The 917056-nt window shown below is 67.1% G+C and carries 822 protein-coding genes, 13 tRNA genes, 3 rRNA genes, 5 pseudogenes and 4 riboswitches (2 of these 847 only partly in view); of the genes and pseudogenes, 410 read left to right on the forward strand and 433 right to left on the reverse strand.

Translation table 11 applies throughout. The annotated features are described in order from the left end of the window. The 6 genes from FBY21_RS14440 to pmbA all read right to left on the reverse strand — a co-directional run. Positions 1-330, reverse strand: partial view of a ZIP family metal transporter gene (locus tag FBY21_RS14440; protein ID WP_409563797.1) — the beginning only. It extends 603 nt beyond the left edge of the window; only the first 330 of its 933 coding nucleotides appear in the window; its start codon is at positions 328-330; its stop codon lies beyond the left edge, outside the window. After that, positions 330-941, reverse strand: coding sequence for a superoxide dismutase (locus FBY21_RS14445; protein ID WP_142011894.1), 612 nt, complete (start codon positions 939-941; stop codon positions 330-332). The genes FBY21_RS14440 and FBY21_RS14445 overlap by 1 nt, the downstream gene beginning before the upstream one ends. Positions 942-957: 16 nt before the next feature. Next, positions 958-1395, reverse strand: a complete 438-nt coding sequence (locus FBY21_RS14450) for a hypothetical protein (protein ID WP_107329469.1) — start codon at positions 1393-1395, stop codon at positions 958-960. A gap of 50 nt (positions 1396-1445) precedes the next feature. Further along, positions 1446-2822: a class II fumarate hydratase gene (locus FBY21_RS14455; RefSeq protein WP_044409750.1), complete on the reverse strand. Its 1377-nt coding sequence runs from the start codon at positions 2820-2822 to the stop codon at positions 1446-1448. Next, positions 2815-3210, reverse strand: a complete 396-nt coding sequence (locus tag FBY21_RS14460; protein ID WP_044409753.1) for a hypothetical protein — start codon at positions 3208-3210, stop codon at positions 2815-2817. The genes FBY21_RS14455 and FBY21_RS14460 overlap by 8 nt, the downstream gene beginning before the upstream one ends. A gap of 188 nt (positions 3211-3398) precedes the next feature. Beyond that, positions 3399-4745 carry a metalloprotease PmbA gene (gene pmbA, locus FBY21_RS14465; protein ID WP_142011896.1) on the reverse strand — a complete coding sequence of 449 codons (1347 nt, stop codon included), beginning with the start codon at positions 4743-4745 and terminating at the stop codon, positions 3399-3401. Positions 4746-4887: 142 nt separating this feature from the next. Here pmbA and yjgA point away from each other — a divergent pair, with 142 nt between their 5' ends. After that, complete coding sequence (yjgA, locus tag FBY21_RS14470) at positions 4888-5409, forward strand: ribosome biogenesis factor YjgA (protein ID WP_044409758.1); 522 nt, start codon at positions 4888-4890, stop codon at positions 5407-5409. A 62-nt stretch (positions 5410-5471) separates the two neighbouring features. Here yjgA and tldD read toward each other — a convergent pair whose 3' ends face one another. Genes tldD through mreB form a run of 8 tightly spaced genes read right to left on the reverse strand, consistent with a single transcriptional unit; the run spans position 5472 to position 16337 of the window. Beyond that, the gene (gene tldD / locus FBY21_RS14475) at positions 5472-6914 is read right to left on the reverse strand and encodes a metalloprotease TldD (protein ID WP_044409760.1); all 1443 of its coding nucleotides are present in this window, start codon (positions 6912-6914) and stop codon (positions 5472-5474) included. Positions 6915-6916: 2 nt separating this feature from the next. Beyond that, entirely contained in the window at positions 6917-7765 is an 849-nt protein-coding gene (locus FBY21_RS14480) for a carbon-nitrogen hydrolase family protein (protein WP_044409763.1), read from the reverse strand. A gap of 40 nt (positions 7766-7805) precedes the next feature. After that, positions 7806-11633 carry a YhdP family protein gene (locus FBY21_RS14485; protein WP_142011899.1) on the reverse strand — a complete coding sequence of 1276 codons (3828 nt, stop codon included), beginning with the start codon at positions 11631-11633 and terminating at the stop codon, positions 7806-7808. Positions 11634-11646: 13 nt separating this feature from the next. Beyond that, complete coding sequence (gene rng / locus FBY21_RS14490) at positions 11647-13104, reverse strand: ribonuclease G (protein ID WP_044409769.1); 1458 nt, start codon at positions 13102-13104, stop codon at positions 11647-11649. Positions 13105-13113: 9 nt separating this feature from the next. Beyond that, positions 13114-13707, reverse strand: coding sequence for a Maf family protein (locus FBY21_RS14495; RefSeq protein ID WP_142011901.1), 594 nt, complete (start codon positions 13705-13707; stop codon positions 13114-13116). 48 nt (positions 13708-13755) lie between these two features. Continuing rightward, a complete protein-coding gene (gene mreD, locus FBY21_RS14500) occupies positions 13756-14244 on the reverse strand; it encodes a rod shape-determining protein MreD (RefSeq protein WP_044409775.1) in 489 nt (162 codons plus the stop codon). Continuing rightward, positions 14244-15266 carry a rod shape-determining protein MreC gene (gene mreC, locus FBY21_RS14505; protein WP_142011903.1) on the reverse strand — a complete coding sequence of 341 codons (1023 nt, stop codon included), beginning with the start codon at positions 15264-15266 and terminating at the stop codon, positions 14244-14246. The genes mreD and mreC overlap by 1 nt, the downstream gene beginning before the upstream one ends. Positions 15267-15299: 33 nt before the next feature. Next, positions 15300-16337 (reverse strand): rod shape-determining protein MreB, encoded by a 1038-nt coding sequence (gene mreB / locus FBY21_RS14510; protein WP_021217765.1) that lies wholly within the window; start codon positions 16335-16337, stop codon positions 15300-15302. Positions 16338-16559: 222 nt separating this feature from the next. Here mreB and gatC point away from each other — a divergent pair, with 222 nt between their 5' ends. The 5 genes from gatC to FBY21_RS14535 all read left to right on the forward strand — a co-directional run bounded on the left by gatC (position 16560) and on the right by FBY21_RS14535 (position 20704). Beyond that, positions 16560-16847, forward strand: a complete 288-nt coding sequence (gene gatC / locus FBY21_RS14515) for an Asp-tRNA(Asn)/Glu-tRNA(Gln) amidotransferase subunit GatC (RefSeq protein ID WP_074971634.1) — start codon at positions 16560-16562, stop codon at positions 16845-16847. 15 nt (positions 16848-16862) lie between these two features. Beyond that, positions 16863-18314, forward strand: coding sequence for an Asp-tRNA(Asn)/Glu-tRNA(Gln) amidotransferase subunit GatA (gatA, locus tag FBY21_RS14520; protein WP_142011905.1), 1452 nt, complete (start codon positions 16863-16865; stop codon positions 18312-18314). A gap of 11 nt (positions 18315-18325) precedes the next feature. Beyond that, positions 18326-19771 carry an Asp-tRNA(Asn)/Glu-tRNA(Gln) amidotransferase subunit GatB gene (gatB, locus tag FBY21_RS14525; protein ID WP_074971636.1) on the forward strand — a complete coding sequence of 482 codons (1446 nt, stop codon included), beginning with the start codon at positions 18326-18328 and terminating at the stop codon, positions 19769-19771. Positions 19772-19914: 143 nt separating this feature from the next. Next, a complete protein-coding gene (locus FBY21_RS14530) occupies positions 19915-20304 on the forward strand; it encodes a septal ring lytic transglycosylase RlpA family protein (protein ID WP_142011908.1) in 390 nt (129 codons plus the stop codon). Between the two features lie 13 nt (positions 20305-20317). Beyond that, positions 20318-20704, forward strand: coding sequence for a carboxymuconolactone decarboxylase family protein (locus FBY21_RS14535; protein WP_142011909.1), 387 nt, complete (start codon positions 20318-20320; stop codon positions 20702-20704). Between the two features lie 343 nt (positions 20705-21047). On the opposite strand, the gene FBY21_RS14540 is transcribed toward FBY21_RS14535, so the two are convergent. The 9 genes from FBY21_RS14540 to FBY21_RS14580 all read right to left on the reverse strand — a co-directional run bounded on the left by FBY21_RS14540 (position 21048) and on the right by FBY21_RS14580 (position 34455). Next, positions 21048-21842 (reverse strand): YfaP family protein, encoded by a 795-nt coding sequence (locus tag FBY21_RS14540; protein ID WP_044409798.1) that lies wholly within the window; start codon positions 21840-21842, stop codon positions 21048-21050. 5 nt (positions 21843-21847) lie between these two features. Continuing rightward, positions 21848-23503 carry a DUF2300 domain-containing protein gene (locus FBY21_RS14545; RefSeq protein ID WP_253543734.1) on the reverse strand — a complete coding sequence of 552 codons (1656 nt, stop codon included), beginning with the start codon at positions 23501-23503 and terminating at the stop codon, positions 21848-21850. A 2-nt stretch (positions 23504-23505) separates the two neighbouring features. Continuing rightward, positions 23506-28086 (reverse strand): alpha-2-macroglobulin family protein, encoded by a 4581-nt coding sequence (locus FBY21_RS14550; RefSeq protein ID WP_142011912.1) that lies wholly within the window; start codon positions 28084-28086, stop codon positions 23506-23508. Beyond that, a complete protein-coding gene (locus FBY21_RS14555) occupies positions 28083-28721 on the reverse strand; it encodes a DUF1175 domain-containing protein (protein ID WP_107329472.1) in 639 nt (212 codons plus the stop codon). Before FBY21_RS14555 ends, FBY21_RS14550 begins: the two co-directional genes overlap by 4 nt. Beyond that, the gene (locus tag FBY21_RS14560) at positions 28721-30409 is read right to left on the reverse strand and encodes a DUF2138 domain-containing protein (protein WP_044409849.1); all 1689 of its coding nucleotides are present in this window, start codon (positions 30407-30409) and stop codon (positions 28721-28723) included. The genes FBY21_RS14555 and FBY21_RS14560 overlap by 1 nt, the downstream gene beginning before the upstream one ends. A gap of 35 nt (positions 30410-30444) precedes the next feature. After that, positions 30445-31236, reverse strand: a complete 792-nt coding sequence (locus tag FBY21_RS14565) for a YfaP family protein (protein WP_074971640.1) — start codon at positions 31234-31236, stop codon at positions 30445-30447. Positions 31237-31373: 137 nt separating this feature from the next. Beyond that, the gene (locus FBY21_RS14570) at positions 31374-32315 is read right to left on the reverse strand and encodes an AEC family transporter (RefSeq protein ID WP_142011914.1); all 942 of its coding nucleotides are present in this window, start codon (positions 32313-32315) and stop codon (positions 31374-31376) included. Positions 32316-32615: 300 nt separating this feature from the next. Beyond that, positions 32616-33176 carry a response regulator transcription factor gene (locus tag FBY21_RS14575; protein WP_044409812.1) on the reverse strand — a complete coding sequence of 187 codons (561 nt, stop codon included), beginning with the start codon at positions 33174-33176 and terminating at the stop codon, positions 32616-32618. 22 nt (positions 33177-33198) lie between these two features. Continuing rightward, a complete protein-coding gene (locus FBY21_RS14580; RefSeq protein ID WP_044409815.1) occupies positions 33199-34455 on the reverse strand; it encodes an ATP-binding protein in 1257 nt (418 codons plus the stop codon). A gap of 261 nt (positions 34456-34716) precedes the next feature. Here FBY21_RS14580 and FBY21_RS14585 point away from each other — a divergent pair, with 261 nt between their 5' ends. The 3 genes from FBY21_RS14585 (at position 34717) to FBY21_RS14595 (ending at position 38962) form a co-directional block, all read left to right on the forward strand. Beyond that, positions 34717-35433, forward strand: a complete 717-nt coding sequence (locus tag FBY21_RS14585; RefSeq protein WP_044409818.1) for an SIMPL domain-containing protein — start codon at positions 34717-34719, stop codon at positions 35431-35433. Positions 35434-35647: 214 nt separating this feature from the next. Then, positions 35648-37249 (forward strand): ABC transporter substrate-binding protein, encoded by a 1602-nt coding sequence (locus tag FBY21_RS14590; protein ID WP_142011916.1) that lies wholly within the window; start codon positions 35648-35650, stop codon positions 37247-37249. Between the two features lie 120 nt (positions 37250-37369). After that, entirely contained in the window at positions 37370-38962 is a 1593-nt protein-coding gene (locus FBY21_RS14595; RefSeq protein ID WP_142011919.1) for an ABC transporter substrate-binding protein, read from the forward strand. Positions 38963-38986: 24 nt separating this feature from the next. Here FBY21_RS14595 and FBY21_RS14600 read toward each other — a convergent pair whose 3' ends face one another. Together FBY21_RS14600 and FBY21_RS14605 are read right to left on the reverse strand one after the other, a co-directional pair. Next, positions 38987-39427, reverse strand: a complete 441-nt coding sequence (locus tag FBY21_RS14600) for an N-acetyltransferase (protein WP_142011921.1) — start codon at positions 39425-39427, stop codon at positions 38987-38989. 188 nt (positions 39428-39615) lie between these two features. Further along, the gene (locus tag FBY21_RS14605; RefSeq protein ID WP_142011923.1) at positions 39616-40830 is read right to left on the reverse strand and encodes a M24 family metallopeptidase; all 1215 of its coding nucleotides are present in this window, start codon (positions 40828-40830) and stop codon (positions 39616-39618) included. A gap of 330 nt (positions 40831-41160) precedes the next feature. Here FBY21_RS14605 and FBY21_RS14610 point away from each other — a divergent pair, with 330 nt between their 5' ends. The 8 genes from FBY21_RS14610 (at position 41161) to FBY21_RS14645 (ending at position 50872) form a co-directional block, all read left to right on the forward strand. Beyond that, positions 41161-41724, forward strand: coding sequence for a helix-turn-helix domain-containing protein (locus FBY21_RS14610; protein ID WP_044406946.1), 564 nt, complete (start codon positions 41161-41163; stop codon positions 41722-41724). 263 nt (positions 41725-41987) lie between these two features. Next, positions 41988-43589 (forward strand): ABC transporter substrate-binding protein, encoded by a 1602-nt coding sequence (locus FBY21_RS14615; protein WP_142011926.1) that lies wholly within the window; start codon positions 41988-41990, stop codon positions 43587-43589. Between the two features lie 221 nt (positions 43590-43810). Next, the gene (locus FBY21_RS14620; RefSeq protein WP_044406941.1) at positions 43811-45250 is read left to right on the forward strand and encodes an OprD family outer membrane porin; all 1440 of its coding nucleotides are present in this window, start codon (positions 43811-43813) and stop codon (positions 45248-45250) included. A 44-nt stretch (positions 45251-45294) separates the two neighbouring features. After that, a complete protein-coding gene (locus FBY21_RS14625) occupies positions 45295-46887 on the forward strand; it encodes an ABC transporter substrate-binding protein (protein ID WP_232104254.1) in 1593 nt (530 codons plus the stop codon). 106 nt (positions 46888-46993) lie between these two features. Next, positions 46994-48004: an ABC transporter permease subunit gene (locus tag FBY21_RS14630; RefSeq protein WP_142011929.1), complete on the forward strand. Its 1011-nt coding sequence runs from the start codon at positions 46994-46996 to the stop codon at positions 48002-48004. A gap of 10 nt (positions 48005-48014) precedes the next feature. Then, positions 48015-48920 carry an ABC transporter permease subunit gene (locus tag FBY21_RS14635; RefSeq protein ID WP_044406932.1) on the forward strand — a complete coding sequence of 302 codons (906 nt, stop codon included), beginning with the start codon at positions 48015-48017 and terminating at the stop codon, positions 48918-48920. Positions 48921-48929: 9 nt separating this feature from the next. Then, positions 48930-49901, forward strand: a complete 972-nt coding sequence (locus FBY21_RS14640) for an ABC transporter ATP-binding protein (protein ID WP_044406929.1) — start codon at positions 48930-48932, stop codon at positions 49899-49901. After that, positions 49901-50872, forward strand: coding sequence for a peptide ABC transporter ATP-binding protein (locus FBY21_RS14645; protein WP_142011932.1), 972 nt, complete (start codon positions 49901-49903; stop codon positions 50870-50872). Before FBY21_RS14640 ends, FBY21_RS14645 begins: the two co-directional genes overlap by 1 nt. A gap of 425 nt (positions 50873-51297) precedes the next feature. On the opposite strand, the gene FBY21_RS14650 is transcribed toward FBY21_RS14645, so the two are convergent. The 9 genes from FBY21_RS14650 to FBY21_RS14690 form a co-directional block, all read right to left on the reverse strand. Next, on the reverse strand, positions 51298-52227 hold the full coding sequence (locus FBY21_RS14650) for a biotin-dependent carboxyltransferase family protein (protein WP_142011935.1): 930 nt from the start codon (positions 52225-52227) through the stop codon (positions 51298-51300). Beyond that, a complete protein-coding gene (pxpB, locus tag FBY21_RS14655; protein WP_142011937.1) occupies positions 52224-52901 on the reverse strand; it encodes a 5-oxoprolinase subunit PxpB in 678 nt (225 codons plus the stop codon). The genes FBY21_RS14650 and pxpB overlap by 4 nt, the downstream gene beginning before the upstream one ends. Continuing rightward, positions 52898-53644: a 5-oxoprolinase subunit PxpA gene (locus tag FBY21_RS14660; protein ID WP_044406919.1), complete on the reverse strand. Its 747-nt coding sequence runs from the start codon at positions 53642-53644 to the stop codon at positions 52898-52900. Before FBY21_RS14660 ends, pxpB begins: the two co-directional genes overlap by 4 nt. Positions 53645-53777: 133 nt before the next feature. After that, positions 53778-56342, reverse strand: coding sequence for a PepSY domain-containing protein (locus FBY21_RS14665; protein WP_142011939.1), 2565 nt, complete (start codon positions 56340-56342; stop codon positions 53778-53780). A gap of 182 nt (positions 56343-56524) precedes the next feature. Beyond that, positions 56525-58732: a TonB-dependent receptor gene (locus FBY21_RS14670; protein WP_142011941.1), complete on the reverse strand. Its 2208-nt coding sequence runs from the start codon at positions 58730-58732 to the stop codon at positions 56525-56527. Between the two features lie 230 nt (positions 58733-58962). Beyond that, on the reverse strand, positions 58963-60069 hold the full coding sequence (locus FBY21_RS14675) for an alpha-hydroxy acid oxidase (RefSeq protein ID WP_142011943.1): 1107 nt from the start codon (positions 60067-60069) through the stop codon (positions 58963-58965). A 17-nt stretch (positions 60070-60086) separates the two neighbouring features. Continuing rightward, entirely contained in the window at positions 60087-60767 is a 681-nt protein-coding gene (locus tag FBY21_RS14680; RefSeq protein ID WP_142011945.1) for a Fe2+-dependent dioxygenase, read from the reverse strand. A gap of 128 nt (positions 60768-60895) precedes the next feature. Beyond that, the gene (locus tag FBY21_RS14685; protein WP_142011947.1) at positions 60896-63157 is read right to left on the reverse strand and encodes a TonB-dependent receptor; all 2262 of its coding nucleotides are present in this window, start codon (positions 63155-63157) and stop codon (positions 60896-60898) included. Positions 63158-63318: 161 nt separating this feature from the next. Next, complete coding sequence (locus tag FBY21_RS14690; RefSeq protein ID WP_069559804.1) at positions 63319-64482, reverse strand: type III PLP-dependent enzyme; 1164 nt, start codon at positions 64480-64482, stop codon at positions 63319-63321. Positions 64483-64917: 435 nt separating this feature from the next. On the opposite strand from FBY21_RS14690, the gene FBY21_RS14695 reads away from it, so the two are divergent. From FBY21_RS14695 to FBY21_RS14705, 3 genes are all read left to right on the forward strand, one after another. Next, positions 64918-66192, forward strand: a complete 1275-nt coding sequence (locus tag FBY21_RS14695) for a cation:proton antiporter (RefSeq protein WP_044406899.1) — start codon at positions 64918-64920, stop codon at positions 66190-66192. Positions 66193-66297: 105 nt separating this feature from the next. Continuing rightward, positions 66298-67881, forward strand: coding sequence for a peptide chain release factor 3 (locus FBY21_RS14700; protein ID WP_142011949.1), 1584 nt, complete (start codon positions 66298-66300; stop codon positions 67879-67881). 83 nt (positions 67882-67964) lie between these two features. Then, positions 67965-68753, forward strand: coding sequence for a TatD family hydrolase (locus FBY21_RS14705; protein ID WP_142011952.1), 789 nt, complete (start codon positions 67965-67967; stop codon positions 68751-68753). A 78-nt stretch (positions 68754-68831) separates the two neighbouring features. Here the strand turns inward: FBY21_RS14705 and FBY21_RS30295 are convergent, their stop codons facing one another. The 5 genes and pseudogenes from FBY21_RS30295 to FBY21_RS14725 all read right to left on the reverse strand — a co-directional run bounded on the left by FBY21_RS30295 (position 68832) and on the right by FBY21_RS14725 (position 74914). Further along, complete coding sequence (locus tag FBY21_RS30295; protein ID WP_373874392.1) at positions 68832-69545, reverse strand: methyl-accepting chemotaxis protein; 714 nt, start codon at positions 69543-69545, stop codon at positions 68832-68834. A gap of 144 nt (positions 69546-69689) precedes the next feature. Further along, positions 69690-70829: pseudogene (locus FBY21_RS30300) on the reverse strand (HAMP domain-containing protein); the annotation flags it as partial. Between the two features lie 283 nt (positions 70830-71112). Further along, the gene (ampE, locus tag FBY21_RS14715; RefSeq protein WP_142011958.1) at positions 71113-71949 is read right to left on the reverse strand and encodes a regulatory signaling modulator protein AmpE; all 837 of its coding nucleotides are present in this window, start codon (positions 71947-71949) and stop codon (positions 71113-71115) included. Beyond that, a complete protein-coding gene (gene ampD / locus FBY21_RS14720) occupies positions 71946-72509 on the reverse strand; it encodes a 1,6-anhydro-N-acetylmuramyl-L-alanine amidase AmpD (protein ID WP_074971659.1) in 564 nt (187 codons plus the stop codon). The genes ampE and ampD overlap by 4 nt, the downstream gene beginning before the upstream one ends. A 107-nt stretch (positions 72510-72616) precedes the next feature. Beyond that, positions 72617-74914 carry a DUF1631 domain-containing protein gene (locus FBY21_RS14725; protein ID WP_142011960.1) on the reverse strand — a complete coding sequence of 766 codons (2298 nt, stop codon included), beginning with the start codon at positions 74912-74914 and terminating at the stop codon, positions 72617-72619. Positions 74915-75229: 315 nt separating this feature from the next. On the opposite strand from FBY21_RS14725, the gene nadC reads away from it, so the two are divergent. After that, complete coding sequence (nadC, locus tag FBY21_RS14730; protein WP_142011963.1) at positions 75230-76078, forward strand: carboxylating nicotinate-nucleotide diphosphorylase; 849 nt, start codon at positions 75230-75232, stop codon at positions 76076-76078. A gap of 54 nt (positions 76079-76132) precedes the next feature. Here the strand turns inward: nadC and FBY21_RS14735 are convergent. Beyond that, a tRNA-Thr gene (locus tag FBY21_RS14735) sits at positions 76133-76208 on the reverse strand. Between the two features lie 44 nt (positions 76209-76252). Continuing rightward, on the reverse strand, positions 76253-77965 hold the full coding sequence (locus FBY21_RS14740; protein WP_142011966.1) for a PglL family O-oligosaccharyltransferase: 1713 nt from the start codon (positions 77963-77965) through the stop codon (positions 76253-76255). A 153-nt stretch (positions 77966-78118) separates the two neighbouring features. Here FBY21_RS14740 and FBY21_RS14745 point away from each other — a divergent pair, with 153 nt between their 5' ends. From FBY21_RS14745 to yacG, 6 genes are all read left to right on the forward strand, one after another. After that, positions 78119-78544, forward strand: a complete 426-nt coding sequence (locus FBY21_RS14745; RefSeq protein ID WP_142011968.1) for a pilin — start codon at positions 78119-78121, stop codon at positions 78542-78544. Positions 78545-78641: 97 nt separating this feature from the next. Beyond that, entirely contained in the window at positions 78642-80345 is a 1704-nt protein-coding gene (pilB, locus tag FBY21_RS14750) for a type IV-A pilus assembly ATPase PilB (protein ID WP_142011970.1), read from the forward strand. A 3-nt stretch (positions 80346-80348) separates the two neighbouring features. Next, positions 80349-81569 carry a type II secretion system F family protein gene (locus FBY21_RS14755; protein WP_142011973.1) on the forward strand — a complete coding sequence of 407 codons (1221 nt, stop codon included), beginning with the start codon at positions 80349-80351 and terminating at the stop codon, positions 81567-81569. Beyond that, positions 81570-82442, forward strand: a complete 873-nt coding sequence (locus tag FBY21_RS14760; RefSeq protein ID WP_142011975.1) for a prepilin peptidase — start codon at positions 81570-81572, stop codon at positions 82440-82442. Beyond that, positions 82439-83050, forward strand: a complete 612-nt coding sequence (gene coaE, locus FBY21_RS14765; RefSeq protein ID WP_142011977.1) for a dephospho-CoA kinase — start codon at positions 82439-82441, stop codon at positions 83048-83050. The genes FBY21_RS14760 and coaE overlap by 4 nt, the downstream gene beginning before the upstream one ends. Then, a complete protein-coding gene (yacG, locus tag FBY21_RS14770; protein WP_142011979.1) occupies positions 83047-83244 on the forward strand; it encodes a DNA gyrase inhibitor YacG in 198 nt (65 codons plus the stop codon). Before coaE ends, yacG begins: the two co-directional genes overlap by 4 nt. Before the next feature lie 12 nt (positions 83245-83256). Here the strand turns inward: yacG and FBY21_RS14775 are convergent, their stop codons facing one another. The 4 genes from FBY21_RS14775 to FBY21_RS14790 all read right to left on the reverse strand — a co-directional run bounded on the left by FBY21_RS14775 (position 83257) and on the right by FBY21_RS14790 (position 85164). After that, positions 83257-83472, reverse strand: coding sequence for a hypothetical protein (locus FBY21_RS14775; protein ID WP_142011980.1), 216 nt, complete (start codon positions 83470-83472; stop codon positions 83257-83259). Positions 83473-83582: 110 nt separating this feature from the next. Beyond that, the gene (locus FBY21_RS14780) at positions 83583-84269 is read right to left on the reverse strand and encodes an energy-coupling factor ABC transporter permease (protein WP_142011982.1); all 687 of its coding nucleotides are present in this window, start codon (positions 84267-84269) and stop codon (positions 83583-83585) included. Then, positions 84266-84742, reverse strand: coding sequence for a hypothetical protein (locus FBY21_RS14785; RefSeq protein ID WP_052807598.1), 477 nt, complete (start codon positions 84740-84742; stop codon positions 84266-84268). Before FBY21_RS14785 ends, FBY21_RS14780 begins: the two co-directional genes overlap by 4 nt. Next, entirely contained in the window at positions 84739-85164 is a 426-nt protein-coding gene (locus FBY21_RS14790; RefSeq protein ID WP_107331796.1) for a GNAT family N-acetyltransferase, read from the reverse strand. Before FBY21_RS14790 ends, FBY21_RS14785 begins: the two co-directional genes overlap by 4 nt. Before the next feature lie 119 nt (positions 85165-85283). Here FBY21_RS14790 and FBY21_RS14795 point away from each other — a divergent pair, with 119 nt between their 5' ends. From FBY21_RS14795 to FBY21_RS14850, 12 genes are all read left to right on the forward strand, one after another. Next, the gene (locus tag FBY21_RS14795; RefSeq protein ID WP_044406964.1) at positions 85284-85910 is read left to right on the forward strand and encodes a DUF1780 domain-containing protein; all 627 of its coding nucleotides are present in this window, start codon (positions 85284-85286) and stop codon (positions 85908-85910) included. 79 nt (positions 85911-85989) lie between these two features. Beyond that, positions 85990-86163, forward strand: coding sequence for a DUF3094 family protein (locus FBY21_RS14800; protein WP_044406847.1), 174 nt, complete (start codon positions 85990-85992; stop codon positions 86161-86163). A 63-nt stretch (positions 86164-86226) separates the two neighbouring features. After that, positions 86227-87528, forward strand: coding sequence for an NAD(P)/FAD-dependent oxidoreductase (locus tag FBY21_RS14805; RefSeq protein WP_044406844.1), 1302 nt, complete (start codon positions 86227-86229; stop codon positions 87526-87528). Positions 87529-87776: 248 nt separating this feature from the next. Continuing rightward, complete coding sequence (locus FBY21_RS14810) at positions 87777-88790, forward strand: LysR family transcriptional regulator (RefSeq protein WP_082078230.1); 1014 nt, start codon at positions 87777-87779, stop codon at positions 88788-88790. Then, on the forward strand, positions 88787-89539 hold the full coding sequence (locus FBY21_RS14815) for a 2OG-Fe(II) oxygenase (protein WP_142011985.1): 753 nt from the start codon (positions 88787-88789) through the stop codon (positions 89537-89539). The genes FBY21_RS14810 and FBY21_RS14815 overlap by 4 nt, the downstream gene beginning before the upstream one ends. Positions 89540-89548: 9 nt before the next feature. Beyond that, positions 89549-90196 (forward strand): DNA oxidative demethylase AlkB, encoded by a 648-nt coding sequence (gene alkB, locus FBY21_RS14820; protein WP_142011987.1) that lies wholly within the window; start codon positions 89549-89551, stop codon positions 90194-90196. A gap of 30 nt (positions 90197-90226) precedes the next feature. Continuing rightward, positions 90227-90457 carry a hypothetical protein gene (locus tag FBY21_RS14825; RefSeq protein ID WP_044406836.1) on the forward strand — a complete coding sequence of 77 codons (231 nt, stop codon included), beginning with the start codon at positions 90227-90229 and terminating at the stop codon, positions 90455-90457. Positions 90458-90501: 44 nt separating this feature from the next. After that, positions 90502-91053, forward strand: coding sequence for a methylated-DNA--[protein]-cysteine S-methyltransferase (locus tag FBY21_RS14830; RefSeq protein WP_142011989.1), 552 nt, complete (start codon positions 90502-90504; stop codon positions 91051-91053). A gap of 2 nt (positions 91054-91055) precedes the next feature. Beyond that, positions 91056-91691, forward strand: a complete 636-nt coding sequence (locus FBY21_RS14835) for a DNA-3-methyladenine glycosylase family protein (protein WP_107331219.1) — start codon at positions 91056-91058, stop codon at positions 91689-91691. An 82-nt stretch (positions 91692-91773) separates the two neighbouring features. Next, entirely contained in the window at positions 91774-92895 is a 1122-nt protein-coding gene (gene ada, locus FBY21_RS14840; RefSeq protein WP_044406829.1) for a bifunctional DNA-binding transcriptional regulator/O6-methylguanine-DNA methyltransferase Ada, read from the forward strand. Continuing rightward, complete coding sequence (locus tag FBY21_RS14845; protein WP_142011992.1) at positions 92871-93527, forward strand: 2OG-Fe(II) oxygenase; 657 nt, start codon at positions 92871-92873, stop codon at positions 93525-93527. The genes ada and FBY21_RS14845 overlap by 25 nt, the downstream gene beginning before the upstream one ends. Further along, on the forward strand, positions 93517-93807 hold the full coding sequence (locus FBY21_RS14850) for an Ada metal-binding domain-containing protein (RefSeq protein ID WP_142011995.1): 291 nt from the start codon (positions 93517-93519) through the stop codon (positions 93805-93807). The genes FBY21_RS14845 and FBY21_RS14850 overlap by 11 nt, the downstream gene beginning before the upstream one ends. 302 nt (positions 93808-94109) lie before the next feature. On the opposite strand, the gene FBY21_RS14855 is transcribed toward FBY21_RS14850, so the two are convergent. The 13 genes from FBY21_RS14855 to FBY21_RS14915 form a co-directional block, all read right to left on the reverse strand. After that, the gene (locus FBY21_RS14855; protein ID WP_142011997.1) at positions 94110-95360 is read right to left on the reverse strand and encodes an acyltransferase family protein; all 1251 of its coding nucleotides are present in this window, start codon (positions 95358-95360) and stop codon (positions 94110-94112) included. Positions 95361-95387: 27 nt separating this feature from the next. Then, entirely contained in the window at positions 95388-96134 is a 747-nt protein-coding gene (locus tag FBY21_RS14860) for an SDR family NAD(P)-dependent oxidoreductase (protein ID WP_142011999.1), read from the reverse strand. A 56-nt stretch (positions 96135-96190) separates the two neighbouring features. Next, on the reverse strand, positions 96191-97903 hold the full coding sequence (locus FBY21_RS14865; RefSeq protein ID WP_142012001.1) for a GMC family oxidoreductase: 1713 nt from the start codon (positions 97901-97903) through the stop codon (positions 96191-96193). A 67-nt stretch (positions 97904-97970) separates the two neighbouring features. Further along, positions 97971-98735: an SDR family oxidoreductase gene (locus tag FBY21_RS14870; RefSeq protein WP_142012003.1), complete on the reverse strand. Its 765-nt coding sequence runs from the start codon at positions 98733-98735 to the stop codon at positions 97971-97973. A gap of 34 nt (positions 98736-98769) precedes the next feature. After that, positions 98770-99498, reverse strand: a complete 729-nt coding sequence (locus tag FBY21_RS14875) for a cupin domain-containing protein (protein WP_044403762.1) — start codon at positions 99496-99498, stop codon at positions 98770-98772. Between the two features lie 30 nt (positions 99499-99528). Continuing rightward, positions 99529-101253 (reverse strand): FAD-dependent monooxygenase, encoded by a 1725-nt coding sequence (locus FBY21_RS14880; protein WP_142012006.1) that lies wholly within the window; start codon positions 101251-101253, stop codon positions 99529-99531. A gap of 19 nt (positions 101254-101272) precedes the next feature. Beyond that, a complete protein-coding gene (locus FBY21_RS14885) occupies positions 101273-101986 on the reverse strand; it encodes a methyltransferase (RefSeq protein ID WP_052807553.1) in 714 nt (237 codons plus the stop codon). A 26-nt stretch (positions 101987-102012) separates the two neighbouring features. After that, a complete protein-coding gene (locus FBY21_RS14890) occupies positions 102013-104457 on the reverse strand; it encodes an AMP-binding protein (RefSeq protein WP_142012008.1) in 2445 nt (814 codons plus the stop codon). 47 nt (positions 104458-104504) lie between these two features. Beyond that, a complete protein-coding gene (locus tag FBY21_RS14895) occupies positions 104505-105302 on the reverse strand; it encodes a class I fructose-bisphosphate aldolase (RefSeq protein WP_044403758.1) in 798 nt (265 codons plus the stop codon). 8 nt (positions 105303-105310) lie between these two features. Next, positions 105311-106636, reverse strand: coding sequence for a 3-dehydroquinate synthase II (locus tag FBY21_RS14900; RefSeq protein ID WP_083422472.1), 1326 nt, complete (start codon positions 106634-106636; stop codon positions 105311-105313). Between the two features lie 604 nt (positions 106637-107240). Beyond that, positions 107241-107316 (reverse strand) — tRNA-Lys (locus tag FBY21_RS14905). Positions 107317-107327: 11 nt separating this feature from the next. Beyond that, a tRNA-Pro gene (locus tag FBY21_RS14910) sits at positions 107328-107404 on the reverse strand. Between the two features lie 10 nt (positions 107405-107414). Then, positions 107415-107490 (reverse strand) — tRNA-Asn (locus tag FBY21_RS14915). A gap of 202 nt (positions 107491-107692) precedes the next feature. Between FBY21_RS14915 and FBY21_RS14920 the strand changes: the two genes are divergently transcribed. Further along, entirely contained in the window at positions 107693-109990 is a 2298-nt protein-coding gene (locus FBY21_RS14920) for a DUF1631 domain-containing protein (RefSeq protein WP_142012010.1), read from the forward strand. A 9-nt stretch (positions 109991-109999) separates the two neighbouring features. Next, positions 110000-110332 (forward strand): PilZ domain-containing protein, encoded by a 333-nt coding sequence (locus tag FBY21_RS14925; RefSeq protein ID WP_069559840.1) that lies wholly within the window; start codon positions 110000-110002, stop codon positions 110330-110332. An 88-nt stretch (positions 110333-110420) separates the two neighbouring features. On the opposite strand, the gene FBY21_RS14930 is transcribed toward FBY21_RS14925, so the two are convergent. From FBY21_RS14930 to FBY21_RS14965, 8 genes are all read right to left on the reverse strand, one after another. Next, positions 110421-110873 (reverse strand): type IV pilin protein, encoded by a 453-nt coding sequence (locus FBY21_RS14930; protein ID WP_142012013.1) that lies wholly within the window; start codon positions 110871-110873, stop codon positions 110421-110423. After that, a complete protein-coding gene (locus tag FBY21_RS14935) occupies positions 110873-115144 on the reverse strand; it encodes a PilC/PilY family type IV pilus protein (RefSeq protein ID WP_142012015.1) in 4272 nt (1423 codons plus the stop codon). The genes FBY21_RS14930 and FBY21_RS14935 overlap by 1 nt, the downstream gene beginning before the upstream one ends. A 16-nt stretch (positions 115145-115160) precedes the next feature. After that, the gene (locus tag FBY21_RS14940; RefSeq protein ID WP_142012018.1) at positions 115161-115502 is read right to left on the reverse strand and encodes a hypothetical protein; all 342 of its coding nucleotides are present in this window, start codon (positions 115500-115502) and stop codon (positions 115161-115163) included. A gap of 13 nt (positions 115503-115515) precedes the next feature. Continuing rightward, positions 115516-116061 carry a PilX N-terminal domain-containing pilus assembly protein gene (locus FBY21_RS14945; RefSeq protein WP_142012020.1) on the reverse strand — a complete coding sequence of 182 codons (546 nt, stop codon included), beginning with the start codon at positions 116059-116061 and terminating at the stop codon, positions 115516-115518. 12 nt (positions 116062-116073) lie between these two features. Further along, positions 116074-116877 (reverse strand): PilW family protein, encoded by an 804-nt coding sequence (locus tag FBY21_RS14950; protein ID WP_142012023.1) that lies wholly within the window; start codon positions 116875-116877, stop codon positions 116074-116076. Continuing rightward, positions 116874-117449 (reverse strand): type IV pilus modification protein PilV, encoded by a 576-nt coding sequence (gene pilV, locus FBY21_RS14955; RefSeq protein ID WP_142012026.1) that lies wholly within the window; start codon positions 117447-117449, stop codon positions 116874-116876. The genes FBY21_RS14950 and pilV overlap by 4 nt, the downstream gene beginning before the upstream one ends. Continuing rightward, positions 117436-117951: a GspH/FimT family pseudopilin gene (locus tag FBY21_RS14960; RefSeq protein WP_142012029.1), complete on the reverse strand. Its 516-nt coding sequence runs from the start codon at positions 117949-117951 to the stop codon at positions 117436-117438. Before FBY21_RS14960 ends, pilV begins: the two co-directional genes overlap by 14 nt. Positions 117952-118062: 111 nt before the next feature. Next, positions 118063-118590: a GspH/FimT family pseudopilin gene (locus FBY21_RS14965; RefSeq protein WP_142012031.1), complete on the reverse strand. Its 528-nt coding sequence runs from the start codon at positions 118588-118590 to the stop codon at positions 118063-118065. A 28-nt stretch (positions 118591-118618) separates the two neighbouring features. Here FBY21_RS14965 and thiO point away from each other — a divergent pair, with 28 nt between their 5' ends. Further along, positions 118619-119704 carry a glycine oxidase ThiO gene (gene thiO / locus FBY21_RS14970; protein ID WP_142012033.1) on the forward strand — a complete coding sequence of 362 codons (1086 nt, stop codon included), beginning with the start codon at positions 118619-118621 and terminating at the stop codon, positions 119702-119704. A gap of 12 nt (positions 119705-119716) precedes the next feature. Here thiO and FBY21_RS14975 read toward each other — a convergent pair whose 3' ends face one another. From FBY21_RS14975 to FBY21_RS14990, 4 genes are all read right to left on the reverse strand, one after another. Then, on the reverse strand, positions 119717-121057 hold the full coding sequence (locus FBY21_RS14975) for a sigma-54-dependent transcriptional regulator (RefSeq protein WP_142012036.1): 1341 nt from the start codon (positions 121055-121057) through the stop codon (positions 119717-119719). Positions 121058-121059: 2 nt separating this feature from the next. After that, positions 121060-122655 (reverse strand): ATP-binding protein, encoded by a 1596-nt coding sequence (locus FBY21_RS14980; protein ID WP_142012038.1) that lies wholly within the window; start codon positions 122653-122655, stop codon positions 121060-121062. Then, the gene (locus tag FBY21_RS14985; RefSeq protein ID WP_044410363.1) at positions 122642-122878 is read right to left on the reverse strand and encodes a PP0621 family protein; all 237 of its coding nucleotides are present in this window, start codon (positions 122876-122878) and stop codon (positions 122642-122644) included. The genes FBY21_RS14980 and FBY21_RS14985 overlap by 14 nt, the downstream gene beginning before the upstream one ends. A gap of 146 nt (positions 122879-123024) precedes the next feature. Further along, positions 123025-124023, reverse strand: coding sequence for an outer membrane protein assembly factor BamD (locus tag FBY21_RS14990; RefSeq protein WP_142012041.1), 999 nt, complete (start codon positions 124021-124023; stop codon positions 123025-123027). A gap of 147 nt (positions 124024-124170) precedes the next feature. Between FBY21_RS14990 and rluD the strand changes: the two genes are divergently transcribed. From rluD to clpB, 3 genes are all read left to right on the forward strand, one after another. Further along, positions 124171-125142, forward strand: coding sequence for a 23S rRNA pseudouridine(1911/1915/1917) synthase RluD (rluD, locus tag FBY21_RS14995; protein ID WP_044410847.1), 972 nt, complete (start codon positions 124171-124173; stop codon positions 125140-125142). Beyond that, positions 125142-125867 carry a peptidoglycan editing factor PgeF gene (gene pgeF, locus FBY21_RS15000; RefSeq protein ID WP_142012043.1) on the forward strand — a complete coding sequence of 242 codons (726 nt, stop codon included), beginning with the start codon at positions 125142-125144 and terminating at the stop codon, positions 125865-125867. Before rluD ends, pgeF begins: the two co-directional genes overlap by 1 nt. A 132-nt stretch (positions 125868-125999) precedes the next feature. Beyond that, entirely contained in the window at positions 126000-128564 is a 2565-nt protein-coding gene (clpB, locus tag FBY21_RS15005) for an ATP-dependent chaperone ClpB (RefSeq protein WP_074972995.1), read from the forward strand. A 99-nt stretch (positions 128565-128663) separates the two neighbouring features. Here the strand turns inward: clpB and ispH are convergent, their stop codons facing one another. The 6 genes from ispH to murJ all read right to left on the reverse strand — a co-directional run bounded on the left by ispH (position 128664) and on the right by murJ (position 136031). Further along, the gene (gene ispH / locus FBY21_RS15010) at positions 128664-129608 is read right to left on the reverse strand and encodes a 4-hydroxy-3-methylbut-2-enyl diphosphate reductase (protein ID WP_142012046.1); all 945 of its coding nucleotides are present in this window, start codon (positions 129606-129608) and stop codon (positions 128664-128666) included. 49 nt (positions 129609-129657) lie between these two features. Beyond that, positions 129658-130110, reverse strand: coding sequence for a peptidylprolyl isomerase (locus FBY21_RS15015; protein ID WP_142012049.1), 453 nt, complete (start codon positions 130108-130110; stop codon positions 129658-129660). Continuing rightward, positions 130103-130609 (reverse strand): signal peptidase II, encoded by a 507-nt coding sequence (lspA, locus tag FBY21_RS15020; RefSeq protein WP_074972991.1) that lies wholly within the window; start codon positions 130607-130609, stop codon positions 130103-130105. The genes FBY21_RS15015 and lspA overlap by 8 nt, the downstream gene beginning before the upstream one ends. Then, a complete protein-coding gene (gene ileS, locus FBY21_RS15025) occupies positions 130602-133433 on the reverse strand; it encodes an isoleucine--tRNA ligase (RefSeq protein ID WP_107329356.1) in 2832 nt (943 codons plus the stop codon). Before ileS ends, lspA begins: the two co-directional genes overlap by 8 nt. A 15-nt stretch (positions 133434-133448) precedes the next feature. Next, a complete protein-coding gene (gene ribF / locus FBY21_RS15030; RefSeq protein WP_044410386.1) occupies positions 133449-134387 on the reverse strand; it encodes a bifunctional riboflavin kinase/FAD synthetase in 939 nt (312 codons plus the stop codon). A 105-nt stretch (positions 134388-134492) separates the two neighbouring features. Then, positions 134493-136031, reverse strand: a complete 1539-nt coding sequence (gene murJ, locus FBY21_RS15035) for a murein biosynthesis integral membrane protein MurJ (protein WP_142012051.1) — start codon at positions 136029-136031, stop codon at positions 134493-134495. Between the two features lie 233 nt (positions 136032-136264). Between murJ and rpsT the strand changes: the two genes are divergently transcribed. Next, positions 136265-136540, forward strand: a complete 276-nt coding sequence (rpsT, locus tag FBY21_RS15040) for a 30S ribosomal protein S20 (protein ID WP_028629627.1) — start codon at positions 136265-136267, stop codon at positions 136538-136540. Between the two features lie 115 nt (positions 136541-136655). On the opposite strand, the gene FBY21_RS15045 is transcribed toward rpsT, so the two are convergent. From FBY21_RS15045 to rplU, 5 genes are all read right to left on the reverse strand, one after another. Then, entirely contained in the window at positions 136656-137120 is a 465-nt protein-coding gene (locus FBY21_RS15045) for a CreA family protein (protein ID WP_044410397.1), read from the reverse strand. Between the two features lie 12 nt (positions 137121-137132). After that, positions 137133-138251 (reverse strand): glutamate 5-kinase, encoded by a 1119-nt coding sequence (proB, locus tag FBY21_RS15050; protein ID WP_044410399.1) that lies wholly within the window; start codon positions 138249-138251, stop codon positions 137133-137135. Between the two features lie 83 nt (positions 138252-138334). Then, complete coding sequence (gene cgtA / locus FBY21_RS15055; RefSeq protein WP_142012054.1) at positions 138335-139555, reverse strand: Obg family GTPase CgtA; 1221 nt, start codon at positions 139553-139555, stop codon at positions 138335-138337. Positions 139556-139692: 137 nt separating this feature from the next. Continuing rightward, positions 139693-139950: a 50S ribosomal protein L27 gene (rpmA, locus tag FBY21_RS15060; RefSeq protein ID WP_044410405.1), complete on the reverse strand. Its 258-nt coding sequence runs from the start codon at positions 139948-139950 to the stop codon at positions 139693-139695. Positions 139951-139974: 24 nt separating this feature from the next. Then, the gene (gene rplU / locus FBY21_RS15065) at positions 139975-140286 is read right to left on the reverse strand and encodes a 50S ribosomal protein L21 (protein WP_044410409.1); all 312 of its coding nucleotides are present in this window, start codon (positions 140284-140286) and stop codon (positions 139975-139977) included. A gap of 244 nt (positions 140287-140530) precedes the next feature. Here rplU and FBY21_RS15070 point away from each other — a divergent pair, with 244 nt between their 5' ends. After that, entirely contained in the window at positions 140531-141499 is a 969-nt protein-coding gene (locus tag FBY21_RS15070; RefSeq protein WP_074972986.1) for a polyprenyl synthetase family protein, read from the forward strand. A gap of 147 nt (positions 141500-141646) precedes the next feature. Then, positions 141647-141895 (forward strand): hypothetical protein, encoded by a 249-nt coding sequence (locus tag FBY21_RS15075; RefSeq protein WP_044410414.1) that lies wholly within the window; start codon positions 141647-141649, stop codon positions 141893-141895. Between the two features lie 136 nt (positions 141896-142031). On the opposite strand, the gene FBY21_RS15080 is transcribed toward FBY21_RS15075, so the two are convergent. The 4 genes from FBY21_RS15080 to FBY21_RS15095 form a co-directional block, all read right to left on the reverse strand. Further along, on the reverse strand, positions 142032-142649 hold the full coding sequence (locus tag FBY21_RS15080; RefSeq protein ID WP_044410417.1) for an FKBP-type peptidyl-prolyl cis-trans isomerase: 618 nt from the start codon (positions 142647-142649) through the stop codon (positions 142032-142034). A gap of 122 nt (positions 142650-142771) precedes the next feature. Next, positions 142772-143266, reverse strand: a complete 495-nt coding sequence (locus FBY21_RS15085; RefSeq protein ID WP_044410420.1) for a TIGR00645 family protein — start codon at positions 143264-143266, stop codon at positions 142772-142774. Positions 143267-143447: 181 nt separating this feature from the next. Further along, positions 143448-143789, reverse strand: a complete 342-nt coding sequence (locus FBY21_RS15090) for a hypothetical protein (RefSeq protein ID WP_044410422.1) — start codon at positions 143787-143789, stop codon at positions 143448-143450. Between the two features lie 208 nt (positions 143790-143997). Beyond that, a complete protein-coding gene (locus FBY21_RS15095) occupies positions 143998-146511 on the reverse strand; it encodes a Lon protease family protein (RefSeq protein WP_142012056.1) in 2514 nt (837 codons plus the stop codon). Between the two features lie 189 nt (positions 146512-146700). Between FBY21_RS15095 and FBY21_RS15100 the strand changes: the two genes are divergently transcribed. Next, positions 146701-148554 carry a DUF4105 domain-containing protein gene (locus FBY21_RS15100; protein ID WP_142012058.1) on the forward strand — a complete coding sequence of 618 codons (1854 nt, stop codon included), beginning with the start codon at positions 146701-146703 and terminating at the stop codon, positions 148552-148554. On the opposite strand, the gene FBY21_RS15105 is transcribed toward FBY21_RS15100, so the two are convergent. The 3 genes from FBY21_RS15105 to rtcR all read right to left on the reverse strand — a co-directional run bounded on the left by FBY21_RS15105 (position 148548) and on the right by rtcR (position 151779). Next, the gene (locus tag FBY21_RS15105; protein WP_142012060.1) at positions 148548-149492 is read right to left on the reverse strand and encodes an SMI1/KNR4 family protein; all 945 of its coding nucleotides are present in this window, start codon (positions 149490-149492) and stop codon (positions 148548-148550) included. The two genes, FBY21_RS15100 and FBY21_RS15105, sit on opposite strands and share 7 nt — an antisense overlap. Beyond that, the gene (locus tag FBY21_RS15110; RefSeq protein WP_142012062.1) at positions 149489-150070 is read right to left on the reverse strand and encodes an NADAR family protein; all 582 of its coding nucleotides are present in this window, start codon (positions 150068-150070) and stop codon (positions 149489-149491) included. The genes FBY21_RS15105 and FBY21_RS15110 overlap by 4 nt, the downstream gene beginning before the upstream one ends. Before the next feature lie 107 nt (positions 150071-150177). Next, a complete protein-coding gene (gene rtcR, locus FBY21_RS15115) occupies positions 150178-151779 on the reverse strand; it encodes an RNA repair transcriptional activator RtcR (RefSeq protein ID WP_142012064.1) in 1602 nt (533 codons plus the stop codon). A gap of 265 nt (positions 151780-152044) precedes the next feature. On the opposite strand from rtcR, the gene FBY21_RS15120 reads away from it, so the two are divergent. The 8 genes from FBY21_RS15120 (at position 152045) to FBY21_RS15155 (ending at position 161045) form a co-directional block, all read left to right on the forward strand. Next, on the forward strand, positions 152045-153595 hold the full coding sequence (locus FBY21_RS15120) for a TROVE domain-containing protein (RefSeq protein ID WP_142012066.1): 1551 nt from the start codon (positions 152045-152047) through the stop codon (positions 153593-153595). Positions 153596-154413: 818 nt separating this feature from the next. Continuing rightward, positions 154414-155637, forward strand: coding sequence for an RtcB family protein (locus tag FBY21_RS15125; protein WP_142012068.1), 1224 nt, complete (start codon positions 154414-154416; stop codon positions 155635-155637). Positions 155638-155691: 54 nt separating this feature from the next. After that, positions 155692-156270 (forward strand): hypothetical protein, encoded by a 579-nt coding sequence (locus tag FBY21_RS15130; RefSeq protein WP_074972973.1) that lies wholly within the window; start codon positions 155692-155694, stop codon positions 156268-156270. A gap of 21 nt (positions 156271-156291) precedes the next feature. Then, on the forward strand, positions 156292-157089 hold the full coding sequence (locus FBY21_RS15135) for a nucleotidyltransferase domain-containing protein (RefSeq protein WP_142012070.1): 798 nt from the start codon (positions 156292-156294) through the stop codon (positions 157087-157089). Between the two features lie 29 nt (positions 157090-157118). Continuing rightward, positions 157119-158030 (forward strand): hypothetical protein, encoded by a 912-nt coding sequence (locus tag FBY21_RS15140; RefSeq protein ID WP_142012073.1) that lies wholly within the window; start codon positions 157119-157121, stop codon positions 158028-158030. 44 nt (positions 158031-158074) lie between these two features. Next, a complete protein-coding gene (locus FBY21_RS15145; RefSeq protein WP_074972967.1) occupies positions 158075-159454 on the forward strand; it encodes a hypothetical protein in 1380 nt (459 codons plus the stop codon). Between the two features lie 88 nt (positions 159455-159542). Next, positions 159543-160568, forward strand: coding sequence for an RNA 3'-terminal phosphate cyclase (gene rtcA, locus FBY21_RS15150; RefSeq protein WP_142012075.1), 1026 nt, complete (start codon positions 159543-159545; stop codon positions 160566-160568). 102 nt (positions 160569-160670) lie between these two features. Beyond that, positions 160671-161045 (forward strand): hypothetical protein, encoded by a 375-nt coding sequence (locus tag FBY21_RS15155; RefSeq protein WP_044410453.1) that lies wholly within the window; start codon positions 160671-160673, stop codon positions 161043-161045. Positions 161046-161164: 119 nt separating this feature from the next. Here the strand turns inward: FBY21_RS15155 and gdhA are convergent, their stop codons facing one another. Next, on the reverse strand, positions 161165-162499 hold the full coding sequence (gene gdhA, locus FBY21_RS15160) for an NADP-specific glutamate dehydrogenase (RefSeq protein ID WP_044410853.1): 1335 nt from the start codon (positions 162497-162499) through the stop codon (positions 161165-161167). Between the two features lie 403 nt (positions 162500-162902). On the opposite strand from gdhA, the gene FBY21_RS15165 reads away from it, so the two are divergent. Further along, positions 162903-163538 (forward strand): hypothetical protein, encoded by a 636-nt coding sequence (locus FBY21_RS15165; RefSeq protein WP_142012077.1) that lies wholly within the window; start codon positions 162903-162905, stop codon positions 163536-163538. Positions 163539-163595: 57 nt separating this feature from the next. On the opposite strand, the gene ettA is transcribed toward FBY21_RS15165, so the two are convergent. Further along, positions 163596-165263, reverse strand: coding sequence for an energy-dependent translational throttle protein EttA (ettA, locus tag FBY21_RS15170; protein ID WP_044410459.1), 1668 nt, complete (start codon positions 165261-165263; stop codon positions 163596-163598). Positions 165264-165594: 331 nt separating this feature from the next. Here ettA and FBY21_RS15175 point away from each other — a divergent pair, with 331 nt between their 5' ends. The 8 genes from FBY21_RS15175 to glyA (FBY21_RS15210) all read left to right on the forward strand — a co-directional run bounded on the left by FBY21_RS15175 (position 165595) and on the right by glyA (FBY21_RS15210) (position 179130). Then, positions 165595-166134 (forward strand): fimbrial protein, encoded by a 540-nt coding sequence (locus FBY21_RS15175; protein WP_142012079.1) that lies wholly within the window; start codon positions 165595-165597, stop codon positions 166132-166134. A gap of 62 nt (positions 166135-166196) precedes the next feature. Continuing rightward, the gene (locus FBY21_RS15180; RefSeq protein WP_142012081.1) at positions 166197-166907 is read left to right on the forward strand and encodes a molecular chaperone; all 711 of its coding nucleotides are present in this window, start codon (positions 166197-166199) and stop codon (positions 166905-166907) included. 66 nt (positions 166908-166973) lie between these two features. Then, the gene (locus FBY21_RS15185) at positions 166974-169388 is read left to right on the forward strand and encodes a fimbria/pilus outer membrane usher protein (protein WP_160158603.1); all 2415 of its coding nucleotides are present in this window, start codon (positions 166974-166976) and stop codon (positions 169386-169388) included. Positions 169389-169401: 13 nt separating this feature from the next. Further along, positions 169402-170397 (forward strand): fimbrial protein, encoded by a 996-nt coding sequence (locus FBY21_RS15190; RefSeq protein ID WP_142012086.1) that lies wholly within the window; start codon positions 169402-169404, stop codon positions 170395-170397. Between the two features lie 7 nt (positions 170398-170404). Beyond that, entirely contained in the window at positions 170405-171367 is a 963-nt protein-coding gene (locus tag FBY21_RS15195) for an AraC family transcriptional regulator ligand-binding domain-containing protein (RefSeq protein ID WP_160158604.1), read from the forward strand. Between the two features lie 403 nt (positions 171368-171770). Then, positions 171771-175772: an EAL domain-containing protein gene (locus FBY21_RS15200; protein WP_409563818.1), complete on the forward strand. Its 4002-nt coding sequence runs from the start codon at positions 171771-171773 to the stop codon at positions 175770-175772. A gap of 123 nt (positions 175773-175895) precedes the next feature. Beyond that, the gene (locus FBY21_RS15205) at positions 175896-177776 is read left to right on the forward strand and encodes a hypothetical protein (RefSeq protein ID WP_142012090.1); all 1881 of its coding nucleotides are present in this window, start codon (positions 175896-175898) and stop codon (positions 177774-177776) included. 100 nt (positions 177777-177876) lie between these two features. Then, a complete protein-coding gene (glyA, locus tag FBY21_RS15210) occupies positions 177877-179130 on the forward strand; it encodes a serine hydroxymethyltransferase (protein WP_107328847.1) in 1254 nt (417 codons plus the stop codon). 233 nt (positions 179131-179363) lie between these two features. Here the strand turns inward: glyA (FBY21_RS15210) and FBY21_RS15215 are convergent, their stop codons facing one another. The 7 genes from FBY21_RS15215 to FBY21_RS15245 all read right to left on the reverse strand — a co-directional run bounded on the left by FBY21_RS15215 (position 179364) and on the right by FBY21_RS15245 (position 187475). After that, positions 179364-181754, reverse strand: coding sequence for a TonB-dependent receptor (locus FBY21_RS15215; protein WP_142012093.1), 2391 nt, complete (start codon positions 181752-181754; stop codon positions 179364-179366). 64 nt (positions 181755-181818) lie between these two features. Next, complete coding sequence (locus FBY21_RS15220; RefSeq protein WP_142012095.1) at positions 181819-182754, reverse strand: DUF4880 domain-containing protein; 936 nt, start codon at positions 182752-182754, stop codon at positions 181819-181821. Next, the gene (locus tag FBY21_RS15225) at positions 182751-183266 is read right to left on the reverse strand and encodes a sigma-70 family RNA polymerase sigma factor (RefSeq protein WP_044410482.1); all 516 of its coding nucleotides are present in this window, start codon (positions 183264-183266) and stop codon (positions 182751-182753) included. Before FBY21_RS15225 ends, FBY21_RS15220 begins: the two co-directional genes overlap by 4 nt. An 82-nt stretch (positions 183267-183348) precedes the next feature. Then, complete coding sequence (gene yjiA / locus FBY21_RS15230) at positions 183349-184320, reverse strand: GTPase (protein ID WP_142012097.1); 972 nt, start codon at positions 184318-184320, stop codon at positions 183349-183351. A 91-nt stretch (positions 184321-184411) separates the two neighbouring features. Next, positions 184412-184615: a YbdD/YjiX family protein gene (locus FBY21_RS15235; protein ID WP_044410488.1), complete on the reverse strand. Its 204-nt coding sequence runs from the start codon at positions 184613-184615 to the stop codon at positions 184412-184414. Positions 184616-184628: 13 nt separating this feature from the next. Beyond that, on the reverse strand, positions 184629-186695 hold the full coding sequence (locus tag FBY21_RS15240; RefSeq protein ID WP_044410490.1) for a carbon starvation CstA family protein: 2067 nt from the start codon (positions 186693-186695) through the stop codon (positions 184629-184631). A 273-nt stretch (positions 186696-186968) separates the two neighbouring features. Beyond that, positions 186969-187475 carry a DUF3015 domain-containing protein gene (locus tag FBY21_RS15245; protein WP_044410492.1) on the reverse strand — a complete coding sequence of 169 codons (507 nt, stop codon included), beginning with the start codon at positions 187473-187475 and terminating at the stop codon, positions 186969-186971. 210 nt (positions 187476-187685) lie between these two features. Between FBY21_RS15245 and FBY21_RS15250 the strand changes: the two genes are divergently transcribed. Genes FBY21_RS15250 through FBY21_RS15260 form a run of 3 tightly spaced genes read left to right on the forward strand, consistent with a single transcriptional unit; the run spans position 187686 to position 191485 of the window. Further along, entirely contained in the window at positions 187686-188900 is a 1215-nt protein-coding gene (locus tag FBY21_RS15250; RefSeq protein WP_142012100.1) for a DUF3142 domain-containing protein, read from the forward strand. After that, a complete protein-coding gene (locus FBY21_RS15255; protein WP_142012102.1) occupies positions 188887-191061 on the forward strand; it encodes a hypothetical protein in 2175 nt (724 codons plus the stop codon). Before FBY21_RS15250 ends, FBY21_RS15255 begins: the two co-directional genes overlap by 14 nt. Positions 191062-191116: 55 nt before the next feature. Continuing rightward, on the forward strand, positions 191117-191485 hold the full coding sequence (locus FBY21_RS15260; RefSeq protein ID WP_142012104.1) for a PilZ domain-containing protein: 369 nt from the start codon (positions 191117-191119) through the stop codon (positions 191483-191485). A gap of 3 nt (positions 191486-191488) precedes the next feature. On the opposite strand, the gene radA is transcribed toward FBY21_RS15260, so the two are convergent. The 3 genes from radA to FBY21_RS15275 form a co-directional block, all read right to left on the reverse strand. After that, on the reverse strand, positions 191489-192856 hold the full coding sequence (radA, locus tag FBY21_RS15265; protein ID WP_044410504.1) for a DNA repair protein RadA: 1368 nt from the start codon (positions 192854-192856) through the stop codon (positions 191489-191491). A 42-nt stretch (positions 192857-192898) separates the two neighbouring features. Further along, positions 192899-193171 (reverse strand): hypothetical protein, encoded by a 273-nt coding sequence (locus FBY21_RS15270; protein ID WP_044410508.1) that lies wholly within the window; start codon positions 193169-193171, stop codon positions 192899-192901. A 67-nt stretch (positions 193172-193238) separates the two neighbouring features. Then, complete coding sequence (locus FBY21_RS15275) at positions 193239-193487, reverse strand: YdcH family protein (protein WP_044410511.1); 249 nt, start codon at positions 193485-193487, stop codon at positions 193239-193241. Positions 193488-193650: 163 nt separating this feature from the next. Here FBY21_RS15275 and FBY21_RS15280 point away from each other — a divergent pair, with 163 nt between their 5' ends. Further along, positions 193651-193938 (forward strand): DUF1272 domain-containing protein, encoded by a 288-nt coding sequence (locus FBY21_RS15280; protein ID WP_074972942.1) that lies wholly within the window; start codon positions 193651-193653, stop codon positions 193936-193938. A gap of 65 nt (positions 193939-194003) precedes the next feature. Next, positions 194004-194420: a large-conductance mechanosensitive channel protein MscL gene (gene mscL / locus FBY21_RS15285; protein WP_044410517.1), complete on the forward strand. Its 417-nt coding sequence runs from the start codon at positions 194004-194006 to the stop codon at positions 194418-194420. A 55-nt stretch (positions 194421-194475) separates the two neighbouring features. On the opposite strand, the gene FBY21_RS15290 is transcribed toward mscL, so the two are convergent. From FBY21_RS15290 to FBY21_RS15300, 3 genes are all read right to left on the reverse strand, one after another. Then, positions 194476-196050, reverse strand: coding sequence for a TerC family protein (locus FBY21_RS15290; RefSeq protein WP_142012107.1), 1575 nt, complete (start codon positions 196048-196050; stop codon positions 194476-194478). 226 nt (positions 196051-196276) lie between these two features. Further along, complete coding sequence (locus FBY21_RS15295) at positions 196277-196813, reverse strand: DUF934 domain-containing protein (RefSeq protein WP_142012110.1); 537 nt, start codon at positions 196811-196813, stop codon at positions 196277-196279. Then, a complete protein-coding gene (locus tag FBY21_RS15300; protein WP_142012112.1) occupies positions 196810-198480 on the reverse strand; it encodes a nitrite/sulfite reductase in 1671 nt (556 codons plus the stop codon). The genes FBY21_RS15295 and FBY21_RS15300 overlap by 4 nt, the downstream gene beginning before the upstream one ends. Here FBY21_RS15300 and FBY21_RS29430 point away from each other — a divergent pair. The 4 genes from FBY21_RS29430 to fabV all read left to right on the forward strand — a co-directional run bounded on the left by FBY21_RS29430 (position 198479) and on the right by fabV (position 201797). Further along, on the forward strand, positions 198479-198637 hold the full coding sequence (locus FBY21_RS29430; RefSeq protein WP_160158605.1) for a hypothetical protein: 159 nt from the start codon (positions 198479-198481) through the stop codon (positions 198635-198637). The genes FBY21_RS15300 and FBY21_RS29430 overlap by 2 nt on opposite strands. A gap of 110 nt (positions 198638-198747) precedes the next feature. Continuing rightward, positions 198748-200172, forward strand: coding sequence for a cytochrome-c oxidase, cbb3-type subunit I (gene ccoN, locus FBY21_RS15305; RefSeq protein ID WP_044410529.1), 1425 nt, complete (start codon positions 198748-198750; stop codon positions 200170-200172). Between the two features lie 10 nt (positions 200173-200182). Further along, a complete protein-coding gene (locus FBY21_RS15310) occupies positions 200183-200425 on the forward strand; it encodes a cytochrome Cbb oxidase CcoQ (protein WP_107328859.1) in 243 nt (80 codons plus the stop codon). A gap of 175 nt (positions 200426-200600) precedes the next feature. Continuing rightward, positions 200601-201797: an enoyl-ACP reductase FabV gene (gene fabV / locus FBY21_RS15315; protein ID WP_142012114.1), complete on the forward strand. Its 1197-nt coding sequence runs from the start codon at positions 200601-200603 to the stop codon at positions 201795-201797. A 119-nt stretch (positions 201798-201916) separates the two neighbouring features. On the opposite strand, the gene FBY21_RS15320 is transcribed toward fabV, so the two are convergent. Together FBY21_RS15320 and FBY21_RS15325 are read right to left on the reverse strand one after the other, a co-directional pair. After that, the gene (locus FBY21_RS15320; RefSeq protein WP_142012117.1) at positions 201917-202693 is read right to left on the reverse strand and encodes a ferredoxin--NADP reductase; all 777 of its coding nucleotides are present in this window, start codon (positions 202691-202693) and stop codon (positions 201917-201919) included. A gap of 105 nt (positions 202694-202798) precedes the next feature. Further along, entirely contained in the window at positions 202799-203791 is a 993-nt protein-coding gene (locus tag FBY21_RS15325; RefSeq protein ID WP_142012119.1) for a TRAP transporter substrate-binding protein, read from the reverse strand. A gap of 297 nt (positions 203792-204088) precedes the next feature. Between FBY21_RS15325 and FBY21_RS15330 the strand changes: the two genes are divergently transcribed. After that, positions 204089-205213 carry a methyltransferase gene (locus FBY21_RS15330; RefSeq protein ID WP_142012121.1) on the forward strand — a complete coding sequence of 375 codons (1125 nt, stop codon included), beginning with the start codon at positions 204089-204091 and terminating at the stop codon, positions 205211-205213. Positions 205214-205566: 353 nt separating this feature from the next. Here FBY21_RS15330 and FBY21_RS15335 read toward each other — a convergent pair whose 3' ends face one another. The 8 genes from FBY21_RS15335 to FBY21_RS15370 all read right to left on the reverse strand — a co-directional run bounded on the left by FBY21_RS15335 (position 205567) and on the right by FBY21_RS15370 (position 214744). After that, entirely contained in the window at positions 205567-205713 is a 147-nt protein-coding gene (locus tag FBY21_RS15335; RefSeq protein WP_069559907.1) for a DUF2474 domain-containing protein, read from the reverse strand. Between the two features lie 17 nt (positions 205714-205730). After that, positions 205731-206738 (reverse strand): cytochrome d ubiquinol oxidase subunit II, encoded by a 1008-nt coding sequence (cydB, locus tag FBY21_RS15340; RefSeq protein ID WP_142012123.1) that lies wholly within the window; start codon positions 206736-206738, stop codon positions 205731-205733. 2 nt (positions 206739-206740) lie between these two features. Beyond that, positions 206741-208183, reverse strand: coding sequence for a cytochrome ubiquinol oxidase subunit I (locus tag FBY21_RS15345; protein WP_142012125.1), 1443 nt, complete (start codon positions 208181-208183; stop codon positions 206741-206743). 285 nt (positions 208184-208468) lie between these two features. After that, complete coding sequence (locus FBY21_RS15350; RefSeq protein WP_142012128.1) at positions 208469-209041, reverse strand: NTP transferase domain-containing protein; 573 nt, start codon at positions 209039-209041, stop codon at positions 208469-208471. Between the two features lie 128 nt (positions 209042-209169). Beyond that, positions 209170-210141, reverse strand: coding sequence for an XdhC family protein (locus tag FBY21_RS15355; protein ID WP_142012130.1), 972 nt, complete (start codon positions 210139-210141; stop codon positions 209170-209172). 13 nt (positions 210142-210154) lie between these two features. Next, positions 210155-211378 carry a cytochrome c gene (locus FBY21_RS15360; protein ID WP_069559912.1) on the reverse strand — a complete coding sequence of 408 codons (1224 nt, stop codon included), beginning with the start codon at positions 211376-211378 and terminating at the stop codon, positions 210155-210157. Positions 211379-211380: 2 nt separating this feature from the next. Next, positions 211381-211920 (reverse strand): (2Fe-2S)-binding protein, encoded by a 540-nt coding sequence (locus tag FBY21_RS15365; protein WP_044410561.1) that lies wholly within the window; start codon positions 211918-211920, stop codon positions 211381-211383. After that, positions 211913-214744, reverse strand: a complete 2832-nt coding sequence (locus FBY21_RS15370; RefSeq protein ID WP_142012132.1) for a xanthine dehydrogenase family protein molybdopterin-binding subunit — start codon at positions 214742-214744, stop codon at positions 211913-211915. The genes FBY21_RS15365 and FBY21_RS15370 overlap by 8 nt, the downstream gene beginning before the upstream one ends. 326 nt (positions 214745-215070) lie before the next feature. Here FBY21_RS15370 and FBY21_RS15375 point away from each other — a divergent pair, with 326 nt between their 5' ends. The 4 genes from FBY21_RS15375 (at position 215071) to trmA (ending at position 219257) form a co-directional block, all read left to right on the forward strand. After that, entirely contained in the window at positions 215071-216279 is a 1209-nt protein-coding gene (locus FBY21_RS15375) for an MFS transporter (protein WP_142012134.1), read from the forward strand. Between the two features lie 225 nt (positions 216280-216504). Next, positions 216505-217797 (forward strand): NCS2 family permease, encoded by a 1293-nt coding sequence (locus FBY21_RS15380; protein WP_142012136.1) that lies wholly within the window; start codon positions 216505-216507, stop codon positions 217795-217797. A gap of 171 nt (positions 217798-217968) precedes the next feature. Continuing rightward, positions 217969-218109: an SEC-C metal-binding domain-containing protein gene (locus tag FBY21_RS30305; RefSeq protein WP_366519979.1), complete on the forward strand. Its 141-nt coding sequence runs from the start codon at positions 217969-217971 to the stop codon at positions 218107-218109. Between the two features lie 53 nt (positions 218110-218162). Further along, positions 218163-219257 carry a tRNA (uridine(54)-C5)-methyltransferase TrmA gene (gene trmA, locus FBY21_RS15390; RefSeq protein ID WP_142012139.1) on the forward strand — a complete coding sequence of 365 codons (1095 nt, stop codon included), beginning with the start codon at positions 218163-218165 and terminating at the stop codon, positions 219255-219257. A 68-nt stretch (positions 219258-219325) separates the two neighbouring features. On the opposite strand, the gene ilvA is transcribed toward trmA, so the two are convergent. The 4 genes from ilvA to FBY21_RS15410 all read right to left on the reverse strand — a co-directional run bounded on the left by ilvA (position 219326) and on the right by FBY21_RS15410 (position 222897). Then, positions 219326-220840, reverse strand: coding sequence for a threonine ammonia-lyase, biosynthetic (gene ilvA, locus FBY21_RS15395; RefSeq protein ID WP_142016482.1), 1515 nt, complete (start codon positions 220838-220840; stop codon positions 219326-219328). A gap of 8 nt (positions 220841-220848) precedes the next feature. Continuing rightward, positions 220849-221265: a YybH family protein gene (locus FBY21_RS15400; RefSeq protein WP_044410586.1), complete on the reverse strand. Its 417-nt coding sequence runs from the start codon at positions 221263-221265 to the stop codon at positions 220849-220851. Positions 221266-221466: 201 nt separating this feature from the next. Then, complete coding sequence (locus tag FBY21_RS15405) at positions 221467-222288, reverse strand: HDOD domain-containing protein (protein ID WP_044410589.1); 822 nt, start codon at positions 222286-222288, stop codon at positions 221467-221469. A 93-nt stretch (positions 222289-222381) separates the two neighbouring features. Continuing rightward, on the reverse strand, positions 222382-222897 hold the full coding sequence (locus tag FBY21_RS15410) for a DUF4345 domain-containing protein (RefSeq protein WP_142012141.1): 516 nt from the start codon (positions 222895-222897) through the stop codon (positions 222382-222384). A gap of 137 nt (positions 222898-223034) precedes the next feature. Here FBY21_RS15410 and FBY21_RS15415 point away from each other — a divergent pair, with 137 nt between their 5' ends. The 4 genes from FBY21_RS15415 (at position 223035) to FBY21_RS15430 (ending at position 225974) form a co-directional block, all read left to right on the forward strand. Beyond that, on the forward strand, positions 223035-223454 hold the full coding sequence (locus FBY21_RS15415; protein WP_142012143.1) for a DUF4136 domain-containing protein: 420 nt from the start codon (positions 223035-223037) through the stop codon (positions 223452-223454). An 82-nt stretch (positions 223455-223536) separates the two neighbouring features. After that, the gene (locus tag FBY21_RS15420; protein ID WP_069563630.1) at positions 223537-223971 is read left to right on the forward strand and encodes a DUF411 domain-containing protein; all 435 of its coding nucleotides are present in this window, start codon (positions 223537-223539) and stop codon (positions 223969-223971) included. 224 nt (positions 223972-224195) lie between these two features. After that, complete coding sequence (locus FBY21_RS15425) at positions 224196-225053, forward strand: PhzF family phenazine biosynthesis protein (protein ID WP_142012145.1); 858 nt, start codon at positions 224196-224198, stop codon at positions 225051-225053. Positions 225054-225119: 66 nt separating this feature from the next. Then, positions 225120-225974, forward strand: a complete 855-nt coding sequence (locus FBY21_RS15430; RefSeq protein WP_142012148.1) for a neutral zinc metallopeptidase — start codon at positions 225120-225122, stop codon at positions 225972-225974. Positions 225975-225980: 6 nt separating this feature from the next. Here the strand turns inward: FBY21_RS15430 and FBY21_RS15435 are convergent, their stop codons facing one another. The 3 genes from FBY21_RS15435 to FBY21_RS15445 all read right to left on the reverse strand — a co-directional run bounded on the left by FBY21_RS15435 (position 225981) and on the right by FBY21_RS15445 (position 228237). Next, complete coding sequence (locus FBY21_RS15435; RefSeq protein ID WP_269082612.1) at positions 225981-226610, reverse strand: HAD family hydrolase; 630 nt, start codon at positions 226608-226610, stop codon at positions 225981-225983. After that, entirely contained in the window at positions 226607-227476 is an 870-nt protein-coding gene (tesB, locus tag FBY21_RS15440) for an acyl-CoA thioesterase II (RefSeq protein WP_074973104.1), read from the reverse strand. Before tesB ends, FBY21_RS15435 begins: the two co-directional genes overlap by 4 nt. A gap of 200 nt (positions 227477-227676) precedes the next feature. Continuing rightward, positions 227677-228237, reverse strand: coding sequence for a GNAT family N-acetyltransferase (locus FBY21_RS15445; protein WP_142012150.1), 561 nt, complete (start codon positions 228235-228237; stop codon positions 227677-227679). Positions 228238-228302: 65 nt separating this feature from the next. Here FBY21_RS15445 and FBY21_RS15450 point away from each other — a divergent pair, with 65 nt between their 5' ends. The 13 genes from FBY21_RS15450 to FBY21_RS15510 all read left to right on the forward strand — a co-directional run bounded on the left by FBY21_RS15450 (position 228303) and on the right by FBY21_RS15510 (position 242478). Continuing rightward, positions 228303-229223, forward strand: coding sequence for a histone deacetylase (locus FBY21_RS15450; protein WP_044410613.1), 921 nt, complete (start codon positions 228303-228305; stop codon positions 229221-229223). Between the two features lie 94 nt (positions 229224-229317). Beyond that, positions 229318-229836: a zinc-ribbon domain and TM2 domain-containing protein gene (locus FBY21_RS29960; protein ID WP_142012152.1), complete on the forward strand. Its 519-nt coding sequence runs from the start codon at positions 229318-229320 to the stop codon at positions 229834-229836. Between the two features lie 159 nt (positions 229837-229995). Further along, positions 229996-232128 (forward strand): type VI secretion system tip protein TssI/VgrG, encoded by a 2133-nt coding sequence (gene tssI / locus FBY21_RS15460; protein ID WP_142012154.1) that lies wholly within the window; start codon positions 229996-229998, stop codon positions 232126-232128. 35 nt (positions 232129-232163) lie between these two features. Next, positions 232164-234986 (forward strand): glycoside hydrolase family 19 protein, encoded by a 2823-nt coding sequence (locus FBY21_RS15465; RefSeq protein ID WP_142012157.1) that lies wholly within the window; start codon positions 232164-232166, stop codon positions 234984-234986. Continuing rightward, positions 234986-235924 (forward strand): tetratricopeptide repeat protein, encoded by a 939-nt coding sequence (locus FBY21_RS15470; protein WP_142012159.1) that lies wholly within the window; start codon positions 234986-234988, stop codon positions 235922-235924. The genes FBY21_RS15465 and FBY21_RS15470 overlap by 1 nt, the downstream gene beginning before the upstream one ends. A gap of 150 nt (positions 235925-236074) precedes the next feature. After that, on the forward strand, positions 236075-236548 hold the full coding sequence (locus tag FBY21_RS15475; RefSeq protein WP_142012161.1) for a hypothetical protein: 474 nt from the start codon (positions 236075-236077) through the stop codon (positions 236546-236548). A gap of 186 nt (positions 236549-236734) precedes the next feature. Continuing rightward, a complete protein-coding gene (locus FBY21_RS15480; RefSeq protein ID WP_142012163.1) occupies positions 236735-237391 on the forward strand; it encodes a lysozyme inhibitor LprI family protein in 657 nt (218 codons plus the stop codon). Between the two features lie 53 nt (positions 237392-237444). Then, the gene (locus tag FBY21_RS15485) at positions 237445-238383 is read left to right on the forward strand and encodes a bacterial transcriptional activator domain-containing protein (protein WP_142012165.1); all 939 of its coding nucleotides are present in this window, start codon (positions 237445-237447) and stop codon (positions 238381-238383) included. Further along, the gene (locus FBY21_RS15490) at positions 238380-238910 is read left to right on the forward strand and encodes a hypothetical protein (RefSeq protein ID WP_142012167.1); all 531 of its coding nucleotides are present in this window, start codon (positions 238380-238382) and stop codon (positions 238908-238910) included. The genes FBY21_RS15485 and FBY21_RS15490 overlap by 4 nt, the downstream gene beginning before the upstream one ends. 77 nt (positions 238911-238987) lie before the next feature. Continuing rightward, positions 238988-240223, forward strand: coding sequence for a TIGR03862 family flavoprotein (locus tag FBY21_RS15495; protein ID WP_142012169.1), 1236 nt, complete (start codon positions 238988-238990; stop codon positions 240221-240223). 65 nt (positions 240224-240288) lie between these two features. Beyond that, positions 240289-240900 carry a GNAT family N-acetyltransferase gene (locus tag FBY21_RS15500; RefSeq protein ID WP_142012171.1) on the forward strand — a complete coding sequence of 204 codons (612 nt, stop codon included), beginning with the start codon at positions 240289-240291 and terminating at the stop codon, positions 240898-240900. Positions 240901-240999: 99 nt separating this feature from the next. After that, positions 241000-242007, forward strand: a complete 1008-nt coding sequence (locus tag FBY21_RS15505; RefSeq protein ID WP_044410626.1) for a response regulator — start codon at positions 241000-241002, stop codon at positions 242005-242007. A 3-nt stretch (positions 242008-242010) separates the two neighbouring features. Beyond that, positions 242011-242478, forward strand: a complete 468-nt coding sequence (locus FBY21_RS15510; protein ID WP_142012173.1) for a PAS domain-containing protein — start codon at positions 242011-242013, stop codon at positions 242476-242478. Positions 242479-243051: 573 nt separating this feature from the next. On the opposite strand, the gene FBY21_RS15515 is transcribed toward FBY21_RS15510, so the two are convergent. Together FBY21_RS15515 and yedA are read right to left on the reverse strand one after the other, a co-directional pair. Further along, a complete protein-coding gene (locus tag FBY21_RS15515) occupies positions 243052-244368 on the reverse strand; it encodes a DEAD/DEAH box helicase (protein ID WP_069560754.1) in 1317 nt (438 codons plus the stop codon). A gap of 89 nt (positions 244369-244457) precedes the next feature. Further along, entirely contained in the window at positions 244458-245354 is an 897-nt protein-coding gene (yedA, locus tag FBY21_RS15520; RefSeq protein ID WP_142012175.1) for a drug/metabolite exporter YedA, read from the reverse strand. A gap of 157 nt (positions 245355-245511) precedes the next feature. Here yedA and FBY21_RS15525 point away from each other — a divergent pair, with 157 nt between their 5' ends. Continuing rightward, positions 245512-246030, forward strand: coding sequence for an Lrp/AsnC family transcriptional regulator (locus FBY21_RS15525; protein WP_044410636.1), 519 nt, complete (start codon positions 245512-245514; stop codon positions 246028-246030). On the opposite strand, the gene FBY21_RS15530 is transcribed toward FBY21_RS15525, so the two are convergent. After that, positions 245994-246467, reverse strand: coding sequence for an NYN domain-containing protein (locus FBY21_RS15530; RefSeq protein ID WP_142012178.1), 474 nt, complete (start codon positions 246465-246467; stop codon positions 245994-245996). The genes FBY21_RS15525 and FBY21_RS15530 overlap by 37 nt on opposite strands. A gap of 155 nt (positions 246468-246622) precedes the next feature. On the opposite strand from FBY21_RS15530, the gene FBY21_RS15535 reads away from it, so the two are divergent. From FBY21_RS15535 to FBY21_RS15550, 4 genes are all read left to right on the forward strand, one after another. Continuing rightward, positions 246623-247177, forward strand: coding sequence for a cysteine hydrolase family protein (locus FBY21_RS15535; protein WP_142012180.1), 555 nt, complete (start codon positions 246623-246625; stop codon positions 247175-247177). Next, positions 247174-247689: a metal-dependent hydrolase gene (locus tag FBY21_RS15540; protein ID WP_142012183.1), complete on the forward strand. Its 516-nt coding sequence runs from the start codon at positions 247174-247176 to the stop codon at positions 247687-247689. The genes FBY21_RS15535 and FBY21_RS15540 overlap by 4 nt, the downstream gene beginning before the upstream one ends. Before the next feature lie 58 nt (positions 247690-247747). Beyond that, positions 247748-248410, forward strand: a complete 663-nt coding sequence (locus FBY21_RS15545; RefSeq protein ID WP_044410644.1) for a membrane protein — start codon at positions 247748-247750, stop codon at positions 248408-248410. A gap of 126 nt (positions 248411-248536) precedes the next feature. After that, positions 248537-248956: a VOC family protein gene (locus FBY21_RS15550; RefSeq protein WP_044410647.1), complete on the forward strand. Its 420-nt coding sequence runs from the start codon at positions 248537-248539 to the stop codon at positions 248954-248956. Between the two features lie 4 nt (positions 248957-248960). Here the strand turns inward: FBY21_RS15550 and FBY21_RS15555 are convergent, their stop codons facing one another. Further along, a complete protein-coding gene (locus FBY21_RS15555) occupies positions 248961-249722 on the reverse strand; it encodes a substrate-binding periplasmic protein (protein WP_409563798.1) in 762 nt (253 codons plus the stop codon). A 213-nt stretch (positions 249723-249935) separates the two neighbouring features. On the opposite strand from FBY21_RS15555, the gene FBY21_RS15560 reads away from it, so the two are divergent. After that, the gene (locus FBY21_RS15560) at positions 249936-250979 is read left to right on the forward strand and encodes an endonuclease/exonuclease/phosphatase family protein (RefSeq protein ID WP_142012185.1); all 1044 of its coding nucleotides are present in this window, start codon (positions 249936-249938) and stop codon (positions 250977-250979) included. On the opposite strand, the gene hrpB is transcribed toward FBY21_RS15560, so the two are convergent. Then, positions 250980-253496 carry an ATP-dependent helicase HrpB gene (gene hrpB / locus FBY21_RS15565; protein ID WP_142012187.1) on the reverse strand — a complete coding sequence of 839 codons (2517 nt, stop codon included), beginning with the start codon at positions 253494-253496 and terminating at the stop codon, positions 250980-250982. Between the two features lie 129 nt (positions 253497-253625). Between hrpB and FBY21_RS15570 the strand changes: the two genes are divergently transcribed. The 6 genes from FBY21_RS15570 (at position 253626) to FBY21_RS15595 (ending at position 257145) form a co-directional block, all read left to right on the forward strand. Next, on the forward strand, positions 253626-254045 hold the full coding sequence (locus FBY21_RS15570; protein ID WP_044410656.1) for a hypothetical protein: 420 nt from the start codon (positions 253626-253628) through the stop codon (positions 254043-254045). A gap of 1 nt (position 254046) precedes the next feature. Then, positions 254047-254550 (forward strand): DinB family protein, encoded by a 504-nt coding sequence (locus FBY21_RS15575; protein ID WP_142012189.1) that lies wholly within the window; start codon positions 254047-254049, stop codon positions 254548-254550. Then, a complete protein-coding gene (locus FBY21_RS15580) occupies positions 254547-255434 on the forward strand; it encodes a cation diffusion facilitator family transporter (protein ID WP_142012192.1) in 888 nt (295 codons plus the stop codon). The genes FBY21_RS15575 and FBY21_RS15580 overlap by 4 nt, the downstream gene beginning before the upstream one ends. Before the next feature lie 365 nt (positions 255435-255799). Further along, complete coding sequence (locus FBY21_RS15585) at positions 255800-256279, forward strand: Lrp/AsnC family transcriptional regulator (RefSeq protein WP_044410664.1); 480 nt, start codon at positions 255800-255802, stop codon at positions 256277-256279. A 191-nt stretch (positions 256280-256470) separates the two neighbouring features. Then, the gene (locus tag FBY21_RS15590) at positions 256471-256674 is read left to right on the forward strand and encodes a DUF2788 domain-containing protein (protein ID WP_021221994.1); all 204 of its coding nucleotides are present in this window, start codon (positions 256471-256473) and stop codon (positions 256672-256674) included. Between the two features lie 78 nt (positions 256675-256752). Further along, positions 256753-257145 (forward strand): globin, encoded by a 393-nt coding sequence (locus FBY21_RS15595; RefSeq protein WP_044410677.1) that lies wholly within the window; start codon positions 256753-256755, stop codon positions 257143-257145. Positions 257146-257177: 32 nt separating this feature from the next. On the opposite strand, the gene FBY21_RS15600 is transcribed toward FBY21_RS15595, so the two are convergent. Then, the gene (locus FBY21_RS15600) at positions 257178-257747 is read right to left on the reverse strand and encodes a pseudouridine synthase (protein ID WP_160482285.1); all 570 of its coding nucleotides are present in this window, start codon (positions 257745-257747) and stop codon (positions 257178-257180) included. A 145-nt stretch (positions 257748-257892) separates the two neighbouring features. Here FBY21_RS15600 and FBY21_RS15605 point away from each other — a divergent pair, with 145 nt between their 5' ends. Beyond that, positions 257893-258975: an MBL fold metallo-hydrolase gene (locus FBY21_RS15605; protein ID WP_044410682.1), complete on the forward strand. Its 1083-nt coding sequence runs from the start codon at positions 257893-257895 to the stop codon at positions 258973-258975. Between the two features lie 66 nt (positions 258976-259041). On the opposite strand, the gene FBY21_RS15610 is transcribed toward FBY21_RS15605, so the two are convergent. Further along, positions 259042-259851, reverse strand: coding sequence for a hypothetical protein (locus FBY21_RS15610; RefSeq protein WP_074973130.1), 810 nt, complete (start codon positions 259849-259851; stop codon positions 259042-259044). Positions 259852-259998: 147 nt separating this feature from the next. Next, positions 259999-261471, reverse strand: coding sequence for an AMP nucleosidase (gene amn, locus FBY21_RS15615; RefSeq protein ID WP_044410687.1), 1473 nt, complete (start codon positions 261469-261471; stop codon positions 259999-260001). A 125-nt stretch (positions 261472-261596) separates the two neighbouring features. Between amn and FBY21_RS15620 the strand changes: the two genes are divergently transcribed. The 3 genes from FBY21_RS15620 to FBY21_RS15625 all read left to right on the forward strand — a co-directional run bounded on the left by FBY21_RS15620 (position 261597) and on the right by FBY21_RS15625 (position 263852). Beyond that, positions 261597-262325, forward strand: coding sequence for a hypothetical protein (locus FBY21_RS15620; RefSeq protein ID WP_142012195.1), 729 nt, complete (start codon positions 261597-261599; stop codon positions 262323-262325). Positions 262326-262438: 113 nt separating this feature from the next. Beyond that, positions 262439-262582 carry a hypothetical protein gene (locus FBY21_RS29435; RefSeq protein WP_160158606.1) on the forward strand — a complete coding sequence of 48 codons (144 nt, stop codon included), beginning with the start codon at positions 262439-262441 and terminating at the stop codon, positions 262580-262582. 118 nt (positions 262583-262700) lie between these two features. Beyond that, positions 262701-263852 (forward strand): MFS transporter, encoded by a 1152-nt coding sequence (locus FBY21_RS15625; protein ID WP_142012197.1) that lies wholly within the window; start codon positions 262701-262703, stop codon positions 263850-263852. A 149-nt stretch (positions 263853-264001) separates the two neighbouring features. Here FBY21_RS15625 and FBY21_RS15630 read toward each other — a convergent pair whose 3' ends face one another. The 3 genes from FBY21_RS15630 to FBY21_RS15640 form a co-directional block, all read right to left on the reverse strand. Continuing rightward, a complete protein-coding gene (locus FBY21_RS15630) occupies positions 264002-265651 on the reverse strand; it encodes an acyl-CoA dehydrogenase family protein (RefSeq protein ID WP_142012199.1) in 1650 nt (549 codons plus the stop codon). Further along, entirely contained in the window at positions 265648-266298 is a 651-nt protein-coding gene (locus FBY21_RS15635) for a TetR/AcrR family transcriptional regulator (protein ID WP_142012202.1), read from the reverse strand. Before FBY21_RS15635 ends, FBY21_RS15630 begins: the two co-directional genes overlap by 4 nt. A gap of 105 nt (positions 266299-266403) precedes the next feature. After that, on the reverse strand, positions 266404-268794 hold the full coding sequence (locus tag FBY21_RS15640; protein WP_142012204.1) for a hybrid sensor histidine kinase/response regulator: 2391 nt from the start codon (positions 268792-268794) through the stop codon (positions 266404-266406). Between the two features lie 265 nt (positions 268795-269059). On the opposite strand from FBY21_RS15640, the gene FBY21_RS15645 reads away from it, so the two are divergent. The 4 genes from FBY21_RS15645 to FBY21_RS15660 all read left to right on the forward strand — a co-directional run bounded on the left by FBY21_RS15645 (position 269060) and on the right by FBY21_RS15660 (position 272528). Beyond that, complete coding sequence (locus FBY21_RS15645) at positions 269060-269857, forward strand: hydroxymethylpyrimidine/phosphomethylpyrimidine kinase (RefSeq protein ID WP_142012206.1); 798 nt, start codon at positions 269060-269062, stop codon at positions 269855-269857. Further along, positions 269854-270483 (forward strand): thiamine phosphate synthase, encoded by a 630-nt coding sequence (gene thiE / locus FBY21_RS15650; protein ID WP_074973157.1) that lies wholly within the window; start codon positions 269854-269856, stop codon positions 270481-270483. The genes FBY21_RS15645 and thiE overlap by 4 nt, the downstream gene beginning before the upstream one ends. A 32-nt stretch (positions 270484-270515) precedes the next feature. Continuing rightward, on the forward strand, positions 270516-271805 hold the full coding sequence (gene hemL / locus FBY21_RS15655) for a glutamate-1-semialdehyde 2,1-aminomutase (protein ID WP_142012209.1): 1290 nt from the start codon (positions 270516-270518) through the stop codon (positions 271803-271805). Between the two features lie 174 nt (positions 271806-271979). Further along, positions 271980-272528, forward strand: coding sequence for a tetratricopeptide repeat protein (locus FBY21_RS15660; protein WP_044410710.1), 549 nt, complete (start codon positions 271980-271982; stop codon positions 272526-272528). A 12-nt stretch (positions 272529-272540) separates the two neighbouring features. On the opposite strand, the gene FBY21_RS15665 is transcribed toward FBY21_RS15660, so the two are convergent. Beyond that, the gene (locus tag FBY21_RS15665) at positions 272541-272873 is read right to left on the reverse strand and encodes a DUF1820 family protein (protein ID WP_044410713.1); all 333 of its coding nucleotides are present in this window, start codon (positions 272871-272873) and stop codon (positions 272541-272543) included. Between the two features lie 128 nt (positions 272874-273001). Here FBY21_RS15665 and miaB point away from each other — a divergent pair, with 128 nt between their 5' ends. The 5 genes from miaB to lnt all read left to right on the forward strand — a co-directional run bounded on the left by miaB (position 273002) and on the right by lnt (position 278373). Beyond that, on the forward strand, positions 273002-274342 hold the full coding sequence (gene miaB / locus FBY21_RS15670) for a tRNA (N6-isopentenyl adenosine(37)-C2)-methylthiotransferase MiaB (protein ID WP_044410879.1): 1341 nt from the start codon (positions 273002-273004) through the stop codon (positions 274340-274342). Between the two features lie 87 nt (positions 274343-274429). Then, a complete protein-coding gene (locus FBY21_RS15675; RefSeq protein ID WP_044410715.1) occupies positions 274430-275449 on the forward strand; it encodes a PhoH family protein in 1020 nt (339 codons plus the stop codon). Further along, complete coding sequence (gene ybeY, locus FBY21_RS15680) at positions 275442-275900, forward strand: rRNA maturation RNase YbeY (RefSeq protein WP_044410718.1); 459 nt, start codon at positions 275442-275444, stop codon at positions 275898-275900. The genes FBY21_RS15675 and ybeY overlap by 8 nt, the downstream gene beginning before the upstream one ends. A gap of 19 nt (positions 275901-275919) precedes the next feature. Beyond that, the gene (locus tag FBY21_RS15685) at positions 275920-276759 is read left to right on the forward strand and encodes an HlyC/CorC family transporter (RefSeq protein ID WP_044410721.1); all 840 of its coding nucleotides are present in this window, start codon (positions 275920-275922) and stop codon (positions 276757-276759) included. A 93-nt stretch (positions 276760-276852) separates the two neighbouring features. Next, positions 276853-278373 (forward strand): apolipoprotein N-acyltransferase, encoded by a 1521-nt coding sequence (gene lnt, locus FBY21_RS15690; RefSeq protein ID WP_142012211.1) that lies wholly within the window; start codon positions 276853-276855, stop codon positions 278371-278373. A gap of 6 nt (positions 278374-278379) precedes the next feature. On the opposite strand, the gene FBY21_RS15695 is transcribed toward lnt, so the two are convergent. Both FBY21_RS15695 and FBY21_RS15700 read right to left on the reverse strand, forming a co-directional pair. Next, entirely contained in the window at positions 278380-279162 is a 783-nt protein-coding gene (locus tag FBY21_RS15695; protein WP_142012213.1) for a YdcF family protein, read from the reverse strand. A 24-nt stretch (positions 279163-279186) separates the two neighbouring features. Next, positions 279187-279627 (reverse strand): hypothetical protein, encoded by a 441-nt coding sequence (locus FBY21_RS15700; protein ID WP_044410729.1) that lies wholly within the window; start codon positions 279625-279627, stop codon positions 279187-279189. Positions 279628-279858: 231 nt separating this feature from the next. On the opposite strand from FBY21_RS15700, the gene leuS reads away from it, so the two are divergent. The 6 genes from leuS to lipA all read left to right on the forward strand — a co-directional run bounded on the left by leuS (position 279859) and on the right by lipA (position 287016). Then, complete coding sequence (leuS, locus tag FBY21_RS15705) at positions 279859-282480, forward strand: leucine--tRNA ligase (protein ID WP_142012215.1); 2622 nt, start codon at positions 279859-279861, stop codon at positions 282478-282480. A 55-nt stretch (positions 282481-282535) separates the two neighbouring features. Next, positions 282536-283147: an LPS assembly lipoprotein LptE gene (gene lptE / locus FBY21_RS15710; protein ID WP_044410736.1), complete on the forward strand. Its 612-nt coding sequence runs from the start codon at positions 282536-282538 to the stop codon at positions 283145-283147. A gap of 46 nt (positions 283148-283193) precedes the next feature. Continuing rightward, complete coding sequence (gene holA, locus FBY21_RS15715) at positions 283194-284231, forward strand: DNA polymerase III subunit delta (RefSeq protein ID WP_074973171.1); 1038 nt, start codon at positions 283194-283196, stop codon at positions 284229-284231. A gap of 75 nt (positions 284232-284306) precedes the next feature. Continuing rightward, on the forward strand, positions 284307-284459 hold the full coding sequence (gene arfA, locus FBY21_RS15720; protein WP_044410741.1) for an alternative ribosome rescue factor ArfA: 153 nt from the start codon (positions 284307-284309) through the stop codon (positions 284457-284459). A 57-nt stretch (positions 284460-284516) separates the two neighbouring features. Further along, positions 284517-285839, forward strand: coding sequence for a lytic murein transglycosylase (locus FBY21_RS15725; RefSeq protein ID WP_142012217.1), 1323 nt, complete (start codon positions 284517-284519; stop codon positions 285837-285839). Positions 285840-285963: 124 nt separating this feature from the next. Further along, positions 285964-287016 carry a lipoyl synthase gene (lipA, locus tag FBY21_RS15730; protein WP_044410747.1) on the forward strand — a complete coding sequence of 351 codons (1053 nt, stop codon included), beginning with the start codon at positions 285964-285966 and terminating at the stop codon, positions 287014-287016. Positions 287017-287085: 69 nt separating this feature from the next. Here the strand turns inward: lipA and lipB are convergent, their stop codons facing one another. From lipB to FBY21_RS15785, 11 genes are all read right to left on the reverse strand, one after another. Then, positions 287086-287709 (reverse strand): lipoyl(octanoyl) transferase LipB, encoded by a 624-nt coding sequence (lipB, locus tag FBY21_RS15735; RefSeq protein WP_083265565.1) that lies wholly within the window; start codon positions 287707-287709, stop codon positions 287086-287088. Then, entirely contained in the window at positions 287709-287987 is a 279-nt protein-coding gene (locus FBY21_RS15740; protein ID WP_142012219.1) for a DUF493 domain-containing protein, read from the reverse strand. The genes lipB and FBY21_RS15740 overlap by 1 nt, the downstream gene beginning before the upstream one ends. Positions 287988-288076: 89 nt before the next feature. Beyond that, positions 288077-289240, reverse strand: a complete 1164-nt coding sequence (locus tag FBY21_RS15745; RefSeq protein WP_074973179.1) for a D-alanyl-D-alanine carboxypeptidase family protein — start codon at positions 289238-289240, stop codon at positions 288077-288079. A gap of 96 nt (positions 289241-289336) precedes the next feature. Beyond that, complete coding sequence (locus tag FBY21_RS15750) at positions 289337-290347, reverse strand: septal ring lytic transglycosylase RlpA family protein (RefSeq protein ID WP_044410755.1); 1011 nt, start codon at positions 290345-290347, stop codon at positions 289337-289339. A 3-nt stretch (positions 290348-290350) separates the two neighbouring features. After that, positions 290351-291361: a lytic murein transglycosylase B gene (gene mltB, locus FBY21_RS15755; RefSeq protein ID WP_044410758.1), complete on the reverse strand. Its 1011-nt coding sequence runs from the start codon at positions 291359-291361 to the stop codon at positions 290351-290353. Between the two features lie 14 nt (positions 291362-291375). Beyond that, complete coding sequence (rodA, locus tag FBY21_RS15760; RefSeq protein WP_172435039.1) at positions 291376-292479, reverse strand: rod shape-determining protein RodA; 1104 nt, start codon at positions 292477-292479, stop codon at positions 291376-291378. Positions 292480-292517: 38 nt separating this feature from the next. Further along, positions 292518-294419 (reverse strand): penicillin-binding protein 2, encoded by a 1902-nt coding sequence (gene mrdA / locus FBY21_RS15765; protein WP_074973181.1) that lies wholly within the window; start codon positions 294417-294419, stop codon positions 292518-292520. Between the two features lie 9 nt (positions 294420-294428). Continuing rightward, positions 294429-294896 carry a 23S rRNA (pseudouridine(1915)-N(3))-methyltransferase RlmH gene (rlmH, locus tag FBY21_RS15770; protein ID WP_044410767.1) on the reverse strand — a complete coding sequence of 156 codons (468 nt, stop codon included), beginning with the start codon at positions 294894-294896 and terminating at the stop codon, positions 294429-294431. 12 nt (positions 294897-294908) lie between these two features. Further along, complete coding sequence (gene rsfS / locus FBY21_RS15775) at positions 294909-295262, reverse strand: ribosome silencing factor (RefSeq protein WP_044410769.1); 354 nt, start codon at positions 295260-295262, stop codon at positions 294909-294911. Between the two features lie 22 nt (positions 295263-295284). Continuing rightward, positions 295285-295929: a nicotinate-nucleotide adenylyltransferase gene (nadD, locus tag FBY21_RS15780; RefSeq protein ID WP_142012221.1), complete on the reverse strand. Its 645-nt coding sequence runs from the start codon at positions 295927-295929 to the stop codon at positions 295285-295287. After that, positions 295929-297194: a glutamate-5-semialdehyde dehydrogenase gene (locus FBY21_RS15785; RefSeq protein WP_142012223.1), complete on the reverse strand. Its 1266-nt coding sequence runs from the start codon at positions 297192-297194 to the stop codon at positions 295929-295931. Before FBY21_RS15785 ends, nadD begins: the two co-directional genes overlap by 1 nt. A gap of 302 nt (positions 297195-297496) precedes the next feature. Here FBY21_RS15785 and FBY21_RS15790 point away from each other — a divergent pair, with 302 nt between their 5' ends. Beyond that, positions 297497-298720, forward strand: a complete 1224-nt coding sequence (locus FBY21_RS15790; RefSeq protein ID WP_142012225.1) for an alpha/beta fold hydrolase — start codon at positions 297497-297499, stop codon at positions 298718-298720. A gap of 18 nt (positions 298721-298738) precedes the next feature. Here FBY21_RS15790 and FBY21_RS15795 read toward each other — a convergent pair whose 3' ends face one another. Beyond that, on the reverse strand, positions 298739-299599 hold the full coding sequence (locus FBY21_RS15795; protein WP_142012227.1) for a class I SAM-dependent methyltransferase: 861 nt from the start codon (positions 299597-299599) through the stop codon (positions 298739-298741). A gap of 113 nt (positions 299600-299712) precedes the next feature. Between FBY21_RS15795 and FBY21_RS15800 the strand changes: the two genes are divergently transcribed. Beyond that, positions 299713-300423, forward strand: a complete 711-nt coding sequence (locus tag FBY21_RS15800) for a DNA-3-methyladenine glycosylase (RefSeq protein WP_142012229.1) — start codon at positions 299713-299715, stop codon at positions 300421-300423. Next, positions 300420-301739, forward strand: a complete 1320-nt coding sequence (locus tag FBY21_RS15805; RefSeq protein ID WP_142012231.1) for a bifunctional DedA family/phosphatase PAP2 family protein — start codon at positions 300420-300422, stop codon at positions 301737-301739. Before FBY21_RS15800 ends, FBY21_RS15805 begins: the two co-directional genes overlap by 4 nt. 41 nt (positions 301740-301780) lie before the next feature. Here FBY21_RS15805 and FBY21_RS15810 read toward each other — a convergent pair whose 3' ends face one another. Genes FBY21_RS15810 through FBY21_RS15820 form a run of 3 tightly spaced genes read right to left on the reverse strand, consistent with a single transcriptional unit; the run spans position 301781 to position 303460 of the window. Then, positions 301781-302374, reverse strand: a complete 594-nt coding sequence (locus FBY21_RS15810) for an LON peptidase substrate-binding domain-containing protein (protein ID WP_142012233.1) — start codon at positions 302372-302374, stop codon at positions 301781-301783. Between the two features lie 10 nt (positions 302375-302384). Further along, on the reverse strand, positions 302385-303095 hold the full coding sequence (locus tag FBY21_RS15815) for an LrgB family protein (RefSeq protein WP_107330774.1): 711 nt from the start codon (positions 303093-303095) through the stop codon (positions 302385-302387). A gap of 2 nt (positions 303096-303097) precedes the next feature. After that, positions 303098-303460, reverse strand: a complete 363-nt coding sequence (locus FBY21_RS15820; RefSeq protein ID WP_107330766.1) for a CidA/LrgA family protein — start codon at positions 303458-303460, stop codon at positions 303098-303100. A gap of 233 nt (positions 303461-303693) precedes the next feature. On the opposite strand from FBY21_RS15820, the gene FBY21_RS15825 reads away from it, so the two are divergent. The 7 genes from FBY21_RS15825 (at position 303694) to FBY21_RS15855 (ending at position 309082) form a co-directional block, all read left to right on the forward strand. Then, a complete protein-coding gene (locus FBY21_RS15825) occupies positions 303694-304149 on the forward strand; it encodes a MaoC family dehydratase (protein WP_142012235.1) in 456 nt (151 codons plus the stop codon). A 119-nt stretch (positions 304150-304268) separates the two neighbouring features. Then, positions 304269-304481, forward strand: a complete 213-nt coding sequence (locus tag FBY21_RS15830; RefSeq protein ID WP_074973197.1) for a TM2 domain-containing protein — start codon at positions 304269-304271, stop codon at positions 304479-304481. An 85-nt stretch (positions 304482-304566) separates the two neighbouring features. Next, positions 304567-306291, forward strand: coding sequence for a C13 family peptidase (locus tag FBY21_RS15835; RefSeq protein WP_142012237.1), 1725 nt, complete (start codon positions 304567-304569; stop codon positions 306289-306291). A gap of 32 nt (positions 306292-306323) precedes the next feature. Beyond that, a complete protein-coding gene (locus tag FBY21_RS15840) occupies positions 306324-306965 on the forward strand; it encodes an oxidoreductase (protein ID WP_044410799.1) in 642 nt (213 codons plus the stop codon). 91 nt (positions 306966-307056) lie between these two features. Continuing rightward, positions 307057-307668: a class I SAM-dependent methyltransferase gene (locus FBY21_RS15845; RefSeq protein ID WP_142012239.1), complete on the forward strand. Its 612-nt coding sequence runs from the start codon at positions 307057-307059 to the stop codon at positions 307666-307668. Between the two features lie 57 nt (positions 307669-307725). After that, on the forward strand, positions 307726-308592 hold the full coding sequence (locus tag FBY21_RS15850) for an MBL fold metallo-hydrolase (RefSeq protein ID WP_142012240.1): 867 nt from the start codon (positions 307726-307728) through the stop codon (positions 308590-308592). A gap of 22 nt (positions 308593-308614) precedes the next feature. Next, positions 308615-309082: a YbaK/EbsC family protein gene (locus FBY21_RS15855; protein ID WP_142012242.1), complete on the forward strand. Its 468-nt coding sequence runs from the start codon at positions 308615-308617 to the stop codon at positions 309080-309082. A 70-nt stretch (positions 309083-309152) separates the two neighbouring features. Here FBY21_RS15855 and FBY21_RS15860 read toward each other — a convergent pair whose 3' ends face one another. The 14 genes from FBY21_RS15860 to FBY21_RS15995 form a co-directional block, all read right to left on the reverse strand. Next, complete coding sequence (locus FBY21_RS15860; RefSeq protein WP_074973208.1) at positions 309153-309440, reverse strand: YceK/YidQ family lipoprotein; 288 nt, start codon at positions 309438-309440, stop codon at positions 309153-309155. After that, positions 309433-310062: a flavin prenyltransferase UbiX gene (gene ubiX / locus FBY21_RS15865; protein ID WP_044410813.1), complete on the reverse strand. Its 630-nt coding sequence runs from the start codon at positions 310060-310062 to the stop codon at positions 309433-309435. Before ubiX ends, FBY21_RS15860 begins: the two co-directional genes overlap by 8 nt. 1 nt (position 310063) lies before the next feature. Beyond that, on the reverse strand, positions 310064-311416 hold the full coding sequence (gene mpl, locus FBY21_RS15870; RefSeq protein WP_142012244.1) for a UDP-N-acetylmuramate:L-alanyl-gamma-D-glutamyl-meso-diaminopimelate ligase: 1353 nt from the start codon (positions 311414-311416) through the stop codon (positions 310064-310066). A 178-nt stretch (positions 311417-311594) separates the two neighbouring features. Beyond that, entirely contained in the window at positions 311595-317504 is a 5910-nt protein-coding gene (locus tag FBY21_RS29440) for a calcium-binding protein (RefSeq protein WP_301308345.1), read from the reverse strand. Between the two features lie 104 nt (positions 317505-317608). Next, positions 317609-318826, reverse strand: coding sequence for a glycosyltransferase family 4 protein (locus tag FBY21_RS15950; protein WP_142012246.1), 1218 nt, complete (start codon positions 318824-318826; stop codon positions 317609-317611). A 512-nt stretch (positions 318827-319338) separates the two neighbouring features. Beyond that, a complete protein-coding gene (locus tag FBY21_RS15955) occupies positions 319339-319611 on the reverse strand; it encodes a hypothetical protein (protein WP_142012248.1) in 273 nt (90 codons plus the stop codon). Between the two features lie 257 nt (positions 319612-319868). Then, positions 319869-320315, reverse strand: a complete 447-nt coding sequence (locus FBY21_RS15960; RefSeq protein ID WP_142012250.1) for a hypothetical protein — start codon at positions 320313-320315, stop codon at positions 319869-319871. Continuing rightward, on the reverse strand, positions 320284-321135 hold the full coding sequence (locus tag FBY21_RS15965; protein WP_142012253.1) for a hypothetical protein: 852 nt from the start codon (positions 321133-321135) through the stop codon (positions 320284-320286). The genes FBY21_RS15960 and FBY21_RS15965 overlap by 32 nt, the downstream gene beginning before the upstream one ends. A 139-nt stretch (positions 321136-321274) precedes the next feature. After that, positions 321275-321721, reverse strand: a complete 447-nt coding sequence (locus tag FBY21_RS15970; protein ID WP_142012255.1) for a hypothetical protein — start codon at positions 321719-321721, stop codon at positions 321275-321277. Next, positions 321690-321965, reverse strand: coding sequence for a hypothetical protein (locus FBY21_RS15975; RefSeq protein ID WP_142012257.1), 276 nt, complete (start codon positions 321963-321965; stop codon positions 321690-321692). The genes FBY21_RS15970 and FBY21_RS15975 overlap by 32 nt, the downstream gene beginning before the upstream one ends. Beyond that, entirely contained in the window at positions 321962-322591 is a 630-nt protein-coding gene (locus tag FBY21_RS15980) for a hypothetical protein (RefSeq protein WP_160158608.1), read from the reverse strand. The genes FBY21_RS15975 and FBY21_RS15980 overlap by 4 nt, the downstream gene beginning before the upstream one ends. 480 nt (positions 322592-323071) lie before the next feature. Beyond that, a complete protein-coding gene (locus FBY21_RS15985; protein ID WP_142012262.1) occupies positions 323072-323446 on the reverse strand; it encodes a hypothetical protein in 375 nt (124 codons plus the stop codon). Positions 323447-323493: 47 nt separating this feature from the next. Beyond that, the gene (locus FBY21_RS15990) at positions 323494-323769 is read right to left on the reverse strand and encodes a hypothetical protein (RefSeq protein ID WP_142012265.1); all 276 of its coding nucleotides are present in this window, start codon (positions 323767-323769) and stop codon (positions 323494-323496) included. 136 nt (positions 323770-323905) lie between these two features. Further along, positions 323906-324781, reverse strand: a complete 876-nt coding sequence (locus tag FBY21_RS15995) for a LysR substrate-binding domain-containing protein (RefSeq protein WP_142012268.1) — start codon at positions 324779-324781, stop codon at positions 323906-323908. A 120-nt stretch (positions 324782-324901) separates the two neighbouring features. Here FBY21_RS15995 and FBY21_RS16000 point away from each other — a divergent pair, with 120 nt between their 5' ends. From FBY21_RS16000 to phnX, 3 genes are all read left to right on the forward strand, one after another. Continuing rightward, a complete protein-coding gene (locus FBY21_RS16000; RefSeq protein WP_142012270.1) occupies positions 324902-326071 on the forward strand; it encodes a 2-aminoethylphosphonate--pyruvate transaminase in 1170 nt (389 codons plus the stop codon). A 188-nt stretch (positions 326072-326259) separates the two neighbouring features. Further along, a complete protein-coding gene (locus FBY21_RS16005; protein ID WP_074973216.1) occupies positions 326260-327585 on the forward strand; it encodes an MFS transporter in 1326 nt (441 codons plus the stop codon). Between the two features lie 19 nt (positions 327586-327604). Continuing rightward, the gene (gene phnX, locus FBY21_RS16010; protein WP_142012272.1) at positions 327605-328432 is read left to right on the forward strand and encodes a phosphonoacetaldehyde hydrolase; all 828 of its coding nucleotides are present in this window, start codon (positions 327605-327607) and stop codon (positions 328430-328432) included. Between the two features lie 184 nt (positions 328433-328616). On the opposite strand, the gene FBY21_RS16015 is transcribed toward phnX, so the two are convergent. Next, the gene (locus FBY21_RS16015) at positions 328617-330521 is read right to left on the reverse strand and encodes a sigma-54-dependent Fis family transcriptional regulator (protein ID WP_142012274.1); all 1905 of its coding nucleotides are present in this window, start codon (positions 330519-330521) and stop codon (positions 328617-328619) included. 323 nt (positions 330522-330844) lie between these two features. Between FBY21_RS16015 and FBY21_RS16020 the strand changes: the two genes are divergently transcribed. Beyond that, on the forward strand, positions 330845-332365 hold the full coding sequence (locus FBY21_RS16020) for an aldehyde dehydrogenase family protein (protein WP_107329478.1): 1521 nt from the start codon (positions 330845-330847) through the stop codon (positions 332363-332365). Positions 332366-332753: 388 nt separating this feature from the next. On the opposite strand, the gene FBY21_RS16025 is transcribed toward FBY21_RS16020, so the two are convergent. Further along, positions 332754-333806: an AraC family transcriptional regulator gene (locus tag FBY21_RS16025; protein ID WP_044402356.1), complete on the reverse strand. Its 1053-nt coding sequence runs from the start codon at positions 333804-333806 to the stop codon at positions 332754-332756. Between the two features lie 354 nt (positions 333807-334160). Here FBY21_RS16025 and eat point away from each other — a divergent pair, with 354 nt between their 5' ends. From eat to FBY21_RS16060, 7 genes are all read left to right on the forward strand, one after another. Continuing rightward, on the forward strand, positions 334161-335528 hold the full coding sequence (gene eat / locus FBY21_RS16030; protein WP_142012277.1) for an ethanolamine permease: 1368 nt from the start codon (positions 334161-334163) through the stop codon (positions 335526-335528). A 49-nt stretch (positions 335529-335577) separates the two neighbouring features. Further along, a complete protein-coding gene (locus FBY21_RS16035) occupies positions 335578-336972 on the forward strand; it encodes an ethanolamine ammonia-lyase subunit EutB (protein ID WP_142012280.1) in 1395 nt (464 codons plus the stop codon). Positions 336973-336983: 11 nt separating this feature from the next. Then, positions 336984-337802, forward strand: a complete 819-nt coding sequence (gene eutC, locus FBY21_RS16040) for an ethanolamine ammonia-lyase subunit EutC (RefSeq protein WP_044402366.1) — start codon at positions 336984-336986, stop codon at positions 337800-337802. 81 nt (positions 337803-337883) lie between these two features. Continuing rightward, a complete protein-coding gene (locus FBY21_RS16045; RefSeq protein WP_142012282.1) occupies positions 337884-339089 on the forward strand; it encodes a two-component system sensor histidine kinase NtrB in 1206 nt (401 codons plus the stop codon). A 93-nt stretch (positions 339090-339182) separates the two neighbouring features. Next, on the forward strand, positions 339183-340616 hold the full coding sequence (locus FBY21_RS16050; protein ID WP_142012284.1) for an ATPase domain-containing protein: 1434 nt from the start codon (positions 339183-339185) through the stop codon (positions 340614-340616). A gap of 25 nt (positions 340617-340641) precedes the next feature. After that, a complete protein-coding gene (locus FBY21_RS16055; RefSeq protein WP_044402374.1) occupies positions 340642-341019 on the forward strand; it encodes a response regulator in 378 nt (125 codons plus the stop codon). Positions 341020-341095: 76 nt separating this feature from the next. Continuing rightward, entirely contained in the window at positions 341096-341563 is a 468-nt protein-coding gene (locus FBY21_RS16060; protein WP_044402377.1) for a hypothetical protein, read from the forward strand. A 711-nt stretch (positions 341564-342274) separates the two neighbouring features. On the opposite strand, the gene FBY21_RS16065 is transcribed toward FBY21_RS16060, so the two are convergent. After that, positions 342275-344233, reverse strand: coding sequence for a DEAD/DEAH box helicase (locus tag FBY21_RS16065; protein ID WP_142012287.1), 1959 nt, complete (start codon positions 344231-344233; stop codon positions 342275-342277). Positions 344234-344459: 226 nt separating this feature from the next. Between FBY21_RS16065 and FBY21_RS16070 the strand changes: the two genes are divergently transcribed. Further along, positions 344460-344921 (forward strand): hypothetical protein, encoded by a 462-nt coding sequence (locus FBY21_RS16070; protein ID WP_142012290.1) that lies wholly within the window; start codon positions 344460-344462, stop codon positions 344919-344921. Positions 344922-344942: 21 nt separating this feature from the next. Here the strand turns inward: FBY21_RS16070 and FBY21_RS16075 are convergent, their stop codons facing one another. The 4 genes from FBY21_RS16075 to FBY21_RS16090 form a co-directional block, all read right to left on the reverse strand. Continuing rightward, on the reverse strand, positions 344943-345710 hold the full coding sequence (locus tag FBY21_RS16075) for an alpha/beta hydrolase (RefSeq protein WP_142012292.1): 768 nt from the start codon (positions 345708-345710) through the stop codon (positions 344943-344945). Positions 345711-345818: 108 nt separating this feature from the next. Further along, on the reverse strand, positions 345819-347960 hold the full coding sequence (locus tag FBY21_RS16080) for a TonB-dependent copper receptor (protein WP_142012295.1): 2142 nt from the start codon (positions 347958-347960) through the stop codon (positions 345819-345821). A gap of 103 nt (positions 347961-348063) precedes the next feature. Next, positions 348064-348438, reverse strand: coding sequence for a DUF2946 family protein (locus tag FBY21_RS16085; protein WP_044402391.1), 375 nt, complete (start codon positions 348436-348438; stop codon positions 348064-348066). 92 nt (positions 348439-348530) lie between these two features. Next, entirely contained in the window at positions 348531-350663 is a 2133-nt protein-coding gene (locus FBY21_RS16090; RefSeq protein WP_253543739.1) for an acetyl-CoA hydrolase/transferase C-terminal domain-containing protein, read from the reverse strand. Positions 350664-350851: 188 nt separating this feature from the next. Between FBY21_RS16090 and FBY21_RS16095 the strand changes: the two genes are divergently transcribed. Continuing rightward, positions 350852-351304 (forward strand): GNAT family N-acetyltransferase, encoded by a 453-nt coding sequence (locus FBY21_RS16095; protein ID WP_044402397.1) that lies wholly within the window; start codon positions 350852-350854, stop codon positions 351302-351304. Between the two features lie 9 nt (positions 351305-351313). Here the strand turns inward: FBY21_RS16095 and FBY21_RS16100 are convergent, their stop codons facing one another. After that, entirely contained in the window at positions 351314-352903 is a 1590-nt protein-coding gene (locus FBY21_RS16100) for a protein kinase (protein ID WP_142012299.1), read from the reverse strand. 153 nt (positions 352904-353056) lie between these two features. Here FBY21_RS16100 and FBY21_RS16105 point away from each other — a divergent pair, with 153 nt between their 5' ends. From FBY21_RS16105 to FBY21_RS16130, 6 genes are all read left to right on the forward strand, one after another. Further along, entirely contained in the window at positions 353057-353716 is a 660-nt protein-coding gene (locus FBY21_RS16105) for a DedA family protein (RefSeq protein WP_142012302.1), read from the forward strand. A 10-nt stretch (positions 353717-353726) separates the two neighbouring features. Further along, entirely contained in the window at positions 353727-354545 is an 819-nt protein-coding gene (locus FBY21_RS16110; RefSeq protein WP_074972879.1) for a zinc-dependent peptidase, read from the forward strand. Positions 354546-354622: 77 nt separating this feature from the next. Further along, complete coding sequence (gene ppa, locus FBY21_RS16115; RefSeq protein WP_044402408.1) at positions 354623-355150, forward strand: inorganic diphosphatase; 528 nt, start codon at positions 354623-354625, stop codon at positions 355148-355150. 298 nt (positions 355151-355448) lie between these two features. After that, entirely contained in the window at positions 355449-355862 is a 414-nt protein-coding gene (locus FBY21_RS16120; protein WP_174244731.1) for a DUF4398 domain-containing protein, read from the forward strand. A gap of 48 nt (positions 355863-355910) precedes the next feature. After that, positions 355911-356696 carry an OmpA family protein gene (locus tag FBY21_RS16125; RefSeq protein ID WP_142012307.1) on the forward strand — a complete coding sequence of 262 codons (786 nt, stop codon included), beginning with the start codon at positions 355911-355913 and terminating at the stop codon, positions 356694-356696. Between the two features lie 183 nt (positions 356697-356879). Next, positions 356880-358064: an NAD(P)/FAD-dependent oxidoreductase gene (locus FBY21_RS16130; protein ID WP_069563120.1), complete on the forward strand. Its 1185-nt coding sequence runs from the start codon at positions 356880-356882 to the stop codon at positions 358062-358064. 18 nt (positions 358065-358082) lie between these two features. Here the strand turns inward: FBY21_RS16130 and cobF are convergent, their stop codons facing one another. After that, positions 358083-358847 (reverse strand): precorrin-6A synthase (deacetylating), encoded by a 765-nt coding sequence (gene cobF, locus FBY21_RS16135; RefSeq protein ID WP_044402414.1) that lies wholly within the window; start codon positions 358845-358847, stop codon positions 358083-358085. A 392-nt stretch (positions 358848-359239) separates the two neighbouring features. Here cobF and FBY21_RS16140 point away from each other — a divergent pair, with 392 nt between their 5' ends. Then, the gene (locus FBY21_RS16140) at positions 359240-361441 is read left to right on the forward strand and encodes an OsmC domain/YcaO domain-containing protein (RefSeq protein ID WP_142012309.1); all 2202 of its coding nucleotides are present in this window, start codon (positions 359240-359242) and stop codon (positions 361439-361441) included. 33 nt (positions 361442-361474) lie between these two features. On the opposite strand, the gene FBY21_RS16145 is transcribed toward FBY21_RS16140, so the two are convergent. Together FBY21_RS16145 and FBY21_RS16150 are read right to left on the reverse strand one after the other, a co-directional pair. Beyond that, positions 361475-362116 carry a DUF1109 domain-containing protein gene (locus FBY21_RS16145; protein ID WP_107330130.1) on the reverse strand — a complete coding sequence of 214 codons (642 nt, stop codon included), beginning with the start codon at positions 362114-362116 and terminating at the stop codon, positions 361475-361477. After that, positions 362103-362693: a sigma-70 family RNA polymerase sigma factor gene (locus tag FBY21_RS16150; protein ID WP_044402425.1), complete on the reverse strand. Its 591-nt coding sequence runs from the start codon at positions 362691-362693 to the stop codon at positions 362103-362105. Before FBY21_RS16150 ends, FBY21_RS16145 begins: the two co-directional genes overlap by 14 nt. Positions 362694-362978: 285 nt before the next feature. Between FBY21_RS16150 and FBY21_RS16155 the strand changes: the two genes are divergently transcribed. From FBY21_RS16155 to FBY21_RS16170, 4 genes are read left to right on the forward strand one after another with little or no spacing between them, the layout of a single operon-like run. Then, on the forward strand, positions 362979-363260 hold the full coding sequence (locus FBY21_RS16155) for a DUF2282 domain-containing protein (protein WP_142012312.1): 282 nt from the start codon (positions 362979-362981) through the stop codon (positions 363258-363260). Between the two features lie 14 nt (positions 363261-363274). After that, on the forward strand, positions 363275-364108 hold the full coding sequence (locus FBY21_RS16160; RefSeq protein WP_142012314.1) for a DUF692 domain-containing protein: 834 nt from the start codon (positions 363275-363277) through the stop codon (positions 364106-364108). Continuing rightward, positions 364105-364848, forward strand: a complete 744-nt coding sequence (locus FBY21_RS16165) for a DNA-binding domain-containing protein (RefSeq protein WP_142012316.1) — start codon at positions 364105-364107, stop codon at positions 364846-364848. The genes FBY21_RS16160 and FBY21_RS16165 overlap by 4 nt, the downstream gene beginning before the upstream one ends. Before the next feature lie 12 nt (positions 364849-364860). Further along, positions 364861-365313, forward strand: coding sequence for a DoxX family protein (locus FBY21_RS16170; protein WP_074972864.1), 453 nt, complete (start codon positions 364861-364863; stop codon positions 365311-365313). A 7-nt stretch (positions 365314-365320) separates the two neighbouring features. On the opposite strand, the gene FBY21_RS16175 is transcribed toward FBY21_RS16170, so the two are convergent. After that, positions 365321-365554, reverse strand: a complete 234-nt coding sequence (locus FBY21_RS16175) for a metal-sensing transcriptional repressor (RefSeq protein WP_044402440.1) — start codon at positions 365552-365554, stop codon at positions 365321-365323. A gap of 318 nt (positions 365555-365872) precedes the next feature. Here FBY21_RS16175 and FBY21_RS16180 point away from each other — a divergent pair, with 318 nt between their 5' ends. The 13 genes from FBY21_RS16180 to FBY21_RS16240 all read left to right on the forward strand — a co-directional run bounded on the left by FBY21_RS16180 (position 365873) and on the right by FBY21_RS16240 (position 379231). Continuing rightward, complete coding sequence (locus FBY21_RS16180; RefSeq protein ID WP_142012318.1) at positions 365873-367486, forward strand: methyl-accepting chemotaxis protein; 1614 nt, start codon at positions 365873-365875, stop codon at positions 367484-367486. A gap of 273 nt (positions 367487-367759) precedes the next feature. Continuing rightward, positions 367760-368821, forward strand: coding sequence for an HD-GYP domain-containing protein (locus FBY21_RS16185; RefSeq protein ID WP_142012320.1), 1062 nt, complete (start codon positions 367760-367762; stop codon positions 368819-368821). 108 nt (positions 368822-368929) lie between these two features. Continuing rightward, a complete protein-coding gene (locus tag FBY21_RS16190) occupies positions 368930-369181 on the forward strand; it encodes a DUF2790 domain-containing protein (RefSeq protein ID WP_044402449.1) in 252 nt (83 codons plus the stop codon). A gap of 59 nt (positions 369182-369240) precedes the next feature. Beyond that, positions 369241-369999: a sulfite exporter TauE/SafE family protein gene (locus FBY21_RS16195; protein WP_107331775.1), complete on the forward strand. Its 759-nt coding sequence runs from the start codon at positions 369241-369243 to the stop codon at positions 369997-369999. Between the two features lie 534 nt (positions 370000-370533). Further along, the gene (locus tag FBY21_RS16200) at positions 370534-370776 is read left to right on the forward strand and encodes an exodeoxyribonuclease VII small subunit (protein WP_044402455.1); all 243 of its coding nucleotides are present in this window, start codon (positions 370534-370536) and stop codon (positions 370774-370776) included. Continuing rightward, the gene (gene ispA, locus FBY21_RS16205; protein ID WP_074972856.1) at positions 370773-371660 is read left to right on the forward strand and encodes a (2E,6E)-farnesyl diphosphate synthase; all 888 of its coding nucleotides are present in this window, start codon (positions 370773-370775) and stop codon (positions 371658-371660) included. Before FBY21_RS16200 ends, ispA begins: the two co-directional genes overlap by 4 nt. 225 nt (positions 371661-371885) lie before the next feature. After that, positions 371886-372632 (forward strand): AraC family transcriptional regulator, encoded by a 747-nt coding sequence (locus FBY21_RS16210; RefSeq protein ID WP_044402460.1) that lies wholly within the window; start codon positions 371886-371888, stop codon positions 372630-372632. Positions 372633-372807: 175 nt separating this feature from the next. Further along, positions 372808-373878 carry an ABC transporter ATP-binding protein gene (locus tag FBY21_RS16215; protein ID WP_142012323.1) on the forward strand — a complete coding sequence of 357 codons (1071 nt, stop codon included), beginning with the start codon at positions 372808-372810 and terminating at the stop codon, positions 373876-373878. Continuing rightward, entirely contained in the window at positions 373875-375506 is a 1632-nt protein-coding gene (locus FBY21_RS16220) for an ABC transporter permease (protein ID WP_142012325.1), read from the forward strand. The genes FBY21_RS16215 and FBY21_RS16220 overlap by 4 nt, the downstream gene beginning before the upstream one ends. A 20-nt stretch (positions 375507-375526) precedes the next feature. Further along, the gene (locus FBY21_RS16225) at positions 375527-376519 is read left to right on the forward strand and encodes an extracellular solute-binding protein (protein WP_142012327.1); all 993 of its coding nucleotides are present in this window, start codon (positions 375527-375529) and stop codon (positions 376517-376519) included. A 13-nt stretch (positions 376520-376532) separates the two neighbouring features. Next, positions 376533-377318: an inositol monophosphatase family protein gene (locus FBY21_RS16230; RefSeq protein ID WP_142012330.1), complete on the forward strand. Its 786-nt coding sequence runs from the start codon at positions 376533-376535 to the stop codon at positions 377316-377318. A gap of 29 nt (positions 377319-377347) precedes the next feature. After that, entirely contained in the window at positions 377348-378715 is a 1368-nt protein-coding gene (locus FBY21_RS16235; RefSeq protein WP_142012332.1) for an OprD family porin, read from the forward strand. A gap of 129 nt (positions 378716-378844) precedes the next feature. After that, positions 378845-379231 carry a hypothetical protein gene (locus FBY21_RS16240; RefSeq protein ID WP_052807525.1) on the forward strand — a complete coding sequence of 129 codons (387 nt, stop codon included), beginning with the start codon at positions 378845-378847 and terminating at the stop codon, positions 379229-379231. 4 nt (positions 379232-379235) lie between these two features. Here FBY21_RS16240 and FBY21_RS16245 read toward each other — a convergent pair whose 3' ends face one another. Further along, the gene (locus FBY21_RS16245) at positions 379236-380141 is read right to left on the reverse strand and encodes a phosphatase PAP2 family protein (RefSeq protein WP_142012335.1); all 906 of its coding nucleotides are present in this window, start codon (positions 380139-380141) and stop codon (positions 379236-379238) included. A 26-nt stretch (positions 380142-380167) separates the two neighbouring features. After that, positions 380168-381115 carry a LysR family transcriptional regulator gene (locus FBY21_RS16250; protein ID WP_142012337.1) on the reverse strand — a complete coding sequence of 316 codons (948 nt, stop codon included), beginning with the start codon at positions 381113-381115 and terminating at the stop codon, positions 380168-380170. 190 nt (positions 381116-381305) lie between these two features. Between FBY21_RS16250 and FBY21_RS16255 the strand changes: the two genes are divergently transcribed. The 4 genes from FBY21_RS16255 (at position 381306) to FBY21_RS16270 (ending at position 390572) form a co-directional block, all read left to right on the forward strand. After that, on the forward strand, positions 381306-382997 hold the full coding sequence (locus FBY21_RS16255; RefSeq protein ID WP_142012339.1) for an AMP-binding protein: 1692 nt from the start codon (positions 381306-381308) through the stop codon (positions 382995-382997). Continuing rightward, positions 382994-386263 carry a carboxyl transferase domain-containing protein gene (locus FBY21_RS16260; RefSeq protein ID WP_142012341.1) on the forward strand — a complete coding sequence of 1090 codons (3270 nt, stop codon included), beginning with the start codon at positions 382994-382996 and terminating at the stop codon, positions 386261-386263. The genes FBY21_RS16255 and FBY21_RS16260 overlap by 4 nt, the downstream gene beginning before the upstream one ends. A 253-nt stretch (positions 386264-386516) precedes the next feature. After that, complete coding sequence (gene dxs, locus FBY21_RS16265) at positions 386517-388439, forward strand: 1-deoxy-D-xylulose-5-phosphate synthase (RefSeq protein ID WP_044402481.1); 1923 nt, start codon at positions 386517-386519, stop codon at positions 388437-388439. A gap of 165 nt (positions 388440-388604) precedes the next feature. After that, entirely contained in the window at positions 388605-390572 is a 1968-nt protein-coding gene (locus tag FBY21_RS16270) for a TonB-dependent receptor plug domain-containing protein (RefSeq protein WP_142012343.1), read from the forward strand. Positions 390573-390584: 12 nt separating this feature from the next. On the opposite strand, the gene FBY21_RS16275 is transcribed toward FBY21_RS16270, so the two are convergent. From FBY21_RS16275 to nrdR, 13 genes are all read right to left on the reverse strand, one after another. Then, the gene (locus tag FBY21_RS16275; RefSeq protein WP_142012346.1) at positions 390585-391391 is read right to left on the reverse strand and encodes a cobalamin-binding protein; all 807 of its coding nucleotides are present in this window, start codon (positions 391389-391391) and stop codon (positions 390585-390587) included. Continuing rightward, the gene (locus FBY21_RS16280; RefSeq protein WP_044402486.1) at positions 391391-391810 is read right to left on the reverse strand and encodes a hypothetical protein; all 420 of its coding nucleotides are present in this window, start codon (positions 391808-391810) and stop codon (positions 391391-391393) included. The genes FBY21_RS16275 and FBY21_RS16280 overlap by 1 nt, the downstream gene beginning before the upstream one ends. Continuing rightward, complete coding sequence (ribA, locus tag FBY21_RS16285; protein ID WP_044402489.1) at positions 391807-392421, reverse strand: GTP cyclohydrolase II; 615 nt, start codon at positions 392419-392421, stop codon at positions 391807-391809. Before ribA ends, FBY21_RS16280 begins: the two co-directional genes overlap by 4 nt. 120 nt (positions 392422-392541) lie before the next feature. Continuing rightward, positions 392542-393219: a TIGR02281 family clan AA aspartic protease gene (locus tag FBY21_RS16290; protein ID WP_044402492.1), complete on the reverse strand. Its 678-nt coding sequence runs from the start codon at positions 393217-393219 to the stop codon at positions 392542-392544. Then, entirely contained in the window at positions 393206-393961 is a 756-nt protein-coding gene (locus tag FBY21_RS16295; protein ID WP_142012348.1) for a transporter substrate-binding domain-containing protein, read from the reverse strand. Before FBY21_RS16295 ends, FBY21_RS16290 begins: the two co-directional genes overlap by 14 nt. Before the next feature lie 19 nt (positions 393962-393980). After that, on the reverse strand, positions 393981-394496 hold the full coding sequence (locus tag FBY21_RS16300; RefSeq protein ID WP_044402499.1) for a phosphatidylglycerophosphatase A: 516 nt from the start codon (positions 394494-394496) through the stop codon (positions 393981-393983). Continuing rightward, positions 394489-395457 carry a thiamine-phosphate kinase gene (thiL, locus tag FBY21_RS16305; RefSeq protein ID WP_142012350.1) on the reverse strand — a complete coding sequence of 323 codons (969 nt, stop codon included), beginning with the start codon at positions 395455-395457 and terminating at the stop codon, positions 394489-394491. The genes FBY21_RS16300 and thiL overlap by 8 nt, the downstream gene beginning before the upstream one ends. A 13-nt stretch (positions 395458-395470) precedes the next feature. Further along, complete coding sequence (gene nusB / locus FBY21_RS16310; RefSeq protein WP_044402506.1) at positions 395471-395959, reverse strand: transcription antitermination factor NusB; 489 nt, start codon at positions 395957-395959, stop codon at positions 395471-395473. Continuing rightward, positions 395956-396432, reverse strand: a complete 477-nt coding sequence (gene ribE, locus FBY21_RS16315; protein ID WP_044402509.1) for a 6,7-dimethyl-8-ribityllumazine synthase — start codon at positions 396430-396432, stop codon at positions 395956-395958. The genes nusB and ribE overlap by 4 nt, the downstream gene beginning before the upstream one ends. A gap of 62 nt (positions 396433-396494) precedes the next feature. Continuing rightward, entirely contained in the window at positions 396495-397589 is a 1095-nt protein-coding gene (ribBA, locus tag FBY21_RS16320) for a bifunctional 3,4-dihydroxy-2-butanone-4-phosphate synthase/GTP cyclohydrolase II (protein WP_074972816.1), read from the reverse strand. A 150-nt stretch (positions 397590-397739) separates the two neighbouring features. After that, positions 397740-398414: a riboflavin synthase gene (locus FBY21_RS16330; protein ID WP_142012353.1), complete on the reverse strand. Its 675-nt coding sequence runs from the start codon at positions 398412-398414 to the stop codon at positions 397740-397742. Between the two features lie 183 nt (positions 398415-398597). Next, a riboswitch (FMN riboswitch) is annotated at positions 398598-398754 on the reverse strand. 85 nt (positions 398755-398839) lie between these two features. Next, positions 398840-399964 (reverse strand): bifunctional diaminohydroxyphosphoribosylaminopyrimidine deaminase/5-amino-6-(5-phosphoribosylamino)uracil reductase RibD, encoded by a 1125-nt coding sequence (gene ribD, locus FBY21_RS16335; RefSeq protein WP_044402519.1) that lies wholly within the window; start codon positions 399962-399964, stop codon positions 398840-398842. Positions 399965-399967: 3 nt separating this feature from the next. Then, positions 399968-400432 carry a transcriptional regulator NrdR gene (nrdR, locus tag FBY21_RS16340; protein WP_044402522.1) on the reverse strand — a complete coding sequence of 155 codons (465 nt, stop codon included), beginning with the start codon at positions 400430-400432 and terminating at the stop codon, positions 399968-399970. Between the two features lie 128 nt (positions 400433-400560). On the opposite strand from nrdR, the gene FBY21_RS16345 reads away from it, so the two are divergent. From FBY21_RS16345 to trxA, 3 genes are all read left to right on the forward strand, one after another. Further along, complete coding sequence (locus tag FBY21_RS16345) at positions 400561-400992, forward strand: YbaY family lipoprotein (RefSeq protein ID WP_232060794.1); 432 nt, start codon at positions 400561-400563, stop codon at positions 400990-400992. Next, positions 400989-401642 carry a class I SAM-dependent methyltransferase gene (locus tag FBY21_RS16350; RefSeq protein ID WP_142012355.1) on the forward strand — a complete coding sequence of 218 codons (654 nt, stop codon included), beginning with the start codon at positions 400989-400991 and terminating at the stop codon, positions 401640-401642. The genes FBY21_RS16345 and FBY21_RS16350 overlap by 4 nt, the downstream gene beginning before the upstream one ends. A gap of 101 nt (positions 401643-401743) precedes the next feature. Then, positions 401744-402613, forward strand: coding sequence for a thioredoxin (gene trxA, locus FBY21_RS16355; RefSeq protein ID WP_074972812.1), 870 nt, complete (start codon positions 401744-401746; stop codon positions 402611-402613). A gap of 49 nt (positions 402614-402662) precedes the next feature. Here the strand turns inward: trxA and FBY21_RS16360 are convergent, their stop codons facing one another. Then, positions 402663-403016: a hypothetical protein gene (locus FBY21_RS16360; protein ID WP_074972810.1), complete on the reverse strand. Its 354-nt coding sequence runs from the start codon at positions 403014-403016 to the stop codon at positions 402663-402665. 104 nt (positions 403017-403120) lie between these two features. Between FBY21_RS16360 and FBY21_RS16365 the strand changes: the two genes are divergently transcribed. The 5 genes from FBY21_RS16365 to FBY21_RS16385 all read left to right on the forward strand — a co-directional run bounded on the left by FBY21_RS16365 (position 403121) and on the right by FBY21_RS16385 (position 407236). Next, positions 403121-403717: a DUF2796 domain-containing protein gene (locus FBY21_RS16365; RefSeq protein ID WP_142012356.1), complete on the forward strand. Its 597-nt coding sequence runs from the start codon at positions 403121-403123 to the stop codon at positions 403715-403717. Positions 403718-403757: 40 nt separating this feature from the next. Beyond that, positions 403758-404465 carry an ABC transporter ATP-binding protein gene (locus FBY21_RS16370; protein ID WP_142012359.1) on the forward strand — a complete coding sequence of 236 codons (708 nt, stop codon included), beginning with the start codon at positions 403758-403760 and terminating at the stop codon, positions 404463-404465. Between the two features lies 1 nt (position 404466). Beyond that, entirely contained in the window at positions 404467-405729 is a 1263-nt protein-coding gene (locus FBY21_RS16375) for an ABC transporter permease (RefSeq protein ID WP_142012361.1), read from the forward strand. Between the two features lie 7 nt (positions 405730-405736). Beyond that, positions 405737-406258, forward strand: coding sequence for a DUF3299 domain-containing protein (locus tag FBY21_RS16380; protein WP_044402546.1), 522 nt, complete (start codon positions 405737-405739; stop codon positions 406256-406258). 285 nt (positions 406259-406543) lie between these two features. Then, positions 406544-407236 carry an OmpW/AlkL family protein gene (locus FBY21_RS16385; protein WP_142012364.1) on the forward strand — a complete coding sequence of 231 codons (693 nt, stop codon included), beginning with the start codon at positions 406544-406546 and terminating at the stop codon, positions 407234-407236. A gap of 134 nt (positions 407237-407370) precedes the next feature. Here the strand turns inward: FBY21_RS16385 and FBY21_RS16390 are convergent, their stop codons facing one another. The 4 genes from FBY21_RS16390 to FBY21_RS16405 form a co-directional block, all read right to left on the reverse strand. Beyond that, complete coding sequence (locus FBY21_RS16390) at positions 407371-408297, reverse strand: NAD-dependent epimerase/dehydratase family protein (RefSeq protein ID WP_142012366.1); 927 nt, start codon at positions 408295-408297, stop codon at positions 407371-407373. Continuing rightward, a complete protein-coding gene (locus tag FBY21_RS16395; RefSeq protein ID WP_142012368.1) occupies positions 408290-409174 on the reverse strand; it encodes a sugar nucleotide-binding protein in 885 nt (294 codons plus the stop codon). Before FBY21_RS16395 ends, FBY21_RS16390 begins: the two co-directional genes overlap by 8 nt. Positions 409175-409385: 211 nt before the next feature. Beyond that, a complete protein-coding gene (cobM, locus tag FBY21_RS16400) occupies positions 409386-410138 on the reverse strand; it encodes a precorrin-4 C(11)-methyltransferase (RefSeq protein WP_107331008.1) in 753 nt (250 codons plus the stop codon). Further along, a complete protein-coding gene (locus tag FBY21_RS16405) occupies positions 410135-410575 on the reverse strand; it encodes a cobalamin biosynthesis protein (protein WP_174244732.1) in 441 nt (146 codons plus the stop codon). The genes cobM and FBY21_RS16405 overlap by 4 nt, the downstream gene beginning before the upstream one ends. A 98-nt stretch (positions 410576-410673) precedes the next feature. Further along, a riboswitch (cobalamin riboswitch) is annotated at positions 410674-410868 on the forward strand. 90 nt (positions 410869-410958) lie between these two features. Here FBY21_RS16405 and cobW point away from each other — a divergent pair. Beyond that, positions 410959-412011, forward strand: coding sequence for a cobalamin biosynthesis protein CobW (gene cobW, locus FBY21_RS16410; protein WP_074972792.1), 1053 nt, complete (start codon positions 410959-410961; stop codon positions 412009-412011). Positions 412012-412071: 60 nt separating this feature from the next. Continuing rightward, on the forward strand, positions 412072-415806 hold the full coding sequence (gene cobN / locus FBY21_RS16415; RefSeq protein WP_142012370.1) for a cobaltochelatase subunit CobN: 3735 nt from the start codon (positions 412072-412074) through the stop codon (positions 415804-415806). A 4-nt stretch (positions 415807-415810) separates the two neighbouring features. Here the strand turns inward: cobN and FBY21_RS16420 are convergent, their stop codons facing one another. After that, positions 415811-416710, reverse strand: coding sequence for a YihY/virulence factor BrkB family protein (locus FBY21_RS16420; protein WP_142012372.1), 900 nt, complete (start codon positions 416708-416710; stop codon positions 415811-415813). Between the two features lie 233 nt (positions 416711-416943). Between FBY21_RS16420 and FBY21_RS16425 the strand changes: the two genes are divergently transcribed. Beyond that, the gene (locus tag FBY21_RS16425; protein ID WP_373467116.1) at positions 416944-417420 is read left to right on the forward strand and encodes an LEA type 2 family protein; all 477 of its coding nucleotides are present in this window, start codon (positions 416944-416946) and stop codon (positions 417418-417420) included. Between the two features lie 103 nt (positions 417421-417523). Here the strand turns inward: FBY21_RS16425 and cysC are convergent, their stop codons facing one another. Together cysC and FBY21_RS16435 are read right to left on the reverse strand one after the other, a co-directional pair. Beyond that, complete coding sequence (cysC, locus tag FBY21_RS16430) at positions 417524-418132, reverse strand: adenylyl-sulfate kinase (RefSeq protein ID WP_044402573.1); 609 nt, start codon at positions 418130-418132, stop codon at positions 417524-417526. Then, on the reverse strand, positions 418119-418829 hold the full coding sequence (locus FBY21_RS16435) for a sulfotransferase family 2 domain-containing protein (RefSeq protein ID WP_142012374.1): 711 nt from the start codon (positions 418827-418829) through the stop codon (positions 418119-418121). The genes cysC and FBY21_RS16435 overlap by 14 nt, the downstream gene beginning before the upstream one ends. A gap of 383 nt (positions 418830-419212) precedes the next feature. Between FBY21_RS16435 and FBY21_RS16440 the strand changes: the two genes are divergently transcribed. Continuing rightward, entirely contained in the window at positions 419213-419554 is a 342-nt protein-coding gene (locus tag FBY21_RS16440) for a zinc ribbon domain-containing protein YjdM (RefSeq protein WP_044402578.1), read from the forward strand. A 51-nt stretch (positions 419555-419605) separates the two neighbouring features. Here FBY21_RS16440 and FBY21_RS16445 read toward each other — a convergent pair whose 3' ends face one another. Next, positions 419606-420700, reverse strand: a complete 1095-nt coding sequence (locus tag FBY21_RS16445) for a 3-deoxy-7-phosphoheptulonate synthase (RefSeq protein WP_142012376.1) — start codon at positions 420698-420700, stop codon at positions 419606-419608. A gap of 513 nt (positions 420701-421213) precedes the next feature. On the opposite strand from FBY21_RS16445, the gene FBY21_RS16450 reads away from it, so the two are divergent. The 3 genes from FBY21_RS16450 (at position 421214) to FBY21_RS16460 (ending at position 424533) form a co-directional block, all read left to right on the forward strand. Further along, the gene (locus FBY21_RS16450) at positions 421214-422221 is read left to right on the forward strand and encodes an ATP-binding protein (RefSeq protein ID WP_142012378.1); all 1008 of its coding nucleotides are present in this window, start codon (positions 421214-421216) and stop codon (positions 422219-422221) included. Then, the gene (locus tag FBY21_RS16455) at positions 422146-422874 is read left to right on the forward strand and encodes a vWA domain-containing protein (protein WP_142012380.1); all 729 of its coding nucleotides are present in this window, start codon (positions 422146-422148) and stop codon (positions 422872-422874) included. Before FBY21_RS16450 ends, FBY21_RS16455 begins: the two co-directional genes overlap by 76 nt. A gap of 516 nt (positions 422875-423390) precedes the next feature. Beyond that, positions 423391-424533 carry an MFS transporter gene (locus tag FBY21_RS16460; RefSeq protein ID WP_142012382.1) on the forward strand — a complete coding sequence of 381 codons (1143 nt, stop codon included), beginning with the start codon at positions 423391-423393 and terminating at the stop codon, positions 424531-424533. Positions 424534-424538: 5 nt separating this feature from the next. Here the strand turns inward: FBY21_RS16460 and FBY21_RS16465 are convergent, their stop codons facing one another. From FBY21_RS16465 to cbiE, 4 genes are all read right to left on the reverse strand, one after another. Next, entirely contained in the window at positions 424539-424949 is a 411-nt protein-coding gene (locus FBY21_RS16465) for a hypothetical protein (protein ID WP_142012384.1), read from the reverse strand. A 62-nt stretch (positions 424950-425011) separates the two neighbouring features. After that, a complete protein-coding gene (locus FBY21_RS16470) occupies positions 425012-425719 on the reverse strand; it encodes a (2Fe-2S) ferredoxin domain-containing protein (RefSeq protein WP_142012386.1) in 708 nt (235 codons plus the stop codon). Beyond that, positions 425716-426447 (reverse strand): cobalt-precorrin-6A reductase, encoded by a 732-nt coding sequence (locus tag FBY21_RS16475; protein ID WP_142012388.1) that lies wholly within the window; start codon positions 426445-426447, stop codon positions 425716-425718. Before FBY21_RS16475 ends, FBY21_RS16470 begins: the two co-directional genes overlap by 4 nt. After that, a complete protein-coding gene (cbiE, locus tag FBY21_RS16480) occupies positions 426444-427646 on the reverse strand; it encodes a precorrin-6y C5,15-methyltransferase (decarboxylating) subunit CbiE (RefSeq protein ID WP_142012392.1) in 1203 nt (400 codons plus the stop codon). The genes FBY21_RS16475 and cbiE overlap by 4 nt, the downstream gene beginning before the upstream one ends. An 80-nt stretch (positions 427647-427726) precedes the next feature. After that, a riboswitch (cobalamin riboswitch) is annotated at positions 427727-427932 on the forward strand. A gap of 87 nt (positions 427933-428019) precedes the next feature. Here cbiE and cobG point away from each other — a divergent pair. From cobG to cobJ, 4 genes are read left to right on the forward strand one after another with little or no spacing between them, the layout of a single operon-like run. After that, positions 428020-429333, forward strand: a complete 1314-nt coding sequence (gene cobG / locus FBY21_RS16485) for a precorrin-3B synthase (RefSeq protein WP_142012395.1) — start codon at positions 428020-428022, stop codon at positions 429331-429333. Then, entirely contained in the window at positions 429330-429956 is a 627-nt protein-coding gene (locus FBY21_RS16490) for a precorrin-8X methylmutase (protein ID WP_044411259.1), read from the forward strand. The genes cobG and FBY21_RS16490 overlap by 4 nt, the downstream gene beginning before the upstream one ends. Continuing rightward, positions 429956-430702: a precorrin-2 C(20)-methyltransferase gene (locus FBY21_RS16495; protein WP_074972764.1), complete on the forward strand. Its 747-nt coding sequence runs from the start codon at positions 429956-429958 to the stop codon at positions 430700-430702. The genes FBY21_RS16490 and FBY21_RS16495 overlap by 1 nt, the downstream gene beginning before the upstream one ends. Next, on the forward strand, positions 430702-432348 hold the full coding sequence (gene cobJ, locus FBY21_RS16500) for a precorrin-3B C(17)-methyltransferase (protein WP_142012398.1): 1647 nt from the start codon (positions 430702-430704) through the stop codon (positions 432346-432348). The genes FBY21_RS16495 and cobJ overlap by 1 nt, the downstream gene beginning before the upstream one ends. A 498-nt stretch (positions 432349-432846) precedes the next feature. Here cobJ and FBY21_RS16505 read toward each other — a convergent pair whose 3' ends face one another. Beyond that, positions 432847-433851 (reverse strand): AraC family transcriptional regulator, encoded by a 1005-nt coding sequence (locus FBY21_RS16505; RefSeq protein ID WP_044411304.1) that lies wholly within the window; start codon positions 433849-433851, stop codon positions 432847-432849. A 183-nt stretch (positions 433852-434034) separates the two neighbouring features. Here FBY21_RS16505 and FBY21_RS16510 point away from each other — a divergent pair, with 183 nt between their 5' ends. The 8 genes from FBY21_RS16510 to FBY21_RS16545 all read left to right on the forward strand — a co-directional run bounded on the left by FBY21_RS16510 (position 434035) and on the right by FBY21_RS16545 (position 438675). Continuing rightward, the gene (locus tag FBY21_RS16510) at positions 434035-434892 is read left to right on the forward strand and encodes a MaoC family dehydratase (RefSeq protein WP_142012401.1); all 858 of its coding nucleotides are present in this window, start codon (positions 434035-434037) and stop codon (positions 434890-434892) included. Between the two features lie 78 nt (positions 434893-434970). Beyond that, on the forward strand, positions 434971-435276 hold the full coding sequence (locus FBY21_RS16515; RefSeq protein ID WP_142012403.1) for a nucleotide pyrophosphohydrolase: 306 nt from the start codon (positions 434971-434973) through the stop codon (positions 435274-435276). Further along, positions 435273-436025, forward strand: coding sequence for a methyltransferase domain-containing protein (locus tag FBY21_RS16520; RefSeq protein ID WP_044411246.1), 753 nt, complete (start codon positions 435273-435275; stop codon positions 436023-436025). The genes FBY21_RS16515 and FBY21_RS16520 overlap by 4 nt, the downstream gene beginning before the upstream one ends. A 50-nt stretch (positions 436026-436075) precedes the next feature. After that, on the forward strand, positions 436076-436675 hold the full coding sequence (locus FBY21_RS16525) for a DUF4136 domain-containing protein (protein WP_142012405.1): 600 nt from the start codon (positions 436076-436078) through the stop codon (positions 436673-436675). A gap of 95 nt (positions 436676-436770) precedes the next feature. Next, complete coding sequence (locus FBY21_RS16530; protein ID WP_142012407.1) at positions 436771-437331, forward strand: DUF4136 domain-containing protein; 561 nt, start codon at positions 436771-436773, stop codon at positions 437329-437331. Between the two features lie 8 nt (positions 437332-437339). After that, positions 437340-437834, forward strand: a complete 495-nt coding sequence (locus FBY21_RS16535) for a GNAT family N-acetyltransferase (RefSeq protein WP_142012410.1) — start codon at positions 437340-437342, stop codon at positions 437832-437834. Further along, positions 437831-438331, forward strand: a complete 501-nt coding sequence (locus FBY21_RS16540) for a GNAT family N-acetyltransferase (protein WP_142012412.1) — start codon at positions 437831-437833, stop codon at positions 438329-438331. Before FBY21_RS16535 ends, FBY21_RS16540 begins: the two co-directional genes overlap by 4 nt. Before the next feature lie 50 nt (positions 438332-438381). Next, the gene (locus FBY21_RS16545; RefSeq protein WP_142012415.1) at positions 438382-438675 is read left to right on the forward strand and encodes a hypothetical protein; all 294 of its coding nucleotides are present in this window, start codon (positions 438382-438384) and stop codon (positions 438673-438675) included. Positions 438676-438761: 86 nt separating this feature from the next. On the opposite strand, the gene FBY21_RS16550 is transcribed toward FBY21_RS16545, so the two are convergent. The 4 genes and pseudogenes from FBY21_RS16550 to FBY21_RS16565 all read right to left on the reverse strand — a co-directional run. Beyond that, entirely contained in the window at positions 438762-439028 is a 267-nt protein-coding gene (locus FBY21_RS16550; protein ID WP_142012417.1) for a hypothetical protein, read from the reverse strand. After that, positions 439025-439276: a hypothetical protein gene (locus tag FBY21_RS16555; RefSeq protein ID WP_044411235.1), complete on the reverse strand. Its 252-nt coding sequence runs from the start codon at positions 439274-439276 to the stop codon at positions 439025-439027. The genes FBY21_RS16550 and FBY21_RS16555 overlap by 4 nt, the downstream gene beginning before the upstream one ends. 461 nt (positions 439277-439737) lie before the next feature. Then, positions 439738-439833, reverse strand: a tRNA-Sec gene (locus tag FBY21_RS16560). 8 nt (positions 439834-439841) lie between these two features. After that, a pseudogene (locus FBY21_RS16565) lies at positions 439842-440447 on the reverse strand (tyrosine-type recombinase/integrase); the annotation flags it as partial. A 672-nt stretch (positions 440448-441119) separates the two neighbouring features. Here FBY21_RS16565 and FBY21_RS29970 point away from each other — a divergent pair. Beyond that, positions 441120-441869 carry an ATP-binding protein gene (locus FBY21_RS29970; RefSeq protein ID WP_253543907.1) on the forward strand — a complete coding sequence of 250 codons (750 nt, stop codon included), beginning with the start codon at positions 441120-441122 and terminating at the stop codon, positions 441867-441869. Between the two features lie 3 nt (positions 441870-441872). Beyond that, positions 441873-444122: a S8 family serine peptidase gene (locus tag FBY21_RS16575; protein ID WP_142012420.1), complete on the forward strand. Its 2250-nt coding sequence runs from the start codon at positions 441873-441875 to the stop codon at positions 444120-444122. A gap of 255 nt (positions 444123-444377) precedes the next feature. Here FBY21_RS16575 and FBY21_RS16580 read toward each other — a convergent pair whose 3' ends face one another. Continuing rightward, complete coding sequence (locus tag FBY21_RS16580) at positions 444378-445520, reverse strand: hypothetical protein (protein ID WP_142012422.1); 1143 nt, start codon at positions 445518-445520, stop codon at positions 444378-444380. A gap of 337 nt (positions 445521-445857) precedes the next feature. Further along, positions 445858-445937, reverse strand: a tRNA-Sec gene (locus tag FBY21_RS29445). 315 nt (positions 445938-446252) lie between these two features. Between FBY21_RS29445 and FBY21_RS16585 the strand changes: the two genes are divergently transcribed. Next, positions 446253-446744, forward strand: coding sequence for a DUF4124 domain-containing protein (locus FBY21_RS16585; RefSeq protein ID WP_142012424.1), 492 nt, complete (start codon positions 446253-446255; stop codon positions 446742-446744). Positions 446745-447502: 758 nt separating this feature from the next. Beyond that, positions 447503-447865, forward strand: a complete 363-nt coding sequence (locus FBY21_RS16595; RefSeq protein ID WP_142012429.1) for a hypothetical protein — start codon at positions 447503-447505, stop codon at positions 447863-447865. A 51-nt stretch (positions 447866-447916) separates the two neighbouring features. Here FBY21_RS16595 and FBY21_RS16600 read toward each other — a convergent pair whose 3' ends face one another. The 7 genes from FBY21_RS16600 to fdnG form a co-directional block, all read right to left on the reverse strand. Continuing rightward, positions 447917-448348 (reverse strand): hypothetical protein, encoded by a 432-nt coding sequence (locus FBY21_RS16600; RefSeq protein ID WP_142012431.1) that lies wholly within the window; start codon positions 448346-448348, stop codon positions 447917-447919. 114 nt (positions 448349-448462) lie between these two features. Further along, positions 448463-450373, reverse strand: coding sequence for a selenocysteine-specific translation elongation factor (selB, locus tag FBY21_RS16605; protein WP_142012434.1), 1911 nt, complete (start codon positions 450371-450373; stop codon positions 448463-448465). Continuing rightward, positions 450370-451776, reverse strand: a complete 1407-nt coding sequence (gene selA, locus FBY21_RS16610) for an L-seryl-tRNA(Sec) selenium transferase (RefSeq protein WP_142012437.1) — start codon at positions 451774-451776, stop codon at positions 450370-450372. The genes selB and selA overlap by 4 nt, the downstream gene beginning before the upstream one ends. 167 nt (positions 451777-451943) lie before the next feature. Beyond that, positions 451944-452873, reverse strand: a complete 930-nt coding sequence (gene fdhE / locus FBY21_RS16615; RefSeq protein ID WP_107330944.1) for a formate dehydrogenase accessory protein FdhE — start codon at positions 452871-452873, stop codon at positions 451944-451946. 36 nt (positions 452874-452909) lie between these two features. Continuing rightward, a complete protein-coding gene (locus tag FBY21_RS16620) occupies positions 452910-453539 on the reverse strand; it encodes a formate dehydrogenase subunit gamma (RefSeq protein WP_142012440.1) in 630 nt (209 codons plus the stop codon). A gap of 75 nt (positions 453540-453614) precedes the next feature. Then, positions 453615-454541 carry a formate dehydrogenase subunit beta gene (gene fdxH, locus FBY21_RS16625; RefSeq protein WP_044411222.1) on the reverse strand — a complete coding sequence of 309 codons (927 nt, stop codon included), beginning with the start codon at positions 454539-454541 and terminating at the stop codon, positions 453615-453617. Positions 454542-454551: 10 nt separating this feature from the next. Then, entirely contained in the window at positions 454552-457626 is a 3075-nt protein-coding gene (fdnG, locus tag FBY21_RS16630) for a formate dehydrogenase-N subunit alpha (protein WP_142012442.1), read from the reverse strand. A 199-nt stretch (positions 457627-457825) separates the two neighbouring features. On the opposite strand from fdnG, the gene FBY21_RS16635 reads away from it, so the two are divergent. Next, on the forward strand, positions 457826-459835 hold the full coding sequence (locus FBY21_RS16635; RefSeq protein WP_142012445.1) for an NADPH-dependent 2,4-dienoyl-CoA reductase: 2010 nt from the start codon (positions 457826-457828) through the stop codon (positions 459833-459835). A gap of 409 nt (positions 459836-460244) precedes the next feature. Here the strand turns inward: FBY21_RS16635 and FBY21_RS16640 are convergent, their stop codons facing one another. Beyond that, the gene (locus FBY21_RS16640; protein ID WP_044411213.1) at positions 460245-461144 is read right to left on the reverse strand and encodes a LysR family transcriptional regulator; all 900 of its coding nucleotides are present in this window, start codon (positions 461142-461144) and stop codon (positions 460245-460247) included. A 106-nt stretch (positions 461145-461250) separates the two neighbouring features. On the opposite strand from FBY21_RS16640, the gene FBY21_RS16645 reads away from it, so the two are divergent. The 3 genes from FBY21_RS16645 (at position 461251) to FBY21_RS16655 (ending at position 463866) form a co-directional block, all read left to right on the forward strand. Next, positions 461251-462135, forward strand: a complete 885-nt coding sequence (locus tag FBY21_RS16645; protein ID WP_142012447.1) for an MBL fold metallo-hydrolase — start codon at positions 461251-461253, stop codon at positions 462133-462135. A gap of 64 nt (positions 462136-462199) precedes the next feature. Then, positions 462200-462646 (forward strand): DMT family transporter, encoded by a 447-nt coding sequence (locus tag FBY21_RS16650; RefSeq protein ID WP_044411209.1) that lies wholly within the window; start codon positions 462200-462202, stop codon positions 462644-462646. A gap of 98 nt (positions 462647-462744) precedes the next feature. Then, complete coding sequence (locus tag FBY21_RS16655) at positions 462745-463866, forward strand: GGDEF domain-containing protein (RefSeq protein ID WP_142012449.1); 1122 nt, start codon at positions 462745-462747, stop codon at positions 463864-463866. Positions 463867-463887: 21 nt separating this feature from the next. Here the strand turns inward: FBY21_RS16655 and FBY21_RS30310 are convergent, their stop codons facing one another. The 4 genes and pseudogenes from FBY21_RS30310 to FBY21_RS16670 all read right to left on the reverse strand — a co-directional run bounded on the left by FBY21_RS30310 (position 463888) and on the right by FBY21_RS16670 (position 473461). Further along, on the reverse strand, positions 463888-464625 hold the full coding sequence (locus FBY21_RS30310) for a methyl-accepting chemotaxis protein (protein ID WP_371321026.1): 738 nt from the start codon (positions 464623-464625) through the stop codon (positions 463888-463890). A 126-nt stretch (positions 464626-464751) separates the two neighbouring features. Beyond that, positions 464752-465819: pseudogene (locus FBY21_RS30315) on the reverse strand (cache domain-containing protein); the annotation flags it as partial. A gap of 270 nt (positions 465820-466089) precedes the next feature. Continuing rightward, on the reverse strand, positions 466090-468408 hold the full coding sequence (gene pbpC / locus FBY21_RS16665; RefSeq protein ID WP_409563819.1) for a peptidoglycan glycosyltransferase PbpC: 2319 nt from the start codon (positions 468406-468408) through the stop codon (positions 466090-466092). A 136-nt stretch (positions 468409-468544) separates the two neighbouring features. Beyond that, positions 468545-473461: an alpha-2-macroglobulin family protein gene (locus FBY21_RS16670; RefSeq protein WP_142012454.1), complete on the reverse strand. Its 4917-nt coding sequence runs from the start codon at positions 473459-473461 to the stop codon at positions 468545-468547. Between the two features lie 210 nt (positions 473462-473671). Here FBY21_RS16670 and FBY21_RS16675 point away from each other — a divergent pair, with 210 nt between their 5' ends. Beyond that, complete coding sequence (locus FBY21_RS16675) at positions 473672-475051, forward strand: MATE family efflux transporter (RefSeq protein WP_074972717.1); 1380 nt, start codon at positions 473672-473674, stop codon at positions 475049-475051. An 11-nt stretch (positions 475052-475062) separates the two neighbouring features. Further along, positions 475063-475518 (forward strand): DUF2214 family protein, encoded by a 456-nt coding sequence (locus FBY21_RS16680; RefSeq protein WP_044411196.1) that lies wholly within the window; start codon positions 475063-475065, stop codon positions 475516-475518. 4 nt (positions 475519-475522) lie between these two features. Here the strand turns inward: FBY21_RS16680 and FBY21_RS16685 are convergent, their stop codons facing one another. Genes FBY21_RS16685 through FBY21_RS16695 form a run of 3 tightly spaced genes read right to left on the reverse strand, consistent with a single transcriptional unit; the run spans position 475523 to position 477021 of the window. Next, positions 475523-475954: a carboxymuconolactone decarboxylase family protein gene (locus FBY21_RS16685; RefSeq protein ID WP_044411193.1), complete on the reverse strand. Its 432-nt coding sequence runs from the start codon at positions 475952-475954 to the stop codon at positions 475523-475525. Then, on the reverse strand, positions 475951-476565 hold the full coding sequence (locus tag FBY21_RS16690; RefSeq protein WP_142012457.1) for an FMN-dependent NADH-azoreductase: 615 nt from the start codon (positions 476563-476565) through the stop codon (positions 475951-475953). The genes FBY21_RS16685 and FBY21_RS16690 overlap by 4 nt, the downstream gene beginning before the upstream one ends. A 12-nt stretch (positions 476566-476577) precedes the next feature. After that, positions 476578-477021 (reverse strand): GNAT family N-acetyltransferase, encoded by a 444-nt coding sequence (locus FBY21_RS16695; protein WP_142012459.1) that lies wholly within the window; start codon positions 477019-477021, stop codon positions 476578-476580. A gap of 87 nt (positions 477022-477108) precedes the next feature. Between FBY21_RS16695 and FBY21_RS16700 the strand changes: the two genes are divergently transcribed. After that, positions 477109-478521 (forward strand): PLP-dependent aminotransferase family protein, encoded by a 1413-nt coding sequence (locus FBY21_RS16700; RefSeq protein WP_142012462.1) that lies wholly within the window; start codon positions 477109-477111, stop codon positions 478519-478521. Positions 478522-479378: 857 nt separating this feature from the next. Here the strand turns inward: FBY21_RS16700 and speA are convergent. The 4 genes from speA to FBY21_RS16720 all read right to left on the reverse strand — a co-directional run bounded on the left by speA (position 479379) and on the right by FBY21_RS16720 (position 483996). Continuing rightward, positions 479379-481292 carry an arginine decarboxylase gene (gene speA, locus FBY21_RS16705; protein ID WP_044411180.1) on the reverse strand — a complete coding sequence of 638 codons (1914 nt, stop codon included), beginning with the start codon at positions 481290-481292 and terminating at the stop codon, positions 479379-479381. A gap of 131 nt (positions 481293-481423) precedes the next feature. After that, positions 481424-481795, reverse strand: coding sequence for a translation initiation factor Sui1 (locus tag FBY21_RS16710; protein ID WP_069562441.1), 372 nt, complete (start codon positions 481793-481795; stop codon positions 481424-481426). A 609-nt stretch (positions 481796-482404) separates the two neighbouring features. Beyond that, on the reverse strand, positions 482405-482929 hold the full coding sequence (gene yfcD / locus FBY21_RS16715) for an NUDIX hydrolase YfcD (RefSeq protein ID WP_044411174.1): 525 nt from the start codon (positions 482927-482929) through the stop codon (positions 482405-482407). Next, on the reverse strand, positions 482929-483996 hold the full coding sequence (locus FBY21_RS16720; protein ID WP_142012464.1) for a DUF2333 family protein: 1068 nt from the start codon (positions 483994-483996) through the stop codon (positions 482929-482931). The genes yfcD and FBY21_RS16720 overlap by 1 nt, the downstream gene beginning before the upstream one ends. Before the next feature lie 305 nt (positions 483997-484301). Between FBY21_RS16720 and FBY21_RS16725 the strand changes: the two genes are divergently transcribed. From FBY21_RS16725 to ureC, 26 genes are all read left to right on the forward strand, one after another. Further along, positions 484302-485915: a diguanylate cyclase gene (locus FBY21_RS16725; RefSeq protein ID WP_142012466.1), complete on the forward strand. Its 1614-nt coding sequence runs from the start codon at positions 484302-484304 to the stop codon at positions 485913-485915. 1478 nt (positions 485916-487393) lie between these two features. Next, on the forward strand, positions 487394-487981 hold the full coding sequence (locus FBY21_RS30320; RefSeq protein ID WP_371321028.1) for a methyl-accepting chemotaxis protein: 588 nt from the start codon (positions 487394-487396) through the stop codon (positions 487979-487981). A 177-nt stretch (positions 487982-488158) separates the two neighbouring features. Beyond that, on the forward strand, positions 488159-489931 hold the full coding sequence (dsbD, locus tag FBY21_RS16735; protein ID WP_142012471.1) for a protein-disulfide reductase DsbD: 1773 nt from the start codon (positions 488159-488161) through the stop codon (positions 489929-489931). A 115-nt stretch (positions 489932-490046) separates the two neighbouring features. Beyond that, complete coding sequence (gene aroQ / locus FBY21_RS16740) at positions 490047-490490, forward strand: type II 3-dehydroquinate dehydratase (RefSeq protein WP_044411161.1); 444 nt, start codon at positions 490047-490049, stop codon at positions 490488-490490. 25 nt (positions 490491-490515) lie between these two features. Beyond that, positions 490516-490986 (forward strand): acetyl-CoA carboxylase biotin carboxyl carrier protein, encoded by a 471-nt coding sequence (gene accB / locus FBY21_RS16745; RefSeq protein WP_044411158.1) that lies wholly within the window; start codon positions 490516-490518, stop codon positions 490984-490986. Between the two features lie 17 nt (positions 490987-491003). Beyond that, entirely contained in the window at positions 491004-492347 is a 1344-nt protein-coding gene (gene accC, locus FBY21_RS16750) for an acetyl-CoA carboxylase biotin carboxylase subunit (RefSeq protein WP_044411155.1), read from the forward strand. A 72-nt stretch (positions 492348-492419) separates the two neighbouring features. Continuing rightward, positions 492420-493283 carry an EI24 domain-containing protein gene (locus FBY21_RS16755; protein ID WP_160158609.1) on the forward strand — a complete coding sequence of 288 codons (864 nt, stop codon included), beginning with the start codon at positions 492420-492422 and terminating at the stop codon, positions 493281-493283. Between the two features lie 34 nt (positions 493284-493317). After that, the gene (gene prmA / locus FBY21_RS16760) at positions 493318-494196 is read left to right on the forward strand and encodes a 50S ribosomal protein L11 methyltransferase (RefSeq protein ID WP_142012475.1); all 879 of its coding nucleotides are present in this window, start codon (positions 493318-493320) and stop codon (positions 494194-494196) included. 83 nt (positions 494197-494279) lie between these two features. Continuing rightward, entirely contained in the window at positions 494280-495680 is a 1401-nt protein-coding gene (locus FBY21_RS16765) for a DUF3426 domain-containing protein (RefSeq protein WP_142012478.1), read from the forward strand. A 169-nt stretch (positions 495681-495849) separates the two neighbouring features. Continuing rightward, complete coding sequence (dusB, locus tag FBY21_RS16770; RefSeq protein ID WP_044411146.1) at positions 495850-496845, forward strand: tRNA dihydrouridine synthase DusB; 996 nt, start codon at positions 495850-495852, stop codon at positions 496843-496845. Further along, complete coding sequence (gene fis / locus FBY21_RS16775) at positions 496842-497162, forward strand: DNA-binding transcriptional regulator Fis (protein ID WP_044411145.1); 321 nt, start codon at positions 496842-496844, stop codon at positions 497160-497162. The genes dusB and fis overlap by 4 nt, the downstream gene beginning before the upstream one ends. A gap of 87 nt (positions 497163-497249) precedes the next feature. Next, complete coding sequence (gene purH, locus FBY21_RS16780) at positions 497250-498857, forward strand: bifunctional phosphoribosylaminoimidazolecarboxamide formyltransferase/IMP cyclohydrolase (protein ID WP_142012480.1); 1608 nt, start codon at positions 497250-497252, stop codon at positions 498855-498857. A gap of 133 nt (positions 498858-498990) precedes the next feature. Beyond that, the gene (gene purD / locus FBY21_RS16785) at positions 498991-500280 is read left to right on the forward strand and encodes a phosphoribosylamine--glycine ligase (RefSeq protein WP_069565380.1); all 1290 of its coding nucleotides are present in this window, start codon (positions 498991-498993) and stop codon (positions 500278-500280) included. A gap of 117 nt (positions 500281-500397) precedes the next feature. Further along, positions 500398-503187, forward strand: coding sequence for a hybrid sensor histidine kinase/response regulator (locus FBY21_RS16790; protein WP_142012482.1), 2790 nt, complete (start codon positions 500398-500400; stop codon positions 503185-503187). A gap of 374 nt (positions 503188-503561) precedes the next feature. Beyond that, complete coding sequence (locus FBY21_RS16795) at positions 503562-504158, forward strand: MarC family protein (RefSeq protein WP_044411137.1); 597 nt, start codon at positions 503562-503564, stop codon at positions 504156-504158. 230 nt (positions 504159-504388) lie between these two features. Further along, positions 504389-505657 carry an urea ABC transporter substrate-binding protein gene (gene urtA / locus FBY21_RS16800; protein ID WP_044411134.1) on the forward strand — a complete coding sequence of 423 codons (1269 nt, stop codon included), beginning with the start codon at positions 504389-504391 and terminating at the stop codon, positions 505655-505657. Positions 505658-505775: 118 nt separating this feature from the next. After that, positions 505776-507341, forward strand: coding sequence for an urea ABC transporter permease subunit UrtB (urtB, locus tag FBY21_RS16805; protein WP_142012485.1), 1566 nt, complete (start codon positions 505776-505778; stop codon positions 507339-507341). Continuing rightward, entirely contained in the window at positions 507341-508417 is a 1077-nt protein-coding gene (urtC, locus tag FBY21_RS16810) for an urea ABC transporter permease subunit UrtC (RefSeq protein WP_044411128.1), read from the forward strand. The genes urtB and urtC overlap by 1 nt, the downstream gene beginning before the upstream one ends. After that, a complete protein-coding gene (gene urtD / locus FBY21_RS16815) occupies positions 508417-509271 on the forward strand; it encodes an urea ABC transporter ATP-binding protein UrtD (protein WP_074973797.1) in 855 nt (284 codons plus the stop codon). The genes urtC and urtD overlap by 1 nt, the downstream gene beginning before the upstream one ends. A gap of 64 nt (positions 509272-509335) precedes the next feature. Beyond that, positions 509336-510034 carry an urea ABC transporter ATP-binding subunit UrtE gene (urtE, locus tag FBY21_RS16820; protein WP_142012487.1) on the forward strand — a complete coding sequence of 233 codons (699 nt, stop codon included), beginning with the start codon at positions 509336-509338 and terminating at the stop codon, positions 510032-510034. Between the two features lie 107 nt (positions 510035-510141). Then, positions 510142-510975: an urease accessory protein UreD gene (locus tag FBY21_RS16825; RefSeq protein ID WP_142012489.1), complete on the forward strand. Its 834-nt coding sequence runs from the start codon at positions 510142-510144 to the stop codon at positions 510973-510975. 1 nt (position 510976) lies between these two features. Next, on the forward strand, positions 510977-511279 hold the full coding sequence (locus FBY21_RS16830) for an urease subunit gamma (protein ID WP_044411119.1): 303 nt from the start codon (positions 510977-510979) through the stop codon (positions 511277-511279). 7 nt (positions 511280-511286) lie between these two features. Next, positions 511287-511796 (forward strand): GNAT family N-acetyltransferase, encoded by a 510-nt coding sequence (locus tag FBY21_RS16835; protein WP_142012491.1) that lies wholly within the window; start codon positions 511287-511289, stop codon positions 511794-511796. Beyond that, a complete protein-coding gene (locus FBY21_RS16840) occupies positions 511793-512326 on the forward strand; it encodes a GNAT family N-acetyltransferase (protein ID WP_142012493.1) in 534 nt (177 codons plus the stop codon). The genes FBY21_RS16835 and FBY21_RS16840 overlap by 4 nt, the downstream gene beginning before the upstream one ends. 2 nt (positions 512327-512328) lie before the next feature. Next, entirely contained in the window at positions 512329-512634 is a 306-nt protein-coding gene (locus tag FBY21_RS16845) for an urease subunit beta (protein ID WP_044411111.1), read from the forward strand. 18 nt (positions 512635-512652) lie between these two features. After that, positions 512653-514353: an urease subunit alpha gene (ureC, locus tag FBY21_RS16850; RefSeq protein WP_107330836.1), complete on the forward strand. Its 1701-nt coding sequence runs from the start codon at positions 512653-512655 to the stop codon at positions 514351-514353. Positions 514354-514372: 19 nt separating this feature from the next. Here the strand turns inward: ureC and FBY21_RS16855 are convergent, their stop codons facing one another. From FBY21_RS16855 to FBY21_RS16865, 3 genes are all read right to left on the reverse strand, one after another. Next, entirely contained in the window at positions 514373-515584 is a 1212-nt protein-coding gene (locus FBY21_RS16855; RefSeq protein WP_074973785.1) for a two-component system response regulator, read from the reverse strand. Between the two features lie 12 nt (positions 515585-515596). Next, positions 515597-519088 (reverse strand): response regulator, encoded by a 3492-nt coding sequence (locus tag FBY21_RS16860; protein WP_142012495.1) that lies wholly within the window; start codon positions 519086-519088, stop codon positions 515597-515599. A gap of 63 nt (positions 519089-519151) precedes the next feature. Further along, complete coding sequence (locus tag FBY21_RS16865) at positions 519152-519943, reverse strand: AraC family transcriptional regulator (RefSeq protein WP_142012497.1); 792 nt, start codon at positions 519941-519943, stop codon at positions 519152-519154. Between the two features lie 83 nt (positions 519944-520026). Between FBY21_RS16865 and FBY21_RS16870 the strand changes: the two genes are divergently transcribed. Then, entirely contained in the window at positions 520027-521031 is a 1005-nt protein-coding gene (locus FBY21_RS16870) for a bile acid:sodium symporter family protein (RefSeq protein ID WP_142012499.1), read from the forward strand. A 16-nt stretch (positions 521032-521047) separates the two neighbouring features. On the opposite strand, the gene FBY21_RS16875 is transcribed toward FBY21_RS16870, so the two are convergent. Beyond that, positions 521048-522403: a 3-oxoacyl-ACP reductase gene (locus FBY21_RS16875; protein ID WP_142012501.1), complete on the reverse strand. Its 1356-nt coding sequence runs from the start codon at positions 522401-522403 to the stop codon at positions 521048-521050. A 178-nt stretch (positions 522404-522581) separates the two neighbouring features. Here FBY21_RS16875 and FBY21_RS16880 point away from each other — a divergent pair, with 178 nt between their 5' ends. From FBY21_RS16880 to FBY21_RS16900, 5 genes are all read left to right on the forward strand, one after another. Then, positions 522582-523859, forward strand: a complete 1278-nt coding sequence (locus FBY21_RS16880) for an acetyl-CoA C-acetyltransferase (protein ID WP_044411084.1) — start codon at positions 522582-522584, stop codon at positions 523857-523859. Between the two features lie 216 nt (positions 523860-524075). After that, a complete protein-coding gene (locus tag FBY21_RS16885) occupies positions 524076-524573 on the forward strand; it encodes a sigma-70 family RNA polymerase sigma factor (RefSeq protein WP_142012503.1) in 498 nt (165 codons plus the stop codon). Beyond that, positions 524570-525523 carry a FecR domain-containing protein gene (locus tag FBY21_RS16890; protein ID WP_142012505.1) on the forward strand — a complete coding sequence of 318 codons (954 nt, stop codon included), beginning with the start codon at positions 524570-524572 and terminating at the stop codon, positions 525521-525523. Before FBY21_RS16885 ends, FBY21_RS16890 begins: the two co-directional genes overlap by 4 nt. A 106-nt stretch (positions 525524-525629) precedes the next feature. Next, on the forward strand, positions 525630-528044 hold the full coding sequence (locus FBY21_RS16895) for a TonB-dependent siderophore receptor (RefSeq protein WP_142012507.1): 2415 nt from the start codon (positions 525630-525632) through the stop codon (positions 528042-528044). 79 nt (positions 528045-528123) lie between these two features. Beyond that, positions 528124-529335 (forward strand): PepSY-associated TM helix domain-containing protein, encoded by a 1212-nt coding sequence (locus FBY21_RS16900; RefSeq protein ID WP_142012509.1) that lies wholly within the window; start codon positions 528124-528126, stop codon positions 529333-529335. Here FBY21_RS16900 and FBY21_RS29450 read toward each other — a convergent pair. The 3 genes from FBY21_RS29450 to FBY21_RS16915 all read right to left on the reverse strand — a co-directional run bounded on the left by FBY21_RS29450 (position 529323) and on the right by FBY21_RS16915 (position 532800). Then, entirely contained in the window at positions 529323-530654 is a 1332-nt protein-coding gene (locus tag FBY21_RS29450) for a hypothetical protein (RefSeq protein ID WP_160158610.1), read from the reverse strand. The genes FBY21_RS16900 and FBY21_RS29450 overlap by 13 nt on opposite strands. Positions 530655-530901: 247 nt before the next feature. Beyond that, positions 530902-531396, reverse strand: coding sequence for a single-stranded DNA-binding protein (locus tag FBY21_RS16910; protein WP_044411072.1), 495 nt, complete (start codon positions 531394-531396; stop codon positions 530902-530904). Between the two features lie 9 nt (positions 531397-531405). Continuing rightward, a complete protein-coding gene (locus tag FBY21_RS16915) occupies positions 531406-532800 on the reverse strand; it encodes an MFS transporter (protein ID WP_044411068.1) in 1395 nt (464 codons plus the stop codon). Positions 532801-533009: 209 nt separating this feature from the next. On the opposite strand from FBY21_RS16915, the gene uvrA reads away from it, so the two are divergent. After that, entirely contained in the window at positions 533010-535844 is a 2835-nt protein-coding gene (uvrA, locus tag FBY21_RS16920; protein WP_044411066.1) for an excinuclease ABC subunit UvrA, read from the forward strand. 46 nt (positions 535845-535890) lie between these two features. Here uvrA and katG read toward each other — a convergent pair whose 3' ends face one another. From katG to tyrS, 55 genes are all read right to left on the reverse strand, one after another. Continuing rightward, a complete protein-coding gene (gene katG / locus FBY21_RS16925; RefSeq protein WP_142012511.1) occupies positions 535891-538113 on the reverse strand; it encodes a catalase/peroxidase HPI in 2223 nt (740 codons plus the stop codon). A gap of 177 nt (positions 538114-538290) precedes the next feature. Then, on the reverse strand, positions 538291-538680 hold the full coding sequence (gene rplQ, locus FBY21_RS16930) for a 50S ribosomal protein L17 (protein WP_016490551.1): 390 nt from the start codon (positions 538678-538680) through the stop codon (positions 538291-538293). A 44-nt stretch (positions 538681-538724) separates the two neighbouring features. Then, positions 538725-539726, reverse strand: coding sequence for a DNA-directed RNA polymerase subunit alpha (locus FBY21_RS16935; RefSeq protein ID WP_044411060.1), 1002 nt, complete (start codon positions 539724-539726; stop codon positions 538725-538727). 22 nt (positions 539727-539748) lie between these two features. Next, a complete protein-coding gene (gene rpsD, locus FBY21_RS16940) occupies positions 539749-540369 on the reverse strand; it encodes a 30S ribosomal protein S4 (RefSeq protein ID WP_044411057.1) in 621 nt (206 codons plus the stop codon). Between the two features lie 16 nt (positions 540370-540385). After that, positions 540386-540775 (reverse strand): 30S ribosomal protein S11, encoded by a 390-nt coding sequence (gene rpsK, locus FBY21_RS16945; protein WP_003093689.1) that lies wholly within the window; start codon positions 540773-540775, stop codon positions 540386-540388. 32 nt (positions 540776-540807) lie between these two features. After that, on the reverse strand, positions 540808-541164 hold the full coding sequence (gene rpsM / locus FBY21_RS16950; protein WP_044411054.1) for a 30S ribosomal protein S13: 357 nt from the start codon (positions 541162-541164) through the stop codon (positions 540808-540810). 134 nt (positions 541165-541298) lie between these two features. Continuing rightward, entirely contained in the window at positions 541299-541415 is a 117-nt protein-coding gene (gene rpmJ, locus FBY21_RS16955; RefSeq protein WP_003093693.1) for a 50S ribosomal protein L36, read from the reverse strand. Between the two features lie 30 nt (positions 541416-541445). Further along, on the reverse strand, positions 541446-542774 hold the full coding sequence (gene secY, locus FBY21_RS16960) for a preprotein translocase subunit SecY (RefSeq protein WP_044411046.1): 1329 nt from the start codon (positions 542772-542774) through the stop codon (positions 541446-541448). Then, positions 542775-543209: a 50S ribosomal protein L15 gene (rplO, locus tag FBY21_RS16965; protein ID WP_069562476.1), complete on the reverse strand. Its 435-nt coding sequence runs from the start codon at positions 543207-543209 to the stop codon at positions 542775-542777. A 3-nt stretch (positions 543210-543212) separates the two neighbouring features. Beyond that, positions 543213-543389: a 50S ribosomal protein L30 gene (rpmD, locus tag FBY21_RS16970; RefSeq protein WP_036991154.1), complete on the reverse strand. Its 177-nt coding sequence runs from the start codon at positions 543387-543389 to the stop codon at positions 543213-543215. A 2-nt stretch (positions 543390-543391) separates the two neighbouring features. Next, entirely contained in the window at positions 543392-543892 is a 501-nt protein-coding gene (rpsE, locus tag FBY21_RS16975) for a 30S ribosomal protein S5 (RefSeq protein ID WP_044411025.1), read from the reverse strand. A 3-nt stretch (positions 543893-543895) separates the two neighbouring features. Then, a complete protein-coding gene (rplR, locus tag FBY21_RS16980) occupies positions 543896-544246 on the reverse strand; it encodes a 50S ribosomal protein L18 (RefSeq protein WP_044411023.1) in 351 nt (116 codons plus the stop codon). Between the two features lie 10 nt (positions 544247-544256). Further along, a complete protein-coding gene (gene rplF, locus FBY21_RS16985; RefSeq protein ID WP_044411021.1) occupies positions 544257-544790 on the reverse strand; it encodes a 50S ribosomal protein L6 in 534 nt (177 codons plus the stop codon). Positions 544791-544802: 12 nt separating this feature from the next. Next, positions 544803-545195, reverse strand: coding sequence for a 30S ribosomal protein S8 (gene rpsH, locus FBY21_RS16990; protein WP_069565396.1), 393 nt, complete (start codon positions 545193-545195; stop codon positions 544803-544805). 187 nt (positions 545196-545382) lie between these two features. After that, positions 545383-545688, reverse strand: coding sequence for a 30S ribosomal protein S14 (rpsN, locus tag FBY21_RS16995; protein ID WP_044411017.1), 306 nt, complete (start codon positions 545686-545688; stop codon positions 545383-545385). Between the two features lie 13 nt (positions 545689-545701). After that, positions 545702-546241, reverse strand: coding sequence for a 50S ribosomal protein L5 (gene rplE / locus FBY21_RS17000; RefSeq protein ID WP_044411014.1), 540 nt, complete (start codon positions 546239-546241; stop codon positions 545702-545704). Positions 546242-546260: 19 nt separating this feature from the next. Further along, the gene (rplX, locus tag FBY21_RS17005) at positions 546261-546575 is read right to left on the reverse strand and encodes a 50S ribosomal protein L24 (protein ID WP_069562478.1); all 315 of its coding nucleotides are present in this window, start codon (positions 546573-546575) and stop codon (positions 546261-546263) included. A gap of 12 nt (positions 546576-546587) precedes the next feature. Next, on the reverse strand, positions 546588-546956 hold the full coding sequence (gene rplN / locus FBY21_RS17010) for a 50S ribosomal protein L14 (protein ID WP_003448734.1): 369 nt from the start codon (positions 546954-546956) through the stop codon (positions 546588-546590). Between the two features lie 22 nt (positions 546957-546978). Then, on the reverse strand, positions 546979-547245 hold the full coding sequence (rpsQ, locus tag FBY21_RS17015; protein ID WP_044411009.1) for a 30S ribosomal protein S17: 267 nt from the start codon (positions 547243-547245) through the stop codon (positions 546979-546981). Positions 547246-547247: 2 nt separating this feature from the next. Then, positions 547248-547439: a 50S ribosomal protein L29 gene (rpmC, locus tag FBY21_RS17020; RefSeq protein WP_044411006.1), complete on the reverse strand. Its 192-nt coding sequence runs from the start codon at positions 547437-547439 to the stop codon at positions 547248-547250. Beyond that, positions 547439-547852 (reverse strand): 50S ribosomal protein L16, encoded by a 414-nt coding sequence (rplP, locus tag FBY21_RS17025; protein ID WP_044411003.1) that lies wholly within the window; start codon positions 547850-547852, stop codon positions 547439-547441. The genes rpmC and rplP overlap by 1 nt, the downstream gene beginning before the upstream one ends. A gap of 12 nt (positions 547853-547864) precedes the next feature. Beyond that, on the reverse strand, positions 547865-548551 hold the full coding sequence (rpsC, locus tag FBY21_RS17030; protein WP_044411000.1) for a 30S ribosomal protein S3: 687 nt from the start codon (positions 548549-548551) through the stop codon (positions 547865-547867). A 13-nt stretch (positions 548552-548564) separates the two neighbouring features. Continuing rightward, positions 548565-548897, reverse strand: coding sequence for a 50S ribosomal protein L22 (gene rplV, locus FBY21_RS17035; protein WP_044410997.1), 333 nt, complete (start codon positions 548895-548897; stop codon positions 548565-548567). Positions 548898-548910: 13 nt separating this feature from the next. After that, positions 548911-549186 carry a 30S ribosomal protein S19 gene (gene rpsS / locus FBY21_RS17040; RefSeq protein ID WP_027590504.1) on the reverse strand — a complete coding sequence of 92 codons (276 nt, stop codon included), beginning with the start codon at positions 549184-549186 and terminating at the stop codon, positions 548911-548913. Positions 549187-549200: 14 nt separating this feature from the next. After that, complete coding sequence (gene rplB / locus FBY21_RS17045; RefSeq protein WP_142012513.1) at positions 549201-550022, reverse strand: 50S ribosomal protein L2; 822 nt, start codon at positions 550020-550022, stop codon at positions 549201-549203. A gap of 11 nt (positions 550023-550033) precedes the next feature. Next, a complete protein-coding gene (gene rplW / locus FBY21_RS17050; RefSeq protein WP_044410970.1) occupies positions 550034-550333 on the reverse strand; it encodes a 50S ribosomal protein L23 in 300 nt (99 codons plus the stop codon). Continuing rightward, on the reverse strand, positions 550330-550932 hold the full coding sequence (rplD, locus tag FBY21_RS17055; protein ID WP_044410967.1) for a 50S ribosomal protein L4: 603 nt from the start codon (positions 550930-550932) through the stop codon (positions 550330-550332). Before rplD ends, rplW begins: the two co-directional genes overlap by 4 nt. Positions 550933-550946: 14 nt before the next feature. Beyond that, positions 550947-551582 (reverse strand): 50S ribosomal protein L3, encoded by a 636-nt coding sequence (gene rplC / locus FBY21_RS17060; RefSeq protein WP_044410965.1) that lies wholly within the window; start codon positions 551580-551582, stop codon positions 550947-550949. Between the two features lie 85 nt (positions 551583-551667). Further along, complete coding sequence (rpsJ, locus tag FBY21_RS17065; RefSeq protein WP_003243886.1) at positions 551668-551979, reverse strand: 30S ribosomal protein S10; 312 nt, start codon at positions 551977-551979, stop codon at positions 551668-551670. A 158-nt stretch (positions 551980-552137) separates the two neighbouring features. Beyond that, positions 552138-553331, reverse strand: coding sequence for an elongation factor Tu (tuf, locus tag FBY21_RS17070; protein ID WP_044410941.1), 1194 nt, complete (start codon positions 553329-553331; stop codon positions 552138-552140). 30 nt (positions 553332-553361) lie between these two features. Next, a complete protein-coding gene (fusA, locus tag FBY21_RS17075) occupies positions 553362-555497 on the reverse strand; it encodes an elongation factor G (RefSeq protein WP_074974281.1) in 2136 nt (711 codons plus the stop codon). A gap of 30 nt (positions 555498-555527) precedes the next feature. Then, on the reverse strand, positions 555528-555998 hold the full coding sequence (gene rpsG / locus FBY21_RS17080; RefSeq protein WP_044410935.1) for a 30S ribosomal protein S7: 471 nt from the start codon (positions 555996-555998) through the stop codon (positions 555528-555530). 109 nt (positions 555999-556107) lie between these two features. Beyond that, positions 556108-556479, reverse strand: coding sequence for a 30S ribosomal protein S12 (rpsL, locus tag FBY21_RS17085; protein WP_044410932.1), 372 nt, complete (start codon positions 556477-556479; stop codon positions 556108-556110). A gap of 158 nt (positions 556480-556637) precedes the next feature. Continuing rightward, the gene (gene rpoC, locus FBY21_RS17090) at positions 556638-560843 is read right to left on the reverse strand and encodes a DNA-directed RNA polymerase subunit beta' (protein ID WP_044410930.1); all 4206 of its coding nucleotides are present in this window, start codon (positions 560841-560843) and stop codon (positions 556638-556640) included. Between the two features lie 67 nt (positions 560844-560910). Beyond that, positions 560911-564984 (reverse strand): DNA-directed RNA polymerase subunit beta, encoded by a 4074-nt coding sequence (gene rpoB / locus FBY21_RS17095; RefSeq protein ID WP_044410928.1) that lies wholly within the window; start codon positions 564982-564984, stop codon positions 560911-560913. A 221-nt stretch (positions 564985-565205) separates the two neighbouring features. Continuing rightward, complete coding sequence (gene rplL, locus FBY21_RS17100) at positions 565206-565574, reverse strand: 50S ribosomal protein L7/L12 (RefSeq protein ID WP_069563578.1); 369 nt, start codon at positions 565572-565574, stop codon at positions 565206-565208. 81 nt (positions 565575-565655) lie between these two features. Next, positions 565656-566156, reverse strand: a complete 501-nt coding sequence (gene rplJ, locus FBY21_RS17105) for a 50S ribosomal protein L10 (protein ID WP_044410923.1) — start codon at positions 566154-566156, stop codon at positions 565656-565658. A gap of 212 nt (positions 566157-566368) precedes the next feature. Beyond that, complete coding sequence (gene rplA / locus FBY21_RS17110; RefSeq protein WP_044410921.1) at positions 566369-567064, reverse strand: 50S ribosomal protein L1; 696 nt, start codon at positions 567062-567064, stop codon at positions 566369-566371. Next, entirely contained in the window at positions 567065-567496 is a 432-nt protein-coding gene (gene rplK / locus FBY21_RS17115; RefSeq protein WP_044410918.1) for a 50S ribosomal protein L11, read from the reverse strand. Between the two features lie 115 nt (positions 567497-567611). After that, a complete protein-coding gene (nusG, locus tag FBY21_RS17120) occupies positions 567612-568145 on the reverse strand; it encodes a transcription termination/antitermination protein NusG (RefSeq protein WP_044410915.1) in 534 nt (177 codons plus the stop codon). Positions 568146-568155: 10 nt separating this feature from the next. Continuing rightward, a complete protein-coding gene (secE, locus tag FBY21_RS17125; protein WP_142012515.1) occupies positions 568156-568524 on the reverse strand; it encodes a preprotein translocase subunit SecE in 369 nt (122 codons plus the stop codon). 48 nt (positions 568525-568572) lie between these two features. Next, a tRNA-Trp gene (locus FBY21_RS17130) sits at positions 568573-568648 on the reverse strand. Positions 568649-568701: 53 nt separating this feature from the next. Beyond that, the gene (gene tuf / locus FBY21_RS17135) at positions 568702-569895 is read right to left on the reverse strand and encodes an elongation factor Tu (RefSeq protein WP_044410941.1); all 1194 of its coding nucleotides are present in this window, start codon (positions 569893-569895) and stop codon (positions 568702-568704) included. A gap of 84 nt (positions 569896-569979) precedes the next feature. Further along, positions 569980-570055 (reverse strand) — tRNA-Thr (locus FBY21_RS17140). A 26-nt stretch (positions 570056-570081) separates the two neighbouring features. Beyond that, a tRNA-Gly gene (locus FBY21_RS17145) sits at positions 570082-570155 on the reverse strand. Between the two features lie 25 nt (positions 570156-570180). Next, positions 570181-570265, reverse strand: a tRNA-Tyr gene (locus tag FBY21_RS17150). A gap of 142 nt (positions 570266-570407) precedes the next feature. Then, positions 570408-571088: an SPOR domain-containing protein gene (locus tag FBY21_RS17155; RefSeq protein WP_074974299.1), complete on the reverse strand. Its 681-nt coding sequence runs from the start codon at positions 571086-571088 to the stop codon at positions 570408-570410. Positions 571089-571096: 8 nt separating this feature from the next. Continuing rightward, positions 571097-571846, reverse strand: coding sequence for a type III pantothenate kinase (locus FBY21_RS17160; protein WP_074974301.1), 750 nt, complete (start codon positions 571844-571846; stop codon positions 571097-571099). Then, a complete protein-coding gene (birA, locus tag FBY21_RS17165; RefSeq protein WP_074974303.1) occupies positions 571830-572780 on the reverse strand; it encodes a bifunctional biotin--[acetyl-CoA-carboxylase] ligase/biotin operon repressor BirA in 951 nt (316 codons plus the stop codon). Before birA ends, FBY21_RS17160 begins: the two co-directional genes overlap by 17 nt. 178 nt (positions 572781-572958) lie before the next feature. Further along, positions 572959-573074, reverse strand: a 5S ribosomal RNA gene (gene rrf, locus FBY21_RS17170). 122 nt (positions 573075-573196) lie between these two features. Next, a 23S ribosomal RNA gene (locus FBY21_RS17175) occupies positions 573197-576088 on the reverse strand. Between the two features lie 224 nt (positions 576089-576312). Next, positions 576313-576388: transfer RNA gene (locus FBY21_RS17180), tRNA-Ala, on the reverse strand. Positions 576389-576414: 26 nt separating this feature from the next. Next, positions 576415-576491, reverse strand: a tRNA-Ile gene (locus FBY21_RS17185). Positions 576492-576584: 93 nt separating this feature from the next. After that, a 16S ribosomal RNA gene (locus FBY21_RS17190) occupies positions 576585-578120 on the reverse strand. Together the 16S, 23S and 5S rRNA genes with 2 tRNA genes alongside form the textbook arrangement of a ribosomal RNA operon. 516 nt (positions 578121-578636) lie before the next feature. Then, a complete protein-coding gene (tyrS, locus tag FBY21_RS17200; RefSeq protein ID WP_142012517.1) occupies positions 578637-579836 on the reverse strand; it encodes a tyrosine--tRNA ligase in 1200 nt (399 codons plus the stop codon). 179 nt (positions 579837-580015) lie between these two features. Here tyrS and FBY21_RS17205 point away from each other — a divergent pair, with 179 nt between their 5' ends. Together FBY21_RS17205 and FBY21_RS17210 are read left to right on the forward strand one after the other, a co-directional pair. Further along, positions 580016-581461 (forward strand): peptidoglycan DD-metalloendopeptidase family protein, encoded by a 1446-nt coding sequence (locus FBY21_RS17205; protein WP_142012520.1) that lies wholly within the window; start codon positions 580016-580018, stop codon positions 581459-581461. 4 nt (positions 581462-581465) lie between these two features. Further along, positions 581466-582557 (forward strand): anhydro-N-acetylmuramic acid kinase, encoded by a 1092-nt coding sequence (locus FBY21_RS17210; RefSeq protein WP_142012522.1) that lies wholly within the window; start codon positions 581466-581468, stop codon positions 582555-582557. Between the two features lie 47 nt (positions 582558-582604). On the opposite strand, the gene erpA is transcribed toward FBY21_RS17210, so the two are convergent. The 3 genes from erpA to FBY21_RS17225 form a co-directional block, all read right to left on the reverse strand. Further along, a complete protein-coding gene (erpA, locus tag FBY21_RS17215; RefSeq protein WP_044405735.1) occupies positions 582605-582955 on the reverse strand; it encodes an iron-sulfur cluster insertion protein ErpA in 351 nt (116 codons plus the stop codon). Positions 582956-583036: 81 nt separating this feature from the next. Continuing rightward, positions 583037-583450, reverse strand: a complete 414-nt coding sequence (locus tag FBY21_RS17220) for a polymer-forming cytoskeletal protein (RefSeq protein ID WP_044405734.1) — start codon at positions 583448-583450, stop codon at positions 583037-583039. A gap of 4 nt (positions 583451-583454) precedes the next feature. After that, a complete protein-coding gene (locus FBY21_RS17225) occupies positions 583455-584180 on the reverse strand; it encodes a DUF6776 family protein (protein ID WP_253543743.1) in 726 nt (241 codons plus the stop codon). A 188-nt stretch (positions 584181-584368) separates the two neighbouring features. Here FBY21_RS17225 and hemJ point away from each other — a divergent pair, with 188 nt between their 5' ends. The 5 genes from hemJ to FBY21_RS17250 all read left to right on the forward strand — a co-directional run bounded on the left by hemJ (position 584369) and on the right by FBY21_RS17250 (position 589089). Next, positions 584369-584794: a protoporphyrinogen oxidase HemJ gene (hemJ, locus tag FBY21_RS17230; protein ID WP_107330073.1), complete on the forward strand. Its 426-nt coding sequence runs from the start codon at positions 584369-584371 to the stop codon at positions 584792-584794. Between the two features lie 22 nt (positions 584795-584816). Continuing rightward, positions 584817-585779, forward strand: coding sequence for an NAD(P)H-dependent flavin oxidoreductase (locus tag FBY21_RS17235; RefSeq protein ID WP_142012525.1), 963 nt, complete (start codon positions 584817-584819; stop codon positions 585777-585779). Continuing rightward, complete coding sequence (locus tag FBY21_RS17240) at positions 585776-587035, forward strand: alanine racemase (RefSeq protein ID WP_142012527.1); 1260 nt, start codon at positions 585776-585778, stop codon at positions 587033-587035. Before FBY21_RS17235 ends, FBY21_RS17240 begins: the two co-directional genes overlap by 4 nt. 97 nt (positions 587036-587132) lie before the next feature. Further along, positions 587133-588248, forward strand: coding sequence for a DUF805 domain-containing protein (locus tag FBY21_RS17245; RefSeq protein WP_142012529.1), 1116 nt, complete (start codon positions 587133-587135; stop codon positions 588246-588248). 52 nt (positions 588249-588300) lie between these two features. Continuing rightward, entirely contained in the window at positions 588301-589089 is a 789-nt protein-coding gene (locus FBY21_RS17250) for an SDR family NAD(P)-dependent oxidoreductase (RefSeq protein ID WP_074967506.1), read from the forward strand. A 10-nt stretch (positions 589090-589099) separates the two neighbouring features. Here FBY21_RS17250 and FBY21_RS17255 read toward each other — a convergent pair whose 3' ends face one another. Then, a complete protein-coding gene (locus FBY21_RS17255; RefSeq protein WP_142012531.1) occupies positions 589100-590581 on the reverse strand; it encodes an AAA family ATPase in 1482 nt (493 codons plus the stop codon). A gap of 89 nt (positions 590582-590670) precedes the next feature. Here FBY21_RS17255 and FBY21_RS17260 point away from each other — a divergent pair, with 89 nt between their 5' ends. Both FBY21_RS17260 and coq7 read left to right on the forward strand, forming a co-directional pair. Next, a complete protein-coding gene (locus FBY21_RS17260) occupies positions 590671-591009 on the forward strand; it encodes a histidine triad nucleotide-binding protein (RefSeq protein WP_142012533.1) in 339 nt (112 codons plus the stop codon). 104 nt (positions 591010-591113) lie between these two features. Then, positions 591114-591761: a 2-polyprenyl-3-methyl-6-methoxy-1,4-benzoquinone monooxygenase gene (gene coq7 / locus FBY21_RS17265; protein WP_044405720.1), complete on the forward strand. Its 648-nt coding sequence runs from the start codon at positions 591114-591116 to the stop codon at positions 591759-591761. Positions 591762-591828: 67 nt separating this feature from the next. Here the strand turns inward: coq7 and speD are convergent, their stop codons facing one another. After that, positions 591829-592623 (reverse strand): adenosylmethionine decarboxylase, encoded by a 795-nt coding sequence (gene speD, locus FBY21_RS17270; protein WP_044405718.1) that lies wholly within the window; start codon positions 592621-592623, stop codon positions 591829-591831. Positions 592624-592848: 225 nt separating this feature from the next. Further along, positions 592849-593271, reverse strand: coding sequence for an OsmC family protein (locus FBY21_RS17275; protein ID WP_074967502.1), 423 nt, complete (start codon positions 593269-593271; stop codon positions 592849-592851). A gap of 242 nt (positions 593272-593513) precedes the next feature. On the opposite strand from FBY21_RS17275, the gene crp reads away from it, so the two are divergent. Then, on the forward strand, positions 593514-594158 hold the full coding sequence (gene crp, locus FBY21_RS17280; protein WP_044405715.1) for a cAMP-activated global transcriptional regulator CRP: 645 nt from the start codon (positions 593514-593516) through the stop codon (positions 594156-594158). A 53-nt stretch (positions 594159-594211) separates the two neighbouring features. Here crp and trpC read toward each other — a convergent pair whose 3' ends face one another. From trpC to rpe, 6 genes are all read right to left on the reverse strand, one after another. Beyond that, entirely contained in the window at positions 594212-595048 is an 837-nt protein-coding gene (gene trpC, locus FBY21_RS17285; RefSeq protein WP_044405713.1) for an indole-3-glycerol phosphate synthase TrpC, read from the reverse strand. Beyond that, on the reverse strand, positions 595045-596094 hold the full coding sequence (trpD, locus tag FBY21_RS17290; RefSeq protein WP_044405711.1) for an anthranilate phosphoribosyltransferase: 1050 nt from the start codon (positions 596092-596094) through the stop codon (positions 595045-595047). The genes trpC and trpD overlap by 4 nt, the downstream gene beginning before the upstream one ends. Position 596095: 1 nt before the next feature. After that, positions 596096-596689 carry an aminodeoxychorismate/anthranilate synthase component II gene (locus tag FBY21_RS17295; protein WP_069562499.1) on the reverse strand — a complete coding sequence of 198 codons (594 nt, stop codon included), beginning with the start codon at positions 596687-596689 and terminating at the stop codon, positions 596096-596098. A gap of 10 nt (positions 596690-596699) precedes the next feature. Beyond that, on the reverse strand, positions 596700-598187 hold the full coding sequence (gene trpE, locus FBY21_RS17300; protein ID WP_142012535.1) for an anthranilate synthase component I: 1488 nt from the start codon (positions 598185-598187) through the stop codon (positions 596700-596702). Between the two features lie 91 nt (positions 598188-598278). After that, positions 598279-599121 (reverse strand): phosphoglycolate phosphatase, encoded by an 843-nt coding sequence (locus tag FBY21_RS17305; RefSeq protein WP_044405707.1) that lies wholly within the window; start codon positions 599119-599121, stop codon positions 598279-598281. Beyond that, positions 599121-599789 carry a ribulose-phosphate 3-epimerase gene (gene rpe / locus FBY21_RS17310; protein ID WP_044405705.1) on the reverse strand — a complete coding sequence of 223 codons (669 nt, stop codon included), beginning with the start codon at positions 599787-599789 and terminating at the stop codon, positions 599121-599123. Before rpe ends, FBY21_RS17305 begins: the two co-directional genes overlap by 1 nt. A 109-nt stretch (positions 599790-599898) precedes the next feature. On the opposite strand from rpe, the gene FBY21_RS17315 reads away from it, so the two are divergent. After that, positions 599899-600285 carry a hypothetical protein gene (locus tag FBY21_RS17315; protein WP_044405703.1) on the forward strand — a complete coding sequence of 129 codons (387 nt, stop codon included), beginning with the start codon at positions 599899-599901 and terminating at the stop codon, positions 600283-600285. Between the two features lie 83 nt (positions 600286-600368). Here FBY21_RS17315 and FBY21_RS17320 read toward each other — a convergent pair whose 3' ends face one another. The 6 genes from FBY21_RS17320 to FBY21_RS17345 form a co-directional block, all read right to left on the reverse strand. Next, positions 600369-601196, reverse strand: a complete 828-nt coding sequence (locus tag FBY21_RS17320) for an ABC transporter permease (RefSeq protein ID WP_044405701.1) — start codon at positions 601194-601196, stop codon at positions 600369-600371. 11 nt (positions 601197-601207) lie between these two features. Next, the gene (locus FBY21_RS17325) at positions 601208-602440 is read right to left on the reverse strand and encodes an ABC transporter permease (RefSeq protein WP_074967494.1); all 1233 of its coding nucleotides are present in this window, start codon (positions 602438-602440) and stop codon (positions 601208-601210) included. Between the two features lie 69 nt (positions 602441-602509). Further along, complete coding sequence (locus tag FBY21_RS17330; protein ID WP_044405698.1) at positions 602510-603541, reverse strand: ABC transporter substrate-binding protein; 1032 nt, start codon at positions 603539-603541, stop codon at positions 602510-602512. A 54-nt stretch (positions 603542-603595) separates the two neighbouring features. Further along, positions 603596-604708 (reverse strand): ABC transporter ATP-binding protein, encoded by a 1113-nt coding sequence (locus FBY21_RS17335; protein ID WP_044405697.1) that lies wholly within the window; start codon positions 604706-604708, stop codon positions 603596-603598. Between the two features lie 197 nt (positions 604709-604905). Beyond that, a complete protein-coding gene (locus FBY21_RS17340) occupies positions 604906-605535 on the reverse strand; it encodes a response regulator transcription factor (RefSeq protein WP_044405695.1) in 630 nt (209 codons plus the stop codon). Next, a complete protein-coding gene (locus FBY21_RS17345) occupies positions 605532-607934 on the reverse strand; it encodes a PAS domain S-box protein (RefSeq protein WP_142012537.1) in 2403 nt (800 codons plus the stop codon). Before FBY21_RS17345 ends, FBY21_RS17340 begins: the two co-directional genes overlap by 4 nt. Positions 607935-608071: 137 nt before the next feature. On the opposite strand from FBY21_RS17345, the gene FBY21_RS17350 reads away from it, so the two are divergent. Continuing rightward, the gene (locus FBY21_RS17350; RefSeq protein WP_142012538.1) at positions 608072-609172 is read left to right on the forward strand and encodes an alpha/beta hydrolase family protein; all 1101 of its coding nucleotides are present in this window, start codon (positions 608072-608074) and stop codon (positions 609170-609172) included. Here the strand turns inward: FBY21_RS17350 and FBY21_RS17355 are convergent, their stop codons facing one another. Genes FBY21_RS17355 through FBY21_RS17365 form a run of 3 tightly spaced genes read right to left on the reverse strand, consistent with a single transcriptional unit; the run spans position 609173 to position 611626 of the window. Beyond that, positions 609173-609931: a TerB family tellurite resistance protein gene (locus tag FBY21_RS17355; protein WP_142012540.1), complete on the reverse strand. Its 759-nt coding sequence runs from the start codon at positions 609929-609931 to the stop codon at positions 609173-609175. A 1-nt stretch (position 609932) separates the two neighbouring features. Then, a complete protein-coding gene (murU, locus tag FBY21_RS17360; protein WP_142012543.1) occupies positions 609933-610604 on the reverse strand; it encodes an N-acetylmuramate alpha-1-phosphate uridylyltransferase MurU in 672 nt (223 codons plus the stop codon). Next, complete coding sequence (locus FBY21_RS17365) at positions 610601-611626, reverse strand: aminoglycoside phosphotransferase family protein (protein WP_142012545.1); 1026 nt, start codon at positions 611624-611626, stop codon at positions 610601-610603. The genes murU and FBY21_RS17365 overlap by 4 nt, the downstream gene beginning before the upstream one ends. A gap of 127 nt (positions 611627-611753) precedes the next feature. On the opposite strand from FBY21_RS17365, the gene FBY21_RS17370 reads away from it, so the two are divergent. The 15 genes from FBY21_RS17370 to FBY21_RS17440 all read left to right on the forward strand — a co-directional run bounded on the left by FBY21_RS17370 (position 611754) and on the right by FBY21_RS17440 (position 628843). Beyond that, a complete protein-coding gene (locus tag FBY21_RS17370) occupies positions 611754-614537 on the forward strand; it encodes an LPS-assembly protein LptD (protein WP_142012547.1) in 2784 nt (927 codons plus the stop codon). Next, entirely contained in the window at positions 614518-615810 is a 1293-nt protein-coding gene (gene surA, locus FBY21_RS17375) for a peptidylprolyl isomerase SurA (RefSeq protein ID WP_160479485.1), read from the forward strand. Before FBY21_RS17370 ends, surA begins: the two co-directional genes overlap by 20 nt. Positions 615811-615878: 68 nt before the next feature. Further along, positions 615879-616877 carry a 4-hydroxythreonine-4-phosphate dehydrogenase PdxA gene (gene pdxA, locus FBY21_RS17380; RefSeq protein ID WP_142012550.1) on the forward strand — a complete coding sequence of 333 codons (999 nt, stop codon included), beginning with the start codon at positions 615879-615881 and terminating at the stop codon, positions 616875-616877. A 144-nt stretch (positions 616878-617021) separates the two neighbouring features. Continuing rightward, the gene (gene rsmA, locus FBY21_RS17385; RefSeq protein ID WP_142012552.1) at positions 617022-617825 is read left to right on the forward strand and encodes a 16S rRNA (adenine(1518)-N(6)/adenine(1519)-N(6))-dimethyltransferase RsmA; all 804 of its coding nucleotides are present in this window, start codon (positions 617022-617024) and stop codon (positions 617823-617825) included. A 39-nt stretch (positions 617826-617864) separates the two neighbouring features. Continuing rightward, positions 617865-618245 carry a Co2+/Mg2+ efflux protein ApaG gene (gene apaG, locus FBY21_RS17390; protein WP_044405679.1) on the forward strand — a complete coding sequence of 127 codons (381 nt, stop codon included), beginning with the start codon at positions 617865-617867 and terminating at the stop codon, positions 618243-618245. 8 nt (positions 618246-618253) lie between these two features. Continuing rightward, the gene (locus FBY21_RS17395; protein WP_044405678.1) at positions 618254-619081 is read left to right on the forward strand and encodes a symmetrical bis(5'-nucleosyl)-tetraphosphatase; all 828 of its coding nucleotides are present in this window, start codon (positions 618254-618256) and stop codon (positions 619079-619081) included. Beyond that, positions 619074-619403, forward strand: coding sequence for a thiosulfate sulfurtransferase GlpE (gene glpE, locus FBY21_RS17400; protein ID WP_142012554.1), 330 nt, complete (start codon positions 619074-619076; stop codon positions 619401-619403). The genes FBY21_RS17395 and glpE overlap by 8 nt, the downstream gene beginning before the upstream one ends. Positions 619404-619677: 274 nt before the next feature. Beyond that, positions 619678-621600 carry a PrkA family serine protein kinase gene (locus FBY21_RS17405; RefSeq protein ID WP_044405674.1) on the forward strand — a complete coding sequence of 641 codons (1923 nt, stop codon included), beginning with the start codon at positions 619678-619680 and terminating at the stop codon, positions 621598-621600. A 92-nt stretch (positions 621601-621692) separates the two neighbouring features. Continuing rightward, a complete protein-coding gene (locus tag FBY21_RS17410) occupies positions 621693-622964 on the forward strand; it encodes a YeaH/YhbH family protein (RefSeq protein ID WP_044405672.1) in 1272 nt (423 codons plus the stop codon). 10 nt (positions 622965-622974) lie between these two features. After that, positions 622975-624540, forward strand: a complete 1566-nt coding sequence (locus FBY21_RS17415; protein ID WP_044405670.1) for a SpoVR family protein — start codon at positions 622975-622977, stop codon at positions 624538-624540. Between the two features lie 61 nt (positions 624541-624601). Further along, positions 624602-625186 (forward strand): DUF4136 domain-containing protein, encoded by a 585-nt coding sequence (locus FBY21_RS17420; RefSeq protein WP_142012557.1) that lies wholly within the window; start codon positions 624602-624604, stop codon positions 625184-625186. After that, the gene (locus FBY21_RS17425) at positions 625152-626393 is read left to right on the forward strand and encodes a multifunctional CCA addition/repair protein (protein ID WP_142012560.1); all 1242 of its coding nucleotides are present in this window, start codon (positions 625152-625154) and stop codon (positions 626391-626393) included. The genes FBY21_RS17420 and FBY21_RS17425 overlap by 35 nt, the downstream gene beginning before the upstream one ends. A gap of 129 nt (positions 626394-626522) precedes the next feature. Then, positions 626523-627071: a YfiR family protein gene (locus FBY21_RS17430; protein ID WP_253543745.1), complete on the forward strand. Its 549-nt coding sequence runs from the start codon at positions 626523-626525 to the stop codon at positions 627069-627071. Beyond that, complete coding sequence (locus FBY21_RS17435) at positions 627068-628312, forward strand: diguanylate cyclase domain-containing protein (RefSeq protein ID WP_142012565.1); 1245 nt, start codon at positions 627068-627070, stop codon at positions 628310-628312. Before FBY21_RS17430 ends, FBY21_RS17435 begins: the two co-directional genes overlap by 4 nt. 36 nt (positions 628313-628348) lie before the next feature. Further along, positions 628349-628843 (forward strand): OmpA family protein, encoded by a 495-nt coding sequence (locus FBY21_RS17440; protein WP_107329510.1) that lies wholly within the window; start codon positions 628349-628351, stop codon positions 628841-628843. Between the two features lie 3 nt (positions 628844-628846). Here the strand turns inward: FBY21_RS17440 and folK are convergent, their stop codons facing one another. Both folK and folB read right to left on the reverse strand, forming a co-directional pair. Further along, the gene (folK, locus tag FBY21_RS17445) at positions 628847-629386 is read right to left on the reverse strand and encodes a 2-amino-4-hydroxy-6-hydroxymethyldihydropteridine diphosphokinase (protein WP_142012567.1); all 540 of its coding nucleotides are present in this window, start codon (positions 629384-629386) and stop codon (positions 628847-628849) included. Continuing rightward, complete coding sequence (gene folB / locus FBY21_RS17450) at positions 629377-629730, reverse strand: dihydroneopterin aldolase (protein WP_044405660.1); 354 nt, start codon at positions 629728-629730, stop codon at positions 629377-629379. The genes folK and folB overlap by 10 nt, the downstream gene beginning before the upstream one ends. A gap of 52 nt (positions 629731-629782) precedes the next feature. Between folB and plsY the strand changes: the two genes are divergently transcribed. After that, entirely contained in the window at positions 629783-630352 is a 570-nt protein-coding gene (gene plsY / locus FBY21_RS17455) for a glycerol-3-phosphate 1-O-acyltransferase PlsY (RefSeq protein WP_044405658.1), read from the forward strand. Positions 630353-630393: 41 nt separating this feature from the next. Here the strand turns inward: plsY and tsaD are convergent, their stop codons facing one another. Continuing rightward, positions 630394-631419, reverse strand: coding sequence for a tRNA (adenosine(37)-N6)-threonylcarbamoyltransferase complex transferase subunit TsaD (tsaD, locus tag FBY21_RS17460; protein WP_074967460.1), 1026 nt, complete (start codon positions 631417-631419; stop codon positions 630394-630396). A 204-nt stretch (positions 631420-631623) separates the two neighbouring features. Between tsaD and rpsU the strand changes: the two genes are divergently transcribed. The 6 genes from rpsU to FBY21_RS17490 all read left to right on the forward strand — a co-directional run bounded on the left by rpsU (position 631624) and on the right by FBY21_RS17490 (position 640753). Further along, positions 631624-631839 carry a 30S ribosomal protein S21 gene (rpsU, locus tag FBY21_RS17465; protein ID WP_003085057.1) on the forward strand — a complete coding sequence of 72 codons (216 nt, stop codon included), beginning with the start codon at positions 631624-631626 and terminating at the stop codon, positions 631837-631839. Positions 631840-632032: 193 nt separating this feature from the next. After that, positions 632033-633982, forward strand: a complete 1950-nt coding sequence (gene dnaG, locus FBY21_RS17470; protein WP_107329513.1) for a DNA primase — start codon at positions 632033-632035, stop codon at positions 633980-633982. Positions 633983-634049: 67 nt separating this feature from the next. Further along, on the forward strand, positions 634050-635903 hold the full coding sequence (rpoD, locus tag FBY21_RS17475; RefSeq protein ID WP_044405638.1) for an RNA polymerase sigma factor RpoD: 1854 nt from the start codon (positions 634050-634052) through the stop codon (positions 635901-635903). Positions 635904-636006: 103 nt separating this feature from the next. Further along, entirely contained in the window at positions 636007-639741 is a 3735-nt protein-coding gene (locus FBY21_RS17480) for a bifunctional diguanylate cyclase/phosphodiesterase (RefSeq protein WP_142012569.1), read from the forward strand. A 16-nt stretch (positions 639742-639757) separates the two neighbouring features. Further along, a tRNA-Ile gene (locus tag FBY21_RS17485) sits at positions 639758-639834 on the forward strand. 148 nt (positions 639835-639982) lie between these two features. After that, a complete protein-coding gene (locus tag FBY21_RS17490) occupies positions 639983-640753 on the forward strand; it encodes a nuclease-related domain-containing protein (RefSeq protein ID WP_142012572.1) in 771 nt (256 codons plus the stop codon). Between the two features lie 41 nt (positions 640754-640794). On the opposite strand, the gene FBY21_RS17495 is transcribed toward FBY21_RS17490, so the two are convergent. Genes FBY21_RS17495 through FBY21_RS17505 form a run of 3 tightly spaced genes read right to left on the reverse strand, consistent with a single transcriptional unit; the run spans position 640795 to position 642492 of the window. Then, positions 640795-641169 (reverse strand): hypothetical protein, encoded by a 375-nt coding sequence (locus FBY21_RS17495; RefSeq protein WP_236692411.1) that lies wholly within the window; start codon positions 641167-641169, stop codon positions 640795-640797. Then, on the reverse strand, positions 641154-641939 hold the full coding sequence (locus FBY21_RS17500) for a hypothetical protein (protein WP_142012574.1): 786 nt from the start codon (positions 641937-641939) through the stop codon (positions 641154-641156). The genes FBY21_RS17495 and FBY21_RS17500 overlap by 16 nt, the downstream gene beginning before the upstream one ends. Further along, positions 641923-642492 (reverse strand): PAAR domain-containing protein, encoded by a 570-nt coding sequence (locus FBY21_RS17505; RefSeq protein ID WP_142012576.1) that lies wholly within the window; start codon positions 642490-642492, stop codon positions 641923-641925. Before FBY21_RS17505 ends, FBY21_RS17500 begins: the two co-directional genes overlap by 17 nt. A 557-nt stretch (positions 642493-643049) precedes the next feature. Here FBY21_RS17505 and FBY21_RS17510 point away from each other — a divergent pair. Next, on the forward strand, positions 643050-643520 hold the full coding sequence (locus FBY21_RS17510; RefSeq protein ID WP_044405628.1) for a Bro-N domain-containing protein: 471 nt from the start codon (positions 643050-643052) through the stop codon (positions 643518-643520). An 86-nt stretch (positions 643521-643606) separates the two neighbouring features. Here FBY21_RS17510 and FBY21_RS17515 read toward each other — a convergent pair whose 3' ends face one another. Next, positions 643607-643765 (reverse strand): YqaE/Pmp3 family membrane protein, encoded by a 159-nt coding sequence (locus FBY21_RS17515; RefSeq protein WP_003084988.1) that lies wholly within the window; start codon positions 643763-643765, stop codon positions 643607-643609. Between the two features lie 128 nt (positions 643766-643893). Here FBY21_RS17515 and FBY21_RS17520 point away from each other — a divergent pair, with 128 nt between their 5' ends. The 3 genes from FBY21_RS17520 (at position 643894) to FBY21_RS17530 (ending at position 648932) form a co-directional block, all read left to right on the forward strand. Further along, a complete protein-coding gene (locus tag FBY21_RS17520; RefSeq protein WP_142012579.1) occupies positions 643894-645354 on the forward strand; it encodes a sigma-54 interaction domain-containing protein in 1461 nt (486 codons plus the stop codon). Positions 645355-645847: 493 nt separating this feature from the next. Next, complete coding sequence (locus tag FBY21_RS17525; RefSeq protein ID WP_142012581.1) at positions 645848-647233, forward strand: GntP family permease; 1386 nt, start codon at positions 645848-645850, stop codon at positions 647231-647233. Positions 647234-647369: 136 nt separating this feature from the next. Then, entirely contained in the window at positions 647370-648932 is a 1563-nt protein-coding gene (locus FBY21_RS17530; RefSeq protein ID WP_142012584.1) for an acyl CoA:acetate/3-ketoacid CoA transferase, read from the forward strand. Between the two features lie 551 nt (positions 648933-649483). Here the strand turns inward: FBY21_RS17530 and speB are convergent. Beyond that, positions 649484-650446: an agmatinase gene (speB, locus tag FBY21_RS17535; RefSeq protein WP_142012586.1), complete on the reverse strand. Its 963-nt coding sequence runs from the start codon at positions 650444-650446 to the stop codon at positions 649484-649486. 43 nt (positions 650447-650489) lie between these two features. After that, positions 650490-651572 (reverse strand): polyamine ABC transporter substrate-binding protein, encoded by a 1083-nt coding sequence (locus tag FBY21_RS17540; RefSeq protein ID WP_142012589.1) that lies wholly within the window; start codon positions 651570-651572, stop codon positions 650490-650492. A 110-nt stretch (positions 651573-651682) separates the two neighbouring features. Here FBY21_RS17540 and FBY21_RS17545 point away from each other — a divergent pair, with 110 nt between their 5' ends. Then, positions 651683-652591, forward strand: coding sequence for a LysR family transcriptional regulator (locus FBY21_RS17545; RefSeq protein ID WP_142012591.1), 909 nt, complete (start codon positions 651683-651685; stop codon positions 652589-652591). Between the two features lie 146 nt (positions 652592-652737). On the opposite strand, the gene FBY21_RS17550 is transcribed toward FBY21_RS17545, so the two are convergent. From FBY21_RS17550 to FBY21_RS17560, 3 genes are read right to left on the reverse strand one after another with little or no spacing between them, the layout of a single operon-like run. Next, entirely contained in the window at positions 652738-654087 is a 1350-nt protein-coding gene (locus FBY21_RS17550; protein WP_174244733.1) for a glutamine synthetase family protein, read from the reverse strand. A gap of 51 nt (positions 654088-654138) precedes the next feature. Further along, complete coding sequence (locus FBY21_RS17555; protein ID WP_044412049.1) at positions 654139-654696, reverse strand: helix-turn-helix domain-containing protein; 558 nt, start codon at positions 654694-654696, stop codon at positions 654139-654141. 43 nt (positions 654697-654739) lie between these two features. Beyond that, the gene (locus FBY21_RS17560; RefSeq protein WP_142012593.1) at positions 654740-656029 is read right to left on the reverse strand and encodes an NAD(P)/FAD-dependent oxidoreductase; all 1290 of its coding nucleotides are present in this window, start codon (positions 656027-656029) and stop codon (positions 654740-654742) included. A gap of 203 nt (positions 656030-656232) precedes the next feature. Between FBY21_RS17560 and FBY21_RS17565 the strand changes: the two genes are divergently transcribed. Further along, the gene (locus tag FBY21_RS17565; protein ID WP_074967403.1) at positions 656233-656769 is read left to right on the forward strand and encodes a tetratricopeptide repeat protein; all 537 of its coding nucleotides are present in this window, start codon (positions 656233-656235) and stop codon (positions 656767-656769) included. 2 nt (positions 656770-656771) lie between these two features. Continuing rightward, on the forward strand, positions 656772-657089 hold the full coding sequence (locus FBY21_RS17570; RefSeq protein ID WP_107331140.1) for a DUF2388 domain-containing protein: 318 nt from the start codon (positions 656772-656774) through the stop codon (positions 657087-657089). 58 nt (positions 657090-657147) lie between these two features. Here FBY21_RS17570 and FBY21_RS17575 read toward each other — a convergent pair whose 3' ends face one another. Both FBY21_RS17575 and FBY21_RS17580 read right to left on the reverse strand, forming a co-directional pair. Further along, positions 657148-658119 (reverse strand): fimbrial protein, encoded by a 972-nt coding sequence (locus FBY21_RS17575; RefSeq protein WP_142012595.1) that lies wholly within the window; start codon positions 658117-658119, stop codon positions 657148-657150. 122 nt (positions 658120-658241) lie between these two features. Next, positions 658242-659213, reverse strand: a complete 972-nt coding sequence (locus tag FBY21_RS17580; RefSeq protein ID WP_142012597.1) for a fimbrial protein — start codon at positions 659211-659213, stop codon at positions 658242-658244. A gap of 307 nt (positions 659214-659520) precedes the next feature. Here FBY21_RS17580 and FBY21_RS17585 point away from each other — a divergent pair, with 307 nt between their 5' ends. Further along, entirely contained in the window at positions 659521-660495 is a 975-nt protein-coding gene (locus tag FBY21_RS17585; protein ID WP_160158611.1) for a fimbrial protein, read from the forward strand. A 91-nt stretch (positions 660496-660586) separates the two neighbouring features. Here the strand turns inward: FBY21_RS17585 and FBY21_RS17590 are convergent, their stop codons facing one another. After that, on the reverse strand, positions 660587-661576 hold the full coding sequence (locus FBY21_RS17590) for a fimbrial protein (protein ID WP_160158612.1): 990 nt from the start codon (positions 661574-661576) through the stop codon (positions 660587-660589). 168 nt (positions 661577-661744) lie between these two features. Here FBY21_RS17590 and FBY21_RS17595 point away from each other — a divergent pair, with 168 nt between their 5' ends. Then, entirely contained in the window at positions 661745-662218 is a 474-nt protein-coding gene (locus FBY21_RS17595) for an Lrp/AsnC family transcriptional regulator (protein ID WP_044412011.1), read from the forward strand. 4 nt (positions 662219-662222) lie between these two features. Here the strand turns inward: FBY21_RS17595 and FBY21_RS17600 are convergent, their stop codons facing one another. Beyond that, complete coding sequence (locus FBY21_RS17600; RefSeq protein WP_142012604.1) at positions 662223-663248, reverse strand: fimbrial protein; 1026 nt, start codon at positions 663246-663248, stop codon at positions 662223-662225. Positions 663249-663543: 295 nt separating this feature from the next. On the opposite strand from FBY21_RS17600, the gene FBY21_RS17605 reads away from it, so the two are divergent. Together FBY21_RS17605 and FBY21_RS17610 are read left to right on the forward strand one after the other, a co-directional pair. After that, positions 663544-665226 (forward strand): flavin monoamine oxidase family protein, encoded by a 1683-nt coding sequence (locus FBY21_RS17605; protein ID WP_142012607.1) that lies wholly within the window; start codon positions 663544-663546, stop codon positions 665224-665226. A gap of 12 nt (positions 665227-665238) precedes the next feature. After that, positions 665239-666033 carry a carbon-nitrogen hydrolase family protein gene (locus FBY21_RS17610; protein ID WP_142012609.1) on the forward strand — a complete coding sequence of 265 codons (795 nt, stop codon included), beginning with the start codon at positions 665239-665241 and terminating at the stop codon, positions 666031-666033. A gap of 347 nt (positions 666034-666380) precedes the next feature. On the opposite strand, the gene FBY21_RS17615 is transcribed toward FBY21_RS17610, so the two are convergent. Genes FBY21_RS17615 through FBY21_RS17630 form a run of 4 tightly spaced genes read right to left on the reverse strand, consistent with a single transcriptional unit; the run spans position 666381 to position 669210 of the window. Further along, the gene (locus FBY21_RS17615; RefSeq protein ID WP_142012611.1) at positions 666381-667085 is read right to left on the reverse strand and encodes a type 1 glutamine amidotransferase; all 705 of its coding nucleotides are present in this window, start codon (positions 667083-667085) and stop codon (positions 666381-666383) included. Position 667086: 1 nt separating this feature from the next. Next, the gene (locus FBY21_RS17620; protein WP_142012613.1) at positions 667087-668283 is read right to left on the reverse strand and encodes an acetylornithine transaminase; all 1197 of its coding nucleotides are present in this window, start codon (positions 668281-668283) and stop codon (positions 667087-667089) included. After that, positions 668276-668515 (reverse strand): hypothetical protein, encoded by a 240-nt coding sequence (locus FBY21_RS17625; RefSeq protein WP_044411998.1) that lies wholly within the window; start codon positions 668513-668515, stop codon positions 668276-668278. Before FBY21_RS17625 ends, FBY21_RS17620 begins: the two co-directional genes overlap by 8 nt. After that, positions 668512-669210 (reverse strand): MOSC domain-containing protein, encoded by a 699-nt coding sequence (locus FBY21_RS17630; RefSeq protein ID WP_044411995.1) that lies wholly within the window; start codon positions 669208-669210, stop codon positions 668512-668514. Before FBY21_RS17630 ends, FBY21_RS17625 begins: the two co-directional genes overlap by 4 nt. 103 nt (positions 669211-669313) lie before the next feature. On the opposite strand from FBY21_RS17630, the gene FBY21_RS17635 reads away from it, so the two are divergent. Continuing rightward, positions 669314-670213, forward strand: coding sequence for a LysR family transcriptional regulator (locus FBY21_RS17635; protein WP_044411992.1), 900 nt, complete (start codon positions 669314-669316; stop codon positions 670211-670213). A 376-nt stretch (positions 670214-670589) separates the two neighbouring features. Further along, positions 670590-671246: an endonuclease I family protein gene (locus FBY21_RS17640; protein WP_142012615.1), complete on the forward strand. Its 657-nt coding sequence runs from the start codon at positions 670590-670592 to the stop codon at positions 671244-671246. A 53-nt stretch (positions 671247-671299) separates the two neighbouring features. Here the strand turns inward: FBY21_RS17640 and FBY21_RS17645 are convergent, their stop codons facing one another. Beyond that, on the reverse strand, positions 671300-671818 hold the full coding sequence (locus FBY21_RS17645; protein WP_044411986.1) for an Hcp family type VI secretion system effector: 519 nt from the start codon (positions 671816-671818) through the stop codon (positions 671300-671302). A 457-nt stretch (positions 671819-672275) separates the two neighbouring features. Between FBY21_RS17645 and tssA the strand changes: the two genes are divergently transcribed. The 17 genes from tssA to FBY21_RS17730 all read left to right on the forward strand — a co-directional run bounded on the left by tssA (position 672276) and on the right by FBY21_RS17730 (position 692855). Next, the gene (tssA, locus tag FBY21_RS17650) at positions 672276-673832 is read left to right on the forward strand and encodes a type VI secretion system protein TssA (protein WP_142012618.1); all 1557 of its coding nucleotides are present in this window, start codon (positions 672276-672278) and stop codon (positions 673830-673832) included. Positions 673833-673864: 32 nt separating this feature from the next. Next, positions 673865-674365: a type VI secretion system contractile sheath small subunit gene (gene tssB / locus FBY21_RS17655; RefSeq protein WP_142012621.1), complete on the forward strand. Its 501-nt coding sequence runs from the start codon at positions 673865-673867 to the stop codon at positions 674363-674365. A 30-nt stretch (positions 674366-674395) separates the two neighbouring features. After that, positions 674396-675871, forward strand: coding sequence for a type VI secretion system contractile sheath large subunit (gene tssC, locus FBY21_RS17660; RefSeq protein ID WP_044411975.1), 1476 nt, complete (start codon positions 674396-674398; stop codon positions 675869-675871). A 10-nt stretch (positions 675872-675881) separates the two neighbouring features. After that, entirely contained in the window at positions 675882-676289 is a 408-nt protein-coding gene (gene tssE / locus FBY21_RS17665; protein ID WP_107329749.1) for a type VI secretion system baseplate subunit TssE, read from the forward strand. Positions 676290-676300: 11 nt separating this feature from the next. After that, positions 676301-676573, forward strand: coding sequence for a PAAR domain-containing protein (locus FBY21_RS17670; protein ID WP_044412074.1), 273 nt, complete (start codon positions 676301-676303; stop codon positions 676571-676573). Between the two features lie 62 nt (positions 676574-676635). Beyond that, positions 676636-678423, forward strand: a complete 1788-nt coding sequence (tssF, locus tag FBY21_RS17675) for a type VI secretion system baseplate subunit TssF (RefSeq protein WP_142012624.1) — start codon at positions 676636-676638, stop codon at positions 678421-678423. After that, complete coding sequence (gene tssG / locus FBY21_RS17680; protein ID WP_142012627.1) at positions 678387-679403, forward strand: type VI secretion system baseplate subunit TssG; 1017 nt, start codon at positions 678387-678389, stop codon at positions 679401-679403. The genes tssF and tssG overlap by 37 nt, the downstream gene beginning before the upstream one ends. Positions 679404-679417: 14 nt before the next feature. Continuing rightward, the gene (tssH, locus tag FBY21_RS17685; RefSeq protein ID WP_142012630.1) at positions 679418-682012 is read left to right on the forward strand and encodes a type VI secretion system ATPase TssH; all 2595 of its coding nucleotides are present in this window, start codon (positions 679418-679420) and stop codon (positions 682010-682012) included. A 10-nt stretch (positions 682013-682022) separates the two neighbouring features. Then, positions 682023-683534, forward strand: coding sequence for a sigma-54 interaction domain-containing protein (locus tag FBY21_RS17690; RefSeq protein ID WP_142012632.1), 1512 nt, complete (start codon positions 682023-682025; stop codon positions 683532-683534). A 56-nt stretch (positions 683535-683590) separates the two neighbouring features. Next, positions 683591-683728 carry a hypothetical protein gene (locus FBY21_RS17695; protein ID WP_044411960.1) on the forward strand — a complete coding sequence of 46 codons (138 nt, stop codon included), beginning with the start codon at positions 683591-683593 and terminating at the stop codon, positions 683726-683728. Positions 683729-683748: 20 nt separating this feature from the next. Then, a complete protein-coding gene (gene tagH, locus FBY21_RS17700) occupies positions 683749-684936 on the forward strand; it encodes a type VI secretion system-associated FHA domain protein TagH (RefSeq protein ID WP_142012634.1) in 1188 nt (395 codons plus the stop codon). A 5-nt stretch (positions 684937-684941) separates the two neighbouring features. Further along, a complete protein-coding gene (tssJ, locus tag FBY21_RS17705; RefSeq protein WP_044411955.1) occupies positions 684942-685427 on the forward strand; it encodes a type VI secretion system lipoprotein TssJ in 486 nt (161 codons plus the stop codon). Between the two features lies 1 nt (position 685428). Further along, the gene (gene tssK / locus FBY21_RS17710) at positions 685429-686760 is read left to right on the forward strand and encodes a type VI secretion system baseplate subunit TssK (protein WP_107329649.1); all 1332 of its coding nucleotides are present in this window, start codon (positions 685429-685431) and stop codon (positions 686758-686760) included. 4 nt (positions 686761-686764) lie between these two features. Continuing rightward, entirely contained in the window at positions 686765-687634 is an 870-nt protein-coding gene (gene icmH, locus FBY21_RS17715; RefSeq protein WP_044411949.1) for a type IVB secretion system protein IcmH/DotU, read from the forward strand. A 15-nt stretch (positions 687635-687649) separates the two neighbouring features. Next, positions 687650-691165 (forward strand): type VI secretion system membrane subunit TssM, encoded by a 3516-nt coding sequence (gene tssM, locus FBY21_RS17720; RefSeq protein ID WP_142012636.1) that lies wholly within the window; start codon positions 687650-687652, stop codon positions 691163-691165. After that, positions 691162-691887, forward strand: coding sequence for a PP2C family protein-serine/threonine phosphatase (locus FBY21_RS17725; RefSeq protein WP_253543913.1), 726 nt, complete (start codon positions 691162-691164; stop codon positions 691885-691887). Before tssM ends, FBY21_RS17725 begins: the two co-directional genes overlap by 4 nt. Beyond that, on the forward strand, positions 691884-692855 hold the full coding sequence (locus FBY21_RS17730) for a serine/threonine-protein kinase (RefSeq protein WP_142012640.1): 972 nt from the start codon (positions 691884-691886) through the stop codon (positions 692853-692855). The genes FBY21_RS17725 and FBY21_RS17730 overlap by 4 nt, the downstream gene beginning before the upstream one ends. Before the next feature lie 42 nt (positions 692856-692897). Here the strand turns inward: FBY21_RS17730 and FBY21_RS17735 are convergent, their stop codons facing one another. From FBY21_RS17735 to FBY21_RS17815, 16 genes are all read right to left on the reverse strand, one after another. After that, positions 692898-694676, reverse strand: a complete 1779-nt coding sequence (locus FBY21_RS17735; RefSeq protein ID WP_142012642.1) for an acyl-CoA dehydrogenase C-terminal domain-containing protein — start codon at positions 694674-694676, stop codon at positions 692898-692900. Positions 694677-694865: 189 nt separating this feature from the next. After that, positions 694866-696659 (reverse strand): acyl-CoA dehydrogenase C-terminal domain-containing protein, encoded by a 1794-nt coding sequence (locus tag FBY21_RS17740; protein ID WP_142012644.1) that lies wholly within the window; start codon positions 696657-696659, stop codon positions 694866-694868. 113 nt (positions 696660-696772) lie between these two features. After that, positions 696773-698065, reverse strand: coding sequence for a sensor domain-containing diguanylate cyclase (locus FBY21_RS17745; RefSeq protein WP_232060786.1), 1293 nt, complete (start codon positions 698063-698065; stop codon positions 696773-696775). A 148-nt stretch (positions 698066-698213) separates the two neighbouring features. Next, positions 698214-700019 carry a phenylacyl-CoA dehydrogenase gene (locus tag FBY21_RS17750; protein WP_044411932.1) on the reverse strand — a complete coding sequence of 602 codons (1806 nt, stop codon included), beginning with the start codon at positions 700017-700019 and terminating at the stop codon, positions 698214-698216. 161 nt (positions 700020-700180) lie between these two features. Further along, positions 700181-700825, reverse strand: coding sequence for a putative metalloprotease CJM1_0395 family protein (locus FBY21_RS17755; RefSeq protein ID WP_142012647.1), 645 nt, complete (start codon positions 700823-700825; stop codon positions 700181-700183). A 60-nt stretch (positions 700826-700885) separates the two neighbouring features. Beyond that, positions 700886-701167, reverse strand: coding sequence for a hypothetical protein (locus FBY21_RS17760; RefSeq protein WP_142012649.1), 282 nt, complete (start codon positions 701165-701167; stop codon positions 700886-700888). 90 nt (positions 701168-701257) lie between these two features. Next, positions 701258-701947, reverse strand: coding sequence for a dethiobiotin synthase (gene bioD, locus FBY21_RS17765; protein WP_142012651.1), 690 nt, complete (start codon positions 701945-701947; stop codon positions 701258-701260). Next, on the reverse strand, positions 701948-702757 hold the full coding sequence (gene bioC / locus FBY21_RS17770; protein ID WP_142012653.1) for a malonyl-ACP O-methyltransferase BioC: 810 nt from the start codon (positions 702755-702757) through the stop codon (positions 701948-701950). Next, positions 702750-703475 carry an alpha/beta fold hydrolase gene (locus tag FBY21_RS17775; protein ID WP_142012655.1) on the reverse strand — a complete coding sequence of 242 codons (726 nt, stop codon included), beginning with the start codon at positions 703473-703475 and terminating at the stop codon, positions 702750-702752. Before FBY21_RS17775 ends, bioC begins: the two co-directional genes overlap by 8 nt. Then, positions 703468-704649, reverse strand: a complete 1182-nt coding sequence (bioF, locus tag FBY21_RS17780) for an 8-amino-7-oxononanoate synthase (protein ID WP_142012657.1) — start codon at positions 704647-704649, stop codon at positions 703468-703470. Before bioF ends, FBY21_RS17775 begins: the two co-directional genes overlap by 8 nt. A gap of 98 nt (positions 704650-704747) precedes the next feature. Further along, entirely contained in the window at positions 704748-705806 is a 1059-nt protein-coding gene (gene bioB / locus FBY21_RS17785) for a biotin synthase BioB (RefSeq protein WP_142012659.1), read from the reverse strand. A 213-nt stretch (positions 705807-706019) separates the two neighbouring features. Continuing rightward, positions 706020-706994 carry a biotin-dependent carboxyltransferase family protein gene (locus FBY21_RS17795; RefSeq protein WP_142012664.1) on the reverse strand — a complete coding sequence of 325 codons (975 nt, stop codon included), beginning with the start codon at positions 706992-706994 and terminating at the stop codon, positions 706020-706022. Further along, positions 706987-707865, reverse strand: a complete 879-nt coding sequence (locus tag FBY21_RS17800; protein WP_142012666.1) for a 5-oxoprolinase subunit B family protein — start codon at positions 707863-707865, stop codon at positions 706987-706989. Before FBY21_RS17800 ends, FBY21_RS17795 begins: the two co-directional genes overlap by 8 nt. Continuing rightward, positions 707855-709252 carry an acetyl-CoA carboxylase biotin carboxylase subunit gene (locus tag FBY21_RS17805; RefSeq protein WP_142012668.1) on the reverse strand — a complete coding sequence of 466 codons (1398 nt, stop codon included), beginning with the start codon at positions 709250-709252 and terminating at the stop codon, positions 707855-707857. Before FBY21_RS17805 ends, FBY21_RS17800 begins: the two co-directional genes overlap by 11 nt. 12 nt (positions 709253-709264) lie before the next feature. Beyond that, positions 709265-709513 (reverse strand): acetyl-CoA carboxylase, encoded by a 249-nt coding sequence (locus FBY21_RS17810; RefSeq protein WP_142012670.1) that lies wholly within the window; start codon positions 709511-709513, stop codon positions 709265-709267. A 46-nt stretch (positions 709514-709559) separates the two neighbouring features. After that, positions 709560-710318 carry a 5-oxoprolinase subunit PxpA gene (locus FBY21_RS17815; protein WP_044411897.1) on the reverse strand — a complete coding sequence of 253 codons (759 nt, stop codon included), beginning with the start codon at positions 710316-710318 and terminating at the stop codon, positions 709560-709562. 122 nt (positions 710319-710440) lie between these two features. On the opposite strand from FBY21_RS17815, the gene FBY21_RS17820 reads away from it, so the two are divergent. The 5 genes from FBY21_RS17820 (at position 710441) to FBY21_RS17840 (ending at position 714322) form a co-directional block, all read left to right on the forward strand. Beyond that, positions 710441-711358 (forward strand): LysR family transcriptional regulator, encoded by a 918-nt coding sequence (locus FBY21_RS17820; protein ID WP_044411895.1) that lies wholly within the window; start codon positions 710441-710443, stop codon positions 711356-711358. A 54-nt stretch (positions 711359-711412) separates the two neighbouring features. Further along, positions 711413-711706 carry a hypothetical protein gene (locus FBY21_RS17825; RefSeq protein WP_142012672.1) on the forward strand — a complete coding sequence of 98 codons (294 nt, stop codon included), beginning with the start codon at positions 711413-711415 and terminating at the stop codon, positions 711704-711706. A 15-nt stretch (positions 711707-711721) separates the two neighbouring features. Further along, a complete protein-coding gene (locus FBY21_RS17830; protein WP_142012674.1) occupies positions 711722-712450 on the forward strand; it encodes a ComF family protein in 729 nt (242 codons plus the stop codon). A 66-nt stretch (positions 712451-712516) separates the two neighbouring features. Further along, positions 712517-713281, forward strand: coding sequence for a TOBE domain-containing protein (locus FBY21_RS17835; RefSeq protein ID WP_142012677.1), 765 nt, complete (start codon positions 712517-712519; stop codon positions 713279-713281). 66 nt (positions 713282-713347) lie between these two features. Beyond that, positions 713348-714322: a serine/threonine protein kinase gene (locus FBY21_RS17840; RefSeq protein WP_142012679.1), complete on the forward strand. Its 975-nt coding sequence runs from the start codon at positions 713348-713350 to the stop codon at positions 714320-714322. A 5-nt stretch (positions 714323-714327) separates the two neighbouring features. Here the strand turns inward: FBY21_RS17840 and FBY21_RS17845 are convergent, their stop codons facing one another. Continuing rightward, positions 714328-714915, reverse strand: a complete 588-nt coding sequence (locus FBY21_RS17845; RefSeq protein ID WP_044411886.1) for an SMI1/KNR4 family protein — start codon at positions 714913-714915, stop codon at positions 714328-714330. Between the two features lie 172 nt (positions 714916-715087). On the opposite strand from FBY21_RS17845, the gene rarD reads away from it, so the two are divergent. Beyond that, positions 715088-715978 carry an EamA family transporter RarD gene (gene rarD, locus FBY21_RS17850; RefSeq protein WP_044411883.1) on the forward strand — a complete coding sequence of 297 codons (891 nt, stop codon included), beginning with the start codon at positions 715088-715090 and terminating at the stop codon, positions 715976-715978. A 213-nt stretch (positions 715979-716191) separates the two neighbouring features. Here the strand turns inward: rarD and FBY21_RS17855 are convergent, their stop codons facing one another. Together FBY21_RS17855 and FBY21_RS17860 are read right to left on the reverse strand one after the other, a co-directional pair. Next, positions 716192-716710, reverse strand: coding sequence for a glycine cleavage system protein R (locus FBY21_RS17855; RefSeq protein ID WP_044411880.1), 519 nt, complete (start codon positions 716708-716710; stop codon positions 716192-716194). Between the two features lie 25 nt (positions 716711-716735). Then, positions 716736-717188, reverse strand: coding sequence for a GNAT family N-acetyltransferase (locus FBY21_RS17860; protein WP_074967354.1), 453 nt, complete (start codon positions 717186-717188; stop codon positions 716736-716738). Between the two features lie 315 nt (positions 717189-717503). On the opposite strand from FBY21_RS17860, the gene FBY21_RS17870 reads away from it, so the two are divergent. Then, positions 717504-719681 (forward strand): malate synthase G, encoded by a 2178-nt coding sequence (locus FBY21_RS17870; protein ID WP_044411876.1) that lies wholly within the window; start codon positions 717504-717506, stop codon positions 719679-719681. A gap of 320 nt (positions 719682-720001) precedes the next feature. Further along, positions 720002-721525, forward strand: coding sequence for an NCS1 family nucleobase:cation symporter-1 (locus FBY21_RS17875; RefSeq protein ID WP_142012682.1), 1524 nt, complete (start codon positions 720002-720004; stop codon positions 721523-721525). 25 nt (positions 721526-721550) lie between these two features. Here the strand turns inward: FBY21_RS17875 and FBY21_RS17880 are convergent, their stop codons facing one another. Further along, positions 721551-722066 (reverse strand): response regulator, encoded by a 516-nt coding sequence (locus FBY21_RS17880; protein WP_142012684.1) that lies wholly within the window; start codon positions 722064-722066, stop codon positions 721551-721553. 192 nt (positions 722067-722258) lie between these two features. Here FBY21_RS17880 and FBY21_RS17885 point away from each other — a divergent pair, with 192 nt between their 5' ends. The 8 genes from FBY21_RS17885 to FBY21_RS17915 all read left to right on the forward strand — a co-directional run bounded on the left by FBY21_RS17885 (position 722259) and on the right by FBY21_RS17915 (position 731395). Further along, positions 722259-724196 (forward strand): putative nucleotidyltransferase substrate binding domain-containing protein, encoded by a 1938-nt coding sequence (locus tag FBY21_RS17885; RefSeq protein ID WP_142012686.1) that lies wholly within the window; start codon positions 722259-722261, stop codon positions 724194-724196. Then, positions 724193-724900 (forward strand): PolC-type DNA polymerase III, encoded by a 708-nt coding sequence (locus FBY21_RS17890; RefSeq protein ID WP_044411866.1) that lies wholly within the window; start codon positions 724193-724195, stop codon positions 724898-724900. The genes FBY21_RS17885 and FBY21_RS17890 overlap by 4 nt, the downstream gene beginning before the upstream one ends. Positions 724901-724965: 65 nt before the next feature. Beyond that, positions 724966-725511 carry an RNA polymerase sigma factor gene (locus FBY21_RS17895; RefSeq protein WP_301308356.1) on the forward strand — a complete coding sequence of 182 codons (546 nt, stop codon included), beginning with the start codon at positions 724966-724968 and terminating at the stop codon, positions 725509-725511. Next, the gene (locus FBY21_RS17900; protein ID WP_142012688.1) at positions 725508-726476 is read left to right on the forward strand and encodes a FecR domain-containing protein; all 969 of its coding nucleotides are present in this window, start codon (positions 725508-725510) and stop codon (positions 726474-726476) included. The genes FBY21_RS17895 and FBY21_RS17900 overlap by 4 nt, the downstream gene beginning before the upstream one ends. A 125-nt stretch (positions 726477-726601) precedes the next feature. After that, the gene (locus FBY21_RS17905) at positions 726602-729028 is read left to right on the forward strand and encodes a TonB-dependent siderophore receptor (protein WP_142012690.1); all 2427 of its coding nucleotides are present in this window, start codon (positions 726602-726604) and stop codon (positions 729026-729028) included. A gap of 67 nt (positions 729029-729095) precedes the next feature. Then, on the forward strand, positions 729096-730217 hold the full coding sequence (locus tag FBY21_RS17910; RefSeq protein ID WP_142012693.1) for a PepSY-associated TM helix domain-containing protein: 1122 nt from the start codon (positions 729096-729098) through the stop codon (positions 730215-730217). Then, the gene (locus FBY21_RS29595; RefSeq protein WP_174244734.1) at positions 730214-730378 is read left to right on the forward strand and encodes a hypothetical protein; all 165 of its coding nucleotides are present in this window, start codon (positions 730214-730216) and stop codon (positions 730376-730378) included. The genes FBY21_RS17910 and FBY21_RS29595 overlap by 4 nt, the downstream gene beginning before the upstream one ends. 66 nt (positions 730379-730444) lie before the next feature. Then, positions 730445-731395 carry a lyase gene (locus FBY21_RS17915; RefSeq protein ID WP_142012695.1) on the forward strand — a complete coding sequence of 317 codons (951 nt, stop codon included), beginning with the start codon at positions 730445-730447 and terminating at the stop codon, positions 731393-731395. A 326-nt stretch (positions 731396-731721) separates the two neighbouring features. On the opposite strand, the gene FBY21_RS17920 is transcribed toward FBY21_RS17915, so the two are convergent. From FBY21_RS17920 to FBY21_RS17955, 9 genes are all read right to left on the reverse strand, one after another. Continuing rightward, on the reverse strand, positions 731722-733824 hold the full coding sequence (locus FBY21_RS17920) for a TonB-dependent receptor (protein ID WP_142012697.1): 2103 nt from the start codon (positions 733822-733824) through the stop codon (positions 731722-731724). 105 nt (positions 733825-733929) lie between these two features. After that, positions 733930-734088: a hypothetical protein gene (locus FBY21_RS29455; RefSeq protein ID WP_160158613.1), complete on the reverse strand. Its 159-nt coding sequence runs from the start codon at positions 734086-734088 to the stop codon at positions 733930-733932. Continuing rightward, positions 734072-734413 (reverse strand): hypothetical protein, encoded by a 342-nt coding sequence (locus FBY21_RS17925; protein WP_044409104.1) that lies wholly within the window; start codon positions 734411-734413, stop codon positions 734072-734074. The genes FBY21_RS29455 and FBY21_RS17925 overlap by 17 nt, the downstream gene beginning before the upstream one ends. A gap of 66 nt (positions 734414-734479) precedes the next feature. Continuing rightward, on the reverse strand, positions 734480-735853 hold the full coding sequence (gene creD, locus FBY21_RS17930) for a cell envelope integrity protein CreD (RefSeq protein WP_142012699.1): 1374 nt from the start codon (positions 735851-735853) through the stop codon (positions 734480-734482). A 190-nt stretch (positions 735854-736043) separates the two neighbouring features. Beyond that, positions 736044-736481, reverse strand: coding sequence for a CBS domain-containing protein (locus tag FBY21_RS17935; protein ID WP_044409110.1), 438 nt, complete (start codon positions 736479-736481; stop codon positions 736044-736046). 331 nt (positions 736482-736812) lie between these two features. Beyond that, a complete protein-coding gene (creC, locus tag FBY21_RS17940) occupies positions 736813-738237 on the reverse strand; it encodes a two-component system sensor histidine kinase CreC (protein ID WP_142012701.1) in 1425 nt (474 codons plus the stop codon). Positions 738238-738263: 26 nt separating this feature from the next. Continuing rightward, positions 738264-738956, reverse strand: a complete 693-nt coding sequence (creB, locus tag FBY21_RS17945) for a two-component system response regulator CreB (protein WP_142012703.1) — start codon at positions 738954-738956, stop codon at positions 738264-738266. Positions 738957-739035: 79 nt separating this feature from the next. Next, complete coding sequence (locus FBY21_RS17950) at positions 739036-739554, reverse strand: ATP-dependent zinc protease (RefSeq protein ID WP_044409122.1); 519 nt, start codon at positions 739552-739554, stop codon at positions 739036-739038. Positions 739555-739665: 111 nt separating this feature from the next. Beyond that, complete coding sequence (locus FBY21_RS17955) at positions 739666-740880, reverse strand: HD-GYP domain-containing protein (protein ID WP_301308483.1); 1215 nt, start codon at positions 740878-740880, stop codon at positions 739666-739668. A 217-nt stretch (positions 740881-741097) separates the two neighbouring features. On the opposite strand from FBY21_RS17955, the gene FBY21_RS17960 reads away from it, so the two are divergent. Together FBY21_RS17960 and betT are read left to right on the forward strand one after the other, a co-directional pair. Then, positions 741098-741991, forward strand: a complete 894-nt coding sequence (locus FBY21_RS17960; protein ID WP_142012704.1) for an acyltransferase — start codon at positions 741098-741100, stop codon at positions 741989-741991. A 311-nt stretch (positions 741992-742302) separates the two neighbouring features. Beyond that, on the forward strand, positions 742303-744264 hold the full coding sequence (gene betT, locus FBY21_RS17965; protein WP_222119543.1) for a choline BCCT transporter BetT: 1962 nt from the start codon (positions 742303-742305) through the stop codon (positions 744262-744264). A gap of 128 nt (positions 744265-744392) precedes the next feature. Here the strand turns inward: betT and fdhA are convergent, their stop codons facing one another. From fdhA to glyA (FBY21_RS18000), 7 genes are all read right to left on the reverse strand, one after another. Then, positions 744393-745592 carry a formaldehyde dehydrogenase, glutathione-independent gene (gene fdhA / locus FBY21_RS17970; protein ID WP_044409128.1) on the reverse strand — a complete coding sequence of 400 codons (1200 nt, stop codon included), beginning with the start codon at positions 745590-745592 and terminating at the stop codon, positions 744393-744395. Between the two features lie 187 nt (positions 745593-745779). Further along, entirely contained in the window at positions 745780-746637 is an 858-nt protein-coding gene (purU, locus tag FBY21_RS17975; RefSeq protein WP_044409131.1) for a formyltetrahydrofolate deformylase, read from the reverse strand. A gap of 111 nt (positions 746638-746748) precedes the next feature. Further along, entirely contained in the window at positions 746749-747378 is a 630-nt protein-coding gene (locus FBY21_RS17980; RefSeq protein ID WP_044409134.1) for a sarcosine oxidase subunit gamma, read from the reverse strand. Next, positions 747371-750391, reverse strand: coding sequence for a sarcosine oxidase subunit alpha (locus tag FBY21_RS17985; RefSeq protein WP_142012708.1), 3021 nt, complete (start codon positions 750389-750391; stop codon positions 747371-747373). Before FBY21_RS17985 ends, FBY21_RS17980 begins: the two co-directional genes overlap by 8 nt. Continuing rightward, entirely contained in the window at positions 750388-750714 is a 327-nt protein-coding gene (locus FBY21_RS17990; RefSeq protein ID WP_044409140.1) for a sarcosine oxidase subunit delta, read from the reverse strand. The genes FBY21_RS17985 and FBY21_RS17990 overlap by 4 nt, the downstream gene beginning before the upstream one ends. 11 nt (positions 750715-750725) lie before the next feature. Further along, on the reverse strand, positions 750726-751976 hold the full coding sequence (locus FBY21_RS17995) for a sarcosine oxidase subunit beta family protein (protein ID WP_074967323.1): 1251 nt from the start codon (positions 751974-751976) through the stop codon (positions 750726-750728). Between the two features lie 15 nt (positions 751977-751991). Continuing rightward, positions 751992-753245 (reverse strand): serine hydroxymethyltransferase, encoded by a 1254-nt coding sequence (gene glyA / locus FBY21_RS18000; RefSeq protein WP_069559108.1) that lies wholly within the window; start codon positions 753243-753245, stop codon positions 751992-751994. A gap of 728 nt (positions 753246-753973) precedes the next feature. Here glyA (FBY21_RS18000) and FBY21_RS18005 point away from each other — a divergent pair. Beyond that, a complete protein-coding gene (locus tag FBY21_RS18005; protein WP_142012711.1) occupies positions 753974-754279 on the forward strand; it encodes an NIPSNAP family protein in 306 nt (101 codons plus the stop codon). A 182-nt stretch (positions 754280-754461) separates the two neighbouring features. Here the strand turns inward: FBY21_RS18005 and FBY21_RS18010 are convergent, their stop codons facing one another. After that, a complete protein-coding gene (locus FBY21_RS18010) occupies positions 754462-754761 on the reverse strand; it encodes a hypothetical protein (protein ID WP_044409151.1) in 300 nt (99 codons plus the stop codon). Between the two features lie 215 nt (positions 754762-754976). Between FBY21_RS18010 and FBY21_RS18015 the strand changes: the two genes are divergently transcribed. Further along, a complete protein-coding gene (locus FBY21_RS18015) occupies positions 754977-756020 on the forward strand; it encodes a low specificity L-threonine aldolase (RefSeq protein WP_044409155.1) in 1044 nt (347 codons plus the stop codon). A 717-nt stretch (positions 756021-756737) separates the two neighbouring features. Here FBY21_RS18015 and gbcB read toward each other — a convergent pair. Beyond that, entirely contained in the window at positions 756738-757838 is a 1101-nt protein-coding gene (gene gbcB, locus FBY21_RS18020) for a glycine-betaine demethylase subunit GbcB (protein ID WP_142012713.1), read from the reverse strand. A 360-nt stretch (positions 757839-758198) separates the two neighbouring features. Between gbcB and gbcA the strand changes: the two genes are divergently transcribed. Together gbcA and FBY21_RS18030 are read left to right on the forward strand one after the other, a co-directional pair. After that, on the forward strand, positions 758199-759491 hold the full coding sequence (gene gbcA, locus FBY21_RS18025) for a glycine-betaine demethylase subunit GbcA (RefSeq protein WP_044409161.1): 1293 nt from the start codon (positions 758199-758201) through the stop codon (positions 759489-759491). Between the two features lie 552 nt (positions 759492-760043). Next, entirely contained in the window at positions 760044-760355 is a 312-nt protein-coding gene (locus FBY21_RS18030; protein WP_107329715.1) for a hypothetical protein, read from the forward strand. 79 nt (positions 760356-760434) lie between these two features. On the opposite strand, the gene FBY21_RS18035 is transcribed toward FBY21_RS18030, so the two are convergent. The 4 genes from FBY21_RS18035 to FBY21_RS18050 all read right to left on the reverse strand — a co-directional run bounded on the left by FBY21_RS18035 (position 760435) and on the right by FBY21_RS18050 (position 765396). After that, positions 760435-762957, reverse strand: a complete 2523-nt coding sequence (locus FBY21_RS18035) for a fimbria/pilus outer membrane usher protein (protein ID WP_253543747.1) — start codon at positions 762955-762957, stop codon at positions 760435-760437. Between the two features lie 205 nt (positions 762958-763162). Then, positions 763163-763846, reverse strand: a complete 684-nt coding sequence (locus FBY21_RS18040; protein WP_244165657.1) for a fimbria/pilus periplasmic chaperone — start codon at positions 763844-763846, stop codon at positions 763163-763165. A gap of 102 nt (positions 763847-763948) precedes the next feature. Then, on the reverse strand, positions 763949-764476 hold the full coding sequence (locus FBY21_RS18045) for a fimbrial protein (RefSeq protein WP_074967315.1): 528 nt from the start codon (positions 764474-764476) through the stop codon (positions 763949-763951). A 287-nt stretch (positions 764477-764763) separates the two neighbouring features. Beyond that, a complete protein-coding gene (locus FBY21_RS18050) occupies positions 764764-765396 on the reverse strand; it encodes a response regulator transcription factor (protein WP_142012718.1) in 633 nt (210 codons plus the stop codon). A gap of 164 nt (positions 765397-765560) precedes the next feature. Here FBY21_RS18050 and FBY21_RS18055 point away from each other — a divergent pair, with 164 nt between their 5' ends. Then, positions 765561-766751, forward strand: coding sequence for an EAL domain-containing protein (locus FBY21_RS18055; protein WP_074967311.1), 1191 nt, complete (start codon positions 765561-765563; stop codon positions 766749-766751). Here FBY21_RS18055 and FBY21_RS18060 read toward each other — a convergent pair. Then, positions 766745-770377 (reverse strand): transporter substrate-binding domain-containing protein, encoded by a 3633-nt coding sequence (locus FBY21_RS18060; protein WP_253543749.1) that lies wholly within the window; start codon positions 770375-770377, stop codon positions 766745-766747. The genes FBY21_RS18055 and FBY21_RS18060 overlap by 7 nt on opposite strands. Before the next feature lie 450 nt (positions 770378-770827). Between FBY21_RS18060 and FBY21_RS18065 the strand changes: the two genes are divergently transcribed. Further along, positions 770828-771460 carry a response regulator transcription factor gene (locus FBY21_RS18065; RefSeq protein WP_044409178.1) on the forward strand — a complete coding sequence of 211 codons (633 nt, stop codon included), beginning with the start codon at positions 770828-770830 and terminating at the stop codon, positions 771458-771460. A gap of 46 nt (positions 771461-771506) precedes the next feature. Here FBY21_RS18065 and FBY21_RS18070 read toward each other — a convergent pair whose 3' ends face one another. From FBY21_RS18070 to choX, 4 genes are all read right to left on the reverse strand, one after another. After that, positions 771507-771980 carry a thioesterase family protein gene (locus FBY21_RS18070; RefSeq protein ID WP_142012721.1) on the reverse strand — a complete coding sequence of 158 codons (474 nt, stop codon included), beginning with the start codon at positions 771978-771980 and terminating at the stop codon, positions 771507-771509. A 34-nt stretch (positions 771981-772014) separates the two neighbouring features. Continuing rightward, on the reverse strand, positions 772015-772980 hold the full coding sequence (locus FBY21_RS18075) for an L-carnitine dehydrogenase (RefSeq protein ID WP_142012723.1): 966 nt from the start codon (positions 772978-772980) through the stop codon (positions 772015-772017). 79 nt (positions 772981-773059) lie between these two features. Continuing rightward, positions 773060-773947 carry a 3-keto-5-aminohexanoate cleavage protein gene (locus FBY21_RS18080; RefSeq protein ID WP_044409188.1) on the reverse strand — a complete coding sequence of 296 codons (888 nt, stop codon included), beginning with the start codon at positions 773945-773947 and terminating at the stop codon, positions 773060-773062. Positions 773948-774019: 72 nt separating this feature from the next. Further along, a complete protein-coding gene (gene choX / locus FBY21_RS18085; protein WP_044409191.1) occupies positions 774020-774955 on the reverse strand; it encodes a choline ABC transporter substrate-binding protein in 936 nt (311 codons plus the stop codon). A 255-nt stretch (positions 774956-775210) separates the two neighbouring features. On the opposite strand from choX, the gene FBY21_RS18090 reads away from it, so the two are divergent. After that, positions 775211-776167 carry a GlxA family transcriptional regulator gene (locus FBY21_RS18090; RefSeq protein WP_142012726.1) on the forward strand — a complete coding sequence of 319 codons (957 nt, stop codon included), beginning with the start codon at positions 775211-775213 and terminating at the stop codon, positions 776165-776167. A 355-nt stretch (positions 776168-776522) separates the two neighbouring features. Here the strand turns inward: FBY21_RS18090 and FBY21_RS18095 are convergent, their stop codons facing one another. The 4 genes from FBY21_RS18095 to FBY21_RS18110 are packed head-to-tail and all read right to left on the reverse strand — an operon-like array spanning position 776523 to position 781646. Beyond that, positions 776523-776744: a formate dehydrogenase subunit delta gene (locus FBY21_RS18095; RefSeq protein WP_044409197.1), complete on the reverse strand. Its 222-nt coding sequence runs from the start codon at positions 776742-776744 to the stop codon at positions 776523-776525. Further along, on the reverse strand, positions 776741-779617 hold the full coding sequence (gene fdhF / locus FBY21_RS18100) for a formate dehydrogenase subunit alpha (protein ID WP_142012729.1): 2877 nt from the start codon (positions 779615-779617) through the stop codon (positions 776741-776743). The genes FBY21_RS18095 and fdhF overlap by 4 nt, the downstream gene beginning before the upstream one ends. Then, on the reverse strand, positions 779614-781170 hold the full coding sequence (locus tag FBY21_RS18105; RefSeq protein ID WP_142012732.1) for an NADH-ubiquinone oxidoreductase-F iron-sulfur binding region domain-containing protein: 1557 nt from the start codon (positions 781168-781170) through the stop codon (positions 779614-779616). The genes fdhF and FBY21_RS18105 overlap by 4 nt, the downstream gene beginning before the upstream one ends. Then, positions 781164-781646, reverse strand: coding sequence for a formate dehydrogenase subunit gamma (locus tag FBY21_RS18110; RefSeq protein WP_044409202.1), 483 nt, complete (start codon positions 781644-781646; stop codon positions 781164-781166). The genes FBY21_RS18105 and FBY21_RS18110 overlap by 7 nt, the downstream gene beginning before the upstream one ends. 454 nt (positions 781647-782100) lie before the next feature. Here FBY21_RS18110 and FBY21_RS18115 point away from each other — a divergent pair, with 454 nt between their 5' ends. The 7 genes from FBY21_RS18115 (at position 782101) to FBY21_RS18145 (ending at position 790186) form a co-directional block, all read left to right on the forward strand. Then, a complete protein-coding gene (locus tag FBY21_RS18115; RefSeq protein ID WP_044409203.1) occupies positions 782101-783078 on the forward strand; it encodes a dipeptidase in 978 nt (325 codons plus the stop codon). A gap of 140 nt (positions 783079-783218) precedes the next feature. Next, on the forward strand, positions 783219-783749 hold the full coding sequence (locus tag FBY21_RS18120; protein WP_044409204.1) for a DUF5943 domain-containing protein: 531 nt from the start codon (positions 783219-783221) through the stop codon (positions 783747-783749). 15 nt (positions 783750-783764) lie between these two features. Then, positions 783765-785825, forward strand: a complete 2061-nt coding sequence (gene dgcA / locus FBY21_RS18125) for a dimethylglycine demethylation protein DgcA (RefSeq protein ID WP_044409207.1) — start codon at positions 783765-783767, stop codon at positions 785823-785825. Positions 785826-785917: 92 nt separating this feature from the next. Next, positions 785918-787876 (forward strand): dimethylglycine demethylation protein DgcB, encoded by a 1959-nt coding sequence (gene dgcB / locus FBY21_RS18130; RefSeq protein ID WP_142012734.1) that lies wholly within the window; start codon positions 785918-785920, stop codon positions 787874-787876. Positions 787877-787913: 37 nt separating this feature from the next. Beyond that, a complete protein-coding gene (locus FBY21_RS18135) occupies positions 787914-789146 on the forward strand; it encodes an electron transfer flavoprotein subunit alpha/FixB family protein (protein ID WP_074967291.1) in 1233 nt (410 codons plus the stop codon). Then, a complete protein-coding gene (locus FBY21_RS18140; protein ID WP_044409216.1) occupies positions 789136-789915 on the forward strand; it encodes an electron transfer flavoprotein subunit beta in 780 nt (259 codons plus the stop codon). The genes FBY21_RS18135 and FBY21_RS18140 overlap by 11 nt, the downstream gene beginning before the upstream one ends. A 25-nt stretch (positions 789916-789940) precedes the next feature. Continuing rightward, entirely contained in the window at positions 789941-790186 is a 246-nt protein-coding gene (locus FBY21_RS18145; protein ID WP_044409219.1) for a hypothetical protein, read from the forward strand. 939 nt (positions 790187-791125) lie between these two features. Here the strand turns inward: FBY21_RS18145 and FBY21_RS18150 are convergent. Then, positions 791126-792220, reverse strand: coding sequence for a GlxA family transcriptional regulator (locus tag FBY21_RS18150; protein ID WP_044409222.1), 1095 nt, complete (start codon positions 792218-792220; stop codon positions 791126-791128). 418 nt (positions 792221-792638) lie between these two features. After that, positions 792639-794015 carry an L-serine ammonia-lyase gene (locus FBY21_RS18155; RefSeq protein WP_142012735.1) on the reverse strand — a complete coding sequence of 459 codons (1377 nt, stop codon included), beginning with the start codon at positions 794013-794015 and terminating at the stop codon, positions 792639-792641. 267 nt (positions 794016-794282) lie between these two features. Here FBY21_RS18155 and FBY21_RS18160 point away from each other — a divergent pair, with 267 nt between their 5' ends. The 6 genes from FBY21_RS18160 (at position 794283) to betI (ending at position 800752) form a co-directional block, all read left to right on the forward strand. After that, on the forward strand, positions 794283-795221 hold the full coding sequence (locus FBY21_RS18160; RefSeq protein ID WP_142012736.1) for a choline ABC transporter substrate-binding protein: 939 nt from the start codon (positions 794283-794285) through the stop codon (positions 795219-795221). A 669-nt stretch (positions 795222-795890) separates the two neighbouring features. Further along, the gene (locus tag FBY21_RS18165; protein ID WP_044409231.1) at positions 795891-797087 is read left to right on the forward strand and encodes a glycine betaine/L-proline ABC transporter ATP-binding protein; all 1197 of its coding nucleotides are present in this window, start codon (positions 795891-795893) and stop codon (positions 797085-797087) included. Between the two features lies 1 nt (position 797088). Then, the gene (locus FBY21_RS18170; RefSeq protein WP_074967285.1) at positions 797089-797985 is read left to right on the forward strand and encodes an ABC transporter permease; all 897 of its coding nucleotides are present in this window, start codon (positions 797089-797091) and stop codon (positions 797983-797985) included. Between the two features lie 35 nt (positions 797986-798020). Beyond that, entirely contained in the window at positions 798021-798965 is a 945-nt protein-coding gene (locus tag FBY21_RS18175; protein WP_074967283.1) for a choline ABC transporter substrate-binding protein, read from the forward strand. A 121-nt stretch (positions 798966-799086) separates the two neighbouring features. Next, positions 799087-799944, forward strand: a complete 858-nt coding sequence (locus FBY21_RS18180; RefSeq protein WP_044409239.1) for a glycine betaine ABC transporter substrate-binding protein — start codon at positions 799087-799089, stop codon at positions 799942-799944. Between the two features lie 217 nt (positions 799945-800161). Next, positions 800162-800752, forward strand: coding sequence for a transcriptional regulator BetI (betI, locus tag FBY21_RS18185; RefSeq protein WP_044409242.1), 591 nt, complete (start codon positions 800162-800164; stop codon positions 800750-800752). A gap of 91 nt (positions 800753-800843) precedes the next feature. Here betI and FBY21_RS18190 read toward each other — a convergent pair whose 3' ends face one another. Beyond that, a complete protein-coding gene (locus FBY21_RS18190) occupies positions 800844-802379 on the reverse strand; it encodes a BCCT family transporter (RefSeq protein WP_044409272.1) in 1536 nt (511 codons plus the stop codon). 363 nt (positions 802380-802742) lie between these two features. On the opposite strand from FBY21_RS18190, the gene betB reads away from it, so the two are divergent. Both betB and betA read left to right on the forward strand, forming a co-directional pair. Beyond that, positions 802743-804215, forward strand: coding sequence for a betaine-aldehyde dehydrogenase (gene betB / locus FBY21_RS18195; protein ID WP_044409245.1), 1473 nt, complete (start codon positions 802743-802745; stop codon positions 804213-804215). A 101-nt stretch (positions 804216-804316) separates the two neighbouring features. Next, positions 804317-806002: a choline dehydrogenase gene (betA, locus tag FBY21_RS18200; protein WP_142012737.1), complete on the forward strand. Its 1686-nt coding sequence runs from the start codon at positions 804317-804319 to the stop codon at positions 806000-806002. A 34-nt stretch (positions 806003-806036) separates the two neighbouring features. Here betA and torT read toward each other — a convergent pair whose 3' ends face one another. After that, complete coding sequence (gene torT, locus FBY21_RS18205) at positions 806037-807068, reverse strand: TMAO reductase system periplasmic protein TorT (protein WP_142012738.1); 1032 nt, start codon at positions 807066-807068, stop codon at positions 806037-806039. A gap of 123 nt (positions 807069-807191) precedes the next feature. Here torT and mdtD point away from each other — a divergent pair, with 123 nt between their 5' ends. The 3 genes from mdtD (at position 807192) to FBY21_RS18220 (ending at position 811379) form a co-directional block, all read left to right on the forward strand. Then, a complete protein-coding gene (gene mdtD, locus FBY21_RS18210) occupies positions 807192-808604 on the forward strand; it encodes a multidrug transporter subunit MdtD (RefSeq protein ID WP_074967279.1) in 1413 nt (470 codons plus the stop codon). Positions 808605-808670: 66 nt separating this feature from the next. Continuing rightward, complete coding sequence (gene dbpA / locus FBY21_RS18215) at positions 808671-810071, forward strand: ATP-dependent RNA helicase DbpA (RefSeq protein WP_301308360.1); 1401 nt, start codon at positions 808671-808673, stop codon at positions 810069-810071. 75 nt (positions 810072-810146) lie between these two features. Next, entirely contained in the window at positions 810147-811379 is a 1233-nt protein-coding gene (locus FBY21_RS18220; protein ID WP_074967277.1) for a diguanylate cyclase domain-containing protein, read from the forward strand. Between the two features lie 30 nt (positions 811380-811409). Here the strand turns inward: FBY21_RS18220 and FBY21_RS18225 are convergent, their stop codons facing one another. Beyond that, positions 811410-812144: a substrate-binding periplasmic protein gene (locus FBY21_RS18225; RefSeq protein ID WP_142012740.1), complete on the reverse strand. Its 735-nt coding sequence runs from the start codon at positions 812142-812144 to the stop codon at positions 811410-811412. A gap of 239 nt (positions 812145-812383) precedes the next feature. On the opposite strand from FBY21_RS18225, the gene yccS reads away from it, so the two are divergent. Beyond that, on the forward strand, positions 812384-814576 hold the full coding sequence (gene yccS / locus FBY21_RS18230; protein WP_142012742.1) for a YccS family putative transporter: 2193 nt from the start codon (positions 812384-812386) through the stop codon (positions 814574-814576). Between the two features lie 163 nt (positions 814577-814739). Next, the gene (locus tag FBY21_RS18235) at positions 814740-815189 is read left to right on the forward strand and encodes an REP-associated tyrosine transposase (protein WP_142012745.1); all 450 of its coding nucleotides are present in this window, start codon (positions 814740-814742) and stop codon (positions 815187-815189) included. Between the two features lie 54 nt (positions 815190-815243). On the opposite strand, the gene FBY21_RS18240 is transcribed toward FBY21_RS18235, so the two are convergent. Continuing rightward, on the reverse strand, positions 815244-816689 hold the full coding sequence (locus FBY21_RS18240; protein WP_142012748.1) for a PLP-dependent aminotransferase family protein: 1446 nt from the start codon (positions 816687-816689) through the stop codon (positions 815244-815246). A gap of 179 nt (positions 816690-816868) precedes the next feature. On the opposite strand from FBY21_RS18240, the gene FBY21_RS18245 reads away from it, so the two are divergent. Next, positions 816869-817099, forward strand: a complete 231-nt coding sequence (locus tag FBY21_RS18245) for a DUF1127 domain-containing protein (protein ID WP_142012750.1) — start codon at positions 816869-816871, stop codon at positions 817097-817099. 4 nt (positions 817100-817103) lie between these two features. Here FBY21_RS18245 and FBY21_RS30325 read toward each other — a convergent pair. The 4 genes and pseudogenes from FBY21_RS30325 to FBY21_RS18265 form a co-directional block, all read right to left on the reverse strand. After that, positions 817104-817634: pseudogene (locus tag FBY21_RS30325) on the reverse strand (methyl-accepting chemotaxis protein); the annotation flags it as partial. Between the two features lie 1617 nt (positions 817635-819251). Then, positions 819252-820112, reverse strand: coding sequence for an HDOD domain-containing protein (locus tag FBY21_RS18255; RefSeq protein WP_142012757.1), 861 nt, complete (start codon positions 820110-820112; stop codon positions 819252-819254). A gap of 70 nt (positions 820113-820182) precedes the next feature. Beyond that, positions 820183-820938, reverse strand: coding sequence for a substrate-binding periplasmic protein (locus FBY21_RS18260; RefSeq protein ID WP_142012760.1), 756 nt, complete (start codon positions 820936-820938; stop codon positions 820183-820185). Between the two features lie 192 nt (positions 820939-821130). Beyond that, entirely contained in the window at positions 821131-821631 is a 501-nt protein-coding gene (locus FBY21_RS18265) for a M48 family metallopeptidase (protein WP_107329248.1), read from the reverse strand. Positions 821632-821697: 66 nt separating this feature from the next. Between FBY21_RS18265 and FBY21_RS18270 the strand changes: the two genes are divergently transcribed. Both FBY21_RS18270 and FBY21_RS18275 read left to right on the forward strand, forming a co-directional pair. Continuing rightward, a complete protein-coding gene (locus FBY21_RS18270; RefSeq protein ID WP_142012763.1) occupies positions 821698-821901 on the forward strand; it encodes a hypothetical protein in 204 nt (67 codons plus the stop codon). A 272-nt stretch (positions 821902-822173) separates the two neighbouring features. Further along, positions 822174-822857, forward strand: a complete 684-nt coding sequence (locus FBY21_RS18275; protein ID WP_142012766.1) for a polysaccharide lyase family 7 protein — start codon at positions 822174-822176, stop codon at positions 822855-822857. A gap of 69 nt (positions 822858-822926) precedes the next feature. On the opposite strand, the gene fba is transcribed toward FBY21_RS18275, so the two are convergent. The 6 genes from fba to FBY21_RS18310 form a co-directional block, all read right to left on the reverse strand. After that, complete coding sequence (gene fba, locus FBY21_RS18280; protein ID WP_044403502.1) at positions 822927-823991, reverse strand: class II fructose-bisphosphate aldolase; 1065 nt, start codon at positions 823989-823991, stop codon at positions 822927-822929. Positions 823992-824114: 123 nt separating this feature from the next. Next, the gene (locus FBY21_RS18285) at positions 824115-824432 is read right to left on the reverse strand and encodes an MliC family protein (protein ID WP_142012768.1); all 318 of its coding nucleotides are present in this window, start codon (positions 824430-824432) and stop codon (positions 824115-824117) included. A gap of 296 nt (positions 824433-824728) precedes the next feature. Further along, positions 824729-825892, reverse strand: coding sequence for a phosphoglycerate kinase (locus FBY21_RS18295; protein ID WP_142012773.1), 1164 nt, complete (start codon positions 825890-825892; stop codon positions 824729-824731). A gap of 27 nt (positions 825893-825919) precedes the next feature. Further along, entirely contained in the window at positions 825920-826969 is a 1050-nt protein-coding gene (epd, locus tag FBY21_RS18300; RefSeq protein WP_044403510.1) for an erythrose-4-phosphate dehydrogenase, read from the reverse strand. 68 nt (positions 826970-827037) lie between these two features. Further along, on the reverse strand, positions 827038-829038 hold the full coding sequence (gene tkt / locus FBY21_RS18305; protein WP_074967246.1) for a transketolase: 2001 nt from the start codon (positions 829036-829038) through the stop codon (positions 827038-827040). A 107-nt stretch (positions 829039-829145) separates the two neighbouring features. Then, positions 829146-830264: a TDT family transporter gene (locus FBY21_RS18310; protein ID WP_142012775.1), complete on the reverse strand. Its 1119-nt coding sequence runs from the start codon at positions 830262-830264 to the stop codon at positions 829146-829148. A 105-nt stretch (positions 830265-830369) separates the two neighbouring features. On the opposite strand from FBY21_RS18310, the gene FBY21_RS18315 reads away from it, so the two are divergent. The 4 genes from FBY21_RS18315 to ligB all read left to right on the forward strand — a co-directional run bounded on the left by FBY21_RS18315 (position 830370) and on the right by ligB (position 835410). Beyond that, positions 830370-831281 carry a LysR family transcriptional regulator gene (locus FBY21_RS18315; protein WP_142012777.1) on the forward strand — a complete coding sequence of 304 codons (912 nt, stop codon included), beginning with the start codon at positions 830370-830372 and terminating at the stop codon, positions 831279-831281. Between the two features lie 45 nt (positions 831282-831326). Next, positions 831327-832328 carry an ArsR/SmtB family transcription factor gene (locus tag FBY21_RS18320; protein WP_142012780.1) on the forward strand — a complete coding sequence of 334 codons (1002 nt, stop codon included), beginning with the start codon at positions 831327-831329 and terminating at the stop codon, positions 832326-832328. Between the two features lie 16 nt (positions 832329-832344). Then, positions 832345-833535 carry a methionine adenosyltransferase gene (metK, locus tag FBY21_RS18325; protein WP_044403519.1) on the forward strand — a complete coding sequence of 397 codons (1191 nt, stop codon included), beginning with the start codon at positions 832345-832347 and terminating at the stop codon, positions 833533-833535. A 183-nt stretch (positions 833536-833718) separates the two neighbouring features. Further along, the gene (ligB, locus tag FBY21_RS18330) at positions 833719-835410 is read left to right on the forward strand and encodes an NAD-dependent DNA ligase LigB (protein ID WP_142012782.1); all 1692 of its coding nucleotides are present in this window, start codon (positions 833719-833721) and stop codon (positions 835408-835410) included. Here the strand turns inward: ligB and FBY21_RS18335 are convergent. The 3 genes from FBY21_RS18335 to FBY21_RS18345 all read right to left on the reverse strand — a co-directional run bounded on the left by FBY21_RS18335 (position 835404) and on the right by FBY21_RS18345 (position 836851). Beyond that, on the reverse strand, positions 835404-835856 hold the full coding sequence (locus FBY21_RS18335) for a c-type cytochrome (protein ID WP_044403523.1): 453 nt from the start codon (positions 835854-835856) through the stop codon (positions 835404-835406). The genes ligB and FBY21_RS18335 overlap by 7 nt on opposite strands. Positions 835857-835972: 116 nt before the next feature. Further along, on the reverse strand, positions 835973-836359 hold the full coding sequence (locus FBY21_RS18340) for an MAPEG family protein (RefSeq protein WP_074967231.1): 387 nt from the start codon (positions 836357-836359) through the stop codon (positions 835973-835975). 102 nt (positions 836360-836461) lie between these two features. Further along, complete coding sequence (locus tag FBY21_RS18345) at positions 836462-836851, reverse strand: acyl-CoA thioesterase (RefSeq protein WP_069559169.1); 390 nt, start codon at positions 836849-836851, stop codon at positions 836462-836464. Positions 836852-837022: 171 nt separating this feature from the next. After that, positions 837023-837116, forward strand: a riboswitch (S-adenosyl-L-homocysteine riboswitch). A 21-nt stretch (positions 837117-837137) separates the two neighbouring features. Between FBY21_RS18345 and ahcY the strand changes: the two genes are divergently transcribed. The 5 genes from ahcY (at position 837138) to FBY21_RS18370 (ending at position 844706) form a co-directional block, all read left to right on the forward strand. Then, positions 837138-838547, forward strand: a complete 1410-nt coding sequence (gene ahcY, locus FBY21_RS18350; protein ID WP_142012784.1) for an adenosylhomocysteinase — start codon at positions 837138-837140, stop codon at positions 838545-838547. Between the two features lie 63 nt (positions 838548-838610). After that, positions 838611-839456, forward strand: coding sequence for a methylenetetrahydrofolate reductase [NAD(P)H] (gene metF, locus FBY21_RS18355; protein ID WP_074967227.1), 846 nt, complete (start codon positions 838611-838613; stop codon positions 839454-839456). A gap of 199 nt (positions 839457-839655) precedes the next feature. Beyond that, a complete protein-coding gene (locus tag FBY21_RS18360; RefSeq protein WP_142012786.1) occupies positions 839656-841854 on the forward strand; it encodes a hypothetical protein in 2199 nt (732 codons plus the stop codon). Next, complete coding sequence (locus FBY21_RS18365) at positions 841854-842579, forward strand: DUF3142 domain-containing protein (RefSeq protein ID WP_074967222.1); 726 nt, start codon at positions 841854-841856, stop codon at positions 842577-842579. Before FBY21_RS18360 ends, FBY21_RS18365 begins: the two co-directional genes overlap by 1 nt. Positions 842580-842828: 249 nt before the next feature. Then, a complete protein-coding gene (locus FBY21_RS18370) occupies positions 842829-844706 on the forward strand; it encodes a DEAD/DEAH box helicase (RefSeq protein WP_142012789.1) in 1878 nt (625 codons plus the stop codon). A 126-nt stretch (positions 844707-844832) separates the two neighbouring features. On the opposite strand, the gene FBY21_RS18375 is transcribed toward FBY21_RS18370, so the two are convergent. The 3 genes and pseudogenes from FBY21_RS18375 to FBY21_RS18385 form a co-directional block, all read right to left on the reverse strand. Next, positions 844833-845408: a YceI family protein gene (locus FBY21_RS18375; protein WP_044403540.1), complete on the reverse strand. Its 576-nt coding sequence runs from the start codon at positions 845406-845408 to the stop codon at positions 844833-844835. 28 nt (positions 845409-845436) lie between these two features. Then, complete coding sequence (locus FBY21_RS18380) at positions 845437-845991, reverse strand: cytochrome b (protein ID WP_074967218.1); 555 nt, start codon at positions 845989-845991, stop codon at positions 845437-845439. A gap of 203 nt (positions 845992-846194) precedes the next feature. Then, a pseudogene (locus FBY21_RS18385) lies at positions 846195-847670 on the reverse strand (flavin monoamine oxidase family protein); the annotation flags it as partial. Positions 847671-847830: 160 nt separating this feature from the next. Here FBY21_RS18385 and FBY21_RS18390 point away from each other — a divergent pair. Both FBY21_RS18390 and FBY21_RS18395 read left to right on the forward strand, forming a co-directional pair. After that, entirely contained in the window at positions 847831-849237 is a 1407-nt protein-coding gene (locus tag FBY21_RS18390; protein WP_142012793.1) for an adenosylmethionine--8-amino-7-oxononanoate transaminase, read from the forward strand. A 68-nt stretch (positions 849238-849305) separates the two neighbouring features. Continuing rightward, the gene (locus tag FBY21_RS18395) at positions 849306-850025 is read left to right on the forward strand and encodes a 16S rRNA (uracil(1498)-N(3))-methyltransferase (RefSeq protein ID WP_044403548.1); all 720 of its coding nucleotides are present in this window, start codon (positions 849306-849308) and stop codon (positions 850023-850025) included. Positions 850026-850055: 30 nt separating this feature from the next. On the opposite strand, the gene FBY21_RS18400 is transcribed toward FBY21_RS18395, so the two are convergent. The 8 genes from FBY21_RS18400 to pilG all read right to left on the reverse strand — a co-directional run bounded on the left by FBY21_RS18400 (position 850056) and on the right by pilG (position 864053). Continuing rightward, complete coding sequence (locus FBY21_RS18400) at positions 850056-850526, reverse strand: chemotaxis protein CheW (protein WP_044403550.1); 471 nt, start codon at positions 850524-850526, stop codon at positions 850056-850058. 41 nt (positions 850527-850567) lie between these two features. After that, a complete protein-coding gene (locus FBY21_RS18405) occupies positions 850568-851587 on the reverse strand; it encodes a chemotaxis protein CheB (RefSeq protein ID WP_142012795.1) in 1020 nt (339 codons plus the stop codon). Beyond that, positions 851580-859481 carry an Hpt domain-containing protein gene (locus tag FBY21_RS18410; protein ID WP_142012797.1) on the reverse strand — a complete coding sequence of 2634 codons (7902 nt, stop codon included), beginning with the start codon at positions 859479-859481 and terminating at the stop codon, positions 851580-851582. The genes FBY21_RS18405 and FBY21_RS18410 overlap by 8 nt, the downstream gene beginning before the upstream one ends. Positions 859482-859490: 9 nt before the next feature. Then, positions 859491-860351, reverse strand: coding sequence for a CheR family methyltransferase (locus FBY21_RS18415; protein ID WP_107329858.1), 861 nt, complete (start codon positions 860349-860351; stop codon positions 859491-859493). A 62-nt stretch (positions 860352-860413) separates the two neighbouring features. Beyond that, positions 860414-862459, reverse strand: coding sequence for a methyl-accepting chemotaxis protein (locus tag FBY21_RS18420; RefSeq protein ID WP_044403555.1), 2046 nt, complete (start codon positions 862457-862459; stop codon positions 860414-860416). 193 nt (positions 862460-862652) lie between these two features. After that, positions 862653-863189 (reverse strand): chemotaxis protein CheW, encoded by a 537-nt coding sequence (locus tag FBY21_RS18425; protein ID WP_142012799.1) that lies wholly within the window; start codon positions 863187-863189, stop codon positions 862653-862655. 43 nt (positions 863190-863232) lie between these two features. After that, positions 863233-863598, reverse strand: coding sequence for a twitching motility response regulator PilH (gene pilH, locus FBY21_RS18430; protein ID WP_003458790.1), 366 nt, complete (start codon positions 863596-863598; stop codon positions 863233-863235). Between the two features lie 47 nt (positions 863599-863645). Further along, on the reverse strand, positions 863646-864053 hold the full coding sequence (gene pilG / locus FBY21_RS18435; RefSeq protein WP_021218373.1) for a twitching motility response regulator PilG: 408 nt from the start codon (positions 864051-864053) through the stop codon (positions 863646-863648). Between the two features lie 266 nt (positions 864054-864319). Here pilG and gshB point away from each other — a divergent pair, with 266 nt between their 5' ends. The 7 genes from gshB to FBY21_RS18470 all read left to right on the forward strand — a co-directional run bounded on the left by gshB (position 864320) and on the right by FBY21_RS18470 (position 870154). Continuing rightward, positions 864320-865291 carry a glutathione synthase gene (gene gshB / locus FBY21_RS18440; protein ID WP_142012802.1) on the forward strand — a complete coding sequence of 324 codons (972 nt, stop codon included), beginning with the start codon at positions 864320-864322 and terminating at the stop codon, positions 865289-865291. 87 nt (positions 865292-865378) lie between these two features. Beyond that, positions 865379-866272 (forward strand): energy transducer TonB, encoded by an 894-nt coding sequence (locus FBY21_RS18445; protein ID WP_074967208.1) that lies wholly within the window; start codon positions 865379-865381, stop codon positions 866270-866272. A gap of 46 nt (positions 866273-866318) precedes the next feature. Then, positions 866319-866888 carry a YqgE/AlgH family protein gene (locus tag FBY21_RS18450; RefSeq protein ID WP_142012805.1) on the forward strand — a complete coding sequence of 190 codons (570 nt, stop codon included), beginning with the start codon at positions 866319-866321 and terminating at the stop codon, positions 866886-866888. Further along, positions 866888-867331, forward strand: coding sequence for a Holliday junction resolvase RuvX (gene ruvX / locus FBY21_RS18455; protein ID WP_044403573.1), 444 nt, complete (start codon positions 866888-866890; stop codon positions 867329-867331). Before FBY21_RS18450 ends, ruvX begins: the two co-directional genes overlap by 1 nt. Before the next feature lie 12 nt (positions 867332-867343). Continuing rightward, on the forward strand, positions 867344-867853 hold the full coding sequence (gene pyrR / locus FBY21_RS18460) for a bifunctional pyr operon transcriptional regulator/uracil phosphoribosyltransferase PyrR (RefSeq protein WP_044403576.1): 510 nt from the start codon (positions 867344-867346) through the stop codon (positions 867851-867853). Positions 867854-867878: 25 nt separating this feature from the next. After that, positions 867879-868883 carry an aspartate carbamoyltransferase catalytic subunit gene (locus tag FBY21_RS18465; RefSeq protein WP_044403578.1) on the forward strand — a complete coding sequence of 335 codons (1005 nt, stop codon included), beginning with the start codon at positions 867879-867881 and terminating at the stop codon, positions 868881-868883. After that, entirely contained in the window at positions 868883-870154 is a 1272-nt protein-coding gene (locus tag FBY21_RS18470; RefSeq protein WP_142012807.1) for a dihydroorotase, read from the forward strand. Before FBY21_RS18465 ends, FBY21_RS18470 begins: the two co-directional genes overlap by 1 nt. 58 nt (positions 870155-870212) lie before the next feature. Here FBY21_RS18470 and FBY21_RS18475 read toward each other — a convergent pair whose 3' ends face one another. Next, positions 870213-870608, reverse strand: coding sequence for an NINE protein (locus FBY21_RS18475; protein ID WP_142012809.1), 396 nt, complete (start codon positions 870606-870608; stop codon positions 870213-870215). Positions 870609-870714: 106 nt separating this feature from the next. Here FBY21_RS18475 and FBY21_RS18480 point away from each other — a divergent pair, with 106 nt between their 5' ends. Beyond that, positions 870715-871926 (forward strand): putative DNA modification/repair radical SAM protein, encoded by a 1212-nt coding sequence (locus tag FBY21_RS18480; RefSeq protein ID WP_044403585.1) that lies wholly within the window; start codon positions 870715-870717, stop codon positions 871924-871926. Then, the gene (locus tag FBY21_RS30085) at positions 871926-873371 is read left to right on the forward strand and encodes a TIGR03915 family putative DNA repair protein (protein ID WP_142012812.1); all 1446 of its coding nucleotides are present in this window, start codon (positions 871926-871928) and stop codon (positions 873369-873371) included. Before FBY21_RS18480 ends, FBY21_RS30085 begins: the two co-directional genes overlap by 1 nt. Here the strand turns inward: FBY21_RS30085 and FBY21_RS18490 are convergent. Next, positions 873313-874458 carry a PilT/PilU family type 4a pilus ATPase gene (locus FBY21_RS18490; RefSeq protein ID WP_044403589.1) on the reverse strand — a complete coding sequence of 382 codons (1146 nt, stop codon included), beginning with the start codon at positions 874456-874458 and terminating at the stop codon, positions 873313-873315. The two genes, FBY21_RS30085 and FBY21_RS18490, sit on opposite strands and share 59 nt — an antisense overlap. A gap of 108 nt (positions 874459-874566) precedes the next feature. Further along, positions 874567-875601, reverse strand: coding sequence for a type IV pilus twitching motility protein PilT (gene pilT, locus FBY21_RS18495; protein WP_142012818.1), 1035 nt, complete (start codon positions 875599-875601; stop codon positions 874567-874569). Positions 875602-875669: 68 nt separating this feature from the next. Here pilT and FBY21_RS18500 point away from each other — a divergent pair, with 68 nt between their 5' ends. The 12 genes from FBY21_RS18500 to FBY21_RS18555 all read left to right on the forward strand — a co-directional run bounded on the left by FBY21_RS18500 (position 875670) and on the right by FBY21_RS18555 (position 885952). Then, positions 875670-876362: a YggS family pyridoxal phosphate-dependent enzyme gene (locus FBY21_RS18500; protein WP_142012820.1), complete on the forward strand. Its 693-nt coding sequence runs from the start codon at positions 875670-875672 to the stop codon at positions 876360-876362. A 17-nt stretch (positions 876363-876379) separates the two neighbouring features. Further along, positions 876380-877198: a pyrroline-5-carboxylate reductase gene (gene proC / locus FBY21_RS18505; RefSeq protein ID WP_142012822.1), complete on the forward strand. Its 819-nt coding sequence runs from the start codon at positions 876380-876382 to the stop codon at positions 877196-877198. 2 nt (positions 877199-877200) lie between these two features. Continuing rightward, positions 877201-878388 carry a hypothetical protein gene (locus FBY21_RS18510; RefSeq protein WP_142012825.1) on the forward strand — a complete coding sequence of 396 codons (1188 nt, stop codon included), beginning with the start codon at positions 877201-877203 and terminating at the stop codon, positions 878386-878388. A gap of 91 nt (positions 878389-878479) precedes the next feature. After that, complete coding sequence (locus FBY21_RS18515) at positions 878480-879073, forward strand: YggT family protein (protein ID WP_074967194.1); 594 nt, start codon at positions 878480-878482, stop codon at positions 879071-879073. Beyond that, a complete protein-coding gene (locus FBY21_RS18520; RefSeq protein ID WP_142012827.1) occupies positions 879073-879369 on the forward strand; it encodes a DUF167 domain-containing protein in 297 nt (98 codons plus the stop codon). Before FBY21_RS18515 ends, FBY21_RS18520 begins: the two co-directional genes overlap by 1 nt. A gap of 172 nt (positions 879370-879541) precedes the next feature. After that, entirely contained in the window at positions 879542-881512 is a 1971-nt protein-coding gene (locus tag FBY21_RS18525; protein WP_044403599.1) for a dynamin-like GTPase family protein, read from the forward strand. A 95-nt stretch (positions 881513-881607) separates the two neighbouring features. Further along, entirely contained in the window at positions 881608-882747 is a 1140-nt protein-coding gene (locus FBY21_RS18530; protein ID WP_142012830.1) for a homoserine O-acetyltransferase, read from the forward strand. Between the two features lie 15 nt (positions 882748-882762). After that, positions 882763-883383, forward strand: a complete 621-nt coding sequence (gene metW, locus FBY21_RS18535; protein ID WP_044403603.1) for a methionine biosynthesis protein MetW — start codon at positions 882763-882765, stop codon at positions 883381-883383. Positions 883384-883400: 17 nt separating this feature from the next. Next, on the forward strand, positions 883401-883820 hold the full coding sequence (locus FBY21_RS18540) for a DUF4426 domain-containing protein (protein ID WP_142012832.1): 420 nt from the start codon (positions 883401-883403) through the stop codon (positions 883818-883820). After that, positions 883817-884410, forward strand: coding sequence for an RdgB/HAM1 family non-canonical purine NTP pyrophosphatase (rdgB, locus tag FBY21_RS18545; RefSeq protein WP_142012834.1), 594 nt, complete (start codon positions 883817-883819; stop codon positions 884408-884410). Before FBY21_RS18540 ends, rdgB begins: the two co-directional genes overlap by 4 nt. Then, complete coding sequence (hemW, locus tag FBY21_RS18550) at positions 884407-885612, forward strand: radical SAM family heme chaperone HemW (RefSeq protein ID WP_142012837.1); 1206 nt, start codon at positions 884407-884409, stop codon at positions 885610-885612. The genes rdgB and hemW overlap by 4 nt, the downstream gene beginning before the upstream one ends. Positions 885613-885628: 16 nt before the next feature. Then, positions 885629-885952, forward strand: a complete 324-nt coding sequence (locus tag FBY21_RS18555; protein WP_044403610.1) for a DUF3392 domain-containing protein — start codon at positions 885629-885631, stop codon at positions 885950-885952. Between the two features lie 444 nt (positions 885953-886396). Here the strand turns inward: FBY21_RS18555 and FBY21_RS18560 are convergent, their stop codons facing one another. The 5 genes from FBY21_RS18560 to FBY21_RS18580 all read right to left on the reverse strand — a co-directional run bounded on the left by FBY21_RS18560 (position 886397) and on the right by FBY21_RS18580 (position 890159). Further along, complete coding sequence (locus FBY21_RS18560) at positions 886397-887740, reverse strand: DUF1329 domain-containing protein (RefSeq protein ID WP_142012839.1); 1344 nt, start codon at positions 887738-887740, stop codon at positions 886397-886399. A gap of 189 nt (positions 887741-887929) precedes the next feature. After that, entirely contained in the window at positions 887930-888646 is a 717-nt protein-coding gene (trmB, locus tag FBY21_RS18565; RefSeq protein ID WP_142012841.1) for a tRNA (guanosine(46)-N7)-methyltransferase TrmB, read from the reverse strand. Between the two features lie 8 nt (positions 888647-888654). Beyond that, positions 888655-889449 (reverse strand): thiazole synthase, encoded by a 795-nt coding sequence (locus FBY21_RS18570; protein WP_044403617.1) that lies wholly within the window; start codon positions 889447-889449, stop codon positions 888655-888657. A 19-nt stretch (positions 889450-889468) separates the two neighbouring features. After that, entirely contained in the window at positions 889469-889669 is a 201-nt protein-coding gene (gene thiS / locus FBY21_RS18575; protein WP_044403619.1) for a sulfur carrier protein ThiS, read from the reverse strand. A gap of 112 nt (positions 889670-889781) precedes the next feature. Continuing rightward, positions 889782-890159, reverse strand: coding sequence for a DUF423 domain-containing protein (locus FBY21_RS18580; protein WP_074967184.1), 378 nt, complete (start codon positions 890157-890159; stop codon positions 889782-889784). A 35-nt stretch (positions 890160-890194) separates the two neighbouring features. On the opposite strand from FBY21_RS18580, the gene mtgA reads away from it, so the two are divergent. Beyond that, positions 890195-890938, forward strand: a complete 744-nt coding sequence (gene mtgA / locus FBY21_RS18585; RefSeq protein ID WP_233473389.1) for a monofunctional biosynthetic peptidoglycan transglycosylase — start codon at positions 890195-890197, stop codon at positions 890936-890938. Here the strand turns inward: mtgA and FBY21_RS18590 are convergent, their stop codons facing one another. The 5 genes from FBY21_RS18590 to ftsY form a co-directional block, all read right to left on the reverse strand. Beyond that, positions 890939-891544 carry a hypothetical protein gene (locus FBY21_RS18590; RefSeq protein WP_142012846.1) on the reverse strand — a complete coding sequence of 202 codons (606 nt, stop codon included), beginning with the start codon at positions 891542-891544 and terminating at the stop codon, positions 890939-890941. It abuts the gene before it with no gap. A gap of 61 nt (positions 891545-891605) precedes the next feature. Further along, entirely contained in the window at positions 891606-892460 is an 855-nt protein-coding gene (gene rpoH / locus FBY21_RS18595; RefSeq protein ID WP_107330245.1) for an RNA polymerase sigma factor RpoH, read from the reverse strand. Between the two features lie 114 nt (positions 892461-892574). Beyond that, the gene (ftsX, locus tag FBY21_RS18600; RefSeq protein ID WP_142012848.1) at positions 892575-893594 is read right to left on the reverse strand and encodes a permease-like cell division protein FtsX; all 1020 of its coding nucleotides are present in this window, start codon (positions 893592-893594) and stop codon (positions 892575-892577) included. Next, positions 893594-894262 (reverse strand): cell division ATP-binding protein FtsE, encoded by a 669-nt coding sequence (ftsE, locus tag FBY21_RS18605; RefSeq protein ID WP_044403625.1) that lies wholly within the window; start codon positions 894260-894262, stop codon positions 893594-893596. Before ftsE ends, ftsX begins: the two co-directional genes overlap by 1 nt. Then, positions 894259-895722 (reverse strand): signal recognition particle-docking protein FtsY, encoded by a 1464-nt coding sequence (gene ftsY, locus FBY21_RS18610; protein WP_142012850.1) that lies wholly within the window; start codon positions 895720-895722, stop codon positions 894259-894261. The genes ftsE and ftsY overlap by 4 nt, the downstream gene beginning before the upstream one ends. Before the next feature lie 141 nt (positions 895723-895863). On the opposite strand from ftsY, the gene FBY21_RS18615 reads away from it, so the two are divergent. The 4 genes from FBY21_RS18615 to FBY21_RS18630 are packed head-to-tail and all read left to right on the forward strand — an operon-like array spanning position 895864 to position 900269. Continuing rightward, positions 895864-897219 carry a M16 family metallopeptidase gene (locus tag FBY21_RS18615; protein WP_142012852.1) on the forward strand — a complete coding sequence of 452 codons (1356 nt, stop codon included), beginning with the start codon at positions 895864-895866 and terminating at the stop codon, positions 897217-897219. Continuing rightward, positions 897212-898693, forward strand: coding sequence for a M16 family metallopeptidase (locus tag FBY21_RS18620; RefSeq protein WP_142012854.1), 1482 nt, complete (start codon positions 897212-897214; stop codon positions 898691-898693). Before FBY21_RS18615 ends, FBY21_RS18620 begins: the two co-directional genes overlap by 8 nt. Next, positions 898693-899289: a 16S rRNA (guanine(966)-N(2))-methyltransferase RsmD gene (gene rsmD / locus FBY21_RS18625; protein WP_074967175.1), complete on the forward strand. Its 597-nt coding sequence runs from the start codon at positions 898693-898695 to the stop codon at positions 899287-899289. The genes FBY21_RS18620 and rsmD overlap by 1 nt, the downstream gene beginning before the upstream one ends. Further along, positions 899286-900269 (forward strand): hydrolase, encoded by a 984-nt coding sequence (locus FBY21_RS18630; protein WP_142012856.1) that lies wholly within the window; start codon positions 899286-899288, stop codon positions 900267-900269. The genes rsmD and FBY21_RS18630 overlap by 4 nt, the downstream gene beginning before the upstream one ends. Before the next feature lie 21 nt (positions 900270-900290). Here the strand turns inward: FBY21_RS18630 and FBY21_RS18635 are convergent, their stop codons facing one another. Beyond that, positions 900291-900962, reverse strand: coding sequence for a TetR/AcrR family transcriptional regulator (locus tag FBY21_RS18635; protein WP_044403631.1), 672 nt, complete (start codon positions 900960-900962; stop codon positions 900291-900293). Between the two features lie 201 nt (positions 900963-901163). Between FBY21_RS18635 and FBY21_RS18640 the strand changes: the two genes are divergently transcribed. The 6 genes from FBY21_RS18640 (at position 901164) to ggt (ending at position 907537) form a co-directional block, all read left to right on the forward strand. Further along, positions 901164-902594, forward strand: coding sequence for a coniferyl aldehyde dehydrogenase (locus tag FBY21_RS18640; RefSeq protein WP_044403632.1), 1431 nt, complete (start codon positions 901164-901166; stop codon positions 902592-902594). 33 nt (positions 902595-902627) lie between these two features. After that, positions 902628-903173 (forward strand): twin-arginine translocation pathway signal protein, encoded by a 546-nt coding sequence (locus tag FBY21_RS18645; RefSeq protein ID WP_142012859.1) that lies wholly within the window; start codon positions 902628-902630, stop codon positions 903171-903173. Between the two features lie 70 nt (positions 903174-903243). Further along, a complete protein-coding gene (locus FBY21_RS18650; protein ID WP_044403634.1) occupies positions 903244-904839 on the forward strand; it encodes a GMC family oxidoreductase in 1596 nt (531 codons plus the stop codon). A 131-nt stretch (positions 904840-904970) separates the two neighbouring features. After that, positions 904971-905450: a pantetheine-phosphate adenylyltransferase gene (coaD, locus tag FBY21_RS18655; protein WP_044403635.1), complete on the forward strand. Its 480-nt coding sequence runs from the start codon at positions 904971-904973 to the stop codon at positions 905448-905450. Between the two features lie 102 nt (positions 905451-905552). Next, positions 905553-905804 (forward strand): YfhL family 4Fe-4S dicluster ferredoxin, encoded by a 252-nt coding sequence (locus FBY21_RS18660; protein WP_044403636.1) that lies wholly within the window; start codon positions 905553-905555, stop codon positions 905802-905804. A gap of 5 nt (positions 905805-905809) precedes the next feature. Beyond that, positions 905810-907537 (forward strand): gamma-glutamyltransferase, encoded by a 1728-nt coding sequence (gene ggt / locus FBY21_RS18665; protein WP_142012862.1) that lies wholly within the window; start codon positions 905810-905812, stop codon positions 907535-907537. On the opposite strand, the gene FBY21_RS18670 is transcribed toward ggt, so the two are convergent. The 5 genes from FBY21_RS18670 to FBY21_RS18690 form a co-directional block, all read right to left on the reverse strand. After that, positions 907521-909359 carry a Na/Pi cotransporter family protein gene (locus tag FBY21_RS18670; protein ID WP_142012864.1) on the reverse strand — a complete coding sequence of 613 codons (1839 nt, stop codon included), beginning with the start codon at positions 909357-909359 and terminating at the stop codon, positions 907521-907523. The genes ggt and FBY21_RS18670 overlap by 17 nt on opposite strands. Positions 909360-909475: 116 nt before the next feature. After that, positions 909476-909817, reverse strand: a complete 342-nt coding sequence (locus FBY21_RS18675; protein WP_074967162.1) for a multidrug transporter — start codon at positions 909815-909817, stop codon at positions 909476-909478. Between the two features lie 81 nt (positions 909818-909898). Further along, entirely contained in the window at positions 909899-910477 is a 579-nt protein-coding gene (locus FBY21_RS18680; protein ID WP_044403642.1) for a lysophospholipid acyltransferase family protein, read from the reverse strand. A gap of 47 nt (positions 910478-910524) precedes the next feature. Then, positions 910525-911337, reverse strand: a complete 813-nt coding sequence (gene mutM, locus FBY21_RS18685; protein WP_074967157.1) for a bifunctional DNA-formamidopyrimidine glycosylase/DNA-(apurinic or apyrimidinic site) lyase — start codon at positions 911335-911337, stop codon at positions 910525-910527. Between the two features lie 30 nt (positions 911338-911367). Beyond that, positions 911368-912180: an HDOD domain-containing protein gene (locus FBY21_RS18690; RefSeq protein ID WP_167368444.1), complete on the reverse strand. Its 813-nt coding sequence runs from the start codon at positions 912178-912180 to the stop codon at positions 911368-911370. A 193-nt stretch (positions 912181-912373) separates the two neighbouring features. Here FBY21_RS18690 and FBY21_RS18695 point away from each other — a divergent pair, with 193 nt between their 5' ends. The 5 genes from FBY21_RS18695 to FBY21_RS18715 form a co-directional block, all read left to right on the forward strand. Beyond that, the gene (locus tag FBY21_RS18695) at positions 912374-912913 is read left to right on the forward strand and encodes a type 1 glutamine amidotransferase domain-containing protein (protein WP_142012867.1); all 540 of its coding nucleotides are present in this window, start codon (positions 912374-912376) and stop codon (positions 912911-912913) included. A 74-nt stretch (positions 912914-912987) separates the two neighbouring features. Further along, positions 912988-914184, forward strand: coding sequence for a class I SAM-dependent rRNA methyltransferase (locus FBY21_RS18700; RefSeq protein WP_044403647.1), 1197 nt, complete (start codon positions 912988-912990; stop codon positions 914182-914184). A 361-nt stretch (positions 914185-914545) separates the two neighbouring features. Next, the gene (gene ilvD, locus FBY21_RS18705) at positions 914546-916387 is read left to right on the forward strand and encodes a dihydroxy-acid dehydratase (RefSeq protein WP_142012869.1); all 1842 of its coding nucleotides are present in this window, start codon (positions 914546-914548) and stop codon (positions 916385-916387) included. Between the two features lie 82 nt (positions 916388-916469). Then, positions 916470-916811: a hypothetical protein gene (locus FBY21_RS18710; protein ID WP_139233540.1), complete on the forward strand. Its 342-nt coding sequence runs from the start codon at positions 916470-916472 to the stop codon at positions 916809-916811. 213 nt (positions 916812-917024) lie between these two features. Further along, positions 917025-917056: the 5' portion of a uracil-xanthine permease family protein gene (locus tag FBY21_RS18715; RefSeq protein ID WP_142012871.1), read on the forward strand. 1348 nt of this gene lie beyond the right edge of the window; the window shows 32 of its 1380 coding nt (coding positions 1-32); it begins with the start codon at positions 917025-917027; its stop codon lies off the right edge, out of view.

The following is a 917056-nucleotide window of genomic DNA, read 5'->3' on the forward strand; positions in this document are numbered from 1 at the left end:
CAGCGAGAACACCGTCGCTGCCAACATCACGCCGGCCCCGAAACCAAGCAGGGCATTGGACGCTCGTGCCGACAGACGGCCCAGGCACAGCACCGGCAAGGTGCCGACGGCCGTGCCCAAGGCGCAGAGGCTCCCGGCCATCAGCGCATGCCAGAGATGCGGCTCCAGCACCCGCTCGGTGGCCAGCAGCGCCCGCCACCCCAGCAGCAGCGCCCCGATCAGCACCAGTGCGATGCCCAGCACCTGCCGCAGCGACAAACCGCTGGGCAGGCCTGCCCCCACCAGCCGTCGTCGACGGGCCGGGGACGCCATACGCAAGGGCGCCGCCATCAGGCCAGCACCTCTCGGTAGCGCCGCTCCACCTCGGCCCAATCCACCACGTTGTAGAACGCCCCGATGTATTCCGGTCGGCGGTTCTGATAGCGCAGGTAATAGGCGTGCTCCCACACGTCCAGCCCCAGCACCGGCGTGTTCCCGTGCATCAGCGGACTGTCCTGGTTACCGGTGCTCTCCACCACCAGGCGTCGTTCGGGCGTCACCGACAGCCATGCCCAGCCACTGCCGAAGCGCTTCAGCGCGGCCTGGGTAAAGGCCTCCCTGAAGGCAGCGAAACCACCCAGCTCCGCTTCGATGGCCGTACGCAGGGTTCCACCGGGCTCACCGCCACCTGACGGCGACATCACGGTCCAGAACAGGCTGTGGTTCGCATGCCCACCCCCGTTGTTGATCACCGCCACGCGCAAGGCTTCGGGCAGCTCATCGAGGCGACGCAGCACCTGCTCCACCGGCAGATGCCCGAGGGCGTTGCCCTCCAGCGCCGCGTTCAGGTTGTTCACATAGGCCTGGTGGTGCTTGCTGTGGTGGATCTCCATGGTGGCCGCATCGATGTGCGGTTCCAGCGAGTCGTAGGCATAAGGCAAGGCAGGCAAGACGTAAGGCATGGAGGGTGTTCCTCTCTCAGTGGTAATGGCGGCTCATGGCGGGCGCTCGACGGGCGACGGGAGCGCTGCGGTCCAGCAAGCGGTCGGTGCGCGGGTAGGTGCCGTGGTCCTGAATGAACTGCATCAGCGTGGCGTAGGTCCGCCCACTGTGGCGCTGCGCCATCTCCCGCAGGTCCTGCGGCTGGCGAGCGTCATACACCAGCTGCAGCAGGCGCTCGTGGCAGGCGCAGAGGTACTCGGCGGTCTCCTCCGGCTGCTCCAGCATCAGGTGCAGGTCACCCAGGTTGTGGTACGACACCACCAGTGCGGACACCGCCTCGGCCGGTTCCGGCCAACGCTCCAGCAGCATCTGCGCCTGGGCCAGCGCACGCAGGTAAAGCTCACGCGCCTCGATCCAGTCCCCGTCGTGGAAGCAGCGGTTGCCCGCCGTGATGATGCGTTTCCAATATTCCATGCGACACCTCCAGAACAGGGGCGCCACCGGAGTAGCGCCCGGTGGAGCGGCTAGAGGCCGCCCTCGGTGAGTTTCTCGGGGTTGAGCAACTGCTCCAGCTCGGCCCGAGACAGTGCGGTGTGCTCCTCGGCCACATCGATCACCGGGCGTCCCTCGCGGTAGGCCTGCTTGGCGATTTCCGCCGCCTTCAGGTAGCCGATGATGGGGTTGAGCGCCGTCACCAGGATGGGGTTGCGCGACAGCGCTTCCTGCAGCTTCGGCTGGTTGACGGTGAAGCTCGCCACGGCGCGGTCCGCCAGCAGTCGGCTGCTGGTGGTGAGCACCTGCAGGCTGCCGAGCAGGTTGTGGGCCACCAGCGGCAGCATCACGTTCAGCTCGAAGTTGCCGGACTGCCCCGCCAGGGTGATGGCGGCGTCGTTGCCGATCACCTGGGCGGCCACCATCGCCGTCGCTTCCGGAATCACCGGGTTGACCTTGCCCGGCATGATCGAAGAGCCCGGCTGCAGGGCCTCCAGCTCGATCTCCGCCAGCCCCGCCAGCGGCCCCGAGTTCATCCAGCGCAGGTCGTTGGCGATCTTCATCAGCGACACCGCCACCGTCTTCAGTTGTCCGGACAGGGCCACGGCGGTGTCCTGGGAACCGATCAGGGCGAAGAAGTTGCTGCCAGGGGCGAAGCGCAGGCCGGTCAAGGTATTCAACTCATCGCAGAAGCGCTCGGCGAAACGCGGATGGGCGTTGATCCCGGTGCCTACTGCCGTGCCGCCCTGGGCCAGTTGCTGCAGGCTCGGCAGCAGTGCACGCAGGTGCTCGATGTTGCTTTGCACCTGCTGCGCCCAGCCATCGAGTACCTGGCTCATGCGCACCGGCATGGCATCCATCAGGTGGGTACGCCCGGTCTTCACATAAGGGCGGACCGCCAGGGACTTCTCGCACAGCACCTGCAGCAGGTGGCCCAGCGCCGGCAGCAGGCCTTCGGTGAGTTCGATGGCCGCGCTGATATGGATGCTGGAGGGGATCACGTCATTGCTACTCTGCCCGCAGTTCACGTGGTCGTTGGGGCTGACCGGCTCGCCGAGCAGGCGCCCGGCCAAGGTGGCGATCACCTCGTTGGCGTTCATGTTGGAGCTGGTGCCGGAGCCGGTCTGGAACACATCCACCGGGAAGTGCGCCATGAAGTCCGTAGCCAGCAGCTCCTGGCAGGCCCCCACGATGGCATCGCCCATGGCCGGGCTGATCTGCTCCAGTTCCACGTTGGCGCGGGCCGCCGCCGCCTTGGCCAGGATCAGGGCGCGGATGAAGGGCGCCGGCATCCGCAGGCCGGACACCGGGAAGTTGTTCACCGCCCGCTGGGTCTGGGCGCCATAGAGGGCATGAGCGGGCACGGCCAGCTCGCCCATGCTGTCGCGTTCGATTCGGGTGTCAGTCACGCTGGGCTCCTTCTTCGGGATCGTGGTAGCGGAGGGACGGCGCCAGGTTCAGGGTCGCCAGGCGCCATTGCAGCGCGCGAAGGCGGCGCTGCAGGGCAGAGCTGCGCGCGTGGTGGCGCAGCTCCTGCAGGGGGAGGTAGGCGTAGTCCAGGCACTGCGCCCGCCAGTGGGCCGGGAGCGCACGGTCTTCCGCGCTGCGCAGCAGCAGGTCGAGGCAGGCCTCGAAGATGCGCCAGGGCGAGGCGCCTTGGCGCTCGGCCAGTTGCCGGGCCTCGTTCAGGTAGCGCACTAGCAGGCGCGGCTCGTCCGGACACAGCGCGCAGCGGATGCGCAAGCCGGTCGAGCGCCAGCGGGCGGTAGCCGGGTTTTCCTCGCGGCAGGATTGCATGGCAAGCCTCTAACGAAAATCATTCACGAATGAGAATAATAATATTTAGAGATAATTGCCAAGCGCCGTTGTGCAGGTCCGCTCGCCAGCCGGGGGCTGCACTTCGATGAAAACGCTTGAAAAAGCTAGAAAAGAAACGAAAACGCGCCCATTGGGCGCGTTCTCAGGAGCGGAGCATGTGGAGGCGATCAGCTGCCAGCAACAGTCATCCGCTCGATCAACACCGAGCCAGTACGGATGTTGCCGCGCATCTCCAGGTCGGAGCCCACAGCGAGGATCTGGCGGAACATGTCCTTCAGGTTGCCGGCGATGGTCACTTCCTGCACCGGGAACTGGATCTCGCCATTCTCCACCCAGTAGCCGGCCGCACCACGGGAATAGTCGCCGGTCACCATGTTCAGCCCCTGCCCCATCAGCTCCGTCACCAACAGGCCACGCCCCATGCGGCGCAGCAGCGCCTTCTGGTCTTCCGGGCCGTGGCTGACGAACAGGTTGTGCACGCCGCCGGCATTGGCCGTGCTCGGCAGGCCGAGCTTGCGCCCGGAATAGGTGCCCAGCACATAGGACACCAGGTCGCCCTTCTCCACGAATGGCTTGGCGTAGGTGGCCAGGCCATCGTTGTCGAACGCCGCGCTGGCCATGGCGCGCGGGATGTGCGGGCGCTCATCGATGCTCAGCCACTCGGGGAACAGGCGCTGGCCCAGCGCGCCCTCCAGGAAGGAAGACTTGCGGTACAGGTTGCCGCCGGAAATGGCCGACAGGAAGCTGCCGAACAGCCCCGTGGCCAGCTCAGCCGCGAACAGCACCGGCACCTCGCAGGTGGGCACTGCCCGGGCCCCCAGGCGGCTGACGGTGCGCTCGGCGGCGCGGCGACCGATGCTCGCCGGGTCCGCCAGCTGGGTGCCGATGCGGTTCACGTCATACCAGTAGTCACGCTGCATCTGGCCTTCGCTGCCGCCGATCATCACGCAGCTCAGGCTGTGGCGGGTGCTGGCGTAGCCCCCGACGAAGCCATGGCTGTTGCCGTACACGCGGCAGGCCTGGTGGGTGCTGAGGGTGGTGCCGTCGGCATTGGTGATGCGCGCATCGGCATCGAAGGCCGCCGCTTCACAGGTGAGCGCCAGCTCCACCGCCTGCTCCGGGCTGATAGCCCAGGGGTGGTAGAGGTCCAGCTCCGGCAAGTCACGGGCCATCAGGGCCGGGTCGGCCAGCCCCGCGCAGTCGTCTTCCGAGGCGTGCTTGGCAATCGCCAGGGCCGCCGCCACGGTCTCGCGAATGGCCTCTTCGCCGCTGGCCGAGGTGCTCGCCGAGCCCTTGCGCTGCCCTACATAAAGGGTGATGCCGAAGCCCTGGTCACGGTTGAACTCCACCGTCTCCACCTCGCGCTGGCGCACCGTGGTGGACAGCCCCTGCTCCATCGACACTGCCACCTCGCAGGCCGTTGCGCCCTGGCGGGCGGCCTCGGCGATGATGCGCTCTACCTGCGCCTGCAGCTCCGGAAGGGCCTGCGGGCCAACACCTTGTACGTCACTCATAGCCACTCCGATTTCTCAAACCCGTTTCGACGGGGCGGGCGCCGCGCGCCCTGCCCCACCCGCCGCGAACGCGGCGCCAGCCGGGACGGACAATCCCCCTCCGACTGGTTATCATGGCGGCGTTTTCCACTGGACCACCCCCATGCCTGAATATCTCGACGACGACTTCTCCGGAGAGAAGAGCAAGTCCCAGGTCAAACGCGAGCTGCAGGCCCTGCAGGACCTGGGCGAACGCCTGACCACCCTCAAGCCCGACATGCAGGACAAGCTCCCGCTCACCGATGCGCTGCGCAAGGCCCTGGTCGAGGCGCCCAAGCACAAGGCCCACATCGCCCGCAAACGCCACCTGCAGTACATCGGCAAGCTGATGCGCGAGCAGGATGTCGAGGCCATCGTCGCCATGGTGGACCAGGTCGACAACACCACCCGCGAATACAACGAGCGCTTCCACAGCCTCGAGCGCTGGCGTGATCGCCTGATCGCCGGCGACGACGAAACCCTCGAAGCCTTCGTGGCCGACTACCCGGACACCGACCGCCAGCACCTGCGCGGCCTGATCCGCCATGCCCAGCACGAAGCGGCCCGCAACAAACCGCCCGCCGCCGCACGCAAGGTCTTCAAGTACATCCGCGAACTGGACGAAATCCAGCGCGGCCTGCGCTGAAGACCGCCACGGGCCAGCACCCCGGCCACGCCGGGGCCAACGGCCCGTAGCACCGCGCCACATCAGGCGCCGGTGCCTCCCACGGTGATCGCATCGATCTTCAGCGTCGGCTGACCGACGCCCACGGGCACCGACTGCCCGTCCTTGCCACACGTCCCTACTCCACTGTCCAGTGCCAGGTCGTTGCCCACCATGGACACCCGGCTCATCGCCTCCGGCCCGTTGCCGATCAGCGTCGCACCCTTCACCGGCGCGGTGATCTTGCCGTTCTCGATCAGGTACGCCTCGCTGGTGGAGAACACGAACTTGCCGCTGGTGATGTCCACCTGGCCACCGCCGAGGTTGGCGCAGTAGATACCGCGCTGGACCGAGGCGATGATCTCCTCCGGGTCGCTCTCCCCCGCCAGCATGTAAGTGTTGGTCATGCGTGGCATCGGCAGGTGCGCGTAGGACTCGCGACGGCCGTTGCCGGTGGGCGCCACGCCCATCAGCCGCGCATTGAGCTTGTCCTGCATGTAGCCCTTGAGCACGCCGTTCTCGATCAGCGTGGTGCACTGGGTCGGGGTGCCTTCGTCGTCCACGCTCAGCGAACCGCGGCGACCGGCCAGGGTGCCGTCATCGACGATGGTGCACAGGCTGGAGGCGACCTTCTCGCCGATGCGGCCGCTGTAGGCCGAACTGCCCTTGCGGTTGAAATCGCCTTCCAGGCCGTGGCCCACCGCCTCGTGCAGCAGCACGCCGGACCAGCCGGCGCCCATCACCACCGGCAGCGTGCCGGCCGGGGCAGGCACCGCTTCCAGGTTCACCAGCGCCTGGCGCAGCGCCTCGCGGGCGTAGCCCATGGCGCGGTCTTCCTGGAGGAAGTAGCGGTAGTCGGTCCGCCCGCCGCCGCCGTGGCCACCGCGTTCGCGGCGACCGTTCTGCTCGACGATCACACTGACGTTGAAACGCACCAGCGGGCGCACATCACTGCCCAGGCTGCCGTCGCTGGCGGCCACCAGCACGTGCTCCCAGACCCCGGCCATGCTCACGGTGACCTGCTTGATGCGCGGGTCGAGCGCGCGGGTGGCCTGGTCGATGCGCTGCAGCAGCGCGACCTTCTCGGCACGACTGATCACGTCCAGCGGGCTGTCCGGCGCATAGAGCCGGGCCACCTCGGGGCTGGCGAAGGCCTGCACGCGTCCCTGCTGCCCGGCCCGGGCGATGGACCGGGCCGCACGGGCCGCCTGGCTCAGTGCCTCGGGGGTGATGGCGTTGCTGTAGGCGAAGCCGGTCTTCTCGCCGGACTGGGCACGCACGCCCACGCCCTGGTCGAGGTGGAAGCTGCCGTCCTTGACGATGCCGTCCTCCAGCACCCAGGACTCGGAAACCAGCCCGTGGAAATACAGGTCGGCGGCATCGATGCCCGGACCGGCCACCTCGCCGAGGACGCCCTGCAGCTGCTCGATGGCAAGGCCGCCCGGCGCCAGCAGGCGGTCACTGACGGATAACAACATCTGGCTCATAGCTACTCCGTAATCACCGGCGCGGGTTCGGCCGGCGTCTTGAATCGTCTGTGTGCCGTCACCGGCATTCGTTGGCGGATCGCCCGCTGCTCCTCGGCATCACGCCGGGCCAGCAGTACCGCCTCACCCTTTCCGGCCTCGGCCAGGACACGCCCCCATGGATCGACGATAGACGAATGCCCATGGGTTTCCCGCGGCCCCGGATGAACGCCGCCCTGCCCGGCCGCCAGCAGGTAGCACTGGGTCTCGATGGCGCGGGCGCGTACCAGCACCTCCCAATGCGCCGCACCGGTCACCGCCGTGAATGCCGATGGCGCGGTGATCAACTCGGCCCCGGCCTCGCGCAATGCGCCGTACAGCTCGGGGAAGCGCAGGTCATAGCAGACCGTCAGCCCCAGGCGCCCCACCGGCGTATCGGCCAGCACCACATGGTCGCCGAAGGCGTAGTCGTCGGACTCGCGATAGCGCCCCCGGGCATCGGCCACATCCACGTCGAACAGGTGGATCTTGTCGTAGCGCGCGACCCGCTCGCCGTGCTCATCCACCAACAGCGAGCAGGCGTTGGGCTTGGCGTCCGGGCGGCCTTCGGGTGGCAGGGGCAAGGTGCCGGCCACGATCCATAACCTGAGGTCGCGGGCGGTCTGTTTCAACCAAGGCAGGATCGGCCCTTCGCCACGGGCCTCGGCCTGCCCCAGCCGAGCCAGGTCGCGCCGGCCCATGGCGGCGAAGTTCTCCGGCAGCACGGCCAGGCGCGCGCCCTGCCCTGCCGCGTCGGCCAGCAGGCGCCGAGCGGCGTCGAGGTTGGCCAGGACGTCGTCCTGGCTGGTCATCTGGATTACCGCGAACTCCATGGCGTCCTCCGGCGTACGACAACGGCCATGCAACGGCCCGTCATGAATCGGGTTTCTCGAACGGCTTGTCGAAGGTGAACTTCGGGTCCTGCAGGGGGCCGCGCACCTTGTATTGCACGCTAGCGAAGCGGGCGACCCGGTCCCCCAGCAGCTTGTCCACCACGAACAGCGCACCGCCAATGGCCGGGGCGCCGACGATCAGTGCGGCGAGCGGCAGGTTGTTAGTCACCGGCAGGGTCACCAGCAGCTTGGCGTCGATGCTCTCGTGGGCCATGTCCAGGGTGCCATTGAGCTCCAGCCCGCTGGAGGGCCCTTCGAGCACGATGGGCTTGCGGGTCACGAAGACCCCGTCGGTGCCCTCCAGCACGCCCTTCACCCGGTCGTAGGCCAGGCCCTTGCCCAGCAGGTCGGAGAAGTCCAGGCGCAGGCGGCGGCCGATGGAGTTGAAGTTGAGCAGGCCGAACACCCGCAAGGCCTGGGCACTGCCGTCGGCCTCGACGAACTGGCCCTTGCGCAATGCCGCATCGAGGGAACCGTTGAAGCGTTTCAGGCTGACCCAGGCCGGCGAGCCGGGCCAGCGTCCGTCCACGTCCAGGCGGAAGCGCTCGCTGGTGGCGGTGGGGGCGTACTTCCAGGCCAGCAGCACATCGGCGAGGTTCTTGCCCGCCAGGCGCCCCTTGTACCAGGTGCTGCTGGCACCCGCGCTGCCTTCCCAGCCGAGGGCGCCGTCGATGTGCAGCCCCTTGAGGTCCAGCGACAGCTCGCTGAACTGGGTGCCGCTGGCCACCGGACGCGCCTTGAAGGACCAGGCGCCCAGCGGCTCGTCGCCCAGCTGGACCTGGGCAATCCGCACGTCCAGCGCGGGCAGGGAATGGGGGTCGTGATCCTTGAGCGGGTCAGGGCCGGGCGTGTCGTCCCTGTCGTCGTCCGCCGGCTTGGGGAGGCGCAGGCGCGCCAGGTCCAGCGCCACCGGCGCGCCCTGGGCGTCCGGGAGGCTGATGGTGCCCTGCAGCAGGTTGCTGTCCAGGTCCACCTTCCAGGCCGCATCGCCCCGTTGCAGGCCAACGCGGAAGTCCTGCAGCTCCAGCCCCATGCCGCTGAACCGGCCGATGCGCAGATCAGCGCTTTGCAGCAGGCCGACGGCATTGCCGGCATCCTTCTCGGCGTAACGCTGGCGCACGGCCTGCCAGGCGGCCAGGTCGAGGTCATCCAGCACGCCCCGCACACGCACGCCACGAGCGGTTGGCAGCACGGCACGCCCGGAGCCGAGCATCAGCTCGCCACGGGCGCCGGAAAAATCGTTGGCCGGGGCCGCCAGCGCCAGGTCGGCAAGGTCGCCGTACTGGAACCAGTAGCGTCGCTCGGCGCCGTCCAGGGTCATGCGCCACTGGCTGTCGCGCACGGCCTCGGCGGGCTTGCCAAAGGGCGCCGGCAGGTCGATGGCCACGCCCTTGAGGGTCGAGCCCACTTTCAGCTGGCTGTCCTTGCCGTCCAGCAGCAGGTCGAGCCGATAGGGCACGGCACCGCTGACCGGCAGCGGACGATTGACGCCGAGCCAGGCGGTCAGGTCCTTCAGCGCCACCACGCCGTTGGCCTGGATGCGGCTGCGCGCCTGGCCGTTGCGGCCTTCGGCGGTGGCACGGGCGGCAACGTCGCGGCCGAAGACCCGGGCGCGGATGTCCTTGCTGCTCAGGCCGCTGGCCGTGTCGTAGCGGAAAGCGCCGTTCAGGGCGCTGAGTTCGAGGCTGGGAGTGGCGAAGCGCAGGCGCGCGTCCTGGGTGGCGAGGTCGACCACCACACGCGGCTCCCCGCCGGCCTTCGCCAGGGGGATGTCCAGGTCCAGGTTGCCATCCAGGGTGCCTTCGCCCTGCCAACCGGCCATCACCTGTGCGGCGGGGGTCGGCGCCTGCTGGAGGATCTTCAGCCCGTCGGCGAAGCTGCTGTCGAGCCTGGCGGTGAGCTTCAGGTGGGGCACCTTGCCGCTGTCCACGTGGGGCACGTCGGCGCGGGCATCAGTGACCTGGCTGTCGAGGATGCGTCCGCTGGGCACCCGAACCCGCACGCCGGTGTGCTCGACGAACACGTCGCCCCGTGCGTCGGTCAGGGCCGGCCAGCCGGGCTGGTAGTCGAGCTGGGCGTCACGCACCTTGAAGAACAGGCTGATGGAGCGCGCCTCCGGCGGCGAGGCGTGCAACAGGGAACCCTGGTACTGGAAGAAGCCCTCGTCGATGCCGCCGCCCTTGATCGAGCGCTTGAGCCACTCCGCCAGCTCCGGGCTAAGGCCGGAGGACAGCGTCGGCAGGTACTTATCGGTGAAGCGCGCGTCGCCCTGGCTGAGGCCGACGCGCAGGTCCATGTAGTCCTCGCCGGCCGGGTCGCGCAGCAGGCGGATGAGGAAGTCACCGGCGATGTGACCCTCCTCGCCCTCCACCCGCAGGTAGGGAGCGACCAGGGTGAAGGCCTGCTCATCCAGCGCCCAGGTCAGCCGGGCGTGGGCTTCGCGGTAATGCCAGGGCTTGGGGAACAGGTGGTCGAGGTGCAGGGCGAAGTCATCGGCGTCCAGGCGCAGTTCGCCGCCGGCCAGGTTGCCGGTCAGGCTACCGCTGACGTTCTCCGCCGCTGGCGCGCCGTGCACGGCGCCGAAGCTCAGGCGCTCCAGGTTGGTGCTGTAGGCCAGGCGCTGGCCGAGGGGGGCATCCGGTCGCCAGATCGCCTGCACATTGCGCAGGGCACCCTTGGGATCGAGGCCATCCACCAGTTCCCGTGCCAGGTCGTTGAGGGGCGCAAGCCCCTTGACCAGGGGGACCAGGGGTTGCAGGTCGATGCGGTCGGCACGCACACGCCATTCCCGCGCGCCCTCGCTTCCAGCCTCTTCGGCCAGCAGGTGCACGCCGCCCCAGCGCTGCTCGCCCACGGTCATGGACAGCGAGTCCAGCTGCAGGCGCATGCCGGCTTCGGTACGGTCGAAATAGGCATCCACCGCGAGGTCCTGGAGGGTCACCGGGGCCTGGTCGCGACGGCTGCCTTTCAGTTCACCGACACGCAACCGGCTCACCGCGCGGCGCAGTTCGCCACGGGACCACTCCGCCCACAGCTCACCGCCACCCAGCACCTTGCTCAGGCGCCAATCGTTGGCGATCGACTTGGGCAACCAGCGGGCCCAGTCGGCCTGGGGCAGGCTCAGGTAGGCATGGGCTTCGCTGGCCAGCCAGTCCTCGGGGTCCAGTCGGGTGTCAAGGCGCAGGCTCAGCGGCTGCCCGTCGGCCAGCACCAGCCGCCCCTCCAGTTGCTGGGACGATGCGCTGCCGGAGAGTGCCGCCTCGACATAGGTGAAGGTGACCGGCTTCTGTTGCCAGGGCTGAACGGTGACCTGGCTGTTGACCAGCGCAAACCGGCCCACGGACTGGAAGCCCTGGATCAGTTGGGCGGGGCGCAGCGCGGGGGAATCGGGACGGGACGGGACGCCCGCGACGGCCCAATGGCCGCTTTCGTCCTGCACCACCTGCAGGTTCAGGCCGTCGAGTTCGATGCTGGCCAGCTTCGGCGCGCGCTGCAGGAGGCTGCCGAGCACGTCCGGCACCAGCCGGACCTGATCCAGCCGCAACACCTCGTCGCCCTGGCCGATGACCACGTCACGGGCCACCACCACGGGCGCAAAGCCCTGCCAGCTGCCTTCCAGGGCACCGATCTCGACATCCTGGCCCAAGGCATCGCTGGCGCGGGTGCGCAGGTCGTCGCGGTACTCCGCCACCATCGGCACCAGTTGCCGACCGAGGCTGACATAGAGCGCAGCCAACACCAGCCCCAGTGCACAGAGGGCCAGGAGGGTTCTCAGGAGGGTGACCAGCAGCAGACCCTGGCGCGCCATTCAGCGGGGGCCCTCAGAGCAGGACGACATCGTACTGCTCCTGGGAATACATGGCCTCGACCTGGAACTTGATGGTGCGTCCGATGAAGGCCTCCAGGTCGGCGACGTTGCCGGACTCCTCGTCCAGCAGGCGGTCCACCACCTTCTGATTGGCCAGCACCCGGTAGCCCTCGGCCTGGTAGGCGCGGGCCTCGCGGAGGATTTCGCGGAAGATCTCGTAGCAGATGGTTTCCGGCGTCTTCAGCATGCCGCGCCCCTGGCAGCTCGGGCAGGGCTCGCAGAGGTTCTGCATGAGGCTTTCGCGGGTGCGCTTGCGGGTCATCTGCACCAGGCCGAGCTCGGTGATGCCGATGATGTTGGTCTTGGCGTGGTCGCGCTCCAGCTGCTTCTCCAGGGTCCGCAGGACCTGGCGCTGGTGCTCCTCGTCTTCCATGTCGATGAAGTCGATGATGATGATCCCGCCGAGGTTGCGCAGGCGCAGCTGACGGGCAATGGCGGTGGCGGCCTCGAGGTTGGTCTTGAAGATGGTCTCTTCCAGGGTCCGGTGGCCGACGAAGGCGCCGGTGTTCACGTCGATGGTGGTCATCGCCTCGGTGGGGTCGATGATCAGGTAGCCGCCAGACTTCAGCAGCACCTTGCGCTCCAGGGCCTTCTGGATCTCGTCCTCGACGCCGTACAGGTCGAAGATCGGCCGTTCGCCGGGGTAGTGCTCCAGGCGGTCGGCGATCTCGGGCATCAGTTCGTCGACGAACTGGGTGACCTTCTGGAAGGTCTCGCGGGAGTCGATGCGGATCTTCTCGATACGCGGATTCACCAGGTCACGCAGGGTGCGCAGGGCCAGGCTCAGGTCCTCGTAGATCACCGAGGGGGTGGAGGCGGTCTGCATCTGCCCGGAGATCTGCTCCCACAGGCGACGCAGGTAGCGGATGTCCACCAGGATGTCTTCGCGACGGGCACCATCGGCGGCCGTGCGCAGGATGAAGCCGCCGACCTCCTCGATGCCCTCGGCGGCGACGCAATCGGCCACCACCTGCTTGAGGCGCTCGCGCTCGGCTTCGTCCTCGATCTTCAGGGAGATGCCCACGTGGGCCGTGCGCGGCATGTACACCAGGTAGCGCGAGGGGATCGACAGCTGGGTGGTCAGGCGCGCGCCCTTGGTGCCGATGGGGTCCTTGGTGACCTGCACCACCAGGCTCTGCCCTTCATGCACCAGCGCGGTGATGTTCTCCACCGCGCTGCCTTCACGGGTGGAGATTTCCGAGGCGTGGATGAAGGCGGCGCGGTCCAGGCCGATGTCGACGAACGCCGCCTGCATGCCCGGCAGCACGCGCACCACCTTGCCCTTGTAGATGTTGCCGACGATGCCGCGACGCTGGGTCCGCTCGACGTGCACTTCCTGCAGCACGCCGTTTTCCACCACCGCCACGCGCGATTCCATCGGCGTGATATTGATCAGGATTTCTTCGCTCATGCTGAAAACCTACCTGAGGCGCTGCCAACAAGGAATGCCGAACTGCCCGAGTAGTTCCGCCGTTTCCAGCAACGGTAGCCCGACCACGGCGGAATAGCTGCCCTGCAGATCGGCGACGAAGACCGCGCCCAGGCCCTGGATGGCATAGCCGCCGGCCTTGTCGGTGGGCTCGCCGCTGGCCCAGTAGGCCTCGCGCTCGGCCGGGGAAATGTCACGGAAGCGCACCCGGCTGGTCACCAGGCGGGAGACGCAGCGGGAGCCATCGGCCAGGGCCACGGCGGTGAGCACCTGGTGTTCGCGCCCGGAGAGCGCGGCCAGCATGGCCAGGGCGTCGTCACGGTCCAGGGGCTTGCCGAGGATGCGACCGTCCAGCACCACGGCGGTGTCGGCACCCAGTACGCAGTGGCCGTCGCTCGCAGCGCCCAGCGCTGCCAGGCCGGCAGCAGCCTTTTCCCGTGCCAGGCGCTCGACGTAGGCCGGCGCGGACTCGCCAGGCAGCGGGGTTTCATCGATGGGGGCGCCCAGGGGCTGGAAGGGTACGCCGATCTGCGCCAGCAGTTCGCGGCGGCGGGGCGATCCGGAGGCCAGGTGGAGCGTGGCCATGCAGACTTCTCCATGTCGAGAAGACCCCGCGGCATGGCCGCAAGGCGATCAGTGGACGTTGAGGCGCCGACTCAGGCCGCGCATGGCGGCGAAGACCCAGGGCCAGAGCAGCCCGCTCACCAGGGCGGGCAGGAGGAACAAGAGGGTCGGCGGGCGGTTGCCGGTGAGGGCGTTGAGCCAGAGCTGCACCAGTTGCGCCAGGCCGAAGACCACCATCAGCACCAGGCTCTGTTGCCACATGGGGAACATGCGCAGGCGCTGGTGCAGATTGAGCACGAGGAAGGTGACCAGGGCCAGCACCAGGGCGTTCTGCCCCAGCAGCGAGCCGTAGAGCACGTCCTGGGCGATGCCGACGATCCAGGCGGTGGTCATGCCCACGCGCTGGGGCAGCGCCAGGGTCCAGTAGGTCAGCAGCAGGGCGGGCCACAGCGGGCGACCGACCTCCATGAAGCTGGGCATCGGCGCGACGCTGAGCAGCAGGGAGACCAGCAGGCTGAAGCCGATCACCCAGCCATTGCGGGGGCGCGCAGTGGCCATCAGTGGTTGCCTCGGGAAGCGGGAGCCGCCTGGGCCGGCGCAGCGGGCGCAGCGGGCGCGGCTGCAGGCGCCGGGGATGCAGCAGGCGTCGCAGCCGGTGCCGGCTGTGCAGCGCCCTGGGGCTGGGCGGCCTTGCTGGCGGCCTCGCGGTCGGCGGCTTCCTGGGCCTCGGCAGCGGCGTTGGCACGCTCCTCGGGGCTCCGGGTGTCAGTGAATACCAGCAGCACGTAGCGGCTGCGGTTGAGGGCGGCGGTGGGCACCGCGCGGACGATGGCGAAGGGCTGGCCGGAGTCGTGGATGACTTCCTTCACGGTGGCCACCGGGTAGCCCGCCGGGAAGCGCTGGCCCATGCCGGAACTCACCAGCAGGTCGCCTTCCTTGATGTCGGCAGTATCGGCCACATGGCGCAGTTCCAGGCGCTCCGGGTTGCCGGTGCCGCTGGCGATGGCGCGCAGGCCGTTGCGGTTCACCTGCACCGGGATGCTGTGGGTGGTGTCGGTGAGCAGCAGCACGCGGGAGGTGTAGGGCATGACTTCCACCACCTGCCCCATCAGGCCACGGGCGTCGAGCACCGGCTGACCGAGGAACACGCCATCCTTCTCGCCCTTGTCGATGAGGATGCGGTGGGTGAAGGGGTTGGGGTCGACGCCGATCAGCTCGCCCACCAGCACCTTCTCGTCCACCAGGGCGGACGAGTTGAGCAGTTCGCGCAGGCGCACGTTCTGCTCGGTGAGGGCCGCCAGCTTCTGCAGCCGGCGCTGCATCAGCAGGGCCTCGGCCTTGAGCTTCTCGTTCTCGGCGATGAGCACGCTGCGGCTGGTGAACTGGTCGCTGATGCCGTCCCACACGCGCACGGGCAGGTCCGCCAGCCAGTAGAAGGGCGTGAGGACCGATCCCAGCTGGCTGCGAACGGGCTTGAGGGTCTCGAAGCGGGCGTCCACCACCATCAGGGCAGCGGACAGCACGGCGAACGCCAGCAGGCGCACGCCGAGCGAGGGTCCCTTGGCGAATAGCGGTTTGATGGGCCGCTCCTAAGGCGAATGGGCTCTCCGACCTTACTCGGTGGAGAGCAGGTCCATCGCGTGGCGATCCATCATTTCCAGGGCACGGCCGCCGCCACGGGCCACGCAGGTCAGCGGGTCCTCGGCGACGATCACCGGCAGGCCGGTTTCCTGGGAGAGCAGCTTGTCCAGGTCACGCAGCAGGGCGCCACCGCCGGTGAGCACCAGGCCACGCTCGGCGATGTCGGACGCCAGTTCCGGCGGGGATTGCTCCAGCGCGCTCTTCACCGCCTGGACGATGGTCGCCAGGGATTCCTGCAGCGCTTCGAGCACTTCGTTGGAGTTCAGGGTGAAGCTGCGCGGTACACCTTCGGCCAGGTTGCGGCCACGGACGTCGATCTCGCGGACCTCGCCACCGGGGAAGGCGGTGCCGATTTCCTGCTTGATGCGCTCGGCGGTGGATTCGCCGATCAGGCTGCCGTAGTTGCGGCGCACGTAGGTGACGATGGACTCGTCGAAACGGTCGCCGCCCACGCGTACGGATTCGGCATAGACCACGCCGTTCAGGGAGATCAGGGCGATCTCGGTGGTGCCGCCGCCGATGTCGACGACCATGGAACCACGGGCTTCCTCGACCGGCAGGCCGGCACCGATGGCCGCAGCCATGGGTTCTTCGATGAGGAACACTTCGCGGGCACCGGCGCCCAGGGCGGATTCACGGATGGCACGGCGCTCGACCTGGGTCGACTTGCACGGTACGCAGATCAGCACACGAGGGCTGGGCTGCAGGAAGCTGTTCTCGTGAACCTTGTTGATGAAGTACTGCAGCATCTTCTCGCAGACGCTGAAGTCAGCGATCACGCCGTCTTTCATCGGGCGGATGGCGGAAATATTGCCGGGAGTACGACCGAGCATGCGCTTGGCTTCGGTACCGACAGCCACGACGCTCTTCTGGTTGCCGTGGTTGCGGATCGCGACCACGGACGGCTCGTTCAGGACGATGCCGCGTTCGCGCACATAGATAAGGGTATTGGCAGTGCCCAGGTCGATCGACAGATCACTGGAAAACATGCCACGCAGTTTCTTGAACATGGGAGAGGGACCCTAGGCAACGCGTGGGTAAAAAAGTGCGGCAAACTCTAACAACGGCAGGGATTTTGGGCAAGGCAGGCGTTGTGCTAAATTGCCGGTTTTTCTGGGCCTCCGGGCCCATCATCGCGGCCTTTGACCGCCCGTTCGCGGTACCGTTCCCGACCCTCCTCCCACCCGGTCGGATGCCCCCGGCGGCCACCGCATTTTCAGTTGGAGAACCCGATGGCGCTTGAACGCTCCGACGTGGAAAAGATCGCCCACCTGGCCCGTCTGGGCCTGAACGAAGGCGATATCCCGCGTACCACCGAGACCCTGAACAACATCCTCGGCCTGATCGATGCGATGCAGGCCGTGGACACCGACGGCGTCGAGCCGCTGGCCCACCCCCTCGAAGCCACCCAGCGCCTGCGCGCTGACGAGGTGACCGAGGAGAACCACCGCGACGCCTACCAGGCCATCGCACCGGCCGTCGAGAACGGCCTCTACCTCGTCCCCAAAGTCATCGACTAAGGAAAGGGTTACCCCATGCATCAATTGACCCTGGCCGAGATCGCCCGCGCGCTGGCCGCCAAGGAATTCTCCTCCGAGGAGCTGAGCAGCGCCCTGCTGGCGCGCATCCAGACCCTCGACCCGCAGCTCAACAGCTTCATCACCATCACCGCCGACCAGGCCCTGGAACAGGCGCGTGCCGCCGACGCCCGTCGCGCCGCCGGCGAGAACGGCGCCCTGCTCGGTGCGCCGATCGCCCACAAGGACCTGTTCTGCACCCTCGATGTGCGCACCAGCTGCGGCTCGAAGATGCTCGACAACTTCAAGGCGCCCTATGACGCCACCGTGGTCGCGAAGCTCAAGGCCGCCGGCGCCGTCACCCTCGGCAAGCTGAACATGGACGAGTTCGCCATGGGCTCCGCCAACGAATCCAGCCACTACGGCCCGGTGAAGAACCCCTGGGCGCTGGACCGCGTGCCCGGCGGCTCCTCCGGTGGCTCCGCCGCCGCCGTCGCCGCGCGCCTGGTGCCCGCCGCCACCGGCACCGACACCGGCGGCTCGATCCGCCAGCCCGCCGCCTTCACCAACCTCACCGGCATCAAGCCCACCTACGGCCGCGTCTCGCGCTGGGGCATGGTGGCCTACGCCTCCAGCCTCGACCAGGGCGGCCCGCTGGCCCGCACCGCCGAGGACTGCGCCCTGATGCTCGGCGCCATCGCCGGCTTCGACCCGAAGGACAGCACCTGCGTCGACGCCCCGGTGGACGACTACCTCGCCGCCCTCGCCCAGCCCCTGGCCGGCCTGCGCATCGGCCTGCCGAAGGAGTACTTCGGTGCCGGCCTCGACGCACGCATCGGCGCGGCCGTGATGGCCGTGGTGGAAGAGCTGAAGAAGCTCGGCGCCACCGTCAAGGACATCTCGCTGCCCAACATGCAGCACGCCATCCCGGCCTACTACGTCATCGCCCCGGCCGAGGCCAGCTCCAACCTGTCGCGCTTCGACGGCGTGCGCTTCGGCCACCGCTGCGAAGACCCCAAGGACCTGATGGACCTGTACAAGCGCTCCCGCGCCGAAGGCTTCGGCAGCGAAGTGAAGCGCCGCATCATGGTCGGCACCTACGCCCTGTCCGCCGGCTACTACGACGCCTACTACCTCAAGGCCCAGAAGATCCGCCGCCTGATCAAGAACGACTTCGTCGCGGCCTTCGCCGATGTCGACGTCATCCTCGGCCCGACCACGCCCAACCCGGCCTGGAAACTGGGCGCGAAGAACAACGACCCCGTCGCCGAGTACCTGGAAGACATCTACACCATCACCGCCAACCTCGCCGGCCTGCCGGGGCTGTCCATGCCCGCCGGCTTCGTCGACGGCCTGCCGGTGGGCGTGCAGCTGCTTGCGCCCTACTTCCAGGAAGGCCGCCTGCTCAACGTGGCCCACCAGTACCAGCAGGTCACCGACTGGCACAAACAGGCCCCGGCCGGATTCTGAGGACGACACACATGCAATGGGAAACCGTGATCGGGCTGGAAATCCACGCACAGCTCAGCACCCAATCGAAGATCTTCTCCGCCAGCGCCACCACCTTCGGCGCCGAGCCCAACACCCAGGCCAGCCTGGTTGACCTGGGCATGCCCGGCACCCTGCCGGTGCTCAACGCGGAAGCCGTGCGCATGGCGCTCAAGTTCGGCCTGGCCATCGACGCCGAGATCGGCGCGCGCAACGTCTTCGCCCGCAAGAACTACTTCTACCCGGACCTGCCCAAGGGCTACCAGACCAGCCAGATGGACCTGCCCATCGTCGGCAAGGGCCACCTGGACATCACCCTGGAAGACGGCACAGTCAAGCGCATCGGCATCACCCGCGCGCACCTGGAAGAGGACGCCGGCAAGAGCCTGCACGAAGACTTCCACGGCATGAGCGGCATCGACCTGAACCGCGCCGGCACCCCGCTGCTGGAGATCGTCTCCGAGCCGGAGATGCGCAGCGCCAAGGAAGCCGTCGCCTACGCCAAGGCCATCCACGCCCTGGTGCGCTACCTCGGCATCTGCGACGGCAACATGGCCGAAGGCTCGCTGCGCTGCGACTGCAACGTCTCGGTGCGCCCCAAGGGCCAGGCCGAGTTCGGCACCCGCCGCGAGATCAAGAACGTCAACTCGTTCAAGTTCATCGAGCGCGCCATCAACGCCGAGATCGCCTGGCAGATCGACGAGCTGGAATCCGGCCGCAAGATCGTCCAGGAAACCGTGCTCTACGACGTGGCAGCCAACGAAACCCGCTCCATGCGCAGCAAGGAAGAAGCCAACGACTACCGCTACTTCCCCTGCCCCGACCTGCTGCCGGTGGTGATCGAGCAGAGCTTCCTCGACGAAGTGCGCGCCCAGCTGCCGGAGCTGCCGGTGCAGAAGCGCGAGCGTTTCGAAAGCCAGTTCGGCCTCTCCGCCTACGACGCCAGCGTGCTCTCCGCCAGCCGCGAGATGGCCGACTACTTCGAGGCCGTGCAGCGCACCTGCGGCGACGCCAAGCTGGCCGCCAACTGGGTAATGGGCGAGCTCTCCAGCCTGCTCAACAAGGACGGCCTGGAGATCGAGCAATCGCCGGTTTCCGCCGAGCACCTGGGCGGCATGATCCTGCGCATCAAGGACAACACCATCTCCGGCAAGATCGCCAAGATGGTCTTCGAAGCCATGGCCGCCGGTGAAGGCAGCGCCGACGCGATCATCGAGAAGAAGGGCCTCAAGCAGGTCACTGATTCCGGTGCCATCGAAGCCATGCTCGACGAAGTCCTCGCCGCCAACGCCGAGCAGGTCGAGCAGTACCGCGCCAGCGACGAAGCCAAGCGCGGCAAGATGTTCGGCTTCTTCGTCGGCCAGGCCATGAAAGCCTCCAAAGGCAAGGCCAACCCGGGGCAAGTGAACGAACTGCTGAAGAAGAAACTCGAAGGGTGAGCCGGACTGGCCAACCCATGGGTTGGCCCGGCGAACGACCGGCCACGGAGGGCCGGAACGGGATTCCCGGTTGACCCGGCGCAGCGTCAGGAAGCCCGACGCTGCGCACAAGCACCGGTCAACCGCTTCCTGGAGACGTCCTGATGTGGCGATCCCTCAGCTCACTTCCGCTGTTGGCCGGCCTGGCCCTGCTGGCCGGCTGCAGCACCCCCGACTTCTTTTCCGGTGAAACCGGCGGCACCTACCGTGAGGACGGCGAAGCCTCGTACTACGGCGCACGCCACCACGGCAAGCGCACCGCCAGCGGCGAGCGCTTCGACCAGAACGCTCTGACCGCCGCCCACCGCACCCTGCCCTTCGGCACCCGGGTGAAAGTCACCAACCTCAACAACGACCGCAGCGTCGTGGTGCGCATCAATGATCGCGGCCCCCATGTGCGCGGCCGCCTCATCGACCTCTCGCGCCGCGCCGCCGAAGCGCTGGACATGCTGCGCAGCGGCGTGGCCCCGGTGCGGCTGGAATCCCTCGACTGACTGGAGAATCACCATGAGCGAAGCACGCAAACCCGGCGTCCAGGTCCGCCGCGAAGTGATGGGCGACGCCTTCGTCGACCGCGCCCTGGGCAATGCCACCGAATTCACCCAGCCCCTGCAGGACTTCGTCAACGAACACGCCTGGGGCGGCGTGTGGAACCGCGAAGGGCTCGACCGCAAGACCCGCAGCCTCATCACCCTCGCCGCCCTCACCGCCCTGAAGTGCCCCCAGGAGCTGAAAGGCCACGTGCGCGGGGCCTTGAACAATGGCTGCAGCGTGGAGGAAATCCGCGAAGCGCTGCTGCACTGCGCGGTGTACGCCGGCGTACCGGCCGCCATCGACGCCTTCCGCGCCGCCCAGGAAGTGGTCGACGCCTGGCAGGCCAACCCGCAGGGCTGACGCCCGCCGGCGCCAAAACGGTGGGTGGGAAAAGCGTAGGGGGGATGGTGCTGTTCACCAAAGGAGCTGTCAGCGGCTTCGATGGTGGGCTGAAGCGGAACGCCGCCCGGCCCACCCTTCGGTTCCCGCGAGGGCTGACAGATCTTGAGGGAGAGCGACCGATAAGCCTCAGCCGCCGGCACGCCTTCACCCGTAGGATGTGGTGAGCCCGCGAACCGCATCAAACCCCGCTCACCAGGCCAACGTCGTGCGCACCGCTCGGCGCTCATACGACGCGTAGGGCGGTTCGCGCACCATCGATCCACCGCCCCAGCATGCGCCGAGGCTCAGCCCAAAGAACCGATCAGGGGTAGCTGAAGCTCTTCACCAGGGTGAGTTCGCCCGGCTGGCGCATGGGCACGATGAAGTTTTCCTGCTTCTCGCTCGGTGTGCCTTCCTCGGTGATGACCGTCACCTGGGCGGTGATCAGCGGCTGGGCAGGGCCTTCGGTGCCGTCGTCGCTGCCGTAGTAACCGCCGCCGTAGTAGTTCACGTACACCAGGTACTGCCCCTTGAGCGGGGTCGGGCTGGCGATCATTTCCGGGCCGTAGCCGGTGGTCACGTCCACGTCCAGCGCCGTGCCGTTGGGCGCGCTGCGGTCGCCGTACCAGATGTGGGCGCCGTCCGGCGTCACCAGGTGCAGGTCCAGGTCGGTGTTGTCGGCATCCCAGGAGAGCACCACGCGCATGCGTGCCGGTACGCCGCCCTTGGCCCGGCTGTAGAACTGCACGCGGTGGGATTGCTTGCCGTCCGGGCTGCGCACTTCGACGCTGTTGCTGCCGGAGGGGAACACGAAGGGCCGCTGGAAACTGCCGTCCTCGTCCACCTTCAGCGGCATGCTCACGCCGTTGACCACCAGGGTGCCGGGGCCGCTGGCCGCCTTCGGCATGCCGGTGATCGCACCCTTGATCAGCGCGGTATCGGCCTGGTCCGACGCGGTGTTGACCGAGGAGGCCGGGTAGTTGACCTCCTGCATGAAGTGCTCGCCCGAGCCGGCGCCTTCGCGCCAGCCACCGCGCGGCGTGTCGAGTCGCACCTCGGCGCTGGCGAGCAGCGGCGTCAGGGCCAGGAACAGGGAAGCAAGGGAGGCGCAGCGCATGGGGATCATTCCAGTAGCAGTTGGCGGGCGAGCCGCTCGACGTAGGCTTCGTCCTGGCCGTTGGGGTGGGCTTCGAAGGCCAGGTGCAGGTATTCGTGGGTCAGGTCGAGGCGGTCCTGCAGGGAAAACAGGCCGCGCACGAAGATGCGCCGCCGCTCGCGGTCGACATGGGGTCGACCGGAGGCCAGGCGGCACACCGAGAACTGCGGGATTTCAGCGTAGCCCGGCTCGGCATCCAGCACCGGGCGCCACTCGCGACGCTGGCGGCGCAGCCAGTCCTCGGCGTTGGGCAGGGCCTGGCAGGCTGCCACGGGCTTGTCCCAGCGGCTGAGGCTGGCGCGGGGGAAGGCACGGGCGAGGATGCTGTCGTAGCGCACGCCCTCCTTGGCCTCCGTCACGGCCTGCTGCCAGGACAGGCGATCCGGGCCGGCGCGCTCGCTGTGGTAGGTCACCGTGCTGCCGGCCAGCACCAGGTCGGCAGTCCAGGCGGCGATGGTGCGACTGGCAGCGGAAGCCGGGCGGGGGGCAACCCGCTGGCTGGAACTGCTGTCGTCGATGACCAGGCACTCGCCACGGCGCACGGCGTTCTGCACCAGGTAGGTCCGCACTGCCACGGCCAGGGCCTTGGCGGCCTCGACGGGTTCGGGTGCCGCCTCGCGGTCGAGCACGCGGGCCACGTAGTCCTCGCGCTCCAGGTGAGCGGTCAGCGCCAGGCCATCGTCACGGCGTTCCAGGAAGAGCTCGCCCTGGCTTTCGATGTCCAGGCGGTTGCCGTTCTCGAACAGCACCTGGTAGCGCCCGCGCAGGGCACCGGGCGCCACAGGCGTGGACTGGCCGGCGAGGCTCACCTCGCGCAGCGGATAGCGGCTGAACAGGCGCACCTCCACGCAGCTGCCCGGCTCGCGGGGCCAGCTCACCGGCAACGTGCGTTCGAGCACCTCGGCGTACTGCCCGAGAACGCGCTGGCTGGTGCCGGGGCCGCCGGCCCAGACCGGCGTGCCGTCGTTCAGCCAGCCGGCGAAGCCGCCCTGGCGGGCCTGGGGATCGGCGTCGGCGAGCCAGCTCCAGGTCTTCACCCGCAGGCGCGCGCCCAGGGTGGCGAGCACGCCGGCATCACGGGCCTGGAGCGGCACGTCGAGCAGCACGCGGCGGGCCTCGTCCTGGGCCGGCAGGGTCTGCAGCTGGGCCAGCAGGTCAGCCACCGGGACCCGCGCCTCGGGCTTCAGCGCATCGAGGCGTTGCAGCCAGGCCGGGGCACTGCGTGCCTGCCAGTAGCGGGACCAGTCATCCGGGGTCACGCCGAGGCGTGCCGGGTCGAAATACAGGCCGCAGGATTTCACCAGGGCCTGGTCACGGTCGATGCGTTCGCCGGGGTTGCAGCAATACACCTCGTCACGGTCGTGGCCGAGGCACTGGTAGCCAGGGTCCGGCTGTTGCCGGTCCACCAGGTAGGCATAGACGAAGAGTTTCCACAGGCTGCCCAGGGGCGCCTGGCGCTCGGCGGGCAAGGGACCGCGCGCCAACACGCGGCTGCGGTCCAGTTCGAGCAGTTCGTTACCGGCCGGGGTACGCCAAGCCAGGGCGAGGGGCGCCTCGGCGGCCCCCACCGGGAGGGCCGCCAGCGCCAGCAGCGCAGCGGCCACGCGCAGGCCCCTGGTCAATCTCAATCGACCTTGATCTGTCCCAGCGCCGGTTCGCTCTCCAGCGCCTGCTCCTGCGGCGCGTAGAGGCGGACGTAGCGCGCCGGCGGCAGCTGGAACTCGCCTTTCTGCGAGAAGCGCACCAGGTGACGCAGCACCAGGGCACCTTCCAGGCGATCCACCGGGACGGCGTAGACCATCTGCCCCGGCTCGTTGCGGGCCTTCTCCAGGGCGGAGGCTTCCTCGCCTTCCAGGCCGGAAACCTGGATGCCCCAGGTGGTGCGCTCGACATCGGCACCGGGCGGCAGCGGCACTTCCAGCAGGCCGTAGCGCAGGGCGCGGCCGGCCTGGGCGTTCAGCACCACTTCGTCCAGGTAGAGGGCGTCGCTGGAGATGTCACCGGGCTTGGCCTCTTCGGCCTTGAAGGTGAAGGGCTCGCTGCCCGGCACCAGGCGCAGCAGGCGGCGGCTGATCTCCACCGGCAGTGCGGCACCCGCGCCGGCAGCCTGGGCGCTCTGGTAATCCAGGCGCACGTCCACCGGGTGGGCCAGGTCGGTCGGCAGGTCGAGGGTGGCGGGCACGCCCTGGCCATGCCACTGCCAGTAGCGTTCGCCGCTGTCACCTTCGCGGGCCTGCCAGTCGCCTTGCGGGGCGATGGCCAGGTCCGGGCCGGCCTTGTCCAGGCTGCGCTGCAGCCAGGTCAGGGCCAGGGCGCGCTCGACGGTGGACTGCCCCGGCGCCAGGCGCTTGAGCAGGGCGGCCGCACGCACCGGGTCGGCCCCATTGAGGTACAGGCCGAGGGCTTCGGCGAAGGGCTGCTGGCTGGCGGACAGGCGCTCGCGGGCGGCACCCAGCTGGGCGTCCAGTGCAGCCGGCACGCGGACTTGCAGCTGACGGGCAAGACCGGCGGTGAGCACGCGGGCAGCCGCCAGGCCGAGGGACGACTCCGGTGCGGCCATCACCAGGCTGGCGCGGCCGTCGTCCACCTCGGGCACGTCCTCGCCGTCACCGGCGGCGGCCAGGTCGGCCATCAGGCCTTCCATCAGGGTGTTCACCGGCAGGCCCATGTCGCGGGCGAAGGCCAGCACCAGGGCACGCTGCAGCAGCGGGGTGTTGGGGGCCTGGGCGGCGTAGGTGTCCAGCACGCGCTGCCAGTGGTCCGGCGGCAGCTGAACCTCCAGGGCACGGCTGGTGTACCAGTCGGCGTAGTAGGCGTAGGCGGTGAGGAAGGCGTCGGCATCGGCCTCGTCGCCCCACCAGGTGAAGACCGCTTCCGGGCCGGCCATCTGCACCAGGCGCAGGCGACCGGTCTGCATGACCAGGCGCAGGCGATCACTCACGCGGCGCTCGCCCTGGGCCAGGGTCGGGTAGGCCGCGGCCAGCGGCAGCAGGCGGCTGGCGGTCTGCTCGACGCCGCCATAGGGGTAGGCGAGCAGGTCGTCGAGGGCGCCACGGAACAGGGCCTGGCCGTTGTCGTCCTGGCGCAGGCGGATGGCGCTGGCGTCGGCCGGCAGGCCCAGCTCGGTCTTGCCGGCGTAGGCCACCAGGCTCTTGCTCTGGGCACTCGGCCAACCGTCGGCGGCCAGGTGCAGGGCCACGTCGAGGGCATCGACGGCCTGGCCGTCACGCACCAGTTCGGCGTGGAAGTCCCCTTCGGCCACGGCCGGAACCGTCAGCGGCAGGTAGTTGATGCCCTTGGCCAGTTCCACCGTGGTGCGCTGTTCCTGGCCGGCGTAACGGGTCACCAGCTCGGCCTTGGAACCGGATTCGCCCTGGTTGAAGGCGAACAGGCCGAGGGTCGGGCGGTCGCCCTTGCGGAAGCTGGTGGGGCCGCTCCACTTGAGGTACAGCGGCTTCTCGGAGCGCACGAACTGGCGCTTCTGGCCCACCTGGCCATCGGCGTTCATGGCCCGCGCGGTGATGCGCCAGCGGGTCAGGGAGTCCGGCACGCGGAAGCTGAAGCGCACCTTGCCGTTGGCGTCGGTGACCAGGTCCGGCTGCCAGGCAGCGGTGTCCACGTCCTCGCGGCGCGGACGCTCCAGCACCTTCACGCCACGGTCGCTGCGGTTGGCGCGGCCGGGCGCGGTGGCGCTGCCGGGCAGGGCCAGGTCGTAGGCGATGAACGAGAGGCTGGCGCTGGTGCGCACGTTGTTGCGGCGCGGGTGGTAGAAGAACTGGTCGATGCCCGGGGCGATCTCCGGCTGCAGTGCGTAGATCATCTCGTCCACCACGCTGACGGTGAGGCGCGAGGCGGTGGGCTTGCCTTCGTAGCGGGTGGTCAGCTCGACGGTGACGGTGTCACCCGGGCGGGCCACTTCCTTGTCGGCCACCACCTCGATGTCGATCTGCGGCGTGGCCACCTTGATGCCGGCGTTCTGGAAGCTGTAGTCGCCGCCACGGGTGTACAGCGCGGAGAAGGTGATGTTGGGCGAGAAGGTCTTGCCCACCGGGATACGCGCGCGGTACTGGGTGTCGGAGAGGCGCTCCAGCTTCAGCCAGTCGCCGCCCTTGGACAGCAGTGCGGTGGCCTCCACCTTGTCGCGCTCCAGGGTCAGCAGGGCATCGCTCACCGGCTCGGGGAAGGTGATCAGCGCCAGGGCTTCCTCGCCGGCCTTGTACTCGGCCTTGTCGAGGACAATCTCGATGGTGCCGGCCACGGACTTCACGCCGTCGCCGCTGACCGAGTGGCCGGTGGCGCCGAGGATCAGGCCCTTGTCGTCCTTCAGGGTGATGCTGTAGGTGCCGGGACGCTCGAACTTCAGGTCGAAGCCGTCGCTGCCGCCGGCCAGGGTGCCACCCTGGGTGCTCTGGTCTTCCAGGCGGACCCAGTCGTAGCGGGCCGGCTTGAGGTCGCTCGGGCGCTCGCTGCGGAAGCTGAAGTGCACCGACTCACCGGCGCTGCTGAAGCGCTGCGGCGCGGTGAGGGCGTAGCGGGCGGCGCCGCGTTCGATGAGGATCTCCTTGCTGGTGCGCACGCGGTAGGCGGCGCCGTCGCTGGCGAACACGGTGAGCAGGTAGCGGCTGGGTTTCTCGGCGGCCGGCAGGTTGAGTTCGGCACGGCCCTGGGCGTCGGTGGTGAGCTCGGTGCTCTCCAGCTCCACCGGGAACTGCCCGAGGTACTGCAGCTCGTTGTCGATCATCGACAGCTGCTGAGCGCGCAGGCTCAGTTGCAGGCGGGCGTTGGCCACCGGCTTGCCGTCCGGGTAGAGCAGTACCAATGCGCCCTTCACCGGCTCGCCGGTGCGGAAGTCCGGCTTGGCCAGGTCCAGCGACACTTCGAAGTGCGGCTTGATGTACTCGGCCACGCGGAAGGCGCTGCTGTAGATCTGGTCGCGGTAGCGGAAGCGCAGTTCATAGCCACCGGCCACGGCGTTGCGCGGCAGCTGGAAGCGACCCTGGGTGCCGGACTGGCCGTCCAGCGCCAGGTCCAGGGTCTGCAGCTCGGTGCCGTTGGCGTCGAGCACGCTGAGCTTCAGCGGCGCGGCGGTGGGGGCGACCGAGTCGCGGGCGTTCTTGAATTCGCGGCCGACGATCTTCACCTCGACCCAATCGCCCGGGCGGTACAGCGGGCGGTCGGTGAAGGCGTAGAGCTTGGTGTCGTAGATCTCGCTGTCGTAATAGAAGTTCTCGGAGACGAACACGCCGCCCTCGGCGTCCTCGCCCAGCACGTAGGAGCGCTCGGGGCTGCCGTGGCCGAGGCGCAGCAGGCCCTGGGCGTCGGTGGTGCCGCTGGTCATCACGCCCAGGCCGTCGCTCCACAGCACCTTGGCATCGGCCACGGGCGTGCCTTCGTGCTTGCGGGCGGTCCACACCAGCAGCTCGTTGCCGGCGATCTTGCTCACGGCCACGGTGTTGGAGACGAACACCACGGTGGTGGCGCGGTACTTGCCGACGATGGCTTCGGTCAGGTACAGGCCGGGCTTGAGCTTGCCGAGGGGGATGTAGACGTTGCCCGGCTGGGTGCTGGTGAACTGGCTGGAAGATCCGGCCAGCTCGACGCCCTTCGGCGGCTCGATGGGCTTGGCCTGCCACAGCGGGTAACGGAACTGCGCCACCATCGGCATGCCCTTGAGCGGCGCGTATTGCACCTGCGGGGTGAACTCGGTGGGCTGGCGGATGGCCTCGCCCATGCTCAGTTCGGGGGCTTCTTCGGTGACCTGCTTGCGCGACTCGTAGGAGAAGGCCCGCTGCATCACCCGACGCGACTTGCGGTACCAGTTGTCCCAGAGGTAGGCCAGGGTGTTGGAGAGGCCCTCGCCCTTGAAGTCGCCCTCGGTGCTCACGCGGTGCAGGTTCTTCTGCCGCTTGAGGAAGTCGAGGGGGTTCTCGATGCGGTACACGCGGATATCGACGCCGCCGTACTCCTCCATCCGGTAGCGACGGTAGTCGCGGCCCGGAGCCTCCAGGCGCACCTGGGCCACTTCATCGGTGGCGAAGCTGCTGTCGGAGAGCAGGAAGAAGGACTCGCCCGCCATGGGCGTGTAGCCGCTGGCCGGTACCTCGTCCTCGGCCTGGGTGAGCGCCGGCAGGGCCAGGGGCAGTACCAGCGCCATGAGCGCGGCAGCGGACAGGCGCGCCGCACGGCGCAGGGGGCTGGCGTTCATCGGGCGAGGAAGTTCAGTCGATAGATGCCGATAAAGTTGGGGTTGGATTCGTCGGGGATCCATCGGGTGTCCTTCCATTTCATGAGTTGTTGCAGGCTGACGGAGCGCATGCCGTTATCGGTCGGGGTGCTGGTGCCGGTGTGGTAGGCGATTTCCCGCCCCATCCAGATCATCAGGTGCTGGTCATCACCCTGGTCGAAGAAGATCAGGTCGCCGGGACGGGCCTGGTTGAGGTCGCGGCCGGCGAACCGGCTGTTGTGCTGAATGAGTTTGATGGCGTTGACGTAGGGGCCGACCTTGCCACCGCCCTGCTGCCAGTTCTGTGCGAGCTGGCGCTGGGCGTCGCTCAGTTCCAGCTCCGGCGGCAGGTAGCGGTTGGACAGGCCATTGGCACGCAGCCACTTGGCGTCGTGGACCTTGAGCGCCTCGTTGGCGGCGAAGCGCACCAGGCCGGCGCAATCCTGCTGGTGCCAGCGCGGGCTCGGGCCCTGGCGCAACTGCTCCTGGGCGATGCGCACGAACCAGGCGCGGAACACCTGGGACTGCTCGGGGTCGAGCCCCACCGTTTCGTCGGCGCGCAGCACCAGGCTCCACGCCATCAGCAGCGCGGCCAGCCCGAACGGCAGGCGACGGATCACAGGGAGCGCCATTCCAGGGGCAGCCATTCCCACGGGTCGCTGGCCTGGGTGTCGGCCGGCAGTGCCAGGGCGTACTTGCCGTGGCCACCGAGGGCCCGCAGCTTGGGCAGCAGGTGGGCTTCGGCGGCGTTGCGGAACACCGGTTCGTCGTTGCTCGGCAGGCTGTCGAGGGTTTCCCGCTCCAGCAGCTTGGCCAGGCCTTCGGGGGCCAGGTAGGCCGGCACCAGGGCGTCCTTGGGCAGGGTCTCGCCCAGGGGCGGGAAGCGCTTGTCGAGGGTATCCAGGCCCTTGGTCACCAGCTTGTCGTCCAGGGAGAACAGCAGGGTGTCGCCATGGCGCGCCAGGCTCACGTGGAAGTAGCCACGGGAGGCCAGGGCATCGGGGTTGGCGCTCTGGGATGCAGGGTACTGGCCGAAGTTGGAACCGACGTCGCGGGCCCAGATGCGGGCGGCGCCACGGGTCTGGCTCTCCAGCGGGAAGCGGCCGCCTTCGGCATAGGGTTCGAAGGCACCGATCACCGAGCCGAACAGGCCTTCGATGGCCGGGTCCATCTGGCCGGAGGCCGCCTCGTCGAGGTGGGCCACCAGCAGCGGCGAGTGCAGGCGGGAGTCGGCGTACCAGCACAGGCCGGCGGTGGTGCCGAGGCGCTTGCCGAGCTGTTCGGTGACCTCCTTGCCGGCACCGACGCGGTCCAGCAGGCGGGCATTCACGCCCGGTGCCACGGGCAGCGCGACACAGGCGCTGGCGCCCATGGGCATGGCCTGCCACACGGGTTTGAAGTCGAACTTGGCCTGGTCGTCCACCTCGTTGAGGGCGACGTAGCTGCGCCAGCCCTTGTCGTCCATCTCGAAGCGCAGGCCGGCGAAGCTGGGCAGGAAGCGCTGGTAGCCGAAGGCGAGGAATTCGCCGCCCAGGGCGATACGCTGCTGTTCCTGGCCACGGGCCTTGAGGCCGAAGCGCTCGGGGAAGGGATCGTCGCCGGCCATCAGGCCTTCGACCGTCTCGGTCTCGGCGCGGGCCAGCTTGCCGGATTCGTCCAGCAGCATGCCGGGGCTGGAGAGCACCAGCAGCTTGTCGCCATGACTGGCCAGCAGCACCGAACGCTCGCCCAGGTAGCGCAGGCTGTAGAGCGGCACGCTGTCGCCGTCCACCCGCAGCTCGCCCACCTGGCTCAGCTGGGTGTCGTCCAGGGCGGCGTGGGCCAGGGGCTCCAGCACGCGGGCCAGGCCGCCGCGCTGCAGGGTCACCAGCACGTGCTTGAGCTTGCCGTCGGCACCCCGCCAGGCCGCGACTTCAGCCGGCTGGTCGAGCAGTTCGTCGATCAGCGAGTCCTGCAGCTTGAGGTCGTGCTCGTAGATGATGCGACGCAGGCTGCCGGCCAGGCCGAGGCGGTCGGCGTTGTCCTGGTAGTAGAAGACGAAGTCCTCGGTGAGGGTGTCGCGCAGCAGCGGCACCGCGAGGATGTCCTTGGGCAGGCGGCTGAGGGAGGCGCTTTCGATCAGGGCGTCAGGGCGCTTGAGGTCCAGCCCCAGGGCGCTCTGTTCCGCCAGGTCGCGCGGCTCCTGCTTGTCGCAGCCCCCCAGCAGGCCGGCGGCCGCCAGCGGCAGCAGCAGGCCGAGGGCCAGAGCGCGCGGGTGACGCGCCAGGGCAGTGCGGGCGCTTTCAGGAGTGGTGTTCTGGTTCATGGTGAAAAACCCCGGTTCATCCACGCGGCGGGACATCAGAAGTTGAAGGATTTGACGAGCACCAGCTCACCGATGGCCCGCAAGGGCACGACGAAGGACTCACGCTTCTCGTTCACGGTGTTCTCGTTGAACACCAGGCTGATCTGCGACGTGATGACCTCGTTCTGGTTGCTGCCGGCTTCGAAGTTGTAGCCATTGGCGCCGTAGTTGCCCCAGTAGTTCACGTACACCAGGTAGGTGCCGTGCAGGGGCGCGGCCATGGTGAACATTTCCGGGCCGGGGCCGTCGACGCTGTCGGTGTCCAGGCCGCCGCCGTTGCTCATCACCGGGTCGGCCCAGAAGGCGTGCTGGCCGTCGGGGGTGACGATGTGCAGGTCGAGTTCGGCCTTGGGATCGTCCCAGCCGAGCACCACGCGCAGGCGCGCCGGGGTGCGGCCGGTGTTGGCTTCGTAGAACTGCACGCGCTTGAGCGACTTGCCGTCGCCAGACACCACTTCGACGCTGTTGGAGCCGGCACCGAACGCGTACGGGCGGACGAAACGTCCGGCGTCATCGGTGTAGAGCGGCAGTGGGTTGCCGTTGACCACCAGGCGGTGCGGCGGGCGGACGTGGCCGATGTTGGCCAGGCGTCCTTCGATGAGGGTGCGGTTGCGCTGTGCGCCCCGGTCGATGGGCGGCGTCGGGTAGGCAACCGCCGGGTTTTCGCTGCGATCGAGCAGGCCGGCGTAGCGCCAGCCAGCACTGGGGCCCTCCAGCGTCGCGGACGGCTCGGCCGCCCAGACAAGGGGGGCCAGGAGCAGCAGGCTGAGCAGCGAAACGGCGCGCATGTTTAATCCGTTAATGGCGCAAAGGCCGCGATGCTAGCCCTCCCCACGCCAAGACGCAACGCGCGGGACCGAGGAGTCGGAAGCGCCTCACATTTTGATACAGCTTGCCCAAGGCCCCGCAGACCGGGGCACCGGGCCTAGATCAGGCCCAGCAGCTGCAGGCTCAGCAGGCCGATGTTGGTGGTCACCACGGCGGCCAGGGTGGTGATGACGATGATGGAGGCAGCCAGCGCATGGTTGCCGTTCACCGCCCGCGCCATGACGAAGCTGGCGGCAGCCGTGGGGCTGCCGAAGTAGAGGAAGAGGATCGCCAGCTCGGCCTGGCGGAACCCCAGGGCCCAGGCACCGGCGGTGGCCAGCAGCGGCAGCCAGACCATCTTCATCAGGCTGGAGCTGATGGCCAGGCGGCCGCTCTCGCGCAGGGACGCCAGCGACAGGGTGCCGCCGATGCAGATCAGCGCCAGCGGCAGGGTCATCTGGGCGAAGTACTCGCCGGAGGTGATCAGCCAGGCCGGCAGTGGCAGTTGCAGGTAGGCCACGGGGATGGCGGCGAGCACGCCGATGATCAGCGGATTCTTCAGCACGCCCTTGATCAGGCTCCAGGGATCGGCGCGCATGCCCGGTGCGTAGACCGTCAGCACGATGGAGGACAGGGTGTTGTAGCAGAGGATCACCACGCCTCCGAGCAGCCCGCCCACCGACAGGCCGTAGTCGCCGTACATGCTGGTGGCCAGGGCGAGGCCGATGATGCCGTTGTTTCCACGGAACGCACCCTGGGTGTAGATGCCCCGATCCGCCTCCGGGCAGCGCCAGAGGGCCCAGAGCCAGGCCAGGCCGAAGCAGCCCAGGGTGGCCACGACGAAGTAGGCGATGAGCGCGGGCTGCAGGGCAGTGCTCAGGTCCGCCTTGACGATGCCGAGGAACAGCAGGGTCGGCATGGTGCCGCGGAAGACCAGGCTGGAGGCGGTGTCGATGAAAGGGGCGTCGATCCAGCCCAGGCGGCGCAGCAACACGCCGAGGAACAGCATGGAGAACACCGGGGCGGTGATGCCGAGGATCTGCTGGACGACGGAGAACATGACGGGCCTGGGCGGGATTGGTTAGGCGGCTAAGAATACCAAGGCCCGGCCACCAGTGGCTTTCAGGACGCTTTCAGGGAAGAAAAACCGGAGGGTCCTGAGCGACCCTTGGCTTGAGGGGGGAAGCCTGATCGCGGATGAACCCGTGCCTGTGGGGTGGCGGCGCTGCGCGCCGCTTGGCGACTGAAGTCGCCCCTGCAGGTGCGGTGCCGTAGGCGTAGCCCGGACTTCAATTCGGGACTGGTCGCCCACTCCGCTCCCGGGCTGAAGCCCGGGCTACGGAGCGCGCCGCGTACGGCCTCAGCGACGGACCGGGCGCTTCTGCAGCTTGCGCTGCAGGGTACGGCGGTGCATGCCCAGGGCGCGAGCGGTGGCGGAGATGTTGCCATCGTGCTCGGCCAGCACGCGCTGGATGTGCTCCCACTGCAGGCGGTCCACCGACATGGGGTTCTCCGGCACCAGGCTTTCCACGTCGGCCTGCTGGGACAGCAGCGCGGTCAGCACGTCGTCGGCGTCGGCCGGCTTGCACAGGTAGTTGGTGGCGCCGCGTTTGATGGCCTCCACAGCGGTGGCGATGCTGGAGTAGCCGGTGAGGATGACCACCCGCATGTCCGGGTCCAGCTCCAGCAGCTTGGGCAGCAGCACCAGGCCGGAGTCGCCTTCCATCTTCAGGTCCAGCACGGCGTAGTCCGGCAGGTCGTCCTTGGCCAGGGCCAGGCCCTCGTCGGCCGAGCCGGCCACCGACACGCGCAGGCCCCGGCGGCTCATGGCGCGGGCCATGACGCGGGTAAAGGTGGCGTCGTCGTCCACCAGCAGCAGGTGGGGCTGTTCTTCGCCGTCGATCAGGGGTTCTTCGCTCATGTCGAGTCCTCTCGTGGTGGGCTCAGGCGACACCGTGGCTGCGGGGTAGGCGCAGCTCGGTGAGGGTACCGCCCTCTTCGTGGTTGTACAGCTTCACCGTGCCACCGGCGCGCGTCACGCTGGCCTGGCTGAGGAACAGGCCGAGGCCGAATCCCTTGCCCTTGGTGGTGAAGAAGGGCCGGCCGAGTTGCTCGGCGATGGCCAGGGGAACGCCGGCGCCCTGGTCGCGGATGCTCAGCACCATCCATTGATGGTCCCAGTCCAGGCGAATGTCGAGTTTCTCCGGACAGGCGTCGGCAGCGTTGTTCAGCAGGTTCAGCAGGGCCTGGGTCAGGTCGGCCGGCGGGCGCAGGCGCGGCGCCAGGCCAACGCCCAGGCACTGGTAGCGGTAGGTGGCTTCCGGGCGCATCAGGTGCCAGCGGTTGAGGGTCGCCTCCAGCCACTCCACGGCGGTCTGGTCCACCACGGCCTGACGGCGGTCCGCCTCGGCGGCGCGCACCAGTTGCTGCAGGGTTTCCTTGCACAGCTTCACCTGCTCCTGCAGCAACGCCAGGTCATCCTGCAGGGCCGGCTTGTCGCCGTACTCCTGGCGCAGCTCCTTGAGCAGCACGCTCATGGTCGCCAGCGGGGTGCCCAGCTCGTGAGCGGCGCCGGCGGCCTGGGTGGCCACGGCCAGCAGCTGCTGGTCACGCATGCTTTCCTCGCGGCGCACGGCGCGCAGCTGGTCCTGGCGGCGCAGCTCCTCGGTCATGCGGGCGGCGAAGAAGGTGATCAGTGCCGCTGCCAGGGCAAAGCTCAGCCACATGCCGTAGATCAGCATCGCCTCGCGCTGCTCCACCGGCATCTCCAGCGGGTGGAACCACACCAGCAGCAGGGTGTACGCCGCCAGCGCCAGCCCCGCCAACACCAGGGTGTAGACCCAGGGCAAGGTGGCGGCGGCGATGGTCAGCGGCACCAGGTAATAGGAAACGAAGGGGTTGGTGGAGCCGCCCGAGTAATAGAGCAGCACGCTGTGGATGACCAGGTCGCAGGCCAGCTGCACCGAATACTCCAGCTCGGTGACCGGCCACGGGCCGCGCAGGCGCAGGGTGGTGCTCACACAGAGCACCAGCGACACCGCCAGGGTCACCGACAGCTCCAGCCAGGGCAGTTCCAGCAATTGCGCGCGGTAGGCAAGGCCCACCGAACCGGCCTGGGCGGCCAGTACGAGCACACGGATGAGGGTCAGACGCAGGAGGTTCTGCCGGCTGGCGGACAGGTGGTGTAAGGGTTCGAGCATGGGCACTCCAAGAATTCGGCGGAGTATAACCAAGGCGCCTGGCGCACCGCTGATATGCGTCAACTCGCCGCATCGTTGCGCGGCGTTGGCTCATGGACAGCGCGACTGCGCAGCCTGCGTGCCAGAGCGGCTGGAAAGGCGGGCCCGTGATCGAACGAAAAAAAATCCTGCGGTCTTAACCCGGACCGCACGGAACGCCCGTCTACCCTGTTGACTGCCGCAAACCGCGCGCACACCCACTGCCTCTCACAAGGAGCCGACATGCAAGCCATCACCCGCCTCTCCGCCGCCCTCGCCCTGGCCACCGCCGCCTTCGCCAGCCTCCCGGCCATGGCCGACGAGGCGCGCTACAACCAGGTGGCCCTGCGTGCCGAGGTCAGCCAGGACGTGGCCCATGACCTGATGCACGTCACCCTGTTCAGCGAATCCGAGAACAGCGACCCGGCCAAACTGGCCGCCGAGATCACCCGCACCCTCAACGCCGCCGTCGAGAAGGCCCGCGCCACCAAGGGCATCACCGTCAGCCTCGGCAGCCGCAACAGCTACCCGGTCTACGACGACAAGGGCCAGAAGATCACCCGCTGGCGCGAGCGCGCCGAAGTGCGCCTGGAAAGCGCCGACTTCGCCGCCCTGTCCCAGCTCAGCGCCGACCTGATGGGCAGCCTGAAGATGGCCGGCATGGACTTCAGCATCGCCGACGCCACCCGCAAGAAGAACGAAGACGCCCTGCTGAAGGATGCCGTCGACGCCTTCAAGGCCCGCGCCCAACTGGCGACCCAGGCCCTGGGCGGCTCCGGCTACAAGCTGGTGAGCCTCAACCTCAACAGCGACGGTTTCCAGCCGCGCCCGATGATGGCCATGCGCGCCGCCAAGGCCAGCATGATGATGGCCGAAGACGCCCCGGCACCGGAGATCGAAGCCGGCACCAGCCGCGTCAACGTCACCGCCGATGGCGTCATCGAGGTGCAGATGCCCTGACACGGGGCCAGGGCCACCCGCACGAACGGGTGGCCCCAGGCTGCGAACGGTCGCGAACTTGCAGAATTGCGACACCGCCTTACAGCATCGTCACAGCTTCTACACTCATGTCCCACCATGGCTTGCCTCGGGCATGTGCCATGCATAGTTTCGGGCGAGGCGCCTTACGAGGGCGCCCCTCACGATGAAGAACACAACAAGACATGAGGTCAAAATGCGTAAAAACGCCGTCATCCAAGCGATTCTCGCCGCCGGGCTGATCGCCGGCGCACCGCTGGCCAGCGCCGCCGGTAACCTGGTGTTCTGCTCCGAAGGCAGCCCCGCCGGCTTCGACCCCGGCCAGTACACCACCGGCACCGACTTCGACGCCGCCGCCGAGACCGTCTTCAACCGCCTGACCCAGTTCGAACGGGGCGGCACCGCCGTCATCCCCGGCCTGGCGGAGAAGTGGGACGTCTCCCCCGACGCCCTCACCTACACCTTCCACCTGCGCCCGGGCGTGAAGTTCCACACCACCGAGTACTTCAAGCCCACCCGCACCTTCAACGCCGACGACGTGCTGTTCACCTTCCAGCGCATGCTCGACAAGGAGCACCCGTTCCGTAAGGCCTACCCCACCGAATTCCCCTACTTCACCGACATGGGCATGGACGCCAACATCGCCAAGGTCGAGAAGCTGGACGACATGACCGTCAAGTTCACCCTCAACCAGGTGGACGCCGCCTTCATCCAGAACCTCGCCATGAGCTTCGCCTCCATCCAGTCCGCCGAATACGCCGACCAGCTGCTCAAGCAGGGCAAGGCCGCCGACCTCAACCAGAAGCCCATCGGCACCGGCCCGTTCGTGTTCAAGCGCTACCAGAAGGACGCGCAGATCCGCTTCGCCGGCAACAAGGACTACTGGAAGCCCGAGGACGTGAAGATCGACAACCTGATCTTCGCCATCAACACCGACGCCTCCGTGCGCATGCAGAAGCTCAAGGCCGGCGAGTGCCAGATCACCCTCTTCCCCCGCCCCGCCGACCTCGAGGCGCTGAAGAAGGACACCAACCTCAACATGCCGTCCCAGCCGGGCTTCAACCTCGGCTACATCGCTTACAACGTCACCCACAAGCCCTTCGACAAACTCGAAGTGCGCCAGGCGCTGGACATGGCGGTGAACAAGAAGGCCATCATCGACGCCGTCTACCAGGGCGCCGGCCAGCTCGCCGTCAACGGCATGCCGCCGACCCAGTGGTCCTACGACGAGACCATCAAGGACGCCGGCTACAACCCCGACAAGGCCAAGGAACTGCTCAAGGCCGCCGGGGTGGCCGAAGGCACCGAGATCACCCTCTGGGCCATGCCCGTGCAGCGCCCCTACAACCCCAACGCCAAGCTGATGGCCGAAATGCTGCAGGCCGACTGGGCCAAGGTCGGCATCAAGGCGCGCATCGTCACCTACGAATGGGGCGAGTACATCAAGCGCGCCAAGGGCGGCGAGCACGACGCCATGCTGATCGGCTGGAGCGGCGACAACGGCGACCCGGACAACTGGCTCGGCACCCTCTATGGCTGCGACGCCATCGACGGCAACAACTTCTCCAAGTGGTGCAACACCGACTACGACAAGCTGGTCAAGCAGGCCAAGGCCAACCCCGACCAGGCCCAGCGCACCGAGCTGTACAAGCAGGCCCAGCACATCCTCAAGGACCAGGTGCCGATCACCCCGATCGCCCACTCCACGGTCTACCAGCCGATGCGCAAGAACGTGCAGGACTTCAAGATCAGCCCGTTCGCCCTCAACTCGTTCTACGGCGTGAGCGTCGGCAAGTAACCCGGCAGGCGGGGCACCACGCCCCGCCCTCCCGGCACCAGGCGCCCGCACCAGGGCGCCCTCCCCCACCCGCCACCGCAGGCACGCATTCGCGGCAGGCCATCACGCCAAGGACGCCCGATGCACCCACGCCTGCTGCCCTTCCTGCTCCTGCTGCCCCTCTGGACCCAGGCCGCCCCCAGCCTGGTGGTCTGCACCGAGGCCGCCCCGGAAGGCTTCGACATCGTCCAGTACACCGCCGCCAACACCGCCGACGCCAGCGCCGAAACCCTCTTCGACCGCCTCGTGCAGTTCGCCCCCGGCAGCACCCGCATCGAACCCGCGCTGGCCGAACGCTGGACGCTTTCCGATGACGGCCTCAGCTACGAATTCACCCTGCGCCAGGGCGTCAAGTTCCACACCACGGCCTGGTTCACCCCCACCCGCGACTTCAATACCGACGACGTGCTCTGGAGCTTCCAGCGCCAGCTCGACCCCAGGCACCCCTGGCACGACCGCTCGCCCCGGGGCTTTCCCTATGCCGAATCCATGGCCCTGGGGCAGTTGATCGAGCGCATCGAAAAGCTCGACGACCACCGCGTCCGCTTCGTCCTGCGCCACCCCGAAGCGCCCTTCCTCGCCGACCTCGCCATGGGCTTCGCCTCCATCTACTCCGCCGAATACGCCGACCGCCTGCTCGCCGCCGGCACGCCCGAGGCCCTCAACAGCCGCCCCATCGGCACCGGCCCCTTCGTCTTCCAGCGTTACGAGAAGGACGCCCAGGTGCGCTTCACTGCCCACCCCGACTACTGGGGCGGCCGCCCCGCCATCGACCGGCTGCTGCTGGCCATCACCCCCGACCCCAACGTGCGGGTGCAGAAGCTCAAGGCCAACGACTGCCAGGTGGCCATCTACCCGCGCCCTACCGACATCCCGGTACTGCGCCAGGAGCCGGAGCTGAACGTGCTGGAGATGGACGCCCTGCTGGTCGCCTACGTCGGCCTCAACACCCGCCACCCACCGCTGGACGACGTGCGCGTGCGCCAGGCCATCAACCTCGCCTTCGACCGCGACGCCTACCTGCGCGCCCAGTTCGGCGAAGGCAACGCCACCCTCGCCGCCGCCCCCTATCCGCCCAGCGTGCTCGGCTACGACCCCGCCCTCAAACCCTGGGCCCACGATCCCGCGCGCGCCCGCCAGCTGCTGGCCGAGGCCGGGCATGCCGACGGCTTCCACCTCTCCATCTGGACCCGCCCCGGCGGTGGCCCCACCAACCCCAACCCCGGCATCGGCGCGCAGATGCTCCAGGCAGACCTCGCCGCCGTCGGCATCCAGGCCGACATCCGCGTCTTCGAATGGGGGGAACTGATCAAACGCGCCAAGAACGGCGAGCACGACCTGGTGTTCATGGGCTGGGTCGGCGACAACGGCGACCCGGACAACTTCCTCGGCCCCAACCTCTCCTGCGCCGCCGCCAGCTCCGGCGAAAACCTCGCCGGCTGGTGCGACCCCACCTTCGACGCCCTGATCCGCCAGGCCCGCGCCGAACGCGACGACACCCAACGCGCCGCCCTCTACCGCCAGGCCCTGGGCATCTTCCACCAGCAAGCCCCCTGGATCCCCCTCGCCCACCCCCGGCAATTCGCCGTCGTGCGCAAGGGCGTCAGCGGCTACCAGCTCAACCCGCTGGGGTCGAACAACTTTGCGCGGGTGAGGTTGGAGGGGAGGGAATAACCTGCAGCTCGAATGGGTGCATCTTTATCCCGCCCCCAACTCACCCAACCAACGCAAGGTCAGTTCCGGCTGCCCCGTCGCAGCATCCCGCGCTTCGGCGACGACTTCGAAACCAGCCGAACGGTAGAAACCCACCGCCTTGACGTTGGTGCGGTAGACGTTCAGTTCCAGTGAGTGATGCCGCGCCTTGGCGCTGTCCAGCAGGCGACGGCCGAGTCCGCTGCGCTGGTGGTCGGGGTGGATGAAGAGTGCGGCCAGGTGGTGCTCGACCCGAGACAGGAAGCCACGCACCTGCCCGTTCTCTTCCACGACCCAGTTTTCCGCGGCGGGCAGGTAGTGGTTGAGCATGGCGTCCCGCTGGCTGTGCCAGAAGGCTTCGGGGATGAAGTCATGGGCCTGGAGGGAGGCCTCCAGCCAGATGCCCACCAGGTCGGCGTACTCGTCGGGGCGGGCAAGGCGGATCATGTGCAGTCCTGTGCGGGGGGTCATGTTCGAAGCCGGCGATTATAGGCGCCGGCGGACGTCGGCCTGCTGGAGCGCGCCGCCCCCCCCTCCCTCGGCGGTAACCGGGAAAGAGGTGATGTGGCGCGGTGATCCGCTTCAGCCGCAGCAGCTTCGAGGACCTATCCCCTTGGGACACGCCACTGCCGGGCTCAGGCCACCCCGAACGGGTCGTCGATGGAGTGGCTCGGCTGGGTGAACCAGCGCGGGCCGTCTTCGGCCATGTAGAAGTGGTCTTCCAGGCGGATGCCGAACTCGCCGGGCACGCAGATCATCGGTTCGTTGCTGAAGCACATGCCCGGCGACAGGGGCGTGGCGTCGCCGCGTACCAGGTAGGGGCCTTCGTGGATCTCCACGCCGATGCCGTGCCCGGTGCGGTGCGGCAGGCCGGGGAGCTGGTAGTCCGGGCCGAGGCCGTCAGCTTCCAGGGAGCGCCGGGCGGCGGCATCCACCGCTTCGCAGGGGGCGCCCAGGCGGGCGGCGTCGAAGGCGGCCAGCTGGGCGCGCTTCTCGGCGTCCCACAGGGCGCGCTGGCGCGGGCTGGGGGTGCCGAAGACGTAGCTGCGGGTGATGTCCGAGAGGTAGCCGTGCAGGCGGCAGCCGGTGTCGATCAGCACCATGTCGCCGTCCCGCAATGGCCGGGGCTGCGCCACGCCGTGGGGGAAGGCGCTGTCGGCACCGAACAGGACGATGCAGAAATACGAGCCGCTGGCCCCGACGCGGCGGTGGGCCTGGTGGATGAAGGCCTCCACCTCGGCCGGGGTGATGCCCTCGCGGAGGATACTGGCGGCGGCCTTGTGCACGGCCAGGGTCATGTCCTTGGCGCGCTGCATCAGGGCGATCTCGGCGGTGGACTTGCGGGCCCGGCAGTGCTGGGTGACGCGGCCGCCGTCGATGAAGCGGTAGCGCGGCGACTCATTGCGCAGGCCGTCGAACATGAAGAACGGCAGGCTCGGGCACAGCGCCACGCGGGCGTCGTCGGCCAGGCCCAGGGCGGCCAGGCGATCCAGCAGCAGGCGGTAGGGGGACTCGTGCTCCTGCCAGGTGCGGATGGCGCCCGGCACCACCTGGAAGCCGCGCACGGTGCCTTCCTCGAAGGCCGGGGCGAGGTATTCCAGCTCGCCCACGGCCGGCAGCAGCGCGCCCACCAGGCGTTCGCTGGGGTGCCACTGCACGCCGGTGAAGTAGCGCAGGTTGGCCCCGGCATGGAGGTACAACGCGCCGATGCCCTGCTCGACCATGAAGCGCTGGGCACGGGCGATGCGTGCGTGGTACTCCGCCGCCTCGATGGGCCGCGCGCCGGCGGTCATGTCGTGCAACTGGGCGAGCGCCGCCTCTGGCGTGCTGCCGCCTACACCCCTGGTCATCCCGTGGTCCTCGCTTGTCTGACAATCCGGCGGCGGAATTTAAGGGAGGCTGAACGAGGCGGTCAAAGGATTTTTTAAGTGTGACTTAATTTTATGACCACCGATGCACGACGCGCGCGCCATTCGACCTTTCGCTGACAGCTTCCCGACAGCTTCAGCCACTATGCTGCGCAGGCCCGGCGACACGATCGCCCGGCAGCTCCACCCTTCCCTTGCGCGGTACCGTGCCCACCGCCGGCCACAAGCCGGTGGCCCGGGCGCTTGCGCCGGGACTGCCGCCCGCCGCACCGCTCGGTATACTGGCCGCCTCCCGTCACCAGAGCACCTGCCATGTCCGTCGACCGCATCGGAGAACGCCTGCGCCGCTACCGGCGTGCCGCGAAGAAGACCCTCAACCAGGTCGCCGCCGAATCGGGGCTCACCGCCAGCTTTCTCTCCCAGGCCGAACGCAACCTGACGGGCGTGTCCATCTCCTCCCTGGCCAACATCGCCAAGTCCCTCGGCGTGCCGATGAACGCGCTGTTCGACCAGCCGCCGCAGCCCCAGCCCGACTCCCACCAGAACGAGCGCGTGCGCTACACCATCGAGGGCCAGCCGCTGGCCTACGAGCGCCTGTCCACCTCCTTCCCCGGCAACCTGCTCAACGCGGTGAAGATGAACATGCCGGTGGGCTACCAGTCGGAGCTGATCGCCCACGAGGGCTCGGAGTTCGCCTATGTGCTCTCCGGGCAGATCGTCTACACCATCGACGGCCGCCAGTACCCGCTCGCCGCCGGCGACTCGGTGCACTTCGACGCCGGCAAGACCCACTGCCTGGCCAACGTCGGCGAAAACGTGGCCGAGGTGCTGACCGTCACCACCATGCCGCTGTTCGACGACCGCAACGCCTCCTGATCCCTCGCAATTGCCTCGATGCGACGCTCGGTGACGCCTGAATGTAAGTCTTGCTTAATTTCTGTTGACCACTTTTTCAGCATGACTTAATTTCGGCCACGCTTTGGCGTTGGGCAAGGAGCCCCGGCCAGAGCGCTCACCGCTGCACAGGGCCGGCCACCTGACCCCGGGACCGGAACGCAGCGGGTTGTACCGAGCACGTGCCCGGTCCATAAGGCCGCGAGCCCGTGACGCCCTCAGAAAAAGAACAATCGAGGTCCCGCATGCCCAAGAACACCCTCGTCCAGGCCCTGCTCGCTGCCGGCCTGCTCCTCGGCACTTCCTTCGCCTCCGCCGCCAGCAACCTGGTGTTCTGTTCTGAAGGCAGCCCCGCCGGCTTCGACCCCGGCCAATACACCACCGGCACCGACTTCGACGCCACGGCGGAAACCCTCTTCAACCGCCTGGTGCAGTTCGAACGCGGCAGCACCCGCGCCGGGCCGGCGCTGGCCGAGTCCTGGGACGTTTCCGAAGACGGCCTGACCTACACCTTCCACCTGCGCCCGGGCGTGAAGTTCCACACCACCGAGTACTTCAAGCCCAGCCGCGAGTTCAGCGCCGACGACGTGCTGTTCACCTTCCAGCGCATGCTCGACAGGAACCACCCGTTCCGTAAGGCCTACCCCAGCGAGTTCCCCTACTTCACCGACATGGGCCTGGACAAGAACATCGCCAAGCTCGAGAAGCTGGACGACCACACCGTCAGGTTCACCCTCAACCAGGTGGACGCCGCCTTCATCCAGAACCTGGCCATGCCCTTCGCCGCCGTGCACTCGGCCGAGTACGCCGACCAGCTGCTCAAGGCCGGCACGCCGCAGCTGCTCAACCAGAAGCCCATCGGCACCGGCCCGTTCGTGTTCAAGCGCTACCAGAAGGACGCGCAGATCCGTTTCACCGGCAACAAGGACTACTGGAAGCCCGAGGACGTGAAGATCGACAACCTGATCTTCGCCATCAACACCGACGCCTCCGTGCGCGCCCAGAAGCTCAAGGCCGGCGAATGCCAGGTCACCCTCAACCCGCGCCCGGCCGACATCGCGGGCCTCAAGCAGGACCCGCGCCTGCAGGTGCCCTCGCAGCCCGGCTTCAACCTCGGCTACATCGCCTACAACGTCACCCACCCGCCGTTCGACAAGGTGGAGGTGCGCCAGGCGCTGGACATGGCGGTGAACAAGCCGGCCATCATCGAGGCCGTCTACCAGGGCGCCGGCCAGCTCGCAGTCAACGCCATGCCGCCGACCCAGTGGTCCTACGACGAGACCATCAAGGGCAGCGAGTACAACCCCGAGAAGGCCAAGGAACTGCTCAAGGCCGCCGGCATCGCCGAAGGCACCGAAATCACCCTCTGGGCCATGCCCGTGCAGCGCCCCTACAACCCCAACGCGCGGCTGATGGCCGAGATGATCCAGGCCGACTGGGCCAAGGTCGGCGTCAAGGCGCGCATCGTCACCTACGAGTGGGGCGAGTACATCAAGCGCGCCCACGCCGGCGAGCACGACGCCATGCTGTTCGGCTGGACCGGCGACAACGGGGACCCGGACAACTGGCTCGGCACCCTCTACGGCTGCGACTCGGTCAACGGCAACAACGTCTCCAAGTGGTGCGACGCCGACTACGACAAGCTGGTCAAGCAGGCCAAGGCCAGCACCGACCAGGCCCAGCGCACCGAGCTGTACAAACAGGCCCAGCAGCGCCTGCACGACCAGGTGCCGATCAGCCCCATCGCCCACTCCACCGTCTACCAGCCCATGAGCCGGAGCGTGGAGGGCTTCCGCATCAGCCCGTTCTCCACCAACTCCTTCTACGGCGTGGCCAACGCCCCGTGAGCACAGGGGCCTGGCGGCTGCCCCCGCCAGGCCCCGGTCTTCCGTGACCCACCTCTCCATCCGCCGCAGAGCGGAGGAGACCTTTTTTCATACCTGCCCCAACGAGTCCGCAAGGAAGCTGCGCTTGCGTGCGACGTCACCGGCTTGCCCGGTGACGACGGCAGTCCGCGCCAGCGCTCCTTGCTTCAAAGCGAAGCAATAACAACAAAGGAGCGAACGACATGAAGAAAGACCATTCCCGAGCGACCCTGGCCCTGGCCCTGCTGGCCGCCACCGGCGCGGCAGGGGCCGAGGAACAGCCCATGCCACCGGTGCCGGAGAACCCCAGCTACGCCGCCCAGGTGCAGAACATCCCGGCGGTGGACAAGCCGGTGAAGGGCCAGGCCGGCGCCACCGGGTTCATCGAGGGGCAGAGCCTGACCCTCAGCACGCGCAACTTCGCCGCCCGCGAGCAGATGAAGGACAGCTTCGGCTTCACCATCCCCAAGGATGACGGCCCACAGCGAACCCACAGCCGCCGCGCCTGGGTGCAAGGCACCCAGCTCAAGTACAGCTCCGGCTACACCCAGGGCACCATCGGCTTCGGCCTCGATGTCGCCGCGTTCAACGCCATCAACCTGGAACGCGGCAAGGGCCGCATCGGCGGTGGCGGCAACCGTACCCTGGCCGACAGCAACGGCCACGGCGTGGAGGAGTGGTCCAAGCTGGGCATCGCCAACGTGCGCCTGCGCGTCTCCAACACCGAGCTGAAGGCCGGCCGCTTCCAGGTGGACACCCCGGTATTCAGCTACTTCGACAACCGCGCCCTGCCCTCCAGCTTCACCGGCTACGCCATCACCAGCGAAGAGCTGGACAACCTGGCCCTGCAGGCCGGCAGCTTCCGCCGCGTCAGCCCGCGTACCGGCTCGGGCGACGAAGCCTTCACCACCGAGTACGGCACCCGCGAAGTGAAGGGCGAGCACATGCATTACCTGGGCGGCAACTACAAGCCGCTGGAGAGCCTGGAGATCGCCGCCTACGGTGGCCGCTTCGAAGACATCTGGGACCAGTACTACCTGGGCATCACCCACACCCTGGGGGACCGCGAAAACCTCTCCCTGCGCACCGCGCTGAACGGCTACCGCACCCGCGACACCGGCTCGCGCAAGGCCGGCTACATCGACAACAACGCCTGGAGCCTGGCATTCACCCTCGCCCACCAGGCCCACGCGCTGACCCTGGCCTGGCAGCAGATCGACGGCGACGAGTACTTCGACTACGTCCACGAAACGGCGGCCATCTACCTGGCCAACTCCCTGCTCTCGGACTACAACGGCCCCAACGAGAAGTCCGCGCAGATCCGCTACGAGACCGACTGGAGCTACTTCGGCGTCCCCGGCCTGTCCACCACCGCCTGGTACGCCAAGGGCTGGGACATCGACGGCACCCACTACGACGGCGATCGCAACGGCGCCTACGGCAACTACGTCGAAGTGCGCGGCATGGACGGCGAACGCCACCACGAGTACGGGCTGATGGCGGCCTACAAGGTGCAAAGCGGGGCCATCAAGGACAGCACCTTCAAGGTCACCTACATGTCCCACAAGGCCAGCAAGCAGCAGATCGACGGCAGCGTGAACGAACTGCGCGTGGTCAGCACTTTCCCCTTCGACCTGCTCTAGATTGAGACGGGCGCCGCCCAGCGGCGCCCCACAAGGAGACTCACATGCGCATGACGCTCCGTACCCTGCCCCTGCTGGTGGCCCTAGCCGCCGGCGCCCCGCTGGCCCAGGCGGCCAATCTGGTGGTCTGCACCGAAGCCGCGCCGGAAGGCTTCGACATCGTCCAGTACACCGGCGCGGTGACCGCCGACGCCTCCGCCGAAACGGTGTTCAGCCGCCTGGTGGCCTTCAAGCCCGGCACCACCGAGCTGGAACCGGCCCTGGCGGAACGCTGGGACATCAGCCCCGACGGCACCGTCTACACCTTCCACCTGCGCCCGGGGGTGAAGTTCCACACCACCGACTACTTCACCCCCACCCGCACCCTGAATGCGGACGACGTGCTCTGGAGCTTCCAGCGCGCCCTCGATCCCAAGCACCCCTGGCATGAGTCGGCCCAGCGCGGCTACGCCTACTTCGACGCCATGGGCATGCGCGAGCTGATCAAGTCCGTGGAGAAGGTCGACGACCTCACCGTGCGCTTCACCCTCAGCCGCCCCGAGGCGCCCTTCCTCGCCGACATGGCCATGGGCTTCGCCTCCATCTATTCCGCCGAGTACGGCGACCAGCTGCTCAAGGCCGGCAAGACCAACCAGCTCAACCAGCAGCCCATCGGCACCGGCCCCTTCGTCTTCAGCCGCTACGCCAAGGACGCCCAGGTGCGCTACAAGGCCAACCCGGACTACTTCCGCGGCAAGCCGCCGATCGACAACCTGGTGTTCGCTATCACCCTCGACCCCAACGTGCGCCTGCAGAAGGTGCGCGCCGGCGAGTGCCAGATCGCCCTCTACCCCAAGCCGGAAGACGTGCCCGGCGTGCGCAGCAACCCCAACCTGGCGGTGGACGAGATCGACGCGCTGCTGACCACCTACGTCGCCATCAACACCCAGCACAAGCCGCTGGACGACGCCCGCGTGCGCCAGGCAATCAACCTCGCTGTGGACAAGCAGGCGATGATCCAGGCCGTGTTCGGCGCCGGCAACGCCAGCGTCGCGGTCAACCCCTACCCGCCGACCCTGCTGGGCTACAACCACCAGGTGCAGGACTGGGCGCACGACCCGGAGAAGGCCCGTGCCCTGCTGGCCGAAGCCGGGGTGAAGGACCTGAAGATCACCCTGTTCATCCGCAATGGCACCTCATCCACAATCCCCAACCCGGCGCTGGCGGCACAGATGATGCAGGCGGACCTGGCCAAGGCCGGCATCCAGATGACCATCCGCTCCCTGGAGTGGGGCGAACTGCTCAAGCGTTCCAAGGGCGGCGAGCACGACATGGTGCTGCTGGGCTGGGCCGGCGACAACGGCGACCCGGACAACTTCCTCGGCCCCAACCTGTCCTGCGCGGCAGCCGAGTCGGGGGAGAACCAGGCGCGCTGGTGCAACCCCGAGTTCGAAGCCCTGATCCAGAAGGCCCGCAGCGTCAGCGAACCTGCCGAGCGGGCGAAGCTCTATGAACAGGCCCAGGTGGTTTTCCACCGCGAAGCCCCGTGGATTACGCTGGCGCACCCTAAGCTGTTCAACGTGCGCCGCAGCAACGTCGAGGGCTATGTGATCAGCCCGCTGACCAACAACCACTTCGCCACCACCCGGGTGAAGTAACGGCGCCGTCGCGGCACCCGCTGCCGCGACACCCGACAACAAGAACGACGCCCGCCCACCGTTACCCACGGAAGCGGGCGTGATACCTGAGGAGTCAATCACCGAGATGCTCAGTTTCATTGCTCGCCGACTGGGGCTGCTGATCCCCACCTTCTTCGGCGTCACCCTGCTGACCTTCGCGCTGATCCGCCTGATTCCAGGCGACCCGGTGGAAGTGATGATGGGCGAACGTCGCGTCGATCCCGAAATGCACGCCCAGGCCATGATCCGCCTGGGGCTCGACAAGCCCCTGTACGAGCAGTACCTCACCTACATCGGCAAGCTGGCCCAGGGTGACCTGGGCGAGTCGCTGCGCACCCGCGAGAGCGTCTGGCACGAGTTCCTCACGCTGTTCCCCGCCACCCTGGAACTGGCACTGGCCGCCCTGCTGTTCGCCGGCACCCTCGGCCTGCTGGCCGGCGTGCTGGCGGCCCTGCGACGCGGTTCGCTGTTCGACCACGGGGTGATGGGCATCTCCCTCACCGGCTACTCCATGCCGATCTTCTGGTGGGGCCTGCTGCTGATCATGTTCTTCTCGGTCTGGCTGGGCTGGACACCGGTCTCCGGGCGCATCGACCTGCTCTACGACATCGAGCCGAAGACCGGCTTCATGCTCATCGACACCCTGCTTTCCGACGAGGAAGGCGCCTTCGTCGACGCCCTCAAGCACCTCATCCTGCCGGCCATCGTACTGGGCACCATCCCCCTGGCGGTGATCGCCCGCATGACCCGCTCGGCGATGCTCGAAGTGCTGCGCGAGGACTACATCCGCACCGCCCGCGCCAAGGGCCTGTCGCCGACCCGCGTGGTGTTCGTGCACGGCCTGCGCAACGCGCTGATCCCGGTGCTCACCGTGTTCGGCCTGCAGGTGGGCACCCTGCTGGCGGGCGCCGTGCTCACCGAAACCATCTTCTCCTGGCCGGGCATCGGCAAATGGCTCATCGAGTCCATCGGCGCGCGGGACTACCCCGTGGTGCAGAACGGCATCCTGCTGATCGCCTGCCTGGTCATCCTGGTCAACTTCGTGGTGGACATCCTCTATGGCCTCGCCAATCCCCGCATCCGTCATCAACGTTGAGGAGCCGACCATGACCATCGCCCAGCCCCCGGTCGAGCCGGCCCTGCTCTACCCCTCGCCGCTGAAGGAGTTCTGGCAGAGCTTCTGCCACAACAAGGGCGCCGTCGGCGGCCTGGCCTTCATGATCCTGATCATCGTCTGCGCGCTGTTCGCCCCCTGGATCGCCCCCTACGACCCCAGCGAGCAGTTCCGCGACGCCATGCTGACCCCGCCGGCCTGGCTGGACGGCGGCCAGTGGCGCTTCGTGCTCGGCACCGACGAACTGGGCCGCGACCTGCTCTCGCGGCTGATCCACGGCGCCCGGCTGTCGCTGCTGATCGGCGTGGCCTCGGTGCTGATGTCGCTGATCCCGGGGATCTTCCTGGGCCTTCTGGCGGGCTTCTTCCCGCGCCTGATGGGCCCCTCGATCATGCGCCTGATGGACATCATGCTGGCCCTGCCCTCCCTGCTGCTGGCGGTGGCCATCGTCGCCATCCTCGGCCCAGGGCTGATCAACACCGTGATCGCCATCGCCGTGGTCTCGCTGCCCTCCTACGTGCGCCTGACCCGCGCCGCCGTGATGGTGGAGCTGAACCGCGACTACGTCACCGCCTCGCGCCTGGCCGGCGCCGGGCTGCTGCGGCTGATGTTCGTCACCGTGCTGCCCAACTGCATGGCCCCGCTGATCGTGCAGGCCACCCTGAGCTTCTCCTCGGCGATCCTCGACGCCGCCGCCCTGGGCTTCCTCGGCCTCGGCGTCCAGCCACCCACCCCCGAGTGGGGCACCATGCTGGCCTCGGCCCGCGACTACATCGAGCGCGCCTGGTGGGTCGTCTCCCTCCCCGGCCTGACCATCCTGCTCAGCGTGCTGGCCATCAACCTGATGGGTGACGGCCTGCGCGACGCACTCGACCCCAAACTGAAGAACGCCGCCTGAGGAGCCCCCATGAGCCTTCTGGATATCAAGAACCTCTGCGTCCGCTTCGGCGACCTCAGCGCCGTGCCCGTGGTGGACGGCCTCGACCTGCAGGTGAACGCCGGTGAAGTGCTGGCCATCGTCGGCGAGTCCGGCTCCGGCAAGTCGGTGACCATGATGGCCCTGATGGGCCTGATCGACGCCCCCGGCTGGATCACCGCCGACCAGATGCAGTTCGACGGCACCGACATGCTGCGCCTCAAGGGCCGGCAGCGCCGGCACATCGTCGGCAAGGACCTGTCGATGGTCTTCCAGGATCCGATGACCGCCCTCAACCCCAGCTACACCGTGGGCTTCCAGATCGAGGAAGTGCTGCGCCAGCACCTCGGCCTCAAGGGCCGCGCCGCCCGCCAGCGGGCCCGCGAACTGCTGGAGCGGGTGGAGATCCCCGGCGCCGAAAGCCGCCTCGACGCCTACCCGCACCAGCTCTCCGGGGGCATGAGCCAGCGCGTGGCCATCGCCATGGCCATCGCCGCCGAGCCCAAGCTGCTGATCGCTGACGAACCCACCACCGCCCTGGACGTGACCATCCAGGCGCAGATCATGGACCTGCTGCTGAACCTGCAGCGCGAGCAGGGCATGGGCCTGGTGCTGATCACCCACGACCTGGCGGTGGTCGCCGAGACCGCCAACCGCGTCTGCGTGATGTACGCCGGCCAGGCCGTGGAGGTGGGCAGCGTGCCGCGCCTGTTCGACGCCCCGGCGCACCCCTACACCGAGGCGCTGCTCAAGGCCATTCCCGAACACAGCGTCGGCAAGCCGCGCCTGGAGACCCTGCGCGGCATCGTCCCCGGCCGCTACGACCGGCCCCAGGGCTGCCTGCTGTCGCCGCGCTGCCCCTACGCCCAGGCCAGCTGCAAGGAACGCCGCCCCAGCCTCGACGCCTACGAACACGGCGCCGTGCGCTGCTACTTCCCGCTCAATTTCGACGAGGTGGCCTGATGAGTGCCGTCCTGACCGCCCGTGACCTGACCCGTCACTACTCCGTGTCCCGTGGCCTGTTCAAGGGCCACGCCACCGTGCGCGCCCTCAACGGCGTGTCGTTCCAGCTCGACGCCGGCAAGACCCTGGCCGTGGTCGGCGAATCCGGTTGCGGCAAGTCCACCCTGGCCCGCGCCCTGACCCTCATCGAGGAGCCCAGCTCCGGCTCCCTGCAGATCGCCGGGCGCGAAGTGGCCGGCGCCAACAGCGAGGACCGCAAGCAGCTGCGCCGCGACGTGCAGATGGTGTTCCAGAACCCCTACGCCTCCCTCAACCCCCGGCAGAAGATCGGCGACCAGCTGGCCGAGCCGCTGGTGATCAACACCGGACTCTCCAGCGCCGAACGCCGCGAGCAGGTGCAGGCGATGATGCAGCAGGTGGGCCTGCGCCCCGAGCACTACCAGCGCTACCCGCACATGTTCTCCGGCGGCCAGCGCCAGCGCATCGCCCTGGCCCGGGCGATGATGCTCAACCCCAAGGTGCTGGTGGCGGACGAACCCACCTCGGCGCTGGACGTGTCCATCCAGGCCCAGGTGCTCAACCTGTTCATGGACCTGCAAGAGCGCTTCAACACCGGCTACGTGTTCATCTCCCACAACCTCGCCGTGGTGCGCCACGTGGCCGACGACGTGCTGGTGATGTACCTCGGCCGCCCGGCGGAGATGGGGCCGAAGGAGCTGATCTACGAGCGCCCGCTGCACCCCTACACCCGCGCCCTGCTCTCGGCGACCCCGGCGATCCACCCGGACCCGGCCAAACCGAAGATCAAGATCGTCGGCGAGCTGCCCAACCCGCTGGACCCGCCCCCCGGCTGCGCCTTCCACAAGCGCTGCCCCCACGCCACCGAGCGCTGCCGCAGCGAAGTCCCCGAACTGCGCCTGCTCGACGCCCGCCAGGTGGCCTGCCACCACGCCGAGAGCATCGCCCTCTAGCACAAGCCTTGTAGCCCGGGCTTCAGCCCGGGACTCCCCTCCCCGGACTGAAGTCCGGGCTACGGCTACGAATCGGTGCTCAACGGGTACGACTGCGGCAACCGTAGGATGGGCTGAGCTGTGCGAAGCCTATCGTCACCTGGGCGAGCCGGGATTGATGCGGTTCGCCGAGCTCACCGCATCCTACGGGCGGCGCCCGGCGCAGGAGGTGTGGACGGTGGGCTGAAGCACAGCCTACGGCTCTGCTATGGCTTTTCTGTGGGAGCGGTTTCAACCGCGAGTCCCGGTGCCAAGCCAATCGCGAATGAATTCGCTCCCACGCGGAGGGTGGTCGGTGCGGAGGGTGGATGACGCTCTTTCCATACACCAGCGGTGTTGCCGGTAGCTCCGATGGTGGGCTGAAGCGGAACGCCGCCCGGCCCACACTACGGCTTTGCGGGTTCGAAGAAGCGGCGGAACTGGCGCAGGTCGGCCTGGGCGGTGGGGATATCCACAGGCTCGAAGCGCAGCGTCTGGTGGGCGCTGCATTGGGCCAGGCGGTCGCAGTCGCGGGGGTGGAGCCAGCCGAGGATGGGGTAGCCGCCCATGGTCTGGTGGTCGGCCTGGAGGATGATCGGTTGCCCGTCCGGCGGCACCTGCACGGTGCCGCGCAACACGCCGAGGGACCACTGGCGCTTGGGCGGGCTCAGCGGCTCGCCCTTGAGGCGGGCACCCATGCGGTCGGATTGCGGGCTGAGCTGCCAGGGCTGGGCGAAGAAGGCCTGCACGTCGGAGGGCGCGAACAGCGCGGCGTCACCGCCCAGCATCACCCGCAACGGGCGTTCGGCGCGGTAGTCCGGCTGCCAGGGCCAGGGGACGCTGGCGCCACGGGCGAACTGCCCGCCCCCGCCCGGCAACAGGTCGCCGTCAGCCAGGCGCGCGCCGCGGCCGTCCAGCCCGCCCAGGCCTTCGCGGGCCTGGCAGGCGACGCTGCCCAGCACCGGCTCGACGCGAAAGCCACCGGCAATGGCCAGGTAGGCGCGCTGGCCGCTGCGGGCGAAGCCGAGCTGGAGGCGCTGCCCGGCGCGCATGCGGAAGCGCGACCAGTTCGGCCGCGCCACGCCGTCCAGCTGGATGGGCAGCTCCGCCCCACAGAGGGCCAGCCAGGTGTCGCCGAGGCTTTCCAGCTCGACGCCGCCCAAGGCGATCTCCAGCAGCGGCGCCGTCGGGGCGTTTTCCAGCAAGCGGTTGGCCCAGGCAGCGGCATGACGGTCCATGGGGCCCGAGGGGGACACGCCCAGGTGCTGCCAGCCGTGCCGGCCGCCGTCCTGCAGCAGGCTCAGCGGCCCGGCCTTGATGACGCGCAGGCCGCTCATGGCGCCACGCACTCGCGGCGGTAAGTGGCTTCGTCGATGGGCTCGAAGCGCACCCGATCCCCCAGCGCCAGCGGGCAAGGCGGCGCCTGAGTAGGGTCGAACAGGCGCTGCGGACACAGGCCCAGCAGGTGCCAGCCGCCCGGGGAGGCCTGTGGATAAATGGCCGTCTGCCGTTCGGCGATGGCCAGGCTGCCAGCGGGAACCTGGGTGCGTGGGGTGGCCCTACGCGGCAGGGCGAGCCGGGCGTCGAGTCCGCCCAGGTAGGCAAAGCCGGGGGCGAACCCGATGGCGCCGACGCGGTATTCCACCGCGCAGTGCAGGTCGATCACCTGGCCGGGGCGCAGCCCGCAGGCCTCCGCCACCGCGCCCAGGTCCTCGCCGCCGTACCAGACCGGCAGGCGGTGCAAACGCCCCTGTTCGTCAGGCGACGGGGCAGACTGCCACTGCTCCAGCAACGGCGCCAGGTCGGCGGCCAGCCGGGCGGGGTCGGTCAGCAGCAGGTCGTAGTGCAGCAGCAAGGTGGTCCAGCCCGGCACCAGCTCGCGGAGCTGCGGGCCGAGCCGCTGGCGGACGGCCTCGGCAAGCAGGGCGATGCGCAGCGGCAGGTGGTCGTCCGGGGTGTCGGCCAGCACCAGCAGCACGGCTTCGGCGCCGACCGGCTCAAGGCGGATCATGAGGCGTCCAGATGGGCTCGCAGGCGCCGCAGCACCGCCAGGGATTCGGGGTTGTCGCCATGTACGCAGAGGCTGTCGGCCACCAGTTGCAGCGGCTTGCCGTCGATGTCGGGGAAGGACTCGCCCCGGGCGATGGCCACCGCCTGGTCGATGATCTGCTCGGGGTCGCGGTGCACCGCGTCGGGCAGGCGCCGGGGGGCAAGCTGGCCGTCGGAGAGGTAGGCGCGGTCGGCAAAGGCTTCGAACATCAGCGGCACGTCAGCGGCATCGGCCAGTTGCAGCTCGCGGCGGTTGTCGGCCAGGGCCAGCACCATCAGCGGCAGGCCCTTGCGGTAGCTGGCGCAGGCGTCGAGCACCGCTTCGAGCAGGGCGTCGTTGCGCACCAGGTCGTTGTACAGGGCACCGTGGGGCTTGACGTAGGCGACCTGGGTGCCGGCGGCGCGGCAGAAGGCGTCCAGCGCGCCGATCTGGTACAGCACCACGGCGCGCACCTCCTCGGGGGACAGCTCCATGCGCCGCCGCCCGAAGCCCACCAGGTCCGGGTAGGCCGGGTGGGCGCCGATGGTGACGCCATGGTCCACCGCCAGTTCGACGGTGTTGAGCATGGTAAGGGGGTCGGAGGCGTGGAAACCGCAGGCCAGGTTGGCCTGGTCCACCAGGGGCATGGCGTGTTCGTCGTCGCCCAGGGTCCAGGCGCCGAAGCTTTCGCCCATGTCGCAGTTCAGCAGGATTCGATTTTTCATCGCGTGATTATGGCGACAGAGTGCGCCCCACGCGAGGTGGCGTTTGTGCAGTTATCCACAGCAGAGCGCCGTAGCCCGGACTTCAGCCCGGGGTTCCGCTGCCCGGGCACGGGCAGCGGAACCGGCCTGGCGATCAGTACACGTCGCGGCGATAGCGCCCTTCGCTGGCCAGGCGCTCCAGGCCCTCGTCGCCGAGGACCTCGCGCAGCACGGCATCCACGCCGCCGGCCATGCCCTCCAGGCTGCCGCAGATGTAGAACACGGCACCCGCTTCGACCCAGGCGCGCACCTCGTCGGCGGCCTCGCGCAGGCGGTCCTGCACGTAGACCTTCTGTGCCTGGTCACGGGAGAAGGCCAGGTCCAGGCGCTCCAGTTCACCCCGCGCGAGCCAGCCTTCGATCTCTTCGCGGCAGTAGAAGTCGTGGGCCTGGTTGCGCTCGCCGAACAGCAGCCAGTTACGGCGACGGCCCGCGCGGATGGAGGCCTGCAGCAGGCTGCGCAGGCCGGCCAGGCCGGTGCCGTTGCCGATGAATATGGCCGGCGTGTCGGCTTCGGCCAGGTGGAAGCGGGCGTTGCGGCGCAGGCGCAGCGGCACCCGGGCGCCCACCGGCAGGTAGTGGGTGAGCCAGCCAGAGGCGATGCCGAGGGCGCCGTCGGCGCGGCTTTCCTGGCGCACGATCAGCTCCAGGGTGCCGTTGGCCGGCAACGAGGCGATGGAGTACTGGCGCTGGGCGAGCGGTACCAGGGCATCCACCAGGGCCTGGGCGTGCAGCCCGACCAGGTGTTCGAAGCTGTCCGGCAGCACGCGCCCTTCCAGTGCCTGGCGCAGCGGCAGGGTGCGGCCGTCGAGCTGCACCGCCGCTTCGCCGTCCAGGCCATGGCGAGCCAGCCAGGCAGCCACCACCGGCTCGCCCTGGCAGGGCAGGATGTCCACCAGGTCGCCCGCGTCCCACTGGGCCGCAGCCCCTGTCGGTGCGCTCAGGCTCAGGCGCCAGGCGGAGGCGCCCTGGCTGCCGGGGTTGAGGTGCTCGCGGGCGCTCAGGGTCCAGGTCTCGAAGGGCGCCTCTTCCCAGGTGGGCACCACGTCGCTGCCGGAGAGCGTCGCCAGGTGCCGCTGCCAGGCCTGGATGGCCTGGCCGTCGCCGTTGTCCACCTCGACGGTGTCGAACAGGGTCAGTGCGCCCTGGTTGGCGAGCCAGTCCTGCAGGCGGTGGGCGAAGCCGCAGAAGTGCTGGTACTGGCGATCCCCCAGGGCCAGCACGGCGTAACGCAGCTCGCCCAGGGCTGAAGCCTGGCCGAGCACGCGGCGCTCGAAGCCACGGGCGCTGTCGGGGGCCTCGCCGTCACCGAAGGTGCTGACCACGAACAGGGCATTGCGGGCCTGGGCCAGTTGCCCGGCATCCAGCTCGCCCAGGGACTGCACGCGCACCGGCACGCCGGCGGCCTGCAGTTGGCCGGCGGTCTGCCAGGCCAGTTGTTCGGCGAAGCCGCTCTGGCTGGCGAACCCCACCAGCCAGGCGTCGGCCCCGCCCTGCCCGCCCAGGTCGCCACGGGCGGCCCGTACCGCGCGCTTCTTGCGGCGGCGGTCGAGGTAGAGCAGCCAGCCGGTGATGAAGAACAGGGGCATGGCCAGGCTCGCCAGCATCATCAGGATGCGCCCCGGCAGGCCGAAGTACTCGCCCACGTGCAGGGCATAGACGCTGGTGAGCAACTGGGCTTTGAAGCTCTTCTCGGTGTAGCGCTCCACCCGGCTGACGGCGCCGGTGGCCGGGTCGAGGGTGATCTGGTTGAGGGCACGCGGGTGGGCGGCGTCCTTGAGCAGGAAGAAGACGGTGGCCGGCTGGCCGCCCACCGGGGGCAGGCGCAGGTTGTAGGCGCTCAGCTCCGGGCCGGCGGCGTCGCGGATGCTCGCCCACACGGCGTCGTAGTCCACCACCAGCGGCGGGCCGGCGGGGGCCTGCATGCCGCCGGGGCGGCCACGGCCTTCGCCCCGGCGCTCGCCCGGCTTGCCCTGCTCCCCGGCGGGGGCATCGGCCAGCAGGCGGTTGAGGCCTTCGCGGTACCACTCGTAGGACCAGAACAGGCCGGTCAGCGCGGCCAGGAGGTACAGCAGCAGGCACCAGGTGCCGGCCACGGCGTGCAGGTCCCAGTTGAAGCTGCGGCCCTTGCGCGACCAGTCCAGGGTCAGCCAGGCGCGCCAGCTCGCGGCCTGGCGCGGCCAGCGCAGATAGAGGCCGGAGAGGCAGAAGAAGATGAGGGCCAGGGTGCTGGCGGCGGTGATCTGCTTGCCGGTCTCGCCCATGGCGAGGAAGCGGTGCAGTTGCAGCATCAGGCCGAAGAAGGCCTCACCTGCGGGTTCGCCCAGCAGCTCGCCGGTGTAGGGGTCGAACCAGCGCATGGGCCCACGGCGTTCGCCCGGTGGCGGGGTGAAGAAGACCCGTGCGGCCTCGCTGCCTTCGGTACGCACCCAGAGGCCGGCGACCGTCTTGCCTGCAGCGGCTTCGATGCGGCTGACCAGCTCGGCGGGGGGCAACACACCGCCCTCGCGCACCTCCACCTGGAGGGTGTCGCGGTTGAACAGCTCGAGGATCTCCTCCTGGAAGCTGTAGGCCGCTCCGGTGACGCCCATGAGGGACAGCACCAGGCCCGCACTGATGCCGAGCAGCCAGTGCAGCTGGAACAGGATCTTCTTGAACACGTGTCAGTCCTCGGGAGCGGGCCGGGCGGCCCGCCGTATCGCTGGATCGGAACGGCAACCATGCCGGATCGCGGCGATTCTATTTGAGAACCTGACGCATTAGATCGCGATTCCGAAGTTTTACCTTTTATTTACAGCCAGGCCGCGAGCCGCTCTAGGACGCGGCTCACGACCAATCACCATCAGAACGAGTAGGTGGCGGAGAGAATCGCCGAGCGGGCGTCGCCGTATTCGATGGCGGACGAGCGGGCGTTGGTGCCGTTCTGCTGGCGCACGCGCTCCACGTAGTCCTTGTCGAACAGGTTGTTGACGTTCAGCTGCAGGTCGAGGTTCTCGTTGACCTTGTAGCCGAGCATGGCGTTGTGCACCCAGTAGGCATCCAGCTTGGCGGTGGTGCTGGAGCTGACGTTGCGCTCGCTGACGTAGCGGGCGCCGTAGCCCAGGGTCCAGCCGGCAGGCAGCTCGTAGGTGGTCCACAGGTTCAGCGAACGCGGCGGGGTGTTGCCCAGCGCCTGGCCTTCACGGGCGATGCCGGCGGCGGTGTCGGCGGCCTTGAGGGTCTCGCTGTCGAGGAAGGTGTAGTTGGCGAAGACGTCCCAGCGCTCGCTGATGTGGCCGGTCACGCCCAGTTCGACACCCTGCACGCGCTGCTTGCCGGCCAGTTGGGTGGAGCCGTCGGCCATGGTTTCGCGGGCGTTGGTCTTGTCGACGCGGAACAGCGCGCCGTCCAGTTCGAGGCGGCCGGCCAGCAGTTCCCACTTGGTGCCCAGCTCCCAGGTCTCGTTCTTCTCCGGGTCCAGGTTCTCGGTCAGGGCGCTCAGGCCGCCACCGCTGGAGGCGATGCTCTCGGCACTCGGGTTGAAGGAGTTGCCCCAGGCAACGTAGAAGCGGCCGTTCTCCACCGGTTTGTAGACCAGGCCGGCACGGCTGCTGAGCTTCTTGTCGTTGGAGGAGAAGCTGCCGGTCTGCGCCTTGGCGCCGGAGAAGGTCTTGCTCTTGCCGTCGAACCAGTCGTAGCGCAGGCCCATGTTCAGGTCCCACTGCTCGTTCAGGGCGATGGTGTCGAAGACGTACACCGCCTTGTTGTCCAGCGTGTTCTCGGTGTAGCCGGTGGTGGCCTTGGCGACCGGACCGCTCCAGTAGCCGGGCGGGTTGGAAACGCCGAAGCCGGTGTTCGGATACGGAGCAGCAGCGGTGCCCAGGCCGTGGTTGTAGGTCTTGAGTGCGTACTCCTCGCGGGAGATTTCCGCGCCGGTGACGATCTCGTGGTGCAGGCCGCCTGTGTCGGCACTGATGCGCAGGTTGGTCTGGTTGATCCACAGCTCGGTGGTGGCGTCGCGGCCGTAGGCCTGCGGGCCGGCGGGCTTGTAGTTGCCGGCGGGTACGCCAGTCAGGTTGACGTGGGAGGCGGACACCACGGTGTCGCGGTCCACGCGGCTGTAGCGGGTCAGGTTCTGCAGGCGCAGGTTTTCGTTGAAGTCGTGTTCGAGGTTGGCGGTGAACGCGTTCTGCTCGATTTCTTCCTTGTCCAGATTCTTCCAGCCGAAGTAGTCGTTGCGGTCGACGCCGGCCAGCTTCTTGCCGTCCAGGGCCGGTACGCCGTAGTCGGGCAGGTTGTCGTCGGTCTGGTGGAAGGCGCTGAGGGTCAGGCGGGTGGCGTCGCTGAAGCCCAGGCGCAGGGACGGGGCGACACCCCAGCGCTCGCGGTCGATCTGGTCGCGGCCGGGGACGTCGTTCTCGTGGGCCATCAGGTTCAGGCGGAAGGCGCTGTCGGTGCCGACCTCTTCCAGCGGCTGGTTGGTGTCCAGGGTCAGGCGGTGGTAGTTGTCGGTGCCCAGACCCGCGCCGATGCGGGTGAAGGCGCGGCCCATGGGCTGCTTGCTGATGAGGTTGATGCTGCCGCCGGTGGTGCCGGCGCCGCCGAACACCGAGTTCGGGCCCTTGATGACCTCGACCTGCTCGATGTTGAAGGTGTCGGTGCGGCTGGTCTGGGCGCTGTCGCGCAGGCCGTCGATCTGGATGTTGCTGTTGGCGGAGAAGCCACGGATGTTGATGCTGTCACCGGAGCCGCCACCGCCCTCGCCGGCGTTGAAGGTGATGCCGGAAACGTTGGAGAGCACCTGGCGCAGGCTCAGGGCCTGCTGCTCCTGGATGATCTCCTTGGGGACGACGGTAACGGTCTGCGGGGTGTCCAGCAGCGGTGCGGTGTACTTGGCGGAGGCCGACTCGGTGACCTTGTAGGTCTTCTCGGCCTTGCCGTCGACGTTGACGGTGCCGAGTTCGAGTTTGTTCGAGTCCGCCGCCAGGGCGAGGCCGCTGGCCGAGGCGGAAACCAGGCCGATGGCGGAAGCCAGCAGTGCGCGTTGCGGCAGGCCGTTCTTGTTGCTCATAAGAATCACTCCCCAGTGAAGATGGGGCGCGATTCTATTTGCGAATGTTTATCAGTAAATATTTACCCACTCATCTTTACACAATCTTTACAAAACTCGGAAAAACCCTACAGAGAGAATCAAGCATCGAACATTGCTAAAAACCGGCACAAGAAGAATCGAACGTGCGCGTTCCACGCCGATCCGCCTGGGGCGTCCAGCCATGAACGGGCAACGGTGCCGTGCGAATGTCAGGGATTTGGCCAGAGCCGCGAAGGGTCGATGGCGGCCAGGTGGGTGCAGCCGGTGAGTGCCATGGTCACCTCCAGCTCGGTGCGCAGCAGGTGCAGCACGTGGGCGACGCCGGATGCCCCGGCCGTGGCCAGGGCCTGGACGTAGGGGCGCCCCACCATGACCGCACGGGCGCCCAAGGCCAGGGCCTTGAACACGTCGCTGCCGCGCCGCACGCCGCCGTCGAGGATCAGCGGCACGCGCCCGGATACGGCGTCGGCGATGGCCGGCAGTACGTCCAGCGTCGCCGGCAGGCCGTCGAGGGTGCGTCCGCCATGGTTGGACACGACGATGCCGGCCACGCCCTGCTCCACCGCGCGCACGGCATCGAGGGGGTTCATCACGCCCTTCACCCACACCGGCAGGTGCGTCAGGGATTGCAGCCATTCCAGGTCACGCCAGGTGGGCGCATGCTGCAGCAGGGCGCTGCCGAACAGCGGGCTGGCGCCGGGCTGGGCCACGCTGGGGGGCAATGTGCACATCCCCCGCAGGTTCACCGCCTCGATGCCCTCGGGCAGTTGGAAGCCGGCGCGCTGCTCGCGGTTGCGCAGGCCGTTCACCGGGGCGTCCACGGTGACCATCAGGCCGCGGTAGCCGGCGGCTTCGGCGCGCCGCACCAGCTCGCGGGTGAAGTCGCGGTCCGGCTGGATGTAGAGCTGGAACCAGAGGGGCGCCTGGGCGGCCTGGGCGATGGCTTCGAGGCTGACGCTGGCCTGGGTGCTGACCACCAGGGCGGCGCCCATGGCCGAGGCGCCGAGGGCGCTGGCCAGTTCGCCGTCCGGGTGGGCCAGGCGCTGGAAGGCCACCGGGGCGAGCAGGATGGGGTAGTCCAGCGTCAGGTCGCCGAGCTGCACGCGGGTGTCGCCGCTGCCCAGGTCTTCCAGCACGCGGTTAAGCAGGCGCACGCGGCGGAACGCGGCGAGGTTGTCGGCCAGGGTCTGCTCGTCCGCCGCGCCGCCGCTGAGGTAGGCCCAGGCGGCGGGGCTCATGCGTTCACGGGCGAAGGCCTCGTAGTCGCCGACGGCGGCGATTTCGGCGGGAATCCGCGGCAACGGCGGCAGGCTCATGGGGCGTTCCTCAGGTCTCAGGTGGTCGACCAGTGCCGCAACAGGTTGTGGTAGACGCCGGAGAGCTGCACCAGCGCAGGGTGCTCGGGCACGCTCTGGCCGAGCTGCTGGATGGCACCGTCCAGCTCCAGCAGCATGGCGCGCTGGTTGTCCTCGCGCACCAGGCTCTGGATCCAGAAGAAGGCGGCCAGCCGCGCGCCACGGGTGACCGGTTCGACGCGGTGCAGGCTGCTGCCGGGGTAGAGCACCAGGTGGCCGGCGGGCAGCTTGACCCGGTGGCTGCCGTAGGTGTCTTCCACCACCAGTTCGCCGCCCTCGTAGTCGTCCGGGTCGCAGAAGAACAGGGTGGCGGACAGGTCGCTGCGCACCCGGTGGTGGGTGCCGGGGACGTTGAAGATGGCGTTGTCGATGTGGTTGCCGTAGGTGCCGCCGCCGCTGTAGCGGTTGAAGCGTGGCGGCAGCACCTTGAGTGGCAGGGCGGCGGCGATGAACTGCGGGTGGCTGCCGAGGCGGTCGACGATGAAGTCGCCGATCTGCTGCGCGAGGGGGTCGTCCGGGGCCAGTTGCTGGTTGTCCTTGCTGCGCACGGCCATGTGCCCGGCGGTGCTGCGTCCGTCCACCCAGGCGGCGCGCTCCAGGGCTTCGCGGCACTGGCGCACTTCGTCGGCGGTGAGGACGTCGGGGATATGGAACATCACGCGGGCTACCCTCCCGGGCCGAACAAAGGCTGCTGATAAGCGTTCGCAAATGAGGCGCTCATCTTACTCGCCTGCCGGCAGCCAAGGAACCGGGACAAAGCGCCGCGCCCGCAGGCGCGGCGGGGCCGTCAGAACGACAGGGTGGCGTTGAGGGTGGCGGCGCGGGCGTCGCCGTACTCGATGGCGGAGGAGCGGGCGCCGGTGCTGCCTGTGCCCTGCTGGGTGCCGAGCTGGGTGCGGACGCGCTCGACGTACTGGCGGTCGAACAGGTTGTCCAGGTTCAGCTGCAGGTCGAAGGAGTCGCTGACCCGGTAGCCGAGCATGGCGCTGTGGACCCAGTAGGCAGCGAGCTTGACGCCGTCGTCGCTGGCGGTGAGGTTGCGCTGGCTGACGTAGCGCGCACCGTAGCCGACGCGCCAGCCACCGTCGAAGTCGTAGGTGGACCAGAGGTTGAACGACTGCGGCGGGGTGTTGGCCAGGGCCTGACCCTTGGCCGAAACGCCGACGCGCTCGTTGACAGCCTTGAGGGTCTCGCTGTCCATGAAGGTGAAGGTGCTGAACACCTTCCAGCGCTCGTTGAGTTCGCCGGTCAGCCCCAGCTCCAGCCCCTGCACACGTTGGTTGCCGGCGAGGATGGTGGTGCCGTCGGTGAGCTGGGTGCGGGCGTTGAGCTTCTCGACGCGGAACAGCGCGGCGTCCAGCTGCAGACGCCGCTCCAGCAGTTCCCACTTGGTGCCCAGCTCCCAGGTGCGGTTCTTCTCCGGGTCCAGCTTCTCGGTGGCGGCGCTGAGGCCGGCGCCGCTGGTGGCGATGTTCTCCGCACTGGGGTTGAAGGAGGTGCCGTAGGCCAGGTAGAAGCGCCCGTTCTCCACCGGTTTGTAGACCAGCCCGGCGCGGCCGCTGAGGTGCTCGTCGCTGGAGCGGTTGTCGGTGGCCACCCAGGTGCCTTTGGTGAGGCTGTTGTTGCGGGCGTCGCCGTCGAGCCAGTCGTAGCGCAGGCCGAGGTTGAGGTCCCACTGCGGGGTCAGGGCCAGGGTGTCGAAGGCGTACAGGGCGCGGTCGTACAGGCGGGTGGCTAGGTAGCCGGAGTTGCTTCGCTGGGCCGGCCCGCTCCAGTAGCCGGGCGGATCAGCCAGAGGGTAGCCCTCGTCGGGGAACTTCAGGCCGTAGTCATAGGTGGTGCGGTGGTAGGTCTCGCGGGAGAACTCCGCGCCGGTCACCAGGGTGTGGCCGATGCCGAGGGTGTCGAACTCGGCGGTGAGGTTGGTCTGGTTGATCCACATGCGGCTGGTGACGTCGCGGCCGTAGGCCTGGGGGCCGGCGGGCAGGTACTGGCCGGGGGCGAGGACGGGGCCCGGCGCACCACTACCGCGGCGGCGGTCGAGGTTGATGTGGGCGGCGGAGATCACCGTGTCGCGCTCCACCTCGCTGTAGCGGGTGAGGTTCTGCAGGCTCAGCTGGTCATTGAAGCGGTGCTCCAGGCGCACGGTGAAGGCGTCGCTGTCGATGCGCTCGCGGTCGAGGTTGCGCCAGCCGAAGTAGGCGTTGCGCTTGACCCCGGCCACGCGTTTGCCGTCGAAGGCCGGGACCCCGTAGTCCGGGTCGTTGTCGTCGCGCTGGTGGAAGTAGCTCAGCGTCAGGCTGGTGTCCTCGCCCAGGCCCAGCAGCAGCGAGGGGGCGATGCCCCAGCGCTCGCGTTCCAGGCGCTTGCGGCCGGGGATCTCGTCGTCGTGGGCCATGAGGTTGAGGCGGAAGGCGCTGCCGCTGCCCAGCTCCTGCAGGGGCTGGTTGGTGTCCAGGGTGAGGCGCCGGTAGTGGTCGCTGCCCAGGCCCAGGCCGAGCCGGCTGAAGGCTTCGAAGCCCGGCTGCTTGCTGATCTGGTTGACGCTGCCGCCGGTGGTGCCGGCGCCGCCGAACACCGAGTTGGGGCCCTTGATGACCTCCACCTGCTCGATGTTGAAGGTGTCGGTGCGGTTGTTCTGGGCGCTGTCGCGCAGGCCGTCGATCTGCAGGTTGGTGCTGGCGGAGAAGCCACGGATGTTGAGGTTGTCCCCCGAGCCGCCACCGCCCTCCCCGGCGTTGAAGGTGATGCCGGAGACGTTGGAGAGCACCTCGCGCAGGCTCAGGGCCTGCTGGTCGCGCATCACCTCGGCGGGCACCACGGTGATGGTCTGGGGGGTGTCGAGCAGGGGCACGGCGTTCTTCGCCGAGGCGGAGCGCTCGGTGCGGTAGCCGTCGCTGCGCCGCTCTTCGACGTGCAGCGTCTCCAGTTCCAGGCTGGCATTGCTGCGCGGTGGCTCGGCGGCGACGAGGGGGCCGGCGGCCAGGCCGATGCCGACGGCGAGCAGGGTGCGTGGGCCCGGTTGCGGGCGCAGGGCAAGGCGTTTCATGGAAGGTCCTCCCGGTGGTGAGGGGAGGCAACCTATTTGATAAGGATTCTCATGAACATCCGTTAAAGCACGCTTGGGAAATGCCCTTGCGGCAAACGGATTCCACCTACACGAAAACGACAAAGCCCGCCGTGAAGGCGGGCTTTGCCAGGGTGAAGCCCTTACAGGTAGTAGGACTTCAGCGGCGGGAAGCCGTTGAATTCCACCGCACTGTAGCTGGTGGTGTAGGCACCGGTGGAGAGCCAGTAGAGGCGATCACCGCTGGCCAGGTTCAGCGGCAGGCCGTACTTGTAGTTCTCGTACATGATGTCGGCGCTGTCGCAGGTGGGGCCGGCGATCACCACTTCCTCCATTTCGCCTTTCTTCTCGGTCCAGATGGGGAACTTGATGGATTCGTCCATGGTTTCGATCAGGCCGGAGAACTTGCCCACGTCGGTGTAGACCCAGCGCTCGACGGCGGTGCGGGACTTGCGCGCCACCAGCACCACTTCGCTGACGAGGATGCCGGCGTTGGCGATCAGGGAGCGGCCCGGCTCGAGGATGATCTCCGGCAGTTCGTCGCCGAAGTCTTCCTTGAGGAAGCGGGTGATCTCCTCCGCATAGGTCTCCAGGCTGTTGGTGCGCTGGATGTAGTTGGCCGGGAAGCCGCCGCCCATGTTGATCATCTTCAGGGTGATGCCGTCCTCTTCCTTCAGGCGTTCGAAGATCACCTTGACCTTGGCGATGGCGGCGTCCCAGACGTCGATGTCGCGCTGCTGGCTGCCGACGTGGAAGGACACGCCATAGGGGTCCAGGCCCAGTTGCTTGGCGAGGATCAGCAGGTCCAGTGCCATGTCCGGGTTGCAGCCGAACTTGCGCGACAGCGGCCAGTCGGCGGAGGTGGAACCCTCGGTGAGGATGCGCACGTAGACCTTGGCGCCGGGGGCGGCCTTGGCGATGTTGCGCAGGTCGGCCTCGGAGTCGGTGGCGAACAGGCGCACGCCCTTCTCGTAGAAGTAGCGGATGTCGCGGGCTTTCTTGATGGTGTTGCCGTAGCTGATGCGCTCCGGGCCGACGCCGGTCTTCATCACCTTGTCCAGCTCATAGATGGAGGCGATGTCGAAGTTGGAGCCCTTCTCGCGCAGCAGCTCGGTGATTTCGGTGGCCGGGTTGGCCTTCACCGCGTAGTAGATCTTGGCGAAGGGGAAGCAGCTGACCAGCTGGTCGTAGGAGTCGGCGATGGTCTGCTTGTCGATCACCACGAAGGGGGTCTCGTGCTGATCGGCAAAGGCCTTCATGCGCTGGAAAGTGGCGGGTGCGAAATAGTCTTCGACCTTGATCGACATGCTAGGGACTCCAAATGGCTGAACGGTTCTGAAAAGGTGGAGTGGTTTCGTGACATACGAAACCGCGAACGCCTGACAGTTTCCCCACTTTGGTTCGCCTACTTCCCAAGGCATGTCGCCGAGCATCACCGGTACCGGGCAAGGGCGCCGGTAACCTCTCGTCGTCAGTACTTGAGCCGGATGGATCGTTTCCAGCATGGACGTTCGGGCGCGCACTTTAGGACTGCATGTCCTACATGGCAACCAGAAAATGCCGCCGTTTCGCATCCGATTGTCGCTTGCGTGGTTGATTGTTTTTTATCCTCAACGAAGCGTCCGGAATGCTGCACAAAACCGCGTTCTTGAGCCCCTTCACGGATTTTGCGTTGGCCTGGCGGAACGCGTTCCGTATCCTTCCCGACTTCCCCCATGGACAGGCCCACACGAAGGAGTCGCATGCTCGATCTCGCCGCCAGCTTCATCGTCTTCACCACCTTCATCACCTACCTCAACTACCGCTTCACCCGGCTGCCGCCGACCATCGGCATCATGGCCACGGCGCTGCTGTTCTCGGCCATCGCAATCGGCCTGTCCGAGCTGGGCTACCCGATCCTCCACGAGGAGTCCCGCGAGCTGCTGCGGCGCATCGACTTCTCCTCGGTGCTGATGACCTGGTTCCTCCCCGCGCTGCTGTTCGCCGGTGCGCTGCACGTGGACCTGCGCGACCTGCACAGCTACAAGTGGCCCATCGGCCTGCTGGCCACCGCCGGGGTGCTGGTGTCCACCCTCGCGGTGGCGCTGCTGGCGTACTACAGCTTCGGGCTATTCGGCTGGCACGTGGACTTCATCTATTGCCTGCTGTTCGGTGCGCTGATCTCCCCCACCGACCCCATCGCGGTGCTGGGCATCCTCAAGTCGGCCGGGGCGCCGAAGCCGCTGGCGACCACCATCGTCGGCGAGTCGCTGTTCAACGACGGTACGGCGGTGGTGGTGTTCGCCATCCTGCTGAGCGTGCTGAACCTGGGCGAGGCGCCCACGGTGGCCGGCGTGGCCGGGATGTTCCTGCACGAGGCAGTGGGCGGCGTGCTGTTCGGCGCGGCCCTGGGCTATGGGGTGTTCCTGATGATGCGCAGCATCGACCAGTACCAGGTGGAGGTGATGCTGACCCTGGCGCTGGTGATCGGTGGCGCGGCGCTGGCCAACCACCTGCACGTGTCGGCGCCGCTGGCGATGGTGGTGGCGGGCCTGATCATCGGCAACCACGGCCGCACCCTGGCCATGTCGGACGAGACCCGCCGCTACCTGGACAAGTTCTGGGAGCTGATCGACGAGATCCTCAACGCCCTGCTGTTCGCGCTGATCGGCCTGGAGCTGCTGTTGCTGCCGCTGAGCTGGCTGCACGTGGCGGCGGCCATGGCCCTGGGCGCGTCGGTGCAGCTGTCGCGCCTGCTGACCCTGGCACCGGCCATCGTCCTGCTGCGGCAGAAGGCCCTGGGCCGTCGCCAGGTGCCCCGTGGCGCGATCCGCATCCTCACCTGGTGCGGCCTGCGCGGCGGTGTGTCGGTGGCCCTGGCGCTGTCGCTGCCGCCGGGCGAGGAGCGCGACCTGCTGCTGACCCTGACCTACATCGTGGTGCTGGTGTCGATCCTGGTACAGGGCCTGTCGATCGGCTCGCTGGTGCGCTGGATCTACCCCGGCCAGGCGCCACGCGGCGAGCAAGGCGAACACTAGCCCTGCACACCGGATCGCCGGCCTCTACTGAAGCCGGCGATCCGCTATAATCCCGCGCTTTTCCGGGCTCCCTGCCCGCCCTCGTTTCTAGCCAGGCAAGCACCCATGACCATCCAGGCCGCCGAAGTCGCCAAACGCCGCACCTTCGCCATCATTTCCCACCCGGACGCCGGTAAGACCACCATCACCGAGAAGCTGCTGCTGATGGGCAAGGCGATTGCCGTCGCCGGCACCGTGAAGTCGCGAAAGTCCGACCGTCACGCCACCTCCGACTGGATGGAGATGGAGAAGCAGCGCGGCATCTCCATCACCACCTCGGTGATGCAGTTCCCCTACCGCGAGCACATGATCAACCTGCTCGACACTCCCGGCCACGAAGACTTCTCCGAAGACACCTACCGCACCCTGACCGCGGTGGACTCGGCGCTGATGGTCCTCGACGGCGGCAAGGGCGTCGAGCCGCGCACCATCGCGCTGATGGAAGTCTGCCGCCTGCGCGACACGCCCATCGTCAGCTTCATCAACAAGCTGGACCGCGACATCCGCGACCCCATCGAGCTGCTCGACGAGATCGAGGCGGTGCTGAAGATCAAGGCCGCGCCCATCACCTGGCCGATCGGCTGCTACAAGGACTTCAAGGGCGTGTACCACCTGGCCGAGGACAAGATCATCGTCTACGTGCCGGGCCACGGTCATGAGCGCATCGAGACCAAGGTCATCGAGAAGCTGGACTCCGACGAGGCCCGCGCGCACCTGGGCGACCTCTACGACAACTTCCTCGAAGAGCTGGAGCTGGTGCAGGGCGCCTGCCACGTCTTCGAGAAGGACGCCTTCCTCAAGGGCGAGATGACCCCGGTGTTCTTCGGCACCGCGCTGGGCAACTTCGGTGTCGACCAGGTGCTCGACTGCATCGTCGACTGGGCACCCAAGCCGCTGCCCCGCGCCACCCACGAGCGCAACGTCGAACCCACCGAAGAGAAGTTCTCCGGCTTCGTGTTCAAGATCCAGGCGAACATGGACCCGAAACACCGCGACCGCATCGCCTTCATGCGCATCTGCTCGGGCAAGTACGAGAAGGGCATGAAGATGCGCCACGTGCGCCTGGGCAAGGACGTGAAGATCGCCGACGCGCTGACCTTCTTCTCCAGCGAGCGCGAGCAGCTGGAAGAGGCCTTCGCCGGCGACATCATCGGCCTGCACAACCACGGCACCATCCAGATCGGCGACACCTTCACCGAAGGCGAGGCCCTGGGCTTCACCGGCATCCCGCACTTCGCCCCGGAGCTGTTCCGCCGCGTGCGCCTGAAGGACCCGCTGAAGTCCAAGCAGCTGCGCCAGGGCCTGCAGGAGCTGGCCGAGGAAGGCGCCACCCAGGTGTTCTTCCCCGAGCGCAACAACGACATCATCCTTGGCGCCGTCGGCGTGCTGCAGTTCGACGTGGTCGCCAGCCGCCTGAAGGAGGAATACAAGGTCGAGTGCGCCTACGAGGCGATCAACGTCTGGTCCGCACGATGGATCGAGTGCAAGGACGAGAAGAAGCTCAAGGAGTTCCAGGACAAGGCCTTCGAGAACCTCGCCGTGGACGGCGGCGGCCACCTCACCTACCTGGCGCCTACCCGCGTGAACCTCAGCCTGATGGAAGAACGCTGGCCGGACGTGAAATTCCGCGCCACCCGCGAACACCACTGACTCGCCCCCTCGGCACGGAGGCGCCGCCCGCTGGCGGCGCCTCTGGGCTAGGCTGACAGCCAGCCCCCAGGCAGCCGACCGCCATGCTGATCGATACCCACACCCACCTGGACTTCCCCGAGTTCGATGCCGACCGCCCGGCCGTGCTGCAGCGCGCCCGTGCGCTGGGTGTGGAGCGTCAGGTGTTGATGGGGGTGTTCGAGGCCAACTGGGCGCGCATCTGGCACCTGGCCGAGACCGAACCGGACCTGTACGCCGCCTTCGGCCTTCACCCCATCTACCTCGCCGACCACCGCCCCGAGCACCTGGCGGCCCTGCGCCAGCGCCTGGAAGCCCTGGCCGGCCACCCGAAGCTGTGTGCGGTGGGCGAGATCGGCCTCGACTACTTCCTCCCCGAACTCGACCGCGACGCCCAGCAGGCGCTGTTCGAGGCGCAGCTGGCGTTGGCCGTCGACCTGCAACTGCCAGCCCTGCTGCACGTGCGCCGCAGCCACGCGGCGGTGATTGCAACCCTCAAGCGCATCCGCCCTGCCCGGGGCGGCATCGTCCACGCCTTCGCCGGCAGCTACGAGGAAGCCCGCGAATACCTGAAGCTGGGCTTCCGCCTGGGCTTGGGCGGCGCCCCCACCTGGCCCCAGGCCAACCGCCTGCGTAAGGTGGTGCCGCGCCTGCCCCTGGACGCCATCGTGCTGGAGACCGATGCGCCGGACATGGCGCCCGCCATGCATCCGCACCAGCGCAACAGCCCGGAATACCTGCCGGCCATCTGCGCCAACCTCGCCGAACTGGTGGGGCTGACGCCGGATGCCCTGGCGGCGGCCAGCAGCCGGAATGCCTGCGAGCTGTTCGGCTGGGCGCCGTTCCCGGGCTGAAGCCCGGGCTACGACCTATCCCCTAGGCCAACAAACGAAAAGCCCGCCGATTGGCGGGCTTTTGCTTGCGGCTAACGATCAGACGCGGAACGCGCCGATCAGCTGCTTGAGCTGCGCGACCAGGTCGGACAGCTGACGGCTGGCCTGTTCGGTCTGGCTGGCCCCTTGGGCGGTGCGTTCGCCGGCGCTGTTGATCTCGACGATGTTCTGGTCGATGTCGTGGGCGACGGCGGTCTGCTGCTCGGCAGCCGCGGCGATCTGCTGGTTCTGGTCGACGATCATCCCCACGGCGCCAAGGATGTTCTCCAGCGCCTGCTGCACGCGGCCGGACTGGTTGACGGTGCCGCCGGCCATCTGGTGGCTGGTGTTCATCGCCTTCACGGCCGCGCCGACACCGCCCTGCAGGCGGGCGATCATCTGTTCGATCTCCTCGGTGGACTGCTGGGTGCGCTTGGCGAGGGTGCGCACCTCGTCGGCCACCACGGCAAAGCCGCGCCCCTGCTCGCCGGCACGGGCGGCTTCGATGGCGGCGTTGAGGGCCAGCAGGTTGGTCTGCTCGGCGATGCCCTTGATCACTTCCAGCACCCGGCTGATGGAGGCGCTGTCGGACGCCAGCTGGTTGATGACATTCACCGACTGCTCGATCTCGTGGGCCAGGCGTTCGATGCTGCCCAGCTGGGATTCCACCAGGCTGCGGCCATTGACGGTCTCTTCGTTGACGCTGTGGGCGCTGCCGACGGCGGCCGCCGCGCTGCGCGCCACTTCCTGGGCGGTGGCGGACATCTGGTTCATGGCGGTGGCGACCTGCTCGATCTGGCTGCGCTGCCCGGCGACGGCGAGGTTGCTCTCCTCGGACACCTGCTGGACGCGGCCGGCCTGGCGCTCGACCTCCGAGACGGTCTGCCCGACCAGCTGGATCAGGTCATGGATCTTGGCCACGGTGCCGTTGAACACCTGCCCCAGCTCGCCCAGTTCGTCGCGGCTTTCGGCCTGGAAGCTGACGGTCATGTCGCCAGCGGCCACCTGGTCGAGCACCTTGCCCAGGCGCTTGAGGGTGGTGCGGGTGGAGACGTAGAAACCGCTGTAGAGGTAGACGATGGCGAGGAAGACACCCACCAGCGCCACCACCAGCAGGATGGTCTGGACACGCTTCTCGCCGAGGCGCTTGTCCAGGTCGCTGCGCAGGAACTCCAGGGCGGCGTCGTTCAGCGCGTAGGTCTTGTCCATCAGCGCGCTGACCTGGTCGTAGAAGGTGGCCCAAGGCGTGTCGAGGGTATCGGCCATGATCACCTGGTCCTCGAAGAGGGTGGCGGCCTCCTTGAGGGTGGCACGGCTGGCATCGGCCTGCTGGCTGAGGGCGGCCTGGGCGCGCGGGTTGCCGCTGAGGGCGTCCTGCAGCTTGAGGCCGTACTCGCTGCCGAGCTTCTCCAGGTCCAGCAGCAGGTCGTCGAGCTTGGTGCTGGCGGCGGAGTTGAGGAAGCCCTGGCCCAGGGAATAGGAACCGATGGCACGCCCCTGGCTGATGCCGGCGGTGACATCGGGGGTGACGCTGGTGATCAGCTCGGCCACCTGGCGCACATCGCGCTGGCTGTCCTGGCTGAGGCCGGCCTGGCTGGCGACCAGCTTGATGAAGACCTGGGCATTGCCGAGGAGCTTCTCGATCATCGCGCTCTTGCTCTGCAGGGAGGTTTCCTTCTGCGCGGCCTGGAGGGCGTTGAGCATTTCGTCGCGCTTGGTGTTGAACTCGGTGACCTGCTCGGCGTCGGTGGTGACCGGCTGAAGCGCCTTGAGGGCCGCGAGCACGTCCTGTTCCACGCGGGTGACGCGGCTGTCGAGGTCGCCCGCCTGGCCGGACTGGCCGATCAGGGAGTTGATCAGCACCAGGTCGTTGAGGCTTTCCAGGTTGCGCCGCAGGCCCTGGCTGGCGTGCAGCAGGTCCAGACTCTGCAGTTCGTTGCGGGTGCTGACGAACTGCTCGTAGGACTCGCGAACGAGGAAGTAGTTGGTGACGATCATCGGCAGGAAGAAAAGCACGCTGATCAGACTGAACTTCATGCCGAAGCTGAGGCGATTCATCAGCGCGATGGCCGGATACAGCAGAGTCTTCACACGACGTCTCCTGGCTTGCTTATTTATTGTTATGCGGCGTCTTGGACGGAATCAGGATGGCACGGTGACAGCATGCCGTCCCCTATCGCCCGACCTGCGGCAGACCGATCAGGGCGTCCTATGCCCGGCGATAAAAGTGACGGATATCACAAAAGACCCTCACTCGACGCAGGCCCTGTGTACCTGATATCGGCGAGGGTTTCTGTAACTTAAGGTTAAGAACGGCTACAGATCAACGCGAAAGGCGCCGTCAGAAGAACAGCGTCCACAGGGCGAAACCCGCGTACCAGAGCACGGCGGAACGGACCAGCAGGTGCCACAGGGCGTCCAGGCTGGCCACGCCCTCCTCGCCCGCGCTGGACTCGGGCAGCTCGCCGGCAGCACGCCCGGCGATCACCACGAAACGCTCGGCGGACATCTCCCAGTTGAGCAACTCGTGCAGCAGCACGCGGCTGACGGCGACGAAGTTGCCCACCAGGGAGAAGCTGGCCGCCAGCACCCGCACCGGTACCCAGTCGAAGGCATGCCGCACCTGGCGGGCCTGCTCGCGGATGGCGGGGGACGCGGCGCGCTCCTCGGCCAGGGCCAGCAGGCGGTAGGCCAGGGCCGCCACCGGGCCCAGCAGGAAGTACCAGAAGATCACCGCGAAGAAGCTCTGGTAGGCCTGCCAGACCAGATACTCCTGCACCCGCATCAGCAGGTCGTCGCCCTCCTCCACCCGCAGGCCCAGATCGCGCTCGGCGACATGCAGGGCACCCTGGGTATCGCCCCGGCGCCAGGCGTCGCGGAAGGAGCCGAGGTCGGCCTGGACATCGCCACGGCCAAGGGCGAAGACCACCACCAGCAGGTGCACCGGCAGGGCCAGCCAGCCATAGGCCAGGGGCTGCAGCAGGGTCAGCAGCAGGGCCAGCGCCACCAGCGGCAGCACCACCCAGATCCCCAGCGCCAGCCAGGGCCGCCCCGCCAGGGGGCGGCTGGCGGCGGCGCCATCCAGCTGCCGCAGCCAGGCACTGTCCCGTTGCAGGCGCTGGCGCCAGTTGGAGAGTTTCTCGATCCACAGCACCAGCAGCAGTACCAGGAAGCTCATGGGGTCATCTCCTTATGCAGCAGGCTGGCGCGCAACCGCGCCCAGTCGAAAGCGGGCCCTGGGTCTGTCTTGCGCACGGGGGCGATGTCGCTGTGGCCGCAGACCCGCTCGGGGGTTATGGCGGGGTAGGCACGTAGCAAACCACGGGCCAGGCGGCCCAGGGCGTCGTACTGGGCATCGCTGTAGGGCAGGTCGTCGGTGCCCTCCAGTTCGATGCCCAGGGAAAAGTCGTTGCAGTTCTCGCGACCTTCGAAAGAGGACTTGCCGGCGTGCCAGGCGCGGTCGAGGCAGGAGACGAACTGGGTCACCCGGCCGTCGCGCTCGATGAGGAAGTGTGCGGACACCTGCATGTCGGCGATGCCGGCGAAGTAGGGATGCTCGTCGGCGTCCAGGCGGTTCTGGAAGAACTCCACCACCTTGCCAGTGCCGAACTGGCCCGGGGGCAGGCTGATGTTGTGAATGACCAGCAGGGAGATCTCCCCGTGCGGACGGGCATTGAAGTTGGGCGAGGGGCAGTGGCGGGCGTCTTCACACCAGCCGGTGGCGATGTCCGGTTGCATGGCGGCTCCTTGATCCGCCGACACTCTAGAGCAGCCTGCTGCCCGGGCCAAGGCCCGGAAACGCAGACGCCCGGCCGGGGCCGGGCGTCCTGGGTGAAGCGCCTGGATCAGGCGCCCTTGAGCTTGCGCAGGTTGCCGATCACCGATTCCAGGGCCCGGTCGAACAGCAGGGCGTCGTCCAGCAGGCGGATGGCGCCACGGCGGAACTCCACGGCCAGGCCCATGCGGGTCTTCTCCAGCACCTTCATGCCGGTGCGGTTGACGAAGATGTACTTGCCGGTGGGCTTGATGATCGCCGCCAGCTTGCAGCGGACCTTGTGGTCCTCGTCTTCCTGGAACTCGACCCAACTGCCGACACGCAGGTTGTCCACCTGGTCCAGGGCCTCGTCGCCCTCGGGCAGCGAGGCTTCCGGCTCGGGCGCGCGGCTTTCGCCGGGCGCCAGCAGGATGATCTCTTCCACCACCTCGACCATGGCCGGCGCTTCTGCAGCGGCTTCCAGCTCCAGTTCGGGCAGGTCCACGACCAGGGCGGCATCTGCGGCTATCGGCGCATCGGGTTCGGCGACGTCGGCCACCACCGGCTCCGGCTCGGGGCGTTTGAAGCGCTGGAAGGCCTGGACATGCAGGGATTCCAGCTGGCTGAAGAATTCGCTGGTGGAGAACGGGTCGAAGGCGGCGCTGGTCAGCCCTTCGCGCAGCGACTTGAGCAGGCCGGGCACCAGTTCCAGCAGGCGCATGCGGGCCTCGGGCGCCTCGTGGGGCTCCACGCTCCAGATCAGGTCGTCCATGGTGGCCAGGGTGGCGCGCCACTCTTCGGACTCGGCACCGTGCTTGAGGCAGGTGAGCAGCATCACCTTGCTCCAGGCTTCCTGCAGCAGGCGCACCACCACTTCGGGCAGGGTACGGCCCAGCAGGCGCTCGTTGAGGGCCTGCTCCACCTGCTGGCGAGCCAGCTCGGCCTTGGCGCGGCCTTCTTCGGCGTCACGGGTGCGCTGTTCCAGCAACTCGCTGCGGCGGCGCTCGTCGCCGGTATAGGCGAGGAAGTCGGACAGCAGGTCGGAGAAGATGCCCGGATCGTCGACGAAATCGTTCAGCAGGCGCAGCACCACCTGTTCGATGCGCTGGTAGAGCACGTCGCGCTGGAGGTCGTCCTGCTCGCTCCAGCCCATGGCGGCCGAGGCGATCTCGTTGAGCAGGCGGCGCGCTGGGTGGCTGCCGCGGCTGAAGAAGGTCTTGTCCAGCACGGCGACCTTGAGCATCGGGATCTGCAGGCGGCCGATGAGGGCCTTGAGCGAATCCGGCAGGGAGCGGTCGTCGAGGATGAATTCGAAGAGCATCGACACCAGGTTGATGACGTCGTCATCCACCTGACCGACTACACGGGAACGGCCGCTCTTGGCGCTGGCGCGGGTGAGCAGGCTGTCCAGCTGGAAGCGGACGTCGATGTCGTCCACTTTCTGTACGGACAGGTGCTGCTGCAGGTGCGACAGCAGGCGCATGAGGTCGTTGCTGGTGATGGGCACGGCATCGGCCGGCACCTCACGGCGGGGCAGCCCGCTGCCACGCACTTCGGAGAGCAGGGCCTGCAGGGCGCCGAAGACTTCCTGGACCTCTTCGCTGGCCATGTCGGCGACGACACCGGCGGCATCCCCGCCAGCAACGGCGGAACGCGCAGTGCCCGGGGCGCGGCCTTGGGGACGGCGGGCCGGGGGCGCAGACTTCAGCTCCGGCAGCACGCCGGCGGTGATCAGCAACTGGTTGGCTTCCGCGTAGAGCTGGTCCAGTTCAGTCAGCACGTACTTGTCGAACAGCTTGAAGATGATCAGCTTGACCTTGATCTCCACGCCCAGGCTGCGGCAGGCGTCGAGGAAGGCCTCGCACAGGGCGCGCGGGCCGAGCGGGTTGGTACGGTCGTCGATCTTCTTGCTGACGAGGGTATTGATGCGGGTGGTGAGGTGGCCGAGGGCCACAGCGTCACGGCTCATCACCTTGGACACCATGGTGTCCTGGGCGACGGACTCTTCGAGGTCGTCGTTCTGGACCAGGCTCAGGCTCTCGAACGACACCGCGTCGAGCTGCGGCGCGCGGCCGATCTCGTACTGGTTGAGGTTGGAGAAAGTCTCGAAGACCTTTTGCAGGAAGCCACGCTCGATGCTCTTGCGCTTGAGGCGCAGGTCGCGCATGGCTTCGAAGAATGCATTCTGCTCGGCGTTGCTGGTCGCGCGGTCGGCCATCTGGAAGAGGGTGTCGTCCGCGTTGTCGAACAGCGCCTGCAGCGCTTGCTTGAGCTGTTGTGCAGCCTTGTCGCGCACCTGGATGAGTGCCACGGGCAGCCTTCCTACCGGCGAAGTTGGCGTTTGCTCGGAGGCGCCCTTGAGAGGCACCACGTTCGCGTCGGTCTGCATAGCGAGTCTCCCGCAGCCGACCACCTGGGACAGGGGATTCGGACTGCTCAGCTACGTTGAAGGATCACTTCAACGTCAAGCCTCTGGCGTCAAATAGAGAAATTCAGACTCATTATAGGGATACTCGTTCCGCAACCAAGGGGACACTTCCTGCAGTTATGACGCATGTCACACAGAACCCAACCCTTGTAGGCACGCGGCTGACAGCCGGTGCCGTTCTGAATATCTAGCAGAAAGCCAGCGACCGTTACCACCGCCGCTGCACCGGCGGTCCGCCGGCCTCTATAATCGCGCCATCTCGCAGCGGAGCCTCCCATGCCCAACCTGACCCTTGCCGACCTGAGCGCGGAAATCGAAGCCAACGTACGGCGCGCACTGACCGAGGACATCGGCAGCGGCGACATCACCGCCCAGCTCATCCCCGAGGAACGCCTCGCCCATGCCACGGTGATCACCCGCGAAGCCGCTGTGATTGCTGGGACCGCGTGGGTCGACGCGGTATTCCGCCAACTCGACCCTCGCGTGGCCGTGCACTGGCAGGTGGCGGACGGTGATCGCGTCCAGCCCAACCAGCCCCTCTTCCACCTGGAAGGCCCGGCGCGGGCACTGCTCAGTGGTGAGCGCAGTGCGCTGAACTTCCTCCAATGCCTCTCCGGCGTCGCCACCCGCGTCGCTCACTATGTGGAGCTGGTGAAAGGCACCTCGGTGAAGCTGCTGGATACCCGCAAGACCCTGCCCGGCCTGCGCCTTGCGCAGAAGTACGCCGTCACCTGCGGCGGCGGGCATAACCATCGGATCGGCCTGTACGACGCGTTCCTGATCAAGGAAAACCACATCGCCGCCTGCGGCGGAATCACCCAGGCCATCAACGCCGCCCACCACATCGCCCCCGGCAAGCCGGTTGAAGTGGAGGTGGAAAACCTGGACGAACTGCAACAGGCGCTGGATGCCGGTGCCGACATCATCATGCTGGACGAGCTGAGCCTCGACGACATGCGCACCGCCGTCACCCTGACCGCCGGCCGCGCCAAGCTGGAAGCCTCCGGCGGCATCAACGACACCACCCTGCGCACCATCGCCGAGACGGGAGTCGACTACATCTCCATCGGCACCCTGACCAAGGATGTCCGGGCGGTGGACCTGTCCATGCGGCTCAGCCTCTAAGGGCCAACCGCCAGAAAGCAAAAAGCCCCGCGATCGCGGGGCTTTTTGTTGAGCTGGTGCCGGAAACAGGAATCGAACCTGCGACCTTCGCGTTACGAGTGCGCTGCTCTACCTACTGAGCTATCCCGGCGGCGGGGCGGAATTTAGCATTCAGACGCAAAGCAGGCAACTTGCTCATTTTTGGAAGAGAACAGAGAAATCCACTTCAGGGAAGGCTGCTTTCGCTTCATCAAGCGAGTTGTACATGAAAGCTTCAATACCTGAGCTTCCATAATACACCCGACTGTCTTGCACAGTTCTCTTTCCTGCATCTACATCCCCAGTAGCAACTTGCAGAATAGCCAGTCGGGCCATAAGCGGAGGGTATGGCACATAGCGCTGAAATCTTTCTAGAACTTCCCGCTCCTGGATCGCTGTCTTTTTAGAAACCTGAAAATTGGCAAAATAAACGATGTAGCCCGTCGACTCCATCAAAGGGTCTTTCATCATGGCACTCATGAAGTTGTACTCCTCAATCTTCACTGGCGCGCGAACGAGATACTGGATGAATGACCAATAAAACCGCTCTACCAAAGGCACATAAACGGCAACCATCACAAACAGCACAAAGCCAAGAACGGCGGAAAAAAGCTTGCTCAGACGTAGCTTCAACGTTACTCCCGGACTAGGCAGACTTCCCATCAGCAGAAGGTTGAGAACCAGGAAGGTCATTATCCAAAGAGGAAACTCGAAGAGGCTATAGATTGCAAATATCAGAAGAACCGAAATCGGCAGTAGGTTCTGTTCCCATTTCAGGGCGCGCCAGGCCGAAAAGCAGAAGAACGCACCAAACGCCAGACACCAAATACCACCCAGCACACCCAACTCAACCAGCAACTGCAAAAACACGTTATGACTGTGCGTGAACAGACCAGCACCTGAACTTACACCCTCAGCGACATGCTCTGTAAATGCAGCATGCGAGTAGTTGCCAATCCCGACGCCAAACCAAGGATTTTCCTTCCAGACGTCAAATGCGATTTTCCATTCCGTCAGTCGCGCCGGACTGTCGATTCCGCGCTGCCCGATGGCCTGCATACGGCCATCCAGAACTCCTTCCGGTACAAACTGAGCCAACCACTGGAGCAGCCCAGGCATAGCCGGCATCAGCACAAGCGTAGAAAGCAGGCCACAAGTCAGCACGATGCAGTACCGCCCCCGCGCCTGCCCTCTCAACCACAAAAGAACCACAAGGCAAAACCACCCCAACAAGGCTGACCTTGATCCGGACATCAGAAGTCCACAGATACAGAGCACCATACCAACGGCCAGAGCAAGCGTATTGATGGCACGCCGATGGTACAGCCATGCTCCGGACAGCCCCCCCATCAGACAGAGAAATCCGAAGTAGTTACTCTGCCCGATGAGGCCAATCATTCGCTCCGACTGAACCTTGGGCACCAAAGCGTCGAATCCACTCCACAGAAGACCGAAATGCCGGAGCCCCCCCATGACAGCTCCGAACACTGCACAAACAAACAACACCCAGGCCAGCCGATCAGCAGTACGCCAATCGGACCAATCCAGTTGCTCGCCCACGATCAAAGCCAGCGCCCCAATGAACCAATAGAGAAGGTAGGCAAGCTTCCCAGATGCGAAAGTGGCTGGCTGAATCAATGCAGAGGCCAGAAACAGTCCACCCAAGGCGAGCCACAGGGCGGAACCCAGGGAGAACCGGTACTCACGATGACACCACATCAGCCAAGCCGCTCCGGCCACAACGGAGCATGCAGCGATGAGTTCTTCGATGTAGTTGAGCAAAGGGAAAAGGTGAAGCGGATTGCTGAAGGAGATCGCAAGCATCACCAGAACAAAGGAGAAAACTCGCAGAACGTTTGGCCTAGGCATTCTTGGCAACTCATTGACGTTTTTTGTCAGCTTTTACCCCACCTCCTCCCGGCACCGCCCTACAGAGTGCGACACAAAAAGTTGGCAAGACTCTTGCTTGAGAGCATGTCAGCTGCCAACGCAGTCGTAAACATCTACCTCGGAGAAACACGAATGAAAGCTCAAAAAGGCTTCACCCTGATCGAACTGATGATCGTTGTCGCCATCATCGGCATCCTGGCTGCCATCGCCATCCCGGCCTACCGCAACTACATCGCTCGTGCCGAAGCCAATACCGGCCTGCAGGCCATTGCTCCGCTGAAAACCGCTGTCGAGGACGGCTTTGCGCGTGGCCTGGCGGGCGCCTCGGTATCCAGCCTCGGCCTTCTGGGCACCAGCATTAGCGCCAGCCCCCTGGGTAGCATTGCTGCCGACTTCGAGGATGACGGCTCCGGCACCCTGACCTTCACCTTCAACGGCCAAGCCAGCCCGATTCTTCGCAGCCCTTCTGCGGTTCATACTCTCCAACGTAATACAGATGGTACCTGGACCTGCGCCTCCACCGCTCCGGTAGATTTCCGTCCCCGCGGCTGCAACTGATCATTGATCAGTTCAAACAAGGCACCTTCGGGTGCCTTGTTTGTTTATGCTTGTATGATTCTGAAGCCCTTCACACTTGCCAAACGGACGATGCTTGATGAGTGACTCAATTTCCCTCACCGGCCTGGCTCGCCAGATTGTGATTGCCAACCTGCTCGACGAGAAAAATGCCCAACAGGCTCAGCAGCAGGCCCTGCGCAACAAGATGTCGCTGGTGACGTACATCGTCCAGAACAAGCTGGTCAAGAGCCGCCCGTTAGCAGAAATTGCGGCTGAACAGTTCGGCGTTGCGTTCCTTGATCTGAGTGCTGTTGACAAGGAGTCGCAACCTAAGGATCTGATCAGCGAAAAGCTGATCCGCCAGCACCGTGTCCTTCCTCTATGGCGCAGAGGCAATAAACTTTTTATCGGCGTCTCGGATCCGACCAACCATCAAGCTGTTACCGATGTGCAATTCAGTACCGGTCTCACCACCGAAGCCATCCTGGTGGAAGACGACAAACTCGGCGAAGCCATTGAGAAATTCTTCGACTCTGCAAATAGCGGTATGGAGGACCTCGGCGATGTCGACCTCGATGGCGTGGACATCGAAAGTGTCGACGAAGACAAGGATGACAAGGGAACAGGCGCTGAAGCTGACGATGCGCCCGTCGTGCGGTTCGTCAACAAGATGCTGCTGGACGCCATCAAGGGCGGCTCGTCCGACCTGCACTTCGAGCCTTATGAGAAGGCTTACCGCGTCCGTTTCCGTACCGATGGCGTACTGCATGAAGTCGCCCGGCCGCCGATTCAGTTGGCCAGTCGCATCTCCGCACGCCTCAAGGTGATGGCGTCCCTGGATATCTCCGAGCGTCGCAAACCGCAGGACGGCCGGATCAAGATGAAGATATCCAAAACCAAGGCCATCGACTTTCGCGTCAACACCTTGCCCACGCTGTGGGGTGAGAAGATCGTTATGCGAATCCTGGACCCCTCCAGCGCCCAGATGGGCATCGACGCACTGGGGTATGAGGAGTCGCAGAAAGAGCTCTACCTCAATGCCTTGAAGCAACCACAAGGCATGATTCTGGTGACCGGCCCAACTGGATCCGGTAAAACCGTGTCTCTCTATACCGGCCTGAACATTCTCAACACAGTCGACATCAACATCTCGACAGCCGAAGACCCCGTCGAAATCAACCTGGAAGGTATCAACCAAGTCAACGTAAACCCACGACAGGGCATGGACTTCTCGCAAGCCCTTCGTGCCTTCCTCCGCCAGGACCCCGACGTGATCATGGTGGGTGAGATCCGAGACCTAGAGACGGCGGAAATCGCGATCAAGGCTGCACAAACCGGCCATATGGTGATGTCAACCCTCCACACCAACAGTGCTGCCGAAACACTGACGCGTTTGCGCAACATGGGGGTTCCAGCCTTTAACATTGCTACGGCAGTCAACCTGATCATCGCCCAGCGCCTCGCGCGCAAGCTGTGCGGTGTATGCAAGAAGGAAGTGGAGGTCCCACGCGACACACTCCTCAAGGAAGGCTTTCCGGAAGAAAAAATCGGCACCTTCAAACTCTATGGCCCCGTCGGTTGCGATAGCTGCAAAGGCGGCTACAAGGGAAGGGTGGGTATTTATGAAGTGGTTAAAAACACCCCGGCCCTGCAACGCATTATCATGGAGGAAGGCAACTCCATCGATATCGCGGCTCAGATGCGAAAAGATGGCTTCAACGACCTGCGCACGTCAGGCCTCTTGAAAGCCATTCAAGGCGTGACGAGTCTCGAGGAAGTCAACCGCGTCACCAAGGATTAACCAATGGCGGAAAAAGCTTTAAAAACCAGCCTATTCAGCTGGGAAGGCACCGACAAGAAAGGCGCTAAGGTCAAAGGGGACATGAGCGGTATCAACCCATCCTTGGTGAAGGCACAGTTGCGCAAGCAGGGGATCAATCCGACCAAAGTCAAGAAGAAAGGTGCCTCGCTGTTTGGCCAAGGCAAGAAAATCAAGCCGCTTGATATTGCGCTTTTTACCCGTCAAATGGCGACAATGATGAAAGCAGGCGTTCCCCTGCTTCAGAGTTTTGACATCATTGGCGAGGGTGTCGACAACCAGAACATGCGCAAACTGGTTGAAGAGGTCAAGCAAGAGGTTGCAGCAGGAAATAGCTTTGCGAACTCTCTGAGAAAAAAGCCTCTTTATTTCGACGAGCTGTACTGCAACCTCGTAGATTCCGGAGAGCAATCTGGGGCATTAGAAAGTCTTTTGGATCGAGTGGCCACGTACAAGGAAAAGACCGAGTCCCTGAAGGCTAAAATTAAGAAGGCGATGACATACCCCATCGCAGTCGTCATTGTTGCCTTAATCGTTTCTGCCATCTTACTTATTAAGGTTGTGCCTCAATTTCAAGCCGTTTTTGCAGGTTTCGGAGCTGAGCTGCCAGCCTTCACAATGATGGTTATCCATCTTTCCGAGTTCCTTCAAACTTGGTGGTTCGTGGTCTTAATTGCCATTTTCGGAACATCCTTCAGCATTCGTGAACTGCACAGGCGCTCCAAGAAATTTAGAGACGGCGTCGACAGAGGGGTACTCAAGCTCCCCATCGTGGGCGACATCCTCTACAAGTCCGCCGTAGCACGCTATGCCCGTACTCTGTCCACCACTTTCGCAGCAGGTGTGCCTTTGGTGGAAGCGCTTGACTCGGTCTCCGGTGCAACCGGCAACGTGGTCTTCAAAGAGGCGGTGAACAAGATCAAGCAGGACGTTTCCACCGGCATGCAGCTCAACTTCTCGATGCGGACCACCGGTGTGTTCCCAGCGATGGCCATCCAGATGACTTCGATCGGTGAAGAGTCTGGCGCGCTGGATACCATGCTCGACAAGGTCGCCTCGTTCTATGAGGAAGAAGTGGACAATGCTGTCGATAACCTGACGACGCTGATGGAGCCCCTGATCATGGCAGTTCTGGGCGTACTGGTCGGCGGCCTGATCATCGCGATGTACCTCCCCATCTTCCAGCTCGGCTCGGTAGTAGGCTAAGTGACCGTTCTCGACTTCCTGGCCGGCAACTTGCCGGCCTTTGTTTCCTGCGTATTCCTCCTCGGTCTCTTGGTCGGCAGTTTCCTCAACGTGGTCATTTACCGCTTGCCGGTGATGATGTTCCGCGACTGGAAGATCCAGGCCCGCGAGGCTCTGGAGTTGCCGCCGGAGCCGCCGGGCGAGACGTTCAACCTGGTTCTGCCGAACTCCCGCTGCCCCCATTGCCAGCACGAGATCAAGGCCTGGGAGAACATCCCGGTGGTGAGCTGGCTGGCCCTGGGCGGCAAGTGTTCGTCGTGCAAGGCACCGATCAAGAAGCGCTACCCGCTGGTGGAACTGGCCTGCGGGCTGCTTTCCGCCTACGTCGCCTGGCACTTCGGCTTCACCTGGCAGGCGGGCGCCTTCCTGGTGCTGACCTGGGGTTTGCTGGCGATGAGCATGATCGACATCGACCACCAGCTGCTCCCCGACTCCCTGGTGCTGCCGCTGCTCTGGCTCGGGCTGATCGTCAACAGCCAGGGGCTGTTCACCGGGCTGGAGGATGCCCTCTGGGGCGCGGTAGGCGGCTACCTGAGCCTGTGGAGCGTGTACTGGGTGTTCAAGCTGGTGACCGGCAAGGAAGGCATGGGCTATGGCGACTTCAAGCTGCTGGCCATGCTCGGCGCCTGGGGTGGCTGGCAGGTGCTGCCACTGACCATCCTGCTGTCGTCTCTGGTCGGCGCGGTACTGGGGATCATCATCCTCAAGCTGCGCGATGCCGACAGCGGCACGCCCATTCCCTTCGGCCCCTACCTGGCAATTGCCGGCTGGATCGCATTGCTCTGGGGTGATCAAATAACCGGGACCTATCTGCAGTTCGCCGGTTTCAAATGACCACACCCTGGATTCTTGGCCTCACAGGCGGCATCGGCAGCGGCAAGAGTGCCGCTGCCGCTCACTTCAACGCCCTGGGCGTCCACATGGTGGATGCCGATCACGCCGCCCGCTGGGTGGTGGAGCCCGGCCGCCCTGCCCTGGCTCGCATCGCCGAGCATTTCGGCGAAGGCGTCCTCCTGGCCGACGGGCAGCTCGACCGCGCCGCCCTGCGCCAGCACATCTTCCAGCACCCGGAGGAACGCCGCTGGCTGGAAAACCTGCTGCATCCGCTGATCAACCAGGAGATCGCCAGCAACCTGGCCGAGGCCAAGTCCCCCTACGCCATCCTGGTTTCGCCGCTGCTCATCGAGTCCGGGCAGCACCGCATGACCCAGCGCGTGCTGGTGGTGGACGTCCCCGAGGCCCTGCAAGTGCAGCGCACCATGGCCCGTGATGGCGTCTCCGAGGAACAGGTCCAGGCCATCCTCAAGGCCCAGACCGACCGGGACAAGCGCCTGGCTGCCGCCCACGACGTGCTGCTGAATGACCGGGACCTGGCCTGGATGCGCACCGAAGTCGAACGACTGCACGCCTTCTATCTGACACTGCGAGGAGGCCAGCCATGAGCCAACCCATGACCGTTGAATGCCCCACCTGCGGAGCGCCCGTCGAATGGGGCCCGCACAGCCCCAACCGGCCCTTCTGCTCCCACCGCTGCAAGCTGATCGACCTGGGCGCCTGGGCCGCCGAAGAGCACGCCATCCCCGGTGACAACCTTGAGGACGAACTGTTCTCCGGTGACCTCCCTGACCGTCACTGATCCCATGCGCCCTCAGGGGCGCATGAAGGCGTAGTCCCGCCCGTCATCCAGGTTGTCCGCCAGGAACATCAGCTCCGCCGCCAGGTCCTCCTGCGAGCGCACGCCCTTGCTGCGCTCCACCACCGCACTCAGCAGCGCCCGCAAGGCCAGCGCCTCGTCGAAGCCCTTGCCACCGCCCTGCTCCAGCACCTGCGCCAGCGCGGCGCGCGCCCAATCGTGAACACCCATGGTTGCATCCTCGTTCGAAGTGACCGGGGGATCATCCGCGCGCGCCAGGTCGCCCGACCTTGATCGGCGTCAATCGGTGCCGATCATCGGGGCAGTGAATCCAGCGCCATTCAGCTCCTGTCGTCGTCCTTCCAGGGCGCCTGCAGGTAGCGCGTGCGGTTGAAGGTTTCCAGCCACTCGGGGCAGAACACCACCAGCGCCGTCACCGCCGTACCGTTGATGAAGGCCTCCGGGAACATCACCAGCCACAGGTAGCCGACGAAGTCCTCCAGCCAGGGCGGCATCGGGAAGATGCCATCGATGAACAGCAGCCCCAGCCCCACCAAGGTGCAGAGCAGAGCCGCCAGCGCCGCGGGAAAGAACCCGCAGCAGAAGATGTAGACGAACAGGTTGCGCGGCTGGAAGTGTTCCACCCACTTCGCGCACAGCTCCGTCACCAGCACCGGCAACAGCACCAGCAGCGCCCCGTTGATGCCCATCGCCGCAACGTCCTGGCGCCCCAGCGCCAGCAAACCGAGCTGTGCAACGAGACCACCCAGCACCGCCAGGGGCCAGTCCAGCAGCAGCGTCACCGCCGTCATGCCGATGAAGTGGTAGGAGACCCCGGAATCGAAGTCACGCCGCACCATCCACAACAGGAACAGCGCCAGCACCGTGCCGAACAGCAGGTGCTGGCGCCGGAAGTCGCTGAACAACTCCAGCCACGGCGCGCGCATCACCGCCCAGGCCAGGGCCGGGACGTAGATCGCCCAGCCCAGCCCCAGGCTGGTGTCGGACAGCAGCTCGGCGGCGATCACGGCGCCGGCGGCACCGCGTCCAGCGCCGCGCGCAGCGACTCGGCCGACGCGAAGGCCTTCTGCCCCTGCAGCACGCCGTCACGCAGGGTCAGCACCAGCACCTGGCCCTCGGGGGCCTCGTAGCGCGGCGCCACGCGGGACTCGCGGTCCAGCAGCACGCGGTAGTTGTAGTCCTGCATCGCCGGCACGGCGAACAGCTTGGAAATCACCGACGGCATGCGGCTGATGTCCGCCACGAACACCGCATGGCGCTGTTCGAGGAAGTCCTTCGGCTTGCCGTCCAGAGCCGCCTTCACCAGCTTCGCCCCATCCATGTCGCGCGCCACCAGCAGCAGCCCCAGCTGGTTGTCCAGGCTGTAGGGTTTCTCGTACTGGTCCAGCAGGGTCCAGGGCGCCAGGCGCTCACCCTGTTCCAGCGCCTGCGCACCACCGGCCAGCAGAGCCAGCAGCAGCGCCAAAGAGAGCCGTTTCATCGTGTCACTCCGTTCGTGGAAAAAACCGCGATATCCCCGCGCCGGGACCAGTCCGCCTGGGCGGACCAGAACGCCAGCGCCTCGGGCGCGTCCCGCAGGACGAATACATGGGACTTGCCGATGCCCTCGGCCGCCAGCCGCTGCAGCACCGCGTCCAGCAACCGCCGCGCCAGGCCCTGCCCGCGCAGCGGCACATCCACCACCAGGTGCTGCAGGTAGCCGCGGCGGCCGTCATGCCCGGCCATCAGCGAGGCCACCACCTGGCCCTCGCGCTCCACCAGCAGACTGAGCCCCGGGTTTCGCGCCAGGTAGGCGCAGAACGGCGCATGAGCATCGTCCTCGCGCAGGCGCAGCCCCGGCGTACGCTGCCAGAGGGCGATCAGTTGGGCGTGGTCATCAGGGGTGACAGGGCGAAGGTGCATGGCGGGCATCCGGCAAACGCAGCAGAGTCTATACCAAGGCGCCGGCCGCCACATCGCATCGCAATGCCACACCTGGCGGCGGCTTGCAGCCGACCGCCCTCGCCCCCTACTCTCCGGCCATGGACGAATCCGACTACCTGCGCCTGCTCACCCGCCAGGCCGAGCAGGCCAATGAATTCCTCTCCAACGCGCGCAAGTGGGAGCGCGAACGCTGGGTCTGCCAGCGCCTGCTGCAGGCGCTCAACCAGCCCTATCGGCTGGAAGACTTCAGCACCGGCGCCGAGCCCCCCGACGTGGAGTTCCGCGAGGCCAACTTCGAGGTCTTCTTCGTGCTCGACGAAGGTCGCCGCCTCAACGACGAGTGGCGCGCCGAACTGGAGCGCCGCCGCAGCGCATCCTCCCTCAGCCAATTGCTGCGCCGGGAGACGCGCCCCAAGCGCATCGCCATGAAGGAGCTGCAGGCGACGCTCGCCCCCACGCTGCGCAAGAAGGCCCACAACTACCGCGAACGCGGCCTGGACCCGGCCGAGCTCGACCTGCTCGCCTTCGTCAGCCTCAAGCGCGTGCGCCCCGACTTCAACAGCCCGTTCCCGCCGCCGACCGAATTCCTCCTGCAGGGCTGGCGCTCGCTGTCCGTGGTGGGCCCCACCTACGCTCGTGTGCTTTTCGCCCAGCCGGGTGCCCCGGAGTTCCTCCGTGCCAACCTCGGGCGGACCGTGCTCTTCGACCTTGGCATCGGCCTGTGACCGCTCACGCAAACGCGCATTGAGCGCCGCCGGAAGGCACGTCTAGAATGCACGTCATATTTCCCCGTCGAGGCACGCCATGCCCAGCCGCCTGACACCCGACGACCAGCAGAAGGTCGAGCAGTACCTGAGCCTCCCCCAGCACCAGGTCGAACGCCAGCCGTTCAAGCCCTGGCGGCTCCTGCTCATCCTCCTGGCACTCGTCATCGGCCTGGGCCTGCTCAGCCGCCTCCTCGCGCGACTCGTCCTGTGAGCCGCGCCAAGCGCCACGAAGGCGCCCACGAAAAGAATTTTTATAGCCTTGTGAGAAATCCCCATGACCCATCGCATCGTGATCGTCGGCGGCGGCGCCGGCGGCCTGGAGCTTGCCACCCGCCTGGGTAGAACCCTCGGCAAACGCGGCCAGGCGAAGATCATCCTGGCCGACGCCAACCTCACCCACATCTGGAAACCGCTGCTGCACGAAGTCGCGGCGGGCTCGCTCAACTCCACCGAGAACGAGCTGAACTACGTCGCCCAGGCCAAATGGAACCACTTCGAGTTCCAGCTCGGCCGCATGAGCGGGCTGGACCGCAGCCGCAAGGCCATCCAGCTGGCTGCCACCCTCGACGAGGAAGGCCGCGAACTGGTGCCCGCCCGCGAGGTGGCCTACGACACCCTGGTGATCGCCGTCGGCAGCACCACCAACGACTTCGGCACCGAGGGCGCCGCGCGCCACTGCATCTTCCTCGACACCCGCGAGCAGGCCGAGCGCTTCCACCGGCAGATGCTCAGCCACTACCTGCGCGCTCACGCCCGCGACGGTGACGACGACCAGATCAGCGTCGCCATCGTCGGCGCCGGTGCCACCGGCGTCGAACTGGCCGCCGAACTGCACCACGCCGCCCACGAACTGGCGGCCTACGGCCTGGACAGCATCCAGCCGGAGAACATGCGCATCACCCTGATCGAAGCCGGCCCGCGGGTACTGCCCGCCCTGCCCGAGCGCATCAGCGCCCCGGTGCACCGCACCCTGGAAGGGCTCGGCGTGCGCGTCATGACCGGCGCCGCCGTCAAGGAAGTCACCGCCGACGGCCTGCTCACCGCCCAGGGCGAGAAGATCCCCGCCAGCCTCAAGGTCTGGGCCGCCGGCATCCGCGCCCCGGCCTTCCTCAAGGACCTCGACGGCCTGGAGAGCAACCGCATCAACCAGCTGGTGGTGACCCCCACCCTGCAGACCACCCGGGATGCCGACATCTTCGCCTTCGGCGACTGCGCCGCCTGCCCCCTGGGCGACGGCAGTGAGCGCAACGTCCCGCCCCGCGCCCAGGCCGCGCACCAGCAGGCCTCCCTGCTGGTGAAATCGCTCAAGGCGCGGATCGCCGGCCAGCACACCTTGCCCGAGTACCGCTACCAGGACTACGGCTCGCTGATCTCCCTTTCCAGCTTCAGCGCCGTCGGCAACCTGATGGGCAACCTCATGGGCAGCGTGAAGCTGGAAGGCTGGCTGGCGCGGATGTTCTACATCTCCCTCTACCGCATGCACCAGATGGCCCTGTACGGCGCCTTCCGCACCTTCCTGCTGATGCTCAGCGACCGCATCGGCCGTAGCACCGACCCCCGCCTCAAGCTGCACTAGAAAGAAGCCGGCCGGGCGCTCTAGGCCCGGCCATCCGGCCCGCAAATTCAAGCGCAAGAAACGGAGTGCCAACGCCCCACTGTCCCCCGATAGTGGGCGCGTCGGCCCGTGCGCCCCGCGCAACGGCCACCCGGGGCCCAGGCATGGCCTGGCCCGGCGTGCCCCCTCATTCGCAGTAACCCGGGAGAACGCCCCGCACCCAGCCCTGAAGAACGCAGAGTCGATGACAGACAGGAGACGAAACACACATGGAGCTACGTCATCTTCGCTATTTTCTCGCCGTGGCCGAGGAACTGAACTTCACCCGCGCCGCCGCCCGCCTCCACATCGAGCAATCCCCGCTGTCCCGGGCCATCAAGGAACTGGAGTCCGAGCTCGGCATCCAGCTGTTCGAGCGCAACCCCCGGGGTGTGCAGCTCACCTGGGCCGGCAGCGTGTTCCTCGATAACGCCAAGCGCATCTTCGCCGCCCTCGAACAGGCCCGCATGGACATGCGCGGCGTCGCCCTCGGCTTTCGCGGCACCCTGCGCATCGCCGTGTCCGACGGCATCGCCCCGAATCGCCTGGCCGACCTGCTCGCCCGCTGCCGGCAGGAGGAGCCGGAACTGGGCATCCGCCTGTTCGAGGTCAGCTACGCCCAGCAGGTGAAAGGCCTGCTGGAACACCACTACGACCTCGGCTTCGCCCGCATCGACGCTGCCGGCAGCGGCCTGCAGGCCCAGCCCGTCTGGAGCGACCCACTGGTCGCCGCCCTACCGGCCCGCCACCCGCTGCTCTCGCACCGGCGCATCCCGCTGCAGGAGCTGGTCCGCCACCCGCTCATCCTCAGCCACAGCGAAGTCCACGAAGGGCAGTTCCAGCAGATCAGCCGGCTGCTCCGGGCCCACCTCAGCGAAGACGAAGCCGCCCGCCTCGACATCGCCGAGCAGTACATCTCCCGCGAGACCATGCAGGCCCTGGTCGCCGCCGGCTATGGCGTCGCCCTGGTGAGCGGCACCGAGCGCAGCGACCTGGCCGGCAGCGAGATCGTAACCCGCGCCCTGTCGCTGCCCGACTCCGAACTCACCACCTACCTGCTGCGCCCGGCAGGCGAACCCAGCGCCCACCTCTCGCGCTTCCTCGAACGGGTCGCGCAGACCTGCCGACGCACCGAAGAGCCCAGCCCACAAGGCCTGTTCGACAGCCTGCGGCCCCTGGCACCGCTCACCCGCCTGCGCCCCATGGGCCTGCCCCAGGCCCACGGCAGCCTGTCCGTATCATGAGTGCCGTGCTCTCGTGCCCGGCGGCGCCGGACCTCACCCCCACCGCCCTCCTCGACCGGCTCGATGCCCTGGACTGGCCCCAACTGGAAGCGCAGCTGGACCGCCACGGCCACGCCTGCATCGAGCAGCTGCTGGACGCCGACACCTGCGCCCACCTGGCCGCGCTCTACCCGGACGCACGCACCTTCCGCTCGCGCATCGTCATGGCCCGGCACAGCTTCGGCCAGGGCGAGTACAAGTACTTCGCCTACCCCCTGCCCGCCCTGCTCACGACCCTGCGCCACCGGCTGTTCCCGCCGCTGGCACGGATCGCCAACCGCTGGCAGGCCCGCCTCGGCCTGGAGACGCGCTACCCCGAGACCCTGGATGCCTTCCTCATGCGCTGCCACCGGGCCGGGCAGACACGCCCCACCCCGCTGCTGCTGCGCTACGGAGCGGGCGACTACAACCGCCTGCACCAGGATCTCTACGGCGAGCACAACTTCCCGCTGCAGATCGCCGTCCTGCTCTCCGAGCCCGGGCGCGACTTCACCGGCGGCGAGTTCGTCCTCACCGAGCACCTGGCCGGCACCCAGCGAGCCGACGTGGTGCCCCTGCGCCAGGGCGACGCGGTGATCTTCCCGGTGGACCTGCGCCCCGTACCCGGCAAGCGCAGCGGCTTCCGCCGCGCCGCCATGCGCCACGGTGTCAGCCTGGTGCGCAGCGGCCAGCGCCACACCCTTGGGCTGATCTTCCATGACGCCACCTGAGGAGCGCCCATGACCCCCGACCTCTTCGCCACCCACGCCGGCGGCCAGCGCGAAGCCATGGCCGAGCAGGCCGTGATCCTGCGCGGCTTCGCCCTGGACCAGGCCGACGAACTGCTGCGGCAGATCCTCCAGCTGCAGGCCCAGGCGCCGTTCCGCCACATGCTCACCCCCGGCGGCTTCCGCATGTCCGTCGCGCTGACCAACTGCGGCGCCCTGGGCTGGACCACCGACCGCCGCGGCTACCGCTACAGCGCCACCGACCCGGACAGCGGCGCCCCCTGGCCGGCCATGCCGGAACGCTTCCGCCAACTGGCCCGCCAGGCGGCCGAAGCCGCCGGCTTCCCGGGTTTCGACGCCGACGCCTGCCTGCTCAACCGCTACCAGCCCGGCGCCCGCCTGAGCCTGCACCAGGACCGCAACGAACGCGGCTTCGACGCCCCCGTGGTGTCCGTCTCCCTCGGCATGAGCGCCACCTTCCTGTTCGGCGGGCAGCGCCGCAACGACCCGGTCCGGCGCTTCCTCCTGCACCACGGCGACGTGGCCGTGTGGGGTGGCCAGGACCGCCTGCGTTTTCACGGCGTGGCCCCGCTCAAAGGGCCGCCGCACCCGAGCCTGGGCGAGCAGCGCCTGAACTTCACCTTCCGCCGCGCCGGCTGACGCCGCCGTGCCAGCCACGAGAGCCCCTTCGTGCCCGACCTCACCGACATTCCCGCCGCAGCGGCCGCCCACCTCGGCGAACCGCCAGCGGCCCACGACGCGGCGGAACAGGCCAAGCGCCAGGTGCTGGATGCCTTCCAGGCCATGGTGGATGCCCGCCAGGCCTGGTGGCGCACCCACGAAACGGGGCGGACCGAACTGCACCTCGCCAGCGGCGAGGTCTACCTCCTGCAACGTCACGGCGTGGTCCGGCTGCGCTGAACCCCGCCACAAGGAACACCGTCCATGACAAGGAGAACCACCCCATGAACCTGTTGCTGAGCGCCCTCGAGTCCCAGCTGGGCACCCTGCTGGTGGTCACCGACGCCGAACAGCGCATCCGCGCCCTCGGCTTCGGCGACTACCGCCTGGCGCTGCTACGCAACCTGCGCCAGCGCTTCGGTGACTACCGCCTGCAGGACGTCCCGCTGCCGCGCGAGATCGCCGACGCCCTGCGCGGCTACTTCCAGGGCGACCTGGGCGCCATCGACCGCCTGGTGCTGGAGCCCGACGGCACGCCCTTCCAGCGCAAGGTCTGGGACGCCCTGGGGCAGATCCCGCCCGGCAGCACCCGCAGCTACGGCGAAGTCGCCCGCCAGCTGGGACTGAACGACCCACGCGCCGCCATTGAGGTAGGTGCCGCCAACGCCGCCAACCCCATCGCCGTGCTGATTCCCTGCCACCGCGTGGTGGCCAGCAACGGCGAGCTGCGCGGCTACGCCTGGGGCCTGGAGCGCAAGCACTGGCTGCTGGAGCACGAGCGCGCCCTGCGGCCCCTCGCCGCCACGCCGCGCACCGCCAGCCTGCCGGGGTTCTGAGCATGGCGCTGACGCTGACCCCGCCGGCCTTCACCGATGCCAGCCGCTTCCTCGCCGCCCAGGACGCCGACTGGGCGCGGCACATCGACGCCATCGGCCCCTGCCGGCACCAGCCCCACCCCCAGCGCGAACCCTACGAGGCCCTGGTTCGCGCCGTGGCCTACCAGCAGCTGCATGCCCGCGCGGGCGACGCCATCCTCGCCCGGCTGCTGGCGCTGTACCCCGGCGGGCGCTTCCCCACCCCGAGTGAACTGCTGGCCACCGAACCCGAGCGGCTGCGCGCCTGCGGCTTCTCCGCCCGCAAGCTGCAGACCCTGCTGGGCATTGCCCAGGCCACCGTCGACGGCCAGGTGCCCGGCCGCGACGAAGCCCTCACCCTGGATGACGACGCCCTGCTGGCGCGCCTCACGCCCCTGCACGGCGTCGGGCGCTGGACGGTGGAGATGTTCCTCATCTATACCCTTGAGCGCCGCGACATCCTCCCCGCCGACGACTTCGGCGTGCGCGAGGGCTACCGCCGCCTCAAGGGCCTGGACGAGGCCCCCAGCGCCGCCCGCATGCGCCAGCTCGGCCAGGCCTGGAGCCCCTGGCGCACCGTCGCCGCCTGGTACCTGTGGAGGATGCCGCCCACAGCGTGAATTCGATCGCAAGAACCGGAGTTCTCACCGCCACCAACCCCGTTAACCTGCAACCGTCAACAGGCCCTTTTGGATGAATGCCATGAGCAGGACCCTTCCCACCGCCCCGCGCTACCTCACGGATGACCAGCGCTGGGCCGCCGTCCAGGCACGCGACCCGGCCGCCGACGGCCAGTTCGTCTACGCCGTGCGAACCACAGGCGTGTACTGCCGCCCCAGCTCCTCCGCGCGCCTGCCCAATCGCCGCAACGTCGAATTCTTCGACACCCCCGAGGCCGCCGAAGCCGCCGGCTACCGCGCCAGCCGCCGCCAGGCCGGCGACCGCACCGCTGCCGCCGCCCACCGCACCGCCGTGATCGCCGAGGCCTGCCGCGCCATCGAGGCCGCCGACTCGCCGCCCAACCTGCACCAGTTGGCGGAATGCGCCGGCATGAGCCCCTCGCACTTCCACCGGCTGTTCAAGACCGAGACCGGGCTCACCCCCAAGGCCTACGCCTCGGCCTACCGCGCCCAGCGCCTGCGCCGGGAGCTGAGCGAACAGGGCACCACGGTGACCGACGCCATCTACGGCGCCGGCTTCAACTCCAACAGCCGCTTCTACGAAACCGCCGACCAGTTGCTGGGCATGCGCGCCAGCGACTACCGCGACGGCGGCACCGGTGCCTCCATCCACTTCGCCGTCGGCCAGTGCTCCCTCGGCTCCATCCTGGTTGCCCAGAGCCAGCGGGGTGTCTGCGCCATCCTCCTGGGCGACGACCCGGACGCCCTGGTCCGCGACCTGCAGGACCAGTTCCCCAAGGCCCAGCTGGTGGGCGGCGATGCCGACTTCGAACGCCTAGTGGCCCAGGTGGTGGGCTTCGTCGAAGCCCCGTCCCTGGGCCTCGACCTGCCGCTGGACGTGCGCGGCACCGCCTTCCAGCAACGGGTCTGGCAGGCCCTGCGGGAAATCCCGCCAGGGGCCACCGCCAGCTACACCGAGATCGCCGAACGCATCGGCGCGCCCAAGGCCGTACGGGCCGTGGCCCAGGCCTGTGGCGCCAACCACATCGCCGTGGCCATCCCCTGCCACCGCGTGGTGCGCCGCAACGGCGACCTCTCCGGCTACCGCTGGGGCGTCGAGCGCAAGCGCGAACTGCTGCAACGTGAAAGCCAGCCCAGCCACCCGACGAGCACAGCGCCATGCCTGAAACAGCCTGCGCTCTGAACCTGCCCGAGGACTGGGCCGCCATCGCCCAGGCCCTGGACGAACACGGCCACGCGCCCCTGCCCGGCCTGCTCGACCCGGAGGCCGCGCGGCGGCTGGGGGAACGCCTGGCCCAGGGCCCGCGAGAGCGCCTGGAAACCCTCGGCCTGGGCCAGGGCGAAGGCGTGCGCGCCGGCCTGCCCCACGGCCACTGGGACAGCTTCCACGCCCCGCTCGCCGCCATCGCCAACCGCTGGTGCCAGGCGTTCGGCCAGCCCGAACAGCACGCTGCCCACGGCCAGGTGCACTGCGCCCACCTGACACGCCTCGGCCCTGAGGACTTCATGACCCTGCACCCGGGCGACGACAACCCGGCGCTGCTGCCGGTGCGGCTGTTGGTGCTGCTCTCCGACCCGCAGGACTTCAGCGGCGGCGAGCTGGTACTCACCGAGCAACGGCCGCGCATGCAGTCGCGCCCCTGGGTGGTGCCCCTGGCCCGTGGCGACGGCGTGCTGCTGTGCAACCAGCGCCGCCCCGTGCGCAACAACCAGGGGCAGCTCTACGGCGCCCAGCTGCGCCACGGCATCGGCCGGGTGCGCAGCGGCGTGCGGGTCGGCCTGGAAGTGAGCTTCCAGGGCCGTCATGACGGCTGAAGCGGGCGAACCCAAGGCCTGGCGCCTGATCGGCGCCGACGGCCGCCCCTGCCTCAGCCCGGTGCCCGGCACCCTCGGCGGGCACCGCCGCAACCGCCTCTACGGCCGCCTGGATTGCCGCAGCGCCCTGCTGGCTCTGGCGCGCGGCGGCTACGTGGCACAGCGGGTGTTCTTCCTCGACGAAGCCACCGCCTTGAGCGCCGGCTACCGGCCCTGCGCCGTGTGCATGCCCGAGCGCTACCGGGCGTGGAAAGCCGGCGAGCTGTCGCCTCTCCCGTAGGTGGGCTTCAGTTCGTAGCCCGGGCTTCAGCCCGGGGAGCACAGGCACAGAACCCGGACTGAAGTCCGGGCTACGGAGCCAGCCTGAACAGCCGTCGCGAGCAGAGCTCGCTCCTACAAGGATGCGCAGGCGGGCGGGGCCTCCCCCGTAGGGTGGGCTTCAGCCCACCAATGGCCACCGTTCGTAGCCCGGGCTTCAGCCCGGGGAGCACGGGCGCAGAACCCGGACTGAAGTCCGGGCTACGGAGGCAGCCTGAACAGCCGTTCGCGGGCAGCGCTCGCTCCTAGACAAACGCGTGGGGCTCAGGGCGTCGGGGTGGGTGCCAGGGCCTGGGGCGTGGCGGCTTCGGCGGTGTGGCTGCGTTCGGCGATGCGCTTGCCCAGGGCGATCATCGGTCGCTCCACGGTGCGGTGGATCAGCTCGGTGGCGCCGAACACCAGCACCAGCATCAGCGCCGTGTACTGCGGCCAGAGCGCGTCGGTGATGGCGATGCCTTCGCTGCGGGTGTAGCGGTGCATCAGCTCCAGGGTCAGGAAGAACATCGGGATGTGCACCAGGTACAGGGTGTAGGAGCGCTTGCCCAGGTAGTCCAGCAGCACCTGCAGCGGCTGCGGGAACACCAGCAGGCCGCCCTCGCACGCCGCCATGAACACCAGCGCCAGGGACAGTGCGCAGACCACCGGCACCGCCAGCACGTTGCCGAAGCCGATGGCGGTGACGCTGGCCAGCACCAGCGCCAGCACCGTGGCCAGCAGCGCGCCGGCGTAGCGATGGCGGCCGGCCCGCACGCGCAGGGCGGCGAACCAGGGCTGGGTGCTGGCCAGGTACAGCAGGCAGCCGTAGATCAGCCCGTCGCAACGGGTCTGGGTGAAAAAGAACACCTTCATCGGGTCGGACAGGCTGAAGGGCCGCAGCACCAGGCTCACCAGCAGCAGTGTGCCCAGCAGCGCCAGCACCCGCGCGCGGGTGCTCTTCAGCAGGATCAGGAACAGCGGGTAGAACAGGTAGAACTGCTCCTCCACCGACAGGCTCCAGTACGGCGCCAGCGGCACCCCGCCGGCGATCTTGTTGTCCGGCAACCAGAAGTTGAACGTGTAGGTGAAGATGCCCAGCGCCGCCTGGGCGTTGTACACCGGCGGGGCGAAGTACTGGCCCTGGTTGAGGAACAGGCTGCAGGCCATCACCAGCGCCACCACCATCCAGGCCACCGGCAGGATGCGGAACACCCGGCGCACGTAGAACGCCTTGATGCAGGCCGCCCGCTGCACGCCGCTGCGCAGCCCGTCCAGTTGCTCCAGCAGGGTGCGCGAGATGATGTAGCCGGAGATGACGAAGAACAGGTCGACCCCGCCCCAGGCGTTGCCGAACAGGTCCGCCACCGACTCGGGCCTGGGGTAATGCATGGTGAAGGTCCAGGGGTAGAACACCTGGTACAGGTGGACGTAGAAGGTCAGCAGCACGGCGATGGCACGCAGGCGGTCGAGTTCGAGGTTCCTCGACGGGCCACCCTCGCCGGCAAGGCCGGCGGCGGGCACTTCGGTCTTCATGTTCATGGGTCTACCCCCGGAGGTGGCTGGCGGTCAGAGCTTGGTGCCACCGTCGACGCTGAGGATGTCGCCGGTGATCCAGCGCGAGGCGTCGGAGGCCAGGAACAGCGCGACATCGGCAATGTCCTCGGGCTGTGCGATGCGCTTCAGGGCCTGGATGCCGAGCACGAAGTCCCGCCCCTCGTCGCTGCGCACGAAGCTGGACATCTCGGTGTCCACCACCCCCGGGGCCAGGCCGTTGACGCGGATGCCGCGCCCGCCGAGGGCCTGGGCGAAGTGCAGCACCAGCGTGTCCAGGGCGCCCTTGGTGGCGGCGTAGGCGGGGATCTCGCCCACCGCCGAGCGCGCCCCGAGGGACGACACCATCACCACGCTGCTGCCCTCCCCCATCAGCGGCAGCAGTTGCTGCACGAGGAAGAACGGCGCCCGCACGTTGACCGCGAACAGCCGGTCGAAGTCCTCCACGCGGGTGTCCTCCAGGCGGGCCGTCTGGGCAATGCCGGCGCAGGCCACCAGCACGTCGAGCCGGCGCACCCGCTCGCCCACCTCGGCAGCGAGGATGCGCGGCCCGTCGACGCTGGCCAGGTCCGCCACCAGCACGTCGGCGCGGCCGCCCCGGTCGCGGATCTCGGCGGCCACGGCGCGGGCCTCGTCCACGCCCCGGTTGCAATGCACCAGCACATGGGCGCCGGCGGCCCCCAGGGCCAGGGCGGTGGCCTTGCCGATGCCACGGGAGGCCCCGGTGACCAGGGCGGTCTTGGAAAGCAGGGAATGCTGCATGGTGGTTCTCCTGGATTCAGTTCAGGGAGCGGCGCTCCGCGGGATGGGGTGAGGGTTCAGGCGGTTTCAGCGAGGCGCTGGCCGTGACGCTGCTCGGCCACCAGCACCCGCGCCGCCAGTTGCGCCACGGTGAGCACCGAGGCATGGATGTTCACCGTCGGCATTTCGGGGATGACCGAGGCGTCCACCACCCGCAGGCCGGACACGCCCCAGACCCGGAAGCGCCCGTCCACCACGCTGCTGCGCGGGTCGCGCCCGGCGCTGCAGGTGCCGGTGTAGTGCAGGCCGGGCCCGCCGTTGCGGGCGATGAAGGCGAGCTTCTGCGCCGGGGTGTCCAGCGGGTCGCTGGGGTAGAGCCCGCCGAAGTAGTCGGTGACCCCGGCGCCGATGGCCAGGCCACGGTCCAGGGCGGCGAGCATGATGTCGCGGTCGATGGCCTCGCCCAGGTAGTTGGGGTCGATCAGCAGGGACTGGCGCGGGTCGGTGCCGGCCAGGCGCACCCGCCCCCGGCTGCGCGGCTTGGCCAGGAAGGGGATGACGGTGTAGGAGCTGCCGCTGGGCAGGGGCACCGGGCCGAAGGGGTACTGCATGCCGGCCACCTGGATGTCCGGCGCCTGCTGGCCACTGCCATGGTGGTAGTAGCTCATGGTCGCCACGCCGTTGGAGACCTGCGGGGGGATGGCCAGGCGCGAACGGTACTGCAGGCTGAGCAGCAGGTGGTCCTGCAGGTTCTGCCCCACGGCCGGCAGGTGCAGCCGCACCGGGATGCCCTGTTCGCGCAGGGCCTGCTGCGGGCCGATGCCGGAGAGCATGAGCAGCTTGGGCGACTCGCAGGTGCCGGCGCAGAGGATCGTTTCGCGGCGCGCGCGGATCGACACCAGGCGGTTGTCCACCAGCACCCGCACACCCTCGCAGCGCGAGCCCCGGAGGATCAGGTTGGTGATCAGCGCCTCGCTCAGCACGCTGAGGTTGGGCCGGGCCAGTGCCGGCACCAGGAAGGCCTGGGCCGGCCCAACCCGGTAGCCGTCGGCGGTGGCGTTGACCTCGGTGATGCCGGCGCCTTCCAGCGGCAGCCCGTCGTTGAGGGTCTGCACGCCGAGACCGGTGGCGCTGCTGGCCGCCAGGTAGGCGGCAGTCAGCGGGTGCTCCCCGGCGAAGCGCCCGAGGCGGATGCGCGGTGCGCCCTGGCCGGCGGGACTGCCCACGGGCTGCACCATGTCCAGGTAGGCCCGGTGCAGCGCCTCCACCGTCCAGGGGGCGCCGACCAGCTGCTGCCAGCGCTGCAGGTCGCGGGGGTCGCCGCGCAACCAGATCATCGCGTTGATGCTGCCGGAACCGCCGACGATGCGCCCGGCCGCCAGGCTCTGGGCACGCTGGTCCAGCTGCGGCTGCGGGGTGCTGGTGCGGGCCCAGTCGGTGTCGCTGCCGAGGTTCTGCAGCCACAGCGCGACTTCGCGCACCTTGGGTTGGTCGATGCGGTGGCTGCCGGCCTCCAGCAGCAGCACCGAGGCGCCGGTGGCGGAGAGCCGGTCGGCCAGCAGGCAACCGGCGGACCCGGCGCCGACGATGATGTAGTCGTAGTCCCGGCGGTGGTTGGGGCGGCCTTGTCCAGCGGCGGCCAGGGCGGCAGCGGGCAGCAGCCCCATGCCGGCGGCACCGGCCCCCAGGGCCAGCAGGCGGGTGAGGAAGTCCCGCCGCCCGGAGGCGCCGAAACCGGCCGTCGCTTCGCCCTCGCCCGCAACGCCGGGCATGTCGTTGTGCGTCTTCATGTCGATGCGGATTCCATTCGCGGTGGGGACGGGCGCCGCGATGGCGGCGCCCGGGTCGGCCGAGGCCTCAGGTGCGGGTGATGGTCACGCCGCCTTCCACGAACAGCGTGGTGCCGGTGACGAAGCTGGAGGCATCGGAGGCGAGGTACAGCGCCGATTGGGCGATTTCCTCCGGGTGGGCCATGCGCTTGAGGGCGTGGATGCTCTCGACGAAGGCCTTCTGCTCCGCCGTGGAGGCGGCGGCGCGGCCCATCTCGGTGTCGGTGCCGCCGGGCAGCAGCACGTTGACCCGCAACCCCTGGGCGCCGTATTCGGCGGCCAGGGTGCGGGTCAGGCCCACCAGGCCGGCCTTGCTGGCGGCGTAGGCGGCCATGCCGGGGAAGCCGACGCTGTGGCCGACGAAGGAGGAGGTGAAGATCAGCGAGCTGCCGGGACGCTTGAGCAGTTCGGGGATCTGGTGGCGGGCGCTGAGGAAGGCGCTGGTGAGGTTGGTGTCGAGGGTGTCGTGCCAGCCCTCCAGGCTGATGTCGGTCACGCTGCCCAGGGCGCCCATGCTGCCGGCGTTGTTGAAGGCGATGTCCAGGCCGCCGAACTGGCCCACGGCCAGGGCCACGGCCTCGCGGGCGCAGGCTTCTTCCTTGACGTCGCCCACCAGGGCCAGGGCCTTGCCGCCCAGGGCGTGGATCTCGCCCAGCAGGCGGTCCAGGCAGTCGGCACGGCGGGCCACGGCCACCACCTTGGCGCCTTGGGCCGCGAAGAGCTTGGCGGTTTCATAGCCGATGCCGGAGCTGGCACCGGTGACGATCGCGGTCTTGTTCGCCAGAGTTTTCATGCGTTCACCTTTTCTTCCATGTCGTGTTGAGGGATCAGTCCCGTTTGCCGGACTCGAAGAGCCGGATCAGTCCGTCCAGGTTCTTGCCGAAGGGCGGCTCGCCCTCCTCCACCGTCTCGGCGTACTGCCAGAAGTCGGTGCTGAACATCATTCCGTAGTCGCGTGCTTCGCTGACGGCCTTGAGCTGGACGATGGGGTTGTTGCGGGCACCGCGCACGCCGGGGAGGATCGGCCGGGCGATGGATTCGAAGTAGTCCTTGAGGGTCACTTCGGGGGTGTCGGGGGTCCATACCAGCCACATCATCACGGTCTTGTCGGTGATGTTGACGAAGCCGTGGATGTGGTTGCGCCGGCCGAACACCATGGCGCCCTTCTTCATCGGGATCATGCGGATGGTGTCGCGCCCGGACACGTCCGGCGGGTTGTCCAGGTCGGTGTAGGTGCGGGTGCCCATGAACATCACCACGCCGCCGTCGGGGGCGTAGAACCACTCGTCGGTGCGGGTGTGCACATGCAGCGGCGGGCCGGAGCCCGGGGGGATCTCCACCTTGGCCATGAGGTAGCGGCCACGGGTGGTCTCGCCGGTCTTCACGAAGCGGATGGAGGCCCCTTCGGGCTCGCCGTTGACCACCTGCGGGTTGGGGTCGTCCTCGATCAGGGCGAAGGCCGCCGCGTTCTCCTGGGCGTCGTCCGCGTACTCGGATTCCAGCCCGCTCGCCTCAAGGGCCGGTTCCCGGATTCGTTCACTTGCCAATGCACTCATGTCGCCTCCTTGATGCCATCAGGTTGTCGATCAGCCCACTGCACTGAATACGCAGCCCAGCACCGGGCCGGGGGCCTGGATGCCCGCCACGCCCTGCCCGACGAGGCGGTCCAGCAACGCGCCGGCATCCTCCGGCAGGGCGTCACCGCGCCAGCCGATGTGCTGGTCGGGCCGGACCAGCAGCAGCTGCACTGCGTAGAAGGTGAAGGCGGTGGCCGGCAGGTCGACCACCTCCAGGGGAATGCCACGGACCCGTGCCGCTTCCACCAGGCGCGTGGCCTCGGGGGCCTGCGGGCCGTTGCGCAAGAGGGTGAAGCCGACGCCCAGCCGGTCGAACACCGAGCACCGGCCGGTGCTGCCGTCGGCGATCCACAGGTGCGGCAGGCGCCCGCCCGGCAAGGTGCTGGGACGGTAGAGCAGCGGGTCGTCCTCGGGGGGCATGCCGTCGTCCGGCCAGAGGATCGGCGAGCCGTCGTAGCGGGCGCCCAGCTCGACGCCGAGGGAGGCGAACTGCCCACGGAACTGCTGCAGCGCCTCGCCCAGGCGCGCCCGCGCCTGCTGGCCGGCGGGCCCCGGGTCCTCGACCTCGGCGGGCACGTCCACCTGGCCGACGCGCTGGGTGAGGCGGCGGGCGGCGTGGGTGTTGCGCAGGGTGACCGGGCGGCGCTCCAGCTCGTAGGTGGCCAGGAGCCCGTCGCCGGCCCAGCCCTGCACGGCGGCGGCGAGCTTCCAGGCGAGGTTGGCGGCGCCGTCGATGCCGGTGTTCATGCCGAAGCCGCCGGTGGGCGAGAACAGGTGGGTGGCGTCGCCGGCCAGCAGCACCCGGCGGTCGGCGAAGCGCTCGGCCACCAGGGCCAGGCCGCCGTGCCAGACGGCATGGGCCAGCACGCTGACCTCGACGGGCTCGCCGATGCCCCGCTGGATGGCGCGGATCACCGCGTCGTCCTGGGGCATCTCGTCGTGGCTGCGGGCCTGGGTCATGAGCAGGAACTCGTCGGCGCCGTCCAGGCTGATCAGCAGCATGCGCCCTTCCGGGGCGACGACGTTGTACATCCAGGCCTTGCGGTCCGGCAGCAGGCGCCGGTGCAGGTCGGGGATGCGCACGTGGCTGGAGAACATGCGCCCGCTGAGGAAGCCGCCGGTGCTGCCGTCCGGGCCGATGTAGCCGATGCCCAGGCGACGCCGGACGAAGCTGTGGCCGCCGTCGCAGCCCACCAGGTAGTCGGCGCGCCAGTGCTCGTCGGCAGCCTGCCCGGCGCTGTCGACGGCATGCAGGCTGACGCCGTCGGCGTCCTGCTGGAAGTCGTCGACCCGCCAGCCGAAACGCAGCTGGATGCCGGGGCGGGTGCGCAGGTGGTCCAGCAGGAAGCGCTCGACGTACATCTGGTTGGCCCGCAGCAGGGGCTCGGGCACCTGGTCGGTGTCCGGCGCCTGGCGGGCCGCCTGCAGGCGCTCGCGCTCGGCGGGCATGTCCAGGCGCGCCAGCTCCCAGCCGTTGAGGCGGGTGAAGTAGGCGACGTCCCGGGGGTGGTCGGCGGGCAGGCCGAGCCGGCGGATGCCGTCGGACAACCCGAGCCGCCGGTAGTGCTCCATGGTGCGGGCGTTGTGGGTGTTGCCCTTGGGGTGCCAGCGGGTGGTGCGCTCGCTGTTGAACAGCACCACCGGCACGCCGTGACGGTCCAGGAACAGGGCGAGCATCATCCCCACCGGGCCGCCACCGACGATGGCCACCGGGGCCTTGAGGGTGTCGTGCATGGCGATCGCTCCCGTGGGCTCAGGCCCCGGCCGGTGCGTGGGCACCCGGCAGGAGCTGGAGGATGTCGTAGCGCGGCGCGCCGTCGCCCTGGCCGCTGACCGAGGCGATCACCCGCGACGCGTAGCCATGCTCGCGCAGCAGGGCCTCCAGGGCCTGGCCGTCGCCCTGGCTGCTGAAGCCCATCAGCAGCATGCCGCCGAGGGCGAGGTGGCGCGGCGCTTCGTCGAGGAAGCGCCGGTGCGCGGCGTACCCCGGGTCGCAGAAGGCCAGCATGATGGCGGCGTCGAACACATGGTCGGCTTCGACGAAGACGAAGTTGGAGTTCCAGAAGATGACGTCGAAGCGCTCGCCCTCCTCCAGCACGTCGAACAGGTCGCCCTGGCGGATGGACATGCGCGCGGCGACGCCGTGCCGGTTGGCGTTGGCGCGGGTGTTGGCGACGGCATCGGCGCTGATATCGCTGGCCACCACCACGGCGCAGCCTTCGAGGGCGGCGGTGACGGCGGTGACGCCGGCCCCGCAGCCGATCTCCAGGAAGCGCCCGCCCCGGGGATAGGGCAGGTGGCGGGTGAAGATGCCGGTGGACTGGAAGTGGGTGGGCGGGAATACGCCGTCCTGGACGACGAAGCGGCGCCCCATGCATTCGTATTCGTCCTGCTGGTCGGCCTGGGCGGCGGCGAGCCGCTGGCGCACCGAGGCGAGGGCGTCGGGTTGGAAGGTGGCCTGGGTCATGGTTCGGTCCTTGTTCGTGGGCGCGCTCAGCGCTCGGTTCCGGTGGAGGCCAGCGGGCGTTCGGATTCCCCGGCCTGGCGCTGCAGGTGCAGCAGGGCCTGTTCGTGCTGGCCGGCCAGCAGGGTCTCGGCGAGGCCGCGCAGGCGGCGCTTGAGAACCTTGCCGGTGGCGCCGACGGGGAGGAACGCGAGGTCGCTGGCCACGGCCACGGCCAGCTCGCCGTCCGCCAGGGTCACGCCCCGGCGGGCGGCGGCCTGGTGCAGGGCGGGCAGGACGCGGGCGGCCAGGGTGGCGGCCTGGTCCAGCGCCTGCCGTTCGGGCAGGACGATGGCGAGCACGCGGGTGCCCTCGGCATGAGCGGGGTCGACGCCGACCACGGTGACGTCGCAGACGCCTTCCACCTGCTGCGCGGCCTCTTCCAGCTGCAGGGTGTAGAGGGCACCGCCGGTGGCTTCGATGACGTCCACGGCGCGGTCGATCTGGAAGAACTCGCCGTCACGGCAGTAGGCGACGTCGCCGGTGAGGAAGTAGCCGCCACGCCAGGCTTCGACGGTCTTCTGCGGCTGCTTCCAGTAGCCGGAGGTGACGGTGGGCGAGCGCACGGCCAGCAGGCCGACTTCGCCGGGCTTCACCTCTTCGCCGCTGCGGGGGTCGAGGACCTTGGCCACGGCGATGTCCACCGGGCGGCCTATGGAGCGCTGGTCGGCCAGGGATTCGCGGGTGGATTCGCTGCGGAACAGGGCCATGCCCAGTTCGGAGCTGCCGAAGGCGTCGATGAAGCGCGACTGCGGGGCGCCGTCGAGGATGGCGCGCACGTGGCTCTGGTGGGAGGCGTCGCCCATGGCGAACCAGCGGCGCACGCCGGGGAATTCGCCGGGGTGGATGCCGCCGTCCACCAGCAGCACGTAGCTGCGCGGGAAGGCGACCACGGTGGTGGGCTGGAAGTAGCGGATGGCTTCGCGCAGGGCCTGGCCGTCCTGGGTGCCCAGCACGTAGGTGGGGATGCCGTGGAGGATGGCCGTCTCCAGGTGGCTGATGGCCGCCGAGTGGGACTGCGGCAGGGCGGTCAGCAGGCGCTCGTCGGGGCCTTCGGCGAAGCGGCCGATACGGGCGCGCTTGCCCATGAAGAACTGCCGGTGCTCGAAGCGCACGGCCTTGGGCAGGCCGGTGGTGCCGGAGGTGTGGCTGAGCATGACCAGGGTCGAGTCCTCGGGCTCCAGCGGCCACCAGGCGGGCAGCTGCGGGTCCGGGTCGAGGCGCGACAGGCTGACGTCGAGCACGGCCTGGGGCGCCTGGTTGCGCCACTGGCGGACGAAGGCGCTGGTGGCCAGGGTGGCGCTGTCGGTGACCAGGCGCTCGAAGCCGTTCTCGGCCATGTAGGCGAGGCCGAACTCGGCGGGCATGGCCGGGTTCATCAGGGAGATGGCGGCGCCGAGGCTGGTGAGGGCGAGGTAGTGGAGCATGGGCATGAGCCCGTCCTCGACGCTGACGGCCACTACGTCACCCGGCTTGACGCCCTGTTGCAGGTACCAGTCGGCCAGGGCCATGCGGTGGCGCTGCAGGTCGTTGAGGCCGAGGGCGCTGACCGGGGCGCCCTGCAGGAGGTGCAGCGGCCGGTCGAGGAACAGGAACGGCTGGTCGGCGGTGGTGCTCAGGGCCAGGCAGCGGTCGAGGAAGTTGGCGCTGCCGAGGCTGGCGTCGGCGCGCAGGGCCTGGAGGGCGTCGGGGCTGGTGAGGGTGCCCTGGGCCTGGCCGGTGCCGCTGCCCTGCCCGACCAGTTCGGCGAGCATGTTCATGCGCAGGTGGACCATTTCTTCGCCGATGGCGATGACCCGGCTGCGCAGGTAGGGCCGCTCGCCGAGCATGCGGTCGATGATGTCGCGCATGACGATGGCGTGCTGCTCGTCCTCTTCGATGTGCAGGACGAAGAAGTGCTCGGCCTCGGCCGGGGCGTTGTGGCTGCGCAGGGCGTCGAGCACCGGGCCGTAGATCAGCGGGACGATGGCTTCGGCGCCGAGGCAGAGTGCGGCCAGGCCGTCCAGCGGGTCGCTGCTGCGGCAGTGGCGGAACATGGCGTCGATGAGCTGGCGGGTGCCGTCCAGCAGCGGGCGGCTGCGCGGGGCGGCGGCCATCAGGTCCATGGAGCGGCGATACAGCTCGGCGTGGGAGATGTCGACGCTGTCGCCGCCGGAGAGCTCTTCGGTGAGGTTGTGGGACAGGGCCTTGAACTCGCCCTGGTCGGCCAGGCTGCCCATGAGGGCGCACAGGTAGCGGGTGAAGTACTGGGAGTAGTAGTGGTGCTGGATGAGGAAGTGGCGCAGCTGGTCGAGGCTGACCGCGCCGTTGCGGCAGGCCACGAGGAAGGGGTTGGCCCTGAGCTGGCCGAGCAGGCCCTCGGGGAAGAGGTCCGTCCAGAGGGGGGACAGCACGTAGTCGTTGCGGCCGTCGGCGCGCATGTCGAGGTGTTCCATTGACCTTCTCCTGGACGGCCGCGGGGCGGCCGTCGGTTGAGTTCCATTCACACGGCGCGGCTGAGGTATTCCGTTTCGCCCCGGATGCAGTCCGCCAGGCGGCGCAGCAGGTCGAGGGGGCGGGGGTGCTGGAAGACGTTGCGGCCGACGCAGAGCCCGGCGGCGCCACTGGCGAGCATGGCGCGGGTCATGGCCAGCAGCCGTTCGTCCTCGGTGCGCTCGCCGCCGGCGAAGAAGATGCGGATGTCGCGGCAGTGGGTCTCCACCAGTTCGGTGCATTCGACGCTGGTTTCCGGCAGGGCCAGCTTGACGGCGTCGGAGCCGAGTTCGGCGACCACCCGCACCAGGTGGCTGAGGCGCCGCTGGCGCTCCTGGGCGGTGAGCCCGCGCACCTTGTCGTAGAGCATGGTGAGGATGGGCAGGCCGGCGGCGTGGGCGGCGTCGGTCATGGCGCCGAGCTGGGCGACGTTGTGCTGGAAGTTGTCCTCGGTGAAGTTGACCTGCAGGGACACCGCGTCTGCCCCCAGCTCCAGCGCGGCGTCGACGCTGGCGACGGGGATCTTGGTGTCGGGCTCGGGGGCGATGCTGGCCATGCCGTTGAGGTGGAGGATGATGCCGGTGGCCGGGTGCAACATGTCCCGCAGGATGAGCCGCTCGATCAGGCCCTTGTGGGCAATGATGGCGCTGATGTGGTCGCTGCCGATCCACTTCTCGAAGTCGGCGGTCTGGGTCATGCCGGCAATCGGTCCAAGGGTCAGGCCGTGGTCGATGGGGACGATCAGGCCGCGGCGCGAGGCCGGGAACAACAGCCGCCGTTCTCGGAGAACTCTGCTGATGTAGCTCATGGCGCCCTCTATTTCTCGATGATCGATTCGTTGATCTTGATGCCGACGTGGCGCCCGGGCTCGGTGACGTAGCCGAGGACCTTGTCGCCGGGCTTGAGCTCGGAAATGTTCAGGGGCTTGGCGGCGTCGGAGAAGATGCGCACGTGCCAGTCGTCCTGCATGAGGACGTTGACCCGCTCCTTGCCGGGGAACTCCACTTCGATCAGGCGCAGCGGGCGCTGCTCGATCTTCATCCGGCCGACGGCGGCGCGGCGCACGCGCCCCTTGGAGTTGACGATCATGATCGGCGAGCCGGCCTTGAGCTCGCTCATGTAGTCGGTGCGGTTGTCGGTGTTGAACACGTAGGAGTGCACGGCGCCGGCGTTGACGCGGAACGGCCGCAGTTCCATGTAGGGCAGGAAGTAGACCTCGGGGCAGCAGAGCACGCCGCCCTGGGAGGTGCTGCCGACCAGCATGCCTTCGTCGGGCTCGAACAGGGTGGCGGCGTCGATGCAGGCACGGTAGCCCATGCCGACGGGGCGGCTGTCGATGACGGTGCCGACCTGGATGTTGAGGTTGGCGTAGCTCTGCGCCTGGGACATGCGGGCGAGGAATTCGCTCATCACGCCGTGGTCACGGGGGGAGAAGATCACCCCTTCGGCGCCGTATTCCATTACGCCGTAGGAGACGATGGCGTCGTCGACGTCGGTGGGCGCCTTGATCTCCTTCATCAGCACGGTGGAGGTGGGCTGCAGCGAAGCGATCACCAGCTCCAGGGGGATGTTGGTGGGGTCGCGGAAGAGGATCCACAGGTAGTTGAAGCGCAGCCCCTGGTCGATGGCGCCGAGCAGGCTGTCGCGGTCGTCCACGTAGCTGGTGAAGCAGGTGAGCAGGCCATCCTGGCCCAGTTCGGCCAGGGCCTCGGCGTCGTTCAGGGCGACGGAGCGGTTACGGGCGGCGGCGCCCTTCTTGAAGGCTTCGAAGTCCGCGCCTTCGCGGAAGGCCTTGAGCTCGGCGGCGTTGCGCAGGCGCAGCACCACGTGCATGCGCGCCGGCACGGCGGGGAGCAGTTCGGCGAGGTTGTCCATATAGAGGACGATGCCGGTGTACAGCGAGTTGATGACGCGGACGAAGATGCCGTCGTCGGGGCGCTTGCTGGCCAGCTGGGCGCTGTCGAACCAGACCAGCTGGCTGTCGTTGGCGGTGCGCTTGGATTCACCGGCCTTGCGGATGTTGGCGAGCCTGACCGAGCTCCGCCTGGAAATGGTTTCTGGCGTTTCGAAGTCCTGCGGGACAGCTACTTCCTTGGCGATCTGGACGTCCTTGCCCTTCACCCCGGCGCTTGTGTTGCTCATGTTCCCTCTCCTGGCTGCGTGCCCTTGGTGAAACGTGGTCATGTAGAGGGCATCCGGATACCCGCTTGCGTACTGCTCTACATTCGCAACCTCTACGGGGATCCCTATCCCGTCGGGCCGCCCAGCCTTCCCCTTCGGCCAGCCGCGGGGCGGCCGATGGGGTCGGATTGCAGGGGGCGGGCCCGGCACGCCCGGCCGGGTGGTGGTAGTGGTGTCCCGGGCCGTTCTGACGTGGGGCGGAGTCTTTCCCAGCCCCTGGGACGAGGAAAGACCATGTGCATGACAGGGCATTCGCGGTGGATAAGGCGGGGGAATCAGACCCGACAGGTCCGACTCCAGACCTGAACGGATGCAGCGGAAGACGGGCAGGCGAAACGGCGTTCGACGGAACGCACCAGACAGACGATGTCGGCCAGCAGACCTGAAAAGAATGGGTAACTGCGACAACCGGACGCAGGCAGGCGACGGAGGCAGCAGGAAGGAAGTCGCGGAAGGTCTGGTCGATGACCCGGCGCGCCGGATCGAACGAGCAGAAACGAAAAAGCCCACCTGTTCAGGTGGGCTTCTCGTCGTCGACCAGGAGATACCTGGGCGATCGTCTATATGGTGGGTCGTGTAGGATTCGAACCTACGACCAATTGGTTAAAAGCCAACTGCTCTACCGACTGAGCTAACGACCCGAAATTTGGATTGGTCGGGGTAGAGAGATTCGAACTCCCGACATCCTGCTCCCAAAGCAGGCGCGCTACCGGACTGCGCTATACCCCGTTTTGGAAGTTGGCTCCGCGACCTGGACTCGAACCAGGGACCCAATGATTAACAGTCATTTGCTCTACCGACTGAGCTATCGCGGAACTTCACATTTCCAATCTCTGCGGCTTCGTCTTTCAGATTGCTGCTGCAGAGGCGCGCCATTTTACGTATGGCGAATCGGCTGTCAACCCCTTAAAAGCGATTTTATTCAGTGCTTTGCAGTTGATGCGCCCGCTGCTATATCTGTGCCTCATCCGACACAACGCAGGACGCGCCGGCCGCAAGGCCCAGGCGACAGGGCCCATGAGCCGCCAAGATACACCGCCTCCTCCCCGCCCGGTCGCCACGCTGGCCAACCGTGGTATCCAACCGCGCTTCGGCGATCTCGTGCTGGGCTGTCGCAAGCTGGTGATGAACCACCTTGCCGAGCACCTGACCGGCGTCTTCGCCCAGGTCGACGACACCCTCTTCGAATGCGCGGAAAAAGCCGAGAACAATCAGGTGCAGACGCTGTTCTTCGACAGCATGCGCGAGATCCGTCGCCAGCGACCGCACATCGAACGCCTCTACCACCAGCGCATCGCCCAGCAGTTCGGTGACTTCATGGAGGGCCGCGAGCCCGAGGCGAAGGTCACCCAGCTGGATGCCGACCACCTGGAACTGATCCAGAACGAGGTCTACGAAGAGAGCCTGCTGGTCACCAACATGGTCAGCCGGGTCAAGGCGCGTTGTGCCCAGCCACTGTTCGCGCTGGACCAGCGCCTGGCCCTGCTCAACAACGGTCGCAAGCTCGGTGAGGACAGCAACCCCTTCGGCCCCCAGGCCATCGCCCAGGCATTCCGCGATGCGCTGCAGAACATGCCGTTTCCCCTGCGCATCAAGACCATCCTTTATATGCTCTTCGACCAGCAGGTGATGCAGGGGCTGGATGGCCTGTACGACGGGCTCAACAAGCGCCTGATCGATGCCGGCGTGTTGCCCAACCTCAAGTACACCGCGCAACGCCAGGCAGCCCCTGCCAAGCCGCAGCCCCGTGAGCCGGCTCCGCGCCAGGATGCCCCCGCGCCCGCCGCCTCCGGCCCGGTGGCGCCGCCGGCCGATCTTTCGGCACCGCCGCCCCAGGAGCCTGGTGCGCTGTACAGCGGCCTGTCGGCATTGCTGGAGGAGCATCGCCGGCTCAACCAGGAAGCCGGGGTCGCCTTCACCGGCACACCCAGCATCGTCAGCTATGCCCCCCAGGGCGCAACGCGGACCTACAGCGCAGCCGACCTGCTGGAAGCGCTCAATCGCTTGCAGCAACAGTCTGCCCACGACCTGGCCTCACGCCTGCAGCAGCCCCAGCGGGTCGAGGGCCTGAAGGCGGACCTGCACCAGCAACTGGAAAGCCACAGCGCGCAGCCGGGCCAACATAAGGTGGCCGAGCAGGAAGCGGACGTGATCGATCTGGTCGGCATGCTGTTCGACTTCATCCTCGACGACGACAGCCTGCCGGACACCTGCAAGACCGCCCTCTCCCACCTGCACACGCCCTACTTGAAGGTGGCGCTGCAGGACAAGGCGCTGTTCACCCAGCATCACCACCCGGCCCGCCGCCTGCTCAACACCATGGCCCAGGCCGGTGCGCTGTACGGCGGTGAAAGCGAGGAGAAGGGGCTGCTGGCGAAGATGCAGTGGGTGGTGGAACGGGTGATCCACGGCTTTGCCGGCGATCTCCAGCTGTTCGACTCCCTGCAGGACGAGTTCAACGAATACGTCGCCACGCTGCGCCACAAGGTCGAACTGCGTGAGCGCCGCGCGGTGGAGGCAGCCAAGGGCCGCGACCGCCTGCTGGAAGCCCGTCAGCGCTCGGTGGACGCCATCGCGCGCCTCCTCGAAGGCCGTGAGCTGCCGAAGATCATCCGCCACTTCCTGGAGCAGACCTGGAGCGACGTGCTGGTGTTCGTGCTGCTGCGCCACGGCGACGCCGGGGAGGAATGGCGACGCGCCTGCGAGGTGGCCGACCAACTGGCCTGGAGCGGCACCCCGCTCGATGCCCGAGGGCGCGAGCGCCTCCAGGGGCTGCGGGTCGGGATGCTGGAAGACCTGCGCAAGGGGCTGGAGCTGCTCGGTGGCTACCACGAGGACGGCATCCGCCGCCTGTTGCAGGACCTGGTGGCCTGCCAGCACGCCGTGCAAGGCAAGCAGCCGCAGGTCGCGGCACAGCTCAACCCGGAACTGCCGAAAAGCCCGCTCAGCGAAATGCTGGGTGAAGACGCCAACCTTGCGGAACGTCGGCCCGCCACCCTTTCACCCCGCGCACTGGCGCTGGTCAAGGAGCTGGAAAGCCTGGAGTTCAACACCTGGTTCGAGTTCGTCGAGAACGGCCAGAGCCGCACGCTGAAGCTCTCCTGGTACAGCCCGACGACCCGCAACTACATGTTCGTCGACCACAGCGGCCAGCGCGTGGCGATCAAGCCGATCACCCAGCTGGCACAGGACATGGAGCGCGGCAACGCACGCATCGTCGCCCCCGAACACAACGTACCGCTGATGGACCGGGCGCTGGGCGCCATCTACCGGGTCCTGCAGCGCTTCACCGGCCGCAGCCCGCGAGCCAACTGAGGAGCCACCATGGAAGACCGCCGTCATCACAGTCGCCACAACGCGGGCATCCAGGTGGAGGTCTACGACCTGCATTCCGGCAACCGCCTGGGCCGCGTGGTGGACCTCTCCCTGGATGGCTTCATGCTGTTCAGCGAAGCGCCGCTGGCCACCGACTCCGTCTGGGAATGCCGCCTGGTCCCCGCCGAACCCGTGGACGGCATCACCGAAGTCCGCCTCGGCGCCGACTGCCTCTGGAGCCGCCCCGGCGCGGACGGCCAGCACGCCTGGGCGGGGTTCCACATCATCGACCTGGCGGAGGATCAGGCCAGGGCGTTGGAGGTGGTGTTAGGACGGATCTGACCATTCGCACCAAAACCTCACAGCAGCAAAAAGCCCCGTTTCATGAGCAGTCGAGGACTGCGCACGAAGCGGGGCTTTTTTACAGGCCTTACCAGCAGCTGGCTACGGTCGCGCCGGCACCCGAAACGCCTTTGACGCCCCGGCTATCCAGGGTGAGGTTGCCGCAACTGTCAGCCGCTTGCCCCCCCTGGGGCTGGGCAGTCAGGATCACGCAGCGGGCGATGGTCGTACCCGCACAGGCGCCGGCGTTGATGCTGTAGCGCTTGCTTTCGGAAATCACCGCCGCCCCCTGGGCTATTGCAGCGCCAGTAGAGTCACGGAAGGCCAGGCCATTGGTGCCCAGGTTGTTGGTGTAGGTCTGGTTCTGGGAATAGAAGCGCTCCTGGGCCTGCATGATCTGCATCATCGTGGCCTGGCCGTCACTGCGGCCAGTCCGCATCACATAACGCTGGTAGTTCGGGTAGGCGATCGCGGCAATGATGCCGATGATCGCCACCACGATCAGCAATTCGACCAGGGTGAATCCCTTGGCTCTGGTCATCAGTTCTCTCTCCAGTAGAGGCCTTGGATGGCTTTGTTGGTCTCGCAGATTTCAGCACCATCCACGCAACCCTTGTTGCTCGGATCGACCAGGCAGTTCTCCGCACCACACAGCAGCCCGACCGACTTGTCGTCACGCAGGATAGTCGCGGGCTTCGACGGAATACCACCATGGGCCAGGTCAAAGCTGCGCTTGGCCGTCTTGGTGCCATTGACGGTCTCGGTGAAGACGGCACTCGCATCCACCAGGTTGAGCGCATAGAAGCGACCGCGGCCAACGTCCGGACCGCAGGTGGTGACCTGCTGGCCGCTGGGGCGGAAGGTGGTGAACAGGACGGAGCCAGCGAAGCTCACCGAACTGGACAGCACTTTCTCGCCACTGGGGAAGCGGATAAACCAGCCGCTGCTCTGGGCAAGCAGGGTCGGGTTGGGGGTGTAGCTGTCACCGGGGGTGAGCTGTGCATACAGGGCGTTGATCTCGGCACGTTTGGTCGGGATACCGGTGGCGGCTGCTGCCCGAGCTTGTTCGATCAGGTAGTTGTAGGCCTCGAACTGGGTCAACGGCGGCGTGGTATCCGCCGCGGTGGCCGCAGCAAGCTGGGTTGCATTGAGCACGTTGGAAGCCGTGTTGTAGGCGCGGTTGGCCAGTGCTTGCAGATCCGCCTGCAAACTGGAGGCCTGGCCGGCCAGGGTGACCCGCTCGGCTTCCAGAGTGGTGAGCAGGTTGGACTGGGTGACCAGCGGCGAGCTCACAGCCTCCAGGCTGGTTTGGGTCTGCGCCTCGTTGGCAGCCAGCAAGTCGCTGCTGGTGGTCCCGGCAGGCGCTGCTGGCAAACCGCTTGGCAGCAGGCTATTGAGCGCATTCTTGGCCGAGGTCAGATCCGCCAGCTTGCTGGTAGCGTCAGCAGTGTTGCCTTGGTTGTAGGCGTCGACGATGGCAGCCTGCAGCCCGGCGATCTGGTTGATCTTGTCGTTGATTGCAGAAAGATTCTGGATCAGGCCGTCACGTACCCCAAAGGCCGCCGAGTTTTCATAGTTGCTATTCAGCGTGGCCAGATCCGACTCCAACGTGGTGGTATCCGATCCTGCCGCCTTGGCGGCGGTGATCTGGTTCTGCTTGGCCAGGATTGCGCTGTACTGGCTGCTCAGGGACGAGTCGTTCAAAGCGGCAGTGATTCTGGCTTGCAGGGTGCCGATATTGCCTGCCGTGGTGCTGTTCAGCTCCGAAGCCTTGAACGAACTGGCATCAGGACTCGTCGCATTCAGGCCATTCAGCTGCGACAACGCAGACTGAGCAGCCACGACCAGGCTGTGAGACTGGGTCTGGCTGCCAGACTCCGTCGCATGCGCAACGACATAGGGGTCGTTGCGCAGAATGGTGTCGATGGCGGCCTGCTTCTGATTGATGGAGTTGTTGACGCCGACCAGGGTGTTCAACTTGTCCGTGTAACCAATGCTGGCCTGGTAGCTCGCCAGATTGGCCCGTGCGGTAGCCTCATTGGCATTGAGCGTGTCGATTTCGGCCCGCTTGGTGTTGATCTGGTTCTGGATGCTCTGGGCCTGGGCACTGGTCAGGTTCACGCTGCTGACGTCGACCAGGTTGCTCTCGGTGATGGAGGTGTAGCTCGTCGGTGCGGCATAGACGTTCTTGTCGCGAATGACATAGAAGCGATCCAGCGCTGCTTCGCTGAGCGGGTGGCCGCGATAACCCGAGCCGATGGAAATAGTGAAGTAGGTGTCCCCGCCACGCTCCTTGATCAAGGCGACGTCGGGCTGGTTGTAGAAGCGACGGTTGTTGCTGGCGTCGGTTCCACCCAGGGCAGCCACACGCCCCCCGGTGGCGAAGTCGCTGGCCCCGCCGTTACCCGACTTGATGTCGAAGCGGAAGATCTGGCCACGGGTGTCTGCAGTGAAGATGGTGTCGATCAGGCCATCGCCCCCAATATCGATCAGCGCCGGATCACCGGGCATGCTGTTGGTCATGGTGGACAGCGTCAGGTTGGCATCGCTGTCCCCCGTGGGGCCGGCCATCCACAGTTTCTGTCCGGTATCCGCATCCACGACGTAAAGCGCGTTGCCAGAGCTGTCGCTTTTCGGGTTGTCCGGAATCGCATCGTTGTCCTGGGTGGTGTCATAACCCCCGGTGAAGATCAGTACTTCCTTGGTTTGGCCGTTCCACTTGACCTTAGCGTACTTGGGCGTGGACCAGGTCTGGCCCAGTCGGGTGAAACCGGTACTGCCACCCGAACCGCCACGAATCACCCATTTCAGCTTGGGCTGGATGGTTGAGGTATTGCCCTGGGTACCGGGAGACATGTCCAGGGCATAGTAGTTACGCCCACCACGCCCCATACCGGCGTATAGAACCACGGTGGAGGCGTTACGGATCTGGGTGGTGGGGTTCACGTTTCCGTACGTCACCTTCAGGTCGAATTGACCATCGATGCCGTACTTCTTGTTGGCGCTGCCCTTGGGATCGTCGTAGTACGCCTTCAGGTTCGGCAACAACTCCTTCGGAATGAAGGAGAACAACTCATTACCAGTGCTGGGGTCGATGGCGCCGATGAAGCCCTCGTTGGTGCCGTAGAACAGCACGAGACTGTCTTGCGCCGTGCCGTTGGCAATGCGCTCGATGCTCTCATCACTGGCATAGGCCACTACTTTCGGGGCGTTGTGCAATACGTCGCCGATCTGCGCCCTGACGGAGCTGTCCGCCGGGTCAGTACCCCGGGCCCAGGTCAGCAGGTTGGTCTTGTAGGCGTCTGCCATGCTGGCATCACCCAGCATCGTCTTGGTCAGGGAGGTGTTGCTGGTGGACAACAGATGGGCGCTGCCCGTCAGGTTGACCGAACCTGTGCTTCCCGGATCACGGTTGCTGCCGGTGTAGGTGTAGAGGTTGCGGGCACTTGGGTTGGTCAAACGACTTGCGGCGCCACCCAGCGAAGCGTTCTTGCCGTCAACCACGTTGGAGGGCGTCCAGTAACTCTGTGCGCTGTCCAGGAAGAAACCGGTGGACGTATCCACGGCACTACGCCCATTGGCATCGGTTACCACGAGATTGCCGCTGGCATCCGAAGTTGCCTTGTACTTCTTCACGTTACCCAGCCAGCGAGCCCCTTGGGCCGGGCGGAACAGGGCGTAGTAAAGGTCATTACGGTAACCGAAGTTGCTGTATGCACTGACGGATACGGTGGGGGTGGTGAAAGTTGTGTTGTCAGCAAGGATGTCCACCAGGATAGAGCGCAGCGATGTGACCAGCCCCGAGGTGTCGTTGGTGGTGAAGAACTTGCCCTGGCCCAAGGTGGCCGTGTCATCCAGCAGACGGGTATCGCTGATGCTGCCGAAGCCCACGGTGTAGGTGGAGATCGTCTGCTTGCCGGTAACGGACGCCGGCCCGTTGTCATTGTTCGCCAGCCATTCCGCAAGGCCAGGCATCCAGCAACCCGCATTTGCCTCGCCGTCAGTGGGATAGCCACGGTTGCAGGAGGTGTAGATGCTGTTGGGCGTACCGGTACGCACCAAGGAGGCAATTGCAGAGTTACTGCTGCTGTCCCCGTTGGGCAGGCCGTCAGTCAGAACGATGATGCTCGACTTCTGGCAGGAGTTCTGGATGGGGGAATTGTAGGTAGAGCCAGAATAGGACGCCCGATCACTGTTCCACGGAGAAACGAACGCGGCCCCTTTCCAGTCCTCGATGTAACCAGTCGATTGCCGGCCGTAAATGATGGAGCCGCCACGCAAGTATTGCGCAGCCTCGTGATAAGCCTCCAGAAGAGGAGTGGCGCCACTTGCGTAGTAGCTATTCAGTTGGGTCTTGAAGCTATTGGCAACGGTGCCGGCCTGCTGAACCGGAACGTTGACGAACCCGCCTTCATTGTTGGCGCTGAAACGAACCAAACCAATGTTCGAATCGTTGGAAAGTGCAAGCTCGTCCACCAACTGTCCAACGACTTGCTTGACGACCTGGATACGCGTGAGCTGTCCGTTGTTGACCCGATTGGTACGCGCCTCAGTACTGGTGCACCAATCACGAGGAATACCGTTGGAGGAGTAGTCAAGAGGCACCAGAGACCGGCAGTTGGTCCCCGGAACCCCACTCTGCATGGAACCCGAGGTGTCGATCACGAACATGATGTTGGGACGGACACGCTGGTCCGCAGGGAGATCGCGGGTGGTGTAGATCTCGGTGTCATCGGCCAGCGCTGTGTTAAGGGACAGTGCCAGGTAGGTGAACGCGGAGGCGCCAAGGGCCAGCTTTCTGGTAACGCTCATGGGTCTATCCTCGGCGTCAGTTCAGGAACAATTCGGTAACGGTAGGCAAACCGGTCGGGGTGTAGAACACCGAGCCTTGCCAATCGATCTTCAAACCCAGGTGAGTGAAATCGGTGGGTTCACCGCGCAGGTACACCTTGGTCTGGTCGTTCACCTCAAGGCGTTGCGGAGCGCAGGTCTGGCAAGCGGTAGTGAGCACATACCCCCTGACGGGTTCGCCAGCCTTGCTGGTCAGACTGACAATCAGCGTGGCACTTTCGATGTACTTCGGCGGCGTTTCGTCGACGTCCTCTGCAACCCCATGCAAGGCAAAGCCGGAAACGAAAAGCGCCAGTAAGAATGGGATCAAACGGTTCATATGCTGGCCTCGTTCACTTGAGGTTGAAGAAGACCAGGCCTTGTGCCTGATCGGAAAGAGCACCGCCAAATCGGGTGGTCGCCTTGATCTCGTACTGCTGGCAGGTGTAGTTGCCGAAGGAGTACCCCTTGCCGAAACTCGCACAGTCCAGTTGGCCGACACTGCGGATGGTGTTGGTCTGGGAGTTGTCGCTGTTGCTCGATGTAGGTAAGGGAACGATCGAGGTCAGGGAAATAGGTCTCCTCAGGGAGGGGAAACGAGACAGCGAACTGACCCAGTTGGGATCGTTCTCGTTCGCTGATGTGGCAGCAGTGCTGTTTGTGGCAGACATCAGCGGCTGACGGTTCGCCACCACACTCAAACTGAGCATTTGAGAACGAATCTCGGTCTGGCTTTGCTGGTATGCGGTATTGCGAAACTGGTTGCTGCTGGCCATGCGTTCGTCATTGGTAGCGAAGCGAACTGCGGTGATGCCTGCCGCAGTCAGCACGACAAGAAAGACCAACGCGACGATCAAGGTGGCGCCTGCCTGGCGTTGCAGCGGTCGAAGGGACTGCATATAAGCGGCTTCCTAGAGATTCTTGAACTGAACGGTGGTGGTGAACACCTGGCGGGCACGACCGTCGTTGGAGGAAAACGGGGCGGCATCCAGCAAGTAGTAGTTCCGCTGGACGGGGGCCGGGTTCAGGACATCAACCGAATTGGCCAGTACGGCGATACGAACGGAGACGACCCTGCCCCAGTTGCTGACGCGATCCGCCGAGACGTACTGATTCACGCTCTGGGAATTGCCACCGGTATCGATGCCATAGAGCACCTGAAGAGAATCAATGCCATCAATAAGGCGCTGCCCGGCACTGAGGGCCGCGTTGGTGGTCCGATTGAAAGACTTGCATCCCAATGCAGCCGTCGGATTATTTGCGTCCGCCGGAATGATGTAGAAGGCATTGACCACCAGATTGTTATCAGGCACCACCGCACCGGCGCAATCGCGCTTGGCACCATCGATGACCGGGGGTTCGAAGGTGAACCCCACCACATCGGCGGCGCTACCGCTGCCGTTCACAGCGCATGGATTGTTGCCGGTGTTACCGACACCACAGACCGTTCTTTCCACCGGGAAAGGACGGCTCAATGTAGAGCCAGGAGAGGTGTATCCAGCCTGGCGAGCGCTCTGGGTAATGAACTCAAGGGCAAACCGCCCGTTCTCCTGCAATTTCGCCATGGCATCGTTGGTGGCGAATGTCTGCTTGCTGGAGATAAAGACTTGGATGATGCCCAGCAGCAGGATCAGTCCAAGGGTCAGGCCAATCATCAACTCGACCAGGCTCAGGCCGCGTTGCCGCTGAAAGGTAATGACGAAATGCTTGCTCATCGTTGCACCTGCGCACTGCTGGTCAGGTTTTCCCCGGCCGCGTTCTTGCTGGCCTTGCTTTGCCAAGTCGCCGTGATACTCAGCTGGGTTCCAGATGCGACAACGGCGAGGGGTTGCGTGCCGCTGGCTGCCAGGCCCAGGAAGTCACGACTGGTGTAGCGCCCTGACGCTGCCGTCGCGTTGGCACCGTATGCGGTGGTTCCGCTGTAGGAGCACTGGGCCTCCCAGCGGTCATAAGCCGCCATCTGGGCAGCGGTGCAATTGGTCCCATTCACCTTGGCGCCCGTAATGGGGTCGTAGTAGTCACTGCAACGCTGGGCAGGCAGGTTGGAACAGTTGGGGGCGGTGGTGTAGTCGCTGGTACCGGCCTCCTGGTTCGCACGGATACGCTCCGCCAGGTCCTGTACGACCCAGGTCGCCTGGGTTCGCTGGTTGCTGTCCCCGGAGCTCTGCAGTGCGCTGAGCTGAAGTGCCGCAAAACCGAGCAGGCCGACGGCGAAGATCAGAAGGGCAATCAGCACCTCGATCAACGAGATCCCCGCCTGTGTGGAAACGTTATCAACAGGACGCATCGCGGTTCACCTTCTTGATCGAAGCCTTGCCCATGGCATTGAGAGAGACACAGCGTGCGCTGCCGTCATTGTCCTGCAGGCGCTCCGAGGTCACCTTGAACGACTGGGCGCTGATCCCTGAGAGCAGCGTCCCATCACGCCGGAAAGTCAGCTTGTTGGTGGACTGCAGATAAGGTGCATTGAGCGTGACATCCGTCGCCCCCTGGAAGGTGCGTATGACCTCGGCGCCTGTGCAGTCATTGATGGTGGCAGGCCCTATGCACCAGCCATCCGTCCACCCGTCCTCGCTGTTGGTCATGGGCAGCACCACCACATTGGCGTTGAGCTTGGTCGCTTCGATACGGGCCACAGCCAGGGCATTCATGAGTTCGCTGGCCTGCCCGGACACCCGCTGCCGGACAATGAACCCGCCCATGGCGGGCAGGGCGATTGAAGCAACGATCCCCATAATGAGGATGGTCACCAGAAGCTCGATAAGACTGAATCCGCGTATACGTTCCATGGGTACTTCCTCTGCGCAGGCTGTAAGCTAGCGAGCCGAAACTCCAACCTCAAACAGCATGGGATGGCCGGCGTGGAGGAGCGTACGAGCGGCTGTCGTACAGAGATGCGGCTATTCGCCGCCGTGCTTCATGCGCACCCGACCTTGGCGATTGATGATAATCCGTCGCTCGATTCGAGATGTTGATGCACTTACTAGAAACGTGCCGTTAGTGGTTGATGTCAGGCCACTTCCATTGAAATGAACCGCTCGCTTGTTACCCGCACCACCCCAACGGAGGTCGATGCCTGGCGGCACATCCAGTATCGAAATCAGATGATCAGGAGACGACAGCGCCCGGCGCGCGCCGTCATCGAAGAACGTGCTCAGGACGCCGTTCCAGTTACGTGTGCATCGCCCCTGGGTATCGAGCGGACATAGCGTCACGCGGCGTCCTTCGGTAAGCGCCAGGTGGCGAGCCTGATGAGCAGCATGAGCAAGGTCGCGACTGAAGCCCACCACGCGATTTCCCATCATCCAGGACAGACAGTTGGGCAGGAACATCACGATGATGATCGATAGCACTGCAAGAGAAACCAGTTGGGAAGCCAAGCCCATTCCACGATTCTTACGTTCCATTTGTCCTTGCTCCAGTTCCATGGAGTGACTCAGTAGTCAGGAGGTCTTCGTGTCGGTCCTTGTTGTAGGCGGAGGGGTCATCGGGCTTCTCACTGCCCTGGAGCTGGCCAGTGCCAGCGAAGTCACGCTCGTCGAGCGTTCGAACGTGGGACGCGAGGCCTCCTGGGCCGGAGGCGGAATTGTATCCCCCCTCTATCCCTGGCGTTACAGCGCTGGGGTGACGGCCTTGGCTCATTGGTCGCAGGATTTCTACCCAGGCCTTGGAGAGAAACTGCTGAAGGCCACCGACCTGGATCCGGAGGTGCACACCACCGGCTTGTACTGGCTGGATCTGGATGACGAGGCCGAGGCCCTGGAGTGGGCACGACGTGAAGGGCGTCCACTTCACGCAGTGGACATGGCTTCCGTGCACCGGCAGGTGCCGCCCCTGGGAGCAGGGTTCGAACGGGCCATCCACATGCCTGGGGTGGCCAACATCCGCAACCCGCGCCTCGCGCAGTCACTGCGTGCTGCGCTTCTGGCGCTTCCCAACGTCACGCTCCATGAGCAGGCGGGAATCGACAGTTTCATCGTCGAAGGGGAGAAGGTGGTCGGCGTCAGGATCGGCCATGAAGAACTCCGCGCCGACCGCGTGGTGCTCTGTGCGGGCGCCTGGAGCGGCGAGCTGCTCGCAACGCTAGGCCTCTCGCTGCCGGTCGAGCCGGTCAAGGGGCAGATGATTCTCTACAAGTGCGAGCCGGGCTTCCTGCCCAGCATGGTGCTGGCCAAGGGGCGCTATGCCATCCCGCGCCGGGATGGCCACATCCTCGTGGGCAGCACCCTGGAGCATGAGGGTTTCGACAAGACGCCTACCGACGTGGCGCGGGAGAGTCTCCAGGCTTCTGCGGAGGAGCTGATTCCTGCGCTGGCGAAACAGCCCATCGTCGGGCACTGGGCGGGATTGCGGCCGGGCTCGCCCGATGGCATCCCGTTCATCGGACCGGTGCCGGGGTTCGAGGGACTCTGGCTCAACTGCGGTCACTACCGCAACGGGCTGGTTCTTGCGCCGGCCTCCTGCCGGCTGTTGGCGGACCTCATGCTGGGGGGCGAGCCGATTGTCGACCCCACCCCCTACGCGCCCAGCGCTCGCCTTTGACCTGTCTGGGGATCAGTCGATCCCCAGCTTCTTCAGCCTGTAACGCATGGAACGAAAGGTCAGCCCAAGGCGCTGGGCTGCTGCCGTGCGGTTCCAACGGGTCTCTTCCAGGGCCTGCATGATCAGCTTGCGCTCGATCTCCTCGAGATAGTCCTCGAGGTTGTCGATCTTGGCGAGGTCCGCCTCGCCGCCCTCTGCCGCGCCAGCAGCCTCGGTGAAGCGCAGGTCATGGGGCTGGATCTGGTCGTTCTCGCACAGGGTGTAGGCCCGCTCGAGCATGTTCTCCAGCTCGCGCACGTTGCCGGGGAAGCGGTAGGTCTTGAGCTTCTCCAGCGCATCACGGGTAAGGGTCGCGGCCGGCAGCGAGCAGGCTTCGGCCAGGCGTTTGAGCATCACGTCCGCCAGGCGGGGAATGTCTTCGCGGCGCTCACGCAACGGCGGCACCCCCAGTTCGATCACGTTGAGCCGGTAGAACAGGTCCTGGCGGAATCGCCCGGCAGCCACCTCGGCAGCCAGGTCCTTGTGAGTGGCACTGAGGATGCGCACGTCCACCACCACTTCCTGCTGGCCACCAACGGCACGTACCGCCTTCTCCTGGATGGCCCGCAGCAGCTTGACCTGCATGGGCAGCGGCAGGTCGGCCACTTCGTCGAGGAACAGGGTGCCACCGTGGGCGGCCTGGAACAGGCCCTGCTTGTCCTCGATGGCACCGGTAAAGCTGCCTTTCTTGTGGCCGAAGAACTCGCTCTCCATCAGCTCCGACGGAATGGCACCGCAGTTCACCGGCACGAAGGGGTGACTGGCGCGCGGCCCTTGCTCGTGGATGAGTCGTGCGACCAGCTCCTTGCCGCTGCCCGACTCGCCGCTGATGTAGACGGGCGCCTGGCTGCGAGCAAGCTTCTGTATCTGGTTGCGCAGCGCCCGCATGGGGGGCGATTCGCCCAGCAAGCGGCTGTCGACGCTGGCCTCTTCGTCCGATTCGCCGCTGCGCAGACGCAGGGCAGTCGCCACCAGTTCGCGCAGGCGGCCGAGGTCCACCGGCTTGGTCAGGAAGTCGAAGGCACCGGCCTTGAGGGCATTGATGGCGGTGTCCAGGCTGCCGTAGGCCGTGATCATGGCCACCGGCACCTGGGGGTACCGCTGCTGGATGTACTGCACCAGCTCCTGCCCGGTGCCATCGGGCAAGCGCATGTCCGTGAGGCAGAGGTCGAACGGTTCGCGGGCCAGCCACTCGCGGGCCTCCTTGACGTTGCGGGCGCTGCGGGTGTCCAGCTTCATCCGGCCGAGGGTGATCTCCAGCAGTTCGCGGATATCGGGCTCGTCGTCGACGATCAGGGCTCTCTGTCGGGTCATGGTCAACTCAGTTTTCGCGGATGGGCGAAGGTGATGCGGAAACAGCTGCCGCCGCCTTCGCGGGGTCGATAGTCAAGGCGGGCCTGGTTGCTCTCGCACAGCTCGCGGGAGATGTACAGACCGAGCCCGGTGCCCTTGTTCTCCGTGGTGTGGAAGGGCTCGAACAGGTGATGGAGCTGCTCCTCGGCGACGCCGGGGCCATCGTCCATCACTTCCAGTATGGGCAGGTCGCTCTCGGCGTCACGGAAGAGCTTCAGCCAGACCTGCCCCTGGCGATTTTTCTGAGCGCTGTAGCGCAGGCCGTTCTGCACCAGGTTGGTCAGCACCTGGGTGAGCTGGTGGGGGTCCATGCGGGTCTGGATGCTGCCCGGGTTGGTCTCCAAGTGAAGGGTCTGCCCCACCGGTGAGGCGCTGCGGAACTCGCTTGCAAATCGGTGCAGCCAGTACTTGAGGTCCAGCAGTTGGGGTTCCGACTGGCGGCGCCGCGACAGTTGCAGGACGTTTTCGATGACGAGGTTCATCCGCCGGGAATGATCCTGGATGATCTGCGCCAGGCGGCGGTCGGGGCCCTCCAGCTCTTCGGACTCCTGCAACAGCTGGGCGGCATGGCTGATGGCGCCCAGGGGATTGCGGATCTCATGGGCGATACCGGCGGTCAGCCGCCCCAGGGAGGCCAGCTTCAGCTGCTGCGCCTGCTGGGCGATCTGCGAGATGTCTTCGAGGAAGACCAGCGTATCCAGCTGCTCACCGCGCTGCAGCTGGACGAAGCTGGGCTGCAGCACCGTGCCGTCGGGTACCGGCTGCAGGCTCTGGGGACGCAGGGTCGGGTTGTCCCACCACTGCTCCAGTCGCTTGAGCAGCTCCGGGCAGTGCGGCCCGAGGGGGCGCCCCGCCAGCCCGTCGTGCCCCAGCATCGCCTGGGCGGCCTGGTTGGCCAGCAACACCCGGTGACGGCTGTCCAGCACCAGAATGCCGGTGCGCATGCGCTGCAGGATGAGCGCGTTGAGCGCTTCCAGATTGGCCACGTCGGCAGCACGCTGCTCGGCCAGGGTCTCGCTCAACTGCAGGCGCCGGCTGATGCCCTGCACGAACAGGGCGCCTGCAAAGCACAGGGCTCCGAGCGCGCCGGCCTGCACGTACTGGTTGGCCGCTTCCGGGCGCGACAAGCTCAGGTAGAAGGTCAGGTAGATCATCCCGATGGCGGCGACGGCGGCGATCAGCAGCCCGATACGCCCGCGCAGCAGGATGTTGGCAATGGCCACCGCAACGATGATCAGGTTGCCGATGCCGCTGGGCGAACCGCCTGCTGCATAGAAGATGCAGGACAGCAGGATGACGTCCACCAGCGCCAGGCTGAACACCTGCAGCATGTGCTGGGGGCGGCGCACCATCAGCGCAATGAGGATGTTCAGCAGCAGGTAGAACCAGCTGGCATTGCGGAACAGCTGGACACGGGCCAGGTTCAGCAGCTCGCTGTCCAGCTCACTGGAAATCAGCCCGACCAGCGCCAGGCCGATCAGCAGGCGGTACAGGTTGTAAAGGCGGAAGATCCGTCGGATCTGATTGCTCGCCAGGGAGGGCGACTCAGTGCTCGCCACTGGCCTTGCCTTGTTCGAGGTGGGCCTGGCTGCAGTACCAGCGCTGGGCACTGGGCAGGGCTTCGGCCTGGGGAACGTGGACGCCACACTGGGCGCAGCGAACCATGGGGCTGGCGGCCGGCTCGGAGGGCGGAGCCTCCTGGCGGGGCGGGCGGGCCTTCATGCGGCGCCATACCCATACGGCAGCAAAAATGACGGCAATCCAGAAGATCAGGCGCAACATGCGTCGAACTCGAGTGTCCGGGGAAAGGCCAGCAGTTTAAGCCAAGGCGTTTCCCCACGCCCAGCAGCTAAAGGCAGTGCTGTGCACTGTGTCCTCGCCGGCATGAAAAAAGAGGCCCGCAGGCCTCTTTTTACTGTCCATCCGCCTCAGTCGAAGAGGCCGAAGGTCATGTAGCTGAACCAGGAGCGCTTCTTGCCGCCGGTATCGCCACCAGCCGAGGCGCTCTCGGGCTGGAGCTCGTCCGGGATTTCTTCCCTGGCATCTTCGTACTGCTTGATCACGTCCTGGTTGGCGCGGGTCTGGCCCGGGGGCAGCGGCGCTTCGCTCTCGATCAGACCGAGGGTGGCCTTGGCCAGCCAGCTGCGGTTATCGGCTTCGTCCTCGCGGGGCACGAACTGGCCATCGACCAGACTCGGGTGCTCGGGGTAGTTCAGCTTCAGGGTTTCCAGGCTGGTCGCGGCCAGGTCATCCAGACCCAGGCGCTGGTAGGACTCCACCATCACGGCCAGGCCATCACCCACGGCGGGAGTGCCCTGGAAGTTCTCCACCACGTAGCGACCGCGGTTGCCGGCGGCGACATAGGCCTGGCGGGTCAGGTAGTAGTGGGCAACGTGGATTTCGTAGGCGGCCAGCAGGTTACGCAGGTAGACCATGCGCTGCTTGGCGTCCGGCGCGTAGCGGCTGTGGGGGTAGCGGCTGGTCAGCTGGGCGAACTCGTTGTAGGAGTCGCGGGCGGCACCCGGGTCACGCTTGGTCATGTCCAGCGGCAGGAAGCGCGCCAGCAGGCCACGATCCTGCTCGAAGGAGGCCAGGCCCTTCAGGTAGTAGGCGTAGTCGACGTTGGCGTGCTGCGGGTGCAGGCGGATGAAACGCTCGGCGGCCGACTTGGCGGCCTCCGGCTCGACGTTCTTGTAGTAGGCGTAGATCAGCTCGAGCTGGGCCTGCTCGGCGTAGCGCCCGAAGGGGTAGCGGGACTCGAGGGCCTTGAGCTTGGCGACGGCGCTGGAATAGCTCTTGTTATCCAGGTCGGACTGAGCCTGCTGGTACAGCTCGGACTCGCTCAGGTTCTCGTCGACCACTTCTTTGGAGGAACACGCGGCGGTGAGGGCGAGAATGGCGATCAGCAGCAGGTGTTTCACTTGCATGGTGGCTTGCGTCCCTGTGACGGTCCGCTGTCTTGGGCGGAGCCGTCCTGTTATGATGGGCGCCCTGGGCTTTCCCAGGACAAAGACGCCGTATTTAACCACAAGCGCGTGGCCGAAACCAAAGGCTGCGCCCCGCCGTTTTCGAGCATGTCCCCGACCAACAAACAGGCCATCCAACTGAGTGCCGAGGTGCCGTCCGATTTGGGCGGGCAACGCCTGGACCAGGTTGCCGCACAACTCTTCGACGAACACTCCCGCTCCCGCCTGTCCGCCTGGATCAAGGAAGGGCGACTCACCGTGGACGGCCAGGTGCTCCGCCCCCGCGACACCGTCTATGGCGGTTCCGTGCTGGCGCTCGATGCCGAACTGGAGTCCCAGGGCGAGTGGGTGGCGCAGGACATCGAGCTGAACATCGTCTACGAGGACGACCACCTGCTGGTGCTGGACAAGCCCGCCGGCCTGGTGGTGCACCCGGCGGCCGGCCACATGGACGGCACCCTGCTCAACGCCCTGCTGCACCATGCCCCCGACCTGGCCAACGTGCCCCGGGCCGGCATCGTGCATCGCCTCGACAAGGACACCACCGGCCTGATGGTGGTGGCCAAGACCCTCGAAGCCCACACCAAGCTGGTCGCCCAGTTGCAGGCCCGGACCGTCAGCCGCATCTACGAAGCCATCGTCGTCGGCGTGATCACCGCAGGTGGCAAGGTCGACGCGCCCATCGGCCGCAGCTCCCAGCAGCGCCAGCGCATGGGCGTGGTGGCCGGTGGCAAGCAGGCAGTCAGCCACTACCGCGTGCTGGAACGGTTCCGTTCCCACACCCACACCCGGGTCAAGCTGGAGACCGGCCGCACCCACCAGATCCGCGTGCACATGGCCTACATCAACCACCCACTGGTAGGTGACCCGGTGTACGGCGGCCGCTTCCGCATTCCGCCGGCAGCGAGCCCGACCCTGGTACAGACGCTGAAAGAATTTCCCCGCCAGGCGCTGCATGCCCGCTTCCTGGAACTCGACCACCCGGAAACCGGTGATCGCATGAAGTGGGAATCCCCGCTGCCCGATGACTTCGTCTGGCTGCTGACCCTGCTGCGGCAGGACAACGAGTCCTTCGTCTGATGACGGGCTGGCTCACGCCCGACTGGCCCGCTCCCGCGCGGGTCAGGGCCTGCGTGACCACCCGCGCCGACGGCGTCAGCCTTCCGCCCTACGACAGCTTCAACCTCGGTGACCACGTCGACGACGACCCCGCCGCCGTCGCCAGCAACCGCCTCAAGCTCACGACCACCCTCGGCTGCCAGCCCGCCTGGCTCAGCCAGGTACACGGCATCCGCGTGGTCGAAGCCGATCCCACCCGCGTAGAGACGGCAGACGCCAGCTGGAGCTGGACCCCCGGCATCGCCAGCCTGGTGATGACCGCCGACTGCCTGCCTGCGCTCTTCTGCAACCGCGACGGCACCCGTGTCGCAGCCGCTCATGCAGGCTGGCGCGGCCTGGCAAACGGTGTACTGGAAGCCACGCTGGATGCCCTGGCCACACCGACGGACCAGATCCTGGTCTGGCTCGGACCGGCCATCGGCCCGGACGCCTTCGAAGTCGGCCCGGAGGTCCGCGACGCCTTCATCGCCCAGCACGCCGAAGCAGACGCCGCCTTCCGCCCCAGCGCGAACGCCGGCCGCTACCTGGCGGACATCTACGCCCTCGCCCGCATCCGCCTCGCCGCCCGTGGCATCACTGCGGTTTATGGCGGCGGTTTCTGCACCGTCAGCGACCCGCGCTTCTACTCCTACCGCCGTGCCTCCCGCACCGGGCGCTTCGCGAGCCTCGTCTGGCTGGCCGATTGAGCCGCTGACCTGCATCAAGGCCGGGCACCTTGAATCGCCCAGAATCGTCCTTATCTACACTGCATCCCGGCGAGCTCATCGTCTTCGGGGCGCTCATCGCCCCAGCCCGCCCCTTAGAGGAAGGACTGCCCCATGCGCATAGATCGACTGACCAGCAAACTCCAACTGGCGCTGTCCGACGCCCAATCCCAGGCCGTCGGCCACGACCACTCGGCCATCGAGCCGCTGCACCTCATGCTCGCCCTGCTCGACCAGCAGGGCGGCTCCATCAAACCTCTGCTCATGCAGGTGGGCTTCGACATCGCCGCCCTGCGGGCGGGCCTGACCAAGGAACTCGACGGCCTGCCGAAGATCCAGAACCCCACCGGAGACGTGAACCTGTCCCAGGACCTCGCCCGCCTGCTCAACCAGGCCGACCGCCTGGCTCAGCAGAAAGGCGACCAGTTCATCTCCAGCGAACTGGTGGTGCTGGCCGCGATGGACGAAAACACCCGCCTGGGCAAGCTGCTGCTCGGCCAGGGCGTCACCCGCAAGGCCCTGGAGAACGCCATTGCCAACCTGCGCGGCGGCCAGGCCGTGAACGACCCCAACGTCGAGGAAGCCCGCCAGGCCCTGGACAAGTACACCGTCGACCTCACCAAGCGCGCCGAAGACGGCAAGCTCGACCCGGTGATCGGCCGTGACGACGAGATCCGCCGCACCATCCAGGTCCTGCAGCGCCGCACCAAGAACAACCCCGTGCTGATCGGCGAGCCCGGCGTCGGCAAGACCGCCATCGCCGAAGGCCTGGCCCAGCGCATCATCAACGGCGAAGTACCCGACGGCCTGAAGGACAAGCGCCTGCTGGCCCTGGACATGGGCGCCCTGATCGCCGGCGCCAAGTTCCGTGGCGAGTTCGAAGAGCGCCTCAAGGCCGTGCTCAATGAACTGTCCAAGCAGGAAGGCCGCGTCATCCTCTTCATCGACGAGCTGCACACCATGGTCGGCGCCGGCAAGGCCGAAGGCGCCATGGACGCCGGCAACATGCTCAAGCCGGCCCTGGCCCGTGGCGAACTGCACTGCGTTGGCGCCACCACCCTGGACGAGTACCGCCAGTACATCGAGAAGGACGCAGCCCTGGAGCGCCGCTTCCAGAAAGTCCTGGTGGACGAGCCCAGCGAGGAAGACACCATCGCCATCCTCCGTGGCCTGAAGGAGCGCTACGAGGTGCACCACGGCGTGACCATCACCGACGGCGCCATCATCGCCGCCGCCAAGCTCTCGCACCGCTACATCACCGACCGCCAGCTGCCGGACAAGGCCATCGACCTGATCGACGAAGCCGCCAGCCGCATCCGCATGGAGATCGACTCCAAGCCCGAAGCCCTCGACCGCCTGGACCGCCGCCTGATCCAGCTGAAGATCGAGCGCGAGGCCATGAAGAAGGAAGAGGACGAGGCCGCCATCAAGCGCCTGGCCAAGCTGGAGGACGACATCCTCAAGCTGGAACGCGAATACGCCGACCTGGAGGAAATCTGGAAATCGGAGAAAGCCGAAGTCCAGGGGTCCGCCCAGATCCAGCAGAAGATCGAACAGGCCCGCACCGAGCTGGAAGCCGCCCGCCGCAAGGGCGACCTGAACCGCATGGCCGAACTGCAGTACGGCATCATCCCCGACCTGGAGCGCAGCCTGCAGATGGTCGACCAGCACGGCAAGCCGGAGAACCAGCTGCTGCGCAACAAGGTGACCGACGAGGAGATCGCCGAGGTCGTCTCCAAGTGGACCGGCATCCCGGTGGCCAAGATGCTCGAAGGCGAGCGCGACAAGCTGCTGCGCATGGAAGACGAGCTGCATAAGCGCGTCATCGGCCAGCATGAAGCCGTGGTCGCCGTGGCCAACGCTGTGCGTCGTTCCCGCGCCGGCCTGGCCGACCCGAACCGCCCCAGCGGCTCCTTCCTGTTCCTCGGCCCGACGGGCGTCGGCAAGACCGAGCTGTGCAAGGCCCTGGCCGAGTTCCTCTTCGACACCGAAGAGGCGCTGGTGCGCATCGACATGTCCGAGTTCATGGAGAAACACTCCGTGGCCCGCCTCATCGGAGCCCCTCCGGGCTACGTCGGGTACGAAGAAGGCGGCTACCTGACCGAAGCCGTGCGTCGCAAGCCCTACTCCGTCGTGCTGATGGATGAAGTGGAGAAGGCCCACCCGGACGTCTTCAACATCCTCCTGCAGGTGCTGGAGGACGGCCGCCTGACCGACAGCCACGGCCGCACCGTCGACTTCCGCAACACCGTGGTGGTGATGACCTCCAACCTCGGCTCCGCGCAGATCCAGGAGCTGGTGGGCGACCGTGAGGCCCAGCGCGCGGCGGTGATGGATGCCGTCAGCAGCCACTTCCGCCCCGAGTTCATCAACCGGATCGACGAAGTGGTGGTGTTCGAGCCCCTGGGCCGCGACCAGATCGGCGGCATCGCCAGCATCCAGCTGCAACGCCTGCGCAAACGCCTGGCCGAACGCGACCTGAGCCTGGAGCTGAGCCCGGAAGCCCTCGACAAGCTGATTGCCGTTGGCTACGACCCGGTCTACGGCGCCCGCCCGCTCAAGCGCGCCATCCAGCGCTGGATCGAAAACCCGCTGGCCCAGCAGATCCTCGCCGGCCAGTTCGCCCCGGGCGTCGCCATCCACGCTCGGGTCGAGGGGGAGGAGATCGTCTTCGACTGATCCATCGCACCCTCCATGCCGCCCATCCCTGATGGGCGGCATTTTTCATGGGCAATGAAAACGGGGGCCGAAGCCCCCGTTTTTATTTACTGCCGTAGCTCAGATCGCCTTGACCCGCAGCTCCTTGGGCATCGAGAAGGTGACGTTTTCCGGCCGCCCGTCCAGCTCAAGCGCTACCTCGGCGCCCCACTCGCGCAGTTGCTGGATCACGCCCTGCACCAGCACCTCGGGGGCAGAGGCGCCGGCGGTGATGCCGACCCGTTGCACACCGGCGAACCAGCCCTGCTGCAGGTCTTCGGCGCCGTCGATCAGGTAGGCCGGGGTGCCGATGCGCTCGGCGAGTTCGCGCAGGCGGTTGGAGTTGGAGCTGTTGGGGCTGCCCACCACCAGCACCACATCGCTTTCGTCAGCCAGTTGCTTCACCGCATCCTGGCGGTTCTGGGTGGCGTAGCAGATGTCGTCCTTGCGCGGCCCGCCGATGGAAGGGAAGCGTGCCCGCAGGGCATCGATCACGCGGCTGGTGTCGTCCATGGAAAGAGTCGTCTGGGTGACGAAGGACAAGGCCTCGGGGTTGCGAACCACCAGGCGCTCCACGTCATCCTCGTTCTCCACCAGGTAGATCGCGCCGCCATTGACGGTGTCGTACTGGCCCATGGTGCCCTCCACTTCCGGGTGACCGGCGTGGCCGATCAGCACGCACTCACGGCCGTCACGGCTGTAGCGGGCCACCTCCATGTGTACCTTGGTCACCAGCGGACAGGTGGCGTCGAACACCTTGAGGCCACGGAGCTCGGCCTCCTGGCGCACGGCCTGGGACACGCCGTGGGCGCTGAAGATGACGATGACGTTGTCCGGCACCTGGTCCAGCTCTTCGACGAACACGGCGCCACGGGCGCGCAGGTCTTCGACGACGAACTTGTTGTGCACCACTTCGTGGCGGACGTAGATCGGCGGGCCGAACACTTCCAGCGCACGGTTGACGATCTCGATGGCACGGTCCACGCCGGCACAGAACCCACGGGGGTTGGCGAGTTTGATCTGCATGCTTGTTACCTCCAGGCCTGCCGGCCGCCCTCCCCTGCCGGGAAACGGATCAGAGCGGGCGAACCGCCAGGATTTCCACCTCGAAGCGCAGCGTCTTGCCAGCCAGCGGGTGGTTGAAGTCGATGGTCACGCGGTCAGCGTCGAAGGCCTTCACGACACCGGGCAACTCGGCGTTGGCGGCGTCGTTGAAGATGATCAGCAGGCCTTCGGACAGTTCCATGTCCTGGAACTGGCCACGGGGCATGACCTGGACGTTCTGCTCGTTCGGCTGGCCGAAACCCTGCTCGGGACTGATGGGCAGTTCGCGGCGGTCGCCGGCCTTGAGGCCGAACAGCGCGTTCTCGAAGCCCGGCAGCAGGTTGCCGTCGCCGACCTTGAAGGTGGCCGGCTGCTTGCCGAAGGTGCTGTCGACCACGTCGCCGTTCTCCAGCTTGATGGCGAAGTTCAGCGTCACTTCACGGTCCGGGCCGATGTGCAGCTCGGTGGCGAGGGACTCAGTCATGGGCGGCTTCTCCGGACTTCTTCGTCTTGAACATATCCAGCGCCAGCATGATGGCGCCGAGGGTGATCGCGGTGTCGGCCAGGTTGAACGCCGGGAAATACCAGCGGTCCTGCCAGTGCACCAGGAGGAAGTCGACCACGTGGCCCAGCACCACGCGGTCGTACAGGTTGCCCAACGCGCCGCCGAGCACGGCGGCCAGGGCGATGGCCAGCCAGGTTTCGTCGGCCTTCAGGCGCTTGAGCCAGACCACCAGCACGCCGCTCACCACGATGGCGATGAGCGCGAACAACCAGCGCTGCCAGCCCGAGCTGTCCGCCAGGAAGCTGAAGGCAGCGCCGGTGTTGTAGACGTGGGTCCAGTCGAACCAGCCGGGGATCACCGTGATGCGAGTGTGCTTGGGGATCAGGTCCAGCACTGCCCACTTGGTGCCCTGGTCCAGCAGGAACACCAGGACGCTCAGCAGCAGCCAGCCCAGCCGACCGAAACGGGCCTCAGGCATGGTGGCGAACCTCGCCGGCGCCTTCGATGTTCTCCACGCAACGGCCGCACAGCTCCGGGTGTGCCGCGTGGGTGCCGACGTCCGCACGGTGGTGCCAGCAACGGCCGCACTTGGCGTGTTCGGACTTGAGGATGCGCAGCTTCAGGCCCGGCACCTCGGTGGCCACGGCCTGCTCCGGCGCCTCGCCCGCCGGGCGGACTTCAGCGGTGGAGGTGATGAGCACGAAGCGCAGCTCGTTGCCCAGCCGGGCCAGGTCGGCCTGCAGGGCGTCGTCGCCGAACAGGGTGACTTCGGCCTGCAGGTTGCCACCGATGGCCTTGGCCGAACGCAGGGCTTCCAGCTCCTTGTTGACCGCCCCTTTGACCGCCATGACGCGGGTCCAGTAGGCCGCATCCAGGGCGAACCCTTCCGGCAGGCGGGCCAGGCCTTCGTACCAGGTGTTCAGCATGACCGACTCATTGCGCTCGCCCGGCAGGTACTGCCAGATCTCCTCGGCGGTGAAGGCCAGGATCGGCGCGATCCAGCGCACCAGCGCCTCGGTGATGTGGAACAGCGCGGTCTGGCAGGAACGACGGGCCACGCTGTCGGCACGGGTGGTGTACTGACGGTCCTTGATGATGTCGAGGTAGAAACCGCCCAGCTCCTGCACGCAGAAGTTGTGCAGCTTCGAGTAGACGTTCCAGAAGCGGTACTCGCCATACGCCTCGAGGATCTCGTCCTGCAGGCGCGCAGCGGCGTCCAGCGCCCAGCGGTCGAGGTCGAGCATCTGCTCCGGCGGCAGCAGGTCGCGGGCCGGGTCGAAGCCGTTGAGGTTGGCCAGCATGAAGCGCGCGGTGTTGCGGATACGCCGGTAGGCGTCGGCGCTGCGCTGCAGGATCTGGTCGGAAACGGCCATCTCGCCCGAGTAGTCGGTGGCCGCAACCCACAGGCGCAGAATGTCGGCGCCCAGGGTGTTGTTGATCTTCTGCGGCGCCACGGTGTTGCCCAGGGACTTGGACATCTTGTGGCCGCGCTCGTCCACGGTGAAGCCGTGGGTCAGCAGGCCCTTGTAGGGCGCATGGCCGTCGATGGCACTGCCGGTCAGCAACGAGGAATGGAACCAGCCACGGTGCTGGTCGGAGCCTTCCAGGTAGAGGTCCGCACGCGGACCGCTGGCGTGGCCTTGCGGGTGCGAACCACGCAGCACGTGCCAGTGGGTGGTGCCGGAATCGAACCAGACGTCCAGGGTGTCGAGGATCTTCTCGTAGTCACCGGCCTCGTCGCCCAGCAGCTCGGCCGGCTCCAGCTTGAACCAGGCCTCGATGCCCTGCTGCTCGACGCGCTTGGCCACTTCCTCCATCAGCTCGACGGTGCGCGGGTGCAGCTCGCCGGTGGCCTTGTGCAGGAAGAACGGGATCGGCACGCCCCAGTTGCGCTGGCGCGAGATGCACCAGTCGGGACGGCCGGCGATCATGCTGTGCAGGCGCGCCTGGCCCCAGGCCGGGGTGAACTGGGTCTGCTCGATGGCCGCCAGGGCACGCTCGCGGAGGGTGCCGCCCTGATTGGGCTGCTTGTCCATGCCGACGAACCACTGGGCCGTGGCGCGGTAGATCAGCGGTGTCTTGTGGCGCCAGCAGTGCATGTAGCTGTGCTTGATCGCCTCGTGCTTGAGCAGCGCGCCCACTTCTTCCAGCTTGGCGACGATGGCCGGGTTGGCCTTCCAGATGAACTGGCCACCGAAGAACGGCAGGTCGGCCACATACACGCCATTGCTCTGCACCGGGCTGAGGATGTCGTCATTGCTCATGCCGTAGTTCTTGCAGGAGCGGAAGTCGTCCTCGCCATAGGCCGGCGCGGAGTGCACCACGCCCGTGCCGGCACCCAGCTCGACGTACTCGGCCAGGTAGACCGGGGAGAAGCGCTCGTAGAACGGATGGCGGAAGCGAATGTGCTCCAGCGCCTCGCCCTTGGCGGTGGCGATCACCTGGCCTTCAAGGCCGTAGCGAGCCAGGCAGGACTCCACCAGTTCAGTCGCCAGCACCAGCAGGCGAGCGCCGGTGTCCACCAGGGCGTACTCGAATTCGGGGTGGACGTTCAGCGCCTGGTTGGCCGGGATGGTCCAGGGGGTGGTGGTCCAGATCACGATGGCGGCCGGCTTGGGCAGGCTGGCCAGGCCGAAGGCGGCAGCCAGCTTGTCGGCGTCTTCCACCGGGAAGGCAACGTCGATGGCGTCGGACTGCTTGTCCTTGTACTCCACCTCGGCCTCGGCCAGGGCCGAACCGCAGTCGAAGCACCAGTTGACCGGCTTCAGCCCCTTGAACACGAAGCCGCCCTTGACCATCTCGGCCAGGGCGCGGATCTCGCCGGCTTCGTTGGCGAAGTTCATGGTCTTGTAGGGGTTGTCCCAGTCACCCAGCACACCCAGGCGGATGAAGTCGGCCTTCTGCAGCTCGATCTGCTCGGCGGCGTAGGTGCGGCACAGCTCGCGGACCTTGTCCGCCGGCAGGTTCTTGCCGTGGGTGGTCTCCACCTTGTGCTCGATGGGCAGGCCATGGCAGTCCCAGCCCGGCACGTAGGGCGCGTCGTAGCCGGAGAGGGTCTTGGAGCGGACGATGATGTCCTTGAGGATCTTGTTCAGCGCGTGGCCGATGTGGATCTCGCCGTTCGCGTAGGGCGGGCCGTCGTGGAGGATGAACGTGGGGCGGCCCTCACCGATCTGGCGCAGCTTCTGATAGAGCCCAATGGAGTCCCAGCGCTGCAGGGTCTCCGGCTCACGCTGGGGAAGACCGGCCTTCATCGGAAATGCCGTTTCCGGCAGGTTGAGGGTCGCTTTGTAATCGGTCATGTCAGTCCAGGCTCATCATTGAAGGTGGGCGCCCTGCCAGTAGGCACGGGCTGCGGCGACGTCCGCGTCGATCGCCGACTTGAGGGCCTCCAGGGAGGCGAATCGCTGCTCTTCGCGCAGCTTGCGGTGGAAGGTGACGCTGATACGCCGGTCGTAGAGGTTCGCGGCGAAATCCAGCAGGTGCACTTCCAGGTGAGCGTTGCCATCCCCTTTCACGGTGGGGCGCACGCCGATGTTGGCGACACCGGGCCGGCGCTGGCCATCCAGCTCCACGCTGACCAGGAAGACCCCGGAGAGCGGTACGCGGCGTCGCTTGAGTTGCACGTTGGCAGTCGGCGTGCCGAGCTGCCGGGCCAGCTTCTGGCCATGCAGGACACGGCCGGTGATGCTGAAGGGCCGCCCGAGCAGGTGCTCGGCCAGCGGGAAGTCGGCGGCGGCCAGGGCCTCGCGGACACGGGTGCTGCTGACCCGCATGCCATCCAGTTCGACGGTGGCGGCGGCTTCGACGGTGAAGCCCTCGGCCTCCCCGGCGGCCTGGAGGAAGGCGAAATCACCGGCGCGATCACAGCCGAAGCGGAAGTCGTCACCGATCTCCAGGTGATGCACGCCCAGCCCTTCCACCAGCACCGCATGGACGAACTCGGCAGCGGACAGCTCGCGCAAGCGCCGGTTGAACGCCAGGCACAGGACGAAATCCACGCCCTCGCCGGCCAGCAGCTCGAGCTTGTCGCGCAGGCGCGTCAGGCGGACGGGGGCGGTATCGGGGCCGAAGAACTCGCGGGGCTGGGGCTCGAAGATCACCACGCAGCTGGGTACGCCCAGCTCGGCCGCGCGTTCGCGCAGGCGCTTGAGAATGGCCTGGTGACCCCGGTGGACGCCGTCGAAATTGCCGATGGTGGCAACGCAGCCCCCGGATCGGGGCCGCAGGTTATGAAGACCTCGGACCAGCTGCATAGCACACGTCTTGTTCACAAAGTGGCCGATTATACGCACAGCCGCGCCATCACAACAGGCACGTCTGACGTGTCGCAAAGCCGCTCTCCGGAGGGCACGGGCCCGCTATCGGACAGCCCGTCGGGCGAAGTGGCGGAGGCGGAAACCCAGCGCTGCCAGGGTGGCGAAATAACTGCCCGCCCCGGCGACCACCAGCAGCATCAGCCGCGCCAGACGCTCGGGCATGCCACCGCTGTCCCAGGCCGGCAGCCAGGCAGCGCCCAGCACCAGGACCGCCCCCATCACCGCAACCGCTACCAGCAGCTTGAGCAGGAACACACCCCAGCCCGGCTGGGGCAGGAAAAGACGCTGCCGGCGCAATTGCCAGAACAGCAACGCTGCATTGAGGCAGGCCGCCAGCCCGATGGCCAGGGCCAGGCCGGCATGCTGCAAGGGCCCGATCAGCACCAGGTTGAGCAACTGGGTCACCACCAGGGTCAGCAGGGCGATACGTACCGGGGTGCGGATGTTCTGCCGGGCATAGAAGCCGGGCGCCAGGACCTTCACCAGGATGATCCCGAGCAGACCGACGGCGTAGGCGATCAGCGCGCGCTGGGTCATCAGCGCGTCATGGGCGGTGAACTTGCCGTACTGGAACAGCGACACCGTCAGCGGCTCGGCGAGCAGCGCCAACGCCAGGGCGCAGGGCAGCACCAGCAGGAAGCACAGGCGCAGCCCCCAATCCAGCAGCTCGGAGTAGGCCGTGCGGTCGTCATTGGCGTAGGTCTTGGCCAGCGACGGCAGCAGGATGGTGCCGAGCGCCACGCCAAGCACGCCGGAGGGCAGCTCCATCAGGCGGTCGGCGTAGTACATCCAGGACACCGAGCCGGCTACCAGGAAGGACGCGAAGATGGTGTTGATGATCAGCGAGATCTGGCTCACCGAGACCCCGAAGATGGCCGGCCCCATCTGCTTCAGCACCCGCCAGACGCCGGTATCGCGCAGGTTCAGGCGCGGCAGCACGAGCATGCCGATGCGCTTGAGCGCCGGCAGCTGGAACAGCAACTGGGCCAGCCCGCCCGCCAGGGTCGCCCAGGCCAGCGCCATCACCGGCGGATGGAAATAAGGCGTGAGGAACACCGCAAAGACGATCATCGCCACGTTCAGCAGCGTCGGCACGAAGGCCGGCACCGCAAAGCGGTTCCAGGTGTTCAGCACCGCGCCCGCCAGTGACGACAGCGAGATCAGGAAGATATAGGGAAAGGTGACCCGCAACAGGTCGGTGGTCAGCTCGAACTTCTCCTGGGTGTCGGTGAAGCCGGGAGCGGTGGCATAGATCACCCAGGGCGCCGCAAGAATGCCCAGCGCCGTGACCAGCGCCAGCGCCAGGGTCAGCAACCCGGCCACGTAGGCGATGAAGGTTCGGGTCGCCTCCTCGCCCTGCTGGCTCTTGTACTCCGCCAGGATCGGGACGAAGGCCTGGGAGAACGCCCCCTCGGCGAAGATCCGCCGCAGCAGGTTGGGCAGCTTGAAGGCGACGAAGAAGGCATCCGTGGCCATGCCGGCACCGAAGGCACGCGCCACGATGGTGTCGCGAACGAAGCCCAGTACCCGCGACAGCATGGTGATGGAGCTGACGGCGGCCAGCGACTTGAGCAGATTCATGACGTAAAAGCTTGCATCCCAGGAGGCCGAAGGAAAGAATGCGCGACCGCAGAAGCCGACGCCCGGGCAGCCCCGGAGCGCGCGAGTGTAGAGCTGCGCAGCGAAGAAATCACGCTGCACGCTCGTCGCCCGCCACGGCAAGGGCACTCAACCGCCCTTGACATCGCCACAGTGCATCGGCATGATTCGCGGCCTTATTTGTTCGTATCCCCCAGTTTCCGAGGAGCTTGACGGTGGCCAATACACCTTCTGCCAAAAAACGCGCGAAACAGGCTGAGAAGCGTCGTAGCCATAACGCCAGCCTGCGCTCCATGGTCCGTACCTACATCAAAAACGTAGTCAAGGCGCTCGACGCCAAGGACCTGCCCAAGGCCCAAGCAGCCTACACCGCTGCTGTACCGGTCATCGACCGCATGGCCGACAAAGGCATCATCCACAAGAACAAGGCCGCTCGTCACAAGAGCCGCCTGAACGCGCACATCAAGGCGCTGGGCCAGGCTGCTGCCTAAGCCCGTTCTTGTACGAAAAACCGGCCTGATGGCCGGTTTTTTATTGCCCGCGATTTGGCACTGCACATCCGCCAGACAATAAAAAGCCCGGCGAACCGGGCTTTCCATCGTTGACTCAGGGCTTGTTCGGCCAGGGCATGATCGGAATGGCCGTCACCGCATTCTGCGGACTGCCCTCGATGATCCGGTCGCTGTAGACCAGATAGACGAGCGTATTGCGCTTGCGATCGAAGAAGCGCACCACCTGCATGGTCTTGAACACCAGCGAGGTGCGCTCCTTGAACACTTCCTCGCCATCCTTCAGCTCAGCCGTGAAACGCACCGGCCCCACCTGCCGACAGGCAATGGAAGCCTCTGCGCGATCCTCGGCCAGACCCAGGCCACCTTTCACACCACCGGTCTTGGCTCGCGACAGGTAGCAGGTCACCCCTTCCACCTTGGGATCGTCGAACGCCTCGATGACGATCTTGTCATTGGGCCCCAGCCACTTGAACACCGTGGAGACCGAGCCGATCTCCTCGGCCGCCACCAGCAACGGCATCGCGGCCACGGCCGCCAGCAATCCCTTCAGAAGCCTCATGACACCTCCTCGTCAGACCAGGACCAGGTTGTCCCGATGCACCAGTTCGGGCTCACCGACATAGCCCAGCAGCTTCTCCACCATCTCGGACGACTGCCCAATGATCTTCTGCGCTTCCAGAGCGCTGTAGTTCACCAGGCCACGCGCCACCTCGCCCCCCTCGGGGTCGACACAGACCACCATCTCACCCCGACGGAAGCTGCCCTGCACCGCCTTCACACCCACCGGCAGCAGGCTCTTGTGATCGGCACGCAGCGCCTTCACCGCCCCCGCATCCAGCACCAGGGTGCCGCGGGTCTGCAGGTGGCCGGCCAGCCACTGCTTGCGGGCGGCCAGCATGCCGCGCTCGGGCGCCAGGAGCGTACCCAGGCGTTCGCCGCTCTTCAGGCGATCCAGCACGCGCTCGATACGGCCACCAACGATGATCGTGTGCGCCCCGGAGCGCGCCGCCAGGCGTGCTGCACGCAGCTTGGTCTGCATGCCACCGCGCCCCAGCGCACCACCGGTGCCACCCGCCACGGCGTCCAGCGCCGGATCATCGGCACGCGCTTCGAAAATCAGCTGGGCATCGGGGTTGTGGCGCGGATCGGCATCGAACATGCCATCGCGGTCGGTGAGGATGACCAGCAGGTCCGCCTCCACCAGGTTGGCCACCAGGGCCGCCAGGGTGTCGTTGTCACCGAAGCGGATCTCATCGGTGACAACCGTGTCGTTCTCGTTGATGACGGGAATCACGCCCAGGTCGACCAGCGCACGCAGGGTGCTGCGCGCATTGAGGTAGCGCTTGCGGTCGGAAAGGTCGTCGTGAGTCAGGAGGATCTGGGCGGTACCACGACCGTGCTCGGCAAAACTGGATTCCCAGGCCTGCACCAGCCCCATCTGCCCGACGGCAGCCGCAGCCTGCAGCTCGTGCATGGCCTTCGGGCGGGTGTTCCAGCCCAACCGGCTCATACCCGCCGCCACCGCACCGGACGACACCAGCACCAGTTCGACGCCCGCATTGCGCAGCGCCACCATCTGCTCCACCCACACCGCCATGGCATCGCGATCGAGGCCACGTCCATCAGCGGTCAGCAAAGCACTGCCGATCTTCACCACCCAGCGCTGCGCGCCAGTCACCTTGTCCCGCATATCTTCCAACCTTAGCTAGAAAGCCGTGCGGCCCATGGCGCACAGCCTATGGCGATCATCCGGTGCGCCCGAAGGCGCGGTCATCAGGGAACGTAGAAGATCTCCGGCCCGTCGCCGTCGTCCTCGTCATCAAAGAAATCATCGTCGTCGCCAGCCTCGTCGGCACTCTTCAGACCGGCACGGCGCAGCGCACGGCGATCATCCAGGGCCTGCAGGCGAGCACGCGCTTCGTCCTCGATGCGCTGATCCAGCTCGGCGAGCGACTCGGCGTAGGTCGGATCCTCTTCCATGCGCAGGGTCCGCTCGTCGAGGTAACGCATGATCTCCTGGGAAAGTGCCTCGGTCCCCTCGCGCTCCAGGGCGGAGATGACGAATACAGGCCCTTCCCAACCGAGGCGCTGGATCACCTCTTTCATGCGCGCTTCGCGCTCTTCATCCAGCAGCTGGTCGGCCTTGTTCAGCACCAGCCAGCGATCACGCTCGGTCAGCGCCGGACTGAAGCGCCCCAGCTCCTCGACGATGGTCGCAGCCGCCTCGGCCGGATCGCTCTCGTCCAGCGGCGCCATGTCGACGATGTGCAGCAGCAGGCGCGTACGCGCCAGGTGCTTGAGGAAGCGAATCCCCAGGCCAGCCCCCTCGGCAGCGCCCTCGATCAACCCGGGGATGTCGGCCACGACGAAGCTCTTGAAGCGCCCGACGCTGACCACACCCAGGTTCGGCACCAGGGTGGTGAAGGGGTAATCCGCCACTTTCGGCTTGGCGGCCGACACCGCACGGATGAACGTGCTCTTGCCCGCATTCGGCAGCCCCAACAGACCGACGTCAGCCAGCACCTTCAGCTCCAGCTTGAGGTCGCGGGACTCGCCCGGCTTGCCCTTGGTGGTCTGGCGCGGCGCGCGGTTGGTACTGGACTTGAAGCGGGTATTCCCCAACCCGTGCCAACCACCCTGGGCCACCAGCAGGCGCTGACCGGGCACGGTCAGGTCACCGATGATTTCCTGGGTACCGGCATCGATCACCGTGGTGCCGACCGGCACCGGCAGGACAAGGTCTTCACCCTTGCGGCCGGTGCAGTCCTTGCTGCCGCCGTTCTCGCCACGCTGGGCATCGAAACGACGGGTATAGCGGTAATCCACCAGGGTGTTGAGGTTCGGATCGGCTTCCATGTACACGGAACCGCCGTCGCCACCATCACCACCGTTGGGGCCGCCTTTCTCAATGAATTTTTCGCGACGGAAACTCATCAGGCCATTGCCGCCGTCGCCTGCTTTTACAAAGATCGAAACTTCATCGACGAATTTCATCAGGAAGCCTCCCGCCACGGTGGCGGGCCAATTAAAAAGGAACACAAGGATACAGGGAGCCGGCGCTACGCGCAGTTTCCGCTGTCAGAAACAAAAAAGCCCCGTCGCGAGACAGGGCTTTTGCAGCGAGATCGCGATTAGGCCGCGACGACGCTCACGTACTTGCGACCGAAGGCGCCTTTGACCTCGAACTTCACAACGCCGTCCACTTTCGCGAACAGGGTGTGGTCCTTGCCCAGGCCAACGCCGACGCCGGCGTGGAACTTGGTGCCGCGCTGACGAACGATGATGTTGCCGGCCTTGATGACCTGGCCGCCGTACAGTTTCACGCCAAGGCGTTTACTTTCTGAGTCGCGACCGTTGCGGGTAGAACCGCCAGCTTTTTTGTGTGCCATGAGTCAAATCCTCCAAAAAGGAAATTAGGCCTGGATGCCGGTGATCTTGATTTCAGTGAACCACTGGCGGTGGCCCTGACGCTTCATGTGGTGCTTACGACGACGGAACTTGATGATGCGAACCTTGTCGTGACGGCCTTGAGAGACCACTTCGGCAACCACTTTGGCGCCATCGACAACCGGAGCGCCGATTTTCACGTCGTCGCCATTGCCGATCAGCAGAACGCGATCGAAAGTCACGGATTCGCCAGTGGCGACTTCCAGCTTCTCGATCTTCAGGAATTCACCTTCAGCGACTTTGTACTGCTTGCCGCCGGTAACGATAACTGCGTACATGGATTTTCTCCGTTAAACCTGCTCACCCGACGCTTTATAGAAAGAGGAATGGGTCGGCATGGCTGCATGGGGCCGGAACTGGAACCCGTGCAATTGCGTAAGGCAGGGAAATGCCCAAGGAAGTTCAGGGGCCGCGATTGTACGCAAGCCGCAAAAGCCGCGCAAGCACCGGCGGGGCTTGCCTTGACAGCCCCCTACCCGCCCCCTAGCATGCCGCGCATTCTCAAAGGAGCACCCCTCGCTGATGCAACCCCAGGCCTTCTACCGCGTGGTGGCGGACGATTTTACCGCAGTCGACGACATCATCCGTCGGCAACTCACCTCCCGCGTACCCCTGGTCGAGAAAATCGGCGACTACATCGTCTCCGCCGGCGGCAAGCGCCTGCGCCCGCTGCTGGTCCTGCTCAGCGGCAATGCCCTCGGGTTCGGCGGCGACCAGCTGCGCCTGCTGGCCGCCACCATCGAATTCCTGCACACCTCCACCCTGCTGCACGACGACGTCGTCGATGCATCGGGCCTGCGTCGCGGCCGCTCCACCGCCAATGCCCTGTGGGGCAACGCGCCGAGCGTGCTGGTGGGCGACTTCCTCTACGCACGCTCCTTCGAAATGATGGTCGAGCTGGGCTCCATGCCGGTGATGCGCATCATTTCCCAGGCCACCCGTGTCATCGCCGAAGGTGAAGTGCTGCAGCTGTCGAAGATCCGCGACGCCAGCACCACCGAAGAGACCTATATGGAAGTCATCCGCGGCAAGACCGCGATGCTCTTCGAGGCCTCCACCCACAGTGCCGCCGTACTCGCCGGCGCCAGCGAAGCCCAGGCCGAAGCCCTGCGGACCTTCGGTGACTACCTGGGCATCGCCTTCCAACTGGTGGACGACCTGCTCGATTACCGTGGCGACGCCGCCACCCTCGGCAAGAACGTCGGTGACGACCTCGCCGAAGGCAAGCCGACCCTGCCGCTGATCGTCACCATGCGTGACGGCAGCCCCGAGCAGGCCGCACTGGTCCGCAAGGCCATCCAGCAAGGCGGCAGCCAGGACCTGGAAGGCATCCGTGAAGCCGTGGAAGCCGCCGGCGCCCTCGACTACACCGCCCGCCTTGCCCGCGACTATGCCGAGCGCGCCATCGCCTGCCTGGACGCCCTGCCGCCCAGCGAGCACCGCGACGCCATGATCGAGCTGACGCAGTTCGCCGTCGCCCGCACACACTGAGCCAAAAGGCTCACCGGGAAGCCCGCCTCACATGGCGGGCTTTTTCATGTCCGCAGGAAACGGCTGGCGACGAAAGGCACCGATAGACCCTTGCTATTTTGATAATAGGAATTATTCTCATCTCACAGCTTTTCAAGGAGATGAGCCATGACCTACCTGATCGATGCCTGGCTGGATCGCCCCCACCCCTACCTGCGCATCCTCCACCGTGAAACCGGGGAAATCTGCGCCGTGCTGGAAGAAGAAGCCCTCGACGAACTGCGTGACCAGGGCGACCTCGACCTCGCCGGGCTGAACTCCAGCGAGCCGCTGGTGCTCAAGGAACTGGTGCGCAACCTCTTCCTGTTCTGCTACGCGCGGGCCTTGAGGCCGCAACAGGACGCCCACCTGGCATGACGGAGATCCGGGTGGTGCAGGACGCGCCACCCGCAAGCGGGCGCCCCGGGGCACCCGTCTGCAAACGGGGCCGACAAGGCCCCGCAGGTGCCCGGGCGGGCCAGGACGGCCAGCCCGGGCATCGCTCTTTGCGGGATCAGAGGATCGCCAGCAGCTCCACGTCGAACACCAGCACGCTGTGGGGCGGGATGCTGCCCACACCCTGCGCGCCATAGGCCAGCTCGCTGGGCACGTGCAGGCGCCACTTGCTGCCGGCATTCATCAGTTGCAGGGCCTCGACCCAGCCCGGGATCACGCCACCCACCGGGAACTCGGCCGGCTCGCCACGGTTGTAGGAGCTGTCGAACACGGTGCCGTCGATCAGCGTGCCGTGGTAGTGGGTGCGCACGGTGTCCTCGGCCGACGGCTTGGCGCCCTCACCTGCCACCAGCACCTCGAACTGCAGGCCGGACGGCAGCACGGTCACGCCTTCGCGCTTGGCGTTCTCTGCCAGGTAGGCGCGGCCTTCGCCAGCCGCCGCTTCAGCCTTGGCCTGGGCCTGGGCCTGCATGCGCTCGCGGATGACCCGGAACGCCGCGTTCAGGTCAGCCGCGTCGACACGGCTTTCCTGGCCGGCAAAGGCGTCGCGCAGGCCGGCGACCACCGCATCGATGCTCACGCCGGGCGGAGGGTTGTCACGGATCTGGTCACCCAGCTGGCGGCCAATGCCGTAGCTGACGCGGGATTCATCACTGGAAAGATCGAGTTCGGACATGGCCGGGCTCCGCACAGGGAAAAAAGGTCGGCCAGACTAGCACAGCCCCCCGCACCGCCCTACCCCGGAAACGAAACCGCCCGCCGGCCTGGAAGGCGGGCGGGCGGCCGTTGCAGCAAGGTTCAGTGGCTGCTCTTGCTCATCTTGTCCAGGTAGCCCATGGCGAACGCCGAGACCACGAAGGTCATGTGCACCACCACGTACCAGAGGATCTTGTCGTTATCGATGTTCTGCGCATCCATGAAGACCCGCAGCAGGTGGATGGACGAGATCGCCACGATGGACGCCGCCACCTTCATCTTCAGCGAACCGGAGTCCATCTTGCCCAGCCAGCTGAGCTTCTCCTTGTTCTCGTCGATGTCCAGTTGCGACACGAAGTTCTCGTAGCCGGAGAACATCACCATCACCAGCAGGCCGCCCACCAGGGACATGTCGATCAGCGAGAGCAGCACCAGGATCAGCTCACCCTCGGTCTTCTCGAAGACGTGGGGAATGACGTGGTAGATCTCCTGGAAGAACTTCAGCGCCAGCGCCAGCAGCGCCAGGGACAGGCCGAAGTAGATGGGCGCCAGCAGCCAGCGCGCCGCGTACATCGAGTTTTCCAAAAAGCGTTCCATGGAGCCTCGCAGCAGGGGTGGAAATGGCGGCGAGTATAGCGAGCACTTTCCTACAGAAAAACAGAATGAAACGCCCGGAAATATCCCCGAAAGCTGTGGATAACCCTGTGCATGAGCACTGCAAGGATCGCTGCCGCCGCCTGCGCCTGCGGCGTTGCAACGGATGCTCGAAAAACCGCCATCAACTGTCCGGGCGTGACAGGCAATTCCCCAGCGTGCGCCCTCGCGTCTGGTTCAGGCGACGCAGCTCCGCCTGCTGGTGCAAGCGCCAGGTCATGGGTTCCTCGCAGGGGCAGTAGCCCAGCTCGCCCAGGCAATCCGCGATGCTCGCCATCACCGACTCGGCGACGAAAGGCCCATGAAACGGGCCCTGGGCGCGAATGGCGGACGGTTGGGTGCCAGAAATGCCGGCCGCACAGATGAGGGTCCACAGACCGTTGTCACCGGCCAGCGGCAGGATCACGCATTCGATACGGGTGACCAGCCCCAGGCATTGACGGGTAAGGCAGAGGGTGCGGGACATGACGACATTCCTCGCGTGGACCTGGCGCCCAGCCTACACCCCGAAAACCTGGGAAAGCGAGGAATTCTTATCCACGCCTTCTGTGGATAACCCTGTGGAATGAATGTCGGCAAAACCGCCGAAGCGCCGCCCCGCCTGTGCTGCGGGGCCTTGCTCGAAGCCTGACCAGCCGCGCCCTCCCTGGCACGGCGTCAAACCGTCTGTCAGATCATTCCGACGCCTTGCCAGCGTCGGCCGCAGGTGCCTTCCGGGTGGGTGCCTTGCGCTTCGGCTTGGCGGGCTCCGGCGCCTTCTCGGCAGCGACGGCAGCAGCAACAGCCTCCGCGTCCTTGGCGGGGGCCTTCTCCTCTTCCTCCATGCCCATCTCGGCGATCTCCCGCAGGCGGGCCACCACGCGTGCATTGATGCTGCCCGCCGGGAAGCGGCCCTTCTCGTCCGGCGCGCCGGCCGGCTCGCCCACCAGCAGGCTCAGGGCCTCGTCGGCCTGGCGCACGGCGTAGACATGGAACTGGCCCTTGCGCACGGCCTGCACCACCCGCTCGTCGAGCATCAGGTTGGTGACGTTGGCGTGGGGAATGATCACCCCCTGCTCACCCGTCAGCCCCCGGGCCTCGCACAGGCGGAAGAAGCCTTCGATCTTCTCGTTCACCCCGCCCACGGCCTGCACCTCGCCGAACTGGTTGATCGAACCGGTGATGGCGAAGCACTGCTTAAGCGGCGTGCGCGACAGCGCCGAGATCAGCGTGCAGGCCTCGCCCAGGGAGGCGCTGTCGCCGTCCACATAGCCGTAGGACTGCTCCAGCGCGATGCTCGCGGAAATCTCCAGGGGAAACTCCTGGGCATAGCGGCTGCCCAGGTAGCCGGTGAGGATCATCACCCCCTTGGAGTGGATCGGCTGGCCCAGGTTGACCTCGCGCTCGATGTCGACGATGCCCGAACCACCCGGGTAGACGGTGGCGGAGATCCGTGCCGGCACGCCGAACGCCGAGTCCCCCACCTCCAGCACGGTGAGGCCGTTGCACTTGCCCACGGCCGCGCCCTCGGTGTCGATCAGGATGGTGCCGGCCAGCATGTCGTCGAGGATGCGCGCCGACACCCGGCCGGTGCGCGTGGCCTTGGCCTTCAGCGCCCGCTCCACGTGTTCGGCGTTGGTCACCGGCTCACCGGCCAGCTGACGCAGGAAGTCCGCCTCGCTGTGCAGCTGGAACAGGTCGCCGATCTTCGCCGACAGCCGCCGCTGGTTCTCCGCCAGGCGCACGCTGTAGGTCGCCAGGCGCGCAACGGCATCCGCACCGAGCGGCGCCATGCCTTCCTCGGTGGTGCGGGTCTTCAGTAACTGGGCGAACTGTTCCAGGGTCTCCTCGTTGAAGTCGATCTCTTCATCGAAGTCCACCAGCACCCGGAACATCTCCTGGAAGTCCGGGTCCAGGTCCTGCAGCGTGTAATACAACTGGCGCGACCCGATGATCACCACCTTCACCTGCAGCGGAATCACCTGGGGCGTCAGGGTCACGGTGGCCAGGCGGCCCAGCTCGGCCAGCGGCGACTCCATCTTCAGCTGGCGCGAATGCAGCGCGCGCTTCAGCGCATCCCAGACGAAGGGCTCGCTGAGCATCTTCTCCGCCTCCAGCACCAGGAACCCGCCGTTGGCGCGGTGCAGTGCACCCGGGCGCAGCTGGCGATAGCTGGTGTAGAGCGCGCCCTGGTCGGTGCCGTACTCGATGCGGCCGAACAGGTTGTCGTAGGTCGGGTGCGGCTCGAACACCACCGGCGCCCCGCTGCCATCGGGGTGCCCCACCACCAGGCTGGGGCAGTACTGCTCCTCCAGCATCTCGCGGCGCTGCACGTCCGGCTTGTCGTCCAGCAACTGGTCGACCACGGTCTTCAGCAGGTTCACCTGCATCGCCTGCAGATAAGCCACCACACCGGCGTTCTCCGCGTACTTCTCCGAGAGCGGCGCCAAGAGCGGCTGCAGCGCCTGGGTGATGGTCTCCTCGTTGAGCTGGCGCAGCTGGTTGCTCGACTCGCGCTTCCATTGCGGCAGGCTGGCCAGTTCCTCGTTGAGGCGCTCCTCCAGCAGCGCGATGTCATCGTGGAAGCGCTCGCGCTCGGCTTCCGGCAACTGGGCGAAGTCCGCCTCGTCCAGCGCCTTGCCGTCCTTCATCGGGGTGAAGGCGATGTTCGATGCATCGCGGTACAGCGCCACGTCCTTCTCCAGGGCCAGGCGCTCGATCACGTCCAGCGCGCGGTCGTAGCGCTGGTTGAAGCCGCGGTCGATGGCGCTCTTCTTCTGCTGGAAGGTGGGCGTCTCGAACACCGCCGGGAAGGTGGCCAGCAGGTTATCCACAAGCTGGCCGATGTCGGCGATGAAGGCGTTCGCCTCGCCCGGCGGCAGGCGCAGCGCACGGGGCTCGCGGGGCTCGTCGAAATGGTTGACGTAGACCCAGTCCTCCGGGGTCGCCAGGCGCTTGCCCTCGGCCTTGAGGTAGCGCTGCACGAAGGAGAAGCGGCCGGTGCCCGGCTCGCCCATGACATAGACGTTGTAGCCGGCGCGGGGCATCGCCACGCCGAATTGCAGGGCCTCCACCGCGCGCTCCTGGCCGAGCACACCACGGAAGGGCTCGAGGTCGTCGGTGGTGGTGAAGGAGAACTGGCCGGCGTCGAAGCAGCGGGTGAGCGCCTCAGGAGCCAGGCGGAGGGAAGCAGCGAATGGAGCGGGCATCGGGAATCCTTGTGGGCGACGCGGGAGATGGCCGCATTCTGGCGCTCGCCGGAAGCGCGTGGCAAGGCGTTCCGCGTGTGGCGGCGAGCCCCGTCACGGCTTGCGAAAATCCCTCGCCTGACCTTGCTTGACACCCGCCCCGCCCTTCCCGAAAGCTCGCCCCCTTCCCCAGGCAAAGCGAGCCGCCCGTTGAAACGGATCCTCCTTCTCCCGCTGCTGCTCACCTGCAATGCCCTGCTGGCCGCCACGCCCATCCCCGTGGAGACACTGCAGCGCCTGGCCAACGACCCCTACTGGATCGCCCTCGGCCACTACGAACGCGGCAAGCTCGGCGGCTGGCGCAGCTACGTCGACGACGGGCGCTTCTTCCTCTCGCCTGACGGCGCACACAGCCCGGAAGCGGAACTCGGCGTCACCGTCCAGGCGCTGTACCAGGACCCGGCCCTCGGCGACCGCCACCCCCAGTGCGCCTACCCCGCCCGCACCCGCTGGCTGCGCGAACAGCTGGACCTGCGCGACCTGCCCACACCGGCGTGCAGCGAATACCGCCAGTGGTTCCAGGACATCAACCCCCACAGCACCGTGCTGGTGTTCCCGGCGGCCTACCTCAACAGCCCCTCCTCGATGTTCGGCCACACCCTGCTGCGCATCGACCAGAGCGATGTGGACGAGAACAACACCGCCCTGCTCAGCTACGCGCTCAACTTCGGTGCCTTCATCGAAGGCGCCGACAACAGCATCCTCTACGCCTGGAAGGGCCTGATGGGCGGCTACCCCGGGCTCTTCGCCCTGGTCCCCTACCGCGACAAGCTCAAGGAATACAGCCGCCTGGAGAACCGCGACCTGTGGGAGTACCGGCTCAACCTCAGCCCCGAGGAGACCGGGCGCATGGTCGAGCACGTCTGGGAACTGAAGCAGGTGCGCTTCGACTACTTCTTCTTCGACGAGAACTGCTCCTACCGCCTGCTGGAGCTGCTGGAGATCGCCCGCCCCGGCACCGAGCTGACCGAGCAGTTCCCCCTCACCGCCATCCCCACCGACACCGTGCGCGCGGTGAAGAACGCCGGGCTGGTGGACCGCATCGACTTCCGCCCCTCCCGCGAGCGGGAACTGGCCGCCCGTGCCGAACCGCTGGAGCCCGTGGAACAGCAGTGGGCCCTGCGCCTGGCCGACGACGCCTCGCTGCTGCAGGCCCCCGAGTTCCAGGCCCTGCCGGCCCCGCGCCGGGCACTGGTGCAGGATGCCGCCTTCCGCCTGGACCGCTACCGCAGCGCCGGCGAAGAGCGCGACAAGGACCGCGCACGGCGTGGCTTCCAGCTGCTGCAGGCGATCAACCGCAACCCGCCGCCCGCCCTCGACGTGGAACGCCCGGCACTGCCCGAGGACGGCCACGACTCGCGCACCTGGCAACTGGGCCTGGGCAGCCGCGAAGACCGCGCCTACGCCGAGTACGGCCTGCGCATGGCCTACCACGACCTGCAGGACAACCTGGCGGGCTTCCCCCTCGGAGCCCAGATCGAAATCCTCCAGCTCAAGCTGCGCCAGTACGAGGAAAACCACTGGCAACTGCAGCAGCTGGACTTCGCCACCATCCGCTCGCTGACACCCCGCACCGCCCTGCTGCAGCCCTGGTCCTGGCAGGTCGCCGGCGGCCTGGAGCGGGTGCCCGGCAAGGACGGCGACGAAACCCTGGTGAGCCACCTCAACGGCGGCGCCGGGGCCACCTGGCAACTGGGGGACGACGCGCTCTACTACGCACTGGCCACGGCCCGCGTCGAACATAACCCGGACTTCGCCGCCTTCGTCGCCGGCGCGGGCGGCTTCGACACCGGCCTGCTCTGGCACAACCGCCTCGGCACCCTCAGCCTGGAAGCCGCCGGGGACTACTTCCACAACGGCGAAGTGCGCCGCCGGCTGTCACTGGCCCAGCAGTGGGAACTGAGCCAGCAACTGGGCCTGCGCCTGTCGGCAGAGCGCTCGTTCAGCCACCTCGCCGGGGACGACAACCAGGTGATGCTGCAACTGCGCTGGTACCACTACTGAGCGTCCTCGCGCTGGCGCTCCGCGATGCCGCGCGCGGCGAACCAGGCCTGGGCCGCGTCCTGCTTGAGCAGGCGGGCGTATACCGGCCCGTTCACCCCGCCGCGGATCAGTTGGCCAAGCTCAACACCTGACGCCTCCAGCCGCTCCAGCAGCGCCGTGTCGTCGGCCTCCACCGCCCGCTCCAGGGCCAGGCGCTGCAGGTCGGGTCGTGCAGCGATGGAGCCAGCGTCCAGTGCCGCCTGCCAATCCAGCACCAGGGCGCCCAGGCAGGCCTTCACCCGCTCGGCCAGGGCCTGGTCGGCAGCATCGCCTTCCTCCAGCGGGATCAGCGCCTCCAGCAGCTCCAGGCCGGAACCGTCGGCATCCTCCGCCAGCGGGTCGCGCTCGTAGGCCAGCTGGGCGAACAGCCCCTCCAGGTCATCGGCCACCCGGGCGAAGGCGTCCTCGTGCAGGCGCATCGCCCAGGCCGGCGGCAAGCCCTGGCTCCAGGCGTAGACGCGGCCGAAGTAATCCCCGGGCTCGACGCAGACATACAGCCGCTCCAGGTACTCGAAGCCGCCGATGGGCAGGAAGTCCAGCCGCCCGTCCCACTCGCGGCCCTCCTCCTCGGCGATCTGCCGGGCCCACTCCTGCTCGTGCTCCAGCCAGCCCCAGAGGTCGTTGTAGCCATCGCTGCCGGGGTAGAACAGCTCCCGCAGCGAATAGGGATGGATGTGGCCCTGGTAATCCACCCGCAGGTCGTAATCCAGCACGCCGCCATAGGCGACGCGCCACAACCGTACCAGGACCGGCGGCAGCGGGCGGCCGACGCGGCGCTCCACCTCGGCCAACTGCTCGTCGGTGACGGGCGGCTGCGCCTGGTGGATCAGCCGCCCGCCGAACAGCGCCAGGCCATGCCGGGCCAGGCGCTGGAGGTCTTCCGCGCTGAAGGCGTTCATTCGCACACCTCCTGCATCGGCTGCGCCACCGCCAGGCACTCGCGCACCGCCATCAACGCAAAGCCCAGCAGGTTGAGCCCACGCCAGGTGGCCGGGGTACGGGCCGCCGCATCCGCCTCGGCCAGGCCGATGCCCCACACCGGGTCCACCGGGCTGGCTTCCACCAGCACCCGACCGGCCGTGGCCAGCAGCACCCGGCGCAGCTCGGCGTTCTGCTCGAACTTGGCCTGGTTGCCTGCCACCACCAGGTCGAAGCGGGCGACCAGCCAACGGGCCTCATCGAACCCGCGCACCTCCCGCCCGACGGCCTTGGCATCGGCCGGCGTGCGCGCCGCGAGCACGGCCTTCAGTGCACGTTCATCGCCGAACAGGCGTGCCTTGCCGGCCATCATCCAGTGCTCCGCCGTGGCATAGCGGACGCCCTCCAGCACGAAGGGCGACTTGAACCACTGGCTGAAGCAGGCCTTGCCCAACGGCGCGCCCGGTGCCGAGGTGTGGCCCCAGAAGTAGAGGTAATCGAAGGTGTCTCCGGCGGCGCTGCGCTCGCGCAACTGCTCGACGGACAGGGGAAGGCTCATGGGCGGTCCTTGCATGGCGGGTGAAAAAGGCCGACAGGATAGCCGAGCACGCCGGTACCGGCTGTGCCCGGATCGGCACGCTCACCGTGAGCCCGCGCCTTCGAGTCCTACCGCGCCAGGTCCTTCCACTCCAGGCCGAACTTGCCCAGGTACTTGCGCAACCGGTCCGCGTCATTGGGTTGCGCCTTGGCCTGGCGCGACACGTCGTAGAGCAGCCGCCCGGCCTCGGACAGGCTGCTCGCCTCGCGGCACACCGCCACCACCGCCGCCAGTTGCAGGCGGTCGAAGCGGTCCAGCTCGGTCAGGCGCTCGCCCAGCAGCGCCGCCAGCCCGTCATCCGGGCCAGACTCGTTGCCCCAGGCACGGCGCAGCCGGTCGATCTCCTCCTGCACCAGCGCCTCGTCGATGCGGCCGCTGTCGGCCAGGGTCGCCATGCGCGTGATGGACGCCGACAGCTCGCGGAAGTTGCCGCTCCAGCGCGCTTCGGCGGAACAGGCGAACGCCAGGTAGCAACGCCGCGCCTCCAGGTTGAAGCGCACCAGGCGCCCCTGGTCGCGGGCGTGGCGCTCAAGCTCGAAGTCGATATTCGGCTCGATGTCCTCGCGGCGCCCCGCCAGGCCCGGCAGCTCGAAGGTCCAGAGGTTGATGCGGGCGAACAGGTCCTCGCGGAACAGCCCCTCGGCCACTCGCGTGCGCAGGTCGCGGTGGGTGCCGGCGATCAGCAGGAAGTCGCTCTCCACCTCGCGGTCGGCGCCCATGGGGAAGAAGCGCTTCTCCTCGATGGCCTTGAGCAGCATGGCCTGCTCGTCCAGGCCCAGCTCGCCGATCTCGTCGAGGAACAGCATGCCGCCGTCCGCCGCCCGCAGCAGGCCGTCACGGGCGCTCTGCGCGCCGGTGAAGGCGCCCTTGAGGTGACCGAACAGCGCCGACATGGCACCGTCGCCGCGCAGGGTGGCGCAGTTCACCTCGACGAAGCGCCCCGCCACCTGGTGCCTGGCCCGCTTGAGTTCGTACACCCGCCGCGCCAGGAAGGACTTGCCCGCACCGGTGGGGCCGATCAGCAGCATCGGCGCCCGCGAACGCACTGCCACCCGCTCGATCTGCTCGATGCTGCGGTTGAACGCCGGGTTGCGCGTGGCGATGCCCGACTTCAGCAGCTCCAGCCCTTCCAGCTGTTCGCGCTGGAAGCGCGAGGCGATGCGGTCATAGCGGGACAGGTCGAGGTCGATCAGCGAATGGGTGCCGATGGCGTGGCGATCCTCCTCACGGCGCCGGCCCGGCGAGGTCTGCACCAGCCGCGCCGGCAGATAGCGTGCCTCGGTGAGCAGGAACCAGCAGATCTGCGCCACGTGGGTGCCGGTGGTGATGTGCACCAGGTAGTCCTCGTGCTCGGTATCGAAGCGGTAGGCACTGACGAAGTCATGCAGCGCGCCATACACCTCCTCGAAGTCCCAGGGGTTGCGCAGCGGCATCTCGTGCAGGCGCACTTCGGTCTGCGGCGACACCTGCTCCACGTCGCCCTTGATGCGCTGGGACAGGCCCAGGTCGCGGGCATCGCTGCCGTGGATCAGTTCCAGCCGGTCCACCAGCAGGTCCGGCTGCTGGCACAGGCCCACAGTGGGGCGCCATTTGTTCCAGCGGTCGGCGCCCTTGCCCATGCGGTCCAGGGTCGCGCCAACGAAGCCGATGGCAACGGTCTTGCGGCTCATGTTCATTCCTCCGCCACGGCACTTGCCGCTGGCGACTCGAAGACGATTGAAAGAGCGGCAGTTTATCTAAAAAGATAAATTCGTATATCCAGGAATAGGAAAATCATGCAGCAGTCGGCTTGAGATTCTGTACCCGAAAATCTCGAATAAAAATAAAACCCTTAAATATCAATTACTTGAAAAATATTCTCGGCACGAAAAACGAAGTTGGCACGCGCCTCGCTATATCCCTGTCAACGAAAGGACAACAGAGCGAGACGCCACGATGGCCAACACCGCCTTCTTCAACACCCAGGCAGCCAGCCTGCCGCAGGTGGATACGTACAACCGCAGCAAGGCCGGTGCCTACGCCCTGCAACCGAAGCACAAGCTGGCCCAGCTGGCGATGACCGGTTGCCTGAACCAGACCTTCTACGCCGACGCCCCCGAGCAACTGGCCGAGGTGCTGGCCCTGGTGGCCCAGCTGGACGCGGCCTTCGTGGCCAAGACCGCCGTGTACGCCCGCCGTGCCGGCCACATGAAGGACATGCCGGCTCTGCTGGTGGCCGCCCTGGCGGCGCAACGCTCCTCCCTGCTGCCGGCGGTTTTCGGCCAGGTGGTGGACAACGGCAAGATGCTGCGCAACGTCGTGCAGATCCTGCGCAGCGGCGTGACCGGTCGCAAATCGCTCGGTACGCAGCCCAAGCGCCTGGTGCAGGCGTGGCTGAACAGCGCCAGCGAGCGCCAGCTGCTGCAGGCCGCGATCGGCAACCAGCCGTCCCTGGCGGACGTGCTGAAGATGGTCCACCCGAAACCGAGCGAAGCCTGGCGCGAAGCCTTCTTCGCCTGGGTACTCGGCAAGCCGGCGGATGCCGACGCGCTGCCGCCGCTGACCCGCGCCCTGCTGGCCTTCCGCAGCGGCGCCAGCGACGAGCTGCCGGACGTGCCCTTCCAGTTGCTGGGCGACCGTCAGCTGAGCGCCGCGCAATGGCTGGAACAGGCACAGCGCATGGGCTGGCAGGCCCTGCGGATGAACCTCAACACCCTGGCGCGCCACGGTGTGTTCCAGTTGCCCGGCGCGGCCTACACGGTTGCCGCGCGGCTGGCGGACCGGGAAGCGGTGGCCAAGTCACGGGTCTACCCGTACCAGTTGCTGACCGCCTACACGATGGCCGGCAGCGACGTACCGGGACCGGTGCGCGAGGCGCTGCAGGACGCCCTGGAACTGTCGCTGGCCAACGTGCCGGCACTGGCAGGCAACGTGGTGGTGTGCCCGGACGTGTCCGGCTCCATGCAGAGCCCGGCCACCGGCTACCGCCAGGGCGCCACCAGCACGGTGCGCTGCATCGACGTGGCGGCCCTGATGGCGGCGGCGGTGCTGCGCAAGCAGCCGGCGGCGCGGGTGATGCCGTTCGAGAACCAGGTGGTGGACGTGCGCCTCAACCCGCGTGACAGCGTGATGAGCAACGCGCAGAAGCTGGCCTCGATCGGCGGTGGTGGCACCAACTGTTCGGCACCGCTGGCGCAGTTGGTGAAGGAGAAGGCCAAGGTGGACACGCTGATCCTGGTTTCGGACAACGAATCCTGGATCGACGCCAAGCGGCGCGGCGCCACCGAAACCATGCTCCAGTGGCAGCAACTGAAGCGGCTGAACCCGAAGGCGAAGATGGTCTGCATCGACATCCAGCCCTACGGCACCACCCAGGCGCAGGAGCAGCAGGACATCCTCAACGTCGGCGGTTTCGGCGATGCGGTATTCGATGTGATCGCCCAGTTCGCCAGTGGCGAATACGGTGCGCGGCACTGGGTCGAGCTGATCGAGGCGACCGAGCTGTAGCGATACGGAGTAATCAAGGGCCCCGCAATGGGGCGGGGCCCGCAATGCGTTGAAGCGCGAGACGGCGAATGCAGCCGGGACTCCATCACCGATGTCCCTGCACACTCTTGTCACCGTAACGCGCGGCACGAATGCAGGTGGCTGTACATCGGTTGAGCCGGTTCGATTCCGGCCCGCGGCAACGCGGAACAGTCACCTTCCCTTGTCGTGCCACCTTGAGTTTTGCGACGAATGCCGGTGGAACTACACCCTCCAACGGTCGAGATGCGGGTTCGAATCCCGTCGGCTCCAATACTGCGGGGCCGTAGTTCAACGGTAGAACACGAAAACGTTTCACCACCTTTTGTCGTCGCACCTGTTTCACAACGGCCCGCAAGGGCGCCTCAAAAACGTAGGCGAGGCCGCCAGCGCAAGGCAAAAACAGGCGAAAAAGCGCAGTTTACGCAGTGTAAATGAGCATTTTGATCGGACTCGCGCACGAGCCTGTTTTTAACGCCGCGATGGCAACGCAGGTAGTTTTTGAGGTGCCCGCAAGGGCTGGCAGCGAATGCAATGGGCACTACATGTGTCGCGGGTTCGAGCCCCGCCCCGGCAACGGGTAGCTCAGCGGGTAGAGCAATTCATGTCCACATCCCTTGTCGCTGCACCTCGGCCGCGCAGGCGGCCAACCGAATTTGCCCGGCGAATGCCGGTGGAACTACAGGACGTCGTGGTTGCGGGTTCGACTCCCGCCGGCTCTCCAGGGCCGTAGCTCAATTGGATAGAGCGCGATGCCGTTTCACCCGACTTGTCGCCGTTTTGAAAGGAAAGAAGGAACCATGGAAAAGCACTACAACCTGCTGGAAGTCGCCAACGGCAAACCGATCAAACTCTGGACCCAGGGCGTACCGGTGGAGGAGGACGCGCGCAAGCAGCTGATCAACACCGCGAAGATGCCCTTCATCTTCAAGCACCTGGCCGTGATGCCGGACGTGCACCTGGGCAAGGGGTCGACCATCGGCAGCGTGATCCCCACCGTCGGCGCCATCATCCCGGCAGCCGTGGGCGTGGACATCGGTTGCGGAATGATCGCCGCGCGCACCTCGCTGACCGCCTCCGACCTGCCGGACAACCTGGCGGGCCTGCGCAGCGCCATCGAGAAGGCCGTGCCCCACGGGCGCAGCGTGTCCCGCGGTGGCCGAGACAAGGGCGCCTGGGAAGACGTGCCGGAGCTGGCGGACCACGCCTGGTCGGCCCTGGCCGGGCGCTTCAAGGTGATCACCGACAAGTACCCGCGCCTGGAGAAGACCAACAACCGCAAGCACCTGGGAACCCTGGGAACCGGCAACCACTTCATCGAGGTCTGCCTGGACGAGGCCCAGCGCGTCTGGTTCATGCTCCACAGCGGATCGCGTGGTGTGGGTAACGCCATCGGCAGCCTGTTCATCGAACTGGCCCAGGCCGATATGCGCCAGCACATCGCCAACCTGCCGGACCGCGACCTGGCCTACTTCGAAGAAGGCAGCCAGCACTTCGACGACTACGTGGAGGCCGTGGGCTGGGCCCAGGACTTCGCCAAGCAGAACCGCGCACTGATGATGCACGCCGTGATCGCGGCGGCGCGTACGGTGATCAAGAAACCCTTCGAGGCCAACCTGGAAGCGGTGAACTGCCACCACAACTACGTGCAGAAGGAGCAGCACTTCGGCCAGGAAGTCCTGGTGACCCGCAAGGGTGCGGTATCGGCGCAGAAGGGCCAGCTGGGCATCATCCCGGGCTCCATGGGCGCGCGCAGCTTCATCGTGCGCGGCCTGGGTAACGAGGAGGCGTTCTGCTCCTGCAGCCACGGCGCCGGCCGCACCATGAGCCGTACCAAGGCGAAGAAACTGTTCACCGTGGACGACCAGATCCGCGCCACCGCCCATGTGGAATGCCGCAAGGACGAGGACGTGATCGACGAGATCCCCATGGCCTACAAGGACATCGACGCCGTGATGCACGCCCAGCGCGAGCTGGTGGAAGTGGTGCATACCCTGCGTCAGGTCGTGTGCGTAAAAGGATGAAAAACGATCGGCGTTGCCCCGCCAACGCCTTTCGACCCTGAGGGAGAGCGGCTGATGCTGCAGAAACTGGAAAACCGCCGGGTCACCGAATTGCGGGCCCGACTCGACGAAGCCGGCAGCGTCTTCGATTTCGTTGTACTGAGCCTGGATGCCACCGCCCGCCCCGGCGAGGCTGAGCACCGCGATGCGCTGCGGGTGCTGTTCGAAGACATTCATGCACGCGCTCAGGAATGGCACTGCAAGCTGGTGGAACAGCACCCGCAGTACGCCGCCTACCAGCCTTTGGACATACGCCCCGACCTGACGCAGGCCCGCCCACAAGCCCTGGACATCGCTCGTATAGAGGAACTGGCCCGTGACGACGGGCCGCTGTACCGGGCCCTGATCGACCCGCCCCATGGCAGCACGCTGCAGGTGGCGGACTTCCGCGAATGGCGTGAGGCCCTGCGCCTGCACGCCGATGAGGGGATGCAGGTGCTGGACTGGGTCGGCAATGCCGACCACGAGCCCCAGCGCAGCACCTGGAGCCGCTACTTCGATGACGGCAAGGAATGGTGGGGCATCTGGTGCCTCACCCTGTACAACCCAAGACGACGAACACTCAGCGCGCTGGCCGCCAGCACCACCGACTGAAGCAGTAAGGGAACAAACGCAATGACCAGCGACCACCGCCATCCCCTCCCCGCCGCCATGCGCGAGCGGGTGCTGGAGGAACTGCAACGGGTCGAGCGCGAGCGCAACGTCACCGTGCTCTACGCCTGCGAATCCGGCAGCCGCGCCTGGGGCTTCGCCTCCAGCGACAGCGACTACGACGTGCGCTTCGTCTACGTCGAGCAGCCCGACTGGTACCTGCAGGTACGCGAGCCGCGGGACGTGATCGAGCGCCCGCTGGACGACGAGCTGGATGTGAGCGGCTGGGAGCTGCGCAAGGCCCTGCGCCTGCTACGCAACTCCAACCCCACGCTGCTGGAGTGGCTCGACTCGCCCCTGGTCTACCGACAGGACGACGCCGCCACCGCGCGCCTGCGCGAACTGGCCGAAGCCTTCTGGTCGCCCCGGGCCGTGCGCCACCACTACCTGTCCATGGCCAAGAAGAACTTCCGCGGCTACCTGCAAGGCGAAGAGGTGCGTTTCAAGAAGTACCTCTACGTCCTGCGCCCGCTGTTGGCGGTACGCTGGCTCGACCAAGGCCGTGGCCGCCCGCCGATGCCCTTCGAGGACCTGCTGGTGACCCTGGACGACCCGGCGCTGTTGGCGGAAATCGACGAGCTGCTGCAGCTCAAGCGTGCCGCCACCGAAGCCACCCACGGCCCGCGCCGCGAGGGGCTGCACGCCTTCATCGAGGCCCAGCTGGCCAGCGCCGGCGAAGCCCCGCAACTGCCGCGCGGCCAGGGGGACGACGCCCTGCTGGATGAATTCATGCGTCACTGCGTGCACACCCACGCCACCTGAGGCCATCGCATCAATGGAGAACAGCTGAAATGGACTTCAAACCCTTCACCGGCCTGCTGCTCCTGAGCCTGGCCAGCGGCCTCGCCGCCCATGAGCGCCAGGTGCTGGACACCCTGCCCCTGGACTCGGCGACAGCCTACGAGCTGTCACTGCCCGCCTGCACCACCGCGCCCTGCCCGTTCGAGCTGCGCCTGTTGAAAGACGGCCGCCCATACGGCACCACGGTGGCGCTGCACTGGGCAGCGACAGCGGCTCCAGCCAGCCAGGCAGCGCCCGATCCCCTGTACGGCGCCGGCACGCCCCTGGGGGCTGGCGCGGCGCCCAGGGTGTGGATAACCGGCGAGGAAGAGGGGCAGGTCAGCGCGGCCGCTCGCCTGCTGCGGCTGGCGGATGGCACACCCGCGTTGCTGGTCAGCCAGATGGGCGGCTTCGAGCACCCCAAGCGCCATCACGCCCTGTACCTCGCCACGCCTCAGGGCCCACACCTGGCTTGGTCCCACGACGAAGCCCCGGGGCCGAACCAGAGCTGGGTGCTGGCACCCACGGGCGACAGCCCTGTGCTGCTGGTGCATGAGCATGCCGCCACGCTGAACGCAGCGGACCGCCTGGAGACGCGCCGCCTGACCTGGCACCCGGACCGCACCGTCTTCACCGAGTCGACGACACCGCCCTCGCCGGCCCTGCGCGCCGTGGTCGCCGAACGCCACCCCAGCGCCATGGCCGCCCAGGCCGCCCGGGACCAGCAGGAAGGCTGCCTGGCAACCTATGCGGTCATCGATACCGGCGCATCGGGAGCTGCCCGCTACGCCTTGGTACAGGTGGCGGAAAGCGACGCCGAAGCCCGGGCGGAAACCACACGCCTGCACGCGTGCGCAGCGACCCTGCGCCCGGAGACCGTGCCACTGGCACAGCTATCGACCACGCCCGCAACGACGCAGTAAGCCGGCGGGAGGCGGATGGGCCATTCCCGTCCAAGGAGCATCCAATGAACACCACGCAATGGCTCGCCCATTGGCGGGACCAGCTACGCGTAAGACAGGCCGCAGGCGAGTACACCGACTGGCTGCGCTACCGGCTGGACGAGGCCGAAACCGTGCTGGCCAATGGGACCGTCATCACGGCCCGCGAATTGCCGCTGCAACGCAACGGCTTCATCCGCGAGGGCGTGCTGCGTCGCCAGCTGGAGCGCGAGGATGAAACCGCCCTCGCCTACTGCCTCGTCTGCCTGAACGACCCGGTGGCGAGCCTGCGCGAACTGGCCAGGGCCGAACTGGAGCACCGGCAACCCAACGCCACGGCCGAAAGCCTGCTGGACAACCTCGACCTGCTGCTGGACCTGCAGCGCAAGCAGCGCGCCGACCACAGCGTGGCCCTGGAGCGCATCCGCGCGCGCCTGCGCGAGCCCGCCCTGCGAGGCAGCGTGCGGGCGGCATTGCCAGGCCTGCGCGGCCAGGAAGCCCGCTTCGTCTTCGACGCCCTGGCAAACGAAGAACAGCCGGATACCGAGCTGATCGACAAGGCCCTGAAGCACCCCGATCCGGCACTGCGTGCCCGGGTCATGGACAGGCTGGGTCGCCTGCCGGCGGAGTCCGCCGCACCGCTCTGGCGGCTGGCCCTCTCGGACCGCAACGGCCGCCTGCGCGCCAGGGCGCTGTACGCGCTGATAAAGGCCGAGCCCAATGCACCGGAACTGCACGGCTGGCTGGAAACAGCCCTGCTGGACGTCTCGCCATCGGTCCGCGACCTGGCCCGCTGGGCCGCGCCGCGCCACGGTGTCGATGCGGCGGCCGTGGTACGCCGGGCGCTGGTGCTGGTCCCGGTGGACAGGGCGCGCTGGCACGGCGTGCTCGGCCAGGCCGCCGAGCTGCGCCTGGAGGAGGCCGTGCCCCTGGCCCGCCAGGCGCTCGCCTCGCCCTTGCCCTCGGTCCGCCGCAAGGGCTTGCAGGTGCTGGTGGAGCAGGTTCCGGAGCAGGCCGGCGATGCCTGCCTCGCCTTGCTGGCTGACAACGCGCCGGGTGTGGTCGTCGAAGCGCTGCAGGGCCTGGAGCGCCTGTGCCATCCAGCGTTCGAACCCGCACTCCGGGCCGCGATGACACGCCTTGCCGCAACCGACATGGCGGGCAGCCTTCGCCTCAGCCGGATACTCCCCACCCACGCCCAGCTGGAGGCACTGCTGGACGGGCTCTGCGAGGCGCCGCAAGCATCACGCGAACCCTGGTTGCAGGCGCTCCGCGCGTGGCGCCACAGGCAGAAAAGACTCGTCAACTGGACCAGCACGACCCACCTCAAGGCACGGCTGGAGAGCCTGCGTGGCCAGCAGCTGATGCCGGAGGAAGAGCTCTCGGCGCTGATAAGGGCGCTGTGAGCAGGCAAACGACGTACAACTCGCAACCCATTGCACCATTGGCCTGGCCAGAGCGCCGGGCACGAACAACTGATTGGAACACCGAACCATGAACACGGATTTTCTCGAACTCGACGGCGCCATCGGCGGTGGCCAGATCCTGCGCAGCGCGCTGAGCCTGTCGATGATCACCGGCCGCCCGATGCGCATCCGCAACATCCGCAAGCAGCGCGGTCGTCCGGGCCTGTTGCGCCAGCACCTGACGGCGGTCCAGGCCGCAGCACAGATTTGTGGCGCACGCACCCAGGGGGCCGAATTGGGCTCGATGGAGCTGACCTTCATTCCCGGCGCGATTCGCGGGGGCGACTACCGCTTCGCCATCGGCAGTGCGGGCAGCTGCACCCTGGTGCTGCAGACCCTGCTGCCGGCCCTGCTGTTCGCCGACAGCCCGGCTCGCCTGTGGATAAGCGGTGGCACCCACAACCCGCTGGCCCCGCCAGCGGACTTCATCGAGCATGCCTGGCTACCCCTGCTGCGCCGCATGGGCGCCCAGGTGGAGATGAAGCTGTTGCGCCACGGCTTCATGCCCGCCGGTGGGGGTGAGGTGACGCTGCAGGTGCAGCCGGGCGAGCTGCGCACGCTGGTGCTGCCGGCACGCGGCGAGGTACGCGAGCAGGAAGCCACGGCCGTGCTGGCCAACATCCCGCACCACGTCGGTGAGCGCGAGCTGCGCCAGGTGGCGATGCGCCTGGGCTGGCCGGAGGAGGCGCTGAAACGCGCCTACCTCGCACCCGGCATGGGACCGGGCAATGCCTTGCTGCTGAAGGTGGGCTGCGAGGCGGTGACCGAGCTGTTCTGCGCCCTGGGCCAGACGCGCCTGTCGGCCGAACGGGTGGCGGACCTGGCGATCCGCCCGCTGCAGGCCTGGCTCGCCAGCGGAGCGGCCACCTCGGAATACCTGGCCGACCAGCTGCTGCTGCCGATGGCCCTGGCCGGCGGCGGGCAGTTCAGCACCTGCGTGCTGAGCGACCATCTGACCAGCAACATCGAGGTGATCCAGCAATTCCTGCCCGTGCGTTGTCTGATCCAGAGCGAGCGGGAAGACTTCCACAACGTCACGCTCACGGCGTCTTGACGAAAAGACGACATCCCGCTGCCGAGAATGGGCGCGCGGACCCGGTCCGCGCCCCGACCATCCGGCGAATGCGCCCGCCCTATCGGCGCATGGGAGCTCACCATGGCGTGCATGCGCGCCACCCTGCCTGTCCTGCTCTGCGCGGCCCTGCTTCTCGCCGGCTGCGAGACCACCCATGACTACCTGGTTGCCCAGGGTTATCCACCGGCGTTCGCCGACGGTTACCAGGACGGCTGCAGCAGCGGCCGCCAAGCCGCCGGGGCGATCACCGGTGAGTTCCGCAAGGACGTGCCCCGCTACCTGCGCGACCGCACCTATGCCGAGGGCTGGGGCGACGGTTTCGAGCAGTGCAAGGAGCAGATGCGCAGCCAGGAGTTGCGGGAGTTCCGCGAGCAGGTGACGCGCGACCGCGATGACGAGTGGAAGCGGGACAAGGACCGCGCGGCCGCACGCGCCCTGGGCGGGCACAGCGATTGAGTGCGAGCCCCATGTGCGGGTTGGACGGTCCGTTGCAGCGAACAGCCCTTGCCGTCAGGGCGACATGAAAAGGGCAGCCGATTGGCTGCCCTTGTTCGTCCGGGTGCGGATGGGTCGTGTCAGACCAGCCCCTGCGCCAGCATGGCGTCGGCCACTTTGACGAAGCCGGCGATGTTGGCGCCCTTCACGTAGTTGATCCGGCCGTTTTCCTCGCCGTAGTGGACGCAGGCGTGGTGGATGTTCTGCATGATGCCGTGCAGGCGCTGGTCCACTTCGCCGGCGGTCCAGTGCAGGCGCATGGCGTTCTGGCTCATCTCCAGGCCGCTGGTGGCGACGCCGCCGGCGTTGGAGGCCTTGCCCGGGGCGAAGAGGATGCCGGCCTCGAGGAAGGCATCCACCGCTTCGAGGGTGGAGGGCATGTTGGCACCCTCGGCCACGCAGATGCAGCCGTTGGCGAGCAGGGTGCGGGCGTCTTCGGCGTCCAGTTCGTTCTGGGTGGCGCAGGGCAGCGCGATGTCGCAGGCCAGCTTCCACGGCCGCTCGCCGGGCAGGAAGCGCAAACCGGCGCCCTGCAGGGACTCCAGGCGCCCACGGCGCTCGTTCTTCAGCTCCATCAGCTCATCCCACTGCTCGGGGGTCAGGCCGTCTTCGATGAACAGGGTGCCGCCGGAGTCGGACAGGGAAATCACCTTGCCACCCAGTTCCATGACCTTCTGTGCGGCGTACTGCGCCACATTGCCGGACCCGGAGATGGCCACACGCGCGCCGTCGAAGCCACGGCCCTGGCCCTTGAGCATTTCCTGAGCGAAGTAGACGCAGCCGTAGCCGGTAGCTTCGGGGCGCACCAGGCTGCCGCCGTAGGCCAGGCCCTTGCCGGTGAACACCGAGGTGAACTCGTTGGAGAGGCGCTTGTACTGGCCGAACAGGTAGCCGATCTCGCGGGCGCCGACGCCGATGTCGCCGGCGGGTACGTCCAGGTCCGCTCCGATGTGGCGGTAGAGCTCGCTCATGAACGACTGGCAGAAGCGCATCACTTCGGCGTCGCTCTTGCCCTTGGGATTGAAGTCCGAACCGCCCTTGCCGCCGCCCATGGGCAGGGAGGTGAGGGAGTTCTTGAACACCTGCTCGAAGGCCAGGAACTTCAACACGCCGAGGTTGACCGAGGGGTGGAAGCGCAGGCCGCCCTTGTAGGGGCCGATGGCGCTGCTCATCTGCACGCGGAAGCCACGGTTGACCTGTGCCTGGCCTTTGTCGTCGACCCAGGGTACGCGGAACAGGATGGCGCGCTCGGGCTCGACCAGGCGCTCCAGCAGGCCGTCGCGCAGGTAACGGGGGTTGGCTTCGAGGAAGGGCCAGAGGCTTCGCAGGACCTCTTCCACCGCCTGGTGGAATTCGGGCTGGTGGGGGTCGCGTTGCTTGAGCCGTTGCAGGAACAGGTCCAGGGAAGGAGTCATGATGCTCACCAGTATTTTTCTTTTGTGGACAATCGGTAGCGCGAGACTCTAGCAAGCGATCCAGCACATAAACAGGGCAAAATGACGCATTGATGAAACTTTTTGGTGCATTTGCTGTAAATCCCCACCGTCACACGCCATAAACCTACGCTCCGAACGCTCTGTTCCGGCAGATACCCGTGCCACCGGATTCTTGCGTTTTTGCACTTTTTTCGAGCGCTTCAAGCACCAGAAAGTGACGTTTTCACGGCACCGGGAAACCGGCTCGGCGTTCCACTGCCGTCGTGTCGTCAGCGGCCGTCATGATTGGATACAACTGATCCTTCCCGACAGACGGAACGGCACTCCGGCGCTCCAGTCATAGCGATGTGCCATATCGGCACCCACTCAGGAGCACCTGTTCATGTCCAGCTTGCCCAAGCGTTCTGTCCGCCCCTTCACCGCTTCCCTGGCCGCCCTGGTCCTGGCGGGTCTTGCCGGGGCGGCTCAGGCGGGCATCGAGGTCGGCAGTTCGTCCAGCAGCTACAGCAACCTGGTTACGGTCGATCGCAACCCGGCCAGTGGCACAACGCTGAAGGAATCCCGTATCAGCATTGACACCCTCGAGAAGATGCAGGAGCAGTTGAAGAGAACCCAGGAAACCCTGGAGAAGCTGACCCGGCAGGTCAGCGACCAGGCCAGCACCATCAGCACCCTGAACCGCCAACTGGAAGAGGTGAAGCGCACCACCGGCTCGTCGGACCTGTCCAACGTCCAGCGCGACCTGGACAGCCAGAAGGGGCGGATCGATCAGCTCCAGCGCAGCCTGGAGGACGCCAAGCGTGGCAGTTCGTCGTCCAGCGATGTCTCCAGCCTCAAGCGCGAGCTGGAGAGCCAGGACAACCGCATCGACCAGCTGCAGCGTGGCCTGGAGGATGCCAAGCGCAACAGCTCCTCCTCCAGCGACCTGTCCGGCCTCAAGCGTGAGGTGGACAGCCAGGACAGCCGCATCGATCAGCTGCAACGCAGCCTGGAAGACCTGAGCCGCAAGGTGAAGTAAGCGCCCCCGGAATGAAAAACGGAGCCCGAGGGCTCCGTTTTTCGTGGTGCTGCCGGCTTACTGGGCCAGCTTCTTGTAGCGCACGCGGTGCGGCTGGGCAGCCGCCTCGCCGAGGCGCTTCTTGCGGTCCGCTTCGAACTCGGTGTAGTTGCCTTCGAAGAAGGTCACCTTGCCGTCGTCCTCGTAGGACAGGATGTGGGTGGCGATACGGTCCAGGAACCAGCGATCGTGGGAGATCACGATGGCGGCGCCGGGGAAGTCCAGCAGCGCCTCTTCCAGGGCGCGCAGGGTTTCCACGTCGAGGTCGTTGGACGGTTCGTCGAGCAGCAGCACGTTGCCGCCCTGCTTCAGGGTCAGGGCCAGGTGCAGGCGACCGCGCTCACCACCGGAGAGGTCCTTGACGAACTTCTGCTGGTCGGCGCCCTTGAAGTTGAAGCGACCGACGTAGCTGCGGGACGGGACTTCGTAGTTGCCGATCTTGATCTGCTCGAAGCCATCGGAAACCTGCTGCCACACGGTCTTGCTGCCGTCCAGGCTGTCGCGGCTCTGGTCGACGCTGGCGATCTGCACGGTCTCGCCGATCTCGATGCGGCCGGAATCCGGCTGCTCCTTGCCGGTGAGCATGCGGAACAGGGTGGACTTGCCCGCTCCGTTGCCGCCGATCACGCCGACGATGGCGCCTTTCGGGATGCTCAGGGACAGGTCGTCGATCAGCACGCGATCGCCGTAGCCCTTGGTGACGTTGTGCAGCTCGATGACCTTGTCGCCCAGGCGCGGACCGGCCGGGATGTAGATCTCGTTGGTCTCGCTGCGCTTCTGGAATTCCTGGGACTGCATTTCCTCGAAGCGCTGCAGACGGGCCTTGGACTTGGCCTGACGCCCCTTGGCGCCCTGGCGCACCCACTCCAGTTCGGCCTTCATGGCCTTGGCGTGGGAGGCTTCCTGCTTGGCTTCCTGGGCCAGGCGGTTGGCCTTGGATTCCAGCCAGCCGGAGTAGTTGCCCTCGAAGGGGATGCCGTGGCCACGGTCCAGTTCGAGGATCCAGCCGGCGACGTTGTCGAGGAAGTAACGGTCGTGGGTGATGGCCACCACGGTGCCGGGGAAGTCGTGGAGGAAGTGCTCCAGCCAGGCGACGGAGTCGGCGTCCAGGTGGTTGGTGGGTTCGTCGAGCAGCAGCATGTCGGGGGCCGACAGCAGCAGGCGGCAGAGCGCCACGCGGCGCTTCTCGCCACCGGACAGGTGCTCGATCTTCGCGTCCCACGGCGGCAGGCGCAGGGCGTCCGCGGCCACTTCCAGCTGGCGCTCCAGGTTGTGGCCGTCGGCGGCCTGGAGGATGGCCTCCAGCTTGGCCTGCTCGGCGGCCAGGGCGTCGAAGTCGGCATCCGGCTCGGCATAGGCGGCGTAGACCTCGTCCAGGCGGGCCTGGGCCTGCTTGATCTCGCCGACCGCCTCTTCGACGATCTCGCGGACCGTCTTGCTGGCGTCGAGCTGCGGTTCCTGGGGCAGGTAGCCGACCTTGATGCCCGGCATCGGGCGGGCTTCGCCGTCGATCTCGGTGTCGACGCCGGCCATGATGCGCAGCAGGGTGGATTTACCCGCGCCGTTCAGGCCGAGCACGCCGATCTTGGCGCCGGGGAAGAAGGACAGCGAGATGTCCTTGAGGATTTCACGCTTAGGGGGCACGACCTTGCTGACCCGATGCATGGTGTAGACGTACTGAGCCAAACTGTTTGACCTCGCTGAACGTGTGGAATCGGGCCAATGGCTTGCGTGGCAAGCCATTGGCCGCAGACGAAATGAATAGGAAAGTGCGTCAGCTTATTAGCTCCCCTGGGGTTGTGCAAACGCCGCACGCGCACGTCCGCCACGTATCGCCTCGACCGCCTTCGCTTGCCGATATGTCCAAGGTGATAGCCGAATTCCCCAAACGCCATCTCACCCACCTACGCGATGGCGGCCAGCGTCCCACAGGGCACGCTTTCTACCATGTTGCGCACCTGCCCCGCGGCCTCCCAGGCCACGGGGCAGGTCTCTCCTAACACTCAAGGAATGCAACATGATCAGGAAACTCGTGACCTCCGCCGCCGTCCTGGCGCTCTCTGCCTCCAGCCTGTCCGCCTACGCATACAGCGACGCCGACGGCGCTGAGATTCACTTCACCGGGAAGATCCTGGAGAAAACCTGCACCGTGGCAGTGAACGGCGTCCCGACCCCGGGCGCGGCCACCGTGACCCTGCCGGACACCCAGGCCGCCCTGCTGCGTATCGCAGGCCAGACCGCTGGCGATACCCCGTTCGTCATCAGCCTCAAGGACTGCAAGACCAACGCCAGCTCGGCAGATGTGCTGTTTACCTCGGCCTACCTGGATGGCGACCAGTTGAGCAATATCGCCTCCACGGGCGCAGCGACCAACGTCGCTCTGGAGCTGACTGACAATAACGGCACTCCGGTCGACCTGAGCGGCCAGATCCCGACCATCATGAGCCTCAACGCCGGCCAGGGCAGTGCCACCTACAAGGTGCGCTACTACGCCAAGGACGTCGTCGAGCCGGGCGCCGTCGAGGCCACCGCTCTCTACGTAATCGGCTATCCGTGACGCACAGGAAGGCAGGCGCAACGCCTGCCTTTCCTACCTTCCGTGAAGTGCTTCGAGTCCACATGAAACGCATCCACATCTGGCTGGGCATGCTCGCCATGCTCGCACCTGCTTTCGCCCAGGCCGGCATTGTCATCACCGGCACCCGCGTGATCTACCCCGGCGAACAACGCGAGATCACCGTCCAGCTCACCAACAACGGCGATGTACCCGCGCTGACCCAAGCCTGGATCGACCAGAGCCCGAACATCGAGAACGCCGCCAAGGCCCGCAGCCCCTTCCTGCTCACGCCACCCGTGGCCCGGGTCAACCCCGGCAAGGGACAGAGCCTGCGCATCCGCCTGATCGAGCAAAGCCTGCCTCAGGACCGCGAATCACTGTTCTGGCTGAACGTGCTTGAACTGCCACCCAAGCCGGCGGAGGGCACCGCCACCAACAAGCTGCAAATGGCCTTTGCCAGCCGTCTCAAGCTGTTCTATCGCCCCAAGGGCCTGGGATCCCTTGAGTCCGGAATCCAGAACCTGCAATGGAAGGTGCAAGGCGATGAACTGGTATGCACCAACCGCGGCGCGTTCCACATCACCTTCGTCGACATCCGCCTGGGTGGGCAGGAGGTCACACTGAACAAGGGCTCGGCAATGGTCGCCCCTCAGGACACCTTGCGCCTGCCACTGAAGCAACGGGTACCCGGCTCCGCTGACACCTCCATCGACTTCAAGGTCATCAACGACTTCGGAGCAGACGCCACCCATACCGCCCGCCTGTCGCCCTGACGCTCGATGTGCCACGCCCCGCAGCGGTCCTGCCGCTGCCTGCCACCTGCAGTGCTGCTCGGGGGCATGCTGGCTCTGACAAGCCAAGGCCACACCGATGAGCGCGTCATCTTCGACGACTCCTTCCTGCCCCCCGAGGCCCGCAACTTCGACCTCAGCCAATTCGAAGACGAAGCCCCAGTCGTGCCAGGGCACTACACGGTGGACATCCGCCTGAACGAACGGATAGCCCTGCGGCGCGAGATCGAAGTGACGACCGATACGCGAGGATCCTTTCCCTGCCTGCAGCCGGATCTGCTCCAGCTCATCGGCACTGACCCTGCCCACCTGCGCTCCATCGAGCCCGATACCTGCGGCCGCCTGGAAGACCAGGTGGACGGCGCCCAGGCGCGCTTCGACATGGCCGAGCTGGTGCTGGAGCTGCAGATCCCCCAGTTCGCCTTGCGCCGCAACGCCTATGACTATGTGGACCGGACCCTGTGGGACGCAGGCGTGACCGCCGCCATTCTCGGCTACAACCTCAACGCCAGCCGCCAGGAACAGACGGGCAGCCGCAGCGACAACCTGTTTCTCAGCCTGGACGGCGGCCTCAACCTGGGCCGCTGGCGCCTGCGCCACCAGGGCTCCCAGACCTGGCAGAGCGATGTTTCCAGCGCCTATCGCAATGCCGCCACCTACCTGCAGCACGACCTGGACGACTGGGGCAGCCAGGTGGAGGTCGGCGAAGTCAACAGCAGCGGTCAACTGCTCCCCGGCGTACCGCTGACCGGCGTCCATTTGCGCAGCGATGCCAGCATGCTGCCTTACTCCCAGCGCAACTTCGCTCCGGTGTTCCGTGGTGTCGCCCGAACCCAGGCACGCATCCAGGTCTGGCAGGGCACCACCCTGCTGAAGGAGCTGAACGTCGCCCCTGGTCCCTTCGAACTGGATGACCTCACGCCCCCCGGACGCGGTGGTGATCTGGAGGTACGGGTCCTCGAAGCAGACGGCAGCGAGCAACGCTTCACCCTGCCCTACAGCCCTGCCGTCGAACTGCTGAGGCCCGGCCAGGTGCGCTTCAGCCTGGCTGCAGGCCGCCTGCGTGATGCCACGCTCAAGCGCCAGCCAATGGTGATCGATGGCGTTTTCAGACGTGGTGTTAGCAATCACACCACCGCCTACCTGGGAGGCCAGGCCAGCCCCGACTACACCGCACTCATGATCGGGGCGGCACTCAACACGCCAGTGGGCGCGCTCGCAGCCGACCTTACCCGCAGCCAGGCACACATCCACGGCCAGGACGAAACGGGCAACAGCCTGGGCCTGGCCTTCTCCCGCAGTTGGCCAACCGGAGGCCCCGCCATGGCCCTGGAACTGCGCCATGCTCCAACACCGGGCTACCAATCGCTGGCCAGTGCAGCCCGTCGCCAGGACCAACCCACCCCGCTCAAGGCGAACACCCGACCAGCCGGCTTGCGCGACAGGGCCAGCGCCACCCTGACCCTCGACGTCACCCAGGATGCACAGCTCAACGCCGGGCTGCTGCTGCAACGCGACTGGCAAACCCCAGGCTGGGCGCGGCAGTACCAGGTCGGCTATACCCATCGTTTCCGTCGTTTCAGCCTCAGCCTGGACACGGTCCGCGCGCGCGACGCCCAGGGCCAACCCGACGGCCAGACGCGGCTGAGCCTCAATATCCCGCTGGGTGCCCGCTTCGGCGGCAGCCAAAGCCTCTCCGCTGCCTTCACCCGGCGCCGCGATGGCACCCACGACGAACGCCTGTCCCTGCGGGGCAGCGCAGGTGAGTCCCGCCAACTGGCCTACACCCTGACCACCAGCCGCAATAGCCAGAGCTCGACTGCGAGCAGCCTCGGCGGAAGCTATCAATCCTCACGGGCTCTGCTGAGCGGCGCACTGAGCCAGGGCGACGGCTACCGCACCACCGCCCTCGGCCTCAACGGCAGCCTGCTGGCCCACCCGGAAGGCATCACCCTGACGCCCATGCAGGGCGACACCTTCGCCGTGCTGGTGGCCCCTGGCGGAGCCGGCGCCCGGGTCGCGCAGCAGCCTGGCCTGGCCCTGGACAGTCAAGGCCAGGCCGTGGTCGCCGGGCTTCAGCCCTACCAGATGAATGAACTGATCCTCGACCCCGCCGGTGCCGCCGACAGCGTCGAGTTCGAAGAAACAGAGCAACGCATCGCCCCCCGGAGTGGCGCGGTGGTGCTGGTGAAGTTTCCCACCCGTTCCGGCAGCGTCCTGCTGGCTCGCGGCCTGCTGCCCGATGGCGAACCCCTGCCCTTCGGCACCAGCCTGCAGGACGAACAGGGACAAGCCCTGGGCGTGGTTGGCCAGGGTGGGCTGATCTACCTGCGCCTGAAAGACGAGCCCGGCGCTCTGCGGGCCAACTGGGGCCCTGGGGCAGACCAGCACTGCACCCTTCCGGTACCACAACCGCTGCCTGCCGCCGACGAACCACCCCGCGACCTCACCTGCCACCCCTGACCCGGAGCCGATCATGCCGAACCTGTCTCCCCCTGCCCTGACCGCCTGGTTCTCCCTGTTGCTCATCGGCCTGCTGCCGCTCGTAGCCGTGGCCGACTGCCCGGCCCCCGCGGCAGCCAGCCGCCAGGTGCCATTTGGCGCGCCCGCCATCAGTCAACCACCCGCTGCACCGATCGGCACCATCCTCTATGAACAATGGTTGCCGGTGCCCCAGATGGCTGACGACGGCAGCGGCCAGCCCCTGACCCTGGCCCTCACCCCGCGCCCCGCCCAGGCCCTCTGGCAGGACGCCCGCTCGGCCGAGTCACCGGTGTACCAGACCAACCTGCCCGGCGTCGGCGTGCGCTACAGCGCCCCCGACGGCGGTGCCCTGGCCACCGCGCGGGGCTCGGCCGTGATCCTGCAACTGGTGAAGACCGAGCCGACCCTGCAACCCGGCACGCTGGCCGGTGACCAGTTACCGGCCCTGGCGCTCTACTGCGGCCACAGCGAACTGGGGCGCACCGAGCTGAGCGGCAGCCTCAACCTCGTCAGCAGCACCTGCATGGCAACCGACGTCGACGTGCCCCTCGGCACGTTCCCCGCCAGCGCCCTGGCCCAGCCGGGCGATGCCACACCCTGGGTCGACTTCGCCGTGCGGCTGGTCAACTGCCCCCCGTTCCATGGCACCCGTCGACTCTTCGACGGCCAGGCCGGCTGGCAGCAGAACGACATCGGCATCGCCCTGCGCCCCAGCGACGGTGCTGTGGACGCCGCCCGAGGCCTGATGCGCCTGAGCCCCGGCCCCGACAGCGCCCAGGGCGTGGCCATCGAGGTGCGCCAGCGTTTCGAAGGGCAGGCGGGACCCGCGCCTCTGGACAATCGGGTGGTACGAGGCGTGCTGGCATTGACGGACACCCCCGGGCAGTCGTACGCCTTTCCCTACAGCGCGCGTTATCTAAGGCTGAACGAACCGTTCAACGCCGGTCTAGCCAACGGCGCGTTAGTGTTCACCCTCATCTATTACTGACATGCCGATGACCGACACGACCCAGGGGCGGGTGATCGCCGCCAGCCTGCTGCTGGGCTGCCACCACCTGCTTCCCCCCCTCGCCCAGGCACTCGGCCATGGCCCGGATGCCTTGCTGCCGGGCTCGCACTGGCCACTGGACGACTTCCTCCACCTCCTGCAGCACGCTGACGAGGGCCCCCTCCCTCAGATCGGCCTGCACCAGGGCACCCGGCTGGACCTGGGCGCGCTAGGCCCCTACGGCCTGGCAGTGCAGAGCGCCAGCACCTTCGGCGACGCACTGATGTGTGCCCAGCGCCACCTGGCCTGGCTGGTCACCCCCGCCCGGCTCGACCTTCGGCTCGATGCCCAGGTTCTGCTGGTCGACTTCCGCCTGCTGCCCGGTGGAGCGGCCAACACTCGGCAGTTCGACGAACTCATCCTGGCCCTGCTGGCCAATGCCCTGGCCCCGCTGACCCTGCCCCCGACCCACGCCCTGCAGCTTGAACTGGCCCACCCCGCTCCGGACGACGAGCAGCTCCACCGTCAGGCCTTCGCCTGCCCGATCGCCTTCGAGCGCCTGCACAACCGCCTGCACGTCCCCCGCGAAGCCCTCGAACGACCGTTGCGCACTGCCCAGCCCGCCCTGCACCAGCACCTGCTGGCCTACCTGGAGCACCCTCCGCATCCCGCCCCGCTGGCCCCCGACATCCCCCAGGACGAGGACGAGCGCTGGGAATGGGTCAAGTACCAGCTGCGCACCCGCGGCCACAGCCTGGCCGAGGTGGCCCGCCGACTGGGCGTCTCCAGCGCGGCGGTGAAGAACGCCAAGCGCCAGCCCTATCCCCGGGTCGAACGGGCCATCGCTGCGCTCCTGGAACTGGCGCCGGCACAGCTCTGGCCGGAACGCCGGCACCCCACCTTGGGAACAACCGGCCCGTCCATTGCGTCCAACGTCCGAACGACGGTAGCGCGCGACGAAGAGGACTGATCGGGGCCCCGTTCGCACGCCAGCCGAGGACATTTCCCGCCGTGGCGCGCCAGTGATTGCGGCCCGCCGGACGCTCGTCGGCTGTGCTGGCACTTTGCCGCAACCCCAGGCATGCTAGCCCGCTTTCCCCAGACAACCCCGACCAGCCCGTTCGGCCTTCGCGCCGATGGATCAGGATTGCCCCGTGCCCGACATGTCGCCCGCCCTCACCCACCGCGCGCCCGGAGAGCCCCAGGGGCCCGCCCTGCAGCGCTCGGTCAAGGGCCTGCTCGGGGTGCTGGTGGTGATCATGATCGGGCTGCTGTTCTGGCAACTGCTGCAGGAGTACCACCGCCTGCAGACCGATCAGCGCCAGTACGACCGCACGCTCGCCGTGCAGCTGGCGCGCCAGCTGGAAGGCACCATGGAGCAGGAGGCCGAGGCCGGACTTGCCCTGCTGCAGTACAGCGGCCGCGAGATCAGCGAACCGGCCCTGCTCGACAGCCTCCACGTGCTCTATCCGCAGATGCGCAGCATCGCCCGGGTCTCGCCCCGGGGCGGCGTGCTCGACGACAGCGACCCCGCCAGCGACGACAGCCTCTACATCGCCGCCCTGGCCCAGCGCAGCGCCGGCCAGCCCTACCATTTCGCCTTCACCGCCGAGGCCGGCGGCCGCGTCTACCTGATGCTCCACGACGGCCAGGGGCGCAGTTGGGTGCTGCGCCTCGATGCCTCCACGTTGCAGGCCTGGCTGCGTGAACGCGGCCTGAGCTGCGGCTGGCTGCTGGAAGACCGGCTCAACCAGCGCGTACTGATCCACGGCGGCACCGAAGCGGACCCGAGCAAACCCACCGGCGTGCCCCTCACCGCCGAAGAGCAGGCCCAGACCCTCGCCCAGCTGCCCCTGGCCAACAGCGACTGGCAACTGCGTGCCCTGTACAACGAGCGCCAGGCCCGCGCAACGATGTTGCCCGGCCTGATCGGCAAGCTCGCCCTGTTCTCCGTCTGCGCCGCCATGGCCCTGCTGGCGCTGTTCGTCCTGCAACGCGAGCAACGCAGCCTGAAGGCCCTCAACGACGCCTCGCGGCGCTCCCTGCGCCAGGCCGCCAGCGCCCTCGGGGTGATCGAAGAGCGCGTGGTGGTGACCTGGACCGACGGCCTGGTGTGCTACCTCAACGCCCAGGCCGAAGCCATGTTCGGCCTCAGCAGCGAGGACGCCCAGCAGGTCCACCTGCTGGCCCTGCTACCCAACCTCGACCCGCTGCTGCTGCACACCATCCACTACAGCCAGGACCTCGGTCCCGACCTGGTGCAGGTCAGCGTCGGCACCGTGCAGCGGCTGTTCACCGTGACCCGCAGCGACCTCAACGACGGCGCCAAGCTCATCGGCTACGTCTGGGTCCTGCGTGACGTCACCGAGGAGCAGCAAGCCCTGCGGGTACTCCAGGAAACCCGTCGGCGCTACCAGGAAATCTTCGAAGGCACCGGCGTCGCCCTCTGCGTGCTCGACCTCGCCAGCCTGCGCGAGCACCTGCTGCACAACGGCATCCGCGACACCCAGGCCCTGGAGCACTGGCTGCAGGACCACCCCGAGCGCCACCTGCCACTGCAACAGCGCCTGCGGGTCACCGAGGTCAACCAGTTCGCCCTGCGCCTGCTGGGCGCACGCAACGCCGACCAGGTCTGGCAGCTGATCATCGGCGACCGCCCGCTGCGCCCCGGCGGCATGCGCATGCAGCTCATCGCCGCCGTGCTCGGCACCCAGCAGCAGCTGGAGCTGGAAACCCGCATCGTCACGCCCCAGGGCGTGGAACGGCACCTCTGGGTGGTGCTGCGCATGCCCGAGATGATCCAGGACCTGCACGCCGTCACCCTCAGCATGAGCGACATCACCAGCCGCAAGCGCATGGAGCTGTCGCTGATCGAGCGCGAGCGCTTCTGGTCCGACGTGGTGCTGGCGGTGCCCGACACCCTCTACGTGCACGACATCGGCGCACGCCGGGTCATGCTCAGCAACAACCGCCTCGGCCAGCAGCTCGGCTACAGCCGCCGCGAACTGCGCGAGATGGGCGAGCACTTCTGGGAGCAGATCCTCCACCCCGACGACCAGGAACAGTACGCCCGCATGCGCAGCCTGCAGCAGGTGGTCAGCGACGGGCAGCTGCTGCAATGCCTGCTGCGCTGGCGCCACCGCGACGGCAGCTGGCACTGGTTCGACATCCGCGAGCAGGCCCTGACCCGCGACGACCAGGGCCGGGTCAGCCGGCTGATCGGTGTGGCCAAGGACATCACCGAACAGATCGAAGCCAGCGAGCAGATGCGCGACAGCGAGCGGCGCTACCGCCTGCTGGCCGAGAGCATCAGCGATGTCATCTTCACCAGTGACCGCGAACTGAAGCTCAACTACATCAGCCCCTCGGTGCAGCCGGTGCTGGGCCTTAGCCCTGAATGGGTGATCGACCACGGCTTCAACGGCACCGTGGCCAACCCGCGCCAGCTCGCCTCGCTGTTCGTGCTGATGGACAAGGTCAACCACGCCCTGGGCGACCCCCAGCGCCTGGCGGAACTGCGCAGCCAGCTGCCGCCGCAGCTGTTCCTGTTCGACTGCCTGCGCGCCGATGGCCGCAAGATCCCGGTGGAGCTGCGCATCATGCTCATGTGGGACGAGCACGGCCGCTTCGAGGGCCTGCTCGGCGTCGGCCGCGACATCAGCCAGCAGCGCCGCGCCGAGAAGGACCTGCGCATGGCGGCCACGGTGTTCGAGCACTCCACCTCGGCCATCCTGGTCACCGACCCGGCCGGCTACATCGTCCAGGTCAACGAAGCCTTCACCCGCATCACCGGCTACCAGTCCGCCGAGATGCTCGACCAGCTGCCCTCGATGCTCACCGCCGACCGCCAGCAGGCCACCCATCTGGACTACATCCTGCGCCAGCTCAACCAGCGCGGCAGCTGGGAGGGCGAGATCTGGCTCAAGCGCCGCGCCGGCGACCACTACCCCGCCTGGGTCGGCATCACCGCCGTGCACGACGAGGAAGGCGACCTGGTCAGCTACGTGTGCTTCTTCAGTGACATCAGCGAGCGCAAGGCCAGCGAGCAACGCATCCACCGCCTCGCCTACTACGACGCCCTCACCCAGCTGCCCAACCGCACCCTGTTCCAGGAGCGCCTGCACACCGCCCTGCAGCACGCCGAGCGGCGCGAGGAATGGGTGGTGCTGATGTTCCTCGACCTGGACCGCTTCAAGCCGATCAACGACTCCCTCGGCCATGCCGCCGGTGACCGCATGCTCAAGGACGTGGCCGTACGCCTGGCCGATTGCGTGGGTGACGACGACACCGTGGCGCGCATGGGCGGCGACGAGTTCACCCTGCTGCTGTCGCCCTGCACCGGGCGCGAAACGGCCCTGAACCGGGCCATCACCGTCGCCGAGCAGATCCTCTCGCGCCTGGCCCGGCCCTTCGTGCTGGAAGGCCGCGAATTCTTCGTCACCGCCAGCATCGGCATCGCCCTCGGCCCGCAGGACGGCCACGAGCCGAGCCAGCTGATGAAGAACGCCGACACCGCCATGTACCACGCCAAGGAACGCGGCAAGAACAACTTCCAGTTCTACCAGGCCGAGATGAACGCCCGCGCCCTGGAGCGCCTGGAGCTGGAGAGCGACCTGCGCCACGCCCTGGAACAGCGCGAGTTCGTCCTCTACTACCAGCCGCAGTTCTCCGGCGACGGCAAGCGCCTGACAGGCGTCGAGGCCCTGCTGCGCTGGCGCCATCCCGAGCGCGGCCTGGTGCCGCCCGGCGAGTTCATCCCCGTGCTGGAAGAGCTGGGCCTGGTGGTGGAAGTCGGCGACTGGGTCCTGCGCGAGGCCTGCCGCCAACTGCGTGCCTGGCACCAGCGCAAGATGCGCCTGCCCAAGGTCTCGGTGAACATCTCCGCCCGCCAGTTCGCCGACGGCCAACTGGTCCAGCGCATCTCCGGCATCCTCGCCGAGAGCGGCCTGCCGCCCGCCTGCCTGGAGCTGGAACTGACCGAGAGCATCCTCATGCGCGACGTGGCCGAGGCCATGGAGATCCTCGCCAACCTCAAGCGCCTTGGCCTGTGTATCGCGGTGGATGACTTCGGCACCGGCTACTCCTCGCTCAACTACCTCAAGCGCTTCCCCATCGATGTGCTGAAGATCGACCGCAGCTTCGTCGACGGCCTGCCCGACGGCGAGCGCGACGCGCAGATCGCCCGCGCCATCATCGCCATGTCCCACAGCCTCAACCTCGCGGTGATCGCCGAAGGGGTCGAGACCCACGCCCAGCTTGACTTCCTGCGCGAGCACGGCTGCGACGAAGTGCAGGGCTTCCTCTTCGGCCGGCCGATGCCCGCCGACCAGCTGGAAGCCCAGTTCGGCGGCGCCGCGCTGTTCATGCTCAGCTGAGCCTGCGATTCGTGACCTGCGGCCGGGCCCCGGCCGCCCGCCTGCCGTAAGATCGCGCCACCCGCACCGCCACCGTCATACCTCGCGCCATCGACCGGCACACGACACGACAAGGAGCCCCGCATGTCCTGGTGGAAACGCTTCCTCCGCACCCCGCACGCCACACCCGCCACCGACAGCGACCACGACGTGCCCGAGTCGCCCGAGGCCACCGGCGGCAGCATCGAATTGCGCCAGGGCACCGCCGAGTACGAGCACTTCATCACCCTCGCCGAACTGGAGCAGGGCAACCTCGTCCACGGCGCCGAGCACCTGGCGGAGCTGCTGCGCTACGCCCCCGGCAATCCCGAATGGCTGGCCCTGGCCGAGCAGTACCGGGCCCGCGTCGGCCGCCCGGCCGACGCCGAGCTGCTGCCCATCGGTGAGCAGCGCTACTACGCCAGCGAAGCCCTGCGCAGCTGGCTCATGGCCCGCGAAGAGCGCCTGCCGGAGGCCGTCGACCTGCTGCTGCAGGTGATCGACGTCGCCCCGGGCACCGACTACCTCAACGCCTGGGCACTCGGCTGGCTGGAGCCGGCCGGCGCCCTGGAGCGACTGGACCCGGCGCTGCAGATGCGCCTGTTCTCCCGGGTCATCCAGGCCACCCCGGAGGCTCGTGAGGCCAGCGTCCGCCAGCTCACCGCCGCGCGCCGCTGGGCCGCCCTCGCCGGACGGGTGACGCCCTCTCCGGACCTGGCCGCGCAGTGGCCCATGCTGAACATCGGCCTGCTGCGCCGCGCCGCCTGCTTCGAGCAGGCCCTGGCGCTGGCCGACCCGGCCCGAGCCGAGCAGGACTGGCACCTGGCCGTCGCCCGAGGGCTGCTGCTGCGCCAGCAAGGGCGGGCCGCCGAGGCCGACATCGCCTTCAGCCTGGCGGTGCGCCAGCAGCCCGAGGAAATCAGCGCCTACCTGGAGGCCGGCGACACCTGGCTGGAGCAACAGGGCTGGGCCCAGGCCAGCGGCTGGTACGAACAGGTACTGGCCCGCCAGCCCGAGCATGACTGGGCGCAGCCCTCGCTGGACTACTGCCAATGGCGGGCCAGAGGTGACGACGCCCGCTTGCAGCGGGTGATCGACGCCGCCCGGGCCGGCAACGAGCGCGCCTACCAGCTGTGGTTCCTCGCCGCCGGTGCCCCGCCGGAGCCGAGTGACGCCAGCGCCAACGTGCTGCGGCAGATCCGCGAAAAGCTGCTGGAGGGGGCCTTTTCCGGTTCGGCCAACGACCGCATCAGCCTGCGCACCTCCTCCCTGGAGGCGCCCAGCAACACCCTGGCCATCGCCCTAGAACTGGCTGCCCACGGCCTCACCGGCTGCACGGTGGAGGTCACCACCGAGGCCATCGCCCACCCCGATCCGCGCCAGCCGCTGGGCCCGGTGGACCACCTGCTGTGGCGCTACGAAGGCGACCAGCCCAGGCCCGCCCTGCCGCCGCCCGGCGAGCGGGTCAGCGCCCTGATCGCCGGCCTGGCCGCGCAACCCTACGCCCGTAGCAACTGGGCCCAGGCCAGCCATGTGGCCGCCGGCCTGGGCGAGGACGAGGCCCCGCAGGTGCTGGCGTGCCTGGTGCACCCGCCGGCGGTGCCCGACCGCTCGACCCCCGCGCTGGTCTGGCTGACCCGCGTGCAGACCGCCGCCGCCCAGGTCCTCGCCCAGCTCGACGGCGGATGGGAGGGCTCGCGTCGCCGCGCCCTGCTGCTCAGTGCCCTGTTCGGCCCCACCGACTGGACCACGGTGGCCGCCATCCGCGCGCTCACCACCCTGGCCCAGGAGGAACCCGCCCACGCCCTGGCGATCCACATCGCCTTCGAGCAACTGGAGCGCCAGCGCCCCGATGCCGGCTACTGCTGCTGGCTGGAGCCGCTCTACGAATGCTGGCAGCAGCTGCCGCTGCTGGCCGACCACGAACGCGAAGCCCTGCAAGGAAAGCTCGCCGAGCTGCACGGCGCAGAAGAGGAATCCGCGTGAGCGCCACTTGTCTGTCGCATGACCGACCTTCATGTGTCAGCCAGCGACCTATGGGTTAGAATGCGCGCCTTTCCACGTACCGATCCCTGAGAGGACCGCCATGTTCAGCCGTGATTTGACCCTCGCCCGCTACGATGCCGAACTCTTCGCCGCGATGGAGCAGGAAGCCCAGCGCCAGGAAGAGCACATCGAACTCATCGCCTCGGAGAACTACACCAGCCCGGCGGTGATGGAAGCCCAGGGTAGCGTGCTGACCAACAAGTACGCCGAGGGTTACCCGGGCAAGCGCTACTACGGCGGTTGCGAGTACGTCGACGTGGTCGAGCAGCTTGCGATTGACAGAGCCAAGGAGCTGTTCGGCGCCGACTACGCCAACGTCCAGCCCCACGCCGGTTCCCAGGCCAACGCCGCCGTCTACCTGGCCCTGCTGTCGGCCGGCGACACCATCCTCGGCATGAGCCTGGCCCACGGCGGCCACCTCACCCACGGCGCCTCCGTCTCCTCCTCCGGCAAGCTGTACAACGCCGTGCAGTACGGCATCACCGACGCCGGCCTGATCGACTACGACGAAGTCGAGCGCCTGGCCGTCGAGCACAAGCCGAAGATGATCGTCGCCGGCTTCTCCGCCTACTCCCAGGTGCTGGACTTCGCCCGCTTCCGCGCCATCGCTGACAAGGTCGGTGCCTACCTGTTCGTCGACATGGCCCACGTGGCCGGCCTGGTCGCCGCCGGTGTGTACCCGAACCCGGTGCCGTTCGCCGACGTGGTCACCACCACCACCCACAAGACCCTGCGCGGCCCGCGCGGCGGCCTGATCCTCGCTCGCAAGAACGAAGAGATCGAGAAGAAGCTGAACTCCGCCGTCTTCCCCGGCGCCCAGGGTGGCCCGCTGGAACACGTGATCGCCGCCAAGGCCGTGTGCTTCAAGGAAGCCCTGCAGCCCGAGTTCAAGGCCTACCAGCAGCAGGTCCTGAAGAACGCCCAGACCATGGCCGGCGTGTTCATCGAACGCGGCTTCGACGTGGTCTCCGGTGGCACCCAGAACCACCTGTTCCTGCTGTCGCTGATCAAGCAGGACATCACCGGTAAGGACGCCGACGCCGCCCTGGGTCGCGCCTTCATCACCGTGAACAAGAACAGCGTGCCCAACGACCCGCGCTCCCCCTTCGTCACCTCCGGCCTGCGCATCGGCACCCCCGCCGTGACCACCCGTGGTTTCAAGGAAGCCGAGTGCCGCGAACTGGCCGGCTGGATCTGCGACATCCTGGAGAACATGGGCGACGAGTCCGTGGTCGACCGCGTGCGCGAGCAGGTCAAGGCCATCTGCGCCAAGTTCCCGGTGTACGGCAACTGATTGCCTGAACGGTGAACGAGAAAGCCCGGCACCTGCCGGGCTTTTTTGTGCCTGTCGTACACGCCCAGGGGCCGCTACGCAGCCCTTGGCGAATGAATTCGCCCCTACAGGCACGGGGCTTTTCGGGGCGTAGGGTGGATGGCGCTTTTTCCATCCACCGAGGTGTTGCCGGCAGCTCCAATGGTGGGCTGAAGCCCACCCTACACTCCCGGTAGTCAGCCCGGGAACGCTCCTCAGAAACCGAACGTCGCCGACATCAGCCAGGTACGCGGCGTGGAGAGGGTCAAGCCGGTGGCGGTGCCGTCGGGGACATTGGCGGAGGCCCAGTAGGCCTTGTCCATGACGTTCTCCACGCTGGCGCGCAGGGTGACGTCCGTCTCGCCGACGCTGAAGGCATAGCGCGCGCCCAGGTCATAGCGCTGCCAGGCATCGGCCTTCTGGGTGTTGGCCTGGTCGAGGTACTGGGCGCCGGTGTGGATGGCCCGGGCGGACAGGGTCAGCCCCTGGACCTGGGGCAGGTCCCATTCGAACCCCAGGTTGGCATTGAGGATCGGCGCCCCGACCGCGCGGTTGCCGTCGTTGGTGCCATTGGCGGTGCGGGTCAGTTCGGCGTCCAGCAGCATCGCGCCGCCGAGGATGCGCACGCCCTCCAGCGGCTCGCCGAACAGGTTCAGCTCCACGCCCTGGTTGCGCTGTTCGCCGTCGGGCCGCAGGAAGCCGTTCTCGGTGTAGTAGGCCGGCTTTTCGATGCGGAAGACGCTGAGGGTGCTGGTCAGGTTGCCCATGTCGTACTTGATGCCGGCCTCCACCTGCTTGCTGCGGTAGGGGGCGAACACCTGGCCGGCGTTGTTGGCGGTCTCCGGCGCGGTCTGGCCCTGGGTCAGGCCTTCCATGTAGTTGGCGTAGAGCGACAGGGACTCGGTGGTGCGCCAGACCACGCCCAGGGCCGGCGAGGTGGCGCGTTCGTCGTAGCGCTGGTCGGGCTCGCCGGGTTCGGAGCTGTGCACTTCCACCCGCTGCAGGCGCGCACCGAGGGTCAGCAACACCTGGTCGTCGGCGAAGCCGAGGGTGTCGGCCAGGGCCAGGCTGCTGAGCACGCTCTCGGTGTGGGTGGGGTTGTCCGGGGCGGTGGGCGTGCCCGGCACCGGCAGGGTCACCGGGTTGTACAGGTTGCTGACGCCGTTGGCGTAGCGCGCGCCACTGTTGTCGAAGGTCATATCGTAGCGGTTGAGGCTGGCGTTCAGGGTATGGCTGACCGGGCCGGTGGCAAACCAGTGACGCAGGCCGACGGTGGCGGTGCGCACGTCCTCCTCGCGCTGGAAGGCGCGGGGGCTGACCACGAAGCGCCCGGCGTCGTTGGTGACCTGCACGGCATGGCGGAGGAAGTCGTAGTCGCCCTTGCGCGCGCCGACGGCGGCATAGAGCAGGGTGGAGTCCCCCAGGTCATACTCGCCACGCAGGGCACCGAAGGTGTCCTTGGCGCGGGAGTAGGTCCAGGGCTGGGCGAAGTTGTCGTGGATGTCCTTCGGGTCGGGCACCTTGACCCCGGCGTTCAGGCCGACCCGCTCCATGGGGCCGTCCACGTCACGGGTCTGCCGCCCGATATCGAGGGACAGGCGCACGCGCTCGGCACGCAGGTCGAGCCCGAGCACGGCGGAGTCGCGGTCCAGGTGCTGGTGGTCCCATTCGGTGTCGCCGGACTGTTTCACGCCGTTGAAGCGCAGGCCGAAGCGCTGGTCCTCGCCGAAGCGCCGGCCGATGTCCACGTGACCGCCCAGTTGCCCGGTGGAGGCCTGCATGGCGGTGAATTCGGTGACCGGGTCGGCCCCGGCGCGCTTGGGCTCGATGTTGATCGAGCCACCGACGCTGCCGTTGGGCGCCAGCCCGCCGAGCAGGGCGCCCGGGCCCTTGAGCACGTCCACCCGCTCGACCATCTCCATATCGATGGAATAGGTGGGCAGCACGCCGTACAGGCCGCCGAAGGCGACATCGCTGTTGTAGAGGCTGTAGCCACGGATGGAGAACTGCTCGAAGCGCCCCGCCGAGGGGTTGGTGCTGCGCACCGAGGGGTCGCTGGCGACCAGGTCGGCCAGGGTGCGGGCCTGCTGGTTCTTCACCATCTCGCTGGTGTAGGAGGTCTGGCTCAGGGGCGTTTCCAGGAAGTCCCGCTCGCCCAGCAGCCCGAGGCTGCCGCGGCGCGACACCTGCCCGCCGGCGTAGGCATCGCCACCCATCCCGACGCCTTCGCCGGTGACGGCGATGGTCGGCAGCTCCTCGGCCCCCTCGGCACGCGGCGGCAGGCGTTGCAGGGTGTAGCCCCCCTCCCCGGCCGGCAGCAGCATCAGCCCCGAGCCCCGCAGCAGGGCATCGAAGCCTTCGTCGATGCCGTATTCACCCTGCAGCCCGGGGCTGTCGAGCCCATCCACCAGGGCGGGGTCCACGGACAGGCTCACGCCGGCCTGGCCGGCGAAACGGGTCAGGGCACTGGCCAGGCTGCCCGCAGGCACCTGGTAGCTGCGCCGGGCGCCGTCATCGGCCCAGGCGCTGGGCAGGCCGAGGGCCAGGAGAAGGCTGGCCCGCAGCAGGTGCCGGGCCAGGGGGAAGGATGGGGAACGGGAGGTCATGGAAGGCTCTCTTTTTCGTGTTGTCTTCTGGGATGACAAGCGACGCGAAAAAAAGGGACAGCCTTCACCCGACATGGGTACGCGGCACCAGGGAGACCCAGTAGCGCGTGCGGTAATGCACCTCCAGCGGCAGGGTGGCGGCGAGCAGTGCGAGCACGCGGTCGGTGTCGTCGAGGCGGAAGGTGCCGGTCACCGGCAGCGCCTCCAGCGCCGCGTCCCAGCGCAGCAGGCCGGGGCGGTAGCGATCCAGCTCGCGCAGCACGGTGCCGAGGGGGCGGTTCTCGACGATCAGCACCCCCTGGCGCCAGTCGGGCTGCTCGGGGTCGAAGCGCGTCACCGGCGTGGTGCCTGTCGGGAGCAGGCCGGCACGCTGGCCCGCAGACAGCGCCACTACCTGCCCGGTCGCAGGGTGTAGGCGAACCGTGCCCGCTTCCACCGACACCAGGCAGCCCGCCTCCAGTTGCCGCACGCAGAAGCGCGCAGCGTCGGTCAGCAGGCGGCCTTCGGCCCGCTCGACCCGCAGCGGGCCGGGGGTTTCCACGGCGATCTCGCCGGCCACCAGCTCGATGACGCCGGGGCCGAGGTTGACCGCGCTGGCGGTGTTCAGGTGCAGGCGGCCCCCACCGGGCAGGTCGATATCGCGACGCTCACCGGTGGCGGTGCGCAGGTCCGCGCGCCAACTGGCCACGGGCGCCTGGCGGTAGGCCAGCCAGGCTGCCGGGGCGAGGGTGGCGAGGCCCAGCACCTGCTTGAGCGCACGGCGCCGGCCGAGGTCGGCGCGGTCCAGGCTGGCCAGGGCCAGGGGCGCGGGCAACCCGGCGAAGCGCTGGCGCAGCGCCTCGGCCCGTTGCCAGGCAGCCTCGTGGGCCTCGCTGAGGGCGCGCCAGTGCTGCAGCGCAGCCGCTTGCTCCGGGCCCAGCCCGCCGGCGTCCCGGAGCACCAGCCATTGCGCGGCCTCGCGGGCGATGCGCCGCGCCGGTTCCGCAGCGTGGGCGCTCACAGCTCCACCAGCAGGCAGTGCTCGTAGGCACGCGCCATGTAGCGCTTCACCGTGCGCTCGGACACCGCCAGGCGCTCGGCGATACGGGCATAGTCCAGCCCTTCGAGCTGCGACCAGAGGAAGGCCCGGCGTACCGCCAGGGGCAGGCCGTCCAGCAGTTCGTCGAGGGCGTGCAGGGTTTCCAGCACCAGCCAGCGCTGCTCCGGCGACGGCACCTCGGCCTCGGGCAGGCAGGCCAGGGCGTCCAGGTAGGCCTGTTCGAGGCTGCGGCGCTTGTGGTGGTTGATCAGCAGGCGGCGACCGATGGTGAGCAGGTAGGCGCGTGGCTCGGCCAGGGTCGGCAAGGTGCGCTGCTGGTGGGCCGCCAGCACGCGGACGAAGGTGTCCTGGGTCAGGTCGGCGGCATCCCAGGCGTTGCCCAGGCGGCGCCGCAGCCAGCCTTCGAGCCAGCTGCGGTGCTCACGGTAGAGCGAACCGGGGGTGTCGCCGGGTGCCGCTACGGCATCGGTCATACGGGGCACGCCGAAAGAGGAAAAGAATCAAATGCGAGTGATTCTATTTACTTTCAAGCGGCATTCCAATCACCGATGACGCTCAGTGGGCGGCGGCTTCGAATCCGGCGCGGATCTCGTCTTCCGGGAGGTTGTCACCGATGAAGACCATCACGCTCTCGCGCGGCTCGTCCGCCTCCCATTCGCGGTCCCAGTCGAAGCCGTACAGGCGCAGTACGCCCTGGAACACCAGGCGACGGGCTTCGCCGGCCACCGCGAGCACGCCCTTGTAGCGCAGCAGGGCGTTGCCGTGGCGCTCCAGCAGCCCCTCCATGAAGGCGCTGAGGCGCTCCATGTCCAGCGGCTTGTCGCTCTTGAGCACCAGGGTGCCGATGCGGTCCGGGGTGGCGGCCGGGCGCACGGGGCGCAAGGTCAGCACGGGGCCGATGTCGGCGTTGAGGTTGAAGCCGCGCACGTCCAGCAGTTCGGCCAGGTCGATGCGACCGTGATCGACGACGCGCACCGGCGCCCGGCGGTTGATCCGCGAGAGACGCTGGCTGAGACCTTCGAAGTGCGCCTCGTCCACCAGGTCGCGCTTGCTCACCAGGATGCGGTCGGCGAACCCCACCTGGGCCTGGGCGATGGGTTCGGCCAGGTGGCGCTCGGCATTCACGGCGTCCACCAGGGTGATGATGCCGTCCAGCACGTAGCGCTCGCAGAGGGCTTCATCGGCGAAGAAGGTCTGCGCCACGGGCGCCGGGTCGGCCAGGCCGGTGCACTCGATCACCAGGCGGTCGAAGGCCAGTTCGCCGGCGTCCAGGCGCTCCAGCAGGAGGAACAGGGCCTTTTCCAGCTCGACGTGGATGGAGCAGCAGACGCAGCCGTTGGCCAGGGTCATCACCTGCACCGGCTCGTCACCCAGCAGTTGGCCGTCGATGGGGGTCTCGCTGAATTCGTTCTCGATCACCGCGATCTTCAGGCCGTGCTCGGCCTTGAGGATGTGCTTCAGGAGCGTGGTCTTGCCGGCACCGAGAAAGCCGGTGAGCACGGTGACGGGGATGGGTGTTGGGTACATCGCGATCTCCAAAAACACGCGCCACGGCTAAGCGTGGCGCGGTTGTACCTCGATCTGCCTCGCCAAGCACAGCAGCCTGGCGGAGCAGGTTTCAACAGCAGCGGATGGGCCGCCCCTTCCCGCCCCCGTAACGGGCTTCCTGGCGCTCCCGGAAGAACGCCTCGTAGCTCATCACCGGCTGGTCCGGGTGCTTGTTGCGCATGTGCTCGACGTAGGTGTCGTAGTCGGGCATGCCCACCAGCATCCGGGCGGCCTGCCCGAGGTACTTACCCATGCGGCTCAGGTCATTGAACATGCGCGTTCACTCCTCAGGCGTCCGGGATCGGCTGGAACGGCGTTTCCTTGTCGCTGCGCTCGGGCTTGCTCCAGGCGGCACGGCCGACCTTGAAGGCATAGAACAGCACGCTGAGCACCACGAACAGGAACAGCACGGTCAGGGTGGCGTTGGTGTAGGCGTTGAAGATGACGTGCTGCATCTGCGCCATGTCCTTGGCCGGAGCCAGCACCTGGCCGGCGGCGGCGGCGTCGCTGTACTTCTTGGCCAGGGCCAGGAAGCCGACGGCGGGGTTCGGGTCCAGCAGCTTGATCAGGCCGGCGGTGGTGGTGCAGATCAGCAGCCAGGTGGCCGGGATCAGCGTCACCCACACGTAGCGCTGGCGCTTCATCTTGATCAGCACCACGCAGCCCAGCATCAGGGCGATGCCGGCGAGCATCTGGTTGGAGATGCCGAACAGCGGCCACAGGGTGTTGATGCCGCCCAGCGGGTCGATCACGCCCTGGTACAGCAGCCAGCCCCAGAGGGCCACGCAACCGGCGGTGGCAAGCACGTTGGCGAACCAGGAGTCGGTCTTCTTCAGCGCCGGGACGAAGTTGCCCAGCAGGTCCTGCAGCATGAAGCGCCCGGCACGGGTGCCGGCGTCCACGGCGGTGAGGATGAACAGCGCCTCGAAGAGGATCGCGAAGTGGTACCAGAACGCCATGGTGTTCTCGCCCGGCAGCACCTGGTGGAGGATCTGCGCGATGCCCACGGCCAGGGTCGGCGCACCACCGGCACGGGCCAGGATGGTGTGCTCGCCGATGTCACGGGCGGTGGCTTCCAGCTGCTCGGGGGTGATGGTGAAGCCCCAGCTGCTGACGGTGGCCGCCACGGCGGCGACGTCGGTGCCGACCACGGCCGGCGGGCTGTTCATGGCGAAGTACACGCCCGGCTCGATCACCGAGGCAGCGACCATGGCCATGATGGCGACGAAGGACTCCATCAGCATGCCGCCGTAGCCGATGTAACGGGCGTGGGTCTCGCTGGCCAGCAGCTTGGGCGTGGTGCCGGAGCTGATCAGCGCGTGGAAGCCGGACACCGCACCACAGGCGATGGTGATGAACAGGAAGGGGAACAGGTTGCCCTTCCACACCGGGCCGGTGCCGTCGATGAACTGGGTCAGGGCCGGCATCTTCAGCATCGGCATGGTCACCAGGATGCCGATGGCCAGGGCGATGATGGTGCCGATCTTGAGGAAGGTGGACAGGTAGTCGCGCGGGGCGAGGATCAGCCACACCGGCAGCACGGCGGCGACGAAGCCATAGCCGATCAGCATCCAGGTGATCTGGATCCCGGTGAAGGTGAACGCCGGCCCCCAGACCGGGTCCGCGGCGACCTGGCCGCCCAGCCAGATGGAGGCCAGCAGCAGGACAACGCCGATCAGCGAGATCTCACCGATGCGGCCCGGGCGGATGTAGCGCATGTACACGCCCATGAACACCGCGATGGGGATGGTCGCCATCACCGTGAACATGCCCCAGGGGCTCTCGGCCAGTGCCTTCACCACGATCAGCGAGAGCACCGCGAGGATGATGATCATGATCAGGAAGGCGCCGAACAGCGCGATGGTGCCGGGCACCTGGCCCATTTCCTCGCGCACCAGCTCACCCAGGGAGCGGCCGTTACGGCGGGTGGAGATGAACAGGACCATGAAGTCCTGCACCGCGCCGGCCAGCACCACCCCGGCGATCAGCCAGAGCGTGCCGGGCAGGTAGCCCATCTGTGCGGCGAGCACCGGGCCCACCAGCGGGCCGGCGCCGGCGATGGCGGCGAAGTGGTGGCCGAAGAGGATGTGCTTGTTGGTCGGGACGTAGTCCAGGCCGTCGTTGTTGATCAGCGCCGGAGTGGCGCGGGTCGGATCGAGCTGCATCACCTTGCTGGCGATGAACAGGCTGTAGTAGCGGTAGGCGATCAGGTAGAGCGCCACGGCTGCCACCACGATCCACAAGGCGTTGATGGCCTCGCCGCGGCGCAACGCGACCACGCCCAAGGCACTGGCGCCGATGACGGCCAGCACTGCCCAGGGCAGGTGGCGCGCGACGCTGTTGTTATTGTTCATAGGAGACTCCCAATGGATGGACAGACGAGCTGCCGCACAAGCTTAGCCCCATCCTTCCCGATTGAGGTCTAGACATTGGTCTAGAGCCTTCCGACAACCGCGCCGGAAGACACCTTCGATGAATTTCCTTCCTCACGCAGAAAATCGCAGGAAGGGTCTGAGGACACCCGCAACGCCGCCCGCCACGCCGGCACGCGCCGCGCATGCCCCCTCACGTATCCCGCAGGCATGAAAAAGCCGGGCATCGCCCGGCTTCTTCGTTGCACCTGCCGATCAGGCCGGTTGCTTGGCGTAGCGCGCCAGCTGCTGGTCGCGGCTCATCACGTCGAGGGTGTTGGCCAGCACCTGCTCGCCGGTCACGTCGGGGGCGGAGAAGATCTGCGCGAAGTTCTCCTGGGTGATCTTGGCGAAGTGGGCACGGTCGGCCTTCTCCACGCCCAGCAGGGTGGCGTAGGCATCCAGCGCCTCGCCCTGGCCCTGGGCCATGTCCTCGGCGATGTTGTCGAGCATGCCGTTCATGGCCAGCATCGAGCGGCCGCCGTAGCCCAGCTTGACGCTGGTGTCGCACCCGTTGGTCCCGGAGGTCATGCCGAAGGTGGCGTTGCCCGAGGTGCCGTTGGTGGTGGTGGCGAGGAAGTGGGGGGCCATGCCGCGCTGCCCTTCGAAGAGCATGTTGCCCCAGCCGCATCCGTTGCCGCCGGCAGCATCGGCATGAGCCGCCACGCTGCCAACACAGAGCAATCCCGCAATCAGACCTTTGACCAGCAGTCGGTTGTCCATTAGCTGCACTCCACAGGTAATCAGAAGGTGAATAGCTCATGCAGCTTTGGTGACAGGAAAGCGGCTGTCAAACCGAACGGCCAACCATCCGGCGAGCGGTCGCCGGGGATGTGAACGGGTTGGCGGGCGCCCCTTGCCGGCGCTGGGGATTGGGAGTCTAATCCGCCGCGACCGGGCCAGCAGGCCCGCCTGCCCCATCGATGACCGTCCATGACCGGCCCCCTCCGCCGCAGGATCGCGGCACTCTTCGCAGCCTTGCTGATGCTGGCCGCCTGCCGGGACGGGCACTCGCCGCCGCTCGACCAGCAGCTCTACGTCTGGCAACGCCAATGGACCCCGGCTCACGCCGAGGCCCTGCGCGCCAGCCACGCCACCTTCTCCACCCTGCGCGTACTGGCACTCCAGGCCCACCCGGGCGCCGGCTGGTCGCGGGCCCGCATCGACACCGACCTGCTGCGCCAGGACGGCCGCCCCTGGGTCGCCGTGGTGCGCCTGGACGGCCAGTTGCCGCAACTGGACAGCCAGCGCGCACGGGACGAGATCGGCAGCCTGCTGGCGGACTGGCAACGCACCGGGCTCACCCCGGTGGCCGTGGAAATCGACCACGACTGCGCCAGCGCGCGCCTGGCGGACTACGCCCGCTTCCTCAGTGAGCTGCGCGCCAGCTTGCCCACCGGCATGCAGCTCGGCATCACCGCCCTGCCCGCCTGGCTGTCGAGCCCCCGCCTGCCGGACGTGCTCGCCCAGGTCGACGGCAGCGTCCTCCAGGTGCACGGTGTCAGCGCGCCGGAAAAGGGCCTGTTCGACGAGCGCCAGGCCCTGGAATGGGCGCGCCGCTGGGATGCCGTCAGCCCCACGCCCTTCCTCCTCGCCCTGCCCGCCTACGGCGCCGGCCTGATCCGCTCCGACGACGGCGTTCAGGTGGAGAGCGAAGCACCGCTGCCCATCGCCGGGGCGCGCCAGGAATGGATGGCCGATCCCCAGCAGGTCGCCGGGCTCGTCGCCCAGTTGCGCCGCGACCCGCCCACACACCTGGCGGGCCTGATCTGGTTCCGCCTGCCCCTGCCCGGGGATCGCCGCGCCTGGCCGCTGGCGACGCTGATGGCGGTGGCCCGGGGCGAAGCACTGGCGGCCGACCTGCGCCTGGACGTGCGACGCCCGGACAACGACCCCCAGCTCAACGAACTGACCCTGGCCAACCTCGGCAATGCCCCGGCAGCGCTGCCCGCTCGCCTGCAACTGGCCGCCCATGACTGCTTCGCCCATGACGCCCTGCCGGGCTATCGCCTCGTCACGGACGACGCCGGCCTGCGCCTGGAACGCGAGGCCGGCCCCACCCTCTACCTGCAAGCGGGCCAGCGCCGAGCGCTGGGCTGGGCCCGCTGCCATGCACCTGCTCAAGGAGGACTCCATGCACAACCCTGATCGGCCCCTCGCCCGCCTGGCCCTGGCCATCGCCCTGGCCCTGCCGCTGGCCAACCAGGCCCTGGCCTGCGGGCCCGACTTCAGCCTGACCCTGCTGGACAACCGCGCCCGCACCCTGACCGAGATGCCGGAGAACAACTTCGTCTTCGAAGCCACCCACCTGGCCCCGCCCATCGCCGGGCTCAAACCGGTGAGCCAGGCCACCCTGGTGATCTATTGGGAGGCGGACAACGAGAACTACGTGCGCCAGCGGGAGTGGGTGGAGCGGGACGAACTGGGACGCGACGTCGCCCAGCGCGTCGAGCAGTTGCGTGCCCTGGATGACCCCGCCCAGGTGGAAGCCCAGGCCGGCGACCTGCCAGAAGAGCAGCGTCTCTACATCGCCGGCGCCGTGGCCTTCCGCCGGGACGGGGAAGAGGCCAGCGGCTACTTCCGCCGCCTGCTCGCCCTGCCCGCCGACCAACGCCGGGCCCGCAGCACCTGGGCGGCCTATTCCCTGGGGCGCGCACAGGCGGAAATGAGCCGCGACCTGCCCGCTTCCGACGACGTGACCACCGATGTCGAGGCCGAGCAGCGCCGGCAGGCCCACGCCCAGGCCGCCCGCGAGGCCTTCCAGCTGACCCGCCAACTGGTCCTGGACGGTTTCCCCGACCCGCTGGAACTGGCCGCCGCCAGCCTCGGGGAAGAGGCCCGCGTGGCCAAGGACGCCGGCGACTGGGGCCAGGCCATCCGCTTCTATTCCAACCAGGCGGCGCTGAACTCCAGCGTCGGCATCAGTTCCCTCAAGTTCCTCTCCAGCGAACTGGCGCAGATGCCGGTGGATCAGTTGCGCCCGCTGCTGGAGGTTCCGGAGGTCCAGCAGTTGCTGACCATCCGCCTGCTGACCCGAATCGGCTGGGACTACGAGGGCCAGACCGAGGCCGAGAAGCCCCTCGTCCAGCTGTTGCTGTCGCTGGACGAACCGGCCCTGCCCAATGCCGATCGCCTCGCCACCCTGGCCTACCAGAGCGGCCAGTACGACACGGCCCGGCGTCTGCTGGAAAAGGCCGGCGACTCGGGCCTCGCCTGGTGGATCCGCGCCAAGGTGGCACTGCACGACGGCGACATCACTACGGCCACCCAGGCCTATGCCAAGGCCTCCCAGGCCTTCCCCGAGGACGAGAGCTGGGCCTACCGGCGCGACGACGACGGCTACCTGGAAACGGTGAAGCCCCACTGCCGGGTCGACGGCGAGCGCGCCGTACTCGCGCTTAAGCGCGGCGACTACCTGGACGCCTTGGACATGCTCTACCGCAGCGGCGAGATCTACTGGGAGGACACCGCCACCCTCGCCGAACGGGTGCTCACCGCAGATGAGCTGAAGGGATTCGTCGACGCCAAGGTGCCAGCGCCCAATCCGCAGGACCAAGCCCAAGGCGACGCCTACCTGCCTCGCCCGATTGCCACCCTGCTGCGGGAGCTGCTGGGTCGTCGCCTGATGCGCGAAGGGCGCTACGACGAGGCACCGGCCTACTTCGCCACCGAGGAGCTGCGCACCATCGCCCGCGAGTACGCCCGGGCACGCCGGGAGGCGGAGAGCCGCTGGACCGACATCGGCCAGGCCGAGGCCTACTACACCGCCGCCGTCCTGGCACGCTGGCGCGGCATGGAGCTGCTGGGCTACGAGATGTCACCGGACTTCAAGGTCTACGAAGGCAACTACTACCAGCTCCAGGTGGAACGACAGGACCCGGCCGGCTGGCTGAGCGAAGACGAAGCCAGGCGCCAGAACAGCGCACTGGCCGAGCCCAACCGCCGCTTCCACTACCGCTGGGTGGCGGCGGACCTGGCCGAACGCGCCGCCGACCGGCTGCCGCACACCAGCCAGGCCTTCGCCGCTGCACTGTGTCAAGCCAGCGGGTGGCTGGAGTACCGCGATATGGACAGCGCCCGGCGCATTTACCGCCGCTACGTGGAGAACGGTCCGTTCGTAGAGTGGGCCGGCAACTTCGGCAAGACGTGTGAAGATCCGGATTTCGAGCGGGCCAAACCCCGCCAATGGGAAGAGCGCTGGAGCGCCATCACCGCCCTGGCGCCGTCCCGACGCCATGCCGCCTATGGCTTCGGTGCACTGCTGGTAGCCGGCGGCCTGCTGCTGGCCTGGCGTCGTCGCCGGGGATGAGCGGGTAATCTAGCCCTTGTCTATAGTGATCCAAACTGCCCAGGAGTCTTGAGCGATGAGCCAGAAAGAACACGAACGACGGCGCTTCCACCGGGTCGCGTTCGACGCCGTGACCGAACTGATCCAGGGCGAGCGCCAATGGCAGGCCGAGCTGCAGGACATCTCCCTGAAAGGCCTGCTGCTGAGCCGCCCGAATAATTGGAACGGGGACGGGGACCAGCCCTTCCAGGCGGTCATCCACCTGTCCCGGGATGCCCTGGTGCGCATGGACGTGGTCCTCACCCGGATCCACGACGATCAGCTGGGCTTCGTCTGCCAGCACATCGACCTGGACTCCATCGCCCACCTGCGCCGGCTGATGGAGCTGAACCTGGGCGACGAGACGCTGCTGGAGCGCGACCTCGCCGCCCTCGTGGAGGCTTGAGCGCTACTCGAACAGCGCGTCGAGCGCCTGCTCCAGGCGCGTCACTGCGATGACCCGCAAGCCGGGGGGCGCCTCCTTCGGGGCGTTCCCCTTGGGCACGATGGCCCGCTTGAAGCCATGCTTGCCCGCCTCCTTCAGGCGCTCCTGCCCGCTGGGCACCGGGCGCACCTCGCCAGACAGACCCACCTCGCCGAACACCAGCAGATCATGCTCCAGCGGCCGGTTGCGCAGGCTCGACATGATGGCGGCGATCAGCGCCAGGTCGGAGGCCGTCTCCAGCACCTTCACCCCGCCCACCACGTTGAGGAACACATCCTGGTCGTGGGTGGGGATGCCGCCGTGGCGGTGCAGCACCGCCAGCAGCATGGCCAGGCGGTTCGGGTCCAGGCCCAGGGTGACCCGGCGCGGGTTGGCCAGGTGGCTGGTGTCCACCAGCGCCTGCACCTCCACCAGCATCGGCCGCGAGCCTTCCCAGGTGGCCATCACCACGCTGCCGGGCACCGCTTCCTGGGCGCGGGTGAGGAAAATCGCCGAGGGGTTGGAGACCTCCTTCAGGCCGCGATCGGTCATGCCGAACACGCCCAGCTCGTTCACCGCGCCGAAGCGGTTCTTCACCGCCCGCAGCAGGCGCAGGCGGCCGTCGGACTCGCCCTCGAAATAAAGCACCGTGTCGACCATGTGCTCCAGCACGCGGGGGCCTGCCAGGGCGCCCTCCTTGGTCACGTGGCCCACCAGGAAGATCGCCGTGCCGCTCTGCTTGGCGTAGCGCACCAGCAGCGCGGCGCTCTCGCGCACCTGGGCCACGCCGCCGGGGGCGGACTGCAGCTGCTCGGTGAAGATGGTCTGGATGGAGTCGATCACCATCACCTTGGGCTTCTCCACCCGCGCGGTGGCGATGATGCTTTCGATGCAGGTCTCGGTCATCACCTTGAGCTTGTCCTCGGGCAGCCCGAGGCGACGGGCGCGCATGGCGACCTGCTGCTGGGATTCCTCACCGGTGACGTAGAGCGCGGGGAAGCGGGTGGCGATGTTGCAGAGGGTCTGCAGGAGGATGGTGGACTTGCCGATGCCGGGGTCACCGCCGATCAGCACCACCGAACCGTCGACCAGGCCGCCGCCGAGCACCCGGTCCAGTTCGGCCGATGCGGTGGAGAAGCGCGGCATCTCCTCGACGCTGACCTCGGCCAGGGTCTTGATCTGCGCCTGGCCGCCGGCCCAGCCGGCGCGCCCGCTGGAGGACGAGGCGGCAGCCCCTTCCACCACGGTTTCCACCAGGGTGTTCCAGGCCCCGCAATCGGCACACTGGCCAGCCCATTTGGGAAAGGTCGAGCCGCACTCGGTGCAGCCGTACATGCGCTTGGCCTTGGCCATCAGCGGACTCCGTCAGAAAAACGAAGCCCGCATGATAGCGGATCACCCCTTGCAGGCGCGCCCGCAGCCGCAGCAGCCTTCCTTGCGTGGCAGGCGAGCCAGGTCCTGGGCCAGGCCTTCGCGGCGCATCTGCAGGGCCTGCAGGCTGGAGCCGTCCAGCGGCTCGGTGCCGGCCTGGACGCGGGCGATGCGCTTGTCCAGCAGGTCCAGCTGCTGGCGCAGGCGGTCACGTCGTTCCTCGGCTCGGCGCGCCTCGTACTGGGCCTTGCGGTCGGATTCGGGGGTGGCGCTCGGAAGGGTGTCGTAGGCCGTCATGGCGAGTGCTCCGAAGGGGAAAGGCGGCCAGCCTAGCCAGCCGCCCCGGGCACCGCGTTGACGCCGGTCAACCGCCCTGATGGGCCCTGAGCAGCTGGGCGATCTCGTCCTTCAGGGCGACCCGCTTCATCTTCAGGCTGTGCAGTTGCAGGTCATCCAGGGCATGCCGGCCGTCCTCCACTTCGTAGATGCGCGTGTCGAGGTGGTGGTACTCGGCGGCCAGGCGGGCAAAGTGCACGTTGTGCTGGAGAAGTTCGTGCATCGTGGCGTGATCATCAGGGAATTCGCGTTCCAGGGCGTGGTGTTCGAGAGGCATGGCAAGGCTCCTTGCAAGACCGAAGCAGCAGCTAGAGGCTAGACCAGCCTGGGCGACCGGACAGCCACCTGTTTCATCCGCTTTACAGTGAACGCTCGTGACTGGGCGCCGCCTGGCGGGCGCACTAGGATGAGCGGTCGCCCCCCCCCCCAGGAGAGCCCCGATGCTCGAGCTGCGCCCCACCTGCGAAGCCTGCGCCCGCGCCCTGCCGCCCGCCAGCACCGAAGCCCGCATCTGCTCCTTCGAATGCACCTTCTGCGCCGACTGCGTGGAGCGGCTGCACAACGTCTGCCCCAACTGCGGCGGCGGCTTCTACCCGCGCCCGGTGCGCCCGAAGGTGCTGCTGGGGCGCTACCCGGCAGCCGGCGTGCGGGTGCAGAAGCGCCCCGATCCCCAGGTACACGAGGACTTCTGCCGGCTCTACCGCTACACCGAACCGCAACACCGGTAGGATGGCGCTGTCAGAACACTCGGTTACACTTTCAGCCCATCAGTCCAATCCCCGGGGGAAATCGCATGAGCTTGCTGTCGGAATTCAAGGCCTTCGCGGTCAAGGGCAACGTGGTCGACATGGCCGTGGGCATCATCATCGGCGCTGCATTCGGCAAGATCGTGTCCTCCTTCGTCGGCGACGTGGTCATGCCGCCGGTGGGGCTGCTGGTCGGGGGCGTGGACTTCTCCGACCTGGCCATCACCCTCAAGGCCGCCGAGGGCAACGCCCCGGCCGTGGTCCTGGCCTATGGCAAGTTCATCCAGACGGTGCTCGACTTCGTGATCGTGGCCTTCGCCATCTTCATGGGGGTCAAGGTGATCAACAAGCTCAAGCGCGAGGAAGCCGCCGCCCCCGAAGTACCGCCGGCCCCCACCAAGGACCAGGAGCTGCTCAGCGAGATCCGCGACCTGCTCAAGGCCCAGCAGAAACAGCAGCCCTGAGCGGCAGGTGAATGAAAGAACGGCGCCCGAGGGCGCCGTTCTTCATGGGGCAGGCTCAGCCTGAGCGCCGCGGGTGACCGGGCGGCGGCTCCAGCAGCAGCCGGTTGACCCGACGCTCCTTCACCTCGATCACCTGCAGGCGCCAGCCTTCCACCTCCAGCGCGTCGCCCACCACCGGCAGGCGGTCCAGCAGGCTCATGGCCAGGCCGGCAACCGTCTGGTAGCCCTCCTGGGCACGGGGCGGGAAGCCCAGGCGCTCGTTCAGCAGGCTCAGGTTCACTGCGCCGCTGACCTTCCAGCCCGTGTCCACGGGCTCGATGTCCAGGCCGTCCACCTCGCTGGCGTCCGGCAGTTCGCCGGCGATGGATTCGAGGATGTCGGTCATGGTCAGCAGGCCCTCGAAGCCGCCGAATTCGTTGACCACGAAGGCCACGTGGGTCGAAGCCTTGCGCATCTCCTCCAGGGCACTGAGCACCGAGGCGCTCTCCGGCAGGTTGGGCGGGATGCGCAGCAAGGGCTCGATCTCCGGCGCCTGGCCCTGCAGCAGCGTACGCAGCAGTTCCTTCTTGTGCACGTAGCCCAGGGGCTCGTCCACGTCGGCGTCACGGACCACCACCAGGCGCGAATAGGGCGAGCGCAGCAGCGCGTCGTACACCGTCTCGCGGCTGTCGGCCAGGTCGATGCGCTCCACCTCCACGCGGTTGGTCATCAGGGTGCGGATGGGGCGCTCGGCCAGGCCGAGCACGCCGCTGATCATCACCCGCTCGCGGCGGTCGAAAGGCACCTGGCCGCGGCCGTTGTCCTTCACCAGGTCGGCGATCTCCTCGCCCACCTCGTCGGCCTCCACGCCACGGCCACCCAGCAGGCGCAGCACCGCGTGGGCGGTCCGCTCGCGCAGGCCGCCGGCTTCCTCCTGGCGGCGGCGACGGCGCCAGCGAACCGTCTGGTTGGCCAGCTCGATGAGGATCGAGAAGCCGATGGCCGCGTACAGGTAGCCCTTGGGAATGTGGAAGCCCAGGCCTTCGGCGGTGAGGCTGAAGCCGATCATCATCAGGAAGCCCAGGCACAGCATGATCACCGTGGGGTGGGCGTTGACGAAGGCGGTCAGCGGCTTGCTGGCGACGATCATCAGGCCGATGGAGATCACCACCGCGATCATCATCACTTCCAGGTGCTCCACCATGCCGACGGCGGTGATCACCGCGTCCAGGGAGAACACCGCGTCGAGCACCACGATCTGCGCCACCACCGGCCAGAACAGGGCATAGGTGCGGCTGCCGGTGCTCGGCTGGGCATGGCCCTCGATGCGCTCGTGCAGCTCCATGGTGGCCTTGAACAGCAGGAACACACCGCCGAACAGCATGATCAGGTCACGGCCCGAGAAGGCGTGGCCGAAGACCTCGAACAGCGGCTCGGTCAGCGTCACCAGCCAGGAGATGCTGGCCAGCAGGCCCAGGCGCATCAGCAGCGCCAGCGACAGGCCGATCAGGCGCGCGCGGTCACGTTGGTGGGGCGGCAGCTTGTCCGCGAGGATGGCGATGAACACCAGGTTGTCGATGCCCAGCACGATCTCCAGCACCACCAGGGTGAGAAGGCCCAGCCAGGCCGTGGGGTCGGCAATCCACTCCATGTCAGCCCTCCTCGCCGCAACGACGGGCAGCCGCCATCCGGCACGCCGAAGGGGCGCGGAACGGGAGGCTGAAGGGATTCACGGCAGGGTGCCGGGGAACGGGAAGGCGCGAGGCGCCGGAGAGGGAGGGGGCCGGGGGAGGCCGGGTACTGTCGCTGTCCATTGGGGTCCGATCAGAAAAAACGGACGTGCATCGTAGGACAGAACGCGGCCTTCCCCCGAGCCGTCAATTTTTACCAATCGTGACATCGGCCTCGCGGCGCCGGAACAGCGGGCGCGGCTCGATCACCGAGCGGCCGTAGAGCACGCTGAGCCCGGCCAGCCCCTTGAGGGCGTCCTCGGCGGACTTATCGGCACGCACCGCAAAGGCGTCGAAGCCGCACTGGCGCATGTGCGCCAGCTGGTCCCGCAGCACGTCCCCCACGGCGCGCAACTCGCCGGCCCAGCCGAGCCGGCTGCGCAGCAGGTAGGCCTGGCTGTAGCCCCGGCCATCGCGAAAGCTGGGGAAGTCCACGGCGATCAGCGGCAGGCTGTAGAGGCAGTCCCGCAGGGCTTCCACGTCGTCGTCCGGCTGCAACAGCAGCGCATCCTCGCTGACGCGTTTGCCCGCCAGCACGGCGGCGTCCTGCCGGGCTTGCCAGAGCGCCAGCGGCAGGATCAGCGGCCCGCCGTCCGGCAGCGCCTCGTCCGGGCGCACCAGGGTCCAGGGGTCGTCCTCGACCAGGCCGGGCACGCCCTGGCGCAGGCGGATCAGGTTGTTCATGCCGGTTCCTCCTCACGGGTGTAGACCCGTGCCTTGAACGGCTCCAGGCCGATGCGGCCGAGGGTGTCGACGAAGCGCTCGTCGCCCTCGCGGTGCGCCAGGTAGGTGTCGGCGATGTGCTCAATCACCTGGGGCACTTCGGCCGCGCTGAAGGACGGGCCGATCACCCGTCCCAGCGCCGCCGACATGCCCTGGGCGCCGCCGAGGGTCACCTGGTACCACTCGCTGCCGCCCTTGTCGACGCCGAGGATGCCGATGTTGCCGATGTGGTGGTGGCCGCAGGCATTCATGCAGCCGGAGATGTTCAGGCTCAGTTCGCCAAGGGCCTCCAGCCGTGCCGGGTCGCGGAAGCGCGCCTGGATCGCCTGGGCGATGGGGATCGACTTGGCATTGGCCAGGGCGCAGTAGTCGCCGCCGGGGCAGGCGATGATGTCAGTCAGCAGGCCGACGTTGGGGGTCGCCAGGCCCGCCTCGCAGGCGGCCAGCCAGAGGGCGTGCAGGTCGCGCTTGGGCACGTCCGGCAGCACCAGGTTCTGCTCGTGGGCAATGCGGATCTCGCCGAAGCCGAAGCGCTCGGCCCACTCCGCCACCGCCTCCATCTGCGCGTCGGTCACGTCACCCGGCGGGGCCTCGGGACCGGGCTTGGTGGAGATCACCACCGACGCATAGCCGGGCACCTTGTGCGGTTGCAGGTTGCGGGCGCACCAGCGGGCGAAGGCCGGGTCCTCGGCCAGGCGCCGGCCATGTTCCAGGTCGGCGGCGTCGAGGGTGGCGTAGGCCGGCGTGGTGAAGGAGGCCGCCACGCGGGTGTACTCCGCCTCGGTCAGCTGGGCCGGGCCGTCGCGCAGGTGCTCCCATTCGGCCTCCACCTCGCGGGCGAAAGCCTCGATGCCCAGGGCCTTGACCAGGATCTTGATGCGCGCCTTGTACTTGTTGTCGCGGCGGCCGTGGCGGTTGTAGACCCGCAGCACCGCCTCGACATAGGACAGCAGGTGGCGCCAGTGCAGCCCCTCGCGGATCACCTGGGCGAGGATCGGCGTACGCCCGAGCCCGCCGCCCACCAGCACCTTGAGGCGCATCTCGCCGTCCCCGTCGCGGTACAGGTAGAGGCCGATGTCGTGCATCTGCACGGCCGCGCGGTCCTCCTCGGCGGCGCAGAGGGCGATCTTGAACTTGCGTGGCAGGAAGAGGAATTCCGGGTTCACCGTGGACCACTGGCGGAGGATCTCGGCCAGCGGGCGCGGGTCCAGCAGCTCGTCGGCTGCCACCCCGGCGAAGGCCTCGGTGGTGATGTTGCGCACGCAGTTGCCGGAGGTCTGGATGGCGTGCATGTCGACATCGGCGAGGCGTTCGAGGATGTCCGGCACCCGCTCCAGATCGATCCAGTTGAACTGGATGTTCTGCCGGGTGGTGAAGTGGCCGTAGCCCCGGTCGTACTCCCGGGCGATGAGGGCCAGGGTGCGCAGCTGGTCCGACGACAGCGTGCCGTAGGGGATGGCCACCCGCAGCATGTAGGCGTGCTTCTGCAGGTACAGGCCGTTCTGCAGGCGCAGGGGCAGGAACTCTTCCTCGCTCAGCTCGCCGCTCAGCCGCCGCGCCACCTGGTCACGGAACTGCGCGACGCGTTCGCGGACCAGGGCGCGATCGTAGTCGTCGTATCGGTACATGGGGATCCTCATCGGGCCGCCGGAGGCGGCAATCGTCCGGGTAGCCACTATGGCGAGCCACCCGGCGCAGAAACAGAATCAGATCGAAGCAGAAATCCGATATCAGATGACCCAGGCCGCCCCTGGTGTCGCCTGGGAGCAGATGGTGCTCATCTGATCTCCTAAAAGCAGCCAAAACTGAGGCTGTTTCGTCCCGTCCCGCCTTCCTAGAGTGGCGCCCCGGTCGGCAGTGCCGGCCAGCCATTCCCACTCCTGAAGGTTTTCCGCATGAAGACTGCAGAAATCGAACCCGCCTACGACTACCGGGTGGTGCGTCAGTTCGCGCTGATGACGGTGGTCTGGGGCATCGTCGGCATGGGCCTGGGGGTGTTCATCGCCGCCCAGCTGGTCTGGCCGTCCCTGAACCTCGACCTGCCCTGGACCAGCTTCGGCCGCCTGCGGCCGCTGCACACCAACCTGGTGATCTTCGCCTTCGGCGGCAGCGCGCTGTTCGCCACCAGCTACTACACCGTGCAGCGCACCTGCCAGGCGCGGCTGTTCGGCGGCAGCCTCGCCGCCTTCACCTTCTGGGGCTGGCAGGCCCTGGTGATCTGCCTGCTGGTGACCCTGCCGCAGGGCCTGACCACCACCAAGGAATACGCCGAGGTGGAATTTGCCGGGGCGGTGTGGATGGGCATCGTCTGGGTCGCCTACGCGGTGGTGTTCTTCGGCACCGTGATGAAGCGCCAGACCAAGCACATCTACGTCGGCAACTGGTTCTTCGGGGCCTTCATCCTGGTCACGGCGATGCTGCACATCGTCAACCACGTCGCCATCCCGGTGAGCTGGTTCAAGTCCTACCCGGTCTACTCCGGGGCCACCGACGCCATGGTCCAGTGGTGGTACGGGCACAACGCCGTGGGCTTCTTCCTGACCACCGGCTTCCTCGGGATGATGTACTACTTCATCCCCAAGCAGGCCGGGCGCCCGGTCTACTCCTACCGCCTGTCCATCGTGCACTTCTGGGCGCTGATCACCCTGTACATCTGGGCCGGTCCGCACCACCTGCACTACACCGCGCTGCCGGACTGGGCGCAGTCCCTGGGCATGGTGATGTCCCTGGTGCTGCTGGCCCCCAGCTGGGGCGGCATGATCAACGGCATGATGACCCTGTCGGGTGCCTGGCATAAGCTGCGCGACGACCCCATCCTGCGCTTCCTCGTGGTGTCCCTGGCCTTCTACGGCATGAGCACCTTCGAAGGCCCGATGATGGCCATCAAGACCGTCAACGCCCTCTCCCACTACACCGACTGGACCATCGGCCACGTGCACGCCGGCGCCCTCGGCTGGGTGGCGATGATCTCCATCGGCTCGCTCTACCACCTGATCCCGCGCCTCTACGGCCGCGAGCGGATGCACAGCACCGGGCTGATCAACGCGCACTTCTGGCTGGCCACCATCGGCACCGTGCTCTACATCGCCTCCATGTGGGTCAACGGCATCACCCAGGGCCTGATGTGGCGGGCGGTGAACGACGATGGCACCCTCACCTACTCCTTCGTCGAGGCGCTGGAGGCCAGCCACCCCGGCTTCATCGTGCGCTTCGTCGGTGGCCTGTTCTTCCTCAGCGGCATGCTGCTGATGGCCTGGAACACCTGGCACACCGTGCGCACCACCGACCGTGCGACGGCCCCGGCCGGCGCCACGGCCTGAGGAGCGGAGCATGGATGCCGAAACCCTGAACGTGCTGTTCGGCCTGGGCACGGTGGCCTTCTTCTTCGTCGCCGTGCAGCTCAGCCTCGGGCGCAGCCAGCGCCAGCTGGACGAGGCCACCATGCTGCCGTTCGCCGACGACGAGCCCGTGGCCCGGCGCATGGAGCGCGCCACCGGGCGCAGCAGCACCGGCTGCAGCTGCCCGGGCCGCTGCGACGGCAGCTGCGCCACCCGCACCGACCTGGAGGCCTGAGGGCCTCAACGAGCGCGCCGGGGCGGCCCTCTCTCCCGTCCCGGTCATGCCGGGTGGGCCGGCTTTTGCCGACTCACCCGGCTGCCGCTGGCCACAACCGAGGTGTCTTATCTACGATGCGCGACGTCTCCCGCTTCTGAATGTGCTGTTACCGCATCTAGCAACCGAGGTTTCCATGATCATCAAACCGCGCGTGCGTGGCTTCATCTGCGTCACTACCCATCCGGCCGGCTGCGAGGCCAACGTCAAGGAACAGATCCGCTACGTCGAGTCCAAGAGCCCCGTGGCCAACGGCCCGAAGAAGGTGCTGGTCATCGGTTCGTCCACCGGCTACGGCCTGGCCGCACGCATCACCGCCGCCTTCGGCGCGGGCGCCGACACCCTGGGCGTGTTCTTCGAGCGTCCGGGCAGCGAGACCAAGGCCGGCACCGCCGGCTGGTACAACTCCGCCGCCTTCGAGAAAGCCGCCCAGGCCAAGGGCCTGTACGCGCGCAGCATCAACGGCGACGCGTTCTCCGATGAGGTGAAGCGCGTCACCATCGAGACCATCAAGCAGGACCTGGGCCAGGTCGACCTGGTGGTCTACAGCCTGGCCGCCCCGCGCCGCACCCATCCCAAGACCGGCGAAGTCTTCAACTCCGTGCTCAAGCCGGTCGGCAAGACCGTCAACTTCCGTGGCCTGGACACCGACAAGGAAGTGATCAAGGAAAGCGTGATGGAGCCGGCCACCGAGGCCGAGATCGCCCACACCGTGGCGGTCATGGGCGGTGAAGACTGGCAGATGTGGATCGACGCCCTGCAGGAAGCCGGCGTGCTGGCCGACGGTGCCAAGACCACCGCCTTCACCTACCTGGGCGAAGAGATCACCCACGACCTGTACTGGAACGGCTCCATCGGCGCCGCCAAGAAGGACCTGGACCAGAAGGTCCTCGGCATCCGCGAGAAACTCGCCGCCACCGGTGGCGACGCCCGCGTCTCGGTGCTGAAGGCCGTGGTCACCCAGGCCAGCTCGGCCATCCCGATGATGCCGCTGTACCTGTCGCTGCTGTTCAAGGTGATGAAGGAAAAGGGCACCCACGAAGGCTGCATCGAACAGGTCGACGGCCTGTTCCGCGAGAGCCTCTACGGCACCGAGCCGCACCTGGACGCCGACGGCCGCCTGCGAGCCGACTACAAGGAACTGCAACCGGACGTGCAGGACACCGTGAAGGACCTGTGGAACAAGGTGACCAACGAGAACCTGTACCAGCTGACCGACTTCACCGGCTACAAGACCGAGTTCCTGCGCCTGTTCGGCTTCGAGATCGACGGCGTGGACTACGAGCAGGACGTGAACCCGGACGTGCAGATCCCCAACCTGATCCAGCTCTGACCGGCTTCACCGCTCCACCCACCGGCGCCCCAGGGCGCCGGTTTTCGTTTGGACGAGACAGGAAGCCCCCACAAACCCCGGTAATCCGCTGGGTTCCGAAGTGATAAGCGACACACCCCCTACCAGTAATTCTCCACTGCCACCTGCCCCGGCCGCCGGCTGAGCGACAGGTTCATCCCCCTCGCCTTCAACACCGCCCGGGTGTCCTCGATCATCTGCGGGTTGCCGCAGAGCATCACCCGCGAATGCTCCGGCGCCAGCGCCAGCCCGGCTGCGCGCTCCAGTTCGCCGTTCTCGATCAGGGTGGTGATGCGCCCACCCAAGGCGCCCGGGTGGGCCTCGCGGGTGACCACGGGCAGGTAGAGGAACTTCTCGGCCACGCCTTCCAGGTACTCCAGCCCCGCCAGGCCGTGGATCAGCGGCTGGTAGGCCAGCTCCGCCGCGTGGCGCACGCTGTACACCAGCACGATGCGCTCGAAGCGCTGCCACACCTCCAGGTCCTGCAGGATCGACAGGAACGGCGCCACGCCGGTGCCGGTGGCCAGCAGCCAGAGATCGCGGCCGTCGACGAAGCGGTCGAGGGTGAGGAAGCCGAAGGCCTGCTTGTCGACCAGCAGGGTGTCGCCCACCGCCAGCCGGCTCAGCTCGGAGGTGAACTCGCCGCCGGGCACGACGATGGAGAAGAAGTCGAGGAACTCGTCATGGGGCGCCGAGACCATCGAATAGGCCCGCCACACCGTGCTGCCATCGGCCTTGGTCACGCCCAGGCGGGCGAACTGGCCGGCGCGGAAGCGAAAGCCCGGGTCACGGGTGGTGCGCAGGGTGAACAGGTTCGGGGTGAGGGGCCGGACCTCACGGAGGGTCTGGCGGGTGAACTTCTCGTCGCTGGCGGACATGGCACGGCTCCGGGTCGGATACCGCACCAGTCTCGCGCAAAGCAGGCCCGGCAAACACCCGCGGGCCATGTGGCTATCCGCCGGAAGGCGGACAGCCGGGGGGCATCAGCGCTTGCGGTTGACGGTCTGCGCGGCGCGCAGCACGTCGGCGCCGATCTCGGCCTCGTACTTCTTCCACACCGGCATCATCACCTGGCGCCAGGCCTCGCGCTCTTCGGGGGTGAGGGTGATGACCTTGGCCTTGCCGGCGGCGATCACCTTCTCGCGGTCCTTCTCGTTCATCGCCTCGGCTTCCTTGTTCACCTGGGCGGTGACCTCGTCGATGATCGCTTCCAGCTCGGTGCGGGTCTCGTAGGGGATGCTGATCCAGAACTTGTGGTTGGTGATCAGCATGTAGCTGATCGAACCATGGCCGGTCTCGATCACGTAGGGCTGCACGGTGTCGATCTTCTGGGTCGCCACGTTCGACCAGGGGCCTTCGGTGCCCTGGATGGTGCCGGCCTGCAGGGCCTTGAAGGCCTCGGCGAAGGGCATCTTCACGGTGGTGGCACCGAGCTGGGCGAACTGGGACTCCAGCACCGAGGAGGGCTGGATACGGAAGGCCAGGCCCTTGGCGTCCTCTGGCTTGTGCAGTTCGCGGCTGGCGGTCATCACCTTCATGCCGTTGTTCCAGTAGCCCAGGCCGTAGATGCCGTCCTTGGACATGGAGCGCAGCAGCTCGCGGCTCTTCTCACGCTTCTGGAAGCGCTTCACCGCCTCCAGATCGTCGAACAGGTACGGCAGGTCGAACACCTGCAGCTGCTTGGTGTAGGCCTCGAACTTGGACAGCGACGGCGCCAGCATCTGCACCTCGCCCTTCTTCAGCGCCTCGATCTCGTTGGCATCGCCGAAGAGGGTGGAGTTCGGGTAGACCTCGACCTTCACCTTGCCGGCCAGGCGCTCTTCCACCAGCTTCTTGAACAGCAGGGCGCCCTTGCCCTTGGGGGTGTCCTCGGCCACCACGTGGGAGAACTTGATCAGCACCGGCTCGTCGGCCAGCACCGCATTGGAAAAGACGAACAGCGAGGCGAAGACCGCCCCCAGCAGAGACCTGTACATGCAAGCACCTATGCAAATGGAAACGGCGAAGCCCGCGCAGGAAGGCGCGAGCCCCGTCCGGATTCGATGTGTGGTTCGGTGGTCGACCCGCCCCCAACCAGCGGATTCGCACCGTCAAACGGCGTACCAGGTCGTTCAGGGCAGAGAAAAGCCCGAGGCCTGGTTATTATTGGTGCCGCCTTGGCGCACGGGGCCCGTCCGGACCCGCCGCAGCGGAAGCGCGGAATTCTAGTGATATCGGGGCAATAGACAAGCGCCGGTTTCCCCAACCACCTCTCAGTTTCAGCAGATTCTTTCATGGCCCTCCTGGTAACCCCTTTCGCCCAGCTCGACCTTGTCCGCGTGCCCGACCAGCAGGGCGAGCCGTTGCAGGCCTTCGACGCCGCTGACGAGTACCTGCTCAACCACCTCCATGCCCAGGCGCCGTCACCCGACACCCGCGTCCTGGTCCTCAACGACAGTTTCGGCGCCCTCGCCGCCAGCCTCGCTCCGCACCTGCAGGTCACCAGCAGCGGTGACTCGCACCTGGGCTTCCTCGGCCTCTCGCGCAACCTCGCACGCAATGGCCTGGAGGGCGCCCCGGTGCGCTTCGTGCCGGCCAGCGAACCGCTCACCGGGCCGTTCGACCGGGTGCTGATCCGCGTGCCCAAGACCCTCGCCCTGCTGGAGGAACAGCTCATCCGCCTGCACGGCCAACTGGCCCCCGGCGCCCAGGTGGTGGCCGCCGGCATGGTCAAGCACCTGCCCCACGCCGCCGGCGACCTGCTGGCGAAGTACATCGGACCGATGCAGCCCTCTCTGGCAGTTAAGAAGGCGCGCCTGCTGATCGCCACGCCGGAAGCGAAGCCGTTCGTCGCCTCGCCCTACCCGACCCGCTATCGGCTGGACGAACCGCGCGTGGAACTGCTGAACCACGCCAACGTGTTCTGCCGCGACGGGCTGGACATCGGCACCCGCGCCTTCCTCCCGCACCTGCCGCGCGGCCTGGCCCGCGTGCGAGCCGCCGACCTCGGCTGCGGCAACGGCATCCTCGGCATCGCCTACGCCCTGGCCAACCCCGAGGCCGAGCTGACGCTGGTGGACGAGTCCTACATGGCCGTGCAATCGGCCCGGGAAAACTGGCAGGCGGCCCTCGGCGAACGCCCGGCGGACATCCGCGCCGGCGACGGGCTGGCCGAGCAGCCGGCGGACTCACTGGACCTGGTGCTGTGCAACCCGCCGTTCCACCAGCAGCAGGTGGTGGGCGACTTCCTCGCCTGGCGGATGTTCGTGCAGGCGCGCAACGCGCTGGTGACGGGGGGCGAGCTGTGGATCGTCGGCAACCGCCACCTGGGCTACCACGCCAAGCTCAAGCGGCTGTTCCGGGGCGTCGAACAGGTCGCCGCCACGCCGAAGTTCGTGATCCTCAAAGCCAGCAAGTAAGGGGGCGGGACAGGGTGCGCACGGATTGATGGGCATCGCTGCGCTCAGCGCCATCCTACGGGGGCGTAGCCTGGCGAACGACATGAGCACACACGACGCAGCACCCAACCGTAGCCCGGACTTCAGTCCGGGAATGCTCGGCACCGCGCCCGGGCTAAAGCCGTAGGGTGGATCGCGCTCCATCGATCCACCACCCCGCCGCGCCGAGCCCCGCACGATGGATACCAAAAGCGGCATCCACCGTGCGCCAGACGAAACTCCACAGCCTGGCGCACGACATGAAGCGCACACGACGCAGCGCCGACCGTAGCCCGGACTTCAGTCCGGGAATGCTCGGCGCCGCGCCGGGCTGCTCAGTGGGTGCTGAGCCCTGCTGCCGTCATCACCATGCGCAGCAGGTAGGCCACTACGCCGAGGGCCAGGACGCTGAGGGCCCAGATGCCCACCAGCCAGCCCAGGCGTTGCCACAGGGGCTTCTTCGGGGTGTCGTCGAGGTTCATGGTCGCTCTCCTGTCCATCAGTGGTAGCCCTGGTCCGGGGTGACCTTGCCGCGGAACACGTAGTAGCTCCACGCCGTGTACACGAGGATGAACGGGATGATGAACAGCGCCCCCACCAGCGCGAAGCCCTGGCTCTGCGGCGGCGCCGCGGCGTCCCAGATGCTCACCGCCGGCGGGATCACGTTCGGCCACAGGCTGATGCCCAGGCCGCTGTAGCCGAGGAAGATCAGCACCAGCGTGAGCACGAACGGCAGGTGGTGGGCGTTGTTCGCCACCGCCCGCAGCAGCGCCCAGGTGCACACCAGCACCAGGATCGGCACCGGCAGGAACCAGAACAGGTTGGGCAGGCTGAACCAGCGCTGGGCGATGGCCTCGTGGGCCAGCGGCGTCCACACGCTGACGATGCCGGTGGTGCCCAGCATCACCAGCACCAGCGGCCGCGCCAGGTCATGCATCTGCTGCTGCAGGCGTCCCTCGGTCTTCATGATCAGCCAGGTGCAGCCCAGCAGCGCATAGGCGGCGATCAGCCCCAGTCCACAGAACAGCGGGAAGGGCGCCAGCCAGTCCAGGGAGCCGCCGGCATAGGCGCGGTTCACCACCGGCAGGCCCTCGATGTAGGCGCCCAGGGCCACGCCCTGGAAGAAGGTGGCGGCAATGGAACCGCCGATGAAGGCCTTGTCCCACAGGTGGCGCTTGGCGGGCTTGGCCTTGAAGCGGAACTCGAAGGCCACGCCGCGGAACACCAGCCCGATGAGCATGAACATCAGCGGCAGGTACAGCGCCGAGAGCACCACCGAATAGGCCAGCGGGAAGGCCGCGAACAGCCCCGCCCCGCCCAGCACCAGCCAGGTCTCGTTGCCGTCCCACACCGGCGCCACGGTGTTCATCATCACGTCGCGCTCGGTGTCGTCCTTGACGAAGGGGAAGAGGATGCCGATGCCGAGGTCGAAGCCGTCCATCACCACGTACATCATCACGCCGAAGATGATGATCACGGCCCAGATCAGAGAAAGGTCGATACCCATGTTCAATTCCTCGTACCCAGCGCATCGCCGCTGGTGTCATCGTCCGCCGATTCGTCGGCCGCCGAGAGGGGCCGCGCCGGGGTGCGTTGCTGGCCGGGACCGCCGGTGCCCTGCTCCTTGCCCTCGTCGGTGACCGGGCCCTTGCGCACCAGGCGCATCAGGTAGGCGAAGCCGGCGCCGAAGACGGCGAAGTAGACCACCACGAACATCACCAGGGTCAGGCTCAGTTGGGCCACGCTGTGGTGGGACACCGCCTCGCTGGTGCGCATCAGCCCGTAGACCACCCAGGGCTGGCGGCCCATCTCGGTGGTGAACCAGCCGGCGAGGATGGCGATCAGCCCGGAGGGGCCCATCCACAGGCAGAAGTAGAGGAACGGCCGGGAGCTGAACAGCCCGCCGCGCCAGCGCAGCCACAGGCTCCAGACACCGGCGAGGATCATCGCCAGGCCCAGGGCCACCATGATGCGGAAGGACCAGAACACCACGGTGGAGTTCGGCCGGTCTTCCTTGGGGAACTCCTTCAGCGCCGGCACCTGCTTGTCCAGGCTGTGGGTCAGGATCAGGCTGCCGAGGTAGGGGATTTCCACCTTGAAGCGGGTTTCCTCGCGCTCCATGTCCGGCCAGCCGAAGAGGATCAGCGGGGTCGCCTCACCGTGGCTGTTGTCCCAGTGGCCTTCCATCGCGGCGATCTTCGCCGGCTGGTGCTTGAGGGTGTTGAGGCCGTGCAGGTCGCCGATGAAGGCCTGCACAGGCGCCACGATCAGCGCCATCCACATGGCCATCGAGAGCATCTTGCGGATCGCCGGGTTGTCCCGGCCGCGCAGCAGGTGCCAGGCCGCAGAGGCGCCGACGAAGAACGCCGTGGCGAGGAAGGCGGCGGTGGCCATGTGCATCAGGCGGTAGGGGAAGGACGGGTTGAACACCACAGCGAACCAGTCGGTGGGGATCACCCGGCCGTCGACGATCTCGAAGCCCTGGGGCGTCTGCATCCAGCTGTTGGAGGCGAGGATCCAGAAGGTGGAGATCAGCGTGCCGATGGCCACCATCACCGTGGAGAAGAAGTGCAGGCCCGGGCCGACACGGTTCCAGCCGAACAGCATCACGCCGAGGAAGCCGGCCTCCAGGAAGAAGGCGGTGAGCACCTCATAGGCCAGCAGCGGCCCGGTCACCGAGCCGGCGAAGTCGGAGAACGCACTCCAATTGGTGCCGAACTGATAGGCCATTACCAGGCCGGACACCACGCCCATGCCGAAGTTGACGGCGAATATCTTCGACCAGAAGTGGTACAGGTCGCGGTAGACCTCCTGCCGTGTCTTCAGCCACAGGCCTTCCAGTACGGCGAGGTAGCTCGCCAGGCCAATGGTGATGGCCGGGAAGATGATGTGGAAGGACACGGTGAAGGCGAACTGCATTCGGGCAAGATCGAGAGCCTCCAAACCGAACATGACGATTCCTCTAATCAGGTTGAAACAGGCACGGGCCAGCGGGTTCCATCGCACTTGGAACCGCGCCAGGTCGTAATTGTTCTTATGGAATCGCAGGCGGGCGGGGGGCGGGCCGGACAGCCCAATACCATTTCCGCCCACGACTTATTGATGCGGATCAATGCGCTTGAAGATTAACCAAGCGTAGCGCAGGGGTTGCTGTGGTTCGTTGCCGCGCGACAGGCTGCCGCGCGACCGAACGCCGCAGCACGCACGGCGCGGCGCCGTCCTTGAGCGGCTGCATGGCTAGTCGGAACGGAGGGCGTCGGGGTGGTCCACGTCGCGCAGCACGCCGGGGTCGTCCAGCGCCAGCGCCACACAGGCATCCGGGTGGGCCTGCAGCACCGGGCGGGCGCCCTGGTCGCCGCCCAGGCCCTGCAGTTCCGCCCAGAAGTCCCGTCCGAACAGCACCGGGTGGCCCCGTTCGCCCTGGTAGCGGGGAAACACGATGCGCCCGGGCGCCGCCTGAGCTTGCAGCGCCCGCAGGCTGGCCTCGGTGACCCAGGGCATGTCCCCCAGCAGCACCGCCAGCGCCTCGGCGGGGTGACCGGCCAGGGCGCGTGCGCCGGCCGCCAGGCTGTGGCCCATGCCCCGGTTCGCGTCCTGGCAACGGATGATCCGCACCCCGTCGGGCACGCCCAGGCGGGCCGGGTCGTCCTCGGGCCGCAGCACCAGGTGCACCTCGTCGAACACCGCCTCCGCCCGCGCCAGGCTGGCAGCCAGCAGGGTGCGACCGTCCCCCAGCGCAGCCTGGCGCTTGTCGCTGCCGAAGCGGGTGCCGAAACCGGCAGCGAGGATCAGGGCGACGACAGGGGGCATGGGAAAACTCCTGTAGGGGCGAATTCATTCGCCAGGGACCGCGCAGCGGTCCTCGTGACAGCTACCAGGTGGAGCAGCCCGTCAGGCTGCTGGGCGAATGAATTCGCCCCTACATCAGGAACAACAGATCACACCCGCTCGCGGGCAACCCCGCTGCGCACGCGGACGATGTCCGCCATCACCGCCAGGGCGATTTCCGCCGGGGTCTTGCTGCCGAGGTTGAGGCCGATGGGGGCGATGATCCGGGCGATCTCCGCCTCCGACAGCCCGCCCACCCGGCGCAGACGCTCCAGGCGCTTGGCGCTGGTGGCCATGGAGCCCATCACGCCGATGTAGAAGGCCTCGGTGCGCACCGCCTCGATCATCGCCAGGTCGTCGATCTTCGGGTCGTGGGTCAGCGCCACCACCGCCGTGTCGGCGTGGCAGCCGCCCAGGCGGATGTATTCCGAGGGCAGCTCGCGGCGGATCTCCACACCCGGCAGTTCGACGCCCTGCAGCGCCTCCTCGCGGGGGTCGCAGAGCACCACCTCGAAGCCCAGGCTCAGGCCGAACTCGGCGCACACCTGAGCCACGCTGGAGTAGCCCGCCAGCAGCAGGCGCAGGGCCGCGCCGACGCGCAGCTGTACCCGCTCGGCCTCGCGCAGCACCCGGGGGCCCTGGTCGCGGTCCGGCAGCAGGCGGCGCGTGCCGTCGCCCAGGGCCACCTCGCGGATCAGTCGGCGCTGGCCGGCCAGGGCGCCTTCCAGCTCGCGCAGGTGCGCCTGGGCCTCGCAGTCCGCCGGCAGGCGCTCCACCAGCACGTCGAGGATGCCGCCGCAGGGCAGGCGGATGGACGCGTGGGTGTCGCTGCCGTCGCCGTAGCGCACCACCTGCACCGGTCGCTCGAAGACGCCGGCGGCCAGGCGTTCGAGGAAGTCATCCTCCACGCAGCCGCCGGACAGCGAGCCGATCCAGTGGCCGTCGGCGGTGGCCGCCAGCAGCGAACCCGGCGCGCGGGGCGCCGAGCCGTAGGTGGCGAGCACGGTGCACAGCCACACCGTGCGCCCGGAAACCGACCATTCCAGGGCCTTGCGCACGACCAGCAGATCGAGGTGTTGCATCGACGGGGACCTATCAGTGGGTGGGCACGTCCGCGCGCAGGGCTTTCACCTGCTCCAGGGTCAGCTCGTCATCGAGCCCGCCCCAGGTCTGGCGCAGGTAGTTGAGCAGGTCGCGCAGGCGCGGGTCGTCGAGTTTATCGCTGAAACCGGGCATCGGCTGCATCCGCTCGAAGCCGGTGAACTGCTGCTCGCGGATGCCGTCGTCGATCACCCGCAGCAGGTTGCGCGAGTCGGCCTGGCGCAGGGTGGTGTTGCCGGCCATGGCCACCGCCACGTGGGGGATGCCCTGCCCTTCGGCGCCGTGGCAACCGGCGCAGACGTTCAGGTAGTCCTGCCGACCGGCCTGGGCGCTGGGGCTCAGCTCCGCCAGCGGGCGGGTGGCGATCACCGCCGGGGCGGGTGGCTGGTCGCCCATGAGGAACACCGCCATGGCCTTGTGATCCACCTCCGGCAGGTACTGCAGGCTGTGGTGCAGCACCGGGTACATCTCGTTGAACACCGTGCCCTGGGCGCTGACGCCGTGGCGCAGGAAGGTGGCCAGGTCCTCGGTGCTCCAGCCACGCGCAGCCATGTCATCGGCCTTGAGGCTCGGCGCCAGGTAGCCGAGGATCACCCCGCCCTCCAGGCGCTGTTCCTGCTGCAGGGCACCCAGGGCGTTGCGCGGGGTGTGGCACTCGCCGCAGTGGCCGAGCACATCCACCAGGTACTGGCCACGCTTCCACTGCTCGCTCTTGCCGTCCGCCGGCTCCAGCTGCACGCGGTTCTTGTAGAGCATGTTCCAGAAGGACAGGCCGAAGCGCAGGTTGAAGGGGAAGGCCAGCTCGGTCTTCGGGCTCGGCCGGGCGATCGGCTCCAGGCTCATCAGGTAGGCGTAGAGGGCGTCGGAGTCCTCGCGGCTGATGAGGTGGTAGGAGGTGTAGGGCATCGCCGGGTAGAGCTTGGTGCCGTCGGGCTTCTCGCCCTCGGTCAGGGCACGGAAGAAGTCGTCGGCGCTGTAGCGACCGATGCCGTGTTCCTTGTCCGGGGTGATGTTGGTGCCGTAGATGGTGCCGAACGGCGAGGCCAGCGGCAGCCCGCCGGCGTAGGGCGCGCCGCCCTCGATGCTGTGGCAGGCCACGCAGTCGGCAGCCCGGGCGACGTAGCGCCCGTGCTCGATCTGCGCCGCGTCCCGGGGGGCGTCGGCGGCGCTGGCCAGCAGCGGCAGGGTCAGGCCCGCCGCGATCATCAGTGCTTTCATGCTCAGCCTTCCTTCACCAGTCCGAGGTCTTCCAGCACTTCCGCTGCGGCTTCGTAGTAGCGCACGTAGCCGGTGCAGCGGCAGATGTGGCTGCCCAGGGCCTGCTCGATGGCGTCTTCCACCTGGCTGCGGGGGATGGGCTGGCGCTGGGCCTTCTCCACCAGCACGGTGGCGGCGTTGACGTAGCCGGGGGTGCAGTAGCTGCACTGGAAGGCGAAGCGGTCGACGAACTTCTGCTGCACCGGGTTCAGCTCGCTCACGGCGCCCTGGGCGTCTCGGCGGGCGTGGCCCTCGATGGTGCGCACGCGCTTGCCGGCGAAGTAGTGGGCGCCGGTGATGCAGGTGCGCACTTCCTCGCTGGTGCCGTCCGGGTTGTCGAGGATCACCACGCAGGCGTGGCAGATACCCTGGCCGCAACCCAGGCGCGAGCCGGTGAGGTTCAGGTGTTCGTGGAGGTAGTCGATCATCGGCAGGTCGTCCGCCACGTCATGGGGACCGACGGCCTGGCCGTTGACGGTCATGCTCAGCGCGCGATCAGCCATGGAGGGCCTCCTTGATGCGGGCGGGGTTCAGGGGAAGGTCACGCAGGCGCTTGCCGGTGGCATGGGCGACGGCGTTCACGATGGCGCCGACCACCGGGATCATCACCACCTCGGCGATGCCCTTGGCCGGGTCGCTCGGCGACAGCGGCGGGAGGATCTCGGCGCTCTGGTTCCACACGGCGCAATCCTTGGCGCGCGGCAGCACGTAGCGGTTGAAGTTCCAGGTGCCCTCGCCGGGGCCGCCCTCGTAGCGGGGCATCTCCTCCAGCAGGGCGTGGCCGATGCCCATGGCGATGCCGCCTTCGAGCTGGCCATGGACCAGCTCGGGCACGATCACCCGGCCGCACTCCAGCCAGGAGTGGTGGCTGAGCACGCGGACCTCGCCGCTGCCCTTGTTCACCTTGACCTCCACCAGGGTGGCCACGGGGCTGTAGTAGGTGACCATGGCGTTGTTCAGCTGGGTCGGCGGGTATTCCACGCGGGTGCGGTCCAGCAGGTGGTAGCCGTCGCGGCTCATGCGCGCACGGGTGGCCGCCGGGGCGCCGTCGCCGTACTTAACGGCCAGGGCGTCCAGGGGCAGGGTGTCGCGGTTGCCGTTGATCTCGAACTCCGCCTCGGCCCAGGCCCAGCGGTTGAAGCCGTGGACGCTGACGCCGGTGACCAGGCCCAGTTCGTGGGCCTTGTGCGCCAGCAGCTCGAAGGGGATCGGCGGCAGGCCGTTGGCGGTCAGCTTGCCCTCCACCCAGTGGGCGTCCTCGCGGCGCACCACGTAGGGGTTGGCCAGGCCGCCGTACTCGCCACGGCCCCAGATGGCCAGGGCCGCCGGCCACAGGCCGTGGTTGAACAGCACGCGCGCGGCTTCGCGGGTGGCGTGGCCGGAGTAGTAGGAGGAGTTGGTGGCCGAGGACGGCGAAGCCAGCTTGCCGACCCAGCGCGGGTTCTTCAGGGCGGCGTCCTGCTCGGCCTGGCTGATCAGGTAGGGGTTGCCGCTGGTGGTGAGGCCCAGCTCCGGCCACTCGGTGACGCCGGTGCGGATCTCGTCGGCCGGGTGGCCGAGGTAGTCGGCCACCAGCAGGGCCTGGGAGGTGGCGGTGCCGGTGCCCATGTCGATGGCGATCTGGCGCAGGAACACTCGCCCTTCGGCATTGAACTCCAGGCTGGCCATGGGCGCTTCCGCCCCGGTGCCGAAGTCCTTCTGGCAGATGGCGAAGCCGATGCCGTAGAGGTTGTCCGGGTCCTTGGCCTCTTCCTCGCGCTTGCGCGCATCACGCTGCTTCCACAACTCGTGCTGGGCGGCCTTGTCGAGGATCTCGTCGAGGCGCAGGGCCCCGGCGGGAATGGCGCCCTGGGTGTTCTTCATGCCCGACTTGAAGACGTTGCGGCGGCGCAGCTCGATGGCGTCTACACCCAGGCGCTCGGCCACCTCGTCCACCATCATCTCGGTGGCGGCCATGGTCTGCAGGGTGCCGTAGCCCCGCACCGAGCCGGCCTCCACGCCACGGGAGTGGTAGGCGGTGGCGGCCAGGTCGCTCTGCGGCATGTAGTAGATGGACTGCGCCGCCGTGGCGCCGACTGCGGCCACCGAGGGGCTGTAGTTGATGCGGCCGCCGCCGTCGACGTCCATGTGGGCGCGGAAGATCTGGAACGACAGGTCGTCCTTCTTCACCGCCAGCTGGTAGTGCATGTCGAAGGGGTGGCGCTTGATCCCGCTCTGGAACTGCTCGTAGCGGTCGTTGGCCAGGCGTACCGGTACGCCTTCACCGTAGATCGCGGCCAGGGCGGCGTAGAACACGAAGATGTTGTTGTCCTTGGTGCCGTAGCCGACGGTGTAGCCGGGGTGCATGTTCAGCTTGCGCACCTTGAAGCGCGACGGCGCCAGCATGTGGGCGGTCTGCTCGGCGGCCTCGAACGGGCACTGGGTGGCAACCACGAAGTGCAGGGTGCCGGTGGCCGCGTCGTACCAGCCGTTGCCGTTGTCGGCTTCCAGGGCCGCCGGCTCGATGGACTGGGTGGTGTAGCGCTCGTCGAAGACCAGCCAGCCTTCCGGCGGCGCGCCCAGGGTCTGTTCCATCTGCTGGGCGTGGAACAGGCCCTGCTGGGTCAGGTCGCCGTTGATGTCCGCCTGCTGGCTCCAGGTCGGTTTGCGCTGGCGGATGATGGGGAACAGCATGCTGTCCTTCAGGCTGGAGAAGCGATCCACCTCGTAGGGCGTGTCGCCGCCGACGCGGACGAAGCGGAAGCTGCCGTAGGGGTCGCGCTCGAACAGCGGGGCCTGGGCGCCGTAGCGCACCACCTTGTCGTTGTAGCGCAGCAGGTTCTTGGCCCGGCGGAAGCGCTCGAAGTCATTCCAGATCAGCAGGGCCACCGGGTGGCCGATGAACATCGGCACCTGGCCTTCCGGCAGCAGCGGGTCCGGGCTGTGGCCTTCGGGGAAGGCAATGCCGTCACGGGCGAGGTCGGCGGCGGTCACCACGCGGTCCGGCTGCAGGCCGGCGTCGAGCATGGACAGGTCGAGCCCGGCGTAGAGGTGGTCGGCGCGGGTGGCCTTGATCAGCATCGCGTGGCCCTGCTGGCGCGGCCAGCCGGGCATGTCCTGGGCGCGGATGTCGCGGGCGAACACTTTCGCCCCGCAGGCCTTGGACACGCCGTCGATGCGGGCGCGGGCCTGGCCGTTGGGGGTGAACCAGGGTTGCGGCGAGGCGGTGACACGGTCTTCGAACAAGGCAGCGAAGGCCGGGCTGCCCAGCGGGGCGAGCGTGACGCCGATACCGGCGATGACGCTGCCCTGCAGGAAGGCGCGGCGGGAAAAATCACGGTTGGACATGCCCATTCCTCGGGGTCTCGGTCAGGCCGGCCCCTTTTCTTTGTGCGTGAAAATCCGTCGGCCCCGTCACGCGGGGCCGAACCAGGGAAAGGTCGAGGGTATTGACTCGGGGGTCAGATTCTATCCATCTGTCCCGCCGATACAAGGAAAAATTGTCCACGCGGTCAGAAAGATTTCGCCCTCGCAAGAGTCATCGCGTCGCACCCGGGCCGCGCCGTCCGTCAGCGCATTCGTGGCAGGCCCCTGGCGTTCGCTGCGGACCATTCACCGGCGGGCCTGCCGGTGCTAGTCTGCGCGTCCGATAGCTTCCTAAGCATTTTCCCGCCATGCCCCAACCCCTGCTCCTGCGCCATCACCGCCCCTTCCTGGCGTTCTGGCTGGCCCGCGTGTGCACCGCCAGCGGCTTCCAGATGCTCACCGTGGCCATCGGCTGGCACCTCTACGCCCTGACCGGCAGCGTGCTGGACCTGGGCCTGGTGGGGTTGGTGGAGTTCCTCCCGCGGGTGCTGTTCATGCTCCACACCGGCCACGTGGCGGACCGCTACGACCGCCGCCGGGTGGCCGCGCTGTGCCAGGTGCTGCAGGGGCTGGTGGCGGTGGCGCTGGTGTTCGGCAGCGCCACCGACAACGTCAGCCGCGAGATGATCTTCGTCCTCGCCTTCGCCCTCGGCGCCGCGCGGGCCTTCGAGATGCCGGCGACCCAGGCCCTGCTGCCCAACGTGGTGCCCGCCGACCTCTTCCCCCGGGCGGTGGCCGCCGCGGCATCGGCCATGCAGGCGGCGACCATCGTCGCCCCCGCCCTCGGCGGCCTGCTCTACGCCCTGGGCAGCCTCTGGGTGTACGGCCCGGTGGCGGTGCTCTACGCCATCGCCTGCGTGCTGGTGCTGGGCCTGGCCAGCAGCCAGCAGGTGCTGAACAAGGAGCGCGCCTCCCTGGAGTCGCTGCTGGCGGGCATCCGTTTCATCCGCAGCCGGCCGGACATCCTCGGCGCCATCTCCCTGGACCTCTTCGCCGTGCTGCTGGGCGGCGCCACGGCGCTGCTGCCGGTGTTCGCCAAGGACATCCTGCTCACCGGCCCCTGGGGCCTGGGCCTGCTGCGTTCGGCGCCGGCCGTGGGGGCGCTGGCGATGTCCTTCTGGCTGGCGCGCTTCCCCATCGAGCGCAACGTGGGGCGGATCATGTTCACCTCGGTGGGGGTGTTCGGTGTCGCCACCATCGCCTTCGGGCTTTCCACCTCCTTCTGGTTCTCCCTGGCCGTGCTGGCGGTACTCGGCGCGGCGGACATGATCAGCATGGTGATCCGTGGGGCCTTCGTGCAGCTGCACACCCCGGACGAGATGCGCGGCCGGGTCAGCGCGGTGAACGGCCTGTTCATCGGCGCCTCCAACCAGCTCGGCGAGTTCGAGTCCGGCGTCACCGCCGCCTGGTTCGGCACCGTGCCGGCGGTGGTCATGGGCGGGGTCGGCACCCTGCTGGTCACCGGCCTGTGGATCAGGCTGTTCCCCACCCTGGCCAAGCGCGACCGCCTGCACTGAGGACCAGCGCCCGGCGGGTCCGGAGATGACCGGCGGTCCGTCCGCAGAGGCCTGCTCCGGCGCCGGGCGAGCTGATATGATGCGCGCCTTTTTTTCCGGGCTGGCGGCCCGGTTCGGTTGCGACGAACGGCCAGGCCGGTCGCCGTGCCCGCCGATCCGCAGGGGCTGTGCTTGACTGCATGCAGTCCGGACCAACACGACGCGAAGACGTCACGGGGAGCACACATGCTGGAGAGACTGTTCCAACTCAAGGCGCACGGCACCAACGTGCGCACCGAGGTCCTCGCGGGCCTGACCACCTTCCTGACGATGGCCTACATCCTCTTCGTCAACCCCGACATCCTCGGCGAGACCGGCATGGACAAGGGCGCGGTGTTCGTCGCCACCTGCCTGGCGGCGGCCATCGGCTCCACCATCATGGGCCTGATCGCCAACTACCCCATCGCCCTCGCCCCGGGCATGGGCCTGAACGCTTTCTTCACCTACACCGTGGTGCTGCACATGGGCCACACCTGGCAGGTGGCCCTGGGCGCGGTGTTCATCTCGGCGTGCATGTTCTTCGTGCTGTCGATCTTCCGAATCCGCGAATGGATCATCAACAGCATCCCGCTGGAGCTGCGCTCGGCCATCGCCGCCGGCATCGGCCTGTTCCTGGCGCTGATCGCCCTGCAAAAGGCCGGCATCGTCGCCTCCCACCCGGTGACCATGCTGACCCTGGGCGACCTGGCCAAGCCCGAGCCGGTGCTGGCCGTTCTCGGCTTCTTCCTGATCGTCGCCCTGGAGGCGCGCAAGGTGACCGGCGCGGTGCTGATCGGCATCCTCGCGGTGACCGTGGCCGGCATCGTCATGGGCGTGTCGAAATTCGGCGGTGTGGTGTCCATGCCGCCCTCCCTGGCGCCCACCTTCCTGCAACTGGACATCAAGGGCGCGCTGGAGATCGGCCTGGTCAGCGTGATCTTCGCCTTCCTCTTCGTCGACCTGTTCGACAACTCCGGCACCCTCATCGCCGTGGCCAAGAAGGCCGGCCTGATGCGTGCCGACGGCCACATGCCGAAGATGGGCCGCGCGCTGATCGCCGACTCCACCGCCGCCATGGGCGGCTCGCTGCTGGGCACCTCCACCACCACCAGCTACATCGAGTCCGCCGCCGGCGTCAGTGCCGGTGGCCGCACCGGCCTCACCGCCATCGTGGTCGCCATCCTGTTCCTGCTGGCACTGTTCCTCTCCCCGCTGGCCGGCAGCGTGCCCGCCTTCGCCACCGCCCCGGCGCTGTTCTTCGTCGCCGTGCTGATGGCCTCGGGCCTGGCCGAGATCGACTGGAACGACCTGACCACCGCCGCCCCGGTGCTGATCACCGCCCTGGCGATGCCCTTCACCTACTCCATCGCCGACGGCATCGCCTTCGGCTTCATCGCCTGGGCCGCCATCAAGGCCCTGGCCGGCCGCTTCAACGAGCTGAGCCCGGCGCTGGTGATCCTGGCGGTGCTGTTCGTGATCAAGATGGGCTTCTTCCACTGAGGAAGCACCCGGAGGCGGCCCGCCGGGCATGATCGGGCCGCACGACGCACGGGAGGTGCACCATGCAACACCACGACCAACAGGTGACGATTCGAGGTCACCAGCAAGCGTAGGAAGGGCTTCCCCTCGGAAACCCGCGTGAGAAAAGGCTACCGGACCATCGGCGACAAGGTGCTTGCCGAAAAGCTTGGACGCAACGACTTGTGTCCCTGCGGTTCACGGAGGTTGTTTCAAGCGCTGTTGCCTGAAACAGGGCTGCTTTCGATGGCGCCAACCGTAACGACTACTTCCGCTAGGCGAACACGCCTTTGAGCCAGGCGGGCCATCCTCGGATGGCCCGCCCCGATCCCCAGAGTGAATGCCCCATGAGCCGCCCGCAGTTCGACCCGTCCACCTATGCCGCCCAGCTTGCCGAGAAGACCGAGCGCCTGAAGGCCCTGCTGGCGCCCTTCGATGCGCCGGAACCGACGGTGTTCGACTCCCCCCGCGAGTACTACCGCCTGCGCGCCGAGTTCCGCCTGTGGCGCGAGACCGGTGGCGAGACCCGCCACTACGCGATGTTCGAGGCCGGCGACAAGTTCACCCCGGTGCTGATCGAGGACTTCCCCATCGCCAGCCGCCGCATCAACGAGCTGATGCCGCGCCTGAAGGCTGGCTGGCAGGCGAGCCAGGTGCTGTCGTTCAAGCTGTTCCAGGTGGAGTTCCTCACCACCCTGTCGGGCGATGCGCTGATCACCCTCTGCTACCACCGCCCCCTGGACGATGCCTGGAAGGCCGAGGCAGAGACGCTCGCCGCCGACCTGGGCGTGAGCCTGGTGGGCCGCTCCAAGGGCAAGCGCATCGTCATCGGCCGCGACTATGTGGAAGAGGAGCTGACCGTCGCCGGTCGCGTCTTCCGCTACCGCCAGCCTGAAGGCGCCTTTACCCAGCCCAACGGCGAGGTGTGCCAGAAGATGCTGGCCTGGGCCTTCGAGGCCATGGGCGAGCGCCAGGACGACCTGCTGGAGCTGTACTGCGGCAACGGCAACTTCACCCTGCCCCTGGCCACCCGCGCCCGCAAGGTGCTGGCCACCGAGATCAGCAAAACCTCGGTCAACGCCGCCCTGGCCAACCTCGCCGACAACGGCGTGGACAACGTGACCCTGGTGCGCCTCTCCGCCGAGGAGCTGACCGAGGCCCTCAATGAAGTGCGGCCCTTCCGCCGCCTGGCCGGCATCGACCTCAAGGGCTACGCGTTCGGCACCGTGTTCGTCGACCCGCCCCGCGCCGGCATGGACCCGGACACCTGCGAGCTGACCCGCCGCTTCGAGCGCATCCTCTACATCTCCTGCAACCCGGAGACCCTGGCCGCCAACATCGCCCAGCTGCACGACACCCACCGCATCGAGCGCTGCGCCCTGTTCGACCAGTTCCCCTACACCCACCACATGGAATCCGGCGTGCTGCTGGTGCGCCGCTGAGACCGAAGCGCCAAGCGGTGGGCTGAAGCGGAACGCCGCCCGGCCCACCCTGCGGTGCGGGTCGAGCGTCAGCGGGCAAACAGGCGGTAGGCGGGGTTGTCGCTTTCGTCCCACCAGGGGTAGCCGATGGCATCCAGGGCGGCGGGCAGTTTGTGCATCTGTTCCTCCGGCACCTGCAACCCCGCCAGCACGCGGCCGTCGGCGGCGCCGTGGTTGCGGTAGTGGAACAGGCTGATGTTCCAGCGCCCGCCCAGCTTGTCGAGGAAGTTGAACAACGCCCCGGGGCGCTCGGGGAATTCGAAGCGCAGCAGGCGCTCGTCCTGCGCGCCCACGGCGCGGCCGCCGACCATGTGACGGATGTGCAGCTTGGCCAGTTCGTTGTCGGTCAGGTCCAGCACAGGGAAGCCCTGCTGCCGCAGCCCTTCCACCAGTGCCTGGCGCGGGTCGTTGAGCGGGTGGGTCTGCACGCCGACGAACAACCGGGCCTGGTCGCCGTCGTCGTAGCGGTAGCTGAATTCGGTGATCTGCCGCTTGCCCAGCGCTTCGCAGAAGGCGCGGAAGCTGCCCGGCCGCTCGGGGATGGTGACGGCGATGATCGCCTCGCGCTGCTCGCCCAGCTCCGCACGCTCGGCTACGTGGCGCAGGCGGTCGAAGTTGACGTTGGCGCCGGAGTCGATGGCCACCAGCACCTGCCCCGTCACGCCCTCGCGCTCGACGTAGCGCTTGATCCCGGCCACGGCCAGGGCGCCGGAGGGTTCGGTGATGGAGCGGGTGTCGTCGTAGATGTCCTTGATCGCCGCGCAGATCTCGTCGGTGCTGACGGTGATCACCTCGTCCACGTACTCGCGGCACACCTCGAAGTTGTGCGCGCCGATCTGCGCCACGGCCACGCCGTCGGCGAACAGCCCCACCTGCTCCAGCACCACCCGCTCGCCCGCCGCCAGAGCGGCCTGCAGGCAGTTGGAATCGTCCGGTTCGACACCGATCACCTTCACCTCGGGCCGCAGGTACTTCACGTAGGCGGCGATGCCGGCGATCAGCCCGCCACCGCCCACCGGCACGAAGATGGCGTCGAGCTGGCCGGGCTGCTGGCGCAGGATCTCCATGGCCACGGTGCCTTGCCCGGCGATCACCTCGGGGTCGTCGTAGGGCGGGATGAAGGTCAGCCCCTCGGCCTGCACGCGCGTCCAGGCATGGGCCAGGGCCTCCGGGAAGGCATCGCCGTGCAGCACCACCTTGCCGCCCCGGGCCAGCACGCCCTGGACCTTCAGTTCCGGCGTGGTGCGCGGCATGACGATGGTGGCCTCGATGCCCAGCTCGCGGGCCGCCAGGGCCAGGCCCTGGGCGTGATTGCCGGCGGAGGCGGCGATCACCCCGCGCGCCCGGGCCTCCAGCTCCAGCTGGACGAGGCGGTTGTAGGCGCCACGGATCTTGAAGGAGTAGACCGGCTGCAGGTCCTCGCGCTTGAGCAGCACCCGGTTGCCGAGCCGCTCGGCAAGGCGCGGGGCGGGTTGCAGGGGCGTCTCGATGGCGACGTCGTAGACCGGCGCGCGGAGGATCTTCTGCACGTAGTGCTTGAGCAGGGCCTCGCTCATGGGGTCACCTCCGGCGCGGTGCCGTCCAGCAGGGCGGTGCCGTAGGAGTTGTCCACCGCACAGCGCCAGGCGCCGTCCGGCTCCTTGCGGAACACGTAGGTGGCCTTGCGCTCGACGAAGGAGAGGAAGCCATCGGTGGCCCGCCACTGGATGCGCGCGCGGCCCAGCACCAGCGCCGTGTCCGTGGTCTCCATCACCTGCAGGTCGCGCTGGGTCACCCAGAGGCTGTGCTGGAAGTGCGCGGCGATGCCGTCGAAGGCCTGGCGGATGCGCTCGCGCCCCTGGACCTCCAGCCCCGGCCGCACCACCAGCACGGCGTCGTCGGTGTAGAAGTCCATCAGCGCATCGAAGCGCCCGCTGTTGATCAGGTGGTCGGCCCGTTGCACGGCCTCGACGAGGGGGGAAGGGTTCATGCTGTCTCCTGGCTTGGCTGGGACCCTGGAGACAGAAAGAAGAAACCCGCCTCTAGGGCGGGTTTCCGGTCGATGATCGCTAACCCGCCATGATCGGAATGGCGGTAATAATCTGCTGGCGCGGCATCGAGGTGTTCGGGTTCATGGGGTCGGAAACTATTCCAGCCGCCCCCACGGCGTCAAGCACCGGCATGCGTGTGTTCACCCCAGCAGTTCGGCGAACGCCTTGTCCGCCTCCAGCACGGCCGGCAACGCGTTGAACAGCGCCACCAGGTCCACCCCCTCCATCAACGGTCCGTCCAGCGATGCGCGCGCCTCGTCGGTGGCGCCGCCATGGGCCTGCAGGGCTTCGCTGACCAGCACCGCCTGGGCCAGCACGCGCGACAGCTGGGCCTCCGCCGGGGCCTGCATGGGGCGGGCCTGGTAGGCGATGGCCTGCTGGATCACCACCGGCAGTTGCCAGCGGCGCGCCAGCTCGGCACCGACCTCGGGGTAGCCGAAGCCCAGTTGCAGCGTCTCGTTGGCGGCCCGCCCGGTAGCGCCGCCCTTGCCGCTGTTGAAGCGCTCGGCGAATTCCGGCGCACCGGTCTGGATCAGCAGTTCGCCGATGTCATGCATCATCCCGCAGGTGAAGGCGGTGTCCGGGTCGAGCCCGCGCTGCTTGGCCAGCAGGCGGCTGATGCTGGCCACCTGGAAGCTGTGCAGCCAGAAGCCCTTGAGGTCGAAGCTGGTGGGTGCCTTGAAGGCGCCGGTGACGGCCGAGGCCATGACCAGGGTGCGCAGGGTGTTGAAGCCCAGGCGCATGGCCGCGTCCTCGACGCTGGTCGACTCGCGGGCGCCGCGAAACCGGGCGGAGTTGGCCAGGCGCAGCACCTTGGCGGCGATCACCGGGTCCAGCTGGATGTTGCGCGCCACGGCGTCGAGGCTGGACGTGGGGTTGTCGAATTGCTGGATCAGGTCCTGCGCCACCTTGGGGATGCTGGGCAGGGTGTGGAGCTGGGCGAACAGCGTTTCTATATCCATGGGAGCACCTCACTCATCGGCGTGTAAGCCAAAGGATAGGCACTTTTCCGTGACCTGCCCGGCGAACCGGAAAAGCCGCCCGGGAGGCTCTGTTCAGCGCTCTCCAGGCGCGCCGGGCGCTATTTCCGGGAGCCCCTGCGCCGGTGTGTCGCGGCCTTCGCCCCGGCGCGGCGGCGGCACCGGGTCGTCGTCCAGATCGCCGTTCGTCGGCAAGTCCGCCAGCGGTGGCCGGGCGAGGCGCGACAGGGCGAACGCCGCCAGCAGGGCGCTGGCGAGCTTGTAGGCCAGGCCGTTGAAATCGAACGCAGGCAGCGCCGCATCGTCCAGCCACAACGCCCCCAGGCGCGCCAGGGCCAGGCAGCCCTGCATCAGCACCAGCAGCACCAATGCGGCGCGCACCCGCTCGCGTTCGCGCAATGCCCACAGCAGGAACAGCGCCAGGCCGATCTGCAGGCCGCCGTAGTAGACGCGCACGTTGCTCACCGAGGCCGTCTCCATCAGCAGCATGCCGTTGAGGTTGGCCATCTCGTAGGGACGGAACCAGTACGCCAGCCCGAAGCCGGCGAATACCAGCACCTGGATCACCAGGATCACGCGGGCCAGCCGCATCGCCTTGTCCTCTTGCGGTAACGGAATGAGCAACAGACCCGGCCCCCGCCGAATCGTTCGGCCAACCCATCGGACGGTGCCGGGCCAGACGGGCCGGGACTAGGCTGCGGACAGTCCAGCCACCCGAGGAGACACCCATGCTGCCCCCGCGCCAGAGCCTGCCGTTGCTCGCCATGCTGCTCGGGGCCAGCCTCGCCCCCACGGCAGAAGGCAGTGACGACACGCCCCCGGCGGCAGCCCCGGCGACCTTCAGCGTGCGCGGCAGCCTGGCCCCGGAACAGGCCGCCTTCGGCCAGCGCCTGGACAACGCCGTGCACAAGGCCATGGATGCCAAGGGCTACCGCTACCGCGAGCAGGAAGGCGACCTGGCGCTGTGCTACGGCCTGCCGGGACCGCAGGAGGGTGAAGGCTTCAGCCTGCGGGTGTTCGACGGCTTCGACGAGCGGCTGCTCTACGAGGCCCGCGCAGGCCAGCCCCTGGACAACCTGGCGCAGACCGACCTGGACCAGGCCATCGCCCTGCTGCTGCAGGACTTCCCCCTCCGACGCGTGGGCTGAACGGCACATCCGGTAACAGCCTTGGCGCGCGCCACGGCCCGCATGGCGCTAAGCTCCGCCGATTTCCGCCAGGACAACTCCCATGCGCCTCTACCTGCTCCCCCTGCTCGTTGCCCCGCTGTTCGCCCAGGCCGCCGATCCGGTCACCCTGGACGTCTACCGCGACCCCAACTGCGGCTGCTGCAAGGCCTGGATCAGCCACCTGCGTGACAACGGCCTGCAGGTCAACGACCACGTGGAAAACGACATGGCCGCGGTCAAGGAGCGCCTCGGCGTGCCCCACCGCCTGGGCTCGTGCCACACCGGCGTGATCGACGGCAAGTTCGTCGAGGGCCACGTGCCCGCCCGCGACGTGCTGCGCCTGCGCGAGCGCGCCGACCTGATCGGCGCTGCCGTGCCCGGCATGCCCATCGGCTCCCCTGGCATGGAGATGGGCGACCGCCAGGACGCCTACCAGGTGGTCGGCCTCGACAGCCAGGGCCGCGAGAGCGTGCTGGCGGAATATCCGGCACACTGATCGCCACTTATCCACAATGGCGGCCCCTCTATAAGGCGCCTCTAAAAACGTAGGCGAGGCCGTCAGCGCAAGGCAAAAACAGGCGAAAAAGCGCAGTTTACGTGTGGTAAATGAGCATTTTGATCGGACTCGCGCACGAGCCTGTTTTTAACGCCGCGATGACAACGCAGGTAGTTTTTAGAAGTGTCCTTGGAGCGGCCGTCTGCACTTCAGGAGCAGGAAAAATGGATTACTGGCAGGTCGATGTATTCGCCGAACGGGTGCTGGCCGGCAATGGGCTGGCGGTGTTCGCCGACGCGAGGGGGCTTTCCGGCGAGGCGATGCAGGCACTGACCCGGGAGCTGCGGCAGTTCGAGTCGATCTTCCTCGCGCCCGGTGCCGAGGCCGACCTGTTCTCCGCGCGCATCTTCACCCTGGAAGAAGAGCTGCCCTTCGCCGGTCACCCGCTCCTCGGCGCCGCCGCCCTGCTCCACCACCTGCATGCCCGCACCGACAGCGCCACCTGGCGCCTGCGCCTGGGCGAACGCGACGTGCCGCTGACGACCCGCCGCCAGGCCGGCGGCGGCTACCACGCGGAGATGGACCAGGGCCCGGCCCGGTTCGGCCAGGAACTGGACGCGACGGCCGCCGACGCCTTCGCCGCTGCCTTCAGCAGCCAGTGGGATCGCCGCCATCCGCCCCGGGTGGTCAGCACCGGCCTGCCCTACCTGCTGCTGCCGGTGACCGCCGCCGGCCTCGCCAACGCCCGCCAGCAGCGCCTGCTGGACGACGACCTGGCAGCCATCGGCGCGGCCTTCGTGTTCCTCATCGACGTGGACGCTCGCGAAGGCCGCACCTGGGACCCGGCCGGCCTGGTGGAAGACATCGCCACCGGCAGCGCCGCCGGCCCGGTCGCCGCCTGGCTGGTGGAGCGCGGCCTGGCGCCTCGGGGCGAGCCCTTCGCCCTCGCCCAGGGGCGCTTCCTGCAGCGCCCCAGCCGCCTGGAGGTTCGCGTCGAGGCCGACGGCCACGTGCATGTCGGCGGCGGCGTGCACCTGCTGGCCCGCGCCACCCTGCTGCCGGCTCCCGAAACGCTGGCCTGACGACCGACCTGGCGTTCACGGCGCCGGGCGACAAGACTTGGCCGTTTGACGGCAGCGGAGGCAACGATGCGTTGGCAGCGCGCAAGACGCAGCGACAACCTGGTGGACGCCCGCCGCAGTGGCCTGCCCGGCAAGGGCCTGGGCCTCGGCGGGCTGGCCCTGGTGGTGGTGGTCGGCCTGCTGCTGGGGGAAGACCCGCTGACCATCCTCGACCAGGTGGCGCGCCAGGCCTCGGTGGCCACCGCGCCGCCCCACAGCGGTGCACCGGTGGGCGACGAGCAGGAGGTGGAGTTCGTCCGCGCCGTGCTCGGCGACACCGAGGACACCTGGCAGGCGCTGTTCCAGCAGGCCGGACGCAGCTACCCGGAGCCGCGTCTGGTGCTGTTCAGCGGCGCGGTGGAGTCCGCCTGCGGCCACGCCAGTTCGGCGGTGGGCCCGTTCTATTGCCCCGGTGATCGCCAGGTGTACCTGGACCTGGATTTCTTCCGCGAGATGAGCCAGCGCTTCTCCGCCGCCGGCGACTTCGCCCAGGCCTACGTCATCGCCCACGAGGTGGGCCACCACGTGCAGACCGTGCTGGGCCTGACCGCCCGCCTCGACGAGGCGCGCCGCCGGGGCGCACGGCTGGAAGGCGCGAACGGCCTGCTGGTACGCCAGGAACTGCAAGCCGACTGCCTGGCCGGGGTCTGGGCGCACCACGCGCAGAAGCGCCTGCAATGGCTGGAGCCGGGTGATGTCGAGGAAGCCCTCAACGCCGCCAGCGCCATCGGCGACGACCGCCTGCAACGCCAGGCGCGGGGCCAGGTCCGCCCCGATGCCTTCACCCACGGCACTTCGGAGCAGCGGGTGCGCTGGTTCACGGCCGGTTTCGAGAGCGGCCAGGTGAAGCGCTGCGACACCTTCGCGGCACAGCGCCTCTAGGCCTGATCAGCGCGCGGGAAGCGCCTCGGCCCGCAACAGGTCGAGCATCGCCACGCAATCGGGCAGGTGCCAGTCGGCCAGTTCCGGCCAGGGGTTCTCCGGCAGGTTGACCAGCACCGTGGCGGCACCGGCCGCACGGCCGCAGTCCAGGTCGAAGCGGTAGTCCCCCACCATCACCAGTTCCTCCGGCGCCACCGTCCACTGCTCGGCCAGGTGCAGCAACCCGCCCGGGTGGGGCTTGGGCGGTGCCTCGTCGCGGCCGAGGATGTCGGCGTGGGCGAAGCAGTCATCCAGGCCGATGGCCTGCAGGGTCAGCAGCGCCAGCTCACGGGCATTGCGGGTGAGGATGCCCAGGCGCACGCCCTGCTCGTGCAGGGCCCGCACCAGCGGGACCGCGCCGGTGGCCGGGCGCGAGGCCAGGGCCAGTTCGCGCTCGTGCTCCAGCAGCCAGGCGTGCTTGGCGCGGGACTCGGCCTCCGGCAGGGCAGCCAGGTGATGGAGGATGTCGTCCTCCGGGGGGATGTCCAGCGCCCGGCGGATGGCGGCGAAGTCATGCACGGCCACCGTCAGGGTGCCGTCCATGTCGAACACCCAGTGCCGGTAGCTGGCCAGCGGCCGCGCCTGGCGGGCGTTCACTTCCAGTCCTCGCGCAGGCGGGTCAGGCCTTCCTGGGCCACCGAGGCCACCAGCTGCCCGGCGCGGTTGAAGATGCTGCCACGGGAGAACCCGCGGGAATTGCCGGACCAGGGGCTGTCCATGGCGTAGAGCAGCCAGTCGTCGGCGCGCAGGTCGCGGTGGAACCACAGCGCGTGGTCGAGGCTGGCCACCTGCATGAACTTCTGCCACACCGAAACCCCGTGGGGCAGCATGGCGGTGGTCAGCAGGCCGAAGTCCGAGGCATAGGCGAGGATGTACTTGTGCAGTGCGGCGATGTCCGGCAGAGAGCCATCGGCGCGGAACCAGACGTGCTTGACCGGCTCGCCGGGCTTGGGGTCGTAGGGGTTGTTGGCGCTGACCGGGCGGATCTCGATGGGCTTGGCGCAGAGGAACTTGTCACGCACCCGCTCGGAGAGCAGGTGGGCATTGCGCTTGGTCAGCTCCAGCTCGCTCGGCAGGTTCTCCGGGCCCGGTACGTCGGGCATGGTGATCTGGTGCTCGAAGCCGCCCTCGTCCTGCTGGAAGGACGCGCTGCAGGTGAAGATCTGCTGGCCCTTCTGGATCGCCGTGACCCGGCGGGTGCTGAAGCTGCCGCCGTCGCGCACCCGCTCCACCGAGTAGACCACCGGCAGGCTAGCGTCGCCGGGGCGCAGGAAGTAGCCATGCAGCGAGTGCACATGGCGCTCCGGCTCCACCGTCTGGCTCGCCGCCGACAGCGACTGGCCCAGCACCTGGCCGCCGAACAGCTGGCGGAAGCCGAGGTCCTGGCTGACGCCACGGAACAGGTTCTCCTCGATGGATTCGAGGCTCAGCAGGGCGACCAGTTCGTCGAGCACCTGGGTCATGGGGTTCTCCTCAGCAAGGCACGCCGCCGCATCGGCCGTGCGGCGGTCTTCATCGTTCGGGGTGGGCCGAGCAGCGCGGCCGGGGGCAAATGATAAAGGTTCGGCCGCTCCGGGTTGAGGGAAAACATCGGGGATGTTCACGCCATTTCAGCGGGTGCCCCGTGCAAGGTCCAAAGAGGCGACCGGCGGCACGCCCGTCCTCAGCGTCGCGCCGCCCAATCCGCCTGGCCGATGCGGTACAGCACGTGGCGCCTCAGGGGGTGACCCTCCGGCAGGCGCGGGTGCTCGAAGTCCCCCGCCTCGTCGCGGCGCATGCCCAGCCGCTGCATGAGCGTCCAGGACGGCTGGTTGGCCGGCACGGTGAAGGCCACCACCTCCTCCAGCCCCAGGGTGGCGAAGGCGAAGTCCAGCACCGCGCCTGCGGCCTCGCCGGCCAGCCCCTGGCCCCAGAAGCGCGGCAGCAGGCGCCAGCCGATCTCCACCGCCGGGGTGAAGGGCGCCTCGAAGCCCACGTGCAGCAACGCCAGCATGCCGACGAAGGCGCCATCGCTGCGCTGCTCCACCACCCAGTGGCCGAAGCCGTGGGCCTCGACGTGCTCGCCCAGGCGCGCGGCCAGGGCGTCGCTTTCCGTGCGGTCCAGGCAGGCGGGGAAATGGCGCATCACTGCCGGATCGGCGTTCAGTGCGGCAAAGGACGGGGCGTCATCGTCGCGCCAGGGGCGCAGGCGCAGCCGGGGTGTCAGCAACTCGGGGGCGGGCATGGGCTTTCTCGGGCCGGGGCAAAGGCGCCTATCATACGGCCGCGCCTCGCCACGAGAACCCGCCGATGGACCTGCCGCTGGTCTACCACGACGACTACAGCCCGCCCTTCCCGCCGGAACACCGCTTTCCCATGGAGAAGTTCCGCCTGCTGTACCAGCACCTGGTGGCCAGCGGCATCGCCACCGACGCCACCCTGCACCGCCCGGCCCTGTGCCCGCCGGAGGTGCTGGCCCTGGCCCATTGCCCGGACTACATCGCCCGCTACCTGCAGGGCGAGTTGGCCCGGGAGGACCAGCGCCGCCTCGGCCTGCCCTGGAGCGAAGCCCTGGCCCGGCGCACCGTGCGCGCGGTGGGCGGCTCGCTGCTGGCGGCGGAGCTGGCCCTGGAACATGGCCTGGCCTGCCACCTGGCCGGCGGCACCCACCACGCCCACTACGACTTCCCCTCAGGCTTCTGCATCTTCAACGACCTGGCGGTGATCAGCCGCTACCTGCTGGAGGCCGGGCGGGTCGGCCGGGTGCTGATCTTCGACTGCGACGTGCATCAGGGCGACGGCACCGCCCGCATCCTGGCCGACACCCCGGAGGCCATCACCGTCTCGCTGCACTGCGAAAAGAACTTCCCCGCACGCAAGGCCGAGAGCGACTGGGACATCCCCCTGCCCATGGGCCTGGCCGACGACGGCTACCTGCAGGTGGTGGACGACGCGCTGAACTACCTGCTGCCGCTCTACCAGCCGGACCTGGTGATCTACGACGCCGGCGTCGACGTGCACAAGGACGACGCCCTGGGCTACCTCCAGCTCACCGACGCGGGCCTGGCCCGGCGCGACGAAGCGGTGATGCGCCACTGCCTGGGCCGCGACATCCCGGTGGTGGGGGTGATCGGCGGCGGCTACGACAAGGACCGCGCCGCCCTCGCCCGCCGCCACGGCATCCTGCACCACAGCGCCGCGCGGGTGTGGCGGAGCGAGGGCCTCGCATAGGGTCCCGGGCACCCGTCCGGGTGGCCATGGCCATGTGCTAGCAGCCGTTCTGGGCCAGTGCTAGAGTCGCCCTCCCTAACACAAGGACGTCCTCATGGAAGCCCAGCCCTACCAGGCGCCCAGCGCCAACCTCGAAGTGGAAAGCGTGTTCTGCCGCAACTGTGGTACCGCCATCGCCTCGACTGCACCCACCTGCCCACACTGCAACGCCGACCAGAACCTGAACGGCAAGAGCAAGATCAGCGCTGGCGTCCTCGCCCTGCTCCTCGGCGGCCTGGGCTTCCATCGCTTCTACCTCGGCCAGTGGTGGGGCCTGTTCTACATGCTGTTCTGGGGCACCGGCATCCCGAGCCTGATCTCGTTGATCGAAGCCTTCGTGTTCTTCTGCACCAGTGACCGGACCTGGAACGCCAAATACGGGCACACCAAAGGCAGTGCCTGGCTGGTCGGCCTGGCCGGCGGCTTCGTGATGATCTTCCTGGTCGGCATCCTCGCCGCCATCGCCATCCCGGCCTACCAGCAGTACGTCCAGCGGGCCAAGGCCGCCCAGGCCGCACGCCTCGAACAGCAACACGCCCAACCCCAGGCCGAACCGCAGTTGCAGCAGCGCTAAGCCACCAGGCGCCACCCACAGCGTGGGGATTAGCGCCTGTGTGAGCGCCAACAACGCGTTGGCTCGTTTTCCCGCGTGACTATCGGAAGCGCCTGATGGAATCGCCCTTGCCCAACCCGGCAGGCTCCGTCCTCCCAGTTCCAATGGACGGAGCCCCGCATGTTCAACCCCGCCAACCAGGCGCACTTCAGCCTCGATATCGAAGGCGCCAACCCTGACTTCAAGGTCCTCGCCTTCACCGGCCACGAAGCCCTCAACCAGCCCTTCCGTTTCGACATCGAACTGGTCAGCGAGCACAGCCGCCTCGACCTCGAAAGCCTCCTGCACAAACCCGCCTTCCTCGCCTTCACCCCCGACGGGCGCGGCGTGCACGGGCAGGTCTTCGGCATCGCCGTCGGCGAGATCGGCAACCGCCTCACCCACTACCACCTGACCCTCGTACCGCGCCTCGCCTACCTCGCCCTGCGCCACAACCAGCGCATCTTCCAGCACCTGAGCGTCCCGCAGATCATCAGCCAGGTCCTCGAAGACCACGGCATCCTCGCCGACACCTACCGCTTCCGCCTCGGCCCCAAGGCACCGCCACCGCGCGACTACTGCACCCAGTACGACGAAAGCGACCTGCACTTCATCAGCCGCCTCTGCGAAGAAGAGGGCCTGCACTTCCACTTCGAGCACCAGAGCGACAGCCACCTGCTGGTCTTCGGCGAAGACGCCAGCGCCTTCCCCAAGCTCGGCCGCCCCGTCGCCTACCTCGCCAACACCGGCCAGGTCGCCGACGAACCCGTCATCAAACGCTTCGGCCTGCGGATGGAAGCCCGCACCCTGCGGGTCACCCGCCGCGACTACTTCTTCGAAAAGCCCAGGCTGCTGATGGAAGCCGCCCACAAGCCCCAGGACGACCTCCCTCAACCCGACCTCGAAGACTACGACTACCCCGGCCGCTTCACCGAACGCGACCGCGGCCGCCGCCTCGCCCGCCAGGCCCAGGAACGCCACCGCCGCGACTACCGCCTCGCCGACGGCGACAGTGACGAACCGCGCCTGATCAGCGGCCACCTCCTCAGTCTCACCGACCACCCCAAGCCCGAGTGGAACGACCTCTGGCTGATCACCGCCCTCCACCACGAAGGCAAGCAGCCCCAGGTGCTGGAAGAGTTCGCCTCCATCGACGGCATGGTGAAAAGCGCCAAGGACACCTTGCGCAACCTGGCCAGCAACGCCGCCAGCAAAGCCCTCGGCGTCTCACTGCCCGGCATCAGCGAACCTGCCTCGCCAGACAGCGACTTCAAACAGGGCTACCGCAACCGCTTCCAGGCCATCCCCTGGGACGTCCCTGCCCGCCCCGACCTCAAGCATCCCAAGCCCCGAGTCCTCGGCAGCCAGACTGCCGTCGTCACCGGCCCAAAGGTCGAAGAAATCCACTGCGACCGCCACGGCCGCATCAAGGTCCAGTTCCACTGGGACCGTGAAGGCCAGGCCGACGAGCACACCAGCTGCTGGCTCCGCGTTGCCAGCAGCTGGGCCGGCAACGCCTACGGCGCCATCGCCATCCCCCGCATCGGCATGGAAGTGCTGGTCACCTTCCTCGAAGGCGACCCCGACCAACCTTTGGTCACCGGCTGCCTCTACCACGGCGTCCACCAACCGCCCTACGAACTCCCCGCCCACAAGACCCGCACCCTGCTCAAGACCTACAGCAGCCCCGGCGGCGGGGGCTACAACGAACTGCGCATCGAAGACCGCAAGGGCCAGGAACAGATCTACATCCACGCCCAGCGGGACTGGGACGAAAACATCGAACACGACCAGAAGATCCGCGTCGGGAACCAGCGCCACGACCGGGTGGAAGGCAGCGTCTACAGCGAATTCCTCGGTGAGCAGCACCACACCCTGCACAAGGACCGCAAGACGGAACTGAAGCTGGATGACCACCTCACCGTGGGCAACGAGCAGCACATCCGCATCGGCAGCAACCGGCTCGTGGAGGCCGGGCAGGAAATCCACCTCAAGGCCGGGCAGAAGCTGGTGATCGAAGCCGGCATGGAACTGACCCTCCAGGCCGGCGGCAGCTTCATCAAGCTCGACCCCGGCGGCATCACCGTCAGCGGCCCGCTGGCCAAGCTCAACGCCGGTGGGGTGCCGGGCAAGGGCTCGGGTATCGGCATCAAGCCGCCGGTGCTGCCGGGCAAGGCGGATCGAGCCAAGGCAGGCGATGAACTGGAGAAAGCCCTGCAGAACACACCCACAGAGCCCCAGCAGCCAAAACGGATGTTCAACTTCTCGAGCTGAGCGCTCAGGACGCAATGACTCAAGGACCGGTAGACATGAGCGACACAACGAAGGTCAAGAACTGGAGTTTTCCCTTCAAGCCCAAGGCAGGGAAACTCGATCCCATCCAGCACCTGACGGCAATGGCCCAGGCAAGTGGCGGCTACTACCCGGTCGGCGCGAACGGCCAGTGGCACGGTGGGGTTCACTTCGATGGCGAGACCGAAGCGGTATTCGATCAATCCCAGGTGTGCTGCATCGCCGACGGCGAAGTGATCGCCTACCGGATCGACACGCGCCACCTCGAAAGCCAGTACTTCACCTCCGCTGGCGCATCCTTCAATGCGGTCTTTTCCCGAAGCTTCGTGCTGGTCAAGCATCACCTGGAAGCGCCGGCAAAACCGACAGCAGCCGGCACGGCCCCCGAACCGCCGCCGTCCCTGACCTTCTTCAGCCTCTACATGCACCTGCTGAACTGGGAGGGCTACACCGGCACAAACGCCCCAAACCCTCCAGCCTTCATGGGGGAAACCCTCTACAAGGTGAAGGCGGACAAGGCCACGGACCCTGTAAAGGGGCTGCGCATCAGGGCCGAGCCACGCACCGGCCGGGTCGTCGCGCTGATCCCCAAAGGCAGCAAGGTCAGGGTCGGCGACGCCCACCCCATCCACAGTGGGTGGTACAGGCTCCTGGCGGTCGTGGAAGGCCGCACCCTGCCCGCCGTGGCGATCACGGAGAACATGTGGGTCTTCCCCGGGGAGATGGAGCAGACAGCCGAGGCCGGCATCTTCCTGGTCGGCGAGCGGGCCAACGACCAGGAGCCCACCTTGGCGCCGGAAAAAGGGCTCAACGTACGCAAGAACGGCAACGGCCGCCGTGATGACCCCATCGTCGGCGTACTGCCCCTGGGTGCGACATTCCGCCTGGAGTCCTCCACGGGAACCTACTGCAAGCTGAAAGAGATCGTGGATGGCAAGGACATAGCCCCCCTCTCGCCCGACAGCGCAGGGAACATCCAGGGCTTCGTGCATCTCGGCTCGCTTGAAAGCACGCGCTCGGCGCCCGAGCCGAACAAGGTGTACGCCCTGCCGACGCCCCACCCGATCAAGGCTGGCGAACTGATCGGGCACCTGGGCCACTACCAAAACGAAAACGACCGAAGTCCACAACGGCTGCTGCACCTGGAAGTGTTCAGCTGCGAAGACGTCCCTGCCTTCATCGCCAAAAGCCAAGCCTGGGCTGCCGGCCTTCCCGATGAGCAGAAGACCTTGCTCAAGGTCCACAAGAACGCGAGCAAACTCATCCCACACCGCGACGACATCAACGCCAGCAATCCCCCGAAGATCAGCGACGCAGGAACGACCATAGGCGTCGACCTGATCATCCCGCAGAGCCTGCTGGACGGACTCCCAGCCGACAGCAAGCTGCAAGAGAACACCACCTTACCCAGCAGTGCCACGCCCACAACGACCCGTTGGTGGCGGCTGGACAACCTGCTCGCCGACAACAACGGCAACCCCATCAGTGGCTGGCTGGCCGAGCAGGACCTCATCACCACCCGCCACAGCCCCTGGGAGTGGGAGGGCTACGACTTCATCCAGGAAACCGGCAGTCCCGTTGGCAAAGCCACCTACTTCTACGAAGCCTGGCGCCGTCTTACCAACGAGGAAAGCGCCAACTACCGCGCCCTGGTCAGCCAGGAAGACCAGGGCCCGATCAAAGCGCGCCTGTACGACATCATTCGCCCCGGCGGCGCCAAGGGCCTGCTGACCGCCCAGGAAATAGGCCCCGCTCTGGCAAAACCCTGGAACGCCCAATCCATCGCACAACTGGTGACTCACTATGAAAGCGAGTGGTACTGGAAACCCGATAAATGGGACGAACTGGATCCCCTGATGGGGCATCTCCCGGGTATTGATCCGAATCTCAATTGGGCAAGTGAGAAGGAACGCATCAAGGAACTTTGTTGGTGGGCCACGTTAGCGGGCAAGCATGGGATTAGTGAGGATGGGAAGGCGTGGCATTTTCATGCTTTGGCTTTACTAACCAGCCACTCCAACAGTAGTTGCAAATGTAAAAATAAATTAACAAAAGCACAACTTCGCGCAATCTCTCCTCAAGCATCTACAACTAACATCAACCTCTATATTGATCCGATCAATGAGATGTTTGAGGTATTTAAATTTGACCATTGCATAAGCCGAGCTCATGCACTTGCACAAATATTACACGAAAGTGGAAATATGAATTTTTTGACCGAAGGGCTTAACCCAGGCTCACCGTTACCGGCCTATCACCCGTACATCGGAAGGGGATTACTGCAAATAACAGGAGAGACAAATTATCGCGAATACGGAAATTATATAGGCGAAAACTTTATCGGCCACCCTCACTATTTGAAAATGGCCCAAGCACCGCATTGCGTACTTTCAACTGGATGGTTCTGGAGTGAATTCAGGAAGCTTCATAGATTCTCAGACAAAGATGATTTTATTTATCTAACCTACCTAATTAATGGTGGATTTAATGGCTACAACCATAGACTTTCGCTAGTTAACTCAGCAATTGATGAGCTTAAAATACACAACTGCACAAAATTAAACATAAGCGGCTCCTACAAACTAGAAGATAGCGAAGCATACAATAAAGCAAAGCCTTCTTTCGCATGGGGGCTTTGGAGCGACCCTGGATCAAGCACTGCTGGAAAGACCAAAGATAAAATCCAGGCAATTCTTGGCTACTCAAGATATATAGAAATATACAACACTACGCAAAGTGTAAGAGATGACACAACCACTAAATATTACAGTCCCACACGAAGAGCACTGCAGGCAAAAGAGCACGCTGAACAACGCATAGAAATCTTGAGAAATCAATAATGTACAAATTTATAACCACATCTATATTTTCCATTTTAGCAACTCACGCAATAGCAAAAACCTGCACTTACGACTTCAACCAAGACACCATATGCGACTCTTACACCATAACTCCCTTAGAGAAGCATGACGGAAAAAACTTACTAAAAATATCACTAGGAAATGGCAAAGAAATCTCTGGTGTATTTGACATGATATCCGCCGGAATAGCTCCCGGCTACTTTCCAGGAGAGATAGTAATTCCATTAGATTTCTATTCACCAAAGGCCATAGAGCAAAGAACCTATACATTTCGCTGGCACAATCAGTTAGATAACTGGATTCTTATCAAAGAGTCATCTTGGGATGAGCCTTATCGAGATGAAACTTATGCACTGAAGCAAGTACCAATCCCTAAAGAAAAGAAATTCCCTACCAATTTTCACGTTCAGCGCATTCAGTGTTGTGTTTTGCTGTCGGACTTCAAAGAAAAAGCCCCCACCTATCAAGCACAGGGCAAACAACAACAGGCGGCAGCGATAGATGAAGACATAGCACTCTTAAAAAAAGCACTAACCTTAGAAAAAAAAGACTCCTTATTCTACAAGACAGCATCAAAAACAGACGAAGACAACAGAAAACCCATCCCACCGGATTTTGTCTACGAACTAAGTACCACCCTGAAAACTCAAAACGTAGAGCTCCTGAACAATTACGCCTTTTACATGCAAGAAGCCGGCAACACTGTACTCTCGACAATGCTTTTGGAAAAAATCCACCAAAAATTCCCTGATCGAATAGTCACCAAAATAAATCTTGCTGATGGCTATTGGGAGTTAGACATGAAAGACACCGCATGCCACTTCTATCACGAATACATAGAAGACATGGAGAACACTGGAAGATCAGAAAAAATCCCCCTACGCGCAAAAAGAAGAGCTGACTGCAAAACTAAATAAGCTACAACTTTTTAAAGTTCAGATTAATGCATTACCTCAACATCCTACATGAGACCTAGAATGCTCCGACTCTTACTCCTCCCTATATCATTTATTTTTTCAACAGAAGCACTTTCAGATACCGTCTTATGTAAGTACAGGAACAACATAGTGCATGGACCATTCAAAAACCAACTTAATAACGATTCAGAGATATATTTCTCCGATTCCAAAATCCCAAACGAACCTATTTATCTCATTACCTCAAAAATGAAATTTGGAAAATGCGAAAAAGAAACAATTATCGACAGATACTATATAGCTGGCTCCCCACCATCAGTTGAGACACTATTCTTCCATAACATACACAATAAGAAAAACGCCATTACAATTATATCGTGGGAAATTAATAGTCGCGGGATTGGGACATATGGAAAGCTCTACCAGATTTTTGCCTATAAAAAGACCAAATCCGGACTTATCGCAAACAAAGAAATAGAGTTAAACCCAAACATGAGCGGCCTAGATGGCTATCAAGAAGGAGAGCAGACCTATTTCAAACTAAAGACAGCAGGAGACATCAAAAAATACCTTGACCAACACCTAAACCAACCTATCGAACCTCCCACACAAGAGAATTTTTAAATAGTTCCCCTCATAGAAAAGCCAATTATTTCCAAACCAAAGATAGCACTTCTACATCCATCCCCTACTAAATCACAAGGCGACAATGTTTTTCACACTAAAAAACTCATTATCCTCATTGACTATTTGAGCAAATAATTCAGCACGACAAATGAGGCAAATGAAAGGCAATTTCCTTTGAAGACCATGAAAACTGTACATAATGAAGATAGCCATGTGAAAAAATTATTGCCACTTGCAATAATCGCCTCTATTTACTGCAGCAATGCGCACTCAACTGTGCCTGAATTCTGCAACAGCATTACCACTCGTGACATCAACAGTTGCTCTGATTTTCTTCTAAGAGAGTCTGACAAAAAGCTCAATGAAAAATACAAACAACTATTAGCTTCAATACCTGAGAAATCCAAAGCAATCCTAATAAAATCACAAAGACTCTGGATTTCATATAGAGACAAAACCTGCCAAGTGTATCAACCAGACTCGGAGGGAAAATATCCTGATGGCAGTCACGCAGGAAACGAAGCTTATGCAGAAAAGAAAAACTGCGAAACAGACATTACTGATAGCCGAACAATTGAACTTGAGACACTACTCAACCACGGAATAAATCACGCTTATAAAAAATTCAAAAAATATACAATACAAAACAACCAAAGCCTCGACGAAGAAAAACTGAAAGAAGAAATAATCAGAAGAGCAGAAAAGAACAGCTATTGGAAAAAATACGCAGACGTCAACTGCACACTAAGCAGAGCTTTGTACGACGAGGAGACGTCTAACTGCCTTTCCAGGCTTGCTTTTTTTGACCAGCCAACGCCAGATCAAAAACACGAAAATTGAAAAACCCTAGAATAAAAGCTGAATATTTTTGCAAAAAGAAAAACTACCCATCAATGAAAGCCATTAATCGCAGAGTGATTTTTTTATCGATAAGCCTATCACCGCTTTTTTCCTACGCCGAAAAATTGCCAGAAATCACCTGTTCTCCCAATGGAGACTGTACATTCTCTGCAGAACGCCATTTCTGCCCGCCCAACTTACTTAGCAATATCCGTCTAGACCTGGACTCGAATACTTATCTAGTCATGTGCGAGTGCAACTGCACTTCACAAGATAACCATGGCTGGATTGCTCGAAGAAGCAGCACTCAGTTTTACATACAGGAAGTGCTAGCCAGCAAAATAATTAGACGCTCGGATATCATTGCGTTCAACAACCAGATACCCGATCTGTTCGGCCCCACGCCACTGTGCGAAACGTTGGACGCTGCAACAGATTTAGTAATCCTAGATAAAATACCGAGCCCCGGCCTCAATCCTTCCCCTCCATATTGTTACCGAGCAAGCAGACTGAACGCTGAACTGGTTAATTGTCACTCAGCGTCTTGCAACGAAGTCAGAAAAAAACTGGATGCCTTGGATACAGATTCTGAACAGGTGATTCTGCAAGCTTTCCTAGATCAAACCAAAACGCTCGCAGCAACGCCCGATGGATTAAAAGACTTCCCCAGATCAGCATTTATACGCGCACGAATTGAACAGAAGAGCCTGAAGGCAAATCAGCAAATACTCAACGACATTGCCTACTACTGGCAACAGGCGGGCTACCACCGAGAAGCCATTTGGTTACTGGAAAAAATATTGGAAACAGAGCCCAACCGTACAGTAGCGCATCTTAATTTAGCGGATTCCCTATGGAGCGAGGGCAATAGCACGAAAGCAAAAGAGCACTATCTGATTTATATACAATCCATGAGAGCCCGTAAAAAAGACAGCCTCATTCCAGCTCGCGCATTCAATAGATCACAGGACACGCTTAAATCCAGCCCATGAACATCAAATTTCATTTTCTTATCACCCTCTTTTTAGCTGCTGCCTTCCTAAACAATGCAGCTCACGGAGAGATCCTCCCTGCCACTAAGGCAGCCTGTCCAAATGGGGAAAAAGTATATTTTTCGTGCAAAACGAAACGATCGAAACTGATCAGTCTTTGTGGCAAGGAGATCAATAATAGAATCTCGTCACTCACATACTATTTCGGCAATCTCGACACGCCAGAACTGACCATCAGCGCTTCTTCGAAACGTCATTTCGAGCCTTTTTGGTTCAATCACTATTTCCGAAGCGGAGTCGACTACGCCAGAATTAATTTCATAAGAGGTGATTACCGCTATGAGATTTACAGCAGCTATAACATGGAAGAAACTCCGGAAGTACGATCAGGCATTACCGTATCCTCACAATCAAAACCTGACAAAACAACACACATTGAGTGCGTTAAAGATATAACCATCAATCTCACCCCCTTGTTTCAAGTATTGAACTGTGACGAAGAAAACGCGCTGGGCTGTTCGAACTAGCCCCTGACATCCCTCCCCAACGCCCCAGCCATCACTCCTGCTAGAATGCGCGCCACTCCAATCAGCCCCTGCCTTTCATGACCCAGCCCCTCCCCTGCGTCGCCGTTGTCGGCGGCGGCCCTGCCGGCCTGATGGCCGCTGAAGTCCTGGCCCGTGCCGGTGTACGTGTCGATCTCTACGACGCCATGCCGTCGGTGGGGCGCAAGTTCCTGTTGGCCGGTGTTGGCGGGATGAACATCACCCACTCCGAGCCGCTGGCCCCCTTCCTGGGGCGTTATGGTGAGCGGCGGGGCGAGGTGGCCGCCCTGCTGGAAGGGTTCGATGCCGAGGCGTTGCGGGGGTGGATCCATGGCCTGGGGATCGACACCTTCGTCGGGACGTCCGGGCGGGTGTTCCCCACGGACATGAAGGCCGCACCGCTGCTGCGGGCCTGGCTCAAGCGCCTGCGCGAGCTGGGGGTGCAGGTCCACACGCGGCACCGCTGGCTCGGCTGGGCCGAGGGCGGTGCGCTGCGCCTGGCCACGCCGGACGGGGAAGTCCACGTCGAGGCCAGCGCCTGCCTGCTGGCCCTGGGCGGCGGCAGCTGGGCACGGCTGGGTTCGGACGGGGCCTGGGTGCCGCTGCTGGAAGCCCGTGGCGTGCCGGTGCGGCGCCTGCAGCCGAGCAATTGTGGTTTCGAGGTGGCGGGCTGGAGCGCGCTGCTGAAGGAGAAGTTCGCCGGCGCGCCGATCAAGCCGGTGGCCATGGCCCTGGACGACACGCCGCCGCGCCAGGGCGAATTCGTGCTCACCGAGCAGGGCGTCGAGGGCAGCCTGGTCTATGCCCTGTCTGCCGCGATCCGCGAGCGCATCAACCGGGATGGCCAGGCCACGGTGTACCTCGACCTGCTGCCCAACCAGCCTGTGGAAAAAGTCCGCGCCGCCCTCGCCCGCCCCCGGGGTTCACGCTCCATGGCCAAGCACCTGCACAGCCAGCTGGGCCTGGACGGCGCCCGTGCCAGCCTGCTGCGGGAACTGTCCAGCCAGGCGGATTTCCAGGACCCGGCGCGCCTGGCCGCCGTGATCAAGCGCCTGCCCCTCACCCTGGTGCGCCCGCGCCCGCTGGACGAGGCCATCAGCTCCGCCGGCGGCGTGCCGTTCGAGGCGCTGACCGAGGGCCTGATGCTGAAGGACCTGCCCGGGGTCTTCTGCGCCGGGGAGATGCTCGACTGGGAGGCCCCCACCGGCGGCTACCTGCTCACCGCCTGCTTCGCCAGCGGCCGGCGTGCTGGCCTGGGCATGCTGGACTGGCTGGGGATCGACGCCCCGGCGTGACGGCCACTTGGAAAACGGAACCATCGTGCTAGATTTCGCCTCTCCCCCGCGCAGTCGAAGTCACCATGCCGTTGATCTTCCGCCCCGCCGTCGCCGCTGATGCCCCCGCCATCGCCCCGCTGGTCTACCGCTCGGGCCCGGCCGCCTTCGACTACGCCTTCAGCCACGGCAAGCGCCACGCGCTCGACTTCCTGCGCTGGACGCTGGCCCGCCCGGCCGGCGAGTTCGGCCATGACCTGCACTGGGTCGGCGAGCTGGACGGGCGCATCGTCGCCACCGGCGCGGCCTTCAGCGGCGCCCGCAACCTCGCCAACAGCCTGGCGGCGCTGAGCCAGATCCTCGGCTTCTACCACCTGGGCGCCCTGGCGGTGATCCGCCGGGGCCTGCAGCTGGAGCAGGTGATCCAGCCACCACCGCGCGACGCCTGCTACCTCGCCCACCTGGGCGTGGCCGACGACCTCACTGGCCAGGGCATCGGCCGCCAGCTGATCGACCACCTGCTGCACCTGGGCCGCCTGGAGGGCTACCACCGCGCGGCGCTGGACGTTTCCGCCGCCAATCCCCGCGCTCAGGCGCTGTACGAGCGCCTGGGCTTTCGGGTGATGCTGGAGCGCCCGTCCGGCGTGCCCGGCATCGCTGCCCACCGCTTCATGGTGCGCCCCCTCGACGCGCGCTGAAGAACACCCCACAGAGAAGGTGCAAGACGGCTTCCGGGGCGCTCCTCACAGCGTCTATGCTTGCTTTCACCTCCCAGCAGTCCACGGCGGAACCGCTCAGTGATCCCCCTTCTCGTCTGCGACGACTCGATGATGGCGCGCAAGCAATTGATCCGCGCGCTGCCCCCGGAATGGCCGGTGTCCATCACCCAGGCCAACCACGGGGAAGAAGCCATGGCCGCGATCCGCCAGGGCCTCGGCCTGGTGGTGCTGCTCGACCTGACGATGCCGGTGATGGACGGCTACCAGGTACTCGCCCAGCTCCGCGCGGAGGGCCTCAAGGCCCGCGTGGTGGTGGTGTCCGGCGACATCCAGGACGAAGCCCAGCGGCGGGTGATGGAACTCGGCGCGCTGGCCTTCATCAAGAAGCCCGCCGACCCCGACGAACTGCGCGCCACCCTGTTGCGCCTGGGGCTGATGCGCCCGCCGGCCGACGACGCCCCGCCGGTGGACCTGCCGCCCCGCGAAGAGCTGTCGCTGAAGGTCAACTTCCGCGACGCCCTGCGCGAGGTGACCAACGTCGCCATGGGCCGCGCCGCCGCGCTGCTGGCCAAGGTGCTCGGGGTGTTCGTGCAGTTGCCGGTGCCCAACGTGAACATCTTCGAAGTCAGCGAACTGCACATGACCCTGGCCGATGCCCAGCGCGGCGAGCGGCTGAGCGCGGTGTGCCAGGGCTTCATCGGCGACGCCATCGCCGGCGAGGCGCTGCTGCTGTTCCACGACTCGGAGATCGCCGACATGGCGCGCCTGCTGCGCTGGCAGCCGGCCGACGACAACGAGACCTCGGAGATGCTGCTGGACCTCGCCAGCATCCTCATCGGCGCCTGCCTGGCGGGCATCGCCGAGCAGATCGACGTGCGCTTCTCCCAGGGCCACCCGCAGCTGCTGGGCCAGCACGCCTCCATCGAGCGGCTGATCCAGCTCAACCGCAGCCGCTGGAAGAAGACCCTGGCGGTGGAGATCAGCTACAGCCTGGAGGGCCACGACATCCACTTCGACCTGCTGGTGCTGTTCACCGAAGAGGCCATCCCGCGCCTCACCCACAAGATCCGCTACCTGATGGACTGACCCATGCCGGCACAGATCGATATCAAGGAAATCCACTGGCTGCTGGACATCGTCCAATGCATCGACGTCGGCGTGGTGGTGGTGGACCGCCAGTACCGCGTCGAGGTGTGGAACAGCTTCATGGAAAACCACTCCGGCCTCGGCCCCGACGAGGTCCACGGCAAGCCGCTGTTCGAGCTGTTCGCCGAGATCGACGAGACCTGGCTGCGGCGCAAGGTGGACAGCGTGGTGCAACTGGGCACCCGGGCCTTCAGCCTGTGGGAACAACGCCCGTACCTGATGCGCTTCGACAACTACCAGCCGATCACCGGCGAGGAAGCCTTCATGTACCAGAACGTCACCCTGCTCCCCCTGGGGGGCGCCAACGGCCAGGTGGACCACCTGTGCATCGTCATCTACGACGTCACCGAAGTGGCCCGCTACAAGCTGCAGGCGGCTGCCCTGCGTGCCAGCAAGGGCGGCGAGGCCTGAGCCCGACTATTCACAGAACCTGTGGATAACCTTGTGGACAGCGGGTGGATGCCGAGCCCGGCCCCAGCAGGGGCCGGCCCCCGCCTAAACTGATCATTTTTCGTACAAATCCGAAACCGCGGAATCGCCTGCCGGCTAACAGATCAACCGGCTCCAGGCAAGCCTGCAGCTGCCCACAAAAACTGTGGAGGAGCCTGTGGACAACTCGTAGAGAACTGCCTGCAAGCCCCATGAATACTGGCATTCAAGCCAGCGAGCAGAATTCGTACAGCCCACGTAAAAGGGAAATTTCCCAGGGGATTGTCGACGAACCGGCGCCTGCCATCAGACGCGGGAAAAGGCAATACCCGCCGTCGCGTTTCAAGGCCGCGAACTAGAGCGGCGGGATGCCGCAGGGGGTGTTTTCTGCCCCCATTTCCTGTGGAACGGATTGTGGATAACTCGTGGAAAGGCTAGGCGGAGCCAGGCACGGCGGGGGCTGGAGCGGGTTGATCGGTTATTGAGCAGCGCGCTCAAATTCCAATTGGCGATAACGCAATACCCCGGCGAACCGGGGTACTACGCCGAAGCGGTTCAGCCCTTCTTGCCACGGGAGAAGCCGGGGCTCTTGCGCACCGCCTTGACCTTGGGCTTCTCGCTGTCGATCCAGTTGCCCAGGCGCGCGGGCTTGCCACCGGCCGCCGGCTCCTTGGGCTTCTTGGGTTTCTTCGGCTTCTTCAGGATGGCGCCGCTGGCGTCGGTGACCGGCACCCGGTGGTCCGGCTCGAACCCTGGCTCCTCGCGGCGCTCCAGGGTCTGGCGGATCAGCACCTCGATGGCCGAGAGCAGCTCCACCTCGTCGGCGCACACCAGCGACACCGCCTCACCGGTGGCCCCGGCACGCCCGGTACGGCCGATGCGATGGACGTAGTCCTCGGCGACGATGGGCAGGTCCAGGTTCACCACCTGGGGCAGGTCGTGGATATCCAGGCCACGGGCCGCCACGTCGGTGGCCACCAGCACGTCCACCTCCCCGGCCTTGAACCGCTCCAGGGCCCGCAGGCGCGAGGGCTGGGGCTTGTCGCCGTGGATCGAATCGGCGGCGATGCCGCGCGCGTGCAGCACCTCCACCAGTTGGTCGACGCCCTTGCGGGTCTTGGCGAACACCAGCACCTGGCGCCAGCGGTGCTGCTCCAGCAGGTGCAGGAAGAGTTCGGTCTTGCGCTTCTTGTCCACCGGCACCAGCCACTGGCGCACGCTGCGGGCTGCTGCGTTGCGCGGGCTGACCTCGATGCTCAGCGGGTCGCGCAGCAGGTGGCGGGCCATCTGGCGGATGGCGTCGGAGAAGGTGGCGGAGAACAGCAGGGTCTGCCGGCGGCGCGGCAGGGCGACGAAGAGTTCGTCCAGCTCACGGGCGAAGCCCAGGTCGAGCATGCGGTCGGCCTCGTCCAGCACCAGCGCCTGCAGCTGGCTGAACTTCACCGCGTTCTGCCGGTACAGGTCGAGCAGGCGGCCCGGGGTGGCCACCAGCAGGTCGATGCCCTTGCGCAGCTTCATCATCTGCGGGTTGATGCTGACCCCGCCGTACACCGCGTAGGTGCGCAGGGGCAGGTGCTGGCCGTAGGCCTGGAGGCTCTGGTGGACCTGCTCGGCCAGCTCGCGGGTGGGCACCAGCACCAGGGCGCGCACCGAGTTGGCCGCCACCTGGGGGCCTTCCTGGGTGAGCTTCTGCAGCAGCGGCAAGGCGAAGCCGGCGGTCTTGCCGGTGCCGGTCTGGGCCGCGGCCATCAGGTCGCGCCCCTTGAGCACGGCGGGTATCGCCTCGGCCTGGACCGGTGAAGGGGTCTGGTAGCCGAGCCCGTCGAGGGCGCGCAGCAGGGGTTCGATCAGGCCAAGGGATGCAAAGGTCATGGAAAACAGCCGGCAGGATGGAAAGCCGACATTCTAGGGCCTTGCGGCCTCGCCGGCACGCTGGGCTGGCGCCCGGCGTGCCGCAGCACTCAGGCCCGGGCGCTGGCGCGGGACGGACGCCACTGGGGCAGACCGATGAGCACCACCGCGCTGATGATCACCAGCATCGCCAGCCCCTCCTCGGCGCCGATATGCTCGCCGGCGAAGCTCACCCCCAGCAGCACCGCCACCACCGGGTTGACGTAGGCGTAGCTGGTGGCCGCGGCCGGGCGCACGTGCTTGAGCAGGTAGAGGTAGGCGCTGAAGGCAATGATCGAGCCGAACACCACCAGGTAGGCCAGTGCTCCCCAGCCGGCCGGCGTGGGCAGGCTGGTCATGCGCTCGCCGCTCAGCGCGCTGCCCAGCAACAGGGCGACGCCACCGGCGAGCATCTCCACCGCGCTGGCCATGGGGCCGGCGGGCAGCGGCAGTTGCTTGCTCCACATCGAGCCGAAAGACCAGCTGGCCGCCGCAAAGAGGATCAGCGCCGCCCCCAGGGGGCTCGCCTGCAGGTTGGAGCCCAGGTTGAGCAGGGCAATGCCCACCAGGCCCAGGGCGATGCCGGCCCATTCCAGGCCACTGGTGCGCTGGCCCCAGATCAGCCCGAACACCTGGGCGAACAGCGGCACCGTCGCCACCGCCAACGCCGCCACACCGGAGGCCACGCCCAGGTGCTCGGCCAGGGTCACGCCACCGTTGCCACAGCTCAGCAGCAGCACACCGATCACCGCGCCGGCCTTCCACTCGCGCCGGCTCGGCATCGGCGCACCGCGCCAGCGCAGCCAGGCGAACAGCAGCCCGCCGGCGATGACGAAGCGCACGCCGGCCATCAGCAGCGGCGGCCAGGACTCCACGCCAATGCGGATGGCCAGGTAGGTGGAGCCCCAGATGACGTAGAGGGCGAAGAAGGAGGCGATCAGCAACAGCGGCGATGCGCGCGAAGACATGGCAGGACTCGTCGTTCCGATGACAGGGTCGCCTATTCTATGCAAGGCTCTAGCGCCCCAATAAGAAGACAAACCTTCTTGTATGGGGTATGAACCTTTGAAAAAAAGGCAATTGCGTCTATCGGCCTTGTTTTCCACAGAAGCACCCGGAGCCCCCATGGACAAGTACGACCGCCTGCTGCTCGCCGCCCTGATGGAGAACGGCCGCGCCACCTTCGCCGAGCTGGGCCGGCGGGTGAACCTCTCCGCCCCCGCCGTCGCGGACCGGGTGGCCAAGCTGGAAAGCGCCGGGGTGATCACCGGCTACCACGCCTCGGTGGACCTGGCGAAGGTCGGCCTGCCCATCGAGTGCGTCATCGAACTGCGCCTGACCGACCACGAATCCAAGCGCACCCTCGAAGCCCTGGCACGCATCCCGCAGATCGCCCTGTGCCACCGCATCACCGGGGATGCCTGCGTGCTGATGAAGGCTGCCGTGGCCTCGATGCCGGAGCTGCAGGACCTGCTCGACCACCTCAGCCAGTACGGCGCCAGCAAGACCTCGCTGATCCTCTCCACCCCGTTCGAGCAGCGCATCCCCGCGCCCCTGCAGGTGCAGGCCCCGCGTGCCGAACCGACCCGGCGCAAGGCGGCGGAGGCTCAGCGCAGCAGCAAGTCGCCGTCGATCGGCACGTAGTGGCTGGCGGCGCGCACCAGTGACTGCGCGGTGAGGCCGGGCACGCCATAGGCGACGGCCTCCAGGCCACGGTTGCGGACGCGCTCCAGCAACAGGTCGAAGTCGCCATCGCCGGAGGCGAGCACGATGCAGTCCGCCCTGTCGCAGGCGTCCAGCACATCGATGGTGATGCCCACGTCCCAGTCGCCCTTGGCCGAGCCGTCGGCACGCTGGATGAAGGGCTTGAGGCGGACCTGGAAGCCCAGGTTGCGGAGGATCTGCTGGAACTGCCGCTGGCGCGGGTCGCCACGGTCGATGGCGTAGGCGGTGGCCTCCACCAGGCAGCCCTGCTCCGACAGGCTGCGCCACAGGGCGCCGTAGTTGAAGTGGCAGCCGTAGACGTGGCGCACCGTGTAGTAGAGGTTCTGCACATCGGCGAACAGGGCGATCTTCTTCACGGGGAACCTCGGTGAACAGCGGCAAGGGCGGCAGTATGCCAGCCCCCGGCGCCCTCGCGCCTGCCGAGTTGGCCCCAGCCTGTGCACCGGGGGCTGACGGCGCCCATAGGCGCGGGCAGAATCGCCCCTCTCGCCACGCAACGGACGGCACACCCATGCACACCCCGGCAGCCCTGCTCATCATCGACCAGCAACGCGGTATCCGGCGGGTCGCCACGCCCCGCAACCACCCTGAAGCCGAAGCCCGCATGGCCGAACTCCTGGCCCTGTGGCGCCAACGCGGCTGGCCGCTGGTGCACATCCGCCACATCTCCCGCGACCCGGCCTCGGTGTTCGCTCCCGGCCAGGACGGCGCGCGCTTCCAGGACGCCTTCGAGCCCCGCGCGGACGAAGCCGTGCTGGAAAAGAACGTCACCGATGCGTTTAGCCACAGCCAGCTGGAACGCTGGCTGCACGTGCGCGGGCTGCGCGCGGTGGTGGTGGTCGGCGTCGCCAGCGAGAACTCGGTGGAAGCCACGGCCCGCAGCGCCAGTTGCCTGGGCTTCGCCGCCACGGTGGTCAGCGACGCCTGCTACACCTTCGCCAAGCCCGACTGGTCCGGCCGGCCGCGCACCGCCGAAGAGGTGCACGACATGGCCATGGCCAACCTCGCCGGGGAGTACGGCCGGGTGCTGGACTGCGCCACCCTGCTGGCGGAGCTGGGCGCATGATCGTCGCCCACCTGCCTACCGGCTACCTGCTGGGCGTGGCCCTGGAGCGCCTGCGCCCTCTCGCCTGCAGCCCCCGCCTGTGGCTGGGCACCGCCCTGCTGGGGGCCTTCGCCCCCGACCTGGACATGCTCTATTTCCACCTGGTGGACGGCGGCCAACAGCATCACCACCGCTACTGGAGCCACTGGCCGGTGGTCTGGTTCAGCCTGCTGGCGCTGGCGGTGCTCGCCTGGAGCCGCGCCCCTCAGGCTCGCTGGCCAGCCCTGGCGGTGCTGTTCAGCCTCAACGGCTGCGTGCACCTGATGCTGGACAGCGTGGTGGGCGACATCTGGTGGCTGGCGCCGTGGGTCGACCAGCCCTTCGCCCTGGCCACCGTGACAGCACGCTACTCGCCCTGGTGGCTGAACTTCATCCTCCACCCGTCCTTCCTCCTGGAGCTGGGGTTGCTGGCGAGCGCCCTCTGGCTGGCCTGGCGACGACGGCGCCAAAGCAGCGTGCCAGCGCGTTTTTGAGACGTTGCCGGGCATCGTCTAGAGTTCGTTTACAGCCCTGAATTATTGGCGCCCGTCGATGAATCCCCTCCTCCTGCTGCGCGACTCCTGCTACTTCTTCAGCCGGCATGCCAGCCAGATCGCCTTGCTCTGCCTGCCGTTCATCCTGCTTGAGGCGCTGGTCCAGCAACTGGCCGCGCTGTGGTTCGAAGGCCCGACACCGGCGGCGGCGCAGCTGCTGATCCGGCTGTTCTTCTACCCGATGTACACCGGTGCGCTGATCCTCTTCGTCGACAGCCGCAGCAGCGGCCTGCGCCTGCGCCGCCAGCAGCTCTGGGCCATGGCCCTGTGGCGCTGGCCAGGCTACGCGGTGCTGGCGGCCTTCACCACGTTGCTGGTGATGCTCGGGTTGTCGCTGATGATCCTGCCGGGGCTGTGGATCATGAGCCGTCTGGCCTTTGCCGAACTGCTGCTGGTGATCAACGGCCTCGCCCCCATGGAGGCCATGAAGGAGAGCTACCGCATGACCGGCGGCCACTTCGTCACCGTCTTCTGCTGCCTGCTGCTGGCAGTGGGGCCGATGTGGGGCTTCGAGTGGTGGGTCGGCGCACAGCTCGGCGAACACCCCGATCCCCTCGGCAGCCTGCTGGCCGACTGCCTCGACGCGGGCCTGCAGCTGTTCGCCAGCGTGCTGATGTACCGGCTGTTCAGCCTTCTGGCAGAGCCGGCAGCGGAACGCTGAACCCCGTTCGCAGGCCGTTGAAAAGCGCGCCGGTACAAAGCGGGAACGGCCGCAGAGAGCGTTTCGACGCCGTTGGCTTTTCAACCGCCTGCTAGGCTCGGTGGGTCCCCTGAAGGAGAACCCGCCATGGAAAGCAACCCGAGCATCCTTTCCCACGTATCCCTGGGCAGCAACGATTTCGACCGTGCCGTCGCCTTCTACGACCGGGTGCTGGCCACCCTCGGCTGCCGCCGTGTCGTCGAGCACCCTGGGGCGGTGGCCTACGGCCGCGAGTACCCGGAGTTCTGGATACAACGCCCCTACAACGGCGCCCCGGCCAGCGTCGGCAACGGCACCCACATCGGCTTCTTCGCCCCGGACCGTGAATCGGTGGACGCCTTCTACCAGGCCGCCGTCGCCGCCGGTGCCCGCCCCGACGGCGCGCCGGGCCCGCGCGAGGAATACGGCGCGCCCTACTACGGCTGCTTCGTCCGCGACCTGGACGGGCACAAGGTGGAAGCGACGTTCTGGGACCTCAGCCAGGACTTCGAACTGGTGGTGGATTGAGCCTTCACTCCCGGGGCGGCTGGTAGCGCATCGCCGCCCGCTGTATCCAGCCCTCTGCCTGCATCTGCTCCAGTGCCTTGGCAATGCGCTGGCGCTCCGCCGTCAATGGCCGCTGGCGGGAAAAGCCGATGTAGAGCTCGGTGCGTGCCTCGGGCTGGTAGGCGGTGCGCAGGATGCGCCCGGCCAGGTGCGGGTCACGCAGTTCGTAGTCCACCTGGCAATCGGTGCCGATCACCACCTGCAGGCGCCCGAGGGCAAGCATCTGCAGCAGCTGCGCCTCGTTGTTCACGCCGAACTTGGCCAGGTTCCGGTCCGAGTCGAAGGGCTCGAAGTAGGCGGACTCCAGCACGAAACCGATGGTGGGGCCCTTGAGGTCCGCGTAGTGGCGGATGCGCGGCGCCACCTCCGGCGAGGCATACAGGCGCGGCGCGCAGGCGTAGTAAGGCTGGGCCAGGTAGTCGATGTAGCGCTCACGCTCCGGGGTACGCGCCAGCCCGGTCATCAGGTCGGCGGTGCCACCCTGCAGCGCCGCCAGGCCCCGGGCCCAGGGCGCACGCTGCACCTCGAAGTGCAGCCCGGTGCGCCGCTCGAGTTCTGCCAGCAGGTCCATGTCCAGGCCGGTGATGCGCCCGTTCTCCCCTTCGATGCGAAAAGGCGGCCAGTAATCGGTCATCACCCGCAACGGCGGCGGCTCGTCGGCCAGCAGCGGGCCGGCCAGCAACAGGGCCAGGCTCATGGCGAGGAAGGGTGAAACGAACTTGCGCATGCCGGCTCCCGGGAACGAACGCAGCGGCAAAGCCTGCAATTCCCTTGCCGTTCGGCTCGGCCTCGAATGCTGGAGGATAACCTCCGGCCGGCCCGATCGGCCGCTGCACAGCGGCCTGGGCACCCTGAAGCATAGCCGCTGGCCTTCGCTTCGCTGGGCCGCCGGACGGGCCTCGGGTATGCTGCCCCGCTCATGCCCAGCCAGCCCGGACCGATGCCCACCCTCCTGCGCCGTCTCCTGCTCTGCCTGCTGGTCGTCAGCGTCGGCCTGGCGGCGCTGGCCTATGTACTGACCTGGCACCCCGCCCCGCGCGAGGCATTGCCGGTGGCCTGCAGCGCCGACACCCCGCCGCTGCGACAGGGCCAGGCCGTGAAGGTGATGACCTGGAACCTCCAGGCCCTGGCCGGCACCCGCCTCACCTTCGCCCACGACCTCACCGACCGCGACGACGCCACCCACCACCTGACACCCGCCGACCTGGCCTACAGCCTGGACGAGGCGGTGCGGGTGATCCGCGACGAGCAGGCCGACGTGGTGCTGCTGCAGGAGCTGCAGGACGGCGCCCGCGCCAGCGCCTACCAGGACCAGGCCGCCCTGCTCGCCGAGCGCCTCGCCGACCTCTACCCCTGCAGCACACGGACCTTCTACTGGAAGGCCGCCTTCGTGCCCGACCCCGCCGTGCTGGGCAGCGTCGGCACCCAGCTGGTCATGCTCAGCCGGGTTCGCCTGGACGCCGCGGAGCGGCTGCAACTGCCCGAGGCCGGCGGCCTGTTCGGGCCCAAGGCAGCGCTGCTGCTGGGCCACGTGGCGGTCCAGGGCGGCGGCCGCCTGGCGTTGCTCACCACCCACCTGGACGACGGCCAGGGCGACGCCACGCGGCCGGACCGGCAGGTGGCCATGGTTCGTAGCGTGCTGGATGAGCTGGAGAACCGGCAGCAGCCCTGGGTACTGGGCGGCGACCTCAACCAGGCGCCACCGCCGGCGGTACGTCGACAGGGCGAGCGCGATGCACTGGAGCCGCTGTGGAACCGCTACCCGCTGGTGCCGTCGCGCCAGGCCAGCCAGGCCGACAGCGACGGGCAGTGGTCGACCCGCTTCCCGCAGCCGGACGGCGGCAGCGGCGAAACCCTCGACTACCTGCTGCACAGCCCGCGCCTGGCATTGCTGGATGCGCGGGTGCGCAACGCGGACACCCGGCGCATCGCCGATCACCTGCCGCTGGTGCTGCGGGTGCTGCTGCCACCCGCCGCGCCCTGATCAGCGCCGGGGCTTGGCGCGCGCGGTCGGCTCGGCCACCAGCGGGTCGTCAGGCCAGTAGTGCTTGGGGTAGCGCCCCTTGAGGTCCTTCTTCACATCCGCGTAGGTGGTGCGCCAGAAGCTCGCCAGGTCCTGGGTGACCTGCACCGGGCGGTGCGCCGGGGACAGCAGGTGCAGCTTCACCACCTGGCGGCCACCGGCAATGCGCGGGGTGTCGGCCAGGCCGAACAGCTCCTGCAGGCGCACGGCAAGCACCGGCGGCTCCTCGTTGTAGTCCAGGCGGATCGACGAGCCCGAGGGCACCGCCAGGGTGCGCGGGGCCAGTTCGTCCAGGCGCTGGGGCAAGGGCCAGGGCAGCAGGCCGGTGAGGATGCCGGCCAGGTCCAGGTTGGCGAAGTGGGCCAGGCGGTTGACCTTGCCCAGCCAGGGGCCGAGCCAGTCGTCCAGGCTCGCCAGCAAGGCGGCATCGCTGACATCCGGCCAGTCGCTGCTGCCACGCTCGGCCAGGTCCAGCCGGCGCAACAGGGCGATGCGCGCCTGCCATTGGCGCAGCTCCGGGGTCCAGGGCAGCAGCTCCAGGCCCTTGCGCCGCACCAGGGCCACCAGGGCGCGGGTGCGGGCGGCTTCGTCCAGCCCGGCCAGGGGCTCGCGGGCCAGCACCAGTTCGCCGACCCGGCGCTGGCGTTCGGCGCGCATCACACCCTCGCGTTCGTCCCAGTCCAGCACGTCCAGGGTGCCGACCTGTTCGGCCAGCGGCCCCTCGAACAGCGCCGGGTCCAGCTCGGCGGCCAGGTAGATGCGCTCCTCCCGCTGACCCTGGCGGCTGCCGAGGTCGGCGATCACCAGCCAGGGGCACTTCATCAGCGCATCGGGTTCGGTGAACAGCGCCGCGCGGCCATTGGCCAGGCGGTATTCACCCCCGCCCGCGCGCCGCTGCTGGGCCACGCGGTCGGGGTAGGCGAAGGCCAGCAGGCAGCCCAGCCAGCGCGGATGATCGGGATCGGCCACGGCCTCGGCGGGCTGCCCGCGCAGGTAGCTGCGGAACTGCCGGGCCAGCTGCCGGGCACGTTGCACGCCGCCCCGGGCGCCACGTGCAGCCGGGCTTTCGCCGGCCAGCAGGGCCAGGCGGCTGTGCAGGTCGGCGCCGCCGCCACGGAGGATGTCGCGCTCCCCCAGCAACGCCGCCACGTCGCACGCCAGCGCGCCCAGACCGAGGGCCTGGCCGCGCAGCAGCAGGTGGGCGATGCGCGGGTGGGCCGGCAGCTCGGCCATGGCCTGGCCGTGGCGGGTCAGGCTGCCCTGCCCGTCCAGGGCACCCAGCCGCTGCAACAGGTCGCGGCCCTGGGCGTAGGCCGCCGCCGGCGGCAGGTCGAGCCAGGCCAGCTCGCCAGGCTCCACGCCCCAGCGCGCCAGTTGCAGGGCCAGGCCGGTGAGGTCGGCCTGGAGGATTTCCGCAGTGCCGTAGGCCGGCAGCTGGTCGTGCTGGGTCTCCGACCACAGCCGGTAGCACACGCCGGGCTCCAGGCGGCCGGCACGGCCGGCGCGCTGAATGGCGGAGGCGCGGGCGATGCGCTGGGTGTCGAGGCGGGTCATGCCGCTGGCCGGGTCGAAACGCGGCACCCGTTCCAGGCCGGCGTCCACCACCACGCGCACGCCGTCGATGGTCAGGCTGGTCTCGGCGATGTTGGTGGCCAGCACCACCTTGCGCGTGCCGGCCGGCGCCGGCTCGATGGCGGCGCGCTGTGCGGCCAGGTCCAGCTCGCCGTGCAGCGGGCAGAGGAGGATGTCGTCACGCCCGGCCAGGGCCTCGCCGAGCTGCTCGGCCACCCGGCGGATCTCGCCCTGCCCGGGGAGGAACACCAGCAGGCTGCCGGGCTCGTCGGCCAGGGCCTGCAGCACGGTCTGCACCACCCGGGGCTCCAGGTGCTCGCCCGGCTGGCTGGCGCGCCCCCAGCGCACCTCCACCGGGTGCATGCGGCCCTCGCTGCGCACCACCGGGGCGTCGTCGAGCAGCCGCGACAGGCGCTCGCCCTCCAGGGTGGCGGACATCAGCAGCACCTTCAGCGGCTCATCGCGCAGCAGCGCGCGGCCGTTGAGAGTCAGCGCCAGGGCCAGGTCGGCATCCAGGCTGCGCTCATGGAATTCGTCGAAGATCACCAGGCCGACGCCCTCCAGCGCCGGGTCGTCCTGTAGGCGCCGGGCGAGGATGCCTTCGGTCACCACCTCGATGCGGGTGCGCGGGCCGACCTTCGACTCCAGGCGGATGCGGTAGCCCACCCGCTCGCCGACGCCCTCGCCCAGCTCGGCGGCCAGGCGCTCGGCGGCGGCGCGGGCGGCCAGCCGGCGCGGCTCCAGCATGAGGATGGTCTGCCCGGCGAGCCAGGGCTCGTCCAGCAGGGCAAGGGGGACGCGGGTGGTCTTGCCCGCGCCGGGCGGGGCTTCGAGCACCGCCTCGTGGCGACCGGCCAATGCCTCGCGCAGGGCGGGCAGTACGGCATCGATGGGGAGTGGATTCATGGGGGCTCCAACGCAGGGCGGCGATTATAGCGGCGAACCGCCAGCCCTTTCGTGTGGTCTCAGGTGTGCTTCAGGTTTTGCCCCGAACGCCTTGGTATAGTGACGCCATTTTTCTGCATGGAGCCGTATATGCGCCTGAAAACCCGCCTGATCGGCGGCGCCGTCGCCGCCGCGCTGCTGACCCAGTTGACCGCCTGCGGCACGCTGTTCTTCCCGGATCGCCGTGGCCAGATCGAAGGCAAGATCGACCCGGTGGTGGCCGCGCTGAACGCCATCGGTGTGCTGTTCTACGTGATCCCCGGCCTGATCGCCTTCGGCGTGGACTTCGCCACCGGCGCCATCTACCTGCCGGGAAACGAGACCGCCCACGTCGCCCCCGAGCGCCTGCGCGAGGCCATCGGCAGCGACGGCCAGGTCGACAACGCCCGCCTGAAGGCGATCATCGAGCAGGACACCGGCCGCAACCTGCCGCTGGACGACCCGCGCCTGATCCGCCACGCCGGCAGCCTGGAACAGCTGGCCGCCTACGGCCTGGCCCCGGCGGCCTGACATGCGCGCCCTCGCCAGCCACCACGACCGGCTCCTGGCCTACCACGGGTGGGCCAACCGGCGTCTGCTGGCGAGCCTGGAGGGCCTCGACGAGGCCCGCTACCGCGCGGATTGCGGGCTGTTCTTCGGCTCCATCCACACCACCCTGAACCACATCGCCGTGGCCGACCGCATCTGGTTCGCCCGGGTGCTGCACCTGCCACGCCCGTTCGAGCGCCTGGATGCCGAGGCCGCGCCGGACCGCGCCGGGCTGGCCGCCGTGCTGGCCGAAGGCGTGGGCCTGTGGCGGGCCTGGCTGGTGGGGCAGGACGACAACGGCCTGCTGGCGCCCCTGGAGTACCGCAACCAGGCCGGCGAGCGCTTCCAGCGCAGCCACACCGAGATCCTCGCCCACCTGGTCAACCACGGGACCCACCACCGGGGCCAGGTCACCGCCGCCATGAGCGCCCTCGGCCTGGAAACCCCGGTCCTGGACCTCCTCTACTACACGCCGAAGCAGCCATGACCACACCGGAACACCACGCCCGCCTGCTGCGCCAGGTCACCGCAGCCTCCCTATCGGTCGCCCTCACCCTGGTGCTGGCCAAGGCCGTGGCCTGGTGGCTGAGCGGCTCGGTCAGCCTGCTGGCCGGCCTGACCGATTCGATGCTGGACAGCGCCGCCTCCTTCCTCAACCTGCTGGCGGTGCGTTTCGCCCTGAAGCCGGCGGACGACGATCACCACTACGGCCACGGCAAGGCGGAATCCCTGGCGGGCCTGGCCCAGGCGCTGTTCATCGCTGCCAGCGCCGTGCTGGTGGGTGTGCAGGCGGTGGAGCAGATCCGCGACCCGCAGCCCCTCGGCGCCCAGGCGCTGGGCATCGCGGTGATGCTGCTGTCGCTGGTGCTGACCATTGCGCTGCTGGCCTTCCAGCGGCACGTCATCCGCATCACCCACTCCACCGCCGTGCGCGCCGACTCCCTGCACTACCGCTCGGACCTGCTGCTCAACAGCAGCATCCTGCTGGCGCTGGTGCTCACCAGCCTGGGCTGGGACCAGGTGGACGGGGTGTTCGGCCTGGGCATCGCCGCCTACATCCTGTGGAGCGCCATCGGCATCGCCCGGGAATCCATCGGCGTGCTGATGGACCAGGAGATCGACCCCGACGTGGGCGAGCACATGCACCAGCTGGCCTGTGGCGTGCCCGGCGTGCTCGGCGCCCATGACCTGCGCACCCGCGTCTCCGGCCACCACTGGTACGTGCAGCTGCACCTGGAGCTGCCCGGCGAGATGCCGCTGTCCGAAGCCCACGCGCTGTGCGTGCAGGTGGAGGACGCCATCCGCGACGCCTACCCGCGCGCCGACGTGCTGGTCCACGCCGACCCCATCGAGGTGGTCCAGGGCCACTAGACGGCCTCGCTGCACCAGCGGCCCATCTCCATCCCCAAACTGCAGGCATAAAAAAAGGAGGCCCGTTCCATGGGCCTCCTCTCGGGGTAATTCGTCCTGTGCTGGCGATTGTGTCGCTGCTTTCGTCGCCTGCCTGGTTGGGCAGTGCGGACCCGGGGGCCTGCTCGAACCGGTGGGTTCGGCGGCGCCGACGCACCTGATTGGGCGGGTCGGTTGGACATGTGTCCGGGCCGTGAAACTGGAGAGAATCTTACGTCGGGCAGCGCGACAGAGGATTGCGAAGATTGCTGACTTAACTATCATCTGCGCAACGATTCACCAAAATCAGCAGACAATCAGCAATCAAAAATAAAACGGCGCCTGAAATGGAAAAACTCGATCGCTACGACCTGAAGATCCTCGCCGAATTGCAGCGCGACGCCCGCATCTCCAACCAGGAGCTGGCCGAGCGCATCGGCCTGTCACCCTCGCCCTGCTCGCGCCGGGTGAAGCAGCTGGAGGACGACGGCTACATCATCCGCCAGGTCGCCCTGCTGGACCGCAAGAAGCTCGGCCTGAGCCTGACCGCCTACGTGCTGATCGGCATGGACCGCCACACCCCGGAGCGCTTCGAGCACTTCCAGTCGGTGATCCGCCAGTGCCCCGAGGTGCTGGAGTGCTGCCTGGTGACCGGCATGGAGGCGGACTACCAGCTCAAGGTGGTGGTGCCGGACATGGACCACTACCAGCAGTTCCTGCTGGGCCAGCTCACCCGCATCGAAGGCGTCACCAGCGTGCGCTCCAGCTTCGTGCTCAACCAGGTGCTGAGCAGCACCGAGCTGCCCCTGGGGCATCTGCGCAATTGAACCAATGAGTGGCAGCGCGCAGGGGCGGGCATCGCGTATAATGCGCCCCGCCTTTGCTGTGCCCCGCGTGGTTTCGCCCATAAGAGCCTGCCGGCTCGCATAACTACTAACCGCATCCCTCGCCCTCCACGGCATCCGAGCCTGGTCGTTCGCGACCGGGCCTGAATCGTTTCGCTGTACGAGGTTGACCAATGAGCCCCGAAAAATTTGAAGAATGGATGATGACGGCGATGATCGCCGGCCTGGTGCTGTTCATGGCGTTCATCGTCTGGGACCTGGCCAAGAAGTCCAAGGCCGGCCGTTTCGGCACCTTCATCCTGTTCCTCGCCCTCGGCCTCGGCGTGCTCGGCTTCGTGATCAAGTCGCTGGTGATCGGCGGCCTCGAAGGTATGTAGCCAACCTCACCCGATCCGTCCGGACCGCCTGATGGCGGGGGCTCGGGCGGTTTCGCTCACCGTTGCCCAGGAGAACACATGAACGCTACCGATCGCGTCATGCAGAGCTATGGACGCTGCTGTGCCAGTTCCGGTTTTTTCGACACCTTCTACAAGCTGTTCCTCGCCAGCTCGCCGATGATCCGCGCGAAGTTTGCCAATACCGACATGGCCGCGCAGAAGCACCTGCTGCGCCACGGCATCCTCAACCTGGTGATGTATGCCCGCGGCATGCCGGACACCAAGCTGCGCGCCCTGGGCGCCAGCCACTCGCGGGAAGGCTTCGACATCCGCCCCGAGTACTACGACCTCTGGGTCGACGCCCTGCTGAGCACCATCAGCGAGCACGACAAGCAGGCCGATGACGGCGTGCGCGCCGCCTGGCGCGAAGTGCTCACCAAGGGCATCAACGTCATCAAGTCCCACTACTGATCCACGGACGGCCCGCCGCGCTGCGGCGGGTGTCAGTCCAGCCGCGCCGGCACCTCGCGCCACTGCCCCGGCTCCAGCCCATCGAGGCCGAAGGGGCCGATGCGCACCCGCACCAGGCGCAGGGTCGGCAGGCCCACCGCCGCAGTCATCCGCCGCACCTGGCGGTTGCGCCCCTCGCGGATCACCAGCTCCAGCCAGGCCGTCGGCACGCTCTTGCGAAAGCGCACCGGCGGGTTGCGCGGCCACAGCGCCGGCTCCTCGATCAGCCGGGCCTCGGCCGGCAGCGTCGGCCCATCGTTCAGCTCCACCCCGTTGCGCAGGCGTTCCAGCTGCGCCGCGTCGGGCGTGCCCTCCACCTGCACCCAGTAGGTCTTCGCGAGCTTGTGCTTCGGGTCGGCGATGCGCGCCTGCAGGCGGCCATCGTTGGTCAGCAGCAGCAGCCCCTCGCTGTCACGGTCCAGGCGCCCGGCAGGGTAGATGCCGGGCTGGTCGATGAAGTCCTTCAGGGTCGCCCGGCCCTGGTCGTCGCTGAACTGGGTGAGCACGTCGAACGGCTTGTTCAGCAGCACCAGGCGCGGCTCCACCGGCGGCGCCTTGGCCACCCGGCGCGGAGCGGCCTGAGGGCGACGGGAAGCAGGGCGGGAAGGACGGGGCGGGCGCGACATGCCTGGTTACCAGCGGATATGGACAGGGGAGCGGAGGCGCATGCTAGGTTGTGCCCCTCCCCGCCGCAAGAGTATGGACACCATGCCCCGCGCGTTGCGCCCCACCTGGCTGATCAGCCTCATGACCCTCGCCGGTTGTGCCGGCACGCCCTACCAGGGCCCCGTCAGCGATCATTTCGACGGCCAGCGTTTCCAGAACATCGAGCCCAAGCCGCACAAAGACTTCTGGTCCTTCATGCGCTGGCAGCTCAACCGCGAGAAGAGCCCCGACTGGGTCGAGCAGCCCACCCCGGCCTTCACCCCCGAGGTTCCCACCCGCGTCGAAGGCGACGAACTGCGCGTCACCTACATCAACCACGCCACGCTGCTGATCCAGCATCGCGGGTTGAACATCCTCACCGACCCGGTGTGGTCCGAGCGGGTCAGCCCCCTCAGCTTCATCGGCCCGCGCCGGCACCAGGCGCCCGGCCTGTCCATGGACCAGCTGCCGCCCATCGACCTGATCCTGGTCAGCCACAACCACTACGACCACCTCGACCTGGATACCCTGCGCAGCCTCGCCGAGCGCTTCCCCCTGGCCCGCGTGGTCACGGGCCTGGGCAACGGCCCGCTGATCCGCGAGACCGGCTTCGCCCGCGTCGACGAGATCGACTGGTGGCAGGCCCTGCCCCTGGGCGACGGGCTGACCCTCAACGGCGTGCCGGTGCAGCACTGGTCGGCGCGCACCCGCAGCGACACCAACCGCACCCTGTGGCTCGGCTTCGTGCTGGAGTCCCCGGACGGCCCGCTGCTGTTCCCCGGCGACACCGGGCTGGGGCCGGAATTCCGCCTCATCCACCAGCGTTTCGGGCCGCTGCGCTTCGCCGCCCTGCCCATCGGTGCCTACGCACCACGCTGGTTCATGCGCGACAACCACATGAACCCGGACGACGCCGTGCAGGCCCACAAGCAGCTGGATTCCCAGCACAGCCTGGCCATCCACTTCGGCACCTTCCAGCTCACCGACGAAGGGCAGTTCGACCCGCCCCGCGAGCTGGCCAAGGCCCTCGACTACTGGCAGGTCGACCCGGATCGCTTCCGCGTCCCCAGCCCCGGCTACCAGTGGCAGGTGCCCACCCTGGACCGCCTCGGCGCGGCTGACCTGGTCCAGGCCAGCGGCCTCTGAGCCACACCCCTGCACCATGAAAAAGGGCCGCATCATGCGGCCCTTTTGCTTGCAACACGCCCAGCCTCAGGCCAAGGCAGCCGGCTCCGCCCGGGTGGCGGACGGAATCTGGCGAAGCCAGCGTGAAACCGCCCACTCCCCCGCGATGAAGGCCAGGAGCAGGCCGAGCTGCAACAGCAGCGCGATGTAGAACGGCTTGAATACATGGCCGACCTGGCGCTTCAGCAGGTCCAGCAGGAACTCGGCCTGGAACAGTTGCTCCACGCGCGCATCGAGCACCCCGGCCAGCACCCGCTTGTCGAGCCCGCTGTAGCTCGCCGCCTCGCTCACCGCCATCTGGCCCACGGCCTTGCCGATCAGGCTCGCCCGCAGGCGATCGAGCAGGTCCAGGGCCAGGCGCTCGGCCAGCGACGCCTCGGCACGGGCATCGGCTTCCTCCTGCTGCTCGCTGCGCAGGTACTCCAGCGCCAGTTGATTGAGCGCGGCTTGCACACTGGACCCGCGCAGGGCCTGCAACTGGCGCTCGTCCTGGGCTGCCACGTAGGCCTGGAAGTCCTGCCAGGTGTCATCGGCCAGCCGCTGCAGCGCCGGCGTGTAGCTGTCCAGGTGCCGGTTGATCTGCTGCTGCCCGCTGTACAGCAGCCCGCCCTGGAAGCCCAGCACGCCCCCGACCAGCGGAAGCAGCAGGAAGTACAGTTTGAGCGTCCAGTGGTGCCAGCGCTTGCTACGGGCCAGCCAACCGCCGCGATGCAGCAGGATGGCCAGCACCAGGCCGGCGATCGTGCCCAGCAACAGCGCACCGCTGATCCAGGCGAACAGGCTGAGGAAACTGAAGGGCTCCCAGAATGCTGCGAGCAAGTGTTGGGCCTGTTCCATCGGTGTCACCTCGTTCGTCCTTGGGGGCCGCAGCTTAAATCGAAACCCGAGCACGCGACTGGCGAGCCGTTCACTGAAGAGCGTCCGACTTTTCAGTCCAGGCAGAAAAAGGGCCGCATCATGCGGCCCTGTGTCATCAGGAGCGACTCAGCGGAACGGCGGCTCGTCGAAGCTGCGCAGCTTGCGCGAGTGCAGCGAGGTGAGCTGGTTGCGCAGCAGGTCCAGCGCGGCGATGCCGATGCGCAGGTGCTGGCTGACCGCGCGCTGGTAGAAGGCGCTGGCCGAGCCGGGCAGCTTGATCTCGCTGTGCAGCGGCTTGTCGGACACGCACAGCAACGTCCCGTAGGGCACCCGCAGGCGATAGCCCTGGGCGGCGATGGTGCCGCTCTCCATGTCCACCGCCACCGCCCGCGACAGGTTGATCAGCGGGCGCTCCTGGGCCCAGCGCAGCTCCCAGTTGCGGTCGTCGTAGGTCAGCACCGTGCCGGTGCGCAGGCGCCGCTTGAGGTCCTCGCCACGCTCGCCGGTGACCAGCGCCGCCGCGTCCTGCAGGGCCTGCTGCACCTCGGCCAGGGCCGGCAGCGGGATGTGCGGCGGCAGCACCCGGTCCAGGATGCCGTCGCGACGCATGTAGGCGTGGGCCAGCACGTAGTCGCCGATGGTCTGCGACTGCCGCAGCCCGCCGCAGTGGCCGATCATCAGCCAGCAGTGCGGGCGCAGCACCGCCAGGTGGTCGGTGATGTTCTTCGCGTTGGACGGGCCGACGCCGATGTTCACCAGCGTCACCCCGTGGCCGTCGTTGGCGATCAGGTGGTAGGCCGGCATCTGGTAGCGGTGCCACACCACGCTGTCGATCACCGCCTGCACCGTCGCCTCGTCCATGTCCCGGTCCACCCGCACGTTGCCGGGCAGCACCATGCTGACGAAGCGCGGGTCCTCGCGCAGCTGGGTCACCCCGTGCTGGATGAACTGGTCGACGTAGCGGTGGTAGTTGGTCAGCAGGATCCACGGCTGCACATGGCGCCAGTCGCTGCCGGTGTAATGCACCAGCCGGCGCAGGGAGAAGTCCACCCGCGCCGCATCGAACAGCGCCAGGGGCAGCTCCTCGGCGCTCTCCCAGTCGTACAGCCCGTCGGCCACGCCATCGGTGGCGGCGGACAGGTCCGTGCTGGGGAACACCCGCGCCAGCGCCGCGGCGGTCACATCGGTGCCGGCCAGTTCGTCACCGCTTTCCACCACATAGGGATAGGGGATATTCCGCTGGCTCATGCCCACCTCCACCTGCACGGTGAAGTCGCTCATCAGCGGGCGCAGCTGCTCCAGCAGGTATTTGCGGAAGGCATCGGGGTGGGTGACGGTGACGCTGTAGGTGCCCGGCACCTGGATCTTCGCGTAGGCGCGCACCGTGGACGGCACCTCGCCCTGGCAGCGGTAGGTGACCCGCAGCTCGGGGTAGCGGAACAGCGCACGCTGCTCGGCGCTCGGCTCGGTGCGGGACTTGAGAAAGAGCTTGAGGGCCTGGCTGAGGGCCGTGGTGGCCCGCTGATGCAGGGCGGTCAGGCGGTCGACCGCCTCTTCGGCGGTGTGGACAACGAGAAACTCGACGGAATCCTGGGTCACGAGGTGTGCATCCTGTCTGGGCGTACAGGGGGCTATCTTGCGCCCATCGCCCTCCGGCGGCCAAGCCGAGCAGCGCGTACCGCTGCGTCTATGCTTGCCCGACCGCCCCCGCGAGGCCCGCCGCCATGCACCGCCTGACCAGCCTGCTGTTCGCCGTCGCCACCAGCACCCCACTGTTCGCCGGCGAGCTGGATGGCCGCTTCCAGGCCGACCTGGCGGGCGCCAACACGGTGCTCGACCTGCAGCAACAGGGCCAGGTCGTCACCGGCCGCTATTCCGAGAACGGCACCCTGCAACTGGACCTGCGCGGCCAGTACGACGGCCAGGTGCTCAACGCCGAGATCGTCCTGCCGCAAACCAACCAGGTGATCGCCACCCTCGCCGCCACCTACGGCAATGACCAGCTCAACGCCCGCCTCGCCGCCCGCGACCCGGTCAGCGGCCAGGTGCTGGAGCGCCAGGCGCTGTTCCAGCGCAGCCCCTCACACGCCATAGGCGCCGCCCGCACCAGCGCCGGCACCCTGGACCCGGCACTGGTCGGCACCTGGGTCCACGAAGACATCATCAACAGCGGTGGCGCCAGCTTCGCCTCCTTCAACACCGTGCTCACCCTGCACCTCGCCCCCGACGGCCGCGTCGAGCAATGGAGCCGCTCCGTCGGCGGCGGCTCCGATTGGAGCTACGACAGCGACGGCACCCTCCAGTACGCCGGCCAATGGCAGACCGCCGACGGCATCCTCCTGGTCCGCCCCGACGGCAGCACCGACTACCAGCCCGCCACCCGCTACCGCTTCAGCGACCCCTACCTGGTGACCGAAGACCAGGGCGGCCGGAAGATCTGGCAGCGGCGGTAGGGCTGGGGATGTTCCCTACGGTAGGGAAGCTCGCCGTGCGGGCCGCTCGATTGACCCTTTTCCTGCCCCCGCATAGACTGCGCGCCCCGCATTATCCACCGAAGACCGCTGCGATGTTCACGCCCCTGCACCCGGCCCTTGTTGCCCAGCCCGATCCGGCGCTGGCGGCCAATGCCTGGCCGCGTGATGCCCTGCTGAAGCGCCGCCGCAGCGTGCTGTTCGCCTTCACCTTCTCGCCTCCCGCCCTCCCCGTCTGAACCCTGCGCTGTCGCGCGGCGTTCCCCTCGTTCATTCCCGGCATGCGTCCGTGCGCGTGTCGTTCTGTCGTTGATCCATGGCCAGGCCCGGGCCGGTTACCTGCGGGCGGGAGTCGAAATGAACCATCGTGTGTTGCTACTGGTGCTGATCTTCGCCGTGTCGGTGGTCGGGCTGAGCATGGGGGCGACGCTGCCCCTGGTGTCGCTGCGGCTGATGGAGGCCGGTGCGTCGAGCCTGGAGATCGGGGTGCTGAGTGCGATGCCGGCGGCGGGGATGATCCTGGCTGCCTTTCTGGTGGCGCCGCTGTGCCGGCGCCTGTCGGGACGTGGGTTGTACCTCGGCTGCTTCGTGCTCTGCGCCCTGGCGGTGGCGGCGCTGGAGCTGCCGGCCTCCACGCCCCTGCTGGTGGCAGCGCGGCTGCTGCTGGGGGTGGCGATGGGAGTGGTGGTGATCCTCGGGGAATCCTGGGTCAACGTGCTGTGCGACGAGGCCAGGCGGGGCCAGGTGGTGGCCTTCTACGCCGCCTGCTTCACCGGCTGCCAGTTGGGCGGACCGGCGCTGATCGGCCTGCTCGGGGCGCAGAGCCCCTGGCTGGTGGCGCTGGTGGTGCTGGCCAACCTGCTGGCCCTGGCGGCCGTGGCCCGGGGGCTGCCGGGCGGCTGGGGCCAGGCCGCCGAGGATGAGGTGCGCACCTTTTCCCTGGCGGGCTTCCTGCGGGTGGCGCCGGCGCTGTGCACGGGGGTGCTGTTCTTCGCCTTCTTCGATGCGGTGGTGCTGTCGCTGTTCCCGGTCTACGCCAGCGCCCATGGCTATGCGGTGGGCATCGCGGCGCTGATGGTGACGGTGATCCTGGCCGGCGACATGGTTTGCCAGGTGCCGCTGGGCTGGCTGTCGGACCGCACCGAGCGCGGCCGCCTGCATCTGGTCTGCGGGGTGGCGGCGCTGGGCATCGGCATGGCGCTGCCCTGGCTGATCACCCGGCCCACGCTGCTGTGGCCGGCGCTGGTGTTGCTGGGGGCGGTGGCGGGGGGCGTCTACACCCTGGCGCTGGTGCGCATCGGCGAGCGCTTCATCGGGCAGGACCTGGTCACGGCCAACGCCTGCGTGGGCATGTTGTGGGGCATCGGCAGCCTGGTGGGGCCGCTGCTGAGCGGTGCGCTGATGGGCACCGGCCCCAACGGCCTGCCCCTGGCGCTGAGCCTGGCGGCAGCGCTGTTCGTGGCCACGGCGCTGACCGGCCAACGCCGGCTGGCGGAGCGGGCGGCCTAGGGCCGCGCAGTGGGGCCTGGCCGCTCCGATTTGGGGTGAGTTCGTCCCCACACCCGTGGGGAACACTCTTCCCGTAACCCGCTGATCCCAGAGGGAAAAGCCGGCAGCGGAAAATCTACCGGCTGTTTTCCCCTGTTGCCAGGGTGGCGTCAGGCCAGGTGCGGGGTGCTGCGGGCGACCAGGGCTTCGACGTCGATGCCGCGCGGGAGGGTGCCGTAGACCCGGCCGCTACCGCCGAGGCGGCTGGCGATGAAGGCGTCGGAGACGGTGGCGTTGCCGGCCTCCAGCAGGAGCTTGGCCTGGAGGGCGACGGCGACGTCTTCGGTGAGCTGGCGGGCGCGGTACTGGATGTCGGCGGTGTCGTGGAAGGCGGCCTTGAGGTTGTTGATCTGCGCGGCAAGGCGGGCGTCGCCGTGGCCGTCGCCCAGCTCGCTGAACAGGGCGTCGAGCACGCCGGGCTCCTTGGACAGGGCGCGGAGGACGTCCAGGCACTGGACGTTGCCGGAGCCTTCCCAGATGGAGTTGACCGGGGCTTCGCGGTACAGGCGCGGGAGGATGGTCTCTTCGACGTAGCCGGCGCCGCCCATGCATTCGCTGGCCTCGTAGACCATTTCGGGGGCGCGCTTGCAGATCCAGTACTTGCCGACGGCGGTGACCAGGCGGGCGAAGCGGTCTTCCTGCTCGTCGTGCAGGTTGTCGAGGGCGCGGCCCATGCGCAGGCTGAGGGCCAGGGCGGCTTCGCTCTCCAGGGCAAGGTCGGCGAGGACGTTCTGCATCAGCGGCTGGTCGGCCAGGACCTTGCCGCCGACCTTGCGGTGGGCGCAGTGGTGGGCGGCCTGGGTGAGCGCCTGGCGCATGAGGGAACTGGAGCCGACCATGCAGTCGAAGCGGGTCATGGCGACCATTTCGATGATGGTGGGCACGCCGCGCCCTTCCTCGCCGACCATCCAGGCCAGGGCGCCGCGGTATTCCACTTCGCTGGAGGCGTTGGCCCAGTTGCCCAGCTTGTTCTTCAGACGCTGGACGTAGAAGGCATTGCGGCTGCCGTCCGGGCGATGGCGCGGCAGGAGGAAGCAGGAGAGGCCCTTGTCGGTGTAGGCGAGGGTGAGGAAGGCGTCGCACATGGGCGCGGAGCAGAACCACTTGTGCCCCACCAGCTCGTAGGCTTCCCCCGGGCCGCCGAGGCCGATGGGGTGGGCGCGGGTGGTGTTGGCGCGGACGTCGGTGCCGCCCTGCTTCTCGGTCATGGCCATGCCGATGGTGACGCCGGGCTTCTGCTCCATGGGCACGTTGCGCGGGTCGTATTCGGTGGCGAGGATCTTCGGCAGCCAGCGCTCGGCGAGGTTGGGCTGCAGGCGGATAGCGGGCACGGCGGCGAAGGTCATGGTCAGCGGGCAGCCGCTGGCGGCCTCGGCCTGGCTGTGCAGGTAGGTGAGGCCGGCGCGGGCGACATGGGCGCCGGCGCGCGGGTCCTGCCAGGGCAGCGAGGTGAGGCCGTGTTCGACGGCGGTGCGCATCAGATCGTGGTAGGCCGGGTGGAATTCCACCAGGTCGACGCGATGGCCGTAGCGGTCATGACTCTTGAACACCGGCTTGTGTTCGTTGGCGAGGAAGCCCGCCTGCATCAGCGGGCCACCGGCCAGGGCGCCGTAGACGTCGAGGCGTGACTCGGCCCAGCCGGCGCCGTAGCGGCGGGTCCATTCCTGCAGGGGCAGGTCGAGGCGGTAGAGGTTGGCGCCGTCGAGGGTGGGCACTTGGTTGAACACGTCGTGGGTTTCGGCGTACTGGGACTGGCTCATGGAATCCTCCTAGCAGGCGGGTGCGCACCAACGGCACGCAGGCAGAAGATGACGAGGTGCCGGCAGACCGCTTCGAGTTCGCTGCGCGACTGGTCGGCATCACGGGCGGCGCGGGCGGCTGGCGAGAGCGGCCCGACCAGGGATTCGGAGATGGCGCCCACCAGGCAGGCGGCGACCAGGGCGGGGGCTTCGACCTGGAATTCGCCGCTGGCGATGCCGGCTTCGAGCAGTTCGATGAAGCGCTCGGCGTAGGCCTCGCGGAAGCGCAGGCGCTGCTCGTCCACTTCCGGCTCCACCGGTTCGGCGATCAGGGCGAAGGCCAGTTGGCGGCTGTGCCAGGCGCGTTCGGCGAAGCGTTGCAGGCCGCTGGCAAGGCGCTCGGTGGCACTGCCGGGGCCGCGCAGGTGCTCGCTGAGCACGTCCACTTCGACCTGGCTGGCGCGGGCGAAGACTTCGGCGGCCAGCTCGCCCTTGTTGCGGAAGTGGCGGTAGAGGCTGCCGGTGGCGATGCCGACGTCGTCGGCCAGGGCCTGCATGGTGAGGACGGCGAAGCCGCCTTCGGCGACCCGCGCCAGGGCGCAGTCGAGGATGCGCTGGCGCAGGGCCTGGTCGCGGTCGATTCGTTGGGCGGTGACGCGGTAGGACATGGTCTGAATCCTGATTCACTGGCAGCGAGTGAATCAGGATTCAGACTTTGGATGAAAGCGGGGAACCCGACGATGAAGGCGGCATTCCGGCCGGCGGGTGACCGATCAGACCGGGTGTTCGCCGGCGCGGCAGAGCACCCAGTCGTGCAGCAGGGTGCGCAGCTCTTCGAACTTCACCGGTTTGGAGAGGTAGTCGCTCATGCCCGCTGCCAGGCAGCGTTCGCGGTCGCCGCTGTGGCTGTGGGCGGTGACGGCGAGCACCGGCAATTCGGCGCATTCGGGCAGGCTGCGCAGGGCGCGGCAGGTGGCGAAGCCGTCCATGACCGGCATCTGGCAGTCGAGCAGGACGCCGTCGATGTGCTCGCGGCGCAGCAGTTCGAGGGCTTCGGCGCCGTTGTCGGCGGTGCGCACGCGGTAGCCCAGCTTGAGCAGCATGCCGCGGGTCACCAGCTGGTTGATGGTGTTGTCCTCCACCACCAGCACGGTGCATTGCTCGGGGCGGCGCTGGGCCTGGGCGACGGCGCGACGCACCGGGGCGGCCTCGCGCTGGGCGGGGCGGGTCAGGGTGAGGGCCAGCTGGAAGCGACTGCCCTGACCGGGCTCGGAGCTGTGGGTGAGCTGACCGCCGAGCAGTTCGACCAGTTGCCGCGCCAGGGCCAGGCCGATACCGAGGCCGCCGTAGGCGCGGGTCATGGAGCCGTCGAGCTGGCGGAAACCGCTGTAGAGGCTGCCATCGGGCGGGGTGGAGAAGCCGATGCCGGTGTCTTCCACGGCCACCAGCAGGCGCAGAGGGCCGCCGGGCTCCTGGCCGTGGCCGGCGACCCGCAGCACGACGCCGCCCCGGGCGGTGAACTTGACGGCGTTGTCCAGCAGGTGGCCGAGGATCTGCCCGAGCTTGCCGGCGTCGCCTTCGAGGGTGTCAGGCAGGCTTTCGTCCAGTTCCAGGGCGAAGGCCAGGCCCTTTTCCTCGGCGCGCGGGGCGTACTGGGCGCGCAGGCTGTCGAACAGGCCGCGCAGGCTGAAGGTCTCGCGACGCGGGTAGAGCTTGCCGGCCTGCAGCTCGGTCATGGCGAGGATGTCGTTGACCAGCCGCATCATGTCCCTGGCGGAGCTGGCGGCGGTCTTCTGGTACTGCTCCAGCTCGACGTCGAGCGGGAGGGTCTGCATCAGTTCGAGGGAGCCGATCACACCGTTCATGGGGGTGCGCAGCTCGTGGGTGACGGTGGCGAGGAATTCGTCCTTGAGGCGGTTGCTGTCGGCCAGCTCGCGGTTCAGGGCCTCCAGCTTGCGCCCGGACTCCTGGAGGATGCGGGTGCGCTCCTCCTTCATGGCGTTGATGCGGTCGGCCAGGGCGAGGGACAGCAGGCCCACCTCCAGCGCGGAGCCGATCTGGCTGGCGTACATGGTGATGAAGAGGTTGGGCAGGTAGCCGAGCACCATGAGGGTGTTGATCACCCCGCCGGCGAGGAAGGCGCTCCAGGCGAAGATGAAGTAACGCGCCACGCGCATGCCGCGCAGCCAGGCGAGGATGCCGGCGGCGAAGATGACCACGGTGAAGACCAGGGCCAGGATGGTGGCCAGGCGCAGGGCGACGGCGTAGCTGGCGACCAGGGACAGGACCATGACCAGCACGCCGACGGCCATCAGCACCAGCAGGCTGCGGTCGATCCAGGGGCTGTGGTCGGCGGTGTGCAGGAAGCTGCGGGCGAACTGGCAGCCGAACAGCCCGGCCGAGCCGATCAGGAACGGGGTGGAGGCGTTGGCCCACCAGGGGTTGTCGGGCCAGAAGTACTGGATGCCGGCGCCGTTGACAGAGATCTGGTACAGGCCGAACGAGGCGATATAGAGGATGTAGTAGAGGTAGCTGGTGTCGCGGACGCTGAGGTAGATGAAGAGGTTGTAGATGAGCATCACCAGCAGCACGCCGTAGATGATGCCGAGCACGTACACGCGCCCGGGCTGCTCCTCCATGTAGGCCTGGGGCGACCAGAGGGTGAGCGGCACCTGGATCGAGCCCTGGCTGTTGACCCGCAGGTACAGGCGCTGGGGTTGGTTGGGCTGCAGGTTGAGGTTGAACAGGTAGTTGTTCTGCCTGATCTCGCGGCTGGCGAAGGGCAAGGCATCGCCGGTGCGCTGGGCGAGCCGGTAGCCGCCCTCGCTGTCGGGCAGGTAGAACTCGATGTGGTCCAGCGGCGGGTAGGCCAGCTCCAGCAGCCAGGGCTGCTGGCCGCCGAGGTCGCGTGGGCGGTAGCTGAGGTCGAGCCGGATCCAGAACACCGAGCGCGAATAGCCGGCGTTGAGCACGGGCTTGTCGCTGCGGCGGAAGCTGCGATCCAGCGCGGGGGAGGTGATGTCGGCGAGGGTGGCATCGCCACGGACGTCTTCGAAGACGTCCATGTGCAGCCCGAGGGGCAGCTGGCGGGTGTGCTCGTCGAACTCCACGCCGAACACGGCGGTGGAGAGGAAAAGGGACAGGAAAAGGAGAACGTGACGCATGAAGCCCCGCAAAGGCCGTCGCACGCCTCGGGAAGTCCCTTTCCTTCCCGGAGCCGAAGCGTCACGCAGGGCCTGGTTGTTCGAATGCGCACACTCTAGCACAGCCTCGGGGCACCATAGGAGGCACTCTGCCATCTCGCGTAAACCGCTCTGGGATGGGCATTACAGGCCCATCCCGCCAGGCTGTTCGGCGCTTTTCGACGGATGGCGGGCACCCTGCCCGGCGGGCCGACCCGACGGCGGAAAGGTGGTAAGCTCGCGCACCATGAAAACGACCCCCTCTCGCCCTATCGTCCTCTGTCTTTCCGGCCACGACCCCAGCGGCGGCGCCGGTCTGCAGGCGGACATCGAAGCCCTGATCGCCCAAGGCTGCCACGCGGCTCCCGCCGTGACCGCCCTGACCGTCCAGGACACCGTCAACGTTTCCGACTTCCGCGTGCTCGACCGCGAATGGGTGCTGGCCCAGGCCCGTGCGGTGATCGCCGACCTGCCGGTCTCCGCCGTCAAGCTGGGCATGCTCGGCTCGGTGGAGATGGTGGAGACCGTGCTGGAGATCATGCAGGGCCTGCCGGGTGTGCCGCTGGTCTGCGACCCGGTGCTGCGTGCCGGCGGCGGCGGTGCACTGGGCAAGGACGAAGTGGGCTACGCGATGCGCGAGCGCCTGCTGCCGGTGGCGCTCATCGCCACGCCGAACCTGCCGGAAGCGCGCATCCTCGCCGAACTCCCCGAAGGCACGGCCGACGAATGCGCCGAGAAGCTGCTGCCTTTCTGCCGCAACCTGCTGATCACCGGTGGCCACGGCGACGAGGCCGAGGTCCACAACCGCCTCTACACCGAGGATAGCGAACGCCACACCTTCACCTGCCAGCGCCTGCCCGGCAGCTACCACGGCTCCGGCTGCACCCTGGCCAGCACCCTGGCCGGTCGCCTGGCCCTGGGCGAAGCCCTGCCCAGCGCGGTGCGCTCGGCACTGGACTACACCTGGCGCACCCTGCGTGACGCCGAGCAACCGGGCCACGGTCAGTTCGTGCCCCGCCGCCTGCCGCTGGACTTCTGCTCATGAAGCTGCGCGGCCTCTACGCCATCACCGACAGCCAGTTGCTCGCCGATGGCCGGCTGCTGCCCTACGTGGAGGCGGCCCTGAAGGGCGGCGCCCGTTTGCTGCAGTACCGCGACAAGTCCTCCGACGAGGCTCGCCGCCTGCGGGAGGCGGAGGCGCTGCGCGAGCTGTGCACCCGCTACGGCGCGCAGTTGCTGATCAACGACGACGCCGAGCTGGCTGCCCGCCTGGGCGTGGGCGTGCACCTGGGCCAGACCGATGGCTCCATCGCGGCAGCGCGCGCCCTGCTGGGCCGTCACGCGGTCATCGGTGCCACCTGCCATGCACGCCTGGACCTGGCCGAGTCGGCCCTGGCCGAAGGCGCCAGCTACGTGGCCTTCGGTCGCTTCTTCAACTCCCAGACCAAACCCGGTGCGCCGGCCGCCACGGTGGAGCTGCTGGACGAGGCGCGCCAGCGCTTCCAGCAGCCCATCGTTGCCATCGGCGGCGTCACCCTGGACACCGCTCCGGCGCTGATCGCCCGTGGCGCGAGCATGGTGGCGGTGATCCACGCCCTGTTCGCCGCCGACGGCCCCGCCGAGGTGGAACGCCGCGCGCGCGCCTTCAGTGCGCTGTTCGCTCCGGCCTGAGCCCTTTCAACCGCTTGCATAGAGAGTTCGACATGTCCCGTTCCGAAACCCTGTTCGCCAACGCCCAGAAACACATCCCCGGCGGCGTCAACTCGCCGGTCCGCGCCTTCCGGAGCGTCGGCGGCACGCCGCTGTTCTTCAAGCATGCGGAAGGCGCCTACGTGACGGACGAGGACGACAAGCGCTACGTGGACTACGTCGGCTCCTGGGGCCCGATGATCCTCGGCCACGGCCACCCGGACGTGCTCGACGCGGTGCGCAACCAGCTGCAGCACGGCCTCTCCTACGGCGCACCCACCGCCATGGAAACCGAGATGGCCGACCTGGTCTGCTCCCTGGTGCCGTCCATGGAGATGGTGCGCATGGTCAGCTCCGGCACCGAGGCGACCATGAGTGCCATCCGCCTGGCCCGCGGCTTCACCGGTCGCGACGCGATCATCAAGTTCGAAGGCTGCTACCACGGTCACTCCGACAGCCTGCTGGTCAAGGCCGGCTCCGGCCTGCTGACCCAGGGCGTGCCCAGCTCGGCCGGCGTGCCGGCGGACTTCGCCAAGCACACCCTGACCCTGCCCTTCAACGACATCGGCGCGGTGGAGAAGACGCTCGGTGAAGTCGGCCAGAGCGTGGCCTGCATCATCGTCGAGCCGGTCGCCGGCAACATGAACTGCGTACCGCCGGCGCCCGGCTTCCTCGAAGGCCTGCGCCGCCTGTGCGACCAGCACGGCGTGGTGCTGATCTTCGACGAAGTGATGACCGGCTTCCGCGTCGCCCTGGGTGGCGCACAGGCCCACTACGGCGTGACCCCGGACCTCTCCACCTTCGGCAAGATCGTCGGCGGCGGCATGCCGGTGGGCTGCTTCGGTGGCAAGCGCGAGATCATGTCCTGCATCGCCCCGCTGGGCCCGGTCTACCAGGCCGGCACCCTGTCCGGTAACCCGCTGGCCATGGCCGCCGGCCTGACCACCCTGAAGCTGATCAGCCGCCCGGGCTTCCACGCCGAGCTGACCGACTACACCACCCGCATGCTCGACGGCCTGCAGCAGCGCGCCGACGCCGCCGGCATTCCCTTCGTGACCACCCAGGCGGGCGGCATGTTCGGCCTGTACTTCAGCGGCGCCGACGACATCGTCACCTTCGACGATGTAATGGCCAGCGACGTCGAGCGCTTCAAGCGCTTCTTCCACCTGATGCTGGACGGCGGCGTCTACCTCGCCCCCAGCGCCTTCGAGGCCGGCTTCACCTCCATCGCCCACGGCGACAAGGAACTGGCCATCACCCTGGACGCTGCCGAACGCGCCTTCACCGAGCTGAAAAAGGGCTGATCCGTTACGCCATCCCTACACCCGGGCGTGCAGGCCATCGGCCTCGCCGCTCGGGTGCGGGAAAAGCGTGCAAAGACTTTGTAAGTAGCGCCCTGCTTATTTCATAATGTGACGGTCGGCGCGTTTCGCCGACCGGGCGGGAGCCCGCTCTGCTTTCCGAGGCGCTGTGATCTGATGAACCGCACCGGCCGCATCCTGACATTGGGCAGCCTGTTGCTCCTTTCTCCCCTGCTGGCCGAAGCCGGCGGCAACTCGCTGCTGATCCCGGCGTCCGGCCGCTGCAACCTCAACACACGCCCCGAAGACCTCCAGGAAGCCCTCTCCAACTGCCAGCAGGCCGCCAAGGCCGGCGACACCGGCGCGCAATACGAGCTGGGCGAGTTCTACTACGACGGCAAGCGCGCCCCGCGCGACCTGCAGCAAGCCCTCAACTGGTTCGAGCAGGCCTCGCTGAAAGGCAACGCCCAGGCGCAATTCCGCCTGGGCAACATGTTCTTCCGGGGTGAAGGCGTGCCGGCCAGCAACGTGCAGGCCTACATCGTGCTGAAGATGGCGGCGGTGAACGGCTCGGACGAGGCGATGGACTCGGCGGACGTGGTGGCCGGGCAGATGCGCGCCGACGAGCTGGAGATCGCCACCCAGGTGCTGGGGCAGATCTTCCGCAACTACCTCATCGAACTGCAGACCGCCGACGGCGGATCGCCCTTCGCCCCCCTGCCCTGAATACCGCGCTGCCTAGCTGCGCTTGTCCGGCATGGGCGGCATGGGGAACGGCATGACGTTGCCCGTGCCCTTGGCCTCGCTGATCTTCGCCGTCCCCAGGCGTTCCACCTCGTCGATGCGGATGATCGCGTGCATCGGCACGAAGCTACGCACCACGCCCTCGAACTGCGCCTTGAGCTTCTCCTCGCTGGGGTCCACCACCAACTGGTTGCGCTCACCGAAGACCAGTTCCTCGATCTCCAGGAACCCCCACAGCTCGCTCTGGAAGATCTGCCGGGCGTAGATCTCGTAGACCTGGCCCTGGTTGAGGAAGATCACCTTGAAGATCGGTTCGTGCTTGCTCATGTAAAGGTCGGTACGGCAGGAAAATGAGGGCGCGAAGCATAGCACGGCGACCGGTCGCACCACCCTAGGAACGCGGGCAGGCCGCGACTATAATGCGCGGTTCTTCGAACCACCCGACCCTGACCTGCATGGCCAAGAAGCTCTATATCGAAACCCACGGCTGCCAGATGAACGAGTACGACTCCTCGCGCATGGCCGACCTGCTGGGCGAACACCAGGCGCTGGAAATGACCGAACGTGCCGAGGAGGCCGACGTCATCCTGCTCAACACCTGCTCCATCCGCGAGAAGGCGCAGGAGAAGGTGTTCTCGCAACTCGGTCGCTGGCGGGAGCTGAAACGCCAGAACCCGGAGCTGGTGATCGGCGTCGGTGGCTGCGTGGCCAGCCAGGAAGGCGCCGCCATCCGTGAGCGCGCGCCCTACGTCGACGTGGTCTTCGGCCCGCAGACCCTGCACCGCCTGCCGGAGATGATCGACGCCGCGCGCACCACCCGCGCGCCCCAGGTGGACATCAGCTTCCCCGAGATCGAGAAGTTCGACCGCCTGCCCGAGCCCCGCGTCGACGGCCCCAGCGCCTTCGTCTCGGTGATGGAAGGCTGCAGCAAGTACTGCACCTTCTGCGTGGTGCCCTACACCCGGGGCGAGGAAGTCAGCCGGCCCTTCGACGACGTGCTGGCCGAGGTGATCCACCTGGCCGAGAACGGCGTGCGCGAGGTCACCCTGCTGGGCCAGAACGTCAACGGCTACCGCGGCCAGACCCACGACGGGCGCATCGCCGACTTCGCCGAGCTGATCCGAGTGGTGGCCGCCGTCGACGGCATCGATCGCATCCGCTACACCACCTCCCACCCGCTGGAGTTCTCCGACGCGCTGATCCAGGCCCACGCCGAAGTGCCGGAGCTGGTGAAGTTCGTCCACCTGCCGGTGCAGGCCGGTTCGGACCGCATCCTCGCGGCGATGAAGCGCAACCACACCGCGCTGGAATACAAGTCGCGCATCCGCAAGCTCAAGGCAGCGGTACCGGACATCTGCATCAGCTCCGACTTCATCGTCGGTTTCCCCGGCGAGACCGACAAGGACTTCGAAGCCACCATGAAACTGGTGGAAGACGTCGGCTTCGACTTCTCCTTCTCCTTCGTCTACAGCTCTCGCCCCGGCACCCCGGCCGCCGACCTGCCCGACGACACCCCGGAAGAAGTGAAGAAGCAGCGCCTGCAGATCCTCCAGGCCCGCATCCACCAGCAGGGCTTCGAGAACAGCCGCCGCATGGTCGGCACCGTCCAGCGCATCCTGGTGAGCGACTTCTCCAAGAAGGACCCGGGCATGCTCCAGGGCCGCACCGAGAACAACCGCATCGTCAACTTCCGCAGCGCCAACCCGCGCCTGATCGGCCAGTTCGTCGACGTGCACATCGACGACGCCCTGCCCCACTCCCTGCGCGGCACGCTGATCGAGGACACCCTGCACTGAAATCCCGGTGCCCGTGCTTCCGCAGCCGGGCACCTGGGTTTATGCTCCATCTCCTGACCTGCCAACGGCGACCAAGAACCCACGACATTGAACGCACCCCTGGATTTGCACCGCTTCACCCTGGAGCCCTTCGAAGCACGTCGATTCGCCAACCTCTGTGGCCAGTTCGACGAACACCTGCGGCTGATCGAACAGCGCATGGCCATCGAGATCCGTAACCGCGGCAACCAGTTCGAGCTGGTGGGCGACCCCCAGCGCACCCAGGCCACCGAGCACCTGCTGCGCCGCCTCTACCGTGAGACCGAAGCCACCGAGCTGTCCCCGGACATGGTCCACCTGTTCCTCCGGGAAACCGGCATGGACGAGCTGGCCAACCCCAAGATGGAAGCCAGCGTCGCCCTGCGCACCCGCAAGGGCATGATCCGTCCGCGCGGCATCAACCAGCAGCGCTACGTGAAGTCCATCCTCGACCACGACATCAACTTCGGCATCGGCCCGGCCGGTACCGGCAAGACCTACCTGGCCGTCGCCTGCGCCGTGGACGCCCTGGAGCGCGAGCAGGTGCGCCGCATCCTGCTGGTACGCCCGGCGGTGGAAGCCGGCGAGAAGCTGGGCTTCCTCCCCGGCGACCTGACCCAGAAGATCGACCCCTACCTGCGCCCGCTCTACGACGCCCTCTACGAGATGCTCGGCTTCGAGCAGGTGGCCAAGCTGATCGAAAAGCAGGTGATCGAGGTCGCCCCGCTGGCCTACATGCGTGGCCGCACCCTTAACAACAGCTTCATCATTCTCGACGAGAGTCAGAACACCACCGTCGAGCAGATGAAGATGTTCCTGACCCGTATCGGCTTCGGCTCCACGGCCGTCATCACCGGCGACATCACCCAGGTCGACCTGCCCCGGGGCACCCGCTCCGGCCTGGCCCACGTGATCGACGTGCTGCGTGACGTGCCCGGCATCGCCTTCACCCACTTCAAGTCCCACGACGTGGTCCGCCACCCGCTGGTGCAGCGCATCGTCGAAGCCTACGACCGCTACGACAACCGCGCCCAGGCCAAGCCGCGTCCTGCCGACAACGATCCGGGTGCGATCAATCCCGATGCTTGAACTCGACCTGCAACTGGCCAGCGAGGCCAGTGACCTGCCCGGCGAAGCCGACTTCCGCCGCTGGTGCACCCTGGCCCTGCGCCAGCGCCAGGGCGACTCCGAGCTGACCATCCGTCTGGTGGACGAGCCCGAGGGCCGCGAGCTGAACCGCACCTGGCGGCACAAGGACTACGCCACCAACGTGCTGTCCTTCCCCGCCGACGTGCCCGAGGAGTTCCTCGACATCCCACTGCTGGGCGACCTGGTGATCTGCGCCCCGGTGGTGGCCCGCGAGGCCGCCGAGCAGGGCAAGGCCCTCGACGCCCACTGGGCGCACCTGGTGATTCACGGCTGCCTGCACCTCCTGGGTTACGACCACATCGAGGACGAGGAAGCCGAAGAAATGGAAGCGCTGGAACGGGAGTTGCTGGCCGAACTCGGCCACCCCGACCCGTACCGCGACGACGAGTGAGAAACCCGAGCAAGGACATATGAGCGAAGATCGATCGAGCAACGGGCACAGGTCCTGGCTGGAAAAGCTGACCCAGGCCTTTGCCCATGAGCCGAAAAGCCGCCAGGAGCTGCTGGAGCTGCTGCGCGAAGCCCACCAGAACAAACTGCTGGACAGCGAGGCGCTGTCCATCGTCGAGGGCGCCATCCAGGTGGCTGACCTGCAGGTGCGCGACATCATGGTGCCGCGCTCGCAGATGATCAGCATCAAGGCCACCCAGACACCCCGCGAGTTCCTCCCCGCCATCATCGACGCCGCGCACTCGCGCTACCCGGTGATCGGCGAAGGCCTGGACGACGTCATGGGCATCCTCCTGGCCAAGGACCTGCTGCCGCTGATCCTCCAGGACCCCGAGCGCCCCTTCAACATCAAGGAGCTGCTGCGCCCGGCCACCTTCGTGCCCGAGTCCAAGCGCCTCAACGTGCTGCTCCGCGAGTTCCGCGCCAACCACAACCACATGGCCGTGGTCATCGACGAATACGGCGGCGTGGCGGGCCTGGTGACCATCGAGGACGTGCTCGAGCAGATCGTCGGCGACATCGAGGATGAGCACGACGTCGAGGAAGACAGCTACATCAAGCCGCTGCCCAGCGGCGACTTCATCGTCAAGGCGCTGACCCCGGTGGATGCCTTCAACAGCTTCTTCGAAACCGACTTCTCCGAAGACGAGTTCGATACCATCGGTGGCCTGGTCATGGGCGCCTTCGGGCACCTGCCCAAGCGCAACGAGACCACCGAGATCGGCGGCTTCCGCTTCCGCGTGCTCAACGCCGACAGCCGCCGCCTGCACCTGCTGCGCCTCAGCCCGATCAACCGCTGACCGCCACCACGCCCGTCGCTTCCCGGCGCGGGCGTGGCCCGGCTAGACTGCGCGGCGTTCCGGGCCCTCCACTGCCCCGCCCAAGGATTGCGCATGAACTGGATCACCCGCCCCGGCTGGCCGGGCAACCTGCTGGCCCTGGCTGCCGGCGCCCTCACCCCGCTGGCCATGGCGCCCTTCGACTACTGGCCGCTGTCGCTGCTGTCCCTCGCCCTGTTCTACCTCGGCCTGCGCGGGCTCGGCCCCAAGGCCGCCTTCGGCCGGGGCTGGTGCTACGGCTTCGGCCTGTTCATCGCCGGCACCAGCTGGATCTACGTCAGCATCCATGACTACGGCGGCGCCTCGGCGCCGCTGGCGGCACTGCTCACCGGCGGCTTCAGCGCCGGCGTGGCCTTGTTCTTCGCCATTCCCGCCGCGCTCTGGGCACGCTGGTTCCGCCGCAACGAGGCCCCGCTGGCCGACGCCCTGGCCTTCGCCGCGCTGTGGCTGGCCCAGGAGGCCTTCCGTGGCTGGTTCCTCACCGGTTTCCCCTGGCTCTACGCCGGCTACAGCCAGCTGGACGGCCCCCTGGCGGGCCTGGCCCCGCTCGGCGGTGTCTGGCTGGTGTCGTTCGCCCTCGCCCTGAGCGCTGCCCTGCTGGTCAACCTGGTGCGCCTGCGCCGGGCCCCGGCCTTCCTGGTGGCCGCCCTGGGTCTGCTGGCGGCCCCCTGGATCACCGGGCTGGCCCTCAAGGACCACGCCTGGACCCGACCGCTGGGCGAGAAGCTCGACGTGGTCGCCCTGCAGGGCAATGTGGAGCAGAACCTGAAATGGGACCCGGCGCAGCTGGAAGCCCAGCTGGCGCTCTACCGCGACATGACCCTGGCGGCGCGCCGCACCGACCTGATCATCTGGCCGGAAACCGCCGTACCGGTACTGAAGGAACACGCCGAAGGCTTCCTCTCCGTCATGGGCCGCGTCGCCCACGACCGCCAGGCCGCACTGATCACCGGTGTGCCGATCCGCCAGGCCAACGAGCGGGGCGAGAAGCGCTACTACAACGGCATCACCGTGGTCGGCGACGGCCAGGGCACCTACCTCAAGCAGCAACTGGTGCCGTTCGGCGAATACGTTCCGCTGCAGGATGTGCTGCGCGGGCTGATCGCCTTCTTCGACCTGCCCATGTCCGACTTCGCCCGCGGCCCCGCCGACCAGCAGCCGCTGCTGGCCAAGGGCTACAGGATCGCGCCGTACATCTGCTACGAAGTGGTCTACCCCGAGTTCGCCGCCAGCCTGGCCGCCCAGAGCGACCTGCTGCTGACCGTGTCCAACGACACCTGGTTCGGCACCTCCATCGGACCGCTGCAGCACCTGCAGATGGCGCAGATGCGGGCGCTGGAGGCCGGACGCTGGATGATCCGCGCCACCAACAACGGCGTCACCGTGCTGATCGACCCCTTCGGCCGCATCGAAACCGCCATCCCGCAGTTCGAGAAGGCCTCGCTCTACGGCCAGGTGGAGCCCATGCAGGGCCTCACCCCGTACCTGAAATGGCGCTCCTGGCCGCTGGCCATTCTGTGTGGCCTGTTGTTCGGCTGGGCCCTGCTGGCCAGCCGCATCGCCAAGACCGTCTGACCCGACTCACTCGCTGGCAACCGCTCCCGGGCGGTATGCCAGCGGGTAGGCCAACAGGCCCAGCGCCTCGTTGAGCAACATCCCGCTGTGCCATACCGCTACCGTCTCCGGCAGCCAACCGCCGAACGGCCGTGAATTGGGCGAGGAGAGGAACGACGACGGCGCCGTGATCACCTCCAGCCCCGCCTGCTCGAAGCACCAGCGTGCGCGCTGCATGTGGAAGCCCTGGGTCACCAGCACCACCCGCTCGACGCCTTCGGCCTTGAGGATGCGCGCCGACTCCACGGCGTTCTCCCAGGTGGTCCGGCTCGCCTCTTCCCGCCAGCGCACCGGCACGCCCAGGTCACGCTCGAACGACTCGGCCATGATCGCCGCCTCGCTGGGCGGCTGGCCGTAGTGGAACCCGCCAGTGACCAACACCGGTAGCTGGGTGGCCTTGGCGATCCGCGCGGCGTAGCGCATGCGCTCCATGGCCAGCAGGCTGGGCTGGTCGCCGTCCCAGGCGGGGTCATCGCGAACCCGCCCGGCACCCAGCACGACGATGGCCTGGGCGCGCCCGGGCAGTTCGGCCCAGCGCGCCTCCTGCAAGGGCGGTTCGGTTTCCAGCCAGCCGGCCAGGGTTTCCACCGTCACCGGCAGGCTCATCGTCCACAGGCCACCGAACCCCATCAGGAAACAGACGAACGCCAGGCGGGGGCGACGCGCACGCCACCACCAGGCCATCAACAGCAGGACCAAAAGGATGCCCGGCGGCATCAGCAGTTGTTTGAACAGATAGCGAATCGGCATCGGCACCTCCAGGGTGCGCGAAGCCTATCGGGGATTGCCGGCGCGGAAAAGCTGGGACCCGCAGGTACCGCAGGCCTGGACACCCTGGCCACGTTGCCAGTTGGCCGGCGCGCCACAGAGGGCACAGAGCAGTTGCTGCCGACGCTTGAACAGCGGACGGGCCGCGCGGGCGGGCGGAGCGCTCTTGGGATTGCGCACGGGCTTCGCCGCACGAGTAGGTTGCTGCTCGATGAGGGCAAGTTCCTCGGCTGCCGCGTGCCAGCCGCGCAACCAGTTCAGGTCCTTGTCGAGATAAGCCCGGATCAACGCCAGCTCGGCGGGGCTCAGCCCCTTGAGCTCCAGTTCGCTCGGGTGTTCGTTGCGCAGGCGCTCAGCCGTGTCCGCCTCGTCCAGCGCCAGGGCCAGACGATGCAGCAGACGCTCATAGAGCCCACCCGCCGTTTCTGCTCGCCTCGTCTCCACCATGCAGCACCTCGATACACACTGCAGCGCCCTCATGAAGCAGAAGCTTAGCGGTCACCAGGGCCCCCGCAGGATGGCCGCGACAAACGGCGGCGGGGCGCGGCCCGCGCGCAATCAGGGTTTCCCTCTGCCAATGGCGCTCATGTATGCTACGGCGCTTGAATTTACGTTTCGCACGCGGTTCAGCGCCCTTCGCGGCCCCGATCCGATGCCCATTTATCAGCGCAAGTAGCCATGCACGAAAACTACCAGCCCCGTGATATCGAAGCCGCCGCGCAGGCCCATTGGGACGCGCACAAATCCTTTGAAGTGAGCGAACAGGCCGGCAAGGACACCTTCTATTGCCTGTCCATGTTCCCCTACCCGAGCGGCAAGCTACACATGGGGCACGTGCGCAACTACACCATCGGCGACGTGATTGCCCGCTACCACCGCATGCAGGGCAAGAACGTGCTGCAGCCCATGGGCTGGGACGCCTTCGGCATGCCGGCGGAAAACGCCGCCATGAAGAACAACGTCGCCCCGGCCAAGTGGACCTACGAGAACATCGCCTACATGAAGGCCCAGCTGAAGAGCCTGGGCCTGGCGATTGACTGGTCCCGCGAGGTCACCACCTGCAAGCCGGACTACTACCGCTGGGAACAGTGGCTGTTCACACGCCTGTTCGAGAAGGGCGTGATCTACCGCAAGAACGGCACCGTAAACTGGGACCCGGTGGACCAGACCGTGCTGGCCAACGAGCAGGTCATCGACGGCCGTGGCTGGCGTTCGGGCGCGCTGATCGAGAAGCGCGAAATCCCGATGTACTACTTCAAGATCACCGCCTACGCCGAAGAGCTGCTCAGCAGCCTCGACGACCTGCCGGGCTGGCCCGAGCAGGTCAAGACCATGCAGCGCAACTGGATCGGCAAGTCCCGCGGGATGGAAGTCAGCTTCCCCTATGACGCCGCCAGCATCGGCCGGGACGGCGCGCTGAAGGTCTTCACCACCCGCCCCGACACCCTGATGGGCGCCACCTACGTGGCCGTGGCCGCCGAGCACCCGCTGGCCGCCATCGCCCTGACCAAGCTGCCGGCCGACAAGGCCGCCGAGCTGCAGGCCTTCATCGACGAGTGCAAGCGCGGCGGCGTCGCCGAAGCCGACATCGCCACCCAGGAGAAGAAAGGCCTGGCCACCCCGCTGTTCGTCGAGCACCCGCTGACCGGCGAGAAGCTCCCGGTATGGGTCGCCAACTACGTGCTGATGAACTACGGCGAAGGCGCCGTGATGGCCGTCCCGGCCCACGACGAGCGCGACTTCGCCTTCGCCGCCAAGTACAACCTGCCGGTCAAGCCGGTGGTGCGCACCAGCGCCGGTGACGAGACCCCCGCCCCCTGGCAGGACGCCTACGGCGAGCACGGCCAGCTGATCAACTCCGGCGCATTCGACGGCCTGGACTTCCAGGGTGCCTTCGACGCCATCGAAGTGGCCCTGCAGAAGAAGGGCCTCGGCCAGTCGCGCACCCAGTTCCGCCTGCGCGACTGGGGCATCAGCCGCCAGCGCTACTGGGGCTGCCCGATCCCGATCATCCATTGCCCGAGCTGCGGCGACGTGCCGGTCCCCGAGGACCAGCTCCCCGTCGTGCTGCCCGAAGACGTGGTGCCGGACGGCGCCGGCAGCCCGCTGGCGAAGATGCCCGAGTTCTACGAATGCACCTGCCCGAAATGCGGCACGGCGGCCAAGCGCGAAACCGACACCATGGACACCTTCGTGGAAAGCTCCTGGTATTTCGCCCGCTACGCCTCGCCAACCTATGACAAGGGCATGGTCGATCCGGCTGCCGCCAACCACTGGCTACCAGTGGACCAGTACATCGGCGGCATCGAGCATGCCATCCTGCACCTGCTCTACGCGCGCTTCTTCCACAAGCTGATGCGTGACGAAGGCCTGGTCAGCTCCGACGAGCCGTTCAAGAACCTGCTGACCCAGGGCATGGTGGTCGCCGAGACCTACTACCGCACCGCCTCCAACGGCGGCAAGGACTGGTTCAACCCGGCCGACGTCGAAGTCGAGCGTGACGCCAAGGCCAAGGTCATCGGCGCGCGCCTGAAGACCGACGGCCTGCCGGTGGAAATCGGCGGCACCGAGAAGATGTCCAAGTCGAAGAACAACGGCGTGGACCCGCAGGCCATGATCGACGCCTACGGCGCCGACACCTGCCGCCTGTTCATGATGTTCGCCTCGCCGCCGGACATGAGCCTGGAATGGTCCGACGCCGGCGTCGAAGGCGCCAGCCGCTTCCTGCGCCGCGTCTGGCGCCTGGCCCAGGCCCACGTCAACGCCGGTCTGCCGGCTGCGCTGGACACCGCCGCCCTCTCCGACGCCCAGAAGGACGTGCGCCGCGCCATCCACCTGGCCATCAAGCAGGCCAGCCAGGATGTCGGCCAGCACCACAAGTTCAACACCGCCATCGCCGCCGTGATGACCCTGATGAACGTGCTGGAGAAAGCGCCCCAGGCCGACGCCCAGGACCGCGCCCTGCTCCAGGAAGGCCTGGAGACCGTGGCCCTGCTGCTGGCCCCGATCACCCCGCACATCTGCCACGAACTCTGGCGCGAACTGGGCCATGCGGACGCCGTCATCGACGCCGCCTGGCCGAAGGTCGACGAGAGCGCGCTGGTGCAGGACACCCTGCAACTGGTGGTGCAGGTCAACGGCAAGCTCCGTGGCCAGATCGAGGTGGCGGCCGACGCCAGCCGCGAGACCGTCGAGGCAATCGCCCGCGCCAACGAGAACGTGCTGCGCTTCACCGAAGGCCTGACCATCCGCAAGGTGATCGTGGTCCCGGGCAAGCTGGTCAACATTGTCGCCAACTGACTTCACACCGGGGCTGCCGCGCAGCCCCGGCGATTCGCCAAGGGGAAAACCAACGATGAAGAAACGGAATCTGCTGGTCCTGGGCCTGACGCTGACACTCGGCGCCTGCGGCTTCCAGCTGCGCGGCACCGGCGACACCCAGTTCGCCCTCAAGGAAGTGGACGTCACCGCCCGCAACTCCTACGGCGAAACCGTCAAGCAACTGCGCCAGTTGCTCAAGCACAGCCACGTCAAGGTACATGCCGGTGCGCCCTACCGCATCGTCCTGACCCGCGAACAGGAAGAAAGCCGTTCCGCCAGCTACAGCGGCAACTCGCGCACCTCCGAATACCAGCTGAGCAACACCCTGGACTACGAGATCCGTGGCGGCCAGAAAGACCTGCTGCTGCTGCAGGACCGCGTCGACGTACAGCGCTACTACACCCACGACAGCAACAACCTGATCGCCTCCGACCAGGAATCCGCGCAACTGCGCCAGGAAATGCGCCGCGACCTGATCCAGCAAGTGGCCATGCGCCTGCAGCTGATCACCCCTGAGCAGCTGGACACGCTGCAGGCCCAGGCGGAAGCCAAGGCCCAGGCCGAAGCAGAAGCACTGGAAGCCGCCCGTCGCGCGGAAGAAGCGCAGCAGCCGCAGCAATCCCCGCTGCAACTGCCCATCAAGTAAGTGCCCCGCCCGGTTGCGCGATCGCGCCGCCGGGCAGCCCTCCCCCATGAAGCTCAACGCCGCCCAGCTCAGCAAGCACCTGCAAGGCAACCTCGCCCCCGTCTATGTCGTCAGCGGTGACGAACCCCTGCTCTGCCAGGAAGCCTGCGACGCCATCCGCAGCGCCTGCCGCGCCCGCGACTTCAGCGAGCGCCAGGTGTTCAACGCCGAGAACAACTTCGACTGGGGCCTGCTGCTGGAGGCCGGAGCCAGCCTGTCGCTGTTCGCCGAGCGCCGCCTGATCGAGCTGCGCCTGCCCTCCGGCAAGCCCGGCGACAAGGGCGCAGCAGCCCTGATGGAATACCTGGCCCGACCGCCGGAAGACACCGTCCTGCTGGTCAGCCTGCCCAAGCTGGATGGCAGCACGCAGAAGACCAAATGGGCCAAGGCCCTGATCGACGGCGCGGACGCCCAGTTCATCCAGATCTGGCCGGTGGACGCCCACCAGCTGCCCCAGTGGATCCGCCAGCGCATGGCCCAGGCCGGCCTGGCCGCGAGCCAGGAAGCGGTGGACCTGATCGCCGCCCGGGTGGAAGGCAACCTGCTGGCCGCCGCCCAGGAGATCGAAAAGCTCAAGCTGCTCGCCGAAGGTGCCCAGGTGGATGCCGCCACGGTCCAGGCGGCCGTTGCCGACAGCGCCCGTTTCGATGTCTTCGGCCTGATCGACGCCGCACTCAACGGCGAACCCGCGCACACCCTGCGCACCCTCGAAGGCCTGCGGGGCGAAGGGGTGGAAACCCCGGTGATCCTCTGGGCCCTCGCCCGTGAGCTGCGCCAGCTGGCCGGCATCGCCCAGCAGTACGCCCAGGGCGTCCCGCTGGAGAAAGCCTTCGCCTCGGCCCGCCCCCCAATCTGGGACAAGCGCCGCCCCCTGGTCAGCCGTGCCCTGCAGCGCCACCCGGCCTCGCGCTGGAACCAGCTGCTCAGCGATGCCCAGCGCATCGATGCGCAGATCAAGGGTCAGGCACCCGGCGATCCGTGGATCGGCCTGGCACACCTGGCCCTCAGCCTCGCCGGCCAGCGCCTGCCCATCCCCGCCGCCTGACACTGGACATCGCCCACACGCGGGCGCAAGATGCGCGCGCCTGCAACCCCGCAGGCGCCCAGTGGAGAACCGGCCATGGCCAAGCAACGCAAGAAACCCAACAAGGCGAAGAGCATCGTCGCCCAGCCCCTGTTCCGCAGCCGCCAGGAACAGCCACTGAAAGGCAAAGGCAGCTACCGCAGAGAAGCCTCCCGTAACTGGGAGGCTTCTTCGCTTCTGGCCGCCTGAAAACCCGGCATCCGTGCTAAGGTCGCGGCTTGTTTGGCCTGCCGTCGAGACCTATCCATGTTCCGCGCACCAGCCCCCGGCCCCATGCTCCGCAGCCTGGCCGTGGCTTCCACCCTCGCAGCCCTGAGCGCCTGCGCCGAAACACCCACTGCCACCGCGCCCGCCCCGCAGCCCAATACCGCCACGACCACCACCGTGCTGGCCACGCCCGGCCCGTCGAGCACCACCGCAACCCCGTCCCCGGTGATCGCACAGCCCAGCGAGAGCTTCGAACAATGGCGTGACCGTTTCCGCCAGGAAGCCCTGGCTGCCGGCATCCGCGCCACCATCCTCGACCAGGCCTTCGTCGGCGTCACCCCCGACCCGAGCGTGGTGGCCGCCGACCAGAGCCAGCCCGAGTTCACCCGCCCCGTCTGGGAATACCTCGACGGCGCACTGTCGCCCTACCGCGTGCGCAAGGGCCAGGGCCTGCTGAAACAGCACGCCACCCTGCTCAGTGCCATCGAAAGCCGCTACGGCGTCGACCGCCAGGCCCTGGTGGCGGTGTGGGGCATGGAGAGCAGCTTCGGCCAGTTCATGGGCGACAAGTCGGTGATCCGCTCCCTCGCCACCCTGGCGTATGAAGGACGTCGCCCGGCCTTCGCCCACGAACAGCTGATCGCCGCCCTCGGCATCATCCAGCACGGCGACATCCAGCCCGCCGGCATGCGCGGCTCCTGGGCCGGCGCCATGGGCCAGACCCAGTTCATCCCCACCACCTACAACAGCCACGCCGTGGACTTCGACGGCGACGGTCGCCGCGACATCTGGAACTCCACCGCCGACGCCCTGGCCTCCACCGCCCACTACCTCAAGGCCTCCGGCTGGCAGATGGGCAAACCCTGGGGCGCCGAGGTGCGACTGCCGGCCGGCTTCGACTACGCCCAGGCCGACGCGGACATCCGCAAGACGGTCGGTGAGTGGCGCCAGCTCGGGGTCCAGGTGCCCCTGGCACCGGGCCTCGACCAGGACCGCGCCTCGCTGCTGGTGCCCGCCGGCCATCGCGGCCCGGCCTTCCTGGTGCTGGACAACTTCCGCGCCATCCTGCGCTACAACAACTCCTCCTCCTACGCCCTGGCCGTAGGCCTGCTGGCCCAGCGTTTCGACGGCGCGGGGCAGATCGCCGGCGCCTGGCCGAAGGAGGACCGCCCCCTCAGCCGCACCGAGCGCATCGAGCTTCAGGAAGCCCTTGCCAGCAGCGGCTACAGCCCGGGTAGCGCCGACGGCATCATCGGCGCCAACACCCGCAAGGCCATCCGCGGCTACCAGCAGCGCCTGGGCTGGCCCGCCGACGGCTACCCCACGCCAGCCCTGCTGCTGCAACTGCGCAACGGCCACTGACACCCTTCTGTCGCCGGGCCCGAGCGGCCCGGCGGCTGCCAGACCGGCGCCGCCTTTGTGGTAGAATCCGCCACCCTCCTTGCCCCCTGCGGCAGCCTGATCAGCCTCTAGCGGAGCCCGTCCGATGTCCGATACCAGCCCGTCCAAACCCGTCGCCAGTGGCGAGAAGTTCCGTACGGCCCAGGGGATCACCGCAATCAAGGACGGCCAGAAGCGCCGCAACTCCGCCGAGCCCCAGGTGTTCGAACCCAAGCCCAAGTGGCTGCGGGTCAAGGCACCCGGTGGCAGCCGCTTCGAGGCGGTCAAGCGCAACGTCGGCGAACACCGCCTGAGCACCGTGTGCCAGGAATCCCACTGCCCGAACATGGGCGAATGCTGGTCCAACGGCACCGCCACCATCATGCTGATGGGCTCGGTGTGCACCCGTGCCTGCCGCTTCTGCGCCGTGGACACCGGCAACCCCAACGGCTGGCTGGACCTGGAAGAGCCGCAGAACACCGCCAAATCCGTCGAGCTGATGGCCTTGCGCTACATCGTGCTGACCTCGGTGGACCGCGATGACCTCGACGACGGCGGCGCCAGCCACTACGCCGCCTGCGTGCGCGCCATCAAGGAGCGCACCCCCCAGGTGGTGGTCGAGGCGCTGACGCCGGACTTCGACGGCGACCTGCCGTCCATCGAACGCGTGGTGGATTCGGGGCTGGAAGTGTTCGCCCAGAACGTCGAGACGGTGAAGCGCCTCACCCACATCGTCCGTGACCCCCGCGCCGGCTACGAGAAGACCCTCGACGTGCTGGCCCACGCCAAGCGCCATCGCCCGTCGGTCCTGACCAAGACCAGCCTGATGCTGGGCCTGGGCGAGACCGATGAGGAAATCATCGAGACCATGGACGACCTGCGCGCCATCGGTGTCGACATCCTCACCCTCGGCCAGTACCTGCAGCCGACCCGCAACCACCTGCCGGTGCAGCGCTGGGTCAGCCCGGAAGAGTTCAACCGCTTCCGCGACATCGGCCTGGAGAAGGGCTTCATGGAGGTCGCCGCCGGCCCGCTGGTGCGCTCCAGCTACCGCGCCGACCGGGTATTCGAGAAGAACAACCTGGGCCTCGCGGCGCCGGTACCGGTTCCCGGCCAGTCCACCGACGAGAGCCTGATCCCGGCCCTCAACCTGAACTGATCCGCGCTCAGTAAAAAGCCCCCGTCGGTGCAGGCCGGCGGGGGCTTTTTCATGTCAGCGGCAATGAGGTCAGCCTGCGTAGCCGAGCCGGACACGCAGGGCCTGCTCCAGGCGCTCCGCCACCTCATCGAGGGGCGCGGGCTGCGCCAGCAGGTCCTTCAGCTGGACCATCTTCAGCCCGGCATAGCCACAGGGGTTGATGCGCCAGAAGGGCGACATGTCCATGTCGACGTTCAGCGCCAGGCCATGGAAGGAACAGCCACGGCTGACCCGCAGACCCAGCGAGGCGATCTTGTCGCCGTTCACGTAGACGCCCGGCGCGTCGGCCTTGGGGGCCGCCTCGATGCCGTAGGTGGCCAGCACGTCCACCAGGCTCTGCTCCATGGCGGTGACCAGCTCACGCACACCGAGGCCGAGGCGGCGCAGGTCCAGCATCAGGTAGGCCACCAGCTGGCCGGGGCCGTGGTAGGTCACCTGGCCACCCCGGTCCACCTGGATCACCGGGATGTCCCCCGGTGCCAGCAGGTGCTCGGCCTTGCCGGCCTGGCCCTGGGTGAACACCTGGGGGTGCTGCAGCAGCCAGATCTCGTCGGGCGTCTGCTCATTACGCTCTGCCGTCAGGCGGCGCATCGCCTCGAAGGTGGGCAGGTACTCGACCAGCCCGAGGCGACGCACGATCAGCTCGGGCGCCACTACAGCACCATGTGCACGCGGCCGGTGGCGCGCAGGTCGACGTGGATCGCCTGCAGCTGGTCGACGCTGGTGGCGGTGATCAGCACCTGCACGGAGAGGAAGCGACCGTTGCGGCTGTCGCGGGCCACCAGGGTGTTGACGTCGAGGTCGGGGGCGTGGCGCTGGATCACTTCGATCACCAGGTCGGCGAAGCCTTCACCGGCATCGCCGATCACCTTGATCGGGTAGCGCTCGCAGGGGAATTCGATTTTCGGGGCTTGTACGTCGGTATCGGTCATGGCGGCGGCGGACCCGTAGTCCGCGAGGCGGAAGCCCCGTCTCCGGGCGGAGTACGGGGCTTCGGCACTGGGTCAGTGGTGGGATCGGCTCAGTTGAACAGGCCGAAGAAGAACAGGCGGATGCTATCCCACAGGCGGCGGAAGAAACCACCCTCCTCGACAGCTTCCAGGGCAACCAGGTCGGCGCTGTGCACCACCTTGTCGTCCAGCTTCACTTCGACCTTGCCGATCACGTCACCCTGCTTGATCGGAGCGACCAGTTGGGGCGACAGGGTCATGGCGGCCTGCAGCTTCTGCAGTTGGCCCTTCGGCAGGGTCATGGTCAGGTCGTTGGCCAGGCCGGCCTTCACTTCGCGGGCGGTGCCCTTCCAGACCTGGGCTTTGGCCAGCTCGGTGCCCTTCTGGTAGAAGGTCTTGGTCTCGAAGAAGCGGAAGCCGTAGGTCAGCAGCTTCTGGGTCTCGGCGGCGCGGGCCTGCTCGCTGTTGGTGCCGAACACCACGGCGATCAGGCGCTGGTTGTCACGCACGGCGGAGGCCACCAGGCAGTAGCCGGCCTCGTCGGTGTGGCCGGTCTTCAGGCCGTCGACGGTCTTGTCACGCCACAGCAGCAGGTTGCGGTTGGGCTGCTTGATGTTGTTCCAGAAGAACTCCTTCTGGGAGTAGATGGCGTAGTGGGCCGGGTCCTCGTAGATGATCGCGCGGGCCAGCAGGGCCATGTCGTGGGCCGAGGAGAAGTGCTCGGGGTTGGGCAGGCCGGTGGCGTTCATGAAGTGGCTGTTCTTCATGCCCAGCTTTTCCGCCGTGGTGTTCATCATGTCGGCGAAGGCGTCTTCGCTGCCGGCGATGTGCTCGGCCACCGCGACACTGGCGTCGTTGCCGGACTGGATGATGATGCCGTGCAGCAGGTCGCTCAGGGCCACCTGGGTGTTGACCTTGACGAACATGCGGGAGCCGCCAGTGCGCCAGGCGTGCTCGCTGATGGTGACCGGGTCGTTCTCGCCGATCTGGCCCTTGCGGATCTCCAGGGTGGCGATGTAGGCGGTCATCAGCTTGGTCAGGCTGGCGGGCGGCAGGCGCTCGTCACCGTTGTTCTCCACCAGCACCTGGCCGCTCTGCGCGTCCATCAGCACATAGGACTTGGCAGCCAGTTGCGGGGGGGCGGGAAGGATCTGCTCGGCGGCCTGCGACACCGGCATGGCGATGAGCAGAGCGGCTGGCAGTAGGAGGCGTTTCGCGAAGCTGATGATGTTCATCCGTCTCTCTGAATTGGTTGAAGGTGAAACAGTCCCTTGCGGGAAGAAGGAGGGCGACCCCGGAACCGCGCACTGCTCCGGGTCCGCCATCCGGCGTCAGTCCGGTTTGACCAGGGTCGGCTGACCCAGGTTCGCCAGCCTGATGCTGTCCTGGAGCTGCTGGGCTTCACCCTGGGTGTCGATCGGCCCCAGGCGCACCCGATGCAAGATCTGCTGGTTGCGGGCCACCGAGCTGATGAACACCGGGGCAGCCACCATCGAGCTGAGCTTGTCCTTCAGGAGTTCCGCAGCGTCCGGATTGGCGAAGGCGCCAACCTGGAGATACAGGCCAGAGGCTCCGAGTGAAGCGTTTTTTTTTGAGTCGATCTGCACCGGCAGCACGGCAGCGGCATGCTGCTCCGGTGGCGGGGTGTACTGCTCGACCGTGGAGGCGGCCACGATGGGCGCCTGGGCGGCAGGCGCCGGCTGGGGCTTGGCCACCTGCTGCGGCTGGGCCAGCACCATGGGCACCGGACGCCCCTGGGCAGCCCACCACTCATGGGGGTCGATGCCCTCGACCTTCACCCGCGCAGTGCCGACCTCGGCATAACCGAGCTTCTTCGCCGCGGCGAAGGACAGGTCGATGATGCGGTCGGAGTAGAACGGCCCGCGGTCGTTGACCCGCAGAATCACGCTGCGGCCGTTCTCCAGGTTGGTCACGCGGACGTAGCTGGGCAGCGGCAGGGTCTTGTGGGCGGCGGTCATGCCGTAGAGGTCATAGGCCTCGCCGTTGGCGGTGGCCTGCCCGTGGAACTTGGTGCCGTACCAGGAGGCGGTGCCCACGGCCTGGTAGCGGCGGGCGTCGGCCATCGGGTAATAGGTCTTGCCCATCACGGTGTAGGGGTTGGCCTTGATGCTGCCGTAGTGGGGCATCGGCACCGCGTCGGGGATGCGCGAGACATCCACGTCCCACCAGGGCGCGCCGTCCCTGTGCGGGCGGGAGTAGTCACCGGGGCCGGAGATCTGGCCGCCCGGCTGGGTGTACTGGGGGCTGCGGCTGCTGGAACAGCTGGCCAGCAACAGGGCCAGGGTGCCGTAGGTGGCAATTCGGATCGGAAGAGACCGCATGAATTAACGCCCGCCCCGCGCTTTGACCAGGGATTCGGAAAGCTGATGCACCGCCATGGCATACATCGCGCTGCGATTGTAGCGGGTGATCACGTAGAAGTTGGGAAGCCCCATCCAGTACTCCAGGCCATCGGCGCCGTCGAGCTTGAACGCAGTGACCGCGAGATCATCGCGCAAGGCATCGCCGCTTGCCCAGCCCAGGGCACGCAGTTCACCCACGCTTTTCGTCGGTTCCAGGCCTTCGCTCAGGCCCTGTTCGGCCTGCTCGCCACGCACCTGGGCGCGGCTGACCACCTGTGCACCGGCGACCCAGCCATGGCGCTTGAAGTAGCTGGCGACGCTACCGATGGCGTCCACCGGGTTGCCCCAGATGTCGATGTGGCCGTCGCCGTCGAAATCCACGGCATAGGCACGGAAGCTGCTCGGCATGAACTGCGGCAGGCCCATGGCGCCGGCGTAGGAGCCTTTCACGCTGAGCGGATCGATCTGCTCTTCACGGGCCAGCAGCAGAAACTCCTTGAGCTGCTTGCGGAAGAAGTCCGCGCGCGGCGGGTAGTCGAAGCCCAGGGTGGACAGCGCATCCATCACCCGGTAGCTGCCGGTATTACCGCCATAGAAGGTCTCGACACCGATGATGGCGACGATCACCTGGGCCGGCACGCCGTACTCCTGCTCCGCACGGGCCAGAGCCTCGGCGTGCTGGTTCCAGAACGCCACGCCCTTCTGGATGCGGGCATCGGTGATGAAGATCGGCCGGTATTCCTTCCACGGCTTGACCCGCTCGGCCGGGCGCGAGATCGCATCGAGGATGGCCTGCTTGCGCTGCACCTCGCGGAACAGGGCGACCAGTTGCTCCCCGGCGAAGCCGTAGTCGCGGGTCATCTCCGATACGAACTCGGCGACCTGCGGGCTGCCGTCGTAATCCCCTGCCGATGCCGGGCCGGCGAGGCCCAGCAGGCCTGCCAGGCCGATTCCGGCGGCGCCTTGCACCATCCAGCTACGCAGTACGTTCAATGCTTCCACTCGTTTCAAACCTGGGCGATCCATTTGCGATGGGTATGGACCGCCATCAAAATCCCGAAGCCCGACAGCAGCGTCACCAGGTGGGTGCCACCGTAGCTGATGAAGGGAAGGGGTACCCCCACGACCGGCAGCAGACCGCTGACCATGCCGATGTTGACGAATACGTAGACGAAGAAGGTCATGGTCAGGCTGCCCGCCAGCAGCTTGCCGAACAGCGTCTGGGCCTGGGCGGTGATGACCAGCCCGCGCCCGATCAGCAGCAGGTAGACCAGCAACAGGATGCAGATGCCCACGAGCCCGAACTCTTCGCCGAGGACGGCAATGATAAAGTCCGTGTGGCTTTCGGGCAAAAAATCCAGGTGCGACTGGGTGCCCAGCAGCCAGCCCTTGCCGAACACCCCGCCGGACCCGATGGCCGCCTTGGACTGGATGATGTTCCAGCCCGTGCCCAGCGGGTCGCTCTCGGGGTCGAGGAAGGTCAGCACGCGCTGCTTCTGGTAGTCGTGCATCACGAAGTACCACATGCCCACCGCCACCGGGACCACCGCCGCCACCGCGCCGAGGATCCAGCGCCACTGCAGGCCGGCCATGAACAGCACGAAAGCCCCCGAGGCCAGGATCAGCAGCGCCGTGCCCAGGTCCGGCTGGCGCACCACCAGCACGAAGGGCACGGCGATCAGCGCCAGGCTGACCACGATGTGCTTGAGCTTGGGCGGCAAGGTCCGCTTGGACAGGTACCAGGCGATCATCGCCGGCATCAGGATCTTCATGAACTCCGCCGGCTGGAAGCGGATCACCCCGGGGATATTGATCCAGCGGGTCGCGCCCATCGCGTTGTGGCCCATCACGTCCACCGCCACCAGCAGCAACACGCCGCCGGCATAGCCCAGAGGCACCCAACGGGCGAGGAAGCGTGGCTCGAACTGGGCGATGGCGCACATGGCCGCCAGGCCGATGCCGAAGGACGAGGCCTGCTTCATCAGCAGGTCCCAGTGCTTGCCGCTGGCGGAATAGAGGACGAACAGGCTGCCCACAGCCAGCAACAGCAACAGCAGCAGCAACTGGCCGTCGATGTGCAGGCGCTGCAGCAGGCTGGCCCGGCGGCGCATCACGTCTTCGTTGGACAGGGTGCGGTCGAAGTTGCTGTTCATCGGCGAACACTCGCATCAGCGGTCGCAGGCGCGCCTGCGGGACGGAATTCAGGCTTGAGCTGGCCATCCGGGCCGAGCAGCCAGGCGTCCATCACCTGCTTGACCACCGGCGCCGCCACCCCGGAACCGGACTCGCCGTTCTCCACCATCACCGCCACGGCGATCCTGGGGTCGTCAGCGGGGGCGAAGCCGATGAACAGCGCGTGGTCGCGGTGGCGCTCCTGGACCTTCGAGCGGTCGTACTTCTCGCCCTGCTTGATGGCCACCACCTGCGCGGTCCCGGACTTGCCGGCGATGCGGTAGACCGAGGTGTCGCCCACCTTGCGTGCCGTACCCCGTGCGCCGTGCACCACCTGCTCCATGCCGGAACGTGCGTAGTCCCAGTACTTCGGGTCGCGCAGGGTGATGTCGGGCATCGGGTTCTCGTCCACCGGCAGCTCGCCGCCGATGCTCTTGGCCAAATGCGGGCGGATCCACTTGCCACGGCTGGCCATCAGTGCGGTGGCCTGGGCCAGCTGCAACGGTGTGGCCTGCATGTAACCCTGGCCGATGCCGAGGATCAGCGTCTCCCCCGGGAACCAGGCCTGGCGATAGCGCGAACGCTTCCAGTCGCGGGAGGGCATCAGGCCCGGCGTTTCCTCGAACATGTCCAGCGCCACCTTCTGGCCGAAGCCGAAGCGGCTCATGGACTTGTGCAGGCGATCGATGCCCATCTTGTGGGCAAGGTCGTAGAAGTAGGTGTCGTTGGACCGCATGATCGCGGTCTCCAGGTTCACCCAGCCGTCACCGGAGCGGTTCCAGTTGCGGTACTTGTGGTCGTAGTTGGGCAGTTGGTAATAGCCCGGGTCGAACACCCGCGAATCCGGCGTCACCACCCCGGCTTCGAGGCCGGACACCGCCACCATCGGCTTGACCGTCGAACCCGGCGGGTAGAGCCCGCGCAGCACGCGGTTGTACAGCGGCCGGTCGATGGAGTCGCGCAGCTCGGCGTACTGCTTGAAGCTGATGCCGGTGACGAAGGGGTTCGGGTCGAAGCTCGGCTGACTGACCATGGCCAGCACGTCGCCGCTGGACGGCTCGATGGCCACGATGGCGCCACGGCGCCCACCCAGGGCGTTCTCCGCCGCTTCCTGCAGGTGTGCGTCGAGGGTCAGCACCAGGTCCTTGCCGGGCTTCGGATCGGTGCGCTTGAGCACCCGCAGCACACGGCCACGGGCGTTGGTCTCGACTTCCTCGTAACCCACCTCGCCGTGCAGCGTGTCTTCGTAGAAGCGCTCGATGCCAGTCTTGCCGATGTGGTGGGTGCCGCTGTAGTTGATCGGGTCGAGCTCCTTGAGCTCCTTCTCGTTGATCCGCCCGACGTAGCCCACCGAGTGGGCGAAGTGCGCACCCTGCGGGTAGTGGCGCACCAGTTGGGCCGCCACCTCCACGCCGGGCAGGCGGAACTGGTTCACCGCGATGCGGGCGATCTGCTCTTCGGTCAGCTCGAACAGCACCGGCACCGGTTCGAAGGGGCGCCGGCCCTGTTTCATGCGCTTCTCGAACAGCGCCCGGTCGTCCGGCGTCAGCTCCAGCACCTCGACGATCACGTCCAGCACGCTCTTCCAGTCGCCGGCGCGCTCGCGGGTCACGGTCAGGCTGAAGCTGGGGCGGTTGTCGGCGATGATCAGGCCGTTGCGGTCGAAGATCAGCCCCCGCGTCGGCGGGATCGGCTGCACGTGCACCCGGTTATTTTCCGACAGCGTGGAGTGGTACTCGTACTGGATCACCTGCAGGTAATACAGGCGGGCGATCAGCGTGCAGGTCAGCAGCAGCACCGCAACGGCGCCCACCACGACGCGCCGACGCACCAGGCGGGCATCCTTCTCGTGGTCCTTCAGGCGGATCGGTTGCGGCATCGGTACGGCTTACTTGTGATAGGGGTGCCCGGAGAGCACGGTCCAGGCGCGGTAGATCTGCTCGCCCACCAGGATCCGCACCAGCGGGTGCGGCAAGGTCAGCGGCGACAGCGACCAGCGCTGCTCGCTGCGCGCGCAAACCTCAGGTGCCAACCCCTCGGGGCCGCCCACCATGAGGTTCACGGTGCGCGCATCGAGGCGCCAGCGGTCGAGCTCGGCAGCCAGTTGCTCGGTGCTCCAGGCGCGCCCTTCGACTTCCAGGGTGACGATGCGTTCCCCAGGCTGGACCTTGGCCAGCATCGCCTCGCCTTCCTGGCGGATCATCCGCGCCACGTCGGCATTCTTGCCGCGCGTGGTCAGGGGGATCTCCACCAGGTCGAGGGACAGCTCGGACGGCAGGCGCTTGGCGTACTCGTTCCAGCCCTCCTCCACCCAGCGGGGCATGCGTGAGCCGACGGCGATCAGACGCAGACGCAAGGCGGTGCTCCGTTATTCCTGGGGATGCTGGGCGCGGCTCTGCTCGGCGCCCTGCCACAGGCGCTCCAGGTCGTAGAACTGGCGGGTGGCGACCTGCATCACGTGCACGACCACATCCCCCAGGTCCAGCAGGGCCCACTCGCCGCCGTCCAGGCCTTCGCTGCCCAGGGCGCGCACGCCGTTTTCCTTGACCTTCTCCAGCACGTTCTCCGCCAGGGACTTGACGTGGCGGCTGGAGGAGCCGCTGGCGATCACCATGAAGTCGGTGACGCTGGTCTTGCCGCGTACATCGATGGTGGTGATGTCCTGGGCCTTCATGTCTTCAAGCGCCGCGAGGGCGATCTTGACCAGTTCTTCGTTTTGCATCGGTTCAATTACCTCGGATGAATCAGTTCGCCGCACGGTACAGGCCGTGCGCGTGGATATAGGCCAGCACCGCGTCGGGCACAAGGAAGCGCACCGAGCGCCCTGCGGCCAGCAACTGGCGGACCTGCGTGGCGGAAACCGCCAGCGGGGACTGCCAGACGAATGAAATCTGCCCGCCAGGCCCGCTCAGGCCCAGGGGATCGGCCACACTGCGCGCCGCCAGCAGGTCGCGCAGCTCCTCGGGCGGTTCGGCGTCCGCATCCGGCCGCTGCAGCACCAAGATGTGGCAGTGGTTCAGCAACTCTTCCCAGCGGTGCCAACCCGGCAGGCCGCAGAAGGCGTCCCAGCCGAGCATCAGGAACAGCTGGTCGGACTCGCCCACTTCGGCGCGCAGCGACTCCAGGGTGTCGATGGTCCAGGACGGCCGCTCGCGGCGCAGTTCGCGGTCGTCCACCCGCAGCGGCGGCAGGTCGGCCACCGCCAGCTCCACCATCGCCAGCCGGTCGGCCGCCGACACCTGCGGTGCCTCGCGGTGCGGCGGGCGGGCGCTGGGGATCAGGCGCAGCTGGTCGAACGCCATCAGCTCGGCCACCTCGAGGGCGCCCCGCAGATGGCCGATGTGGACCGGGTCGAAGGTGCCGCCGAAGAGGCCGATACGCTGGCTCATCAGGTGCGGATGTGCCCGTCGCCGAAGACCACGTACTTCTCGCTGGTCAGCCCTTCCAGGCCGACCGGGCCGCGTGCGTGCAGCTTGTCGGTGGAAATGCCGATCTCCGCGCCCAGGCCGTACTCGAAGCCGTCGGCGAAGCGGGTGGAGGCATTCACCATCACCGAGGCGGAATCCACCTCGGTGAGGAAGCGCCGCGCATCACTGAAGTTCTCGGTGATGATCGCGTCGGTGTGTTGCGAGCCGTAGGTGTTGATGTGCTCGATGGCCTGCTCCAGCCCATCGACGATACGGATGGACAGGATCGGCGCGTTGTACTCGGTGCGCCAGTCGTCCTCGGTCGCCTCCAGCAAGTCGCTGCCCAGCAGCGCGCGGGTGGCCGCGTCGCCACGCAGCTCGACGCCCTTGTCGCGGTAGATGGCGGCAAGCGGCGGCAGCACGCGCTCGGCGATGCTGCGGTGCACCAGCAGGGTCTCCATGGTGTTGCAGGGCGCGTAGCGCTGGGTCTTGGCGTTGTCCGCCACGCGGATGGCCTTGTCGATGTCGGCGGCGACGTCGATGTAGACGTGGCAGATGCCGTCCAGGTGCTTGATCACCGGCACCTTGGCGTCGCGGCTGATGCGCTCGATCAGGCCCTTGCCGCCACGGGGGACGATCACGTCCACGTACTCCGGCATGCTGATCAGCGCGCCCACGGCGGCGCGGTCGGTGGTTTCCACCACCTGCACCAGCTCGGCGGGCAGGCCGGCGTCCGCCAGGCCCTGCTGGATGCAGCGGGCGATGGCCTGGTTGGAATGGATGGCCTCGGAACCGCCGCGCAGGATGGTGGCGTTGCCCGACTTCAGGCACAGGCTGGCCGCGTCGATGGTCACGTTCGGGCGCGACTCGTAGATGATGCCGATCACACCCAGCGGCACGCGCATCTTGCCCACCTGGATGCCGGAAGGCAGGTAGCGCATGTCGCGGATCTCGCCGATCGGGTCCGGCAGCCCGGCCACCTGGCGCAGGCCCTCGATCATGTCGTCGATGCGTACCGGGGTGAGCGCCAGGCGGTCCAGCATGGCTGGCTCCAGGCCGTTGGCCCGGCCATTGGCCAGGTCCAGCTCGTTGGCAGCGGACAGCTCCGCACGGGCGGCGTCCAGGGCATCGGCGGCGGCCAGCAGGGCGCGGTTCTTCTGCGCGGTGCTGGCACGGGCGGCCACGCGCGAGGCGGCGCGCGCGGCGCGGCCCAGGCGGGTCATGTAATCGAGAACGGACTCGGTCATGGTCTCGGCGTCTGGCGGTTGGGAAAAGTGGGCGATTATAGCCCGCGCGCGTCCCCGCCGCCCAGCGGCGCCGGGCGGATGGTAGACAGCCCGTTCCGGCGCTCCGGCGAACCCCACCCGAACGCCCAGGCCACGCAGGCCGGGGCGAGACGGTGACACCCGGCCACACCGCACCCCACCGAACCCGCCCGAAGGATGGGTAAACAAAATCGTCACCGGTGTTTACCTTCAAAGCGTGCCACCGCGCCCCGAACCGCGGCGAGAACAACAACAACAAGGCGCCCGAGCGCCGGAGAATCGCCATGCATTACCGCACCGGTTACCACGCCGACCAGCTCGGCACGCCCCCGTCCGTCCTCGAAACAGGGCCCTGGCGCCTGCATTACCAGGCCTGGTCCCGCAACGCCCACGACACCCGCCCTCCCGTCCTGATGCTGGGAGGTGCGTTCCAGAGCTTCCGCTCCTTCGCCGCCGAGGTGGAGGAACTGCTGGAGCACCACCCCGTGATCCTCCTCGACCTGCCCGGCCAGGGCGGCAACCTGCAACTGGCCCCGGAACTGGGGCTGGAGGCGCTGGCCGACCTGATCGCCGACTTCGCCGAGGCCCTCGCGCTACCGTCGCTGATGCCCATCGGCCTGTCCTACGGCTCGGCCCTGGCAGCGCTGTTCGCCAGCCGCCATCCCCAGCGCTGCGCACGCCTGCTGCTGGCGGGCGTGACCACCTTCGGCCGCCCCGGCGCCCGCGCCCTGCTGGAGGAGAGCCTGTGCCTGCTGGAAGAAGAGCGCCTGGCGGAATTCGCCCAGGGTTCGCTGACCGGCCTGATCAACCCGCTGCGGCTGGAACGCACCGGCATCAGCCCCGGCTTTCGCAAGGCCATGCTGCGCCAGCTGCAACGCCTGACCGGCGCCGAGCGCGAGCGCTATCGGCAGAACAGCCGCCGCCTGCTGGACTTCGCCGGGTTCACGCACTACCCCAGCTGCCCGACCCTGGTGCTGGCCGGCGAGTTCGACCACTTCACCCAGCCCTGGGAACACGCCGCCTTCGCCGCCGCCTGCACCCAGGCCGACTGCGCGCTGATCCACGACGGCGACCACCTCGCCCAGTTCGAGCGACGCGACGCCTGCGCCCAGCTGTACCGCCCCTTCTTCCTCGACCAGGCGCTGCCAGCCGCGCCCATCGGCGTGACCCGTCTGGCCCGCAGCCGCCTCAATGAGGTGGAGCGCCGCCAGGAGCCCCGGCTCGCGCCGGCCCAGCGTGCCGGGCGGCTGCACCACGCCGAGCTGGGCAGCCTCGCGGTGGAGGTTCAGGAGCTGGGCTTCTTCGGTGCCCGCCTGCAGGCCGCATTCCCGACGGGGTTGCCGGTGCGGGGCTGGCAACTGGCGATGGAGGGCCTGCCAGTGCTGGACCTGCTGCCCCTGCGCCAGGCCGGTGACGCACTGTCCCTGGTGTTCACCCACATGGACGCCGCCGCCAGCACCGCCCTTGCCGAGCACGTTCGCCCGGCGCAACTGGCGGCCGCCGCCTGACGGGCAGGCCACCGGGGCTCAGGCCCCGGTGCGGGCCTCCACCACCCGCACCAGGGCGGGCCAGCGCCCGGGTGGCAAACCGAGTCCAGCCCCTTGTTCAGCCGGGTCCAGCACCGAGACCCGGTCGAAACCGCAGGCGGAAAAACCCTCGACGATGGCGTCGGCACTGCGGTAGTGCAGCGGGTAGTGCCCACGCGTGAGCCGCCCCACCAGCCCGACGCCCCAGCGCACCTGGCGGTAGCGCGGGTGCTCGCGCAGGTCCGGGTAGAGGTCGGTGAGGTAGGTGGCGCGGGGGAAGCGGCGCATCTGCTCGGCCAGGCGCCGCCAGAAGCCCTCGATCACCGGCAACTGGAAGTAGTTCACCAGCCCCTCGGTGATCACCACCACCGGCAGCCCGGTATCCAGCCCGGAGAACAGCGCCTCCAGCCCCTGGGCGCCCTCCCCGGCGAGGATGTCCACCGCACGCACCTGGTGACGGCTGTTCAGCCAGCCTTCGGCATGCAGCAGCAGGCGCTTGCGCGCGGCCATCGGCGGCAGGTCCGCCTCCAGGTAGCGCAACTGCGGATGGCGCAGGCAGAAGCGCCGCCCCCGGGGCGACAGCCCGCAGGCGATCTCCACCACCTGCACCACGCCCTCGTCGCGGATCGCCTGCTCCAGGCGCGCGTCGATCAACAGGTGGCGCTGCAGCAGGAACTGCTCGATGTCCAGCCCGAACAGCGCTCGCGCGCCCCAGGCGATGGGGCTGAGCGCGCCGTGGACCCAGCGCCCGAACGCCGTGGCGAAGGGCGCCTCGGCCAGGCGATGGCGGTACCAGACGTAGCCGGTGTAATGGGCACTGGGGGTGATGTGGGCACTGTCGGCGCGAACGGCTCGGGGCATGGCGGGCTCTTATTGTTTTTCTGGGTGTGTTCCCGCCCCGCCGTTCAGCTTCGATCAAGCGGGGCTTCCGTATAATCGCCAGCCTATTCCGAGCCATAGCCCACCAACAGCCCATGCCCGACGATCCCACCCTAAGTTTGCCCTGGCCCGGCGCCCGCCCCCTGGCGGACGGGTTCTTCGACCGCGATGCCCAACTGCTGGCCCGCGAGCTGCTGGGCAAGGTCATCCGCCACCGCGTCAACGGGCGCTGGCTCTCGGCCCGCATCATCGAGACCGAAGCCTATTACCTGGCCGAAAAAGGCAGCCACGCCTCCCTCGGCTACACCGAGAAGCGCCGGGCACTGTTCCTCGATGGCGGCCACATCTACATGTATTACGCCCGGGGTGGCGACTCGCTGAACTTCAGCGCCCAGGGGCCCGGCAACGCGGTGCTGATCAAATCCGCCTACCCCTGGGTGGATGCCGTGTCCGGCCCCGAGGCCCTGGCCGTGATGCAGGCCAACAACCACGATGCCCAGGGTCGCCCGCGCCCGCCCGAGCGCCTCTGCAACGGCCAGACGCTGCTGTGCAAAGCGCTGGGGCTGAAGGTGCCGGACTGGGACGCGCAACGCTTCGACCCCGCCCGGCTGTTCGTCGACGACACCGGCGCACGCCCCACCGCCATCATCCAGACCACCCGCCTCGGCATCCCCAGCGGCCGCGACGAGCACCTGCCCTACCGCTTCGTCGACGCCGACTACGCCCGCCACTGCACGCGCAACCCGTTGCGCCGGGGGCAGGTCGAAGGCGAGCACTACCACCTGATCGAAGGAACGCCCGCATGACCGAATGGCTGCACGCCATCACCGACTGGCTCAGCGCCAACCCGCAATGGTTGGGCCTGGCCATCTTCACCATCGCCTGCGTCGAATGCCTGGCCATCGCCGGTATCATCGTGCCCGGCACCGTGCTGCTGTTCGCCGTGGCGGCCCTGGCCGGCAGCGGCGCCCTGGGCCTGGGCGAGACGCTGCTGCTGGGCTACCTCGGCGGCCTGCTGGGGGACGCACTCTCCTATGGGCTGGGGCGGCGCTTCCACCAGAACATCCGCCGGCTGCCCGGGTTGCGCCACCACCCCGAGTGGCTGGCCGGGGCCGAGACCTACTTCCAGCGCTACGGCGTGGCCAGCCTGCTGGTGGGGCGCTTCATCGGCCCGCTACGGCCCATGCTGCCTATGGTGGCCGGCATGCTGGACATGCCGCTGCTGCGCTTCATCGCCGTCAGCCTGGTGGCGGCGGCCGGCTGGTCCGTGGCCTACCTGCTGCCCGGCTGGGCTGCCGGGGCGGCCTTCCGCCTGCCGTTGCCGGAAGGGTTCTGGAGCGAGGCCGCCGTGGTGGTGGTCGCGGTGCTGGTGATGATTGGCCTGATCGTCCAGGGCAGCCTGCGGCACAAGCGCTGGGCCACCTCGCTCGCCGCCGGCCTGAGCCTGGTGCTGCTGGTGGCGCTGTTCTTCGGCTGGTCGTCGCTGCATGACTTCGACCAGGGCCTGATGGCGCTGGTGCAGGAACAACGCCAGGCCACCCTCGACAGCCTGGCGGTGCTGGTGACGCGTCTGGGCGATTTCCGCACCCAGTTCTTCGCCGGCGCGCTGATCACCGGGCTGCTGCTCCTGGCCCGGCAATGGCGCCACGCGCTGTTCGCCGGCGGCACGCTGATCACCACCGCCCTGGCCAACGGCGCCCTCAAGCACCTGTTCGCCCGCGCCCGACCGGACGTACTGGCCGAACCGCTGAGCAGCTTCAGCTTCCCCAGCGGCCACAGCTCCGCCGCCTTCGCCTTCTTCCTGGTGCTGGGGGTGCTGGCAGGCCGTGGCCAACCGCCGCGCCTGCGCCTGACCTGGATGGCGCTGGCCTGCCTGCCGGCTGCCAGCATCGCGCTGTCGCGGGTCTACCTCGGGGTGCACTGGCCGACCGACATCATCGCCGGCGCCCTGCTGGCCAGCTGCGTGTGTGCCGGTTGGCTGGCACTGATCCAGCGCCAGGCCTCGCTGCCGGCGATGAGCCCACGGGTCTGGTGGCTGTTGCTGCCGGCCGCGCTGGCCCTGCTTGGCGGCTTCGCCACCTGGGCGCTGCCGGAGGCCTTCAGCCTGTATCGCTACAAATAGGAAGGCGCCTGGGCGTGGCGGAAGGACCACGCCCGGCGTGATCAGGCGATGACGTCGCCCTGCAGGCGGTTCAGCAGCGCCTGCAGGTGATCGAGCCGCGCATCCGGGCTGCCCAGGGCCAGCAGCTCCAGCTTCTCGTCGAGGGAGAAGGGCAGCAGGTAGGCCAACTGGTTGGCCAGCTCCTGCTGGCCGTGGGCCAGGCCGCCCATGCCCAGCCCTTTCACCAGCGGGTGCTCGGCCAGGGCATTGAGCAGCGCGGCCAGGTCGGCATGCTCCGGCAGCAGCGGCCGGTCGGCATCGTCGTCGTCCAGCCAGGCGATATCCCCCAGGGTGAGCTGGTCGGCCTGCACACGCGTACCTTCGACCGTGAAGCGCCGGCCGCCCTCGACCCGGATGCCCAGCAGCCCGTTGGGCAGTTGCTGCCAGTCACGGATCAGCGCCTCGCACCCCAGGGGCGCAATGCGCTGGGCGGCGCTGCCGACCTCCTCGCCTTCGAGGATGCCCACCACGCCAAAGCCGGTGCCCTGCTTCATGCAGCGCCCGATCATGTCCAGGTAGCGCGCCTCGAACAGCTGCAGGTCGAGCATGCAGCCGGGAAACAACACGGTATTCAGCGGAAACAGCGGCAGTTCCATCCCTCGTCCCTCACACGATCATCGCCACGGCCAACGGCAGCAGCACCGCCGTCGCCACCCCCATCAGGCTCATCGCCAGCGCCGCGAAGGCGCCGCACTCCTCGCCCTCCTGCAGCGCGCGGGCCGTGCCCACCGCATGGGCGGTGATGCCCAGCGCCATGCCTTGCGCAGCCGGGTGGTGAACGCCGATGCGGCGCAGCATCTCCGGACCGAGCATGGCCCCGATCACCCCGGTGATGAGCACGAACACTGCCGCCAGCGCCGCCACGCCGCCGATCTGCTCGGCCACCAGCATGGCGATGGGCGAGGTGACCGACTTGGGTGCCATGGTCATCAGCACCATGTGCTCGGCACCGAACGCCCAGGCCAGGCCGACGCCCATCGCGGTGGCCACCAGCCCGCCGAGGGCCAGGGTCAGCAACGTCGGCCAGAACAGCTGGCGAATGCGCTTGAGGTTGAGGAACAGCGGCACCGCCAGCGCCACCGTAGCGGGGCCCAGCAGCAGGTTGAGCAGCGTGGTGCTCTGGCGGTACTCGTCATAACCGATGCCCAGCGGCACCAGCACCGCGATCACCAGTGCCATCGACACCAGCACCGGCTGCAGGAACATCAGCCGGGAGCGCTCGTACAACGAGCTGGCCAACTGGTAGGCGGCGAGGGTCAGGCCCACGCCGAACAGCGGGTGGTGAGCCACGGCCTGCCAGGCCGATTGCCATGCCAGGCTCATGCCTTGCCCTCCCCGCCGCCGCGGCGGTCGATCAGCCGCTGCATCAGCCAGCCCACGAACAGCAACGAGAAGAACACCGACAGCCCCAGCGCACCGACCACCGCCCAGGCGTCCTCCCAGATCGCCCGCGCGTAGACCATCACCCCCACCGCCGGCGGCACCAGCAGCAGCGGCAGGTAGCGCAGCAGGGCGCCGGACGCCACCGTCAGCGGCTCCCCGACCTCGCCCCGGACGACGAGGAACACGAACAGCAGCACCAGCCCGATGATGGGCCCGGGCAGCATGTGCAGGAACAGGGCGTTCAGCCCGGTGCCGAGCAACTGGAACAGCACCAGCCAGGTCAAGCCACGCAGCAGCATGAGGGGTCTCCAGACAGTCTTCCGTCCCTGCTCCGTCTCCACAGGCCCGTCGCAGACGGGCCGGAGCCAGGGTGGGCCATTATAGGCACGCCTGCCCCGCCCGCTATAACCCGCCATTCGCAGGGGCCATGCCGGCTTGACCGGGCCCCGGGCCCGTGCTGATCTACGCCAACGCGCCGGGCGAGCCAGCCCGCCACAAGAAGAAGAAAAAAACCGTCCACGGAGGATGAAGCATGCCGTTCGTACCTGTTGCAGAACTGAAAAGCTACATTGGCAAGGACCTGGGTCACTCCGAGTGGCTGACCATCGACCAGGAACGCATCAACCAGTTCGCCGAATGCACCGGCGACCACCAGTTCATCCATGTCGACCCGGAAAAGGCCAAGCACACCCCCTTCGGCACCACCATCGCCCACGGTTTCCTCAGCCTGTCGCTGATCCCGGTGCTGTCGGAAAAGCTGCTGGTGCTGCCCGAAGGCCTGAAGATGGGCATCAACTACGGTCTGGACAGCGTCCGCTTCATCCAGCCGGTGCCGGTGAACTCGCGGGTGCGCCTGGCCCTCACCGTGCTCGACGTCACCGAGAAGAACCCCGGCCAGTGGCTGATCAAGGCCCGCGCCACCCTCGAGATCGAAGGCCAGGCCAAGCCGGCCTACGTCGCCGAGTCCCTCAGCCTCTGCTTCGTCTGATGCCCCCGGCGCCGCTGCGAAAGCAGCCGGCGCCTCTCGCCCCGAGCGTCTCGTCTCGCTAGAATGCCGCCCGCCCCGCCCTGGGGACTCCCAACCGACTCGTCAACAAGGACAGTTCCATGACCGAAAAGCGCATCCTGCCCGCCTTCCTGCTCTGCTTCTTCCTCGGCACCTTCGGCGCCCACCGCTTCTACGTCGGCAAGATCGGCACCGCCATCCTGCAGATCGTCACCCTCGGCGGCCTGGGCATCTGGACCCTGATCGACTTCATCATGATCATCGTCGGCGCTTTCACCGACAAACAGGGCAACAAGATCACCCAGTGGACCTGACCGGTCTCGCACGTCCGCTACAAAAGCCCGCTCACGCGGGCTTTTTTACGCCACACTAGGGCAGCCATTCAGCCAGGGACTGCCGATGAAAGCCCTTCTTCCCCTCAGCCTTGCCGTGTTGCTCGCTGCCTGCGGCGAAGGCGAGCCCATCACCCCGCCCGACGCCCGACTGCCCGATGGCGCCCGCTACCGGGGCGAGGTAGTCGACGGTCTGCTGCAAGGCCCCGGCCGCCTCGACTACACCAACGGCACCTGGTTCGAAGGCCGCTTCAAGGACGGCCAGGCCAATGGCCAGGGTCGCTGGCATGGCCCGGAAGGCGTGGAGTACGAAGGCGAGTTCCGCGACGGCCTGTTCGACGGCAAGGGCCGCATGACCTACCGCGACGGCACCGTCTACGAAGGCAGCTTCAAGGGCAACCGCTTCGACGGCGAAGGCCGCCTCGCAAGGGGCGAGATGGTCTACCAGGGCGGCTTCCGCAACGACCAGTACCACGGCCTCGGCACCCTGCGCATGCCCGACGGCAGCGAGCACCAGGGCCGTTTCCGCAACGGCCAGCCCGACGGCCCCGGCGTGCTCACCGACAGCGAAGGCAACCGCTTCAGTGGCACCTTCAAGCAGGGCCAGCTGAACGGTGAAGGCGACTACCGGGGCAGCGACGGCGACCGCTACAGCGGCGGCTTCGCCAGCAACCGCTTCAACGGCAAGGGCCGCTACCAGAATGCCGAAGGCGCGGTGTGGAGCGGCGAGTTCCGCAACGGCGCACTGACCGGCAAGGGCGAATACAAGGGGGCAGACGGCGAGCACTACCAGGGCGCCTTCCGCACCTGGCGCTACCACGGTCAGGGCGACCTGCGCCTGGCCGACGGCAGCCACTACGTCGGCGGTTTCGCCAACGGCCGCTACGCCGGCGACGGCACCCTCACCCTGACCAGTGGCGAGCAGGAGCGCGGCACCTGGCGCAACGGCCGCCGCGTACGGGATGCCGCTGGCCAGGCACTGCCCGATCCACTGGAGGTCGGCCTGCTGCAACAGGGGCGCCTGCTGGACGAAGCCCTCGCCGCCGTCCCGCCGTCCACACCGGCCCCCGAGCTGTACAGCCTGAGCCTGGGCGGCGATGGCCGCCAGAGCGTGTTCCTGCGGGAAGCCGACTACGCCGCCAACCTGATGAGCGACCGCTTCGCCGCCCGTGGCCACATCACCCTGGTGAACCACCGCGACCACATGGCCGACCGCCCCCTGGCCACCCGCGAGAGCCTCGCCCGCGCCGTTGAGACCCTGGCCAAGCGCACCGGCCCGGAAGACCTGGTGTTCATCTACCTCACCAGCCACGGCTCCGCCGACCACCAACTCGCCCTGGAGCAACCCGGCCTGCAACTGTCCGACCTCGCCGCCGCCGACCTGGCCACCCTCCTCGCCCCGCTGCGTGACCATCACAAGGTGCTGGTGATCTCCGCCTGCTATTCCGGCGGCTTCATCCCCGCCCTGAAGGACGACAAGACCCTGGTGATGACCGCCGCCCGTGCCGATCGCGTGTCCTTCGGCTGCTCCGACGACAACGACTTCACCTACTTCGGCCGCGCCCTGCTGGCCGACGCCCTGAACCAGACCGACGACCTCGAGCGCGCCTTCAAGCTCGCCCGGGAGGAAGTCGCCAAATGGGAGAAGGAGGACGACTTCGAACCCTCCGAACCGCAGATCTGGGCCCCCAAGGCCGTGCTCGCCCACTGGAAGCGCCTGCGCGCCAACCAGGCCCTGCAGGCACTGGCCGACAAGCCGGCGGACGGGGCCAAAACCTCGGCCAGCCACTAAGCTGTACCTGTGTCAGCGGAGAGACAGCCACCATGCACCTGACGCCCCAGCACATCCTGCTCGCCGGCGCCACCGGCCTCACCGGCGAGCACCTGCTCGACCGCCTGCTCAACGAGCGCACCGTCGAACGCGTGCTCGCCCCCTCGCGCCGCCCGCTCGCCGCCCACCCGCGCCTGGAAAACCCGGTGGGCGAGCTGGCCGACCTGCTGCCCCAGCTCGGCGGCCCCGTCGACACCGCCTTCTGCTGCCTGGGCAGCACCATCCGCCAGGCCGGCTCCCAGGAGGCCTTCCGCGCCATCGACCTCGACCTAGTGGTGGCCGTCGGCCGCCGCGCCCGGGAGCTGGGGGCACGGCACTACCTGGTCATCAGCGCCCTCGGCGCGGACCGCGGCTCCTCGGTCTTCTACAACCGCGTCAAGGGCGAGATGGAAGACGCCCTGCGCGACCAGGGTTGGCCGCAACTCACCCTTGCCCGCCCCTCCCTGCTGCTCGGCCCGCGCCAGGAATTCCGCCTCGGCGAACGCCTCGCCGCCCCGCTGATGCGCCTGATCCCCGGCAAGTACCGGGGCATCGAAGCCTGCACCCTGGCCCGCGCACTCTGGCGCCTGGCCCTGGAGACCGGCGAAGGCACCCGCGTGGTGGAATCGGACGAACTGCGCCGCCTGGGCCGCTGAAGCGCCCCAGGCCTTGGCCGGAACGCCCGCGACACCCAACCGACCGCGCCTGTAGGGTGGACAGCTCCGCAGCCCCAGGAAGGGAACGCCCATGCAGTTCTACGACCGCCACATCCTGCCGCGCCTGATCGACTACGCCTGCGGCATGGGCCACGTCATGAAGACCCGCTCCCAGGTGGTGCCCAACGCCGAGGGCGAGGTGCTGGAGATCGGCATCGGCACCGGCCTCAACCTCGCCCTCTACGACCCGCAGCGGGTCAGCCGGGTAACCGGCGTCGACCCCGCCGCGCAGATGCAGGCCCTGGCCCGGCAGCGCGCCGACGCCATCGCCATCCCGGTGGAGACCATCGCCCTGGAACTGGGCGAGATCCGCGCCGATGACGGCCGCTTCGACAGCATCGTCTGCACCTTCACCCTCTGCACCATCCCCGACGCCGTCGCCGCCCTGCGGGAAATGCGCCGCGTGCTCAAGCCCGGCGGCCGCCTGCATTTCGCCGAGCACGGCCTGGCCCCGGACCCCGGCGTGGTGCGCTGGCAGCAACGCCTCACCCCGCTGTGGAAACCGCTGGCCGGGGGCTGCCATCTGGACCGCGACATCCCCTGCCTGATCGAGGCCGGCGGCTTCCGAATCGGCGAGCTGAACACCCGCTACCTGCCCGGCCCGCGCCCCATGACCTTCGTCTACAGCGGCTGGGCGGATTGACCGGCGCCCCGACATTCGGGTTAGCCTTGCCCGCTCCGCCCGCAGACAGGGACCGACATGCGCACCCTCACCACCCTCACCGGCAACAGCCAGAAACTCGACGGCGGCGCCATGTTCGGCAACGCCCCGCGCGCCCTCTGGGAACGCTGGATGGCCCCGGATGCCCTCAACCGCATCGACCTCGGTTGCCGCGCCCTGCTGGTGCGTGAAGGCGAACGCAACGTGCTGGTGGAAACCGGCATCGGCGCCTTCTTCTCCCCGGATCTGAAGCAGCGCTACGGCGTGCAGGAGAGCCACCACGTGCTGCTCGACAGCCTGGCGGCCGTCGGCCTCGGCCATGCCGACATCGACGTGGTGCTGCTCACCCACCTGCACTTCGACCACGCCGGCGGCCTGCTCGCCCCCTGGGAAGACGGCCAGCCGCTGCGCCTGCTGTTCCCCAATGCCCGCTTCATCACCGGCCGCCGCCAGTGGCAGCGCGCCTGCACGCCCCACGCCCGCGACCGCGCCTCCTACATTCCCGAACTGCTGGAGTTGCTGCAGGCCAGCGAGCGGCTGGAGCTGCTGGAAGACGGCGAACAGAGCACCACCCTCGGCGCCGACTGGCGCTTCCACTGGAGCGATGGCCACACCCCCGGCCAGCTCCTGCCGGAAGTGCAGATGCCTGACGGCCCGGTGGTGTTCAGCGGTGACCTGATCCCCGGCGCCCCCTGGGTCCACCTGCCCATCACCATGGGCTACGACCGCTTCCCCGAGGGCCTGATCGAAGAGAAGGAAGCCCTGCTGGCCGACCTCCTGGCCCGCAATGGCCGCCTGGTCTTCACCCACGACCCGGCCGTCGCCATCGGCCGGGTGACCCGCGACGCCAAGGGTCGCTACGGGCTCGCCGACAGCCTGCCCGACGTCCGCGACCTGGCGTGCTGACCTACGACCAAGGACCGATCCCATGAGCCTGGAATCCGTGCGCGCCTTCTTCGCCAGCAAGGCACCGGACATCGCCATCATCGAACTCGAAACCAGCACCGCCACCGTCGCCCTGGCCGCCGAGGCCCACGGCGTCGAGCCCGGCCGTATCGCCAAGACCCTGGCGTTCCGCGTCGGCGAGGATGCCGTGCTGGTGGTGGCCCGTGGCGATGCCCGCATCGACAACCGCAAGTTCAAGGAAACCTTCGGCGCCAAGGCGCGGATGCTCGACGCCGAAACCGTGGAGGCCCTCACCAGCCACCCGGTGGGCGGCGTCTGCCCCTTCGGCCTGGCCACCCCGCTGCCGGTCTACTGCGACCGCTCGCTGCAAGCCTTCGAAGAGGTCGTCCCCGCCGCCGGCGCCATCCACAGCGCCGTGCGCATCACCCCCGAACGCCTGGCCGACCTCGTCGCCGCCCAATGGGTGGACGTGTGCCAGGAACTGGCCTGAGCCTCGGCTCACGCTCGCGCCAGACAATGACGTAGCCCGGGCTTCAGCCCGGGAGCACGCCCCCGCCCAATCAGTTGCCGCCGCGGATCCCCAGCCCTATCCCCAGCTCCGCCGCCACGGAAAGCGGCAGCAGCAGGGTATCCAGCAACGCGCTGGCGGGCAGGTCGACGGCCGGGTAGGCCGGAGGTTCGGTGCCGAAACGGTCGATGGGGCAACAACCGTCATGGAGGGCGTACCAATCGAGCCGGGTGCCGGAGTAGATGATCGGCGCGCCGGGCTTGGCGGCGTTGAGGGTAGTGACGCTGGCGCAGCCCGGCAGGGCCAGCGCCAGCAACAGCGCGAGTGCGCCTTTATTCATCGCTCACCCGGTGGTGCTCGCCCCAGCGCGGCAGCATGTCCTGGGGGATGTCCAGCAGGTTGAGGATGCGCGCGACCACGAAGTCCACCAGGTCATCGAGGGTCTGCGGCTGGTGGTAGAAGCCCGGCGACGCCGGGAGGATCACCGCGCCGAGGTTGGACAGCTTGAGCATGTTCTCCAGGTGGATGCTGGAGTACGGCGCCTCGCGGGGGACCAGGATCAGTTGGCGGCGCTCCTTCAGGGCCACATCGGCCGCCCGCTCGATCAGGTTGTTGCAGGCCCCGGTGGCGATGGCCGAGAGCGTGCCGGTGGAACAGGGCACCACCACCATCGCCGCCGGTGCGCCGGAACCGGAGGCCACCGGGGCCATCCAGTCCTCCTTGCCGTACACACGGATCTGCCCCGGCGTGGCGCCGGTGTACTCGTTGAGGAACGCCTGCATCGCCTGGGGCTTGGCCGGCAGGGTGACGTCGGTTTCCGTCGCCATCACCAGCTGCGCGGCCTTGGAGATGAGGAAATGCACCTCGCGATCCTCCCGCACCAGGCAGTCCAGCAGGCGCAGGCCGTACTGGGCTCCGGAGGCGCCGGTCATCGCCAGGGTGACGCGTTCAGGGCCGCTCATGTCAGCCCTCCAGCGCCTGGGCCAGCTTGCCATGCAGGCCGCCGAAGCCACCGTTGCTCATGATCACCACCTGGGTGCCCGGCACCGCGAGGGCCTTCACGCCCTCGATGATGGCCTCCAGCGAATCGCACACCCGGGTCGGCACGCTGGAGCCGGCCACCGTGGCGGCGAGGTCCCAGCCGAGGTTCGGCGGCGCGTACCAGAACACCTGGTCGGCCAGCTTCACCGAGTCGGGCAGCCCGTCGCGGTGGGCGCCCAGCTTCATGGAGTTGGAGCGCGGCTCGATCACCGCGATCACCGGAGCATTGCCCACGCGCTTGCGCAGGCCGTCCAGGGTGGTGGCAATGGCGGTGGGGTGGTGGGCGAAGTCGTCGTAGACGGTCACGCCCCTGACCTCGGCCACCTTCTCCATGCGTCGCTTGACGCTCTGGAAGGCCGACAGCGCCGCCACGCCCAGCTCCGGCACCACGCCCACATGGCGGGCCGCAGCCAGGGTCGCCAGGGCGTTGGCCACGTTGTGCTGGCCGGTGAGGCTCCAGTCCACCGTGCCAGCGACCTGCCCCTCGAACAGCACCTCGAAGCGCGAGCCGTCCTCGCTGAGCAGGCGCGCCTGCCACTGGCCGCCCTCGCCGGTGGTCTGCACCGGAGTCCAGCAGCCCATGCCCAGCACCCGCACCAGGGCGCTTTCGGCAGTGGGGTGGATGATCAGCCCCTCGCCGGGGATGGTCCGCACCAGGTGATGGAACTGCCGCTCGATGGCCGCCAGGTCCGGGAAGATGTCCGCATGGTCGAACTCGAGATTGTTGAGGATCGCGGTGCGCGGGCGGTAGTGGACGAACTTCGAGCGCTTGTCGAAGAAGGCGCTGTCGTACTCGTCCGCCTCCACCACGAAGAACGGCGTGCCGCCCAGGCGCGCGGAGACGCCGAAGTTCTGCGGCACCCCGCCGATGAGGAAGCCCGGGCTCATGCCCGCGTGTTCCAGCACCCAGGCCAGCATGCTGGTGGTGGTGGTCTTGCCGTGGGTACCGGCCACCGCCATCACCCAACGCCCCTGCAGCACATGGTCCGCCAGCCATTGCGGGCCGGAGACGTAGGGCAGCCCATTGTTCAGCACATGCTCCACCGCCGGGTTGCCGCGGGACAGCGCGTTGCCGATCACCACCAGGTCCGGCGCCGGCTCCAGGTGAGCCGGGTCATAGCCCTGCATCAGCTCGATGCCCTGGGCCTCCAGCTGGGTACTCATGGGGGGATAGACGTTCGCATCGGAGCCGGTGACGCGGTGGCCCAGCTCCTTGGCCAGCACCGCCAGCGAACCCATGAAGGTGCCGCAGATGCCGAGGATGTGGATATGCATGGATGACCTCTGGAAACGGGCCGCCGGGGCCCGGGAAAACTTGGCGCAGGTTAGCACAGGGGCCCGTGCCGGGCCTGATCCCACGCCGCATGTAGAGCATCGGCCAGCGGATTCATTCACCACCCCGGAACGAAAAAGCCCCGCGGTTGGCGGGGCTCCTCGTCACGCGCTCAGGGGATCACTGCCAGTTGGCGGCGATCACCAGGTTCAGCTCCTCGCGCTGGGCCGCCGTGAGGTTGCCCTCGCCGCCCGGCGGTACGCCGAACGCGGCCATGGCATCCACCAGGCTCTGCACCTGGCTGTCCAGCAGCGTCTTGCCGTCGGCCGACTTGAACTGGTCGAGGTGGTAGGCGCTGCCGCTGTACCAACTGGAGACGGTTACCTGCTCCGAGCCGCCGAGCACGCTCACTTCCAGACCGTTACCGTTCTGGCGGAACCAGAGCGCCTCTACCGGGATGTTCTCGCCGAACAGCAGGGTGTCCACACTGCCGACACCCGCATCGTAGTTGCTGATAAGGTCACGACCGTCACCCCGACCAAACAGGTAGGTGTCGGAGCCGGCGTCGCCTCTGAGCACGTCATCCCCGGCACCGCCCTGCAGCAGGTCGTCGTCACCGCCGCCATAGAGCATGTCGTTGCCCTGTCCGCCAAGCAGGGTGTCGTTGCCCCAGCCTCCATACAAGCTGTCGTTGCCCAGCCCACCCGAGAGCAGGTCGCTGACTGGAAAGCCGATCCGCTCGTCATTGCCATCACCGCCGGTCAGGAACGACTCACGCAGTTGCTGATGGGTCAGGATGCTGCCGTCAGCGAAGCGTATTTCTTCGACCACATGGGTGTCATAGCGGAAATAGTGAACCACCGTGATGCTGTCGGTGGAGCCCTTGAGCTTGAGGTACAGATGGCCATCGGCATGGGTGGCAACGATGTCGTCAGGCGTAATTCCCGCACCGAAGACAATGGCATCGCAGCTACCCGTGGCCACGTCCACGTCAGCAATGGTGTCCTGCCCCCAACCACGCTCGAACAGGTAGACATCATCTCCCTGGCCACCCTGCAGGTTGTCGTTGCCCTGCCCGCCATCGAGGGTGTCATTGCCATTGCCGGCGCTCAGCGAATCGTTGCCCAAGCCACCCACCAGCATGTCGTCGAAGCTGTAGCCCGCCAGGAAGTCATTACCATCGCCCCCCAACATCGCCTGGGCACGCAGTTGGTCTGACGACCAAACCGTACCGTCGGCAAAACGCACCTCGTCCACGACGTTCAGACGGTTCCAATCTCCCTGATGCACGTTCAGCAAGATGATCACGTCGCTGCTGTCCTTGAGGCTCAACAACAGGTCGGAGCCTGACCTGCGCACGACGATATCGCTGGCCGCGATGCCTGCACCGAATTCGATGACATCGTGCTTGCCGGCACTCGAGTCGAAGTTGGACAGGGTGTCGCGTCCCCAACCTCGTTCGAATACGTAAGTGTCGCTTCCGGCATCACCACTGAGCGTATCGTTGCCGGCTCCACCGATCAGACGATCAGACCCACCTCCACCCCTGATGACGTTGGCAGCCTCATTGCCGATGACCAGGTTATCCAGCCCGTTACCCGTACCGCTGATCGCGGCGCTGCCGGTGAGAACAAGGTTCTCCACATTGGCACCCAGGGCCAGTGTCACGCTGGACTCGATGGTGTCGATCCCCGCATTCGCAGCCTCGATCACCACGTCGCCCAACGAGTCCACCTGGTAGACATCGTTGCCGACACCACCATCCAGGGTGTCGTCACCCAGGCCGCCGATCAGGCGATCATCTCCGGCACCGCCGTACAACCGGTCGTGACCGGCTCCGCCGTCGAGCACATCGTTGCCGGCAAAGCCCTGCAACTCATCCTGTCCGTCTTCCCCGGCAAGACTGTCGTCGATGGAATAGCCCAGGAGCGTGTCATTGCCGGACGTGCCCTTCAGCAGGCTGCTGCGGATTGCATCGCCAGTCAGGACGACACCATTGCCGAAGCGGACCTCCTCAATGGACCCCGGCCCCTTGCCGTCACCCTGGAAAAAGCCGGCAACGGTGAGAGTCTCTGGTGTGTAGCTGCGTTCGAATACCAGATCATCGCCGAGCCGGCGGAAGCTGATGTCCGCGGGAGTGAAGCCTACGAACTCAATGACATCGCGCTTGCCGATGCCATCGTCCTGGTTGTGGATAACGTCCTGCCCCCAGTAGACATTGAACACATAGGTGTCATTTCCCGAGCCACCGATGAGGGTGTCATTGCCCTGCCCACCGTTGAGGCGATCGTCACCCGCCTCCCCACGCAGCAGGTTGTTACCCTCACTGCCAAGGATGTCGTTGTTCAGCGCGTTGCCGATGCCCTCGACTGCCGGCCCGGCAAGGACGAGGTTCTCCAGGTGGTCGCCCAGGGTCCAGGAGACCCGAGCCTCGACCGTATCGATCCCCTCGTTCAGGGCCTCGATGACGCTGTCTCCGGCATCTACCCGATAGTGGTCATCACCCGCGCCGCCAATCAGGGTGTCAACGCCGGTAGAGCCATCAAGCCGGTCATGGCCGGCGTCACCGTAGAGCAGGTCGTCACCATCGCCCCCCTCAAGAGTGTCGTTGCCAAAGCTTCCATGCAGAGTGTCTTTGCCGCTTCCCCCTGCCAGAAGGTCGGCGCCAATACCTCCATCGAGCAGGTCGTCACCGCTGCCGCCAAAGAGCATATCGTTACCATCATTCCCTTCGATGCTGTCGTTGCCTTCCTCTCCGTGGATGTCGTCAGCACTGGCATAACCAATGAGCGTGTCGTTGCCGCTGGTGCCTTGCAGCACCATCGACTTGATGTTCGACAGGCTCCAGCGGGTGCCGCTGGCAAAGCGGATTTCATCCACCGCGTAAGAGCTGATGCCGTCGCTGTTGAAGTAGTTGGTGATGGTGATCCGGTCAGTCGTACCGATGAGCGACAGCACCAGGTTGTTGCCCGTCCGGGTCGCCCGGATGTCACTGGGGAGGATGCCCGCCGCGAACTCGATGGCGTCCAGGCCATTGGAGCCCGCTTCGAAGTTGACGATCGTGTCCGTCCCCCAGCCCCTGGCGAAGCGGTAGACGTCATTGCCGGCGCCGCCTTCCAGGGTGTCATTGCCGCCTTCGCCGCTGAGGGTGTCGTTGCCGGCATTGCCCCTGAGGTAGTTGGCGCCCTGGTTGCCGGTGATCAGGTTGCTGGCACTGTTACCGGTTCCATTGAGGTTGGCGCTGCCGGTCAGGCGCAGGTTCTCGAGGTTGACCCGCAAGGGCGAGGTGATGCTGATGCTGGATTCAAGGGTATCGATGCCCTGGTTCGGGCTCTCCTGGATCACGTCGCCCAGGGAGTCGACCACGTAGGTGTCGTTACCCAGCCCGCCTATCAGCGTGTCATTGCCGGTACCGCCATCCAGCAGGTCATTGCCGCTGCCACCGATCAACAGGTCATTGCCGTCGGCGCCATAGAGGGTGTCGTGGCCCAGTCCGCCATCGAGGGTATCAGCCGTGTTGAAGCCATTGATGAGGTCGTTGCCATCGCTCCCCTGCAATACCAGATTGCGCACCTGGGTGATCGTCCAGACATCCCCATTGGCAAAGCGGATTTCCTCGATGGCATTGGCGCCCACGCCGTTGCCGGTGAAGTACCCCACCACGCGCAGGCTGTCCGCGGTGCCTTTGAGGCTCAGGAGCAGGTCGTCACCCTGGTGTATCAATTGGAGGTCACCCGGCAGGATGTCGGCAGCGAACTGGATGCTGTCGAAGCCATCGCCATAGTCGGTGACCACGTCCTGACCCCAGCCGCGGCTGAAGAAGTAGACGTCATCACCCTTGCCACCGCTGAGCTGGTCGTTGCCGGCGCCGCCGTCGAGACGGTCATTGCCGTCACGTCCCTCGAGCTTGTTGTTGCCCACATTACCGGTCAGCTCGTTGTTCAACTCGTTACCGAAGCCCTCGATGTTCGCCGAACCGGTGAGCACCAGGTTCTCGATCGCCGCCCCCAGGCCATGGCTGACGCTGCTGCGCACCGTGTCCACGCCAGCTCCACTGGCTTCATGGATCGATACGGAAGCCTGGTTGACGACATAGGTGTCGTTGCCGGCCCCACCTTCCAACCGGTCGAAGCCTTCGCCACCGTCCAGCCAATCATCGCCATCGCCACCCAGCAGGCTGTCGTCGCCTGCGCCGCCGTAGAGGCTGTCGTTACCGGCCCCGCCCTCAAGAGTGTCCTTGCCGTCCAGCCCGTACAGGCGGTCGTTGCCGGCTACACCCTTGAGGCGGTTGTTGCCGCTGTTGCCGGTCAGTTCGTTGTCCAACTCGTTGCCATAGCCGTGGACATCGGCACTGCCGGTCAGTACCAGATTCTCCAGCGCATACCCCAGCACATGGGTCACGCTGCTGCGCACGGTGTCGATACCACCTCCAGCGACTTCGAGGATGGCGCTGTAGCCTTCGCCCAGCACATAGGTGTCGCTGCCCTGGCCGCCCGAGAGCCGGTTGTAGCCCTGGCCGTCGTCCAGCCAGTCGTCGCCATCGCCCCCCTCAAGGGTGTCATCACCTGCGCCGCCATACAGGGTGTCGTTACCGGCTCCGCCGATAAGCAGGTCGTTGCCACCGCGGCCGTCCAGCAGGTCATCCCCCTGGCCACCGTCGAGGGTGTCGGAGAAGTCACTGCCCATCAGCGTATCGTTGCCGGTGGTGCCGCCGCCGAGCATCTGCAGGACCTGGAGCGGTCGCAGGACCTGGTCGGCGAAGCGAATCTCCTCGATGGCCTCGGCCGCGAAAACGTCCGGATTGAAGTAGCTGCGGACGATGATCTGGTCGCTGCTGCCGCGGCGCGACAGGATCAGGTCATTGCCTGCACGGCTGAACATGACGTCGCTTGCGGCCACATCGAGCTCGATGGCGTCGAAGCCGCCCTCCAGGACAGGCAACTCGTCGATGAGGACCTGCCCCCAACTGCCGGTAATCCGATAGGTGTCGTTCCCCGTGCCGCCGACCAGGGTGTCGAACCCCTGGCTGCCTTCGAGGGTGTCGTTGCCGGCACCGCCCAGCAGCAGGTCATTCCCGCCACCGCCATTGAGCAGGTCATCCCCCTGGCCACCGTCGAGGGTATCGTCGAGCGGGGTGCCTATCAGGTTGTCGTTGCCGGAGGTACCGTTGCGCAGCATCTCCAGCACCTGCAACGGCCGCCAGAGCTGGTCGGAGAAACGAATCTCCTCGACGGCCTCGGGTCCGAAGACATCGTCGTTGAAGTAATTGCTCAGGGTGATCCGGTCGCTGCTGCCCTGGCGCAGCAGGATCAGGTCGTTGCCGACGCGATTGACCCGCACGTCGGTCGAGGCCACGTCGTAGAGTTCGAGCACATCGAAGCCACCGGCCAGCGAGACGGGTTCGTCGATGACCACCTGCCCCCATGGTCCGGTAAGCCGGTAGGTGTCGTTGCCCAGCCCACCCATAAGGGTGTCGAACCCCAGGCTGCCTTCCAGGGTGTCGTCGCCATCTCCGCCCAGCAGCAGGTCATCACCCGCACCACCGTTCAGCAGGTCGTTGCCGTCCCGGCCCTCTATCGTGTCGGCACCGGCGGTGCCCATCAGCGTGTCAGCGCCGGGGCTGCCCACCACCTGCGCCCCCTGGGGTTCCAGCCTCTGCATCACACTCGAAGGCGTCCACAGGGTGCCATCGGGAAAGCGGATCTCGAAGACGTCCGGGGAGCCTGGCTGGGCTGAGTAGAAGTAGTTGCGCAGGATCACCTGGTCACGCCCGGTCGCCAGCGTCAGCACCAGATCGCCGTTCACCTGGCGGCAAGTGACGTCCGCAGGCTGCACACCCGGCTCGAATGCGAGGACGCTCCGTCCCCAATCACCGCCACCGTCCTCGATCACGTCCCGCCCGCTGCCGAAACCGAATCGATAGACGTCATCCCCCGCGCCCCCGACCAGGGTGTCATTGCCCAGGCCACCGGTCAGGGTGTCGTTACCGCCCCCGCCCACCAACCGGTCGTCCCCGCCCAATCCGTCGATCCGATCGCTGTCGTCACTGCCGATCAGCGTGTCGTTACCCTGTGTTCCCTGCATTTCCATAGCTGCTCCTTTGATGGTCACCATGACCGAACAGGCCCGCACCCGGCGTCATGGCATGGCCAGCGACAGGTACGGGGTGAAAAGACTGTGGGGCTTGGCCCCTCCTAGGCGCCGACAACGGCGGAGGTGAGCCCGAGAGCCTCCAGATACCCGGCGATCCCCGTCTGGGTGGAATAGCCGGCGGCAGTCGCCCGGGCTTGCTGGCGCAGGGCCTGGAAGCGTTCGGGCTCGGACAGCGCCTGCACGACACGCTCGGTGATGGCCCCGGTGTCGAAGAAGTCCACCAGCCGCCCATTGCGCCCGTCCTCGATCACCTCGCGCACTGGCGCGGTGTCCGACGCCACCACCAGGCAGCCGCTGGCCATCGCCTCCAGCAAGGACCACGACAGCACGAAGGGGTAGGTCAGGTAGAGGTGCACGGCAGACACCTGCAGCACCTGCTTGTAGGTGCCGTAGGGCACCTTGCCGAGGAAGTGCACGCGCGCCGGGTCGATGGGGTTTTCCGCCAGCAGCTTGCTGCGCCAGTTGGCGGCATCCTTCGGCCGGCTGCCGTAGCTGACCTCATCCCCACCCACCACCACCACCTGGCACCCCGGGTGCGCGGCGAGGATGCGCGGCAGCGCCCGCATGAAGCTGTGGAAGCCCCGGTAGGGCTCCAGGTTACGCGCCACATAGGTGAGGATCGGCTGCCCGGCCCTCAGCACCTGCCCATCGGGCAATGCCAGGGTGGCCTCCGGGTCCGGGCCCAAACCGGCCGTGTCGATGCCCTCGTGGATCACCCGCATTCCGTCACGGTAGGCCGCCGGGTGCAAGCTGCGCTGCCACCGGGTGGGCGTGATGGCGAGGTCGCAGTTCTCCAGATTCAGCAGGTGCAGCGCATTGCGACTGCGGATGCTCGCCGCCCCGTGGGTGTCGAGGGGGAACTCCGGGTCGAAGCCCGCGTCAGCCCCCTGGGCCCGGTAGTAGTACTCGCAGAAGTGGATCAGCCGCGCCGACGGGAACGCCTCCCGCACATACAGGCTCTCGCCCCAACCGGGGTGGGCGACGACCACATCCGGCCGGTAGCCCTTGGCTTTCAGGTCCAGCAACAGGCGCAGCACCTGCTGCCCATGCAGCACGCCATCCTCGAAGCTGCGCACGTAGGGGTGCGTCTGCGCACTCGCCTTGCGATGGGGCTTGTAGCGCAACAACCGCACCCCCGGCAGCCCCGGCGCCTGCTCGCGACCGATGGCCAGGACCTCGACATCGTCCCGCCTCGCCAGGTGGGCGGCGAGGTGACGGAACTGCCCCGGGAAATTCTGGTGAATGAACAACACACGCATCCTGCTGCAACTCCTTCTGCAGTGCCTCCCTCGCTGCCGCTCGCGGTCTTGCCATCACGAGCCGGCCAGAAATCATGGCATTGCGCCAGGTGCGAAGGATGAACCCGGACGGGGAGCAAGGAAAGCGGGTCGCGTGATGCGGTGCACGAATGGGGGAGCGATAGTGCGATGGCGGAGTGATGGGCTGAAAAGCACTCCTCTCCGGGCGAGCAGCAGGTGATCGAAGAGTGCTCTTTCAGGCAACTGAGCGTTGCCGAGATCCGTTAGATAATAAGGCGTCGAAGCCCTGGGGCTCCTAATTACACGTAAAAAATTGAAGAGCACATAAAAGCTTATCCTTATGACCGGCAAGAATCAGAAACTCAACCATGAAGGCTTAATGTCTAGCTTTACTAACAAGAGCACTCATCATGGATTTCCAATAAAACCCAAAAATCAGTGCAACTGACAAGGCATTAGACATTCCTTTGACCTACCCCTCTACCAGAAACCTATGCAGCAAGAACAGGGAACTATTTGACTCCTCCCACACCATCAAAGGATATATATTTAATTTTCCCGAAATCCTCAAAAAAGGATATTACTCCTATTTCGATGGGAATTATTTTCGGGTTTCGAGAGGTTAATATTTTCCTCACAACCGCCTCCCCGACTTTATCTTTTCGCTCGTCAAGCAGGGTCAAACTGATCCCGACGCCAGGTGTGCGTGAGAGTGGCGCGCACACCATTAGCACCCAGGAATTAAATACAAAAAGCACTTCCTCTACTGCAGCGAACTCTTTCATTATTGGTCTTTCTTTTCAGCTCTTCTAGCCCAGCAAGTCACTTCAGCCTGCAATGAAAATTTCTTTTCGCCCCATCTAAACATGCGGCTATGCCTATTCATAAAATCACGAACATGCCCTTCACAGACGGCACCAAGGATGGCTTGAAGTAGCCCAGTATTTCTAGCCGACTTCAGTACCAAGAGCTGAAACAGTGAACCTGCTAACAGCACAAACCCATCAATTCACAATCTCTATCACTGCGCCCCGCTGTGTGCCTACACAGGCACACGCGGTCGCTCATCGGCCTTGGCCAACATCCAGGCTGCCAGCACGCTTTCGTCCTGGATCGAACAGTGAGCCGGAACCAGGGCTCGCTCTTCGTACCAGTCGTCTTCATCCAGCGACAGCACTTGAATCACTCCACCTTCGTCGTCATGCAACACCATGATCGCGGGCTCCAAGCTCGCTGCCTGCAGCGGCTCCAGAATCTGCCGCATTTCATCCGGATCAAAATTCACGTCCCACGACATCAGCAGCGCATCGGGCCGAGGAGACTCTATTTCTTCAGGCAGCGCAATAAACTCCAAGGCAGCATAAAGCGGCTGCCACTCGGGCGGCTCATCCTCGACAAATACCGACTTGTCGGTGCTCAGGTTCAAGCGAAGCCGATCCAGCAACAATGCTGGCAGTTCAGTCAGCAAAATACGAAATTTTATCTCCATCGAGCCTTATCCTTTTCTCTTCGGGGATTGAGTAGTAGACAGCATCCAGATACTCAAGAAGTGCGGGCGTGAATTCGCGATTAACATACTGCCTAAAGAAAAATTTAAACGCCTCATCCGAATAACCACCCGCATCAACAGCAGCACTTCCAAACAACATACTTATTGATCCTTCAGATATCACTTCCATATATTTTTTGCGCCGCTCCAAAATCGCAGAGCACAAAGAATCAAACCTGGAAAAGAATCGAGGAAACAAGCAATTATTTCCATTCCCCTCATAGCACACTTTTGAAAAAAAGCCTGAGAACATTCTTACAAATGAACCCCCTTCCAACGCAAGGCTGTAGCCGCCCTCTGAAAGAACATCATCAGCGGCCTCAATAAAAAAGCCGATTTTTCTCATAAAAGTTAGCGAAGCAGATGACGAGCCATCTATATAAGTAATAGCACAATCACTCATATTAACAATTAATGAGCACTCGTATCGACGCAAAATCGTTTTATAGAAATCCAAATCCAAACAGGGCGCAGCTAGGCATATATAGACTGCCAACATTTCACTCAAGTCATTCTGGCGATACCCTCCAAATTCGTCCTCACACTCTAGGAACGGCTCATAAGACTCTAGCTCTCCATCAAAGACCAATCGTTTTAATGCGCGCGTAAAATTCTTACCACGTTCTCCAAAGACATCTTCCTCCATCAACTCCTTGTAGAGGCGCTTTCTTTCATCAGTTTTAAGCTCAGCATCTTCCGAATAAACCCGAACGAAAGATCTAGTCATCCTTACACCCTCTATATTCAGCCAACTGTTCATCTACATACCCTGCTCCCACCAACAAACCCTGCCGCTTGGCAAAAGCAATCAGTCGCAGGCTGACCGCCTCGGCAGAGGGAGTCGACGGGTTCGAGAGGGCAGGCGGCAGACATCGCAGATCACTGCGCCCGCTGTATACCTACGCAGGCATACGCGTTCGCTCATCGGCCCTGGCCAACATCCAGGCGGCCAGCGCGCTTTCATCCTGGATCGAACAGTGAGCCGGAACCAGAGCCCGTTCTTCGTACCAGTCGTCTTCATCCAGCGACAGCACTTGTATCACTCCACCTTCGTCGTCATGCAACACCATGATCGCGGGTTCCAAGTTCGCTGCCTGCAGCGGCTCCAGAATCTGCCGCATTTCATCCGGATCAAAATTCACGTCCCACGACATCAGCAGCGCATCGGGGCGAGGAGATTCCATATCTTCAGGCAGCGCAATGAACTCCAGAGCAGCATAAAGCGGCTGCCACTCGGGCGGCTCATCCTCGACAAATACCGACTTGTCGGTGCTCAGGTTCAAGCGAAGCCGATCCAGCAACAATGCTGGCAGTTCAATCAGCAAAATACGAAATTTTATCTCCATCGAGCCTTATCCTTTTCTCTTCGGGGATTGAGTAGTAGACAGCATCCAGATACTCAAGAAGTGCGGGTGTGTACTCTCTTGAAAAATAGCCCTTTAAAAATAAAATAAATTGCTCATCTGCATAAGCAGCATAGCTTACAGGTGCACTACCAAATAGCTTTGGAAGCAACTTCCTTGCGCATAACTCAAAACCTTTTGCTGACTTCTCCAAAACAACCATAAAAACCGAATCAATTTTCTTCAAAAATCGAGGAAAAAGGGAGTTATGACTTGACCCCTCGTAACACACCCTGGAAAAAAACCACCAAACAAATTATAGTATACAGCACCACTTTCTTCGAAACTCCCACCTCCCTCCGAAAAAACATCGGCAGCAGCTGAGATCAAAACTTCAACCCGCTCGAGCAGATCAGCAGAAACAGGAGAACCGTCAATATATGAGACTGCAGCAATTGATATATCCAAGATAATATCTTTAGCATAAAGGCGCAGAATTTTTTTATAGAATTCCACATCCGGCAATGGAGCAGCCAAACATAGATATACAGCCATCATATATCCCAAATCATTCTCGCGCCGCCCCAAAAATGCATTCGGATCAACTATAGAAATATCATATGCTTCCAACTCGCCTTCAAATACCAAACGTTTCAAAGCACGCGCAAAGCCCTTGCCACGCTCGCCAAAAACATCTTCCTCCATCAACTCCTTGTAGAGGCGCTTTCTTTCTTCAGTTTTAAGCTCGACATCTTCCGAATAAACCCGAAAAAAAACTCTAGTCATCCTCACCCCTATATATTCAGCCAACTGTTCATCTACATACCCTGTTCCCACCAACAAACCCTGCCGCTTGGCAAAAGCAACCGACACAGGCTAGCAGCCGTTGGCCAGCTTCTCGCCTCGCCAGGTGGGCGGCGAGGTGACGGAACTGCCCTGGGAAATTCTGGTGAATGAACAACACACGCATCCTGCTGCAACTCCTTCTGCAGTGCTTCCCTCGCTGCCGCTCGCAGTCTTGCCACCACGAGCCGGCCGGAAATCATGGCATTGCGCCAGGTGCGAAGGATGAACCGGGACGGGGAGCAAGGAAAGCGGGCCGCGTGATGCGGTGCACGAATGGGGGAGCGATAGTGCGATTGCAGAGAGCAGTACAGCAAAGAGCAGCAACAAGTGGACTCGGAGGTAGCAGGGGAACAGCCCTTTCTCATGAAAAAAAGCGAAACACTTACGACAGTCTCAAGTTTTCCCATCCAGACGACTGCACATGGAGTTAAAAATATTAGCCACCACTATCAGTCTCTCACCGAGACAAACCCAGCCAAAAAATACCTTGGACTTATACCGCACACCTCATACCCCTCGCCTCCCAAAATAAGCATACTGATCCTCATCAGGCCAAAACGCATCATATGCTTTAATTACCGTGAGCAATGCCACACGCCGAGGATCCAAGCTTGCCTTGTAAATTAAAATTGCGTGATCTCTTACCTCCTCCCACCTGAGTTCGCGCATACAAAAAGCAATCAACTCAAGCGGAACAGTATTTTCAGTGATTCCCCGATTCAGAATTTCTGCAATCTCCCGCCTTGATCCCTCATACCGCTTTAAAAAAACGAGAGCATTCACCAACGTATGCTCATAGGACACCTCAAGCTCCTCGTTGTAGGCTTGCTCAGACTTTTCGCAGAGTTTGTAAAATTCGCGTTGTAGCTCATCAATTTCCATTCACTTCTCACACATAATTTTATTGAAAAAAATATTCTTATCACCACTTAAAGGCGTATTCGCCTAATAAAAATCTCAGCCACTTCAGCCATATCCATGCTCCCCTCACTCGAGAGAATGCTCCAACTCCGCGTCAATTTATAACTTTCTATTCGCTTGCGAATTTCTTCTTTAACCCACAAAGGAAGCGCATCAAAGTCCCTCTGCCCACCATACTTCGCAATGAAGCAGATAAAATCACCCGCAGTCTCAGCTTCTCCAAAAGCGCCGTCATGATAAAGTCTCAACCCTTCAGCAATCAAATCATCTATCTTGTAACTCATATTCACTCACCTTTTTTCACAGACACCAAAACTAAGCACTTTAAACTCACGCCCATCACTTACCCCTTATAGAGACTGCCAATCAGAACTCTTGAACTCGGGAAATATCGATAACACTTTAATACGTATTGACCAATCAAAATGCCTCCAGAATACCCACCCCCTCCAAAAACGCCCCAATCACCCGCCTCGCCCCCTGCTCCTTCAGGCACACCAGCGTTTCCGTCATGCGCGATTCGAAGTCGAGGATAGGCAGGACACGCACGCCGCGCCCGGCGCCGAGTTCGGCGGCGGAGACGATGCCGACGCCGAGCCCGGCCATGACCATCTCGAACACCGCCTCGCGGCCTTCCACTTCGATGGCAGGGAGGACCTCCAGGCCGGCGCGGTGCATTTCGTCCTCCAGCATCTGCCGGGTCATGGAGCCTTCCTCCCGCAGCACCAGCGGGGTGCGGTGGAGGTCGGCCAGGTGCAGGGACTCGCGGTGGGCCCAGGGGTGGCTGTCGGCGACGAAGGCCACCAGGGGGCCGCTGCTGAGGACGTGGCTGATCAACCGCTCGTCGTCCACCGGGCGGCCGAGCACGGCGAAGTCGGCCTGGTAGTCGAACAGCCGGCGCAGGGATTCGTCACTGTTGCCCGTCACCAGCCGCACGCGGATGCCGGGGTAGCGCTCGCAGAAGCGCGCCAGGTGCGGCAGCAGGTGCATGGGCGCGTCCACCGCCAGGGTGAGGCTGCCGCTCTCCAGGGCGCGGGAGCTGGTGAGCAGCTCCAGTGCCTCGCGCTCGGCGGCGAACAGGCGCTGTGTGATGGCCAGCAGTTGCCCGCCCAGTTCGGTCAATTGCACCGAGCGCTTGTTGCGGTTGAACAGCAGCACGCCGAAGCGCTCCTCCAGCTTGCGCACCTGGTCGGACACCGCCGGCTGGCTGAGGAACAACTGCTCCGCCGCACGGGTGAAATTGCCGTGCACGGCCACGGCATGGAAGGCCTTGAGTTGGGCCTGGGAAACCGACATGTCACCCCCGATAAATAAGCTCAGCTTCTGAGTGAAATACCATAAATCGATTTCAGTTATCGCATTGAAACGGGTCTCATCCCCTCCAGCACCGCCACCCCGCATCCGCTGGAGACGACCATGACCCACGCCGAATTCCCCACTGCCCATGCCCCGCTGGCCGCTCCGGCGCTGGGCGAACCCTACCTGCTGACACCCGGCCCGCTGACCACCTCCCGCGCCACCAAGGAGGCCATGCTGCAAGACTGGGGCTCCTGGGATGCCGACTTCAACCGCGTCACCGCCGAGGTGCGCCAGCAGCTCCTGGCGATGGCCGGCGTGCACGACGACCGCTACGCCTGCGTGCCGCTGCAGGGCAGTGGCACCTTCGCCGTCGAGGCCGCCCTGGCCACCGCCATCCCCCGTGACGGCAAGGCCCTGGTGCTGATGAACGGTGCCTACGGCCAGCGTGCCGGCAAGATCCTCGACTACCTCGGCCGCGCCCACATCAGCCTGGACAAGGGCGACTACCTGCCGCCCCAGCCGGAGGAGGTGGATGCCCTGCTGCGCGACCACCCGGACGTCACCAGCGTGTTCCTGGTCCATTGCGAGACCAGCTCCGGCATCCTCAACCCCCTGGCCGAGATCGCCGCCGTGGTGCGTCGCCACGGCAAGGTGCTGATCGTCGATGCCATGAGCTCGTTCGGCGCCGTGCCGCTCACGGTGCAGGCGGTGGACTTCGACGTGCTGGTGTCCTCAGCCAACAAGTGCATCGAAGGCATTCCCGGCTTCGGCTTCGTGATCATCCGCCGCAGCCTGCTGGAGGCCTCCGCCGGGCGCGCCCACTCCCTGAGCCTCGACCTGCTGGAGCAGTGGCGCTACATGGAGCGCACCGGCCAGTGGCGCTTCACCCCGCCCACCCACAGTGTGGTGGCGTTCCGTGCCGCACTGGCCCAGCACGCGGCGGAAGGCGGCGTGGCCGGGCGCCTGGCGCGCTACACCCGCAACCGCGACGTGCTGGTGGCCGGCATGCGCCAGATGGGCTTCCGCACGCTGCTGGAGGACCGCTGGCTGTCGCCGATCATCACCACCTTCTTCAGCCCCGATCATCCCCGCTTCGCCTTCAAGCGCTTCTACGACGAACTCAAGGCCCGCCACTTCGTCATCTACCCCGGCAAGCTCACCGAGGCGGAGAGCTTCCGCATCGGCTGCATCGGCCAGATCGACGAGGCCATCGTCCGCCAGTTGCTGGCCGCCATCGCCGACAGCCTCGCCGCCATGCAGGTCACCCTCCCCGGCCAGGCGGCCTGAACCCCACCGGCCGCGCCCCGGCGCGGCCCACTGCCGGCCACGCCGGCGAGGAGTTGCCTAGCGCACAGCCCACCCACGCCTGACGCCCCGACCGCTGCCCTTCTGACCAGGCCGGGCGTTTAGACAGCCAGGACACACCACAAGAACAACAACCTCTCCTCATGCACTGTCCACAGGGGTCAGAACCCATGCACACCTCACCCGGCTCCACCGCCCGCGGCTGGCAATCGCTGCACCGCTGGCGGGTCCAGATCTTCCTCATCACCTGGCTGGCCTACGCCGCCTTCTACTTCACCCGCAAGGCCTTCTCGGTGGCCAAGCTCGGCATCGCCGAGGACCCGACCTTCGAGCTGGACAAGGCCGCCATGGCCAACCTCGATGCGCTCTACCTCGGCGCCTACGCCGTGGGCCAGTTCACCTGGGGGCTGTTCGCCGACCGCTTCGGGCCACGGGTCGTGGTCTTCGGCGGCCTGCTGATCTCGGCCCTGGCGGCCCTGGCCATGGGCACCTTCGCCACCCTGCCGATCTTCGTCAGCTGCATGCTCGTCCAGGGCCTGGCGCAGTCCACCGGCTGGTCGGGGCTGTGCAAGAACATCGGCAGCTTCTTCGCCACCCAGGAGCGCGGCCGAGTGCTGGGCTACTGGAGCACCTGCTACGCCTTCGGCGGCCTGGTGGCCACGCCCTTCGCCGGCTGGTGGGCCTACGAGGTGTTCCACGACTGGCGCGCGGCGTTCGTCTCCTGCGCACTGGTGGTGCTGGGCGTGGCCGTGCTGTTCTGGCTGCTGCAGCGCAACCGCCCGGAGGACGTCGGCCTGCCACCGCTGGAAAGCGCAGCGGCCGCCGACCCGACCGCCGTGCGCCCCGGGCACTGGCGGGTGCTGCGCAAGGTGCTGGCCAACCGCCCGGTGCTGGCCCTGGGCCTGGCCTACTTCCTGCTCAAGCCGGCGCGCTACGCGATCCTCCTGTGGGGCCCGGTGATCGTCTACGAACGCATGCCGGCCATCGGCAAGGTGGCCTCCGCCATCGTCCCCACGGCGTTCGAAGTGGCCGGGCTGGTGGGGCCGATCCTCATCGGCATCGCCTCGGACAAGCTCTTCGGCGCCCGCCGCATGCCCGCCTGCGTGTTCAGCCTGGCGGCCCTCACCCTGTGCCTCGCGCTGTTCGTGCCGGCCATGCAGAGCGGCAGCCTGTACCTGGTGGTGGGCCTGCTGTTCCTCATGGGCATGACCCTCTACGGCCCGGACTCGATGATCAGCAGCTCCGCCGCCGTCGACTTCGGCACCCAGGAAGCGGCCGGCACCGCCGCTGGCTTCGTCAACGGCTGCGGCTCGGTGGGCGCCATCCTCGGCGGCCTGCTGCCGGGCTACTTCGACACCACCACCGTGTTCCTCGCCTTCACCTTCGCCGCCCTGCTGGCCAGCCTGCTGCTGGTGCCGTTCTGGAACAGCCGGCCGCAACCCGAAACACCCCCTGCCATACCGCTCCCAGGCGGCCTGGCCAACGCCCGAACCTGAACCCCGACGGAGAATCGCCATGAACTACCAACACCCCACCCGCCTGCAGGCCGCCGTACTCGACTGGGCCGGCACCGTGGTCGACTTCGGCTCCTTCGCCCCGACGCAGATCTTCGTCGAAGCCTTCGCCGAGTTCGGCGTCGCCGTCTCCCTGGAAGAAGCCCGTGGCCCGATGGGCATGGGCAAGTGGGACCACATCCGCACCCTCTGCAACCTGCCCGCCATCGCCGAACGCTATCGCGCCGCCTTCGGCCGGCTGCCGACCGACGACGACGTCACGGCCATCTACGAACGCTTCATGCCGCTGCAGATCGAGAAGATCGGCGTCCACTCGGCGCTCATCCCCGGCGCCCTGGAGGCCATCGCCGCGCTGCGCCAACGCGGCCTGAAGATCGGCTCCTGCTCCGGCTACCCCAAGGCGGTGATGGACAAGGTGGTGGAGCTGGCCCGGGGCAACGGCTACATCGCCGACCACGTGGTGGCCACCGACGAAGTGCCCAACGGCCGCCCGCACCCGGCCCAGGCCCTTGCCAACGTCATCGCCCTCGGCATCGAGGACGTGGCCGCCTGCGTGAAGGTGGACGACACCTGGCCGGGCATCCTCGAAGGCCGCCGGGCCGGCATGTGGACGGTGGCCCTCACCTGCTCCGGCAATGCCCTGGGCCTGACCTGGGACCAGTTCAAGGCCCTCTCGCCCACGGAACTGGAGCGGGCACGCCAGCGCATCGGCCAGCTCTTCGAAGGTGCCCGCCCGCACTACCTGATCGACACCATCACCGACCTGCCGAAGGTGATCGACGCCATCAACGCTCGGCTGGCACGGGGGGAAATGCCACAGGCCGTTTGAAGCCCTGTCGAGGCACCCGTAGGGGCGGCCCTCGCAGAGACGCCCCCGGCGGCATCACCTGGTGGATGAACAGCGCGTCATCCCCCTGCCACCAGGTGACCCCGGTAATGAACGAACCCGCCAATCGGCGGGTTCTTCACGTGCGGGAGGTTCCCGGGCTGAAGCCCGGGCTACGCAGGCCGTGTCACAGGCTGCGGGTCTCGATGGCGTGCTTGCGCAGCTTGCGGTACAGCGTGTTGCGGCTGATGCCCAGTTGCTCGGCGGTACGGGTCATGTGCCAGCGCTGGCTTTCCAGCGCGCCCAGCAGGGCGGCGCGCTCGGCATCGTCCAGCGGGTTGGCCGGCGTTTCGGCCCGCGTCACCGGTGCAGCCTGCTCGCGGATGTCCCGGGGCAGGTCGGCCAGGCGGATCACCCCGTCCTCGCACAACGCCACCAGGGTGCGCAGCACGTTGCGCAACTGGCGCACGTTGCCCGGCCAGGGATGCGCCAGCAGGGCCTGGCGGGCGGCATCGTCGAGGCGCACCACCTGGCCGCGCGCCTCCTCCCGAAGCAGGTGCTCCAGCAGCGGTTCCCGGTCGCTGCGTTCGCGCAGCGGCGGCAGGTCGATGACCAGGCCATTGAGTCGGTAGTACAGGTCCTCACGGAAGTCGCCGGCCTGCACACGGGCCTCCAGGGCACGGTGGGTGGCGCTGATGATGCGCACGTCCACCGCCTGGGCCTCGCCGCCGATGGGCACCACCTGACGCTCCTCCAGCACCCGCAGCAGGCGGGTCTGCAAGGCCAGGGGCATGTCGCCGATCTCGTCGAGGAACAGCGTGCCGCCGTCGGCCTGCTGCAGCTTGCCGCGCATGCCTTCCTTGCGGGCGCCGGTGAAGCTGCCGCCGCGATAGCCGAACAGCTCGCTCTCGATCAGGGATTCCGGGATCGCCGCGCAGTTCAGCGCGATGAAGGGTCGCTCGGCCCGCGAGCTGGCCCGGTGCACGGCCTTGGCGAAGGCCTCCTTGCCGGAGCCGGTCTCGCCGTTGACCAGCAACGGCACATCCCGCTCGTAGACCTTCACGGCCCGGCGGAAATCCGCCTGCAGCGCCGCATCCCCCAGGCACAGGCCCGGTGCCGCCGGGCGCTCCACCACCAGCGGCGCCACCGGCATCGGCCGGGGCGCCTGGCCGCGCAGCGCCGCATGCAGCACCCGGCCGTTGCGTGCCCGCAGCGGCCAGCTGGCATTGGGTTGGGGCTGGGCGCGGGCCAGCAGGTCGTCCAGGCGGCAGTCGAAGCAGGCCTCCACCGTGGTGCCCAGCAAGCGCTCGCGGCTGCTGTCCAGCAGGTTGATGGCGCCCTGGTTCACCGCGCGGATGCGCCCCTCAGCGTCGAAGGCCATCAGCCCTTCGCTGAACAGGCCGACGTACTCGGCCTGCAGGTGGAAGCGCAGCAGCCACTCGCCCTCGAAGCGGCGCAGGAAGTAGCAGCTCTCGATCATCTTCGCCGAGAGATTGACCAGCGCCATGGTGTGGAACTGGCTCTGGCGGGACATGGCACGCCGCGCCGAGGAGACGTCGAGCACCGCCAGCAGCTCGCCATGGGGGTCGAACACCGGGCTCGCCGAGCAGGTCAGCCCGGTGTGCAGGCTGCGGAAGTGCTCGTCCTGGTGGATGGTCAGCGCCTGGCGCTCCACCAGGCAGGTGCCGATGCCGTTGGTGCCCTCGCGGGCCTCGCTCCAGTCGGCGCCCAGCCACAGGCCGGCCTGCTCGAAAGCGTTGCGCTCGGCCGCGGCCGTCACACAGTTGAGGATCACCCCACGGGCATCGGTCAGCAGCACCGCGTGGCCGGTGCCGGAGAGCTGGTGATAGAGGCTGTTCATCTCGCCGTTGGCGATCTCCAGCACCTGCTGCATGCGCTCGCGGCATTCCAGCATCCGCGCGTGCTCCAGCACGGCGGGCGGGCGCGGCAGGGCCGGGTCCAGGTTGTAGTCCTCCAGGCAACGCAGCCAGGAGCGGGCGATGGAAGGGTCGGCAGCGGGCCCGCTCGACTGGGCCTTGCCCTGCGCCAGGGTCAGCACTTGCTGAGCATGGCGGCTCAGGTGGTCGTGCATGTCTTGTTGTTCTCCGCAGCGGGGGTCCGGGAGGCAGCCCGGCGCCCAGGACGGGCACCCACGTCGCCGCAGCATCCTCCAGCGCCACGCCCTTTGCAACGCCCGGATGACCCATGGGTCATCAGGCTGTGCCAGATGCGTGACAAACTGTCACCCGGCCTGTACCAGCCCTGCCACAGCCACACCGACGCGATATCCCCGGCAATGGCCGCAGGCCACGCCGGCCGGGGCTTGCGCTGGCCTGGCCCGCCCCTTGCTCTATGCTGCTCACAGCGCTTCGGCGCGTCCTCCACCAACAAGCACAAGAGCCAAGGAGATAGACCATGCGTTACGCACAACCCGGCACCCCCGGCGCCGTCGTTTCCTTCAAGGACCGCTACGGCAACTACATCGGCGGCGAATTCGTGCCCCCGGTCAAAGGCCAGTACTTCACCAACACCTCCCCGGTGAACGGCCAGCCCATCGCCGAATTCCCCCGCTCCACCGCCGAAGACATCGACAAGGCCCTCGACGCCGCCCACGCCGCCGCCGACGCCTGGGGTCGCACCTCCGTGCAGGACCGCTCCAACATCCTGCTGAAGATCGCCGACCGCATCGAACAGAACCTCGAAGTCCTCGCCGTCACCGAAACCTGGGACAACGGCAAGGCCGTGCGCGAAACCCTCAACGCCGACATCCCGCTCGCCGCCGACCACTTCCGCTACTTCGCCGGCTGCATCCGCGCCCAGGAAGGCGGCGCCGCCGAAATCAACGACGGCACCGTCGCCTACCACATCCACGAACCCCTCGGCGTGGTCGGCCAGATCATCCCCTGGAACTTCCCGCTGCTCATGGCCGCCTGGAAGCTCGCCCCGGCCCTCGCCGCCGGCAACTGCATCGTCCTCAAGCCCGCCGAACAGACCCCGCTGGGCATCACCGTACTCATGGAACTGATCGGCGACCTGCTGCCGCCCGGCGTACTCAACGTCGTCCAGGGCTTCGGCAAGGAAGCCGGCGAAGCGCTCGCCACCAGCAAGCGCATCGCCAAGATCGCCTTCACCGGCTCCACCCCCGTCGGCTCGCACATCCTCAAGTGCGCCGCCGAGAACATCATCCCCAGCACCGTCGAACTGGGTGGCAAGAGCCCCAACATCTACTTCGAAGACATCATGCAGGCCGAACCGGCCTTCATCGAAAAGGCCGCCGAAGGCCTGGTCCTCGCCTTCTTCAACCAGGGCGAAGTCTGCACCTGCCCCTCCCGCGCCCTGGTGCAGGAATCCATCTACCCCGCCTTCATGGCCGAAGTGATGAAGAAGGTGAAAGCCATCAAGCGCGGCGACCCCTTGGACACCGACACCATGGTCGGCGCCCAGGCCTCCCAGCAGCAGTACGAGAAGATTCTCAGCTACCTCGACATCGCCCAGCAGGAAGGCGCCGAAGTGCTCACCGGCGGCGCCGCCGAGAAGCTCGAAGGCAGCCTCGCCACCGGCTACTACATCCAGCCGACCCTGCTCAAAGGCCACAACAAGATGCGCGTCTTCCAGGAAGAGATCTTCGGCCCGGTGGTCGGCGTCACCACCTTCAAGGACGAAGCCGAAGCCCTCGCCATCGCCAACGACACCGAGTTCGGCCTCGGCGCCGGCCTCTGGACCCGCGACATCAACCGCGCCTGGCGCATGGGGCGCGGCATCAAGGCCGGCCGCGTCTGGACCAACTGCTACCACCTGTACCCGGCCCACGCCGCCTTCGGTGGCTACAAGAAGTCCGGCGTCGGCCGCGAAACCCACAAGATGATGCTCGACCACTACCAGCAGACCAAGAACCTCCTGGTCAGCTACGACATCAACCCCCTGGGCTTCTTCTGACCCCACCCGCTCCACGAAAAACGCGGCCTCGGCCGCGTTTTTTCGTTTCAGCCAGCCCCCACACGCACCGGGTCGCGGCGACAAACGTAGGATGGGCTGAGCTGTGCGAAGCCCATCATTGCGGGGCCAGGGCACGGGGTGATGCGGTTCGCCGAGCTCACCGCATCCTACGGATGCGACTGTGCGTGCATCGATCCACCGCCGGAGCCGTGCCGTGGGAGCGGTTTCAACCGCGAAGAGCCTCGCGAATGAACTCGCTCCCACGGGGGCTGCCCGTGGGTTGGCGCGCTCCTCGTAGGGTGGGCTTCAGCCCACGCTGGTTACCGCTGGTGGGCTGAAGCGGAACGCCGCCCGGCCCACCCTACAGAGCGGCGTGGTACGCGAGGACCTAGCGCTCTTCCCCTCGCCATTGCCGGGGGCTGACGCCGAACCAGCGGCGGAAGGCGCGGGAGAAGGCGCTGGTCTCGGAGTAGCCCAGCAGCGGGGCGAGTTCGGAGATGGGGCGTTGGCGGCGGCGCAGGTAGTGCAGCGCCAGTTCGCGGCGGGTGCGCTCCACCACCTGGCTGAAGCACAGCCCCTGCTCCCGCAGGCGACGCTGCAGGCCGGCGGGGGTCATTTCCAGGCGTTCGGCGATGCGTTCGAGGCAGGGCTCGCCTTCGGACAGGGCCAGGCGCACCTGGGTGCCCAGTTCCTCCAGCAGGCTGGGGGCATTGGCGCCGGCGCCCAGGCGGTGGATCACGTCCTGGAAGAGGAACAGCAGGTTTGGGTCGCGCTCCGGCATCGGCTTGCCCTGCACGTCCCCCTTGGGCACCAGCATGAAGTTGCACGGCCGGCCGAACTGCACCGGCGCGCCGAAGGCGTCGCCATGCTCGTGCCATTCCTCCGGCCGCTCATGCTCGAAGGCCACCGCACGCGGCGCCCACTGCGGGCCCAGCACGTGGCGCAGCAGGTTCAGCGCCATGCCCAGCGTCAGCTCGGCATCCTGCCGGCGGTCGAGGATGGCGCCATGGCGCACCTGGTAGTCGAAGCGGTAGCACTCGCCGCAGTCCACCAGGCGGATCAGCGTGCTGTGCTGGTGATAGGGGAAGGCCCCGGCGAAGTTCTTCAGCGCCTCCTCCAGGGTGTCCGAGAACAGCCCGACATACCCCAGCAACCCCAGGTCCCGCGGCTGGAACTGCTGCCCGTAGCGCAACCCGAAGTTGTCGCAGCCCGACTGCCGGGCGGCCTCCTCCAGCACGTCGCAGTAGTTGGGCAGCGCCAGGCTCAGGGTCGGGTGGCGCAGTTGCTCGGGGTCGATCCCGGCCCGGCCGAACACCAGGTCCAGGTCGCCGCCCTGGCGGGTGATGAACTGGTCGAGGCCACTGGCCGCCGCCGACAGCACGCCGACGTTGCTCGCGGGGGGCATCTGCAGGCTGGCGGATGAAAGCAGGGGCTGGCTCATCACGGGGTACCGGGTTCTTTAATTGATCACCCGTTCAAGCAAAAGCCATGCCTCGTCCACGGCCGCCGAAGGGGGCTTGCCGGAGGCACCGTGGCCAGGGCTTCGCACCCTCCCTGTGCAGGCTGGAGGCCGCGCGCACCGGGCCGGAGCACGCTTTTCATGGGGCGATGGGTAACACCCCAGCGACTTGACCGCAGAGGCGCCACCGCGCTTCCCACGGTCAAGTCCTGGGGCCGGTCGGTGGCTACCATCGACCCATCCCCCAATGGACTGTGCGGGTGTTTGCGCGCCGAGCGTCGCCGAGGACAGGCGGTTTCCAACAACAACAAAGCCCGCGAGGGCTGAGGAGTCCCGATGAGCACGACACAACTCAAACCCACGCTCGGCACCCTGCACCTCTGGGGTATCGCCGTGGGCCTGGTGATTTCCGGCGAGTACTTCGGCTGGAGCTATGGCTGGGGCACCGCCGGTACCCTGGGCTTCCTGGTGACGGCGCTGATGGTCGCCACCATGTACACCTGCTTCATCTTCAGCTTCACCGAACTGACCACCGCCATCCCCCACGCGGGCGGCCCCTTCGCCTACAGTCGCCGCGCCTTCGGCGAGAAAGGCGGGCTGATCGCCGGCATCGCCACCCTCATCGAATTCGTCTTCGCCCCGCCGGCCATCGCCATGGCCATCGGTGCCTACCTCAACGTGCAGTTCCCCGACCTGGACCCGAAGCACGCCGCCGTGGGGGCCTACTTCGTGTTCATGACCCTGAACATCCTCGGCGTCAGCATCGCCGCCACCTTCGAGCTGGTGGTCACCGTGCTGGCCGTGGCCGAGCTGCTGGTGTTCATGGGCGTGGTCGCGCCGGGCTTCAGCTTCTCCAACTTCGTGCTCAACGGCTGGGCCGGCAGCAATGAGTTCAGCCTCGGTGCCTTCTCCGGCATCTTCGCGGCCATCCCCTTCGCCATCTGGTTCTTCCTCGCCATCGAGGGCGCGGCCATGGCCGCCGAGGAAGCCAAGGACCCGAAACGCACCATCCCGCGCGCCTACATCGCCGGCATCCTGACCCTGGTGTTCCTCGCCATCGGCGTGATGATCATGGCCGGCGGCGTGGGTGACTGGCGCGAGCTGTCCAACATCAACGACCCGCTGCCCCAGGCCATGAAGGCCGTGGTCGGCAACAACTCCACCTGGATGCACATGCTGGTGTGGATCGGCCTGTTCGGCCTGGTGGCCAGCTTCCACGGCATCATCCTCGGCTACTCCCGCCAGTTCTTCGCCCTGGCCCGCGCCGGCTACCTGCCCCGTGGCCTGGCCAAGCTGTCGCGCTTCCAGACCCCGCACCGCGCCATCATCGCCGGCGGCGTGGTGGGCATCGCCGCGATCTACAGCGACGGCCTGGTGAACCTGCAGGGCATGACCCTGACCGCCGCGATGATCACCATGAGCGTGTTCGGCGCCATCGTCATGTACATCATCAGCATGCTCAGCCTGTTCAAGCTGCGCCGCAGCGAACCGAACCTGGAGCGCACCTTCCGCGCCCCCGGCTACCCGGTCGTCCCCGCCATCGCCCTGGTGCTGGCCGTGGTCTGCCTGGTCGCCATGGCCTGGTTCAACACCACCATCGGGCTAATCTTCCTGGGGTTCATGGCCGCAGGCTTCGTCTGGTTCCAGTTCACCGCGCACCACCGCGCCAGTGCACCGGAAGACGCCCTGCTCAGCCGCGTGTGACGACAATGCCCCGCCCAGCCAACCGGGCGGGGCCCGGATGGAGATCGAGATGGCAAGCTACTCCCACAGTGTCGGCGGCCAGACCTGGCGCTTCGACAGCCTTCGCGAGGTGATGGCCAAGGCCAGCCCGGCCCGCTCCGGCGACTGCCTGGCGGGCGTCGCCGCCAGCAGCGACGCCGAGCGCGTGGCGGCGCAGATGACCCTGGCCGAGGTGCCGCTCAAGCGTTTCCTCGACGAGGCGCTGATCCCCTACGAGCAGGACGAGGTCACCCGGCTGATCCTCGACACCCACGACCGGGCCGCCTTCGCCCCGGTCAGCCACCTCACCGTGGGCGACTTCCGCGACTGGCTGCTGGGCGAGTCCGCCGACGAGGCGGCCCTGCGCAACCTGGCGCGGGGCCTGACCCCGGAGATGGCCGCCGCCGTGTCGAAGATCATGCGCGTGCAGGACCTGGTGCTGGTGGCGCAGAAGATCCGTGTGGTCACCCGCTTCCGCAACACCATGGGCCTGCGCGGCCGACTCTCCACCCGCCTGCAACCGAACCACCCCACCGACGACCCCGCCGGCATCGCCGCGAGCATCCTCGACGGCCTGCTCTACGGCAACGGCGACGCCATGATCGGCATCAATCCGGCCACCGACAGCATCGCCTCCATCAGCGCCCTGCTGGAGATGCTCGACGCCATCATCCAGCGCTACGAGATCCCCACCCAGGCCTGCGTGCTGACCCACGTCACCACCTCCATCCAGGCCATCGAGAAGGGCGTGCCGCTGGACCTGGTGTTCCAGTCCATCGCCGGCACCGAAGCGGCCAACAGCAGCTTCGGCATCAGCCTGGAGGTACTCCGCGAGGGCTACGAAGCCGGGCTGTCGCAGAAGCGCGGCACCCTCGGCAACAACCTCATGTACTTCGAGACCGGCCAGGGCAGCGCCCTCTCGGCCAACGCCCACCACGGCGTCGACCAGCAGACCTGCGAGACCCGCGCCTACGCCGTGGCCCGCCACTTCGACCCGTTCCTGGTCAACACCGTGGTCGGCTTCATCGGCCCGGAATACCTCTACAACGGCAAGCAGATCATCCGCGCCGGCCTGGAGGACCACTTCTGCGGCAAGCTGCTCGGCGTGCCCATGGGCTGCGACATCTGCTACACCAACCACGCCGAAGCCGACCAGGACGACATGGACATGCTGCTGACCCTGCTCGGGGTCGCCGGCATCAACTTCATCATGGGCATCCCCGGCTCCGACGACGTGATGCTCAACTACCAGACCACCTCCTTCCACGACGCCCTCTACGCCCGCCAGAGCCTGGGCCTCAAGCCCGCCCCCGAGTTCGAGGCCTGGCTGGAGCGCATGGGCATCGCCAGCCAGCAGGACGGCCGCGTGCGCCTCGGCGAGCAGCTGCCGCCGGCCTTCCGCCACGCCCTGGGGAAAATCGCCTGAGGAGAGGCCCGATGACCGACCCGAAACGCCCCGCCACCGCCAACCCCTGGCAGGCCCTGCGCGCCCTCACCCCGGCGCGCATCGCCCTCGGGCGCGCCGGCACCAGCCTGCCCACCCAGGCCCAGCTGGACTTCCAGTTCGCCCACGCCCAGGCCCGCGACGCCGTGCACCTGCCGCTGGACACCCCGGCCCTGGCCGCCGAGCTGGAGGGTCTCGGCCACGCCAGCCTGCGCCTGCACAGCGCCGCCGCCGACCGTCACACCTACCTGCAACGCCCGGACCTCGGCCGGCGCCTGGACGCCGCCTCCGCCGAGCGCCTGCGCGAACACGCCGCGAATCATCCCGAGGGCTACGACCTGGCCGTGGTGGTGGCCGACGGCCTCTCCGCCCTCGCCGTGCAGCGCCATACCCTGCCCTTCCTGCGGCGCTTCCTCGACCAGGCCGCCAGCGAGAACTGGCACCTCGCCCCCATCACCCTGGTGGAACAGGGCCGCGTCGCCGTGGCCGACGAAGTGGGCGAGCTGCTCAAGGCGCGCATGGTGGTGATCCTCATCGGCGAGCGGCCTGGCCTCAGCTCGCCGGACAGCCTCGGCCTGTACTTCACCTGGGCGCCCCGTGTCGGCCTCACCGACGCCAGCCGCAACTGCATCTCCAACGTGCGCCTGGAGGGCCTCTCCTACGGGCTGGCCGCCCACCGCCTGCTGCACCTGATGCGCGAGGCCTGCCGCCGCCAGCTCTCCGGGGTGAACCTCAAGGACGACTCCGACGTGCCGGTGCTGGACGGCCCCGAAGGCGGCCCGCGCGGCAACTTCCTGCTGGGCGGCGACTGACACCGGCCCGGCGCCCGGGCCGGAACACCGGCCCGTGGCAGCGGTCTGACACTGCACCGCCCTTACACGAGCCTGGTGCCCATGGAGCCTTCCCCATCGCCCAACGCCGGCGATCCCGCTGACCACGACTACGCACGCCTGGTGGACGCCGTCACCGACTGCGCCCTCTGCCTGCTGACCCCCGACGGCGTGCTGCGCAGCTGGAACCGTGGCGCCCAGCAGGTGCTCGGCCACCCCCCCGGCGACGCGCTGGGCCGCCCCCTGGCGGACCTGTTCACCGACGAGGACCGCGAGGCCGACGTGCCGGCGCGCTGGCTGGAGGCCGCCCGGGCCGACGGCCACGCCCGCGAGGAAGGCTGGATGCGCCGCCACGACGGCTCGCCGATCTGGGCCGAGCGGGTGCTCGACCTCATCCCCACCGCGCACGGCGCCCCGCTCGGCCTGGCGCTGCAGGTCCGCGACCTCAGCGAGCGCCACGCCCGCGACCTGCTGCAGGACGAACAGCGCATGCAGCTGTTCCACGCCCAGAAGCTGGAGGCCCTCGGCCAGCTCAGCGGCGGCCTGGCGCAGGACTTCAACGAACTGCTCACCATCATCCTCAGCGCCTCCGCCCTGGCCGGGCGCAGCACCGACGAAACCCGCCGCAAGGAACTGCTCGGCCACATCCACGAGGCCGGCCTGCGCGGCCGCCACCTGACCCAGCACCTGCAGGCCTTTGCCGGGCGCCGCGAACAGCAGGTGCAGGTGCTGCAGCTCGAAGGGCTGCTGCACACCGCGCAGATGTTCTTCACCCAGGCCCTGCCCCGGCACCTGACCCTGGAACTGCAGGTGCGCCCGCCCCTGCACCCGGTGGAGGTGGATTTCGGCCAGCTGGAAATGAGCCTGCTCAACCTGGTGTTCAACGCCCGCGACGCCATGCCCCCGGGCGAGGGCACCATCGTCCTGCGGGCCGAGAACCGCTACCTGGACGGCAGCTGGGACGACCTCGTCGGCAGCTTCGTGCGCATCAGCGTCAGCGACGAGGGCAGCGGCATTCCCGAGGCCCTCCTGCCGCGCATCTTCGAGCCCTTCTTCACCACCAAGCCCCTCGGTGAAGGCACCGGCCTGGGCCTCAGCCAGGCCTGGGGCTTCGCCCGCCAGCAAGGCGGCGGCCTGCGCGTGGAAAGCCAGCCCGGCCAGGGCGCCATCCTCGCCCTCTACCTGCCGGCCTGGACAAGCGAAGCGAAAACGCAGCGGAACTTGCCCGAGACCAATGACTCTATCGCTGGCAGGCGCCCCGGCGCGTAGAATCCCCCTTCCACCCGCCAAGGCGGGCACGCGAGCCAGCTTCACCGGTTCGCCATTCAGAACCAGCGAAACAGCAAAGAAGCAGGCCAGAACTTGGAACAGCTAGAACGCCTCCACAGTGGGATCGAGGGGCTGGACGCCCTGTTGAAGGGCGGCCTGGTGGCCGGCGCGTCCTACATCGTCCAGGGCCGTCCCGGCTCGGGCAAGACCATCCTCGCCAACCAGATCGGCTTCAACCACGCGCGCAACGGCGGCCGTGTGCTGGTGGCCACCCTCCTGGCGGAAACCCACGAGCGCCTGTTCCAGTTCCTCTCCACCCTGAGCTTCTTCGACGCCTCCAAGGTCGGTGACGAGATCCAGTTCGTCAGCGCCTTCGACACCCTGGAGAACGAAGGCCTCGACGAAGTGGTGCGCCTGCTGCGCCGCGAGATCAGCCGGCAGAAAGCCACGGTGATGATCGTCGACGGCGTGCTCAATGCCCGCTCCAAGGCGGACACGCCGATGGACACCAAGAAATTCATCTCCGAGCTGCAGGGCCACGCCGCCTTCGCCGGCTGCACCGTGCTCTTCCTCACCAGCGCCCGCCTCGACGACGGCAGCCCCGAGCACACCATGGTCGACGGCGTCATCGAACTGGGCGAGGAGCTGGTGGGCAACCGCTCGGTGCGCCGCATCCACCTGCGCAAGACCCGTGGCAGCGGTTCCCTGTCCGGCCTGCACGAGTGCGAGATCACCGAGAACGGCCTGGTGGTCTACCCGCGCCTGGAATCCCTCTACAGCCGCCCCACCCTGCCCGAGGACGCCACGCCCCGGCGCATCGCCAGCGGCACGCCGGACCTGGACGCACTGATCGAAGGCGGCCTGCCCGTCGGCTCGGTGACCCTCGCCATGGGCCCTGCCGGCGTCGGCAAGACCTGCCTCGGCCTGGGCTTCCTCGGCCAGGCCAGTGCCGACGAGCCGGCCCTGCACTTCGGCTTCTACGAATCCCCCGCGCGCCTGCGCCTCAAGGCCCGCGCCCTGGGCTTCGACCTGGAGGCGCTGGAGAAGGCCGGCGTCCTGCACCTGGCCTGGCAACCGCCCACCGAAGGCCTGCTCGACGCCCTCGGCGGCCACCTGATCGCCGAGGTGCAGCGCCTGGGCATCAAGCGCCTGTTCATCGACAGCTTCGGCGGCATGGCCCGGGTGGCCAGCAGCCAGGCGCGATTGGTGGAATTCTTCGGCGCCCTGCTGGGCCAGCTGCGGGCGATGGGCGTGACCATCGTCGCCACCTGGGAGATGCGCGACCTCTACAGCGCCGACATCAACGCCCCGGCACCCGAGCTGTCGAGCATCGTGGACAACCTTCTGTTGATGCGGTTCGTGGAAGTGAATGCTGAACTCAAGCGCTCACTGGCCATTCTGAAGATGAGGGACAGCGGGTATGACCCCGCCCTGCTGGAGCTGCAATTCACCTCGAGCGGAATGCGTCTGGACAAGAACTTCCGCCAGGTGACCTCCGTACTCTCCGGCAACGCGACACGCGTCTGATGGGCGCACAACCGGCCAACCGCTGATGACAACGATCCTGGTAGTCGACGACGAGTATCTGATTGCCGACATCCTCGCCTACGCACTGGAGGACGAGGGCTACATGGTGGTCAAGGCCGGCAACGGCCGCAAAGGCCTGGACGTGCTCGACCGCGAGCGCCCGTCCCTGGTGATCACCGACTTCATGATGCCGGTGATGGACGGCCTGGAATTCGCCCGCGCCATCCGCGAGCGCCCCCAGTACGCCGAGCTGCCGGTCATCCTCATGAGCGGCGCCCAGGGCAACATCGGCCGCCAGCATGGCGACCTGTTCGCCGCCGTGTTCGACAAGCCCTTCGACATCCACGCCGTGCTGGCCAAGGTGGCCGAGCTGATCGGCCCGGGCGAGCCCAGCCACGGCTGACCGCCACGCCGCGATTGCCAGCGTCGCCCGCCTCCCGGAAACTGCGCGCTTTCCCAGTTTCCAGCGGAGACCCGCCGTGTCCACATCCCCCGAACTCGCCAGCGACCCGTCCTGGCTCGCCCGCTGCCAGGCCGCCGCCCTCGACCCGCAGGCCCGCTTCGCCGCCCGCCAGGCCGTGCTCGACGATGCCGCCGCGCTGGACGCCACCCTCTACCGTGCCGACGAGGAGGACGAAGACGCCGAGGAAGAAGACCTGGGCGACGCCCGCGTGCTGATCGAAGGCCCCTTCGTCATCCCCGCCGACTGGAGCGAAGCCGACCGCGAGGCCTACTTCGACGGCAGCGACCCGGCCCTGTTCGTCCAGGCCCGCATCGAATGCCTGGCCCCCGCTTCCAGCCGCCAGCACTTCACCCCCGAACCCGGCGACCAGGTCGCCCTCACCCGCCCGGACGGCCTCGTGGAGATGTACTTCCTCTACGAAGCCTTCGAAGACGACCACGGCCACCACTGCGTACTGATCCGCGACGAAGACGCGCTGTTCTGACCCCGCCGCCTCCGGGAACGCCCGGCGCCTCCCTGGACCAGCGATGGGCTTCGCACAGCTCAGCCCATCCTACGGACGGCGGGCCCGTAGGATGCGGTGAGCTCGGCGAACCGCATCGATCCATGGCAGGGATGAAGCCCAGGCTACGGCCTGAACCGTAGGGTGGGCTTCAGCCCACCATCGAAGCTGACAACACCACCCCACGCAGCGCCCATCCCCCGTGCCCCGCACCTGAACGTAGCCCGGGCTTCAGCCCGGGACCACGGTGCATCCCTGGTCCAACGATGGGCTTCGCACAGCTCAGCCCATCCTACGGACGGCGGGCCCGTAGGATGCGGTGAGCTCGGCGAACCGCATCGATTCATGGCAGGGATGAAGCCCAGGCTACGGCCTGAACCGTAGGGTGGGCTTCAGCCCACCATCGAAGCCGCCGACACCACCCCGCGCAGCGCCCATCCCCCGTGGGAGCGGTTTCAACCGCGAAGGCCTCGCACCTGGACGTAGCCCGGGCTTCAGCCCGGGACCACGGCGCATCCCTGGACCAGCGATGGGCTTCGCACAGCTCAGCCCATCCTACGGACGGAGCCGGCCGTAGGATGCGGTGAGCTCAGCGAACCGCATCGATTCAAGGCGGGGATGAAGCCCAGGCTACGACCTGAACCGTAGGGTGGGCTTCAGCCCACCAGCAGAGCCACCATCAGGCTCACCCGCTCAGAGATCCGGCGCGCGGGCGGCCAGCACGGCGGTGGCGCCCTGGGGGCGGCGGCAGTACCAGATCACCCGGCTCACGCCACGGGTGATGGCAACGTAGGCCAGGCGCAGGTTCTCGTCGCGCATGGCCTGGTCGTAGCTGTTGCGGAAGTAGCCGCTGTGGGCGTACAGCGCGTTGCGCAGGGGGTGGGATTCCGGCGGCTGGCAGTCGTCGACGATCACCGCCACCTCCGCCTGCAAGCCCTTGGCCCGGTGGATGGTCAGGGCCTTCACCGGCAACCCCGGTTCCAGCGCCGTCTGCACTGTGCGCAGGGTGTCGTTGCGCCGGCTGAGCAGCAGCACCGGCGTGCGCTCGGCGCGCTCCAGGCCGGCCACATGGGCGCACTGGGCCTGCAGCTCGGCCACCAGCGCCGGCAGGCCGCCGGGCAGTTCGAAGCCCTGCACCAGCCGCACGCCATGGTCACCCGGCCGGGCCTCGCGCACGGCGCGGCAGGTCTTGTCCTGCTTGAAGGCCACGCCGCCCAGCACCGCCTCGCCGTCGCGCACTACGCCGTCGATGGAGCGGTAGTTGGTCTCCAGGCGCAGCACCGCGCTCTTCTTGCCGCGGCCCTTGGCGAAGTGGCGGTCGAAGTCCATGAACAGCTCCGGCGAGCTGCCGCGCCAGCCGTAGATGGACTGCCAGTCGTCACCGATGGCCATCAGGCTCGGGGTTTCCCCGGCCTGCGCCAGGCGCTCGTGGGCGGCCCGCAGCCAGCGGACGATCTGCGGGGAGATGTCCTGGAACTCGTCGATCAGCAGGTGGGTCAGCGGCACCAGCGCGGGCAGCTTCAGCCCGCCCTTTTCCAGCCGCTCGGTGAGTTCGCAGAACGCCATGTTGAAGGTGGCCAGCCCGCGCTGGCGCAACAGCGCCTGGAAGCGCGCCCAGAAGGGTTGCAGCGCGCGGATGAACTGCTGGTCCCGCTGGGGGCAGGCCAGGGCGTCCGGCTGCAATGCATCCACCCGCAACCCCAGGCTCTCGATGAACCCGGCCTGCACGTGGAACGCCTCCGGCAGGGCCATCGGCCCCAGCTCGCCGGCCAGGCGCAGGGGGCCTTCCGGGGTCTTCGACAGCACCGCATCGGGCTCCAGGCCCAGCAGGGCGTGGACCGCCGTGCGGAAGCCGACGTCCTCGGCGTAGCAGGCGTGGTAGGCCTCCTGCAGCAGGCGCTGCTGGGCCGGCTTCAGGCGGCCGGCGGCCAGGGGGTTGTCCGGCTCGTCGCCGGCATCGCGGCTGTCCAGTTGCTCGAACCAGGCGCTCACGCCCATTTCGCTCTTGGCCAGCACGCCCATGGCCGAATGGAAGGTGCGCACGCACTGGCGCGCCTGGGCCGCGTCGAAGGGCACCTGCCAGAACGCCAGCACCCGCATCAGTTGCTCACGCAGTTGGGCGCAGGAGGCGTTGGTGAAGGAGATGACGGTGAGCTTGGCCGGGTCGATGCCCAGGTGGGCCAGCAGGTAGACCACCCGCAGCAACAGGGTGGTGGACTTGCCCGAGCCGGCGCCGGCGAAGATGCGCGTCAGCGGCCCACGGGCGAGGATCATCGCCCACTGCTCGTCGGACGGCGCCGCCACTACCCCCGCCGCAACGGCTTCGGCCACGCGCGCGCGCATCGCCTCTTCGGCCCCCTTGCGCCGGGGCAACGCGGCGGCGCGGTAGACGCTCGGGCCCTCGACGGCCGTGCGGGCCCCGCCAGGTTCCTTGGGGGCGGACTTGCGGGCGGTGGTGCGGCCCTTGCCTTCGCTGGCCTTCTTGTTGCGCCCGCGCGGGCGCGCCTTCTTCTGCTGCGCCTGGGCACGGGCCAGGGCCTGGGCGGCTTCGGCGGCCTCGCGTTCGGCACGCAGGTAGGCGGTGGTGCGCGGGAAGCAGCGCACCAGGGTTCCGGAGATCAACGCGGTGTAGCGCTTGACGGCAGACAGCATCCAGCAGGTCCATCGGCAGTGAAACAGGGCGGCGATGATACGGGCTCCCGGGGCCGGCGTCAGTTGCTGGCCCCTGGCCAACCCGGCAAGGCCTTGCCCGGAGCCGGCAAGCCGACGCCGCTCCGACCGGTACGGGATATGCGCCAACCCTTGCCACGCCTGGCTTGCAGCCACCTGGCCCGCTTTATGCTGAACGCCGGTGTCCGCAGATTCGGGGAATCCACCCATGACCCTCATCAACAACAACTCGCCGCTGGCCGGCTACCTCGCCTCGCTGGCCGGCAACAAGGCCGGCAACAGCGGCACGTCCGGCACCACCGACAAGCCGCAGACGCCCTCCGACCCCATTGCCGACCTGCGCAAGCTCGCCGCCAACCTGGTGGCCCAGGGCTGCGGCGGCCTGATGAATGCCATGGCCGGCGACACCGGCAACGTCATCACCAACGCCACCCAGGCCAGCCAGGCCGGGCTCAATGGCAGCGGCGGCGCCAAGCTGCAGTTGCCCGACGTTTCCAGCCTCGACCGCGACGACGCCGCCAAGCTGCTCACCCAGGTGCAGAAGCTGCTGGATAAGAACCTGGGCGGCGGCCTGTCCTTCGTCGGGGTGAACGGCAACCAGCAGACCCAGTCCCTGGAAACCTACCGCGACTGGCTGCAGGCCAAGGGCGGCATCAGCGTCTACGCCTGAGCCGCCTCCACCGGCCCCTTCTCAGCGCAGGGCCTCCTGCAGCAGTGCCCAGTAGCGCGGGTGCAGGCTGATGTCGTTGTGCCCCACGCCCTCCAGCGGCTCCAGCCGCGCCACACCGGGGGCGAAGTGCCGGGCGAGGCGTTCGCCGTGGGCCGGGGGAATCACCCGGTCCTGCCCTGCCACCAACAGCAGGCTCGGCGTCCGCAAAGTACCGACCCGGTCCACCGAGCGGTAGCGATCCTTCAGCAGCCAGCCCACCGGCACCCAGGGGAAGCGCTCCGCCGCCACCGCCTCGATGCTGTCGTAGGGCGTGACCAGCACCAGCCGCCTCACTGGCCGGGCGCTGGCCACCTGCACGGCGACCCCGGAGCCGAGGCTGCGCCCCACCACATCCACTTGCGGGTGCGCGGCCTGCACCTGGTCGAACAGGGCCAGGGCGTCGCGCACGATCAGCGCTTCGGAGGGTTCGCCGGCGCTGCCGCCGTAGCCCGGGTAGTGCATCAGGTACAACGCGCGGTCGGGGAAGGCCTGGCGCAGTTCGGGGAGGTTGAGGGAAACATCCTCGGCATTGCCGCCGAAGTACAGCAGCGCCCGGGGCCCGTCGTGGGCCTGCACCGTGACCTGCAGCGGCCCCTCGGGGCGGGTGAGTTCGAGGGTGCTGCCCGGCGCGTCGAGGGTGCGCGGCTGGGGCACGTAGAGCAGCTGGCGCTGGAACAGGTAGAGCCCGGCGCAGAGCAGCAGGTAGAGGGCGACCAGCAGGGTCGCGAGGGTGATCAGAAAGCGGGTCATGGCAGCTCCTGGCAACGCCCTGCGAGGGCACCTCCAACGATTCAGAGGTGCCCTGGAGGCGCCGCCCGATCTTTCCACAGGGCCGCCAGGCCCGCTATCGACCGGTGATCAGAAGCTGAAGTCGACCTTGGTCCACAGGGTGCGACCCGGCTCGTTGATCGCCTCGGGGTCGGCGGGGAAGCCGAACCCGGCGTCGCCGGCGCGGTTGAGGTGCTCGGAGTAGGCCTTGTCGAAGAGGTTGTCGACCCCGGCGCTGACCTTGAGGTTGGACGTCAGGCGGTAGGCGCCGTTGAGGGAGAACACGCCGAAGCCGCCGCTCTTGTCGAAGTCCTGGCCGACCACGTTGCCCTGCTTCTCCGCCACGCGGTTCTGCGCGGCCACCACGCGCCACAGGGCACCGGCACTCCAGGCGTCCTGCTCGTAGGTGAGCCCCAGGCGTGCCTCCAGCGGCGGCATCTGCGGCAGCGCGCGGCCATCGGAGCTGTTCTTGCCCCAGGCGTAGGCCAGGGTGCCGTCCACCTTCCAGTTGTCGTCCAGGCGGTAGGCCGCGCCCAGCTCGCCGCCCATGATGCGCGCGTCGATGTTATCGGCGCGGGAGGTGGCACCCATCATCCCCGGGGTGTAGGTGAACAGGATGTAGTCGCGCACCTGGCCGATGTAGCCGGAGGCCCAGGCTTCCAGGTCGCCGTCGTTGTACTGCACGCCGAAGTCGAGCTGGGTGGTCTTCTCCGGCTTCACGCCGTCGAAGGCGTTGACCGAGCCGGCCGGGCCGCTGCCGGGGGAGTACAGCTCCCAGTAGTCGGGGAAGCGCTGCACGTGGCCGAGGCCGGCGTAGAGGGTGGCCGGGGCATCCGCCAGGTCGTACTCGTAGCGCATGAAGCCGCTGGGCAGGGTGTCGGAGCGGGTCTTGCCGTAGGTGGGGTTGGCCATGTTCATGCGGCCCACGGTGGCGCGGTCGTCGAGGGCCTGGGCGTGGTCCAGGCGGGCGCCGGTGATCACCCGGTTGCGGTCGGCGGCGTACCAGGTCAGCTCGCCGAAGGCGCCGTAGTTGTGCATCAGCGCATCACGCACGCGGGGGAACTGGTCGGCGTCGGTGAACTGGCCGCTCATCATCGAATAGCGCGAAGCGCGCTTGCGATGCTCGCTGCGCATGGCGTCGAGGCCGGCCACCAGTTCCACCTCGCTCCACTTGAAGGTGGCGGCGACCCGCCCGCCGAGGGTGCGGCGGTCCACCTGGGAGGCCATCGGCATGGGCATGGAGCTGGAGGGGTTGGGGCTGCGCAGGCGGAAGTTGTCCATCACGTGGTCGGCGTAGTTGTAGTAGACCTGCGCCTCCAGCTTGTCGAGCACGCCGCCCAGGTTGCTGCGCTCGAAGCGCAGGCCAAGGCTTTCCCGCAGGAACTGGCTGCCGTCCATGCCGCGCCCGGCGTAGCGGGCCTCGCCGTTGCCACGGCCGGCGGTCAGCTCCACCAGGGTGTCTTCGTCGGGGGTCCAGCCCAGGGCCACGTCGCCGTTCCACTTGCGCCAGCGCGAGGGCACGGTGTCGCCGTTGCCATCCTCGTAGTCGTCGGACTGGGACTGGTTGCCGGTGAAGCGCAGGTAGCCCAGCTCGCTGCCCACGGCGCCGTCCAGCACCTTGTCGAAGCGGCCGTTGGAGGCGGCCAGCACGCTGGCGTGGACGCGGCTGCCCAGCTCGCCGAAGCGCTCCGGCTCACGGTCGAAGAGCACGGTGCCGGCGGAGGCGCCGGGGCCCCAGAGCACGGTCTGCGGGCCCTTGATGACGGTGAGGCGGTCGAAGGTTTCCGGCGAGATGTAGGAGCTGGGGGCGTCCATGCGGCCCGGGCAGGCGCCGAGCATCTGGCCGCCGTTGGTGAGCAGGTTGAGGCGCGAGCCGAACATGCCGCGCAGCACCGGGTCGCCGTTGGTGCCACCGTTGCGCACGGCGGCGAAGCCGGGAATGGTCTTCAGGTAATCCGCGCCGTCGCTGGCGGGGATGGGCTGGCGGGCGTCCTTCGGGTCGGCCACCACGGTCAGCGGCGAGCTCTGCTGCACGGCGGTGACGACCGTGGGCTGCAGCTCCTGGGTGTCGCTGTCCTTGGCGGCGGGCTTGGCGTGGACGTGCTCGGCCGCCTGCAGGCCGCTGCACAGGGCCAGGCCGGCTGCGAGGGCGAAGGCCTGGCGCCAGCGCAGCTGGCTGCGGTCGAGGGTGAAGGGGGTGCGGCAATCGGTGGAACGGGCAGAAAGGGACATCGTGATTTTCCGGATCAGGTGGATCAGGCCGCGCCGGACGGATGCACGGGCGGCAGGACGCGACGGCCACGCGCAAGCGGGCCGCAGGGGACGAGCCGGAAACTCAGGGGGAGGCGCGGGGGTTGGCCGAGGGCCAGCGTTCTCGCGGCGGAGCCGTACAGCGGCGCTCGCGAACCGGGCGCGGGACCGCGCGCTGGCGCTGCAGCCAGTACAGGCCGAGGAAGAAGATGACGCCAAGGGTGATGGCCGAGCCCATCGGGCAGTTGAAGCCGGCACCGGCGAGCCGCGACAGCTCGCCCGGCAGGTCGCCGAAGCCCGGCCCCGATTCGCCATGGGCGGAACAGAAGGCGCCGCCGAGGCCGCTCAGCTCCAGCCCCATCGCCTGCCCGTGGTGGACGCTGCAGGCGAGCGCGTTGAGCAGGACGCAGGCGTAGAGCATCCAGGCGATCAACGAGCGGGAGGAAGGGGTCGGTTTCATGGGCGGCGACTCTAGCACCGAAGCCCCGGATCACGGAACGCGGGCCTTGTGGCGCATTGCCGCACGGTCCTGCCAGAACCTTTCCCGCTGATTCAGCCGGGCGCGGTGGCCTTCAGACCGGCCAGCAACAGGCGCTGGAAGGCCTGCTCGCGCAGGCCTTCGGGGCTCTCCAGGCCCATGCGTCGGAGGTGTTCGACACAGACCTCGGCCGAGGCGACCTCGAACAGCGCACTCATGCCCAGGTCGAGGGCATCCTCCAGACGCAGCCGGGCGCCGAGCCAGCGCAGGGCCCGCAGCAGGTCCTGCTCCACGGGGGTGAAGTCGCAGCCCAGCGGGTACTCCGCGAACAGCCGCGGGTGATCGGCCTGTACCCTGTGCAGGCGCCAGGGCGTGTTGCCGCGACAGGCCGGGTCGAGCACGAAATCCGACGGCAGCTTGCCGGCCGCCTTGGCCTGGGCCATCAGCTCGTCCTGGAAACGTGCGTCGCTGATGCGCAGCAGGGCTTCCACCACCTCGGCATCGTTGCGCCCGCGCAGGTCGGCGATGCCGTATTCGGTGACGACGATGTCCCGCAGGTGGCGCGGGATGGTGGTGTGGCCGTAGTCCCAGAGGATGTTGGAATGGGCCTCGCCGCCCGACTCGCGCCAGCTGCGCAGCATCAGGATGGAGCGGGCGCCGTCCAGCTCATGGGCCTGGGCGACGAAGTCGTACTGCCCGCCGACGCCACTGAGCACGCGGCCATCCTCCAGTTGGTCGGCGGCGCTGGCCCCCAGCAGCGTCACGCAGAAGCAGCTGTTGATGAAGCGCGCGTCACGCCGCTGCTGGCGCTTGAGGGCTTCGTCGCCGAGCAGGCGGTTGACGTAGCCGATGCCGGTCATGGCGATGCGCGCCCGGCCGGCGTCGTCCAGTGCGGCCAGGCGCCGGTAGAAATCGCGGGGCCCGAGGAAGAAGCCGCCGTGGATGCACACGCCACCACGGGCGCTTCCCAGGTGCCCCACCAGGGCGGCGCGGGTCGCCGGTGCCTCGATATCCGCCGGCAACCGGCGGCCGTCGGGCAGTTGCAGGTGCTCGCCGTCGAGGGCCAGGCGGCTGTCGAGCAGGCCGTGACCCTGGGCCCAGCCCAGGGTGTCGGCGTCCAGGCGCGGCGGCAGGGCGGCCAGCAGCGCCTCGGGGTCGACCACGCGCCCCTCGGCGTCCAGCACGCCGGCGTCCGCCAGGCGCTGCAGGTGCAGGTCCGGGTAGGCGCGGCGCCCGAGGATGCCGGCTTCCAGCAGGTCCAGCAGCCCGGGCAGGACCATTTCACTGTTGGCATAGAGGCCCTGGTGGAACGGCGCCAGGCCGCCCTCGCGGTCGATCAGCCCGTCCCAGCGTCCCGGCACGTCCAGGGCGTCGAGCACCGCCCGGTAGGCGGTGTTGTCCCGGTGCCGGGCCAGCAGCGCAGCGGTGAGGGCGTCGGCCATGGCGCCGATGCCCACCTGCAGGGTGCCGCCGTCACGCACCAGGGTGCTGGCGTGCAGGCCGATGGCGTGGTCCTGGGCGCTGACGGGCATGTTCGGGGTGGAGAACAGCGGGGTGCGCTCGGTCTCGTCCAGCACCAGGTCGAAGGTCGCCGCCGGCACCTCGGCGTCCCCCGGCATGTAGGGCAGCGCCTCGTGCACCTGGGCCACACAGAGCACGGTCTCGCCGCGCTGGCGACGGGCGTCGAGGTCGGGCAGCAGGTCGAGGGTGATGTCCGGGTTGCAGCTGAGGCTGAACGTCCCCGGCCGCGCGGGATCGCGCGCCACCAGCTGGGCCAGCAGGTTGAGCCGCTTGCGCGCCAGGTCCCGCGCGACATGGCTGTAGTTGAGGCTGACGTAGTGCTGCTGGGCGCGGGGGTTGTCCAGCTGGCTGGCGGGCTGCAGGTAGAACTCCTCGATGCGGATGTGCGCCGGCAAGGTGCCCTGTTCGAGGTCGGCCAGGTAGTCCAGCTCGGGGCAATCCCCCAGCACCCGCTCGAAGAACGGCTCGGCGAAGCGCCGCTCCAGCTCCCCGGACGGCCGGGGCCGGGCCAGGGACAGCGCGGTGTAGAGCGTCAGCGAACGCTCGGGCATGGCCTTGATGCGCTGGTACAGGGCGTTGACGAAGCGCACCGGCTTGCCCAGCCCAAGGGGAATGCCCAGGCGGATGGGCCCGTCGATGCGCGCCAGCACCTCATCCACCACCTGTTCCAGGGATCGCTCTGCCACGGGGAACTCCTTGCATCGGCTCGTCCCGGGGTTGGACCGGCAGCGGGTGCGTTTCGATCCCCCTACGTGGCGCAGCCGGCCGCTTTGCCGCGATTGCGCGGCGGACAAACTTTGAGGCAGCATCGGGACGGTGCTGGCATGGCACCTGCATTCCGTTCCCGTATCCCTACCGACGCCGAGGTCTTCCCATGCGCATCGTCCAAGCCACCCTGGAGCATCTGGACCTGCTGAGCCCGATGTTCGTGAAGTACCGCGAGTTCTACGGCGAGCTGCCCTTCCCGGACTCCTCGCGCAAGTTCCTGGAGACCCGCCTCAAGCGCAAGGAATCGGTCATCTACCTGGCCCTGGCCGATGACGAGGACAAGCTGCTGGGCTTCTGCCAGCTCTACCCGAGCTTCTCTTCGCTGTCGCTCAAGCGCGTGTGGATCCTCAACGACATCTATGTCGCCGAGGACGCCCGTCGCCAGCTGGTGGCCGACCGCCTGCTGCAAACCGCGAAGAAGATGGCCAAGGAAACCAACGCCGTGCGCCTGCGGGTGTCCACCAGCGTCGGCAACGAAGTGGCACAGAAGGTCTACGAGTCCATCGGCTTCCGCGAGGACAGCCAGTTCAAGAACTACATCCTGCCCATCGGTGACTGAGCCCGCTCCTCACAGGCCCAGCCCCCACCACAACCCGATCACCACCGGCACCGCCAGCAACCCCGCCAGCGCCAGGCGCACCTTGCGCCCGTCGCGCGGCGTGGGGGCCTGGCGCGCGGCCTGCAGGGCCCGTTCCAGGGCCAGCTGGAACTCGGAAAGCGCCTCGAAGCGCGCCCGCGCCTGGGGCGCCAGGGCCCGCGCCAGCACACCGTCCCAGCCCTCCGGCAGCCCGGCGCGAAAGCTCGCCAGCGGCACGTAGCGGCTGGCCTGCCCGCCCTCGGGGCGCGCCACTTCGGGCCATTGCCCGCTGAGCATCCAGTAGCACAGCGCGGCCAGGGCGAACTGGTCGGCCGAGCCGTCCGCCGCCCGCCCATGGCGCAACTCCGGGGCCAGGGGCACGGCCTGGGCCGGGACCGATTGGCGCTGCACGCCGGGGAGGATCGCGGCGAACTCCGGCAACAGCAGCACCCGGCCGTCGTCCCCCACCAGGATCTGCCGGGGGTTCAGCCACAGCCCCTGCATGCCGCGCCGCTGCAAGGCCCGCACCGCTTCGATCAGCTGGCACAGCAGGGCGACCAGGGTCGCAGGCGGCAACGGCCCCTGGCTGCCGATCCAGTCCGCCAGGCTGCGCACGCCGGCCGGGGGCGGCTCGAACAGGAGAAAGGCATGCCGGCGCGGCCGGTGGGGCGACAGCACCTGGGGCAGGCTGGCCACCGGGCTGCGCCGCAGCACCCACTCGCGCTGCCAGAAGGCTTCGTCGGCCGGGCCTTCGGCCAGCCACAGCAGGGCCTCGCGCCCGATGTCGTCCCGGGCGCGGAACAGCCGGCCGGGCGGCCCGTAGGCGCAGGCGGCCTGGAGCGTCCAGCCGTCCACCTGCAGGCCGGGCGCGGCATCCACCACCGCCGGCCAGCTGTTGCCCGGGGTGGGCGCCGGCAACTGGTCGGCGGCACCGGGCAGCAGCACGGCCGCCGCACCAGGGGCCGCCAGCAGCGGTTCGAGCACCTCCCCCAGGCGCCCAGGGGCGAGTTCGGCGCAATCGGCCTGGAAGCGCTGCAGGTCGGCCACCTGCAGCAAGGGCTGCGGTGCCAGCAACAACGGCTCGCCCATGCGCAGCGGCAGGCTGTGCTGCACCACCGCCAGCTCGGGCTGGGCGCCCAGTCCGCCCTCGTGGCCGGGCAGTTGCTCCAGCACGCCGCGATGCACCCGCGCCAGGCCCACGGCACCGGCCTGGAGGAAATGCAGCTGGCCGTCCTGCGCCAGCACCAGGCCGGCGCTCAGCTCGGGCAGGCGTGCGCCGGCCTGGCCGTGCTTGTAGAGCCGCAGGTTGAGCGCCGCCAGCACCTGGCGGGCGGCCTGCACTTCGCTCCAGCCCTCCGGGGTGCAGGCGTAGTCGGCGAACAGGGCGTCCAGGTGGTGCTCCAGCACCTGCACCACATCGGGGCACTGGCGGGCCCAGAGCAGCACCAGCATCAGCGACGGCGGCCGCCCCCGATGCCCGGCCACCCAGGCCGCCCGGGCGCGGGCGGCCTGCTGGGGCAGGTCCGGCCCGTGGCCTTGGGCCAGGCTCAGGGCGGGGTGTTCCAGCAGCTGCAGCGCCATGGGCGGGCCTCCATTGGTGGAAAACAATGGAAACAGTTGCAGCCTTCATGCCGGAAAACCCACGACGGAAGCTCGCCGCTTCTCCGTACCTTGCCCCTATAATGCCGCTCGCCCGGCCACCGGCCGCCTCCGTTTTCCCGTTCAAGGCGCCCCATGGAATTCAACCCGATCGACCTGGTCCTGCACCTGGACCAGTACCTGAACCTGCTGGTCACCAACTACGGCACCTGGATCTACGCCATCCTCTTCCTGGTCATCTTCTGCGAGACGGGCCTGGTGGTGACGCCCTTCCTGCCGGGCGACTCCCTGCTGTTCATCGCCGGCGCGGTGTGCGCCAACGGCGCCATGGACCCGGTCCTGCTGGCGCTGCTGCTGATGAGCGCCGCCATCCTCGGCGACAGCACCAACTACCTGATCGGCCGCACCACGGGCGAGCGCCTGTTCAGCCGGCCGAACTCGAAGATCTTCCGCCGCGACTACCTGGAGCGCACCCACGAGTTCTACGACCGCCACGGCGGCAAGACCGTGACCCTGGCGCGCTTCCTGCCCATCGTGCGCACCTTCGCCCCCTTCGTCGCCGGCGTCGGGCGCATGCCCTACGGCCGCTTCGTGGCCTTCAGCGTCGCCGGCAGCATCCTCTGGGTCGGCGGCCTGGTCACCCTGGGCTACTTCTTCGGCAACGTGCCCTTCATCAAGCAGAACCTCTCGCTGCTGGTGATCGGCATCATCCTGCTGTCGCTGCTGCCGATGATCATCGGCTTCCTGCACCGTCGCCTGCGCCCGGCCGAAGCCGGCGACGCCCCGCACAGCTGACCGCCACCCCATGGGCTTCTTCCGCGACTGGCGGCGCCGCCGCATCCTGGCCCGCCACCCGGTGGACGACGCCCTCTGGGCCGAGGTGCGCCAGGCGCTGCCGATCCTCGATGGCCTGGACGCGGAGGAAGACGCCCGGCTACGCGAACGCAGCGTGCTGTTCCTCGCCGAGAAGCACCTGAGCCTGCTGGGCGACCTGCAGCTCGACGCCCGCGAGCGCCTGCTGCTGGCGGCCCAGGCCCAGCTGCCGCTGCTGCACCTGGAAGAACTGGGCTGGTACCAGGGCTTCCACGAGCTGGTGATCTACCCCGACGACTTCGTCAGCCCCCAGCGCCACCGCGACAGCGCCGGCGTGGTTCACGAATGGGACGACGAGCGCAGCGGTGAAGCCTGGCACCAGGGGCCGGTGGTCCTGGCCTGGCCGGGCATCCAGGCCAGCGGCGGTTGGGAAGGCTACAACCTGGTGATCCACGAGCTGGCCCACAAGCTGGACATGCTCAACGGCGACGCCAACGGCCTGCCGCCGCTGCACCGCGACATGCGCCAGTCGGACTGGGCCGAGGCGATGCAGAGCGTCTACGACGAACTCAACGCCCGCCTGGACGAAGACGAGAACGCCGAGCTGCCCATCGACCCCTACGCCGCCGAAGACCCGGCGGAGTTCTTCGCCGTCACCAGCGAATACTTCTTCACCGCCCCCGACCTGCTGCAGGCCGCCTACCCCGGGGTCTACGCGCAATTGCGGCTGTTCTACCGGCAAGACCCGGGCGCCCGACTGGCCCGCCTCCAGGCCGAGGATCCGGCCTACCGGGACACGACCAACGGATGAGCACGGCGGCGTAGCAACGCCCCCTGAATGTGCATATAATCCGCCCACTTTTTTTGGCCCATTCCAGGGAGTCGACCATGAGCTACAGCAAGATCCCGGCTGGTAAAGACCTGCCGAACGACATCTACGTCGCGATCGAAATCCCGGCCAACCATGCGCCGATCAAATACGAAATCGACAAGGACAGCGATTGCCTGTTCGTCGACCGCTTCATGGCCACCCCGATGTTCTACCCGGCCAACTACGGCTACATCCCCAACACCCTGGCTGACGATGGCGACCCGCTGGACGTGCTGGTCGTGACCCCCTACCCGGTCGCGCCGGGCTCCGTCATCCGCGCCCGTCCGGTCGGCGTCCTGCACATGACCGACGAAGCCGGCGGCGACGCCAAGCTGCTCGCCGTTCCCCACGACAAGCTGTCCCAGCTGTACGTGGACGTGAAGGAATACACCGACCTGCCGGCCCTGCTGCTGGAGCAGATCAAGCACTTCTTCGAGAACTACAAGGACCTCGAAAAAGGCAAGTGGGTGAAGGTTGAAGGCTGGGGCAACGCCGACGCCGCCCGCGCAGAAATCACTAAAGCGGTTGCGGCTTACCAGAAGTAAGCCCCGACCTCTCAAGGAAAGCCGGCCACAAGCCGGCTTTTTTATTGCCCGCCGTTTTGCCCGCCCTCCATCAACCTGCCCCCTTCCAACACGCCCTGACGCCACATCCGCCTTTTCAGGCATTCCTTATCGAACACAAGCAATAAATCTCTATAAAAGGAGTCGCCCGTCGGCGTCCTCTAGGTCGCGGGCAGCGACCACCGCCCGCCAAAGCTGACCTGGATGGCCTGTCCCCTTGGCCCCACGATGCAAAGCGAGGCGGTGGTCACCGATACCGTCATCGATAGGAGTTCCCAAAATGGAGTCAGCTGCCATGAAACTCAGGCCTAAGCACACCCCAAGCACTCGCAAGCACGGGGCGACACGGGTTGCTCTGGTGCTGGGTTGCGGCCTCGCACTTTCGGGCTGCGCCGGCAACCCTCCCAGTGAGCAGTACGCCGTGGCGCAATCGGCGGTGAACGCCGCCACCAGCGCCGGCGGTACCGAGTTCGCCGCTGTCGAGATGAAGTCGGCCCGGGACAAACTCAAGCAAGCTGAGTTTGCAATGTACGAAAAGCAGTATGCGCAAGCTCGGAGCCTTGCCGAACAGGCCGAGTGGGACGCACGGGTGGCCGAGCGCAAGGCACAGACGGCCAAGGCCAAGCGGGCCGTACAAGACGCCCGCCAAGGCATCCAGCAGTTGCGTGAGGAAGGTCTGCGAAACGCCCAGTAGAGGAGCGATTTCAGTTCCAGTCACTCACGGATAAACAAGGAAAATGCCATGCATAAACACCTAACGATTCCTGCACTTCTGGCGCTCAGCGTGGGCCTGGCAGCCTGCTCCCACCAGCCCAACGCCAACCTGGAGAACGCCCGGAGCAAATTCACGGCACTGCAAACCGATCCGCAAGCCAGCAAGCTCGCAGCCCTGGAAACCAAGGATGCTCAGGAGTGGCTGAGCAAGGCCGAGAAAGCCTACCTGGCCAAGGAAAACGAAGCGACGGTCGACCAACTGGCCTACCTGGCTAATCGCCGTACGGAGTTGGCAATACAAACCATTGAGCTTCGCCACGCCGAGACGGAACTGAAGAATGCATCGACCGAACGCGCCCGCGCCCTGTTGGAGGCGCGTGATGCACAGATCCGGAAGCTGCAGGAAAGCTTGCAGGGCAAGAAAACCGAGCGCGGAACCCTGATCACCTTCGGCGACGTGCTTTTCGACTTCAACCAAGCCGAACTCAAGGCCAGCGCCTTCAACAACATCAACCAACTCGCGCGCTTCCTCCAGGACAACCCGGAGCGTCAGGTCATCGTCGAGGGCTACACCGACAGCGTGGGGTCCGCGGCCTATAACCAGACGCTCTCCGAACGCCGGGCCATTGCGGTACGCAGAGCACTGCTGCGCGCTGGCGTCGCACCTTCAAGGGTCGTTGCCCAAGGCTATGGCAAGGAATACCCGATTGCCGATAACCGCAGCGACGCGGGCCGTGCGCAGAACCGTCGCGTGGAGGTGACCATCTCCGACGATAGCCGCCCAGTTGCACCACGCTCATCTACTGGCGCCTGATCCTCAAGCACCATGAAGGAGCCCGCCTGATGGCGGGCTTTTTCATTTACGGCGGGCCAGCCCTTGCGACGCGTCTCTTCACCGAACGGTCATAGTCCTTCCACAAGGCCGCGGCCCCCCGCATGGATCGGGTAAGATGCGCCGCTTTCCGCCGCCAGACGCCACGCTCACGAGGTCCTCACCGTGCTATCCCCCCAGGTCATCATCATTGGCGCCGGTGCCGCCGGGCTGATGTGCGCCATGAGCGCCGCCGCGCGCGGACGCCGCGTACTGCTGCTGGACCACGCCAACAAGGCCGGGAAGAAGATCCTCATGTCCGGGGGCGGCCGCTGCAATTTCACCAACCTGTATTGCGAGCCGGCGAACTTCCTCTCCCACAACCCGCACTTCTGCAAGTCCGCCCTGGCACGCTTCACCCAATGGGACTTCATCGCCCTGGTGGCCAAGCACGGCGTGCCCTACCACGAGAAAAAGCTCGGCCAACTGTTCTGCGACCACAAGTCCAGCGACATCCTCGGCCTGCTGCTGGAGGAGTGCGAGCAGGCGGGCGTGGACCTGCGCCTGAACACCTCGGTCAGCGAGATCAGCCGCCACGAAGGGGGCTATCGCCTGGAGACCAGCCAGGGCCCCGCCCAGTGCGAATCCCTGGTCATCGCCACCGGCGGGCTGTCCATCCCCACCCTGGGCGCCACCGGCTTCGGTTACCAGGTGGCCCGCCAGTTCGGCCATACGGTGCTGCCCACCCGCGCCGGGCTGGTGCCGTTCACCGTCACCGATCCGCAGTTGAAGGCGCTGTGCGAGGCCCTGTCCGGCACCTCGGTGGAAGACTGCCGGGTCAGCTGCAACGGGCAGAGCTTCGTCGAGAACATCCTCTTCACCCACCGCGGGCTCAGCGGGCCGGCGATCCTGCAGATCTCCTCCTACTGGCAGCCCGGCGATGTCGTCAGCATCGACCTGCTGCCCGCCCTCGACCTGCCGACCTGGCTGGCCGAGCAGCAGCGCGAGCGGCCCAACAGCGAGTTGAAGACGCTGCTGGCCGAGCTGTTCACCAAGAAGATGGCCGGGCTGCTGGCCGAGCAGTGGTTCACCTCCAAACCGATGAAGCAGTACAGCCCCGGCGAGCTGAAGGCCATCGCCGAGCGCCTGGGCAACTGGCAGCTGGTGCCGGCAGGCACCGAGGGCTACCGCACGGCGGAGGTCACCCTGGGTGGGGTGGACACCCGCGAGGTGTCATCCAAGACCCTGGAATCGCTGAAGTCCCCCGGGCTCTACTTCGTCGGCGAGGTGCTGGACGTCAGCGGCCACCTGGGCGGCTTCAACTTCCAGTGGGCCTGGGCCTCCGGCTACGCCGCCGCGCAGTACGTGTAGGGCCGCGCGAGCGGGGCGTCACGCGTCGCCTTCGCCCCCGCGCCGCAGCAGGTAGGTGTCCATGATCCAGCCGTTGGCCTCACGCGCCGCCTGGCGCACCCGGGCGATGTCCTCGGCCACGTCCTTGAGCTTGCCGGCTACCAGTATCTCGTCCGGCGTGCCGACGTAGGCCCCCCAGTAGATGTCGAGGTCCGGCGCGTTCAGGCGCCGGTAGGTGTCCTCGGCATCGAGCATCACCACCACGCTGTCGGCATGCGCCGGGAAGCCCTCGGCCAGGCGCCGCCCGGTGGTGATTTCAATGGTCCCGCCGATGCGGTTCAGCGGCACCTTGTGGCGAGCGGCCAGCGCCTGGACGCTGCTGATGCCGGGGATGACCTCGTATTCGAAGGCATGCCGGCCGTCCCGCAGGATGGCCTCGAGGATGCGGATGGTGCTGTCGTACAGGGCCGGATCGCCCCAGACCAGGAAGGCCCCGCATTCGTCCTCACCGAGGTCGCCGATCAGGCGCTCGAACACCTGCTGCTTGGCCAGGTTCAGGTCCTTGACCGCCACGCCGTAGTCGCCGCCGCGTTCGCGCTCCGGGCTGCCCGCCTCGACGAAGCGGTAGTCGCGGTCCTTGATGTAGCGCTCGCAGATTTCCCGGCGCAGGTGGATGAGTTTTTCCTTGCTGATGCCCTTGTCCAGGATGAAGAAGACGTCAGCCTGGTTGAGCGCGTTGATGGCCTGGATGGTGATGTATTCGGGGTTGCCGGCACCGATGCCGATGATCAACAGCTTCTTCATGGAGAGACCCTCACGCGTTCGCAGGGCCGACATGTTGATGGCAAAGCCCCGGCGAGTGAAGGATTTTCACCGCCCCAATTCATCGCCGCAGCTTCGCCGCCAGGCGCCCCTTGCCAGCCGCCGGCCGTCGCCGCAGCGGCCTGCCGCGTGCCTACCGGGCAGCCACGCCTGGGCACTGGCGGCCAATTCCCCTATCCTTCCCGCCGGCGAACCCACTGCGGCATCGGCTACCGGTCAGCGGACCGGTCCCTGGCGCGCCCGCCCTCCTCGCTCCCGTCACGTCCCCCGAGTGTCTGCCTGCACGCCCTGGCCAGGGCCATGCGGATGACCGACGGGCGCCCCCGGAGTCGCCTCCTTCACCGTTCCACCCTTTCTTACGCTGGTGCCCCTGCATGGAAATCAAGGTCAACTTTCTCGACAACCTCCGCCTCGAAGCCAAGTTCGACGACTTCACGGTGATCGCCGACCAGCCGATCCGCTACAAGGGCGACGGCTCGGCGCCGGGGCCGTTCGACTACTTCCTGGCCTCCTCGGCCCTGTGCGCGGCGTACTTCGTCAAGCTGTACTGCCAGACCCGCGATATCCCCACCGACAACATCCGCCTGTCGCAGAACAACATCGTCGACCCGGAGAACCGCTACGCGCAGATCTTCAAGATCCAGGTGGAGCTGCCGGCCGACATCTCCGAGAAGGACCGCCTGGGCATCCTCCGCTCCATCGACCGCTGCACGGTGAAGAAGGTGGTGCAGCAGGGCCCCGAGTTCATCATCGAAGAGGTGGAGAACCTCGACGCCGACGCCCAGGCGCTGCTGATCCCCACCAGTAGCGGCCAGCGCACCTGCATCCCCGGCAAGGACCTGCCGCTGGAAGAGACCATCGCCAACCTATCCGGCCTGCTCGCCGGGCTGGGCATGAAGATTGAGATCGCCTCCTGGCGCAACATCGTGCCCAACGTCTGGTCGCTGCACATCCGCGACGCCAGCTCGCCGATGTGCTTCACCAACGGCAAGGGCTCGACCAAGGAAAGCGCCCTGGCCTCGGCCCTGGGCGAGTTCATCGAGCGGCTGAACTGCAACTTCTTCTACAACGACCAGTTCTGGGGCGAGGACATCGCCAACGCCGACTTCGTCCACTACCCGAACGAACGCTGGTTCAAGCCCGGCCCGAAGGACGCCCTGCCGGCCGAGATCCTCGACGCGCACTGCCTGGCGATCTACAACCCGGACGGCGAGCTGCGCGGCTCGCACCTGTACGACACCAACTCCGGCAACACCGCGCGCGGCATCTGCTCCCTGCCCTTCGTGCGCCAGTCCGACGGCGAGACGGTGTACTTCCCGTCCAACCTGATCGAGAACCTCTACCTCAGCAACGGCATGAGCGCCGGCAACACCCTGGCCGAAGCCCAGGTGCAGTGCCTGTCGGAGATCTTCGAGCGGGCGGTCAAGCGCGAGATCCTCGAAGGCGAGCTGGCCCTGCCGGACGTGCCCCAAGCCGTGCTGGCCAAGTACCCCGGCATCCTCGCCGGCATCCAGGGCCTGGAGGAGCAGGGCTTCCCCGTGCTGGTCAAGGACGCCTCCCTGGGCGGTGAATTCCCGGTGATGTGCGTGACCCTGATGAACCCGCGCACCGGCGGCGTGTTCGCCTCCTTCGGCGCCCACCCGCGCTTCGAAGTGGCGCTGGAGCGCAGCCTCACCGAGCTGCTCCAGGGGCGCAGCTTCGAGGGCCTCAACGACCTGCCGCAGCCGACCTTCGAAAGCCACGCACTGACCGAGCCGAACAACTTCGTCGAGCACTTCATCGACTCCAGCGGCGTGGTGTCCTGGCGCTTCTTCAGCGCCAAGGCCGACTTCGAATTCGTCGAGTGGGACTTCTCCAGCCAGGGCGAGGACAGCAACGCCGAGGAGGCCGCCACCCTGTTCGGCATCCTCGAAGACATGGGCAAGGAGGTGTACATGGCGGTCTACGACGACCTCGGCGCCAACGCCTGCCGCATCCTCGTGCCCGGCTACTCGGAGATCTACCCGGTGGAGGACCTGGTCTGGGACAACACCAACAAGGCCCTGCTGTTCCGCGCCGACATCCTCAACCTGCACCGCCTGGGCGACCGCGAGCTGAAATCGCTGCTGCGCAACCTGGAGAACACCGAGGTCGACGACTACACCGACATCACCACGCTGATCGGCATCGAGTTCGACGACAACACCGTGTGGGGCCAGCTGACCGTGCTGGAGCTGAAGCTGCTGATCCACCTGGCGCTGAAGAAATTCGAAGACGCCAAGGAGCTGGTGGAAGCCTTCCTCCAGTACAACGACAACACCGTCGAGCGCGGCCTGTTCTACCAGGCCCTGAACGCGGCGCTGGAAGTGACCCTGGACGACGACCTGGACATGGGCGACTACGAGACCAACTTCCGCCGCATGTTCGGCAACGAGCGCATGGACGCGGTGCTGGGCTCCCTGGACGGCAGCGTGCGCTTCCACGGCCTGACCCCCACCAGCCTGAAACTGGAAGGGCTGGACCGCCACCAGCGCCTGATCGACAGCTACAAGAAGCTGCACGCCGCGCGGGCCCGCGCAGCCGCTGCGCGGGGCTGAGCCCCTGGCGGGCGCCTCTTCCCCGGAGGCGCCCTACCAGCGCAACAGACGGGGGCCGAGCACGGCCCCCAGCACGGTGGGCAGCAGCATGCCCAGCAGGTACCAGACACCCCAGAACGGCACGCCCATCTCCGGGCAGTGCAGGCTGTAGGCCAGCGCCGACGTAGCGCCCGCCAGCAGGCCGGCGGCCGCGCCGGCCTGGCCCAGGCGCACCGGCGCCAGGCCCCGCAGGGCCCAGGTGATGGCCGCCAGGGTGGGCACCGCCAGCAGGCCGATGTTCAACGCGCAGGTGCGCCAGGTGCGGCCCAGCACCAGTTCGGGCCGGGCCTCGGCGGGCACGCCGGCCAGCGCCACGGCACCGCCGACCCACACCAGCACCACCGGCAGGGCCAGCAGGCCCCAGGCCACCCCGCCCTTCACCCCCGGCCGCGCCAGGCGGCTGCACAGCCACAACGCCAGCAGCGCCAGGCTGCCCGGCAGCGCCAGCTTGGCCCAGAACAGCGGAGTGCCGGCCACCTGCGCCAGGTCCGGGCGTACGCCGTACAGGCTGGCCATCAGCAGCAGTGCACCAAGGGCCCCGCCCAGCAGGGCCAGGCCGATGCGCCGCGCCAGGGCGCCGGTGTCGACGCCCGGGTCAGCGGTGGCCAGGAGGCTGATCAGGTCATCGGTCTTCATCGTTCTGCGTTCCTCGAATCAGGGCCGCCAGGGCCTTCAGGCCCCGGTGGATGTTCACCTTCACGGCGGAGCTGGACTGCCCGGTAAGGCGCGCAGTCTCCTCCACCGACAGGCCGTCCAGCTTGACGTGGACGATGGGCAGGCGCTGCCGATCGGGCAGTTGCCCGAGCAGCCGCCCCAGGTCCCGTCGTGCCTCGGCGGGCTCGCCATCCTCCACGGCCAGCAGCGTCTGCTCGCTGTCTTCCAGCGGGTCCTGCAGGGCCTCGCGGCGGGCGAACCCACGGAAGTGGTCCGCCAGCTTGTAGCGGGCGATGGCGTAGACCCAGGCCGTCAGCGGCTGGTCGGCGCGGTAGGTGTGGCGGGCGTTGTGCACCGCCAGCAGCACCTCCTGCAGCAGGTCCTCCACATCGGTCGGGCGGCTGGCCAGGCGATGGCGGAGAAAACCCCGCAGGTAACCACCCAGTGCCGTGAGAAAGCCCCGGTAGGCCGCCGCATCGCCGGCCATGCCGCGCAGCAGCAAGCCCTGAAGCTCGGCTTCGCGCTGGTCCAGGGTGGCCTGAGGGTCAGTTCGTGACATGGGCGGGTCGGGTTACACCGGGGGTCGGGAAACGGGGTTCGGGGCGACGAACGGCAGGCAAGGGTCCGTCGTGGCGGCGGTTTTTAATACGTTAGGAGGCGCCAGGGCAAATCTCCACACCCGCGCATGCGCACGCCCGCAGGCGCTCCAGGGCCCAGCCAGTGCGGTGTTGGCAAGCGTGCAAAAAAATTTCGAACCCCCTGTAACCGTTTCCGCAAGACCGACGAACTCTCTCACGAGCCGGCGACGCAGCGTCGCGGCCATCCCACCTTTCGGAGAGATTCCATGAAAACCATCGCCCTCACCACCGCCGCCCTCGCCCTGGCCTCCCTCGCCGGTGCCGCCTTCGCCGACGACATGAGCGCCAAGCCCGCCGGGGCCATGGAGAAATGCTACGGCGTGGCCATGGCCGGCCAGAACGACTGCAAGGCCGGCGCCGGCACCAGCTGCGCCGGCACTTCGAAGAAGGACTACCAGGGCGACGCCTGGAAGAACGTTCCCGCCGGCACCTGCACCTCGATCAAGACGCCCCACGGCATGGGCTCGCTGACCCCGATCAAGGGCTGAGTGGAGCGCCGACCATGTCCGTCACCCACCGCCTGGGCGCCGGCCTGGGCCTGAAGCCGGCGCACTTCGCCGAGGCCCTGGCCTGCGAGGCCGAGGGGCTCTGGTACGAGGTGCACCCGGAGAACTACATGGTCGGCGGGCCACGCCTGGCCTGGCTGGAGCGGGTGGCCGAACGCCACCCGCTGTCGCTGCACGGGGTGTCGCTGTCCCTGGCAGCCGATGCCCCGCCGGACCCGGCGCACCTGGCACGCCTGCGCGAACTGGCCGACCGGGTGCGGCCGGTGCTGGTGTCCGAGCACCTGGCCTGGTCCGCCTGGCGCGGCCAGTACCACCCCGACCTGCTGCCCTTCCCCCGTACCCTTGAGGCGCTCACGCGCATCGCCGACAACATCCAGCGCACCCAGGACGCCCTGGGCCGCCCCATTGCCGTGGAAAACCCCAGCCACTACCTGCGCCTGGACGGCCACGCCTTCGACGAGATCGACTTCCTCGCCGAGCTGAGCCGGCGCACCGGCTGCGGCCTGCTGCTGGACCTGAACAACGTCCACGTCAGCGCCCACAACCTCGGCTTCGACCCGCTCGCCTACCTGGACCGCTTCCCCGCCGAGGCCGTGGTGGAACTGCACCTGGCCGGCTACAGCGAGGACGCCAACGGCCCGTTGCTGATCGACAGCCACGACGCCCCGATCGACGACGCCGTGTGGGCCCTGCACGCCCACCTGGTGCAACGCATCGGCCCGCGCCCGACGCTGATCGAACGGGACGACAACCTGCCGGCCTTCGCCGAACTGCTGGCCGAACGGGCACGCGCCCAGGCCCAGCTGCAACGTGCGCGGGAGGCGGCATGAAGCTCGCCGAGTTCCAGGACGCCTTCGTCGACGCGCTCTACCAACGCCCCCACCCCGGCCTGGAAGCGCTCAGCGCCCAGCCGGCGTTCGCCGTCTACCGCAACACCGTGATCAAGGGCTGCGTGGATGCCCTGTGCGACAACTTCCCCGCCGTCCAGCGCCTGGTGGGCGAAGCCTGGATGCGCGCCGCCGCCGCCCACTTCGCCGAGCAGCATCCCCCGCAGGACGCGCGCCTGGTGCACTACGGCGCCGGCTTCGCCGACTTCCTCGACAGCCTGCCGGCCACCCGCGAGCTGCCCTACCTGGCCCCGGTGGCGCGCCTGGAATGGCTCTGGCTGGAGGCCTTCACCGCGCCGCTGGAACCGGCATTGACCCTGACCGGGCTGGCCGGCCACGACCCGGCAGGGCTCGACGCCCTGTGCCTGCGCCCCCGGGCCGGCGCGCGCTGGTGCTGGTTCGACGAGCAGCCGATCCACACCCTCTGGCACTGCAGCCGCGAAGGCCTGCCGCTGCCCGAACCCCTGCCGTGGCACGGTGAAGGCGCACTGCTGGTGGCCTCGCCCGAAGGCGTGCACAGCCAGGTGCTGGGCCCCGGCGGCTGCACCTTCCTCGATGCCTGCGCCGCCGGACTGCCCCTGGGCGAAGCCGCCGCCCAGGCCCTGGCCCGCGAACCCGCGCTGGACTTCACCGAACTGCTGGGCCGGCTGATGGCCCTTGGCACCTTCTCCCCCCTCGATTGAAACGGAGCCCCCATGGCCATCACCCTCCCCGCCCGACCGTCACGCTGGAACCGCCTGGCCGACGGCCTGCAACGCCTGCTGCCGGATGCCCTTCTCTATCTGCTGGTGCGCGTGGGGATCGCCTCGGTCTTCTTCCTCTCCGGCCGCACCAAGGTGGAAGGGCTGCTGAGCATCACCCCCGGCACCTACGAGCTGTTCCGCAGCGAGTACGCCCTGCCGCTGCTGCCGCCGGAGCTGGCGGCGCACCTGGCCACCTACGCCGAGCACCTGTTCCCGCTGCTGCTGGTGCTGGGCCTGGCCACGCGCCTGTCGGCCCTGGCCCTGCTGGGCATGACCCTGGTGATCGAGGTGTTCGTCTACCCGGACGCCTGGTCCACCCACCTGTCGTGGGCGGCCCTGCTGCTGGTGCTGGTGGGACGTGGCGCTGGCGCCTGGTCCCTGGACCGGCGCCTGGGCCTGCGTTGAAAGGGCGTCAGGTGTACTTGGTGAAGATGGCGCGGACCCGCGCCAGGGTGGCCTCGGCATCCTGGCCGGATTCGGCGAAGGCCTCCTCCAGCAGGCAGGCCAGCATCTCCTGGTAGGCCTTGTCGAGTGCCTTGCGGGCGGCACTGAACTGCACCGCGATGGTTTCGCATTCCTCGCCCCGGCGGATCATCGCCTGCAGGCCACGGACCTGCCCCTCGACACGGGCGAGACGGTTGAGCATGGCTTCCTGGGGCGTGGTGTCTCGCTTTCGGCTCACGGTGGGTGTCCATCAGGGCTGGCAGGGGGTATCACGGCCACCGAAGCGGCGGACGTGGGGCCGATGTTAGCGCCGCCCAGGCTCGGCAACCAGCACCCTGCGTACGCCATTCGGCGGACAACTCCCTCGCAATACGGCCTCTTCCACGGCCCATACCCAGGCGGGTATGAGAATCAGTCCCGGACACGCTCGCCCCTCGGATTCGCCAGACACGGAAACCTCGGCTTAAGTGTCTAGAGCAACCGCCGATAGCCCGGTAGTCCACCGACGGGGAGTCCAGTCATGTCCATTCGCAGTTACCGCGTTTCCACCCGGATCGGCGCCGGTTTCGCCGCCCTCGTCCTCCTCCTGCTGGCGGTGGGAGCCGGCTCGCTGTGGCAGATGGGGCACATGGATTCAAAATCCGAGGAAGTCCAGAGCAACTGGCTGCCCAGCATCATCGCCCTGGAAGACGTGGGCATGAGCGCCATGCAGATGCGCAACGCCACCCTGCGGGCCTACATCGACTACAACCCGCAGACCCGCCAGCGCGTCATGGACGAACGCAACACGCTGGCCGGCAAGGAAGAGACCTACCGCCCGCTGATCTCCAGCTCGGAGGAGAAAGCCACCTACGAGCGCTTCGCCGCCGCCCGCCAGGCTTACCAGGACACCCAGACGAAGATCTTCGAGATGCTCGACGCCGGGCAGAAGGACCAGGCCCTGCAGCTGGTGAATGGGGTGCTTAACCAGCACGGCGGGAAGATGACCGAGGCCCTGCAGGCGCTGGTGCAGATCAACAAGCAGGGGGCGAGTACCGCCGCCGATGCCAGCGGCGCGGCTTACCACGAGGCTAAATTCCTGGTGCTGGTGATCCTCGGCGGCGCCCTGGGACTGGCCATCGTGCTGGCGGTGGTGCTCTCGCGCAGCGTGGTGCGCCCGCTGGCCCAGGCGGTGGGCGTCGCCCAGACCGTGGCCGCCGGCGACCTGACCCGGCCGATCCCCATCGAGGGCCGCGACGAAGCCACCCAACTGATGGAAGCCCTGCGCGCCATGCAGGACAGCCTGCGCCGCACCATCAGCCACATCACCGACTCCTCAGCCCAGCTCGCCTCGGCCTCCGAGGAGCTGCATGCAGTGACCGAGGACTCCACCCGTGGCCTGCAGCAGCAGAACCACGAGATCGAACAAGCCGCCACCGCCTGCAACGAGATGAGCGCCGCCGTGGACGGCGTCGCCCACAACGCCTCCATCACCCTCGACGCCTCGCGCCAGGCCGACACCGCCGCCCATGAAGGCAGCCGGCAGATGACCGACACCGTCCAGGCCATCAGCGCCCTGGCCAACGAGGTGAACACCAGCGCCGAACGGGTCGGCAGCCTCGCGCGGCAGATGCAGGAGGTGGGCAAGGTGCTGGACGTGATCCGCTCCATCGCCGAGCAGACCAACCTGCTGGCCCTCAACGCCGCCATCGAGGCCGCCCGTGCCGGCGAGCAGGGCCGTGGCTTCGCCGTGGTGGCCGACGAGGTGCGCCTGCTGGCCCAACGCACCCAGGAATCCACCCTGGAGATCGAGCAGATGGTCGGCCGCCTGCAGCAGGAAGCCACCAGCTCCGTACAGACCATGCAGGACAGCTCCGAACTGGCCCGCGACACTGCCCAGCTGGCCGAGCGCGCCAACCAGAGCCTGCAGGAAATCTCCCGCACCATCGCCGCCATCAACGAACAGAACGTGATGATCGCCAGCGCCGCCGAAGAGCAGGCCGCCGTGGCCCGCGAGGTGGACCGCAGCCTGGTCAATATCCGCGACCTCTCCGCCCAGACCGCCGCCGGCGCCCAGCAGACCAGCGCCTCCAGCCAGGACCTGTCGCGCCTGGCCGTCGACCTCAACCGGGTGGTGTCCTCGTTCCGCCTCTAGCAACCGCGCCATTCGTCGGAAACCTCCTACGCCCCGGCCCGCCCAACAGCAGCCGGGGAGCACGTCCTTTCACCGCAACCACGCGCAACATGCCATCAAAGAGCCATTAATCAGCCTCTGCAAAGCGAAACGGTGACCGGATGGCCGTGGATTTTCCGCCTATACCTTCTGTACCGCTGGCCCGGGCGCGACCAAGGTCTACCTGACCGCCCTGCGAGCCGGCGGGATGATCAGCAGGCGAAGCCCCGATTCGAAGGGCCGTGGAGCAACCTGATGTTTTCCGAGATCCCCTCCGATGCACGGGTCGTCATCGTCGACGATGTGGCCCACAACCTGAAGTTGCTGGAGTGCAGCCTGAAGGCCTTCAAGCTGCGCAACGTCGTGTGCTTTTCCGACTCCGCGGAGGCGCTGAACTGGCTGCAGCGCGAATCCTGGGACCTGCTCCTGCTGGACCTGGACATGCCCCAGCCCGACGGTTTCGCCATCCTCGAGGCCCTGGCCAACCGCGACCGGGCACGGACTCCGGTGATCATCCTCACCGCCCTCAACGACCCGGAGAACCGCCGCCGTGGCCTGGAACTGGGGGCCAACGACTACGTCACCAAGCCCCTGGACCTGCCCGAGCTGCTGCTGCGCATCCGCAACTGCCTGCACCTGGCACAGGCCACCGAGTGCCTGCAGCACCTCAACGAGCACCTCGAACAGGAGGTGCGCGAGCGCACCGAGCAGTTGAACGAAAGCTACCGCGCCGCCATACGCGGGCTCAGCCGGGCCGCCAGCTACCGCGACGACGAGACCGGCGAGCACATCCTGCGCATCGGCCGCTCCGCCGCCCTGCTGGCCCGCACGATCGGCATGTCGGAAACCTGGTGCGAAACCATCCGCCTCGCCGCCCCCATGCACGACCTGGGCAAGATCGGCATCCCCGACCACATCCTGCGCAAACCCGGCCCCCTCACCGACGAAGAGCGCCGGACCATGATGAAACACCCCGACATCGGCTACGCCATCCTCCACGAGGAGCGCGGCACGCTGCTGATCGACATGGCCGCCGAGATCGCCTACGGCCACCACGAGAAGTGGGACGGCAGCGGCTACCCGCGCGGGCTGGCCGGGGAGGACATCCCCCTGGCGGCACGGATCGTCGCCGTCTGCGACGTCTACGATGCCCTGCGCTCCCCACGCCCCTACAAGCAGGCCTGGGACCTGGAGCGCGCCCAGGCCCACATCCTCGAGCAATCCGGACGGCACTTCGAACCGCGCCTGGTGGAGGCCATGCGCGCCTGCTTCGACCAGATCGAAGCCGAACGCCAGCAGGAGCAGATCCGCCTCTGACCGCCGCGATTGTTGCGCCCTGCGGAAAAGCCCTTCCTCCGCCAACGGCTTTTTCCGCAGCGGCGCGCGGGTTCTCATAGTGGCCTGTTCCACAGCCTGGAGACCCCCATGCGCACCCAACCCACCTTCCTTATCGGCGCCCTGCTCGCCGGCCTCGCCACCAGTGCCCTCGCCGCACCGCCGAAGCCCGTGCCGTACACCTACGGCATGGACCTGGACGTCGCCAAGGTGCTCAGCATCGAGGAGCCCCACCCGCTCACCTGCCAACTGGTGGAAGCGACCATGACCTACCTCGACACCCACGGGCAGACCCGCGCCGTCACCTACACCAAGCAGTCCGACGCCTGCCTCGCCGAGTGACCTTGCGCTTTGCCCCGGGCCGCCCAGGTGCGTAAGCTCGCGCCTTTTTGCGGGGCTCCATGACGCTTGCCGACTGCTTCCTCCTGCTGCTCGCCGGTTTCGCCGCCGGCGGCATGAACGCCCTGGCCGGGGGCGGCACCTTCTTCTCCTTCCCCGCCCTAATGGCCACCGGCCTGCCGCCGGTCACCGCCAATGCCACCAACGCCGTCGCCCTCTGGCCCGCCAGCCTGGCCGCCAGCTGGGCCGCCCGCGAGCAGTTGCGTCCGCTGGGTCGCTACGTGATCCCCCTGGTGCTGCTCTCGGTGCTGGGGGGCGTGGCCGGTGGGCTGCTCCTGCTGGCCGGCGGCGATGCGGTGTTCCGCCGGCTCATCCCCTGGCTGCTGGCCGCCGCCACCCTGCTGTTTGCCGCCAGCCCCTGGCTGAGCCGCTGGGTGAACCGCCACCGCAGCGCCGACAGCCTGCCGCCCCACGGCCTCGGCGGCGGCCTGGCCCACGCCCTGGTAGCCGTCTACGGCGGCTACTTCGGCGCCGGCATGGGCATCCTGCAACTGGCGGCCTTCTCCATCGAAGGGCACCCCCTGCTGCGCGCCAACGCCCTGAAGAACCTGCTCTCCAGCACCATCTACAGCACCGCCGTGGTCACCTTCGTCCTCGCCGGCCGGGTCAGCTGGGCCGAACTGGCCGTCCTGCTGGCCGCCGCCAGCGCAGGCGGCTACGCCGGCGGCGCCCTGGCCAAACGCCTGCCCACCGCCTGGCTGCGCGCCTGGGTCATCGCCGTCGGCACCGGGATGACCGCCTACTACTTCCTCAATCCTTGAAAACCGGCGTTGCGTGACCGCTGAGCCGAGTAGGCGATGCCCCTCAGATCGTGCACGACGCGCACACGGTGATCGTCCCAGGCAATAGAAGGTGGGGCAGGGAAACGGCCCCTTCAGGAGGCCGAGCGCAGTCGTTGCGCAGGGGGACGAGCGGCATGGATGCCGCGAGAGGCGCGCCAGGCCATGGATGGCCCATCGCGCCGGCCCCCGTAGCGGCGACGGAGCGAGGGAAGTCCCGCGCAGCGGGACCCGGATGGCGGGGCGAGCCTTTTTGGTTTCTTTTTTGTGGGCGGCATTCCGACGATTGAAAAAAGAAACTCGCCAGGCAAGGCGAAACAGGCGACATCAGCAAAGCTCGATAACCAACCTGGCGTTGAGACACCGCTTTCGGGCAGCGCCATGGTGAAGGTACCGGCACCTACCACAACACCGTCCCTAAGCCACGAAACCACCCCGCTACGACCACCGTCGATTGCCCGCAAGGCCGCGCCTCTGCTAGTGTCCGCCCGTTCTGAAATCCCCCGAGACCCCTCCATGGCCCGCAAGAAAGCCACCCCCGACTTCGAACAGTCACTCGCCGACCTGCAAGCGCTGGTCGAACGCCTGGAAAGCGGCGAACTCTCGCTCGAAGACTCGCTGAGCGCCTTCGAGCAGGGCATCCGCCTGACCCGGGAATGCCAGGGCGCCCTGAGCCAGGCCGAACAGAAGGTGCAGATGCTGCTGGAGCGCGACGGCGAGCTGGAGGAAGCCCCCTTCGACGCGGACGAGCCGGCATGATCGCCGCCTACCAGGCCCGCTGCCAGGCGCGCGTCGACGCCGCCCTGGAAACCCTCTTCGACGCCCCCTCCAACGAGCTGGACCGCCTCTACCAGGCCATGCGCTACAGCGTCACCAACGGCGGCAAGCGCGTCCGCCCGCTGCTGGTCTACGCCGCCTGCGAAGCCCTTGGCGGCAACCTCGACCAGGCCGACGGCGCCGCCTGCGCGGTGGAGCTGATCCACGCCTACTCCCTGGTGCACGACGACCTGCCGGCCATGGACGACGACGACCTGCGCCGGGGCAAGCCCACCACCCACAAGGCCTTCGACGAAGCCTGCGCCATCCTCGCCGGCGACGGCCTGCAGGCGCTGGCCTTCGAAGTGCTGGCCGACCGCCGCCGCAACCCGCAGGACGGCGACACCCGCCTGACCATGATCACCGCCCTGGCCCGGGCCTCCGGCCCCGCCGGCATGGTCGGCGGCCAGGCCATCGACCTCGGCTCCGTGGGTATCCGCCTCGACCAGGCCGCCCTGGAGACCATGCACCGGCACAAGACCGGCGCCCTCATCGAAGCCAGCGTGCGCCTCGGCGCCCTGGCCAGCGGCCGCGCCGACGACACCCTGCTGCGTGCCCTGCAGGTCTATGCCCGCGCCGTGGGCCTGGCCTTCCAGGTGCAGGACGACATCCTCGACGTGGAAAGCGACACCGCCACCCTCGGCAAGACCCAGGGCAAGGACCAGGCTGCCGACAAGCCCACCTACCCCGCCCTGCTCGGCCTCGACGCCGCCAAGGACTATGCCCTGGAGCTGCGCGACCAGGCCCTGCACGCCCTGCGCCCCCTGGGCGAGGCCGCCGAGCCGCTGCGCGCCCTGGCCCGCTACATCGTCGAACGCCGCAGCTGACCCGGCGCCCCGCACGCACGGTGCGGGACCTGGCCTGGCAGGAAATGGCGACTGACCAACCGGTCACCTTCCCCCTCGTGAATACGCAATTGCGCGCCCCTCCCCGGGGCGCCCGGCCTCTGGCGCCCGCCGAACGGGCCGGGCTAGGTTCACAGCCCAAGGCCGCCCGGGACCGGCGGCCGACGGGCCGAACCCTCCCGACAGCCAGCCTCCGGCGTATGCACGATGCAGCTCGAATGCCTTTCACACGCCCCGGACCTGCCCAGCCTGCTGCGCTGCCTGGAGCAGGTCGCGCCGCTGCTGGACGCGATGCCGGACGTGGTGTTCTTCGTCAAGGACCTGGACGCCCGCTACGTGCTGGTCAACCAGACCCTCGCCCAGCGCTGCGGCTTCAGGGACAAGGCGCCGCTGCTGGGGCGCACCGCCGAGGACGTGTTCCCGCGCCGCTTCGGCCACCTCTACACCGAGCAGGACCGCCAGGTGCTGGAAGCCGGCGACCAGCTCAGCGACCAGCTGGAACTGCACCTCTACCCCGGCCGCAAGCCCGGCTGGTGCCTGACCCACAAGCTGCCCCTGCGCGACCCGGCGCAGCGGGTCATCGGCATGGCCGGCATCTCCTACGACCTGCAGGCGCCGCAGTCCAGCCACCCGGCCTTCCAGCGCCTGGCGGCGGTGGACGCCCACATCCGCGAGCATTTCGCCGAGCCCATCAGCCTCGATGAACTCACCGCCATCGCCGGGCTCTCCGCCTCCCAGCTCGGCCGCCTGTGCAAGCGCATCTTCCAGCTCAGCCCCCGGCAGATGATCCACAAGGCGCGCCTGGGCGCCGCCACCCAGCTGCTGGCCGGCGAGCTGCCCATCACCGAGATCGCCTACCGCTGCGGCTATGCCGACCACAGCGCCTTCAGCCGCCAGTTCAAGGCCCTCACCGGGCTCTCCCCGAGCCAGTACCGCGAGCGCTGCCGCGCCTGAGGCCGGTCGCCCGGCTGTGCCGAACCGCGCACCGCAACCGGGCGAATCGATCAAGCCACCCGCCCGCGCCCCGTTCACAGTAGGCCCATCCACGGGGTGCAACGACACCCCGGGGCGGCCCGCCCAGGCACCGCCCCCGCGCCAACAAGAACAAACACGCGAACGGAGAAATGCGATGTCATCCATCAGCATCAGCCAGCTGGACGTCAGCTACGGCAGCGGGATCAAGGTCATCGACGGCCTCGACCTGCACATCCCCGACGGCAGCTTCTTCACCCTGCTCGGCCCCAGCGGCTGCGGCAAGACCACCCTGCTGCGGGTGATCGCCGGCTTCATCCGCCCCAGCGGCGGGCGCCTGGCCTTCGGCGACGTCGACATGACCCAGGTCCCCGCCCACCGCCGGGGCATCGGCATGGTCTTCCAGGACTACGCCCTGTTCCCCGACAAGACCGTGTTCGACAACGTCGCCTACGGCCTGCGTGCCCGCCGGACCGACGCGGCGACCCTGCGCCGCAAGGTGAGCGAGTACCTGGAACGGGTCGGCATGAGCGGCTTCGCCGAGCGCCACCCCGCCGCCCTCTCCGGCGGCCAGCGGCAGCGGGTGGCCCTGGCCCGCGCCCTGGCCATCGAGCCCGAGGTGCTGCTGATGGACGAGCCGCTGTCCAACCTCGACGCCCAGCTGCGCCTGCAGATCCGCGCCGCCATCGCCGACCTGCAGCGGGAGATCGGCATCACCACCGTCTTCGTCACCCACGACCAGGAAGAGGCCCTGGCCCTCTCCGACTGCATCGCCCTGATGCGCAAGGGCCGTATCGAGCAACTGGGCAGCCCCCAGGCCATCTACCAGTCCCCCGCCAGCACCTACGCCGCCGACTTCATCGGCTCGGCCAACCTGCTGGCCGCACGGGTGCTGGAACAGGCCGGCGACGACGGCATCCGCGTGCTGGTGGCCGGCCAACCGCTGCAGGCCCGCGCCGAGGCTGCGCTGCCCGAGCCCGTGGTGCACCTGGTGGCACGGCCGGAAAGCATCCGCCTGGGCCCCGCCGGGCAGAGCCTCGGCAACTGCCTGGCCGGCCAGGTGCGGCGCAAGCAGTACCTGGGCAACCGCACCAGCTACCGCATCGAGCTGGCGGACGCCCAGCAGCTCAACGTCGACCGCTTCGGCACCGACGGCGACGGCTTCCACGAAGGCCAGCCGGTGAGCCTGGAGTTCGACCCCGCACAGCTCCGGGTGGTGGCCCAATGAACCGGCGCCTGCCCTCCCCCTGGCTGCTCCTCGCCCTGTTCGCCCTGGGGCTGCTGCTGGTGTTCCTGCTCTGGCCCCTGGCCAACCTGCTGCACGGCAGCGTGGCCGGTGCCGGCGGCAGTGGCTGGGCCCAGTTGCTGGACGAGCCGCGCTACCTGCGCGCCCTCGGCAACACCCTGCTGCTGGGCGCCCTGGTGACGGGCTGCGCCAGCGTGCTCGGGGTCTCCCTGGCCTATGTCACCGCGCGCTTCGACTTCCCCGGCAAGGCGCTGGTGGCGGTGCTGCCGGTGTGCACCCTGGTGGTCCCGGAGGTGATCGTCAGCCAGACCTGGCTGATGATCCTCGGCAACAACGGCCTGCTCACCCGCGCCCTGGAGGACCACCTCGGCCTCGCCCTGCCCAGCTTCTACGGCTGGCCCGGCCTGGTGCTGGTGATGAGCCTGGTCTACTACACCTACATCTACCTCGGCACCCTGGCCGCCATCCGCGGCTTCGACGCCCAGCTGGAAGAAGCCGCCCAGAGCCTCGGCGTGCCGCCGGCCAAGGCGCGCCTGCAGGTGATGCTGCCGGTGGTGCTGCCCGCCGTGCTGGCCTCCGGGCTGCTGGTGTACACCCTGGTGGTGGGCAACTTCGCCATCGCCACCCTGCTGGGCGGCAAGGTGCAGTTGCTCTCGGTGCTCACCTACCTCAGCTTCGTCTCCGAGATGGGCACCAACGCCGGCCTGCAGAGCGCCCTGGCCACCCTGTCCATCGCCATCGTCGCCGGGGTGCTGTTCTTCCAGCGCTGGCTGGTGGGGCGCAAGCGCTACGAGATCGTCCAGGGCCGCAGCGCCCCGGCTAAGCGCCTGCGTGGGGTACGCGGCGCGCTGCTGGGCGCGGCCACGGCGCTGTTCATCCTGCTCTCCTCGCTGCCGCTGCTGACGGTGCTGGCCAGCGCCTTCACCCGCTCGCGGGGGCCGGTGATGCACTGGGGCAGCTTCTCCCTGGAGAACCTGGAGCGGGTCCTGCTGCGCAGCCCGGAACCCATCCTCAACACCCTGGCCTACGGCGCCCTGGCGACCCTGGTGGGCATCCTGCTCAGCGTGGTCATCAGCTACCTGGTGATCAAGAAGAAGAACCTGCTCACCCCGGCCATCGACTACCTCGCCATGCTGCCCCTGGCCATGTCCGGCACGGTGCTCGGCATCGGCCTGGTGATGACCTTCAACAGCGGCCCGCTGGCGCTCAGCGGCACGGCGGCGATCATCGTCGTCGCCTTCGTCATCCGCCGCTTCCCCTTCGGCGTGCGCAGCGCCTCGGCCACCCTCTACAACATCCCCGACTCCATCGAGGAGGCCTCCATCAGCCTCGGCGTGCCGCCGCTGCGCTCCTTCTTCAAGGTGGTGCTGCCGCTGATGGCGCCCGCCGTCGCCGCCGCGGCGGTGCTCACCTGGACCACCATCGTCGCCGAGCTGAGCGCCTCGCTGGTGGTGTACTCGGCCGGCCGCGAGACCATCACCATCCAGGTCTTCCGCCTGGTGGAAACCGGCCTCCAGGGCCAGGCGGCGGCCTACGGGCTGGTGCTGGTTCTGCTCACCCTCGTCCCGGTGGTCATCGCCACCCGGGTGTTCCGCATCAAGGTCTTCTGAACCGCAAGGAAGGACTCGCCATGAACGCCACCTGGAAGCACCGGCTGCCCGCCCTGCTGGCCGCCCTCGCCCTCAACCTGCTGCAATCCGCCCTCGCCCGCGAGCAGGCGGTGCTCTACACCACCAACAACGACTCGGCGGTGCAGGCCCTGCTGGACAGCGGCCAGCGCCTCGACCCGGGCCTGAAGATCGGCGTGGTCAACGGCTCCAGCGCCGCCCTGCTCAAGCGCATCGAGGCCGAGGGCCAGGCGGCTCGGGCCGACGTGTTCTGGAGTTCCCAGCCCAACACCCTGGGCGCCTTCACCGCGCTCTACGCGCCCTACCGCTCGCCCCAGGCCCAGGCCATCCCCGAGGCGCACCAGCACCCGCAGCAGCTGTGGAGCACCGCAAACATCCAGGTGGTGGTGATGATGGTGAACCGCAAGCAGCTCGGCGGGCTCAAGGAGCCCACCCAATGGCGCGACCTGCTGGACCCGGCCTGGAAGGGGCGGATCATCGTCGGCGACCCCACCGCCACCTCCACCGCCTACACCGCGCTCTGGGGCCTGCGCCAGCTGCTGGGCGAGGAGGACTTCCGCCGCCTGGCCGCCAACCTGGTGGTCTCGCGCAACTCCAGCGCCGTGCTCAACCAGGTGGCCCAGGGCGAATACGCCGTCGGCCTGACCTTCGAGGGCAACGCCTACGCCTATGTCGCCGGCGGCCAGCGGGAGATCCGCCTGGTCTACCCCGCCGACGGCACCTTCGTCACCGAAGAGGCCCTGGTACTGGTGAAGAACGGCCCCAACCCCGAGGCCGGCAAGCGCCTCTACGACCTGCTGCTGAGCCGCGACACCCAGATCACCCTGCTGGAGCAGGCCTACCGCCGGCCGAGCCGCAGCGACATCGAGGTCAGCGCCCATGTCGAGCTGCCGGAGCTGAAGGACATCGCCGTCTTCCCCACCGACGAGCAGGCCGCCATCGCCGGCCGCGACGCCTTCCTCAGCGCCTGGAAAGGCCTCGACAAAGCCCTCTGACACGGAGCCGGACATGACCGCCCACCACCGCGCCACCGCCGAACACCTGGCCGACCTCGCCCGCACCCGCCTGCAGGCCCACTGGCAGACCGCCCTGCAGGACAGCCAGCCCTTCGAGGACAAGGACGACGCCAGCCCCGTCACCGCCATCGACCGCGCCATCGAGCGCGAACTGCGCGAGGCCATCGCCCGCCACACGCCCAGCTTCGGCGTGGTGGGCGAGGAGTACCCCGACCACCAGCGCGACGCCGAATACAGCTGGGTGCTCGACCCCATCGACGGCACCAAGGCCTTCATCGCCGGGGTCCCGGTGTACGGCACGCTGATCGCCCTGTGCCGTGACGGGCGTCCGGTGCTGGGGGTGGTCGACCTGCCCATCGCCGGCCTGCGCTGGGTCGGTGTGGAAGGCCAGCCCACCCGGCTCAACGGCCAGCCGGTGCGCACCCGCCCCTGCACCGAGCTGGCCCGCGCGCTGCTGGCCAGCAGCAACCCGGAAAGCCTGCCGGACACCCACCTGGCAGCCTTCGCCCGGCTGCGTGACGCCACCCGCTGGCGCCTCTACGGCGCCGCCTGCAGCGCCTACGCCAACCTCGCCCGGGGGCGCATCGACCTGGTGGCCGACGGCGGCGGCATGGCGCCGGTGGACTACTGCGCCCTGGTGCCGGTCATCGAAGGCGCCGGCGGGGTGATCAGCGACTGGCAGGGCCGCCCGCTCGGCCTTGGCTCCGGCAGCAGCGTGCTGGCCGCCGGCGATCCCCAGTTGCACCGCCAGGCTCTGGAGCGCCTGCACCAGGCCTGAACCGCCCGAGGTCACAAGGAGGACACGCCATGACCGCCATCCATTTCCGCCTTCCCCTCGCCCTGTCGCTGGCCCTCGCCATGGGCGTGGCCGAGGCGGACGGCTTCATCGACGACAGCCACGCCACCCTGGCGCTGCGCAACTTCTACTTCAACCAGGACAACCGCGACGGCCACGCCGGCCAGACCGAGGAATGGGGCCAGGGCCTGCGCCTGGACTACCAGTCCGGCTACACCGAAGGCACGGTCGGCGTCGGCCTCGACGCCATCGGCCTGCTCGGCCTTCGCCTGGACGGCGGTGGCCGCGCCGGCAAGGCCGACCAGGCCCGCACCCCCAGCGCGCTGTTTCCCCTGGAGCACGATGGCCGCGCCCGCGACGAATTCAGCAGCCTCGGGCTCACCGCCAAGCTGCGGGTCGGCGCCGGCGAGGCGCGGGTCGGCACCCTGATCCCGCGCCTGCCGGTGATCAAGGCCAACGACGGACGCCTGCTCCCGCAGACCTTCGAAGGCGCCCAGCTGACGGTGCGCGAGTTCGACGACCTCACCCTGCTGGCCGGTCGCCTGCGCCAGGCCAAGGGGCGCGCCCAGAGCCACCGCGACGACCTCTCCATCAACGGCGCCAACAGCCCGCGCAAGCCCGGTAACGCCGTCAGCGCGGCACCGGCCCGCCACAGCGACGCCTTCGACTTCCTCGGCCTGGATTACCAGGTCAGCGAGCAACTGCAGGTGCAGTACTACCTGGGCCAGCTGGAGGACTTCTATCGCCAGCACTTCGTCGGCCTCAACCACGAGCAGGCGCTGCCCCTGGGCACGCTGAAGACCGACCTGCGCCACTTCGACACCCGCGCCACGGGCCGCAACGCCAGCCACAGCGGCCGCGCCGAGGGCTACACCGCCGCCGGCTACTACGGCCCCGGCAACGGCGAGAGCGGCGCACACCGGGGCCGGGTGGACAACCGCGCCTGGAGCGCCCTGTTCAGCTGGAGCCTCGGCGCCCACACCCTCGGCGCCGGCTACCAGCGCCTGACCGGCGACAGCCACTTCATCCAGCCCAACCAGGGCAACGGCAGCGACGTCTACCTGATCACCGACCGCCAGCTGAACAGCTTCGCCCGCGCCGGCGAACGCACCTGGCTGGCCCAGTACGGGCTGGACTTCGGCACCTGGGGGCTGCCGGAGCTGACCAGCAACGTCGCCTACCTCAAGGGCAGCGGCATCCGCTCCGAACGCGGGCACCTGCAGGAGTGGGAACGGGACTTCACCCTGGCCTACGTGGTGCAGGCCGGACCGGCCAAGGGCCTGGGCATCACCTGGCGCAACGCCAGCCTGCGCAGCCAGGCGAGCACCGACGTCGACCAGAACCGGGTCTTCCTCACCTACAGCCTGGCGTTGTTCTGACGGGCGCTTGAAATGCCCTGACGGCCAGGCGGTGGAGGGCATGGCATCGCCTGGCCGTACAGGTCTTTCAGAAACGTCCGAGGCACCCGGACTGCTAACGTCCCCGGACCCACGCACCGGGAGGCCCCCATGAAAGCGATCCCCATCCAGGCCGTGCTCGACGGCATCCCCAAACCCCATCCCTTCGCGCCGGCCTGTGCCGAGCTGCAGCCGGTCGCGCCCTTCCAGCCTGGCCCGGCCACGGTGCAGCTAGGCCACCTGGACGGCGAAGGCCCGTGGCAGCGCCACCCCGAGGGCGATGCGCTGCTGCAGGTGCTGGAAGGTGAAATGGAGATCAGCCTGCTGGCGGTGATCGGGCTGGTGCGCGAGCCCCTGCCGGCGGGCTCGCTCTATGTGGTCCCGCGCGGGCTCTGGTACCGCCTGGAGGCGAAGGCAGCGTCGATCCTGGCGGTACTGCCGGAGAAGGGCGAGAGCGAGCGCTCGGCCTACCCGCTGCGGGTGGAACGCAGCGCCTGAGGGCTCAGGCGGCGCGGGGCAAGGCGTCGACCGGCACCTCGTCCCGTGCCGGCGCAGGGGCCAGCAGGCCCAGGCGCACCAGCACCCAGGGCGCCAGCACCGCGACGAAGGTGCCGATGGCCAGGCCACGGAAGGCCTGCCAGGCTGGGCCCTCCAGGTGCAGCGCCAGCCCCGTGTGCTTCAACCCCCACTGCAGGCCGATGAAGGCCAGCGCACCCAGCACCGCCGCCGTCACCCGTCGCCACAGCGGCACCGCCACGCTGAACCCCACGCGCCGGTAGCCGATGATCACCACCAGCATCAGCCCTGCCAGCAACGGTACGTAGCTCGGCGGCTGGCCGCGCCAGGTGAGCGCGAAGGCCGCCGACACCGCCACCACCAGCGCCAGGTGGGCCAGGGCCGGGCCCTCGCGCCAGAAGCGCCAGCGCCTGGCCAGGGCGAACAGGCCGAGGGTCGCCAGGCCCAGGGCGCTGCCGCCGAGCAGGTCCTCGATGTCGTGGGCGCCCAGGTACAGGCGGCTGAACAGGATGCCCGTCACCAGCACGCAGGCCAGCCCCCAGAACCACAGGCGGCGCACTTCCAGCGCCAGCCAGAACCACAACACCACCGACAGCTGCGCGTGGCCGCTGGGCAGGCCGAAGCTCTCGCCCACCTCGTGGTCCATGCGCAGGGCGATGTCCGGGCGCGGGTCCTGCCAGTAGTCCTTGAGCCAGGCGTTGAGCAGCGCGGTCACCGCCACCAGCACCAGCAGGCGGAAGAACACCGTGCGCTGCCAGGCCCAGTAGCCCAGCGGCAGGAAGAAGAGGATGAACTTCTCGTAGCCCAGCAGGGTGAAGAAGCGCATCAGCGGTGTCAGTGCGTCGCTGCGCAGGGGCAGCACCCAGTCCAGGCTGTGCAGCAGCTCGTTCATGGCGAGTCCTTTCCGGAGGAAGGCGCCTACTGATACGCGAGGACCTGCGGAGCGGCAAGCCCCTCGCCGAGCTGGGCCAGCAAGCGCTCGCGCAGCCAGCGGTTGCCCGGCTCGCCGGCCGCCTGTTCGTGCCAGTACAGGTTCAGCGTCACCGGCGGCAGGGGCAGCGGCATCGGCAGTTCCCGCAGCGGGGCGATGCGCGTCAGCATCGGGCAGTAGGCGGCGGCCACGGTCAGCAGCCCGTCGCTGCCGGCGGCCAGTTGCGCGGCGGTGAGGTAGTGCTGGCAGCGCTGCACCACGTGGCGCGAGAGGCCGAGGCTGTCCAGGGCCAGGTCCTCCACCGAGATGCTGCGCCGCCGCGAGGTGACGGCGATGTGCCGCGCCGCCAGGTAGCGCTCGGCGTCCAGTTCGCCGACGAAGGCCGGGCCGGCCAGCACCCGCAGCGGCTCCCGCAGCAACTGGCACTGGCGCAGCTCGGCATCCGCCGGGCGTGCCACCTCCACGGCCAGGTCGATGTGCCCGGCGGCCATCTCCAGCTTCAGCTCGCCCCAGCGCACGCTGGTGCTGCGCACGCCGACCCGGGGCAGGTGCGGGCGCAGGGCGGCAACGATGGGCGGCAGCAGCAACGGCTCCAGCTGCTCGGGCATGTTGAGGATGAAGGTGCGCGAGTCCCGCGTCGGGTCGAACTGCTGCAGCCGGTCCACCCCGCCCTGCAGCAGCGCCAGGGCCTCGCTCACCACCGGGGCCAGGCGCAGGGCCACCGGGGTGGGGGCCACGCCGCGCCCCTCGCGGATGAACAGCGGGTCCCCCAGTTGCTCGCGCAGGCGCGCCAGGGCGTGGCTGATGGCCGACTGGCTGAGGTGCAGCACCGCCGCCGCGCGGGTCAGGTTGCGTTCGCGGTGGATCACGTCGAAGACGCGGAACAGGTTCAGATCAACACGGCCAAGGGCTGGCCATTCATGTTCCTTATTCATGGTTGCGCCTCCACGCTCACGGAGGGTGCCCGCCCCTCTGCACCGGTCATGCACGGCACCCTAGCGCCACCCTGGCCAACCATGCAGCAGATTCATGATCGTGAATGAACAACCATCAGTTCCCACGCCCCTGGGGGCTGCCTAGGATGCCCGGACCCCGCACCACAAGAACAAACCCTAGCGAGGCCCCATGAACGAACACGCCTACCTGCAGGCGCTCGCCGAGCGCCGCAAGCTCGCCTGGCCCCAGGGCCTGCCCCGTACGCCCCAGTACCCGCTGGGGGAACGCCCGCTCACCGACTACCTGCGCGAATGGGCGCGGCGCCAGCCCGAGGCCGCCGCCGTGCACTTCTACGGCCACCGCCTGGGCTGGGCGGAACTGGACCGCCTGAGCGACCGCTTCGCCGCCCTGCTGGTGGAGCGCGGCGTGGTGCCGGGGGACCGGGTCGCGGTGTTCCTGCCCAACTGCCCGCAGCTGCACATCGCCTTCTGGGGCATCCTCAAGTGCGGCGCGCTCTATGCGCCGGTCAGCCCGCTGTCCAAGGGGCTGGAGCTGGCCTACCAGCTCAACGACAGCGGCGCCGCCGTGCTGCTGTGCTTCGACCAGCTGCTGCCGGTGGTGCGCACGGTGCAGGCGCAGACCTCGGTGCGCCTGCTGATCGCCACCAGCCTCGGCGAACTACGCCCGGCCACGCCGAGCCTGCCGCTGCCCGACCTGCTGCTGGCGCCCAAGGCCAGCGCCGAGGACTGCCTGGACTTCTACCCCGCCCTGGCCGCCTGCCAGGCGCCGACGCCCAGCCACCAGCCGCGCCTGGAGGACGCCGCCGCGCTGAACTACACCGGCGGCACCACCGGCCTGCCCAAGGGCTGCATCCACACCCACGGCGACATGCTCTACACCTGCGCCAGCTTCGTGCCGGTGGCCCTCGGGCTGGATCCGCAGTCGGTGATGCTCAACTTCCTCCCCGAGTTCTGGATCGCCGGGGAGAACGCCGGCCTGCTGTTCCCGGTCTACGCCGGCTGCGCCCTGGTGCTGCTGGCCCGCTGGGATGCGGAAGCCTTCATGGCCGCCGTGCAGCACTACCGCGTCAGCCACTGCGGCCTGCTGGTGGACAGCGCCGCCGAGGTGCTGGACCACCCCCGCGTCGGCGACTTCGACTTCGCCAGCCTGCGCCGGGTCGGTGCCATCTCCTTCGTCAAGAAACTCACCCGCGACTACCGCGCGCGCTGGCGCCAGCTCACCGGCTGCACCCTCTACGAATTCGCCTTCGGCATGACCGAGACCCACACCTGCGACACCTTCACCTACGGCCTGCAGGACGGCGACTTCGACCTCAGCCAGGCACCCACCTTCGTCGGCCTGCCGGTGCCGGGCACCGAATTCAAGGTCTGCGATTTCGACAGCGGCGCCCTGCTGCCCCTGGGCCGCGAAGGCGAGCTGTGCCTGCGCTCGCCCTCGCTGCTCAAGGGCTACTGGCAGCGCCCGGAGGCCAGCACCGAGGTGCTGCGCGACGGCTGGCTGCACACCGGCGACCTGGGGGTGATCGATGAACGCGGCTTCATCCGCTACCTGGGCCGGCGCAAGGAGATGCTCAAGGTCAACGGCATGAGCGTGTTCCCCAGCGAGCTGGAGGCGCTGCTCGGCCAGCACCCGGCCGTGCTGGCCAGCGCCGTGCTGGGCCGCCCTCACGAGCAGCGCGGGCAGCAGCCGGTGGCCTTCATCGTGCTCAAACCGGGTGCCGAGGAGACGCCGGAAAGCCTGGTCGCCTGGTGCCAGGACGCCATGGCCGTCTACAAAGTACCGGAGGTGCGGCTGCTGCCGGCGATGCCGATGACCGCCACCGGGAAGATCAAGAAGAACGAACTGGAAGCCTTGCTGTGAACCGACCCTTCGCACGCCTGCTGATCGCCAACCGTGGCGAGATCGCCATCCGCATCGCCCGCGCCGCCGCCGAGCTGGGCATCGACAGCGTCGCCGTCCACGCCGAGGACGACCACGCGGCCCTGCACACCCGCAAGGCCGACCGCGCCGTGGCCCTCGCCGGCCAGGGCCCGGCGGCCTACCTGGACATCGCCCAGCTGGTGGCCATCGCCCGCCGCGAGGGCTGCGACGCCCTGCACCCCGGCTACGGCTTCCTCAGCGAGAACGCCGAGCTGGCGCGCCAGTGCGAGGCCGCCGGCATCCGCTTCGTCGGCCCGGCGCCCGAGGCCCTCGACCTGTTCGGCGACAAGGCCCGCGCCCGCGCCCTGGCCGAGCGCTGCGGCGTGCCCCTGGCCGCCGGCACCAACCGCCCCACCTCACTGGAGGAGGCCCGCGTCTTCCTCGCCAGCCACGGCCCGCTGATGCTCAAGGCCCTGGCCGGCGGCGGCGGGCGTGGTATGCGCCCGGTGCATAGGGCGGAGGAGCTGGACGAGGCCTACGCCCGCTGCCAGTCCGAAGCCCGCGCCGCCTTCGGCCGTGACGACCTCTACGTCGAACGGCTGATCGAAGGCGCCCGGCACATCGAGGTGCAGGTGCTGGGCGACGGCGAGCGCGTCAGCCACCTGTGGGAGCGCGATTGCAGCCTGCAACGGCGCCAGCAGAAGCTGGTGGAGATCGCCCCCGCCGTCGACCTCGCCCCGGCCCTGCGCCAGGGGATGCTCGACGCCGCCCTGCGCCTGGCCGGCGAAACGGGCTACCGGGGCCTGGGCACCTTCGAGTTCCTGGTGGACCCGGCCCGGGGCGACTTCGTGTTCATGGAGGCCAACCCGCGCATCCAGGTGGAGCACACCATCACCGAGGCCATCACCGGCGTCGACCTGGTCCAGGCCCAGCTGCACCTGGCGGCCGGCGCCCGCCTGGAGGACCTCGGCCTGGACGAGCCGGTGGCCCCGCGCGGGGTCGCCGTGCAGTTGCGGGTGAACCTGGAGACCCAGCTCGCCGACGGCAGCACACGCCCTGCCGGTGGCACCATCAGTGCCTACGAGCCGCCCAGCGGCCCCGGCCTGCGGGTGGACGGCCACGGCTACGCCGGCTGCACCACCAACCCGCGCTACGACGCGCTGCTGGCCAAGCTGATCGTTCAGGCCGATGACCTGCCCGCCGCTCTGCGCCGGGCCTACCGCGCCCTCTGCGAATTCCGCCTGGAGGGCGTGGCGAGCAACCTGCACCTGCTGCAGAACCTGCTGCGCCGCCCCGAACTGGCGGCGCCGGTGGACACCCGCTTCCTCGAACGCCACCTGCCCGAGCTGCTGGCGCCCCAGCCCAGCGCCCACCCGCACCTGTTCGTCAGCAGCGCAGCCCCGCAGGTCGAACCGGCCGGCGGCATCGACGCCCCGCCCGGCTGCCTGCCGCTGCTGGCCCCCAGCCAGGGCGTGCTGGTGAGCCTGGACGTGGCCGAAGGCGACAGCGTGGCCCTGGGCCAGCCGGTGGCGGTGCTGGAGGCGATGAAGATGGAGTTCGTGGTCAAGGCCAGCCACAGCGGCCGCGTCCGCGCCCTGGCGGTGCAGCCCGGCGACAGCCTGTTCGAAGGCGCGCCGCTGCTCTACCTGGAGCCTGCGGAGGTGGACGGCGAGGCAGTGGCCAGCGAAGAAAGCCTGGACCTGGCGCACATCCGCGCCGACCTCGCGGAAGTGCTCGAACGCCACGCCATCACCCGTGACGAACGCCGCCCGCAGGCGGTGGCCAAGCGCCGCAAGACCGGCCAGCGCACCACCCGCGAGAACCTCGACGACCTGCTCGACGCCGGCAGCTTCATCGAATACGGCGCCCTCGCCCTGGCCGCCCAGCGCCGGCGCCGCAGCCTGGAGGAGCTGATCGAGCAGAGCCCGGCCGACGGCCTGGTGGCCGGCATCGGCACGGTCAACGCCGACGCCTTCGGCGCCGAGGCCGCCCGTTGCATGACCATCGCCTACGACTACACGGTGTTCGCCGGCACCCAGGGGGTGATGAACCACAAGAAGACCGACCGCATGCTCGGCCTCGCCGAACAGTGGCGCCTGCCCCTGGTGCTGTTCGCCGAGGGCGGCGGCGGCCGGCCGGGAGACTCGGACTTCGTCGGCGTCGCCGGGCTGGACTGCCACACCTTCGTCGCCATGGCCCGGCTCTCCGGCCAGGTGCCGCTGGTGGGCGTCGTCTCCGGTCGCTGCTTCGCCGGCAACGCGGCCCTGCTGGGCTGCTGCGACGTGATCATCGCCACCCGCAACGCCAGCATCGGCATGGCCGGCCCGGCGATGATCGAGGGCGGCGGCCTGGGTCGCTACAGCGCCGAGGAGGTCGGCCCGACCGCCGTGCAGGCGCCCAACGGGGTGATCGACATCCTGGTGGAGGACGAGGCCGAAGCGGTGGCCGCCGCCAAGCGCTACCTGTCCTACTTCCAGGGTCGCCTGGCGGACTGGCGCTGCGCCGACCAGCGTGCACTGCGCCACGCCATCCCGGAGAACCGCCTGCGGGTCTATGACATCCGCGCGTTGATCGAGACCCTGGCCGATGCGGACTCGGTGCTGGAACTGCGCCGCGCCTTCGCGCCGGGGCTGATCACCGCCTTCATCCGCATCGAGGGGCGCCCCTTCGGGCTGATCGCCAACAACCCCGCCCACCTCGGCGGCGCCATCGACGCCCAGGCCGGCGACAAGGCCGCGCGCTTCATGCAGCTGTGCAACGCCTTCGGCCTGCCGCTGCTGTCGCTGTGCGACACCCCCGGCTTCATGGTCGGCCCGGAGTCGGAGAAGCAGGCCACAGTACGCCACGTCTCGCGCATGTTCGTCGCCGCCGCCGCGCTGGAGGTGCCGGTGTTCACCGTGGTGCTGCGCAAGGGCTACGGCCTGGGTGCCCAGGCCATGGCGGCCGGCAGCTTCCATTCGCCGCTGTTCACCGTCGCCTGGCCCAGCGGCGAGTTCGGCGCCATGGGGCTGGAGGGCGCGGTGCGCCTGGGCTACGCCAAGGAGCTGGCCGCCGTGGAGGATGCCGGGGAGCGCGAGCGGCTGTTCCGCAAGATGGTCGACAAGGCCTACCAGAACGGCAAGGCGATCAACATGGCCAGCTTCCTGGAGATCGACGCCGTCATCGACCCGGAGCAGACCCGCGCCTGGCTCCTGCGCGGCCTCAACGCCACCGCGCCTTCCGCCACACCGGAAGGCCGCAAACGGTCGTTCGTGGACACCTGGTAGGCCGCCTTCGCGAGCAGAGCTCGCTCCTGCGCAGTAGCGCCGTTTGTCAGCGCTGTAGGGGTGGGCTTCAGCCCTCGCTGTCTGCCGTTGGTGGGCTGAAGCCCACCCTACAAGGCTGTGCCCCGGTATCGAATCGAGGGCCTGTGGTGGGTGACGCTGCCGGGTCGCCCGGGCATCCGACGCCATGTCTTGGGCAGGCAAAGCGGCATCAGGTAAACTGCCGCATCTTTTTGCACCCATAACGATTAGCCTGATGCCCACGACGTTCCATGAGATTCCCCGCGAGCGCCCGCTCACGCCCCTGCTCGACCGCGCGGAGACGCCGGACGCGCTGCGTCGGCTGGGCGAGGCCGAGCTGGAAACCCTGGCCGACGAACTGCGCCAGTACCTGCTCTATACCGTCGGCCGGACCGGCGGGCATTTCGGCGCGGGGCTGGGGGTGGTCGAACTGACCATCGCCCTGCACTACGTCTACGACACGCCCGACGACCGGCTGGTCTGGGACGTGGGCCACCAGGCCTACCCCCACAAGATCCTCACCGGTCGCCGCGAGCGCATGGGCACGCTGCGTCAGAAGGACGGCATCGCCGCCTTCCCGCGCCGCTCGGAGAGCGAGTACGACACCTTCGGCGTCGGCCACTCCAGCACCTCCATCAGCGCGGCCCTGGGCATGGCCATCGCCGCCCGCATGCAGGGCTCGGGGCGCAAGTCCATCGCCGTGATCGGCGACGGCGCACTGACCGCCGGCATGGCCTTCGAGGCGCTGAACCATGCCTCGGACGTGCAGGCCGACATGCTGGTGATCCTCAACGACAACGACATGTCGATCTCCCACAACGTCGGCGGGCTGTCCAACTACCTGGCCAAGATCCTCTCCAGCCGTACCTACGCGAGCATGCGCGAGGGCAGCAAGAAGGTGCTCTCGCGCCTGCCCGGCGCCTGGGAGATCGCCCGCCGCACCGAGGAATACGCCAAGGGCATGCTGGTCCCCGGCACGCTGTTCGAGGAGCTGGGCTGGAACTACATCGGCCCCATCGACGGCCACGACCTGCCCACCCTGGTGGCCACCCTGCGCAACATGCGCGACCTCAAGGGCCCGCAGTTCCTCCACGTGGTGACCAAGAAAGGCAAGGGCTTCGCCCCGGCCGAGCTGGACCCCATCGGCTACCACGCCATCACCAAGCTGGAGCCGCTGGACGCTCCGGCAGCGCCGAAGAAGCCGTCCGGGCCGAAGTACTCCAACGTCTTCGGCCAGTGGCTGTGCGACATGGCGTCACAGGACCCGCGCCTGGTGGGCATCACCCCGGCGATGAAGGAAGGCTCGGACCTGGTGGCCTTCGCCGAGCGCTTCCCGGAGCGCTACTTCGACGTCGCCATCGCCGAGCAGCACGCCGTGACCCTGGCGGCCGGCATGGCCTGCGATGGCGTGAAGCCGGTGGTGGCGATCTACTCCACCTTCCTCCAGCGCGGTTATGACCAGCTGGTGCACGACGTGGCGGTGCAGAACCTCGACGTGCTGTTCGCCATCGACCGCGCCGGCCTGGTGGGCGAAGACGGCCCGACCCACGCCGGCAGCTTCGACCTGTCCTACCTGCGCTGCATCCCCGGCATGCTGGTGATGACCCCGAGCGACGAGAACGAACTGCGCCTGCTGCTGACCACCGGTTACCACTTCCAGGGCCCGGCAGCGGTGCGCTACCCCCGTGGCAGCGGCCCCAACGCGGTAATCGAGCCGGAACTGGCGCCAGTGCCGATCGGCCAGGCGGTGGTTCGTCGTCGCGGCAGCGGTGTTGCCCTGCTGGCCTTCGGCGTGCAACTGGCCGAAGCCCTGCAGGTGGGCGAGCGCCTGGACGCCACGGTGGTGGACATGCGCTTCGTCAAACCCCTGGACGAAGCGCTGCTGCGTGAACTGGCCGGCAGCCATGGGCTGCTGGTGACCATCGAGGAGAACAGCGTGATGGGCGGCGCAGGTGCTGCCGTCAGCGAGTTCCTCGCCCACGAGAACCTGCAGGTGCCGGTGCTGCACCTGGGCCTACCGGACTACTACGTGGAACACGCCAAGCCGGCGCAGATGCTGGCCGAGTGCGGCCTGGACGAGGCGGGCATCGAAGCCGCCGTGCGCCAGCGCCTGGCCTTGCTGGACCCGCAGGCCCCTTCGAAGGCCGCGGGGCTGTAACCCGGAGCCGGGCTGCGCCGCTGGCGGCGCGCCCGGGCCGGTGCTTCACGTGTACGTGTGTGGCGGAGGGCCCCTCCGTCAAGCGCAGGCGGCGCTCCCTGCCGTGCAGTCCGGCTCTTGCCCGGCCCTCCTCGAAAGTCATTCGGATCTTTTGAGGAGTCATCCATGCTGCGTTCCCCCTTGGCCCTGGCCATTGTCCTGCTCCCCTGCGCCACACCGGCGGAGGAGATCGCCCCGGAAAGCCTCGACGCCCTGAAGAGTCCCTACCTGGTAGGCACCTCGGGGCGCAGTCTGGAGCCCCGCTCCCAGGCCACGGCGGCCACCAGCGTCTTCACCCGCGCCGACATCGCCCGGCTCAAGGTCAAGAGCCTGCCCGACCTGCTGGCACGCGTGCCGGGCATGTCGGTGCAGCAGACCGGCGGCCGTGGCAGCCCTACGGCGCTGTACCTGCGCGGCACCAACCCCAGCCAGGTGCTGGTGCTGCTCGACGGCATGCGCATCGGCCAGCTGAGCAACGGTCTGGCGCGCCTGCAGTACCTGAACATGCAGCAGGTGGAGCGGGTGGAAGTGACCCGGGGCGCACGCTCCAGCCTGTACGGCGGCAATGCCATGGGCGGAGTGATCCAGGTCTTCACACGGCGTGGCAAGGCGGGCCTCGACCCGCGCTTCGACTTCAGCCTGGGGGACGGCGATGACAGCGAGAACAGCCTCGGCCTGGCCGGTGGCGACGCGAACACCCGCTATGACCTGGGCATGAGCCTGGTGGAGCTGCGCCAGGACCGCAGCGACGACCGCGACGGTGCCAACACGGACAAGGACGCCTACCGCAACCGAGGGTTGAACCTGAGCCTGGAGCACCGCTTCGCCGAGACCTGGCGCGCCGGGCTGAACCTGCTGGACCAGCGCGGCAAGAGCGAGCTGGACGGCGACAGCGGCGCCTTTCCCGACCAGCCCCGGGACCGCTTCGCCCTCAGCAGCACCTCGGCCTTCCTCCAGGTGGACCCGAGCCCACTCTGGAGCAGCCGCCTGGAGGCTGGCCACAGCGAAGACAAGAGCCGTGTCGACACCGTCTACAACTACTTCACCACCTTCGAGGAATACGCCAGCTACCGGGACTCGCTGCTCTGGCAGAACACCCTGCACCTGGACGCCGCCAACCAGCTGCTGCTGGGCGCCGAATGGACCGAGGAACGCCTGCGCGCCAACGTGCCGCTGGAGGAGCGCGAGCGCCGCAACCAGGCCTGGTTCGTCCAGCACCGCTACCGCGCAGCCCCCTTCGGCACCGAACTGGGCCTGCGCCATGATCAGGACCGCCAGTTCGGCAACGAGGACAGCCTCAACGCTGCCCTGGACATCGACCTGCCCGCCCAGACGCAACTGGTGCTGAGCTACGCCGAGGGTTTCCGCACGCCCACCTTCCTCGAGCTCTACGTACCGAAGGAATTCTTCCCCAGCGGCAACCCGGACCTGCAACCCGAGCGCTCGCGCACCTGGGAAGCCCAGCTGCGCGGCAACCACCTGGGCACCGACTGGTCCCTGGGGGTGTACCGCACCAATATCCGGGACCTGATCACCGATGTGGAAACCTTCGACCCCGACTACGTGCGCACCTGGCGCAACGTCGGCCGCGCGCGGATCAACGGGCTGGACATCAGCCTGTCCCGCGAACTGCTCGGCTGGACCACCCGCCTTTCCGCCGGTTTCGTCGACCCGCGCGACCGCGAGACCGGGCACACCCTGCCGGGACGTTCGCGGCGCAACCTGGCGCTGGACATGGACCGCCGCTTCGGCGAGTACAGCTTCGGTTTCAGTTGGCTAGGGGTGTCCAGCCGCTACCAGGACGCCGACAACACCGTGCACAGCCCCGGCTACGGCCGCCTCGACATCCGCGCCGGCTGGGACCTGCTGGAAGGGCTGAAGGTGGAAACGCGGGTGGAGAACCTGGGGGATAACCGCTACCTGGAGAAGCGCTACGCCGACCAGTCCGGTTTCTCCAGCTCGCCCTACGGCGACGCCCTGCCCTACGAAAACAACGACGTCTACATCGACGATCCGACCTACGAGGCACGCGGCGGCTACCGGGATGCCGGGCGGCGGGTGGTGGTCAGCCTGAAGTGGTCACCGCAGTTCTGACGAACGCGGCCATCAGCGCGCCTGGGCCAGGCGTTCGCACAGCGCGCGGGTGGCCCCGAGCATCTGGAAGCTGGGGCGTTCCAGGCCCCGGTCGGGCACGGCCCAGACCTGGCCGGCGGTCACCGCCGGCAGTTGTGGCCAGGCCTGCCAGGCGGCGGCCTGGGCCGGCTCGCTGACCAGGATGACGCGGGGCTGGCGCTGCAATACGGCCTCGATACCGACCTGGGGCGCGGGCAGGTCGAGGTCGGCGAACAGGTTGCGCGCACCGCACAGGGCCAGGGCGTCGCTGACGATCTGCCGACCGCCCAGGGTGTACAGCGGGTGGTCCCAGACCTGGTAGAACACCGGCAGCGGCGGCTCACGGTGGTAGCGCTGGCGCAGCTCGGCCAGGCCGTCGCGGAAGCGCCGGGCCAGGGCCTGGCCTTCGGCGCTGTGGCCGACCCGGGGGCCGATCTGCTCGAAGACGCCCGCCAGCTCGTCCAGCCGACGCGGCTCGATCACCAGCAAGGGGATACCAAGCTGCTCCAGGCGCTGCTGCATGGGCGCGCCGACGCTGTCGGGCCAGAGCAGGATGAGGTCGGGCGCCAGGGCCACCACGCGCTCAAGCTGCACCTGGCCGTAGTGGCCGACGCTGGGCAGCGCGGCCAGGGCCGCCGGGCGCTCGCCGCCGTCGAGGACGCCCACCAGGCGGTCCTCGGCATGCAGTTCGAGCATGATTTCGCTGAGGGAGGGGGCCAGGCTGACCACCCGCCGTGCGCCGTCATCGGCCAGCGCCGGCAGCACCAGGCCCAGCAGCAGGAGGCCGAGCAGGCGGTGCATCAGGCCAGTTGGCGGGGAATGCGGTAGAGCGACAGCACCACGGCGCTGCTCAGGGCCAGCAGCACCAGGGCCACGGCATTGAGCCCGGCGAACACGGCGACGGCACCGACCCAGGCGGGCAGGCCGGCGCCCAGCAGGGCGACGCGGCGCACCCGGCGCAGCTCGATCCAGGCTTCGCGCTCGTGGTCGCCGTCCAGTGCCTTTTCGGTGGCGATCAGGGCGCGCTTGTAGCCCCGGAACAGCGGCAGGCTGATGAACATGGAGATCAGCGCGGCGACGAACAGGGGCATTTCCAGGGCGGGAAACACCGGGTCGCCGGAGCCGAACAGCAGGTTGACCAGGAACAGCGGGCCCAGGGCGGCGCCCAGGTGTGCCCACCATTCGAGGGCCAGCAGGCGGCGGACCTGGCTGCGGGTCATAGCTCGACTTCGCCCTGGTGCAGGCTGCCCAGCATGTGGCCGAGCTTGCCGGCCTTGGTGGCCAGGTACTTCTGGTTGTGCGGGTTGAGGCCGGTCTGCAGCGGCACGCGCTCGGCGACGCGGATGCCGAAGCCTTCCAGGGCCTTCACCTTGCGCGGGTTATTGGTCATCAGCTTGATGCTGCTGATGCCCAGGTGTTCGAGCATCGGCAGGCAGAAGGCGTACTCGCGCTGGTCGGCGCCGAAGCCCAGGCGCTCGTTGGCTTCGACGGTGTCGGCACCGCCGTCCTGCAGCTCGTAGGCGCGGATCTTGTTCAACAGGCCGATGCCACGGCCTTCCTGGCGCAGGTACAGCAGCACGCCACGGCCGGCTTCGGCGATGGCGCGCAGGGCGGCCTCGAGCTGGAAGCCGCAGTCGCAACGCAGGCTGAACAGGGCATCGCCGGTCAGGCACTCGGAGTGCAGGCGCCCCAGCACGGGCTGGCCGTCGGCGATGTCGCCCATGGTCAGGGCGACGTGTTCCTTGCCGCTTTCCTCGTCGAGGAAGCCGTGCATGGTGAACAGGCCAAAGGGCGTGGGCAGTTGGGAGGCGGCGACGAAAACGACGGACACCACGGTTCTCCTGGGATTGCGAAAGGCCGGCATTGTATCAGCAGCGTCTGCCGGCCCGTCAGACTGAATAGTTGGGGATAAGGATCGAAAGGCTTGGACGGTGGGCTCCGCTCGCAGGCCCTAGAACTTGGACTCCAGGCGCAGCACGCCCTGGTCCTCGCGCCAGCGCACCTGGTTGAGGAAGCTCATGCCCAGCAGCACGTCCACCGGGGCGTCGCCCTCGACCACCGCGCCTTCGACGCCGAGCACTTCCAGCGGGCCGACCTTGACCCGGTCGAAGCGCACCCGCCAGGCACGCACGTTGCCGCCGGCGGTGCTGGCGGTCATCGGTTTGCCCTCGACGCGGTAGTCGAGGCCGAGCATGCGCGCCTGGTTCTCGTTCATCGCCACGCTGGTGGCGCCGGTGTCCACCATGAACTGCACCGGGTGGCCGTTGATGGAGCCGGCCACCATGTAGTGCCCGTTGTTGCCCCGGGCGATGCTCATCTGCGCCTTGCGTGGGGCGGATGCGGCGGCATCGGTGCTGCCCGGGGGCGGGGCGGCGCTGTTGTATTCGCGGCTGAGGGCGTAGGGCCGCTCGACGCCGTCGATGCGCAGGACCGCGCCCTTGCTGTCGGCGCTGACCACCTGCACGCCACCGGGGCCGGTCTGGCCGACCCGCACCAGCTTGCGCTGGCCGTCGACGCTGATCACCGCCGCGTTGGGGAACAGCCCCACCACCTGCACCACGGGCTCGGCCCAGGCGCTGGTACAGGCCATCAGCAACAGGCCGAGACAGGACAGCTCAAGGCGACGCATGGGGCTTCTCCGGTGGGTCGAAGGGATAGGGCTGCTTCCAGCGGGCGTACAACGGGCGCAGCTCGCCGCTCTGCACCAGGCGCGTCATGCGCTCGTCGAACAGGGCGGCGAACTCGCGACCGCGTTCGGTGGCGGCGAAGCCGACGTAGAGCGGGAGCGGGGTCAGGAAGGTGACCTGGTAACGCTCCGGATGCGCCGTCTGGGCGAGCACGTCGTCGATCTCGGTGCGGGCATCGATGTAGTAGTCCGCATGGTCCAGGTCGAGCATGGAGAGGATACCGCCCCGGCGCTGGATTTCTTCGAAGTGCTTCAGGTTTGGCAACTGGTGCTGGTAGTCGTAGCCGCGGATCCACACCAGGCGGTAGCGGCCGAGGGTCTGCAGGCTGGGGGCGGGCGCGCCGGCCTTGCCGAGGGCGCTGATCTGGTCGGCGTCGTAGTGCCAGCGGGGGTAGACGGCACCGGCGATCTCGTCGCGGTAGGCGCCCATCCAGGCATCGGCCTCGTGGCGCTGCACCAGCCCCACGGAGCGGGTATAGGGGACGCTGCGGATCTTCAGGCGAACGCCCACGGGTTCGTAGACCTTGCGCAGGATGTCCCAGCCCAGGCCGCTGCCGTCGGCGTTGGTGTGGCCGGCCCAGACCTCGGAGGCGATGACGATCTCCGCCACCGGCGGGTGGCCGTCCGCCGCCCAGGCGGGTGAAACCAGCAGTAGCGACAGCATGCCGAGCAACCTGCGGAGCATCGTCCCGTCTCCCTTCAGATCAGATGCCTGCCAGGCCGACGCCCCAGATGATCAGTTGCATGGCCAGCCAGGCGAAGACGCCGGCCAGCACGTCGTCGAGCATGATGCCGACGCCGCCATGCACGTGGCGATCGATCCAGCGGATCGGCCAGGGCTTGAGGATGTCCATGACCCTGAACACCACGAAGCCTAGCAGCAGCCACTGCCAGCCTTCGGGCACCAGCCAGAGGGTGATCCACATGCCGACCATTTCGTCCCAGACGATGCCTTCGTGGTCGTGCACGCGCAGGTCGTCGGCGACCTTGCCGCACAGCCAGAAGCCGAACAGCATGGTCAGCCCGAGCATCAGCCAGTAGCCCCAGTCAGGCAGCATCTGCCACAGCGGGATGAACGGCAGGGCCACCAGCGAGCCCCAGGTGCCGGGGGCCTTGGGCAGGGTGCCGGAGCCGAAACCGAAGGCGAGGAAGTGCCAGGGGTTGCGCCAGACCGAGTGCGGGACCGGCTGGGCCGGCGCTTGTTGCGGATGATCAGTCACCGTGACTCCCGAAATGTTGGTAACCCTGGGCCGGCTGCGGTCGCTCGCGGCCGTCGGCATCCAGCAGGTGGACACCGTGGCCGGCTTCGACACGGCCGATCACGGCCAGTGCCGGCCAGGCGGCCTGCACGGCGTCGAGCTGGTGCGGCGGCAGGGTGAACGCCAGGCGGTAATCGTCACCGCCGGACAGGGCCAGGCCCAGGGCCTGGTCGTGGGGGTAGAGCGCTTGCAGGGCCGGGGACAGCGGGACACGCCCGGCTTCCAGCCACAGGGCCACGCCGGAGGCGGCGGCGATGTGCCCGCAGTCGGCCAGCAGGCCATCGGACACGTCCAGCGCGGCGCTGGCACGGCCACGCAGGGCCAGCCCGAGGGCAAACTGCGGCGGCGGGGCCCAGTAATGATCCAGCAGGGTGGCGGCCTCGGCGCCTTCATCCGACCGCTGGCCGAGCACCAGCGGCAGGGCACCGGCGGCATCGCCCAGGCTGCCGCCCACGCAGAGCAGGTCGCCGGGACGGGCACCGGAACGCCGCAGAGCGGCACCGGCCGGCAGACGACCGAACACGGTGAGGGTCAGGCTCAAGGGGCCACGGGTGGTGTCGCCACCCACCAGGGCCAGGCCGCAACGGCGGGCCATGGCGTCGAGGCCGGCGGCCAGCTGTTGCAGCCAGTCGGCATCGGCGGCGGGCAGGGTCAGGGCCAGGGTGAAGCCCAGGGGCGCGGCGCCCATGGCGGCCAGGTCGCTGGCGGACACGGCAAGGGCGCGCTGGCCCAGCAGGAAGGGATCGCACACCCGGGGAAAGTGGACGCCGGCCACCAGGGTGTCGGTGGACACGGCCAGTTGCTCGCCCGGTGCGGGCTGCAGCAAGGCGCAATCGTCGCCGATGCCGAGGGCGATGCCTTCGCCACCCGCCGCACAGGCGGCGGAGGCGAAGTAGCGACGGATCAGCTCGAACTCACCCATCCGTGGCGGGGGCTCAGCGCTTGCCGCCACGAACCTCGGCGGCGCGCAGGCGGGGCGCCAGCTTGTCGAGGACGCCGTTGACGAACTTGTGCCCGTCGGTGGCACCGAAGACCTTGGCCAGCTCGATGCCTTCGTTGATGACCACGCGGTACGGCACGTCGACGCGGTTCATCAGCTCGTAGGTGGAGAGGCGCAGGATGGCCAGCTCGACCGGGTCGACCTCTTCCAGGGGGCGATCCAGGCAGGGCAGGAAGGCCTCGTCGATCTCGGTCTTCTGGCGCGGTACGCCGTGGAGGATCTCGTGGAAGTAGGCACCGTCCACCTGGCTGAAATCGTTGTCGACGCGGAACTGCGCTTCGATCTCGTTCAGGGGCTGGCCGGCGATGTGCCAGGAGTAGAGCGCCTGCATGGCCAGGCTGCGGGCCTGGCGACGCGTGGCGATCTTGCCCTTGGCGGGCTTCTTCGGCGCCTCGGGGGCGTCGTTGTCGCTGTTGAAACTCACTTGGCCTCCAAGGCCGCCAGCAGGCTGACCATTTCGAGGGCGGAGAGTGCGGCTTCGGCGCCTTTGTTGCCGGCCTTGGTGCCGGAACGCTCGATGGCCTGCTCGATGGAGTCGACGGTCAGGACGCCGAAGGCGACCGGTACGCCGAATTCCATGGACACCTGGGCCAGGCCCTTGGTGCACTCACCGGCGACGTATTCGAAGTGCGGGGTGCCGCCACGGATGACGGCGCCCAGGGCGATGATGGCGGCGAACTCGCCACGCTGGGCGACCTTCTGGGTGACCAGGGGGATCTCGAAGGCACCGGGGGCACGGATGATGGTGATGTCGTCCTCGGACACGCCATGGCGGACCAGGGCGTCTACGGCGCCACTTACCAGGCTTTCCACGACAAAGCTGTTGAAGCGGCCGACCACCAGGGCATAGCGGCCTTTGGGGGCGATGAAGGTACCTTCGATGGTCTTCAGGGGCATGGGCGGGTTCTCGTCAATTAAAGAGCGAAGGCCCCGGCCGTTCACGGCCAGGGCCCTTCGGGTCATTCAGCGGGCAGGTATTCTACAACTTCCAGGTCGAAACCGGATATCGCGTTGAACTTCATCGGCGAACTCATCAGGCGCATCTTGCGCACCCCGAGGTCGCGGAGAATCTGCGAGCCGGCACCGACGGTGCTGTAGGTGGAGGGCGTGGTGACCTTGGTCTCGGTGCCCAGCTGGCGCTCCAGATGCGCCAGCAGCTGCGGGCCGGTCAGCGGGTTGCCCAGCAGCAGCACCACGCCGCTGCCGGAGGCGGCCACTTCCTTCATCGCCGCGCGCAGGCTCCAGCGACCGGACTGGTTGACCATGAACAGGTCGCGCAGCGGATCCATGTTGTGCACGCGCACCAGGGTCGGCTCTTCCGGGCTGATCTCGCCCAGGGTCAGCGCCATGTGCACGTCGCCTTCCACGGCATCGCGGTAGGTCACCAGGTTGAAGTGCCCCAGTTCGCTGTCCAGCGGCTGTTCGGCGATGCGCTCGACGGTGCGCTCGTGGATCAGGCGGTAGTGAATGAGGTCAGCGATGGTGCCGATCTTGATCCCGTGCTCGGCGGCGAAGGCCTCCAGCTCGGGGCGGCGGGCCATGGTGCCGTCGTCGTTCATGATCTCGCAGATCACTCCGGACGCCTCGAAGCCGGCCATGCGCGCCAGGTCGCAGGCTGCCTCGGTGTGGCCGGCACGGGCCAGCACGCCGCCGGGCTGGGCCATCAGCGGGAAGATGTGGCCGGGGCTGACGATGTCCTCGGCCTTGGCGCCCTTGGCGGCGGCCACCTGCACGGTGCGCGCGCGGTCGGCGGCGGAGATGCCGGTGGTGACGCCTTCGGCCGCCTCGATGGAGACGGTGAACTTGGTGCCGAAGCCGGAGCCGTTGCGCGGCGCCATCAGCGGCAGTTTGAGCAGTTCGCAGCGCTCGCGGGTCATCGGCATGCAGATCAGGCCACGGGCGAAGCGCGCCATGAAGTTGATGTGCTCGGCCTGCACGCACTCGGAGGCCATGATAAGGTCGCCTTCGTTCTCGCGGTCCTCGTCATCCATGAGGATGACCATCTTGCCCTGGCGGATGTCTTCGATCAGTTCGTCAACGGTATTGAGAGCCATGGGCCCTCCTTAATGAATTCAGCGGTTGAGGGGCATCTCTAAAAACTACCTGCGTTGTCATCGCGGCGTTAAAAACAGGCTCAAAATGCTCATTTACCGCACGTAAACTGCGCTTTTTCGCCTGTTTTTGCCTTGCGCTGACGGCCTCGCCTACGTTTTTAGATGCGCCCCGAGGTAGCCGTGTTCGGCGAGGAAACCTTCGGTGATGCCGGACGCCTGGGGCTCGGCGGCCTTGTCGCCCAGCAGCAGGCGCTCCAGGTAGCGGGCCAGCAGGTCCACTTCCAGGTTCACCCGGCGGCCGGGCCGGTAATCCACCATGATGGTTTCCGCCAGGGTGTGCGGGACGATGGTCAGCTCGAACTCGGCGCCATTGACCGCGTTCACCGTCAGGCTGGTGCCGTCGACGGTGATCGACCCCTTCAGGGCGATGTACTTGGCCAGTTCACGCGGCGAGCGGATCCTGAATTGGACGGCGCGGGCGTTGTCTTCCCGGGCGATCACTTCCCCGATGCCGTCGACGTGGCCGCTGACCAGGTGGCCGCCAAGGCGGCTGGTGGGGGTCAGGGCCTTTTCCAGGTTCACCGGGCTGCCCGGCTTGAGGTCGTCGAAGGCGGTGCGCGCCAGGGTCTCGCGGCTGACGTCGGCCCAGAAGCCGTTGCCAGGCAGTTCCACGGCGGTGAGGCAGACACCGTTGACGGCGATGCTGTCGCCGAGCTTGACGTCGCCCAGGTCCAGCTTGCCGGTCTCCACCAGGACCCGGACGTCACCGCCCTTGGGGGTGATGGCGCGAATGGTGCCGATGGCTTCGATTATGCCGGTGAACATGGAGCCTCCCGAGTCATGGAGCGGCCGCCATGGGCAGCCTGGGCGAGGACCGGCACGCGAACGGCCAGGGCCGCGCGGTTCGGTCGAAGGGGGTTGAGCATGTCGATCTCCTGTTTGGTGAGAAACAGGGCTCTGGATCGAATGGGACTTCGCGGACGCGCGAACGCGCACCCAGGCGGGCAATCCCGTTCTCTCTTCATCCGGACTGTGACCGTCGGCCCCGGGATCACACCGGGTCTGCTGACCTTCCCCTCGCCGTGGCGACCGGGAAGCGCTCGCGGGCTATGCGCGTGGCGCAATTACCGCCGGTGGGGACTTCCACCCCGCCCTGAGAACGTTTCGGCCTTCCATTCCAGAAGGCCGAGCGCGTTTTTAACACAGGGCGCGGCCTGCTCCAAGCCAGTCGTTTCGATGGAAATGATCAGCTATCGAGCAACCGGAGGCAGCGGCACAGCGATGATGCGCCAGTCGTCACCGACAGCACGCACGTCAGTGATCTTCAGCTGCGGCGCCTCGGCCATCCGCGCCAGGGGCCAGTCCAGCAGGGGACGGGCGCTGGAGCCGAGCAGGCGACCGGCCATGAAGATCTGGAATTCATCCACCAGGCCCGCCCGGGCGAAGGCACCGGCCAGGCGCGGCCCGGCCTCCACCAGCACCTCGTTGGCCCCGCGCGAGCCCAGTTCCAGCAGCAGACGACGCAGGTCGACATGGCCGTTGCTGCTCGGCACGGCCAGCAGTTCGTGGCCCTCCTCCTGGAAGCGATCCCGCGCCGAGGCCACGGCGCAGGTGGCCACCAGGGCCTTGCCAGCCTGGTAGAAGGGCGCGGAGAGCGGCACCCGCAGGCGGCCGTCCACCAGCACGCGCAGCGGCGGGCGGGTCACGGCCAGGGCGGTCAGTTCGGCGTTCAGGCCCAGCTCGTCGGGGCGCACGGTCAGGCGGGCGCCGTCGGTGAGCACGGTGTCGGCACCGGTCAGCACCACGCTGGCCCGCGCCCGCAGGCGCTGCACGGCGGCACGGGCGGCCGGGCCGGTGATCCACTGGCTTTCGCCACTGGCCATGGCGGTGCGGCCGTCCAGGCTCATGGCGAGCTTGACGCGGACGAAGGGCAACCCGGTTTCCATGCGCTTGATGAAGCCGGCATTGAGCGCGCGCGCCTCGCTCTCCAGCACCCCGGACTGCACGGCGATGCCGGCGTCCATCAGGCGCAGCAGGCCACGGCCGGCCACCTGGGGATTGGGGTCCTGCATGGCGGCGACCACCCGGGCGACGCCGGCGTTCACCAGCGCATCGGCGCAGGGCGGGGTCCGCCCGTGGTGGCTGCACGGCTCCAGGGTCACGTAGGCGGTGGCCCCCCGGGCGCGCTCACCGGCCTGGCGCAGGGCGTGCACTTCGGCGTGGGGCTCGCCGGCGCGGGCGTGCCAGCCTTCGCCGACCACCTGGCCGTCACGGACGATCACGCAGCCGACGCGGGGATTGGGGTGGGTCGAATAGAGGCCCTTGCGAGCCAGTTCCAGCGCACGGGCCATGAAGGCCTGGTCGGATGCGGTCATGCCTTAGTCTTTGGAGGGCTCACGGGCCAGCCGCTCGATTTCCTCGCGGAACTCGTTGAGGTCCTGGAAGCGGCGATAGACCGAAGCGAAGCGGATGTAGGCCACCTCGTCGAGCTTCTGCAGCTCGACCATCACCAGCTCGCCCAGCACCCGCGACTTCACCTCGCGCTCGCCGGTGGCGCGCAGCTTGTGCTTGATGTGGGCGATGGCCTCTTCGAGACGCTCGATGCTCACCGGGCGTTTCTCCAGCGCCCGCTGCATGCCGGCACGGAGCTTGTCCTCGTCGAAGGGCTGGCGGCTGCCGTCCTGCTTGATCAGGCGTGGCATCACCAGTTCGGCGGTCTCGAAGGTGGTGAAGCGCTCCTCGCAGGCCAGGCACTCACGGCGACGGCGGACCTGATCGCCTTCCGCGACCAGTCGCGAGTCGATCACCTTGGTGTCATGGGCGCCGCAGAAGGGACAGTGCATGGCAGGGAGGGGGCTATGGCGGAAAAGAAGGCCACATGGTAGAGCGCATCTCCCTGGCAAGACAAGCAACCGGGGTTTGAGCTATAAGGCCGCGCACACCGCCTGTACCCCCTTGGCCAGGAGTCATGATGCGTCCGCTCTACATCCTTTCCCTCGCCGCCCTGCTGGCCGCCTGCGCCGGCGAGCCGCCCGCCGAACCTGCACCGGCGAAACCGGTCGCCAAGCCCGCTGCCGAGCAGCCGTTGCCCGCTTACATGCGCGCGCTGGACGGCCAGTTGCTGGGCGCCCCCGCCGGCAGCGACGTGGAGCTGGCCTTGCTGGCGGTGGACACCCGCGACCGCCCGCTGCGCCTGCTCGGCAGCCTCCGCCTCGATGGCACCGGCACGGCCCTGCCCTTCCGCCTGACCTTCAACCCCGAGGCCTTCCCCCGGGACCTGCGGGTGGAATTGCGCGCCCGGGTCAGCCAGTCCGGCCAGTTGATCCAGCGCCTCGCCCCACGGCGCATCCCGGCGGCGGAAAGCCAGTCCCTGGGCGCCCTGCAGCTGGAGACCGTGCCATGACGCCGCCCTCGACACTGCAGGCCCCGCTCGCTCAACTGCTGGGCGATGCCCAATTGCACGCCGAGACGCTGCCGGGCACCGACCTGCGCCTCTGGCTGATCGACGCCGACAACATGGACCGCGCCTTCGACGCCGACGAGACCCGGCGCATCCTCGAAGAGCCGCCCTACTGGTGCTTCTGCTGGGCCAGCGGCCTGGCCCTGGCGCGCTGGTTCGCCGAGCAGCCCCACTGGGTCGCCGGCAAGCGCGTGCTGGACTTCGGCGCCGGCTCCGGCGTGGCGGCCATCGCCGCCGCCAAGGCCGGCGCGGCGGAAGTGGTGGCCTGCGACCTCGACCCGCTGGCCCTGGAGGCCTGCCGCGCCAATGCCGCACTGAACGGCGTGACGCTCGGCTACAGCGCCGACTTCTTCGCCGAGGCCGATCGCTTCGACTTGGTGGTGGTGGCCGACGTGCTCTACGACCGCGCCAACCTGCCGCTGCTGGACCACTTCCTCAGCCGGGGCCGCGAGGCGCTGGTGGCCGACTCCCGCGTGCGCAACTTCGCCCACCCGCTGTACCGCCGTCTGGCCATGCTGGAAGCCTGCACCTGGCCGGACCTGGCCGAGCCCGAGCAGTTCCGCCACGTGAGCCTGTACCACGCCGCCCGCTGAACCGCCGGATGCGCCACGCCGCTCGCCCCCACCCGGTAGGCGCGCGGCGTTAGCGGCCGTATGATTCGCCCACTCTCTTCCCTGCGCTTACGGAATCCACGATGAGCGACACGCCCTACATCTTCGACGCCACCGCCCTCGACTTCGACCAGTCGGTGATCCAGAACTCCTTCCACAAGCCCGTGCTGGTGGATTTCTGGGCCGAGTGGTGTGCCCCCTGCAAAGCCCTCATGCCGCTGCTGGCACAGATCGCCGAGTCCTACCGGGGCGAGCTGCTGCTGGCCAAGGTCAACTGCGACGTCGAGCAGGACATCGTCATGCGCTTCGGCATCCGCAGCCTGCCCACCGTGGTGCTGTTCAAGGACGGCCAGCCGGTGGACGGCTTTGCCGGTGCCCAGCCGGAGTCCCAGATCCGCGCCATGCTCGCCCCCCACGTTGCCGAACCGGCACCGGAAGCCGCCGACCCGATGGAAGCGGCCCAGGCCCTGTTCGACGACGGCCGCATCGGTGATGCCGAGGCCGTGCTCAAGCAACTGCTGGGCGAAGACAACAGCAACGCCCCGGCGCTGATCCTCTACGCCCGCTGCCTCGCCGAGCGCGGCGAGCTGGGTGAAGCCCAACTGGTGCTGGATGCGGTCAAGGGCGACGAGCACAAGCAGGCCCTGGCCGGCGCCCGCGCCCAGCTGGCCTTCCTGCGCCAGGTGAACGACCTGCCCGAGGCCGCCACCCTGAAGAGCCGCCTGGCCCAGGACGCGGGCGACGACGAAGCCAGCTACCAGTTGGCCATCCACCAGTTGGCCCGCCAGCAGTACGAACCGGCCCTGGATGCCCTGCTGCGGCTGTTCGTGCGCAACCGCAACTACGGCGAAGGCCTGCCCCACAAGACCCTGCTGCAGGTGTTCGACCTGCTGGGCAACGACCACCCGCTGGTCACCACCTACCGCCGCAAGCTGTACCAGGCGATCTACTGATCGCCCTGCCAGGCCGCCCCATCAGGGCGGCCTGGCCGCCTCTCCCGCCTCAGCCCTTCCAGACATACACCGGCGCGTCCGCCCCGGCTTCCAGCTGCACCTGCTCGCAATGGCGCAGGCGCACCAGCAGGCGCTTGCCGGCTGCTGCGCTGCCCGCCAGGGCCTCCAGGTCGGCCAGCAGGCGCGGGCCCTCCAGACGGCCGGCCTCGCGCAGCAGCCCCAGGGCGGCCTCCCAGCGTGGGTCCGCCTGCCGGGAAGGGGCGGCTGCCGGTGGCGCAACCGGCTCGGGCGATGCTGCCGGGGCAACGTGCAATTGAGCGCCCAGGCGCTGCCAGTCCTCCTCGTCCATTTCCACCGTCAGGTCCACCGGCCAATCACCGATCCGTCCGCGAATGCGCAGCATGCAAGGTTCCTCGATAAACGACGCGCCATGCTCTCACGCCTCTGGAAGCCGGCCCACAGTTGTTATAACGTAACGCCGCTTTTCACCCGCATCTGGAGACTCCCATGCGCCGCCTGCTGCTCGCCCTGCCCTTCGCACTGCTCCCCCTGGCCTTCTCCGTCCAGGCCCATGAACACGACGATCACGACCACGAAGGCCACGGCAGCCTGGGTGCCCACGAGCACGGCGTGGCCCGCCTCAACGCCGCCCTGGACGGCAGCACCCTGGAGCTGGAACTGGAAAGCCCGGCCATGAACCTGGTGGGCTTCGAGCACGAGGCCCGCAGCGATGCCGACAAGGCCGCCGTGGCCAAGGCCCGCGCCGAGTTGGAAAAGCCCCTGGCCCTGTTCGCCCTCCCCGAAGCCGCCGGTTGCAAGGTGTCCGAGCAGGAACTGGAAAGCCCGCTGTTCGGCAACGCCCCGGAAGAGGCCCACGAGCCTGAGCACAAGCACGAGGACGGCGATGAGCACCACCACGAACACAGCGAGATCCACGCGCGCTACCACCTGGAATGCGCAACGCCGGCCAAGCTGACCGGGCTGGACCTCAAGGGCCTGTTCACGCGCTTCCCCGCCACCCAGAAAATTCAGGTACAACTGATCGGCCCGAAGGGCCAGCAGGGCGCCGAACTGACCCCCGCAGCCCCCTCCCTGAGCTTCTGATCCCCCGATGAGCCGGCCGGGGCAACCCGGCCGTCCGTACATGAGCCAGACACTGATCGACATCACCGACCTGGGATTCGCCTGGCCCGGCCAGGCCGAGTTGCTGGACATCCCCGCCTTCACCCTCAACAGCGGTGAAACCCTCTTCCTCAAAGGCCCCAGCGGCAGCGGCAAGACCACCCTGCTGGGCCTGCTGGGCGGCGTCCAGGCGCCCGGGCGCGGGCATGTCCGCCTGCTCGGCCAGGACCTCGGCGCCCTCTCCTCCGGGGCTCGCGACCGCTTCCGGGTGGACCACACCGGCTACATCTTCCAGCAGTTCAACCTGCTGCCGTTCCTCTCGGTGCGCGAGAACGTCGAGCTGCCCTGCCGCTTCTCCCGCCTGCGCGCCCAGCGTGCCAGCCAACGCTACGGCAGCGTGTCGGCCGCCGCCGTGACCCTGCTCGGCCACCTCGGCCTCGGCGAGGCCCTGCTGGAGCGCCGCGCCGACGCCCTGTCGATCGGCCAGCAGCAGCGGGTCGCCGCCGCCCGCGCGCTGATCGGCCAGCCGGAGCTGCTGATCGCCGACGAGCCCACCTCGGCCCTGGACGCCGATGCCCGCGAGAGCTTCCTGCGCCTGCTCTTCGACGAATGCCGCGACGCCGGCACCAGCCTGCTCTTCGTCAGCCATGACCAGAGCCTGGCCCCCCTCTTCGACCGCAGCCTCTCGCTGCTGGACCTGAACCGCGCAGCCCGCCCGCTGGAGGCCTGAGATGCACTTGCTACGCCTGGCCCTGGCGAGCCTCGCCAACCGCCGCTTCACCGCCCTGCTCACGGTCTTCGCCATCGCCCTCTCGGTCTGCCTGCTGCTGGCGGTGGAGCGGGTACGCACGGAAGCCCGCGCCAGCTTCGCCAGCACCATCAGCGGCACCGACCTGATCGTCGGCGCCCGCTCCGGGTCGGTGAACCTGCTGCTCTACTCGGTGTTCCGCATCGGCAACGCCACCAACAACATCCGCTGGGAGAGCTTCGAAGCCATCGCCCAGGACAAGCGGGTGAAATGGGCCATCCCGATCTCCCTCGGCGACTCCCACAAGGGCTACCGGGTGATGGGCACCAGCGAGGCCTACTTCGAGCACTACCACTACGGTCGCGCCCAGCCGCTGAAGCTGGCCGAAGGCAAGCCCTTCGCCGACCTGTTCGACGTGGTGCTCGGCGCCGAAGTGGCCGAGGCGCTGAAGTACAAGCTGGGCGATCACATCGTGCTGGCCCACGGCGTCAGCACCGTCAGCCTGGTGCAGCACGACGACAAGCCGTTCACCGTGGTCGGCATCCTCGAACGCACCGGCACCCCGGTGGACCGCACCCTGCACATCTCCCTGGCCGGCATGGAAGCGCTGCACGTGGACTGGCAGAACGGCGTGCCCGCGCGCGGTACCGGCAAGGTCAGCGCCGACCAGGCCCGGGCCATGGACCTGCAGCCCAAGGCCATCACCGCCTTCCTGCTGGGGCTCAACAGCAAGATCGCCACCTTCGCCCTGCAGCGGCAGATCAACGAATACCGGGGCGAGCCGCTGCTGGCGGTGCTCCCCGGCGTCGCCCTGCAGGAGCTGTGGAGCCTGATGGGCACGGCCGAGAAGGCGCTGTTCGTGGTCTCGCTGTTCGTGGTGCTCACCGGGCTGATCGGCATGCTCACCGCCATCCTCACCAGCCTCAACGAACGCCGCCGGGAAATGGCCATCCTCCGCTCCGTGGGCGCGCGCCCCTGGCACATCGGCAGCCTGCTGGTTCTGGAGGCCTTCGCCCTGGCCGTGGCCGGTGCGGTACTCGGGCTCGGCCTGCTGTACCTCGGCATCGCCGTCAGCCAGGGCTACGTGCAGGCCAACTACGGCCTCTACCTGCCCCTGGCGCTGCCCTCCAACTATGAGTGGACACTGCTGGGCGGTATCCTGGCCGCCGCCCTGCTGATGGGCAGCGTGCCGGCCTGGCGCGCCTATCGACAATCCCTGGCCGACGGCCTCTCCATCCGCCTGTGAGCTGCGAATGAAACGTGCCCTGCTGACCCTGCCGGCCCTCCTGCTGCTGGCCACCACCGCCCTCTGGGCGGGGGATGTGCGTGAACTGACCTGGTCGGAGATGATCCCCGCCGACGCCCCGCCGCCTCCGCCGCCCGCCCCGATCCACGACCTGTCGCAGCTGGCCGACTCCCTGGCCAGCGAGTCCGGCCCGGCGGCCACCCAGCAATCCCCGGCCGCCCCGGTGGTCAAGGAACTGGACGGCCAGGAGGTGAAACTGCCCGGCTACATCGTCCCGCTGGACGTCACCGAGGAAGGCCGCGTGACCGAGTTCCTGCTGGTGCCCTACTTCGGCGCCTGCATCCACGTCCCGCCGCCGCCGTCCAACCAGATCGTCCACGTCACCACCGAACTGGGCGTGCTGATGGATGCGCTCTACCAGCCGTTCTGGATCGAAGGCCCGCTGCAGGTGAAAGCCTCCACCAGCGAACTGGCCGAAGCCGGCTACCAGATGGAAGCCAGCAAGATCTATCCGTACGAATCCCAGTGAAAACGGCGGGGGCTAACAGGCCGCTGAAGACGTTGGCGAGGCCGCCGATGCAAGGCGAAAGCGGCCGAAAAAGCGCAGTTTACGTGGTGTAAATGAGCATTTTGATCGGACTCGCGCACGAGGGTGCCTTCAACGCCGCAGCGGCAACGCAGCCCGTTTTTCAGTGGCCTGTTTAGCAAGCCTGCTAACGAATCCGCATCGGTATTGAGCTAGATCAAGGCGAATGGGGGGCCGGTTCCCTGAAACTGCGCCACAGCCAACACAGCTCAAGACCTGGAGCCCTCCATGAAAAAGTCGTTCCTCGCTGCCTCTCTTCTCGCACTGGCCGTGGCTGCACCCATGGCCCAGGCCCACCAGGCCGGTGACATCCTGATCCGCGCCGGCGCCATCACCGTCAACCCGGAAGCCGATTCCTCCAGCGTGAAGGTGGATCGCGGCGGCCTGGCCGGCACCGACCTGGGCGGCAAGGCCACCATGAGCAGCGACACCCAGCTCGGCCTGAACTTCGCCTACATGCTGACCGACAACCTGGCCATCGAACTGCTGGCGGCCACCCCGTTCGAGCACGACGTGAAGATCAAGGGCACCGTCCTCGACGCCGCCAACGGCAAGCTGGGTACCCTGAAGCACCTGCCGCCGACCCTGAGCCTGGTGTACTACCCGCTGGATCCGAAGTCCGCCTTCCAGCCCTACGTGGGCGGTGGCATCAACTACACCTGGATCTATGACGAGCACGTCGGCAGCCAGGCAACCGCCGCCGGCTTCGACAACTTCAACGTGAAGAACTCCTGGGGCCTGGCCTGGCAGGTCGGTGCCGACTACATGCTGACCGACAACGTCATGCTGAACGCCCAGGTCCGCTACATCGACATCGACACCCGCGCCTACGTGGACAACAACGCCCTGGGCGTGCGTGCCAAGGTCAACGTCGACGTCGACCCGTGGGTCTACATGGTCGGCCTGGGCTACAAGTTCTAAGCCCTGCTGCACAGAACAAAGGCGCCTTCGGGCGCCTTTTTCGTTTGGGCTGCTGCGGTCCCGGGGTGAAGCCCTAGGGTGAAAGCGAGCGGAAAGAAGAAAGGCGCCCGGAGGCGCCTTTCTCATGGAGCGGCTCAGCGGCCGAGCAGTTCGGCCAGGCCCTTGGCCAGGGGCGTCGGCTCGGGGAAGTCGAAGCGTGCCAGCAGGCGCTGGTTGTCGGCCAGGGAGTGGCGGATGTCCCCCGCACGCCCGGGCGCATGGCGGATCTCCGGCAGGCCACCCACCACCTCGCCGATGGCCGCCAGCAGTTGGTTCAGGCTGGTGGACTGGCGCAGGCCGACGTTCACCGCCCCCACCTCCACAGCCGGCATCTCCAGCGCCTCGGCCAGCACCTGCACCAGGTCGCCGACGTAGAGGAAGTCACGGGTCTGCTCGCCATCGCCAAAGACGGTGATGGGCGAACCGGCCAGCGCCCGCTCGGTGAAGATGCTGATCACCCCCGAGTAGGGCGACGACGGGTCCTGGCGCGGGCCGTAGATGTTGAAGAAGCGGAAGATCGCCGGCTCCAGGCCGTGCTCGCGCCGGTAGAAATCCAGGTAGTGCTCGCTGGCCAGCTTGTCCGACGCGTAGGGCGTCAGTGGCGCCTTGGCGGTGTCTTCGTCGATGGCCTGGCCTTCGCCGTTCTGGCCGTAGACCGCCGCGCTGGAAGCGAACAGCACGCGCTTCACCCCGTAGGTGCGCATGGCTTCGCAGACGTTCAGGGTGCCGATGAAGTTGGCCTGGTGGGTCGCCACCGGGTCATCCACCGAAGCCTGCACCGAGGCCACGGCGGCCAGGTGCGCAACCGCCTTGCAGCCAGCCATGGCACGCGCGACCACCGCCGCATCGGCCACGTCGCCCTCGATCAGCTCCAGGCGCGGGTTGTCCAGTGCCAGGTTGCCGGGCTTGCCGGTGGAGAGGTTGTCCAGCACGCGCACGGCGTGCCCGCGGGCCAGCAACTGGTCCGCCAGGTGCGAACCGATGAAGCCGGCGCCGCCGGTGATGAGGATGGGATCAGCCATGTCGGTAGTAGCGGTCCAGCAGGGCCGGCAGGGCCGCACGCCAGGCGCGCGGCTTGATGCCGAAGGTGTGGAAGATCTTCTTGCAGGCCAGCACGGCGTGCTGCGGTTCGTCCGCCGCGTCAGGGCGGGCCGCGTGGGCCTGCGGGGTGATGTCCTGCACCTTCAGCGGGTGCAGGGCGCGTGCCTCGGTGAGCACCGCCTGGCCCAGGGCCAGGGTGGTGGTCGCTTCGTGGGCGCCGTAGTGGTAGGTGCCCCACAGCGGCGCGGCACAGTCCAGCTGCTTGAGCACCGCCAGCATGACCCGCGCGGCATCGTCGGCCGGGGTCGGGTTGCCACGGCGGTCGTCCGCCAGGTAGATCTCGTCGTCACGCTCGGCGCGGACCAGGAAGCGGCCCAGGGTGCCTTCGCGGCTGTCGTCCAGCAGCCAGCCGAAGCGCAGCAGCACGTGGCGCGGGCACAGGGCGCGAACGCTCTGTTCGATGCGCCAGAGGGACTGGCCACGCAGGCTCAGGGGAATGGTCTCGTCCTTCTCGCTGTAGGCCGTGGCGCGGGCGCCATCGAAGACCCGGTAGCTGGAAGGCTGCAGCAGCACGATGTTGTGGTGCTGGCACAGCTCGGCGAGGCGCTCCACCGACCGCTCCTGGGCCGCGAAGCGCTCAGCGCTCACGTCTTCGGCCTGGAACCAGTCGAAGTAGTAGGCGAGGTTCACCACCGCGTCGGGGCGGGTGTCGTCGAGCAACTGCGTCAGGCTGGCGGCGTCCCAACCCTGCTCGGGCGGGCGCGGGGCGAGGAACCCCACATCATCCTCGGCACCCAGGCGAATCAGCGCCTGTCCAAGGGCATTGCCACCGCCCAGCAGCATCAAGCGCATTCGCATAAGGAGTCAGGTCGCTCAAGGCCGAAGTCATACGGACGGGCCGGCCAAAGGCCGGAAAGGCTGCATTCTGCGGGTTTCACAGCGGTACGTCACTACAGGCCCGCCGAAAAGCCCGGGCGGATCGGGGCGAGCAAGGCGAACGCTGGCGAAAAAGCCGGCATCCGGCAGGCAAAACCCGGCAATATGCAGCGATCCTCCCGCGACCGGGCCGTCACTCGCCCGGCCGGTACAGGTGCGCATGCCCGGCGCGGTACAGCGACGAGTCGGCAAAGCCCTCGGCCGCCAGCACCTCCCCCACCAGGATCAGCGCCGTCCGGCGGAAGCCCACGGCCCGCACCTTCTCGGCGATGTCGGCGAGGGTGCCGGTGACCTGGGCCTGGTCCGGCCAGCTGGCGCGGTGGATCACCGCCACCGGGCAGGCCGGCCCGTAGTGCGGCAGCAGTTCGGCGACGATCTCCTCGATCCGGCTCACCCCCAGGTGGATCGCCAGGGTCGCCCGGTGACGGGCCAGGTCCCCCAGGGACTCGCCCTCGGGCATCCGCGTCTTGCTGGCGTGGCGGGTGAGGATCAGCGTCTGCGACACCTCCGGCAGCGTCAGCTCGCAGCCCAGCAGGGCCGCGCAGGCCGCCGTGGCGGTGACGCCCGGTACGATCTCGTAGGGAATGCCGCGCTCGCGCAGGTGGCGGATCTGCTCGCCGATGGCGCCGTAAAGCGACGGATCACCCGAATGCACCCGCGCCACGTCCTGGCCCCGGGCATGGGCCTCGGCCAGCAGCGCAACGATCTGCTCCAGGTGCAGCTCGGCGGTGTTCACCACCTGCTGCGCCTGGTGCCCCTCCAGCACCGCCTCCGGCACCAGCGAACCGGCATAGAGGATCACCGGGCAGCGGCGGATCAGCCGCTGCCCCTTCACCGTGATGAGTTCCGGATCGCCCGGACCGGCGCCAATGAAATAGACCGTCATGGCCGTTCAGCCTCCAGGTGGATGCAGGCCAGCGCACAGGTCGCGCGGGCACTGCGACGTTTGTCGAGCAGCAGGTGCGAAGGCCCCTGCCCCAGCCGATCGGCCAGCGCCAGGGCCGCTGCCTCGGCCACCCCCGCACTGCCGGCCAGGGCGCGGACCCGCTCGGACGGCTGGCTCAGGCGCGCCTCCAGGGCGTTCAGCGCCTCGGGGGAAACGCCCTGCAACGGCAGGTTGCGCGCCGCCGCCAGCGCCTGCAGGCCCGGCTCCAGGGCGCGGTCCTCGCGGGTCGCCAACGCCGCCAGGCACGCCGGCGGCACCCCGGCCTCGGCCAGGCAGGCATCCAGCAAGGCCCCCAGCTCCGCCGTCGTGCAGCCCTGGCGGCAGCCGAAACCGGCCACCAGCGAAGGCGGCGTCAGGGAAGGAGCAGCGGGGTTCATGGCGTGGCAGGCGACCGGGCGGGAAAAATCCGCGCAAGGACAGCACGGGCCCGACGAGGCGTCAACCAACGCGATTGACCGCCGCCCGGGCCCTGCGTAGCCTTCCGTCCTTTCGAGGTTCTCCAGCGAGCGCTGGAGCTAAGAGGGAACGTGGTCCAAGCCACGGCTGCCCCCGCAACTGTAAGCAGCTGATGCCCTGTCCACAGCCACTGCCCACGGGCGGGAAGGCGGACCCGGCGGCGCCCCGCGCCAGGCTGCGAGCCAGGAGACCTGCCTCGGCGAATTTCCAGACAACCGGGCGGGGTGATCCGGTGGCGAATACCTCCAGCGGGCCCGGCCCGCTGCATTCGTCATGCCCGCCACAGAGCACCTGAGAGGCGCGCATGAAAACCCTGGCCAAGCTCCCCGTCACCATCGTCACCGGCTTCCTCGGTGCCGGTAAGACCACCCTCCTCCGCCACATGCTGGACAACGCCCAGGGTCGCCGCATCGCGGTGATCGTCAACGAATTCGGCGAGCTGGGCATCGACGGCGACATCCTCAAGCAATGCAGCATCGGCTGCAGCGAGGAAGAGGCCGTGGGCCGCGTCTTCGAACTGGCCAACGGCTGCCTGTGCTGCACCGTGCAGGAAGAGTTCTTCCCGGTCATGCGCGAGTTGGTGGCGCGCCGTGGCGACCTCGACCAGATCCTCATCGAGACCTCCGGCCTGGCCCTGCCCAAGCCCCTGGTGCAGGCCTTCCAGTGGCCCGAGATCCGCAATGCCTGCACCGTGGACGCGGTGATCACCGTGGTGGACAGCCCCGCCGTGGCCGCCGGCACCTTCGCCGCCTTCCCCGACCAGGTGGACGAGCAGCGCAAGCAGGACCCGAACCTCGACCACGAATCGCCCCTGCACGAACTCTTCGAAGACCAGCTGGCCAGCGCCGACCTGGTGATCCTCAACAAGACCGACCTGCTGGATGCCGACGCCCTGGCCGCCGTGCGCGCCGAAGTCAGCGAAGAGCTGCCGCCGGCGGTGAAGGTGGTCGAGGCCGCCTCCGGCAAGCTGCCGCTGGACGTGCTGCTGGGCCTGAACGCCGAAGCCGAGCTGCACATCGACAGCCGCCCCACCCACCACGACCACGAAGAACACGAGGACCACGACCACGACGAGTTCGACTCCTTCCACGTCGACCTCCCGGAAGTGGACGAGCGCGCCCTGCTCGCGGCCCTCGGCCAGTTGGTGGAGCGCCACGCCATCCTGCGCATCAAGGGCTTCGTCGCCGTCACCGGCAAGCCCATGCGCCTGCTGGTGCAGGGCGTCGGCAAGCGCTTCGACAAGCACTTCGACCGCGCCTGGCGCAGCGACGAGCCCCGCGCCACCCGCCTGGTGGTGATCGGCCAGGAGCTGGACCAGGCCACCATCGCCAACGAACTGCGCACCGCCCTGGCGTAACCGCCGAACCGGCGCCTCTCCCCCGGGAGAGGGCCGCTCCACCGAGCCGAGGCCCGAGCCATGCACCTGTTGCGCACCCAGCCCGGCGGCTTCGTCCCCGACGACGGCATCGCCCACCTGGCCCAGACGCCTGCCGAGCTGGTCATCCTCTGCAGCGGCGACTCGCACCTGGCGCTGCTGGCCGAAGCCGCCCGCACGTTGCCGGAGGACTACCCGAGCCTGCGCCTGGCCAACCCGATGCAGCTGCAGAACCACGCCTCGGTGGACCTCTACGTCGACGAGGTGCTGCAGCATGCCAAGGTCATCCTCATCTCCGTACACGGCGGCGTCGGCTACTGGCGCTACGGCATCGAGCAACTGGTGGCGCTGGCCGAGCGCGGCGCCACGCTGATCCTGGTGCCCGGCGACGACCGCCCCGACCCTGAGCTGGCACGGCTCTGCAGCGTTCCCGCAGAGGATGCCGAGCGCTGCTGGCACTACCTGCGCCAGGGCGGGCTGGACAACGCCCGGCAGCTGTTCGCCTGCCTCGCCAGCCGCTGCCTGCGCCACGCGATGCCCTGGGAGGAACCCAGGGCGCTGCCCCGCGTCGCGGTCTACCACCCGCGCCAGCCCAACGCCGGGCTCGCCCACTGGCGCGCCGACTGGCAACCCGAGCAGCCGGTGGTGGCGCTGGTGTTCTACCGCACCCACCTGCAGGCAGCGAACACCGGCTTCCTCGACACCTTCTGCGAACGCCTCGCCGCCCAGGGCCTCAACCCCCTGCCCATCGCCGTGGCCAGCCTCAAGGAGGCCGCCTGCCTGGCCACCCTCGAAGACTGGCTGGACGAGGCCGGCGTCGAGCTGATCATCAACACCACCGGCTTCGCCCAGTCCTCGCCGGAGGCCCCCAGCCTGCGCCCGTTCCGCCGCGACGTACCGGTGTTCCAGGCCATCTGCAGCCTGGACAACCAGCCCCAGTGGGAGGCCAACGCCCAGGGCCTGGGCCCCCGTGACCTGGCCATGCACGTCGCCCTGCCGGAACTGGACGGCCGCCTCATCACCCGCGCCATCAGCTTCAAGGGCCTGGCCTGGCGCAGCGAGCGCAGCCAGAGCGACGTGGTCTGCTACCTGCCCCATGTCGAGCGCATGGATTTCGTCGCCGAACTGGCGCGGCGCTGGCTGCTGCTGGCGCGCAAGGCCAACGCCGACAAGCGCGTGGCGCTGATCCTCGCCAACTACCCCACCCGTGACGGCCGCATCGGCAACGGTGTGGGCCTGGACACCCCGGCCGGCGCGCTGAACATCCTCCGCGCCCTGGAGGCCCGGGGTTACCCCGTGGCCGGCCTGCCGGAGAGCGGCACCGCCCTTATCCACAGCCTGCTGGGCGGCGTCAGCAACGACCTCGACAGCCTCGACGCCCGCCCCTGCGCCCAGAGCCTGGCCCTGGACGACTACCTCGCCTGCTTCGCCCGCCTCCCCGAAGCCAACCAGCGGGCGGTGACGGAGCGCTGGGGCGAGCCGCAACAGGACCCGATGTTCCGCAACGGACGGATGATGATCGCCGGCCTGCGCTTCGGCCTCGCCTTCGTCGGCATCCAGCCGGCACGGGGCTACCAGCTGGACCCGGCGGCCATCTACCACGACCCATCGCTGGTGCCGCCCCACGGCTACCTGGCGTTCTACTTCTGGCTGCGCGAGGTGTTCGGCGCCGATGCGCTGGTGCATGTCGGCAAGCACGGCAACCTCGAGTGGCTGCCCGGCAAGGGCGTCGGCCTGTCCGCCGAATGCTGGCCGGACGCGGTGATGGGGCCGCTGCCGAACATCTACCCCTTCATCGTCAACGACCCCGGCGAAGGCGCCCAGGCCAAGCGCCGCGCCCAGGCGGTGATCATCGACCACCTGATGCCGCCGCTGACCCGCGCCGAAACCTACGGCCCGCTGCGCGACCTGGAACGCCTGGCCGACGAGTACTACGACGCCTCCCTGCTCGACCCGCGTCGGGCCGTGCAGCTGCGCGGCGAAATTCTCGAACTGGTCAGGGCCACCGCCCTCGACCGCGAGCTGGGCCTCAGCCTCAACGACGACGCCGACAGCTGGCTGCCGCAGCTGGACGCCTACCTCTGCGACCTCAAGGAATCGCAGATCCGCGACGGCCTGCACGTGTTCGGCGAATCCCCCGTGGCGGGCCTGCGCGACGACACCCTGCTGTCCCTGGTGCGCATCCCCCGTGCCGACGGCAAGGGCGGCAACGCCAGCCTGCTGCGCGCCCTCGCCCGCGACCTGGCGCTCGACCGCGACCCGCTCGACCTGGCCTGGGCCGAACCCTGGGAGGGGCCACGCCCCGCCGTGCTCCAGGGCGTCGACGACGCGCCCTGGCGCAGTAACGGCGACACCCGCGAGCGCCTGGAACTGCTGGCCCGCCAGTTGATCGCCAACCCGGCCGCCGAAGCCATCGGCCCCGCCAGCGACGCGGTTATCCACAACCTGCGGCAGGTGATCGCCCCCGCCCTGGACGCCTGCGGCGCAGCGGAAATCGGCGGCGTGCTGGCCGCCCTCGACGGGCGCTTCGTGCCCCCCGGCCCCAGCGGCGCCCCCAGCCGCGGGCGCCTCGACGTGCTGCCCACCGGGCGCAACTTCTTCACCGTGGACGTGCGCAACCTCCCCACGCCCACCGCCTGGCGCCTGGGCTTCCAGTCCGCCAGCCTGCTGCTGGAGCGCCACCTGCAGGACGAAGGCGACCACCTGCGCCAGCTCGGCCTGTCCGTCTGGGGCACCGCCACCATGCGCACCGGCGGCGACGACATCGCCCAGGCCATGGCCCTGCTGGGCGTACGCCCGGTGTGGCAGGCCGGCAGCCAGCGCGTGGAGGACTTCGAGATCCTCCCGCTGTCGCTGCTGGACCGCCCGCGCGTGGACGTGACGCTGCGGGTCTCGGGCTTCTTCCGCGACGCCTTCGCCAACCTCATCCGCCTGTTCGACGCGGCCGTGCAGGCCGTCGCCGAGCTGGACGAGCCCGACGACCTCAACCCCCTCGCCGCCCGCGTGCGCCAGGATCGCGCCCGCCTGGAAGGCGAAGGCCTGCCTGCCGAGGCCGCGCGCCGCGAAGCCGGCTGGCGGGTGTTCGGCGCCCAGCCCGGTGCCTACGGCGCGGGCGTGCAAGGGGTGATCGAGGCCCGCACCTGGGAAACCCGCACCGACCTGGCCGAGGCCTACCTCAACTGGGGCGGCTACGCCTACGGGGCCAGCGATGCCGGCACCCCCGCCCGGCAACGCTTCGGCGAGCGCCTGGAAGGGCTGCAGGCGGTGCTGCAGAACCAGGACAACCGCGAACACGACATCCTCGACTCCAACGACTACTACCAGTTCCAGGGCGGCATGCTCGCCACCGCCGAAACCCTGCGCGGCCAGACGGTCGCCAGCTACCACGGCGACCACAGCCAGCCGGACCTGCCGCGCATCCGCACCCTGCGGGAGGAATTGGGCCGGGTGGTGCGCGCCCGCGCCGCCAACCCCAAGTGGATCGCCGGCATGAAGCGCCACGGCTACAAGGGCGCCTTCGAACTGGCCGCGACGGTGGACTACCTGTTCGCCTTCGACGCCACCACCCAACTGGTGGACGACCACCAGTACGCCCTGCTGGCCGACGCCTACCTGCTGGATGCCGACACCCGCGCCTTCCTCCAGCAGCACAACCCCGAGTCCCTGCGTGACATCACCGAACGCCTGCTGGAAGCCCAGCAACGCGGCCTGTGGGAAGAACCGGGGGATTACCGCGAGGCCCTCGAAGACCTGCTGCTGGACATCGAGGAACAGTGAGGGCTCAGCCCTGCGCCACGCTGCCGTCTTCCCCCGGCCGGCGTTCGCCGGGGTTCTTGCCCTCGCGGGAGTGGTGTTCGATCACCGCGTTCAGCTCCGCCCCCAGCAGCAGCACCGCCGCCGACAGGTAGAGGTACAGCAGGAGGATGATGATGGCGCCGATGCTGCCGTACATGGCGTTGTAGGTGGCGAAGTGCTGGGCGTAGTAGCTGAAGCCGAACGAGGCCAGCAGCCAGGCCAGCACCGCCAGCACCGAGCCGGGGGTGATGAAGCGGAACTCCTGCTTCACGTCCGGCAGCAGGTAATAGAGGGTCGCCACCACCGCCATCATCAGCAGGATCGCGGCCGGAATGCGCAGCCAGTTCCACAGGATCACCACCGCCTCCTCGATGCCCACCCGCTGCGCCAGCCAGCCCATGGCCTGCGGCCCGGTGATCATCAAGCCCGCCGCCGCCAGCAGGAAGGCCGCCACGCCCAGGGTGTAGAGGACCGAGAGCGGAATGCGCTTCCAGGCCGGGCGGCTCTCCACCACGTCGTAGACCCGGTTCATCGCATCCATGCTCGAACGCACCGCCGACGAGGCGGACCACAGCGCCACCACCGCACCCAGGGAGAACAGCCCGGGCTTCTGCGTCTGCAACTGCTCGATGGCCGGGCGCACCAGGTCCATCGCCTCCACCGGGAGCACCAGCGCCGCCTGGGTCTGCAACCAGTCGAAGAAGGTCGGCAGGTGCAGGAAACCGATCAGCGCGATCAGCAACAGCAGGAACGGGAACAGGGAAAAGAACATCTGGAAGGCCAGCGCCGAGGCATAGGTCGGCAGTTCATCGTCGATGAACTCGTTGACGGTGCTGACCAGCAGGGTGCGCCCTTTGACGCCCTTCAGGCCCAGGTAGCGGATCATGGCTCGGCTCGCTCTAGTTCCTTGGCAAGGCAATGGACGGCGCAGCGGAGGCAGGAGTTCAGGGGGATTTTCCGACCGGCGGTCAGCCCGCCGCCGCCGCGCCTGGGCCGCGGCATCCCGGCGGGTCGCAGCGTTGCGCCGCGCTGCGCTTTGCGGCCGGCGGGGAATGATCGGCGCCACGACCGGTCTGTACACACAGCTCCCGTTGTCGATGGACCGCCCCGATGCACACGATTCGCCACCCCCTCCACGCGTTGCTCTGCACCCTGCTCCTGCTGGCGCTCTCGGGCTGCGCCAACCTGGCCCCACGGGACCCGGTGCGCATCGACCTGGTGGGCATGGAGCCGGTCCCCGGCCAGGGGCTGGAGATGCGCTTCGTGGTGAAGCTGCGGGTGCAGAACCCCAACGACACGCCCATCCGCTACAACGGCATCGCCCTGGACCTGGACATCAACGACCAGCCGCTGGCCAGCGGCGTCTCCGACCAGGCCGGGGAAATCCCCCGCTTCAGCGAAACCGTGGTGAGCGTGCCGGTGACCATCTCGGCGTTCTCCGCCCTGCGCCAGGCCTGGGGCGCCACCAGCAGCCGCAACACCCGCGCGGGCATTCCCTACAGCGTGCGCGGCAAGCTCGGCGGCGGGTTCTGGGGCACCGTGCGCTTCAACGACAGCGGCGTGCTGAACCTGGCCGAACCGGTGCAGGTGTATTGAGCGGTTGGGTAGCTGGAAGCACAGGCGGGGCGAGACGGAACGACGCCCCATGGAGCGAGATGGCGGGCGAGGCCGAACGGCCCCGCCAGGAGCGACCGAGCGCCTAACGCCCCAGCGCCAGGTCCACCAGTAGCTCCAGCGCCTGCGGCACCTCCACCTCCTCGGTGTCGATCACGCATTCGGCGTCCAGCGGCGGCTCGTAGGGGCTGTCGAGCCCGGTGAAGTTGCGGATGCGTCCTTCCTGCGCGGCCTTGTACAGGCCCTTCGGGTCGCGCCGGGCGCAGGCCTCGAAGGAAGTGCTGACGTACACGCAGTGGAACTCGCCCAGCTGGAACAGCGCCCGCGCCGCCTCGCGGTCGGCGCGGAACGGCGAGATGGCGGAGACGATCACCACCAGCCCGGCATCCACCATCAGCCGGGCCACCTCGGCGATGCGGCGGATGTTCTCGCGGCGCGAGGCATCGTCCATGCCCAGGTCACGGCAGAGCCCGTTGCGCACGTTGTCGCCGTCCAGCACGAAGGTGTGCAGGCCACGGGCGTTCAGCTCCATCTCCAGGGCGTTGGCCAGGGTCGACTTGCCGGCACCGGAAAGGCCGGTCAGCCAGATGCAGCAGGGGCGCTGGTGCTTGATCGCAGCGCGCGCGGACTTGGACAGGGCCAGGTTGTAGGGGCGGATCCACGCCGGCACGGCGGAGGAGTCAGGACTGGGCATAGCCAAGCATCTCGTAGTCGCGTTGATAGGCCCGTCGCACCAGGCGGCGGGTTCGAGCGGTACAGAACTGCCTCACCGGCGCCGCCTGGCGCTCGCATGAGACGTTGGCGCGGGGCAGGTCGGCCTGGACCCCGAGCCGCTGGCAGAGACGGTGGAAATCATGCGCCATGTTTTCCTGGCGGCCAATGAAATCCACGGCCAGTTGCCCGAGCGAATCGACCAGGAAATCGGTCTGCGGCGCAAAGTGTAGCTGGCGGTGGAGATTGTCCGGGTGCAGCCAGCGGGCGACGAACTCGTCGAAGTCGCGAAAGCTCCGCACCAGGCGCTGGGCCTCGGCATCACGGGTCGACAGCGGGTTGCCCCGCAGGAAGGCATAGGCCGAATAGGCCCGCTCCAGCGGATCGCGCACGAAGGTGAACTTGAAGCTTTCGGCGTACTGCGCCGGGAACTGCCGCTCGTACCAGTACAGCGGCAGGTGGCCGGGGTACCAGCCCTCGAACAGGCTGAGGCAGACACTGCTGCCGGCGCACTTGGGCACGTGGATGAACAGGCAGGCGCGCTGCTGGAACGGCTCGGGAAACGCGAGGTTGGCCGACATCGCCTTGTTCACGGCCTGGCGGTCCACCACCGAGAGGCGGTCCAGCAGGAAGCGCCGTTGCGCCTTGGGCAGGAGTTTCCAGAGGAAGCGTTGCAGCATCGGGTGGTCCTGGTAGTGCGGAGCCTCACGGCCCGGTGAGACACCTCTAAAAACTACCTGCGTTGTCATCGCGGCGTTAAAAACAGCCTCAAAATGCTCATTTACGCCACGTAAACTGCGTTTTTTCGCCTGTTTTTGCCTTGCGCTGACGGCCTCGCCTACGTTTTTAGAAGTGCTCTGTGATTGAGGTGGCCACATCCCTGTACGCAAGAGCAGTCATGCTCCCTGCGAAAACCTTATCAACCGCGATGCCACGGCTTATGCCCAGTTGGTAAAGAGTGTCAGCAAACCGATACAAAGCCCGGCCCGCACAGCCACCGCCAATCCGAGGCTAAAACCCTATACACTATGCGGCCTTTTTCGTGCCACACAGCGAGTACCCCGTGAGCAACCTGCCACCCTGCCCCAAGTGCAATTCCGAATACACCTACGAAGACGGCGCGCTGCTGATCTGCCCCGAATGCGCCCACGAGTGGTCCGCCGAGGCTGGCGAAGCCGCCGCTGAAGAAGGCCGCGTGATCAAGGATTCGGTCGGCAACGTGCTGCAGGACGGCGACACCATCACCGTGATCAAGGACCTGAAGGTCAAGGGTTCGTCCCTGGTGGTGAAAGTGGGCACCAAGGTGAAGGGCATCCGCCTGGTGGACGGCGACCACGACATCGATTGCAAGATCGACGGCATCGGCGCCATGAAGCTCAAGTCGGAGTTCGTGCGCAAGGTCTGACCCCCGCACCTCCGCGTCACGGGCGCACCCTCGCGGTGCGCCCGGCTCGTTTCAACCGCGCAGGCGCGCGGCCGCCTCCAGCAGCATCCGCTGCGTCCCCTCCCAGCCCAGGCAGCCATCGGTGATGGACACGCCGTAGCGCAGCTCGCACGACAGCGACTGGGCACCGTCGAACAGGTGACTCTCGATCATCACCCCGCGCAGGGCACTCTGGCCGGCCAGGCGCTGGTCGATCACGTCCGTCAGCACCGCCGGCTGGCGCAGCGGGTCCTTGCCACTGTTGGCGTGGCTGCAGTCGACCAGGATGCGCGGCGCGATCCCCAGTTTCTCCAGCCCTTCGCGGGCCGCCTGCACGCTGGCGGCATCATGGTTCGGGCCTTTGTGGCCACCGCGCAGCACCAGGTGGGTGTCCGGGTTGCCGGCGGTTTCCACCAGCGCCGGGCGGCCCTGGGCATCGAGGCCGAAGTGCTGGTGGGCGTGGGCCGCCGAGCGCATGGCATCGGTGGCGATGCCGAGGCTGCCGTCGGTGCCGTTCTTGAAGCCCACCGGCAGGTCCAGGCCGCTGACCATCTCGCGGTGGATCTGCGACTCGCTGGTGCGCGCGCCGATGGCCGCCCAGCTCAGGGCGTCGTCCAGGTAGCCGGCCACCAGCGGCTGCAGCAGCTCGGTGGCCACCGGCAGGCCGAGCCCGGCGATTTCCAGCATCAGCCGGCGGCTCAGGGTCAGGCCCTCGGCCATGTCGCCGCTGCCGTCCAGGTGCGGGTCGTACACCAGGCCCTTCCAGCCGACGGTGGTGCGCGGCTTCTCGACGTAGGCGCGCATCACCAGCAGCAACTGGTCGCTCACCAGCGGGGCCAGGGCCGCCAGGCGGCGGGCGTAGTCCAGGGCGGCCTCCGGGTCGTGGATCGAGCAGGGGCCGACCACCACCAGCAGGCGCGGGTCCTCGCCATCCAGCACGGCGCGCACGGCTTCGCGCTGGGCCTGGATCTGGCGGGCCAGCTCGACGGACAGCGGCAAGCGGCGGCGCAGCTCGGCGGGGGTGGGCAGGGGGCGGGTGGTGCGGGAGGACGATGATGCCGGAGCATCCAGGGCAACGACGTGCAAGGACTGGGCGGCGGTGGACAGGGCGGAAACGGACGAATTCATGGCTGGGTTCCTCGGCCGGCGCGGCAGGTCCGCGCGCGGCGCACTAACTGGGTGTTCGACTTGTCGGTGTGGGGGTGCGGGTGGAGCGGCTAAATCGCCAGTCGGTGCGGTAATAGCGATAGGTGCGGTAGCTGATCATGGTGCGATCCTCGGTAACGTCGTGGTGGTCTTGTGGACCGTCGGAAAACAAAAACCCCCGGTCGGGTTGCCGACCGGGGGTTTCGTGGAGCTTTGGCGGCGACCCTGCTGGAGTGGGCCGCCTGATGGGTATCAGGTCAGCCCGTAGCTAAACCAATACCCGTAGAAATAGCCGGTCGCAGCGGCCACACGCACACCCGCCACGGCCAGGGCCGGAGCAGCGATGAGCGAAGTGGACGGACGGTGCGACATGACGATCTCCAAAGCGAATGCTGGCTAACCTACTGCATCCCGAGGCGCCGTTCAATCACGGATTTCTATCGGCTGCATCGGCCTTTCGCTACCATGCGCGGCATGTCTGAGCAGGAACCCACCATGTCCGAACCTGGCCACTATCCCCTCAGCGCCGTGGTCGGCGCCGACGCGTTGAAGCTCGCGCTCTACCTCGCCGCCATCGACCCCGCCATCGGCGGCGTGCTGATCGAAGGCCCGCGCGGCATGGCCAAGTCCACCCTGGCCCGGGGCATCGCCGACCTGCTGCCGCGCGGCATCTTCGTCACCCTGCCCCTGGGCGCCAGCGAGGACCGCATCGTCGGCACCCTGGACCTGGACGCCGCCCTCGGCGAAGGCCGCGCGCGCTTCTCCCCCGGCCTGCTGGCCCGCGCCCACGAGGGCGTGCTCTACGTGGACGAAGTGAACCTGCTGCCGGACCACCTGGTGGACCTGCTGCTGGACGTCGCCGCCAGCGGCACCAACCGTGTCGAGCGGGACGGCCTGTCCCACGCCCACCCGGCGCGCTTCGTGCTGATCGGCACCATGAACCCCGAAGAAGGCGAACTGCGCCCGCAACTGCTGGACCGCTTCGGCCTCAAGGTCAGCCTCGACCACGCCCCGGCTCCGGCCGAACGCGCCGAGATCATCCGCCGTCGCCTGGCCTTCGACGCCGACCCCGCCGCCTTCATCGCCCGCTGGAATGCTGACCAGCAGGCCCTGGCCCGCCGCTGCCAGCACGCCCGCGAACGCCTCGCCGCCATCCCGCTGGACGACCACGCCCTGGACGCCATCGCCCAGCGCTGCTTCGACGCCGGCGTCGACGGCCTGCGCGCCGACCTGGTCTGGCTGCGCGCCGCCCGCGCCCACGCCGCCTGGCGCGGCGCGACCGCCATCGCCCCCGAGGACATCGACGCCGTGGAGCACTTCGCCCTCGCCCACCGTCGCCGCCACGCACCGCCGCCGGCCGCACAGCCACCCCGCGAAGCGCCTGCCCAGACACCTCGCCCCCAGCAGGACGCCAGCGGCGAAGGCCAATGGGGCGAACTGCCCGCCCAACCCATGCCCACCGGGGAACGCAGGGCCCTGCCCGCCTGGCCAAAAAAGCCCTGAGCACCCGCCCGCGCCACGCCAAGGGGACGGGTGCCAAGCCCCGGCCAGGGCGCCTCGGCCAAGGCCGCAGCGGCGCCCGCAGTCCCGGCCAAGGGGGCGCCATCGCCTGGCTGCCGACCCTGCTGCGTGGCCGCCCGCGCCGGGCCGAAGACCTCGTCCGTACACCCCGCAGCCGCGCAGCGGAACAGCTCTGGCTGGTGATCGTCGACGCCTCCGCCTCCACCCGCCGCCACGGCGCCCTGTCCCGTGCCAAGGGGCTGCTGGCCCAGCTCTTCGATGACGCCTACAAGGCACGCGCACGCCTCGCCGTGCTCGCCGCCAGCGGTCGCCAGGCCCAGTGGCATTGGCAGGGCCGCAAGGCCGACGCCCGCCTGCAACCCTGGCTGCAGGGCCTCGGAGCCGGCGGCGGCACGCCCCTGCCCGACGCCCTGGCCCAGGCCGCGCGCTGGCTGTCCACGCGCCAGCGGCAACGGCCCGGCGAAGAGCAGCGCGTGCTGATCCTCACCGATGGCCGCCTCAAGGACCTGCCAGCCCTGCAGCCCCTGGGCTGCACCACCCTGCTGGTGGACATCGAGTCCGGCCCCATCCGCCTCGGCCGCGCCCGCCAGCTCGCCACCCTCCTCGAAGCCGAGTACCAGGCGCTGGCGGATTGAACCGTCAGGGGTACACGGATTGAGACACCGCCCGTAGGGTGGGCTTCAGCCCACCAGCTCGTAGCCCGGGACCGGGGCTATCCCCAAGGCTGCGTGCCTGGAACTGGTGGATGGAAAGAACGCCATCCACCCTACGCGAGCCCCCAGCCCCGTAGGGTGGATGGCGCTCCACCGATCCACCTTTCGTTGCACGGACCTCCTCCCGGGACCGGGGTTACACCCAAGGCCACGTGCCCGAAATTGGTGGATGGAAAGAGCGCCATCCACCCTACGCACCCTCACGCCCCGTAGGGTGGATCGCGCTTCATCGATCCACCTTTCGTTGCACAGGACTCATCCCGGGACCGGCGTTATCCCCAAGGTCGCGCGCCTGGAATGGGTGGATGGAAGAGCACCATGCACCCAACGCGAGGCCCCCTCACGACCACACCACCTCGTCCATCAACCGCCTGGTGGAGCCACAAGGCGCGCGCGCCCGTGTTAGGGTCCACCCCTTTTTCCCCTTCGGAAGCGCCCATGACCCACGCCGTGCACTGTGCCGACAGCCCTGTCACCCGACTGGCCACGCGCCTGGCGTTCTTCGTCTCCGGTTTCGGTATGGCCTGTTGGGCGCCGCTGGTGCCCTATGCGAAGGCGCGCCTGGACATCGGCGAGGCGGTGCTGGGGCTGTTGCTGCTGTGCCTGGGGGCCGGCTCGATGCTGTCGATGCCGGTGGCCGGTGTGCTGGCGGGGCGGATCGGGGCGCGCCCGGTGATCCTGGTGGGCGGGGTGGGGCTGTGCTGCGCCATGCCGCTGTTGGCCGGCGCGGATTCCAGCCTGCTGCTGGCCCTCGCGCTGGCGCTGTTCGGCGCCTCCCTGGGCGCCATGGACGTGGCGATGAACATCCACGCCGTGGAGGTGGCGAACGATGCACCGGTGCCGCTGATGTCGGGCTTCCACGGCCTGTTCAGCCTCGGTGGCTTCGTCGGTTCCCTGGGCATGACCGGCCTGCTGGCGGCCGGCCTGGCACCGCTGCCGGCGATCCTCGTCGCCCTGCTGGTGGTGATCGCCGGCCTCGCCCTCGCCGCCCCGCGCCTGTTGCGCACCCGCTCGGGCGGCAGCGGGCCGCTGTTCGTGGTGCCACGCGGGCTGGTCCTGCTGCTGGGGGCGCTGACCTTCGCCATGTTCCTGGCCGAAGGCGCGCTGCTGGACTGGGGCGCCATCCTGCTGGTGGAGACGCGCCAGTTCGACCCGGCCAAGGCCGGGATCGGCTACGCGCTGTTCTCGTTGGCGATGCTCAGCGGCCGGCTCACCGGGGACCGGGTGATCGCCCGGCTGGGGGAATACCGCGTGCTGGTGGGCGGCGGCCTGCTGGCCACGGCCGGCTTCGCGCTGATGCTGCTGGCGCCGCACACCGTCCTGGCGCTGGCGGGCTTCCTGCTGGTGGGGCTGGGCGCGGCCAATATCGTGCCGGTGCTGTTCAGCGCTGCCGGTCGCCAGGGCACCATGCCGGCCAATCTCGCCGTGGCGGCGGTGACCACCGTGGGCTACGCCGGCGTGCTCGCCGGGCCGGCACTGGTGGGCTTCGTCGCCCAGGGGCTGGGGCTGGTGACGGCCTTCGTGATCCTCGGGGTGCTGATGCTCTCGGCCCCGCTGACGGCGCGCTGGTTCGTGCGCTGACCCGTTCAGCGGTCAGCAGAGTTGTATCTCTCGCAAGCCGGCGCGGTGAGCGCCAGCAAGCGTTGGTTGTAGCGTTTGGCGAAATCCCGGGCCGGCTGCTGGAGTTCAGCCATTTCCTCGGTACAAACCACGTCCGAGGTGCCCGGCACGACTCGGGTGGGAAACGGCCCCAGGCACTCAAGTGTCGCCGGGGACAGCCCCGGAAGCGTCCCCGTGTAACCGAGGACGAGCATGAATTCGATACGCCCCGCACGGGCTGCTTCCAGCGCCAGCGCCTCGGGCGACTGTTTCAGCAAGGCATTCAACGCGGCGGTCTCTTCACGCTGCGGCGGGCAATCCGGATCAGGATCAGCCTGAGCCTGAACGAGGACGACAGTGGACAAGGCAAGACCCCAGGCAAAAGCCGACCGGCTCATCACAGCTCCATGCAGGCTGGGCATCCCGGCCCGGCATCTGTCCGTTTAGCGAAGAGCAACGCTCACCCCTTCATCAACAATTCCGGCACCGCCCGCTCTTCGACGATGCGCGCCTGCACCCAGCGCAGCACCTGCTCTTCGCTCTCCAGGCGGTACCACTCGCCTTCCGGGTAGAGGCTGGCGGTGGGGCCGAGGTCGCAGGGGTATTGGCACTGGGTACGGGTGATGTGCACGCCGCCTGCGCATTCCAGCTTGCCGGCGACCTTGAGGGTCTCCCGCAGCTTTTTCCACAGCGGCAGCGCGCCCCGGCGGGTGCAGCGCGGGCCGTTGCACAGCAGCAGGCGCCGGGCATGGGGCGGAATGCAGGACCAGGCGTGGCTCTCCGGCAACGCCGGCACCTCGGCGCAGGCCAGGTGCAGTTCGGTACGCGCCACCAGGGCGCAGGCGGCGCCGGCCGGGTCGCTGTCGTACTGGCCCAGCAGGCTGGCGATGAACAGCTGCTCCGGCGCCGGGTACTGGCCGAGTTCGCTGCGCAGCCAGTCCAGGTGCGGCGGCGTGCTCTGCGGATCGAGGTCGATCACCAGCAGCGGGCGCGGGCTGGCCTGTACGGCCTCGCGCAGGGCGTCGAGGCCGGTGCCGGTATCGATCACATCGGCCAATGCAGCCTCGCCCCGCAGGGCGACCAGTTGGCGGCGGAACAGCTCAGCGAAGGCGCCCTCGGCGAGGTCGGGCCCGGCGAACAGCACGCGGGCGTAAACGGTGGCGGTCATGGTGTGTCCAGGTAGGGGCCGAGGGCCTGCCAGAGGGCCTCGACCGAGTCGAATTCGCGGGTCACCGGCGGCAATGCCGGGCGCTTGAGGATGAGCACCGGCAGGCCACGCTCGCGGGCCACCTGCAGCTTGGGCTCGGTGGATTGGCTGCCGCTGTTCTTGCTGATCAGTACGTCGGTGCCGAGGCGCTCGAACAGCGCACGCTCCTCGTCCAGGTGGAACGGCCCGCGCGAGCCGATCACCTCGAAGCGCTCGCCGGGGGCCTGCCCCTGCAGGCAGCGCACCGTCCAGTGCTGGTGCTCGGGCACGCTGTGCAGGTGCTCCAGCGGCTCGCGGCCGAGGGTGAAGAAGGGCCGGCGGAACGGCGCCAGCGCGGCCATCAGGCCGGCCCAGTCGTCCACCTCGCGCCAATCGTCACCGGGGCCGGCCTGCCAGCCGGCGCGGCGCAGCGCCCAGCAGGGCACCCCGGCCAGTTCGGCGGCGCGGGCGGCGTTGTGGCTGATCTGCGCGGCATAGGGGTGAGTGGCGTCCAGCAGCAGGTCGATGCCTTCCTCGCGTAGGTACTGCGCCAGCCCGTCCGCCCCGCCGAAGCCGCCCACGCGCACCTGGCAGGCCAGGTCCTGGGGCACCTTGCCGAGGCCGGCGAGGCTGTAGACATGGGCGGGGCCGAGGCGACGGGCCAGGGCCAGGGCCTCGGTCACGCCGCCCAGCAGCAGGAGGCGGCTCATGGCTTGAATGCTTCCAGCAGGGTGATGGGCAGGGCCGAGCGCCAGGTGTCGAAGTCCCCCAGCGGCTGGGCCTGGGCGACGGCAATGCGGGTCAGGCTGCCGCCGTGCTCGGCGCGGAAGGCCACCAGGGTCGCCTCGCTCTGCAGGGTCACGGCGTTGGCCACCAGGCGACCGCCCGGCTTGAGCCGCGCCCAGCACTGCGCCAGCACGCCGGGGTCGGTGACGCCGCCGCCGATGAAGATGGCATCCGGCACCGGCAGGCCCTCCAGCGCGGCCGGGGCTTCGCCGGCCACCAGTTGCAGGCCGGGCACGCCGAGGGCGTCGCGGTTGTGCTGGATGTGCGCCTGGCGCCCGGCGTTGGCCTCGATGGCCAGGGCGCGGCACGCCGGATGGGCGCGCATCCACTCGATGCCGATGGAACCGCAGCCGGCGCCCACATCCCACAGCAGCTCGCCGGGGCGCGGCGCCAGGCGGGCCAAGGTGACGGCACGGACATCACGCTTGGTGAGCTGGCCGTCGTGGCGATAGGCGTCGTCGGGCAGGCCGCAGGTGACCGGCAGCGCGCGGGTGCCGGGGTCGGCCGCCACCTCCACCGCCACCAGGTTGAGGTCGGCCACCGCCACGTCGCTCCAGGCGTTGGCCAGGCCGTCGAGCCGGCGCTCCAGGGGGCCGCCCAGGTGCTCCAGCACGGTGAGGCGACTGGCGCCGAAGCCTCCCTCGGCCAGCAGGGCCGCCAGGGCCGCTGGGGTGTGGCCATCGTTGCTCAGCACCAGCAGCCGCGCGCCGGGGTGCAGGTGGCCGTTGAGCACCGCCAGGGGCCGCGCCACGGTGGACAGCAGCGTCACCTCCTGCAGCGGCCAGCCCAGCCGTGCCGCCGCCAGGGCAGCGGACGAAGGCGCCGGCAGCACCTGCATCTCCTCGGCCGGCACCTGCCGCGCCAGGCTGGCGCCCACGCCGAACAGCATCGGATCGCCACTGGCCAGCACGCACAGGGCCGTGCCCCGCCGCGCCAGCACCGGCTCCAAGGAGAAGGGGCTCGGCCAGGGCGTGCGCACGGCACGGATGCAGCGCGGCAGCAGCGCCAACTGACGCGGCGCCCCCACCACTTCAGTGGCCCCCAGCAGCGCATGGCGCGCCGCCTTGCCGAGGCCCGCATAGCCGTCCTCACCGATACCCACAACCGTCAGCCAGGGCTGCATGGAAACTCCCGTCTCTAGCGAGGTGTCAGCTGCTTGCCGTTCCGACAGGCAGCCTTTTCCTCATGTCGCGCAAAGCGGGCATAATAGCGTCCTTCATTGGTTGCCGGCCCCTACAAGGCGCTGGCCAGTGCCCATCCGGACACTGAGGGAACACGGTCGCACCGTGGCTGCCCCCGCAACTGTAAGCAGCGAGTCCACGCACCCTGGCCACTGAGCAGCGCTCGGGAAGGCCGCGGAGGATGACGACCTGCCAGCCAGGAGACCTGCCGGTGAAACCAGTCGCGTGTGAGCGCATCGGGCGGGGTGTATCGATGCAAACGTGTCCCTGGGCTAGGGATATTCCGGTCGCCGCGACGCCAACCAGGGTGACCCGTTGAAACAGGCCGAATCCGCTGCCGCCACCGTCCGCCCCTCGGCCTGCCCGGGGCTGCTGCGCATCGTGCAATCCGGCGATGGCGGCATCTGCCGCATCAAGCTGCCCTGCGGCCGCCTGCAGGCCCGCCAGGCCCGCGCCGTGGCCGCTGCCGCCCGGCAGTACGCCAGCGGCGTGATCGAGGCCACCAACCGCGCCAACCTGCAGATCCGCGGGGTAAGGATCGGTGCCGAAGCGGCGCTGATCGACGCACTGCTGGCCGCCGACCTGGGCGCCCCCTCGCCAGGTGCCGACGACGTGCGCAACCTGATGGTCAGCCCGCTGCTGGGCCTGGCGCCTGACCACGAGACGACCGCCGCCCTGGCCGATCGCCTGCTGGCCCTGCTGCAGGACACCCCGCGCTTCCACGCCCTGTCGCCCAAGTTCGCCCTGCTGCTGGACGGCGGCGAAGCCCTGGCCATGCTGGAGCACCCCCACGACCTCTGGCTCTGCGCCCTCGGGCAGCAGGCCGACGCCCTCTTCGCCTTCGGCCTGGCCGGGTGCCCGCCGCAACAGGCGTACGACGCCCCCGCCCTGGGCGCCGTGCCCGCCGCCCAGGTGCCGGCCCTGGTGGAGGCGCTGCTGCAGCTGTTCCTCGACCGCGCCCGCCCCGAGCAGACGCGCATGCGCCACCTGCTGGCCGACCTCGGCCCCGCCGCCCTGCTGGCGGAGCTGGAAGCCCGCCTCGGCGCGCCCCTGCATGCCGTGCCGGACTGGCGCCGCGACACCGCCGGCGCCCTCGGCCACCTGGGCGCCGTGGCTGGCCGCCATGCCGGCGCCGCCGCCCCCCTCGGCCGGCTCGATGCCGAACAACTCATGGCCCTGGCCGACCTGGCGGACCAGCAGAGCGGCGGCCACCTGCGCCTCACCCCCTGGCAATCGGTGCTGCTGCCGGCCCCCCGCGACCTCGACGGCACCCTCGCCGCCCTCGCCGCCCTGGGTCTGGTCACCAACCCCGACGCGCCCCTGGCCCGGCTCATCGCCTGCACCGGCTCCAGCGGCTGCCCACGCAGCCTGGCCGACACCAAGGCCGACGCCCTGGCCCTGGCGCCGCACCTGCCGCCCCGGGTGCAGCTGCACCTGACCGGCTGCCCGCGCTCCTGCGCCGCCGCCCACGTCGCGCCCTTTACCCTGCTGGCCCGCGAACCGGGCCGCTACGACCTCTACCAGCGCGCCCGCAGCGGCTTCGGCCTGCTGCTGGCGAGCGACCTCGACCTCGAACAGGCCAGCGCCCGACTGGCCGCCACTCCTGACAGCTGGAGCTCCACCGAATGATCGATTACATCCGCGATGGTCAGGAGATCTATCGCCATTCCTTCTCCATCATCCGCGCCGAGGCGGACCTCAGCGCCATCCCGCCGGACCTGGAGAAGCTCGCCGTGCGCGTCATCCACGCCTGCGGCATGGTCGACGTGGTGCAGGACCTGGCCTTCTCCCCCGGAGCAGGTGCCGCCGGCCGCGCCGCCCTGGCCGCTGGCGCGCCGATCCTCTGCGATGCGCGCATGGTGGCCGAAGGCATCACCCGCGCCCGCCTGCCAGCCAACAACCCGGTCATCTGCACCCTCAACGACCCCGGCGTGCCGGAGCTGGCCCGCGAACTGGGTAACACCCGCTCGGCAGTGGCCCTGGAGCACTGGCGCGCGCACCTGGAAGGCAGCGTGGTGGTGATCGGCAACGCCCCCACCGCGCTGTTCTACCTGCTGGAGATGCTCGACGCCGGCGCCCCGAAACCGGCGCTGATCCTCGGCTTCCCGGTGGGCTTCGTCGGCGCGGCCGAGTCCAAGGACATGCTCGCCGCCGACAGCCGCGGCGTGCCCTACGTGGTGGTGCGCGGCCGTCGCGGCGGCAGCGCCATGGCCGCCGCCGCCGTCAACGCCCTGGCCACGGAGGTGGAGTGATGAGCGGCAAGGGACGGCTGATCGGCCTCGGCGTGGGCCCGGGCGATCCGGAACTGATCACGCTCAAGGCCCTGCGCCTGCTGCAATCGGCCCAGGTGGTGGGCTACTTCGTCGCCAAGGCCAAGGCCAATCGCGGCGAGGGCGGCAACGCCTTCGGCATCATCGAGCAGCACCTGGCGGACGCCCAGGTGCGCATGCCGCTGGTGTACCCGGTGACCACCGAGAAGCTGGAGCCGCCGCTGTCCTATGAAACGGTGATCAGCGACTTCTACGACACCGCCGCCCAGCAGGTGGCCGAACACCTCGACGCCGGCCGCGACGTGGCGGTGATCTGCGAAGGCGACCCGTTCTTCTACGGCTCCTACATGTACCTGCACGACCGCCTGGCCGACCGCTACGAGGTGGAGGTGGTGCCCGGCGTCTGCTCCATGCTCGGCAGCGCCGCCGTGCTCGGCCTGCCGCTGGTGTACCGCAACCAGAGCCTCTCGGTGCTCTCCGGGGTGCTCCCCGAGGCTGAACTCAAGGCCCGCCTGGCCACCGCCGAAGCCGCTGTGGTGATGAAACTCGGGCGCAACTTCGACAAGGTGCGCCGCGTGCTGGGCGAGCTGGGCCTGGCCGACCGCGCCCATTACGTCGAACGCGCCACCATGGCCAACCAGCGCATCGTGGCCCTGGACGAGGTGGACCCGATGGCCTCGCCGTACTTCTCGATGATCCTGGTCCCCGGCCAGAAATGGAGGGGCTGATGAACGCCCCCGCCATCGTCCTCCTCGGCAACGGCGGCCTGGCCGTCGCCCGTCGACTCCAGACGCTTTATCCACAGGCCCGGGTGCTCGGCCTCGCCGGCCGCGTCGACGGTGCCGACGAGCGCTACAGCGAGTTCGGCGAGACCCTGCGCGAGCTGTACCGCAACGACACCCCGATCATCGCCCTGTGCGCCGCCGGCATCGTCATCCGCACCCTCGCACCGCTGCTCGCCCACAAGGGCGCCGAACCGCCGGTGCTGGTCCTGGCCGAAGACGGCAGCGCCGTGGTGCCGCTGCTCGGCGGCCTGGGCGGGGTCAACAGCCTGGCCCGCGAGATCGCCGCCTGGCTGGACGTGGCCCCGGCCATCACCACCAGTGGCGAACTGCGCTTCGGCACCTGCCTGCTGGACCCGCCGGAGGGCTACGCCCTGGCCGACCTGGAACAGGGCAAGCGCTTCGTCGCCGACCTGCTCGGCGGCCAGACGCTGCACGTGGCCGGCGAGGCGCCCTGGCTGGAAGCCGTCGCCCTGCCCCGCGACAGCGCCGCCAAGCTGACCCTGCACATCACCCCCGAACAACGCCCCGCCGCCCGCGACGAACTGCTGATCCACCCCCGCGTGCTGGTGCTGCGCGTGGAGGGCGAGGCCTCGGCCGAGTCCATCCGCCAGGCCCTCGCCACGGCCGGCCTGGCCCCCCAGGCCCTGGCCTGCCTGGTGGCCGACCCGGCGCGCATGAGCGACGCCGGGCTGGCCGCCACGGCCGCCGAACTGGGCGTGCCGCTGCGCTTCGCCCGTGATGACGCCGACCTGCCCGCGCCGGTCGCCCGTCTCGGCGCGCTGCAGCTGTACCGCGCCGACGCGCCCCTGGACCCGACCCGCATCGGCCAGGCCCGGGGCCGGCTGACGGTGATCGGCCTCGGCCCCGGAGACCCGGCCTTCATGACCCCCGCCACCCGCCAGGCCCTCGACGAAGCCCAGGACCTGCTGGGCTACGAAACCTACATCCGCATGGCCGGCCCGCTGCGCGCCGACCAGGTGGCCCACTGCACCGACAACCGCGAAGAGCTGCAACGCGCCCGCCACGCCTTCGAGCTGGCCGCCAGCGGGCGCCGGGTGGTGGTGGTGTCGTCCGGTGATCCGGGCGTGTTCGCCATGGCCGCCGCCGTGCTGGAAGCCCTCGACGAATCCCGCGACCCGGCCTGGCAACAGGTGGACCTGCAGATCCAGCCGGGCGTCTCCGCCGCCCTGGCCACCGCAGCCAAGGCCGGTGCGCCGCTCGGCCACGACTTCTGCCTGATCTCGCTCTCGGACAACCTCAAGCCCTGGGACGTGATCGAACGGCGCCTCGACCACGCCGGCGCCGCCGACTTCGCCATGGCCTTCTACAACCCCATCTCCAAGGCCCGCCCCTGGCAACTGGCCCGCGCCCTGGAGATCGTCCGCCAGCACCGCACGCCCGAGACTCTGGTAGTGCTCGGCCGCGACATCGGCCGCCCGGCGGAGAAGCTCACCGTGACGACCCTCGGCGACCTCACCCCCGACCAGGTGGACATGCGCACCCTGGTGATCATCGGCTCCTCCCTCACCCGCCGCATCCCCCGCCCCGACGGCCACGAATGGGTCTACACCCCGCGCTGGTATCGCTGAGCCTCGTCCTTCGGGATAACCACAGTTCCCGGGCTGAAGCCCGGGCTACAGCGGTGGATCGATAGTCACCGGATGGCATCGCGGGCGGGGCTTGGATTGATGCGGTTCGCATAGCTCACCGCATCCTACGGACTCATACCGTTCCGCCGTCGAGACGGTGGATCGATGGAGCGCGATCCACCCGGCGCAGGCTCGCGTAGGGGGGATGACGCTCCTTTCATCCACCAACTCCCGGCGCCCAGGCCTGGGGATAACCCATTAGATCGGCGCTCACCAGATGGCGCCGAGGCCCCGTAGGATGGGCTGAGCTGTGCGAAGCCCATCATCCCAAGGTGGGTATGAATTGATGCGGTTCGCATAGCTCACCGCATCCTACGGACTCACTCCGTTCCGGCGTTGAGACGGTGGAGCGCGATCCACCCGGCGCAAGCTCGTGTAGGGGGGATGACGCTCTTTTCATCCACCAAGTCCAGGCACACGGCCTTGGGAGTGGGCGGGTCAGGCGTCAGCCTGGGGGCGGCCTCGGCGGCGGAATTCAACGGGGGTTTCGCCGACCCAGCGTTTGAAGGCGCGGTAGAAGGTGCTGGGTTCGGAGAAGCCGGTGCGTTCGACGATCACCTCGATGCGTTCGTCGGTCTTGAGCAGCAGTTCCTTGGCCAGGCGGCAGCGGTAGTCGGTGACCAGGTCGTTGAAGCGCACGCCGGCCATGGCCAGGCGTTCGCGCAGGCGGCGGGCGGGCATGTTGAGGCGGGCAGCGACCTGTTCCAGGGTGGCGCCGCCGTCCACCAGCAGTTCGCCGATCAGCTCACGCACCTTGCGCACCAGGTCCAGCCGCTCCACTTCCGCCAGTTGCCGACGGGCCAGGGACTCGTGCATGCGCAGCAGTTCCGGTGCGGCATGGCGCGAGGCCTTGTCCAGCACGGCGGCGTCGAACACCAGCGCGTAGCGCTCGGCACCCAGGCGTGCCGGGCAGCCGTAGACCGCCTGGTAGCGCTCGGCCGGCGCGCCCTCGGCGTGCATCAGCAGCACCTCGCGGGGGATGAAGTCACCTTCGGTCAGCGCATGGAACAGGCGGATCACCGCCCCGGCGAGCATCTCCGGGAAGTGCCGGTTGCTGCCGATGCTCTGGCCCAGGGACAGCACGGCGCGGTCGCCGTCCACTTCCAGGCGGGCATTGAGGGTGTCGGAGAGCAGGCGCACGTAGCGCAGGGCGTGGCGCAGGCCATCGCCGAAGGTTTCGCTGGAGAGGAAGAGGTATTCCAGCAGCAGGCCGTGGAAGGCCGGCAGGTGGCCGGCCAGGTAAAGGCCGACATGCTCCTCCCCGCACTCTTCCGCCGCGGCCCGCCAGAACTGGGCCTGGGCAGCATGGGGGAAGCGTCCGGCGGGCAGGCCGCCGGCTGGCAGGCCGAGCCGCCCCAACACCTTGTCAGGGTCGGCGCCGCTGGCGCGCAGGGCGTCGATCACCGCGCGCATCAGCGCCACGTCGTCGGTCAGGTCACGCATCATTTTCCGAATTCTTGTCATGCGAGGCGGGGGCCATCTTATGCAGCTTTTTACCGTGCGCTCAAGGCGCGCTTGAGCCGCCCGGACGGATTGACTGCCCTGCCAGGACGCCATGCGGCGCGGCCAATGTGCCGCCGGACGGGGCGGCTAAGCTGCATCGCGTTCGCAACGAGGAGATCGCCCATGGCCACCGACTGGCTCGACCTGCCCACCCTCCCGGCCCTGCCCGGCCTGTTCCTGCGTGCCGCCCTGCGCCGTGGTGCCAGCGGGCGCACCCTGCCCGACCTCGGCCTGCGCACTCAGGTGGAGGTGGATGCCCGCCACCTGGCGCGCTACCGCCAGGTCTGCGGCTTTGGCGACAACGGCCGGTTGCCGGCCACCTACCCGCACATCCTCGCCTTCCCGCTGCAGATGCAACTGCTGACCGACAAGCGCTTCCCCTTCCCGCTGCTCGGCCTGGTGCACCTGGAGAACCGCATCCGCGTACTGCGCACCCTCGGCGGCCTCGGGCCGTTCCGCGTCAGCGTCGCCGTGCAGGACCTGCGCCCCCACGACAAAGGCGCCACCTTCAGCCTCATCACCCGCCTGGAGGACCAGCTCGGCCTGCTCTGGGAGGGCGACAGCCGCATCCTCTACCGGGGCCTGCGCCTGGACGGCGCCCCCGCCCCCCGCGAGGAGGTCGACGCCCTGCCACTGACCGAGCTGGACCACTGGCGCGCCGCCAAGGACATCGGCCGGCGCTACGCCCGCGTCGCCGGCGACTACAACCCCATCCACCTCAGCGCCCCCAGCGCCAAGCTGTTCGGCTTCCCCCGCGCCATCGCCCACGGCCTGTGGAACAAGGCGCGCACCCTGGCCGCCCTCGGCACCCACCTGCCGGATGCCGGCTACGAAGTGGAGGTGCGCTTCCAGAAGCCCGTCCTGCTGCCTGCCGAGGTGCGCCTGCTGGCCAGCGTCGCCGGCGCCAGCGGCCAGTTCGCCCTGCGCGGCAAGGACGACCTGCCGCACATGGCCGGCAGCTGGGCGCCGCTGGCCGACTAGCGCCAGCACCGCCCCCTGCGCGGCGCTTGCACCCCGCCGCCCCCGGCACCAAGCTATGCGGCCTCCCAGGAGAGCCGCATGAACCTCGACGCCATTACCCGCCGCCTGCACGCCATTCGTGACCACAACGACTGGCGCCCATTCCACAGCCCCAAGAACCTGGCCATGGCCGCCAGCGTGGAGATGGCCGAGCTGGTGGAAATCTTCCAGTGGCTGACGGAAGACCAGTCCCGCCAGCTCGACGCCGACACCCTCCACCACGCCGGCCAGGAAGTGGGCGACGTGATCCTCTACCTGCTGCTGATGTGCAGCGAGCTGGGCATCGACATGAACCAGGCCGTGCTGGACAAGCTGGCCGACAGCGAACGGCGCTTCCTGCCATGACCGACGACCGCCATTTCGACGCCCTCGCCGCGCGCTTCGCGGAGAAGATCTACGGCGGCGCCAAGGGCGCCATCCGCCTCGCCGTGCTCCAGGCCGACCTCGGCGAAGCCCTGCCCGAACGCCCCCTGCGGGTGCTCGACGTTGGCGCCGGGCTCGGCCACATGAGCCTCTGGCTGGCCCAGCGCGGCCACCAGGTGACCCTCGCCGAACCGGCCGAACCGATGCTCGACGGCGCCCGCGAGCGCTTCGCCGAAGCCGGCTGCCAGGCCACCTTCATCCAGGCCCCCTGGCAGGCCCTGCCAGAGCAGCTCGACGGCCGCTTCGACCTGGTCATCTGCCACGCCGTGCTCGAATGGCTCGCCGAGCCCCACGCCATCCTCCCGGCCCTGCACGCCCTCACCGCCCCAGAGGGCTGGCTGTCCCTGGCGTTCTACAACCGCGACGCGCTCATCTACCGCAACCTGCTCAAGGGGCATTTCCGCAAGCTGCGGCGCAACCGCTTCGCCGGCGAAGGCCAGAGCCTCACCCCCCAGCGCCCGCTGGACCCGCGCGAGCTGGCCGCGCAACTCGGCACGCACTGGCGTGTCCAAGCGCAGAGCGGCATCCGCGTGTTCCACGACTACATGCCCAGCGAGTTCCAGGCCCGTGCCGAACTGGCCGACCTGCTGGAAATGGAACTGGCCCACCGGCGTCACCCGGCCTTCGCCGGCCTGGGGCGCTATCTACACTGGATCTGCCGCCCGCTATGAGCAGCGCCCCGGAAACGGGGCACCCAGAACCCGCCTCGACGGAGGCCACCATGCACCGCGCCACCCTCATCGCCAGCCTGCTGGTGCTCAGCGCCTGCCAGAGCCCCAACCCCTACCAGGCCCAGTCCCTGCCCATGCCGCCGGCGCCGCCCGGCGCCGCCACCCACTTCGACCGCAGCGCCTACCCCGCCGCCCCGCGCGACTTCGGCCGCTACCGCAGCTGGAGCTGGCAGGACGGCCGCCTGCCCGCCGGCAACACCTGGGTCACCCCCGAGCAGATGGCCGAGATCGTCAACGCCGGGCTCGACCAGCGCGGCCTGCGCCAGGCCCACGACCCGGCCGGCGCCGACCTGCGGGTGAGCGCCAGCCTGCGCTTCGAGAAACGCCTGCGCCAATACGAAGACCGCAGCGGCGTCTACTACGGCAACGACCCCTGGGGCGACCGCTACGGCGGCTGGGCCAGCGCCCCGCTGGTGCGCACCTACGAGGTGCAGGTAGCGGTGGTCTACCTGGAATTCCGCGACGCCCGCGACGGCCAGGTGGTGTGGACCGGCAGCGCCGAAACCGACGCCAGCGGCGAGCGCAGCGACCGCAACCAGGCCCTGCGCGAGGCCACCGCCGAAGCCCTCGGCGAGTACCCCCCGCGCTGAAACGAACCCCCGACAGCGTGCAAAACCTTGACCCAGACCCTTGCCGGCCACCCCGGCATGGGATTGGATAGGCCCCCCGGCCCAGGAGACCCACCATGATCCGCCGCCTGTTCCTGCTCGCCTCCGTCCTGCTGCTGGCCGCCTGCCAGAGCGTGGAGATCGACCGCGACTACGACCGCACCCGCGACTTCGGCGCCTACCGCAGCTGGGCCTGGAAAGAGCCCGCCCTGCAGTACCGCCCCGACGACCCGCGCCTGAAGAGCGACCTCACCGAACAGCGCCTGCGCGACGCCCTCACCCAGCAGCTCGACCAGCGCGGCCTGCGCCCCGCCGCACCCGGCGCCCGCGCCGACCTCTTGGTGCAGAGCTGGCTGATCGTCGACGATCGCCAGCAGCAGGTCAGCACCAACTACGGCGGCTACTGGGGCGGCAACTGGGGCAACTACTGGGGCGGCCCCGGCATGACCGAAACCCGCACCTACGACTACCAGGTGGGCACCCTGCAGGTGGACCTCTACGACAGCAAGGACGGCAAGCTCGTCTGGCGCGGCAGCGCCGCCCAGATCCTCCCCGCCACCCCACCCAGCCCCGCCGAGCGCGAAGCTGCCATCCGCGACACCATCGGCCGCATCCTCGACCACTACCCGCCCCGATGAGTCCCTCCATGTCCGTACTCAGCCACCGCCCCGTGGGCGCGGATGACCTCGCCGAGGTCGTCCGCTTCCCCCGCGACGCCGACGAACTCTTCTTCGCCTACCCCCGCGCCACCTGGCCCTTCAGCGTCGAGCAACTGGCCGACGCCATCGCCCAGCGCCAGGGCAGCACCGTCGCCCTGCTGGACGGGCGCATCGCCGGCTTCGCCAACTTCTACCAATGGGAACCAGGCGCCTACTGCGCCCTCGGCAACATGCTCGTGGCCGACTGGGCCCGTGGCCAGGGCGTGGCGCAGTACCTCATCGGCGTGATGGAACAGCAGGCCCGCGCCGGCTACGACGCCAAGCTGATGAAAATCTCCTGCTTCAACGCCAACACCGGCGGCCTGCTGCTCTACACCCGCCTCGGCTACCAGCCCCGCGCCATCGTCGAGCGCCAGGCACCGGGCGGCCAGCGCGTGGCCCTGGTGCAGATGGAGAAACCCCTGGTAGATAGCGCTTCATGACCCTTCGCCTCGCCCATCCCGCCGACCTGCCCGCCCTGGGCGACATCGAACGGCTCGCCGCCGAACGCTTCAGCACCACCCACCTGCCTGCGCACCTGCGCGGCCACACGCTGCCGCGCGACGTGCTCCAGCGCGGGCTCGACGCCGGGTTGCTGTGGGTGGTGGAACACGCCGGGCACGCCGTCGGCTTCCTGCTGGCCGAGCGTGAAGGCCAGGGGCTGCACATCGCCGAAGTCAGCGTGCACCTCGACCACGGCGGCCAGGGCCACGGCCGCGCCCTGCTGGAGGCCGCCGCCGAACGCGCCCGCACCGAAGGGTTGCCCTGCCTCACCCTCACCACCTTCGCTGACGTGCCCTGGAACCGCCCCTTCTACGAACGCGTGGGCTTTCAGGTACTGGCCGAAGCCGCCTGCGACAGCGCCCTCGCCGCGCACCTTGCCGCCGAGCGTGAAGCCGGCCTCAGCGGGCGCGTGGCCATGCGGCGGGTTGTTGGCTGAGGTCGGGGCCGTCGATAAACTGCGCCGGATATTTTCTGGACGGACCCACCATGCTCGAATGGACCACCCTCACAGCCCGCCAACGCGGCACCGCACTGATCGTGCTGCTGATGCCGCTCAGCCTGCTGCTCACCCAGCCCTTCAACGCACAGGCCCTGCTCGAAACCGCTGCCATATGCAGCCTGTTCGCCGGGCTCGCCCTCACCCCGCAAGTCGTGCGCGGCCGGCTTCTGCAAAGCCTGCGGGATGGCCAGCGGTTGCCCGCGCCCAGCCTTGGGCTGTTTGCAGGGGCTTTGGTGCTGATGGTGCTGGCGCGTCTGGTTGGGATGGTGGGCGCGTCGTAAGGCCGGAAGCGGCTTGCTGCTCGCAATGCCCCTAGGCGCCTTGCCGATCAGCGAGTGCTGCGGGTGTCACCCGCAGAACTGGAAAATCAGCGCTGGCACCTAGCCTTATCCCCAGCCAGCTGCAGCAGACGGCGGAACTGTTCGATGGCCTTGTGGATATCGTCCCGGGTGTCGCCGTCCCAGTCCTCCACCGCATCCAATTCCAAGCGCAAGGCGTAGAGGCGCTGCTCGATCTCCAGCCGCTCATCCGGCCCGCACTCGCTCGCGATGGCGTCCCAGCGTTCGGCCGGTGTCGACACCCAGGGCGGCAGGTCGCCACGGGCGGCTTCGATCAGGTGGGTGAGGCGGCTCATGCGTCCGGCGGGGGGGCGTCGATGGGGCTGGTCTGGCCGGCCTCGGGCAGCACCTCCCCGGTCAGCAGCCACCAGCGGAACTGTGGATAAAACCGACTCAATTTCTCCAGCTCATCTGCGCCGAAACGTGCCTTGCCGCGCTTGATGCTCTGCCAGCGCACGTATTCCTTGCTGTTGACCTCGGCGAGGTCTTTCAAACTGGTTATCTCGAGCAGATGAAGCGCTCGATCAGCCATCCCTTCAGCCATGGAATCACACCAATATGGACCATTGCCATAAATCAAAATCTGTGGATAATGCAGCGATGGAAATAGTCCATATGCCGCATCGCCTGGAACGGCCGGAATACTGAAGGAACCCTCCTAGAACTGGAAGGGTTACTCCTGCACGGCTAGGAATCCGAGCGGCGCTATGGAGTACCTAATGGACCCGCTTGAAAGGAGATTGAGCATGGCTGACTTCACGTTCGATACCGCCTGCGCGCTGATGGGCCGCACCGCCTGGATAGAACTGAACTGGCCCGACGTCCCGGAGCCCACCTTCACCTGCGTGCATATCGTCGGCGTGGTGATGGCGATGGAGGGCGTCTACGACGCCCCGCACTTCCTCACCTTCCAATACAACGGCTCGCAGATGTTCCCGGAAGAACTCTTCTGGTCGGACATCCGCGCATTGCATCCGGTAAGGACAGTGAAGAAGGGAGGGAAAGTGGCGGAAGGCAGTGGGAGTCGAACCCACCCAGGAACGGCTGCCGTCCCCCACCGGGTTTGAAGCCCGGCCACGCCACCGGGCGTGCTTGCCTTCCATATTGATCTATAAGGCTTTTTCCGTACCTTCCTGCTCAGCAAGCGGGGAGGTGTCGAAGAACTGTCGAAAATCTCTGGTGGGGCCGTATTCCAAAACATCCTGGAAGTGGCCTGGCGCCAGGTGCGCATACCGCATGGTCATCGACAACGAGGAATGCCCCAGGATCTTCTGCAACGATAGGATGTTCCCCCCGTTTGCCATGAAATGCGAAGCGAAGGTGTGACGCAGTACGTGCGCCTTCTGACCAGCAGGCAGCTTTAGACCGGCCTTCTCCACCGCTTCATCGAAACTGTTTCGACAGTTGGTGAATAGACCATGCTGCGCGAAGTGGTCAAGGATGCGGGTTTCCAGCTCGTGGGTGATCGGAATTGATCTACGACGCTTCGACTAGGTTTCCACGAAGTGGACTGCCCCACCTTTCACCCTGGACGGGACAAGCCCTTGTGCCTCTCCCCAGCGACAACCTGTAGCCAGGCAGATCGTGGATATCAGCTCGACATGGACGTGCTGCATGGAGCGAAGCGTGGTGAACAAGGTATTCAGCTGATCGTGATCGAGGTAGGCCAGCTCCCGTTCCTGGAGCTTCATAGGCTTCACCGTGGCCAGAGGGTTCGGGATGGGTTGACCACTACAACTCCAGCGACAAGCCGAGAAAAAAAGATTCGAGCAGGAAAAACGCTTCGAGTCAGCGCAATGTCAGTTTTGGTGGCACCAGCACAGCCAGCATCCGACCGAGCGAACCGCGCAAAAAAAGGCGGAGACGTGCGGCAGCTAGCCAAGCCAAGCCGACAGAAACCAAACAAGGAACATGCAAAAAAAAGAAAAGCCTTTACACATTTAGCATTTCTCTTGACAAAGACAGACCGATCCATGACATTTCATCGAAATACAGCTCTCTCAAGGAGAGCGTTTTCGTTTGAGGTGACCATGCAAGTCGAGTACGCAGACATCATTGCTCTCATAGAAGCATCATTAGAGGCCAATTACTCTGATGTCCGCAGTGTTAGTAACAGAATCGCAAAGACTGTTAGCCAACAGGATGTAGAAGCCGCCAAACAGATCAAATCGATATTACGACGCAAAGGGGTTCCATTAAGAAGCTCTGGATACATGGAAAGCCTTCCTGTAGACCCCAAATCAAGAATGCCACTTCTTGAGGAGCATCAATGGCCTGTAAGCCCTCTATTCTTGAACCAAGAAGCCAAAGAAATATTCGAGACGTATATCACTGACGTAGTCAATCTTGATCGCTTATTAAGAAATGGACTTGGCGGCCGAATGAACATGCTTCTTTCCGGCCCACCGGGAACAGGAAAAACACTAATAGCCGGACATCTAGCCGCACAGCTAAATAGACCACTATACGTAGTAAGACTGGATTCCGTGATCTCATCATTACTTGGAGATACCGCCAAGAACCTCAGACAGATATTCGAGTTTGTACCCGCTAAAAACGGCGTCCTTTTTCTAGACGAAGTAGATGCCGTTGCAAAGCTTAGAGACGACAAACACGAAATCGGCGAATTAAAAAGAGTTGTTAACACCCTAATTCAAGGACTTGACTCACTGGATGATCACACCATTGTGATTGCCGCTACAAATCACTCAGGCTTGCTTGACCCCGCTATCTGGAGACGATTTCCGTACAAAATACGATTTGAACTCCCGGACACGAGCATTCGCAAGAACTTGTGGGATCATTTCCTATTCCAAGACAAAGGAGAGGAGGAAGTAACAACGCTATTGGCAAAGCTTTCCGAAGGCCTAACAGGGGCAGACATCGAAAGCATCTCAATTGCAGCAAGAAGAAAATCTGTGCTCAGCGAGTCGCCAATAAACTTAGGATCGGTCATTAAGGCCGTTACCTCCAGCACTTCAGGAAATACCAGCATGCCAACCAATAGCGAAATTGGCAGCAGCGACAAAAAAGAAATAGCCCACTTACTCCATAACAAACACAGCGTCAGCAAAGTAGAAATATCAAAACTACTAAACATCAGCAGGCAAACAATTGCCAGCTACTTAAAGGAATAAGAAATGGCAAAGGGCAACGAGGGCAAACCCGTACTAAACCCAGTACTAACCTACCTGAAGACTCCATCCCCTAGAACGGTCCCCGGGGGTGGAAAGAATGAAAAGAGTATCATTTATTCGAGACTCACAACTCAAAGAAGCAAGCTTTCAAAGCAGCTGCTTGGCTTCTCCGGAAAAAGTCAAAAAATTAGGACGCACAATAATAAAATCCATCTCGTCGCCAGGATGTTCCCGGATTCACATGCTTCCTCCTGGACACCTAAAGATATCTTCAGGGTTGAGTACGGCTGCCAAATAATTGCCCCCGCCTTCGATGGCTACTTAATTGAAGTAGACACAAATGCCTTCGAAACCATTGCAACAAAAATATCAAAATCAAACAGCATAGTAGATAAAGTTGACATATCCCGCATAGAGTCGATCAACATCTTTGACTCCATAGAAACGCTAAGAAATAGATCAACATCTGAAATATGGCCTCAACAAAGCAATGACGAAGCTGCCGACTTCAACTTGTGGCTTCTGCCGTTTAGAGATGAAAAAGCAAGATATTCAGTAAAAAATGATATCCTCAAGTTGTTCCATGATGGTGACATCACTCTTGGCGATGACGACTTTCCAAATCCTTTCGGTGCAAAAGGAGAAATAACAGACAGAAGTAAGCAGCGGCTTCTTAGGACTCTTGAAAAATATACAAAGACGGGTATTGCATCATTTTCGGCAAAAATTAAAACTCCGGACGACCTGAGTCGCATTGCCGCTTCTGGAACCACATATCGCATCGAGCCTGTATCGACAATATGCTCCAACTCAACCCCGCCAGGAGATGGAAAAGAGCCTTCTATCCCTACAGAAAAAATTGACGAACTACCAATTGTAGTGATTATTGACGGTGGCAGAAGCGCCAAGAGTTATGAGCCCCTTGAAGTATGGTCCGCCCCACCGCTGGTAGATGATTTCTCCGCAAACAGAGTCCACGGAAATCAGATAACATCGCTTGTTTGCCATGGACACGAATGGAACAATAATCTTGCCCTGCCCGAACTAGCCTGCCGCTTCATTACGGCACAAGCGATAACCAAAGATGGAATAAAAAAACAACCCTCGCAGGATCAATTCATTGAATACCTAGAGGACGTTGCTCAGCGGACGAAGGAAAATACCAGGGTCTGGAACCTGTCTTTCAACGAGATAAAGCCATCTACAAGCCTCAATGAAGTCAGTTCCCTTGGCCACAAGATAAATAAAATCGCAAGGAAACACGGCCTACTTCCGATTATCTCCATCGGCAACAAGAATAAAAGCGGAAACACTCTATTGTGCCCGCCGGCAGACTGCGAAGCGGCATTAACTGTAGGTGGCAGAAAAGCAAGCCCAACAGGTGAGCCGAGTAGTAGTTGCAATGTAAGTTTGAAAGGCCCTGGCCCTGTAGGTATGAAAAAACCTGACCTATCGTGGTTTTCCAGCCTAAGAATGATCGGTGGAGTTACTAACACCGGAACAAGTTATAGTGCGGCGCTAATTTCGTCACTTGCCGCTCACACATTCATCAATCTTAAAAAACCGACCCCAGATTTGGTTAGGGCGCTCCTAATCAACAGCTCTGAACGTCAGGCCCATTGCAATGAGCTAGGCTGGGGGACACCATGGGCACCCGACCAGCTTCCATGGACATGCAAAGAAGGAACCGTGACCTTAGCATGGACGTCAAAATTAAGACCTGGCTTCGCCTACTACTGGAATGAAATTCCTATCCCTAAAGAAATGATCAAAAATGGCAAATTGTATGGAGCTGCCTCTTTAACCGCCATAATAAACCCAATAGTATCTGAACTGGGCGGATCTAATTACTTCGCCACAAGATTACAAGTTGCCCTTCAAGGCACAGCAGCAAATGGAAGTACAGTAAACCTGCTCGGCTCAATGAAAGAATCAAAAGAGAAAGAAGAAACTGCGAGAAGCGAGCTGGCAAAATGGAGTCCAATTAGAAGACATGCAGCTTCATTTTCAGGAAGGACTATTGACCTGTCATCCATGAGGCTGCATGCACGAGTTTACACTCGCGACCTTTACCAATTCGGCTTAGAAAGTCACCACGAACTAGACGAGCAAGAAATTTCCTTTGTCCTAACCTTTGAAGGTGCGGAAGAAGGCTCTGATATTTACAACTCTATGGCTAACCGTTTAGGAGCTGAAGTCGAAAGCGCAGTTATCGAAGAAAACATCTTGGTAGATTCCGACGCAACCTCCTAAACCGTGTCGAAATCGATGGCCAAGGAAGGCCAGCATTGACTAGGACGGCTAGCGACAGGAACTCCGCAAAACAGGGGACAGATTTATTTACACTACTCCACTTAGAGTATGAAATTAATCCGCCCCCATTTCTGCTGCACCATTAGAACAGACACTTAGGAAGGAGAGAAAAACCAAACAACCCGCCCCACTATTAAACACCACGCCCCCAGACCAAAGGATCAGGGGCCTCTTGATAGAAAACCTAACCCTCTATCAATAGACGGTATACCCTGTCATTTTCTTCCAAAGTTCTTTTCGATCAAGAACCTCCCCCTTATAAACAACCTCTCCAAAAGTATCATCAACAATTCTACGGCGCCCCTCGATACTTCCCGAATAGATATGGACATGAATTCCTTTTTCCTGGGGGCGATTTGCGGTCCATACAACAGCAGGAGTAGATGACCAAATCTCAAACTCCTTGCCTTCATAATCGTCTAAATTGATTGACCTATCTGGAACTACGTAGGTATTACTATTGTTGAATTGATCATGAAGCGGCTTCAATGGAGTCGACACAATCTTTCCATCACTCCAGACACTATCATTACCGCAATTCCCACAGAAATGCTTCGCATGGGGCGTAGTCGCAAAACTACCCAAATCCAAGTGCGGATATCCACATCTCTTGCAAGTAATACAAGACATCTCCCTACCATCCTCTAAGGAGCTAACAAACTCGAAAGCTGCTGGCGGGGTAACTTGTATCTGAGTAATATCCTGACTAGCAAAAAGGCCGAGATCCTGGTTGTAGGAGCATACGATCGCATCAAAATCCCGATCAATTTCCTTACGACCATTCCCAGCAAAGCGCTTATGAACATGAATTTTTGGTGCTCTAGGAACGATTGACTGCGAGGAAATCGCAGGTGGCAGTGAACACCAAACTCCTATCTCTTCGAAATCGTTAAAGTCAACAACCAAGGGATCAACCACATAGCTCATCTCCATAGCGTGACTACTACAGGTAACTTCCCCAGACTGAGGTATTGCAGCTATATCAGCCTTTGTCCCCCAGTGCATCTGATGGGTCTTACAGTACCATCTCCGCGCCCCATTCCTAAATTTCCCACACGGAACTATATGACAAGGAAGAATAGCATCTGAACCCGTCTTTCCGTCAAAGCTACCAAAGACCTCTTCTGAACTTACTGCGATATTCCCAATCGTTCGCCCAGGTGCCCAGCAAACGGCCGAAGCAATAGAGTAATGCTCAACCGGTTGCTCCAGGTCATCTTCATCAGAATATTTACGAATAAAGTTCTTTTTGGCCATTCCCGTACCAGGGTTTGACCATTCACATTCCCAGACCTCTACCCGCCCTGTTTCACGATTCAACCTTCTGGAATAAAACATAATACTTCCTAACAACCATCTCGAAAAAAGCGCACAAAAAAGCCAGACAAACCTTACAACGCTCTGACCAGCCCCAGCAGTCGCAACACGAAATAAAAACAACTTATCAATTGCCAACCACTAATTGACCAATAATAGACACAGGCACGACATTTGGTTACCAAAATCGCCCTTCGACTTCGCCCTCCCCTACATCGCGATGTCGCGCCTAGTCGTCAGGCAGAACCAGCTGCCGCGAAGCTAACAGTTTAAAGAAGCTGTCGAAAAAGTGTCGAAACCACAAACCAGCGAAGCCCAGCATAGGTCACTCAAGCTTTGGCCCAGGCGGCAGAACGGCTGGCGTTGACCAGCATTCACCATCAGTGAGCACGCGATGAAACGGGTTTGAAGCCCGGCCACGCCACCGGGCGTGATTGCCTTCCTTGTTGATCTGTAGGGCTTTCGCGTCAGCTCCGTTGCGACCTCACGTGGTGTCTACGAAGCGTCGATAGTTCGACGACCGCTAGCGCGTCCGCCTATGCCCTAGAGCGCGGCGAGCATATCGCATGATCGTCTTGATTTTCCAACCACCTGCACTCGGCCTGGGATGTCTGCTTTTGGGCCGGAAAGAACAGCCGTTTAGAGTAGGGGACAATAAGCCTGTCCTCTTTTCGGGCACACAGTGATGAGTATTTGCCGATTGCAACTCTGATACGCTCGCACCGTGCCGCTCCCGACAAAAAGGATTTCGTCATGCCGAACGCCGTTCGTTGCGTTAGTTTTTTCCTGTCGCTGTCCCTGTGCAGTCTGCTGCCCCTGGCCCACGCCGATATGTACAAATGCAAAAATGCCCAGGGATCGGTGACCTTTTCCGGCACGCCCTGCGCGGTCGATGCAACGAAAATCGCCTCACCCACCGCCACAAACGTTTCCTCATCAGCACCATCCAGCACGGCCCCAACGTCATCCTCCACCCTGGTCGGCAAATGGCGAACCGGCTATGGCATGACCTACGACTTCAAAGCCGACGGTAGCCTTCGCAGCGACGAAGTGCACCGCGACTTCAGCATATGGCGCACAGGCCGCTGGAAGCTGGCCGGAAAGCACCTAGTAATGACGTTCACCAAGATCGGCGGGGCGATTAGAAATGACTCTTTCAATGGCGAAGAGGCCGGCGATATCGAGTGGGAAGACGAGATGCGGATATTCCGTATGAATCACGACACATACATTAGAGTTAATTAAGGTTCCGGATGATAGCGGGTATTAGCCAATCTATGGCAGATAAATAAATTTTCCGCCTTTTCTGTTTTTCTCGACAGGCAGCAACCGGCCAAAAGCCGCCACTCAGGGCTTCTGTTCCCCATCGCGTAGTAATCCCTTGAGCGATTCCTGTATGGAGCCGAACCTTGTCTAGCACCCAGCCTGAACGTTAATGTGCAATCCGGCCGAAACGCCGGCAAAGGCTCTTGCCAAGTTGGAGCACAACTCTAGTTTCGGCGGGCGCAGAAAGTACATCCTAGGGCTATCAGCGCCGCCTGCAAGAAAATTTTATTCACCAATTGGGCCGTTTTCACCAATTGATGTCTTTTTATAGTTAGAACTCACAGGAGATTCTCTTGCGGTACGGAATCATCGAAATCAACCAGTCAAACCTGGACCACCATCATCTGTACCTTTCCAGCATCTATGATCTTTTTCCTGCCGACTCTATCGGTGGTGGATCTGATGCTGATCAAGCGCCACAGCTTTTGGAGGTTCACTCAGGCATCGGTGATCCTGTTGCTACGGACATCGCCGGGGACAAGAAGATTTTTAGGCGCCGGGCTTGGGTACGTGAGTTCTTCGCAGTCCATCAACTCAAGCCTGGAGACAGAGTTGTCGTGGAGCGCACGGGGCCGTATCGATTTCACGTGTACCCACTTAGGCCAGGTGAGTTCTAACAATTAATTCAAGCCGAACCCGCTGCGCGGATCGGATTAACTGAAACATTAGGGTTACATATGAAATTAATCATCGCTGCGCTTTTGGTAATGGTGAGTAAACTCGCCTATGCAGGCTACGACCTCCATATTACAAAAAAAGATTTTTGGGCTGACGAAAGCGGCCCGTGCATAAGCCGCGAAGAATGGAGCAACTACGTAAAAACGGATAATGAAATTCAGCGTGACGATAAAAATTCATTAGATGACTTCCTAGTTTCTCTGGAGCTTGAGAAATTTCCCATTTGGTACAACCCTGAGCTTTGCGAGATTTACACCAAAGACCCATCCGAAAACGCCATCAATAAACTCGTAAAGATATCTAAAATTCTCGGCGCAAAAGTTCAAGGCGATGACGGTGAAATCTACCCACTCAAGCCCTAGCTGGCGGTATAAACCGAGCGTTACTACCTTATTAACTTTCCCAAGCGCTACCTACCGAAGCAGCCATGCGTTGAGCACATGAAAGCCCACCGCATGACCACCCCCCAGAACCCCCGTCACCAAATAGAACGGCCAGCCATACAGCAGAAACCGCGCCGTATGCCCACTGAACAACGGCTGCCCCTCCAACGCGCCACCCGCCGCCAGGGCATCCGGGGCGTTGCTGAGCAGTACGACGGCCAGCCCAAGCCCCGCGCCCCAGCAGAACCCCTCCCACGCCGCACGGCGTAGCCCACCCCGGCCGGCCAGGATGGCGCGGGCCTGGCGGGTGCCCAGTGCCCACACGGCGATGGAAACGGGCAGCAGCCAGCAGGCGGAGAACAGCAGCGCGGCCTGTGCGTCAGGGGCGGCTGCCAGGGCGATGGCGCTCCAGCCGAACAGGAACAGGGCCGCATCCACGGCCCCGACGATCCAGGGTTTCATCCTTTGGCTCCTTCACCGGGCGGGGCGACGTCGTCGCCCATCAGGCCGCCAGTGTGCCCGGCGCGGTGCGTCCTACAGGCCTTGCCGGCCGGGGCGCTCGCGGTGCGCCGGGGGCTAGGGGGTGAGCAGGGCCAGGGCGGAGTCTTCGCGGATCTTGCGTTCGTCGCCGATGCGGCGGGTGTAGCCGATGCGGTCGAAGTGCTCCAGCAGCTGGATGCTGCGCTTGCGGCCGAGGCCGATGCGGTCGCGCCAGTGGGCGGCCTTGATGGTGCCGTGGGCGGCCTGCAGCTGGCGGGCGTGCTGGGCGAGTTCGCGCAGGGTGGCGTCGGGGTAGAAGAGGTCTTTCACCACCTGGTGCAGGTGCCCGAGGCGGGCGAGCTTGCGTTGCAGCAGGCGCATGGCGCTTTCGTCCACGTTCAGTTCGCGGGCCAGGTCGCGGACCCATGGCGGGTCGTAGCGGCCGGCCTCCAGCAGCGGCCAGATACGCTGGCGCAGGGCTTCGTCGGCGTCGTTGAGCTGTACGCGGTGGCCGGGCAGGTGCAGCCAGGGGCCGCTGGACTGGACGGCCTCGCGCACCATGAGCTGTTCCAGCAGGGCGATGAAGACCGGGCGCTCCAGTTCCGACAGGGCATAGCGGCGCAGGCGGTCGCGGTCGGGGCCGAGTTCGTCGGGCTGCTCGGCGTGGAAGCGCGCGAGGCCGTCCAGCAGGCGGTTTTCCAGGGCCTGCCAGCGGGCGCGGGTGAACAGCCGGGGGCCGAGGCGGGTGTCGATCTGCAGGGTGTCGGGCGGCAGCTGCCAGCCGCTGCGGGGGCGGTTGAACTGGCGTTCGAGCAGTTGTGGGTAGAGGCCGTTGTCGGCGGCGTCGAGCAGGGCCGGCAGTGCCTGTTCCAGGCTTGCGCTGCGCAGGGCCTGGAGCTGGGCGAGGCGTTCGGTGCTGCGGCGGTTGCGCGCGGGGGCGAAGGGGTCGAGGACGCGGCCGCCGCCGAGGGTGCGCTGGGCGGACTGGTCGCGCAGCACCAGCCGGTCGCCGTGCACGGCGTGGGCGGGGGCGTTGAGCAGCACCTGGGCGAAGGCCTGCTGGCCGGGGGCGAGGCTGTTGCCTTGCAGCAGGGCGACGCGGCCGGTGACGTCCTGGGCGCCGAGGTGGACGTGCACCGGCGTCCAGTGGGCGAGCGGATGGGGCTCGCCGGGCAGCAGGTGCAGGTCGATGTCGAGGCGGGTGGTGGGCGCGGCGAGGGCCGGCGCCAGCAGCCAGTCGCCCCGGTGCAGGTCGTCGACGGCGAGGCGCTCGCCGGCAAGGTTGATGGCGACCCGCTGGCCGGCGCGGGCGCTCTCCACCTGCTGGTTGCGGCTGTGCAGGCCACGCACCCGCAGCAGGCGCCCGGAGGGGCTGAGCACCAGTTCGTCGCCGATGCGCACCTGCCCGGCGAAGGCGGTGCCGGTGGCGACCACGCCGGCGCCGGAGACGCTGAAGGCGCGGTCGATGGGCAGGCGGAAGAAGCCGTCGTCGCGGCGGGTGGCGGCCAGCAGGGACTCGCCCAGCAGGGCCTGGCGCAGGGCGTCGATGCCCTGGCCGCCGAGGCTGTCCACCGGGAACACCGGGGCGCCGGCAAAGGGGCCGGGGGTCAGCAGGGCGGCGATTTCGGTGCGGACCTGGGCGATGCGCGCGGGCTCGACGCGGTCGATCTTGGTGAGGGCCACCAGGGCGCGGCGGATGCCGAGCAATTCGACGATGGCGAGGTGCTCGCGGGTTTGCGGCATGACGCCGTCGTCGGCGGCCACCACCAGCAGCAACAGGTCGATGCCGCAGGCGCCGGCGAGCATGTTGTGGACGAAGCGTTCGTGGCCGGGCACGTCGATGAAGGCGGTGCTCTGGCCGTCGCCGAGGTCGGCGTGGAGGTAGCCGAGGTCGATGGTGATGCCGCGCTCGCGCTCGGCGGGCCGGCGGTCGCCCTGCTGGCCGGTAAGGGCGGTGAGCAGGGCGGTCTTGCCGTGGTCGATGTGGCCGGCGGTTCCGACGATCACGGCAGGGCTCCGTCGAGGTGGGGCAGTTGGGCGAGGAAGGCGGGCTCGTCGTCGAGCTGGCGCAGGTCGAGCCAGAGGGCGTCGTCGTCGAGGCGGCCGATCACCGGGATGGGCAGGGTGCGCAGGCTTTCCTCCAGTTGCCGCAGGGCGCGGCCGCGCAGGCGCTTGGGCTGCTGCGGGCGCAGGCAGAGGGCGGCGCTGGGCAGGCGGGCGACGGGCTGGGCGCCGCTGCCGATCATGCCCAGGGCGGGCTCGACGCTGACCTGCCAGGTGGCGCCGAGCTGGGTGGCCAGGGGCGCGGCGAGGCGCTGGGCCTGGGCGAGGATGTCGGGCTGCGGCCGGCTGAGCAGGCGCAGGGTGGTGAGGCGTTCGGCGAGGCGCTCGGGGTCGCGGTAGAGGGCGAGCACGGCTTCCAGCGCGGCGAGGGTGAGCTTGTCTACCCGCAGGGCGCGCTTGAGGGGGTTCTTCTTGATGCGGCCGATGAGTTCCTTGCTGCCGAGGATGAGCCCGGCCTGGGGGCCGCCGAGGAGCTTGTCGCCGCTGAAGGTGACGATGTCGGCGCCGTCGCGCAGGGCTTCCTGCACGGTGGGTTCCTTGGGCAGGCCCCAGCGGGTGAGGTCCACCAGGGTGCCGCTGCCGAGGTCTTCCAGCAGGGGCAGCCCGTGGGCGTGGGCGATGCGCGCGAGGTCGGGGGTGGCGACGCTGGCGGTGAAGCCCTGGACGCTGTAGTTGCTGGTGTGCACGCGCATGAGCAGGCCGGTGCGGGCGCTGATGACGGCCTCGTAGTCCTTGGCGTGGGTGCGGTTGGTGGTGCCCACCTCGACGAGCTTCACACCGGCGCGGGCCATGATGTCGGGGATGCGAAAGGCGCCGCCGATCTCGATCAGTTCGCCCCGGCTGATGACCCCTTCCTTGCGTGCGCCGAGGCTGTTGAGGGCGAGCAGCACGGCGGCGGCGTTGTTGTTGACCACGGTGACGGCCTCGGCGCCGGTCAGCTCGCGGATGAGGCCGGTGATGAGGTCGTCGCGGTCGCCACGCTTGCCGCTGGCGAGGTCGAATTCGAGGTTGAGCGGGTAGCGGGCGGCCAGGGTGATGGCTTCGATGGCCTCCTCGGGCAGCAGGGCGCGGCCGAGGTTGGTGTGCAGCACGGTGCCGGTGAGGTTGAACACCCGGCGCACGCGGCTGGCGTGCCAGGCGGCGAGGCGTTCGCCGGCACGGCCGGCGAGCACGGCTTCGCTGAGTTCGATGGCGGCGAGCTGGCCCTGGCGTGCGGGCTCGCGCAGTTCGTCGAGCAGGTCGCGCAGGGTTTTCAACAGGGGCTCGCGGCCGTAGCGCTGCTGCAGCGGCGTGCAGGCGGGGCTGCGCAGCAGGCGGTCGACGGAGGGTAGACGAGGGGCTGACATGGGGGATTCCTTGAGCGGCGTCCGGGTTAGCGCGTGCGGGTTCGGTAGCGCGGTTGGCAAGGGATTGCGCTGGGGCAATGCCTGATTCGAGCGCGTCCCGCCATCGTCATCGCGTACCCTCCCGTGGCCGGCCGAGTCCATTGGGGTTGGTTGCTGAGTCTAGGTGCTCATTCGCTCCCAGGCGCGAGCAACAGGTTCGGCGCACGTCGCAGATACCCCTCCTCCGCCAGGCGCAGGTCGAGGTCGAGGCTGGCGAGGTCGTCGGCCTGGGCGTCGGCGTGGCTGTCGTGCTCCAGGTAGCAGTGCTTGAGGTAGCCCTGGCAGCTGGGGCAGGTCTCGGCGCGCAGGGGAGCCTTGTCGGCCGGGCGGTCGTCGCGTTCGACGCTGAGGTAGGCCAGGCGCTTGCTCTCCTGGCAGTGGCTGCACTTGACCCGCACGTAGTGCCATTCGCAGCTGCACAGGGAGCAGCTGAGGTAGCGCAGGCCGTTGTGCTGGCCGAGGTGGCGGACCATGCCGGCCACGGGCGGGGAGCCGCAGGCGGGGCAGACCACCTTGGCTTCGCCGTCCTGCACGCTGCCCTCGGGCAGTGCCAGCAGCCAGTGGCTGAAGGCGACCTGCAGGGCGCCCCCGAGGAAGGGGACGACGGCGGGCGGCAGCAGGTCGAACTGGCCGCTGAGCAGGCTGATGCCCCAGGCCTTGCGCTGGCCGGCGTCGGCCTGGCGCAGCTGCTGGAGGGCGGCGGCGACGGCGGGGTTGCCGGGGGCCGGCAGTTGGTCCAGCAGGGCATCCACGGCGGCCAGCCAGCCGTCGGCGCGCACCAGGGTTTCGAAGGGCAGCGGCGGCATGCGGTGCTCGCGGCTGCGGGCGACGGCTTCCGGTGCGGGGCCGGGCAGCGCGGGCGGGTTGTCGAGCACGCGCTGCTGGGCCTCGCAGAGGTCGGCGATCAGCAGCAGGTAGGCGGCCAGCGGGTGGCCGTCGGCGAGCTGGCGCAGGCGTTCGGCGCGGGTGGCGAAGAGGTCGCGCTGCGGCAGGTGGAGGAAGGGCGGGATGTTCGCCGCTGCGGCGATCTGTTCCGGTTCGAGCAATTGGCCTGACACGCAGGACTCCTTGTGAAGGTGCTGGATGGGGCGAGGTCAGTGCTTGCCGTCGCCCTTCTCGATGGATTTGAACCAGGCGCCATGGTGCTTGCGCGCCCAGCCCCGGCTGACCCAGCCGTGGAGCATGGCGCCGATGGAGCCTTTGACCCAGATGCCGGCGTAGATGTGCACGAGGATGCTGAGGATCAGCACCCAGGCGGCGAAGGCGTGCAGCAGGGCGGCGAGGCGGATCAGGTCGATGCCGAAGAAGTGGCTGAAGTACTGGCGCCAGATGACGATGCCGGTGAGCAGCAGGGTGATCATGGAGGCCAGCAGGACCCAGAAGAGGATCTTCTGCCCGGCGTTGTAGCGGCCGACTTCGGGGAGCCGGTCCTCACGGTTGTTGATGACGTCCTTCATCTGCCGCAGCCATTGGCCGTCGCCCTTCTCCCAGCGGTTGTGGTGGGCGAAACGCAGGGCCAGGACGCTGAAGAACAGGAACATCGCCACGCCCATGAAGGGGTGCAGGATGCGCGTCCAGGGGCCGCCGCCGAACAGGTGGGTGAGCCAGAACAGCGAGGGGTGGAACAGGGCCAGGCCGGAAAGCCCGGCGAGGAAGAACAGGATGGCCACCGCCCAGTGGTTGCTGCGCTCGGAGGCGGTGTAGCGCTGGATGTCTTTGTTCATGTCGTACTCCGTAACCCGGGGGCGCGTCCCTGCGCCCCTGACCGGCCCTCGCCCGCTGGGCGAGGGGGTTGTCTGTCAACGCGGCGCCCTGGGGTCGAACTCGTGGACCGAGGGGTCGACCTTGTGCACCGCCGGCTCGCTGGGGGGCGTTTCGTCCTCTTCCACGCGGTTGGGGCCGACCCGCACGTAGTGGAAGAAGCCGAACAGCGCCACCGCGCCCATGGCCAGCAGGCCGAGGGGCTTGGTGATGCCCTTCCACAACCCGACCAGCGGGCTGATGGCAGGCGCCTCGGGCAGGCCGGCGTAGAGCGCGGGCTTGTCGGCGTGGTGCAGCACGTACATGACGTGGGTGCCGCCGACGCCCTGCGGGTCGTACAGCCCGGCGTTGTCGTAGCCGCGCGACTTGAGGTCGACGATGCGCTCGGCGGCGTGCTCCTTCATGGCCTCCTTGGTGCCGAAGACGATGGCCCCGGTGGGGCAGGTCTTCACGCAGGCCGGTTCCAGCCCGACGGACACGCGGTCGGAACACAGGGTGCACTTGTACGCCTTGTGGTCCTTCTGCGAGATGCGCGGGATGTTGAAGGGGCAGCCGGTGACGCAGTAGCCGCAGCCGATGCACTTGTCCTGGTTGAAGTCGACGATGCCGTTGGCGTACTGGATGATCGCGCCGGGGCTCGGGCAGGCTGCGAGGCAGCCGGGTTCGGCGCAGTGCATGCAGCCGTCCTTGCGGATCAGCCACTCCAGCTTGTTCTCCTCGGGCTCGTGCTCGGTGAAGCGCATGACCGTCCAGGAGTCGGCCGTCAGGTCCATGGGGTTGTCGTACACCCCGTGGTTGTGGCCGACCTCGTCGCGCAGGTCGTTCCATTCGGAGCAGGCGACCTGGCAGGCCTTGCAGCCGATGCACTTGGACACGTCGATCAGCTTGGCCACCTCGCCCAGTTGCCGTACGGACGGGCTGGGCGTGGTGGTGGCGGAGCGGGCAATGATGTCTTGTGAGGCCATGGCGCTGCTCCTATGCCTTTTCCAGCTTGACCAGGAACGACTTGAACTCCGGCGTCTGGGTGTTTCCATCCCCGACGAAGGGCGTCAGCGTGTTGGTCAGGTAGCCGTTGCGCGCCACGCCGGAGAAGCCCCAGTGCAGCGGGATGCCGATCTGGTGGACGGTCTTGCCGTCCACCTCGAGCGGGCGGATGCGCTTGGTGACCACGGCCACCGCCTTGATGTAGCCCCGCTGGGACGACACCTTGACCCGCTCGCCGGCAACGATGCCCAGCTCCCGCGCCAGCGCTTCGCCGATCTCGACGAACTGCTCGGGCTGGGCGATGGCGTTCAGCCGGCAGTGCTTGGTCCAGAAGTGGAAGTGCTCGGTGAGGCGGTAGGTGGTCGCCGCATAGGGGAACTCGTCGGCGGTGCCGAGCATCTCGCGGTCCCCCGGGAACAGGCGGGCGGCGGGGTTGCTGGTGACCTTGCGGTTCTCCGGGTGCAGCGGGTTGCGGCCGATGGGCGTCTCGAACGGCTCGTAGTGCTCGGGGAAGGGCCCTTCGTTCATCTTGTCGAGGGCGAAGAATCGCGCTACGCCCTCGGGGTTCATGATGAACGGGTTCATGCCCTGCTCCGGCGGCACGTCGGGCTTGTAGTCGGGCACGTCGGTGCCGCCCCAGGCCTTGCCGTTCCACCACACCAGGCGCTTCTTCTTCGGGTCCCAGGGTTGCCCGTTGGGGTCGGCCGAGGCGCGGTTGTAGAGGATGCGCCGGTTGGCCGGCCAGGCCCAGGCCCAGCCGAGGGTCTGGCCCATGGCGTAGGGGTCGGCGTTGTCGCGGCGGGCCATCTGGTTGCCGGCGGCGGTCCAGCAGCCGGCGAAGATCCAGCAGCCGCTGGCGGTGCTGCCGTCGTCACGCAGCAGGGCGAAGCCGGGCAGTTGCTCGCCGGCCTTGAGCAGCGGTGCGCCCGTGGCCGGGTCGTTGAGGTCGGCCAGGGCCTTGCCGTTGAACTCGCGGGCGATCTCGTCCGGGGCCGGCTCGTCGGGGCGCAGGTAGTTCCAGTCCAGCCCCAGGATGGGGTCGGGGAAGGCGCCGCCGTCGCGGGTGTAGGCCGCGCGCAGGCGGTGGAACAGTGCGCCCATGATGGCGATGTCGGTGCGGCATTGGCCCGGCGGCTCGGCGCCTTTCCAGTGCCACTGCAGCCAGCGCCCGCTGTTGACCAGGGAGCCGTCCTCTTCGGCGAAGCAGGTGGTGGGCAGGCGGAACACGGTGGTCTGGATGCTGGCGGTGTCGACGTCGTTGTACTCGCCGGCGTTGCGCCAGAACTCGGACGTCTCGGTGGCCAGCGGGTCCATCACTACGAGGTACTTCAGCTTGGCCAGGCTCTCCACCACCTTGCCCTTGTTGGGGAACGAGGCGATGGGGTTGAAGCCCTGGCAGAAGTAGCCGTTGACCTTGCCCTGGTGCATCAGGTCGAAGTAGCGCAGCACGTCGTAGGCCGGCACGTCGAGCTTGGGCAGCCAGTCGTAGCACCAGTTGTTCTCGGCGGTGGCGGACTTGCCGAACCAGGCCTTCATCAGGCTGACGTGGAACTTGCCGTAGTTCTGCCAGTAGGACAGCTGCCCCGGCCGCGCGGGCTTGGCGGCGCGCTTGGCGATGTAGGCGGCGTAGTCCTGCTCGGCGTCGCCGGCCAGGGTCAGGTAGCCCGGCAGGGAGTTGGAAAGCAGCCCCAGGTCGGTCAGGCCCTGGATGTTGGAGTGGCCGCGCAGGGCGTTCATCCCGCCACCGGGCATGCCGATGTTGCCCAGCAGCAGCTGCACCATGGCGCCGGTGCGGATGATCTGCGAGCCCACCGAGTGCTGCGTCCAGCCGAGGGCGTACATGATGGTCATGACCTTGCCGGGCGCGGAGGTCTCGGCGATCTGGCTCCAGACCTTCTGCAACTGCTCGGGCGGGGTGCCGCAGGTTCGGCTGACCACCTCGGGCGTGTAGCGGCTGTAGTGCTTCTTCATCAGCTGGAACACGCAGCGCGGGTCTTCCAGCGTCGGGTCGACGCGGGCGTAGCCGTCCTCGCCCTTGGCGTAGCTCCAGGCGGATTTGTCCGGGTAGGCGCGCTTGGCCTCGTCGTAGCCGTTGAACAGGCCGTCTTCGAAGCTGAAGCCTTCGTTCACGATGAACGACGCATCGGTGTAGTGCCGGACGTACTCGTGCTGGATCTGGTTGGTGGTGATCAGGTAGTTGATCAGCCCCCCCAGGAACGCGATGTCGGTCCCGGTACGGATGGGTGCGTAGTAGTCGGCCACGGAAGCCGAGCGCGTGAAACGCGGGTCGACCACGATCAGCCGGGCCTTGTTGTGGGCCTTCGCTTCGGTCACCCATTTGAAGCCACAGGGGTGGGCTTCGGCAGCGTTGCCGCCCATGATCAGCACCAGATCGGCATTCTTGATGTCGGTCCAGTGGTTGGTCATGGCGCCACGGCCAAACGTCGGGGCAAGACCTGCCACCGTCGGGCCATGTCAGACACGTGCTTGGTTATCGAACCCCAGCATGCCCAGTGAACGCACCACCTTGTGGGTGATGTAGCCGGCTTCGTTGCTTGATGCCGACGCGGCGAGGAAACCGGTGGTGAGCCAGCGGTTGACCGTCTGTCCGGCGTCGTTCCTGGCCACGAAGTGGGCATCGCGGTCCGCTTTCATCAGCTGGGCGATGCGGTCGAGCGCCTCGTCCCATTCGATGCGCTTCCACTCGCTGGAGCCGGCTTCGCGGACCTCGGGGTACTTCAGGCGGTTGGGGCTGTGGACGAAGTCCAGCAGGCCGGCGCCTTTCGGGCAGAGGGTGCCGCGGTTGACCGGGTGGTCCGCGTCGCCCTCGATGTGGATGATGTTCTGCGCCACGTTCTTCGACGCATCGCCCTGGCTGTACATGATCAGGCCGCAGCCGACCGAGCAGTAGGGGCAGGTGTTACGGGTTTCGACGGTTCGCGCCAGCTTGAAATGGCGCACCTGGTCGGCGAAGGCGACCGGGGGTGCCATCCCCAGCGCCGCCAGGCTCGATCCTCCAAGGCCTACACCGCAGACCTTGAAGAACTGTCGACGGTTCATGTCCATCGTGGGTTCTCCTGCATCAGGCAAGGGAGTCGCTCTTCGGCGACTCTTCAGCCCCGGAAGCTTAGTCAAGCGAACCGCTCCGCGCATGGATCCAGAGCAATGGTTTGACCGAAATGCCCGAGCGGCACGTCAACCGGGCCGTTATCCCGCCGGGCGCAACTTCCTATGGTGAAGGCCCTTCTCCCCGCCCCGGTCCGCCATGAACACAGCCTATCCCCACCTGCTCTCGCCCCTGCACGTCGGCCCGCTGCACCTGCGCAACCGCGTGGTGATGGGCTCCATGCACACCGGCCTGGAAGACCGCCTGCGGGACTTCGACAAGCTGGCGGCCTACTACCGGGAGCGGGCGCGGGGTGGCGTCGGGCTGATCATCACCGGCGGCTTCGCGCCCAACCGGGAAGGCTGGCTGCTGCCCTTCGGCAGCAGCCTGACCCGCGGCCTGGAAGTGCCGGCCCACCGTCGCCTGACCCAGGCGGTGCACACCGAGGGCGGGCGCATCCTGCTGCAGATCCTGCATGCCGGGCGCTACGGCTATCACCCGCTGGTGGTGTCGGCCTCGCCGCTGAAGTCCCCCATCAGCTGGTTCGCCCCGCGCGAGCTGAGCGAGCGGGGCATCGAGCGCACCCTGCGGGCCTTCGTGCGCTGCGCGAGGCTGGCCAAGGCGGCGGCCTACGACGGGGTGGAGATCATGGGCAGCGAGGGCTACCTGCTGAACCAGTTCCTCTGCCCGCGCACCAACCAGCGCCGCGACCGCTGGGGCGGCTCGCTGGAAAACCGCATGCGCCTAGCGGTGGAGATCGTCCGGCGCATCCGCCGCATGGCCGGGGACGGCTTCGCCATCGGCTTCCGCCTGTCGCTGCTGGACCTGGTGGAGGGCGGCAACACCGCCGAAGAGGTGCAGCAGATCGCCCTGGCGCTGCAGGAGGCCGGCATCGACCTGCTCAACACCGGCATCGGCTGGCACGAATCGCGGGTGCCCACCATCGTCACTTCGGTACCGCGCGGGGCCTTTGCCGAGGTCAGCGCACGGCTGCGGCGCGTGCTGCGGGTGCCGGTGGTGGCCAGCAACCGCATCAACACCCCGGAACTGGCCGAGGCGCTGATCGCCGACGGCCAGGCGGACCTGGTGTCCATGGCCCGGCCGCTGCTGGCCGACCCGCAGTTCGTCGCCAAGGCGGCGGCGGGCCGGCCCGAGGCGATCAACACCTGCATCGCCTGCAACCAGGCCTGCCTGGACCACGCCTTCGCCAACCGCCGCGCCAGTTGCCTGGTCAACCCACGGGCCGGTTTCGAGACCGAGCTGCGCTACCGCCGCACCCGCCAGCCCAAGCGCATCGCCGTGGTCGGTGCCGGGCCGGCGGGGCTTTCCGCCGCCTGCGTGGCCGCCGAGCGCGGGCACCGGGTGACGCTGTTCGAGGCGGCGGCCGAGATCGGTGGGCAGTTCAACCTGGCCCGGCGTATCCCCGGCAAGGCGGAGTTCGACGAGACGCTGCGCTACTTCCGCACCCGCCTGGCGGAGCTGGGGGTGGAGCTGGTGCTGAACCGCCGCATCGGCCCCGGCGAGCTGAGCGGCCATTACGACGAGGTGGTGGTGGCCACCGGGGTGCGCCCCCGCGCACTGGCGTTGCCGGGCGGCGAACACCCCAAGGTGCTCAGCTACGCCGAGGTGCTGCTGGGCGCGCCGGTGGGCGAACGGGTGGCGCTGGTGGGGGCCGGTGGCATCGGCTTCGACCTGGCGGCCTTCCTGCTGCAGCCGCACACGCCGGACCCGGCGCGCTGGCGTGCCGAGTGGGGCATCGACCTGCAAGGCTCCACGCCCGGCGGGCTGGTTCCGCCGCTCGCCCTGCAGCCGCAGCGGGAGCTGTGGCTGCTGCAACGCAAGCCGGCGCCCCTCGGTCGGGGGCTGGGCAAGACCAGCGGCTGGATCCACCGCGCCCACCTGCAACGCCTGGGCGCGCGGATGCTGGGCGGGGTGGACTACCTGCGCGTCGACAACGACGGCCTGCACATCCGCCACGACGGACGCGAGCAGGTGCTGCCTGTGGATAACGTGGTGATCTGCGCCGGCCAGGAACCCGTGCGCGACCTGCACCCGGTGCAGGGCTCCGACCACCTGCGCCTGCACCTCATCGGCGGCGCCCGCCGCGCCGGCGAACTCGACGCCAAGCGCGCCATCCGCGAAGGCGCCGAGCTGGCGGCGCGGTTGTGAGGGGCTTCGAGATTCTCGGCGGCGCGGATAGACGCCGGTGGGCTGAAGCGGAACGCCGCCCGGCCCACCCTACGACCGATGCCTGAAGCTGTTTGGCTGCACCCTGTGGGAGCACTTTCAACATCGATGCGGTTCGCCGAGCTCACCGCATCCTACGATTCCGCCCCGTCCGTAGGATGGGCTGAGCTGTGCGAAGCCCATCGGGATGGCGTGCGGGATCGATCCACCAACGCCACGCTAATGGGCCGCTGAAGACCTCGGCCTCTCACATCCCTGACGGATCGATGCGGTTCGCCGAGCTCACCGCATCCTACGGTGCCGCTCCATCCGTAGGATGGGCTGAGCTGTGCGAAGCCCATCGTGACGGGCTCCGGGTGAGGGACTTCGAGATTCCTGAAGCCGCTGGGCTTCACGCATCCCAGTCGGTGTCGTCCTGCAGGCGTTCGGCGAGGTGGTCGAGGAGCAGGCGCAGGGCGTGGGGCATCTGCCGGCGGCTGCCGTAGAGGGCGTAGATGCCGAGCACCTGGGGTTCGTGGTCGGGCAGCAGCTGCACCAGGTCGCCGCTGCGCACCAGGGCGGCCACCGAGTAGCGCGGTTGCAGGCTGATGCCCTGCCCCGCCAGGGTGGCCTCCAGCAGCACCATGGATTCGTTGGCGCTGAGCCGGCCGCTGACCGGAACGGCGCTGGGCTCGCCGTCGCGGAAGAAGGTCCACAGGCTGCGACCGAAGTAGGAATAGGTCAGGCAGTCATGGCGCACCAGGTCCTCGGGGGTACGCGGCAGGCCGTGGCGGGCGACGTAGGCTGGGGTGGCGCAGACCACCGAGCGGCAGGTGCCGAGGCGCCGGGCGATGAGGTTGGGGTCGAGCTGGTTGGTGATGCGCAGGGCCAGGTCGATGCGTTCCTCGATCAGGTTGACCGCCTGGCTGTTCACCAGCAGGTCGATGCCCACGGCCGGATACTGCTGCTGGAAGCGGCCGATCTCGTGCACCAGCCAGGCCTGGGCGAAGGACTGGCTGCAGGTGACCCGCAGGCGGCCGCTGGGCGCCTCGCGGTGGTCACGCCCGAGGCTCTGCATGGACTCGGCCAGGGCGCAGACCTCCCGGCACTGCGGCAGCATCTGCTCGCCGGTGCCGGTCAGGCTCAGGCGCCGGGTGCTGCGGTGCAGCAGGCGCGCGCCGGCCCACTCCTCCAGCGCGGCGAGGTAGCGCGAGATCATCGCCCGCGACATGTCCAGGGCATCGGCGGCGGCGGTCTGGCTGCCCCGCTCCACCACTTCGACGAAGACCCGCATGGCAGTGATCCGATCCATGTCTATGCTCGCTATGTGCAACAAAGAAGCGCGGATTATGGCGTTTTTTGCCGTCTATCACGCAACTATCCTGCACGCCGTCACCCACTCACCGAGGTAGCCCACCATGGCCCCGTTCGCTCTCATCCGCCGCCTGCTGGCCGGCGCCCTGCTCAGCGCCGCCGCCGGCAGCGCCCTGGCCCAGCAACCCCTGGAACTGCAGGTCTACAACCCCGGCGAGCAGGCCGTGTTCCCGGTCAGCTCCTCCCTGCTGCTGGGCGAGAAGGACGCCCTGCTGGTGGACGCGCAGTTCTCCAGCCACCAGGCCGATGACCTGGTCAAGCGCATCCAGGCCAGCGGCCGCCGCCTGACCACCATCTTCATCAGCCACGGCGACCCGGACTTCTACTTCGGCCTGGACACCCTGCTGCGCGCCTTCCCGGACGCCAAGGTGCTGGCCACCCCGCAGACCATCGCCCACATCCAGGCCACCAAGGACCTGAAGCTGGCCCACTGGGGCCCGATCCTCAAGGACGGCGCGCCGCGCAACCTGGTGGTGCCGCAGCCGCTGCAGGGCGACAGCCTGACCCTGGAAGGCGAGCGCATCCGCGTGATCGGCCTGGACGGTCCGGACCCGAGCCACACCAGCCTCTGGGTGCCGTCCCTGCGCACCGTGCTGGGTGGCGTACTGGTCAGCGGCAACATGCACGTATGGACCGCCGACTCGCAGACCGTCGAATCCCGCCGCAACTGGGTCGGCGCGCTGGACGCCCTGGAAGCGCTGCAACCGCAACGCGTGGTCCCCGGCCACTACCTGGGCGAACCGGCCAAGGGCCTGGGCGACCTGCAGTTCACCCGTGACTACCTCAAGGCCCTGGAGCAGGAGCTGCCCCGCACCAAGGACGCCAAGGCCCTGGTGGCCGCGATGAAGAAGCGCTACCCCGACCTGCACGGCGTGGAAGACCTGGAACTGAGCGCCAAGGTGCTCAAGGGCGAGATGCAGTGGCCCTGATCTGAGACAGCGACCGGGGGGCGGCGGCATAATCGCCGCCCCCTTCGTTTCAGGAGATTCCCCCATGCCCAATGCCTGGTGGCTGCTTGCCCTGCCCTTCGTCGCCGGTTCCTTCCTCCCGCTCCAGGCGGGCATCAATGGCCAGTTGGCCAGGCAGGTCTCCAGCGTCATGAGCGCGGCGCTGATCTCCTTCCTGGTGGGCACGGTGGCGCTGTTCATCGTCGCCGCCGCGCAACGCGAACTGCCCAGTTTCACCGCGCTCAAGGGCCTCACCTGGTGGCACTGGAGCGGCGGCCTGCTGGGGGCCGTGTTCATCGCCACCGCCGCTTTCGCCGGGCCACGCATCGGCGCGCTGCTGTTCATGGTGCTGGTGCTCGCCGGGCAACTGAGCATGGCCCTGGCGCTCGACCACTTCGGCTGGGCCGGTTACCGCGAGGCGCCCATCAGCGTCGGCAAGCTGGCCGGCCTGGGCCTGATCATCGCCGGCGTGTGGATGATCCGCCGCGGCTGACCGGCCGTCAGACAAAGGTCGGCCAGGACAGTGGCCAGTTGATGTCAATGCGGAACCGGGTAAGCTCTGCCCACCAGCCGTATTTGTGATCACAACGCATGACTGACACAGAGCTGCCCCACCAGCCGGAGACCTTCCCGCTCTGGCGCGAGATCCAGGACACCCGCACCCGAACCCGCCTTGGCGGCCTCTACTACCTGCTGGCCTGGACCATTGCCTGGGCCTTCAGCGCCGCCCCCGGCGAGCACCTGCTGCTGGGCCTGGGCGGCACCCTGCTGTTCGGCGCCCTGCTGGTGGCGCGCCTCCGTCACTGCCCGGGCGCGGCCGCCAGCCAGGCGCAGCTCAAGCGCTGGCTGGACACCCACTGGGGGCTGATCCTGCTCACCTGCCTGGCCTGGGGCCTGGCCCACGCCTACATGATCCTCACGCCCGACTACCGGGACGCCCGCATCATCGGCACCCTCAGCACCGTCGCCTTCGGCACCGCCATGGCCTTCAACTTCGCCATGCGCCGGGCCTGGGCCATCCTCGCCTTGATGCTGCTGTACCTGCCGGGCCTGGCCGCCATGCTGCTTTCCCCCGAGCGGCTCACCGCCGAGCTGGTGACCCTGGCCTTCTACCTCAGCTACCTGCTGCTGGCCCTCAACCGCAGCCACCGCGAGTACCAGGGCACCCTGAACCTGGAGATGGAGCTGCTGCTGCAGCGCCAGCGCCTGGACGCCCTCAGCCGCACCGACGGGCTGACCCTGCTGGGCAACCGCCACCAGTTCAACAACCTGTTCCCGGCCATGGTCGCCCACGCCGCCCGCGAGGGCTCGCCGCTGTCGCTGGTGCTGCTGGACATCGACTTCTTCAAGCGCATCAACGACGAGTACGGCCACGCCGCCGGCGACCGCTGCCTGGAGCAGTTCGCCGAGCGCATGCGCCAGGTGTTCCGCCGTGACAGCGACGCCCTGCTGCGCCTGGGTGGCGAGGAATTCGGCGTGCTGATGCCCGGCACCACGCGGGAGCAGGCCGTGCAACTGGGCGAGAGCTTCCGCAGCGCCCTGGCCCGCGAGGGCCTGACCTATGACGGGCACACCCTGCCGATGACCACCAGCCTGGGCGTCGGCTGCTTCGACCCGCAGCACGACGCCAGTGCCGAGGCCTTCTTCAAGCGCGTGGACGATGCCCTGTACCGCGCCAAGAGCCACGGCCGCGACCGGGTGGAGACCGCCTAGGCCGCCACCCGCCGCCCCGCCTCAGAGGCGGAAGCGCCCCATCTGTCCGGCCAGGTCGTCGGCCAGCCGGCTGAGTGCCTGGCACTCCTCGCGGCAGCCGCGCACCTCGCCGGCGGTGGCACCGGCCAGGTCGGCGATGCCCTGCACGTTGCGGTTGATCTCCTCGGTGACCGAGGACTGCTCTTCGGTGGCGGCCGCCACCTGATGGTTCATGTCGCTGATGGCCTCCACCTGGTCGGTGATCGCCGACAGCGACTGGCCGGTGCGCTGGCTGGCCTCGACGCCGGTTCCGGTGGCCGATTGCCCGGCGCGCATGGAGCTGACGGCCGTTTCCGCACCGCTCTTCAGGCGCTGGATCATCTGCTGGATTTCGTCGGTGGAGGCCTGGGTGCGGCTGGCCAGGGTGCGCACCTCGTCGGCCACCACGGCGAAGCCGCGGCCCATTTCGCCGGCCCGCGCCGCTTCGATGGCGGCGTTCAGTGCCAGCAGGTTGGTCTGCTCGGAAATGCCACGGATCACCGCCAGCACCTGGTCGATGGACGCCACCTGCTCGGCCAGCTCGGTGACCGCCGTGGCCGCCTCGCCGATCTCCCCGGACATGCGCTCGATGTGGCGGATGGAATCCCCCACCACCTGGCGCGCCTGCACCGCTTCGTCCCGCGCCTTCTGCGAGCTGAGCGCGGCGCTGCCCGCGTTGCGGGCGATCTCCTGCACGGTCAGGCCCATCTCGTGCACCGCCGTGGCCACCATGTCGGTCATCTCCTGCTGGCGGCCGGCGCGCTGGGCGGTGTTCTCCACCACGGTGGTCACCTGGCCGACCGCGTCGCGCAGGCTGCGGCTGGTGCCGAGCACGTCGGCGATCAGCCCGCGCTGGCTCTCCAGGAAGCGGTTGAAGCCTCGCGCCAGGTCGCCCAGCTCGTCGGCGCGGCTGTCGTCCAGGCGCCGGGTCAGGTCGCCACCGCCACCGCCGATCTCCACCAGCGCCGCCGTCACCTGGCGGATCGGCCGCACCAGCCCACGGGCCAGCAGCACCACCAGCAACAGCGAGAGCAGCGCCACGCCGATGCCCACCAGACAGGTGGTGATCAGCGCCTGGCGCGCCTCGGCGTAGATCTCGCCCTCGGGCACCTCGCTCACCAGCACCCAGTCCACCGACTGCAGCGGCTGGGCCAGCGCCAGGAAGGGCTGGCCGTCACGCTCGAAGCGCACCGCCTGGCCCTGGCCACCCAGCAGCGCGCGGGCGGCGTCACCGCTGGTCAGGTCGGCCAGGGTGCGGCTGTCGTTGTAGTCCGACTGCGGGTGGATCTTCACCTTGCCGTCGGCGCTGACCAGGTACACCCGCCCGCTCTTGCCGAAGCGGAAGTCGCGGATCATCGCCGACATCGCCCCCAGGCCGTAGCCCAGGCCCGCCACCCCCAGGGTGCGGCCGCCGGCACTGACCCGCTGGTTGATGAACAGCGTCGGCTGGCGGGTGCTCTTGTCCACGTCGATGTCCAGCGAGCGCGGCTTGCCGCCATCGAGGAAGCCGTAGAACCAGGCGTTCTCCGCCGGCCCCCGGGTCAGGGTGCGGTCCAGGCCCTTGCCGGTGTAGTAGTGCCCGCTGTCCTGGCTGACCAGGAAGGTGACCAGGGCGTTGTGCTGCGCCTGCACGCCGGCCAGGTAGCGCACGAAGTCCGCCTGGCGTGCCGGGTCCTCGCCGGCGCCGAGCCAGTCGTGGACCAGGCTGTTGTCCGCCAGGGAGCGCGCCGCCGTCAGCGGCTCGGCCAGCACCCGCTCCAGGTCGTTGCGGATGGCCAGGGTGCTCTTGGGCAACGCCTCGCCCACCAGGTAGCGGTCGCTCAGGCGGAAGACCACCGCCGAGTAGAGGCCGACCACGATGAGGATGCTCACCAGCAGGGCCGCGCCCATGCTGAGGATCAACTGCCATTGGATACTGCGTTGCCAGAGGCGCATGGGCCTGTCTCCTGGGACTGTGTGGCTGAAAGGCACGCGACCGCCCTGCCCCGCCGGCACACGCCGGCGAGCCGCCACGATCCGGGGCGGGCAGGTGGGGCTCCTGGGGAGGGGCGAGGCGTTCGGACGTGCCTGTCCGGTTACGGGCCCGACCGCGCGCGAATGCACGGGGGCCGGGCGGGACGGCGGATTGTATACATGAAGCCGGACAATCCGGCAGCCCGCCCACACTGTTTTCTCGACCGCGGGGTCAAGTTGCTTGAGCGGTGGCTAGTCGATCACCCGGAACTCCAGACGAGCGGTCGCCCCGGCCTCGTCCAGCAGGCTCAGCTGATGGCGCCCCACGTCACCGGGCCATGCGTCCAGGGCGCCGTCCGGGCTGCTCTCGCCCAGGGGCGCGCCGTCGAGGAACCACCAGCGCCGGCCACTGCCCCCCAGGCTCGACAGGCGCACCCGCAGCGGGCCCGCGCTGGCCGCCGGGCGGCGCACCTGCTCGCCTTCGCGCAGGCCGACGATGGACAGCGGTGCGGCGCCGGGCAGCAGCACCGGCGGGCACGTCGGCGAGGGCGGCGGCAGGCGCCCGGCCAGGCGTTCGCGCCGGGGCAGCCAGGGTTCCAGCGGGGCGGGCCACAGCGCCACCTCGCGAGGCTGGGCGCCGGGGCAGCCCGGCGCGGTGCGCCGGCCCTGGGCGTCCACCCACCAGGTCTGGCGCAGGCCCAGGCCCAGCGGCTGGTCGGCCGCCAGCAGGGTCGGCGGGGTGGTGCCGTCGAGGGTCCAGGCCAGGCGCGGCCGGCGGCAGTTGGGGTCGTCCCGGGCCAGGGGCTGGCCGAGGGGCCAGCAGATCGCCGCGATGCCCACCGAGTCCGGGCGTGGGTCCGCCGGGGGCAGCACGCCGCGCTGGGCGTCGCGGTTGAGCAGCACATCGTGCACCTGCATCAGCAGCGGCGCCGCCGAGGCCAGGCCGAACTGGCCCGGCACCGGGGTGCCGTCGGGGCGGCCGATCCACACGCCCACCAGGTAGCGTGGCCCCACGCCCATGGCCCAGGCATCGCGGAAGCCGTAGCTGGTGCCGGTCTTCAGGGCCAGCAGCGGGCCCAGCGGCGCCGGGGCCTGGGGGTCCAGGTCCGGGCGGGACTGGCCGGCGAGGATGCGCCGCACGATCCACGCCGCTCCGGGAGACAGCAGGCGCCGCTCGCGCAGCCCCTCGTCCGGCTGCAGGCGGGGCGGGGCGGCACGGCCCTGGCGGGCCAGGGCGGCGTAGGCGCCTACCAGGTCCTCCAGCCGCGCCCCGGCGCCGCCCAGCACCAGCGCCAGGTTCGGCTCGGCGCCGGCCGGCAGCACCAGGGGCAGGCCGGCGCTGCGCAGCTCACCGGCGAAGCGCTTCGGCCCGTAGGCCTCCAGCAGCTGCACGGCCGGCAGGTTGAGGGAGGTGGCCAGGGCTTCGCTGGCCGCCACCGGCCCGCTGAAGCCGGAGGAGAAGTTGCCGGGGCGGTAGTCGCCGTAGCGGCGCGGCACGTCCTGCAGCAGCGATTCGGAATGGATCAGCCCGGCGTCCAGGGCCAGGCCATAGAGGAACGGTTTGAGGGTGGAGCCGGGGGAACGCAGCGAGGTGACCATGTCGACGTGGCCGAAGCGGCGGGCGTCGTCCAGCTCCACCGACCCCAGGTAGGCGCGCACCGCCATGCTCGGGTGCTCCACCACCAGGATCGCCGCCGAGGTGCGCTCCGGCAGCTTCGCCCGCCAGCCCAGCAGCAGGCTTTCCAGCCGCCGCTGCAGGGCGGCGTCGACGGTGGTGCGGATCAGCGGCGGGCTGCCCGGCCGGTTCAGCCGCCGCGCCAGCAGCGGCGCCAGGTTCGGTTCCTGGCGCGGCGCCAGCAGCACCGGCTCCTGCAGGGCTTCGTCCACCACCGCCTGGGGCCACACGCCGTACTCGGCGAGGCGCTTGAGCACCTTGTCCCGCGCGGCGGTGGCGCGCTCGGGGTGGCGGTCCGGGCGCAAGCGGCTGGGCGCCTGGGGCAGCACCGCGAGCAAGGCGGCCTCGGCGCGGGTCAGCTGCGACGGCGGTTTGCCGAGGTAGGCCCAGCTGGCCGCCGCGACCCCCTGCAGGGTGCCGCCGAAGGGTGCGCGGTCCAGGTAGAGGGTGAGGATCTGCGTCTTGGACAGGTGCCATTCCAACTGCAGGGTGCGCCACAGCTGGCGCAGCTTGCCGGTGAAGGTCCGCGGGTGGGGGTCGAGCAGCCGCGCCACCTGCATCGACAGGGTGCTTCCGCCGGAGAGCACCCGGCCGCCGCTGAGGTTCTGCCAGGCGGCGCGCCCCAGGGCCAGCGGGTTGACCCCGGGGTGGCGGTAGAACCAGCGGTCCTCGTAGGTGAGCAGCGCCTCCAGGTAATAGGGCGAGACCTGCTCCGGGGTCACCGGGTAGCGCCACACGCCGTCGGCGTCGGCAAAGCGCCACAGCGGGGTGCCGTCCTCGGCCAGCACCACCCGCGCGCGGTCGTCGGCCGGGAGTGGCAGCGGGAACAAGCGGTCGGCCAGCCACAGCAGTGCCAGCAGCAGGAGCGGCACGCTGATCCAGCGGCGCCGCGCCAGGCGGCGGGCGCCACGGTGGCAGGTGAAAAGCAACGACACGAACGGCACTCCAGGCAGCATCGGACAACGGCCGGCCCCGCCACCGCAGGGGGTGGGGCCGGCCTTCAGGGCATCGCCAAGACCGGGGGCGAGGCCATCAGCGGTCGTGGATCACCATCACCTCCGGCGCATCCCCCAGGGCCTGCCATTGCGGCCGGTACATGGACTCCACCTGGGGTGGCGGCACGCGGTAGGTGCCGGGGGTCACGGCGCGGGCCAGGTAGAGCAGGTGCGTGGTGTCGTAGCCGCTGACGTCCACGGCGGCCACGTAGCGGTCGTCGCGGAACTCCTGGTGCTTGATGGCCGCCCCCTGCATGGACTCCTGCAGGCCGCGCACTTCCTGGCTGGCGTCCTGCAGGCTGGCGGCGCTGTGGGCCAGGTTCTGGTTCTCCGGCTCCAGGCCGGCGGGCAGCAGGTCCACCACCAGGGCGTCGGGGGTGCGCTCGCGGGCCTGCACGCTGAGGTGCACCAGCACCAGCTGGCCGCTGCGCAGGTCGCGGATGTCCACGGGCTTGCCCTCCAGGCCCAGGTAGTCGCGCTGGATCGAGAGGTTCTCGCCGCCCGCCTTCGGTGCCTCCGTCGGGTAGCCGGACAGGGTCAGGCGCTGGTACAGCGGCGCCGGGCTGCGGCTGGTGAGGGTCAGCGGTTCGGCCAGGGCCTGCTCGTCGAAGCGCAGGTTGGCGTGGTCGCGGTCCAGGGTGCGAGCCTGCCCGGCGATGTCCAGGCTGGCCTGCCAGTCCGGCTCGGGCTTGCCGATCAGGTGGCGGCCGGCGAGGAACAGCGCGTTGCGCTCCTGGGTCGACAGCCAGTCACGGCCGGCCAGGCGATCCGACAGCGGGAACAGGCGGGCGTCGACCTGATCCGGCGCCAGGCCGCTTTCCTCCAGCAGGGCGAGGATCAGCGCCTCGTCCCGCAGGGTGCTGCCGTAGTCGGCGTACCAGCCATCGCCACGCACGGCCTGGGCCGCCAGCCCGGCCTCCAGCGCCTGGTCGGCGCGGGGCTGGTCGCCCATGGCCTTGAGGGCCACGGCCAGTTGCACCAGGGCCAGGCCCGAGCGCGATTCGGCACGCCGCTCGAACAGGCTGCGCAGGGCACCGAGGGGTGCCTGCTGGGTGCGGGCCAGCACGTAGCCGGCGTAGGCCTGCACGGCGAAGCGGCTGTAGTCGCTGTTGTCGGTGTAGTTCACGTCGATCTGGTTGCGGTCCTGCAGGTAGCGCAGCAGGCGCTCGTTGGCCTTGGCGAGGGCGGCGGCGGGCACGTCGAAGCCCTGCTCGCGGGCGCGCTGGAGGAAGTCGGTGACGTAGGCGGTCAGCCAGGGTTCCTCGTCGCTCTCGTTGCTCCACAGGCCGAAGCTGCCGTTGAAGCGCTGGATGCCCAGCAGGCGCCCGATGCCGATGGCGATGGCCTTGCGCCGCTGCTCGTCGGGCTCGTCCTCCAGGCCCAGGCGCTGGCGGGTGGCGGCGTCGAGGTAGAGCGAGGCGTAGAGCCCGCTGGTGGTCTGCTCGGCGCAGCCATAGGGGTAGGCGCGCAGGGCGCGGATGTGCTCGGCGATGTTCAGCGGCGGGCGCGCGGACACCGACAGCCGGGCCTCGCGGCCGATGGTTTCGAAGGCCGCCAGGGTGCCGGCGGGCAGGCTCCAGCTGTCGCCCTTGAGCACCGCGCGGAAGCTGCGGGTCTGCGCCGGCCAGGCCGGGCGGATGCCCAGGGTCCAGTCACGGGTCAGCGGTGCCAGGGCCTCGCCGGGCAGGGCCAGGCCGTTGACCGTGACGCGGATGCTGCCCTGGCCGAAGCCACTGAGGGCGCGCACCGGCACCCGCAGGGTGGTGCGCTGGCCGTCGGCCAGTTGCAGCGGGGTGGTCTGCCCGGCGGGGGCCTCGGCGAGGCGCAGCAGGCCGTCGGCCTCCAGCTTCACGTCGAGGGCCTGGGGCTGGCCGGAGAGGTTGGTCAGGTCGAGGGCGACGCTGGTCTCGTCACCGCCGGCGAGGAAGCGCGGAGCGGCCAGTTCGGCCACCAGCGGCGCGGCCACCACGGTCTTGCCTTCGGCCATGCCGTAGCGTTCGTCGGTCCACACCTGGGCCATCAGCCGCAGCTCGCCATTGAAGTCGGGGATGTCCAGGCTGACGTCGCCCTCCCCCTGCTCGTCGAGGGTCACCGGCACGCTCTGCAGGGCCACCAGGCGCACCTTGCTCGGCGGGCGCTTGCCACCGGCGGCGAGGCCGGCGTCACCGCCGAAGGCCAGGGAGGCGAGGCGCCCCTGGCCGGCTTCGATCAGTTGGCCGTACACGTCCAACTGGTCGGCGCCGTAGGCCTTGCGGCCGAACAGCGCGGCGAAGGGGTCGGGGGTGGCGTAGTCGGTGATGCTGAGGATGCCGGCGTCCACCGCCGCCACCAGCACATGGGCCTGGCGCGCCGGGGTGCCGTCGGCGTTCTTCGCTTGCACGTGCACGGCCAGGGGCTGGTTGGGGCGCATCTTCTCGGCGGCGCGCAGGGTCAGCGCCAGCTTGCGCGGGGCGCGCTCCAGGGGCAGGTGCAGCAGGCCGACGGCGCGCTTGGGCGTGACCCGCTCCTTGCGCTCGCCGGGGCGCACCACCAGGGCGCTGACGTAGAGGTCATGACGGGCCCATTCGCGGCCCACTGGGACCTCGAAGGTGCGGCCTTCGGCGGGCACGTCGATGTTCTGCCACCACAGCGGGCCGTCGGCGGACTCCACCAGCAGGTAGCCGCTGCCGGCCGCTGGCGGGGTGACGCTGATGCGTGCCACGTCGCCTTCGCTGTAGGCGGGCTTGTCCAGTGCCAGCTTGACCTGGTCGGGGCGCACGGCGCCGCCCTCGGTGTTGTCCTGCCAGCGGTAGCCGGCCCAGAAGCGCAGGCTGCTGACCATCCCGGTCTGCGGGTCTTCCACCTCGACCCGGTAGGGGCCCCACTGCACGGGGAAGCTGACGCGGGTGGTGCCGTTGGCGGCGACGTCCACCAGGCGTTCGTCGCTGATGAGGAATTTCTCGTTGTAGTGGTAGTTCCAGCCGCCGTCGTCGTCGTAGCTCCAGTAGTAGTCGCGGCGCTCGCGCACCAGGCGCACCTTGACGCCCTGGGCAGCCAGCTTGTTGCCCTCGGGGTCGGCGATCAGCAGTTCCACCTCGGCCATGCCGTTCATGTCCACCTGGTCGTCGGTGAACACGCCGCGCAGGCCGGGCAGGCGGGCGGCGGGCCACACCGGTTGCTCCAGGCGCCGGGTGACAGGGCGGCCGCCGGACTCCAGCAGGCTGGCCTGCAGGGTCAGCGACAGCGGCGAGCGGGCGCTGGCCCAGCGGCTTTCCAGCTCCAGGGCGCCCTTGCCGGCTTCGTCGAGCTTGACCTCGTCCAGCTCCACGTCCTGGCTCAGCTCCTCTTCGGTCACCGAGCCGAACTGGTAGCCGGGCAGTGCCTTCACCGCTTCGCGCAGCGGCCGTACGTAGAGCTGGCCGGTGAGGCGGTTGCCGGCGGCCGGGGCGCCGTAGAGGTAGCGCCCCTGCACCTGGAAGCGGGCGACGTCGCCGGGTTCCAGGGGCGTGTCGCTGCCCTTGATCTCCAGGGCCATGCGTTCGGGGAGGAAGTCCTCCACCTGGAATTCGTAGAGCTGCTTGTGGCCGTTGCCGAGGTCGATCAGCAATTGCCAGCGGCCGGTGGGGGCGTCCCCCGAAAGGGCCAGCTGGTGCTGGTAGAGGCCGTTGGCGTCGGGGCTCCAGACGAAGCTCTGGCTGACCTGGTCGTCCGGGCGGCGCACTTCGACGTTCACCGGCTGGGGCGCCAGGGCGTGGCCGTCGCGGTCTCGCAGCAGGGCGTTGAGCAGCACGGTCTCGCCGGGGCGGTAGAGGTCACGCGGGCCGAAGACGAAGAACTGCAGTGGTTGCTGGGCCGGGCCGGCGATGTCGAACTCGGACAGGTCCAGGGCCGGCGTGTCCAGGCGCAGCAGGCTGATCTGGTCGCCCTGGTGGCCCACCAGCACGCGGCCCTTGTCGGTCAGCGGCAGTTGCAGGTGGCCCTTGTCGTCGGTCTTGCCCTCGGCCAGCACGGTGCCTTCGGGGTCGAGCAGCTGCAGGTTCACCTCGGCCTGGGGCTTGCCGCCCTCCAGAGCCTGGGCGAAGACATCCAGGCGGCCGCCGAAGCGGTGGGCGGAGAGGCCGATGTCGCTCAGGGTGAACAGCGTGGCGGGGTTGCTGTAGCTGTAGCGGCCGGCGCGGCGCATCACCGCCAGGTACACGCCGGCCGGTTTCAGCGGCTCGATGCCGGCGATGGGCAGCAGCAGGTTCTCGCGGGTGTTGGGCGCGGGCTTGAGGTCGAAACGCCCGGAGTAGACCAGGTCGGCAGTGCGCAGCAGGGCGTCGCTGTCCCAGTAGCTCATCTGGCTGCGGCGGCCCCAGCGGGCAAGCAGCTTGGGCAGCTCGGCGGGGCGCACGCGGAAGAAGTCGACGTCCACGGCGTCGACGTTGAGGGCGATCACCGGCAGGCCTTCGGCAAGGCGGCTGGGCAGCAGCGAGCCCTGGCTGGCGAAGCCCACCGAGGGCTGCAGGTCGCGGGTGCGCAGCTGGCTGACGCTGGCGCTGGCCAGGCGGGCGTCGTTCACCCCGCGCAAGCCGGCGTCGATGGTCAGCTCCAGGTCACGCTTGGGCTGCAGGTGGCGCAGGCGCAGCTCCATGAGGTTGTCGTCCAGCTCCCAGGCGCCATCCACCTTGCCGCTGGCCTTGTCCACCAGGTGCAGGCGCTCGGCGAAGGGCTGCTCCGGGTCCAGCGGCACGGAGAAGGTCACCGACAGGGCGCTGGCGCCGTCGAGCTGGACTTCGGAGATGTCCACCACCTTCAGCTCGCGGCCGGCGTAGCGCTTGGCCAGCGCCGCGGTGTCCACCGGCGCGCGGGGCGCCTGGACCTGGGCAGCGGGTTCGGCGGCGGCCTTCTCGGCGGTGTGTTCGGGGGTGGAGGAATCGCAGGCGGCAAGCAGCCCCAGCGAGAGGGCCAGTAACAATCCTTTGTACGACGACATGGTGACTCCGGGGCGGGACGCGCGGTTGCGCGCGCGGCAACTATAGACGAGCCGTGATGCCAGTAAAGTCGCCGCCTTCACGCTTTGGACGGCATGAATGTTCCGCTTGGGTCTGCTCTCAATCCACGCAGGCAGTTTCTGGAGGCGCCCTCCAGTCGACGCCCCACGCACTTGCACCGCTATACTGCGCTGCCCTTGCGGAGCCCGAGAATGAGCCCGATTCGCGACGCCTGGCGGCACCGCCCCACCCACCGACGGGTGTGGGGTCTGGCCGCACCGATGATCCTCTCCAACGTTTCCGTGCCCCTGGTGGCGCTGGTGGACAGCACCGTGGTGGGCCACCTGCCCCATGCCCACCAGCTGGGCGCCGTGGCGGTGGGCAGCATGCTCTACACGCTGATGATCGGCGTGCTCGGTTTCCTGCGCATGGGCACCACCGGCTTCGCTGCCCAGGCCGCCGGACGGGCCGATGGCGGTGCGCTGCGCCAGGTGCTGCTGCAGGGCCTGCTGCTGGCCGGGGTCCTGGCGCTGGGCCTGGGGCTGCTGGCCCTGCCCTTCGGGCACCTGGCCCTGGGGCTGATGGCGCCCTCGGCGGAGCTGGACCAGCTGACCCGCGAATTCTTCCACCTGCGCCTGCTGGGGTTGCCGGCAGCCCTGGCCAACTACGCGCTGGTGGGCTGGTTCCTCGGCACCCAGAACGCCCGGGCACCGCTGGCGATCCTGCTGGGGACCAACCTGGCGAACATCGCCCTGGCGCTGTGGTTCGTGCTCGGCCTGGACTGGGGCGTGGCCGGCGCGGCCAAGGCGGCGGTGACGGCCGAGTGGTTCGGCGCCCTGATCGGCCTGGCGCTGACCCGGGGCGCGCTGCGGCGCCACCCGGGGCGCATCGTGGCGGGTGCCTTGCGCCGCTGGGCCAGCTGGCGGCCGCTGCTGGCGGTGAACCGCGACATCTTCATCCGCTCCCTGGCGCTGCAGCTGGTGTTCTTCCTGCTCACGGTGCAGGGCGCGCGGCTGGGCGATGCCACGGTGGCGGCCAACGCGCTGCTGCTCAACGGCCTGCTGGTGACCGCCTATGCGCTGGACGGCCTGGCCCACGCGGTGGAGGCCCTGTGCGGCCACGCCATCGGCGCCGGCAACCGCGCGGAGCTGCGCCGGGCCCTGGTGGTAGCGGGGGGCTGGTCGCTGATCGCCAGCCTGGGCTTTGCGCTGTTCTTCCTGCTCGGCGGCGGGCTGTTCATCGACCTGCAGAGCGACATCGCCGAGGTGCGCGCGGTGGCCCACCGCTACCTGCCCTACCTGGCGCTGCTGCCACTGGTGGCGGTGTGGAGCTACCTGCTGGACGGCCTGTTCATCGGCGCCACCCGCGCCCGCGAGATGCGCAACGCGATGCTGCTGGCGGTGCTGCTGAGCCTGCCGCTGGGGCTGGCCCTGGCGGGCCTGGGCAACCACGGGCTGTGGCTGGCCTTCCTGGGCTTCATGGCGCTGCGCGGCCTCAGCCTGGCGGGCCTGGCCTGGCGCCTGCAGCGGCGCGATGCCTGGTTCGCCGGGGCGCCTGCGCCCTCGAACGCTTCCCCCTCCCCTGCACCCTGAAGGAGCCTGCCATGGCCGACGCGATCGCTGCCTACCTGCATTACCTGTCGATCTTCCTGCTGTTCGCGCTGCTGGTGCTGGAGCACCGCCTGTTCAAGCTGCCGCTGGACCTGGACCGGGCCCGCAGCCTGATGCGCATCGACATCGCCTACGGCATCACCGCCAGCCTGGTGCTGGCCACGGGGCTGGCGCGGGTGCTGTGGTTCGGCAAGGGCAGCGCCTACTACCTGCACAACAGCCTGTTCCACGCCAAGGTCGGGCTGTTCGTGCTGGTGGCGCTGCTCTCCACCTTCCCCACGGTGGTGTTCCTCGGCTGGCGCAACAGCGTCAAGGCCGGCCAGGTGCCGGTGCTGTCGCCACGCACCGGCAAGCTGCTGGTGATCACCCTGCGCGCCGAGCTGACCCTGCTGCTGGTGCTGCCGCTGCTGGGCGCGCTGATGGCGCGGGGCTTCGGGGTGATCGGCTGAGCCCTTACAGGCGCATCCCCACGGCCAGCCGGTTGAAGGCGTTCATCAGGGCGCAGACGAAGCTGAGGTCGCTGATCTCGGTGTCGCTGAAATGCGCCTTGAGCGGCTCGTAGGCCGAGTCGGGGGCGCCGCTGCCTTCCAGCCGGGTCAGCGACTCGGCCCATTCCAGCGCGGCACGCTCGCGCTCGCTGTACAACCCGCTCACCCGCCAGCCGGCCAGGGCATCCAGGCGCGCCTGCTGCTCGCCGCCGGCGCGCAGGGCGCGGCTGTGCATCTCCAGGCAGAAGGCGCAGCCGTTGATCTGCGAGATGCGCAGGTACACCAGTTCGATCAGGGCGTTGCCCAGGGGGCTGTCCTGCAGGGCGTTCTTGGCGCTGAGCAGGCTTTGGTAGACACGGGGGGACAGTTCGCTGAACGGCAGTCTGAGTGCACTCATGGGAAAACTCCGATGGGGTTGAAGTAGGGGTGGGTGTCCAGCCGGGCGCGGATCTGCTGCTCGGCCTGGGCGACGGCTTCGGGGCCCTGGGCGAGCCCCTGGAGGTGGAAGAATTCGACGTGGTGCAGGCCGATCACCCCGAGGATGTGGCGCAGGTAGGGGGTGAGGAAGTCGGCCTGGCTGGCCCGCGCACCCAGGTAGGTGCCGCCGGAGCTGATGACCACGAAACAGGGCCGGTCTTCCAGCAGCCCATCCTTGGTGCCGTTGCGCAGGGTGAAGGTGCGCTGGATGCGCACCACGTAGTCAAGCCAGAGCTTGAGGCAGGCCGGCACCATGTAGTTGTGCATGGGGGTGGCGATCAGCAGGTGGTCGGCGGCCTCCACTTCACGCACCAGGGTTTCCGATACGGCGAAGGCGGGGTCGTCCTTCGCGGCGCGGGTCATCAGGGCGCGGGCGTAGTCACCGGTCAGCGGCGGCAGCGGTTCGGCCACCAGGTCACGCAGCTGCAGGTCGCTGCGCGGTTGCAGGCGCTCGGCCATCTCGCGGGCCAGGCGGCCGCCGAGGGAGGCTTCGCCGTTGGGGCTGCAGTCGATGAGCAGGGTTCGGGGCATGGGGTCCTCCGGTCAGGTGAGAAAACGGCTGAAGTGCAGGCCGGTGGCGAGCAGGCCCTGGCGGAAGTAGAAACGCTGGGCGAGGGCGTTGGCCAGGGCGGTGTCCAGCACCAGCTTGGCGCACCCGTCGGCGCGCGCCAGCCGCTCCACCTCCGCCAGCAACGCGGCGCCGACGCCCTGGCTGCGGGCGCCTTCGGCGGTGACCAGGTCGTCGACGTAGACGAAGCGGTCGTGGATCAGGTTGTCCAGGGTGCGGTAGCCGGCCAGCCCGAGCAGGCGGCCGTCCTGGCTGGCGGCCAGCAGCCGGTAGCCCTGCTGGCGCTGCCGGGCGACACGCTGGACGAAGGCCTCGGCGTCGACCAGGCGCGGGCGCAACTGGTGCATCAGGCCAAAGGCCGCGCGCAGAGCGGGTTCGTCCGCTTCGAGGTGGTGCAACTGCAGGGAGGCGTCGCTCATGGGGGCTGTCCGGTGAGTGGTTGGGCGCTACTCTAGGGCGCCCATGTCCCAGCCTACAGAGCCAAGATTCGAGGAAATGACCAGGCCATGACCACCCGCCCGTCGCTGGACCGTACCCTCGACACGCCGCTGTTCCTGCAGCTCTACCAACGCCTGCGCGAAGCCATCGAGCAGGGCCGCCTGGCGCCGGGGGCGCGGCTGCCCTCGCTGCGGGCCCTGGCCAGCGAGCTGAACCTGGCGCGGGGCACGGTGGAGGCGGCGTACCAGATGCTGATCGGCGAGGGCTATGCGGAGGCCCACGGCCCGGCCGGCACGCGGGTGTCGCCGCGCCTGGGCGGCAGCCTGCCGGAACGCCCGGCCACACCGGGGCCGGCCCGCACGGCGGCGCCAGCCGAGGCGCCCCGGCTGGAGCCGTTCCAGCTCGGCCTGCCGGCCCTGGACGCCTTCCCCCGCAAGCTGTGGACGCGCCTGGTGCAACGCCACCTGCGGGCCCTGGCCGGCCCGGCGATGATGACGCCCGACCCGGTGGGCCACCGTCCGCTGCGGGAAAGCCTGGCGGCGTACCTGGGGGTGTCCCGGGGGATCCGCTGCTCGCCCGAGCAGGTGTTCATCACCACCAGCCACCTCGCCAGCCTGGCGCTGGTGCAGCGCACGCTGATGCGCCCGGGGGACCGCATCTGGCTGGAGGACCCGGGCTATCACCACGCCCGCGAGATGCTCGCGGCGCTGCCACTGGACTGTGTGCCGGTGCCGGTGGACGGAGAGGGGCTGGTGGTGGAGGCCGGTTGCCGGCGGGCAGCCGACGCGCGCTTCGCCCTGGTCACGCCGACCCACCAGAGCCCCACCGGGGTGGCGCTGTCCCTGCCCCGCCGCCTGGCACTGCTGGACTGGGCGCGCCGGGCCGAGGCCTGGATCATCGAGGACGACTACGACAGCGAGTACCGCTACCACGGCCGCCCGCTGCCGGCGCTGAAGAGCCTGGACGAAGCCGGCCGGGTGCTCTACGCCGGGACCCTGAGCAAGGTGCTCTACCCCGGCCTGCGCATGGCCTACCTGGTGGTACCGGCGGCGCAGGTGGAGGCTTTCCGCCAGAGTGCGCGGCTGTTCCCCAGCGGCTGCCCGGAGCTGATGCAGGCGGCCCTGGCGGACTTCATCGAGCAGGGGCATTTCGCCCGCCACCTCAAGCGCATGCGCAGCCTCTACGCCGAGCGCCGCGCCCACACGCGGGAGGCGCTGCTGGCCGCGTTTGGCGAGGGCCTGCGGATCGACCAGCAGGCCGGCGGCATGCACCTGCTGGCCTACCTGGCGGACGGCCAGGACGACACCGCCATCGCCCAGCGCGCCCGCCAGGCGGGGCTGGCGGTGGTGCCGCTGTCGCGCTGGCGCCTGGAGAGCCGGGGCGCACCGGGGCTGGCGCTGGGCTTCACCAACATCGCCACCCCCGACGAGGCCCGGCACCTGGCCCAGCGGTTGCGGGCCGCCGTCGAAGCGACCGGGTAAACACCCAAACGCAGGGTGGGCTTCAGCCCACCGCTTCTGCCCCAAGCCCGTGCCAAACGGTGGATCGGCGCTCACCGGATGGCGCCAAGGCACCCGTAGGATGGGCTGAGCTGTGCGAAGCCCATCATCCCGGGCGGGGCTTGGATTGATGCGGTTCGCTGAGCTCACCGCATCCTACGGACTCACACCGTTCCGGCGACGAGACGGTGTGTCGGTGAAGTGCGATACAACCACCAATTACTGGCACCCAGATCCTGGGAATAACACCCGGAACCTGCGCAACAGAAGGTGGATCGGCGTTCACCGGATGGCGCCATGGCACCCGTAGGATGGGCTGAGCTGTGCGAAGCCCATCATCGCGGGTTGGGCGTGGATTGATGCGGTTCGCCGAGCTCACCGCATCCTACGGACTCACACCGTTCCGGCGACGAGACGGTGGGTCGGTGAAGTGCGATACAACCACCAATACCGGCACCCAGATCCTGGGGATAACACGCGAAACCTGCGCAACAGAAGGTGGATCGGCGCTAGCCGGATGGCGCCATGGCACCCGTAGGATGGGCTGAGCTGTGCGAAGCCCATCATCGCGGGCTGGCCGTGGATTGATGCGGTTCGCCGAGCTCACCGCATCCTACGGACTCACATCGTTCCGGCGCGCGATACGCCCTACGGGGGGGCGGGAGTGGAGGTTCGCGTAGGGGGGATGACGCTCTTTTCATCCACCGATTCCTGGCGCATGGGCCCTGGGGATAAATCCGCTCCCGGGCTGAAGTCCGGGCTTACGTTGGCTTCGTCCTGGCTGGCGGCGGAATGAAAAAGCCCCGGCATGGGCCGGGGCTTTTCGGGGCGCGGGGCGATCAGGACGAGAGGTAGGAGGAGCGGGTCAGGCCCAGGCGCAGGGCGTCCACGTAGTGGGTGCGCTCGCGAGGGCTGAGCTTGGCGCTGGCCACCTTGTCGCGGTAGAGGGCCATCAGCTCCTCGGGGGACAGGTGCACGTAGCGCAGCATGTCCTCGATGGTGTCGTGGGTCTCGATGCCGGCGTGGTACACGCTGCCGTCTTCGCGCTGGTAGACGTTCACCGAGTCGGTGTCGCCGAACAGGTTGTGCATGTCGCCGAGGATCTCCTGGTAGGCACCCACCAGGAACACGCCCAGGAGGTAGTCCTCGCCTTCGCGCACGTCGTGCACCGGCATGCTGGTCTCGATGCTCTGCTCGTCGACGTACTGCTTGATCTTGCCGTCGGAGTCGCAGGTCAGGTCCTGCAGCACGGCGCGGCGCAGGGGCTCTTCGTCGAGGCGCTGCAGCGGGATGATCGGCAGCACCTGGCCGATGGCCCAGGTGTCCGGCAGGCTCTGGAACACGGAGAAGTTGCAGATGTACTTCTCGGCCAGCTTGTCGTTCAGCTCATCGAGCACCTGACGGTGGGAGCGCTGGCGGGCCTTGAGCTGGTTGTGCAGGCGGCGGCAGATGGCGAAGTAGGTCTGCTCGGCCAGGGCCTTCTGCGCCAGGGTCAGCTTGCCTTCGGCGTACTGCGCGGCGGCGTCGCCGATGTAGTGGGTGGCGCGCCAGTAGGTCTCGGTGACCATCTCGGTGTCGGTCGGGCCGAGCAGGTCGAGCAGCCAGCGGACGATCTCGGGCTGCTCCTCGCTGTCGTCCACCACCGGTACGGCGTCGTTGTGGCGCTCGACGTCGGTGACCTGCATGACCAGCACGGCGTGGTGCGCGGTCATGGCGCGGCCGCTCTCGGAGAAGATGTGCGGGTGCGGCAGGCCCTGGGCGTCACAGAACTCCTTGAGCATGCCCACCACCACGCCGGCGTAGTCGTCCATGTCGTAGTTGATGGAGCTGGCGTTGCGCGAGTGGGTGCCGTCGTAGTCCACGCCCAGGCCGCCGCCGACGTCGATGTGGTCCACCGGCAGGCCGAGGCTGCGCAGTTCGGCGTAGTAGCGGATGGCTTCCTTGAAGCCGTGCTGGTAGTCGGCCAGGTTGGCGATCTGCGAGCCCATGTGGAAGTGCAGCAGGCGCACGCCCTGGTCGAGGCCGGCCTTGCGGAAACGCTCGACCACCGACAGCAGCTGGGCGGCGGAGAGGCCGAACTTGGACTTCTCGCCGCCGGTGTCGGCCCACTTGGAGGAGGCCAGGGACGACAGGCGCACGCGCAGGCCGACCTGGGGCGCGACCTTCAGCTCGGCGGCGGCTTCGATGACGAACTCCACCTCCGATTCCTTCTCGATGACGATGAAGACGTTGTGGCCGAGCTTCTGGCCCATCAGCGCCAGGCGGATGAACTCGCGGTCCTTGTAGCCGTTGCAGACGATGGTGCCGCCCTTGGGAGCGAGCGCCAGCACGGCCATCAGCTCGGGCTTGGAGCCGGCTTCCAGGCCGATGGAGACGTTCTGGGTGGCGATGATGTTCTCCACCACCGCTTCCTGCTGGTTGACCTTGATGGGGTACAGGGCGGTGTAGCGGTTCTGGTACTCCAGCCGCGCGATGTTGGCGTCGAAGGCGCCGGTGAGCTGGCGCACGCGCGACTGGAGGATGCCGGGGAAGCGCACCAGCAGCGGCAGGGACAGGCCCGCTTCGCGCAGGTTGCCGACCAGGTCGTGCAGGTCCACCGGTTCGCTGGACGGGCCGCTGGGACGCACGTCGACGCGCCCGGCCTCGTTGATGGCGAAGAAACCGGCACCCCAGTGGCGGATCCCGTAGACACTGCGGCTGTCCGCTACGGTCCAGCGGCTGCCATCGTCCTTGCGCGTGCGTCGTGCAGACATCGTGTTCCCCCTGTGGGATGAAAAGGGCCGAACCCGCCGGGACGTACCGGGCAGGCGTGGGCAGGTTAAAGCGGTCGTATGACGTTGGAGTGTTGACCGTGGCGATGACGGTCAGTTTAGAAAGCCGTGGCTCAGCCGCCGGATTTCTTGGCCTTGAAGCCGCGCTTGGCGAGCTCGTCGAGCAGCAGGTCCACGTGGTCGCCCTGGATCTCGATCACGCCGTCCTTGAGGGCACCGCCGGTGCCACATCGGCGCTTGAGCGCGCTGGCCAGTTCCTTCAGCTCGTCGCCGGCCAGCGGCACGCCGCTGACGGTGGTGACGGTCTTGCCACCCCGGCCCTTGGTTTCGCGGCGAACGCGCGCGATGCCGTCGCCGGCGGGCACGGTGGCTTGCTTGCAGGTGCAGGCGTCGATGGGCTGGGCGCAGTCCGGGCAGTGCCGGCCGCTGTCGGTGGAGTACACCAGGCCGCCGAGGGCGGCAAAGGACGAAGCTTTCTTGACCACCGGCTTTCCTCGTAGGGGTCAGGATAGCGACTGGTCGGCGGGGGGCCGACCGCGAAGCCCCACTCTGGCAGGGGCAGCGCAGCCCCGGCCGGGAAGCCGGGGTTGAAAGGCGGCGCAATTTAGCAGCATTCGCGGCGAATGCTAAGTGCGAATTTGCGCCATTGATCGTCAGATTGGCGACCCTGTTCGGCATCGTGCACGAAAGGGTCCGGGATATTGCACAAACCCGCGCCGGGCGGGGGTTTCAACCACGTCCCTAAGGAAGAAAGCAGCAGACTCTGCGCGCACACTGAAACAGAACAGGGCTCGAATGCCAAGGCAGGGACAACGCCCCTTCAGGAGGCCGAGTGGAATCGTCGTGGAAGGGGTTGAGCGACATGGATGTCGCGAGAGCGCTGCCGGGCCATGGATGGCCCGTCAGCGCGGGCCCCTGGAACGGCGATGTAGCGAGGGGACCCGACGCAGTCGGGCCGGATGCAGGGGCAAGTTTTTTGGTTCCTTTTCAACGATTGGAAAAGGGACTCGCCTGGGAAGGCGAAACAGAAAACACCCGCAAAACTCGCTAAGCAGCTGGGCTCTGATGCCCGCAGCAAGGAACGCCTTGCACCTCTATAGCGACGCCAGATAAAGACGCAACGCCTTGAGCGAGTCCGGGCAGCAGTTCTCCAGCGCCTGGGCCTCGTCGAGGCTCATGAAGCGCGCTTCCATCACCTCCTCCGGCTGCAGCCGCAGAGGCGCGTCGGACACGGCGGAGAACACCGCGCCCCAGAGGCGGTTGCCCGGCTCGTCGAAGTAGAAGCGCCCATGCTCGCGCAGGGGCACGCCGGCGATGCCGAGCTCTTCCTCCAGCTCACGGGCGGCGGAGAGGGCGTAGTCCTCCCCTTCCTGGACCATGCCGCCGGCGGCGACGTCCCAGTAGCCCGGGTACAGCGCCTTGCTCAGGGTGCGGCGATGCACGCAGAGCTGGCCGGCGCTGTTGAACAGGAGGATGAAGGTGCCACGGGAAACCAGCCCGCGCTCGCGCAGCTCGGCCCGGGGCAGGCCGCCGAGGAGGCGGTCCTGCTCGTCGACCCAGGCCACCCGCTCGGCGTCGGAGGCGGCACGGTGGGCCGCCTCGCGCGGGTCGAGGGCCATCAGCCCTGCTCCAGCAACTGGCGCAGGTCGATCACGGCGGCGTTGGCGCGGGAGATGTAGTTGGCCATCACCAGCGAGTGGTTGGCGAGTACGCCGTAGCCGCTGCCGTTGAGCACCATGGGGCTCCACAGGGGCTCCTGGGCGGCCTCCAGCTCGCGGATGATCTGCCGCACGCTGATGGTGGCGTTCTTCTTGGCCAGTACGTCGGCGAAGTCCACTTCGATGGCACGCAGGATGTGGGACAGCGCCCAGGCCTGGCCACGGGCTTCATAGAAGACGTTGTCGATCTGCAGCCAGGGCGTCTCGACGATCTCCTCGCTGACCTTGGGCACCACGCCTTCCTGGCCGTCCTGGGCCTTCACGTCGGTGTTCAGGCGGACCCGGCCGACGCTGGCGGACAGGCGCTGGGACAGCGAGCCCAGGCGGGTGGCGACGTCACCCAGCCAGTTGTTGAGGTTGTCGGCGCGGGTATAGAACTGGGCGCCGGGCTGGCTCGGGTCGGAGAGCCGGGCCAGGTAGCGGTCCAGGGCGCGGATGCCTTCCTGGTATTCGGCCTCGGAGGCCGGCAGGGCCCAGCTCTTGTTGTCGAAGTTGAAGCGCGGCTCGGCGCGGGACAGGTTGGCGTCCTCGGTGGACTGCGACTGGGAGCGGGCGAAGTCCTTGCGCAGGGCGCGGGTCAGGTCGCGGACCTGTACCAGCACGCCGTATTCCCAGCTGGGCATGTTGTCCAGCCAGAGGCCGGGCGGGGCCAGGTCGTTGGAGAGGTAGCCGCCGGGCTTGTCCAGCAGGGTCTGGGCGACCTGCTTGAGGGTCTCGACCGTGGTGTAGCCGGTGACCAGCTTGCGCTGGGCGCGCTCGGCCGCCGCCTGGGCGTTCTGCTGCACGGGGAACAGCTCGGGTTCCTGGCTCCAGTACCAGCCCACCACCCCCGCTCCCACCAGGTAGACGCCGAGCAGGGCGCCGAGGGCGCGGCTGACCCAGATGCCTCCCAGGTAGCTGCGGACATCGTCCACCGAATCATCGACGCGATCTCGTGCCTGGCCCGCACGCTTCTTCCAGTCCAGCATGGCTATGTCCTTCACTCATCCGTTCGGCAAGTTTCGACAGCGCCCTTGCGCAAGGGTGCCGCCGGCCTCGCACTATAAGTGAAGCGAGCGGCCTTGCCAGCGCCCAATGGCCAAACCAAGAGTGGGCCGGTGACAAGGTGTTGAGACGATGCGCACATTCGCGCTGTGACCCAGTGGCACTCCCGGAGAAAAGGTTGGCGCCAAGGGATCGGCGGTACTGGCACGACTGCAACGAGGTGCTAGCATAGCGCCACCATCCAGGTCGGATTTCGTCCAGAAAACGACCAGAAGCCCAGAAGCCCGTCATGACCGAACCCGAAGATCCGAGCCGCGATCGCCTGAAGACCTATTTCGCCCAACGGGTGATCCACCAGGCGCGCCATCTTCTGGAGGTCTGGCAGCGGCTGCAGCGCAGCGAGTGGCGGGAGTCCGACCTCACCGAGCTGACCGAGGCCAACACCCTCCTGCAGCGTTATGCCCAGCGCTTTGAACAGCCCGAGCACAGCCAGTTGGCCCAGAGCATCGAAGCCTGCCTGGTGGGCATCCAGGCCAACCGTGGGCGCCTGTCCAGCGAACTGATCACCGAGCTGAGCCAGCTGATGCAGCGCCTGTCGCGCACCGGGCTGCGCCATGGCGACCAGCTCGAACAGACCTTCCTGCCGCCCCTGCGCAAGCCGGTCTACCTGGCCCTGCAGGACGGTGAGCGCGCCGCACGCCTGGCCCAGCAGATGGAGTTCTTCGGCCTCTCGGCGCAGACCTGCGACAACGCCAACGCCTTCCGCGCGGCCATGGCCGAGCGACACCCGTCGGCCATCGTCATGGAAGTGGATTTCGCCGGCACCGGCATGGGCCTGGAGCTGGCACTCGAAGCGCAGAAGGGCCTGGAGCACAAGCTGCCGGTGCTGTTCTTCAGCCACGACGACACCGACACCCCGACCCGCCTGGCCGCCGTGCGCGCCGGGGGGCAGGAGTTCTACACCGGCACGCTGGACGCCTCCAGCCTGCTGGAACGCATCGAGACCCTGACCCGCACCGCCCACTACGAGCCCTACCGGGTGCTGGTGGTGGACGACTCCCGCGCCCAGGCAATGCACACCGAGATGACCCTGAACAGCGCCGGCATCGTCACCCGCGCCATCACCGAGCCGGTGCAGGCGATGGCAGCCCTGGCGGAGTTCCAGCCGGACCTGATCATCCTCGACATGTACATGCCCGAGTGCCTGGGCACCGAGCTGGCCAAGGTGATCCGCCAGAACGAGCGCTACGTCAGCGTGCCGATCATATACCTGTCGGCCGAGGACGACCTGGACAAGCAGCTGGACGCGATGAGCGAGGGCGGCGACGACTTCCTCACCAAGCCGATCAAGCCGCGCCACCTGATCGCCACTGTGCGCACCCGCGCCAAGCGCGCCCGCAGCCTGAAGGCGCGGATGGTGCGCGACAGCCTCACCGGGCTGTTCAACCACACCCACACCCTGCAGCTGCTGGAGGACGCCCGTTCCCGCGCACGCCGCGATGGCCGGCCGCTGTGCTTCGCGATGCTCGACATCGACCACTTCAAGAAGGTCAACGACACCTACGGCCACCCCATGGGCGACCGGGTGATCAAGAGCCTCGCGCTGTTCCTCAAGCAGCGCCTGCGCAAGAGCGACCACATCGGCCGCTACGGCGGCGAAGAATTCGCCGTGGTGCTGCCGGACACCGACCTGGAAGCCGCCCAGCGGGTGCTGGACGAGATCCGCCAGCGCTTCGCCGAGATCCGCTACCCGGCCCAGCCCCACGACCTGTCCTGCACCTTCAGCTGCGGCATCGCCGAGCTGAGCGATGACATCGACAGCAACACCCTCTCCAAGCGCGCCGACGAGGCGCTCTACCAGGCCAAGCGCAGCGGCCGCAACCGCGTCGAGCTGTTCCGCTGAGCCGTCCCGCAGCGTGACGCAGGTCACGCTGTCATCAAGCTGCAATCGAATCGAAATATCGTCGGGGTCCGCCGTCCTGTTCGTTGTAGGTCGAGGCCCCCATGCGCCTGAAGCAGCTCACCAACCTCAATACCCTTCTTCTCGTCACCGTGTGCCTGGCCCTGGGCGCCACGCTGTGGTGGTCCCAGCGCGCGCTGGAACGCCCCTACCAGGTGATGGAGCTGTACCTGGACCTGGCGCAGCGCGTGCAGCGGGACGTCAGCGACAACATCGAGGCCTACCTCGCCAGCGGTGATGCCCTGCGCCACAGCGCCGCCACCCAGGGCCTGGACGAACTGGACCAGCGCCTGCAGCAGTTGCCGCCGGAGCTGGCCAGCACCCTGCGCGGCGGCATCGACCCGCTGCGCGCCTTCGCGGCCGACCAGCTCCTGGCCGCCGGCAAGCTGGCCGGTGATCCGCAGGGCCTGCTGATCCAGGCTGAGCGCGAGCTGGACGGGGCACTGGAACAACTGGCGCGCTACGCCGACGCCGGCGACCCGGCCCACGCGGCGGACTACCGGGCGCCGCTGCTGGCGGCCTCCCAGCACCTGACACGCCTGGCCCACGCCCGCGCCAAGCTGGTGGAAAGCGGCCGTGACGAACTGGCGGCCGACGTGGAACGCGAACTGGCCGCCCTCGGCCAGGAATCCGCCCGCCTCGATGCCCTGCCCCTGCTGGGCGTGGCCGAGCAGAGCCAGTCCGCCTCCGACGACTTCGCGGCGATGATGGGCCTGGCCGACCAGGGCGAGCAGAAGGCCGCCGAGGACCGTGGCGTCGCCCTCAAACGCGAGCTGTCCAGCCTGGTTGGCCGCTACCCGGCCGAACTGCAGCGCACCCGCCAGCTGATCGCCAACCGCGCCGAACTGGCCAAGGCCACCCGCGCCCGCCTCGACGACCTGCGCCAGGCCCTGACTGCCCTGGAGCCCCTGGTGCGCGCCGAGCACGGCCGCATCCAGGGCGAGGTGCGGCTGATGCAGGGGCTGATGATCGGCCTGATCCTGCTCATCGCCCTGGCGGTGGACCGCATCCAGCGCAACCTCACCCGGGTGCTCGGGCGCCTGATGCAGGCGCTGTCCCACTGGGCCTCCGGGGACTTCAGCCAGCCCATCCACCTGGATTCACGCATCGACGACCTGCGCGGTATCGAGGGCTCCCTGGCGCGCCTGCGGGCCTACCTGGGCGACCTGGTGGGCACCATCCGCCACCACGCCGAACAGGTGCTGAGCAGCAGCCACACCCTGGCCGGCCTCAACGGCGGCCTGCACGACGGCGCCGAACGCCAGGCGGTGGGCACCGGGCAGATCCGCGATGCCTTGGGCGAACTGGAGGCCACCATCCAGCAGGTGGCCGGTGACGCGGCCCACGCCGCCGACGCCAGCCACGCGGCCGGCCGTGCGGTGGAACAGGGCCAGCGCATCATCGGCCAGAGCCTGACCGGCATGCGCACGCTGGTGGGCGAGGTGCAGAACAACGCCAGCGCCATCGAGCGCCTGGCCCAGGAGTCGGCCACCATCGAGAGCGTGCTGACGGTGATCCGCGGCATCGCCGAGCAGACCAACCTGCTGGCGCTGAACGCGGCCATCGAAGCGGCCCGCGCCGGCGAGCAGGGGCGCGGCTTCGCGGTGGTCGCCGACGAGGTGCGCACCCTGGCGCAACGCACCGCCGGCGCCACCGGGGAGATCCAGGAACTCATCGGCCGCCTGCAGACCGCCGCCCACCAGTCGGTGCAGGGCATGCGCGCCCAGGTGGAGCACGCCGAGGCCACCGCCACACGCGCCGCTGCGGCAGACGGGGCGCTGGACGAGATCGTCGACGCCATCCGCACCATCGCCAGCACCGCCGGGCAGATCGCCGAGGCCACCGCCAACCAGAGCGGCGCGGTGAGCGAGATCCGGGGCTACAGCGAGCAGATCCACCAGCAGGGCGACGACAACCTGCGCCACATCGGCCGCAGCCGCGACCAGGCGGAGCAGCTGCTGCAGCTGGGCGGCGAGCTGAACCAGGCGGTGCAGGCCTTCCGCGTCTAGCAGGCCATCGAAACCCGCCGGCCTGCGGCGACGTGTCGCGCCCCAGGCGCAGGCGGCGCGCCCAAGGGGACGGCGCATGACCTTTCGGCGCGATGAGAAAGCCGCTTACAGGATCGGCCTGCCGGGCGCGGACCGGCTCCGTTATCATGCCCGGCACCTTTGCCTGCCGAGTGTCCCATGCGTCGTCTGCTGACCCTCATCCTGCTACTGGCCACCCTGCCCGCCGTCGCCGGGCTGCTGGACGGCCGCCCCAGCGCCACCCTGGGCGCCCCGCTGAACAACAGCCAGGACTTCCTCCCGGTGCGCGAGGCCTTCCGCCTCAGCCTGGTGGAAAGTTCACCCACGGCGATCAAGCTGCGCTTCACCAACGCCGAGGGCTACTACCTCTACAAGCACCGCTTCCAGTTCCGCACCGAGCCGGCCGATGTCGGCCTGGGCGCGGCGCAACTGCCGGCGGGCAAGCACAAGACCGACGACTACTTCGGCGACGTGGAGGTGTACTACGAAGTCCTCGACGTCGACCTGCCGCTGAACAACCCGCAACAGCGCCCCTTCAAGCTGCTGGTGACCTACCAGGGCTGTGCCGACAAGGGCCTGTGCTACCCGCCGGAAACCGAGACGCTGCAGATCGGCGCCGCGTCTGCCGCCGCGCCGGACGGTGCGGTGCCGAGCGACGGGCTGGGCTGGAGCTGGCACGAGCTGGCGCTGTTCTTCCTCGCCGGGCTGGGCCTGACCTTCACCCCCTGCGTGCTGCCGATGCTGCCGATCCTCTCCGGCGTGGTGCTGCGCGGGCAGGTGGGCGGCGGCCGGGGCCTGGTGCTGTCGCTGGCCTACGTGCTGCCGATGGCGGCCTGCTTCGCCGTGCTGGGCGCGCTGATGGGCGTGTTCGGCGCTGAGCTGAACCTGCAGGCGCGCCTGCAATCGGCCTGGGTGCTGGTGCCCTTCGCGGCCTTCTTCGCGGCATTCGCCCTGGCCATGTTCGGCCTGTATGAACTGCGCCTGCCGGGCTTCCTCGCCGGCCCGCTGGACCGCCTGGCCGGCAGCACCCAGGGCGGTTCGATCTGGGGTGCGGCGGCGCTGGGGGTGCTCTCCAGCCTGCTGGTCTCGCCTTGCGTCTCCGCACCGCTGGCGGGCGCCCTGCTCTATATCAGTGCCAGCGGCGATGCCCTGGGCGGCGGCCTGAAACTGTTCCTGCTGGGCCTCGGCATGGGCACCCCGCTGGTGCTCTTCGCGGTGGGCGGCGGCGCGCTGCTGCCGCGCTCCGGCCCGTGGATGGTGGCGGTGCGCAATGCCTTCGGCGTGCTGCTGCTGGCGGTGTCGGTGTGGCTGCTGGAGCGCGTGCTGCCGGGCTCGCTGAGCCTGGCCCTGTGGGGCCTGCTGGCTGCCGGGGTGGCGCTGTTCCTCGGTACCCTGGAGTTCGGCCCCAAATCCCCGCGCCAGCGCCTGGCGCAACTCGCCGGGCTGGTGCTGCTGGTCTACGCCGGCGCCACCTGGGTCGGCGCGCTCAAGGGCGAGGCCGATCCGCTGCGCCCGCTGGGCCGTGCCGGCGTGGCCGGCGCTCCCCAGGCCACGGCAGCCGCCGGTGCCTGGATCACCGTGAAGACGCCGGCCGAGCTTGAGGCCGCCCAGGCCGCCGCCAAGGCCGCCGGGCAACCGCTGCTGCTGGACTGGTACGCGGACTGGTGCATCAGTTGCAAGGTGATCGAGCGCGAGGTGCTCACCGCGCCGGAGGTCACCGCGCAGCTGGGCCGCTACCGCCTGGTGCGCTTCGACATGACCGAGAGCACCGCCGAGCAGCGCGCCCTGCTGGACCGCTACAAGCTGTTCGGCCCGCCGGCCCTGCTGTTCTTCGGGGCGAACGGTGACGAATGGGCCGATCTGCGTGTCGTAGGAGAGATCCACGCCGCCGCGTTCGCCGACCACCTGGCCCGCGCCGGCTCGCGTCAATAAGCGGAACTTCATAAATCTGCCGCAATCTGCGGGCATCGTGTCGACTACTGGCGACACAGGGACAGTCACGACTATCCTTCACGGTCCCGCCTGGCCCCAATAAGGAAGACAGCCCATGGCCACCTTGCTCGTCCTGCACGGTCCCAACCTCAACCTGCTGGGGACCCGCGAGCCCGACAAGTACGGCGCCACCACCCTGGCCGAGATCAACCAGGACCTGGAGCGCCGCGCCCGCGAAGCCGGGCACCACCTAATGCACCTGCAGAGCAACGCCGAGTACGAACTGATCGAGCGGATCCACGCTGCGCGCAACGAGGGCGTGGACTTCATCCTGATCAATCCGGCCGCTTTCACGCATACAAGTGTCGCGCTACGTGACGCGATGCTCGCAGTGAGCATCCCATTCATCGAAGTGCACCTGTCCAACGTGCACAAACGAGAACCTTTCCGCCATCACTCCTACTTCTCCGACGTAGCCGTGGGAGTGATCTGCGGTCTGGGCGCCACCGGCTACCGCCTGGCCCTGGACGCGGCACTGGAACACCTTGAACGCCCCTGACCTCACCCTTGGGAGTTGATGATTAATGGATATCCGTAAAGTCAAGAAACTGATCGAACTGCTGGAAGAGTCCGGGATCGACGAGCTGGAGATCCGCGAGGGCGAAGAGTCCGTGCGCATCAGCCGTCACAGCAACAAGGCCATGGCCGCCCAGCCGGTCTACGCCGCTGCCCCGGCTCCGGTCGCCGCGCCCGTTGCCGCCGCACCGGCTGCTGCCCCGGCTCCGGCAGCCGACGCTGCCCCGGCTGCTGCGAAGCTGAACGGCCACGTGGTCCGCTCGCCGATGGTCGGCACCTTCTACCGCGCCGCCTCCCCCACCTCGGCCAACTTCGCCGAAGTCGGCCAGACCGTTAAGAAAGGCGACATCCTCTGCATCGTCGAAGCGATGAAGATGATGAACCACATCGAAGCCGAAGCCAGTGGCGTGATCGAATCCATCCTCGTGGAAAACGGTCAGCCGGTTGAGTACGACCAGCCGCTGTTCACCATCGTCTGAACCGCGGAGAGCCTGTGATGCTGGAAAAAGTCCTGATCGCCAACCGTGGCGAGATCGCCCTGCGCATCCTGCGCGCCTGCAAGGAGCTGGGCATCAAGACGGTAGCGGTGCACTCCACGGCCGACCGCGAGCTGATGCACCTGTCCCTGGCTGACGAGACCGTCTGCATCGGCCCGGCACCCGCCGCCCAGTCCTACCTGAACATCCCGGCCATCATCAGTGCCGCCGAAGTGACCGGCGCCACCGCGATCCACCCGGGCTACGGCTTCCTCGCCGAGAACGCCGACTTCGCCGAGCAGGTGGAGAACTCCGGCTTCGCCTTCATCGGCCCGAAAGCCGACACCATCCGCCTGATGGGCGACAAGGTGTCCGCCAAGGACGCCATGAAGAAGGCCGGCGTACCGACCGTGCCGGGCTCCGACGGCCCGCTGCCGGAAGACGAAGCGACCGCCCTGGCGATCGCCGAGGACGTCGGCTATCCGGTGATCATCAAGGCCGCTGGTGGCGGCGGTGGTCGCGGCATGCGCGTGGTGCACAGCGCCGACGAGCTGATCAAGTCGGCCAAGCTGACCCGCACCGAAGCCGGTGCCGCGTTCGGCAACTCCATGGTCTACCTGGAGAAGTTCCTCACCAACCCGCGCCACGTGGAAGTGCAGGTACTCTCCGACGGCCAGGGCAACGCCATCCACCTGGGTGACCGCGACTGCTCCCTGCAGCGCCGCCACCAGAAGGTGCTGGAAGAAGCCCCCGCCCCCGGCATCGACGAGAAGGCCCGCGCCGAAGTGCTGGCCCGCTGCGTCCAGGCCTGCATCGAGATCGGCTACCGCGGTGCCGGTACCTTCGAGTTCCTCTACGAGAACGGCCGCTTCTACTTCATCGAGATGAACACCCGCGTCCAGGTGGAGCACCCGGTCACCGAGATGGTCACCGGCGTCGACATCGTCAAGGAGATGCTCAGCATCGCCGCAGGCAACAAGCTCTCGATCAAGCAGGAAGACGTGGTCATCCGTGGCCATGCCCTGGAGTGCCGCATCAACGCCGAAGACCCGGACAACTTCATGCCCTCCCCGGGCAAGGTGAAGTACTTCCACGCCCCGGGTGGCAACGGCGTGCGCGTCGATTCGCACCTGTACAGCGGCTACTCGGTACCGCCGAACTACGACTCGCTGATCGGCAAGCTGATCACCTACGGCAAGGACCGCGACGAGGCCATGGCGCGCATGCGCAATGCCCTCGACGAGATCGTGGTGGACGGGATCAAGACCAACGTCCCGCTGCACCGCGACCTCACCCGCGACAAGGGTTTCTGCAAAGGGGGCGTGAACATTCACTACCTCGAGCACAAACTGGGCAAGAAGTAAGCCTGGTGAACCCCGAAGGGCCGCATAATGCGGCCCTTCTTCATTTCCGCCACGCAAAGGAATGCCCCGCCCGTGAAAGCAAGATTCAAGTCCATCGGCCGGGCCTTTCTGGAGGCCTTCATCTGCCTGGGGCTGGCCCTGCGCTCCAGCCTGCGGCCGGGCATCCTCATCGGCTCGTCGGGCCTCTGCCTGCTGATGACCAGCTTCTGGGGCTGGCTGTTCTATATCCACTTCGAGTTCATCGCCAAGGCCGCCGGGCTGATCGCCTCCTTCGTGATCATGGGCGCTGCCGCCCTCGGGTTGCTCCCAAGCGTCAGCGGCGGCCCGGCGACCATCAGCGCCATGGCCAACATCGCCCCGGCCCTGGCCTTGATGGCGGTCTACGCCGCACTGTTGGCAGTGGCCATCGTGGTCGTGCTCTACGCCGGCGCCGTGGTGCTCAGCATCCGCCTCAGCCTGCGCTGGGTGCTGATGGGGCGCCTGAAGACCCGTACCCGCAGCCACTACCCCAGCCAGCTCCAGCGCCAACCCGCCGCCACCGACCTGCTGCGCGCCGGCCGCTACCACCTCGGCCCCTGGCTGGGCCTCGGCATCGGCATCGGAATCGGCCCGCTGCTCTGCCTGCTGATCCCCGTGGTCAACGGCGTCCTGATGCTGATGCTGCTGGCTTACCTGAACGTGCGCTTCCTGGTGCCCGACGCCCTCGCCGGACTGGCCAGTGGCGCCGAACAGATGCGCGTGGTGCGGGCCCAGCGCGGCGCCCTCATCGCCTTCGGCCTGCTGATCCTCATGCTGGCGGTGGTTCCCGTGCTCAATCTGCTGCTCCCGGCCCTGCTCGGCAGCGGCGTCTGCCACCTCGCCTACCGCGGCCTCGACCGCCTGGACGCCGCGGCTGGCACGGCACCCGAGCCTCAAGTAAGCTTGCCCGCCCCGTAAGAGCCCCTTCTCCACGCCGCATCGAGGTTTCGCCATGCCCTGGTTACAAGTCCGTCTCGCCATCACCCCGGATCAGGCGGAAACCTATGAAGACGCCCTGCTGGAAGTCGGCGCCGTCTCGGTGACCTTCATGGACGCCGAAGACCAGCCGATCTTCGAGCCCGACCTCGGCACCACCCCGCTCTGGTCCCACACCCACCTGCTGGCCCTGTTCGAGGCCGACACCGACGAGACGGCGCTGGTGGCGCACCTCGAACTACTCACCGGCGGCGCCCTGCCGCAGCACCAGATCGAGCGCATCGAAGACCAGGACTGGGAGCGCAGCTGGATGGACAACTTCCAGCCCATGCGCTTCGGCCGCCGCCTGTGGATCGTCCCGAGCTGGCACGACGCCCCCGAGCCGGACGCGGTGAACCTGCTGCTGGACCCGGGCCTGGCCTTCGGCACCGGCACCCACCCGACCACCGCGCTGTGCCTGGAATGGCTCGACGGCCAGGAACTGGGCGGCTGCGACCTGATCGACTTCGGCTGCGGCTCCGGCATCCTCGCCATCGCCGGCCTGCTGCTGGGCGCGCGCCAGGCGGTGGGCACCGACATCGACCCGCAAGCCCTGGAGGCCTCCCGCGACAACGCCTCGCGCAACGGCATCGACCCGGCCCTGTTCCCCGTCTACCTGCCCGGCGACATGCCGCAACAGCCGGCCGACGTGGTGGTGGCCAACATCCTCGCCGGCCCGCTGGTGTCCCTGGCGCCGCAGATCACTGCGCTGGTCAAGGCCGGCGGCCGCCTGGCACTGTCGGGCATCCTCGCCGAGCAGGCCGAGGAGGTCCGCGCGGCCTATGCCGACGCCTTCGAGCTGGACCCGACCGCCGAGAAGGACGGTTGGGTGCGCATCAGCGGCGTTCGTCGCTGAGGCCCGCAAAGGATGCACAGCAGGAATGCGCCAGCGACGTGGCGAGTTGGTAGACTAGCGCGTCGTTTTGCCCGGACCGCCGCATGACCGATAGCTTCGTCACCCAGTGCCCCCATTGCCAGACCAGCTTCCGCGTGACCCGCGCCCAGCTGGCGGCGGCCCATGGCGCGGTGCGCTGCGGCGCGTGCCTGCATGTGTTCAACGCGGCCAAGCAACTGCTGGGGAGCCTGGCGGCGAAGGAAGCCTCGGCCCCGACGACGACCGCCCCGGCTGCAGCCACGCCACCCGCTCGCCCGGCTGCTCCGAGCGCGACGCCACCCACCCCCCGGGCTCCGGCTCCGGCTCCGGCTCCGGCTCCGAGCGTGCCCAGCGTCGCCACCGTGCTCAAGCCCCAGGCTGCCGCAACGCCGGCCCCCAGCGGCAAGAGCGGCGACAAGAACACCCTGTGGATCCACGACGACCTGGACCTGGACAGCCTCGACCTCGACGAGGAACTGGCCAAGCTGGAGCAGGAAGAACTCAAGCTCTCCCGCGAATTCATGGCCCTGCAGGCCGCCCCCAAGCCGGGCGAACAGCTGCTTGGCCAGCGTGACGATCCCGAACAACGCTACGACGAACGCTGGGCCGAAGCCCTGCTGCACGCCGAGCAACGCCCCACCGCCTCCGCCCCCCAGGCACCCGTGCCGCCGCCGCGCCCGGCCGAGCCGGAGCGCCGCGAACCTGCGCTCAACCTGGCCGCTGTCGAGGAAGAGGACGACCCGCTGCCGAGCATCGGCTCGGCCCGCGACGACGAGCCCGATGACGAACCGGATCTCCCCGCCCCCGGCCGCACCGCCGCGCAGGAACAGGACGAGGACGACGTTGACGAACCGCTGGACGACGCGCCGACCGAGCCCGTCGTGACCCGCAGCCCGCCGCGCAACGAACCGAGCCTGCGCGACAAGGGCCTGCTGGACCTGGACGACGAGCCCCTGCAACTGGAATGGCAAGCCCCGCGCAAACCCTGGGGCCGCTGGATCGGCTGGGGCCTGCTGAACCTGATCGGCGGCCTCGCCCTGGGCTTCCAGTACGTCTGGTACCACTTCGACGAACTGGCCCGCACCGACCAGTACCGCCCCTGGTTCGAGCAGCTCTGCCCCGAGATCGGCTGCCGCCTGCCTTCCAAGGTCGACGTCAACCTGATCAAGAGCAGCAACCTGGTGGTGCGCAGCCACCCGGACTTCACCGGCGCCCTGGTGGTGGATGCGATCATCTACAACCGCGCGGCCTTCTCCCAGCCCTTCCCGCTGCTGGAACTGCGCTTCGCCGACATCAACGGGCAACTGCTCGCCAACCGTCGCTTCAAGCCCGGCGAATACCTTGGCGGGGAGCTGGCCGGGCAGACGGAAATGCCGCCGCAGACGCCGATCCACATCTCGCTGGACATCCTTGACCCCGGTGCCAAGGCGGTCAATTACAGCCTGAGCTTCCACTCCCCGGAATAGCCTGACAGGCCCGCCGGACGCCGCTCCAGGGCCTTGCCAGAACCCCTGGCGATAAGCTCGGCACTGTTCAGAATTTGTTCAAAACAACCTTTATCCGGTCATCGAGAGCGGGTATGATGCCCACCCTTTTTCGTAGACCAAGATCCGGCCCCACAGGCAGGGAAGACCCATGTCGGCGGTACGCATCGGCCCGTATGCCCTACCCAACCAGGTGATACTCGCCCCCATGGCGGGCGTGACCGACCGTCCGTTTCGTCTGCTTTGCCGTCGCCTGGGTGCCGGCTTGGTAGTCTCCGAGATGGTCACCAGCGACGTGCGCCTGTGGAACAGCCGCAAGTCCCGGTTGCGCCTGCTTCATGAAGGCGACCCGGAGCCCCGTTCGGTGCAGATCGCCGGCGGCGACCCGGAGATGCTGGCCGAGGCGGCCAGGGCCAATGTGGCGCTCGGAGCCCAGATCATCGACATCAACATGGGCTGTCCGGCGAAGAAGGTCTGCAACAAGGCGGCCGGTTCCGCGCTGATGAAGGATGAAGCCCTGGTGGCACGCATCCTCGACGCCGTGGTGAAGGCCGTCGATGTCCCGGTCACGCTGAAGATCCGCACCGGCTGGGACCGCGACAACAAGAACGGCATCGCCGTGGCGAGGATCGCCGAAGAGTCGGGTATCCAGGCACTGGCCGTTCACGGTCGCACCCGGGCCGACCTGTACACCGGCGAAGCCGAGTACGACACCATCGCTGCGATCAAGCAGTCGGTGTCGATCCCGGTCTTTGCCAACGGCGACATCGACTCGCCACAGAAAGCCAGACAGGTCCTCGACGCCACCGGTGCCGATGCCCTGCTGATCGGTCGAGCGGCCCAGGGGCGACCCTGGATCTTCCGCGAGATCACGCACTACCTGGCCACCGGCGAACTGCTGGCGGTGCCGGGGCTTGAAGAGGTGGAACAGATCCTGCTGGAGCACCTTGCCGCACTGCACGCCTTCTATGGCGAAGTGATGGGCGTACGCATCGCCCGCAAGCATGTCGGCTGGTATCTCGCAACCCTGCCGGGCGCCAGGGAGTTTCGCGCCCAGTTCAATCGTTTGGAGTCCACGGACGCGCAGTGCGCCAGCGTTCGGCAATTTTTCGCCGAGCGTCACAACGAAGGGGATAAGGCCGCATGACGACGATGACCGAGAATTTTTTTGATGGGGCAACACCCGTGAGCGACAACGCCAACCTGAAACAGCACCTGACCACACCGACCGCCGAGGGCCAGACCCTGCGCGGCAGCGTCGAGAAGGCACTGCACAACTACTTCGCCCACCTGGAGGGCGCGACGGTCACGGACGTCTACAACCTGGTGCTCTCCGAAGTGGAGGCCCCGCTGCTGGAAACCGTGATGAACTACGTCAAGGGCAACCAGACCAAAGCCTCCGAGATGCTCGGCCTCAACCGGGGCACGCTGCGCAAGAAGCTCAAGCAGTACGACCTCCTGTAAGCACGTATTCGATAAAGAAAGGGCGGCCCCCGAGAACATCAAAGGCCGCCCTTTTTTACTGATTCCCCTGCTCCGATGGACATCGACATGACCGACCAGACCACCCGCCTCCCCGTTCGCCGCGCCCTGATCAGCGTTTCCGACAAGACCGGCATTCTCGAGTTCGCCCGTGAACTGGCTGCCCTGGGCGTGGAGATCCTCTCCACCGGCGGCACCTACAAGCTGCTCAAGGACAACGGCGTCGCCGCCGTGGAAGTCGCCGACTACACCGGCTTCCCGGAAATGATGGACGGCCGCGTGAAGACCCTGCACCCGAAGATCCACGGCGGCATCCTCGGTCGCCGCAACCTGGACGGCGCGGTCATGGAGCAGCACGGCATCAAGCCGATCGACCTGGTGGCGGTCAACCTCTACCCCTTCGAGGCCACCGTCGCCAAGGCTGACTGCGACCTGCCCACCGCCATCGAGAACATCGACATCGGCGGCCCGACCATGGTCCGCAGCGCCGCGAAGAACCACAAGGACGTCGCCATCGTGGTCAACGCCAGCGACTACGCCGGCATCGTCGAATCCCTCAAGGCCGGCGGCCTGACCTACGCCCAGCGCTTCGACCTGGCCCTCAAGGCCTTCGAGCACACCAGCGCCTACGACGGCATGATCGCCAACTACCTGGGCACCATCGACCAGGCCCGCGACACCCTGTCCACCGAAGACCGCAGCGCCTTCCCGCGCACCTTCAACAGCCAGTTCGTCAAGGCCCAGGAAATGCGCTACGGCGAGAACCCGCACCAGAGCGCGGCGTTCTACGTGGAAGCGAAGAAGGGCGAGGCCAGCGTCTCCACCGCCGTCCAGCTGCAGGGCAAGGAACTGTCCTTCAACAACGTGGCCGACACCGACGCCGCCCTGGAATGCGTGAAGAGCTTCGTCAAGCCGGCCTGCGTCATCGTCAAGCACGCCAACCCCTGCGGCGTCGCCGTGGTCCCGGAAGACGAAGGCGGCATCCGCAAAGCCTACGACCTGGCCTACGCCACCGACACCGAATCCGCCTTCGGCGGCATCATCGCCTTCAACCGCGAGCTGGACGGCGAAACCGCCAAGGCCATCGTCGAGCGCCAGTTCGTCGAAGTGATCATCGCCCCGAAAATCTCCGCCGCCGCCCGTGACGTGGTGGCCGCCAAGGCCAACGTACGCCTGCTGGAGTGCGGCGAGTGGCCGGCCGAGCGCGCCCCGGGCTGGGACTTCAAGCGCGTCAACGGCGGCCTGCTGGTGCAGAGCCGCGACATCGGCATGATCAAGGCGGAAGACCTGAAGATAGTCACCCAGCGCGCCCCGAGCGAGCAGGAGATCCACGACCTGATCTTCGCCTGGAAAGTGGCCAAGTTCGTCAAATCCAACGCCATCGTCTACGCCAAGAACCGCCAGACCGTCGGCGTCGGCGCCGGCCAGATGAGCCGCGTCAACTCCGCCCGCATCGCCGCCATCAAGGCCGAGCATGCCGGTCTCGAGGTCAAGGGCGCAGTCATGGCCTCCGACGCCTTCTTCCCCTTCCGCGACGGCATCGACAACGCCGCCAAGGCCGGCATCACCGCCGTCATCCAGCCGGGTGGCTCCATGCGTGACAACGAAGTCATCGCCGCCGCCGACGAGGCCGGCATTGCGATGGTGTTCACCGGCATGCGCCACTTCAGACACTAACGGTCGCACTCGGGCAGGTACTCGCCTGCCCGATCGCACCCTCGACTTTCGTGTCTGAACGCTTTTGTAGGGTGGATGACGCTCTTCTCATCCACCATCGGGGCCCCTGGCCCGCCTCCTCGAGGAAAACGCAATGAACGTATTGATCATCGGCAGCGGCGGTCGTGAACACGCCCTGGCCTGGAAAGTGGCCCAGGACCCGCGCGTCGCCAAGGTCTTCGTCGCCCCGGGCAACGCCGGCACCGCCACCGAAGCCAAGTGCGAGAACGTCGCCATCGACGTGCTGGCCATCGAGCAACTGGCCGACTTCGCCGCTGCCAACGTGCAGCTGACCATCGTCGGCCCCGAGGCCCCGCTGGTGAAAGGCGTGGTCGACCTGTTCCGCGCCCGTGGCCTGGCCATCTTCGGCCCCACCGCCGGCGCCGCCCAGCTGGAAGGCTCCAAGGCCTTCACCAAGGATTTCCTCGCCCGCCACAAGATCCCCACCGCCGACTACCAGAACTTCACCGAAGTCGAGCCGGCCCTGGCCTACCTGCGCGAGAAGGGTGCCCCCATCGTGGTCAAGGCCGACGGCCTGGCCGCCGGCAAGGGCGTGATCGTCGCCATGACCCTGGCCGAAGCCGAGGACGCCGTGCGTGACATGCTCTCCGGCAACGCCTTCGGCGACGCCGGTGCCCGCGTGGTGATCGAAGAGTTCCTCGACGGCGAGGAAGCCAGCTTCATCGTCATGGTCGACGGCCAGAACGTGCTGCCCATGGCCACCAGCCAGGACCACAAGCGCGTCGGCGACGCCGACACCGGCCCCAATACCGGCGGCATGGGTGCCTACTCCCCCGCCCCGGTGGTCACCCCCGCCGTGCACCAGCGCGTGATGGACGAGGTGATCTACCCCACCGTTCGCGGCATGGCCGAGGAAGGCAACGTCTACACCGGCTTCCTCTACGCCGGCCTGATGATCGACAAGAGCGGCGCGCCCAAGGTCATCGAGTTCAACTGCCGCTTCGGCGACCCGGAAACCCAGCCCATCATGGTGCGCCTGGAAAGCTCCCTGGTCCTGCTGGTCGAGGCCGCCCTGGCCAAGGCCCTGGACAAGGTGGAAGCCACCTGGGACCCGCGCCCCACTGTGGGCGTGGTCCTCGCCGCCGGCGGCTACCCGGGCGACTACGCCAAGGGTGACGTCATCGAAGGCCTGGCCGATGCCGCCGCCCTCGACGGCAAGGTGTTCCACGCCGGCACCGCCCTCAAGGACGGCCAGGTGGTCACCGCCGGCGGCCGCGTGCTCTGCGCCACCGCCATCGGCGCCAGCGTGTCCGACGCCCAGCAGCAGGCCTACCGCCTGGCGGAGAAGATCCGCTGGAACGGCTGCTTCTACCGCAAGGACATCGGCTACCGCGCCATCGCCCGCGAACGCGGCGAAGGCTGAAGGTAGGTAAAGTTCCGGTAAAACCTCGCAAAGGCGGCCCAAGTGGCCGCCTTTGTCATATTCCGCCGGCTGGGCCTTGGCTATAATCCGGCCACTCATTCATGAAGGGACCTCGCCGTGCGCCGGCTCAGGAATGCCATAGGACTTTGCGTCAGCCTGCTGCTGACCCTGCTGTGCCTGCATCCCCTGCACGCCGCAGAGGCGCCGCGCTGGAGCGCCCTGCTCGACCCCACCGCCAGCCTCCAGCTGGACGACGTCCGCGCCCAGCAATCCATCGCCCAGTTCACCCCCGTCGACCTCGACCGCCTCTACACCCCCGGCGGCGAGAGCGCCCTCTGGCTGCACTACCCGCTGCCGGCCGGCCAGCACGAACGGCTGCTGAGGGTCTTCGCCCCCTACCTCTCCTACCTCGACCTGTACGTGGTGCAGGACGGCGAGGTGATCGACCACATCCGCACCGGCAGCCGCCTGCCCTACGCCGAGCGACCGCTGCCCAGCCGCGACTTCCTGCTGCCGCTGCCCCAGCGCAGCGAGCCCCTGGACCTCTACCTGCGGCTCTCCTCCGAGCACGCCCTGCGCCCCACCATCAGCCTGCAGAGCGCCGCGCTGATGGCCGCCGACGACAGCCGCCCGCTGCTCTTCGGCCTGCTGCTGGGCAGCCTGGTGATGCTGGTGCTGCACAACGTCCTGCGCTTCGCTTACGCCCGCGCCGCCTGCAGCCTGTGGCTGGCCGCCACCCAGCTGTGCATCATCGCCACCGCCCTGGCGCTGCTGGGCATCAGCAGCCCCTGGCTGGACTTCTGGCCCGGCGCCCAGTCGCAGCTGGCCAACCTCTCCATGCTGGCCGCCATGGTCTGCGCTCTGGCCTTCACCGGCAGCTTCTTCCGCCGCGTCTGCCCCGACACCCCGCTCAACGGCCTGCTGCTCAGCGAAGCCGTGGTGATCGGCATCACCGGCCTGCTCCTGCTGGTGGCCACCGACCTGCAGTTCAACCAGCTGGTCTACGGCATGGGCGCCGTCACCGGGCTCAGCATCTTCGGCGTGGCGGTGCACCACTGGCGGTCCGGCTACCGCCCGGCGCGCCTGTTCACCCTGGCGCTGCTGGTGTTCTGCGTGGCGTTCCTCGGCTCGCTACCGGCGCTGTTCGGCTACTGGGCCGTGCGGTCGGAGTGGCTGGCCTTCGGCCTGCTCAGCGTCACCAGCGTCAGCGGCGTGCTGATGAGCATGGCCATGAGCGAGCGCCAGCGGCGCATCCTCCTCGACGACTTCGTGGTCAGCCGCGAACTGGCCGCCAGCTCTGCCGAACTCAAGGCCAAGGGCGAGTTCCTGGCCAAGATCAGCCACGAGATCCGCACCCCCATGAACGGCGTGCTGGGCATGACCGAGCTGCTGCTGGGCACCCCGCTGTCGGCCAAGCAGCGCGACTACGTGCAGACCATCCACAGCTCCGGCAACGAGCTGCTCACCCTGATCAACGAGATCCTCGACATCTCCAAGCTGGAGTCCGGGCAGATCGAACTGGACGACGTGCAGTTCGACCTCAACGCCCTGATCGACGACTGCCTGGACATCTTCCGCGCCAAGGCCGAGCAGCAGAAGGTCGAGCTCATCAGCTTCATGCAGCCCCAGGTGCCGCGCGTGGTGGGCGGCGACCCGACGCGCCTGCGCCAGGTGCTGCTGAGCCTGCTGGACAACGCCTTCAAGCAGACCGACGAAGGCGAGATCCTGCTGGTGGTGGCCCTGGACACCAGCGGCGCCGAACCGCGCCTGCGCATCGCCGTGCAGGACAGCGGCCGCCCCCTGGAAGCCGGCGAGCGCGATGCCCTGCTCAACGCCGAGCTGCACAGCAAGGACTTCCTCTCCGCCACCAAGCTCGGCGGCCGCCTCGGCCTGATCATCGCCCGCCAGCTGGTGCGCCTGATGCACGGCGACTTCGGCATCCAGAGCGGCGGCAACCAGGGCAGCACCCTGTGGCTGACCCTGCCCCTGGACGCCCAGCGCCTGGAACAGCCCGCCTCCGACCTCGACGGCCCGCTGCAAGGCGCGCGGCTGCTGGTGGTGGACGACAACGACACCTGCCGCAAGGTGCTCGTGCAGCAATGCAGCGCCTGGGGCCTGCAGGTCAGCGCCGTGCCGTCCGGCAAGGAAGCCCTGGCCCTGCTGCGCACCAAGGCCCACCTGCGCGAATACTTCGACGTGGTTCTGCTGGACCAGGACATGCCCGGCATGACCGGCATGCAGCTGGCCGCCAAGATCAAGGAAGACCCGAGCCTCAACCACGACATCCTGATCATCATGCTCACCGGCATCAGCAACGCGCCGAGCAAGATCATCGCCCGCAACGCCGGCATCAAGCGCATCCTCGCCAAGCCGGTGGCCGGCTACACCCTCAAGACCACCCTGGCCGACGAACTGGTCCAGCGCGCCGCCGGCGGCGCCGCCACCCTCCCCGGCTCCCAGGTCAGCTCGCCGCTCAACGTCCCCGGCGACTTCCGCATCCTCGTCGCCGAGGACAACAGCATCTCCACCAAGGTCATCCGCGGCATGCTGAGCAAGCTCAACCTGCAGCCGGACACCGCCAGCAATGGCGAGGAAGCCCTCAGCGCCATGAAGGAGCGCCAGTACGACCTGGTGCTGATGGACTGCGAGATGCCGGTGCTCGACGGCTTCTCCGCCACCGAAATGCTCCGTGACTGGGAGCGCGACGCCCAGCGCCCGCGCACCCCGGTGGTCGCCCTCACCGCGCACATCCTCAACGAGCACAAGGAGCGCGCACGCCAGGCCGGCATGGACGGCCACATGGCCAAGCCGGTGGAGCTGTCCCAGCTGCGCGAACTCATCGAGCACTGGGCCGCCGAGAAGGAACTGCGCCGCCTGCGCGAACCGGGCAGCGCCCTGCATTCCTGACTCGCTCGTAGCCCGGGCTTCAGCCCGGGATTCCGATCACGAATGAAATCGCCCCCACAGGCCTCACGCCCGCACGAACATGACCACTGCGTGGATGACGCTCTTTTCATCCACCAGACGGGGGCGGGCATGGCATGCCGATGTACCTGGCTCCGGGAGAGCGGTGGGCTGAAGCCCACCCTACGCCCGCCCTACGGCCACCCCGCACCTGCCCCGCGCCACGTCCGGCACCCACGCCGTGCTGACACGACGCGCCCCCCACATCCGGCGGCGTGCCGGCGTATGATTGCCCCTCGCCAGGGCGACCCGGATCAACGGGTGCGGCCCCCGGCGGCTCCTACACTCACACCACCGTTTCCTCGCGAGCCCGTCCGATGCTCTCCACGATGTTCAGCCTGTACCTGAAGATGCTGGTGCTCTACAGCCCCTTCTTCGTCCTCTCCTGCTTCATCGGCCTCACCCGGGGCTACACGGTGAAGGAGCGCAAGAAGCTCGCCTGGAAGGTCGCCCTCGGCACCCTGGTGGCCAGCGCCCTGCTCTACCTGTTCGGCCAGGCCATCTTCAACGTCTTCGGCATCACCATCGACGCCTTCCGCATCGGTGCCGGCGCCGTGCTGTTCATCTCCGCCCTCGGCATGGCCCAGGGCAAGCCGGCGGTGCAGGCCGACAACGTCCAGCAGGACGTCACCATCGTGCCGCTGACCATCCCCCTCACCGTCGGCCCCGGCACCATCGGCGCCATGCTGGTGATGGGCGCCGGCCACGTGCACTGGAACGACAAGTTCACCGCCCTCGCCGCCATCGCCCTCGCCAGCGTCACCGTCGGCGTGGTGCTCTACCTCTCCAACCGCATCGAACGCATCCTCGGCGAGCAGGGCCTGCAGATCGTCAGCCGCCTGATGGGCCTGTTCGTCTGCGCCCTCGCCGCCCAGATCATCTTCACCGGGGTGAAGAACTACCTCGCGCCCTGAAACCGTGCAGGGCCATACCTGACCGAGTGCCCAGGTTGGCGGCGCGCACCGCAATGAGGCGCGCCGACTCCCGGGTCACCCCCTTCAAAACCAACAAAATCCTTCCAGAACAACCGCTTGCCGCTCTTGGCACGGATGCTGCCATTGGACTGACAGCAGTACAGATGACCGTACTCATGTCCCCAAATCGGTCCCATCCCTGTTCCCATGAACAGCCAAGGAGGCTTTACATGAAGCGCCGTCCGTTCCTGAAGTCCACCCTCGCCGCCAGCGCACTGGTGCTCACCGGCCTGTTCCCCTTCACCCTCCAGGCCGCCGAGACCATCAAGGTCGGCATCCTGCACTCGCTGTCCGGCACCATGGCCATCTCCGAGACCTCGCTCAAGGACATGGCGCTGATGACCATCGATGAAATCAACGCCAAGGGCGGGGTGAACGGCAAGAAGCTCGAACCGGTGGTGGTGGACCCCGCCTCCAACTGGCCGCTGTTCGCCGAGAAGGCCCGCCAGCTGCTGACCAAGGACAAGGTCGACGTGGTCTTCGGCTGCTGGACCTCGGTATCGCGCAAGTCCGTGCTGCCGGTGTTCGAGGAGCTCAACGGCCTGCTCTTCTACCCGGTGCAGTACGAAGGCGAAGAACTCTCGCCCAACGTCTTCTACACCGGCGCCGCGCCCAACCAGCAGGCCATCCCGGCGGTGGAATACCTGATGAGCGAAGACGGCGGCAGCGCCAAGCGCTTCTTCCTGCTGGGCACCGACTACGTCTACCCGCGCACCACCAACAAGATCCTGCGCGCCTTCCTGCACAGCAAGGGCGTCGCCGACAAGGACATCGAAGAGGTCTACACCCCCTTCGGCCACAGCGACTACCAGACCATCGTCGCCAACATCAAGAAGTTCTCCGCCGGCGGCAAGACCGCGGTGATCTCCACCGTCAACGGCGACTCCAACGTGCCCTTCTACAAGGAGCTGGCCAACCAGGGCCTGGCCGCCACCGACGTGCCGGTGGTCGCCTTCTCCGTGGGCGAGGAAGAACTGCGCGGCATCGACACCAAGCCGCTGGTGGGCCACCTGGCCGCCTGGAACTACTTCGAATCGGTGGATAACCCGGTCAACGCCAAGTTCGTCGAGCAGTGGAAGGCCTACGCCAAGGCCAAGAACCTGCCCAACTACCAGACCGCCGTGACCAACGACCCCATGGAAGCCACCTACGTCGGCATCCACATGTGGGCCCAGGCGGTCGAGAAGGCCGGCACCACCGACGTCGACAAGGTCCGCGAGGCCCTCGCCGGGCAGACCTTCGCCGCCCCCTCCGGCTACACCCTGACCATGGACAAGACCAACCACCACCTGCACAAGCCGGTGATGATCGGCGAGATCCAGGACGACGGTCAGTTCTCCGTGGTCTGGCAGACCGAAGGCCCCCTGCGCGCCCAGCCCTGGAGCCCCTTCATCCCCGGCAACGACAAGAAGCCGGACTACGCGGTGAAGAGCAACTGACCGACTCCCCTCTCCCCTGCGGAGAGGGGCCAGGGAGCGGTGACGCCGCGCGCCGCCGCTTCCCATCCCTCTCCCTTCCCCGGGAGAGGGGGCTCACGGTGCCACCAAGGAAGCCTCCATGCCTGCCCTCTACCGGATCCTGCTCGCCCTGGCCCTGCTGCTGCCCCTGGCCGCGCGGGCCGGCGATGCCAACGACTTCGCCGCCGCCAACCCCACGCAACAGGCCCGGCTGCTCGAACGCTGGGCCGCCGAGCCCGACGCCGCCCGCCAGCCCCTGCTGGACGCCCTGCAGCAGGGCCGCTTCGCCATCGACGCCAAGCAGGCGTTCGTCGAGCGCGAAGGCGCCTGGCAGGCCCTCGAAGGTGACGCCGCACCCGCCGGCACGCCGAAGAAGCTGCGCCTGAACAACCGCCTGCGCGGCCTGCTGATCACCGCCCAGGCCAGCCACCAGTTGCTCGCCAGCGACCCGGCCCTGCGCCTGGCCGGCGCCCGCGAACTGCAGAAGAGCGCCAAGCCCGCGCAGCTCGCCCTGCTCAATGCCCGCGTGGTGGCCGAAGCGGACGGCGCCGTGCGCGACGCCCTGTCCCTGGCCCTGGCCAACCTGCAACTGGTCGACCCCGACCCGGCGGTGCGCCTGAACGCCGTGCGCCTGCTGGGCGAGACCGGCGACCCGCTGGCCCGCACCCGCCTCGAAGCGCTGCTCGACCCGTCGGTGGAAACCGACGCCAGCGTGCGCACCGCCGCCGAGACCAGCCTGGCCCAGGTCAAGCGCCGGCTGATGCTGGGCGAAGTGCTTGGCCAGGCCTTCGGCGGCTTGTCCCTGGGCTCCATCCTGCTGCTGGCCGCCCTGGGCCTGGCCATCACCTTCGGCCTGCTCGGGGTGATCAACATGGCCCACGGCGAAATGCTCATGCTCGGCGCCTACACCACCTACGTGGTGCAGCTCGCCTTCCAGCGCCTGGCCCCCGACCTGCTCGCCCTCTACCCCCTGGTGGCCCTGCCGGTGGCCTTCTGCGTCACCGCCGCCATCGGCATGGCCCTGGAGCGCACGGTGATCCGCCACCTCTACGGCCGCCCGCTGGAAACCCTGCTGGCCACCTGGGGCATCAGCCTGATCCTCATCCAGCTGGTGCGCGTGGTGTTCGGTGCGCAGAACGTCGAAGTGGCCAACCCGGCCTGGCTCTCCGGCGGCATCCAGGTTTTGCCCAACCTGGTGCTGCCGTACAACCGCATCGTCATCATCGGCTTCGCCCTGTTCGTGGTGGCGCTGACCTGGCTGCTGCTCAACCGCACGCGCCTGGGCCTCAACGTCCGCGCCGTCACCCAGAACCGCAACATGGCCGCCTGCTGCGGCGTGCCCACCGGCCGCGTGGACATGCTCGCCTTCGGCCTCGGCTCCGGCATCGCCGGGCTCGGCGGCGTGGCCCTGTCCCAGGTCGGCAACGTCGGCCCGGAGCTGGGCCAGGGCTACATCATCGACTCCTTCCTGGTGGTGGTGCTCGGCGGCGTCGGCCAACTGGCCGGCAGCGTCATGGCCGCCTTCGGCCTGGGGGTGGCGAACAAGATCCTCGAACCGCAGATCGGCGCCGTGCTGGGCAAGATCCTCATCCTCGCGCTGATCATTCTCTTCATCCAGAAGCGGCCCCAGGGCCTCTTCGCCCTGAAAGGACGGGTGATCGACTGATGAACCAGCCCCTGACCCTCACCGCCGCGCAAAAGGCCGGCCCGAAAGTCACCCTCGGTGTCGGCGCCCTGGTGCTAGCCGTGCTGATCGCCCTGCCGCTGCTGCACCTGCTGCCGGCCGACAGCCCGCTGCAGGTCTCGGCCTACACCCTGACCCTGGTGGGCAAGATCCTCTGCTACGCCATCGTCGCCCTGGCCCTGGACCTGGTCTGGGGCTACGCCGGGCTGCTGTCCCTCGGCCACGGGCTGTTCTTCGCCCTCGGCGGCTACGCCATGGGCATGTACCTGATGCGCCAGAGCGCCGGCGACGGCCTGCCGGCCTTCATGAGCTTCCTCGCCTGGAACGAACTGCCCTGGTACTGGGCCGGCACCTCCAGCTTCCTCTGGGCCCTGTGCCTGGTGGTGCTCGCCCCCGGCCTGCTGGCCCTGGTGTTCGGCTTCTTCGCCTTCCGCTCGCGGATCAAGGGCGTGTACTTCTCGATCATGACCCAGGCCCTGACCTTCGCCGGCATGCTGCTGTTCTTCCGCAACGAGACCGGCTTCGGCGGCAACAACGGCTTCACCGGCTTCACCCGTATCCTCGGCTTCGACATCACCGCCCCCGGCACCCGCGCCGTGCTCTTCCTCGCCACCGTCGCCCTGCTGGTGGCCAGCCTGCTGCTGGGCTGGCGCCTGGCCCGGAGCAAGTTCGGCCGGGTGCTCACCGCCCTGCGCGACGCCGAGAACCGGCTGATGTTCTGCGGCTACGACCCGCGCGGCTACAAGCTGTTCATCTGGGTACTGTCGGCCGTGCTCTGCGGCCTGGCCGGCGCGCTGTACGTGCCCCAGGTGGGCATCATCAACCCCAGCGAAATGTCCCCCACCAACTCCATCGAGGCCGCCGTCTGGGTCGCCCTCGGCGGGCGCGGCTCGCTCATCGGCCCGCTGCTGGGCGCTGGGCTGGTCAACGGCATGAAGAGCTGGTTCACCGTGGCCTTCCCCGAGTACTGGCTGTTCTTCCTCGGCGCGCTGTTCATCCTCGTCACCCTGTACCTGCCCAAGGGCGTGATCGGCCTGCTGAAGAAGGAGGACAAGTGATGCGCGCCACCCCGGACTTCATGCTCGAACCCATCCTCGACCCCAACCGCGACGCCGGCAGCGGCCGCGATGCCCTGGGCCTCGGCCAGGCCGCCGGGCAGGGCCTGAACACCCGCCACGGCACCATCCTCACCCTGGAGGACATCAGCGTCAGCTTCGACGGCTTCAAGGCCCTGCGCGACCTCAACCTGTACATCGGCGTCGGCGAGCTGCGCTGCATCATCGGCCCCAACGGCGCCGGCAAGACCACCCTGATGGACGTCATCACCGGCAAGACCCGCCCCGACACCGGCCAGGCCTGGTTTGGCGAAACCCTCGACCTCACCCGCATGAGCGAGGTCGAGATCGCCCAGGCCGGCATCGGCCGCAAGTTCCAGAAGCCCACGGTGTTCGAAGCCCTCAGCGTGTTCGAGAACCTGGAGCTGGCGCAGAAGACCGACAAGTCGGTGTGGGCCAGCCTGCGCGCCCGCCTCACCGGCGAGCAGCAGGACCGCATCGACGAAGTGCTCGCCACCATCCGCCTGGACAGCGCGCGCCAGCGCCCCGCCGGCCTGCTCTCCCACGGTCAGAAGCAGTTCCTGGAGATCGGCATGCTGCTGATGCAGGACCCGCAGCTACTGCTGCTCGACGAACCGGTGGCGGGCATGACCGACGCCGAGACCGAGTTCACCGCCGAGCTGTTCAAGGGCCTCGCGCGCAAGCACTCGCTGATGGTGGTGGAGCACGACATGGGCTTCGTCGGCACCATCGCCGACCACGTCACCGTGCTCCACCAGGGCCACGTCCTGGCCGAAGGCTCCCTCGCCCAGGTCCAGGCCAACGAACAGGTGATCGAGGTGTACCTCGGCCGCTGAGGAACGAACCCCAGGGTGGATGACGCCTTTCCCATCCACCCTGCGCACAGACAAGGACATCGACATGCTGAAAGTCGACCAGCTCCACCAGTACTACGGCGGCAGCCACATCCTCCGCGGCCTCTCCTTCGAAGCCCGGATCGGCGAAGTCACCTGCCTGCTCGGGCGCAACGGCGTGGGCAAGACCACCCTGCTGAAATGCCTCATGGGCCTGATCCCCGCCAGGGAAGGCACGGTGAACTGGGAGGGCCGCGCCATCACCGGGCTCAAGCCGCACCAGCGCGTACACGCCGGCATCGCCTACGTGCCCCAGGGCCGCGAGATCTTCGGCCGCCTCAGCGTGGAGGAAAACCTGCTGATGGGCCTCTCCCGCTTCAGCGCCCGTGACGCCAAGGCCGTGCCCGAATCCATCTACGAACTCTTCCCCGTCCTGCGGGAGATGAAACACCGCCGGGGCGGCGACCTCTCCGGCGGCCAGCAACAGCAACTGGCCATCGGCCGCGCCCTGGCCAGCCAGCCGCGCCTCCTGATCCTCGACGAGCCCACCGAAGGCATCCAGCCCTCGGTGATCAAGGAGATCGGCGCCGTGATCCGCACGCTGGCCGAACGCGGCGACATGGCCATCCTGCTGGTGGAGCAGTTCTACGACTTCGCCGCCGAACTGGCCGACCAGTACCTGGTGATGAGCCGGGGCGAAGTCATCCAGCAGGGGCGCGGGGAACACATGGAGGCCGAAGGGGTGAGGGGGTTGGTGGCCATCTGAAAAGCCCGCTCGCCGATCAGCGCGGCCCCCCACCTGCACCGAATCAGTTCAGGGCACGCCTCTTGCTTGCCCACTCGGTCAACTATTCCGAGAAACGCCACCGCCCCATGAACCTGCCTGCCACCCCGTTCACGCCGAGCTGGCCCGCCGAACTGGAGCTGGCTTACGCCCGCCAGGGGGAACGCACCATTCCGGTGCTGCGCCGCCACCTCGGCCCCCTGAGGGTGCAAAAGCACCTGCACGCCGAAGGCCCCGGGGTCTGCCAGCACATCATCGTTCACCCGCCCGGCGGCATCGCCGGGGGCGACCGGCTGGACATCCGCGCCCGGGCCGGCGAGGCCAGCTGGGTGCAGCTCACCAGCCCCGGCGCGGCCAAGTGGTACCGCGCCACCGCCCCGGCCCGCCAGGACCTGCAGCTCACCGTCGAGCCCGGCGCGACCCTGGAATGGCTGCCCCAGGAGACCATCCTCTACGCCGGCGCCCAGGCCGACCTGCACAGCCGCATCGACCTGCACGGCGATGCCCGTCTGCTTTACTGGGACATCGTGGCCCTCGGCCGCCCCGCGGCGGGCGAGCGCTTCGTCGACGGCCACTACCAGGCCGCCCTCGACATCCGCCGCGACGGGCACCTGCTGTGGCACGAGCGGCAACGGGTGGAAGGCGGTGACGGCCTGCTCGATTCCCCCATCGGACTCGCCGGTTTCCCGGTGTTCGCCACCCTGATCGCCACCGGCGAGATCGCCCCCGAGCTGCTGGAGCGTTGCCGCGAGCAACCGTGCGGCGGGCGCGGCGACCTCACCCAGTTGCCCGGCCTGGTGCTGGCCCGCTGCCTGGCCCCCGAGGCCCTGCAGGCCCGTGCCTGGCTCATCGAACTCTGGCGCCTGTTGCGCCCTGCCTTGCTCGGCCGCGAGGCCAAGCCCCCGCGAATCTGGAGTACCTGAGATGGACCTGTCGCCCCGCGAGAAAGACAAGCTGCTGATCTTCACCGCCGGCCTGGTGGCCGAGCGGCGCCTGGCCCGTGGCCTGAAGCTCAACTACCCGGAAGCCATGGCCTTCATTTCCGCCGCCCTGCTGGAAGGCGCGCGCGACGGCCAGACCGTGGCCCAGCTGATGCACTACGGCACCACGCTGCTGACCCGCGAACAGGTCATGGAAGGCGTGCCGGAGATGATCCCGGAGATCCAGATCGAAGCCACCTTCCCCGACGGCACCAAGCTGGTGACCGTCCACCAGCCCATCGCCTGAGGTCGCCATGCCCTACGTCATCCACGACGCGCGGGACGCCGACCTGCCCGGCATCCTCGCCATCTACAACGACGCCGTGGCCCACACCACGGCGATCTGGAACGAAACCCAGGTGGACCTGGCCAACCGCCAGGCCTGGCTGGCCGAGCGCCGTGCCGCCGGCTTCCCGGTGCTGGCGGCGGTATCCCCCGCCGGCGAGGTGCTCGGCTACGCCACCTACGGCACCTGGCGCAGCATCGAAGGCTTCCGCCACACCGTGGAGCACTCGGTCTACGTGCGCGAGGGCCTGCGCGGCCAGGGCATCGGCCGGCACCTGCTGGAAACCCTGGTGCACCGCGCCCAGGAGGCCGGGCTGCACGTGATGGTGGCGGCCATCGAGACGCAGAACAGCGCCTCCATCCACCTGCACCAGCGCCTCGGCTTCGTCGTCACCGGGCAGATGCCCCAGGTGGGGCGCAAGTTCGGCCGCTGGCTGGACCTGACCTTCATGCAGCGCCAGCTGGACGAAACCCCGTGACGTCGGCCCTGCAGATCGACCGGCTCGACGCCGCCGGCCTGGCCCGGCACCGCCCGGCGCTGGTGGCCCTGCTGCTGGACAGCGTCGGCCACGGCGCCTCGGTGGGCTTCCTCGCCGACCTGGATGCCGACGCAGCCGGGGCCTACTTCGACCAGGTGCAGCAGGCCCTGGCCGAAGGCGCGCAGTGGCTGTGGATCGCACAGCGCCAGGGCCGGCTGCTCGGCAGCGTGCAGCTCGGCCTGTGCCAGAAGCCCAACGGGCTGAACCGCGCCGAGGTGCAGAAGCTGCTGGTGCTCAGCACCGCCCGCCGCCAGGGCATCGCCCAGGCACTGATGCAGCACCTGGAGGCCGAGGCCCTGGCAGCCCGGCGCGGCCTGCTGTACCTGGACACCGAAGCCGGCAGCGACGCCGAGGCCCTCTACCGACGCCTTGGCTACACCTGCATCGGCGGCCTGCCCGACTACGCCTGCGGCCCGGACGGGACCTACCGGGCCAACGCCATCTACTACAAGACGCTCTTCGAGGCCTGACCATGATTCCCGGCGAATACCAGATCCAGGACGGCGAGATCGAACTCAATGCCGGCCGCCGCACCCTCACCCTCTCCGTGGCCAACACCGGCGACCGGCCGATCCAGGTCGGCTCGCACTTCCACTTCTTCGAAACCAACGACGCCCTAGCCTTCGACCGCGCCAGCGCCCGTGGCATGCGCCTGAACATCCCCGCCGGCACCGCCGTGCGCTTCGAGCCGGGCCAGAGCCGCGAGGTGGAGCTGGTGGACCTGGCCGGCGCGCGCCGGGTGTTCGGCTTCGCCGGGCGCGTCATGGGCGACCTTTAAACAACAGGAAGAACGCAGATGAAGATCAGCAGACAGGCCTACGCCGACATGTTCGGCCCCACGGTCGGCGACAGGGTGCGCCTGGCCGACACCGACCTGTGGATCGAGGTCGAGAAAGACTTCACCACCTACGGCGAGGAAGTGAAGTTCGGCGGCGGCAAGGTGATCCGCGACGGCATGGGCCAGGGTCAGCTGCTGGCTGCCGAGGTGGTCGACACGCTGATCACCAACGCGCTGATCATCGACCACTGGGGCATCGTCAAGGCCGACGTGGGTTTGAAGGACGGGCGCATCGCAGCCATCGGCAAGGCCGGCAATCCGGACATCCAGCCCGACGTCACCATCGCCATCGGCGCCAGCACCGAGGTGATCGCCGGCGAGGGCATGATCCTCACCGCCGGCGGCATCGACACCCACATCCACTTCATCTGCCCGCAGCAGATCGAAGAGGCGCTCATGAGCGGCGTCACCACCATGATCGGCGGCGGCACCGGGCCGGCCACCGGCACCAACGCCACCACCTGCACCTCCGGCCCCTGGCACATGGCGCGCATGCTCCAGGCCGCCGACGCCTTCCCGATGAACATCGGCTTCACCGGCAAGGGCAACGCCTCGCTGCCCGAGCCGCTGATCGAACAGGTGAAGGCCGGCGCCATCGGCCTCAAGCTGCACGAGGACTGGGGCACCACCCCGGCGGCCATCGACAACTGCCTGAGCGTCGCCGACCAGTACGACGTGCAGGTGGCCATCCACACCGACACCCTCAACGAGTCGGGCTTCGTCGAGACCACCCTGGGCGCCTTCAAGGGCCGCACCATCCACACCTACCACACTGAAGGCGCCGGCGGCGGCCACGCCCCGGACATCATCAAGGCCTGCGGTTTCTCCAACGTGCTGCCCAGCTCCACCAACCCGACCCGGCCCTTCACCCGCAACACCATCGACGAACACCTGGACATGCTCATGGTCTGCCACCACCTGGACCCGAGCATCGCCGAGGACGTGGCCTTCGCCGAAAGCCGCATCCGCCGGGAGACCATCGCCGCCGAGGACATCCTCCACGACCTCGGCGCCTTCAGCATGATCAGCTCCGACAGCCAGGCCATGGGCCGCGTCGGCGAGGTCATCACGCGCACCTGGCAGACCGCCGACAAGATGAAGAAGCAGCGCGGCGCGCTGCCCGGCGACGGCCCCGGCAACGACAACTTCCGCGCCAAGCGCTACATCGCCAAATACACCATCAACCCGGCCATCACCCACGGCATCAGCCACGAAGTGGGCTCGGTGGAAGTGGGCAAGTGGGCCGACCTGGTGCTCTGGCGCCCGGCCTTCTTCGGCGTCAAGCCGACCCTGATCCTCAAGGGCGGGGCCATCGCCGCGAGCCTGATGGGCGACGCCAACGCCTCCATCCCCACCCCGCAACCGGTGCACTACCGGCCGATGTTCGCCAGCTACGCCGGCAGCCGCCATGCCACCAGCATCACCTTCATCAGCCAGGCCGCCTTCGAGGCGGGCGTGCCCGCCCAGCTGGGGCTGCAGAAGAAGATCGGCGTGGTGAAGGGCTGCCGCAGCGTGCAGAAGCAGGACCTGATTCACAACGACTACACCCCGACCATCGAGGTGGACCCGCAGAACTACCAGGTGAAGGCCGACGGCCAGTTGCTCTGGTGCGAACCGGCCGAGGTGCTGCCGATGGCGCAGCGCTACTTCCTGTTCTGAGCGGCACCGGCCGGCGGGCTCAGGCGTCCACCGGCGGCGTCTGCTCCTCGGGCAGGGTCAGCTCGATGGTTTCCGCCAGGGAGTTTTCCAGGCGCTGCAGCTCGCCTTCCAGGGCCGCCTCGTCGTCGCCGTAGCGCTCGGCGATGCGGGCGAAGCCGTCGGCCACTTCGAGGAAGGCCATCACCACCAGCGGGTCGAAGTGGCTGCCGCTGGCGGCGCTGATCCGCTGGATCGCCTCATCGCCGCCCACCCGGGGGCGGTACGGGTGCGGTGCGGTCAGTTCGTCATAGTGGTCCGCCACCGCCATCAGCCGCGCCGCCAGGGGGATCTGCTCGCCCCGCAGGCCGTCGGGGTAGCCGTCGCCGTCCCAGCGCTCGTGGTGGGACTGGATGATCTGCCGGGCGTAGCACAGGAAGCCCTCGCCCTCGCCGCCCGCCAGGCGCCGGTCGGCCCGTTCCAGGGCTTCGCGGCCCAGGCGCGTGTGGCTCTGCATCAGCCGCAGGTCGTCGCCCTCCAGCGCACCGGGGTTGAGCAGGACGCGGTCCGGCAGGGCCACCTTGCCGATGTCGTGCAGCTGCGCCGACTTGGCCATCAGCGCCACCTTGTCCGGGGTCAGTTCGTCGGCCAAGGCCGGTTGCTGCCGGGCCAGGGCATTGCCCAGCAGGCGCATGTACAGCTCGATGCGCACCAGGTGGTTGCCGGCGGGGTTGTCGCGCAGGTCGGCCAGGTTCGCCAGGGCCTCGATGGTGGCCTCGTGCAGGTGGCTGATCTCGCGGGTGCGGCGGCGCACTTCCAGCTCCAGGTACTCGCTCTTGTCCCGCAGGAAGTCGGCGTTGGCCTTGAGCTGCAGCTGGGCCTGGATGCGCGCGAGGACGATGGGCGGGCTGATGGGCTTGGTGATGTAGTCCACCGCGCCGAGGTCGAAGCCGCGCTGCTCGTCCGCTGCCTCGCCCCGGGCGGTGAGGAACACCACCGGGATGTCGCGGGTGGCCGGGTCGGCCTTGAGCCGGGCGCAGACTTCGTAGCCGTCCATCTGCGGCATCATCACGTCCAGCAGGATCAGGTCCGGCGGCTGCCGGCCGCCGGCGATGCGCAGGGCCTTCTCGCCGTTGCCGGCGACCTTGACCCGGTAGCGGTCCATCAGCAGCTCGCTCATGAGCTCCAGGTTGTCGGGCGTGTCGTCCACCACCAGCACCACTTCACGCTCCGGTCTGTCCAGCATCCCGGTCATCACGGCACCTCGTCATAACGTGATTTCGCGCTGGTCGGCCAGCGCGCGCAGCGCTTGGTGCGCTGTCTCGAAGTCATAGGCCCGCACGGCCGATTCCAGGGCCCCGTAGCCTTCATTAAAGGCGCTGCGCAGCATTCCGGCCTGCTCGTCGAGCAGCCGCGCGGCCCGTGGGTCGTCCTCCTCCAGCAGGCGGGCGAGCTGGCGGCAGGTGCGCGCCAGCGCGGCGCTGTCGTCGACGGCTGCCGGGGGCGGCGCAGCGGCCTCGCGCTGCTGGGCCTCGATGGCTCCGACCAGCGCCAGCAGTGGCGGTTCCAGCTCGGTCAGCAGCTGTTCGATGCGCTCCGGCTCCGCCGCATCGGCCAGGGCCTGTTCGAGGGTGGCGGCCTGGACCTTGAGCCCATGGGCCCCGAGGCTGCCGGCCAGGCCGCGCAGGTCGTGGGCCTGGCGTTCGGCCTGGCTGCGCTGGCCGCTGGTCAGGGCTGCACGCATACGCTGGCTCCAGTCGCGCTGGCCCTCGGCGAAGCGCACCAGGAGCCGGCGGTAGGCGTCCTCGCGGCCGAGGGCGCGGCGTATCCCGTCGGCGATGTCGACCCCCGGCAGGTGCCAGGCCGGCAGCGGTGGCGCCACGGGGGGCGCGGCGGCCGGGCGGGGGCCGAGCCAGCGCGACAGGGTGCCCCACAGTTCGCGGGGCTCGATGGGCTTGGCGATGTGGTCGTTCATGCCGGCCGCCAGGCAGCGCTCGCGGTCGTCGGCCAGGGCGTTGGCGGTCATGGCGATGATCGGCAGGCGGGCGAAGCGACCTTCCTGGCGCAGCCGGCGGGTGGCCTCCAGGCCGTCGAGCACCGGCATCTGCATGTCCATCAGCACCAGCGCGTAGTGGCCGTCGGGCTGCCAGCGCAGGCGGTCGAGGGCGTCGAGGCCGTTCTCCGCCAGGTCCACCTGGAGGTTGGCCATCTCCAGCAGCTCGCCGGCCACCTCGCGGTTGAGCGGGTGGTCCTCCACCAGCAGCACGCGCTGGCCGTCGAACTGCGGCATGTGGGTCGCCTCGCTGCGCGGCGCGGCGGCCTGGCGCTGCAGCTGGCAGGCGTGGATGGCATGCAGCAGGCGCGGCAGGGTGAGGGGCTTTTCCAGGTACTGGTCGATGACGTCGACGCTGGGCTCGCCCTCCCCTGTCGTACTGGCGAGCAGCACCCACGGTGTCTTGCCCAGGGGCAGGGCCGCCAGGCGCCGGGCGGTCTCCAGGCCGTCGAGCCCAGGCATATGGCGGTCGAGTATCACCAGGCTGAACGGGTTACCCTGGGCATCGGCCTCCTGCAGGCGGGCCAGGGCGGCTTCGCCGTCGCCACAGTGCTCGGCCCGCAGCGCCAGGCTGGCCAGCAGGTCGCTGGCGGCGCGCCGGGCGCTGGGGTTGTCGTCCACCACCAGGGCACGCAGGCCGAGCAGGTCGGGGCGCAGCAGGTCCGGCTGGGGCTGTTCGGGGGCGATGGGCAGCAGCAGACGGCACCAGAACAGGCTGCCCTCGCCGGGCTGGCTGTCCACGCCCACATCACCGCCCATGGCTTCGGCCAGGCGCCGGCAGATGGCCAGGCCGAGGCCGGAGCCGCCGTAGCGCCGCGTGGTGGAGGTGTCGGCCTGCTGGAAGGACTCGAACAGCCGCGCCTGCTGGGCGGCGTCCAGGCCGATGCCGGTGTCGCGTACCGAGAGCTGCAGCAGCCAGCCGCCGTCGCGCGGCTCACCGCGCACGGCCACCTCCACTTCGCCGCGCTCGGTGAACTTGACCGCGTTGTTGGCGAAGTTGATCAGGATCTGGCCGATGCGCAGCGGGTCGCCCACCAGGTGCCGGGGCACCTGCGGGTCGATGCGGAAGATGAGTTCCAGCCCCTTGTCAGCCGCCCGTTCGCCCACCAGGGCAGCGAGGTTTTCCAGCACCAGGGTGAGGTCGAAGTCGATCTGCTCCACCTCCAGCTTGCCGGCCTCGATGCGGGAGAAGTCGAGGATGTCGTTGATCAGCCCCATCAGGTGCTGGCTGGCCTGGCGGATCTTCTCCAGGTAGTCGCGCTGGCGCGGTTCGGGGCCGGCACGCAGGGCCAGGTGGGTCATGCCGACGATGGCGTTCATCGGCGTGCGGATCTCGTGGCTCATGTTGGCGAGGAAGTCCGCCTTCAGCCGCGCGGCCTCTTCGGCCAGTTCCTTGGCGCGCTCCAGGGCCTCTTCGCTCTGCTTGCGCGCGGTGACGTCGCGGCTCACGCCCACCAGCCCCAGCAGGTGCCCGTCTTCATCGTCGAAGGTGGCGCGCACGGTGGCGTAGAGCAGCTTGCGGCCGTCGCGCTGGAGCACCCAGTCCTCGCTTTCCATGGGCCGGCTCATGGCCAGCGCGGCCTGGTCCTGGATCAGCCGCAGGCGGGCACGTTCGGTGGGCAGCAGCTCGGCATCGGTGTGCCCCACCAGGCCGTCGAGGTCCTGGCCGATCAGTTCGGCGAAAGCCTGGTTGGCGCCGAGGTAGCGGCCGCCGGTGTCCTTGAACCAGATCGGGTCGGGGATGGCGTCCACCAGCGCCTGCAGGGTGCTGCGCTGGCGCTGGGCCTCGGCTTCGGCGCGCTGGCGTTCCACCACCTGCACCGCCAGGCGGCGGTTCCACACCAGCACGAAGGTCACCAGCACCAGCACGGCGAGCCCGTAGGGCCAGCCCAGGGCCAGCAGCTCGCGCCAGTCCACGCTGTCGGCGGGGGGCAGCCAGCGCGCCAGGATGGCCTCGCGCTCGCTGTTGGTGACGCTGGCCAGGGCATGGTTGAGCAGCTCGGCGAGCATCGCCTGCTCGCGGAGCACGGCGAAGTGCAGGGCGCTGCCGGCCAGGCCGGGGTCGCCGCTGACCTCCAGGTTGCTGAGGTTGAGCCGGTGGATCAGGTAGCCGGCCGCCATCATGTTGCCGACGTAGGCATCGGCCCGGCCGGAGGAGAGTGCCCGCAGGGCGGCCTCGGTGTCGCTCGTCTCCACCAGTTGCAGGTCGCGGCTGCGCTGGCGCAGGCGGTCCTCCATGGCGTAGCCGCGTTCCACGGCCACGCGGCGCCCGGCCAGTTCCTCCAGGCTGCGGTAGGGCGTTTCGCGGCGGGAGTAGATCAGGCTGGTGGTGGTCAGGTAGGGGTCGCTGAAGGCCATCCAGCGCTCCCGCTCCGGGGTCTTGGCCGCCGACGGCACCACGTCCACCTCGCCCCGGCGCAGGGCCTCGCGGGCCTGGGGCCAGTCGTCGAAGTAGACCGGTTCCACGCCGAGCCCGAGGCGCTCGCCGAGCAGGCGCAGGAAGTCGGCGCTGATGCCCTGGTAGCTGCCGTCCTCGCCCATCAGGTCGAACGGTGGCCAGCCCTTGCGCTCCAGGCCCACGCGGATGCGCCCGTGCTCCTGCAGCCAGCGGGCTTCGGCGGTGGAGAACTCCAGCGGTTCGGCGGCCTGGCAGATGCTGCTCCCCAGCAGCAGGAGCAGCACCAGCCGGCCGAGCAGTCGCAGCATGATCGGTCCCTGTATCGCGGTCTTGACCGCTTCAGCTTAGCCACCCGGCGGGCGCCGGGCGGCTCAGCGGAACAGTTCGCCGGGGGTGACGCCGAATAGCCCGCGAAAGGCGGCGATGAACGCCGAGGGGGATTCATAGCCGCTGGCCAGGGCCACTTCGGTGACGCTGGCGCCGCCCTCCAGCGGCTGCAGCGCGGCGAGCAGGCGCAGGCGCTGGCGCCACTGGCGGAAGCTCAGGCCGGTCTCCCGCAGGAAGGCGCGGCTCAGGGTCTTCTCCGAGGTGTTGAGCCGGGCCGCCCAGTCCCCCAGGCCGAGGGCCAGGTCGGGCTGCGCCGCCAGTTCGTCGCAGAGCACCCGCAGGCGGCCGTCGGCCGGCATCGGCAGGGAGAAGCCGGCCTCGGGCAGGGCCCGCAGTTGGTCCAGCAGCACCGCCACCAGGCGCGCCTCGGCGCTGTCGCCCTCGGGGTACTCCACCGGCAGCAGGCAGAAGGCCTTGATCAGTTCGCGGGCCAGCGGCGTCACTTCCAGCACGCGGCACCGCTCCGGCGCCCAGGCGCAGGCATCGCGGCGCACGTAGAGGCTGCGCATCTCGGCGTGCATGGAGCTGACCACCTCGTGCTCCAGCCCGGCCGGCACCCACACGGCCCAGTGCGGCGGGGCGAAGAAACTGCCGTCGGCGGTGTGCACGCCGAGCACGCCGCTGATGGCGTAGGAGAACTGCACCCAGTCGTGGCGGTGGCGCGGCGTCCAGGAGCCGGCGCGCAGGCTCTCGGCACGGGCGTAGAGCGGGCGCGGCAGGGCATCGAGGGTGGGGATCAGCCGGGCGGGGCCGCGCTGCTGTCCGTTTGTCGACATGGATTGATCCTTTGTCGTTAGACGGTCGGATTCTGCCCCCGCTACCCTGCCGCCTCAATCCCCCGCTGCCCCGGAGGCCCCCGATGTCCGCTCTCAAACCCCTCAAGCGCCTGGTCACCGACTGGTTCCTCGGCGGCATGCTGCTGGCCGTGGCGCTGGCCTGGCTGTTCCCCAACGTGGGCCGCCACGGCGGCGTGCTGCACGCGGAGAACCTGATCAACGCCGGGGTGTTCCTGGTGTTCTTCCTGCACGGCATCAACCTCTCCACCGAGCAGATCCGCAAGGGGCTGGGCAACTGGCGCCTGCACCTGATGGTGCAGCTGTTCACCTTCGCGGCCTTTCCGCTGCTGTGGCTGGCGGCGGACCGCCTGCTGGGCACCCACCTGCCAACGGCGCTGATGCTGGGCTTCTTCTACCTGTGCGCGCTGCCCTCGACCATTTCCTCGTCGGTGGCGCTGACCGGCAGCGCCGGCGGCAACGTGCCGGCGGCGATCCTCAACGCCAGCCTGTCGAGCCTGCTGGGGGTGTTCATCACGCCCTGGCTGGTGAGCCTGGTGGCCGATGCCAACGGCGGCATGGACCTGGGCAAGACGCTGCTGGACCTGAGCCTGCTGCTGCTCCTGCCGCTGGTGCTGGGCCAGGGGCTGCGCCCGCTGTGGGGGCGCTTCTTCGCCCGCTACAAGCGCTACACCTCGGTGTTCGACAAGCTGGTGATCCTGCTGCTGGTGTTCGCCTCGTTCAGCGATTCGGTGGCCGCCGGCATCTGGCAGCAGCAGGGGCCGGAGACCCTGGCCATCGCCTTCGTCGGCAGTGCGCTGGTGCTGGCGCTGATGCTCTGGTCCACCACCCGCGCGGCGCGGGCGATGGATTTCAGCCATGAGGACGAGATTGCGGCAGTGTTCTGCGCCACCAAGAAATCCCTCGCCGCCGGCGCGCCGATGGCGGGGATCATCTTCGGCGCCAACCCCGCGCTGGGGCTGATCCTGCTGCCGATCATGCTGTACCACCAGATGCAGCTTATCGTCTGCTCGGTGATGGCCGAGCGCTACGCCCAGCGGGGCGCGGCGCTGGCGGCACAGGCGGCCTGAAGCGGCCGCCGGCGGGTCAGGCGCCCAGCAGGCTCTGCCCGCAGACCCGCATCACCTGGCCGGTGAGGCCACCGGAGCTGGGCTGGGCGAACCAGGCCACGGCTTCGGCCACGTCCTGGGGCAGGCCGCCCTGGCTCATGGAGTTCATGCGCCGGCCGGCTTCGCGGATGGTCAGCGGGATGGCGGCGGTCATCTGGGTTTCGATGAAGCCGGGCGCCACGGCGTTGATGGTGATGCCGCGCTTGGCCAGCGCCGGGGCCCAGGCCTGGGCCAGGCCGATGACGCCGGCCTTGCTCACCGCGTAGTTGCTCTGCCCGAGGTTGCCGGCGATGCCGCTGATGGAGGCGATCAGCACCACGCGGCCGTTGTCGTGCAGCTTGCCAGCGTCCAGCAGGGCCTGGGTCAGCACCTGGGGGGCCTTGAGGTTGACGTTGATCACCGAGTCCCAGAAGGCTTCGCTCATCTTCGCCAGGGTCTTGTCACGGGTGATGCCGGCGTTGTGCACGACGATGTCCAGCCCGTCGGGCAGCGCCTCCACCAGGCGCGCGGGGGCGTCCTCGGCGCAGATGTCCAGGGCCACCGCGCGGCCGCCTAGGCGGGCGGCCAGGGCTTCGAGGGCATCCTTGGCCTGGGGCACGTCCAGCAACACCACCTCCGCACCGTCCCGGGCGAGGGTCTCGGCGATGGCCGCGCCGATGCCCCGCGAGGCCCCGGTGACCAGCGCGCGCTGGCCGCCGAGGGGACGGCTCCAGTCCTTGACCTGGGCGCTGCTGGCGGCGAGCCGCAGCACCTGGGCCGAGACGTAGGCGCTTTTGGGCGAGAGGAAGAAGCGCAGCGCGCCTTCGAGCTGGTCCTCGGCGCCCTTGCCGACGTACACCAGCTGCACACTGCCGCCCCGGCGGATCTCCTTGCCCAGGGAGCGGGTGAAGCCCTCCAGGGAGCGCTGCACGCTGGCGGCGATCGGGTCCTTGAGGCTTTCCGGCGGGCGCCCCAGCAGCACCACGCGCGGGCATTTGCCCAGGCCCTTGAAGGTGGGCTGGAAGAAGTTGCGCAGCTCGATCAGCTGCTCGAAGCGGGTCAGCCCGCTGGCGTCGAACACCAGGGCCTTGAGCTTGGGCCCGTGCTCGGCGGTCCAGCGCGGCAGGCCGAAGCGGCCTTCCTCGGCGGCGAAGGACTGGTCGGTGAGTTTGTTCAGCACGGCGCTGGCGGCGTCGGCCAGGGCCCCCTCGCCGCCCAGCAGCAGGGCACCGTCCACCGGCCGCACGCGCCCTGCGGTCCAGCGCTCCAGGCGCAGCGGCGCGGGCAGGCCGAGGGCGCCGACCAGGCGTCGGCCGGTGGTGGAGTTGGCGAAGGCGAGATAACGGTCGGACATGGGGGCAGGCTCCTGCACGCATAAGAAGTGGGGCCACTCTACGCAGACAGCGCCGGCCCGCAATTGACCGCGTTGCCCGCCGCGCCGGCAAGGCGGCCAATGCGAGGGATGGCCTGGCGGCTAGTCTTGTGCCCACCTGCTGCACCCCGCATCCATTTCCCCAGGCAAGGAGTCACCCATGACCCAGCTGCGCCGGGTCGCCATCGTCGGCGGCAACCGCATTCCGTTCGCCCGTTCCAACACGGTGTACGCCACCGCCACCAACCAGCAGATGCTGACCAGCGCGCTGGAAGGCCTGGTGGAGCGCTACAACCTGCACGGCGAGCGCATCGGCGAATTCGTCGCCGGGGCGGTGCTCAAGCACTCCCGGGACTTCAACCTGGCCCGCGAATGCGTGCTCGGCTCGCGCCTGGCGCCGGAAACCAGCGCCTACGACCTCCAGCAGGCCTGCGGCACCGGCCTGGAAGCGGCCATCCTGGTGGCCAACAAGATCGCCCTGGGGCAGATCGAGAGCGGCATCGCCGGTGGCGTGGACACCACCTCCGACGCCCCCATCGGTGTGCACGAGGAGCTGCGCAAGATCCTCCTGGAGGCCAACCGCGGCAAGACCACCGCCGACAAGATCAAGACCCTGCTCAAGGTGCGCCCGCGCCACCTGGCGCCGCACATCCCGCGTAACGGCGAACCGCGCACGGGGCTGTCCATGGGCGAGTCCTGCGAGCTGATGGCGCAGACCTGGGCCATCCCCCGCGACGAGCAGGACAAGCTCGCCGTGGCCAGCCACCAGAAGCTGGCGGCGGCCTATGCCGAGGGCTGGCACAACGACCTGATGACCCCCTTCCTCGGCCTGACCCGCGACCAGAACCTGCGGGCGGACATCAACCTGGAGAAGCTCGGCACCCTGAAGACGGTGTTCGAGCGCGGCCCGCGCGGCACCCTCACCGCCGCCAACTCCACCCCGCTGACCGACGGCGCCTCGGTGGTGCTGCTGGCCAGCGAGGAGTGGGCCAAGGCACGCGGCCTGCCGATCCTCGCCTACTTCAAGGACGGCGAAGCCGCCGCGGTGGACTTCGTCAGCGGCAAGGAAGGCCTGCTGATGGCCCCGGTCTACGCGGTGCCGCGCCTGCTGGCACGCAACGGGCTGACCCTGCAGGACTTCGACTACTACGAGATCCACGAGGCCTTCGCCGCCCAGGTGCTGTGCACCCTCAAGGCCTGGGAAGACGCCGAGTACTGCAAGACCCGCCTCGGCCTGGAGCAGCCGCTGGGCGCCATCGACCGCAGCAAGATGAACGTCAAGGGCAGCTCCCTGGCCGCCGGCCATCCCTTCGCGGCGACCGGTGGTCGCATCGTCGCCAACCTCGCCAAGCTGCTGGACGCGGCGGGCCAGGGCCGCGGGCTGATTTCCATCTGCGCGGCGGGCGGTCAGGGTGTGACTGCAATCCTGGAGAAGTAATCCAATACCCGTGGCCGCAAGTCATCGCGGCCACGCGATGTAAGCAACTCCGTGATTTAGGGCGGCCCTGCGTGCAGGGCCGCCCTTTTTTTTCATTCGCGCGCCAGCGCCACCAGGCGCACCTCAACGCCCCCAAGGGCGGGTTATTGCCAAAACCCCTCGCCGCCGAGAAAATGCGATCAATTTTCATTTGATACTGCTTCTCGCGGTGACCCCATGGCCTCTTCCCTTTCGATCCAGGCGCTGTACAGCGAGCACCACGGCTGGCTGAAGGCCTGGCTGCGCAGCAAGCTGGGCAACGCGGCGGATGCCGCCGACCTGGCGCAGGACACCTTCCTGCGCCTGCTGGGCAAGGGCGAGGCACTGGAGCTGCACACCCCGCGCGCCTTCCTGCGCACCGTGGCCCGTGGGCTGGTGATCGATCACTGGCGTCGCGAGGAGCTGGAGCGGGCCTACCGCGAGGCCCTGGCCCAGGTGCCGGAGGCCGAGGCGCCCTCCCCCGAGACCCGCGAACTGGTCCTGGAGCTGCTGGAGCAGATCGCGACGCTGCTGGACCGCCTCAAGCCCAAGGTCCGCACGGCCTTCCTGCTGGCCCAGTGCGAGGGGCTGAGCCACCGCGAGGTGGCCGAGCGCATGGGCATCTCCCTGCGCTCGGTGGAGCGCTACGTGGCCGATGCGCTGTTCCATTGCTACCAACTGCGGTTCGCCGAATGACCCCGCGTCCCGCTCAACCCGACGAGCAGGTGGTGCGCCAGGCCATCGCCTGGATGCTGCGCCTGCGCGGCCAGCCCGACACCGGCGCGCTGCAGGCCTGCGAGCACTGGCGCAACCAGCACGCCAGCCACGAACTGGCCTGGCAGCGGGTGCAGCAGCTGGACCAGGAACTGGGCGTCGGCCTGCGCGCCCTGCCGCAGTCGCGCCAGGTGCTGGAAGACGCCCGTGCCGGCCTGCGCCGGCGCCAGGCGCTGAAGCTGCTGTCCGGGGCGGCCGTGGGGGGCGCGGCGCTCTGGCTGAGCCGCGACCTGGCGCCCTGGGAGCGCCTGACTGCGGACCTGGCCACCGCCACGGGCGAACGCCACGGCCAGCGCCTGGCCGATGGCAGCCGCCTGTTGCTGAACACCGACTCGGCGGTGGACCTGCGCATGACGGCGGGCCAGCGCCAGGTGCACCTGCGCCGGGGCGAGATCCTGCTGGAGGCAGCGCCCCAGGCCGAACCGTTGCACCTGCGCAGCGCACAGGGCTGGCTGCGTACCCGGGCTGCGCGCTTCGTCGCCCGGCTGGACGCAGGAGCGCTGCGCCTCTGCGTGCTGGGCGGCGAGGTGGAGGTGCTCAGCGGCACCGGGGGCCGCACGGTGGGGGCTGGGCGCACCGTCGAAGTCCGTGCCGGCGAGGTCCGCGAGCTGCCGCCACCGGCCATGGAACCGGGGGCCTGGGCGGATGGGCTGATCGTCACCCGCGATGTGCGGCTGGGGGATTTCGTCGCCGAGGTGGCCCGCTACCGCCCCGGCCGCCTGGCCTGCAGCGAGGCCGTGGCCGACCTGCGGCTGTCCGGGGTGTACCGGCTGGACGACACCGAGCGGCTGCTGGCACTGCTGCCACAGACGCTGCCCGTGCAGCTGCGCTACCGGACCCGCTGGTGGGTGACGGTGGAGGCGCGGGCCTGAGCGGATCAGCCGCCCGATGATCCCTGCGAATTTTTTTGGCGGGTTTTCCGGCGAAGCCCGGCAATGGGAATAACACCCATTCACCTTGCCAATCACGGACCCTGCCATGCGCGCCTCCCGCCCTTCCCGCCTTGCCCTTGCCGTTCGCGGCGCCCTGATCGCCGCCGCCCTCGCCACGCCCCTGCTGCCCGCCAGCGCCTCGGCGCAAACCGCCCAGGCCAGTGCCAGCCAGGGCTATGCGATTCCCGCCGGCCCGCTGGCCGAGGCGCTGAACCGCTTCGCCCGCGAGGCGGGCATCAGCCTGTCGGCGACGCCGGAGCAGACCCAGGGCCTGAACAGCGCGGGGCTGTCGGGCTACTTCGCGGTGGAAGAAGGGCTCGCCCGCCTGCTGCAAGGCACGCCGCTGCAGGCCGAGCCCCTGGGGGATGGCCGCTTCGTGCTGCGCGAGGCGCCCTCGGATGCGGCGCTGGAACTGGGCAGCACCCAGGTGTTCGCGCTGGGCAATGCCCTGGGCAGCGCCGAGGGCTACCAGGCCACCCACAGCCATGTGGCGACCAAGACCAGCAAGCCGCTGCTGGAAACCGTGCAGAGCGTGTCGGTGGTGACCCGCGAGCAGATCGACGACCAGGGCTCGAAGACCGTGCAGCAGGCGGTGCGCTACACCCCCGGGATCTTCACCGGCCAGGTGGGCGCCTCGAACCGCTACGACTACATCGTGATGCGCGGCTTCGCCGACAACAGCGTGGACAACGTCTTCCTCGACGGCCTGAAGACCATGGGCGACAGCGGCACCTTCAGCTCGCTGCAGGTGGACCCGTACTTCCTCGAACGCATCGACGTGCTCAAGGGCCCGTCGTCCGTGCTCTACGGCCGCAGCCTGCCGGGCGGCCTGGTGGCGCTGACCAGCAAGAAGCCGCTCTACACGCCCTACCACCAGGTGCAGGCCTCGGTGGGCAACATGAACCAGAAGAGCCTGGGCTTCGATTTCAGCGGCCCGCTGGACGAGGAGCAGCACATCGCCTACCGCGTGGTGGGCCTGGGCAAGGGCAGCGACACCCAGTTCGACCACGCCCGCGAGGAGCGCTACGCCATCGCGCCGTCCCTCTCCATCGACTTCAGCGAGGACACCTCACTGACCCTCCTGGGCTACCTGCAGCACGACCCCAACGGCGGCTACCACAGTGGCGTGCCGGCCGACGGGGCGCTGCATCCCCACAACGGCCAGCGCATCGACCGCGACTTCTTCGACGGCGAGCCGGGGCTGGACGACTTCGACCGCACCCAGCGGATGGCTGGCTACCAGCTGGAGCACCGTTTCAACGACGTCTGGAGCGCGCGGCAGAACCTGCGGGTGCTGGACGCCAGCGTGGACCTGTCGCAGGTCTACGGCTACCAGTGGACGGCACCGACGGCCAACACCCTGACCCGCTACTACTCCGGCGCCAGCGAGAAGCTGCGGGCCTACATCGTCGACAACATGCTGCAGGCCGAATTCGACACCGGCAGCGCGCGCCACATCCTGCTCACCGGCCTCGACTACCAGAATCGCAAGACGCGCGTGGACTGGACCTCGGCCAGCGTCTCGCCGCTGGATGCGTTCAACCCCGCCTACGGCAACGCGACGCTGGGCACCCTGTACCCGGACGACCACACCCGCCGCCTGGAGCAGACCGGCCTGTACGTGCAGGACCTGATCGACCTGGACCGCTGGCGCTTCTCCCTGGGCATGCGCCAGGACTGGGTGTCGGTCTCCGACGAGAACCGCACCAGCGGGACCAGGAGCGAAGCCGACTGGCGCCGCTTCACCGGCCGCGCGGGGGTGCTGTACCTGTTCGACAACGGCGTGGCGCCCTTCGTCAGCTACTCCGAGTCGTTCAACCCCAACGCCTATTCCGATGCCAGCGGCAAGCCGCTGGAGCCCACCGAGGGCACCCAGTGGGAGGCCGGGGTGAAGTTCCAGCCGCCGGGCAGCAACAGCCTGTACACCGCCTCGCTGTTCCACATCGTCCAGCAGAACGTGGCGTCGAAGCTGCCGCAGTACAGCTATTACGAGTCGGTGGGCGAGGTGCGCTCCCAGGGCCTGGAGCTGGAGGCCAATGCCCAGCTGAGCGAACGCCTGCGCCTGCTGGCCAGCTACACCTACACCGACATCACCTACACCCAGGCACTGGACGGTTCCCGGGGCAACACGCCGAACCAGGCGCCGAAGCACATGGCTTCGATCTGGGGTGAGTACCGCTTCGATGCCGGCGCGCTGGACGGCCTGCGCACCGGGCTGGGGGCACGTTACGTGGGCCGCAGCTGGGCAGACCGCGCCAACACGCTGCACGTGCCGTCCTACACGCTGGTGGATGCGCTGATCGGCTTCGACCTGGGCAAGGTGGGCCTGCCCGGGATGGACCTGGCGCTGAACGCCAACAACCTGCTGGACGAGGACTACGTGGCCTCGTGCTACAGCCTGGACTTCTGCTACTTCGGCGAGCAGCGCAACGTCACCGCCACCCTCAGCTACCAGTTCTGACCGGCGCCTGGACGAGGCTGCCCCGGCGTCGGGGCGGCCTCGTCCATGTGCGCGACAGACTTGCCACAGGAACGCGCCCATGCGCCCCCTTATCGTCCTGCTGCACCGCTACCTCGGCCTGGCCACGGCGCTGTTCCTCGCCCTCGCCGGGCTCACCGGCAGCGTGCTGGCCTTCCAGCACGAGATCGACGAATGGCTGAACCCGGCCTTCTACCACGCGCCCGCACGGGGGCCGCTGCTGTCACCGGGCGAGCTGGTGCAGCGCATCGAGCAGGCCGAGCCGCGCCTGCAGGTCTGGTACATGGAGGTGCCGGACGAAGCCGGCCACTCGGCGCTGATGGCGGCGGTGCCCCGTACCGACCCGGCCACCGGTGCGCCCTACGACCTGCACCACCGGGTGATCTACCTGGACCCGGTGAGCGGCGCCGAGCTGGGCATGCGCCAGTGGGGCACCTGCTGCCTGCAGGCGCAGAACCTCATCCCCTTCCTGCTGGATTTCCACTACACCCTGGCGCTGCCGGGCAACTGGGGGCTGATGCTGATGGGGCTGGTGGCGATCCTCTGGGTGTTCGACTGCTTCGCCGGCGCCTGGCTGACCCTGCCCCGTGGACGGCCCTTCCTGAAGAAATGGTGGACGGCCTGGACGCTGAAGCGCGGCGCCGGACGCTACCGACGCACCCTCGACCAGCACCGCGCCGGCGGGCTCTGGCTGTGGCTGCTGCTCCTGCCGGTGGCGGTGAGCAGCGTGGCGATGAACCTGCCGGAGCCGGTGTTCAAGCCGGTGGTGTCGCTGTTCTCCGAGGCGCCGCCGAGCACCTACCAGCAGCGCAGCCAGATGCCCCGCGAGGCACTGGGGGAGACGCGCCTGGACTACCAGCAGGTGTACCGGCTGGCGCAGGCGGAAGGCGCGCGGCAGGGCATCGAGGGGAGCATCGGCGAGCTGTACTACAGCGTCGAGTACAACTTCTTCGGGGCAGGGTTCGGCGGTCACGACGCCAACCCGCTGGAGAAGTCATGGCTGTTCTTCGATGGGGCCGACGGCCGCCTGATCGGCGCGGAGGTCGCCGGGCGCGGCACGCCGGGTGAACGCTTCTACCGGCTGCAGGCACCGATCCACGGTGGGCGCATCGCGGGGTTGCCGGGGCGCATCGTGATCGCGCTGCTGGGGCTGGCCATCGCCGGGCTGAGCGTCACCGGCGTGGTCATCTGGTGGCGCAAGCGGCAGGCCCGGCGCGCCAGTGCGGCCCGCGCCCGCGAGGGGCGGCGAGCCGCTTTCGGTCAGAACTTGTAGCTCAGGCCGAGGGAAGTGCTTTCGTTGTTCTTGTCACGACCGGGCAGGTTGGAGTCCTTGTCCTTGTGCTCGTAGCTGACGGTCATCACCAGGTCCTTGGTGAGCTTGTGACCGAGGGTGACGACGTGCTTGGTCTCGTCCTCTTCCTTGCCGGAGGGGTCGTGCTTGAAGTCGGTGTGACGGCGGCTGTAGGCGACGCTGGCGAAGCTGTCCCAGGGCAGCTTGCGGGCGTAGCTGATCTTCCAGCCTTCCTGCTCCTTGTCCTTGTTGCGCTTGTCGTTGTCTTCCACCTTGGGCGAGTAGCTGAGGTCGAAGCTGTCCTTGCCGGTGGGCTTGAAGCGGGTGCCGACCTTGAAGGTGTCGACTTCGATATCCAGCGGGCTGTCGTTCTCCAGGCCACGGTTCTCGTAGTTGTAGCGGGTGTACAGCTCCAGCACGCGGTTCAGCTTGTGACTGGCGCCCAGGGACCAGATGGTGCTGGAGAGGTCGTACTGGTGGTCCTTGTAGAGCTGCAGGTAGGTGACGGCGGCGTTGATCTTCAGGCGCCAGGCCGGGATGACGAAGGTGGGGCCGGTGGAGACCGCCCAGGTCTGCCGGTTGAGCTCGTCGCGGTCGTCCTGGCGGGCCTGGGCGATGTTGGCGCCGAGGTTCCAGCGGCTGCCACGGTCGTCGAAGCCGTAGCCGTAGCGCAGGCTGCCGGCTGCCTGCCAGCGGTTGTCGTGGACGGTGGACTTGGGCTTGGCGACCGGGGTGGGCGCGGTGTCGTCGTCTTCGTCTTCGCCGTCGTCGGCCAGGTCGTCTTCGTCCAGGTCGATGTCGTCGAGCAGGTCGTCGAGGCTGTCGTCGTCCTCGAAGGCCATATCGTCCATGTCCTCGTCGTCCTCGTCATCGAACGAGGGGTCCTGGGTCATGCCGGCACTGGCGTTGGCGGTGTCGGTGTCATGCACCCGGGCCACGGCGACGCGGCCGCCGAAGGTGTGGGTCTTGAGCTTCTTGGCGATGCGCTTGGCCAGCTTGGCGCCTTCCTTGGCCTCCGCGGAGTCGGGGGCGTCCTGCTTGAGCCGCGCCAGCTCGGCCTTGGCGGCCGGGTAGTCGAGGGCGTCGGCATAGACCTTGGCCAGGGCCAGGCGCGCGCGGGGGTGGCTGGCGCTCAGGCTCGGGTCGGCGAGGATGGCGCGGTACTGCTCGGCGGCACTGCCGAGCAGGCCCCAGCGGGCACTGCTTTCCGCGTCACGGGCGAGGGTCTGGTAGGGGCTGGCGATGCTGCACAGGGGCAGGCCGGCCAGAAGCAGAACGGCGGTCAGTCCGTTGAGTTTCATGGTGGGTTCCGGGAGGGCGGTCGATGGAATGGTGGGCAAGCCTATAGAGGCGGTTTGCCAGCGTCCAGAGCCCGGCCTGAATGTGATTTTGCATTCACAAAGTCCCGTCCCACGCGGGCTGCAGGCCTCTCCAAAAGACGACGAACGACTGTGGATAACCGCTTCGGCAGGCGCCGCTTTTCATCCTCCTGAAACGAAAAAGGCGCAGCCTGGGGGCTGCGCCTTTGTCTGTGCCGGACGGCTCGACTCAGAACGGGATGTCGTCGTCGAAGCTGTCGTAGTCCGGGGCCGGCTGGGCGGCCGGTTGCGGAGCCGGGCGGGACTCGCGCGGGGCGGACTGTTGCGGCTCGCGCTGCGGACGCGGGGCGCGCGGGGCGGAATCGCCATCGCTGCCGGGACGACCGCCGAGCAGTTGCATCTGGCCGTTGATGTCCACGACGATTTCGGTGGTGTAGCGGTCCTGGCCGTCCTGACCCTGCCACTTGCGGGTGCGCAGGCTGCCTTCGACGTAGACCTGGGAACCCTTGCGCAGGTATTCGCCGGCGATCTCGGCGAGGCGGCCGAAGAACACCACGCGGTGCCACTCGGTGCGCTCCTGCTGCTGGCCGGTCTGCTTGTCCTTCCAGCTCTCGCTGGTGGCCAGGGTGATGTTGGTCACGGCGTTGCCGTTGGGCATGTAGCGGACTTCAGGGTCGCCGCCGACGTTGCCGACCAGAATGACTTTGTTAACCCCACGGGCCATAACGTTCTCCTAGGCTTCAGCACGTTCGGGCGCCGGCTTGATCAGGCGCTCCAGGGACGTGCGGTCCAGTTTTTCGGTATCCACTTTGATATAGATGGCGGCTTCTTCGACCACCACCACGGCATCCGCCACTCCGGGCAAAGCCAGCAAACGCGGGACCAGCGTCGCATCGCCGAGGGCCGCTGCATCGAGCGGCTGGCGCAGGCTGGTCACGTACGGAGGTTCGCGCATAGTAACAGCAATGGCGACCCAAATCGCACAGAGCGCCGCACATCCGATGAACACGACGGACAGGCCGCCATGCTGGAACAACCAGCCGCCGAGGATGCCGCCGAGTGCGGCGCCGAGGAACTGGCTGGTGGAGTAGACGCCCATGGCGGTGCCCTTGCCGCCGGCCGGGGCGACCTTGCTGATCAGCGAGGGCAGCGAGGCCTCCAGCAGGTTGAAGGCGGTGAAGAAGACGATGGTGCCGATGACCAGGGCGCTCAGGGTGTCGCCGAAGGCCCAGAAGAACAGTTCGCAGGCGGCCAGCACGCTGACGGCGCCGATCAGCACGCGCTTCATCTGGCGCTTCTTCTCGGCGTAGATGATGAACGGGACCATGCCGAAGAACCCCACCAGCAGCGCGGTGAGGTAGACCCACCAGTGCTGCTCCTTGGGCAGGCCGGCCTTCTCCACCAGCGCCAGCGGCAGAGCGACGAAGCTGGCCATGAGCACGGCGTGCAGGGCGAGGATGCCGAAGTCCAGGCGCAGCAGGTCGGGGTGCCTGAGGGTCGGCAGCAACGCCTGGCGGGCCACGCCGGATTCGCGGTGCTGCAGCGGCGAGGCGGCGCGGGGGACGAACAGGGCGATGATCAGGATGCCGACCAGGGCCATGGCAGCGGTGATCCAGAACAGCCCGGCCAGGCCGAAGGCGCGGGTGACCAGGGGGCCGACCACCATGGCGACGGCGAAGGAGACGCCGATGCTCATGCCGATCATGGCCATGGCCTTGGTGCGGTGCTGCTCGCGCGTGAGGTCGGAGAGCAGCGCCATGACCGCAGCGGAGATGGCCCCGGCCCCCTGCAGGACGCGCCCCGCGATGACGCCCCAGATGGAGTCGGCGTTGGCCGCCAGCACGGCACCGGCGGCGAAGATCAGCAGGCCGATGTAGATCACCGGCAGGCGGCCGATGCGGTCGGAGACGATGCCGAAGGGGATCTGCAGCACCGCCTGGGTCAGGCCGTAGGCGCCGATGGCCAGGCCGATCAGCGCCGGGGTGGCGCCGGCCAGGTCCTGGCCGTAGGTGGCCAGGACCGGCAATACCATGAACATGCCGAGCATGCGGAAGGCGAACACCAGCGCCAGGCCACCGGCGGCGCGGGTCTCGCGACCGCTCATGCGTTCGGAATGGGGATCGTGCATAGATGCCTCGTGACAGGAAGTGCGGGAATGCGTCATGCCCCGCGTCGGGCGCTGGCACCCGGTCCCCGGGTGCGCGGCTGCTGCCTGCGCCGGAAAAATGCGGCGCATTCTAGCAGTCCCGGCCCGTCAGGACACTGCCGTGCCGCTTTGCCGCGCCCCTGGGGGCACCCGTATACTCGGGCGTTTTCCGCTCGCCATGCGAGGCCGCTGTGGACCAGATACTCATCCGTGGGGCACGTACCCACAACCTGAAGAACGTCGACCTCACCCTCCCCCGCGACAAGCTCATCGTGATCACCGGGCTGTCCGGTTCGGGCAAGTCGTCCCTGGCGTTCGACACGCTCTACGCCGAGGGCCAGCGGCGCTATGTGGAATCGCTGTCGGCCTATGCCCGACAGTTCCTGTCGATGATGGAAAAGCCCGATGTGGACACCATCGAGGGGCTGTCGCCGGCCATCTCCATCGAGCAGAAATCCACCAGCCACAACCCCCGTTCCACGGTGGGCACCATCACCGAGATCTACGACTACCTGCGCCTGCTCTACGCCCGCGCCGGTACGCCGCGCTGCCCGGACCACGATGTGCCGCTGGAGGCGCAGACCGTGAGCCAGATGGTCGACCAGGTGCTGGCCATGCCCGAGGGCCGCAAGCTGATGCTGCTGGCGCCGGTGATCCGCGAGCGCAAGGGCGAGCACCTGGCGGTGTTCGACGAACTGCGCGCCCAGGGCTTCGTCCGCGCACGGGTCAACGGCCGCCTCTACGAGCTGGACGAGCTGCCCAAGCTGGACAAGCAGAAGAAGCACTCCATCGATGTGGTGGTGGACCGCTTCAAGGTGCGCGGCGATCTGCAGCAGCGCCTGGCGGAATCCTTCGAGACGGCGATCAACCTCGCCGACGGCATTGCGCTGGTGGCGCCGATGGACGACGAGCCGGGCGAGGAGATCATCTTCTCCGCGCGCTTCGCGTGCCCCCATTGCGGCCACTCCATCAGTGAGCTGGAACCCAAGCTGTTCTCCTTCAACAACCCGGCCGGTGCCTGCCCCACCTGCGATGGCCTGGGGGTGAAGCAGTTCTTCGATGCCAAGCGCCTGGTCAACGGCGAGCTGACCCTGGCCGAAGGCGCGATCCGCGGCTGGGACCGGCGCAACGTCTATTACTTCCAGATGCTCGGCTCCCTGGCCGCGCACTATGGCTTCAGCCTGGAGGAGCCGTTCGACGACCTGGCGCCGGAGCACCAGAGGGTGATCCTGCAGGGAAGCGGCCGCGAGGACGTGGACTTCCGCTACCTCAACGACCGTGGCGACATCGTCAAGCGCTCCCACCCCTTCGAGGGCATCGTCCCGAACCTGGAGCGGCGCTACCGCGAGACCGAATCCAACACCGTGCGCGAGGAGCTGGCGAAGTTCCTCAGTACCCAGCCCTGCCCGGATTGCCGGGGCACCCGCCTGCGCCGCGAGGCACGCCATGTGTGGGTCGGCGAGAAGACGCTGCCGGCAGTGACCGGCCTGCCGGTGGGCGAGGCCTCGGACTACTTCGGCGTGCTGGAGCTGCCGGGGCGCAAGGGTGAGATCGCGGCGAAGATCCTCAAGGAGATCCGCGAGCGCCTGCAGTTCCTGGTGAACGTCGGCCTGGACTACCTGACCCTGGACCGCAGCGCCGACACCCTCTCCGGTGGCGAGGCCCAGCGCATCCGCCTGGCCAGCCAGATCGGTGCCGGCCTGGTGGGGGTGATGTACATCCTCGACGAACCGTCCATCGGCCTGCACCAGCGTGACAACGAGCGCCTGCTGGCCACCCTCACCCACCTGCGCAACCTGGGCAACACGGTGATCGTGGTCGAGCACGACGAGGACGCCATCCGCCTGGCCGACTATGTGGTGGACATCGGCCCGGGTGCCGGCGTGCATGGCGGCCGGATCGTCGCCGAAGGCACGCCGGACGAGGTGATGGCCCACCCGGATTCGCTCACCGGCAAGTACCTGTCGGGTCGGGTGAAGATCGAGGTGCCGGCCACCCGCACGCCCCGCGACAAGAAGAAGTCGCTGAAGCTCAAGGGCGCGCGCGGCAACAACCTGCGCAACGTCGACCTGGAGATCCCGGTCGGCCTGCTGACCTGCATCACCGGCGTGTCCGGTTCGGGCAAGTCGACGCTGATCAACAACACCCTGTTCCCCATCACCGCGACGGCGCTGAACGGCGCCACCACCCTGGAGGCAGCCCCCCACGACAGCTTTGACGGGCTGCAGCACCTGGACAAGGTGGTGGACATCGACCAGAGCCCCATCGGCCGTACGCCGCGTTCCAACCCGGCGACCTACACCGGGCTGTTCACGCCGATCCGTGAACTGTTCGCCGGCGTGCCGGAGTCCCGCTCGCGGGGCTACGGGCCGGGGCGCTTCTCCTTCAACGTGAAGGGCGGCCGCTGCGAGGCCTGCCAGGGCGACGGCGTGATCAAGGTGGAGATGCACTTCCTGCCGGACATCTACGTGCCGTGCGACGTGTGCAAGGGCAAGCGCTACAACCGCGAAACCCTGGAGGTGAAGTACAAGGGCCGCAGCATCACCGAGGTGCTGGACATGACCATCGAGGAGGCGCGCCAGTTCTTCGATGCCGTGCCGGCCATCGCCCGCAAGCTGCAGACGCTGATGGACGTGGGCCTCTCGTACATCCGCCTGGGGCAGTCGGCGACCACCCTTTCCGGCGGTGAGGCACAGCGGGTGAAGCTGTCCCGCGAGCTGTCCAAGCGCGACACCGGCAAGACGCTGTACATCCTCGACGAGCCCACCACGGGCCTGCACTTCGCCGACATCCAGCAGCTGCTGGACGTGCTGCACCGGCTGCGGGACCACGGCAACACGGTGGTGGTCATCGAGCACAACCTGGACGTGATCAAGACCGCCGACTGGCTGGTGGACCTGGGCCCGGAAGGCGGCTCCAAGGGCGGCCAGATCATCGCCACCGGTACGCCAGAGGAGGTGGCGGCGATGCCGCAGTCCCACACGGGACACTTCCTCAAGCCGTTGCTGGAGCGCGACCGCGCCTGATACGAAAAAGCCCCGCAGATGCGGGGCTTTTTCGTGGAGCGGTAGATCAGGCCAGGTCGAAGCGGTCGAGGTTCATCACCTTGGTCCAGGCGGCAACGAAGTCCTGGGTGAACTTCGCCTGGGCGTCGGCGCTGGCGTAGACCTCGGCGATGGCGCGCAGCTGCGAGTTGGAACCGAACACCAGGTCGACGCGGGTGGCGGTCCACTTCAGGGCGCCGCTGCTGCGGTCACGGCCTTCGAACAGCTCGGCGGCTTCGCTGGTGGGCTTCCACGCCGTCCCCATGTCCAGCAGGTTGGCGAAGAAGTCGTTGCTGAGCGTGCCGGGGCGCTGGGTCAGTACGCCGTGTGCGGTCTGCCCGACGTTGGCCCCCAGTACCCGCAGGCCGCCGACCAGTACGGTCATTTCCGGTGCGGTGAGGGTCAGCAACTGGGCACGGTCCACCAGCATCTCCTCGGCGGTTACGGTGAAACGCGCCTTCTGGTAGTTGCGGAAGCCGTCGGCCAGGGGTTCCAACACAGCGAAGGACTCGACGTCGGTCTGTTCCTGGGAGGCGTCCATGCGGCCCGGGGTGAAGGGCACTTCCAGGGCCTGCCCGGCGGCCTTGGCAGCCTGCTCGATGCCCACGCCACCGGCGAGGACGATCAGGTCGGCCAGGGAGACCTTCTTGCCACCGGCTTGCGAGCGGTTGAAGTCGGCCTGGATGCCTTCCAGCACGCCGAGAACACGAGCCAGTTGCGCGGGCTGGTTGGCTTCCCAGTCCTTCTGCGGTGCCAGACGGATGCGGGCACCGTTGGCGCCGCCGCGCATGTCGGAACCGCGGTAGGTGGAAGCCGAGGCCCAAGCGGTGGACACCAGTTCGCTGACCGAGAGGCCGGAGGCCTGGATGCGTGCCTTGAGCCGGGCGATGTCCTGCGCGTCCACCAGCGGGTGGTCGACGGCCGGGATCGGGTCTTGCCAGATCAGCTCTTCAGCCGGGACTTCCGGGCCGAGGTAGCGGGCACGCGGGCCCATGTCGCGGTGGGTGAGCTTGAACCAGGCGCGGGCGAAGGCGTCGGCGAAGGCCTGCGGATCCGCCAGGAAGCGGCGGGAGATCTTCTCGTAGGCCGGGTCCAGGCGCAGCGACAGGTCGGTGGTCAGCATGGTCGGGCGGTGCATCTTCGACGGGTCGTGTGCATCCGGGATGACCGCATCAGCGCCCTTGGCCACCCACTGGTGGGCACCGGCGGGGCTCTTGGTCAGTTCCCAGTCGTACTTGAACAGGTTCTCGAAGAAGTAGTGGCTCCACTGGGCCGGGGTCTGGGTCCAGGTGACTTCGAGGCCACTGGTGATGGTGTCCGAGCCCTTGCCGCTGCCGAAACTGCTGTGCCAACCGAGGCCCTGGGCTTCGATGCTGGCGGTTTCCGGGTCAGCCCCCACATGGGCGGCGTCGCCGGCACCGTGGGTCTTGCCGAAGGTGTGGCCGCCGGCGATGAGGGCGACGGTTTCCTCGTCGTCCATGGCCATGCGGGCGAAGGTTTCGCGGATGTCACGGGCTGCGGCGATCGGGTCGGGGTTGCCGTCCGGGCCTTCCGGGTTCACGTAGATCAGCCCCATCTGCACGGCAGCCAGCGGGTTCTCCAGGTCGCGGTCACCGCTGTAGCGGCTGTTGGGTTTCTCGCTGGTGGCCAACCACTCGCGCTCGGAACCCCAGTAGATGTCCTCTTCCGGCTCCCAGATATCGCGGCGGCCGCCGGCGAAACCGAAGGTCTTGAAGCCCATGGACTCCAGGGCGACGTTGCCGGTCAGGATCATCAGGTCGGCCCAGGAGATCTTCTGGCCGTATTTCTGCTTGATCGGCCACAGCAGGCGGCGGGCCTTGTCGAGGTTGACGTTGTCCGGCCAGCTGTTGAGCGGGGCGAAACGCTGGTTGCCGGTGCCCGCACCGCCACGGCCGTCTGCCGTGCGGTAGGTGCCGGCGCTGTGCCAGGCCATGCGGATGAACAGCGGACCGTAGTGGCCGAAGTCGGCGGGCCACCAGTCCTGGGAATCGGTCATGAGGGCGTGGAGGTCACGCTTGAGGGCCTGCAGGTCGAGGCTCTTGAAGGCTTCGGCGTAGTCGAAGCCGCTGTCCAGGGGATCGGACAGGCTGGAGTGCTGGTGCAGGATCTTCAGGTTAAGCTGGTTAGGCCACCAGTCGCGGTTGGACGTACCACCGCCGGCGGAATGCTGCGCACCGCCACCGGAAAAGGGGCACTTGGCTTGGGCGGGAGTCGTGGGCTTCTGGCTCATCTGTGATCGCTCCTTATCAGGTCGTCACCGGCCCGTGCCGGCGATGGAGGAAAGATTAGAATGCCATCAGCAAGAGAACCAATTTATTAACCGTAACAAAACAATAGAAAATAACTCTTACAAGATCGCGGGCATAAAAAAACCGGGCACTAGGCCCGGTTTCTTCGCAGCGACCGATTACTCGGCAGCGGCTTCGACTTCACCAGCGACCGGACGGTCAACCAGTTCGACGTACGCCATGGGGGCGTTGTCGCCAGCGCGGAAGCCGCACTTCAGGATGCGCAGGTAGCCGCCCTGACGGTTGGCGTAGCGCTTGCCCAGATCGTTGAACAGTTTGCCAACGATGGCTTTCGAACGAGTACGGTCGAAGGCCAGACGACGGTTGGCAACGCTGTCTTCCTTGGCCAGGGTGATCAGCGGCTCGGCAACGCGACGCAGTTCCTTGGCTTTGGGCAGGGTGGTTTTGATCAGTTCGTGCTCGAACAGCGATACCGCCATGTTCTGGAACATGGCCTTGCGGTGAGCGCTGGTGCGGCTGAGGTGACGGCCACTTTTACGATGACGCATGGTTCAATTCCTTACCAAACTAAGACGTTCGGTGATTACGACGATCAGGCAGTCGCCTTGTCGTCCTTCTTAAGACTTGCCGGCGGCCAGTTGTCGAGGCGCATGCCGAGGGACAGACCACGGGAGGCCAGGACGTCCTTGATCTCGGTCAGGGACTTCTTGCCCAGGTTCGGAGTCTTGAGCAGCTCTACTTCGGTACGCTGAATCAGGTCGCCGATGTAGTAGATGTTCTCCGCCTTCAGGCAGTTGGCCGAACGCACGGTCAGCTCAAGGTCGTCGACGGGGCGCAGGAGGATCGGATCGATCTCGTCTTCCTGTTCCACGACCACGGGCTCGCTGTCACCTTTGAGGTCCACGAACGCTGCCAGCTGCTGTTGCAGGATGGTAGCGGCGCGACGGATAGCCTCTTCGGGATCCAGGGTGCCGTTGGTTTCCAAGTCGATGACCAGCTTGTCCAGGTTGGTGCGCTGCTCGACACGGGCGTTTTCCACGACGTACGCAACGCGACGGACCGGGCTGAAGGAAGCGTCGAGCTGGAGACGGCCAATGCTACGGCTCTCGTCTTCGTCGCTCTGGCGCGCGTCAGCGGGTTCGTACCCACGGCCGCGAGCCACTTTCAGCTTCATGTTCAGCGAGCCGTTGTCCGCCAGGTTGGCGATGACGTGGTCACCGTTGACGATCTCGACATCATGATCCAGCTGAATATCGGCAGCAGTGACAACGCCCGGGCCTTTCTTGACCAGGTTCAGCGTTACTTCGTCACGGCCGTGCAGTTTGACAGCCAGACCTTTCAGGTTGAGCAGGATTTCAATGACGTCTTCCTGAACACCTTCGATGGCGCTGTACTCATGGAGTACGCCGTCGATTTCGGCCTCGACTACTGCACAGCCAGGCATGGAGGACAACAGGATGCGACGCAGCGCGTTGCCCAGGGTATGGCCGAAGCCACGCTCGAGAGGCTCGAGCGTGATCTTGGCGCGGGTCGTGCTGACCGCTTGCACATCGATGTGGCGAGGGGTCAGGAACTCATTTACCGAACTCTGCATGGATGCACCTATTTTCTAGCCCTTACTTGGAGTAGAGCTCGACAATCAGGTTTTCGTTGATGTCGGCGGACAGATCAGTACGAGCCGGAACGCTTTTGAACACGCCCGACTTCTTGTCGGCGTCGACTTCAACCCACTCAACGCGACCGCGCTGAGCGCACAGCTCAAGGGCTTGAGCAATGCGAAGCTGGTTCTTGGACTTCTCGCGAACAGCGACTACGTCACCAGCCTTGACCTGATAGGAGGGGATGTTGACGGTCTGGCCGTTCACGCTGATGGCCTTGTGGGAAACCAGCTGACGGGACTCGGAACGGGTAGCGCCGAAGCCCATACGGTAGACGACGTTGTCCAGACGGCACTCGAGGAGTTGCAGCAGGTTCTCGCCGGTAGCGCCCTTGCGACGGGCAGCTTCCTTGTAGTAACCGCTGAACTGACGCTCCAGTACACCGTAGATACGACGGACCTTCTGCTTCTCGCGCAGCTGGGTGCCGTAGTCGGACAGACGGCCACGACGGGCACCGTGCTGACCAGGAGCGGATTCGATGTTGCACTTAGACTCGAGGGCACGAGCGCCGCTCTTCAGGAAGAGGTCAGTGCCTTCACGACGGGACAGTTTGCATTTGGGACCAATGTAACGAGCCATTTCTCACTGTCTCCTATTACACGCGACGCTTCTTCGGCGGACGGCACCCGTTGTGCGGGATCGGCGTCACGTCGGTGATGCTGGCAATCTTGTAGCCGCAGGCGTTCAGAGCACGCACAGCGGACTCGCGACCCGGACCGGGACCCTTGACGTTGACGTCGAGGTTCTTCAGACCGTATTCCAGAGCAGCCTGACCGGCACGCTCGGCAGCCACCTGGGCAGCGAACGGGGTGCTCTTACGGGAGCCACGGAAACCGGAACCACCGGAGGTCGCCCAGGACAGAGCGTTGCCCTGACGGTCGGTGATGGTCACGATGGTGTTGTTGAAAGAAGCGTGGATATGGGCGATCCCATCAACCACTGTCTTCTTGACTTTCTTACGGGGACGAGCAGCAGGCTTAGCCATGACTTAATTCCTGTCGATTCGCGGGCGCAAAATTACTTGCGGATCGGCTTACGCGGGCCCTTGCGGGTGCGCGCGTTGGTCTTGGTGCGTTGGCCATGAACAGGCAGACCACGACGGTGACGCAGGCCGCGGTAGCAACCCAGGTCCATCAGACGCTTGATGTTCATGTTGATCTCGCGGCGCAGGTCACCCTCGGTGGTGAGCTTGGCCACTTCGCCACGCAGCTGTTCGAGCTGCTCGTCGGTCAGATCCTTGATTTTCACCGACGGGTTGACGCCGGTGGCCGCACAGATGTTCTGCGCGGTGGTGCGACCAACACCGTAGATGTAGGTCAGCGAGATAACAGTGTGCTTGTTATCTGGAATGTTGACGCCTGCAATACGGGCCATTCAATGAAAACTCCAGTTGACAGCTATCGGTGCCCCGGAAGCCAAGAAATAGGGCGCGCGATATTAGCGCTGTAATAACGAATAATCAACCCGGCAGCACACTAGCTGCCGGGCTCACGACGCGTGAATCACACTCAGCCTTGGCGCTGTTTGTGACGCGGCTCCGCGCTGCAGATCACGCGAACGATACCGTCGCGGCGAATGATCTTGCAGTTACGGCACAGCTTCTTCACCGATGCACGAACTTTCATCAGTAACTCCTAGAACCTTACGGCACTGCGTCAGCGGAGCATTCCGCCGCCGTAGCCCTTCAGGTTGGCTTTCTTCATGAGGGATTCATACTGGTGCGAAACGAGGTGCGACTGTACTTGGGCCATAAAGTCCATCACAACCACGACCACGATCAGCAACGAGGTCCCGCCAAGGTAGAACGGAACGTTTGCCGCAACCACAAGGAACTGGGGAAGCAGGCAGACAGCCGTCATGTACAGGGCACCGAACATGGTCAGACGAGTCAGAACGCCATCGATGTAGCGCGCAGACTGCTCACCAGGACGAATACCCGGGATAAAGGCACCGGACTTCTTCAGGTTCTCCGCCACGTCTTTCGGGTTGAACATCAGCGCTGTGTAGAAGAAGCAGAAGAAAACGATCCCTGCACTAAACAGCAGAATGTTCAACGGCTGACCAGGAGCGATCGCCTGCGAGAGGTCCTGCAGCCAGCCCATTTTCTCGGACTGACCGAACCATGCGCCCAGCGAGGCCGGGAACAGCAGGATACTGCTGGCGAAAATGGCCGGGATCACGCCCGCCATGTTCACCTTCAGCGGCAGGTGGCTGTTCTGCGCAGCAAAAACCTTGCGGCCCTGCTGACGCTTGGCATAGTGCACCGCGATGCGGCGCTGACCACGCTCGATGAACACCACAAAACCGATGATCGCAACAGCCAGGAGGCCGATGGCGATCAGGGCGAAGATGTTGATATCGCCCTGACGAGCAGACTCGAAAGACTGCCCAATCGCTCTCGGCAGACCGGCAACGATGCCCGCGAAGATAAGCATCGAGATACCGTTGCCGACACCGCGCTCGGTGATCTGCTCGCCCAGCCACATCATGAACAGTGCACCCGCCACGAAGGTGGTGACTGCCACGAAGTGGAAGCCGAAATCAGTCGAGAAAGCGACGCCCTGACTGGCCAGACCAACAGCCATGCCGATGGCCTGAACCAGCGCTAGGGCTACGGTGCCATAGCGGGTGTACTGGCTGATCTTGCGACGGCCAGCTTCACCTTCCTTCTTCAACTGCTCCAGCTGCGGGCTGATAGCGGTCATGAGCTGCATGATGATCGAAGCCGAGATGTACGGCATGATCCCCAGTGCAAAAATGCTCATGCGCTCCAGCGCGCCGCCGGAAAACATGTTGAACAGGCTAAGAATGGTCCCCTCGTTCTGCCGGAACAGTTCGGCCAGCCGGTCCGGGTTGATACCGGGCACTGGGATGTGCGCGCCGATCCGATAGACGATGATCGCCAGGAACAGGAAACGCAGTCGAGCCCAGAGCTCGGACAATCCGCCATTGCTGAGCGCGGAGAGAGCACCTTGCTTAGCCATTTAGTCCTCGAACTTACCGCCAGCTGCTTCGATGGCCGCACGCGCACCTTTGGTGGCGGCGATGCCCTTCAGGGTGACCGCGCGAGCAACTTCGCCGGACAGCATGACTTTTACACGCTGCACGTTCTGGTTGATCACGTTGGCATCCTTCAGCGCTTGCAGAGTGACGACATCGCCTTCCACCTTGGCCAGCTCGGAGGTGCGCACTTCTGCGCGATCCATGGCTTTCAGGGAAACGAAGCCGAACTTCGGCAGGCGGCGGTGCAGGGGCTGTTGACCACCCTCGAAGCCGGGAGCGATGGTACCACCGGAGCGAGAGGTCTGACCTTTGTGACCACGGCCACCGGTCTTGCCCAGACCGCTACCGATGCCACGGCCCGGACGGTGCTTCTCGCGACGGGCACCCGGCGCGGAACGCAGATCGTTCAGTTTCATGGATTAACCCTCGACACGCAGAAGGTAGTAAGCCTTGTTGATCATGCCGCGGTTTTCAGGAGTGTCCTGAACCTCTACGGTGTGACCGATACGACGCAGGCCAAGGCCCTTGACGCAGGCTTTGTGGTTGGCCAGACGGCCATTCACGCTCTTGACCAGCGTAACTTTTACAGTAGCCATGATCAGAGAATCTCCTCGACGCTCTTGCCACGCTTGGCTGCAACAGCTTCAGGGGACTGCATGTTCTTCAGGCCCTTGAAGGTGGCATAAACCACGTTCACCGGATTGGTAGAGCCGTAGCACTTGGCCAGGACGTTCTGGACACCTGCCACCTCCAGGACAGCGCGCATGGCGCCGCCGGCGATGATCCCGGTACCTTCGGAAGCCGGCTGCATGAACACCTTGGAGGCGCCGTGAGCGGACTTGATGGGGTACTGCAGGGTGGTGCCATCCAGTTCGACCTGGATCATGTTGCGACGGGCAGCTTCCATGGCCTTCTGGATTGCAGCAGGCACTTCGCGGGACTTGCCGCGACCGAAACCGACGCGACCCTTACCATCACCCACCACGGTCAGCGCGGTGAAGGTGAAGATACGGCCACCCTTTACGGTCTTGGCAACGCGGTTAACCTGAACCAGCTTCTCGATGTAACCTTCGTCGCGCTTTTGCTCGTTGTTCGCCATAACTTAGAACTCCAGCCCGCCTTCACGAGCAGCATCGGCCAGCGCCTTGACGCGACCGTGGTACTTGAAGCCAGAACGATCGAACGCTACCTGGGTAACACCAGCGGCTTTCGCGCGCTCGGCAACCAGCTGGCCGACTTTCTTGGCCGCGTCAACGTTGCCGGTGGCACCGCTACGCAGTTCTTTGTCCAGAGTCGAGGCGCTGGCCAGGACCTTGGCGCCGTCGGCCGAAATGACCTGGGCGTAGATGTGCTGGGAAGAGCGGTATACGCAGAGGCGTACGGCTTCCAGCTCGCGCATTTTCAGGCGTGCCTTGCGAGCGCGACGCAGACGAGTTTCTTTCTTTACGCTCATTTGCTATGCCCTACTTCTTCTTAGCTTCTTTACGACGCACGACTTCATCGGCGTAACGTACACCCTTGCCTTTGTAAGGCTCCGGCGGACGGAAGTCGCGGATCTCGGCGGCCACCTGACCAACCAGCTGCTTGTCGATACCCTTGATCAGGATGTCGGTTTGGCTGGGGGTTTCAGCGGTTACGCCTTGCGGAAGCTCGTAGTCAACCGGATGGGAGAAGCCGAGAGCCAGGGACAGCACTTGGCCTTTGGCCTGAGCCTTGTAGCCGACGCCGACCAGCTGGAGCTTGCGCTCGAAGCCCTGGCTGACGCCTACGACCATGTTGTTCACCAGCGCACGGGTGGTACCGGCCATGGCCTTGTTCTGCTGGTCGCCGTTGCGAGCGGCAAAGCGAAGCTCGCCGTTTTCCTGCAGGATTTCCACGGACGGATGTACTTTCAGCTCAAGAGTGCCCTTGGCGCCCTTGACGGAAAGTTGCTGACCAGCCAGCTTGATTTCAACGCCAGCGGGCAGCTTTACGGGGTTCTTAGCAACGCGAGACATGCTTCAACCCCCTTAGAACACAGTGCAAAGCACTTCGCCACCAACGCCAGCGGCGCGAGCAGCACGATCAGTCATCACACCTTTGTTGGTGGACACGATCGAAACGCCCAGACCGCCACGAACCTTCGGCAGCTGATCGACGGACTTGTACTGGCGCAGGCCAGGACGACTTACGCGCTTCAGCTCTTCAATGACCGGACGGCCTTCGAAGTACTTCAGCTCGATGGACAGCAGAGGCTTAACATCGCTGCTGACCTGGTATCCCGTGATGTAACCTTCGTTCTTCAGAACGTTGGCTACCGCCACCTTCAGCTTGGAGGACGGCATGCTTACGACAGACTTTTCAGCCATCTGGGCATTACGGATACGAGTTAGCATGTCCGCTAACGGGTCCTGCATACTCATGGGCTAGTTGCTCCTAAATACAAAAGAATAGCCTTGCGGCTAGAGTCACCTGCGAGCTCCAGGCACAAGAAGGCCTGAATCGGGCGAGCCGAATATTCTAGAGAGACCCTAGAAACGAATCAAGCCCCTTGCGGGGCTTGATTCGGCACATCCATGAAAGGCCGACGACTGGCGTCGACCTTCGACATCACCAGCTGGCTTTGACCAGACCGGGAACGTCACCACGCATGGCGGCTTCACGCAGCTTGTTACGGGACAGCCCGAACTTGCGGTAAACGCCGTGCGGACGGCCAGTGATGCGGCAGCGGTTACGCAGGCGCGATGCGCTGGCGTCACGCGGCTGCTTCTGCAGGGCTACCTGGGCTTCCCAACGCGCTTCCGGAGTGGAGTTCGGGTTGGCAATGATAGCTTTGAGCTCAGCACGCTTCTTGGCGTACTTGGCGACCGTCAGCTGACGCTTCAGCTCGCGGTTCTTCATGCTCTGTTTGGCCATATTCCTGCTCCAATCAGTTGCGGAAGGGGAAGTTGAAAGCGCGCAGCAGAGCGCGACCTTCATCATCATTGCGGGCGGTGGTGGTCAGGGTGATGTCCAGACCACGCAGCGCATCGATCTTGTCGTAATCGATTTCCGGGAAGATGATCTGCTCTTTCACACCCATGCTGTAGTTGCCGCGACCATCGAAGGACTTGGCATTCAGGCCGCGGAAGTCACGAACGCGCGGCAGGGAGATGGAGAGCAGGCGATCCAGGAACTCGTACATACGATCGCGGCGCAGCGTCACCTTGACACCGATCGGCCAACCCTCGCGAACCTTGAAGCCGGCAATGGACTTGCGGGCGTAGGTCACGACGGCCTTCTGACCGGTGATCTTTTCCAGGTCGGCTACTGCGTTCTCGATGACTTTCTTGTCACCGATAGCTTCGCCGAGACCCATGTTCAGGGTGATCTTGGTAACACGCGGAACTTCCATCACGTTAGCCAGCTTCAGCTCTTCTTTCAGCTTGGGCGCGATTTGCTTCCGGTAAATCTCTTTCAGTCGTGCCATGGTGTTCTACCTATGATTCTCAAGCGCCAACCGGCTTCTGGGTGGACTTGAAGACACGAATTTTTTTGCCGTCTTCGATCTTGAAGCCAACGCGGTCAGCCTTGTTGGTTTCGCTATTGAAGATGGCGACGTTGGAGACGTGCAGGGGCGCCTCCTTCTCGACGATACCGCCCTGGATGCCGGACATCGGGTTCGGCTTGGTGTGGCGCTTCACCAGGTTGATCCCACCGACGACCAGACGGTCGTCAGCGAGAACCTTGAGCACCTTGCCACGCTTGCCCTTGTCTTTGCCGGCGATGACGATGATCTCGTCGTCACGACGAATCTTTTGCATGACGGCTTCTCCTTACAGCACTTCAGGGGCGAGCGAGACGATCTTCATGAACTTCTCGGAACGAAGCTCACGGGTCACAGGCCCGAAGATGCGGGTACCGATCGGCTCTTGCTTGTTGTTCAGCAGAACAGCAGCGTTGCCGTCGAAGCGGATGATGGAGCCATCAGGACGGCGAACACCGTGCTTGGTGCGGACCACGACAGCAGTCATCACCTGGCCTTTCTTGACCTTGCCACGGGGAATCGCTTCCTTGACGGTGACCTTGATGATATCGCCGATACCGGCATAGCGACGGTGCGAACCACCCAGGACCTTGATGCACATAACGCGACGAGCACCGCTGTTGTCAGCGACGTCGAGCATGGATTGAGTCTGAATCATATCTTTCTCCGACCCTTAGTCCTTAGACTTCCACGGCACGTTCGACGATTTCCACCAGCGCCCAGGACTTGGTCTTGGCCAGCGGACGGGTCTCACGGATGGTGACCTTGTCGCCGATACGGCACTGGTTGGTTTCGTCGTGAGCGTGCAGCTTGGTCGAGCGCTTCACGTATTTACCGTAGATCGGGTGCTTTACACGGCGCTCGATCAGGACGGTGATGGTTTTGTCCATCTTGTCGCTGACGACGCGGCCGGTCAGCGTGCGGACGGTTTTCTGAGCTTCAGCCATGATCACTTACCTGCCTGCTGGTTCAGCACAGTCTTGACGCGAGCGATGTCGCGCTTCACTTGCGAGAGCAGGTGAGACTGCCCCAACTGGCCAGTTGCCTTCTGCATACGCAGGTTGAACTGGTCGCGCAGCAGACCGAGCAGTTGCTCGTTCAGCTGCTCTGCGGTTTTTTCACGAAGTTCATTCGCTTTCATCACATCACCGTCCGCTTAACAAAGGAGGTGGCGAGCGGCAGCTTTGCAGCAGCCAGGGCGAAGGCCTCACGCGCCAGCTCTTCGGAAACACCCTCGATCTCGTAGAGCACTTTGCCCGGCTGGATCTGGGCTACCCAGTACTCGACGCCCCCCTTACCTTTACCCATACGAACTTCGAGGGGCTTCTTGGTGACAGGTTTGTCGGGGAATACACGGATCCAGATCTTGCCACCACGCTTCACGTGACGGGTCAGGGCACGACGTGCCGCTTCGATCTGGCGAGCGGTGAGACGACCGCGAGAAACCGCCTTCAGGGCGAACTCGCCGAAGCTGACCTTGCTACCGCGGTGAGCCAGACCACGGTTGTGGCCGGTCATCTGCTTGCGGAATTTTGTACGCTTGGGTTGCAGCATTTTGCGTACTCCTTACTTAGCAGCTTTTTTACGAGGAGCGGGCGCTACGGGCTTCAGCTCTTCCTGGCGGCCACCAATGACCTCACCCTTGAAGATCCAAACCTTCACACCGATCACACCGTAAGTGGTGTGAGCCTCGTAGGTTGCGTAATCAATGTCGGCGCGCAGGGTGTGCAGGGGCACACGGCCTTCGCGGTACCACTCGGTACGCGCGATCTCGGCACCGCCGAGACGACCACTGACCTGGATCTTGATGCCTTTGGCACCAAGACGCATGGCGTTCTGTACCGCACGCTTCATGGCGCGACGGAACATAACGCGACGCTCGAGCTGCTGAGCAACGCTCTGAGCAACCAGCATACCGTCGAGTTCCGGCTTGCGGATCTCTTCGATGTTGATGTGCACAGGCACACCCATTTGCTTGGTCAGGTCCTGGCGCAGCTTCTCGACATCCTCACCTTTCTTGCCGATCACGATGCCGGGACGAGCGGTGTGGATGGTGATGCGTGCGGTTTGAGCCGGACGATGGATATCGATACGGCTTACGGACGCGCTTTTTAGTTTGTCTTGGAGGTACTCACGGACCTTCAGATCGGCAAACAGATAGTCGGCATAAGTGCGCTTATCTGCGTACCAGACGGAGGTGTGCTCCTTGACGATTCCCAGGCGAATGCCAGTGGGATGTACTTTCTGACCCATCTGATCGACTCCGTTACTTGTCCGCAACCTTGACAGTGATATGGCAAGACCGCTTGACGATGCGATCAGCGCGGCCCTTGGCACGCGGCATGATGCGCTTCAGCGAACGCCCTTCGTTAACGAAAACGGTGGAGACCTTGAGGTCATCCACATCAGCGCCTTCGTTGTGCTCGGCGTTGGCAACGGCCGACTCCAGCACTTTCTTCATGATTTCAGCGGCTTTCTTGCTGCTGAAGGACAGCAGGTTGAGCGCCTCGCCCACCTTCTTCCCGCGGATCTGGTCGGCGACCAAGCGGGCTTTCTGGGCGGAGATTCGAGCGCCCGACAGCTTAGCGGCTACTTCCATCTTTCCTTACCCCTTAACGCTTGGCCTTTTTGTCCGCAGCATGCCCGCGATAGGTGCGGGTAGCGGCGAACTCGCCCAGTTTGTGGCCGACCATGTCTTCGTTCACGAGAACGGGGACATGCTGGCGACCGTTGTGTACAGCGATGGTCAGACCGACCATCTGCGGCAGAACGATGGAACGACGCGACCAGGTCTTGACCGGTTTGCGATCGTTCTTTTCCACCGCCACTTCGACCTTCTTCAACAGGTGAAGATCGATAAAGGGACCTTTTTTCAGAGAACGCGGCACAGTCGTATCCTCGATTATTTACGGCGACGGACAATCATGTTGTCAGTGCGTTTGTTCGCGCGAGTCTTCGCACCCTTGGTCGGGAAGCCCCACGGCGAAACCGGATGACGACCACCAGAAGTACGACCTTCACCACCACCATGCGGGTGGTCGACCGGGTTCATGGCAACACCACGAACGGTCGGACGAACGCCACGCCAGCGCTTGGCACCAGCCTTGCCCAGCGAACGCAGGCTGTGCTCGGAGTTCGAGACTTCGCCCAGGGTCGCACGGCACTCGGCCAGAATCTTGCGCATTTCGCCGGAGCGGAGACGCAGGGTTACATAGGCACCTTCACGGGCAACCAGCTGAGCAGAAGCACCAGCGGAACGCACCAGTTGAGCACCTTTCCCCGGCTTCAGCTCTACACCGTGAACGGTGCTACCAACCGGGATATTGCGCAGCTGCAGGGTGTTGCCAACCTTGATCGGTGCATGAGCACCGGAGATCAGCTGATCACCCGCCACAATGCCCTTGGGAGCGATGATGTAGCGACGCTCGCCGTCGGCGTACTTCAGCAGAGCGATGTGCGCAGTACGGTTCGGATCGTATTCGATACGCTCTACAACGGCAGGGATACCGTCCTTGTTGCGACGGAAGTCGACCAGGCGGTAATGCTGCTTGTGACCACCACCAATGTGGCGAGTGGTGATGCGGCCGTTGTTGTTACGACCACCGGACTTGGACTTCTTCTCAACCAGCGGAGCATAGGGAGCACCCTTGTGCAGATCCTGGTTGACGACCTTGACCACGAAACGGCGGCCAGCGGAAGTCGGTTTGCATTTAACGATTGCCATGATGCACCCCTTTACTCAGCGCTGCTGGCGAAATCGAGATCTTGGCCAGGCTGGAGAGCGATATACGCTTTCTTCCAGTCATTGCGCTTGCCCAGACCACGAACGGTGCGCTTGGTCTTGCCCTTTACGTTCAGGGTGTTGACTGCGGCGACCTTCACGCTGAACAGGCTCTCTACGGCCTTCTTGATTTCCAGCTTGGTTGCATCGGAAGCAACCTTGAAGACGAATTGGCTCTTGCCATCTGCCAGAACGGTAGCCTTCTCGGAGATGTGCGGGCCAACCAGCACTTTGAATACGCGTTCCTGGTTCATGCCAGCAGCTCCTCGAATTTCTTGATGGCCGACACGGTGACCAGCACCTTGTCATAGGCGATCAGGCTTACCGGATCGGAACCCTGGACATCACGCACATCGACGTGAGGCAGGTTGCGAGCGGCAAGGTACAGGTTCTGGTCGACGTCATCGGAGATGATCAGCACATCGCTCAGACCCAGACCATTCAGCTTGCCCAGCAGGGCTTTGGTCTTCGGCGCTTCAACAGCGAACTCAGGCACTACAACCAGACGATCCTGACGAACCAGCTCGGAGAGAATGGAGCGCAGAGCTGCGCGGTACATCTTCTTGTTGAGCTTCTGGGAGTGATCCTGGGGCTTGGCAGCAAAGGTGGTACCACCGGAGCGCCAGATGGGGCTGCGAATGGTGCCAGCACGAGCACGACCAGTGCCCTTCTGACGCCACGGCTTCTTGCCACCACCGGAAACTTCGGAGCGGGTCTTCTGCGCACGGGTGCCCTGACGACCGCCAGCCATGTAGGCTACGACAGCTTGGTGAACCAGGGTCTCGTTGAACTCACCACCAAAGGTACGCTCGCTGACTTCGATAGCCTGAGCGCCACTTACATTCAATTGCATCTCAGCTTCCTCTCTTAACCGCGAGCCTTGGCAGCCGGACGCACGAGCACGTCGCCACCGGTGGCGCCGGGAACAGCACCCTTGACCAGCAGCAGGTTGCGCTCAGCATCGACACGAACCACTTCCAGGGACTGGACGGTTACGCGCTCGGCACCGAGGTGACCGGACATTTTCTTGCCCTTGAAGACACGACCAGGAGTCTGGCACTGGCCAATGGAGCCCGGGACGCGGTGAGAAACGGAGTTGCCGTGGGTATTGTCTTGACCACGGAAATTCCAGCGCTTGATGGTACCGGCGAAGCCTTTACCTTTGGACTGACCCGTGACATCAACCAGCTGACCAGCTTGGAAGATCTCGGCGGTGATCTGATCGCCTGCCTGGTACTCGCCTTCTTCAAGACGGAACTCCCAGACACCACGACCAGCAGCCACGCTCGCCTTGGCGAAGTGACCGGCCTGGGCCTTGGTTACGCGAGAGGCACGACGCTCACCGACAGTTACCTGCACGGCGCGATAGCCATCGGACTCTTCGCTTTTGAATTGGGTCACACGATTCGGCTCGATCTCGATGACCGTAACCGGAATGGAGACACCTTCTTCGGTGAAAATGCGGGTCATGCCGCACTTACGACCGACTACACCAATAGTCATGTTGTAAACCTCATGAGTGTACGGGGCTTTCACCCGCTATGGCCGCCCATTTCAGAGCGTTACACGACTAAGAACCCGAAGGTCATTAGCCGAGGCTGATCTGCACTTCCACGCCTGCAGCAAGGTCGAGCTTCATCAGCGCGTCAACGGTTTTATCCGTCGGCTGGACGATGTCCAGAACACGCTTATGAGTGCGGATTTCGTACTGATCGCGCGCGTCTTTGTTGACGTGCGGAGAAATCAGAACGGTATACCGCTCCTTGCGAGTAGGCAGAGGAATCGGACCACGCACCTGAGCACCAGTACGTTTCGCGGTTTCCACGATTTCCTGGGTGGATTGATCGATCAGGCGATGGTCAAAAGCCTTCAACCGAATACGGATTTGTTGGTTTTGCATTTTGACCTCAGACTCTATCTCTGCTTGCCCCCAACAGACGGACTACGCCTGTTAAAAGGAGGCGCAATTGTACGGACGGCCCCAGGGGGTGTCAACTTTTAACCAATCCAAAAGAAAAGGGCCCCGAAGGGCCCTTTTCTCTGATGCAGGATCGTCGATTACTCGATGATCTTGGCGACAACGCCGGCGCCAACGGTACGACCGCCTTCGCGGATTGCGAAGCGCAGGCCATCTTCCATGGCGATCGGAGCGATCAGGGTGACGACCATCTTGATGTTGTCACCCGGCATTACCATTTCAACGCCTTCCGGCAGCTCGCAGTTGCCAGTCACGTCGGTGGTACGGAAGTAGAACTGCGGACGGTAGCCCTTGAAGAACGGGGTGTGACGACCACCTTCTTCCTTGGACAGCACGTACACTTCACACTCGAACTTGGTGTGCGGCTTGATGGTGCCCGGCTTGGCCAGAACCTGACCACGCTCTACTTCGTCACGCTTGGTGCCACGCAGCAGGATACCAACGTTCTCACCAGCACGGCCTTCGTCCAGCAGCTTGCGGAACATTTCAACGCCGGTGCAGATGGTCTTGGAAGTAGCACGGATACCAACGATCTCGACTTCCTCTTGAACGCGAACGATACCGCGCTCAACACGACCGGTCACAACGGTGCCACGGCCCGAGATGGAGAACACGTCTTCGATCGGCATCAGGAACGGCTGGTCAACGGCACGAATGGGCTCCGGAATGTAGGAATCCAGGGTCTCTACCAGCTTGCGAACAGCGGAAACACCGATTTCGTTGTCGTCTTTGCCTTCCAGCGCCATCAGCGCGGAGCCGATGACGATCGGAGTGTCGTCGCCCGGGAAGTCGTAGGTGTTCAGCAGATCGCGAACTTCCATCTCGACCAGCTCCAGCAGCTCGGCGTCGTCAACCATGTCGGCCTTGTTCAGGAACACGACGATATAGGGAACGCCTACCTGGCGGGACAGCAGGATGTGCTCGCGAGTCTGCGGCATGGGGCCGTCAGCAGCGGAGCAAACCAGGATCGCGCCGTCCATCTGGGCAGCACCGGTGATCATGTTCTTCACGTAGTCAGCGTGACCGGGGCAGTCAACGTGAGCGTAGTGACGAGTAGCGGAATCGTACTCAACGTGGGAGGTGTTGATGGTGATACCGCGAGCTTTCTCTTCCGGAGCGTTGTCGATCTGATCGAACGCACGAGCCGAACCACCCCAGGTCTCGGAGCAGACTTTGGTCAGGGCAGCAGTCAGAGTGGTCTTGCCATGGTCAACGTGACCAATGGTGCCGACGTTGACGTGCGGTTTGTTACGTTCAAATTTTTCCTTAGCCACGACAGTAAACCTCTTACTTAAAGGGCGGGATTAGCCTTGTTTTTTAACGAGCGCTTCGACGATGTTCGACGGAGCTTCGGCGTACTTGGAGAATTCCATGGAGTAGCTGGCGCGACCCTGAGACATGGAGCGAACGTCGGTCGCATAACCGAACATCTCACCCAGCGGAACCTCGGCACGGATAACCTTACCGGAAACCGAGTCTTCCATACCCAGAATCAGGCCACGACGACGGTTCAGGTCACCCATCACGTCACCCATGTAGTCCTCGGGGGTTACCACTTCGACCTTCATGATCGGTTCAAGCACCTTACCACCGCCCTTCTGGGCCAGTTGCTTGGTCGCCATGGAGGCCGCGATCTTGAACGCCATTTCGTTGGAGTCGACGTCGTGGTACGAACCATCGAATACGGTAGCCTTCAGGCCGATGAGCGGATAACCGGCAACAACGCCGTTCTTCATCTGCTCTTCGATACCCTTCTGGATCGCAGGGATGTATTCCTTCGGAACCACACCACCGACGACTTCGTTGGTGAATACCAGACCCTCGGTGATGTTGCCTTTTTCGTCCACGTCAGCCGACGAGAAGCGAATCCAGCAGTGACCGAACTGACCACGACCACCGGACTGACGAACGAACTTGCCTTCGATCTCGACGTTGTCCTTGGAAATGGTCTCACGGTAGGCCACCTGTGGCTTACCGATGTTGGCCTCTACACCGAACTCACGCTTCATGCGGTCGACGATGATGTCCAGGTGCAGCTCGCCCATACCACCAATGATGGTCTGGCCGGACTCTTCGTCGGTCTTGACGCGGAACGACGGGTCTTCCTGGGCCAGCTTGCCCAGAGCGATACCCATCTTCTCCTGGTCAGCCTTGGTCTTCGGCTCGACAGCCACGTGAATCACGGGCTCCGGGAAGTCCATGCGCTCGAGGACGATCGGTTTGTCCGGATCGCACAGAGTGTCACCTGTGGTGACGTCCTTCATGCCGATCAGGGCCGCAATGTCGCCTGCGCGCACTTCCTTGATCTCGTCACGCTGGTTGGCGTGCATCTGCACCATACGGCCAACGCGCTCTTTCTTGCTCTTCACGGAGTTGATGACCGACTGGCCAGACTCCAGAACGCCCGAGTAGACGCGCACGAAGGTGAGGGTACCAACGAACGGGTCGGTAGCGATCTTGAACGCCAATGCGGAGAACGGCGCGTTGTCGTCGGCATGACGCTCGTCTTTCGGAGCCTCGTCGCCCAGATCGATGTGGTCCGGGTGGATACCCTGGATGGCCGGAATCTCGGTCGGAGCAGGCAGGAAATCGATGACGGCATCGAGAACCAGGGGCACGCCCTTGTTCTTGAACGAAGAACCGCAGACAGCCGGAACGATCTCGCAGGCGATGGTGCGCTGACGCAGACCAGCCTTGATCTCCTCGATGGAAAGATCACCTTCCTCGAGGTACTTGTTCATCAGCTCTTCGTTGGCCTCGGCAGCCGCCTCAACCATGTTGGAGCGCCACTCGTTGGCCAGGTCGACCAGCTCCGCAGGAATCTCTTCCTCGCGGTAGGAGGTACCCTTGTCGTCTTCGTTCCAGTAGATGGCCTTCATCTTCAGCAGGTCGACCTGCCCCTGGAAGTCATCTTCCGCACCGATGGCCAGCTGAACCGGAACCGGGGTGTGACCCAGGCGGTTCTTGATCTGACCAACCACACGAAGGAAGTTGGCACCAGCGCGGTCCATCTTGTTCACGTAGACGATACGCGGAACACCGTACTTGTTGGCCTGACGCCATACGGTTTCGGACTGCGGCTCAACGCCGGAGGTACCGCAGAACACCACGACAGCGCCGTCAAGCACGCGCAGGGAGCGCTCTACTTCAATGGTGAAGTCGACGTGGCCGGGGGTGTCGATGACGTTTACACGGTATTTGTCGTACTGACCGCGCGAACCTTCCCAGAAGGTGGTGATCGCAGCGGACGTAATGGTGATACCGCGCTCTTGCTCCTGCACCATCCAGTCGGTGGTAGCAGCGCCGTCGTGCACCTCACCCATCTTGTGGCTGAGACCGGTATAGAACAGGATCCGCTCGGTAGTGGTGGTCTTGCCCGCGTCAACGTGGGCGCAGATACCGATGTTCCGGTAGCGGTTAATTGGTGTGGTACGAGCCATAAAGCCCTCGCAAAAGTATTGATGCCGTGATTAGAAGCGGTAGTGCGAGAACGCTTTGTTGGCCTCAGCCATGCGGTGTACGTCTTCACGCTTCTTGACGGCTGCGCCTTTGCCTTCGAAGGCATCCAGCAGCTCACCAGCGAGACGCAGGGCCATGGACTTCTCGCCACGCTTGCGCGCGGAGTCCACCAGCCAGCGCATTGCCAGCGCATTGCGACGAGACGGGCGAACTTCGACCGGCACCTGGTAGGTAGCACCGCCTACACGGCGGGACTTGACTTCGACCAGCGGAGCGATGGCGTCGAGAGCTTTCTCGAAGATCTCCAGGGGATCGGTGTTCTTGCGTGCTTTGACAGTATCCAGTGCACCGTAAACGATGCGCTCGGCCACGGCCTTCTTGCCGCTTTCCATCACGTGGTTCATGAACTTGGCGAGGATCTGGCTTCCGTATTTCGGATCGTCCAGGATCTCACGCTTGGCTGCTACACGACGTCTTGGCATTGATAAGCCCTCAAACGGTCTTCAGGTTAGCCCGGCACGATAACCATTCGGTTACGGCCGACCTTACTCTTATCGACTCAGTAAAAAGAATTCAGGTTGAAGCGCCGGATTACTTCGGACGCTTGGTACCGTACTTGGAGCGCCCCTGCTTACGGTCTTTGACACCAGTGGTATCCAGAGAACCGCGAACGGTGTGGTAGCGAACACCCGGGAGGTCTTTTACACGACCGCCACGGATCAGCACTACGCTGTGCTCCTGCAGGTTGTGACCTTCACCACCGATGTAGGAGGTGACTTCAAAACCGTTGGTCAGGCGAACACGGCAAACCTTACGGAGTGCGGAGTTCGGTTTTTTCGGCGTGGTGGTGTACACGCGGGTGCACACGCCACGACGCTGCGGGCAGTTCTGCAGCGCAGGAACGTCGGACTTGTCGACGATACGCTTGCGCGGCTGACGTACCAGCTGGTTGATAGTTGCCATCTATAAGCTCCACTGTTGTCTTTCGACGCTATTGCCCTAAAGCAAAATGGCAGAGCTCAGCGCCCTGCCAAATTTAGGGGTGCATGAGTCTAAAGAGACTCAATCCCCCAGTCAAGACAAGGCCCTGGGCAGCACAAGGTCGCCCAGGGCCCGCCTGATTAGTTGCCGCTGGAGTTCAGCGCTTCGGTCAGCGCTGCTTCCACCTCGCTCGCGCTTACGCGGACCGGCTTGCCGGCTTCGCGCTGACGCTTGCGCTCGCTGTGGTAGGCCAGGCCGGTACCGGCCGGGATCAGACGACCCACCACGACGTTTTCCTTCAGGCCACGCAGGTAGTCGCGCTTGCCGGTGACCGCCGCCTCGGTGAGGACGCGGGTGGTCTCCTGGAAGGATGCCGCAGAGATGAACGACTCGGTGGACAGCGAAGCCTTGGTGATACCCAGCAGGACGCGCTCGTACTTGGCGATGAAGCGATCTTCACCAGCCAGACGCTCGTTCTCCTCCAGCACCTGGGTCAGTTCCATCTGGTCGCCCTTGATGAAGCTGGAATCCCCGGACTCAGCGATCTCTACCTTACGCAGCATCTGACGCAGGATGGTCTCGATGTGCTTGTCGTTGATCTTCACGCCTTGCAGGCGGTACACGTCCTGGATTTCATTGACGATGTACTTGGCCAGCGCACTGACGCCCAGCAGGCGCAGGATGTCGTGCGGGTTGCTCGGACCGTCGGAGATCACCTCGCCACGGTTCACCTGTTCGCCTTCGAACACGTTCAGGTGACGCCATTTCGGAATCAGCTCCTCGTAAGGATCGCTACCGTCGTTCGGCGTGATGACCAGACGGCGCTTGCCCTTGGTCTCCTTGCCGAAGGAGATGGTGCCGCTGATTTCCGCCAGGATCGAAGGCTCTTTCGGACGACGAGCTTCGAACAGGTCGGCAACGCGCGGCAGACCACCGGTGATGTCACGGGTCTTCGAGGTTTCCTGCGGGATACGGGCAATAACATCACCCACGCCCACCTGAGCACCGTCGGCCACGCCAACCAGGGCGTTCGCCGGCAGGAAGTACTGGGCCGGTACGTCGGTACCCGGCAGCAGCAGCTCCTTGCCATTGGCGTCGACCAGCTTCACAGCCGGACGAATGTCCTTGCCGGCAGCCGGACGATCCTTCGGATCCAGAACCTCGATGTTGGTCAGGCCGGTGAGTTCGTCGGTCTGACGCTTGATGGTGATGCCTTCCTCCATGCCGACGAAGGTCACGGTACCCTTCATCTCGGTCACGATCGGGTGGGTGTGCGGGTCCCACTTGGCAACGATAGCGCCCGGGTCGACCTTGTCACCTTCCTTCACGGAGATCACGGCACCGTACGGCAGCTTGTAGCGCTCGCGCTCGCGACCGAATTCGTCAGCCACTGCCAGCTCGCCGGAACGGGAAACCGCCACCAGCGCGCCATCGACACGCTCGACGTGCTTCAGGTTATGCAGGCGGATGGTACCGCCATTCTTGACCTGGACGTTGTCGGCTGCCGAGGTACGGCTGGCCGCACCACCGATGTGGAACGTACGCATGGTCAGCTGGGTACCCGGCTCACCGATGGACTGGGCGGCGATGACGCCGACCGCTTCACCGATGTTCACCTGGTGACCACGTGCCAGGTCACGACCGTAACACTTGGCACAGATGCCATAGCGAGTTTCACAGGTGATCGGCGAGCGGACTACAACCTCGTCGATGCTCGCACGCTCGATGAACTCGACCCACTGCTCGTCGATCAGGGTACCGGCCGGGACGATGACTTCGCCGTCGTCGCTGCCAGGCTTGAACACGTCCTTGGCGATGACACGACCCAGGACGCGCTCGCCCAGAGGCTCGACCACGTCGCCGCCTTCGATGTGCGGAGTCATCAGCAGGCCATGCTCGGTACCGCAATCGATCTCGGTCACGACCAGGTCCTGCGCCACGTCGACCAGGCGACGGGTCAGGTAACCGGAGTTCGCGGTCTTCAGTGCGGTATCCGCCAGACCTTTACGAGCACCGTGAGTGGAGATGAAGTACTGGAGTACGTTCAGGCCCTCACGGAAATTCGCGGTGATCGGGGTCTCGATGATCGAGCCGTCCGGCTTGGCCATCAGGCCGCGCATACCGGCGAGCTGACGGATCTGGGCCGCGGAGCCCCGCGCACCGGAGTCCGCCATCATGTACATGGAGTTGAAGGACTCCTGATCGACTTCCTTGCCCTCGCGATCGACCACCTTCTCTTTCGAGAGGTTCGCCATCATCGCCTTGGACACTTCGTCGTTCGCCTTGGACCAGAGGTCGATCACCTTGTTGTACTTCTCGCCCTGGGTAACCAGGCCGGAGGCGTACTGGGACTCGATCTCCTTCACTTCCTCGGTGGCGGCATCGATGATGCGTGCCTTCTCATCGGGAATGACGAAGTCGTTCACACCGATGGAAACGCCGGAAATGGTGGAGTAGGCGAAACCGGTGTACATCAGCTGGTCGGCGAAGATGACGGTATCCTTCAGACCCACCACGCGGTAGCACTGGTTGATCAGCTTGGAGATCGCCTTCTTCTTCATCGGCTGGTTGACCACGTCGAACGACAGGCCTGCCGGAACCACCTGGAACAACAGAGCACGGCCGACGGTGGTGTCGACGATGCGGGTGTTCTTGGTGATACCGCCGTCCTTGTCCTTCACGGTCTCGTTGATGCGGACTTTCACACGGGCGTGCAGGGACGCCTCGCCGGCGCGGAACACGCGGTCGACTTCCTGCAGGTCAGCGAAGACGCGACCCTCACCCTTGGCGTTCACCGCCTCACGGGTCATGTAGTACAGACCGAGAACCACGTCCTGGGACGGAACGATGATCGGCTCGCCGTTGGCAGGCGACAGGATGTTGTTGGTGGACATCATCAGCGCGCGCGCTTCCAGCTGGGCCTCGAGGGTCAGCGGAACGTGGACGGCCATCTGGTCACCGTCGAAGTCGGCGTTGTACGCGGCGCAGACCAGCGGGTGCAGCTGGATGGCCTTGCCTTCGATCAGTACCGGCTCGAACGCCTGGATACCCAGACGGTGGAGGGTCGGCGCACGGTTCAGCAGCACGGGGTGTTCGCGGATGACTTCGGCGAGTACGTCCCAGACCTCGGGCAGTTCGCGCTCGACCATCTTCTTGGCCGCCTTGATGGTGGTGGCCATGCCGCGGGCTTCGAGCTTGCCGAAGATGAACGGCTTGAACAGCTCAAGGGCCATCTTCTTGGGCAGACCGCACTGGTGCAGACGCAGGGTCGGGCCCACGGTGATCACGGAACGACCGGAGTAGTCCACGCGCTTACCGAGCAGGTTCTGACGGAAGCGACCTTGCTTGCCCTTGATCATGTCGGCCAGGGACTTCAGCGGGCGCTTGTTCGAGCCAGTGATGGCACGGCCGCGACGGCCGTTGTCCAGCAGAGCATCGACAGCTTCCTGCAGCATGCGCTTTTCGTTGCGCACGATGATGTCCGGAGCGGCCAGGTCGAGCAGGCGCTTCAGACGGTTGTTACGGTTGATGACCCGGCGATACAGATCGTTCAGGTCGGAGGTCGCAAAGCGACCGCCATCCAGCGGAACCAGCGGACGCAGGTCCGGCGGCAGCACCGGCAGGACGGTCAGCACCATCCACTCGGGGTGGTTGCCGGAATCCTTGAAGGCTTCCATCAGCTTCAGGCGCTTGGACAGCTTCTTGATCTTGGTTTCCGAGTTGGTCTGCGGAATCTCTTCGCGCAGGCGGCCGATCTCGTGCTCCAGATCGATGGCGTTCAGCAGCTCGCGGACAGCCTCGGCACCCATGCGGGCGTCGAAGTCGTCACCGAACTCTTCGAGGGCTTCGAAGTATTGCTCATCGTTCAGCAGCTGACCTTTCTCAAGGGTGGTCATGCCCGGATCGATCACTACGTAGCTCTCGAAATAGAGCACGCGCTCGATGTCACGCAGGGTCATGTCCAGCAGCAGGCCGATACGGGACGGCAGGGACTTCAGGAACCAGATGTGGGCAACAGGGGAAGCCAGCTCGATGTGGCCCATGCGCTCACGGCGCACCTTGGCCAGCGCGACTTCCACACCGCACTTCTCGCAGATCACACCGCGGTGCTTGAGGCGCTTGTACTTACCGCACAGGCACTCGTAGTCCTTCACCGGGCCGAAGATCTTGGCGCAGAACAGGCCATCGCGCTCCGGCTTGAAGGTACGGTAGTTGATGGTCTCCGGCTTCTTCACTTCACCGAAGGACCAGGAACGGATCATCTCGGGCGAGGCCAGGCCAATACGGATGGCATCGAACTCTTCGATTTGACCCTGGTTTTTCAACAGATTCAGCAAGTCTTTCAAGGCCTTTCCTCCTCACGGACCCGCTACGACCGGCCTTGACCAGCCGTAGCGTTCTGGGCGTCGCGTGTTATTCGGTTTCCAGTTCGATGTCGATGCCGAGCGAACGGATCTCTTTGATCAACACGTTGAAGGACTCGGGCATGCCGGCCTCCATGCGGTGATCGCCATCCACGATGTTCTTGTACATCTTGGTACGGCCGTTCACGTCGTCGGACTTCACGGTCAGCATCTCCTGCAGGGTGTAGGCGGCGCCGTAGGCTTCCAGCGCCCAGACCTCCATCTCCCCGAAACGCTGGCCACCGAACTGCGCCTTACCACCCAGCGGCTGCTGGGTAACCAGGCTGTAAGAGCCGGTGGAACGTGCGTGCATCTTGTCGTCGACCAGGTGGTTCAGCTTCAGCATGTACATGTAGCCAACGGTGGTCGGACGCTCGAACATGTTGCCGGTACGACCGTCGAACAGGCGCATCTGGCCGCTCTCGGGCAGATCGGCGAGCTTCAGCATCGCCTTGATCTCGCGCTCCTTGGCACCGTCGAACACCGGGGTAGCCATCGGCACGCCGCCGCGCAGGTTCTTCGCCAGATCGAGGATTTCCTGATCGCTCAGTTCATCCAGGCTCTCCTGACGCCCACCGATCTCGTTGTAGATCTCGTGCAGGAACTTGCGCAGCTCGGCGATCTTGCGCTGCTCTTCGAGCATGCGGTTGATCTTCTCGCCCAGGCCCTTGGCCGCAAGGCCCAGGTGGGTTTCGAGAATCTGGCCGACGTTCATACGCGACGGTACACCCAGCGGGTTGAGGACGATGTCCACCGGCGTGCCATTGGCATCGTGGGGCATGTCTTCGACCGGCATGATCACGGAGACCACACCCTTGTTACCGTGGCGGCCCGCCATCTTGTCACCCGGCTGGATGCGGCGCTTGATGGCGAGGTACACCTTGACGATCTTCAGGACGCCCGGCGCCAGGTCGTCGCCTTGCTGAAGCTTGCGCTTCTTGTCTTCGAACTTGTCGTCCAGCAGCTGGCGGCGGTCGGAGAGGTAGGCCTGGGCCTTCTCGAGCTGCTCGTTCAGAGCGTCGTCCGCCATGCGCAGCTTGAACCACTGGCCGCGCTCGAGGCCGTCGAGGTACTCGTCGGTGATCTCGGTGCCTTTCTTGAGGCCGGCGCCACCTTCTGCAACCTGGCCGACCAGGGCGGAACGCAGGCGCTCGAAGGTTGCACCTTCGACGATGCGGAACTCTTCGTTCAGGTCCTTGCGAATCTCGTCGAGCTGCATCTTCTCGATGGACAGAGCACGGGAGTCGCGCTCCACGCCATCACGGGTGAAGACCTGGACGTCGATGACGGTGCCCTTGGTACCGGTTGGCACACGCAGGGAGGTGTCCTTAACGTCGGATGCCTTCTCACCGAAAATCGCGCGCAGCAGCTTCTCTTCCGGAGTCAGCTGGGTCTCGCCTTTCGGGGTGACCTTGCCGACCAGGATGTCGCCAGCCTGTACTTCGGCGCCGACGTAGACGATGCCGGCTTCATCCAGCTTGTTCAGCGCAGCCTCACCCACGTTCGGGATGTCCGCGGTGATTTCTTCTGGGCCTAGCTTGGTGTCACGGGCGACGCAGGTCAGTTCCTGGATGTGGATCGTGGTGAAACGATCCTCCTGGACCACGCGCTCGGAGAGGCAGATGGAGTCTTCGAAGTTGAAGCCGTTCCAGGGCATGAACGCGACGCGCATGTTCTGACCCAGGGCCAGTTCACCCATGTCGGTGGACGGACCATCGGCCAGGATGTCGCTGCGCGAAACCTTGTCACCCTTCTGCACCAGCGGACGCTGGTTGATGCAGGTGTTCTGGTTGGAACGGGTGTACTTGGTCAGGTTGTAGATGTCGACACCGGCTTCGCCAGTCTCGACTTCGTCGTCGTTCACACGGACGACGATGCGGCTGGCATCGACAGAGTCGATCACGCCACCACGACGGGCCACGACGCAGACACCGGAGTCACGGGCGACGTTGCGCTCCATGCCGGTACCGACCAGCGGCTTGTCGGCACGCAGGGTCGGCACGGCCTGACGCTGCATGTTCGAGCCCATGAGTGCGCGGTTGGCGTCGTCGTGCTCGAGGAACGGGATCAGCGAGGCAGCGACGGAAACGACCTGCTTCGGCGATACGTCCATGAGGGTGACGTCTTCCGGCGCCTTCACGGTGAACTCGTTCAGGTGACGCACAGCCACCAGCTCGTCGATCAGTTGGCCCTGCTCGTTGAGCGTGGCAGACGCCTGAGCGATGACGTGGTCAGCCTCTTCGATGGCGGAGAGGAAGACGATCTCATCGGTCACCTGGGTGCCTTTTACAACACGGTAGGGGCTCTCGAGGAAACCGTACTGGTTGGTGCGGGCGTAGGTGGCCAGGGAGTTGATCAGACCGATGTTCGGACCTTCGGGCGTCTCGATCGGGCACACACGGCCGTAGTGGGTCGGGTGTACGTCGCGGACTTCGAAGCCCGCGCGCTCGCGGGTCAGACCACCTGGGCCGAGTGCGGAAACGCGGCGCTTGTGAGTGATCTCGGACAGCGGGTTGTTCTGGTCCATGAACTGGGAGAGCTGGCTGGAGCCGAAGAACTCCTTGATCGCGGCAGCCACGGGCTTGGCATTGATCAGGTCCTGAGGCATCAGGCCTTCGCTCTCCGCCATGGACAGGCGTTCCTTGACCGCACGCTCGACGCGCACCAGGCCAACACGGAACTGGTTTTCGGCCATTTCGCCAACGCAACGGACACGACGGTTACCCAGGTGGTCGATGTCGTCGACGATGCCCTTGCCGTTGCGGATGTCGACCAGGGTCTTGAGGACCTCGACGATATCTTCGCGACTGAGGACACCTGGCCCCTCGATCTCGGTGCGACCGATCCGGCGGTTGAACTTCATGCGGCCGACAGCAGACAGGTCGTAACGCTCGGCGCTGAAGAACAGGTTGTTGAACAGGGTCTCGGCAGCCTCCTTGGTCGGCGGCTCACCAGGACGCATCATGCGATAGATTTCCACCAGGGCTTCCAGCTGGTTGCTGGTGGAGTCGATCTTCAGGGTGTCGGAGATGAACGGACCGCAGTCGATGTCGTTGGTGTACAGGGTCTCGATGCGGACGACCTGTGCCTTGGCGATCTTGACCAGGAGGTCGGTGGTCAGCTCGGTATTGCACTCGACGATGATCTCGCCGGTGGCCGGATGCACGATGGCCTTGGCGGTGGTGCGACCGAGGACGTAGTCCAGCGGAACTTCCAGCTCGCTGATGCCAGCCTTCTCCAGCTGGTTGATGTGGCGGGCGGTGATACGACGGCCCTGCTCCACAATCACCTTGCCGGACGGATCCTTGATGTCGAATACGGCGACTTCACCGCGCAGGCGCTGGGGCACCAGTTCCAGGTGCAGGCCTTCGCCCTTCACATGGAAGACGTTGGTGGCATAGAAGGCGTTGAGCACTTCCTCGGTGCTGTAGCCGAGCGCGCGCAGCAGGACGGAGGCCGGCAGCTTGCGGCGACGGTCGATACGAACGAACACGCAGTCCTTCGGATCGAACTCGAAGTCCAGCCAGGAACCACGGTATGGAATGATCCGCGCGGAGTACAGCAGCTTGCCGGAGCTGTGGGTCTTGCCACGGTCATGGTCGAAGAACACGCCCGGGGAGCGGTGCAGCTGGGAGACGATCACGCGCTCGGTACCGTTGATGATGAAGGTACCGTTTTCGGTCATGAGCGGGATTTCGCCCATGTAGACTTCTTGTTCCTTGATGTCCTTGATGGCCTTGTTCGACGACTCCTTGTCGAAAATGATCAGACGCACCTTGACGCGCAGCGGAACGGCGAAGGTCACGCCGCGCAGCACGCATTCCTTGACGTCGAAGGCCGGCTCGCCAAGGCGATAGCCAACGTATTCCAGAGCGGCGTTGCCGGAATAGCTGATGATCGGGAATACAGACTTGAAGGCCGCGTGCAGGCCGATATCACGGATCCGCTCCTTGCTCGCGCCCGCCTGCAGGAATTCGCGGTACGAATCCAGCTGGATGGCCAGGAGGTAGGGTACATCCATGACGTCCGGCAACTTGCTAAAGTCTTTGCGGATACGTTTTTTCTCAGTGTATGAGTAAGCCATCAGCGTTCCCCAGCTTGGTCACCTGCTTATTTGGCTCCTCCGACGGGAGTAGCCAGAAAATCGTGCAAACCCCTTGGTTTGCGCCACCTTGGTCGGTGGGAGCCTCACATTCCAGGTAGCCGCCATGAGGCGGCCACCTAGAACGGAAAAAGGCCGGTGGCCTAAGCCACCAGCCATCAGCCTTTCGCTTACCGCTCAGGCTGTAGACGCAAGGTCGTCGCTTACTTGAGCTCGACTTTGGCGCCAGCTTCTTCCAGAGCCTTCTTGGCAGCTTCGGCTTCTTCTTTCGAAGCGCCTTCCTTGACCACGCCCGGGGCGCCGTCAACAACTGCCTTGGCTTCTTTCAGGCCCAGACCGGTCAGCTCGCGAACGACCTTGATCACGTTCACTTTCTTGTCGCCAGCTTCAGCCAGGACGATGGTGAACTCGGTCTGCTCTTCAACAACAGCAGCAGCGGCAGCCGGGCCAGCAGCAACAGCTGCAGCAGCGGTAACGCCGAACTTCTCTTCCATTGCCTTGATCAGTTCAACAACTTGCATCACGGACATTTCGGATACGGCGTTGATGATGTCTTCGTTGGTCAGAGCCATGACTCTAATTCCTGTATTGATGGATGGCCTCAGGCGGCCATCGAATTAATCGAATAAAGCGAAAGGACGGGCGCGGCCTTATCAGGCTGCGGCGCTTTCCTTCTGGTCGCGGATTGCCGCCAGGGTACGAGCCAGCTTGCTGGTGGCGCCTTGGATAACGCTCATCAGCTGGGATACGGCTTCGTCGTAGGTCGGCAGGGTTGCCAGTACGTCGATCTGGTTGGCTGCGATCAGCTTGCCTTCAAACGCGGCGGCCTTGATCTCGAACTTGTCCTGACCCTTGGCGAACTCCTTGAAGATACGGGCGGCAGCACCCGGATGTTCCTTGGAGAAAGCGATGAGGGTCGGGCCCTTGAACACGTCGCCGAGCACTTCAAAAGAAGTGCCTTCGACGGCGCGACGGGCGAGGGTGTTACGTACGACTTTGACGTAAACACCAGCCGCGCGGGCCTCTTTACGGAGTCCGGTCATGGCAGCCACAGTCACGCCACGGGCATCAGCCACGACAGCGGACAGGGCAGCTTGGGCAGCCTCGTTGACTTCAGCGACGATGGCCTTCTTGTCTTCGAGTTTAATTGCCACGGGTTCACTCCTGGATGTTACCGGTTCGTCCAGCCGAGGCCGGACGGCGTTTTGGTGTCTGATTCGGTAAACGAATCGGGAGCACCATCTGCGTAGGCTCGGGGATCGCTCCCCGGTTTGAGGCATGGCCGCCTACGGTCTTGGATAGCCCCCGCCAGGCAGGGACCCCAATACCTGCGCAGCGGGCACAAGGCCCACTGCGACTTTGTTCCTTAAGCTTCCAGGGAAGCCTGATCGATCTGCAGACCTGGGCCCATGGTGGTGCTCAGGGTCACGCGCTGCACATACACCCCCTTGGAGGTGGACGGCTTGAGGCGCTTCAGGTCGGACAGCAGGGCTTCGACGTTCTGCTTCAGCTTGACCGGCTCGAAATCAACCTTGCCAACGGAAGCATGGATGATGCCGTTCTTGTCAGTACGGAAGCGTACCTGGCCAGCCTTGGCGTTCTTGACAGCGGTAGCCACGTCGGGAGTAACGGTACCGACTTTCGGGTTCGGCATCAGGCCACGGGGGCCGAGAACCTGACCCAGTTGACCGACAACGCGCATTGCATCGGGAGATGCGATCACCACGTCGTAGCTCAGGTCGCCAGCCTTCATTTCGGCAGCCAGTTCGTCCATGCCAACCTTGTCAGCGCCGGCAGCCAGAGCGGCTTCGACACCAGGACCCTGGGTGAACACGGCAACGCGAACGCTCTTGCCAGTGCCATTCGGCAGGACAGTGGCGCCACGAACAACCTGATCGGATTTGCGAGGATCAACGCCGAGATTGATGGCGATGTCCACGGACTCCTTGAACTTGATGGTGGACAGCTCAGCAAGAAGCTTGGCTGCATCTTCGAATGCATATTGCTTGCCGGCTTCAACCTTGGCAGCAATTGCCTTTTGGCGCTTGGTCAGCTTTGCCATTTACACGCCCTCCACGTTCAGGCCCATGCTACGAGCGGAACCGGCGATGGTACGCACGGCCGCATCCAGGTCAGCTGCAGTCAGATCCGCCTGCTTGGCTTTGGCGATATCTTCCAGCTGTGCACGGGTAACGGTGCCAACCTTCTGGCTGTTCGGACGGGAGGAGCCGCTGGTGATGCCAGCCGCCTTCTTCAGCAACACGGAAGCCGGGGTGCTCTTGGTCTCGAACGTGAAGCTACGGTCGCTGTAGACAGTGATGATCACCGGAGTGGGCAGACCGGGCTCCATGCCCTGGGTCTTGGCGTTGAACGCCTTGCAGAACTCCATGATGTTCACGCCGTGTTGACCGAGAGCGGGACCAACCGGCGGCGAAGGGTTGGCCTGGCCAGCCTTCACTTGCAGCTTGATGTAAGCCTGAATCTTCTTAGCCATTTATGACTCCATTTGCGGGTTCAAGCGCCCAAGGGCTCCCCGATTTCATTGCGTTTATCCCAGTGACGACAAAACCCCGCAACCATTGGCTGCGGGGTATGGGATGCATCTACAGCTAGACCTTTTCGACCTGGCTGAACTCCAACTCGACAGGAGTGGAGCGACCGAAGATGAGCACAGCAACCTGAATGCGGCTCTTCTCGTAATTAACCTCTTCAACCACGCCATTGAAATCCGCAAACGGACCATCAATGACCCGGACAGTCTCGCCCGGCTCGAACAGGGTTTTGGGCTTCGGCTTGTCACCACTATCAGCAACACGGCGAAGAATCGCCTCAGCCTCACGCTCAGTGATGGGAGCGGGCTTGTCCGCAGTACCACCGATGAACCCCATGACACGAGGAGTGTCCTTGATCAGGTGCCAGGTGGCTTCATTCATCTCCATCTGGACCAACACATATCCAGGAAAGAACTTCCGCTCACTCTTGCGCTTCTGACCATTGCGCATTTCGACCACTTCTTCTGTCGGCACGAGGATCTCACCAAACTGATCCTCCATACCCGCAAGCTTCACGCGCTCAACGAGAGAACGCATGACATGCTTCTCATAACCGGAATACGCGTGAACAACGTACCAACGCTTAGCCACGGGGCACCCTTTAACCAACAATCATCGAAACAAGCCAACCCAGCAGGGAATCCAAGCCCCACAGGAGCAGCGCCATGACAAGAACAACCGCAACCACAATCAGCGTGGTCTGAGTAGTTTCCTGACGAGTCGGCCAGACCACCTTGCGGATCTCGACACGCGCTTCTTTGGCCAGAGAAAAGAACGCCTGCCCCTTGACGGTCTGCAGCGCAACAAAAGCGGCAGCACCACCCAGAACCAGGAGAGCAAGGACGCGATAGATAATCGGCTGATCAGCGAAGTAGTGGTTGCCCACAACCCCCACAACAACCAGAAAAGCCACAACGATCCACTTCAACGCATCGAAGCGAGTTTCTTTGGCTTCAAGCTTGGCATTCATTGGAAAGGACCTTGTGTGGAGATTGCCAGACCCCAGGACCGGGAAATCTGGCAGGCCAGGAGGGAATCGAACCCCCAACCTGCGGTTTTGGAGACCGCCGCTCTGCCAATTGAGCTACTGGCCTGTAACAAAATCAGGCCGACCATTATGCCGGCCTGATAACGCAAGATCAACTACTTATTCGATGATCTTGGCGACGACGCCGGCGCCAACGGTACGACCGCCTTCGCGGATTGCGAAGCGCAGGCCATCTTCCATGGCGATCGGAGCGATCAGGGTGACGACCATCTTGATGTTGTCACCCGGCATTACCATTTCAACGCCTTCCGGCAGCTCGCAGTTGCCAGTCACGTCGGTGGTACGGAAGTAGAACTGCGGACGGTAGCCCTTGAAGAACGGGGTGTGACGACCACCTTCTTCCTTGGACAGCACGTACACTTCACACTCGAACTTGGTGTGCGGCTTGATGGTGCCCGGCTTGGCCAGAACCTGACCACGCTCTACTTCGTCACGCTTGGTGCCACGCAGCAGGATACCAACGTTCTCACCAGCACGGCCTTCGTCCAGCAGCTTGCGGAACATTTCAACGCCGGTGCAGATGGTCTTGGAAGTAGCACGGATACCAACGATCTCGACTTCCTCTTGAACGCGAACGATACCGCGCTCAACACGACCGGTCACAACGGTGCCACGGCCCGAGATGGAGAACACGTCTTCGATCGGCATCAGGAACGGCTGGTCAACGGCACGAATGGGCTCCGGAATGTAGGAATCCAGGGTCTCTACCAGCTTGCGAACAGCGGAAACACCGATTTCGTTGTCGTCTTTGCCTTCCAGCGCCATCAGCGCGGAGCCGATGACGATCGGAGTGTCGTCGCCCGGGAAGTCGTAGGTGTTCAGCAGATCGCGAACTTCCATCTCGACCAGCTCCAGCAGCTCGGCGTCGTCAACCATGTCGGCCTTGTTCAGGAACACGACGATATAGGGAACGCCTACCTGGCGGGACAGCAGGATGTGCTCGCGAGTCTGCGGCATGGGGCCGTCAGCAGCGGAGCAAACCAGGATCGCGCCGTCCATCTGGGCAGCACCGGTGATCATGTTCTTCACGTAGTCAGCGTGACCGGGGCAGTCAACGTGAGCGTAGTGACGAGTAGCGGAATCGTACTCAACGTGGGAGGTGTTGATGGTGATACCGCGAGCTTTCTCTTCCGGAGCGTTGTCGATCTGATCGAACGCACGAGCCGAACCACCCCAGGTCTCGGAGCAGACTTTGGTCAGGGCAGCAGTCAGAGTGGTCTTGCCATGGTCAACGTGACCAATGGTGCCGACGTTGACGTGCGGTTTGTTACGTTCGAATTTTTCTTTAGCCATCGAGAACGTCTCCCATCAATGAATTGAGCGAGTCACGCCACCATTAAAACAAAGGCAGATATTTTCATATCTGCCTTTGTAAGATGGAGCTCATGAGCGGATTTGAACCGCTGACCTCACCCTTACCAAGGGTGTGCTCTACCAGCTGAGCTACATGAGCCAAACACATTGCACAAACATCAAACCTGGAGCGGGTAGCGGGAATCGAACCCGCATCATCAGCTTGGAAGGCTGAGGTTCTACCACTGAACTATACCCGCGGAGCCTGGTGCTCACGCTTGAATCTGGTGGAGGGAGAAGGATTCGAACCTTCGAAGTCTATGACGTCAGATTTACAGTCTGATCCCTTTGGCCACTCGGGAATCCCTCCAATCGGGAGGCGGCATTTTCATCGTAGCCGCCCCTGCTGTCAAGCTTTTTCTCATTAAAATCTTGAGGTTAGCTATTTTTGACAGCGCTTCTGCAAACATCTCTTTAGGCCTGTCTGCGAAGCGGGCGCCATTCTATGCAAACTATTCGTGAGATGCAACACCCTGGCAGGGCATAATTTTGTGCTGAAGACCCGGAAAATCTTTCACAAGCGTCGCTAGCAAAGCGTCATCCACAAGTCGACGGCCCTCTCCATCCACGCGAACCCAGTAATCGCGGTGAGCGCGTGGCAACTCACGCATAAGAGGCTCGTACCCCGCATCCTTGAGACGCGTCATTACACTCTCGGCCGAGTCAAGTCTTGGAAAAATCCCAAGTGAGATGCCGTTCTGCAGGTCGCCCTGACTGATCAGGTAGCTGTCGATCTTGCGAGCCTGGAGCTCCTTCAATTGCCGCAACGATGCCTGCCTGGAGGCAAGCGGAGCGAGATAGACCCAGTAGTCAACGCCTGCAGCAGCATCCACACTTTGAATGCTGCTCTGGATATTCAGGGCTAGCAGCCTTTGCTCAACACCCTTCACTTGCTCCTCACGATCCAGGCCTCCCAAAAACAGACAAACCTGAGCATCAGGCAAAGGCGCTGACTGCTGCTGAGCACGAGGGGCAGTATTTTCCTTGGACTCACTCAACAAACGAATGTCTTGCTGCCCCCCCCTGTAAAGAGACAGTGTCTCGACTTCTTTGACCTGGAGAGGGGCCTGTTGTTGGTGCCAAACGTAATAGAAGAGATTCAGCACCAATAAGAGCAGGAACAGCCAGCGCATGGACAACCTCAGTCAAATGGACACGCAATCGCAAGTCCGGAAAAAACTAGATCAGGAGCCAATCTCGCATTGGGCACTTCCTCTTTTACCAATGCAGCATCCCCTCCGGTGAGAAAAATGCAGAAATCCTCTCCCAACTGTTGTCGGGCCAGATCCAATTGCATGCGCACGAACCCCTTGAGCATCAAAAGGCAACCTCGCTCAACGGCTTCAGCGGTGTTCCGCCCTGGCTTCATGTGCGCCACCGCTTGAGCGGCAGCTTCGTCGTCATACCGGATTCGTCGCGTATGCGTTCTGAGCTGGCTACGCATGAGTGGCACTCCTGGACATATATACCCCCCGAGATGCACGCCACTGGAAGTTACGAAGTCGGAGGTGACCGCCGTACCGAGATCAAGCACGAGCGATGCGCTCTTGCTGACGTGGTAGGCGGCAACGACAGCAAGCCATCGATCCAATCCAAGCTTGTGGAAATCCTCATAGCCATTAACGACTCCCGCCAATACCTTCGAAGAGGATGCGAGCAGAGGCCTTGCATGAAACGCTTGTTCAAGAGCCTGCAGCAGCGCGGAAGTTTCCTCCTCCGAGCGCACACTGACTAATCGGCACTGCTGAATGCCTGAGTAGTCGGAGGCCTTGATTGCCTGGATGACATTGTCGCCATCAGCAGCAACACCTGAAATGAGCGCTCCTTCACTGTCGGTGCCAAGCAGGCGCCATTTGATGAAGCTGTTGCCACAGTCAAGCTCTAGAATCATCTCGCAACCTCAAACTGAGCTCTCCCCCGTTTAGCAGCAACTCGGTGCCCCCCACATCAAGGCGAAGAGCGCCACTTTTATCAATACCAAGAACCACACCGTCCACACGCTTGCTGGCGGTTAGTACGGATACCTCCCTTCCGGTCCACGCATGATGGAGCTCCCACTCCCTCCGAACAGCAGCGAACCCCTCTCCCAGGCAACGGCGGAGCTCACATAGAAGAGCAGCAGCAATTTGCGTGCGATCCTGAAGGGATCCAATCTCGGAACGGACGGACGTCCACTCCTGGGTAATTTCTGCCTGTCGGCTCAACATATTGACGTTGAGCCCGACACCAATAACGACATTACAGATATCAGCTGGATCTCCCACGAGTTCGATGAGAATTCCGGCAATCTTCCGCTCCGCCACCAAAACATCATTGGGCCACTTGAGCTGCGCGGAACTCACACCTAGCGACTGAAGAACCCGCAACACGGCAACACCAACCAGCAGACTCATTCCCTCCAGCTGTCTGGCGCCTCCATCTATCCTGATTACGCATGAGAGATAGAGATTCTCACCATAGGGCGACACCCAGGCTCGCCCTCGACGACCGCGCCCACCAGACTGGTGCTCCGCCAAGACAACAAATGGCGCCTGTACGCCCTGGGATAACAAGCGCAGTGCTTCCGCGTTTGTAGAGTCAATGCTCTCATGGATAAAGATTGGCCACGGCTCACCTAGGGCGAAAAGACGCTCCTGGGAAAGAGGCTCGAATGGAGAAGCAAGGCGATAACCTTTTCCCCGGACCCTATGGATATCCAGGCCGTAAGCAGCCTCGAGGTGCTTCAGATGCTTCCAGACAGCAGCACGGGAAATGCCAAGCGCCTCACCCAGGAACTCTCCGGAATGAAACTGGCCATCCTGAAGGAGACGTATCAGATTCAACATAACGCTCAGCCTCTTTACGAGGCAGGCATCATAGCGGCGCCCTGTTGGGTTGCATAGAAAAGGGATGGGGTGCAGGACTTAACGACTGGGCCCTGCTGCATGAAAGGTCGACTCGATTTTCATCCGCGCAAAGTCAAACCCCCGATCACCTTTCGATGATCGGGGGTTTGGTATAGGTGCTTGACGATGACCTACTCTCACATGGGGAAACCCCACACTACCATCGGCGATGCATCGTTTCACTACTGAGTTCGGGATGGGATCAGGTGGTTCCAACGCTCTATGGTCGTCAAGCAATTCTTTAGGGTGATCGTCGAGACGCTCACCCGAATTCGGGTATGTGACAGTACTTTGCGGTTCAATCGAACTTTCGGTTTGTCGACTTCACCAACAACACCAGATTGTTTGGGTGTTATATGGTCAAGCCTCACGGGCAATTAGTATTGGTTAGCTCAACGCCTCACAGCGCTTACACACCCAACCTATCAACGTCGTAGTCTTCGACGGCCCTTTAGGGGATTCAAGATCCCAGTGAGATCTCATCTTGAGGCGAGTTTCCCGCTTAGATGCTTTCAGCGGTTATCTCTTCCGAACATAGCTACCCGGCAGTGCCACTGGCGTGACAACCGGAACACCAGAGGTTCGTCCACTCCGGTCCTCTCGTACTAGGAGCAGCCCCTCTCAAATCTCAAACGTCCACGGCAGATAGGGACCGAACTGTCTCACGACGTTCTAAACCCAGCTCGCGTACCACTTTAAATGGCGAACAGCCATACCCTTGGGACCGGCTTCAGCCCCAGGATGTGATGAGCCGACATCGAGGTGCCAAACACCGCCGTCGATATGAACTCTTGGGCGGTATCAGCCTGTTATCCCCGGAGTACCTTTTATCCGTTGAGCGATGGCCCTTCCATACAGAACCACCGGATCACTAAGACCTACTTTCGTACCTGCTCGACGTGTCTGTCTCGCAGTCAAGCGCGCTTTTGCCTTTATACTCTGCGACCGATTTCCGACCGGTCTGAGCGCACCTTCGTACTCCTCCGTTACTCTTTGGGAGGAGACCGCCCCAGTCAAACTGCCCACCATACACTGTCCTCGATCCGGATGACGGACCAGAGTTAGAACCTCAAGCATGCCAGGGTGGTATTTCAAGGATGGCTCCACGAGAACTGGCGTCCTCGCTTCAAAGCCTCCCACCTATCCTACACAAGCAGGCTCAAAGTCCAGTGCAAAGCTACAGTAAAGGTTCACGGGGTCTTTCCGTCTAGCCGCGGATACACTGCATCTTCACAGCGATTTCAATTTCACTGAGTCTCGGGTGGAGACAGCGCCGCCATCGTTACGCCATTCGTGCAGGTCGGAACTTACCCGACAAGGAATTTCGCTACCTTAGGACCGTTATAGTTACGGCCGCCGTTTACCGGGGCTTCGATCAAGAGCTTCGCTTGCGCTAACCCCATCAATTAACCTTCCGGCACCGGGCAGGCGTCACACCCTATACGTCCACTTTCGTGTTTGCAGAGTGCTGTGTTTTTAATAAACAGTCGCAGCGGCCTGGTATCTTCGACCGGCATGGGCTTACGGAGTAAATCCTTCACCCTCACCGGCGCACCTTCTCCCGAAGTTACGGTGCCATTTTGCCTAGTTCCTTCACCCGAGTTCTCTCAAGCGCCTTGGTATTCTCTACCCAACCACCTGTGTCGGTTTGGGGTACGGTTCCTAGTTACCTGAAGCTTAGAAGCTTTTCCTGGAAGCATGGCATCAACCACTTCGTCATCTAAAAGATAACTCGTCATCAGCTCTCGGCATTGAGCGCCCGGATTTTCCTAAGCACCCTGCCTACCACCTTAAACTTGGACAACCAACGCCAAGCTGGCCTAGCCTTCTCCGTCCCTCCATCGCAGTAACTAGAAGTACGGGAATATTAACCCGTTTCCCATCGACTACGCTTTTCAGCCTCGCCTTAGGGGCCGACTCACCCTGCGTCGATTAACGTTGCGCAGGAACCCTTGGTCTTTCGGCGTGGGTGTTTTTCACACCCATTGTCGTTACTCATGTCAGCATTCGCACTTCTGATACCTCCAGCGAGCTTCTCAACTCACCTTCACAGGCTTACAGAACGCTCCTCTACCGCGTCACTTACGTGACACCCGCAGCTTCGGTGTGTGGTTTGAGCCCCGTTACATCTTCCGCGCAGGCCGACTCGACTAGTGAGCTATTACGCTTTCTTTAAAGGATGGCTGCTTCTAAGCCAACCTCCTAGCTGTCTAAGCCTTCCCACATCGTTTCCCACTTAACCACAACTTTGGGACCTTAGCTGGCGGTCTGGGTTGTTTCCCTTTTCACGACGGACGTTAGCACCCGCCGTGTGTCTCCCACGCTCGGCACTTCCAGGTATTCGGAGTTTGCATCGGTTTGGTAAGTCGGGATGACCCCCTAGCCGAAACAGTGCTCTACCCCCTGGAGTGATACGTGAGGCGCTACCTAAATAGCTTTCGAGGAGAACCAGCTATCTCCGAGCTTGATTAGCCTTTCACTCCGATCCACAAGTCATCCGCTACCTTTTCAACGGGAGTCGGTTCGGTCCTCCAGTCAGTGTTACCTAACCTTCAACCTGCTCATGGATAGATCGCCCGGTTTCGGGTCTATACCCAGCGACTAAACGCCCTATTAAGACTCGCTTTCGCTACGCCTCCCCTATTCGGTTAAGCTCGCCACTGAATATAAGTCGCTGACCCATTATACAAAAGGTACGCAGTCACCTAACAAAGTAGGCTCCCACTGCTTGTACGCATACGGTTTCAGGTTCTATTTCACTCCCCTCTCCGGGGTTCTTTTCGCCTTTCCCTCACGGTACTGGTTCACTATCGGTCAGTCAGTAGTATTTAGCCTTGGAGGATGGTCCCCCCATGTTCAGACAAAGTTTCACGTGCTCCGTCCTACTCGATTTCACTTCCAGGACCCTTTCGCGTACGGGGCTATCACCCACTATGGCCGCACTTTCCAGAGCGTTCCGCTAAAATCCAAGAAGCTTAAGGGCTAATCCCCGTTCGCTCGCCACTACTAAGGGAATCTCGGTTGATTTCTTTTCCTCAGGGTACTTAGATGTTTCAGTTCCCCTGGTTCGCCTCTTGCACCTATGGATTCAGTACAAGATACCTAGGTTATCCTAGGTGGGTTCCCCCATTCAGAGATCTCCGGATCAAAGTCTGTTTGCCGACTCCCCGAAGCTTATCGCAGGCTACCACGTCTTTCATCGCCTCTGACTGCCAAGGCATCCACCGTATGCGCTTCTTCACTTGACCATATAACCCCAAGCAATCTGCCAGTGGTCATGGTGTGAAGACGACATTCGCCGAAAATTCGCGCTTGAACTCGCAAATTTTGCCTTGAGTTGCTGAGTGCAGTGAAACACTCAACAAGTCACTTCTATCACATACCCAAATTTTTAAAGAACGTTCTGGCGCAAAGACCAGAAATCAATACCTGAACCAGGTACTCATTTCTGAGCTTTCAGCGATTGTGTGGATGGTGGAGCCAAGGAGGATCGAACTCCTGACCTCCTGCGTGCAAAGCAGGCGCTCTCCCAGCTGAGCTATGGCCCCTTCAGACCTGCTGCGCCCTCGACAATTGGTGGGTCTGGGCAGATTCGAACTGCCGACCTCACCCTTATCAGGGGTGCGCTCTAACCAACTGAGCTACAGACCCAATCGTCACACTTTCGGGTCTAAACCCAATCGCTTTTCGCAAGTGAATCAAGCAATTCGTGTGGGAGCTTATGAAGAAGCTGATGTCTTCGATTAAGGAGGTGATCCAGCCGCAGGTTCCCCTACGGCTACCTTGTTACGACTTCACCCCAGTCATGAATCACTCCGTGGTAACCGTCCTCCTTGCGGTTAGACTAGCTACTTCTGGAGCAACCCACTCCCATGGTGTGACGGGCGGTGTGTACAAGGCCCGGGAACGTATTCACCGTGACATTCTGATTCACGATTACTAGCGATTCCGACTTCACGCAGTCGAGTTGCAGACTGCGATCCGGACTACGATCGGTTTTATGGGATTAGCTCCACCTCGCGGCTTGGCAACCCTTTGTACCGACCATTGTAGCACGTGTGTAGCCCTGGCCGTAAGGGCCATGATGACTTGACGTCATCCCCACCTTCCTCCGGTTTGTCACCGGCAGTCTCCTTAGAGTGCCCACCCGAGGTGCTGGTAACTAAGGACAAGGGTTGCGCTCGTTACGGGACTTAACCCAACATCTCACGACACGAGCTGACGACAGCCATGCAGCACCTGTGTCAGAGTTCCCGAAGGCACCAATCCATCTCTGGAAAGTTCTCTGCATGTCAAGGCCAGGTAAGGTTCTTCGCGTTGCTTCGAATTAAACCACATGCTCCACCGCTTGTGCGGGCCCCCGTCAATTCATTTGAGTTTTAACCTTGCGGCCGTACTCCCCAGGCGGTCGACTTATCGCGTTAGCTGCGCCACTAAGATCTCAAGGATCCCAACGGCTAGTCGACATCGTTTACGGCGTGGACTACCAGGGTATCTAATCCTGTTTGCTCCCCACGCTTTCGCACCTCAGTGTCAGTATCAGTCCAGGTGGTCGCCTTCGCCACTGGTGTTCCTTCCTATATCTACGCATTTCACCGCTACACAGGAAATTCCACCACCCTCTACCGTACTCTAGCTCAGTAGTTTTGGATGCAATTCCCAGGTTGAGCCCGGGGCTTTCACATCCAACTTGCTGAACCACCTACGCGCGCTTTACGCCCAGTAATTCCGATTAACGCTTGCACCCTTCGTATTACCGCGGCTGCTGGCACGAAGTTAGCCGGTGCTTATTCTGTTGGTAACGTCAAAACAGCAAGGTATTAACTTACTGCCCTTCCTCCCAACTTAAAGTGCTTTACAATCCGAAGACCTTCTTCACACACGCGGCATGGCTGGATCAGGCTTTCGCCCATTGTCCAATATTCCCCACTGCTGCCTCCCGTAGGAGTCTGGACCGTGTCTCAGTTCCAGTGTGACTGATCATCCTCTCAGACCAGTTACGGATCGTCGCCTTGGTGGGCCATTACCCCACCAACTAGCTAATCCGACCTAGGCTCATCTGATAGCGTGAGGTCCGAAGATCCCCCACTTTCTCCCGTAGGACGTATGCGGTATTAGCGTTCCTTTCGAAACGTTATCCCCCACTACCAGGCAGATTCCTAGGCATTACTCACCCGTCCGCCGCTGAATCATGGAGCAAGCTCCACTCATCCGCTCGACTTGCATGTGTTAGGCCTGCCGCCAGCGTTCAATCTGAGCCATGATCAAACTCTTCAGTTCAATACTGCTTGGGTTTTGAGAAAACCCTAAACTTGGCTCAGCAATCGCAAATAAACTCTCGAATTCACGAGTGTTACTTGTGTTGCTGATAATCAGTCGACTACCAGTCTTACATCACAAGCACCCACACGAATTGCTTGATTCAAATTTTTAAAGAGCGTTTCGATCAAGTCTTTCGTCTCAACCGAGGCCGCGCATTCTACAGCAGCCTTTCTTTCTGTCAAGCTGTTTTTCGAAGAATTTTTTCTTTCTACTCAACAACTTGCGCATCCGTCGAAACACTCTTCAACATCAGCGGGAAGCGAATCATACAGCATTCAAACTCGCTGTCAACACCTCTTTTCAGCAATCAACCTGACCAGCAGATCAATCACCGCGAATCCGCAACCACTCCGGAACCGCACCCCGCTTAAAACACTTAACTCATTGATTTTCAAGGAGTTTTCGTTGTCCGCCGTGGGAGTGGTGCGCATTATAGAGACCTCAGCCACGGCGTCAATACCTATTTTCGAAAAATCATTCCGCCTTCAGCGAGATGCGCGCGAACGCCTTCTTACCCGCCTGACATACATGACTTTTACCCAGCTCGAAGACGAACGAGCGATCGACCACTTGCCCATCGACGCGCACGCTGCCTGCCGCCAAGAGATCGCGCGCCGCAGCAGCGTTCTTCACTAACCCCGCCTTATTAAGGACAGACGACACCGGCATACCCTCGGATGCGAGCAACTCCACCTCAGGCAGGTCCTCCGGAAGCTCGCCATCCTTCATGCGATTGCCGGCCGAGCGATGAGCAGTGGCCGCCGCCTCCTCACCATGGAAGCGAGCCACGATTTCCTCAGCCAGCTTGATTTTGATGTCACGAGGATTGGCCCCAGCCTCAACATCAAGTTTGAACTGTTGGATTTCTTCCATGGAGCGGAAGCTGAGCAACTCGAAGTAACGCCACATCAAGCTGTCCGGCATCGACACGAGCTTGTTGTACATGACGCCCGGCGCTTCCTGGATGCCCACATAGTTCCCCAAGGACTTGGACATCTTCTTGACCCCATCGAGCCCTTCGAGCAACGGCATGGTCACGATGCACTGGGAAGCCTGCCCATAGGCACGCTGCAATTCGCGCCCCATCAACAGGTTGAACTTCTGATCGGTACCGCCCAACTCGACATCGGCGCGAAGCGCAACAGAGTCATAGCCCTGCACCAACGGGTAGAGGAACTCATGGATCGCAATCGGTTGGTTGGTGGCGTAGCGCTTACTGAAGTCATCCCGCTCCAGCATCCGCGCCACTGTGTACTGGGAAGACAGACGAATGAAGTCAGCCGGCGACAGCTGATCCATCCAGGTGGAGTTGAACGCCACCTCGGTCCGCTCGGGATCCAGGATCTTGAAAACCTGCGCCTTGTAGGTCTCCGCATTCTCCAGCACCTGCTCTCGAGTCAACGGAGGGCGAGTGGCACTCTTGCCGCTGGGATCACCGATCATTCCGGTGAAGTCCCCGATCAGGAAAACCACCTGATGCCCCAGCTCCTGAAACTGACGCAGCTTATTAATAAGGACGGTGTGCCCCAGGTGCAGATCAGGTGCCGTCGGATCGAAGCCGGCCTTGATGCGCAGCGGACGCCCCGTCTTGAGCTTCTCGATCAGCTCCGCCTCGACCAGTACTTCTTCCGCACCGCGCTTGATAAGCGCAAGCTGCTCCTCAACCGACTTCATGTAAGGCCCCGTGCCACGTAAAAACAAAAGGGAACCAAACATACAAGATCGCTGACTAATTACAAGTTTTGCGCCCGCAGCCAGACCGACCGCCGAAAGGTCGGTTCCCGAGGTTGCCTGAGGGCCTATTTGATTATATTTTAGGCAGTTAGATCACTTTCTTAATAACACCACACGCCATGACGCATAACGTTCCCAAAGCGCCGCGCTATCCGAAGAGCCATCTGCTGGCCGCAAGCGGTGTAGCTGCGCTTCTGAGCCTGGCCTTGCTGGTGTTCCCGTCTCGGGAAGTCGAGGCGAAGAAGACCTACATCAATCTGGACATGGACAACGGCGCTGAAGCGCTGATTCAGGAAAAGGACGATCTCCGACAGGGCCTATCCAGCGAAGGCGAGTCAAGCACTCCCTTTGCCACCATCGAACCGTCCGCGGATGCCAAGGACAGCGCAGATAGCGATTCCAGCACGGATGAGCAGGATGCTTCCACATCAGCCTCCTCCCCGAGTACACCCGTCGATCCTGGCCTGAAGACCGTCAAGGTCGATAGCGGCGATACCCTGTCCACGCTGTTTGCCAAGGTCGGCCTCTCGGCGAGCGTGCTTCACGAGATTCTCGACAGCAGCAAGGATGCCAAGTCCCTCACCCGCCTCAAGGTCGGTCAGCCCTTCGAATTCCGGCTGACCCCGGAAGGCGAGTTTCAGAGCCTCCATTCCCAGCTGAGTGACCTGGAAGCCGTCACACTCGCCAAGACCGAGAAGGGCTACGACTTCAAGCGCGATATTGCCAAGCCTGATATTCATTCGGCTTACGCGCACGGTGTGATCGACAGCTCGCTGTTCCTTTCCGCCAAACGTGCCGGCCTCTCCCACAACCTGACCATGGACCTGGCCAACATCTTCGACTACGACATCGACTTCGCACTCGATATCCGAGAAGGCGACGAGTTCGAGGTCATCTATGAGAAGAAGACCGTCAATGGCAAGGAAGTAGGCTCGGGCGCCATCCTCGCAGCGCGGTTCACCAACCGCGGCAAGACCTACACCGCTGTCCGCTTTGCCAATGCCCAAGGTATCGCCAGCTATTTCCGTGACGATGGCACTGCGATGCGCAAGGCCTTCATCCGTACCCCCGTGGACTTCGCTCGGATCAGCTCCCGCTTCTCGCTGGGCCGCAAGCACCCCATCCTGAACAAGATCCGCGCGCACAAGGGCGTAGACTACGCCGCTCCACGCGGAACACCGATCAAGGCAACGGGTGATGGCAAGGTCATGCTCGCTGGGCGCCGTGGTGGCTACGGCAATGCCGTGATCATCCAGCACAGCGGCAAGTACCGCACCCTCTATGGGCACATGCAGGGCTTCGCCAAAGGCATCAAGACCGGCGTGAGCGTCAAGCAGGGCCAGATCATCGGCTACATCGGCACCACCGGGCTCTCGACCGGCCCGCATCTTCACTACGAGTTCCAAGTCAACGGCGAGCACGTCGACCCGCTCAGCGTGAAGCTCCCCATGGCCGATCCGCTCATCGCCAGCGAGAAGAAGCGCTTCCTGCAACTGAGCAAGCCGCTGATGGCACGCATGGACCAGGAAAAGGCCACCATGCTTGCCCAGAACAAGCAGCAGTAAACGCATGCCGTACTACATCGGGGTCATGTCCGGGACCAGCCTGGACGGACTGGACATCGCCCTGATTGCGCAAGACAGCCGCCCACGGCTTCTGGCCTCCCATTACATCCCCATGCCGGGCGACCTGAAGGACACCCTTCTCGCACTGTGCTCCCCCGGCGAGGACGAACTCGCCCGCGCGGCCCTGGCGGAGCAACGCTGGGTGCAACTCGCTGCACAGGGTATCCAGCAGCTCCTCCAGCAAGCAGGGCTCGGCCCCGATGCCATTCGGGCAATAGGCAGTCACGGCCAGACGGTACGCCACGAGCCTGGCCGGGGATTCACGATCCAGATCGGCAACTGTGCGCTCCTGGCAGAGCTGACCGGCATTACCGTTGTCGGTGACTTTCGTCGCCGGGACATGGCCGCAGGCGGGCAAGGGGCCCCATTGGTCCCTGCCTTCCATGAAGCCCTTTTCGGCAACGACTGCCATCGCGCCGTCCTGAACATTGGAGGCTTCAGCAATCTTTCGCTCCTACAGCCAGAGCGCCCGGTCTTCGGCTTCGACTGTGGCCCCGGCAATGTTCTGCTGGATGCCTGGATAGCCCGCCATCAGGGCAAGCCCTACGACGCGGATGGCGAATGGGCCGCCAGCGGCCAGATCGACGCAGCCCTGCTCCAGACGCTGATGGCAGACGAATTCTTCCTCGCTCAAGGCCCCAAAAGTACGGGAAGAGAGCACTTCAACCTGCCCTGGCTGGACGACAAGCTGGCACGAATGGACACGCCGCATTCTGCCGAGGACGTCCAGGCCACCTTGCTGGAGTTCACCGCACGCACAGTCACCGACGCCCTGCATGCTGCTCAGCCGAGCACTGATGAGCTGCTGGTGTGTGGCGGCGGCGCGCGAAATCGCACCCTGATGAAGCGATTGGCCGACTTGCTCCCCTCTACCCGGGTTTGCAGTACCGATGAAGCCGGCGTATCTGCGGACTGGATGGAAGCCATGGCCTTTGGCTGGCTCGCCCACTGCTGCCTGGAAGGCATACCCGCCAATCGCCCGAGCGTGACTGGCGCCCGGGGCCCCCGCATACTCGGCGCGATCTACCCCGCCTGAAACGAAAACGCCGTGCATGAGCACGGCGTTCGGTAGACAAAGTCCGATCAGATCGAGAAGGACTGCCCACAGCCGCAGGTAGTGGCCGCATTGGGGTTCTTGATCACGAAGCGCGAGCCTTCCAGGCCTTCCTGGTAATCCACTTCGGCGCCTGCCAGGTACTGGAAGCTCATGGGGTCGACTACCAGGCTCACACCGTCACGCTCGACGATGGTGTCATCGTCCGCCACGTCTTCATCGAAGGTGAAACCGTACTGGAAACCGGAACAACCGCCACCGGTGACGAAGACACGGAGCTTCAGGCGCGGATTGCCTTCTTCATCGATCAGGTTCTTCACCTTGCTTGCGGCTCCCTGGGTGAACATCAGGGCGGTAGGGGTGAAGGATTCGACACTCATGATGCAACTCTCCCGGCTTGACGCCGCCATACTGCGCTATGGCGCCGCATTATCCGCTTACCCTAGAAAACTGGTCAACTATTAAGCATCGGCCTCATCGACCCGCGACGGCAGCTCGAGCGGCTTGGCGGACTCCTTGATCTGGCCCAGGCGCCCGTCGATCTGCGCGCCCATGGCCATCTCCATCAATCCATACAACACCGTACCCTTCACCCGCGCCCGTGCGCCCAGTTCCAGGTGCTCGCTGGCGTACACATCGCCCTGCACCTCACCATCGATGATGACGTGGGGCGCACGAATCTCACCCTGGACCAACCCGTCCACGCTGATGCGCACCATGCCTTCCACGGCAGACAAATTGCCCGTCAGGCGCCCATCCACCTGCACCGCGCCCTGGAAGCGCAGATCGCCCACCAGCTCGGCGCCGGTCGCGATGATGCTGGTCTTGCCGCTGTAACGCTGCAGGTCTGCCTTGGGTTTCTGCTTGTTCCACATAGGTTCATGACTCCTCGTCGGTCCAGTCGAACGTGCGCGTCAGCGGCTCACGCTGCCCCTCCACCCGCGCGCTCACCTCGATGCGACGTGGAACGAAGCCTTCCGGCAACTCCAGTTCGATGAAGCGCCCGGCATCGGGAATGGCCTGGAAATACTTGAATGAAAAAGGCACACCGCCCTTCGGCAGGTCCTTCGCCAGATCAGCCAGGAGCAAGGCCTTCTCCTTGTTCCCCTGGCGACCCAGGATGCGAATCGATAAAGCCCCGGCGAGCGCACGCTCGTCCTTGCCCACCCGGCTCAGCATCAGCCGCATGCGGTAGCGGGACGGCGTGTCCGTGCCGTGCACCTCCAGCGCGCGAATACGCAACCCATCCGCCTGGCGCTCGGGAGCCAGCACGCCCTTGTAGACCGCCAGCTCCTGCTGCAGGGCAAAAACCTGCTCCTCCATCATCTTGATGGCCTGCCGGCTCTGTTCATTGGCCTGCTGGCCCAGGCGCTCGCCACTCTCCAGCACCGCCTGGCGCTGACGCAGCTGCTCCAGTTCGCGGGTCTGCTCCTGGTTCTGCTGCAGCAACCGATCCCGCTGCTCGACCGCCTCGCGAGCATGCTCCGCCTGCTGCCAACCACCGGCGAAGAAGGAAGCCGGCAACGCCAGCACCAGCACACACAGCACCAGTCTCAGCAGACGTTCACGACGTGGATCACTGACACGGACTTCCCAACTGGCCATCAGCGGGCGCAGTCCAGGGATCGGAACAGGACAGAGAAGGCAAGAGCCATGCGAAACCACCTGGCCAGAGCGGCCCATTGCAAAGGCGCCGATGATAAAGCCCGATCCGCCATGGGCCAACCGCCGGGGTGACGCGCTGCCGCCTGAGCCTCTACTATCGGACCGATCTCACACAACGGACATTTTCCATGCTCTACCTCTGGCTCAAGGCCTTCCACATCATCGCCGTCGTCTGCTGGTTCGCCGGCCTCTTCTACCTGCCGCGCCTGTTCGTCTATCACGCCGCAGCGGAAGACCAACCCAGCCGAGAGCGCTTCTGCATCATGGAGCGCAAGCTCTACCGCGGCATCATGGGCCCCTCGATGATTGCCACCCTCCTGCTGGGCGGCGCGATGCTGTACCTCAACCCTGGCTGGTTCAGCCAGGGCTGGCTGCACGCCAAACTCACCCTCGTAGTGCTGCTGATCGGCTACCACCACGCCTGCGGCGCGATGCTCAAGCGCTTCGCCCGTGGCGAGAACGCCCGCAGCCATGTCTTCTACCGCTGGTTCAATGAAGTCCCAGTGCTCTTCCTGCTGGCCATCGTCATTCTGGTCGTGGTCAAACCCTTCTGATCCCATCCAAGAGGACCATCGGATGTCACTGCCCGCCCTGCTCGAGAATCGCCTGCGTCTGCCCCTCGTCACCGCTCCGATGTTCCTGGTCTCGGCACCGTCCATGGTCCTGGCCAGTTGCAACGCCGGTGTCGTCGGCAGCTTCCCCGCCCTGAACCAGCGCGAGAGCGCCGGCTTCGCCGCCTGGCTTGATGAAATCGCCGCTGGCCTGACAGCCGATGCGGCCCCCTACGCCGTCAACCTGATCGTCCACGGCAGCAACCCCCGCCTGCAGGCCGACCTGGCCATCTGCGTGGAGAAGAAGGTGCCCATCGTCATCACCAGCCTGGGCGCCGTGAAGGAGGTGGTGGACGCCGTGCACGGATACGGCGGCCTGGTGTTCCATGACGTCACCACCCGCCGCCATGCCGAAAAGGCTGCAGAAGCCGGTGTAGACGGGCTGATCGCCGTCGCAGCCGGCGCCGGTGGTCACGCCGGAACCTGGAGCCCCTTCGCACTGGTCGCCGAGATCCGCCAGTTCTTCGACAAGACCCTGCTCCTGGCAGGCTGCCTCAACCATGGCCACGAGATCCTCGCGGCCCAGCTCCTGGGAGCGGACCTCGCCTACCTGGGTACCCGCTTCATCGCCACCCAGGAAAGCCAGGCCAGCACCGCCTACAAGCAAATGCTGCTGGACGCACGGGCGGCCGACATCATCCACACCCCGGCCGTCTCGGGCGTCCCGGCCAGCTTCATGCGCCAGAGCCTGGAGGCCGCCGGATACGACCTCGCCCGACTGAACGACAAGGCGGATGTCAACTACGGCGAGAAGCTCAAGCCCGTGAGCGATGAAGCCAAGGCCTGGAAGACCGTCTGGTCGGCGGGCCAGGGCGTCGGAGACATCCACGACCTCCCCACCGTCGCCGAGCTGGTGGAGCGCCTCGACCGCGAATACCGCGCCGCCCTCCAGCACAGCGCACGCCTGGCCCAGCCCTACCTGGGATGAAGCGCCGTCAACTGCTCGCAGGCCTCGGTGCACTGGGCGCACTGGGGCTCTGGGCAGCGCGCCCTGCCGGCCAAGGCGCGCCTCATTCCCCCTACTTCGCACAATTGCAGGGGCTGCTGCGCCAACAGGGCGGCGGTGTGCCTCAACTGGTCATCGACCTCGACCGGCTCGACGCCAACGCAGACCTGCTGAGCAGCCGCCTCGGCGGCATGAAGCTGCGCCTGGTGAGCAAGTCGCTCGCCTCCACGGGCTTGCTCGACTATCTCTCCAAGCGCCTCGGCACCCGGCGCTTCATGGTCTTCCACCAGCCCCAGGCCAACCAGTTGGCCGAGGCATTCCCTGACAGCGACCTGCTGCTCGGCAAGCCACTGCCGGTCGCAGCCGCCCTGGCCTTCTACCAGCAGCTCGCCGCCAATGCGCCATTCGATCCGGATCGGCAGGTCACCTGGCTGGTGGACAGCCCGGAGCGCCTGGCGCAGTACCGTGACATGGCACTCGCCCTACAGCGTCCGCTGTCCATCGCCCTGGAGATCGACATCGGCTTGCGGCGCGGTGGGCACAGCTCGCCCGAGCGTCTCGCCGCCAGCCTCGCGCTCGTCGAGCACTCCCCCGAAGTGCTCAAGCTGCGCGGACTGATGGGTTACGACGCCCATGTGGCCCACGCCCCCTTCTGGATCGGAGACGCCTTCGACCAGGCCAATGCCCGCTACCGTGACTTCCTGGAACAGGCCACGCACGCCAGGAAGGCCTGGCCAGAAACACCGTTATTGAATGGTGCCGGTAGCCTCACCTGCATGCGCCATCTGACAGGCCCCAGCCCACTGAATGAGATCGCCGTAGGTTCGGCGCTGCTCAAGCCCTCGGACTTCGAGGCCGAGAGCCTCGGCGCCTACCAGGCCGCCTGCTGGATTGCCGCCCCCGTGCTCAAGGCAGGGAGCGGCACCCTGCCCTACCTCGAGGACGCCCAGCGCCTTGTGAGCGCATGGAACCCGAATCGCGGACAGGCCTTCTATCTATATGGTGGTGACTGGCAAGCCATCCCGGCCTCGCCGGCCGGGCTCGCCTACGACCCGCTCTATGGCCGCAGTGCCAACCAGGAGCGGCTGATCGGCTCGGCGGCCAATGGCCTGCAGCCCGATGACTGGGTGTTTCTCCGTCCGCAGGTATCCGAGGGCCTGCTGGCCCGGTTCGGCTCCATGAGCCTGTTGCGACGCGGTCGTCTCGTCGGACGCTGGAAACCCTTGCCCACAGCGTGAAGCCCCCCGCTTTTTCTAGCCTCCCCGGCTTGTAACCTGGGCGCCCCCACCAGTACGCTTTGCCATCCTCAACCCTACAGCCGACAAGGATGCCCGCATGTCCGACGCTCGCTACAAGATCGTATTCGAAGGTGAACTGATGCCCGGTGCGGCACTGGACTCGGTCAAGGAGAACCTCGCCCGCCTGTTCAAGAGCGACGCGGACAAGATCGACGCCCTGTTCAATGGTCGCCCCGTCGCCCTGAAGCGCGACCTCGAAGACGGCGAAGCGGACAAGTACCTGGCCGCCCTGCAACGTGCCGGTGCCAGTGTCCGCAAGGAACCGGACATCGCCGCCGGGCTGAGCCTGGTGGAGACCGAGGATCACCCCAACCCGGATGCCGCGCCCCAGGCAGCGGAAGACCAACCCGACATGACCTGCCCCAAGTGCGGCCATACGCAGCCCAAGGCCATCGAGTGCCAGGCCTGCGGCATCGTCATCGAGAAATTCCTGGCCCGCCAGGCCCAGCTCGCGGAGAGCACGCCGGCCGTGGTCGCACCGGGAACCGTCGCCGCATCTCCCTATGCCACACCCCAAGCCCAAGTCAGCGACTCCCTGCCGGAGTTCGGCGAGTTGCGCCCCTTCGGCGTTACCGGCCGCATCGGTCGGATGCGCTACATCGCCTGGTCGCTGGTCCTGATCATCGCAGCCCTGCCGGTCATGGGCCTCACCGCACTGCTGATGTCGCAGTTCCCGGTGTTCGGCGGCATTCTCTTCGCGCTGGAAATCATCGCCCTGGCCGTGGTCAGCGTGCAGTTCGGCGTCCAGCGCCTGCACGACATCGGCTGGTCGGGCTGGTTGTACCTGCTGAACTTCGTCCCCTTCGTAGGCTCGGTCTTCCCGCTGCTGATGATGGTGATTCCCGGCACCCAGGGTCCCAACCGCTACGGCCAGATCCAGCCGCCGAACAGCACCTCGGTGCTGGTCATGGCCTGGATTTCCATCGGCACCGGCATCCTCAGCGTCCTGGCCATCATCGGTGTGCTGATGTTCGCCGGTGTCGGCGCCCTCAGCGCCCTGGACTCCGACTTCTCCGACAGCAGCTACGAGATGCCGGCCGACGTGGACGGCAGCGACTATGCCGCCGCCCCCGCCGACGAGGCGGAGTACTCAGACGACCAGGCCGAGGAAGCCGAAGCACCGGCTGAACAGGACGACTACGAGTCGAACTGAGCAACCTCCCGGGGCCGGCGCTGTCCAACCCGGCCCCACCAGGAGATTCACGATGCCCCGCTATGCCCTCATCACCGGCGCCTCCAGCGGCCTGGGACTGGCCCTCGCAGAGGCCCTGGCTCGCCGGGGCCGCCACCTGATCCTGGTGGCTCGCCAGCGTGATGCGCTCGAGAGCATCGCCTATGAGCTGACCCAACGCTTTGGCGTCGAGGTCCTCTACCGCACCTGTGACCTCGCCGAACCCCTCCAGCTATCCGGCCTGCTGCATGAGCTCAACCAGGGCGGTCGCCAGATCGACCTGCTGGTCAACAACGCCGGCATCGGCAGTGCCGGCCTCTATGTCCAGCAACCGTGGGGCCATGAGCAGGAGCTGATCGAATTGAACATCCTCGCCCTGGCACGGCTCTGCCATGAGATCGGTGGCGCCATGGCCGGGCGGGGCGAAGGGCAGATCCTCAACGTCGCCTCCGTTGCCGGGTTCCAGCCCGGCGGCTGGATGAGCAACTACTACGCCAGCAAGGCCTACGTGCTGCACTTCTCCGAAGGCTTGCGCGAGGAGCTGAAGGGCCACGGAGTTAAGGTCTCCGTCCTCTGCCCCGGCCCCGTACGCACCGCCTTCTTCCGCCATGCCCGCATGGCCGGGGAGAAGCTGGAGGGCTCGCCCCTGCTGATGAGTGCGGAAGAAGTGGCGTTGTACACCGTACGCGCCCTGGAAAAGAACCGCGCCATCATCATCCCGGGCTGGCGCAACCGCCTGGCGGCAAAGGCAGCACGCTTCATGCCGCGCTGGCTGACACGTCGCCTCACTGCCCGCATCAATCGCCGCTTCGTGGCCGGCTGAACGCACCCGCTCAGTCCGCGCGCACGCAGCGACTGGCCGCCCAGCTTCGCAGGGCCGCCAACTCTTCCGACATGATCACCGACAACGGCGCCGTCCCCTGCAATTGCTGCAGGAGCAGCGCCTGGCTGACATCGCTTTGCGCTGCCTGGGCGGCGTAGTACATGCCCACGACGGCCTGCTCGATCTCGGCGCCGGAAAATCCATCGGACGCCGACGCCAGCGCCGGCAGGTCGAACAGGGCAAGGTCCATGCCCCGACGGGACAGGTGGATGCGGAAGATCTCCGCACGGGTCGCCGGGTCCGGCAGGTCGACGAAGAACAGCTCGTCGAAGCGCCCCTTGCGCACCAGCTCCGGCGGCAGGCGATGAATGGCGTTGGCGGTGGCGATCATGAAGACCGGCGCCTTGCGCTCGGACATCCAGGTCAGCAGCGTCCCGAGCACTCGCTGGCTCACGCCCCCGTCATGGTCACCGCTGGCCAGGCCCTTCTCGATCTCGTCCATCCACAGCACGCATGGCGCCATCTGCTCGGCGAGGCGCAGCGCCTCCCGCAGGTTGCGCTCGGTCTCGCCGAAGAACTTGTTGTACAGGCAGGCGAAGTCCAGGCGCAGCAGGGGCAGCCCCCAAAGGCCGGCGACCGCCTTGGCGGCCAGGCTCTTGCCGCCGCCCTGTACCCCCACCAGCAGCATGCCCTTTGGGCGGTCCTCGGCCTTGCCGTCGATGAAAGCCTCCTGGCGCTCACCGAGCCAGCGCTTGAGGCTGACCAGGCCGCCCACCTCGGCAAAGCGCGCCGTGTCGTATTCGAAACTGAGCACGCCCTCCAGATCCAGCAGCTGGAACTTGGTCTTGTTCAGTTCCGGCAGGTCTTCCTGGGTGATCGCGCCGTCATCACAGATCACATTGCGGGCCAGGGAGCGCGCCTCACCATGGCTGAGCCCCCGCAGGTTCTTCACCACCTGCTGGAGGGTGCGGTTGTCGGTGCGCACCCGGGCGCCACGGTTGCGCTCGCTCCAGCGGGTCGCCTCCTCCCGGACGATGGCCAGCAGCTCATCCTCGCTGGGCAACGCCAAAGTGAAGCGGGCGCTGTAGCGTTGTACCTCCGGCGGCAGGCGCAAGGCGTGGGACACCAGCACCAGGGTCGGGCGCTGGGGCGAGTCGGCCATGGCCACCTCCTTCAACAGCCGCACCAGCCGGGGGTTGTCCTCCAGGAACGGGTGCAGGTCGCACATCACATACAGGCTGGACTGAAGGTCGCCCTTGATCAGACGCAGCGCTTTCTCGGGGTCGACCGTCTCCTCGCCCCCCAGGGGCTCGCCGCCGAAGCCGAGACGCTGCAGGCCCTCGGTCACCGACCAGGTGAACAGGCTCATGCCCCGCTTGACCGCGAGGGTGGTGAGGGTCTCCAGCACGCGTTGCTCATCCCAGGACTCGATGACGATGAGCTTGACCTTGGAGTCGAGCACCAGGCCCAGGTCGTGGATGTCGTTCTTCACACAGGCTCCTTGTGGGGTTCCGCTGCTGGCCGGAGTCGATGGTCCGCCGCTAGACTCGGGCGATTCTTATATCAGCCCGGAGAATCCAGGTGGACTGTCTGTTCTGCAAAATCGTCGCTGGGCTGATCCCGGCGCGCACGTTGTACGAAGACGATCACATTGTCGCGTTCCATGACATCGGCCCACAGGCGCCGGTGCACTTCCTGGTCATCCCAAAGCGACACATCGAAACCCTCAACCACCTCACCGAGGACGACCGTGAGCTGGCCGGCCACATCCTGTTCACGGCACAGCGCCTGGCCCGGGAGCAGGGCTGCGAAGAAGGCTTCCGCGTGGTGATGAACTGCAACGAACTGGGCGGGCAGACGGTCTATCACATCCATATGCACGTGCTCGGACAGCGCCAGCTGGACTGGCCCCCGGGCTGAGCCTCGAGTCAGCGGGCAGCGCCGGAATGCGACTGATCCCGATCAAGCCCGGCGGGGAGCAATGGAGTAAACTCTCCGCCAGTTTTCGCCTGTCGAGGTGCCCCATGGCTACCGAACGTCACTACTCACCCGCCGACCGCCTGCTGCTGCAGGCCGATGCCGCCCTCAAGACACTCCTGCCGTTCAAGGGCCAGCCTTACCGCCCGTCGCCCGCCAACCTGCAGGACGATGCGCCGATGAACGAGGACGACACGCGCCACGTGGCCGGCCTGATGCGCATCAACCACACCGGTGAGGTCTGTGCCCAGGCGCTGTACCAGGGCCAGGCACTAACCGCCAAGCTGCCCGAGGTGCGCCAGGCGATGGAGCACGCCGCCGAGGAAGAGATCGACCACCTGGTCTGGTGCGAGCAGCGCATCCGTGAACTGGGCAGCCGCCCCAGCGTGCTCAACCCGCTGTTCTATGGCTTGTCGTTCGGTGTGGGTGCCATGGCCGGCCTGATCAGCGACCGCGTGAGCCTGGGCTTCGTCGCGGCCACCGAGGACCAGGTCTGCAAGCACCTGGACGAGCACCTGCACCAGATCCCGCCGCAGGACGCCAAAAGCCGCGCCATCCTCGAACAGATGCGGGTCGACGAGGAGCACCACTCCACCACCGCCCTGGAAGCCGGCGGCCTGCGCTTCCCCGCCCCGGTGAAGTTCGGCATGACACTGCTGTCCAAGGTGATGACCAAGAGCACTTACCGGATCTGATCCGGGCACAGCACACGAAAACAAAAGGGCGCCATTCGGCGCCCTTTGTCATTCCAGCTCGCAGCCCTCAGCGGGGCATGTTGCGGGCATAGAAGATTTCCAGCATCTCGTGGCGCACGCGCTCTTCCACCTGCTGGCGCTGTTCAGCGGTCAGGTTGGAGGTGGCATCGCCGAACAGGTAGTTATCCAGTTCGAAGTCCTTGAGCAGCATCTTCGTGTGGAACAGGTTCTCCTGGTACACATTCACGTCGGTCATCTGGTACGCGTCGCGGGTGTCGTCGGACAGGTAGTTCTGGATCGAGTTGATCTCGTGGTCGATGAAGTGCTTGCGCCCTTCCACGTCACGGGTAAAGCCACGCACGCGATAGTCGACGGTGACGATGTCGGAGTCGAACTGGTGAATGAGGTAGTTCAGGGCCTTGAGCGGCGAAATCACGCCGCAGGTGGACACGTCGATGTCCACTCGGAAGGTCGCGATGCCTTCCACCGGATGGATCTCCGGGTAGGTGTGAACGGTGATGTGGCTCTTGTCCAGGTGGGCCAGGATCGTCTCGGGCAACGGGCCGGGGGATTCCTCGATCTGGCTGTCGGTGGGCGTCACCGGCTGCTCGGAAATGAGGATGGTGACGCTCGCACCCTGGGGATCGTAATCCTGCCGGGCGATGTTGAGGATGTTGGCACCGATGATATCGACCACGTCGGTGAGGATCTGGGTCAGGCGCTCGGCGTCGTACTCTTCGTCGATGTACTGGACGTAGGCCTGCTGGTCCTCGGGGGTTTCCGCGTAGCAGATGTCATAGATGTTGAAGCTCAAGGTCTTCGTCAGGTTGTTGAACCCGTGGAGCTTGAGTTTGCTTTTCACCGTTTGTGAACTCTCGTCGTGTGCGGCTCTGCCGCGTGGTTGAGCATGCCCGTCAGAAGCGCACGACACTTCTGCGTAGGACGGTTTACACCTCTTCGCGATGGCGATTGTGGTTATCGGTTCTGGGGCAGAAGGCCCCTGGAATTCGAGGGGGCGCATTATGCAGATGACGAAAGCCATCTACCAGAGTTTGCGCCCCCAATATGATGATCGGATGTCGATGGCTCAGCCGAGTTCGACGATCTCGTAGTCGTGGGTGATCTCGACGCCCGCCCGCCCCAGCATGATGGAGGCGGAGCAGTACTTCTCGGCGGACAGCTCGACGGCCCGCTTGACCTGGGCTTCCTTGAGGCCGCGCCCTTTCACCACGAAGTGCACGTGGATCTTGGTGAACACCTTCGGGTCCTCGTCGGCACGCTCGGCTTCGAGGAACGCCTCGCAACTTTCCACCGGCTGGCGCGACTTCTTGAGGATGCTCACCACGTCGAAGTTGGTGCAGCCGCCCAGCCCCAGCAGGAGCATCTCCATCGGCCGCACGCCGAGGTTGCGGCCACCGCTTTCCGGCGGGCCATCCATCACCACCGCATGGCCGCTGCCGGACTCGCCGAGGAACAGGGCCTCGCCCGCCCACTGGATACGCGCTTTCATCACCAGACTCCAGGCTCTGAGAAAAAGGGGCGCCAGCTTATCACAGCGCCTGGCGGCACCCCGGCGTCACATACGCTGGTCGAATAGTTCCCCGGCAGTTGTTATCTGCGTCTCAAAATCGGCTCACCGGTCACGGTGCGTCTGTTAAGCTGACGTCGGATAACTGGCACACTTAGCCAGATAACTAATAAGAAAGTGCCTGTTGGACAAGGGCTTATCTATTTATATTTCGGGACTCGGGCATGGTAGCTATTACCCTCACTCCAAAGATCAAGAACCTCGACAAGCTTCTCGCGCATTGTCACCGCCGCCGTTACACCGCCAAGAGCACCATCATCTATGCGGGCGACCGCTGTGAAACGCTCTTCTTCATCATCAAGGGCTCCGTCACCATCCTGATCGAGGACGACGACGGCCGTGAAATGATCATCGCCTACCTCAATGCCGGGGACTTCTTCGGCGAGATGGGCCTGTTCGAAAAGGAAGGCGCCGAGAAAGAGCGCAGCGCCTGGGTCCGCGCCAAGACCGAGTGCGAAGTAGCCGAGCTCAGCTACGCCAAGTTCCGCGAACTGACGCAACAGGACCCGGAAATCCTCTACGCCCTGGGCAGCCAGATGGCTGACCGCCTGCGCAACACCACCCGCAAGGTGGGTGACCTGGCCTTCCTCGACGTGACCGGCCGTGTCGCTCGCACCCTGCTGGACCTGTGCAAGCAGCCCGATGCCATGACTCACCCGGACGGCATGCAGATCAAGATCACCCGTCAGGAAATCGGCCGCATCGTCGGCTGCTCCCGCGAGATGGTCGGCCGCGTGCTCAAGAGCCTGGAGGAACAGGGCCTGGTGCACGTCAAGGGCAAGACCATGGTGGTCTTCGGGACCCGCTGAGACGCGCATATGAAAAAGCCGGCAGGACGCCGGCTTTTCCATGTGCACATCGATCAGTTCGGGTCGGCGCTCAGCTTGACCCGCCCACGCTCCGGGAAGAACAGCCGACGCAATTCGGTCCCGGGCTCCTCGGCACGCATGAACGCCTCGCCCACGAGGAAGGCATAGACCTCGCTGACTTCCATCAGCTCGACATCCGCCCGGTTGAGAATCCCACTCTCGGTGACGACGATGCGGTCGCGCGGTATGCGCGGCAGCAGGTCCAGGGTGGTCTCAAGGCTCACGTCAAAGGTGTGCAGGTTGCGGTTGTTGATGCCCACCAGCGGCGTATCCAGGGTCTTCAGTGCCCGCTCCAGCTCATCGCCATCGTGCACTTCCACCAGCACATCCAGCCCCACGTCCTTCGCCGTGGCAGCCAGCTCCGCCATCTGCAGGTCGGACAACGCCGCAGCGATCAGCAGGACGCAATCGGCCCCCAACGCACGGGCCTCGACGACCTGATAGGGGTCGATGAGGAAGTCCTTGCGGATCACCGGCAGCGAGCAGGCCGCCCGGGCTTCCTTCAGGTACTCGTCGGCACCCAGGAAGAAATCCACATCGGTGAGCACCGACAGGCAGGTGGCGCCACCGTCCTGGTAGCTGCGGGCGATCTGCGCGGGCACGAAATTCTCGCGGATGACGCCCTTGCTCGGGGACGCCTTCTTCACCTCGGCAATGACCGCTGGCTCGCGCCGCGCCACCTTGTCCTGCAAGGCCCGGGCGAACCCGCGCGGTGCGTCGGCCGAACGGGCCAGCGCTTCCAGTTGGCTCAGCGACGTGCGGGCACGCCGCTCGGCGACTTCCTCGGCCTTGCGGGCGAGGATCTTTTCTAGGACGGTCGGGACGCTCACGCTTCGTTCTCCACTCGGAACACCGCGGTGAAGGAGGCCAGCTCCTCCAGCTTCTCGCGGGCAAGGCCGGTGTGCAGGGCATCGTGGGCCAACTGCACACCCTCTTTGAAGGTGCTCGCATGGTCCGCCGCATAAAGCGCGGCGCCAGCGTTGAGCACGATCATCTCTGCGGCCTTCTGGCCGTTCTCGGTCTTGCGACGCCCCAGGGCATCGCGGATCAGTTCAAGGGACTGCTGCGGGCTGTCCACAGTCAGGCCGATCAGGCTCTGGCTCTTGATGCCGAAGTCCTCCGGCTGCACCTGGTATTCGGTGACAACACCGTCCTTCAGCTCGGCCACATGGGTCGGCGCCGCCAGGCTCAGTTCGTCCAGCCCGTCCTTGGAATGCACCACCAGGATGTGCTGGCTGCCCAGGCGCTTGAGCACCTCGGCCAGCGGCCGGCACAGCGCCTGGCTGAACACCCCCACCACCTGGTGCTTCACCCCGGCCGGATTCGTAAGCGGGCCGAGCATGTTGAACAGCGTGCGCAGCCCCAACTCGCGGCGCGGGCCGGCGGCGTACTTCATCGCCTTGTGGTGGACCTGGGCGAACATGAAGCCGACGCCTACATGCTCGATGCAGCGGGCCACCTGTTCGGGCTTCAGGTCCAGGTAGATGCCGGCGGCCTCCAGCACGTCGGCGCTGCCGGTCTTGCCGGACACCGCGCGGTTGCCGTGCTTGGCCACCTTGCCCCCTGCCGCCGCGACCACGAAGGTCGCCGCCGAAGACACGTTGAAGATATTGGCGCCATCGCCGCCGGTGCCGACCACGTCCACCACGCGATCCAGGCTCGACAGTTCCACACGGCTGGCCAGCTCACGCATCACCGACACGGCCCCGACGATCTCGTCGATGGTCTCGCTCTTCATGCGCATGCCCATCAGGAAGGCACCGATCTGCGCGTCGGTGCACTGCCCGGTCATGATCTGGCGCATCACCGCCTGCATTTCCTCGGTGGTCAGGTCCAGTTGGTTGACCACGCGGCCGAGGGCTTCCTTGATGTCCATGTCAGCGTACCCCGCCCTGTTGCTTGAGGAAGTTGGCGAACAGCTCGTGCCCCTGCTCGGTGAGTATGGACTCCGGATGGAACTGCACACCCTCGATGTTCAGGGTCTTGTGGCGCAGCCCCATGATCTCGTCCACCGAACCGTCTTCGTGCTGGGTCCAGGCGGTCACCTCCAGGCACTCCGGCAGGGTTTCGCGCTTGACCACCAGCGAGTGGTAGCGGGTCACCGTGAGCGGATTGTTCAGGCCCTGGAACACGCCCTGGTCATGGTGGAAGACCGGGCTGGTCTTGCCGTGCATCGCCTGGCGCGCCCGCACCACATCGCCGCCGAAGGCCTGGCCGATGCTCTGGTGGCCCAGGCACACGCCCAGGATCGGCAGCTTGCCGGCGAAATGCAGGATGGCCTCCAGCGACACGCCCGCCTCGGTAGGGGTGCACGGGCCCGGGGAGACGACGATGCGCTCGGGCTTGAGCGCCTCGATCTGAGCGATGCTCAGCTCGTCATTGCGGATCACATGGACATCGGCACCCAGCTCGCCCAGGTACTGCACCACGTTGTAGGTAAAGGAGTCGTAGTTATCGATCATCAGCAACATGGCAGTGTCCTCAGGCGTCGGTCTTGGTGGTCTGCTCGGCGAGCGCCACGGCACGGAACATGGCGCGGCGCTTGTTCAGCGTCTCCTCCCATTCCAGTGCGGGGACCGAGTCGGCAACGATGCCGGCGCCAGCCTGCACGTGCAGTTGCCCATCCTTGATGACCGCCGTGCGGATCGCGATGGCGGTGTCCATGTTGCCGTTCCAGGCCAGGTAACCCACGGCACCGCCGTAGACGCCACGCTTGACCGGCTCGAGCTGGTCGATGATCTCCATTGCACGGATCTTCGGCGCACCCGACAGGGTGCCCGCCGGCAGGATCGCCCGCAGCGCATCCATCGCGGAGACGCCGTCCTTCAGCTGGCCGGTGACGTTGGAGACGATGTGCATCACGTTGGAGTAGCGCTCGATCACCATCTTCTCGGTGACCTTCACCGAACCGGTGGCGGACACGCGCCCCACGTCATTGCGGCCCAGGTCGATCAGCATCAGGTGCTCGGCCAGCTCCTTGGCGTCGGACAGCAGGTCCTCTTCCAAAGCCCGGTCGGCCTCCTCGGTGGCGCCACGGGGACGGGTGCCGGCAATGGGGCGCACGGTGACCAGGCCATCCTCGACCCGCACCAGCACCTCCGGCGAACTGCCCACCACATGGAAGTCGCCGAAGTTGAAGAAGTACATGTAGGGCGTCGGGTTGAAGCAGCGCAGCGCCCGGTAGAGGTCGATCGGCGCGGCCTCGAAGGGCACCGACATGCGCTGGGAGATCACCACCTGCATGCAGTCGCCCGCCAGGATGTATTCCTTGATCTCGCCCACTGCCCGCTCGTAGTCCTCGCGGGTGAAGCTGGAGCGGAAGTCGCTCTGCAACTCCACCGGCAGGCTCGGGTCGACACCCAGGCGCGGCACCACCGGCTGGCGGAGTGTCTGCCGCAGCGCATCGAGGCGGGCCTGGCCCTGCTCGAAAGCGTCTGGCTGGCTCGGGTCCACCAGCACGATGGCGTGCAGCTTGCCCGCCAGGTTGTCGAACACGATCACCGCATCCGACACCATCAGCAGGATGTCCGGCGTGCCCAGGGGGTCAGGGTTCGGGCAGTTGGCCAGGCGTTTCTCGACATAGCGCACGCAGTCGTAGCCGAAGTAGCCCACCAGGCCACCGTTGAAACGCGGTAGGCCGTCGATGGGCGCGACCTGGTAACGCTCCTTGAACGCCTCGACGAAGGCCAGCGGGTCTTCGCTGTCCACGGCCTCCACCACCTGGTCATCGACGCTGACGCTGACCTTCGCGCCATGGGCGCGCAGCACGGTGCGACTGGCCAGGCCGATGATGGAGTAGCGCCCCCACTTCTCGCCGCCCTGGACCGACTCCAGCAGGTAGGAGTACGGCGCATCGGCCAGCTTCAGGTAGAGGGAAAGAGGGGTGTCGAAGTCCGCCAGGGTTTCGAAGGCGAGCGGGATACGGTTGTAGCCTTGGGCGGCCAAACGCAGGAATTCATCGCGGGTCATGATCTGCCTCGTGGGGCGAGGAGCCCGGGTGGGCTCCTGGATAAAAGACGTCGGTGTGCAAGCGCGCCGGACCGGTCCGGCCAGAATGGAATCAGGCGCGCCAGCGCCAACGGGCCACGGCCTTGATGATTCGCATGGAGGCTCGTTCGAGCCAGAGCTTGCAGGGAACCAGCACGTTTCTATCTCTTCTATGAGGCAGATGATCTGGGGAGTCGGGCGACATTAGCGCAGCGCCGTGTGCGGCGCAACCGCCAGGCAGCAGCTCGCGCAGGTCGTCCACCACCAGTGCCGGCTCCTCCTCGTCGATGGGCCGACCGTGGTTGTAGCCGTAGCTCAGCGCCACGCACTTGACCCCCGCCGCCTTGGCGGCCAGCACGTCGTTGCGCGAGTCACCGATGAACAGCGCCTCGTTGCGACTGACGCCGGTCATGTGCATCACATGCAGCAACGCAGCCGGGTCCGGCTTCTGCTGGGGCAGGGTGTCGCCGGCGATGATCAACGGGAAGTAGCGCCCCAGCTTCATCTGGTCCAGCAACGGCGCCACGAAACGCTCGGGCTTGTTGGTGATCAGCGCCAGCTCGATCTTGCGCTTGCGCAACCACTTCAGGGTTTCCGCCACGCCCGGGTAGACCTCGGTCAGCGCATGGCTGTCGGCATAGGCCTCCAGGAAGATCTCCAGGGCCTTCTCCGCGTCCTCGTCATGCACGGCGCTGTGGTCGATGCCACCGGCCAGGGCCCGGCGCACCAGCACCCGCGCACCGTTGCCGACCCAGTCGCGCACGCGCTCGACACCGGCGGGCGGACGTCCGAGGCTGACCAGCATGCGGTCCACCGCGGCGGCCAGGTCCGGCACCGAGTCGATCAGGGTGCCGTCCAGGTCGAACATCACCAGACGCGGCAGGCGGCCGTCGAACAGCCGTTGCAGCGCGTTCATCAGGCCTGGGCCAGCTCGGCGCGCATGGCGGCGATGACTTCGGCGTAGTCCGGCGCATTGAAGATGGCCGAGCCGGCGACGAAGGTGTCGGCACCTGCGGCGGCGATCTCGCGGATGTTCTTCACGTTCACCCCACCGTCGATCTCCAGGCGGATGTCGCGGCCCGAGGCCTCGATCAGCGCACGGGCTTCGCGCAGCTTGTCCAGGGTGCCGGGGATGAACTTCTGCCCGCCGAAACCGGGGTTCACGCTCATCAGGAGGATCATATCCACCTTGTCCATCACGTACTTCAGGCTGTCCAGCGGAGTGGCCGGGTTGAACACCAGGCCGGACTTGCAGCCGCCGTCGCGGATCAGCTGCAGGGAGCGGTCGATGTGCTGGGTCGCTTCCGGGTGGAAGGTGATGTAGGTGGCGCCGGCTTCAATGAAGTCGCCGATGATGCGGTCCACCGGGGAGACCATCAGGTGCACGTCGATGGGCGCGGTGACGCCGTACTTGCGCAGCGCCGAACACACCATCGGGCCGATGGTCAGGTTGGGCACGTAGTGGTTGTCCATCACGTCGAAGTGGACGATGTCGGCGCCGGCAGCGAGCACCTTGTCCACATCCTCGCCCAGGCGTGCGAAATCGGCGGACAGGATCGACGGGGCGATGGCGAAGGGTTGCATGAGAGACCTCGGTGCAGAATCACGGTGGCGCGGATTGTAGCCGCATTCGTTTTTCACCGGTGACAATCGCGACATTCAGTCCTGAATGCGACAGACAGAGGAGCGAAGAATGGGTGCCTATACAACGGTGGCTGGCTGGATCGAACTGGATTACTCACTCACGACTGAAGAAATCGCAGGGTGTATTGAGACCACAGGGGAAGACGTTGCGAGACTGCTGAATGACGATCAGAAAGCGCTTTATCGAGGCGGCTGGATGATTCAACCCGAAGCGATCAACGGTTCTCGATTCGTGTTCTTTGGTGCGCCGATCAGAACGGCAGCCATTCCCTACATCCGATCCCAGGTGATGGCGCTTTCACGTTTGGTAGCGTGCGGCGATGACTACACCATCCACCCGAGCGGCCATTTTCTTCTGACCGAGGACGGCACTCACGGCATCCCGGATACGGAGTGGATCATCGAAGAGGGGCACATCAGCGACAGGCTGAAGTGAATGCGCGCCAGGGAGCGCGCATGAAGGCAGAGCCACGCCCTCGTCGCGAACGAGCACAACGAGGGGGCCACCCTATATGGAAGTCACTCCGGCATGGAGGTACGCATCTTCTCGCTGCGGCCGCGCAGCCACTCCAGGGTCAGCAGCAGCACCACCGAGAAGCCGATCAGCAGGGTTGCCGCCGCGGCGATGGTGGGGCTGAGGTTCTCGCGGATGCCGCTGAACATCTGCCGGGGCAGGGTCGCCTGCTCGGGGCCGGCGAGGAACAGGGTCACCACCACCTCGTCGAAGGACGTGGCGAAGGCGAACAGCGCCCCGGAGATCACACCCGGCGCGATCAGCGGCAGGGTGACGCGGAAGAACGTGGTCAGCGGCGGCGCACCCAGGCTGGCGGCGGCACGCACCAGGTTGTGGTTGAAGCCCTGCAAGGTGGCCGACACGGTGATGATCACGAAGGGCACACCCAGCACGGCGTGGACCATGATCAGCGACAGGTAGCTGTTGCCCAGGCCCATCGGCGCGAAGAACAGGTAGCTGGCGACACCGACGATCACCACCGGCACCACCATCGGCGAGATCAGCAGGCTCATCACCAGCGCCTTGCCGCGGAACTCGCCCCGGGTCAGGCCGATGGACGCCAGGGTGCCGAAGACCATCGCCAGCAGGGTCGCGGCGGGCGCCACGATCATGCTGTTGGTCAGCGAGCGCATCCACTCGGCCGAGCTGAAGAAGTCGGCGTACCAGCGCAGGGAGAACCCCTGCAGCGGGTACACCAGGAAGGTGCCGGAGTTGAACGACAACGGCACGATCACCAGCACCGGCAGGATCAGGAACAGCAGCACCAGGCCGCAGAGGATGCGCAGGGTGTAGAACCACAGGCGCTCGACCGGGGACATGTAAGGACTCAGCATTTCTTATCTCCTCAACCCAGGCGCAGGCGGCCGGCGCCCACCAGCCAGCTGTAGACGACGTAGAGCACCATGGTGGCCAGCAGCAGCATCCCGCCCAGGGCGGTGGCCATGCCCCAGTTGATGGTGGTGTTGGTGAAGAAGGCCACGAAGTAGCTCACCATCTGGTCGTTCGGGCTGCCCAGCAGCGCGGGGGTGATGTAGTAGCCGATGGACAGGATGAACACCAGCAGGCAGCCCGCGCCCACGCCGGCCACGGTCTGCGGGAAGTACACCCGCCAGAAGCTGGCGAACGGGTGGCAGCCCAGGGAGATCGCCGCCCGCATGTAGCTGGGGGAGATGCCCTTCATCACGCTGTAGATCGGCAGGATCATGAACGGCAGCATGATGTGCACCATCGCCACGTACACGCCGGTGCGGTTGAACACCAGCTGCAGCGGCTGGTCGATCAGGCCCAGCTTGAGCAGCGCGCCGTTGATCAGGCCGCCGGATTGCAGCAGCACGATCCACGCCGCCACGCGCACCAGGATCGAGGTCCAGAACGGCAGCAGCACCAGGATCATCAGCAGGTTGCTCTTGCGCGTCGGCAGCGTCGCCAGCAGGTAGGCCAGCGGGTAGGCCAGCGCCAGGCAGATCAGGGTGATCACAGCGCCCATCCAGAAGGTGCGGGCGAAGATGTCCAGGTAGATGGCCTGGTCCGGCGTGGCCGGGGCCACCTCGCCGAGGTCGTCGATGCGGTGGTCGACGGCCGCCAGCAGGTAATAGGGGGTCAGGTTCGAGGCGTTGCGGCGAATGGCCTGCCAGTAGGCCGGGTCGCCCCAGCGCTCGTCGAGCCCTTCCATGGCGTCCTTGTAGGAGCCCGGTTCGCTCTTGAACGGCAGCGCACGCGCGGTCTTGGCCATCAGGCTGCGGTAGCCGGCCAGCTCCATGTTCAGGCGCTTGGACAGGTCACCGATGGTCTGGTTCTTGCGCGCATCGGCCAGGTCCAGGGCCAGGGCCTTGTAGACCGGCTCGGCGGGCAGGGCCTTGCCGTCCCAGGTGCCGATGGCTTCCACGGTACGCGGCAGGGCAGACACCACCTCGGGGTTGCTCACGCTCTTGTAGAGCAGCGCGCCGATGGGCACCAGGAAGGTCAGCAGAAGGAACAGCAGCAAGGGCAGGATCAGCGCCTGGGACTTCAGGCGGTTGACCCGTTCGGCACGCGCAAGGCGCTGCTTCAGGGTCGGGCCGGTGACGACAGTGGCCATGGCGAACTCCGGTGGATCTCTGGGTACTCCCCTCCCCCGCGAGGAGGAGGGGATGTGCTGGGTGGCCGGTTACTTGGCGGCCCAGGAGTTGAAGCGCTGCTCCAGCTGCTCGCCGTAGTCAGCCCAGAAGGTGACGCTCATGGCGACCTGGTCCTTGATGTTCTCCGGAGTGGTCGGCATGTCCTTGAGCAGCGCCTTGTCCAGCAGCGGCACCGCCTGGGTGTTGGCCGGGCCGTAGGCGATGTTCTCGGAGTAGATCTTCTGCTGCTCGGGCTTGACCGAGAAGGCGATGAATTTCAGCGCAGCATCCTTGTCCTTGGCCCCCTTCGGGATGGCCCAGGCGTCGAAGTCGTAGATGCCACCGGCCCAGACGATCTTCAGGTTGCTTTCCTTCTGCACGGCAGCGATGCGGCCGTTGTAGGCGGAGCTCATGACCACGTCACCGGAGGCCAGGAACTGCGGCGGCTGGGCGCCGGCTTCCCACCACTGGATGCTGGGCTTGATCTGGTCCAGCTTCTTGAAGGCGCGGTCCTGGCCTTCCTTGGTGGCCAGCACGGTGTAGACGTCCTTGGGCGCGACGCCGTCGGCCATCAGGGCGAATTCCAGGGTGTACTTGGCACCCTTGCGCAGGCCGCGCTTGCCCGGGAACTTGCTGGTGTCCCAGAAATCGGCCCAGCCGGTGGGGGCGGTCTTCAGCTTGTCGGCGTTGTAGGCCAGCACGGTGGACCAGACGAAGAAGCCGACGCCGCAGGGCTGGATGGCCCCCGGGACGAAGTCTTCCGCCTTGCCGAACTGGGCCGGGTCCAGCTCCTCGAACAGCCCCTCGTCGCAACCACGGGCCAGCTCGGGGGACTCCACTTCCACCAGGTTCCAGGACACGCTGCCGGTGTCGACCATGGCCTTCACCTTGGCCATCTCGCCGTTGTACTCGCCGGCGATGATCTTGTTGCTGGTGGATGCCTGGAAGGGTTCGTAGAACGCCTTCACCTGGGCATTCTTGTTAGCGCCGCCGAAGGACACGACGGTCAGGTCGGCTGCCATGGCCTGTGCGGCGCATGCCAGCCCCAACGCAAGGGCAGTGAGCTTCAAGGATTTGGACATTGTTGTTCTCTCCATAGTGCAAGTGCAGGGTTGGGGTTAAGCCTCGGGCGGGCGTCAGTCGTCCACCGCCACCGGGTCCAGCGCGCGGACATGCTCCACATGCCAGCCAAGCGGCACCACGTCGCCGACGGACAGGGACGGGTCCAGCTCGGCAATGGGCTGCTTGACGAAGAAATCGGAATGACCGCAGACCTCCAGGCGAATGCGCACGTGGTCGCCCAGGTAGATGAACTCTTCCACACGGCCGGAGAAGCGGTTGGCGCAGGACTCGCTGGCACTGTTCAGGCGCACGCGCTCGGGGCGCACCGACAAGGTCACCGGCTCACCGGGCTGGCCGACCTTGACCGCCAGGGCCTGGACCTTCTCGCCGCGCGGCAGCACCACCACGCACTGGTCGCCGTCACGGCTGAGCAGCTGGCCGTTGATGCGGTTGTTCTCGCCGATGAAGTTGGCCACGAAGGTGTTGCAGGGGAACTCGTACAGCTCGCGCGGCGGGGCGATCTGCTGGATCTCGCCCTGGTGGAACACGGCCACGCGGTCGGACATGGTCAGCGCTTCGCCCTGGTCGTGGGTCACGTACACCACGGTCACGCCCAGGCGCTGGTGGATGTGCTTGATCTCCATCTGCATGTGCTCGCGCAGCTGCTTGTCGAGCGCGCCCAGCGGCTCGTCCATCAGCACCAGCTGCGGTTCGAACACCAGCGCACGGGCCAGGGCCACGCGCTGCTGCTGGCCGCCGGAGAGCTGGGCCGGGTAGCGGTTGCGGAAGCTGTCGAGCTGGACCATGGACAGCGCACGCTTCACGCGCTCGCTGATGTCGGTCTTGTTCATGCCGCGCACGGTGAGCGGGAAGGCCAGGTTCTCGGCCACCGTCATGTGCGGGAACAGGGCGTAGTTCTGGAACACCATGCCGATGTCGCGCTTGTGCGGCGGCACGTTGTTGATGGAGCGCCCAGCCAGGAGGATCTCGCCATTGGTCGGGGTCTCGAACCCGGCGAGCATCATCAGGCTGGTGGTCTTGCCGGAGCCGGAGGGGCCCAGCAGGGTCAGGAATTCGCCTTTGCGAATGTCCAGGTTGAGGTCTTTGACGATGAGGGATTCGCCGTCGTAGCTCTTCTGCACGCCACGGAAGCTGACCAGTACATCGTTCGCCGGAATCGAGGCCATCACCGCACCTTTTTGATTTTTGTTTATGCCGTGCCGAGAGACTAGAGAAGCCGGCAGGCCACGCAAATCGGGCGCTATGAGACTTTGCTATAAGGGGCGCGGAGGATCGCTTGTAGGGATCGCCCTACAATCCTGAGCGATTAGATCGGGCATTCACAGGTCGGAAGCGGCCCCCTCCCTTCCCGGCAAAAGCCGCTTCAGAGCAGCTTGTGTTCCACCGCGTACTTCACCAGGTCCGCCACCGAATGCACCGCCATCTTCTGCATCAGGCGGGCCTTGTGGGTACTCACCGTCTTGCTGCTGACGGCCAGGTGCTGGGCGATCTCGTTCACCCCTTCGCCCCGCACCAGGCGCTCGAATACCGAGAACTCCCGCTCCGAGAGCAGCGCGTGGGGCGGCCGCGAATCGGTCAGGCCGACTTCGAACACCATGCGGTCGGCCAGGTCCGGGTCGATGTAGCGCCCGCCGGACGCCACCTTGCGGATCGCCGTGAGCAACAGCGCCGGGTCACTGTCCTTGGTGGCATAGCCGGCGGCGCCGATCTTCAGCGCTCGCGCGGCCATCTGCGCCTCGTCGTGCATGGACAGCACCAGCACCGCCGGCGGGTTGCTCAGTGCGCGGATGCGCGGGATCGCCTCGAGGCCGTTGACCCCGGGCATGGAGATGTCCAGCAGCACCACCTCGCAGGGCGTGTGCCGCAGGGTTTCGAGCAGTTGCTCGCCATTGCTCGCCTCGCCGGCCACGCAGAGGTCCTTGGCCAGGCCGATGAGCTGCTTGATGCCCTCGCGGACGATGGTGTGGTCTTCGGCCACCAGTACTCGGATCACGCGGTCGTCTCCTTCTCCAGGGGAATACGCACCTCCAGGGTGCTGCCTTCGCCCGGCTGGCTGTGGATGGACAGGCTGCCGCCCAGCATCAGCACGCGCTCACGCATGCCCACCAGGCCAAACGATGCCCCCGGACGGCAGGCATCGGGGTCGAAGCCGATGCCGTCGTCGCTGATGGAAAGCCGCAGCCAGCCGCCTTCCGGGGCCAGCTCCAGCTCGACACTCTGCGCGCGGGCGTGGCGCAGCACGTTGGTCAGTGCTTCCTGCAGGATGCGGAACAGCCCGATGGCCTTGGCATCGGACAGCGCCGGCGGCGCCTCGGGCACCGTCACCAGGCAGGGGATGCCGCTGCGCGCCTCGAAGCGCCGGGCCTGCCACTCGATGGCCGAGCCGATGCCAGCGTCGAGGATCGGCGGGCGCAGCGCCGTGGCCACGTCGCGCACCAGCTGGAAGAGCTGGGCGATCAGGCGCTTCATGCTGTTCAGGCGCTCGCCCAGGCCGGCATCGCTGCCACCGTAGGCCAGCTCGCACATGGAGGTTTCCAGCTTGAGCACGGTGAGCACCTGGCCGAGTTCGTCATGCACCTCGCGGGCGATACGGGCCTTCTCTTCCTCCCGCACGCTCTCCAGATGCGCCGACAGGTCGCGCAATTGCGCCCGCGAAGCGGCCAGCTCCAGTTCGATGCGCTTGTTGGCGGTGATGTCCCAGACCACGCCGTCCCACACCGCGCGGCCATCCTCGAAGATCCGCGCGCTGGCCTTGATGTCGGCCCAGCGCTGCTCACCATCGCGGGTGAGGATGCGGCCCTGCCAGTGCCAGTCGCGGTCCTCCGCCAGGGCGGCCATCTGGCTGGCCCAGTAGCCGGACTCGTCATCCGGGTGGACCAGCCCGCGAATGCCGCGCCCGGTGTTCAGCAACTCCTCGGCGCTGTAGCCCACCAGCGCCTCGCTGCCGGCGCCGATGAAGGCGAACGCCGCATGGGCGCTGCCACTGGGCCGCTCCAGGCGGAACACCAGCCCGGGCACGTTGGAGGCGATGCCCTTGAGCCGCGCCTCGCTCTCCTCCAGCGCCTCGTGGGCACGGCGGCGTTCGGTGATGTCGGTGAGGAATACCACCAGGTATTCGGAGGTGCCGAAGCGCAGGAAGCTCAGCGATACGTCCATCGGCACCAGGCGCCCATCCTCGCGCTGGCACAGGGTCTCGATGTTCTGCGCGCTCTCATTGCTGTTGCGCGCACGGCGCCAGAGGTTGAGCCAGCGGTCCATCGTGAGATTCGGCTGCAGGGCCGACAGGGGACGATCCACCAGGGCGCCCGGCGCATAGCCGAGCATCTGCTCCACTGCCCGGTTGGCGTAGCGCACATGGCTGTCCCAGTTGACCCAGAGGATGCCCACGGTGCTGTGGTCGATGGAGAACTGCGTCAGCCGCAGCGCTTCCTCCGCCGCCTCCCGCAGCTGGATCGCATGGCGAGCCTCCAGCAGGCGCTTCTCCAGCGCACGCTGCTGCCGCCGCAACCAATAGATGATGGCGCCCGCACTGGCCAGCAACAGGCCGAACAGCAGGCAGAGGTTCTGCCAGAAACCCGGGGACTCGCTGGCGCGGGGGTAGCGCGCCTGCAGCCAGTGCTCGTGCAGCTGGTCCAGGTCCTTCGGCGGGATCGCCCGCAGGGCGACATCCACCAGGGTCGACAGCTCCGGCCAGTCGCGCCGGGTGGCGACCCGCAGCAACTGCGGGAAGCCGATGTCCGCCACCACGGCCAGGCCGGTGAACTCCTGCTCGCGGGACAGGCGGCTGAGCTGCGCCTCGTCGATCACGGCGTAGCGCACCTGCTGTTCCAGCACCGCGCGCAACGCCTGGCGTTCGCTGGTCACCGCCTGCAACGCCAGGCCGGAATAGGTGGCCCGCAGGTAGTCGGCCACCGGGCTCGGTGAGCGCAGCGCCACCGGTTCGTTCGCGCCGAGCTGTTCGATGTCCACCGCGCCGGTGGTGGTGGCGCGCTCCCCCACCATCAGCTGCGGCACCCGCATGTAGGGGTCGGAGAACAGCCACAGGCGCAGGCCGGCGGGGGTCTGGATCAGGCCGGGGGCGATGTCCACCTGCCCGTTGCGCAGGGCGTGCTCCAGTTCGCCCATTTCATTGAAGCTGCGCCAGACCAGGTGCACGCCGAGTTCGGCGGCCAGGCGCTCCATCAACTCGACATTGAGGCCGGACAGCTGCTGCAGGCGGCGGTCCAGTTGCGCATAGGGGGCTTGCAGCACGATGCCGGCGCGCAGCTCATTGTGATTTTCGAGCCAGGCGCGCTGGCCGTCATCGAGGGACAAGCTCGGCGACGGCTGCGCCAGGGACAGCCCCGGCAGCAGGCAGGCGAACAGGATGGACAGGCACAACGAGCGAATCATGCGACGGGACACCACGACGACCCGGGATCGGGGCGGACATACCTTACTCCAGCGCCGCCCCTGGAGGCGAAGGCAGGCCTGACAAAAAAACAGCCAGCCTATAGGCTTCCGCCTGTTGCCCCACCCGGACGCCCGCCATGCCCCGCCGCACGCTCGCCCTTGCGACCCTCGCCCTGGCCCTGCTCTGCACCGCCGCCCAGGCTGAAGACCCACCCGCCGAGAAAGGCGACGCCGCTCCGGCCGATGGCACCGGGCAGCCGGCCGAAAAGCCGGTGGAGCGCGCGCCACTCGACGAGCGTAGCCAGGAGGATGCCAAGGCCCTGGAGCAACGCCTGCCCCAGGCTGAACAGCAGCAACTGACAGCGGGCAGCGAGCCGTTCCTCGCCCTGTGGCAACCGGCCAACGTCGGCACGCCCAACGGGGTGGTGATCCTGATTCCCGGCGATGGCGAAACTGCGGACTGGCCCCGGGCGATTGCCCCCCTGCGCACCAAGCTGCCGGACGTGGGCTGGCACACCCTGAGCCTCACCCTGCCCGACCCGGCCGGCGATGAGCCGCCACCGCGGCCGGCGGATACCCCGCCGCCAGCGGCCAGCGAAGGCGGGACGCCTGCGGAGCCGCCGAAGTCCGAAAGCGCCGACCCGGCCAATCCGCCCCCCCCGCCGGAGCAGGCCAGCACGGCGGAGCCCAGCACCGACCCGGCGCCGCCACAGCCGACGGCCGAGGAGCGACGCAAGACCCAGACCGAGCGCATCTCCGCCCGCATCCAGGCGGCCATCGGCTTTGCCCGCCAACAACAGGCCACCACCATCGTCCTGTTGGGACACGGCAGTGGCGCCTGGTGGGCGGCGCGCTTTCTGACCGATACGCCGTCCAGCGGCGTCGAGAATCTGGTGATGGTGGCGGCCGAAGTGCCCGCCGGCTACGAGCCTCCGCTGGAGGAGCTGGCCCCGCGCCTGCCCCAGGCCGTGGGCGACCTCTATTACCAGCAGGCGCCCACCGCTGCCGCTTCGGCGCTGAAGCGCTTGCAGGCGAGCAAGCGGGTCAAGCACCTGGACTACGTGCAGGTGCCGCTGGCGGACTGGTCCGCCAGCCAGGATGCCAAGCAGGAGCAACTGGTACGGCGCGTGCGCGGTTGGCTGGACAGCCACCTGAAAGGCGCTGCGCCAAAGCGCCCCGCAAGTAGCGGCGCCACGGCCCCCACGCCACCGGCAGCGCCGGCGACGCCGAGCATCTGATCAGCGGAAGCCGTGGCGCTCGCGGATGAGGTTGTAGGCGCTGTGCAGCTCGCGGGTCCGCTCGGTGGCCTCGCGCACCCGCTGCGGGGTGGCACCCGCGCCGGCGAGCTTGTCGGGGTGGTGCTGGCTGATCAGGCGCCGGTAGGCACGCTTGATGACCGCAGGCTCGCTGTCGGCGCCCACGCCCAGTAGCGCCAGCGCCTCCTGATAGGCCCCGCCCCGCTGCACGGGTGCCCCACTGGGCTTGTCGAAGCCGACGCTGAGCGATTCCACTTCGTTCGCCGGCCAGTCCAGCCATTGCCCCCATTGCAGGATCAGCTCCCGCTCCTGGCGAGCGATGCGCCCATCGGCCGCCGCCATCTGCCAGCACGCACGCAGCAGCGCTTCGCCTGCCGCACGCTGGTGGCGCAAGCGGCGCAGGGGCCGGCGCAGGTCGCCCTCGCCGTTCTTGCCCCGGGTGAAGGCTTCGATGGCACGGCGCTGGGCCGCGTCGTCCAAGCCGAGGCGACGCATCTCGGCACGGGCTTGCTGGATATGCACCTCGAGAACCCGCCCCCCACTCTTGGCCAGGCGACCGAGGAGGCGGAACAGCAGCTCATGCTCGTCACGGCGGCGTACCCATTGGAGCAGGCGTGACCAGGAGTTGAGCTTGAAGCGTCGGTCCGCCACCTGGCCCAGCAGGCCGCCGAGCAAGGCACCGGGGATGCTGGCGATGAGCATGCCGGCGACGGCGCCCAGCAGGGTCATGGGCCAGAACATCTCAGCGCTCCGCCTCGACCAGGCGCTCGACCTCGGCCAGCCGCTCCAGGGTGCCGACATCCACCCAGTGGCCCGGGTGATGTTCACCGCTCACCTGAGCGTGCCCCATGGCGTCGCGCAACAACGGTGCGAGCTTGAAGGCACCGGGCTGGCAACCTTCGAACAGGCGCGGGTCGAGCACGGCGATGCCGCTGTAGGTCAGCCCCGGCTCACCGGGCACGCCATCGCTGACGCGCCCTTGGTGGAGCTGGAAGTCGCCACCCGGGTGATGGGCCGGGTTGTCCACCAGGACCAAGTGGGCCAGGCCATCGAGCGGTGCACGCAGACGGGCGAAGTCGTAGTCGGTCCAGATGTCGCCGTTGACCACGAGGAAGGGCTCGTCGCCCAGGAGCGGCAGCGCCCGATGGATGCCGCCGCCAGTTTCCAGCGGCTCGTCCTCGGGGGAGTAGCGGATGCGCAGGCCGAACCGCGCGCCGTCGCCAAGGTGGTCTTCGATCTGCTGGCCGAGCCAGGCGTGGTTGATCACCACGTCGACGAACCCGGCTGCAGCCAGCGCCTTGAGGTGGTACTCGATCAGCGGAACACCGGCCGCACGGACCAGGGGTTTGGGCGTGTGCAGGGTGAGCGGCCGCATGCGCTCGCCCTTGCCGGCGGCGAGGATCATCGCCTTCATGCGGGCACCGCCGCATGACGGGGCAGGCTGGCCAGCAGCTCGGCCAGGGGCGCGAGCTCGGGCCGGCGCGCCAGCACGGCTTCTATATAGGAGAAGAAGCGCGGGACATCGCCCAGGTAGCGGGGCTTGCCGTCACGGTGGCAGATGCGGGCGAAGATGCCGATGACCTTGAGGTGGCGCTGCACGCCCATCAGGTCGCTGGCGCGGAGGAAGTCATCGAGCTGCGGCTGCACCGGGATGCCGGCCTCGCGGGCAAAGTTCCAGTAGCGCTCCAGCCAACCGCGCACCCGCGCTTCGGGCCAACTGAGGAAGGCATCCTTGAACAGGCTGGTGACGTCGTAGGTGACCGGGCCGTAGACCGCGTCCTGGAAATCCAGCACGCCGGGGTTGGGCGTGCTGAGCATGAGGTTGCGCGGCATGTAGTCGCGGTGCACCAGCACACGGGGCTGCGCCAGTGCGCTGTCGACCAGCAGGTCGCAGGCCTTCGACCAGAGCGCCTGCTGGGTAGCGTCCAGGGTCACTTCGAGGTGGCGCTGCAGGTACCAGTCGGGGAACAGCTGCAGTTCGCGACGCAGCAGGGCGTCGTCGTAGCAGGGCATCGGCACGTCGAGGCTGCGGCGTTGCAGGGCGATCAGGGCCTGGAGGGCATCCTCGAACAGGGCATCAGCATTGTCGGCGTCGATCACGTCCAGGTAGGTCTGGCGCCCCAGGTCGTCCAGCAGCAGGAAGCCCTGTTCAAGGTCGGCCGCGAGGATGCGCGGCACATGCAGGCCTGCCTCGGCCAGCATACCGGCGACCTTGACGAAGGGGCCGCAGTCTTCCTGGGGCGGCGGGGCATCCATCACGATCAGCGTGCGGGCCTCGCCCTGCCAGCGGAAATAACGACGGAAGCTGGCGTCGCTGCTGGCCGGAGCCAGGCTCGCCGCGGGCACTTCGCCCCAGCCCTCACGCTGGAAAAGAACGGGGAGCTGCTGCTCCAGCCAAACGCTAAGTTGTTGAAGCCGTACATCTTGGTGGGGCATCGAGAGGTCTCCGACGGCGCTAGCCGTTGCGCGGGTCATGCTTTATTATCCAGCATCTTTTTCAGCCCATCGAGAGGCGTGCGGCCCCCCGCGGGCCGATGGCGCGCAGGAAGCCCGGACTAACAAGATGGCAGTAAAATCTCCCGCGTTTCGTAAAAAATTCCCCTTGCTGGTCACCGGCGGTCTGCTGGCCCTGCAACCTGTAGCCACTCCATTCGTTGTCGCCGCTGACCAGTTTGACTGCCAGGCGTCCACCACGGGCGGCTGGGCCTGCACCCCCAAGGCTTCCGCGTCGAACCTCCCGCCCCGGCCGATACACAGCGAGAGCGCCGTCAGCTCCACCGTGGGTGTCGCCAGTGCACAGGCAGGCAGCAACGGCCAGGTAGCCAGCGGCGAAGAAGCCAAGCCGACGCTGGTCACCGAATCCGGTGGTCGTGCCCTGGCTTCCCGCAGTGCCGACTACAGCCACCTCGACTGGGTCCCGCGTGAAAAGCTTACCGCCGCACAACTGGCCGAGACCGGCCCGTACTGCGCAGGCGCCTACATCGAGCCGACCCGCCCGGGCATGAACGACAAGACGCCCAAGGCGGATGCGCCCACCTACATTTCTGCCAAGGCCTCGCGCTACGAGCAGGAGCAGCAGGTGGCCACCCTCGCCGGTGACGTGGTGATGCGCCAGGGCAGCATGCAGGTCGAGGCCGATGAGGCCAACCTGCGCCAGGCCGAGAACCGCGGCGAGCTGGTGGGCAATGTCCGCCTGCGTGACAACGGTGCACTGGTAGTAGGCGACCGGGCCGAGCTGCAACTGGACAACGGCGAGGCGAAGATCGACAACGCCGAGTATGTCCTGCACAAGTCACACGTACGCGGCAGCGCTCTCTACGCCAAGCGCCAGGACGACGCCATCATCCGCCTGAAGGACGGCACCTACACCCGCTGCGAGCCGGGTGACAACGCCTGGAACCTGAAGGGCAACAACATCAAGCTGAACCCGGCCACCGGTTTCGGCACCGCGACCAACGTCACCCTGCGGGTCAAGGATGTACCGGTGTTCTACACCCCCTACATCTACTTCCCGATCGACGACCGTCGCCAGTCCGGTTTCCTCCCGCCGAGCATCGGCAGTGGCAGCGATACCGGTTTCACCCTGCTGACGCCCTACTACTTCAACCTCGCCCCCAACTACGACGCGACGCTGTACCCGCGTTACATGGCCAAGCGCGGTTTGATGATGGGCGGCGAATTCCGCTACCTCACCCAGAGCAGCGAAGGCCAGGTCAGTGGCGCCTACCTGAACGACGAGAACGACGACCGCAAGCTGCAGTCGGAGTATAAGGACAAGCGCTGGCTCTACAGCTGGCAACACACCGGCGGCCTGAACTCCCGTCTGCTGGCCGAGGTGGACTACACCGACATCAGCGACCCCTACTACTTCCAGGACCTGCCTACTGACTTTGATGTAGAACGTAACACCTACGTCAACCAGCGCGGCACCCTGACCTGGCGCGGCGACAGCTACACCGCGCGCCTCAATGCCCACGCCTATGAAATGGCAACCGTTACCGACATCACCCCGTACAATCGCCTGCCCCAGCTCACCCTGGATGGCACGTTGCCGGTGGATGCGGGCGGCCTGAAGTTCGACTACTCGACCGAGTTCGTGCGCTTCGAACGCAGCCTGCGCAACGGCAACTTCATCGACGAGAACGGCCAGGCCACTCCGTGGAACGACACGCGTATCCAGGGCCTGGCACGCGCCGACGGCAACCGTATCCATGTCGAGCCGGGTGTCAGCCTGCCACTGGACTGGAGCTACGGCTTCCTGAAGCCCTCGGTGAAATACCTCTACACCCAGTACGACATCGACCTGGATAGCCAAGGCAAGTCGACACTGCTCGACGGGCAGACCTTCAAGAGCAGCCAGGACCGCACCGTACCGATCTTCAGCGTGGACAGCGGCCTGTACTTCGACCGCAACACCACCCTGTTCGGCAACAACTATCGCCAGACCTTGGAACCGCGCCTGTTCTACCTCTACGTACCCGAAGAGAAGCAGGACAACATTCCGGTCTTCGACACAGGCGAAAGCAGCTTCAACTACGCATCGCTGTTCCGCGAGAACCGCTTCACTGGACGTGACCGCATCGGTGATGCCAACCAGGTCTCCCTGGGCGTGACCAACCGCTGGATCCAGCCGAACGGCTTCGAACGCCAGCGATTCAGCATCGGCCAGGCCTTCTACTTCGAAGACCGCAAGGTCCAGCTGCCCGGTATCGACTACCGCCTGCGCAACTCCGCCCAGGCCAGCAGCTCGCCCTACGCGATGGAATACCTGTATCGCTTCAACCGCGACTGGCGCCTGAGTTCCGAGTACAACTGGGATCCTGACGCTGGCCAGACCCGCTCCGGCAACCTGATGTTCCACTACCAGCCGGAAGACGAAGTCAACAAGGTGGTCAACTTCGGTTATCGCTACCGTAATGACGCCGTGGTCTACAACCAGACTACTGGCCAGTGGCAGGAAGGTGGCGACTACGTAGACCCAGTCACCCGCAACGTGATCAAGGACTACTACAAGATCCAGCAGCACGACGCCTCGGTCATCTGGCCCATCGTGCCGCAGTGGGCCGCCATTGCACGCTGGCAGTACGACTACAACCGCAACCGCACGCTGGAAGCCTTCGGGGGCTTCGAGTACGACAGCTGCTGCTGGAAGCTGCGCCTCATCAACCGCTACTGGGTCAGCTACGACGAAACCACCCTGTCGCCCGACCTGAACGAAAAAGCCGACCGTGGCATCTTCCTGCAGATCGTCCTGAAGGGCCTCGGCGGGATCATGGGCAACAAGGTTGAAAGTTTCCTCGACACCGGCATCCAAGGTTACCGTGAACGTGAAGACCAAGCTTTCTGATTGTCTGCGCCCGCTGATGCTGGGCGCCCTGCTCCTCGGGACCGGTGCGCAGGCCGAGGTTCAGACCCTCGACCGCGTAGTGGCGATCGTCGACAACGACGTAGTCATGCAGAGCCAGCTGGACCAGCGCGTCCACGAGGTCCAGCAGACCATTTCCAAGCGCGGCGCAGCGCTCCCCCCGGAGCACGTCCTGCAGCAACAGGTACTCGAGCGCCTGATCATCGAGAACATCCAGCTGCAGATCGGCGACCGCTCCGGTATCCGCATCACCGATGAGGAGCTGAACCAGGCCATCGAATCCATCGCCCAGCGCAATGGCATGAGCGTGGATCAGTTCCGTTCGGCACTGGCCCGTGATGGCCTGTCCTACCAGGACGCCCGCGACCAGGTCCGTCGCGAGATGGTCATCAGCCGTGTGCGCCAACGCCGCGTGGCCGAGCGCATCCAGGTCACCGACCAGGAAGTGCAGAACTTCCTGGCCTCCGACCTGGGCAAGCTGCAGCTGTCTGAAGAGTTCCACCTGGCCAACATCCTGATCCCGGTTCCGGACGGCTCGTCCCCGGACACCATCCAGGCTGCCGAGCGCCAGGCCCGCGACCTCTACCAGCAACTGCGCCAGGGCGCCGACTTCGCCCAGTTGGCGATCTCCCGCTCTGCCGGTGAAACCGCCTTGGAAGGCGGCGAGATCGGCTGGCGCAAGGCTGCCCAGCTGCCCCCGCCCTTCGATGCCATGATCAGCGCCCTGTCACCGGGCGAGGTCACCGAGCCGGTACGCACGCCGAGCGGCTTCATGATCCTCAAGCTGCTGGACAAACGCGGTGGCAGCAGCCAGGTTCGCGATGAAGTGCATGTGCGTCACATCCTGCTCAAGCCCAGCGAAATCCGCAGCGAAGCCGACACCAAGCGGCTGGCCGAGCGCCTCTACGAGCGCATCCAATCCGGGGAAGACTTTGCCGAACTGGCGAAGAACTTCTCCGAGGACCCGGGTTCAGCCCTCAACGGCGGCGACCTCAACTGGATCGACCCCAACGCCCTGGTGCCCGAGTTCCGCGAAGTGATGGAAAACACCCCGGCCGGCAAGCTCTCCCGTCCGTTCAAGAGCCCCTACGGCTGGCACGTGCTCGAAGTACTCGGCCGCCGCGCCACCGACAGCAGCGACCAGATGCGCGAGCAGCAGGCCATCAACGTCCTGCGCAACCGCAAGTACGACGAAGAGCTGCAAGCCTGGCTGCGTCAGATCCGCGACGAAGCCTACGTCGAAACCAAGCTCTGACCCGCTTCACCGGCGGGGACTCGCCAGCGCTAGAATAAGCGCCCGAGTTCCCCGCCGGAGCCCTCCTGATGCCCCCCCTGCGTTTTGCCCTCACCCCCGGTGAGCCTGCCGGTATCGGTCCCGACCTTTGCCTGCTCCTTTCTCGCGAAGCCCAACCCCATCCGCTGATTGCCATCGCCAGCCGGCAACTGCTTGAGCAGCGCGCCCGCACCTTGGGCGTCGATATCAATCTCATCGAGGTCACAGCCGAGCGATTACCCACCGCCCCCGCTGCCGCGGGAGCGCTCTACGTCTGGGATACGCCCTTGGGGGCAGAAGCAACGGCCGGCCAGCTCGACACCGCCAACGCGGCCTATGTCCTGCAGACGCTCACCCGCGCCGGCCAGGGCTGCCTGGATGGATTGTTCGACGGCATGATCACCGCCCCGGTGCACAAGGGCGTGATCAACGACGCCGGCATCGCCTTCTCCGGCCATACCGAATTCCTCGCCGACCTCACCCGCACCCAGCAGGTGGTGATGATGCTGGCGACCCGGGGGCTGCGCGTCGCCCTGGTCACCACTCACCTGCCGCTGAAGGATGTCGCCGCCGCCATCACGACGGAGCGCCTGGAACGGGTCACGCGCATCCTCCACGCCGACCTGGTGGACAAGTTCGGCCTGAGCCGGCCGCGCATCCTCGTCTGCGGCCTCAACCCCCACGCAGGGGAAGGCGGCCACCTGGGACGGGAAGAGATCGAGGTGATCGAGCCCTGCCTGCAGCACCTGCGCGCCGAGGGCATGGACCTGGTCGGCCCGCTGCCGGCCGACACCCTGTTCACCCCCAAGCACCTGGAGCACTGCGACGCAGTCCTGGCCATGTACCACGACCAGGGCTTGCCCGTGCTCAAGTACAAAGGCTTCGGCGCCGCCGTGAATGTCACCCTGGGCCTGCCGATCATCCGCACCTCGGTGGACCATGGCACCGCCCTGGACCTTGCCGGCACTGGCCGCATCGACGGCGGCAGCCTGCAGGTGGCGCTGGAGACCGCCTACCAGATGGCCACCAGCCGCCAACGCACCGCTTGATGCCAACCAGCCGCTGCCCGGATTGCCACCGGGCAGCGGCGAGCAGCACCTCAGCGCCGCTTTTGCCTTAAACTACGCGACCTCGTTTTTTCGCTTTGTGCTCTTGCTTGATGCTTGCAGCTTGAAGCCTGGAGCCGCCTCTCTATGTCCGAATACCAACACCGCGCCCGCAAACGCTTTGGCCAGAACTTCCTGCACGACGCCGGCGTCATCCACCGCATCCTGCGTGCGATCCACGCCAAGCCTGGCGAGCACCTGCTGGAGATCGGCCCCGGCCAGGGCGCGCTGACCGAAGGCCTGCTGGGCAGTGGCGCGCAACTGGACGTCATCGAACTGGACCTGGACCTGATCCCCATCCTCAACGCCAAGTTCGGCGCCGAGCCACGCTTTCGCCTGAACCAGGGCGATGCCCTGAAGTTCGACTTCAACCAGTTGGGCGCCGAGCCCCGCTCCCTGCGAGTCGTGGGCAACCTGCCGTACAACATTTCCACCCCGCTGATCTTCCACCTGCTGGACAACGCGCCGCTGATCCGTGACATGCACTTCATGCTGCAGAAGGAAGTGGTGGAGCGACTGGCGGCCGAACCCGGCGGTGGCGACTGGGGCCGCCTGTCGATCATGGTCCAGTACCACTGCCGCGTGGAGCACCTGTTCAACGTCGGCCCGGGCGCCTTCAACCCGCCGCCGAAGGTGGACTCCGCCATCGTCCGCCTGGTCCCCCACGAGACCCTGCCGCATCCGGCCAAGGATCACCGCCTGCTGGAACGCATCGTTCGCGAAGCCTTCAACCAGCGCCGCAAGACCTTGCGCAACACCCTGAAGGCCCTGCTGGACGCCGAATCCATCGAAGCCGCCGGCGTGGATGGCAGCCTGCGACCCGAGCAACTGGACCTGGCCGCGTTCGTCCGTCTGGCCGACCAGCTTGCCGCCAGGACAGGCACCGCCTGAGCTCCTAGACTTTTTTCATTGCGCGAGAGAGCCCACCCAGTGTCCGAACCCCGCTACCAGATCGACGTCAGCGTCACCACCCGCTACCTGCCTGAGCAGTCGCAGCCGGACGACAGCCGCTACGCCTTCTCCTACACCATCACCATCGCCAACAGCGGCGATGTGGCCGCCCGACTGATCTCCCGTCACTGGGTCATCACCGATGGCGACGGCCAAGTGCAGGAAGTGCGCGGAGCCGGCGTGGTGGGGCAGCAGCCGCTGATCGAGCCGGGCGCGCAGCACGTCTACACCAGCGGTACGGTCATGACCACCCGCGTGGGCGCCATGCAGGGCAGTTATCAGATGCTGGCCGAGGATGGCCACCACTTCGACGCCCCCATCGCCCCCTTCCGCCTGGCCGTACCCGGCGCACTGCACTGAGGCCCGCCATGACGACCTATGCCGTTGGCGATCTGCAGGGCTGCCTGGATCCCCTGAAGTGCCTGCTCGACCGGGTCGCCTTCGATCCGGCCCGGGACCGCCTCTGGCTGGTGGGCGATCTGGTCAACCGCGGCCCGAAGTCCCTGGAGACCCTGCGCTTCCTGTTTGCCATGCGCGACTCGGTCACCTGCGTGCTCGGCAACCACGACCTGCACCTGCTGGCCGTGGCTCACAATGTCGAGCGGCTGAAGAAGTCCGACACCCTGCGGGAAATCATCGAAGCTCCCGACGCCGGGGACCTACTGGACTGGCTGCGCCGGCAGAAGCTCGTCCACTACGACGAGGCCCGCGACATCGCCATGGTGCACGCCGGCATTCCCCCCATGTGGACGCTGGCCAAGGCGCTCAAGCGCGCCGCCGAAGTGGAGGAGGCGCTGCTCGATGACGCGCGCCTGCCGCTGTTCCTCGAGGGCATGTACGGCAATGATCCCGCCTGCTGGGACAGCGACCTGCACGGCATCACCCGCTTGCGGGTGATCACCAACTACTTCACCCGCATGCGCTTCTGCAAGGCAGACGGCACCCTCGACCTCAAGAGCAAGGAGGGCGCGGACACCGCACCGCCCGGCTATCGCCCCTGGTTCGCCCACCCGTCCCGCAAGACCCGTGGGCAGAAGATCATCTTCGGCCACTGGGCAGCCCTCGAGGGCAAATGCAATGAACCCGGCCTGCATGCCCTCGACACCGGCTGTGTCTGGGGCGGCACCATGACCCTGCTGAACATCGACAACGGCCAGCGCATCAGCTGTGACTGCAAGGAGCCCCGACATGAGTGAATTCCAGCGAATCCCGCCGGAGCGGGCCCAGACCCTGCGCGAACAAGGCGCCGTGGTGGTCGACATCCGTGATCCGCAGAGCTTCGCGCAGGGCCACATCAGCGGCTCGCGCCACCTGGACAACTACTCCCTGGCCGACTTCATCGCCCAGGCCGACCTCGACGCCCCGCTGATCGTCGCCTGCTACCACGGCAACTCCAGCCAGGGAGCCGCCGCCTACCTGGTGGGACAGGGCTTCTCCGAGGTCTACAGCCTCGACGGTGGCTTCGAGCTGTGGCGCGCCACCTACCCAACCCACGTAGCACAAGGCGGCGAAGAGTAAAAAAACTGCGGATGGCGCAAACCCGCGCCATCCGTAGCCTTGCGCACCTTCCTGACGAACGGCAACACGCTGTTATCACTCCGTCATCCTTGACCTCGCCGATTCCGAACTACTCTTAGGGCAGGCCATCCAAAAAGGAGAGCCGGCACACCGGTTCCGGGCCATCGGCAGCGACCATTTGGTGTACTGGGGGATTCTCTTCGGCCGACTCGTCGGACGACTGCCCACCCGCGTGACCGATCCCGCCGGCTCCCGTATCCAGCGAGGTGACGCAATGAGCATTTTCAGCCACTTCCAACAGCGCTTCGAAGCCACTCGCCAGGAAGAGTATTCCCTGCAGGAGTACCTGGACCTCTGCAAACAGGACAGGAGCGCATACGCCACCGCCGCAGAGCGCATGCTCATGGCGATCGGCGAGCCCGAGCTGTTGGATACCTCTTCCGATCCACGCCTGTCGCGGATCTTCTCCAACAAGGTGATCCGCCGCTATCCGGCCTTTGCCGACTTCCATGGCATGGAAGAGTGCATCGACCAGATCGTCGCGTACTTCCGCCATGCCGCGCAGGGCCTGGAAGAGAAGAAACAGATCCTCTACCTCCTGGGTCCGGTGGGCGGCGGCAAGTCGTCCCTGGCCGAGAAGCTCAAGCAGCTGATGGAGAAGGTGCCCTTCTACGCCATCAAGGGCTCTCCGGTGTTCGAGTCCCCGCTGGGCCTGTTCAACGCCGCCGAGGATGGCGCGATCCTCGAAGAGGACTACGGCATCCCGCGCCGCTACCTTTCCAGCATCATGTCGCCCTGGGCCACCAAGCGCCTGCAGGAGTTCGGCGGCGACATCAGCCAGTTCCGCGTGGTGAAGCTCTACCCGTCGATCCTCAACCAGATCGCCGTGGCCAAGACCGAACCGGGTGACGAGAACAACCAGGACATCTCCGCCCTGGTCGGCAAGGTCGACATCCGCAAGCTGGAGGAGTACCCGCAGAACGACGCGGACGCCTACAGCTACTCCGGCGCCCTGTGCCGCGCCAACCAGGGCCTGATGGAATTCGTCGAGATGTTCAAGGCGCCCATCAAGGTGCTGCACCCGCTGCTCACCGCCACCCAGGAGGGCAACTACAACAGCACCGAAGGCTTGGGGGCGATTCCGTACAGCGGCATCCTGCTGGCCCACTCCAACGAATCCGAGTGGCACAGCTTCCGCAACAACAAGAACAACGAAGCCTTCATCGACCGGATCTACATCGTCAAGGTGCCCTATTGCCTGCGCGTCACCGACGAGATCCGCATCTACGACAAGCTGCTGATCAACAGTTCGCTGGCCAAGGCCCATTGCGCGCCCGACACCCTGCGCATGCTCGCCCAGTTCTCGGTGCTCTCGCGCCTGAAGGAGCCGGAGAACTCCAATATCTACTCCAAGATGCGCGTCTACGATGGCGAAAACCTCAAGGACACCGATCCCAAGGCCAAGTCGATCCAGGAATACCGTGACTCGGCGGGCGTCGACGAAGGCATGAATGGCCTGTCCACCCGCTTCGCCTTCAAGATCCTGTCCAAGGTCTTCAACTTCGACCCCCACGAGATCGCCGCCAACCCGGTGCACCTGCTCTACGTGCTGGAGCAGCAGATCGAGCAGGAGCAGTTCCCCGCAGAGGTACGCGAGCGCTACCTGCGCTACATCAAGGAGTACCTGGCACCGCGCTACATCGAATTCATCGGCAAGGAAATCCAGACCGCCTACCTGGAGTCCTACAGCGAGTACGGCCAGAACATCTTCGACCGCTACGTGCTGTACGCGGACTTCTGGATCCAGGACCAGGAATACCGCGACCCGGAAACCGGCGAGATCCTCAACCGCGTGGCCCTCAACGAGGAACTGGAGAAGATCGAGAAACCCGCCGGCATCAGCAACCCGAAGGATTTCCGCAACGAGATCGTCAACTTCGTCCTGCGCGCCCGGGCCAACAACAACGGCAAGAACCCCAGCTGGCTCAGCTACGAGAAACTGCGGGTGGTCATCGAGAAGAAGATGTTCTCCAACACCGAGGACCTCCTGCCGGTCATCAGCTTCAACGCCAAAGGCAGCAAAGAGGAGCAGCAAAAGCACAACGACTTCGTCAAGCGCATGGTCGAGCGCGGCTACACCGAGAAGCAGGTCCGCCTGCTGTCCGAGTGGTACCTGCGGGTACGCAAGTCGCAATAACAGCAGCCGCAAGTCATCAGCTGCACGCTGCGTGCGGGGATCCCCGCCGCAGTCTGCGGTTGGCAGCCTGACGCTGCCCCGGAGGGGCATCTATGAGCTATGTGATCGACCGACGCCTGAACGGCAAGAACAAGAGCACCGTGAACCGCCAGCGGTTCCTGCGGCGCTACCGCGAGCACATCAAGAAGGCCGTGGAGGAGGCCGTCAGCCGGCGCTCCATCACCGACATGGAGCACGGCGAGCAGATCAGCATCCCCGGCCGCGACATCGACGAGCCCGTCCTGCACCACGGCCGCGGCGGCCGACAGACCATCGTCCACCCGGGCAACAAGGAGTTCACCGCCGGTGAACGCATCCCTCGCCCCCAGGGCGGAGGCGGCGGACGCGGCAGTGGCAAGGCCAGTAACCAGGGCGACGGGATGGACGAATTCGTCTTCCAGATCACCCAGGAAGAGTTCCTCGACTTCATGTTCGAGGACCTCGAACTGCCCAACCTGGTCAAACGCCACCTGACCGGTGCCGACACCTTCAAGACCGTGCGCGCCGGCATCAGCAACGAAGGCAACCCCTCGCGCATCAACATCGTCCGCACCCTGCGCTCCGCCCATGCCCGGCGCATCGCCCTCTCCGGCTCCAGCCGCGCCAAGCTGCGGGAGGCAAAGGAGGAACTCGCACGCCTCAAGCGTGAAGAGCCGGACAACTTCGGCGACATCCAGGAGCTGGAAACCGAGATCGCCCGGCTGCGCGCCCGCATCGAGCGGGTGCCCTTCCTCGACACCTTCGACCTCAAGTACAACCTGCTGGTCAAACAGCCCAACCCCAGCTCCAAGGCCGTTATGTTCTGCCTGATGGACGTCTCCGGCTCCATGACCCAGGCGACCAAGGACATCGCCAAGCGCTTCTTCATCCTCCTGTACCTGTTCCTCAAGCGGAACTACGACAAGATCGAAGTGGTGTTCATCCGCCACCACACCAGCGCCAAGGAAGTGGACGAAGAAGAGTTCTTCTACTCCCGCGAAACCGGCGGCACCATCGTCTCCAGCGCGCTCAAGATGATGCAGGAGATCATGGCTGAGCGTTATCCCATCAACGAATGGAACATCTACGCCGCCCAGGCCTCGGACGGCGACAACTGGAACGACGACTCACCCATCTGCCGCGACATCCTCATCAAGCAGATCATGCCGTTCGTCCAGTACTACACCTATGTCGAGATCACCCCGCGCGAGCACCAGGCGCTGTGGTTCGAGTACGAGCAGGTGTGCGAGGCGTTCGCCGACACCTTCGCCCAGCAGCAGATCGTCTCGGCGTCCGACATCTATCCGGTGTTCCGCGAACTCTTCCAGCGCCGGCTGGTTACCTGAGGGCTGCGCCATGACCGCGAAAGAGAAGAAAAGGCAGCCGATCTCCACGGGATCGGAGTGGACCTTCGACCTCATACGAGCCTATGACCGCGAGATCGGCCGCCTGGCCGAACGCTATGCACTCGACACCTACCCCAACCAGATCGAGATCATCACTGCCGAACAGATGATGGATGCCTACGCCTCCGTGGGCATGCCACTGGGTTATCACCACTGGTCCTACGGCAAGCACTTCCTCAGCACCGAGAAATCGTACAGCCGCGGCCAGATGGGCCTCGCCTACGAGATCGTGATCAACTCCGACCCCTGCATCGCCTACCTGATGGAGGAGAACACCATCACCATGCAGGCGTTGGTGATCGCCCACGCCTGCTATGGCCACAACAGCTTCTTCAAGGGCAACTACCTGTTCCGCACCTGGACCGACGCCAGCTCGATCATCGACTACCTGGTGTTCGCCAAGCAGTACATCAACCAGTGCGAAGAACGGCACGGCATCGATGCCGTGGAGAATCTGTTGGACTCCTGCCACGCCCTGATGAACTACGGGGTGGACCGCTACAAGCGCCCCTACCCCATCTCTGCCGAAGAAGAGCGGCGCCGGCAGAAGGAGCGCGAAGAGCACCTGCAACGTCAGATCAACGACCTCTGGCGCACCATTCCCAAAGGCCATGGCAAGTCCGACGACAAGGACAAGGGCCGCTTCCCGGCCGAACCCCAGGAGAACATCCTCTACTTCATCGAGAAGCACGCCCCGCTGCTGGAGCCCTGGCAGCGCGAGATCGTGCGCATCGTGCGCAAGATCGCCCAGTACTTCTACCCACAGCGCCAGACCCAGGTGATGAACGAAGGCTGGGCCACCTTCTGGCACTACACCCTGATGAACGACCTGTACGACGAAGGCCTGGTCACCGACGGCTTCATGATGGAGTTCCTCCAGTCCCACACCAGCGTGGTCTACCAGCCCAGCTTCGACAGCCCCTACTACAGCGGCATCAACCCCTACGCCCTGGGCTTCGCCATGTACCGTGACATCCGCCGCATCTGCGAGGAGCCCACCGAGGAAGACAAGCGCTGGTTCCCCGACATCGCCGGCAGCGACTGGCTCTCCACCATCAAGTTCGCCATGAAGAGCTTCAAGGACGAGAGCTTCATCCTGCAGTTCCTCTCGCCCAAGGTGATCCGCGACTTCAAGCTGTTCAGCATCCTCGACGACGACCAGAAGGACGAACTGCTGGTCCCGGCCATCCACGACGAACCCGGCTACCGGATCATCCGCGAAACCCTCGCCGCCCAGTACAACCTCGGCAACCGCGAGCCCAACGTACAGATCTGGAACGTCGACCGCCGGGGTGACCGCTCGCTCACGCTGCGCCACCAGCAGCACGACCGCAAACCGCTCGGCGAATCCACCGAAGAAGTGATGCGCCACTTGCACCGCCTGTGGGGGTTCGACATCCACCTGGAAACACTCAACGGCGACAACATCACGGGGACCTTCCACATGCCCCCAAAGGGTGAACGGGGCGAAGACGGCGAGTACCCGCGCCTGGATCTGGTCATCCCGCCCATTTGATCGGTTGACCGCCTGCCCGGGTGCGCCCGAGCATGCGGTCCATCGCCCATGGAGAGCGTCGATGCGCCTGTTCCTCGTCCTGCTGCTGTGCCTGGCACTGGCCACCTGCTCCAGCCACATCCCCGGCATTCAGGTCACCCATCCGGCCAACCCTTCGCTGGTGGGCCACGCCAGCTTCGAACTCATCGCTCCCGAGCAGGCCGTGCAGGGTGAAGCCCCCTACCGCGCCCACTACCGACAGCTTGCCCCACTGCTGCGCCAGCAACTGGCTGAGCGCGGCTACCACGAAAGCCAGCAGCCGGAGCTGCGCGTCTACTACTGGCTGGCCCTGCAGGATGCTCCGCTGGAATTCCGTGTCGACGAAGCACCACCCTCCCCGCTCGGCTCCTACCAGGCCATCCACCGCCTGCGCGACGCCACCGGCACCCTGCGCCTGCGCATTACCGACCTGGCAGGCCAGGTGCTCTGGGAAGGCACCGCCAGCACCGGCCTCAGCCCCGCCTGGGACAGTGCCGAACTGCTACAGACCGCCGTCGAGGCACTGGTCCGGCAGATACCGGTCGCCACGGCCGGCCAGGCTGCTATCCTCCGCAGCCTCGGAGGAAATGAGCATGCAGATATACAAGGTGGGCGGCGCCGTACGTGACCGTCTGTTGGGCAGACCGGTCACCGAAAACGACTGGGTAGTGGTGGGCGCAAGTGCCGAACAGATGCTGGCGCTTGGCTACAAACCGGTGGGCGCCGACTTCCCGGTGTTCCTCCACCCCGACACCGGCGATGAGTACGCCCTGGCCCGCACCGAGCGCAAGAGCGGGCGTGGCTATGGCGGCTTCACCTTCTACGCCAGCCCCGACGTAACCCTAGAAGACGACCTGATCCGCCGCGACCTCACCGTCAACGCCATCGCCGAAGACGCCGACGGCCGCCTGGTCGACCCCTACGGTGGCCAGCGCGACCTGGAGCAACGCATCCTCCGCCACGTCTCCCCGGCCTTCGCCGAAGACCCGCTGCGCGTCCTGCGGGTCGCCCGCTTCGCCGCCCGCTACGCCCCACTGGGCTTCCGCGTCGCCGAGGAAACCCTCGGGCTCATGGGCGAGATCGCCGCATCCGGCGAACTGGATGCGCTGACAGCCGAACGTACCTGGAAGGAAGTCTCACGCGCCCTGATGGAGCCCCGGCCCGATGTGTTCATCGAGGTCCTGCACGCCTGCGGCGCCCTGAAGGCCTGGATGCCGGAACTGGATGCCCTGTTCGGCGTGCCCCAGCCACCGGCCCACCATCCTGAAGTCGACACCGGCCTGCACGTCCTCGCAGTCCTGCGCCAGTGCGCCGAGCATCGGCAGCCCCTCACCGTGCGCTGGGCCTGCCTGCTGCACGACCTGGGTAAGGGCCTGACTCCGCCGGAAGAGTGGCCCCGCCACCTCCAGCATGAACAACGGGGCCTGGCGCCGATCAAGACGGTGAACGAGCGCAGCAAGGCACCGCGCGACTGCCAGGAACTCGCGCTGCTGGTGTGCGAGTACCACACCCACGCTCACCGCGCCCTGGAGCTGCGTCCCGGTACCCTGGCCACGCTGATGCAGGCCTTCGACGTCTATCGCCGCCCGCAGCGCTTCGATGAATTCATCGCCGCCTGCGAGATGGACGCCCGGGGTCGTACCGGCCTGGAAGACCGGGACTATCCCCAGGCCGCCTACCTGCGTGGTGCCGCGACGGCGGCCCGCGCCGTCGGCGTGAAGGAGCTGATGGCCAAGGGACTCAGCGGCGCAGCCCTCGGCGAAGCGCTATCACGGGAACGGATCGCCGCACTCGCCGCCTACCGCTCGGCCCATCAGCCCGCTGCTAGCCAGTAGCCACACCTGCCTGTCCTTGGTAGGCTGCCAAATATTTGGCCCATCTAGACTTTTGATTTATCAAATGGATATTGGCGCCGTTTTTTTGGCGAACACTCTCGCGCGCAGCGAGAGCCCAGGAGGCTGCAGGTGCTCTCGTGGAACCTTCATCCCTGGCAGCTGGGCCTGCTGTTGGGGCTGCTGGCGCTCAGCGCAACGGCCCAGGAGCCGACACCGAATCCGGCCGAGATCCGTGGTGAGCGAGTACGCCAGGCGGTAGAAGGCATCCTGGCCTACAGCCGCTGGCCGCAGCCCAAGGACCGGATCGCCCTGTGTATCACCGGCCCGACCCAATACGCGGACCGCCTGCTTGCCGGCGTGAGCCGCGACTACGAGATTCCCGTTTCCAGCCGACGCCTGCTCCAGGACTCTCCAGACCTGGAAACCACGTGTGATGCCCTCTACATCGGCATCCTCGACCTCGGGTCACGCCAGCGGTTGCTGGGTCGCCTGGCCGACAAACCCGTGCTGACCATCAGCGAAAGCGCCGATGCCTGCAGTGATGGCAGCCTGTTCTGCCTGGATATCGAGAATACCCGCGTCAGCTTCGCCGTTAATCTGGATGCCGTCGCCCGCAGCGGTCTGCGCATCCATCCCCAGGTCCTGCAACTGGGGCGTCGCAACAAGGCTCAGCCATGAACCGTCGACGCCAGGTCACCCGCCCTCATGCCTACACCCTCAGCCGCCTGCTGTGGCGGACGCAACTGCGCGGCATCCTGCTGGCCATGAGCCTCACCGCACTCACGCTGACCCTGCTGGGCATGCTCGCACTGCGCAACTACGCCGAGTACCAGTTGCACCTGCTCGCCCGCTCCCTGGGCTACACCCTCGAAGCCGCCGTGGTCTTCCGTGATGCAGCCGCCGTGCAGGAAAGCCTTGAACTGATCGCGGCCCCCGAGGACCTGGCAGAAGTGCGCGTACTGGACAGCCAGCGATCCCTCCTGGTGGACTGGCAACGCCCCGCCACCCATGGCTGGAGCACGCTTGAACGCGGCCTGGCCGACCTGCTGCTCAGCCAACCCTTGCGCTACCCCATCCAGTACCAGGGGCGCACCGTTGGCGAGCTGCAACTGAGCAGCCAGGGCAGCAACCTGAGCCGCTTCCTGCAGAATGGCGCGCTGGCGCTCCTGCTCTGCCTCGCCATCGGCAGCCTGGTCGCCAACCTCTACTCGCGCCGCACCCAGCGCGAGCTGATGGCACCGCTGCGGGCCTTCTCGGCCGTGGCCCGCACCATTGCCCGGGAGCGCACCTTCGCCCGCCGGGTGCCCTCGTCCCCCATCGTCGAACTGCACGAGCTGGGAGAGGACTTCAACCAGCTGCTGGATGAGATCGAAGCCTGGCAGAACCAGCTGCAGCGGGAGAACGCCTCGCTGGCCCACCAGGCCAGCCACGATCCCCTGACCGGCCTGCCGAACCGCAGCCAGTTCGAACCGGCGCTGACCCGCGCCGTGCGGCAAGCCAAGCTGACTGGCGGGCGCTTCGCCCTCCTGTTCCTCGACTGCAACCGCTTCAAGGCCATCAACGACGAACTGGGCCACGGGGCTGGCGACCAGGTCCTGATCAGCATCGCCGAACGACTGCGCAGCCAATTGCGCGAGGAGGACCTCGTGGCCCGCCTGGGCGGGGACGAGTTCGCCGTGCTGCTGTCGCCACTGCATGACCTCGAAGACGCCCAGCGCATCGCCGACAAGATCCTCGCCAGCATGCTGCCCCCCATCCCCCTGACAGGCAGCAGCGAGATCGTCGCCTCGCTCAGCATCGGCATCGCCATCTATCCCCAGGACGCCAGTTCGCTCGACGAACTGCTCCAGCAAGCCGATACCGCCATGTACAGGGCCAAGAGGAACCAGAGCGGTCGTCAGGCCGCCTCCCTGCGTTAACGCTGTCTTTTACCCCCGTTGTTCAGGAGAACCACCATGAAAATCCACCCGAGCCTCCACCTGACCTGGCTGCTGATCGCCTTCCTGTGGATAACCGGGTGCCAGAGTGCACCGCCCAAGCCAGGCCTGAGCGAAGAACAGGTGGCCATGCTCAAGGCCAAGGGCTTCAAGCTGACGGATGAGGGCTGGGCCTTCGGCCTCTCCGGCAAGGTGCTGTTCGACAACAACTCGGAGCGCATCTCCGACGCCAGCCGCCAGACCATCGCGGACATCACCCACTCCCTGCTGAAGGTGGGTATCACCGGCGTGATCCTCGAAGGCCACACCGACAACTACGGCGCGCCGGACTACAACCGGCAACTCTCGGAGCGTCGGGCCGGCAGCGTAGGGGCGGTAATGGAGGAAAACGGCATGCAGAAGCAGGCCATCCAGCTGCGCGGCATGGGGCAGACCCGCCCCATCGCCGACAACGCGACCTCGGCGGGCCGCAAGGAAAACCGCCGAGTGGTGATCATTGTCGTCGCGGACTGAGGATCAGGCAGGCGCCGGGTAGGCCTGGAGGAGCTCGCCCGGCGTCAACGCCAGGCCTCGCCAACGGAAGGCGGCCGGCCACAGCGCCTGGTCGATGGACGCCTCCAGCCAGAGGTCGGCGAACGGACGCTGCACGCCGGGGTGTTGCAGATCCGGCGCCAGCAGCGCCAGGGGCCAGAGCACGAAGGCATTCTTCAGGACTTCCGCCCGCGGCAGCACCAGACCCTCGAAGTCACCCACCAGATCGCCGTAGAGCAGTACGTCGATGTCCAGGGGCAGCCCCTTGCGCCCGGGCGCGTAGCGGCCGTTGTCCGCCTCGATCTCCTTGAGCCGGCGATCCAGGTCATGCAACGGCAGATCGGTACGGGCCTCGACCACCAGGTTGAAGAAATTCCCGCTGCGAATCCCCACCGGCAAGCTCTCGAAAACCGGCGAGCAGCGCATGTCCTGCAGGAAACTGGAGAGGGCTTCGAGCCCCGCCACGAGATGGCGCTCCCGATCGATGTTGCTGCCCAGGCCCAGGTAGATCGTGGTCAGCGGCATCCGCGTTCGATCTCCACGCCGACGCTGCTGGCAGCGGACACCGCGCCGGGCTTGTGCAGCCGCAAGCGGATCCACGGGATGCCGAACTCGCTCATCAGCAGCGCCACCAGGCGCTCGGCGAAGGTTTCCACCAACTCGAAGGTCGCCTCGCTGGCGAAAGCCTGGATGCGCTGGGACACGGCAGCGTAATCGAGCGCCTTGCTCAGGTCGTCGCCTTCCGCAGCCGGGCGGTTGTCCCAGGCCATGCTGAGGTCCAGACGCAGGCACTGTCGGATACTGCGCTCCCAGTCGTACGCACCGATAACGGTATCGACTTCCAAGCCCTCGATGAAAACCGTGTCCACGTCAGTGTTGCCCCGCTAGAATCAGGGCTTCCTCGCCCTGGAATGGATACCAATGTTCTGGCTGCTGGCGATCCTCGCCTACCTGCTCGGCTCGCTGTCCTTCGCCATCCTGCTCAGTCGCGTGTTCGGCACTGCCGACCCGCGCGCCGAAGGTTCGGGCAATCCCGGGGCCACCAACATGCTGCGGGTGGCCGGCAAGCGCCTCGCCATCCTCACCCTGCTGGGCGACCTGCTCAAAGGGCTGCTGCCCGTGCTGGTCGCCCGCCTGATTGGTCTCGACCTGCAGGAGCAGGCCTGGGTCGGCCTGGCTGCCGTGCTCGGGCATCTCTACCCGCTGTACTTCAACTTTCGTGGCGGCAAAGGCGTCGCCACTGCCGCCGGCATGCTCCTGGGGCTCTACCCACCAGCAGCGCTGCTGGCACTGTCGGCATGGGTGCTCACCTTCTACCTGACCCGCACCAGCTCGCTCGCCTCGCTCATCGCCACGCCGCTAACCCTGCCATTGCTGGCCTGGCAACAGCCGGCGGCCCTGCTGCCGATGTCCGCGCTGTGCGGGCTCATCGTCTGGCGGCACCGGGGGAATCTACGCGACCTTTTCGCAGGACGCGAACGACATTTCTGAAAATCGGAGTGGATGCCCGGAAGACTCCGGGCGGTCCAGCCTCAGATGGCCGGCAGGCTCTCCATCGGCCAACGCGCCTGTACACCGATGGCCGGGCCATCCTTCTGGCCGGCCAGCAGCCGCTGGCAACCGGCGTAGGCGATCATCGCGCCGTTGTCGGTGCAGAAGCGCGGGCGGGCATAGAACACCTCTCCGCCCAGCTCACCCAGCATCGCCCCGAGGGACTCGCGCAGGGACTGGTTGGCGCTGACGCCGCCGGCGATGACCAGGCGCTTGAGGCCGGTCTGCTTGAGCGCACGCTTGCACTTGATCACCAGCGTCTCGACCACCGCCTGCTGGAAGGCCAGGGCGATGTCGCAGCGCGTCTGCTCGCCGGCATCGCCCGCGTCGCGGCACTGCTGCCAGGTGTTCAGGGCGAAGGTCTTGAGACCGCTGAAGCTGAAGTCCAGCCCGGGACGATCGGTCATCGGTCGGGGGAAGGTGAATCGCCCCGGGGTGCCGGACTGCGCCAGCCGGGCGATCTCGGGGCCGCCCGGGTAGCCCAGGCCGATGAGCTTGGCGGTCTTGTCGAACGCCTCGCCGGCTGCGTCGTCCACCGACTCGCCGAGCACCTGGTAACGGCCAATGCCGTCCACCCGCACCAGTTGGGTGTGCCCGCCGGAAACCAGCAACGCAATAAAAGGAAAGACCGGGGGCTGCTCCTCCAGCATCGGCGCCAGCAGATGCCCTTCCATGTGATGGACACCCAGCGCCGGCACACCCCAGGCAAACGCCAGGGCCTGGGCGCAGGAAGCGCCAACCAGCAGGGCGCCCACCAGGCCGGGGCCGGAGGTATAGGCAATGCCATCGATGTCTTGCGGACTGCGGCCGGCCGCTGCCAGCACCTCACGAATCAGCGGCAGCATGCGCTTCACGTGGTCGCGGGAGGCAAGCTCCGGCACCACGCCACCGTAGACGCGATGGAGATCGATCTGACTGAACAGCGCATCGGCCAACAGGCCCTGCTCACTGTCGTAAAGGGCGACGCCGGTCTCGTCGCAAGAGGTCTCAAGACCCAGCACCAGCATGAGGATCGAACCTTGAAGGACTAGCCAATGAAGAAGGCGCGCATCATAATCGCCGCCCCCCTCCCCGACCAGCGCTTTTCGACTGAAGGCTTTGCATTCCAGGGGGCAAGGGGTTAATATCCGCAACCCTTGAAAACCGACGTTCTCCCGCACTCTAAGCCAGGAGCACGTTCACCCCCGGTAATTAGTGAAGGTACGACCTGGATGCCAGCCGTCAAAGTTAAAGAGAACGAACCCTTCGACGTAGCCCTGCGTCGCTTCAAGCGCTCCTGCGAGAAAGCCGGTGTACTGGCCGAAGTCCGCAGCCGTGAGTTCTACGAGAAACCCACCGCCGAGCGTAAGCGCAAAGCCGCTGCCGCCGTTAAGCGCCACGCCAAGAAAGTGCAGCGCGAACAGCGTCGCCGCGAGCGCCTGTACTGAGTTAACAGGCTTCGCCGCACGCTCAAGCATCGCCCGGCCTCGGCCGGGCGAGTGCATTAATGGGGCACCGCAATCCACTCCGCTTCGCATCGCGAAGATCGGAGTTTTCGTTTTTACAGCCCGGGTCCACCCGACGTCGCCGCGATTGCGACAAGGGCCTATGCTTTGAGCCTTTTCGTCTCCTGAGCACCCTATGGCCGGCCTGATCCCGCAAGGATTCATCGATGACCTGCTGAACCGCACCGACATCGTCGAGGTGGTGGCATCGCGCATCCAGCTGAAAAAGGCCGGAAAGAACTACAGCGCCCTCTGCCCGTTCCATAACGAGAAGAGCCCCTCCTTCAGCGTCAGCCCCGACAAGCAGTTCTACTACTGCTTCGGCTGCGGCGCCGGCGGCAACGCGCTGGGTTTCATCATGGATCACGACAACCTGGACTTCCCCCAGGCTGTCGAAGAGCTGGCCCGCAAGGCCGGCATGGAAGTACCACGCGAGGAAGGCGGCCGCAGCAATCGCCCGCGCCAGCCGACCGATTCACCGCTGTACGCCCTGCTCAGCGCGGCCTCCGACTACTACCGGAGCGCCCTGAAAAGCCATCCGACCCGCAAGGCGGCCGTCGAGTACTTGAAGGGGCGCGGCCTCTCCGGCGAGATCGCCCGCGACTTCGGCCTGGGCTTCGCCCCACCCGGCTGGGACAACCTGCTCAAGCACATGGGCGCCGACGCCCTGCAGCAGAAGCACATGATCGACGCCGGCCTGCTGATCGAGAACAGCGAGACCGGCAAGCGCTACGACCGCTTCCGCGACCGGGTCATGTTCCCCATCCGCGACAGCCGCGGACGCATCATCGCCTTCGGCGGCCGAGTACTGGGGGATGACAAGCCCAAGTACCTCAACTCGCCGGAAACCCCCGTCTTCCACAAGGGACAGGAGCTCTACGGGCTCTACGAAGCACGCAAGAGCAATCGCAACCTCGACGAGATCATGGTCGTCGAGGGCTACATGGACGTGATCGCCCTCGCCCAGCAGGGCCTGCGCAACGCCGTGGCCACCCTTGGCACGTCCACCAGCGAAGAGCACGTCCGCCGCCTGTTCCGCCTCGTACCCAGCATCCTGTTCTGCTTCGATGGCGACCAGGCCGGACGCAAGGCTGCCTGGCGCGCCCTGGAAGCCACCCTGCCGAGCCTCGAAGACGGGCGCCGCGCACGCTTCCTGTTCCTTCCGGAAGGCGAAGATCCGGACAGCCTGGTCCGCGCGGAAGGCACCGACGCCTTCCGCGCCCGCATCACCCAGCACGCCCACTCGCTGGCGGACTACTTCTTCCACCAACTGCAGGAAGAAGCCGACCCGCGCTCCCTGGAAGGCAAGGCACACCTGGTGACGCTCGCCTCACCACTGATCGACAAAGTGCCCGGCGCCAACCTGCGCGCCCTGATGCGCCAGCGACTGGCCGAGATCACCGGCCTCAGCGGCGACGCCATCGGCCAGATGGCGCAGGCAGCCCCCGTCAGCGAACACATGCCGTACACGGAGGATTACGCCTACGAGGCCGCCCCCGCCTACGACGCGTACGGCGACTCCATGCGGGAGATGAGCTACGAACCACCCGTCGCCCAACCGAAGCGCGAGTGGAAAAAGGACGGCTGGAAGAAGGATGGCCGCAAGTGGGATCGCAAGGGCGAACCGCGTCGCCCCCCACGCACCGAAGTGCATGTCGAATCCCCCACGCTGACCGCACTGCGCACGCTGCTGCACCACCCACAACTCGCGCAGAAAGTCGAGAATGCCAGCCACTTCGCCGCAGAAGACGACAGCTACGCCCAGCTCATGGTGTCGCTGCTGGAAGCCGTACAGAAAAATCCCCAATTACGTTCACTGCAGTTGATCGCCCGCTGGCACGGCACCGAGCAAGGGCGCCTGCTGCAGGCACTGGCGGAAAAGGAATGGCTGATTTCCAGCGACAACCTTGAACAACAGTTTTTCGACACTATAACTAGGTTGTCGGCCCGCCAACGCGAGCGCAGCCTTGAACAACTGCTACGCAAAGCCAAGCAAAGCGAACTCAGCGCAGAAGAGAAAGACCAGCTGCGCGACCTTCTCAGCCGTAGTCCATCCTCAGCCCCCTCCCGCCCAACTGGCGCGTGAGGCCTCGGTTCTGGTATAATCCTCGGCTTGTTTTTAGCCCGCCAAGACCTTCAGTGGATAGGGTGTTATGTCCGGAAAAGCGCAACAGCAGTCTCGCCTCAAAGAGTTGATCGCCCGCGGTCGTGAGCAGGGTTACCTGACTTACGCGGAGGTCAACGACCACCTGCCGGAGGATATTTCCGATCCGGAACAGGTGGAAGACATCATCCGCATGATCAACGACATGGGGATCAACGTATTCGAGAGTGCTCCGGATGCGGACGCCCTGTTGCTGGCCGAGGCCGACACCGACGAAGCCGCAGCGGAAGAAGCCGCAGCCGCTCTCGCCGCGGTGGAGACCGACATCGGCCGCACCACCGACCCGGTCCGCATGTACATGCGCGAAATGGGCACGGTCGAGTTGCTCACCCGCGAAGGCGAGATCGAAATCGCCAAGCGCATCGAGGAAGGCATCCGCGAAGTGATGAGCGCCATCGCCCACTTCCCGGGCGCCGTGGACAGCATCCTCGCCGAATACCAGCGCGTCACCACCGAAGGTGGCCGCCTCTCCGACGTCCTCAGTGGCTACATCGACCCCGACGACGGCAGCCTGCCGGCCGAGGAAGTCGAGCCTGTCGAACTGAAAAGCGACAGCGCCGCCAAAGCCAAGGATGAAGACGAAGAAGACGAAGAAAGCGAATCCGACGACACCGAGGAAGAAGGTGACGGCGGTCCGGACCCGGAAGAGGCCCTGCGTCGCTTCACCGCGGTATCCGACCAGCTCGAGAAGGCCCGCAAGGCCCTCAAGAAGCACGGCCGCGACAGCAAGCAGGCCACCGAGGAGCTGCAAGCCCTCGCCGAACTGTTCATGCCGATCAAGCTCGTGCCCAAGCAGTTCGACGCCCTGGTCGAGCGCGTCCGTGGCGCCCTGGACCGTGTCCGTGGCCAGGAACGCGCCATCATGCAGCTGTGCGTCCGTGACGCCCGCATGCCGCGCGCCGACTTCCTGCGCCTGTTCCCCGGCAACGAAGTCGACCTGACCTGGGCCGAAGACATCGCCAAGGGCAAGGCCAAGTACGCCGAAGCCATCGGCAAGCTGCTGGACGACATCAAGCGCAACCAGCAGAAGCTGGTGGACCTCGAGAAGGAAGTCGACCTCAAGGTCGCCGAGATCAAGGACGTCAACCGTCGCATGTCCATCGGCGAAGCCAAGGCCCGCCGTGCCAAGAAGGAGATGGTCGAGGCCAACCTGCGTCTCGTGATCTCCATCGCCAAGAAGTACACCAACCGTGGCCTGCAGTTCCTCGACCTGATCCAGGAAGGCAACATCGGCCTGATGAAGGCCGTGGACAAGTTCGAATACCGCCGCGGTTACAAGTTCTCGACCTACGCCACCTGGTGGATCCGCCAGGCGATCACCCGCTCGATCGCCGACCAGGCCCGCACCATCCGTATCCCGGTGCACATGATCGAGACCATCAACAAGCTCAACCGCATCTCCCGCCAGATGCTCCAGGAAATGGGCCGCGAGCCCACCCCGGAAGAACTCGGCGAGCGCATGGAGATGCCCGAGGACAAGATCCGCAAGGTCCTGAAGATCGCCAAAGAGCCGATCTCCATGGAAACCCCGATTGGTGACGACGAAGATTCGCACCTGGGTGACTTCATCGAGGACAGCACCATGCAGTCCCCGATCGACGTCGCCACGGTCGAAAGCCTCAAGGAAGCCACTCGCGAAGTCCTCGCCGGCCTCACCGCCCGTGAAGCCAAGGTCCTGCGCATGCGTTTCGGTATCGACATGAACACCGACCACACCCTCGAGGAAGTGGGCAAGCAGTTCGACGTCACCCGTGAACGTATCCGCCAGATCGAAGCCAAGGCACTGCGCAAGCTGCGCCACCCGTCGCGAAGCGAGCATCTGCGCTCCTTCCTCGACGAGTAAAAGACAAGACCCCCGGCCCGCCCGGGGGTCTTTCTTTTCGCTACCAAAGCCCCATTTCCCCCGACTACACTCACGCCTGTATCCAACTTGGAACGGGACCCTCATGGCGCGTCTGTCTGCCATTCTCCTGCTGTGCCTGGCGTTCTGGATTCCCACATCCGGAGCCCTGACCCTCACGCAGGCAGAACAAGACTGGCTCCAGGCCCATCCCACCCTGCGCCTTGGCACCGATGCCGCCTGGCCCCCCTTCGAATTCCGCGACACCCAGGGCCGCTACCAAGGCCTGGCCGCCGACTACGCCCGACTGATCGAAGACCGCCTCAACATCCGCCTCGAGCCCATCGACCCCGGCAGCTGGGGTGAAGTGCTCAAACGCGCCAAACGCAACGAAATCGACCTGCTGCCCGGCATCATGTCCACGCCCGAGCGCCAGGACTACCTCAGCTTCACCCGCCCCTACCTCGACTTCCCCATCGTCATCCTCGCCCGCGAAGACGGCCCCCGACCCAAGACCCTCAAGGACCTGTACGGCCTCAAGGTCGTCGTCGTCGACAGCTACGCCCCCCACGAACTGCTCCACACCCACAACCCCGACCTCAACCTGCTCACCGCACCCACCGTCGCCGCCGCCCTCCAGGTTCTCGCCACCGGCCAGGCCGACGCCTTCGTCAGCGACCTCGCCTCCAGCGTCTGGAGCCTCCGCCAGCTCAAGCTCGACGGCCTCTTCATCAGCGGCGAAACGCCCTACCGCTACCAACTGGCGATGGCCACCCCCAAGAGCGAACCGATCCTCATCGGCATCCTCGACAAAGTCTTCGCCGAACTCACCGCCGAACAGGTGGATGCCATCCAGGACCGCTGGGTCGGCGGCGTCATCGACCGCCGCCCGGTCTGGACCGACCAGCTCATCTACGTCATCCCCGCCCTGCTCGGCGCCCTGCTCGTCCTCGTACTCGTCCTGCGCATCAACCGCCGCCTGCGGGGCGAAATGAACCGCCGAACCCTGCTCGAAGAAGAACTTCGCAACAGCGAACAGCACTACCGCGGCCTCGTCGAAAGCCTCAACGCCATCGCCTGGGAGATGAACCTCGACGACTACTGCTTCACCTACGTCTCCCCCCACGCCGAACGCCTGCTCGGCTACCCCCTCGATGAATGGAAACAGCCCGGCTTCTGGCAACGCACCCTCCATCCCGAAGACGCCGAACACGCCTTCTGCTACTGCCAGCAAGAGACCCAGGCCGGCCGCGACCACAGCTTCGACTACCGCATGCTCGCCGCCGACGGTCGCATCCTCTGGATCCGCGACATCGTCACCCTCATCCACCACGGCCACGTTCCTGTCATCCGCGGCCTCATGATCGACATCACCGAAGCCAAGCACACCGAAGAAGCCCTGCGCCTCTCCGAACAGAAGTTCGCCACCGTCTTCCACCACTGCCCCGACGTCATCGCCCTCGCCCGCCGCAGCGACGGCCGCCTGCTCGACGTCAACCAGACCTTCGAGCAACAGACCGGGCTCAGAGCCGCACAGGCCATCGGACGCACCGCCACCGAACTCGGCCTCTGGGCCGACCCCAGCCTTGCCGCCGGCCTGCTCCAGCGCATCCAGCACGAAAGCCTGCACAACCTCGAAATGGCCTTCCGCCGCAGCGACGGCCGAGGCTTCACCGGCCTCCTCTCCGCCCAGCCCACCGACGTCGAAGGCGTCCCCGCCCTCATCATCGTCGTGCGCGACATCACCGTCCTGCAGGAAACCCAGCAGCGCCTGCGCCTCTCCGAAGAGAAATTCGCCCGCGCCTTCCACGCCTCGCCCGACGGCCTCCTCATCACCCGCCTCGCCGACGGCTGCCTCATCGAAGCCAACGAAGGCTTCACCCGCATCACCGGCTACGAACTCGGCGAAGCCGACCACCGCACCACCCTCGACCTCGGCATCTGGGTCAACCCCGCCGACCGCGACCACATGGTCAAAGCCATCCGCGAAGACGGCGGCCTGCGCCACTACACCGCCCCCATCCGCAGCAAGGACGGCAGCCTGCGCATCTGCGAACTCTCCGCCCAGCCCCTGCCCGTCGGCGGCGAAGCCTGCATCCTCACCATCGCCCGCGACGTCACCGACCGGCAGAAGATGCAGGAAGAACTCCTCCAGGCCGCCACCGTCTTCGAAAGCACCGCCGAAGGCGTCATGATCACCGACACCCAGCAACGCATCCTCGCCGTCAACCGCGCCTTCACCACCATCACCGGCTACGAAGAACACGAAGCCCTCGGCCAGACACCCCGCCTGCTCGCCTCCAACCACCACGAACGCGGCTTCTACGTCGACATGTGGGACCAGCTCAACCGCGAAGGCCACTGGCAAGGTGAAATCTGGAACCGCCGCAAGGACGGCGAAACCTTCCCCGAATGGCTCACCATCAACGCCGTCCGCAACCCCGAAGGCCAGATCACCCACTTCGTCGGCGTCTTCGCCGACATCTCACCGCTCAAGCAAGCCCAGGCCCGGCTCGACTACCAGGCCCACCACGACCCCCTCACCGGCCTGCCCAACCGCGTCCTCTTCGAAAGCCGCCTGCGCCAGGCCCTCGCCGCCTGCGAACGCGAAGGCCACGAAGGCGCCGTCCTGTTCCTCGACCTCGACCGCTTCAAGCACATCAACGACAGCCTCGGCCACCCCATCGGCGACGTCCTCCTCAAGAGCATCGCCACCCGCCTCGGCAACCAGCTCGGCCGCAACGACACCGTCGCCCGCCTCGGCGGCGACGAATTCATCATCCTCCTGCCGCACCTGCGCCAACCCGAAGAGGCCCAGCAACTGGCCGAGCGCCTGCTCGCCTGCTTCAACGCCCCATTCGAAACCCAGGACCACGAATTCTTCATCAGCGCCAGCATCGGCATCAGCCGCTTCCCCGAACACGGCAGCGACACCGCCACCCTCGTCAAGAACGCCGACGCCGCCATGTACCAGGCCAAATCCAAAGGCCGGAACCGCGTCGAGCTCTACACCCGCGACCTCACCTTCCAGGCCACCGAACGCATGGCCCTGGAAAACGAACTGCGCCGCGCCCTCGAACGCCACGAACTCTGCCTCTACTACCAACCCAAGCTCTGCCTGCGCAGCGGCCGCCTGATCGGCGCCGAAGCCCTCCTGCGCTGGCAGCACCCCCTCTTCGGCGACATCTCCCCCGAACGCTTCATCCCCCTCGCCGAAGAGAACGGCTTCATCCTCACCCTCGGCGACTGGGTCATCAGCGAAGCCTGCCGCCAGATGCGCGAATGGCAGGACCAGCACGTCCCCTTCGGCCCCCTCTCCGTCAACCTCGCCGGCGCCCAACTGCGCCAGCCCGGCATCGTCCAGCGCATCGACCAGCAGCTCAGGAGCGCCGGCGTCCCCGCCGAACGCCTGCAACTGGAAATCACCGAAACCTTCATCATGAGCCAGGCCGAAGAAGCCCTCGCCGTCCTCCACGCCCTCAAGGACCTCGGCCTGCAACTGGCCATCGACGACTTCGGCACCGGCTACTCCTCCCTCAGCTACCTCAAGCGCCTCCCGCTCGACATCATCAAGATCGACAAATCCTTCGTCCGCGGCCTCCCCCACGAACAGGAAGACGCCGCCATCGCCCGCGCCATCATTGCCCTCGGCCACAGCATGCAGCTCACCGTCATCGCCGAAGGCGTCGAAACACCCGCCCAGGAAGCCTTCCTCCGCGCCGAAGGCTGCGAACAGATCCAGGGCTACATCGTCAGCCGCCCCGTCCCCGCCGACGTCTTCGCCCGGCAATTCCTCAGCCCCAGTCAAACGGTTGGCGCCCCCGACAAGGCGCCGGTATAATCCGCCCGCCTTCTGAGGGCCTATAGCTCAGTCGGTTAGAGCAGAGGACTCATAATCCTTTGGTCCACGGTTCGAGTCCGTGTGGGCCCACCAAACAAAAAGCCGCGCATTGCGCGGCTTTTGCGTTTCTGGCCCCAGGCCACCCCCCACCAAAGGAGCCCCCGACCGGCACGCAATTCCATAGTGCCAGCACGGTTTTTTTCGCTACTATCCGACCACTCACGACTCATGAGTGACGGAAATGGACTTCACACCGTTCATCGCCCAGGTCTGGACCACCTTCGCCTGGTTCATCCCGCTGATGATCCTCATCGGCCTGCTCAAATCCCCCCTCGGCAAAGGCTATGTCGGCGAACGCCTCGTCCGGCTCTTCGCCCACTGGCAACTCGACAGGCAGACCTACCACCGCCTGCACAACGTCACCCTGAATACCCCGGACGGCACCACCCAGATCGACCACGTCTTCCTCTCCCGCTACGGCATCTTCGTGCTGGAGACCAAGAACATGAGCGGGTGGATCTTCGGCAGCGAACAGCAGGCCCAGTGGACGCAGAAGCTCTACAAGCACAGCTACAAGTTCCAGAACCCGCTGCGGCAGAACTACAAACACCTCAAGGCCCTGGAAGCCACCCTCGGCATCGCCCCCGAGCACCTGCACTCCGTCATCACCTTCGTCGGAGGCAGCACCTTCAAAACCGCCATGCCCGCCAACGTCACCGAAGGCATCGGCTTCATCCGCTACATCAAGTCCTTCCAGCAGCCGGTCTTCAGCGACGCCCAGGTCGCCACCCTGGTCCGCACCCTGCAAACCGGCCGCCGCGCGCCCACCCTCGCCACGCACCGCGAGCATGTGCAGAACCTCCAGCGCCGCAACGACCCGACCGCCGAGCGGCAATGCCCCAAATGCGGCAATGCGCTGGTGATTCGTACGGTGAAGTCGGGGCCGAAGGCGGGGCAGAGGTTTTGGGGGTGTTCGGGGTTTCCGAAGTGTCGGACGGTGCAAAGCCTCTGACCAGATCCGGATAGCCACAAACGGCTGGCATACAGACCCACTCACTCAACTGGTTGCTGATTCAAATGCCTGGCTATTTCACGCCATTCAGCTCTGAAGGAGCGGCGCAAATAAGCAACCAGCGCTCTATCGAAAACACGCCGAATCGCCGAGCCACGTAGCTGTTGATGGCGGGTACCAATAGCGGCTGAAATCCAGGCCTTATCAAACGCCGTCCATATCGGAGGCACTGGCGTCTGCAAGTTCTGATAGCAGACAGGCGCAACCTCCTCGAAAAATGCGTACTCAATCAGAGCTCGGTCAAACCGCCGCACATTGCGCGCGACAGCAGCGTAATCAACGGAGTTATCGACAAAGACATCTGACAACGCGGACCAGAGCTGAACCTGCTCCTCATGTGTCAAAGCACGCTCCACTTGGAAAACTCCTCCAACTCCTCGTCCAGCGCATCTGCCGCCAGGCTGCCGGCAATGCCGCCAATCGCACTCCCGGCCACCACCACGGCGATAGCGCATATGGGCGCACCAGGCCCACAAATGAGAGACACGCCGAAGAGTCCTGCGACATAGCCCCCGACGGCACCACCACCTATCACCATGCCTTGGCGCGCGGTTTCCTTGACCTTGTTGTCCGCGTTGAGGATTTCATAGGTCGCGAATGCGGCGGTTACCAGGATGCCAACCTTGCCCATGACCTGCAGACGACGCGTACCTTTGGTGACTTTTGCGTTGTCCCTGCCAGAAGACTCGATCACCGCGTAATGAATCATTCTCTTTTGCTCAACGGTCAGGGCGTCGTAGGGCTTTCCAAACTTATCGATGGCGTACTTATCAAGCAGCGCCGGCAGAGTAGGCGGCGTTTTCTTATGCTGCTCGGCTTTCGCCAACCCCACTGCCGACGTGAACTTGCGGTGCTCTGCCATGATCTTGTTGCGCATTTCGTAGCAATACTCCACGCCCGCTTTGCTGCTCATTCTTCCAGAAGCAACTTCGGCGCGAACCTGAGCGGAAATTCGCTTGATGTTGGCCGCGTAGCTCGCCCGGGTCTTCGCATCGCTAATGGCATCAAGCGCAAACCGCGTGGCTGCACCTTCCATGCCTGCAATGGCTTCATCCAAGGGCGAACGGCCTAGGGTGTGCTGGCTCTTGGATTTGAACTGCCCTTTGATCTCAAGAGTCGAGGCCATTCGCGATGCCCCCGTTAATGATGGAAAGAAGACACTCAGTGACAGAAGGCTGCTCGCTCTCCACCGACACGGGCATCTCAAGACGCGTGCAGACCGAACCCGTGGGATTGGAAAACAGCACGGTGTTGTTGGCATCGAAACAACTTGAGAGCGTCGTCCCGTCATCAAAGTGGGCGATGCACGTCCAACCGGCATAACTCTCGACCGCGGGAATCTGAAAGCCGATCCACGGGCGATTCTCCAAAGGCATCGGCGCACTAAAGGGCGCAGCCACCACGGTGTCGCCGATCAGAATATCGCCAGAACCGCTAATGACTGCGCCCCCATGACTGAGCGTGCTGCCGAGCAAGGCAGCGTTCTGCCCGTTGATGAGGACGCTGGCCGAAACGGCCCCCGAAACAGCCTGGCCACAGCCCGCAGCGTCGCCCAGCCGTGCAGCAGGCAGGTTATTGAACAGCACATCCGGGGAGCCAGTTTGGACAGGCGTGACGCCATGCCCCGGGACAGGGCAAATCGTGGAGTCACTCAAGCGTGCAGCAGGTTTGCCAGACATTGTGGGTACGCCTCTCGAGCTTTCTGCGGGGCTTTATGTTTACTCCCTCGAATGGCTCCTCACGTCCTACGAGCAGCGGGATATTCGGTAGTACTTTTCCGGCACTGATGGCGAGCACGGGTATTCGCTAACCACATCAATTGAAAGGCAACGGTGACTCACCATAGGCACCCGGTCTGCCAAAGCCCTGCCTCTGACTGAACGCTTTCCCACTGGCCACCTGGTCTGGACCTTTACTGATCCCGCGCACCTCCGACAATTCCTACTCCTCACCGGCATTGCCGTCCTACACACTCGGCTCGTAGCGTCTCCCCCGTCGCAGCGCTGACTGCGGCCGGGAGTGGAATCCCGAAGACGGTAGTAAGCATGTACGCCATAAGCAGGGTCAGCGAATGGAAGTTCCGTTCGTTGCCTCTGGCCTTCTATGGCGGACCGTGCGAGGCGGGCGCAAGCCCACCGGTTCCTATCGTCCCGGTATTCCACACCTCGCACGGTCCGCCACCCTCATGCAGTCAGGAACCGGTGGCGGGCTCCCCCTACAAGGAAGGAGTCTCACCATGTCCTACGAGTGCTACATCCCCACGGTTTTCCACCGCCATCACCGCGCATTGCGTGCCCTGCTGATCGACGACCAGGTCTGGTTCGTCGCCCAGGACCTCGGCCCCCTCACCAACCACCGCTTCGACGAACGCCTGTCGCGCAAGCTGGACCCGGACCAATGGCGCCACGCCCGCGTGGAGTACGTACAGGGCGGAGAGCAGGAGGTGCTGCTGATCAACGAAAGCGCGGTGTTCGAGCTGCTCAAGGTCAACTTCTACCACCCCGAACACCGCGCCCTGCGCCAATGGCTGACCCAGGACGTGGTGCCCGCGCTGCGTTCCGCCGCCACGCCGCAACTGCCCCGCCAGCGCCGGGTGACCTGGCAGGGGCGCGAGTTCAGCCTGATGGAATGGCAGGGCCGCCAGTGGGTGCGGGTGCGCGATGTGGCCGACCTGTTCGAAGGCCGCGAATTCGCCACGCGGCACTAGCCCGCCGTTTCAACGCCGCAGCGGCAACGCAGCCCGTTCAACCGCCTGCTGGAGCGGAACCGGGGGCCCGCAGTGCCCCCGGTGCTTCAGCGCTTGGCGATGATGTACACCGCATGGACGATGCCGGGGATGTAGCCCAGTAGGGTGAGCAGGATGTTCAGCCAGAAGGCGCCGCCGAAACCCACCTGGAGGAAGACGCCCAGCGGCGGCAGGAGGATGGCGATAAGGATGCGGATCAGGTCCATGACGACTCCGTGCAAGTCAGTGGGTACCTGCAGTCGACCGCCGCTGCGCCACGGGGGTTCAGGCTTTCTTGCCGGGCCGGCGAGGCGGCTTCCATAATCGCCGGCGTTTCCCTTCCGGAGCCGTGCCCATGGCGATCTCCCGCGACGACCTCGACCCCCACGGCCTGATCATCGGCGTCTCCCCCGAGCGTTTCCGCGAAGTGGCGATGCCGCTGCTGTTCGACCACCTCGATGCCCAGTGCGAGGGCACCATCGCGGTGAACCGCCAGGCGCGCATCGTCTGGATCAACGACAAGTACGCCCAGAAGCTCGGCATCGCCGACCCGCGCTCGGTGCTCGGCCGCGAGGTGGAAGACGTGCTGCCCGCCAGCCGCCTGCGTGAGGTGGTGCAGAGCGGCGCGCCGAGCATGCTCGACCTGATGGCCTTCGGCGACGAGCACTTCGTGGTCACCCGCATCCCCCTGCGCGACGCCGACGGCACCCTGGTCGGCGCCCTCGGCTTCGTGCTGTTCGACCGCGCCCGCCACCTGCAGCCGGTCATGGCCAAGTACAACCAGTTGCAGACCCAACTGGCCGCCGCCCAGCGCGAGCTGGCCCGCGCCCGCCGTGCGCGCTACACCATCGCCGGCTTCATCGGCACCAGCGCCGCCGCCAGCGAAGTGAAGCGCCAGGCCCGCCGCGCCGCCCAGCTGGACGCCACCGTGCTGCTGCGCGGCGAGACCGGCACCGGCAAGGAGCTGCTCGCCCAGGGCATCCACAACCTGTCGCTGCGGGCCAGCGGGCCCTTCGTTGCGGTGAACGTGGCGGCCATCCCGGAATCCCTGGTGGAGGCGGAGCTGTTCGGCACCGCGCCAGGCGCCTACACCGGTGCCGACCGCCGCGCGCGGGCCGGCAAGTTCGAGCTGGCCGACGGCGGCACGCTGTTCCTCGACGAGATCGGCGACCTGCCCCTGCCGCTGCAGGCCAAGCTGCTGCGCGTGCTGCAGGAGCAGGAAGTGGAGCCGCTGGGCTCCAACCAGGTGAAGACCCTGAACGTGCGGGTGATCGCCGCCACCCATGTGGACCTGGAGTCCAAGGTGGCCGCCGGCGAGTTCCGCGAAGACCTCTACTACCGCCTCAACGTCCTCGCCCTGCGCCTGCCGCCTCTGCGCGAGCGCCGGGAAGACCTGCCAGCGCTGATCGAGCACCTCGCCGACGACATCGCCAGCCGTTCCGGCCAGCCGCCGCTGGAGCTGACCGACGACGCCCTCGCCCTGCTCCGCGCCCAACCCTGGCCGGGCAACGTGCGCGAGCTGCGCAACCTGCTGGAACGGGCGCAGCTGCTGGGCGACGGCACCCAGCCCCTGCATGGGGCGGAGCTGGCCGAGCTGCTGGTGGACCCGCTGCCGCCCAACGCCGAGCCCGCCCCAGCGCCCGAGCCGTCCGCACCGAGCGATGTCCGCCCCCTGGCGGACAGCCTGGCCGAGGCAGAACGCGCCGCCATCCTCACCGCCCTCGCCGCCTGCGACGGCAACCGCACCCGCGCCGCCGAACGCCTCGGCATCGCCCGCGCCAGCCTCTACAACAAGCTCCAGGCCCACGGGTTGTAGCAGGGCCTGCGGGCGCGTTTCCCCGGGCTGAAGCCCGGGCTACGGGTCGGCACGCCGGTGGATGGGGAAGCGGCATACCCCCACGGAACGCCCAGGCGGCGTAGGGTGGATCGCGCTTCACCGATCCACGCGGTGCGGGGTTGATCGCCGGGCAGGGCGTGCGTTTACCTGCAGCCACGGTGTTTGAGGCGGGCGCGTTGGTGGATGGAAAAGCGCCATCCACCCTACAGCCCGGGGGCCTCGCGCTTGGGTTATGGGGCGTCCATATTTTTGGACATCGCTCGAAATAGGCGTCCAACAATCAGGACACCGTCTATTTATGTGGACGCTTGAACCGCTGCGTTCTCTTTCCCGCCAATGGCTCAAACCCACTACCAGCGCCTTCCCCAGGGCTTTTCAGCCCACCTGGCACAGCTTTCGCTCTATACCGGCAAAGGGCCGACCCAGGCCCGGCCGCTGCGGCGGTTCAAAACAACAACAAGAAGGAAATCCCATGGGTACCCTCGGAATCCTGCTGTCCCTCGCACTGCTGATGTTCCTGGCCTACCGCGGCTACAACGTGCTGATCCTGGCGCCGCTGATGGCGCTGCTGGCGGTGCTGTTCGCCGGTGATGCGGCGTTGATGCTGCCCACCTACACCCAGGTGTTCATGAAGTCCCTGGGCGGCTACCTGATCCAGTTCTTCCCGCTGTTCCTGCTCGGCGCCATCTTCGGCAAGTTGATGGACGACTCCGGCTCGGCCCGCGCCATCGCCCAGGGCATCGTCACCCGGCTGGGGCGCGAGCGGGCCATCCTCGCCATCGTGCTGGCCTGCGGGCTGCTGACCTACGGCGGCGTGTCGCTGTTCGTGGTGGCCTTCGCGGTGTACCCCATCGGCACAGCGCTGTTCCGCGAGGCGGGCATTCCCAAGCGGCTGCTGCCCGGCGCCATCGCCCTGGGTGCCTTCACCTTCACCATGACCGCCCTGCCCGGCACCCCGGCGATCCAGAACGCAATCCCCAGCCCCTTCTTCGGCACCGACGCCTTCGCCGCGCCCATCCTCGGGCTGATCGGCGGGCTGATCATGCTCGGCCTCGGCAGTTGGTGGCTCGCCGCCCAGGCCCGCACGCTGATGGCCGCCGGCGAAGGCTACGGCAGCCACAAGGACGACCCCACCGAGCAGGGCGGCCTGCCGGTGACCGGCTTCTGGCTGGCGCTGCTGCCGATCCTGCTGGTGATCGCGCTGAACTTCCTGATGGCCAAGCAGGTGCTGCCCAACCTCGACACCAGCTACCTGGCCAAGCCCGAATTCGGCGGCCTGCAGGACGCCAAGTCGGTGATCGGCATCTGGTCGATCATCGTCGCCCTCAGCGCGGCGGTGCTGCTGCTCATCGGCCTGCACTGGCGGCGCTGGGTGGACCTGAAGCAGAGCCTCAACGACGGCACCTTCGGCTCCATGCTGCCGATCCTCAACACCGCCTCCGAGGTGGGCTACGGCACGGTGATCGCCTCCCTCGCCGGCTTCGTGGTGATCCGCGACCTGGTGCTGAGCGTGCCGGGCAACCCGCTGGTGTCCGAGGCGGTGGCGGTGAACATCCTCGCCGGCATCACCGGCTCCGCTTCCGGCGGCATGTCCATCGCCCTCAAGACCCTCGGCGCGCAGTACCTGGAGATGGCCAACGCCGCCGGCATCAGCCCCGAGCTGCTGCACCGGGTCGCCGCCATGGCCTCCGGCTGCATGGACACCCTGCCCCACAACGGCGCGGTGATCTCGCTGCTGGCCATCTGCAAGCTGACCCACCGCGATTCCTACAGATTCATCTTCATGAACACGGTGATCTTCCCCCTCGCTGCCCTGGTGGTGGTGATCACCCTCGGCAGCCTGTTCGGCAGCTTCTGATGAGTAGCCCGTGGCAGCGAATTCATTCGCGATGCGGCCCGCAGGGGCGCCCCGGGTCCGCTGCGCGGCCCTTCGCGGCTGAAGCCGCTCCCACGGGAGAACCCGGCCGCCCCCAATTCCACGCTCGAGGTACGACATGAGCAAAGTGATGAGCGCCGCCGAGGCGGTGGCGCGTATCCCCGACAACGCCCACCTGGCCACCGGCGGCTTCGTCGGCATCGGTTTCGCCGAGGCCATCGCCATCGCCCTGGAGCAGCGCTTCCAGGCCGAGCAGGCGCCGCGCGACCTGACGCTGGTCTACGCCGCCGGCCAGGGCGACGGCAAGGGCCGGGGCCTCAACCACCTGGCCCACGAAGGGCTGGTGCGCCGCGTCATCGGCGGCCATTGGGGCCTGGTGCCCGGGTTGCAGAAGCTGGCGGTGGAGAACCGCATCGAGGCCTACAACCTGCCCCAGGGGGTGATCTCCCAGCTGTTCCGCGACATCGCCGCCGGCAAGCCGGGGCAGCTGTCGCGGGTGGGCCTCGGCACCTTCGTCGACCCCGAGCACGGCGGCGGCAAGCTCAATGCCCGCACCACCGAGGAGCTGGTGCGGCGCATGCCCCTCGACGGCGAGGACTACCTCTTCTACAAGACCTTCCCCATCCATGTCGGGGTGGTGCGCGCCACCAGCGCCGACGAGGACGGCAACCTGACCATGGAGCGCGAGGCGCTGACCATCGAGAGCCTGGCCATCGCCATGGCCGCACGCAATTCCGGCGGGCTGGTGATCGCCCAGGTGGAACGGGTGGTCGCCCGTGGCTCGCTCAACCCGCGCCAGGTGAAGATCCCCGGCATCCTCGTCGACTGCGTGGTGGTGGCCGCGCCGGAGCATCACCAGCAGACCTTCGCCACCGCCTACAACCCGGCCTTCGCCGCCGAGGTGCGGGTGCCCGAAGGCAGCCTGCCGCCGATGCCGCTGGACCTGCGCAAGCTCATTGCCCGCCGCGCGGCACTGGAACTCAAGCCCGGCGCGGTGGTGAACCTGGGCATCGGCATGCCCGAAGGCGTGGCGGCGGTGGCGGCGGAAGAAGGGGTGATCGACCTGCTCACCCTCACCGCCGAGCCCGGCGTGATCGGCGGCGTGCCGGCCTCGGGCCTGGACTTCGGCGCGGCCTGCAACCACAGCGCGCTGATTGACCAGCCCTACCAGTTCGACTTCTACGACGGCGGCGGCCTCGACCTCGCCTTCCTCGGCCTGGCCCAGGCGGATGCGGCGGGCAACCTCAACGTGTCTAAGTTCGGCACGCGCCTGGCCGGCGCCGGGGGCTTCATCAACATCAGCCAGAACGCCAAGGCGGTGGTCTTCGTCGGCACCTTCAGCGCCGGCCCGCAGGACATCCGCATCGAGAACGGCGCCCTGCGCATCGTTCAGGACGGCGAGCTGCGCAAGTTCGTCCGCGAGGTGGAGCACCGCACCTTCGCCGGCCGCCTCGCCGCCGAAGCCGGCAAGCCGGTGCTCTACGTGACCGAGCGCTGCGTGTTCCGCCTCACCCCCGAGGGCCTGGAGCTGATCGAGGTCGCGCCGGGCATCGACGTCGAGCGCGACATCATCGAACGCATGGACTTCCGCCCCATCGTCAACAAACCCCAACTGATGGATGCGCGGCTGTTCCAGGAGCCCCGCCTGGGCCTGCGCGCCATGTTCGACGGTTGTGCGTGAAACCACGGGCCCACCCTTGGGCCCGTGGCTTTTTTCAGGTGCATCCCGTAGCCCACCCTGTGGGAGCGGCTTCAGCCGCGATGCTCGTGCTTTACCTCGTTCGCGAATGAATTCGCACCCACCGAGCCAGAGCGCTTCGTAGCCCGGGCTTCAGCCCGGGAACCCCTCCGACTGGCACCGCCCCCGTAGGAGCGAGCCCTGCTCGCGAAGGCTCCTCCCCGGCATGCCCGTCCCCGGACTGAAGTCCGGGCTACAGGTGGCCACCCTGTGGGAGCGGCTTCAGCCGCGATGCTCGTGCTTTACCTCGTTCGCGAATGAATTCGCTCCCACCGAGCAAGAGCGCTCCGTAGCCCGGGCTTCAGCCCGGGAATCCCTCCGGCTGGCACCGCCCCGTAGGAGCGAGCTTTGCTCGCGAACGCCCATCCCAGGCACCACCGCCATCCCCGGACTGAAGTCCGGGCTACAGATGGCAGACCCTGTGGGAGCGGCTTCAGCCGCGATGCTCGTGCTTCACCTCGTTCGCGAATGAATTCGCTTCCACAGAGTCGCGCCTACCGCTCCCCCAACTTATGCCGCGCGGCGTACAGGCAGATCATTTCCATCGCCAGGGTGGCGCCGGCCAGGGCGGTGACTTCGGCGTTGTCGTAGGGCGGCGCCACTTCCACCACGTCCATGCCCACCAGGTTGATGCCGCGCAGGCCGCGGAGGATTTCCAGCGCCTGGTGGCTGGAGAGCCCGCCGCACACCGGGGTGCCGGTGCCGGGGGCGAAGGCCGGGTCGAGGCAGTCGATGTCGAAGGTCAGGTACACCGGGTTGTCCCCCACCCGCTCGCGGATGCGCTCGGCGATCTGCTCCGGGGTGTGGCGGTGCACCTCGCGGGCGTCCAGCACCTGGAAGCCCATCACGTCGTCGTTGGTGGTGCGCAGGCCGATCTGCACCGAGCGCGCCGGGTCCACCAGGCCCTCGCGGGCGGCGTGGAAGAACATCGTCCCGTGGTCGATGCGCTGGCCCTCCTCGTCCGGCCAGGTGTCGCTGTGGGCGTCGAAGTGGATCAGCGACAGCGGCCCGTGCTTGGCCGCATGGGCCTTGAGCAGCGGGTAGCTGATGAAGTGGTCGCCGCCCAGGGTGAGCATCGCCGCGCCGGCCTCGAGGATGTGCGCGGCGTGGGCCTGGATCGCCTCCGGCGTGTGCTGCGGCGTGCCGTGGTCGAAGGCGCAGTCGCCGTAGTCGATCACCGCCAGGTGGTCGAAGGGGTCGAACTCCCAGGGAAAATGCCGCGCCCAGGCCATCTGCACCGAGGCGGCGCGAATGGCGCGCGGCCCGAAGCGGCTGCCGGGGCGGTTGGTCGTGGCGGTGTCGAAGGGCACCCCGCTCACCACCAGATCGACGCCGGTGAGGTCGCGGCTGTAGCGCCGGCGCATGAAGCTGGTGATGCCGGCGTAGGTGGCTTCGGCGGCCGTGCCCAGCAGGCTCGGCCGGGTGATGGCCTGGTCGTTGTCGAAGGCGTGTTCCATGTCATCGGGCTCCGTCGGGGGTGGGGTGTGCGTGTGCGCGGGGTCAGTACTGGGTGCGGAAGCGCGTCCAGATGCGGGTGCGCTCGCGCTGCTCCTTGAGGGTCAGCGCCTGCTCGCCGAACAGGCGGTCGCGCACGGCCTGGTCCGGGTAGATGTCCGGGTCGTTGGCCACCGCCGGGTCCAGCAAGGGTGTGGCGGCCTGGTTGGCGTTGGCGAAGAACTGGCTGTTGGTCAGCTCGGCGATGGCCTCGGGGCGCAGCATCCAGTCGATGAAGGCGTGGGCCGCCTGGGGGTGCGGCGCGTCGGCGGGGATGGCCAGGGTGTCGAACCAGATCAGCGTGCCCTCGCGGGGGATGCGGTAGACCACCTCGAAGGGCATCTTCGCCTCACGGGCCTGCTCGGCGGCGATGGCGGCGTCGCCGTTGTAGGTCAGCGCCAGGCAGATCTCGCCCTTGGCCAGGTCGTTGATGTGCTTGCCGGCGCCGACGTAGCGCAGGTTCGGCTGCAAGGCGGTGAGCAGCTCATGGACCGCCGCGAGGTCGGCCTTGGCGGTGCTGTACGGGTCCTTGCCGAGGTAGTGCAGGGCCACGCTGATGACCTCCTGGGGCGAGTCGATCACGGCGATGCCGCAGTCCTTCAGGCGGCTGGCGTATTCGGGCTTGAACAGCAGGTCGAGGCTGTTCAGCGGCGCATCGGGGATGCGCTTCTGCACCGCGTCGCGGTTCAGCCCCAGGCCGATGGTGCCCCAGGTGTAGGGCACGCCGAAGCGGTTGCCGGGGTCGACGCTGGCGAGCTTGGCCAGCAGCTGCGGGTCGAGGTTGGCGTAGTGGTGCAACTGCTCGCGCTGCACCGGCTGCACCGCATTGGCCTTGATCGCGCGCGCCAGGCCGCTGCTGGCAGGGAACACCACGTCATAGCCGCTGCCGCCGGTCATCAGCTTGGCGTCGAGGGCCTCGGCGCTGTCGAAGATGTCGTACTTCACCTTGATGCCGGTCTCGGCCTTGAAGCGCTCCAGCGCCTGGGGCGGGATGTAGGCGGACCAGCTGTAGAGGTTCAGCTCCCGGTCCTGCCCATGGGCGGGCAGGACACAGGCGGCGAGCAGGACGAACAACAGGGAAAGGCGCATGGCGAAAGCTCCCGGAGCGGTGATGGGGCGATCCTGCGCCGGGCTTTGCTTCGGATAAATATGAAGTGTTCTACTTTGGCATCGCTCGCCATCGATGTTTGGAGATTCCCATGCTCGCCCAACTCCAGGACCTGGACCTGCAGCTGCTCAGGCTGTTCGTCACCGTGGTGGAAAGCGGCGGCTTCAGCGCCGCCCAGGGCGCGCTGGGGGTGGGCCAGTCCACCATCAGCACGCAGATGGCCAAGCTGGAGACGCGCCTGGGCTTCCGCCTGTGCGAGCGCGGCAAGGCCGGCTTCCGCCTGACCCCCAAGGGCGAGCAGGTGCTGGCGGCCACGCGGCGGCTGTTCGGCGCCATCGAGACCTTCAAGGGCGAGGCGCGGGGCATGGCCGACATGCTCCTGGGCGAGCTGCGCATCGGCCTCTCCGAGTCCCTCGACGATGCCGTGATGCAACGCCTGGCCGATGCCATCCGGCGCTTCCGCTCGCGCCGCCAGGCGGTGCGCATCGAGCTGCTCAGCGCCATGCCCGCCGAACTGGAGCGGCGCCTGCTGCAGGACCAGCTGCACCTGGCCATCGGTTACTTCTCCGGCAACCAGCAGGCGCTGGCGCACCGGCCGTTGTTCGTCGAGGAGCAGCTGCTGTTCTGCGGCGCCGGGCACCCGCTGTTCGACCGCACGCGCGTGACCGAGGACGACCTGCGCCAATGCGACCGGGTGCTGCACCCCTACCGCTTCATCGGCGAGGCCGAGCCCTTCCAGTCCGCCGCCAGCAGCGCGGTGACCGAGCAGGTGGAAGGCACCCTGGCGCTGATCCTCTCCGGCGCCCACATCGGCTACCTCCCCCGCCATATCGCAGCGCCCTGGGAGGCACGCGGGCAACTCCGCGCCCTGCTGCCGGAACGACTGGGCTTCGACGTGGAATTCCGCCTCACCCACCACCGCGGCCGCGAACCCAGCGAAGCGCAGCAGGCGTTCGTCGAGGATTTGGTGGCCGCCTTCGGCGGGGTGGATCGGGCGTAGGGTCACGGCGAACAACGACCACCCCCGGCTCCTGTAGGGGCGAATTCATTCGCCCAGGCAGTGCGCAGCGCTGCCCGGCTCGGAGCCTCCGGGAGCACCGCGGGTGGATGGAAGCGCGCCACCCACCCTGCACCCGGCGCGTCCCGCTACAGGTACCAGCGGTATTCCCGGGCGCTGACTTCGTTGATGAAGTCGAGGTACTCCTGGCGCTTGTTCTCGCAATAGACCATGACGAATTCGCTGCCCAGGCCCTGGTTGACCACGGGGTGGTCGCGCATGGCGGCGACGGCGGTGAGCATGTCCTTGGGGAAGTCGATGCCGCTGGAGCGGTCTTCGTTGAGCGGGGCGATGGGGTCGCGGGCGGCGTCGAGGCCGTGCTCCATGCCGGTGAGGATAGCCGCCAGCACCAGGTAGGGGTTGGCGTCGGCGCCGGCCAGGCGGTGTTCGATGCGCAGGTTGCGGCCGTCGGACTCGGGAATGCGGATGCACGCATCGCGGTCTTCGAAGCCCCAGCTGGCGCGGCTGGCGGCGTTGACCATGGCGCCGTAGCGGCGGAAGGCGTTGTGGTTGGCGGCGAAGATCGGCATGCAGTGGGGCAGCAGGTCCAGGCAGCCGGCCACGGCGTGGCGCAGCGGGCGCTGGCCCTGGGCGTCCAGCAGGTTGTGGCCGTCGCGGTCGTAGAGGCTGACGTGCACGTGCATGCCGCTGCCCGGTGCCTGCAGGTAGGGCTTGCTCATGAAGCTGGCGCGCAGGCCGTGCTTGAGAGCGACGCCACGGGTGCTGCGGCAGAACAGGGCGGCCCAGTCGGCGGCCTTGAGGCCGTCGTCGCAGTGGCCGAAGTTGATTTCGAACTGGCCGGGGCCGAGTTCGGCGGTGATGACGTTGGCGGCCACGCCCTGTTCGTTGGCAGCGTCGACCATTTCGTGCAGCACGCTGGAGAAGCGCGAGAGGCGCTCGATGTGCATGTTCGGCTGGTCGTCCTCGTCTTCGCACAGCGGGTCGCGGGGGAAGCGCGGCAAGCCGGCGTCGAGCTTGCGGTCGAACAGGTAGAACTCCAGCTCGAAGGCCACCACCGGGCGGATGCCGCGCCGCTCCAGGCGCTGCAGCACGCGGGCGAGCACTTCACGGGGTTCGAATTCGATGGGCGCTTCGGTGCCGTCGGAGGTGATCAGCATCTGCCCCAGGGGCTCCTTCTCCCAACGCACCGGCACCAGGGTGCCCGGCACCAGGCGGCGCGGGGCGTCCGGGTCGCCATCGGCGAAGCAGTAGTCACCGATGGGGTACAGCCCGCCCTGGGTGCCGAGCAGCACGCAGTTCTGCGGGACCTTCAGCGGGCCGCCGGCGGCCACCTTCTCCAGCATGTCGATGGGGTAGCGCTTTCCGTAGAAGTGCCCGGGGATGTCCAGGCAGATGAGGTCGACGTAGCGGATGTCCGGGTGACGTTCGCGGAAGGCGCGGACTTCGCTGAGCAGATCGGGGTGTCTTGTTGTTGTCATCACTGCGGTCCTGCAAGGGAAAGGGGTGTTCGGGGGAGAAGCCGCCGGGTGTCAGGTGAACACCCAGAGCACCCGCGTCGGCCGTTCGGAGAGGTTGGCGTAGCGGAACTGCGCATGGGGCGGCAGCTGGAAGCTGTCGTTGGCGTAGAGGGTCACCGGCTCGGCGTCGTCGCCGTACCAGAGCGTCAGCTCGCCTTCGAGGACGAAGCCGCCCTGCTCGGAGCTGTCGTCCAGGTGCCCTTCGCCGCTGGTGGCGCCGGGCTCCAGGTGGCTTTCGAGCATGGAGAAGCCGCCGGACATGGTCGGCGAGGCCAGCACGTCGGTGATGCCGCCGGCGTAGTAGAGGGTGCGGCGCTCGTCGGGGCGGGTGACCCAGGGGATCTCGCGGGGCTTGCTGAGGCTGTAGAAGTAGGTGGTCGGCACCCCCAGCGCTTCGCTGATGGCGGTGAGATCGGCCACCGTGGGGCGCGAGAGGCCGCGCTCGACCTGGGAGAGGAAGCCCACCGAGCGGTCGATGCGGGTGGCCAGGTCGCCCAGGGTCACGTTCTTGTGCTTGCGCAGGTCGCGGATGAGGATCGCGAGGCCTTCGATTTCGTCTTGCTTGTCCATCTGGAATCTCCGTGGTGCCCGCCGGGTGCCGGCGGGCGGCCCTTCAGATCACGTCGCGCAGGCGGTAGTACGCCTTGCCGATGGCCTCCAGCGGCGGCGCCAGCAGCGCGCCACCGGGGAAGCCGGGGTTGTTCAGGCGCTGGTAGAGCCCCAGCAGGCGGCCGTCACCGAGAATGGCGTCGGCCACGGCACGGGCACCGGCCAGGGTCGGCAGCACGCCGTGCCCGGAAAAGCCCTGCAGCCAGTAGCGCTGGCCGCTGCGGCCGATGTCCGGGGTGCGTTTCATGCTGCAGTCCAGGTGCCCGCCCCAGCCGTACTCGATGCCCACGCCGCGCAGCTGCGGGAAGACCCGCTCCAGGTGCGGCCGGGTGGCGGCCGCTACGTCCCTGGGCAGGCCGCCCAGGTAGGTGCAGCCACCGCCGAAGAGCAGGCGGTTGTCAGGGGTGAGGCGGAAGTAGTCGGGGACGAACTGGTTGTCGATCACGCAGCTGTTGCGCGGCAGCAGGGAGCGCGCCAGCGCCGGGTCCAGCGGTTCGGTGGCGACCTGGTAGGAGCCCACCGGCAGCACGCGCCGGGCCAGGGCCGGGTCGAGGCGGTCGATGTAGGCGTTGCAGGCCAGCACCAGCACGTCGGCGCGCACTTCGCCTTCGGCGGTGCGCACGCTGTAGCCCTCGCCGCGGGTGCGGTATTCCAGGGCCTGGGTCTGTTCGAAGATGCGCCCGCCCGCCGCTTCCAGGGCATTGGCCAGGCCGTGGGCGAGCTTGAGCGGGTCGAGGTGGCCGGCCTCGGGGTCGTAGAGGGCGGCCTGGTAGCGCGGGCTGCCGATCCAATCGGGCAGTTCGTCGCGCTCGATGACGCGCAAGGCGTCGTAGCCCCACTTCGCCTCGGCCTCGCGCTGGGCCTCGTGCAGCTGGCCGACCCGGCGCGGCAGCACGGCGGCCCACAGGCTGCCGCTGCGGTAGTCCACCTCGAAGCCGTGGCGGGCGGGCAGCTCGCGGAGCTCTTCGGCGGCCCAGCGCATGCTGTCCCATAGTTGGCGGGCGCCATCGACGCCGAGCGCCTTCTCCAGCGGAGGCATGTCGCAGGACCAGCCCAGCAAGGCCTGCCCGCCGTTGCGCCCGGAGGCCGCCCAGGCCAGCCGGCTGGCCTCCAGCAACACCACGCGCTTGCCAGCCAGGGCCAGGCGCAGGGCGGTGTGCAGGCCGCTGAAGCCGCCGCCGACCACCACCACGTCGCAGTCCTGGCTCGCCTGTAGGCGCGGGCGCAGCGGGATGGGGCCGGGGAAGGCGGCGGCGTACCAGGTACCGACATGCTGGGCGGATTGCTTGAACATGGGGGCCTCGTGAAATTTTGTGGATTTAATTTCATGAAAATCTATCCAATAAATTTCACAAAGCCAACCCCGGAGCGAACCGACGAGAACCCTTTCACGCGGGGCCGGTCCCACTGGCTGCAACACCTTGAAGCGCGAGCGGAAGCCGATCACCCTGTACGCCCGGCGCCGCCGCCCATCACTGCCCTGGCCGAGGAGCCTCCATGCGTCCGTCACTGTCCCGCCTGTCCGTCCCGCTGCTGGCCGTCGCCCTGCTGGCCGGCTGCACCCACACCGCCAAGACACCGGAGCGCCCTGCCGAGGCGCAGGCGCCGGCCAACGTCATCCGCGAGACGCCGCCCAGCGAGCTGGAGGTGCTGCAGGTGCAGGCCCAGCGCGGCGACCCGGAGAGCCAGTTCAAGCTGGGCAGCCACTTCTTCGTGGCCAAGGACTACCGCCAGGCCCAGTACTGGTGGGCCCGCGCCGCCGACCAGGGCAACGCCGTGGCGGCGGTGAGCCTGGCCTTCCTCTACACCGGCCGCAACGACCCGGCCCTGGCCAACCAGCCGGAGATGCTGCGCTACCTGAACCAGTCCGCCGCCGCCGGCAACCCCATGGCCCAGCACGTGCTCGGCAGCCTGTACCTGCGGGGCGAAGGCGTGCCGCGCGACCCGGACCAGGCCCGCCGCCTGTACCAGTCGGCCTGCGCCCAGCACTACGAGGCCAGTTGCAAGGCGGTGCAGGCGCTGCCGGGCCACTGAGCATGCGCACGCCCCTGGCCTTCGCTTTGCTGGCGTGCTGCTTGTACGCCAGCGCAGAGGACCGCCCCAACGGCTGGCTGGTCCTCAGCAGCGCGGCGACCACCTTCGCCCCGGCCACCACCAGCAACCTGAGCCGCGAAGGCCAGACACCCCCGCGCTACGCACGGGCGCGGGACGATGCCGCCGCCTTCGTCGCCAGCGACGGCCACATCCGGGGCCCCGAGCTGGAACGGGCCCTGCGGGAGCTGCGCCAACAGCCGCTGCCCACCGGTACCGACGACCTGGCCCTGGCCCGCGCCATCCTCGCCTCCACACCCTGAGGCCCTTCAGCTGCCGATCCTGCCGGCGTCGCTCCGGGCCACGGGGGGCGTTCTCGGGCTACTCGTAGAACAGCGTGAGGGTGGCGGTGGTGATCACCGCGCCGGGGGCGATGTCCGGCTCGTGCTGGTGGTAGCGGGCGATGAGCGGGATGGCGCTGGGGCCACCCTGGGTACCGCTGGCCTGATGGAAGGCCTTGGTCCCGAGCACCAACGGCTCACCATCGCCAGCGCCCTTGAGCAGTTGCACGCCCACGCCCCTGGCCATGCCGGCGCCGGTGCTGTTCTGTAGCACCGAGTCCGCGACCTTCAGCCCGTCCACGCGGTAGTGGATGCGGATGTCCGGGTCGCAATCCAGGTGGATGTCAAACGGCCGCTCCCGGGCGGAACTGCCCACCCCCTCGAAGTGGTGGAGGTTGGCGGTGGGCAGGTGCACGGTGAGGGCCGGTTCGAGCAGCCGGCAACCCTTCTTGTTGAACACCAGGCGGGTCGGCGGGAAGGTCAGTTCGTTGGTCAGCAGGTTGTGGTAGTAGACCTGGATCGGCTTGATGGCGAAGGTGCCCGACTCGATGGGGCCGGTCTTGATCAGCTGGAACCACCACAGCTGGGCGGGTGCGTAGGTGGTGGCGGATATCTGCGTCTCGGTGCGCGGGTGGCCCATGAAGATGCCGCCGCTCATGGTGGCGGGCGGACGGCTACCGTTGTTGGCCCAGGCCACTTTGACACCGATGCCCGGCACGCCGCTTTCATACACATGTTCGAGGGCCGTCCGCTGCATGGTGGCGCTGTAGCCGTGGTCCATCCACAGGGTGCCGGGCCCCGTGCAGGTGGCGCTGGCGCTGCCGCCGCCCATCCAGCGGTTGGTGTCGTACAGCACGGTGCCGATCGGCGCGTCGCGGTGGACGGTCAGGGTGGTGGGCAGCGGCAGCTGGTTCTTGTGCCCCGACCCGCTGCAGCTGGCCCCCCAGGCCATGCCGGACGCGAGCAGGAGCGCCAGGGCGCTGGCCAGCCGGGTGAAAGGACGCGGGTTCATGAAGGTGACCGGGGGAAAAATGGGGGGCGAATTTTAATGACTCGCTCCGTCTCTCCCTGTCGGCCGGGCGTCCGGCGTGACCGCCGCGTCTGTAGGCAAGCGCCGTAGGACGATCGAGTGCCCTATTCGTAGAACATCGTGAGGGTGGCGGTGGTGATCACTTGGCCGGGGGTGACAGCGGTGTCGACCTGGTAATAGCGGGCGATCAGCGGAATCACGCTGAGGCCGGGCATCTCCCCGGTGTACAGGTGATAGGCCTTGGCACCCAGCACCAGCGGTGTGCCCCCGCCCGCGCCTTTGAGCAGTTGCACGCCTACGCCCTTGGCCATGCCGGCACCCTCACTGTTCTTCAGCACCGAATCGGTGATCTGGAGCCCGTCCACTCGGTAGGAGACATGAATATCGGCGTCGCATTCCAGGGGGATAGTGAACGGACGCTCCCCTGCCGAACTGCCGTAACCGTCGAAGTGATGCAGGTTGGCAGTGGGCAGCGTCACGCTGATGGCAGGGTTGAGCATTCGGCAACCCTGCTTGTTGAACACCAGTTGGCTCGCCGGGAAGGTGAGTTCATTGGTCAGCAGGTTGTGGTAGTAGACCTGGATCGGCGCGATCTGGAAGGTGCCCGAGGCGATGGGGCCGGTCTTGATCAACTGGACCCACCAAAGCTGGGCCGGCGCGTAGGTGGTGGCGGATATCTGCATTTCAGTGCGCGGGTACCTCATGTAGGAGCCCCCGCTCATGGTGGGCGGCGGACGGTTGGCGTTGTTCGCCCAGGCCACTCGGATACCGATGCCCGGAACACCCGACTCATAGACGTCCGGCAGTGAAGTGGCTGTCATGGCCGCTCTGTAGCCATGGTCCTGCCAGATGGTGCCCGGCCCGGAGCAGGAGGCAGAGGCCACGCCCGTGCCGATCCAGCCATGGGTGTCATAGAGCACCGAACCGATGGGCGCGTCGCGCTGCAGGGACAGCGTGGCAGGCAGCGGGAACTGGGTCTTGTGCCCCGAGCCCGTGCAACTGGCGCCCCAGGCAAGGCTGGACATCAGCAGGAGCGCCAGGGCACCTGCCAGCGTGCGGCATGCGGCGTGCTTCATGGGGGATGACCGACAGGGTAGGAAAAGGGGGTGGGAATTTTACCGATGCCATCAACATCGCCGTGTCGGCAACCCTTCACACCATCCTTGAATACCTGTAGGCAATCATCACTACATTCGTAGTCAATCAACCCACGAAATCGAATGGCCGGCCTGCCACGATTCGCCGGATATCCCCTCTCATCAAGCAATCAACGGCTTTTGGAGCCAGTGCCGTCCGATGCCCAGCCCCGGGACAAAGGCTATGGCGCGGACTCATTCCGGTCGCTCTCTAAGAATCCCCTCCTCCTCGTTCACGGTGCCTTCCATGAACACATCCCTGTGCCTTGCGTCCGGCAGTGTGCTTGCGCTGCTGGCAATGTCCGGCCTCGCCCTGGGAGCCAACTGCTCCGGGTCGGGGTTGAAGACCAGCTATCCACTCCCCGCCACCCTCACAATCCAGCGGGACGCACCGGTCGGTACCGTGCTGCATGACTCGGGGGGCTGGGTCGGCGGCGGCCAGGCATCGGCGCGCTGCTCGGGCTTCGGCACCTTCTGGCTCGATCTGGGCTTCACCGGCAACACCAAGGCCACCGGCCTGGAGCATGTCTACGAGACCGGCGTGCCAGGGGTCGGCATCAAGGTGGCCTGGAACAACAACCCCCAGTCCCGCCCGGCGGGCATGGACGGCGGGATCTACATGACCATCCCGCGCTCGACCACGCAGATTTCACGGGACACCTATGCGCCGGCCCAGCGCTGGTGGATCCAGTTGATCAAGACCGGGCCCATCGCCTCGGGCACCTACCAGATCGCGCCGATCCGCAACTACTACCACAACCTCCTGACCAACGAGCTGGTGTTCCCGGCGAGCCAGGTGATCTACCAGAAACGCGGGTGCCGGTTGCAGAACTCGTCCCTGGACGTACGCATGGCCAAGGCCCAGCTGCGGGACTTCACCGGGCCGGGCTCGACCGCGCGGCCGACGAATTTCCAGATTCCCCTGGAATGCGATCCGGACCTGCGCCTCTCCTACAGCCTGGACGCGCCGCTCAAGGCATCGCCTTCGGTGGTCCACAGCAGCGATACACGGGGCACGGCGCGGGGAGTGGGGGTGCAACTGCTCAGGGACAGCAACGGCGCCCCGGTGGTGTTCGGCGAGAAGGTCTTCTACACCGCCCTGGGGCCCGACCGGGGTGCGCTCCTCAACATCCCGCTCACGGCACGCTATTACCAGCTCGACACCGAGGTGGTGCCAGGCACGGTAGAGGCGCTGGTGCACCTGACGCTGTATTACGAGTGAGGCGAGCAGCGCCGTGAGCGCTGCCGAAAACAGGCCCAGGCCAAGCCAAGGCTCGGCAGCGGGTGCGTACGTCGTATCGGAGACCCGGCCGTCACTCGTAATACAGGGTGACCGTTGCAGTGGTCAGGATAAGGCCCGGTCTGATCTGCTCCTGGAACTGGTAGTAGCGGGCCTGGAGCTCGATTTTCATATCGCTGTTCGGTCTGTCGGCTGTGCCCAGAACATACTTTTGGCCAAGCAAGAGCGGCTGCACCCCATCTGATTGCAGCAGTTGCACGCCGATGCCACTCGCCAGCTTGAGCGAACCCGTGACGTTCTTGAGTACCGAGTCCGTCGCAGGCAACCCATCGATGCGGTAGGACACATTGACCCCTTCATCGCAGTCCAGATCGATGCTGAAGATTCGGGGGCGCGCCGTTGAGCCGATCCCCTTGAACTGGCCGATATTGGACTGCAGCAGCGTGACCGTCTGCGTTGCGCCGGTCGCCACACAGCCACGCTTCTGGAACACCACCTGCGACGAGAGAAAGTTGAGCTGGTTGGTCAGCTCATCGTCGTAGTAGATCCGCACCGGATTCATGCTGAGGACGCCCGAGTTGATCGGGCCGGTCTTGATCAGCTGGATCCACCAGCGTTGCGCGGGTGAATAGTGGTTTCGCGGGATTGGCGTTCGGCGCCGTGCAGAGCGCATCATCTCCCCGCCTTCCATGTGGGCGGGGGTGTCCAGGTTGCTGGACCAGGCAACCCGGATGCCGACACCCGGCAGGCCGGTGGCGTAGACGTCCGTCTTGCCAGGGACCGTGACCTCGCCGGGGCCGGAAACGAAGCCCGTCCCGATGTAGTGCTGGAAGAGTCCCATGCAGTCCACATAGGCATCGCCGGAGCCGATCCAGCCATGGGTGTCGTAGATGACGCCACCGATCGGCAGGTCGCGGGGCACATTGAGGGGGCTGGGGAACGTGAAGTTGGTACTCTGGCCGCGCTTCAGGCTGCAGCCCTGCGCATGGGGGCTCACCACCCCCATCACGGGGAACAGCGCGACCACCAAGAGATACATCAGAAGTCGAGACGGCGTGATCAACTGTGCTCTCCATACATCAAGCGGAGCAGGCATGCTAGGTATCCGTCACAGTGCGGAAAATCGGCCCTGGCCCCTCCAGCCGTAGGGCCCTATCAATACCTCACCGACCCGTTTCACCCCTTACATCAACCTGTGCGCCATTGGCCCAACCGGTAACCGATACCCACGATGCCCGAATACACCCAGCACGCCCTTGATGAAACTGACCGCCAGCTGATCGCCGCGCTGCAGATCAACGCCCGCGAAAGCGTCGCCACCCTCGCCCGCCGCCTCGGCATCGCCCGCACCACGGTGAACTCGCGCCTGGCGCGGCTGGAACGCAGCGGGGTGATCAGCGGCTACGGCGTGCGCCTGGGCCAGCGCGTGGCGGAAGGCGGCCTGCAGGCCTACGTGGGCATCACCGTGCGGCCACGCAGCGGCAAGGACGTGCTGCGCCGCCTGACTGGAATGGCCGAGGTGCAGTTGCTGTGCACGGTGAGTGGGGAGTTCGACTACGTGGCCTGGCTGCGCGCCGAATCACCAGAGCGGCTGGACCAGTTGCTGGACGAGATCGGCAATGTGGAAGGGGTGGAGCGCACCACCACCTCCATCATCCTCAGTTGCAAGATCGACCGCGGCCAGCCCCTGCCGGGGCCGGCCTGAGGGGTCAGCGGTAGAACAGGGTGATGGTGGCAAGCGACCCGACAAAACCTGGAGTAATGGTTGCACCGACCTGCTTGTACTGGGCCGTCAATGGAATCTGCAGGCTCGAAGGGCCTGATGCAGCACTGTTCCCCAAAGTAATCTCACTGCCCATGGGAAGTGGCCCTCCGGCACCGTGACGCAAAAGCAGTTGAATACCGACCCCATCTGCCAGTGACTTGCTCTCGGTATTTCCCATACCGGTATTGATCAATGTGGACCCGTCGACCCTGACTCCATCGATCCGATACGTAATCCTGACACTCGGCTCACAATCCAGCTTGATGTCGAAGTCCTTTGGTCGAGCCGTACTGCCTATCCCCCGAAAATCCTTTGGCCAGGATTTGTCTAAATTCACTGTCTGATCTCTCATTCGCAAGCTGCAGCCGCGGGTATTGAAAGCAAGTGCCCCCGGCAAGAACTGAAGAGCGTTAGTGATTTCGTTGCCATAGAACACCTGGATATTAGGAATCGAGAAATTGCCACTGGCCAAATTGCCCGTCTTGATCAGTTGAAACCGCCAGTGGCTGGCAGGGGTGTACCGCGTGGGTTTGAGCGTCGAATAGCTCAATGGCTCGGATTGCATGGGGTTAGTCATGAACTGGCCACCCTCAATATTGGGGGGTATCGGCGTTATTGCTCGCGACCAGGCCACCTTGATCCCCACTCCCGGCACGCCTGTTGGATAGACATTGGAAAAACCGGGCACGCTCGTACCGCTCATGAAGCCGTACTTCACGGACAACGGGCCGTGATGCAGAAACCCACCGCAACTCACATCGCCCGCTGGGCGCACGATCCATTGGGAGTCGTACAGCACGTATCCATTCGGCACATCACGAGGCACGGGCAACGTGGTGGGCAGCGGCGCCGTAGTAACAACAGTGGTGTACTTCAGCGTGCAAAAAGCATTTACCGCCCAGGCCTGCTGCATGGAGGCTGCCCACAGTAATCCAAAAAGGATCAGCGAACGACCACGCCAACTTCCCATAAAGCATCTCCCTGTGTCCCGGATACGAAGGCCCGCATGATGGCTGATCAGCTTGTCGGGACGCTCCGAGGTGACTCCCTTCTTCGTGAAAGCCGTAAACCTACGACTTAATGGAAATTTCCTAGGAACCCGATATCCACCTAGATCACCTCGTCACTTAGATAAAATCTCTCGTCGTTTTGAATGCACAACCAGCTTAATGACGACACAAATCGTCTTATGGACGAAATTCAGCCCCCCTAGAATGGCGCCAACGCTGCACAGACAGCCCCTCCAACATCCCTCGCAGGTCGCCATGCACAACAACAACCGCCACCCCGCCGACGGCAAGAACCCCATCACCATCTTCGGCCCGGACTTCCCCTTCGCCTTCGACGACTGGATCCGTCACCCCGCCGGCCTGGGCAGCATCCCGGCCGAGCACCACGGCGCCGAGGTGGCCATCGTCGGTGCCGGCATCGCCGGGTTGGTGGCGGCCTACGAGCTGATGAAGATGGGCTTGAAGCCGGTGGTCTATGAAGCCTCGAAGATGGGCGGGCGCCTGCGCTCGCAGGCCTTCGAGGGCACCGACGGGATCATCGCCGAGCTGGGCGGCATGCGCTTCCCGGCCTCGTCCACGGCCTTCTACCACTACGTGGACATGCTCGGCCTCAAGACCCAGCCCTTCCCCAACCCGCTCACCCCGGCCTCCGGCAGCACGGTGATCGACATCGAGGGCAAGACCTATTACGCGGAGAAGCTGGCGGACCTGCCGGCGCTGTTCCAGGAAGTGGCCGACGCCTGGGCCGATGCCCTGGAGGACGGCGCGCAGTTCGGCGAGATCCAGCAGGCCATCCGCGACCGCGACGTGAAGCGCCTGAAAGCGCTGTGGAACACCCTGGTCCCGCTCTGGGACGACCGCACCTTCTATGACTTCGTCGCCAGCTCCAAGGCCTTCGCCCAGCTCTCCTTCCACCACCGCGAGGTGTTCGGCCAGGTGGGCTTCGGCACCGGCGGCTGGGACTCGGACTTCCCCAACTCCATGCTGGAGATCTTCCGCGTGGTGATGACCGCCTGCGACGACAACCAGCACCTGATCGTCGGCGGCGTGCAGCAGGTGCCCATGGGCATCTGGCGCCATGCGCCGGAGCGCTGCGTGCACTGGCCGGCGGGCACCAGCCTGGCATCACTGCACAACGGCGCGGCGCGGCCGGGGGTCAAGCGCATCGTCCGTGCCGCCGACGGCCGCCTGGCGGTCACCGACACCTGGGGCGACACTCGCCACTACGCCGCCGTGCTCGCCACCTGCCAGACCTGGCTGCTGACCACCCAGATCGAGTGCGAGGAGTCGCTGTTCTCGCAGAAGCTGTGGATGGCCCTGGACCGCACCCGCTACATGCAGTCCTCGAAGACCTTCGTGATGGTCGATCGGCCGTTCTGGAAAGACAAGGACCCGCAGACCGGCCGCGACACCCTGAGCATGACCCTCACCGACCGCCTCACCCGTGGCACCTACCTGTTCGACAACGGCGACGACAAGCCGGGAGTGATCTGCCTGTCCTACTCCTGGATGAGCGACGCCCTGAAAATGCTGCCGCACCCGGTGGAGAAGCGCGTGAAGCTGGCCCTCGACGCGCTGAAGAAGATCTACCCGGACGTGGACATCGCCAGCCACATCATCGGTGACCCGATCACCGTGTCCTGGGAGGCCGACCCGCACTTCCTCGGCGCCTTCAAGGGCGCGCTGCCGGGCCACTACCGCTACAACCAGCGCATGTACGCCCACTTCATGCAGGACGACATGCCCGCCGAACAGCGCGGCATCTTCATCGCAGGCGACGATGTGTCCTGGACGCCGGCCTGGGTCGAGGGCGCGGTGCAGACCTCGCTCAACGCGGTGTGGGGCATCATGCGCCACTTCGGCGGCAGCACCCCGACGGACAACCCCGGCCCGGGCGACTGCTTCGCCGAACTCGGCCCCATCGCCCTGCCGGACTGACAGGAGAGCCCCATGCGCATCGCCCTCTACCAATGCCCGCCGCAGCCCCTGGACCCGGACGCCAACCTAGAACGCCTGCACCAACGGGCGGCCGAAGCGGCGCGGCATGGGGCGCGATTGCTGATCACGCCGGAGATGTTCCTCAGCGGCTACGACATCGGTCTGGAGGCGGTGCAGCGCCTGGCCCAAGCGGCCGACGGCGACTGGGCCGCGCGCATCGCCGGCATCGCCCGGGAGCACGGCATCGCCGTGCTCTACGGCTACCCGGAGCGGGATGACGCCGACGCGCTGTACAACGCGGTGCAACTGATCGATGCCCGGGGCGAGCGCCTCGGCCACTACCGCAAGACCCACCTGTTCGGCGAGCTGGACCGGGGCATGTTCAGCGCAGGCGAAGACCTGTCCCCGCTGGTGGAACTGGAGGGCTGGAAGCTGGGGCTGCTGGTCTGCTACGACGTGGAATTCCCCGAGAACGTGCGCCGCCTGGCCCTGGCCGGCGCAGACGCGGTGCTGGTGCCCACGGCGAACATGGTGCCCTTCGACTTCGTCTGCGAGGTGCTGGTGCGCGCCCGCGCCTACGAAAGCCAGTGCTACCTGGCCTACGCCAACTACTGTGGCGCCGAAGGCGAGATCCGCTATTGCGGCCTCTCCAGCGTCAGCGCCCCGGACGGCAGCCTGGCCGCCGTGTGCGGCCGCGAGGAAACCCTGGCCTTCGCCGACCTGCACCGGGACCTGCTGGACCGCTCCCGCCAGGCCCTGACCTACCTCAACGACCGCCGCGCCACCCTCTACGGTCCCCTGGTCTGAAGCGCGCCGGGAGTGATGGGCTTCGCACAGCTCAGCCCACCCTACGGCGACTCCCCGGCATTCCCCGCCTCCTGCTGCGATGGCCACGGCGCAGGGTGGATGGCGCTTTTTTCCATCCACCAATCGCGGCTGGGCCCGTGCGCCTCAACCCCGTGGTGACCCGCTCGTAGCCTGGGCTTCAGCCCAGGGAAGCGGTGGATCGATGAAGCGCGATCCCCCCTACGCCACGGTCACGTCCGCAGGATGCGGCGAGCCCCGCGAAGCGCGACAGGTCAGCACCAAGAAAAACCGCCCGGGGCAAAGGGCAGGGCCGCCAGGCGGTTGAGAAAAAGGACTCGAGAAGGGAATCAGGTCAGCACGGCGTGGGGACCGGTGAGGTAGTCCAGCAAACGGAACAGCGTCGGCGCCAAGGCACTGCACTGGGGGTAGCCATCACGGATCGCGGCGGCATCCTCCACCGAGCCTGGTCGCGCCAGGTCCTCCGGACAGGCCTGCAACAAGGCTTCGATGCTCTCCGGGGTGCTTTCCAGGTGGCATTGCAGGGCGATGGCGTGCTCGCGCCAGACGAACCCCTGGTTGGCACAGGCGGCAGAGCCGTAGAGCGGGATCGCGCCATCCGGCAGCCCGAAGGTCTCGCCGTGCCAGTGCAGGGCCAGCAGACGCTGAGGCAGCATTCGCCCGAGCGGAGAGCGGTCGGCCAGGGGATTCTTCTCCAGGGGCCACCAGCCGATCTCAACCTCGCCGGGGCGTACCTCGGCGCCCAGCGCTTCGGCCAGCAACTGGCCACCCAGGCAGATGCCCAGCACGCGCTTTTCGCCCTCCAGCGCCGCACGGATCAGCGCCTTCTCTTCCCGGAGCCAGGGGTAGAGCGCCTCATCGTGCACGCTCATCGGGCCACCGAGCACCACCAGCAGGTCGAAGTCCTCCAGCGAGGGCAGGCGACCATCGGCGTGGAGGGGGTAGATCCACGCCTGTGCGGCGCGCAGCTTCAGCCACTGGGCGATACGCCCGGGGCCTTCGAAGGGGACGTGCTGAAGGATGGCGACACGCATGTCAGGCGATCTCCGGTTCTTTGCTGCGGGCCAGGGAAAGCGCGCGATTGAGGCGTTTGAGCATTTCGTCGACGTTGGCGAGGCTGACGTTCAGCGCCGGGGTGAAGCGCAGGCAGTCGGCCTGGGGCGCGTTGATCAGCAACCCGTCCTCCAGCGCCTGGCGGGCCACCCGCGTGGCCGACTGGTGGATCAGCGGCATGCCCACCATCAGCCCATGGCCACGCAGGGGGCCGTGGCCGTGGCGGCGCGCCACCCGGGCGAGCCCCTCGCGCAGGTGCTGGGACACCTCGCGCACCTGTTCGAGAAAGCCGGGTTCCAGCACGGTCTTCAGCACCGCCAACCCCGCAGCAGTCATCAAGGCATTGCCGTGGTAAGTGCCGCCCTGCTCGCCGGGTTCGAAACAGCAGGCATTGCCCCGGGCCAGCAGCGCAGCCAGGGGTACACCGCCGCCCAGCCCCTTGCCGAGGGTGATGACGTCGGCACGGATGCCATACAGCTCCTCGGCCAGCAGGGTGCCGCAGCGGCCGACGCCGGTCTGCACCTCGTCGAGGATCAGCAGTACACCCCTGGCACGGCACAGGCGCTCGGCGCCCTGCAGGTAGTCGAGGGTGGCGGGGATGACCCCGGCCTCGCCCTGGACCGGCTCCAGCATGACGGCCACGGTCTCGTCGTCGACGGCGGCTTCGAGGGCCTCCAGGTCGTTGTAGGGCACCTTGGTGAAGCCCGGCAGCTTGGGCTCGAACAGGTGCTCGAAGGCAGGCTTGCCGGAGGCCGACATGGTGGCCAGGGTGCGCCCGTGGAAGCTGTTGCAGGCGGTGACGATGCGGTAGGCGCCGCCCCGGTGCACCTGGCCCCATTTGCGCGCCAGCTTGATGGCGCCTTCGTTGGCCTCGGCGCCGCTGTTGAGGAAGTAGACCTGGTCGCTGTCGGTGGCCTGGCACAGGCGCGAGGCCAGCTTGAGCAGGCTGCGGCTGTAATACGCCGGTCCGGGGTTGATCACCGCTTCGGCCTGGCGCCGCAGGGCGTCCACCACGACGCTGGGGCTGTGGCCGAGGCTGTTCACCGCCCAGCCCTGGGTGAAGTCCAGGTAGGCGCGGCCGTCGGCATCCCAGAGCCAGGACCCCTGGCCGCGGACGAAGACCTGTTCGGGACGCTCCACGGTCTTCATCAGGCGCATGCCGGCGAGCGGGTCACGCATGGTCGGGTACCTCTTCATGGCGGTATTCGATGCCCAGCAGGCGCAACCCTTCCGGGCCCTGTTCGAGGATGCGGCGCAATTCGCGGCGGCGCTCGATGTGCAGGCTGAAGCCTTCTTCCCGGGGGAAACGGGCGCGCAGTTCGCGGGTCACTTCGACGTAGCGGGCCTGGTTGACCGACAGCTCCGCCAGCAGCACCTGGTCGCGGCGCAGGCCGATGCGGTAGTCGCTCATGCCCGCATCCCCTCCAGCGGCAGCCCTTGCAGGCGGGCACTCCAGTCCTCCACTACGCCGGTGGCGAGGCGGCGGGCGGCGGTGTCGCGCCAGCGGGAGGAGAGTGCCGAGCATTGCTGCAGCTGCTGCAGGCCGGCGTGCTCCAGGGGGTAGTGGAAGTAGCTCTGGATGGCGTGGGCGACGGTCAGACCCGGGTAGGAGCGCTGGACCAGTTCCAGGGTGCTGTCGAGGCTGACGAAGCCGGGACGCAACACGCGGTAGAACCAGCCGCAACGGCCGGTCTCCTGCACCTGCTCCGGCAGCGCCGGGATGCCCCAGCGACGGCTCAGGCGATAGCACGGCGAGCGCGGCTGGCTGACCTGCAGCAGGGCGCCGCCCCAGCGGAAGATGTCGCCGATGCACACTTGGTCTTCGGTGAGGCCGTAGGTAGAAAGGTTCTCGCCGAAGCTCGGCGCCTTCCAGGCCAGGTGGCGGTAATGCTTGCGCCAGTATCGGTAGTGCTCGGCCGGGTAATGGTGCAGGGCGCGCTCGGGGCCGCCGTGGAAACGCTGATCGCCCTGCTCATCGCTGCCGAGCCCCTGGGGCCACAGCCACAGCCGGTGGTTCACCGGCTGCTTGTCGACCGCGCTGCTGAGCCCACCGCCGATATCTTCGGCTTTGCCTATGAAAACGCCTTGCACTACGATCCCGGACATTCGCCCTCTCCAGCGCGAGATACAGTCTCTGTGCTGATTAGGCTAGGGGCTTCGGGGTTGCCGGGCCATTTCGATTTTCCAGCTTTATCGATAACCAGGGCTTATGGATTTTCGCCAGCTTCGCTACTTCGTCGCGCTCTATGAAGAGGGCCATGTGGGCCGGGCAGCCGAGCGCCTGAGCCTGTCCCAGCCGGCGCTTTCCCAGCAGATCCGCCAACTGGAACAGGGGCTGGACGTGAGCCTGTTCCAGCGCAGCGGCAAGCGCCTGCTGCCGACCCTCGCCGCCCACACGCTGTACAGCCATGCGCTGCCGCTGCTGGATGGCCTGGAACGCGCCCGCGAGGCGCTGCGCGGGTTCCGCGGCCAGGCACCGCGCAGCCTGGCCATCGGCGTGCTGCAGACGGTCAACGCCAGCCTGGTACCGCTGCTGCTGGAGCGGCTGCGGGAGGCCCAGCCGCAGTTGGTGGTGCAGATCTACGAGCTGTCCGGGCTGGACATCGAGCGGCGCCTGCTGACGGGAACCCTGGACATCGGCATCGGCTTCCTGCCACCGCGACAGCCCGGCCTGCACAGCCGGCTGCTCTACGAAGACGAGCTGCAACTGGTGATCCCCACGGAGCATCCGTTGCGGGAGTTCAAGAAGGTATCGCTGAGCCAGGCGGCGGAACTGCCGATGCTGCTGTTGGGCGAGGAGTTCCGCGTGCGGCAGATCTGGCAGGAACAACTGGCGTTGATCGGCCGCCGGCCCAACGTGCAGGCGGAGCTGAACCAGATGGCCGGCATCCTCGACAGCCTGCCCCATACCCAGCTGGCCACCGTGCTGCCCGGACGGGCGCGGCAGATGCACGCCAACCAGTACCTGCTGTGGAAGCCCCTGAGCGAACCGCGCGTGCCGTTGAAGGTGGGGCTGGTATTCCGCGATGCCCAGCGCCAGCAGGCCACCCTGGAACTGCTGCACAACCTGCTGGAGAAAGTCCCGGCGCCGCCCTGGGAAGGCGTTTGAACGCGCAAAAGAAAAACCCCGCCGAAGCGGGGTTTCTGCAGACTTGTTTCCCTGACATCCCTGATCAACCGCCGTCCTGGCGGAGAATCCACTGCATCCATGTTTTTCAGTGCGCTTCCTGCGCGGCGTCCTATGGCGTGTAGATTAGTGAGCCCCACCAAGCGGCGATAGCAGCTATAGCCGTCAGATCTTGTAAGCATTCTCTTACATGACCCTACAAATGGTGCTTCCATCACATTCAATCGATTCATACGGGGCAATTTGCGAACCCAAGCAAGCGATCGCTTGGTTTTGTCTTGGCAAAACCCACTTGCTAGACTCCGCCAGTCCCGAATAACAACAAGCCCTACAAGGGGCGTCACCCTGGGTCATCACCATGCGCGTCGTTGCGATAGCCCTCTCCCTGGCAGCCCTTGCCGTCTCCAGCCCACTCTTTGCCGGTGGCCAGAATCGCTTGCCAGACCCCAAGACCGCGATCCGCGAGGCCTTCTGGAAACAGCTCTACGCCGGCCCCGACACCACCCTCTATTGCGGCAAGCCCTTCCAGGGCGAAAGCGGCCTGCTGGCGGCCAGCCCGGTCTACTCCATCAAGCAGATCAAGAGCGCCCTGCGCTGCGTGACCGACGCCCAATGCCGCGAGGCGAACCCGCAGTACCCCTACATGCTGGCCGACCTGCACAACCTCTACCCCGAGCTGGCACGGGTGGAACTGGCGCGACGCAACGCGCTGTTCGGCGTGGTGGGTGACGCCGCCTCTGCGCGCACCATCGATGACTGCCCGCTGAAGAGCAGCTTCCAGCTGATGGAGCCGAGGGACGAAGCCAAGGGCAACGTCGCCCGCGCCATCTTCTATATGCATGTGGAGTACGGCCTGCCCATCGTCGGCCAGGTGCAGGTCTTCAAGCAGTGGCACCGCCAGGACCCGCCCGACGCCGCCGAGCGCGCCCGCAACGACCGCATCGCCGCCCTGCAGGGCACGCGCAATCGCTTCATCGATGACCCGGCGCTGGTGGACAAACTGATTCCGGAATAGGTCCGCCCCGGTCGGGGCGGAAGGAGTTCGGCCGGGGAGCCCCGGCCGAAGGGTCAGGCGGAGATCGGCGTACGCCAGTCATCCGAGCCGGACGTGCCGGAGACCTCGTGGGTCCAGACGATCTTGCGGTAGGTGAAGTACACGTCTTCCAGGTGGGTGAAGTGCGCCATGTTCGGGTCCTGGCAGTTCGGCATGCGCGACTGCACATCGACGATCACCGCGTCTTCCAGCTCGATGGTGAAGTAGTGCTCCTGGGTGCCGGTGGAGGAGGTGCGGTACCACTCCAGGCGGCACTTGGACAGGCGCTCGCCGGACGTCAGGGCGTTGAAGATCAGCGGTGAGGACTTGTCGAACACCTTGGTGATCATCAGCGGCTTGTGGACACGCTGGCCGGTGGGCTGGCCGGACTGGGGATCACGGGGAATGATCACCTGGTGGTTGAAGGCCTGGACCAGGATCTGGTCCTCATGGCCTTCCTGGAAGATGTTGCCGACCGAATCTTCGGTGAAGGTGCCGGCGGTGATGAGGCCTTGTTTGGTGCCTTCGAGGGACAGGTACGCGGGAGTTGGCATGGCAGTCTCCTTGCCGTGGTTGATGAATGGCCTGATGACTTCAGGCCCCTTACTACAAACAAGGCACATGCCAATTCTGGAAACTTCTTTCAAACCAACAGGTTGCAAATAAAAGTGCAGCTCTCGCCCAATAAACCAACAAGAAATCCAAACATGACGGGCCATTTTCAACGCATTCAAAGCGCAACTTCTTGCGCACTTTCAATCAACTGAAAGTAGCCAATAGACCGCTCTAGAAAAGACCTTACAGGCAACTACAGGCTCGCAAAGACGCCGCGCTCAACACCTGTCTTTGTTTCCTACAGGTATTGGCGAACACACTTTTTAACCTCCCCTCCATAATCGGTCGCCCTTGAAGATGGCAATTGGCTACGACCGAGTTCTCACTTAACGCACTCGGACCCAGCAACGCTCAATTGCCCAACAGGAAGTCACCTTCAATTGGAGCCCAGCAGGGATGAGCTACTCCGGAAAACTCACCGCACATTATCAGGAGCTGGCTGCCAAGCCCGTCTCGGCGGAGAGCTTTGCGGGTGAAGACGTCCGCTATTCGCCGGAATTCGAAGCTCTGGAAAACGAGCTGGGCAAGGCTGCCTCCCTGCATACCAGCGCCCCCATCGACTGGCAGATGATCCGGGAGCAGAGCGAGACGCTGCTCCGTGCTCAGTCGAAGGACCTGCGCGCAGCCGCCTGGCTGACCTGGGCGCTCTATCAGTGCGAATCCTTCCAGGGCCTCCATGCCGGGCTGGCACTGCTGCTGCACCTTTGTGAAGAACACTGGGACGACCTGCATCCGCGCAAGTCGCGCACCCGCGCCGCCGCATTGGCCTGGCTGACCACACGCCTGGAGCCCTCGTTCGACGAAGCCGTGCCGATCAAGGAGCAATTGCCCCTGTTCCGCGACCTGGCGAGCGCCCTCACCCGCCTGGACCAGTGCCTGAGCCAGCGCCTGGAGGCCGATGCGCCCTTGCTCCTGCCCCTGTGCCGCCGACTCAACGAACGGGTGAATCAGGCCGCCAAAGGCCAGCCGGAGAACAACGCGGTCAGCGCCACCGTGGCCCAGGTCAAGCAGGTGGCCAGCCAGTTGCTGTCCTCCCCCAGCGCCGTGGAGAGCGAGCGGGACGCACAGAAGAACCTGCGCGCCCTGCAGGACGCCGCCCGCCCCCTGAACACCTGGTGGTTGCGCCAGAACACCACCGACATCCGCGCCCTGCGCCTCAATCGCACGCTGCTCTGGCTGGCGATCGACAGCCTCCCGGAGCGCAACGCCGAACAGATCACCCCCCTGCGCAACCTGCCCAAGGACAAGCTGGAGAACTACCGGGATCGGCTGGCCAAGGGCGAATACGCCGACCTGCTCGCCGAACTGGAAGGCAGCATCGCCCGCGCGCCCTTCTGGCTGGACGGCCAGCACATGGCCTGGGAATGCCTCCAGGGCCTGGGAGCGGAGGCCGCCATGCTCGAAGTCGAGCTGCAGTGCGCGCTGTTCCTGCACCGCTTGCCCGGCATCGTCGAACTGCGCTTCCACGATGGCAGCCCGTTCGCCGACCCGGCTGCCCGCAGCTGGATCAGCGCACACGTCCTGCCCCACCTGCAGACCGTCGACGCCACCCCGACGCCCACCAGCGGGCACGATGCGCCTGCCTGGGAGCAGGCCCTGCAGGAAGCCCAGACCATCCTGCGCAAGGACGGCCTCAAGGCCGCCACCCAGCACCTCAAGCAGGGCCTGCAATCAGCCCATGGCGGCCGCCAGCGCTTCTTCTGGCAACTGGCCATGGCCCGCCTCTGCTACCACGCCAAGAAATACGAGCTGGCCCGCATCCAGCTCGAAAACCTCGACCAGGACCTGCAGGACAGTGGCCTGCACGCCTGGGAACCCGACCTCGTCCTGCAGGTGCTCAACCTCCTGCACAGCTGCTGCGAGCTGCTGCCACAGAACCACAGCGTGCGCGAACGCAAGGACGAGGTTCATCGCAGGCTGTGCCATCTCGATCTCGAGGTGGTACTCGACTAGGCCCTCGGGCCCCCACGCAAAGGAGACATGTCATGGCCAAAGAAGGCTCGGTCGCCCCCAAGGAACGCATCAACATCACCTTCAAGCCCGCCACGGGCAACGCCCAGGAAGAAATCGAGCTGCCCCTCAAGCTGCTCGTGCTGGGGGACTTCACCCAGCGTGCGGACGACCGCAAGGTCGAGGACCGCAAACCGATCGGCATCGACAAGAACAGCTTCGACGAAGTGCTCGCCAAGCAGGAGCTGAGCCTCACGCTGAACGTGCCGAACCGCCTCCAGGAGGACAAGGAAGACGACGAGCTGGGCATCAGCCTGTCGGTCAACTCCATGAAGGACTTCAACCCCGCCAACCTGGTCGAGCAGGTGCCCGAGCTGAAGAAGCTGATGGAGCTGCGCGACGCCCTGGTCGCCCTCAAGGGCCCGCTGGGCAACGCCCCCACCTTCCGCAAGGCGATCGAAGGCGTACTGGCCGACGAGGAGTCCCGCACCCGCGTACTGGGTGAGCTGGGCCTCGGTACCAGCCAGGGCGAGTAACAACAGGAACAGATTGAAAGGACGCGAACCATGAGCATCAGCGCAGCACAGGAACAGTCGGCGAAGGCCGCCGAACACGGGATCCTCGACCGGATCATCGCCGAAACCAGCCTGACCCCGGAGGACGAGGCCTACGGCATCGCCAAGCGCGGCGTCTCGGCCTTCATCGAAGAACTGCTGAAGCCGCAGAACCAGGGCGAGCCGGTCAAGAAGGCCCTGGTGGACCGCATGATCGCGGAGATCGACACCAAGCTCAGCCGCCAGATGGACGAGATCCTCCACCACCCGGAGTTCCAGGCACTGGAATCCTCCTGGCGCGGCCTCAAGCTGCTGATCGACCGCACCAACTTCCGCGAGAACATCAAGATCGAGATCCTCAACGTCTCCAAGCAGGACCTGCTGGATGACTTCGAGGACTCCCCGGAGGTGGTCCAGTCCGGCCTCTACAAGCACATCTACACCGCGGAATACGGCCAGTTCGGTGGCCAGCCGGTCGGCGCGATCATCGCCAACTACTACATGAACCCCAGCGCCCCCGACATCAAGACGATGCAATACGTCGCCAGCGTCGCCTGCATGTCCCACGCGCCCTTCATCGCCGCCGCCGGACCGAAGTTCTTCGGCATCGAGAGCTTCACCGGCCTGCCCGACCTCAAGGACCTGAAGGACCACTTCGAAGGCCCGCAGTTCGCCAAGTGGCAGAGCTTCCGCGAACAGGAGGACGCCCGCTACGTCGGCCTGACCCTGCCGCGCTTCCTGCTGCGCAACCCCTACGACCCGGAAGAGAACCCGGTGAAGACCTTCGTCTACCGGGAGAACGTCGCCAACGACCACGAGCATTATCTCTGGGGCAACACCGCCTACACCTTCGCCAGCCGCCTCACCGACAGCTTCGCCAAGTTCCGCTGGTGCCCGAACATCATCGGCCCGCAGAGCGGTGGCGCCGTCGAGGACCTGCCGCTGCACCACTTCGAGAGCATGGGCGAGATCGAAACCAAGATCCCCACCGAGGTCCTGGTCTCCGACCGCCGCGAGTACGAGCTGGCCGAAGAAGGCTTCATCGCCCTGACCATGCGCAAGGGCAGCGACAACGCCGCATTCTTCTCCGCCAACTCCACCCAGAAGCCGAAGTTCTTCGGCATCAGCGAAGAAGGCCGCACCGCCGAACTGAACTACAAGCTCGGCACCCAGCTGCCCTACCTGTTCATCGTCAACCGCCTGGCCCACTACCTGAAAGTGCTGCAGCGCGAGCAGATCGGCTCCTGGAAGGAGCGCTCCGACCTGGAGCTGGAGCTGAACAAGTGGATTCGCCAGTACGTGGCCGACCAGGAGAACCCCAGCTCCGAAGTCCGTAGCCGCCGCCCGCTGCGCGGAGCCCAGGTGCTGGTCACCGATGTCGAAGGCGAACCGGGCTGGTACCGCGTGAGCCTGAGCATCCGGCCGCACTTCAAGTACATGGGGGCGGATTTCACCCTGTCCCTGGTCGGCAAGCTGGACAAGGAATAAGGGCCGGCAGATGGACGGTTACGGCAGCCTGTTCGAACGACTGGGCGGCAAGGCACGCGAACGCGTAGGGCTGAGCCGCGAAGTCGCCGTCATGTCATCCGTGGCCGACCACCTGGCCAAGATGCTCAGCACCCGGGCGGGCAGCGTGCAAACGCTGCCCGACTACGGGTTGCCCGACCTCAACGACATGCGCATGAGCCTGCACGACGCCCTCAACCAGGCCCGTGCCGCCATCGAGCGCTTCATCGAGGCCTACGAGCCGCGGCTGCAGGGCGTCCGCGTGATCGCACTGCCGCGTCGGCACGACCCACTCAACCTGTCCTTCTCCATCGAAGGCACGCTGAACATCGACGGCACCCGGCGGCAGGTCAGCTTCGCCGCCCACCTCGACGGCAGCGGCAAGGTCAAGGTCCAGTAAGGAGATTCCCCATGTCCGGCAAACCCGCCGCACGCCTGTCCGACCCGACGGCATGCCCCATCCCGTTCCACCTGATCAACCCGATCGCCGTTGGGTCACCCGACGTGCTGTTCGACGGCCTGCCCGCCGCGCGCCAAGGCGACCCGTCGGCCTGTGGCGGGGCCATGGCGGCCAACCTTTCCGCCACCGTACTGATCAATGGGCGTCCCGCTGCCACCGTGGGAAGCATCGGCAGTCACGGCAACGTCGTCCTCAGCGGTTCGGGAACCGTACTGATCGGCTGACGCATACGCGCCCTGGCCCTTTCGCCAGTCTTCGCCCAGGAACACCGGGAACACAGTCCTCCATGTCCTTCAACCACTACTACCAAAGCGAGCTGACCGCCCTGCGCCAGCTCGGGCGCCGCTTCGCCGAGCGCAGCCCGGCCTTGGCGCCATTTCTCGCCCAGGCGGGGCGGGATCCGGACGTGGAGCGCCTGCTGGAGGGCTTCGCGTTCCTGACTGGCCGGCTGCGGCAGAAGCTCGACGACGAACTGCCCGAGCTGACCCATTCGCTGATGCACCTGCTGTGGCCGAACTACATGCGCCCCCTGCCGGCGTTCAGCATCCTGCAGTTCGATCCGCATGACGGCGCGGGTGAGGCCTTGGTGGTGCCCCGTGAGACCTGCGTGGAAAGCAACCCGGTGGATGACGTGCGCTGCCGCTTCAAGACCTGCTTCCCCACCGAGATCCTGCCCTTGCGGGCCGATGGCCTGAGCTACTCCGTCACCGGGGATGGCGCCTTGCTCAGCCTGCGCCTGGCCCTGATCGGCGACGGCCACCTGGGCGACGTCCCCTTCGACCGGCTGCGCCTGCACCTGGCGGGCGAGCGCTACATCAGCCAGACGCTCTACCTTGGGCTGGTGCACGACCTCGACAACGTCGAGCTGGTGCCGCTGGACGCAAACAACGTCGCCCTGCAGGACGAGCGCGGCCAGCCCATCGGCCTGCGCCTGCCATCCACCAGCATTCGCCCCGTGGGCTTCGCCGAGGAAGAGGCGCTCATCCCCTACCCGTTGAACACCTTCCGCGGCTACCGCTACCTGCAGGAGTACTTCGCCTTCCAGGACAAGTTCCTCTTCGTCGACCTCACCGGCCTGGCCTGCCTCGGCGGCCTGCCCAAGGAGCAGCTGGAACAGGCCAGGGGCCTGGAGCTGCGTTTCGACATCCGTCGCAGCGGCATCCAGCGCCTACGCCCGACCCTGGACAACCTGAAGCTCTACTGCACCCCGGTGGCCAACCTGTTCCGCCACGACGCCCTGCCCATCCGCCTCGACGGCAAGCAGGACGAATACCTGATCCTCCCGGCCGAGTACGACCCGCAGCACTGCGGCGTGTTCTCCGTCGATACCGTCAGCGGCTGGCTGCCCGGCGGGGTCGGTCATCGCGACTACGTGCAGTTCGAATCCTTCGAGCATGACGCCAGCTTCGACGTGCCGATGCCCCGGCCGCACTACAGCGTGCGACAGCGCAACTCCCTGCTGCACGACGGGCTGGACACCTACCTCAGCTTCGGTGCGCGCAGCAGCCAGGAACAGGAAACCCTCTCCGTGGAGCTGACCTGCACCAACCAGAACCTGCCGCGCCGGCTGCGCCTGGGTGATATCTGCCGTCCCGGCGAGGGCGCACCGGACTTCCTCACCTTCCGCAACATCACCGCCGTGACCGCCAGCTACGCACCGCCGATCAACCGAGAGTTCCTCTGGAAGCTGATCAGCAACATGTCGCTGAACTACCTCTCGCTCGCCAACGTCGGCGCGCTGAAGGTGATCCTCGAAACCTACGACCTGCCGCGCTACTACGACCAGCACGCGGAAAAGGTCAGCAAGCGCCTGCTCAACGGCCTCAAGTCGATCCGCCACCAGCATGTGGACAGGCTCCACCGCGGCCTGCCGGTCCGAGGCCTGCGCACCGAGATGAGCATCGACCCCGAAGGCTACATCTGCGACGGCGACCTCTTCGTCTTCGCCTCGGTGCTCAACGAATTCTTCGCACTCTACGCAAGCCTCAACTCGTACCACGAGCTACGGGTCCGCAGCACACAGGGAGAGGTGTACCAATGGACACCACGCATGGGCCAGCAGCCCTTGCTCTGAGCCGCCTGAGCCAGGGCATCCGGGAATACGCGTTGTTCCAGGCCGTACTCCTGGCGATGGAGCACCTGCACCAGGCGGACGGCACGGACGAGGCAATCGACGAGGAACGCCTCTACGAGCGCATCGAATTCCAGGCCAACCCGAGCCTGGGCTTCCCCGGCACCGATATCCACAGTCTGACCTTCTTCGAAGAAGGGGGCGAGACGCGCGCGCGCATCTGCCTGAACCTCGTCCGTCTCTCCGGCTCGGGCTCGCCGCTGCCTGCCTTTTATGCCGAGCAGGTGCTGGGCGAAGGGGACGACGAAAACCCCACCCGGGATTTCCTCGACCTGTTCCACCACCGGCTGCAGCGGCTGCTGCTGCCGATCTGGCGCAAGTACCGCTATCGGTCGAGCTTCCAGAGTGGTGCCCGGGACGCCTTCTCCGAACGGCTGTTCGCCCTGATCGGCCTGGGCAGCGAGGAGCTGCGCAGCGCCGAGGAACTGAACTGGAAGCGCCTGCTGCCCTACCTCGGGCTGCTCAGCCTGCGCGCCCACTCGGCAGCACTGATCGAGGCCGTGCTGCGCTACTACTTCAAGCATGCCGAGCTGTTCATCGAGCAATGCATCGAGCGCAGCGTCGACATCCTCCAGGAGCAGCTCAACCGCCTGGGCCAGGCCAACAGCCAACTGGGCGAGGACCTGGTACTGGGAGAGCGGGTGCGCGATCGCGGCGGCAAGTTCCGCATCCACATCCGCCAGCTGGACTGGGAACGCTTCCACGAATTCCTGCCTATCGGCACCGGCTACCAGCCCCTCTGCGCGCTGGTGCGCTTCACCCTGCGCGACCCGCTGGACTACGACCTCCGCCTGGTACTGCGCCACGACGCCATCCGCGAACTGCGGGTCGGCGCCGACAACCCCTGCCGCCTCGGCTGGACCAGCTGGCTGGGCCGCGAACGTGCCGACGGCATCGTCTCGCTGCGCAGCCGCACTCATTAAGGACAGATGAGCCCATGATCAATATCGACCTGCAACAACTCGTCCAGGCCCTGGACGCCGACACCCGCCGTGACCTGGAGATCGCCGCCGAGCGCTGCGTCGCCCGGGGCGGCAGCCGCATCCTGGTGGAAGACCTCCTGCTGGCCATGCTGGAACGCACTGGCAGCCTGATCCACCGCGCCCTGCAGGACGGCGAGGTGGACGCAGCCGAACTGGCCGCCGCACTCCAGGCCAACCCGGAGCACAGCGCCTCGCGCAACCCGGTGTTCGCCACCGAACTGGTGCAGTGGCTGCAGGACGCCCTGCTGGTAGCCAACCTGGAACTGCAGCGCAGCCTGATCGACCAGGCCGCGCTGCTCCTGGCGCTGCTGCAGAATCCCCTGCGCCACGCGGGCACCCGCTACCACGCCCTGCTCGGCCGCATCAGCGCCGAACGGCTGCGGGACTTCGCCCGCGCGCAGCAGGCGGAGCCGGGCACGGCCAACGCCCCGTCCACAGGGGAATCGCTGCTCAAGCGCTTCACCCACAACCTGACCCAGCAGGCCCGGGACGGAAAGCTGGACCCGGTGCTGTGCCGGGACTCCGCCATCCGCCAGATGATCGACATCCTCGCCCGACGCCGGAAGAACAACCCGATCGTGGTGGGCGAGGCCGGGGTGGGCAAGACCGCCGTGGTCGAGGGCCTGGCCGGCCGCATCGCCAACGGCGAAGTGCCAGACGCCCTCAAGGACGTCGAGCTGCTGTCCCTCGACCTTGGCCTGCTACAGGCCGGCGCCAGCGTGAAGGGCGAATTCGAGCGGCGCCTGAAGGGCGTCATCGACGAGGTCCGCAACGCCCCGATGCCCATCATCCTGTTCGTCGACGAAGCCCACACCCTCATCGGTGCGGGTGGCCAGGCGGGCAGCTCCGATGCAGCCAACCTGCTCAAACCGGCCCTGGCCCGGGGTGAGCTGCGCACCATCGCCGCCACCACCTGGGCCGAGTACAAGAAGTACTTCGAGAAGGACCCTGCACTGGCCCGACGCTTCCAGCCCGTACAGCTCCACGAGCCCAACGTGCCCGAAGCGGTGACCATCCTGCGCGGGCTCGCCCGGGTGTACGAACGCAGCCACGGCATCTACCTGCGTGATGACGCCGTGGTCGCCGCCGCCGAACTCTCCGCCCGCTACCTCGCCGGCCGCCAGCTGCCGGACAAGGCCGTGGACGTCCTCGACACCGCCTGCGCCCGGGTGCGCATCAGCCTCGCGGCGGCGCCCGAGGCCCTCGAACGCCTGCGCGGCGAACAGGCCGAGGACACCCGCCAGCACCAGGCCCTGCGCCGCGACCTGGACGCCGGACTGCCGGTGGACGGTGCGACCCTCGACGACCTGGCCACGCGCCTTCGCCAGCGCGAGGACGAACTGCACGCCCTGGAGGCCCGCTGGGACCGCCAGCGCACCCTTGCCGAACAGTTGCTGGACCTGCGCCAGCGCATCGCCCGGCTGCGCCAGGGCGACGAAACGGTGCCCGCCGAAGCACCGGGCCTGGCCGAGCTGGAAGCACAGTTGCAGGACACCCACGGCGCCCTGCGGGACCTGCAGGCCACCGAGTCGCTGGTCAGCTTCGAAGTCTGCCCACGCCTGGTGGCCGAGGTGATCAGCCACTGGACGGGCATCCCCCTCGCCCAGTTGGCCCGCGAACACAACGCCCGGGTGCTGAGCTTCGCCGACGACCTGCGCCAGCGCATCCGCGGCCAGGACCAGGCCGTGCAGGCACTGGACCGCGCCGTGCGTGCCACCGCCGCCGGCCTGAACCGGCACGACGCCCCGGTGGGCGTGTTCCTCCTGGTGGGCCCCAGCGGTGTGGGCAAGACCGAGACGGCCCTGGCGCTGGCCGACCTGCTGTATGGCGGCGAGCGCTTCCTCACCACCATCAACATGTCCGAGTTCCAGGAGAAGCACACCGTCTCGCGCCTGATCGGCTCCCCGCCCGGCTACGTCGGCTATGGCGAAGGCGGCATGCTCACCGAGGCGGTGCGCCAGAAGCCCTACTCCGTCGTGTTGCTGGATGAAGTGGAAAAGGCCGACCCCGACGTGCTGAACCTCTTCTATCAGATCTTCGACAAGGGCATCGCCAACGACGGCGAGGGGCGCGAGATCGACTTCCGCAACACCCTCATCCTGATGACCTCCAACCTGGCCAGCGAGCGCATCGACAGCCTTTGCGCCGACGGCCACCAGCCCACGGCCGAGGCGCTGGAAGAGGCCATCCGTCCGCAGCTCGTGCGGCACTTCAAGCCGGCGCTGCTGGCCCGCATGCGCGTCGTTCCCTACTACCCCATCAGCGGTGCGCTGCTGGAAGAACTGGTGGGGCTCAAGCTCGAACGCCTGGGCACCCGCCTGCAGCGTCGCCAGCTGGAATTCAGCCACTGCCCGGAGCTGGTCGCGCACATCGCCAGCCTCTGCCAGCAGGCCGAGAGCGGCGCTCGGCTGATCGACCAGGTGGTGGAGTCCCGCCTGCTGCCCCAGGTGGCCGACCAGCTGCTCGCGGCCATGGCCACCGGCACCCCGGTCAGCCGCGCCCACGCCCGCCTGGGCGAACACGGCGCCATCGTCTGCGAGCTGTGCTGAGGAGATGGGCATGTTCGCGCAGATGCCGCAGCCGCTCGACTACGCCGAAACCCTGCTCGGGCAGTACGACCGGCTCGTCGGGCTGAGTGACAGCGACGAACTGCTGGGCAGCTTCGTCGGCGCCGCCGCCGAACTGAGCGGCTGCGAACTGGCGCAGCTCTACCTGCTGGACGCGGCGCGTACGCATCTGGGGCTGACGGCGGAATACCTCGAACCCCGCCTCCAGCCCCGGGACCGCGCCACCCTGCCCGCCGACTACCGCGACCAGCAGCTGCTGCAGTACAGCCTGTGCCAGGGCCAGCCCCTCGCCCTGGCCGAACTCAACCCGGGCCTGCACGACACCAGCTTCCTCCCCGAGGAAGGCGGCCCCTGGCGGGCGCTGCTGTGCCTGCCCCTGCGGGCGCACCAGGGCGCCATTCGCGGTCTGCTGCTCTGCGCCACCCGCCAGGCCCGCGAGCTGGCGGCCTTTACCGGCTCGCTGGAGCGCATGGGCCGTCTCATGCTGGCCCAGCTCGACCTGTTCCAGCGGTTGCAGCCCGCCGCCCGTGGCGACAGCTCTCGCAGCACGACGCCCCGCCCCTGCGCGCGCGGTTTCGGCCTGATCGGCGAGAGCAAGGTGATGCGCCAGACCTACCGCCTGATCGGCAAGGTCCTGCACAGCCCCTACACCGTGCTCATCCACGGCGAGACCGGCACCGGCAAGGAGCTGGTGGCCCGCGCGATCCACGACCACGGCCCAAGGCGGGAAGCCCCCTTCATCGTGCAGAACTGCTCGGCCCTGCCGGAGCAGTTGCTGGAAAGCGAACTGTTCGGCTACCGCAAGGGCGCCTTCACCGGCGCCGACGCGGACCGCGAAGGGCTGCTGGATGCGGCGAACGGCGGCACGCTGTTCCTCGACGAGATCGGCGACATGCCCCTGGCGCTCCAGGCCAAGCTGCTGCGGGTACTGCAGGAAGGCGAAGTCCGCCCGCTGGGCACGCCCCACCCGCACCGGATCGACGTGCGCATCATCGCCGCCACCCACCGTGACCTGCAGGCCATGATCGCCGCCGGCGAGTTCCGCGAAGACCTGTTCTACCGGCTGTGCCAGTTCCCCATCGAACTGCCGCCGCTGCGCCAGCGGGGCGAAGACATCCCCCACCTCGCCCGCCACTTCGCCAACCAGGCCTGCCGTTTTCTCCAGCGCTCGCCCTGCCTGTGGTCGGAGGAGGCGCTGGAGCGACTGGCCCGGCACCCCTTCCCAGGCAACGTGCGCGAGCTGAAGGCCCTGGTGGAGCGTGCCGTGCTGCTCTGCGACGGCGAGCTGCTGCCGTCCCACTTCAGCCTGCGTGGCACGCCCCTGCCCAGCGGGCAGCCCCTGAGCCTGCGTGAGCGCCTCGATCACTACGAGCGCGGCCAACTGATCGACGCCCTGCGCCGCCACGACGGCAACCGTGCACAGGCAGCCCGCGAGCTGGGCCTGCCCCGCCGCACCCTGCTGTACCGCATGGACCGCCTCGGCATCGGCACGGCGGATCTCTGAAGCGCCCGGCCATGCCCCTACCCCACTCACCCCCGACTTCCAAAGGAGGATGCCCGATGTTCCCCCGCACCCTACGTGCCCTCGCAGGCCTGGCGCTGTGCATCGCCCTGGCCGGCTGCAGCGGCAACTACAAGTTCGACGACGGCGACTACCGCCCGCTCGGCACCCCGCAGATCCTCAACCGCGGCAACTGACCGCCAGGGAGCGACACGCCATGGAACTGGTTCTAGAAATCGTTGGTGCCCAGCAGTTCGTCCCGACCACCTCCGGTCGCCGACGCTTCCTCCGCGCAGGCGGCAGCCTCGGCCGTGCCGAAGATTGCGACTGGGTGATCCCCGACCAGCAGCGCCACCTGTCCAACCGACACGCCCGCGTGAGCTACCGCGACGGGCGCTACTTCCTTACCGACACCAGCAGCAACGGCATCCGTCTCAAGGACTCGGGCGCTCACCTGCCCAAGGGCGAGGCCCACCCCATCGAGAACGGCACGGTGTTCTGCATGGGCAGCTTCGACATCCAGGCCCGCCTGGTGGCCACCCAGGACATACCGCTGGAGGACATCGGGCGGCCGACCCCGGCCGGCAGCATCATCCCCGACGACTCCTTCCTCGAGCTCGACCCCCTGGCGAGCCTCGACCAGGAAGAAGAAGCCGATCGGGACGACCTCCACGGGCTGCTCCAGGCCCCTGCCGAACCCCTGCGCCAGCCCCACGACCACGCACCCATCGAGCGGGACAGCCTGCCCCTGCCGGAGCTGGTGCCCCCAACCGAGCCGTCTGCAGCGCCCGTTGCTGCCGCCAAGGTGCCGGCCAGCTTCTGGGAGCGCCTGGGTGACGCCCTGGGTGTCGACCTCGCCCGGCTCGATGCGGCCGAGCGCGAAGCCCTTGCCCTGGAAGCCGCCCACCTGCTACGCCAGTGCGTCCAGGGCCTGCAGCAGAGCCTGAGGACCCGTGCGGAGATCAAGAACGAACTGCGCCTGCCCCTCACCTCGGTGCAGAACACCGACCTCGGCCCCCTGCGCACGCCCCTCGACGGCCGCGACAGCCTCGGCGCCCTGCTCGCCCCCGTACAGACCGGCGCGCCCACCGCACGGCTGGCGGTGGCACGGGCCTTCCGCGACCTGCAGGCCCACCAGGTGGCGCTGCTCAGCGCCAGCCGCGCCGCCGTCCGCGCCACCCTCGACCACTTCGCGCCCGAGCCGCTGGCCCTGCGTCTGGAGCGCGACGGACGCCTCTCGCGGCTGAGCGGAGCCGGCGGCCGCTGGCGCGCCTACCAGCGTTACCACCAGCGCCTGCGCCACGACGACGACTGGACCGAACGCCTGCTGGCCCGCGATTTCGCGCAGGCCTACGAGGAACAGGTCCGCCTCATCGCCACCCTTCACGGCACCCCAAGGGAATGATCGCCATGCCCCGCTTCAAGTCCTTCACCCTCCTGGCCGTGCTGGCGCTTCTCAGCGCCTGCTCGGCCCTGTCGCCCTACTCCGAGCTGACCAAGCTGGACCTCGACCTGCAGGCCAGCGACCAGTTGAACCCCGATCTCGACGGCCGCCCCTCCCCCGTGGTGCTACGCCTGCTGGAACTCAAGCATCCGGTGGCCTTCGAGAATGCCGACTTCTTCAGCCTCTACGAACGCGCCCGGGAAACCCTCGCCCTCGACATGGTGGCCAGCGAAGAGCTGGAGATCCGCCCCGGCGAGCGCCGCGAACTGAAGCTCAGCATCGACAAGGACAGCCGCTACGTAGCCCTGCTCGCGGCCTACCGCGACCTGCCCGAGACCCGCTGGCGCTATGTGATCGCCGTGCCGCCCCAGGAGCGCACCCGGATCACCCTGCACCTGGAGCGCAGCGGCCTGTTCGAACCCCACGACCTGCCCAACCGCGAGGTGCGCTGACATGCACACCCACAAGGTCATCTGGCGCGAAGGCATGCTCCTGCGCCCCCAGCATTTCCAGCAGAACGACCGCTACCACGACAACCAGATCCGCCAGCGCACACGCCTGCTCAGCCGCTACTGCTGGGGCTTCTTCCACCTGGAGATCGACCCGCAGTTCCTCGCCACCGGCAAGCTGGTGCTGAGCCAGGCCGCCGGCGTGATGCCCGACGGCAGCCTGTTCGACCTGCGCAGCCGCAGCGAACCGCTGGCACTGGACATCCCGCCCAACACCAACCAGACCCCGGTGTACCTGGCCCTGCCCCTGGTCACCGGCAACCACATCGAGGCCCGCCGCAGCGACCAGGCCGACGTGCTGGCGCGCTACACCGGCCATGACCTCGACGTGGCCGACTCCAATGCCGGCGAGGACTCCAGCACCCAGATCACCTGCGCCCGCCCCGACTTCCGCCTGCTCCTCGGCGAGCAGCGCAACGACGAGGCCTACGTACGGCTGAAGCTCTGCGACGTGCTCGACACCTCCCCGGAAGGGCGCATCACCCTGGACCCGGCCTTCATCCCCAGCCACCTGCACCTGGCCGGTTCCGCCTACCTGCTGTCCTGCCTGAAGGAAGTCATCGGCATGCTCGGCCACCGGGGCGACACCCTCGCCGAGCGCATCCGCTCCAACGGCCAGGTGGCCGGTGCCGAGGTCGGTGACTTCATGATGCTGCAGCTGATCAACCGCACCGACCTGCTGCTCCGACACTACCTCGACCAGGAGCACGTGCACCCGGAGGAGCTGTACCGCACCCTGCTGGCCATGCTGGGCGAGATCACCACCTTCTCCAGCGACAGCAAGCGTGCCCGCCTCGACAGCCGCTACCAGCACAACGACCAGGGCGCCAGCTTCCGCGCCCTGATGGATGCCCTGCGCCAGGCGCTGTCCATGGTGCTGGAGCAGCACGCCATCGAACTGGCCCTGCAGCAGCGCCAGTACGGCATCCTCGTGTCGCCGCTGAAGGACCACACGCTGCTCTCCACCTCCTCCTTCGTGCTCGCCGCCAGCGCGCAGTGCGAGCCCGAGGAACTGCGCCAGAACCTGCCCTCGCACCTCAAGGCCGGCGCGGTGGAGCAGATCCGCCAACTGGTCAACCTGCACCTGCCCGGCATCCGCGTGCGCCCGCTGCCCGTGGCGCCCCGGCAGATCCCCTTCCACGCCAACAAGACCTACTTCGTCCTGGAAATCACCGCGGAGGAGCGCAGCCAACTGGAGCGTTCCGGCGGCTTCGCCTTCCACGTATCCGGCGAATTCGCCGGGTTGGACCTGAAGTTCTGGGCCATCAGGAACTGAGCGCATGCACAAGGAAATGGACTATCCACAGGACGACCGCACCGTCCTGCTCGACCGCCGCAGCGACGCCCCCCATCGCGGCCCCCTCACCGACCTGGCCGACGCCCCGCGCCTCGAACAGCTGGAAAGCCGCATGGTGCATGCCGCCCGGCTGCGACCGGCCGAGGCCTTCAACATCAGCCTCAACCCGCTGGTCTCCGCCGCCGCCAGCCTGCTGTCGGAGATCGTGCGGCTCAAGCACAGCCAGCAGGGGGAGGACCTCGCCGTCCTCAACCAGGCGCTGGCCGACGGCGTCCGCCAGTTCGAGCAGCACGCCCTGCAGGAAGGCCTGGAGAACGGCGATGTGATGGCCGCCCGCTACGTGCTCTGCACCGTGCTGGATGAAGCCGTGGTCACCACTGCCTGGGGCGACCAGAGCACCTGGGCACAGATGAGCCTGCTCAGCCAGTTCCACAACGAAACCTTCGGCGGCGAGAAGTTCTTCCAGTTGCTGGACCGCCTGACCCGCAACCCGGTCAAGCACCTGGCCATGCTGGAGCTGATGTACCTCTGCCTGGCCCTGGGCTTCGAGGGCAAGTACCGGGTGGCGGCCCGCGGCATGCTCGAACTGGAGGCCATCCGCGACAGCCTCTACCGGCAGATCCGCCACCTGCGCGGCGACGTGCCCCGCGAGCTGTCGCCCCAATGGCAGGGCCTGCAGGAGCCCGGGCGCGGCCTGGTACGCAGCGTCCCGGCCTGGCTGGTGGCAGCCCTCACCCTGGCCTGCCTGCTGGCCATCTACGCCGGCTTCGCCTGGGTGCTCGACGATCAGCGCGAAGCCGTGCTGCAGCCCTTCCTCCCGGCCGCCTCCGGCCCACTGGACCTCACGCCGTAACACAGGGACCGTGTCATGAAAGATTTCTTCAAGAAGCTCGGCGCCGTACTGCGCCGGACCTGGGTCTGGAGCCTGCTGCTGGTGCTGATGCTGGCCCTGCTGGTGTGGTTCGCCGGCCCCTTGCTCGGCATCGCCGACCACAAGCCGTGGGAAGACGCCGGCAGCCGGCTGCTGAGCATCGCCGTACTGTTCCTCGCCTGGGGGCTGTTCATCGTCTTCAGCACCTGGCGAGGTGCCCGCAAGCGCGAAGCGCAACAGGCCACCGAGGACGGCCAGGAGCAACTGCGCCGTGAGGAGGAGGCCAGCGAGGAACAGCGCGAACTCGCCGCCCGCTTCAAGGACGCACTGCGCACCGTGCAGCGCTCCAGCCTGTACAAGGGCCAGGGCGAACAGCGCCGCCGGGACCTGCCCTGGTACCTGGTGCTCGGCCCCCAGGGCAGCGGCAAGACCACCCTGCTGGACTTCTCCGGGCTGGACCTGCCGCTCAACCAGAACGACCGCACCCTCACCCGCGACACCCACGGCACCCGCTATTGCGAGTGGTACTTCGCCGAGCAGGGCGTGCTGATCGACAGCCCCGGGCGCTACCTCACCCAGGGTGATCCGGAGGTGGACGGCGGCGCCTGGAACAGCCTGCTGGCCCTGCTGCGCAAGCGCCGTCGCACCCGCCCGCTCAATGGCGTGATCGTCAACCTGCCCCTCGACCTGCTGGCGAGCGGCGACGAGCAGGCCCTGGACGCCCTGGCGCGGCAGGTCCGCAAGCGCCTGCAGGAGATCCACCAGCGCCTGCATGCGGAAGTGCCCGTCTACCTGGTCCTCGGTAAGGCCGATACCCTGCCCGGCTTCGACGAGTTCTTCGACCACCTGTCCCGCGAGGAGAGCGACCAGATCCTCGGCGCCACCTTCCGCGAGGGGCAGAACGGCACCAGCGGCCAGGTGGTGCGCCAGGAGTTCGAAGCCCTGCTGCGGCGCCTCACCAGCCAGGTCATCACCCGCATGCACCAGGAGCGGGACACCGGCCGGCGGGGGCGCATCCTCGACTTCCCCACCCAGCTCGGGCGGATCGGCGAACCGCTGTGCGTGTTCATCGACATGGCCTTCACCGGCAACCGCTACCAGCGCGCCAGCCTGCTGCGCGGTTTCTACTTCACCAGCGCGCCGCACCTGCTCCAGGAGCTGGACGAAAGCACCGCCCGGGTCGGCGCCAACCTGGGCCTGCGCAGCAGTGCCCTGCCCACCCTGCGCGGGGGGCGTGCGCGCTTCATCCACCAGCTGTTCAGCCAGGTGATCTTCCCGGAGGCCGACCTGGCCGGGCTCGATCCACGCGAAAAGCGCCGCATCGACTGGGGCCAGCGCGGGCTCTACGCCGGCGCGTTCGGCTGCGTGGCGCTGTTCGGCCTGGCCTGGGCGGCGGGCTTCAGCAGCAACCACCAGCGCCTGGAGGCCGTGCGCGACCATGGTCGGGTGATCGAGACCCAACAGGCCCTGCTCGACCCTCGCGAAGACGCCCGCGCCGCCCTCACGCTGCTGGACCACAGCTTCGCCGCCACCCGCGTATTCCCCAGCGCCGCCGAGCGTTCGCTGCTGGAGCACAACGGCCTCTACCAGGGCGGACGCAGCCAGCCCGTGCTCGACGACGCCTACGGCCGCGCCCTGGAGCAGCAGTTGCTGCCGCGCATCGCCACCAGCCTGGAGGGCCAGGTACGCGCCAGCCTGGGCAACCGCGAGCGCCTGCTGGCCAGCCTGCGCGCCTACCTCATGCTGAACCTGCCGGAACGGCGCGACGCGGCCTTCCTCAAGAGCCAGCTGCAGGCCGAATGGTCGCTGCGCTACGGCGGCGATGCCGCAACCCAGGCCGCGCTGACCGAGCACCTCGACCGCCTGCTGGCGCGCCCCTTCGTCCACCCGCTGAACGAGCCCCTGGTGGCCCAGGCCCGCCAGCGCCTGCGCAGCGAATCCCTGGCCGCCGTGGTCTACCGCGTACTCCGCGACCAGGCCCGCAGCCTGCCGGAGTACAGCTTCGCCCAGCGCCTGGGGCCACAGGGCGCGCTGTTCTCCGGCACCGACTACCGCATCCCGGGCTTCTACACCCGCCAGGGCTACCAGCAGTTCTTCTCCGCCAAGGGCCTGCCCACCGTGCGTGAGCTGCTGCGGGACAACTGGGTGATGGGCGAAGGCGGCAACCTCAGCATGCAGGACCTCGGCCGCCTGATGGTCGAGCTGCAGCAACTGTACTTCCGCGACTACGCCAACCACTGGAGCGAGGCGATCAACCGCCTGAAGCTGGAGCCCCTGCTGGACACCTACCAGGGTGCCGAGCAACTGGCCGGGCTGACCGCAGCCAACTCGCCGCTGCTGCAATTGCTGGTGGAGGTGCGCGAGCACACCCGCCTGCCCGGCATCGCCGACGCCACCCCCGAGGCACCCGCCGAAGGCGCCAAGGCCGATGGGGCCCTGGGCAAGGTCGCCGCCGTCGCGGAGAAAGCCCGGGATGCCCTGGCCAGCAACCTGCCGGACACTGCGCGGCTAACCATGGAGCGCCGCTTCGAAGCCCTGCACCTGCTGCTGGACGACAACGGCGGCGCCGCAGCCGACCTGGTCCCAGTCATGCGTGCGCTCAACGAACTGCAGCTGCAATTGGCCACGCTGGCCCGCTCCAGCCAGCCGGAGCAGGCCGCCTTCGACCTCGCGCGCAACCGCATGGGCGGCCAGAGCGACGCCCTGGCCAACCTGCGCAGCAGCGCCTCGCGGCTGCCCCAGCCGATCGGCGGCTGGCTGGCGATGATGGCGGGGGAAAGCTGGCACCTGATCCTCAGCGGTGCCCACCAGTACCTCAACCAGCGCTACCAGAGCGAGCTGTACGGCTTCTACCTGAAGGCCCTGGACAAGCGCTACCCGTTCAACCCGCGCAGCCACAGTGATGTCGCCCTGAGCGACTTCCGCGAGTTCTTCAAGACCCAGGGCCTGGCGGAGCGCTTCTTCGATACCTACCTCAAGCCCTTCGTGATCGGCACGCCCGGCGAGTACCGCGTGCGCTCGGTGGACGGCGGCAGCCTGCCCATCGCCCGTGGTTTCCTCGACCAGATGGCCAACGCCCAGGCCATCCGCCTGAGCTTCTTCGCCGACAACCCCAACGAGCCGCAGGTGCGCTTCCGCCTGGAGCCCTACTCCATCGACCCGGCCCTGAGCCGTGCGGAGTTCCGCTTCGGCGACCGGCTGATGGAGTACCGCCATGGGCCCATCGTGCCCATGTCCTTCAAGTGGCCAACCGAAGCCGAGGAAGGGCGCAGCAGCCTGGTGCTGGAGGAGCTCAGCGGGCGGCGCATCGGCGTCGAGCGCAACACCGGCCCCTGGTCGCTGTTCCGCCTCTTCGACCAGATGCAGGCCGAATACCACAGCGGCCGCGACGTGCTGATGCTCAAGGCGGAAGTCGACGGCCTGCGGGCTCACTACCTGGTGCAGAGCCAGCGTTCTCCGAACCCCTTCGACCTCGGCATGCTGCGTGCCTTCCGCCTGCCGGTGAGCCTCTGATGCCGGGCGCCGCCTGGACCAGCGCCGCCCGTACCCACCCTGGCAAGGTGCGGGCGCGCAACGAGGACGCCTTCCTGGACAGCCCGGGGCAGGGCCTGTGGGTGGTGGCCGACGGCATGGGCGGCCACCACGCCGGTGACCGCGCCAGCCGCCTGGTGGTGGAAAGCCTGGCCGAGCTGCCTGCCTCGGGGGACTTCGCCAACCGCTTGCAGCACCTGCGCCGCCACCTGCACTGGCTGAACCGCAGGCTGGCAGACGAACTCACCGTCACCGACGGCCAGCGGAGGATCATGGGCAGCACGGTGGCCGCCCTGCTGGTGGAGGGCAGCCGCGCCGCCTGCGTGTGGGCCGGGGACAGCCGCTGCTACCTGTGGCGCTGGGGCTGCCTTTACCAGCTCACCCGCGACCACTCGCTGCTGCGCGAGCTGATCGAGGACCAGGGCATGAGCCCGGAGCAGGCCGGTCGACATCCGTCCGCCCATGCCCTGACCCGTGCCCTGGGCGGTGACGGTGCCTTCGCCCTGGATGTGCTGGAGCTGGAGCTGCACCCCGGCGACACCTTCCTGCTCTGCAGCGACGGGCTGTACCGCGAGCTGGACGAGGTGGCCCTGAGCCAGGCCCTCAGCCTCGCCTCGCCCATCGCCACCCTCGAGCAGCTCTTCGAGCAGGCCCTGCAGGGGGCGGCCCCGGACAACATCACCGCCGTGGTGGCGCGCCGATGAGCAAAGCCAGACGCCGCCGCAAGCCACGCCCGGCCATCACGCCGGCATCGCACGAGGGCTTCGCCTGTGCCAACAGCGCGCCGGCGGCCGACCTCGGCGAACTGCCGACCGTGCTCAACGGACGCTACCGCCTGGAGCGCCTGCTGGGCATCGGCGGCATGGGCTCGGTGTACCGGGCACGGGACCTGCTGTGGGAACAGTTCGGCGAACCGTCGCCCTGGGTGGCGGTGAAGCTGCTGAACGAGGAGTTCGCCACCATCCCCGATGCCAGCGCGCTGCTCTACAGCGAGTACGCCCTGGCGGTACGCCTGCGTCATCCGGCCATCGTCCGCTTGCACGCCTTCGAGGTGGACACCGCCTGCCGGCGTGCCTTCATCACCCAGGAGCTGCTCAAAGGGCTGCCCCTGGATCACCTGCTCTGTGACCGTCCGACCGGGCTGCCCTGGCTGGAACTGCGGGAGATCGCCGTGCCGCTGCTCGGTGCCGTCGCCCACGCTCACCACTGTGGTGTGGTGCACGGCGACCTGAAGCCGAGCAACGTGATACTCACCGACGCGGGGCCACGGCTGTTCGACTTCGGCCTGGCCCACGCCGACGGCGGCCTGCCCACCCTGGCACGGGAACGGATCGGCGCCTGGACACCCCGCTACGCCGCCCTGGAACTGCTCGACGGCGACAAGCCGAGCACAGCCAGTGACCTTTACGCACTGGCCTGCGTGCTCTACGAACTGGCGACGGGGCACCACCCCTATGGCCGGCTGGACGCCCGCCAGGCCCTGGAGCAGCACCGCCACCGGCGACTGGATGCACCCGGTGTCTTGCCCCTGGGAGCCTGGCGCGCCTTGCGGGCCGCTCTGGCGCCGACGGCCACGGCGCGCTGCATTGGGCTGGAGGAGCTGGAGGCGGCCTTCCGGCGCCGGGGGCCGTTGCTGCCGGAATGGATCAGGCGCCCCTTGGCGCGGATATGAAAAAGCCCCGCCAAGGCGGGGCTTCCTCATTCACGCTGCGCCTTAGAACTGCGCGGCGTCCAGCAGGTAGAGCGAGTCGCTGCCGGCCTTGACCGAGGCGGTCAGGGAGTGGATGCGCGGCAGCAGGCGGGCGAAGTAGAAGCGCGCGGTGCCGAGCTTGCTGGCGTAGAACTCGTCCTGGCCTTCCTTGCCGAGGGAGGCGCGGGCCATCAGTGCCCACATGTAGGCATAGGCGGTGTAGCCGAAGACCTGGAGGTACTCCACGGAAGCGGCGCCGATCTCGTTGGGGTTGGTCTTGGCGCTTTCCAGCAGCCAGGCGGTGAGGTCGTCCAGGTTGGCGATGGCGGCCTTCAGCGGCTCGGTGAACTCGGCCAGTTCGGCCGACGCGCCGCTGGCGAAGGCCTTCACCTCGTCGGCGAAGTGCTTGTAGAACGCACCGCCGCTGCCCACCACCTTGCGGCCGGCGAGGTCCAGGGCCTGGATGCCGTTGGTGCCTTCGTAGATCTGGGTGATGCGGCAGTCGCGTACCAGTTGCTCCTGGCCCCACTCGCGGATGAAGCCGTGGCCGCCGAAGACCTGCTGGCCGTGGACGGTGGTTTCCAGGCCGAGGTCGGTCAGGAAGGCCTTGGCCACCGGGGTGAGCAGGGCGACCAGTTCCTCGGCGCGCTTGCGCACCACCGGGTCCTCGCTGTACTTGGCGGTGTCCAGTTGCAGGGCCACGTAGCTGGAGAACGCACGGCCACCTTCGTTGAAGGCCTTCATGGTCAGCAGCATGCGGCGCACGTCCGGGTGGACGATGATCGGGTCGGCGGCCTTGTCCTTGGCGACCGGGCCGGTCGGGGCGCGGCTCTGGATACGCTCGCGGGCGTACTCGATGGCGCTCTGGTAGGAACGCTCGCCGGTGGCCAGGCCCTGGATGCCGACGCCCAGGCGCTCGTAGTTCATCATGGTGAACATCGCGGCCAGGCCCTTGTTCGGTGCATCGACGATCCAGCCGGTGGCGCCGTCGAAGTTCATCACGCAGGTGGCGGAGGCCTTGATGCCCATCTTGTGCTCGATGGAGCCGCAGGACAGGCTGTTCTTCTCGCCCAGGGAGCCGTCTTCGTTCACCAGCACCTTGGGCACCAGGAACAGGGAGATGCCCTTGGGACCGGCCGGTGCGTCGGGGAGCTTGGCGAGCACCAGGTGGATGATGTTCTCGGTCAGGTCGTGCTCGCCACCGGTGATGAAAATCTTGGTGCCGGTGATCTTGAAGCTGCCGTCGGCCTGGGGTTCGGCCTTGGTGCGGATGATGCCGAGGTCGGTACCGGCATGGGGCTCGGTGAGGCACATGGAGCCTGCCCAGGTGCCGGCGTACATGTTCGGCAGGTACTTCTGCTTCAGCTCTTCGCTGGCGTGGGCGTTGATGGAGAGGCAGGCACCGGCGGTCAGCATCGGGTAGAGGCCGAAGGACAGGTTGGCGGAGTTCACCATCTCTTCCACCTGGGCGGAGATGACCTTGGGCATGCCCATGCCACCGAACACCGGATCGCCACCGACGCCGACCCAGCCGCCTTCGGCGTAGGTGCGGTAGGCCTCGGGGAAGCCGGCCGGGGTGCTCACGCGGCCGTCGTTCCACTGGCAACCTTCTTCGTCGCCGGAACGGTTCAGCGGCGCGATGACGCCGCTGGTGACCTTGCCGGCCTCTTCCAGGATCGCCGACGCGGTATCGGCATCGACCACCTCGGCCAGGGCTGGCATTTCGGACCAGAGCTTGGCGACGTCGAAGACTTCATTGAGGACGAAGCGCATATCGCGCAGGGGCGCTTTGTAGTCAGCCATGTGCAAACCTCGCAGGAACTCTCAGGTGGCCGGTCAGGCCGGTTTCACGGAACAGGCCGGCAGTGTATCCGAACAACTCGACAGACACATAGGGTCAGTGTGTGACCATATAAAATATACGGGTCACACAAATTGCCCCTTGTGAAAAGGCCCGCACGCGGCGGGCCCGGTCGTTCTGACGATAGGCCGTCAGAGGGCGAACTGCTCGGCGGAGAGGGCCATCAGGCAGTCGCTGCCGGCTTCTGCGGCGGCCTTGTGGGCGGCGGTACGGGGCAGCAAGCGCTTGAAGTAGAAGTCGCAGGTGAGCAGCTTCGCTTCGTAGAAGGCGGCTTCGCCGGTGCCGGCGTCCAGCTGTTGGCGAGCGACCACCGCCATCTGCAGCCAGAAGTAGGCCAGCACGATGTAGCCGCTGTACATCAGGTAGTCCACGGAGGCGGCGCCGACTTCGTCGGGGTTCTTCAACGCCGCCATGCCGATGCGTTGGGTCAGTTCGCCCCATTGGCGATTGAGGTCGGCCAGTTGCGCCACCTGGGCCTTGAGTTGCGGGTGCTCGGCCTGGGCCTGGCAGAACTGGTGGACACGCTTGGTGAAGCCCATCAGCAGCTTGCCCTGGCTGCCCAGGACCTTGCGGCCCAGCAGGTCGAGGGCCTGGATGCCGTTGGTGCCCTCGTAGATGGGGGCGATGCGGCAGTCGCGCACCAGTTGCTCCATGCCCCACTCGCGGATGTAGCCGTGGCCGCCGAACACCTGCATGCCGAGGTTGGTGGCTTCGAGGCCGGTCTCGGTCATGAAGGCCTTGCAGATGGGGGTGAGGAAGGCCAGCAGGTTCTCGGCCTGCTCGCGCTCCTCGGCGCTTTCGGCGCCGTGGGCGATGTCCAGTTGCTGGGCCGTGAAGTACGCCAGGGCGCGGTTGCCCTCGTTGAAGGCGCGCATGGTCAGCAGCATGCGGCGCACGTCCGGGTGGACGATGATCGGGTCGGCGGGCTTGTCCGGCGCCTTGGGCCCGGTCAGGGCGCGCATCTGCAGGCGTTCGGTGGCGTAGCGCACGGCACCCTGGTAGCTGGCCTCGCCGAGGCAGAGGCCCTGCATGCCGGTGCCCAGGCGGGCGTGGTTCATCATGGTGAACATGCAGTTCAGGCCCTTGTTGGCCTCGCCGATGAGGAAGCCGGTGGCGCTGTCGAAGTTCATCACGCAGGTGGCGGAGGCCTTGATGCCCATCTTGTGTTCGATGGAGCCGCAAGACACGGCGTTGCGCTCGCCGATGCCGTCTCCTCGGGGCAGGAACTTGGGCACGATGAACAGGGAGATGCCCTTGGTGCCGGCGGGGGCGTCGGGCAGCTTGGCCAGGACGAGGTGAACGATGTTCTCGCTCATGTCGTGCTCGCCGGCGGAGATGAAGATCTTGGTGCCGGAGATGGCATAGCTGCCATCGGCCTGGGGCACGGCGCGGGTCTTGATGATGCCGAGGTCGGTGCCGCAGTGGGGCTCGGTGAGGCACATGGTGCCGGTCCAGCGGCCTTCGGTGAGGCGGGTCAGGTAGGTCTGTTTCTGTTCTTCGCTGCCGTGGGCATGGATGGCGGACATGGCGCCATGGGTCAGGCCCGGGTACATGGCCCAGGACTGGTTGGCCGAGGCGACCATCTCGCTAACGATCAGCCCGAGGGAGTGCGGCAGGCCCTGGCCACCGTAGGTGGGATCGGCGGAGAGACCGTTCCAGCCGCCCTCGACGTACTGGGAGAAGGCTTCCTTGAAGCCCTTGGGTGTGGTGACCACGCCATCCTTCCACTGGCATTCCTCTTCGTCACCGGAGCGGTTCAGCGGCGAGAGCACCTGCTCGCAGAACTTGGCGCCTTCTTCGAGGATCGCGGCGACCATGTCGGGGCTGGCATCGCTGGCGCCGATGGCGGTGTAGGTGGCGGGGAAGTCGAACAGCTCGTCGGTGAGGAAGCGCATGTCGCGCAGGGGGGCCTTGTACTCGGGCATGGCAGGGTCTCCTTGGCTGCGCCAGGCTCGGCGCCAATCTCCGGACCCTAAAGGCTGGGCGCCCCCTCGACAACGACGCTGCGGGCGCTGAATGCAGCGCCATAACCGGCCGTTCAGGTGGCCGGCTGGCGCACCCGCACGGCGCCCCGACGCGCCTGGCCGTGGAGGAAGACGCGGTTGCGCCCGGCGCTCTTGGCGCTGTACAGCGCCTGGTCGGCGGCCTTGATCACCTCTTCCGGGGTGCGCTGCTCAGCGTCGCGTTCGGCCACGCCGATGCTGATGGTCACCGAGACGCTCTGGGCCGCCGCCGCACCGCGCTTGGCACGGCCCTGCTGGTCGTTCTTCGGCCGGCTGTCGCGGTCACGCAGGTGCAGGGCATAACGCTCGATGGCCTCGCGCACGGCCTCCAGGTGGGGCTGGCATTCTTCCATGCTCTTGCCGGCGAAGACGATGGTGAATTCCTCGCCGCCGTAGCGGTAGGCCTTGCCGCCCCCGCCGACCCGCCGCAGTTGGCTGGCGACCATGCGCAGCACCTGGTCGCCGACGTCGTGGCCGTAGGTGTCGTTGAACTTCTTGAAGTGGTCCACGTCGGTCATGGCCAGCACGTAGTTGCGCCCCAACCGCTGCAGCCGTTCGTTGAGCGCGCGACGCCCCGGCAGGCCGGTCAGTTCGTCGCGGAAGGCCATCTGGTAGGCCTCGTGGGCCACCGAGGCGGTCAGGGCGAGCATGGTCAGGCTGGTCATCGCATGCAGGGCGTGGGGCAGGATGAACACCTTCGGCAGCATCCACCAGAGCCCCGCCAGGGCGATCACCTGTGCGGCGTGCTGCGGCCGGGGCTGGCGCAGGTAGGCGATGCCGAGGGCCAGCAGGGCGATGACGAAGGCGAAGTAGGAGAGCTGCACCAGGCTCATCCAGCTGCCGTGCAGCAGCGGCCAGCGCACGGGGGTGACGAAGGCCAGCATCGCCTCGGGGTAGCTCCGCCCCAGGGCCATGACCACGCCGAGGGTGGCCAGCAGGACAGCGCTGCGGGCGACGAAGTCCTGCAGCAGGTGGGTGCGTTCCTGCCAGCAGCCGAACAGGCCGAACAGCAGCGGCAGCACCAGGCTGGTGAGGTGGAACACCAGGGCCGCATCCTCCCGCACCACGCGCTCGGCCTGGAAGTAGTCGACCTGGGTGTCCAGCAGGTAGTAGCCGATGTAGATCGAGGCCAGCAGGAAGAGCTGGCGAAGGCGCCCATAGGCGGCGCAGAACGAGCCGCCTAGCAACAGCAGCAGGGTGGGCAGGACGTTGAACAGGGAGACGAAGAACTCGTTCATGTCCGCCAGGGTCCCCGCCACCGCACCGCCGAGCACCAGGGCCAGCGGCGGCAGGAAATGGCTGAAGCGGAATGACGGGAGTGTCCGCACGCGTCTGGGTCCGACTGGTTGGAAAGCAGGCCATATGATGGCACTTCCGCCGATCACTGGCACTCAGCCGGACGACGCACGGTGCCCGGCAGGGGACCGGAAATGAAGAAGCCCGCCGAGAGGCGGGCTCCTTCTAGACGCGCAGAACTCAGTAGCCCAGGGCGAAGTCTTCTTCGGCCAGGTCCATGAGGTTGCTGGCGCCGGACAGCATGGTTTCCACGTGGGTGCGGGTACGCGGCAGGATGCGCTTGAAGTAGAAGCGCGCGGTCTGCAGCTTGGCCTTGTAGAAGGCGGCGTCGCCTTCGCCGGCAGCCAGTTTCTCGGCAGCCAGGCGAGCCATGTCGGCCCAGAAGTAGGCCAGGCAGGCGTAGCCGGAGTACATCAGGTAGTCCACCGAAGCGGCACCGACTTCCTCGCGGTCCTTCATGGCGGCCATGCCGACCTTCATGGTGACCTCGCCCCACTCCTTGTTCAGCTTGGCCAGCGGCTCGACGAATTCCTTGACGGCTTCGTTGCTCTCGTTGGCCTGGCAGAACTTGTGGACGATCTTGGTGAAGCCTTTCAGCGCTTCGCCCTGGGTCATGAGGATCTTGCGGCCCAGCAGGTCGAGCGCCTGAACGCCGGTGGTGCCCTCGTACATCATGGAGATGCGGCAGTCACGCAGGTTCTGCTCCATGCCCCACTCGCTGATGAAGCCGTGGCCACCGTAGATCTGCATGCCGTGGGAGGCGGCTTCGAAGCCGACTTCGGTCATGAAGGCCTTGGCGATGGGGGTCAGGAAAGCCAGCAGGGAATCAGCGGCTTTCTTCTCTTCCTCGTCCTGGCTGTACTTGACGATGTCCACCTGCTTGGCGGTGAAGTACACCATGGCGCGGTTGCCTTCGGCGAAGGCCTTCATGGTCAGCAGCATGCGACGCACGTCCGGGTGGACGATGATCGGGTCAGCGGCCTTGTCCGGCGCTTTCGGGCCTGTCAGGGAACGCATCTGCAGACGCTCGCGGGCGTACTTGATGCCACCCTGGAAACCGATCTCGGCGTGGGCCAGGCCTTGCAGCGCGGTGCCCAGGCGAGCGGTGTTCATGAAGGTGAACATGCAGTTCAGGCCTTTGTTCGCCGGGCCGATCAGGAAGCCGGTGGCGCCGTCGAAGTTCATCACGCAGGTGGCGTTGCCGTGGATGCCCATCTTGTGCTCGATGGAACCGCAGGTCACGGCGTTGCGCGCACCGACGCCGCCTTCGGCGGTCGGCATGAACTTCGGCACGATGAACAGGGAGATGCCCTTGGTGCCCGCAGGGGCATCGGGCAGGCGGGCCAGCACGATGTGGACGATGTTGTCGGCCATGTCGTGTTCGCCAGCGGAGATGAAGATCTTGGTGCCGGACACCTTGTAGGTGCCATCGGCCTGGGGCTCGGCCTTGGTGCGCAGCATGCCCAGGTCGGTGCCGCAATGCGGCTCGGTCAGGCACATGGTGCCGGTCCACTCACCGGAAACCAGCTTGGTCAGGTAGGTGTGCTTCTGCTCGTCGGTGCCATGCTGCTCGATGGTGTTCATCGCGCCGTGGGACAGGCCGGGGTACATGCCCCACGCCCAGTTGGCTTCACCGACCATCTCGCTGATGGCCAGGCCCAGGGACTCCGGCAGGCCTTGGCCGCCGTGCTCGACGTTGTGGGCCAGGCTCGGCCAGCCGCCTTCGACGAACTGCTTGTAGGCTTCCTTGAAACCGGTCGGGGTCTTAACGCCCTCGGCGGACCACGTGCAGCCTTCGGTATCACCGACGCGGTTCAGCGGAGCGATCACCTGCTCACAGAACTTGGCGCCTTCCTCGAGGATGGCGTCGACCATGTCCGGGGTGGCGTCCTGGCAGCCAGGCAGGCTCTGATAGTGCGCTTCGTAGCCAAGCAGTTCATCGCGAACGAAGCGGATATCACGCAAGGGGGCCTTGTAATCAGGCATAGCGGTAAACCTCTACGGTGGTTCCTAGTTAGGTGACCGGTGAATCGGTCGCTTACAACTTCACGGTAGTCGTTGCCGGCTGCAGGGTGCCGCCCGCAATCAAACAGGTGTTTGAAACATACGTTTCGCACAGACCCTTGTCAAGCATCCACGCGGTGCCGTCAGGCACGGGTGTCCAGCAGGGGCGGGCTCTGTTCCGGTTGGGCAATTTGTGCGTAGAGACTCAGGTCGCTGGGGGCATTGGCCGTGCTGGAGGGCTGCGTCGCGTTGGCATCGCGCTCACCGTTTGCCTCTTCCAGGCGCAGCCGGGCGAGCTCAACCCGAGCCTCGGCGGCATGGCCGGCAGCCCGTGCCGCCACCTGGCGGTCCTGTGCGGACGGGTCGGCAGGTGCGAGGGCCGCGCGCTGCACGATATCCATCTTGACGAGGGTGGCCTCGGGGTCATCGGCCACCGGGCTGGCATCGATGCTGACCTCACCACTGACCGCATAGTCGAGGCCGTCGGGGCCGCGTTCGAAGTCATAGCTGGGGGCGCTGGCATAGCGGCCACCAACCGAGGCATGTGCCTGCTCGTGGGCACGGACCTTGCGATCGGTACTGACCAGCTCGGCGACGCGCTGCTGGTCTTCCTGGCTCAGCTCGGTGCTTTTGCTGGATGAACCCTGCTCAGACGAACGTGAAGAGGTGCCAGAAGAACGGCCGGGGGTTTCGAGGGCAGTCGATGGAGAAGCACCCGCCGCCCCTGACGACGCACGGGAGCGCGTGATGCTGACGAGGGGATCGAGAGCGAGACTGCCGATCCGCATAAGGCCCTCCGCGCCTGAGCCCGCTCACAGGCCTCCGCCGCGAAGATGGAGAGACCGGGCTCAGGCCTTGGTATCGACCAGGGTGCCAAGCAGTTCGTCGGCCGTTTTCACGACCTTCGCGCCTGCCAGGGCCTGGTACTTGCCGACGTCCAGGTCCACCAGGTTGGAAGCCAGGTCGGCGTTGCTGCGGTCATCCGAATCACCATCGGTACGCGCAGCCTGGGCATCGGTCGAACGCTGGACCGGCGCGCTGGCGATATCCGACGCGGCCTTGTCGATACGCTGCTGACCGGACTGCAAGGCGTTGAGCCCGTAGCTGAATGCACTGCCTGAGATTTCCATCGTCAACCTCGAACCAGGGGAACCACGTCGTAATTGAAGCAGATGCCGCTTAAAAAACGTACAAACAAAACGCGATGGACGACCGACGGCTTATAGCGGCAGCTTCAGCGGATGCAGTTCCAGATGCGCGGCGACGGCCTCGGCTGACGGCACCTCAAGGCGCGGCACGCGCCCAAGGCACGGCGCCGGCAGGCGCTCGGCGAGGGTCGCGAGGTTCTCCTCCAGCCGCGAAGTGGCCGGGTCGACGATGTTGGCCACCCAGCCTGCCAGCACCAGGCCGTCCCGCTGGATCGCCTCGGCACTCAGTACGGCGTGGTTGATGCACCCCAGGCGCACGCCCACCACCAGGATGACCGGCAGGCCCAGGCGCACCGCCAGGTCAGACAGGTTCTCCCCACCCGCCAGGGGCACGCGCCAGCCACCGGCCCCCTCCACCAAAGTGAAGTCGGCGTTGCGCGCCAGCACCGCGTTGACCGGCCCTGCCAGCGCTTCGACATCCAGCTGCCCCCCCGCCTCACGTGCCGCCAGATGCGGTGCGATGGCCGGTTCGAAGGCGAAGGGATTCACCTCCTCATAACGCAGCGGCAGGCTGCAGCCCGCCAGCAGGCCGAGGGCATCGCTGTTGCGCAGCCCCTCGGCGGTCCGCTCGCAGCCGGAGGCCACCGGCTTGGCGGCGGCGGTGCTCAGCCCGGCATTGCGGGCGGCCTGGAGCAGGCCGCAGGCGATGGTGGTCTTGCCGATCTCGGTATCGGTCCCGGTGACGAAAAAGGCAGCGCCCATTCAGGTCTCCTTGCGTAGCAGGCCGTGGACGACCTGGTAGGTCGCCGGCAACCCCAGGGCCTCGCGCCGCTGTTCGTAGGCATCGACCAGCGCCCGCATGCGGGCTCGCCCGGTCAGGCCGCCGGGGCGCCCAGGGTTGAGGTTGTGAGCCCCCAGTGCCTTCAGCTCGTGGGTCAGCTGGCGCAGGTCGGGGAAGTGCAGCACGTGGGGACGGCGCTCCAGTTGCAGCACCTGCAACCCGCTGTCGGCGCACAGCGCCTGGTAGTGGGTGAAGGCGCGGAAGCGGTTCACGTGAGTGAAGCCGTCCACTTCGCGCCAGCTGTCGCGCAGCTCCTGCAGGGTGCCGACGCAGAGGCTGCTGAACACCAGCAGGCCACCGGGGCGAAGCACCCGCCGTGCCTCTGCCAGCACCGCCGGGAAGTCCTCGCACCACTGCACGGCGAGGCTGCTGAACACCAGGTCAAGGCTGGCATCGACCAGCGGCAGGTGCTCGGCGTCACCGGCGATGAAATGCGCTGCTCCACCCAACGGGCGAGCGTGCTGGAGCATGCCCTCGGCCAGGTCCAGGGCCAGGCCCAGGGCACGAGGGAAGCGCTCCGCCAACTGGCGGGAGAAGTGCCCCGTCCCGCAGCCCAGGTCGAGCCAGCGCTGTGGTTCGAAGCCATCCGGCAGGCTCGCCAGCAAGTCGGCACCGACCTGGCGCTGCAGGCCAGCCACGGCGTCGTAGCTGGCGGCGGCGCGGGAGAAGGACGCCGCCACCTGGCGCTTGTCCGGCAGGCCGGGCACGGGTGGTACGGGGAATTCAGACATCGTCACCTTCGAACATGAACGCCAGCATCGCCGCCGCAACGGCATCCGCGCACTCCACCGGCAAGCCGTGGCTGGCCTCGGGGATCACCGATACCTCCACATCCGGCAGCTCCTCCAGCAGGGCATCCGCCGCCGAGGCGGGCACCAGGGTGTCGCGCCCGGCGAACAGGTGCAGTTGCGGCCCGGTGAAGCGGCCCAGGGCCGCGCGGGTATCCAGCTCGGCCAGCAGCTGCAGGCCGGCCGCGAGGATCGTCGGCTCGGTGGCCGGCTGCGTCACCTGCAGCTGCCGCGCCAAAGTGCGCGGGTCCCGCGCGCCCTGGCTGACCAGCAGGCGGAAGCGCTTGAGGGTCAGCTCCGGGTCGAGCCCGAAAGCCTCCTGGAAGTCACCGAACACATCGGCGCGCATGGCGCTCGGCCAATCGTCGCGGGCGCGGAAGCAGGCATTGGCGGCCAGCCCGATCAGGCCCCGGCAGTGCGTATCCCGCCGCGCGGCCAGCTCGGCGGCCAGCATGCCGCCCAGGGACCAGCCCGCCAGCCAGCTGTCGCCGGGCAGGCGTGCATCCAGCTCGTCGAGCCAGGCGGCCGGGTCGTCCAGCTCCGGCAACGGCTGGATCTGCACCGCCAGGTGCGGGGCGCGCTCGGCCAGGGCGTCGCGCAGGGGTTCGAGTGCAGCCGGGCCCAGGGCCCAGCCGGGGATGAGGATCAGTCGGTCACGCATCGGGTTGTCCTTCTTCGGCCAGCAGCTTCCAGCTTTCGGACAACGCCACCAGCAGACGTTCCACCTGCGCCTCGCTGTGGGCGGCACTGAGCGTCACCCGCAGGCGCGCGGCACCGACCGGCACCGTGGGCGGGCGGATCGCGCCGACCAGCAGCCCGCGCTCGCGCAGCAGGGCCGACAGCCGCAGCGCACGGGCGCTGTCACCCACCAGGATCGGCTGGATCGGCGTGGGGCTGTCCATCAGGTCCAGGCCGATCTCGGCGGCGCCCTCGCGGAAGCGGCGGATCAGCGCATCCAGGTGCTCGCGGCGCCAATGCTCGCGCTGCAGCAACTCCAGGCTTTTCAGGGTCGCGCAAGCCACCGCCGGCGGCTGGCTGGTGGTGTAGATGTAGGGCCGGGCGAACTGGATCAGGCTCTCGATCAGATCGTCGCTGCCGGCCACGAAGGCACCGGCGGTGCCGAAGCCCTTGCCCAGGGTGCCCACCAGCACGGGCACGTCCTCCAGGCCCAGGCCGAAGTGCTCGACGATGCCGCCGCCCTGGGCACCAAGGGGCCCGAAGCCGTGGGCGTCGTCCACCATCACCCAGGCACCCCGGGCGCGGGCCGCGGCACACAGGCCGGGCAGGTCGGCCAGGTCACCGTCCATGCTGAACACACCGTCGGTCACCACCAGGGTGTTGCCCTCAGCCTTGTCCAGCCGGCCCTCCAGGCTGGCGACGTCGTTGTGCAGGTAGCGGGAGAAGCGCGCCCCGGAGAGCAGCCCGGCGTCCAGCAGCGACGCGTGGTTGAGGCGGTCCTCCAGCACGGTGTCGCCCTTGCCCACCAGCGCAGTCACGGCGCCCAGGTTGGCCATGTAGCCGGTGGAGAACAGCAGCGCCCGCGGCCGCCCGGTGAACTCGGCCAGGGCCAGCTCCAGATCGTGGTGCGGGCCACTGTGGCCGATCACCAGGTGCGAGGCGCCGCCGCCCGCGCCCCAGCGCTCGACACCGCGCATGAAGGCGGCCTTCACCTCGGGGTGGTCGGCCAGGCCCAGGTAGTCGTTGGAACAGAAGGCCAGCATCGGCCGGCCATCCACAATCACCTCGGGCCCCTGGGGCGTTTCCAGCAGCGGGCGTTGGCGGTAGAGGTTTTCCGCACGGCGGGCGGCAAGGCGGGAGGCGAGATCGAAAGGCATCGCAATGGCTCACCGGCAGCGGGCAGGCGGCACACCTGCCTTACGGGGAATCGGGTTGCACGGGGTGGCGGGCGCGAGCACCCGCCACCGGGCGAACGTCAGGCCGAGGCGGCGTTGTAGAACAGCTGCGAATCGCGCTGCTCCACCAGGGCCTGCTCGATGGCGGCCTGGTGCACCTCGTCGGCGTGTTCCTCGCGCTCCTCGGGCTTGATGCCGAGGCGGGCGAACAGCTGCATGTCCTTGTCCGCCTGGGGGTTGGCGGTGGTCAGCAGCTTCTCGCCGTAGAAGATCGAGTTGGCGCCGGCCATGAAGGCCAGGGCCTGCATCTGATCGTTCATCTGCTCACGCCCGGCAGACAGCCGCACGTGGGACTGGGGCATCATGATCCGCGCCACCGCCAGGGTGCGGATGAAGTCGAACGGGTCGACGTCCTGTTCCTCGGCCAGGGGCGTGCCCTTGACCTTCACCAGCATGTTGATCGGCACCGACTCGGGATGCTCCGGCAGGTTGGCCAGCTGGATCAGCAGGCCGGCGCGGTCGTCCAGCGACTCGCCCATGCCGAGGATGCCGCCGGAGCAGATCTTCATCCCCGCTTCGCGCACGTAGGCCAGCGTCTGCAGGCGCTCGCTGTAGGTGCGGGTGGTGATGATGTTGCCGTAGAACTCCGGCGAGGTATCCAGGTTGTGGTTGTAGTAGTCCAGGCCGGCATCCGCCAGCGCCCGGGTCTGCTCCTGGTCCAGGCGGCCGAGGGTCATGCAGGTCTCCAGGCCGAGCTTCTTCACGCCCTTCACCATCTCCAGCACGTAGGGCATGTCCTTGGCCGAGGGGTGCTTCCATGCCGCGCCCATGCAGAAGCGGGTCGAGCCGATGGCCTTGGCCTCGGCGGCCGCCTCCAGCACCTTCTGCACCTCCATCAGCTTTTCCTTGTCCAGGCCGGTGTTGTAGTGGCCGGACTGCGGGCAGTACTTGCAGTCTTCCGGGCAGGCGCCGGTCTTGATGGAGAGCAGGGTGGAGACCTGAACGCGGTTCGGGTCGAAGTGCGCGCGGTGCACGGTCTGGGCCTGGAACAGCAGGTCGTTGAACGGCTGCTGGAACAGCGCCTTCACCTCGGCGAGGGTCCAGTCGTGGCGGGTAGCGATGGCGGCGGTTGCACTCATGGGAAGGGTTCCTACGACGCTTGGATGGCGCCTCTTGTCGGAGTGGCCCGGACCGATAGACCGGGCGTTCAGGCTAAGGGGCATCTTAATTTCGGGTTCGACGCTGTCAACCAGATTCGGGACACAGGTTTACAACTGTGCATTTTATGAACAAAAGAAAACCGCCCCTCTCGAAGGATCGGGGCGGTTCACGGGTGAGGGCGGCCGTGAGGATCAGTCGAGGAAGAACCGCTGCAAGCGCTCCAACCGCTGGTTGTACTGGCGCCGGATGGCCAGGGCCTCCTCGAGGTCGACGGCGACGAAGCGCGCCTTCTGGTTCGGCTGCATCTGCGCCATGCGATCCAGGTCCGGGCTGATGACCGTGCCGATGGTGGCATAGCCCCCGCCGGAAACGGCGTCGCGGTGCAGGATGATGGGTTCCAGGCCGCCGGGCACCTGGATGGAGCCGATGGGGTAGCAGGCATCGACGATGTTCGACGGATCGGACCCGGCACCGAACGGCTGCTCGCGCGGCTCGAACGCCAGCGGCGTCCCGCCCTTGAAGCGGTAGCCGGTGCGATCGGCCTCGGAGCCCACCGTCCAGGTGTCGGCGAAGAACTGCTCCAGCGCCTGCGGCGTCAGGCGGTGCACATAAAGGCCTGGCACCACCCGCAGCGTCATCTCGCCACCGACCTCGTCCTGCAGCGAGCGTGGCAGGGCCATGCCCTCGCGCCCACGTCCCGATGCGGGCCCCAGGGGGAGCTGATCACCGGCTGCCAGGCGCCGCCCTTCGAGGCCGCCAATCGCCCCGAGGCCATAGGTGGACCGGCTGCCGAGCACCTCGGGCACCGCAATGCCGCCCTCGATGGCCAGATACCCCCGCGCCCCCGCCTTCAGGTAGTCGAAGCCCAGCACCTGCCCGGCGCGCACCCGGAACGCGGCGTCCAGGGGCATTTCCTCACCGTCGAGGCGCGGCGTCATGCGCGCGCCGCAGACGGCGACCAGGGCGTCACGCTGGAACTCCAGCTGAGGCCCCAGCAGGGTGCACTCCAGCAGGGCGGCGGTGGGCGCATTGCCCACCAGCAGGTTGGCGGCGCGCAGGGCGAACTGGTCGAGCGCGCCGGAGGGTGGAATGCCCAGGTGGTAATGGCCTTCCCGACCGGCATCCTGGACCGATGTCGCCAGCCCGGGTTTCAGCACCTTAATCATTGAGCACCTCCTGCAGGGCCTGGGTACACGCACGTGGGTCCTGGATGAACGCACCCAGGTCGAAGGTGACCGGACGGATGCGCAGGCTGAAGGTTCCTGCCTCGACCTCGGCCAACGCCCGGTCATAGGCGTCGCGGTCGATGGCCTTGAACTGCACGATGTCGCCGGAGCGGAAGAACACCATGGAGTCCCGCAGGTAATCGAGGCGCTGCTCGGGGTCGTAGATGGGCGCGGGCGTCACGCCGAACATCTGGTAGCCACCGGCCCCGCGCACCGAGTAGATGCAGCCGAAGCAACCGCCGTGGCCCAGGGTGAGCCGGGGCGTATCGGTGCGCGGGCGCAGGTACTTGGGCACCTGCAACTGCCGATCGCGCTCAACCATCTGGTACATGAAGGGCAGCCCGGCGACGAAGCCGACCATGGAGACGAACCAGGGCGCGCCGCTGTGGGCCTCGATGAAGGCCTGGACGTCGGCATAGCCATTGATGCGCGCGGCGTATTCCAGGTCGGTGGACGCCGGGTCCTGGTGGCGATCGCGGAATCGCATCAGGGTTTCCGCCGTCCACGGGTCGTTGTAGAGCACCGGGATCTCGATGATGCGGGTCTCCAGGCGGCGTTCGGCAACAGCCTGGGCCTCCAGTTGCCGGACCCGCTCCAGCAGCGCCTCCGGCGCGATCACATCCGGGTTGAAGCGCACCTGGAATGAGGCGTTGGCCAGGCAGATGTCCAGCACCCCGGGCAGGGCCTCGCGCTCCAGGGCGCGGGTGATTGCCATGCCGCGGAAGAATGCCGGCAGGGACATGGATTCGGACACTTCGGCGAACAGGTGTTCATCTCCGCCGAAGCTGTAGCGCACGGCTTCAGTGTTCATGGGGGACCTCCACGGCAGCGGCCAGCAGGGCGGCACGCTCGACGAGCCAGGGTTCCAGGGTGCCGGTATCGAACTGCCCGTCGCGTACGGCGGCGTCCGCCAGCAGCAGGCGATGCAGCGGCAGGGTGGTGGCCATCCCGGTCAGGCGGGTCGCCGCCAGCGCCTGCTCGGCACGGGCGAACGCCTCGTTGCGGTCGGCGCCCTGCACCACCACCTTGGCCAGCAGCGAGTCGTAGTAGGCGGGCACCCGGTAGCCCTCGAAGAGATGGCTGTCCACGCGCACGCCCTCCCCCTGTGGCCAGCTCAGCGACTGCACCACGCCGGGGCTGGGGAAGAAGTTGCGGGCCGGGTCTTCGGCATTGATGCGCATCTCCAGGGCGGCGCCCTGCAGGCGGATCGCCTCCTGGGACAGGGACAGCGGCTCGCCGCCGGCGATACGCAGCATCCACTGCACCAGGTCCACCCCGGTCACCATCTCGGTCACGGGGTGCTCCACCTGGATGCGGGTGTTCATCTCGATGAAGAAGAACTCGCCGCTCACCGCATCGAAGAGGTATTCCAGGGTCCCGGCGCCGCGATAGCCGATCTGCCGGGCCAGGCGCACCGCGCTTTCACACAGGGCCGCACGCTGGGCCTCGCTGAGCGCCGGGGACGGCGCCTCCTCGAAGACCTTCTGCCGACGACGCTGCAGGGAGCACTCGCGCTCGAACAGGTGCACGGCGTGCTGACCATCCCCCAGCACCTGCACTTCGATGTGCCGCGCCTGGCGGATGAAGCGCTCCAGGTACACAGCGCCCGAGCCGAAGGCCGCCTGGGCCTCGCGCTGGGCCAGCGGAAACTCGCGGGCAAGCTCTTCCGCATCGTGGGCGATGCGAATGCCTCGTCCACCGCCACCGGCCGACGCCTTGATCAGCAACGGGTAACCCACCTCGACGGCGCAGGCGAGTGCCGCCTCGAGGCTGTCCAGCTCGCCAGGCGAGCCGGGCACCACCGGCACGCCAGCGGCCTTGGCGGTGCGCCGGGCCTCGGCCTTGTCGCCCATCTGGCGGATCGTCGCGGCATCGGGGCCGACGAAGACCAGGCCGGCCTCGACCACGGCCTGGGCGAACGCGGCGTTCTCCGAGAGAAAGCCATAGCCGGGGTGGATGGCATCAGCGCCGCTGTCCAGGGCCGCCGCGATCAGCGCCTCGCCGTTCAGGTAACTGCGGTCGGCTCGCGCCGGGCCGATCACCCGGACCTCATCGGCCAGCCGGGCCGGCAAGGCATCGACATCCGCCTCGCTGCACGCTGCCACGGTGGGAATGCCCAGGCCCTGGGCCGCACGGATGATGCGCACGGCAATCTCGCCGCGGTTGGCCACCAGCAATTTTCGGATCGAACCGGTCATCGGCCAGCCTCCTCAGTCGTCGCTCTGGATCACGGCCAGCAACTGGCCAGGCTCTACCGGATCACCGTCGTCCACGTGAAAGGCGACGAGCGTGCCGGCGACCTCGGTGGTCAGCTCCGAGAACTGCTTCATCACCTCCACCAGCCCCAGCACGGCGCCCACGTCAACACGCTCGCCGACACGCACGTAGTCGGCGGCATCGGGGGCGGGCTTGCGATAGAAGGTGCCGGGAAGCGGCGAAAGTACCTGATGTTCAGCCATGTCTTTTCCTCTTGTCGTCATTGTCTGGGCAGGCGTTGGCAGGGGTTCAGCGGGGCGCGCGTACAGCGATCCCGGCAGCGGCCAGGCGCTCCCGGGTGCGCTGGACCAGCGCCAGAGCACCGGGTGTGTCGCTGTGAATGCAGATCGAATCGAAGCGGATCGGGATGTCCTGGCCATTCACCGTCCGCACCTGCCCTTCGCGGCAGGCGCGCAGGACTTTCTCGGCCACCTGGTCCGGGTCCCACGCGGTGACCCGGCGGATGAACACGATGGAGCCGGTCACGTCGTACTCGCGGTCGGCATAGAACTCACGCACCACCGGCTGGCCCAGGGCCTCGGCCCAGCGACAGGTGGCCGAACCGTCCATGCAGAACAGCAACAGGGTCGGGTCCACGCGCTGCAAGGTCTCGACGAACAGGCGAGCCGCCTCCTCGTCGCGGGCCAGGTGCATGTAGAGCGCGCCATGGGGCTTGATGTGCTGCAACGCCAGCCCGTGAAGGCGGGCGAACTCCCGCAGCGCGCCCAGCTGGTAGAGCATGTCGTTGACCAGTTCGGTCGCAGGCGCCGCGATGTGCCGGCGACCGAACCCCACCAGGTCGCGAAAGCCGGGGTGAGCCCCGATCCCGACGCCATGCTGCTTCGCCAGCTCGACGGTGCGCGACATGATGTTGGGGTCACCGGCGTGGAAGCCGGTGGCAATGTTGGCGCTGCTGATCAGGGGCATCAGCTGGGCATCCACACCATCGCCGATGGTCCAGGGCCCGAAACCCTCGCCCAGGTCCGAATTGAGGTCGACCTCGATCATCCGCTGCTCTCCTCGTGCGCTCGACTATCGATGGCGAGACGTTAAGAGCGGGGGCGAGGCATTGGGAAGATCTATTATTCGATACACTGATATCTGAAAAATCGATACCCAAGGGCGTTCCCATGTCATTCACCCTGCGCCAGGTGCGCTACTTCATCGCCACCGCCGAAGTCGGGCAGATATCCCAGGCGGCGATCCACCTGAACATCTCGCAGTCGGCCGTCACCAGTGCCATCCAGGAGCTGGAGAGCCTGCTCGGCGTCAGCCTGTTCATCCGTTCCCCCCAGGGCATGACCCTCACCGACAGCGGCCGACACTTCCTCAACCACGCCTACTCGATCCAGCGCAGCGTGGAGGACGCCCTGAAGAGCCCACTGCCGGACACCAGCCTCGAAGGCAGCCTGAAGGTGGCCGCCAGCTACACGGTGATGGGCTACTTCCTGCCCTACCACCTGCAGCGCATGGCTCAGTGGTACCCGGGCATCCGGCTCGACCTCCACGAGCAGGAGCGCCAGGCCATCGAGCGCGGCCTGCTGGACGGCTCGCTGGACATGGCGGTGGTGCTGACCGCCAACCTGCGCCACCCGGACATCGCCGCCGAGACCCTGTTCAGCTCCGAACGGCGCCTGTGGCTGCCGAACCGCCACCCGCTCAGCGAACGGGTCTCCGTCGGGCTCGCCGACGTGGCCCCCGAGCCCTTCATCCTGCTGACCGTGGACGAGGCGGACCAGACCGCCCTGCGCTACTGGGAAGCCACCGAATTCCGCCCCAACGTGATCCTCCGCACCAGCTCGGTGGAGGCGGTTCGCAGCATGGTGGCCAACGGCTCGGGCGTCGCCATCCTGTCCGACCTGGTCTACCGCCCCTGGTCCCTGGAGGGACGGCGCATCGAAACCCTGTCGCTGACCGACGCGGTGCCCTCGATGAGCGTCGGGCTCGCCTGGCGCCGGGACCGCGTCTTCAATGAGCCGATGCAGGCATTCCGCGAGTACTTCCGGCATTCCTTCCTGGCGCCGCAGGTGAACAGCCCGCGACGCTGAACCCCCGTCGCCGCCACGAATCCAATGGCCGAATCCCCCACGCAAGGATCCACCATGGGCACAGAAGGTTTCTTCGGTTGGCTCGGCGAGGTGCTGGGCCGCGCCATCCGCTTCATCGTCGACCTGCTCTCCGGGTTGCTCGGCGGCATCTGGTCGGCAATGGACGACTTCTTCCACGGTCTGGCACGGGCCATCGGAATGGATACCTCGCTGTTCAGCTTCGTCGTGCTGTTCATCGGACTGATGCTGCTGGTGTCCGGCATCCGCGCCCTGGCGAGGAAGGGCATCATCAGCGGCCTCATCCTCACCCTGCTCGGCCTGGTGGTGATGAGCTGGCTCATCCATTGACCCCGAAGGACCACCATGGACGGACTCCTCCACCGGCTTCGCCGCCTGGCGCGCAGCCAGGCCCGCTGCCAGCTGTGCCTGGCCACCCTGGAGGGCGATGACGTCCACCCCATCTGCCCCGGCTGCCTGCTCGACCTGCCCTGGCTGGCCGGCCATTGCCGCCAGTGCGCCCTGCCCCTGCCGGCCGACGGGCTGCTCTGCGGCGGATGCCAGCGGCGGCCACCGGCCTTCGACAGCGCCTGCATGCCCTGGCGCTACAGTTTCCCCCTCGACGCCCTGGTCACCCGTTTCAAGCACCGTGCCGACTGGCCTGCCGGGCGCCTGCTGGCGGAGCTGTTCGCCGACCACCTGCGGCACACCCGGCAAGCGCTGCCGGACCTGCTGCTGCCGGTGCCCCTGGCACGGGCACGCCAGCGGGCGCGGGGTTTCAACCAGGCGCAGATGCTCGCCGACTGGCTCGGCCGCTCGCTGCGCCTGAAGGTGGAGGCCGGCTGGCTGCTGCGCACCCTGGACACCCCGGCCCAGCAAGGGCTGGATGCCGCCACCCGGCGACGCAACCTGCGCCGGGCCTTCGCCCTGGCACCCCGCGCGCGCCCCGCCGGTCTGCACCTGGCCCTGGTGGACGACGTGCTGACCACCGGCACCACCGCCCACGCCCTCGCCCGCCTGCTCAAGCGCGCCGGTGCCGTACGGGTGGACGTCTACTGCCTGGCCCGCACGCCCAAGCCGGGCAGCGTGCCCTGACAGGCGCTTGACGACCGCGCCCCGCTCACTCAGCCTGCGCGCCATGTCCACCGGGCCCCGACCACCATGAGCCAGCTGATCCCCCTCACCCAGCAACTGACCCGCCGCCCCCAGCGCATGGCGCTGCTGGAGCAGATCGCCATCCAGGGCTCCATCACCCGTGCCGCCAAGGCCGCCGGCCTCAGCTACAAGGCCGCCTGGGATGCGATCGACGAGCTCAACAACCTCGCCGAAAAGCCGCTGGTGGAGCGCAGCGTGGGGGGCAAGGGCGGCGGCGGAGCGCGCCTGTCCGCCGAGGGTGAGCGCCTGCTGGCGCTGTTCAAGCGCCTGGAAAGCCTGCAGGCACGCCTGGTGGAAAGCGCCGAGCACGAACAGGACCTGGAGCGCCTGGGCCGCCTGATGCTGCGCACCAGCGCGCGCAACCAGCTCAGCGGCAAGGTGGTCGGCCTGCAGGCCCACGGCCGCAACGACCTGGTGGAGATGGAACTGCCCGGTGGCGCCCGGCTGAAGGCGCAGATCACCCACGACAGCACCGAGAAGCTGGAGCTGGCCCTGGGTGTCGGCGTGGTCGCACTGATGAAGGCCGGCTGGCTGGAAGTGCGCCCGCTGCACGCGCCCGCGGATGCCCACCTGAACGCCCTTGAGGGCCGGATCGAGGCCATCGTCCCCGACGCGGAAGGCCCCAGCGAGGTGCGCATCGCCCTGGGCAGCGGCCAGACCCTCTGCGCCCTGGCCGAGCCGGCCCGCCTCGCCGCCGACGGCCTGCAGCCCGGCCAGCTGGCGCGGGTGCTGTTCGACCCCGGCCAGGTGCTGCTGGGCACGGCACTCTAGCCCGGTGGTTTCGGCAGGCCGGCGCGCGACCCGCTAGACTGTGCGCCCATCCGCTGGAGCCGCCCCATGTCCCATCCCTTCGACGCCCTCACCCCCGACCTGGTCCTGGATGCCGTGGAGAGCCTGGGCTACCTCAGCGATGCCCGGGTACTGGCGCTGAACAGCTACGAGAACCGCGTGTACCAGGTGGGGATCGAGGACAGCGCGCCCCTCATCGCCAAGTTCTACCGGCCCGAGCGCTGGTCCGACGCCGCGATTCGCGAGGAGCACGCCTTCACCCTGGAGCTGGAGGAACACGAAGTGCCGGTGGTGGCGCCCCTGCGCTGCGAGGGCGAGACGCTGTTTGAGCACGCCGGCTTCCGCTTCGCCCTGTTCCCCCGTCGCGGCGGCCGCGCCCCGGAGCCGGGCAACCTCGACCAGCTCTACCGCCTCGGCCAGTTGCTCGGCCGCCTGCACGCCGTGGGCGCGACCCGGCCGTTCCAGCACCGCGAGCAGCTGGCTGTGGATAACTTCGGCCACGCCTCGCTGCAGACGCTGCTGGAAGGTGGCTTCATCCCCAAGGGCCTGCTGCCGGCCTACGAATCGGTGGCCCGCGACCTGCTGAAGCGCCTCGACAAACTGTTCGCCGAGGTGCGCTACAGCCCCATCCGCCTGCATGGCGACTGCCACCCGGGCAACCTGCTGTGCCGCGACGAGGCGTTCCACGTCGTCGACCTGGACGACTGCCGCATGGGCCCTGCCGTGCAGGACCTGTGGATGATGCTGGCCGGTGAACGCCAGGAGCGGTTGGGGCAGCTCTCCGAGCTGATGGACGGCTACCAGGAGTTCCACGACTTCGACCCCCGCGAGCTGCCGCTGATCGAAGGCCTGCGGGCCCTGCGCCTGATGCACCACAGCGCCTGGATCGCCCGCCGCTGGGACGACCCGGCCTTCCCCATGCATTTCTCCTGGTTCGGCAGCGAACGCTACTGGGGCGACCAGGTGCTCACCCTGCGCGAGCAACTGGCGGTCCTGGACGAGGAGCCGCTCAGGCTGTTCTGAGGGCCTCACTCGTCCTCGTCGAAGACGAAGGCGTAGCCGTCCTCCATCAATTGTTCGAGGTAGCGCTCGAAGCTCGGCGCGATCACCGCGTAGGAATCGGGGTCGTGCAGGAAGCGCACGACCTGCCCCACCGCACCGCCCGGCGCCGGGTCGAAGTCCAGGTACAGCAACGAGGTGCCGCCATTGTTCATGCAGTGGGAAAAGCACAGGCGGCGATCCATCGGTAGCGCCGGGTCGATGCCGGCGCCGATCAGCTCCGGAAACTCGTCCAGGTAGCCGTCGTAGACCTGGAGGATGCTGTCGGTACGGCGACGCTCGGCGAGCATCTGCTCCACCGAGAGCAGGTAATAGGGGTACTCGAACACGTCCGAGCCGAGGATCAGCTCCTGCAACATGACCCCGCCATGGTCCTGCCAGTAGGTGCCGTTGATGCGCCGGAGCAGCGCCAGCAGGCTGTCGGGCACCTGGGGATAGGCCGCACGCAGCGCCTCCAGCTGGGCGGGCGTGGCCCCCAGGGCCTGGCCCAGGCGCTGACGGGACTCGGGGGGCAGGGCCTGCTCCAGGCCTTGCAGGTAGCGTTCGACGACGGTCATGGCGCACTCCTTGGGAAACCGGCGTGCAGTGTGCCAGCCGCCGGGCAGCATTGCCGCGACCGCCCTCCCATGCCGCCACGGAACCCGGTGCCGACCGCAACGTCACAGACAAGCGCCAGCGCGCGCCCTAAAATGGCGCGCTTCCTTCTACCTGCCGAACCAAGGACGCCTGATGGCCACCGCCAATCCCCGCCGGGGCTATGCCCTGGGCCTGACTGCCTATGTCATCTGGGGACTCTTCCCGATCTACTTCAAGCTGCTCGAGCGCATTCCCGCCCTGGAGATCATCACCCACCGGGCCATCTGGTCCGCCCTGTTCGGCGCCTTGCTGCTGGCGGTGTGGAAGCACCCGGGCTGGTGGCGGGAGCTGCGCGAGAACCCGCGTCGCTTCGCCATCCTCGGCGCCAGCGGGTTGCTGATCGCCAGCAACTGGCTGGTCTACGTCTGGGCGGTGAACAACGGCCGGATGCTGGAGGCGAGCCTGGGCTACTACATCAACCCGCTGGTGAACGTGCTGCTGGGCATGCTCCTGCTCGGCGAGCGCCTGCGCCGCCTGCAGTGGCTGGCGGTGGGCCTGGCGGCCGTGGGCGTGGCCCAGCAGATCTGGCAGGTGGGCGCGCTGCCCTGGGTGTCGCTGACCCTGGCGCTGACCTTCGGTTTCTATGGGCTGATCCGCAAGCAGGCGCCGGTGGCTGCGCTGCCGGGCCTGGTGGTGGAGACCTGGCTGCTGCTGCCCCTGGCCCTGGGCTGGCTCTTGCTGCACCCGGAGGCCAGCACCGGCCAGGCGGGGTTCTGGAGCGACCCGCAGGCCCTCTGGCTGGTGGCCGCCGGCCCGGTGACCCTGGTGCCGCTGGTGTGCTTCAACGCCGCCGCCCGCCACTTGCCCTACACCACCCTGGGCTTCCTGCAGTACCTGGCGCCGACCCTGGTGATGCTGCAGGCGATCTTCCTGTTCGGCGAGCACTTCGACCCGAACAAGCTGGTGGCCTTCTGCTGCATCTGGGCCGGCCTGGCGATCTACAGCGTCGATGCCTGGATGACCCTGCGCCGCAACCAGGGTTGAGCAATAAGTGAACGATGGGCTGCACGCCGCTGCTGGCGGGGGCTGCAGCCGTCGATCCCGAGCTTATCCACAGGCCCGTCCACGGCGGATGTGCACAAGCCCGGCGAGCTGATCAGTTTCCGACCAGCCGCCTGCAGCCCACGCCTGGAAAGGCCTGCGGCGGAGCATCCCCAACTTGTCCACAGGCTTGCCCCGGTTTTCCGTGGGTAAGCCTCAAGCGTCGGCGTTGAGCGTCAGTTCCACCATCAGGTCATCGGCCAGGGTTTCCAGCTGCGCCTGCAGGTCATCCAGCGACAGCGCCAGGGGCACGGCCAGGGTGGCCTCGGCGCGAAACAGCGGCTCGCTGCTCATGGGCGCCGGCACCACCTCGGTCTGCAACTGCTCCAGGTTGACCCCGTGGCGGGACAGCAGGTGGGTGATGTCACGGACGATGCCGGGGCGGTCGTTGCCCACCAGCTCCAGGTGGATGGTCTGCCAGCCGCTGGCCGGCTCGGTGCCACTGTCCGCCAGCATCACGCGGATGCCGTGCGTCTCCAGCCCTTGCAGGCCCGCCACCAGCTTGCCCTGGCCCTCGGCGGGCACGGCCACCCGCAGGATACCGGCGAACTGCCCGGCCATCCGCGCCATGCGGCTTTCCAGCCAGTTGCCGCCATGGGTGGCGATGCACTGAGCGATGCGCTCCACCAGCCCGGGCTGGTCGGCGGCGATCACGGTGAGTACGAGATGGTGCATGTCGGTCTCCTTGGTGCGGGGTCGCTCAGCGGCGATCCAGGCTCAGCCAGTAGGTCAGGTACACCTCGTCCCGCACGTAGCCGAGCCGCTCGTAGAGCGCCTGCCCGGCCAGGTTGGTCCGCGCGGTTTCCAGCTGCAGGCCGCAGGCGCCGGTGGCCTCGCCATGGGCGCGGGCGGCGTTCATCAGCCGTTCGCCCACCCCCAGACGGCGCGCCGAAGGGGCAACGAACAGGTCACTGAGCAGCCAGGCCGGTGCCAACGCCAGGGAGGACATGAAGGGATAGAGCTGGACGAACCCCTGGGCATGCCCGGATTCGTCGCGGTCGATGAGGATCACCGAATCGCCGCGTTCCAGGCGCTCGCCGAGGAAGTGGCGGATCTCCTGCAGCGGGCGGGGCACCCGGTAGAAGTCCAGGTAACCACTGAACAACTGGCTCAGCTCATCCAGGTCAGCGGCGGTCGCAGCGCGTACCGTCATGGTGGGGCTCCTTTTTTTGTAGTGGAGGCAGTATAGAAAAGAGCTGAAGGTAGTGGCTGATGACGCTGTCAGATGCTGCGACGCCGGGTCGCAGCGCCGCGAAAATCGTGATCGTGTACGGTTTGAAGATTTATCTGGAACAATCTATCGGTTTTTTGAGAACATTCTTGCCCCGCAGTGACCGTAAGTGGTTTTTCGGTCGCATAGCGACGCCCGACCCTGTTTTTTGTGACGGGTTCATGTAGTATGCCGCGGCTCGGACTACAAGCTTTCAGGCACGGTCCAGAGCGGATATTGAGCAGAGTGAGGCAAGCAATGACTGAGCGCGTTCAAGTCGGTGGCCTGCAGGTCGCCAAAGTCCTGTTCGACTTCGTGAACAACGAAGCCATCCCCGGAACCGGCATCGCTGCCGACGCGTTCTGGGCCGGTGCGGAGAAGGTCATCAACGACCTCGCGCCGAAGAACAAAGCCCTGCTCGCCAAACGCGACGAACTGCAGGCCAAGATCGACGCCTGGCACCAGGCCCGTGCCGGCCAGGCCCATGACGCCGTGGCCTACAAGGCCTTCCTGCAGGAAATCGGCTACCTGCTGCCCGAACCGGCCGACTTCCAGGCCAGCACCCAGAACGTCGACGAAGAAATCGCCCGCATGGCCGGCCCGCAGCTGGTGGTGCCGGTGATGAACGCCCGCTTCGCCCTGAACGCCGCCAACGCCCGCTGGGGCTCGCTGTACGACGCGCTCTACGGCACCGACGTGATCAGCGAAGCCAACGGCGCCGAGAAGGGCAAGGGCTACAACAAGGTCCGGGGTGACCTGGTCATCGCCTACGCCCGCGCCTTCCTCGACGAAGCCGCGCCGCTGGAGTCCGGCTCCCACGTCGACGCCACCGCCTACACCGTCAAGAACGGCCAGCTCGCCGTGAGCCTGAAGAACGGCAGCGAGACCGGCCTGAAGAACGCCGCGCAGTTCATCGCCTTCCAGGGTGACGCTGCCAAGCCCGCCGCCGTGCTGCTCAAGCACAACGGCCTGCACTTCGAAATCCAGATCGACCCCACCAGCCCCATCGGCCAGACCGATGCCGCTGGCGTCAAGGACGTGCTGATGGAAGCCGCCCTGACCACCATCATGGACTGCGAGGACTCCGTCGCCGCCGTCGACGCCGACGACAAGACCGTCGTCTACCGCAACTGGCTGGGCCTGATGAAGGGCGACCTCGCCGAGGAAGTCAGCAAGGGCGGCCAGACCTTCACCCGCACCATGAACCCCGACCGCGTCTACACCAAGGCCGATGGTTCCGAGCTGACCCTGCACGGCCGCAGCCTGCTGTTCGTGCGCAACGTCGGCCACCTGATGACCAACCCGGCCATCCTCGACGCCGCTGGCAACGAAGTGCCCGAGGGCATCCAGGACGCGCTGTTCACCAGCCTCATCGCCCTGCACAACCTCAACGGCAACACCAGCCGCAAGAACACCCGCACCGGCTCGGTCTACATCGTCAAGCCGAAGATGCACGGTCCGGAGGAAGTCGCCTTCGCCACCGAGATCTTCAGCCGCGTCGAAGACGTGCTGGGCATGCCGCGCAACACCCTCAAGGTCGGCATCATGGACGAGGAGCGCCGCACCACCGTCAACCTGAAGGCCTGCATCAAGGCCGCTGCCGAGCGCGTGGTGTTCATCAACACCGGCTTCCTCGACCGCACCGGTGACGAAATCCACACCTCCATGGAAGCTGGCGCCATGGTGCGCAAGGCCGCCATGAAGAGCGAGAAGTGGATCGGCTCCTACGAGAACAACAACGTCGACGTCGGCCTGGCCACCGGCCTGCAAGGCCGCGCGCAGATCGGCAAGGGCATGTGGGCCATGCCGGACCTGATGGCCGCGATGGTGGAGCAGAAGATCGGCCACCCGCTCTCCGGCGCCAACACCGCCTGGGTCCCCTCGCCCACCGCCGCCACCCTGCACGCGCTGCACTACCACAAGGTCGACGTGTTCGCCCGCCAGGCCGAACTGGCCAAACGCACCCCGGCCTCCGTGGACGACATCCTGACCATCCCCCTGGCTCCCAGCACCGACTGGACCGCCGAGGAGATCAAGAACGAAGTGGACAACAACGCCCAGGGCATCCTCGGCTACGTGGTCCGCTGGATCGACCAGGGCGTCGGCTGCTCCAAGGTGCCGGACATCAACGACGTCGGCCTGATGGAAGACCGCGCCACCCTGCGCATCTCCAGCCAGCTGCTGGCCAACTGGCTGCGCCACGGCGTGATCACCCGCGAGCAGGTCGAGGAAAGCCTCAAGCGCATGGCCGCCGTGGTGGACCGCCAGAACGCCAGCGACCCGCTCTACCGCCCGATGGCGCCGAACTTCGACGACAACGTCGCCTTCCAGGCCGCCCTGGAACTGGTGGTCGAAGGCACCCGGCAGCCCAACGGCTACACCGAGCCGGTGCTGCACCGTCGTCGCCGCGAGTACAAGGCCAAGAACGGCCTGTAAGCACGGCGCACCGCGTTGAAGAAACCGCCCTCCGGGGCGGTTTTTTTATGCGCCCCACCTCCAACGCCGTCATGGGCTTGCGTAACGCCTGCGCACAATTTTGTGTACAAAAAACCCAAAGCGCCCCGCGACTGGGCACGCCAAAACTGACTCGCAAGTCAATGATAGAAAAGGAAAATTCAATTCTTTCCCGGCAGCCCTCGCCACACCTGGCGTGAGAGCACGCGCAGCACGCAGATGAGCGCCAACGCCCGGAAAGTGGCATGGAACTCGCAATTGCACACAACTCAAACAAACCGTGCATACAGGCCGAGCCGACCATGAACCCAACCCCCGCCCATGTCGCCGCTGCACCCGGTGCCGCCACCGCGCCCACCGCCGCCTCACCCCAGCAAGCCGCCCTCAGCCCCCGGCTCTACAGCGCCGACCTCGCCCCCACCAAGGCCGAGGGGCGCCGCTGGGGGCGCTACAGCCTCTTCGCGCTGTGGACCAACGACGTCCACAACATCGCCAACTACTCCTTCGCCATCGGCCTGTTCGCCCTCGGCATGAGCGGCGCGCAGATCCTCGCCGCCTTCGCCCTCGGTGCCCTGCTCATCTACGGCCTGATGAACCTCTCCGGCTACATGGGCCAGAAGACCGGCCTGCCCTACCCGGTGATGTGTCGCATCGCCTTCGGCATCCACGGCGCCCAGTTGCCGGCGCTGACCCGCGCGGTGATCGCCATCGCCTGGTTCGGCATCCAGACCTACCTCGCCTCGGTGGTGCTGCGGGTGCTGCTCACCGCCCTGGCGCCGGAGTTGCGGGCCTACGACCAGGACAGCCTGCTGGGCCTGTCCACCCTGGGCTGGCTGACCTTCCTCGGCATCTGGTGCGTGCAGCTGCTGATCTTCGCCTACGGCATGGAAATGGTGCGGCGCTACGAGTCCTTCGCCGGGCCGGTGATCCTGGTCACCGTCGCCGCGCTGGCCAGCTGGATGTACATCCGCGCCGGGCTGCGCATCAGCTGGTCCATCGGCCAGCAGGCCGAAGGCGCCGGCCTGTGGCTCAAGGTGTTCAGCGGCGCCGCGCTGTGGGTGAGCCTGTACGGCACCATGATCCTCAACTTCTGCGACTTCTCGCGGAACTGCCCGGACCGCCGCACCATCAGCCAGGGCAACTTCTGGGGCCTGCCGGTGAACATGCTGCTGTTCGGGCTGATCGCCGTGGTCCTCGCCGGGGCCCAGTTCAGCCTCGACGGCACGCTGATCCAGAGCCCCACCGACATCGTCGCCGCCATCCCCCACACCGGGCTGCTGGTGCTCGGCTGCCTGGCCTTCCTGATCGTCACCGTGGCGGTGAACATCATGGCCAACTTCGTCGCCCCGGCCTACGTGCTCACCAACCTGGCCCCGCGCGTGCTGAACTTCCGCCGCGCCGGCCTGCTGGCCGCCACCCTGGCCGTGGTGATTCTGCCCTGGCACCTCTACAACAGCCCCGGCGTGATCCTCTACTTCCTCGGCGGCCTGGGCGCCCTGCTCGGCCCGCTGTACGGCATCATCGTCGCCGACTACTACCTGGTGCGCCGGGGCCGGGTGAACCTGCCGGAGCTGTACTCGGAGGCCCCCGAGGCGGCCTACCACTACCACCGCGGCATCAACCTGCGGGCCCTGGCCGCCTTCGCCCCCTCGGCGCTGATCGCCATCGTCCTCGCGCTGCTGCCGGCCTTCGAGAGCCTGTCGCACTTCTCCTGGTTCTTCGGTGCCGGGCTGGCGGCACTGATCCACGTCGCGCTCGCCGATCGCCGGCAGCCGTTCGTGGAGGTTTCGGGGGAATCCATCGCGGTGGACAGCGTCCACCACTGAACGAAGAACGCCTGGGCCGCTCGGCTCAGGCGCTCTTCAGGGCGAGGCAGGTTTCGACGGCCGCTTCTTTCGGCCTGGGCCGCCTCCGGACGACCTTCGGCTCCGGCGGCGTCCCCAGCTCATTGCGCGCCAGGGTGGTCAGGTGGGCCAGGTCGGGCGGCCCCAGCAGGAAGTCCAGCACCTTCAGGTGCAAGGCCTCCACCGCATCCTGCACCGTCGCATCGCCCGCCATCATCACCACCGGCAGGCTGGCGCGGGCCGACTGGCGCACCTGGCGCACCAGCTCCAGGCCGCTGCCGTCCGGCAGGTGCAGGGCGCACACCAGCAACCCGATGGAAGAGCGCGAGGCCAGCAGCTCCAGCGCCTCGGCACGGCCGGGCGCGTGCAGGCAGCGCAAGCCGAGCCCCTGCAGCTCAGCGGCCAGCCGTGGATACAGCGCATCGTCGCCGTCCACCAGCAGCACCGACGCCTGGTGCGGGCCGCGCACCAGCTCGTCCAGCGCGAGCAGTTCTTCTTCACTGAGCAGATCGCCGTAACTCATCGCGTCACCTATGCCCGACTCCCGGCCCGTCCACCTCATGGACGGCCAACTAGGGTGGGATAACGCCGCTTCGGCGGAGTTCCCTTGGCCCGCCGGACGGTCGCCGCCCCTTCCTATACTTACGTCCAATGGGCAGCCCCGGCCCCCAGCCACGACCATGCCGGGACAACAAGAGACACGCGGAAGCACGGCATGAGCACGACAGGCAACGCCTTCGAGCAGGCGGGCAAGCTCGCGGTGATGCAGAACGTCCACGGCACCATGGAGTTCCTGCAGAAGTTCCCACCCTTCAACCAGATGGAAAGCGCCCACCTGGCCTTCCTGGTGGAGCACTGCCTGCTGCGCTTCTATGGGCGCGGCGACTCCATCATCAAGCCCGGCGACGGGCCGGTGGAGCACTTCTACATCGTCAAGCAGGGCCGGGTTGTGGGTGAGCGCCCGCATTCGGCCAAGCGCGGCACCGAAACCACCTTCGAGATCGCCACCGGCGAGTGCTTCCCCCTCGCCGCCCTGCTGGGCGAGCGCGCCACCCGCACCGAGCACCTGGCCGGCGAAGACACCTTCTGCCTGCTGCTGGACAAGGCAGGCTTCGTCAAGCTGTTCGCCCTCTCCAACCCCTTCCGCGACTTCGCCCTGCGCGGCGTCAGCAGCCTGCTGGACCAGGTCAACCAGCAGGTACAGCTGCGCGCGGTGGAAACCCTCGGCGCCCAGTATTCCCTCGACACCCGCCTGGCGGAGCTGGCCGTGCGCCAGCCGGTGGCCTGCCCGCCGCACATGCCCCTGCGCGAAGCGGTGCGGCTGATGCACGAGAGCCAGGTGGGCAGCATCGTCATCGTCCAGGGCGACGAGCGCCCGGTGGGCATCTTCACCCTGCGCGACCTGCGCCGGGTGATCGCCGACGCCTGCGCCGACCTCGACCAGCCCATCGCCGAGCTGATGACCCAGCAACCCTTCCACCTGCCGCCCGGCGCCAGCGCCTTCGACGCCGCCATCGCCATGACCGAGCGCCACATCGCCCACGTCTGCGTGGTGGAGGACGGTCGCCTGCAGGGCGTGGTTTCCGAGCGCGACCTGTTCTCCCTGCAGCGGGTCGACCTGGTGCACCTGGCCCGCACCATCCGCCATGCCGGTCGCGTCGAAACCCTCGCCGCCCTGCGCGCCGACATCCGCCGCCTGGTGGACAGCATGCTCGCCCACGGCGCCAGCTCCACCCAGATCACCCACATCATCACCCTGCTCAACGACCACACCGTGTGCCGGGTGATCGAACTGACCCTGGAAGAGATGGGCGACCCCGGCGTGCCCTTCACCTGGCTCTGCTTCGGCAGCGAAGGGCGCCGCGAACAGACCCTGCACACCGACCAGGACAACGGCATCCTCTTCGAAGCCACCGACGACGCCGAGGCCGCCCTGCTGCGCGGGCGCCTGCTGCCGCTGGCCGAACGCATCAACCAGGCCCTCGCCACCTGCGGCTTCGAGCTGTGCAAAGGGCGGATCATGGCCGGCAACCCCGAGCTGTGCCTGTCGCGCAACGAATGGCGCCGGCGCTTCACCGGCTTCATCCGCGAGGCCACCCCCGAGAACCTCCTGGCCTCCAGCATCTACTTCGACCTGCGCGCCGTCTGGGGCGAGCACGACGGCTGCGACCAGCTGCGCCGCGAGATGCTCGCGCAGGTCGCCGACAACAGCCTGTTCCAGCGCATGATGGCCGAGAACGCCCTGCGCCAGCGCCCGCCGGTGGGGCGCTTCCGTGATTTCGTGGTGGCCCGCAAGGGCGCCGAGAAAGACACCCTCGACCTCAAGGTCCAGGGCCTCACCCCCTTCGTCGACGGCGCCCGCCTGCTGGCCCTGGCCAACGGCATCGAGAGCGGCAACACCCTCGACCGCCTGCGCCAGCTGGTGCAGCGCGAGGTGATCGACGCCCAGGACGGCGCCGCCTTCGAAGAGGCCTACCACTTCATCCAGCAGACCCGCATGCAGCAGCACCAGCAACAGGCCCGCCAGGGGCTCCCGCTGTCCAACCACCTCAACCCCGACAGCCTCAACCACCTGGACCGGCGCATCCTCCGCGAGTCCTTCCGCCAGGCCCAGCGCCTGCAGGCCAGCCTGGCGTTGCGCTACCAGCTATGAATGCCTTCTCCTGGTTCACCCGGCGCCAGCGCCCGGCCCTGACAGACGACCAGCAGCAGCGCCGCGACGCCCTGCCCGCGCCCCAGGCGCTGGACGACCGGCCCCTGGCCGAGCAGCGCTTCGTGGTGCTCGACCTGGAGACCAGCGGCCTGGACATGAGCCGCGACCTGGTGCTGTCCATTGGCGCGGTGAGCATCGAGGCCGGCGCCATTCCCCTCGGACGGGGCTTCGAAGCGACCCTGTACCGGAACGCCGCCACCTCCCCCGCCGTGCTCATCCACGGCATCGCCCCCAGCGTCTCCGCCGCCGGCCTGGCGCCGGCCGAAGCCCTGCTGGACTTCATGGACTACCTGGGCGACAGCCCGGTACTGGCCTTCCACGCCCCCTTCGACCAGCGCATGCTCGCCCGCGCCTTGCGCCAGGACCTAGGCCTGCGGCTGCGCCACCCGTTCCTCGACATCGCCGAACTGGCCCCCCTGCTCTGCCCCGACGCTGGCATCCGCAACGGCGGGCTGGACCAGTGGGCCGAGCATTTCGGCCTGCAGGTGCAGCAGCGCCACCACGCCAGTGCCGATGCCTTGGCCACCGCCGAGATGGCCCTGATCCTCTTCGCCCACGCCCGCCGCCAAGGGCTGGACAGCCCCGCCGCACTGTCCGCCGCCCTCGCCCGGCAGCAACGCCGCCAGCAGCAACCCGGGTTCTGACCGGCCGACGGCCTGCAATTGCGGCACTTCGCCGCCATCGGCATAATTGCGAATCATTCTCGCTCATGATTCGTACTCAGCCGGAGGTGGCCGTGTCGTCGGTGGACCCCACAAACCAGGAACTGGCCGGTGCCCTGTACCGCGACCACCGCGCCTGGCTGCTCGGCTGGCTGCGCCGCAGCCTGGACAACCACCACCGTGCCGAAGACCTCAGCCAGGACACCTTCGTCCGCCTGCTGGGCAAACCCGACCTCGGCCAGGTGCGCGAACCCCGTGCCCTGCTCACCACCATCGCCCGTGGCCTGCTGGTGGACCACTTCCGCCGCAGTGCCCTGGAGCGGGCCTACCTGGACGCCCTGGAACACCTGCCCGAACCCACCCAGCCAAGCCTGGAGGAACAGGCGCTGATGCTCGAATCCCTGCGCGAGATCGACCGCCTGCTCGGCAGCCTCTCGGCCAAGGCCCGCGCCGCCTTCCTCTACAACCGCCTGGACGGCCTCGGCCACGCCGAGATCGCCCAGCGCCTGGGCGTCTCCGTGCCCCGCGTGCGCCAGTACCTCGCCCAGGGCCTGCGCCAGTGCTACATCGCCCTCTACGGAGCGCCGCAATGAACCCGGCGCCGGTGTCCGCCCGCGTGCTGGACGAAGCCATCCACTGGCAGCTGTGCCTCGGTTCCGGCGAAGCCAGCGCCCAGGAACGGGCCGAATTCAACCTCTGGCACGCCGCCAGCCCCGAGCACGCCCTCGCCTGGTCGCGGCTCAACGGCCTGGATGCGCACCTGGGCGCCGCCAGCAGCGCACCGGCCCGCCACGCCCTGCTGGAGGCCCCGCGCCGCCGCCTGCGCAGCAGCGGCAGCGTGCTCGGCCTGTGCCTGGCCGGCGTGCTCGGGCTGCTCCTCGCCCAGCAGCACCGCCCGTTGGGGGACTGGCTGGCCGACGAAATGACCGCCAGCGGCGAGCAGCGCCAGTTGCAACTGCCGGACCACAGCCAGGTGCGCCTGAATAGCCGCAGCGCCCTCGACATCCAGTTCGACGGGCCGCAGCGGCGGCTCTACCTGCGCAGCGGCGAAATCCTCGTCGAAACCGCCCACGGCGACCCGCGCCCCTTCGTGGTCGCCACTGAACAGGGCGAACTGCGCGCCCTCGGCACCCGCTTCCTGGTGCGCCGGGAAGGCCAGGCCACCCGCCTGGTCGTGCTGCGCTCCGCCGTCGCCGCACACCCCGCACAGGCCGAGGACGAACGCATCATCGGCGAAGGCCAGCAGGTGCTGATGCAGGCCGACGCCCTGGGCCGCAGCGAGGCCGCCCCGGTGGGGGCCGACGCCTGGAGCCGCGGCATGCTGGTCGTCGACAACGTCCGCCTGGCGGACCTGCTGGAGCAGCTCGGCCAATACCGCCGTGGCTACCTCGGGGTCGACCCGGCGGTGGCCGACCTGCGCATCAGCGGCAGCTTCCCCCTCGGCGACACCGACCAGGCCCTGGCCGCGCTGCCACCCAGCCTGCCGGTGCGCATCGAGCGCCACACCGACTGGTGGACCCGCGTGGTGCCCGCCCACCGGACGCTCTCGCCCCCGTAGCCCGGGCTTCAGCCCGGGGGCGGTCGCCGTGCGGCACCCGATTTTTTTTCACAGCCCCTATCACTTTTCCATCCTGGCTCGGCAAGGAGTCATTGAGACTTATTTCCTATCAGGAGTCGCTCGCAATGACGTTTGCCTTCCGCCCCAGCCTGCTCGCAGGCGCCATCCTCCTAGGCAGCCTGGCGCCTCACGCCAGCGCCGATACCCAGCAATACCGGCTGCCCGCCGCACCCCTGGCCAGTACCCTGAACCGCATCGCCAGCGAGGCCGGCATCGTCCTCAGCATCGATCCGGGCCTGACCACCGGCAAGACGGCGCAGCCCGTGCAGGGCGAGTACTCACCGGTCGACGCACTGAATACCGCGCTGAACGGCAGTGGCCTGCAACTGGTGCAGAACGGCGGCAGCTACAGCCTGGCCGCGCTGCCGCAAGACACCATGGTCCTGCCGAGCACCAACATCGACGGCGCCGTTGCCAGCGAAAGCGCCTGGGGCCCCACCACCGGCTACCTGGCCCAGCGCACCGCCGCCGGCACCAAGACCGACACCGCCCTGGCCGAGGTTCCGCGTTCGATCTCCGTCGCCACCCGCGAGCAGATGCAGGCGCGCAGCGTCCACAGCCTCGACGACGCGGTGAAGTACATGCCGGGCATCGTCTCCAGCAGCTTCGGCAGCGACACCCGCTACGACTGGATGCGCGTACGCGGCTTCGAGCCGACCCACTTCCTCGACGGCCTGCCGTTGCCCCGTGGCGTGTACGCCAACCCGAAGCCGGAAACCTGGAACCTGGACCGCCTGGCCCTGCTGCGTGGCCCGGCCTCCTCCGTGTACGGCCAGACGCCGCCCGGTGGCCTGCTGGACATGGTCAGCCGTCGCCCGAGCGCCGAGACCCGCCATGAAATCGAGGTGCAGTACGGCAGCGACAACCACCGCCAGATCAACTTCGCCAGCACCGGCCAGATCGACGACCAGGGCCAGTTCCTCTACGGCCTGAGCGGCGTGGTGCGCGACAGCGGCACGCAGATCGACCACGTCGACAACAAGCGCTACAACCTCGCCCCCAGCCTGACCTGGAACATCGACCCCGACACCACGCTGACCCTGCTCTCGCAGTTCACCCGCGACGATACCGGCACCACCAGCCAGTTCCGGCCGATTCAGGGCACCAAGATCGACATGCCCTTCGGCAAGATCTCCCACCACAAGAACCTGGGCGATCCGGACTACGACTTCTACGACCGCACCTACTACGCGCTGGGCTACGCCTTCGAGCATCGCTTCAACGACGTCTGGCAGTTCCACCAGAACCTGCGCTACACCAAGTCCGAGCTGTCGTTCCAGACCGTCACCGTCAACAGCTACATCCCCTCGCTCGCCGGTTCCGGCTACGTGGTCGACGCCAATGGCAACGTCGGTCGCAACAGCACCAACACCGATGAGGCCATCAGCCAGTTCGCGGTGGACAACAACTTCCAGGCCGACTTCACCACCGGCGGCATCGATCACACCCTGCTGCTCGGCCTCGACCACCAGCGCATCGAAACCGACTACATGTCGGTCTTCGGCACCGCCTTCAACGGCTACGCCCCGCCGGACATCAACGTCAACAATCCGGTGCACGGCCAGCCCATCGTCCGCCCGCCACGCTCGCTGGCGTACTACGACTACAACCAGAAGACCATCCAGACCGGCCTCTACGTCCAGGACCAGATGGCCCTCGACCAATGGCGCCTGACCCTCGGCGGCCGCGAGGACTGGGTGCACACCGGCACCACCTTCCTCAACCAGGGCGATGCCACCAACACCGAGCGCGACAAGGCCTTCAGCGGCAACGCCGCCCTCAGCTACGTGTTCGACTCCGGCTTCACGCCTTACCTGTCCTACGCCGAGTCCTTCCAGCCCACCAGCAACGCCACCGCCTCGCCGACCGACTCGTTCAAGCCCACCGAAGGCAAGCAGTGGGAACTGGGCGTGAAGTACCAGCCGCCCGGCAGCGACATCCTGCTGAGCGCCGCCGTCTACGACCTGACGCAGCAGAACGTCTCGGTCACCCACCGCATCAACGGCACGCCGGTCACCAGCCAGGACGGCGAAGTGAAGGTCAAGGGCCTGGAGCTGGAAGTCGTGGGCAACGTCACCGACAGCCTGAAGCTGATCGCCTCCTACACCCAGGCGAAATCCGAAGTACAGGACGGCGAGTACAAGGGCAAGCGCCTGCAACTGATGCCCAACCGCCAGGCCTCGCTGTGGGCCAACTACACCTGGCACAACGGCGTGCTCGACGGCTTCGGCATCGCCGCCGGCGCCCGCTACACCGGCAACACCTTCGGCGACCAGGCCAACAGCGAGCTCGGCTTCGCCAAGTCCTACACCGTGTTCGATGCCGCCGTGCACTACGACCTCGGGCGTCTGAACAGCAGCCTGAACGGCGCGTCGCTGGCGCTCAACGCCACCAACCTGCTGGACAAGGACTACCTCTCCACCTGCGACGGCTACTACTGCTACTACGGTGACGAGCGCAGCGTCGTCGCCAGCGCCACCTACCGGTGGTGAGCCCCTCGCCGCACGCCACGCACTACCGAGGCCGCCCGCTGGGTGGCCTCGGGCTTCCGGACGAATCATGAAAACCACCACCCTCCGCCGCTGGTCCTTCGTCCACACCTGGACCAGCCTGATCTGCACGGCCTTCCTGCTGCTCCTGGCGCTGACCGGCCTGCCGCTGATCTTCCACCACGAGATCGACCACCTGCTGGGCGACGCCCCGGTATTGCGCGAGATGCCGGCGGATGCGCCGCGCCTCGACCTGCAGCAGCTGGTGCAGGCCGCCGAAGCCCACCGCCCCGGCGAGGTGGTGCAGTACCTGGGCTGGGAAGACGACGAGCCCAACGGCGTGGTGGCCATCACCGCCGCCACCGCCGGCACCGAACCCAACTCTTCCCACACCTTCATGCTCGACGCCCGCAGCGGCGAGCCAGTGGCCATGCCTTCGGCCAACGGCGGCTTCATGATGACCGTGCTGCGCCTGCACGTGGACCTGTTCGCCGGGCTGCCGGGCAAGCTGCTGCTGGCCTTCATGGGCCTGTTGTTCGTGGTGGCGATCGTCTCCGGCGTGGTGCTCTACGCCCCCTTCATGCGCCGCCTGGAGTTCGGCACCGTGCGCCGCGACCGCTCCCCCCGCACCCGCTGGCTGGACCTGCACAACCTGATCGGCATCGTCACCCTCACCTGGGCCCTGGTGGTCGGCGTCACCGGGGTGATCAGCGCCTGCGCCGACCTGGTGATCGCCGCCTGGCGCAACGAGAGCCTGGCCGCCATGGTCGAGCCCTACCGCGACGCCCCGCCGCTCACCGACCGCGCCCCGGCCACGCGCCTGCTGGAGATCGCCGCGAAGGCGACGCCGGGCATGGCGGCGGACTTCATCGCCTTCCCCGGCACGCGCTTCTCCAGCGAGCACCACTATTCGGTGTTCATGAAAGGCAGCAGCCACCTCACCTCGCACCTGTGGACGCCGGTGCTGATCGACGCACGCACCCTGGAGGTGACGGCGGTCGGTGAGCGCCCCTGGTACATGGATGCCCTGGCCATGTCCCAGCCGCTGCACTTCGGCGACTACGGCGGCCGGCCCATGCAACTGCTATGGGCGGCGCTCGATGTGTTGACTATCGTCGTGCTCGGCAGCGGGCTCTACCTGTGGTGGGCACGCCGACGTGCCCCGGCGCGCCGGCGGGAGGTCACGGCATGAACCTGACGCGCACCTTCGCCGTGCCCGCCATGCTGGCCGCGCTGACCGCCATCGGCCTGGTGGGCGCCCTGCTCGGCGACGGCATCTGGGACGCCCTGGCCTGGGTCGGCCTGGGCATCCCGGTCGCCCTCGGCGTGCGGCCCTTCCTGCGGCGCCGCTGAGCCGGGCGGGCGAACCCTCGGCGCGGGCAGGCGTCCATAGGGAGATATTCCTGACTGGAGGTCGCCATGATCCGCGCCCTGGCCACCGGCCTGATCGCCACCCTGCTCGCCCTGCCCGGCTTCGCCGCCGAGGTCCACTACTACCCGCTGCCGCCGGGCAGTGCTCCCCGTGACGTGGCCCCGGCCACCGATGGCCGGGTCTGGTACACCGCCCCCGCCCTGGGCCTGGTGGGGCTGCTGGACCCGCTCACCGGGCAGAGCCAACCCATGGCCCTCGGTGCCGGCTCCAGCCCCCGAGGCGTGGTGGTGGCCGAGGACGGCGCGGCGTGGATCACCGATGCCGGCCTCAACGCCCTGGTGCGTGTCGACCCCACCGGCCCCACGCTCAAGCGCTACCCGCTGCCCGGCCAGCTCGGCGACGCCGGGCTGGTGGCCGCCGCCTTCGATCGGGACGGGTTGCTCTGGTTCACCGGCCAGAACGGCTTCTATGGCCGCCTCGACCCACGCAACGGTGACCTGAAGACCTGGCCCGCTCCGCGCGGCGCCGGCCCCTACGGCATCACCGTCACGCCCAACGGCGAGGTCTGGTACGCCAGCCGCGACGGCCGCCACATCGCCCGCATCGACCGCACCAGCGGCGAAGCCGAGGTGATCGACAGCCCCGGCGGCGGCGAAGGCCCGCAGCGGATCTGGAGCGATGCCAAGGGCACCCTGTGGGTCAGCGAGCGCGGCAGCGGCCAGCTCAGCCGCTACGACCCCCTGGCCAAGGCCTGGACCCACTGGGCGCTGCCCAGCGCCGACGCCGAGGCCCATGCGCTGTACGTCGACGAGCAGGACCGGCTCTGGCTGAGCGACTTCCGCAGCAACGCCATCCTGCGCTTCAACCCCTTCAGCCAGCGCTTCACCCGCTACCCCAGCGACCAGGCCGACGCCCGCGTCCTGCACCTGGCCGGGCGCATCGGCGAAGTCTGGGGCGCCGAGTCCAACCGCGACCGATTGGTGGTGATCAAGGAGTGAGCGCGCACGGCGCGATCCGTAGCCCGGGCTTCAGCCCGGGAACGGTGCCGATGATCCCGGCGCTCCCACAAAACGGCACATAGCGGCTTCGTGCGTAGTGTTTCCCAACCACCATGGGCACTCGACACAGCCACGGATGGTGGATCGGTGAAGCGCGATCCACCCTACGGCTCGTCTTGAGCGGCTACGCCCTTCGTAGGATGCGGTGAGGCCACGAACCGCATCGCGTCGGGGCGTGGGGTGAATGGCGTTCCATCCACCCCACGCTCGGCCACAGCGCTTTTCGTAGCCCGGACTTCAGTCCGGGGACGTGGGCACCGGGCGCATCAGAACCGGTACGCCAGGGTGGTCATCAGGGTGCGGGGGTCGCCGGGCATGATCTGCACGGCACTGGTGGCGGTGCTGTAGTAGGTCTTGTCGGTCAGGTTGGTGAGGGCGGCGTGCAAGTCCCAGTGCTCGACCCGATAGCCCAGCAGCGCGTCCCAGCGGCCGTAGCCGGGCAGCACCACGGTGTTGGCGTTGTCGGCGTAGCGGTCGCCCACCAGGGTCACGCCGGTCTCGCCGTAGAAGCCCTGCTCGGGTTGCCAGCCGATGAACAGGCTGCCGTTGCGCTTGGCGACGTTGCCGATGCGCTTGCCTTCGAAGCCGTTGTTGTCCTTGACGATGGTGGCGTCCTGCAGGCCGATGCCGCCGCGTACCACCCAGTTGCCGTACAGCCGCCCGGTGGCGGTCAGCTCGGCGCCCCGGGAGCGCTGCAGGCCGGAGAGCAGCACGTTGCCGGGGTTGTTCGGGTCGCTGGTGCGGCGGTTGTACAGCTCGATCTCGTACAGCGCGAAGGTGGTGCTGAGGCGGTCGTCGAGCCAGTCGCTCTTCACCCCCACTTCCTTCTGCCGGGTCAGTTCCGGGTCGAGGGCGTTGGTGTTGCCCGCTGCGCCGGCGGTGATGCCGATCAGCCCGCCCCCCACCGGGGCGTAGCTCTTGCTGAACGAGGCGTAGAAGGAATGCTCCGGCACGGGCGTCCAGACCAGCCCGACGCGGGGGCTGAGGCTGTCGTCCACGCGGCGTTCGCGGCGGCCGTTGAGGCGGTTCTCGGAGTCCACCTCGAAGTGGTCGTAGCGCAGGCCGAGCAGCACCTGCCAGTGCTCGTCCAGGCGCACCTGGTCCTGCAGGTAGAGCGCGCGGCTGTCGATGTGGTGTTGGGCATCGCTGCTGGCGACCATGCGCCCGGTGTGCTGGCGGCCGGTGTCGGGGTCGAAGATGCCGAGGGCCGGCACGGCGTTGGCCGCGCCGGTGGCGTTGGTGTAGAGCTTCGGGTTGCGCTGCTGGCTGCCCAGTTCGACGCCGGTGAGCAGGCGGTGCTCGATGTCGCCGGTCATCACCAGCCCTTCCAGCTCGACGCTGTTGAACAGGTTGCGGGTGGTCAGGTCCTGCTGCCAGCGGGCGCGGCCGACGGTGCGGGCGGTGGCGTTGACGCTGGTGACGTAGGTGTTGTCGAAGCGGCTGTCGAGCATGAACAGCCCGAGGGTCTGGCGCAGTTGCCAGTCGGGGCTGAGGTCGTAGGTGAGGCGCGAGCGCAGGGATTGGGCCTTGTCGTCGATGTAGTCGCGCTGCGGGTCGCCGTAGGTGGTGTCGCGGCCGACGTCGGCGGGGCGGCCGTTGAGGCCGGGGATGCCACGGTCCGGGGTGCGGTTGTGGCGGCTGTACTCGTACTGCACCAGCCAGTTGAGGTCGGGGCTGAGCTGCCAGCTCATGGCCGGGGCGAACAGCTGCCGGCTGGAGTCGATGCCCTTGCGGAAGCTGTTGGCGTCCTGCTCGCCGAGGTTCAGGCGCAGGGCGATGTCGTCGCTGGCGTCGGTACTGAGGTCGGCGTACAGGCTGCGGTAGTCCTGGCTGCCCAGTTGCGCCTCGATGGAGGAGCCGAGGCCGGCCTGGGGCTGCTTGCTGATGCGGTTGACCAGGCCACCCTGGCTGCCACGCCCGTAGAGCACGGCGGCCGGGCCCTTGAGCACGTCGATGCGCTCGATGTTGTGCAGGTCGCGGGTGTACTGGCTGTCGTCGCGCAGGCCGTCGAGGTAGAAGTCGTTGCTGGCGTCGAAGCCACGGATGCGCAGGCCGTCGAAGCGGGTGTCGCTGGCGTCGCTGACGTTGGGCAGGCCGCTGAGCACCTGGCCGATGCGGGTGGCGCCGTAGTTGAGGGCGTCCTGGGTGCGTACCGAGTCGATGGCCTGGGGCACGTAGCGCACCGGCGTGGCGGTGCGGGTGGCGGTGGAGACCTCGCGGGTGCGGGTGTCCTGGCTGCCCTTGCCCTCCACTTCGATGGCCGGCAGTTCGGTGGACGCGCCGGCTGCGAGGGCCAGCGGTGCCATCAGGGTGGCGGCCAGGCCCAGGGCAATGCGGGAAAGGGCGGAGGGATGGGCGGGGTGGTGCATGATCGGCGTCCGGATCGTGGGGAAAGGGCGCAGATGATATTTATTTGCATTTGATATTGATAGCCATCTGATACCGATTCCCTACAATCCCGACACATCGCACCCTCACCTGCCCGGCTGGGGCTGCGGCTCGCCCCCTTGCCGCCGGGCCGGCTGCCGCACCCCGGTCACGCCTTCCGGGGCCACCTGGTAGCCGGGGAAATGCAGGGCGATGCGTGCGGCGAGCAGCCGGGCCTGCCGGCGTTCCTCAGTGAGCGGTCCCATCGCAGGCCTCCTCTTCGTCGTCATCGCGGCGGTACCAGAAGCGGAACAGCCCGTAGCCCAGCACCAGTGCGACCTGGGCCAGCGCGGCGCACATCTGCAGGAAGGAGTTGACGGTGGGGTTGGTGCGGGCCTCCATCACGCCGGTGAGGGCGTGCCAGAAGCCATCCGGGATGACGGTGAGGGCCAGGCTGGCCAGGGGCTTGCCGGTCAGCAGCCAGATCTCGATGACGCCGAAGCCGTTGGCGAACATCAGGCCGCCGAGGATGAACACCGAGATCACCAGCCCGAGGGCGAAGCAGGCGGAGAACTGGAACAGTGCGCGCATGGTGGGTCTTCCTTCAGTAGGCGGCGCGGCGGGGTGCCGCGCCGGGAGTTGGGGATCTGCCTGGGCTCAGGCCTGGGCTGGGGCCTGGGTTTGGGCTTGGAACGGGGCGGCGGGGCGGCCAACGGCGTACCAGTCGAGCTTGCGGGTCAGCACCATCACGCAGGCCAGCAGGCCGAACACCAGCAGCGAGCCCATCAGCAGGGCGTAGTCCTCGGCGCTGAGCAGGCCGTAGAGCATCCCGTACAGCGCGGCGAGGCCGGCGGTGAAGCCGCCACCGCGCACCCAGCTGTGCAGCACGCTGCTGACGTAGATGCCCACCAGCAGCACGCAGGCCGAGGCGGACAGCGCATAGGCCAGGCCGAACGCCAGGTGCTCGGAGAGCGACAGCAGCAGCAGGTAGAAGAACGCCAGGGCCAGGCCAACCAGGCCGTACTGCACGGGGTGGACGTTGATGCGCTTGAGCACTTCCACCAGGAAGAAGCCGGCGAAGGTCAGGCAGATGAACAGCAGGGCGTACTTGATGGCGCGGTCGCTCTTCAGGTACTGGTCCACCGGGTCGACGAAGCTGACCCCGAACACCCGGCTGTTGAAGGCCTGGCAGCGGTCCTCATAGGCACAGTCGGCCAGGGCCTGCTGCAGGTCGGTGGCGAAGAAGCTGGTCTGCCAGCGGGCGGTGAAGCCGTCCTCGCGCACCTCGCGCTCGGCGGGGAGGAACTCGCCGACGAAGCTGGGGTGCGGCCAGGGCGACTTCAGCTCCACCTGGCTGTCACGCCCCACCGGGGTGATGTGCAGCGATTCGGTGCCCTGCAGGTTGAGGGTGAAGCCGTAGTTGAGGGTCTGGGCCTCGCCGCTGACCAGGTGGGGCAGCGGTACATGCACGCCGCTGGCCAGGATCGGGTCGCCGCTGCCGGGCTGGAAGTCCAGGCTGCGGCCGTTCAGTTCCAGCTTGAGGGCGTTGTTGATGCCACGGATGTCGCTGATGCCCACCGCCAGGAACGGGGTCTCGAACTGGTAGTCCTCCAGCCCTTCCTCGATGCCGAAATGCGCCGGCACGGCGAATTCACCGCTGATGCGGCTGTCGCTCTTGTACAGCCGGGCCTGGTAGATGCCACGGGTCAGCAACTGGGTGTCGACGTCGCCCTGCAGGTGGAAGCGCTCGGGCAGGAAGAACAGCCGGCCGCGCTGCTCGCGCTCGTCCAGGTAGCGCTGGCCGGTCTTCTCGTGGGTCTTCCACTCGCGCACGGTGCGGCGGAACGGCACCACCAGCAGCGGGCCGGTCACCTGCTGGGCGTAGCTGGAACTCTGCGCGATGTTGGCCTGCACGCTGTCGCGGGCCATCTGACGCTCGTCGATCAGGCCGTCGATCATCAGCAGCGGGATCAGCAGCAGCAGGATCAGCAGGGCGATGGCGCCCAGCTTGAAGCCCAGGGTTCGGGTCATCTCGGACTCTCCTCATGTGTTCGATGGGGAAAGTCTGGAGCGCGCCTGGGATGGGGCTATGGGGGGAATGTGGAGTTTGTGTGGGAATTGGGTGAAGAGCCGGGATCGCTGCGCGATCCCGCCGGCCGATCACCCTGAGCGGAACGTTGGCTGGCGGTGGGCTGAAGCCCACCCTACGGGAGCAGGGCGGTCAGCACGACCCGCGGATGTACTGCTCCAGGTGCTGGATCAGGCTTTCCTGCTCGGCGGTGATGTCGCGCACCAGGTCGCGGATCGACAGCAGGCCGATCACCTTGCCTTCATCCAGCACCGGCAGGTGGCGCAGGTTCTTCTCGGTCATCAGCTGCATGCAGAACTGATTGCTGTCCTTCGGGCCGACCACGTAGAGGTTGGAGGTCATGATCTCCTGCACCTCGGTGCCGTAGGAGGAGCGGTCCTTGGCGGCCACCCGGCGCACGTAGTCGCGCTCGGTGACGATGCCCACCAGTTCGTCGCGCTCCATCACCAGCACGGCGCCGATGCCCTTCTCGGCCATCAGCTCGGCCGCTTCCAGCACGGTGGTGGTGGGGTCCACACGGTAGATCGTCGTGTGGGCTTTGCCCCGCAGTATTTCGGCAACGGTCTTCATCGGCTGCTCCCGGTTTTCTCGTGGTCGTGTGCACCGCGTTCCATCACGGCGGCGAACTGAGAATAGTCAATTGTGGGCGCCCGCAAAGGGCGGCAGCGGGTGCCGGTTCCGAGGGGGTGTCGAGCAAGAAATCTGCCAGCTGCTTCCCACGCGACGGGAGGTTCCGAACGGTCCTTCGGTGGATGGGAAAGCGCCACCTACACAGGTTGAGCGCAGCGCGGTCGTAGGGTGGGTCGCGCTCCATCGACCCACCACGCGGGGGCGGGCCCTGGTACGCGGTACATCGCGTCAATACGGGGCGCTACTCGGCACCAGTATGGTGCACAGGCGTTCAGACAGCGGGCAGCCGCAGGCGGACTTCGACGCCGCCGTCGCGGTTTTCCACCCGCAGGGCGCCGCCGTGCAGGTTGGCCACTTCCTGCACGAAGTTGAGGCCGAGGCCGGTGCTCTTGCGCCCGCTGCCGGGGCGCGGCAGGGAGTAGAAGCGTTCGGTGAGGCGGGCCAGGGCGTAGTCGGGGATGGCGTCGCCCTGGTTGAACAGGCACAGCGTCCAGTGGCTGCCCTCGCGCTCGGCAGCGAAGCGGATGAGGCCGCCGGGGGGCGTGAAGTCCAGGGCGTTGTCCAGCAGGTTGGCCAGGGCCTGGCGCAGCAGGAAGCGCTCCCCCTTCACCTCCACGTCGTCGCCGATGGCGTCTTCGACGCGCAGGCCGGCGGATTCGATGCGCGCCGCCTGGGCCTGCACCAGCTCATCCACCATCGGCGCCACCGGCACGCTGACGCGCTCCTCCAGGCCCTGGCGCTGCTCGACCTGGGCCAGGTACAGCAGCCGTTCGATGAGTTGCTGCAGGCGCGCGCCCTCGCCGGCGATGTTGGCGACGAAGCGCTGCCGCTGCTCGGCGGGCATGTCGCCCTCCAGCAGTTCGGCGGCGCCCCGGATGGCTGCCAAGGGGCTCTTCAGTTCATGGGTCAGGGTGTGCACGTAGCGCTCGACGTAGGCCTTGCCCTCCAGCTCGGTGCGCATGCGCTCCACGGCGCGGGCCAGCTTAGTCAGTTCGCCGCCGCTGAGGCTGGGCAGTTCGGCCCGCTGCCCTTCGCTGACGGCCTGGGCGTAGCGGGTCAGGCGCCGCAGGGAGCCGCTGAGCCACCAGGAGAGCAGGCCGCCGATCAGCAGCCCGAGGACGATGAGGCCGGCGCCGAGCCAGGCCAGGCGCACCTGGGAGCGGTAGATGTAGGGCTGCAGCGAGCGGTTGGGCTTGGCCACCGAGACGACGCCGATGATCTTCCCGTCGGCACGGATCGGCGCCGCCACGTACATCACCGAGGAGTCGGGGTCGGCCGGGTCTTCACGGGTGGAGCGGGCGCCGTACTGGCCGCGCAGGGTCAGCAGGACGTCGTTCCAGCCGGAGTAGTCCTGGCCCACGGCCTGGCCGGTGGAGTCCAGCAGCACACGGCCGGTGCCGTCGGTGACGTAGATGCGGTGGTTGACCTCGGTCTTGCGCACGCCCCAGATCTCGGCGCCGGGCTGGCGCTTGCCGTAGGCCTTGAGCAGCTCGGGCAGGTTGCTCTGGGTGAGGGTGCCGTCGCGCACCGGGTCGCGGAGGATCTCGGCCAGCAGGTTGGCGGTGTCCACCAGGGTTTCCTCGGTGGACTGGCGCACACCGGGGCGGATCTCGTCCATCACGGTGCTGAGCACGAAGTAACCGGCCAGGCCGACGAAGAGGAAGTAGACCAGGAAGATTCGGATGCCCAGTGGCATGGCAGGTCCTCGGGGCGCGGGCGGGCTCAGGCGCGGGGGTCGTAGCTGTAGCCGAGCCCGCGGTGGGTCTGGATCGGCTCGGCATCGGCGACCTGGCGCAGCTTGGCGCGCAGGCTCTTGATGTGGCTGTCGATGCTGCGCTCGTAGCCGGCGTCGCTGGCCACGCCGAGGGCGTCGAGCAGTTGCTCGCGGCTGAACACCCGCTCCGGCTGGCCGAGCAGGTGCTGCAGCAGGCGGAATTCGTGGCGGGTCAGGGCCAGCAACTGGCCGTGGTAGTGGATGCGGAAGCGCTCCAGGTCCACCTGGAAGGGGCCGTCACCAGCAGGAGCTGCGGGGGCGGCCGGGGCCGGCTCGCGCGGGGCCATGCGTTTGAGGATGGCGCGGACCCGGGCGGCCACTTCGCGGGGGCTGAAGGGCTTGACCACGTAGTCGTCGGCGCCGATCTCCAGGCCCACCACGCGGTCGATCTCGGCATCGCGGGCGGTGAGGAAGATCACCGGCACTTCGGAGAAGCGCCGCAGCCGGCGGCAGGCCTCGAAGCCGCTGATGTCGGGCAGGCCGACGTCGAGGATGACCAGGTCGAAGGGCTCGTGGGCCAGGCACTCCAGGGCCTCGCCCGCCAGGCTGAGCCAGGTGACGGTGAAGCCTTCGGATTGCAGGGCGTAGACGAGGGTGTCGGCGATGGCGGCTTCGTCTTCGACGATGAGAATGCTGGGCATGGCGTCCGTGCGAGGCGGCGGGAAAGCCGGCAGGGTGCCGTCGGGCCCGGGCGGCGTCAATCCCGCCCGGGCCGACGGTTCAGCACTGCGGCTTGCCGGCGGTGTACTTGCGGCCGGGGTAGATGGCGGCGCGGAATTCGCGCAGCGCCTTGGCGCCGATCAGCAGCGGGTAGTTGAAGCTGCTGCGGTCGGTGAGGTTGACCTCGACGGTGCGCTTGGTATCGCCCAGGCACATTTCCAGCTCGATGACCGGGCGCTTGGACGGGTCGGCCTTCTCGCGCTCGTCGTCCTCTTCGTCACCGGTTTCCTCGGCGCGGGTCTTGATCTTGCTGATGCGCGCCAGGCGGTGTTCGTAGAGGGTGTCGTCGGCGTCCTTGGTGGCCAGGCGGAAGCGCACCCACTCCTCGCCGTCGCGCTTGAAGCGCTCGATGTCCTTGGCCGAGAGGGAGGCGGTGAGGGCACCGGTGTCCATCTTGGCCTTGAGGGTCTGGCCGATCTCGGGCAGGCGGATGTATTCGTAGCGGCCGTAGAGGTCAGGCTCCTCGGCGGCAAAAACCGGCAGGGCGAGCAGGGTCAGCAGGGCGAGCAAGGGTTTCAAGTCGGTCTCCTCGGCGTGGGGGCGCGGTGGGCGGTTCTGTCGACGGGGCACGTGTGCCGGCAGGTTCTGGGACCGGCACGACGGGCCTTTGGTTCGGCGGTGCCGCGCAGTCTACCCGCCCACCTTCTTCAGGCGCACCCCGCCCCAGAGTTCTTCGAGGTTGCGGAAGCCCCAGTCCTCGGGGGATTCGCGGGCGACGATGCGGTCGCGGCCCTGCATGGCGGCGAGGTCGATCACCTCCTGGGGGATCGGCACCTTGGAGCGGGCGGAGAAGAACACCCGCACTTTGGGCATCAGCAGGGAGCCGCTGCCCTGTTCCAGCACCACGCCGAGGCGCCCGCTCTCCAGGCGCACCAGGGAGCCGGTGGGGTAGATGCCGACACATTTGACGAAGGCCTGGAAGACCTTGGGGTCGAAGTGGCCCTTGGTCCACTCGGCCATCTTGTGCAGGGATTCGGCCGGGTCCCAGCCCTTCTTGTAGGGGCGGTCGGAGGTGATGGCGTCGTACACGTCGCACACCGCGCCCATCCGCGCCAGCAGGCTGATCTGCTCGCCGGCCAGGTGATGGGGGTAGCCGCTGCCGTCGAACTTCTCGTGGTGGTGCAGGCACACGTCCAGCACCAGCGCGCTGACCTGATGGCTCTCCAGCAGGATGCGTGCGCCGGCCATGGGGTGGCCACGCATGGTGGCGAACTCGCTGTCGGTGAGCTTGCCGGGCTTGTTCAGCACGGCGTTGGGCACGGCCATCTTGCCGATGTCGTGGAGCAGCCCGGCGAGCCCGGCCTCGCGCACCTGGGGCTCGGGCAGGCCGAGCTGGCGGGCCAGGGCGATCATCAGGGCGCAGACGGCCACCGAGTGCATGTAGGTGTATTCATCGGAGTTCTTCAGCCGCGCGAGGCTGATGAGGGCATTGGGGTGGCGCAGCACCGAGGCGGAGATTTCCTCCACCAGCCCGTCGGCCTGGCTCAGCTCCACCACCTGGCCGAGCCGGGCGTCCTTGAACATGGCCATGACGGCGGCGCGGGAGCGCTCGCACAGCGCCACGGCCCGGGCCACTTCGTCTTCCAGGCTGACGGGGCGCGCGGCGGCGTTGTCGGGGTGGTTGGCGGCCAGCAGCTGGGCGTCGGCCTCTTCGTTGGCCTGCTCGGCCGTGACCTGGGCAGCAGCCTGGTCCGGGGCGAGGTCGAGGCCCTTGGAGGTGTCGATCCAGACTTCGGTGACGGCGCTGTCGAGAATGCGCGCCAGATCCTTCTGGGACTTCAGCAGAAAGCTGCTCTTCCAGAAGGGGTGGTCCATCCATGAGCCGCAGAGTTCCTGAACGTACATGCCCGGACGCAGGTCCGACACAGCGATCTTCTTCAACACGATGGGCACCGATGGAAACACACGAGAAACCAGGAACGAGGGCGATGATGCCTGATGGCCAGTGGCCGGAACAGCCGTTTCGCCTGACTTTATCTGAGGAAGGGGATGAGTGTCTTGGCAGCCGTTCACGCCTGCGTATCATGGCAACGCCACCCACAGGCCAAGGAGCCATGGACCCATGAGGGCGCTGCTGACCGGTATCACCACCATCCTCCTCGTGCTGATCAACACCCTGGCCCTGATCGGCCCGATGCTGCTGATCGCACTGCTCAAGCTGGTGCTCCCCGGCCAGGCCCTCAAGGACGCCTGCTCCCGCGCGGTGATGGGCATCGCCGAGGCCTGGGCGGAGAACTGCAAGCGCATCTTCGCCCTGCTCACCCCCACCCGCTGGGACATCCGTGGCGGCGACGGCCTGCGCAACGACACCTCCTACCTGGTGGTGTCCAACCACCAGTCCTGGGTGGACATCCCCGCGCTGGTGCAGGCCTTCAACCGCAAGGCGCCCTACTTCAAGTTCTTCCTCAAGCAGGAGCTGATCTGGGTGCCCTTCATCGGCCTGGCGTTCTGGGCGCTGGACTACCCCTTCATGAAGCGCTACTCCAAGGCCTTCCTGGCGAAGCACCCGGAGATGAAGGGCAAGGACCTGGAGATCACCAAGGCTGCCTGCGAGAAGTTCAAGCGCCTGCCGGTCACCGTGGTGAACTACCTGGAAGGCACCCGCTTCACCCCCGCCAAGCAGGCCCAGCAGGGCTCCCCCTACCGCTACCTGCTCAAGCCCAAGGCGGGCGGCGTGGCCTTCGTGCTGGCGACCCTGGGTGAGCAGCTGGATGCGATCCTCGACGTCACGCTGATCTACCCCGGCCAGCAGGTGCCGGGCTTCTGGGCCCTGGTGTCGGGCCAGGTGCCATGGGTGATCGTCGACATCCAGACCCGCGACCTCGACCCGTCCCTCTGGCAGGGCGACTACGAGAACGACCCGGTGTTCCGCCAACACCTGCAGGACTGGGTGAGCCGCCTGTGGTCCGAGAAGGACGCCCGCATCCACCAGTTGCGCAGCGAACTGCACGGCTGACCCTCGCGGCCGGGCGCCCGCCCGGCCCGCCCCGCTGCGCTTTCCGACGAAGCGTCGCAGCCCCCGTACCACCCGGCCTGAAGCCCTGTCTGAAATGGCTGTAGAGCGCGCCGCCATTGGCGTTGACGCGCTTTAGCGTGTTTATATTGAACGCCCGATCAATTTAAAAGGAACCCCGTCCCCGCTCCCGCACTCTCACCCGAATGCCCGAATCCGCGTTAAAGGAGATGCCGCTTGCCGACACCCTCGACCACCCACGCAGGGGGAACCCTGTGAACACCTCGACCCAAGTTTCCACCCCGTCCCTGCGCATGAACGCCCCAGTGCTGATCGGCTCGGCGGCCTTCGTCCTCATCTTCGGCCTGGCCGCCACCCTGTTCGCCGAACAGGCCGGTGAATGGCTCGCCCGCGCCCAGGCCTGGGCCTCCGGCAGCGTCGGCTGGTACTACCTGCTGGCGATGACGCTGTACCTGGTCTTCGTGGTGGTCACCGCGCTGTCCGGCTATGGCCGGATCAAGCTCGGTGCCGACCACGACGAGCCCGAGTTCAGCTACCTGTCCTGGGCCGGCATGCTGTTCGCCGCCGGCATCAGCATCACCCTGTTCTTCTTCTGCGTGTCGGAGCCGCTGACCCACTTCGCCCAGCCGCCCAAGGGCGAGGCCGGTGGCAGCGAAGCCGCGCGCCAGGCCATGCAGCTGCTGTTCCTGCACTGGGGCCTGCACGGCTGGGGCGTATTCGCCCTGGTGGCCATGGCCCTGGCCTACTTCGCCTACCGCCACAACCTGCCGCTGGCGTTGCGTTCGGCGCTGTACCCGCTGATCGGCAAGCGCATCAACGGCCCCATCGGCTACACCGTGGACGCCTTCGGCATCATCGCCACGGTGTTCGGCCTGGGTGCCGACATGGGCTTCGGCGTGCTGCACCTCAATGCCGGCCTGGACTACCTGTTCGGCATCCCCCACGACCAGTGGGTGCAGGTGGCGCTGATCGTGCTGATGATGGGCGCCGCCGTGATCGTCGCCGTCAGCGGCGTGGAGAAAGGCGTGCGGGTGATGTCCGACGTCAATATGCTGCTGGCCTGCTCGCTGCTGCTGTTCGTGCTCTTCGCCGGGCCCACCCAGCACCTGCTGAACATGCTGGTGCAGAACCTGGGCGACTACCTGGGCGCGCTGCCGACCAAGAGCTTCGACCTCTACGCCTACGACGGCGGCACCCGCTGGCTGGGCGACTGGACAGTGTTCTACTGGGCCTGGTGGATCGCCTGGGCGCCCTTCGTCGGGCTGTTCATCGCGCGGATTTCCCGCGGCCGGACGATCCGCGAATTCGTCTTCGGCGTGCTGTTCATTCCCCTGGGCTTCACCCTGGCGTGGATGTCGATCTTCGGCAACAGCGCCCTGGAGCAGGCCTTCAGCGGCGCCAGCGACCTGGCCACGGTGGCGGTGAACGAACCGTCCATGGCCATCTACCACCTGCTGGAAAGCTACCCCTGGAGCCGCGCGGTGATCGCCGTGACGGTGTTCATCAGCTTCGTGTTCTTCGTCACCTCCGCCGACTCGGGCACCGTGGTGCTCTCCACCCTCTCCTCCCGGGGTGGCGCGGTGGACGAGGACGGCCCGCGCTGGCTGCGGGTGTTCTGGGGCGCACTGACCGCGCTGATCACCATCGGCCTGCTGTTCGCCGGCAGCATCGACGCGCTGAAGTCGGCGGTGGTGCTCACCTCCCTGCCTTTCTCGCTGATCCTGCTGCTGATGATGTGGGGGCTGCACAAGGCCTTCTACCTGGAGTCCCAGCGCCAGCGCGCCCGCCTGCATGCGCCCTCGCCGGTGGACCAGCGCTCGCCCCGGCGCCGCAGCGGCTGGCGCCAGCGCCTGGCCCAGGCGGTGCACTTCCCCTCGCGGGACGAGGTGTACCGCTTCATGGAGGAACAGGTACGACCGGCCATGGAGGCCCTTGCCGAGCAGTTCCGCACCCGTGGCCTGACGGTGGAAACCCACATGGACCCGGCCGGCGCCAGCCTGAGCCTGGAGGTGGGCCATGGCGAGGAACACCCGTTCCTCTACCGGGTGGTGATGCGCGGCTACTTCACGCCCTCCTTCGCCGTCGCCGGGCTGGACGCGCGCAACCGCCAGAACCGCCGCTACTACCGCGCCGAGGTGCACCTGGCCGAGGGCAGCCAGGACTACGACCTGGTGGGCTACAGCCGCCAGCAGGTGATCGACGACATGCTCGACCAGTACGAGCGGCACCTGCAGTTCCTGCACCTGGTGCGTTGACTGCAGCCCCGGGCGAACGCCCGGGCGCCCTCCTGTCAGCCGCCCATAAAAAAGAGGAGCCGTCATGGCTCCTCGAAGGACAGGTACTGCGCCGGTAGAACGCAGCACCAGGGGTTGCGGCTCAGGCCTCAGGCGGCGCTGAAGGTCTTGTGCGGGTCGATGACGAATTTCTTCGGCACGCCGGCATCGAACTCGCCGTAGCCACGGGGCGCGTCATCCAGGCTGATGACCTGCACGCCTACCACTTCGGCAATGTTGATGCGGTCCCACATGATGGCCTGCATGAGCTGGCGGTTGTATTTCATCACCGGGGTCTGGCCGGTGTGGAAGCTGTGGGACTTGGCCCAACCGAGGCCGAAACGGATGCTCAGGCTGCCGATCTTGGCGGCGGCGTCCACGGCGCCCGGGTCTTCGGTGACGTAGAGGCCGGGGATGCCGATCTTGCCGGCCACGCGGGTGACCTGCATCAGCGAGTTGAGCACGGTGGCCGGGGCTTCGTGCTGGGCACCGGCATGGCCGTGGCCACGGGCTTCGAAGCCCACGGCGTCGACGGCGCAATCCACTTCCGGCTCGCCCAGCAGGTCGGCGATCTGCTCGTGCAGCGGGGTATCCTTGGACAGGTCGGCGATCTCGAAACCGACGGCCTTGGCGTGGGCCAGGCGCACCGGGTTGACGTCGCCGACGATGACCACGGCCGCGCCCAGCAGGCGGGCGGAGGCGGCAGCGGCGAGACCCACCGGGCCGGCACCGGCCACGTAGACGGTGGAGCCCGGGCCGACGCCGGCGGTGACGGCGCCGTGGTAGCCGGTGGGCAGGATGTCGGAGAGGCAGGTCAGGTCGCGGATCTTCTCCATCGCCTTGTCGCGCTCGGGCAGCTTCAGCAGGTTGAAGTCGGCGTAGGGCACCAGCACGTACTCGGCCTGGCCACCGGTCCAGTCGCCCATGTCGACGTAGCCGTAGGCACCGCCGGCGCGGGCCGGGTTGACGGTCAGGCAGACGCCGGTGTGCATCTCCTTGCAGGAGCGGCAACGGCCGCAGGCGACGTTGAAGGGCACGGACACCAGGTCACCGATCTTCAGGTTCTCGACGTCGCTGCCCTTCTCCACCACCTCGCCGGTGATTTCGTGGCCGAGCACCAGGCCGACCTGGGCGGTGGTACGGCCGCGCACCATGTGCTGGTCCGAGCCGCAGATGTTGGTGGAGACGACCTTCAGGATCACGCCGTGCTCGATCTTCCTGCCACGGGGGTCCTGCATCTTCGGGTAGTCGATCTTCTGCACTTCGACCTTGCCCGCTCCGAGATAAACGACACCACGATTACCAGACATGCATGAATCTCCTTTGTTGTTGTGGATACAAAGGCGCGGCCTGGGCCACGCGGCCTTGTACTGGAGCTTGTGTCTGTTGCCGGAGCCGCCGGGTGGAACTGGCAGGGCGGCTGCCGAAATCTGTAGCCGGACGCACGTCCGGGGTCTGGCACGCGCCTGGGCCGGGGCCCGGGCCACACCTGCTGGTTCAGAGCACCACGGTGCGGTTGGCGTTGAGGAACACGCGGCGCTCGATGTGGTAGCCCACCGCCTTGGCCAGGGTCAGGCATTCGATGTCACGCCCCTTGGCCACCAGGTCCTCGGGGTAGTGGGCGTGGTCCACCGGTTCGACGCCCTGGGTGATGATCGGGCCCTCGTCCAGGTCGTTGTTGATGTAGTGGGCCGTGGCGCCCACCAGCTTGACCCCCTTCTGGTAGGCCTGGTGGTAGGGCTTCGCGCCCTTGAAGCCAGGCAGCAGGGAGTGGTGGATGTTGATGGCCCAGCCATCCAGGCGCCGGCACAGCTCGGGCGACAGCACTTGCATGTAGCGGGCGAGCACCACCAGCTCGGCACCGGTGTCCTCGATCACCTGCAGCACGCGCCGCTCCTGGGCGGGCTTGTCGTTGGGGTCGAGGGGGAAGTGGTGGTAGGGGATGCCGTGCCAGCGGGCCAGCGGCTCCAGGTCGGGGTGGTTGGACACCACGGCCATCACGTCCATCGCCAGTTGGCCGATGCGCTGGCGGTAGAGCAGGTCATGCAGGCAGTGGTCGGCCTTGGAGACCATGATCACCACCTTGGCGCGGTAGCCCGGCGGGGTCAGCTCCACCTGCATGTCGAAGGGCGCCACGCGGGCGGCCAGGCCGGCACGGAAGGCGGCCTCGTCGAAGCCGTCGGGCTGGCGGAACTCGACGCGGATGAAGAAGCGCGCGGACAACCGGTCATCGAACGAATGGTGCTCGGTGACGTAGCAGCGTTGCTCGAACAGGTAGCCGGTCACCGCGTCCACCGTGCCGAGCACGCTGGGGCAGTGGGCGGTGAGGATCCAGGTATCGGGGGTGCGGCTCATGTCGGGGCCTCGGTAATCCGTGCTGTCAGGGGGCGCAGGGGGGAGGACGCTTCACCCCTCCACCTGCGCTGGCCTGCGGGTGGGCGGCAACGGCGCCGTCCACCCTCCATCTCACGCCTTGATCGCCAGCCCGTACTCGGCGCTGGCGTCCTGCAGCCAGAGCCAGAGGTAGTCGGAGAAGCTGCGGCGCACCACCAGTTCCCAGGTGTCCTCGCCGGTGTGGCGGATCACCGCCGTGGCCTTGGCGAAGTGGGTGCCCACCGCCTTGCCCACCGGGAAGTTGCTCGGGTGCACGTCGTAGGAGGTGGACTTCATCAGCAGCTCGCGCACCTTCGGCCCGCTCAATTCCAGCAGGGTCTGGCCGCCGCTGACGTTGACCACGGCGATGTGCTGGCCGTCCAGCGCCTCGCGCAGGCGTTGCTCGGTGGCGAACTCCTGGCCACCGGGGACGATCAGCAGCCACTCGTCCGGGCCCAGCCACTGCAGCGAGGTGTCGCCGTTGGCCACCAGGGTCAGCGCCACCGGCAGCTCCAGGCCCAAGGCCTTGTGCACGCCGCCGGCGAAGGCCGGGTCGCTGGCTTCGCCACGGATCACCAGGTGGCCCAGCAGCTTCTTCTCGCGCAGCACGACACCGGCGCTGGCCTTGCCCTTGCGCGCCAGCTCGTCGAGGCCGGCGTGGTGCAGGGGCGACTCGCCCTGGATGTTGCCCGGGCGTTGTTCGTAGACGTTGACGTTAGACATTCTGGCGATCCCCTTTCGGGTCATAGAACACGGAGCTGCAGATTTCGGCTTCGATCACGCTGCCATCGGCCAGCGGTGCGAAGACCCGCTCGCCCATGCGCTTGAGGCCGCCCTTGACCACGGCCAGGGCGAAGGCATGGCCGAGGCTGGCGCTCATGTAGCTGGAGGTGACGTGGCCGACCATCTTCATCGGGATGGACTGCTTGGGATCGAACACCAGCTGCGCGCCTTCCGGCAGGACCTTGTTCGGGTCCAGCGGCTTGAGGCCCACCAGCTGCTTGCGGTCCTCGCGCAGGCAGTCCTCGCGGTTCATGCCGCGCCAGCCGATCCAGGAGAACGGCTTGTTGCGGCCGACGCACCAGCCCATGCCCAGGTCGTCCGGGGTGACCGAGCCGTCGGTGTCCTGGCCGACGATGATGAAGCCCTTCTCGGCCCGCAGCACGTGCATGGTCTCGGTGCCGTAGGGGGTCAGGTTGTACTTCTTGCCGGCCTCGATCAGCTGCTTCCACACGCCCAGGGCGTAGTCGGCCTGCACGTTCACTTCATAGGACAGCTCGCCGGTGAAGGAGATGCGGAACACCCGCGCCGGTACGCCCCCCACCTTGCCTTCCTTCCAGCTCATGAAGGGGAAGGCGTCCTTGTCCAGGTCGATGTCGGTGACCTCGGCCAGCAGCTTGCGGCTGTTGGGGCCGGACAGGGTCATGGTGGCCCAGTGGTCGGTGACCGAGGTGAAGTACACCTTCATCTCCGGCCACTCGGTCTGGTGGTACAGCTCCAGCCACTCCATGACGCGGGCGGCGCCGCCGGTGGTGGTGGTCATGATGAAGTGGTTGTCGCCGACGCAGGCGGTGACGCCGTCGTCGAAGACCATGCCGTCTTCCTTGCACATCAGGCCGTAGCGGGCCTTGCCCACGTCCAGCTTGGTCCAGGCGTTGGTGTAGACGCGGTTGAGGAACTCACGGGCGTCCGGGCCCTGGATGTCGATCTTGCCGAGGGTGGAGGCATCGAGGATGCCCACGCTCTCGCGCACGGCCTTGCATTCGCGGGCCACGGCGGCGTGCAGGTCCTCGCCGTTCTTCGGGAAGTACCAGGGGCGCTTCCACTGACCGACGTCCTCGAACTCGGCGCCCTGGGCCAGGTGCCAGCTGTGCATGGCGGTGTAGCGCTTGGGATCGAACAGGTGGCCGCAGTGACGCCCGGCCACGGCGCCGAAGGTCACCGGGGTGTAGTTCGGGCGGAACATGGTGGTGCCCATCTCGGCAACGCTGATGCCCATCGAACGGGCGGCGATGGCCAGGCCGTTGATGTTACCCAGCTTGCCCTGGTCGGTGCCGAAGCCCAGCGCGGTGTAGCGCTTGACGTGCTCGACCGATTCGAAGCCCTCGCGGGTGGCCAGCTCGATGCCGGCGGCGGTGACGTCGTTCTGCAGGTCGACGAACTGCTTCGGCGCGCGGGCGGTGGACTTGTCGTGGGGCACCTGGAACAGCGCCAGGGTGGGCTCCTCGTGACGGATGGCGGCCTTGGGCACGACGCCTTCCACCGGCTTGAAGCCGGCTTCGGCAGCGGCCTTGGCACCGGCTTCGTAGCCGTCGGCGAGGACGTCACCGAGGCCGAAGACGCCGTTCACGGCACCGGCGCACAGGCGCTTCTGGAAGCCGCCCTCGCTGGGCACGAAGGCCAGGATGTCTTCACGCCAGGTGGGCTTGCCGCCCAGGTGGGAGGCCAGGTGCACCACGGGGCTGTAGCCGCCGGAGCTGACGATCAGGTCGCAATCCACCACTTCGCCGGGGCTGGTGACGCGGTGGCCCTTGACGTCGATGGCGCAAATGCGGGCACCGGTGACGCGCTTGCTGCCACGGCACTCGACCACGGCGCTGCCGGTGAGGATGCGCACGCCACGGGCGCGGGCTTCCTCGACCCAGGCGCCGCGCGGGTTGCTGCGGGCGTCGGCGACGGCAACCACTTTCTGCCCGGCGTCCAGCCAGTCCAGCACCACGCGGTAGGCGTAGTCGTTGTTGGTGGACAGCACCAGTTCGCGGCCGGGGGCCACGCCGTAGCGGTTGACGTAGGTGGAGACGGCACCGGCCAGCATGTTGCCGGGGACGTCGTTGTTGGCATACACCAGCGGCCGCTCGTGGGCGCCGGCGGCCAGCACCACGCGCTTGGCGCGCACGCGGTGGACGCGGTGGCGCGCCTGGCCGCGGGGGGCGACTTCACCCAGGTGGTCGGTGAGGCGCTGGTGGATGGTGAGGAAGTTGTGGTCGTGGTAGCCGTTCACCGTGGCGCGCGGCAGCAGGGTCACCTCCGGCAGGCTGGCCAGTTCGGCCAGAGCCTTGGCGACCCACTCGGCGGCGGGCTTGCCGTCGAGGGTTTCGCGGGTGTCCAGCAGGCTGCCGCCGAACTCTTCCTGCTCGTCGGCGAGGATCACGCGGGCGCCGCTACGGCCGGCCGCCAGGGCGGCAGCCAGGCCGGCGGGACCGGCACCGACCACCAGCACGTCGCAGTGCTGGTTGAGGTGGTCGTAGATGTCCGGGTCCACTTCGGTGGGCGAACGGCCCAGGCCGGCGGCCTTGCGGATGTACTTCTCGTAGGTCAGCCACAGGTTCTGCGGGTACATGAAGGTCTTGTAGTAGAACCCGGGCGGCATCATGCCGCCGCCGACCTTGCCGAGGATGCCCATCAGGTCGGTGTTGACGCTCGGCCAGCCGTTGGTGCTGCTGGCCACCAGGCCGCCGTACAGGGCCTGCTGGGTGGCGCGGATGTTCGGCACCTGGGCCTGTTCGGTGGAGCCCAGCTGGAGGATGGCATTGGGCTCTTCGGCACCGGCGGCGACGATGCCGCGCGGGCGGGAATACTTGAAGGAGCGACCGACGACGTCCACGCCGTTGGCCAGCAGGGCGGAGGCGAGGGTGTCGCCGGCGTAGCCCTGGTAGTTCTGGCCGTTGAAGGTGAAGGTCAGGGGCTGGCCACGCTCGACGCGGCCCCCCTTGGGAAGGCGGTTGACCTGGCTCATGCCGTTACTCCTGCAGGCGCTGCTTTCTTCTCGCCGGTGGTGGCTTCGGTGATGCTGGGCTTCTCACCGATCTTGTAGGTTTCGAGGATTTCGTAGGTCACGGTGTGGCGGGTGACGTTGAAGTAGCGACGGCAGCCGGCCGCGTGCACCCACAGCTCGTGGTGCAGGCCACGGGGGTTGTCGCGGAAGAACATGTAGTCGCCCCACTCCTCGTCGGTGCAGGCGCCCGGGTCCAGCGGGCGCGGGATGTGCGCCTGGCCCTTGGCGTGGAATTCCTCTTCGGAGCGCAGCTCGCCGCAATGGGGACAGAAGATGTGCAGCATGGCGGGTCTCCTTAGTGAGCCACGGCAGCGGCGCCGTGCTCGTCGATCAGTGCGCCGTTGTGGAAACGTTCGATGGAGAAGGGCTTGGCCAGCGGGTGCATCTCGCCGGTGGCCAGGCTGGCGGCGAAGACGTTGCCCGAGCCGGGGGTGGCCTTGAAGCCGCCGGTGCCCCAGCCGCAGTTGAAGAACAGGTTCTTCACCGGTGTCTTGGCGATGATCGGGCAGGCGTCGGGGGTGGTGTCGACGATGCCGCCCCACTGGCGGTTCATGCGTACGCGCGACAGCACCGGGAACATCTCGACGATGGCCTGCAGGGTGTGCTCGATGGTCGGGTAGGAGCCGCGCTGGCCGTAGCCGTTGTAGCCGTCGATGCCGGCGCCGATGACCAGGTCGCCCTTGTCGGACTGGCTGATGTAGCCGTGCACGGCGTTGGACATGATCACGCTGTGGATGATCGGCTTGATCGGCTCGGACACCAGGGCCTGCAGCGGGTGGGATTCCAGCGGCAGGCGGAAGCCGGCGAGCTTGGCCATGTGCCCGGAGTTGCCGGCCGTGACCACGCCGACGCGCTTGGCGCCGATGAAGCCGCGGTTGGTCTCGACCCCGATGACCGCGCCATCCTGCTTGCGGAAGCCGATCACCTCGGTGTTCTGCAGCAGGTCGACGCCCAGGGCGTCGGCGGCGCGGGCGAAGCCCCAGGCCACGGCATCGTGGCGGGCCACGCCGCCCCGGCGCTGCACGGTGGAACCGAGGATCGGGTAGCGGGTGTTCTTGCTGCAGTCCAGGTAGGGGATCTCCTCGGCCACCTGGCGGGCGTTGAGCAGTTCGCCGTCCACGCCGTTGAGGCGGTTGGCACTGACGCGGCGCTCGGCGTCACGCATGTCCTGCAGGGTGTGGCAGAGGTTGTAGACGCCACGCTGGGAGAACATCACGTTGTAGTTCAGGTCCTGGGACAGGCCTTCCCACAGCTTCATGGCGTGCTCGTAGAGGTGCGCCGCCTCGTCCCACAGGTAGTTGGAGCGGACGATGGTGGTGTTGCGCGCGGTGTTGCCGCCGCCCAGCCAGCCCTTCTCCACCACTGCGACGTTCTTCACGCCGAATTCCTTGGCCAGGTAGTAGGCCGTGGCCAGGCCATGGCCACCGCCGCCCACCACGATCACGTCATAGACCGGCTTGGGCGTGGGGTTGCGCCACATGCGCTGCCAGTTCTCGTGGTGGCTCAGGGAGTGCTTGAACAGGCCGAAGCCGGAATAACGTTGCATGCTCGGACTCCTGGATCAGCGGTAGACGGGGAAGTCGGCGCAGAGCGCCGCCACCTGCCGGGCCACCTGGGCTTCCACGTCGGCGTCGCCGAGGTGGTCGAGGATGTCGCAGATCCAGCCGGCGAGCTCGGTGGACTGGGCTTCCTTGAAGCCACGGGTGGTGATGGCCGGGGTGCCGATGCGCACGCCGGAGGTGACGAACGGCGACTGCGGGTCGTTGGGCACGGCGTTCTTGTTCACGGTGATGCCGGCGCGACCGAGGGCGGCGTCGGCGTCCTTGCCGGTCAGGCCCTGCTTGATCAGGCTGACCAGGAACAGGTGGTTGTCGGTGCCGCCGGAGACCACGTCGTAGCCACGCTCGATGAACACCTTGGCCATGGCCTGGGCGTTCTTGATGACCTGGGCCTGGTAGGTCTTGAAGCCGGGCTCCAGCGCTTCCTTGAAGCACACGGCCTTGGCGGCGATGACGTGCATCAGCGGGCCGCCCTGGGCGCCGGGGAACACGGCGGAGTTGAGCTTCTTCTCGATCTCTTCGTTCTTGCGCGCGAGGATCAGGCCACCGCGCGGGCCGCGCAGGGTCTTGTGGGTGGTGGTGGTGACCACGTCGGCGTAGGGCAGCGGGTTCGGGTACAGGCCTGCGGCCACCAGGCCGGCGACGTGGGCCATGTCGACGAACAGCAGCGCCCCGACCTTGTCGGCGATGGCACGGAAGCGCGGGAAGTCGAGGGTCTTGGAGTAGGCGGAGAAGCCGGCGACGATCATCTTCGGCTTGTGCTCCACGGCCAGGCGCTCGACTTCGTCGTAGTCGATCAGGCCGGTGGCCGGGTCCAGGCCGTACTGCACGGCGTTGTACAGCTTGCCGGAGGAGGACACCTTGGCGCCGTGGGTGAGGTGGCCGCCGTGGGCCAGGCTCATGCCCAGCAGGGTGTCGCCGGCATTGAGCAGGGCCAGATAGACGGCGCTGTTGGCGGAGGAGCCGGAGTGCGGCTGGACGTTGGCGTAGTCGGCGCCGAACAGCTCCTTGGCGCGGTCGATGGCCAGCTGCTCCACCTTATCGACGAATTCGCAACCGCCGTAGTAGCGCTTGCCCGGGTAGCCTTCGGCGTACTTGTTGGTCAGGCCGCTGCCCTGGGCTTCCATCACCCGCTGGCTGGTGTAGTTCTCGGAGGCGATCAGCTCGATGTGGTCTTCCTGTCGGTGCGCTTCTTCCTGCATCGCGCTGAACAGTTCGTCGTCGTAGCCCTGGATTCGGTCTTGCTTGCTGAACATCGCTGATCTCCTGCGGTGCGGCTGTCGCACGGGGTTTGGGGGGCTGGTCGGAAGCCATCGCGGCAAGCGCCCACCGGTGTTTCCACCGGGGGCGACAGCGCCGGAATCTCCGGCCTGACCGGGCCTGTTGCGACCGATTGTGCGAAAACGCCTGGGGGGTGACTTGCCTGTTTACGACGTCCAAATGCTCAAACGACCCGGCCCGCGACACGGCGCTTTCAGCGGCCACCTTGCCTCCGGGGCGACAGGGCGCGGCGCCGCCAGGCAGCGCCGTCTTTGCCAAAAGCGACGACGCGATGGGAACAGTAGATGACGCCACGGGACATGGCCGCCGGCGCGGCGGAGAGGCGATGGATGAACACGCGTGGGTGGGTGATCCCCATAAAGCGTGAAGCACCCTGTGGATAACCTGTAGAGCGCTGGCGCCGCACCAGGCATGGCGAGGCTTCCCGGGCTTCGTACATTTCTTGAGCAGTATCAGCGGGTTGCAGCCGGTGCTTGCCCACAGAAACTGTGCACGGCCCTGTTCACAGCCTGTGGATAGATCGCCAAAGCCCACGCGTGGCGTGATTTTTGAGGGTTTGCGGAAAGGTTGTCCAGTCCGCCACTTGCCCACAGCGCAGCACAGTGGTCCGGACAGGCTGTGGATGCCGGCGTGCTGGACAAGCCGCCCGGGCACTGGCTAGCGTGCCGGCTCCCAGGCAATCGCCCAATGAAAAGGACGCCCCATGGTCACCTGCTACCTGCGCTACATCATCGATCCCTACAAGCTCGCCGAGTTCGAGCACTACGGGCGCCTGTGGATTCCGCTGGTGGAGAAGTTCGGCGGCCAGCACCACGGCTACTTCCTGCCGTCCGAGGGCGCCAACAACGTCGCCATGGCGATGTTCACCTTCCCCAGCCTGGCCGCCTACGAGACCTACCGCGCCCAGTCGATGCAGGACGCCGACTGCCAGGCGGCCTTCGCCTACGCAGAGCAGACCCACTGCATCCTCAGCTACGAGCGCAGCTTCTTCCGCCCGGTCTTCAACTGACCCCTCCCCCTGCGGCCTGGCGCCACCTCCGGTTCGCCAGCGCCGCCCGCCCCTGATACCCACAGGCACAGCGGACGCGTGCAGACGCAGCGCCCGAGGGGCGACGTGTCGGTTTTACGCGGGCGTGCGGATACGGAACGCGGGGAGAGGGCCCGGCCAGCGGCCAGGCCCGGGGGATGGGGTCAGTTGAGGTGCGCCAGGCACTGGTTGGTGACCTTGATCAGGCGCTCGTGGGTGGGCTTGGGCAGCGGGGTGGTCTGGTTCTTCAGCTCGTCCAGCTCGGCCTGGCTGAACTCGGCACCGACCTTGTCGGCAGCACAGCCGCAGTATTTCTGCAGCTTGTCCCCGGCCACCTGGGCCTGGGCGCCGGCGGCGCAGTCCTGGACGAAACGCTCGCGCTCGCCCGGCCCCCATTGGGCGGCGGCGGCCGACAGGCTGACGGAAAGGGTGGCGGCAACGGCAAGCAGGTGGGTGTAGCGCATCGGTGACACTCCTCAGGTGATGGCAGGGTCCGGCCCCGTGGCAGGTGCGGTTCTGTTGTGAGCCGCAAAGCCCGCTCGGAGTTCCTGAAGGCGCCCGGACAGCGCCTGGGTGGAAACAGATGTCGCCTGAGCACGTTTCCGTGCATCCAAGCTGGCGTTAACTTACATCCCATCGGCCGCCTACGCACGGGGCGGCACACCGAAAGGACCCTTCGATGACCGACAAGACCCAGCAATTCGCCAGCGACAACTACTCCGGCATCTGCCCGGAAGTGTGGGCCGCCATGGCCCAGGCCAACCAGGGCCATGAGCGCGCCTACGGCGAGGACAGCTGGACGGCGCGCGCCGCCGATCACTTCCGCCGCCTGTTCGAGACCGACTGCGAGGTGTTCTTCGCCTTCAACGGCACGGCGGCCAACTCCCTGGCACTGGCCTCGATGTGCCAGAGCTACCACAGCGTGATCTGCTCGGAGACGGCCCACGTCGAGACCGACGAATGCGGCGCGCCGGAGTTCTTCTCCAACGGTTCCAAGCTGCTGCTGGCCCGCACCGAGCAAGGCAAGTTGACGCCCGACGCGGTGCGCGAGATCGCCCTCAAGCGCCAGGACATCCACTACCCGAAACCCCGCGTGGTGACGCTGACCCAGTCCACCGAAGTAGGCACCGTCTATCGCCCGGAGGAAGTCCGCGCCATCAGCGCGGTGTGCAAGGAGCTGGGCCTGCGCCTGCACATGGACGGCGCGCGCTTCTCCAACGCCTGTGCCTTCCTCGGCTGCACCCCGGCGGAGCTGACCTGGAAGGCCGGCGTCGACGTGCTGTGCTTCGGCGGTACCAAGAACGGCATGGCAGTGGGCGAGGCGATCCTGTTCTTCAACCATGACCTGGCCGAGGACTTCGACTACCGCTGCAAGCAGGCCGGGCAACTGGCCTCGAAGATGCGCTTCCTCTCGGCGCCCTGGGTGGGCCTGCTGCAAGACGACGCCTGGATGCGCTACGCACAGCACGCCAACGGCTGCGCGCAGCTGCTGGCAGAGCTGGTGGCGGACGTGCCGGGGGTGAGCCTGATGTTCCCGGTGGAAGCCAACGGGGTGTTCCTGCAGATGTCCGAGGCGGCGCTGGAGTACCTGCGGGCGCGCAACTGGCGTTTCTACACCTTCATCGGTGCCGGTGGTGCTCGCTTCATGTGCTCCTGGGACACCGAGGAAGCCCGGGTACGCGAGCTGGCCGCCGACATCCGCGCTGCAATGGCCCAGGGCTGAAGCCCCGCTCCGCGACTTGTCCCCGATTACGGTGCATCAACCTGTGGACAAGCCGTGGAGCCCTCCCGCCAGGCCAGGCGCCGCAACGGCCCTGGCCTCCCGCCTGTTTTTCGTTCTATTTCAGCCACTTGCCGTACATTCATGCACAGCTGCTGTGCACCGGCCTGTCGACTGCCTGTGGATAGATCGCCACACCCTTTGCCAGACGTGGCGCACAGCCGATCGCTCATTTTTCATCCAGGCCTAAAGGCCGCGAAATGACTGGATGCTCCAGCCGGGTTCTGGATGTTCCACGGGGCATCGGCCCCAGGTTTTCCCCGATAACGGTGGGCAAGCCTGTGGACAACCTGTTCACCCCTGCTCGGACGCCACGGCGCCCGCGCTGCCTGGGCTGGAGGTCAGCCTGCGAGCAGGAACGCGGTGCCGGTGGGGTGGCTATGCACACCCACTGTGCAGGAGGCTGTGACCGACCTGTGGATAGATGACTGCAGCCCATGGCTGGCAAGGCTTTCAGCGCACTGATCAAATCCTGAACAGCCCGCTCCCGTGGAACCTCAAGCGGCTGGAAGCCTTGTCGTGCGCGGCCCGAGGGTACGCGGCCGATCCACAGATGCCGTGGACCAGCCTGTGGACAAGCTGTTCGCGAAACCCGCTGCGCCCCGCCCGACGTGGCTTTGCAGGCCCTGGTCGTTTTCCGTACAGGCCGATGCTGGGGACTCAGTAGTCGATGCAGACGTCGCCCTTGGGCACGCTGCAGCAGGAGAGGATGTAGCCCTCGGCGACGTCTTCGTCGGTGATGCCGCCGTTGTGCTCCATCTCCACCTCACCGGCGGTCTTCATCACCTTGCAGGTGCCGCAGATGCCCATGCCGCACGCCTTGGGGATATGCAGGCCGAGCTTGGCGGCGGCGGAATGCACGGTCTCGCCCGGGGCGACGCGGATGCTCTTGCCGGTGCTGCTGAATTCCACCAGGTGCTGGTCGGCGGCCGGTACGGGCGCGGCCTCGGCAGCCTCGGCGGCCAGTTCCTTGACCTCTTCGCGCACCTCGGGGGGCGTCGGGCCGAAGGCTTCCTCGTGGTAGCGCGCCATGTCGAAGCCCTTGGCCTGCAGCAGGCGCTTCACCGCGCTCATGTAGGGGGTGGGGCCGCAGCAGAAGATCTCCCGCTCCATGAAGTCGGGGGTGATCAGGTGCAGCATCGCTTCGTTGAGGTAGCCGCGGTAGCCGGACCAGGTCTCGCCGGCGTCGTAGCGCTCCACCACCAGGTGCAGCTTGAAGTTGGCGATCCGCGAGGCCATGTGGCGCAGTTCGCGATGGTAGATGATGTCCTTCGGCGTGCGGGCGCTGTGGACGAAGACCATGTCGACGTTGGCGTTGGTGTCGAAGAACCAGCGGGCCATGGACATCACCGGGGTGATGCCGACGCCGCCGGAAAGGTAGAGCACCTTGTCGGCGGGGTGGTCGATGGCGTTGAACAGCCCCACCGGGCCGTGCACGGGGAGGACATCGCCTTCCTTGAGGTTGTCGTGCAGCCAGTTGGAGACCTTGCCGCCCGGCACGCGCTTGATGGTGATGGAGAAGCTGTAGGGCACCGAGGGCGTGCTGGAGATGGTGTACGAACGCATGATCGGCTGCCCGTCGATCTCCAGCTCCAGGGTGACGAACTGGCCGGGCTTGAAGAAGAACAGGATCGGCTGGTCGGCCATGAAGCAGAAGGTGCGGACGTCCCAGGTTTCCTGGACGGTCTTCACGCAGCGCACCAGGTGGCGGCCGTTGGTCCAGGTCTGGGTGTTCACCGGGTTCAGGAAGCTGTTGCTCATACGCATCTCCGCGCGCCGTGGATCGGCGCCTTTGATCGGATTCTGCTGAACGCAAATCCCCACCACTTACCTGCCAGCGACATTCGCATGCTCATCGCGACCTGCCAGCAACCACAAGGGCTCGAGCGTCGGAAACGGATGCGGCCGTGTCGCCCGTGGATAAGGTCGTACCCCATGGCGACAGCACACTCGGCCCCAGCCAGAACACGAGGCTTTTCGAAAAACCACCCTCGTATCCGCAGCAGGGCCTGCAGTCGGCCAGGGAGAACAGAGGGGCACGTCACGCCGCCTTGCGTGACAACCGAATCAGCCACCCATTGCGGCGGTCGCCGGTGCGACCAGCCTTTTGAGGAGTTACCGATGGACGTCACTTCCCCCCTGAGCCTGGTCGACCCGCTCGAACCCGCACGCAAGGCCACGGCCGCCATGCTCAAGGAGCGCGACCACACCTTCTCGCTGCCCCAGCCGTTCTACAACGACGAGCGCCTGTTCCAGCTCGACATGCAGGAGATCTTCCACAAGGAGTGGCTGATCGCCGGCATGACCTGCGAGATCCCGGCCAAGGGCAATTACCTGACCCTGCAGGTGGGCGACAACCCGGTGATCGTCCTGCGCGGCGCCGAAGGCCAGGTCCATGCCTTCCACAATGTCTGCCGCCATCGCGGTTCGCGCCTGTGCGTCAGCGACAAGGGCAAGGTGGCCAAGCTGGTCTGCCCCTACCACCAGTGGACCTACGAACTGGACGGCCGCCTGCTGTTCGCCGGCACCGAGATGGGCGCCGACTTCGACATGAAGCAGTACGGCCTGAAGCCGGTGCACGTGAAGACCGCCGGTGGCTACATCTTCATCAGCCTGGCGGAGAACCCGCCGGCCATCGACGACTTCCTCTCCACGCTGGCCCATTACATGGAGCCCTACGACATGGAGAACACCAAGGTGGCCGTGCAGACCACCCTGCGTGAAGCCGCCAACTGGAAGCTGGTGATGGAGAACAACCGCGAGTGCTACCACTGCAGTGGTTCGCACCCGGAGCTGCTCAACACCCTGCTGGAGTGGGACGACGTGACCGACCCGCGCGCCAGCCAGGCCTTCAAGGACCAGGTGGCCGCCTGCACCCGGGCCTGGGACGCGGAGAAGATCCCCTATGCCCACGCCAGCTTCGGCCTGCGCAACCGCATCGTGCGCATGCCGCTGCTCGAAGGCACCGTGTCCATGACCATGGACGGCAAGCAGGGCAGCAAGAAACTGATGGGCCGCATCCAGAACCCGGACCTGGGCTCCATGCGCATCCTCCACCTGCCGCACTCCTGGAACCACTGCATGGGCGACCACATGATCGTCTTCACCGTGTGGCCCATCGGCCCGCAGGAGACCGTGGTCACCACCAAGTGGCTGGTGCACAAGGACGCGGTGGAAGGCGTGGACTACGACGTGGCGCGCCTGCGCGAGGTGTGGGACGCCACCAACGACCAGGACCGTCGCCTGGCCGAGGAGAACCAGCGCGGCATCAACTCCTCCGCCTACCAGCCCGGCCCCTACTCGAAGACCTACGAGTTCGGCGTGATCAACTTCCTCGACTGGTACAGCGAGCGGATGCTCAACAACCTGGGCGACACCCCGGCGACCAAGCTGCGCCAGGTCGGCGCCGAGTAAGCGACATGTCCCTGAGCCTGGGATTCCTCATCCTGCTCATGCTCTACGCGGCGCTGGCCTGCAAACGCTCCCGGCGCTGAAAGCAACACACTGAGGTCCCGTCAGGGACACCCCTCGCCCCCGTCAGGTCGTCGGCCCTGACGGGGGCTTTTTTATGTGGCCCATCGCGCCAGTGCGATGGGCCTTTTTCATGCCCGCAGAAAACCACTCCACCACCTGCGCAGGGGCGGAAAAGGCAAATGAAGGCAGTCGGTGCTGAACGAGGGGGCTTGGCTGTGTGTGCGAGGCGGGTGGAGCAGAGGTGCTTTTGCAGTGTGCCTGCGGCGGGATGACTGCCCGATTGTGGCCTTTAAGGGACGAAAGATCCATATAGGAAATTTCTGACGAGGACCACGAAATGAACGTGGTCACAAAATATCGGCAGTCGCAAATGGAACTGTGACGCAAGGGCGTCCCACCCGAGGTCGCCTACAGAAAAAGAGGACAGCAAAAAACTGGATTGTAGGAGCGCGCTGATTTTTACTCAGGTCATGTCTGTGAGGAGTCCTAAACATGAAAAAAATACTGAGTCTCTCCGCCGTCGCCCTTTTCCTGGCCCTGGGCGCTGCCCAAGCCAATGCTAACGAACCTGCTCATGGTCAGATCACCTTTCAGGGCCGAATCGTAAAGGATATGTGCAGCGTTCCTACAAGTGTCTGGCAGAACAATGTGGGACGCGCCAATGGCATCAGCCCGCGCACCCCGACCGATCCCTTCCATGACTCGGCCTGTGCAGGCGTCGCCCAGACCCAGAGCGTGGCGATGAAGCCCATCACGACCCGCTCGGGCCGCAAGGGCGGGATCATCACCGTCACCTTCAACTGAGTCAGTTCGGACGTGCAGAAAAAGACAGGGCCGGTAAAGACCGGCCCTGATGAGGAAAAGCGTTCAGATAGCCCAGGCGTCAGTCGGCGAACGCGACCTCGGAACGCCCGGTACGGGTGATACAGCGAACTTCCAACTGCTGGTAATTGAGATCATCCGGATCTGCTTCCGGCAGCCGGTACTCGAAGGTGCAACGCTTGTCGGGGTCGCTGCCCCAACGCACCACCAGCGATCCGGTCGGATCCAGCCCCCTCAGGAACGCACGGCCCGCCTGCCCCACCATTGCCAGGCTCTTGCCGTCGGCATCGAGCACTTCGGAGCCCAGCGGCGGGTTCTCGCCGTTGTCCCGCACGATCTTCAACAGCACCGGGATGCCGCTGATGGTCGGGTAGTTGAGCATGACCACCGCGCCATGGCGGGGCGCCACCGATTGCTCGGTGACCTGCAGCTCCACGTTGCGGAACAGCCCGGCCGGGTCGATCACCACCTGGTTCTGCCGATACGGGGACAGCCCACCGACCACGGCGTAGCCATTGCCGGCAATCCGCGTCCCGGCATCGTTCGACACATAGGCACCCTGGGCGCCTTTGGCCTCGATGATGGCGAGGGTTTCGCCCTGGGTCTGGGTGAAGTTGACGCCCCCCGGGTGGAGCACGATGGTGCCCATCGCACCGAGGTTCTCCTGGCGGTAGCCGGTGCCCTTGCTCAGCCCGGCATTGAGGGCCACGGCGGAGGCACGGTAGTTGAAGCTGCCACCGGTGTTGTTGAAGCGCTCGCCCTGGTCGCGACTGGTGGAGCCATAGAGGCTGTAGCTGGCCTGGGACTGTTCCCCGAGGGAGCCGCTCAGGCTGGCCTGGGTGCTGCTGCGACCCTTGGCGTAGTTGACCGACGTGCTGAGGCTGGCGGAACGACCCACATCGCCGATGGGGATGTTGAAGCTCATCATGTACTGGTTCTCATACCCCTCGCCCATGCGGGTACGTCCCACCGACAGGCTCATGGAGCCCCAGCGGTAGCTGTTGGAGTAGCCGCCCTGGAAGGTCATGTCGCCCTTGCGCGAGGCGTCCCAGTACTTCTGCGACGAGCCGCTCAGGTAGAGGCTGCCCATTTCCCCCGGCAGGGGTTGCGTGGCACTCACCTGGAAGCGGCTGCGCTGGCGATAGAGTCCACCTTCGGGGTTGCCATAGGCCTGGGCGTAGTCGCTGAAGCTCAGGTAGCCGCGACTGGAGAAGCGGTAGGCCGCCATGGTGAAGTTGGTCTGGGTCGCGTCCACCAGCTTCGAGTAGGTCATCCGGTAGCTGCGGCCGCCCCTGGGCGCCGAGTCCTCGGTGCGCTGGGGGGACTCCTTGACCTGCGACTGGGTCACGTCCAGTGCCAGGGCACCCAGCCCGGTACTCAGGGCCACACCGCCCTGAACCGCCATGTACTTCTCGGCGATGATGCTGCCGGTGTAGGCACTCCAGTCGTTGGAGATACCACGCTGGTAGGTGCCCTGGACGAAGCGAGGGACGCGCTCGGCCGAGTCGTTGCGGTACTCGCCGGCGGTGACGCTGAAGCGCGACATGCCCGGGCGCAGCAACTGGGCCACGGAGGCGTAAGGTACGAGGAAGGTGCGCTGGCGGCCATCCGCCTCGGTCACGGTGACCTCCAGGTCGCCGGAGTAGCCCGAGTCGTAGAGGTCCTCGATGCTGAACGGCCCGGGGGAGACCGTGACCTCGTGGAGGATCGACGCACCCTGGCGGATGGTGACCTTGGCGTTGGTCTCCGCCACGCCGCGGATGACCGGTGCATAACCACGCAGGGCGTCGGGCAGCATGCGGTCGTCCGAGCCCACCTGCACGCCCCGGAAGGGCACGCTGTCGAACAGCTCGCCCGGCGTGTAGTAGTCGCCCACGGTCAGTTGCGAGCGGATGCCGGTCAGGTCCCGCTGCACGTAGGTGCTGCTGTTGCTGTAGTGGCTGCGCGACGGGGCGCCCGACGAGCTGGAGCGGTTGTAGTTGCCATTGGTACGCAGCCGCCAGTCGCCCAGGTTGATGCCGTTGTTGAGCCCGATGCTGAGCTGTTGGGTATCGCCACTGTCGGTGTGGTTCCGGTAGAGGTTGGCGCTGTAGCCGATGAAACCGGCAGTGACGCCACGGTCCCAGTCCCGGGGATCCACCTCACCGCGCACCTGCCGCCCAAGGTAGGCCTGGGGGACGCTGAGGTAGGCGCTGAGTTCGGACAGATCGACGTTGACGCTGGAGGACGGCACCAGTTGCGTCAGGTCCAGGCACTCCTCGCTTTCCAGCTTCGCGCGGGCGGCCGCCGGGTCCGGAAGCTTGTCCAGGTCGAGGCCGATGGTGCCCAGTTGGGTCGGGGTGAAGCAGACCCGGGCGCCGTTGGGCGCGTCCTTGTCGTCCTGCAGACGGACTTCCTGGCGGCCTATCCAGCGCTCGTTGAGGAGGATGTCCAGCCGATAGGTGCCCGCCGGCAGCACGGTGCCGCGGCTGAAGCGGGACAGGTCCACCGCTTCACCCTGCCCCGAGCCATTGAACAGGAAGTCGGGGTTGAAGGCCGCAAAGCGAGGGCTATTGGGCAATTCGTCCGCATCGACGAGGCCCATGGCCCCCCCGAGCGAGGCCATGGCCACGGCAAAAGCCAACAGGTGTGGGCGTACGACAGGGCACCGCCGCTGACCGCCCGGGAGTAAGGCCCTTGTGAGGCCAACGGCATCCGTATCGGGAAGCGAAGTCATGGGTACACCTCGCATCGACCAGCGCGATGCTCCTTGGGATTCGTGTAAAGAAAATGGCGACTAATGCCCGGACCTACTTGTCCAGGCTGCTCTCCTGACCGACGCTGGCGCCGTAGTCGTTGATCCACTGCAGCACCACGCGACCGGATGCCGGCATGCCGGACAACCCGGTAACCGGGAAGTCGTGGCTGCCGAAGGGCCCGACCATGCCGCTGCCAGCCTTGTAGTCGCGGCCGTTGGCACGCAGGGCGATATCGCCGAAGGACACGTTGTAGGCACTGCGGTTGGTGGCCCTGAGCACGGGCTTACCGTCGATGCTGGCCAGGCTCCAGGCCACCTGCTCGATGGCGCGGTCCGGGCGGCCCGGCAGCCCCTCGGGGCGGTAGAACAGCTTGACCCGGGTGCGAATGGCGAACTGCATGTAGTTGCCGTCCTCGCTGGGCATGGGCGGCACGTCCAGCAGGTTCAGCCAGAACACGCTCTCGCGGTCCTTGGGCAGGGGCTCGCCGATGAAGGAAACCCTCACGCTCTGGCCTTTTCCGGGCTCTACACGAAACAGGGGCGGCGTCATGACGAAGGGTGCTTCAGCGTTCTCGGGGCGAATCTCGGGGTCACCCCGGTCGATCCACACCTGGACCAGGGAAGGCTGATTGCCGTCATTGCTGACGCGCACCCCGATCTCCTGCTGCTTCGCGGGGTAGATGAACCGGGTGCCATTGACCACGATGCCGGCATGGGCGCCGGACAGGGTCAACAAGGTCGTGACAGCCAGTAGCCATCGCGTGAATGAGATGCGCAGGGACATGGGGAAGTACCGTAGAGGCAACTCGCCCGGGAGGTCCCGGGCGAGTAGGGGGTATTACTCGTAGGTCATGGTGTAGGAGACATTCGTCAGCACAGGACCGGGCTTGATGGGATCGACCTTCGGGGCAAGGTAAGCGGCCGAGAACAACAACACGGCGTCGTTGTTGGTGCCGGTCACTTCCTCAAGGTTGTTGGTTCCATTCACCAGATTGATAGGATCACCGTTCTTGTTGAGGATCTGAACAAAGGCGTTGGATGCATTAGCGTCTTTGCTCTGGTTCTTGAGAACGCCTTCGACAGCATCGACCGTAGAGCCCGCGTCAAAATGAGCCTTGACCTTGGTGCCAGCAGTGCAAGCGCTGACGCGAATTTCGAACTGCTTGGCACCAGCCCTCTGGCCGGGAGCCAGCGAGGTTTGGGAAACGACTGGCATTTCCACATTTTGATTGAGGGTATTGCTGTCAATGGTGCAGGTCTTGCTGGAGACTTCGCCCTTGAAGGTGATCGTGCCGTCAGAAGCCAGTGCCAGGTTGCTCAGGCCGAAACCGACCAGGGCCGCGCCAGCGGTGAGGAACTTTTTCATTTAACTCTCCTGTAGAGGCGCCTGGTTCCACGCGCCGAAATGAAAGATTGACCTCTAGAGTCGGAACCAGAACTGAGCGCTTGCCGGCCTCGTATTGAGAACCGCATCGCACTTCAGCGTGGCGGGCACAATGATATCGACGGCCTCAAGCCGGGAATGGAGTCCCCGACCCATGCGGGCTGTAGGAAATTTCACCTGGATCTGAAACCTTTTCTGAGGCTGGCTTCAGAGCCCCAGAGGAAGGCGCCCGAGCGGGCGCCAGGAGGGAGAAGTGCGAGGTAGAGCGGCTACTGCTGCCGAGCGCTCAGGTCGTTGCGGCGGGCGAACTCGATGAGTTCGAGAAGCGAGGCGAGGTTGAGCTTCTGCTGGATGCGACTCTTGTAGGTGCTCACGGTCTTGTTGCTGAGCAGCATCCGCTCGGCGATTTCCTTGTTACCGAGGCCGGACGCCAGGTACTGCAGCACCATCAGCTCCTGGTTGGACAAGCGCCCCACCAACTCCTGCTCGCTGGCCGGCGCGCCCTGCCCCACCGGAAACACGTCGGCGGGGAAGAAGGTGAAGCCGGCGCTGATGGAGTTGATGGCGATCACCAGGTTCTGCAGGTCCTCCTCCTTGCTCACGAAGCCCCGTGCCCCCGCCTGCAGGCAGCGCTGACAGAAGCCCTCGGCGGGCAATGAGGTGAGCACCAGCACATGGCTGTCGAGCCCGAGCGAGCGGATGCGACTGATGACGTTGAGGCCGTCCAGGCGGGGAATGCCGATGTCGAGGATGACCACGTCCGGCTCGTGCTGGCGCACCATCTGCACGGCATCGACGCCGTTGTCGGCCTCACCCACCACCTCGAGCCCGTTGCGCTCCAGGAGCATGCGCACCGCCATGCGGATCACCGGGTGATCATCGACGATCAGGGCTGTTCTCATACTTGCGACCTCGCGCTGGACCACGGCTCGGGGGAGCCCCGACAAAACTGTGACACAGTCGTGCCACAGATGAAATTTCCTACAAACGCTACCGACGCTTCGCCTAGCTGCACTTGGACTGCCTGCGTAACGTGGCCGGACTTTTTACCAACCGAGCCCTCGCCATGAAGAACATCAGCATTCTGGTTCTGGAAGACGAACCCTTCCAGCGCCTGATCGCCGTCACCGCCTTGCAGAAGCTGGGGGTCCAGCGCATCCACCAGGCCGGCGATGGCGCCAGCGCCCTGGCCGAACTGCAGAGCTGCGGCGGCGTCGATGTCGTGCTGTGCGACCTGCGCATGTCGGGCATGGACGGCCTGGCCTTCCTCCGCCACGCCAGCCATTCCGGCGCCGTGCGCTCGGTGATCCTCAGCAGTGCCGTGGAAGCGCCCCTGCGCCAGGCCACCCAATCGATGATCCGCACCCTCGGGCTCGAATGCCTGGGCGACCTGGGCAAGCCCTTCGACATCGAGCGGGCCGCGCAGCTGCTGGCCCGCTACGAAGCCAACCAGGCCCGTGGGCTGGGCGAGCCGGAAGTCCTGGAGCTGCCCTCTCGCGACGAGTTGCTGGAAGGCCTGGAACTGGGCCAGTTCGAAGCCTGGTTCCAGCCCAAGGTGGACCTGCGCAGCGGCGAACTGATCGGTGCCGAAGCCCTGGCTCGCTGGCGCCACCCGCAGCACGGTGTGCTGATGCCCGCGCAGTTCCTGCAGATGATGGAGGCCCACGGCCTGATCAACCGCATGTTCTGGCAGATCTTCCGCCAGGGCCTGGAGTTGCAGCGCTGCCTCGCTCGCGAGGGCCGCTCGCTGAACATCGCCTTCAACCTCCAGCCCGGCCAACTGAGCGACAACGCCCTCCCCGAGCGGGTCCGCGAATACCTGGAAGAAGCCGGCCTGCCCGCCGATGGCATCACCTTCGAAGTCACCGAGACCGGCCTGTTCAGCGCCCCGACCACCAGCCTGGAGAACCTCGTTCGCCTGCGCATGATGGGTTGCGGCCTGTCGATGGACGACTTCGGCACCGGCTACTCCTCCCTCGACCGCCTCTGCGACCTGCCCTTCAGCCAGGTGAAGCTGGACGCCGGTTTCGCCCGCAAGCTCACCAGCCAGCCCCGCAGCGGCGCGGTGATCAGCAGCGCGGTGGCGCTGGCCAAGGCCATGGACATCAGCCTGATCATCGAAGGCATCGAGACCCGCCAGCAGCGCGAGCGCCTGCTGTCCCTGGGCTGCACCGAAGGCCAGGGTTTCCTCTTCTCGCGGCCGCTGGCCCGTCCGGACTTCGACCGCCTGCTGGTGGAGCGCCCGACGCTTCACTGAAGCTCCGGCATCTGCTGGAGCAGGCCACGCTCCAGGGCATCCAGGGCACGCCGCACGGCCTCCACGCCAGCCTCAAGGGCCTCGGTGCGCGGCCGTTCCACCACACTGGCCCGCGACAGGTACTCGCAGGCCTCGATCACCTGGGTGGCCTTGATCACCCGCGCCGCGCCCTTGAGCCGATGGGCCAGCTCGAACAGCGCCGATGCATCGTGCTGGCGCACCTGCTCTTCCAGCGCGGCGAGGTCGCGTCGGTTGGTGTTGAGCAACTCCCGCAGCAGGTTCACCGCCAGGCCTGGGTCGCCACCGGTCAAGGGTGCCAGCGGGCTCAGGTCGAACAACGCCGCAGCCTCCCCCGCCGGCGGCTCGACCGGCGCGGGTGAGGCGCCCGGGGCACCGCCGAGCTTTTCCTCCAGCAGGTCCAGCCCGATGGGCTTGACCAGGCAATCGTCCATCCCGGCCTTGAGGCCGCGCTCCACTTCTTCCTGCTGGGCGTCGGCGGTCAGCCCGAGGATCAGGGCCGGCACGCGCCCCTGCTGGCGCTCGTCCTCGCGGATGGCGCGGGCCAGGTCTGCCCCGTTCATGCGTGGCATGTGGCAGTCGGTGGCAACGACGTCGAAGGGCTGCTCGCGCCAGCGCGCCAGGGCATCCACTCCGTCCGCCGCCTCCACCACGGTGTGGCCCAGGTAGGCGAGCTGCTGGGCGAGGATCTGCCGGTTCACCGGGTGGTCGTCCACCACCAGCACTTTCAGCCTCCGCCGGGCCTGTGCCTCCTCCTGGCGGGCGATTTCCATCAGCGGGATCGGGTCGAGCCGCAGCAGGCGCAGCTCCACATCCACCCGTGTGCCGCGCCCGAGGGCGCTGTCCAGGGTCAGGCGGCCGCCCATCATTTCGCAGAGCGAGCGGCAGATCACCAGCCCCAGCCCTGCCCCTTCCATCGCCCCGGTGCTGCGCTGCACCTGCTCGAAGGGCTGGAACAGGCGCGCCTGGTCCGCCGGGTCGATACCGATGCCGGTGTCCAGCACGCTGAGGTAGACGTGCAACTGGTCGGACTCGCCGTCCTCGCCATGGATGCGCACGCTGACGCTGCCTTCACGGGTGAACTTGATGGCGTTGCTGACCAGGTTGGACAGCACCTGCTTGAAGCGCATGCCATCCACCAGCACATCGCCCTGGATGCCGCCATCGATGTCCAGGTTCAGCACCAGCCCCTTCTGCCGCGCCAGACCGTCGAACACCCGCGCCACCGACTCCACCAGCTCCCGCAGATTGGCCCGGCGCGGTGACAGGCTGAGCCGACCGGACTCGATGCGGGCGATGTCGAGGATGTCGCCGATCAGCTCCAGCAAGCCCTTCGCCGAGGTGTAGGCCACCTCGATGCTGGCCGGGTCGATGGGGCGGTCGGCCGCGCGCTTGAGTGCCAGTTCGAGGATGCCGATCACCGCATTCATCGGCGTGCGGATCTCATGGCTCATGGTGGCGAGGAAGGTAGTCTTGGCGCGGCTGGCCGCATCGGCCATGTTCTTCGCCGCTTCCAGCTCCAGCACCAGGTTGTGGTGCTCGGTGAGGTCCAGCCAGCCGCAGATCACTCCACGGGTGACCCCGGTGGAATCCTGGAAGGGCTGGATCCAGTGTTCGATCCACAGGGTGCGACCGCCCAGGGACAGCTCATGCACCGAGCGCTGCAGCTGCCCTTCGGCAATCGCCTGCAGCTGCCGCTGGTGGAATTCGGCAGCGTCCGGGAAATCCACCGGCAGCTCGGTCACCGTCAGGCCGATCACTGCCTCGCGGGGCAGGCCTAGGGTCTGCAGGTAGCTGCGGTTGCACGACAGCAGGCGTCCTTCGGTGTCCCGCACGTAGACCGGCGGCGGCATGCTGTCGATCAGTGTCTCGATGAAGCGCAGTTCATCCTGCAACTGGCGCTCGGCGAGCTGGCGTCGGCGCACCTGGCGCCGCAGGTGCAGCACCCAGGCCAGCACCAGCAGCAGGAGCACCGCCGCACCGATGATGATTCGCTGGATGAGCACACCGTAGTCGCGCCAGGTCTGCGGGCTCATGCCCGGCATGCCGCGCCAGCGGTTGGCCGTGGCAGCCAGTTCGTCGGGCGACAGCTCGGCCAGCGCCCGGTCGAGGATCGCCTGCAGCTCGGTATCGCCCCGACGCACCGCGAAGTTGGCCGTGGCCGGCCCCACCGGCGCCACCTGGGCGATGGCCAGGCGGCCCTGGAACATCCGCACCAGGTAATAGCGGGCCACCGGAAGCCCCACCAGGGCGGCATCGGCGCGGCCGGTGTCGACACTGTGCAAGGCATCCAGGGTCGAACCGGGTTCCACCAGTTCCGCCTTGGGGAAGGCACGGCGGATCGCCTCCCGCGCCACATGGCCGCGCCCCAAGGCGAGCACGCGACCGGACAGGTCCCCCACCGACTCGCCGAGGCCATCGGCGCCGGAACGGGTGACCAGCACGAAGGGGCTGCTGGTGATCGGCCGGGTGAAACGCAGCAGGGTTTCCCGCTCATGGTCCTGCGTCAGCAGCCCGACATCCGCCAGGCCGGAGGTCAGGGCGTCGATCTGGCCGGCGTAGCCGCCGGTGCGGCTGACGGCCTCGAAGCGCAGCCCGGTACGCAGCCGCACCAGGTCCAGCAGCTCGGCGATGATGCCCTGGAACTGCCCGTTGCCGTCGAAGAAGGCCAGGGGCGCCAGGTCGTCGTCCACCGCCACGCGCACCACCGGATGACGCTGCACCCAGCGCGCCTCCTCCGGGGTGAGCACCATGCGCTCGGCCGCCGGCATCACACCGTTGCCCACCCAACGGCGAGCGATCTCGTCCAGGCGCGAGCGACCGACTGCACGCAGTGCCCCATCGATCCCCCGCAGCAGTTGCGGGTCGGACTGACGCACCACGAAGGCCAGCTCGCCGCCGGGCCAATCCACATAGCGCTCGAAACGCACCGTGCCGTAGAAGGCGCGGTTCAGCAGGTAGTAGACCGGCACCACATCGGCCAGCAGCAGGTCCGCACGGCCGAAGGCGGCATCGGCAACGCCCTCTTCCACCGTGTCGACCGGCAGCGCCTGGGCGGACGGGAACAGCGCCACGGCATCGCCGTGCCCCGGCGTGTAGGCCACCTTCAGGCCCTTGAGGTCATCGGGAAACTCGCGGCGGTCATCGCCACGGCGGAACAACGCCAGCCGGCTGGAGCCGTAGGCCAGGCTGCGGGCAAGCCCCGGCTCCTGCTCGTCATGGCTGTCGGCACCGAACAGGTCGATGTCCCCGGCCAGCAGCGCCTTCTCCAGCGCCGCACGGTCGGGGTAGGCACGCAGGCGGATCTGCAGACCAAGCATCTGCCCCAGCAGCGCGGCCGCATCCGGCGTCATGCCCTGGTAGGCCCCCTGCCCCTGGAGAATCTCCAGGGGCGGATACCCCTGGGCCAGCACGCCTAAGACCAACTCACGGCGCTGGCGCAACCAGTGCCAGTCGGATTCGGAAATTTCCAACTCCTGCTGGTCCACCACCACCTGGCTGGACAGCGAGAGCGCGCGCCCTTCCTCGGCCAGGACGACACCGCCGAACGACAGGCACAGCAAAGACAGGCACAGGGAGAGTGTGCGGAGGACGGAAATACGGGACACAGACCCACCTGCAGGGAAAAGAGGTGTCGGGGAAACCTTAGTTCAAGAGCAGACAGGCGACCCTAAGGGGACGTACATAAAAGTAATACCTACATGTCTTGTAGGAAACTTCCCAAAAGACCAATCCCGCCGCGCACCGCAAATATAATCCGCGCTCTACATGCTTAGCCAAACTTTTTAAGCCGCCTCATCAGACGGATAAATCAGGTCGTACAAGTTAGCCGGGCAGAAAAACGAAGTATTCGGAATAGTCCGAAAGACAGCGAGCAAGATTCTGAGAAGAATCGCTCAATGCCAACTTGATCGACATCGCGCTCGGGCCCATACCCCCGTCGTTCGCGGTCAGGACGGCAAAAGACCGATCCTTTAACACACCTATACGGCAAGTTCCCGAAGGCTTCCGTGCGCCTTCCTATTGAATTGAGAAACTTGAGCAGGAGAACCAACCAGATGAGCAAGATTCTGCTGATCGACAACCAGCCCATGATTCGTTTCGCGACTCGCGTACTGCTGGAACGCGAAGGTTATGAAATCGTCGGTGAAACCGAAAACGGCGTGGAAGGCCTCAGCATGGCCCGCTCCCTGCGCCCCGACCTGGTCATTCTCGACATCGCCATTCCCAAGCTCGACGGCCTGGAAGTGCTGGGGCGCCTCAGCGCGATGGACGTGAACCTCAAGCTGCTGGTGCTCACCTCGCTGCCGGCCGCGCTGTATGCCAATCGCTGCCTGCAGGCCGGTGCCACCGGCTACCTCTCCAAGCAGGAGCAGGCCGTGAGCCTGATCTCTGCCACCCGCTCGGTGCTCTCCGGCTACAGCCTGTTCCCCAGCACCGTGCACCTGCCCTCCGGCGCCCAGGAAGGCGGCAGCCCGAACGACAGCCAGTTGCTGGACAGCCTCTCCGACCGTGAGCTGGCCGTGCTGCAGAACCTGGCCAACGGCAAGAACAACAAGGAAATCGCCGAGCAGCTGTTCATCAGCCACAAGACGGTCAGCACCTACAAGTCCCGCCTGATGGACAAGCTGAAGACCCGCAACCTGGTGGACCTCATCGACTTCGCCCGCCGCTACGCCTTGCCGACCTGACCCCGCGCCGAGCCCCGGCCCCTGCGCCGGGGCGCCGCCTTCATCGCTAAGACGGCAGCCCGATCACCCGCCCCACATACGCCGGCAGCGGACACGCCCGGTGCCCCTCGAACAACGCCCCGACCCGTTCCGCCACTCCGGGTGCGAACGCGCAGGAGCGCGCCGTAGCGGCGTCCACGTTCATCAGTATCTGCTCACTGGCTGCGAGCATCACCGGTTCGTCCGGCCGGTAGAGGCTGTGGTGGATGTGCAGGCGCTTGGTGTCCACGCCCAGCACCTGGGTGCGCACCTCCACCGCTTCATCCAGTTTCACTTCCGCCAGGAAGTTCAGGTGGCACTCCAGCGTGTACAGCGTGTGGCCGGTCTCCGCGCGCCCACCCTCGTCGAGGCCGATCACCTCCATCAACGCGTCTGTGGCGTAGCTGAAAACCAGCAGGTAGAACGCATCGCGCAGGTGGCCGTTGTAGTCCACCCACTCGGCGGGAATGCGCGTGCGGTAGGTCACCAGGGGTTTGCTCATGTCCGGGCTCCATTCCATCGAAAGGCCATGCCGGCTACTCCGCGAAGGCGAAGCCATGACGGGCCTTGGTGTCCTTGATCGCCGCCAGCACCGCCAGCAGGCAGTCGTCCCGGTAGCGTTCCAGCTCGGCGATGCTGCGCTCGCCCTGCTGCACCGCCGTGCCCTCCACCACCCGGTCGATCAGCGTCTCGGTCAGTTCCGGTGCCGGCAGGTAGGTCCAGGGCAGTTGCAGGGCCGGCCCGAACTGCGCCATGAAGTGGCGCATCCCCGCGTTGCCGCCGGCCAGGGTGTAGGTGAGGAAGGTGCCCATGAAGGACCAACGCAACCCCGCACCGAAGCGGATCGCATCGTCGATCTCCCCGGTGCTGGCCACACCGTCGTTGACCAGGTGCAGCGCCTCGCGCCACAGCGCCTCCAGCAGGCGATCGGCGATGAAGCCCGGCACCTCCTTGCGCACGTGCAGCGGGCGCATGCCCAGTGCGCTGTAGACCTGGATCGCCGCCTGCACCGCCTCGGGCGCCGTCTTCTCCCCGCCCACCACCTCCACCAACGGCAGCAGGTAGACCGGGTTGAACGGGTGCCCCACCACGCAGCGCTCCGGATGCTGCGCGTCGGCGTAGAACTCGCTGGGCAGCAGCCCCGAGGTGCTGGAGCCGATGATCACGTCCGGGCACGCCGCCGCGCTGATCTGCGCATGCAGCGCCAGCTTCAGCTCCAGGCGTTCGGGAGCGCTCTCCTGGATGAAGTCGGCGTCCCGCACGCACTCGTCGACGGTGTCGACGAAGCGCAGGCGCGCCTGGGACGCACCCGGCGCCAACCCCTGCTTCTCCAGGGCCGGCCAGGCATTGGCGATGCGGGCCCGCAGCGCGGCCTCGGCACCCGGTGCCGGGTCCCAGGCGACGACGTCCAGCCCGTGGGCCAGGGCGCGGGCGACCCAGCCGCTGCCGATCACGCCGCTGCCAAGGGCGGCGAAGGTTCTGATGTGAGTAGTGAAGGCCATGGTGGCTCCTGATCCTGTGTCGATTGGCGCTGCGTCCCGGGCTGAAGCCCGGGCGACGGCATATGAATGAGGGGTTTGCTCAGCCGCGGCGCTTGAGGTTCATCTTCTCGCGGCCCTCGGCCGGGCTCAGGGCACGGCCGCCCAGGCGCTCGATGATCTCGATGGCCCGCTCCACCAATTGCCCGTTGCTGGCGTGCACGCCCCGGTCCAGCCAGATGTTGTCCTCCAGACCGACCCGCACGTTGCCGCCCAGCAGCATCGCCTGGGCCACCATCGGCATCTGCATGCGGCCGATGCCGAAGCCGGCCCAGGTCAGGCCGGGCGGCAGGTTGTCGGCCATGGCCTTCATGGTCGTGGTGTCCGCCGGCGCCCCCCACGGAATCCCCAGGCAGATCTGGATCAGCGGGTCCTCCAGCAGCCCTTCCTTGAGCATCTGCTTGGCGAACCACAGGTGGCCGGTGTCGAAGATCTCCAGCTCGGCCTTCACGCCCAGCTCGGTGATGCGCCTGGCGCCCGCCCGCAGCTGGGCCGGGGTGGACACGTAGATGAAGTCGCCATCGCCGAAGTTCAGCGTCCCGCAGTCCAGGGTGCAGATCTCCGGCAGCAGTTCCTCCACATGGGCCAGGCGCTCCAGCGGCCCCACCAGGTCGGTGCCGGCGCCGAACTCCAGCGGCTGCTCGCCCTTGCCGATCTCCAGGTCCCCGCCCATGCCGGCGGTGAGGTTGATGATCACGTCGGTGTCGCTCTCGCGGATGCGCTCCACCACCTCGCGGTACAGCGCCACGTCGCGGCTCGGCTTGCCGGTACGCGGGTCGCGCACATGGCAGTGGGCGACGGTGGCGCCCGCCTTGGCCGCCTCGATGGCGGCGGCGGCGATCTCCTTCGGGGTGACGGGAATGGCCGGGTGCTTGCCGACGGTATCGCCGGCGCCGGTGACGGCGCAGGTGACGATGACTTCATGGTTCACGGTGGATTCATCCTTCTGCGAGGCGATCGGAAACCGTGCGCGGGCGAACCCGCGCACCGGGGTTGAACGGCATTACTTCAGGGAGGCGACGGCCTGGTCGCTGCTGCGGCCATCGAAGGTGGTCACGCCCTCCAGCCAGCCCTTGACCACCGCCGGATTGGCCTTGAGCCACTCGCGGGCGACCTTGCCCGGCTCCTGGCGCTCCATGATCGGCTGCATCAGCTGCGCCTCCTGGTCGCTGGTGAAGCGCAGGCTGGTGACCAGCCGGTTGGCATTGGGGCAACGCTGGGCGAAGTCCGGCGCGGTCACGGTGGAGACGGTGGCGGCGCCGTCGTTGGGGCCGAACACGTCCTCGCTGCCGGTCAGGTAGGTCACCGGCATCTGGATGTTCATCGGGTGCGGCTTCCAGCCGAAGAACACCACCGGCTTGTGGTTCTTCACCGCACGCTTCACCGCCGTCAGCATCGCCGCCTCGCTGGACTCCACCAGCTTGAAGCCGCCCAGGCCGAACTGGTTGCCATCGATCATCTTCTGGATCGCCAGGTTGGCGCCGGAACCGGACTCGATGCCATAGATCTTGCCGCCGAGCTGGTCCTTGAAGCGGGCAATGTCAGCGAAGGTGCGCAGCCCCTGCTCGGCGGTGTAGGTGGGTACCGCCAGCACCGCCACGGCATCGCCCAGGGACGGCTGGGCCGCCACCTTCACGGCGCCGCTGTCGAGGAAGGGCTTGATGTTGTCGTCCATGATCGGCTTCCAGTAGCCGAGGAACACGTCCACCTGCTTCTTCTGGATACCCGCGAAGATGATCTGCTGCGACGCCTGGGTCTGGCTGGTCTGGTAACCCAGGCTGCCCAGCAGCTCGTTGGCGACGGCGGAGGTGGCGACCACGTCGGTCCAGCCCACCACGCCCATGCGGATCTTCTGGCAACTGGCGTCGTCGGCGGCGAATGCAGCGGTGTGGGACAGGGCGAACAAACAGCAACCAGCGAATGCGGTAAGACGTTTCATCGATGCTCCCCTTGCGGCCATGCGGCTTTCTACTTGTTGTTCAGGAGGCCGGGGTCGACGGCTCCAGGCCCGTTCGACCCGCCCGGCGACTCCATCCGTGCTCGGGCGCCACGTCAACCCGATGGACACAACTTACGCAGCGCCCGCCCCGCCGATTCGAACCAGAACGACCACCTCTAGGACAGAAACGACCTCCCCGCTTGCACCCGCCGCATAGCTGGTTTTTAAGTGCTCATCGCCTCGTGGAACCCGCCCATGACCCAGACCTTCGGCTTCCTGCTGCTGCCCGGCTTCTCGATGATGGGCCTCATGTCGGCGGTGGAACCGCTGCGAGTGGCCAACCGCTTCCGCGGCGAGCTGTACCGCTGGCGCCTGCTCAGTGCCGACGGCGGCCCGGTGGCCGGCAGCAACAGCATGTCGCTCAACGTGGATGGCGGCCTGGAGGCCCCGGCCGCCGGGGATTGCCTGCTGGTGGTGGCCGGCTTCGAGCCGCTGGCCACCTTCAACCCGCGCCTGTCCCACTGGCTCAACCGCGCCGAGGCCAACGGCGTGCGCCTGGGCGGCATCGACACCGGCAGCTTCGTGCTGGCCGAGGCCGAACTGTTCGAGCGCCAGCGCCTGACCCTGCACTGGGAGGCCATCGACGCCTTTCGCGAACGCTACCCGTCGCTGACCGTCACCCAGGAGCTGTTCGAGATCGACGGGCGCCGCATCACCAGCGCCGGCGGCACCGCCAGCCTCGACCTGATGCTCACGCTGATCGCCCGCCAGCACGGCGAGGCCCTGGCGTTGAAGGTGTCGGAACAGTTCGTGCTCGGCCGCATCCGCTCCCAGCAGGACCACCAGCGCATGCAGATCGCCAGCCGCTTCAACGTGCACAACCGCAAGCTGGTGCAGGTGATCGGCGAGATGGAGCGCCACAGCGAGACGCCGCTGTCGACCTGCACCCTGGCCGAGCGCGTGGGCGTCACCCCACGCCAGCTGGAACGGCTGTTCCGCCTGCACCTGAAGGACACGCCGACCCGTTTCTACCTGGGCCTGCGCCTGGAAAAGGCCCGGCAGCTGCTGCGCCAGACCGACATGGGCGTGCTGGAGGTGGCCCTGGCCTGCGGCTTCGAGTCCTCCAGCTACTTCTCCCGCTGCTACCGCCAGCGCTTCGACACCACCCCGAGCCGCGACCGGCACGAACACCCGGACCCGCCGCAGCGATGAAGCGGCACAGCAGACGCAGGATGGCGTTGAGCTGTGCGAAACCCATCCTTGCCGGGCCCGGTTCGGGTTCGATTCGGTTCGCCGAGCTCACCGCATCCTACGGGTTGTGCACACGGTGCCGCGGGGGGTGGATCGCGCTCCACCGAGCCACCATCGAGCGCCACGGGAACGCCCGACTTTGGGCAGCCTCGTAGGATGGGCTGAGCTGTGCGAAGCCCATCATTACCAGGCACGACTCGGATGCGATGCGGTTCGCCGAGCTCACCGCATCCTACGGGCTATGCACGCAGCACCGCGGGTGGATCGCGCTCTACCGATCCACCGTCGGGCGCAACGGGCGGGCCGCACGATGCGGCTAGACCGCCCGCCCCTGCTCGGCCAGGGCTGCCTGCACCAGGGGGTGGAGGTTCTCGCCCTGGCGCTCCACCTGCCAGGCCATGAGCTCGATGCGCATGGCCGGGGTCCAGAAGTTCTGCAGGTGCTGCTGGACGCCTTTCACCGCCGCCTCCGGGTCCGGCTCGCTGCTGAAGAACTGGGCGATCTGGTTGGCCATCTTGATCAGGTTGTCTGTGCTCATCGGCGTGCCTCGACTCTCTCCGTCCTGCGGCGCTCCTTGAGCAGGCGCCGTTGTTCGTCACTGAACGCCTGATAGCGTTTCTGCCATTCGGAAGGCTGGAACACCTTCGTCACTTCCACCGCCGTCACCTTGTATTCCGGGCAGTTGGTGGCCCAGTCGGAGTTGTCGGTGGTAATCACGTTGGCGCCCGACTCGGGGAAGTGGAAGGTGGTGTACACCACCCCCGGCGCCACCCGTTCGGTCACCCGGGCACGCAGCACGGTCTGCCCCGCACGGCTGCCCACGCCCACCCAGTCGCCCTCGGCGATGCCACGGCTCTCGGCGTCGCTGGGGTGGATCTCCAGGCGGTCCTCCTCGTGCCAGGCCACGTTGTCGGTGCGCCGGGTCTGCGCGCCAACGTTGTACTGGCTGAGGATGCGCCCGGTGGTGAGCAGCAGCGGGTAGCGGTTGTTCACCTTTTCCTCGGTGGGCACGTAGCCGGTCAGCATGAAGCGCCCCTTGCCACGCACGAAGGCGTCGATATGCATGGTCGGCGTGCCGTCCGGCGCGGCGTCGTTGCACGGCCATTGCAGGCTGCCGTGACGCTCCAGCTCGGCGTAGCTGACACGGCTGAAGGTCGGCGTGAGGCGGGCGATCTCGTCCATGATTTCCGACGGGTGCCGGTAGTCCATGCGGTAGCCCAGGGCATTGGCCAGGGCCACGGTGGCTTCCCAGTCGGCCTTGCCGCCCAGCGGCTCCATCACCTTGCGCACGCGGGAGATGCGCCGCTCGGCGTTGGTGAAGGTGCCGTCCTTCTCCAGGAAGGAGCTGCCGGGCAGGAACACGTGGGCGAACTTGGCGGTTTCGTTGAGGAAGATGTCCTGCACCACCACGCACTCCATGGCCGACAGCGCGGCGGTCACGTGCTGGGTGTTGGGGTCGCTCTGGGCGATGTCCTCGCCCTGGCAGTACAGCCCCTTGAAGCTGCCACCCAGGGCCGCCTCGAACATGTTGGGGATGCGCAGCCCCGGGTCGGGCTGCAGGGTCACGCCCCAGGCCTGCTCGAACTGCGCCCGCACCGCCTCGTTGGAGACGTGGCGGTAGCCCGGCAGCTCATGGGGGAAGGAGCCCATGTCGCAGGAGCCCTGCACGTTATTCTGCCCGCGCAGCGGGTTCACCCCGACCCCCTCGCGGCCGACGTTGCCGGTGGCCATGGCGAGGTTGGCGATGCCCATCACCGCCGTGCTGCCCTGGCTGTGCTCGGTCACGCCCAGCCCGTAGTAGATGGCCGCGTTGCCGCCGGTGGCGTAGAGCCGGGCCGCCGCACGGATGGCGTCCGGGGCTACGCCGCAAACCGGACCCAGGGCCTCGGGGGAGTGCTCGGGACGGCTGACGAACGCACTCCAGCGGGCGAAGTCGGCCGGCTCGCAGCGGGCGTCGACGAAGTCCTGCTTCACCAGCCCCTCGGTAACGATCACGTGGGCCAGGGCGTTGAGCATGGCCACGTTGGTGCCCGGACGCAGCGCCAGGTGCAGCTCGGCGCGGGCATGGGGCGAGTCCACCAGGTCGATGCGGCGCGGGTCGATGACGATCAGCCGCGCGCCCTCGCGCAGGCGGCGCTTGAGCTGGGAGCCGAACACCGGGTGGGCGTCGGTGGGGTTGGCACCGATCACCAGGATGACGTCGGCCTGCATCACCGAGTCGAAGCTCTGGGTGCCGGCGGACTCGCCCAGGGTCTGCTTCAGCCCGTAGCCGGTGGGCGAGTGGCAGACGCGGGCACAGGTGTCCACGTTGTTGTTGCCGAAGCCGGCGCGCACCAGCTTCTGCACCAGGTAGGTCTCCTCGTTGGTGCAGCGGCTGGAGGTGATACCACCGATGGCGTCGCGCCCGTACTGCAGCTGCAGGCGGCGGAACTCGCCGGCGGCGTAGTTCACCGCCTCCTCCCAGCTGACTTCCTGCCACGGGTCGGTGATGCGCTTGCGGATCATCGGCTTGGTAATACGGTCCGGGTGGGTGGCGTAGCCCCAGGCGAAGCGGCCCTTGACGCAGGAGTGGCCGTGGTTGGCCTGGCCGTTCTTGTCCGGGACCATGCGCACCAGCTCATTGCCCTTCATCTCCGCACGGAAGGAGCAGCCCACGCCGCAATAGGCGCAGGTGGTGATGACGCTGCGCTCCGGCTGGCCCATCTCCACCACGCTCTTCTCCATCAGCGTGGCGGTGGGGCAGGCCTGCACGCAGGCCCCGCAGGAGACGCATTCGGAGTCGAGGAAGTTCTCCCCGCCGGCCGCCGCCACGCGGGAGTCGAAGCCGCGCCCGTCGATCGTCAGGGCGAAGGTGCCCTGCACCTCCTCACAGGCCCGCACGCAGCGGTTGCAGACGATGCACTTGCTCGGGTCGTAGTCGAAATAGGGGTTGGAGGTGTCCTTGGCATCGCTCAGGTGATTGGCTCCGTCATAGCCGTAGCGCACCTCGCGCAGGCCCACCTGGCCGGCCACGGTCTGCAGCTCGCAGTTGCCGTTGGCGGAGCAGGTGAGGCAGTCCAGCGGGTGGTCGGAGATATACAGCTCCATGACGTTGCGCCGCAGGCTGGCGAGCTTGGGCGTCTGGGTGCGCACCACCATGCCTTCGGTCACCGGCGTGGTGCAGGAGGCGGGGTAGCCGCGCATGCCGTCGATTTCCACCAGGCACATGCGGCAGGAGCCGAAGGCCTCCAGGCTGTCGGTGGCGCAGAGCTTGGGAATGGTGGTGCCGAGCAGCGCGGCGGCACGCATCACCGAGGTACCGGCAGGCACGCTGATTTCGCGGCCGTCGATGCTCAGGCTGACCTGCACCTCGCTCTGGCGGGCGGGGGTGCCCAGGTCGGTGTCCTTGGCGGGGTCGAAGATCTGGATCATTGCTCAGCCTCCGTGGGCGGCAGCCCGAAGTCGGCGGGGAAGTGCCTGAGGGCGCTGGTGACCGGGAAGGCGGTCATCCCGCCGAGGGCACAGAGCGAACCGTAGGTCATGGTGTCGCAGAGGTCCTGCAGCAGCAGGGCCTGCTCCTCGCGGGCGGTGATGTCGGTGGCGGCGATCAGCCGGTCCACCACTTCCACGCCCCGGGTCGAGCCGATGCGGCAGGGCGTGCACTTGCCGCAGGACTCCTCGGCGCAGAACTGCAGGGCGAAGCGCGCCATCCGCGCCATGTCCAGGCTGTCGTCGGCCACCACCACACCACCATGGCCGAGCATGGCGCCCATGGCGGCGAAGGCCTCGTAGTCCAGCGGGGTGTCGAACTGCGTGGGCGGCACCCAGGCCCCCAGGGGACCGCCCACCTGGGCGGCCTTCACCGGCCGGCCACTGGCGCAGCCGCCGCCGTAGGTCTCGATCAGCTCCCGCAGGGTCAGGCCGAAGGCCCGCTCCACCAGGCCGCCGTGACGGACGTTGCCGGCCAGCTGGAAGGGCATGGTGCCCAGGGAGCGGCCCATGCCGAAGTCACGGTAGAACGCCGCGCCCCGGGCCAGGATGAGCGGCACCGAGGTCAGCGTCAGCACGTTGTGCACCAGCGTCGGCTGGCCGAACAGGCCTTGCAGCGCCGGCAGCGGCGGCTTGGCGCGGACCACGCCGCGCTTGCCTTCCAGGGAGTCCAGCAGCGCGGTTTCCTCGCCGCAGATGTAGGCCCCGGCGCCGACTCGCACCTCCAGCTCGAAGGGCCGGCCGCTGCCGGCCACGTCCGTGCCGAGGTAGCCGGCATCACGGGCCAGCACGATGGCGCCGCGCAGGGCCTCCACCGCCTGGGGGTACTCGGAGCGCACGTAGATGTAGCCCTGGCTGGCGCCGACGGCGAGGCCGGCGATGGCCATGCCCTCGATCAGCAGGAAGGGGTCGCCCTCCATCAGCATGCGGTCGGCGAAGGTGCCGGAGTCACCCTCGTCGGCGTTGCACACCACGTACTTCTGCTCGGCGACGGCGCCACGCACCGTGCGCCACTTGATACCGGCGGGGAAGGCGGCGCCACCGCGCCCCCGCAGGCCGGAATCCAGCACCGCGGTGACGATCTCGTCACCGCTCAGCGCCACGGCGCGGGCCAGGCCTTCGAAGCCGCCGTGGGCACGGTAGTCGTCCAGGGACAGCGGCCGGGTGATGCCGGCACGGGCGAAGAGCAGCCGCTGCTGGCTCTTCAGGTAGGGCAGCTCCTCCACCGCCCCCAGGGCCAGGGGATGCTGGCCGTCACCAGCCAGGGCGTCGAGCAGGCCGGGCACGTCGGCTTCGCTGACCGGGCCGAAGCCCTGGCGACCCTCGGCCCCCTCCAGCTCCACCAGCGGCTCCAGCCAGTAGAGGCCACGGGAACTGGTGCGGCGCACCTCCAGCGGCAGCTGCCGGCGCGCAGCCTCGGCCACCAGGGCGGCGGCCACGGCATCGGCGCCTACCGCGCGGGCGACGGAATCACAGGGGATGCACAGCCTCAGCATGAGCCGTCCTCCAGGCAACCCTGCACCAGCGCGTGCAGGCGTTCAGGGGTCAGCCGGGCGTGGACCTTGCCGTCCACCTCGACCGCCGGGGAGCAGGCGCAGGCGCCCAGGCAATAGACCGGGCGCAGGCTGACGCGGCCATCGGCAAGGGTGCCGTGGTCGTCCAGCTGCAGTTGCTCGCGCAGTTGCGCCGCCAGGGCTTCGGCGCCCCGGCTCTGGCAGGACTCGGCGCGGCACAGGCGCACGGTGTGGCGCGCCGGCGGGGCGGTGCGGAAGTCGTGGTAGAAGCTGATCACCCCGTGGACCTCGGCCTGGCTGAGGTTGAGGGCGTGGGCGATCTCGGGGATGGCGAGGGCGGGAATATAGCCGGCGCCCTCCTGGATGGCGTGCAGGATCGGCAGCAGGGCACCGGGGGTGTCCTTCTCCCGCGCCAGCACGCGCTGAATCAGAGGCAGGTGAAGCGTCTCATCAGGCATACAGCGTTCCTCGGCTCCACAGGCCGGGCGCTGAGCGCCTGGGCCTGGAGGTTTCGGCTGCGGCAGCGCCGACCGCCACGGTACGCGGGCCGGTTGCCACCCTGTTGCCGGGACCGCACGTCTTCGCGCACGGGTCCGGGGCATTACGCGAGCTTGCCATCCCTGCGCCTGGGAAATTGCACCTCAGCGACCCTGTGCATGCTGAAACCGACGCCGGGCGACTTGCCGCCACCTTCTTATATAGATGCCCCGCAGCCCCATCGGCGGATGCCGGACGCACGGCCAGCCACGAGGCGCCGCCTCGCCGAACCCCGCATGCCTATCCGCGACCGGCTTGACGCTTTCGGCAATACCCCGGTCGCTTTTGCGCGATAGCGCCCAAAGCCCCGGGGATATGCTCCCTTCAAAGCGCCGGCAACCGATTCGGCGCGCCCGACACCAAGGGGACAGCCTGATGAGCCCAGCCGAACTGCACGCCGACAGCATCGTCATCGATGGCCTGATCATCGCCAAGTGGAACCGCGAACTCTTCGAAGACATGCGCAAGGGCGGCCTGACCGCTGCCAACTGCACCGTCTCCGTGTGGGAAGGCTTCCAGGCCACGGTGAACAACATCGTCGCCAGCAACAACCTGATCCGCGAGAACAGCGACCTGGTCATCCCGGTGCGCACCACCGCGGACATCCGCAAGGCCAAGGAACAGGGCAAGACCGGCATCCTCTACGGCTTCCAGAACGCCCATGCGTTCGAGGACCAGATCGGCTACGTGGAGGTGTTCAAGCAGCTCGGCGTGGGCATCGTGCAGATGTGCTACAACACCCAGAACCTCGTGGGCACCGGCTGCTACGAGCGCGACGGCGGCCTCTCCGGCTTCGGTCGCGAGATCGTCGCCGAGATGAACCGCGTCGGCATCATGTGCGACCTCTCCCACGTCGGCTCCAAGACTTCCGAGGAAGTCATCCTCGAATCGAAGAAGCCCGTCTGCTACTCCCACTGCCTGCCTTCCGGCCTGAAGGAACACCCGCGCAACAAGTCCGATGAAGAACTGAAGTTCATCGCCGACCACGGCGGCTTCGTCGGCGTGACCATGTTCGCGCCGTTCCTGGCCAAGGGCATCGACTCCACCATCGACGACTACGCCGAAGCCATCGAGTACGTGATGAACATCGTCGGCGAGGACGCCATCGGCATCGGCACCGACTTCACCCAGGGCCACGGCCAGGACTTCTTCGAGTACCTGACCCACGACAAGGGCTACGCCCGCCGCCTGACCAACTTCGGGAAGATCGTGAATCCCCTGGGCATCCGCACCGTGGGCGAGTTCCCCAACCTCACCGAGACCCTGCTCAAGCGCGGCCACAGCGAACGCGTGGTGCGCAAGATCATGGGCGAGAACTGGGTGAACGTCCTGAAAGACGTCTGGGGCGAATGACGCCAGCCGGAACCGAACACGAATCGTAGGGTGGATGACGCTCTTTTCATCCACCACCCCACCGCGCGGTGGCTCATCTCTGCGGCGGATGACTGAAGCGCCATCCGCCCGATACCTGACCTGAATTCGGAGTTATCCACATGGCCAAACACGCCCCTGAACTGCCCATCGAAGTCGACAGCGAGACCGGCGTCTGGACCACCGACGCCCTGCCGATGCTCTATGTGCCGCGCCACTTCTTCGTCAACAACCACATGGGCATCGAGGCCGAGCTGGGCCCGGAGCGCTACGCCGAGATCCTCTACAAGGCCGGCTACAAGTCCGCCTGGCACTGGTGCGAGAAAGAGGCCGAATGCCACGGCCTGGAAGGCGTGGCGGTGTTCGAGCACTACATGAAGCGCCTGTCCCAGCGCGGCTGGGGCCTGTTCCAGATCCAGGACATCGACCTCGACAAGGGCACCGCCAGCGTCAAGCTCAAGCACTCCGCCTTCGTCTACGTCTACGGCAAGGTCGGCCGCAAGGTGGACTACATGTTCACCGGCTGGTTCGCCGGCGCCATGGACCAGATCCTCGCCGCCCGTGGCAGCAGCCTTCGTACCGTCGCCGAGCAGGTCTACAGCGGCTCGGAAGAAGGCCACGACGACGGCCTGTTCATCGTCAAACCCCTGTAAGCCGGAGCACGCACCATGGCCTTCGAAGCAATGTTCCAGCCGATCCAGATCGGCAAGCTGACCATCCGCAACCGCGTGCTTTCCACCGCTCACGCCGAGGTGATCGCCACCGACGGCGGCATGACCACCGAGCGCTACATCCGCTACTACGAGGAGAAGGCCAAGGGCGGCATCGGCCTGGCCATCTGCGGCGGCTCGTCGGTGGTCTCCACCGACAGCCCGCAGCAGTGGTGGAGCTCGGTGAACCTGTCCACCGACCGCATCATCCCGCACTTCCAGAACCTCGCCGACGCCATGCACAAGCACGGCGCCAAGATCATGATCCAGATAACCCACATGGGCCGGCGCTCGCGCTGGGACGGCTACAACTGGCCGACCCTGATGTCCCCGTCGGGCATCCGCGAGCCCGTGCACCGCGCCACCTGCAAGACCATCGAGGTGGAAGAGATCTGGCGCGTCATCGGTGACTTCGCCCAGGCCGCGCGCCGCGCCAAGGCCGGCGGGCTGGATGGCGTCGAACTGTCCGCCGTGCACCAGCACATGATCGACCAGTTCTGGAGCCCCCGCGTCAACAAGCGCACCGACGAATGGGGCGGCACCTTCGAAGGCCGCATGAAGTTCGGCCTGGAAGTGCTCAAGGCCGTGCGCGAGGAAGTCGGCCCCGACTTCTGCGTCGGCCTGCGCATCTCCGGTGACGAGTTCCACCCCGACGGCCTGTCCCACGAGGACATGAAGCAGATCGCCAAGTACTACAGCGACACCGGCATGCTGGACTTCATCGGCGTGGTCGGCTCCGGCGCCGACACCCACAACACCCTGGCCAACGTCATCCCCAACATGAGCTTCCCGCCGGAGCCCTTCCTGCACCTGGCGGCCGGCATCAAGGAAGTGGTCAACGTCCCGGTGCTGCACGCACAGAACATCAAGGACCCGAACCAGGCCACGCGCATCCTCGAAGGCGGCTACGTGGACATGGTCGGCATGACCCGCGCCCACATCGCCGACCCGCACCTGATCGCCAAGATCAAGATGGGCCAGGTGGACCAGATCAAGCAGTGCGTCGGCGCCAACTACTGCATCGACCGCCAGTACCAGGGCCTGGACGTGCTGTGCATCCAGAACGCCGCCACCACCCGCGAGTACATGGGCGTTCCGCACATCATCGAGAAGACCACCGGCAAGAAGCGCAAGGTGGTCATCGTCGGCGGCGGCCCCGCCGGCATGGAAGCGGCCCGCGTGGCGGCCGAGCGCGGCCACGACGTGACCCTGTTCGAGAAGAAGGACCAGCTCGGCGGCCAGATCACCCTCGCCGCCAAGGCCCCGCAGCGCGATCAGATCGCCGGCATCACCCGCTGGTACCAGCTGGAGATCGCCCGCCTCGGCGTCGACCTGCGCCTGGGCACCGCCGCTGATCCGGCCACCATCCTCGACCTCAAGCCCGACATCGTGGTGCTGGCCAACGGCGGCCACCCCTTCATCGAGCAGAACGAGCACTGGGGTGCGGCCGACGGCCTGGTGGTGAGCGCCTGGGACATCCTCGAAGGCAAGGTGGAGCCCGGCAAGAACGTGCTGGTCTACGACACCATCTGCGAGTTCGGCGGCATGTCCGCAGCGGACTACCTGTCCGAGAAGGGCGCCCAGGTGGAGATCGTCACCGACGACACCAAGCCCGGCGTCGCCATGGGTGGCACCACCTTCCCGACCTACTACCGCAGCCTGTACCCGAAGGAAGTGATCATGACCGGCGACCTGGTGCTGGAGAAGGTCTACCGCGAGGGCGACAAGGTGGTGGCCGTGCTGGAGAACGAGTACACCGGCGCCCGCGAGGAGCGCGTGGTGGACCAGATCGTCATCGAGAACGGCGTACGCCCGGACGAGACGCTGTACTACGCCCTCAAGCAAGGCTCGCGCAACAAGGGCCAGATCGACGTCGATGCCCTGTTCGCCATCCAGCCGCAGCCCTGCCTCAGCGAGCCCGGTGACGGTTACCTGCTGTTCCGCATCGGCGACTGTGGCGCCCCCCGCAACGTGCACGCGGCGATCTACGACGCCCTGCGCCTGTGCAAGGACTTCTGACGCCGCCAGGTAGACGCGGGATGGGGTGAGCGACGCGAAACCCCTCCCGTGCATCCTCCCCGCGTTCACCCGGTCCCGTAGGGAGACCAGCAATGCTGAACACGATTCTTCCCCTCCTGCTCTTCACCGCCCTCGGCCTGGCCGTGCTCGGCGCCGCGAAGCGCTTCCTCATGTGGCGCCGGGGCCGCCCGTCGCAGGTCGACTGGCTCGGCGGGCTGATGAAGATGCCGCGCCGCTACCTGGTGGACCTGCACCACGTGGTCGAGCGCGACACGTACATGTCCAAGACCCACGTCGCCACCGCCGGTGGCTTCGTCCTGGCGGCGCTGCTGGCCATCCTGGTGCATGGCTTCGGCCTGCACAGCCGCATCCTCGGCTTCGCCCTGCTGGCGGCCACGGCGCTGATGTTCGTCGGCGCCCTGTTCGTCGCCAAGCGCCGGCGCAACCCGCCGGCGCGGCTGTCCAAAGGCCCGTGGATGCGCCTGCCGAAGAGCCTGCTGATGTTCTCTGCGAGCTTCTTCATCGCCACCCTGCCGGTGGCCGGCATCCTCCCGGCCGGCTTCGGCGGCTGGTTCCTCGCGGCCATCCTCGCCGTGGGCGTGGCCTGGGGCGTGTCCGAGCTGTTCTTCGGCATGACCTGGGGCGGGCCGATGAAGCACGCCTTCGCCGGGGCCCTGCACCTGGCCTGGCACCGCCGCGCCGAACGCTTCGGTGGCGGCCGCTCCACCGGCCTCAAGGCCCTGGACCTGACCGACCCGAGCGCCCCGCTGGGCGTGGAGAAACCCACCGACTTCACCTGGAACCAGTTGCTCGGTTTCGACGCCTGCGTGCAGTGCGGCAAGTGCGAAGCCATGTGCCCGGCCTTCGCCGCCGGCCAGCCGTTGAACCCGAAGAAGCTGATCCAGGACATGGTCATCGGCCTGGCCGGCGGCAACGACGCCTCCTTCGCCGGCAGCCCTTACCCCGGCAAGGCCCTGGGTGAGCACAGCGGCGGCCCGCACCAGCCCATCGTGTCCCTGGAGGGCAAGGCCCTGGTGGATGCCGATACGCTGTGGTCCTGCACCACCTGCCGCGCCTGCGTCGAGGAGTGCCCGATGATGATCGAGCACGTCGACGCCATCGTCGACATGCGCCGCCACCTGACCCTGGAGAAGGGCGCCACCCCGAACAAGGGTGCCGAGGTGCTGGAAAACCTCATCGCCACCGACAACCCCGGCGGCTTCGCCCCCGGCGGCCGGCTGAACTGGGCGGCCGACCTGAACCTGCCACTGATGAGCGACAAGCAGCAGGCGGACGTGCTGTTCTGGGTCGGCGACGGAGCCTTCGACATGCGCAACCAGCGCACCCTGCGCGCCTTCGTGAAAGTGCTCAAGGCCGCCAACGTCGACTTCGCCGTGCTCGGCCTGGAAGAGCGCGACAGTGGCGACGTGGCCCGGCGCCTGGGTGACGAAGCCACCTTCCAGACCCTCGCCAGGCGCAACATCGCCACCCTGGCCAAGTACCGTTTCAAGCGCATCGTCAGCTGCGACCCCCACAGCTTCCACGTGCTGAAGAACGAGTACGGCGCCCTCGGCGGTCACTACGACGTCCTGCACCACACCACCTTCATCGACGAGCTGGTGCGCGGCGGCGCGCTGAACCTCGGCCAGAGCAAGGCCGGCAGCGTGACCTACCACGACCCCTGCTACCTCGGCCGCTACAACGGCGAGTACGAAGCGCCCCGCGCCGTGCTCAAGGCCATCGGCATCGAGGTGAAGGAAATGGAGCGCTCCGGCTTCCGCTCCCGCTGCTGTGGCGGCGGTGGCGGCGCGCCGATCACCGACATCCCCGGCAAGCAGCGGATTCCCGACATGCGCATGGTGGACATCCAGTCAACCGGCGCCGAACTGGTGGCCGTCGGTTGCCCGCAGTGCACCGCGATGCTCGAAGGCGTGGTCGCCCCGCGCCCGGAGATCAAGGACATCGCCGAACTGGTGGCCGACGTGCTCATCGAGGCCCCGGCCGAGGTGAAGAAACCAGCCGCCGCCAAAGCGTCCATGGAGGTGGCGTGATGCCCATCCACCGCCTCCCCCGCCTGGAGACCCGAGCATGAGCGACATCATCCGCCGCGACCCACGCGCCGAGTGGATCGCCCGCAACCGCCTGCACCCGCTGCACGGCCTGCTGCAGACCCAAGGCCAGGCCAGCTGGATGGGCCCCAACGGCGTGCTGCGCAAGAACCCCCATGTGGCCGCCGCCGGCTTCATCGGCCCCAACGGCGTCAAGCGCATCGACCGCAGCGGCGCCCAGCAGGGCACCGCCGGCAAGCGCAGCAGCGCGCCCGAGGTGGTGCAGCTGCCACTGTTGGTCATCGAACAACCGGCCTTCCACATCTGCGTGGTGCCCGACATGGTCGGCGGCCGCCTCTCCAGCCACGACAAGGACCTGCTCGGCCTGGCCCGCAAGCTCGCCGGCAGTGACGGCGCCGTGGTGGCCGTGGTGTTCGGCGAGGACAAGGAAAGCGCCTTCGACACCGCTGGCGTCGACCGCCTGCTGCGCATCCCCGGTGAAGCCTTCGACGGCTACTCGCCGGAAGCGCGGGTGCTGGCCTTGAGCGCCGTGGAAAGCCAGCTGGCGCCGCGCCACTGGCTGCTGCCCGACAGCCGCACCGGTGGCGGCGAGCTGGGCCGGCGCCTGGCCGCCAAGCTCGGCGAACGCCCCGCCACCCGCGTCTGGCAGGTGGCCGACCAGCAGGCCACGGGCCGTGCCGGTGCCGGCCGTGAAGACCTGGTACGGCGCCTGCCGCGCCTGGTGCTGGCCGCCGCCGAATGCGCCGAGCCGGTCAGCGAGACCCGCCACGAGGCCCGCGCCCTGGAACTCACCCACGCCATCGCCCACAGCCTGCCGCGCATCGAAGACCTCGGCCCGGTGGCCGTGGACCCGGCGCAGATTCCCATGGCCGAAGCGGAGTTCATCCTCTCCGGCGGCAACGGCGTGAAGGACTGGGACCTGTTCCACCAGGCCGCCCGCGAGCTGGGTGCCACCGAAGGCGCCTCCCGCGTGGCGGTGGACGACGGCCACATGCCGCGCAACCGCCAGGTCGGCGCCACCGGCACCTGGGTCACCGCGCGGGTCTACCTCGCGGTGGGCATCTCCGGGGCCATCCAGCACCTGCAAGGCATCGGCGCCTGCGACAAGGTGGTGGCGGTGAACATGGACCCGGGCTGCGACATGATCAAACGCGCCGATCTCTCGGTGATCGGCGACTCCGGCGCCATCCTCGCCGCGCTCATCGAGCGGGTACGGCAATACCGTCAGGGAGGGGCACGCGATGCCGCATGACGCACTGAAGATCGTCAGCCTCGTCTCCGTCGGCGCCCACCCCACGTCCGGCCGTCCGCGCCGCGCCGACCAGGACGCCCGCGCGGTGGAGCTGGGCCTGCGCCTGGCCGGCCCGCAGCTGCGGGTGGTGCACGCCGGCGATCCCCGGGAAGACGCCCTGCGCAGCTACCTGGGCATGGGCCTGACCGAGCTGGTGGTGCTGGAGCAGGGCCCGCGTGACGACGCCCTGCCGGCCCTCGGCGATTTCATCCAGCACAGCGGCGCGCAGCTGGTGCTCACCGGCAGCCAGGCGGAAACCGGCGAAGGCTCGGGCATGCTGCCCTACCTGCTGGCCGAACGCCTCGGCTGGCCGCTGGTGGTGGGCCTGGCCGAAGTGGAGAAGGTGGACAACGGCGTCGCCCAGGTGCTGCAAGCCCTGCCCCGTGGCCAGCGGCGCCGGCTGAAGGTGCGCCTGCCGTTCCTCGCCAGCGTCGACAACGCCGCCCCGGCCGCACGGCAGAGCGCCTACGGCCCGGCGCGTCGCGGACAGCTAAGTGCCGAAGACGTGGACGTGGTAGAAGACGAGCTGTTCGCCGACAGCCAGCTGCAACCCGCCCGCCCGCGCCCCAAGCGCCTCAAGGTGATCAAGGCCAAGACCGGTGCCGAGCGGATGAAGGCGGCAACGGCCAAGGCCTCCGGTGGGGGCGGCCAGGTCCTCAAGGACCTTTCGCCGGAAGCGGGTGCCGAGGCTATCTTCAAACTGCTGCAGGAAGAGGGCGTGCTGCGCTGACGCAGCACCAGGAGGAGACACCGACATGATGCATGCCGATCTGATCGACCAGGATGACTTCCGCGACCGGCTGGTTGCACTGGGCCTCAGCATTCCGCCGGGGGTGAGCGCCGAACAGGCGTGCGAACACGCCGTCAGCGGCCTCAGCCCGGAACGCGCCACCGCCCTGCGGCGCCTGGTGGAGGAGCTGCTGGGCGGCAACGCCACCCTGCTGCCCCAGGTGCGCGAAGCCATCTCCCGCACCCTGCTCCCAGCCCTGGTGCCGCGCTGATTCCCCCGTAACGACGAAGGGCGCCGCTGGCGCCCTTTTTCATGCCCACGCAAAACCGTCGCCCGCCGACACGAAACATCCCCTGGCACCGATGGGCTTCGCACAGCTCAGCCCATCCTACGTCCGCCTCCGCCACCTCCATCGCACGCGACCGTAGGATGCGGTGAGCTCGGCGAACCGCATCGAATCCAGCAGCTCCCGCAAGCCGGCACCAGCCCCGTGGGAGCGGTTTCAACCGCGAAAGCCCCCACACCAAAACCCCAGGCAAAACCGCGTAGCCCGGACTTCAGTCCGGGAATGGGCAGGGTGCGCAGGGGAAGAACCTTCGCGAGCAGAGCTCGCTCCTACGGGCAGGTACCAGCCTGGGAAACTCCCGGGCTAAAGCCCGGGCTACGTCCAGCCCCGCCACCCATCGCACGCTACCGTAGGATGCGGTGAGCTCGGCGAACCGCATCGAGTCCCGCCGCGCCCACAAGCCAGCACCAGCCCCGTGGGAGCGGTTTCAACCGCGAAAGCCCCCGCACCAAAACCCCAGGCAAAACCGTGTAGCCCGGGCTTAAGCCCGGGCTACGGGGACGTTCTGGGGACGCACCCTGGCGCCGATGGGCTTCGCACAGCTCAGCCCATCCTACGTCCACCTCCGTCACCTCCATCGCATGCGACGTAGGATGCGGTGAGCTCGGCGAACCGCATCGAATCCCACCGCGCCCACAGGCCGGCACCAGCCCGTGGGAGCGGTTTCAACCGCGAAAGGCCCCCGCACCAAATCCCCAGGCAAAACCGCGTAGCCCGGACTTCAGTCCGGGGATGGGCAAGGGAAGAACCTCCGCGAGCAGAGCTTGCTCTTACGGGCGGGTTTCAGCAGGGGAGTTTCCCGGGCTGAAGCCCGGGCTACAGGGACGTTTTGGGGAACGGGGCCGCTGGGCGGCCCCGGGTGGGTTACAGGCGGACGCTGGCGAAGGTGGATTCGCTCTGCGCGCGGCTGAGGGCGACGCCGGCGGTGGAGGGGCGGCGCAGGTCTTCCGGCAGCGGCACCAGGGCGACGACGTTGGCGTTCTGGCCCGCGCGCTCGTCACGGGGCGGGATGCCGAAGTACTCGCGGTAGCACTTGGAGAAGTGCGGGGTGGAGACGAAGCCGCACACCGAGGCCACTTCGATGATCGACATGGCGGTCTGCTTCAGCAGCTGGCGCGCGCGGATCAGGCGCAGCTTGAGGTAGTAGCGCGACGGCGAGCAGTGCAGGTACTTCTGGAACAGACGCTCCAGCTGGCGACGGGAAACGTCGACGTAGCAGGCCAGTTCGTCCAGGTCGATGGGCTCTTCGAGGTTGGCCTCCATCAGCGCGACGATTTCCTGCAGCTTCGGCTGGTTGGTGCCGAGCATGTGCTTGAGGGGCACGCGCTGGTGGTCCTGCTCGTTGCGGATGCGCTCGTAGATGAACATCTCGGAGATCGCTGCTGCCAGCTCGCGGCCATGCTCGCGGCCGATGAGGTGCAGCATCATGTCCATCGGTGCGGTGCCGCCGGAGGAGGTGTTGCGGTTGCGGTCGATGGAGAACAGGCGGGTGGTCACGGCGGCGCGGGGGAAGGCTTCCTGCATGGCCGCCAGGCATTCCCAGTGCACGCTGCAGTCGAACCCGTCCAGCAGACCGGCCTTGGCCAGCGCCCAGCTGCCGGTGCACACGGCGCCCAGCTGGCGGCCCTGGCGGGACTGCACCTGCAGCCAGTGCAGGTGCTCGCGGGTCACGCTGTGCTGGATGTCCACCCCGCCGCAGACGATCACCGCATCCAGCGCCGGCGCGTTCTCCAGGCCGGCGTCGGGGGTGATCTGCAGGCCGTCGCTGGCGCTGACCGGCTTGCCGTCCTGGCTGAGGGTGTACCAGCGGTACAACTCCTTGCCGGAAAGCTGGTTGGCCATGCGCAGCGGTTCCACCGCCGAGGCCAGGGAGATCAGGGTGAAGTTGTCCAGCAGCAGGAAGCCGATGGTTTGGGGGACGCGATTCTGAGGCTGGGAGCCGGTGGTGGACTGTGACATCTGCGAAACCCTCACGCTAAACACGCATTGAGCCTCTATTGCGAGGCCCTCTTTCTTATTGGTGGTTCTGGTACGCGCTGACCCAGACGGTTGCCCTTTCTACAAGGCAAAGGCCATGCCTGGATTGATCAGCTGTTCAATAAAAATGCGTCGATTCATCCAAACCCCATGCCAGCGGGGCTAGGCGAGAGCGACAGAAACATTCTGATAGCGACCGCCAGGCCGCGTGGTTCCTGGCGTCTGGGGTGTTCGGTAGCACCGGACGGGAGGGCCGCTGTCACCCCGCTACATCCGGGAATGTGGGCCGTAACAGACGAACGGCGCGTGATGTGACCGATTGGTCAGGAGGTCTTTCCAGTCGCTCCGGGCGCGACGCACCAAAAGGCGGCGGCGCGCCCGGGCCGGGGGCACGGGCGGGTCAGCACTCGATGGCGCTGACGGCCAGGCCGCCGCGGGAGGTTTCCTTGTACTTGTCGTGCATGTCGGCCCCGGTGTCGCGCATGGTGCGGATCACCCGGTCTAGGGAGATGAAGTGCTCGCCGTCGCCACGCAGGGCCATCTGCGCGGCGTTGATGGCCTTTACCGCGGCGATGGCGTTGCGTTCGATGCAGGGCACCTGCACCAGGCCGCCGACCGGGTCGCAGGTGAGGCCGAGGTTGTGCTCCAGGGCGATCTCGGCGGCGTTCTCCAGCTGTTCGGGGCTGGCCCCGAGCACTTCGGCCAGGCCGGCGGCGGCCATGGCGCAGGCGGAGCCGACCTCGCCCTGGCAACCCACTTCGGCGCCGGAGATGGAGGCGTTCTTCTTGCAGAGGATGCCGACGGCGGCGGCGCCCAGGAAGTACGCCACCACGTCGTCATCGGAGGCTTCGGGGTTGAAGCGCATGTAGTAGTGCAGCACGGCGGGGACGATGCCGGCGGCGCCGTTGGTGGGCGCGGTGACCATGCGCCCGCCGGCGGCGTTCTCTTCGTTCACTGCCAGGGCATACAGGTTGACCCACTCCATGGCGCTCATGGTGGAGCCGATGACGTTGGGCTTGCCCAGGTCCAGCAGGCTGCGGTGCAGGCGCGCGGCACGGCGGCGCACGTTGAGGCCGCCGGGCAGCACGCCTTCGTGGCGCAGGCCGTTCTCCACGCATTCGCGCATGGCCGCCCAGAGGCGCAGCAGGCCGCTGCGGATCGCCTCGTCGCTGCGCCAGGCACGCTCGTTGGCCATCATCAGTTCGGACACGCGCAGCCCGTGGCGCTGGCAGAGCTGCAGCAATTCGTCGCCGCTGGAGAAGTCATAGGGCAGCGCGGTGGTGTCCTGGTCGAGGCGGCCGGAGGCGGCCTGCTCGGCATCCACCACGAAGCCACCGCCGACGGAGTAATAGGTGTCGCGGTGCAGTTCGCCGTCCTCACCGAGGGCCACCAGGGTCATGGCGTTGGGGTGGTAGGGCAGGTTCTCGTCCAGCAGGCGCATGTCCCGCGACCAGACGAAGGGCACCGGCAGGCGACCGTCCAGCAGCAGTTCGTTGCGCTCCATCAGCGTGGCGATGCGCGGGGCGATGAGCTGCGGGTCGATCTGGTCGGGCCACTCGCCCATCAGCCCCATGATCACCGCGCGGTCGGTGCCGTGCCCGACGCCGGTGGCGGACAGCGAACCATAGAGGTTCACCTCCAGCCGACGCACGCGCTCCAACAGGTGGCGCTCGCGCAGGGCGCCGACGAACAGCGCGGCAGCGCGCATGGGCCCGACGGTGTGGGAACTGGATGGGCCGATACCGATCTTGAACAGGTCGAACACGCTGATGGCCACGGGACTCTCCGCTGACTGGGTTGCATCGCGCACATCATCGGCATTTCCGTGAGCGGCGAACGTCCCACACCGACTTGCTCGTGTCCGAATGCGTCGCCCGTTATCCCCACATCGAGCGTGGAAAAACGACAGCGCCGTCCTGCTTGCGACCTGCTTCGTAGAAAGCGACACGTCTACGGCGCCATGATCCAGGCGCCCCGCTCCGGCCAGCAGCGCATCGTTCGCCACGCGGGTTTCCCCGATCCGAAACACCCTGTGGATAAGACCATGAACCCTAGAAAAACCTGGGGCCTGGCCGCAGCGCTGTGCTTTCCGCTGCTGGCCCAGGCTGCCGATCCGGAGTCCTGCTCCACCGTTCGCTTCGCCGATGTCGGCTGGACCGACATCACCGTCACCACCGCCGTGACCCGCTACGTGCTCACCGAGCTGGGCTACAGCACCCAGGTCAAGCGCCTGTCCGTGCCCGACACCTACAAGGCCATGGCGGACAAGAAGATCGATGTGTTCCTCGGCAACTGGATGCCGAGCATGGAGAACGACATCGCCCCCTACCGCGAGAAAGGCAGCGTCGACACCCTGGGCGCCAACCTGGAAGGCGCCAAGTACACCCTGGCGGTGAACAAGGCGGCGTGGGACGGCGGGTTGAAGAACTTTTCCGACCTGGCGCGCTTTCGCAAGGAGCTGGGCGGGAAGATCTACGGCATCGAGCCCGGCAACGACGGCAACAAGCTGATCGGCAGGATGATCAGCGAGAACGCCTTCGGCGTCGGTGACTTCCAGCTGGTGGAGTCCAGCGAGAGCAGCATGCTGGCGCAGGTGAAGCGCGCCGAGCACCTCAAGCAGTGGGTGGTGTTCCTCGGCTGGGAGCCGCACCCGATGAACAACACCTTCGAGATGCAGTACCTGGCCGGCGGCGACGACTACTTCGGCCCGAACTTCGGCGGTGCCACCGTCTACACCAACACCCGCGCGGGGCTGGCCAAGGAGTGCCCGAACCTCGGGCGCCTGCTGAAGAACCTGCGCTTCTCCCTGGCCATGGAGAACCACCTGATGGGCGCCGTGCTCAACCAAAGCACCAACCGTCGCCGCGAGGCCAAGGCCTGGCTGAAGGAGAACCCCGCCGACCTGGCGCGCTGGCTCGAAGGCGTCACCACCCGCGACGGAAAACCGGCGGATCCTGCCCTGAACCTGGCCGACGAACCCTGATTTCTGTCGTTCCCTCCACTCCACCGCAGCCCCCGGCTGCCCTGGCCTGCAGCCTGCTCAAGTGCTGCAGGCCAGTCGCCACGCGGGTTCCAGCGGTCGCGCCGGGCAAAAACTTTCTGTTAAGGTTTTCCGCCATTGGCTGATGTCGTCGCCCAACACGTCAGGGTCGTAAACCGACAATTGCCGGTATGCCGAGGCTATATCGTTGAGACAGCCGATTTCGTCGCTGTCGCACTCCCAGGGAGGTGCGGCAGACCGGGGCCCTCCGCCCCGGACCGAAGAACACAAAGCGGCCATGCCCTCCTGACGGGACGTGGCCCTACAAGAAATTTCGGATGTACGCGCACCTCCGGTCGAGGTGTGGAATGACCCAGGGATCGGGTCACGTAGCACTGCCAGAGGGTGTGGAAAGCGGTTTGCAACTCAGCGCAACGAAGGACAGGAACTCAAGGATTCGATCAGGCGTCCATGCCCTGCGGGGTGAGGGTGGCTGTCTGAATCCGTGGGCACCCGGTCGTCGGCTCGACGTCGCACAGCCTCCCTGCCAGGCCCTGGAACCAGTAAACCCACACAGGCAAGAACAGTCGACAGCACCTGGCGCCGCGCCCTGGATGGGAGCCCGCGAGCACGCGTGTCCGACAAGGATGCCTACCGAAGGGGAATGATCCCATGCAGTCTGGAAAAATCGTGGTCCAGAACCTCTACAAGGTTTTCGGCCAACAGCCACAAGAAGCCATCGACCTGCTCAAGCAAGGCTGGAGCAAGGAACGGATTCTCGCTGAACGTGGCGCGGTGATCGGCGTCAGCGACGTCTCGTTCAGCGTCGAAGAGGGCGAGATCTTCGTCCTCATGGGCCTGTCGGGCTCCGGCAAGTCCACCCTGATCCGCCTCATCAACCGTCTGATCGAACCGACCGCGGGCGACGTCTTCATCGACGGCCAGAACGTGGCCAAGCTGCCCAAGGCACAGCTGATCGACCTGCGTCGTCGCGACATGAGCATGGTGTTCCAGTCCTTCGCCCTGATGCCCTCGCGCACCGTGCTGGACAACGCCGCCTTCGGCCTGGAAGTGGCCGGCAAGAGCAAGAAGGAGCGCGAGCGTCGTGCCATGGAAGTGCTGGAGCAGGTGGGCCTGGCGCCCTTCGCCCACAAGTACCCCCACGAACTCTCCGGCGGCATGCAGCAGCGCGTGGGCCTGGCCCGCGCCCTGGCGGTGGACCCCTCGATGATCATCATGGACGAGGCCTTCTCGGCCCTCGACCCGCTCAAGCGCCGCGAGATGCAGGACGTGCTGCTGGAGCTGCAGAAGACCCACCGCCGCACCATCATCTTCGTCTCCCACGACATCGAGGAAGCCATGCGCATCGGTTCGCGCATCGGCATCATGGAAGGCGGCAAGCTGGTCCAGGTCGGCACCCCGCAGGAGCTGATCGAGAAGCCCGCCAACGACTACGTGCGCAACTTCTTCGACACCGTCGACACCAGCCGCTACCTCACCGCCGGCCAGCTCAAGGCCGACAGCGTCCCGCTCTACGTGCACAACGGCAAGGCGCCGGATGCGCTGCAGGTGTGCCGCGAGCTGCAGGCGATGGACAAGCACTACGCCTTCATCGTCGACGAGGACAACCGCTTCCGCGGCTCCATCAGCCTGGAAAAGATCGCCCTGCTGGTGGAGGACGGCCGCTCCCGCAGCCTCGAACCGGACCTGCTCAAGCAGATCGTGCCGGTGCCCGAGGACCTGCCACTGGACCAGGTGATCGAGCGCCTGGTGGACAACGAAGGCCCCATCCCGGTCATCGACCAGGCGGGCCACTATGCCGGGGCGATCAGCAAGGGCCGCCTGCTGAGCCGACTGCAGGGGGTGTGAGATGAGCGAGAAACTGGATCTGGGCAGCTGGGTCAACGACGTCGTCCAGCACCTGCTGGAAAACTACGGCGGCGCCTTCGAGAACGTGGGCGCCGTGGTCAGCGGCTTCTCCGAGCTGATCGAGCGCTTCCTGATGTGGCCGCCGGCCTGGCTGCTGATCGCCGTGTTCGTCGGCCTCGGCCTGTGGCGCATCGGCGTGAAGTTCGCGCTGTTCACCGCCGCCTCGCTGGTGCTGATCGTGCTCACCGGCTTCTGGGAGCAGACCGTGGTCACCCTCGGCCTGACCTTCTCCTCCACCCTCATCAGCCTGCTGCTGGGCATCCCGCTGGGCATCTGGGCCGCCAAGAGCGAGCGGGTGGCCATCATCATCCGGCCGATCCTCGACTTCATGCAGACCATGCCGGCGTTCGTCTACCTGATTCCCGCCGCCATGCTCTTCGGCCTGGGCCGCGTGCCGGGGATCATCGCCACGGTAATCTTCGCCATGCCCCCGGCGGTGCGCCTGACCAGCCTCGGCATCCGCCAGGTGAACAAGGAAATCGTCGAGGCCGGCCAATCCTTCGGCTGCACCAGCTGGCAGCTGCTATACAAGGTGCAGCTTCCCAACGCGATGCCGTCGATCATGGCCGGGGTCAACCAGACCATCATGATGGCGCTGTCGATGGTGATCATCGCCTCGATGGTCGGCGCCGGCGGCCTGGGCAACGACGTACTCGCCAGCATCCAGCGCCTGGACATCGGCCTGGGCTTCGAGAGCGGCATGGCCGTGGTGCTGCTGGCGATCATCCTCGACCGCATCACCGAGAGTTTCGGCACCCCGCGCGTCCAGGGTCGTGCCAGCCTGTTCGGCTGGTTCAGCGCCCGGGCACGGCTGCAGCGCCAGGTGAAGCCTTCCTAAGAAACGCCAATAAACGAGTACCAGGGGAGTTGCTGATGAAGAACATGAAGAAAATGGCGGGAGTCGGCCTGCTGGCCTGTGCGCTGATGCAAGGCGCCTGGGCCGGTGAGCCGGAAAGCTGCAAGCAGGTACGTTTCGCGGAAATCGGCTGGGCGGACATCTCCGCCACCACCGGCGTGGCCATGGTGCTGACCGAAGGCCTGGGCTACAACCCGCGCAAGATCATGGCCTCGGTGCCGATCGCCTTCACCGGCGTGAAGAACAAGCAGATCGACGTCTTCCTGGGCTACTGGGCGCCGTCGATGGACGCGGTGATCGAGCCCTTCACCAAGGACAACGGCGTGAAGGTGCTGCCGACCGCCAACCTCGAAGGCGCCAAGTACACCCTGGCCGTGCCCACCTACGCGGCCGAAGCCGGCCTGAAGAGCTTCCAGGACATCGCCAAGTTCAAGGACCAGCTGGGCGGCAAGATCTACGGCATCGAGCCGGGTAACGACGGCAACCTGCTGATCGACAAGATGATCAAGGGCAACCAGTTCGACCTGGGCAGCTTCCGCATGGTCGAGTCCTCCGAGGCCGGCATGCTGGTCCAGGTGCAGCGCGCCATCAAGAAGAAGGAGCCGGTGGTCTTCCTCGGCTGGGCCCCGCACCCGATGAACACCCAGTTCGACATCACCTACCTCTCCGGCGGCGATGACGTGTTCGGCCCCGACTACGGCGCCGCCAAGGTCTACACCGTGGTACCGCCGGACTACGAGGCCCGCTGCGGCAACGTCGGCAAGCTGCTGAACAACCTGCAGTTCAACGTCGAGATGGAAAGCCAGCTGATGGAGAACATCCTGAAGAAGGAAGACCCGATGAAGGTCGCCACCACCTGGCTCAAAGCCAACCCCGCCGTGCTCGACAAGTGGCTCGCCGGCGTCACCACCTTCGACGGCCAGGACGGCGCCGCTGCCGTCAAGAAGCACCTCGGTCTCTGACTTCCCTTTCCGCCACCGTGGCCGCCCGGCCACGGTGCGCGGACTCGCCAAGCCCGCCCAAGAACGGGTTCAGGCCTCCAACGTAGCAATGCTGCCAATCCCACCTGATGGAGCAATACGTATGCGAAAGCTGAAGTCCCTGTGTCTGCAATCCATCGGCATCGCCGCCCTGGCCCTTGGCCTCGGCACGGCCCATGCCGCTGACAAACCCACCCTGAAGATCGGCTACGTCAACGGCTGGGACGACAGCGTCGCTGCCACCCACGTCGCCGGCGAAATCCTCAAGGAACGGCTCGGCTACGGCGTCGACCTCAAGCCGGTGGAGCCCGCCATCATGTGGCAGGGCGTGGCCCGGGGCGACCTGGATGCCACCCTCTCGGCCTGGCTGCCGGCCACCCACGGCGAGTACTACGAGAAGCTCAAGGACAAGGTGGTCGTCCTCGGCTCCAACTACAAAGGGGCCAAGATCGGCCTCATCGTGCCGGACTACGTCCAGGCCAAATCCATCGAAGACCTGAACACCTACAAGGCCGATTTCGACGGCAAGATCACCGGGATCGACGCCGGTGCCGGCGTGATGCGCCGCACCGAGGACGCGATCAAGCAATACAACCTGGACATCAAGCTGATGCCCAGCTCCGGCCCGGCCATGGCCACCGCCCTGACCCGCGCCGAGAAAGCCCAGAAGCCCATCGTGGTGACCGGCTGGATCCCCCACTGGATGTTCGCCAAGTGGAAGCTGCGCTTCCTGGAAGACCCGAAGAAGGTCTTCGGCGATGACGAACACGTCGACACCGTGGTCAACCCGGGCCTGGAAGCCAAGGCCGCCGATGCCACCGCCTTCCTGAAGAAATTCTCCTGGAGCGGCGAGGAAGTCGGTGCCGTGATGCTGGCCATCCGCGAAGGCGCCAAGCCGGAAGAGGCCGCCAAGGCCTGGATCGCCAAGAACCCGCAGCGCGTGGAGGAGTGGCTGAAGTAAGCCGCGCCACGCTCGCCCAAGCCCCCGCCGGCCCTGCCGTCGGGGGCTTTTTCATGGGCCTTGCCCCAGCGCCTGGATGCCCTGCAGGGCAAAACCGCCCCATCACCGGGCACCTCGGCCCCTTCCCGCCTGCGACGACGACGCTGATTGATCAATCAATTAATTACGCCCTAGACTCCGCCTTCCCGATACCCACACAAAATGGTGGAAATCCCCGATGCCCAAGGTCGGAATGCAGCCGATCCGCCGCTCGCAACTGATCCATGCCACCCTCGAGGCCGTCGACAAGGTCGGCATGGCCGACGCCAGCATCGCCTACATCGCGCGCCTCGCCGGTGTTTCCAACGGCATCATCAGCCACTACTTCAAGGACAAGAACGGCCTGCTAGAGGCCACCATGCGCCACCTGATGCAGGCCCTCAGCACCGCCGTGCGCGAGCGCCGCGCCGCCCTGGTGGACGGCAGCCCCCGCGCCCACCTGCGGGCGATCATCGAGGGCAACTTCGACGACAGCCAGGTCAACGGCCCGGCCATGAAGACCTGGCTGGCCTTCTGGGCCGCCAGCATGCACCACCCCTCCCTGCGCCGCCTGCAGCGGGTCAACGACCACCGCCTCTATTCCAACCTGTGCTGCGAGCTGCGCAGGGTGCTGGACGTCCAGACCGCGCGTGCGGCCGCCCGTGGCCTGGCCGCGCTGATCGACGGGTTATGGCTGCGCAGCGCCCTCTCCGGCGACGTCGACACGCGGCAGTCCCTGCACATCGCCTACGACTACCTGGACCAGCAACTGGCCAAGGCCGCCCGCTGACCCCGTTTCCCGCGCTACCCAACGACGTGCTACCCGCCTGAAACGAAAACGCCCCGGGGTTTCCCCCAGGGCGTTTCGCATTGCGGGCCGGTCAGACCGGGCCGGGGACCGAAACCGGTGAACGGCGCTCCAGGGCTTCGCCGTCGAGGTCGGCGCGCATCGCCTTGAGCAGGGCGAACATGTACAGCAGCAGCACCACCGAGAACGGCAGCCCCGCCAGCACCACTACCGTCTGCATGGCGGTGAAGTTGCCGGCGAACAGCAGGCCGATGGTCACCAGGGTGATCACCACGGACCAGAAGATGCGCAGCCAGTTCGGCGCGTCCTCGTCCAGTTCGCCGCCCTTGCGGGACAGGTTGGCCAGCATCACCGAGCCGGAGTCGGCCGGGGTGAGGAACAGCACGAAGCCCACGCAGATGGACAGGCCGATCACCACCTTGGCCATCGGGTAGTGCTCCAGCAGCAGGTAGATGGACATGGACGGTTGCTCCAGCGCGGCCTTGCCCAGCTCCACGGCGTTCTGCTGCATCACCAGGTCCAGGGCGCTGTTGCCGAACACCGACAGCCAGGCCAGGGTGAAGCCCAGCGGGATCAGCATCACCCCGCACACCAGCTCACGGGCGGTACGGCCACGGGAGATACGGGCGATGAACATGCCGACGAAGGGCGCCCAGGAGATCCACCAGGCCCAGTAGAACAGGGTCCACAGGCCCATCCAGGCTTCGCTCTTGCCACTCTGGCCGGTGTAGACGTAGAGGTCGAAGGTCTTCAGCACCAGGCCGTTGAGGTAGTCGCCCAGGTTCTGCACCAGGCTGTTGAGCAGGTGCAGGGTATTGCCTGCCAGCAGCACGAACAGCAGCAAGCCGCTGAACAGGATGATGTTCAGGTTGGACAGCCGGCGAATGCCCTTCTCGATGCCCGACACAGCGGCCAGGGTCGCCACCAGGCTCATCACCAGGATCACCGCCAGCAGCGCAGTCTGGCTGTGCGGGTAGCCGAACAGGTACTCCAGGCCGGAGGAGACCTGCAGCGAGCCGATGCCCAGGTTGGTCACCAGGCCCAGCAGGGTGACGAAGATGCCGAAGCAGTCCACCGCATTGCCCACCGAACCCTTCATCAGGCGTTCGCCGAACAGCGGGTAGAGCGCCGAGCGCAATGCCAGCGGCTGGTTGTGGCGGTAGGCGAAGTAGCCGACGGCCAGGCCCACCAGCGCATAGATCGCCCAGCCGTGCACACCCCAGTGGAGGAAAGTCAGCTGCAGCGCCTGGCGTGCGGCGTGCTGGGTACCGGGCTCGCCTTCCGGCGGGTTGTAGAGGTGATCCAGCGGCTCGGACGCCGCGAAGTACAGCAGCGAGATGCCGATGCCCGAGGAGAACAGCATCCCCGCCCAGGCGCCGTAGCTGAAGTCCGGACGCTCGCCGTCCGCCCCCAGGCGCAGGTTGCCGTAGCGGGAGAAGGCCACGTAGAGGACGAAGAACAGGTAGGCACCGATCGCCAGCATGTAGTACCAGCCGAAGCTGCGGGACAGCCAGGCCTGGGCCTTGCCGAGCCAGAGGCCGGCCTGTTCGGGGAAGAGGATCAGCACGAGGGTGAGCAGCAGGATCGACGCCGTCGATCCGAAGAACACCACGGGATTCAGCCGCGGCTGCACACCGTGGCCGTGGTGGGAAGAGGCGGTACTCATGGACAGCAGAGCTCCAAGGCAGTTAAGGCACGCGCCTGTCGGCGCAACCACAGACCCGCGCCGCCCTGCCCGACCCGCTCATGAACCCCGGCGAAGCCTCTGCATTGCGGCCTGGACAGGGTGCGGCGAACTGCCGCACATCGGTCCATGCCGCGCAGCTTATTCTTTGTTGTTTGAACGTTCAATAAAAATAAAGTAGGCTCGTTTTCACCCTGATCGGGCGGCCCTTTGCCGTCCTGGAATCACGAGAAAGGGGTGCACAAAGGCACCCCGCCTTGCGTAACGAGACCTGAGAGGACAATCCCCATGGCCCGATTCGAAGAACAGAAGCTCTACATCGGCGGTCGCTACGTCGAAGCCACCAGCGGCGCCACCTTCGAGACCATCAACCCCGCCAATGGCGAAGTCCTGGCCAACGTCCAGCGCGCCAGCAAGGACGACGTCGAGCGCGCCGTTGCCAGCGCCGTCGAGGGCCAGAAGGTCTGGGCCGCCATGACCGCCATGCAGCGTTCGCGCATCCTGCGTCGTGCCGTGGACATCCTCCGCGAGCGCAACGATGAGCTGGCCGCGCTGGAAACCCTCGACACCGGCAAGCCCCTGGCCGAGACCCAGGCGGTGGACATCGTCACCGGCGCCGACGTGATCGAGTACTACGCCGGCCTGATCCCCGCCCTGGAAGGCGAGCAGATCCCCCTGCGCGAGACCAGCTTCGTCTACACCCGCCGCGAGCCGCTCGGCGTGGTCGCCGGCATCGGCGCCTGGAACTACCCGATCCAGATCGCCATGTGGAAGTCCGCCCCGGCCCTGGCCGCCGGCAACGCCATGATCTTCAAGCCCAGCGAAGTCACCCCGCTGACCGCCCTCAAGCTGGCCGAGATCTACACCGAAGCCGGCGTCCCGGACGGCGTGTTCAACGTGCTCACCGGCAGCGGCCGTGAAGTCGGCCAGTGGCTGACCGAGCACCCGCTGATCGAGAAGATCTCCTTCACCGGCGGCACCTCCACCGGCAAGAAGGTCATGGCCAGCGCCTCCAGCTCCTCGCTGAAGGAAGTGACCATGGAACTGGGCGGCAAGTCGCCGCTGATCATCTTCGACGACGCCGACCTCGACCGCGCCGCCGACATTGCCGTCATGGCCAACTTCTTCAGCTCCGGCCAGGTCTGCACCAACGGCACCCGCGTGTTCGTACCCAAGTCCCTGGCTGCCGCCTTCGAAGCCAAGGTGGTCGAGCGCGTCAAGCGCATCCGCCTGGGCAACCCGGAGCAGGCCAGCACCAACTTCGGCCCGCTGACCAGCTTCGCCCACATGGAAAGCGTGCTCGGCTACATCGAGGCCGGCCGCAAGGAAGGCGCGCGCCTGGTGATCGGCGGTGAGCGCGTGACCGAAGGCGAGTTCGCCAAGGGCGCCTATGTGGCCGCCACCGTGTTCGCCGACTGCACCGACGACATGACCATCGTCCGCGAGGAAATCTTCGGCCCGGTGATGAGCATCCTCACCTACGAGACCGAAGACGAAGTGATCCGCCGCGCCAACGACACCGACTACGGCCTGGCCGCCGGCGTCGTCACCCGCGACCTGGCCCGCGCCCACCGCGTGATCCACAAGCTGGAAGCCGGCATCTGCTGGATCAACACCTGGGGCGAGTCCCCCGCCGAAATGCCGGTGGGTGGCTACAAGCAATCCGGCGTCGGCCGCGAGAACGGCATCACCACCCTGGCCCACTACACCCGCATCAAGTCCGTGCAGGTGGAGCTCGGCGACTACGCCTCGGTGTTCTGAGCCCAGCCCCCGCAAGCCTCAAGCGACTCGGCTGCAAGCCCGCGCGCCGCACACGGCGCGGCCCGGCGCTTGTAGCCCGCAGCCCATCCGGAGGATGACCCATGGAATTCGACTACATCATCGTCGGTGCCGGCTCGGCCGGTAACGTACTGGCCACCCGCCTGACCGAAGACGCCGACGTCAGCGTCCTGCTGCTGGAAGCCGGCGGCCCCGATTACCGCTTCGACTTCCGCACCCAGATGCCCGCCGCCCTCGCCTACCCGCTGCAGGGCCGCCGCTACAACTGGGCCTACGAGACCGACCCCGAGCCCTACATGAACAACCGCCGCATGGAATGCGGGCGCGGCAAGGGCCTGGGCGGTTCCTCGCTGATCAACGGCATGTGCTACATCCGCGGCAACGCCCTGGACTTCGACAGCTGGGCCAAGGCCCCGGGCCTGGAAGACTGGACCTACCTCGACTGCCTGCCCTACTTCCGCAAGGCCGAGACCCGCGACATCGGCCCCAACGACTACCATGGCGGCGACGGCCCGGTGAGCGTCACCACGCCGAAGAACGGCAACAACCCGCTGTTCCACGCCATGGTCGAGGCCGGCGTGCAGGCCGGCTACCCGCGTACCGATGACCTCAACGGCTACCAGCAGGAAGGCTTCGGCCCCATGGACCGCACCGTCACCCCGGAAGGCCGCCGTGCCGCCACCGGCCGTGGCTACCTGGACCAGGCGCGCAACCGCCCGAACCTGACCATCGTCACCCATGCCCTGACCGACCGCGTGCTGTTCAGCGGCAAGCGCGCCATCGGCGTCGACTACCTCCAGGGCGACAGCGACCAGCGCATCACCGCCCACGCCCGCCGCGAAGTGATCGTCTGCAGCGGCGCCATCGCCTCGCCGCAATTGCTGCAACGCTCCGGCGTCGGCCCCAGCGACCTGCTGCGCGGCCTCGACATACCGGTGGTGCATGACCTGCCCGGCGTCGGCGCCAACCTGCAGGATCACCTCGAGCTGTACCTGCAGTACGCCTGCAAGGAGCCGGTCTCCATCTACCCGGCCACCAAGTGGTGGAACCAGCCGGCCATCGGCGCCCAATGGCTGTTCCTCGGCAAGGGCCTGGGCGCCAGCAACCAGTTCGAGGCCGGTGGCTTCATCCGCACCCGCCCCGAGTTCGCCTGGCCCAACATCCAGTACCACTTCCTGCCGGTGGCGATTAACTACAACGGCAGCAAGGGCGTGCAGGAGCACGGCTTCCAGGCGCACATGGGTTCCATGCGCTCGCCGAGCCGCGGCCGCATCCACGTGAAGTCCCGCGACCCGCGCCAGCACCCGAGCATCCTGTTCAACTACATGTCCCACGAGCAGGACTGGCAGGAGTTCCGCGACGGCATCCGCATCACCCGCGAGATCATGGCCCAGCCGGCCCTCGACCCCTACCGCGGGCGCGAGCTGAGCCCGGGCGCGGACAAGCAGAGCGATGCCGAGCTGGACGAATTCATCCGCAACCACGCCGAAACCGCGTTCCACCCCTCCTGCTCCTGCAAGATGGGCACCGACGACATGGCGGTGGTGGATGGCCAGGGCCGCGTGCACGGCATGGAAGGCCTGCGGGTGGTGGACGCGTCGATCATGCCGGAGATCATCACCGGCAACCTCAACGCCACCACCATCATGATGGCCGAGAAGATCGCCGACAAAATCCGCGGTCGCCAACCGCTGCCGCGCAGCACCGCCGCGTACTACGTCGCCGGTGACGCCCCCGTGCGCACCGAGCCGCAGCGCAAGGCGAGCTGACCCTCCGCGGGGGCGGTTCACGCCGCCCCCGCGTCTATTCCGGCAGCTCCTGCCGGATCATCCAATGCCCTTCCGGCGGCATCAGCCGGCTGATGTCGAAGTGATCCAGAGCCACCCGGTCGAGCATCTGGATGCGCGGACTCACCCACGTCGCCGCCTCCCTGTGCTCCAGTGCCCTCACGGCCAGGTCCATGGCAATTCGCGCCTGGATCACCGGCGAATCCGTGGGCGCCGCCAGTACCTGACCCTGGCGGACCTCATCCAGCACCCGCTCCGTGGCATAGAGCGACACCACCTGGGTCGGAAAGCGCGACGGCGACACCTTGACCAGGCTCGCCGCAAACGCTGCCGCCTCCGCATTGCCCAGCAGGTAGTCCAGGTGAGACTCCTGCGCCAGCAACTGGCGCACCAGCGCCGCCTGGGTGGTGCGATCAACCGGGCCGTAGCCGCCTTCCGCCAGGCTCACCGACGCCCCCTGGATAGCTTGCTGAACGCCCCGCTCGGCATCCAGCACCCACCCGGCATCACGGGGCCCGGGCAGCCATCCGATGCGGACCGGTGAACTGCCCGCGCGTGCCCGGATGTACGCCACCGCCACGCTGGCCATGTCGGCGAAATCCACCCGCGAATGGGCCGTCACCCCTGCGCACTCGATGCCATTGACCAGGTCGATCACCGGCGTGCCGCGTTGCTGCAGCTGCCGGATCTCGTCGCACAACCCCCGCGCTTCGATGGCCCCGATGATGAAGGCATCGGCACCGAGCTCGACACACCGGCTCAACTGCGCGCGTTGCACATCCGGGAACTGGTAGCCGCCGGCCTCATAGATCCCCAGCTGGACGCCCTGCCGCAGGGCCTCCTCGGACAGCCCCCAGGCCACACCCCACCAGTAACGGTCGATGCCATGGGGCAGCAAGGTACAGACGCGCCAGGGCCGGCTGGCACGCTCCAGCGGCACGTAATCGCGAGCCTGTCCGTCAGCGATCACCGGCACGGGAAACCACTCCGCCGCCTGGCAAGGTACCAGGGCCAGCCAGGACAGCAGCAGCGCACAGCAGATCCGCATCGAAGCCAGTCCTTAGCAAGCGCGAGGGGGATTCGCAAAGAGCCTAGCAGCCCGCATGCCACGGTGGATGACAGCCTTCGCCTACAGGCCTAAAGTCCCCGGGTCATCCGCTTGAGGATTCCCATGCCCGGCTCCCACCCCCTCGATCCCCGCACCGCCCGCCTGCTGCCCTGGCTCGTGGCCATCGCCTTCTTCATGCAGGCCCTGGACGGCACCATCCTCAACACCGCCCTGCCCACCATGGCCCGCGACCTCGCCGAGGACCCGCTGCGCATGCAGTCGGTGGTGATCGCCTACATGCTCACCGTGGCCCTGCTGATCCCCGCCTCCGGCTGGCTGGCGGACCGCTTCGGTACCCGCCGGGTGTTCCTCGGGGCGGTGCTGCTGTTCACCCTCGGCTCGCTGTTCTGCTCCCTCTCCACCACCCTCGGCCAACTGGTGGTGGCGCGGGTGGTACAAGGCCTGGGCGGCGCATTGATGATGCCCGTGGGCCGGCTGATGGTGCTGCGCAGCTACCCGCGCACCGAGCTGGTGCGGATCATGAGTTTCGTCACCCTGCCCGGCCTGCTCGGCCCGCTGATCGGCCCGACCCTTGGCGGCTGGCTGGTGGAATACGCCACCTGGCACTGGATCTTCCTCATCAACCTGCCGGTGGGCCTGCTCGGTGCCTACGCCGCCGGGCGTTTCCTGCCCGACCTGCGCAGCAGCGGCCCGGTACGCCTGGACCTGCGCGGCTTCCTGCTGTTCGGCACGGCGATGGTGCTGATCACCATCGCCCTGGAAGGCCTGGGCGAACTGCACCTGCCCCACGTACGGGTGATGCTCCTGCTGTTCGCCGGCATCGCCTGCCTGGCGGCCTACTGGCTGCACGCCATGCAGATCGAGCGGCCGCTGTTCCCGCCCTCGCTGTTCCGCACCCGCACCTTCGCCGCCGGCATCCTCGGCAACCTGTTCTCGCGCCTGGGCAGCGGCGCCCTGCCCTTCCTCACCCCGCTGCTGCTGCAGGTGGCGCTGGGCTTCAGCCCGGCCCAGGCGGGCATGACGCTGATCCCCCTGGCGCTCTCGGCCATGCTCGCCAAACCCCTGGCCAAGCCACTGCTGGACCGCCTCGGCTACCGCCGCCTGCTGCTGGGCAACACCGCCCTGCTCGGCGGCCTGATCGCCAGCCTGGCCCTGGTGGACGCCAGCACGCCCTACCCGGTGCTGCTGGCCCAGCTCGCCGCCCTCGGCGCGGTCAACTCGATGCAGTTCACCGCCATGAACACCGTGACCCTGCTGGACCTCGACGACCAGCAGGCCAGCAGCGGCAACAGCCTGCTCTCGGTGGTGATGCAGCTGTCCATGAGCCTCGGCGTCGCCGTGGCCGCCGCGTTGCTCGGCGGCTTTGGCAAGCCCGACGCCCAGAGCGTGCTGGAGGCTTTCCAGGCCACCTACCTGTGCGTCGGCGTGCTGACCCTGATGGCGGCGGCGATCTTCCTGCAGTTGCCCGCCGACAGTGGCCGCGCAGTCCGCCCGGTGGACGATGGCGGCCACTGAAACCCCGCCGCCGGTCGCCATCGGCCGGCGGTGATGACTCTTCATCCTGCTAAACTGCGCGCCCAGATGACCCACCAGGCCCCCTCCGTGAGCACCCTACCCTTCAGCAGCCTTCCCCTGTCCGCCGCCATGCAGGCCAACCTCGAGGCCCTCGGCTACCGGGAGACCACGCCCATCCAGGCCCTCGGCCTGCCCGTGATCCTCCAGGGCCGCGACCTCATCGCCCAGGCCAAGACCGGCAGCGGCAAGACCGCCGCCTTCGGCATCGGCCTGCTGGAAGGGCTCAACCCGCGCTTCTTCGGCTGCCAGGCCCTGGTGCTGTGCCCCACCCGCGAGCTGGCCGACCAGGTGGCCAAGGAACTGCGCCGGCTGGCCCGCGCGGCCGACAACATCAAGATCCTCACCCTGTGCGGCGGCATGCCGCTGGGGCCGCAGATCGGCTCCCTGGAGCACGGCGCACACATCGTCGTCGGCACCCCGGGCCGTGTGCTTGAGCACCTGCGCCGGGGCAGCCTGGTGCTCGATGGCCTGCGCACCCTGGTGCTGGACGAGGCCGACCGCATGCTCGACATGGGCTTCATCGAGGCCATCGAGGAAGTCGTCAGCATGACCCCGGCCAAGCGCCAGACCCTGCTGTTCTCCGCCACCTACCCCGACGGCATCGGCCGCCTGGCCTCGCGCTTCCTGCGTGATCCGCAGCGGGTCGAGGTGGAGTCGCGGCACGACGACCAGCAGATCGAGCAACGCTTCTTCGAGATCGACCCGCGCCAGCGCTTCGAGGCCGTGGCCCACCTGCTCATGCACGTGCGCCCGCAGTCCTGCATCGCCTTCTGCCAAACCCGCCAGCAGTGCCAGGAACTGGTGGAACACCTGCAGTCCCTGCGCATTTCGGCACAAAGCCTGCACGGCGAAATGGAGCAGCGCGACCGCGACCAGGTGCTGACCCTGTTCGCCAACCGCAGCCTCTGCGTGCTGGTGGCCACCGACGTCGCCGCCCGTGGCCTGGACATCGCCGGGCTGGAAGCGGTGATCAACGTCGAGCTGTCCCGCGATGCCGAGGTGCACATCCACCGCGTCGGCCGCAGCGGCCGGGCCGGGGAAAAGGGCCTGGCCCTGAGCCTGGTGGCCCCGGCCGAGGCCAGCCGCGCCTCGGCCATCGAGGCCCTGCAACAGGCGCCGCTGAACTGGCAGCGCCTGGATGAACGGGTGGTGAAGAATCGCGAGCCGCTTCTGCCGCCTATGGCTACGCTGTGTATCAGTGGAGGGCGCAAGGACAAGGTTCGCCCCGGGGACATCCTCGGGGCACTCACCGGCGAGGCTGGAATTCCCGGTACGCAGGTGGGCAAGATAGCCATCTTCGACTTCCAGGCCTTCGTGGCCGTGGACAGGAGCATCGCCCGCCAGGCGCTCCAGCGTCTTGCGGAAGGCCGTATCAAGGGGCGTGCCTTCAAGGTGCGCCTCCTCTAGCGACACCCCGGAACGGATCGATCGAAACACAGCGCTGGCGACAACGTGCCCGTCGTCGAGGCAATGGAGCAAGTAGTGCGCAACATTCTGGTCATCGAAGACAGTCCGCTGGTCCTGAAGATCCTGGAGCACCTGTTCCGCCAGGAGCCGGACCTGCAGCCGCTGTTCTGCGCCAGCATGGCCGAGGCCGAGGTGCTGCTGGAAACCTCGGCCGCGCTGTTCTTCGGCGCCATCGTCGACCTCAACCTGCCCGACGCGCCGGACGGCGAAGTGGTCGACCTGGTGCTGCGCCACGCCGTGCCCTGCATCGTCCTCACCGGCTCCTACGATGAGCAGCGCCGCGACAGCCTGCTGCTCAAGGGCGTGGTGGACTACGTGCTCAAGGAGAGCCAGCACTCCTACGAGTACGCCTTCCGCCTGCTGCACCGCCTGGAGCGCAACCGTGGCGTGAAGATCCTCGTGGCCGAGGATTCCGACGCCACCCGCAAGTTCGTCCGCCGGGTGCTGACACCGCACCAGTACCAGGTGATCGAGGCCTGCGACGGCGACGAAGCCCTGCGCATCCTCCAGGAGCAGACCGACATCGACCTGCTGCTGGTGGACCACGGCATGCCCGGCATCAGCGGCTTCGAACTGGTGAAGACCCTGCGCCAGAAGATGCGCCGCAACGAGCTGATCATCCTCGGCCTGTCGGCCGACACCAAGGGCTCGCTCAGCGCCATGTTCATCAAGCACGGCGCCGACGACTTCCTGCGCAAGCCCTTCTGCACCGAGGAGCTGAACTGCCGGGTGATGTTCAGCCTGGAGCGCCGGGACATGCTCAAGGCCCTGCGCCAGGCCGCGCTGTACGACTCGCTCACCGAGCTGTTCAACCGCCGCGCGTTCTACGAGCAGTGCGCCGAACGCCTGCAGCAGGCCCGGCGCAACAGCCAGCCCATCAGCGTGGCGATGATCGACCTGGACTTCTTCAAGCGCATCAACGACGACTACGGCCACGCCAGCGGCGACACCGCTCTGGTGATGTTCGCCAAGGTGTTCCGCCACAGCTTCCCCGATGCCGTGCTGGGCCGCCTGGGTGGCGAGGAGTTCGCCCTGCTCAGCGACGCCGACGGGGCCACCGTGCAGGCCACGCTGGACCAGCTGCGACGCAACTGCGCACGGCTGCGCTATGCCAACGAGGCACCGCCGCTGTCGTTCAGCGCCGGGGTCTACCACGGCGAGCCGGAGGAGCTGGAAGCGCTGCTGCAAAAGGCCGACCAGCGCCTCTACGAAGCCAAGAGCCAGGGGCGCGGGCGCACCCTGCTCTGACCCCCTCCAAGTCCTTGCTGCACCAGGCGCTCAGAGCCCCTGCCCTTCAAGAATGCGCTGGTAGGTGCCGTCCTCGCGCATCCCTTGCAGGGCCCGGTTGAAGCGCTCTACCACCTCACGGTGCTGCGGCAGGCTGCGCCGCACGAGGATCGCCAGGTTGTTCTCCGACAGCGGCTGCGGCAGGAACTCCAGCTCATCGCGGATGCCCTTGAGCTCGCGGCCGAAGTGATAGCGGGCCACCAGCTCGTCCTCCAGGGTCAGGTTCACCCGCCCCGCCGCCACCATCCGCGCGCCCATCTCGAAGCCCACCACCGGCACCCGTTTCAGGCGGGTGTCCTGGTCGAAGGCCGGCGAATAGGCGTAGCCGCGCACCACCGCCAGGCTGTAGGGCAGCAGGTCGTCCAGGTTCGTGTAGCGAAGGCCGCTGCCGCGTCGCTGCACGAAGCGGATGCGGTTGACCAAGTAGGGCTCGGAATAGAGGCCGTAGACGGCCCGGGCATCCTCGTACCAGGCGCTCACCACCACGTCGTAGTCACCGGTCTGCAAGCCCCGCAGCACCCGGGCCCAGGGCACCTCCACGTACTCCGTGGCGTAGCCGGCACGTTGCAGCGCGGCCTCCACCAGTTGCACGGCCACGCCATTGCCCGGCATGCGCGCATCGGTGAAGGGCGGCCAGACGTCGCCGACCAGCCGCAGCGGGTCCGCGCGCAGGCCGGACGCACCCAGCAGCGAGAGCAGGAACAGCAAGCGAAGGGTCTTGGTCATCGAAAGTCCCACTTCCTGGCAGGGACGGCAGCACGCCATTGAGCCGCCCTCTCAGGGTAGACCGACGCGGGCAGGTGCGCCGGCCAATCACTTGCCCCCGGCATGCCCACCGGCGCCAGCCGCTGCACAAACGCGGCATGTCGCTGTAACCCGCCTCGCCCGGGAAACATCCAAGCGGTAACCTCAGGCGTGCCGCTCCGTACGGCCGCCGTTCCGAATCGCCAGCTCACAAGGCCGCCATGCCCGCTACCTCGTTCAGCCACTCCCTGCGCCGCCTCTGGGCCCAGGACAAGTTCAGCTACAGCCTGCGCGTGTCCATCGCGCTGACCGGCAGCATGGCGCTGTGCTGGTCCCTGGACCGGATGGATGCCCTCATCCCGCTGTTCCTCGGCATCATCGCCAGCGCCCTGGCGGAAACTGACGACAGCTGGCAAGGACGTATCCAGGCGCTGCTGGTGACCCTGGGCTGCTTCAGCATCGCCTCCCTGTCGGTGGAGCTGCTGTTCCCCTACCCCTGGCTGTTCGTTGCCGCCCTGGCCCTGGCCAGCTTCGGCCTGACCATGCTCGGCGCCCTCGGCGAGCGCTACGCCACCATCGCCTCGGCGACGCTGATCCTGTCGATCTACAGCATGATCGGCGTCGACCAGCGCAACGGCGTGGCCGACGACCTCTGGCGCGAGCCGGCACTGCTGGTGAGCGGCGCCGCCTGGTACGGCCTGCTCTCGGTGCTCTGGCAGGCGCTGTTCACCCACCAGCCGGTGCAGCAGAGCCTGGCGCGGCTATACCGCGAACTGGGGCAGTACCTCAAGCTCAAGTCCAGCCTGTTCGAGCCCCTGCGCGAGCTGGACGTGGAGGCCAAGCGCCTGGAGCTGGCCCAGCAGAACGGCAAGGTGGTGAGCGCACTCAACGCCGCCAAGGAAATCATCCTGCACCGGGTCGGCAACGCCCGGCCGCGGCCCAAGGTCAGCCGCTACCTGAAGCTGTACTTCCTGGCCCAGGACATCCACGAGCGCGCCAGTTCCTCCCACTACCCCTACAACCAGCTGGCCGAGGCCTTCTTCCACAGCGACGTGCTGTTCCGCTGCCAGCGCCTGCTGCGCCAGCAGGGCGGCGCCTGCCAGGCCCTGGGCCAGGCCATCCAGATGCGCCAGCCGTTCGAGTACCACGACGGCACCCAGGCCCTGCAGGACCTGCACCGCTCCCTGGAGCACCTGCGCATCCAGAGCAACCCGGCCTGGCGCGGCCTGCTGCGCTCGCTCAACGCCCTGGCCAGCAACCTCTCCACCCTGGACCGGCTGCTGACCGACGCCAGCAACCCCGACGCCCTCGCCGACGCCCAGGACAGCAGCCTGCTGGACCGCTCGCCCAAGGGGCTGAAGGACGTCTGGGAGCGCCTGAAGCAGAACTTCACCCCCACCTCGGTGGTGTTCCGCCATGCCCTGCGCATGGCCATCGCCCTGTCCGCCGGCTACGGCGTGCTGCACCTGATCCACCCGAGCCAGGGCTACTGGATCCTGCTGACCACGGTGTTCGTCTGCCAGCCCAACTTCGGCGCCACCCGGCGCAAGCTGGTGCAGCGGATCATCGGCACGGTGATCGGCCTGGCCCTGGGCTGGGCGCTGTTCGACCTGTTCCCCAGCGCCCTGGTGCAATCGATGTTCGCCGTAGTGGCCGGGGTGATCTTCTTCACCAACCGCGCCACCCGCTACACCCTGGCGACGGCGGCGATCACCCTGATGGTGCTGTTCTGCTTCAACCAGATCGGCGACAGCTACGGCCTGTTCGTGCCGCGCCTGGTGGACACCCTGCTGGGCAGCCTGATCGCCGCCCTGGCGGTGATCTTCATCCTCCCTGACTGGCAGGGGCGCGGGCTGCACCGGGTGGTCTCCACCACCCTGGTCTACAACGCCCACTACCTGCGGCAGATCCTCCAGCAGTACGCCAGCGGCAAGCGCGACGACCTGGCCTACCGACTGGCCCGGCGCAACGCCCACAATGCCGACGCAGCGCTGTCCACCACCCTGGCCAACATGCTCATGGAGCCCGGGCACTTCCGGAAGGACGCCGACATGGGCTTCCGCTTCCTGGTGCTGTCCCACACCCTGCTCAGCTACCTCTCCGCCCTGGGCGCCCACCGCAGTGCCGAGCCGCTGGTGCTGGAGCCTACCCTGGCCGAGGCCGGCGAACGCATCGCCGCCACCCTGGAAGCCATCGCCGCCGCCATGGCCCAGCGCCAGCCGGTGGCCATCCACAGCGACAGCGAAGAGGCCCTGGCCAAGACGCTGGAGCAACTGCCTGACGACATGGACGAGCGCGTACGCCTGGTGCAGACCGAACTGGCCCTGATCTGCCGCCAGCTCGGCGCACTGCGGACATTGGCGGGGCATCTGGCGGGTGGGGAGATGGGTTCACCACCCGCACCGTCGATGTGACCCGCACGGAATCTCCCCATCTGTAGGGGCGAATTCATTTGCCCAGGGGCCATGCAATGGCCCCCAATCTCCCAGGCGATACAGCTCTCTCCCACTCCACTAAGCGCCCCATCCGTCAGCGCATCCCCGATGCATTGCCCTGTCACGCAAGAAGGACAGGGGCATGTCTCGGGACGACCTGCGCATCGGTCGCATCTCCACCGGCGGCCGGCTCTATCACGTCACCACCACCACCGAAGGGCGACGCCCGCTCTTCGAAGACCTGACCTGCGCACGCCTGCTGGTCAGCGAAATGCGCCGTCTTCAGGAGCAGCACCTGCTGGAATCACTGGCCTGGGCAGTGATGCCCGATCACCTGCACTGGCTGTTCCGTCTGCACGGCCCCCTGCCCCTCTCACAGGTCATCAAATTGCTGAAAGGGCGTTCATCGAAGCGGGTGGGTGAATGGCTCGGCACCAGGCAGCCAATTTGGCAGCGAGGCTTCCATGACCATGCGTTGCGAAGAGAAGAGGAGCTGCAGAAGGTCGCACGCTACATCGTGGCCAACCCGTTGCGGGCCGGCCTGGTCAGGAGCGTTCGCCTGTATTCGCATTGGGACGCGGTGTGGGTTTGAGGTGCAGGCAGCCCGGCGGGCTGCTGGGCGACTGAAGTCGCCCCTACATGGGTCCTAAGCCTCTACACCGTCCTGCCGGGCCTCCATCTCGCCCATCAACACCTTCACCCGCTCGCCCACCTTGCGCACGGCGGCTTCCTGGGCCGCGCTGGGGCGGGGGGCGTAGTTCATGCGCAGGCAGTTGCGGTACTTGCCGGAGGCGGAGAAGAGGCTGCCGGGGGCGATCTGCACCCCGTCCTGCAGCAGCTCGCGGTTGAGGCGCAGGGTGTCGAAGCCGGCCGCCAGTTCCACCCACAGCATGAAGCCGCCCTGGGGGCGGCTGACGCGGGTGCCTGCGGGGAAGTACCTCATCACCCAGTCGATCATCTGGTCCCGGCCCTGCTGGTACTGGGCACGCATGCGCCGTACGTGGGGCTCGTAGGCGCCACTGGCGATGAACTCGGCCAGTGCCAGTTGCGGCTGGGTGGCGGTGGCGCCGGAGGAGATGTACTTCATGTGCAGCAGGCGGTCGAAGTAGCGCCCGGGTGCGATCCAGCCCATGCGCAGGCCCGGCGCGACGGTCTTGGAGAAGGAGCTGCAGAGCAGCACGCGGCCGTCCTCGTCGAAGGACTTGATGGTGCGCGGACGCGGGTAGCGGTAGGCCAGATCGCCGTAGACGTCGTCCTCGAGGATCGCCACGTCGTAGCGCTGGGCCAGCTCCAGCAGGGCGCGCTTGCGGGCCTCGGGCATGATGTAGCCCAGCGGGTTGTTGCAGCTGGGGGTGAGCTGGATGAGCTTGATCGGCCACTGCTCCAGGGCCATCTCCAGCGCCTCCAGGCTGATGCCGTTGAGCGGGTCGGTGGGCAGTTCCAGGGCCTTCATGCCGAAGCCCTTCAAGGCCTGCATGGCGCCGTGGAAGCTGGGCGAGTCCACCGCGACGATGTCGCCGGGCTGGCACACGGTGCGGATGGCCGTGGAGAGCGCCTCGTGGCAGCCGGTGGTGATGATCAGGTCGCTGGCGGGAATACGGCTGCCGCTGTCCAGCAGCAGCCGCGCGACCTGTTCGCGCAGCGCCTGGGAGCCCTGCAGGCTGTCGTAATACAGCCCGCCGAGGTCACTGCGCCGAGCCGCCTGGGCCAGGTTGCGCAGCAGCGGGCGCAGGGTGGGGCTGGTGATGTCGGGCATGCCGCGTCCCAGTTGCACCAGGCCGTCGCGCGCGCCACGGCGCACCAGCTCCAGCAGGTCGCTCCACTGCGACACCTCCACCGGCCGCTGGGCGGCCCGCGCCACGGCGGGCAACTCGGGCATCTGCCGGCGCAGGGAGACGAAGTAGCCGGACTTGGGCCGGGGCTCTGCCAGGCCTTGGTCCTCCAGCACCCGGTAGGCCTGCTGCACGGTGCTGAGGCTGACGCCGTGCTCCTGGCTCAGGGCGCGCACCGAGGGCAGGCGGTCGCCAGGGCGGTAGTAGCCCTGCTCGATGCGCTCGCCCAGGGTTTCGGCGAGCTGGCTGTAGAGCGTCATGCTGTTCTCCCTGGTGGCTCACGCGCGGCCACCGACCATACAGATTCGCCGTCGATTGTGGATTCAGATGCCGAGCACGGCAATCTGTATGAAGAAAATTCCACAACCTTGAATCTGTATCGAACACGACCTGCCACCGGACAATGGCTTCGCCCCCAGAAAACACCAGGAGTCCGGAGATGAGCGGCTTGAGCGATGTACGGCTGACCCTTCACCCACAGGAACTGATACAGGCCAGCGAACGCGCCCCTGCATCGGTGCGGCTGCCCGGCAGCCCCTGGCAGCGCTTCTGGCTGCGCCTGGCGACCCGCAAGGCGCTGCTGGAGTTGGACGAGCACGCGCTGAAGGACATCGGCTTGACCCGCTCCCAGGCGCTGGAGGAAGGGCTCAAGCCGTTCTGGCGCGGCTAGTGGCTCACCCCAGGCGGAAGCGCGAGGTGTTGTCGTGCAGGGCCTGGCTGCCCAGGCGCAGTTGCTCGGCCACGCTCTGCACCGAGCGGGCCCCGCCCAGCAGCAGCGCGGCGGCCTGGTCCACCTGCTGGATGTTGCCGCTGACCTCGTCGGCGGTGGCGGCCTGCTGTTCGGCGGCGGTGGCGATCTGCGCCAGGCGGTCGCTGACCCGCTGCACGGCGTCGGCGATCCCCGACAGGTCGTCGCCCATGCTCAGCACGCTGCCGACGTCGCCCTCGGCCTGGCGGTAGGCGGCCTCCATCAGCGCCACGGCCTGGCTGACCACGCCTTGCAGGCTGGAGACGGTGTCGCCGATCTCCTGGGTGGAGTCCTGGGTGCGCTGGGACAGGCTGCGCACCTCGTCGGCCACCACGGCGAAGCCCCGGCCCTGTTCGCCGGCGCGGGCGGCTTCGATGGCGGCGTTGAGGGCCAGCAGGTTGGTCTGCTCGGCGATGCCCTTGATCACGTCCACCACACGGTTGATCTGCTGGGTCTGGTCGCGTAGTTGCTGCAACGCCGTGACCGTCTCGCCGAGGCGGCTGCTGAGTTCACGCATGCTGGCCCCGGTGCGGGCGCTGCGCTGGTTGCTCTGCACGGCGATCTGCCGGGTCTGCTGGGCGTCGGCGGCGGCGCCTTCGCAGCTTTCAGCCACCGTCTGGGCCGTGGCGGCCAGTTGATGGGCGGCGGCGGCGATCTGGCTGACCTGGCCCTGCTGCTGCTCCACCGAGACGAGGGTTTCCTCGGCCTGGTCGTTCAACTGGCGCACGGTGCCGCCCAGTTGCTGGCTCTCGCGGTTCACACCATCCAGGGAATTGCGCAACTGAACCAGCGCGGCGTTGAGGGCCTCGGCGATCTGCGCCAGGTCGTCCCGCCCATGCACCGCAGCGCTGACCCGCAGGTCCCCCGCACGCAGGCCCTCGGCGGCCTCGGTGATGGCCGCCGTGCCCCGCCGGATCGCCGCGTTGAGGCACAGCAGCATGTACAGCGCCAGCAGGGTCAGTACGGCAAAGCCACCGATCACCTGGGCCATGCTGGCCAGGGCCTCGCCACGGAAGACGCCAAGGCGCAGACGCAGCCGCTCGTCCAGCGCCACCTGCAGGGCCGTGAGCTGGCGCTCGGTCTGCTCGGCCTGGCTGATGAAGTCCGCCACTTCAAGGGTGAAGGGGTTGGCGTCGAACATGCCCTTGTCGACGGCGGCGAGATAACCCGACAGGGCCTCTTCGGCCTGGCCGAACGGTCCGTCGAGTTCGGTGTTGGGCAGGCCCTTCCCGGCAATGGCTTCACGGGCCTTGCGCAACTGGCGGACGGAGTCGTCGAGGGCGCGGCGCAGGTCACGCACGCCAACCCGGCTCTGCAATGTGAAATGCCGGGAGACCACCGCGCCATGGGCGCTGGCGACGAAGTTGCCGAGCAGCTCGCGGGTGCGCGGCTGCACGTAGGTGACCTGCTCCATCATCAGGTAGGTGTCCATCACCGGATCGAGGATCAGCCCGGTGCTGGTGGCTACCTGCTCGCGCAGGGACTGCAGGCTCTGCAGCACCGCCTGGTAGCGGTCCAGGGCATCGGGCAGGGCGACGCTCGTCAGGGCCTGGGGGCGGATGGCTTCGCTGCGGCTCTTCAGTTCGTCGAACAGCGTGCGGTTGGCCCCTTCCAGGGATTCGGCCTTCAGCTGCGCGTCGACCTTGTCCAGCATCGCCTCCAGTTGCCCGGCACGTTGCTCCAGGGTGGCCTTGGCCGCGACCTCGGTGCCCTTCCAGCGCGCCAGCAGGGTGCGCTGGGCGATGGTTTCGTCGAGGGCGTCGTCGAGGGTGACGATCGCCCGCAAGCCGCTGAGCTCGCCGTCGATCAGCGCCAGGCGCTCCTGATAAGTGCCGGCGATGATCCACAGGGCGTAGCCCAGGGGCAGGATGAACAGCAGGAACAGGATCTGGAACTTGCGGGCGAAGCTGAACCCCTCGAGGAGGCGGACACCCGGGCTGAACAGTGCGTTCATGACGAGACCTCTCTGAATCCGGTCGGCCCCTGGCCGTGGTCGTACAAGAGGCGCTCCGGCCATCAAGCCCCGCGACGGCTCCTTACGCGGGACCGGGCATGCCAGGCGGCATGCCGTGACTCAATGCAGCAGCGACTCCATCCGCTGGATCTCTACCCGCTGGCTGGCCACCAGGGCCAGGCCGTTGCCGCTGGGGTCCAACGCGTTCTGCGGTGGCAGCAGCCTGCGGTAGGCCGCTAACTCCACAATAGGCGGCAATTGGGCAGTGGGCCCGTTTTCACGGATCGCGTGGTAGAGGCCGAGGTTGACCAGATCCACCAGGCCGATGCCGGGCCCCGGGGATTCGCCCCACAGCCCAGCACCACGCACCACCTCGATGTAGCTCTGGTCCACCGCCCACTTCTTCAGCACCACCACCCCCAGCGACTTGCCGTATTCCCGGCACAGGCGGTTGTAGAGCTCGGTGGCGGGCACCTGGTCAGCCGCCTTGAACGCGGAAAGGATGGCCATGGCGCCCACCTCACTGAGGATAGTCGCCAACAGCACATGCTCACCGGAAACATGACCGAGCAGGCGCCCCAGCACGGCACTGATGGCCGCACGACGGGCCAGGCGGTGCCAGGTGTCGAGGAACAGTTTCTTGTGCGCCGGACTGTGCAGCGGGAACAGGCTCTTGATGCTGTGGACCATGGTGATGCGGTCCACCTCCAGCATGCCCAGCTGGCGGATGACCTCCTCCAGGCTCCTGGGCGGCGGTGTGCCGCGCAGGCGGGCGCTGGAGGCGTGCTTGACCAGGGTGGCGCTCAGCGCCGGGTCCTTGCTGATGACCCGGGCCAGGGAGCCGGTGGTGGCGTTGGGATCGGCCAGGGCACGGCGGATCTCCATGGTGATCATGGGCAGGCTGGGCAGCTGTTCCTCGCCGTTCATCAGCTGGGAAACCAGCTTGCGGTAGATCGAATAACCCGACTCTTCAGTACTCACCGATGTTCCTCACGTGGCCCTTTGCCATTCTAGCCAGCCGCCGGAGGCCCACACAGTGGGGCGACGCACGTTATTCAGGTACCTGGACGCCGGCCTCGGCCGCCATGCGGGCGAAGCGGCCGTCTTCCAGCAGGCGCTGGAAGGTCTCGTCGAAGCGGACCTTGAGCGCCTCGTAAGGCTCGCGCCGGGGGAAGGCGAAGTAGCCGTCCTTGCTGTCTATGGCCGGCTGCAGCTGGACCAGGCTGTCGGCCGGCAGGGCTTCGATCCAGGGGCGGGAGTTGCGCTCGTTGGTGGCCAGCAGGTCGATGCGCCCGTGCTGCAGCATCAGCAGGGCATTGCCCACACCCTCGACGCTGCGCAGGTCGAGGTGGGCACGGGCATGGTCGAAGCGGTCGCCGTAGATCCAACCACGGATGGCAGCGACCCGCTGCCCCTGCAGCCGCGCGTAGTCACCGCCCCATTCGAGGGGCTGGTCGCTGCGGGCATAGAACACCAAGCGGTCGCGGTAGAAGGCGTGGCGGGTGAAGAGCATGCGCATTTCCCGCTCGGGGGTGCGGTAGGGGCCGACGAGGATGTCAGCGCGGCCTTCGGCGACCATGAGCTGGGCGCGGGCCCAGGGATACAGCTCGAAGCGCACGCTGTCGCCCATCTCGCCCAGCACCACGCGCAGCAGATCGGCGCCCAGGCCGATGAAACGGCCCTGGCCATCCTGTTCGTACAGTTGCGGGAAATCGGTGCCGACGGCCAGCCATTCCCGGGCTTGGGCCAGGGGGCAGAACAGCAGGCACGACAACACCAGACCGGGCAACCAGGACGTGCGCTTCATGCCTAAGGGAATCTCGCAGAGGGACAGCGTCAGAGCCTAGCAGGCTTTACGCCCTCGTCAGGCAGTTGCGTCAGCCTCTCTCAGAAAGCCCCTACAACCGGCGCCCTGGCGCAATGGCTATAGTCCGCTCGTCATGCCCGCCTCAGGACTGCGCATCCTGCAGCCCTCCAAAGCTGGGGCGGGCATGGCTCCTCAGCCCTTCTCCCCGAGGTCGCGCCAGGTCAGGTACAGGCGCAGGTCGAACTCCAGTTGGTGATACCCCGGCAGCATGTGCTCGCAGAGCTGGTAGAACGCCTTGTTGTGGTCCCGCTCGCGCAGGTGCGCCAGCTCGTGCACCACGATCATCCTCAGGAATTCCGGCGCGGCCTCCTTGAACAGCGAGGCGACGCGAATCTCCTTCTTCGCCTTCAGCCGCCCACCCTGCACGCGGGACACGGCAGTGTGCAGGCCGAGCGCCTTCTGCACCACGTCCAGCTTGTTGTCGTAGACCACTTTGTCGATGGCCGGCGCACTGCGCATGTGTTCCTGGCGCAAGGCATTGGTGTAGCCGTAGAGCGCGCGATCGCTCTGCACGTCGTGGCGGTCGGGGTAGCGGCGGGCCAGGTATTCGCCCAGGCGGCCCTGGTCGATCATCTGCCGCACCTGCTCCTGCAGGTGAGTGGGGTAGGCCTTCAGATAGCGCAGCGGATCCATGGTCGGGAGGGGTTCGTGGAAGGGCGCCCATTGTACCGGGCGCGGCAGCAGGTGCCGGGATTTGTCATGACCATCACAGCGCCAGCATCGCCGTTCGTCGGGGCAATTCAGGCCCCTTCCAACCGCCTCGCTTACGGCTATTTGACAGCCGCGCCGGAGCGCCTCCGCACGGCACGCGGCTTCCCTGAAAAGGCGATGTACCGGCTGGTTACTTTTCGCGATGGCATTGCGATGTCAAACACTGATTTCGCCATTTTTATGGCGGCATGAATTTGACGATCAGTGATTCACGGGCGGTTTTGCACGCCGTATAAAGCCATCCGCCAGGTGACCCCTCTCGGGACACCCGGTACGAACAGCGGCTCAGGCCGCACTTAACCGCCCTACTTTTGGTTCGTGTGCAGTTGGCCGGATTGCCAGTGTAAGGGCGTCTCTAAAAGCGCAGCGATGACAACGCAGATCGTTTTTGGAGATGTCCGCAAGTGATTACACGCTCGTGGATGAGTTGCACCCCACTGAAAGTTCTCTTCGAGAACTCAGTCATGATCGACCTTGGAACCTGGAACCTGACCATCCCCGTCGGCGCTCCCTCTGTCACCATCGATACCCCCGCCCTGGTCGGCGGTTACCAGGACAACTACTTCAAGGCCAGCAACGGCACGCTGTTCTTCTGGACGCCAGTGAACGGCAGCACCACCGCCAACGCCATCTACCCCCGTAGCGAGCTGCGCGAGACCTTCGCCGACGGCCGCCTGCGCAACTGGAACTACAGCGCGGCGGACAACTACATGAGCGCGAACCTGGCAGTGGACCAGGTGCCCTCCACCGGCAAGATCGTGATCGGCCAGATCCACTCCTACGGCAGCACCAGCCCGCTGCTGAAGCTGGAGTACCAGTACAAGACCAAGACCGGCACCGGGAACATCGTCGCCAAGATCCGCAACACCCCGGCGGACCCCGACGGCGCAGTGAGCACCCTGCTCAGCGGCGTGAAGCTGGGCCAGCGCTTCACCTACGTGATCAACCTGTCGCCCCAGGGCCGCCTGAGCATCCTGGTGAACGGCACCCAGTTCAGCCAGCAGCTCGACGGTACCTGGGCGCCCAAGCCGCTCTACTTCAAGGCCGGCGTCTACGCCCAGGACAACGCCGGGACCGACAGCGAAGCCGGCAGCGCGACCTTCTACAACCTGAAGACCGAGCACCGGGCGCTGACTGCCGCGAACTGAGCCCAGCCCGACGAGCGCCCATGAAAAAGCCCCGCCGAAGCGGGGCTTTCTCCATGCACCGACGCCGGATCAGTTGACCTTGGCGTCCAGCTCACCCTTGGCATAGCGCTGGAACATGCCTTCCAGGGAGATCGGCTTGATCTTGGAGGCATTGCCGGCGGTGCCGAAGGCTTCGTAACGGGCGATGCAGATGTCGCGCATGGCCTTCACGGTTTCGCTGAAGAATTTGCGCGGGTCGAACTCGCTCGGGTGCTGGCTCATGTAGCGGCGGATGGCGCCGGTGGAGGCCAGGCGCAGGTCGGTGTCGATGTTCACCTTGCGCACGCCGTGCTTGATGCCTTCGACGATCTCTTCGACCGGGACGCCGTAGGTTTCCTTAATGTCGCCGCCGAATTCGTTGATGATGGCCAGCCAGTCCTGGGGCACCGAGGAGGAGCCGTGCATCACCAGGTGGGTGTTGGGGATGCGCTTGTGGATTTCCTTGATGCGGTCGATGGCGAGGATGTCACCGGTCGGCGGCTTGGTGAACTTGTAGGCGCCGTGGCTGGTGCCGATGGCGATCGCCAGGGCATCCACCTGGGTCTTCTTGACGAAGTCGGCGGCCTCTTCCGGGTCGGTCAGCATCTGGCTGTGGTCGAGGATGCCCTCGGCGCCGACGCCGTCTTCTTCACCGGCCTGGCCGGTCTCCAGGCTGCCCAGGCAGCCCAGTTCGCCTTCCACGGACACGCCGCAGGCGTGGGCGAATGCCACGGTCTGCTGGGTCACGCGGACGTTGTACTCGTAGTCGGCCGGGGTCTTGCCGTCTTCACGCAGGGAGCCGTCCATCATCACCGAGCTGAAGCCCAGCTGGATGGAGCGCTGGCAGACGTCGGGGCTGGTGCCGTGGTCCTGGTGCATGCACACCGGGATGTGGGGGAATTCTTCGATGGCAGCCAGGATCAGGTGGCGCAGGAAGGGCGCACCGGCGTATTTGCGGGCACCGGCGGAGGCCTGGACGATCACCGGGGAATCGGTCTTGTCGGCCGCTTCCATGATGGCGCGCATCTGTTCCAGGTTGTTGACGTTGAAGGCCGGGACGCCGTAGCCGAACTCGGCGGCGTGGTCCAGCATCTGGCGCATGCTGATGAGTGCCATGGTGTTTCAGTCTCCCAAGTGGGGTGGGCTGTCGAAATGCGAAGCCTGCCGCAGGGGCAGGCCGGGTTCAAGCTTCGCGGTGGATCCCACCGCGAAAGCGGATGTTCTCAAGGGTGGTGCGACTCAGGGCGCCTTGCAGCCGCGACCGATCAGGTCGTCGGTGGCCACCCAGTAGACCAGGCCTTCGTCACCCTTGGTGTGGAAGGCCAGGCGGTCATCGCTGTAGAGAGCGCCGGAGCCGGAAGGTTCTGCCTTGAGGCGATAAACGATGTCACCGCCGCCCAGGCGCACGTCCACTTCCTGCTGGGCCTTGTCGGCGTAGCGCCAGAACACTTCGGCCTGGCTGTCGCAGACCCAGTGGGTCCAGTTGTCCTCGGGCGCCTTCTGGCTGGCGCACCCGGCCAGCGCCAGCAGCGCTGTGAGGGCGAGAATGCCTTTCATCCTTCACTCCATGGCCGGGCGTTGCCGTCGGCTCACTGACAATGCTGTTCCGCGCTGCTGCCCAATGTCGGGTCCCCGCTGCTCTGGGCTTCCACCCGCTGGTCGTCGCGCGTCTGCGGCAGGACGACCTGGGGCGGGCTGAGCACCTCGCAAGGCTGGGGCGCCGGGCCTCCGGCACACCCGCTGAGCACGACGAACAAGGGCAACAGTAACGTTCTGATCCACATGGCGATGACTCCTTTATCGGTTTCCCTGAACGAGAGACCGCATGCTATCGCCATGATTCAGGCCATCTTTCAGGCCTTGGCGCGCTGCTCCAGCACCTCTACGGCCGGCAGCACCTTGCCCTCGACGAACTCGAGGAACGCGCCACCACCAGTGGAAATGTAGGAGATGCGCTGGGCCACGTCGTACTTGTCGATGGCGGCCAGGGTGTCGCCACCGCCGGCGATGGAGAAGGCATCGCTCTCGGCGATGGCCAGGGCCAGGGCCTTGGTGCCTTCGCCGAACTGGTCGAACTCGAACACGCCGACCGGTCCGTTCCAGAGGATGGTCTTCGACGACTTCAGCAGCTCGGCGAACTGGGCAGCGGTCTGCGGGCCGATGTCGAGGATCATGTCGTCATCCGCCACGTCGGCGATGAGCTTGACGGTGGCAGCGGCGGTTTCGGCGAACTCCTTGGCAACCACCACGTCCACCGGCAGCGGCACGCTGACCTTGGCAGCGATGGCCTTGGCGGTGTCCACCAGGTCGGCTTCGTAGAGGGACTTGCCGACCTTGTAGCCCGCCGCAGCGAGGAAGGTGTTGGCGATGCCGCCGCCGACGATCAGCTGGTCGCAGATCTGGCTCAGGGAGTTGAGCACGTCCAGCTTGGTGGAGACCTTGGAGCCGGCGACGATGGCGGCCATCGGGCGGGCCGGCTTGCCCAGGGCCTTGCCCAGGGCGTCCAGCTCGGCGGCCAGCAGCGGGCCGGCAGCGGCGACCTTGGCGAACTTGGCCACGCCGTGGGTCGAACCCTCGGCGCGGTGGGCGGTGCCGAAGGCGTCCATCACGAACACGTCGCACAGGGCGGCGTATTGCTGCGCCAGCTCATCGGCGTTCTTCTTCTCGCCCTTGTTGAAGCGCACGTTCTCGAACAGCACGACCTGACCGGGGGCGACGTCGACGCCACCCAGGTAGTCGGCCACCAGCGGCACCTCGCGGCCCAAGGCCTTGGACAGGTAGTCGGCCACCGGCTTGAGGCTGTTCTCCTCGGAGAACTCGCCCTCGGTGGGGCGGCCCAGGTGGGAGCAGACCATCACCGCTGCGCCCTTCTCCAGTGCCAGCTTGATGGTCGGCAGGGAAGCGAGGATGCGTGCGTCACTCTTCACGACGCCATCCTTCACCGGCACGTTGAGATCCTCGCGGATCAGCACGCGCTTACCCTGGAGGTCGAGGTCGGTCATTTTCAACACGGTCATGGGGTCAGTCCTTCACGGGGCTGGAGGTCAACGGGTTGTAGTAGCAGCCCGCAGGTAGTGGCCTGCGGTGTCGAGCATGCGGTTGGCGAAGCCCCATTCGTTGTCGAACCAGGCCAGCAGGTTCACCAGGCGCGGGCCGGACACACGGGTCTGGCTGCCGTCGACGATGGCCGAATGGGGGTCATGGTTGAAGTCGCAACTGGCGTGGGGCAACTCGGTGTAGGCCAGCAGGCCCTGCAACGGGCCGCTTTCGGCCGCCTCGCGCAGCACGCGGTTGATGGCGGCGGCGGAGGTGTCGCGGGCGGTCTGCAAGGTGATGTCTAGGCAGGACACATTCACCGTCGGCACACGGATCGCCTTGGCCTGGATACGCCCGGCCAGTTCCGGCAGCAGGCGCTCGATGCCCCGGGCCAGGCCGGTGGACACCGGGATCACCGACTGGAAGGCCGAGCGCGTGCGGCGCAGGTCTTCATGGTGGTAGGCGTCGATGACGGGCTGGTCGTTCATGGCCGAGTGGATGGTGGTGATGGAGACGTACTCCAGACCCACCGCCTCGTCGAGAAGTTTCAGCAGCGGCACGCCGCAGTTGGTGGTGCAGGAGGCGTTGGAGACCAGGCGCTCGGAGCCGCTGAGGCTGGCCTGGTTGACGCCGAAGACCACCGTGGCGTCGATGTCCGCCTCGCTGGCCATGGGCTGGGAGAACAGCACCCGCGGCGCACCGGCGGCGAGGAAGCGCTCGCCCTCGGCGCGGGTGGTGTACTGGCCGGAGCACTCCAGCACCAGGTCGACGCCCAGCGCGGCCCAGTCGATGCCCTCGGGCTCGGCGCTGCGCAGCACCTTCACGCAGTTGCCGTTGATGTGCAGGCAGTCGCCGTCCACCTTCACCTCGCCGGGGAAACGGCCGTGGGTGGAGTCGAAGCGGGTCAGGTACTCGATGCTGGCCTGGTCGGCCAGGTCATTGAGGGCGACGATCTCGAAGCCGTCACGACCGCCACGCTCGTACAACGCGCGCAGGACGCAACGACCGATGCGGCCGTAGCCGTTCAGGGCGACTTTGAAGGGGCGATGGCTGGACATGGGCGCTCGCTGGGCCGAAAGGAATGAGAACCCCGGACCCGGGCCATGACGGCCCGGGTCCGTACAGGTCAGACGTCCAGCAGTTCTTCGGCGGTGGCGACGATGTTGTCGACGGTGAAGCCGAAATGCTCGAACAGCGCCGGCGCGGGGGCGGATTCACCGAAGCTGGTCATGCCGATCACGCGGCCTTCCAGGCCCACGTATTTGTACCAGTAGTCGGCATGGGCGGCTTCGATGGCGATGCGCGCGCCCACCTGGACCGGCAGCACGGCCTGCTTGTAGGCGGCGTCCTGCTGGTCGAACAGGCTGGTGGACGGCATGGACACCACGCGCACCTTGCGGCCGGCAGCGGTCAGGGCGTCATGGGCCTGCACCGCCAGGCCCACTTCGGAGCCGGTGGCGATGAGGATCAGCTCGGGCTCGCCGTCGCTGTCCTTGAGCACGTAGCCACCCCGGGCGATGTCGGCCAGCTGGGCGGCATCACGGGCCTGGTGAGGCAGGTTCTGGCGGGAGAAGATCAGCGCGCTCGGGCCGTCCTTGCGCTCGATGGCGGCTTTCCAGGCCACGGCGGATTCCACCGCGTCGGCGGGGCGCCAGGTGTCCAGGTTCGGGGTCGAACGCAGGCTGGTGAGCTGCTCGATGGGCTGGTGGGTCGGGCCGTCTTCGCCCAGGCCGATGGAGTCGTGGGTGAAGACGTAGAGCACGCGCTGCTTCATCAGGGCAGACATGCGCACGGCGTTGCGGGCGTATTCCATGAAGATCAGGAAGGTCGCGCCGTAGGGGATGAAGCCGCCGTGCAGGGCGATGCCGTTCATGATGGCGCTCATGCCGAACTCGCGGACACCGTAGAACAGGTAGTTGCCGGCGGCGTCATCGGCGGAGACGCCCTTGCAGCCTTTCCACAGGGTCAGGTTGGAGCCGGCCAGGTCGGCAGAGCCGCCGAGGAACTCGGGCAGCAGCGGGCCGAAGGCGTTCAGTGCGTTCTGGCTGGCCTTGCGGCTGGCGATGGTCTCACCCTTGGCGGCCACTTCAGCGACGTAGGCAGCGGCCTTCTCGGCGAAGTCGGCCGGCAGTTCGCCCTTGATGCGGCGCTCGAACTCGGCGGCCAGCTCCGGGTGGGCAGCGGCGTACGCAGCGAAACGCTGGTTCCACTCGCTCTCGCGGGCAGCACCGGCGGCCTTGGCGTCCCACTCGGCATAGATGTCGGCGGGGATTTCGAACGGGCCGTGGTTCCAGCCCAGGGTGGCGCGGGTCAGGGCGATCTCGTCGTTGCCCAGAGGCGCGCCGTGGCACTCTTCCTTGCCCTGCTTGTTCGGCGAGCCGAAGCCGATCACGGTCTTGCAGCAGATCAGGGTCGGGCGGTCGGTGGTCTTGCGCGCGGTCTCGATGGCGGTGCGGATCTCTTCGGCGTCATGGCCATCGACATTGCGGATCACCTGCCAGCCGTAGGCTTCGAAGCGCTTCGGCGTGTCATCGCTGAACCAGCCGTGGACTTCGCCGTCGATGGAGATGCCGTTGTCGTCGTAGAAGGCGATCAGCTTGCCCAGGCCCAGGGTGCCGGCCAGGGAGCAGACCTCGTGGGAGATGCCTTCCATCATGCAACCGTCGCCCAGGAACACGTAGGTGTTGTGGTCGACGATGGTGTGGCCTTCACGGTTGAACTGGGCGGCCAGCACCTTTTCGGCGATGGCGAAGCCCACGGCGTTGGCGATGCCCTGGCCCAGCGGGCCGGTGGTGGTCTCGACGCCGGCGGTGTAGCCGTACTCCGGGTGGCCCGGGGTGCGGCTGTGCAGTTGGCGGAAGTTCTTCAGGTCATCGATGGACAGGTCGTAACCGGTCAGGTGCAGCAGGGAATAGATGAGCATCGAGCCGTGGCCGTTGGACAGCACGAAGCGGTCGCGGTTGGCCCACTGCGGGTTGCTCGGGTTGTGCTGCATGTAGTCACGCCAGAGCACTTCGGCGATATCGGCCATGCCCATGGGGGCGCCGGGGTGGCCGCTGTTGGCTTTTTGCACCGCATCCATGCTGAGGGCACGAATGGCATTGGCACGCTCACGACGGCTGGGCATCGCTGATCTCCTGCGGGTTGAATGACGCTGAACGAAAAAAGGCGGCTATTTTCGCCCAGCGGGCAGGCTCGGGGCAATGACAGATGGTCGAAGAGGCGCAGCTTCCCTCAGGCCGGGCTGCTCAGGCAGGGCGCACGGAACAGTTCGCCATGCCACAGGCCGGCCAGCGTACGGCGCATCACCAGGACCCAGACCAGCGCCAGGCCGGCGGCCAGCAGCAGCCCGAAGCCCCCGAAGGCGACCATGTCGGTCTGCCGCTGCAGCTCCAGGCTGGCCAGGGCGAACACCCCCAGCGGGAAGGTGAAGCCCCACCACCCCAGGTTGAAGGCCATGCTCTGGCGCCGGTAGTGCAGGGTGAACAGCAGGGCGATCACCAGCCACCAGAACCCGGCCCCCCAGAGCACGAACGCGCCCATCAGACCGGCGGCGGGCGCCAGGCTGCCCAGCCCTTCCAGGGGCGTACCGGCGAAGGCCGCAGGGGCGGCGTGGCCCAGGGTCATCAGCCCCAGGCAGCCGGTGGCCAGCGGCCCCAGGGGCAGCCAGCTGGTGGCGGCGAAGGCGGTGTCCGGCAGCTTGTGCAGGGCCAGGCGCAGCAGCACCAGGGTGATCAGGGAGAACGCCAGGGTCAGGGACAGGCCCCACAGCAGGTAGCCGCTCACCAGCAGCGGCCGCGCCAGCTCCGGCGCCAGGTGCGGCGCCAGTACCCCGGCACTGGCCGCCGCCACCTCGGGTGCGACGATGGGTAGCAGCCACACCGCCGTCAGGGACTCCAGGGCATGGCGCTGGTGGGTGAACATCAGGTACGGCACCAGCAGGGCGCTGCCCAGGGCCAGCAGCATGTCCAGCCACCACAGCCCGTGGGCCAGGGCATAGGCCGCCTCGCCCCAGCGCGGTCCACCGTAGAGCACCAGCCCGTTGATCAGCGTTGCCAGCCCCATGGGGATGGCCCCCAGGAACATCGACTGGACCGGGTGCGCCAGCATGGGCCCGACGGTTTCCGGGAACGCCACCAGGCGACCGATGAACAGCAGGCTGAAGGCCAGGAACAGCACCAGGTCCAGCGCCCAGACCACCTCCCCGAGCGACCGTAATGCGACCAGTGGGCCCGGCAGGTTGCCCAGCACCAGCGCCAGCACGCCGGTGCCCATGGTCACGGCGAACCAGCCGGGGATGAAATGGCGCACCAGGGCGCTGGGATGATCGAGGCGGGTGAAGGGGCGAGGCATGGCGGCTCCGGTCGGGCGGTCCCGTGTCAGACGATGCCTGCACGATACGGCCGGGCGTGCTATACGAAAAATACATCTTCGATATGCCAGGCATGCCTTTCATTTATGAATCTGCACCACCTCAAGGTCTTTCTCGCCGTCGCCGAAACCGGCGCCATCAGCGCCGGCGCCGAGCGCCTGCACATCAGCCAGCCAGCGGTCACGCGGGAAATCCGCGAACTGGAGGGGCGCCTGGGCCTGCCGCTGTTCGATCGGCAGCCCCGCGGCGTCACCCTGACAGAAGCCGGCCAGCGCCTGCTGGCCTACGCCGAGCGCATCTTCGCCCTGGAGCAGGCCGCCGAGCGCGAGCTGCAGGCCTTCGCCGGGCTGGGCGACGGCGAGCTGCAACTGGGCGCCAGCGCCACCCTCGGCAGCTACGTGCTGCCGCCGCTGATCGCGCGCTTCCACCAGGCCCACCCGCAGATCCGCGTCGAGCTGCGGGTCGGCAACACCCGCAGCATCCTCCGTGACCTGCAGGACCAGCGCATCGCCCTCGGCTTCGTGGAGGGCGAATTCGACCGCCAAGCCTGCGCCTTCCAGCGCCTGGAGCAGGACAGCCTGGTGGCGGTGTGCGCCCCCGATCACCCGTTGGCCCGACGGGGCACCCTGCGGGCCCGCGACCTGGCCGACTACCCGCTGTACCTGCGGGAAGAGGGCTCCGGCACCCGCGCCAGCATCGAGCAGGCCTACCACGCCCACGGCCTCGGCACCGACCCGCGCCTGGCCATCGGCAGTACCGAGGCGCTGAAGCACCTGGTGGCCCAGGGACCCGGCCTGGCCTGGCTGTCCCGCCGGGCGGTGGCAGACGAGCTGGCTGCGGGGCGCCTGATCGCCCTGACGGTGGACGACCTGCACATCGAGCGTGAGCTGCATGTGCTCTGGCTGCCGGGCCGCAGCCTGGCCCCGGCGCCGGCGGCCTTCCTGGCGCTGGCCCTGGACGGCCAGGCACCGCCGATCAGCAATATCAAAGAATCTTGATATTGGGATTGCGAGCAGGGGGAGCGCTGACTAGACTGCGCCCCCATGAACCTGCGCGTGCCCCAGATCCGCCATGACGACTGCGACGAGCTGGCCGCCCTGTGCAAGGCCGGCGGCGACCCGCTGCGGCTGAACGTGCTGCGGGCGCTGGCCAACGATTCGTTCGGTGTCCTGGAACTGGCGCAGATCTTCGCCATCGGCCAATCGGGCATGAGCCACCACCTCAAGGTATTGGCCCAGGCCGGACTGGTGGCGACGCGCCGCGAAGGCAACGCGATCTTCTACCGCCGCGCCATCGCCCGCAGCGACAGCCTGGGTGGCGCCCTGCACGCCGCGCTGCTGGTCGAGGTGGACGCCCTGGAGCTGCCGGACGACGTACTGGCCCGCATCGCCGAGGTGCATGCACGGCGTGAAGCCGCCAGCCGCGAGTTCTTCGCCCGCACGGCGGAGAAGTTCCAGGCCCAGCAGGACCTGATCGCAGGACTGCCGCAATACCGTGACAGCGTGCTGGCACTGCTGGACGCGCTGCGTCTGCCCGAGGCGGCCAGCGCCGTAGAGATCGGCCCGGGCGACGGTGGATTCCTGCCTGACCTCGCCCGCCGCTTCCGGCGGGTGGTCGCGCTGGACAACAGCCCGGCGATGCTGGAGCTGGCGCGCCTGCGCTGCGAGGCCGAAGGACTGGGGAACGTCGAGCTGAAGCTCGCCGACGCCCTGGATGACGAACAGGAAGCCGCCGACTGCGTGGTGCTGAACATGGTCCTGCACCATTTCGCCGCCCCGGCCGAGGCCCTGAAACAGCTGGCCCGCCACCTGCTACCCGGCGGCGCCCTGCTGGTGACCGAGTTGTGCAGCCACAACCAGAGTTGGGCCAGGGAGGCCTGCGGCGATCTCTGGTTGGGCTTCGAACAGGACGATTTGGCCCGTTGGGCCGATGCCGCGGGGCTCACGCCCGGCGAGAGCCTCTACATTGGCTTGAAGAACGGCTTTCAGATTCAGGTGCGGCACTTCGCCAAACCGGACTCGCGAAGCGACCTCACCCACCGGTAGTAAAGGAAACCGATAGATGAGCGAATACTCCCTGTTTACCTCCGAATCCGTGTCCGAAGGCCATCCGGACAAGATCGCCGACCAGATTTCCGATGCCGTCCTCGACGCCATCATCGAGCAGGACAAGCACGCCCGCGTGGCCGTGGAAACCTTGGTCAAGACCGGTGTCGCCATCGTCGCCGGCGAAGTGACCACCAGCGCCTGGGTCGACCTCGAACAGATCGTCCGCGACGTGATCAACGACATCGGCTACACCAGCTCCAACGTCGGCTTCGACGGCGCCACCTGCGGCGTGATCAACATCATCGGCAAGCAGTCCGTGGACATCGCCCAGGGCGTCGACCGCTCCAAGCCGGAAGACCAGGGCGCCGGTGACCAGGGCCTGATGTTCGGCTACGCCAGCAACGAAACCGACGTGCTGATGCCGGCCCCGATCCGCTTCTCCCACGCCCTGGTCGAGCGCCAGGCCGAGGCCCGCAAGTCCGGCCTGCTGCCGTGGCTGCGCCCGGACGCCAAGAGCCAGGTCACCTGCCGCTACGAGAACGGCAAGGTCGCCGGTATCGACGCGGTGGTGCTGTCCACCCAGCACAACCCCGAAGTGTCCATGGCCGACCTGCGCGAAGGCGTGATGGAGCTGATCATCAAGCACAGCCTGCCCGCCGAGCTGCTGCACAAGGACACCCAGTTCCACATCAACCCGACCGGCAACTTCGTGATCGGCGGCCCGGTGGGCGACTGCGGCCTGACCGGCCGCAAGATCATCGTCGACTCCTACGGCGGCATGGCCCGCCACGGCGGCGGTGCCTTCTCCGGCAAGGACCCGTCCAAGGTGGACCGTTCCGCTGCCTACGCCGGCCGCTACGTGGCCAAGAACATCGTTGCCGCCGGCCTGGCCGACCGCTGCGAGATCCAGGTCTCCTACGCCATCGGCGTAGCCCAGCCCACCTCCATCTCGATCAACACCTTCGGCACCCACAAGATCGCCGAAGACACGATCATCAAGCTGGTGCGCGAAGTCTTCGACCTGCGTCCCTACGCCATCACCAAGATGCTCGACCTGCTCCACCCGATGTACCGCGAGACCGCCGCGTACGGCCACTTCGGCCGCACCCCGCAGCAGAAGACCGTCGGCAACGACACCTTCAGCACCTTCACCTGGGAGAAGACCGACAAGGTCGACGCCCTGCGTGCCGCCGCCGGTCTCTAAGCCGACGCGAAGCAAAAAGCCCCGCCATCGTGCGGGGCTTTTTCGTTTACGGGCTTCGGCAACCGCGTATCGCACGCCCCGCGCGCGTGTTTTCCCACGCCCTAATCGGCCCTCTTTACCGGTACTCCTGGCGACACTGGCGGCTCGCAGCCTCACCCGAGCCACCCTGTTCAAGGAAGAACCATGCGCATCGCCACCCTGCTGCTCCTGCTGACCCTCCCCGTCACCACCCTCGCCACCCCCTCCTGCCCCGACTGGCCTGCAGACAAGGCCCGCCAGGAACTCACCACCATGGACACCCAGCTCACCGCCTGGAACCAGGCCTATCACCTCGAAGGTCACTCGCCGGTGGCGGACGAGCTGTACGACCAGGCGCTGGCCGAACGCGACCGACTCGGTCGGTGCTTTCCCTCCCTCGCGAGCGCCCCACCCGATCCGCTCGACGGCGCCGGCGGCAAGCAGTTGCACCCGGTGCCCCAGACCGGCCTCGACAAGCTGGCCGATGCCAGCGCCCTCGCCCGCTGGATGCGGGGACGCGAGGACCTCTGGGTGCAACCCAAGGTGGACGGCGTGGCCGTGACCCTGGTGTACCAGGACAGCCACCTGGCCCAGGCGATCAGCCGGGGCGACGGGCGCCAGGGCGAAGACTGGACGGCCCGCGCCCGCCAGTTGCCGGCGGTCCCCACCGAGCTGCCGGGGCTGGCCGGGCGGCAGGTCCTGCAGGGTGAGCTGTACTGGAAGCGCCCCGGCCACGTGCAGGCACAAGCAGGCGGCCAAGGTGCGCGGGGACGGGTCGCCGGGCTGATGGCGCGCCAGCGACTGAGTGAGGAAGATGCAGCAGGCATTGGCCTGTTCGTCTGGGACTGGCCCGGCGGCCCGCCCGAGATGGCGGTGCGGCTCGATCGCCTGGCGCAACTGGGCCTGGACGACACCCGCCGGCTGACCCGCCCGGTGCACAGCGCCGCCGAAGTCGAGAAGCTGCGCGAGCAGTGGTACCGCTCGCCCCTGCCCTTCGCCAGCGACGGCATCGTGGTGCGCCAGGGTCGCGCGCCGGCACCACGCACCTGGGAGCCACGACCGCCCCACTGGGCGGTGGCCTGGAAGTACCCCTTCGCCCAGGCACTGGCCGAAGTGCGCCGGGTGGAGTTCCGCATCGGCCGCACCGGGCGCATCACACCCCTGCTGCACCTGGAGCCGGTCACCCTGGAGGACCGACGCATCCAGCGTGTCGGCCTGGGCTCCCTGGAACGCTGGCAGGCGCTGGACGTCCGCCCCGGTGATCGGGTCGCGGTCGCACTGGCCGGGCTGACCATTCCGAGGGTGGACGCGGTGGTGACCCGCGCGGTGGAACGCACGGCGCTGGACGTGCCCGACCCGGCCCTGTTCCACCCCCTGAGCTGCTGGACGCCGGAGGCCATGTGTCGCCCCCAGTTTCTCGCCCGCCTGGACTGGCTCTCGGGCAAGCAGGGGCTGGACATGCGCGGCATCGGCGCCGGCACCTGGGAACAGTTGCTGCAGGCCGGAACGCTGGAGGGGCTGCTGGACTGGCTGGACCTGGAAACCACCCGCCTCGACACGGTGCCGGGCTTTTCCCACGCGCGCAGCCAGGCCTTCCACGAGGCCCGGGAGCGGGCCCTGAGCCGACCGTTCGCCGACTGGCTGAAGGCACTGGGGGCACCGCCGGGGCATAGCGTCGCTGAAGGAGCAGACTGGCGAGCGCTGGCCGCGCTCGATGAGGCCGATTGGCGACAGCGCCCTGGCGTGGGCCCGAAGCGGGCCGCGCAGCTAAAGGCGTTCTTTCATCATCCGCAGGTCGCCGACCTGGCAGCCCGCCTGGGAGCGGCGGGCGTGGAGGGTTTCGCGCCGGCTCAGTAGGCGCGGAATTCCTTGTGGCAGGCCTCGCAGGCGTCTTCCACCTTCTGCACCAGCGGCGCCATGGCCTGGGGCTGCAGCGGGCGGTTGGCCGTGGCGGTCGCCAGTTGGCCGGTGGCGGCCTCCAGCTCGCGAGCCAGGGTCTGGAAGCGCTCCTGGCGCTGCCACACTTCGTCACGGGCATCGCTGCCGTGCTCATCCTGGCGCACCTGGGGGAAGTGCTGCCAAGGCTGGTGGGCCAACTGGTCCAGCTGCTTGGCGTTGTCGGCGAACTTCTGCTCGTCGAAGGTCACCCGGCCACGCAGCATGCCGCCCATGTCTTCGCTGACATGGAGCATCTGCTTGAACAGTGCCTGGCGCTTGCCCAGAGGGGAGTTGGGATCGACACCGCCACAGGCGGTCAGGGCGAGGCAGGCGGAAAGCAGGATCAGGGCAGGGATCGTCTTCATGGGAGCGGTGCACCGAACGGCTGGCGGCGGGGGGCGCACAGTATCGACACCCGCCGGGCAAATACCAAGGGTGGCGACAGTTTGTCGCAGCCCTGCCCGCCCGGCGGCGTCGCCCGTCAGGCGGACACGAAGAAGAACGCGGCGATCAGTGCCATGCCGATGAACCACACCAGCGAACGCAGCAGCGCCCAGTCCGCCAGGTAGCAGACGAAATACACCACGCGACTGACCACGAAACCGACGGCCAGCAGGTCGAGAGTCTGCTGCGGCGCCTGGCCGATCTGGTGGGCGGCCAGCAGCGCGGCGGCGAAGGCCGGCGTGACCTCGAAGGCGTTGTGCTGGGCGTTGTCGGCACGCTTGCGCCAGCCGGTGAGGCCGGCGAGGAAGGTGCGCGGGTCGTGGTTCTGCCGCGGCCCGAAGTCCCCCCCGGTGAACTTCGCCACCCCCGTGGAGAGGTAGGGCAGGAACAGGGCGATCAGCAGGCACCAGTAGGCAAGGGTCATGGCGGGCTCCAGTCAGGAAGGGGAGCGCAGAGCCTCCCAGCCCTGGCCGGGGCTGTCCATGGCCGCCGCAACCGGGGTCGCGGCACGGCGGCCAATCCGGCGCTAGTCCTTGAACTGGTCGCGGATGTAGGTGATCTCGGTCTTGCCGTGGGCAGCGGGCTTGCCGTCGTCGCCGAGGTTGACGAAGACCATGCGGTCGATGGTGAGGATGCTCTTGCGGGTGATCTTGTTGCGCACTTCGCAGCGCAGGGTCAGGGAGGTGCGGCCGAACTCGGTGGCGGTGATGCCCAGCTCGATGATGTCGCCCTGGCGCGCGGAGCTGACGAAATTGATCTCCGACATCAGCTTGGTCACCACCCGCTGGCTGCCCAGCTGGATGATGGCGTAGATGGCGGCCTCTTCGTCGATCCACTTCAGCAGGCTGCCACCGAACAGCGTGCCGTTGGGGTTGAGGTCCTCGGGCTTGACCCATTTGCGGGTGTGGAAATTCATGGAATCCCTCCGGTTGGCGAGTGACGGCGCGATGATCGCAGGGCGCTGTCGGCTCGTCCAAGCGACGCACTCAATCGCCTCGATAGCAGCAGACGGAAAGCCTTGGGGAGTGCCGTTCGGGCCGCTATAATCTCCACCGCTTCAAACGGCCCACCGGGCCGTTCCCGCCACCTGTCCGAGGGGCGCTGCAGCAGGGCTGTCTTCGATGGCGCCTGTCAGGCTCGGATGGGGCGTTCCCCAAACGCATCAACGGCGCCCATTCGCACCCAACGAATGGAGAGTTCGCATGAGCGCTGTCATCACGCCTGCCGATTTCAACGATTACAAGGTCGCCGACATTTCCCTGGCCGACTGGGGCCGCAAGGAACTGACCATCGCCGAGTCCGAGATGCCGGCCCTGATGGGCCTGCGTCGCAAGTACGCCGCCAGCCAACCGCTGAAAGGCGCGAAGATCCTCGGCTGCATCCACATGACCATCCAGACCGGCGTCCTGATCGAGACCCTGGTTGCCCTGGGCGCCGAAGTGCGCTGGTCGTCCTGCAACATCTTCTCCACCCAGGACCAGGCCGCTGCCGCCATCGCCGCCGCCGGCATTCCGGTGTTCGCCTGGAAGGGCGAGACCGAGCAGGAGTACGAGTGGTGCATCGAGCAGACCATCCTCAAGGACGGCAAGCCCTGGGACGCCAACATGGTGCTGGACGACGGCGGTGACCTGACCGAGATCCTGCACAAGAAGTACCCGCAGATGCTGGACAAGATCCACGGCATCACCGAAGAGACCACCACCGGCGTGCACCGCCTGCTGGACATGCTCAAGGCGGGCACCCTGAAAGTCCCGGCGATCAACGTCAACGACGCGGTCACCAAGAGCAAGAACGACAACAAGTACGGCTGCCGCCACAGCCTGAACGACGCCATCAAGCGCGGCACCGACCACCTGCTGTCCGGCAAGCAGGCCCTGGTGATCGGCTACGGCGACGTGGGCAAGGGCTCCGCCCAGTCCCTGCGCCAGGAAGGCATGATCGTGAAGGTCTCCGAGATCGACCCGATCTGCGCCATGCAGGCCTGCATGGACGGCTTCGAGCTGGTCTCCCCCTACAAGGACGGCATCAATGACGGCACCGAAGCCAGCATCGACGCCGCCCTGCTGGGCAAGATCGACCTGATCGTCACCACCACCGGCAACGTCAACGTCTGCGACGCCCACATGCTCAAGGCGCTGAAGAAGCGCGCCGTGGTGTGCAACATCGGTCACTTCGACAACGAGATCGACACCGCCTTCATGCGCAAGAACTGGGCGTGGGAAGAGGTCAAGCCGCAGGTGCACAAGATCCACCGCACCGGCGCCGGCAGCTTCGATCCGGCCAACGACGACTACCTGATCCTGCTGGCCGAAGGCCGCCTGGTGAACCTGGGCAACGCCACCGGCCACCCGAGCCGCATCATGGACGGCTCCTTCGCCAACCAGGTACTGGCGCAGATCTTCCTGTTCGAACAGAAGTTCGCCGACCTCTCTGCCGAGAAGAAAGCCGAGCGCCTGACCGTGGAAGTCCTGCCCAAGAAGCTGGACGAGGAAGTGGCCTTGGAGATGGTCAAGGGCTTCGGCGGCGTGGTCACCCAACTGACCAAGCAGCAGGCCGACTACATCGGCGTCACTGTCGAAGGCCCGTTCAAGCCGGACACCTACCGCTACTGACAGCCCCAGGCCGTGGACCGCACACGCGGTCCGCGGCCTGCCGCTGGAAAGAGACTGCTTTCCATGTCCCAAGACCGTCGTTACAGCTTCGAATTCTTCCCCGCGAAGACCGAGGCCGGCCACGAGAAACTCCTGGCCACTGCCCGCACCTTCGCCGGCTACAAACCCGACTTCTTCTCCTGCACCTACGGCGCCGGTGGTTCCACCCGCGACCGCACCCTGCAGACCGTGCTGCAACTGGATGGCGAGATCCAGGTGCCGACCGCCCCGCACCTGTCCTGCGTCGGCGACAGCAAGGCCGAACTGCGCGCCCTGCTGGCCCACTACAAGGACGCCGGCATCCGGCGCATCGTCGCCCTGCGCGGCGACCTGCCCTCCGGCATGGGCATGGCCAGCGGCGAGCTGCGCCACGCCAACGACCTGGTGGAATTCATCCGCGCCGAGACCGGTGATCACTTCCACATCGAAGTGGCCGCCTACCCCGAGGTGCACCCCCAGGCACGCAATTTCGAAGAAGACCTCAAGCACTTCGTCAACAAGGTGAAGGCCGGTGCCGACAGCGCCATCACCCAGTACTTCTTCAACGCCGACAGCTACTTCTACTTCGTCGATCGCGTCCGCCAGCAAGGCGTCGAGATCCCGATCGTCCCGGGCATCATGCCGATCACCAACTACAGCAAGCTGGCACGCTTCTCCGACGCCTGCGGCGCGGAGATCCCGCGCTGGGTGCGCAAGCAACTGGAGGCCTACGCCGACGACACGGCCAGTATCCAGGCCTTCGGCGAGCAGGTGATCACCGAGATGTGCGAACGCCTGCTGCAAGGCGGCGCCCCGGGCCTGCACTTCTACACCCTGAACCAGGCCGAGCCCAGCCTCGCGATCTGGAACAACCTCAAGCTGCCGCGCTAGGTTCGCCTCCAGGAACCCGGGCGAGGCCATCGGCGCACAGGCAGGCACAGGCAAAAGCGCGCAATTCATCCGGCGCGAATGAGCACTTTGAGCCTGTTCTCAACGCGGCGATGACAACGCAGGTAGCGTTTAGAGAACCCGTTAGAGACCAAGGCCGGTGGCGGAACCGCACCGGCCCCTCCTCACCAAGGACGATGCCATGAAGACCTCGCCACGCCTCCTCCCGCTGCTGATCCTCGGCGGGCTCGCCAGCCCTGCCGCACACGCCAGCTACGACTTCTTCTGCAGCCCCACCTGGGCGCTGGTGGAAGACAACCTGAACACCTGCAGCAACCTGCCCTTCCTCAGCCCGGGCAACGACAGCCGCGCCAACCTCAAGCTGCTGCTCGCCGATGCGGGCCGCCTGAGCCTGCCGAGCCCGTTGCAAGCGTCCAGTGACTACGAAGGCGGCTACGCCCAGGCGCCCTTCGCCCTGGACATGCTCAACCCGGCCGCCCCGGAGAGCGAAGCCACCGAGGCGCCGACGGACGTGGATACCACCGCCACCGAGTCGGTCTCGCCGCGGGTGGAGAACCTGTCCCTGGCCCTGGAGCAGATCGGCGTGAAGCTGGAGGACGGCGCCCTGGCCGAACAGCAGTTCGCCGAAGGCGAAGGCAGCCGCTGCCGCACCAACAACCTGGACACCACCCAGGCCTTCGTCGAGCAGTTGGCCAGCACCAGCGGCCTGTCCGCCGAAGAGCGCAAGGCCCTGGCCATCAGCCGGGTGAACCTGCTGACCGTGTGTGGCGAAGGCGACCCGCAACCGGCCGACGTGCTGCCGACCGCCGGCACCGTCACCTCCGCCGACGGCCAGGCGTACCTCGCCTACCTGACGGGCGCCGACGCCTTCTACCGGGGCGACTTCGGCACAGCCCGCGAGCGCTTCACCCACCTGGCCGACAGCCCCCAGCCCTGGATCAAGGAAGCCGCCCTGTACCTGAAGGCCCGTGTCTCGCTGAACCAGGCCCAGGAAGGTGCGTTCGACGAATACGGCATCCCCGACCTGGCCAAGGTGGACCGCACCCTGCTGGACGCCAGCGACAACGAATTCAAGGCCTACCTCGCCGCCTACCCGGAAGGCGCCTACGCCGCCTCCGCACGCGGCCTGCTGCGCCGCATCTACTGGCTACTGGACGACAACCGTCGCTTCGCCGCCGAATTCGCCTGGCAGTTCGCCCAGGACGACGCCAAGCGCAACCTCGGCCTGCCCGAGCTGGTGGAAGAGTTGGACGTCAAGCTGCTGCCCGCGCTGAAGCCCGAGGACCTGCAGGACACTGCCCTGCTGGCCATGGCCGACCTGATGCGCCTGCGTCGCCCGGCCAAAGGCGAGCCGCCGCTGATCAGCCTGGAGCAACTGCAGGCACAGAAGCAGCGCTTCGCCGACCGCCCGGCGCTGCACGCCTACCTGGTCGCCGCCTGGCACTTCTACCGGGGCCACGATGCCGCCAAGGCCCTGGCGGCCCTGCCGGCGGAAGACCCGCAGGCGCGCCTGGACCTGGTCACCTTCAGCCAGGAAACCCTGCGCGGCCTGGCCCTGGAAGCCAAGGGGGATGCCGAAGGCGCCTACGCGCTCTGGCAGCGCCTGCTGCAACGCCAGCCCAGCGAACTGCAGCGCGGCCAGCTGGAACTGGCCATCGCCCTCAACCGCTCCCGTGCGGGCCAGGTCGACGCCCTGTTCACCGCCGACTCGCCGGTGCGCACCGCACCGATCCGCGAGATCCTCCTGCGCAACGTCGCCTCCGCCGACCTGCTGCGCCGCCAGGCGGTGGACAGCGCCGCGCCGCAGCGCGAACGCGACACCGCACTGTTCACCCTGCTCTACAAGGACCTGGTGTTCGGCGACTACGCCGCCTTCCTCAAGGACCAGCCGCTGATCCCCTCCCCGACGCCCAAGGTCGAGGACGGCAACGAGCTGGCGGTGGGTCGGTTCGTCTGGACCGGCCAGCAGGACGGCTATGCCTGCCCGAGCCTGACCGAGGTGGCCACCCGCCTTCAGGGCAACGCCAAGGACGCCCAGGCCGGCAACTGCCTCGGCGAGTTCATCCGCACCAACGGCTTCGACGGCTTCAGCCTCAACACCCAGCCGCCGAAGGACGAACTGGGCGGCTCGGCCAGCCAGTTCCCCGGCAAGCCGTACTCGCGCCTGGTCGGCTACATGGCGGTGATCGACGACGCCAAGGCCAGCGATGACGACCGCGCCTACGCCCTGTACCGCGCCGTGAACTGCTACGCCCCCGCCGGCTACAACACCTGCGACGGCCAGGACATCAGCAAGGCCCAGCGCAAGCAGTGGTTCCAGGCGCTGAAGACGCGCTACGCCAAGAGCCCCTGGGCCGAGGCGCTGAAGTACTACTGGTGATGCCCCTCGGGTTCGCCAGGCTCCTGGCCCTCGGCCTGATCCTGGCCAGCCCGCTGCTCGGCGCCAGCGAGCGGGTCGACGCCGCCGCCCACGATGCCTTCTGGTTGTGGAGCGGCGTGCGCCCGCAACCCCTGCTGGCCAAGGCCAAGACCCTCTACATCCTCCAGGGCCAGATCGACGGGCCGCGCCGCGCGGGCGATCCGGCGGCGCGCTTCATCGCCCAGGGCATGGCAGTGCCACGCCTGCGCCAGGGCGAGATCTGGGTGGTCTATCGCGCCCATACCCTGCGCTGGACCGAGGACGTGCACCGGACCCTGCTGGCCCAGCTGTCGCGCTGGAAGCGTGCCGGCAACACCGTCACCGGCATCCAGATCGACTTCGACGCCGGCACCCTCTACCTGGCCGAGTACGCCGACTTCCTCCAGGGCCTGCGCCAGCGCCTGCCACCCGAGTACCGCCTGAGCATCACCGGCCTGCTCGACTGGGGCAGCAACGGCGATCCCGAGGTGATCAACCGCCTGGCCCAGGTGGTGGACGAAGTGGTGGTGCAGACCTACCAGGGCCGCCACACCATCCCCGAGTACGGCCGCTACCTGCCGCGCGTGGCACGCCTGCGCCTGCCGTTCCGCATCGGCCTGGTGCAGAACGGTGAATGGCAGGCGCCCGACTACCTGGCAGCGAGCCCCTGGTTCAGGGGCTATGTGGTGTTCCTGCTGAATCCTTGAACGCGCCGGGATGTGAATCGGTCGAACCGTTGAGCGGTTGAATGGGCTGCACACGGGAAAGCCTCTGTTATACTCCGCGCTCCCGCCAGGCATTCGCCCGGACACTGGCCCTCCATTCCGCCAGTGGGACCGGACGGCACCGCGCTCCCCGTAGCGGCTGCTAAGGCCTGTACGAAAAGCATTTTTCGTCCAGTACCTCGCCAGGCTGACAAGTCCCCCGGGCCCAGCCCTAACTAGACAGGATCATCCATGTCCTTTGCCTCCCTCGGTCTCTCCGAGGCATTAGTCGGCGCGGTGGAAGCCGCCGGCTACGCCCAGCCCACTCCCGTGCAACAGCGGGCCATTCCCGCCGTGTTGCAAGGTCGCGACCTGATGGTTGCGGCGCAGACTGGCACTGGCAAGACCGGGGGCTTCGCCCTTCCGGTTCTCGAACGCCTCTTCCCCAACGGTCACCCGGACAAGTCCCACCGCCGCGCCGCGCGCCAGGCCCGGGTACTGGTCCTGACCCCGACCCGCGAGCTGGCTGCCCAGGTGCACGACAGCTTCAAGGTGTATGCGCGCGACCTGCCCCTGGCCAGCGCCTGCATCTTCGGCGGTGTCGGCATGAATCCTCAGGTGCAGGCCCTGTCCAAGGGCGTCGACGTGCTGGTGGCCTGCCCCGGCCGCCTGCTGGACCTGATGGGCCAGGGCAGCATCGACCTCTCCCACGTGGAGATCCTGGTGCTGGACGAAGCCGACCGCATGCTCGACATGGGCTTCATCCACGACGTCAAGAAGGTCCTCGCGCGCCTGCCTGCGCAGCGCCAGAACCTGCTGTTCTCGGCGACCTTCTCCAAGGACATCACCGACCTGGCGAACAAGCTGCTGCAAGACCCCGAGCGCATCGAGGTCACGCCGCCGAACACCACGGTCGAACGCATCGAGCAGCGCGTGTTCCGCCTGCCGGCCAACCAGAAGCGCGCCCTGCTGGCGCACCTGGTCACCGTCGGCGCCTGGGAGCAGGTGCTGGTCTTCACCCGCACCAAGCACGGCGCCAACCGCCTGGCCGAGTACCTGGACAAACATGGCCTGCCAGCCGCCGCGATCCACGGCAACAAGAGCCAGAACGCCCGTACCAAGGCCCTGGCCGACTTCAAGGCCAACGCCATCCGCATCCTCGTGGCCACCGACATCGCCGCGCGCGGCCTGGACATCGACCAGTTGCCCCACGTGGTCAACTACGAGCTGCCCAACGTCGAGGAAGACTACGTCCACCGCATCGGCCGTACCGGCCGTGCCGGTCGCAGTGGCGAAGCCATCTCGCTGGTGGCCCCGGACGAAGAGAAACTGCTCAAGGCCATCGAGCGCCTGACCAAGCAGCGCATCCCCGACGGCGACCTGCAGGGCTTCGACCCCTCCACCGTCGAGGCCGAGCGCCCCGAGGCACGCCCGCCGAAGCCGGAGCGCAAGCCCCGCGCCGACAAGCCCAAGCGCGAGCCGAGCAACGGCGACAAGCCCCAGGCCGCCCAGGCGGCTGCCGCCGATGGCGAAGGCAAGGCCAAGAAGAGCCGCAAGCGCCGCGGCAAAGGCAAGGGCAAGGCGGACGGCGCCCAACCGCAGCAGCAGTCGGCGAACCCGGCCGGCAAGCAGAACTCCCGCCCTGCCGGCCCGCCGCCGGTGCCGAGGGACCGCGACCCGGAAGAGTTCCTGGACGATGACGTGGACAACTTCGGCAACCGCGCCGACTACGTCAGCCCGTACCAGGACAAGGGCCGCGGCCGTCGCGGCGGCAATGGTCAAGGCCAAGGCCAGGGCGCCCGCAGCAACGGCGGCGGCGGCGGCGGCGGCGCTGGCAATGGCGGTCGCTCCCGTAACCAGGGTGGCGCCGGCGGCAGCGGTGGTGGCAATGGCCAGCGCCGTGGCGGCAGTGGCGGCCAGCGCGCCCAGGGCGGCGGCAACCAGGGTCGTCGGGAAGAACCCCGTCGTCGCGAGGAGCCGGCCGTTCAGGAGCCGCGCAAGCCAGCCCCGAAGATCATCCACAAGGAATCCCGCGCCGACCGTTTCCCGACGCCGGAGCAACTGGATGAGCTGAGCAACGGCAACCGGCCGCGCGGTGAGAAGCCCGCCCTGCTGACCCGCAACCGCTGACAGCAAGCCCCATTGAAGACGCCGGCCAAAGCCGGCGTTTTCATGTGCAGTGCCCGGTAACGCCAGGCCAACTGCCAGAAACAGAAACGCCGGCTTGCGCCGGCGTTTCCATTTCCCTGGGGAAGGTTACTTGCGCACACCTTCGAAGGAGATGATCAGCTCGACTTCCTGGGAAGCCGGGCCGAGGTCCTTCTGGATGTCGAAGTCCTTCAGCTTCAGGGTGGTGGTGCCTTCGAAACCGGCACGGTAGCCGCCCCACGGGTCGCTGCCTTCGCCGATGAACTTGGCCTTGATCACCACCGGCTTGGTCACGCCGTTGAGGGTCAGGTTGCCGGTCACGTCGGCGGTGCCTTCGCCGGTGGATTTCACACCGGTGGACTCGAAGGTAGCGGTCGGGTGCTTGCTGACGTTCAGGAAGTCACCACTCTTGATGTGCTTGTCGCGCTCGGCATGGTTGGTGTCGACACTGCCGGTCTTCAGCTCGACCTTCACCTTGCTGGCTTCGGGCGCCTTGGCGTCGAAGCTGAAGGTGCCGTCGAAGTCCTTGAAGGTGCCGTAGAGCCAGCTGTAGCCCAGGTGGCTGATCTTGAAGTTGACGAAGGCGTGCTGGCCCTGCTTGTCGATGACGTAGTCGGCAGCCATGGCCTGGCCAGCGAACAGGGCGGCACCGAGGGTCAGCGCGGCGAGGGATTTCTTCAGCATCGGTGTTTCTCCTTGTGAGGGTGCAGCGTTATTTGGCGGCGCGCCCGAGCATGCGGACCAGGGTGGCGTCGCGATCGATGAAGTGGTGCTTGAGAGCGGCCAGGGCATGCAGGCCGGCGAAGATCACCAGGCCCCAGGCGAGGTACTCGTGGACCACACCGGCCACGTCTTCCTGGTCGGGAATGGTGGTCAGGGTGGCGGGCACTTCGAACAGCCCGAACACCTCGATGCCACGGCCATCGGCGGTGGAGATCAGGTAGCCGGAGATCATCAGGGCGAAGAGGCCGGCGTACAGCGCCAGGTGGCCCAGCTTGGAACCCAGGCGAGTCATGCGGCCGTGATTGGCGGGTGCCGGCGGCGGCGGGCTCAGGAAGCGCCACACCAGGCGCAGGCCCATCACCAGGAACAGCAGCACGCCGATGCCCTTGTGGATATCCGGGGCGGTCTTGTACCAGCTGCTGTAGTAGTCCAGGCCGACCATCCACAGCCCCAGCCCGAACAGGCCGAAGACCACCAGGGCTACGCCCCAGTGCAGGAAAATGCTGATTGCGCCGAAGCGGTCGGAAGTGTTGCGCCACTGCATCAGGAAGGGTCCCTTGAAAACGAATGGCCACAAGCCTAGCGGCAAAAAGATCGAATTAAAGTAGAAAATGTCGCTTTGAAATATCGAGCAATACGATCATTGAAGACGACCCAGCGCGCCAAAAATTTAGCGATAGGACAGGTCTGACAGAGATGTCCGACGGCTGGCACAGCCGCCGGACGGGTGGAGGGGCGAGAGGATCAGAACAGCCAGGAGAAGAAGCCCTTCTTCTCCGGCTTGGCGGCCTCGGCCTTGGCCGGGGCGGCAGGTGCAGCGGCGGCGACCGGTTCCACCGGCTCCAGCGGTTTGCCGGCGAACAGGTCGCGGGCCTGGCCGGCGGCGCGCTGGCCACTGCGCAGGGCGCCTTCCAGGGTGCCCGGGTACAGGGCGTCGGTGTGTTCGCCGGCGAAGATCACCCGCTGCAGCGGCTTTTCCCACAGGCGCCAGTACTGGCTGATCTCACCCGGGCCGTAGGCCAGGTAGGCACCACCGGCCAGCGCATCCTTGCCATAGCGACGGACCTCGAAGCCCTGGAACTGCTCGCGGGCACCGGGGAAGAACTTGTCCAGGCGGATCAGCACCTGGTCCACCATCTGCCGGTCACCGAAGGCCTGCAGCAGGCGCGCGCTGTCGCCGGAGATGTTCACCAGCAGGTTGGCGCCGCCCTTCAGGGCCGGCTCGACCCACAGCATGCCCAGGCCCTGGTCGCTGTAGACCTCGCCGGAAAGGCGGCTCTTGCCCCACACCGGCTTCTTGAACTTGAGCAGCAACTGGTCGCGCCAGCCGTAGTTGATGTCCTTCAGCGCCTTGAGCTGCAGCGCCGACAGCGCCGGAGTGAGGCTGATCTTGTCCATCGCCGGCAGCGGCACGGCCAGCACCACGTAGTCGGCACGGTAGCCGGCGCCGCCGACCTTCACGGTCACGCCGTCCTTGTCCTGGACGATGGCCGAAACGCGGGCGTTGGTCTTCACCGTCTTCAGCTTCTTCGCCACGGCCTGGGCCAGGGCCGCGCTGCCACCGGGCAGTCGCGCGGCGCGCAGGTCGCCTTCCGGCAGGCCCCGGTAGACGCGGGCCTGCTGGGCCAGGTAGAGCAGCGACAGGCGCGACGGCTCGTCGTAGCGGGAGCGGATGCGCTGGTCCACCAGGGCGCGGGCGGTGGGCGGAAGGGCCAGCTTGTCCAGCCAGCGGGACGCGGTGATGGCATCCAGGCTCTGCAGGGTGTGGTTGACCAGCGGCTTGAGCGGGTCCTCGATGGACGCGGCGAGGTCATCCAAGCTCTTGTCGAAGCGCTTCAGGCCCTCGACGGTGGAAGGCGCCTCCTTCAGCAGGTCGGCCTCGGCGAAGTAGCGGCCATTCACCAGGTAGCCGGGGGCGCGCACGTAGTCCGGCGCCGGGACGGTGCCGAGCTTGAAGTCCTTGAGGTAGGCATGCAGGGTCGGCTGCAGCTTGGCGGAGCCGATCCACTCGGTGGTGGCCAGGCCGGAGCGACCGCCGATGGACGGCTTGGCCTCCAGCAGGGTGACCTGCCAGCCCTGCTGCTGCAGTTCATAGGCCGCCGTCAGGCCGGCCATGCCGCCACCGACGACGATGGCAGCAGGTTGTTTCTCCTTGCCCTGCGCACCGGCGCAGAACAAACCGATCAGGATCAGCGCGCACCCGCGCAGCCAGGCAGCAGACATTGGTTCCCCCAAGGAAAAGCGAGCGTCTTTCAAATGGCGCGCAGGATACGCCAGGCGCCCCCGGGCCACCAGAGAACCCCGTCGGCGATGTGCCGGATCGGCCGGCTTGTCCATCTCACCCCTATTGCATAGGCTTCCCCGACCTTTCCGGAGACCGACCATGGGCCAAAACGCCGACTGGATGCAGCGCGACCTCGCCGTGCTGTGGCACCCCTGTACCCAGATGAAGGACCACGAGTGCCTACCGGTGGTACCGATCCGCCGTGGCGAGGGCGTGTGGCTGGAGGACTTCGAAGGCAAGCGCTACCTGGACGCGGTCAGCTCCTGGTGGGTCAACGTGTTCGGCCACGCCAACCCGCGCATCAACCAGCGCATCAAGGACCAGGTCGAGCAACTGGAGCACGTCATCCTCGCCGGCTTCAGCCACCAGCCGGTGATCGAGCTGTCCGAGCGCCTGGTGAAGCTCACACCCCAGGGCCTGGACCGCGTCTTCTATGCCGACAACGGCTCCTCGGGCATCGAGGTGGCGCTGAAGATGAGCTACCACTTCTGGCGCAACCAGGGCCTGGAGCGCAAGAAGCGCTTCGTCACCCTGACCAACAGCTACCACGGTGAAACCGTCGCCGCGATGTCGGTGGGCGACGTGGCGCTGTTCACCGAAACCTACAAATCCCTGCTGATGGACACCCTCAAGGTGCCGACCCCGGACTGCTACCTGCGTCCGGAGGGCATCAGTTGGGAGGCCCATTCGCGGGCCATGTTCGCCCACATGGAGCAGACCCTCGCGGAGCACCACGAAGAGGTCGCCGCCGTGATCGTCGAGCCGCTGATCCAGGGCGCCGGCGGCATGCGCATGTACCACCCGATCTACCTCACGCTGCTGCGCGAGGCCTGCGACCGCTACGGCGTGCACCTGATCCATGACGAGATCGCCGTCGGCTTCGGCCGCACCGGCACGATGTTCGCCTGCGAGCAGGCCGGCATCGCCCCGGACTTCCTGGTGCTCTCCAAGGCACTCACCGGCGGCTACCTGCCGATGGCCGCCGTGCTCACCTCGGAGGCCGTCTACCAGGGGTTCTACGACGACTACCAGACCCTGCGCGCCTTCCTCCACTCGCACACCTACACCGGCAACCCGCTGGCCTGCGCCGCCGCCCTGGCGACCCTGGACATCTTCGAGCAGGACAACGTCATCGAGGCCAACCGCGCCCTGGCCACGCGCATGGCCAGCGCCACCGCGCACCTGGCCGACCACGCCCACGTCGCCGAGATCCGCCAGACCGGCATGGTGCTGGCCATGGAGATGGTCCAGGACAAGGCCAGCCGCACGCCCTACCCCTGGCAGGAGCGCCGTGGCCTGAAGGTGTTCCAGCACGCCCTGGAGCGCGGCGCCCTGCTGCGCCCGCTGGGCAACGTGGTGTACTTCCTGCCGCCCTACGTGATCACCCCGGAGGAGATCGACTTCCTCGCCGAGGTGGCCAGCGAAGGCATCGACATCGCCACCCGTGACGGGGTGAGCGTGGCCGTCGCCGCCGACCTGCACCCCAATCACCGCGATCCGGGCTAGCAGGCGGTTTAACGGCGGGCGGCGAAGCGGGTAAGCTTGCGGCTTTCCCTCTTCAGCCCGCCGAATCCATGCGCCTTTCCCGCTTTTTCATCGACGCCGCCCTCGCCCTCGGGCAACACGCCCTGCCCGAAGCCCAGGCCCACTACATCGGTCGCGTGCTGCGCCTGGCCGAAGGTGATGCCGTCCAACTGTTCGACGGCTCGGGCCAGGAATTCATCGGCGAACTGGTGGAGGTCGGCAAGAAGAGCGTCCGCGTCGAACTGCGCGAAGCCTTCGCCGGCCTGGCCGAGTCGCCGCTGCGGGTCCACCTCGGCCAAGGCCTGTCCCGGGGCGAGCGCATGGACTGGGCCATCCAGAAGGCCACCGAGCTGGGCGTGGCGGAGATCACCCCCCTGGTGAGCGAGCGCTGCGAAGTGCGCCTGAAGGATGAACGCGCCGACAAGCGCCTGGCCCACTGGCGCCAGGTGGCCATCAGCGCCTGCGAGCAATGCGGCCGCTCGGTGCTGCCGGTGATCCACCCGCCGGTGACGCTGGGGGAGTGGCAGAAGCAGGTGGAGGCGGACCTCAAGCTGGTCCTGCACCCGGTGGCCGAGCCCCTGGCCAGCCATGCACGACCAGCCACGCTGGCGTTCCTCATCGGCCCGGAGGGCGGGCTGTCCGACGCCGAAGTGGAAGCCGCCCAGCAGCAGGGCTTCCAGGCGGCACGCCTGGGCCCGCGCGTACTGCGCACGGAAACCGCGCCGGTGGTGGCGCTGAGCGTCGCCCAGCAGTTGTGGGGGGATTTCTAAGGGGGCAGGCCGCCGCAGCGGCTCAGCGGCTCAGATCAGGCCGGCGTCCGCCAGGAGTTGCTCCAGGCCGACCAGGTCCGGAATCTTGGCGATGCCGTCCTCCAGTTGCACCGAACCCAGCTCCAGGGGCAGCAGCTCGGCATTGGCCGAGGGCAGGTCGGTGTCGACCTTGAGGGAGCGCGGAATGCCCTGCACCAGCAGGGCGATGAACTTCACATGGGCACGGCTGCCCAGGGCGTTGAGCACCACCACCCGCGCGCTGGAGCCCACCTGGGGCTGGCCACCGCTGGCGGCTTCGAACGACAGCAGGGGCAGGCGCAGGTCGCGCCAGGCTACCTGGCCGAGGAACCAGGCCGGCATCCCGGCGGACGCTTGGGGCGCCCGGTAGGGGATCAGCTCCGCCACCGCCACGTTGGGCACCAGCAGGGTGCGGTCGGTCAGCGACAGCAGCAGCCCGGTCAGGCTGTTGGCGCTCTGGGTGTTGGCGACGGCTTGGCTCATGGCGTTTCCTTCAACGATTCTTCAAGACCACCGGCGGCGCGTCAGGCGCACTGCTCGGCCAGGTGGTTCACCAGCGCCTGGGCCAGCTCGCGCGGGTCGGCACTGAAACTGCTGTAGCCGCCTTCACGCAGGCTGTCGGGCATGCTCGAACAGACGCAGCTCTCGGCCCGCTGGGTCCAGATCGGCGCGCCCTGGCGGCGCACGTAGGCCGCTGCGGCGCTGCCATCACTGCCCATGCCGCTGAAGGCGATCACGCCGCACTGCTCGCCGAAGTGCTGGGCGAGGTTGAGCATGATCTGGTCGATGGATGGGCTGTAGGGCTCGGGCCAGGGGCGGTTGCCCATGAGCATCGCGCCGTCTTCGGCGAAGGTCAGCTCCTGGGCGATCGGCACCACCACCACCTCGCCGGCGCGCACGCGGTCGCCGGGGCGAGCCAGGTTGACCGGCCACTGGCTGTGGCGGCCGACGGCCTGGGGCAGGATGCTTTCGAAGGCGGGATCGATGTGCTGGGCGTAGAGGAAACCCACCGGCAGGCCGCCGGGCAGTGCATCAAGGAAGGCCTTCACCGCCGCCGGCCCCCCGAGGGACGCCGCCAGCAGCCAGACCTGGCGCGCCGGCTCGCCCGCCACCAGCGGGGTGTCCGCCAGGGCACGCGGCAGGTCCAGGCGGGCGGGGCGCTGGGCCTCGGCCATCAGGGCCTCCAGGCTCGGGCCGACCGCCACGGCGGGGTCTCCAACCAGGCGCTTGAGCTTGCCGAACAGGCGGCGCTCCCAGCGCGGGTAGTTTTCCGAATGGCGTTCCGGGGCGTGCCCTTCGCCGAACAGCACCGGGGCGCTGGCGCGCTCCAGCAGGCTGTCCACCAGCGGCGAGTCTTCCGATTGGGCCAGGTCCACCAGCCAGAGGTCGGCGTCGCAGGCACTCAGGGCGTCGTCGTCGAGGCGGGCCGGGTCACTGTTGAGGATCACCTGGTAGCCGTTGCCGACCAGCGCCTGCTGCAGCACATGGCGCTGCAGCGAGGTGTCGGCGATGACGGCGATGCGTGCAGAGGTTTTCTCAGTCATGTCCCTTGACCAGTCGCTGGATGGTTTCAAGCAGCAGGGACTCCTGGTACGGCTTGCCCAGGTAGTCGTTCACGCCGATGGCCATCGCCCGCTCGCGGTGTTTCTCGCCGGTACGGGAGGTGATCATGATGATCGGCAGGTCCTTCAGGCTCGCGTCGTGACGCACCAGGGTGGCCACTTCGAAGCCGTCCATGCGCGGCATCTCGATGTCCAGCAGCATGACGTCGGGGCGGTGCTCCTGCAGCTGGGCGATGGCGTCCACCCCGTCCTTGGCGGTCAGCACGTTCATGCCGTTGCGTTCCAGCAGGCGGCTGGTGACCTTGCGCACGGTGACCGAGTCGTCCACCACCATGACCACCGGCGGGCGGTCGTGGTCCAGTTCCGCCGGCAGGGCGGCCTGGCTGGTGGTGCGCGGCAGCATCTGCACCTGGTGGGCATGGCGCGCACGGATGGTCGCCAGCAGATCGAGAATCACCACCACGCGGCCGTCCCCGAGGATGGTGGCACCGGAGATGCCCTGCACCCCGGCGAACTGCGGGCCGAGGCCCTTTACCACGATCTCGCGGGAGCCGGCCAGGGCGTCCACCTGGACGGCCACGGCGTGCTCGGTGGAACGCACCAGGATCACCGGCAGCGGCAGGCTCTGGCCCACCAGCTTGGGATGCTGGCCATTGTTCAGCAGGTCGCCCAGGTACTTCAGTTCGTAGGCCTGGCCGGCGTACTCGAAGCGCGGCGCATCCGGCTGGTAGTAGGCCTCCAGCTCGTACGGGGAGACCCGCACGATACCTTCGATGGTGTTCAGCGGGATGGCGTAGAGGTCTTCGCCGGAGAGCACCATCAGCGCACGGTTCACCGACACGGTGAACGGCAGGCGGATGAGGAAGCGCGAACCCTCGCCCGGGGTCGACTCGATGCTCATGGAGCCGCCGAGCTGCTTGACCTCGGAGTGCACCACGTCCATGCCCACGCCACGCCCGGAGATCTGCGTGACCTTCTCGGCAGTGGAAAAGCCGGCCTCGAGGATGAACTGCAGCACCTCGTGGTCGGAGAGCTGGGAGTCGGCATCCATCAGCCCACGCTCGATGGCCTTGCGGCGCACGGCGTCGAGGCGGATGCCGCCACCGTCGTCGGACAGGGTCAGGAGGATGTCGCCACCCTCGCGGCCCAGGGTCAGGCGGATGGTACCGGCGTCGGGCTTGCCGGCGGCGCGGCGCAGTTCGACCGGCTCGATGCCGTGGTCGACGGCGTTGCGCAGCATGTGCTCCAGGGGCGCGACGATGCGCTCGAGCACGGTCCGGTCCATTTCGCCCTCGGCGTTGCCGACGAGGAATTCCACCTGCTTGCCCAGCTCGCTGGCCACCTGGCGCACGATGCGGCGCAGGCGCGGTACGAGGCGGTCGAAGGGCACCATGCGGGTTCGCATGAGGCCTTCCTGCAGCTCGGTGTTGACCCGTGCCTGTTGCAGCAGCAGGGTTTCGGCGTCGCGGTTACGCGCGGCCAGGGTTTCCTTCAGGTCCAGCAAGTCGGACGCGGACTCGAACAGTGCGCGGGAGAGCTGCTGCAGCTGGGAGTGGCGGTCCATTTCCAGCGGGTCGAAGTCCTCGTAGCCGGCGCGCTCGGCCTCGGCCTGGTAGCGGCTGAGGATCTGCGCCTGGGTCTCGGTGTCGAGGCGGCGGAGCTGGTCGCGTACCCGCTCGATGGTGGATTCCATCTCGCTCAGGGTGAAGCTGAAGTCGCTCACCTGCTGCTCGACACGGCCCCGGAAGATCGACGTTTCACCCGCCAGGTTGACCAGGCCTTCCAGCAGGTCGGCCGGTACCTTGACCATTTCCTGCGGCGCACGACGTGCGGCTGCATCCTGGGCGGCTTCCTGGGCCTTGAGCACGAACGGCAGGACCTTGTCCTCGGTCACCGCCACCGGCACGGCGCTCGCCGCCACGATGGGGGCTGCGAGGGTCGGCTGGGGCGCCGGCTCGTGGATCTCGGCAGGCGCTTCGGGCTCGTCCGCCAGGCTGGCGTCCAGGCGTTGGCGCAGTTGGTCCAGCTCGGCCTGCAGGCCTTCGAAGCCGGACTGCACGTCGAGGAACAGGCTTTCGGGCCAGGGCGCGCCTTGTTGCAGCGCCTCGGTCAGGTGCTGTTCCAGGTCGTGGCTGAGGTCGCCCAGGCGTTTCTGGCCGGCCAGGCGCGCACCGCCCTTGAGGGTGTGCAGCAGGCGCAGGAGGTCGTCGATCTGGGCGCTGTCGTCGCGGTTCTCTTCCCAGCGGCCGATGGTGCGCTCCATCGCTTCCAGCAGGTCATCACCCTCTTCGAGGAAGATGTCGAGGATGTCGGCTTCCGCCTCCTCGTCCTCCACCACGGGCGTGGCGACAGGCTGCAGGTGCACGCTGGAGGGCATGCTCAGCTGTTCGTCGGGGTTGGCACGGAAGCGGCGGATCGCCTCGATCAGCACGCTGCCATCCGGCACCGCGCGCTTGTCGCGCACGGCTTCGAGCATCTCGGCAAGGCGGTCGTGGCAGGACTGCAGCAACCCGAACAGCGTCGGGCTGGCACGCAGGCGGCCGCCACAGAGGCCTTCGTAGAGGAATTCCAGTTCGTGGGCGAGGTCACCGATCTCGCGAATCTCGGCCATGCGCGCACCACCCTTGAGGGTGTGCAGGTCGCGTTGCAGGGCCTCGACTTCCAGCAGGTTGTCGACGTCCTCCATCCAGCGCTGCAGGGCGTTGCCGGCGCTTTCGATGATGTCGAAGCCTTCCTCGAGGAAGATTTCCACCAGTTCGGGATCACGGTCATCGAAGGCGCTGTGGACCAGCTCGCTCACCACGGGAGCCGGTACAACCGGCTCGACCGGGGCGGGCGTCTCGGCCACCTCGGGCAGCGCCAGCTCGATGCTCGGCTCGTCGTCCACCTCCGGCAGCGCCGGGGCTTCATCCACCGGCAGCCATTCGGCGTCGGGCTCGGGCTCGGGCTCGGGCTCGGGCTCGGGCTCGGGCTCGGGAGAAAGTGTGGCTTCGGCTTCGGCTTCGGCTTCGGCTTCGGCTTCGGCTTCGGCTTCGGCTTCGGCTTCGGCTTCGGCTTCGGCTTCGGCTTCGGCTTCGGCTTCGGCTTCGGCTTCGGCTTCGGCTTCGGGGGCAGGCGACAGGTCGCCTTCGCTCTCGTCAAGCAGCCAGGCATCGGCCTCGACGCTTTCCACGAGCGCCGGCTCGTCGGACTCCGGCAGGGGCAGGTCTTCCAGCACCAGCGGGGCGTCGGCGTCGGGTTCGTCGAGGGTCGGCAGCGGCAGGACGTCATCGTCCAGCTCAGGCAGGCCGGCATCCAGTTCGAGGGGCGCTTCGGACACCTCATCCGGCAAGGCAGGCGCTTCCACCTCTGCCTCTGCCGGCGGGGCGATGGCCTCATTCACCGGGGCCTCGGCCACCGGCGCGACGGGCAGGCTTACCGTGCCGCCTTGGCGAAACGCACGAATCGCCTGGATCAGCGCCTCCGGGTTGCGCAGCGGTTGGCGGGCCTGGAGCTGGTCGAGCATCACGGCCAGGTCGTCATGGCTGGCCTGGAGCAGGCCGGCTAATGCCGGGGAATGGTTGAAGCGACGGTCCACCAGCCCTTCGTAGAGGGATTCGAGTTCGTGGGCGAGGTCGCCGATGGGGGCGATCTCGGCCATGCGCGCGCCACCCTTGAGGGTGTGCAGGTCACGCTGCAGCGAGTGCAGCGGCGCGTGGTTGTCCGGCTCGTCGAGCCAGCGTTCCAGCGCCTGGCCGGAGCTTTCCAGGATGTCCACGGCCTCTTCGAGGAAGATGGAGACCATCTCCTCGTCGAGGTTCTCGTAGGCCAGCGGTGCGGCAGGCGGTTCGACCGCGGCGGCAGGCTCGGCGGCCGGGACGGGCACCGGCTCGATGGCCTCGGCGGGCTCGTCGAGCAACTCCGGCAGGGTGACCGGTTCAAGGGCCGGCACTTCATCCAGCTCGGGCAGCGGCGGCAGTGCGTCATCGTCCGCGAGCGTCAGCTCAGCTTCGGTGGCGGGCGGCAGCGCCTGGTCCGGCTCTTCGACCAGCAGTCCGGTGTCGCGGTCCATGTCCAGCAGCGCGAGGGCTGCCGGATCGACGGCCTGCTGGAGCAGGTCGCGCAGGGCCTGGACCCGCTCCGGCTGGGGCGTGACCTGAAGGGCGGCGGCGACCTGGTCCATCATGCTGATCAGCGCTTCGTGGGCCCGTTCAGCCTCGTCGAAGAAGCGCTCGCTGACCGGCAGGCTGCCTTCCTCGACGGCACCGTAGGTGTCCAGCAGGGCTTCGCAGAGCTCTTCGATCTGCGGCAGCTCGGCCATCTCGGCGCCACGGCCGAGGGTGTTCAGTTCTTCCAGCAGGGCGCCCAGTTCCTGGCGCTCGGAGGGGTGCTCGCGCCAGCGGCGCAGCAGGTCCTCGGCATCCAGGAGGATATCCATGCCTTCGGCGAGGAAGATGGAGATCAGTTGCGGGTCGCGCCCGGCCTGGCCCTGATCGCCCAGGCGAGCGGCTTCGGCCGCGCCGATGCGCTCGGCGTGCAGGCGCTGGACGCGTTCGAGGAAGGCCTCGGTCCCGGGGATCGGGCGCAGCGGTGCGGTTTCCAGCTGCTCCAGGCCGATGCGGAACAGTTGCTCGGCATCGCGCAGCAGTTCGGCATCCACCAGGTCCATCTGGATCAGGTTGGTCTTGTATTCCTTGGCCAGCTTTTCCAGCGGCATGGCGATGGCGGCGATCGGCAGGATGCCAGCCATGTGCGCACTGCCCTTGAGGGTGTGCAGGGCGCGCTGGAGGTTGTCGGTCACCGGCTGCGGCAGGGACTGCGCGCAATCGGCGAGGAAGCCGACGAGGGTTTCCAGGTGGGCTTCGGCCTCGTTGCGGAAGATGTCCAGCAACTGCGGGTCGAGCGGCTCTTCATCGGTCGACGCGCTGGAAGCAACGGTCGGCGCGGCCACTTCGGGCTGAGAAGGAAGCTCGCCCACGGGCTCGGCAGCCTGTACGGAGACCGGGGCTTCAGATTTTGGGAGGCGCTGCCCCTTGGCCAGGGCGTGCGCCTCGGCGGCCAGGTGGTCGACATCGTCCCGCTGGCGCTGGGCCTTGGCGGCGAATTCGTCCACCAGTTGCGGCAGCAGGGCGACCACGTCGTTGACCACGCCCTTGACGTCCTCGTCCGGCTGGATGCTGCGGTCGAGCACGCGGTTGAGCAGGTTCTCGATGGACCAGGACAGCTCGCCGATGACCAGCGCGCGGACCATGCGGCCGCTGCCCTTGAGGGTGTGGAAGGCACGGCGGACTTCGGTCAGCGCGTCCTTGTCGTCCGTATTGGCGCACCAGCGCGGCAGGTAGTCGCCGATGGTCTCCAGCACTTCGCCGGCTTCTTCGATGAAGACCTCCAGCAGTTCGTCGTCCACCGGCTCTTCATCGGCAGGCGGCGGCAACAGGCTGGGCGGGACCTCGCCAGCAGGCGGGTTGATGGGCTGCACCGGGGCAGCCATGACATCGGCCATGGACAGCGCGCGGGGCGCTTCCTCGACCGGGGCGACAACGGGCTCCAGCGGGGCGGAGGGCAGGTCGACCTCCGGCAGGTCGAGGCCGCTCAGCTCCACGTCGTCCCAGCTGGGGGTGGATTCGGGCAGCGGCTCGAGGCTGAGGGGCTCGGCAGCCGGCAGCGGCTCGAGGGCCTCGAGGTCGAAGGAGGCGAAGGACTCGTCGGCCGGCTTGGCCTGATCGAGGGATTCCAGTTCCAACGGGGCGTCGAGGCTGAAGTCGATGACCTCGGGGGCCTGGACCTCCGGCTCGCCGAGGTTCCAGTTGTCATCGGAGACCAGCAGCGTCGGCGCGTCATCGGCCTTCAGCTCGGTGGTCTCGAAACTGTCGAGGGTGCCCAGCTCCAGAGGCTCGTCCAGCAGCGGCTGGGCTTCCAGCTCGGGCAGCGGCTCCAGTTCGGGCAGTGCGTCGAAGGCTACCGGCTCGAAGCTGTCCAGCGGTTCGAGCTCCGGCAGGGCATCCAGTGCAGGGTCCTCTTCCACCGGGGCGGAAGGCTCGGCGAAATCGGCATCGAGCGTGATTTCCGGCTCGGCTGGCAGGGGTTCGAAGGCCAGGGGCTCGACCGGCTCGGGCGCTTCCTCGGCGAGGACTTCGATCTCCTCCACCGGGTCGGCCAGCGGAGCGGGCTCTTCGGCCTGGAACTCCGGGAGATCGAGGATGGAGGGCTTGGCCTTGAGCGGGTAGCCCAGGTTCTCCAGGCTCTCCTCGGCCACGTCGAGGATCATGTCGCCTTGGGTGGCGTGGTCCTCGGAGAGGCGCTCCAGGTAGTACTCGACGCTGGTGATGGCGTCGGCCAGGGTGTCCAGGCTCTGCCAGTTGGGCACGGCCTTGCGGGCCAGGAGCTGTTCCTGGATGTAGCGGTTGCAGGCTTCCAGCAGGGCAGCGGCGCGGGCCAGGGGGATCATCGCCAGGCCGCCACGGACCTGGGTCAGCAGGTCGGGCACGCGGGCCAGGTGCTCGTGGTTCCACTGGGAGGCGATGAACTCGATGATCGCGTCCTTGGCCTGTTCGAGGCCATTGCGCGCTTCCTTGATCACCAGTTGGTGGATCTGCGCCACGTCGGTGGTGGGCAGGTGACTCTCTTCGCGGGAACCGTCATCGGCCGGGCCGACCATGCCGGCGAGGGTCGCCTCGACGTACAGCAGGGCGCCGGCGACGTCCATGAGAACGGCGTCGTTGGGCTCGCGCTGCCCGAGGGACAGGCTGTGGATGACGTCGATCTGGTCGAGGATGACCCGGCGCGGTTGGCCGAAGCCGAGCACGGCCAGGGTGTCGGCGATCTGCTTGAGGGGCGCGAGCAGGGCATCCAGTTCGGTGACGCCGCGGCGGTCGCTGCGCACGAAGATGTCGAGGCTGTCCTTGACGCGGACCAGCTCTTCGCAAAGGGCGGTGACCACCGAGCGCATGGCGTCGCGGTCGGGGCCGGCCAGGCGGGCACGCTCCTCGTCCACCACGTCGGTGTCGGGCAGGGCTTCGTCGAGGCGGTACTGTTCCTTGAGGGCACGGATGCGCGGCGACTGGGCCGGGGCCTTGGCGATGTAGAACAGCAGGTTCTTGACCAGTTCGTCCGGGGCCGGCTGGTTGATGCCATCGGCGCCCTGGTCGACCAGGCGCTTGAGTTCCTTGTCGATCTGGCGCAGCAGGGTGCGGACGGAGGTGCCGTTGACCACACTGCCATTGGCCAGGCCTTCGACCATGCCGGAGGCGATGGGCCACAAGGTGCCCAGCGGGGCTTCCTTGCAAAGCGATTCGAGGCGGGCGAAGACGCGGGCCATGTAGCCGAGGTTGGTGGCCAGGTCCTGGCCACGGATGATCCCCACCAGGGCCATCTGCAGCATCTGCCGCAGCTTGCGCAGCAGTACCGGCAGTTCGGCGGTGCGCATGCGGGCCAGCGCATCCACCGAGAGTGCGGGGGTGCGGCTGGAGAGATCGGGGGAGAACAGGCTGGTTTCGGACAGCAACTTCTCGCCACGGGCGGCGCGCAGGTCGTTGAGCAGCGGCAGGACGACCATGGGCAGGTCACGGCGCGCGCTCTGGATGCGATCCAGGTAGACCGGCAACTGCAGGATGGCCTGCATGAGCACTTCCAGGGCTTCGCCCTGGTTGGTCACGCGGCCTTCCATCAGTGCCTGGGCGAGCTGCTCCATTTCCTCGGCGAGCAGGGCCGCGCCGTAGAACTCGACCATCTGCAGGGTGCCGTGGACCTGGTGCACGTAGGTCTGGCAGAAACGCATGCGCGTCGGGTCCTGGGTGTTCTCGACGAACGCCTCCAGGGCCTGGCGGGCCTGCTTCAGGGTTTCCGCGATCTCGCCCTTGACCCACTCCAGGGCGACATAATCGTGCCGATCACTCATAGCCGTCTGCTATCCCTTCCGGGTGAATGCCAGAACCTGATCGTCGGCCACCGGCTCCAGGTCCGGATGGTGCCAACCAACCACTTCACCGACGCCGATCACCATGAGCCCACCGGGCGCCAGGCGCTCGGCCAGGCGGTTGAGGATTTCACGGCGACGCCAGCGGCGGAAATAGATCAGCAGGTTCTGGCAGAAAATTACGTCCATGCCGGACATTGGCGCCTTCGCCAGTTCCAGCACATTGAGCCGGGCGCAACACACGCGCGCGGCCAGGCTCTCCACAACTTTGAAACGGCCATCGCCCAGAGGCTGGAAGTAGCGCTCGCCCATGTCGCCTTCCAGGTGCTCCAGGCGCCGTGCGCCGTACACCCCCTCGCGGGCCTTGTTCAGGGCGCTGAGGCTGATGTCGGTGCCGGTCACACCAAAATAGTCGGGCCGCTCGCTGCCCGTGAGGGCCTCGGCGGCCGCGATGGCCAGGGAGTACGGCTCTTCGCCGCTGGAACAACCGACGCTCCAGAGGGCGAGGGGGCTGTCCAGTCCCTTGGCAACACGCTCGCGCAGATAGGAGCCGAGCAGGTCGAACGAGGGTCCGTGGCGGAAGAAACGGGTTTCCTGAACGGTGAGGCGGTCCAGCAGGGTCGACCATTCGACGGCACCACGCGGCCCGTCGGTGACCTGGCGGAAGTAGAGGGTGTAGTCGTCTACACCCAGCTCTCGCATCCGCGCGGTGAGGTTGGTCTGCAGGAACGAGCGTCGCTGCTCGTTGATGACCACGCCGGTACGTTCCTCGAGCAGCGATTGCCAGTCATGGAACTGCGCGGGGGTCATGTCGGCCATGGGTTTCAAGGCCCACACGCCGCCAGGCTGCATGCTGTCGTGCCTCTCGCTCATGGCCGTTGCGCCGCAGCCTCAGGCTGCGGCACCTCCCTTGGTCAGGCCCGGTCTGCGTCCGGCAGGTTGAAGCCGGATACCGACTTGCGCATCTCGCTCGCCATCTTGGCGAGGTTACCGATGCTCTTGGCGGTTGCCGTGGTACCGGCGGAGGTCTGCGAGGTGATCTCCTGAATGACGTTCATGGTGTTGGAAATGTGGCCCGCGGACGACGCCTGCTGGCGTGCCGCGTTGGAGATGTTCTGGATCAGGGCCGCGAGGGTCTTGGATACCTTCTCGATCTCTTCCAGGGCCACACCGGCGTCCTGCGCGAGGCGGGCACCGCGTACCACTTCGGAGGTGGTCTGCTCCATGGAGATAACCGCTTCGTTGGTGTCGGTCTGAATGGTCTTAACCAGGGCCTCGATCTGCTTGGTTGCGGCAGAGGAACGTTCTGCGAGGCGCTGTACCTCGTCCGCTACCACGGCGAAGCCTCGACCGGCGTCACCCGCCATGGACGCCTGGATCGCGGCGTTCAGTGCAAGGATGTTGGTCTGGTCGGCAATGTCGTTAATCAGGCTCACGATGTCACCGATCTCCTGGGACGATTCACCGAGACGCTTGATTCGCTTGGAGGTGTCCTGGATCTGCTCGCGGATGTTGTCCATGCCGGTGATGGTGTTGTGCACCACTTCGTTGCCCTTGTTGGCGATGGCTACGGAACGCTCCGCTACCGCGGAGGATTCCGAGGCGTTCGCCGATACCTGGTCAATCGACACGGCCATTTCGTTGATCGCGGCGGACGCACCGGCGATTTCCTGGGCCTGGTGCTCGGAAGCCTCGGCCAGGTGCATGGCGGTGGCCTGGGTTTCCTGGGCAGCGGCGGCTACCTGCACGGCGGTCAGGTTGATGGTCTCTACCAGTTCGCGGAGCTGGTCGATGGAGTAGTTGATCGAGTCCGCGATCGCACCGGTGAAGTCCTCGGTTACGGTCGCCGCTACGGTCAAGTCACCGTCTGCAAGGTCGGCAATTTCGTCGAGCAGTCGCAGAATCGCGGCCTGGTTACGTTCGTTCTTCTCGGCGGTCTCGGCCAGACGCTGGCGGGTGGTCTGAACCATGACCAGGCCGATCAGGATGATCGAACCCAGTGCCAGGGCACCGAGGATGTAGCCAGCCAGGGTGTTCAGGCTACGGCCGGCGGCTTGCTCTTCGAAGCCGGCGGCCAGCTGGGACGCCTTGTCCAGCAGGGTCTGGGAGCCGGTGAAGATGGTGTTGGCGGATTCACGGACCTGGAAGAGTTCGGGCGAGGTCTCAAGGATCTCGTCCACGGAACCGGAGACGAACTCGAACAGTTCGGAAATCTCCTGCAGGCGCTCCAGGGCTTCGGTGTCGGTCACCTTGGAGATTTCCATAGCGGCGTTGCCTTCGAGCATCGCGTTCAGTACGCGGCCGAACAGGCTGGCGTCGCGGCCGAACATGTCGGCGGCCTGTACGGAGTCCTGGTCACCGGCCAGTACCTTGTTCACGGAGCCGAGGATCCGTTCGGCCAGCAGCGACTGGCGCTGGGCCACGGACACCTGGGCAGCGGGCGCGCCGCTTTCCAGAAGGATGTCCACGACTTCCTCGTACTCAACCTGCAGCTGCGGGATGGTCTCGGCGAGGGTGCCGGCTACCTGGTGCAGGGAGAGTACGGTCTGCTCGCTGGCCAGGATGGCGTCGGAGTTCTGCCGCAGGCTGTTCCAGTCCGCCTGCACGGCGTCCATCTGGGCCTTGACGGCTTCGGGCGCCGGCGGCAGGCCGGTTTCCGCGTCACCGTTGAGCAGGATGTTCCAGCGCTTCTCGAAGTCGTTGCGCGCTTCCTTCAACAGGGCGAAGGCCTCGGGCTTGCCCGCCGCCGCTTCGGTGGCGTTCTTCGCGATACGCTGGGACAGGACCCGCAGCTCACCGGAGTGGCCGAGGTATTCCTGGTCGTGGTTCGCCTGCGTGTTGAGGTACGCGAAGTTGGCGAACAGCAGCACGATGGAGACGATCAGGACCACGAAGAGTCCGGCGATCAACGTACTGCTGCGCGCTCCCGCGAGTAGATTGCCTGCGTTCAGTTTTTTCATTATCGGGCCCCCGCCTGGACCAACTACACAACGATTTCCATGTAACGCCAAGGGCCGGTATAGACCGGCCCAACCTTGGATCAACGGCACACGCTGGTGCCTGGGTCAGCCGGAGACACTGCACTCCGGCCGATCGGGCCGCCCCTCCCGGAAACGGCCCTGCGCGCAGGCCCGAAGGCCTGCGCGTTGGGAACTAGACCGCGACGTCCAGGAACACCTGGTGCTGGGCCAGCGCATGAGGGCTGAACACCAGCCAGGGATGTTCACGCTGGAACACGCCGTGGATGAAGGGTTGGATGGTGGCCTCCAGCGGCGGCAGTTCCTCGGAGAACGAGCCCACCGGGAAGTGCTGCATGCCGAAGACTTCGTCGACGATGAGGCCGGCGAAGATTTCCTGGTGGTCGACCACCAGCACCCGGCGCTGCTTGCGCAGGGACGAGAGTTCGCCGCCGAAGAAGCCGCACAGGTCCATGATCGGTAGCAACCGGCCACGGACGTTGGCGACTCCCTTGACCCAGGGTTTCACCCCCGGCAGTTGGGTGTAGCGGGGCTCGTGGAGCACTTCGCCCACTTCGCCCATGGACGCCACGAAGAAGCGCTCGCCCATGCGAAAACCGATCCCACTCCAGGTCTGGACCGTTTCCTGCTGGGCGGGCAAGCCCGCCGCCAGGGCGCGGCAGTGCTGGTCGATCTCGAGGAGTATCTGGAATGGGGTCTTTGCGTCCGACATGCGGGGCTGAGCCTTCTTCTAGGGCATCACGGTGCTACCGGCATCAGCCGGCCAGCACCGCGTTGAGGGTTTTCAGCAGCGTGTCTTCGTCGATCGGCTTGGTCAGGTAGTCCTTCGCGCCCTGGCGCTTGCCCCAGACCTTGTCGGTTTCCTGATCCTTGGTGGTGACGATGATCACCGGGATGTGGCTGGTTTCGGCGTCCTTGGTCAGCTGACGGGTCGCCTGGAAGCCATTGAGGCCGGGCATGACGATGTCCATCAGCACGGCGTCGGGTTTTTCCTGGCGAGCCAGGGCGACGCCATCGGCGCCATTTTCCGCCTTCAGTACCTGATGGCCATGTTTTTCGAGCATAGCGGTCAGCTTGTACATTTCGGTCGGCGAGTCATCAACAATCAGAATACGAGCCATGTTTGTCCCCAATACGGAAAGGCACTTCCAGCCACGAGGGCCGGACTTCAGGAGGCTTGTTCCACCGGGGTGAAATCAGGCACGTGGGTCTTGATCGCGCCGAGCAGTTCTTCCTTGCTGAAGGGCTTGGTGAGGTACTGGTCGGAACCGACGATGCGACCCTTGGCCTTGTCGAACAGGCCGTCCTTGGAGGACAGCATGATCACCGGGGTGGACTTGAAAGCACTGTTGTTCTTGATCAGGGCGCAGGTCTGATAACCGTCGAGACGCGGCATCATGATGTCGACAAAGATGATGTTCGGGTGTGTGTCCGCGATCTTGGCCAGGGCATCGAAACCGTCGACAGCCGTGATGACCTCGCAACCCACCTTCTTCAGCAGAGTTTCAGCGGTGCGACGAATCGTCTTCGAATCGTCGATCACCATCACCTTCAAACCCTCGGAATGCTGTTCCATGTTCGCCCTACCATCGCCTCGGTGAGTCGTTATTAGCTTCGTTCAGTGCGCCTGAGGCCCTGTCAGCGACGGGCTGCGACCCAATCGTCGGGCCTTTTTAGCACACTCTCCAGACGCAAGCCAGAAACCGCCTACGCCATGGATTTGCCAGTTCGCACGGCGAGGTTTCCCTTGACCGCAACCGCCTCCAGCGCCACCCTGAGCGCCTCTTCCGGGGCCCGATCGAGGCCCCTTTCTTCACTTCACGAGTTGCGGAGACACCACCCATGAGCGTTCGCCTCGGGATCGTCATGGACCCCATTGCGCAGATCAACTTCAAGAAGGACAGCTCCCTGGCCATGCTTCTCGCGGCCCAGGCTCGCGGCTGGTCCCTCTTCTATATGGAGCAGCAGGATCTTTACCAGGCAGCGGGCGTAGCCCGTGCCCGCATTAAACCGCTCGAGGTGAAAGCCGACCCTGCGGGTTGGTATGTCCTCGGGGATGAGCAGGACACCCCGCTCGCCGACCTCGACGTGATCCTCATGCGCAAGGATCCGCCCTTCGACAACGAGTTCATCTACTCCACCTACCTGCTGGAGCAGGCCGAACGCGCCGGCGTGCTGGTGGTGAACCGTCCGCAGAGTCTGCGCGACTGCAACGAGAAGTTCTTTGCCACGCTCTTCCCGCACCTCACCCCGACGACTCTGGTGAGTCGACGGCCCGACATTCTGCGCGAGTTTGCAAAAGAGCAGCGTGACATCATTCTCAAACCCCTTGATGGCATGGGCGGTTCGATGATTTTTCGTCACCGCGAGGGCGACCCGAACCTTTCGGTGATCCTGGAGACCCTCACCCGCCACGGCGCCGAGCAGATCATGGCGCAGCGCTACCTGCCGGCGATCGTCGACGGGGACAAACGTATCCTGATGATAGACGGCGAACCGGTACCTTACTGCCTGGCGCGCATTCCCGCTGCCGGCGAGACCCGTGGCAACCTCGCCGCTGGTGGTCGGGGCGAAGCCCGCCCGCTGACCGAGCGGGACCGCGAGATCGCCGCCACCGTCGGTCCGGTACTGCGGGAGAAGGGCCTGCTGTTCGTCGGCCTCGACGTGATCGGCGACCACCTCACCGAGATCAACGTCACCAGCCCGACCTGCATCCGCGAGATCGACGCGGCGTACGACACCCGCATCGGCGAACGCCTGATGGACGTCATCGCCACCCGCCTGGAGGCGAACCAGAGCAAGCCGCAAGCTTGACGCAGTCAACACCTTGCAGCTTGCGGCTTGCAGCCTGCCGCCCCAGTTCGGCAGACTGCGCGCCACTTTGAGCAGACCCGATGTGCGATGAACGCAGCCGCTGACCTCCCCCGCTTCCCCTCCGCCAGCGTGCGCCCGGCGGACAGGCTCGGCTTCACCCTGTTCCTCGCCGCGGTGCTGCACATCGCGCTCATCCTCGGTGTCGGCTTCACCTTCAGCGACCCCAGCCAGATCAGCAAGACGCTGGAAGTCACCCTCGCCACCTTCAAGAGTGACGAGAAGCCGAAGGAAGCCGACTACCTGGCGCAGAACAACCAGCAAGGCAGCGGCACCCTGGAACACAAGGACACGCCCAAGACCACCGAGCAGGCGATGTTCCAGGACCAGGAGATCCGCAAGGTTACTCCGCCCGCCGCGCCCCAGCAGACCAAGCGCCAGGAAGCCCCCAAGGCGGCCATCGCCACCACGGCACCCAAGCCGCAGAAGACCCCGGTCAAGCGCGAGGAAGCCAAGCCCGAGCCCGAGGCGCCGCCCGCCCCCGTATTCGACAGTGCCCAGCTCTCCTCCGAGATCGCCAGCCTGGAGGCCGAGCTGTCCCAGGAGCAGCAGCGCTACGCCAAGCGCCCACGCATCCACCGCCTCAACGCGGCCTCGACCATGCGCGACAAGGGTGCCTGGTACAAGGACGAATGGCGCAAGAAGATCGAGCGCGTCGGCAACCTCAACTACCCCGAAGAGGCCCGCCGCCAGCGCATCTACGGCTCGCTGAGGCTGCTGGTGTCGATCAACCGCGACGGCACTCTTTATGAGGTGCAGGTGCTGGAGTCATCCGGCCAGCCGGTACTGGACCAGGCCGCCATGCGCATCGTCCGCCTCGCCGCCCCCTTCGCCCCCTTCACCGGCGACCTGGCCGATATCGACCGCCTGGAAATCATCCGCACCTGGCGCTTCGAGCGGGGCGACAGGCTCTCCAGCAACTGAACCGGCACCCTTGAAGCCGACGGCGCGAAGATCGACACTAGCGCCCATGAAAAGCACCGCGCCCAGCTACCTCAAGCACCACTTCCTGATCGCCATGCCGCACATGGACGATCCCAACTTCGCGCAGACCGTCACCTACCTGGTCGAACACAACGACCAGGGCGCCATGGGGCTGGTGATCAACCGCCCCAACGGCCTCAACCTCGGTGACGTGCTCGAACAACTGCGCCCCGACGACACCGCCCCCGCCCACTGCCAGAACCTGCCCATCTACGCCGGCGGCCCCGTGCAGACGGACCGCGGCTTCGTCCTGCACCCCAGCGGCCCGCAGTACCAGGCCACCCTGGACCTGGGCGACCTGGCGCTGTCCACCTCCCAGGACGTGCTGTTCGCCATCGCCGACGGCAGCGGCCCGCAGAAGAGCCTCATCGCCCTCGGCTATGCCGGCTGGCAGGCCGGGCAACTGGAGGCCGAGCTGGCCGAAAACGCCTGGCTCACCTGCCCCGCCGACCCGACCATCCTCTTCGACACCCCCAGCGACCAGCGCCTCGCCGCTGCCGCTGCACGGCTGGGGGTCAACCTCAACCTGCTCACCAGCCAGGCCGGGCACGCCTGATGGCCGGCCCGACAACCGCGCCCCGGCTGCTCCTCGGCTTCGACTACGGCACCCGCCAGATCGGCGTCGCCGTCGGCCAGGCCGTCACCGGCCAGGCCCGCGAACTGTGCGTGCTCAAGGCACAGAACGGCGTACCCGACTGGCAGAAGGTCGAGGCCCTGATCAAGGAGTGGCAGCCCGACGCCATCGTCGTCGGCCTGCCGCTGAACATGGACGGCACCCCCAGCGAGATGAGCGAACGCGCCGAGAAATTCGGCCGGCGCCTCAATGGCCGCTTCAACCTGCCCGTCTTCACCCACGACGAACGCCTGACCACCTTCGAAGCCAAGGGCCACCGCCTGGCGCAGGGCCAGCGCGGCGGCTACCGCGAACGCCCGGTGGACGCCCTGGCCGCCGCCCTGCTGCTGGAAGGCTGGCTGGCCGAGCACCCCGGACACGACTAGCGAGGAACGCCCATGACATTGCCCAACCCGGCCGAACTGCTGCCGCAGATGGCCCGCGCCCTGACCGACCACCTGGCGGCCCGGCACATCGACACACCGCGCTTCATCGGCATCCGCACCGGCGGCGTCTGGGTCGCCCAGGCCCTGATGGAAGCCCTGGGCCGCGACGACGCCATGGGCGTGCTCGACGTTTCCTTCTACCGCGACGACTTCACCCAGAACGGCCTGCATCCCCAGGTGCAGCCCTCCGAACTGCCCTTCGAGATCGAAGGCCAGCACCTGGTGCTGATCGATGACGTGCTCATGAGCGGGCGCACCGTGCGCGCCGCCCTCAACGAGCTGTTCGACTATGGCCGCCCGGCCAGCGTGACCCTGGTCTGCCTGCTGGACCTCAACGCCCGGGAGCTGCCGATCCGCCCCGACGTGGTCGGCGCCACCCTGTCCCTGGCCACCCACGAGCGGGTAAAATTGCTCGGCCCCGCGCCGCTCGCACTCGAGCGCCAGGTCCTCGCCGCCTCCTGAAAACCCGACCCCCAGGGCCCGCCCCATGCCGAACGCCAAGCGCCCGCTGCAGCTCAACGACCAGGGCCAGCTGCGCCACTTCCTCTCGCTCGACGGCCTGCCCCGTGAGCTGCTGACCGAAATCCTCGACACCGCCGACTCCTTCCTCGAAGTCGGCGCCCGCGCCGTCAAGAAGGTGCCCCTGTTGCGCGGCAAGACGGTGTGCAACGTGTTCTTCGAGAACTCCACGCGCACCCGCACCACCTTCGAGCTGGCGGCCCAGCGCCTCTCCGCCGACGTCATCAGCCTGAACGTCTCCACCTCCTCCACCAGCAAGGGCGAGACGCTGTTCGACACCCTGCGCAACCTGGAGGCCATGGCGGCCGACATGTTCGTGGTCCGCCATGCCGACTCCGGCGCCGCCCACTTCATCGCCGAGCACGTCTGCCCTGACGTCGCCATCATCAACGGCGGCGACGGGCGCCACGCACACCCGACCCAGGGCATGCTCGACATGCTCACCATCCGCCGCCACAAAGGCAGCTTCGAGAACCTCTCGGTGGCCATCGTCGGCGACATCCTGCACTCGCGCGTCGCCCGCTCCGACATGCTCGCCCTCAAGGCCCTGGGCTGCCCGGACATCCGCGTGATCGCGCCGCGCACCCTGCTGCCCATCGGCATCGAGCAGTACGGCGTCAGCGTCCACACCGACCTGGCCGAAGGGCTCAAGGACGTGGACGTGGTGATCATGCTGCGCCTGCAGCGCGAGCGCATGCAGGGCGGCCTGCTGCCCAGCGAAGGCGAGTTCTACCGCCTTTACGGGCTGACCACCCAGCGCCTCAAGCTGGCCAAGCCCGACGCCATCGTCATGCACCCGGGGCCGATCAACCGTGGCGTGGAGATCGAGTCCGCCGTCGCCGACGGCAGCCACTCGGTGATCCTCAACCAGGTCACCTATGGCATCGCCATCCGCATGGCCGTGCTCTCCATGGCCATGAGCGGCCAGAACACCCAACGCCAGATCAATCAGGAAGCCGAGGTGCAGAACTGATGCGTACCCACATCATCGGCGCCCGCCTCATCGACCCCGCCAGCGGCACCGACCAGGTCACCGACCTGTTCCTCCAGGCCGGCAAGGTCACCGCCATCGGCCAGGCACCGGTCGGCTTCGAGGCCGAGACCCGCATCGACGCCCAGGGCCTGGTGGCCGCTCCCGGCCTGGTGGACCTCAACGCCGCCCTGCGCGAGCCCGGCTACAGCCGCAAGGGCAACGTCGACAGCGAGACCCGCGCCGCCGCCGCCGGTGGCGTGACCAGCCTGTGCTGCCCGCCGCTGACCCGCCCGGTGCTGGACACACCCGCCGTGGCCGAACTGATCCTCGACCGCGCCCGCGAAGCTGGCCACGCCAAGGTCTTCCCCATCGGCGCCCTCACCCGCAACCTCGCCGGCGAGCAGCTGGCCGAGCTGGTCGCCCTGCGTGACACCGGCTGCGTCGCCTTCGGCAACGGCCTGGCGCCCATGAGCAGCAGCCGCACCCTGCGCCGCGCCATGGAGTACGCCGCCACCTTCGACCTGACCCTGGTGCTGCAGCCCCAGGACGCCGACCTGGCGGAAGGCGGCCTCGCCCACGAAGGCGCCACCGCCGGCTTCCTCGGCCTGGCCGGGATCCCCGAGAGCGCCGAGACCGTGGCCCTGGCCCGTGACCTGCTGCTGGTGGAGCAGAGCGGCGTGCGCGCGCACTTCAGCCAGATCACCAGCGCCCGTGGTGCCGAAATGGTCGCCGAGGCCCAGGCCCGCGGCCTGCCGGTCACCGCCGATGTCGCCATGTACCAGCTGCTGCTGACCGACGACGCCCTCACCGGCTTCTCCAGCCTCTACCACGTGCAGCCGCCGCTGCGCAGCCAGGCGGACCGCGAAGGCCTGCGCCAGGCGGTGAAGAGCGGCGTGATCGGCGCCATCGCCAGCCACCACCAGCCCCACGAAGCCGACGCCAAGCTGGCGCCCTTCGCCGCCACCGAGCCCGGCATCAGCAGCGTCGAACTGCTGCTGCCGCTGGCCATGAGCCTGGTGGAAGACGGCCTGCTGGACCTGCCCACCCTGCTCGCCCGCCTCACCGCCGGCCCGGCCCGCGCCCTGCGCTTGCCGGCTGGCCGCGTGGCGGTCGGTGCCCCGGCAGACCTGGTGCTGTTCGACCCGAAGGGCCGCACCCAGGCCGGCGAAGCCTGGCACTCGCGCGGGCGCAACTGCCCGTTCATCGGCGACTCGCTGCCCGGGCGCGTGCGCTACACCTTCATGGACGGCCACCTGACCTTCCAGGGCTGAAGCTGAAACCGCTGCAAACGAAAGGGGCCGTCATCGACGACCCCTTTTGCTTTCCGGCTCAACGCTGGGCGTTGAGCACCGAGATTTGCGTGTTCAAGGTCCAGAAGTCGTAGAGCACGCCCAGCAGGAAGAACCCACCGGTGAAGAAATAGAGGATGCCGGTGATCCATTTGCCCTGGTACATGCGGTGCACACCGAACACACCGAGGAAGGTCAGCAGCAGCCAGGCCACCGTGTAGTCGTAGGAGCCCGCGTTGAAGCGCAGGGCGGCCTCGCGCTCCATGGACGGGATCAGGAACAGGTCGATGATCCAGCCGATGAAGAACAGCCCCAGGGTAAAGAACCACAGGGTGCCGGTCACCGGCCGGCCGTAGTAGAAGCGGTGCGCCCCGAGGAATCCGAAGATCCACAGGAGGTAGCCGATCAGGGTGCTGTGGGTATCCGGGCGTTGCATGTGATCTCCTGATGACGGGCCGGCGACCGAAGGTCGTCGACGGACTTGCACAGGTTCCGGTCGCCGAAATACTGTATGCACGTACAGTTAATTTCAGAATCCGACCATGGAACTGATCGACAAGCTAACCGTGCTGGCCGACGCCGCCAAGTACGACGTGTCCTGCGCCAGCAGCGGCGCACCCAAGCGTGGCTCCACCGGCAAGGCCGGCATCGGCTCCACCAACGGCATGGGCATCTGCCACAGTTTCACCCCCGATGGCCGCTGCGTGGCCCTGCTGAAGATCCTGCTCACCAACTTCTGCATCTACGACTGCCAGTACTGCGTCAACCGCCGCTCCAGCGATGTGCCGCGCGCCCGCTTCACCCCGGAAGAAGTGGTGCGGCTGACCCTCGACTTCTACCGGCGCAACTGCATCAGCGGGCTGTTCCTCAGCTCCGGGATCATCCGCTCCGCGGACTACACCATGGAGCAGCTGGTGCGTGTGGCCCGGCTGCTGCGGGAAGAACACCACTTCCGCGGCTACATCCACCTGAAGACCATCCCCGACGCTAGCCCTGAGCTGATCGCCGAAGCCGGCCTGTACGCCGACCGCCTGAGCGTGAACATCGAGCTGCCCACCGAATCCGGGCTGGTGCGCTTGGCGCCGGAGAAGCGTGTGGCGCCGATCCGGCGCGCCATGGGTCGCATCCGCCTGGGCGTGGAGGAAGCGCAGGAGGAACGGCGTGGACCCGCCTTCGCCCCGGCCGGGCAGAGCACCCAGATGATCGTCGGCGCCGACGCCACCGACGACCGCACCATCCTCGGCACCGCCCAATCGCTCTACAGCGCCTACCGGCTCAAGCGCGTCTACTACTCCGCCTTCAGCCCCATCCCCAGCGCCCCCGGCGGGCTGCCGGCCGAGCCGCCACCGCTCATGCGCGAACACCGCCTGTACCAGGCCGACTTCCTCCTGCGTGGCTATGGCTTCCGCGTCGAAGAGCTGATCAGCAGCCCCGGCAACCTACCCCTGGACATCGACCCCAAGCTGGCCTGGGCGCTGGCCAACCGCGAACAGTTCCCCCTCGACCTCAACCGCGCCGAGCCGGCGATGATCGCCCGCGTGCCCGGCATCGGCGTGCTCAGCGCCCGGCGCCTGGCGGACCTGCGCCGCGAGCGGCGCATCCGCTACCAGGACGTGGTGCGCCTGCGCTGTGCCATGGACAAGGCCCGGCCGTTCATCATCACCCAGGACTACAGGCCCCGGCTGGCCGACCTCGAATCCACCGCCCTGCGCCGCCAGCTCGGCGACGCCCCGGCACAGATGGCGCTCTGGTGATGCACCGGCCCCGCTTCGACGGCAGCTTCGAAGGCTGGCGCAGCGAGGCCCGGCGCCTGCTGCAGGCCGGGATCGCCCCGCACCAGGTGGACTGGACGCCGGATGCCGGCCTGTTCGACAGCCTCAACCCCGCCCCGGCGGAAGCACCAGGCGGCACAGTGCGCATTCCTCGCGAACTGCCGGAATTGCTGGCCCAGGCCGCACGCTTCCGCCAGCAGGACCGCTGGGGCCTGCTCTACCGGGTGCTCTGGCGGGCTGCCCAGGGTGACCGCAGCGCCATGCTGCCGGGCGACCGCGACGGCGCCGAGCTGCACCGGCGGCTCAAGGCCGTGCGGCGGGAAGCCCACCACCTCCACGCCTTCCTGCGCTTCCGCCCGGGCCAGGCCCAACGCGGCGAGCCGGACTACCTGGCCTGGATCGAACCGGCACACGAGGTGCTCGACCTCGCCGCCGAACATTTCGTCCCACGCATGGGGTGGCACAGCTGGCTGATCGCAACGCCCGACGGCGTGGCCTGTTTCAACGGCGAGCGCCTGGCCTACCTGCCCCCGGGGCCACCCGGCCTGCAGGCCGCCATCGAGGAGCGCGACGACCCGGATCAATCGCTGTGGCAGGCCTACTACCGCAGCACCTTCAACCCGGCCCGGCTCAACCCGAAGGTGATGCGCGGCCACATGCCCGCACGCTTCTGGCGCCACCTGCCGGAAGGGCCGCTGATCCCCGCCCTGGTCAGCGCGGCCCGCACCGGCCAGCAGCGCCTGGCCCAGGCACCGGCAGTCGGCGCCCAGGACGGCAAGGCAGTGCTGATCAGCCCGCTGAAAGCCCAGCCGGTGCGCGAGGCCACCTCGGCCCTGGAACGCTGCCAGGCCTGCCCGCGCTGGCACGCCGCGACCTGCGCCGTGGCCGGACAGGGCCCGGAAACCGCCGATGTGATGGTGCTCGGCAGCCAGCCTTCCGATCAGGACGACCTGAGCGGACAGCCCTTCAGCGACCCCGCCGGCATCCGCCTGCGCGAAGCCCTGGCCAACGCCGGGCTGGCCCGCGAACGCCTGTACTTCACCCACGCCGTGAAGCACTTCGCCTGGCACAGCCAGGGGCTGCGCAGCGAGCGCGAGGCGCTGCCGGTGACGGAAGCCGAACTGACGGCCTGTGCCCCCTGGCTGGAGGCGGAACTGCAACAGGTCCGGCCGCGACTGGTGATCGCCCTGGGCGACGGCGCTCGCGCGGCCTTGCGCGGTTTCATTCCACCGCACCTGGCGGAACACGGTGGCGAGGTGCTGGAAACGAACCAGGCGCCTTTCGGCGCCTGGATCGCGGCTCCCTGGCCTGCTGGGAGCGACACACTGGAGGCCTTGGCGCGCCAGGCGGCGCAGTGGCTGGCGCCACTCAGCGGAAGCGACGGCCCGGATCGTCTTCCGAGACTTCCAGGGACAGCCCGCCACTGATGCTGGTCAGGTGTTCGCCGTCGGTCTCGGAACCGAGCTTGATCATCAGGCGCAGGTCGTTCGCCGAGTCGGCGTAGAGCAGGGCGTCTTCGTAGGTGATCTCGCCCTGGGAGTAGAGGTTGTACAGCGCCTGGTCGAAGGTCTGCATGCCCTGCTCGGTGGAGCGCTTCATCAACGGCTTGAGCTCGTGGACCTCGCCCTTGCGGATCAGGTCGGCCACCAGCGGGGTGTTGATCAGCACCTCGATCACCGCGCGGCGCCCCTTGCCATCCGGGGTCGGCACCAGTTGCTGGGCGACGATGGCCTTGAGGTTGAGGGACAGGTCCATCCACACCTGCTGCTGACGATCGGCGGGGAAGAAGTTGATGATCCGGTCCAGCGCCTGGTTGGCGTTGTTGGCGTGCAGGGTGGCCAGGCACAGGTGGCCGGTTTCGGCGAAGGCCACGGCGTGGTCCATGGTCTCGCGGGTCCGCACTTCACCGATGAGGATCACGTCCGGCGCCTGGCGCAGGGTGTTCTTCAGGGCCACTTCGAAGGATTCGGTGTCGATCCCCACTTCACGCTGGGTGACGATGCAGCCCTGGTGCTGGTGGATGTACTCGATGGGGTCTTCGATGGAGATGATGTGGCCGGAGCTGTTCTTGTTGCGGTAGCCGATCATCGCCGCCAGGGACGTGGACTTGCCGGTGCCGGTGGCGCCGACGAAGAGCACCAGGCCGCGCTTGGTCATGGCCAGCTTCTTCAGCACCTCGGGCAGCTTGAGCTGCTCCAGGGTGGGGATGTTGGTCTCGATGCGGCGCAGCACCATGCCCACCAGGTTGCGCTGGTAGAAGGCGCTGACGCGGAAACGGCCGATGCCCCGGGCGCTGATGGCGAAGTTGCACTCGTGGTTCTCGGCGAAGTCGCGGCGCTGCTGCTCGTTCATCACCCCCAGCACGGTTTCCCGGGTCTGCTCCGGCGACATGGGGTTCTTGGTGACCGGCATGACCTTGCCGTTGACCTTCATCGACGGCGGCACACCGGCCGTGATGAACAGGTCCGAACCGCCCTTCTCGACCATCAGGCGCAACAGTTTCTCGAATTCCATGGTCTTTCTCGCAATGTGGATGGCCGACCTGTTCGCTCGCGTACAGGCCAGTTCGGGCAGCCGCCCCGTTCAAGCAGACAGGGCGCCTGCCGGGGCGCCCTGTCGGGTCTAGAAGTTTTCCGGCGTCTTGGCCTTTTCGCGCGCGCTTTCGCGGCTGACCAGGCCCTTGGCCACCAGGCCCTTCAGGCAGCTGTCCAGGGTCTGCATGCCCAGGGCGCCGCCGGTCTGGATGGCGGAATACATCTGCGCCACCTTGTCCTCGCGGATCAGGTTACGGATGGCGGGGGTGCCGATCATGATCTCGTGGGCCGCCACCCGGCCGCCGCCGATCTTCTTCAGCAGGGTCTGGGAAATGACCGCCTGCAGGGATTCGGAGAGCATGGAGCGCACCATGGATTTTTCCTCGGCCGGGAACACGTCGACCACCCGGTCGATGGTCTTGGCGGCGGAGGTGGTGTGCAGGGTGCCGAATACCAGGTGACCGGTTTCCGCGGCGGTCAGCGCCAGGCGGATGGTCTCCAGGTCGCGCATCTCACCCACCAGGATGATGTCCGGGTCTTCCCGCAGGGCCGAGCGCAGCGCCTCGTTGAAGCCGAGGGTGTCGCGGTGCACCTCACGCTGGTTGATCAGGCACTTCTTCGACTCGTGGACGAATTCGATGGGGTCTTCCACGGTCAGGATGTGGTGGTACTTGGTGCCGTTGAGGTAGTCGAGCATCGCCGCCAGGGTGGTGGACTTGCCCGAACCGGTGGGGCCGGTGACCAGCACCAGGCCGCGCGGCACGTCGGAGATCTTCTTGAAGATCTCGCCCATGCCCAGGTCCTCCATGGACAGCACCTTGGAGGGAATGGTCCGGAACACGGCGCCGGCGCCGCGGTTCTGGTTGAAGGCGTTGACCCGGAAGCGGGCCACGCCGGGCACCTCGAACGAGAAGTCGGTTTCGAGGAATTCCTCGTAATCCTTGCGCTGCTTGTCGTTCATGATGTCGTAGATCAGCGCGTGCACCTGCTTGTGGTCCAGGGGGGGCAGGTTGATACGGCGAACATCGCCGTCGACGCGGATCATGGGCGGCAGCCCGGCCGAGAGATGCAGGTCCGAAGCGCCCTGCTTGGCGCTGAACGCAAGCAGCTCAGTAATATCCATGGGACTCCCCAATTCCAAGCGGTTAGAATGCCGCAGACCCACTCAGGCCGGGCTGTAGAGCGCAGGTAATGTCCACGATAGCAAAGAATATTGCAAAGGTTCGCGCGCGTATCCGTGAGGCGGCGCAAGCCTCTGGAAGGGATTCATCCACCATCGGCCTGCTGGCCGTGAGCAAGACCAAACCCGCCGACGCCATTCGCGAGGCCCACGCCGAGGGCGTGGCCGATTTCGGCGAGAACTACCTCCAGGAAGCGCTGGCCAAGCAGGCCGAACTCACCGACCTGCCGCTGACCTGGCATTTCATCGGCCCGATCCAGTCGAACAAGACCAAGCCCATCGCCGAGCACTTCCACTGGGTGCACTCGGTGGACCGGCTGAAGATCGCCGAGCGCCTTTCCGCCCAGCGCCCCACCCACCTGGCGCCGCTGAACATCTGCCTGCAGGTCAACGTCAGCGGCGAAGCCAGCAAGTCGGGCTGCGCACCGGAAGACCTCCCGGCGCTGGCCAAGGCCGTGGCCGGCCTGCCGAACCTGCGCCTGCGCGGGCTGATGGCGATTCCCGAGCCCACCGACGACGTCGCAGCCCAGCACGCTGCCTTCGCCCGCCTGCGCCAGTTGATGACCGACCTGGGCCTCGCCCTCGACACCCTGTCCATGGGCATGAGCCACGACCTCGAAGCGGCGATCGCCGAAGGCGCCACCTGGGTGCGTATCGGCACCGCCCTGTTCGGCGCCCGCGACTACGGGCAGCCGGCACCTTAATAAGGAAGGAACACGACATGAGCACTCCCCGCATTGCATTCATCGGCGCCGGCAACATGGCCGCCAGCCTGATCGGTGGCCTGCGCGCCCAGGGCGTTCCAGCCGACCACATCCGCGCCAGCGACCCCGGCGCCGAGCAGCGCGCCCGCATCGCCGCCGAGCACGGCATCGAGGTGGCCGAGAACAACGCCGACGCCGTGCGCGGCGCCGATGTGGTGGTCCTGGCCACCAAGCCCCAGGTCATGAAGGCCGTGTGCGAAGCGCTGGCCCCGAGCCTGTCCGCTGGCCAGCTGATCGTGTCCATCGCCGCCGGCATCCCCTGCGCCAGCCTGGCCCGCTGGCTGGGCGTCGACTCCATCGTGCGCTGCATGCCCAACACCCCGGCCCTGCTGGGCGAGGGCGCCAGCGGCCTGTACGCCACCGCCGCCGTCAGCGACGATCAGCGCCGCCAGGCCGAACAACTGCTGCAAGCCGTGGGCATCGCCCTGTGGCTCGACGAGGAGAAGCAGATCGACGCCGTCACCGCCGTCTCCGGCAGCGGCCCGGCCTACTTCTTCCTGCTGATGGAAGCCATGACCGCCGCCGGCGAGAAGCTGGGCCTGAGCCCCGAGGTGGCCGCCCGGCTGACCCTGCAGACCGCCCTGGGCGCCGCACGCATGGCCGTGGGCAGCGATGTCGGCCCGGCCGAGCTGCGCCGCCGCGTCACCTCCCCCAACGGCACCACCGAGGCGGCCATCAAATCCTTCCAGGGCAATGGCTTCGAATCCCTGGTGGAGCAGGCCCTGGGTGCCGCCGACCGCCGTTCCGCCGAACTGGCCGACCAGCTCGGGCAATGAGCATGCCGCGCTCAGTCGCCTGGTCACTGGCGCCCCTGCTGCTCTCGCTGGGCCTGCCAGCGCTGGCGGACACCTGCGCCCTGCAACCCGACCTGGCCCAGGCCACCCGCACCGCCTTCGAGCAGGTCCAGGCCGGCCTGGACGGGCAGGACGAAGAGCTGCCCACCGACGTTTCCCCGGCCATCGCCACCGCCGTGGAGGCCCACAAGGACGCCATCACCCGCGCCCTGGATGCGCGCCTGGCGTGCAGCGGTGCCGACCTCGATGCCGACGCCCTGCAGCAGGAAATGGCCCGCGAGCTGATGCCCGCCCAGCCGGCGCCGGAAGGCGAGGAAACCTCGGTGAGCCCCTATGCCGTGGCGCGTCACGACGAGCCGGGGCTGCCGCCGATGGTGGTGGTCCAAGCCGCCACCTCCATCCCCTGCGGCGGCGACATCCTGCTGCTCGGCTATGCCCGGGAAGGCGATCGCTGGGTACGCACCCTGGAATGGCGCAGCCCGCCGCTGAAGGAACTCTCCGACGCCTACGGCGACTTCTACCAATACGTGCGCCTGGCCGGCGGGCAGTTCGTCATCGCCCACGGCACCCCCTGGTGCACCTCGCGCTGGAGCCGCTTGGCCGTGGATGTGGTGCAGCCGCGCAATGGCGAGACCGCCCAGCGCACCCTGCACCACCTGCAGCAGGGCTACGTGCGCGACGAAACCGAGCCACGCCTGAAGGCCCGGCCCGACGGCTTCGAGCTACGCGCCGAAGTGGGCAGCCTGGACGCCGACCGCATGACCCGCGCCGGCATCTACCGCTACCGCCTGGATGGCGACGCCCTGCAGCGCATCCAGCCGGCCGCCAGCAACGGCCGGGGCTTCGTCGACGAATGGCTGATGGTGGACGATGCGCTGGCCGGCGACTGGAGCGCCCCGGAACAGCGCCAGCAGAACCTGAGCGCCCGCGAACAGCTCAAGGCGCAGCGCGCTGAGCCCGGCATCACCCTGCTCTACGGCCCGGTACGTGCCTGCAAGGACGCCGGCCGCTTCCAGGTGGAGATCCAGCTGTACGACAGCAAGAAGGACCTGCACGACCTGGCCTATGCCTACGCCACCATCCTCCAGCGCCCCGACGGTTTCACCCTGATGACCCTCGGCGACCATGAGGACACGCGCTGTAACGGACCGGACCTGATGGCCGGGCAGTGACACCCTCCATGCGAACCGGGAATCCCGATAAAGTAGCCCGCATCGCCGGCACCCCCGCTGGCCGTGCGCCCACCTCCACAAGGAACGCCCAATGACCGGACTCGCCTCCGCCGCGATCTATGTGATCCAGACCCTTGGCAGCCTCTACCTGCTGGTCGTACTGCTGCGCTTCATCCTGCAGCTGGTACGGGCCGACTTCTACAACCCCCTCAGCCAGTTCGTGGTGCGGGCCACCAAGCCCCTGCTGAACCCGCTGCGCAAGGTCATCCCCGGCCTCGGCGGGCTCGACCTGGCCTCCCTGGTGCTGGCCGTGCTGCTGCAATGGCTGCTGATGATCGTGGTGGTGCTGCTGATGGGCGCCAACCCCCTGGGCGCGCTGCCGCAGCTGCTGGTGTGGTCGGTGATCAGCATCACCTCGCTGTTCCTCAAGGTGTTCTTCTTCGCCATGATCATCAGCGTGATCCTCTCCTGGGTCTCCCCGGGCAGCTACAACCCCGGCGCCCAGCTGGTGAACCAGATCTGCGAGCCGCTGCTGGCCCCCTTCCGCAAGCTGCTGCCGAACCTGGGCGGGCTGGATATTTCGCCGATCTTCGCCTTCATCGCGCTGAACCTGCTGGATCGCTTCGTCATCGGCGGCCTGGCCGCCATGACCCAGATGCCGCCGCAGCTCAGCCCCTTCCTCTGATGAGCTGGTTCCGCTGGGACGGCGAGGACCTGATCCTCGCCTGCCACCTGCAGCCCAAGGCGAGCCGCGACGAGTTCGCCGGGCTGCACGGGGATCGCCTGAAGATCCGCCTCACCGCGCCGCCCGTCGAAGGCCGGGCCAATGCCCACCTGATGGCCTTCCTCGCCGACGCCTTCGGCGTCGCCAAGAGCCAGGTGAGCCTGGAAGGCGGCGAGCTTAACCGCCAGAAGCGCGTGCGCATCCGCACCCCGCGCACCCTGCCGGCGCTGCCCGGCCTGACCGCTCGGCAACCCTGACAGACCTTAAGGCGGGACTGTGAAGCCGCTCGATTGACGGCCAGCCGGGACGGCGGATAATTGCCGAACGCCCGCCCAGGCATCGGCCCGCTGTCGAGACGGCCGTACCATCGTTGTCGAGTTCCCCCCTTAGTTTCTGAACGCAGGACGCGTGAGCGGAAGGAGAGCCAGGATGAGCATGGAACGACTGAGTCAGCAGGTGGACGCCTACGTCGCCTGGAAGCGCGAGCTGATGCGGGAAATCACCCGCTACCGCAGCTGGCTGGAACACAGCCGCCTGAGCACCGCCGCCGTGCAGGACAAGCTCGAGCGCGCCCTGCGCCTGCTGCGCACCGATCACATCACCCTGGCCTTCGTCGGCGAGTTCTCCCGCGGAAAGACCGAGCTGATCAACAGCCTGTTCTTCTCCGAGTACGGCCAGCGCATGCTGCCGTCCCAGGCCGGGCGCACCACCATGTGCCCCACCGAGCTGTTCCACGACCCGCGCTCGGAACGTCCCTACATCCGCCTGCTGCCCATCGAGACCCGCACCGCCTCGGCCAGCGTCGCCCAGTTCAAGCGCATCCCCCGCCACTGGGTGAACATCCCCCTGGACACCAGCGACCCGGACAACATGGTCCAGGCCTTCACCCAGGTGGCCAAGACCAAGCCGATGCCGGTGGAACAGGCCATCCAGCTCGGCTTCCACCCCGACACCCTCGAACCCGCCGGCCGTCCCGGCATGGTGCTGGTACCCGCCTGGCGCCACGCCATGGTCAACTTCGACCACCCGCTGCTGCGCCAGGGCCTGCGCATCCTCGACACCCCCGGCCTGAACGCCCTGGGTGCCGAACCCGAACTCACCCTGTCCATGCTGCCCGCCGCCCAGGCGGTGATCTTCCTGCTGTCCGCCGACACCGGCGTGACCGCCAGCGACATGGACATCTGGCTGCAGCACATCCGCCAGCTGGACGACGACACCCAGACCAGCCTGTTCGCCGTGCTGAACAAGATCGACGTGCTCTGGGACGACCTGGCCGGCGAGACCTTCGTGCAGAACGCCATCCGCCAGATCCAGGACGCCACCGCCCGCCAGCTCGGCATCCGCCGCGAGGACGTACTGCCGCTCTCGGCCAAGCAGGCCCTGCTGGCCAAGGTGCGCAAGGACGACGAACTGCTCGCCCGCAGCCAGATGGCCAACCTTGAGCGCCTGCTCTGCGAGCGCATCGTCGCCCAGAAGGAACGCCTGCTGGAGACCCGCGTGGTCAACCAGGTCCTGGCGCTGCTGCAGAACAGCCAGCACGTGCTCAACCTGCGCCTGGAGAAGGTCCGCGAGCAGCAGGCGCTGCTCAGCACCCACCAGAACGACAACGGCCAGCTGCTGTTCGAGCTGACCGCCCGCACCAAGGAAGACCACGCCCGGCACCATCGCCGGCTGCTGGGCCTGAAGACCAACCAACGCCTGGTCAAGCGCCAGGGCGAGCTGCTGCGCGCTGCCGTGCGCCCCGAGCGCCTGGAGGAACACCTGGCGCGCGTGCGCCGCGACCTGACCGGCAGCTGGACCACCGTCGGCATCAACCAGGCCATACTGCACTTCTTCCGTGCCGTGGAGACCGACCTGCACGCCCTCGACCACGAGGCCGACGCCGCCAACCGCATGGTCGCCGCGCTGTACCGCCGGCATAACGAGGAAAGCCCGCTGCAGGGCGTCGACGCGCCACAGTTCGACCTCACCCGCTACTACCGCGAACTGGGGCAACTGCGGCAGAAGGGCGATCAGTTCCGCCTGCACCTGAAGACCCTGCTCACCGAGCAGCGCCTGCTGACCCGGCGCTTCTTCTCCACCCTGGTGCAGGAAGTGATCGGCCTGCACCAGCGCCTGCGCCAGGAAGTCGCTCAATGGGCCGCCGAAGCGCTGATGCCGCTGATGCAGAACACCCTGGAGCACAAGCAGCTGCTGGAAACCCACATGCTGCGCCTCAAGGCCCTCGCCCAGGACACCCAGCAGGCCCGCCAGCGCGTGCTCCAGCTGACCCGCTACGTGGACGAGCTGGAACGCCAGCTCAGCCAGGCCAACGACATGCTCCGCGCCCTGCGCCGCCCGGCGCCGATCCAGCGCCAGGGCAAGGTGGTCACCCTGCCGCGAGTGGCCCGCCAGCAGTGATCCAGCCCCCTCCCGGCACGCGCAGCCGCGCGCTTGCCGGGTGCTGCGGTGCTCTTTAGACTGGCGCCCTTCCTGAAAAAAGAGCAGCGGTTGCGATGCCCACCGTCATTCCCGAAGACTCCGTCGGCCTGGTGACGCCCCAGGTGCAGCGCTTCAGCGAACCGCTGTCGCTGGCCTGCGGCCGCACCCTCACCGACTACGAACTGGTCTACGAGACCTACGGCGAACTCAACGCCAGCCGCAGCAACGCGGTCCTCATCTGCCATGCGCTGTCCGGCCACCACCACGCCGCCGGCTACCACAGCATGGAAGACCGCAAGCCCGGCTGGTGGGACAGCTGCATCGGCCCCGGCAAGGCCATCGACACCCGGCGTTTCTTCGTCGTCAGCCTCAACAACCTCGGCGGCTGCAACGGCTCCACCGGCCCTTCCAGCCTCAACCCGGCCACCGGCAAGCCCTATGGCGCCGACTTCCCGGTGATGACGGTGGAGGACTGGGTGCACAGCCAGGCCCGCCTCGCCGACGCCCTGGGCATCGGCCAGTGGGCCGCGGTGGTAGGCGGCAGCCTCGGTGGCATGCAGGCGTTGCAGTGGACCATCAGCTACCCGGACCGCGTCCGCCATTGCCTGGCCATCGCCTCGGCGCCCAAACTGTCGGCCCAGAACATCGCCTTCAACGAGGTGGCCCGCCAGGCCATCCTCACCGACCCGGAATTCCACGGCGGGCACTTCCAGGAGCAGGGCGTGATCCCCAAGCGCGGCCTGATGCTGGCGCGCATGGTCGGCCACATCACCTACCTCTCCGACGACGCCATGGGCGAGAAATTCGGCCGTGGCCTGAAGAGCGAGAAGCTCAACTACGACTTCCACAGCGTCGAGTTCCAGGTGGAAAGCTACCTGCGCTACCAGGGCGAGGAGTTCTCCGGGCGCTTCGACGCCAACACCTACCTGCTGATGACCAAGGCGCTGGACTACTTCGACCCCGCCGCCGCCCATGGCGGTGACCTGGCGCGCACCCTGTCGGCGGCCAAGGCGAACTTCCTGGTGATGTCCTTCACCACCGACTGGCGCTTCTCCCCGGCCCGCTCGCGGGAGATCGTCGACGCCCTGACCGCCGCGCGGAAGAACGTCAGCTACCTGGAAATCGACGCCCCCCAGGGCCACGACGCCTTCCTCATACCGATCCCGCGTTATCTGCAGGCCTTCAGCGGCTACATGAACCGCATCGCCCTCTGACTAGGAAGCCCTCCCGTGCGAGCCGACCTCGAAATCATCAAGGACTGGATCCCCGCCGGCAGCCGCGTGCTCGACCTGGGCTGCGGCGACGGCGACCTGCTGGCCTGGCTGCGTGACCACAAGGAGGTCACCGGCTACGGCCTGGAGATCGACCCGGACAACATCGCCCGCTGCCTGCAGAACGGCGTCAACGTCATCGAACAGGACCTGGACAAGGGCCTCGGCAACTTCGCCAGCAACAGCTTCGACGTGGTGGTCATGACCCAGGCCCTGCAGGCCGTGCACTACCCGGACAAGCTGCTGGAGGAAATGCTCCGCGTCGGCCGCGAGTGCATCATCACCTTCCCCAACTTCGGCCACTGGCGCTGCCGCTGGTACCTGGCGCGCAACGGGCGGATGCCGGTTTCCGACTTCCTGCCCTACACCTGGTACAACACGCCGAACATCCACTTCTGCACCTTCCACGACTTCGAGGCGCTTTGTCAGGACCTCAGGGTGCGGGTGCTGGATCGCCTGGCCGTCGACCGCCTGCACAGGCACAATCTGCCGAGCCGCCTGTGGCCCAACCTGCTGGGCGAAATCGGCATCTATCGAGTCAGTGGCCCCGGCCTGCCTGAAAGCCGCATCGCGATCTGACCTGGAGGACCTCCACCATGCGTCGCCTCATCTTCTGCCTCTTCGCCCTCTGCCTGTCCCTGCCCGCCGTCGCGGAGCGCAAACAGACCTTCGGCGAGCTCGACGTGCACTACAGCGCCTTCAACTCCGGCTTCCTGCAGCCGGACATCGCCGCCGCAGCCGGCCTGGTGCGCAGCAAGACCCAGGGCGTGGTGAACATCGCCGTGCTCAAGGCCGGCAAACCCAGCACTGCCCAGGTCAGCGGCCAGGTCAAGGACCTGCTCGGCAAGGTCACGCCACTGGCCTTCCGCCAGGTCAGCGAAGGGGGCGCCATCTACTACCTGGCGCAGTTCCCCTTCACCCAGCGCGAAATGTTCAACTTCTCCCTCACGGTGCAGCAGGGCGACGGCGCCCCGCACACCTTCACCTTCGACCAGGAATTCTTCCCAGACGAATGATGCCCTTCAAGGAACTGGTGCTGGCCAGTCACAACGCCGGCAAGCTCAAGGAACTCCAGGCCATGCTGGGTGACAGCGTGCGCGTGCGCTCCATCGGCGAGTTCAGCGACGTCGAACCCGAGGAGACTGGCCTGACCTTCGTCGAGAACGCCATCCTCAAGGCCCGCAACGCCGCGCGCGTCTCGGGCCTGCCGGCCCTGGCGGACGACTCCGGCCTGGCGGTGGACGTCCTCGGCGGCGCGCCGGGCATCTACTCCGCGCGCTACGCCGGTGGCCAGGGCGATGCCGCCAACAACGCCAAGCTGCTGGACGCCCTGAAGGACGTACCGGAAGCCGGCCGTGGTGCGCAGTTCATCTGCTCCCTGGCACTGATGCGCCACGCCGACGACCCGCTGCCGATCCTCTGCGAGGGCCTCTGGCGCGGCAGCATCCTCTTCGAGGCACGCGGCGAGCACGGCTTCGGCTACGACCCGCTGTTCTGGGTCGCCGAATGCAACGCCTCCGCCGCCGAACTGGCCCCGGCGGACAAGAACCGCCTGAGCCACCGCGCCCGCGCCATGGCCCTGCTCAAGCAGCGGTTGGGGATATGAAGCCGGACGCCGGAAGCCCCGCGTCGCACGTCACACCCGACGCACCGGAGCACCTGCCCCAGGGCTTCCAGCTGCCGCCCCTGGCGGCCTACGTGCACATCCCCTGGTGCGTGCGCAAATGCCCGTACTGCGACTTCAACTCCCACGCCGCCGGCCCGGAGCTGCCCGAGACGGACTACGTCGACGCCGTGCTGGCGGACCTGGAACAGGACCTCGTCCACGTCCACGGCCGCCCGCTGACCTCGATCTTCTTCGGCGGCGGCACCCCCAGCCTGTTCAGCGCCGCGGCCCTGGGCCGGCTGCTGGAAGGCATCGAACGCCGGGTGCCCTTCGCCCCTGACATCGAGATCACCCTGGAAGCCAACCCGGGCACCTTCGAGCAAGCCAAGTTCTCTGCCTACCGCCAGCTCGGCATTAACCGCCTGTCCATCGGCGTGCAGAGCTTTCAGGGCGACAAGCTCAAGGCCCTGGGACGCATCCACGACGGCAGCGAGGCGATCCGCGCCGCCGACATGGCGCGCAACGCCGGCTTTGACAACTTCAACCTGGACCTGATGCACGGCCTGCCGGACCAGAGCCTGGAGGACGCGCTCTACGACCTGCGCACCGCCATCGCCCAGGGGCCGACCCACCTCTCCTGGTACCAGCTGACCATGGAGCCGAACACCGTGTTCTGGTCCCAGCCGCCCCAGCTGCCGGAAGATGACCTGCTGTGGGACATCCAGGAAGCCGGCCAGGCCCTGCTGGCCGAGGCCGGCTACGCCCAGTACGAGGTGTCCGCCTACGCCCGCGCCGGGCGCCAGGCCCGGCACAACCTCAACTACTGGACCTTCGGCGACTTCCTCGGCATCGGCGCCGGCGCCCACGCCAAGCTGAGCAGCCCCGAGGGCCGCATCCAGCGCACCTGGAAGACCCGCCTGCCCAAGGACTACCTCGACCCGGCCAAGGCCTTCCAGGCCGGCGCACGGGAGCTGGACGCCGACGAGCTGCCCTTCGAGTTCCTGATGAACGCCCTGCGCCTCACCGACGGCGTTCCCGCCGGGCTCTATCCCCAGCGCACCGGGCTGCCCCTGGCCGACCTGGCAGCTTCACGCCGCGAGGCCGAGGCCCAGGGCCTGCTCCAGGCCGACCCCGCGCGCCTGGCGGCCACGCCCAAGGGCCAGCTGTTTCTCAACGACCTGCTGCAACGCTTCCTGCCCTGAGGGCTAAGGACGATCGATGGACCTGATCCTGGACCTGGTAGCCACCCTCTCGCGCTGGAGCCGTGGCCACCTCTACGACATCTCCCTGGCCATCATGGCCACCCTGCTGGTGCTGCTCGGCCCGGGCATCAACGCCTGGATCCAGCAGCGCATCGGCGGGCTCAACTTCCTCTTCCGCACCCTGCTGTTCGTCACCCTCTGCGCGCTGGGCTACGGGCTGGCGATGATCTTCCTCACGCCCTGGCTGGCCAAGGGCCTGGGCTACTTCAACAACTACACCCTGGCCCCCGTGCTGCTCCTGGTGTTCTTCCTGATCGGCGTCCTGGCTGATCGGAGCTGAGTCCGGGCCAAAGCAAACAACTGCTCTCTCCTCCAGTCTCTCCTCATGGAAAAGTGTGGAGCGTGATGGGCGCGCACGCTGGAGTCGTGCCGAGCCACGGAGGTGAGGCAGGAAAAATGCCCCTTCAGGAGGCCGAGTGGAATCATCGCGTAAGGGGTTGAGCGACATGGATGTCGCGAGAGCGCTGCCGGGCCATGGATGGCCCGTCAGCGCGGGCCCCTGGAGCGACGATGGAACGAGGGAACCCGACGGCAGTCGGGCCGGATGCAGGGGCGAGCCTTTTTGGTTTCTTTTTTGGCGACTGAAAAAAGAAACTCGCCCGGCAAGGCGAAACAGGCGATATCAACAAAACTCAGCAATCAACCGTTCCGCACGGTACAGGGAAACAACCAATAAAAAACCGCCCCGAAGGGCGGTTGGAGCGTGGCCAGGCAGGCCGGAATATCAGTTGCCTTCGCGGCGCAGGGCCTGGGGCGTGAAGTCACGCGGGCCGAGGGGCGCTTTGAAGTCGTACATCGGTTCGTTGTTGTCCAGGCCATCGGCGAAATAGCGCGAGCCGGCGAAGTCGTAGATGGTCTCCAGGGTGCTGCCGAACATGGGGACATCGTAGTAGCTGATCGGGTGACTTTCCTGCAGGCCGGTCAGTTTTCCGTCCTTGTCGTACAGGTCCACCGCGAGGATCTGCCAGCTGTCCTCATCGATGTAGAAGCGGCGCTTGGCGTAGGGATGGGTGAAGCCCTTGCGCAGCGCGGCTTCGACGATCCAGACGCGGTGCAGCTCGTAGCGCAGCAGGTCCGGGTTGACGAACTTGGTCTTGAGGATCTGATCGTAGGGGATGCCCTTCTGGTGCACCGCGTAGCTGTTGTACGGCACGAGCATTTCCTGCTTGCCCACCAGCGTCCAGTCGTAGCGTTCCGGCGCGCCGTTGTAGGAGTCGACCACGTCGGCGGTGGCCATGCCGTTGGTGTCCGGCTGCAGGGTGTCGTAGGCCAGCATCGGCAGGCGACGGACGCGACGCTCGCCCCGGTTGAAGCGCCAGGCCTTGCGGATGGACAGCACCTGGTCGAGGGTTTCCTGCACCACCAGCGCCGAGCCCGCGAGCTTGGCCGGGGCCACCACCGCGTACTTGTAATAGAAGATGGTGTTTTCCAGGTCCTTCGGGGTCACGCCGTCGCGGCCGTAGACGAAGTAGATGTTGCGATCCAGCTTCAGCAGGTTGTAGCTGCCGTTGGCCAGCACCGCCGCCTGGTTGGTGACGAAATGGATCTGGTCACCGCGGTAGCGCAGGATGTGGTTCCAGATCACCTCCAGCCCGCTGGCCGGGATCGGGAACGGGATGCCCGCCGCCACACCCTGCACGCCGTTGCCGCCGGCGATCAGCTCGCCATTGAGGGCATTGAGGCGGGTCGCGTCGTAGATGCGCTGGGGGGCGGCTGCGCTGCGGTGGGTCGGGAAGACCCGAATGGAATAGTCGGGGTAGGTTTCCACCAGCGCCTTCAGGCCGGCAGGCAGGTGCGCGGCGTACTGGCTGGCATTGCGGGCCGTGATCACGTACTTGGGCGATTCGCCGGCGTAGGGATCGGGGTGGTGCATGCCCGGCTGGTAGCTGGCGGGCGGGGTGGACAGGCCGCCGTCCCAGGCGGGAATGGAACCCTCGGCGTTGCCGGCGCGCTGGCCGCCCAGCGGCGTCAGCTCCCCTCCCAAACGCGCGGCCTGGTCGGCGTCGACCTTGGCCTGGGCCTGCAGGGCGCAGGACGCCAGCAGCAGAATTGCTAACTTTCTCAACACAGCCTTCTCCTCGCGGCGCTCACGGGTGGCGTCGCTCTTGTTCTTGTGCCACCGCCGGCGAGGCGGGGCCTGTTCAGTGTCGGATCAGGTGAGGGGTGCCGTCCTGGCGGCCGGGTGGTCCCGGTCTGTGTATAGGGTCGTTCCTGGATGCCCCGTGCTGCCAGGGCACGGGGCGGGTACTGCGGTGGATCAGTCGATGCGCTGGAACTTCAGGTCCCAGACACCGTGACCGAGGCGCTCGCCACGGCGTTCGAACTTGGTCACCGGGCGCTCTTCGGGGCGCGGCACGTAGCGGCCGTCCTCGGCGAGGTTGCGGTAGCCCGGGGCGGCGTTCATCACCTCGAGCATGTGCTCGGCGTAGTGCTCCCAGTCGGTGGCCATGTGCAGCACGCCGCCGACCTTGAGCTTGCTGCGCACCAGCTCGGCGAAGCTGGGCTGGACGATACGGCGCTTGTGATGACGGGCCTTGTGCCACGGGTCCGGGAAGAACAGCAGGACGCGGTCGAGGCTGGCGTCAGCGACGCAGTCCCGCAGGACTTCGAGGGCATCGCAGGTGTAGACGCGGATGTTGTCGATGTTCTGGGTCAGCATGCCGTTGAGCAGCGCACCGACGCCGGGGCGGTGCACCTCGACGCCGATGAAGTCCTCGCCCCGCGAGGCGGCGGCCATTTCCAGGGTCGAGTGCCCCATGCCGAAGCCGATCTCGAAGGTGCGCGGTGCACGGCGTCCGAACACCGCGTCGAAGTCCTGCAGGCCGTCGGCCAGCTCCAGGCCGAAGCGCGGCAGGCCCTGGTCGAGCCCGCGCTGCTGGCCGTCGGTCATGCGGCCGGCGCGCATCACGAAGCTCTTGATGGTGCGGTGGCGTACTTCGCCGTTCTCGTTCGGCGAATCCAGCTGTTCAGTCATGGAGGTTCTCAGCGAATCAGACCATCCAGCGGCGAGGAGGCGCTGGCGTAGAGCTTGCGGGGCATGCGGCCGGCCAGGTAGGCCAGGCGGCCGGCGACGATGGCGTGCTTCATGGCCTCGCCCATCATCACCGGGTCCTGGGCATGGGCGATGGCGCTGTTCATCAGCACCGCGTCGCAGCCCATCTCCATGGCGATGGTGGCGTCGGAGGCGGTGCCGACACCGGCGTCGACCAGCACGGGCACGCGGGTCTCCTCGAGGATGATCCGCAGGTTGTAGGGGTTGCAGATGCCGAGGCCGGAGCCGATCAGGCCGGCCAGCGGCATGATGGCGATGCAGCCGATCTCGGCCAGCTGGCGGGCGACGATGGGGTCGTCGCTGGTGTACACCATCACGTCGAAACCTTCCTTGACCAGCACTTCGGCGGCCTTGAGGGTCTCGATGACGTTGGGGAAGAGGGTCTTCTGGTCGGCCAGCACTTCCAGCTTCACCAGGTTGTGGCCATCCAGCAGCTCACGGGCCAGTCGGCAGGTGCGCACGGCCTCGATGGCGTCGTAGCAGCCAGCGGTGTTCGGCAGGATGGTGTAGCGGCTGGGCGGAATCACGTCGAGCAGGTTGGGCTCGCCCGGGTTCTGGCCGATGTTGGTGCGGCGCACCGCCACGGTGACGATCTCGGCGCCGGAGGCCTCGATGGCCAGACGGGTCTCGTCGAGGTCCTTGTACTTGCCGGTGCCGACCAGCAGGCGCGACTCATAGGTCCGACCTGCCAGGGTGAATGGCTTGTCGATCGGCTTCTGACTCATGTGGACTCCTTGCGGGCGGCTAGCCGCCTCCGATGGCGTGTACCACTTCCACCTGGTCGCCATCGCGCAGGACGGTGGCGGCATGCTGGCTGCGCGGCACGATGTCGAGGTTGAGCTCGACCGCGACACGGCGGCCAGCCAGGTCGAGTCGGACGATCAGGTCCGCGACGGTCAGGCCGTCGGGCAGTTCGTGGGATTCGCCGTTCAACTGGATGCGCATGACGGGACGGTCACAACATTGGGGGGCCCGCATTCTAGCCCCGAACCCTGGGGATGACCAAGGCTGAATGACGCCATTCGTCCTGCTTTTTGACGCCAGGGTCAGGCCTGCTTCAGCGCGCGGCGAGGCGCCACGCAGCAAGCCCCAGGCACAGCCAGCCGGCCAGGAAGGACACGCCGCCGAAGGGGGTGATGATGCCCAGCTTGCCGATGCCGCTGAGGGTGAGCAGGTAGAGGCTGCCGGAGAACAGCAGGATGCCGAGGGCGAAGCAGCCGCCGGCCGCGTTCACCAGGCGCCCCGGTGCGTGGAGGCTGAGCAGGGCGACGCCGAACAGCGCCAAGGCGTGGATCAGCTGGTAGTGGGTGCCGGTCTGGAACACCGCCAGGTGCTCCGGGCTCAGCCGGGCCTTGAGGCCGTGGGCAGCGAAGGCGCCGAGGGCGACGCCGGTGAAGCCGGTGAAGGCGGCGAGCAGCAGGAACAACCGGGCCATTGGGCACTCCAGACAGGATGAGAGCGGCCGCTATAATGGCGCGCCAACCCGCCCAGGCCAAGCCACGCATGATCCGATCCCTGAGTCGTCGCCTGTTCAAGCTGCTGATCTGGTTCGCCGCCGGTTCCGTCCTGCTGGTGCTGCTGTTCCGCTGGGTGCCGCCGCCCGGCAGCATGATCATGGTGGAGCGCAAGGTGGAGTCGTGGATCGATGGCGACCCCATCGACCTGCAGCGCACCTGGCGCCCCTGGAAGGAACTGCCCGACGACCTGAAGGTGGCGGTGATCGCCGCCGAGGATCAGAAGTTCGCCGAGCACTGGGGCTTCGACGTACCCGCCATCCGTGCCGCCCTGGCACACAACGAGCGCGGCGGCTCCCTGCGCGGGGCCAGCACCCTGAGCCAGCAGGTGGCCAAGAACCTGTTCCTCTGGTCCGGCCGCAGCTGGCTGCGCAAGGGGCTGGAGGCCTGGTTCACGGTGCTGATCGAGACGCTCTGGCCGAAGCAGCGCATCCTCGAGGTTTACCTCAACAGCGTGGAATGGGGTGACGGCGTGTTCGGCGCCGAGGCGGCCGCGCGCCACCACTTCGGCATCGGCGCGCCCTACCTGTCACGGCGCCAGGCCAGCCTGCTGGCCGCCGTGCTGCCCAACCCCCGGGAATGGAATGCCGGGCGCCCGGGCAGCTACGTCGCCCGCCGCGCCGGCTGGATCCGCCAGCAGATGAGCCAGCTGGGGGGCAGCCAGTACCTGGAGCAGCTCAAGCCGGCCGTGCCGTTCTGATCACTGCTTGAGGGTGGCGCGGGGCACTACGCGGATGCGGTGCACCTGGCCATCCACCACCTGGGCGGTCAGGCCTTCCACCGGGTAGACCCAGGCTTCTCCCACCCCCAACTGGAGCCGCAGGCGGGGCTGGCCGACGCTGGCCACCAGCCGCTCCGCGTCCGGCAGCTGCTGGGGGCGGACTTCCAGGGCTGACAAGCGGTGCTGCCCCAGTTGGTCCAGCATCTGCCGGCTGAGGGGCTGCTCGCCCTCCGGGGAGTGCCCGCCCAGGGCCTTGAGCAGGCTCGCGCGCTCGGCGTCGTCCAGGGCCAGTTCACCTTCCAGGTTGCAGGCATCCTCGCCTTCCCCTTCGCTGCGGAACAGCAGTTGCGGGCCTTCGCCGGCGTTGCGCAGCCAGAGCTCGCCATGGGCCTGATCGTCCAGCGCCGCCAGGGTCAGCGTGCCTTCGGCCATGGGTTCCAGCAGCGGCGATTGCCAGGCTTCCAGGCAGGCCAGGGGGGCGGCGGGCTCGCCACCCCGCTGCATCCAAATCGCCAGGCCGAAGAACAGCACGGCTACCAGCACAAACAACACGCCGTGGGCGGGGCGCAGGGACGGCATCGCCATGGTCGATTTCTCCGGGCAGAAAAAAGCCGCCCGTTGGGGCGGCTTTCGATCATGCGACGGCTCAGGCCTGGATGAAGCCCTTGAGCTTGTTCATCGCGTTCTTCTCCAGCTGGCGGATACGCTCGGCGGAGACGTTGTACTTGGCGGCCAGGTCGTGCAGCGTGGCCTTCTCCTCGGCCAGCCAGCGCTGGTGGAGGATGTCGCGGCTGCGCTCGTCCAGGCCTTCCAGCGCTTCGTGCAGGTTGGCAGTGGAGCTGTCGCTCCAGTCCGCTTCCTCCAGCTGACGCGCCGGGTCGTAGCGGTGGTCTTCCAGGTAGTGCGCGGGGGACTGGTAGGCCGCGTCGTCGTCGGCATCCGCCGCCGGGTCGAAGGCCATATCATGGCCGGTCAGCCGGCTTTCCATCTCGCGTACTTCATGGGGTTCCACGCCCAGGCTCTGGGCCACGGCATGGACTTCTTCGTTGTTCAGCCAGGACAGGCGCTTCTTCTGGCTGCGCAGGTTGAAGAACAGCTTGCGCTGCGCCTTGGTGGTGGCGACCTTGACGATGCGCCAGTTGCGCAGGATGAACTCGTGGATCTCGGCCTTGATCCAGTGCACCGCGAAGGACACCAGGCGCACGCCCATCTCGGGGTTGAAGCGCTTCACGGCCTTCATCAGGCCGACGTTGCCTTCCTGGATCAGGTCGGCCTGGGCCAGGCCGTAACCGGAATAACTCTTGGCGATGTGTACAACGAAGCGCAGGTGCGCCAACACCATTTGCCGCGCCGCTTCCAGATCCTGTTGGTAGAAGAGGCGTTCGGCCAGTTCGCGCTCCTGTTCGACCGTCAGCAGCGGGATGCCGTTGACCGCATGCACATAGGCATCCAGGTTCGCACCGGGGGCCAGGGCATAGACAGGTTGCAGGGAAGTGGTCATGCGAATCCTCCGATTCACTAAGCTCGCGCAGTGTAGCACTGGCCTTTATGACTGCAAGGGGGCGTAAAAGTTTCGTTACACCCCTCGTTTCCGCCCCGTCCCGGGGCGGTTCTGCTAGCGCGGCGCCAGCTCGCTGAGGTGGCGCGCCACCGCCAGCCAGGCGCCGATGTAGCCCAGCAGGATGGCGCCGAGCAGCAGCGACAATCCGTCGCCCAGCGGCACGCCGACAAGGGCGAAGTCACTGCCGTACAAACCGGCCAGGCGCACCACGGCGTCGTTCAGCCAGTCCAGCCCGTAGGCCAGCACCAGCCAGGCCAGCAGGCCGGCACCCACGCCATACAGCGCGCCCATATAAAGGAAGGGACGCCGCACGTAGCTGTCGGTTCCACCCACCAGCTTGATCACTTCGATCTCGATCCGGCGGTTCTCGATGTGCAGGCGGATGGTGTTGCCGATCACCAGCAACAGCGCCAGCACCAGCAGCACGGTGAGCCCGAAGATGAAACGCTCGCCCAGCTTGAGGATGGCGCTCAGGCGCTCGACCCACACCAGGTCGAGCTGGGCCTGCTGCACCCGGGGCAGCTCGGCCAGGCGCAGGCGCAGGGCTTCCAGGGTGGTCTTGTCGACTTCCTTGGGCGTCACCAGGATCACGCCGGGCAAGGGGTTCTCCGGCAGCTCCTTGAGTGCCTGGCCCAGGCCGGTCTGCTGCTGGAACTCTTCGAGCGCCTGCTCGCGGCTGATCCACTCGGCTTCGGCCACGTCGGGCATGCCGGCGATCTCGTCGCGCAGCTTGCGGCCGTCGGCTTCGCTGGCGTCCATCTGCAGGAACAGGGAGATCTGCGCCGCGCGCTGCCAGGAGCCGCCCAGGCGTTCGACGTTGTTGAGCAGCAGCGACAGCCCCATGGGCAGGCTCAGGGCAATGGCCATCACCAGGCTGGTGAAGAAGCTGCCGATGGGCTGCCGGCCCAGGCGGCGCAGGCTGTCCATCAGGCTGGCACGGTGGCTTTCCAGCCAGGCCGCCAGCAGGGTGCGGAAATCCGGGCCGTCATCGCCGTCTTTATGCGGCTCCTCGGGACGGGCCGTGGCGCCCACGCGCTCGGCGGGCTTGGGTGGCGGCATGCGGGATGCGCTCATCAGCCGGCCTCCCCGTCGCCGATCAGGCGGCCGCGTTGCAGGGTCAGCATGCGGTGGCGCATGCGGGCGATCAGTGCCAGGTCGTGGCTGGCGATCAGAACCGTGGTGCCCAAGCGGTTGATGTCCTCGAAAACGCCCATGATCTCGGCGGCCAGGCGCGGGTCCAGGTTGCCGGTGGGTTCATCCGCCAGCAGCAGGGCCGGGCGATGCACCACGGCGCGGGCGATGCCCACGCGCTGTTGCTGGCCGGTGGACAGGTCGGCCGGGAACAGCTCGGCCTTGTCCGACAGGGACACACGCTCCAGAGCGATGCCCACGCGCTTGGCGATCTCCGGCTTGGACAGGCCGTGGATCTGCAGCGGCAGCGCCACGTTGTCGAACACGGTGCGGTCGAACAGCAGCTGGTGGTTCTGGAACACCACGCCGATCTGCCGGCGCAGGAAGGGGATCTGGGAGTTGGTGATGGTGGAGAGGTCCTGCCCGGCCAGCAGCAGCTTGCCGGTGGTGGGACGCTCCATGGCCAGCAGCAGCCGCAGCAGGGTGCTCTTGCCGGCGCCGGAGTGGCCGGTGACGAAGAGGAACTCGCCCCGGCGGACGCGGAAACTCAGTTCATGCAGGCCGACATGGCCATTGGGATAGCGCTTGCCGACCTGCTCGAAGCGGATCATGCGCGCTCCTGCTCGGCGAACAGGGCGCGGACGAAGGCCTCGGCCTCGAAGTCGCGCAGGTCGTCGATACCTTCACCCACGCCGATGTAGCGAATCGGCAGGGCGAACTGCTTGGCCAGGGCGAAGATCACGCCGCCCTTGGCGGTGCCGTCCAGCTTGGTCAGCGCCAGGCCCGACAGGCTCACCGCCTGGTGGAACTGCTTGGCCTGGTTGATGGCGTTCTGGCCGGTGCCGGCGTCCAGCACCAGCAGCACTTCGTGGGGAGCGGTCTCGTCCAGCTTGCCGATCACGCGGCGCACCTTCTTCAGCTCCTCCATGAGGTTGTCCTTGGTGTGCAGGCGCCCGGCGGTGTCGGCGATCAGCACATCCACACCACGGGCCTTGGCGGCCTGCACGGCATCGAAGATCACCGAGGCGGAGTCGGCGCCGGTGTGCTGGGCGATGACGGCGATGTTGTTGCGCTCGCCCCACACCTGCAGCTGCTCGACGGCAGCAGCGCGGAAGGTGTCACCGGCGGCGAGCATGACCTTCTTGCCCTCCAGCTGCAGCTTCTTGGCCAGCTTGCCGATGGTGGTGGTCTTGCCGACGCCGTTCACGCCGACCACGAGGATCACGTAGGGGCGCTTGGCGCTGTCGATCACCAGCTTCTGCTCGACGGGCTTGAGCAGGCTGGCCAGCTCGTCCTGCAGCGCCTTGTACAGCGCATCGGCGTCAGCCAGCTGCTTGCGCGCGACCTTCTGGGTCAGGCTCTGGACGATGGCGGTGGTGGCCTCGACGCCGACGTCGGCGGTCAGCAGGCGGGTCTCGATCTCGTCCAGCAGGTCGTCATCGATGGCCTTGCGCCCGAGGAACAGGCTGGCCATGCCCTCGCCGATGCTGGCGCTGGTCTTCGACAGGCCCTGCTTGAGGCGGGCGAAGAAGCCGGCGCGGGCCGGCTCGGCGGCCACCGGTGCAGCCGCCTCGGGGACGGCCTCGGCAGCCGGAGCGACTGCCGCCGCCTCGGGCAGCGGCTCCACCGGCACGGCAACCGGCGCCGGCGAGGGCACCACGGCGGGGACCTCTGCAACGGGCTGCTCGGCCTGGGCCACGACGGGCTCGACCAGCGCAACCGGTTCAACAGGCACCGTCGGCTCGGCGGGGGCGACCACTTCAGGTACAGGTGCAGGTGCAGGTGCAGGTGCAGGTGCAGGTGCAGGTGCAGGTGCAGGTGCAGGTGCAGGTGCAGCAGGCTCGGGGACGATGGGCGCGGGCGCAACCGGCTCGGGCTGAGCGGCGCTCACCGACTCGGGCGCCGGAGCGGACGTCGGAACCTCGGCGGTTTCGACGGCCGGTGCGGCCTCAGGGGTGGGCTCGGGCTGGGCCGGCGCCGCGTCCTGGGACTTGCGGCGGAACCAGCCGAACAGGGATTTTTTCTCGGCCGACTCGGCCGGCGTCTTCTTGTCGTCGTTGGAACCAAACATGGGTAGCTTGCATCTCAAGGAGCGGCCGCTGCGGGCCTGGCCCGACAGCTTGGCCGCGCCGGAAAAGGATGGAGTATCCTAGCACCTCTTCGCCCGCAGGCGGTACGCCCCGCGGGCCCGTCGGACAGGTCCCCAGTATTGATGAAAGCGATCACCCGCCAGGCCACCGGCCTGCTGCTCGGCAGCCTGTTGCTGCCCATGGCGGCCTTCGCCGCCGAGACCCAACCCACCCATGAATACACCCTCGAAAACGGCCTGAAAGTCATCGTCAGAGAAGACCACAGGGCCCCCGTGGTGGTTTCACAACTTTGGTACAAGGTCGGCTCCAGCTACGAAACGCCCGGCCAGACCGGCCTCTCCCACGCCCTCGAACACATGATGTTCAAGGGCAGCAGCAAGCTCGGCCCCGGCGAGGCATCCCTCGTCCTGCGCGACCTCGGCGCGGAGGAGAACGCCTTCACCAGCGACGACTACACCGCCTACTACCAAGTGCTGGCCAAGGACCGCCTCGGCGTGGCCTTCGAGCTGGAGGCCGACCGCATGGCCAGCCTCCGCCTGCCGCCCGAGGAGTTCCAGCGCGAGATCGAGGTGATCAAGGAAGAGCGTCGCCTGCGCACCGACGACCGCCCCGGCGCCAAGGCCTTCGAACGCTTCAAGGCCATGGCCTACCCGGCCAGCGGCTACCACACCCCCACCATCGGCTGGATGGCCGACCTCGAACGCATGAAGGTCGAGGAACTGCGCCATTGGTATGAGGCCTGGTACGTGCCCAACAACGCCACCCTGGTGGTGGTCGGCGACGTCACCGGTGACGAGGTCAAGGCCCTGGCCCAGCGCTGGTTCGGCGCCATCCCCGCGCGCCCGGTGCCGCCGGCGAAGCAGCCCCTGGAGCTGCCCACGCCCGGCGAGCGACGCCTCGTCGTGCACGTGAAGACCCAGCTGCCCAGCCTGCTGATGGCCTTCAACGTGCCCAGCCTGGCCACCGCCAAAGACGCCCGCCAGGTGCACGCCCTGCGTCTGGCCTCGGCCCTGCTCGACGGCGGCTACAGCGCGCGCCTGCCCAGCCACCTGGAGCGGGGCGAAGAACTGGTGAGCGGCGCATCCGCCAGCTACGACGGCTACAGCCGGGGCGACAGCCTGTTCACCCTCAGCGCCACCCCCAACGCCCAGAAGGGCAAGACCCTGGAGCAGGCCGAAGCCGGCCTCTGGCGCGAGCTGGAGGCCCTCAAGCAGACGCCGCCCAGCGAGGACGAGCTCCAGCGCGTGCGCGCCCAGGTGATCGCCGGCCTGGTCTACGAGCGCGACTCCATCACCAGCCAGGCCTCCACCATCGGCCAGCTGGAGACCGTCGGCCTGTCCTGGCGCCTGATGGAGCAGGACCTCGCCGCCCTGGAAGCCGTCACCCCGGCGGATATCCAGGCCGCCGCCCGCACCTTCTTCACCCGCGACCGCCTCAGCGTCGCCCACGTACTGCCCGAGGAACCCCGCCATGAGTGAGCGCAACGGCCTGCGTTACGGCCTGCTCGGCCTGGCCCTGATCGCCCTGCTGGGCGTGCTCGTCCTGATCGTCAACCGCCCCGGGGAGGCCGTGGCCGCCACCGAGGCGAGCGACGCCCCCAAGCTGGCCTCCATCGCCGAACTCGACGGCAAGGCCCCGGCCAGCCGCAAGCTGGACATCCAGCAGTGGGAAACCGCCGAAGGCGCCCGGGTGCTGTTCGTCGCCGCCCCCGAGCTGCCGATGTTCGACCTGCGCCTGACCTTCGCCGCTGGCAGCAGCCAGGACGGTGACACCCCCGGCCTGGCCACCCTGACCAACGCCATGCTCAACGAAGGCGTGAAGGGCAAGGACGTCACCGCCATCGCCCGGGGCTTCGAAGGCCTGGGCGCGGACTTCAGCAACGGTGCCTACCGCGACATGGCCATCGCCGGCCTGCGCAGCCTCACCGACCCGGCCCAGCGCGAGCCGGCTCTGGAGCTATTCACCCAGGTGGTGGGCGCGCCGACCTTCCCCGAGGACTCCCTGGCCCGCATCAAGAACCAGATGCTCGCCGGCTTCGAGTACCAGAAGCAGAACCCCGGCAAGCTCGCCGGCCTCGCCCTGTTCGAGAAGCTCTACGGCCAGCACCCCTACGCCCACCCCAGCGAAGGCGACGCGAAGAGCGTGCCGGGCATCACCGTCGCCCAGCTCAAGGCCTTCCACCAGAAGGGCTACGCCGCCGGCAACGTGGTGATCGCCCTGGTCGGCGACCTCTCCCGCGAGGAAGCCGAGGCCATCGCCAGCCGCGTTTCCCAGGCACTGCCCAAGGGCCCGCGCCTGGCCAGGACCGAGGCGCCCAAGGGGCCGGAGCCCGGCACCACCCACATCGAGTTCCCCTCGGCGCAGACCCACCTGCTGCTGGCCCAGCTCGGCATCGACCGCGCCGAGCCGGACTACGCCGCGCTCTACCTGGGCAACCAGATCCTCGGCGGCGGCGGCTTCGGCACCCGCCTGATGGAAGAAGTGCGGGAGAAGCGCGGCCTCACCTACGGCGTCAGCTCCGGCTTCACCGCCATGCAGGTGCAGGGCCCGTTCATGATCGGCCTGCAAACCCGCGCCGAACTCAGCGACGGCACCCTCAAGCTGGTCAAGGACATCGTCCGCGACTACCTGGCCCAGGGCCCGACCCAGAAGGAACTGGACGACGCCAAGCGCGAACTGGCCGGCAGCTTCCCGCTGTCCACCGCCAGCAACGCCGACATCGTCGGCCAACTGGGCGCCATCGGCTTCTACGGCCTGCCGCTGACCTACCTGGAGGACTTCATGAAGCAGGTCCAGGGCCTCAGCGTCGAGCAGGTGAAGGCGGCCATGGCCCGCCACCTCGACCCGGACCGCTTCATCATCGTCACCGCCGGCCCCACGGTTCCCCAGAAGGAACTGCCGGCACCGACCGAGAAGCGCTTCAAACCCAGCTTTGGCATCCCGGAGCACTGATGGCCACACGTACCCCGAAGAAGCCCTCGGCCCATGGCGGCCAGGGCCAGCTGCGCATCATCGGCGGCGAGTGGCGTTCGCGCCGCTTCGCCTTCCCCGACGGCCCCGGCCTGCGCCCGACGCCTGACCGCGTCCGCGAAACGCTGTTCAACTGGCTCGCCCCTTATATAGAAGGCGCGCGGGTGCTGGACCCCTTCACCGGCAGCGGCGCGCTCTACCTGGAGGCACTCTCCCGAGGGGCCCGCGAAGCCCTGGCGCTGGACCTCAACCCCGACTCGGTGGCCGCCCTGCGCGGCACCCTGGACACCCTGCGCTGCGGCACCGGCCAACTGCTGCAGGCCGACGCCCTGCGCTACCTGGCCAACCAGGCCGCGACGCCCTACGACCTGGTGTTCCTCGACCCGCCGTTCAACCTCGGCCTGCTGCAACCGGTGTGCACGTTGCTGGAAGAGCGTGGCTGGCTGGCCAACGACGCCTGGGTCTACACCGAAAGCGAAGCCGCACCTTCCTCCCTCGGCCTGCCGGGCAACTGGCGGCTGCACCGGGAGAAGAAGACCGGCAACGTCCACTACGCCCTCTGGCACCGCACCGCGTGAACGACTTCCGCCCCGCCTGGTGGCTGCCCGGCCCGCACCTGCAGACGCTGTGGTCGCCCTTCTTCCGCAACCCGCCCCGGCTGGAACGCCAGCGCGAGCGCCTGTGGCTGGAGGATGGCGACTTCATCGACCTGGACTGGTACGGCCCCCATGACGCCCATGCCCCGCTGGTGCTGGTGCTTCACGGGCTGACCGGCTCGTCCAGCTCGCTCTACGTGCTCGGCCTGCAGCAGCGCCTGGCGGAGCAGGGCTGGGCCAGCGTGGCGATCAACTGGCGCGGCTGCTCCGGCGAGCCCAACCTGCTGCCCCGGGGCTACCACTCCGGCGCCAGCGAAGACCTGGCCGCCACCGTGGAACACCTGCGCCGCACCCGCCCCCTGGCGCCGCTCCATGCGGTGGGCTACTCCCTGGGCGGCAACGTGCTGCTGAAGTACCTGGGGGAGTCCGGCGAGACCTGCCCGCTACAGGGCGCTGTGGCGGTGTCGGTGCCGTTCCGCCTGGATCAGTGCGCCGACCGCATCGGCCTGGGTTTCTCCAGGGTCTACCAGCGGCACTTCATGCGCGAGATGGTCGCCTACGTGCGCGACAAGCAGCGCCTGTTCGCCCACCAGGGCATGGCCGACCGCCTGTCGGTGCTGGAGCAGCTCGGCCCGCTGGACGGCCTGCGCACCTTCTGGGACTTCGATGGGCGCATCACCGCGCCGCTGCACGGCTACGCCGATGCCGACGACTACTACCGGCGCGCCTCCAGCCGCTTCTTCCTCGGTGCCATCCGCGTGCCGACGCTACTGATCCAGTCGGCGGACGACCCCTTCGTGTTCCGCCACAGCGTGCCGGAGGCCCACGAACTGTCCGCCAGCACCCGGCTGGAGCTGCACGACAAGGGGGGTCATGTGGGCTTCATCGGCGGCTCGCCGCGCCAGCCCGACTACTACCTGGAGCGGCGCATCCCCGCCTGGCTGGCCGCACTGCCGCGCTGACAGGCCTGCGCCTGGCCAACGTCAGCCCAGCGGCGGCACCACCTGCTCCAGCGGCACGAACAACCGGGCCTGGAGCGCCGCCACGGCTTCCCGGCAGCCCTCGGTGACGTAGCCCGCCTCCAGCGCCAGCACCTGGTAGATGCCGCGCATCAGCAGGCGCTGGTCCAGGTCGCCCGGGGCGCTGCGGGTGGTGCAGAGGAAGCGCACCCAGGAGGTCATGATGATCCAGCTGTTCAGCGCCAGCGCCTCGATCTGCGCCGCATCCATGCGCAGGATCCCCACCTCGACGAAGCCCCGGTAGATCGCCTGGGCATGCCCCAGGCAGCGCTGGGCGAACACCCGGTAGCGCGCCGCCAGCTCGTCATCGGACTCCAGCAGGTGCTCCAGGTCGCGGTGCAGGAAGCGGTAGTGCCACATGGCCGCCAGCAGCGCCTCCAGGTAGAAGGTCTTGTCGTCCATGTTCAGCGGCCGGTCCTGGGGCAGGCGCAGGAAGGTGTCCACCCGCGCCTCGTACTCGGCGAACAGCTCCGCGATGATCATCTGCTTGTTGCGGAAGTGGTAGTACAGGTTGCCCGGTGACATCCCCAGGTGCGCGGCGATGTGGTTGGTGGTGACCGTCCGCTCGCCCTGGGCGTTGAACAGCTCCAGGCTGCTCTGCACGATGCGTTCGCGGGTCTTGATGCGTGGGGCCATGGGCGGGTCGGTCTCACAGGCGCCAAAAAGGTGGCCGAGGGTAACAAAACTACCCAGAGGCCGTGAATCGGCGCCCCGGGGGCGGGCAGCCCAACTTTTCGTTTGGTAGGCAAGCGTCGGCCGGCCGCGTCATGCTATTTGACACTCTAGAGCAATTACTCTAGAAATCGGCATGTCCAACAATAACGAAGAGGTGCCGCCATGGTCGCCGATGTCGCCTACCTGCAGCAGACCCAGCAGCAGATCAGCCAGCTGGAAGAACTGTTCGCCCGCCAACGTGCCGCCTATGGCAACCACCCGATGCCCAGCGCCGAGCAGCGCATGCAGTGGCTGCAGTCGCTGCGCGACCTGATCTTCAACGAGCAGGACGCCCTGATCCGCGCCGTCAGCCAGGACTTCAGCAACCGCTCGGCGGACGAGACCCTGCTGGCCGAGATCATGCCCAGCCTGCACGGCATCCACTACGCCCGCCGCCGCATCCGCCGCTGGATGAAGCCCTCCCGCCGCGCCGTCGGCCTGGCCTTCCAGCCCGCCTCCGCCAAGGTGGTCTACCAACCCCTGGGCGTGGTCGGCGTGATCGTGCCGTGGAACTACCCGCTGTTCCTCGCCATCGGCCCGCTGGTGGGTGCGCTGGCCGCCGGCAACCGGGTGATGATCAAGATGAGCGAATCCACCCCGGCCACCTCCCAGCTGTTCAAGGAGCTGATGGCGCGCATCTTCCCCGAGGACCAGGTCGCCGTGGTGCTGGGCGAGGCCGACGTGGGCGTCGCCTTCTCCAAGCTGCCCTTCGACCACCTGCTGTTCACCGGTGCCACCAGCATCGGCCGCCACGTGATGCGCGCCGCCGCCGAGAACCTCACCCCGGTGACCCTGGAGCTGGGCGGCAAGTCGCCGGCCATCGTCTCCGCCGGCGTCCCCCTGGCGGACGCCGCCGAGCGCATCGCCTTCGGCAAGACCATGAACGCCGGCCAGACCTGCGTCGCCCCCGACTACGTGCTGGTCCCGCGGGACCGCGTGCAGGGCTTCATCGACGCCTACCGCGAGGCGGTCAACCGCTTCTACCCGAAGCTGGCGGACAACCCCGACTACACCGCCATCATCAACGAGCGCCAGCTGCAGCGCCTGAAGGGCTACCTGCAGGACGCCGAAGCCAAGGGCGCGCGGCTCATCCCGCTGTTCCCCGGCGACCAGGCCCGCCGCCTGGCCCACACCCTGGTGCTGGACGTGAACGACGACATGAAGCTGATGCAGGACGAGATCTTCGGCCCGCTGCTGCCGGTGGTGCCCTACGACCGCCTCGACGACGCCCTCGCCTACGTCAACCAGCGCCCGCGCCCGCTGGCCCTCTACTACTTCGGCTACGACAAGCGCGAGCAGCAGCACGTGCTGGAGCAGACCCACTCCGGCGGCGTCTGCCTGAACGACACCCTGCTGCACGTCGCCCAGGACGACATGCCCTTCGGCGGCATCGGCCCGTCCGGCATGGGTCACTACCACGGCCACGAAGGCTTCCTCACCTTCAGCAAGGCCAAGGCGGTGTTCGCCAAGCAACGCTTCAACGCCGCCCGGATGATCTACCCGCCTTACGGCAAAGCCATTCAGAAACTGGTCTACAAGCTGTTCGTTCGCTAACCCTGCAAGGGACCTGATGGGGTCACAACAACAATGACAGACACCACCCTCCAAGCGCCGGGGCTTACCCGGCGCGGCCTGCTGAAAGTCGGCCTCGTCGGCGGCGCATTCCTCGCCACCGCCGGGGTCACCGCCACCCTCACCGGCTGCTCCACCTCCACACCGGCCAACGGCATGGTCGTGCTGCGGGACTCCGACCTGCCCTGCCTGAAGGCACTGATCCCGGTGATGCTCGCCGGCGCCGTCGCCGCCGAGCAGATGCCCCAGGCCGTTGCCGGCACCATCCAGAGCCTGGACAACGCCCTGGCCCACCTCTCCCCGGAGATGCTCAAGCTCACCGTGCAGCTGTTCGACGTGCTCGCCCTGCCCATCACCCGGGGCCCGCTCACCGGCATCTGGGGCAGCTGGGAGAACGCCAGCGCCGACGACGTGCGCACCTTCCTCTCGCGCTGGCAGAACAGCTTCATCGGCCTGCTGAAGATGGGGCACGCCTCCCTGCTGCAGCTGGTGATGATGGCCTGGTACAGCCGGCAGGAAGCCTGGGCGCACTGCGGCTACCCCGGTCCGCCGACCGTCTGAGCGCCGCTACCACAACAAGAACCCCGCGCCCCGACCGCCAGGCCGGCCGGCGCGACCGAGGATTGAGCTGATGCCCGTACCTGATCTGTTCGCCGAGGGCCTGGCCCGCGGCTGGAAAACCCACAATGGCTCCCGCCTGGAGCAGGACCTGACCCTGGAAGCCGACGTCGCCATCGTCGGCAGCGGCGCCGGTGGCGGCACCACCGCCGAGATCCTCAGCGCCGCCGGCTACAAGGTGCTGATCATCGAGGAAGGTCCGCTGAAGACCAGCAGCGACTTCAAGATGCAGGAAGCCGAGGCCTACCCCTCCCTCTACCAGGAAGGCATCGGCCGCATGTCCAAGGACGGCGCCGTCACCATCATGCAAGGCCGTGCCGTAGGCGGCACCACCCTGGTGAACTGGACCTCCAGCTTCCGCACCCCCGAGCCGACCCTGGAGCACTGGGCCAAGGAGCACGGCGTCAAAGGGCACAGCCCGGCCGAGATGGCCCCCTGGTTCGAGAAGATGGAACAGCGCCTGGGCGTCGCGCCCTGGGCCATCCCGCCGAACGCCAACAACGACGTGCTGCGCCAGGGCTGCGAGAAGCTCGGTCTGCACTGGAAGGTCATCCCGCGCAACGTGCGCGGCTGCTGGAACCTCGGCTACTGCGGCATGGGCTGCCCGACCAACGCCAAGCAGTCGATGCTGGTCACCACCATCCCCGCCACCCTCGACAAGGGCGGCGAGCTGCTCTACCTCGCCCGTGCCCAGCGCCTGCTGATCCAGGGCGACAAGGTCACCGGCATCGAATGCCAGGCCATGGACGAACGCTGCGTCGCCCCCACCGGCCGCACCATCACCGTCAAGGCCCGCCACTACGTGCTGGCCGGCGGCGGCATCAACACCCCCGGCCTGCTGCTGCGCTCCGACGCCCCCGACCCTCACGGCCGCGCCGGCAAGCGCACCTTCCTACACCTGGTGAACTTCTCCGCCGCGCAGTTCGACCAGGTCATCAACCCGTTCTACGGCGCGCCGCAATCCATCTACTCCGACCACTACCAGTGGGACGACGGCACCACCGGGCGCATGTCCTACAAGCTCGAAGTGCCGCCGCTGCAACCGGCGCTCACCGCCACCCTGCTCGGCCGCTTCGGCGAGGACAACGCCCTGCGCATGGAGCAACTGCCCCACACCAACGTGATGCTGGCGCTGCTGCGCGACGGCTTCCACCCAGAGAGCGCCGAAGGCACCGTGGAGCTGCGCGGCGACGGCAGCCCGGTGCTCGACTACCGCCTCACCGACTACACCTGGGACGGCCTGCGCCGGGCCTTCCACACCATGGCCGAGATCCAGTTCGCCGCCGGCGCCAAGGCCGTGCTGCCGCTGCACGCCGATGCCGACTACGTGAAGACCCCGGCCGAAGCCCGCGAACTGATCGACCGCCTGTCCCTGGAGCTGTACCGCACCCGCCTGGGCAGCGCCCACGTCATGGGCGGCTGCGCCATGGGCGAGGACCCGAAACAGGCCGTCACCGACAGCCTCGGACGCCACCACCAGCTGGAAAACCTGTCGATCCACGACGGTTCGCTGTTCCCCACCAGCATCGGCGCCAACCCCCAGTTGTCGGTCTACGGCCTCACCGCCCAGCTCTCCACCGAGCTGGCCAAGCGCCTGGGCAAGGCCTGACGCCCCCCGGGCCCGCGCCCGGCGGGCCCGGCATTCGACGGACCGCGTGAACCGCACCTGTGCGCCTTTGCCGCAGGGTGCGGCCTGCGCTACCATCCGACTCCCTTACGGACCCACCCCAGGACGTAGCGATGAACCGAGTGCTGTATCCGGGCACCTTCGACCCGATTACCAAGGGCCATGCCGATCTGATCGAGCGTGCCTCCCGCCTGTTCGACACCGTGATCATCGCGGTCGCCGCCAGCCCCAAGAAGAACCCCCTGTTCTCCCTGGAGCAGCGCGTCGGGCTGGCCAAGGAAGTCACCAAGCACCTGCCCAACGTCGAAGTGGTGGGCTTCTCCACCCTGCTGGCGCACTTCGTCAAGGAACAGAACGCCAACGTGTTCCTCCGTGGGCTGCGCGCCGTCTCCGACTTCGAGTACGAATTCCAGCTGGCCAACATGAACCGCCAGCTCGCCCCGGACGTGGAAAGCATGTTCCTCACCCCGTCCGAGAAGTACTCCTTCATCTCCTCCACCCTGGTGCGCGAGATCGCGGCCCTGGGCGGCGACATCAGTAAGTTCGTCCACCCCGCCGTGGCCGACGCCCTCGCCGAGCGCTTCAAGCGCTGACCGCCGGCCGGCGCGCACAGGTGGTGCGCCGGCCCCCGCATTCCGGCACAATTCCGCTCCTGTTCCGATAGACCGCCGTGTTTGGACGGCTGGAGTTGTTCCATGTCCCTCAAGATCACCGACGATTGCATCAACTGCGACGTCTGCGAACCCGAGTGCCCCAACGGCGCCATCTCCCAGGGTGAAGAGATCTACGTCATCGACCCCAACCTCTGCACCGAGTGCGTCGGCCACTACGACGAACCGCAGTGCCAGCAGGTCTGCCCGGTGGACTGCATCCCCCTCGACGACGCCAACGTCGAAAGCCGTGACGAGCTGATGGCCAAGTACCTCAAGCTCACCGGCAAGGCCTGACCGGCATGGGCAGCCCGGTGCTCGGCAGACCCTGGCAGCGGGGGCTGATCGCGGCCCTGGCCCTGCTGGCCAGCACCGCCCTCCAGGCCGCCACCCCGCAACGCGCCGCCGTTGCCAGCGCCCAGCCCGCCGCCACCGTCGCCGGCCTGGAAACCCTGGCCCTGGGCGGCAATGCCTTCGACGCCGCCGTCGCCATCAGCGCCGCCCTGGCGGTCACCGAGCCCCATGGCTCGGGCCTCGGCGGCGGCGGCTTCTTCCTGCTGCGCAAGGGTGGCGCCAAGCCCGAGTACCTGTTCCTCGACGCCCGCGAACGCGCGCCCCTGGCGGCCCGCCCCGACCTCTACGTGCGCGACGGCAAGGTGCAGCCGCAGCTGTCCATCAACGGGCCGCTGGCCGCCGCCATTCCCGGTCTGCCCGCCGCCCTGGCGGACCTGGCCGGCCACCACGGCCGCCTGCCCCTGGCCGACAGCCTGGCCCCGGCGATCCGCCTGGCAAAGGACGGCATCTCGGTGGACCGGGTGTACATCGAACGCGCCGGCTTCCGGGCCGCCGCCATGCGCGACGACCCCGAGACCGCGCGCATCTTCCTCGATGCCAAGGGCCAGGTGCCCGAAGAATTCAGCCTGCTGCGCCAGCCGGAGCTGGCGCGGACCCTGGAACGCCTGGCGCGCTACGGCAAGGCCGGTTTCTACGCAGGCGAGACCGCCGAGAAGCTGGTGGCCGGCGTGCGCAAGGCCGGCGGCATCTGGACCCTGAAGGACCTGGACAGCTACCGCGTGGTGGAGCGCCAGCCTCTGCGCTACCCCCTGGCCGACGGCCGCGAGCTGATCGGCGCACCGCCGCCCTCCGCCGGTGGCGTGGCCCTGGCCCAGAGCCTGGCGATGTTGCAGCAACTGCCCTGGCGCGACGGTGACCGCCTGCAACGCACCCATTACGTGGTCGAGGCGCTGCGCCGCGCCTACCGTGACCGGGGACTGCTGGGCGACCCGGACTTCGTCCGCAACCCGCTGGACAACCTGCTGGCACCGGCCTACCTCAAGCAGCTCGCCGCCGGCATCGACCCACGCCGGGCCACCCCCAGCGCCAGCCTGCCGCCCGCGCCCGCCTGGCGCGAGGGCGACCACACCACCCACTTCGTGGTCATCGACCAGGACGGCAACGCGGTTGCCGCCACCCTCTCGGTGAACCTGCCCTTCGGCGCCGCCTTCGTGCCGCCCGGCACCGGCGTGCTGCTCAACAACGAGATGGACGACTTCGCCGCCGATCCCAACGGCGCCAACACCTACGGCCTGGCCGGCAGCCAGGCCAACGCCGTGGCCGCCGGCAAGCGCCCGCTGTCGAGCATGAGCCCCACCTTCATCGAGAGCGACGCGCAGTTCACCGCCTTCGGCACCCCGGGCGGCAGCCGCATCCCCAGCATGGTGCTGCTGTCGATCCTCGAATACCTCGACGACCAGCCGGTGAGCCGCTGGGCAGCGGTGCCGCGCTACCACCACCAGTACCTGCCGGACGTGGTCGAGCACGAGCCGGACACCTTCAGCGCCGCCGAGAAGGCCGAGCTGCAGGCCCGTGGCTACAGCCTCAAGCAGGTGGACCGCCGCTACGGCAACCAGCAGGTGCTGCTCTGGGACAAGCGCGGCGGGCAGATCGAGGTGGCCAGCGACCCACGGGGCGTGGGCCTGGCGGAAACCCTGGCACCCCGGACGCCCGAGGCGGTCAACGGAGCTCGATGAGGCTCCCTTCGCCCTCGTCCTCGAGGGTGCGCATCACGCTGAACAGCCCCTGTCCCTGGCCGATCATCAACACGTTGCGCAGGCTCTGGATGATGCGGCTGGCATAGCCCAGGTCGTTCATCAGCGAGCTGGTCTGCAAGCCGTCCAGCTGCCCCGCCCGCACCGCCGCGAACAGGTGTTCGCGGAAGGCGCCGTCGAAGGCCGCCGCCTGCTCGTCCAGCCACTCCAGGTGCTGGTTCCAGACCTCCTCGGGCAGCTCCGAACGCCCCAGCTCACGCACCTTCTGCAAGGCGCCCAGCAGGTGCCGACGCAGGTCCAGGTAGGCATCGCGCACCGATGAGGGGCCTTCGCCGAGGTAGCGGCCGAGGTTCTTCTGCAGGTGCTTGGCGTCCTTCACCGCGTCCACCAGCTGCAGGGCCGCCACCTGGCAGCTCAGCCAGAGGCGCTGGTGGGGTTCGTCCAACTGCACCTCCAGGCGCCCCATGAAACTCAGCAGGTCGCCGTAGACGCCCTTCACATGGCGCTGGTAGAGCGCCTCGGCATCCAGGTGCAGGCGCTCGGGGATGATCTGCAGGGCGGCCTCGTCCGGGCGCGAGCGGTTGAGCTGGTCCACCGGCAGGTAGAGCGCGTGGCAGATCACCTCCAGGCTCAGCCGCCCCAGGTGCCGCAGCTCCTGCAGCACCGCGCTGCAGGCCGCCTCGGAGGAGTCCAGCGCCCGGGCGCTCAGGTAGCGGGCCGTGGTGCGCTCCGGCTCCACCGGCCCGGCCACCAGCTCGGTGATCAGCACCTGGGGCTCCTCGCGTTCCGGCAGCCAGCGCACCAGCAACCCGGCCAGGCGCTGCTGCCAGGGCCAGAACAGGGCCACGCCCAGGGCGTTGAACAGGGTGTGGAACATCGCCAGCTGGATCAGTGCGTTGCCTTCCAGCCCCACCGGCTCGGCCAACGCCCGTACCAGCCAGGTCAGCGGCGTGAGCAGGGTGAAGGCCACCACCGCCGTCACCACGTTGAACAGCACGTGGGCCAGGGCCAGCCGCTGGCCGCTGCGGTTGCCCCCGAGGGAGCCGACGAAGGCCGTGGTGACGCTGCTGCCGACATTGGAGCCGATGGCGATCGCCAGGCTCTGGCCCAGCTCCAGCTGCCCGCCGGCCAGGGCCGCGAGGGTCAGCATCAGGGCCGCGTGGCTGGACTGCAGCACCACGGTCACCAGCATCCCCACCGCCATGAACAGCAGGCTGCCGAGCACGCCATCGACCCGCAGCCCGGTCATGTCGAAACCGTCACCGAAGGTGGAGAAGCCGTCCTTGATCTGGTCGATGCCGAGGAAGACGAAGGCGATGCCCAGCACGATGCGCCCGGCGGCCTTGCTGCGCGGGCCGATGAAACCCGCCAGCACCCCGAACACCAGCAACGGCAGGGCCAGTGGCGAGAGGCTGAGGTTCTGCCCGGCCATCGCCAGCAGCCAGATGCCGCTGGTGGCGCCGAGGTTGGCGCCGAAGAGGATGGCAATGCCACCGGCCAGCTGGATCAGCCCGGTGCTGATGAAGGCGATGGTGAGCAGCGCCACCAGGGTGCTCGACTGCAGCAACAGCGTGCCGCCGACGCCGAACATCAGCCCCTTGAAGGGCGTTGCGGTGCTGCGGGCCAGCACCTGCTCCAGCTTGCCGCCGGCCAGTTGCCGCAGCCCGTCCTCCAGGCACTGCATGCCGAACAGGAACAGCGCCAGCCCCGCGCACAGCTGCAACCAGCCCGGGCTGTACCAGAAGCTCGCCGCCAGCCCGGCCGCTCCCAGCACCAGCAGCGCGATCAGTTGAAACCCCTTCATCCACTTCCTCCATCCCTGGCGGGGCCGGTCCAGCGCCGGCCCCCAATGCAAACGGCCCCTTGCCCGCTACCGGGCAAGGGGCCGTGAACGGCCTGGCAGGCCGCAGCCGAAACGGATCAGTCCTTCTGGTAGCCGCTGCTGGTGCAGCCCAGGCAACGCACGAAGGCTTCCTTGCCCGGATCGACCACCAGGGCCTTGCCGGCGGCGCCGACGTTACCGCCCAGGGCGCTAAACGGCAGGCTGACCACGAACAAGCCGGCACCGATCACGGTGGCACCGATCAGCAGCGGACGGGCGATCAGCAGGTCGCCGGCCATGGCGAAGGCGGGGGGCGCTTCGACGGTGTAGGTGGGGTCGCCGCTGGCATTCTGCTGCTGCACCGTCTCGGCCTGCGCCGGGAGCGCCATGAGGCCGGTGGTCAGCGCCAGGACGGCAGCGGAAGTGCGAAACAGGTTCATGATGCAATCCTTCGGCTATTTGTAGGAGTAATCGTGCGGCTAACTATAACAGCGCCGTTTGCCTTGTCAGCGTGACGGCCATCAATCGCCGTTAAAAGCGTAGTCGGGATTCTTCGGCACATAGGGGCGGTAGAAGGCCAGCAACTGGCGCAGATCGGCCTCCTCGTTCCCGGTGGGCTGGAACGGCGCACCGATGACGATGCGCCGGTGCTGGAAGTCCAGCGCCGCCGGCACGATGGGCACGCCGGCCCCGCAGGCGATGTGGTAGAAGCCGCTCTTCCAGCGTTCCACCTTGCGCCGCGTGCCCTCCGGCGACAGCACCAGGATGAACTGGCGGTGTTCGGCGAAGGCCTCGATGGCCTGCTCCACGGTGTTGAGCTTCAGGTGCCGGCGGATGGGAATGCCGCCCCAGTAGCGCATCAGGGCGCCGAAGGGCCAGCGGAAGATGCTGTGCTTGCCGAACCAGCGGGCGTTCAACCGCAGGATGAACTTGGCAGCGATGAACAGCACGAAATCCCAGTTGGAGGTGTGGTGGGCGCCGATCACCACGAACTTGTCGAGGGGCGGCAGCTGCCCCTCGATGCGCCAGCCCATGAGCCGGAAGACGGCATGGCCGAGTGCCTCCGCAAGCGCATTGCGGGGCAGGTAGTTGCCGGACATCGTTCACCTCTTGTTCTTGTTCTCGGCAGGTGTCGGTGGAGCAGCCCCTAGCGCTGGCAGCGGGGGCAGTAGACGCTGGCGCGCTGGCCCAGCCTGACCTCCCGCAGGGTGGAGCCGCAGACCTTGCAGAAGTCCCCGCCACGCCCGTAGGCGAACAGCTCCTGCTGGAAGTAGCCGGGCTGGCCATCGCCGCCGACGAAGTCCCGCAGCGTGGTGCCGCCGCGCTCGATGGCATTGGCGAGGATGCGCTTGATCTCCCCGGCGAGCTTCAGGTAGCGGGCGCGGGACACGCTGCCGGCCTCCCGGCGCGGGTCGATGCCGGCGGCGAACAGCGCCTCGGTGGCGTAGATGTTGCCCACGCCCACCACCACCGCGTTGTCCATGATGAAGGGCTTCACCGCCATGCTGCGCCCGCGGGAAAGGCTGAACAGCCGGTCGCCGTCGAAGGCCTCGGTCAGCGGCTCGGGCCCCAGGTTGCGCAGCAGCTCGTGCCCATGGGGGTCGAGGCTCCAGAGCAGCGCACCGAAGCGGCGCGGGTCGGTGTAGCGCAGCGCCAGGCCCGACTCCAGCTCGATGTCCACGTGCTCGTGGCGCGCGGCCTCCAGCCCGGCTTCCACCAGGCGCAGGCTGCCGGACATGCCCAGGTGGCTGATCAGCGTTCCCGCCTCGGCCTGCAGCAGCAGGTACTTCGCCCGCCGCTCGACGGCGACGAAGCGCTGCCCGGACAGGCGCACGTCCAGGTCCTCGGGGATGGGCCAGCGCAGGCGGCGCTCACGCACGACGACGCGACTCACGCGCTGCCCTTCGAGGTAGGGGGCGATGCCCCGCCGCGTGGTTTCGACTTCGGGTAGTTCAGGCATGTGGATCTCGGCAGACAGCGGGGAGGGCGCTCAGTTGGCGCCCAGTTCGCGGATGTTTTCCTTGAGGTTGTCGAAGTCGTAGTCGGAGAGACCGACGTAGTCGAGCACCAGCCGGTGGATGCTGTCCCACTCGTGGTCGTCCGCCTGGCCACCCAGGACCAGGTGCGACGAGCAGATGTGCTCGGACATCTTCAGGATCGCCAGCAGGGTCTTCAGCGGCGCATCGCGACCGGAGTCGTCGCTGAAGATGGCCAGGGCGTTGTGGTGGTTGGCGATGGCCTCGCACAGGTGCTCGGGCAGGCGCCAGGAACGCGCGGTGAAATAGCCCACCACCGCGTGGTTGGTGTTCAGCAGGCGGTTCTCGGTGTCGACGATGCGGCGCTCGTCGCAGGCGCTGGCGTAGGCCTCCTCCAGCACCGTCATGTAGTCCGGGAAGCGCTTGAGCATCAGCGGGATGCCGCAGTTGTGGAACAGCCCCAGCGCGTAGGCTTCGTCCGCCTGCTGGTAGCCGATGCGCTTGGCCAGGGTCAGGCAGGTCATGGCCACGTCCTGGGCGGTGTCCCAGAAGCGGTTGAGGGTGACGATGGTCTCGTCGGTCATCTCGCCCTTGATCGACTGCGCGTTGATCAGGTTGATCACCGTGTTGCAGCCCAGCAGGTTCACCGCCTGCTGGATCGAGGCGATGCGGTTGGTGAGCCCGTAGAACGGCGAGTTGACGATCTTCAGCAGCGCCCCGGAGAGCCCCGGGTCGTGACTGATGAGCTTGGCGATGGTGCGCAGGTCCGGGTTCGGCATGACCTGTTCCATCTGCAGGTCCACCATGATCTGCGGCTGCGGCGGCACGCTGATCCCCTGGAGGAAGTGGCGGATCTGTTCGGCGGAGAGTTCTTGGGCCATGACAACGGAGACCAAGGGAGGGAATTCGGGACGACAGTCTAACTCTAGCCGGCGATGGCCAGAACACTCCTTTGAGCTGAACTTTCCGGCGGCACCACGGCTCGGAACCTGCATACCCCCAACGCGAACAGGAGGCAGCATGAACCCCTCGATCAAGGGCAAGCGCGTGGCGCTGCTGGTTACCGATGGCTTCGAACAGGTGGAACTGACCGGCCCCCGCCAGGCGCTGGAGCAGGCCGGCGCCACCGTCCACATCCTCGCCCCGACGGTCGGCACCGTGACCGGCTGGCACCACACCACCCCGGCGGACCGCTTCCGGGTCGACCACACCCTCGACAGCGTGCGCATCGACGACTACGACGCCCTGGTCCTGCCCGGTGGCGTGGTCAATGCCGACACCCTGCGCACGGACCCGCTGGCCCAGGAACTGGTGCGCGACGCCGCCCGGGCCGACAAGCCCATCGCGGTGATCTGCCACGGCGCCTGGCTGCTGGCCAGCGCCGACCTGGTGAAGGGCAAGACCCTCACCAGCTGGCCGTCCCTCACCGACGACCTGAGAAACGCCGGCGCCCATTGGGTGGACCAGGAGGTGGTGGTCGACGGCAGGCTGATCAGCAGCCGCAAGCCCGACGACATCCCCGCCTTCAACCAGCGCCTGCTGGAGGCCCTGGCCGCCTGAGCCGACGCCCGCCGGTAGCAGGCTCGGCGGGCGCCTTCGGGTATACTTCCGCTCTTTTTTCCGGAGAGCGACCCATGTCCCTGCCCAGCCTGCGCCTCAAAGCCAATGCCGATCGACGCCTGCGCGCCGGCCACCTGTGGGTCTACAGCAACGAGGTGGACGTGGTCGCCACCCCGCTGAACGCCTTCCAGCCGGGCGACCAGGCCATCCTCGAAGCCGCCGGCGGCAAGCCCCTGGGCGTGGTCGCCCTGAGCCCGAACAACCTGATCTGCGCCCGCCTGGTCTCCCGCGACGTCAAGCACGTGCTGGACAAGTCCCTGCTGGTGCACCGCCTCAACGTCGCCCTGAGCCTGCGCGAGCGCCTGTTCGACAAACCCTTCTACCGCCTGGTCTACGGCGACTCCGACCTGCTCCCCGGCCTGGTGGTGGACCGCTTCGGCGACCACCTCGTGGTGCAGCTGGCCTCCGCCGCCATGGAGCGCAACAAGGACGCCGTGCTGGATGCCCTGGTGCAGGTGCTCAAGCCCCGTGGCGTGCTGTGGAAGAACGACTCCGCCGCCCGTGATGCCGAAGGCCTGGAGCGCTACGTGGACACCGCCTTCGGCGTGGTGCCCGAGTGGGTCGCCCTGGAAGAGAACGGCGTGAAGTTCGAAGCCCCGGTGCTGGAAGGCCAGAAGACCGGCTGGTTCTACGACCACCGCATGAACCGCGCCCGCCTGGCCCCCTACGTGGAAGGCAAGCGCGTGCTCGACCTGTTCAGCTACATCGGCGGCTGGGGCGTGCAGGCCGCGGCCTTCGGCGCCAGTGAAGTGTTCTGCGTCGACGCCTCCGGCTTCGCCCTCGACGGCGTGGAGCGCAACGCCACCCTCAACGGCGTGGCCGAGAAGGTCACCTGCGTGGAAGGCGACGTGTTCGAAGCCCTGAAGGAGCTGAAGGCCGCCGAAGAGCGCTTCGACGTGGTGGTGGCCGACCCGCCGGCCTTCATCAAGCGCAAGAAGGACCTGAAGAACGGCGAGGCCGCCTACCGCCGCCTCAACGAACAGGCCATGCGCCTGCTGAACAAGGACGGCATCCTGGTCAGCGCCTCCTGCTCCATGCACCTGCCCGAGGACGACCTGCAGAACATCCTGCTCGGCAGCGCCCGCCACCTGGACCGCAACATCCAGCTGCTGGAGCGCGGCGGCCAGGGCCCGGACCACCCGGTGCACCCGGCCATCGCCGAAACCCGCTACATCAAGAGCCTCACCGTCCGCCTGCTGCCCAACAGCTGAGCATGACCACCCCGCAGGTCCGGGCCTTCGGCAGCGCCGACGGCCCCGGCCCTGTGGGTCCACGGCGCCCGGCACGGGCAACCCGGCCTTGGCCGCAGCACAGTGCCGACGCGCTGATGCAGACCTGTCGCCGGCAGCCCTGAGCACCGGTCGCGCCGGCCTTCCGCCCGGCGCCTGCCTGGGATTAGAATCCCGACTCCCCCTGCCACACCCTCAGGCGGGCCAGTGAGCCCCGGCCGAGCGCACGGTGATCCCGCAGCGCCCTCACGCCATCTCCGGACACGACGGGTACATCCCCTCACCACCGGCACCTTCACGCTCACGACACGACCATTACCTGATCAGCCTGCAGGACACCGAAATGCCCGATTACCGCTCGAAGACCTCCACCCACGGCCGCAACATGGCCGGCGCCCGCGCCCTCTGGCGCGCTACCGGGATGAAGGACGAAGACTTCAAGAAACCGATCATCGCCATCGCCAACTCCTTCACCCAGTTCGTGCCCGGCCACGTGCACCTGAAGGACCTGGGCCAGCTGGTCGCCCGCGAGATCGAGAAGCACGGCGGTGTGGCCAAGGAATTCAACACCATCGCCGTGGACGACGGCATCGCCATGGGCCACGACGGCATGCTCTATTCCCTGCCGAGCCGCGAGATCATCGCCGACTCCGTGGAGTACATGGTCAACGCCCACTGCGCCGACGCCATCGTCTGCATCAGCAACTGCGACAAGATCACCCCCGGCATGCTGATGGCCGCCCTGCGCCTGAACATCCCCGTGGTGTTCGTCTCCGGCGGCCCGATGGAAGCCGGCAAGACCAAGCTGGCCAATCACGGCCTCGACCTGGTGGACGCCATGGTGGTGGCCGCCGACGACTCCTGCTCCGACGAGAAGGTCGCCGAGTACGAGCGCAGCGCCTGCCCCACCTGCGGTTCCTGCTCCGGCATGTTCACCGCCAACTCCATGAACTGCCTGACCGAGGCCCTGGGCCTGTCGCTGCCCGGCAACGGCTCCACCCTGGCCACCCACAGCGATCGCGAGCAGCTGTTCCTGCGTGCCGGCCGCCTGGCCGTCGAGCTGTGCCAGCGCTACTACGGCGAAGGCGACGCCTCCGTGCTGCCGCGCAACATCGCCAACTTCAAGGCGTTCGAGAACGCCATGACCCTGGACATCGCCATGGGCGGCTCCACCAACACCATCCTGCACCTGCTGGCCGCCGCCCAGGAGGCGGAAGTGGCCTTCGACCTGCGCGACATCGATCGCCTGTCGCGCAAGGTGCCGCAGCTGTGCAAGGTGGCGCCGAACATCCAGAAGTACCACATGGAAGACGTGCACCGTGCCGGCGGCATCTTCAGCATCCTCGGCGAGCTGGCCCGTGGCGGCCTGCTGCACACCGACGTGCCCACAGTGCACAGCCCGAGCATGGCCGACGCCATCGCCCAGTGGGACATCACCCAGACCGACGACGAAGCCGTGCACACCTTCTTCAAGGCAGGCCCGGCCGGCATCCCGACCCAGGTCGCCTTCAGCCAGAGCACCCGCTGGGACAGCCTGGACGACGACCGCGCCAACGGCTGCATCCGCTCCGTCGAGCATGCCTACTCCCAGGAGGGCGGCCTGGCCGTGCTCTACGGCAACATCGCCCTGGACGGCTGTGTGGTGAAGACTGCCGGCGTGGACGAGTCCATCCATGTGTTCGAAGGCACCGCGAAGATCTTCGAAAGCCAGGACGGCGCCGTGAAGGGCATCCTCGCTGACGAAGTGAAGCCGGGTGACATCGTCATCATCCGCTACGAAGGCCCGAAAGGCGGCCCGGGCATGCAGGAAATGCTGTACCCCACCAGCTACCTGAAGTCCAAGGGCCTGGGCAAGCAGTGCGCCCTGCTCACCGACGGCCGCTTCTCCGGCGGCACCTCGGGCCTGTCCATCGGCCACGCTTCCCCTGAAGCCGCCGCCGGTGGCGCCATCGGCCTGGTGAAGGACGGCGACAAGGTGCTGATCGACATCCCCAACCGCAGCATCAACCTGCTGGTGTCCGATGAAGAGCTGGCCGCCCGCCGCGTCGAGCAGGACAAGAAAGGCTGGAAACCCGCGCAGCCCCGCGCCCGCAAGGTCTCCACCGCCCTCAAGGCCTACGCCCTGCTGGCCACCAGCGCCGACAAGGGCGCCGTGCGCAACAAGGCGATGCTGGAAGACCTGTAAGCGCTGCCTGCGAACGGAAAAGCCCGGCCTCGTGCCGGGCTTTTTATTCCCATTGCTGTTCATCAGGAGCCTGCCGGACCTCATGCAGAACCTGAAGCTCGAATTCGAAGAGAACGCCGTCGAGTTCTACATCGCCTCGCTTGCGAGAGGAATTCTCGAAGGCATCAAGAGCGGCGCCCTGACTGCGGAGACCGGAATCTGGTCCCTGGGCCGCCCTGTATTGCGCAACGCCCTGGCAACCACCTCTATCAGCACGGAGTTGATGGAGGTTCTGGAAGACTTCGACGAGCTCGACGCCCTGGCCGAACTCGGCATAGACCCACAGCCCACGCTACAACGCATGATCGATGCACTGGACCGGTGCCAACGCTCCACCGATAACCGCGAAACGAGCCTGATCATTCGCGCCTTCAGTGCTCCGTAGGGTGCACCTGTCATGTAGGGGCGACTTCAGTCGCCCAAGGCCGTGCTGCGGCCCCATGCCCGGCCGGAAGCGGGCGAATGAATTCGCCCCTACACAGACGCGTCCGCAGCAGGCGGTTCGCGAGCAGAGCTCGCTCCTACGAAGCGCTCAACGCCCCTCGCCGCACTTGACCATTCAGGTAGAATCGCCGCTTTTTCGCCGGCCGCCCCCACCATGACCCCACTGGAAACCCCCTCCGCCCCCGA

It is taken from the genome of Pseudomonas sp. SLBN-26 (assembly GCF_006715895.1).
Classification (GTDB): domain Bacteria; phylum Pseudomonadota; class Gammaproteobacteria; order Pseudomonadales; family Pseudomonadaceae; genus Metapseudomonas; species Metapseudomonas otitidis.

Coding starts and splice junctions, on each gene's coding strand:
- rplA (WP_044410921.1), bottom strand. CDS start 567,064: ATGGCAAAGCTGACCAAGCGCCAAAAGGCAATTGCTGCCAAGGTTGAA.
- speA (WP_044411180.1), bottom strand. CDS start 481,292: ATGTCTGCACGACGCACGCGCAAGGACGATGGCAGCCGCTGGACCGTA.
- FBY21_RS18160 (WP_142012736.1), top strand. CDS start 794,283: ATGAACCCTAGAAAAACCTGGGGCCTGGCCGCAGCGCTGTGCTTTCCG.
- FBY21_RS17990 (WP_044409140.1), bottom strand. CDS start 750,714: ATGCTGCACATCTTCTGTCCCCATTGCGGCGAGCTGCGCTCCGAAGAG.
- katG (WP_142012511.1), bottom strand. CDS start 538,113: ATGAGCCAGAAGCCCACGACTCCCGCCCAAGCCAAGTGCCCCTTTTCC.
- FBY21_RS16690 (WP_142012457.1), bottom strand. CDS start 476,565: ATGCCCCGAACCCTGCTCATCGACTGCAGCCCCAACGGCGAAGCCTCC.
- fdhF (WP_142012729.1), bottom strand. CDS start 779,617: ATGATCCAGATCTTCGACCCCGCCAAGGACACCGACCTGGGCACCCCC.
- FBY21_RS16295 (WP_142012348.1), bottom strand. CDS start 393,961: ATGCTCCGCAGGTTGCTCGGCATGCTGTCGCTACTGCTGGTTTCACCC.
- FBY21_RS18660 (WP_044403636.1), top strand. CDS start 905,553: ATGTCCCTCAAGATCACCGACGATTGCATCAACTGCGACGTCTGCGAA.
- FBY21_RS17405 (WP_044405674.1), top strand. CDS start 619,678: ATGAGCATTTTCAGCCACTTCCAACAGCGCTTCGAAGCCACTCGCCAG.
- FBY21_RS18635 (WP_044403631.1), bottom strand. CDS start 900,962: ATGGCCCCACGCATCAAGACCCGCGAACGCATCGTGCAGAGCAGCCTG.
- FBY21_RS18640 (WP_044403632.1), top strand. CDS start 901,164: ATGGTCGCCGATGTCGCCTACCTGCAGCAGACCCAGCAGCAGATCAGC.
- FBY21_RS15310 (WP_107328859.1), top strand. CDS start 200,183: ATGGATGCCGAAACCCTGAACGTGCTGTTCGGCCTGGGCACGGTGGCC.
- FBY21_RS16020 (WP_107329478.1), top strand. CDS start 330,845: ATGCGTTACGCACAACCCGGCACCCCCGGCGCCGTCGTTTCCTTCAAG.
- tyrS (WP_142012517.1), bottom strand. CDS start 579,836: ATGAAGTCGGTTGAGGAGCAGCTTGCGCTTATCAAGCGCGGTGCGGAA.
- FBY21_RS14690 (WP_069559804.1), bottom strand. CDS start 64,482: ATGTCGATCAAGGTCGAAGACTATTTCGCACCCGCCACTTTCCAGCGC.
- FBY21_RS17245 (WP_142012529.1), top strand. CDS start 587,133: ATGTCCGACGCTCGCTACAAGATCGTATTCGAAGGTGAACTGATGCCC.
- FBY21_RS15800 (WP_142012229.1), top strand. CDS start 299,713: ATGCCCGACGATCCCACCCTAAGTTTGCCCTGGCCCGGCGCCCGCCCC.
- FBY21_RS14640 (WP_044406929.1), top strand. CDS start 48,930: ATGAGCCTTCTGGATATCAAGAACCTCTGCGTCCGCTTCGGCGACCTC.
- eat (WP_142012277.1), top strand. CDS start 334,161: ATGAGCACGACACAACTCAAACCCACGCTCGGCACCCTGCACCTCTGG.
- FBY21_RS15950 (WP_142012246.1), bottom strand. CDS start 318,826: ATGCGTGTGTTGTTCATTCACCAGAATTTCCCGGGGCAGTTCCGTCAC.
- FBY21_RS17795 (WP_142012664.1), bottom strand. CDS start 706,994: ATGATTAAGGTGCTGAAACCCGGGCTGGCGACATCGGTCCAGGATGCC.
- FBY21_RS14695 (WP_044406899.1), top strand. CDS start 64,918: ATGCTCGATCTCGCCGCCAGCTTCATCGTCTTCACCACCTTCATCACC.
- FBY21_RS17480 (WP_142012569.1), top strand. CDS start 636,007: ATGGCGCGTCTGTCTGCCATTCTCCTGCTGTGCCTGGCGTTCTGGATT.
- FBY21_RS17500 (WP_142012574.1), bottom strand. CDS start 641,939: ATGGCCTCGACTCTTGAGATCAAAGGGCAGTTCAAATCCAAGAGCCAG.
- lspA (WP_074972991.1), bottom strand. CDS start 130,609: ATGCCTGAGGCCCGTTTCGGTCGGCTGGGCTGGCTGCTGCTGAGCGTC.
- FBY21_RS14960 (WP_142012029.1), bottom strand. CDS start 117,951: ATGGAACGTATACGCGGATTCAGTCTTATCGAGCTTCTGGTGACCATC.
- rplO (WP_069562476.1), bottom strand. CDS start 543,209: ATGAAACTGAACGATCTGCGTTCCGCGCCGGGTGCCCGTCGCGAGAAG.
- FBY21_RS18410 (WP_142012797.1), bottom strand. CDS start 859,481: ATGAGTGATCGGCACGATTATGTCGCCCTGGAGTGGGTCAAGGGCGAG.
- FBY21_RS16545 (WP_142012415.1), top strand. CDS start 438,382: ATGCTCGAATGGACCACCCTCACAGCCCGCCAACGCGGCACCGCACTG.
- folK (WP_142012567.1), bottom strand. CDS start 629,386: ATGCCGCTGACCACGATCTACCTGGGCCTGGGCAGCAACATCGATCGG.
- FBY21_RS16875 (WP_142012501.1), bottom strand. CDS start 522,403: ATGTCCGACCGTTATCTCGCCTTCGCCAACTCCACCACCGGCCGACGC.
- tldD (WP_044409760.1), bottom strand. CDS start 6,914: ATGAGCCAGATGTTGTTATCCGTCAGTGACCGCCTGCTGGCGCCGGGC.
- pxpB (WP_142011937.1), bottom strand. CDS start 52,901: ATGATCCGCCTTGAGCCGGTCGGCGCCGAAGCCGTGCTGCTGGTGCTG.
- FBY21_RS17275 (WP_074967502.1), bottom strand. CDS start 593,271: ATGAAAGCGCGTATCCAGTGGGCGGGCGAGGCCCTGTTCCTCGGCGAG.
- FBY21_RS16510 (WP_142012401.1), top strand. CDS start 434,035: ATGGCCACCGACTGGCTCGACCTGCCCACCCTCCCGGCCCTGCCCGGC.
- rpmC (WP_044411006.1), bottom strand. CDS start 547,439: ATGAAAGCGAATGAACTTCGTGAAAAAACCGCAGAGCAGCTGAACGAG.
- FBY21_RS15405 (WP_044410589.1), bottom strand. CDS start 222,288: ATGGATATAGAAACGCTGTTCGCCCAGCTCCACACCCTGCCCAGCATC.
- FBY21_RS14535 (WP_142011909.1), top strand. CDS start 20,318: ATGAGCGAAGCACGCAAACCCGGCGTCCAGGTCCGCCGCGAAGTGATG.
- FBY21_RS15535 (WP_142012180.1), top strand. CDS start 246,623: ATGCACACCCCGGCAGCCCTGCTCATCATCGACCAGCAACGCGGTATC.
- FBY21_RS16395 (WP_142012368.1), bottom strand. CDS start 409,174: ATGCGAATGCGCTTGATGCTGCTGGGCGGTGGCAATGCCCTTGGACAG.
- FBY21_RS15700 (WP_044410729.1), bottom strand. CDS start 279,627: ATGGTGGAGACGAGGCGAGCAGAAACGGCGGGTGGGCTCTATGAGCGT.
- tssJ (WP_044411955.1), top strand. CDS start 684,942: ATGCCCCGCTTCAAGTCCTTCACCCTCCTGGCCGTGCTGGCGCTTCTC.
- fusA (WP_074974281.1), bottom strand. CDS start 555,497: ATGGCTCGTACCACACCAATTAACCGCTACCGGAACATCGGTATCTGC.
- FBY21_RS15070 (WP_074972986.1), top strand. CDS start 140,531: ATGCAACCCCAGGCCTTCTACCGCGTGGTGGCGGACGATTTTACCGCA.
- FBY21_RS15610 (WP_074973130.1), bottom strand. CDS start 259,851: ATGGAACAGGCCCAACACTTGCTCGCAGCATTCTGGGAGCCCTTCAGT.
- yccS (WP_142012742.1), top strand. CDS start 812,384: ATGCCCGCTACCTCGTTCAGCCACTCCCTGCGCCGCCTCTGGGCCCAG.
- FBY21_RS17910 (WP_142012693.1), top strand. CDS start 729,096: ATGAAAACCACCACCCTCCGCCGCTGGTCCTTCGTCCACACCTGGACC.
- proB (WP_044410399.1), bottom strand. CDS start 138,251: ATGCGGGACAAGGTGACTGGCGCGCAGCGCTGGGTGGTGAAGATCGGC.
- rplC (WP_044410965.1), bottom strand. CDS start 551,582: ATGACTATTGGTGTAGTCGGTCGTAAGTGCGGCATGACCCGCATTTTC.
- FBY21_RS15335 (WP_069559907.1), bottom strand. CDS start 205,713: ATGAACCTCGACGACACCCCGAAGAAGCCCCTGTGGCAACGCCTGGGC.
- FBY21_RS15490 (WP_142012167.1), top strand. CDS start 238,380: ATGAACATCAAATTTCATTTTCTTATCACCCTCTTTTTAGCTGCTGCC.
- lptE (WP_044410736.1), top strand. CDS start 282,536: ATGAAGAAACGGAATCTGCTGGTCCTGGGCCTGACGCTGACACTCGGC.
- betB (WP_044409245.1), top strand. CDS start 802,743: ATGGCCCGATTCGAAGAACAGAAGCTCTACATCGGCGGTCGCTACGTC.
- FBY21_RS17960 (WP_142012704.1), top strand. CDS start 741,098: ATGAGGGCGCTGCTGACCGGTATCACCACCATCCTCCTCGTGCTGATC.
- FBY21_RS15095 (WP_142012056.1), bottom strand. CDS start 146,511: ATGCCCGCTCCATTCGCTGCTTCCCTCCGCCTGGCTCCTGAGGCGCTC.
- urtA (WP_044411134.1), top strand. CDS start 504,389: ATGAAGCGCCGTCCGTTCCTGAAGTCCACCCTCGCCGCCAGCGCACTG.
- FBY21_RS14445 (WP_142011894.1), bottom strand. CDS start 941: ATGCCTTACGTCTTGCCTGCCTTGCCTTATGCCTACGACTCGCTGGAA.
- rpsE (WP_044411025.1), bottom strand. CDS start 543,892: ATGGCGAACAACGAGCAAAAGCGCGACGAAGGTTACATCGAGAAGCTG.
- FBY21_RS18235 (WP_142012745.1), top strand. CDS start 814,740: ATGTCTCGGGACGACCTGCGCATCGGTCGCATCTCCACCGGCGGCCGG.
- ampE (WP_142011958.1), bottom strand. CDS start 71,949: ATGAGCTTCCTGGTACTGCTGCTGGTGCTGTGGATCGAGAAACTCTCC.
- FBY21_RS18375 (WP_044403540.1), bottom strand. CDS start 845,408: ATGCTGAAGAAATCCCTCGCCGCGCTGACCCTCGGTGCCGCCCTGTTC.
- accC (WP_044411155.1), top strand. CDS start 491,004: ATGCTGGAAAAAGTCCTGATCGCCAACCGTGGCGAGATCGCCCTGCGC.
- FBY21_RS16685 (WP_044411193.1), bottom strand. CDS start 475,954: ATGAGTGCACTCAGACTGCCGTTCAGCGAACTGTCCCCCCGTGTCTAC.
- rplU (WP_044410409.1), bottom strand. CDS start 140,286: ATGTACGCAGTTATCGTTACCGGCGGCAAGCAGTACAAAGTCGCTGAA.
- FBY21_RS29960 (WP_142012152.1), top strand. CDS start 229,318: ATGGAAGCCCAGCCCTACCAGGCGCCCAGCGCCAACCTCGAAGTGGAA.
- FBY21_RS16470 (WP_142012386.1), bottom strand. CDS start 425,719: ATGACCGCCACCGTTTACGCCCGCGTGCTGTTCGCCGGGCCCGACCTC.
- rplK (WP_044410918.1), bottom strand. CDS start 567,496: ATGGCTAAGAAGATTCAGGCTTACATCAAGCTGCAAGTGAAGGCTGGC.
- rpmD (WP_036991154.1), bottom strand. CDS start 543,389: ATGGCTACTGTAAAAGTTACGCTGGTCAAGAGCGTGAATGGCCGTCTG.
- FBY21_RS14450 (WP_107329469.1), bottom strand. CDS start 1,395: ATGGAATATTGGAAACGCATCATCACGGCGGGCAACCGCTGCTTCCAC.
- FBY21_RS18680 (WP_044403642.1), bottom strand. CDS start 910,477: ATGTCCGGCAACTACCTGCCCCGCAATGCGCTTGCGGAGGCACTCGGC.
- FBY21_RS15810 (WP_142012233.1), bottom strand. CDS start 302,374: ATGGAACTGCCGCTGTTTCCGCTGAATACCGTGTTGTTTCCCGGCTGC.
- thiL (WP_142012350.1), bottom strand. CDS start 395,457: ATGGGTGAGTTCGAGCTGATCCGTCGCTACTTCGCCTCCGCCGCCTGT.
- FBY21_RS30085 (WP_142012812.1), top strand. CDS start 871,926: ATGCACCGGCCCCGCTTCGACGGCAGCTTCGAAGGCTGGCGCAGCGAG.
- FBY21_RS17895 (WP_301308356.1), top strand. CDS start 724,966: ATGATTCGTACTCAGCCGGAGGTGGCCGTGTCGTCGGTGGACCCCACA.
- FBY21_RS15820 (WP_107330766.1), bottom strand. CDS start 303,460: ATGCTGCTGCGTGGCTTGACCTGGCTGGTGCTGTTCCAGTTGCTCGGC.
- tssI (WP_142012154.1), top strand. CDS start 229,996: ATGTTCAACCCCGCCAACCAGGCGCACTTCAGCCTCGATATCGAAGGC.
- FBY21_RS18520 (WP_142012827.1), top strand. CDS start 879,073: ATGAGCTGGTTCCGCTGGGACGGCGAGGACCTGATCCTCGCCTGCCAC.
- FBY21_RS15320 (WP_142012117.1), bottom strand. CDS start 202,693: ATGTCCGCCAGCGACGAGAAGTTCACCCGCCAGACCCTCCGTGAGGTC.
- ada (WP_044406829.1), top strand. CDS start 91,774: ATGAGCAGGACCCTTCCCACCGCCCCGCGCTACCTCACGGATGACCAG.
- FBY21_RS14740 (WP_142011966.1), bottom strand. CDS start 77,965: ATGCCTAGGCCAAACGTTCTGCGAGTTTTCTCCTTTGTTCTGGTGATG.
- FBY21_RS15495 (WP_142012169.1), top strand. CDS start 238,988: ATGACCCAGCCCCTCCCCTGCGTCGCCGTTGTCGGCGGCGGCCCTGCC.
- rng (WP_044409769.1), bottom strand. CDS start 13,104: ATGAGCGAAGAAATCCTGATCAATATCACGCCGATGGAATCGCGCGTG.
- FBY21_RS15330 (WP_142012121.1), top strand. CDS start 204,089: ATGGCCCTCCTGGTAACCCCTTTCGCCCAGCTCGACCTTGTCCGCGTG.
- FBY21_RS18450 (WP_142012805.1), top strand. CDS start 866,319: ATGAAAAGCACCGCGCCCAGCTACCTCAAGCACCACTTCCTGATCGCC.
- FBY21_RS14785 (WP_052807598.1), bottom strand. CDS start 84,742: ATGAAACGGCTCTCTTTGGCGCTGCTGCTGGCTCTGCTGGCCGGTGGT.
- FBY21_RS14990 (WP_142012041.1), bottom strand. CDS start 124,023: ATGCAAGTGAAACACCTGCTGCTGATCGCCATTCTCGCCCTCACCGCC.
- FBY21_RS16505 (WP_044411304.1), bottom strand. CDS start 433,851: ATGCGTGACCTGACCGACGACGTGGCGCTGATGCGCGCGGTGATCGAC.
- FBY21_RS14590 (WP_142011916.1), top strand. CDS start 35,648: ATGCGTAAAAACGCCGTCATCCAAGCGATTCTCGCCGCCGGGCTGATC.
- FBY21_RS15605 (WP_044410682.1), top strand. CDS start 257,893: ATGCCCCGCGCGTTGCGCCCCACCTGGCTGATCAGCCTCATGACCCTC.
- FBY21_RS17755 (WP_142012647.1), bottom strand. CDS start 700,825: ATGCGGATCGGCAGTCTCGCTCTCGATCCCCTCGTCAGCATCACGCGC.
- yacG (WP_142011979.1), top strand. CDS start 83,047: ATGAGCCAACCCATGACCGTTGAATGCCCCACCTGCGGAGCGCCCGTC.
- fis (WP_044411145.1), top strand. CDS start 496,842: ATGACGACGATGACCGAGAATTTTTTTGATGGGGCAACACCCGTGAGC.
- FBY21_RS18005 (WP_142012711.1), top strand. CDS start 753,974: ATGGTCACCTGCTACCTGCGCTACATCATCGATCCCTACAAGCTCGCC.
- FBY21_RS16825 (WP_142012489.1), top strand. CDS start 510,142: ATGAACCTGCCTGCCACCCCGTTCACGCCGAGCTGGCCCGCCGAACTG.
- tssH (WP_142012630.1), top strand. CDS start 679,418: ATGATCAATATCGACCTGCAACAACTCGTCCAGGCCCTGGACGCCGAC.
- fdhA (WP_044409128.1), bottom strand. CDS start 745,592: ATGTCTGGTAATCGTGGTGTCGTTTATCTCGGAGCGGGCAAGGTCGAA.
- rpsH (WP_069565396.1), bottom strand. CDS start 545,195: ATGAGTATGCAGGACCCGTTAGCGGACATGCTAACTCGTATCCGTAAT.
- cobJ (WP_142012398.1), top strand. CDS start 430,702: ATGAACGCCCCCGCCATCGTCCTCCTCGGCAACGGCGGCCTGGCCGTC.
- FBY21_RS17890 (WP_044411866.1), top strand. CDS start 724,193: ATGAATGCCTTCTCCTGGTTCACCCGGCGCCAGCGCCCGGCCCTGACA.
- FBY21_RS15130 (WP_074972973.1), top strand. CDS start 155,692: ATGCTGCAGAAACTGGAAAACCGCCGGGTCACCGAATTGCGGGCCCGA.
- FBY21_RS17570 (WP_107331140.1), top strand. CDS start 656,772: ATGCGCACGCCCCTGGCCTTCGCTTTGCTGGCGTGCTGCTTGTACGCC.
- FBY21_RS16550 (WP_142012417.1), bottom strand. CDS start 439,028: ATGAGCCGCCTCACCCACCTGATCGAAGCCGCCCGTGGCGACCTGCCG.
- FBY21_RS16250 (WP_142012337.1), bottom strand. CDS start 381,115: ATGAATAAGGAACATGAATGGCCAGCCCTTGGCCGTGTTGATCTGAAC.
- ribBA (WP_074972816.1), bottom strand. CDS start 397,589: ATGGCTCTCAATACCGTTGACGAACTGATCGAAGACATCCGCCAGGGC.
- FBY21_RS15835 (WP_142012237.1), top strand. CDS start 304,567: ATGAAAGCCCTTCTTCCCCTCAGCCTTGCCGTGTTGCTCGCTGCCTGC.
- ftsY (WP_142012850.1), bottom strand. CDS start 895,722: ATGTTTGGTTCCAACGACGACAAGAAGACGCCGGCCGAGTCGGCCGAG.
- FBY21_RS15515 (WP_069560754.1), bottom strand. CDS start 244,368: ATGACCTTTGCATCCCTTGGCCTGATCGAACCCCTGCTGCGCGCCCTC.
- mpl (WP_142012244.1), bottom strand. CDS start 311,416: ATGCATATCCACATCCTCGGCATCTGCGGCACCTTCATGGGTTCGCTG.
- nadD (WP_142012221.1), bottom strand. CDS start 295,929: ATGAGCCAGCGTATCGGCCTCTTCGGCGGCACCTTCGACCCGGTCCAC.
- FBY21_RS18335 (WP_044403523.1), bottom strand. CDS start 835,856: ATGAAGACGATCCCTGCCCTGATCCTGCTTTCCGCCTGCCTCGCCCTG.
- FBY21_RS15830 (WP_074973197.1), top strand. CDS start 304,269: ATGACCGAAAAGCGCATCCTGCCCGCCTTCCTGCTCTGCTTCTTCCTC.
- ftsX (WP_142012848.1), bottom strand. CDS start 893,594: ATGAGCGCATCCCGCATGCCGCCACCCAAGCCCGCCGAGCGCGTGGGC.
- FBY21_RS15295 (WP_142012110.1), bottom strand. CDS start 196,813: ATGAACAACCTGATCCGCCTGCGCCAGGGCGTGCCCGGCCTGGTCGAG.
- FBY21_RS17980 (WP_044409134.1), bottom strand. CDS start 747,378: ATGTCTAACGTCAACGTCTACGAACAACGCCCGGGCAACATCCAGGGC.
- FBY21_RS18055 (WP_074967311.1), top strand. CDS start 765,561: ATGAAGAACATCAGCATTCTGGTTCTGGAAGACGAACCCTTCCAGCGC.
- FBY21_RS18065 (WP_044409178.1), top strand. CDS start 770,828: ATGAGCAAGATTCTGCTGATCGACAACCAGCCCATGATTCGTTTCGCG.
- FBY21_RS16900 (WP_142012509.1), top strand. CDS start 528,124: ATGCGCCCCCTTATCGTCCTGCTGCACCGCTACCTCGGCCTGGCCACG.
- FBY21_RS16915 (WP_044411068.1), bottom strand. CDS start 532,800: ATGCACGATCCCCATTCCGAACGCATGAGCGGTCGCGAGACCCGCGCC.
- FBY21_RS18650 (WP_044403634.1), top strand. CDS start 903,244: ATGCCCGTACCTGATCTGTTCGCCGAGGGCCTGGCCCGCGGCTGGAAA.
- FBY21_RS15360 (WP_069559912.1), bottom strand. CDS start 211,378: ATGAAAGCACTGATGATCGCGGCGGGCCTGACCCTGCCGCTGCTGGCC.
- cgtA (WP_142012054.1), bottom strand. CDS start 139,555: ATGAAATTCGTCGATGAAGTTTCGATCTTTGTAAAAGCAGGCGACGGC.
- FBY21_RS18465 (WP_044403578.1), top strand. CDS start 867,879: ATGCCGAACGCCAAGCGCCCGCTGCAGCTCAACGACCAGGGCCAGCTG.
- gbcB (WP_142012713.1), bottom strand. CDS start 757,838: ATGAGCAACAGCTTCCTGAACCCGGTGAACACCCAGACCTGGACCAAC.
- FBY21_RS15795 (WP_142012227.1), bottom strand. CDS start 299,599: ATGCCCCGAGCCGTTCGCGCCGACAGTGCCCACATCACCCCCAGTGCC.
- FBY21_RS17350 (WP_142012538.1), top strand. CDS start 608,072: ATGCCCCGCCGCACGCTCGCCCTTGCGACCCTCGCCCTGGCCCTGCTC.
- secY (WP_044411046.1), bottom strand. CDS start 542,774: ATGGCTAAGCAAGGTGCTCTCTCCGCGCTCAGCAATGGCGGATTGTCC.
- FBY21_RS16525 (WP_142012405.1), top strand. CDS start 436,076: ATGCACCGCGCCACCCTCATCGCCAGCCTGCTGGTGCTCAGCGCCTGC.
- FBY21_RS16055 (WP_044402374.1), top strand. CDS start 340,642: ATGACAACGATCCTGGTAGTCGACGACGAGTATCTGATTGCCGACATC.
- FBY21_RS15860 (WP_074973208.1), bottom strand. CDS start 309,440: ATGAATAAAGGCGCACTCGCGCTGTTGCTGGCGCTGGCCCTGCCGGGC.
- FBY21_RS17345 (WP_142012537.1), bottom strand. CDS start 607,934: ATGATTCGCTCGTTGTGCCTGTCCATCCTGTTCGCCTGCCTGCTGCCG.
- FBY21_RS17955 (WP_301308483.1), bottom strand. CDS start 740,880: ATGTACGTTCAGGAACTCTGCGGCTCATGGATGGACCACCCCTTCTGG.
- FBY21_RS15630 (WP_142012199.1), bottom strand. CDS start 265,651: ATGAGCCAGTCCCAGTACGCCGAAACCCACGACGTGTTCAACCAAGTG.
- FBY21_RS14890 (WP_142012008.1), bottom strand. CDS start 104,457: ATGGAACACCTCGACATGCGCGCCGACGGCCGCAACGACTACGTGCTG.
- cydB (WP_142012123.1), bottom strand. CDS start 206,738: ATGGGTATCGACCTTTCTCTGATCTGGGCCGTGATCATCATCTTCGGC.
- FBY21_RS14985 (WP_044410363.1), bottom strand. CDS start 122,878: ATGTTGCGCCTGATCTTCTGGATTGCCGTCATTTTTGCTGCCGTATGG.
- FBY21_RS15090 (WP_044410422.1), bottom strand. CDS start 143,789: ATGTCCCGCACCCTCTGCCTTACCCGTCAATGCCTGGGGCTGGTCACC.
- gatA (WP_142011905.1), top strand. CDS start 16,863: ATGCATCAATTGACCCTGGCCGAGATCGCCCGCGCGCTGGCCGCCAAG.
- FBY21_RS16695 (WP_142012459.1), bottom strand. CDS start 477,021: ATGAGCGACGCCTCCCTGCAGTTGCACCACCTCGAAGCGGACGAACCC.
- trpE (WP_142012535.1), bottom strand. CDS start 598,187: ATGACCCGCGATGAATTCCTGCGTTTGGCCGCCCAAGGCTACAACCGT.
- metF (WP_074967227.1), top strand. CDS start 838,611: ATGTCCCAAGACCGTCGTTACAGCTTCGAATTCTTCCCCGCGAAGACC.
- FBY21_RS15960 (WP_142012250.1), bottom strand. CDS start 320,315: ATGGAGATAAAATTTCGTATTTTGCTGACTGAACTGCCAGCATTGTTG.
- cobN (WP_142012370.1), top strand. CDS start 412,072: ATGCACCTGTTGCGCACCCAGCCCGGCGGCTTCGTCCCCGACGACGGC.
- FBY21_RS16830 (WP_044411119.1), top strand. CDS start 510,977: ATGGACCTGTCGCCCCGCGAGAAAGACAAGCTGCTGATCTTCACCGCC.
- cbiE (WP_142012392.1), bottom strand. CDS start 427,646: ATGCAGCCCTGGCTGACGGTTGTGGGTATCGGTGAGGACGGCTATGCG.
- FBY21_RS15105 (WP_142012060.1), bottom strand. CDS start 149,492: ATGAACGCCTTCAGCGCGGAAGACCTCCAGCGCCTGGCCCGGCATGGC.
- FBY21_RS16890 (WP_142012505.1), top strand. CDS start 524,570: ATGACCCCGCGTCCCGCTCAACCCGACGAGCAGGTGGTGCGCCAGGCC.
- FBY21_RS16170 (WP_074972864.1), top strand. CDS start 364,861: ATGGCCATCACCCTCCCCGCCCGACCGTCACGCTGGAACCGCCTGGCC.
- lipA (WP_044410747.1), top strand. CDS start 285,964: ATGTCCGATACCAGCCCGTCCAAACCCGTCGCCAGTGGCGAGAAGTTC.
- FBY21_RS29970 (WP_253543907.1), top strand. CDS start 441,120: ATGCTTCTTTCCGGCCCACCGGGAACAGGAAAAACACTAATAGCCGGA.
- FBY21_RS15350 (WP_142012128.1), bottom strand. CDS start 209,041: ATGCCCCCTGTCGTCGCCCTGATCCTCGCTGCCGGTTTCGGCACCCGC.
- FBY21_RS15540 (WP_142012183.1), top strand. CDS start 247,174: ATGATCGTCGCCCACCTGCCTACCGGCTACCTGCTGGGCGTGGCCCTG.
- FBY21_RS15270 (WP_044410508.1), bottom strand. CDS start 193,171: ATGACGGCCTACGACACCCTTCCGAGCGCCACCCCCGAATCCGACCGC.
- rpsK (WP_003093689.1), bottom strand. CDS start 540,775: ATGGCTAAGCCTGCTGCTCGTCCCCGTAAGAAAGTCAAGAAGACAGTG.
- ispH (WP_142012046.1), bottom strand. CDS start 129,608: ATGCAGATCAAACTCGCCAACCCCCGTGGGTTCTGTGCCGGCGTGGAC.
- gatB (WP_074971636.1), top strand. CDS start 18,326: ATGCAATGGGAAACCGTGATCGGGCTGGAAATCCACGCACAGCTCAGC.
- FBY21_RS18115 (WP_044409203.1), top strand. CDS start 782,101: ATGAGCCCAGCCGAACTGCACGCCGACAGCATCGTCATCGATGGCCTG.
- bioD (WP_142012651.1), bottom strand. CDS start 701,947: ATGGGCGCTGCCTTTTTCGTCACCGGGACCGATACCGAGATCGGCAAG.
- FBY21_RS16445 (WP_142012376.1), bottom strand. CDS start 420,700: ATGAATTCGTCCGTTTCCGCCCTGTCCACCGCCGCCCAGTCCTTGCAC.
- FBY21_RS16555 (WP_044411235.1), bottom strand. CDS start 439,276: ATGGCTGAAGGGATGGCTGATCGAGCGCTTCATCTGCTCGAGATAACC.
- FBY21_RS15590 (WP_021221994.1), top strand. CDS start 256,471: ATGAGCCCCGAAAAATTTGAAGAATGGATGATGACGGCGATGATCGCC.
- FBY21_RS29595 (WP_174244734.1), top strand. CDS start 730,214: ATGAACCTGACGCGCACCTTCGCCGTGCCCGCCATGCTGGCCGCGCTG.
- FBY21_RS17330 (WP_044405698.1), bottom strand. CDS start 603,541: ATGTCCAAATCCTTGAAGCTCACTGCCCTTGCGTTGGGGCTGGCATGC.
- FBY21_RS17640 (WP_142012615.1), top strand. CDS start 670,590: ATGCGCGTCGTTGCGATAGCCCTCTCCCTGGCAGCCCTTGCCGTCTCC.
- FBY21_RS17210 (WP_142012522.1), top strand. CDS start 581,466: ATGCCGTACTACATCGGGGTCATGTCCGGGACCAGCCTGGACGGACTG.
- FBY21_RS17645 (WP_044411986.1), bottom strand. CDS start 671,818: ATGCCAACTCCCGCGTACCTGTCCCTCGAAGGCACCAAACAAGGCCTC.
- FBY21_RS14660 (WP_044406919.1), bottom strand. CDS start 53,644: ATGAAAAATCGAATCCTGCTGAACTGCGACATGGGCGAAAGCTTCGGC.
- FBY21_RS16145 (WP_107330130.1), bottom strand. CDS start 362,116: ATGAAGACCGATGACCTGATCAGCCTCCTGGCCACCGCTGACCCGGGC.
- FBY21_RS17875 (WP_142012682.1), top strand. CDS start 720,002: ATGAACCCAACCCCCGCCCATGTCGCCGCTGCACCCGGTGCCGCCACC.
- murU (WP_142012543.1), bottom strand. CDS start 610,604: ATGAAGGCGATGATCCTCGCCGCCGGCAAGGGCGAGCGCATGCGGCCG.
- FBY21_RS14895 (WP_044403758.1), bottom strand. CDS start 105,302: ATGAGCTACATCAGCAGAGTTCTCCGAGAACGGCGGCTGTTGTTCCCG.
- glyA (WP_069559108.1), bottom strand. CDS start 753,245: ATGTTCAGCAAGCAAGACCGAATCCAGGGCTACGACGACGAACTGTTC.
- FBY21_RS18555 (WP_044403610.1), top strand. CDS start 885,629: ATGGACCTGATCCTGGACCTGGTAGCCACCCTCTCGCGCTGGAGCCGT.
- FBY21_RS14935 (WP_142012015.1), bottom strand. CDS start 115,144: ATGAGCGTTACCAGAAAGCTGGCCCTTGGCGCCTCCGCGTTCACCTAC.
- FBY21_RS15080 (WP_044410417.1), bottom strand. CDS start 142,649: ATGTCCGAACTCGATCTTTCCAGTGATGAATCCCGCGTCAGCTACGGC.
- FBY21_RS16650 (WP_044411209.1), top strand. CDS start 462,200: ATGCCCAATGCCTGGTGGCTGCTTGCCCTGCCCTTCGTCGCCGGTTCC.
- rplV (WP_044410997.1), bottom strand. CDS start 548,897: ATGGAAGTAGCCGCTAAGCTGTCGGGCGCTCGAATCTCCGCCCAGAAA.
- FBY21_RS18145 (WP_044409219.1), top strand. CDS start 789,941: ATGATGCATGCCGATCTGATCGACCAGGATGACTTCCGCGACCGGCTG.
- mreB (WP_021217765.1), bottom strand. CDS start 16,337: ATGTTCAAGAAACTGCGTGGCATGTTTTCCAGTGATCTGTCGATCGAC.
- FBY21_RS16535 (WP_142012410.1), top strand. CDS start 437,340: ATGTCCGTACTCAGCCACCGCCCCGTGGGCGCGGATGACCTCGCCGAG.
- FBY21_RS17630 (WP_044411995.1), bottom strand. CDS start 669,210: ATGTCCGGGATCGTAGTGCAAGGCGTTTTCATAGGCAAAGCCGAAGAT.
- creB (WP_142012703.1), bottom strand. CDS start 738,956: ATGCCCAGCATTCTCATCGTCGAAGACGAAGCCGCCATCGCCGACACC.
- FBY21_RS14560 (WP_044409849.1), bottom strand. CDS start 30,409: ATGAACCAGAACACCACTCCTGAAAGCGCCCGCACTGCCCTGGCGCGT.
- FBY21_RS15695 (WP_142012213.1), bottom strand. CDS start 279,162: ATGCCGATTCGCTATCTGTTCAAACAACTGCTGATGCCGCCGGGCATC.
- FBY21_RS16880 (WP_044411084.1), top strand. CDS start 522,582: ATGACCCAGCTGCGCCGGGTCGCCATCGTCGGCGGCAACCGCATTCCG.
- FBY21_RS17335 (WP_044405697.1), bottom strand. CDS start 604,708: ATGGCCTCGATTCCGGCGAACGATGTACTGGTCAGCTTCCGTGGCGTG.
- FBY21_RS18180 (WP_044409239.1), top strand. CDS start 799,087: ATGCGAAAGCTGAAGTCCCTGTGTCTGCAATCCATCGGCATCGCCGCC.
- FBY21_RS17860 (WP_074967354.1), bottom strand. CDS start 717,188: ATGACGGTACGCGCTGCGACCGCCGCTGACCTGGATGAGCTGAGCCAG.
- FBY21_RS16140 (WP_142012309.1), top strand. CDS start 359,240: ATGGAAATCAAGGTCAACTTTCTCGACAACCTCCGCCTCGAAGCCAAG.
- FBY21_RS16885 (WP_142012503.1), top strand. CDS start 524,076: ATGGCCTCTTCCCTTTCGATCCAGGCGCTGTACAGCGAGCACCACGGC.
- dusB (WP_044411146.1), top strand. CDS start 495,850: ATGTCGGCGGTACGCATCGGCCCGTATGCCCTACCCAACCAGGTGATA.
- betT (WP_222119543.1), top strand. CDS start 742,303: ATGAACGCCCCAGTGCTGATCGGCTCGGCGGCCTTCGTCCTCATCTTC.
- tssB (WP_142012621.1), top strand. CDS start 673,865: ATGGCCAAAGAAGGCTCGGTCGCCCCCAAGGAACGCATCAACATCACC.
- pilH (WP_003458790.1), bottom strand. CDS start 863,598: ATGGCTCGTATTCTGATTGTTGATGACTCGCCGACCGAAATGTACAAG.
- FBY21_RS18670 (WP_142012864.1), bottom strand. CDS start 909,359: ATGAAGGGGTTTCAACTGATCGCGCTGCTGGTGCTGGGAGCGGCCGGG.
- FBY21_RS16720 (WP_142012464.1), bottom strand. CDS start 483,996: ATGCTGGACTGGAAGAAGCGTGCGGGCCAGGCACGAGATCGCGTCGAT.
- FBY21_RS15585 (WP_044410664.1), top strand. CDS start 255,800: ATGGAAAAACTCGATCGCTACGACCTGAAGATCCTCGCCGAATTGCAG.
- hemW (WP_142012837.1), top strand. CDS start 884,407: ATGAAGCCGGACGCCGGAAGCCCCGCGTCGCACGTCACACCCGACGCA.
- tagH (WP_142012634.1), top strand. CDS start 683,749: ATGGAACTGGTTCTAGAAATCGTTGGTGCCCAGCAGTTCGTCCCGACC.
- FBY21_RS18620 (WP_142012854.1), top strand. CDS start 897,212: ATGAGTGAGCGCAACGGCCTGCGTTACGGCCTGCTCGGCCTGGCCCTG.
- FBY21_RS18035 (WP_253543747.1), bottom strand. CDS start 762,957: ATGGGCCTCGTCGATGCGGACGAATTGCCCAATAGCCCTCGCTTTGCG.
- FBY21_RS16405 (WP_174244732.1), bottom strand. CDS start 410,575: ATGAACCCCGCTGCTCCTTCCCTGACGCCGCCTTCGCTGGTGGCCGGT.
- FBY21_RS15085 (WP_044410420.1), bottom strand. CDS start 143,266: ATGGAACGCTTTTTGGAAAACTCGATGTACGCGGCGCGCTGGCTGCTG.
- FBY21_RS15660 (WP_044410710.1), top strand. CDS start 271,980: ATGAACCGCACCGGCCGCATCCTGACATTGGGCAGCCTGTTGCTCCTT.
- pilV (WP_142012026.1), bottom strand. CDS start 117,449: ATGCGTCCTGTTGATAACGTTTCCACACAGGCGGGGATCTCGTTGATC.
- pdxA (WP_142012550.1), top strand. CDS start 615,879: ATGCCCCCCCTGCGTTTTGCCCTCACCCCCGGTGAGCCTGCCGGTATC.
- FBY21_RS16215 (WP_142012323.1), top strand. CDS start 372,808: ATGTCATCCATCAGCATCAGCCAGCTGGACGTCAGCTACGGCAGCGGG.
- radA (WP_044410504.1), bottom strand. CDS start 192,856: ATGGCCAAGGCCAAGCGCATGTACGGCTGCACCGAGTGCGGCTCGACC.
- FBY21_RS14670 (WP_142011941.1), bottom strand. CDS start 58,732: ATGAGCAACAAGAACGGCCTGCCGCAACGCGCACTGCTGGCTTCCGCC.
- FBY21_RS18645 (WP_142012859.1), top strand. CDS start 902,628: ATGACAGACACCACCCTCCAAGCGCCGGGGCTTACCCGGCGCGGCCTG.
- FBY21_RS16345 (WP_232060794.1), top strand. CDS start 400,561: ATGCGTCCGCTCTACATCCTTTCCCTCGCCGCCCTGCTGGCCGCCTGC.
- FBY21_RS15785 (WP_142012223.1), bottom strand. CDS start 297,194: ATGACCGAGTCCGTTCTCGATTACATGACCCGCCTGGGCCGCGCCGCG.
- FBY21_RS15280 (WP_074972942.1), top strand. CDS start 193,651: ATGCTCGAGCTGCGCCCCACCTGCGAAGCCTGCGCCCGCGCCCTGCCG.
- FBY21_RS18320 (WP_142012780.1), top strand. CDS start 831,327: ATGAACCTGCGCGTGCCCCAGATCCGCCATGACGACTGCGACGAGCTG.
- rsmA (WP_142012552.1), top strand. CDS start 617,022: ATGTCCGAATACCAACACCGCGCCCGCAAACGCTTTGGCCAGAACTTC.
- FBY21_RS18510 (WP_142012825.1), top strand. CDS start 877,201: ATGCCGCGCTCAGTCGCCTGGTCACTGGCGCCCCTGCTGCTCTCGCTG.
- FBY21_RS17355 (WP_142012540.1), bottom strand. CDS start 609,931: ATGTTCTGGCCCATGACCCTGCTGGGCGCCGTCGCCGGCATGCTCATC.
- rplQ (WP_016490551.1), bottom strand. CDS start 538,680: ATGCGTCATCGTAAAAGTGGCCGTCACCTCAGCCGCACCAGCGCTCAC.
- FBY21_RS14645 (WP_142011932.1), top strand. CDS start 49,901: ATGAGTGCCGTCCTGACCGCCCGTGACCTGACCCGTCACTACTCCGTG.
- FBY21_RS15415 (WP_142012143.1), top strand. CDS start 223,035: ATGCTGCCCCCGCGCCAGAGCCTGCCGTTGCTCGCCATGCTGCTCGGG.
- FBY21_RS17395 (WP_044405678.1), top strand. CDS start 618,254: ATGACGACCTATGCCGTTGGCGATCTGCAGGGCTGCCTGGATCCCCTG.
- crp (WP_044405715.1), top strand. CDS start 593,514: ATGGTAGCTATTACCCTCACTCCAAAGATCAAGAACCTCGACAAGCTT.
- rtcR (WP_142012064.1), bottom strand. CDS start 151,779: ATGAGCCGCAAGACCGTTGCCATCGGCTTCGTTGGCGCGACCCTGGAC.
- epd (WP_044403510.1), bottom strand. CDS start 826,969: ATGTCCAGCCATCGCCCCTTCAAAGTCGCCCTGAACGGCTACGGCCGC.
- FBY21_RS14585 (WP_044409818.1), top strand. CDS start 34,717: ATGCAAGCCATCACCCGCCTCTCCGCCGCCCTCGCCCTGGCCACCGCC.
- glpE (WP_142012554.1), top strand. CDS start 619,074: ATGAGTGAATTCCAGCGAATCCCGCCGGAGCGGGCCCAGACCCTGCGC.
- tssG (WP_142012627.1), top strand. CDS start 678,387: ATGGACACCACGCATGGGCCAGCAGCCCTTGCTCTGAGCCGCCTGAGC.
- FBY21_RS16210 (WP_044402460.1), top strand. CDS start 371,886: ATGCAGCTCGAATGCCTTTCACACGCCCCGGACCTGCCCAGCCTGCTG.
- ileS (WP_107329356.1), bottom strand. CDS start 133,433: ATGACCGATTACAAAGCGACCCTCAACCTGCCGGAAACGGCATTTCCG.
- FBY21_RS16095 (WP_044402397.1), top strand. CDS start 350,852: ATGCGCATCGTCCAAGCCACCCTGGAGCATCTGGACCTGCTGAGCCCG.
- FBY21_RS18380 (WP_074967218.1), bottom strand. CDS start 845,991: ATGCAGTGGCGCAACACTTCCGACCGCTTCGGCGCAATCAGCATTTTC.
- dbpA (WP_301308360.1), top strand. CDS start 808,671: ATGACCCACCAGGCCCCCTCCGTGAGCACCCTACCCTTCAGCAGCCTT.
- ilvD (WP_142012869.1), top strand. CDS start 914,546: ATGCCCGATTACCGCTCGAAGACCTCCACCCACGGCCGCAACATGGCC.
- trpD (WP_044405711.1), bottom strand. CDS start 596,094: ATGGACATCAAGGAAGCCCTCGGCCGCGTGGTCAACCAACTGGACCTG.
- FBY21_RS18590 (WP_142012846.1), bottom strand. CDS start 891,544: ATGGCGATGCCGTCCCTGCGCCCCGCCCACGGCGTGTTGTTTGTGCTG.
- FBY21_RS15450 (WP_044410613.1), top strand. CDS start 228,303: ATGGACCTGCCGCTGGTCTACCACGACGACTACAGCCCGCCCTTCCCG.
- FBY21_RS14610 (WP_044406946.1), top strand. CDS start 41,161: ATGTCCGTCGACCGCATCGGAGAACGCCTGCGCCGCTACCGGCGTGCC.
- FBY21_RS14900 (WP_083422472.1), bottom strand. CDS start 106,636: ATGAGCAACACAAGCGCCGGGGTGAAGGGCAAGGACGTCCAGATCGCC.
- tuf (WP_044410941.1), bottom strand. CDS start 569,895: ATGGCTAAAGAAAAATTCGAACGTAACAAACCGCACGTCAACGTCGGC.
- FBY21_RS17605 (WP_142012607.1), top strand. CDS start 663,544: ATGCACAACAACAACCGCCACCCCGCCGACGGCAAGAACCCCATCACC.
- ampD (WP_074971659.1), bottom strand. CDS start 72,509: ATGCAACCGGACATCGCCACCGGCTGGTGTGAAGACGCCCGCCACTGC.
- FBY21_RS18500 (WP_142012820.1), top strand. CDS start 875,670: ATGTCCACGATAGCAAAGAATATTGCAAAGGTTCGCGCGCGTATCCGT.
- rplP (WP_044411003.1), bottom strand. CDS start 547,852: ATGCTGCAACCCAAGCGTACAAAATTCCGCAAGCAGATGACCGGCCAC.
- FBY21_RS14635 (WP_044406932.1), top strand. CDS start 48,015: ATGACCATCGCCCAGCCCCCGGTCGAGCCGGCCCTGCTCTACCCCTCG.
- FBY21_RS15560 (WP_142012185.1), top strand. CDS start 249,936: ATGCCCACCCTCCTGCGCCGTCTCCTGCTCTGCCTGCTGGTCGTCAGC.
- FBY21_RS14650 (WP_142011935.1), bottom strand. CDS start 52,227: ATGAGCGGCCTGCGCGTCATCAAGGCCGGGCCGCTGAGCCTGCTGCAG.
- FBY21_RS17625 (WP_044411998.1), bottom strand. CDS start 668,515: ATGAGCGACTACCGCATCGGCCTGCGCCGCGACCAGGTGCTGCTGGCG.
- FBY21_RS15645 (WP_142012206.1), top strand. CDS start 269,060: ATGAAAACGACCCCCTCTCGCCCTATCGTCCTCTGTCTTTCCGGCCAC.
- FBY21_RS14570 (WP_142011914.1), bottom strand. CDS start 32,315: ATGTTCTCCGTCGTCCAGCAGATCCTCGGCATCACCGCCCCGGTGTTC.
- FBY21_RS15015 (WP_142012049.1), bottom strand. CDS start 130,110: ATGACTGAGTCCCTCGCCACCGAGCTGCACATCGGCCCGGACCGTGAA.
- FBY21_RS17835 (WP_142012677.1), top strand. CDS start 712,517: ATGAGCCAGCTGATCCCCCTCACCCAGCAACTGACCCGCCGCCCCCAG.
- cobW (WP_074972792.1), top strand. CDS start 410,959: ATGAAAACCCTGGCCAAGCTCCCCGTCACCATCGTCACCGGCTTCCTC.
- FBY21_RS17750 (WP_044411932.1), bottom strand. CDS start 700,019: ATGCCTGATTACAAGGCCCCCTTGCGTGATATCCGCTTCGTTCGCGAT.
- FBY21_RS17545 (WP_142012591.1), top strand. CDS start 651,683: ATGCTCGCCCAACTCCAGGACCTGGACCTGCAGCTGCTCAGGCTGTTC.
- FBY21_RS16845 (WP_044411111.1), top strand. CDS start 512,329: ATGATTCCCGGCGAATACCAGATCCAGGACGGCGAGATCGAACTCAAT.
- pgeF (WP_142012043.1), top strand. CDS start 125,142: ATGACGGGCTGGCTCACGCCCGACTGGCCCGCTCCCGCGCGGGTCAGG.
- FBY21_RS18050 (WP_142012718.1), bottom strand. CDS start 765,396: ATGAGAACAGCCCTGATCGTCGATGATCACCCGGTGATCCGCATGGCG.
- FBY21_RS17580 (WP_142012597.1), bottom strand. CDS start 659,213: ATGAAGCACGCCGCATGCCGCACGCTGGCAGGTGCCCTGGCGCTCCTG.
- FBY21_RS15985 (WP_142012262.1), bottom strand. CDS start 323,446: ATGGAAATTGATGAGCTACAACGCGAATTTTACAAACTCTGCGAAAAG.
- FBY21_RS17855 (WP_044411880.1), bottom strand. CDS start 716,710: ATGCACCATCTCGTACTCACCGTGATCGCCGCCGACCAGCCCGGGCTG.
- FBY21_RS16290 (WP_044402492.1), bottom strand. CDS start 393,219: ATGCGTCGCCTTGAGCTGTCCTGTCTCGGCCTGTTGCTGATGGCCTGT.
- rpsC (WP_044411000.1), bottom strand. CDS start 548,551: ATGGGTCAGAAAGTACATCCCACTGGCATTCGCCTGGGAATCGTCAAG.
- FBY21_RS16450 (WP_142012378.1), top strand. CDS start 421,214: ATGTCCGAACCTGGCCACTATCCCCTCAGCGCCGTGGTCGGCGCCGAC.
- FBY21_RS30320 (WP_371321028.1), top strand. CDS start 487,394: ATGCGCACGCTGGTGGGCGAGGTGCAGAACAACGCCAGCGCCATCGAG.
- FBY21_RS17410 (WP_044405672.1), top strand. CDS start 621,693: ATGAGCTATGTGATCGACCGACGCCTGAACGGCAAGAACAAGAGCACC.
- FBY21_RS14865 (WP_142012001.1), bottom strand. CDS start 97,903: ATGAAGACGCACAACGACATGCCCGGCGTTGCGGGCGAGGGCGAAGCG.
- FBY21_RS18270 (WP_142012763.1), top strand. CDS start 821,698: ATGACCATCACAGCGCCAGCATCGCCGTTCGTCGGGGCAATTCAGGCC.
- FBY21_RS18135 (WP_074967291.1), top strand. CDS start 787,914: ATGAGCGACATCATCCGCCGCGACCCACGCGCCGAGTGGATCGCCCGC.
- FBY21_RS16035 (WP_142012280.1), top strand. CDS start 335,578: ATGGCAAGCTACTCCCACAGTGTCGGCGGCCAGACCTGGCGCTTCGAC.
- FBY21_RS17565 (WP_074967403.1), top strand. CDS start 656,233: ATGCGTCCGTCACTGTCCCGCCTGTCCGTCCCGCTGCTGGCCGTCGCC.
- FBY21_RS18105 (WP_142012732.1), bottom strand. CDS start 781,170: ATGCTGAGGCTGTGCATCCCCTGTGATTCCGTCGCCCGCGCGGTAGGC.
- FBY21_RS16125 (WP_142012307.1), top strand. CDS start 355,911: ATGCATAAACACCTAACGATTCCTGCACTTCTGGCGCTCAGCGTGGGC.
- FBY21_RS15470 (WP_142012159.1), top strand. CDS start 234,986: ATGTACAAATTTATAACCACATCTATATTTTCCATTTTAGCAACTCAC.
- urtC (WP_044411128.1), top strand. CDS start 507,341: ATGAACCAGCCCCTGACCCTCACCGCCGCGCAAAAGGCCGGCCCGAAA.
- FBY21_RS18515 (WP_074967194.1), top strand. CDS start 878,480: ATGACCGGACTCGCCTCCGCCGCGATCTATGTGATCCAGACCCTTGGC.
- FBY21_RS14755 (WP_142011973.1), top strand. CDS start 80,349: ATGGCGGAAAAAGCTTTAAAAACCAGCCTATTCAGCTGGGAAGGCACC.
- FBY21_RS17370 (WP_142012547.1), top strand. CDS start 611,754: ATGGCAGTAAAATCTCCCGCGTTTCGTAAAAAATTCCCCTTGCTGGTC.
- FBY21_RS18400 (WP_044403550.1), bottom strand. CDS start 850,526: ATGAGCCAAGCCGTCGCCAACACCCAGAGCGCCAACAGCCTGACCGGG.
- FBY21_RS17615 (WP_142012611.1), bottom strand. CDS start 667,085: ATGCGTGTCGCCATCCTTCAGCACGTCCCCTTCGAAGGCCCCGGGCGT.
- FBY21_RS16000 (WP_142012270.1), top strand. CDS start 324,902: ATGACCCACGCCGAATTCCCCACTGCCCATGCCCCGCTGGCCGCTCCG.
- FBY21_RS16240 (WP_052807525.1), top strand. CDS start 378,845: ATGAAAGCGATCCCCATCCAGGCCGTGCTCGACGGCATCCCCAAACCC.
- rsfS (WP_044410769.1), bottom strand. CDS start 295,262: ATGCAAAACGAAGAACTGGTCAAGATCGCCCTCGCGGCGCTTGAAGAC.
- holA (WP_074973171.1), top strand. CDS start 283,194: ATGAAGCTCAACGCCGCCCAGCTCAGCAAGCACCTGCAAGGCAACCTC.
- FBY21_RS15255 (WP_142012102.1), top strand. CDS start 188,887: ATGCACAACCCTGATCGGCCCCTCGCCCGCCTGGCCCTGGCCATCGCC.
- FBY21_RS16680 (WP_044411196.1), top strand. CDS start 475,063: ATGGCCGACGCGATCGCTGCCTACCTGCATTACCTGTCGATCTTCCTG.
- FBY21_RS15750 (WP_044410755.1), bottom strand. CDS start 290,347: ATGCGGTCTCTTCCGATCCGAATTGCCACCTACGGCACCCTGGCCCTG.
- FBY21_RS18110 (WP_044409202.1), bottom strand. CDS start 781,646: ATGCCTGATGAGACGCTTCACCTGCCTCTGATTCAGCGCGTGCTGGCG.
- FBY21_RS15745 (WP_074973179.1), bottom strand. CDS start 289,240: ATGAACATCATCAGCTTCGCGAAACGCCTCCTACTGCCAGCCGCTCTG.
- FBY21_RS17365 (WP_142012545.1), bottom strand. CDS start 611,626: ATGCCCCACCAAGATGTACGGCTTCAACAACTTAGCGTTTGGCTGGAG.
- FBY21_RS29440 (WP_301308345.1), bottom strand. CDS start 317,504: ATGGAAATGCAGGGAACACAGGGTAACGACACGCTGATCGGCAGTGAC.
- FBY21_RS16540 (WP_142012412.1), top strand. CDS start 437,831: ATGACCCTTCGCCTCGCCCATCCCGCCGACCTGCCCGCCCTGGGCGAC.
- FBY21_RS16575 (WP_142012420.1), top strand. CDS start 441,873: ATGGCAAAGGGCAACGAGGGCAAACCCGTACTAAACCCAGTACTAACC.
- FBY21_RS14945 (WP_142012020.1), bottom strand. CDS start 116,061: ATGCAGTCCCTTCGACCGCTGCAACGCCAGGCAGGCGCCACCTTGATC.
- speB (WP_142012586.1), bottom strand. CDS start 650,446: ATGGAACACGCCTTCGACAACGACCAGGCCATCACCCGGCCGAGCCTG.
- FBY21_RS15620 (WP_142012195.1), top strand. CDS start 261,597: ATGCACCGCCTGACCAGCCTGCTGTTCGCCGTCGCCACCAGCACCCCA.
- FBY21_RS15215 (WP_142012093.1), bottom strand. CDS start 181,754: ATGACCTCCCGTTCCCCATCCTTCCCCCTGGCCCGGCACCTGCTGCGG.
- FBY21_RS16640 (WP_044411213.1), bottom strand. CDS start 461,144: ATGGATCGGATCACTGCCATGCGGGTCTTCGTCGAAGTGGTGGAGCGG.
- FBY21_RS17695 (WP_044411960.1), top strand. CDS start 683,591: ATGTTCCCCCGCACCCTACGTGCCCTCGCAGGCCTGGCGCTGTGCATC.
- FBY21_RS18445 (WP_074967208.1), top strand. CDS start 865,379: ATGAACGCAGCCGCTGACCTCCCCCGCTTCCCCTCCGCCAGCGTGCGC.
- cobF (WP_044402414.1), bottom strand. CDS start 358,847: ATGAAGAAGCTGTTGATCATCGGCATCGGTGCCGGCAACCCCGAATAC.
- FBY21_RS15355 (WP_142012130.1), bottom strand. CDS start 210,141: ATGCAACACCTCGATCTGCTGGTCGTGCGCAAGGCCCTGGAATGGTCG.
- FBY21_RS15480 (WP_142012163.1), top strand. CDS start 236,735: ATGAAAACTGTACATAATGAAGATAGCCATGTGAAAAAATTATTGCCA.
- cobM (WP_107331008.1), bottom strand. CDS start 410,138: ATGACGGTCTATTTCATTGGCGCCGGTCCGGGCGATCCGGAACTCATC.
- FBY21_RS15500 (WP_142012171.1), top strand. CDS start 240,289: ATGCCGTTGATCTTCCGCCCCGCCGTCGCCGCTGATGCCCCCGCCATC.
- rplR (WP_044411023.1), bottom strand. CDS start 544,246: ATGAGCGTAAAGAAAGAAACTCGTCTGCGTCGCGCTCGCAAGGCACGC.
- cysC (WP_044402573.1), bottom strand. CDS start 418,132: ATGCCCAGTCCTGACTCCTCCGCCGTGCCGGCGTGGATCCGCCCCTAC.
- FBY21_RS16175 (WP_044402440.1), bottom strand. CDS start 365,554: ATGCTCAACCGTCTCGCCCGTGTCGAGGGGCAGGTCCGTGGCCTGCAG.
- FBY21_RS16150 (WP_044402425.1), bottom strand. CDS start 362,693: ATGTCACGAACTGACCCTCAGGCCACCCTGGACCAGCGCGAAGCCGAG.
- FBY21_RS16855 (WP_074973785.1), bottom strand. CDS start 515,584: ATGACCGGGATGCTGGACAGACCGGAGCGTGAAGTGGTGCTGGTGGTG.
- FBY21_RS16070 (WP_142012290.1), top strand. CDS start 344,460: ATGACCCTCATCAACAACAACTCGCCGCTGGCCGGCTACCTCGCCTCG.
- FBY21_RS17815 (WP_044411897.1), bottom strand. CDS start 710,318: ATGATCGAGGTCGACCTCAATTCGGACCTGGGCGAGGGTTTCGGGCCC.
- FBY21_RS17490 (WP_142012572.1), top strand. CDS start 639,983: ATGGACTTCACACCGTTCATCGCCCAGGTCTGGACCACCTTCGCCTGG.
- selA (WP_142012437.1), bottom strand. CDS start 451,776: ATGTCAGCCCCTCGTCTACCCTCCGTCGACCGCCTGCTGCGCAGCCCC.
- FBY21_RS14565 (WP_074971640.1), bottom strand. CDS start 31,236: ATGCGCGCCGTTTCGCTGCTCAGCCTGCTGCTCCTGGCCCCCCTTGTC.
- FBY21_RS14530 (WP_142011908.1), top strand. CDS start 19,915: ATGTGGCGATCCCTCAGCTCACTTCCGCTGTTGGCCGGCCTGGCCCTG.
- FBY21_RS16045 (WP_142012282.1), top strand. CDS start 337,884: ATGGAGCCTTCCCCATCGCCCAACGCCGGCGATCCCGCTGACCACGAC.
- murJ (WP_142012051.1), bottom strand. CDS start 136,031: ATGAATCTGCTCAAGTCGCTGGCCGCCGTCAGCTCCATCACCATGCTG.
- FBY21_RS15840 (WP_044410799.1), top strand. CDS start 306,324: ATGCACCTGACGCCCCAGCACATCCTGCTCGCCGGCGCCACCGGCCTC.
- FBY21_RS17240 (WP_142012527.1), top strand. CDS start 585,776: ATGAAGCGCCGTCAACTGCTCGCAGGCCTCGGTGCACTGGGCGCACTG.
- FBY21_RS17670 (WP_044412074.1), top strand. CDS start 676,301: ATGTCCGGCAAACCCGCCGCACGCCTGTCCGACCCGACGGCATGCCCC.
- FBY21_RS14815 (WP_142011985.1), top strand. CDS start 88,787: ATGAGTGCCGTGCTCTCGTGCCCGGCGGCGCCGGACCTCACCCCCACC.
- FBY21_RS16910 (WP_044411072.1), bottom strand. CDS start 531,396: ATGGCCCGTGGGGTTAACAAAGTCATTCTGGTCGGCAACGTCGGCGGC.
- FBY21_RS17510 (WP_044405628.1), top strand. CDS start 643,050: ATGTCCTACGAGTGCTACATCCCCACGGTTTTCCACCGCCATCACCGC.
- FBY21_RS17900 (WP_142012688.1), top strand. CDS start 725,508: ATGAACCCGGCGCCGGTGTCCGCCCGCGTGCTGGACGAAGCCATCCAC.
- FBY21_RS15805 (WP_142012231.1), top strand. CDS start 300,420: ATGACCGAATGGCTGCACGCCATCACCGACTGGCTCAGCGCCAACCCG.
- FBY21_RS16015 (WP_142012274.1), bottom strand. CDS start 330,521: ATGCACGACCACCTGAGCCGCCATGCTCAGCAAGTGCTGACCCTGGCG.
- FBY21_RS18070 (WP_142012721.1), bottom strand. CDS start 771,980: ATGAGCAAACCCCTGGTGACCTACCGCACGCGCATTCCCGCCGAGTGG.
- tssA (WP_142012618.1), top strand. CDS start 672,276: ATGAGCTACTCCGGAAAACTCACCGCACATTATCAGGAGCTGGCTGCC.
- FBY21_RS15990 (WP_142012265.1), bottom strand. CDS start 323,769: ATGAGTTACAAGATAGATGATTTGATTGCTGAAGGGTTGAGACTTTAT.
- FBY21_RS30295 (WP_373874392.1), bottom strand. CDS start 69,545: ATGAACCAGATGTCCGCCACCGCCCAGGAAGTGGCGCGCAGCGCGGCG.
- dnaG (WP_107329513.1), top strand. CDS start 632,033: ATGGCCGGCCTGATCCCGCAAGGATTCATCGATGACCTGCTGAACCGC.
- FBY21_RS15855 (WP_142012242.1), top strand. CDS start 308,615: ATGAGCCTGGAATCCGTGCGCGCCTTCTTCGCCAGCAAGGCACCGGAC.
- FBY21_RS15665 (WP_044410713.1), bottom strand. CDS start 272,873: ATGAGCAAGCACGAACCGATCTTCAAGGTGATCTTCCTCAACCAGGGC.
- FBY21_RS15425 (WP_142012145.1), top strand. CDS start 224,196: ATGGATTACTGGCAGGTCGATGTATTCGCCGAACGGGTGCTGGCCGGC.
- rarD (WP_044411883.1), top strand. CDS start 715,088: ATGGCCACCGCCAATCCCCGCCGGGGCTATGCCCTGGGCCTGACTGCC.
- FBY21_RS14460 (WP_044409753.1), bottom strand. CDS start 3,210: ATGCAATCCTGCCGCGAGGAAAACCCGGCTACCGCCCGCTGGCGCTCG.
- gatC (WP_074971634.1), top strand. CDS start 16,560: ATGGCGCTTGAACGCTCCGACGTGGAAAAGATCGCCCACCTGGCCCGT.
- gshB (WP_142012802.1), top strand. CDS start 864,320: ATGAGCGTTCGCCTCGGGATCGTCATGGACCCCATTGCGCAGATCAAC.
- FBY21_RS17810 (WP_142012670.1), bottom strand. CDS start 709,513: ATGGCTGAACATCAGGTACTTTCGCCGCTTCCCGGCACCTTCTATCGC.
- FBY21_RS18245 (WP_142012750.1), top strand. CDS start 816,869: ATGAGCGGCTTGAGCGATGTACGGCTGACCCTTCACCCACAGGAACTG.
- FBY21_RS14630 (WP_142011929.1), top strand. CDS start 46,994: ATGCTCAGTTTCATTGCTCGCCGACTGGGGCTGCTGATCCCCACCTTC.
- FBY21_RS14810 (WP_082078230.1), top strand. CDS start 87,777: ATGGAGCTACGTCATCTTCGCTATTTTCTCGCCGTGGCCGAGGAACTG.
- FBY21_RS18530 (WP_142012830.1), top strand. CDS start 881,608: ATGCCCACCGTCATTCCCGAAGACTCCGTCGGCCTGGTGACGCCCCAG.
- creD (WP_142012699.1), bottom strand. CDS start 735,853: ATGACCCGAACCCTGGGCTTCAAGCTGGGCGCCATCGCCCTGCTGATC.
- FBY21_RS16490 (WP_044411259.1), top strand. CDS start 429,330: ATGATCGATTACATCCGCGATGGTCAGGAGATCTATCGCCATTCCTTC.
- FBY21_RS15465 (WP_142012157.1), top strand. CDS start 232,164: ATGAGCGACACAACGAAGGTCAAGAACTGGAGTTTTCCCTTCAAGCCC.
- FBY21_RS16225 (WP_142012327.1), top strand. CDS start 375,527: ATGAACGCCACCTGGAAGCACCGGCTGCCCGCCCTGCTGGCCGCCCTC.
- FBY21_RS18285 (WP_142012768.1), bottom strand. CDS start 824,432: ATGAAAGGCATTCTCGCCCTCACAGCGCTGCTGGCGCTGGCCGGGTGC.
- FBY21_RS18240 (WP_142012748.1), bottom strand. CDS start 816,689: ATGACGCTCTACAGCCAGCTCGCCGAAACCCTGGGCGAGCGCATCGAG.
- FBY21_RS15300 (WP_142012112.1), bottom strand. CDS start 198,480: ATGTACCGATACGACGACTACGATCGCGCCCTGGTCCGCGAACGCGTC.
- rpsQ (WP_044411009.1), bottom strand. CDS start 547,245: ATGGCTGAAGCTCAGAAAACCGTCCGCACGCTGACCGGCCGCGTCGTC.
- trxA (WP_074972812.1), top strand. CDS start 401,744: ATGAGCGACACGCCCTACATCTTCGACGCCACCGCCCTCGACTTCGAC.
- mutM (WP_074967157.1), bottom strand. CDS start 911,337: ATGCCTGAACTACCCGAAGTCGAAACCACGCGGCGGGGCATCGCCCCC.
- FBY21_RS17155 (WP_074974299.1), bottom strand. CDS start 571,088: ATGCGCTGGCTGTTCCTGCTCTTATTGGTGCTGAATCTCTTCTATTAC.
- fabV (WP_142012114.1), top strand. CDS start 200,601: ATGATCATCAAACCGCGCGTGCGTGGCTTCATCTGCGTCACTACCCAT.
- FBY21_RS18395 (WP_044403548.1), top strand. CDS start 849,306: ATGCGCCTTTCCCGCTTTTTCATCGACGCCGCCCTCGCCCTCGGGCAA.
- gdhA (WP_044410853.1), bottom strand. CDS start 162,499: ATGACTCCTTCCCTGGACCTGTTCCTGCAACGGCTCAAGCAACGCGAC.
- FBY21_RS17735 (WP_142012642.1), bottom strand. CDS start 694,676: ATGGCTGACTACAAAGCGCCCCTGCGCGATATGCGCTTCGTCCTCAAT.
- FBY21_RS15325 (WP_142012119.1), bottom strand. CDS start 203,791: ATGTACAGGTCTCTGCTGGGGGCGGTCTTCGCCTCGCTGTTCGTCTTT.
- rplB (WP_142012513.1), bottom strand. CDS start 550,022: ATGGCAATCGTTAAATGCAAACCGACTTCCGCTGGCCGCCGTTTCGTG.
- FBY21_RS18700 (WP_044403647.1), top strand. CDS start 912,988: ATGTCCCTGCCCAGCCTGCGCCTCAAAGCCAATGCCGATCGACGCCTG.
- thiE (WP_074973157.1), top strand. CDS start 269,854: ATGAAGCTGCGCGGCCTCTACGCCATCACCGACAGCCAGTTGCTCGCC.
- FBY21_RS18615 (WP_142012852.1), top strand. CDS start 895,864: ATGAAAGCGATCACCCGCCAGGCCACCGGCCTGCTGCTCGGCAGCCTG.
- FBY21_RS14575 (WP_044409812.1), bottom strand. CDS start 33,176: ATGAGCGAAGAACCCCTGATCGACGGCGAAGAACAGCCCCACCTGCTG.
- rpsG (WP_044410935.1), bottom strand. CDS start 555,998: ATGCCAAGACGTCGTGTAGCAGCCAAGCGTGAGATCCTGGACGATCCG.
- pyrR (WP_044403576.1), top strand. CDS start 867,344: ATGACATTGCCCAACCCGGCCGAACTGCTGCCGCAGATGGCCCGCGCC.
- FBY21_RS17435 (WP_142012565.1), top strand. CDS start 627,068: ATGAACCGTCGACGCCAGGTCACCCGCCCTCATGCCTACACCCTCAGC.
- FBY21_RS18120 (WP_044409204.1), top strand. CDS start 783,219: ATGGCCAAACACGCCCCTGAACTGCCCATCGAAGTCGACAGCGAGACC.
- FBY21_RS17915 (WP_142012695.1), top strand. CDS start 730,445: ATGATCCGCGCCCTGGCCACCGGCCTGATCGCCACCCTGCTCGCCCTG.
- accB (WP_044411158.1), top strand. CDS start 490,516: ATGGATATCCGTAAAGTCAAGAAACTGATCGAACTGCTGGAAGAGTCC.
- FBY21_RS17880 (WP_142012684.1), bottom strand. CDS start 722,066: ATGAGTTACGGCGATCTGCTCAGTGAAGAAGAACTGCTCGCGCTGGAC.
- FBY21_RS17415 (WP_044405670.1), top strand. CDS start 622,975: ATGACCGCGAAAGAGAAGAAAAGGCAGCCGATCTCCACGGGATCGGAG.
- FBY21_RS16190 (WP_044402449.1), top strand. CDS start 368,930: ATGCGCACCCAACCCACCTTCCTTATCGGCGCCCTGCTCGCCGGCCTC.
- FBY21_RS14725 (WP_142011960.1), bottom strand. CDS start 74,914: ATGCAGACCGACGCGAACGTGGTGCCTCTCAAGGGCGCCTCCGAGCAA.
- FBY21_RS14795 (WP_044406964.1), top strand. CDS start 85,284: ATGGACGAATCCGACTACCTGCGCCTGCTCACCCGCCAGGCCGAGCAG.
- rpoD (WP_044405638.1), top strand. CDS start 634,050: ATGTCCGGAAAAGCGCAACAGCAGTCTCGCCTCAAAGAGTTGATCGCC.
- yedA (WP_142012175.1), bottom strand. CDS start 245,354: ATGTCTTCGCGCGCATCGCCGCTGTTGCTGATCGCCTCCTTCTTCGCC.
- FBY21_RS15045 (WP_044410397.1), bottom strand. CDS start 137,120: ATGAGGCTTCTGAAGGGATTGCTGGCGGCCGTGGCCGCGATGCCGTTG.
- FBY21_RS17690 (WP_142012632.1), top strand. CDS start 682,023: ATGTTCGCGCAGATGCCGCAGCCGCTCGACTACGCCGAAACCCTGCTC.
- FBY21_RS18095 (WP_044409197.1), bottom strand. CDS start 776,744: ATGAGCACAGACAACCTGATCAAGATGGCCAACCAGATCGCCCAGTTC.
- FBY21_RS15995 (WP_142012268.1), bottom strand. CDS start 324,781: ATGTCGGTTTCCCAGGCCCAACTCAAGGCCTTCCATGCCGTGGCCGTG.
- rluD (WP_044410847.1), top strand. CDS start 124,171: ATGTCCCCGACCAACAAACAGGCCATCCAACTGAGTGCCGAGGTGCCG.
- FBY21_RS17845 (WP_044411886.1), bottom strand. CDS start 714,915: ATGACCGTCGTCGAACGCTACCTGCAAGGCCTGGAGCAGGCCCTGCCC.
- FBY21_RS15555 (WP_409563798.1), bottom strand. CDS start 249,722: ATGCGCAAGTTCGTTTCACCCTTCCTCGCCATGAGCCTGGCCCTGTTG.
- rpsJ (WP_003243886.1), bottom strand. CDS start 551,979: ATGCAAAACCAACAAATCCGTATTCGGTTGAAGGCTTTTGACCATCGC.
- FBY21_RS15595 (WP_044410677.1), top strand. CDS start 256,753: ATGAACGCTACCGATCGCGTCATGCAGAGCTATGGACGCTGCTGTGCC.
- FBY21_RS14880 (WP_142012006.1), bottom strand. CDS start 101,253: ATGCACGACACCCTCAAGGCCCCGGTGGCCATCGTCGGTGGCGGCCCG.
- rpsU (WP_003085057.1), top strand. CDS start 631,624: ATGCCAGCCGTCAAAGTTAAAGAGAACGAACCCTTCGACGTAGCCCTG.
- FBY21_RS17560 (WP_142012593.1), bottom strand. CDS start 656,029: ATGTTCAAGCAATCCGCCCAGCATGTCGGTACCTGGTACGCCGCCGCC.
- FBY21_RS16420 (WP_142012372.1), bottom strand. CDS start 416,710: ATGATCCGCTACCTGGGCCTGAAGGGCGTCAAAGGGCGCACCCTGCTG.
- FBY21_RS14595 (WP_142011919.1), top strand. CDS start 37,370: ATGCACCCACGCCTGCTGCCCTTCCTGCTCCTGCTGCCCCTCTGGACC.
- pmbA (WP_142011896.1), bottom strand. CDS start 4,745: ATGAGTGACGTACAAGGTGTTGGCCCGCAGGCCCTTCCGGAGCTGCAG.
- FBY21_RS16365 (WP_142012356.1), top strand. CDS start 403,121: ATGCGCCGCCTGCTGCTCGCCCTGCCCTTCGCACTGCTCCCCCTGGCC.
- FBY21_RS17820 (WP_044411895.1), top strand. CDS start 710,441: ATGTCATTCACCCTGCGCCAGGTGCGCTACTTCATCGCCACCGCCGAA.
- FBY21_RS16360 (WP_074972810.1), bottom strand. CDS start 403,016: ATGCTGCGCATTCGCGGACGGATCGGTGATTGGCCGGTGGACCTGACG.
- mreD (WP_044409775.1), bottom strand. CDS start 14,244: ATGGCCACTGCGCGCCCCCGCAATGGCTGGGTGATCGGCTTCAGCCTG.
- FBY21_RS17520 (WP_142012579.1), top strand. CDS start 643,894: ATGGCGATCTCCCGCGACGACCTCGACCCCCACGGCCTGATCATCGGC.
- FBY21_RS18490 (WP_044403589.1), bottom strand. CDS start 874,458: ATGGAATTCGAGAAACTGTTGCGCCTGATGGTCGAGAAGGGCGGTTCG.
- FBY21_RS18275 (WP_142012766.1), top strand. CDS start 822,174: ATGATCGACCTTGGAACCTGGAACCTGACCATCCCCGTCGGCGCTCCC.
- FBY21_RS16160 (WP_142012314.1), top strand. CDS start 363,275: ATGTCCGTCACCCACCGCCTGGGCGCCGGCCTGGGCCTGAAGCCGGCG.
- FBY21_RS17425 (WP_142012560.1), top strand. CDS start 625,152: ATGCAGATATACAAGGTGGGCGGCGCCGTACGTGACCGTCTGTTGGGC.
- FBY21_RS16195 (WP_107331775.1), top strand. CDS start 369,241: ATGACGCTTGCCGACTGCTTCCTCCTGCTGCTCGCCGGTTTCGCCGCC.
- urtD (WP_074973797.1), top strand. CDS start 508,417: ATGCGCGCCACCCCGGACTTCATGCTCGAACCCATCCTCGACCCCAAC.
- FBY21_RS16585 (WP_142012424.1), top strand. CDS start 446,253: ATGCCGAACGCCGTTCGTTGCGTTAGTTTTTTCCTGTCGCTGTCCCTG.
- FBY21_RS17760 (WP_142012649.1), bottom strand. CDS start 701,167: ATGGAAATCTCAGGCAGTGCATTCAGCTACGGGCTCAACGCCTTGCAG.
- FBY21_RS15825 (WP_142012235.1), top strand. CDS start 303,694: ATGCCGTTCGTACCTGTTGCAGAACTGAAAAGCTACATTGGCAAGGAC.
- FBY21_RS14950 (WP_142012023.1), bottom strand. CDS start 116,877: ATGAGCAAGCATTTCGTCATTACCTTTCAGCGGCAACGCGGCCTGAGC.
- FBY21_RS15185 (WP_160158603.1), top strand. CDS start 166,974: ATGCTGGCTCTGACAAGCCAAGGCCACACCGATGAGCGCGTCATCTTC.
- FBY21_RS18695 (WP_142012867.1), top strand. CDS start 912,374: ATGAACCCCTCGATCAAGGGCAAGCGCGTGGCGCTGCTGGTTACCGAT.
- FBY21_RS29435 (WP_160158606.1), top strand. CDS start 262,439: ATGTTCACGCCCCTGCACCCGGCCCTTGTTGCCCAGCCCGATCCGGCG.
- FBY21_RS17585 (WP_160158611.1), top strand. CDS start 659,521: ATGAACACATCCCTGTGCCTTGCGTCCGGCAGTGTGCTTGCGCTGCTG.
- rpsM (WP_044411054.1), bottom strand. CDS start 541,164: ATGGCCCGTATTGCAGGCGTCAACATTCCAGATAACAAGCACACTGTT.
- tssM (WP_142012636.1), top strand. CDS start 687,650: ATGAAAGATTTCTTCAAGAAGCTCGGCGCCGTACTGCGCCGGACCTGG.
- FBY21_RS16795 (WP_044411137.1), top strand. CDS start 503,562: ATGCTCTCCACGATGTTCAGCCTGTACCTGAAGATGCTGGTGCTCTAC.
- FBY21_RS16005 (WP_074973216.1), top strand. CDS start 326,260: ATGCACACCTCACCCGGCTCCACCGCCCGCGGCTGGCAATCGCTGCAC.
- FBY21_RS14830 (WP_142011989.1), top strand. CDS start 90,502: ATGAACCTGTTGCTGAGCGCCCTCGAGTCCCAGCTGGGCACCCTGCTG.
- clpB (WP_074972995.1), top strand. CDS start 126,000: ATGCGCATAGATCGACTGACCAGCAAACTCCAACTGGCGCTGTCCGAC.
- FBY21_RS16860 (WP_142012495.1), bottom strand. CDS start 519,088: ATGCTGCGACTGCTCGGCCGGCTGGTGCTGCTCCTGCTGCTGGGGAGC.
- FBY21_RS17595 (WP_044412011.1), top strand. CDS start 661,745: ATGCCCGAATACACCCAGCACGCCCTTGATGAAACTGACCGCCAGCTG.
- FBY21_RS16670 (WP_142012454.1), bottom strand. CDS start 473,461: ATGTCGTCGTACAAAGGATTGTTACTGGCCCTCTCGCTGGGGCTGCTT.
- FBY21_RS15145 (WP_074972967.1), top strand. CDS start 158,075: ATGAACACCACGCAATGGCTCGCCCATTGGCGGGACCAGCTACGCGTA.
- rpoH (WP_107330245.1), bottom strand. CDS start 892,460: ATGACCACTTCCCTGCAACCTGTCTATGCCCTGGCCCCCGGTGCGAAC.
- FBY21_RS14615 (WP_142011926.1), top strand. CDS start 41,988: ATGCCCAAGAACACCCTCGTCCAGGCCCTGCTCGCTGCCGGCCTGCTC.
- FBY21_RS29455 (WP_160158613.1), bottom strand. CDS start 734,088: ATGGGACCGCTCACTGAGGAACGCCGGCAGGCCCGGCTGCTCGCCGCA.
- FBY21_RS16620 (WP_142012440.1), bottom strand. CDS start 453,539: ATGAACAAAGACATCCAGCGCTACACCGCCTCCGAGCGCAGCAACCAC.
- ribE (WP_044402509.1), bottom strand. CDS start 396,432: ATGCCCCTGAAGACCATCGAAGGTACCTTCATCGCCCCCAAAGGCCGC.
- FBY21_RS17925 (WP_044409104.1), bottom strand. CDS start 734,413: ATGCGCGCACTGTTCCAGTTCTCCGCCTGCTTCGCCCTCGGGCTGGTG.
- FBY21_RS17440 (WP_107329510.1), top strand. CDS start 628,349: ATGAAAATCCACCCGAGCCTCCACCTGACCTGGCTGCTGATCGCCTTC.
- FBY21_RS17825 (WP_142012672.1), top strand. CDS start 711,413: ATGGGCACAGAAGGTTTCTTCGGTTGGCTCGGCGAGGTGCTGGGCCGC.
- FBY21_RS15245 (WP_044410492.1), bottom strand. CDS start 187,475: ATGGACAACCGACTGCTGGTCAAAGGTCTGATTGCGGGATTGCTCTGT.
- FBY21_RS15380 (WP_142012136.1), top strand. CDS start 216,505: ATGCTGGAGAGACTGTTCCAACTCAAGGCGCACGGCACCAACGTGCGC.
- FBY21_RS29450 (WP_160158610.1), bottom strand. CDS start 530,654: ATGAAACTCAACGGACTGACCGCCGTTCTGCTTCTGGCCGGCCTGCCC.
- rpe (WP_044405705.1), bottom strand. CDS start 599,789: ATGCAACCCTTCGCCATCGCCCCGTCGATCCTGTCCGCCGATTTCGCA.
- FBY21_RS17220 (WP_044405734.1), bottom strand. CDS start 583,450: ATGTGGAACAAGCAGAAACCCAAGGCAGACCTGCAGCGTTACAGCGGC.
- FBY21_RS16520 (WP_044411246.1), top strand. CDS start 435,273: ATGACCGACGACCGCCATTTCGACGCCCTCGCCGCGCGCTTCGCGGAG.
- secE (WP_142012515.1), bottom strand. CDS start 568,524: ATGAATGCCAAGCTTGAAGCCAAAGAAACTCGCTTCGATGCGTTGAAG.
- FBY21_RS15260 (WP_142012104.1), top strand. CDS start 191,117: ATGAGCCAGAAAGAACACGAACGACGGCGCTTCCACCGGGTCGCGTTC.
- ahcY (WP_142012784.1), top strand. CDS start 837,138: ATGAGCGCTGTCATCACGCCTGCCGATTTCAACGATTACAAGGTCGCC.
- torT (WP_142012738.1), bottom strand. CDS start 807,068: ATGCGGATCTGCTGTGCGCTGCTGCTGTCCTGGCTGGCCCTGGTACCT.
- gbcA (WP_044409161.1), top strand. CDS start 758,199: ATGGACGTCACTTCCCCCCTGAGCCTGGTCGACCCGCTCGAACCCGCA.
- FBY21_RS15250 (WP_142012100.1), top strand. CDS start 187,686: ATGACCGGCCCCCTCCGCCGCAGGATCGCGGCACTCTTCGCAGCCTTG.
- FBY21_RS14580 (WP_044409815.1), bottom strand. CDS start 34,455: ATGCTCGAACCCTTACACCACCTGTCCGCCAGCCGGCAGAACCTCCTG.
- FBY21_RS14745 (WP_142011968.1), top strand. CDS start 78,119: ATGAAAGCTCAAAAAGGCTTCACCCTGATCGAACTGATGATCGTTGTC.
- FBY21_RS14845 (WP_142011992.1), top strand. CDS start 92,871: ATGCCTGAAACAGCCTGCGCTCTGAACCTGCCCGAGGACTGGGCCGCC.
- FBY21_RS16255 (WP_142012339.1), top strand. CDS start 381,306: ATGAACGAACACGCCTACCTGCAGGCGCTCGCCGAGCGCCGCAAGCTC.
- FBY21_RS18475 (WP_142012809.1), bottom strand. CDS start 870,608: ATGCAACGCCCGGATACCCACAGCACCCTGATCGGCTACCTCCTGTGG.
- FBY21_RS16380 (WP_044402546.1), top strand. CDS start 405,737: ATGAAACGTGCCCTGCTGACCCTGCCGGCCCTCCTGCTGCTGGCCACC.
- FBY21_RS17540 (WP_142012589.1), bottom strand. CDS start 651,572: ATGCGCCTTTCCCTGTTGTTCGTCCTGCTCGCCGCCTGTGTCCTGCCC.
- FBY21_RS16700 (WP_142012462.1), top strand. CDS start 477,109: ATGACCACCCGCCCGTCGCTGGACCGTACCCTCGACACGCCGCTGTTC.
- rpmJ (WP_003093693.1), bottom strand. CDS start 541,415: ATGAAAGTTCGTGCATCGGTGAAGAAGCTGTGCCGTAACTGCAAGATC.
- mscL (WP_044410517.1), top strand. CDS start 194,004: ATGAGCTTGCTGTCGGAATTCAAGGCCTTCGCGGTCAAGGGCAACGTG.
- tsaD (WP_074967460.1), bottom strand. CDS start 631,419: ATGCTGGTGCTGGGTCTTGAGACCTCTTGCGACGAGACCGGCGTCGCC.
- proC (WP_142012822.1), top strand. CDS start 876,380: ATGAGCACTCCCCGCATTGCATTCATCGGCGCCGGCAACATGGCCGCC.
- FBY21_RS17305 (WP_044405707.1), bottom strand. CDS start 599,121: ATGAACGCGCTGCAACGGCTGTTCGACGGCCGCCTGCCGCGTCTGGTG.
- FBY21_RS16075 (WP_142012292.1), bottom strand. CDS start 345,710: ATGACCCGCTTTCTGATCACCCTCGCGACCCTGCTGGTCGCCCTCTAC.
- nadC (WP_142011963.1), top strand. CDS start 75,230: ATGCCCAACCTGACCCTTGCCGACCTGAGCGCGGAAATCGAAGCCAAC.
- FBY21_RS18260 (WP_142012760.1), bottom strand. CDS start 820,938: ATGAAGCGCACGTCCTGGTTGCCCGGTCTGGTGTTGTCGTGCCTGCTG.
- FBY21_RS16600 (WP_142012431.1), bottom strand. CDS start 448,348: ATGAAACCCTGGATCGTCGGGGCCGTGGATGCGGCCCTGTTCCTGTTC.
- FBY21_RS17550 (WP_174244733.1), bottom strand. CDS start 654,087: ATGACAACAACAAGACACCCCGATCTGCTCAGCGAAGTCCGCGCCTTC.
- tesB (WP_074973104.1), bottom strand. CDS start 227,476: ATGACCCAGGTGCTCGACGAACTGGTCGCCCTGCTGAGCCTCGAATCC.
- FBY21_RS16385 (WP_142012364.1), top strand. CDS start 406,544: ATGAAAAAGTCGTTCCTCGCTGCCTCTCTTCTCGCACTGGCCGTGGCT.
- eutC (WP_044402366.1), top strand. CDS start 336,984: ATGACCGACCCGAAACGCCCCGCCACCGCCAACCCCTGGCAGGCCCTG.
- FBY21_RS15640 (WP_142012204.1), bottom strand. CDS start 268,794: ATGCGTCACGTTCTCCTTTTCCTGTCCCTTTTCCTCTCCACCGCCGTG.
- urtB (WP_142012485.1), top strand. CDS start 505,776: ATGCCTGCCCTCTACCGGATCCTGCTCGCCCTGGCCCTGCTGCTGCCC.
- FBY21_RS18030 (WP_107329715.1), top strand. CDS start 760,044: ATGAAAAAAATACTGAGTCTCTCCGCCGTCGCCCTTTTCCTGGCCCTG.
- ispA (WP_074972856.1), top strand. CDS start 370,773: ATGATCGCCGCCTACCAGGCCCGCTGCCAGGCGCGCGTCGACGCCGCC.
- tkt (WP_074967246.1), bottom strand. CDS start 829,038: ATGCCCAGCCGTCGTGAGCGTGCCAATGCCATTCGTGCCCTCAGCATG.
- FBY21_RS18420 (WP_044403555.1), bottom strand. CDS start 862,459: ATGAAAAAACTGAACGCAGGCAATCTACTCGCGGGAGCGCGCAGCAGT.
- FBY21_RS18370 (WP_142012789.1), top strand. CDS start 842,829: ATGTCCTTTGCCTCCCTCGGTCTCTCCGAGGCATTAGTCGGCGCGGTG.
- dxs (WP_044402481.1), top strand. CDS start 386,517: ATGCCCACGACGTTCCATGAGATTCCCCGCGAGCGCCCGCTCACGCCC.
- FBY21_RS16465 (WP_142012384.1), bottom strand. CDS start 424,949: ATGAGCCGGTCGGCTTTTGCCTGGGGTCTTGCCTTGTCCACTGTCGTC.
- FBY21_RS18570 (WP_044403617.1), bottom strand. CDS start 889,449: ATGAGTCAGAAGCCGATCGACAAGCCATTCACCCTGGCAGGTCGGACC.
- pilT (WP_142012818.1), bottom strand. CDS start 875,601: ATGGATATTACTGAGCTGCTTGCGTTCAGCGCCAAGCAGGGCGCTTCG.
- FBY21_RS16865 (WP_142012497.1), bottom strand. CDS start 519,943: ATGTCGACAAACGGACAGCAGCGCGGCCCCGCCCGGCTGATCCCCACC.
- FBY21_RS17315 (WP_044405703.1), top strand. CDS start 599,899: ATGGGTGCCTATACAACGGTGGCTGGCTGGATCGAACTGGATTACTCA.
- creC (WP_142012701.1), bottom strand. CDS start 738,237: ATGCCACTGGGCATCCGAATCTTCCTGGTCTACTTCCTCTTCGTCGGC.
- purH (WP_142012480.1), top strand. CDS start 497,250: ATGACCGACCAGACCACCCGCCTCCCCGTTCGCCGCGCCCTGATCAGC.
- FBY21_RS18150 (WP_044409222.1), bottom strand. CDS start 792,220: ATGTCACAGTCCACCACCGGCTCCCAGCCTCAGAATCGCGTCCCCCAA.
- hemJ (WP_107330073.1), top strand. CDS start 584,369: ATGCTCTACCTCTGGCTCAAGGCCTTCCACATCATCGCCGTCGTCTGC.
- FBY21_RS14805 (WP_044406844.1), top strand. CDS start 86,227: ATGACCCATCGCATCGTGATCGTCGGCGGCGGCGCCGGCGGCCTGGAG.
- FBY21_RS17740 (WP_142012644.1), bottom strand. CDS start 696,659: ATGCCCGAGTACAAGGCCCCCCTGCGCGACATGCGCTTCCTCACCGAC.
- FBY21_RS17620 (WP_142012613.1), bottom strand. CDS start 668,283: ATGCGTGACCCGCTCGCCGGCATGCGCCTGATGAAGACCGTGGAGCGT.
- FBY21_RS14685 (WP_142011947.1), bottom strand. CDS start 63,157: ATGAAACGCCTTGCCCTGCGCCCGCAACCGGGCCCACGCACCCTGCTC.
- FBY21_RS17320 (WP_044405701.1), bottom strand. CDS start 601,196: ATGCTGAGTCCTTACATGTCCCCGGTCGAGCGCCTGTGGTTCTACACC.
- fdxH (WP_044411222.1), bottom strand. CDS start 454,541: ATGGCCTCACAAGACATCATTGCCCGCTCCGCCACCACCACGCCCAGC.
- FBY21_RS15200 (WP_409563818.1), top strand. CDS start 171,771: ATGGAGCAGGAGGCCGAGGCCGGACTTGCCCTGCTGCAGTACAGCGGC.
- FBY21_RS14855 (WP_142011997.1), bottom strand. CDS start 95,360: ATGAACATGAAGACCGAAGTGCCCGCCGCCGGCCTTGCCGGCGAGGGT.
- FBY21_RS18010 (WP_044409151.1), bottom strand. CDS start 754,761: ATGCGCTACACCCACCTGCTTGCCGTTGCCGCCACCCTTTCCGTCAGC.
- FBY21_RS15510 (WP_142012173.1), top strand. CDS start 242,011: ATGCCGGCACAGATCGATATCAAGGAAATCCACTGGCTGCTGGACATC.
- choX (WP_044409191.1), bottom strand. CDS start 774,955: ATGAAACGTCTTACCGCATTCGCTGGTTGCTGTTTGTTCGCCCTGTCC.
- FBY21_RS15430 (WP_142012148.1), top strand. CDS start 225,120: ATGCGTTGGCAGCGCGCAAGACGCAGCGACAACCTGGTGGACGCCCGC.
- FBY21_RS15365 (WP_044410561.1), bottom strand. CDS start 211,920: ATGGCTGATCGCGCGCTGAGCATGACCGTCAACGGCCAGGCCGTCGGT.
- FBY21_RS17225 (WP_253543743.1), bottom strand. CDS start 584,180: ATGGCCAGTTGGGAAGTCCGTGTCAGTGATCCACGTCGTGAACGTCTG.
- FBY21_RS16270 (WP_142012343.1), top strand. CDS start 388,605: ATGCTGCGTTCCCCCTTGGCCCTGGCCATTGTCCTGCTCCCCTGCGCC.
- metK (WP_044403519.1), top strand. CDS start 832,345: ATGAGCGAATACTCCCTGTTTACCTCCGAATCCGTGTCCGAAGGCCAT.
- mrdA (WP_074973181.1), bottom strand. CDS start 294,419: ATGCCGCAACCGATCCGCCTGAAGGACCACGAGAAGGATGCCCGCCTG.
- FBY21_RS14600 (WP_142011921.1), bottom strand. CDS start 39,427: ATGATCCGCCTTGCCCGCCCCGACGAGTACGCCGACCTGGTGGGCATC.
- yfcD (WP_044411174.1), bottom strand. CDS start 482,929: ATGGCCCTCGACCCGCGCGAGGCGGCCCACCGTGCCGCCTCCGACGCC.
- FBY21_RS16280 (WP_044402486.1), bottom strand. CDS start 391,810: ATGACCCGCAGCCAGGTCCGCCGCCTGCTGGCCCTCGAATGGTGGGCA.
- ccoN (WP_044410529.1), top strand. CDS start 198,748: ATGAAGACTGCAGAAATCGAACCCGCCTACGACTACCGGGTGGTGCGT.
- FBY21_RS15120 (WP_142012066.1), top strand. CDS start 152,045: ATGGCCAACACCGCCTTCTTCAACACCCAGGCAGCCAGCCTGCCGCAG.
- FBY21_RS17575 (WP_142012595.1), bottom strand. CDS start 658,119: ATGAACCCGCGTCCTTTCACCCGGCTGGCCAGCGCCCTGGCGCTCCTG.
- icmH (WP_044411949.1), top strand. CDS start 686,765: ATGCACAAGGAAATGGACTATCCACAGGACGACCGCACCGTCCTGCTC.
- FBY21_RS18710 (WP_139233540.1), top strand. CDS start 916,470: ATGCAGAACCTGAAGCTCGAATTCGAAGAGAACGCCGTCGAGTTCTAC.
- FBY21_RS18075 (WP_142012723.1), bottom strand. CDS start 772,980: ATGGCCTTCACTACTCACATCAGAACCTTCGCCGCCCTTGGCAGCGGC.
- ribF (WP_044410386.1), bottom strand. CDS start 134,387: ATGCAGCTGGTCCGAGGTCTTCATAACCTGCGGCCCCGATCCGGGGGC.
- rtcA (WP_142012075.1), top strand. CDS start 159,543: ATGAACACGGATTTTCTCGAACTCGACGGCGCCATCGGCGGTGGCCAG.
- phnX (WP_142012272.1), top strand. CDS start 327,605: ATGAACTACCAACACCCCACCCGCCTGCAGGCCGCCGTACTCGACTGG.
- FBY21_RS17805 (WP_142012668.1), bottom strand. CDS start 709,252: ATGACCGGTTCGATCCGAAAATTGCTGGTGGCCAACCGCGGCGAGATT.
- ybeY (WP_044410718.1), top strand. CDS start 275,442: ATGCTTGAACTCGACCTGCAACTGGCCAGCGAGGCCAGTGACCTGCCC.
- glyA (WP_107328847.1), top strand. CDS start 177,877: ATGTTCAGCCGTGATTTGACCCTCGCCCGCTACGATGCCGAACTCTTC.
- rodA (WP_172435039.1), bottom strand. CDS start 292,479: ATGCGCCGCCGGGCCAGCCTGCTGCAGCGCCTGCACATCGACGGCCAG.
- ppa (WP_044402408.1), top strand. CDS start 354,623: ATGAGCTACAGCAAGATCCCGGCTGGTAAAGACCTGCCGAACGACATC.
- FBY21_RS30310 (WP_371321026.1), bottom strand. CDS start 464,625: ATGACCGACATGGTGGCCACGGCGGTGCACGAGATGGGCCTGACCGTG.
- FBY21_RS18265 (WP_107329248.1), bottom strand. CDS start 821,631: ATGGATCCGCTGCGCTATCTGAAGGCCTACCCCACTCACCTGCAGGAG.
- rpsD (WP_044411057.1), bottom strand. CDS start 540,369: ATGGCTCGTTACATTGGTCCCAAATGCAAACTGTCCCGTCGTGAAGGC.
- FBY21_RS16085 (WP_044402391.1), bottom strand. CDS start 348,438: ATGAAACCGACCCCTTCCTCCCGCTCGTTGATCGCCTGGATGCTCTAC.
- FBY21_RS16765 (WP_142012478.1), top strand. CDS start 494,280: ATGACCGATAGCTTCGTCACCCAGTGCCCCCATTGCCAGACCAGCTTC.
- rdgB (WP_142012834.1), top strand. CDS start 883,817: ATGATGCCCTTCAAGGAACTGGTGCTGGCCAGTCACAACGCCGGCAAG.
- FBY21_RS15275 (WP_044410511.1), bottom strand. CDS start 193,487: ATGCCTCTCGAACACCACGCCCTGGAACGCGAATTCCCTGATGATCAC.
- FBY21_RS18365 (WP_074967222.1), top strand. CDS start 841,854: ATGCCCCTCGGGTTCGCCAGGCTCCTGGCCCTCGGCCTGATCCTGGCC.
- FBY21_RS16460 (WP_142012382.1), top strand. CDS start 423,391: ATGACCCACGCCGTGCACTGTGCCGACAGCCCTGTCACCCGACTGGCC.
- FBY21_RS15420 (WP_069563630.1), top strand. CDS start 223,537: ATGCGCCTCTACCTGCTCCCCCTGCTCGTTGCCCCGCTGTTCGCCCAG.
- FBY21_RS17600 (WP_142012604.1), bottom strand. CDS start 663,248: ATGGGAAGTTGGCGTGGTCGTTCGCTGATCCTTTTTGGATTACTGTGG.
- bioC (WP_142012653.1), bottom strand. CDS start 702,757: ATGTCTGAATTCCCCGTACCACCCGTGCCCGGCCTGCCGGACAAGCGC.
- ggt (WP_142012862.1), top strand. CDS start 905,810: ATGGGCAGCCCGGTGCTCGGCAGACCCTGGCAGCGGGGGCTGATCGCG.
- FBY21_RS15635 (WP_142012202.1), bottom strand. CDS start 266,298: ATGTCCTACCGCGTCACCGCCCAACGAATCGACCGCGACCAGGCCCTG.
- FBY21_RS14775 (WP_142011980.1), bottom strand. CDS start 83,472: ATGGGTGTTCACGATTGGGCGCGCGCCGCGCTGGCGCAGGTGCTGGAG.
- FBY21_RS15370 (WP_142012132.1), bottom strand. CDS start 214,744: ATGTCCAACCGTGATTTTTCCCGCCGCGCCTTCCTGCAGGGCAGCGTC.
- arfA (WP_044410741.1), top strand. CDS start 284,307: ATGGCCAAGCAACGCAAGAAACCCAACAAGGCGAAGAGCATCGTCGCC.
- FBY21_RS17840 (WP_142012679.1), top strand. CDS start 713,348: ATGTCCCATCCCTTCGACGCCCTCACCCCCGACCTGGTCCTGGATGCC.
- FBY21_RS15580 (WP_142012192.1), top strand. CDS start 254,547: ATGACCACACCGGAACACCACGCCCGCCTGCTGCGCCAGGTCACCGCA.
- trmB (WP_142012841.1), bottom strand. CDS start 888,646: ATGACTGAACAGCTGGATTCGCCGAACGAGAACGGCGAAGTACGCCAC.
- FBY21_RS15725 (WP_142012217.1), top strand. CDS start 284,517: ATGTTCCGCGCACCAGCCCCCGGCCCCATGCTCCGCAGCCTGGCCGTG.
- FBY21_RS18415 (WP_107329858.1), bottom strand. CDS start 860,351: ATGCAGCCTGGCGGCGTGTGGGCCTTGAAACCCATGGCCGACATGACC.
- FBY21_RS16165 (WP_142012316.1), top strand. CDS start 364,105: ATGAAGCTCGCCGAGTTCCAGGACGCCTTCGTCGACGCGCTCTACCAA.
- FBY21_RS16435 (WP_142012374.1), bottom strand. CDS start 418,829: ATGCTGCAACGCTTCCTCTGGAAACTCCTGCCCAAGGCGCAACGGCGC.
- FBY21_RS14480 (WP_044409763.1), bottom strand. CDS start 7,765: ATGGAGTTCGCGGTAATCCAGATGACCAGCCAGGACGACGTCCTGGCC.
- FBY21_RS15790 (WP_142012225.1), top strand. CDS start 297,497: ATGCATTACCGCACCGGTTACCACGCCGACCAGCTCGGCACGCCCCCG.
- ubiX (WP_044410813.1), bottom strand. CDS start 310,062: ATGAGCGGCCCTGAACGCGTCACCCTGGCGATGACCGGCGCCTCCGGA.
- rplX (WP_069562478.1), bottom strand. CDS start 546,575: ATGCAAAAGATTCGTCGTGACGACGAGATCATCGTCATCGCCGGCAAA.
- FBY21_RS14700 (WP_142011949.1), top strand. CDS start 66,298: ATGACCATCCAGGCCGCCGAAGTCGCCAAACGCCGCACCTTCGCCATC.
- FBY21_RS16235 (WP_142012332.1), top strand. CDS start 377,348: ATGACCGCCATCCATTTCCGCCTTCCCCTCGCCCTGTCGCTGGCCCTC.
- FBY21_RS17995 (WP_074967323.1), bottom strand. CDS start 751,976: ATGCAACGTTATTCCGGCTTCGGCCTGTTCAAGCACTCCCTGAGCCAC.
- mdtD (WP_074967279.1), top strand. CDS start 807,192: ATGCCCGGCTCCCACCCCCTCGATCCCCGCACCGCCCGCCTGCTGCCC.
- FBY21_RS18340 (WP_074967231.1), bottom strand. CDS start 836,359: ATGACCCTTGCCTACTGGTGCCTGCTGATCGCCCTGTTCCTGCCCTAC.
- bioB (WP_142012659.1), bottom strand. CDS start 705,806: ATGAGTGCAACCGCCGCCATCGCTACCCGCCACGACTGGACCCTCGCC.
- FBY21_RS15235 (WP_044410488.1), bottom strand. CDS start 184,615: ATGTTCAATGACCTGAGCCGCATGGGTAAGTACCTCGGGCAGGCCGCC.
- FBY21_RS15180 (WP_142012081.1), top strand. CDS start 166,197: ATGAAACGCATCCACATCTGGCTGGGCATGCTCGCCATGCTCGCACCT.
- FBY21_RS16455 (WP_142012380.1), top strand. CDS start 422,146: ATGGGGCGAACTGCCCGCCCAACCCATGCCCACCGGGGAACGCAGGGC.
- FBY21_RS16105 (WP_142012302.1), top strand. CDS start 353,057: ATGGAATTCAACCCGATCGACCTGGTCCTGCACCTGGACCAGTACCTG.
- FBY21_RS29430 (WP_160158605.1), top strand. CDS start 198,479: ATGGGGATCCTCATCGGGCCGCCGGAGGCGGCAATCGTCCGGGTAGCC.
- FBY21_RS17515 (WP_003084988.1), bottom strand. CDS start 643,765: ATGGACCTGATCCGCATCCTTATCGCCATCCTCCTGCCGCCGCTGGGC.
- FBY21_RS15625 (WP_142012197.1), top strand. CDS start 262,701: ATGAACCATCGTGTGTTGCTACTGGTGCTGATCTTCGCCGTGTCGGTG.
- coaE (WP_142011977.1), top strand. CDS start 82,439: ATGACCACACCCTGGATTCTTGGCCTCACAGGCGGCATCGGCAGCGGC.
- FBY21_RS17160 (WP_074974301.1), bottom strand. CDS start 571,846: ATGATTCTAGAGCTTGACTGTGGCAACAGCTTCATCAAATGGCGCCTG.
- dgcA (WP_044409207.1), top strand. CDS start 783,765: ATGGCCTTCGAAGCAATGTTCCAGCCGATCCAGATCGGCAAGCTGACC.
- FBY21_RS14625 (WP_232104254.1), top strand. CDS start 45,295: ATGCGCATGACGCTCCGTACCCTGCCCCTGCTGGTGGCCCTAGCCGCC.
- FBY21_RS16495 (WP_074972764.1), top strand. CDS start 429,956: ATGAGCGGCAAGGGACGGCTGATCGGCCTCGGCGTGGGCCCGGGCGAT.
- rplW (WP_044410970.1), bottom strand. CDS start 550,333: ATGAACCAGGAACGCGTATTCAAAGTGCTGGTTGGCCCGCACATCTCC.
- FBY21_RS16675 (WP_074972717.1), top strand. CDS start 473,672: ATGAGCCCGATTCGCGACGCCTGGCGGCACCGCCCCACCCACCGACGG.
- betA (WP_142012737.1), top strand. CDS start 804,317: ATGGAATTCGACTACATCATCGTCGGTGCCGGCTCGGCCGGTAACGTA.
- FBY21_RS14920 (WP_142012010.1), top strand. CDS start 107,693: ATGAGCCGCCAAGATACACCGCCTCCTCCCCGCCCGGTCGCCACGCTG.
- FBY21_RS16725 (WP_142012466.1), top strand. CDS start 484,302: ATGACCGAACCCGAAGATCCGAGCCGCGATCGCCTGAAGACCTATTTC.
- FBY21_RS15140 (WP_142012073.1), top strand. CDS start 157,119: ATGGACTTCAAACCCTTCACCGGCCTGCTGCTCCTGAGCCTGGCCAGC.
- FBY21_RS17235 (WP_142012525.1), top strand. CDS start 584,817: ATGTCACTGCCCGCCCTGCTCGAGAATCGCCTGCGTCTGCCCCTCGTC.
- FBY21_RS17555 (WP_044412049.1), bottom strand. CDS start 654,696: ATGGACAAGCAAGACGAAATCGAAGGCCTCGCGATCCTCATCCGCGAC.
- FBY21_RS18425 (WP_142012799.1), bottom strand. CDS start 863,189: ATGTCGGACGCAAAGACCCCATTCCAGATACTCCTCGAGATCGACCAG.
- FBY21_RS14835 (WP_107331219.1), top strand. CDS start 91,056: ATGGCGCTGACGCTGACCCCGCCGGCCTTCACCGATGCCAGCCGCTTC.
- urtE (WP_142012487.1), top strand. CDS start 509,336: ATGCTGAAAGTCGACCAGCTCCACCAGTACTACGGCGGCAGCCACATC.
- ruvX (WP_044403573.1), top strand. CDS start 866,888: ATGGCCGGCCCGACAACCGCGCCCCGGCTGCTCCTCGGCTTCGACTAC.
- FBY21_RS17525 (WP_142012581.1), top strand. CDS start 645,848: ATGGGTACCCTCGGAATCCTGCTGTCCCTCGCACTGCTGATGTTCCTG.
- FBY21_RS17295 (WP_069562499.1), bottom strand. CDS start 596,689: ATGTTGCTGATGATCGATAACTACGACTCCTTTACCTACAACGTGGTG.
- rplN (WP_003448734.1), bottom strand. CDS start 546,956: ATGATTCAGACTCAATCCATGCTCGACGTCGCTGACAACAGCGGTGCT.
- FBY21_RS16220 (WP_142012325.1), top strand. CDS start 373,875: ATGAACCGGCGCCTGCCCTCCCCCTGGCTGCTCCTCGCCCTGTTCGCC.
- leuS (WP_142012215.1), top strand. CDS start 279,859: ATGCACGAAAACTACCAGCCCCGTGATATCGAAGCCGCCGCGCAGGCC.
- birA (WP_074974303.1), bottom strand. CDS start 572,780: ATGTTGAATCTGATACGTCTCCTTCAGGATGGCCAGTTTCATTCCGGA.
- FBY21_RS17800 (WP_142012666.1), bottom strand. CDS start 707,865: ATGAACACTGAAGCCGTGCGCTACAGCTTCGGCGGAGATGAACACCTG.
- dgcB (WP_142012734.1), top strand. CDS start 785,918: ATGCTGAACACGATTCTTCCCCTCCTGCTCTTCACCGCCCTCGGCCTG.
- rplL (WP_069563578.1), bottom strand. CDS start 565,574: ATGGCTCTGACCAACGAAGACATCATCAACGCCGTATCCGAAATGTCC.
- FBY21_RS15850 (WP_142012240.1), top strand. CDS start 307,726: ATGCGCACCCTCACCACCCTCACCGGCAACAGCCAGAAACTCGACGGC.
- rplF (WP_044411021.1), bottom strand. CDS start 544,790: ATGTCTCGCGTTGCTAAGAACCCCGTAAAGCTGCCCGCTGGCGTTGAA.
- FBY21_RS17610 (WP_142012609.1), top strand. CDS start 665,239: ATGCGCATCGCCCTCTACCAATGCCCGCCGCAGCCCCTGGACCCGGAC.
- FBY21_RS17935 (WP_044409110.1), bottom strand. CDS start 736,481: ATGAAGACCGTTGCCGAAATACTGCGGGGCAAAGCCCACACGACGATC.
- trmA (WP_142012139.1), top strand. CDS start 218,163: ATGAGCCGCCCGCAGTTCGACCCGTCCACCTATGCCGCCCAGCTTGCC.
- FBY21_RS16065 (WP_142012287.1), bottom strand. CDS start 344,233: ATGCTGTCTGCCGTCAAGCGCTACACCGCGTTGATCTCCGGAACCCTG.
- FBY21_RS14860 (WP_142011999.1), bottom strand. CDS start 96,134: ATGCAGCATTCCCTGCTTTCCAAGACCGCCCTGGTCACCGGGGCCTCC.
- FBY21_RS14540 (WP_044409798.1), bottom strand. CDS start 21,842: ATGCGCTGCGCCTCCCTTGCTTCCCTGTTCCTGGCCCTGACGCCGCTG.
- bioF (WP_142012657.1), bottom strand. CDS start 704,649: ATGCCTTTCGATCTCGCCTCCCGCCTTGCCGCCCGCCGTGCGGAAAAC.
- FBY21_RS16595 (WP_142012429.1), top strand. CDS start 447,503: ATGAAATTAATCATCGCTGCGCTTTTGGTAATGGTGAGTAAACTCGCC.
- FBY21_RS15570 (WP_044410656.1), top strand. CDS start 253,626: ATGCGCCTGAAAACCCGCCTGATCGGCGGCGCCGTCGCCGCCGCGCTG.
- FBY21_RS18675 (WP_074967162.1), bottom strand. CDS start 909,817: ATGAACCTGTTTCGCACTTCCGCTGCCGTCCTGGCGCTGACCACCGGC.
- FBY21_RS16530 (WP_142012407.1), top strand. CDS start 436,771: ATGATCCGCCGCCTGTTCCTGCTCGCCTCCGTCCTGCTGCTGGCCGCC.
- rplD (WP_044410967.1), bottom strand. CDS start 550,932: ATGCAATTGAATGTAAGTGGCGCTCAGGCTATCGAAGTCAGCGAGCGT.
- FBY21_RS16835 (WP_142012491.1), top strand. CDS start 511,287: ATGCCCTACGTCATCCACGACGCGCGGGACGCCGACCTGCCCGGCATC.
- FBY21_RS15175 (WP_142012079.1), top strand. CDS start 165,595: ATGATCAGGAAACTCGTGACCTCCGCCGCCGTCCTGGCGCTCTCTGCC.
- FBY21_RS16580 (WP_142012422.1), bottom strand. CDS start 445,520: ATGTTTTATTCCAGAAGGTTGAATCGTGAAACAGGGCGGGTAGAGGTC.
- prmA (WP_142012475.1), top strand. CDS start 493,318: ATGCCCTGGTTACAAGTCCGTCTCGCCATCACCCCGGATCAGGCGGAA.
- FBY21_RS16025 (WP_044402356.1), bottom strand. CDS start 333,806: ATGAGCCAGCCCCTGCTTTCATCCGCCAGCCTGCAGATGCCCCCCGCG.
- FBY21_RS18225 (WP_142012740.1), bottom strand. CDS start 812,144: ATGACCAAGACCCTTCGCTTGCTGTTCCTGCTCTCGCTGCTGGGTGCG.
- FBY21_RS16645 (WP_142012447.1), top strand. CDS start 461,251: ATGGCCCCGTTCGCTCTCATCCGCCGCCTGCTGGCCGGCGCCCTGCTC.
- FBY21_RS15575 (WP_142012189.1), top strand. CDS start 254,047: ATGCGCGCCCTCGCCAGCCACCACGACCGGCTCCTGGCCTACCACGGG.
- FBY21_RS14495 (WP_142011901.1), bottom strand. CDS start 13,707: ATGGCCACGCTCCACCTGGCCTCCGGATCGCCCCGCCGCCGCGAACTG.
- tssF (WP_142012624.1), top strand. CDS start 676,636: ATGTCCTTCAACCACTACTACCAAAGCGAGCTGACCGCCCTGCGCCAG.
- FBY21_RS18390 (WP_142012793.1), top strand. CDS start 847,831: ATGGGCCAAAACGCCGACTGGATGCAGCGCGACCTCGCCGTGCTGTGG.
- rpsL (WP_044410932.1), bottom strand. CDS start 556,479: ATGGCAACTATCAACCAGCTGGTACGTCAGCCGCGCAAGCGTATCGTC.
- FBY21_RS18315 (WP_142012777.1), top strand. CDS start 830,370: ATGAATCTGCACCACCTCAAGGTCTTTCTCGCCGTCGCCGAAACCGGC.
- FBY21_RS15740 (WP_142012219.1), bottom strand. CDS start 287,987: ATGACCGATACCGACGTACAAGCCCCGAAAATCGAATTCCCCTGCGAG.
- rpoB (WP_044410928.1), bottom strand. CDS start 564,984: ATGGCTTACTCATACACTGAGAAAAAACGTATCCGCAAAGACTTTAGC.
- FBY21_RS17635 (WP_044411992.1), top strand. CDS start 669,314: ATGGATTTTCGCCAGCTTCGCTACTTCGTCGCGCTCTATGAAGAGGGC.
- FBY21_RS16635 (WP_142012445.1), top strand. CDS start 457,826: ATGAACACAGCCTATCCCCACCTGCTCTCGCCCCTGCACGTCGGCCCG.
- FBY21_RS15400 (WP_044410586.1), bottom strand. CDS start 221,265: ATGAACCCTTCCCCCCTCGTCGAGGCCGTGCAACGGGCCGACCACCTG.
- FBY21_RS16110 (WP_074972879.1), top strand. CDS start 353,727: ATGGGCTTCTTCCGCGACTGGCGGCGCCGCCGCATCCTGGCCCGCCAC.
- FBY21_RS18580 (WP_074967184.1), bottom strand. CDS start 890,159: ATGGCCCGGTTGTTCCTGCTGCTCGCCGCCTTCACCGGCTTCACCGGC.
- FBY21_RS18295 (WP_142012773.1), bottom strand. CDS start 825,892: ATGACCGTGTTGAAAATGACCGACCTCGACCTCCAGGGTAAGCGCGTG.
- FBY21_RS16350 (WP_142012355.1), top strand. CDS start 400,989: ATGACGCCGCCCTCGACACTGCAGGCCCCGCTCGCTCAACTGCTGGGC.
- FBY21_RS16330 (WP_142012353.1), bottom strand. CDS start 398,414: ATGTTCACCGGCATAATCGAAGCCATCGGCACCATTCGCGCCATCACC.
- FBY21_RS15410 (WP_142012141.1), bottom strand. CDS start 222,897: ATGCGGCTGGCCCGCGTGATCCTGGTGATCCAGGTGCTGGTATTCGCC.
- FBY21_RS15375 (WP_142012134.1), top strand. CDS start 215,071: ATGCCCCAACCCCTGCTCCTGCGCCATCACCGCCCCTTCCTGGCGTTC.
- hemL (WP_142012209.1), top strand. CDS start 270,516: ATGTCCCGTTCCGAAACCCTGTTCGCCAACGCCCAGAAACACATCCCC.
- FBY21_RS15110 (WP_142012062.1), bottom strand. CDS start 150,070: ATGAGCCTTCCCCTGTCCGTCGAGCAGTTGCGCGAGCGCAGCGCCGCC.
- FBY21_RS18480 (WP_044403585.1), top strand. CDS start 870,715: ATGGAACTGATCGACAAGCTAACCGTGCTGGCCGACGCCGCCAAGTAC.
- FBY21_RS17325 (WP_074967494.1), bottom strand. CDS start 602,440: ATGGCCACTGTCGTCACCGGCCCGACCCTGAAGCAGCGCCTTGCGCGT.
- FBY21_RS15135 (WP_142012070.1), top strand. CDS start 156,292: ATGACCAGCGACCACCGCCATCCCCTCCCCGCCGCCATGCGCGAGCGG.
- FBY21_RS16515 (WP_142012403.1), top strand. CDS start 434,971: ATGAACCTCGACGCCATTACCCGCCGCCTGCACGCCATTCGTGACCAC.
- dsbD (WP_142012471.1), top strand. CDS start 488,159: ATGCGTCGTCTGCTGACCCTCATCCTGCTACTGGCCACCCTGCCCGCC.
- FBY21_RS14605 (WP_142011923.1), bottom strand. CDS start 40,830: ATGACCAGGGGTGTAGGCGGCAGCACGCCAGAGGCGGCGCTCGCCCAG.
- FBY21_RS17905 (WP_142012690.1), top strand. CDS start 726,602: ATGACGTTTGCCTTCCGCCCCAGCCTGCTCGCAGGCGCCATCCTCCTA.
- FBY21_RS18470 (WP_142012807.1), top strand. CDS start 868,883: ATGCGTACCCACATCATCGGCGCCCGCCTCATCGACCCCGCCAGCGGC.
- miaB (WP_044410879.1), top strand. CDS start 273,002: ATGGCCAAGAAGCTCTATATCGAAACCCACGGCTGCCAGATGAACGAG.
- FBY21_RS15125 (WP_142012068.1), top strand. CDS start 154,414: ATGGAAAAGCACTACAACCTGCTGGAAGTCGCCAACGGCAAACCGATC.
- FBY21_RS17505 (WP_142012576.1), bottom strand. CDS start 642,492: ATGTCTGGCAAACCTGCTGCACGCTTGAGTGACTCCACGATTTGCCCT.
- FBY21_RS16245 (WP_142012335.1), bottom strand. CDS start 380,141: ATGAACGAGCTGCTGCACAGCCTGGACTGGGTGCTGCCCCTGCGCAGC.
- purD (WP_069565380.1), top strand. CDS start 498,991: ATGAACGTATTGATCATCGGCAGCGGCGGTCGTGAACACGCCCTGGCC.
- FBY21_RS15155 (WP_044410453.1), top strand. CDS start 160,671: ATGGCGTGCATGCGCGCCACCCTGCCTGTCCTGCTCTGCGCGGCCCTG.
- FBY21_RS18175 (WP_074967283.1), top strand. CDS start 798,021: ATGAAGAACATGAAGAAAATGGCGGGAGTCGGCCTGCTGGCCTGTGCG.
- FBY21_RS18140 (WP_044409216.1), top strand. CDS start 789,136: ATGCCGCATGACGCACTGAAGATCGTCAGCCTCGTCTCCGTCGGCGCC.
- FBY21_RS14885 (WP_052807553.1), bottom strand. CDS start 101,986: ATGACCCAGGCCACCTTCCAACCCGACGCCCTCGCCTCGGTGCGCCAG.
- FBY21_RS15685 (WP_044410721.1), top strand. CDS start 275,920: ATGAGCGAAGATCGATCGAGCAACGGGCACAGGTCCTGGCTGGAAAAG.
- aroQ (WP_044411161.1), top strand. CDS start 490,047: ATGGCCACCTTGCTCGTCCTGCACGGTCCCAACCTCAACCTGCTGGGG.
- FBY21_RS17250 (WP_074967506.1), top strand. CDS start 588,301: ATGCCCCGCTATGCCCTCATCACCGGCGCCTCCAGCGGCCTGGGACTG.
- FBY21_RS14800 (WP_044406847.1), top strand. CDS start 85,990: ATGCCCAGCCGCCTGACACCCGACGACCAGCAGAAGGTCGAGCAGTAC.
- FBY21_RS16080 (WP_142012295.1), bottom strand. CDS start 347,960: ATGTCCCTTTCTGCCCGTTCCACCGATTGCCGCACCCCCTTCACCCTC.
- betI (WP_044409242.1), top strand. CDS start 800,162: ATGCCCAAGGTCGGAATGCAGCCGATCCGCCGCTCGCAACTGATCCAT.
- FBY21_RS17870 (WP_044411876.1), top strand. CDS start 717,504: ATGACTGAGCGCGTTCAAGTCGGTGGCCTGCAGGTCGCCAAAGTCCTG.
- FBY21_RS16275 (WP_142012346.1), bottom strand. CDS start 391,391: ATGCACCGCCTGCTCGGCCTCCTGCTGCTGGGCCTGGTGCTGCCGGCG.
- FBY21_RS18015 (WP_044409155.1), top strand. CDS start 754,977: ATGACCGACAAGACCCAGCAATTCGCCAGCGACAACTACTCCGGCATC.
- FBY21_RS18310 (WP_142012775.1), bottom strand. CDS start 830,264: ATGCCTCGCCCCTTCACCCGCCTCGATCATCCCAGCGCCCTGGTGCGC.
- FBY21_RS18090 (WP_142012726.1), top strand. CDS start 775,211: ATGACCCAGACCTTCGGCTTCCTGCTGCTGCCCGGCTTCTCGATGATG.
- FBY21_RS14870 (WP_142012003.1), bottom strand. CDS start 98,735: ATGAAAACTCTGGCGAACAAGACCGCGATCGTCACCGGTGCCAGCTCC.
- erpA (WP_044405735.1), bottom strand. CDS start 582,955: ATGAGTGTCGAATCCTTCACCCCTACCGCCCTGATGTTCACCCAGGGA.
- ribD (WP_044402519.1), bottom strand. CDS start 399,964: ATGACCGCATCCGACCAGGCCTTCATGGCCCGTGCGCTGGAACTGGCT.
- FBY21_RS15290 (WP_142012107.1), bottom strand. CDS start 196,050: ATGGAGTGGATTGCCGACCCCACGGCCTGGCTGGGCCTTCTCACCCTG.
- rplE (WP_044411014.1), bottom strand. CDS start 546,241: ATGGCACGACTGAAAGAGATTTACCGGAAGCAAATCGCGCCCAAGCTG.
- FBY21_RS16895 (WP_142012507.1), top strand. CDS start 525,630: ATGCGCGCCTCCCGCCCTTCCCGCCTTGCCCTTGCCGTTCGCGGCGCC.
- FBY21_RS16935 (WP_044411060.1), bottom strand. CDS start 539,726: ATGCAGAGTTCGGTAAATGAGTTCCTGACCCCTCGCCACATCGATGTG.
- FBY21_RS14875 (WP_044403762.1), bottom strand. CDS start 99,498: ATGAGTGCATTGGCAAGTGAACGAATCCGGGAACCGGCCCTTGAGGCG.
- FBY21_RS18170 (WP_074967285.1), top strand. CDS start 797,089: ATGAGCGAGAAACTGGATCTGGGCAGCTGGGTCAACGACGTCGTCCAG.
- FBY21_RS15195 (WP_160158604.1), top strand. CDS start 170,405: ATGACCGACACGACCCAGGGGCGGGTGATCGCCGCCAGCCTGCTGCTG.
- FBY21_RS16155 (WP_142012312.1), top strand. CDS start 362,979: ATGAAAACCATCGCCCTCACCACCGCCGCCCTCGCCCTGGCCTCCCTC.
- yjiA (WP_142012097.1), bottom strand. CDS start 184,320: ATGTACCCAACACCCATCCCCGTCACCGTGCTCACCGGCTTTCTCGGT.
- FBY21_RS17885 (WP_142012686.1), top strand. CDS start 722,259: ATGAGCACGACAGGCAACGCCTTCGAGCAGGCGGGCAAGCTCGCGGTG.
- FBY21_RS14485 (WP_142011899.1), bottom strand. CDS start 11,633: ATGGCGCGCCAGGGTCTGCTGCTGGTCACCCTCCTGAGAACCCTCCTG.
- FBY21_RS14550 (WP_142011912.1), bottom strand. CDS start 28,086: ATGAACGCCAGCCCCCTGCGCCGTGCGGCGCGCCTGTCCGCTGCCGCG.
- FBY21_RS14965 (WP_142012031.1), bottom strand. CDS start 118,590: ATGGAACTGGAGCAAGGACAAATGGAACGTAAGAATCGTGGAATGGGC.
- FBY21_RS18525 (WP_044403599.1), top strand. CDS start 879,542: ATGAGCATGGAACGACTGAGTCAGCAGGTGGACGCCTACGTCGCCTGG.
- pilB (WP_142011970.1), top strand. CDS start 78,642: ATGAGTGACTCAATTTCCCTCACCGGCCTGGCTCGCCAGATTGTGATT.
- FBY21_RS16185 (WP_142012320.1), top strand. CDS start 367,760: ATGTTTTCCGAGATCCCCTCCGATGCACGGGTCGTCATCGTCGACGAT.
- FBY21_RS14790 (WP_107331796.1), bottom strand. CDS start 85,164: ATGCACCTTCGCCCTGTCACCCCTGATGACCACGCCCAACTGATCGCC.
- FBY21_RS18045 (WP_074967315.1), bottom strand. CDS start 764,476: ATGAAAAAGTTCCTCACCGCTGGCGCGGCCCTGGTCGGTTTCGGCCTG.
- FBY21_RS18405 (WP_142012795.1), bottom strand. CDS start 851,587: ATGACTGAGAAAACCTCTGCACGCATCGCCGTCATCGCCGACACCTCG.
- thiS (WP_044403619.1), bottom strand. CDS start 889,669: ATGCGCATCCAGTTGAACGGCGAATCCCACGAACTGCCCGACGGCCTG.
- FBY21_RS15545 (WP_044410644.1), top strand. CDS start 247,748: ATGAATCCCCTCCTCCTGCTGCGCGACTCCTGCTACTTCTTCAGCCGG.
- mtgA (WP_233473389.1), top strand. CDS start 890,195: ATGGCGCGCCAACCCGCCCAGGCCAAGCCACGCATGATCCGATCCCTG.
- FBY21_RS15485 (WP_142012165.1), top strand. CDS start 237,445: ATGAAAGCCATTAATCGCAGAGTGATTTTTTTATCGATAAGCCTATCA.
- alkB (WP_142011987.1), top strand. CDS start 89,549: ATGACCCCCGACCTCTTCGCCACCCACGCCGGCGGCCAGCGCGAAGCC.
- FBY21_RS17205 (WP_142012520.1), top strand. CDS start 580,016: ATGACGCATAACGTTCCCAAAGCGCCGCGCTATCCGAAGAGCCATCTG.
- ftsE (WP_044403625.1), bottom strand. CDS start 894,262: ATGATCCGCTTCGAGCAGGTCGGCAAGCGCTATCCCAATGGCCATGTC.
- FBY21_RS17830 (WP_142012674.1), top strand. CDS start 711,722: ATGGACGGACTCCTCCACCGGCTTCGCCGCCTGGCGCGCAGCCAGGCC.
- tssC (WP_044411975.1), top strand. CDS start 674,396: ATGAGCATCAGCGCAGCACAGGAACAGTCGGCGAAGGCCGCCGAACAC.
- FBY21_RS15445 (WP_142012150.1), bottom strand. CDS start 228,237: ATGCCCGCCCCCGAGTTGCTGACACCCCGGCTGCGCCTGCGCCCCTGG.
- FBY21_RS15970 (WP_142012255.1), bottom strand. CDS start 321,721: ATGGAGATAAAATTTCGTATTTTGCTGATTGAACTGCCAGCATTGTTG.
- FBY21_RS15190 (WP_142012086.1), top strand. CDS start 169,402: ATGCCGAACCTGTCTCCCCCTGCCCTGACCGCCTGGTTCTCCCTGTTG.
- ureC (WP_107330836.1), top strand. CDS start 512,653: ATGAAGATCAGCAGACAGGCCTACGCCGACATGTTCGGCCCCACGGTC.
- FBY21_RS16100 (WP_142012299.1), bottom strand. CDS start 352,903: ATGGCGCTGCAGCTGCTGGAACACCCCGCCCTGAGCCTGGCCCAAGGC.
- FBY21_RS15075 (WP_044410414.1), top strand. CDS start 141,647: ATGACCTACCTGATCGATGCCTGGCTGGATCGCCCCCACCCCTACCTG.
- yjgA (WP_044409758.1), top strand. CDS start 4,888: ATGCCTGAATATCTCGACGACGACTTCTCCGGAGAGAAGAGCAAGTCC.
- FBY21_RS16230 (WP_142012330.1), top strand. CDS start 376,533: ATGACCGCCCACCACCGCGCCACCGCCGAACACCTGGCCGACCTCGCC.
- FBY21_RS18345 (WP_069559169.1), bottom strand. CDS start 836,851: ATGAATTTCCACACCCGCAAATGGGTCAAGCCCGAGGACCTCAACCCC.
- FBY21_RS15525 (WP_044410636.1), top strand. CDS start 245,512: ATGGACAAGTACGACCGCCTGCTGCTCGCCGCCCTGATGGAGAACGGC.
- FBY21_RS16375 (WP_142012361.1), top strand. CDS start 404,467: ATGCACTTGCTACGCCTGGCCCTGGCGAGCCTCGCCAACCGCCGCTTC.
- rsmD (WP_074967175.1), top strand. CDS start 898,693: ATGGCCACACGTACCCCGAAGAAGCCCTCGGCCCATGGCGGCCAGGGC.
- FBY21_RS15550 (WP_044410647.1), top strand. CDS start 248,537: ATGGAAAGCAACCCGAGCATCCTTTCCCACGTATCCCTGGGCAGCAAC.
- FBY21_RS16870 (WP_142012499.1), top strand. CDS start 520,027: ATGTCCGCTCTCAAACCCCTCAAGCGCCTGGTCACCGACTGGTTCCTC.
- FBY21_RS14850 (WP_142011995.1), top strand. CDS start 93,517: ATGACGGCTGAAGCGGGCGAACCCAAGGCCTGGCGCCTGATCGGCGCC.
- FBY21_RS18540 (WP_142012832.1), top strand. CDS start 883,401: ATGCGTCGCCTCATCTTCTGCCTCTTCGCCCTCTGCCTGTCCCTGCCC.
- tssE (WP_107329749.1), top strand. CDS start 675,882: ATGGACGGTTACGGCAGCCTGTTCGAACGACTGGGCGGCAAGGCACGC.
- plsY (WP_044405658.1), top strand. CDS start 629,783: ATGTTCTGGCTGCTGGCGATCCTCGCCTACCTGCTCGGCTCGCTGTCC.
- FBY21_RS15965 (WP_142012253.1), bottom strand. CDS start 321,135: ATGAACAGTTGGCTGAATATAGAGGGTGTAAGGATGACTAGATCTTTC.
- fba (WP_044403502.1), bottom strand. CDS start 823,991: ATGGCACTCATCAGCATGCGCCAGATGCTGGACCACGCCGCCGAGTTC.
- FBY21_RS17920 (WP_142012697.1), bottom strand. CDS start 733,824: ATGCACCACCCCGCCCATCCCTCCGCCCTTTCCCGCATTGCCCTGGGC.
- FBY21_RS18360 (WP_142012786.1), top strand. CDS start 839,656: ATGAAGACCTCGCCACGCCTCCTCCCGCTGCTGATCCTCGGCGGGCTC.
- hrpB (WP_142012187.1), bottom strand. CDS start 253,496: ATGAATCCACTCCCCATCGATGCCGTACTGCCCGCCCTGCGCGAGGCA.
- FBY21_RS16475 (WP_142012388.1), bottom strand. CDS start 426,447: ATGAGCCGCCTCCTGCTGCTGGGCGGCGTGACCGAGGCCCTGGCCCTG.
- FBY21_RS17775 (WP_142012655.1), bottom strand. CDS start 703,475: ATGCGTGACCGACTGATCCTCATCCCCGGCTGGGCCCTGGGCCCGGCT.
- rpmA (WP_044410405.1), bottom strand. CDS start 139,950: ATGGCACACAAAAAAGCTGGCGGTTCTACCCGCAACGGTCGCGACTCA.
- FBY21_RS17730 (WP_142012640.1), top strand. CDS start 691,884: ATGAGCAAAGCCAGACGCCGCCGCAAGCCACGCCCGGCCATCACGCCG.
- tssK (WP_107329649.1), top strand. CDS start 685,429: ATGCACACCCACAAGGTCATCTGGCGCGAAGGCATGCTCCTGCGCCCC.
- FBY21_RS15205 (WP_142012090.1), top strand. CDS start 175,896: ATGTCCTGGTGGAAACGCTTCCTCCGCACCCCGCACGCCACACCCGCC.
- lnt (WP_142012211.1), top strand. CDS start 276,853: ATGAACTGGATCACCCGCCCCGGCTGGCCGGGCAACCTGCTGGCCCTG.
- FBY21_RS14675 (WP_142011943.1), bottom strand. CDS start 60,069: ATGAGCCTGCCGCCGTTGCCGCGGATTCCCGCCGAAATCGCCGCCGTC.
- FBY21_RS15345 (WP_142012125.1), bottom strand. CDS start 208,183: ATGTTCGGTTTGGAGGCTCTCGATCTTGCCCGAATGCAGTTCGCCTTC.
- FBY21_RS14705 (WP_142011952.1), top strand. CDS start 67,965: ATGCTGATCGATACCCACACCCACCTGGACTTCCCCGAGTTCGATGCC.
- FBY21_RS18165 (WP_044409231.1), top strand. CDS start 795,891: ATGCAGTCTGGAAAAATCGTGGTCCAGAACCTCTACAAGGTTTTCGGC.
- FBY21_RS14620 (WP_044406941.1), top strand. CDS start 43,811: ATGAAGAAAGACCATTCCCGAGCGACCCTGGCCCTGGCCCTGCTGGCC.
- FBY21_RS16180 (WP_142012318.1), top strand. CDS start 365,873: ATGTCCATTCGCAGTTACCGCGTTTCCACCCGGATCGGCGCCGGTTTC.
- ligB (WP_142012782.1), top strand. CDS start 833,719: ATGCGCATCGCCACCCTGCTGCTCCTGCTGACCCTCCCCGTCACCACC.
- FBY21_RS17985 (WP_142012708.1), bottom strand. CDS start 750,391: ATGAGCCAGGTCAACCGCCTTCCCAAGGGGGGCCGCGTCGAGCGTGGC.
- FBY21_RS16120 (WP_174244731.1), top strand. CDS start 355,449: ATGGAGTCAGCTGCCATGAAACTCAGGCCTAAGCACACCCCAAGCACT.
- FBY21_RS17530 (WP_142012584.1), top strand. CDS start 647,370: ATGAGCAAAGTGATGAGCGCCGCCGAGGCGGTGGCGCGTATCCCCGAC.
- FBY21_RS16200 (WP_044402455.1), top strand. CDS start 370,534: ATGGCCCGCAAGAAAGCCACCCCCGACTTCGAACAGTCACTCGCCGAC.
- pilG (WP_021218373.1), bottom strand. CDS start 864,053: ATGGAACAGCATTCCGAGGGTTTGAAGGTGATGGTGATCGACGATTCG.
- FBY21_RS14925 (WP_069559840.1), top strand. CDS start 110,000: ATGGAAGACCGCCGTCATCACAGTCGCCACAACGCGGGCATCCAGGTG.
- FBY21_RS17420 (WP_142012557.1), top strand. CDS start 624,602: ATGCGCCTGTTCCTCGTCCTGCTGCTGTGCCTGGCACTGGCCACCTGC.
- rpsN (WP_044411017.1), bottom strand. CDS start 545,688: ATGGCCAAACAGAGCATGAAGAACCGCGAGCTGAAGCGTCAGCTGACG.
- FBY21_RS15955 (WP_142012248.1), bottom strand. CDS start 319,611: ATGAAAGAGTTCGCTGCAGTAGAGGAAGTGCTTTTTGTATTTAATTCC.
- FBY21_RS14940 (WP_142012018.1), bottom strand. CDS start 115,502: ATGAACCGTTTGATCCCATTCTTACTGGCGCTTTTCGTTTCCGGCTTT.
- FBY21_RS16370 (WP_142012359.1), top strand. CDS start 403,758: ATGAGCCAGACACTGATCGACATCACCGACCTGGGATTCGCCTGGCCC.
- purU (WP_044409131.1), bottom strand. CDS start 746,637: ATGAGCCGCACCCCCGATACCTGGATCCTCACCGCCCACTGCCCCAGC.
- FBY21_RS15225 (WP_044410482.1), bottom strand. CDS start 183,266: ATGACCGATGCCGTAGCGGCACCCGGCGACACCCCCGGTTCGCTCTAC.
- coq7 (WP_044405720.1), top strand. CDS start 591,114: ATGGCTACCGAACGTCACTACTCACCCGCCGACCGCCTGCTGCTGCAG.
- FBY21_RS14930 (WP_142012013.1), bottom strand. CDS start 110,873: ATGACCAGAGCCAAGGGATTCACCCTGGTCGAATTGCTGATCGTGGTG.
- nrdR (WP_044402522.1), bottom strand. CDS start 400,432: ATGCACTGTCCCTTCTGCGGCGCCCATGACACCAAGGTGATCGACTCG.
- FBY21_RS14975 (WP_142012036.1), bottom strand. CDS start 121,057: ATGACCCGACAGAGAGCCCTGATCGTCGACGACGAGCCCGATATCCGC.
- FBY21_RS16390 (WP_142012366.1), bottom strand. CDS start 408,297: ATGGCTGATCCCATCCTCATCACCGGCGGCGCCGGCTTCATCGGTTCG.
- FBY21_RS15845 (WP_142012239.1), top strand. CDS start 307,057: ATGCAGTTCTACGACCGCCACATCCTGCCGCGCCTGATCGACTACGCC.
- FBY21_RS15165 (WP_142012077.1), top strand. CDS start 162,903: ATGTCCAGCTTGCCCAAGCGTTCTGTCCGCCCCTTCACCGCTTCCCTG.
- coaD (WP_044403635.1), top strand. CDS start 904,971: ATGAACCGAGTGCTGTATCCGGGCACCTTCGACCCGATTACCAAGGGC.
- FBY21_RS16655 (WP_142012449.1), top strand. CDS start 462,745: ATGACTGACACAGAGCTGCCCCACCAGCCGGAGACCTTCCCGCTCTGG.
- FBY21_RS15240 (WP_044410490.1), bottom strand. CDS start 186,695: ATGAACAATAACAACAGCGTCGCGCGCCACCTGCCCTGGGCAGTGCTG.